General features: G+C 71.0%; 772 protein-coding genes, 36 pseudogenes and 2 riboswitches (2 of these 810 cut by a window edge). Of the genes and pseudogenes, 364 read left to right on the top strand and 444 right to left on the bottom strand.

All coding sequences use genetic code 11. The features are described 5' to 3' along the window. A pseudogene (locus tag GFH48_RS40255) lies at window positions 1-53 on the top strand (Lsr2 family DNA-binding protein); its annotated part reaches 133 nt to the left of the window's first position; the annotation flags it as partial. Here the strand turns inward: GFH48_RS40255 and GFH48_RS38325 are convergent. From GFH48_RS38325 to GFH48_RS38310, 4 genes and pseudogenes are all read right to left on the bottom strand, one after another. Continuing rightward, window positions 42-557, bottom strand: coding sequence for an MFS transporter (locus GFH48_RS38325; RefSeq protein WP_407698736.1), 516 nt, complete (start codon window positions 555-557; stop codon window positions 42-44). The pseudogene GFH48_RS40255 and the gene GFH48_RS38325 overlap by 12 nt on opposite strands. Window positions 558-719: 162 nt before the next feature. Then, window positions 720-2,393, bottom strand: coding sequence for a WD40 repeat domain-containing protein (locus GFH48_RS38320; protein WP_153292621.1), 1,674 nt, complete (start codon window positions 2,391-2,393; stop codon window positions 720-722). Between the two features lie 1,650 nt (window positions 2,394-4,043). Beyond that, window positions 4,044-4,191, bottom strand: a pseudogene (locus tag GFH48_RS38315) (IS982 family transposase); the annotation flags it as partial. Between the two features lie 31 nt (window positions 4,192-4,222). Then, window positions 4,223-5,038 carry a helix-turn-helix transcriptional regulator gene (locus GFH48_RS38310; protein WP_153292620.1) on the bottom strand — a complete coding sequence of 272 codons (816 nt, stop codon included), beginning with the start codon at window positions 5,036-5,038 and terminating at the stop codon, window positions 4,223-4,225. On the opposite strand from GFH48_RS38310, the gene GFH48_RS38305 reads away from it, so the two are divergent. The 3 genes from GFH48_RS38305 to GFH48_RS38295 all read left to right on the top strand — a co-directional run bounded on the left by GFH48_RS38305 (window position 5,037) and on the right by GFH48_RS38295 (window position 8,085). Further along, window positions 5,037-6,380: an MFS transporter gene (locus GFH48_RS38305; RefSeq protein ID WP_153292619.1), complete on the top strand. Its 1,344-nt coding sequence runs from the start codon at window positions 5,037-5,039 to the stop codon at window positions 6,378-6,380. The genes GFH48_RS38310 and GFH48_RS38305 overlap by 2 nt on opposite strands. Window positions 6,381-6,799: 419 nt before the next feature. Further along, entirely contained in the window at window positions 6,800-7,747 is a 948-nt protein-coding gene (locus tag GFH48_RS39990) for an SAM-dependent methyltransferase (RefSeq protein WP_407698690.1), read from the top strand. Continuing rightward, the gene (locus tag GFH48_RS38295) at window positions 7,723-8,085 is read left to right on the top strand and encodes a transposase (protein ID WP_407698689.1); all 363 of its coding nucleotides are present in this window, start codon (window positions 7,723-7,725) and stop codon (window positions 8,083-8,085) included. Before GFH48_RS39990 ends, GFH48_RS38295 begins: the two co-directional genes overlap by 25 nt. Window positions 8,086-8,139: 54 nt before the next feature. Here GFH48_RS38295 and GFH48_RS38800 read toward each other — a convergent pair whose 3' ends face one another. Together GFH48_RS38800 and GFH48_RS38285 are read right to left on the bottom strand one after the other, a co-directional pair. Next, entirely contained in the window at window positions 8,140-8,664 is a 525-nt protein-coding gene (locus GFH48_RS38800; RefSeq protein ID WP_194280804.1) for a hypothetical protein, read from the bottom strand. A 159-nt stretch (window positions 8,665-8,823) separates the two neighbouring features. Then, the gene (locus GFH48_RS38285; RefSeq protein ID WP_228121228.1) at window positions 8,824-9,414 is read right to left on the bottom strand and encodes a hypothetical protein; all 591 of its coding nucleotides are present in this window, start codon (window positions 9,412-9,414) and stop codon (window positions 8,824-8,826) included. Between the two features lie 210 nt (window positions 9,415-9,624). Here GFH48_RS38285 and GFH48_RS38280 point away from each other — a divergent pair. The 3 genes and pseudogenes from GFH48_RS38280 to GFH48_RS39615 all read left to right on the top strand — a co-directional run. Beyond that, a pseudogene (locus tag GFH48_RS38280) lies at window positions 9,625-10,686 on the top strand (IS30 family transposase); the annotation flags it as partial. 249 nt (window positions 10,687-10,935) lie between these two features. After that, window positions 10,936-11,994, top strand: coding sequence for an IS110 family RNA-guided transposase (locus GFH48_RS38275; RefSeq protein ID WP_153292617.1), 1,059 nt, complete (start codon window positions 10,936-10,938; stop codon window positions 11,992-11,994). After that, a pseudogene (locus tag GFH48_RS39615) lies at window positions 11,995-12,171 on the top strand (IS30 family transposase); the annotation flags it as partial. Window positions 12,172-12,511: 340 nt separating this feature from the next. Here GFH48_RS39615 and GFH48_RS38270 read toward each other — a convergent pair. After that, entirely contained in the window at window positions 12,512-16,978 is a 4,467-nt protein-coding gene (locus GFH48_RS38270) for an NPP1 family protein (protein WP_153292616.1), read from the bottom strand. A gap of 603 nt (window positions 16,979-17,581) precedes the next feature. Further along, a complete protein-coding gene (locus GFH48_RS38265) occupies window positions 17,582-17,986 on the bottom strand; it encodes a hypothetical protein (protein WP_228121226.1) in 405 nt (134 codons plus the stop codon). Between the two features lie 51 nt (window positions 17,987-18,037). Here GFH48_RS38265 and GFH48_RS38795 point away from each other — a divergent pair, with 51 nt between their 5' ends. The 4 genes and pseudogenes from GFH48_RS38795 (at window position 18,038) to GFH48_RS38250 (ending at window position 20,860) form a co-directional block, all read left to right on the top strand. Further along, window positions 18,038-18,193: a hypothetical protein gene (locus GFH48_RS38795; protein ID WP_194280929.1), complete on the top strand. Its 156-nt coding sequence runs from the start codon at window positions 18,038-18,040 to the stop codon at window positions 18,191-18,193. Window positions 18,194-18,380: 187 nt separating this feature from the next. After that, window positions 18,381-19,076 (top strand): annotated as a pseudogene (locus tag GFH48_RS39985) (hypothetical protein); the annotation flags it as partial. Continuing rightward, complete coding sequence (locus tag GFH48_RS38255; protein ID WP_153292614.1) at window positions 18,994-19,950, top strand: outer membrane protein assembly factor BamB family protein; 957 nt, start codon at window positions 18,994-18,996, stop codon at window positions 19,948-19,950. The pseudogene GFH48_RS39985 and the gene GFH48_RS38255, both read left to right, overlap by 83 nt. Before the next feature lie 400 nt (window positions 19,951-20,350). Continuing rightward, a complete protein-coding gene (locus tag GFH48_RS38250; RefSeq protein WP_153292613.1) occupies window positions 20,351-20,860 on the top strand; it encodes a GNAT family N-acetyltransferase in 510 nt (169 codons plus the stop codon). Here the strand turns inward: GFH48_RS38250 and GFH48_RS38245 are convergent. Next, window positions 20,806-21,546 (bottom strand): hypothetical protein, encoded by a 741-nt coding sequence (locus GFH48_RS38245; protein ID WP_153292612.1) that lies wholly within the window; start codon window positions 21,544-21,546, stop codon window positions 20,806-20,808. The two genes, GFH48_RS38250 and GFH48_RS38245, sit on opposite strands and share 55 nt — an antisense overlap. A 637-nt stretch (window positions 21,547-22,183) precedes the next feature. Between GFH48_RS38245 and GFH48_RS40250 the strand changes: the two genes are divergently transcribed. After that, on the top strand, window positions 22,184-22,519 hold the full coding sequence (locus GFH48_RS40250) for an effector-associated constant component EACC1 (protein ID WP_407698688.1): 336 nt from the start codon (window positions 22,184-22,186) through the stop codon (window positions 22,517-22,519). Window positions 22,520-22,804: 285 nt separating this feature from the next. On the opposite strand, the gene GFH48_RS38240 is transcribed toward GFH48_RS40250, so the two are convergent. The 3 genes from GFH48_RS38240 to GFH48_RS38230 all read right to left on the bottom strand — a co-directional run bounded on the left by GFH48_RS38240 (window position 22,805) and on the right by GFH48_RS38230 (window position 25,300). After that, window positions 22,805-23,338, bottom strand: a complete 534-nt coding sequence (locus GFH48_RS38240) for a hypothetical protein (protein ID WP_228121225.1) — start codon at window positions 23,336-23,338, stop codon at window positions 22,805-22,807. Window positions 23,339-23,742: 404 nt separating this feature from the next. Next, complete coding sequence (locus GFH48_RS38235) at window positions 23,743-24,189, bottom strand: hypothetical protein (protein WP_153292610.1); 447 nt, start codon at window positions 24,187-24,189, stop codon at window positions 23,743-23,745. A gap of 754 nt (window positions 24,190-24,943) precedes the next feature. Further along, window positions 24,944-25,300, bottom strand: a complete 357-nt coding sequence (locus GFH48_RS38230) for a hypothetical protein (protein WP_228121223.1) — start codon at window positions 25,298-25,300, stop codon at window positions 24,944-24,946. Between the two features lie 828 nt (window positions 25,301-26,128). On the opposite strand from GFH48_RS38230, the gene GFH48_RS38225 reads away from it, so the two are divergent. The 4 genes from GFH48_RS38225 (at window position 26,129) to GFH48_RS38210 (ending at window position 29,548) form a co-directional block, all read left to right on the top strand. Beyond that, on the top strand, window positions 26,129-26,560 hold the full coding sequence (locus GFH48_RS38225) for a protein-tyrosine phosphatase family protein (protein WP_153292609.1): 432 nt from the start codon (window positions 26,129-26,131) through the stop codon (window positions 26,558-26,560). 284 nt (window positions 26,561-26,844) lie between these two features. Beyond that, window positions 26,845-27,519 (top strand): phosphate signaling complex protein PhoU, encoded by a 675-nt coding sequence (phoU, locus tag GFH48_RS38220; protein ID WP_153292608.1) that lies wholly within the window; start codon window positions 26,845-26,847, stop codon window positions 27,517-27,519. Between the two features lie 277 nt (window positions 27,520-27,796). Then, on the top strand, window positions 27,797-28,162 hold the full coding sequence (locus GFH48_RS38215) for a hypothetical protein (RefSeq protein WP_228121221.1): 366 nt from the start codon (window positions 27,797-27,799) through the stop codon (window positions 28,160-28,162). 105 nt (window positions 28,163-28,267) lie between these two features. Further along, window positions 28,268-29,548, top strand: a complete 1,281-nt coding sequence (locus GFH48_RS38210; RefSeq protein ID WP_153293319.1) for an IS701 family transposase — start codon at window positions 28,268-28,270, stop codon at window positions 29,546-29,548. A 93-nt stretch (window positions 29,549-29,641) separates the two neighbouring features. Here the strand turns inward: GFH48_RS38210 and GFH48_RS38205 are convergent, their stop codons facing one another. Together GFH48_RS38205 and GFH48_RS38200 are read right to left on the bottom strand one after the other, a co-directional pair. After that, on the bottom strand, window positions 29,642-29,851 hold the full coding sequence (locus GFH48_RS38205; RefSeq protein ID WP_153292607.1) for a cold-shock protein: 210 nt from the start codon (window positions 29,849-29,851) through the stop codon (window positions 29,642-29,644). Window positions 29,852-30,462: 611 nt separating this feature from the next. Further along, window positions 30,463-30,882, bottom strand: coding sequence for an arsenate reductase ArsC (locus GFH48_RS38200; RefSeq protein ID WP_153292606.1), 420 nt, complete (start codon window positions 30,880-30,882; stop codon window positions 30,463-30,465). Window positions 30,883-31,101: 219 nt separating this feature from the next. On the opposite strand from GFH48_RS38200, the gene GFH48_RS38195 reads away from it, so the two are divergent. The 3 genes from GFH48_RS38195 to GFH48_RS38185 are packed head-to-tail and all read left to right on the top strand — an operon-like array spanning window position 31,102 to window position 33,615. After that, window positions 31,102-31,410, top strand: a complete 309-nt coding sequence (locus GFH48_RS38195; RefSeq protein ID WP_153292605.1) for an ArsR/SmtB family transcription factor — start codon at window positions 31,102-31,104, stop codon at window positions 31,408-31,410. Beyond that, window positions 31,407-32,516, top strand: coding sequence for an ACR3 family arsenite efflux transporter (arsB, locus tag GFH48_RS38190; RefSeq protein ID WP_153292604.1), 1,110 nt, complete (start codon window positions 31,407-31,409; stop codon window positions 32,514-32,516). Before GFH48_RS38195 ends, arsB begins: the two co-directional genes overlap by 4 nt. 37 nt (window positions 32,517-32,553) lie before the next feature. Then, window positions 32,554-33,615: an ArsO family NAD(P)H-dependent flavin-containing monooxygenase gene (locus GFH48_RS38185; protein WP_153292603.1), complete on the top strand. Its 1,062-nt coding sequence runs from the start codon at window positions 32,554-32,556 to the stop codon at window positions 33,613-33,615. A gap of 19 nt (window positions 33,616-33,634) precedes the next feature. Here GFH48_RS38185 and GFH48_RS38180 read toward each other — a convergent pair whose 3' ends face one another. Both GFH48_RS38180 and GFH48_RS38175 read right to left on the bottom strand, forming a co-directional pair. Continuing rightward, complete coding sequence (locus GFH48_RS38180; protein WP_228121219.1) at window positions 33,635-33,913, bottom strand: TIGR02391 family protein; 279 nt, start codon at window positions 33,911-33,913, stop codon at window positions 33,635-33,637. A 68-nt stretch (window positions 33,914-33,981) separates the two neighbouring features. Beyond that, window positions 33,982-34,347 (bottom strand): ArsR/SmtB family transcription factor, encoded by a 366-nt coding sequence (locus tag GFH48_RS38175; protein WP_153292602.1) that lies wholly within the window; start codon window positions 34,345-34,347, stop codon window positions 33,982-33,984. Between the two features lie 244 nt (window positions 34,348-34,591). Here GFH48_RS38175 and GFH48_RS38170 point away from each other — a divergent pair, with 244 nt between their 5' ends. The 3 genes and pseudogenes from GFH48_RS38170 to GFH48_RS38160 all read left to right on the top strand — a co-directional run. Continuing rightward, a complete protein-coding gene (locus GFH48_RS38170; RefSeq protein WP_153292601.1) occupies window positions 34,592-35,962 on the top strand; it encodes an FAD-dependent oxidoreductase in 1,371 nt (456 codons plus the stop codon). Between the two features lie 71 nt (window positions 35,963-36,033). Then, window positions 36,034-36,489 carry an ArsI/CadI family heavy metal resistance metalloenzyme gene (locus tag GFH48_RS38165; RefSeq protein WP_153292600.1) on the top strand — a complete coding sequence of 152 codons (456 nt, stop codon included), beginning with the start codon at window positions 36,034-36,036 and terminating at the stop codon, window positions 36,487-36,489. Window positions 36,490-36,496: 7 nt separating this feature from the next. Continuing rightward, window positions 36,497-37,138 (top strand): annotated as a pseudogene (locus GFH48_RS38160) (MFS transporter); the annotation flags it as partial. Here GFH48_RS38160 and GFH48_RS40325 read toward each other — a convergent pair. Beyond that, complete coding sequence (locus GFH48_RS40325) at window positions 37,126-37,380, bottom strand: MerR family DNA-binding protein (RefSeq protein WP_456114896.1); 255 nt, start codon at window positions 37,378-37,380, stop codon at window positions 37,126-37,128. The pseudogene GFH48_RS38160 and the gene GFH48_RS40325 sit on opposite strands and share 13 nt — an antisense overlap. Before the next feature lie 28 nt (window positions 37,381-37,408). Further along, window positions 37,409-37,531 (bottom strand): annotated as a pseudogene (locus GFH48_RS40320) (MerR family DNA-binding transcriptional regulator); the annotation flags it as partial. Between the two features lie 83 nt (window positions 37,532-37,614). Here GFH48_RS40320 and GFH48_RS38150 point away from each other — a divergent pair. Next, on the top strand, window positions 37,615-38,007 hold the full coding sequence (locus GFH48_RS38150; RefSeq protein WP_153292599.1) for a thioredoxin family protein: 393 nt from the start codon (window positions 37,615-37,617) through the stop codon (window positions 38,005-38,007). 117 nt (window positions 38,008-38,124) lie between these two features. On the opposite strand, the gene GFH48_RS38145 is transcribed toward GFH48_RS38150, so the two are convergent. After that, window positions 38,125-38,844 carry an ankyrin repeat domain-containing protein gene (locus tag GFH48_RS38145; RefSeq protein WP_153292598.1) on the bottom strand — a complete coding sequence of 240 codons (720 nt, stop codon included), beginning with the start codon at window positions 38,842-38,844 and terminating at the stop codon, window positions 38,125-38,127. 927 nt (window positions 38,845-39,771) lie between these two features. Between GFH48_RS38145 and GFH48_RS38140 the strand changes: the two genes are divergently transcribed. From GFH48_RS38140 to GFH48_RS39600, 3 genes are all read left to right on the top strand, one after another. Then, complete coding sequence (locus GFH48_RS38140) at window positions 39,772-40,131, top strand: hypothetical protein (protein WP_019075709.1); 360 nt, start codon at window positions 39,772-39,774, stop codon at window positions 40,129-40,131. A 249-nt stretch (window positions 40,132-40,380) separates the two neighbouring features. Continuing rightward, on the top strand, window positions 40,381-41,061 hold the full coding sequence (locus tag GFH48_RS38135) for a class I SAM-dependent methyltransferase (protein WP_153292597.1): 681 nt from the start codon (window positions 40,381-40,383) through the stop codon (window positions 41,059-41,061). A 45-nt stretch (window positions 41,062-41,106) separates the two neighbouring features. Beyond that, window positions 41,107-41,496: a transposase gene (locus GFH48_RS39600; RefSeq protein ID WP_407698735.1), complete on the top strand. Its 390-nt coding sequence runs from the start codon at window positions 41,107-41,109 to the stop codon at window positions 41,494-41,496. 338 nt (window positions 41,497-41,834) lie between these two features. Here GFH48_RS39600 and GFH48_RS38130 read toward each other — a convergent pair whose 3' ends face one another. Continuing rightward, window positions 41,835-42,179, bottom strand: a complete 345-nt coding sequence (locus GFH48_RS38130) for a hypothetical protein (protein WP_153292596.1) — start codon at window positions 42,177-42,179, stop codon at window positions 41,835-41,837. A 115-nt stretch (window positions 42,180-42,294) separates the two neighbouring features. Between GFH48_RS38130 and GFH48_RS38125 the strand changes: the two genes are divergently transcribed. Then, window positions 42,295-43,401, top strand: coding sequence for a DUF5937 family protein (locus tag GFH48_RS38125; RefSeq protein ID WP_153292595.1), 1,107 nt, complete (start codon window positions 42,295-42,297; stop codon window positions 43,399-43,401). Between the two features lie 99 nt (window positions 43,402-43,500). On the opposite strand, the gene GFH48_RS38120 is transcribed toward GFH48_RS38125, so the two are convergent. From GFH48_RS38120 to GFH48_RS38100, 5 genes are all read right to left on the bottom strand, one after another. Beyond that, entirely contained in the window at window positions 43,501-43,641 is a 141-nt protein-coding gene (locus tag GFH48_RS38120; RefSeq protein ID WP_153292594.1) for a hypothetical protein, read from the bottom strand. 65 nt (window positions 43,642-43,706) lie between these two features. Continuing rightward, entirely contained in the window at window positions 43,707-44,000 is a 294-nt protein-coding gene (locus GFH48_RS38115; protein WP_153292593.1) for a hypothetical protein, read from the bottom strand. A 191-nt stretch (window positions 44,001-44,191) separates the two neighbouring features. After that, window positions 44,192-45,472: an IS701 family transposase gene (locus tag GFH48_RS38110; protein ID WP_153293319.1), complete on the bottom strand. Its 1,281-nt coding sequence runs from the start codon at window positions 45,470-45,472 to the stop codon at window positions 44,192-44,194. A 1,005-nt stretch (window positions 45,473-46,477) separates the two neighbouring features. Then, on the bottom strand, window positions 46,478-47,653 hold the full coding sequence (locus GFH48_RS38105; protein ID WP_194280920.1) for a PP2C family protein-serine/threonine phosphatase: 1,176 nt from the start codon (window positions 47,651-47,653) through the stop codon (window positions 46,478-46,480). Window positions 47,654-48,596: 943 nt separating this feature from the next. Next, the gene (locus GFH48_RS38100; protein WP_153292591.1) at window positions 48,597-48,788 is read right to left on the bottom strand and encodes a hypothetical protein; all 192 of its coding nucleotides are present in this window, start codon (window positions 48,786-48,788) and stop codon (window positions 48,597-48,599) included. Between the two features lie 134 nt (window positions 48,789-48,922). Here GFH48_RS38100 and GFH48_RS39595 point away from each other — a divergent pair. Beyond that, window positions 48,923-49,080, top strand: a pseudogene (locus tag GFH48_RS39595) (lamin tail domain-containing protein); the annotation flags it as partial. Window positions 49,081-49,543: 463 nt separating this feature from the next. On the opposite strand, the pseudogene GFH48_RS38095 reads toward GFH48_RS39595, so the two are convergent. After that, a pseudogene (locus GFH48_RS38095) lies at window positions 49,544-50,020 on the bottom strand (DUF5994 family protein). 286 nt (window positions 50,021-50,306) lie between these two features. Here GFH48_RS38095 and GFH48_RS38090 point away from each other — a divergent pair. From GFH48_RS38090 to GFH48_RS38080, 3 genes are all read left to right on the top strand, one after another. Continuing rightward, on the top strand, window positions 50,307-50,882 hold the full coding sequence (locus tag GFH48_RS38090; RefSeq protein WP_153292590.1) for a DUF5994 family protein: 576 nt from the start codon (window positions 50,307-50,309) through the stop codon (window positions 50,880-50,882). 5 nt (window positions 50,883-50,887) lie between these two features. Next, a complete protein-coding gene (locus GFH48_RS38085) occupies window positions 50,888-51,064 on the top strand; it encodes a hypothetical protein (protein WP_153292589.1) in 177 nt (58 codons plus the stop codon). Window positions 51,065-51,166: 102 nt separating this feature from the next. Next, a complete protein-coding gene (locus GFH48_RS38080; protein WP_194280801.1) occupies window positions 51,167-51,433 on the top strand; it encodes a hypothetical protein in 267 nt (88 codons plus the stop codon). 62 nt (window positions 51,434-51,495) lie between these two features. Here the strand turns inward: GFH48_RS38080 and GFH48_RS40245 are convergent, their stop codons facing one another. The 5 genes from GFH48_RS40245 to GFH48_RS40240 form a co-directional block, all read right to left on the bottom strand. After that, window positions 51,496-51,747: an integrase core domain-containing protein gene (locus GFH48_RS40245; protein ID WP_407698687.1), complete on the bottom strand. Its 252-nt coding sequence runs from the start codon at window positions 51,745-51,747 to the stop codon at window positions 51,496-51,498. A gap of 255 nt (window positions 51,748-52,002) precedes the next feature. After that, a complete protein-coding gene (gene aceE / locus GFH48_RS38070) occupies window positions 52,003-54,690 on the bottom strand; it encodes a pyruvate dehydrogenase (acetyl-transferring), homodimeric type (protein WP_153292587.1) in 2,688 nt (895 codons plus the stop codon). Window positions 54,691-56,246: 1,556 nt separating this feature from the next. Continuing rightward, complete coding sequence (locus tag GFH48_RS38065) at window positions 56,247-57,143, bottom strand: RNA polymerase sigma-70 factor (protein WP_153292586.1); 897 nt, start codon at window positions 57,141-57,143, stop codon at window positions 56,247-56,249. Window positions 57,144-58,019: 876 nt separating this feature from the next. Continuing rightward, complete coding sequence (locus GFH48_RS38060; RefSeq protein ID WP_153292585.1) at window positions 58,020-58,766, bottom strand: SDR family oxidoreductase; 747 nt, start codon at window positions 58,764-58,766, stop codon at window positions 58,020-58,022. Continuing rightward, the gene (locus GFH48_RS40240; RefSeq protein WP_153292584.1) at window positions 58,763-59,197 is read right to left on the bottom strand and encodes a transposase; all 435 of its coding nucleotides are present in this window, start codon (window positions 59,195-59,197) and stop codon (window positions 58,763-58,765) included. The genes GFH48_RS38060 and GFH48_RS40240 overlap by 4 nt, the downstream gene beginning before the upstream one ends. Window positions 59,198-59,302: 105 nt before the next feature. On the opposite strand from GFH48_RS40240, the gene GFH48_RS38050 reads away from it, so the two are divergent. Beyond that, window positions 59,303-59,566 (top strand): hypothetical protein, encoded by a 264-nt coding sequence (locus GFH48_RS38050; protein ID WP_153292583.1) that lies wholly within the window; start codon window positions 59,303-59,305, stop codon window positions 59,564-59,566. A 1,453-nt stretch (window positions 59,567-61,019) separates the two neighbouring features. Here the strand turns inward: GFH48_RS38050 and GFH48_RS38045 are convergent. After that, window positions 61,020-61,391 (bottom strand): VOC family protein, encoded by a 372-nt coding sequence (locus GFH48_RS38045; RefSeq protein ID WP_153292582.1) that lies wholly within the window; start codon window positions 61,389-61,391, stop codon window positions 61,020-61,022. A 273-nt stretch (window positions 61,392-61,664) separates the two neighbouring features. On the opposite strand from GFH48_RS38045, the pseudogene GFH48_RS39980 reads away from it, so the two are divergent. Continuing rightward, a pseudogene (locus GFH48_RS39980) lies at window positions 61,665-61,831 on the top strand (transposase); the annotation flags it as partial. Between the two features lie 114 nt (window positions 61,832-61,945). On the opposite strand, the gene GFH48_RS38035 reads toward GFH48_RS39980, so the two are convergent. Further along, window positions 61,946-62,623, bottom strand: coding sequence for a hypothetical protein (locus GFH48_RS38035; protein ID WP_228121217.1), 678 nt, complete (start codon window positions 62,621-62,623; stop codon window positions 61,946-61,948). A 189-nt stretch (window positions 62,624-62,812) separates the two neighbouring features. Next, entirely contained in the window at window positions 62,813-63,139 is a 327-nt protein-coding gene (locus GFH48_RS38030; protein ID WP_153292581.1) for a hypothetical protein, read from the bottom strand. Between the two features lie 1,973 nt (window positions 63,140-65,112). Between GFH48_RS38030 and GFH48_RS38020 the strand changes: the two genes are divergently transcribed. Further along, window positions 65,113-65,748: a hypothetical protein gene (locus GFH48_RS38020; RefSeq protein WP_153292580.1), complete on the top strand. Its 636-nt coding sequence runs from the start codon at window positions 65,113-65,115 to the stop codon at window positions 65,746-65,748. A 151-nt stretch (window positions 65,749-65,899) separates the two neighbouring features. After that, a pseudogene (locus GFH48_RS38015) lies at window positions 65,900-66,250 on the top strand (transposase family protein); the annotation flags it as partial. A gap of 6 nt (window positions 66,251-66,256) precedes the next feature. Here the strand turns inward: GFH48_RS38015 and GFH48_RS38010 are convergent. Continuing rightward, complete coding sequence (locus GFH48_RS38010; RefSeq protein WP_153292579.1) at window positions 66,257-68,329, bottom strand: serine/threonine-protein kinase; 2,073 nt, start codon at window positions 68,327-68,329, stop codon at window positions 66,257-66,259. A 230-nt stretch (window positions 68,330-68,559) separates the two neighbouring features. On the opposite strand from GFH48_RS38010, the pseudogene GFH48_RS40315 reads away from it, so the two are divergent. Then, a pseudogene (locus GFH48_RS40315) lies at window positions 68,560-68,700 on the top strand (IS630 family transposase); the annotation flags it as partial. Window positions 68,701-68,713: 13 nt separating this feature from the next. Here the strand turns inward: GFH48_RS40315 and GFH48_RS40310 are convergent. From GFH48_RS40310 to GFH48_RS37950, 11 genes and pseudogenes are all read right to left on the bottom strand, one after another. Continuing rightward, a pseudogene (locus GFH48_RS40310) lies at window positions 68,714-69,509 on the bottom strand (transposase); the annotation flags it as partial. Between the two features lie 83 nt (window positions 69,510-69,592). Beyond that, a complete protein-coding gene (locus GFH48_RS39845) occupies window positions 69,593-69,727 on the bottom strand; it encodes a hypothetical protein (RefSeq protein ID WP_265590186.1) in 135 nt (44 codons plus the stop codon). A gap of 144 nt (window positions 69,728-69,871) precedes the next feature. Then, a complete protein-coding gene (locus GFH48_RS37990) occupies window positions 69,872-70,276 on the bottom strand; it encodes a hypothetical protein (protein WP_153292578.1) in 405 nt (134 codons plus the stop codon). A 534-nt stretch (window positions 70,277-70,810) separates the two neighbouring features. Beyond that, window positions 70,811-71,485 carry a TetR/AcrR family transcriptional regulator gene (locus GFH48_RS37985; RefSeq protein ID WP_153292577.1) on the bottom strand — a complete coding sequence of 225 codons (675 nt, stop codon included), beginning with the start codon at window positions 71,483-71,485 and terminating at the stop codon, window positions 70,811-70,813. Between the two features lie 115 nt (window positions 71,486-71,600). Further along, a complete protein-coding gene (locus GFH48_RS37980) occupies window positions 71,601-72,563 on the bottom strand; it encodes a quinone oxidoreductase family protein (RefSeq protein WP_153292576.1) in 963 nt (320 codons plus the stop codon). 130 nt (window positions 72,564-72,693) lie between these two features. Further along, the gene (locus GFH48_RS37975; protein WP_153292575.1) at window positions 72,694-74,175 is read right to left on the bottom strand and encodes an MFS transporter; all 1,482 of its coding nucleotides are present in this window, start codon (window positions 74,173-74,175) and stop codon (window positions 72,694-72,696) included. An 846-nt stretch (window positions 74,176-75,021) separates the two neighbouring features. Further along, window positions 75,022-75,705 (bottom strand): TetR/AcrR family transcriptional regulator, encoded by a 684-nt coding sequence (locus GFH48_RS37970; protein ID WP_194280800.1) that lies wholly within the window; start codon window positions 75,703-75,705, stop codon window positions 75,022-75,024. Window positions 75,706-75,883: 178 nt separating this feature from the next. After that, on the bottom strand, window positions 75,884-76,966 hold the full coding sequence (locus tag GFH48_RS38780) for a DUF6518 family protein (protein ID WP_228121213.1): 1,083 nt from the start codon (window positions 76,964-76,966) through the stop codon (window positions 75,884-75,886). A gap of 92 nt (window positions 76,967-77,058) precedes the next feature. After that, entirely contained in the window at window positions 77,059-77,757 is a 699-nt protein-coding gene (locus GFH48_RS37960) for an alpha/beta fold hydrolase (RefSeq protein ID WP_153292573.1), read from the bottom strand. 367 nt (window positions 77,758-78,124) lie between these two features. Beyond that, the gene (locus tag GFH48_RS37955) at window positions 78,125-79,318 is read right to left on the bottom strand and encodes an acyl-CoA dehydrogenase family protein (RefSeq protein WP_153292572.1); all 1,194 of its coding nucleotides are present in this window, start codon (window positions 79,316-79,318) and stop codon (window positions 78,125-78,127) included. Between the two features lie 997 nt (window positions 79,319-80,315). After that, window positions 80,316-80,780 carry a nuclear transport factor 2 family protein gene (locus GFH48_RS37950; protein WP_228121211.1) on the bottom strand — a complete coding sequence of 155 codons (465 nt, stop codon included), beginning with the start codon at window positions 80,778-80,780 and terminating at the stop codon, window positions 80,316-80,318. A gap of 474 nt (window positions 80,781-81,254) precedes the next feature. On the opposite strand from GFH48_RS37950, the gene GFH48_RS37945 reads away from it, so the two are divergent. Further along, the gene (locus tag GFH48_RS37945) at window positions 81,255-81,869 is read left to right on the top strand and encodes an MBL fold metallo-hydrolase (protein WP_153292571.1); all 615 of its coding nucleotides are present in this window, start codon (window positions 81,255-81,257) and stop codon (window positions 81,867-81,869) included. A 64-nt stretch (window positions 81,870-81,933) separates the two neighbouring features. Next, the gene (locus GFH48_RS37940; RefSeq protein WP_228121209.1) at window positions 81,934-82,449 is read left to right on the top strand and encodes a protein-tyrosine phosphatase family protein; all 516 of its coding nucleotides are present in this window, start codon (window positions 81,934-81,936) and stop codon (window positions 82,447-82,449) included. A gap of 365 nt (window positions 82,450-82,814) precedes the next feature. Here the strand turns inward: GFH48_RS37940 and GFH48_RS37935 are convergent, their stop codons facing one another. The 4 genes from GFH48_RS37935 to GFH48_RS37920 all read right to left on the bottom strand — a co-directional run bounded on the left by GFH48_RS37935 (window position 82,815) and on the right by GFH48_RS37920 (window position 84,507). After that, window positions 82,815-83,153 carry a transposase gene (locus GFH48_RS37935; RefSeq protein WP_228121208.1) on the bottom strand — a complete coding sequence of 113 codons (339 nt, stop codon included), beginning with the start codon at window positions 83,151-83,153 and terminating at the stop codon, window positions 82,815-82,817. Between the two features lie 259 nt (window positions 83,154-83,412). Further along, a complete protein-coding gene (locus tag GFH48_RS37930) occupies window positions 83,413-83,733 on the bottom strand; it encodes a hypothetical protein (protein ID WP_228121206.1) in 321 nt (106 codons plus the stop codon). A 139-nt stretch (window positions 83,734-83,872) separates the two neighbouring features. Beyond that, window positions 83,873-84,241, bottom strand: a complete 369-nt coding sequence (locus GFH48_RS37925; protein WP_153293327.1) for a PIN domain-containing protein — start codon at window positions 84,239-84,241, stop codon at window positions 83,873-83,875. An 8-nt stretch (window positions 84,242-84,249) separates the two neighbouring features. Further along, on the bottom strand, window positions 84,250-84,507 hold the full coding sequence (locus GFH48_RS37920) for a hypothetical protein (RefSeq protein WP_153292570.1): 258 nt from the start codon (window positions 84,505-84,507) through the stop codon (window positions 84,250-84,252). Between the two features lie 404 nt (window positions 84,508-84,911). Here GFH48_RS37920 and GFH48_RS37915 point away from each other — a divergent pair, with 404 nt between their 5' ends. Next, window positions 84,912-85,757, top strand: a complete 846-nt coding sequence (locus GFH48_RS37915; RefSeq protein WP_153292569.1) for a DUF6461 domain-containing protein — start codon at window positions 84,912-84,914, stop codon at window positions 85,755-85,757. Here the strand turns inward: GFH48_RS37915 and GFH48_RS37910 are convergent. Next, complete coding sequence (locus tag GFH48_RS37910; protein ID WP_153292568.1) at window positions 85,732-86,352, bottom strand: hypothetical protein; 621 nt, start codon at window positions 86,350-86,352, stop codon at window positions 85,732-85,734. The two genes, GFH48_RS37915 and GFH48_RS37910, sit on opposite strands and share 26 nt — an antisense overlap. 263 nt (window positions 86,353-86,615) lie before the next feature. Here GFH48_RS37910 and GFH48_RS37905 point away from each other — a divergent pair, with 263 nt between their 5' ends. After that, window positions 86,616-86,993: an SMI1/KNR4 family protein gene (locus GFH48_RS37905; RefSeq protein WP_265590185.1), complete on the top strand. Its 378-nt coding sequence runs from the start codon at window positions 86,616-86,618 to the stop codon at window positions 86,991-86,993. A 258-nt stretch (window positions 86,994-87,251) separates the two neighbouring features. Here the strand turns inward: GFH48_RS37905 and GFH48_RS37900 are convergent, their stop codons facing one another. Continuing rightward, window positions 87,252-87,674 (bottom strand): DUF6193 family natural product biosynthesis protein, encoded by a 423-nt coding sequence (locus GFH48_RS37900; RefSeq protein WP_228121205.1) that lies wholly within the window; start codon window positions 87,672-87,674, stop codon window positions 87,252-87,254. 647 nt (window positions 87,675-88,321) lie between these two features. On the opposite strand from GFH48_RS37900, the gene GFH48_RS37895 reads away from it, so the two are divergent. From GFH48_RS37895 to GFH48_RS37870, 6 genes and pseudogenes are all read left to right on the top strand, one after another. Then, entirely contained in the window at window positions 88,322-90,436 is a 2,115-nt protein-coding gene (locus GFH48_RS37895; protein ID WP_153292566.1) for an MMPL family transporter, read from the top strand. Window positions 90,437-90,606: 170 nt separating this feature from the next. Beyond that, window positions 90,607-91,917 (top strand): sensor histidine kinase, encoded by a 1,311-nt coding sequence (locus GFH48_RS37890; protein ID WP_153292565.1) that lies wholly within the window; start codon window positions 90,607-90,609, stop codon window positions 91,915-91,917. Window positions 91,918-91,925: 8 nt separating this feature from the next. Further along, window positions 91,926-92,594 carry a response regulator gene (locus tag GFH48_RS37885; protein ID WP_153293325.1) on the top strand — a complete coding sequence of 223 codons (669 nt, stop codon included), beginning with the start codon at window positions 91,926-91,928 and terminating at the stop codon, window positions 92,592-92,594. A 103-nt stretch (window positions 92,595-92,697) separates the two neighbouring features. Further along, window positions 92,698-93,017: pseudogene (locus tag GFH48_RS37880) on the top strand (transposase); the annotation flags it as partial. Between the two features lie 180 nt (window positions 93,018-93,197). Next, window positions 93,198-93,674 (top strand): helix-turn-helix domain-containing protein, encoded by a 477-nt coding sequence (locus GFH48_RS37875; RefSeq protein ID WP_228121465.1) that lies wholly within the window; start codon window positions 93,198-93,200, stop codon window positions 93,672-93,674. Then, on the top strand, window positions 93,671-94,231 hold the full coding sequence (locus GFH48_RS37870) for a transposase (protein ID WP_228121204.1): 561 nt from the start codon (window positions 93,671-93,673) through the stop codon (window positions 94,229-94,231). The genes GFH48_RS37875 and GFH48_RS37870 overlap by 4 nt, the downstream gene beginning before the upstream one ends. 375 nt (window positions 94,232-94,606) lie before the next feature. Here the strand turns inward: GFH48_RS37870 and GFH48_RS37865 are convergent, their stop codons facing one another. The 7 genes from GFH48_RS37865 to GFH48_RS37835 form a co-directional block, all read right to left on the bottom strand. Next, window positions 94,607-96,340: an alpha-glucosidase gene (locus tag GFH48_RS37865; protein WP_228121202.1), complete on the bottom strand. Its 1,734-nt coding sequence runs from the start codon at window positions 96,338-96,340 to the stop codon at window positions 94,607-94,609. A gap of 274 nt (window positions 96,341-96,614) precedes the next feature. Then, window positions 96,615-98,423 carry a glycoside hydrolase family 76 protein gene (locus GFH48_RS37860; RefSeq protein WP_153292563.1) on the bottom strand — a complete coding sequence of 603 codons (1,809 nt, stop codon included), beginning with the start codon at window positions 98,421-98,423 and terminating at the stop codon, window positions 96,615-96,617. A 93-nt stretch (window positions 98,424-98,516) separates the two neighbouring features. Beyond that, entirely contained in the window at window positions 98,517-99,413 is an 897-nt protein-coding gene (locus GFH48_RS37855) for a carbohydrate ABC transporter permease (protein WP_153292562.1), read from the bottom strand. 1 nt (window position 99,414) lies between these two features. Next, complete coding sequence (locus GFH48_RS37850; protein WP_153292561.1) at window positions 99,415-100,437, bottom strand: carbohydrate ABC transporter permease; 1,023 nt, start codon at window positions 100,435-100,437, stop codon at window positions 99,415-99,417. 118 nt (window positions 100,438-100,555) lie between these two features. Beyond that, window positions 100,556-101,848 (bottom strand): ABC transporter substrate-binding protein, encoded by a 1,293-nt coding sequence (locus GFH48_RS37845; RefSeq protein ID WP_153292560.1) that lies wholly within the window; start codon window positions 101,846-101,848, stop codon window positions 100,556-100,558. Window positions 101,849-101,951: 103 nt separating this feature from the next. Next, window positions 101,952-102,986 carry a LacI family DNA-binding transcriptional regulator gene (locus GFH48_RS37840; RefSeq protein WP_194280798.1) on the bottom strand — a complete coding sequence of 345 codons (1,035 nt, stop codon included), beginning with the start codon at window positions 102,984-102,986 and terminating at the stop codon, window positions 101,952-101,954. Between the two features lie 197 nt (window positions 102,987-103,183). Next, complete coding sequence (locus GFH48_RS37835; protein WP_153292558.1) at window positions 103,184-103,630, bottom strand: hypothetical protein; 447 nt, start codon at window positions 103,628-103,630, stop codon at window positions 103,184-103,186. 903 nt (window positions 103,631-104,533) lie between these two features. Between GFH48_RS37835 and GFH48_RS37830 the strand changes: the two genes are divergently transcribed. Together GFH48_RS37830 and GFH48_RS37825 are read left to right on the top strand one after the other, a co-directional pair. Further along, window positions 104,534-104,884 (top strand): hypothetical protein, encoded by a 351-nt coding sequence (locus GFH48_RS37830; RefSeq protein WP_153292557.1) that lies wholly within the window; start codon window positions 104,534-104,536, stop codon window positions 104,882-104,884. Between the two features lie 115 nt (window positions 104,885-104,999). Then, window positions 105,000-105,131, top strand: a pseudogene (locus GFH48_RS37825) (IS5/IS1182 family transposase); the annotation flags it as partial. 711 nt (window positions 105,132-105,842) lie between these two features. Here GFH48_RS37825 and GFH48_RS39840 read toward each other — a convergent pair. Together GFH48_RS39840 and GFH48_RS37820 are read right to left on the bottom strand one after the other, a co-directional pair. After that, the gene (locus GFH48_RS39840) at window positions 105,843-105,968 is read right to left on the bottom strand and encodes a hypothetical protein (protein WP_265590184.1); all 126 of its coding nucleotides are present in this window, start codon (window positions 105,966-105,968) and stop codon (window positions 105,843-105,845) included. Between the two features lie 1,445 nt (window positions 105,969-107,413). Then, window positions 107,414-107,764, bottom strand: a complete 351-nt coding sequence (locus tag GFH48_RS37820) for a hypothetical protein (RefSeq protein WP_153292556.1) — start codon at window positions 107,762-107,764, stop codon at window positions 107,414-107,416. 903 nt (window positions 107,765-108,667) lie between these two features. Here GFH48_RS37820 and GFH48_RS38775 point away from each other — a divergent pair. The 4 genes from GFH48_RS38775 (at window position 108,668) to GFH48_RS37805 (ending at window position 110,512) form a co-directional block, all read left to right on the top strand. Beyond that, window positions 108,668-108,979: a hypothetical protein gene (locus GFH48_RS38775; RefSeq protein WP_194280928.1), complete on the top strand. Its 312-nt coding sequence runs from the start codon at window positions 108,668-108,670 to the stop codon at window positions 108,977-108,979. Continuing rightward, the gene (locus GFH48_RS39975) at window positions 108,868-109,290 is read left to right on the top strand and encodes a helicase associated domain-containing protein (protein WP_153292555.1); all 423 of its coding nucleotides are present in this window, start codon (window positions 108,868-108,870) and stop codon (window positions 109,288-109,290) included. Before GFH48_RS38775 ends, GFH48_RS39975 begins: the two co-directional genes overlap by 112 nt. Continuing rightward, on the top strand, window positions 109,287-109,577 hold the full coding sequence (locus GFH48_RS37810) for a hypothetical protein (RefSeq protein ID WP_153292554.1): 291 nt from the start codon (window positions 109,287-109,289) through the stop codon (window positions 109,575-109,577). Before GFH48_RS39975 ends, GFH48_RS37810 begins: the two co-directional genes overlap by 4 nt. Before the next feature lie 167 nt (window positions 109,578-109,744). Then, window positions 109,745-110,512, top strand: a complete 768-nt coding sequence (locus tag GFH48_RS37805; RefSeq protein ID WP_194280797.1) for a 2OG-Fe dioxygenase family protein — start codon at window positions 109,745-109,747, stop codon at window positions 110,510-110,512. 31 nt (window positions 110,513-110,543) lie between these two features. Here GFH48_RS37805 and GFH48_RS37800 read toward each other — a convergent pair whose 3' ends face one another. Both GFH48_RS37800 and GFH48_RS37795 read right to left on the bottom strand, forming a co-directional pair. Continuing rightward, a complete protein-coding gene (locus GFH48_RS37800) occupies window positions 110,544-110,936 on the bottom strand; it encodes a nuclear transport factor 2 family protein (RefSeq protein WP_153292552.1) in 393 nt (130 codons plus the stop codon). 71 nt (window positions 110,937-111,007) lie between these two features. Further along, window positions 111,008-112,234, bottom strand: a complete 1,227-nt coding sequence (locus GFH48_RS37795; RefSeq protein ID WP_153292551.1) for an alpha/beta hydrolase family protein — start codon at window positions 112,232-112,234, stop codon at window positions 111,008-111,010. A gap of 104 nt (window positions 112,235-112,338) precedes the next feature. On the opposite strand from GFH48_RS37795, the gene GFH48_RS37790 reads away from it, so the two are divergent. Beyond that, entirely contained in the window at window positions 112,339-112,932 is a 594-nt protein-coding gene (locus GFH48_RS37790) for a TetR/AcrR family transcriptional regulator (protein WP_153292550.1), read from the top strand. 92 nt (window positions 112,933-113,024) lie between these two features. Here the strand turns inward: GFH48_RS37790 and GFH48_RS37785 are convergent, their stop codons facing one another. From GFH48_RS37785 to GFH48_RS37750, 8 genes are all read right to left on the bottom strand, one after another. Continuing rightward, entirely contained in the window at window positions 113,025-113,753 is a 729-nt protein-coding gene (locus GFH48_RS37785) for an alpha/beta hydrolase (protein WP_153292549.1), read from the bottom strand. Between the two features lie 107 nt (window positions 113,754-113,860). Next, entirely contained in the window at window positions 113,861-114,235 is a 375-nt protein-coding gene (locus GFH48_RS37780) for a PIN domain-containing protein (protein ID WP_194280795.1), read from the bottom strand. After that, window positions 114,232-114,486, bottom strand: a complete 255-nt coding sequence (locus tag GFH48_RS37775; RefSeq protein ID WP_153292548.1) for a ribbon-helix-helix protein — start codon at window positions 114,484-114,486, stop codon at window positions 114,232-114,234. Before GFH48_RS37775 ends, GFH48_RS37780 begins: the two co-directional genes overlap by 4 nt. Window positions 114,487-115,272: 786 nt before the next feature. Then, window positions 115,273-116,625 (bottom strand): endonuclease domain-containing protein, encoded by a 1,353-nt coding sequence (locus tag GFH48_RS37770; protein WP_153292547.1) that lies wholly within the window; start codon window positions 116,623-116,625, stop codon window positions 115,273-115,275. A 720-nt stretch (window positions 116,626-117,345) separates the two neighbouring features. After that, window positions 117,346-117,969, bottom strand: a complete 624-nt coding sequence (locus tag GFH48_RS37765) for a class F sortase (RefSeq protein WP_228121198.1) — start codon at window positions 117,967-117,969, stop codon at window positions 117,346-117,348. 101 nt (window positions 117,970-118,070) lie between these two features. Then, window positions 118,071-118,463 (bottom strand): hypothetical protein, encoded by a 393-nt coding sequence (locus GFH48_RS37760; protein ID WP_153292546.1) that lies wholly within the window; start codon window positions 118,461-118,463, stop codon window positions 118,071-118,073. Window positions 118,464-118,587: 124 nt separating this feature from the next. Further along, window positions 118,588-120,663, bottom strand: a complete 2,076-nt coding sequence (locus GFH48_RS37755; protein WP_153292545.1) for a sensor histidine kinase — start codon at window positions 120,661-120,663, stop codon at window positions 118,588-118,590. Beyond that, on the bottom strand, window positions 120,650-121,420 hold the full coding sequence (locus tag GFH48_RS37750) for a response regulator transcription factor (protein WP_228121196.1): 771 nt from the start codon (window positions 121,418-121,420) through the stop codon (window positions 120,650-120,652). The genes GFH48_RS37755 and GFH48_RS37750 overlap by 14 nt, the downstream gene beginning before the upstream one ends. A gap of 355 nt (window positions 121,421-121,775) precedes the next feature. On the opposite strand from GFH48_RS37750, the gene GFH48_RS37745 reads away from it, so the two are divergent. The 4 genes and pseudogenes from GFH48_RS37745 (at window position 121,776) to GFH48_RS37730 (ending at window position 125,791) form a co-directional block, all read left to right on the top strand. Continuing rightward, window positions 121,776-123,212 (top strand): NF041680 family putative transposase, encoded by a 1,437-nt coding sequence (locus GFH48_RS37745; RefSeq protein WP_228121463.1) that lies wholly within the window; start codon window positions 121,776-121,778, stop codon window positions 123,210-123,212. A gap of 164 nt (window positions 123,213-123,376) precedes the next feature. Further along, the gene (locus GFH48_RS40230) at window positions 123,377-123,586 is read left to right on the top strand and encodes a PLDc N-terminal domain-containing protein (RefSeq protein WP_153292543.1); all 210 of its coding nucleotides are present in this window, start codon (window positions 123,377-123,379) and stop codon (window positions 123,584-123,586) included. A 155-nt stretch (window positions 123,587-123,741) separates the two neighbouring features. Beyond that, window positions 123,742-124,718, top strand: a pseudogene (locus GFH48_RS37735) (IS5 family transposase). A 515-nt stretch (window positions 124,719-125,233) separates the two neighbouring features. After that, window positions 125,234-125,791 carry a DUF6368 family protein gene (locus GFH48_RS37730; protein ID WP_153292541.1) on the top strand — a complete coding sequence of 186 codons (558 nt, stop codon included), beginning with the start codon at window positions 125,234-125,236 and terminating at the stop codon, window positions 125,789-125,791. A 25-nt stretch (window positions 125,792-125,816) separates the two neighbouring features. Here the strand turns inward: GFH48_RS37730 and GFH48_RS37725 are convergent, their stop codons facing one another. Continuing rightward, on the bottom strand, window positions 125,817-126,935 hold the full coding sequence (locus tag GFH48_RS37725; RefSeq protein ID WP_322747035.1) for an IS630 family transposase: 1,119 nt from the start codon (window positions 126,933-126,935) through the stop codon (window positions 125,817-125,819). 162 nt (window positions 126,936-127,097) lie between these two features. Here GFH48_RS37725 and GFH48_RS37720 point away from each other — a divergent pair. Beyond that, window positions 127,098-128,074, top strand: a pseudogene (locus GFH48_RS37720) (IS5 family transposase). A gap of 1,324 nt (window positions 128,075-129,398) precedes the next feature. On the opposite strand, the gene GFH48_RS37715 reads toward GFH48_RS37720, so the two are convergent. From GFH48_RS37715 to GFH48_RS39575, 3 genes are all read right to left on the bottom strand, one after another. Further along, entirely contained in the window at window positions 129,399-129,839 is a 441-nt protein-coding gene (locus GFH48_RS37715) for a hypothetical protein (protein WP_153292538.1), read from the bottom strand. 382 nt (window positions 129,840-130,221) lie between these two features. Then, a complete protein-coding gene (locus tag GFH48_RS39580) occupies window positions 130,222-131,133 on the bottom strand; it encodes an RHS repeat domain-containing protein (RefSeq protein ID WP_322747018.1) in 912 nt (303 codons plus the stop codon). 155 nt (window positions 131,134-131,288) lie between these two features. Next, on the bottom strand, window positions 131,289-131,711 hold the full coding sequence (locus GFH48_RS39575; RefSeq protein ID WP_228121194.1) for an AAA family ATPase: 423 nt from the start codon (window positions 131,709-131,711) through the stop codon (window positions 131,289-131,291). Between the two features lie 134 nt (window positions 131,712-131,845). Between GFH48_RS39575 and GFH48_RS37705 the strand changes: the two genes are divergently transcribed. Beyond that, a complete protein-coding gene (locus GFH48_RS37705) occupies window positions 131,846-132,175 on the top strand; it encodes a hypothetical protein (RefSeq protein WP_153292537.1) in 330 nt (109 codons plus the stop codon). Between the two features lie 52 nt (window positions 132,176-132,227). Here GFH48_RS37705 and GFH48_RS37700 read toward each other — a convergent pair whose 3' ends face one another. Further along, entirely contained in the window at window positions 132,228-133,400 is a 1,173-nt protein-coding gene (locus GFH48_RS37700; protein WP_228121192.1) for a DDE-type integrase/transposase/recombinase, read from the bottom strand. A 10-nt stretch (window positions 133,401-133,410) separates the two neighbouring features. On the opposite strand from GFH48_RS37700, the gene GFH48_RS39570 reads away from it, so the two are divergent. Then, window positions 133,411-133,602 carry a hypothetical protein gene (locus GFH48_RS39570; protein ID WP_228121190.1) on the top strand — a complete coding sequence of 64 codons (192 nt, stop codon included), beginning with the start codon at window positions 133,411-133,413 and terminating at the stop codon, window positions 133,600-133,602. A 93-nt stretch (window positions 133,603-133,695) separates the two neighbouring features. Here GFH48_RS39570 and GFH48_RS37695 read toward each other — a convergent pair whose 3' ends face one another. Then, window positions 133,696-134,079, bottom strand: a complete 384-nt coding sequence (locus GFH48_RS37695; protein ID WP_194280793.1) for a helix-turn-helix domain-containing protein — start codon at window positions 134,077-134,079, stop codon at window positions 133,696-133,698. Window positions 134,080-134,740: 661 nt separating this feature from the next. Further along, a complete protein-coding gene (locus GFH48_RS37690; protein ID WP_153292535.1) occupies window positions 134,741-135,394 on the bottom strand; it encodes a L,D-transpeptidase family protein in 654 nt (217 codons plus the stop codon). 256 nt (window positions 135,395-135,650) lie between these two features. On the opposite strand from GFH48_RS37690, the gene GFH48_RS37685 reads away from it, so the two are divergent. Next, on the top strand, window positions 135,651-136,541 hold the full coding sequence (locus GFH48_RS37685) for a peptidoglycan-binding protein (protein WP_153292534.1): 891 nt from the start codon (window positions 135,651-135,653) through the stop codon (window positions 136,539-136,541). Window positions 136,542-136,613: 72 nt separating this feature from the next. On the opposite strand, the gene GFH48_RS37680 is transcribed toward GFH48_RS37685, so the two are convergent. The 3 genes and pseudogenes from GFH48_RS37680 to GFH48_RS37670 form a co-directional block, all read right to left on the bottom strand. Then, window positions 136,614-137,564, bottom strand: coding sequence for an ATP-dependent DNA ligase (locus GFH48_RS37680; protein ID WP_228121188.1), 951 nt, complete (start codon window positions 137,562-137,564; stop codon window positions 136,614-136,616). Window positions 137,565-139,069: 1,505 nt separating this feature from the next. Next, window positions 139,070-140,046: pseudogene (locus GFH48_RS37675) on the bottom strand (IS5 family transposase). Window positions 140,047-140,215: 169 nt separating this feature from the next. Next, window positions 140,216-141,496, bottom strand: coding sequence for an IS701 family transposase (locus GFH48_RS37670; RefSeq protein ID WP_153293319.1), 1,281 nt, complete (start codon window positions 141,494-141,496; stop codon window positions 140,216-140,218). Window positions 141,497-141,663: 167 nt separating this feature from the next. On the opposite strand from GFH48_RS37670, the pseudogene GFH48_RS37665 reads away from it, so the two are divergent. After that, window positions 141,664-142,479, top strand: a pseudogene (locus tag GFH48_RS37665) (IS5 family transposase). Here GFH48_RS37665 and GFH48_RS37660 read toward each other — a convergent pair. Both GFH48_RS37660 and GFH48_RS37655 read right to left on the bottom strand, forming a co-directional pair. After that, a complete protein-coding gene (locus tag GFH48_RS37660) occupies window positions 142,476-142,820 on the bottom strand; it encodes a DUF2750 domain-containing protein (protein ID WP_153292530.1) in 345 nt (114 codons plus the stop codon). The pseudogene GFH48_RS37665 and the gene GFH48_RS37660 sit on opposite strands and share 4 nt — an antisense overlap. A gap of 436 nt (window positions 142,821-143,256) precedes the next feature. Beyond that, window positions 143,257-143,775 carry a hypothetical protein gene (locus tag GFH48_RS37655; RefSeq protein WP_153292529.1) on the bottom strand — a complete coding sequence of 173 codons (519 nt, stop codon included), beginning with the start codon at window positions 143,773-143,775 and terminating at the stop codon, window positions 143,257-143,259. Between the two features lie 701 nt (window positions 143,776-144,476). Between GFH48_RS37655 and GFH48_RS37650 the strand changes: the two genes are divergently transcribed. The 3 genes from GFH48_RS37650 to GFH48_RS39835 all read left to right on the top strand — a co-directional run bounded on the left by GFH48_RS37650 (window position 144,477) and on the right by GFH48_RS39835 (window position 146,704). Beyond that, the gene (locus GFH48_RS37650; protein ID WP_153292528.1) at window positions 144,477-145,091 is read left to right on the top strand and encodes a hypothetical protein; all 615 of its coding nucleotides are present in this window, start codon (window positions 144,477-144,479) and stop codon (window positions 145,089-145,091) included. A 251-nt stretch (window positions 145,092-145,342) separates the two neighbouring features. Further along, window positions 145,343-145,864 (top strand): SMI1/KNR4 family protein, encoded by a 522-nt coding sequence (locus tag GFH48_RS37645; RefSeq protein ID WP_153292527.1) that lies wholly within the window; start codon window positions 145,343-145,345, stop codon window positions 145,862-145,864. A gap of 711 nt (window positions 145,865-146,575) precedes the next feature. After that, window positions 146,576-146,704: a hypothetical protein gene (locus tag GFH48_RS39835; protein WP_265590183.1), complete on the top strand. Its 129-nt coding sequence runs from the start codon at window positions 146,576-146,578 to the stop codon at window positions 146,702-146,704. Window positions 146,705-148,083: 1,379 nt separating this feature from the next. Here GFH48_RS39835 and GFH48_RS37635 read toward each other — a convergent pair. The 3 genes and pseudogenes from GFH48_RS37635 to GFH48_RS37630 all read right to left on the bottom strand — a co-directional run bounded on the left by GFH48_RS37635 (window position 148,084) and on the right by GFH48_RS37630 (window position 149,049). Next, the gene (locus GFH48_RS37635) at window positions 148,084-148,443 is read right to left on the bottom strand and encodes a hypothetical protein (RefSeq protein WP_153292526.1); all 360 of its coding nucleotides are present in this window, start codon (window positions 148,441-148,443) and stop codon (window positions 148,084-148,086) included. Between the two features lie 231 nt (window positions 148,444-148,674). Next, a pseudogene (locus tag GFH48_RS40225) lies at window positions 148,675-148,762 on the bottom strand (IS5/IS1182 family transposase); the annotation flags it as partial. Window positions 148,763-148,818: 56 nt separating this feature from the next. Continuing rightward, complete coding sequence (locus GFH48_RS37630; protein ID WP_194280792.1) at window positions 148,819-149,049, bottom strand: DUF397 domain-containing protein; 231 nt, start codon at window positions 149,047-149,049, stop codon at window positions 148,819-148,821. A 354-nt stretch (window positions 149,050-149,403) separates the two neighbouring features. Between GFH48_RS37630 and GFH48_RS37625 the strand changes: the two genes are divergently transcribed. Beyond that, complete coding sequence (locus tag GFH48_RS37625) at window positions 149,404-149,838, top strand: ATP-binding protein (RefSeq protein WP_228121186.1); 435 nt, start codon at window positions 149,404-149,406, stop codon at window positions 149,836-149,838. 65 nt (window positions 149,839-149,903) lie between these two features. Beyond that, window positions 149,904-150,377, top strand: a complete 474-nt coding sequence (locus GFH48_RS37620; RefSeq protein ID WP_153292524.1) for a hypothetical protein — start codon at window positions 149,904-149,906, stop codon at window positions 150,375-150,377. A 224-nt stretch (window positions 150,378-150,601) separates the two neighbouring features. On the opposite strand, the gene GFH48_RS37615 is transcribed toward GFH48_RS37620, so the two are convergent. From GFH48_RS37615 to GFH48_RS37600, 4 genes are all read right to left on the bottom strand, one after another. Then, window positions 150,602-150,832 carry a hypothetical protein gene (locus tag GFH48_RS37615; RefSeq protein ID WP_153292523.1) on the bottom strand — a complete coding sequence of 77 codons (231 nt, stop codon included), beginning with the start codon at window positions 150,830-150,832 and terminating at the stop codon, window positions 150,602-150,604. A 261-nt stretch (window positions 150,833-151,093) separates the two neighbouring features. Then, window positions 151,094-152,002: a serine hydrolase gene (locus GFH48_RS37610; RefSeq protein WP_153292522.1), complete on the bottom strand. Its 909-nt coding sequence runs from the start codon at window positions 152,000-152,002 to the stop codon at window positions 151,094-151,096. Window positions 152,003-152,366: 364 nt separating this feature from the next. Continuing rightward, the gene (locus tag GFH48_RS37605; RefSeq protein ID WP_153292521.1) at window positions 152,367-153,512 is read right to left on the bottom strand and encodes a PP2C family protein-serine/threonine phosphatase; all 1,146 of its coding nucleotides are present in this window, start codon (window positions 153,510-153,512) and stop codon (window positions 152,367-152,369) included. An 851-nt stretch (window positions 153,513-154,363) separates the two neighbouring features. Continuing rightward, window positions 154,364-154,606 (bottom strand): DUF5302 domain-containing protein, encoded by a 243-nt coding sequence (locus tag GFH48_RS37600; protein ID WP_153292520.1) that lies wholly within the window; start codon window positions 154,604-154,606, stop codon window positions 154,364-154,366. A 188-nt stretch (window positions 154,607-154,794) separates the two neighbouring features. Between GFH48_RS37600 and GFH48_RS37595 the strand changes: the two genes are divergently transcribed. Next, entirely contained in the window at window positions 154,795-155,292 is a 498-nt protein-coding gene (locus tag GFH48_RS37595; protein WP_153292519.1) for a peptidylprolyl isomerase, read from the top strand. A gap of 335 nt (window positions 155,293-155,627) precedes the next feature. Here GFH48_RS37595 and GFH48_RS37590 read toward each other — a convergent pair whose 3' ends face one another. Continuing rightward, window positions 155,628-155,888 carry a hypothetical protein gene (locus tag GFH48_RS37590; RefSeq protein ID WP_153292518.1) on the bottom strand — a complete coding sequence of 87 codons (261 nt, stop codon included), beginning with the start codon at window positions 155,886-155,888 and terminating at the stop codon, window positions 155,628-155,630. Window positions 155,889-156,200: 312 nt separating this feature from the next. Here GFH48_RS37590 and GFH48_RS37585 point away from each other — a divergent pair, with 312 nt between their 5' ends. Beyond that, window positions 156,201-159,407, top strand: coding sequence for an alpha-L-rhamnosidase (locus GFH48_RS37585; RefSeq protein ID WP_153292517.1), 3,207 nt, complete (start codon window positions 156,201-156,203; stop codon window positions 159,405-159,407). Between the two features lie 128 nt (window positions 159,408-159,535). Here GFH48_RS37585 and GFH48_RS37580 read toward each other — a convergent pair whose 3' ends face one another. Beyond that, window positions 159,536-160,183 (bottom strand): CAP domain-containing protein, encoded by a 648-nt coding sequence (locus tag GFH48_RS37580; RefSeq protein ID WP_322747034.1) that lies wholly within the window; start codon window positions 160,181-160,183, stop codon window positions 159,536-159,538. A gap of 441 nt (window positions 160,184-160,624) precedes the next feature. On the opposite strand from GFH48_RS37580, the gene GFH48_RS37575 reads away from it, so the two are divergent. Then, window positions 160,625-160,840: a twin-arginine translocase TatA/TatE family subunit gene (locus GFH48_RS37575; RefSeq protein WP_322747017.1), complete on the top strand. Its 216-nt coding sequence runs from the start codon at window positions 160,625-160,627 to the stop codon at window positions 160,838-160,840. 448 nt (window positions 160,841-161,288) lie between these two features. Here GFH48_RS37575 and GFH48_RS37570 read toward each other — a convergent pair whose 3' ends face one another. Beyond that, window positions 161,289-161,864, bottom strand: coding sequence for a TerD family protein (locus tag GFH48_RS37570; protein ID WP_153292515.1), 576 nt, complete (start codon window positions 161,862-161,864; stop codon window positions 161,289-161,291). A 337-nt stretch (window positions 161,865-162,201) separates the two neighbouring features. Here GFH48_RS37570 and GFH48_RS37565 point away from each other — a divergent pair, with 337 nt between their 5' ends. Next, window positions 162,202-163,503 (top strand): LCP family protein, encoded by a 1,302-nt coding sequence (locus tag GFH48_RS37565; RefSeq protein WP_456114895.1) that lies wholly within the window; start codon window positions 162,202-162,204, stop codon window positions 163,501-163,503. Between the two features lie 99 nt (window positions 163,504-163,602). Here GFH48_RS37565 and GFH48_RS37560 read toward each other — a convergent pair whose 3' ends face one another. The 3 genes from GFH48_RS37560 to GFH48_RS37550 all read right to left on the bottom strand — a co-directional run bounded on the left by GFH48_RS37560 (window position 163,603) and on the right by GFH48_RS37550 (window position 167,090). Then, the gene (locus GFH48_RS37560) at window positions 163,603-165,990 is read right to left on the bottom strand and encodes an ATP-binding cassette domain-containing protein (protein WP_153292514.1); all 2,388 of its coding nucleotides are present in this window, start codon (window positions 165,988-165,990) and stop codon (window positions 163,603-163,605) included. 541 nt (window positions 165,991-166,531) lie between these two features. After that, on the bottom strand, window positions 166,532-166,789 hold the full coding sequence (locus GFH48_RS37555; RefSeq protein WP_153292513.1) for a hypothetical protein: 258 nt from the start codon (window positions 166,787-166,789) through the stop codon (window positions 166,532-166,534). After that, window positions 166,776-167,090 carry a DUF6400 family protein gene (locus GFH48_RS37550; RefSeq protein ID WP_153292512.1) on the bottom strand — a complete coding sequence of 105 codons (315 nt, stop codon included), beginning with the start codon at window positions 167,088-167,090 and terminating at the stop codon, window positions 166,776-166,778. The genes GFH48_RS37555 and GFH48_RS37550 overlap by 14 nt, the downstream gene beginning before the upstream one ends. A gap of 552 nt (window positions 167,091-167,642) precedes the next feature. Between GFH48_RS37550 and GFH48_RS37545 the strand changes: the two genes are divergently transcribed. The 4 genes from GFH48_RS37545 (at window position 167,643) to metE (ending at window position 175,506) form a co-directional block, all read left to right on the top strand. Beyond that, the gene (locus tag GFH48_RS37545) at window positions 167,643-169,457 is read left to right on the top strand and encodes a methylmalonyl-CoA mutase subunit beta (RefSeq protein WP_153292511.1); all 1,815 of its coding nucleotides are present in this window, start codon (window positions 167,643-167,645) and stop codon (window positions 169,455-169,457) included. After that, window positions 169,457-171,628, top strand: a complete 2,172-nt coding sequence (gene scpA / locus GFH48_RS37540) for a methylmalonyl-CoA mutase (RefSeq protein ID WP_153292510.1) — start codon at window positions 169,457-169,459, stop codon at window positions 171,626-171,628. The genes GFH48_RS37545 and scpA overlap by 1 nt, the downstream gene beginning before the upstream one ends. Window positions 171,629-171,633: 5 nt before the next feature. Continuing rightward, a complete protein-coding gene (meaB, locus tag GFH48_RS37535) occupies window positions 171,634-172,620 on the top strand; it encodes a methylmalonyl Co-A mutase-associated GTPase MeaB (protein ID WP_153292509.1) in 987 nt (328 codons plus the stop codon). Between the two features lie 177 nt (window positions 172,621-172,797). After that, a riboswitch (cobalamin riboswitch) is annotated at window positions 172,798-173,018 on the top strand. Window positions 173,019-173,181: 163 nt separating this feature from the next. Further along, window positions 173,182-175,506, top strand: a complete 2,325-nt coding sequence (gene metE / locus GFH48_RS37530) for a 5-methyltetrahydropteroyltriglutamate--homocysteine S-methyltransferase (protein ID WP_153292508.1) — start codon at window positions 173,182-173,184, stop codon at window positions 175,504-175,506. A gap of 272 nt (window positions 175,507-175,778) precedes the next feature. Here the strand turns inward: metE and GFH48_RS39565 are convergent. The 3 genes and pseudogenes from GFH48_RS39565 to GFH48_RS37515 form a co-directional block, all read right to left on the bottom strand. Next, window positions 175,779-175,871 (bottom strand): annotated as a pseudogene (locus GFH48_RS39565) (cysteine hydrolase); the annotation flags it as partial. A gap of 63 nt (window positions 175,872-175,934) precedes the next feature. Then, entirely contained in the window at window positions 175,935-177,365 is a 1,431-nt protein-coding gene (locus GFH48_RS37520) for an MFS transporter (protein WP_194280791.1), read from the bottom strand. Then, window positions 177,358-177,804, bottom strand: coding sequence for a MarR family winged helix-turn-helix transcriptional regulator (locus tag GFH48_RS37515; protein ID WP_153292507.1), 447 nt, complete (start codon window positions 177,802-177,804; stop codon window positions 177,358-177,360). Before GFH48_RS37515 ends, GFH48_RS37520 begins: the two co-directional genes overlap by 8 nt. A gap of 146 nt (window positions 177,805-177,950) precedes the next feature. On the opposite strand from GFH48_RS37515, the gene GFH48_RS37510 reads away from it, so the two are divergent. Beyond that, window positions 177,951-178,130 carry a DUF6480 family protein gene (locus GFH48_RS37510; RefSeq protein WP_153292506.1) on the top strand — a complete coding sequence of 60 codons (180 nt, stop codon included), beginning with the start codon at window positions 177,951-177,953 and terminating at the stop codon, window positions 178,128-178,130. A 257-nt stretch (window positions 178,131-178,387) separates the two neighbouring features. Further along, the gene (locus GFH48_RS37505) at window positions 178,388-178,792 is read left to right on the top strand and encodes an ATP-binding protein (RefSeq protein WP_194280790.1); all 405 of its coding nucleotides are present in this window, start codon (window positions 178,388-178,390) and stop codon (window positions 178,790-178,792) included. Between the two features lie 259 nt (window positions 178,793-179,051). Here GFH48_RS37505 and GFH48_RS37500 read toward each other — a convergent pair whose 3' ends face one another. Further along, window positions 179,052-179,546 carry a PaaI family thioesterase gene (locus GFH48_RS37500; protein ID WP_153292504.1) on the bottom strand — a complete coding sequence of 165 codons (495 nt, stop codon included), beginning with the start codon at window positions 179,544-179,546 and terminating at the stop codon, window positions 179,052-179,054. Between the two features lie 91 nt (window positions 179,547-179,637). Between GFH48_RS37500 and GFH48_RS37495 the strand changes: the two genes are divergently transcribed. Beyond that, complete coding sequence (locus tag GFH48_RS37495; protein ID WP_153292503.1) at window positions 179,638-180,111, top strand: winged helix-turn-helix transcriptional regulator; 474 nt, start codon at window positions 179,638-179,640, stop codon at window positions 180,109-180,111. A 468-nt stretch (window positions 180,112-180,579) separates the two neighbouring features. Here the strand turns inward: GFH48_RS37495 and GFH48_RS37490 are convergent, their stop codons facing one another. From GFH48_RS37490 to GFH48_RS37465, 6 genes are all read right to left on the bottom strand, one after another. Next, the gene (locus tag GFH48_RS37490; RefSeq protein ID WP_148009846.1) at window positions 180,580-180,783 is read right to left on the bottom strand and encodes a cold-shock protein; all 204 of its coding nucleotides are present in this window, start codon (window positions 180,781-180,783) and stop codon (window positions 180,580-180,582) included. A 440-nt stretch (window positions 180,784-181,223) separates the two neighbouring features. Further along, entirely contained in the window at window positions 181,224-181,976 is a 753-nt protein-coding gene (locus GFH48_RS37485) for a carbonic anhydrase (protein WP_194280789.1), read from the bottom strand. Between the two features lie 172 nt (window positions 181,977-182,148). Beyond that, window positions 182,149-183,807, bottom strand: coding sequence for a SpoIIE family protein phosphatase (locus GFH48_RS37480; RefSeq protein WP_153292502.1), 1,659 nt, complete (start codon window positions 183,805-183,807; stop codon window positions 182,149-182,151). A 148-nt stretch (window positions 183,808-183,955) separates the two neighbouring features. After that, the gene (locus GFH48_RS37475; RefSeq protein ID WP_153292501.1) at window positions 183,956-184,366 is read right to left on the bottom strand and encodes an ester cyclase; all 411 of its coding nucleotides are present in this window, start codon (window positions 184,364-184,366) and stop codon (window positions 183,956-183,958) included. Window positions 184,367-184,573: 207 nt separating this feature from the next. Beyond that, complete coding sequence (locus GFH48_RS37470; RefSeq protein WP_228121184.1) at window positions 184,574-185,590, bottom strand: GlxA family transcriptional regulator; 1,017 nt, start codon at window positions 185,588-185,590, stop codon at window positions 184,574-184,576. After that, entirely contained in the window at window positions 185,578-186,225 is a 648-nt protein-coding gene (locus tag GFH48_RS37465; protein WP_153292500.1) for an HD domain-containing protein, read from the bottom strand. Before GFH48_RS37465 ends, GFH48_RS37470 begins: the two co-directional genes overlap by 13 nt. Window positions 186,226-186,427: 202 nt before the next feature. Here GFH48_RS37465 and argG point away from each other — a divergent pair, with 202 nt between their 5' ends. The 4 genes from argG to GFH48_RS37445 all read left to right on the top strand — a co-directional run bounded on the left by argG (window position 186,428) and on the right by GFH48_RS37445 (window position 192,339). Further along, window positions 186,428-187,870 carry an argininosuccinate synthase gene (gene argG / locus GFH48_RS37460; RefSeq protein WP_153292499.1) on the top strand — a complete coding sequence of 481 codons (1,443 nt, stop codon included), beginning with the start codon at window positions 186,428-186,430 and terminating at the stop codon, window positions 187,868-187,870. A 259-nt stretch (window positions 187,871-188,129) separates the two neighbouring features. Continuing rightward, on the top strand, window positions 188,130-189,590 hold the full coding sequence (locus GFH48_RS37455; protein ID WP_153292498.1) for a hypothetical protein: 1,461 nt from the start codon (window positions 188,130-188,132) through the stop codon (window positions 189,588-189,590). A 104-nt stretch (window positions 189,591-189,694) separates the two neighbouring features. Then, a complete protein-coding gene (locus GFH48_RS37450) occupies window positions 189,695-190,957 on the top strand; it encodes an AAA family ATPase (protein WP_153292497.1) in 1,263 nt (420 codons plus the stop codon). Beyond that, entirely contained in the window at window positions 190,954-192,339 is a 1,386-nt protein-coding gene (locus tag GFH48_RS37445) for a vWA domain-containing protein (protein ID WP_153292496.1), read from the top strand. Before GFH48_RS37450 ends, GFH48_RS37445 begins: the two co-directional genes overlap by 4 nt. A gap of 95 nt (window positions 192,340-192,434) precedes the next feature. Here GFH48_RS37445 and GFH48_RS37440 read toward each other — a convergent pair whose 3' ends face one another. Both GFH48_RS37440 and GFH48_RS37435 read right to left on the bottom strand, forming a co-directional pair. Next, a complete protein-coding gene (locus tag GFH48_RS37440; protein WP_153292495.1) occupies window positions 192,435-193,295 on the bottom strand; it encodes a DUF427 domain-containing protein in 861 nt (286 codons plus the stop codon). A gap of 257 nt (window positions 193,296-193,552) precedes the next feature. Further along, complete coding sequence (locus GFH48_RS37435; RefSeq protein WP_153292494.1) at window positions 193,553-194,422, bottom strand: alpha/beta fold hydrolase; 870 nt, start codon at window positions 194,420-194,422, stop codon at window positions 193,553-193,555. Between the two features lie 269 nt (window positions 194,423-194,691). On the opposite strand from GFH48_RS37435, the gene GFH48_RS37430 reads away from it, so the two are divergent. Continuing rightward, window positions 194,692-196,428: an MOSC and FAD-binding oxidoreductase domain-containing protein gene (locus GFH48_RS37430; protein WP_153292493.1), complete on the top strand. Its 1,737-nt coding sequence runs from the start codon at window positions 194,692-194,694 to the stop codon at window positions 196,426-196,428. A gap of 566 nt (window positions 196,429-196,994) precedes the next feature. On the opposite strand, the gene GFH48_RS37425 is transcribed toward GFH48_RS37430, so the two are convergent. Continuing rightward, window positions 196,995-197,987, bottom strand: a complete 993-nt coding sequence (locus GFH48_RS37425) for an aldo/keto reductase family protein (protein ID WP_153292492.1) — start codon at window positions 197,985-197,987, stop codon at window positions 196,995-196,997. Window positions 197,988-198,214: 227 nt separating this feature from the next. Next, on the bottom strand, window positions 198,215-198,574 hold the full coding sequence (locus GFH48_RS37420; protein WP_153292491.1) for a DUF6204 family protein: 360 nt from the start codon (window positions 198,572-198,574) through the stop codon (window positions 198,215-198,217). 230 nt (window positions 198,575-198,804) lie between these two features. Here GFH48_RS37420 and GFH48_RS37415 point away from each other — a divergent pair, with 230 nt between their 5' ends. The 3 genes from GFH48_RS37415 to GFH48_RS37405 all read left to right on the top strand — a co-directional run bounded on the left by GFH48_RS37415 (window position 198,805) and on the right by GFH48_RS37405 (window position 201,898). Next, entirely contained in the window at window positions 198,805-199,443 is a 639-nt protein-coding gene (locus tag GFH48_RS37415; protein ID WP_153292490.1) for a molybdopterin-dependent oxidoreductase, read from the top strand. Window positions 199,444-199,574: 131 nt separating this feature from the next. Further along, complete coding sequence (locus GFH48_RS37410) at window positions 199,575-200,444, top strand: LysR family transcriptional regulator (protein WP_153292489.1); 870 nt, start codon at window positions 199,575-199,577, stop codon at window positions 200,442-200,444. A gap of 287 nt (window positions 200,445-200,731) precedes the next feature. After that, window positions 200,732-201,898, top strand: a complete 1,167-nt coding sequence (locus tag GFH48_RS37405) for an MFS transporter (protein ID WP_407698733.1) — start codon at window positions 200,732-200,734, stop codon at window positions 201,896-201,898. A 64-nt stretch (window positions 201,899-201,962) separates the two neighbouring features. Here the strand turns inward: GFH48_RS37405 and GFH48_RS37400 are convergent, their stop codons facing one another. Continuing rightward, window positions 201,963-202,481, bottom strand: coding sequence for a hypothetical protein (locus GFH48_RS37400; RefSeq protein WP_153292488.1), 519 nt, complete (start codon window positions 202,479-202,481; stop codon window positions 201,963-201,965). A 382-nt stretch (window positions 202,482-202,863) separates the two neighbouring features. After that, window positions 202,864-204,372 (bottom strand): CoA-acylating methylmalonate-semialdehyde dehydrogenase, encoded by a 1,509-nt coding sequence (locus tag GFH48_RS37395; protein WP_153292487.1) that lies wholly within the window; start codon window positions 204,370-204,372, stop codon window positions 202,864-202,866. Window positions 204,373-204,851: 479 nt separating this feature from the next. On the opposite strand from GFH48_RS37395, the gene GFH48_RS37390 reads away from it, so the two are divergent. Continuing rightward, window positions 204,852-205,745, top strand: coding sequence for an NmrA family NAD(P)-binding protein (locus tag GFH48_RS37390; RefSeq protein WP_153292486.1), 894 nt, complete (start codon window positions 204,852-204,854; stop codon window positions 205,743-205,745). Between the two features lie 264 nt (window positions 205,746-206,009). After that, a complete protein-coding gene (locus GFH48_RS37385) occupies window positions 206,010-207,410 on the top strand; it encodes a pyridoxal phosphate-dependent decarboxylase family protein (protein WP_153292485.1) in 1,401 nt (466 codons plus the stop codon). 398 nt (window positions 207,411-207,808) lie between these two features. On the opposite strand, the gene GFH48_RS37380 is transcribed toward GFH48_RS37385, so the two are convergent. From GFH48_RS37380 to GFH48_RS37370, 3 genes and pseudogenes are all read right to left on the bottom strand, one after another. After that, entirely contained in the window at window positions 207,809-208,696 is an 888-nt protein-coding gene (locus GFH48_RS37380) for an NmrA family NAD(P)-binding protein (protein ID WP_153292484.1), read from the bottom strand. Window positions 208,697-208,991: 295 nt separating this feature from the next. Next, window positions 208,992-209,737 (bottom strand): annotated as a pseudogene (locus tag GFH48_RS37375) (phosphotransferase family protein). Window positions 209,738-210,038: 301 nt separating this feature from the next. After that, the gene (locus GFH48_RS37370) at window positions 210,039-210,608 is read right to left on the bottom strand and encodes a TetR/AcrR family transcriptional regulator (protein WP_153292483.1); all 570 of its coding nucleotides are present in this window, start codon (window positions 210,606-210,608) and stop codon (window positions 210,039-210,041) included. 791 nt (window positions 210,609-211,399) lie between these two features. Here GFH48_RS37370 and GFH48_RS37365 point away from each other — a divergent pair. Further along, entirely contained in the window at window positions 211,400-212,548 is a 1,149-nt protein-coding gene (locus tag GFH48_RS37365) for a PP2C family protein-serine/threonine phosphatase (protein WP_194280787.1), read from the top strand. 138 nt (window positions 212,549-212,686) lie between these two features. On the opposite strand, the gene GFH48_RS37360 is transcribed toward GFH48_RS37365, so the two are convergent. After that, window positions 212,687-213,274, bottom strand: a complete 588-nt coding sequence (locus GFH48_RS37360) for a TetR/AcrR family transcriptional regulator (protein WP_153292481.1) — start codon at window positions 213,272-213,274, stop codon at window positions 212,687-212,689. Between the two features lie 200 nt (window positions 213,275-213,474). Between GFH48_RS37360 and GFH48_RS37355 the strand changes: the two genes are divergently transcribed. The 4 genes from GFH48_RS37355 to GFH48_RS37340 all read left to right on the top strand — a co-directional run bounded on the left by GFH48_RS37355 (window position 213,475) and on the right by GFH48_RS37340 (window position 217,252). Next, a complete protein-coding gene (locus GFH48_RS37355; RefSeq protein ID WP_153292480.1) occupies window positions 213,475-214,434 on the top strand; it encodes an SDR family NAD(P)-dependent oxidoreductase in 960 nt (319 codons plus the stop codon). Window positions 214,435-214,792: 358 nt separating this feature from the next. Beyond that, a complete protein-coding gene (locus GFH48_RS37350) occupies window positions 214,793-215,194 on the top strand; it encodes a hypothetical protein (protein WP_153292479.1) in 402 nt (133 codons plus the stop codon). A gap of 198 nt (window positions 215,195-215,392) precedes the next feature. Further along, window positions 215,393-215,878 carry an HIT family protein gene (locus tag GFH48_RS37345; RefSeq protein WP_153292478.1) on the top strand — a complete coding sequence of 162 codons (486 nt, stop codon included), beginning with the start codon at window positions 215,393-215,395 and terminating at the stop codon, window positions 215,876-215,878. A gap of 339 nt (window positions 215,879-216,217) precedes the next feature. Continuing rightward, window positions 216,218-217,252: a C40 family peptidase gene (locus GFH48_RS37340; protein WP_153292477.1), complete on the top strand. Its 1,035-nt coding sequence runs from the start codon at window positions 216,218-216,220 to the stop codon at window positions 217,250-217,252. Window positions 217,253-217,542: 290 nt separating this feature from the next. On the opposite strand, the gene GFH48_RS37335 is transcribed toward GFH48_RS37340, so the two are convergent. Next, window positions 217,543-218,064: an ATP-binding protein gene (locus GFH48_RS37335; protein ID WP_153292476.1), complete on the bottom strand. Its 522-nt coding sequence runs from the start codon at window positions 218,062-218,064 to the stop codon at window positions 217,543-217,545. Between the two features lie 145 nt (window positions 218,065-218,209). On the opposite strand from GFH48_RS37335, the gene GFH48_RS37330 reads away from it, so the two are divergent. After that, a complete protein-coding gene (locus GFH48_RS37330) occupies window positions 218,210-219,031 on the top strand; it encodes an SDR family NAD(P)-dependent oxidoreductase (RefSeq protein WP_322747016.1) in 822 nt (273 codons plus the stop codon). A 174-nt stretch (window positions 219,032-219,205) separates the two neighbouring features. Here the strand turns inward: GFH48_RS37330 and GFH48_RS37325 are convergent, their stop codons facing one another. After that, entirely contained in the window at window positions 219,206-220,609 is a 1,404-nt protein-coding gene (locus tag GFH48_RS37325) for a hypothetical protein (RefSeq protein WP_153292474.1), read from the bottom strand. 418 nt (window positions 220,610-221,027) lie between these two features. On the opposite strand from GFH48_RS37325, the gene GFH48_RS37320 reads away from it, so the two are divergent. Beyond that, window positions 221,028-221,606 carry a hypothetical protein gene (locus GFH48_RS37320; RefSeq protein WP_153292473.1) on the top strand — a complete coding sequence of 193 codons (579 nt, stop codon included), beginning with the start codon at window positions 221,028-221,030 and terminating at the stop codon, window positions 221,604-221,606. A gap of 47 nt (window positions 221,607-221,653) precedes the next feature. Here GFH48_RS37320 and GFH48_RS37315 read toward each other — a convergent pair whose 3' ends face one another. From GFH48_RS37315 to GFH48_RS37305, 3 genes are all read right to left on the bottom strand, one after another. Next, window positions 221,654-223,051, bottom strand: coding sequence for an FAD-binding oxidoreductase (locus GFH48_RS37315; RefSeq protein ID WP_153292472.1), 1,398 nt, complete (start codon window positions 223,049-223,051; stop codon window positions 221,654-221,656). 110 nt (window positions 223,052-223,161) lie between these two features. Continuing rightward, complete coding sequence (glgX, locus tag GFH48_RS37310) at window positions 223,162-225,285, bottom strand: glycogen debranching protein GlgX (protein WP_153292471.1); 2,124 nt, start codon at window positions 225,283-225,285, stop codon at window positions 223,162-223,164. A gap of 4 nt (window positions 225,286-225,289) precedes the next feature. Continuing rightward, a complete protein-coding gene (locus GFH48_RS37305; protein WP_153292470.1) occupies window positions 225,290-225,805 on the bottom strand; it encodes a pep a2 in 516 nt (171 codons plus the stop codon). A gap of 315 nt (window positions 225,806-226,120) precedes the next feature. On the opposite strand from GFH48_RS37305, the gene GFH48_RS37300 reads away from it, so the two are divergent. The 5 genes from GFH48_RS37300 (at window position 226,121) to glgB (ending at window position 233,953) form a co-directional block, all read left to right on the top strand. Further along, a complete protein-coding gene (locus GFH48_RS37300; RefSeq protein WP_153293311.1) occupies window positions 226,121-226,489 on the top strand; it encodes a DUF5133 domain-containing protein in 369 nt (122 codons plus the stop codon). Window positions 226,490-226,551: 62 nt separating this feature from the next. After that, window positions 226,552-228,570 (top strand): alpha-1,4-glucan--maltose-1-phosphate maltosyltransferase, encoded by a 2,019-nt coding sequence (locus tag GFH48_RS37295; RefSeq protein ID WP_153292469.1) that lies wholly within the window; start codon window positions 226,552-226,554, stop codon window positions 228,568-228,570. Then, window positions 228,567-230,288 (top strand): maltose alpha-D-glucosyltransferase, encoded by a 1,722-nt coding sequence (treS, locus tag GFH48_RS37290; protein WP_153292468.1) that lies wholly within the window; start codon window positions 228,567-228,569, stop codon window positions 230,286-230,288. Before GFH48_RS37295 ends, treS begins: the two co-directional genes overlap by 4 nt. 46 nt (window positions 230,289-230,334) lie before the next feature. After that, window positions 230,335-231,708 (top strand): maltokinase N-terminal cap-like domain-containing protein, encoded by a 1,374-nt coding sequence (locus GFH48_RS37285; protein ID WP_153292467.1) that lies wholly within the window; start codon window positions 230,335-230,337, stop codon window positions 231,706-231,708. Between the two features lie 88 nt (window positions 231,709-231,796). Further along, a complete protein-coding gene (gene glgB / locus GFH48_RS37280) occupies window positions 231,797-233,953 on the top strand; it encodes a 1,4-alpha-glucan branching enzyme (RefSeq protein ID WP_153293310.1) in 2,157 nt (718 codons plus the stop codon). Window positions 233,954-234,041: 88 nt separating this feature from the next. Here glgB and GFH48_RS37275 read toward each other — a convergent pair whose 3' ends face one another. The 4 genes from GFH48_RS37275 to GFH48_RS37260 form a co-directional block, all read right to left on the bottom strand. Next, window positions 234,042-235,466, bottom strand: a complete 1,425-nt coding sequence (locus tag GFH48_RS37275; protein WP_153292466.1) for a M1 family metallopeptidase — start codon at window positions 235,464-235,466, stop codon at window positions 234,042-234,044. Window positions 235,467-235,593: 127 nt separating this feature from the next. Further along, on the bottom strand, window positions 235,594-236,454 hold the full coding sequence (locus GFH48_RS37270) for an ABC transporter permease (protein ID WP_153292465.1): 861 nt from the start codon (window positions 236,452-236,454) through the stop codon (window positions 235,594-235,596). Further along, window positions 236,414-237,382: an ABC transporter ATP-binding protein gene (locus GFH48_RS37265; protein WP_153292464.1), complete on the bottom strand. Its 969-nt coding sequence runs from the start codon at window positions 237,380-237,382 to the stop codon at window positions 236,414-236,416. Before GFH48_RS37265 ends, GFH48_RS37270 begins: the two co-directional genes overlap by 41 nt. Continuing rightward, window positions 237,379-237,834: a MarR family winged helix-turn-helix transcriptional regulator gene (locus GFH48_RS37260; RefSeq protein WP_153292463.1), complete on the bottom strand. Its 456-nt coding sequence runs from the start codon at window positions 237,832-237,834 to the stop codon at window positions 237,379-237,381. The genes GFH48_RS37265 and GFH48_RS37260 overlap by 4 nt, the downstream gene beginning before the upstream one ends. A 215-nt stretch (window positions 237,835-238,049) precedes the next feature. Here GFH48_RS37260 and GFH48_RS37255 point away from each other — a divergent pair, with 215 nt between their 5' ends. Next, on the top strand, window positions 238,050-238,955 hold the full coding sequence (locus GFH48_RS37255) for a Gfo/Idh/MocA family protein (protein WP_228121180.1): 906 nt from the start codon (window positions 238,050-238,052) through the stop codon (window positions 238,953-238,955). Window positions 238,956-239,332: 377 nt separating this feature from the next. Here the strand turns inward: GFH48_RS37255 and GFH48_RS37250 are convergent, their stop codons facing one another. Further along, window positions 239,333-240,661 (bottom strand): MFS transporter, encoded by a 1,329-nt coding sequence (locus GFH48_RS37250; RefSeq protein WP_228121178.1) that lies wholly within the window; start codon window positions 240,659-240,661, stop codon window positions 239,333-239,335. Between the two features lie 139 nt (window positions 240,662-240,800). After that, window positions 240,801-241,412 (bottom strand): LysE/ArgO family amino acid transporter, encoded by a 612-nt coding sequence (locus GFH48_RS37245; RefSeq protein ID WP_153292461.1) that lies wholly within the window; start codon window positions 241,410-241,412, stop codon window positions 240,801-240,803. A 77-nt stretch (window positions 241,413-241,489) separates the two neighbouring features. On the opposite strand from GFH48_RS37245, the gene GFH48_RS37240 reads away from it, so the two are divergent. Together GFH48_RS37240 and GFH48_RS37235 are read left to right on the top strand one after the other, a co-directional pair. Then, complete coding sequence (locus tag GFH48_RS37240; RefSeq protein ID WP_153292460.1) at window positions 241,490-242,410, top strand: LysR family transcriptional regulator ArgP; 921 nt, start codon at window positions 241,490-241,492, stop codon at window positions 242,408-242,410. A gap of 361 nt (window positions 242,411-242,771) precedes the next feature. Next, a complete protein-coding gene (locus GFH48_RS37235; RefSeq protein ID WP_153292459.1) occupies window positions 242,772-245,315 on the top strand; it encodes a SpoIIE family protein phosphatase in 2,544 nt (847 codons plus the stop codon). Window positions 245,316-245,625: 310 nt separating this feature from the next. On the opposite strand, the gene GFH48_RS37230 is transcribed toward GFH48_RS37235, so the two are convergent. Beyond that, window positions 245,626-246,612 (bottom strand): aldo/keto reductase, encoded by a 987-nt coding sequence (locus GFH48_RS37230; protein ID WP_153292458.1) that lies wholly within the window; start codon window positions 246,610-246,612, stop codon window positions 245,626-245,628. Window positions 246,613-246,877: 265 nt separating this feature from the next. On the opposite strand from GFH48_RS37230, the gene GFH48_RS37225 reads away from it, so the two are divergent. Then, window positions 246,878-247,231, top strand: coding sequence for a hypothetical protein (locus GFH48_RS37225; protein WP_153292457.1), 354 nt, complete (start codon window positions 246,878-246,880; stop codon window positions 247,229-247,231). A gap of 132 nt (window positions 247,232-247,363) precedes the next feature. Here the strand turns inward: GFH48_RS37225 and GFH48_RS37220 are convergent, their stop codons facing one another. The 4 genes from GFH48_RS37220 to GFH48_RS37205 all read right to left on the bottom strand — a co-directional run bounded on the left by GFH48_RS37220 (window position 247,364) and on the right by GFH48_RS37205 (window position 252,627). Beyond that, window positions 247,364-248,233, bottom strand: a complete 870-nt coding sequence (locus GFH48_RS37220) for a universal stress protein (protein WP_153292456.1) — start codon at window positions 248,231-248,233, stop codon at window positions 247,364-247,366. A 208-nt stretch (window positions 248,234-248,441) separates the two neighbouring features. After that, the gene (locus GFH48_RS37215; protein ID WP_153292455.1) at window positions 248,442-249,482 is read right to left on the bottom strand and encodes a LacI family DNA-binding transcriptional regulator; all 1,041 of its coding nucleotides are present in this window, start codon (window positions 249,480-249,482) and stop codon (window positions 248,442-248,444) included. Between the two features lie 62 nt (window positions 249,483-249,544). Then, complete coding sequence (locus GFH48_RS37210; RefSeq protein WP_153292454.1) at window positions 249,545-251,299, bottom strand: discoidin domain-containing protein; 1,755 nt, start codon at window positions 251,297-251,299, stop codon at window positions 249,545-249,547. 233 nt (window positions 251,300-251,532) lie between these two features. Further along, complete coding sequence (locus GFH48_RS37205) at window positions 251,533-252,627, bottom strand: DUF1996 domain-containing protein (protein ID WP_153292453.1); 1,095 nt, start codon at window positions 252,625-252,627, stop codon at window positions 251,533-251,535. 430 nt (window positions 252,628-253,057) lie between these two features. Between GFH48_RS37205 and GFH48_RS37200 the strand changes: the two genes are divergently transcribed. Next, window positions 253,058-254,866 carry a coagulation factor 5/8 type domain-containing protein gene (locus tag GFH48_RS37200; protein WP_153292452.1) on the top strand — a complete coding sequence of 603 codons (1,809 nt, stop codon included), beginning with the start codon at window positions 253,058-253,060 and terminating at the stop codon, window positions 254,864-254,866. A 20-nt stretch (window positions 254,867-254,886) separates the two neighbouring features. On the opposite strand, the gene GFH48_RS37195 is transcribed toward GFH48_RS37200, so the two are convergent. The 7 genes from GFH48_RS37195 to GFH48_RS37165 all read right to left on the bottom strand — a co-directional run bounded on the left by GFH48_RS37195 (window position 254,887) and on the right by GFH48_RS37165 (window position 265,298). Next, window positions 254,887-256,158: an SGNH/GDSL hydrolase family protein gene (locus GFH48_RS37195; protein ID WP_153292451.1), complete on the bottom strand. Its 1,272-nt coding sequence runs from the start codon at window positions 256,156-256,158 to the stop codon at window positions 254,887-254,889. Continuing rightward, the gene (locus tag GFH48_RS37190) at window positions 256,155-258,572 is read right to left on the bottom strand and encodes a glycosyl hydrolase family 95 catalytic domain-containing protein (RefSeq protein ID WP_153292450.1); all 2,418 of its coding nucleotides are present in this window, start codon (window positions 258,570-258,572) and stop codon (window positions 256,155-256,157) included. Before GFH48_RS37190 ends, GFH48_RS37195 begins: the two co-directional genes overlap by 4 nt. Window positions 258,573-258,730: 158 nt before the next feature. Continuing rightward, complete coding sequence (locus GFH48_RS37185; protein ID WP_153292449.1) at window positions 258,731-260,557, bottom strand: alpha-galactosidase D; 1,827 nt, start codon at window positions 260,555-260,557, stop codon at window positions 258,731-258,733. 39 nt (window positions 260,558-260,596) lie between these two features. Beyond that, window positions 260,597-261,505 (bottom strand): carbohydrate ABC transporter permease, encoded by a 909-nt coding sequence (locus GFH48_RS37180; RefSeq protein ID WP_403236110.1) that lies wholly within the window; start codon window positions 261,503-261,505, stop codon window positions 260,597-260,599. An 8-nt stretch (window positions 261,506-261,513) separates the two neighbouring features. Further along, window positions 261,514-262,488 carry a carbohydrate ABC transporter permease gene (locus tag GFH48_RS37175; protein ID WP_153292448.1) on the bottom strand — a complete coding sequence of 325 codons (975 nt, stop codon included), beginning with the start codon at window positions 262,486-262,488 and terminating at the stop codon, window positions 261,514-261,516. A 26-nt stretch (window positions 262,489-262,514) separates the two neighbouring features. Further along, complete coding sequence (locus GFH48_RS37170) at window positions 262,515-263,828, bottom strand: ABC transporter substrate-binding protein (RefSeq protein ID WP_153292447.1); 1,314 nt, start codon at window positions 263,826-263,828, stop codon at window positions 262,515-262,517. 291 nt (window positions 263,829-264,119) lie between these two features. Next, the gene (locus GFH48_RS37165) at window positions 264,120-265,298 is read right to left on the bottom strand and encodes an ROK family transcriptional regulator (RefSeq protein WP_153292446.1); all 1,179 of its coding nucleotides are present in this window, start codon (window positions 265,296-265,298) and stop codon (window positions 264,120-264,122) included. A 182-nt stretch (window positions 265,299-265,480) separates the two neighbouring features. Between GFH48_RS37165 and GFH48_RS37160 the strand changes: the two genes are divergently transcribed. After that, window positions 265,481-267,604, top strand: a complete 2,124-nt coding sequence (locus GFH48_RS37160) for an alpha-galactosidase (protein WP_153292445.1) — start codon at window positions 265,481-265,483, stop codon at window positions 267,602-267,604. Window positions 267,605-268,023: 419 nt separating this feature from the next. Here the strand turns inward: GFH48_RS37160 and GFH48_RS37155 are convergent, their stop codons facing one another. Continuing rightward, the gene (locus tag GFH48_RS37155; protein WP_153292444.1) at window positions 268,024-268,662 is read right to left on the bottom strand and encodes a hypothetical protein; all 639 of its coding nucleotides are present in this window, start codon (window positions 268,660-268,662) and stop codon (window positions 268,024-268,026) included. Window positions 268,663-268,940: 278 nt separating this feature from the next. Between GFH48_RS37155 and GFH48_RS37150 the strand changes: the two genes are divergently transcribed. Continuing rightward, window positions 268,941-270,137, top strand: coding sequence for a glycoside hydrolase family 64 protein (locus tag GFH48_RS37150; protein ID WP_228121174.1), 1,197 nt, complete (start codon window positions 268,941-268,943; stop codon window positions 270,135-270,137). A 49-nt stretch (window positions 270,138-270,186) separates the two neighbouring features. On the opposite strand, the gene GFH48_RS37145 is transcribed toward GFH48_RS37150, so the two are convergent. Both GFH48_RS37145 and GFH48_RS37140 read right to left on the bottom strand, forming a co-directional pair. Further along, entirely contained in the window at window positions 270,187-271,305 is a 1,119-nt protein-coding gene (locus tag GFH48_RS37145) for a sulfite oxidase (RefSeq protein WP_153292442.1), read from the bottom strand. A 37-nt stretch (window positions 271,306-271,342) separates the two neighbouring features. Further along, a complete protein-coding gene (locus GFH48_RS37140; protein ID WP_153292441.1) occupies window positions 271,343-272,050 on the bottom strand; it encodes a TetR/AcrR family transcriptional regulator in 708 nt (235 codons plus the stop codon). A 129-nt stretch (window positions 272,051-272,179) separates the two neighbouring features. On the opposite strand from GFH48_RS37140, the gene GFH48_RS37135 reads away from it, so the two are divergent. Both GFH48_RS37135 and GFH48_RS37130 read left to right on the top strand, forming a co-directional pair. Next, window positions 272,180-272,743, top strand: coding sequence for an NADPH-dependent FMN reductase (locus GFH48_RS37135; RefSeq protein WP_153292440.1), 564 nt, complete (start codon window positions 272,180-272,182; stop codon window positions 272,741-272,743). A gap of 114 nt (window positions 272,744-272,857) precedes the next feature. Further along, a complete protein-coding gene (locus tag GFH48_RS37130) occupies window positions 272,858-273,535 on the top strand; it encodes an AIM24 family protein (RefSeq protein WP_153292439.1) in 678 nt (225 codons plus the stop codon). A gap of 55 nt (window positions 273,536-273,590) precedes the next feature. On the opposite strand, the gene GFH48_RS37125 is transcribed toward GFH48_RS37130, so the two are convergent. After that, window positions 273,591-275,375: a M4 family metallopeptidase gene (locus GFH48_RS37125; protein ID WP_153292438.1), complete on the bottom strand. Its 1,785-nt coding sequence runs from the start codon at window positions 275,373-275,375 to the stop codon at window positions 273,591-273,593. A 419-nt stretch (window positions 275,376-275,794) separates the two neighbouring features. Here GFH48_RS37125 and GFH48_RS37120 point away from each other — a divergent pair, with 419 nt between their 5' ends. Beyond that, a complete protein-coding gene (locus GFH48_RS37120; RefSeq protein ID WP_153292437.1) occupies window positions 275,795-276,421 on the top strand; it encodes an alpha-ketoglutarate-dependent dioxygenase AlkB in 627 nt (208 codons plus the stop codon). Between the two features lie 44 nt (window positions 276,422-276,465). Here GFH48_RS37120 and GFH48_RS37115 read toward each other — a convergent pair whose 3' ends face one another. From GFH48_RS37115 to GFH48_RS37105, 3 genes are all read right to left on the bottom strand, one after another. Continuing rightward, window positions 276,466-277,065: a TetR/AcrR family transcriptional regulator gene (locus GFH48_RS37115; protein WP_153292436.1), complete on the bottom strand. Its 600-nt coding sequence runs from the start codon at window positions 277,063-277,065 to the stop codon at window positions 276,466-276,468. After that, a complete protein-coding gene (locus GFH48_RS37110; RefSeq protein WP_153292435.1) occupies window positions 277,062-278,507 on the bottom strand; it encodes an MFS transporter in 1,446 nt (481 codons plus the stop codon). Before GFH48_RS37110 ends, GFH48_RS37115 begins: the two co-directional genes overlap by 4 nt. 103 nt (window positions 278,508-278,610) lie before the next feature. After that, a complete protein-coding gene (locus GFH48_RS37105; RefSeq protein ID WP_194280786.1) occupies window positions 278,611-279,813 on the bottom strand; it encodes an FAD-dependent monooxygenase in 1,203 nt (400 codons plus the stop codon). 348 nt (window positions 279,814-280,161) lie between these two features. Between GFH48_RS37105 and melC1 the strand changes: the two genes are divergently transcribed. After that, window positions 280,162-280,533, top strand: a complete 372-nt coding sequence (gene melC1 / locus GFH48_RS37100) for an apotyrosinase chaperone MelC1 (RefSeq protein WP_153292434.1) — start codon at window positions 280,162-280,164, stop codon at window positions 280,531-280,533. 66 nt (window positions 280,534-280,599) lie between these two features. Continuing rightward, window positions 280,600-281,424, top strand: coding sequence for a tyrosinase MelC2 (gene melC2 / locus GFH48_RS37095; RefSeq protein ID WP_153292433.1), 825 nt, complete (start codon window positions 280,600-280,602; stop codon window positions 281,422-281,424). 345 nt (window positions 281,425-281,769) lie between these two features. Here the strand turns inward: melC2 and GFH48_RS37090 are convergent, their stop codons facing one another. The 4 genes from GFH48_RS37090 to GFH48_RS37075 form a co-directional block, all read right to left on the bottom strand. Then, on the bottom strand, window positions 281,770-282,495 hold the full coding sequence (locus GFH48_RS37090; RefSeq protein WP_153292432.1) for a ribonuclease H family protein: 726 nt from the start codon (window positions 282,493-282,495) through the stop codon (window positions 281,770-281,772). Between the two features lie 19 nt (window positions 282,496-282,514). Further along, window positions 282,515-283,531, bottom strand: coding sequence for an ArsR/SmtB family transcription factor (locus GFH48_RS37085; RefSeq protein WP_153292431.1), 1,017 nt, complete (start codon window positions 283,529-283,531; stop codon window positions 282,515-282,517). A 383-nt stretch (window positions 283,532-283,914) separates the two neighbouring features. Then, window positions 283,915-284,802: a glycoside hydrolase family 19 protein gene (locus GFH48_RS37080; protein WP_153292430.1), complete on the bottom strand. Its 888-nt coding sequence runs from the start codon at window positions 284,800-284,802 to the stop codon at window positions 283,915-283,917. A 499-nt stretch (window positions 284,803-285,301) separates the two neighbouring features. Further along, complete coding sequence (locus GFH48_RS37075; protein ID WP_153292429.1) at window positions 285,302-286,021, bottom strand: SDR family oxidoreductase; 720 nt, start codon at window positions 286,019-286,021, stop codon at window positions 285,302-285,304. A gap of 148 nt (window positions 286,022-286,169) precedes the next feature. Here GFH48_RS37075 and GFH48_RS37070 point away from each other — a divergent pair, with 148 nt between their 5' ends. Next, window positions 286,170-286,994, top strand: coding sequence for a LysR family transcriptional regulator (locus GFH48_RS37070; protein ID WP_153292428.1), 825 nt, complete (start codon window positions 286,170-286,172; stop codon window positions 286,992-286,994). Between the two features lie 47 nt (window positions 286,995-287,041). Here the strand turns inward: GFH48_RS37070 and GFH48_RS37065 are convergent, their stop codons facing one another. Beyond that, window positions 287,042-287,281 carry a hypothetical protein gene (locus GFH48_RS37065; protein ID WP_228121172.1) on the bottom strand — a complete coding sequence of 80 codons (240 nt, stop codon included), beginning with the start codon at window positions 287,279-287,281 and terminating at the stop codon, window positions 287,042-287,044. 59 nt (window positions 287,282-287,340) lie between these two features. Beyond that, window positions 287,341-288,138 carry a VOC family protein gene (locus GFH48_RS37060; RefSeq protein ID WP_153292427.1) on the bottom strand — a complete coding sequence of 266 codons (798 nt, stop codon included), beginning with the start codon at window positions 288,136-288,138 and terminating at the stop codon, window positions 287,341-287,343. A 166-nt stretch (window positions 288,139-288,304) separates the two neighbouring features. On the opposite strand from GFH48_RS37060, the gene GFH48_RS37055 reads away from it, so the two are divergent. Beyond that, a complete protein-coding gene (locus tag GFH48_RS37055) occupies window positions 288,305-289,321 on the top strand; it encodes a zinc-binding alcohol dehydrogenase family protein (RefSeq protein WP_153293306.1) in 1,017 nt (338 codons plus the stop codon). A 51-nt stretch (window positions 289,322-289,372) separates the two neighbouring features. Here the strand turns inward: GFH48_RS37055 and GFH48_RS37050 are convergent, their stop codons facing one another. Together GFH48_RS37050 and GFH48_RS37045 are read right to left on the bottom strand one after the other, a co-directional pair. Then, window positions 289,373-289,768 (bottom strand): nitroreductase/quinone reductase family protein, encoded by a 396-nt coding sequence (locus GFH48_RS37050; protein WP_153292426.1) that lies wholly within the window; start codon window positions 289,766-289,768, stop codon window positions 289,373-289,375. Window positions 289,769-289,927: 159 nt separating this feature from the next. Then, the gene (locus tag GFH48_RS37045; protein ID WP_153292425.1) at window positions 289,928-290,410 is read right to left on the bottom strand and encodes a VOC family protein; all 483 of its coding nucleotides are present in this window, start codon (window positions 290,408-290,410) and stop codon (window positions 289,928-289,930) included. 227 nt (window positions 290,411-290,637) lie between these two features. Here GFH48_RS37045 and GFH48_RS37040 point away from each other — a divergent pair, with 227 nt between their 5' ends. From GFH48_RS37040 to GFH48_RS37030, 3 genes are all read left to right on the top strand, one after another. After that, window positions 290,638-291,864, top strand: coding sequence for an epoxide hydrolase family protein (locus GFH48_RS37040; protein WP_153292424.1), 1,227 nt, complete (start codon window positions 290,638-290,640; stop codon window positions 291,862-291,864). A 69-nt stretch (window positions 291,865-291,933) separates the two neighbouring features. Further along, complete coding sequence (locus GFH48_RS37035; protein ID WP_153292423.1) at window positions 291,934-292,587, top strand: ATP-dependent Clp protease proteolytic subunit; 654 nt, start codon at window positions 291,934-291,936, stop codon at window positions 292,585-292,587. Between the two features lies 1 nt (window position 292,588). Beyond that, complete coding sequence (locus tag GFH48_RS37030) at window positions 292,589-293,191, top strand: ClpP family protease (RefSeq protein WP_153292422.1); 603 nt, start codon at window positions 292,589-292,591, stop codon at window positions 293,189-293,191. 29 nt (window positions 293,192-293,220) lie between these two features. Here the strand turns inward: GFH48_RS37030 and GFH48_RS37025 are convergent, their stop codons facing one another. Further along, complete coding sequence (locus GFH48_RS37025) at window positions 293,221-293,706, bottom strand: helix-turn-helix domain-containing protein (RefSeq protein ID WP_228121170.1); 486 nt, start codon at window positions 293,704-293,706, stop codon at window positions 293,221-293,223. A gap of 270 nt (window positions 293,707-293,976) precedes the next feature. Between GFH48_RS37025 and GFH48_RS37020 the strand changes: the two genes are divergently transcribed. Next, entirely contained in the window at window positions 293,977-294,756 is a 780-nt protein-coding gene (locus GFH48_RS37020; RefSeq protein ID WP_153292421.1) for a class I SAM-dependent methyltransferase, read from the top strand. A gap of 169 nt (window positions 294,757-294,925) precedes the next feature. On the opposite strand, the gene GFH48_RS37015 is transcribed toward GFH48_RS37020, so the two are convergent. From GFH48_RS37015 to GFH48_RS36995, 5 genes are all read right to left on the bottom strand, one after another. Beyond that, the gene (locus GFH48_RS37015; protein WP_153292420.1) at window positions 294,926-296,371 is read right to left on the bottom strand and encodes a diacylglycerol/lipid kinase family protein; all 1,446 of its coding nucleotides are present in this window, start codon (window positions 296,369-296,371) and stop codon (window positions 294,926-294,928) included. Window positions 296,372-296,485: 114 nt separating this feature from the next. Continuing rightward, window positions 296,486-296,929 (bottom strand): response regulator, encoded by a 444-nt coding sequence (locus GFH48_RS37010; RefSeq protein WP_153292419.1) that lies wholly within the window; start codon window positions 296,927-296,929, stop codon window positions 296,486-296,488. Further along, window positions 296,926-298,617 (bottom strand): sensor histidine kinase, encoded by a 1,692-nt coding sequence (locus GFH48_RS37005; RefSeq protein WP_153292418.1) that lies wholly within the window; start codon window positions 298,615-298,617, stop codon window positions 296,926-296,928. The genes GFH48_RS37010 and GFH48_RS37005 overlap by 4 nt, the downstream gene beginning before the upstream one ends. Beyond that, the gene (locus tag GFH48_RS37000; protein WP_407698732.1) at window positions 298,614-299,885 is read right to left on the bottom strand and encodes a PP2C family protein-serine/threonine phosphatase; all 1,272 of its coding nucleotides are present in this window, start codon (window positions 299,883-299,885) and stop codon (window positions 298,614-298,616) included. The genes GFH48_RS37005 and GFH48_RS37000 overlap by 4 nt, the downstream gene beginning before the upstream one ends. 122 nt (window positions 299,886-300,007) lie before the next feature. Next, window positions 300,008-300,460, bottom strand: coding sequence for an ATP-binding protein (locus GFH48_RS36995; protein WP_153292417.1), 453 nt, complete (start codon window positions 300,458-300,460; stop codon window positions 300,008-300,010). Between the two features lie 273 nt (window positions 300,461-300,733). On the opposite strand from GFH48_RS36995, the gene GFH48_RS36990 reads away from it, so the two are divergent. Continuing rightward, window positions 300,734-301,468, top strand: a complete 735-nt coding sequence (locus GFH48_RS36990; RefSeq protein ID WP_194280785.1) for a MarR family winged helix-turn-helix transcriptional regulator — start codon at window positions 300,734-300,736, stop codon at window positions 301,466-301,468. A gap of 7 nt (window positions 301,469-301,475) precedes the next feature. Here the strand turns inward: GFH48_RS36990 and GFH48_RS36985 are convergent, their stop codons facing one another. Beyond that, the gene (locus tag GFH48_RS36985) at window positions 301,476-301,838 is read right to left on the bottom strand and encodes an STAS domain-containing protein (RefSeq protein WP_228121166.1); all 363 of its coding nucleotides are present in this window, start codon (window positions 301,836-301,838) and stop codon (window positions 301,476-301,478) included. Between the two features lie 238 nt (window positions 301,839-302,076). Then, window positions 302,077-302,589 carry a MarR family winged helix-turn-helix transcriptional regulator gene (locus tag GFH48_RS36980; protein ID WP_153292415.1) on the bottom strand — a complete coding sequence of 171 codons (513 nt, stop codon included), beginning with the start codon at window positions 302,587-302,589 and terminating at the stop codon, window positions 302,077-302,079. A gap of 139 nt (window positions 302,590-302,728) precedes the next feature. Between GFH48_RS36980 and GFH48_RS36975 the strand changes: the two genes are divergently transcribed. The 4 genes from GFH48_RS36975 to GFH48_RS36965 all read left to right on the top strand — a co-directional run bounded on the left by GFH48_RS36975 (window position 302,729) and on the right by GFH48_RS36965 (window position 305,212). Then, window positions 302,729-303,919 (top strand): PP2C family protein-serine/threonine phosphatase, encoded by a 1,191-nt coding sequence (locus GFH48_RS36975; protein WP_407698685.1) that lies wholly within the window; start codon window positions 302,729-302,731, stop codon window positions 303,917-303,919. Between the two features lie 146 nt (window positions 303,920-304,065). After that, the gene (locus tag GFH48_RS38770; protein ID WP_194280784.1) at window positions 304,066-304,212 is read left to right on the top strand and encodes a hypothetical protein; all 147 of its coding nucleotides are present in this window, start codon (window positions 304,066-304,068) and stop codon (window positions 304,210-304,212) included. Continuing rightward, entirely contained in the window at window positions 304,209-304,787 is a 579-nt protein-coding gene (locus tag GFH48_RS36970; protein WP_153292413.1) for a PRC-barrel domain-containing protein, read from the top strand. The genes GFH48_RS38770 and GFH48_RS36970 overlap by 4 nt, the downstream gene beginning before the upstream one ends. Then, on the top strand, window positions 304,784-305,212 hold the full coding sequence (locus tag GFH48_RS36965; RefSeq protein ID WP_153292412.1) for a PRC-barrel domain-containing protein: 429 nt from the start codon (window positions 304,784-304,786) through the stop codon (window positions 305,210-305,212). The genes GFH48_RS36970 and GFH48_RS36965 overlap by 4 nt, the downstream gene beginning before the upstream one ends. Before the next feature lie 408 nt (window positions 305,213-305,620). On the opposite strand, the gene GFH48_RS36960 is transcribed toward GFH48_RS36965, so the two are convergent. Continuing rightward, the gene (locus GFH48_RS36960) at window positions 305,621-306,031 is read right to left on the bottom strand and encodes a hypothetical protein (protein WP_153292411.1); all 411 of its coding nucleotides are present in this window, start codon (window positions 306,029-306,031) and stop codon (window positions 305,621-305,623) included. 383 nt (window positions 306,032-306,414) lie between these two features. On the opposite strand from GFH48_RS36960, the gene GFH48_RS36955 reads away from it, so the two are divergent. Further along, a complete protein-coding gene (locus GFH48_RS36955) occupies window positions 306,415-306,792 on the top strand; it encodes a nuclear transport factor 2 family protein (protein ID WP_153292410.1) in 378 nt (125 codons plus the stop codon). Window positions 306,793-307,266: 474 nt separating this feature from the next. On the opposite strand, the gene mgrA is transcribed toward GFH48_RS36955, so the two are convergent. Continuing rightward, window positions 307,267-308,256, bottom strand: a complete 990-nt coding sequence (mgrA, locus tag GFH48_RS36950) for an L-glyceraldehyde 3-phosphate reductase (RefSeq protein WP_153292409.1) — start codon at window positions 308,254-308,256, stop codon at window positions 307,267-307,269. Window positions 308,257-308,383: 127 nt separating this feature from the next. Between mgrA and GFH48_RS36945 the strand changes: the two genes are divergently transcribed. The 3 genes from GFH48_RS36945 to GFH48_RS36935 all read left to right on the top strand — a co-directional run bounded on the left by GFH48_RS36945 (window position 308,384) and on the right by GFH48_RS36935 (window position 311,086). After that, entirely contained in the window at window positions 308,384-309,277 is an 894-nt protein-coding gene (locus GFH48_RS36945; protein WP_153292408.1) for a LysR family transcriptional regulator, read from the top strand. 266 nt (window positions 309,278-309,543) lie between these two features. Then, window positions 309,544-310,383 (top strand): DUF1206 domain-containing protein, encoded by an 840-nt coding sequence (locus GFH48_RS36940; RefSeq protein ID WP_153292407.1) that lies wholly within the window; start codon window positions 309,544-309,546, stop codon window positions 310,381-310,383. A gap of 187 nt (window positions 310,384-310,570) precedes the next feature. Further along, complete coding sequence (locus tag GFH48_RS36935; RefSeq protein ID WP_153292406.1) at window positions 310,571-311,086, top strand: mycothiol transferase; 516 nt, start codon at window positions 310,571-310,573, stop codon at window positions 311,084-311,086. Here GFH48_RS36935 and GFH48_RS36930 read toward each other — a convergent pair. Then, the gene (locus GFH48_RS36930; protein WP_153292405.1) at window positions 311,068-312,138 is read right to left on the bottom strand and encodes an adenosine deaminase; all 1,071 of its coding nucleotides are present in this window, start codon (window positions 312,136-312,138) and stop codon (window positions 311,068-311,070) included. The two genes, GFH48_RS36935 and GFH48_RS36930, sit on opposite strands and share 19 nt — an antisense overlap. Before the next feature lie 81 nt (window positions 312,139-312,219). Continuing rightward, complete coding sequence (locus GFH48_RS36925) at window positions 312,220-312,612, bottom strand: VOC family protein (protein ID WP_153292404.1); 393 nt, start codon at window positions 312,610-312,612, stop codon at window positions 312,220-312,222. Window positions 312,613-312,946: 334 nt separating this feature from the next. Here GFH48_RS36925 and GFH48_RS36920 point away from each other — a divergent pair, with 334 nt between their 5' ends. From GFH48_RS36920 to GFH48_RS36910, 3 genes are all read left to right on the top strand, one after another. Continuing rightward, complete coding sequence (locus tag GFH48_RS36920; protein ID WP_153292403.1) at window positions 312,947-313,693, top strand: phosphatase PAP2 family protein; 747 nt, start codon at window positions 312,947-312,949, stop codon at window positions 313,691-313,693. Then, window positions 313,647-314,699, top strand: a complete 1,053-nt coding sequence (locus GFH48_RS36915) for a bile acid:sodium symporter (protein ID WP_153292402.1) — start codon at window positions 313,647-313,649, stop codon at window positions 314,697-314,699. Before GFH48_RS36920 ends, GFH48_RS36915 begins: the two co-directional genes overlap by 47 nt. A gap of 73 nt (window positions 314,700-314,772) precedes the next feature. After that, on the top strand, window positions 314,773-315,483 hold the full coding sequence (locus GFH48_RS36910; RefSeq protein WP_153292401.1) for a dienelactone hydrolase family protein: 711 nt from the start codon (window positions 314,773-314,775) through the stop codon (window positions 315,481-315,483). A 99-nt stretch (window positions 315,484-315,582) separates the two neighbouring features. Here the strand turns inward: GFH48_RS36910 and GFH48_RS36905 are convergent, their stop codons facing one another. From GFH48_RS36905 to GFH48_RS36870, 8 genes are all read right to left on the bottom strand, one after another. Beyond that, window positions 315,583-316,494, bottom strand: coding sequence for an oxidoreductase (locus GFH48_RS36905; RefSeq protein WP_153292400.1), 912 nt, complete (start codon window positions 316,492-316,494; stop codon window positions 315,583-315,585). A 142-nt stretch (window positions 316,495-316,636) separates the two neighbouring features. Further along, window positions 316,637-317,035, bottom strand: coding sequence for a nuclear transport factor 2 family protein (locus tag GFH48_RS36900; RefSeq protein WP_153292399.1), 399 nt, complete (start codon window positions 317,033-317,035; stop codon window positions 316,637-316,639). Window positions 317,036-317,281: 246 nt separating this feature from the next. Next, window positions 317,282-318,604 (bottom strand): aldehyde dehydrogenase family protein, encoded by a 1,323-nt coding sequence (locus tag GFH48_RS36895; RefSeq protein WP_153292398.1) that lies wholly within the window; start codon window positions 318,602-318,604, stop codon window positions 317,282-317,284. A gap of 269 nt (window positions 318,605-318,873) precedes the next feature. Next, window positions 318,874-320,031, bottom strand: a complete 1,158-nt coding sequence (locus tag GFH48_RS36890; protein WP_153292397.1) for a Gfo/Idh/MocA family protein — start codon at window positions 320,029-320,031, stop codon at window positions 318,874-318,876. 132 nt (window positions 320,032-320,163) lie between these two features. Further along, a complete protein-coding gene (locus GFH48_RS36885; RefSeq protein WP_153292396.1) occupies window positions 320,164-320,745 on the bottom strand; it encodes a TetR/AcrR family transcriptional regulator in 582 nt (193 codons plus the stop codon). Between the two features lie 76 nt (window positions 320,746-320,821). Beyond that, window positions 320,822-321,424, bottom strand: a complete 603-nt coding sequence (locus GFH48_RS36880; RefSeq protein WP_228121161.1) for a TetR/AcrR family transcriptional regulator — start codon at window positions 321,422-321,424, stop codon at window positions 320,822-320,824. 103 nt (window positions 321,425-321,527) lie between these two features. Further along, a complete protein-coding gene (locus GFH48_RS36875) occupies window positions 321,528-322,718 on the bottom strand; it encodes an RNA polymerase sigma factor (RefSeq protein ID WP_153292394.1) in 1,191 nt (396 codons plus the stop codon). Then, window positions 322,718-323,065 (bottom strand): YciI family protein, encoded by a 348-nt coding sequence (locus GFH48_RS36870; protein WP_153292393.1) that lies wholly within the window; start codon window positions 323,063-323,065, stop codon window positions 322,718-322,720. Before GFH48_RS36870 ends, GFH48_RS36875 begins: the two co-directional genes overlap by 1 nt. A gap of 105 nt (window positions 323,066-323,170) precedes the next feature. On the opposite strand from GFH48_RS36870, the gene GFH48_RS36865 reads away from it, so the two are divergent. Continuing rightward, the gene (locus GFH48_RS36865; protein WP_153292392.1) at window positions 323,171-324,247 is read left to right on the top strand and encodes an acyl-CoA dehydrogenase family protein; all 1,077 of its coding nucleotides are present in this window, start codon (window positions 323,171-323,173) and stop codon (window positions 324,245-324,247) included. Window positions 324,248-324,514: 267 nt separating this feature from the next. On the opposite strand, the gene GFH48_RS36860 is transcribed toward GFH48_RS36865, so the two are convergent. From GFH48_RS36860 to GFH48_RS40220, 5 genes are all read right to left on the bottom strand, one after another. Continuing rightward, window positions 324,515-325,657, bottom strand: coding sequence for an LLM class flavin-dependent oxidoreductase (locus GFH48_RS36860; protein ID WP_153292391.1), 1,143 nt, complete (start codon window positions 325,655-325,657; stop codon window positions 324,515-324,517). A gap of 14 nt (window positions 325,658-325,671) precedes the next feature. Further along, window positions 325,672-326,844: an SfnB family sulfur acquisition oxidoreductase gene (locus GFH48_RS36855; protein ID WP_153293302.1), complete on the bottom strand. Its 1,173-nt coding sequence runs from the start codon at window positions 326,842-326,844 to the stop codon at window positions 325,672-325,674. 69 nt (window positions 326,845-326,913) lie between these two features. Next, complete coding sequence (ssuE, locus tag GFH48_RS36850) at window positions 326,914-327,468, bottom strand: NADPH-dependent FMN reductase (RefSeq protein ID WP_153292390.1); 555 nt, start codon at window positions 327,466-327,468, stop codon at window positions 326,914-326,916. A gap of 35 nt (window positions 327,469-327,503) precedes the next feature. Further along, window positions 327,504-328,628, bottom strand: a complete 1,125-nt coding sequence (sfnG, locus tag GFH48_RS36845; protein WP_153292389.1) for a dimethylsulfone monooxygenase SfnG — start codon at window positions 328,626-328,628, stop codon at window positions 327,504-327,506. A 173-nt stretch (window positions 328,629-328,801) separates the two neighbouring features. Next, window positions 328,802-328,885 carry a putative leader peptide gene (locus tag GFH48_RS40220; protein ID WP_351633613.1) on the bottom strand — a complete coding sequence of 28 codons (84 nt, stop codon included), beginning with the start codon at window positions 328,883-328,885 and terminating at the stop codon, window positions 328,802-328,804. A gap of 137 nt (window positions 328,886-329,022) precedes the next feature. Between GFH48_RS40220 and GFH48_RS36835 the strand changes: the two genes are divergently transcribed. Together GFH48_RS36835 and GFH48_RS36830 are read left to right on the top strand one after the other, a co-directional pair. Next, window positions 329,023-330,021, top strand: coding sequence for a LysR family transcriptional regulator (locus GFH48_RS36835; protein ID WP_194280783.1), 999 nt, complete (start codon window positions 329,023-329,025; stop codon window positions 330,019-330,021). Between the two features lie 34 nt (window positions 330,022-330,055). Next, window positions 330,056-332,038: a hypothetical protein gene (locus GFH48_RS36830; protein ID WP_153292387.1), complete on the top strand. Its 1,983-nt coding sequence runs from the start codon at window positions 330,056-330,058 to the stop codon at window positions 332,036-332,038. Between the two features lie 71 nt (window positions 332,039-332,109). Here GFH48_RS36830 and GFH48_RS38765 read toward each other — a convergent pair whose 3' ends face one another. The 3 genes from GFH48_RS38765 to GFH48_RS36820 all read right to left on the bottom strand — a co-directional run bounded on the left by GFH48_RS38765 (window position 332,110) and on the right by GFH48_RS36820 (window position 335,265). Beyond that, the gene (locus GFH48_RS38765; protein WP_194280782.1) at window positions 332,110-332,277 is read right to left on the bottom strand and encodes a hypothetical protein; all 168 of its coding nucleotides are present in this window, start codon (window positions 332,275-332,277) and stop codon (window positions 332,110-332,112) included. 149 nt (window positions 332,278-332,426) lie between these two features. Then, entirely contained in the window at window positions 332,427-334,544 is a 2,118-nt protein-coding gene (locus GFH48_RS36825) for an MMPL family transporter (RefSeq protein ID WP_153292386.1), read from the bottom strand. A gap of 199 nt (window positions 334,545-334,743) precedes the next feature. Next, the gene (locus GFH48_RS36820; protein WP_381923432.1) at window positions 334,744-335,265 is read right to left on the bottom strand and encodes a MarR family winged helix-turn-helix transcriptional regulator; all 522 of its coding nucleotides are present in this window, start codon (window positions 335,263-335,265) and stop codon (window positions 334,744-334,746) included. Between the two features lie 152 nt (window positions 335,266-335,417). Between GFH48_RS36820 and GFH48_RS36815 the strand changes: the two genes are divergently transcribed. From GFH48_RS36815 to GFH48_RS36800, 4 genes are all read left to right on the top strand, one after another. Then, window positions 335,418-336,953 carry an SDR family oxidoreductase gene (locus GFH48_RS36815; protein ID WP_153292385.1) on the top strand — a complete coding sequence of 512 codons (1,536 nt, stop codon included), beginning with the start codon at window positions 335,418-335,420 and terminating at the stop codon, window positions 336,951-336,953. Window positions 336,954-337,306: 353 nt separating this feature from the next. After that, a complete protein-coding gene (locus tag GFH48_RS36810) occupies window positions 337,307-338,524 on the top strand; it encodes an IS110 family RNA-guided transposase (RefSeq protein ID WP_153286729.1) in 1,218 nt (405 codons plus the stop codon). A 167-nt stretch (window positions 338,525-338,691) separates the two neighbouring features. Beyond that, a complete protein-coding gene (locus tag GFH48_RS36805; protein WP_153292384.1) occupies window positions 338,692-340,065 on the top strand; it encodes a cryptochrome/photolyase family protein in 1,374 nt (457 codons plus the stop codon). 161 nt (window positions 340,066-340,226) lie between these two features. Beyond that, entirely contained in the window at window positions 340,227-340,949 is a 723-nt protein-coding gene (locus GFH48_RS36800; RefSeq protein WP_194280781.1) for a DUF4142 domain-containing protein, read from the top strand. A gap of 28 nt (window positions 340,950-340,977) precedes the next feature. Here the strand turns inward: GFH48_RS36800 and GFH48_RS36795 are convergent, their stop codons facing one another. Continuing rightward, window positions 340,978-342,006 (bottom strand): MerR family transcriptional regulator, encoded by a 1,029-nt coding sequence (locus tag GFH48_RS36795; protein ID WP_153292383.1) that lies wholly within the window; start codon window positions 342,004-342,006, stop codon window positions 340,978-340,980. Between the two features lie 127 nt (window positions 342,007-342,133). On the opposite strand from GFH48_RS36795, the gene GFH48_RS36790 reads away from it, so the two are divergent. The 3 genes from GFH48_RS36790 to GFH48_RS36780 are packed head-to-tail and all read left to right on the top strand — an operon-like array spanning window position 342,134 to window position 343,910. Continuing rightward, window positions 342,134-342,562 carry a hypothetical protein gene (locus GFH48_RS36790; protein WP_153292382.1) on the top strand — a complete coding sequence of 143 codons (429 nt, stop codon included), beginning with the start codon at window positions 342,134-342,136 and terminating at the stop codon, window positions 342,560-342,562. Beyond that, on the top strand, window positions 342,559-343,143 hold the full coding sequence (locus GFH48_RS36785) for a sigma-70 family RNA polymerase sigma factor (RefSeq protein WP_153292381.1): 585 nt from the start codon (window positions 342,559-342,561) through the stop codon (window positions 343,141-343,143). The genes GFH48_RS36790 and GFH48_RS36785 overlap by 4 nt, the downstream gene beginning before the upstream one ends. Continuing rightward, the gene (locus GFH48_RS36780; protein WP_153292380.1) at window positions 343,140-343,910 is read left to right on the top strand and encodes an anti-sigma factor; all 771 of its coding nucleotides are present in this window, start codon (window positions 343,140-343,142) and stop codon (window positions 343,908-343,910) included. Before GFH48_RS36785 ends, GFH48_RS36780 begins: the two co-directional genes overlap by 4 nt. 157 nt (window positions 343,911-344,067) lie before the next feature. Here GFH48_RS36780 and GFH48_RS36775 read toward each other — a convergent pair whose 3' ends face one another. The 7 genes from GFH48_RS36775 to GFH48_RS36745 all read right to left on the bottom strand — a co-directional run bounded on the left by GFH48_RS36775 (window position 344,068) and on the right by GFH48_RS36745 (window position 350,850). Further along, the gene (locus tag GFH48_RS36775) at window positions 344,068-344,874 is read right to left on the bottom strand and encodes a DUF1295 domain-containing protein (RefSeq protein WP_153292379.1); all 807 of its coding nucleotides are present in this window, start codon (window positions 344,872-344,874) and stop codon (window positions 344,068-344,070) included. After that, window positions 344,871-346,190 carry a class I SAM-dependent methyltransferase gene (locus GFH48_RS36770; protein WP_407698684.1) on the bottom strand — a complete coding sequence of 440 codons (1,320 nt, stop codon included), beginning with the start codon at window positions 346,188-346,190 and terminating at the stop codon, window positions 344,871-344,873. The genes GFH48_RS36775 and GFH48_RS36770 overlap by 4 nt, the downstream gene beginning before the upstream one ends. Next, window positions 346,187-347,455 carry an SAM-dependent methyltransferase gene (locus GFH48_RS36765; RefSeq protein WP_153292378.1) on the bottom strand — a complete coding sequence of 423 codons (1,269 nt, stop codon included), beginning with the start codon at window positions 347,453-347,455 and terminating at the stop codon, window positions 346,187-346,189. Before GFH48_RS36765 ends, GFH48_RS36770 begins: the two co-directional genes overlap by 4 nt. Then, window positions 347,452-348,483 carry a DUF1365 domain-containing protein gene (locus GFH48_RS36760; protein WP_153292377.1) on the bottom strand — a complete coding sequence of 344 codons (1,032 nt, stop codon included), beginning with the start codon at window positions 348,481-348,483 and terminating at the stop codon, window positions 347,452-347,454. Before GFH48_RS36760 ends, GFH48_RS36765 begins: the two co-directional genes overlap by 4 nt. Then, the gene (locus GFH48_RS36755; RefSeq protein WP_153292376.1) at window positions 348,477-349,832 is read right to left on the bottom strand and encodes an NAD(P)/FAD-dependent oxidoreductase; all 1,356 of its coding nucleotides are present in this window, start codon (window positions 349,830-349,832) and stop codon (window positions 348,477-348,479) included. The genes GFH48_RS36760 and GFH48_RS36755 overlap by 7 nt, the downstream gene beginning before the upstream one ends. Before the next feature lie 444 nt (window positions 349,833-350,276). Further along, a complete protein-coding gene (locus GFH48_RS36750; protein ID WP_228121159.1) occupies window positions 350,277-350,720 on the bottom strand; it encodes a hydrolase in 444 nt (147 codons plus the stop codon). Then, window positions 350,704-350,850, bottom strand: a complete 147-nt coding sequence (locus GFH48_RS36745) for a hypothetical protein (RefSeq protein WP_153292375.1) — start codon at window positions 350,848-350,850, stop codon at window positions 350,704-350,706. The genes GFH48_RS36750 and GFH48_RS36745 overlap by 17 nt, the downstream gene beginning before the upstream one ends. 223 nt (window positions 350,851-351,073) lie before the next feature. On the opposite strand from GFH48_RS36745, the gene GFH48_RS36740 reads away from it, so the two are divergent. Beyond that, complete coding sequence (locus GFH48_RS36740; RefSeq protein WP_153292374.1) at window positions 351,074-351,514, top strand: SPW repeat protein; 441 nt, start codon at window positions 351,074-351,076, stop codon at window positions 351,512-351,514. Between the two features lie 126 nt (window positions 351,515-351,640). Here the strand turns inward: GFH48_RS36740 and GFH48_RS39970 are convergent, their stop codons facing one another. After that, the gene (locus GFH48_RS39970) at window positions 351,641-352,243 is read right to left on the bottom strand and encodes a hypothetical protein (RefSeq protein ID WP_322747015.1); all 603 of its coding nucleotides are present in this window, start codon (window positions 352,241-352,243) and stop codon (window positions 351,641-351,643) included. Continuing rightward, complete coding sequence (locus tag GFH48_RS36730) at window positions 352,221-352,772, bottom strand: ATP-binding protein (RefSeq protein WP_194280780.1); 552 nt, start codon at window positions 352,770-352,772, stop codon at window positions 352,221-352,223. Before GFH48_RS36730 ends, GFH48_RS39970 begins: the two co-directional genes overlap by 23 nt. 303 nt (window positions 352,773-353,075) lie before the next feature. Between GFH48_RS36730 and GFH48_RS36725 the strand changes: the two genes are divergently transcribed. The 3 genes from GFH48_RS36725 to GFH48_RS36715 all read left to right on the top strand — a co-directional run bounded on the left by GFH48_RS36725 (window position 353,076) and on the right by GFH48_RS36715 (window position 355,140). After that, complete coding sequence (locus GFH48_RS36725) at window positions 353,076-353,951, top strand: helix-turn-helix domain-containing protein (protein ID WP_153292373.1); 876 nt, start codon at window positions 353,076-353,078, stop codon at window positions 353,949-353,951. Window positions 353,952-354,020: 69 nt separating this feature from the next. After that, a complete protein-coding gene (locus GFH48_RS36720; RefSeq protein WP_153293295.1) occupies window positions 354,021-354,233 on the top strand; it encodes a DUF397 domain-containing protein in 213 nt (70 codons plus the stop codon). 91 nt (window positions 354,234-354,324) lie between these two features. Beyond that, entirely contained in the window at window positions 354,325-355,140 is an 816-nt protein-coding gene (locus GFH48_RS36715; RefSeq protein WP_153292372.1) for an SAM-dependent methyltransferase, read from the top strand. Between the two features lie 378 nt (window positions 355,141-355,518). Here GFH48_RS36715 and GFH48_RS36710 read toward each other — a convergent pair whose 3' ends face one another. After that, entirely contained in the window at window positions 355,519-357,297 is a 1,779-nt protein-coding gene (locus tag GFH48_RS36710; protein ID WP_153292371.1) for a helix-turn-helix domain-containing protein, read from the bottom strand. A gap of 154 nt (window positions 357,298-357,451) precedes the next feature. On the opposite strand from GFH48_RS36710, the gene GFH48_RS36705 reads away from it, so the two are divergent. From GFH48_RS36705 to GFH48_RS36695, 3 genes are all read left to right on the top strand, one after another. Then, window positions 357,452-359,245, top strand: a complete 1,794-nt coding sequence (locus GFH48_RS36705; RefSeq protein WP_153292370.1) for an Hsp70 family protein — start codon at window positions 357,452-357,454, stop codon at window positions 359,243-359,245. A gap of 29 nt (window positions 359,246-359,274) precedes the next feature. Then, window positions 359,275-360,273, top strand: coding sequence for a hypothetical protein (locus GFH48_RS36700; protein WP_153292369.1), 999 nt, complete (start codon window positions 359,275-359,277; stop codon window positions 360,271-360,273). 514 nt (window positions 360,274-360,787) lie between these two features. Further along, window positions 360,788-362,137: an aminoglycoside phosphotransferase family protein gene (locus tag GFH48_RS36695; protein ID WP_228121157.1), complete on the top strand. Its 1,350-nt coding sequence runs from the start codon at window positions 360,788-360,790 to the stop codon at window positions 362,135-362,137. Window positions 362,138-362,568: 431 nt separating this feature from the next. Here GFH48_RS36695 and GFH48_RS36690 read toward each other — a convergent pair whose 3' ends face one another. Further along, window positions 362,569-364,023, bottom strand: coding sequence for an APC family permease (locus GFH48_RS36690; RefSeq protein WP_153292368.1), 1,455 nt, complete (start codon window positions 364,021-364,023; stop codon window positions 362,569-362,571). Between the two features lie 202 nt (window positions 364,024-364,225). On the opposite strand from GFH48_RS36690, the gene GFH48_RS36685 reads away from it, so the two are divergent. Beyond that, entirely contained in the window at window positions 364,226-365,407 is a 1,182-nt protein-coding gene (locus tag GFH48_RS36685) for an ROK family transcriptional regulator (RefSeq protein WP_153293293.1), read from the top strand. Between the two features lie 130 nt (window positions 365,408-365,537). Beyond that, the gene (locus GFH48_RS38760; RefSeq protein ID WP_228121153.1) at window positions 365,538-366,503 is read left to right on the top strand and encodes a hypothetical protein; all 966 of its coding nucleotides are present in this window, start codon (window positions 365,538-365,540) and stop codon (window positions 366,501-366,503) included. Here the strand turns inward: GFH48_RS38760 and GFH48_RS36675 are convergent. Further along, window positions 366,404-367,840 carry a M6 family metallopeptidase gene (locus GFH48_RS36675; RefSeq protein ID WP_153292367.1) on the bottom strand — a complete coding sequence of 479 codons (1,437 nt, stop codon included), beginning with the start codon at window positions 367,838-367,840 and terminating at the stop codon, window positions 366,404-366,406. The two genes, GFH48_RS38760 and GFH48_RS36675, sit on opposite strands and share 100 nt — an antisense overlap. A 233-nt stretch (window positions 367,841-368,073) precedes the next feature. On the opposite strand from GFH48_RS36675, the gene GFH48_RS36670 reads away from it, so the two are divergent. Beyond that, window positions 368,074-368,337, top strand: coding sequence for a GlsB/YeaQ/YmgE family stress response membrane protein (locus GFH48_RS36670; protein WP_153292366.1), 264 nt, complete (start codon window positions 368,074-368,076; stop codon window positions 368,335-368,337). Between the two features lie 251 nt (window positions 368,338-368,588). On the opposite strand, the gene GFH48_RS36665 is transcribed toward GFH48_RS36670, so the two are convergent. Further along, window positions 368,589-369,362, bottom strand: a complete 774-nt coding sequence (locus tag GFH48_RS36665; protein WP_153292365.1) for a GNAT family N-acetyltransferase — start codon at window positions 369,360-369,362, stop codon at window positions 368,589-368,591. 559 nt (window positions 369,363-369,921) lie between these two features. On the opposite strand from GFH48_RS36665, the gene GFH48_RS36660 reads away from it, so the two are divergent. Further along, the gene (locus tag GFH48_RS36660; RefSeq protein ID WP_153292364.1) at window positions 369,922-370,671 is read left to right on the top strand and encodes an MBL fold metallo-hydrolase; all 750 of its coding nucleotides are present in this window, start codon (window positions 369,922-369,924) and stop codon (window positions 370,669-370,671) included. 240 nt (window positions 370,672-370,911) lie between these two features. On the opposite strand, the gene GFH48_RS36655 is transcribed toward GFH48_RS36660, so the two are convergent. Next, window positions 370,912-371,766, bottom strand: coding sequence for a GNAT family N-acetyltransferase (locus tag GFH48_RS36655; RefSeq protein ID WP_153292363.1), 855 nt, complete (start codon window positions 371,764-371,766; stop codon window positions 370,912-370,914). Window positions 371,767-372,091: 325 nt separating this feature from the next. Beyond that, window positions 372,092-372,811, bottom strand: coding sequence for a chaplin (locus tag GFH48_RS39965; RefSeq protein ID WP_228121457.1), 720 nt, complete (start codon window positions 372,809-372,811; stop codon window positions 372,092-372,094). A gap of 365 nt (window positions 372,812-373,176) precedes the next feature. Between GFH48_RS39965 and GFH48_RS36645 the strand changes: the two genes are divergently transcribed. Next, window positions 373,177-374,778 (top strand): alpha/beta hydrolase, encoded by a 1,602-nt coding sequence (locus tag GFH48_RS36645; protein WP_153292361.1) that lies wholly within the window; start codon window positions 373,177-373,179, stop codon window positions 374,776-374,778. A gap of 149 nt (window positions 374,779-374,927) precedes the next feature. After that, window positions 374,928-375,446 (top strand): DUF4232 domain-containing protein, encoded by a 519-nt coding sequence (locus GFH48_RS36640; RefSeq protein ID WP_153292360.1) that lies wholly within the window; start codon window positions 374,928-374,930, stop codon window positions 375,444-375,446. On the opposite strand, the gene asnB (GFH48_RS36635) is transcribed toward GFH48_RS36640, so the two are convergent. Next, window positions 375,439-377,280 (bottom strand): asparagine synthase (glutamine-hydrolyzing), encoded by a 1,842-nt coding sequence (gene asnB / locus GFH48_RS36635; RefSeq protein ID WP_153292359.1) that lies wholly within the window; start codon window positions 377,278-377,280, stop codon window positions 375,439-375,441. The genes GFH48_RS36640 and asnB (GFH48_RS36635) overlap by 8 nt on opposite strands. A 345-nt stretch (window positions 377,281-377,625) precedes the next feature. On the opposite strand from asnB (GFH48_RS36635), the gene GFH48_RS36630 reads away from it, so the two are divergent. Beyond that, window positions 377,626-379,194 (top strand): FMN-binding glutamate synthase family protein, encoded by a 1,569-nt coding sequence (locus GFH48_RS36630; RefSeq protein ID WP_153293292.1) that lies wholly within the window; start codon window positions 377,626-377,628, stop codon window positions 379,192-379,194. An 8-nt stretch (window positions 379,195-379,202) separates the two neighbouring features. On the opposite strand, the gene GFH48_RS36625 is transcribed toward GFH48_RS36630, so the two are convergent. Then, window positions 379,203-380,465, bottom strand: a complete 1,263-nt coding sequence (locus tag GFH48_RS36625; RefSeq protein WP_153292358.1) for an arginine deiminase — start codon at window positions 380,463-380,465, stop codon at window positions 379,203-379,205. A 735-nt stretch (window positions 380,466-381,200) separates the two neighbouring features. On the opposite strand from GFH48_RS36625, the gene GFH48_RS36620 reads away from it, so the two are divergent. Together GFH48_RS36620 and GFH48_RS36615 are read left to right on the top strand one after the other, a co-directional pair. Continuing rightward, window positions 381,201-382,295 carry a baeRF3 domain-containing protein gene (locus GFH48_RS36620; RefSeq protein ID WP_153292357.1) on the top strand — a complete coding sequence of 365 codons (1,095 nt, stop codon included), beginning with the start codon at window positions 381,201-381,203 and terminating at the stop codon, window positions 382,293-382,295. Window positions 382,296-382,346: 51 nt separating this feature from the next. Further along, window positions 382,347-383,360, top strand: coding sequence for a Gfo/Idh/MocA family protein (locus GFH48_RS36615; RefSeq protein WP_153292356.1), 1,014 nt, complete (start codon window positions 382,347-382,349; stop codon window positions 383,358-383,360). Here GFH48_RS36615 and GFH48_RS36610 read toward each other — a convergent pair whose 3' ends face one another. After that, window positions 383,361-385,382, bottom strand: coding sequence for a phosphocholine-specific phospholipase C (locus tag GFH48_RS36610; RefSeq protein ID WP_153292355.1), 2,022 nt, complete (start codon window positions 385,380-385,382; stop codon window positions 383,361-383,363). A 188-nt stretch (window positions 385,383-385,570) separates the two neighbouring features. Continuing rightward, window positions 385,571-386,635, bottom strand: coding sequence for a medium chain dehydrogenase/reductase family protein (locus GFH48_RS36605; RefSeq protein WP_153292354.1), 1,065 nt, complete (start codon window positions 386,633-386,635; stop codon window positions 385,571-385,573). 133 nt (window positions 386,636-386,768) lie between these two features. Here GFH48_RS36605 and GFH48_RS36600 point away from each other — a divergent pair, with 133 nt between their 5' ends. Together GFH48_RS36600 and GFH48_RS36595 are read left to right on the top strand one after the other, a co-directional pair. Further along, entirely contained in the window at window positions 386,769-387,449 is a 681-nt protein-coding gene (locus GFH48_RS36600; RefSeq protein ID WP_153292353.1) for a TetR/AcrR family transcriptional regulator, read from the top strand. Window positions 387,450-387,743: 294 nt separating this feature from the next. Further along, entirely contained in the window at window positions 387,744-389,156 is a 1,413-nt protein-coding gene (locus tag GFH48_RS36595; RefSeq protein WP_153292352.1) for a PP2C family protein-serine/threonine phosphatase, read from the top strand. Window positions 389,157-389,230: 74 nt separating this feature from the next. Here the strand turns inward: GFH48_RS36595 and GFH48_RS36590 are convergent, their stop codons facing one another. Then, on the bottom strand, window positions 389,231-390,730 hold the full coding sequence (locus tag GFH48_RS36590; protein ID WP_153292351.1) for a DNA-binding protein NsdB: 1,500 nt from the start codon (window positions 390,728-390,730) through the stop codon (window positions 389,231-389,233). Window positions 390,731-390,962: 232 nt separating this feature from the next. On the opposite strand from GFH48_RS36590, the gene GFH48_RS36585 reads away from it, so the two are divergent. From GFH48_RS36585 to GFH48_RS36570, 3 genes are all read left to right on the top strand, one after another. Beyond that, window positions 390,963-392,102 (top strand): aminoglycoside phosphotransferase family protein, encoded by a 1,140-nt coding sequence (locus tag GFH48_RS36585; RefSeq protein WP_153292350.1) that lies wholly within the window; start codon window positions 390,963-390,965, stop codon window positions 392,100-392,102. A 458-nt stretch (window positions 392,103-392,560) separates the two neighbouring features. Then, the gene (locus GFH48_RS36575; protein WP_153292348.1) at window positions 392,561-394,540 is read left to right on the top strand and encodes an N-acetylmuramoyl-L-alanine amidase; all 1,980 of its coding nucleotides are present in this window, start codon (window positions 392,561-392,563) and stop codon (window positions 394,538-394,540) included. A 185-nt stretch (window positions 394,541-394,725) separates the two neighbouring features. Beyond that, on the top strand, window positions 394,726-395,745 hold the full coding sequence (locus GFH48_RS36570) for an LLM class flavin-dependent oxidoreductase (RefSeq protein ID WP_153292347.1): 1,020 nt from the start codon (window positions 394,726-394,728) through the stop codon (window positions 395,743-395,745). An 11-nt stretch (window positions 395,746-395,756) separates the two neighbouring features. Here the strand turns inward: GFH48_RS36570 and GFH48_RS36565 are convergent, their stop codons facing one another. The 7 genes from GFH48_RS36565 to GFH48_RS36535 form a co-directional block, all read right to left on the bottom strand. After that, complete coding sequence (locus tag GFH48_RS36565) at window positions 395,757-396,254, bottom strand: hypothetical protein (protein WP_153292346.1); 498 nt, start codon at window positions 396,252-396,254, stop codon at window positions 395,757-395,759. Between the two features lie 58 nt (window positions 396,255-396,312). Continuing rightward, the gene (locus GFH48_RS36560) at window positions 396,313-399,201 is read right to left on the bottom strand and encodes an ATP-binding protein (RefSeq protein WP_153292345.1); all 2,889 of its coding nucleotides are present in this window, start codon (window positions 399,199-399,201) and stop codon (window positions 396,313-396,315) included. Between the two features lie 394 nt (window positions 399,202-399,595). Further along, window positions 399,596-399,838 (bottom strand): DUF397 domain-containing protein, encoded by a 243-nt coding sequence (locus GFH48_RS36555; protein WP_153292344.1) that lies wholly within the window; start codon window positions 399,836-399,838, stop codon window positions 399,596-399,598. A gap of 83 nt (window positions 399,839-399,921) precedes the next feature. Further along, on the bottom strand, window positions 399,922-401,088 hold the full coding sequence (locus GFH48_RS36550) for a thiolase domain-containing protein (RefSeq protein WP_153292343.1): 1,167 nt from the start codon (window positions 401,086-401,088) through the stop codon (window positions 399,922-399,924). Beyond that, window positions 401,085-402,140 (bottom strand): thiolase domain-containing protein, encoded by a 1,056-nt coding sequence (locus tag GFH48_RS36545; RefSeq protein ID WP_153292342.1) that lies wholly within the window; start codon window positions 402,138-402,140, stop codon window positions 401,085-401,087. The genes GFH48_RS36550 and GFH48_RS36545 overlap by 4 nt, the downstream gene beginning before the upstream one ends. After that, a complete protein-coding gene (locus GFH48_RS36540; RefSeq protein WP_153292341.1) occupies window positions 402,141-403,082 on the bottom strand; it encodes a Zn-ribbon domain-containing OB-fold protein in 942 nt (313 codons plus the stop codon). It abuts the gene before it with no gap. Window positions 403,083-403,125: 43 nt separating this feature from the next. Next, complete coding sequence (locus tag GFH48_RS36535; RefSeq protein WP_153292340.1) at window positions 403,126-403,926, bottom strand: crotonase/enoyl-CoA hydratase family protein; 801 nt, start codon at window positions 403,924-403,926, stop codon at window positions 403,126-403,128. Window positions 403,927-404,103: 177 nt separating this feature from the next. Here GFH48_RS36535 and GFH48_RS36530 point away from each other — a divergent pair, with 177 nt between their 5' ends. Together GFH48_RS36530 and paaK are read left to right on the top strand one after the other, a co-directional pair. After that, entirely contained in the window at window positions 404,104-405,765 is a 1,662-nt protein-coding gene (locus GFH48_RS36530; protein WP_153292339.1) for an acyl-CoA synthetase, read from the top strand. 196 nt (window positions 405,766-405,961) lie between these two features. Continuing rightward, complete coding sequence (gene paaK, locus GFH48_RS36525) at window positions 405,962-407,266, top strand: phenylacetate--CoA ligase PaaK (protein ID WP_153292338.1); 1,305 nt, start codon at window positions 405,962-405,964, stop codon at window positions 407,264-407,266. 123 nt (window positions 407,267-407,389) lie between these two features. Here the strand turns inward: paaK and GFH48_RS36520 are convergent, their stop codons facing one another. Continuing rightward, entirely contained in the window at window positions 407,390-408,892 is a 1,503-nt protein-coding gene (locus GFH48_RS36520) for an acyl-CoA synthetase (protein WP_153292337.1), read from the bottom strand. A 185-nt stretch (window positions 408,893-409,077) separates the two neighbouring features. Between GFH48_RS36520 and GFH48_RS36515 the strand changes: the two are divergent. Further along, a pseudogene (locus GFH48_RS36515) lies at window positions 409,078-411,587 on the top strand (penicillin acylase family protein). Window positions 411,588-411,635: 48 nt separating this feature from the next. Here GFH48_RS36515 and GFH48_RS36510 read toward each other — a convergent pair. The 4 genes from GFH48_RS36510 to GFH48_RS36495 all read right to left on the bottom strand — a co-directional run bounded on the left by GFH48_RS36510 (window position 411,636) and on the right by GFH48_RS36495 (window position 418,316). Further along, a complete protein-coding gene (locus GFH48_RS36510) occupies window positions 411,636-413,195 on the bottom strand; it encodes an acyl-CoA synthetase (protein WP_153292336.1) in 1,560 nt (519 codons plus the stop codon). Continuing rightward, window positions 413,192-414,304 (bottom strand): NAD(P)H-dependent flavin oxidoreductase, encoded by a 1,113-nt coding sequence (locus tag GFH48_RS36505; protein ID WP_153292335.1) that lies wholly within the window; start codon window positions 414,302-414,304, stop codon window positions 413,192-413,194. Before GFH48_RS36505 ends, GFH48_RS36510 begins: the two co-directional genes overlap by 4 nt. Before the next feature lie 54 nt (window positions 414,305-414,358). Further along, window positions 414,359-415,927 (bottom strand): phytoene desaturase family protein, encoded by a 1,569-nt coding sequence (locus GFH48_RS36500; RefSeq protein ID WP_153292334.1) that lies wholly within the window; start codon window positions 415,925-415,927, stop codon window positions 414,359-414,361. A 91-nt stretch (window positions 415,928-416,018) separates the two neighbouring features. Further along, entirely contained in the window at window positions 416,019-418,316 is a 2,298-nt protein-coding gene (locus GFH48_RS36495) for a serine/threonine-protein kinase (protein ID WP_153292333.1), read from the bottom strand. Window positions 418,317-418,604: 288 nt separating this feature from the next. Here GFH48_RS36495 and GFH48_RS36490 point away from each other — a divergent pair, with 288 nt between their 5' ends. Next, entirely contained in the window at window positions 418,605-419,051 is a 447-nt protein-coding gene (locus GFH48_RS36490) for a hypothetical protein (RefSeq protein WP_153292332.1), read from the top strand. Between the two features lie 24 nt (window positions 419,052-419,075). Here GFH48_RS36490 and GFH48_RS36485 read toward each other — a convergent pair whose 3' ends face one another. Then, on the bottom strand, window positions 419,076-420,266 hold the full coding sequence (locus tag GFH48_RS36485) for an acyl-CoA dehydrogenase family protein (protein ID WP_153292331.1): 1,191 nt from the start codon (window positions 420,264-420,266) through the stop codon (window positions 419,076-419,078). 126 nt (window positions 420,267-420,392) lie between these two features. Further along, window positions 420,393-420,614: a CbtB domain-containing protein gene (locus GFH48_RS36480; protein ID WP_153292330.1), complete on the bottom strand. Its 222-nt coding sequence runs from the start codon at window positions 420,612-420,614 to the stop codon at window positions 420,393-420,395. Between the two features lie 324 nt (window positions 420,615-420,938). Here GFH48_RS36480 and GFH48_RS36475 point away from each other — a divergent pair, with 324 nt between their 5' ends. Beyond that, on the top strand, window positions 420,939-421,538 hold the full coding sequence (locus GFH48_RS36475) for a histidine phosphatase family protein (protein WP_153292329.1): 600 nt from the start codon (window positions 420,939-420,941) through the stop codon (window positions 421,536-421,538). Here GFH48_RS36475 and GFH48_RS36470 read toward each other — a convergent pair. Together GFH48_RS36470 and GFH48_RS36465 are read right to left on the bottom strand one after the other, a co-directional pair. After that, the gene (locus tag GFH48_RS36470; RefSeq protein WP_153293291.1) at window positions 421,527-421,871 is read right to left on the bottom strand and encodes a ferredoxin; all 345 of its coding nucleotides are present in this window, start codon (window positions 421,869-421,871) and stop codon (window positions 421,527-421,529) included. The genes GFH48_RS36475 and GFH48_RS36470 overlap by 12 nt on opposite strands. Before the next feature lie 156 nt (window positions 421,872-422,027). Next, entirely contained in the window at window positions 422,028-422,429 is a 402-nt protein-coding gene (locus tag GFH48_RS36465; RefSeq protein WP_153293290.1) for a nuclear transport factor 2 family protein, read from the bottom strand. Between the two features lie 84 nt (window positions 422,430-422,513). Here GFH48_RS36465 and GFH48_RS36460 point away from each other — a divergent pair, with 84 nt between their 5' ends. Together GFH48_RS36460 and GFH48_RS36455 are read left to right on the top strand one after the other, a co-directional pair. Continuing rightward, a complete protein-coding gene (locus GFH48_RS36460; RefSeq protein ID WP_153292328.1) occupies window positions 422,514-423,077 on the top strand; it encodes a PadR family transcriptional regulator in 564 nt (187 codons plus the stop codon). 112 nt (window positions 423,078-423,189) lie between these two features. Further along, entirely contained in the window at window positions 423,190-423,762 is a 573-nt protein-coding gene (locus GFH48_RS36455; RefSeq protein ID WP_153292327.1) for a TetR/AcrR family transcriptional regulator, read from the top strand. Here the strand turns inward: GFH48_RS36455 and GFH48_RS36450 are convergent. Further along, window positions 423,754-424,902 (bottom strand): CaiB/BaiF CoA transferase family protein, encoded by a 1,149-nt coding sequence (locus GFH48_RS36450; RefSeq protein ID WP_153292326.1) that lies wholly within the window; start codon window positions 424,900-424,902, stop codon window positions 423,754-423,756. The two genes, GFH48_RS36455 and GFH48_RS36450, sit on opposite strands and share 9 nt — an antisense overlap. Before the next feature lie 76 nt (window positions 424,903-424,978). On the opposite strand from GFH48_RS36450, the gene GFH48_RS36445 reads away from it, so the two are divergent. Beyond that, on the top strand, window positions 424,979-426,169 hold the full coding sequence (locus tag GFH48_RS36445) for an acyl-CoA dehydrogenase family protein (RefSeq protein WP_153292325.1): 1,191 nt from the start codon (window positions 424,979-424,981) through the stop codon (window positions 426,167-426,169). Window positions 426,170-426,183: 14 nt separating this feature from the next. Here the strand turns inward: GFH48_RS36445 and GFH48_RS36440 are convergent, their stop codons facing one another. Further along, complete coding sequence (locus tag GFH48_RS36440; protein ID WP_153292324.1) at window positions 426,184-426,972, bottom strand: polysaccharide deacetylase family protein; 789 nt, start codon at window positions 426,970-426,972, stop codon at window positions 426,184-426,186. A gap of 415 nt (window positions 426,973-427,387) precedes the next feature. Here GFH48_RS36440 and dhaK point away from each other — a divergent pair, with 415 nt between their 5' ends. From dhaK to GFH48_RS36425, 3 genes are all read left to right on the top strand, one after another. Further along, a complete protein-coding gene (gene dhaK, locus GFH48_RS36435) occupies window positions 427,388-428,380 on the top strand; it encodes a dihydroxyacetone kinase subunit DhaK (protein WP_153292323.1) in 993 nt (330 codons plus the stop codon). A gap of 172 nt (window positions 428,381-428,552) precedes the next feature. Further along, complete coding sequence (dhaL, locus tag GFH48_RS36430) at window positions 428,553-429,152, top strand: dihydroxyacetone kinase subunit DhaL (RefSeq protein ID WP_153292322.1); 600 nt, start codon at window positions 428,553-428,555, stop codon at window positions 429,150-429,152. Next, window positions 429,145-429,570: a PTS-dependent dihydroxyacetone kinase phosphotransferase subunit DhaM gene (locus tag GFH48_RS36425; RefSeq protein ID WP_153292321.1), complete on the top strand. Its 426-nt coding sequence runs from the start codon at window positions 429,145-429,147 to the stop codon at window positions 429,568-429,570. Before dhaL ends, GFH48_RS36425 begins: the two co-directional genes overlap by 8 nt. A 305-nt stretch (window positions 429,571-429,875) precedes the next feature. On the opposite strand, the gene GFH48_RS36420 is transcribed toward GFH48_RS36425, so the two are convergent. Next, window positions 429,876-430,565 carry a glycoside hydrolase family 75 protein gene (locus GFH48_RS36420; RefSeq protein WP_228121152.1) on the bottom strand — a complete coding sequence of 230 codons (690 nt, stop codon included), beginning with the start codon at window positions 430,563-430,565 and terminating at the stop codon, window positions 429,876-429,878. Between the two features lie 383 nt (window positions 430,566-430,948). Here GFH48_RS36420 and GFH48_RS36415 point away from each other — a divergent pair, with 383 nt between their 5' ends. After that, window positions 430,949-431,914: a fibronectin type III domain-containing protein gene (locus GFH48_RS36415; RefSeq protein WP_228121151.1), complete on the top strand. Its 966-nt coding sequence runs from the start codon at window positions 430,949-430,951 to the stop codon at window positions 431,912-431,914. A 227-nt stretch (window positions 431,915-432,141) separates the two neighbouring features. Beyond that, on the top strand, window positions 432,142-432,732 hold the full coding sequence (locus tag GFH48_RS36410; protein ID WP_153292320.1) for a hypothetical protein: 591 nt from the start codon (window positions 432,142-432,144) through the stop codon (window positions 432,730-432,732). A gap of 92 nt (window positions 432,733-432,824) precedes the next feature. Here the strand turns inward: GFH48_RS36410 and GFH48_RS36405 are convergent, their stop codons facing one another. The 4 genes from GFH48_RS36405 to GFH48_RS36390 all read right to left on the bottom strand — a co-directional run bounded on the left by GFH48_RS36405 (window position 432,825) and on the right by GFH48_RS36390 (window position 437,997). Continuing rightward, on the bottom strand, window positions 432,825-433,439 hold the full coding sequence (locus tag GFH48_RS36405; RefSeq protein WP_153292319.1) for a PadR family transcriptional regulator: 615 nt from the start codon (window positions 433,437-433,439) through the stop codon (window positions 432,825-432,827). Between the two features lie 62 nt (window positions 433,440-433,501). Next, window positions 433,502-435,517 carry an NADPH-dependent 2,4-dienoyl-CoA reductase gene (locus GFH48_RS36400; protein WP_153292318.1) on the bottom strand — a complete coding sequence of 672 codons (2,016 nt, stop codon included), beginning with the start codon at window positions 435,515-435,517 and terminating at the stop codon, window positions 433,502-433,504. A 398-nt stretch (window positions 435,518-435,915) separates the two neighbouring features. Next, window positions 435,916-436,734: a putative protein N(5)-glutamine methyltransferase gene (locus tag GFH48_RS36395; protein ID WP_153292317.1), complete on the bottom strand. Its 819-nt coding sequence runs from the start codon at window positions 436,732-436,734 to the stop codon at window positions 435,916-435,918. Window positions 436,735-436,926: 192 nt separating this feature from the next. After that, window positions 436,927-437,997, bottom strand: coding sequence for an ABC-2 transporter permease (locus tag GFH48_RS36390; protein WP_153293287.1), 1,071 nt, complete (start codon window positions 437,995-437,997; stop codon window positions 436,927-436,929). An 86-nt stretch (window positions 437,998-438,083) separates the two neighbouring features. Here GFH48_RS36390 and GFH48_RS36385 point away from each other — a divergent pair, with 86 nt between their 5' ends. Next, complete coding sequence (locus GFH48_RS36385) at window positions 438,084-438,599, top strand: MarR family winged helix-turn-helix transcriptional regulator (protein WP_153292316.1); 516 nt, start codon at window positions 438,084-438,086, stop codon at window positions 438,597-438,599. Between the two features lie 100 nt (window positions 438,600-438,699). On the opposite strand, the gene GFH48_RS36380 is transcribed toward GFH48_RS36385, so the two are convergent. The 3 genes from GFH48_RS36380 to GFH48_RS36370 form a co-directional block, all read right to left on the bottom strand. Beyond that, a complete protein-coding gene (locus GFH48_RS36380; protein ID WP_153292315.1) occupies window positions 438,700-439,431 on the bottom strand; it encodes a GNAT family N-acetyltransferase in 732 nt (243 codons plus the stop codon). After that, on the bottom strand, window positions 439,428-440,348 hold the full coding sequence (locus tag GFH48_RS36375; protein ID WP_153292314.1) for an NADP-dependent oxidoreductase: 921 nt from the start codon (window positions 440,346-440,348) through the stop codon (window positions 439,428-439,430). The genes GFH48_RS36380 and GFH48_RS36375 overlap by 4 nt, the downstream gene beginning before the upstream one ends. A 293-nt stretch (window positions 440,349-440,641) precedes the next feature. Beyond that, on the bottom strand, window positions 440,642-441,544 hold the full coding sequence (locus tag GFH48_RS36370; RefSeq protein WP_153292313.1) for a universal stress protein: 903 nt from the start codon (window positions 441,542-441,544) through the stop codon (window positions 440,642-440,644). Between the two features lie 233 nt (window positions 441,545-441,777). On the opposite strand from GFH48_RS36370, the gene GFH48_RS36365 reads away from it, so the two are divergent. Together GFH48_RS36365 and GFH48_RS36360 are read left to right on the top strand one after the other, a co-directional pair. After that, window positions 441,778-442,359: an Rv1733c family protein gene (locus tag GFH48_RS36365; protein ID WP_153292312.1), complete on the top strand. Its 582-nt coding sequence runs from the start codon at window positions 441,778-441,780 to the stop codon at window positions 442,357-442,359. Between the two features lie 165 nt (window positions 442,360-442,524). Further along, a complete protein-coding gene (locus GFH48_RS36360) occupies window positions 442,525-443,490 on the top strand; it encodes an acetylxylan esterase (RefSeq protein WP_153292311.1) in 966 nt (321 codons plus the stop codon). A 79-nt stretch (window positions 443,491-443,569) separates the two neighbouring features. Here the strand turns inward: GFH48_RS36360 and GFH48_RS36355 are convergent, their stop codons facing one another. Then, window positions 443,570-444,619 (bottom strand): phosphatidylinositol-specific phospholipase C domain-containing protein, encoded by a 1,050-nt coding sequence (locus GFH48_RS36355; protein WP_153292310.1) that lies wholly within the window; start codon window positions 444,617-444,619, stop codon window positions 443,570-443,572. Window positions 444,620-444,838: 219 nt separating this feature from the next. On the opposite strand from GFH48_RS36355, the gene GFH48_RS36350 reads away from it, so the two are divergent. Both GFH48_RS36350 and GFH48_RS36345 read left to right on the top strand, forming a co-directional pair. Beyond that, window positions 444,839-446,005, top strand: coding sequence for a serine hydrolase domain-containing protein (locus GFH48_RS36350; RefSeq protein ID WP_153293286.1), 1,167 nt, complete (start codon window positions 444,839-444,841; stop codon window positions 446,003-446,005). Between the two features lie 144 nt (window positions 446,006-446,149). Next, on the top strand, window positions 446,150-446,920 hold the full coding sequence (locus tag GFH48_RS36345; RefSeq protein ID WP_153292309.1) for a GntR family transcriptional regulator: 771 nt from the start codon (window positions 446,150-446,152) through the stop codon (window positions 446,918-446,920). 189 nt (window positions 446,921-447,109) lie between these two features. Here GFH48_RS36345 and GFH48_RS36340 read toward each other — a convergent pair whose 3' ends face one another. Together GFH48_RS36340 and GFH48_RS36335 are read right to left on the bottom strand one after the other, a co-directional pair. Further along, entirely contained in the window at window positions 447,110-447,808 is a 699-nt protein-coding gene (locus GFH48_RS36340) for an LmeA family phospholipid-binding protein (protein ID WP_194280778.1), read from the bottom strand. Then, window positions 447,805-450,048, bottom strand: a complete 2,244-nt coding sequence (locus GFH48_RS36335) for an MMPL family transporter (RefSeq protein ID WP_153292307.1) — start codon at window positions 450,046-450,048, stop codon at window positions 447,805-447,807. The genes GFH48_RS36340 and GFH48_RS36335 overlap by 4 nt, the downstream gene beginning before the upstream one ends. A gap of 224 nt (window positions 450,049-450,272) precedes the next feature. On the opposite strand from GFH48_RS36335, the gene GFH48_RS36330 reads away from it, so the two are divergent. Beyond that, window positions 450,273-450,959, top strand: a complete 687-nt coding sequence (locus GFH48_RS36330) for a response regulator transcription factor (RefSeq protein ID WP_153292306.1) — start codon at window positions 450,273-450,275, stop codon at window positions 450,957-450,959. Then, window positions 450,956-452,356 carry a sensor histidine kinase gene (locus tag GFH48_RS36325; protein WP_153292305.1) on the top strand — a complete coding sequence of 467 codons (1,401 nt, stop codon included), beginning with the start codon at window positions 450,956-450,958 and terminating at the stop codon, window positions 452,354-452,356. The genes GFH48_RS36330 and GFH48_RS36325 overlap by 4 nt, the downstream gene beginning before the upstream one ends. Window positions 452,357-452,440: 84 nt before the next feature. Here GFH48_RS36325 and GFH48_RS36320 read toward each other — a convergent pair whose 3' ends face one another. After that, complete coding sequence (locus tag GFH48_RS36320; protein ID WP_153292304.1) at window positions 452,441-453,361, bottom strand: NADP-dependent oxidoreductase; 921 nt, start codon at window positions 453,359-453,361, stop codon at window positions 452,441-452,443. Window positions 453,362-453,644: 283 nt separating this feature from the next. After that, window positions 453,645-454,283: an HD domain-containing protein gene (locus GFH48_RS36315; protein WP_153292303.1), complete on the bottom strand. Its 639-nt coding sequence runs from the start codon at window positions 454,281-454,283 to the stop codon at window positions 453,645-453,647. 136 nt (window positions 454,284-454,419) lie between these two features. On the opposite strand from GFH48_RS36315, the gene GFH48_RS36310 reads away from it, so the two are divergent. Together GFH48_RS36310 and GFH48_RS36305 are read left to right on the top strand one after the other, a co-directional pair. Beyond that, window positions 454,420-455,385 (top strand): GlxA family transcriptional regulator, encoded by a 966-nt coding sequence (locus GFH48_RS36310; RefSeq protein WP_153292302.1) that lies wholly within the window; start codon window positions 454,420-454,422, stop codon window positions 455,383-455,385. A 330-nt stretch (window positions 455,386-455,715) separates the two neighbouring features. Then, entirely contained in the window at window positions 455,716-457,305 is a 1,590-nt protein-coding gene (locus tag GFH48_RS36305) for an alpha-amylase family glycosyl hydrolase (protein ID WP_153292301.1), read from the top strand. 258 nt (window positions 457,306-457,563) lie between these two features. Here the strand turns inward: GFH48_RS36305 and GFH48_RS36300 are convergent, their stop codons facing one another. From GFH48_RS36300 to GFH48_RS36285, 4 genes are all read right to left on the bottom strand, one after another. Beyond that, window positions 457,564-458,829 (bottom strand): RNA polymerase sigma factor, encoded by a 1,266-nt coding sequence (locus GFH48_RS36300; protein ID WP_153292300.1) that lies wholly within the window; start codon window positions 458,827-458,829, stop codon window positions 457,564-457,566. Next, on the bottom strand, window positions 458,826-459,167 hold the full coding sequence (locus tag GFH48_RS36295) for a YciI family protein (RefSeq protein ID WP_153292299.1): 342 nt from the start codon (window positions 459,165-459,167) through the stop codon (window positions 458,826-458,828). Before GFH48_RS36295 ends, GFH48_RS36300 begins: the two co-directional genes overlap by 4 nt. Continuing rightward, the gene (locus GFH48_RS36290) at window positions 459,164-459,913 is read right to left on the bottom strand and encodes a nuclear transport factor 2 family protein (RefSeq protein WP_153292298.1); all 750 of its coding nucleotides are present in this window, start codon (window positions 459,911-459,913) and stop codon (window positions 459,164-459,166) included. Before GFH48_RS36290 ends, GFH48_RS36295 begins: the two co-directional genes overlap by 4 nt. Window positions 459,914-460,129: 216 nt before the next feature. Further along, on the bottom strand, window positions 460,130-461,383 hold the full coding sequence (locus GFH48_RS36285; RefSeq protein ID WP_153292297.1) for a cytochrome P450 family protein: 1,254 nt from the start codon (window positions 461,381-461,383) through the stop codon (window positions 460,130-460,132). Window positions 461,384-462,012: 629 nt separating this feature from the next. Between GFH48_RS36285 and rho the strand changes: the two genes are divergently transcribed. Next, window positions 462,013-463,155, top strand: coding sequence for a transcription termination factor Rho (gene rho, locus GFH48_RS36280; RefSeq protein WP_153292296.1), 1,143 nt, complete (start codon window positions 462,013-462,015; stop codon window positions 463,153-463,155). Window positions 463,156-463,255: 100 nt separating this feature from the next. Next, a pseudogene (locus GFH48_RS36275) lies at window positions 463,256-464,107 on the top strand (D-alanyl-D-alanine carboxypeptidase family protein); the annotation flags it as partial. 59 nt (window positions 464,108-464,166) lie between these two features. On the opposite strand, the gene GFH48_RS36270 reads toward GFH48_RS36275, so the two are convergent. The 7 genes from GFH48_RS36270 to crcB (GFH48_RS36240) all read right to left on the bottom strand — a co-directional run bounded on the left by GFH48_RS36270 (window position 464,167) and on the right by crcB (GFH48_RS36240) (window position 470,431). After that, the gene (locus GFH48_RS36270; RefSeq protein WP_153292295.1) at window positions 464,167-465,558 is read right to left on the bottom strand and encodes a glycosyltransferase 87 family protein; all 1,392 of its coding nucleotides are present in this window, start codon (window positions 465,556-465,558) and stop codon (window positions 464,167-464,169) included. After that, a complete protein-coding gene (gene mptB, locus GFH48_RS36265) occupies window positions 465,555-466,964 on the bottom strand; it encodes a polyprenol phosphomannose-dependent alpha 1,6 mannosyltransferase MptB (RefSeq protein ID WP_153292294.1) in 1,410 nt (469 codons plus the stop codon). The genes GFH48_RS36270 and mptB overlap by 4 nt, the downstream gene beginning before the upstream one ends. 164 nt (window positions 466,965-467,128) lie before the next feature. Continuing rightward, window positions 467,129-468,070 carry a glutaminase gene (locus tag GFH48_RS36260; protein WP_153292293.1) on the bottom strand — a complete coding sequence of 314 codons (942 nt, stop codon included), beginning with the start codon at window positions 468,068-468,070 and terminating at the stop codon, window positions 467,129-467,131. Between the two features lie 228 nt (window positions 468,071-468,298). Beyond that, window positions 468,299-469,135: an undecaprenyl-diphosphate phosphatase gene (locus GFH48_RS36255; protein ID WP_153292292.1), complete on the bottom strand. Its 837-nt coding sequence runs from the start codon at window positions 469,133-469,135 to the stop codon at window positions 468,299-468,301. 71 nt (window positions 469,136-469,206) lie between these two features. Then, window positions 469,207-469,581, bottom strand: coding sequence for a fluoride efflux transporter CrcB (gene crcB / locus GFH48_RS36250; protein ID WP_153292291.1), 375 nt, complete (start codon window positions 469,579-469,581; stop codon window positions 469,207-469,209). Beyond that, the gene (locus tag GFH48_RS36245) at window positions 469,578-469,958 is read right to left on the bottom strand and encodes a DUF190 domain-containing protein (protein ID WP_153292290.1); all 381 of its coding nucleotides are present in this window, start codon (window positions 469,956-469,958) and stop codon (window positions 469,578-469,580) included. Before GFH48_RS36245 ends, crcB (GFH48_RS36250) begins: the two co-directional genes overlap by 4 nt. After that, the gene (crcB, locus tag GFH48_RS36240) at window positions 469,955-470,431 is read right to left on the bottom strand and encodes a fluoride efflux transporter CrcB (protein ID WP_153292289.1); all 477 of its coding nucleotides are present in this window, start codon (window positions 470,429-470,431) and stop codon (window positions 469,955-469,957) included. The genes GFH48_RS36245 and crcB (GFH48_RS36240) overlap by 4 nt, the downstream gene beginning before the upstream one ends. Window positions 470,432-470,862: 431 nt before the next feature. On the opposite strand from crcB (GFH48_RS36240), the gene GFH48_RS36235 reads away from it, so the two are divergent. Both GFH48_RS36235 and GFH48_RS36230 read left to right on the top strand, forming a co-directional pair. Then, window positions 470,863-471,216 carry a VOC family protein gene (locus GFH48_RS36235; protein WP_153292288.1) on the top strand — a complete coding sequence of 118 codons (354 nt, stop codon included), beginning with the start codon at window positions 470,863-470,865 and terminating at the stop codon, window positions 471,214-471,216. An 83-nt stretch (window positions 471,217-471,299) separates the two neighbouring features. Beyond that, window positions 471,300-471,695, top strand: a complete 396-nt coding sequence (locus GFH48_RS36230; RefSeq protein WP_153292287.1) for a MarR family winged helix-turn-helix transcriptional regulator — start codon at window positions 471,300-471,302, stop codon at window positions 471,693-471,695. Window positions 471,696-471,732: 37 nt separating this feature from the next. Here the strand turns inward: GFH48_RS36230 and GFH48_RS36225 are convergent, their stop codons facing one another. The 3 genes from GFH48_RS36225 to GFH48_RS36215 form a co-directional block, all read right to left on the bottom strand. Next, window positions 471,733-472,845, bottom strand: coding sequence for a hypothetical protein (locus tag GFH48_RS36225; protein ID WP_153292286.1), 1,113 nt, complete (start codon window positions 472,843-472,845; stop codon window positions 471,733-471,735). 154 nt (window positions 472,846-472,999) lie between these two features. Next, window positions 473,000-473,419, bottom strand: coding sequence for an SseB family protein (locus GFH48_RS36220; RefSeq protein ID WP_153292285.1), 420 nt, complete (start codon window positions 473,417-473,419; stop codon window positions 473,000-473,002). A gap of 99 nt (window positions 473,420-473,518) precedes the next feature. After that, window positions 473,519-473,884 (bottom strand): GtrA family protein, encoded by a 366-nt coding sequence (locus GFH48_RS36215; protein WP_153292284.1) that lies wholly within the window; start codon window positions 473,882-473,884, stop codon window positions 473,519-473,521. Between the two features lie 340 nt (window positions 473,885-474,224). On the opposite strand from GFH48_RS36215, the gene GFH48_RS36210 reads away from it, so the two are divergent. The 5 genes from GFH48_RS36210 to GFH48_RS36190 all read left to right on the top strand — a co-directional run bounded on the left by GFH48_RS36210 (window position 474,225) and on the right by GFH48_RS36190 (window position 480,789). Then, a complete protein-coding gene (locus GFH48_RS36210; protein WP_153292283.1) occupies window positions 474,225-476,093 on the top strand; it encodes an RNA ligase family protein in 1,869 nt (622 codons plus the stop codon). After that, window positions 476,093-479,326 carry a poly(A) polymerase gene (locus tag GFH48_RS36205; protein WP_153292282.1) on the top strand — a complete coding sequence of 1,078 codons (3,234 nt, stop codon included), beginning with the start codon at window positions 476,093-476,095 and terminating at the stop codon, window positions 479,324-479,326. Before GFH48_RS36210 ends, GFH48_RS36205 begins: the two co-directional genes overlap by 1 nt. A gap of 115 nt (window positions 479,327-479,441) precedes the next feature. After that, complete coding sequence (locus GFH48_RS36200) at window positions 479,442-479,615, top strand: CsbD family protein (RefSeq protein ID WP_153292281.1); 174 nt, start codon at window positions 479,442-479,444, stop codon at window positions 479,613-479,615. Between the two features lie 74 nt (window positions 479,616-479,689). After that, a complete protein-coding gene (locus GFH48_RS36195) occupies window positions 479,690-480,145 on the top strand; it encodes an ATP-binding protein (protein ID WP_153292280.1) in 456 nt (151 codons plus the stop codon). A 29-nt stretch (window positions 480,146-480,174) separates the two neighbouring features. Then, a complete protein-coding gene (locus tag GFH48_RS36190; protein ID WP_228121146.1) occupies window positions 480,175-480,789 on the top strand; it encodes a DUF6328 family protein in 615 nt (204 codons plus the stop codon). 15 nt (window positions 480,790-480,804) lie between these two features. Here GFH48_RS36190 and GFH48_RS36185 read toward each other — a convergent pair whose 3' ends face one another. From GFH48_RS36185 to GFH48_RS36170, 4 genes are all read right to left on the bottom strand, one after another. Next, window positions 480,805-481,140, bottom strand: a complete 336-nt coding sequence (locus GFH48_RS36185; RefSeq protein WP_228121144.1) for a hypothetical protein — start codon at window positions 481,138-481,140, stop codon at window positions 480,805-480,807. Between the two features lie 186 nt (window positions 481,141-481,326). Beyond that, a complete protein-coding gene (locus GFH48_RS36180; RefSeq protein ID WP_228121142.1) occupies window positions 481,327-481,677 on the bottom strand; it encodes a hypothetical protein in 351 nt (116 codons plus the stop codon). Between the two features lie 163 nt (window positions 481,678-481,840). Further along, window positions 481,841-482,275 carry an ATP-binding protein gene (locus GFH48_RS36175; protein WP_153292277.1) on the bottom strand — a complete coding sequence of 145 codons (435 nt, stop codon included), beginning with the start codon at window positions 482,273-482,275 and terminating at the stop codon, window positions 481,841-481,843. Between the two features lie 266 nt (window positions 482,276-482,541). After that, a complete protein-coding gene (locus tag GFH48_RS36170) occupies window positions 482,542-482,802 on the bottom strand; it encodes a WhiB family transcriptional regulator (protein WP_153292276.1) in 261 nt (86 codons plus the stop codon). A 246-nt stretch (window positions 482,803-483,048) separates the two neighbouring features. Here GFH48_RS36170 and GFH48_RS36165 point away from each other — a divergent pair, with 246 nt between their 5' ends. Next, window positions 483,049-483,753, top strand: a complete 705-nt coding sequence (locus GFH48_RS36165; RefSeq protein ID WP_153292275.1) for a GAF and ANTAR domain-containing protein — start codon at window positions 483,049-483,051, stop codon at window positions 483,751-483,753. 310 nt (window positions 483,754-484,063) lie between these two features. Here the strand turns inward: GFH48_RS36165 and sbnA are convergent, their stop codons facing one another. Genes sbnA through GFH48_RS36140 form a run of 5 tightly spaced genes read right to left on the bottom strand, consistent with a single transcriptional unit; the run spans window position 484,064 to window position 493,185 of the window. After that, complete coding sequence (gene sbnA, locus GFH48_RS36160) at window positions 484,064-485,107, bottom strand: 2,3-diaminopropionate biosynthesis protein SbnA (protein ID WP_153292274.1); 1,044 nt, start codon at window positions 485,105-485,107, stop codon at window positions 484,064-484,066. A gap of 38 nt (window positions 485,108-485,145) precedes the next feature. Next, window positions 485,146-486,225, bottom strand: a complete 1,080-nt coding sequence (gene sbnB / locus GFH48_RS36155) for a 2,3-diaminopropionate biosynthesis protein SbnB (RefSeq protein ID WP_153292273.1) — start codon at window positions 486,223-486,225, stop codon at window positions 485,146-485,148. Further along, window positions 486,222-487,226: a TauD/TfdA family dioxygenase gene (locus GFH48_RS36150; protein WP_153292272.1), complete on the bottom strand. Its 1,005-nt coding sequence runs from the start codon at window positions 487,224-487,226 to the stop codon at window positions 486,222-486,224. Before GFH48_RS36150 ends, sbnB begins: the two co-directional genes overlap by 4 nt. Window positions 487,227-487,286: 60 nt before the next feature. Beyond that, window positions 487,287-490,568: a non-ribosomal peptide synthetase gene (locus tag GFH48_RS36145; protein ID WP_153292271.1), complete on the bottom strand. Its 3,282-nt coding sequence runs from the start codon at window positions 490,566-490,568 to the stop codon at window positions 487,287-487,289. 13 nt (window positions 490,569-490,581) lie between these two features. After that, window positions 490,582-493,185 carry a Pls/PosA family non-ribosomal peptide synthetase gene (locus GFH48_RS36140; RefSeq protein ID WP_153292270.1) on the bottom strand — a complete coding sequence of 868 codons (2,604 nt, stop codon included), beginning with the start codon at window positions 493,183-493,185 and terminating at the stop codon, window positions 490,582-490,584. 482 nt (window positions 493,186-493,667) lie between these two features. Between GFH48_RS36140 and GFH48_RS36135 the strand changes: the two genes are divergently transcribed. Further along, the gene (locus GFH48_RS36135) at window positions 493,668-494,021 is read left to right on the top strand and encodes a VOC family protein (RefSeq protein WP_153292269.1); all 354 of its coding nucleotides are present in this window, start codon (window positions 493,668-493,670) and stop codon (window positions 494,019-494,021) included. A gap of 193 nt (window positions 494,022-494,214) precedes the next feature. Next, on the top strand, window positions 494,215-495,321 hold the full coding sequence (locus GFH48_RS36130) for a DNA alkylation repair protein (RefSeq protein ID WP_153292268.1): 1,107 nt from the start codon (window positions 494,215-494,217) through the stop codon (window positions 495,319-495,321). 48 nt (window positions 495,322-495,369) lie between these two features. Here the strand turns inward: GFH48_RS36130 and GFH48_RS36125 are convergent, their stop codons facing one another. Further along, window positions 495,370-495,864 (bottom strand): winged helix-turn-helix transcriptional regulator, encoded by a 495-nt coding sequence (locus GFH48_RS36125; protein WP_153292267.1) that lies wholly within the window; start codon window positions 495,862-495,864, stop codon window positions 495,370-495,372. 381 nt (window positions 495,865-496,245) lie between these two features. Between GFH48_RS36125 and GFH48_RS36120 the strand changes: the two genes are divergently transcribed. Further along, window positions 496,246-496,590: a nuclear transport factor 2 family protein gene (locus tag GFH48_RS36120; protein ID WP_153292266.1), complete on the top strand. Its 345-nt coding sequence runs from the start codon at window positions 496,246-496,248 to the stop codon at window positions 496,588-496,590. A gap of 227 nt (window positions 496,591-496,817) precedes the next feature. Here GFH48_RS36120 and GFH48_RS36115 read toward each other — a convergent pair whose 3' ends face one another. Continuing rightward, window positions 496,818-497,075 (bottom strand): hypothetical protein, encoded by a 258-nt coding sequence (locus tag GFH48_RS36115; protein ID WP_153292265.1) that lies wholly within the window; start codon window positions 497,073-497,075, stop codon window positions 496,818-496,820. Window positions 497,076-497,358: 283 nt separating this feature from the next. Between GFH48_RS36115 and GFH48_RS36110 the strand changes: the two genes are divergently transcribed. Next, a complete protein-coding gene (locus GFH48_RS36110) occupies window positions 497,359-500,472 on the top strand; it encodes a SpoIIE family protein phosphatase (protein WP_153292264.1) in 3,114 nt (1,037 codons plus the stop codon). A gap of 204 nt (window positions 500,473-500,676) precedes the next feature. Here GFH48_RS36110 and GFH48_RS36105 read toward each other — a convergent pair whose 3' ends face one another. Further along, a complete protein-coding gene (locus GFH48_RS36105) occupies window positions 500,677-501,732 on the bottom strand; it encodes a helix-turn-helix transcriptional regulator (RefSeq protein WP_153292263.1) in 1,056 nt (351 codons plus the stop codon). Between the two features lie 101 nt (window positions 501,733-501,833). Between GFH48_RS36105 and GFH48_RS36100 the strand changes: the two genes are divergently transcribed. The 4 genes from GFH48_RS36100 (at window position 501,834) to GFH48_RS36085 (ending at window position 505,962) form a co-directional block, all read left to right on the top strand. Continuing rightward, window positions 501,834-502,412, top strand: a complete 579-nt coding sequence (locus tag GFH48_RS36100; RefSeq protein ID WP_228121455.1) for a DinB family protein — start codon at window positions 501,834-501,836, stop codon at window positions 502,410-502,412. Window positions 502,413-502,732: 320 nt separating this feature from the next. After that, on the top strand, window positions 502,733-503,833 hold the full coding sequence (locus GFH48_RS36095; protein ID WP_153292262.1) for a winged helix DNA-binding domain-containing protein: 1,101 nt from the start codon (window positions 502,733-502,735) through the stop codon (window positions 503,831-503,833). A 431-nt stretch (window positions 503,834-504,264) separates the two neighbouring features. Beyond that, the gene (gene hchA, locus GFH48_RS36090) at window positions 504,265-505,146 is read left to right on the top strand and encodes a glyoxalase III HchA (protein WP_153292261.1); all 882 of its coding nucleotides are present in this window, start codon (window positions 504,265-504,267) and stop codon (window positions 505,144-505,146) included. A gap of 129 nt (window positions 505,147-505,275) precedes the next feature. Beyond that, window positions 505,276-505,962: an SDR family oxidoreductase gene (locus tag GFH48_RS36085; protein ID WP_153292260.1), complete on the top strand. Its 687-nt coding sequence runs from the start codon at window positions 505,276-505,278 to the stop codon at window positions 505,960-505,962. Window positions 505,963-506,150: 188 nt separating this feature from the next. Here the strand turns inward: GFH48_RS36085 and GFH48_RS36080 are convergent, their stop codons facing one another. The 4 genes from GFH48_RS36080 to lanKC all read right to left on the bottom strand — a co-directional run bounded on the left by GFH48_RS36080 (window position 506,151) and on the right by lanKC (window position 513,231). Beyond that, complete coding sequence (locus GFH48_RS36080) at window positions 506,151-508,295, bottom strand: ATP-binding cassette domain-containing protein (RefSeq protein WP_228121135.1); 2,145 nt, start codon at window positions 508,293-508,295, stop codon at window positions 506,151-506,153. Next, window positions 508,288-510,135, bottom strand: a complete 1,848-nt coding sequence (locus GFH48_RS36075) for an ABC transporter transmembrane domain-containing protein (protein ID WP_153292259.1) — start codon at window positions 510,133-510,135, stop codon at window positions 508,288-508,290. The genes GFH48_RS36080 and GFH48_RS36075 overlap by 8 nt, the downstream gene beginning before the upstream one ends. A 103-nt stretch (window positions 510,136-510,238) precedes the next feature. Continuing rightward, window positions 510,239-510,364, bottom strand: coding sequence for a SapB/AmfS family lanthipeptide (locus GFH48_RS36070; RefSeq protein WP_148014162.1), 126 nt, complete (start codon window positions 510,362-510,364; stop codon window positions 510,239-510,241). A 254-nt stretch (window positions 510,365-510,618) separates the two neighbouring features. After that, the gene (gene lanKC, locus GFH48_RS36065) at window positions 510,619-513,231 is read right to left on the bottom strand and encodes a class III lanthionine synthetase LanKC (RefSeq protein ID WP_228121133.1); all 2,613 of its coding nucleotides are present in this window, start codon (window positions 513,229-513,231) and stop codon (window positions 510,619-510,621) included. A 1,153-nt stretch (window positions 513,232-514,384) separates the two neighbouring features. Between lanKC and GFH48_RS36060 the strand changes: the two genes are divergently transcribed. Further along, window positions 514,385-516,850: a lamin tail domain-containing protein gene (locus GFH48_RS36060; RefSeq protein WP_153293281.1), complete on the top strand. Its 2,466-nt coding sequence runs from the start codon at window positions 514,385-514,387 to the stop codon at window positions 516,848-516,850. Window positions 516,851-516,953: 103 nt separating this feature from the next. Here the strand turns inward: GFH48_RS36060 and GFH48_RS36055 are convergent, their stop codons facing one another. Next, window positions 516,954-518,153, bottom strand: coding sequence for a metallophosphoesterase (locus tag GFH48_RS36055; protein WP_153293280.1), 1,200 nt, complete (start codon window positions 518,151-518,153; stop codon window positions 516,954-516,956). A 433-nt stretch (window positions 518,154-518,586) separates the two neighbouring features. On the opposite strand from GFH48_RS36055, the gene GFH48_RS36050 reads away from it, so the two are divergent. Then, on the top strand, window positions 518,587-518,871 hold the full coding sequence (locus GFH48_RS36050) for a response regulator transcription factor (RefSeq protein WP_407698683.1): 285 nt from the start codon (window positions 518,587-518,589) through the stop codon (window positions 518,869-518,871). Window positions 518,872-518,915: 44 nt separating this feature from the next. Here GFH48_RS36050 and GFH48_RS36045 read toward each other — a convergent pair whose 3' ends face one another. From GFH48_RS36045 to GFH48_RS36035, 3 genes are all read right to left on the bottom strand, one after another. Next, window positions 518,916-519,653: a L,D-transpeptidase family protein gene (locus tag GFH48_RS36045; RefSeq protein WP_153293279.1), complete on the bottom strand. Its 738-nt coding sequence runs from the start codon at window positions 519,651-519,653 to the stop codon at window positions 518,916-518,918. A 466-nt stretch (window positions 519,654-520,119) separates the two neighbouring features. Then, complete coding sequence (locus GFH48_RS36040; protein WP_228121131.1) at window positions 520,120-522,027, bottom strand: FHA domain-containing protein; 1,908 nt, start codon at window positions 522,025-522,027, stop codon at window positions 520,120-520,122. Window positions 522,028-522,489: 462 nt separating this feature from the next. Further along, window positions 522,490-523,302, bottom strand: coding sequence for a TetR/AcrR family transcriptional regulator (locus GFH48_RS36035; protein ID WP_153292256.1), 813 nt, complete (start codon window positions 523,300-523,302; stop codon window positions 522,490-522,492). 273 nt (window positions 523,303-523,575) lie between these two features. Here GFH48_RS36035 and GFH48_RS36030 point away from each other — a divergent pair, with 273 nt between their 5' ends. Both GFH48_RS36030 and GFH48_RS36025 read left to right on the top strand, forming a co-directional pair. Beyond that, window positions 523,576-525,288 (top strand): MFS transporter, encoded by a 1,713-nt coding sequence (locus GFH48_RS36030; RefSeq protein WP_153292255.1) that lies wholly within the window; start codon window positions 523,576-523,578, stop codon window positions 525,286-525,288. Window positions 525,289-525,771: 483 nt separating this feature from the next. Then, a complete protein-coding gene (locus GFH48_RS36025; RefSeq protein WP_153292254.1) occupies window positions 525,772-526,884 on the top strand; it encodes an aminotransferase class V-fold PLP-dependent enzyme in 1,113 nt (370 codons plus the stop codon). 126 nt (window positions 526,885-527,010) lie between these two features. Here GFH48_RS36025 and GFH48_RS36020 read toward each other — a convergent pair whose 3' ends face one another. Together GFH48_RS36020 and GFH48_RS36015 are read right to left on the bottom strand one after the other, a co-directional pair. Beyond that, on the bottom strand, window positions 527,011-527,826 hold the full coding sequence (locus GFH48_RS36020) for a DUF899 domain-containing protein (protein WP_153292253.1): 816 nt from the start codon (window positions 527,824-527,826) through the stop codon (window positions 527,011-527,013). A gap of 311 nt (window positions 527,827-528,137) precedes the next feature. Further along, entirely contained in the window at window positions 528,138-528,953 is an 816-nt protein-coding gene (locus GFH48_RS36015; RefSeq protein ID WP_153292252.1) for a DUF2637 domain-containing protein, read from the bottom strand. A gap of 661 nt (window positions 528,954-529,614) precedes the next feature. Here GFH48_RS36015 and GFH48_RS36010 point away from each other — a divergent pair. Then, window positions 529,615-530,709 (top strand): NADH:flavin oxidoreductase/NADH oxidase, encoded by a 1,095-nt coding sequence (locus GFH48_RS36010; RefSeq protein WP_153292251.1) that lies wholly within the window; start codon window positions 529,615-529,617, stop codon window positions 530,707-530,709. 61 nt (window positions 530,710-530,770) lie between these two features. On the opposite strand, the gene GFH48_RS36005 is transcribed toward GFH48_RS36010, so the two are convergent. The 4 genes from GFH48_RS36005 to GFH48_RS35990 form a co-directional block, all read right to left on the bottom strand. Beyond that, window positions 530,771-532,852, bottom strand: coding sequence for a glycosyl hydrolase family 28-related protein (locus GFH48_RS36005; RefSeq protein WP_153292250.1), 2,082 nt, complete (start codon window positions 532,850-532,852; stop codon window positions 530,771-530,773). Window positions 532,853-533,144: 292 nt separating this feature from the next. After that, window positions 533,145-533,921: a DUF1963 domain-containing protein gene (locus GFH48_RS36000; RefSeq protein WP_228121129.1), complete on the bottom strand. Its 777-nt coding sequence runs from the start codon at window positions 533,919-533,921 to the stop codon at window positions 533,145-533,147. Window positions 533,922-534,034: 113 nt separating this feature from the next. After that, the gene (locus GFH48_RS35995) at window positions 534,035-534,310 is read right to left on the bottom strand and encodes a hypothetical protein (protein ID WP_153292249.1); all 276 of its coding nucleotides are present in this window, start codon (window positions 534,308-534,310) and stop codon (window positions 534,035-534,037) included. Between the two features lie 460 nt (window positions 534,311-534,770). After that, window positions 534,771-536,036 carry an APC family permease gene (locus tag GFH48_RS35990; RefSeq protein WP_153292248.1) on the bottom strand — a complete coding sequence of 422 codons (1,266 nt, stop codon included), beginning with the start codon at window positions 536,034-536,036 and terminating at the stop codon, window positions 534,771-534,773. Between the two features lie 347 nt (window positions 536,037-536,383). On the opposite strand from GFH48_RS35990, the gene GFH48_RS35985 reads away from it, so the two are divergent. After that, on the top strand, window positions 536,384-536,671 hold the full coding sequence (locus tag GFH48_RS35985; protein WP_153292247.1) for an aldo/keto reductase: 288 nt from the start codon (window positions 536,384-536,386) through the stop codon (window positions 536,669-536,671). A gap of 260 nt (window positions 536,672-536,931) precedes the next feature. Here GFH48_RS35985 and GFH48_RS35980 read toward each other — a convergent pair. After that, a pseudogene (locus GFH48_RS35980) lies at window positions 536,932-537,561 on the bottom strand (NADPH-dependent F420 reductase); the annotation flags it as partial. A 176-nt stretch (window positions 537,562-537,737) separates the two neighbouring features. Between GFH48_RS35980 and GFH48_RS35975 the strand changes: the two are divergent. The 3 genes from GFH48_RS35975 to GFH48_RS35970 all read left to right on the top strand — a co-directional run bounded on the left by GFH48_RS35975 (window position 537,738) and on the right by GFH48_RS35970 (window position 539,167). Beyond that, complete coding sequence (locus GFH48_RS35975) at window positions 537,738-538,211, top strand: MarR family winged helix-turn-helix transcriptional regulator (protein WP_153292245.1); 474 nt, start codon at window positions 537,738-537,740, stop codon at window positions 538,209-538,211. After that, on the top strand, window positions 538,208-538,339 hold the full coding sequence (locus GFH48_RS39820; RefSeq protein WP_265590182.1) for a hypothetical protein: 132 nt from the start codon (window positions 538,208-538,210) through the stop codon (window positions 538,337-538,339). Before GFH48_RS35975 ends, GFH48_RS39820 begins: the two co-directional genes overlap by 4 nt. A 345-nt stretch (window positions 538,340-538,684) precedes the next feature. Next, entirely contained in the window at window positions 538,685-539,167 is a 483-nt protein-coding gene (locus GFH48_RS35970; RefSeq protein WP_153292244.1) for a TetR/AcrR family transcriptional regulator, read from the top strand. 301 nt (window positions 539,168-539,468) lie between these two features. Here the strand turns inward: GFH48_RS35970 and GFH48_RS35965 are convergent, their stop codons facing one another. The 10 genes from GFH48_RS35965 to GFH48_RS35920 form a co-directional block, all read right to left on the bottom strand. Beyond that, a complete protein-coding gene (locus GFH48_RS35965) occupies window positions 539,469-539,954 on the bottom strand; it encodes a DUF427 domain-containing protein (RefSeq protein WP_153292243.1) in 486 nt (161 codons plus the stop codon). Between the two features lie 223 nt (window positions 539,955-540,177). Then, window positions 540,178-541,026 (bottom strand): SDR family NAD(P)-dependent oxidoreductase, encoded by an 849-nt coding sequence (locus GFH48_RS35960; RefSeq protein ID WP_153292242.1) that lies wholly within the window; start codon window positions 541,024-541,026, stop codon window positions 540,178-540,180. Window positions 541,027-541,870: 844 nt separating this feature from the next. Then, on the bottom strand, window positions 541,871-542,740 hold the full coding sequence (ddaH, locus tag GFH48_RS35955) for a dimethylargininase (RefSeq protein ID WP_407698682.1): 870 nt from the start codon (window positions 542,738-542,740) through the stop codon (window positions 541,871-541,873). Between the two features lie 113 nt (window positions 542,741-542,853). Then, a complete protein-coding gene (locus GFH48_RS35950; protein ID WP_153292240.1) occupies window positions 542,854-543,117 on the bottom strand; it encodes a hypothetical protein in 264 nt (87 codons plus the stop codon). Between the two features lie 264 nt (window positions 543,118-543,381). Further along, complete coding sequence (locus GFH48_RS35945; protein WP_153292239.1) at window positions 543,382-546,087, bottom strand: FAD/NAD(P)-binding protein; 2,706 nt, start codon at window positions 546,085-546,087, stop codon at window positions 543,382-543,384. 76 nt (window positions 546,088-546,163) lie between these two features. Continuing rightward, entirely contained in the window at window positions 546,164-547,111 is a 948-nt protein-coding gene (locus tag GFH48_RS35940; RefSeq protein WP_153292238.1) for a methionyl-tRNA formyltransferase, read from the bottom strand. Window positions 547,112-547,175: 64 nt separating this feature from the next. Then, a complete protein-coding gene (locus GFH48_RS35935; protein WP_153292237.1) occupies window positions 547,176-547,892 on the bottom strand; it encodes a sulfotransferase-like domain-containing protein in 717 nt (238 codons plus the stop codon). Between the two features lie 82 nt (window positions 547,893-547,974). Then, on the bottom strand, window positions 547,975-555,120 hold the full coding sequence (locus tag GFH48_RS35930; RefSeq protein ID WP_153292236.1) for an amino acid adenylation domain-containing protein: 7,146 nt from the start codon (window positions 555,118-555,120) through the stop codon (window positions 547,975-547,977). Next, complete coding sequence (locus tag GFH48_RS35925) at window positions 555,117-558,272, bottom strand: non-ribosomal peptide synthetase (protein ID WP_153292235.1); 3,156 nt, start codon at window positions 558,270-558,272, stop codon at window positions 555,117-555,119. The genes GFH48_RS35930 and GFH48_RS35925 overlap by 4 nt, the downstream gene beginning before the upstream one ends. A 37-nt stretch (window positions 558,273-558,309) precedes the next feature. Continuing rightward, on the bottom strand, window positions 558,310-558,489 hold the full coding sequence (locus GFH48_RS35920) for an acyl-CoA carboxylase epsilon subunit (protein WP_153292234.1): 180 nt from the start codon (window positions 558,487-558,489) through the stop codon (window positions 558,310-558,312). 503 nt (window positions 558,490-558,992) lie between these two features. Here GFH48_RS35920 and GFH48_RS35915 point away from each other — a divergent pair. Beyond that, window positions 558,993-559,274: a response regulator transcription factor gene (locus GFH48_RS35915; RefSeq protein ID WP_153292233.1), complete on the top strand. Its 282-nt coding sequence runs from the start codon at window positions 558,993-558,995 to the stop codon at window positions 559,272-559,274. Between the two features lie 323 nt (window positions 559,275-559,597). After that, entirely contained in the window at window positions 559,598-560,005 is a 408-nt protein-coding gene (locus tag GFH48_RS35910; RefSeq protein WP_153292232.1) for a hypothetical protein, read from the top strand. A 55-nt stretch (window positions 560,006-560,060) separates the two neighbouring features. Here the strand turns inward: GFH48_RS35910 and GFH48_RS35905 are convergent, their stop codons facing one another. Beyond that, window positions 560,061-561,368: a sulfate adenylyltransferase subunit 1 gene (locus GFH48_RS35905; RefSeq protein WP_153292231.1), complete on the bottom strand. Its 1,308-nt coding sequence runs from the start codon at window positions 561,366-561,368 to the stop codon at window positions 560,061-560,063. Next, window positions 561,368-562,309: a sulfate adenylyltransferase subunit CysD gene (cysD, locus tag GFH48_RS35900; RefSeq protein ID WP_153292230.1), complete on the bottom strand. Its 942-nt coding sequence runs from the start codon at window positions 562,307-562,309 to the stop codon at window positions 561,368-561,370. Before cysD ends, GFH48_RS35905 begins: the two co-directional genes overlap by 1 nt. Before the next feature lie 331 nt (window positions 562,310-562,640). On the opposite strand from cysD, the gene GFH48_RS35895 reads away from it, so the two are divergent. After that, on the top strand, window positions 562,641-563,663 hold the full coding sequence (locus tag GFH48_RS35895; RefSeq protein WP_228121127.1) for a helix-turn-helix domain-containing protein: 1,023 nt from the start codon (window positions 562,641-562,643) through the stop codon (window positions 563,661-563,663). 39 nt (window positions 563,664-563,702) lie between these two features. On the opposite strand, the gene GFH48_RS35890 is transcribed toward GFH48_RS35895, so the two are convergent. The 21 genes from GFH48_RS35890 to GFH48_RS35790 all read right to left on the bottom strand — a co-directional run bounded on the left by GFH48_RS35890 (window position 563,703) and on the right by GFH48_RS35790 (window position 589,197). Then, the gene (locus tag GFH48_RS35890; RefSeq protein ID WP_194280775.1) at window positions 563,703-564,374 is read right to left on the bottom strand and encodes a 4'-phosphopantetheinyl transferase family protein; all 672 of its coding nucleotides are present in this window, start codon (window positions 564,372-564,374) and stop codon (window positions 563,703-563,705) included. Between the two features lie 41 nt (window positions 564,375-564,415). Further along, a complete protein-coding gene (locus GFH48_RS35885; RefSeq protein WP_194280774.1) occupies window positions 564,416-565,186 on the bottom strand; it encodes a thioesterase II family protein in 771 nt (256 codons plus the stop codon). After that, window positions 565,183-566,268, bottom strand: coding sequence for an HAD-IIIC family phosphatase (locus tag GFH48_RS35880; RefSeq protein WP_153292226.1), 1,086 nt, complete (start codon window positions 566,266-566,268; stop codon window positions 565,183-565,185). Before GFH48_RS35880 ends, GFH48_RS35885 begins: the two co-directional genes overlap by 4 nt. Beyond that, a complete protein-coding gene (locus tag GFH48_RS35875) occupies window positions 566,265-567,470 on the bottom strand; it encodes an acyl-CoA dehydrogenase family protein (protein WP_153292225.1) in 1,206 nt (401 codons plus the stop codon). The genes GFH48_RS35880 and GFH48_RS35875 overlap by 4 nt, the downstream gene beginning before the upstream one ends. 26 nt (window positions 567,471-567,496) lie before the next feature. Then, a complete protein-coding gene (locus GFH48_RS35870) occupies window positions 567,497-567,754 on the bottom strand; it encodes an acyl carrier protein (protein WP_153292224.1) in 258 nt (85 codons plus the stop codon). Between the two features lie 36 nt (window positions 567,755-567,790). Beyond that, window positions 567,791-568,663, bottom strand: a complete 873-nt coding sequence (locus GFH48_RS35865; RefSeq protein ID WP_153292223.1) for a 3-hydroxyacyl-CoA dehydrogenase family protein — start codon at window positions 568,661-568,663, stop codon at window positions 567,791-567,793. A 20-nt stretch (window positions 568,664-568,683) separates the two neighbouring features. Next, window positions 568,684-574,275 (bottom strand): type I polyketide synthase, encoded by a 5,592-nt coding sequence (locus GFH48_RS35860; RefSeq protein WP_153292222.1) that lies wholly within the window; start codon window positions 574,273-574,275, stop codon window positions 568,684-568,686. Then, window positions 574,275-576,203 carry an AMP-binding protein gene (locus GFH48_RS35855; protein WP_153292221.1) on the bottom strand — a complete coding sequence of 643 codons (1,929 nt, stop codon included), beginning with the start codon at window positions 576,201-576,203 and terminating at the stop codon, window positions 574,275-574,277. Before GFH48_RS35855 ends, GFH48_RS35860 begins: the two co-directional genes overlap by 1 nt. Next, window positions 576,200-576,625 (bottom strand): 4'-phosphopantetheinyl transferase family protein, encoded by a 426-nt coding sequence (locus GFH48_RS38755; RefSeq protein WP_194280773.1) that lies wholly within the window; start codon window positions 576,623-576,625, stop codon window positions 576,200-576,202. Before GFH48_RS38755 ends, GFH48_RS35855 begins: the two co-directional genes overlap by 4 nt. Window positions 576,626-576,924: 299 nt before the next feature. Further along, window positions 576,925-577,692 (bottom strand): 4-hydroxy-tetrahydrodipicolinate reductase, encoded by a 768-nt coding sequence (locus tag GFH48_RS35845; protein ID WP_153292219.1) that lies wholly within the window; start codon window positions 577,690-577,692, stop codon window positions 576,925-576,927. Beyond that, window positions 577,689-578,651: a hypothetical protein gene (locus tag GFH48_RS35840; protein WP_153292218.1), complete on the bottom strand. Its 963-nt coding sequence runs from the start codon at window positions 578,649-578,651 to the stop codon at window positions 577,689-577,691. The genes GFH48_RS35845 and GFH48_RS35840 overlap by 4 nt, the downstream gene beginning before the upstream one ends. A 41-nt stretch (window positions 578,652-578,692) precedes the next feature. Next, window positions 578,693-578,959: a hypothetical protein gene (locus GFH48_RS35835; protein ID WP_153292217.1), complete on the bottom strand. Its 267-nt coding sequence runs from the start codon at window positions 578,957-578,959 to the stop codon at window positions 578,693-578,695. Beyond that, window positions 578,949-580,421: a class I adenylate-forming enzyme family protein gene (locus GFH48_RS35830; protein ID WP_153292216.1), complete on the bottom strand. Its 1,473-nt coding sequence runs from the start codon at window positions 580,419-580,421 to the stop codon at window positions 578,949-578,951. The genes GFH48_RS35835 and GFH48_RS35830 overlap by 11 nt, the downstream gene beginning before the upstream one ends. Next, window positions 580,421-581,587 (bottom strand): acyl-CoA dehydrogenase family protein, encoded by a 1,167-nt coding sequence (locus GFH48_RS35825; RefSeq protein WP_153292215.1) that lies wholly within the window; start codon window positions 581,585-581,587, stop codon window positions 580,421-580,423. Before GFH48_RS35825 ends, GFH48_RS35830 begins: the two co-directional genes overlap by 1 nt. Continuing rightward, window positions 581,584-583,152: a nitroreductase family protein gene (locus tag GFH48_RS35820; protein ID WP_194280772.1), complete on the bottom strand. Its 1,569-nt coding sequence runs from the start codon at window positions 583,150-583,152 to the stop codon at window positions 581,584-581,586. Before GFH48_RS35820 ends, GFH48_RS35825 begins: the two co-directional genes overlap by 4 nt. A 53-nt stretch (window positions 583,153-583,205) precedes the next feature. Next, a complete protein-coding gene (locus GFH48_RS35815) occupies window positions 583,206-584,552 on the bottom strand; it encodes an aminotransferase-like domain-containing protein (protein WP_322747014.1) in 1,347 nt (448 codons plus the stop codon). Further along, window positions 584,549-585,718 (bottom strand): alpha-hydroxy acid oxidase, encoded by a 1,170-nt coding sequence (locus GFH48_RS35810; RefSeq protein ID WP_228121124.1) that lies wholly within the window; start codon window positions 585,716-585,718, stop codon window positions 584,549-584,551. The genes GFH48_RS35815 and GFH48_RS35810 overlap by 4 nt, the downstream gene beginning before the upstream one ends. After that, window positions 585,715-586,818 carry a 4-hydroxyphenylpyruvate dioxygenase gene (hppD, locus tag GFH48_RS35805; RefSeq protein WP_228121122.1) on the bottom strand — a complete coding sequence of 368 codons (1,104 nt, stop codon included), beginning with the start codon at window positions 586,816-586,818 and terminating at the stop codon, window positions 585,715-585,717. The genes GFH48_RS35810 and hppD overlap by 4 nt, the downstream gene beginning before the upstream one ends. A 51-nt stretch (window positions 586,819-586,869) precedes the next feature. Next, entirely contained in the window at window positions 586,870-587,082 is a 213-nt protein-coding gene (locus tag GFH48_RS39560) for an MbtH family protein (protein ID WP_228121120.1), read from the bottom strand. Between the two features lie 574 nt (window positions 587,083-587,656). Further along, window positions 587,657-587,995 carry a transposase gene (locus GFH48_RS35795; protein WP_153292212.1) on the bottom strand — a complete coding sequence of 113 codons (339 nt, stop codon included), beginning with the start codon at window positions 587,993-587,995 and terminating at the stop codon, window positions 587,657-587,659. A gap of 383 nt (window positions 587,996-588,378) precedes the next feature. Next, window positions 588,379-589,197, bottom strand: a complete 819-nt coding sequence (locus GFH48_RS35790) for a hypothetical protein (protein WP_153292211.1) — start codon at window positions 589,195-589,197, stop codon at window positions 588,379-588,381. Between the two features lie 623 nt (window positions 589,198-589,820). Here GFH48_RS35790 and GFH48_RS35780 point away from each other — a divergent pair. Further along, window positions 589,821-591,209, top strand: a complete 1,389-nt coding sequence (locus GFH48_RS35780; protein WP_153292209.1) for an MFS transporter — start codon at window positions 589,821-589,823, stop codon at window positions 591,207-591,209. A 43-nt stretch (window positions 591,210-591,252) separates the two neighbouring features. On the opposite strand, the gene GFH48_RS35775 is transcribed toward GFH48_RS35780, so the two are convergent. The 4 genes from GFH48_RS35775 to lnt all read right to left on the bottom strand — a co-directional run bounded on the left by GFH48_RS35775 (window position 591,253) and on the right by lnt (window position 596,401). Continuing rightward, a complete protein-coding gene (locus GFH48_RS35775) occupies window positions 591,253-593,178 on the bottom strand; it encodes a helix-turn-helix domain-containing protein (RefSeq protein WP_153292208.1) in 1,926 nt (641 codons plus the stop codon). A gap of 235 nt (window positions 593,179-593,413) precedes the next feature. Next, window positions 593,414-594,214, bottom strand: coding sequence for a 3-hydroxybutyrate dehydrogenase (locus tag GFH48_RS35770; RefSeq protein ID WP_153292207.1), 801 nt, complete (start codon window positions 594,212-594,214; stop codon window positions 593,414-593,416). A 60-nt stretch (window positions 594,215-594,274) separates the two neighbouring features. Continuing rightward, on the bottom strand, window positions 594,275-594,748 hold the full coding sequence (locus GFH48_RS35765) for an NUDIX hydrolase (RefSeq protein WP_153292206.1): 474 nt from the start codon (window positions 594,746-594,748) through the stop codon (window positions 594,275-594,277). A 45-nt stretch (window positions 594,749-594,793) separates the two neighbouring features. After that, the gene (gene lnt / locus GFH48_RS35760) at window positions 594,794-596,401 is read right to left on the bottom strand and encodes an apolipoprotein N-acyltransferase (RefSeq protein ID WP_153292205.1); all 1,608 of its coding nucleotides are present in this window, start codon (window positions 596,399-596,401) and stop codon (window positions 594,794-594,796) included. Window positions 596,402-596,701: 300 nt separating this feature from the next. Between lnt and GFH48_RS35755 the strand changes: the two genes are divergently transcribed. Next, window positions 596,702-597,775 (top strand): O-antigen ligase family protein, encoded by a 1,074-nt coding sequence (locus GFH48_RS35755; RefSeq protein WP_153292204.1) that lies wholly within the window; start codon window positions 596,702-596,704, stop codon window positions 597,773-597,775. Between the two features lie 85 nt (window positions 597,776-597,860). Here the strand turns inward: GFH48_RS35755 and GFH48_RS35750 are convergent, their stop codons facing one another. Continuing rightward, window positions 597,861-598,406 (bottom strand): hypothetical protein, encoded by a 546-nt coding sequence (locus GFH48_RS35750; protein WP_153292203.1) that lies wholly within the window; start codon window positions 598,404-598,406, stop codon window positions 597,861-597,863. Window positions 598,407-598,511: 105 nt separating this feature from the next. Beyond that, the gene (locus tag GFH48_RS35745; RefSeq protein ID WP_194280771.1) at window positions 598,512-599,297 is read right to left on the bottom strand and encodes a glutamate racemase; all 786 of its coding nucleotides are present in this window, start codon (window positions 599,295-599,297) and stop codon (window positions 598,512-598,514) included. Between the two features lie 58 nt (window positions 599,298-599,355). Between GFH48_RS35745 and GFH48_RS35740 the strand changes: the two genes are divergently transcribed. After that, window positions 599,356-600,531: a glycosyltransferase gene (locus tag GFH48_RS35740; RefSeq protein WP_153292202.1), complete on the top strand. Its 1,176-nt coding sequence runs from the start codon at window positions 599,356-599,358 to the stop codon at window positions 600,529-600,531. An 8-nt stretch (window positions 600,532-600,539) separates the two neighbouring features. Here the strand turns inward: GFH48_RS35740 and GFH48_RS35735 are convergent, their stop codons facing one another. Further along, the gene (locus GFH48_RS35735) at window positions 600,540-601,904 is read right to left on the bottom strand and encodes a TerD family protein (protein WP_194280915.1); all 1,365 of its coding nucleotides are present in this window, start codon (window positions 601,902-601,904) and stop codon (window positions 600,540-600,542) included. Window positions 601,905-602,186: 282 nt separating this feature from the next. Here GFH48_RS35735 and GFH48_RS35730 point away from each other — a divergent pair, with 282 nt between their 5' ends. The 4 genes from GFH48_RS35730 to GFH48_RS35715 all read left to right on the top strand — a co-directional run bounded on the left by GFH48_RS35730 (window position 602,187) and on the right by GFH48_RS35715 (window position 606,918). Continuing rightward, window positions 602,187-602,630, top strand: a complete 444-nt coding sequence (locus tag GFH48_RS35730; protein WP_153292200.1) for a DUF6643 family protein — start codon at window positions 602,187-602,189, stop codon at window positions 602,628-602,630. A gap of 44 nt (window positions 602,631-602,674) precedes the next feature. After that, window positions 602,675-603,502, top strand: a complete 828-nt coding sequence (locus GFH48_RS35725) for an MOSC domain-containing protein (RefSeq protein ID WP_153292199.1) — start codon at window positions 602,675-602,677, stop codon at window positions 603,500-603,502. Between the two features lie 222 nt (window positions 603,503-603,724). Next, window positions 603,725-604,330, top strand: a complete 606-nt coding sequence (locus GFH48_RS35720) for an Rv1733c family protein (protein ID WP_153292198.1) — start codon at window positions 603,725-603,727, stop codon at window positions 604,328-604,330. Between the two features lie 158 nt (window positions 604,331-604,488). After that, window positions 604,489-606,918, top strand: a complete 2,430-nt coding sequence (locus tag GFH48_RS35715) for a right-handed parallel beta-helix repeat-containing protein (RefSeq protein WP_153292197.1) — start codon at window positions 604,489-604,491, stop codon at window positions 606,916-606,918. Here GFH48_RS35715 and GFH48_RS35710 read toward each other — a convergent pair. Continuing rightward, window positions 606,888-609,287: a hypothetical protein gene (locus GFH48_RS35710; RefSeq protein WP_153292196.1), complete on the bottom strand. Its 2,400-nt coding sequence runs from the start codon at window positions 609,285-609,287 to the stop codon at window positions 606,888-606,890. The two genes, GFH48_RS35715 and GFH48_RS35710, sit on opposite strands and share 31 nt — an antisense overlap. A gap of 280 nt (window positions 609,288-609,567) precedes the next feature. On the opposite strand from GFH48_RS35710, the gene GFH48_RS35705 reads away from it, so the two are divergent. After that, window positions 609,568-610,398, top strand: a complete 831-nt coding sequence (locus tag GFH48_RS35705; RefSeq protein WP_153292195.1) for a DeoR/GlpR family DNA-binding transcription regulator — start codon at window positions 609,568-609,570, stop codon at window positions 610,396-610,398. A 109-nt stretch (window positions 610,399-610,507) separates the two neighbouring features. Further along, window positions 610,508-610,987, top strand: a complete 480-nt coding sequence (locus tag GFH48_RS35700; RefSeq protein ID WP_153292194.1) for an SRPBCC family protein — start codon at window positions 610,508-610,510, stop codon at window positions 610,985-610,987. A 43-nt stretch (window positions 610,988-611,030) separates the two neighbouring features. Here GFH48_RS35700 and GFH48_RS35695 read toward each other — a convergent pair whose 3' ends face one another. Beyond that, window positions 611,031-612,155 (bottom strand): PLP-dependent cysteine synthase family protein, encoded by a 1,125-nt coding sequence (locus tag GFH48_RS35695; RefSeq protein WP_153292193.1) that lies wholly within the window; start codon window positions 612,153-612,155, stop codon window positions 611,031-611,033. Between the two features lie 332 nt (window positions 612,156-612,487). Between GFH48_RS35695 and GFH48_RS35690 the strand changes: the two genes are divergently transcribed. Both GFH48_RS35690 and GFH48_RS35685 read left to right on the top strand, forming a co-directional pair. After that, window positions 612,488-612,811 (top strand): hypothetical protein, encoded by a 324-nt coding sequence (locus GFH48_RS35690; RefSeq protein WP_153292192.1) that lies wholly within the window; start codon window positions 612,488-612,490, stop codon window positions 612,809-612,811. Window positions 612,812-613,073: 262 nt separating this feature from the next. Next, window positions 613,074-613,598: an ATP-binding protein gene (locus GFH48_RS35685; protein ID WP_153292191.1), complete on the top strand. Its 525-nt coding sequence runs from the start codon at window positions 613,074-613,076 to the stop codon at window positions 613,596-613,598. A gap of 65 nt (window positions 613,599-613,663) precedes the next feature. On the opposite strand, the gene GFH48_RS35680 is transcribed toward GFH48_RS35685, so the two are convergent. The 3 genes from GFH48_RS35680 to GFH48_RS35670 are packed head-to-tail and all read right to left on the bottom strand — an operon-like array spanning window position 613,664 to window position 617,285. Further along, window positions 613,664-616,225, bottom strand: coding sequence for an ABC transporter permease (locus tag GFH48_RS35680; RefSeq protein WP_153292190.1), 2,562 nt, complete (start codon window positions 616,223-616,225; stop codon window positions 613,664-613,666). Then, on the bottom strand, window positions 616,222-616,980 hold the full coding sequence (locus tag GFH48_RS35675) for an ABC transporter ATP-binding protein (RefSeq protein ID WP_153292189.1): 759 nt from the start codon (window positions 616,978-616,980) through the stop codon (window positions 616,222-616,224). Before GFH48_RS35675 ends, GFH48_RS35680 begins: the two co-directional genes overlap by 4 nt. Next, on the bottom strand, window positions 616,977-617,285 hold the full coding sequence (locus GFH48_RS35670) for an SHOCT domain-containing protein (protein WP_153292188.1): 309 nt from the start codon (window positions 617,283-617,285) through the stop codon (window positions 616,977-616,979). The genes GFH48_RS35675 and GFH48_RS35670 overlap by 4 nt, the downstream gene beginning before the upstream one ends. Window positions 617,286-617,493: 208 nt before the next feature. Between GFH48_RS35670 and GFH48_RS39555 the strand changes: the two are divergent. Further along, window positions 617,494-617,924, top strand: a pseudogene (locus GFH48_RS39555) (phosphotriesterase family protein); the annotation flags it as partial. A gap of 117 nt (window positions 617,925-618,041) precedes the next feature. Here GFH48_RS39555 and GFH48_RS35660 read toward each other — a convergent pair. Beyond that, window positions 618,042-619,283 carry an ROK family protein gene (locus GFH48_RS35660; protein ID WP_153292187.1) on the bottom strand — a complete coding sequence of 414 codons (1,242 nt, stop codon included), beginning with the start codon at window positions 619,281-619,283 and terminating at the stop codon, window positions 618,042-618,044. 81 nt (window positions 619,284-619,364) lie between these two features. After that, window positions 619,365-620,045 (bottom strand): alpha-ketoglutarate-dependent dioxygenase AlkB family protein, encoded by a 681-nt coding sequence (locus tag GFH48_RS35655; RefSeq protein WP_153292186.1) that lies wholly within the window; start codon window positions 620,043-620,045, stop codon window positions 619,365-619,367. Window positions 620,046-620,213: 168 nt separating this feature from the next. Between GFH48_RS35655 and GFH48_RS35645 the strand changes: the two genes are divergently transcribed. Then, window positions 620,214-621,356, top strand: coding sequence for a methyltransferase (locus GFH48_RS35645; RefSeq protein ID WP_153292185.1), 1,143 nt, complete (start codon window positions 620,214-620,216; stop codon window positions 621,354-621,356). 159 nt (window positions 621,357-621,515) lie between these two features. Here the strand turns inward: GFH48_RS35645 and GFH48_RS35640 are convergent, their stop codons facing one another. Then, the gene (locus tag GFH48_RS35640; protein WP_153292184.1) at window positions 621,516-623,609 is read right to left on the bottom strand and encodes a GH92 family glycosyl hydrolase; all 2,094 of its coding nucleotides are present in this window, start codon (window positions 623,607-623,609) and stop codon (window positions 621,516-621,518) included. 280 nt (window positions 623,610-623,889) lie between these two features. Between GFH48_RS35640 and GFH48_RS35635 the strand changes: the two genes are divergently transcribed. Genes GFH48_RS35635 through GFH48_RS35625 form a run of 3 tightly spaced genes read left to right on the top strand, consistent with a single transcriptional unit; the run spans window position 623,890 to window position 626,404 of the window. After that, window positions 623,890-625,029, top strand: a complete 1,140-nt coding sequence (locus GFH48_RS35635; RefSeq protein WP_153292183.1) for an ABC transporter ATP-binding protein — start codon at window positions 623,890-623,892, stop codon at window positions 625,027-625,029. Continuing rightward, the gene (locus GFH48_RS35630; protein ID WP_153292182.1) at window positions 625,026-625,733 is read left to right on the top strand and encodes an ABC transporter permease; all 708 of its coding nucleotides are present in this window, start codon (window positions 625,026-625,028) and stop codon (window positions 625,731-625,733) included. Before GFH48_RS35635 ends, GFH48_RS35630 begins: the two co-directional genes overlap by 4 nt. Then, window positions 625,730-626,404: an ABC transporter permease gene (locus GFH48_RS35625; protein WP_153292181.1), complete on the top strand. Its 675-nt coding sequence runs from the start codon at window positions 625,730-625,732 to the stop codon at window positions 626,402-626,404. Before GFH48_RS35630 ends, GFH48_RS35625 begins: the two co-directional genes overlap by 4 nt. Before the next feature lie 77 nt (window positions 626,405-626,481). Here the strand turns inward: GFH48_RS35625 and GFH48_RS35620 are convergent, their stop codons facing one another. Genes GFH48_RS35620 through GFH48_RS35605 form a run of 4 tightly spaced genes read right to left on the bottom strand, consistent with a single transcriptional unit; the run spans window position 626,482 to window position 630,749 of the window. Continuing rightward, entirely contained in the window at window positions 626,482-627,093 is a 612-nt protein-coding gene (locus GFH48_RS35620; RefSeq protein WP_153292180.1) for a GTP-binding protein, read from the bottom strand. Then, entirely contained in the window at window positions 627,044-627,475 is a 432-nt protein-coding gene (locus GFH48_RS35615) for a DUF742 domain-containing protein (protein ID WP_153293273.1), read from the bottom strand. Before GFH48_RS35615 ends, GFH48_RS35620 begins: the two co-directional genes overlap by 50 nt. Window positions 627,476-627,534: 59 nt before the next feature. Next, complete coding sequence (locus tag GFH48_RS35610) at window positions 627,535-628,008, bottom strand: roadblock/LC7 domain-containing protein (protein ID WP_148012874.1); 474 nt, start codon at window positions 628,006-628,008, stop codon at window positions 627,535-627,537. Window positions 628,009-628,010: 2 nt separating this feature from the next. Next, entirely contained in the window at window positions 628,011-630,749 is a 2,739-nt protein-coding gene (locus GFH48_RS35605) for a sensor histidine kinase (RefSeq protein WP_228121118.1), read from the bottom strand. 427 nt (window positions 630,750-631,176) lie between these two features. On the opposite strand from GFH48_RS35605, the gene GFH48_RS35600 reads away from it, so the two are divergent. The 3 genes from GFH48_RS35600 to GFH48_RS35590 all read left to right on the top strand — a co-directional run bounded on the left by GFH48_RS35600 (window position 631,177) and on the right by GFH48_RS35590 (window position 634,592). Then, window positions 631,177-632,139, top strand: coding sequence for an ABC transporter substrate-binding protein (locus tag GFH48_RS35600; protein WP_153292179.1), 963 nt, complete (start codon window positions 631,177-631,179; stop codon window positions 632,137-632,139). A 100-nt stretch (window positions 632,140-632,239) separates the two neighbouring features. Then, entirely contained in the window at window positions 632,240-633,832 is a 1,593-nt protein-coding gene (locus GFH48_RS35595; protein WP_153292178.1) for an aromatic amino acid lyase, read from the top strand. Between the two features lie 274 nt (window positions 633,833-634,106). Beyond that, entirely contained in the window at window positions 634,107-634,592 is a 486-nt protein-coding gene (locus GFH48_RS35590; protein ID WP_153292177.1) for a DUF6924 domain-containing protein, read from the top strand. A gap of 47 nt (window positions 634,593-634,639) precedes the next feature. Here GFH48_RS35590 and GFH48_RS35585 read toward each other — a convergent pair whose 3' ends face one another. The 6 genes from GFH48_RS35585 to GFH48_RS35560 all read right to left on the bottom strand — a co-directional run bounded on the left by GFH48_RS35585 (window position 634,640) and on the right by GFH48_RS35560 (window position 656,843). Further along, window positions 634,640-635,419 carry an alpha/beta fold hydrolase gene (locus tag GFH48_RS35585; protein WP_153292176.1) on the bottom strand — a complete coding sequence of 260 codons (780 nt, stop codon included), beginning with the start codon at window positions 635,417-635,419 and terminating at the stop codon, window positions 634,640-634,642. A 61-nt stretch (window positions 635,420-635,480) separates the two neighbouring features. Next, entirely contained in the window at window positions 635,481-636,614 is a 1,134-nt protein-coding gene (locus GFH48_RS35580) for an alpha/beta hydrolase (protein WP_153292175.1), read from the bottom strand. Next, on the bottom strand, window positions 636,611-638,902 hold the full coding sequence (locus GFH48_RS35575) for a thioester reductase domain-containing protein (protein ID WP_228121116.1): 2,292 nt from the start codon (window positions 638,900-638,902) through the stop codon (window positions 636,611-636,613). Before GFH48_RS35575 ends, GFH48_RS35580 begins: the two co-directional genes overlap by 4 nt. Window positions 638,903-639,344: 442 nt before the next feature. Next, window positions 639,345-653,993, bottom strand: coding sequence for a type I polyketide synthase (locus GFH48_RS35570; RefSeq protein ID WP_153292173.1), 14,649 nt, complete (start codon window positions 653,991-653,993; stop codon window positions 639,345-639,347). A 355-nt stretch (window positions 653,994-654,348) separates the two neighbouring features. Beyond that, window positions 654,349-656,073: a fatty acyl-AMP ligase gene (locus GFH48_RS35565; protein ID WP_153292172.1), complete on the bottom strand. Its 1,725-nt coding sequence runs from the start codon at window positions 656,071-656,073 to the stop codon at window positions 654,349-654,351. Between the two features lie 554 nt (window positions 656,074-656,627). Beyond that, window positions 656,628-656,843 (bottom strand): hypothetical protein, encoded by a 216-nt coding sequence (locus tag GFH48_RS35560; protein WP_194280770.1) that lies wholly within the window; start codon window positions 656,841-656,843, stop codon window positions 656,628-656,630. Between the two features lie 305 nt (window positions 656,844-657,148). On the opposite strand from GFH48_RS35560, the gene GFH48_RS35555 reads away from it, so the two are divergent. The 3 genes from GFH48_RS35555 (at window position 657,149) to GFH48_RS35545 (ending at window position 659,641) form a co-directional block, all read left to right on the top strand. After that, window positions 657,149-658,393 carry an MFS transporter gene (locus GFH48_RS35555; protein WP_153292171.1) on the top strand — a complete coding sequence of 415 codons (1,245 nt, stop codon included), beginning with the start codon at window positions 657,149-657,151 and terminating at the stop codon, window positions 658,391-658,393. Between the two features lie 185 nt (window positions 658,394-658,578). After that, window positions 658,579-658,839 carry an MmyB family transcriptional regulator gene (locus GFH48_RS39960; protein ID WP_322747013.1) on the top strand — a complete coding sequence of 87 codons (261 nt, stop codon included), beginning with the start codon at window positions 658,579-658,581 and terminating at the stop codon, window positions 658,837-658,839. 40 nt (window positions 658,840-658,879) lie between these two features. Beyond that, entirely contained in the window at window positions 658,880-659,641 is a 762-nt protein-coding gene (locus tag GFH48_RS35545) for a maleylpyruvate isomerase family mycothiol-dependent enzyme (RefSeq protein ID WP_153292170.1), read from the top strand. On the opposite strand, the gene GFH48_RS35540 is transcribed toward GFH48_RS35545, so the two are convergent. After that, a complete protein-coding gene (locus GFH48_RS35540; RefSeq protein WP_153292169.1) occupies window positions 659,628-660,062 on the bottom strand; it encodes a MarR family winged helix-turn-helix transcriptional regulator in 435 nt (144 codons plus the stop codon). The genes GFH48_RS35545 and GFH48_RS35540 overlap by 14 nt on opposite strands. 85 nt (window positions 660,063-660,147) lie before the next feature. Here GFH48_RS35540 and GFH48_RS35535 point away from each other — a divergent pair, with 85 nt between their 5' ends. Both GFH48_RS35535 and GFH48_RS35530 read left to right on the top strand, forming a co-directional pair. After that, a complete protein-coding gene (locus tag GFH48_RS35535) occupies window positions 660,148-661,638 on the top strand; it encodes an MFS transporter (protein ID WP_153292168.1) in 1,491 nt (496 codons plus the stop codon). Window positions 661,639-661,917: 279 nt separating this feature from the next. Beyond that, window positions 661,918-662,199, top strand: coding sequence for a DUF6332 family protein (locus GFH48_RS35530; RefSeq protein WP_153292167.1), 282 nt, complete (start codon window positions 661,918-661,920; stop codon window positions 662,197-662,199). Here GFH48_RS35530 and GFH48_RS35525 read toward each other — a convergent pair. From GFH48_RS35525 to GFH48_RS35515, 3 genes are all read right to left on the bottom strand, one after another. Next, complete coding sequence (locus GFH48_RS35525) at window positions 662,160-662,825, bottom strand: response regulator transcription factor (RefSeq protein WP_153292166.1); 666 nt, start codon at window positions 662,823-662,825, stop codon at window positions 662,160-662,162. The genes GFH48_RS35530 and GFH48_RS35525 overlap by 40 nt on opposite strands. Continuing rightward, window positions 662,822-664,087: a sensor histidine kinase gene (locus GFH48_RS35520; protein WP_153292165.1), complete on the bottom strand. Its 1,266-nt coding sequence runs from the start codon at window positions 664,085-664,087 to the stop codon at window positions 662,822-662,824. Before GFH48_RS35520 ends, GFH48_RS35525 begins: the two co-directional genes overlap by 4 nt. A 212-nt stretch (window positions 664,088-664,299) precedes the next feature. Next, window positions 664,300-665,037 carry a TetR/AcrR family transcriptional regulator gene (locus tag GFH48_RS35515; RefSeq protein ID WP_153292164.1) on the bottom strand — a complete coding sequence of 246 codons (738 nt, stop codon included), beginning with the start codon at window positions 665,035-665,037 and terminating at the stop codon, window positions 664,300-664,302. Window positions 665,038-665,203: 166 nt separating this feature from the next. Here GFH48_RS35515 and GFH48_RS35510 point away from each other — a divergent pair, with 166 nt between their 5' ends. Continuing rightward, window positions 665,204-665,653 carry a nitroreductase family deazaflavin-dependent oxidoreductase gene (locus tag GFH48_RS35510; protein WP_153292163.1) on the top strand — a complete coding sequence of 150 codons (450 nt, stop codon included), beginning with the start codon at window positions 665,204-665,206 and terminating at the stop codon, window positions 665,651-665,653. Window positions 665,654-666,244: 591 nt separating this feature from the next. Here the strand turns inward: GFH48_RS35510 and GFH48_RS35505 are convergent. After that, complete coding sequence (locus tag GFH48_RS35505) at window positions 666,245-667,450, bottom strand: geranylgeranyl reductase family protein (protein WP_153292162.1); 1,206 nt, start codon at window positions 667,448-667,450, stop codon at window positions 666,245-666,247. 184 nt (window positions 667,451-667,634) lie between these two features. On the opposite strand from GFH48_RS35505, the gene GFH48_RS35500 reads away from it, so the two are divergent. Next, window positions 667,635-668,990, top strand: coding sequence for a dipeptidase (locus tag GFH48_RS35500; protein WP_153292161.1), 1,356 nt, complete (start codon window positions 667,635-667,637; stop codon window positions 668,988-668,990). A 183-nt stretch (window positions 668,991-669,173) separates the two neighbouring features. Here the strand turns inward: GFH48_RS35500 and GFH48_RS35495 are convergent, their stop codons facing one another. Together GFH48_RS35495 and GFH48_RS35490 are read right to left on the bottom strand one after the other, a co-directional pair. Beyond that, window positions 669,174-670,214: an NUDIX hydrolase gene (locus tag GFH48_RS35495; protein ID WP_153292160.1), complete on the bottom strand. Its 1,041-nt coding sequence runs from the start codon at window positions 670,212-670,214 to the stop codon at window positions 669,174-669,176. 140 nt (window positions 670,215-670,354) lie between these two features. Beyond that, entirely contained in the window at window positions 670,355-670,549 is a 195-nt protein-coding gene (locus GFH48_RS35490) for a hypothetical protein (RefSeq protein ID WP_153292159.1), read from the bottom strand. Window positions 670,550-670,729: 180 nt separating this feature from the next. On the opposite strand from GFH48_RS35490, the gene GFH48_RS35485 reads away from it, so the two are divergent. After that, window positions 670,730-671,407, top strand: coding sequence for a PASTA domain-containing protein (locus GFH48_RS35485; protein WP_228121114.1), 678 nt, complete (start codon window positions 670,730-670,732; stop codon window positions 671,405-671,407). A gap of 246 nt (window positions 671,408-671,653) precedes the next feature. Continuing rightward, window positions 671,654-672,451 (top strand): transglutaminase domain-containing protein, encoded by a 798-nt coding sequence (locus GFH48_RS35480; RefSeq protein ID WP_153292158.1) that lies wholly within the window; start codon window positions 671,654-671,656, stop codon window positions 672,449-672,451. An 18-nt stretch (window positions 672,452-672,469) separates the two neighbouring features. Here GFH48_RS35480 and GFH48_RS35475 read toward each other — a convergent pair whose 3' ends face one another. Together GFH48_RS35475 and GFH48_RS40215 are read right to left on the bottom strand one after the other, a co-directional pair. Next, on the bottom strand, window positions 672,470-673,030 hold the full coding sequence (locus GFH48_RS35475) for a histidine phosphatase family protein (protein WP_153292157.1): 561 nt from the start codon (window positions 673,028-673,030) through the stop codon (window positions 672,470-672,472). Window positions 673,031-673,073: 43 nt separating this feature from the next. Further along, window positions 673,074-673,160, bottom strand: a pseudogene (locus GFH48_RS40215) (integrase); the annotation flags it as partial. Window positions 673,161-673,575: 415 nt separating this feature from the next. On the opposite strand from GFH48_RS40215, the gene GFH48_RS35470 reads away from it, so the two are divergent. Next, complete coding sequence (locus GFH48_RS35470) at window positions 673,576-675,609, top strand: NPCBM/NEW2 domain-containing protein (protein WP_194280769.1); 2,034 nt, start codon at window positions 673,576-673,578, stop codon at window positions 675,607-675,609. A gap of 288 nt (window positions 675,610-675,897) precedes the next feature. Here the strand turns inward: GFH48_RS35470 and GFH48_RS35465 are convergent, their stop codons facing one another. Further along, the gene (locus GFH48_RS35465) at window positions 675,898-676,857 is read right to left on the bottom strand and encodes an ROK family protein (RefSeq protein WP_153292155.1); all 960 of its coding nucleotides are present in this window, start codon (window positions 676,855-676,857) and stop codon (window positions 675,898-675,900) included. A gap of 168 nt (window positions 676,858-677,025) precedes the next feature. Here GFH48_RS35465 and GFH48_RS35460 point away from each other — a divergent pair, with 168 nt between their 5' ends. Next, the gene (locus GFH48_RS35460) at window positions 677,026-678,117 is read left to right on the top strand and encodes a LacI family DNA-binding transcriptional regulator (protein WP_228121113.1); all 1,092 of its coding nucleotides are present in this window, start codon (window positions 677,026-677,028) and stop codon (window positions 678,115-678,117) included. A gap of 713 nt (window positions 678,118-678,830) precedes the next feature. Here the strand turns inward: GFH48_RS35460 and GFH48_RS35455 are convergent. After that, a complete protein-coding gene (locus GFH48_RS35455; protein WP_153292154.1) occupies window positions 678,831-680,135 on the bottom strand; it encodes a DUF6986 family protein in 1,305 nt (434 codons plus the stop codon). 179 nt (window positions 680,136-680,314) lie between these two features. Between GFH48_RS35455 and GFH48_RS35450 the strand changes: the two genes are divergently transcribed. Beyond that, window positions 680,315-681,208 carry an endonuclease/exonuclease/phosphatase family protein gene (locus GFH48_RS35450; protein WP_153292153.1) on the top strand — a complete coding sequence of 298 codons (894 nt, stop codon included), beginning with the start codon at window positions 680,315-680,317 and terminating at the stop codon, window positions 681,206-681,208. Window positions 681,209-681,265: 57 nt separating this feature from the next. Here the strand turns inward: GFH48_RS35450 and GFH48_RS35445 are convergent, their stop codons facing one another. The 5 genes from GFH48_RS35445 to GFH48_RS35430 all read right to left on the bottom strand — a co-directional run bounded on the left by GFH48_RS35445 (window position 681,266) and on the right by GFH48_RS35430 (window position 684,527). Then, on the bottom strand, window positions 681,266-682,240 hold the full coding sequence (locus GFH48_RS35445; RefSeq protein WP_153292152.1) for an electron transfer flavoprotein subunit alpha/FixB family protein: 975 nt from the start codon (window positions 682,238-682,240) through the stop codon (window positions 681,266-681,268). A 75-nt stretch (window positions 682,241-682,315) separates the two neighbouring features. Further along, window positions 682,316-683,110 carry an electron transfer flavoprotein subunit beta/FixA family protein gene (locus GFH48_RS35440; RefSeq protein ID WP_153292151.1) on the bottom strand — a complete coding sequence of 265 codons (795 nt, stop codon included), beginning with the start codon at window positions 683,108-683,110 and terminating at the stop codon, window positions 682,316-682,318. 206 nt (window positions 683,111-683,316) lie between these two features. Beyond that, window positions 683,317-683,826, bottom strand: coding sequence for a flavin reductase family protein (locus GFH48_RS35435; protein WP_153292150.1), 510 nt, complete (start codon window positions 683,824-683,826; stop codon window positions 683,317-683,319). Window positions 683,827-683,906: 80 nt separating this feature from the next. Next, on the bottom strand, window positions 683,907-683,987 hold the full coding sequence (locus tag GFH48_RS40210; protein ID WP_351629460.1) for a putative leader peptide: 81 nt from the start codon (window positions 683,985-683,987) through the stop codon (window positions 683,907-683,909). A gap of 126 nt (window positions 683,988-684,113) precedes the next feature. Further along, window positions 684,114-684,527, bottom strand: a complete 414-nt coding sequence (locus GFH48_RS35430; protein WP_153293268.1) for a TlpA family protein disulfide reductase — start codon at window positions 684,525-684,527, stop codon at window positions 684,114-684,116. 75 nt (window positions 684,528-684,602) lie between these two features. On the opposite strand from GFH48_RS35430, the gene GFH48_RS35425 reads away from it, so the two are divergent. Together GFH48_RS35425 and GFH48_RS35420 are read left to right on the top strand one after the other, a co-directional pair. Further along, window positions 684,603-685,019 (top strand): DUF4395 domain-containing protein, encoded by a 417-nt coding sequence (locus tag GFH48_RS35425; protein WP_153292149.1) that lies wholly within the window; start codon window positions 684,603-684,605, stop codon window positions 685,017-685,019. 187 nt (window positions 685,020-685,206) lie between these two features. Continuing rightward, window positions 685,207-685,935 carry a lysophospholipid acyltransferase family protein gene (locus GFH48_RS35420; protein WP_153292148.1) on the top strand — a complete coding sequence of 243 codons (729 nt, stop codon included), beginning with the start codon at window positions 685,207-685,209 and terminating at the stop codon, window positions 685,933-685,935. A 4-nt stretch (window positions 685,936-685,939) separates the two neighbouring features. On the opposite strand, the gene GFH48_RS35415 is transcribed toward GFH48_RS35420, so the two are convergent. From GFH48_RS35415 to GFH48_RS35395, 5 genes are all read right to left on the bottom strand, one after another. Next, window positions 685,940-686,632 carry a B3/B4 domain-containing protein gene (locus GFH48_RS35415; protein ID WP_153292147.1) on the bottom strand — a complete coding sequence of 231 codons (693 nt, stop codon included), beginning with the start codon at window positions 686,630-686,632 and terminating at the stop codon, window positions 685,940-685,942. Window positions 686,633-686,654: 22 nt separating this feature from the next. Continuing rightward, the gene (locus GFH48_RS35410) at window positions 686,655-687,227 is read right to left on the bottom strand and encodes a transglutaminase domain-containing protein (protein ID WP_153292146.1); all 573 of its coding nucleotides are present in this window, start codon (window positions 687,225-687,227) and stop codon (window positions 686,655-686,657) included. Between the two features lie 97 nt (window positions 687,228-687,324). Continuing rightward, on the bottom strand, window positions 687,325-688,398 hold the full coding sequence (locus GFH48_RS35405; RefSeq protein WP_153292145.1) for a threonine aldolase family protein: 1,074 nt from the start codon (window positions 688,396-688,398) through the stop codon (window positions 687,325-687,327). Then, complete coding sequence (locus tag GFH48_RS35400; RefSeq protein ID WP_153292144.1) at window positions 688,395-689,141, bottom strand: SDR family NAD(P)-dependent oxidoreductase; 747 nt, start codon at window positions 689,139-689,141, stop codon at window positions 688,395-688,397. Before GFH48_RS35400 ends, GFH48_RS35405 begins: the two co-directional genes overlap by 4 nt. Before the next feature lie 35 nt (window positions 689,142-689,176). Further along, on the bottom strand, window positions 689,177-690,574 hold the full coding sequence (locus GFH48_RS35395) for a DUF6421 family protein (protein ID WP_153292143.1): 1,398 nt from the start codon (window positions 690,572-690,574) through the stop codon (window positions 689,177-689,179). 443 nt (window positions 690,575-691,017) lie between these two features. On the opposite strand from GFH48_RS35395, the gene GFH48_RS35390 reads away from it, so the two are divergent. Beyond that, window positions 691,018-691,701: a glycerophosphodiester phosphodiesterase gene (locus tag GFH48_RS35390; protein WP_153292142.1), complete on the top strand. Its 684-nt coding sequence runs from the start codon at window positions 691,018-691,020 to the stop codon at window positions 691,699-691,701. Between the two features lie 45 nt (window positions 691,702-691,746). On the opposite strand, the gene GFH48_RS35385 is transcribed toward GFH48_RS35390, so the two are convergent. Beyond that, window positions 691,747-692,289, bottom strand: coding sequence for a GNAT family N-acetyltransferase (locus GFH48_RS35385; protein ID WP_153292141.1), 543 nt, complete (start codon window positions 692,287-692,289; stop codon window positions 691,747-691,749). A gap of 246 nt (window positions 692,290-692,535) precedes the next feature. Between GFH48_RS35385 and GFH48_RS35380 the strand changes: the two genes are divergently transcribed. Continuing rightward, a complete protein-coding gene (locus tag GFH48_RS35380; RefSeq protein WP_153292140.1) occupies window positions 692,536-692,928 on the top strand; it encodes a VOC family protein in 393 nt (130 codons plus the stop codon). A 153-nt stretch (window positions 692,929-693,081) separates the two neighbouring features. Here GFH48_RS35380 and GFH48_RS35375 read toward each other — a convergent pair whose 3' ends face one another. Both GFH48_RS35375 and GFH48_RS35370 read right to left on the bottom strand, forming a co-directional pair. Then, a complete protein-coding gene (locus GFH48_RS35375; protein ID WP_153292139.1) occupies window positions 693,082-693,645 on the bottom strand; it encodes a MarR family winged helix-turn-helix transcriptional regulator in 564 nt (187 codons plus the stop codon). Beyond that, entirely contained in the window at window positions 693,642-695,321 is a 1,680-nt protein-coding gene (locus tag GFH48_RS35370; RefSeq protein WP_194280768.1) for an FUSC family protein, read from the bottom strand. The genes GFH48_RS35375 and GFH48_RS35370 overlap by 4 nt, the downstream gene beginning before the upstream one ends. Window positions 695,322-695,523: 202 nt before the next feature. Here GFH48_RS35370 and GFH48_RS35365 point away from each other — a divergent pair, with 202 nt between their 5' ends. The 3 genes from GFH48_RS35365 (at window position 695,524) to GFH48_RS35355 (ending at window position 698,277) form a co-directional block, all read left to right on the top strand. Then, window positions 695,524-696,159: a DUF5134 domain-containing protein gene (locus tag GFH48_RS35365; RefSeq protein ID WP_153292138.1), complete on the top strand. Its 636-nt coding sequence runs from the start codon at window positions 695,524-695,526 to the stop codon at window positions 696,157-696,159. A 118-nt stretch (window positions 696,160-696,277) separates the two neighbouring features. After that, window positions 696,278-697,213, top strand: coding sequence for a M56 family metallopeptidase (locus tag GFH48_RS35360; RefSeq protein WP_153292137.1), 936 nt, complete (start codon window positions 696,278-696,280; stop codon window positions 697,211-697,213). A 365-nt stretch (window positions 697,214-697,578) separates the two neighbouring features. Beyond that, the gene (locus GFH48_RS35355; protein ID WP_153292136.1) at window positions 697,579-698,277 is read left to right on the top strand and encodes an HAD family hydrolase; all 699 of its coding nucleotides are present in this window, start codon (window positions 697,579-697,581) and stop codon (window positions 698,275-698,277) included. Between the two features lie 72 nt (window positions 698,278-698,349). Here GFH48_RS35355 and GFH48_RS35350 read toward each other — a convergent pair whose 3' ends face one another. Further along, window positions 698,350-698,595, bottom strand: a complete 246-nt coding sequence (locus GFH48_RS35350; protein ID WP_153292135.1) for a DUF2630 family protein — start codon at window positions 698,593-698,595, stop codon at window positions 698,350-698,352. Between the two features lie 186 nt (window positions 698,596-698,781). Here GFH48_RS35350 and GFH48_RS35345 point away from each other — a divergent pair, with 186 nt between their 5' ends. Next, complete coding sequence (locus GFH48_RS35345; RefSeq protein WP_153292134.1) at window positions 698,782-699,456, top strand: TetR/AcrR family transcriptional regulator; 675 nt, start codon at window positions 698,782-698,784, stop codon at window positions 699,454-699,456. Here the strand turns inward: GFH48_RS35345 and GFH48_RS35340 are convergent. Further along, window positions 699,444-700,946 carry an LVIVD repeat-containing protein gene (locus GFH48_RS35340; RefSeq protein WP_153292133.1) on the bottom strand — a complete coding sequence of 501 codons (1,503 nt, stop codon included), beginning with the start codon at window positions 700,944-700,946 and terminating at the stop codon, window positions 699,444-699,446. The two genes, GFH48_RS35345 and GFH48_RS35340, sit on opposite strands and share 13 nt — an antisense overlap. 193 nt (window positions 700,947-701,139) lie before the next feature. Here GFH48_RS35340 and GFH48_RS35335 point away from each other — a divergent pair, with 193 nt between their 5' ends. From GFH48_RS35335 to GFH48_RS35325, 3 genes are all read left to right on the top strand, one after another. Then, a complete protein-coding gene (locus GFH48_RS35335) occupies window positions 701,140-701,793 on the top strand; it encodes a DUF305 domain-containing protein (protein ID WP_153292132.1) in 654 nt (217 codons plus the stop codon). A 501-nt stretch (window positions 701,794-702,294) separates the two neighbouring features. Continuing rightward, on the top strand, window positions 702,295-703,671 hold the full coding sequence (locus GFH48_RS35330; RefSeq protein WP_153292131.1) for an FAD-dependent oxidoreductase: 1,377 nt from the start codon (window positions 702,295-702,297) through the stop codon (window positions 703,669-703,671). A gap of 252 nt (window positions 703,672-703,923) precedes the next feature. Beyond that, window positions 703,924-705,282 (top strand): nucleobase:cation symporter-2 family protein, encoded by a 1,359-nt coding sequence (locus GFH48_RS35325; protein WP_153292130.1) that lies wholly within the window; start codon window positions 703,924-703,926, stop codon window positions 705,280-705,282. A gap of 40 nt (window positions 705,283-705,322) precedes the next feature. On the opposite strand, the gene GFH48_RS35320 is transcribed toward GFH48_RS35325, so the two are convergent. Further along, a complete protein-coding gene (locus tag GFH48_RS35320; protein WP_153292129.1) occupies window positions 705,323-705,679 on the bottom strand; it encodes an ArsR/SmtB family transcription factor in 357 nt (118 codons plus the stop codon). A 170-nt stretch (window positions 705,680-705,849) separates the two neighbouring features. Here GFH48_RS35320 and GFH48_RS35315 point away from each other — a divergent pair, with 170 nt between their 5' ends. Further along, window positions 705,850-706,929, top strand: coding sequence for an NADH:flavin oxidoreductase/NADH oxidase (locus GFH48_RS35315; protein ID WP_153292128.1), 1,080 nt, complete (start codon window positions 705,850-705,852; stop codon window positions 706,927-706,929). Window positions 706,930-707,238: 309 nt separating this feature from the next. Here GFH48_RS35315 and GFH48_RS35310 read toward each other — a convergent pair whose 3' ends face one another. Then, window positions 707,239-708,252: an alpha/beta hydrolase gene (locus GFH48_RS35310; RefSeq protein WP_153292127.1), complete on the bottom strand. Its 1,014-nt coding sequence runs from the start codon at window positions 708,250-708,252 to the stop codon at window positions 707,239-707,241. A gap of 296 nt (window positions 708,253-708,548) precedes the next feature. On the opposite strand from GFH48_RS35310, the gene GFH48_RS35305 reads away from it, so the two are divergent. After that, complete coding sequence (locus GFH48_RS35305; protein ID WP_153292126.1) at window positions 708,549-709,022, top strand: carboxymuconolactone decarboxylase family protein; 474 nt, start codon at window positions 708,549-708,551, stop codon at window positions 709,020-709,022. Between the two features lie 210 nt (window positions 709,023-709,232). Continuing rightward, window positions 709,233-709,997, top strand: a complete 765-nt coding sequence (locus GFH48_RS35300; RefSeq protein ID WP_153292125.1) for an SDR family NAD(P)-dependent oxidoreductase — start codon at window positions 709,233-709,235, stop codon at window positions 709,995-709,997. A gap of 140 nt (window positions 709,998-710,137) precedes the next feature. Here the strand turns inward: GFH48_RS35300 and GFH48_RS35295 are convergent, their stop codons facing one another. Further along, window positions 710,138-710,875 (bottom strand): SDR family NAD(P)-dependent oxidoreductase, encoded by a 738-nt coding sequence (locus GFH48_RS35295; RefSeq protein ID WP_153292124.1) that lies wholly within the window; start codon window positions 710,873-710,875, stop codon window positions 710,138-710,140. Between the two features lie 168 nt (window positions 710,876-711,043). On the opposite strand from GFH48_RS35295, the gene GFH48_RS35290 reads away from it, so the two are divergent. Further along, the gene (locus tag GFH48_RS35290) at window positions 711,044-711,667 is read left to right on the top strand and encodes a TetR/AcrR family transcriptional regulator (RefSeq protein WP_228121112.1); all 624 of its coding nucleotides are present in this window, start codon (window positions 711,044-711,046) and stop codon (window positions 711,665-711,667) included. A 183-nt stretch (window positions 711,668-711,850) separates the two neighbouring features. Continuing rightward, window positions 711,851-712,333 (top strand): cupin domain-containing protein, encoded by a 483-nt coding sequence (locus GFH48_RS35285; RefSeq protein ID WP_153292123.1) that lies wholly within the window; start codon window positions 711,851-711,853, stop codon window positions 712,331-712,333. A 73-nt stretch (window positions 712,334-712,406) separates the two neighbouring features. On the opposite strand, the gene GFH48_RS35280 is transcribed toward GFH48_RS35285, so the two are convergent. Further along, complete coding sequence (locus tag GFH48_RS35280; protein ID WP_455431624.1) at window positions 712,407-712,775, bottom strand: cupin domain-containing protein; 369 nt, start codon at window positions 712,773-712,775, stop codon at window positions 712,407-712,409. Window positions 712,776-713,026: 251 nt separating this feature from the next. Here GFH48_RS35280 and GFH48_RS35275 point away from each other — a divergent pair, with 251 nt between their 5' ends. The 4 genes from GFH48_RS35275 (at window position 713,027) to GFH48_RS35260 (ending at window position 717,849) form a co-directional block, all read left to right on the top strand. Then, window positions 713,027-713,923, top strand: a complete 897-nt coding sequence (locus GFH48_RS35275) for an RNA polymerase sigma-70 factor (RefSeq protein WP_153292121.1) — start codon at window positions 713,027-713,029, stop codon at window positions 713,921-713,923. A gap of 333 nt (window positions 713,924-714,256) precedes the next feature. Beyond that, window positions 714,257-714,754 (top strand): Ohr family peroxiredoxin, encoded by a 498-nt coding sequence (locus GFH48_RS35270; RefSeq protein ID WP_153292120.1) that lies wholly within the window; start codon window positions 714,257-714,259, stop codon window positions 714,752-714,754. A gap of 402 nt (window positions 714,755-715,156) precedes the next feature. Then, window positions 715,157-716,857: an L-aspartate oxidase gene (locus GFH48_RS35265; protein WP_194280913.1), complete on the top strand. Its 1,701-nt coding sequence runs from the start codon at window positions 715,157-715,159 to the stop codon at window positions 716,855-716,857. A 389-nt stretch (window positions 716,858-717,246) separates the two neighbouring features. Then, window positions 717,247-717,849, top strand: coding sequence for a YceI family protein (locus tag GFH48_RS35260; RefSeq protein ID WP_153292118.1), 603 nt, complete (start codon window positions 717,247-717,249; stop codon window positions 717,847-717,849). On the opposite strand, the gene qcrB is transcribed toward GFH48_RS35260, so the two are convergent. Further along, complete coding sequence (qcrB, locus tag GFH48_RS35255) at window positions 717,837-719,462, bottom strand: cytochrome bc1 complex cytochrome b subunit (protein WP_153292117.1); 1,626 nt, start codon at window positions 719,460-719,462, stop codon at window positions 717,837-717,839. The genes GFH48_RS35260 and qcrB overlap by 13 nt on opposite strands. Before the next feature lie 452 nt (window positions 719,463-719,914). Here qcrB and GFH48_RS35250 point away from each other — a divergent pair, with 452 nt between their 5' ends. Further along, window positions 719,915-720,685: a sigma-70 family RNA polymerase sigma factor family protein gene (locus GFH48_RS35250; protein ID WP_153292116.1), complete on the top strand. Its 771-nt coding sequence runs from the start codon at window positions 719,915-719,917 to the stop codon at window positions 720,683-720,685. Window positions 720,686-720,706: 21 nt separating this feature from the next. Here the strand turns inward: GFH48_RS35250 and GFH48_RS35245 are convergent, their stop codons facing one another. Next, complete coding sequence (locus tag GFH48_RS35245; protein ID WP_153292115.1) at window positions 720,707-721,051, bottom strand: hypothetical protein; 345 nt, start codon at window positions 721,049-721,051, stop codon at window positions 720,707-720,709. Window positions 721,052-721,138: 87 nt separating this feature from the next. Then, on the bottom strand, window positions 721,139-722,476 hold the full coding sequence (locus GFH48_RS35240) for an NAD(P)/FAD-dependent oxidoreductase (protein ID WP_153292114.1): 1,338 nt from the start codon (window positions 722,474-722,476) through the stop codon (window positions 721,139-721,141). A 203-nt stretch (window positions 722,477-722,679) separates the two neighbouring features. On the opposite strand from GFH48_RS35240, the gene GFH48_RS35235 reads away from it, so the two are divergent. From GFH48_RS35235 to GFH48_RS35220, 4 genes are all read left to right on the top strand, one after another. Continuing rightward, on the top strand, window positions 722,680-723,369 hold the full coding sequence (locus tag GFH48_RS35235) for a hypothetical protein (protein WP_153292113.1): 690 nt from the start codon (window positions 722,680-722,682) through the stop codon (window positions 723,367-723,369). Window positions 723,370-723,658: 289 nt separating this feature from the next. Then, window positions 723,659-725,545, top strand: coding sequence for a phosphatidylglycerol lysyltransferase domain-containing protein (locus GFH48_RS35230; RefSeq protein WP_153292112.1), 1,887 nt, complete (start codon window positions 723,659-723,661; stop codon window positions 725,543-725,545). Window positions 725,546-725,698: 153 nt separating this feature from the next. Continuing rightward, the gene (locus GFH48_RS35225) at window positions 725,699-727,048 is read left to right on the top strand and encodes a histidine-type phosphatase (protein ID WP_153292111.1); all 1,350 of its coding nucleotides are present in this window, start codon (window positions 725,699-725,701) and stop codon (window positions 727,046-727,048) included. A gap of 130 nt (window positions 727,049-727,178) precedes the next feature. Beyond that, window positions 727,179-728,195 carry a sporulation protein gene (locus GFH48_RS35220; RefSeq protein ID WP_153292110.1) on the top strand — a complete coding sequence of 339 codons (1,017 nt, stop codon included), beginning with the start codon at window positions 727,179-727,181 and terminating at the stop codon, window positions 728,193-728,195. A gap of 62 nt (window positions 728,196-728,257) precedes the next feature. Here GFH48_RS35220 and tatA read toward each other — a convergent pair whose 3' ends face one another. The 3 genes from tatA to GFH48_RS35205 form a co-directional block, all read right to left on the bottom strand. Next, the gene (gene tatA / locus GFH48_RS35215; protein ID WP_153292109.1) at window positions 728,258-728,530 is read right to left on the bottom strand and encodes a Sec-independent protein translocase subunit TatA; all 273 of its coding nucleotides are present in this window, start codon (window positions 728,528-728,530) and stop codon (window positions 728,258-728,260) included. Between the two features lie 163 nt (window positions 728,531-728,693). Next, a complete protein-coding gene (locus GFH48_RS35210; protein ID WP_407698681.1) occupies window positions 728,694-731,639 on the bottom strand; it encodes an HAD-IC family P-type ATPase in 2,946 nt (981 codons plus the stop codon). 47 nt (window positions 731,640-731,686) lie between these two features. After that, entirely contained in the window at window positions 731,687-732,070 is a 384-nt protein-coding gene (locus GFH48_RS35205) for an ArsR/SmtB family transcription factor (RefSeq protein ID WP_153292108.1), read from the bottom strand. 214 nt (window positions 732,071-732,284) lie between these two features. Between GFH48_RS35205 and GFH48_RS35200 the strand changes: the two genes are divergently transcribed. Further along, window positions 732,285-733,673: a HEAT repeat domain-containing protein gene (locus tag GFH48_RS35200; RefSeq protein ID WP_153292107.1), complete on the top strand. Its 1,389-nt coding sequence runs from the start codon at window positions 732,285-732,287 to the stop codon at window positions 733,671-733,673. Window positions 733,674-733,871: 198 nt separating this feature from the next. On the opposite strand, the gene GFH48_RS35195 is transcribed toward GFH48_RS35200, so the two are convergent. Beyond that, window positions 733,872-734,459, bottom strand: coding sequence for an Rv1733c family protein (locus GFH48_RS35195; RefSeq protein ID WP_153292106.1), 588 nt, complete (start codon window positions 734,457-734,459; stop codon window positions 733,872-733,874). 574 nt (window positions 734,460-735,033) lie between these two features. Between GFH48_RS35195 and GFH48_RS35190 the strand changes: the two genes are divergently transcribed. Continuing rightward, entirely contained in the window at window positions 735,034-735,711 is a 678-nt protein-coding gene (locus GFH48_RS35190; protein WP_153292105.1) for a uracil-DNA glycosylase, read from the top strand. Window positions 735,712-735,961: 250 nt separating this feature from the next. Further along, window positions 735,962-736,885, top strand: coding sequence for a sirohydrochlorin chelatase (locus GFH48_RS35185; RefSeq protein WP_153292104.1), 924 nt, complete (start codon window positions 735,962-735,964; stop codon window positions 736,883-736,885). Window positions 736,886-737,222: 337 nt separating this feature from the next. On the opposite strand, the gene GFH48_RS35180 is transcribed toward GFH48_RS35185, so the two are convergent. From GFH48_RS35180 to GFH48_RS35155, 6 genes are all read right to left on the bottom strand, one after another. Further along, the gene (locus GFH48_RS35180; protein WP_153292103.1) at window positions 737,223-738,269 is read right to left on the bottom strand and encodes a lactonase family protein; all 1,047 of its coding nucleotides are present in this window, start codon (window positions 738,267-738,269) and stop codon (window positions 737,223-737,225) included. A 62-nt stretch (window positions 738,270-738,331) separates the two neighbouring features. Next, window positions 738,332-739,438: a nitric oxide synthase oxygenase gene (locus tag GFH48_RS39550; RefSeq protein ID WP_228121442.1), complete on the bottom strand. Its 1,107-nt coding sequence runs from the start codon at window positions 739,436-739,438 to the stop codon at window positions 738,332-738,334. Window positions 739,439-740,465: 1,027 nt separating this feature from the next. Then, window positions 740,466-741,965: an FUSC family protein gene (locus GFH48_RS35170; RefSeq protein WP_153292101.1), complete on the bottom strand. Its 1,500-nt coding sequence runs from the start codon at window positions 741,963-741,965 to the stop codon at window positions 740,466-740,468. A gap of 200 nt (window positions 741,966-742,165) precedes the next feature. Beyond that, window positions 742,166-743,089, bottom strand: coding sequence for a carbamate kinase (locus GFH48_RS35165; RefSeq protein WP_153292100.1), 924 nt, complete (start codon window positions 743,087-743,089; stop codon window positions 742,166-742,168). Between the two features lie 61 nt (window positions 743,090-743,150). Next, window positions 743,151-743,591 (bottom strand): pyridoxamine 5'-phosphate oxidase family protein, encoded by a 441-nt coding sequence (locus tag GFH48_RS35160; protein ID WP_153293264.1) that lies wholly within the window; start codon window positions 743,589-743,591, stop codon window positions 743,151-743,153. Further along, window positions 743,591-744,280, bottom strand: coding sequence for a helix-turn-helix domain-containing protein (locus GFH48_RS35155; RefSeq protein ID WP_153292099.1), 690 nt, complete (start codon window positions 744,278-744,280; stop codon window positions 743,591-743,593). The genes GFH48_RS35160 and GFH48_RS35155 overlap by 1 nt, the downstream gene beginning before the upstream one ends. A gap of 553 nt (window positions 744,281-744,833) precedes the next feature. On the opposite strand from GFH48_RS35155, the gene GFH48_RS35150 reads away from it, so the two are divergent. Continuing rightward, window positions 744,834-745,298 carry a cyclic nucleotide-binding domain-containing protein gene (locus tag GFH48_RS35150; RefSeq protein ID WP_153292098.1) on the top strand — a complete coding sequence of 155 codons (465 nt, stop codon included), beginning with the start codon at window positions 744,834-744,836 and terminating at the stop codon, window positions 745,296-745,298. Between the two features lie 222 nt (window positions 745,299-745,520). Continuing rightward, window positions 745,521-746,222, top strand: a complete 702-nt coding sequence (locus GFH48_RS35145; protein ID WP_153292097.1) for a response regulator — start codon at window positions 745,521-745,523, stop codon at window positions 746,220-746,222. 52 nt (window positions 746,223-746,274) lie between these two features. Here the strand turns inward: GFH48_RS35145 and GFH48_RS35140 are convergent, their stop codons facing one another. Together GFH48_RS35140 and GFH48_RS35135 are read right to left on the bottom strand one after the other, a co-directional pair. Continuing rightward, complete coding sequence (locus GFH48_RS35140; protein ID WP_194280766.1) at window positions 746,275-748,035, bottom strand: sensor histidine kinase; 1,761 nt, start codon at window positions 748,033-748,035, stop codon at window positions 746,275-746,277. A gap of 218 nt (window positions 748,036-748,253) precedes the next feature. After that, window positions 748,254-750,653, bottom strand: coding sequence for a phosphoketolase family protein (locus tag GFH48_RS35135; RefSeq protein WP_153292096.1), 2,400 nt, complete (start codon window positions 750,651-750,653; stop codon window positions 748,254-748,256). A gap of 47 nt (window positions 750,654-750,700) precedes the next feature. Between GFH48_RS35135 and ppk2 the strand changes: the two genes are divergently transcribed. After that, window positions 750,701-751,504, top strand: coding sequence for a polyphosphate kinase 2 (ppk2, locus tag GFH48_RS35130; RefSeq protein ID WP_153292095.1), 804 nt, complete (start codon window positions 750,701-750,703; stop codon window positions 751,502-751,504). A 5-nt stretch (window positions 751,505-751,509) separates the two neighbouring features. Here the strand turns inward: ppk2 and GFH48_RS35125 are convergent, their stop codons facing one another. After that, window positions 751,510-752,397: a universal stress protein gene (locus GFH48_RS35125; RefSeq protein WP_153292094.1), complete on the bottom strand. Its 888-nt coding sequence runs from the start codon at window positions 752,395-752,397 to the stop codon at window positions 751,510-751,512. A gap of 5 nt (window positions 752,398-752,402) precedes the next feature. Continuing rightward, window positions 752,403-752,738 carry a hypothetical protein gene (locus GFH48_RS35120; RefSeq protein WP_153292093.1) on the bottom strand — a complete coding sequence of 112 codons (336 nt, stop codon included), beginning with the start codon at window positions 752,736-752,738 and terminating at the stop codon, window positions 752,403-752,405. 519 nt (window positions 752,739-753,257) lie between these two features. Between GFH48_RS35120 and GFH48_RS35115 the strand changes: the two genes are divergently transcribed. The 3 genes from GFH48_RS35115 (at window position 753,258) to GFH48_RS35105 (ending at window position 755,867) form a co-directional block, all read left to right on the top strand. After that, on the top strand, window positions 753,258-754,082 hold the full coding sequence (locus tag GFH48_RS35115; protein ID WP_153292092.1) for a ferredoxin reductase domain-containing protein: 825 nt from the start codon (window positions 753,258-753,260) through the stop codon (window positions 754,080-754,082). 343 nt (window positions 754,083-754,425) lie between these two features. Next, a complete protein-coding gene (locus GFH48_RS35110; RefSeq protein WP_153292091.1) occupies window positions 754,426-754,902 on the top strand; it encodes an Lrp/AsnC family transcriptional regulator in 477 nt (158 codons plus the stop codon). Between the two features lie 251 nt (window positions 754,903-755,153). Continuing rightward, window positions 755,154-755,867, top strand: a complete 714-nt coding sequence (locus GFH48_RS35105; RefSeq protein WP_153292090.1) for an HAD family hydrolase — start codon at window positions 755,154-755,156, stop codon at window positions 755,865-755,867. Window positions 755,868-756,147: 280 nt separating this feature from the next. Here GFH48_RS35105 and GFH48_RS35100 read toward each other — a convergent pair whose 3' ends face one another. From GFH48_RS35100 to GFH48_RS35085, 4 genes and pseudogenes are all read right to left on the bottom strand, one after another. Next, the gene (locus GFH48_RS35100; RefSeq protein WP_153292089.1) at window positions 756,148-757,362 is read right to left on the bottom strand and encodes an XdhC family protein; all 1,215 of its coding nucleotides are present in this window, start codon (window positions 757,360-757,362) and stop codon (window positions 756,148-756,150) included. Further along, window positions 757,355-759,499, bottom strand: coding sequence for a xanthine dehydrogenase family protein molybdopterin-binding subunit (locus GFH48_RS35095; RefSeq protein WP_153292088.1), 2,145 nt, complete (start codon window positions 759,497-759,499; stop codon window positions 757,355-757,357). Before GFH48_RS35095 ends, GFH48_RS35100 begins: the two co-directional genes overlap by 8 nt. After that, complete coding sequence (locus GFH48_RS35090) at window positions 759,496-760,488, bottom strand: FAD binding domain-containing protein (protein ID WP_153292087.1); 993 nt, start codon at window positions 760,486-760,488, stop codon at window positions 759,496-759,498. Before GFH48_RS35090 ends, GFH48_RS35095 begins: the two co-directional genes overlap by 4 nt. 200 nt (window positions 760,489-760,688) lie before the next feature. Further along, a pseudogene (locus GFH48_RS35085) lies at window positions 760,689-761,225 on the bottom strand ((2Fe-2S)-binding protein); the annotation flags it as partial. Between the two features lie 272 nt (window positions 761,226-761,497). Between GFH48_RS35085 and GFH48_RS35080 the strand changes: the two are divergent. Next, window positions 761,498-762,115: a TetR/AcrR family transcriptional regulator gene (locus tag GFH48_RS35080; protein ID WP_153292086.1), complete on the top strand. Its 618-nt coding sequence runs from the start codon at window positions 761,498-761,500 to the stop codon at window positions 762,113-762,115. A 378-nt stretch (window positions 762,116-762,493) separates the two neighbouring features. Here the strand turns inward: GFH48_RS35080 and GFH48_RS35075 are convergent, their stop codons facing one another. After that, on the bottom strand, window positions 762,494-763,858 hold the full coding sequence (locus GFH48_RS35075; protein WP_153292085.1) for an FAD-dependent oxidoreductase: 1,365 nt from the start codon (window positions 763,856-763,858) through the stop codon (window positions 762,494-762,496). Between the two features lie 243 nt (window positions 763,859-764,101). Here GFH48_RS35075 and GFH48_RS35070 point away from each other — a divergent pair, with 243 nt between their 5' ends. After that, complete coding sequence (locus GFH48_RS35070) at window positions 764,102-765,289, top strand: PP2C family protein-serine/threonine phosphatase (protein WP_322747033.1); 1,188 nt, start codon at window positions 764,102-764,104, stop codon at window positions 765,287-765,289. 278 nt (window positions 765,290-765,567) lie between these two features. Here the strand turns inward: GFH48_RS35070 and GFH48_RS35065 are convergent, their stop codons facing one another. Genes GFH48_RS35065 through GFH48_RS35050 form a run of 4 tightly spaced genes read right to left on the bottom strand, consistent with a single transcriptional unit; the run spans window position 765,568 to window position 768,396 of the window. After that, a complete protein-coding gene (locus GFH48_RS35065; RefSeq protein WP_153292084.1) occupies window positions 765,568-765,768 on the bottom strand; it encodes a hypothetical protein in 201 nt (66 codons plus the stop codon). Continuing rightward, complete coding sequence (locus tag GFH48_RS35060; protein ID WP_153292083.1) at window positions 765,765-766,163, bottom strand: hypothetical protein; 399 nt, start codon at window positions 766,161-766,163, stop codon at window positions 765,765-765,767. Before GFH48_RS35060 ends, GFH48_RS35065 begins: the two co-directional genes overlap by 4 nt. A 47-nt stretch (window positions 766,164-766,210) precedes the next feature. After that, complete coding sequence (locus GFH48_RS35055; protein WP_153292082.1) at window positions 766,211-767,695, bottom strand: sensor histidine kinase; 1,485 nt, start codon at window positions 767,693-767,695, stop codon at window positions 766,211-766,213. After that, window positions 767,692-768,396: a response regulator transcription factor gene (locus GFH48_RS35050; protein WP_194280765.1), complete on the bottom strand. Its 705-nt coding sequence runs from the start codon at window positions 768,394-768,396 to the stop codon at window positions 767,692-767,694. The genes GFH48_RS35055 and GFH48_RS35050 overlap by 4 nt, the downstream gene beginning before the upstream one ends. Window positions 768,397-768,759: 363 nt before the next feature. Here GFH48_RS35050 and GFH48_RS35045 point away from each other — a divergent pair, with 363 nt between their 5' ends. Next, a complete protein-coding gene (locus GFH48_RS35045) occupies window positions 768,760-770,130 on the top strand; it encodes a diacylglycerol/lipid kinase family protein (protein WP_153292080.1) in 1,371 nt (456 codons plus the stop codon). Window positions 770,131-770,681: 551 nt separating this feature from the next. Beyond that, complete coding sequence (locus GFH48_RS35040; RefSeq protein ID WP_153292079.1) at window positions 770,682-771,515, top strand: MHYT domain-containing protein; 834 nt, start codon at window positions 770,682-770,684, stop codon at window positions 771,513-771,515. Between the two features lie 154 nt (window positions 771,516-771,669). Here the strand turns inward: GFH48_RS35040 and GFH48_RS35035 are convergent, their stop codons facing one another. From GFH48_RS35035 to GFH48_RS35010, 5 genes are all read right to left on the bottom strand, one after another. Beyond that, window positions 771,670-773,088: a lamin tail domain-containing protein gene (locus tag GFH48_RS35035; protein WP_228121110.1), complete on the bottom strand. Its 1,419-nt coding sequence runs from the start codon at window positions 773,086-773,088 to the stop codon at window positions 771,670-771,672. 835 nt (window positions 773,089-773,923) lie between these two features. After that, complete coding sequence (locus tag GFH48_RS39545; protein ID WP_228121109.1) at window positions 773,924-775,585, bottom strand: C40 family peptidase; 1,662 nt, start codon at window positions 775,583-775,585, stop codon at window positions 773,924-773,926. Between the two features lie 56 nt (window positions 775,586-775,641). Further along, window positions 775,642-775,815, bottom strand: a riboswitch (cyclic di-AMP (ydaO/yuaA leader). 378 nt (window positions 775,816-776,193) lie between these two features. After that, window positions 776,194-777,219 (bottom strand): hypothetical protein, encoded by a 1,026-nt coding sequence (locus tag GFH48_RS39540; protein WP_228121107.1) that lies wholly within the window; start codon window positions 777,217-777,219, stop codon window positions 776,194-776,196. A 132-nt stretch (window positions 777,220-777,351) separates the two neighbouring features. Further along, window positions 777,352-777,987 (bottom strand): GNAT family N-acetyltransferase, encoded by a 636-nt coding sequence (locus tag GFH48_RS35015; protein ID WP_153292077.1) that lies wholly within the window; start codon window positions 777,985-777,987, stop codon window positions 777,352-777,354. A gap of 313 nt (window positions 777,988-778,300) precedes the next feature. Beyond that, window positions 778,301-779,011, bottom strand: coding sequence for a TetR/AcrR family transcriptional regulator (locus GFH48_RS35010; RefSeq protein WP_153292076.1), 711 nt, complete (start codon window positions 779,009-779,011; stop codon window positions 778,301-778,303). A gap of 132 nt (window positions 779,012-779,143) precedes the next feature. Between GFH48_RS35010 and GFH48_RS35005 the strand changes: the two genes are divergently transcribed. After that, window positions 779,144-780,364, top strand: coding sequence for a saccharopine dehydrogenase family protein (locus GFH48_RS35005; protein WP_153292075.1), 1,221 nt, complete (start codon window positions 779,144-779,146; stop codon window positions 780,362-780,364). A 317-nt stretch (window positions 780,365-780,681) separates the two neighbouring features. Here the strand turns inward: GFH48_RS35005 and GFH48_RS35000 are convergent, their stop codons facing one another. The 3 genes from GFH48_RS35000 to GFH48_RS34990 all read right to left on the bottom strand — a co-directional run bounded on the left by GFH48_RS35000 (window position 780,682) and on the right by GFH48_RS34990 (window position 787,633). After that, window positions 780,682-784,056 (bottom strand): pyruvate carboxylase, encoded by a 3,375-nt coding sequence (locus GFH48_RS35000; protein ID WP_153292074.1) that lies wholly within the window; start codon window positions 784,054-784,056, stop codon window positions 780,682-780,684. A 437-nt stretch (window positions 784,057-784,493) separates the two neighbouring features. Beyond that, entirely contained in the window at window positions 784,494-784,640 is a 147-nt protein-coding gene (locus GFH48_RS34995; RefSeq protein ID WP_153292073.1) for a hypothetical protein, read from the bottom strand. Next, window positions 784,637-787,633 carry a DEAD/DEAH box helicase gene (locus tag GFH48_RS34990; protein WP_228121106.1) on the bottom strand — a complete coding sequence of 999 codons (2,997 nt, stop codon included), beginning with the start codon at window positions 787,631-787,633 and terminating at the stop codon, window positions 784,637-784,639. Before GFH48_RS34990 ends, GFH48_RS34995 begins: the two co-directional genes overlap by 4 nt. A 125-nt stretch (window positions 787,634-787,758) precedes the next feature. Here GFH48_RS34990 and GFH48_RS34985 point away from each other — a divergent pair, with 125 nt between their 5' ends. Continuing rightward, window positions 787,759-790,380, top strand: coding sequence for a DEAD/DEAH box helicase (locus GFH48_RS34985; protein WP_194280764.1), 2,622 nt, complete (start codon window positions 787,759-787,761; stop codon window positions 790,378-790,380). Window positions 790,381-790,670: 290 nt separating this feature from the next. Here GFH48_RS34985 and GFH48_RS34980 read toward each other — a convergent pair whose 3' ends face one another. Beyond that, window positions 790,671-791,093 (bottom strand): secondary thiamine-phosphate synthase enzyme YjbQ, encoded by a 423-nt coding sequence (locus tag GFH48_RS34980; RefSeq protein WP_153292072.1) that lies wholly within the window; start codon window positions 791,091-791,093, stop codon window positions 790,671-790,673. A gap of 122 nt (window positions 791,094-791,215) precedes the next feature. Here GFH48_RS34980 and GFH48_RS40205 point away from each other — a divergent pair, with 122 nt between their 5' ends. From GFH48_RS40205 to GFH48_RS34960, 5 genes are all read left to right on the top strand, one after another. Beyond that, window positions 791,216-791,299 carry a putative leader peptide gene (locus GFH48_RS40205; protein ID WP_349817350.1) on the top strand — a complete coding sequence of 28 codons (84 nt, stop codon included), beginning with the start codon at window positions 791,216-791,218 and terminating at the stop codon, window positions 791,297-791,299. A gap of 150 nt (window positions 791,300-791,449) precedes the next feature. Further along, window positions 791,450-792,346 carry an ABC transporter permease gene (locus GFH48_RS34975; protein WP_153292071.1) on the top strand — a complete coding sequence of 299 codons (897 nt, stop codon included), beginning with the start codon at window positions 791,450-791,452 and terminating at the stop codon, window positions 792,344-792,346. Next, window positions 792,319-793,194, top strand: coding sequence for an ABC transporter ATP-binding protein (locus tag GFH48_RS34970; protein ID WP_228121104.1), 876 nt, complete (start codon window positions 792,319-792,321; stop codon window positions 793,192-793,194). The genes GFH48_RS34975 and GFH48_RS34970 overlap by 28 nt, the downstream gene beginning before the upstream one ends. Window positions 793,195-793,303: 109 nt before the next feature. After that, window positions 793,304-794,332, top strand: a complete 1,029-nt coding sequence (locus tag GFH48_RS34965; RefSeq protein WP_153292070.1) for an ABC transporter substrate-binding protein — start codon at window positions 793,304-793,306, stop codon at window positions 794,330-794,332. Window positions 794,333-794,644: 312 nt separating this feature from the next. After that, entirely contained in the window at window positions 794,645-795,733 is a 1,089-nt protein-coding gene (locus tag GFH48_RS34960; RefSeq protein ID WP_153292069.1) for an NAD(P)-binding domain-containing protein, read from the top strand. A gap of 20 nt (window positions 795,734-795,753) precedes the next feature. Here GFH48_RS34960 and mltG read toward each other — a convergent pair whose 3' ends face one another. Next, on the bottom strand, window positions 795,754-796,605 hold the full coding sequence (gene mltG, locus GFH48_RS34955; RefSeq protein ID WP_153292068.1) for an endolytic transglycosylase MltG: 852 nt from the start codon (window positions 796,603-796,605) through the stop codon (window positions 795,754-795,756). 43 nt (window positions 796,606-796,648) lie between these two features. Beyond that, window positions 796,649-798,448: an ABC transporter ATP-binding protein gene (locus GFH48_RS34950; protein ID WP_153292067.1), complete on the bottom strand. Its 1,800-nt coding sequence runs from the start codon at window positions 798,446-798,448 to the stop codon at window positions 796,649-796,651. Between the two features lie 114 nt (window positions 798,449-798,562). Here GFH48_RS34950 and GFH48_RS34945 point away from each other — a divergent pair, with 114 nt between their 5' ends. Then, window positions 798,563-799,018: a MarR family winged helix-turn-helix transcriptional regulator gene (locus tag GFH48_RS34945; RefSeq protein ID WP_153292066.1), complete on the top strand. Its 456-nt coding sequence runs from the start codon at window positions 798,563-798,565 to the stop codon at window positions 799,016-799,018. Window positions 799,019-799,176: 158 nt separating this feature from the next. Here the strand turns inward: GFH48_RS34945 and GFH48_RS34940 are convergent. Next, window positions 799,177-800,685, bottom strand: a pseudogene (locus GFH48_RS34940) (peptide-N4-asparagine amidase); the annotation flags it as partial. Window positions 800,686-801,002: 317 nt separating this feature from the next. Continuing rightward, window positions 801,003-801,749: a L,D-transpeptidase family protein gene (locus tag GFH48_RS34935; protein WP_153292065.1), complete on the bottom strand. Its 747-nt coding sequence runs from the start codon at window positions 801,747-801,749 to the stop codon at window positions 801,003-801,005. Between the two features lie 323 nt (window positions 801,750-802,072). Between GFH48_RS34935 and GFH48_RS34930 the strand changes: the two genes are divergently transcribed. The 4 genes from GFH48_RS34930 (at window position 802,073) to GFH48_RS34915 (ending at window position 806,835) form a co-directional block, all read left to right on the top strand. Further along, window positions 802,073-803,935 (top strand): ABC transporter transmembrane domain-containing protein, encoded by a 1,863-nt coding sequence (locus tag GFH48_RS34930; RefSeq protein WP_153292064.1) that lies wholly within the window; start codon window positions 802,073-802,075, stop codon window positions 803,933-803,935. Continuing rightward, window positions 803,932-805,713, top strand: a complete 1,782-nt coding sequence (locus GFH48_RS34925; RefSeq protein WP_153292063.1) for an ABC transporter ATP-binding protein — start codon at window positions 803,932-803,934, stop codon at window positions 805,711-805,713. The genes GFH48_RS34930 and GFH48_RS34925 overlap by 4 nt, the downstream gene beginning before the upstream one ends. A 333-nt stretch (window positions 805,714-806,046) precedes the next feature. Then, window positions 806,047-806,517, top strand: a complete 471-nt coding sequence (locus tag GFH48_RS34920) for a DUF5709 domain-containing protein (protein ID WP_153292062.1) — start codon at window positions 806,047-806,049, stop codon at window positions 806,515-806,517. A gap of 42 nt (window positions 806,518-806,559) precedes the next feature. Next, on the top strand, window positions 806,560-806,835 hold the full coding sequence (locus GFH48_RS34915) for a type B 50S ribosomal protein L31 (protein WP_153292061.1): 276 nt from the start codon (window positions 806,560-806,562) through the stop codon (window positions 806,833-806,835). A gap of 164 nt (window positions 806,836-806,999) precedes the next feature. Here GFH48_RS34915 and GFH48_RS34910 read toward each other — a convergent pair whose 3' ends face one another. Then, complete coding sequence (locus tag GFH48_RS34910; protein WP_153292060.1) at window positions 807,000-807,794, bottom strand: metal-dependent hydrolase; 795 nt, start codon at window positions 807,792-807,794, stop codon at window positions 807,000-807,002. A 145-nt stretch (window positions 807,795-807,939) separates the two neighbouring features. Here GFH48_RS34910 and GFH48_RS34905 point away from each other — a divergent pair, with 145 nt between their 5' ends. Then, a complete protein-coding gene (locus tag GFH48_RS34905; protein WP_153292059.1) occupies window positions 807,940-810,453 on the top strand; it encodes a DEAD/DEAH box helicase in 2,514 nt (837 codons plus the stop codon). A gap of 19 nt (window positions 810,454-810,472) precedes the next feature. Beyond that, window positions 810,473-811,339 (top strand): acyl-CoA thioesterase, encoded by an 867-nt coding sequence (locus GFH48_RS34900; RefSeq protein ID WP_153292058.1) that lies wholly within the window; start codon window positions 810,473-810,475, stop codon window positions 811,337-811,339. A 24-nt stretch (window positions 811,340-811,363) separates the two neighbouring features. Here GFH48_RS34900 and GFH48_RS34895 read toward each other — a convergent pair whose 3' ends face one another. Both GFH48_RS34895 and GFH48_RS34890 read right to left on the bottom strand, forming a co-directional pair. Next, window positions 811,364-812,413, bottom strand: a complete 1,050-nt coding sequence (locus GFH48_RS34895; RefSeq protein ID WP_194280763.1) for a DUF6397 family protein — start codon at window positions 812,411-812,413, stop codon at window positions 811,364-811,366. 127 nt (window positions 812,414-812,540) lie between these two features. Next, window positions 812,541-812,954 (bottom strand): roadblock/LC7 domain-containing protein, encoded by a 414-nt coding sequence (locus GFH48_RS34890; protein ID WP_153292057.1) that lies wholly within the window; start codon window positions 812,952-812,954, stop codon window positions 812,541-812,543. 92 nt (window positions 812,955-813,046) lie between these two features. Between GFH48_RS34890 and GFH48_RS34885 the strand changes: the two genes are divergently transcribed. Beyond that, window positions 813,047-813,475: a PPOX class F420-dependent oxidoreductase gene (locus GFH48_RS34885; RefSeq protein ID WP_153292056.1), complete on the top strand. Its 429-nt coding sequence runs from the start codon at window positions 813,047-813,049 to the stop codon at window positions 813,473-813,475. Between the two features lie 36 nt (window positions 813,476-813,511). Here GFH48_RS34885 and GFH48_RS34880 read toward each other — a convergent pair whose 3' ends face one another. The 5 genes from GFH48_RS34880 to GFH48_RS34860 form a co-directional block, all read right to left on the bottom strand. Continuing rightward, the gene (locus GFH48_RS34880; RefSeq protein ID WP_153292055.1) at window positions 813,512-814,117 is read right to left on the bottom strand and encodes a GTP-binding protein; all 606 of its coding nucleotides are present in this window, start codon (window positions 814,115-814,117) and stop codon (window positions 813,512-813,514) included. 251 nt (window positions 814,118-814,368) lie between these two features. Continuing rightward, window positions 814,369-814,764 carry a DUF742 domain-containing protein gene (locus tag GFH48_RS34875; protein WP_153292054.1) on the bottom strand — a complete coding sequence of 132 codons (396 nt, stop codon included), beginning with the start codon at window positions 814,762-814,764 and terminating at the stop codon, window positions 814,369-814,371. Further along, window positions 814,761-815,222 carry a roadblock/LC7 domain-containing protein gene (locus GFH48_RS34870; RefSeq protein WP_153292053.1) on the bottom strand — a complete coding sequence of 154 codons (462 nt, stop codon included), beginning with the start codon at window positions 815,220-815,222 and terminating at the stop codon, window positions 814,761-814,763. Before GFH48_RS34870 ends, GFH48_RS34875 begins: the two co-directional genes overlap by 4 nt. Further along, window positions 815,219-817,774 (bottom strand): sensor histidine kinase, encoded by a 2,556-nt coding sequence (locus GFH48_RS34865; protein WP_153292052.1) that lies wholly within the window; start codon window positions 817,772-817,774, stop codon window positions 815,219-815,221. Before GFH48_RS34865 ends, GFH48_RS34870 begins: the two co-directional genes overlap by 4 nt. 57 nt (window positions 817,775-817,831) lie before the next feature. After that, the gene (locus GFH48_RS34860; protein ID WP_153292051.1) at window positions 817,832-818,605 is read right to left on the bottom strand and encodes an MHYT domain-containing protein; all 774 of its coding nucleotides are present in this window, start codon (window positions 818,603-818,605) and stop codon (window positions 817,832-817,834) included. A 152-nt stretch (window positions 818,606-818,757) separates the two neighbouring features. On the opposite strand from GFH48_RS34860, the gene GFH48_RS34855 reads away from it, so the two are divergent. Continuing rightward, window positions 818,758-819,357 (top strand): class I SAM-dependent methyltransferase, encoded by a 600-nt coding sequence (locus GFH48_RS34855; RefSeq protein WP_153292050.1) that lies wholly within the window; start codon window positions 818,758-818,760, stop codon window positions 819,355-819,357. 227 nt (window positions 819,358-819,584) lie between these two features. On the opposite strand, the pseudogene GFH48_RS34845 reads toward GFH48_RS34855, so the two are convergent. Then, window positions 819,585-820,178, bottom strand: a pseudogene (locus GFH48_RS34845) (oxygenase MpaB family protein); the annotation flags it as partial. A 142-nt stretch (window positions 820,179-820,320) separates the two neighbouring features. On the opposite strand from GFH48_RS34845, the gene GFH48_RS34840 reads away from it, so the two are divergent. Beyond that, window positions 820,321-820,626, top strand: coding sequence for a hypothetical protein (locus GFH48_RS34840; protein WP_153292049.1), 306 nt, complete (start codon window positions 820,321-820,323; stop codon window positions 820,624-820,626). Window positions 820,627-820,761: 135 nt separating this feature from the next. Beyond that, window positions 820,762-821,622 carry a hypothetical protein gene (locus tag GFH48_RS34835; RefSeq protein WP_153292048.1) on the top strand — a complete coding sequence of 287 codons (861 nt, stop codon included), beginning with the start codon at window positions 820,762-820,764 and terminating at the stop codon, window positions 821,620-821,622. A gap of 132 nt (window positions 821,623-821,754) precedes the next feature. Here GFH48_RS34835 and GFH48_RS34830 read toward each other — a convergent pair whose 3' ends face one another. Next, window positions 821,755-821,937, bottom strand: a complete 183-nt coding sequence (locus GFH48_RS34830) for a hypothetical protein (RefSeq protein WP_148008078.1) — start codon at window positions 821,935-821,937, stop codon at window positions 821,755-821,757. 174 nt (window positions 821,938-822,111) lie between these two features. Further along, window positions 822,112-822,752 (bottom strand): annotated as a pseudogene (locus tag GFH48_RS34825) (fatty acid desaturase). Between the two features lie 246 nt (window positions 822,753-822,998). Here GFH48_RS34825 and GFH48_RS34820 point away from each other — a divergent pair. Both GFH48_RS34820 and GFH48_RS34815 read left to right on the top strand, forming a co-directional pair. Next, window positions 822,999-825,851 (top strand): DEAD/DEAH box helicase, encoded by a 2,853-nt coding sequence (locus GFH48_RS34820; protein WP_153292047.1) that lies wholly within the window; start codon window positions 822,999-823,001, stop codon window positions 825,849-825,851. Next, entirely contained in the window at window positions 825,848-827,146 is a 1,299-nt protein-coding gene (locus GFH48_RS34815; RefSeq protein WP_153292046.1) for an SWIM zinc finger family protein, read from the top strand. The genes GFH48_RS34820 and GFH48_RS34815 overlap by 4 nt, the downstream gene beginning before the upstream one ends. Before the next feature lie 123 nt (window positions 827,147-827,269). Here GFH48_RS34815 and GFH48_RS38750 read toward each other — a convergent pair whose 3' ends face one another. Together GFH48_RS38750 and xylA are read right to left on the bottom strand one after the other, a co-directional pair. Then, window positions 827,270-827,872 carry a hypothetical protein gene (locus GFH48_RS38750; protein ID WP_194280762.1) on the bottom strand — a complete coding sequence of 201 codons (603 nt, stop codon included), beginning with the start codon at window positions 827,870-827,872 and terminating at the stop codon, window positions 827,270-827,272. Window positions 827,873-828,340: 468 nt separating this feature from the next. After that, the gene (xylA, locus tag GFH48_RS34805; protein WP_153292045.1) at window positions 828,341-829,507 is read right to left on the bottom strand and encodes a xylose isomerase; all 1,167 of its coding nucleotides are present in this window, start codon (window positions 829,505-829,507) and stop codon (window positions 828,341-828,343) included. 162 nt (window positions 829,508-829,669) lie between these two features. Here xylA and xylB point away from each other — a divergent pair, with 162 nt between their 5' ends. The 6 genes from xylB (at window position 829,670) to exaC (ending at window position 838,173) form a co-directional block, all read left to right on the top strand. Next, window positions 829,670-831,115, top strand: coding sequence for a xylulokinase (xylB, locus tag GFH48_RS34800; protein ID WP_153292044.1), 1,446 nt, complete (start codon window positions 829,670-829,672; stop codon window positions 831,113-831,115). Between the two features lie 58 nt (window positions 831,116-831,173). Beyond that, window positions 831,174-832,382 (top strand): ROK family transcriptional regulator, encoded by a 1,209-nt coding sequence (locus GFH48_RS34795; RefSeq protein WP_153292043.1) that lies wholly within the window; start codon window positions 831,174-831,176, stop codon window positions 832,380-832,382. 212 nt (window positions 832,383-832,594) lie between these two features. Further along, the gene (locus GFH48_RS34790; RefSeq protein ID WP_153292042.1) at window positions 832,595-834,079 is read left to right on the top strand and encodes an APC family permease; all 1,485 of its coding nucleotides are present in this window, start codon (window positions 832,595-832,597) and stop codon (window positions 834,077-834,079) included. After that, window positions 834,076-835,089, top strand: a complete 1,014-nt coding sequence (locus tag GFH48_RS34785; protein WP_153292041.1) for an acetamidase/formamidase family protein — start codon at window positions 834,076-834,078, stop codon at window positions 835,087-835,089. Before GFH48_RS34790 ends, GFH48_RS34785 begins: the two co-directional genes overlap by 4 nt. A gap of 175 nt (window positions 835,090-835,264) precedes the next feature. Next, window positions 835,265-836,593 carry a GAF domain-containing protein gene (locus GFH48_RS34780; RefSeq protein WP_153292040.1) on the top strand — a complete coding sequence of 443 codons (1,329 nt, stop codon included), beginning with the start codon at window positions 835,265-835,267 and terminating at the stop codon, window positions 836,591-836,593. Window positions 836,594-836,649: 56 nt separating this feature from the next. Further along, window positions 836,650-838,173: an acetaldehyde dehydrogenase ExaC gene (gene exaC / locus GFH48_RS34775; RefSeq protein ID WP_153292039.1), complete on the top strand. Its 1,524-nt coding sequence runs from the start codon at window positions 836,650-836,652 to the stop codon at window positions 838,171-838,173. A gap of 649 nt (window positions 838,174-838,822) precedes the next feature. On the opposite strand, the pseudogene GFH48_RS38745 reads toward exaC, so the two are convergent. Next, window positions 838,823-839,119 (bottom strand): annotated as a pseudogene (locus GFH48_RS38745) (Dps family protein); the annotation flags it as partial. A 271-nt stretch (window positions 839,120-839,390) separates the two neighbouring features. After that, a pseudogene (locus GFH48_RS34765) lies at window positions 839,391-839,832 on the bottom strand (ANTAR domain-containing protein); the annotation flags it as partial. Between the two features lie 461 nt (window positions 839,833-840,293). Between GFH48_RS34765 and GFH48_RS34760 the strand changes: the two are divergent. From GFH48_RS34760 to GFH48_RS34740, 7 genes are all read left to right on the top strand, one after another. Next, on the top strand, window positions 840,294-840,935 hold the full coding sequence (locus GFH48_RS34760) for a HemK2/MTQ2 family protein methyltransferase (protein ID WP_153293255.1): 642 nt from the start codon (window positions 840,294-840,296) through the stop codon (window positions 840,933-840,935). Then, the gene (locus tag GFH48_RS34755) at window positions 840,919-841,239 is read left to right on the top strand and encodes a CDGSH iron-sulfur domain-containing protein (protein WP_322747012.1); all 321 of its coding nucleotides are present in this window, start codon (window positions 840,919-840,921) and stop codon (window positions 841,237-841,239) included. Before GFH48_RS34760 ends, GFH48_RS34755 begins: the two co-directional genes overlap by 17 nt. Further along, on the top strand, window positions 841,236-842,246 hold the full coding sequence (locus GFH48_RS34750; RefSeq protein WP_153292037.1) for an iron-containing redox enzyme family protein: 1,011 nt from the start codon (window positions 841,236-841,238) through the stop codon (window positions 842,244-842,246). Before GFH48_RS34755 ends, GFH48_RS34750 begins: the two co-directional genes overlap by 4 nt. A gap of 360 nt (window positions 842,247-842,606) precedes the next feature. Continuing rightward, window positions 842,607-843,038, top strand: a complete 432-nt coding sequence (locus GFH48_RS34745; protein ID WP_153292036.1) for an SRPBCC family protein — start codon at window positions 842,607-842,609, stop codon at window positions 843,036-843,038. A gap of 233 nt (window positions 843,039-843,271) precedes the next feature. Then, window positions 843,272-843,445, top strand: coding sequence for a hypothetical protein (locus GFH48_RS38740; RefSeq protein WP_194280761.1), 174 nt, complete (start codon window positions 843,272-843,274; stop codon window positions 843,443-843,445). Between the two features lie 267 nt (window positions 843,446-843,712). Further along, the gene (locus GFH48_RS39530) at window positions 843,713-843,868 is read left to right on the top strand and encodes a DUF6131 family protein (RefSeq protein ID WP_228121098.1); all 156 of its coding nucleotides are present in this window, start codon (window positions 843,713-843,715) and stop codon (window positions 843,866-843,868) included. 122 nt (window positions 843,869-843,990) lie between these two features. Beyond that, complete coding sequence (locus tag GFH48_RS34740; protein WP_153292035.1) at window positions 843,991-844,383, top strand: Imm7 family immunity protein; 393 nt, start codon at window positions 843,991-843,993, stop codon at window positions 844,381-844,383. A gap of 109 nt (window positions 844,384-844,492) precedes the next feature. Here GFH48_RS34740 and GFH48_RS34735 read toward each other — a convergent pair whose 3' ends face one another. After that, entirely contained in the window at window positions 844,493-845,041 is a 549-nt protein-coding gene (locus GFH48_RS34735) for a hypothetical protein (RefSeq protein ID WP_153292034.1), read from the bottom strand. A 93-nt stretch (window positions 845,042-845,134) separates the two neighbouring features. Here GFH48_RS34735 and GFH48_RS34730 point away from each other — a divergent pair. Further along, window positions 845,135-845,906 (top strand): annotated as a pseudogene (locus GFH48_RS34730) (transposase). Window positions 845,907-845,969: 63 nt separating this feature from the next. Here GFH48_RS34730 and GFH48_RS34725 read toward each other — a convergent pair. The 12 genes from GFH48_RS34725 to GFH48_RS34670 all read right to left on the bottom strand — a co-directional run bounded on the left by GFH48_RS34725 (window position 845,970) and on the right by GFH48_RS34670 (window position 852,974). Next, on the bottom strand, window positions 845,970-846,248 hold the full coding sequence (locus GFH48_RS34725; RefSeq protein ID WP_153292033.1) for a gas vesicle protein K: 279 nt from the start codon (window positions 846,246-846,248) through the stop codon (window positions 845,970-845,972). Beyond that, a complete protein-coding gene (locus GFH48_RS34720; protein ID WP_153292032.1) occupies window positions 846,245-846,472 on the bottom strand; it encodes a gas vesicle protein in 228 nt (75 codons plus the stop codon). Before GFH48_RS34720 ends, GFH48_RS34725 begins: the two co-directional genes overlap by 4 nt. A gap of 3 nt (window positions 846,473-846,475) precedes the next feature. Then, window positions 846,476-847,279, bottom strand: coding sequence for a GvpL/GvpF family gas vesicle protein (locus GFH48_RS34715; RefSeq protein ID WP_153292031.1), 804 nt, complete (start codon window positions 847,277-847,279; stop codon window positions 846,476-846,478). Between the two features lie 64 nt (window positions 847,280-847,343). Then, window positions 847,344-847,679 (bottom strand): gas vesicle protein, encoded by a 336-nt coding sequence (locus GFH48_RS34710; RefSeq protein ID WP_153292030.1) that lies wholly within the window; start codon window positions 847,677-847,679, stop codon window positions 847,344-847,346. Beyond that, window positions 847,672-848,775, bottom strand: coding sequence for an SRPBCC family protein (locus GFH48_RS34705; protein WP_153292029.1), 1,104 nt, complete (start codon window positions 848,773-848,775; stop codon window positions 847,672-847,674). Before GFH48_RS34705 ends, GFH48_RS34710 begins: the two co-directional genes overlap by 8 nt. 6 nt (window positions 848,776-848,781) lie before the next feature. Further along, entirely contained in the window at window positions 848,782-849,678 is an 897-nt protein-coding gene (locus GFH48_RS38735) for a histone protein (protein WP_194280760.1), read from the bottom strand. Window positions 849,679-849,691: 13 nt separating this feature from the next. Beyond that, window positions 849,692-849,940: a gas vesicle protein GvpG gene (locus GFH48_RS34695; RefSeq protein ID WP_153292028.1), complete on the bottom strand. Its 249-nt coding sequence runs from the start codon at window positions 849,938-849,940 to the stop codon at window positions 849,692-849,694. Window position 849,941: 1 nt separating this feature from the next. Then, window positions 849,942-850,691 carry a GvpL/GvpF family gas vesicle protein gene (locus tag GFH48_RS34690; RefSeq protein WP_153292027.1) on the bottom strand — a complete coding sequence of 250 codons (750 nt, stop codon included), beginning with the start codon at window positions 850,689-850,691 and terminating at the stop codon, window positions 849,942-849,944. 3 nt (window positions 850,692-850,694) lie between these two features. Continuing rightward, on the bottom strand, window positions 850,695-851,168 hold the full coding sequence (gvpJ, locus tag GFH48_RS34685) for a gas vesicle protein GvpJ (RefSeq protein WP_153292026.1): 474 nt from the start codon (window positions 851,166-851,168) through the stop codon (window positions 850,695-850,697). A gap of 33 nt (window positions 851,169-851,201) precedes the next feature. After that, the gene (locus tag GFH48_RS34680; RefSeq protein WP_153292025.1) at window positions 851,202-851,522 is read right to left on the bottom strand and encodes a gas vesicle protein GvpO; all 321 of its coding nucleotides are present in this window, start codon (window positions 851,520-851,522) and stop codon (window positions 851,202-851,204) included. Window positions 851,523-851,730: 208 nt separating this feature from the next. Then, a complete protein-coding gene (locus GFH48_RS34675; protein WP_153292024.1) occupies window positions 851,731-852,354 on the bottom strand; it encodes an Asp23/Gls24 family envelope stress response protein in 624 nt (207 codons plus the stop codon). Beyond that, complete coding sequence (locus GFH48_RS34670) at window positions 852,345-852,974, bottom strand: RNA polymerase sigma factor (RefSeq protein WP_381925168.1); 630 nt, start codon at window positions 852,972-852,974, stop codon at window positions 852,345-852,347. The genes GFH48_RS34675 and GFH48_RS34670 overlap by 10 nt, the downstream gene beginning before the upstream one ends. A 152-nt stretch (window positions 852,975-853,126) precedes the next feature. Between GFH48_RS34670 and GFH48_RS34665 the strand changes: the two genes are divergently transcribed. From GFH48_RS34665 to GFH48_RS34635, 8 genes are all read left to right on the top strand, one after another. Continuing rightward, complete coding sequence (locus tag GFH48_RS34665) at window positions 853,127-853,612, top strand: Asp23/Gls24 family envelope stress response protein (protein ID WP_153292022.1); 486 nt, start codon at window positions 853,127-853,129, stop codon at window positions 853,610-853,612. A gap of 65 nt (window positions 853,613-853,677) precedes the next feature. Next, window positions 853,678-853,845, top strand: coding sequence for a mechanosensitive ion channel family protein (locus GFH48_RS38730; RefSeq protein WP_194280759.1), 168 nt, complete (start codon window positions 853,678-853,680; stop codon window positions 853,843-853,845). A 101-nt stretch (window positions 853,846-853,946) separates the two neighbouring features. Further along, a complete protein-coding gene (locus GFH48_RS34660) occupies window positions 853,947-854,258 on the top strand; it encodes an Asp23/Gls24 family envelope stress response protein (RefSeq protein ID WP_153292021.1) in 312 nt (103 codons plus the stop codon). Window positions 854,259-854,515: 257 nt separating this feature from the next. Further along, entirely contained in the window at window positions 854,516-855,001 is a 486-nt protein-coding gene (locus tag GFH48_RS34655; RefSeq protein WP_228121096.1) for a DUF6286 domain-containing protein, read from the top strand. Between the two features lie 19 nt (window positions 855,002-855,020). Continuing rightward, the gene (locus GFH48_RS34650) at window positions 855,021-855,626 is read left to right on the top strand and encodes an alkaline shock response membrane anchor protein AmaP (protein WP_153292020.1); all 606 of its coding nucleotides are present in this window, start codon (window positions 855,021-855,023) and stop codon (window positions 855,624-855,626) included. Between the two features lie 305 nt (window positions 855,627-855,931). Further along, complete coding sequence (locus tag GFH48_RS34645) at window positions 855,932-856,399, top strand: MSMEG_6728 family protein (protein WP_153292019.1); 468 nt, start codon at window positions 855,932-855,934, stop codon at window positions 856,397-856,399. A gap of 225 nt (window positions 856,400-856,624) precedes the next feature. Then, window positions 856,625-856,801, top strand: coding sequence for a CsbD family protein (locus GFH48_RS34640; RefSeq protein WP_153292018.1), 177 nt, complete (start codon window positions 856,625-856,627; stop codon window positions 856,799-856,801). Between the two features lie 426 nt (window positions 856,802-857,227). Further along, on the top strand, window positions 857,228-858,139 hold the full coding sequence (locus tag GFH48_RS34635) for an SDR family oxidoreductase (protein ID WP_194280758.1): 912 nt from the start codon (window positions 857,228-857,230) through the stop codon (window positions 858,137-858,139). A 64-nt stretch (window positions 858,140-858,203) separates the two neighbouring features. Here the strand turns inward: GFH48_RS34635 and GFH48_RS34630 are convergent, their stop codons facing one another. Further along, window positions 858,204-858,443, bottom strand: coding sequence for a hypervirulence associated TUDOR domain-containing protein (locus tag GFH48_RS34630; protein WP_194280757.1), 240 nt, complete (start codon window positions 858,441-858,443; stop codon window positions 858,204-858,206). Between the two features lie 249 nt (window positions 858,444-858,692). On the opposite strand from GFH48_RS34630, the gene GFH48_RS34625 reads away from it, so the two are divergent. The 3 genes from GFH48_RS34625 to GFH48_RS34615 all read left to right on the top strand — a co-directional run bounded on the left by GFH48_RS34625 (window position 858,693) and on the right by GFH48_RS34615 (window position 861,517). Next, the gene (locus GFH48_RS34625) at window positions 858,693-859,169 is read left to right on the top strand and encodes an SRPBCC family protein (protein WP_153292016.1); all 477 of its coding nucleotides are present in this window, start codon (window positions 858,693-858,695) and stop codon (window positions 859,167-859,169) included. Between the two features lie 64 nt (window positions 859,170-859,233). Continuing rightward, window positions 859,234-860,850, top strand: a complete 1,617-nt coding sequence (locus GFH48_RS34620; RefSeq protein ID WP_194280756.1) for a phytoene desaturase family protein — start codon at window positions 859,234-859,236, stop codon at window positions 860,848-860,850. Window positions 860,851-861,322: 472 nt separating this feature from the next. Beyond that, entirely contained in the window at window positions 861,323-861,517 is a 195-nt protein-coding gene (locus GFH48_RS34615) for a hypothetical protein (protein WP_153292015.1), read from the top strand. Window positions 861,518-861,914: 397 nt separating this feature from the next. Here the strand turns inward: GFH48_RS34615 and GFH48_RS34610 are convergent, their stop codons facing one another. After that, window positions 861,915-862,124, bottom strand: coding sequence for a DUF6243 family protein (locus tag GFH48_RS34610; protein WP_153292014.1), 210 nt, complete (start codon window positions 862,122-862,124; stop codon window positions 861,915-861,917). A gap of 564 nt (window positions 862,125-862,688) precedes the next feature. On the opposite strand from GFH48_RS34610, the gene GFH48_RS34605 reads away from it, so the two are divergent. The 4 genes and pseudogenes from GFH48_RS34605 to GFH48_RS34590 form a co-directional block, all read left to right on the top strand. Continuing rightward, window positions 862,689-863,270, top strand: coding sequence for an LOG family protein (locus GFH48_RS34605; RefSeq protein WP_153292013.1), 582 nt, complete (start codon window positions 862,689-862,691; stop codon window positions 863,268-863,270). A gap of 334 nt (window positions 863,271-863,604) precedes the next feature. Next, on the top strand, window positions 863,605-865,923 hold the full coding sequence (locus GFH48_RS34600) for an ATP-binding protein (RefSeq protein WP_153292012.1): 2,319 nt from the start codon (window positions 863,605-863,607) through the stop codon (window positions 865,921-865,923). 213 nt (window positions 865,924-866,136) lie between these two features. Beyond that, window positions 866,137-867,045, top strand: a complete 909-nt coding sequence (locus tag GFH48_RS34595; protein ID WP_153292011.1) for a PIG-L deacetylase family protein — start codon at window positions 866,137-866,139, stop codon at window positions 867,043-867,045. A gap of 101 nt (window positions 867,046-867,146) precedes the next feature. Beyond that, window positions 867,147-867,295: pseudogene (locus GFH48_RS34590) on the top strand (FKBP-type peptidyl-prolyl cis-trans isomerase); the annotation flags it as partial. Between the two features lie 602 nt (window positions 867,296-867,897). Here the strand turns inward: GFH48_RS34590 and GFH48_RS34585 are convergent. Beyond that, window positions 867,898-869,490 carry a multicopper oxidase family protein gene (locus GFH48_RS34585; protein ID WP_194280755.1) on the bottom strand — a complete coding sequence of 531 codons (1,593 nt, stop codon included), beginning with the start codon at window positions 869,488-869,490 and terminating at the stop codon, window positions 867,898-867,900. A gap of 683 nt (window positions 869,491-870,173) precedes the next feature. Here GFH48_RS34585 and GFH48_RS34580 point away from each other — a divergent pair. Both GFH48_RS34580 and GFH48_RS34575 read left to right on the top strand, forming a co-directional pair. Beyond that, entirely contained in the window at window positions 870,174-870,740 is a 567-nt protein-coding gene (locus GFH48_RS34580) for an RNA polymerase sigma factor (protein WP_153292009.1), read from the top strand. Continuing rightward, window positions 870,737-871,969: a CU044_5270 family protein gene (locus tag GFH48_RS34575; RefSeq protein ID WP_153292008.1), complete on the top strand. Its 1,233-nt coding sequence runs from the start codon at window positions 870,737-870,739 to the stop codon at window positions 871,967-871,969. Before GFH48_RS34580 ends, GFH48_RS34575 begins: the two co-directional genes overlap by 4 nt. A 1,209-nt stretch (window positions 871,970-873,178) precedes the next feature. On the opposite strand, the pseudogene GFH48_RS34570 reads toward GFH48_RS34575, so the two are convergent. The 3 genes and pseudogenes from GFH48_RS34570 to GFH48_RS34560 all read right to left on the bottom strand — a co-directional run. Beyond that, a pseudogene (locus GFH48_RS34570) lies at window positions 873,179-873,604 on the bottom strand (LLM class flavin-dependent oxidoreductase); the annotation flags it as partial. A gap of 94 nt (window positions 873,605-873,698) precedes the next feature. Then, complete coding sequence (locus GFH48_RS34565; protein WP_228121094.1) at window positions 873,699-873,887, bottom strand: hypothetical protein; 189 nt, start codon at window positions 873,885-873,887, stop codon at window positions 873,699-873,701. Window positions 873,888-873,904: 17 nt separating this feature from the next. Continuing rightward, window positions 873,905-874,693: an SDR family oxidoreductase gene (locus tag GFH48_RS34560; RefSeq protein ID WP_153292007.1), complete on the bottom strand. Its 789-nt coding sequence runs from the start codon at window positions 874,691-874,693 to the stop codon at window positions 873,905-873,907. A 185-nt stretch (window positions 874,694-874,878) separates the two neighbouring features. On the opposite strand from GFH48_RS34560, the gene GFH48_RS34555 reads away from it, so the two are divergent. After that, on the top strand, window positions 874,879-875,757 hold the full coding sequence (locus GFH48_RS34555) for a helix-turn-helix transcriptional regulator (protein WP_153292006.1): 879 nt from the start codon (window positions 874,879-874,881) through the stop codon (window positions 875,755-875,757). A 217-nt stretch (window positions 875,758-875,974) separates the two neighbouring features. On the opposite strand, the gene GFH48_RS34550 is transcribed toward GFH48_RS34555, so the two are convergent. Further along, window positions 875,975-876,559, bottom strand: a complete 585-nt coding sequence (locus GFH48_RS34550; RefSeq protein WP_153292005.1) for a TetR/AcrR family transcriptional regulator — start codon at window positions 876,557-876,559, stop codon at window positions 875,975-875,977. 175 nt (window positions 876,560-876,734) lie between these two features. Here GFH48_RS34550 and GFH48_RS34545 point away from each other — a divergent pair, with 175 nt between their 5' ends. After that, on the top strand, window positions 876,735-877,676 hold the full coding sequence (locus GFH48_RS34545) for an SDR family NAD(P)-dependent oxidoreductase (RefSeq protein WP_153292004.1): 942 nt from the start codon (window positions 876,735-876,737) through the stop codon (window positions 877,674-877,676). 463 nt (window positions 877,677-878,139) lie between these two features. Beyond that, window positions 878,140-879,156 carry a hypothetical protein gene (locus tag GFH48_RS34540; RefSeq protein WP_153292003.1) on the top strand — a complete coding sequence of 339 codons (1,017 nt, stop codon included), beginning with the start codon at window positions 878,140-878,142 and terminating at the stop codon, window positions 879,154-879,156. 438 nt (window positions 879,157-879,594) lie between these two features. Here the strand turns inward: GFH48_RS34540 and GFH48_RS34535 are convergent, their stop codons facing one another. Both GFH48_RS34535 and GFH48_RS34530 read right to left on the bottom strand, forming a co-directional pair. Next, window positions 879,595-880,662 carry a CU044_5270 family protein gene (locus tag GFH48_RS34535; protein WP_153292002.1) on the bottom strand — a complete coding sequence of 356 codons (1,068 nt, stop codon included), beginning with the start codon at window positions 880,660-880,662 and terminating at the stop codon, window positions 879,595-879,597. After that, the gene (locus GFH48_RS34530; RefSeq protein ID WP_228121093.1) at window positions 880,659-881,285 is read right to left on the bottom strand and encodes an RNA polymerase sigma factor; all 627 of its coding nucleotides are present in this window, start codon (window positions 881,283-881,285) and stop codon (window positions 880,659-880,661) included. The genes GFH48_RS34535 and GFH48_RS34530 overlap by 4 nt, the downstream gene beginning before the upstream one ends. Before the next feature lie 382 nt (window positions 881,286-881,667). On the opposite strand from GFH48_RS34530, the gene GFH48_RS34525 reads away from it, so the two are divergent. The 4 genes from GFH48_RS34525 (at window position 881,668) to GFH48_RS34510 (ending at window position 887,045) form a co-directional block, all read left to right on the top strand. Next, on the top strand, window positions 881,668-882,255 hold the full coding sequence (locus tag GFH48_RS34525) for a SigE family RNA polymerase sigma factor (protein WP_153292000.1): 588 nt from the start codon (window positions 881,668-881,670) through the stop codon (window positions 882,253-882,255). Then, window positions 882,252-882,752, top strand: a complete 501-nt coding sequence (locus GFH48_RS34520) for a hypothetical protein (protein WP_153291999.1) — start codon at window positions 882,252-882,254, stop codon at window positions 882,750-882,752. The genes GFH48_RS34525 and GFH48_RS34520 overlap by 4 nt, the downstream gene beginning before the upstream one ends. Before the next feature lie 669 nt (window positions 882,753-883,421). Further along, window positions 883,422-885,584: a SpoIIE family protein phosphatase gene (locus GFH48_RS34515; RefSeq protein WP_194280754.1), complete on the top strand. Its 2,163-nt coding sequence runs from the start codon at window positions 883,422-883,424 to the stop codon at window positions 885,582-885,584. Window positions 885,585-885,839: 255 nt separating this feature from the next. Then, window positions 885,840-887,045, top strand: coding sequence for a VanZ family protein (locus GFH48_RS34510; protein WP_153291997.1), 1,206 nt, complete (start codon window positions 885,840-885,842; stop codon window positions 887,043-887,045). A gap of 89 nt (window positions 887,046-887,134) precedes the next feature. Here the strand turns inward: GFH48_RS34510 and GFH48_RS34505 are convergent, their stop codons facing one another. Beyond that, window positions 887,135-887,425 (bottom strand): Smr/MutS family protein, encoded by a 291-nt coding sequence (locus tag GFH48_RS34505; protein WP_228121091.1) that lies wholly within the window; start codon window positions 887,423-887,425, stop codon window positions 887,135-887,137. Window positions 887,426-888,351: 926 nt separating this feature from the next. On the opposite strand from GFH48_RS34505, the gene GFH48_RS34500 reads away from it, so the two are divergent. From GFH48_RS34500 to GFH48_RS34400, 21 genes are all read left to right on the top strand, one after another. Continuing rightward, window positions 888,352-889,830 (top strand): sugar transferase, encoded by a 1,479-nt coding sequence (locus tag GFH48_RS34500; RefSeq protein ID WP_153291996.1) that lies wholly within the window; start codon window positions 888,352-888,354, stop codon window positions 889,828-889,830. A 73-nt stretch (window positions 889,831-889,903) separates the two neighbouring features. After that, window positions 889,904-891,223, top strand: a complete 1,320-nt coding sequence (locus GFH48_RS34495; RefSeq protein ID WP_153291995.1) for a nucleotide sugar dehydrogenase — start codon at window positions 889,904-889,906, stop codon at window positions 891,221-891,223. Next, window positions 891,213-892,478 carry a glycosyltransferase family 4 protein gene (locus tag GFH48_RS34490; RefSeq protein WP_153291994.1) on the top strand — a complete coding sequence of 422 codons (1,266 nt, stop codon included), beginning with the start codon at window positions 891,213-891,215 and terminating at the stop codon, window positions 892,476-892,478. The genes GFH48_RS34495 and GFH48_RS34490 overlap by 11 nt, the downstream gene beginning before the upstream one ends. After that, a complete protein-coding gene (locus tag GFH48_RS34485) occupies window positions 892,475-893,890 on the top strand; it encodes a Wzz/FepE/Etk N-terminal domain-containing protein (RefSeq protein WP_153291993.1) in 1,416 nt (471 codons plus the stop codon). Before GFH48_RS34490 ends, GFH48_RS34485 begins: the two co-directional genes overlap by 4 nt. Further along, window positions 893,887-895,407: a Wzz/FepE/Etk N-terminal domain-containing protein gene (locus tag GFH48_RS34480; protein ID WP_153291992.1), complete on the top strand. Its 1,521-nt coding sequence runs from the start codon at window positions 893,887-893,889 to the stop codon at window positions 895,405-895,407. The genes GFH48_RS34485 and GFH48_RS34480 overlap by 4 nt, the downstream gene beginning before the upstream one ends. Before the next feature lie 2 nt (window positions 895,408-895,409). Further along, window positions 895,410-897,344, top strand: coding sequence for an asparagine synthase (glutamine-hydrolyzing) (gene asnB, locus GFH48_RS34475; RefSeq protein ID WP_153291991.1), 1,935 nt, complete (start codon window positions 895,410-895,412; stop codon window positions 897,342-897,344). Between the two features lie 28 nt (window positions 897,345-897,372). Next, a complete protein-coding gene (locus GFH48_RS34470; protein WP_153291990.1) occupies window positions 897,373-899,586 on the top strand; it encodes a bi-domain-containing oxidoreductase in 2,214 nt (737 codons plus the stop codon). Continuing rightward, a complete protein-coding gene (locus GFH48_RS34465; protein ID WP_153291989.1) occupies window positions 899,583-901,544 on the top strand; it encodes an alginate lyase family protein in 1,962 nt (653 codons plus the stop codon). The genes GFH48_RS34470 and GFH48_RS34465 overlap by 4 nt, the downstream gene beginning before the upstream one ends. Before the next feature lie 9 nt (window positions 901,545-901,553). After that, window positions 901,554-903,071, top strand: a complete 1,518-nt coding sequence (locus GFH48_RS34460; protein WP_153291988.1) for a right-handed parallel beta-helix repeat-containing protein — start codon at window positions 901,554-901,556, stop codon at window positions 903,069-903,071. A gap of 1 nt (window position 903,072) precedes the next feature. Next, window positions 903,073-904,305, top strand: a complete 1,233-nt coding sequence (locus tag GFH48_RS34455) for an O-antigen ligase domain-containing protein (protein WP_153291987.1) — start codon at window positions 903,073-903,075, stop codon at window positions 904,303-904,305. Between the two features lie 2 nt (window positions 904,306-904,307). Next, on the top strand, window positions 904,308-905,582 hold the full coding sequence (locus GFH48_RS34450; RefSeq protein ID WP_153291986.1) for a glycosyltransferase: 1,275 nt from the start codon (window positions 904,308-904,310) through the stop codon (window positions 905,580-905,582). Further along, entirely contained in the window at window positions 905,579-906,814 is a 1,236-nt protein-coding gene (locus GFH48_RS34445; protein WP_153291985.1) for a class I SAM-dependent methyltransferase, read from the top strand. Before GFH48_RS34450 ends, GFH48_RS34445 begins: the two co-directional genes overlap by 4 nt. Further along, window positions 906,811-907,638 (top strand): glycosyltransferase family protein, encoded by an 828-nt coding sequence (locus tag GFH48_RS34440; RefSeq protein WP_153291984.1) that lies wholly within the window; start codon window positions 906,811-906,813, stop codon window positions 907,636-907,638. Before GFH48_RS34445 ends, GFH48_RS34440 begins: the two co-directional genes overlap by 4 nt. Continuing rightward, window positions 907,635-908,282, top strand: a complete 648-nt coding sequence (locus tag GFH48_RS34435) for a PIG-L deacetylase family protein (protein WP_153291983.1) — start codon at window positions 907,635-907,637, stop codon at window positions 908,280-908,282. Before GFH48_RS34440 ends, GFH48_RS34435 begins: the two co-directional genes overlap by 4 nt. A gap of 3 nt (window positions 908,283-908,285) precedes the next feature. Further along, window positions 908,286-909,311 carry an NAD-dependent epimerase/dehydratase family protein gene (locus GFH48_RS34430; protein WP_153291982.1) on the top strand — a complete coding sequence of 342 codons (1,026 nt, stop codon included), beginning with the start codon at window positions 908,286-908,288 and terminating at the stop codon, window positions 909,309-909,311. Then, a complete protein-coding gene (locus tag GFH48_RS34425; protein ID WP_153291981.1) occupies window positions 909,299-910,582 on the top strand; it encodes a DUF4910 domain-containing protein in 1,284 nt (427 codons plus the stop codon). The genes GFH48_RS34430 and GFH48_RS34425 overlap by 13 nt, the downstream gene beginning before the upstream one ends. Further along, window positions 910,579-911,886, top strand: a complete 1,308-nt coding sequence (locus GFH48_RS34420) for an MATE family efflux transporter (protein WP_194280753.1) — start codon at window positions 910,579-910,581, stop codon at window positions 911,884-911,886. Before GFH48_RS34425 ends, GFH48_RS34420 begins: the two co-directional genes overlap by 4 nt. Next, window positions 911,883-912,830 carry a glycosyltransferase family 2 protein gene (locus GFH48_RS34415; protein ID WP_153291980.1) on the top strand — a complete coding sequence of 316 codons (948 nt, stop codon included), beginning with the start codon at window positions 911,883-911,885 and terminating at the stop codon, window positions 912,828-912,830. The genes GFH48_RS34420 and GFH48_RS34415 overlap by 4 nt, the downstream gene beginning before the upstream one ends. Next, window positions 912,827-914,068, top strand: coding sequence for a polysaccharide pyruvyl transferase family protein (locus GFH48_RS34410; RefSeq protein WP_153291979.1), 1,242 nt, complete (start codon window positions 912,827-912,829; stop codon window positions 914,066-914,068). The genes GFH48_RS34415 and GFH48_RS34410 overlap by 4 nt, the downstream gene beginning before the upstream one ends. After that, the gene (gene rfbC / locus GFH48_RS34405; RefSeq protein WP_153291978.1) at window positions 914,065-914,616 is read left to right on the top strand and encodes a dTDP-4-dehydrorhamnose 3,5-epimerase; all 552 of its coding nucleotides are present in this window, start codon (window positions 914,065-914,067) and stop codon (window positions 914,614-914,616) included. The genes GFH48_RS34410 and rfbC overlap by 4 nt, the downstream gene beginning before the upstream one ends. 7 nt (window positions 914,617-914,623) lie before the next feature. Then, window positions 914,624-915,949: a glutamate-1-semialdehyde 2,1-aminomutase gene (locus tag GFH48_RS34400; RefSeq protein WP_153291977.1), complete on the top strand. Its 1,326-nt coding sequence runs from the start codon at window positions 914,624-914,626 to the stop codon at window positions 915,947-915,949. Between the two features lie 7 nt (window positions 915,950-915,956). Here the strand turns inward: GFH48_RS34400 and GFH48_RS34395 are convergent, their stop codons facing one another. From GFH48_RS34395 to GFH48_RS34380, 4 genes are all read right to left on the bottom strand, one after another. Continuing rightward, a complete protein-coding gene (locus GFH48_RS34395; protein WP_153291976.1) occupies window positions 915,957-916,637 on the bottom strand; it encodes a phosphatase PAP2 family protein in 681 nt (226 codons plus the stop codon). Window positions 916,638-917,059: 422 nt separating this feature from the next. Further along, the gene (locus GFH48_RS34390; protein ID WP_153291975.1) at window positions 917,060-918,649 is read right to left on the bottom strand and encodes an FAD-dependent oxidoreductase; all 1,590 of its coding nucleotides are present in this window, start codon (window positions 918,647-918,649) and stop codon (window positions 917,060-917,062) included. Beyond that, window positions 918,646-919,323: a DUF5987 family protein gene (locus GFH48_RS34385; protein ID WP_228121089.1), complete on the bottom strand. Its 678-nt coding sequence runs from the start codon at window positions 919,321-919,323 to the stop codon at window positions 918,646-918,648. Before GFH48_RS34385 ends, GFH48_RS34390 begins: the two co-directional genes overlap by 4 nt. Window positions 919,324-919,329: 6 nt before the next feature. Then, complete coding sequence (locus tag GFH48_RS34380) at window positions 919,330-919,989, bottom strand: hypothetical protein (protein ID WP_153291974.1); 660 nt, start codon at window positions 919,987-919,989, stop codon at window positions 919,330-919,332. A 731-nt stretch (window positions 919,990-920,720) separates the two neighbouring features. Here GFH48_RS34380 and GFH48_RS34375 point away from each other — a divergent pair. The 3 genes in view from GFH48_RS34375 to GFH48_RS34365 are tightly spaced (at most 39 nt apart) and all read left to right on the top strand, a layout consistent with a single transcriptional unit that may run on beyond the window. Then, a complete protein-coding gene (locus tag GFH48_RS34375) occupies window positions 920,721-920,948 on the top strand; it encodes a ferredoxin (RefSeq protein WP_153291973.1) in 228 nt (75 codons plus the stop codon). Further along, window positions 920,938-922,332, top strand: coding sequence for an NAD(P)/FAD-dependent oxidoreductase (locus GFH48_RS34370; protein ID WP_153291972.1), 1,395 nt, complete (start codon window positions 920,938-920,940; stop codon window positions 922,330-922,332). The genes GFH48_RS34375 and GFH48_RS34370 overlap by 11 nt, the downstream gene beginning before the upstream one ends. A gap of 39 nt (window positions 922,333-922,371) precedes the next feature. After that, window positions 922,372-922,746, top strand: the beginning of a protein-coding gene (locus tag GFH48_RS34365; RefSeq protein ID WP_153291971.1) for a cytochrome P450. The gene runs 831 nt beyond the window's last position; 375 of the gene's 1,206 nt are visible here — the first part of the coding sequence; its start codon is at window positions 922,372-922,374; its stop codon lies beyond the right edge, outside the window.

Here is a 922,746-nt window from a genome sequence, read left to right as displayed (position 1 = left end):
GTGGGCGTATCCCTGCGTCCATCCGCGAGGCTTACGAGGTATCACAGAGGTGAGCACCATCTCCGGCTGTGCCGGTCAACGACCATTGGCTGGTCATAGCCATTCGTTGATCGTGGCACCGGGGACGTCAGGAGCGCCGTCGACGTGGTGCCCCTGACCGTGGCGAGGAGCAGGAGACCGGCGGCGTTCAGCAGCAGGCCGGTGACGAGGATGATCCGGAGCCTGGAGGCTTTTGCGGCCCAACGCCCGGCAAGCGACTGGCTGATGACGAGGCCGATGACCAGGGGAGGCATGTGCACGCCGGACAAGGTGGCGGAGGCGCCGTGCACGATCTGCAGGTAGGTGGGCAGGTAGACGAGCACGCCGAACATGGCAGCGTGGGCGACGAAGCCGATCAGTGAGGCGAAGACCACGGTGCGGGAGGCGAGCATGGCTGCAGGCAGGACGGGGGCTGCAGCACGTCGCTCGACCGCAGGCAGCAAAGCTCCCAGAGCGACCGTGACCAGAGCCAGGGCCAGGCTGCGGGCGGAGGTCCATCCCCAGTGCTGTCCGATCATCAACACCACAGCTCACACCCCACCCACGCTCGCGTCGGGCCGGCGCACGGTCGTGGACGCGACGAACCTCCAGCAGGAGCACCACGCCAACTGCGAACCCCTCAATCACAGCTGGACCGAGCGGCGGGGCGCGCGTTCGGGTGGGCGGGGCGAGACGCAGTGTCAAGGGACGATGGCTGCCGCGTCCCACACGATGAGTGTGCCGCTGCGGTCGAAGGTCATGAGGTGTTCTCGGTCGGGTGATGTGCGGCAGTCGAGAACGACGTCCGTGTGGGCCTCAAGGGTGTCCAGGAGCTCACCGGTGCGGGTCGACCGGATCTGCACGTGTCTGGCGGCAGGCACGGCCAGCCAGTTTTCGGTGGTGGCGAAGCGCGTACCGTTCTGCTCCAGCGTGAAGCGCTCGCGATTGCCGGGCAGTTCCAGAACCCGGAGGTCGTACGGTCCGCCGACCGCGATCCATGAGCCGTCCCCGGCCAGACCGATCCGGTGGACCGAGTGCGGCTGGTCGGGCAACTTCGCGAGCAGTCGGCCGGAACGCGGGTCCCAGAGCAGGACCTGACTGTCGCGGCCGCGGGTGGCCAGGGTCGATCCGTCGGCAGCGAGCGCCAGATGCGACATCCCCTTTGACGTGGGCTTCGTTCCCCGGCGTTCGTTGGTGAGCGGGTCGACGAAACTGCCCGTGAAGCTGTTGTAGGCGACCCACATGCCGTCCGGACCGTACACGGACTCACCCACGGTACCGACCTTGAAGGGGAGCCTCTCCTCGCCGCTGACCGCGTCCCATGCCTGCGCCTTCTCGCCTACCGCGCTGGTCATGATGAAACTGCCGTCCGGGGAGACGGCGCAGTCGTAGAGCCTGTCGTACGGGCTACGGATCACCCGTCGCAGGTCCTGGGTCTCCACGTCGTACACGTTGACGAGCCCGCCGTCTCCGACCGCCACCAGCCATGTGCCGTCCGGTGACAGAGCGAAGCCGAATGTGGACCGCGGCAGCTGCAACACGCCACGGACCGCCGACAGTTGCCGGCCACCGGGCTGCCCGGCGACGGCGGACTTCTGCTGGCCCGCGTGATGGCCCGCGTCCGCTCGCGGGAGCGGCACGGGGCCAGGGCTCAGGGCTCGCAGCAGCTCGGCCCGCTTCCCCGGATCCAGCTGGGAGCCGTGCTCCTCCGCACCCATGACCTCGTTGATCACTGAAGCGGTTTCCCTGGACTCCGGGGAGTCGACCAGGGCCAGATCGGCCAGCAGGCTCTGTGCGCCCAACCGCTGGATCTTGGCGATCTGCCAGCCTGGAAACGTCACGAGCGCGGCGGCCTGAGCCGGGTCGCAGTACCGCAAGTGCCACACCAGATGCCGCCACCAGTATCCGGCGCCGGCGGGCAGAGACCACCACGGGTCACCGGGTTTCAGCAGGAGGAAGGCGTTGTGCACGAGCTGTTCGTGCCAATCGGCCTCTTCACCCGCCGACCAGCGCGACCTCAAGCGCTCGTGCAGCCCCTCCGGGACGGTCAGCCACCTCCCGCCGTCGTCGTCCTTGGTGATGTGCACGAGGCCCACGCGATTCAGGCTCTCGAGCAGACCCAGGGTGATGTGAACGTGTCGGAAGGGTGAATCCGGTTGATTCCATGCCTCTTCGACCTCGGTCGCGCGCAGTTCGACGCCCGGCGGGATGGCCGCCAGACGACGGACCTCAAGGTCACTCGGATAGCTGAGACCCAGACCTTCCAGGAGCGTGCCGATCCTGTCGTCACCCCAGTCCTTGTGGCCCGTCGCCCGCTGCCAGTGTTCCCTGAGCCGGCGATCGAGCCGACGTCTGCCCCACGGTGTTCTCGCCATCGTCTGCGCCTCCCGCACCTGGACTCCGAGTAAAACAGTCCGAACGCCCGCGCGTAGGCGTTCCCTCCCTCCAGCTCGCGCGTGAACCAGGGGCATCGCGTGATCGGGATGGGTCCGGCCGGCGACACGGACCGGCACCACCAGGTCGGGCGATCCCTCCCGTGTCCCGCACCCCGCGCCACGCCTTCTCGGGCGAGCAACAATGAACGGGCGACAACGTCTCGCGAGGGGAACGCGGATGACTGCGCCGGAGAGAACCGGGATACGGAGCGCCTCCGCGCTCCACGGCGCGGTGATGGCCGCCACGGCCACCCTGGACGTCCACGGTGGTGTCCAGGGCTGGTCCGGCGGGGCGCGGGAGACCTGGGGTACACGCCGCGGGAGGTGCTCGGCAGACCCGCCTCCGACCCCTTAGCGGCGGAAGGCGACATCCTCCATGACATCAGGGGGTGCCGGACCGACCGGCCGTGGAGTGGTCCGTCCGGCTCCGGCACCGCGACGGCCACACCGTGGAAGTCGTCCTGGAGTGACCGCAGGTTCAGGGCTCCACCAGGCGTTTCGCCTTCGACCGCAGAGCCCCCACCCGCGCGAGGACGACCCACCCGCCGGTCGCGTCCGACGCCACCGGTGTCAGCTGCACGCTGGTAGAGCCCTGGCCCGACCGGTCAACGGTTGTGGCAGGCACTGCCTTCCGGAGCGCGGAGGCCGCCGCCGACGCGCAGCCCCGCCCCTTGAGGGCCCCGATGCCCCGAGGCGCGCTCCTTGTCCCGTCCCGACCAGATGGGAGGGACGGGACAAGGAGAGTACTGAGGGGGATGCCAGACCCCACACCACGCGTCCCCGTGGGTCTGACCAGCCGATTCCTTGCCTCCTTACAAAAGCCTGTGCAACAGCGGGTGCAAGCAGCTATGTCAGCGTCTATGTCAGCAACAGGAGCAGCATCAGCGTCCGCACCACCGGGCCGCCCGGTTCGCGACTTTTTCACTGCGCCGGGGGGCTGGATGTGAACAACGCGCGCCTGGCGGGGAGTTGGCAGCCCGGTTCCGCGGCGGCGGGCTCGCCATGGTGTGGGGGCCGTGCGCGGCCGGCTCGGGGAACGGGGTGACTGCACACGGCAAGGGGGGGCCCTGGTGACTGTGCAGTGCGTGGCAGGACACCCATCGGCATCGTGACACCGGCCCACAGGCCGTGCTGCGTTGGGTACGACATCTGTGTGATGGCCAGTTCCCCGGCTGGTGGCCACCAGGAGAGGATTGCTCCAGTCGTTCCGGGACTGCCCGGCGTCAAACCGCCGGCCGAGCCCCGGACCGGGCTGGCCCAAGGGCTCGGCTCCCACGACGGCACGCGATGCGGATCAACTCCGATGGCGACGGCTGCACACGCGGTCGCGACAGCCGAACAGCCCGGTTCCCTGAGGAGTATTTCCGTGTTCCGGGGAACCCGGTGTCCAGTGGGCGTGACGCTCCAGGCCGGCAGGTCGTTGAACCGGCCGGAGATCCCCACAGACCTCAGAGAGACCCCGGGCCGAAGAGGTCTGGGGTCTCGTACTGTCCCGCTCACGGGGGTTCGAAGACAGGAATGCAAGGCACTCGCGCCAGACCTGCGAGCCGGGCGCCGCGCGCGGCCAACTAGATGATCAATTCCAAGGGGTCACTGGCCGGAGGCGGTCAGCGAGCGCAGGACGGGCTGTCGGGTGTAGTCGTTGTGCCGGATCGCGGCGGTTATTGCGAGGATTCGCCGCAGGATGCGGGCGATGACACGCGGGGGTGCCTCCTCGGTGCTGTTCGATGTCGAGTCGGTCTTGGGCTCACGGAGCCTGGCTTGGGAATTCACCCGCCAGGTGCGAGGCGATAAGTTCCCGGTGTCTGGCCCATGGTGCGGCTGAACGTGTCGATGAACGCACTGGTCGTAGCCCATCCGCACTGGCGTCCCGTTTCACTGACGCTTGCTCCTTCCGCCAGCAGCACCATGGCGTGGAACACCCGGACGTTGGTCCTCCACTGTGGATAGGTCATGCCGAACTCGCTCCGGAACAGCCGGGCCAGGGTGCGCTCGCTCACGCCGATGCTCCGCGCGAGCCAGGCGGCAGTCCGCGGCTGCCGCAGATCGCCTGCCACCAGCGCGCACGCCTGCCGCAGCAGGGAGTTGTTGGGGGTGGGCAGCGTCAATGGCTCCACGAGTGCTCGCCGCAGCCGGTCCCGCAGGACGGCGCGCAGGTGGCGTGCCTCCTGCTGCGGGAGGGACGGTTCACTGCACGCGATGATCAGTTCGCGCACCAGGGTGTCCACGGCCACGACGACCGGGGCGCGGGACCTCAGCAGGACGTCGTGGGCGGCGAATCCGAGCGTGTGCACGGAACTGTGCCCGTGTACCCGGTGCTGATGCCAGATGCCCGCCGGAATCCACACGGCGCGCGCGCTGGACGCCACCCAGGATGCCTCGCCCGTCTGCACCGCCAGCACACCGGCGCTGACGTAGAGAAGCTGGTGATAGCCATGCTGGTGCCGGCCGATGACCTCACCCGCGAGATGGGCATGCGAGGTGTCCCTGGGCTCCGCCGTCTTCTCCGTCTGGCTGTTTTCCGATATAGGACGGCAGAATAACGGAAGCGGTGCACCGCGCGGTCCTGCCAGCGTGGTGGCCATGCCCACAACATCCCCCACCCCGCGCGATCTTCCCCCCACGGCCCCGCCGGCGCTGAAGGCCCGGCTGGTCTCCCGGCTGCGCGCGACCGCCCTCGACACCCGCCCGCTGGCGCACCCTGTCTTCCGTCGCCTTCTGATCGGGCAGAGCGCGGCATACATCGGGACCATGGTCACCAGCGTCACCATCCCGGTACAGGTGTACGCGCTGACGCGGTCGTCGCTATCCGTGGGACTGACGGGGTTGGCCGGCCTCGCCCCGCTCGTGGTCTTCGGCCTGTACGGCGGCGCCATCGCCGACCGGTTCGACCGCCGTACGCTCTACCTGACGTCAGCCTGCCTCACCTGGGCGATCACACTCGCCCTGCTGCTCCAGGCGCTCGCCGATCTGCGCTCGGTGCCCCTCATCCTCGCCCTCGTCGCTTTCCAGGCCGGCGCCTTCGCCGTGTCGTCCGCCGCTCGGGGCGCGATCATCCCCCGCATCGTTCCCACTCCGTTGGTACCCGCCGCGAACACGCTGTACTTCACCGCCGGCAATGTCGGGCAGGTCGCCGGGCCCCTTGTGGCGGGCCTCCTGATCTCGCTGCCGAGCGGCTACTGCTGGGCCTACGGCGCCGACGCCGTGCTGTTCTCCGTCCTGCTGTACTCGGCCATGAATCTGCCCCCGATCCTGCCGACCGGCTCGGGGGCCCGCACCGGCGGGCTGCGCTCGGTCTTCGAGGGGCTGCGGTTCATCGCCGCCGCCCCCGTGCTCTGGATGTCCTTCGCGGTCGACATCGCGGCGATGACGATGGCCATGCCGACCGCCCTGTTCCCGGAAGCCGCACAGCTTCGCTTCGGCGGAGGAGTGGGACTGCTGTACTCGGCCATCGCCATCGGGTCGGTCGCAGCGGGGCTGTTCAGCGGATGGATCGGACGAGTGCGCCGCCAAGGCCGGGCGCTGGCGATCGCCGTCACCACCTGGGCGGCGGCCATCGCCCTCGCGGGCACCGTCCACCACCTCCTCGCAGCCGCGGCCCTGCTGGCCACTGCCGGAGCGGCGGACCTCGTCAGCGCGGTCTACCGCGAGACGATTCTGCAGACCTACGCACCAGACGCCATGCGTGGCCGACTGCAAGGCGTCTTCACCGTCGTCGTCGCCGGCGGTCCGCGCCTCGGGGACCTACGTGCCGGCGCCATGGCCTCCGCCACCGGTCTCGGTGTCGCGTGGACAGGCAGTTCGCTGCTCTGCATGATCGTCGTCATCGTCGGCGCACTGCTTGTACGACCCTTCTGGCACTACACCGTCAACCTGGCACAGCCGCCATCCCCACCGACGCGGCCCGAAACCGCACACCAGCCATAGAACTGGCGCATCACGGCCGTCTCTCGGCGAGCCTGCAGCGAGCCTCGCCGGTGAGTGGGATACGGGCGGTGATGCGTTTACCGACCGCCTCCCGCCGCGGCTCAAAACCGTGAGTGACAGTCACCACGATCTCCAGACCATGCTGACCCAGCCGCCCGGGACCCGCCGCCCGCGCCATCGGGAGCACCGAGAGCACCGGGACCACCGGGTCGGTGTCCCACACCGCCACCTCGATGACATCACCCCCGCCTTTAGGTCCCGGGGCTGACGCCGCGTCCCTTCGTCCGTTCAGTTCTTCGGGTCCTTGATCTCTCCCGACAAGGAACCTTTCTCGCCATGAGCGACTCTTCGTTTGACCTCACAAAGTTTCAGACCCGTATTGCCGTGAGCAGTGCGCCCCGGCCTACCCGGCCGACTGGGTGCTCGAGAACCAGATGGGGCCCAACGCCCTGTGGCTCGTCGAGGAGCTGACTGCCGCGATGGACCTCCGTCCCGGCATGCGCGTCCTCGACCTCGGCTGCGGGCGCGCCCTGACGCCCGTATTCCTCGCCCGCGAGTACGGCGTCCACGTCACCGCCGCAGACCTGTGGATCGACCCGTCCCAGGACTGGGAGCGGATCCGCGCGGCCGGCGTCGAGGACTCGGTCGTCCCGTTGCACGTCGACGCGCACGACCTGAAGTTCGCCGAGGGGTACTTCGACGCGGTGGTGTGCGTCGACGCCGACGAGCACTTCGGCGCGGACCACTGGTTCCTGCAGTCCCTGCTGCGGTTCGTCCGGACTGGCCGGCAGATCGGCGTCGTCACGCCGGGTGTGACACGCGAGCTGGACGGACACGCGCCCGAGCACCTCGCGCCTTGGTGGGACTGGGAGTGCAACGGCTTCCACACCCCGCAGTGGTGGTGGCGTCTGTGGGAGTCCTCGGGGAAGGTGGACGTCGAGCGTGCGGACCTCCTTCCGGACGGCGCAGCGCACTGGCTCGCCTGGGAAGAGGCGGTGCTGGAGACCGATCCCACGGAGCGTACGGTCGGGGTCGTCGCACTGCTGCGGGCGGATGCGGGGCAGACGCTGGGCTTCGCACGGGTCGTCGCCCGGAAGCCGGAAGCGACGGGCGACGGCGGTAGGCGGATCTCACTGCGGGCGTCGCCGGTGGTCGAACCCGGTGTGCTGGCCGCGCGGTTGACGCTGCCGCAGTATCCGCGCAGCGCGGCGTACGACCCGGCGTGGGTGATGGTCAACGTGATGGGACCGCATCCCCTTTGGCTCATCGAGTGGCTGACCGGGGCGATGCGGCTGTCACTGTGCTGGGCAACAGCCAGGTTGTCGGCACGGGAGGCCGGGGGGTGCGTCGCCGACGAAGGGCCCTGAATGACGAAGACCGTGCCACCCTGAGGGACGTCCTTGCCCGTTGCCCTGAACTGGACAAGGCGGCCGGACACGTCCGTGACTTCGGCGAGATACTCACCGACCGCCTCGGCTCCACACTCCCCACCTGGATCAACGCAGTCGACGCCAGCCAGCTGCCCGGCCTCACAGGCTTCGCACTCCACCTGCTCCGAGACCTCGACGCCGTGACCGCCGGGCTCACTCTCGACTGGAGCTCCGGCAGCATCGAGGGCGCCGTCAATCGCATCAAGAAGATCAAGCGGCAGCTCTATGGCCGAGCCGGATTCGAACTCCTCCGCAAGATGATCCTGCTTCAGTGACCCACCGCGATCGCGACCCAGATGTTGCGCCAGAACGCCTTCTGACCCCGTGCGTCAGAAGCGCGGCCCGACCGTGGGCTGCGAGACCAAGGCAAAGGCCGCGATCTGCAGTTGCGCTTTCCATGCCGCCTCGTCGAGCCCCAGGGTGTAGTCGATGCAGCACGAGCACGGCGGGAGGAGCACCACGAATGCCTGCTCCTCAGCGGTCTCGACCTCCATATCCGACCACTCGTCCGATGCCAACTCGGCAACATCCACCTCCCCGGCGGTGAATCGCGTGGCCAGCCTGCCCAGCGCGTATCGCCGGGCCATGTGGTGATCGGGCAGGATGATCCCCAATTCTTCGAGAGCCTGCTCGAATGTGTCGCGGATGTCCCGGGGGTCCGCATGACGCGGCAGGCCGGCGAGCTCGCACAGGGCCGGCGTGTCCATTCCCACTGCGAGTGCCGGGGCAGCGGTCATCGGCAGGTCTTCCGGATTCACCTGATCCGCCTGATACAGCCACGCTACCTCCAGCAGGGGTGGATAGGCGCTGCGGACAGGGCTGTCAGGTTCGGATGTGTCGTCTATCGCTGCCATGGTTCATACGATGCCAGCACGGCTCGCGAGAGCGCCTGGAAAATTGGCCGCCCCGGCATACCGCCCGCGGGCCGACCCGACTCATGCCGTTGCCCCGGTGACGCTCCGCGACGGCTCCCCAAGATCTGTGCCAGTCCCGAGTTTTGACGTCACTCAGGATCAGTCGTTGGCGGCGCCGTAGCGCAGGGCTCCGTCTTGCGGAAGGAGGTAGCCGATGCCTCGTGACTCCGGCATCCGGCCGTTCAAGGTGGCGGCGTCGGTGCAGCCGGAGGTCTCCCAGCCGATGTAGCCCGCGTGGAAGTCAGCGGTGCGGAATGCCTCGGTTCCCACGGCAGCCAGCCAGTCGTCAAGAACCTGGGACCTGAAGAACTGTTGGCCGCTCTCGTGGTAGACGATGCCGGTGCGGTCGAGGGCGCCGAGAGGAATATAGAAGTCCAACCAGTCGATGGTGTCGGCTCCGTCTTCCAGAATTGCCACGCAACCACAGACCACGAGCTGGCCCGTCGGCAAGCGAACCTGCCCTTGCAAGTGCCCGAACCTCATCAGAGACTCCACCGTGCACTCAACGGACTCTTGATCCTGAGGCTCACGGGACCGGTCACCGAAGCACCCCTGAACGTCCGCTGCGGACCACACCGCGGTCAGGACGCGCTGCAGCCGGGCATCGCTCCGCGGCCCCACCTCGATCGCCAGCTCGTAGAAGCCGCCAGCCCAGTTATCGGCCACGCGGAACTCGTATGGAGTACTCATGGCGCGATCATGACGGATCAACAGCTGGACCGACATCCCATTACTCGCCCGGAGCACCCCACGGGATGGCCGTCGAGCAGGGATCGTCATTGTCAGCCGACGTTGGCCTGCTCGGCCCGTGCCTTGGAGGCTTCAGGAGTGAGTAGTGGCCCCTGGTAGGAGCTTGGGTTCTAGAGGTCGTTGCAACACCTGACCTTCGGGGTTGTTGCGATGACCAAGCCGCGTCGAAAGCCGAAGAAGCCCGGACCTGCGCCGTTGGCGGACAAGCGTGATCAATACCTTCGCCTCATGGCGCAGGGGATGAGCAACTCGGCCGCGTGCCGAGAGGTGGGAATCAACCGCAAGACTGGGAACCGTTGGAGGTACGGAAGGAAGATCGTCGACCGGGCCGGCAACGTGCGTGTCTACCTGCCGATCACCGACGTACGGGAGTCCGACACGGTCTCCGAGCGGTTCTTGTCGGAGGACGAGCGGATCGTCATCGCCGACCTGTTGCAGGCCAAGAATTCCTTGCGCGCCATCGCCCGGGAACTTGGCCGGGACCCAGCCACGATCAGCCGGGAGGTGCGCCGCAACCGCGACCCGCGCACCGGCAAGTACCACCCCTTCCAGGCCCAGCGTCGGGCGTCCGTACGCCGCGCCCGCTCCAAGGAAGGGAAGATACGGCGCGATCCGGAGCTGAAGGAGTTCATCCAGCAGCACCTGGACCGGCGTTGGAGCCCGGAGCAGATCTGCCAGGCCCTGCGCGCCGCTTTCCCGGACGACCCCGACCGCCACCTGGCCCACGAGACCATCTACCAGGCCGTCTACCTGCCGCACCGCGGCGGCCTGGAGCGCGCGGCCGTCACCTTGCGCACCGGTCGACCCGCGCGGCGGCGACGTCGGCGCGCTGAGCAGCGCGCCACGCGGTTCATCAACCCGGGAAAGCTGATCAGCCACCGGCCGGCGGAAGTTGACGACCGCTCGGTCGCCGGGCACTGGGAAGGCGACCTCATCGTCGGCACGGCCAACCGCTCCGCGATCGGAACCCTGGTCGACCGCACCACCCGCTACGTCAAGCTCCTCCACCTTCCCCACAACCACTCTGCGGAGAACGTCCGCGAGGCGCTCCTGCACGCCTTTGCCGACCTGCCCTCCGGGCTCGCCCACTCGCTGACCTGGGATCAGGGCAGCGAGATGAGCCGCCACGACGAGTTCACCCGCGCCACCGGCATCCCGGTCTACTTCTGTGAACCCGCCAGTCCGTGGCAGCGCGGCTCGAACGAGAACACCTATTGGTGCAGCCTTGGCGGGCCGGGCCTCTTCGACGGGAGCGGTTCGGCGGGACCGTCGGGTGACTCGGAGAACACGTGCCGAAAGGCTTTCCGTTGAGATGTCCACGGCGGTCCACAGGGCGAGAGCCCTGGCCGGGAGTGACTTGATAGAAGCCTGCTGAGCCGTCAACTCGCAATAGGTCTGTCCCCTGGCCAGGGCCCTCGTATCTGCCCCGTCATCCGCGACAGCAGACAGGAGGACAACTCGATGGTGACAGTGGGGATCGACCCGCACAAGCACGTCCACGTCGCAGTGGCCGTCGATGCTGACGGCAGGCGACTGACCAGGCCGTTGACCGTCAAGAACGACGCGAACCTGATCGGCGTCCTGCTCAAGTGGATCCGCACTATCGCCGACGGCACCCCCGTCACCTGGGCCATCGAGGACGGCCGCGGCTTCGCCCGCCGCCTGGCCGACGGCCTGCTGCTGACCGGCCACGAAGTGGTCTGGGTCCCCACCCGCCTGATGGCCGCCCACCGAAAACTGCACGCTGCCACCGGCTCGAAGTCCGACCCCGTCGACGCCGTCGCGGTCGCCCACGCCGCGATCGCCACCCCCGGCCTGGACCATCACCGCATCGATGACCGCGTGCGCGAGCTGCGCGTGCTGGTCGACTCACGGGCCGACCTTGTCCGACGCCGCACCATGGTGATCAATCAGCTCAAGGCATACACCCACCTCTGGCTCGACCACACACCGGGCGACCTCACCCGCCGGCCCGGCATGACCTCACTGATGGCGCTGGTGGACACCACGGACATGAGCGATCACGTCCGCCGGGTGCTGACCGAGATGATCACGGAGATAGACGGGCTGAACAAACGTGTCCGCGGACTCGAAACCACGATCCGCGAACTGGTCACCCCGCTGGCCCCCGCGCTGCTTGAGATCACAGGGATCAGCCACGTCTCTGCGGCGGTCCTCCTCGCCGAGATCGGTGACATCACCCGTTTCACCAGCTCAGCGAAGCTCGCCCGCTACACAGGGACCGCACCGATCCCGGTCTACTCCTCCGATAAAGAACGCTACCGACTGCACCGAGGAGGCAACCGGCGGCTCAACAGCGTGCTCTACACGACGTCCATCGTCCAGCAGCGCTTCCACCCGGGCGCGCGAGCACTCCTGGCCCGCCACGAGCCGGCCAAGGGAGCCCGCGGAGCCCGACGCATCCTCAAACGCCACCTGATCGACGTCATCCACCGCGCCATGACCCAAGACCGGGCTACTTGGCAGCACCACATCGCCCAACACCAGATCGCCGCTTGACATAGAAGCGTCAACGGCCTGCTCCGGCAGTACTTTCCGAAGAGCACCGACCTGTCCATCTTCAGCGCAGAGGACCTCGCCTTCGTCGCCGCCGAACTCAACAGCCGCCCCCGCAGGACCCTCGGCTGGCAGACCCCCGCGAACCTCTTCGCTAAGCTCGTCGCAACACTGGAATGATCACCGTGTTGCGATGATCGCTGGAATCCACCGCGCTGAAAGAGTGGGGTCACGACATCAGCGGCCTGGAGAACGCGGACGACGTCGCAGTCCGGAAGCACTGGGCAAGGCTGCGAGCCGAACGCTGGTCGGGCGGCTACACCGACGACCCGCCCTTCTGACCCAGCCCGCGCCCGGCGGAACAGGCGCCGGCATCCGGCGGCCGTCGGCGCACAGCGTCCTCCAGCACTGGTGCCGATCACCCAGCCAGATCACGCTGGGCGGGCCGACACGGGTCGGGGCCGGCCGAGGATCACACTCGGCTGGCCCCGACAGGGTGAGCTGTCCTACTGGCTGGTCGTCAGCCGCGGGTCATGGCAAAGACGTGCAGGGTGGGTTTGTGCTCTGCGGCTGCGGCGCTGACGTCGGGCAGCTGGACGCTGACCGGTGTCTTGCCGGACTGCAGCGACACCCCGACGTAGTACACGTACGCCGAGCCCTGGTAGGTCTCGTTGCCGTAGCGGTTCTGGTAGGAGGTGCTGACGGCGACGTCGCCGTCACCGCCGAACCAGTCGGGGCTGCTCAGGCTGAACTTCTGGCTCGTGCCGTCGGAGTAGCGTACGGTCCCTTCTCCCCCGGCCGGTCCGTAGCTTGCCGAGACCAGGAAACCGAGGGTGTTGCCCTGGGGTTGATCGACCGCGATGGTCTGGCCTGAGGCGACAGCGTTGTCCGGCTCGCCAAAGGAGCCGAGGCCACTGGTGTCGGCCTTACCGGCCGTGGAGGGCCAGGTGAGGGTCAGACCCGCGTGGGTGGCGGTGGAGCCCGCGGTGACTCCCGCAGCGGCGAGTGCCTGCGCGGAGAAGCTGGCCCCGCCGCCGTCGAAGTCACCGAGGTCGGTGCCGTTGTCCTGAGTGACGGCCACGTTGTTGAACGCCGATTCCAGGTCGGTCGCGGCTTTGCCCAGTCCCATGGAGTGGATGTGCAGGGTGGGTTTGTGCTCTGCGGCTGCGGCGCCGACGTCGGGCAGCTGGACGCTGACCGGTGTCTTGCCGGACTGCAGCGGCACCCCGACGTAGTACACGTACGCCGAGCCCTGGTAGGTCTCGTTGCCGTAGCGGTTCTGGTAGGAGGTGCTGACGGCGACGTCGCCGTCACCGCCGAACCAGTCGGGGCTGCTCAGACTGTACTGCTGACTGGTGCCGTCCGAGTAGAAGACGTATCCCTTGCCGCCGGCCGGTCCGTAACTCGCCGACACCAGGAAACCGAGGGTGTCGCTGGTGCCGTTGAGGGTGATGGTCTGCCCGTTGGCGACGGTGTTGTCCGGCCTGCCGCTGCCCGCGGTGGCAGGCCAGTCCAGGGCCAAGCCGCCATGAGAAACCTTCGAACCCGGGGTGACACCCGCCTTGGCGAGTGCTTGCGCAGAAAGGCTTGCCCCGCCGCCGTCGAAGTCACCGGCGTCCGTTGCGGTGTCCTGGGTGACCGACACGTTGTTGAAGGTCGAGGCCAGCGACGGTGCGGCCTGTCCAGGTGTGGGAGTGGGCACCTGTCCGACGACGGTGTCGAGGTAGTGGATGCCTCCGGTGACGCTGAGGCCCACCAAGTGCTGTGCTCCGATTCTGCCCCACTCTTCGGGGAGCAGCTGGGCCAGATGAGTTTTGCCTTGCTCATTGGCGGCGGTGACCATCGCGTCGATGAGGGCGCCGGCCGAGTCGATCTGGGCCTGGGTCATGATGACCGTGTCGGCCTTGTCCGTGCCTACCGCCTTGAACACGGGTGACCATGCCTGGACCGTCTGCACGAACTGGTCCAGGAGCGGGCCCTGGAGATGCAGCGCACGGTCGACATCACTCCGGTTGTCGAGGAAGAGCTTTTCGTAATAGGTGACGGCAGGGGAATCGGTGATGGTGCCGATCTCGTACATGTGAATCAGCGAACCGGCCACGTCCTCGAGCGCAGCACCGTCGGCTTTCAGCGCCCCGGAGTTTTCGTAGATCTGTCCGAGAGTCGAGCAGCTGATGATGCCGCCGGCGCATTCTGTAGGCCGCGTGTCTGGGGTGCTGGGTGTGATTCCGGCGTCGCTCGTCCAGACGCTGTTGGTGACGGAGGTCTGGAGGGAAGTCCCGCCGTAGAGGTCCGAGGCGGCGGTCACCATGGCCGTCTCAGCGTCGGCGAACGTCGACGTCGGGGAGAGGTACTGCGTCAGGGCCCTCCACACGATGTTGGTGGTGGTGTCGGGGCCCATGAGTGCGGACATGCGGTAGAACGCGTGGTTCGGTATTCCGCTGTTCTTGTGGACACCGCCGTTGTCCAGGCAGGTCGCTTCGTACTGGCCCATGCTTGCCGGTTGACCGTAGGCAGCGGGGTCGGCCATGGATCGGAAAGGTGCATGCACCTTCATGTTGGAACCTACCAGCCAGTCATTCTGTCCCTTTGCCGCTCGCTCGGTCATTTCCCCGAAGAAGTCGGAAATGCTCTCGTTCAGTGCCCCGGACTGGAATGAGTACTGGAGGCCTGCGGTGTTCTGGGTGATGCCGTGCGTCATTTCGTGGCCGGAGACGTCCTGGGACAGCATGCCGTCGCCGTACGTCATGTACGCGCCGTTCCAGTTCGCGTTTATATAGTTCGTGCTGTAGTGCACATATGACTGCAGGGCCATGCCGCTGCCGTCTATGCTGTTGCGTCCGAATTTGTTCTTGAAAAAGTTGTAGACCACGCCGCTCTGGTCGTATGCGTCGTCCGCGTCGTTGTCGTGACTGGGTGCGGCGCCCTCCGTTCTCACCTGTTGGGCTGCGAAGTAGTTTTGCTGGTTCTTCATGTCCCAGACCCTGCGGTCCAGGCCCAGGTTGCCCGGTGAGCCCTCGTCACGGTCGAAGTCGAACGGGAAGAGCTGCCCGGGCGGGTTCAGCGTGATCGGGATGGCTTTGCCGAGGTTGTCAGCGAACGCCGAGTCCTTGGTCCCCATCGACGCGTGGTCAAAGTTGTGGACGTAGAGCTTGTCCCGCAGTCCACTGGGGAAGCCGTTGTAGGAGACGAGCGTCGAACGGCGCCAGTTGTGGTAATGGTTCTCCGGCGGTTCGTCGTTGGCGTTGGCGAGGCGGAAATCATGGGTCGTGCCGCCCTCCTTTTGGTAGACGACCTTGGGATGGGTGCCGTCCCACCGGACCTCGCTGGCCGGGTGAACGTGGTACTCGCCATGTGCGGATGTGGAGACGTACTGTGCCTGGTGGTCCTTCACCCAGACCGCGATGTGCTCCCAGTCGTGGACGTGCCCTCCGGCGTCGGCGACGTTCTCGACTGCCACGTCCTTCTCGAAGTAGTAGTCGTAGAGGTAGACACACCATCCGGAGTTGCACCGTTGCCGGGAGTACGCGTTGGTGTTGTCCAGATCGGACTGGTCCCGGCAGTCGGCCGAGGAGGTCGTATTGTTGTGGTCGAGGCCCTCGGAAAAGGTGCCGTCGGGACCGATCGCCGGGACGTTATAGCAGCTGTTGGTGTCGTAGTCGAGGTCGGGCTGCCATGTCAGGTCATCACGGGTGGCGTTCTGCAGCAGCGCCCTCGGCGGGTCGGGAACTGCTGCCGTGGCCGTCTCGGTGAGCGGCTGGACACCGACGATGACTCCCGTGTGCAGAGCATCGACGAAGATCCGCTCGCTGAACCCGCTCTGGTCCATCAGATCGACTTGCCAGGTCAGGGCCGAGGGGCTCTTGAATCCCTGCTTCGGCGAACCGGGGTACACCACCAGCGAGGGAGATGCGACCGTTTTGGCATGCCGCATTGCCTTGCCCGCGACTGCGACAGCGGCCTTCCGACCGACCGTCGGGACCGTCGAGGCCGGGGGGATCAGGTCAGGGCGCAGCCCGTTGGTGACGGCGGTCACCGCGGTGTTGCCGCGGTCCAGGTGCACTCCCAGCCGCGCGTTGTACACCGGCACGCCGTGGATCGACTGGTCGTACCAGACGTGGTGGGCGCCGGTAGAGTCCGGCAGTTGGACGCGGCCGGTGACCGTCGACAGCATGCCGTCAGTGTCCGTGACGCCGAACAGCTTCGCGTGCGTGTGAAGCCACGCCGGAACATCACGCCCCGTCAGCCGGCTGCGCAGGCTGCCCAGCGTCGAAGGAGTACCCGTCTGCGGGTTGCTGGTCACGTGGAGCTTGTGGCCGGACTCACGCTGGAGCTTCTTCAGGGCGTCACTGACCCCTGAAGCCCGCCACTTCGGCAGCGGTCGCGGGTGCGCGGGTGCCGCTGTCGCAGTAGTTGCGGACAGCACCGAGGCGACCACCGCTACCGCGGCTGTGACCGCCGTCGCCCGTACGGCCCGCTGTCGCGCGGCTCCTGCGTCCCGAGGCGAACGCTGCCCCGCTGCCGGGTAGAAGCGCACGATGGCACCGCCGACTGCCAGTGCCCAGCCGGCCGCCGCGGCGACCGCCCAGGCGGTCGATGTCGACAGCTCCATCGCCGCAGTCGAGCCAGGGTCACTGGTCGCCACCTGAGCGATACCCGCGAGGGCGGCGTAGGAACCCGCCGAGGCGGCCAGCAGCGGCCACTTCGGGAAGGCAAGGGCGCGGGCGGTGGCGGCAACGAACCACCCGAGCGCAGCGGTACCGAGGAGCGGGCCGATTCCTATCAGGAGCAGCTCAGAGCGGTGCTCGAATACCCAGGGGGCTGTGATGGAGCCTGAGAAGGGCGCCATGCGCCATTCGACCGGCACCCCGGAACCGGCAACGAGCGCAGCCACGGTGCCCGAGATGTCCGGGGCGAGATGCTTGGCTACGAGAACGTCAAAATATGCACTGCTGTGCGCGGTGACGACGCGCAGGGCGAGCTGCACGGCGGCCAGCGCCGAGACCAGCCCCGCTACACCGGCGACCAGGCCAGCGCCGGCTGTGTACCAGCCTCTTCGGAGGAACTCTTGTCGCAACTGACTTCCCTGATGATGGCTCCGGATGACTCGGAGCACGCTGAGTAGGGCAGAGCCCTTGGTGTGTACCGTGGCCTTGCTTTTTGACCTGCGGTGGGAGGTGGCTGCCGCGAACTGCCGCCAACGCCGCCACTGGCAGGGGTAGTTGACAATCGATCAAGGCCAGGCAGGACCGTAGCGCATTCACTTGACTCTGCAAGTAAATCTGGCGTGTGTCGTCGCTCACAGATCCGCCACAGGTGCTTCACGCCTTGCGGCCGGGGTCTCCCCGCCGGATACGCGACCCTGTTGGCATCGCGTCACCCGAACCACCGATCGTCGGCTCCGAGAAGTGGTTGAATACCTGGAGTCGACACGGTCTGCAGCACTGCTCAGTGCTGCCACGTTGAGGAGCAGCACTGTGACCAGGGTGTCCCTCGGCAGCCCGACACGGCCCAACGTCCCGCGTGCGTGAACGACCGCTGAGCCAGTCTTCACCGTCACTCCGAGCCCGTCATCACGAGCTTTGCGAACTCACGACGTCCTCACCCCAGTTGCGCGCCAGGGCTGAGTTGGTTCGCTGGCCGAGCCTCTACCCCTTCGCGCACCAAGGCTCTGCAGCACGACGTCCTCTGCCGGCATTGTGTGAGTGCCAGTGAGGTCTTCGACCACCGCGAGATCGAGTTCGGCAGCACGCTCCCACATGTACATCTGCTGCTCAGGGGTCAGGCCCAGCGCCTCGTCAGAGGCAAGGAGTTGGAGAGCAGCGGCGGCTAGTCCTGGCGCAGCCACGGCCTGGCGCATGGCCTCGTCGGCGACATCGGCCACAGGCAGGTCAGAGGCGTAGCGAGCGGCCATCCCGTGGACCTCGACCGCCCGAGCGCTGATCCGCTCCAGGGCGGCGTTCGCGCAGGCATCGCCCTGGTCGGCGCGCAGCACGGGGTCCACCCGGTGGTTGCCCGCGGTCGCGGCTACCGGTCGAGGCGGTGCATGCTCGGGACCGAATTCCTGGGCGGGCTCGGTGTGGGTGACTGCAGCAACCGCCGATCTCCCCAGCCCATCCGCGCCGCCGCCCGAGACACCCAGTACATCGAGACCTGCGGCTTCTGCCGACCGGAAGCCAAGCCGGGCGACGCGTCCGACTGAGACGCTGCGCAGCCAGTGCGCAGCAGACCGCGCCCACTGCGCAACCCTGGTTCCCGGACCGAATCCTTTGCGCATCGAGGGCTGCGCACCGGCCGGGCGTCACCGGAGCCCGACCATCGACCCAATCGTTGGGTCGCTCGTGTCTTCGGGGGCGGTGCCCAATGGGTGCCATTCAATTATGTGATTGATGCGACGAGTGGAGGGGCAAGGGGTCTGCGGAGTCACCCGAGGGCACGGGACAGGGGCATGGGGGATGGAACCGGGCAACCTTGCGGATATCGCCGTACAGATCATGTCCGGGCTGGCGACGGGCGCCGGTACCAGCGTGGGGATTGCGGCGGGTGAAGATGTCGTTCGGCTCGTTCGGGATCGGCTTGGCGGGTCGGAGGAGGGGCGCGCGGCCCTGGCTCGGCTGGGGGAAGAGCCGCAGCAGTTACGGACCCTCCTGACAGACGAGATCGCGGGCAATGCGGGGTTCGCCCGTCAGCTTGAAGTCGCGGTGCTGCCGACCGTCAAGGCCGGCGGGGACGCGCACGTCAATACCTTGACGGTCCACGACAGCAAGGTGAGCGGCACCATCAACATCGGGCCGCTCACCATCCACAAGACGCAGGGCTCGTACATCGTTCTCGCCATCGCCGCGGTCGCCGTGGCCCTGCTGCTTGTCCTCGGATCGATCGGCACCGTCAACATCATCAATAACTTCAACGACGGTTCCGGCGGAGAATCCAAGTCCGTGCAGGACGGTTCCTCCGCACCGGAGGAACGGTGGAAGTTCAACAAGGGCATGACACCGACCGTTGTCGACGGGGTGGCCTACTTCGACAGCATGGACAAGCACCTCCACGCAGTCGACGCCACGACCGGCAAGGAGCGGTGGAAGTTCGGAACAGGCGGTTTTTCTTCCGTCCTCTTCAGATACCGACGGATGGGGTTCACCCCCGACGGTCGCTGCCGAAGTGGTGTACTCCACCAGCGTGGACGGCAACCTGTACGCGGTAGATGCCGCGAGCGGAAAGCGGCGGTGGGTGTTCGACGCGGGCGGACCTCTGATGCAGCCGCCGACCGTGGCTGACGGCCTCGTCTACATCAGCACCGTGGCCGGCATCCTGTACGCGGTGGACACCGTGACCGGGAAAGCGCGGTGGCATTTCGACACCGGTAGTGGAGAGGCCACTGCGCCGACTGTTGCAGGCGGTGTGGTGTACGTCGGAAACGGAAATCTGTACGCGCGGGACGCTGCCACTGGTGCGAAGCGGTGGACGTTCGACGCAGACGGCGCCTTGGTATCGTCCGTGCACGTTGTCGAGGGGGTGGTGTACTTCGGCAGCACGGACGACACCCTGTATGCGCGGGATGCCGCTTCGGGCGACAGTCGTTGGGCTTTCAAGGCCGGCGACGAGGTACAGGCGCCTCCGGCGGTGGTCAACGGGATTGCATACTTCGGCAGTGTGGACGGCAAGCTGTACGCGGTGGACACCGCGAACGCCGAGGAACGGTGGAACCTCACCATCGACGGGGGCGTGACCGCCGACGGTGGTCTGTTCAGTTCGCCCGTGGTGGGCAACGACACCGTGTATGTAGCCAGCGTTCACGGTCTGTACGCGGTGTCCACCGCGAACGGCCAGGAACGGTGGAGGTATGCGACCGACCACGCCTTTCTCTCACCTGTGGCTGCCAACGGGATGCTCTACGCCCTCGGTGCCGACCCGAGCAAGGGCATAGACAGCTCCACGCTGTACGCCCTGAAGCTGTAGGCGAGAAAATCCCGGGCCATCGGGACAGCTGTCCCTGCCTCCCAGGAGACCGCACTGGACAACCTCACCATGCTGGTTCCAGATGCCCATTGCACAGACCCTGCGCAATGGGCATGGTCCGCGCAGCAGCAAGCCGTGCCGCGCCGCAGTACATCGGCCGATGCCCTCCCCGTGAACCGAGCCCAGACGGCGCGAGCCGCGCACGCCTTGAGGGACCAGGAACTCACCCTCGCCGACTCCAACCATCCCGACCACACGGCACAGCCCCGGGCACTGCATTCCTACCTGCGCCGGAGCAACGCCAACGCCCGCATCTGGCACGGGTCTGGCACGGAGTACGTTCGGGGTTACGCATGATCGATACTGTGCGACGATTTTCGGTGAACGCGAGGAGAAGCCAGTGAGATTGCGCAACGTATCGCCGGACGATGTCGACGCGTATGTCCGGATGCGGTGCGACCCCGTCATGATGGCTGACCTAGGTGGCCCCCAGTCGCGTGAGGAGATGGCGGCCAAGGTATGCCGGGATGCCGAGCAGGCGGCCTCCGACCTTGCCTGGTTCAAAATGATCGTTCCTGATCCGGCCACCCCCGAGATGGTGGCAGGGACGGTCACCATCTGGTCCCACACCACCGATGACGGACCGGTCTCCGAGATCGGCTGGATGGTTCTGTCTCAGTTCCAAGGGCAAGGACTGGGCAAGCGCGCCGTGCGCGCACTTCTGGAACAGGCTCGGATCGAGAACCGCTGGGGAGTCGTGCACGCCTTCCCGGCAACGAACAACGGCGCCTCGAACGGCATCTGTCGCTCGGTCGGTTTCCGCTTCATCTCCGAGACCGACCTGACCTTCGCCGGTCAGACCTTCAAGACCAACCACTGGGCCGTGGACCCGAGGACGGACCTGAAATGACGGGATAGGTGCGACCGCACCGACGCCCGGACGACCCGGAGATAAATCCGGGGCCGCCGTATTTCCTGTTGTCTGGACCCCTCGATGCGAACTACGAGCGAGCTGAGGTCTGTTCGTCTGGTCGGATGGTCATGCGGGGTTGCTGACCGTCGGACCCGGTCGGGATGGTTGCTGTATTTTTCGCCCTCGGACCGGTTACCGATGAGGGCGAGCAGCAGTTCCAGCGCAAGGACGGTCTTGCCACCGCCTGGAGAGCCGGTGACGACCAGTCGCGCCGGATGCGTGTCCCGGTAGAAGGTCACGATGTCCGGCACACTGGCAGCCCCCTCCTCGAACAAGCTGCCGGAGGTGGCTGCGGTCATGACGGGTCGTCCCGGACCGCCCGTTCGCAGAGTGAAGCGAAGATTGATCCGTTCGGCGTCCCCTCCGACCAAGCGCAGCCACTCGCGCTGTTCGGCTTGGTGAATCTGCTGGGCCAGCGTCGCCGCGGAGGCTCTGGCGCCGGCAGCGTCGCCTGGACCCTGCGTCAGCGCGCCCACCGCGGCGGGGACCCCAGCGATGGCTACCAACAGACTCGCGAGGGCAACCGGAAAGCCCAGCAGGGTAACCGAGTCGACCGCGGATTTTCCCCCTCCCAGAACCCACACAGTGGCAACGACGACTGCAAGGCCGCCGATTCCAGCCACTCCGACAAGAAATGTGCGCGTACTGCGTCCCCCGACCATGTCGCCATATTCCCCAGAACCTCGGTGACGTAGACCGCTTGGTGCCTTTGCGTCTGTTCGAACTTTCCAGAGTGGTGCACCTCGGCGGAGAACCCGTGCCGTTCCCAAGCACGGTGGAGTCGAGTTCGTCCTCGGACTGCAGCGATACCGGCGCCGGGGCTCCATGGGATGACCGGAGGGACGGTCGGGGAGCGCCGCAGCCGTCCGGGCCGCGGAGGAGCGTCAGGCGTACTTCGTCACCGCTGTTCCCATCCGGGTCCGTGTTCTATTGAATGCACGCGTGAAGAAGCACATCGACTTATCGGGGTCCATACTCCGCGTGTCCGGCGCGCACGTGGTGCCGGACATCCTCGCTCCGCGGGTTGGCGAGGCGGCGCGGGAGCGGCGGACCCCATTCCTGAAGGGCGAGACGACTGGGCGGCGGTCGAAACTGGTCCACTGCACGGAGCGGTCCTTCTACGCGTACGTGTGGCAGTGGTCTCCTGGCGAGGTGGAGGCGTGGCCGACCATAGGGACACCACGGACACCACGATCTACTGACCATCGACGAAGCCCCCGGCGCCGGTGATCTACGGTCGCTCCACAGCTGGTTGGGGATGTGGACGAGATCCGGGGCCGCGTCGGTCTCGCGGAGAGCCCACCGATTCCGGGCAGTCTGGGGCCGGTGACCGACGGGCTCCTGGTGGCTCTCGGTCCCGGAGCCGTCACCGCACCGGCCACTACGTTGGTCGCCTGGATCCGCCAGCGGCGTAGCGAAGTGACCCTCAAGGTGACCCGGAGCGACGGCGCGTCCTTCACGCGTGGTGGTGGGCGTCGATCAGGCCCTCGTTCTCAGACACGGGTGGAACGGACCGGGCCGTCGAACTCGATAACGGCCCAATCTGGACTCCTCCCCAGCTCTGCACTCAGTCGCGCGCGGTTCCTTCCCAGATGAGCCAGCTGACTACGGAGAATCCCCCCGGACTGCTGGACGGACGTCCCGGTTTGCACCCCAAATCCAACGCGATCCTCCTGATGGACCAATTCAGCTAGGGCCCGGAAAATGCTCTCTCGAACCAGTCGACCAAGGCGGCCCCCCGATCTGCTGCACCAAACGGATCAGGTTCGCTTCCATGCACGCATCCATCCCTTGCGCCCCCATCGCCAGCTCCAGCGTTACGCCGAGCGGGCGTGGATCGGCGGCAAAGGGGATGAGAGCTGGGAAGAGTGATCGATGCTTTCAGGTGCCCGCGCCGTTGCTGGTCGGCAGGAGTGCGGCCAGTTCAACGTCGTCCGGGCGGTGGGCCGACTCGGCCGCCTTGCGCAGAATGGTGCGGTCGACCTTGTCCGCGTCGGCGATCAGCCGAATCACCACCCCGTTGCCGGGCACCGCGTATTCGTGACTGTCACCTGCCTTGCGGTACCAGGCGTCGCCGTCGTGCTCACAGGTCACCTGCCTGTCCGCCACCTCGCCCAGCGGCTGCTTGGGGCAGCTCTCCGCTGTAATCGTGCCCCGACCTACGAAGAGGCCAAACTTGGTGGACCCCTTGTCGGACCTGTACGCGGCCGCGAATTCGTCTTTATACTCGCCGACCGACTGCTGGAACACAGTGAAGCCGGAGACCTTGGTGACATAGACGAGTTCCGGCGCGACGCCCCAGACGCGCGCGGCAGCGTCAAGGTCGGCACTGTCGGCGGCCGCCCCGTCCTTCTTGCCGGCGTCACATCCTGTGACGAGCATGGACAGTAGGAGAAGGGGGAACAGCGCACGCATGGGTCGCATCATGCGCACACCTTGCCGCATGGACATGCCACAGACCTAATCGGATTCAGCGAGCCGCACACCCACTCCGGACGACGACGCCCGCAGGCAACGACTGCATCAGGACCCCCGCAGCGCGCATGCGACTGCTGCCCAAAGTGGGCTGGCTGGCCGTCCTGGTTCTGTTCCCCGTTCTGGGCGCCACAGGTTGGCGAAACCTGGGCGAGCAGTCAGCCCCGGTCAAGGGTCGGCCGTCTACCGCCTGAGCAACAGACCCTGTATCCAAAATCGACCGGGCGTTGACCCCGGCCTTCACGATCGAACCCACGCAGCCGCCGACGATGCTCGTCTTCAGCAGACGCGTCCGGCCGCGCCCAGTGATCGGGGCGCGGCCGGACGCGTCTGCCGGAAACGGATCAGCTGGTGCGCAAGGAGTCGAAGCCGTAGGAGCCGGTCCACCGGCCGGCGCTGCGGCCGTAGGTGCGGGCCGTCATGAGGAGCAGGCCGTCCTCGTAGAAGTCCTTGTTGCACACGACCCAGGTGCCGGCGCCCTCCGAGTTCATACACTGGCCGGACCGGTAGACGCTGTTGTCGCTCCAGTGCTTGTAGTTCTCCCAGTCGGCGACCGCGGAGGCGCTGTCGGCGTCACCGTCATAGACGTAGATCTTATCGCCGCTCGGATTGAAGCAGACCCTGGCCTTGTCGAGCGAACCCACGCAGAGGGCAGCGCTGCCCGGGTTGCTCGTCCTGGCCCCTTGCTGCCAGGAGTCGTCGGCGGCGGCCGGGCCGGCGGCGGACAGCGCAAGCGCGAGCGCGCCGACGAAGGCGGCACCGGCGGTCATGGTGGTGCGGATGCGGATCACGTATTTCCTCCCCGAGCACAGTGCGTGCGACAGCCGCCCGCACGCCGCGGAGCGGGCACGAGGGGCGATCGTTCGCCCGGAGCGGGGCCAGTCGTTCGGCCCGGCGTTTGAGGGATTGCTTGATCACGCTACGGAAATCGCACCCCAACACAAGGCACAACGATCGCAGGAGCCAACCCAGTTAACCCTCAGGCGCTGTTTCTCGCGGACTGGGGGATGACACCGCTGGCGGTGGTGGCTGACGCCGCCTATGGCACCAACGCGCACCTGCGGGCCGGCCATTCGCGCGAGGGCTCACCCATGTCCTGTCCATCCGGTCGGACGTGAGCACCCACCCCTTCGACGCACAGCCCATGGCTCCGGACCGCAAAGGAGATGTGGGCTGCTGGCCCCGCAGCGGCTTCGAGCGTTTTGTCCAGACAGGGTCACTGACGTCCTGCGCTGATGGCTCGTGGGAAAGGTCAGAAGCCGGGGCGGGCGCCGGAACTCACCGAGGCCAGGCCGTTTTCGCGCGATGACCCGCTAGACCTCCTCCGGGCTTGCGTCCGCGGCTTCGAGACGAGCAGCTACGCGAAGCTTGGCGCCCGCGGCTGCTCCTCCGTGCACAACGATCACAGATAACGCGGATTGGTCAGGGCTGGTGCTCAATGTTGAAGGCGGCGAACAGGTCCAGTGGACGAAGACCTACACGCTGCTCCATGGGCAGGACGAAACGGGTGCCAGCCTAGACGAGTAGCTCCGAAAGGCTGGTGGACTACAGCCTGGGTAGAACCTCGTTGAGGTCCGGGGAGCGACGTTCGTGGAGCCAGTAGAGGTAGACGCGCAGGTCGGTTTCGAGTTCGCCGTCGAGGTAGGCGAGGAGGTCGTTCAGTCCTGCGGACAACTCCTGGTAGATCTCATCGGAGTTGGCCGACCAGGCGGTGTGAAGGCTTGTGGCCCATTCGCGTAGTCGGCTCCGCTCGTGCCACCACGACCGGACAAGGTCCGCGGTCCAGTGCTGGTCTCCGTCCCAGCCGTAGCCGCTCAGGGGATCCGTCCAGGCGGCGAAAAGCAGTCGGTCGACCTCGACAGCGTTCCTGGGCTGGCGATAAACGAACTCTTGGCCTGTCATATCGTCGTAAAGGACGTGATCGGGAGCGGCCATCCGCCCGGACCAACAGTTGTCGGTTTCAGCGCCGTAGAACGGTCCGGGCACGTTGCGCCAGTTCCGTTCCTCCCAACAACCCGTCAGGTACGTCTCGGGGTGCGGCAACGCCAGAGCCAGATTCGGCACCGCTTCGGGCAGCGGAGTGCCGGCAGCAGCTCGTGCGGCCGGGAGCGGGTCCCAGTACCCAGAGTGGCCGTTCATCCTCACCCCTCGCTATCTGCGTTCGCCTGCGAGAAAGCGGTGGCGGTGTCCCGGAGTGGCGTTGCTGAGCAACGCTCGTCGGGAGGCCACGTGCGCGCCGACTTGGGCACCCTCGTGACCGCAGTCTAGGTCAAGGTCGACGACGTGGTCAGGGGAACTCGAAGCCTTGGCGGACCGGTTGCTGAGTGATTCCGAGCTCGTCCGACTGGTCATGGCCCCGGTCCTGTTGGCTTCCACTCCGAGTCCCGCTGATTGCACTATGCGAACAATCACCTGTGTGCCGAGTGTCAACCGGTGTGCAGTGGCGGGTGTCAACGGTCATTTCGGACTGACTCTGTCACGACTTCCGTGATCTCCCTTTCTGGCAATCAGCGCTCAGTGATGCAGAAGGGATGTCCGGCTGGATCGGCGAGAACACACGCTTTGTCCCTGTGAGGCGGGTCTGATGCACGGTTGGGTGACAGGTCAAGATGTCACCCGATCGCGCATCAGACCCGGCTGGTGGTCCGGCGTATTAGCAGCAGCCGCGTTGCGTGGGCAAACGCTGCGAGCACGCACTTGCCGGGCAAGGACCCTCTGTAGGGTGCTCGCATGGGTGAAGACTGGAACTCGGCAGACGGGATCCTGCGGTTTCCTTCAGGCGCGCTCGTACGTGGCCGGGGTTTGCGTTACCCGTTGCCCTCCGGGCCGACGCCGTCCTTCGCGGTCTACCTGCTCGGTAAGCAGCCTCCCTCGACCGAGTGGGAGGCTCGATGGTTGCGGTGGCCTGACTTTCGCCTGCCCAAAGACCGCCAGCAAGCTCGGGATGTGTTGCGGGAAGCGTTGACCCGGGCGGGGAACGAACGCGTTGAGGTCGCGTGCTGGGGCGGGCGAGGGCGGACAGGAACAGCCTTGGCATGCATGGCCGTCCTTGATGGAGTTCCGCCAGACCAAGCCGTCGCGTTCGTCCGTCAGCACTACCACCCGCGTGCTGTGGAGACCCCCTGGCAACGACGATTCGTACTGCGCTTTCAGGACGCATAGCGGCGCGTTTCACATCGGGGTTGCGTGCCTGGCCGGCAGAGTGCACACATCAAGCCCGGCCGGCCACGCGCCAGCCGGGCTCATCTGTGGTGCGGGCCGGTGTCGGTCCTGTTGATCCGCCAGGAATCTCACCGCCGCGGACTTCACCGACACAAGCTTTCGGACGTCTGAAGCGGTCTGCACGGCTACACGCGACGGCCGACGGACCGGGTGCGGAGCGTGTGTGCGAACCTGGCTGCCGGTCGAGGCTGACAAGTGACACGACAAGGGGCGGTGGAGAGGCAATGCGCGAGGCTTATCACGAGGAACTGGGCTCGATCGGCGACACCCTGGTGGAGATGGCGAACCTGGTCGGATCGGCCATCGGTCTGGCGACCACCGCACTTCTGGACGCCGACCTGAAGCTCGCCGAGAACGTGATCTCCGCCGACAACAAGATCGACGACCTCCAGCGCGATCTGGAGAACCGCGCGATCGCGATCCTCGCCAGGCAGCAGCCCGTCGCCACAGACCTGCGGACCGTGGTCACGTCACTGCGCATGAGTGCGGACCTGGAACGCAGCGGCGACCTCGCCGAGCACGTGGCGAAGCTGGCCCGGATGCGCTTCCCCGCCAAGGCCGTGCCCCGGGACCTGCGCCGCACCATCCTGGAGATGGGTCAACTCGCCCAGCGCCTGATGGCACAGGCCGCCGAAGTCATCATCACCCAGGACGTCGAAGCAGCCCTCCAGTTGGAGAAGGACGACGACCGCATGGACGAACTGCACCGCGTGGTCTTCCAGCACCTGATGGACAAACAGTGGCACCACGGAGTCGAGACAGCCGTCGACGTCACCCTGGTCGGACGCTACTACGAACGATTCGCCGACCACGCCGTGTCCGTCGCCCGACGCGTCATCTACCTCGTCACCGGCGAACACGCCGACGAGACGACCACGGAGCAGCCCACAACCGTGTAACCCCACAGCCGGCGGCAACGACCGAGTCAGGCCGCCGCCCCTGCGGGCGGACCTGACGGCGTAAGCAGCGTCGACGTCGCCGAGGCCACACAAGGCCCGGTTCCACGTCCCGCGCACCTGGCACAACGCCCGTTTCGTACCGGGCCGTTGCTGCGGATATGGTGCTGCCGCTGCACAGCGCGGCAGGCCGTGTACGGCGGTACGCGGCCTGCCGCCCTGGTCCCCGAAGTCCGGTCCCGCCGGACCCCGGGGACCAGGGCGCCCGGACAGGAAGCTCATGAGCAGGGCAGGCTCCCGGGCCTGGGTTCCCTGGCAGGATCTCCCCATCCTTGATGAGAAGCTTGACGCGCTTGCGCAGATGATGGCACAGCACATGGCCAGGCCGTTCCCACCCGGCTTCCGCGGTCTGGACGTCGAGGGCCGGGACATGGTGATGCTCGACTCGGACGCCTATGCCTACGCCGCCAGCGTCTACGAAGACCTGCTCAGCGACCAGGCCTCCGCACGCCTGACACAGCGGCTGACGTCGGCGTTCGGGAAGGTCCTTCCGGCGATCGACGACGAGTACGCGGCCAAGTACTACACGCATCTGCACAACATGGTCGTGCTGTCCGCCGAGATCGAGAGCCAGCGCAAGAAGTAGCCTCCCGCCAGGAGTGCAGCAAACCAGGTGAACCTTTGCGGTCAGAGCACTACTAGGACTCCGTTAGGTCTTTCGGTTTGCGCTGATCAAGAGCATGTTGGGGTGGTGGATTTACATGAAGTGAGGCGTGTTCGGGCGACGTTGGCGTTGTTCGTGGCCGATGTGTTCGCTTCGGTGCCGCGGAAGGACCAGCGGGCCAAGGGTGACTGTTATCTGCGGGGACTGATGCTGGACGGCCGTCGCAAGTCGATCCAGGCGATGGCGGCGCGACTGCCGGACGGCAACGAGCAGAACCTGCAGCAGTTCGTGAACCAGTCGACCTGGGATCCGGTGCCCGTGCAGCGGCGGATCAACGAACGTCTGCTGCCGCTGGTCGACCCGGTGGCGTGGGTGATCGACGATGTGTCGATGCCGAAAGACGGCCGGATGTCGGTCGGTGTGGCTCCGCAGTACTGCGGAGCCCTGGGCAAACGGGCGAACTGCCAGGTCGCCGTCAGTGTCCACGCCGCCAGTGACACTGCCTCATGCCCCCTGCAGTGGAGGCTGTTCCTGCCCGAGGACTGGGCTGCGGACGGCCACCGCCGCACCAGGACCCAGGTTCCGCCCGAGGTCATACACCGGGAGAAATGGCGTCTGGCACTGGACATGCTCGACGCTCTCGCGGACTGGGGCATGACACCGCCGGCGGTGGTGTCCGACGCCGCCTACGGCACCAACGCACACCTGCGGGCCGCCCTCTCGGAGCGAGGACTCACCTATGTCCTGTCCGTCCGCTCGGACGTGAGCGCCCACCCGTTCGACGCACAGCCCATGGCTCCGGACCGCAAAGGAGATATCGGCTGCTGGCCCCAGCCGCGTTACCGCCAGAAGGCGCCGTCAGTGGCGGCTCTTGCCACGGCTCTGGGGCGAGAGGCATTCACCCCGCTCACGTGGCGCCAGGGTTCGAAAGGGGAGTTACGTTCCCGCTTCGCGGCGGTGCGCGTGCGTCCGGCCGGAAAAGCCGTCGAACGACCGATCAAAGCAGCGGCCTCAGCCGGACAGGGCTGGTGGGACGGGGTCCTGCCCGACTGCTGGCTCCTGGCCGAATGGCCCGCCGGAGCCGACGCGCCAAGCGAATACTGGCTTTCCAACCTCCCGCCCGACACCCCGATCGCCGATCTGGTCCGCCTGGCCAAGGTCCGCTGGCGCATCGAGCACGACTACCGCGAGCTCAAGCACGGCCTGGGCCTGGACCACTTCGAAGGCCGTTCCTGGCCCGGCTGGCACCACCACGTCACCCTCGTGACCGCCGCCCAAGCCTTCCTCACCGAACAGCGCCTGGCCCCAAAAGCACCGCACCCAGCATCACCCTCTACCAGATCCTCGACGCTCTCCAAGACACCCTGAGGTGCTGGACCGGGATCTGCAGCAGCTGCCGGCAACCCCTCCCCACCAGAGCCCGCACGACAACAAGATCAAGAAAGACCTAACGGAGTCCTACTACGCGGGGCGTACCTCCACGGCCCGTACCGCTGCATCCGCACGCTCGATCGCGTAGATGACCAGCTGCCCCTCCGCGACCACGTCCACGAACCTCACCGCCTCCGTCTGGAATGGAACGTGTTCCTCGCCGCCGCAGGGGGCGATGAACCCCAGCCCCTGCGCGGGGTCGAACGAAATCAACTTGCCGGCCCGCAGAACGCTCCGCACACCGCCACCACTCCTCCGACGCCACTGGCCACTGCGCTCAGCCCCTCGCGTACCGGAAAGTAGAGCAACCCGGCCTCCTCCGAACAGAGCACACGACACGCGCCCCCGCACACAGCACAGGCAGGCGGCCCGGTCAGGGCCACCGCAGGCAAGCGTTCCAGCTCCTCGATATGCCTGCCGGTCACGCACCGCATCCCCGGTCTGTGAGCAGGCTCGTCACGGGCGGCGAGCCTGAAGGCCCCGATGGTGCGCGATGGGCGCGGCGTGGAGAGCGGGACCGCACGAGGGAGTGGAGGCCGCGCACGTCGTGAAGGGCGCCCCTGGTGACTGTGCAGTGCGTGGCAGGGCTCCCGCCAGCATCGTGGCATCAGTCAGGTGACTGCGCCCGGCGCAGTCACCGTGCTCCTCCTGTCGGCCGGGGAGAGCGTGTCCCCACCAATGCCCTCCGGGACCTCAGCACGCGTGGGGGCTGCTCATCGACGAGCGCGGCAACGTTCAGGCCCGCTGTATGTGGCTTCAGGCCGGCGCGGGTGGTGTAGCGGGCGACGGGGAATCAGGCGGGGCCGGAGCCGATGCCGATGACCTCGCGTGCGCCGCTGCCGGTCACGGAGTCACGCCTCCTGCCGGGCTTCGATCTCGGCGATCAGAGCCTCGATGCGGGTCTTGATCTCGTCGCGGATCGGGCGGACGGCCTCGACGCCCTTGCCGGCCGGGTCCTCCAGGTCCCAGTCGAGGTACTTCTTGCCGGGAAAAATGGGGCAGGCGTCGCCGCAGCCCATGGTGATGACGTAGTCGGACGCCTGAACGGCCTCGGTGGTGAGGATCTTCGGCTTCTGGCCGGAGATGTCGATGCCGACCTCCTTCATCGCCTCGACGGCGGACGGATTGACCTGGTCTCCCGGGATGGAACCGGCGGAGCGGACCTCGACCCGGTCGCCCGCGAGGTGGTTGAGGAATCCGGAGGCCATCTGCGAGCGCCCGGCATTGTGGACGCAGACGAACAGCACGGAGGCGAGCGGGCTCGAGGGCATCAGTTCTTCCTTCGTCCGTGATGGAGCGGTGCGCGTGGTGCAGGGGTGAAGTCCGGGCGCCCGGCGACAGTTGAGTGGTTCGACAGGGCGAGGCGGGCGACGCCTGAGGCCAGCCGGTCGTCAGGCAGTACGGCGGTGAGGACGCAGTCACGGAACATGCAGGCCTCGAAGATCACTCAGCGCTGGCATCAGTCCCGAGCGATGTGACAATATCAGTGCATGCTGATGTCAGTCGACGCTGATCTGATGCGGGTTCTGGCCGACCCGCTCCGCCTCCAGATCGTCTCCCTCCTGGCCAAGGAGACGCTCTGCACCACGCACCTCATCGAGGAGACAGGGGCGAAGCAGACCAACCTCTCCAACCACATGAGAGTGCTGCGCGAGGCCGGAGTGGTGGAGACCGAGCCGTGCGGCCGCTTCACCTACTACAAGCTGCGCGCCGACGTCATCGCCAACCTCGCCGGACAGTTCGCCGACCTGGCCGAGTCCGCCCGCAACGCCGCCGACAACAAGAGGGCCTGCCCGTGACCCCCACCGAAGCACCCGCGACCACCGAGGACTCGTCGGTCGTCGCGAAGCTGTCGACGCTCGACCGGTTCCTCGCCGTGTGGATCCTCGCCGCGATGGCCGTCGGCCTCGGCCTCGGCCGGCTCATCCCAGGCCTCAACGACGCTCTGGCGAAGGTGGAGACCGGCGGCATCTCCCTGCCGATCGCCGTCGGCCTGCTGGTCATGATGTATCCGGTCCTGGCCAAGGTCCGCTACGACAAGCTCGACGACGTCACCGGCGACCGCAAGCTCATGGTTTCCTCGCTGGTCAGCAACTGGCTCATCGGACCGGCCGTCATGTTCGCGCTGGCCTGGATCTTCCTGCCGGACCTGCCCGAGTACCGCACCGGTCTGATCATCGTCGGCCTGGCCCGCTGCATCGCCATGGTCATCATCTGGAACGACCTGGCCTGCGGTGACCGCGAGGCCGCCGCCGTCCTCGTCGCCCTGAACTCGGTCTTCCAGGTCCTCGCGTTCGGCCTGCTCGGCTGGTTCTACCTCGACCTGCTGCCCAATTGGCTCGGCCTGGGCGACGGCCAGCACCTGGACATCTCCATGTGGAAGATCGCGCTTAACGTCGTCATCTTCCTCGGCGTCCCGCTGCTGGCCGGCTTCCTCACCCGCCGCATCGGCGAGAAGAAGCTCGGCCGCGAGACCTACGAGACCGGCTTCCTGCCGAAGATCGGCCCGTTCGCCCTGTACGGCCTGCTCTTCACGATCGTCATCCTCTTCGCCCTGCAGGGCAAGACCATCACCTCGCAGCCGCTGGACGTGGCCCGCATCGCCCTGCCGCTGCTCGTGTACTTCGCGATCATGTGGTTCGGCACCTTCGCGCTCGGCAAGGTCATCGGCCTCGCCTACGACCGCACCGCCACCCTCGCCTTCACCGCGGCGGGCAACAACTTCGAGCTGGCCATCGCGGTCGCCATCGCCACCTTCGGCGTCACCAGCGGGCAGGCCCTCTCCGGCGTCGTCGGCCCCCTCATCGAGGTCCCGGTCCTGGTCGCACTCGTCTACGTCTCCCTGGCCTGGCGGCGGAAGTTCAGCGCCGCACACCAGCTGACCCCCACGCCGCAGGCGAGCTGATGCAGGACCTTGAGCGCACCGACCTCGGCCTGGCCGGGTGACCGTCGACCGCCGGACACAGGTGGTGATCGTCGGCGGCGGGCAGTCCGCTCTCGCCGCCGGCTACCACCTGCGCCGCCTCGGCGTGGAATTCGTCATCCTCGACGCCCAGCCCACGCCGGGCGGAGCCTGGCAGCACGCCTGGGACTCCCTGCGCCTGTTCTCCCCGGCGGCCTTCTCCTCCCTTCCCGGCCGCTTCATGCCACCCCAGCCCGGCAACGAATACCCGGACGCCCAGCACGTGGTGGCCTACCTGACCGACTACGAGAAGCGCTACCACCTGCCCGTCGAACGGCCGGTACGGGTGCGCGGCGTACACCGGGACGGCCGTCTGCTGCGCGTGGAGACGGACTCGGGGAACTGGCGCGCCCGCGCCGTGATCAGCGCGACCGGGATCTGGTGGCGGCCCTTCCTCCCCTTCCTGCCCGGGCTCGCCGACTTCGGCGGACAGCAGCTGCACACCGCCGGATACCGGCGCCCGCAGGACTTCGCCGGCCGCCGGGTGATCGTCGTCGGCGGGGGCAACTCCGGTGCCCAGATCGCCGCCAACCTCGCCCACGACACCCAGCTGACCTGGGTCACGCAGCGCCCGCCGCGCTTCCTGGCCGATGACATCGACGGCCGGACGCTGTTCGACGTGGCCACCGCCCGCCGCCGCGCACTCGACGAGGGACGCACCGACACCAGGGGCGTCGCCTCGCTCGGCGACATCGTCGCCGTCCCACCGGTCCGCGCGGCACGCGACCACGGGCTGCTCAAGGCAGCCCCGATGTTCACCCGCCTCCTCCCCGGCGGTGTCGAATGGTCCGACGGCACCCGCGCCGAAGCCGACACGATCATCTGGTGCACCGGCTTCCGCCCCGCCCTCGCCCACCTCGCCCCGCTCCAACTCCGCGGCCGCCGCGGCCACATCGCCACCCTCGGTACGCGGGCCGCGGACGAGCCACGCCTGCACCTGCTCGGCTACGGCGACTGGACCGGCCCCGCCTCCGCCACCCTCATCGGCGTCGGCCGCCCGGCCCGCGAAACCGCACACGAGATCGTGGGACTCCTGTCCTGAGCGGCCGGACGTCCGAGCATCAGACTGTCAGCAACGAAGCCCTGTCCACCCAGCGTGCGAGAACGCTGAACGCCGCGAGCTGTTCGAGTGCCTCGTGCTCGGGCAGTTCCGGCAGGCCGTCCTCGTGACTGTTGGGGTTCCGGATACCGGCGTAACAGCCCTCGGCAAACGCCATGGCACCCCGGTGGATACTGCGGAAGGTATCGCTGCCGTCGTCAGGCATAAGGCGCAGGCGCGACTCGTCCACCTTGGGGGCGTTCAGCGAGAAGGCGCTCTGCCGCTCCGTTCTGTGCCCCACGGTGGCCTGCGCACTCTCGTGTGCAGGCCCGTCAGCGCCAGCGGGCGGCGTATCCCGTCGAGCGTCAGTCAGGAGCGCAGGTCGAGCATGGCGGACATGGCCGCCACCACGGACGGGGCGACCTGGTAGTAGACCCAGGTGCCGCGCCGCTCGGACGTCAGCAGCCCTGCCTCGCGCAGCTTCTTCAGGTGGTGGGAGACGGTCGGCTGGGAGACGCCGACGTCCTGGATGTCGCACACGCACGCCTCGCCGCCCTCGTGCGAGGCGACCTTGGAGAACAGGCGCAGCCGTACCGGGTCCGAGAGCGCCTTGAACATGACGGCCATCTTCTCCGCGTCCGCCTGGGACAGCTTGGCCGACGTGATCGGCGGGCAGCACGGGACGACCGACTCGGCCGGCAGCACCGGGAGCTCCACCACCTGAGACTTCGACATGTGTCTATGTTGACACTCATCGATACCAGTGGCAAGCTCCGTGTATCGACAGACATCGATACACGTCGATATAAGGGTGCCGCCTGCGGACACCGAGCTCCGCGATCCGCTCCCGGGCGACCCCGGTCGTGTCTGACGTGCCACCCGCCCGGCAACGGCCCCGGCGAGCATCCACACCTGCCGCCCGTCGGCCAACATCCCTGCGCCACCTGCCAACACCCTGCGTCTGAGGAGACCTTGCGCCATGAGCGACCAGCTTCCCGTCGTTGTCATCGGAGCCGGACCGGCCGGGCTGGCCGCCGCGGCCCACCTCGTGGAACGCGGCATCGAGCCCCTGGTCCTGGAAGCCGGACCGGCAGCGGCGGCCGCGGTACGGGAGTGGGGCCACGTCCGGCTGTTCTCCACCTGGGGCGAGGTCACCGACCCGGCCGCGGAAAAGCTCCTCGCGCCGACCGGCTGGACCAGGCCCGACGCGGCCACCTACCCCTCGGGCGCCGACTGGGCCGAGTTCTACCTCCAGCCCCTGGCCGACATCCTGGGCGAACGTGTGCGGTTCGGCGCGAGGGTCACCGGCGTCTCGCGCGCCGGACGCGATCGCGTCGTCGACACCGACCGGGACAAGCAGCCCTTCGCCGTGCACTTCACCACCGCCGACGGCGGCGAGCAGCGCGTGGTCGCCCGCACGGTCATCGACGCCTCCGGTACCTGGACGGCGCCCAGCCCGGCCGGAGCCGGCGGCCTGCCCGCCCTCGGGGAGAAGGCGGCAATCGACCACGTCACCTACCGCGTGCCCGACCTGGGCGACCCGGCCGTACGGGCCCGCTACGCGGGCAAGCGCACCGCCGTCATCGGCTCCGGCGCCTCCGCCTTCACCGCGCTCGCCGGCCTCGCCGACCTCGCGCGTGATGAGCCCGGTACGCACGCCGTGTGGATTGTGCGCCGCGGCATCAGCGCCTCGACCTTCGGCGGCGGCGAAGCCGACGAACTCCCCGCCCGCGGCGCCCTCGGGCTCGCCGCGAAGGCCGCCGTCGACAACGGGCACGCGGACGCGGTCACCGGGTTCCGCACCGAAGCCATCGCCCGCGACACCGACGGCCGCCTCGTGCTGACGGGTGAGGACGGCCGCCGTCTCGACCCGGTCGACGAGGTGATCGTGCTGACCGGCCTGCGCCCCGACCTCGGCTTCCTCTCCGAGATCCGCCTCGGCCTGGACGAACGCCTCCAGGCACCGGTCGCGCTGGCCCCGCTCATCGACCCCAACCAGCACTCCTGCGGCACCGTCTACCCGCACGGCCACCGCGAACTGTCCCACCCCGAAGGGGACATCTACCTGGTCGGCATGAAGTCCTACGGCCGCGCCCCCACCTTCCTCGCCATGACCGGCTACGAGCAGGTCCGCTCCGTGACCGCCGCCATCGCAGGCGACCTCGAAGCCGCCGACCGCGTCGAACTCATCCTCCCGGAGACCGGCGTGTGCAGCGGCAGCGGCCTCGCGGGCACCCCGGCCGCCGGAGCGGACGACCAGGAAGGCTGCTGCGCTCCGGCACCCCAGCTCGTCCAGATCGGCGTCACCGCCGCCGCCCGCGAGGGGTCCTCGTCCGGCGGGTGCTGCTGAGCCGTCCCTGCACCGGCGCCCCGGTTTCCACCGGCCGCAGCGCCACCACCCTCTACCGCAGGAGGACCGTCATGCCCCGCGTACAGCTCGCCCTGCGCGTCCCCGACCTCGCCGCGTCCATCGCCTTCTACAGCAAGCTGTTCGCCACCGAACCCGCCAAACTCCGCGACGGCTACGCCAACTTCGCCATCACAGAGCCCCCGCTCAAGCTCGTCCTGATCGAAGGCACCGCGGGCGAGGCCACGCGGATGGACCACCTCGGCGTCGAAGTCGAATCCACCGAAGCCGTCCACGCGGCCACCACCCGCCTCGCGAACCAGGGCCTCGTGACGGACGTGGAGAACGACACCACCTGCTGCTACGCCGTGCAGGACAAGGTGTGGGTCCACGGCCCCGGCCAGGAACCGTGGGAGGTCTACGTCGTCAAGGCCGACGCCGACTCCCTCGCCGAACAGCCAGGCAGCACCTGCTGCACGGCACCCGCCGCGACGGAAGCGACAGCGGCTCCCGAGGGCGGCTGCTGCTGATCCGCCGATGACCGAACTCCACACCAGCGGGGCCGTAACCGTGACGGGGGTCCGGTCACGGCCCCGCGCCGCGCTGCCTGCGCTGTGCGCCACCCAGATCACCAGCTGGGGCATCCTCTACTACGCCTTCCCCGTCCTGAACCCCCAGATCACCGCCGCCACCGGCTGGCCCACCGGCGCCACCACCGCATCGTTCTCCGCCGCGCTGCTGGTCTCCGCCCTCGCCGGAATCCGCGTCTGCCGGATCATCGACCGCCACGGACCGCGCACCGTGATGACAGCCGGCTCCCTCCTCGGCGCACTCAGCCTCCTCATCGTGGCGGCCGCACCCGACCTGGCCGTCTTCACCGCGGGCTGGCTGCTCGCCGGAGCCACGATGGCCGCCACCTTCTACCCGCCCGCCTTCGCCGCCCTCACCCGCTGGTACGCCCCCGACCACGTCCGCGCCCTGACCGTCGTAACCCTCGCCGGCGGCCTCGCCTCCACCGTCTTCGCCCCCACCACCGCAGCCCTCACCGACCACCTCTCCTGGAGAGCGACGTACACCGCCCTCGCCCTCCTCCTGGCCGCCATCACCATCCCCGCCCACGCCATCGCCCTCAAAGGACCATGGCCCACAGCACCCCCGGCCCCCGATCAGGAAGAAGCCCTCGTGACGATGGTGCAGATGCTGCCCTGAGCGCACGTGGCCGGGTCGGTCGCCGCCGCCCGCCGGGCCAGATCACGCAGGACCGTGCGCGTCGCGCGCAGCTCGGCCAAACGCCGCTCGATGTCCGCCAGGTGCTCGTCGATCAGATCCGCAACGTGCGTGCACGGCGCCTGACCGGAATCCCGAACAGCCAGGACACCGCGGATCTCCCGCGAGGGTAAGCCCGGCGCGCTGCGCCTCACGAACGAAGGACAGCCGCGAGACAGACTTCTCCGGGTAGTCCCGGTAGCCCGCGGAAGTACGGGGCGGAGCGGGCAGCAGGCCGGCCTGCTCGTAGAAGCGGAGAGTCTTGGCCGTCAGTCCGCTCACGGCGGCCAGATCACCGATGCGCATATCTGCCAGCGCACGCCTTGACCTTCCACCACGCTGGAAGGTCTACGGTCAGTACAAAGCCCTGTGAGCTGGGAGGACGCTCTGTGCGGATCACCGTGCTGACCATGCCCGACTGCCCCAACGCGCAGGTGGTCCGGAAACGGCTCGCCCGCGCGCTCGACGGCCGCAGCGCGGCGGTGGAACTGATCGAAGTCGACGATCCGGAGCAGGCCACGCGGCTCGGGATGACCGGATCACCCACGGTCCTCATCGACGGCACAGACCCCTTCGCCGTGCCCGGCGCCCACGCCCCCGCTTCCCTGTCGTGCCGCCTGTACCGGACGCCGGACGGCCACCACGAAGGAGCACCGAGCATCACCGACCTGCGGCGCGCACTGGCCCGACGGACACCGCGGGCGACCGCGACAGCGTCGATGCCCAGTTCGGGCCGCCCCGGGCGTCTGACCCCCACGGCCGGCGGACCGCGCGCTGTGTAGCAAGCCGGACTCCGTCATTCCATGCCCTCGGGCAACCCGTCCTGGCAGAGGAACTTGAAGCCGTGGCCGCCGTCAGGTCCCAGGCTGACGAGACGTGTCCTCGCGCGTCCCGAACTGTCAGCTGCGCTCGGGATTCGCCTGCCGGGCGCCCTGCTCCTCAAGCCACCCGATCACGTCGTCCCTGCCGGTGCCGCGCCCTCTGGCGGCGTCGAGTGCGGTGCCCTCGGCGTAGTCGGGCACCCAGTTCAGGTCCGCGCCGCGGGCCATGAGGTGTTCGGCTGCCCGCCGCTGTCCGGCGCAGCAGGCATGCCAGAACGCCTGGGACACCTCCAGCGGGGTGGGGTTGGCCGCGTCGAGCAGTTCCTGGAGGCGATCCAGCATGCCGAGCGCGGCGGCGTGCCACAGCTTGTCGACCCGGGCCCCCCGGGCGGCGAGCAGGGCTGCGACGCGCCAGCAGGCGTAGCCGATGGCGTTGTCGAGCGGGGTACCGATGGAGCCGTCCGGCGCTTCGATGTCAGCACCGCAGTCGATGAGGGCTGCCGCGACATCGACGTCGTCGCTGCCGGCCGCCCAGTGCAGCGGGCTCTCACCGCCGGCGCCGCGGGCGCTGGGATCGGCGCCGCCGACCACAAGCAACCGCACCATCTGCGGGCCGCCCGGGTAGTAGCCGGGCCAGTCGGCCACCACATGCAGCGCGGTGCGGGACTTGAAGGGGCCACCGAGAGGGCCCGTGCCGAGCTCAGGTGTGTCGGAGATCAGTCGCCGGACAGCGCCGATGTCCCCGGCGTGAATGGCGCCCACCAGTTCCGCCGCAAGACCAGGTTCAGGGAAGTCCACGTCATACCTCTCGCTCGGCTCACTGCTGAGGTTACGAGTGCCGCCGCGCGCACTCTCACCCGAGCAGATGATCTACAGCGGGGCCCTGGTGAGCCATCGAGGCAGCCGTGCGATCACCGACACCCCGGCGCGCCCCACAGAATCCGCGTGACCGAGAGGCAAGCAGCCCCGGCCGGTGTCGGTCCCGGCCGGGGCTGTCGTTGTGCATGGTCGTGAAGGGCGGTCGCCTACGCGGCGAAAGGCTCCATGAGGCTTCAGCCGAACGATCGTCCTCATGGGCTGGAGGTGAGGCCCGGGGACACTGTCCCCTTCACAACCACGCCTGTTGTAACCCGCGCAGGGCTGCAGATGTTCCCCCGCCGTCACGGCGTCCGGTGACGCGGGAAGTGGTCGCGTGCGGCTACGGGCGTGTGCTCTTGAAACGGACCGCGGAACCCCACTGGGCCTGCTGATCCGTCATGCATCAGGTACACAATGGGAGGCGCCCCGGACCGTAGCGCCACGTCTGCCGCTGGCACCCCGCACACAGGCCGATCTGGGAACCGGCGCGGTGCATCGTGCTGGGATCCGGCTCCGATACCCGGGGCGCTGGGGTCGTCATCGCTGTGTCCTCATCCGGGCGGCGAACACTCACCGCCTCGAACAGGGAATAGAACACTCCCTGGTTGTCGGAACCTCACCATCCCTGACTGGTCGCAACGAAGTTTGTCGACCGGATCGTGTTGACCTGCGCGGACTGGATTGAGTGAGACGCCGGTGGCTCGGCGATTTGCCTTTGCGCGAGGTCGCTGTCCTTGACGCTGAGGTTTGACGGCTCAGGCACTCGCCCGCGTGACCAGCCGCCACGTCGGTAGGATGCGGTCGATCATGTTCGCGGCACGTGTGCGCTCCAGGCCGGGGCGTGCAGGTTCGAATAAGGGGAGCACTGTGGCTCTGGCAGAGCGGCCTTCGCTGGCGTGGGATGTCGCTGACCTGGTGCATCAGCAGTTGCTCATCGTGCCGAATCCCCTGGCCGCATGGAACAGTGACACGTTCTGGGTCTCAGTGTGGGACTCGGACCCTGGACAGGTCCTTGTCTCCCTCCATGTTCCGCGTGAGAGCGCCGATCCCTTCATCCAGTTGAAGATCGGGTTCGCGGTGACTGAGGAGAGCCCCGAGTTCCAGGCCGAACGTATCGTCGCTGCCGTCCGGCGCCCGCACCCCCTGAACGGCGCGGTGGTTCTCGGCGGCTATCGAGAGTGCGCCGAAGCCTTCGGGTATGTCTGGCCGTCGTCGCTGGAAGAGTGAGTCACCAGCCACCGGTCAAGTTCCGTGGCCAAGGACACCATCCCGTGCAGGTATGTCACGCGCACCCCACCGCCTGTGACAGCGAACCTTGCCCGATTGCCACCGAAGATTGATCTGCGCAGGTCGGCCAGTCTGTTGCGATGACGTCCAGTGCGACTACGTCCGGCTGATCCTCGCCCCTTGGACACCGTTTTGCCGGAGCGGCAACAGGAGTGGCGTGACCGGGCCGCGTTGGGTGACGTTGGGCCCATGACCGACAACATCACGGCGGGATCGCCCGTGTCTGACACTTCTTTGCCTGGCGACGGATACGTCGGAGACCCCGCGGTGCGGGCGGAGTGGGATAACCGATACGCCGACCGACAACAGTTGTGGAGCGGCCAGCCCAACGGTGCGCTCGTGACCGAGGTCGCCGGGCTCACGCCTGGACGGGTGCTCGACGTCGGCTGCGGCGAGGGCGCGGACGCCGTATGGCTCGCGCGCGGCGGCTGGGACGTGACCGCGCTCGAGGTTTCGGGCGTGGCGTTGGAGCGGGCGGCCGGGCACGCGCGGGACGCAGGCGTCGCCGTCCGCTGGATACATGCCGCGCTGACGGAAGCGGCGCTCCCGCCGGCCTCCTTCGACCTGGTCTCCGCGCAGTATCCAGCCCTGCTGCGCACCCCCGACGCCGCAGCCGAGCGAGCACTGCTCGCGGCCGTCGCGCCCGGCGGCGTGCTGCTGCTCGTACACCACGCGGGGATGGACACCCAGCAGGCGCACGACAGCGGCTTCGACCCGGCCGACTACGTCTGGCCCTCGATGGTCGCCGCCCAGCTCACCGACGACTGGAAGGTGGAGGTGAACGAGCAGCGACCACGCGTGGCACCCGACGGCGGCGCCGGCGTGCACCATGCCGACGACCTGGTGCTGCATGCGCGACGGCTGCGCTGAGCCCCTCCGCTCACAGCAGGCCCGGCATCTGGGGCAGATGGTCGGCTGGTCCTGGCCGGCGATGTCTCGCCGTGGCTGCGGCCCGACACCGGAACCGTGCCGGACCGCTCGCTGCGTCACACCTACGGCCGCGACAGCGCCACGCACCACCCGGCTGGCCCTTCTCGGTCGTCGCCGCCCTGGGGACCGGCCGTACCGCCTGGACCGCCCTCCTGGACGCGGTCCGGCTCACCCCGGCGCGCAGCCATCACCGCCGAGGTCCGCAAGGTCGTCGAGCGGCTCATCGCCGCAGGCCGGTGGGTCCAGAACGATCCGGCGATCCTGATCGTGCTGGACGCCGGCTACGACGCAGGGATTCGACGCGAAGAACGTCGTGCAGCAGACTCACCCTCGCGGCCTTGGAATGATCAGCAGCATCTCGACAACGCCACATGATCACAGCGGTCCGCTGTCGAAGCTACGTCACCTCTGAGGTGCAGCTTGGGGCGTCATGGGTTGTAAATCCAGACTTGCGCGGCGGCACGCGAGTGGGGGAATTTGTCATACCAAATCTTCACCCAAACCTTGTCGTGGCCCGCCGACTTCCACGGAGTGCACGTCTTGTGTTTCGCACCCCAGTAGGTCTTCGACCACAAAATCTTGTCGTGCCCGATACCGCCGACGCGCTGGAGGAATTGGATCGTACAGCCCTGGTACAGATGGTTTCCCTTGACGTTGAAGCACGCTTGAACCTTGCCGTAGGACCTGATGCGGCGTCTTTCGGTTTGCGCTGATCAAGAGCATGTTGGGAGGAGGACGACCTCGGTGTAGCGCTTCCACTCCGGCGCTGCCGGGTCCTGCCGTTCTGTCACTGCCCGCATACCGGCCTCTCCCAGTTCTGGGGCGTTCCAGCGGACGCAGAGGCCTCCGGCGTACTCCCCCATGCTGTCGACTTCCACCCAGACGCCGGGCTCTCTCTGCGTGCCCGGGTGCTCGACATCGGCAGGAAGGCCGGCGCGGCGGAGCTCTCGGCAGACGCGGCCTGCCAGGTCGTACCCAGCGGCGATGACTTCCTCCGCAGCATATGGGTGACCGTGCACTTCAGCCTTGGCTCGGCCCTCGGGGTCTATATACGTCACTGGGCGTCTCCTGGTGCGGCTCAGAACAGATGGAACCTGATGGATCCCCGCTCCTGTCGGGACCATCGGCGCACGGAGTGTCCTCCTGGTCGGAGGCGGGATGCACACTGTGGGCGTGAGCGTGCATATCGACATCACCGGACTAAAACAGGAGAGGGTCGCCGTCGTTCCTTCTCCGCTGGCGGAACTCGGCATGGCGCTGCATGCACTGTCCGAACTCGACCATCACCCCGGCCTCCACGCCTGGGCGACGGGCGTGACCGCCACCCTCGCCCCACATTTGGCCGACCAGATGAGCGAGGCCGACTTCTTGTGGCGAGGTTCGCCTTCTGACATTTTTATGCCGTTTGCTGGAATTCCGGGCCGTCGCACCCGCCCCGGTAGGACCATCGCTGAAGAGTTGGACCTGCTGGACAGGCTCAGCGACGAACAGTTCGTGGACACGGCACTGGAGTTCACGTACGCCGCGTCCTACGGGGCACCGGGGCCCGCGCTGCTCGGTGATCCCGTTCTACGGCGGCGTGCCTTGGAGCTCGCGGCTTCTCGTGGGCCGCGACAGTTCCGGTTCAGCGAGCAACTACTGTCCGACCCGCCGCGTATCCGGGCCCGGTTTCGGCAGTTCGTGGAGGAATGCGATTCGGCCTTCTACGCCCAGATGTGGGTTCGCCTGAGTCAGCAGCTGACGGCCGATGCCCGCCGCAAGACCGAGCTTCTGCATCGGGAGGGCCTTTCCGGGGCGCTCTCTGCTGTCTCTCCGGTGGCCGTCTTGGACAAGGCCGGTACCTGTATCACCGTGGACAAGCTCGACAGGGGGCGGACCGTCACAGGAGATGGCGGCTTGCTGTTCATTCCGACAAGCGTGGGCTGGCCTCATCTCGGTGTCCTGCACCGATATGGCTGGCAACCGGTTCTGCACTATCCAGTCAGGTTCCCGGAACTGGCGTCCCCGCCCGCAGTCGAGCAGTTGGCGTCGCGGATGACGGCACTGTCCCACCCCTTGCGGCTGCGACTTTGCCGTCAGCTCGCCCGCAGTGCCTCCACCACCGGCGAACTTGCGCACTCCATGGACTTGACCGCGCCCGAGGTGTCGAGACACCTGGCGGTACTGAAGAAGGCAGGCCTGCTCACTACCCGGCGCCGCGGGCGGTACGTGCTGCATCAACTGGACGTCACCGTCGTGGCCCGGCTCGGCAGCGACCTCTTGGAGGGTCTGCTTCGCTGATCATGTCCGAAGCCACGCAGATAGTGGAATGTGACCACGTCGTCCAAGGACAGGCAGGAACGGGAGATCCTGCTGTCCGCGGAGCGCTGGCTCGGACGATCACAGTGTCCGGGTATCCGCTGTGGACAGGTGGACGACCATGCCGTCGTACACAAGCCGGATCCCGTTCTGCTCCGGATCCCGCCGCCGGGGAACCTGACTCAGCAGGCCGTACAGGTCCCCGATCGTCATCTGGGCCATGCGTTCCGCCTCTCCGTGAGTCCCCCTGTCGGGCCGGTAACGGTGTGTCGAGCTGCGGCCGGTCTTCACAGGCCGTAGCGCCAGTACTTGGTGAAGCATTCGAGGGCCAGCTCGGCGTCGATCTCGTCGTTCCACACCCCGTCGAGCCACATCAGGACCGTGTCGAGGCGCTCGCAGATGACGAAGCTCTCCGGCTGGTGCGTGAGGTAGCAGTGCCTCTCATCCGCGGACGTCCCGCCCGGCCCGTATCGGGAATACAGCTTCACCAGGCGCTCCCGGCTGGTCTCCGCGAAGGCCTCCAGCCGGCGCACGTAGCCACCCTGATCGTCGGCACCAACACAGTTCAGGACGACGTGCATTTAATTTTCCGTTCGGGCGGGCCATTGAGACTGCCCTGCCTCCCAGGAGACCGCACTGGACAACCTCACCGTGCTGGTTCCAGACGCCCATTGCGTAGTAGGACTCCGTTAGGTCTTTCTTGATCTTGTTGTCGTGCGGGCTCTGGTGGGGAGGGGTTGCCGGCAGCTGCTGCAGATCCCGGTCCAGCACCTCAGGGTGTCTTGGAGAGCGTCGAGGATCTGGTAGAGGGTGATGCTGGGTGCGGTGCTTTTGGGGCCAGGCGCTGTTCGGTGAGGAAGGCTTGGGCGGCGGTCACGAGGGTGACGTGGTGGTGCCAGCCGGGCCAGGAACGGCCTTCGAAGTGGTCCAGGCCCAGGCCGTGCTTGAGCTCGCGGTAGTCGTGCTCGATGCGCCAGCGGACCTTGGCCAGGCGGACCAGATCGGCGATCGGGGTGTCGGGCGGGAGGTTGGAAAGCCAGTATTCGCTTGGCGCGTCGGCTCCGGCGGGCCATTCGGCCAGGAGCCAGCAGTCGGGCAGGACCCCGTCCCACCAGCCCTGTCCGGCTGAGGCCGCTGCTTTGATCGGTCGTTCGACGGCTTTTCCGGCCGGACGCACGCGCACCGCCGCGAAGCGGGAACGTAACTCCCCTTTCGAACCCTGGCGCCACGTGAGCGGGGTGAATGCCTCTCGCCCCAGAGCCGTGGCAAGAGCCGCCACTGACGGCGCCTTCTGGCGGTAACGCGGCTGGGGCCAGCAGCCGATATCTCCTTTGCGGTCCGGAGCCATGGGCTGTGCGTCGAACGGGTGGGCGCTCACGTCCGAGCGGACGGACAGGACATAGGTGAGTCCTCGCTCCGAGAGGGCGGCCCGCAGGTGTGCGTTGGTGCCGTAGGCGGCGTCGGACACCACCGCCGGCGGTGTCATGCCCCAGTCCGCGAGAGCGTCGAGCATGTCCAGTGCCAGACGCCATTTCTCCCGGTGTATGACCTCGGGCGGAACCTGGGTCCTGGTGCGGCGGTGGCCGTCCGCAGCCCAGTCCTCGGGCAGGAACAGCCTCCACTGCAGGGGGCATGAGGCAGTGTCACTGGCGGCGTGGACACTGACGGCGACCTGGCAGTTCGCCCGTTTGCCCAGGGCTCCGCAGTACTGCGGAGCCACACCGACCGACATCCGGCCGTCTTTCGGCATCGACACATCGTCGATCACCCACGCCACCGGGTCGACCAGCGGCAGCAGACGTTCGTTGATCCGCCGCTGCACGGGCACCGGATCCCAGGTCGACTGGTTCACGAACTGCTGCAGGTTCTGCTCGTTGCCGTCCGGCAGTCGCGCCGCCATCGCCTGGATCGACTTGCGACGGCCGTCCAGCATCAGTCCCCGCAGATAACAGTCACCCTTGGCCCGCTGGTCCTTCCGCGGCACCGAAGCGAACACATCGGCCACGAACAACGCCAACGTCGCCCGAACACGCCTCACTTCATGTAAATCCACCACCCCAACATGCTCTTGATCAGCGCAAACCGAAAGACCTAACGGAGTCCTATTAGGGTCTGCGCAATGGGCGTGGTCTGCGCAGCAGCAAGGCGTGGTCGGGGCGACCACACGGGTGTGGCTACACCGGTGCCGACCACGAACGGAGGGTGCTCTCCTCCTCGTTCGGCGCGTTCTGCGCACGTCGCGGCAGCGGGACACTGCGCAGTCCCGCCCGGATGCGCAGCTCCCCCGTGCGCAACCGGGCGCGCCGGCCCACAACGCGTCACGCTCTGTTTCCGAACCTCATGCCGCTGGGCGCACGGCTCGCGCCAGGGCCCCTTCAGCGTGAGGGTCAGCCGTCACAGGTGACGCGTACAGTGACAGCCGTTCGGATGCGTCACGCGTCTTCGGTGGCGTCACGGCGCCTGCGCCACGCCCTGGTACGGCACTTCGGCGAGCAGTACACCGCACCCGTCCGCTTGCGCAGCGAGACCGACACCCGGCACACCGGGCAGCGGCCCTGTCCCCACAACAACTCGCCCCTGACGACGTCTCAGTTCTGCTCGACAGCACGCCGGTAGATCTCGTCGGACCGCCGCACCGGCCGCCAATGACGGCTGCGGCATGACGGCTGCGGCACGCGGAATCGCAGTACCTCCGGCTAGCGCTAAATGAGCGGGCTCGAATGATCCCTCCGCGGCGGCGTGGCTGCGTCATCGAGAACACACGCGCCGACCGCACCGGCCGATCACACAGATGATGTGCAGCGGGCCGCCGCGCAACACTGCGTAATCGCGTCCCCGACTCCACAGCTCACCGCTGCGCAACGCATAACCACGCCCCGGCCCCGGTGCCCAGACGTGCGCCCGGTGCGACAGCCGTATCCCACCCCTCGCAGCCCCGGCCGGCCATGGGCGAGGCCAGCCACACCGGTAAGGGGCTGTGCTGAGGTCACACCACCGCCCACACCACGCACACGGAAAACCTCCCCCTCGCCCGGCACCGTCCGGGAGAGCACTCTGCTCACGGCTGCTGCTTCGTGCGGCCGGCTGATGCTTGTTGGGCGTCCGCGCCAGAACTGACATGCCGTTGGGTCTCCTGGGGGCCGTGCCAGTCCAGGCACATCACGGTGGCATCGTCTTCGAGCCGCCCGCCGGCAGCGTCCCGGACCGCGGACGTCAGCATCAACACGGTCTCCCGCGGGTGCAGCCCCCGGGTGCGCTCCAGCAGCGAGAGAAGGTCGACCCTCTCCCCGCGGCGTTCGACCATGCCGTCGGTGAACATGAGCAGACGGTCACCAGGGCGCAGATCGAGGTCCTGAACGCGGTAGGGAAGGGTCGCGAACTCGGACAGCCCGAAGGGATGATCCACCTCACAGGTGATCACCTCGACAACACCCTCGCGCATCCGCAGCGGCCAGGGGTGCCCGGCGTTGACGAACTGGGCCCGCCCGGTGTGGAGACTGATGCGCAACAGCTGCCCGGTGGCGTGCCCGCGGCCGTGGTCGACGAGTGCCTGGTCGGCGCGGTGGGCCTGTTCGGCCAGGCCGGCTCCCGCGCGGCGGGCGCCGCGCAGGGCGCTCACCAGGACTGTGGCGGCCAGGGCCGCGTTGAGGTTGTGGCCCATGGGATCGGTCACCGACACGTGCAGTGTGTCCCGGTCCAGGGTGTAGTCGAAGGTGTCGCCGCTGAGGTCTTCGGAGGGCTCCAGGCTCCCGCACAGCGTGAACTGCGCGGCCTCGCACGACAGCGACGAGGGGAGCAACTGGTACTGGATCTCCGCTGCCAGGGTGGGCGGCCTGGAGCGTTTGCCCCAGGTGTAGAAGTCGGTGAAGCGCCCGTTGGCGATCACGATGTAGGCCAGGAGATGGGCCGCTTCCCCGACCTCATCAAGGACGTCCTCGCCGGGGGAGGCCGGCAGGAGCAGTTCCAGCAGCCCGATCGCATCCCCCCGGTTGGTGACCGGCACGATCACCCGCTGCCCCTGACCCGCCGCCTCCTGATACAGCCGCTGCGTACGGATCACCTCCTCGTAGACACTGCCGAACAAAGGGATCCGCTCCACCTCCCGCCCGCCCTCCGCGGGAGCGGTCGACAGCCGCGCCACCGCCTTCCCCGTCAGGTCCACGATGAGGAAGCAGACCTTCGTGGCCTCGAAGCGCCGCCGCAGATCCTCCGCGATCACATCGACCGCATCCACCGGCGCCGCCGTCTCCGCTGCCGTCAGCAACCGGGGAACCCCACTCTGCCTACCACTCACGACCACAGTTCCTCCCACCCGTCCCGCCTAGCATCCCAAGAATCGCCGCACCGGGCATCAATACGCGAAAAGCCACAATAAAAACTGATAGGTGCGCTACGCGCTCACGGAAACGAGGCTGTTTCCCACGTCCGCACACAGACACGGCCGTCACGAATGGGCCCGTCACGAACCCGACGACGGGCTGGCCACCTCCGCCCGCTGTCCTCCACGTCGACAGCTGCACCAGAGCCAGCCGGAAGACATCTCCGATCTCCGGCAGCCCAGTTCCGCGTCGCCGTCCGCGACACCGAGTACCTCAAAACCTGCAGCTTCTACCGACCAGAAGACAAGCCGGACGACACCTCCGACTGAGACGCTGCGCAGCCAGTACGCAAGGGCCGACACACAGCGGACAGCCCACCGCGCAACCCCGTTCCCGCACAACCCCATTGCACATCGAGCGCCGCGCACCCGCCGCGGACCATCGAAGCCCGACCACAACCCCGACCACAGGCCCAGCCACGGCAGGTCACAGCGTTGCGCAGCCGCTGCGCACCACCTGCGCAACCCGGCCGGCGAGACTGCGCAACGACCGGGCGCCAGCGTGATGACCGCACCGGTGTGGGCTGTGGGGAGGCCACACCACAGCCCACACCACCCTCACGGCCCGCCGCTCAGCCGACCACAGCCACGGGACGCTGCACAGCCCCTGGGATCGCGCAATGCCACTGCGCACCAGGCCGCACCGGCCGACGACGCGGCACGCGCTCCTGACAGCAGACAGACCACTCATCGTGCCTGCCAACCGCGCCGGTGCGCATCGACTGCTCATGGCCGTACCCCGATCACAGGCCCGCCCATGGCGTTGCGCAGTCCCTGTGCATCACCTGCGCACCCTGCCCTATGCCTGCGTGGTGCCGCGTCCGAGGGTCCGTCGGCCTTTCCGTCCGGTGGCGTCCCGCTGATGGTCCCTGTCCGGGAGCAGTACGGGATCGATGCGTTCGGCGGGAAGTAGCCGCGGGGAGAGACCGATCGGCTCCGTGGTCCTGGTGGTGGCCGGGTTGTTAGCGAGGGGGCGTCGCGTGGTGCTCATCGGGCGGCTTCCCATGCGCGCGTAGGAACCGATGCGACCAGCCCGTCCCTCCGCAGCATCCGCGCGGCCGCCACCATCAGGCCCCGGTCATCGAGCCGGGACAGTTCCGTCGCGGTGGAGCGGCCGCCCGCCGCGACGTCTACCAGGACCGCCACAACTACGTCTGGACAACCGCTCCGACACCGCCACCCTCCGCAACGACCACGGCCGCTTCATCGACGACGCCTCCTGGGGCGGCCGCCACCACCGCCGCCGCGGCCACGACGGCAACCACCACGACCGCCGCGCCTGAACTCCCACCACCCACCAATGACCACAGAGCAGGTCACCACACCGAGCGCTGCGCTGCTGGGCCGGCTCCTTCTTCGCCGCCGCGGCCTTGCGGTGAGCGTCGATTTCCGGACTGCAGTCGTTGACCTGCACAGTCTCCGTCCAGCCCGCGCCGGGCTTACGGGTGACCGTCGCCCAAAGGGCGTCGGCGGTCAGTACGCTCTCGTGGACGCCCTCCGTAACCGGACCCCACCAGCCCATAGGAGCCGGTCTTGCCCCGGGGCAGCACGATGGGCCCGGCAGGGATGGCGTGGGCGGTGAGCCGGTCCTGCCCGCACCCGCAGCGGGCGACGTGGTAACCCCCCTCTCCTGCGTGCTACTGGCTGTGGTCGGGGTCGTGGCGTCCGTCGGCCAGGGCGTATGTAGTGCCCGGCCGGTCTCGCCATCCGCGCCCTTCAGTGAACTCCCCGGTCAACGACCCGGTCCTATTCAGGTTCGGGTGTGGTGGCGATGAGGATCTGAGCGGCCTCGGTGATGTTGTCGACTCGGACGGCGCGGGCCATCGCTTCGCGGGCTGCGTCGGCGGCGGTGTCCGGGGGAACCACCAACAGGGCGAAGTGGTCGTTGTGGCCGCGGGTGATGAGGACGGTGTTGTCGCCGACCGGGTCGGAGTCGAGGTGCACGACCTGGCCGTCGATGACCAGGCGGGTCGGGACGCCGTTCCAGGCGGCCGCGTCCACGCCCACGCGGGTGATCGACCCGAGATGCCCGGTCAACACGCTGATCAGCGCAGGCAGCTCGGTCTCGATGTCGCGGGTGCGGGGCCATCACGCGCCGTCCAGGAGCCCCTCCCGGGACCGCGTCGTCTCCAGCCGCAGCAGGGCCGTACCCGGTTTGACCGCCTGGTGGATCGCATCCGGCGGCAGCAGTCGGGGCGGGTGGGGAAGGTCGGTGTCAGCCATGTGGGTCTGCCCGTCTACGGGGTGCGGCCGTACGTCGTCGCAGTTCGCGGCCGACGCCGGTGCCTGCCCGGCGACGTGCACGAGCCCGCCGTCGTTTCTCGATACTCCCGCCGCCAGATCAGGCATCCGTCAGAAAAATACCTGGTCACGGCGGTCAAGGTCCGCCGAACAGGCGTACATTGAAAGCACCGGAGGTACTTCGCACACTGGCTTTCACGCGGGTGTCATTTCCGGCGACCACGAAAAACCGGGCTGTCGACGGGCAGCCCGGGGGCAGGTCCGCATCATGACCAGGACCCTCGACCGGACTGCGCCCCGCGACCTCGCCGCAGAGCTTCCGGCACGCTTGTCCCTCACCCCGAAGACCACGCTCGCCGGCCAGCTGGACGGGGCCTGGTGGCCCTACTCCCGCGACCTGGAAGCCGAGCTCCCACCGCTCGCCGCCGCCCTGGAGGAACCCTGGGGGCGCATTACGCGCGTGACCGTGAACCCCACCCGCTGGCCCGTCGTCCCGAACACGGTTGCCGTGGACGGGCGCATGTTGCACGTGGGCTGGTTCACAGAACAGGACCCCGACAAGCTCATCCTGCTCTCCTACACCGTCGGGCGCTGGGACCTCCTCGTCGTCCCGCCCGAGACTGCACCCGCAGCTGCGGCCCGGCTGATGTCCGCCGCAGCGATCCCGGGCGGCGTCCTCACCGCGGGCGTCCTGATGAGCAACGAAGCCGTCATGGGGCGCGGCATCCGTGACGCCGTGCGCCGGGAAGCCACCTGGGAGGGCGAAGGCGGGGCCTGCATGTCCCCCTTCGGGAAGCCCATGAGGCGAAGCGCCCTCCTGCTGTCCGGAAACGGCTGGAGGTGAGTTCTGTGGAGACCCTCGTCATCAGCGCGGTGATCGTCCTCGCGATCGGCATCGGGATGCGCCTGATCCAACTGCTCAATGCCCAGCACGGCGCACGGATCGCCGCCCACCACTTCAGCGCCCCCCTGCCAAGACCTCCCGGCCTGCCGCACGACACCAGTCGCCGCACCCACCATGCATGACCGGTGAGGAACGAACCTTCCTCCGACCGGGGGCAGCGGGCAGGGCGCCACGGCGCCCCCGCCCCACCGGCTTCTCGCCCACCCCGAAGGGAACACGCCCACGTGAAGTACATCGAGACCCAGACACTGGCCTCGCTCGGGCACGCCGAGGTACGGATCATCGCGCACACGCCCCAAGCCGCCCGAGCGGTCGCGGAGGCGCTTCGCCACTGCTTCGCTGGAGCGGAACAGCGCAGCTATCCCGGCCTGGACGGCGCCACCCGCCTCCACCTCACCCTGGACACTGCAACACCCGCTGGCCCAGCCCGCTCCTGGCTGGCCGCCAGCCGGAGCTCCGTCGGCACCGGCGCCCACGCCGACGAGACCTGAGAGCCCCCACCGGCCCCTGTCTGCCACAGCGGACGGGCCTTGACCTCGGATCTTGAACACGTCTATGCGGCTCGGGCCAGGGTAGTTGGTGTTGTCTGGAAGGTGTTCTCGTAAGCCATCGGTGATCGCTGTCCGAGGCGGGAGTGCCTGCGTCGGGTGTTGTATCGGGTCAGCCGGAGGAAGGCGTCGAGGCGGGCCTCGCGCTCAGTCGACCAACCGTTTCGGCCTTTCAACGTCTCCCTTTTGAAGCTGACGTTGAACGATTCGGCGGCGTTGTCCGCGCTGGGCCCGACCACCCTCATGCTCTGTCGCACCCCTGCTGATCTACAAACTTCGGCGAAGACCCGACTCGTATATTGGGCGCCGTGAGAGGCGACGGACGTCCACCGCCGCCTCCAGGAGTGCTCTGGCGCCCGGACTGCCCGAGCCGTACCGCTCCTGCAGGGCAGCAGCCGCACCTCACCCACAACGGACCCGGAAGCCACTCGCCGTCGCGGGACATGGGAAGACCTCCGCTCATGAGTGCCGCGTCGGCCTTCCTTCCCTGCCAGCTCGCATTGGGAACGGGGTCATCCCTGCCAGCCGTAGCGCTCGCGGGCGCTGGAGACCGTCTCCCGTCGGACAGCGCCGCTCCGCGCCAACTGGTCCAGGGCCGCCACCACGATCGATTCCGCGTCGACCCGGAAGTGGCGACGCACGGCGTCCCGGGTGTCCGACAGGCCGAAGCCGTCTGTACCCAGGGACGAGTAGTCCTGCTCGACCCACTGGCTGATCTGGTCGGGCACCTGCCGCATCCAGTCACTGACCGCTAGCACCGGCCCCCGCGCGTCAGACAGCGCGCTGGTCACAAACGGGATGCGTGCCTCGCCGCGCAGGCGCGCCCGGTCCGCTTCGAGCGCGTCACGGCGCAGTTCCGTCCAGGACGTCACCGACCAGATGTCGGCGTGTACGTTCCACTGAGTCCGAAGTAGTTCCTGGGCCTCCATTGCCCAGTGGATGGCCGTGCCGGAGGCGAGAAGTTGGATCCGCCGCCGGGCGTCGAGGGGTTGCGCCTGCCGGAACCGGTAGATGCCCCGCACAATCCCTTCTTCGACTGAGGGGCCGGGGGGCATGGCCGGCTGCAACTTCGGCTCGTTGTACACGGTCAGGTAGTAGAAGACGTCCTCGGGCTGCGGGCCGTACATCCGGCGTAGCCCGTCCCGGACGATCACCGCGATCTCGTAGGCGAACGCCGGGTCGTAGCTGATCACTGCCGGATTGGTTGAGGCCAGCAGGAGTGAGTGCCCGTCGGCGTGCTGCAGTCCCTCACCAGTCATCGTCGTTCGGCCGGCCGTCGCTCCGACGGCGAATCCGCGACCCATCTGGTCGGCGAGTGCCCAGAACTGGTCGCCTGTGCGCTGGAAACCGAACATGGCGTAGAAGATGTAGAACGGGATCATCGGTTCGCCGTGTGTGGCGTACGCGGTCGCCGCAGCGGTGAACTCGGCCACGGAACCGGCCTCGGTGATGCCCTCGTCGATCAGCTGACCATTTCGGGCCTCTTTGTAGTACAGCAGTTGGCCGGCGTCGACCGGGTCGTAGGTCTGACCGTCCGGCGCATAGATCCCTGCCGTGGGAAACAGTGACTCCATGCCGAAGGTGCGGGCCTCGTCCGGGATGATCGGGACCCAGCGTGCGCCCGTCTCCTTACCACGCATCAACTCTTTGACCAGGCGTACCAGTGCCATGGTCGTGGCCACCTCTTGGTTGCCGAAGCCCCTCTCCAGCACCTCGAAGGGCCGCACCGGTGGTTGCTGCAGCGGCTTCGCGACCACCCTGCGGGCGGGGGCGGGGCCGCCCAGGGCGGCACGTCGCTCCTGCAGGTAGCGCACCTCCGGTGAGTTTTCACCGGGGTGCCAGTACGGCACAAGGTCGCCGCTGAGCGCGCTGTCGGGGATGGGAAGGTCCAACAGGTCGCGCATCTGGCGGAACTGCTCCATCGTCAGTTTCTTCATCTGATGGTTGGCGTTGCGTGATTCGAATGCCGACCCCAGTGTGTGTCCCTTGACCGTCTGCGCGAGGACGACGGTCGGTGCGTCTCGATGGTCCACCGCGGCCCGGTACGCTGCTTGGACTTTGAGGGGCTCGTGGCCGCCGCGCGAAGTCGTGAACATCTCTACCAGCTGCGCGTCGCTCAGCTTGGCGGCAATTCCGGAGAGAGCGTCGCCGGTGAAGAAGTGCTTGCGGATATAGGCGGCGTCGCGTGTGGCGTAGGTCTGCATCTGCGCGTCGGGGATCTCGCCCAGGCGGTGTACGAGGGCGCCGGTGTTGTCGTGCAGGAGCACCGGGTCCCATGCCTCGCCCCACAGGGACTTCACCACGTGCCAGCCCGCGCCTCGGAACCGAGTTTCGAGCTCCTGGACGATTTTGGAGTTGGACCTGACAGGTCCGTCCAGGCGTTGCAGGTTGCAGTTGATCACGAAGGTGAGGTTGTCCAGCCTTTCTCGGGCCGCCAGCGTCAGGGCGGCCATCGACTCGGGTTCATCCGTCTCCCCGTCCCCGAGGAAGGCCCACACTCGTGACCCTGAGGTGTCCTTGATTCCCCTGGCGTGGAGGTAGCGGTTGAACCGGGCCTGGTAGATCGCGCCGAGGGGGCCCAGGCCCATGGATACGGTCGGGAACTCCCACAGCCACGGCAGGCGTCGGGGATGGGGATAGGAGGGAAGCCCGTTGCCGTCGGCCTCCCGGCGGAAGGAGTCCAGTTGGCCCTCATTCAGGCGCCCTTCGAGAAATGCCCGGGCGTAGATGCCCGGTGAGGCATGGCCCTGCAGATAGAGCTGGTCGCCCGATCCGTCGGCGTCCTTGCCTTTGAAGAAGTGGTTGAACCCGATCTCGTAGAGCCAGGCCGCGGAGGCGTAGGTGGAGATGTGGCCACCCAGTCCGAGCAGGGAGCCGTGGGTGACCATCGCTGCGGCGTTCCACCGGTTGAGTGCGGTGATCCTGGACTCCATGGCGAGGTCGCCGGGGAAGTCTGTCTGTGCCGCAGCCGGGACGGTATTGATGTAGTCGGAGGACAACAGTCCGGGCAGCGACATCCCGGACCTGGTCGCGTACTCGTGCACGCGTCGCATCAGGTACACGGCTCGCTCCGGGCCCGCGTTCCTTACGACCGCGTCGAGCGACGCGAGCCACTCGGCGGTCTCCTCGGTGTCACGGTCGGGTAGTTGGTCGAGCTCACTGATCGTGGAGGAATCGGCGGGAAAGGCAGGAACGCTCATGGCAGCTTTCTTGTTACGGCAGAGGTGGAGAAGGTGGGAGAGGGCTTGGCGGCCGCTGAGTTCTCCACGGCACCGGGGGTGAATGCAGGGGGTCGGCGGGCATCGCCCGCGGCGCCCTGGTGTTCTGTTCGACCTACTGGCCGCAGGACTCGTGACTCTGTTCGACGCCGAGGCCCGGAACCAGCGTCCTCTCGGGCATCGCGCCGGCGAAGCGCCAGTCCGGGTCGTCAACCTGCGTGCGACCAGCTGTTACGCGGGAGGCTCGTTCCAGGCGAACTCTTTCGAGAATGGCGGCCGACGCCGAACAGCATTACGGTGCTGCGGGGCGGGTGGGAGTAAGGTAGTGATGTCGTCTGTCGGTGTCCGTGGGGAGCGTCGGCGGGACCTGCAGACCATCGCTGTTCACCTGCGCCGGGCCGGCCCGGCCACGGGGTCTAAGGCACCTGCTGATGTTGCAGTCCACAACAATTGTCGCGGCCGTGATGTGCGCGAGCCGCATACCAGTCGGTGCTCCGGGTGAACGTCATCGCACTCACGAACCGGCGCCTGTGTCTGGAGATGGTGCTGGAGCCAACCCGAGCGGTGGGGCCTTGGAACAGCAGCTTTCACCTTGGTCTCTTTCCTTCGGGGTGCTGGCCCCACTGCCGCGACGTGAGTGTGGGTGGCGGTGACACCGCCCGCGGCGTACCTGTACCTAAGACCAGACTCACGCGGCTGTTGTGACAGTGCGCGGCGTGCCCGCCGGTCGGAGCCGGAGAGAACCAGGCCCCTGACCGGTGCCACGGACCACAGCATCCACATCAAAGGATTCCGTGCTCCGGCAATCCCGTAAGGAAAACGAACGTTCACCTTGATGGAGGTGGGGACGGACGATGCCTCGACCTGGTCGCTCAACTGTCACGCAGGTGGCACCACTTGGTATCGGAGGGAAAGGCGTCTGGGCGGAACAAGACCTGCCCTCCGCAGCCTCAGGTCGACTCAGCCGTCCCCGTATGCGGCGAAGCCCAGTCACTGCGAACGTACTGGCACGCCTCTCCCTGTAGACCCTCGCTAGAACTGTGATCACATAGGTTCGTCGGGTTGGTGGTTCCGGCGGCCGGATGTCCTGAAACGTCCGGACCGACTGCTAGGGCTGCGCCCGAGCCCCAAGCAATCCGCGGGTGGAGCCCAGGGAGCTTGCAGACAGGCAGAGCGCCCCAACGGTGTGGGCTGTGATGAGGCCACACCCCACAGGCCCTCCCCCTCTCGCGGTGGCGAAACGCCGCGCACCGCCGGATGAGAGAGATTCAGGATGACCTGGACGCCGCCCGAGCCGAAGCTGAGCACGCCCGACTCCACGGCCGGCATGGGCGGGCCAACCGGAACGGGACAGCTCCGTGCCATGGTCTGCGTCGACCCGGAGCGGGTGGTACTGCGCTCCCGCCGCCTGACCGAGATGGCGCCGGCGCCCCCGGGCATGAGGCGCAGCAGCCGCCCGGTGGCGGGCGGCCCGTGGTCGTGGTCGACCAGTGCCTGGTCGGCCCGGGCGGCTGCTGCGCGAGGGTGCCGCTCCGGGCTCAGTCGCGCAGCGAAGCTACGTAGGGAGCCAGCTTGGCCGGGCTCACCACCCACATGACGCGTTCGATGCCCCGCTCCGACACATCGGCGGTGACCAGAGCCACCGGTTCTCCATGAGCTGAGACGAGGGCGGCCGGCCTGCCGTTGGCCTCGACCCACCGGATGTCCGTCCCGGGCCAGAACCGCGGGGCGTACGCGACGAAGGTCTTGGCAACGTGCGGACGCCCGACAACCGGAATCCTGGACGCCCCGCGCGTCCCGTTCCCGTCGGCGTAACTGACCACGTCCGCCGCGAGAACCTCCTCCAGCGCCGGCAGATCGCCATTCTGCGCCGCGGTGATGAACGCCTTGAGCAGGCGCTGGTGAGCGGTGGAACTGACCGGCTCCCTGCGTTCTGCCGCCAGATGCTTCCGGGCGCGGCTCACCAACTGGCGCGTATTGCCGTCGCTCGTCTCCAGGATGTCGGCGATCTGTTGGTACGGATAGTTGAAGGCCTCCCTCAGAACGTAAGCGGCCCGCTCCACAGGGTTCAGCTTCTCCAGAAGGAAGAGCAGTGCCATGTCGAGCACCTCCGCGCGCTCCGCACCCAGCTGCGGATCCGAGGTGGTGTCGACCGGCTCCGGAAGCCACGGTCCGATGTACGACTCGCGCCGCATCCGGGCGGACTGGGCACAGCTGATAGCCAGACGAGTCGTGACCGTGGCCAGGAACGCCGTGGGCTCCCGGATATCGGTGCGGTCGGTGGTCTGCCACCGCAGCCAGGCTTCCTGGACGATGTCCTCGGCCTCGGCGGCGCTGCCGAGCACGCGGTACGCGATACCGAAGAGTCGGGAACGTGCTCCCATGAATTCCCTCGCCGCCTGCTCGAGGGAGTTTGCGTCATCACCGGCGCACATAAGTGGCCTCCAGCTCCGGATCACCAGGATATAAGCCGCCACAGTGGGATGCGCGCGGTGATGCGTGGGAGTTCCGTTCCTCGCAACCGACTGCTTCGCAGGTGTCCGCGCGCGGTTCCGTGCAGTCCGCACTTCATGGACTGACACGCTCGAAGCGGCCCGCTGATGTCCGACAGCGAGATACATTAGCAGTCGCGAACCATTGAGTCGTAAGCACCAGCGAACCCGTCCACAGCGGACGCCCGAGTTCGAGCTGGGCGTCGCGGCCCTCGCGCAGTACAAGCTCGGTAACCGTCCCCAGGGAGCGCAGAGAGACGACCATGGTCGGCGGCCAGGAGTCGCCGTGAAATACGGCGCACAGCGGCGATCGCGGTCGGGGGCGTCCGTCGGCTTGGGCGGCAGCACGAGGACGTCGGGGAGCAGCTTGGCCCGGTCCGGGGAACGTCGCGGAGTCGAGCTCGTCCGGACCGGTGAGGTGCGCGTCCCGACCACGCATGCTCGTGCTCAGACAGCCGGTCCGATCGCTCATGCAGGCCCTCGACCGGGTGGTACGGCGCCCGTCGGGTACGAGGAGCACCTCAAAGCCGGTGAACCTCCCCGCACCTGCGCGATCATCGCGCGCCGGACGGAGAAACCGATGACGGTCTCGATGGGGTGACACGGTAGACCCGGCTCAGTACGTCCTGCGGACCGCTGCCGGAATCCCTCATTCCCCGAGGTGCCCCGGCTGGGCAAGCCAAGCGCGGCTCCGCCGTACCGTGGGCGCGGCTGGGAAGCCGCCTGGGCCAGCCGGTGCAGACGTACGCGTACGGCGGGGTGAAACCGCGGCCCGCATGCCGGTGACCCCTGCGCTCCGGCAGGGGCCATCCGCGGACGTCACTTCTGCTGTGCGAACCACTCGACGAACCGGGTCTCGGCGAGCTGCGCGCCGGAACCGGGCACAAGGGAGTCCTCCTGCAGTTCGGACCCGAAGTACGGCGCGTGCGGGTCCGCGACGACCGTGCGGGGGTCGTTCTGGGCGGTGAGTACGTCGCGGACCAGCTCGTCGAACCGGAAGGTGTCTGGGCCGGCGATCTCCACCGTCCCGTGGAGCGGGGCGCCGGCCGCCGTGCGGGCGACGGCGGTGGCCACGTCGTCGGAGTGGATGGGCTGGAACTTGACGGGAGCGATGCGCACCGTTTCACCCTCGGTCGCCGAGTCGGCGATCCCGTTCATGAACTCGAAGAACTGCGTGGCGTGCACGACGGAGTACGCAAGGCCCGACGCTTTGATCAGCTCCTCCTGGGCCAGCTTGGCGCGGAAGTAGCCGTTTTGCGGGAGCCGGTCGGTGCCGACGATGGAGAGCGCGACGTAGTGGGTGACACCAGCCTCCTCGGCCGCCTGAAGGAGGTTGGTGGTGGAGGTGCGGAAGAAGTGCATCACGGCTTCGTCCTCGAACGAGGGCGAGTTGCTGACGTCGATCACGACCTGCGCGCCCTGGAGCACCTCGGCAAGGCCCTCCCCCGTAAGTGTGTTGACGCCCGTGTTGGGCGAGGCCGGGACGGCGTCGTGCCCGTGGTCGTTGAGCTTGCGGACGACCTTCGAGCCGATGAGCCCAGTTCCGCCGATGACTACGGCCTTCATGAGGAAATCCTTTCGGGAAGTTCTCTGCGTACTGGCAAAGACCAGGCAGTGACGGTGTTTGTGACAGGGGCCCGGCGCACGCGGGGATGCCCCGCCCCCAGGGTGGCCGTGGAAGCCCTGGGGACCTGCTCCCCGCACGCGCGGGGATGGTCCCAGCCCCTTGATGCGAGAGCCTTGTGGAGGCGCCGCCACAAGCCGGCTCTTGTCCAGGCAGCAAATCGGCGGTGCGCAGTGGCCGGGCCCACTCCGAAGCAGGACGGCAGCGACGCCCAGCACAACGACGTGGTCAGGGCATACACCATCGCAGCAGAACACTTTCCGGTCCGCCACCGGAGGCGCTCCACCGCCCTGCCACGCGGCTTGCACGGTGGTATCAGCGCCGTCGCAAGCTTCCGCAGCCCGTCAGGAACGAGCTCGCGCTCAAGATCCACAGTCCTGCCTGGCGATCATCCCTCAAAGTGGCTACGGCCGATGTCGGCCTGTCCGAGAGGGCGAGCGCGGCCCAGCCCGGTCTTCTAACCTGATCGAGTGATCGAGTGATCGACTTCGACGATTCCGGCCGCCCGATGGTTCAGGTGGGAGGCTCCGCAACCGCACGCCTATTGCTCTCGGCACCGGCCCGACGGTACGAAGACGAACCAACACTCGACTTCCCCGTCAGCGCCCACGGGCCCTGGGGCAACGTCGAGACCTCGGTGGAGACCTGCGACGGCGACGGCCTCAACTGCCGGATCGAGACAGCCCGGTTCCGCGAGGAGCATTTCCATGTTCTGCGGGAACCCGGTGTCCAGTGGGCGTGACGCTCCTGGCCGACGGATCGTTGAACCGACCGGAGATCCCCACAGAGCGCAGAGAGACCCCGGGCCGAAGAGGTCTGGGGTCTCGTTCTGCCGGCAGCCCACACGTCCCAGCGGTAGATCCCCCCGTGGAGCTGATCGAAGCACTGCTGGTATTCGAGGATCGTCTGCTTCGAAGTCGCCGCGAGCCGCTCGACCAGGGCCGACGCGAACGCCTGGCCCGGGTTTCCGGAGGTCAAAGCGGCATCGGTGCGCGCCATTGCGCAGACGTCCGGACTGCCACGGGCGCGGGGGCAGCCACCGACGCGCGGACAGAGCACCCGGGACCGGTCCCCCGGCGGTGCGCTTGTACCCGCCCCTCTCCCTTTTTCCATCCTGGGGGCGGGGTACGAGAGTGCAGAGGGGGATGCCAGATCCTCCACCGACTTCTGACAAGCATGGTGACCTGCGCGAACACCATATCCGCACGAACAGGGGCACGTCAGATGGCTTCCCCGCCATCGGCTGTTTTCCTGCCTCACACGCCAGTTGTCGCGCCACCTGCGCTCCAAGCGCTGCCCCCGGCTAGGACTCGCCACCGGCTGGACCGTCGCCACCCGCAGGACGGCGACTCGCCTGGAGCACCAGGGAAGCGAGCAGCATGGTCACGATCGCCACGGTTCCGGAGTCGGTGAACACCACCCTGTCGGCCGCCATCAACCCCAGGCCGAGGGCGGCCACCAACAGCCCACTGCCGTAGAGGCGAGGGCGCCGGACCGCAAGCCGGTCCCTGGCAGGCACCCAGCCACGAGCGATCCCAGCGACGCCGGCCGCGGCGACGAGCAACCCGAACAGGGCACAAAGTATCGAGACAGCGACGAGCACGGTTCCTCCCCCGCGCGCCCGATCCACGCCGGACGACCGCGTGATCATGACAGCCCCCGCGCCACACGTCCACACCCTCCCGCAGCCCGCAGCCCGCAGCCCGCAGCCGCCCCCTCTCATGACGGCGAGGCCGCTCCCCCGGCGCCACGATCGCGGACGGTTCCCGTTCCGCCGCGTCCGACCGCTCATGCGCGGGCGGCGCGCGGTGGCCGCGTGGGCCGCCGCACACCGTTGGGCGGTGCTCAGTGCGATGACCTGGTTGTGACACAGCGATCGCTGACGCACTACGACACCGCACCCCGGCCCCGCCCTGCATCTCCCCCTCGCCCAGGGGCTTCCTGTTCTTCCCGCGCGCGGCGTTCCTCGTCACGCTGGTGTCAGGGGTTGGCGTCTTGCCGATGATGCCACCTCTTACACACCACCACCCGGTTACACAGGTGGTTGGCTGAAGGGCATGGACGACAGTGGACGCGTCGAATACAGGGACGTCAACCGCCAACGAACCAGCAATGGTGTGGTCGTACCAGTCGTTCACAGCGGCTGCCCGCTCTTCCTCGACGACCAGTCCCTCCCCGTGTTCCTGTTCTGACAATCAGCGCGCAGCGATGCAGAAGGGATGTCCGGCTGGATCGGTGAGAACACGCGCTTTGTCCCCGTGAGGCTGGTGGTCCGGCTTGCCTGCGCCGAGTTCCAGCAGTCGGGCCTCGGTTTCACCCAGGTCCTCATCGGTCTTGAAGCAGATGTGCAGTTGCTGCGGAACGATTTGGTCAGGCCAGCTCGGAGCCTGATAGGCATCGACCCGTTGAAAGCCGATCAGGAGTCCGTGCTCACCATTGAGGCCCGCGAAGTCGGCGTCCGACTTCGGGTGCAGTTCAAGGCTGGTGGCCTGCCGATAGAACGCCGCCAAAGCTAGCGGATCAGGGCAATCGAGAGTTATCGCAACCACCTGCAACTGCAGGGACATGGCATCTCCGAGCTGTTGATGGATGTCCTCGATGAACAGCCTAGACGCGGGTCGTGATCTCGCCCTGGCCGCATTCCTACGGGGTGCAGGTCCTGATCCGCGACCAGGACGACGACTGCTTCGACCTGGAAGCCGCATCGGGCCGTCGCTGGTGAACGTCGGTACGCAGCAGCATCCCGGCGTCCGGCGGGAATTCCTTGGTGGTGCGGGCTGGTGGAAACGCTCTGCGCGCGGCAACGGCACCTCCACCTGCTGCCGTCCTGGGCTGTTCGGATGAGTGACCGCAAGCCCTACAGGAGCGACCTGTCCGATGAGCGGTGGGCACTGGTCGAGCCGGTGATCGTAGCCTGGAAGTCCGACCACCCGTCCCTGACGGGACATCAGGTCGGTACGAGATGCGGGAGATCGTCAACGCGGTCCCGTACCAGGGCAGGATCGGTATCCTCGCCGAGACCGAACCGGGCCTGTTCGCCCGGCGTCGCCCGAAGTAGGCCCCTGACTTCGAGCCGTACTCCACGGCTGCCGCACTCGTCCTCCAGCTCACGACGCGATCGCTAGTGACCCGTCGCGCGGAGCCACTGCATCGTTGTCACGAGCTCCTCGCCGAAGTCCTCGCACAGCGCGAGCAACTCGCGACCCGCGGTCGAGTCGAGCAGCCCAGCGGTATCGGGGAGAGCCCGCAGAGCGCGGTGGCCGGCCGATTCGGCGGCAAAGTTGCGTGACGCGAAATACCTCTCACCCGCCCGGCCCGCCAGGTTCGCGAGGTACTCGCGGTGGGCCTCCTCCGAGGGGTGTGGGTAGAACGAGCCGTCGACGAGGTCGTCGAGATAGTTCGCCAGGCCGGCTGAGCCTTCGATCACTCGGTCTGTTAGGTCCGTGCCGGGGTTGTCCAGCAACTCGCCGAAGGTCAGCAGGCTGCTGATGGTCTCCAACTGGAAGAGCTGGACGGTGTCCGGGTCGACTTCAGACATGAAGAGCGGGGCCGTGCACAGATCGGCGATCGCCCGGCGGTAGGCACGATCCGACTGTTCACCAGAAGGTGAAGCTGCCACTTGGAACAGCGACTCCAGCACAGCCGGGTCGATGCCCCACTCTGCATCGAGCTCGAACGCCAGCACGGGCGCACGCCACCGCCACAGGGCCAGGACGGCAGCCTGACGCCGGTGGACGGGTTTCAGGTCCGCCGACCGCTCGATCCGCACCACGTTCTTGAGCCGACCCTTCTGGTCCACCGGTCCTCGCCTTACCCCTTCCATCGGGACACTATAGAAGCCGCCGAAGGACCACGCGGTCGCCCGAACTCCACGACGCCTTCGTCTCCCTGGCCTGCGGCCTCATCTGCTGGAGACGCCTCAGGAAGACCCACTCCTGATCGCGCCCGAGCGATCATGGGCAGCGCAGCGCCTCGAGAGATCCTGGGGCTACTGGTGCGGTGCGTGCCTGGTTCCGTTCGGCTCTGCAGTGTCTGCCTCGGCTGCGGTGACGATGAGCCGTCCCTCGACTCCTGCTTCGACGACCTTGACCAGCAGCGTGCTCGCGTCGTCAAAGCGCAGGGTGAAGTGCGGATCGAGTCGCATCAGGAAGTCGAAGCTCTCCCTGTCCTCCGCGGTCAGGGGAGATTCGAGGGTCGCTTCGGACGTCCAGATGTCTCCGACGGTACGGACCGCGACCTGCACACGGAGCCTGCCCAGACACGTCGATCGGTTGGCCCACCACTCAAGCGTCGCGGTGCCTTCGTAGCTGTCCATAGTTCAAGTATCACGAGCGAGCAGGCAGCCGTGTGTCACCGACGCAGAATCTATGGTCACCTGATCGTGTTACGAGCTCTTAGCTCCGTCCGACCGGCCGGAGGTGGCTCTCGGCGAAGCTGCGTAGTTCGTCGCGGGTTCGTGCGAGGTCGGTCGCGGCTTCAGTGGCGCGCCCTCCAGGCAGCCGCCGACCACCCTGCCCGTCACGGCCGCGGCTGCGGCCGGCCCTGGCGCCACCGCCGTTCCCCGCCGAACGGCCTCCCAACAGCCCCACCGGGGCGGGAGACGGCTACATGTTGGAGATCAAACGCCACCCCAAAGACCCCCAGCCGGTCGTCCTCCACGTCGACAGCTGCACCAGAGCCAGCCGGAAGACATCGCCGATCTCCGGCAGCCCAGTTCCGCGTCGCCGTCCGCGACACCGAGTACCTCAAAACCTGCAGCTTCTACCGACCAGAAGACAAGCCGGACGACACCTCCGACTGAGACGCTGCGCAGCCAGTACGCAAGGGCCGACACACAGCGGACAGCCCACCGCGCAACCCCGTTCCCGCACAACCCCATTGCACATCGAGCGCCGCGCACCCGCCGCGGACCATCGAAGCCCGACCACAACCCCGACCACAGGCCCAGCCACGGCAGGTCACAGCGTTGCGCAGCCGGTACGCACCACCTGCGCAACCCGGCCGGCGAGACTGCGCAACGACCGGGCGCCAGCGTGATGACCGCACCGGTGTGGGCTGTGGGGAGGCCACACCACAGCCCACACCACCCTCACGGCCCGCCGCTCAGCCGACCACAGCCACGGGACGCTGCACAGCCCCTGGGATCGCGCAATGCCACTGCGCACCAGGCCGCACCGGCCGACGACGCGGCACCCGCCCTGTTGTAGCCCAAACGACCACGCTGTCGGCGCGCAGCAAGAGCGTTGCGCACCTGCGCGAGCCCGCTTCCCAAAGCCCGTAGCGTCACGTGCAGGCGTCACGGTGTGACGCCTGCTGAACGCGATTGCCTCGGGCGGTAGGCCCGGGTGCAGCACTTCGGTGAGCAGTACAGGGCATCCACACGCCTGCGCGGGCGGCCGACGACCTCGCCGACGAACCACCAGCTCTTGCAGACCGGACACCTCTTCTTCGGCCGGCGGTACGGACGGCCCTCGCGCAAGGCGGCGGCGAACTCCACATTGGTCCGCCACCACTGCTCACGCTCACGCCTCCACCCCCTCGTACGGCACGCCGTTGAGCAGTACCGGCGCGACTTCCGGCTGCCTTCCGGCAGCGGGCCGCCGCACCGACTGCAACTGCGGACACTCTTCCTCGGCACACCACCCGGATCCCCCCGGCGACCCCGGCCGGGCCGCACATCGCCCACGCCTGACGTCGCCCGCACCGGCGAACTCCGATGGGACCAGAGGCGAGTCCGGTCGCGGCACCCCCGACGGCCGCACGGGAGGCTCCCCCGGTGAGCACCATGCGACGTCTTCTCGGCACCGGCCCGACCACCCCTCAGAGTGCAGAGTCAACGGAACCGTCCCCGCGGCTTCTGCCTGTCGAACGGATCGAGCCCGCCGCGCTCCTGAACGCCAACGAGCACCAGGACACAGCCACGCCGCGAGGCAGGCGGACCCTCGGGCCGGGCACCGCCGGGACGGTGTAAGAACCGTCCCACCTCCCGGCCGCACCAGGCATCACCACGAGCGTGCCGTGCAGGAACTACCGGACGCTCTCTCGCTGCTTGAGCTGCAGCACCGGGGTAGTCAGCAGGGTCGTCCGGCCACACAAGCCACAGGACGACCGCCCTGCCGACTCCGGCATCCCGCATCGCTTGAACCCCGTGCTGGCCGTTCATGGTGGCAACTGTGGCTGCCCACACCTGTCCCGTCCCGTTCGAGCCGATCCTGGGCACGCGTGGCCTAGCCTGCATACTTCGAAGCAGTCGGAGTTCAACCGACATTGAATCCGTTGGGGGGCTCAGTGGATCAAGAGCGGTACGTCGCAGAACCAAACCAGGTGCTGCACCCTGGGAAGTACCGCCGGGAGCGGTACAACGACACGAATGGTGTGGTCTACGAGACGACGCACTACGACGCCCACGGCAACGCCTTCACTCAGAACCATCAGTTCGATCCCGCAGAGCGGTACGGATACAACTACGTCGGGGCTGACACTCCCCAGGCACCCCGTGCCCATGCCCAGCCGTGGGTTCAGCCTGCCGCCGGCGCCGCAGCCGCAGGGATCGGTGGAGCAGAGGCCTACTACGAGATGGCCAACCACCACGTGCAAGGCGATGCCTCCGGCGCGGGCGACGTAGACGACGGGCTGTTCGTTCTGTGGCTGATCATCATTGTGGTCTTGCTGGCGTTGGGACCGCTGTTCCTCGGCATCTGGATGATTCGCCGCGCCAAGGCGGCCGGCAAGAGCATGACGCACGGCAGGTTGGTGCTGCTCATGGAGATCCCCTGGCTGGCGGCCCTGTGGGGATGGCTGTTCGACGGCGGCGCAGCTGCCTGGATCACGGCCGCAGGCACGGCTGTCACGCTCGGCGTTTGGTATGGGCTGAATCTGCGAGACGAGGCACGCTACCGCCGCGAGGATGCCGAACTCGTGTAGCCGAATCGCCATCACGTCCGGTCTTCGCGCGGTCGCCCGAACTCGTTTCCGGGGACCTGTACCAGCCCGTCTCTCCCGCGACTGCCTGCCGGTGATCGGCGCTATGCGGGGCGCCTCGCCACCGCCAGACCCGCCACGCTGCTGGGAACAACTGGACGGCACGCTCGCCGAGTGCGACCGGGTGGGCGACAGCCCGGCCGACTACTCCCACAAGCACCGCCGGCACGGGGTGAATGTGCAGGTGGTCACCGATCCGGACGGCCAGTTGCTCTGGCTTTCACCCGCGTTGCCGGGCCGGGCTCACGACCTGACCGCTGCCCGCACCCATCGCATCATCCGCATCTGCGAGCGCCAGGGCGTCCACGTCCTGGCCGATCTCGCCTACCAGGGCGGCGGCCCCTGGGTGACCAAGGGCATCAAACGCGGGCCCCTGCAGGAACTCACCGTCACCGAGAAGACCGTCACCCGGGCCCTGGCCGCGGCACGGGCCCCGGTCGACAAGTAGGGGTCAGGAGAGGCAGTCACCCGAGCCGATGAACTCGGGGGTCCCCATGTTCCCGCCGTAGACGGCCACGGACCAGCGGATGTACTGCCAGGACTGGTTCCTGCTGTACTCGTCCCTCAGCTTCCCGCAGGCAGTCCTTCGGGCGACATCCTGGAAGTTGTCTCTTTGGGCGCGGCCGATCAGCCCTCCATAGGTGTCTTGGATCCACACGTATGCGGCCTTCTCGGCCGGGTCGAATCCGAGGTTGATGTCGTCGTCCGCGGCGGAGGGGTCTACGCCGTTGCCCTCGGCGACCCGGGTCTTCCACGCGGCGGTGATGGCCTTGTCCGTGGCGCCGGCGACCCGGATCTCGTCCTTGTCGGTACTGGGTATCTGCGCGGTCGCCATGCCGGACTCGTCCCCACGCCACTGCCCGGCGACCTCGTTGTAGCACCCGTCGGTGGCCTGGCCGAAGCCGAGGACGTCCGCCTCGGTGTCGCCGTCGGAGCTCTTCCAGAAGACGGAGTAACGGCCGTAGGACCAGGTGGTGGGGCTGCCCTGGAGGCGGCGGGCGAGAGTGGTGCAGGATGCCATCTCTCCCGCTCTGCGGAATACCTCCTGGTCGTCCTCCGGCAGCTGGGAGACCGGCCCGCCGGTCACCATCACGGTCTGCGCGCGCCGGTCGAACGTGACCGTGGCAGTGAGGTGGTCCAGGCCCTTGGTGGCGAGCATGGACCTCACGTCGTCCTCGATCGCCTGTGCGGTGTCCTTCTCCTCTTGGGTGCTCGCGGTGGTGCTCGCTCTCCACTCGTCGTCCGACGGCTGGGCCTCGTCACCGGCCCGTGTGAAGGCTGGGTGGGCCACGCCAGCCAGCGGATCGGCCGGTATGCGGATCCCGCGCGGATCGGCCGCGGTCCGCGTCGCCGCAGCGGCCCCGGGAGTTCCGGGGGTTCCGGCGGGCTCGGTGGCGCCGTCGGCGTGCAGGGCCGGGGACGCGGTCGACCGGCCTGCGGCGGCGTCCCGCGCGCCGTCTCGACCTCCGACGCTCGGGAAGGCGGCCGGAAAGGCCAAGGCGCCCCCGGCGAGAGCGCCGATCACGGCGGCGGCCACGAGCACGGTCGTGACGGCCCGTCTGCGGGAGGGTGGGGAGGCGGCGTGCCAGGTGGGGTCGTCCACCGCGGGCATCTGCCACACGGCCGTGACCAGTTCACCGACCCGGGTAGGTGCCGGTCCGTCGCTGCCCGCGAGGATCTGGGTGGCCTGGGAGGCGAGGAACCGCGAGCATTGCTGGGCGGCCGAGGCGGCGGATATCCGGTCGGCGGGTTCCTTCGCGAGGGCGCTCTCCACGACTTCGCGCAGTTCCGCGGGTACACCGTCCAGGTCCGGGTCCCCGGACATCACACGGAACGCGACCACGTCCGGCGCGCCGGTACCGAACGGGAGCCGGCCGGTGGCCGCGTAGGCGACGAGCGCGCCCCAGGCGAACATGTCGCCCTGCGGCCCGGCGGTGCTGGTGCGGTAGTACTCGGGGCTGATCCAGCCGGGGGTGCCGGTCATGACGCCCGTCCGGGTCACGCTCGTGCCGTCGGCGGCGCGGGCGATGCCGAAGTCGAGGACGCGAGGGCCGGCCGGAGTGAGGATGACGTTCTGCGGCTTTACATCCCGGTGAACGACGCCGGCCTCGTGCACGGCCGCCAGAGCTTGGGCCGTGCCCGTCGCAAAGGCGTACAAGGTGCCGCTGGTCAGGGCGCCGTGGTCGGCCAGGTACTGGTTGAGGGTAAGACCCGGAGCGTAGGCGGTCGCCAGCCAGGGCGTGTCGGCTTCGGGGTCGGCAGCCAGCAGCGGCACGAGGCACGGCCCCTGCACGCGCGCGGACAGTTGCACCTCGCGGCGGAACCGGGCCCGAAACTCAGGGTCTTCGGCCTGCGCAGGATGGATCACCTTGACAGCGACCCTGAGCCCGTCGGCGGTGAGACCGGCATGGACGGTCCCCATGCCGCCGGAGCCGAGGCGGCCGATGATCCGGTAAGGGCCGACACGGGAAGGATCACCTGGGCGAGCGGGCTGTACCCGCCCGCCGGAACCAGCAGCGCTCACGAGGATCCCCAGCCTAGGAAACTGACAGTGAAGAAGATGTGAAGGAGGTATACATCATGATCACATAGTTGCGTGAAACGGGCCCTCGGTCGTGCCCAGCCGTGGACTTGGGAACTCCTCCGCCTCACGGGTCACCTGGGTTCAGCTTGTCTTCTACTGACCTCAGCTCATTGGGGTGAATGTTTGCGAAGTCCCTGATGGGTGAGAGTGGATGGCTTTATCCGTGGTGTGTGAAATATTCGGATGGGGGCGGGCTGACTCCTGCGGGGCGTCGGGAGACGGTTCGGATGGGGGCGGCTGAGCTGTACGAACAGCAGATCAAGCCGTCCGAAGTCGCACGGCGGCTTCGGGTGAGCGTGAAGTCGGCTTACTGACTCCGGCTTTTCAGGGTGAGGCTGGGTCGTCGAGGGTGAGGTCGGTGCCGGCTATGAAGCCGTCGAGGGTGTCAGGCCGGTATTGAAGGCGTTCGAGCCGGTTGCGGACGAGAGCTTCGAGGCGGTCGAGGGCCATGACAGCGAGGCTGCGTTTGACGTGGGTCCATACCCACTCGACCGGGTTGAGATCGGGTGAGTAGGCGGGCAACAGGAACACGGTCAGCCTCTCCCGCTCCGCGACGAGGTCACGCATTCTGCGGGAGACGTGGGCGCTCAGGCGGTCCCCGACCAGCACGATCGGTGCTCTGCCCAGCTGATGGACGCCGTCGATCAGCGTGATGAAGTCCCGCTCGTCCATGCTGCGACGTGCGTCCTTGCTTTGCGCTGGTCGACACGGACGCCTCCAAGCGCGCCTGGCGCGTCCTGCCGGACGCGGTGGCCTCGGGCGCTGCCCGCGGTGTGAGTCCGAAGCCGGTGACTCAGCCAGGTCCTCGATCCCGGCCGCATCGCGATCAGACCGGCCACCGACAGCCGTCCCGACCACCGGCCGCTGATGGCCACGACCGGAGTCACTCCACGCCGGCCCCAGGTCCGTCCCCGGGGCGGCGTACCGGTGAACCCGGCTTCGTCCTCGAAGCAGACGTAGCCCCCGCAGGCCGCCCTCGCCCTCATACCTCCGCCCAGGTCGCCTCCCGCCAGATGCTCACGGCCTCCTCATCACGTTCGGCGACCTGCCGGGCGGGGGCCTGGGGGCTGAAGCCGAGCCGGTGCATCAACCGAGTGGCACCCGAGACGCTGTAGCCGAGTAGCCGAGGGGGATCTCACCCCTCGGCTCTCACAGAACCGTGCGTAACGATCTCCCGTTACACGGCTCTTGTCACCCTGATCATCAGGCCTCCGCAGCCGCCGTGGTGAGGCGCCAGTGCGCGAACATGCGGGGGTATCGCTGGGCGATCTCCTGCATCTTCGAGTACGCCTCCTTCTGGGCCCCGAGCCGCCTGTACTTGGTGCGGATCCAACGCACCAGGTAAGTGTTGATGCGCGCCAAGGCGGTCCAACTCCCAAGGCCGGAACCGGCCGTAGTAGTTGATCCAGTCCCCGATCACAGGATTCATCCTGCGGGCGAGGTCGTTGAAGGTCAGATCGGCACGTCGGTGCAGTCCGTCCGCTAGAGGTCGGTGCGTCCGCCGAAGTGCTCGGGTACCTGGTCACGTAGCGCCCGTCCCACCTCGTGGAACTCGTCCTGCTGGCCGAGCCGCGAGCGATGGAGTGCGAGCCGCAAGCCCCTGATCAGCTCTTCCAGTCGGACCTCGTCGCCCTCGTCGCTCTGCTTCCGGGCTTCCGCCAGGAGGCCGGCGAAGGCGGCCACGGCCGAGTTCCTGTCGCGCTCCCACAGCCAGGCGAACACGTTCCCGAACGCGTCGCCCGGGTTCGCGCTCTGGCCTTCGACGCGGTAGACGGCGCAGTCGTTGGCCTCGTTGCGGATGAAACCCGTGAGCAGGTGGTCGAATGTCCGGCCGGGCACTTCCACGCTGTCCATGTACGCCCTCTCGTCAGCAGGTGTCGGGGTCATCCTGGCGACAGTCGGGCAGCCGCGACAATGGGTCCGGCGAACGGGCGTCCATTCGACGGTGTTGTCCCGGGCCTCCGGCCTGAGCTCCTCCTGGCCGCCGCGTCGGATCGTGGTTCAGCGGCAGGGCTCGGGCCATCATGGTGGCGCCCCGGCAGCGGCGGCGGCGCCCGGCAGGCCCACCAGATCTGCGCCAACCCTCAACCGGCCGTCTACGACAATCCCCATACCCACAAGCGCGACAAGGTCCTGTGCCATCGCGGTACCAAGGACACCCCCGGTCTCGACCGGTACGTTCCCACCTGCGTGAACTTCGCCCGCACCGGTCGGCACGGCGCCGGTCCCCGGCCCGCTGGGCGAGCGGCTACGCAGCAAGGCCGAGTTCCTGTGCGACCAGCGCAAGTGTGTACGGGACTTCTCGGATGGACAGATATCCGTGGGCTTCGCCGCCGCGGCCCTCGCAATCGAAGACCTCTCCCCCAGCCTCGCCCACCGCCTCCTCAGCCCGCTCCGTCTCGCACTCGGCGACATCCACACCTACCCCGTCCCCCCCCCATGGGCCGACAGCCTGTAACACCAGGCGACGTGACTTACTGCGTCCGAGGGGACCACGCTGAGGCCGCCGATGAGGAGTTCCAGGTGGCGATGGACGAGGTGATCACCTTCCCCGAGAGCAACGCCTGGCAGAGGCCGGGCCAGTTGGGCCACGGCAGCTGTCAGATCTGCGCCGTTGATGTCGGGCCGGAGCCTGCCCGATTGCTGAGCTGCCTCGACGAGATTCGAGACGGCGGTCTCCAGGCGGGAGCGCGTGCGGACGAGTTCCGGGTCGCGGACGTCGGCATGGTCGGCGAGCATCGGGCACAGCGCCGCGAAGTGCTCGTCGACGGCTTGGTGCAGGAAGCGCTGTACAGCCTCGAAGGGGGTCGGTTCCTGGGCGAGGGCGGCCTCGGCCTGATCTGTCGTGTGGGAGAGCAGCGCCAGTGCGACGGTGCGGATGAGTTCTCGCCGGTTGGGGAAGTGCCGGTAGAGCGTGGCGTTCCCGATACCTGCCTGGCGAGCGATCTCGTCCAACGAGACACTCGTGCCGTGTTCGATGAACGCTTCGCACGTGGCGACCATGATGCGTTCACGATTGATCAGCGCGTCGGGTCTGGGGCGGGGCCCCCGCCGCACATTCCCGATGCTCCAGGTCACCATCATTGCCTCGCTCACCTTCCTGAAAGCTGCCTGAATGTTCCATCTCGTGTGATGCTCGGAGACCGGCCCCTCGGTGGGCTGTGTAGCTGCGCCAGGGGGACGAGGCAGCCCCTCGGCTAGGACACGGCGTTCAGAAGGTCAAAATGAACCTGCCTCGCACCCCGCCCGCTTCGAACCGACGGTGCGCCTCTGCTGCCCGGCTTGCCGGGATCTCCTCTGCAATCCGCAGTGAGATCCGCCCTTCTTCCGCGAGTGCGCGCAGGGCGTCGAGTTTGTCGTTGGCGTAGCGGTACTCCGGTACGTATATGTTCTGGACGATCACGTTCCCATGTTCGCCGAGGGGAGTGACTCCGGGCTCGTCTGCGCTGCGTACCAGGGCGATCTGTCCTGCGGCCCGGAGAGCGGGAAGTACTTCGGGGCCCATGATTGCGGCGTCCACGACGGCGTTCACACCGCCTGGAACAGCGTCACGGATGCGCCGGCCGACCCCCCGCCCTCGCTCGACGACCAGGTCAGCGCCCAGCGCATGTACGAGTTCCTGGTCGGCGGGAGCTGAGTCCGCCACGACGCGCAGGCCTTCGGCTTTGGCCAGTTGGACGGTGTATCCGCCCATGGCGCCCGCGGCACCGGTCACCGCTATCCAGTCGCCTGGGGCCAGGCCGAGGACGTCGAGGGCGCGGCGTGCGGTGAGTCCGTTCATCGGAAGCGTGGCCGCCTCGGCGTGCGTGGATCCGGCTGGCGCTCTGACGACTTGTCTGGCGTCCAGGACGATGCATTCCGCGTAGGCGCCCCCTGATGGGTCGATGGGGACAACCATGGCCATCACGCGATCGCCTATCCGCAGAGAGGTGACCGTTTCCGGACCTATGGCGTCGACCACGCCCGCGGCGTCCATACCGGGCCGGTACGGCGGGGTCAGGCGACCTGCAAGCATCCGGTCTGTGTACCTCATGCGCAGCAGCACGTCCGCGGGGTTCACTGCTGCTGCGCGCACGCGCACCCGGATTTGCCCCGGTCCCACCTCCGGGACGGGAAGTTCGACGACCTCGAGCACTTCGGGCTCGCCGTAGCGAAAGACTCCTACAGCCTTCATGTTTCCACCTTTCCGAGGGCGCGTAGCCCGCCGTGCTGCTGGGCGCGCGATGATGTGCCGTAAATCAGCTCAAATATGCGCGAATTGGTAAACAGAGGATGAACGAGGGTCAGGAATCCTCATGGGGCTGTCAGTGCACCGGGACCGGCTTATCCGCGGCCGTCGCGCCGGCAGAAGCGGTGCTGTGGTCTGGACGCGGAGCGTTGACCGCGACGAGGGAGATCAGCGCCGCCAGGAGCAGGAAGCCGAACGCCCACCAGTAAGCCGTGCCGAATCCGTGGACCAGTGCAGCATCGGTCACCGCCCGGCCGTGCTCCCGGGTGGCGAGGTAGGCGGTGGTGGAGCTGGCGGCGATGGTGTTGAGCAGGGCGGTGCCGACCGAGCCGCCAACTTGTTGGGCGGTGCCGACCATGGCGGATGCGACACCGGCATCCTGAGGCTCGACGCCGTGGGTGCCCAGGCTCATGGCGGGCATGAAGGCGGTACCGATGCCGAGGCCGGTGATGATCTCAGCGACGGCCAGCAGCCCGTAAGAGCTGTCGGCCTGCAGCAGGACGAGCAGGAGGACGCCGATGGCACTGACGAGGTAGCCGGCGCCCATCAGCAACCCGGGACGCAGTCTGCCGGACAGCCGGGTACCGATGACCATGGAACCGAAAGCCTGTGCGGCACCCAGCGGCACGAACGCGACGCCGGTCAGGACCGGGGAGTAGCCCTTGACCAGCTGCAGGTAGTAGCTGAGGAACAGGAACATGCCGAACATGCTCATCACCGCGAGGCCCACCGAGAGGTAGGCGCCGGCCCGGTTGCGTTCGGTGAGGACGTGCAGCGGGAGCAGCGGTGACGTGATCTTCTTCTCCGCGATCAGGAAGGCCAGGATCAGCACTACGGCTGCGACGAGCAGGGTGATGGTGAGACCGGAGGACCAGCCGCGGCTTTCGGCCTCGGAGAAGCCGAAGACCAGAGCCACCAGCCCGAGGGTGGCCAGGATCGCGCCGGGTATGTCGATGCGGACGCGCTTGCCCTCGGTGGGGATGTCCTGCACGACGGTGATCGCTCCGATGATGCCGACGACGGCGATGGGGATGTTGACGAGCATCGACCAGCGCCAGTTCAGGTACTCGGTGAGCAACCCGCCCAGCAGCAGGCCCAGGACGCCGCCGGCGGTCGCGATGGCGCCATAGATACCGAAGGCCTTGGCCCGTTCTCTGGCGTCGGTGAAGGTCAGCGAGATCAGGGCGAGGGCCGCCGGGGCCAGGAGCGCGCCGAAGACTCCCTGGCCGGCGCGGGCGATCAGCAGGGTGCCGAGATTGCCCGCGGCTCCTCCGAGCGCGGAAGCCAGCGCGAAGCCGATCAGGCCGATGGTGAAGGCACGCTTGCGGCCGAGCAGGTCGCCCAGGCGCCCGCCCAGGATCAGCAAGCCGCCGAACGCCAGCCCGTAAGCGGTGATGACCCACTGGCGTCCGCCGTCAGAGAAGTGCAGAGCCTGCTGGGCTGAAGGCAGGGCGATGTTCATGATCGCGCTGTCCAGGAACACCATCAGCTGAGCGATGGAGATGAACGCAAGCGCGGCCCAACGGCGCGGATTCGGATGTGGGGATGGTGCAGCCATGGGAAGAGTCGCTCCTCGAAGACAAACGGAGGGGGGAGATCGGTACTCCCGGACGATGCGGCAGACGGGGTCGCCGGCCTCCGGCGGACGGCGGGTCTCGGCAGTCTGGCCGGCCGGGTGTAGCCGACCAGGGGCCGGCGGCAGTGGCTCAGTGGACGCGTGGCCCCCTGGTGCGGGCAACCGCGAAGCGGACGAGTCTCATCCGCTTACAGGAATGTAACACAAGCGGACACTGGTCGTCCGGTTAACTTCGATCAGCGGTCGATGGCTTGAGATCGGGGCTGCGACCTGGCCCGAAGTCCGGTTTATGGACTTGCTTGCGTTCCGAGGAAATGAGGTGCGGAGCGCCTCCGTGACCCCGCGCAGAAGCCACGGTGATCCTGCAGGGTGTTTCCTGGCGAGGCGAGCTTTAAGGGGGCCGCGAACGGCGGCCCTGGCGCTTCGGCGCAGGAGAAGACAGGGACCGAACCTGTCGCGCAGTCCGTCGCAGGCCGCAGGGGCAGACCGCGAGATGTCTGTCGTCGCTCGCGCGGAGGGACTGTGGAGCCGACAGTCGGGACCCGCTCGGGACCGGCGCCACGGTGTGCGCCGCGTATCACTGCGGTGAAGAGGTCCGCTCGCTGACGAAGGGGTAGCCGCGAGTGTCAAAGACAGCGCCCGTGGCTCGCGCTTGCCCTGTGCCGCGGAAACACCACAGTCCCAGACTTCAGGCGGGCGGAGGAAAGCCCAGCTTTCCGGTTGCCCTGCAGCCCTGTCGTCATCGTCGGCCCGGCACTGCGGTCAGCCCAGCACAGTATGGCGACCGCGAACGGTGGCTGCCCACTGCTGGACGTCTGACAGCGCATGTCAGAGGCGGACTTGGGGCCCTGACCCTTCAAGCGGAGTTCGTGCGGGGGCGCGCATCCCGTCCAGCAGGAGTGTGATGACCCGGCGCCATCCGTCGGGACCGGCGTCGACGCCGAGGCAGTGATCGGTGTCCAGTGAGGCGCGTGAACAGATCATGATGTCCTGCCAGGTCACGTCCTCGCGCAGGACGCCTGTCGCACGCACCCGTTCGGTCAGCTGGATAACGGCTTCCTGCACCGCGGCGGTCCGCTCCGCGAGCTCGGGCGTAGGCGGCTCGTCACACGCCGCGGTGACCTCGGCGAGGCCGATGTTGTCGCGGTGCGCCCCTGCGAGCTGCATCACGAACTCCACCAGCCCGTCCCACGGGTCCTCGCGCTCCATGCATTCCCGCGCGAGGACGCACAGCTCGTCGTAGAAGCTGAGCACCACGAAGCCCAGCAGTGCCTCTTTGGTGCCGAAGCGCCGATACAGAGTGCCCACGCCCAGGCCGGCCGCCTTCGCAATGTCCAGAGCCGAGACCTCGAGCCCACGAGCGGCAATCGCTTCTCGCGTCGCGACGATCAGAGCACACCGGTTACGCTGCGCATCCGCCCGAGGCTCAGGCGCGGCGCCAAGACCGGGCGGCATCTGAATCCCGGTTTTCAGCCGGCCGGATCGGCGGACCATCTCCTTGCGATCGCTCACCATGTGGCCTTTTCGTGCGTGCGCAGCGCCTGCTCGGACAACCAGGCGGTCGGGTGGGAAATCCCCGTGTGCAGGCTACCACAAGAGGACGGACACCGTCCGTTTACTCTCCGTTCGCGTGGTCCGCTGTCCCGCTGGCCGGTGGCGCGGGCAGGGCCTGACCGATGCCGTCCGCACGCTACGGAAGGGACTTCCACTCTTCGTCGGTGGCCATTGCGGTGAGCTGCTGCATGGACAGCGCGGGCATGTCGCGGGTGACGGGCACGGTGAGGCCGGCGGAGTTGTATGCCGTGACGACGACTCGCAGGCCGTCCTCCCGCAAGGTGTCGGCCGTCCAGGTGACCAGCCCGTCCGTCCCGTCCGCGTGCCGTGAGGTCTTGACCAGTGTGCCGTCCGGCAGAGCTGCGGAATCGTTGAACAGTTCCTTCTTCATGAAGGACATACCCGCCTGCACCGTCACGTCGATGCGCGAGGCGCCCTCGCTGTCCGTGACCACGACATACGCGCTCTCTCCGTCTTGGCCACCGCGCCTGGTCACTTCGAGGCCCGCCGGCACCATCCCGGCCACCGCTGCCTGGAGTTTGGCGTCGGTCAGGCCCGGCACGGTGCCGATCGTCGGCGCGCCGACGACGACGGTCCAGGCCGCACCGACGACAACGAAGGACAGCAGGGACAGCGCGACGGCGGCCGACAAAGCCAGGGCGCGATCTTTGAGAGTGCGGGGCAGCAGGAGCGAGACGAGCAGAACCACGACGATGCAGGCTGTCGCCTCGGTCGAGTGATGCGACCCCCGCGCGAAGGAGACGCCCTCCCCGCCGAAGACCCCGGCGAGGGCGGCGGTCCCGGCGATGCGTCGGACGCCGCCCTGGCCGTTGCGTGACCAGAGACCCGCGACACCGAAGAGAGGGCCGACGACGCAGGCCACGGCCGCCCAGACGAGCGGCATGGTGAGGGAGCCCATGCCGCCTCTCCCGAAAGCGGCGTAGCCGTAGTAGCCGATGACCAGACCGAGTTCGGTGAGAAGCCCGGTTACGGCGGCGATCACGACGGTGGCCCGGTGGGTGAGGATCGCACCGGCGGCAAAGGCGGCGGCGGACCAGACCGCCCCCGAGTTCGGTATGTGGTTGAAGGCACCGGGGAGCCAGCCCTGGGCCAGGTTGGTGAGCACGCCGAGGACGAGTCCTGCGGCGAGCCCACTCGCGGGTGCGCCAAGGGCCGGAGCGAGCTTCTGCGTGCGAGAAGTCGGCGGCGACGTCAGCATGGTGTCCGTTCGGTAGTTGGGGGAAGTCCCGGCGGGCGGAAGATCGCGAGACGTCGCGTGGACGGTGGTTCGGACCGCCGGGGCCGTCCGCTTCAGGAAGTCGCTTCGAGAGCGATTTTCGTGAGGAGCGTCGCGCACTCCACGGGCATGGAGAGGAACGGGGAGTGGTGGCTGGGCAACCGGTGAACCGCATCCGCGCGGCTCGCCATGTCCTCCTGCGACGCCGAAGGCACCGCTTGATCCAGTTCGCACACCACGTACGTGGACGGGACGGTGTGCCAGCCTGCGCGGGTCACCGGCTCACTGAACGACTTCACACTCTGTGGCACCAGCCGCGCGGCGGCCGCCTCCGCGAAGACCTGTGGCACGTCCCCGTACAGGGCCCGGACCGGGTCGCCGAGCGGCGGGGTGACACCCCGTGGCTCGGCGGCCACCGCGGCTCCGTGAAAGCCCAGGAGGCTCTCGCCGACCTCGAGTTGGTATGCGGCGAGGTAGACGACGTGCACGACATTGGGCGCCTGGGCGACGGCCTGGGTGACCGGCACGCCGCCGTAGGAGTGCGCGACCACCACCACCGGGCCCTCGATGGCCGACAGTTCCCGCAGCACCACCTGCGTGTCTTCGTGTATGCCGGCGCTCTCGTCCCCGGCGCTGGGCAGGTCGAGGACTCGGGTGGTCCAGCTGTCGGCGTCCAGCGCCGCCCGCAGCGGGTCCCAGCACCAGGAGCCGTGCCAGGCTCCGTGGACCAGGAGCAGGGTCGGCCGGTTCGGCTGGACATTCTTCACAGTCATGGCTGGCTTTCGGTGATCGGATGGATGGGGCGAACGGCGTGCGCCAGCCGCCCGTGGGCTATGAGGTTCTGCATATGCGTGTGAGAGAGGACCGACGTCCCGGAGGTGTCGGTCGAACCGCGGGGATTGAGGGACCCGGGTGTGGGTGAATGTCGCAAGGCGTAGCGCTCCCGACCGACGCCGGCGCCATGGCCGGCTTTTTACGGCTGCCTCGGACGAACACCAAGGTGGTGCCGTGAAGGCACGGAGTGCCCGCTGACCGGCAATGAGGCGGCCCGGTACAACCGTTTCCGGCGCAGAGCGCGTCGGTCCGCCCAGCCGCGCCGACGTTTCGCCGGCCGGGGAGCGTCTGAAGTCGCCGCAGTGCTCAGACCATGAGGCTGACGCGGTCGTTCACGCCCAGCAGGGTCTTGCCGTAGACCTCCAGGCCGACCAGGGGGACCAGGCCTGCGTGGCGGGCCGCGGTGTTCGCGTCGCGCCAGATGCGCTGCAGGGGGCTGGCTTCGGCGAAGGCTGCGGAACCGTGGGCGTTGAGCAGGATGCCGATCGCACCGAGGATCTCCTGCACCGCGTAACCGGCCTGGGCCCTGATGTGGGCTCGGGCCGGGTAGTCCAGCGGGCCCTGGGCCGCAGCCGTGTCGACCTCGTCGGCCGCGCGGTAGATGTGCAGCCGCGCCGTCTCGACCTTGAGTGCCGCTTCGGCGACCTGCGTCTGGAAGCCCACGGACTCCGCCTGCCGACCGTGAATGGTGAACGCCAGAGGCTTGGAATCGGCCGCGGCCGCCACCGTGTCGAGAGCGGCCTGGCCCAGGCCCAGCAGCGGTCCGGCCAGGCAGAGCACGAGCATGGGGCCGAACGATGCACCGTAGAGGGTCTCGCCGTTGGACGACCGGGGGTAGACACCCTCGGCGGCAGCCGGGACCGAAAGCACCCGGTGTTCAGGGACGAACACGTCCTGGGCGATCAAGGTATTGCTGGCGGTGCCTCGCATGCCCGCCGTGTACCAGGTGTCGTCGATGGCCAGGTCGGCGGCCGGGATCAGTACCAGCGCCTGATCGGCAACCTCCCCGTGCTCGCTCTTGAGGAGGGAGCCGACTGCCGCCCAGGTCGCGTACGGCGCGCCGGAGTTGTAGGCCCAGCGCCCGCTGACGTGCCACCCGCCGGGAACCCTCTCCCCGACGCTCGTCGGCGCCGCCACACCCGTCACCCGCGCGTCGGGGTCAGCGCCGAAGACCTCCTCCTGGGCCTCGTCCGGGAAGAGGCAGGCCAGCCAGTTGGTCACCGAGATGATCATTGCGACCCATGCTGCCGAGCCGTCGGCCCGCCCCACAGCCTCCGACATCGCAGTGAGCGTCCGAAGGTCCGCCTGCAGGCCCCCGAACCTCGCGGGGGTGAGCAACCGGAACATGCCCGCTTCGCTCAGAGCCTTCACGGCGGCCGGCGGTATGACACGGTCGGCGTCACCCTGTGCTGCCAGCTCCCGCAACAGCGGCTGAAGTGCCGCGGCACGACCTGCCACTTCCCTTGTCAGCAAGCTGTTCGCGTACGTGGTGCTGTCCATGTTTGTTGCATCTCCGTCATGTTCAGAAAGGCGAAAAGATGAGCAATTGCGCACTCACGGACTCGAGATCGGTTTACTGCTGGCGCATGTCCCGTGACATGCAAGCCTCGCGAGTCCGCGTATTTGAACGCCACCGCACTGCGGTCGCTTTGCCAGGCCAAGGGAGCCGCCGTAATCGCCGCGATCCGGAGGCCCAGCTTCACGGCCGGCCAGGCCGAGGCTGACGAACCGGTAACCCAGAGTTGAAAAGAGGGCGGCGGCGTTAAGAGGCGGAGGGGATTCCAGTGTTCACGGACTAAGGAATGGCTGCACCGTCGAGCTGAACCCTGAACGCAGCGCAGAGTGTCCGACAAGGGCGCGTTCCCCCCTTGCACGCCTTCGTCTCCGCGCCGAGATGCGTCTGGTTCCCGGACACCGTCACTTGCGTGCTCCCCACACCGCGACGCAACCCGCTATGCAGGCCGCGCGCGTGCTGCGGAAAGCCGGGCTGCCCGCGGGCCGGAGCGGACCACGATGCCAAGCCCTCTTCCGGTGAACGGGTGGAGTGAGCAAGAGAAATGATTTCTTCGCGTGGCCGCTAATTCCACATATTTCCTGGCGCATTGCTTCGCCGAGGTGGCTCTCGTGTGAGGGCGTCAGCCTGATCGATATGCTGTGCGGGCATCTGGTGGTCGTGGCCGCCTGTCCCGGCGGCACACCGGTGACGGCATTCCCACACCCGTCAGCTTCATGCGGCCTGTCGGCCGGCCGAGGGTGCGGGGGTGATGTCCGGAGTGGCTGGCCACGGTGTCGTGCCGACGCCCGGCCCCGCCGTTCTGGCCCGCGACAGTGCGGTACGCCCCGGCCCCTTCCCCCTCGGACTGCGGCAAGCCTGACCATGCCTGCCGTCTCGACACCAGAGCCGAGTCCCGAGTCCACGGGCGGCGACGGCCGCAGGGTTGAGCCAGCGCCGGGCCGGGTTGCCTGACCGCCCATGGCCAGAAGCCTGACTTCGGGATCAGACCGAGTCCGGCGTCCAATTCTCCAGCGGGTCCTTCCGGAACCTGGTGAGCGACAGGGATTCGATCAGCCAGTTCCCGTCAACCCTCCGATAGGTCTCCCGGTACTGCCCATAGCCGTTGTGCCCCTTGGGAGCGTTCTCGCCGGCGGGGAAGGTCAGCAGGTCTTCCATCGCCCAGATCCCGGATGCCGTGTCCTGTGCCGTGATCTCGATCTCGGGCATGTGTCCGTGATGGACGGTCGGGGCGGCACCGATGAAGTCGCGGACCGTGCCGGCGAAGTCCGCCGGGGAGCCAAAGGCGATCCCGTCGGTCACGATCTTGGCGTCGGGGGTGAACAGTGCGGCCAGCTCATCGTGCCTCTTCTCGTCCACGAAGCGGAAGTAGCGGGCCTTGAGCTGCTTGATGCTTTCGATGCTCTCGATCGCGTCCAGTCGGCGGAAGATTACGTCGAGATCACTCATGTCGAGCCTCCTGTGAATACAGCGCCCAGGCGGGCGGTAAGCGGACGGTGGCCGTCCCTTTTGGCGAGACTACCACGATGTGGACGAGTGTCGTCCGTTTCGGCTCGCAGCTCTGGGCCAGGAGGTCGTCGGCGCTGATGCCCGTGTCACCCTCATCGACGAGGGGCGCACTGCGATGCGGGCCGCGGTGAGGCCACACCGCACTCCCGCCCTCGCCACCGGTGGACACAACAGGCAGCAGACACCTGGACCGGCCGGGCGACGGCAGACGGTCACGTGAGCGGAAGCTGTCCCAGCGGTCGCCCCTCGTCGGCCTGCGCCCGGAGCTGGGCAGCGATCTCGGGGTCACTGGTGAAGACGGGCCCCTCCACGACATCGGCACGGGCACCGGTGCAACGCGCACCTCGGTCCCAGGATGCGCCCGGCCGACATTTTCCGGCCACTCGCCGAAGGAATTCGCAGAGCCTCCGGACTATGCTCACGCGGGTGCGGATTACCAATTACACCCATTCCTGCGTCCGGTTGGAGCACGACGGCGGTGGCACGCTGGTCATCGATCCCGGCGTCTGGAGCGAGCCTGAGGCACTCGCCGGCGCGGACGCGGTCCTGGTGACCCATGAGCACGACGATCACGTCGACCTGTTGCGGCTGAAGGGGCTGGGCGTGCCCGTCTACGCCCCCAAGTCGGCGCGGATCCCGGGCCTGGACTTCACCGGCGTCGTCCCCGGCGAGGAGTTCACCGCAGCAAGCTTCCGAGTGACCGCCCAGGGCGGGCGGCACGCGCGCATCTACGGCGACCTCCCGGACTGCGCCAACCTCGGCTACCTCGTCGAGGACCGCGTCTACCACCCCGGGGACTCCCTGTGCCGTCCCGACCGACCGGTGGAGACCCTGCTGGTCCCCCTGCAGGGGTCATGGATGAAGACGGACGAGGCCATCGACTTCGTCCGCGCCGTCCAGCCGGAACGGGCCTACGGCATCCACGACGGACAGGTCAACGAGCGGGGCCTGGGCAGCCTCAACGGCTGGCTCGCCGACGAGTGCGGCGACTGCTACCGCTGGCTCCCGCCGGGCTCGTCCGCACGATGACCGAGCCGTCCGCTCCCGTCCTGTTCACTGTCGCCGGTCTGCAGGGACCGGGACGCTGAGCACCATGGTCCGGCCCCGCGGTCACGGGCTCCTGGCCGTCGGCATGGCGGCCCTGCGCGGCGCCGGCGCCGACATCCTCGTCTGCGCCCTCCCCGACGCCGAGCGCGCCCAACTCGGGCTCACCGACGAGCCCCCCCTCGCCGCGGCCGCCGGGCTGCGGTTCGTCGCCCTGCCCATCACCGACTTCACGGTCCCGTCGATCCCCGTCGTGCTGCCGGCGCTGCGGGAGCTCGCCGCAGAACTGCGGGCCGGCGCCCATGTCGTGGCGCACTGCCGCTGCGCCATCGGACGGTCCTCCTTGATCGCGGTCTCCCTGATGATCCTCCTGGACATCCCGCCGGAGGCCGCCTGGGCGGCCATGGAACGGGCCAGGGGGACGAGGGTGCCGGACACCGAGGAGCAGCGCGCGTGGACGCTGGAGTTCTTCCGCCTCGTCTCCCCTGGCGGGCAGCACCCCGGCCGGCACCGCGCGGCCGGGCCGCTGGAGCGTCCGTCCCCATCGGACCCTCATCATCCGTGAACCCGGTGATCGCCGGCCTCGTGACAGCGGACGCGACCATGAGGGCCGACGCGCCGTACGGGCGTTTCGGCGGCGTCCGCCACGGTCGCCCATAGGGCACCGGAACTCTCGCACCCACCGCCCCCATGTAGCGCTGCAGGTCCAGCATCGTGATGGTCTCGCTGGTCAGACCCTCGCGGACTCGCCACCGCAGGTGATTAACCAAGGCGTAGGCGTACGTTTTCTGTGTTCCCGACCCTTCGAACGGCCGCAGGTAGTCGTCCGCCTCCTCATCAACGGAGCCACACGGCCAAAGGATCGCGTACGACACCCCACCGCCCGCCCGCTTGAGCTTGACTCTGTCGGGGATCTTGTAGCCGCCGAGGTCAACTACCCAGGGTGCGCCAGGACTTCAGACGAGGGATCTCGCGTTGGTCGAGGTAGTTCTGGAAGGCAGTCGGCTGGCGGGGCGTGGGAGCTTCCTCGGCCGGTGCCAGTCCGCTGAGGCGCTCGATGTTGACGGCGATGGCCGTCAGGACGTGCTGGATGTGGGCCTTTCCCTGTCCCCGGTGGCGGCAGCGGCGCATACCGTGTGCGTGGGCGAACTCATTGACCGTGCCCTCCACTCCGGAGCGGACCGCATAGCGGGCCTTCCACTCAGGCGTCTGTTGCTCAGCGCGGACGCGGAGTTGCAGGTCACGGAGCTCGCGCGGGCGAAAGCCCACGGTGCGGGCGCTGTCGGCAGTACCACTCGGCCAGCCCTACCACTGCCTTCAGCACGGACAGCTCTTCGAGGAGGCCGTCGCCTTCCCCATCGCAACCGCGGCTCTCGCAGCATGAGATACCTCAGCCACCGGTTGCGAGGGACCAGCGCTCTTGGATGACGGCCTGTTTCCGCTCAAGTTCCGCATCCATCACGCGATTGGTGAAGGTCCCCGGAATCGTGAGCGAGCGCCCATGGCTCCTGATGACACGAAGGTCCGACTAGGTTCCGCTCCGTGACACCCGCTGCCGCTCCTCGATGCGCACGACCTCGCTCCAGGGAACCACACGACTGCTGACGAAGGTGCGGAATTCCAACCCCGTGGTGGTCAGGAGGACCTGGCCATAGATCGAGTTGATCGCGCTCAAGAACACAACTACGGAGAAGGCCCCTGCGCCACCGACCCACCACCATTTGCCCGGTTCATGCGTGGTCAAGCTCATCGCCACCATCACACCAGCGAGCGCCAGCGTCAGGATGCCGGTCCGCCACCAGTATCGCTGCCGATCAAGAGAGTTGAAGCCGATCCACATCTCGGGCATGTCCATAACACTACCGACGCACACTCGAACAACGACCACCCTGGCTTGACGAGTTACATGCCTGAGGTGTCTACGCAGTCACAGCACTGGCGGCAGGGCGAGCCGTTCTCTGTCGTCACTGCGGCGGCCAGTGTCGTGATCAGGGAGTGAGATCCAAGACTCGTACCGGTTCACCTGTCCACCGGTGTGGGTCTGTTGTGGCGATGATCGCGCCGTCGGGTCGGTCCGGGGTGGGCTGTGCCGCGTACTGGCTGTGCGCGGCGGCCCACGTCTCCTGCCGCGCCAGTGCCAGGGCGGCGCCAAGGTCCAGGTCCAGAACGGTGACGCCGGGAAGGGAGGCCAGGTGTTCGGCTGTGCCGGGGCGGGATCGGTCGGCTTCCACCAGTGCGCAGGCCGGGGCGTAGAGGAACCAGTCCGGTTCTGCGTGGGCCCGGTGGATCAGACGGGATGCAAGGACGTTGCCCTGGCCGGCCGCGGCCATCGCGGTGTCGTCCAGGACGATGTGCATGGCGTCGCTCACTGGTCGCTCACCTGGGCCAGACGTCGGTCCAGCTCGCTGTCCAGTTCCTGCTCCTCGGTAGCGGTCGGGGCGTAGCCGTTCCACTCCTTCAGCGCCGCCAGCGCCTGTGCTGCGCGCTCGGCCCGCTCGGCTGGAGTCAGCAGCGTTTCGGCCAGGCGGGCGAGATAGGCGCGCAGCGAGAGGCCTTCCGCCGCCGCCACGGCGGCCAGCCGGTCTCTAGCTTCCTCGGGGATACGGACATTGGCATCAGACATGATCGTGCTCCTTCCCATCCCACCAGGGTACGGGTACGGGTACGTACCCGTCCACTTATCGACCGCGACCGCCAGAATGCCCGCCCATGCGGAAGTCAGGACCGGCCGGGTGAGGACGGCGAGCTCTTGGCCAATCATGTCGGGAACTGTGCACCCAATCCCCCGACGGCAGCTGGGCCATCAGAATGCTGCGGAGGTGATGGAGCGAGGACCGCTGCTCCCCGTCCCACGTATCCGAGGCAGGCTCAACGCAACGTAGGATCCACGGCCACCGCTCCTCACGGCATAGAGCTCGTAACACGATCATGTTGCTGACACAGACTCGGCAGCGCGACCGACCAGCTCCAGATGTAAGAACCAGCTTGCACGGGGTGTTGTCAGAGGTATCGGGCACACTGCGCCGTATGAACTTGGTGACTGCGCACGACTACGCCTGGATCCGCACCTCACCGGTCTTCCGCCACATGACGGGGAGCGGATACACCCTGACACTGATACGGGGGTGGTCCCCGCGCGAGGTGCTGCGCGTGATGGAGGCGGAACCGCGCGGCACCGGAGAGGGAACGGCCGGGCTGATCGAGGCGGACGACGCTCACAGCGCCGAGGTGGATTATGACTACTGGGACGAGTCCTACGTCGCGGGCGCCTTCAGCGCTCCGGGCGAGAACAGCGACTGGACACTCGTCCTCGGATTCGACGGTGGCCTGGGGATCGCGGCGCCGTGCCTGGAGACGCTGTCGAAGGGCGGCCGGGTCGTGGCGCACTCGACCAACGGCGGCAAGCCCATCCACCTCTTCCACTGGTTCGAGGATGGTGAGCTCCGTACGACGTTCGAGGGCCCCTCAGCGCGCGACGGCAATACCCCTGATGAACTGGTCCCTCTGCTGCGCGAAGTCGGCTTCCCTTTGACCTTCGAGGGAGAGCACGACGAGAGCGCTCCGGACGTCGACCGGAAAGCGGCGGTCCTCGCTCTGGCCGAGAGACTCACCGGCGTACGCGTCACCGAATCCCTCCTCCAGGACGCTACGTACGAGCTGGGGCTCGTCCCCGAACAGCCCGCCGAGGAGTGGACCAGCGTGGTCATCGACATCACCGATGCCCATGGGGAGCGCCTGTACAGGGAATGGGCCTACGAGGAGATCGCGACGGCGTCGGACCGAGCACGGGCGGAGGCAGACGGGCCGATGGTGATCACCTACAACAGGCCGTCGGCCATAAAAGGCCCTAGCACGGCTGCGGCGGACCGATGACGGTCTGGCCGGTCTGTTCGGCCAGCCATGACGCTTGGCGTTCCTCGTATTCGTCGCCGTTTCCGCGGCGGACGTGCACGAGGACAGTGTGCCCGTCGATGCGCTCGTCCAGTTCACGGGTGGCGGCGTTGAACAGCACAGATACCTCGGCGTGATTGAACTCCGCGTACAGGCCACGTTCCGGAACCTCCGGCCATCCCAGACCGGACCAGCGGATCTCTGCCACATGCCTGCTGGCCACGGTCGTGAACGTGTTCTCAATGCTTCCTACCGGCTGATCCAGCATCGATGCCCAGAGCGGAAGATGCGCCAACAAGAAGGCGGGATCGGTGGAGAGCTGGGGCGCATGGACTCCGACGTGCAATCCAGACGGGTCGCTCGGATCACGGACCCAGTCCGCGGTGTCCTCTTTCCTGAACCAAGCATCGGGCAGCGCTCTCCACGCGTGCAGTACGTCCCCGACCGTGCGGAGTTCGACGTCCACTGAAACACACGCGCCCTGCTGATCACCCACTTCGAGTAGCTGACGCGCCACTCGGAGCGCCGATGCGGGATCGTCGGTGCGGAAGATGGGATAGGCAACGTCGACGGACATCTGCGCACCCTGCCACACCTCTCCCCGATCGCGTATGGAGCCGCCCCTCAATGCGAACTATGGGCGGGAGGGTCGCTGAGGTTTACCGGGCACGTCAGCCGGTCGCTTGGGGCTGGAAGCGATCAATCACGGGTGCGAGGGTTGCTGTGCTTCGTTGCTGTACGGTGCCTGCACTCGGGATGGCTCGTCCTGCCGAATAGGCTGCGCTTGTGTGGAAAGAAACCGCTACCGAGGCTCGACCCGGCGTGACATTTCGACCGCCTGTGGACAGGACCGCTCTCGCTGCGGCGGAGCAGCGGCTCGGCCGAGACCTGCCGGCCCAGTTGGCAGCTCTGCTACTGGAGACCGACGGGGTAGTCGGCGCCTACGCGAAGGACGTCGTCTGGTCTTTGGATCGGATCGTGGAACAGAACCTGCTGTTCTGGGCTCCTGATACGTTCCCGGGGCTGTACATGCCCTTTGATCCGCTGTTGTTCTTCGGCGACAACGGCGGCGGTGACCAGTTCGCCTTCGTGCTGACGCCCGAGCGTCCGGACATCTTCGTCTGGGACCACGAGACCGACAGTCGGCTGTGGGCTGCACGGGAGTTGGAAGACTACTTGCAGCGCTCGCTCGCAGATGGTGGCGACTGGTGGTGGTAGCCGAACGCGCCCCGGCCAAAGTTTGACCATGTGGCCTCATCTTTATCAGGTCGATCATGCAGGATCTGCGGCTGAGGTCAACCCGCTGCGTACCTCGACCCGCTGTCCGCTGCCATCCTTGGCGGACCGCTGCCGTTCGCCACTGTTGGTGTCAGGCGTTGGTGTCAGCCCCGAGCGACGACCTTGGCAACTGCGTGATCTCCGGGCTTTTGCGACCTGCTGCTGTCGGAGCGGCCCAGAGACGGCCTCACGGAGCACTCATCGACTCTTGCTCCTACTCGGGTCCGCCTTCCTCTCGTAAGCCGCCAGCTCCTCGGCGGTTCCCGCAAAGGCCGGACCGCAGCCTGGTGGTAGTCGCTCGATGACCATGGCTACGGCGGCCTGCGCGCTGTCCGTTTCGGCGATCCGCGGGCTGTTGCGATGCGGTCCCTCGACGTAGTACCGGCCGTCCGTCAGAGTGCCGATGTAGGGGATGTCCCAGGTGGGACGGAACCCCGTGCACCTGCTGAAGTGCAGCTCCCACATACCCGCCCACGGGCAGAGCTGACGAAGCTGCGGCTCGGCGTAGGCCACCTGCACCATCTTGGTGAACGGCCCCAGGAGCGGCAAACCCTCCGGCCGGGTGTGCTCCCCGGCGGTTGCCAGGATTTTGCGCCAGGCAGCTTCAACGATGTCGGTCACACTGCAAATTGTGCACAGGTGAAAAGGGTCGGGGGCCGTCGCGTTGAGTGTTGCCCGCTCGGCGCCGTGATTCCCCGAGGTCCCCGCACGATCGGGCACGGGCACCTTCTGATCCGTAGCTCTACAGAGATCGGTCATCAGCGGTCATACAGGCTGCCGGAAGGGTACTGATGGGCACCGCCGGGCGTAGTCGGTTGCTGTGGTTGCTGTACTTCGCTGCTGTACCGCCACCGGCCTCGCTGGCCGACACCCGCTCTAGGAGAGCGGTGCTCTGAACTGCTCCCCGCGCGCGGGGATGGTCCCATGACGCCGTCGATGCCGAACCACGCGAGGTCCGGCTCCCCGCGCACGTGGGGATGGTCCCTGGCGGATGACCTCGTCGCGGACGTACAGGTCCTGCTCCTCGCACGTATGGGGATGGTCCTCCGGACTTCTTCAACACGACCGAGAACTTCGACTGCTCCCCGCGCATGCGGGGATGGTCCCACGCACCCGCGGCTCCCGTTACTCCCGGGGGAGTAATCCGCACCCCCCGCCACCCCAGGCAGTACCCGCAGGCTCCCCCTCCCGTCCGACGTAAACCCCTCCCCGTGCCGGAAGGCTGACAGCTGAAACGGTAGTCGTCGTAGCGCGAGGGAGATCTACTCATGACGGTCGGGAAGACAACCACGAAGGGCGTGGGACGCAGGCGGGCCGTGCCCTGGGCGCTGCTCGGGCTATGGGTGGCCGTGCTCGCGCTGGTCGGCCCGTTCGCGGCGAAGCTCACCGACGTGCAGCACGACCGGGCCACCGACTACCTGCCCTCCAGCGCCGACTCGACCCAAGTGGCCCGGATACAGGACGCGCTGCCCGGGGGCCAGAGCACCGAGATGGTGATCGTGTATCACCGGGGCGGCGGACTGAGCGCAGACGACCGGCGGGTGGCGGCCGGGCAGGTCAAGGAGATCGCCGCAGCGCATGAGCTGGTCGGCGGGGCGCCCAGGGGGATTCCGTCCAACGACGGTACGACCCTCATGTACCCCGTCGTCAGCAACGAGCCCGGGCGCGATGAGAAGCTGCGGGACGCGCTCGTCGAGGACGTCCGGGGCATCGCCCGCGGCCAGGACGGGCTGAGCGTCGAGGTGGGCGGCACCGCAGCGCTCGGCACCGACGCCGGGAAGGTCTACGACTCACTCGGCGGGCCGCTGCTCTACACCACCGTCGCCGTCGTCGCCCTCCTGCTGATCCTGATCTACCGCAGTCCGGTGCTGTGGCTCGTGCCGCTCGTAGTCGCCGGCATCGCCGACCTCATGTCGATGGGCGTCGCCTACGGGCTCAACCAGGCCTTCGGTACCACCGTCACGGGCCAGAGCTCCGCCGTGATGACGATCCTCGTGTTCGGCGCGGGCACCGACTACGCACTGCTCCTCGTCTCCCGCTACCGGGAGGAACTGCGGCGCATCGAGCGCCCGTACGAGGCCATGGTCGCCGCCCTGCGCGGCTGCGGGCCCGCCGTGCTTGCCTCCTCCGGCACCGTCGCCGCCGGCCTGCTGTGTCTGCTCGCCGCCGATCTCAACAGCAGCCGCGGCATGGGCCCGCTCGGCACGGTCGGTGTGCTGTGCGCGTTGATCGCGATGCTGACACTGCTCCCCGCCGTCCTCGTACTGCTCGGACGGCGGGTCTTCTGGCCGCTCGTACCGGCCTACGGCAGCGAACCCAAACAGCGGCGGAGCGTCTTCGCCGCGATGGGCGACTCCGCCGGACGCAGGCCGCTGACCGTGCTCGCGACCGGAGCCGTCCTGCTCGGCGCACTCGCCCTAGGCACGTTCAACCTGCCGGGACCGGTCAAGCAGGAGGACTCCTTCGTCACCAAGCCGGAGGCCGTCACCGCCATGGAGACCCTCGCCCGGGCTTACCCCGAGCGCGGCACCCAGCCCATCGACGTGATCACCCCGGCGGATCGCGTCGACCGGACCCTCGCGGCGATCCGGGCCACCCGGGGAGTCGAGAGCGCCGAGAAGAGCCGTACCGGAGACGGCTGGGCCGAGATCTCCGTCATCGCGAAGGACACACCCCAGTCGGCGGGAGAGACCGCCACCATCAAGTCCCTGCGCAGCGAACTGAAGGGCTCGTACGTCGGCGGGGACAGCGCCGAGCAGATCGACCTGGAGGACACCAACAGCCGGGACACGAAGATCGTCGTACCCCTGGTCCTCGTCTCGGTGCTGCTCATCCTGTTCGTCCTGCTGCGCAGTCTCGTCGCGCCGCTCATCCTGGTGGCCGCCGTGGTCGCGGTCTGGGGCGCGGCCCTAGGGATCGCCGGGCTGGTCCTCGGGCCGGTCCTCGGTATCAAGGGAACCGATCCGGGGCTCGGCCTGCTGTCCTTCGTGTTCCTCGTCGCCCTTGGCGTCGACTACGGCATCTTCCTCATGCACCGGATGCGGGAGGAGTCCCTGGCCGGCGCGGAACCGGCCGCCGCCGCGCTCACCGCCCTGCGGAGCACAGGCGCCGTCATCGCATCGGCCGGCCTGGTCCTCGCTGCGACCTTCGCCGTACTGATGAACATGGGGCTTGTGCAACTCGTCGAACTCGGCTTCGTGATCGCCGTCGGCGTACTCCTCGACACCTTCCTCGTACGGACGTACCTGGTGACCAGTGCCAGCGTCGCCCTGCGCCGGAAGATGTGGTGGCCGGGCGGCCTCTCCCGCGAACCTGCGCCCGGCGCCGGGCCGTCCGAACCGACCGAGCCGCCGCGGCAGCCGGAACAGATCGGCGCGCCCTGACCTGCCGGGCTCACCACAGCCGACCGGGCGCCTCTCCTGCCTTGTGCCGGAGGGGCGCCCCCATGACGGAAGATGGAGTCGTGCAAGATCGGGGAGCGACCTCAGCCGCAGGGGACCTGAGAACCACCGTCGTACGGGGTGACGCGCGGCCCCGCCGGATCGAGCGCGTCATGGCGGTCGTCAACCGGGACCCGCTCACCGCGCCGCACCGCACCCGCAACGACGCGTTCCTCGCCGTGGGTGTCGCCGTGCTGGCCGTCATCTTCGCGTTGCTCATCGACGACGGACTCCCGATCGGTCCGCCCGGCTGGGCCCTGCTGGCCGGCGCCCATGTGCCGCTCGTGTGGCGGCGCAGCCGTCCGCTGCTCGTGTTGCTCGCGGTGGCGGCCTGCGTCACCCCGTACCACGTCCTCGACTACAACCACGCCGTACCGATCCCCGCGACGCTCCTGACGCTCTATACGGTCGCGGCGACCGGCACGGTACGCCGCTCGCTGCTCACCGCTGTCGTCGTTCTCGGCCCGACGCTGATAATCAACAGCTTCACCAACCCTGACGGGGCACTGGAGCTCCTGCGGATCTCCGGCTGGGTCATCGCGGTCCTGTTCTTCGGCGTCGACGCCCGTTTCTACCGCCAGTACGTCGCCTCCATCGTCGAGCGGGCCGAGCGGGCCGAACAGACCCGCGAGGAGGAGGCGCGGCGCCGGGTCGTCGAGGAGCGGCTGCGGATTGCCCGCGACCTGCACGACCTGCTCGCGCACAGCATCACCCTGATCGGTGTGCGGACGTCCGTGGCGGCCCACGTCCTCACCGCGGATCCGGACCGGCTCGACCGCAAGGCGGTCGCCCAGGCGCTTGACGACATCGCGGAGACTTGCCGGACCGCCCGGGGCGAGTTGCGTACGACGCTGGAGGTGCTGCGGGCGAACGAGGTGAGCGTGAATGTCGGAGGGGAACGGGAGTGGGTGGCCGAACCCGGCTCCGGATCGAGTTCCGGTTCCGGGCTCGGCTCTCCCGACGGGCGCGGGCCGCTGCCCGGGCTCGACGGGCTGGGCGCGCTCGCGGAGGCGGCCAGGGTGGCCGGGGCCAAGGTCGAACTGTCCGTCCACGCCGACGGCGTACCGCCCTCGGTGGGCGCCGCCGCCTACCGGATCGTGCAGGAGGCGCTCACCAACGCCGTGCGCCACGGGGGCCGCGACGACCTGACCGTCCAGGTGGGACTGCGGGCGGCGGAGGGGACCCTGCGGGTGACCGTCGCCGACGATGGGGCGGGGCAGGGGACGGGCCACGGGGTGAGTAGCGCGGTGCGAAACGGGGTGGGGCACGAACAGGGAGCCGTCGGCGGCACGCCGGGGTTCGGGCTCGTCGGGATGCGTGAGCGGGCCCGTAGCGTGGGCGGCACACTGGACGCCGGACCGGGTCCCACCGTGGGCTTCCAAGTGACCGCCGAGCTGCCGCTGCCCCGGGAGGAACCCTCGTGACGGCCCCGATGCCGATCCGCGTACTGCTCGCCGACGACCAGACCCTCGTACGGGCCTCGTTCGCGATGCTTGTCGCGTCCGCCGGGGACATGGAGGTCGTCGCCGAGGCGGGCACCGGGCGGCAGGCCGTGGACCTCGCCCGTTCCGCGAGGGCCGACCTCGTCGTGATGGACATCCGCATGCCCGACCTGGACGGCATCGAGGCGACCCGGCTCATCGCCGCCGACGAGGACTTGGCGGGCGTGAAGGTACTCGTCCTGACGACATACGACACCGACGAGCACATCGTCGATGCGCTGCGGGCCGGGGCATCCGGCTTCCTGGTGAAAGACATCCGGCCGGCTGAACTCCTCGACGCCATCCGGACCGTGGCCGCCGGGGACTCCCTGCTCTCGCCAGGACCCACCTCGCGGCTCATCGCCCGTTTCCTGCGCGCACCCGACACGTTGGTGTCAGCGGTGGGCGGTCCGGACGGGCTGTCCGAGCGGGAGCGGCAGGTCCTCACCCTGGTCGCGCGCGGGTTCAACAACACCGAGATCGCCGAAGCCCTGGGGCTCAGCCCGCTCACCGCGAAGACCCATGTCAGCCGGATCATGGGCAAGTTGGGGGCACGTGACCGGGCGCAGCTGGTGATAGTGGCGTACGAGTCGGGGCTCGTGATACCCGGGGCGTTCTGAGCACCGCCGCCAAGTCCCGTCTCTACGCGGAGAGTGCTCCTGACTTGCAACGATGGGAGTTGTCTAGAGTCCTGTTGGCTGCACGGAAAGAAGCACTCTGCAGGTGAGCAGGCGTATCGGGTTGTACCCGCGTGTCCGCGTCGAGGGCGGCGGCAACGGGACGGTCTCGCAGGCCGGGGCGGTGCTGCTGGTCGAGACGGTCCGCAAGTCCGGTCTGGACACAACGATATCGACGGCGTTGGCGCCGTGGCGCAAGCTCGGGCGGTGCACGACCCGGGCAAGATTCTGCTGGATGTGCCCTGGCGGTCGCGCTGGGCGGGGACTGCCTCGCCGATGTCGCCATGCCACCGGGCCGAGCCCGGCGTGTTCGGCCCGGTGGCATCAGACCCCACGGTCTCCCGGCTCATCGACACCCTCGCCGCCGTCGGACCGTAGTGCTGGATTCCTCTTTGGCTGGGTATATGTCGTGGTGGCGGGGTAGTTGCGGGTGCTCGGGGCGGGTGCTGGGCGATGGTTTTATGGGCACGGCCGGAACGGGACGAGGATGGGCGGGCTGTCGTCCGCCGGCTGACGCGGGCACGGAAGGCGCCGCGGTATGTGGTGATGCGAGCCCGGATGATCGAGTTGAGTTGGTCGGGGCTGCGGGTTCCGGCGATCGCTGTGGAGCTGGGCTGCAGCCAGAAGACAGTTCGCTGCCGGCTGCACCGCTTCAACAGCGCCAGCTTGCAGGGGCTGGAGGATCTGGGTGGGCAGGGCCGCAAGCGGCGGATCACCGAGCAGGAACGGTCCCGGGTCATCTCGCTGGTCAAGACCGCCCCGCCGGGGCGGCTGCGATGGGAGCCCGTCGGGGAACTGTGGGCCTTCGACGAGTCGGGACCCGCTGAGTGGACGCTGGACTCTCTGGCCGCGGCAGCACAGGCCGAAGGGATTGAGGTGGGCCGCTCGCAGGTGCGGCGCATCCTGCTCGCCGAGGGGGTGCGGTGGCGTCGCACCCGGTCGTGGATGCGGTCGAAGGACCCGGACTTCGTCCCAAAAGGACAAGGATCATCGGCCTCTACACCCGCCCGCCCGACGACGTGACGGTGATCTGCGCCGACGAACTGGGGCCGGCGATCCCGCGAACGTTCCCGCCCGCACCCACCTGGTCACCCGACGGGCACCGGATCAAAGCGGAGCTCGACTACAGCCGCGGACCGAAGAAGACCTGGGTCTACGGCGGCCTGCGGCCGGCCGACGGCCAGGCCCTCACCATGACCGCGTCCTCCCGCAACAGCGTCTTCTACCAGCAGTTCCTGCAACAGGTCGAGGACGCCAACCCGACCGGCCAGATCTGGATCGTCACCGACAACCTGTCCTCCCACAACAGCCTGTCCACCCGGACCTGGCTCGAGGACCACCCCCGCATCCACCACGCGTTCATCCCCGTCGGAGCCTGCTGGCGGGGCCTCCAAGAAGGCTGGTGGCGCATCTTCCGAAAGGCCGCCCTCGCCGGCCGATCCTTCGCCGACCCCGACGACATCACATACGCCACCACCCTCGCGACCAACCAACTCAACTCCCGCGCAAAGCCATGGATCTGGGGCAGACCGGCACCCCCGACCCGACGACTACGACGCCGATATGTGTACAGAGTTTGAGGAATCCAGCAGTAAACCGAGTCCCACCACCGGGCAGCGGCGCTCATGCACCAGCTCGTCCACGCCCGGCCCTTGACCACTCCGACGAACTGTTCAGCGCGGTCGTCGCCGCCTCCTACCTCTCGGTCAACCGAGAGATCCTGGACGTCAAACCCAAACAGGCCGCCGGCCCCGCGGCCCGCGTCAGCCGCGACGACCTGGACGTACGGAGTGCGAATCTGGGTGGAGGGACCTGGCCGCGAGCTGAGGCGATCGCGGTGGCGCAGTGGACCGGTCTCGTCGGTACGTCCGGCAACGGCACACCGGCTGAACGCACGGGCGCACCGGCCTTCGCCCGCCGACGCCAATCCGCCGATCAAGTCCTGTGCTTGTTGCTCAGCGGGTCAGGGTGCGGCGATAGATCGCCGCCTGCCAGGGCGCCATGGTGAGGTCGGCCGGTAGCGTCGGGAGGTTGGTCAACAGCAGTTCGGCCGACGACCAGGCGGCAGCGTCGCCAATGTCTGCTCGGACGGTCCGGTCCGTGAAGTTGCCGATGATCAGGAGTTCGGTGGTACCGAGGCGGCGGCTGAAGGCATAAATCCGCTCGTCGTGCGGGAGCAGCATCGTGAAGTCTCCATGTACTACGGCCGGTTCGGTGTGCCGGAGCTCGATAAGTCGACGGTAGTAGTGGTAGACCGAATCCGGGTCGTCCTGCTGGGCAGCAGCATTGATGCGGACGTGATTGGGGTTTGCGGGCAGCCATGGTTCCCCAGTAGTGAAGCCTGCCTGCGCCGAGGAGTTCCACTGCATCGGCGTTCGCGCGTTGTCACGACTCCGGGCGCGAAGCACGGTCAGTACCTCTTCGGGCGTGCGGCCTTCCTTTTCGATCGCTTCGGCGTATTGCCCGAGAGACTCGATGTCACGAAAATCAGCAATGGTCGTGAAGGGGTAGTTGGTCATACCGAGCTCTTCGCCCTGGTACACATACGGTGTGCCGCGGTGCAGATGGAGAACAGTCCCGAGCATCTTGGCCGAGGCGACCCGATAGTCAGGGCTGTCATCGCCGTAACGTGAGACTGCTCGGGGTTGGTCGTGATTGTTCCAGTAGAGGCTGTTCCAGCCGCCTTCCGCGAGACCTGCCTGCCAGCGTCCGAGTATCGCCTTGAGGTTGGTAAGCCGGAACGGGAGGAGCTGCCACGGGTCGTCCCCCCGGTCGGTCCAGACATGATCGAACTGGAAAACCATGTCGACCTCCCGTCGTCGCGGGTCGGTGAAGCGAATGGCCTCCTCAATGGTCACGCCCGGCATCTCGCCGACAGTCAGTAGCGCGTCGCGGCCGGCGAAGACCCGCTCATGCATCTCCTGTAGGAACTCGTGGACGCGCGGACCATTGACGTAACCCGCTGAGTTGTCCGGAAAGACGGTAGTGCTCGACACCCGGCCCTCCGGCAGTGTTGTGTCCTTGGAAATCAGGTTGATCACGTCCATCCTGAAACCGTCCACGCCGCGGTCCAGCCACCACCGCATCATCGCGTAGATCGCATGACGGACCTCCGCGTTCTCCCAGTTCAGGTCCGGTTGCTTGCGGGAGAACAGGTGCAGGTAGTACTCGCCGGTCTCCTCGTCGAACTCCCACGCCGATCCGCCAAACGCGGCCGTCCAGTTGGTGGGTTCGGCACCCGGTGTGCCGGGTGCCATGCCTTCGCGGGCCGGTCGCCACCAGTACCAGTCTCGCTTCGGGTGGGCTCTGTCACTGCGGCTGCCGAGGAACCATGAGTGCTCGTCGGAACTGTGGTTCACCACCAGATCCATGATCAGTTTCATGCCGCGTCGATGAATGCCGGCGAGCAGTTCGTCGAAGTCGTCGAGGTCACCGAAGAGCGGATCGATGTTCTGGTAGTCGCTAATGTCGTAGCCGTTGTCGTCCTGCGGAGAGGGGTATATGGGAGACAGCCAGATGACATCAACGCCGAGTCCGGCCAGGTAGTCCAGGTGCTTGATGATTCCGCGAAGATCACCTATGCCATCTCCGTTGGAATCCGCGAAGCTACGGGGGTAAATCTGGTAAACGACAGCACTTTTCCACCAGGGGTCCATCGCGTTTCCTCCAATAGCATTGGTGCCGCGCATTCATGGGCACTTCGAGATGATGTCAGTCGTGAATGACCGGATGATTCAGACGGTCAATGCCGGAAGCCCAACGCGGGCCATTCCGTGTTGCTGAGGGACGCCAGCAGGCAACCGGTCCCGATCGCGGTCCGGTCTCGCTGTTGACCAGCGGTCGGCGCACCGTCGATGAACCAACCGACGGTGCGCCGCCTCGTCTGCCTGTCTATCCTCGGTTCGTTACACGGGCGCCTATCCGGCCGCTACGTCCACGAGTCCGGTCAGTCCGGTCTCGGGCTCAGGAGATCCGGATGGAGGACATTTGGTCGTTCGCTGGTCCTACGTTCGGATTGTCCGCCGTGTATGTCCACTTGGTGCCGTCGAAGAATCCGTTCTGGTAGACCTCGACCGTCCAGCCATCGGGTACCTTGAGTGAACTCATGGTGTCGTTCGGGATACCCGCGGCCTCCATCTGAGCCACCGTGTAACTACCCTTCGCCAGGGAGACCGTGTTCCCGGCGTAGTCGGCGTCCCCGTAGATTCTCGTCGCACTCGACGATCCCGAGAGGGTCACGTAGTCGATGTTCGCCGCGACGTCACCGGAGTCGTACTGGAGCTTGATCGTCGCTCCGTCGGGGACGGAGACCGGAACGGTGGTGTCAGCGAACGTGGAATTCCAGTTCCCCGTGTACGGGAAGTCGACCTTGCGAATGTAGCTGCCGTTGACGTAGAGGCTGAGCTTGGCCCCATTGTTGGCGCTGGCGGTTCTGAAGGTGAGCGAACTCGCCGATGAAAGGTTGCGGAATTCGACGCCTGCTCCAGCTTTGTCGATGCTTCCGACCAGTTGACCGTTAGATGCCGACGAAGCCGATTCGTTCCTTCCGGTCCCGTATTTCTGGCCGGTCTCTGCTTCGATCTTTCCGGAGAGCTTCTGGGCGGCGAGGGTGTACGTCATCGCCGCGAGGCCGGAGGCCACCCCTGTCGACCGTCCGTTCGTCAGGGTCTGGTCGAAAGCAGCCGAGGGGAGGTCGTTGTTCCGGTGATCGTAGGATGACTGCGCGTTGTTGCCGAGCCAGTCCACGTACTGGCTCTGCTTACCCATCGTGATGAATTTGGACAGTCCTCGGAGAAAGATGCCTTTGAAGACTATCTCGTAGCTGTTCACCGGGTCGGGCCGGTAGAGCCCGTTCTCACCGACAGCGTCCTCGTTGACGATGATCTGCTTGCTTCCGGTCGTGAAGTGAGCCTTTGCGAAGTCGACGACCTTCCTGCCATCGGTGATGTAGGTGGTGTTCTTCGTCAGGTCGTAGAGGTTGGCACCCATTTCCAGGAAGACGCCGGCATTGTAGGTGTAGAGGTTGTTGTCCCAGTCGCGTCCGGAGAAGGAGTTCTGGAGACTGCCGTCCGACCGAAGGAAGCTGGTCTTCAGCCAGTTGTAGGTGTCCTGGGCGATCTGCAGATATGTCTTGTCGGTGTTCATCGGGTTGTTGTGCACCGTGACGTTCGGGTAGTAGCGGGCCAGTTCGGCCGCAGCGATCCCGAAGCCGTTCGAGGGGACGTCCTTCTGGTCTTTGGCATTCCGCTCCCGCCAGAAGCCGCCGCCGTCGACGCTGTCGTAGTAGTCCTTGTAGAAGAAGTCCAGGTGCCACTTCGCCTGATCGAGCATGTGCTGGTCACCTGTGACTTCGTACGCGTCGAGGGCGAACTGTGTGGCCCAGGAGTAGTCGTCGTTCCAGTCCGTGTCGTTTCCGATCCATGTCTTCGAGTTCCCGAAGCGGTTGGCCGAGTGGGTGTTTTCGTACCGGTAGTAGGTCTCGCTGATCTTGTCCTTCCACTGTCCGGTGAGTCGTGAGGCGTCGGTCAGGGTCTCGCGGTCGAAGGATGCCTCCCAGAAGTGGATGGCTCCGGCGTCGGTGAGGGTGGTTTTGAAGTCACCTCCGTTGATGTAGTAGTTGCTGAGGAAGGAGTTCATCGTCCTGACGAGATCGGATTGGCTGAAGGTGGAGGCCGCGCTCGCTTTCGTGGTGTTGGCCAACAGGCCGGTGATGGGCAGGGCGAACGCGATCACGAACCCTGTTGCTCTCAACGCGTAGGTGTGGTTCTTCATGGACTGCGGCTCCTTGTGCGTGTGGGTGAACGAAGTGATGCGAGTGGCGCAGAGTAGTTCCCGGTGTTCGCACAGGGCGGCCAAGGCGAAGGGTCAGCCTTTGATGCCGCCTGCGGTCAGGCCGCTCACGATGCGGTGTTGCAGCAGCAGCACGACGACGATCAGCGGGATCGTCACGACGAGGCCGGCGGCCATCGTCTGGGTGTAGGGGACGATGTGGGGTCCCGCAGTGAAGTTCGCGATGGCGACCGTCGAAGGCGCTACCGCTGTGGCGCCGTTGGACAGCACACTGGAAAGCAGGTACTCGTTCCAGGATGCGAGGAAGACCAGGATGGACGTGGTGAACAGGGCCGGGGCGGCCAGCGGCAGGATGACCAGTCGGAACGCCTGCCCTGGGGTGGCGCCGTCGACCCGGGCTGCTTCTTCGAGGTTCCATGGCATGGCGGCGAAGAAGCTGGTCAGCGTGTAGACGGCGAGCGGCAGCGAGAAGGAGATCTGCGGCAGGGCCAGCGCCTGGTAGGTGCCCAGCCAGTGCCAGCTGCTGAAGAGCTGGAAGAGCGGGGTCAGGATGGCGACGCCGGGGAACATCGAGGCTCCGAGGATCGCCGCCAGCACGATGCCCTTCCCGCGGAAGGTCAGGCGGGCCAGCGCGTACGCCGCGAACACGCCGATCACCATGGACAGGGCGGTGACCACCGTGCCGATGACGAGGCTGTTCAGCAGCGACTGCGCGAAGGGGTTGTAGTTCGTGTTGAACGCGTATCTGAAGTTGTCGAACGTGACGTGGCTGAACCACAGGTCGGTTGAGAAGGTGTACGCGCTGTCCCGGAAGGAGAGCACGAGCATCCAGTAGAACGGCGCCAGACACCACAGAAGGATGATCACCGTGGTCACGGCCGTGCCGACGGTGTTCCAGCGGACCTTCCGGCGCTGCCGCGGCCGGACTGAGGTCCCGGTGGTGCGGGCCGGCAGCGCGGCGGTGGTAGCCATCTCACCTCACCGCCTTCGTCTGCGCGCCGAGGATGTTGGTGTTGAACAGGCGGACCAGTCCGAACGCAATGACGAAGATGAATACGAAGGTGATCGTGGACAGCGCGGATGCGGAGTTGACTCCCCTGGTGAGTTGATCGACCACGAGGATCGAGCTTGTCGTCGTCCCGTTGGCGCCACCGGTAAGGATTTTCGGCAGGTCGTACATGCGCAGCGTGTCCAGGGCGCGGAAGATGACCGCGACGGCCAGGGCCGGTTTCACCAGCGGCAGTGTCACACTGGTGAAACGCCGCCATGCGTTAGCCCCGTCGATCTTCGCCGCCTCGTATGTCTCCTCGGGGATGTTCTGCAGGCCGGCCAAAATCAGCAGTGCGATGAAGGGCGTGGTCTTCCAGGTGTCCGCGATGACGATCGCGCAGCGGGCCGGCCATAGCGAGGACGTCCAGGCGTAGTGGGTGCCGAGGATCTTGTTGATGCAGCCCTGCGGATCGAACATGACCTGCCACAGCTTGGAGGTGACCGCGGTCGGGATGGCCCAGGGGATGAGGATCGAGACCCGGACCATGGCGCGGCCGCGGAATGCCCGGTGCATCATCAGGGCGAACACCATGCCGATCACGGTCTCCAGCGTGCACGCGACGACGGTGAAGCCGACCGTGACTCCGACCGACTCCCAGAACTGCGACCCTGGGGTCCCGCTGGGGCATGCGGTGTAGCCGCCGTTGGAGGTGGCGCACTGTTGAAGAAGCCAGTGCGTGTAGTTGTGAAGTCCGAACCAGGCATCTCCTGCGGTGAACAGGCCGGAGGCCTGGTCCAGACCCGGGTCGGTCAGGAACGACTGGTAGACGGCCTTGATGATCGGATAGCCGACGATGAGTGCCAGCATGAGGAGGGTGGGCGTGATCAGCGCATAGGCCAGTCGTGCCTCGCCGGGGTTGGTGGCGCCTCGACGTGCCTTGGACCGGCGACGGCCGCCATTGGGTTTCTTGACGACTCTGTGTTCTACCTGACCGGCTGGGGTCATGGCTGCTCCTTGCGGTGAAGACGCCGTCCGAGGTTTTTGATCGGGAGGAGGATCGGCCAGGGCCGACGCGCCGGTTGGGGCGCGCCGGTCTGTCAGTTCGTGCATGTGGCCGCCCCGGTCAGCCGCCGGCCGTGGCGGACTTGATCGCCGCCTGCATGTTCGTCAAAGCCTGATGGGTGGTCATTCGGCCCTGCAGGGCGGCGTAGGCGTTGGTCTCAATCGCCTCGGTGACGCCCGGGTAGTACGGGGTAATGGGGCGGGGCACTCCCGTCTGGATGCTTTTGAGCAGGTCGGGCAGGTAGGTGAACTTCGCGATGAGTGCCGGATCGCTGTACATCGCGGTGAGGACCGGTGCCAATGTGCCGACAGTCAGGTTGTTGCGCTGGACTGCGTCGGACTCGATGAACTTCAGGAAGTCCAGGGCGCTCGCCTTGTGCTTGGAGTACGTGCTGATGCCGAGGTTGTGCCCGCCCAGGGTGGACGCGCCGTGACCGGAGGGGCCAGGCAGGGGGGCCACGGCGAACTTCCCGGCCACCTTGGAGCCCTTGCCGTTGAGGATGGCGACGGCGTAAGGCCAGTTGCGCATGAACATGAGCTGGCCGGCCTCGAATGCGTTCAGGCTCTGGGTCTCCTGGAAGCCCAGCGCTTCCTTGGGGATGTAGCCGTCCTTGAAGCCGTTCACCAGAAAGTCCAGGCCGGTGGCGGACTGTGCGGAGTCGACCGTCGCGCTGCGTCCGTCCGGTCCCACGACCGAGCCGCCCGTGGCGTTGATTGCTTCGGCGGCATTCACCGTCAGGCCTTCGTACTTGGCGAACTGGCCTGCGTAGCACGCGGGCTTGGTGCCGGTGATGGTTCCCTTGGTGGTCTTGTCCTTGCAGTCTGCGATCAGCTGGTCCCACGTGGTGGGTGCGGTCTTGGTCAGGTCGGTGCGGTAGTAGAGCAGTCCTCCGTCGGAGCCGTACGGGGCCGCGTAGAGCTTGCCGTTGTAGGTCGCCGACTTGACTGTGGCTGGCAGCAGTTTGGTGGTGTCCAGGGCGTTCTGGCCGGTGAGCGGGGTAATCCAGCCCTTGGCCGCGAACTCGGCCGTCCACACGACGTCCACGGTGACCACGTCGTAGCCGGGGTCCTTCGCCTGGAAGTGCTGTTCGAGGTCCGACAGTTGCTGGTCAGCCTGGTCGCTCTGCTGCTTGATCGTCACCTTCTCGTCCGGATGCGTTCTGTTCCACTCGTCGGCGATGAACGGAAGGACGCCGCTGTTGTCCTTGCCCGTGACGAACGTGATCGGGCCCCGGGCGTTCGCATCCTGCGTCGCGCTGTTGCCGCTACCGCCCGAGCCGCCGTCGCCGCAGGCGGCTATGACCAGTGTTGCGCTGAGCAGGCCAACTGCGGCCGTCGCCCGTCTTGCACCCATGAAACGCTCCCCTTCATCACCAGTCATCGATACGATTCGACTGGGTTTCGAGCACGCTAAAGTGCCCCGGAGGGGGTGTCAACGCTCAGGTTATTCGAACGTATTACGGATGGATAACGGCTCGGTGCGTGGAAGGGGCAGGTCCGGAACTTGCCCGGGCCACCAGTTCGCCGTCGAACAGCGCCTGTGAGGGACCCCTGAGCTGCTGTCCTTCGATCCGGCGGATCAACATCTCCGTTGCTGCCTTGCCCATAGCGGCGGCGACCGGCCCCACTGTGGTCATCGTGGGCGTCGTCATCAGGGCCGCCTGCGCGGGCATGTCGATGGATACCACGGAGAAGTCCTCGGGGATGCGCCAGCCGTGCTCGACCGCAGCGGCCATGAGGCCGGGCACGGCCTGCTCGTTGAACGCGATGACGGCGGTCGCCTGCGGATCGGCGGTGAGCAGTTCAGCGAATGCCTTCCGGCCACCGGCGATATGACTCTGACAGGTCAGCGCGGTCAGCGCGACTCCGACGTCCTGCGCCGCCCGCAGCATGCCGTCTCGCAACCGGATCGCGTTGCCGCGACCGGACGCGATCGTTGCGGCGTCCTGGTGCACGAAGCCGAGATGCCGGTGGCCCTGGTCGGCGAGGTGCGTGACGGCCAGCCGTGCGCACTGATCGAAGTCGGTGTCGACGTAGTCCAGGTCGCCGGGGTCAGCGGTCTGCCCCAGCATGGTGAAGGTCAACTCCGAGTTGCGGAGGACCTCGACGCGTGGTTCGTCCAGGCGGACTTCCATCAGCAGTGCGCCGTCCACCAGGCCCTGCTGGGCCAGCCCGGCGAGGTCGTCGAGCTCCTCTGCCCCGGAGGTCCAAAGCAGCAAGTGGTAGCCGCGGTTCTGGGCGTGATCGGACGCGCCGAAGATGTACTCCATGGAACCGAGATTCATGCCCCGCTCGTCCTTGGGGAACAGAACCGCGATGATATGACTGCGCTTGCTCTTGAGCCCCCGCGCGAAAACGTTCGGCCTGTAGCCCAGGTCGAGCATCGCCTGCTGGATGCGCTCCCGTGTGGCCTCCGAGATGGGCCGGGCGCCGGTCATGGCGTAGGAGACCGTGCTGGGTGAGACCCCGGCGCGCCGAGCCACGTCCACCATGGTCGGCACCTTGTCGCCAGAATTGCGGGACATGGTCCCCTCCATCCCAGGTCCGCCGCAGCCACCCACTATGACCACTCACAGAACGTCTGCGCCACGTAGACCCTGCTTCGTGGCGCACATGGTGAGTAAGTGTAGTCACGGACGGTTGGCTCCAGATTCAGCTGGGTGACCACCGCACGCCGGGCGAGTACCGCTTATGCCGCCGGTCGCCGCGCCTCGATCCGCCGCGCGGCGTCGCGAAGGAGGTGCCCGGCCACCGACCTACGGACCGGACGGGTCGGCTGCAGCAGCGAGGGCGGCACATCGACGAAGGTTCGGTCGGCGCGGCTGAACCGGATGGTGTCGGATCCGCGAACCCCGGAGACGACCTCGATCTGATCGACCGACGACCACGCCAACCACTGCTCACGGTGCAAAAACCGGACCGCGACACCTTCGTCGTCCACGGCCAGATACATCCGCAGGCTTACCAGCGCCACCAGCAGCGCCACCACCCCGACCACAACCGTCACAAGGCGCAGCACGGCTGATGGATGCCAGTAGATGTTCACCGCTGCACAGGGGCAGGCTGCGAGGATCATCAATGCGGCCTGCGCTGGCGAGATCCGCCACACCAACGGATCGCTCCCCACCTCGGCCATGCCCACCCCTGGAGTCGTCGCGTGCATGTGACCCTAACAGGTTGCTGCTCGCCGCCCACGTGTCGTCACCTGCGGCGCCGGATGGTCGGCACCGCTGATTTTGCACCCACCGTTGCTGCACGAAACGAGGCGGGTTTCTCCTGCGCCTGGTAATCCGCATGTGGCTTGCTCCGGTCTGCTCAGCTGATAAAAGCTGGTCCACATCCCGTCTCGTGCGTAAAGGTTCTCGGTGTGGCAGACACGGAACCTACCGAAAAAGGGCCGCCGGACGGACTACTGGGCTGATGCCTGGTGGCCGACGTGCCCATTCCTGCTATCCCCTCCTCCCGCCGCGGCTCGCGACCCGGTGATCACGACGGCACTGGCCCGTGAGCGTAGGCCGCCGGACCCGGGTTCGAAATGGGTTACATCGCGGGCAAGGAATCAAGGGGGCCTCGACCTCATGTTGGCCGGTCACTCTCGTCGATGTCGGGTGGCTGACGCGCGAGGACGCGGTCGTCCAGTCCGAGTGCCTGGCCTGCGGCCGACCCAGCCGTTCCACCCGCAGAATCACCAGGCCCGGCCGTGCAGGGTGGGCCAATGGGACTACGGTAATTCCTGTTTCGCGTGCTCCTGTCGAGCGGAACACGCCCCCGCCGTCTGACAGGAGTTCGCTGGCGTCGCCTACGGCACCGCCACCCACACCGACGCCCACCACGACAGCCGCGACCGCTGGCTCTACAGCGAAGCACTGGGCGGCATCGCACCCGACGGCCCACCCGGGCTTGAACACACCGTGTCGCCACCACCGCCCGCCGGGCTGCGGCACACACGTCGGCGCCGTCTGACCCGCAGCTCACCAACTAGCCTCAAGGCAACGGCAGTCGCCCACAGACTTCGCCGCATGTCCATGAAAGGGCCCACGTGCGCCAGCAAACCCCCCACCTCACCGTCCCCCGCCCGCCGATCGTCGTCCTGTGCGGGTCGACCACGTACTGGGACCAGTTGGCCGAAGCCACCCTCTACGAGACCACGGCCGGCCGCATCGTCCTCGCTCCCGGCTGCAACATGAAACAGCCACACCCGCTCTGGTCCGACCTCAAGCGCGCCGACCGGCTCAAGGCGAAGCTGAATGAACTGCACCTGCGGAAAATCGACCTTGCCGACGAAGTCCTCGTGGTCAACCCGGGTGGCTACATAGGGGAGAGCACGCAGCGCGAGATCGACTACGCCCACAACCTCGGTAAGCCCATCCGCTACACCGACCCCGTTTGACGCGACGACAACGTCCCGGCCTCGCGATCAGTTTGGGTTCTAGGGCCTGTGTGATGTCGTGATCATTCTTGGGTTTTGTCCTGTTCGAGGGGTGGAATCCGATAGGACAGTGGTCGTGACACGTAGGCAACTCACCAATGCCCAATGGAAGTTCATCGAGCCGTACCTGCCGATCGGTAGGTACGGCCCGTACCCGGAGCGATTGCGGGAGCAGTTCGAGGGTGTGATCTGGCGGTTTCGGGCTTCGTTGGTGGGCTCCGATCCCAGGGCGTCACGCATCAATCGTCGGAAAGGCCCTCGGGATGGCTGTGCAGCCACGAGGTCAGCTCCTGGCCTACGAGCACCGCACGGCGGCAACGAGGGCGCACCCGCCGAGGCGGGTCGGGCGGCGCCGGAACCGGACATCTCCAGGCTCGGCGGGACGCTCCCCCAGGGCTCGATGTAGCGCTGCGCGCCAGCGCAGGCGGGACGAAGCCGGCTACGACCGCGACGACGACGCCCAAACAGTGATCGGCTTGCACCATGACACAGGATGTCGTCCCATCCGACTGCCGCGCACGACCTACGGACGAGCGGGTCATCCCGCCGACCTTCTCGTCAGCCTCCCAGGAAAATGGCGCAGGCGCCTTCGCGAACCTCATGAAGGGCACGGCCATCTCGCGCCTTCGGCCCTACCAGGTCATGGGCGGGTGGCGTCCTTGGCGGCGCGGCATTGGGGGCAGCGGCAGCGGCCGTATCGGTAGGCCATCGCGGTGCCGTGGTCCAGGGCGGGGTCTCGGCCGACAGTCAGCGCCAGGTCCAGGGCGCGGCCCCAGGCCGGGGCGTAGGTGCCCTGGCCGCGGGCCCTGTTGACGGTGATGCCGAGGTCGGCGCAGACGTCTGTGATGTGCTCGCCGCTGGCGATACGGCCCAGGAGTGCGGCACGGGTGGCGGGTGGGAACAGGGCGTCGGCTATCTCCTACTGGTAGGCGCGGTCGGGCGTGTGGCGCAGGCTTCGGCAGTCCTCGCAGCGGCTCGCCGTGCCGGCGACGGGGCGGTAGCAGTGGTGGCAGCGCCGCGCAGCGGACGGCGTGGGATCAGACATCCCGACCGTCCTCGCACACGCGTCGGCAAAAGGGTTCTCGTCATGCGCGCCGATTCCCCATACGCGCGGGGACTGTGCTGGTCAGGTGCTGTTCAGCACGGGATATCCCCGTGTGTGCGGGGAGCAGCGGCAGGGAAGTTAGCGCAACAGCGGGTTGCCGGCGGGTGTGTTGCGGGGAACGGCGGGTGCGTGCGGGTGGCGGTGGGCCGGTCCCCGGGCGCGGGCCGGTGTGGCAGGGGCAGGCTAGGGTTCGTGAGGGGTGTGCTGAGGGTGGCTCCGCTGGGCGGGGAGACGACGTGGTCATATCTGTGCCGGCTCGGCGCCGGGTACCGGATGGACAGCGGGGTGCTGCTGGATGGCTGGCGGCAGGTCAACCGCCCTGCGCGGCCGCGCAGGGGCCGCGCTACCGCGGTGGTGGTGGAGGTGCTGTTCGATGAGGGCGGGCAGGAATTGCTGCAGGAGCTGTGCGGCATACCGCGGAGCACGCCGGCGCGTGCCGTGCCGACGTGGCAGCAGGGGCCAGCCCCATTCGCCCCCGCCGGCGGCACACCACGCACAGGTCCAGACGGCGGACGAGCACGGGGCGGGTCGTGGCCGGGCGGGCTTGAAGCGGGGCGGGTGCCTTTCCAGGATGCCCGCACGTTCGGGCCCGTGGCCCTCGCATGCCGGCTGTGCACGGCCCGGCGCACTGGCCACCCGGTGCACGCGGTGCGGTACCTGCCCGTGTGGAGCAGGGTCTGCCACCGGCATCAGCGCTGGCAGAGCGACGCCGCCCCGGGCCATGCCGGGCAGCCCGGCTGGCTGGGCGTCGCCGCCTGTCTCGAGATCGGCCACGCCCAGCGACGCTGGCCGGCCCTGGCCCGGGACGCCGTCGGCCGCGGATGCGATCCGCGCCAGGCGTTCGCCCTGGCCCGCACCATCGTGCTCCGATGGTGGCAGCAGGCCCGCGCCTGGCAATCCGAACGGATCTGGCCCACGCGTGTACACCGCCTCACCCACGGTACGGCCGGCAGCCCGGAAACCGTACGGTCCGCGTCCCTACGCGACGCGGCCGTCCTCCCGGAAACCATCGTCCTGGCACAGGCGTTGACCGACCCCGCCTGCATCCGCCTGGCATACGCCGACCACAGCAACCGCTCCGCCGGATGGGGCGCCGGCGGGCGCTTCGTCCACCACCTCGGCCACCGCCTGAACCGGCCCTGGCTCGGCCCGCTCCTCAGCGTCGACTACACCAGCCCCCTCCACGCCTGGATCGATACCACCGCGCCCCCACCGACAACACCAGCACGCCCTCGATGCAGAGCGCCCGTCCGACCGCCGACGCTCACATTGCCGGGGGCGCATGGTGACGGCGCGTCATCCGAAGGTAATCCGCCTCGAAACTGCCGACCTTTGCCTCACCCGAGGAGCACCCTGCCGCCCACTGCGCGGGCATCGCATGGTCATCAGTCAGCGGGCGCCTTGAAGTGCAGGTTGCTCTTCTTCACCTCTTCGAAGCGCTGCCGAAGGTCCGCCTCCGCCAGCTTGGTCTCATACCGCTCTCCATCGCGGGTGTAGAACTTTTTCTCCCCAACTTCGTAGTAGGCGTCCTCGCCGGCGGGCACATCCTTGTACTCGGTGTAGTACAAGCACTTCCCCGCGGCATCGCCGTACCGGGAAGAAAGGATCTCTCCTTGCGATCGCCAGCCGGTCGCAAGGACTCGTCGGTCCTCGCCTAGAAGCTTGCGTTTGCCGGCGCTCTCCTTGGGACGGCAAACGCCGTCGCCTTCGTCCGTGAACAGCGCTGCGCCTGCCACGACCGTAGGTGCGCGCCACGAACGGTGTTCTGTCGACCCACGGTTCCCACGCGAAGAGCACCGCCCCGGCGGAGGCAATTACCAGACCCCCTGCAGCGATCAGCGTGATGCGACGCCTGCGGTGCACGGTCGCGTTGGCTCCGGGAGCCTTTTCAAGGGATATAGGCGTGAGCTGTGACATGGCTGAACCATGCACCCAATTGATCAACGAGCGGCCGAAGTTCTCGCAACCTGTGCGGCGCGACCAGTCGCTGTTACCGCCCAGGACACACAGGCCCGGGGCTTGCTCTGCTAGCGCTCGCAGGGCGCGTGACCGTCTGGGTGCATGCCAAGCAGACGGGTGTGCCGGGGCGCCTGCAGTCATTCCTGCCTAGGACGAGACCACACGATTCGTACTCGCCGCGGCCACGTCGTCCGCCCGGGAGGGGCCAGGCGCCATGGCAGAGCATTGCCGGGATGACCGGTGAGTGGCCGCGCGATACGAGCCAGCCGGTGCGGTCGGCGCCGGCCGCCGACCGGGGGCGGCCGCTGCGGGCGAAAACGACCAGGCGCAGCACTTGGAACGCGTGCGGCCGGCGCACGCAGACGCGGTGAGATGGACGCTCTGCTCGAGCATCGCGTCGGCAGCAGCATCCAGTTGGATGCAGGATCAGTGTGGCCGGGCAGATGAGGGCGAAGGCGGCGGCCGTGAAGCCTGTAAGGGCTTTGAGCACAGCACGGTGCACCTGTTCGTTGAACGGCATCAGGGTAGCCAGGGTGCGGCCGCCGGCTAACTCGCGCCGGAGCAGATACCGGACGGTGCAGAGGCTCGTTGACGCTGTGTATCGACACCAGACAGGAATCCAGATGGGAGCGATATAGGCGCTGCCCGTTCCTGGGACGGGCCGTGAGCGGGAGGCGGGCGTGGTGGCGGTGTTGCGGGTGGTGCCGCTGGCGGGTGAGATGACGTGGTCGTTTCTGCACCGTGTCGCGGATGCCTACGGGCTGCAGGTCAGAGGCCTGAGGGCGTGGTGGCGGTGGGAGAACCCGGTGCCGCAGGGCAGCGGCGTGCGCCCGGACGGTGAAAGGCTGCTCGACGCGGTCGCGCAGGCGCAGGTGGCCGCGTGGTGCCGGATCCCGGCGGGACATCTGGCGCGAGCGCTGTCCTCGTGGGCAGCCGGACCGGAAACGGTGGCCGGCCCCGACGACGCAAGCCTGCCGTCTGGCTGGCCCTGACGGACCGACAACGTGAGCGACTGGAACAGCTCCACATCGTGCCGTTCACCCCTGTCCCGGAGCCGAAAACGTCCGCGAAGACGTCCCTACCGGCCGTAAGCGCCTTCGACAGGGGTGTCGCAGCCCTCGCGCAGTACAAAGCACACACTGGGTCGGTGAATGTCTCCAGAGGCCACGTCGAGCGGCTGAAAGACAGGACGGAAGTGAAGCTCGGAGTGTGGATCATGAACGAGAAAACCCGCCGGACCAAACTCACCCCCGACAAACGCGGCACACTCGCCACACTCGGACTTAACTGGGCGACGGCATGACAGTCGGGCAGGACATACCGGCCAGCAGCGAACAGCATCCGACACCACAGCGGTACGAGGACGCCGCAGGCCGCGTGCCGCGGACGACAACTCAAGAGCGTGCCTCCACCATCCGCCTGTGCGTCAGCGCCTCGATCGGCACCGTCCTCACCGTGATATTCCTGGCCTGGTTGTGGGGCACCATCGCCCCACAACCCCCTGGCCCCCTCGAAAACGTCGCCCGCGAACCCGCCACAACAGCCCAGCACGCAATCGAAGAACAAGCACAAAGACTCTCCGGCACGTGAGGCACCATCACCCCATGCACGAGCACTCCGGGTTTTGGCCCCGGGCCGAACCTGGCACGGGCGGCTCTCTCGCCCCACTGGTCGGCGAATGAGGACAGGTACAACAGGTCAGATGCTGAGCTGGGTCACCAGCTGTCGGGAGGGTACGGATGGTTGAGACTGGGAATATGGACGGTCTGCGGGAGCGCGGGTTCGTCCGCTACGGCGCCGAACGCCTCGGAATCCCGGCCGGCTCCGCCGAGGATGACCTGGCCCGGATCCGGAAGGTCTTCGCGGCTCTGCCGCCCGACCCGTACGCCCCGCGAACGCATCGCTTTCGCCGCTACTCCCATGCCGTGTACCTGCCGTGGAAGGACGAACTGTCCTGGATTCCCGGAACCCCCGACCCCGTTCACGGCACGGTCACCGACTTCTTCCAGGGCGAGGAGGACCCTGCGCACCCGCGGACCCGGCGGGTGCTCCCCGACATCCCCGAGGAGCTGCGTGGCAACGCCCTGTTGCTGCGGCTCCTGCGCTGGGACATCGAGCAGGTCCTGTCGCTAAGGAATCTGGGAAGCCGCCCGCTGTGGGCCGGTGTCCACCTGATCAGGCTCGGCGTCGACGGTCCCGGCCAGAACGCCGTGTCCACCCCCGACTGCTTGCACCAGGACGGGGGTTCGGCCGGCACGTTCACCTTCGCCCACCTGATCAGCCGTACCAACGTCACCGGTGGGCAGAACGTCATCGCCACCCCCGGCAGCGCAGGCCTGCAGCCCGACGACCCGTGGGCGGACATCCACGCCGAGTTCACCCTCACCGACCCGCTGGACGGCTACGCCGTCCACGACCACAGGGTCAGCCATTACGTCGGCCCGGTCCGGGCGGGCTCCGGGCCCGGACCGGGCGAACGGTCCATCCTCATCGTCGGCCTCGCCCCGTACGTCCCCCAACTCTGACGCCGGCACCGCCCGAGCCCGGTGGGGGTGGTCAGCGGGCGCTGCCGAGGTTGCGGTCGGCGTCGGTTCCCTCGGTCATCAAGGTGGTCTCCTCGATGCGCTGGAAGCGGCCGTCGGGGGCTATGGCGGCGAACACGTAGACCTCCATGCTCACGGTCGTGCCGTCTTTCTTGGTGAGGTGGCAGGTGTGCCGGTCGGCGTACTTGTCTCCGTCGTAGAGCTCTTCATGGACCTCGATCTCTCCTGCGGCGAGGTGCGTGCGCAGGTGGGCGATGTGGTCGAGGAACTGGGAGCGGTCGGCCCATTCGCCGTCGGTGCGCTGGCGGTAGTCGGGGGTGAAGTGCCGTTCGGCAGCCTCGGTCAGGGTGATGTCCTCGTTGAGGAGCAGGTCGGTGAGGGCGGCCTTGATGCCGGTGCGGGTCATGTGGGGTCCTTCGGGCTGGTTCGGACAGCGGGATCGTTGGCGGTGCCTGGCAGGGCTTGGCGGTGTGGGCGTCAGGGGCGGGTGGCGGCGAGGGTGTCGTCGAGCCAGTTGTAGATGCGGGCGATGGACAGGCGCATCGCGCCGGGGTGGCAGTGGGCGCCGGCGCCTTCCTCCGTGGTGAACTCCATGAGGGTCTTGGGGCAGGTCAGGTGGTCGTAGAGCTGCTCGGGCTGGCCCTTGAAGAAGATGTCCTCCTCGGCGTCGCAGACGAGGGTGGGGCACTGGATCTTTTCGGCGATGCCGCCGGTGAGGGTGTAGTCGAGGTAGGAGGCGTTGAAGGCGCGGGGAGTGTCGACTCCCATGACGTACATGCCGTGGTTGACAGCCCAGCGCGCGATCGGGTCGTGGGCCATGGCCTGTTCGAAGGCGGCGTCGAGTTCCGAGGCGGACGCGGCGCGCAGGAGCCGTTCGGCCTCCTCGCGGGTGCCGGGGATGTTGCGTACGGAGAGCTCGCCGAGGTCGTAGAGGCCGTCGACGGCTATCAGCGCGGCCAGCCGGTGCTCGAACGCGGCCGCCCGGGGGGCGAGTACGCCGCCCATGCTGAGACCGAGCAGTGCGATGCGGCTGTTGTCGACCTCCGGGATCGTCTCGGCGAAGTCGATCACTGGGGTGATGACGTTCTCCCAGTCGGGGCGGAAGACCAGGCCCTGGTGGTGGCGCGGCCCGGGCATGCCGGGGCCGTCGAAGACGAGCACGGTGTAGCCCCGCTCGATGGCGGCCGGCGCGCCGAAGAAGTGCATCTCCTCCGCGGTGCCGTCGAAGCCGTTGTGCATGATCACCGTCGGACGGGGTGTGCCCGAGTCGTCGGCCCGGTAGAGGTAGCCGGGCAGCGTGGTGCCCTCGTAGGGGATCTGGACCGGCTCGATGCGCGGGGTGGTGTAGAGGGCGGCGGCGGCCCTGAAGCACTCGACGGAGCGGTCGTAGGCGTGGTCGTGCCGCGGGTCGCACTCCTTGCTGTGCAGGAAGAACTCCGCCGACCGGTAGTAGTTCGAGGCACGCAGGAACCCGTCGCGGGCGCTGATCGGGTGGCCGGCCGCCAGAGCCGTCTCGGCTTCCGAGGACACCCGGTCGGCAGTGGCGAACCATTCGGTGTACCAGCTGTCGTAGTCGTCCTCGGTGATCCGCGCGGCGGTGGAGACGACCTCGCCGAAGTCGGCGCCGCCGTAGGCGATGTGGCTCATCGAGCGCAGGGTCTCGTACCAGAACTGGGCGTTGTTCGGGAACAGCAGCTGCTTCATGACGGTCTCCTCCGACCCGGATCACAAGCACAGATTTGTGCTTGCCCGGTCGACTGTAGGCCCTGACCCGACCAGAAGCAAATATCTGTGCTTATGATGGAGGCGTGACTCAGAAACAACCGGCCGCGCGCATCAGAAGAAGCCCCGAACAGGTCCGCGCAGCCGTCCACCAAGCGGTCATCGACCTCCTCTCGGAACCGGAGGGCGAGGACCTCACCATCCCCGCGATCGCACAGCGCTCCGGCGTCAACCACACCAGCCTCTACCGGCGCTGGGGCAGCCTCGACGCACTGCTGGCGGACACGGTCACCACCCGCCTCGAGCGCGACTCGCCACTGAACGACACCGGCAGCCTGCGCGGTGACCTCACCGCCTGGGCCGAAGCCAGCGCCCGGAGCATGCACACACCCGAAGGACGCGCCCTCGTACGCGCCGTCATCCTGTCCATGCCGAGCAGCACCCAGGACCAGACCGAGCGCTCCCAGCACTTCCTGCGCCGCATGCACTCCATCGAGCAGATCCGCGAACGGGCCACAGCCCGGGGCGAGGACCCGCCACCGCTGGAGCAGATCCTCGACCAGCTGATCGCGCCCTTCTACATCCGGGCGATCTTCGGCATCGGCCTACCGGCCACCGGCTACCCGCAACTCCTGGTCGACAGACTCCTTGGCACCGCCGACCGACGGGCCCGGGCCTGACGCACAGGGCGCCGCAATTCCCGCCCCCCGTCCGCCACAGCGCCGGGCCCGGGCCCGGTGTGCTTCGGCGCGGGCAGCGGCGCGCCCATGCCTCATTGCGAGGCTTGCCCGTCTCGTGCGAGATCGACAACGGTGAGCACCGATGTCGTGACGGCCCCAGGCTGGCTGTCATGTATGTAATGGGCTGCGTCGGGCACCACGACGTGCTCGCCTCGAACGGTCGTGGCGGCGATCTGGGCTTGCAACGAGGTCCACCGAGTCCGCAGGCCCTTCGGTAAACCCCGGGTCGCACTCAGGACGACCACCGGCACGTCGGGCAGCTGCGAGCAGGCACGTAGCCGCCGGACAGCCGGGACATGGGTGCGGAGCAGCCGGCTCTCCGCAGTGCTGGTGCGGGTTTGATACTCGTGCGCGTTGCAGGCCATCTCTGCCTCGACGAGCAGGCCCTGGACACGCGGATCGCCGCTCCTTTTGCCCGCTTCCTGCGCGGCCTGCTCGCGAAGAGAACGATCAGCTGACCCCACGGCCCTCCTTAGGACGGACGGCCAGGTAAGCACTGCTTCAGCTGCGCGGATGGTCCAGGGCTGGAAGTCCTCGTGCGCAGGGTCCACGAGGACCAGCTCCGCAATCAGCTTCGGCTGGGCCCAGGCGACGAGTTGGGCCAGCATGCCGCCCCAGCTGTGGCCGACCAGGACGCATGCCCCGTTTCCCGTATGGGATAAGAGCGCGCTCAGGTCGTCGACCGCAGAGTCGATCGTGGCCGGCATCGCGGGACCACTCGCGCCGAGCCCGGCTCGGTCTCCAGGACCGAATGGGACCATTCCCGCGCGTGCGGAGAGCAGCCCTAAGATCCCAGGACGGGACTACCCGCGGGCGTGGTCCAGGCATTCCAGCGAGTGCCCGGGTTGCCTCGGGTTGGGGTGTGGGGTCAGGTGGGGTTGAGGGGTGTGATGCCGGTGCCCGTATACAGCTCGGGCTCCAAGGACAGGACGGTGAGCGGCTCTCCCGCCTTCACCGCGTGCCAGGCGATCGCCGCCGCGTGAGCGACAGGCATCTCCACCTTTCCCCAGTCCATTGCATCCCTCGCGTGATCCGCGGTGAAGGGAACACTCTCCGCGAAACGCAGGGACGCCGCGTGCCGGCCCGCCCCCGTGAGCCGGCGCTCGGCTGCAAGGACAGACAGCAACGGGATGAGAACGCGGCCGGTACCGCGTGAGGCTTCGATGTACAGGCCGGTGAAGAAGGGATCCGCACGGTACAGAGCGGCCAGGGCGGTGTGGTCCAGGACGGCCGTCAGGTTCACGCGGCGGCGCCGCCCTGATGAGCACGGATCTTCGCCCAGGCGTCCTGACCGGCGTGCTGGACCTGCTCGCTGTAGTCGACGCCGAGCTCGGCAGCCGCCTCCACGGCACGCCGCTGCCTCTCGGCGTCGGTGAGCTCACGGCTCGCGAGCTCCTCGAGGAGCTCAGTGATCGTGGTACCGCGCTCGGCAGCGAGGACACGCAGCCGGTCGCGTACTTCCTCACTCGTCTTGATGCTCGTGGGCCTGCTCATACCGCGATTCTACCGCTGGTAGAACTCCGCTGCAGCACCTTCCGCAAGAAGCATCGCTCCGACCATCCCCGCAGGCGCGGAAAGCGGCGGCATCCGGCCGGGGTGCCGCCGCGCTCGAGGAGACCATCCCCGCTGGCGCGGGAAGCAGGCCGGGAACGCCCCCGGGTCGTATCCAGGAACGAGAGCGTCCCTGCGGGGCGCGAGGCGCAGGTAGCAGCGCTTCCGATGAGAGCAAGGCGGGCACGTCTCGGGATCATCCTCGCGGGCGCGGGGAGCAGACGCGTCTCTTGCTGAGTGACGAGAGTCCGGGGTCAGGGCCCGGCGTTCGCACGCCCAGAACGTGATCACGGGCATCTGCATCCGCGAAGCGCAGGAGCGTGGCCCCGCGGAGCCTTGCGGGGCCACGCTTTGATACCTGAGTCCGGCGGACGATAAGGATCGGCAGGGCACCCCCACGGTAGCCACCGAGATCCCGTCGTCACGTTCGACGGGAGCGTCATACCCGAGTGCGGCCGGAGCGCGCAGCGGGTTCACTTTCTGTTGTGGGTGCCGTGGCCTGAGGCGGCACATGCCCAGGCCACGGCTTACTTCCCTACTCCATGGGCGAGAGGGAATCCCCGAATGCCCCGTGCGCCCGCCTGACCGTCGGGGGGGACGACAAACGGCAGCAGCACTTGGCATCCATCCCGTACTACGGAGATGGGGACGTGGAGGGTTCTATCCGGGCGAAGAAATTTTTCTTCAGTCGGCGCAGGTGAGGGTGATGTCGGATCGGGTGCTGTTCTTTCAGAACAGGGCCAGGCCGTCACCGTTGGTGTCCGCGATGACGGGCCGGGGCTGAGCGGGGAGGTCATCGGTGCGATCGGGTCCGGCCGCAGCGGCCACAGAGGGGGCGGTCTCGGCCAGCCAGGTACGGAACTGTTCGGCGGCTTCACGGTAGGAGACGTGCGCCAGGACACGGTGCTCGCCGGACGGACAGAAGTCGACGGCGACCGTGAGGACGCAGGCATGCGGCGCGTGGTGGCTGCCGGTCCACGAAACGCGCAGCGCTCCGCAGGGTTTACGTCCGCGGGAGCTGCGGGCATCGCGGTGGGTCGGGCGTTGTGGCCGGCACGCTACGTGGGCGGTCCATGCGGCGAGGTGGGCGAGTGGCAGGGTGGTGCGGGCGCGGCAGCCGGGGCAGCGGTGCCAGTGCCGGAGCCAGTCGGCAGCCTGGGTGTCGAAGAGGCGGGTGTAGTGGCCGGCCACTCGGATGTCGTTGCTGTAGAGGTGGTCGGGGCGCTCCTGCGTGTTGCAGGACTGGCAGACCGGGGCACGGGCATAACCGTGTTCATGGCAATGGTCCAGCACCGTCGCGGGTGCGGTGCGGCAGACCGCACACTGCCACCGGGCCACCTTCCGTGCCATGCCGGGCTTCCTGCTGAGCACCGAGTACAGCTGGCCCTGCAGTTCCCCGTTATAGGGACGCAGCGGGACGGCTGGGGCATCGGGGCTCGTCGTCTGCCCGCCGTCGGCGGCCCGGGTCCGCCCAGGGCGGTCGGGCAGCTCGGTCACGGCCGTGTTCGCCTGGCGGGCCCGCCTGGCATGCTGCCACTGTGTTTCCGTGTGGGCTGCCGCGTCCAGCAGCCTGACCACCGCGCGCGGCAGCCACCACGCCCGTGCCGTCCGGCCATGAGGCCGTTGCACGAGCAGCCTCCGCCAGTCGATCCCCGCCAGATGGGACGGCCGGGCGTCTCCGCCTTGTCCTGGGCGCCCGGGGCCGCCCGCTTCCTGCAGATCCCGGGAGATGCGCTCGCGCCACGGCACCAGCGTTCCCTCGTTCTGTTCCGGCTTCAGCGCACTGCCGAATGGGCCGATACGGACCAGGTCCTGGCGGTCCATCTCCACCGCGCTCAACTCCGTGGCAGCCCGGCGCACCTCCATCTCCGAAACGCCCCACGGGCCGCCGCTGGCCTTCACCATCGCCACCACACGCCGGCCGAGCAGCACATACCCTGCCTGGACATGCACGGGAAAGGAGGTGAATACCGCAGAGGCCGTCGGCACAACGCTGCCGGCAGTCAAACCGGCCCACAAGGCATCCGCGGCACCCAGAGAGATCAAACCGTCTACGCGGCCCGCGGTGACACGCTCTGACATACCGACAGGCTAGCCACCCGGCACAGCACAGCGATTCCCGGTATCGGCGACGGCAGTCGGAAACCCGTCGCGTTTCGCTCCCCGGATTCTCCGGCTACGGGCCCAGCATCACAACCGCCGCGCGCAGCTGCGCATCGCGTGGGACGTTCATGCCCAGGATTATCCGCATCGGGGCCGTAACGCGGGACCAGATCACCAGGTTGCACATGGCAGCGCCGGACCACCTCCCGCCGTACGGCGCGCGAGCCGGGCCCCGGCGTCGAACCCGGGGTCCGGCTCACAAGACCGGGTGCCGTGCGCAGCCCCCAGAGCGGACGACGACGATGGACTGCGCGCGGCGGGGTGATTATGTCCTGGCAGCCGGCGACGGGTTCGGACACCGTGTCGCCCGGGCGGCAGGGGTGCCGCGCGCAGCCGCCGGCGGGGTGGCGAAACGGCTGCGCACGGCAGGCGCCCCTGGGTGGGTGGGACTCCTGGATCATCGTGGCACAGGCCACAGGCGCTTTGTGTGTGAGTGTGCTGCTCAACTTCCGTCTATCGTCGGCCAGTTGAAGGCTGCTTTTACAGCCCGGCTGGGGCCGGGGTGGGGTGTCCTTGTCGGGGCGGCCGAAGAGGGCTTTGAGTAGCCCCATCGGGGGTGGTGGGGTGGCGTCGGCGTCTGACGATTGAGCTGCGGGCGTTACTCGTGACGACAGGGCGAAACGGACACGCCTACGGCCCTCAGCTCGCTGTCGCGTACACGATGAGGTTGTCGACAGGGTGCCCCTGCGCGTCGAAGTCGCCGTCGCACGTGATGAGCCGTAGAGCACGTTCCTGGGTCGGCCCGTAGACCTTCTCCGTCGGGAAGGCGTTCTTGGCAACGCTCTCCGTGGCCGTGACGGTGAAGTGGAGGGCTTTTCCCGTCTTGTCGGTGACGGTGATGTCCGCACCCTCCTTGATCTTCTTCAGGTCGTGGAAGACGGCCTCGCCGAAGCGGGTGTCGTTGTGGCCGATGATGACGGCCGCGCCGATCTCACCGGGCACCGCACCGCCCGTGTACCAGCCCGCGGTCATCCCCTCCTCGGCCGGCGGGACCTGGACTGTCCGGTCCGTGTTGAGGCCCAACTCCATCAGCGAACTGGTGATCCCCACGGAGGGAATGGCCACCTTGGCAGGGGCCGCCGGAGCGTCGTCCGCAGGCCGCTCGGACTTCGCAGCGCCCGACGCGGCGGCGGGGGCGGTTGGGGCGACCCGGACCGTCGGGTCGGGGCCGGACGAACAGCCGGTGAGCAGGGTGACGAGGGTCAACAGGGTGAGGGTCGCGAGGCGGGCCCGGGACAGGGCCGGACGGTGTGCAGGGGGCAACTCGGGCTCCAGAACAGGGTGCGAGGGTTCGCCGGAACGCACAGGGCGCCGCCTGGTGAAGGGCGGCGCCACCGTTTCGTACGAGAGGTCGTGCTGCCGGGTCAGCCTTCGCGGCGGGCGGTGGTGCGGCGGCGCAGTACGTAGGTGCCGGCGCCCGCGAGCAGCAGCGCGCCGGTGGCCGAACCGATGAGCGTGCCGGTGTTGTCGTCCTGGGAGGGGGCCTCGCCCGCGGCGACACCGCCACGCGGGTAGTCCTTGCCTCCGGCCTTCTGGGCTTCGGCGGCCTTCCGGGCCTCGGCCTCCTTGAGCGTCCTGGCGTCCTCGGCCTTCTTCTTCGCCAGGGCCTCCTTGTCGGCCGAGGTCGAGTCGGTCGCGCCCGGCGTCGGAGTCTGATCGGTGGCGAAGGCCGCGGTGGCCGGGACGAGCAGCGCGCCGGCCGCGACGCCGGTCAGGACAGCGATACGCAGTGGGCGCAGGGTGAGACGGCGGGACATGTGAGGGCTCCAGTTCCAGCCCGGCTTGGTCGTTTCCTGGTTGCTGATCCGCACCAGGTTCCGGGCATGGCTTCACCCTGACGGCCACTTGTGCGGAAACTGTCAGAGCGCTGTCGTCATCCCATCAGGGTCGACCGGGGCCCTCCGGCTTCCGTGACTCGGCTGTCGGCAGCCGCAGGGTGAAGGTGGCCCCCTCCCCCTCCGCGCTCGCCACGTCCACCGTGCCGCCGTGTGCCTCGGCGAGCTTGAGGACGATCGCCAGGCCGAGGCCGCTGCCGCCGGTGCTGCGATTGCGGGACTTCTCCGCCCGCCAGAAACGGTCGAACACGTACGGGAGGTCGCCCGCCGGAATGCCACTGCCGGTGTCGGACACCTCCACGGCGAGCTCGTCCCCCGGGTCGGTGACGTACCGGCGCAGGGTCACCGTGCCGCCGGCCGGGGTGTGGCGCACCGCGTTGGAGAGCAGGTTGCTGACGGTCTGCCGCAGCCGTACGGGGTCGGCGTCGAGGAGCGGTGGGTGAGGGGTGCCCGGCGGCGGTGTCAGGACTGTGAGGGTGACGCCCGCCGTCTCGGCCAACCCCTGGTGCGCGGCGGCGACCTGGCCGAGCAGCTCGTCGATCCGTACCGGCTTCCGCTGCAGCCGCAGGGCGCCCGCGTCAGCCGCGCCCAGGTCCTGGAGGTCGTTGATGAGGTGCTGGAGCTGCACCGCCTCCTCCAGGAGCGAGGAGACGAACGCGGGGTCCGGCACGGCCAGTCCGTCGTGGGCCGCCTCCAGCCAGCCCCGGATGTTGCTCAGCGGCGTTCGCAGCTCATGGGCGACATCGCTGACCATCACCTTGCGCTGCTCCTCCAGGCGGGCCCGGTGCGCGGCCATGTCGTTGAAGGCCGCCGTCAGCCGTCCGATCTCATTGTCGGAGACGACGGGCACGGGCACCGGCGTCGCGTCCAGGCCCTCCCGCATGCGCTGGGCGGCGCCGGTGAGCGCGTGCAATGGGCGTACGAGCCTGGCTCCGGCGAGCACCGAGGCGCCGACGGTGAGGGCGAGGACCAGAGCGGTGACACCGGCGATGCGTGCGGTGTTGGCGCGGGAGAGGTCGAAGCCAGGCACGCCGGCGGCACCGGGGCCGTCGATGAACAGGAGTGCGGGCTCGGCGACATAGTCCGTGAGCTGTTCCCGGCGGGCGCTTTCGACACAGTTGGCCACGGCCCGGTCGTACGCGCTGTCGCGGATCTCGGCGGGGGCGTAGTCGAGTGCGCCGCCGGAAGCCGCTTTACGTTCGGCCGTCGCGGCGTCCTCCGCCTTCTTGGCGGCCAGGGCCTTCGCCTCCCGATCGCTGAGGCCGTCCTCGGCGCCGGAGACCGCGTCGTCCCGCCCGTATGCGTAACTCCGGTCCCAGGACAGGTCCAGGTTCAGTTTCACGGCGGTGCGACCCTGTCGTTTCAGACAGGCGTCAGCCAGTTGGTTGAGGGCGCTCAGGGCCTTCCGCTCGGTCGCGGTGGGACCGACCGGGTAGGGTGCAAAGCACTTGGCCTCCATGTCACGGTCGGTGACGCTATCGGTCCCCCCCTCGGTCTCTTCGCTCACGAACTGGACGCGGGGCCGTCCGCCCGGGCTCTCGACGACGTCGGCGGCGATACCCATCTGGCTGAGGCACTCCACCCTCCCGGCGGCGGCCTTCCGCAGTGCGTCGTGTTCCTTCGCGGGCAGCCGGAAGGGCCCCACGGCCCGTGGATCGACGCGGTCCGCGCTGGCCTTGGCCGCGTCGGGCACCAGCACGGTGTCGACGGAGCGTGGATCCACGACCGCCGAGGCCTGCTGAGCGAGCAGATCGTCGGACGAACCGCCGCCCGCTGAGCGCGAGTCGGCAGAGTCCACGAACGGGCGTCGGCCCGGCGTGGTGAGCACGATCCGGCGCCCGGACTCCAGGGCCAGATCTCGCACGGTGGTGTCGACGCCGTCCCAGTCGGGGTGGGTGGCCGCGTAGCCGAGGAGGGTGTTGTAGATATTCGCGTCGGACTTGAGGTTCTGACCCTGCTCCTGGCGGATCGCGACGGAGGTCGTCTGCACGGCCAGCCAGGCGGTCGCGGCGACCGAGCACGAGGCCACCAGCGCCGTCACGGTCAACAGCCGCCCCGCCAGGCTCTTGCGTAGCGGCAGCCGGGCGGCCCCCGCCGCACCTCCCCTGTCAGGACGACGCATGGCGCACGTTCTTCGCGGGGTCCGTGAGTTTGTAGCCGACGCCGAAGACGGTGATGAGGCGGGCCGGCCGTCGTGGGGTGCGCTCGATCTTCTTGCGCAGGTTCATGACGTGCACGTCGACGGTCCGGCCGCTGATGTACTTGTCGAAGCCGTGCAGCTCGTCCAGGAGCCGTGCCCTGGTGAAGACCCGGCCGGGCTCGGCCGCCATCGCCGCGAGGAGACGGAACTCACCGGGCGTGCACTCGACGGGCGTCCCGGCGACCGACACCTCGTGCCGCGAGGGATCGACCCTGAGCACGCCGACCGTCAACACCTCGTCGTCCGGGGCCGCTTCGGGCTCCGAGGCGGGAACGGGGGCGGGTACGGTCGCCGGAGCCGGGTCGGGGCCGCGCCGGTTGCGGCGAAGCAAAGTCCTTACCCGGGCGGTGAGTTCACGCGGACTGAACGGCTTGGTCATGTAGTCGTCGGCGCCGAGGTCGAGGCCGAGCAGCAGATCATCCTCGGTGCTGCGGGCCGTCAGCATCAGCACCGGCACCTCCCGGCGTTCGGCGCGCAGGATCCGTACGACGTCGAGACCGTCGGCCCCGGGCATCATCACGTCGAGGACGACCAGGTCGGGTTCCTGGTGCCGGACCGTCTCGAGAGCCGTCCGGCCGTCCTCGACGACCGTGACGGCGTGACCCTCGTGCTCCAGGTAGCGGCGCACCAGTTCGGCCTGCTTCGCGTCGTCTTCGGCGACCACAATGTTTGCGCACACGCCGCAGATCGTAGCGACCGCCGGCGCCGGGAGGTCGGAAGTGTCCTTACCGTGACGGCGGTTCGGTGGTGGACAGGCGAGGGTGCAGGGCTGCCGTCGAGCGTCCCGTGAGGTCGAGGAGCAGCCCGGCGAAGAGGGCGGCGCCCCACCCGAACCTGGTCGAGCCGACCCGGCCACCGGTCCTGACTGGTGGCCGCGTTCTCCGCCAACGACGTCACCGCACTAACCACCGCCGTGATCACGGCAGACGCAGCTAGTCCCGGCCACCGACTCCCGGCCACGAGCCCCCCAATGCCTCACACAGCGCCACAGGAGGCTACTGCCGGGGCGACCCTTCTCACTGACGAATCCCGCGATCCGACACCACCCGCACAGGGGAATACCGCCCTTCCGGGCGGAGTTCTACGCCAGTCTCACCGCCCGTTCGGATGTGCTGTTCGAGCTGGCCGATGCCGTGCTGTGTAGTGACGGACCGGTGAAGTCACTGGTCGGGTTGTCATTGGTCGGTGAGCATCGCCGCGGTCACGGTGGCCTCTATGCCGCTGTTGCCCGAGGCCGTATCGACAGCGACCGTCTGCGGGAAGCGCTGGCTTCGGTGCCGCTGCCGCGAGCCGTCGACGGCCGACTGGTCCTGGCCGTGGATATCACCTGCTGGCTACGGCCCGCTGCCCACACCTCACCGGAGCGGATCCTCTGCCACACCTACGGGCGGGGCAAGGACCAGCACATTCCTGTCCCGGGCTGGCCCTACTCCATCGTCTGCGCGCTCGAGCCGGGCCGCAGCTCCTGGACCGCACCCCTGGACGCGCGACGTCTGGCACCCGGCGACGACACAGCCACCGTCACCGCCCGGCAACTGCGTGACCTGGTCGAACGACTCATCGCCGTGGACCAGTGGCAGCCCGGCGATCCGGACATTCTCATCGTCGCCGATGCCGGCTACGACGCACCCCGTCTGGCCTTCCTGCTGCGTGACCTGCCCGTTCAGGTGCTGGCCCGGCTGCGGTCCGACCGCGTCATGCGCAGACCCGTTCCGCCCCGCAGGCCACACACTCAGGGCCGGCCGCCCCGGCACGGCGGCGAGTTCGTCTTCGGCAAGCCCGACACCTGGGGCACACCGGACGTCGAAACCCTCACAGACACCCGCCTCTACGGCACCGCTCTCGCCCGTTCCTGGAACCGGCTGTACCCGAAACTGACCCACCGCTCGTCCTGGGCAGCAGCCGACGGCGCTCTGCCGATCGTGGAGGGCACGGTGATCCGTCTGGACATCAGCCACCTGCCCAGTGGAGCCACCCCGAAGCCGGTCTGGCTGTGGTGGTCGGGCACCGACGCCACTACCGCGGACACCGACCGGCTCTGGCAGACCTACCTGCGACGCTTCGACATCGAGCACACCTTCCCCCTGTTCAAACAGACCCTCGGCTGGACCTGCCCCAAGATCCGAACTCCCGAGGCGGCCGACCGCTGGACCTGGCTCGTCCTCGCCGCCTACACCCAACTACGACTGGCCCGCCCCCTGGCCGCCGACCGGCACCACCCCTGGGAGAAACCGAGTTCCCCGGACAGGCTCACCCCGGCCCGCGTCCGCCGCGACTTTCGGCACATACCCCCACACACCACCTGCCCGGCCCGAGCACCGAAACCCTCCCGCCCCGGCACCGGACGGCCACCAGGCCAGAAGAACACCTGGCCCACACCACGCCACGACGTGCACACATCCACCAGACACCACCCAGCGAAGCGCCAACAGAAGAAGCCAACTGCTTCACGACCACGCCGCACAAGTTAAAGATCAAGCTAGGGCATGTTGCCAAAGTGAATTCTTTTCGAGGGTGACCACTCAGCGTGCGAGATGTCCGATAGTTGCGAGGCGCCCGGTAATATCGTCCGCCAGTGGGGCCGGACCGAGTCGCACACGGACGGGGCGTTCGCCCTTGCACATGAGGTGACTCGATGTTGGTCTACGCGATTTACGTGATAATTGCCGCTTTGTACTTTTATGCCCTGGTCGACTGCATCAGGACCCCCGCGGCGCGCATGCGACTGCTGCCCAAAGTGGGCTGGCTGGCCGTCCTGGTTCTGTTCCCCGTTCTGGGCGCCATAGGGTGGCGAAACCTGGGTAAACAATCCTCCCCGGTCGAGGGTCGGCCGTCTGTCGCCTGAGCAGCAGACCCTAGATCCAAATCGACGAGGCGTTGGCAAGTGGGTCCGCGAGGCCATCCTGATCCCGCGCCGCATCCTGCTAGGGCCTGTGTGATGTCGTGATCATTCTTGGGTTTTGTCCTGTTCGAGGGGTGGAATCCGATAGGACAGTGGTCGTGACACGTAGGCAACTCACCAATGCCCAGTGGAAGTTCATCGAGCCGTACCTGCCGATCGGTAGGTACGGCCCGTACCCGGAGCGGTTGCGGGAGCAGTTCGAGGGTGTGATCTGGCGGTTTCGGTCCAGTGGTCAGTGGCGGGAGATGCCTGCCGAGTTCGGGCCGTGGGCGACCGTCTACGGACGCTTCCGTGTCTGGCGGGACGCCGCTGTGTTCACCGACCTGCTGGAAGGCCTGATCGCCGAGAGTGCCCGTATGGGAAGAACGGACTTGTCGCTGGTCAGCGTGGATTCCACCACGGTCCGCGCCCACCACGATGCCGCAGGGCTGCGCGTCAGCAAGCACCTCATGGAGGCTCTGGAAGAAGCCGCGCAGGAGCAAGAGGCAGCCCGACAAAAAGGGGTGGCCCGGAGGAACAGAACGGACACACAGAGCGCCGGCGCGTCCGACGCAGACACAAGCTCCGCCTGAGGGAAGCCTTGCTCGGCAGATCCCGGGGCGGCCTGACCAGCAAGATTCACCTTGCCGCGGATCGCAGGTGCCGTCCGCTCGCACTGGTCCTGACCGTCGGACAGGCCGGGGACAGTCCGCAGTTCGTCCCCGTCCTCGCGAAGGTGAGAATCCGTCTGCCCGCCGGCCCTCCCCGCACCAAGCCCGGCGCGGTCGCCGCGGACAAGGCCTACTCGTCGCATGACAACCGCGCCTACCTGCGCAAACGTGGAATCAAGGCAGTCATCCCGGAAAAACGGGACCAGGCCGCCAACCGCAAGAAGAAGGGCACACGAGGCGGTCGGCCCGTCAGCCACGACGCCGACCTCTACAAGGAACGCAACACCGTCGAACGCCTGATCAACAAGCTGAAGGCCTGGCGCGGCATCGCCACCCGCTACGACAAGACCCCGGACAGCTACCTCGCCGGCCTCCACCTCCGCGCCGCAATGATCTGGATCGATGACCTGATCAAGACCACATGATCACGACATCACACAGGCCCTAGGAGCCACCTGGCGGTTTGCTCCAGTTGCTCCCACACCACATCAGGCAGCCCGGCCCGCCCTGACCGTGCCTCCTCAAGCCGGGCTTCGGGAAGGCCACAGGCCAGGGCGGTGCGGGTCATCTGCTCGGCTAGCTCCTCGGTGCTGCGCCAGCGGATCCAGAACACACGTCGGCCCTCCGCGTGGGCGATGTTGGCCAGGGCCGAGGCCATTGTGGTCTTGCCAATTCCGCCCACCCCGCACACCACGGCGTACCTTCCCAGCGGTCGGGCCAACAGCCCCCGTAACAGCTCGAGTTCTCCGTCGCGGCCCCGGATGGGCCCGGAACCGTGAGGTGCGCGCAGAGACGTCATGCCACTGAGGTCCCGCCTCAGCGGCTCTAGTGCTCTGACCGGGAAGGTTCGCCGGGTTGGCGGCTCGACGACCGGTCCGTGGGGTTCGAGGTGACGAGAATTTGAGCTGTGCCGGGCCAGGTAGCGGTCTAGGCTCCCGGCATGGCTGGTCCGACCCTGGTGATCGAATTCGCGGAGCCTGTCTCCTCGACTGCGCTGACTGAGTTCAGTGCGTTGATGCGTGGGATCTCCACTCACTTCGAGCAGCGGCGAAACGGATACTTTGACGTCAACGTGCCTGTCGAGCGGCTGGGCATGGAGGTACCGACGGCCCACGACGCGCAGGGCGTAGACGGTCAGCGGCCCTTTCTGGTCTACCTGATGGGGCCTGAGGTCGGCGACGAGAGCATCTTCGAGGCCGAACACGCGGACGAGCCTGAGGTGGAAGCGGTCCTCGGCTTCAGACCGACCCATGCCGTGAACGTCAGCGCCGGCTGCAACCGTGGGATCGACCACGCGGCCACTGCCCTGCTCGCTGCGGCAGTCGTCGACGTCCTCGGGGGTGTGGTCAAGGCCGAATTGCTTGAAGGGCAGGAGGCGGTGGTCGCCGGACTTCCAGGGGTGCTGGGCTTCACGCACGAGGAGTATCCGATGGTGCTCGGCACTGCGGAATTCCTGCGGGCTTGGGTCGACCAGCCCGGCTTCCGGCTGGTCAAGTAGCCCAGCAATCAGGCAGGCAGCCTTCTCACGCGGCGACGGCGGGTCTGCCGCCCCAGCGGATGCCCTTTTCGCTGCGTATGCGTGCGCGCTCGCGTCGTTGGGCAGCGAGGACGTCGGGGTGGCGGGCGTTGGTGTTGCGCCATCGGAGGTAGGCGTGCAGGGCCCGGGTCTGGACGGTGTGGTTGCAGTGGTGGGAGTTGGCGATGGTGAACTGCCGCAGCGGTCCGAAGTGGGCCTCGATCGGGTTGGCCCAGGACGCGTAGGTCGGTGTGAAGCACAGCTCGACGCGGTTTTTCTTCGCCCAGCGCCGGATCTTGTCGCCCTTGTGGGCGGAGAGGTTGTCCAGGATGACGTAGATCGGGGCGCCGTCCGGGCGGGCCGCGCGGATCGATCTGAACGCGGCCAGGGTGTTGACGGCGCCCTTCTTGCGCCGGTTCACGCCCCAGATGGTGTCGTCGCTGATCGAGTAGCAACCGTGGAAGTACCGCACTCCGTGCGTGCGGTGGTAGGTCGCGGGGTGCCGCTCGGGGTGGCCGGCAGGAGCCCAGTCCGAGCCCATCGTGGGCCGGATGCCGAGCGGTCCGAATTCGTCGAACGCGAAAACCCGGTCGGGGAAGTGGTGCAGGACGTGCTCGATGCGGTCGAGCTTGGTGTCACGGTCGGGGTCGGGTGACTCCTTCCAGGTCTTGGTGCGCTGGAAGGTGATGCCGCGGCGGGCGAGCAGGCAACGTAACGCCTCGCGGCCGATTCGGATGACGCGGCCGCGGACTTTCCGCAGACAGGCGGCGAGCTTGCGGATGGACCAGCGAGTGAAGGGCTGGCCGAGCTTGGTCGGGCGGGTGGTGGCCATCTGGACGACGAAGTCCTCCTCGTCAGGAGTGAGAAGGCGGGGACGGCCTCCCGCCCACTGAGGGTCCAGGCAGGCCAGGCCGATCTCGTTGAACCGGTGGATCACGTCGCGGACGGTGTCCTCGTCGGCCTGCACGAGCTGTGCGATCGCCGAAGCCCGGTTCCCGCCGGCCGAGGCCAGCAGCATCATCGCGCGCCGGAACCCCACCGAACTGGTGCTGCCCCGACGCACGATCCGCTGCAGCGTCTGCTTCTCCTGGTCGGTCAACCTGCGCACACGGACGGGCTCTGCCACCACACCCCCAACGGTCAGATCAACGGACGCCACCGCACATCCAACCGCCGGAATCACCAACCCGGCGAACCTTCTCGGTCAGAGCACTAGGGCCTGTGTGATGTCGTGATCATTCTTGGGTTTTGTCCTGTTCGAGGGGTGGAATCCGATAGGACAGTGGTCGTGACACGTAGGCAACTCACCAATGCCCAGTGGAAGTTCATCGAGCCGTACCTGCCGATCGGTAGGTACGGCCCGTACCCGGAGCGGTTGCGGGAGCAGTTCGAGGGTGTGATCTGGCGGTTTCGGTCCAGTGGTCAGTGGCGGGAGATGCCTGCCGAGTTCGGGCCGTGGGCGACCGTCTACGGACGCTTCCGTGTCTGGCGGGACGCCGCTGTGTTCACCGACCTGCTGGAAGGCCTGATCGCCGAGGGTGCGCGTATGGGAAGAACGGACTTGTCGCTGGTCAGCGTGGATTCCACCACGGTCCGCGCCCACCACGATGCCGCAGGGCTGCGCGTCAGCAAGCACCTCATGGAGGCTCTGGAAGAAGCCGCGCAGGAGCAAGAGGCAGCCCGGCAAAAAGGGGTGGCCCGGAGGAACAGAACGGACACACAGAGCGCCGGCGCGTCCGACGCAGACACAAGCTCCGCCTGAGGGAAGCCTTGCTCGGCAGATCCCGGGGCGGCCTGACCAGCAAGATTCACCTTGCCGCGGATCGCAGGTGCCGTCCGCTCGCACTGGTCCTGACCGTCGGACAGGCCGGGGACAGTCCGCAGTTCGTCCCCGTCCTCGCGAAGGTGAGAATCCGTCTGCCCGCCGGCCGTCCCCGCACCAAGCCCGGCGCGGTCGCCGCGGACAAGGCCTACTCGTCGCATGGCAACCGCGCCTACCTGCGCAAACGTGGAATCAAGGCAGTCATCCCGGAAAAACGGGACCAGGCCGCCAACCGCAAGAAGAAGGGCACACGAGGCGGTCGGCCCGTCAGCCACGACGCCGACCTCTACAAGGAACGCAACACCGTCGAACGCCTGATCAACAAGCTGAAGGCCTGGCGCGGCATCGCCACCCGCTACGACAAGACCCCGGACAGCTACCTCGCCGGCCTCCACCTCCGCGCCGCAATGATCTGGATCGATGACCTGATCAAGACCACATGATCACGACATCACACAGGCCCTAGCCGCACAGGTCCACCACCTACCATGGAGTCGATGGCGTCTAAACGACGGCTGACCAGCTCCAAAACCAGCGCCGCCACTGCCAGTACACCGAAGAGCGACCACACCACCCATGGGCGGGACGCCCAGTTCGGGGCGATGTTCGTCACCACCCCTAGCGCAAACGTTGCCATTGCTCCCGACCCGCTGACGACGGAACCCACCCGCGCACGCCTGCCACTGGCCATACCAAACCCCCGCCCACAACACATCTCTGCCCAAGGATGCGCCACCTCACCAGGGACCGTCCCAGGAACCGTCGGGTGCTCTGCCAGAAGGCGGGGGAGGACCCGAGGCCCGCAGGGCGAGTCTCGGCCTTGGCGCGGTCTTCAGTCTCTCCGCGGGCAGAGGCCACGGCAGGAGGTCCTTGTCGGCGGGGACGCACCGGCCACTGCCACCGCTGCAGCAAGCAGGGTGGGGAGTGGCCAGGCAGGGTGGACAGGGGCGAGGGGCGGCACGTACGGCATAGGGATCACGTGCTCGATCTACCCGCAGCGAAAGCGCATGTCCGCACGCTACGCGGGCTCTCGATCGCGAGGATGGTGGGGTTGGTGAGCTGGTTGCTGAACAGGGGCCGTCGCGGTGTCCACTTGAGTAGTCGATCGGGCACCTGCGAGAGGGGGAGACGCCAAGATCGCGTTGCGGCGAAAGACCGCCGTCTTTGGGGAGTCGGACGTTCGGAGCCGGTCGGGCATGGTTGCGGTCACCTCCCCGGTGGAGGGCATTGAGCCCGGCGACGCATTCTTGAGGTCCGGAACGCATCAGCACCACAGCACCTTTGGGCTCCTGAGTGATCTCCCCGCACCCGCCACGCTACCCGCGGGAGGTGACAGCGCAGCCACAGCCGGACGAGGGGCGTCGCCGCCAGACACTCGCCACACCGTCGCCCCTGCGCTTTGCGGACGAGCCGCAGCCGACGATGGTCGGGCTGCCACCGAGCGACGCTCGTCTAAAGACGGTGTTCGACGCGGCGAAAGACGGTCGCAGCGGGATCGCGGTCCTGGTCGGGGGATCGTCCACGGGCAAGACCCGCGCCCTGTGGGAGGGGATCAGAGCGAAGACGGGGGACTCCAGGGCGGGGCGATCCCAGCACGCGTGGGGAGCAGGGGCTCAGCGGCCTCAACTTCGGTGCGGTGCAGAGACCATCCCTGCCCGCGCGGGGATGGTCCCGGGGCCGCTGGCCGTTTGAGCCAGTGTGTGACTTCGCAGGCGGCGGCCAGAGACTTGTGGACGGCGATCGGCTTCTGAGCGCTCTCCCCCGGTGCTACGACCTTCTGGTGAATTTTACGTCTAGCCCGCACGGCAAATCTCGGTCGTCTGTCGCACACAGGGCCTTACCGCCGTCCACCACCGCGAGGTCGAAATGGCAGTTCTCGGCCGCGCCATGGAATGAAAGGCCGATCCAGGAACCGGACTTGGCAGTTTTCTCTCCGATTTCGGTGCCATGGCCCTCTGAGACGTAGAAAGACCAACCGCCTTCGGAGGGCTTTCCAGGGCACCTTGTCACAGCGAGTTTCTTCGAATCGAGACCGCTGGTGGTAAACGTCCGGTCGGCGGAAATGGTGAACTTTTCGCCGTGCGGTCCCGCCCAGCTCCCGGTGATGCGGTCGACCGCCACTTTGGTGGTCGGCTGGCTTCCTACACATCCGGTGAGCAGCAGGAACGGCGCCAGGCCGACAAGCATTTTCAGGGTGGTTCGGTGCACGCGGCCACTATAACAACGGGGCGGTACGGTGCCTGACTCAGCTCCGTATCGCCCCGTTGTGCGCGATCTGGTGATGATCCCGGCTAGTTCAGCCAGTCCGAGGTGGTGATGCATTGATTGACTGGCCACTTCTCCTCCCAGTTGAAGTCTTCCCTCACTGCGGCACCGTTATAGTTCGTGAATGGCGGGTTCCGAGATCGCGGCACGAGATTTGTGGCGGACTGCCAATCGGAGGTGTTGTACGCGTGGAACTTCAGCGTCACCGTGCCAGCCTTTTTGTTGATCGACTTGATGCTCGCCTCGCCGGACCACGTTCCCAGGAAGGCATCAGCCCGGTTCTTTGTGCCGACGGCCCCGTTGGTGAAGATGCTCCCGAGGTCGCTCAGGACACCTTGTCCGGTGTTGAAGTGCCACCAGGGGACCCCGGGTCCGGCCCCGTGTCCTGGTAACGAATGGGGAGCGCTTCCTTGGCTGCAGGGACCTTCATGCCCTGATCCATTGCCTGGCCGAGCAAGTTCGAACGCATCTCGGTGACGGTGTAGTCGACTGCCAGCGCCAAGAGGAACGCGTCACCGCCGCGGAACTGCTGGTGCGGGCCGAGCGGAAACCCGCCTCCCCACAGCCAACCAATGAACATCGAACGGTTCTCCCAGGCGTTGTCAGCCTTGTTGTCTCGGACGATGCCCCAGTCAGGCTGGGCGGCGAGCATCTCCTGGAGGGACATGCCGCCCCGGTTCATGAACGGGGTGTCCCACGACTTTGTCATGAAGTTGTAGGTCGCCCCTGGCGTCCAGTGGTTGGTCGATCCGCCGGTGTTGCCGGTGCTGCTGGTGGAGGCGGTGCCGCCGGTGTTGCCGATGGCGCCGAGCACGGCCCCCACAACGCCGAGCACCGCGCCGACGACTCCGCCGATGATGTCGTCGTAGGACATGCCGATGGGTTCGGTGAAGGTCGTCGGGTTGTTGGCGGCGTAGGAGTATCCGTTGAGCGACTGCCGTTTCTGCGGTTCGAAGACCGGGTCGGTGCTCAGGAATCGCGCCGTGATCGGGTCGTACTGGCGGGCCCCCAGCTGCGTCAGGCCGGTGGTGTCATCGGCCGGCTTGCCGAGGAACCTCTTGTCGTCCGGCCAGCTGGAGGGCCTGGTGCCGCGTGAGGAGCCGAACGGCGACGTGTAACGCTTGGTGTAGGCCAGTGTCGTGGCGTCGAAGACCAAGCTGGATGTGCCGTGGTTGTCGCTGCGGCCGGCGAGTTGGAGGTGGTGGACCAGGTAGGAGGGGGTCTCCTCGCCGGTCATGGACGGCATGTTGTAGCGGACCTGGATGCGCTGGTCCAGGGCGGCCAGGACACCGAGCTTGATCTTGTGCCGCAGGGTCGGCTGGCCGATCAGCAGGCAGGCCAGGAGCTGTTGGAGTCCATCTCGTCGTTGGTCAGCATCCGGATGGCTTCCAGTTACTCGTGGTCGAGCAGGTGGGCCTCCTCGATGATCAGGATGGGGACGCGGCCGCGCTCGTTGTTCTCGGTGGCCAGCAGGTCGGTGGCCTGCGGGATCAGCGTGGACTTGTGCGGACGCGGGACGCCGCCGAGCGCGGTGACGATCGCGTGGTGGATCCCTGCGACGCCGACGGCGGGGTTGGCCAGGTAGATGACCTTGTGGCGTGGGTGGTCCAGCTGGGACAGCGAGGCGCGGACCGCGACGGTCTTGCCCGCGCCGACCTCGCCGGTGATCACCCCCAGCGCGCGTTCGCCGATGCACCAGGTGATGCGGGCGACGGCCTGCGCGTGGGAGGAGTGCCGGTGCAGCATCGAGGGGGCCAGGTCCTTGCCGAACGGCATCCGCGTGAAGCCCCAGTGCGCAGTCAGCTTGTCTATCAACGTCCGTCCATCCTCTCCAAGTAAGCGACTACGAAGTCCAGTTCGGCCGCGGCACGTTCGGCCCAGCGGTGGAGGCGAAACGTGAACCGCAGGCTGTGTGCGGCTGCGGTGGCAACCAAGTAGCGTGTGCGCTCATGACCGACCATCCGAAGACCGGCCTGGGTGACGTGCTTGCCCACGTTGCGAACTGCGACCACGACGGCGAAGAGCCCGACCTCAGCGGCGGTCGACGCGTCGAATACGTCGTGACCGGGATCCGCGGGGCGCTCGTCGACGCCCGAGCCGTCGAGGACCCGACGAAGAAATACGTGAGCACGGCCGCCGTACTCGCGCAGAACCTCAAGACCGAGGTCGGTTCGTTGCCGGGGTGCCACTTCAGTTGCCGTGTCGTGCCCGGCAACCCCGGGACCTTCTTCGTCGATTTCCAGATGGCCCCAGAGCCAGGCGCCCAAGCGTCCGCGTGACCGGCTCGTGTCGTCGAGTTCAACCGGCCGTCCTGCACCGGGTTTCCGCTGGTCACGAGCTCTCCTCGCCCAGCTCGACTGCTTCGATCGGCTGGGCCTGGCCGGGCAGGAAGACCTCGTAGTTGATCCGCTGCCCGAGCTCTGTGGTGCGCTCGGTGTCGATCAGCCGCAGGTAGTCGATCCCGGTCGGCGCCGGCGGGGCCGCGACCGGGGTCTCGGGCTTGGCCTTGGGGTGCGCGTGCCGGGTGATCAGGTGCGGGATCGTCTTGCCGAAGGAGCGGACGTCGATGTCGGTCAGGTCGAACGGGTCGAAGACCAGCTCGAGCTGCCGCCCGACCAGCGACGCGTCGACGTTGTAGGTGTTGGACTGGAGCGAGACGGTGGCGGTCCTGGCGACCTTCCGCAGCTCTGACCAGCGGAAAGCCTCCCGCAGCGCGTCCGGCGTCGGCGTGGGGAACGGCGCCCCCGCCAGCCAGCGTTCCAGCGGCTGCTGCCCGGTCTCGGAGTGCGACCGCCGGTGGTAGACCTGCTCGACCCAGGCCGTGAAGAGCCTGTTCAACATGGCCAGGTCGGTGACCTTCTCTGTGTCGACTTCGACCAGGAACTGTTCCCGGACGGTCCGGAAGAACCGTTCGATTTTACCCCTGCCCTGGGGGCGCCCCGGCGTGGAGTGGATCAGCTTGATCCCCAGCCTCGCGCATGCCCTGAGCAGGGCGGAGTCCACGAACGCGGAGCCGTTGTCGACATAGACGCCTTCGGGGACACCGCCGGCGGCCAGGGCCGGCCGCAGGGCTGCCGCCAGACGGACGCTGTCCTCGGCGCCGCCCCAGCGATGGCCGACCACCGCCCGGCTGTGGTCGTCGACGAAAGCGAAGAGATAGGCCTTGTGGCCTGCGATCTTCGGTCCGTGGAGCGCGTCCCCGACCCAGAGTTCGTTCGGGGGGTTCGCCTCGAAGCGGCCGAATGCCTCCGGGGCCTGGCCGTCGGGGCGGCTGAGCAGCTCGAGGCGCTGAAGGTGCCGTTGGACGGTGCGGTAGGACGGTCCCCAGCCCAGGTGCTGCTGCAGGATCCGCACCACCTGCGCGGTCGACCTGGCCGGGTTCTCCCGCTTGAGCGCGGCTGCCAGGTCCAGCACCTCCTCCGGCGTGCGCGGGGTGACCTGCCTGGTCGGCGGCAGGAGCGCGTCGAAGCCGCCCTCGCGCCAGAGCTTGAGCCAGCGGTCCACCGTCCCCCGCGTGATCTTGACTGGCTTCCCGAACGGATCCGTGTGGACCCGGGCGGCCGACCGCGCGGACCATCGCCCCGCGCTGCCGCGGGCTCAGGGCAGCGTCAGCCGCCTCACGGATCAACTGGTAACGGAACAAGGCGACCTGGTGGGCCCGCTCGGCCCGCCGTCGCTCCTCCTCATCGACCAACGCCATCTGTAGGCCTCCCGAAACAGCTGTGGACATGCCAGCCGCCAGGATGGGACCCACCTGCCGATCTTCGTCAGGGCGAGTTCGTGTTGATCGACTTCACCGTCAGGCCGGTGGCCAACCCGGCGCCAGCAGGCGACCATGGCAGGCCGCCGAGACCAGCAACCAGGTAGGCACCTTCAACATCTCGAGCCTGGCCCGGGCGGCGAACGCGAACCCGGTCACCGCGCAGACCGCGTCCTGGGCCGCCGACCCCGCCGCCGTGGGCAGCATCGCCGCTGGATCATCGGCCAGCGCGACCAGCAGGGACGTGAACACCGCCGCGGTTCGCCCCACCCGACGCGACCAGCACCGCAGCCAGCCCCTCACAGTCGTCACCGGCCTGCCCAATCGCTCCGCGATCCGCCGACAGCCCCAGCCCGCCGCCGCCAACTCCAGCCCAGCCCCGACCACCTCCACCGCATCAGCCCGCCTGACCAGGGACAACACCGGCAGCAGGATGTGCGTCGCCTCGCAGTCCCGACATCTGGCCCGACGCGGCCGCACCGACACGACCCCGTCCGGACCCCGCAGGCCCCGCAGCCGTCCCCAGCCCCACCGGGCCAGCACCCCTCCGCAGTCCGGGCACGACAACTCGCCCGCCGACAGCCTCTGTTCGACAGCCGCGGCTGTCACCTCTACCGTGACCAAAGCGCCCTCCGTTGGCGCTCACACGGCCCTCCCGGGCGTCGGCAAACGATCGGGAGGGCCGTGATCATGTTCAGGACATGATCACGGTGCCGCCCAGCATCAGGAAGATCAACCCTCCGGCACCCACTACTTCGCCATCACCATCGCCAATGGCACAACGCTGCCCGTTCATCACCATGTTGAGTGGCTATCTACACCACGATCAGTCCGGGTCCATCGGCAGATGGGGAGCCGGCCGCCGGCCGTCGGATCAGTGGATGCGGCCAGGCGGCGCGCTCCATCCGTAGCGGCCGGGTCTGTTTAGCGAACGGTGGAACTCGTTGGCCTTGTTCAGCGGCGTCATGAGCCTGCCGTCGAAAGTGCGGTACACCGGTGCCGCGGCCCGGTTGAGCCCTGTGCGGATGCGGTCCGCTGGAGATCGGGCCGCATCCGCATGAGCCGGGCAGGGGGAGTGGCGGGGTCAGATGACGGTGAGCTTGGTGGGGAGCGGGAACCGGGCGAGGTTGCGGAACAGCTTCTTGATGTTGCCGGGGGTGAGCTTGATGCAGCCGGCGCTCTCGTAGTCGTAGTCGTGGTCCCAGCGCTGGCGTACGTCCTTGCCGGGTACGGCCGGTGCCTGGCCGCCGGCGCGGGTCATCTCGCTGTGGATGAACAGTTGGGTGCGCTTGGTTCCGTTGGTGCATGCCTTGTCGCTGAGGGGGATCGCGTAGCCCTTGATGAGATCGCCGTTGTAGCGGGTGTCGGGGGTGCCGACGGTGTAGGTGCCCTTGGGTAGCCACCCCTTGCCCGAGGCGCACTCATTGCGGCCGGCGTCTTTCCTTTCCCCGAGTCCTGCTCCGGATCCGGCACGGAACTGCACCGCGACGCGTCCGTAGCGCACCACCTGAAGCAGCGAGTGCCGGGGGTTGTTCCGGTTGCGGATGAACTTCAGCGTGGTGTGCGGGTCGATCCGGGAGAAGGTGTGGTCTGCGAGGGGGATTCCGTGGCGGCCTGGAGTGGGGCCGGTCGGGGCGGCAGCGTGTGAGGGGGCGGTCATGAGGCCGCTCGCCAGTGCGGCGAGGGCACTGGCGCCGATCAGGGCGGCCCGGACACCGCTGGACGGGTTCTTGGGCATGAGTGATCACTCCTTCGGGTGTCTGCTGGGGAGCTGTGCCCCGTCCCCTTCGGGACGACCGAGCACGGCAGAGCGTCGTCGCAGCCCTTGGGGGAACTGCGGAGACTGTGGCGGCGTGGGCCGACGGGAACCACCATGCTGCACCACGAGGTCCACACGGTGGGGCTTCCGTCGTCCGTCTGATGCGGAATCATGCATGCACTCATGCAGGCCGATGACCTGCGGTTATACACGCGAATGAATCGTGGGAGGGCACATGGCCGAAGCGCTGGGGGACGGGACGGGCGACCCGCTGGGCCGGGAACTGTCGTCGTTGCTGCGTGCCTGGTGGGAGAACTCGGTGCAGGCACAGGGGCGGAAACCGACCCAGGAGGCGCTCGCCAGGCAGATCGGCGTCACCCAAGCGACCCTGTCCCGCTACCTCAGCCCGGCTCACCCGCTGATGGCACCAGCCGACACCGTGCGCGTCCTGCATGCCGCGCTCGGTGCACCGCCCGAGGAACTGGAGAAGGCCGTTGCGCTCGCCTGCGGCGTGCGGTCCGAGCAGCGGCCGACCGCATCAGCCTTGATGCCGGCCCGTAAGAGACGGTTGCCCGAGGGCCGCGGTGCCCGGCGCAACCTTGCGATCGCCGCGATGATGGCGGGGGCCCTGATCGCCGTCTGGAGCGTCGGCCGCACTGTGCTGGAGACCGGTCGCACCGTGAAACCTGTGGCCGCGCCCGCCCATCCGAACGCGACGCAGTGGCCTCTCGTCCGTAAGGGAGAGACGTCATCCCTTACGTGGACCGTCCAACGCCTGCTGAAAGCCCATCACCACCAACTGCGCACAGACGGCATCTTCGGCTCGGAAACCCGCGCCCAGGTCATCGCGTTCCAGAAGAAGCGCGGTCTTCAGCCGGACGGCAAGGTCGGAAAAGACACCTGGCCGATGCTGGTCCTTCCTGCATCCCCGGGGGACACTGGCCCGCAGGTGGAGGCGGTGCAGGACCTGCTGCATCGCGCCGGGCAGCCCTCTGACATCACCGGGGTGTACACCGCTGCCACCCAGCGGATGGTGCGGAGCTTCCAGCGCCAGCAAGGGCTCCCCGACACCGGTGCTGTTGACGAGAAGACCTGGCTGTCCCTGACCAGCACAGAGCCGACCTGACCGGTCTAAAGGACGTACGAGGTCAGTTAGGCGATCACGGCGTCGATAATGCCGCACATGTGAGACTCCTGGTCACGGGGACGTTGCGCTGCGCGGGATGTCGTTGGGGGTGAGGTCGGTGCGGGCTCGGTGCCAGCGTGCGGGGTGGCGCCAGCGGCCGACCGGGTCGCGGGCGACGTCGGCGCTGACTTCCACGACCAGTTCGGGTTCGACCATGGTGACGTCGAGAGTCTCGCGGCTGCCCCATCCTGCGGAGAACGACCATCCTGTCCATGGGTGGCCAGCCGGGGCCGCGGTGAGGAGTCCGGCGACCGCGCTGCCGGCGGTGTGGGGGAGGGTGGTAGTGCGGCCGATGTACTGCAGCTGTTTGTGGTTGTTGTACCGGCCGAGCAGAAGCGTGGTGCGAGTGGACAGTTGGCTGGTGATGGCTCCGGCGATGGCTTCGGTGGTCTCGCGGACTTCGTACTTTCGACAGCTTCTGGCTGCGGGCCGGTAGGGCTCGTTCAGCCGATTGAAGACGACCCCTTCGATGCCCACCGTGGTCCAGGTGAGCCATTCGCGGATGCTGTCGGGGTTGGTGGTCGACGGGGACAGCGTCCAGGGGGCGGTCAGCCCCCAGGAGGTGAACACCGATTCCAGTGCGGCCCGGCGGCGCTGGTAGGGCCAAGCGGTCGTGTCCGTACCGGACAGTCGCAGGAGGTCGAAGGCCACGAAGTGGGCGGGCCAGTCCTGTGCGGCCTGGGCGGCCGCGGCGCCCCTGCGCTGGAGACGGTTCTGCAGCCGCTCGAACGCGAGCCGGTCGTCCTCCCACACGACCAGTTCCCCGTCCAGCGCGGTGGCGTCCGGCAGCTGCACCGCGGCGGCCGCGATGTCGGGGAACGCCGGCGACATCTCGGTGCCGCGCCTCGAGCGCAGCACCACCTGCCCGGCGTCGGTGTGGAGCAGGGCGCGGAATCCGTCCCATTTCGGTTCCCCCGTCCACCCGGGCGTGAGCCTCGGTAGGGGTGTGGGGGAAGTCAGCATGGGATCAGGCAGCGTCCAGGTCACGCGGCATGCCTTCCGCGTGCGGCCCTCACGTCAGCCGTCACACAGGCGATTCACGCGGAGGGCGACGGCGGGGGCGACATCGGTGTGGTGGGCGTGTTCCTGCCCCAGGACCCCGCAGAGGGCTCGCCGGAGGCGAGGCAGCGGGCGAGACTCTACAACGCCTCGACGGTCGTGACCGTGGGTATCGGGGTGGTCGTCTCTCCACGACCCAGCGATAGGAGCCCAGTCCGGTGCCATATAGGGCGCCGCGGCGGGCGATCGCGGGCAACGAGTCAAGTGTTAGGTGTCGTTCTGCTTCCACGCGAACGCTCAAAAGCTGCAAGAGCGTCCGCTTTAACTCGCTGCCGACTCGACACTTGCGCCCGAAAACAGGAATATACCGCTATCGGCCCCGCTACCGCAGAGATGCTCGTTAGCGTCACATACCAAATCCACGCTTCATGACCCCAATGGTGCGCAGAACGCGTCGCTAATGCCTGCTGAATGGCAACCACGGAAACCAACAGCTGAGCCGACCCCATACCGCCAACAGTCCAATTAACCTGCACCTTGTTGTTCCTGATACGACTCGACAGTGACTCCCATTGCGATACTGGAAATCCAGTCCTCCGCTGGATTTCCACTTCCAACGCTTCCCTGTACCCCCCCTGAGACATCGCTTCATTATTCAGAAAAAGCATGTAGACAAGAATGGAGGAGATTGCAAATGGGAGGGCCATCAACCAATGCCCCTGCCCGCTACCGAGAGCAACTGTGGAGGCGATCGCAAGCAGGGCACAAGTAGTCGCGAGCACTCGCTCGCCAACCATGAGTAGTTCAGTCACGCGATTGCCAACATCTCGACATTCGTCGATTAGCCACTCTGTTATCTGCTCAGGTGTACTTTGCATTTGCGGCGAAGACGGCACTCCCGCATCTGTCATGCCCATATCCTGTTCTGACCTTGACTGCGCTGCGCGACAATTTAGATGACTCACGCTATCCATACCCGATCACCGGTATACCCACTCAAACCACGGCCACTCTTACAGCTCCAGTTGAAGTTTGGGGTCTGTCAAACGAGCGGTGTACTTGAAGTAGTTGGGGTTACTGACGAGCTGCCGACAGGCGGCCGTCGAAGGTGATGTACGCGATGCGCACCCAAGGACCATCCCCGCACGCGCGGGGAGCAGGCGTAAGACCCCGACAAGCGGAGTCAGGAGCGGGGGCCATCCCTGCACACGCGGGGAGCAGAACTGGTGAGCAGACCCGAAGACCTCGTCCCTGGGACCATCCCCGCACGCGCGGGGAGCAGACCTTCCCGCCCAGGTTCGCCGGATCGAAGAGGGGACCATCCCCGCGCGCGGGGAGCAGGCTGCCTGACCTGGGGCGTTAGCGGCTGGGAGGCACGTTTCTGTTGACTTTCATCGATTCCGGCATTTCTGGTGATTCCGACATGCGGGCCTTGGCGTGTGAGTACTAGAGCCTGTGTGATGTCGTGATCATGTGGTCTTGATCAGGTCATCGATCCAGATCATTGCGGCGCGGAGGTGGAGGCCGGCGAGGTAGCTGTCCGGGGTCTTGTCGTAGCGGGTGGCGATGCCGCGCCAGGCCTTCAGCTTGTTGATCAGGCGTTCGACGGTGTTGCGTTCCTTGTAGAGGTCGGCGTCGTGGCTGACGGGCCGACCGCCTCGTGTGCCCTTCTTCTTGCGGTTGGCGGCCTGGTCCCGTTTTTCCGGGATGACTGCCTTGATTCCACGTTTGCGCAGGTAGGCGCGGTTGTCATGCGACGAGTAGGCCTTGTCCGCGGCGACCGCGCCGGGCTTGGTGCGGGGAGGGCCGGCGGGCAGACGGATTCTCACCTTCGCGAGGACGGGGACGAACTGCGGACTGTCCCCGGCCTGTCCGACGGTCAGGACCAGTGCGAGCGGACGGCACCTGCGATCCGCGGCAAGGTGAATCTTGCTGGTCAGGCCGCCCCGGGATCTGCCGAGCAAGGCTTCCCTCAGGCGGAGCTTGTGTCTGCGTCGGACGCGCCGGCGCTCTGTGTGTCCGTTCTGTTCCTCCGGGCCACCCCTTTTTGTCGGGCTGCCTCTTGCTCCTGCGCGGCTTCTTCCAGAGCCTCCATGAGGTGCTTGCTGACGCGCAGCCCTGCGGCATCGTGGTGGGCGCGGACCGTGGTGGAATCCACGCTGACCAGCGACAAGTCCGTTCTTCCCATACGGGCACCCTCGGCGATCAGGCCTTCCAGCAGGTCGGTGAACACAGCGGCGTCCCGCCAGACACGGAAGCGTCCGTAGACGGTCGCCCACGGCCCGAACTCGGCAGGCATCTCCCGCCACTGACCACTGGACCGAAACCGCCAGATCACACCCTCGAACTGCTCCCGCAACCGCTCCGGGTACGGGCCGTACCTACCGATCGGCAGGTACGGCTCGATGAACTTCCACTGGGCATTGGTGAGTTGCCTACGTGTCACGACCACTGTCCTATCGGATTCCACCCCTCGAACAGGACAAAACCCAAGAATGATCACGACATCACACAGGCCCTAGTAGGACTCCGTTAGGTCTTTCTTGATCTTGTTGTCGTGCGGGCTCTGGTGGGGAGGGGTTGCCGGCAGCTGCTGCAGATCCCGGTCCAGCACCTCAGGGTGTCTTGGAGAGCGTCGAGGATCTGGTAGAGGGTGATGCTGGGTGCGGTGCTTTTGGGGCCAGGCGCTGTTCGGTGAGGAAGGCTTGGGCGGCGGTCACGAGGGTGACGTGGTGGTGCCAGCCGGGCCAGGAACGGCCTTCGAAGTGGTCCAGGCCCAGGCCGTGCTTGAGCTCGCGGTAGTCGTGCTCGATGCGCCAGCGGACCTTGGCCAGGCGGACCAGATCGGCGATCGGGGTGTCGGGCGGGAGGTTGGAAAGCCAGTATTCGCTTGGCGCGTCGGCTCCGGCGGGCCATTCGGCCAGGAGCCAGCAGTCGGGCAGGACCCCGTCCCACCAGCCCTGTCCGGCTGAGGCCGCTGCTTTGATCGGTCGTTCGACGGCTTTTCCGGCCGGACGCACGCGCACCGCCGCGAAGCGGGAACGTAACTCCCCTTTCGAACCCTGGCGCCACGTGAGCGGGGTGAATGCCTCTCGCCCCAGAGCCGTGGCAAGAGCCGCCACTGACGGCGCCTTCTGGCGGTAACGCGGCTGGGGCCAGCAGCCGATATCTCCTTTGCGGTCCGGAGCCATGGGCTGTGCGTCGAACGGGTGGGCGCTCACGTCCGAGCGGACGGACAGGACATAGGTGAGTCCTCGCTCCGAGAGGGCGGCCCGCAGGTGTGCGTTGGTGCCGTAGGCGGCGTCGGACACCACCGCCGGCGGTGTCATGCCCCAGTCCGCGAGAGCGTCGAGCATGTCCAGTGCCAGACGCCATTTCTCCCGGTGTATGACCTCGGGCGGAACCTGGGTCCTGGTGCGGCGGTGGCCGTCCGCAGCCCAGTCCTCGGGCAGGAACAGCCTCCACTGCAGGGGGCATGAGGCAGTGTCACTGGCGGCGTGGACACTGACGGCGACCTGGCAGTTCGCCCGTTTGCCCAGGGCTCCGCAGTACTGCGGAGCCACACCGACCGACATCCGGCCGTCTTTCGGCATCGACACATCGTCGATCACCCACGCCACCGGGTCGACCAGCGGCAGCAGACGTTCGTTGATCCGCCGCTGCACGGGCACCGGATCCCAGGTCGACTGGTTCACGAACTGCTGCAGGTTCTGCTCGTTGCCGTCCGGCAGTCGCGCCGCCATCGCCTGGATCGACTTGCGACGGCCGTCCAGCATCAGTCCCCGCAGATAACAGTCACCCTTGGCCCGCTGGTCCTTCCGCGGCACCGAAGCGAACACATCGGCCACGAACAACGCCAACGTCGCCCGAACACGCCTCACTTCATGTAAATCCACCACCCCAACATGCTCTTGATCAGCGCAAACCGAAAGACCTAACGGAGTCCTACTAAGAACTCCTAACGAAATGATCTTTGAGTGGTTGGATCGCTCCGGGACCATTGATCCGGGGGTGCGGGGTGGCTCGGCCGAAGCCGTGGGAAGTCGATGACGCGTTGTGGACGGTGGTCGAGCCGCTGTTCCCCAGGGTGGACGGTGGTCGAGCCGCTGTTCCCCAGGGTCGATCGTCGAGCTCGGCATCCGGGACGCAAGCGGCATCCGGACCGGCTGGTGTTCCAGGGCATCCTGTTCGTGCTGCACACCGGGATCGCCTGGGAACACCTGCCGCAGGAACTCGGCTTCGGCTCGGGCATGACCTGCTGGCGTCGCCTGGCCGAGTGGACAGAAGCCGGTGTGTGGTCCCGGCTGCACGAGGTCCTCCTTGCCAAGCTCCGTGCCGCGAACGCCCTGGACTTCTCTCGGGCGGTGGTCGACGGCTCCCACATCCGGGCGTTAAAGGGGGGCCCAAGACGGGACGAAGCCCTGTCGACCGGGGCAGGGCGGGCAGCAAGCACCACTTGATCACCGATGCCACCGGCATCCCGCTCGCCGTCACCCTGACCGGCGGCAACCGCAACGATGTCACCCAGTTGGTCCCCCTGCTCCAGGCCGTGCCGCCTGTGCGGGGCAAACACGGCCGCCCCCGCCGCCGCCCGGACGTGGTGCTGGGTGACCGCGGCTACGACCACGACAAGTACCGCCGGCTGGTCCGGGACCTCGGCGTGAAGCCGCTGATCGCCCGCCGCGGCACCGAGCACGGCTCCGGCCTGGGTACTCAACGCTGGGTTGTGGAGCGCGCGTTTGCCCATCTGCACTGGTTCCGCCGCCTGCGGATCCGCTGGGAGATCCGCGACGACATCCACGAAGCCTTCCTCGCCCTCGGATGCGCACTCATCTGCTGGCGACGCCTGCGCGTTCTGGCGAGCGATGTCGTGAGCTAGTCAGCCGCTGCCAGTCGGTTGAGGACTTCCATCGGGGTGAAGCTCCAGCCAACGAGGCGCGGCCCGCTCCAGTTGATGCCGATCATGAGTCCCTCCCGGGCGGCATCGGGCAGTTCGCGGTCGCACCAGCCTTCCAGGAGCGTGGATTCGACCCGTAGCCCATGCCCCCAGATCTTCGCCGCCCTCTGGGCGCGGGCCGAGGTCGACCAGAAGGGAAGACTTCGCGTGCCGTCCGCGGAAAGGGGAGCCGGGCTTCCGTCGTCATCCCGGACAAGCCAGACCACTCCGCTCTGGCGGACGTCCCGGAAGAACGCTGCCGCTTGCGAACCACTCTGACTCATGACCACCGATCCTAACGTTCCCCACTGCTCATTTCGTTAGGAGTTCTAAAGGTGAGCACGGTCCCGTTTCCGGGTGTTCGTCAACGTTGCGCGCAGTAGGCGTCCCAGTCGGCCGGTGGATACGTCGCGTGCGGGGCTGCGACGGCGGCATCGATGGCCACCGCGACCTAGTGGTCGAAGAACCCGAGATCGCGGACGCGCTCCCGAGCCCGGACCGTGGCTTCGCTCAGCGGGCGCGCCATGCGATACCCCGTCGGGCCACATCGGGACCGTTTCGAGGTGCTCGCAGATCTTGAAAAGGATCTCGGATTCACCGGTGCTCGTCGTGGAGTGTTCTCGGGATGACTGGCGTGTAGGGCAGGTGAGGCCAAGGAACAGGACGGCGAAGAAGGTGCACAGGGATGGTGGTAGTCAGTAGCGGTCCGGCGGTACGAACTCACCCGAGCGTCGCGATCCGCGGCGAAGAGTACAGGAACTGGTCCTTACCCAGGGGCTGTTCCTCGACCTTTCCACGCCACAGGAGTACGCCGTGGCGTCGCTCCCAGAAGAACATGTACACGCCCTTGACGATCCGCTCCGGTACAAAAAAGAGGCCCCAGCTGATGACCCAAGGACCCCAGAGCAGGCCGAAAACCAGGGTCGGCAGAGCCACGATGACAACGAAGGATCCGTCGAAGCTGCGGCGCATCGACTCGCGAGGGGCGGGGAGTACCGTCTCAGGGTCGGCCAGGGGGACTGCGTTCTCGAAATCGCGCTTCTCGCCGCCCAACCAGCCCGAGCGGGTTGAAACCGCCAGCAGGCCGAAGAGTGCGCTGGCTCCCAAAACACACAAAAGAGGAAGTGCATAGTTGCTCTGCGGCAGCCCGTGCACGCCGAGGACCACAGGCGCAGTGACGCCAATGGCAGCCCCCACCTCGAAGATCGTCGCCAACTGAAAGTGAACGTAGCGCACCATGGCATCCCCCTCTGCCCGCGCCTGCCTGGAGCGGGCGCGGAACCCACTATGGACACCCTGCGTCCCCCGGTAAAACCGGCCGTTCCCTCAGCTCTAGAACAGCATGCGCCGTAAACTTCCCGTTCGCACGGCATCGGCGGAACCGTCACTTCAACATCGGCAAGGCCGCGAGCTTCTGACATCACGATCAGTGGGCGGTCACGCCCTCGACCTGCTCGCTGTGCTTCCCCCTGTCGCGCACCTGAACTGCAGCTGTCCAGCGCCCGAACCCGGTCCGAGAAGGCTGACGTTCCGCGCGGAGTACCCCAGCAGTCTGTTCTCGCACGGAATGGGCGGCCAGGACTGGGGTGTGGTAGCTGCGGCTGGCGCCCCGGCTTCCTCCAGTGGGGACGCGTCGGCCTGCCAGCCCTGCTCCCCCAGCAACCGCGCCCACGCCAGCGCGCAGAACCATTCCCCGCGGCCTGCGTACAGCTCCACCTCGTCGATATGGCCGCGTTCCAGCAGCTTCGAGACCAGTTCCGGTGGGATACAGCCGGATCGTGTCCTGTCCTGGCGTTCAAGATCAGTAGCGTCCACGACCACGCACCATAACGCTCGGCTCTGACACCCTTCCACTGCTGTCCTTTGACTAGGGCAATCGGCCACGAGGGAGGGTACGTCGGCCGACGAGCTTCTCCTGTTCACCGCGTACTCTCACGCGCGTGTACGAGGACTGGTTTGAAGACGACGAACTGAACACCGAGCAGAAGGCCTTCGTGGACGTCGTGAGGGAGTCCGCCCGATCCTGGCCTGAATGCGATCCCATGGACACTGTTGCGCTCGTCTTCGAGCCGGAAGAAGAGGAAGCAGACGGACGCGCCGCCGCGCAGGAATCGCAGTGGGAGCCCCCCGCCGAGCACGCGGCCTACTACGCCGCGTTGGACGAGGCGATAGCCCGGGGAGACGAGAGAGTCACGCTCATCGTGGATCTGGTCGATCGGCACGAGGGCAGAAAGAGTTCAGTCTTCATGTGTGTGGGCGCAACGATCCTCGGCGACCGGGTCTTCTGCAGCGAGCGCCACACTCAGAACTGGCAGGATCCGGAACCAACGAGGCACGTACAGCCACTGACTTCGGCCGGACCTCCGAAACATCTCGGCCGGATCGCCGCTGCCTGGTTCGAGAAGATCGTGCACAGCGCCATCATCGCGGGGAGGGGAGGACTCCGGTTCGTCCCTCAGGGCACTGCACTTCCTCCCTCCCACCGCTGGGTGCGTAACGGCCCCCGCAATGATCCGTCGGACAGGCCCTACCTCAAACCCGCACTTCGGCCTTGACCCACCACTCCCCAGCTCCCATCCTGTCTGCCGTCGACCCACACTCCGTGGAGCGGGCGTGGTTCAGGGCGTCAAGGTGGAGCGCCCTGCCGGACGAACGACCTTGACCCACGCAACCAGGTCGGAAAAGCCTCACGGCCAGCCAGGCAGCGTTGAAGCACTGCCCAGCTGGCCGGGTCCAGAGGCACCGGGTGCGGTCGTGATCGAATGGGTGTCCGCCGGTGCAAGGCCGGATCCTACGGAGGGTGCGCGTGACGCGGAACGGCTCGTTCGGGGAGACCTGGGCGCGGCTGACGGAGTGGCTGGCCGTGATGGCACCGGAGAGTCTGGCTGCAGTGCGGCCGCCGGTTGCCAGAGAGGGGATCCTCCCGGAACTGGGTGAGTTGTACGCGCATTGCGACGGCACACTCCCCACGGAGGCAGGTCGGTTCCTGGTGTCCGGGTGCGGCCTCCTCAGCGTGGAAGAGTCCGTGTCGCTGCGCGCGCGCCTGGTGTCCCTGGTGGACGGACCGGACGTGGAAGCCGACTGGTGGCGTCTGGACTGGGTCCCGTGGGCGGCGAACCATGACGGCGCGAGCTGCCTCTTCGTCGACACTGGGCCGGGCCCTGGCCGGGGCGCCATCGGCTACTTCTTCCAGGAGTCGGGCGGGGAAGCACAACTTTGGCCCTCGCTCACCGCGTTTCTGGTGGCCCTGGCCGACGCTGTGGAGGAGGGGACGTCGTTCGTCGGCGAGACGCCGGTCGTGAACGGCGGCGCACTCGGATGGGATTGAGGCGGGGCCGGTCCCCGGAGGATGCCTCCGGGGACCGGCGCCCGTCACTGCGGTTCTCTCATGTTCTGGAGGGGTAGTCAGGGCATGGGAGCGCCACGGGAGACATCCAGACCCCCACCGCTCTCCGATGAATCCGTTGGCCTGCGCAAAACCCACAGATGCACGAACGGTAGGGCGCCGATGCGGCCACATTCTCGTCACGCTCCACACTCCGACCGTGACCGTCATGGTCCTCGGCCCAGGGCGGGGCATGGGGAACCGGGGCGCCGTGCGCGGCCTGCTAGATGGTGGCGGCCGCGCACGGCATGGAAGCCCCGATGCTGCGCACAGCGCCAGCTCATCCGCCAGCATCGTGACACCGGCCAAGCGACCGCGCCGCGTTGGACGTGGCGGCTGGATGAGTTCCAAGATTTTTTTTGGAGCTTTTCTCCACAAAGAAGGCCAGCTCAGAGCCCGTTCAGCGTGCCGGACACCAAAAAAGCTCAGATCAATCAAGGCGATATCGAAGTTTGGTCCTGCACTCCGGGAATCTACCTCGTGAACACGAAGAAGCCGACGCATACGCGTCGGCTTCAACGACCGGCGCGGGCCCGAACCGGGCTACCAACCACACGGGCTCGCACCAGAGAGGGTAGGCAACGAGTGCCATCGTCCGAAGCTATTCATTCCCGCAATAAAGATCATGAACCACTTCTCGGCATCGCAGTCGTCGTGGTCGTCATCATCGTCACCGTGGGTCTCGCCACTCCCATCGGGGCCATCGGTGTCTGCACGATCATCAGCACCGTCTGCATGACCGTCGCCACCGTCATGGGGGTGCGGGCACGGCAGACGCGGTAACCGCTGAAGAGGTGGCCCGTCCCGTTCTGGGGCGGGTCACCTCCGCGCGTTCGGGCTCTCCGTCCGGCTTCCAGTCCCCACGCCGGGACCTGCTCCCCGCGCACGCGGGGATGGTCCCTCCCCGACAGGCAGCGTCTGCTCCCCGCAGGCCGTCGTAGGCCCAGGTCATCTCTGGTCCGCGGCTGTAGTCGAGTTCCGCTTTGATCCGGTGGCCGCCGGGTGACCAGGCTGGTGCCGGCAGGAAAGCCCGAGGGATCACCGGCCCCAGCCCGTAGCGCAGATCACCGTCGCATCGTCGGGCAGATGGGTGTAGAGGCAGATGATCCGTGTCCTTGGGGGACGAAGTCCGGGTCCTTCGATCGCATCCAGGACCGAGGGTGGCTCCAGCGCATACCCTCGGCGAGCAGGATGCGTCTGCCTTGCGAGCGGCCCACCTCGATCCCCCGGCCCGTGCCGGCGGCGGCCAGGAAATCCAGTGTCCGCTCGGTGGTCCGGACTCATCGAAGGCTCAGAGTTCCCCGGCGGGCTCCCACCGCAGTCGCCCGGCGGCACGGTCTCGATCCGGGAGATGATCCGGGATCGTTCCTCTTCGGTGATCCGCCGCTTGCGCCCTGCCCGCCCAGATCCTCCAGCCCCTGCAGGCCCGCGCTGTTGAAGCGGTGCAGCCAGCGGCGGACCGTTTCTGGCTGCAGTTGAGCTCCACGGCGGTCGCCGGCGCACCTAGACCAGCTCAGCTCGATCATCCGGGCCCGCATCACCGCACCCGCGGTGCCTTCCATGCTCGCGACAACCGGAGCGACGGCCCGCTCATCCTCGCCACGTCCCTGTCATGTACGTGGCCTTCCTCCTCCACCCAGTTCAGCCCCGGGTGCAGGTAGAACATGCGCTTCTTCAAGGCGTCGGGCACGGCCAGGCCCTTGTCGCCCACTGTCTCGCCGCGAGCCGGCTGGAAAAAGGGCCTCCAGCGGGGCCGCCGCGAGCCGTCCTTCCTGTCCGTGGCAGGGCCGCCGTCGGCACGCCGGAGCTTCCCGTCGTCCGCCAGCAGCAGCTTCCTGCCCTGCGATACTCCGCCCTCGTCCTTGAACAGCAGGGCGAGATCGGCGTAACCGGCTCTCGCCCCGCCTTAGGAGGTCCTCGGGCGGCGCCACGAGCCGCTCTGCCATAAAGCGGAGGGCTGCTGTCCGGCTACGGCCTGCGTCCCCCATGTGCAGACGCACGGCTGCGCGAGCGCAGCTACGTGCACCGGCAAGGTCGGGCGGACACCGAGAGTCTCGGCTTTCTGCGGGGAGTCGGTTCGCGCTGAACGACCCAACGGCTCGGTTCCCGCGCGGCCGGCCGCCCCATTTCGCCCGGGCGCCCGGCTTCTCAAATGGCAGGGATCAGTTCCACAGCAGGTCAACCGCGGCACGCAGCCTCCCGCGCCAGGCTAGTGCTCGAAAATCAGCCCGCAGAAGCGTGCGCGACCACAACCAGGCATGACGGCGGCTGCTTCCTGCAATGTCACCACTGCACGCAGCCGCTAGCACGCCAACCACCGGGATAGCCATGAGCATCACCAGCACCGGCAGAATGCCGCCCTCCGCGCTGACCACAACCTCGCCGAGGAAAAGCGTTCCAGCGACCGCGCCCGCCAGAAGCCGACGGACCAGCCCATGAGAGGTCAGCCGGCCGGGCGCGAGTGCCAATACCGCACCGAGTACCAGACCCAGCGCCGCACCCACGAGCAGACTGCCACCCATGAGGATCCCTTCCGAGACGAGAGCCGAGGGCACACCGTGCCCGTGCCTCAACGCCAACGCGACCATCACGCCAGCCGTCCAAACGACGCCCCAGCCCAGCGCGCAGACCCCTCCGACAACCAGGCCGAACCGCAGACCTCGCGTCACTACGCCACACTTCACCGAACCCCCCTCACGTCGCCTTGCCAGCATGATGCTCTACCTGGCCGGGCGAGGGTCGAGAGGGACGGGGGAGTTCACCGCCCGGTTCCCGGCTGGGAGTGCTCCAGCGGCCCCGGTAGGGCACCCGGATCGTCCCCCGAGCTCCCTGGCATCCTCGCACCTTTCGGCCCTCTGTCGCATACTCCGGCGGAAGTGGAACCGTACGGCTCCGCTTCACACCAGGTGATCGAACTCCCCGTCCTTCGCTCCTGCCAGGAAGGCGGCCAGTTCGGCGGCCGTGTAGATGAGGGCCGGTCCGTCGGGGTCGCGTGAGTTGCGCAGCGCCACCCCGCCCTCGTGCAGGGGCGCCACCTCGACGCAGTTGCCCTCGGCGTTGCTGTGCCGGCTCTTCACCCAGCGGACACCCAGCGAACTGGCCCGCGTTCCGTTTCGCACTGATGGCACCGGACTCTCCTTGCTCACGTTCCACCACGGTGTACACGTCGGCCGCCCCCTGGGTCGGACCGGTCCCGCGTGGTCCTGTTCCAGCCACACCTGTGCAATTTCCCGTGAAATTGCACAGCGGGCGTCGACAGGATGGATAATAGCTCGGGCGTCAACCGCACCGTTGGCGCACCGGACCTGACGTCGCATCAGGGAGATGCCGTGTCGTTATCCGCACGCCAAGCACCAAGTCCCGCAGGTGGAAGGGCTGCACCGCGGGCGGGTCGGACGCTTCCGGCCGGTCTCCCCGTGGACGGAGCGCCTGATCGCGTCCCGGGACAGGAGCGGGCCGGGAGGGTCGAGCCCACGGGTGACGTGCCCAGATCCGCGAGCCTGCGCATCACGGAATCACCCCAGGGGTTCGCCCAGGCACGCGACTTCACGCGCCGCACCCTCGGACGCTGGGCGCTCGGCGACCGCAGTGACGACGCCGTCCTCGTCGTCACCGAGCTGGCCACCAACGCGCTGCTCCACGCGGCTCCGCAGGCCCGTGCCGGGCAGTCGGGGGTGTGGCTGAAGTTGACGCTCCGCCGCGCCCATGTCGTGTGCGCCGTCACCGATCAGAGCGACAGCCCGCCGCTGTGCCCTCGTACGGACGGCGCGCTGGAGGTCCACGGTCGCGGACTGCGCATCGTCGAGGCGCTGTCCGAGCACTGGGGCTGGACCCGCTCGCCCGCCGGCAAGACCGTGTGGGCCATGCTGCCGGCCCCTCCTCGGCACACGTCGCCGGCCTGGCAGGGCCCGGCATGACGCACGCCTCGGCGGCGGAGCGTCCCGGCGCGGCTCATCACGGAACTCCTCGCGCGGGAGCGGACATGAAGACAGCCCTGAAAGACCTCGGACACATCCCCTGGCGCGAGCTCCAGGACTCCACCGGAGCGGCCACGGCCATCCCCTCCCTGCTCACCGCCATCACGTCGGACGACGAGCCCACCGCCGTCGCCGCCCTCGTGCGTCTGAGGCAGCGCATCTGCCAGTACGGCTTCGTCGTGGACCAGGCGACCGCCGCCACGGTCCCGTTCCTGTGGGAACTCGCACAGCTTCCCCAGGTCGCCTGCCGCGTGCAGATCCTCCAACTGCTGAAGAACATCGCCGAGGCCCGGCAGTGGGAGAGCACCGCCACGGCCTACCCCAAGCTGCTCAACCGCCCCGAGAACTACGTGGGTTGGGAGCGCGCGGCACGTCGCGCCGTACGGGACCAACGCGGGACCATCCAACACCTGCTCGCGGAACCGGACAGGGAAGTCGTCGAGGCGACGAGGGAACTCGCCTCCGCCCTCACCGACTGACACGCCGTCGGCCGGGCGACCCGACCGCCGCGCGCGCCGCGTTCGACCGCCCCTGGCCACCTCACGCCGCCGGGCGCGCCTCCGGGTCCCGGACGGGCGTTTCGGCGACCGGCAGTTGGACACCCTGGCGCCTTACGCGCGCCGCGGGCCGTACCGGTAGCGCTCGGACGTGCGGACGTGCGGGTGCTCCCGCCGCGGGCACGGACCCTCGGTCGCTCGATGCCTCAGGACGGGACGATGGGCGCGATGTCGATCGTCCCGTCGTGGTGGTCATAGAGACAGAAGGTCGTCTTCATGGGGATGTCGAAGACGATGCCCCCTGTCGCCACGCACTCGGCCTTGGTGACCGCGGGCCGGGAGGCGGCGTCGGCGGCCGCCCCCGTGGCGAGGATGAGGCCGAGAGCCCCGAGAGTCGTGGTCGTGGCCGTGGCCAGGGCGACGAAACGAGAGCGCATACCTGTCTCCTTCTCCTGATGATCCGTACTCCGGCAGGAGACAGCCTGCGGCACCCGTCACGAGGAATTCCCTAGTGTGGGAGCGTTCGGGGCGGCCGGGACACCGGCGCCGCCCGTGGCGGTCCGGCACCTGCGCGACAAGGCCGGCCGACGACACCCCCGCCGCCCGACCCGGGAGGCTCCCCGGTCGGCGTGGTGCACCGGGTCGTCGGTACCCGGTGCACCACGTCGTGGCCGGCGGCTCCCCGCCGCCGACGCGGGTCAGTGTCCGGACGCCGAGGTGAGGGCTGCCCGCGCGGTCCTCTCCACCAGCGCGACACCGTCCTTCATCGAGATGCTGCCGTCCGAGAGGACCGCGACGAGATAGCGGTGTCCGTCCACCACGATCCGTCCCACGCTGTTGACGTCCCACAGCCCGGACGTACTGCGCTGCAGCCAGCCGTTCTTCAGGGCCCACCCGGAGGCCGAGGCCGCCGAGACACCCCACGCCTGTTCGTTCGCGACGCCGGCCATCAGGGTCCGGACATAGGTCCGGGACTCCGCGTCGAGCGCGGTGGCGCCCGTGTCCGGCTTCCCAGCCGTACCGAACACCGCGCGCAGCAACCGGATCTGGTCACTGGCCGTCGTCCGGGTCAGCCCCCAGCGAGTGCCGGATCCGCCCTTGGTCTCGGTCAGGCCGAGGCGCTTGTTCGCCGCCTCCAGACCCGGCGCCCGGCCGATCTCACGCCACAGCGCGTTGGCCGCCGCGTTGTCGCTGTGCCGGATCATCGGTTCGGCGTGCGCGCGTTCCTGCGCGGTGAGACGGCGTCCCGCGTCCTGCGCCTGAAGCAGCAGTGTCGCGAGAATGTCGACCTTGATGATGCTCGCGGTGTCGTAGGTGACGTCGTCGCCGTACACCGTGGGCTCCCGGCCCGTGCCGTCGAGGTCGAGCACGGCGGCCGTGACGCGTGACTTGTGCCGAGCCGGGGACGCCGCCGGAGCGCCGGTCTCGGCCACCGCCTGTCCGGAAGGCCTGTCGACCGCGGCGGCCGCTGGTGCCGCGTGGGCCGTACCGCCCGCGACGAGCGCCGTCGACAGGGCCAGCAGGACACCGGCACCGGCGAGGGCGCGCCTGCCTCGGTGTCTCGCGTGGTCCTGCGCGTGCTGCGGGGGGCGCGGTTGGTTCGGCATCTTCAAGCGAGCCTCGACAAGTGGTGTGGAAGGGTCACTGAAGAGCGAACATAAACAAATCGCGCACCACTCGGGGTGACCGGGGTCACGACGGGCCTCTTCCCGGCCGGAATGTGAAAAGTGCCATAGGCCGCCGCCACCGCCTGGGACGATCACCAGGACCGTACGCCCGGCGTCGGATCGTGCGCGCCCTGCGCCCGGGCACACCATGTCGGCCGACCCGCGTCGCCCCACTCGGAGCACACCACGTCGACCGACCCGCGTCACTCCACTCAGGTCACCCGCACCCACCTCGTCCCACCCTGCGTCACTCCGCTCCGTCCCGTCCCGGTCGAATGCGGCCCTGGTGAGGTGGTTCCCGTCCTCACCGGCCCGGGGGCCGCCCGTATCGCGCGCGGGCCGGCGGCGCGAGTTCTCCGGTGCGGCGGATGGCGATGAGGGCGGCGTCGTCGCCGAAGCGTCCGCCGGCGTGGGCGAGCAGATCGCGCTGCACATGCCGGAGCAGCGACTCCGGCGGTCGGCCGACCCACTGGGCGACGCGTTCCGTGAGCGGATAGAAGACACCGTCGCGGTCGCGGGCTTCGACGACACCGTCGGTGAACAGGAGCAGCGTGTCGTCGACGGCGAAGGGCAGCACGGCGACCGTGACCTCGCCGGGATCGGTGAGTCCGACGCCGAGCGGGGGCGCGGGGGCCAGATCCGGGGCGCTCACCGCGCGGCCCGGCCGGAGCAGCAGCGGCGCGAGGTGGCCGCAGCTGACCAGCCGGACGACGGGATCGTCGTCCGGGATCTCCAGCAGGAGGGCCGTGACGAAGCGCTCCCCCGCTTCGTCGGTGGGCTCGAAGTCGTCGAGGTATCTGGTGAGGCTCCGCTCCAGGGAGCCGGCCAGCGCGGGCAGCCCGGCGTTCTGGTGCACGGCCTCACGGAAGGCGCCGAGCAGGAAGGCGGCCTCGCCGATGGCCGGCAGGCCCTTGCCGCGCACGTCCCCGATCACGACACGGGTGCCCTGCGCGCTGCGGGCGGCCGCGTAGAGGTCGCCGCCGATCTCGGCGTCCTCTTCGGCGGCCAGGTAGACACAGGAGAGCCGCAGGGTGCCGAGCCGGCTCGGCAGCGGCCAGAGCAGTACCCGCTGTGCGGCTTCGGCGACCGACCGTACCCGGGCGAGCTCGCGGCTGTGCCGGTCGCGGATCACGGACAGGATGACGATCAGCGCGGAGAGCACCGCCAGGGCGAACAGCTGCACCAGCACGTTCCGGGAGAGGAGCAGGCCCGAGCGCCAGCCGATGAACGCCTGGGCCGCCATCGCCGCGGCGCCCACGCCTCCCGTGACCAGCGGGCCCGCGCCCCATGCGGTGATGGCCGGCGCGATGACCAGAAGCGGCCCGAGCACGATGTCTGAGGGTGCGACGATGTCCGCGATGGTGATCAGGACGATGAGCGCCACCGGGATCAGCAGCAGCAGACGGTTGGTCCGGCCCGCCTGCGCCAAGCCCCGATTCCACGCCGTCATGGTTTCCACAGTGCACCGCGGCGGGCGGTGCCGCGAACCCGAGGATCACCCGGGCCCGGCGAGGTCTTCCTGACTTCTTACCTGACGTGACCGCTCGTCGCCCGACGCGACCGCCCGCAGTCGCCGCCACACGCTTCCCACCCTCAACACGGCGCACGCACCCGCGGTCGGCTCCGATCCCGTCCAGTCGGGCCTCAAGGTAAGAGTCGGGTGAGGGACGACGCCGGCGGCCGGGCAGGGCCTGGACCGGCCCGTGGTTCACGGCTTCGCCCGGCCGAGCCGGATCATCGGTTCCGAACGCTCGTCCGCCCGGACGGCCCTGCACCACGACGAGCGCGAACTGCGCGTCACCGCCAAGCCACCGGCCGGTACACCCGCGCATTGCTGTCGTGCAAGGGCGGGCGTCCTTGCCTCAAGGTCAACCCACCGCTCCGCCGGGGTAGTTGCCGGCGCCGTCACGACGGCAGCGTGACGGGCAGGACAGTTGCCCCGCGCGACACAGTGCGGGCTCCGACCGGTGCGCTCCACACCGTGCGCTCCCGCCGGTGTATCCGGTGTACGGAGCGGCAGCGGCGCCGCCGCTTCTGCCGTCGTGGCGCGGCGGCGCCGCCTGGCGAGCCGAGCCGTACGGCTGGCTCCGCTCCCGCCCGGGGATGCCCACCCGGCAGCCGCGGACCGCCGACGTACGACTTCACGTGGGCCGCCCCTGCCCCCCGCGGGCGCCGACACACCCGCGCACGACCGATCCCGGCCCGGCTCCCGGCTCCCGGCTCCCGGCTCCCGGCTCCCGGGAACGCACTCATGAGGAAGGCAAGGCCCGCATGAGGAGGGCCCGCGTGGTGCCGTTCGGCTCAGCCGCCGCTCTTGCGGCGGAACGACCGCTGGCTGGACGCCGGTCCGTGCGCTCCGCGGATCTTCGAGGCGTCCGGTTTGCCGTTGCCTCCGGTGCCGTCCGTCTGCGTCCCGCGCTTGCGCTCCAGAGCCTCCCGGAACTTCCGCTTCAGGTCGTACTGGCCGTCCTCGTCGGGCGTCAGGGCGGTGCTCTCGGCCTCGGTGGGCTCCGAACCTTCTTGTGGCTGTGACTCGGCAGTCATGCTGACCTCCTGGGTTCGGGCGCTGGAAGGTACAGCTTGTCATGCCGCCGCCGCGCGGACCGCCGCCGTCGATACGCGGTCCCGGCCGTCCTGGCGTGCGCCCGTCCGCTGGTTAGCACGTGGGGTCGCCGCGCGTCACCCGGGGAGGTGTGTGCCATCCGAGAACCAAGAGATGTGAGGATGTCTTCATGAGCGACAACGTCTACTTCGACATCACCATCAACGACGAGCCCGCGGGACGGATCGTCTTCAAGCTGTTCGACGAAGAGGTACCCAAGACCGCGAGGAACTTCCGCGAGCTGGCCACGGGCGAGCACGGCTTCGGCTACGAGGGTTCGAGCTTCCACCGGGTCATCCCGGACTTCATGCTGCAGGGCGGCGACTTCACCCGGGGCAACGGCACCGGCGGCAAGAGCATCTACGGCGAGAAGTTCGCCGACGAGAACTTCCAGCTCAAGCACACCAAGCCCGGTCAGCTGTCGATGGCGAACGCGGGGCCGAACACCAACGGCTCGCAGTTCTTCATCACCACCATCGTGACCGACTGGCTCGACAACAAGCACGTCGTCTTCGGCGAGGTCGTCGAGGGCATGGACATCGTCAAGCAGGTCGAGGCTCTCGGCTCCCGCGACGGTTCCACCAAGGCGAAGGTCACGATCGCCAAGTCCGGCGTCGTCGGGGCCTGACAGCCACCGTTCGTCGACTCCCCCGGGCCCGGCCCGCGACAGTCCGCCTGTCACACGCGGGCGCCGGGCTCGGGGGCGGCCGACCGTGCCGGGACGTGCCGGCCCGCCCGGAAGGCGCCGGGCCGGAGTGCGCGCCGCGGGAGAGGGCCTTCGCCCGGCTCCCTCACTGAGACCGGAACCCGGGCCCGGCGCCGACCGTGGTCCGGCCGGGCCGGCGGTCCACCCGGCCGCCGGCCCGGCGCGTACCGCCGACGAATCACCGGCGTCTGAAGTCCCACCCTGAAGTCCCCGCCCCGAAGCCCGCGGACGGGCTCGCGGACGCGGCACAGTGAGCTTCAGAACTCGATCGGATGACCGCCGTCGCCGTCGACGACGACACGGTCCTCGCCCGGCTCGTCGGCTCGTTCGACCATCGTGACGTCCACCTGCCCGTCGCCCGTCGTGTCGAACTGGTAGAGGTCGGCCTTGCCGTCGCCCGTGGTGTCGGTCATCCACACATCGGGCTTGCCGTCACCATTGGTGTCGGCACTGAGGACGACATGGTGTTCGTCCCCCCGGGTCTCGATCGCTTCCACCTGGTCTTCGCCGTTGTTCATAGCGGCCGGTTGCCCACCCCCGCCCATCCGAAACAGCACGCGCCGGACCTTCGACGGCCACTGACGGCCGCTGACGGCGGACATCGAAGACGGCGAGGCCGCGTGCCGGCGACCGGCCTTCGGGCATCCGGGAATTGAAACCGTTCAATCGAGCGATCCGCGAGCGCCCCAGGGGGCGCCGAAAGCGCGTTCCACGGTGACGGCCCGTCAAGAAAGTCCCTGCACACTCATTGACCCTCACCCCGCGCGCCCCTACGTTCACCTAAGTCCACCCATGTGAATCGATTCATCATTTCTGCGTGAGGGGCCGTAGTGATCAGTAGGAGGAACATCCTGGCGGGCGCGGCGGCCACGGTGAGTGCCGTGGCCGTCGGAGCCGGACCAGCCGTGGCCGCACCGTCCGCATCCGCTCCGGCGGGAGCCCGGCACGGCGCCCCGCGCGTCACGGTGCCGACCGTCGAGTACGTTCAGCACCCTTTGGGCATCGACGCTCAACACCCCCGGCTGAGCTGGCCGGTGGCCTCGGACGAGCCGGGCATGCGCCAGAGCGCCTATCAGATTCGCGTCGCCTCCAGCGCCCCGGGTCTCTCCCACCCTGACGTCTGGGACAGCGGGAAGGTCACCTCCGGCGACTCGGTCCTCGTGCCCTACGCGGGCCCCCGACTCGAGCCGCGGACACGCTACTTCTGGACCGTGCGGGTGTGGGGCACCGACGGCGGTGTCTCCGGCTGGAGCGAGCCGTCGTGGTGGGAGACCGGTCTCATGGACGCCGCCCAGTGGTCCGCGCAGTGGGTCTCCGCTCCCCCGGCCCTCACCGACGCGCCGTCCCTCGAAGGCAGTGCCTGGATCTGGTTCCCGGAGGGGGACCCGGCCAACAGCGCCCCGGCGGTGACCCGTTGGTTCCGCCGTGGCGTCGAGCTCCCCGGCGGAATCACCGCGGCGACCCTGGCCATCACCGCGGACAACGTCTACGCCGTCTCCGTGAACGGCACCGAGGTGGCCCGCACCGACCTGGCGACGGACAACGAGGGCTGGCGCCGTCCGGCCGTCGTCGACGTCCTCGCCCAGGTCCGTTCCGGCACGAACGTCCTCGCGGTCTCGGCGACCAACGCGAGCGAGGGACCCGCCGGCCTGGTTGCCGTCCTCACGCTCCACACCGCGTCGGGCGAGCAGCGGATCGTCACCGACGCCTCGTGGAGGTCGACGGACAAGGAACCCGCCGGCGCCTGGCGCGAAGCCGGTTTCGACGACAGCGCCTGGCCCGCGGCCAAGGAGGCCGCCGCGTGGGGAGCGGGACCGTGGGGCCGGGTCGTCCCCGCTTCGTACGCCGCCAACCAGCTGCGGCACGAGTTCAGGCTGCCCCGCAAGAAGGTCTCCCGTGCGCGCCTGTACGCCACGGCCCTCGGTCTGTACGAGGCCCATCTCAACGGCCGCCGCGTGGGCCGTGACCAGCTCGCTCCGGGCTGGACCGACTACCGCGAGCGCGTCCAGTACCAGACTTACGACGTCACCGCGCTGCTGCGGTCGGGCGGCAACGCCCTCGGCGTGTACGTGGCGCCGGGCTGGTACGCGGGCAACGTCGGCATGTTCGGTCCCCACCAGTACGGTGAACGCCCCGCGCTGCTTGCTCAGTTGGAGGTCGAGTACGCCGACGGGACGAGCGAGCGGATCACCTCGGGACCGGACTGGCGGGCCACCTCCGGGCCGATCGTCGCCGCCGATCTGCTGGGAGGCGAGACGTACGACGCGCGCAAGGAGACCGCCGGCTGGACCTCGCCCGGTTTCGACGACCGGGCCTGGCTCGCCGTCCGTGGCGCGGGCGACGCCGTTCCCGCCCGGATCGTCGCGCAGGTGGACGGTCCGGTCCGGGTGGCCGAGGAACTCCCGGTCAAGAAGGTGACCGAACCCGAGCCGGGAGTCTTCGTCCTCGACCTGGGCCAGAACATGGTCGGCTCCGTGCGTCTGCGGGTGAAGGGCAGGGCGGGAACGACCGTACGTCTGCGGCACGCCGAGGTCCTCAACCCGGACGGCACCCTGTACACCGCGAACCTGCGCACGGCCGCGGCGACCGACACGTACACCCTCAAGGGCGGCGGCGAGGAGACCTACGAGCCCCGCTTCACCTTCCACGGCTTCCGCTACGTCGAACTGACCGGTTTCCCCGGCACCCCCACCGCGAAGGCCGTGACCGGCCGCGTCATGCACACGTCCGCCCCCTTCACCTTCGAGTTCGAGACGAACGTCCCGATGCTCAACCAGCTGCACAGCAACATCACCTGGGGCCAGCGCGGCAACTTCCTCTCCGTCCCGACGGACACCCCCGCGCGCGACGAGCGGCTGGGCTGGACCGGCGACATCAACGTCTTCGCGCCGACGGCGGCCTACACGATGGAGTCGGCCCGCTTCCTCAGCAAGTGGCTCGTCGACCTGCGCGACGGGCAGACGGCGGACGGCGCGTTCACGGACGTGGCGCCCATGGTCGGCACGGTCGGCAACGGCGTCGCCGGGTGGGGCGACGCGGGAGTCACGGTCCCCTGGTCCCTGTACCAGGCGTACGGGGACCGGCAGGTGCTGGAGGACGCCTGGCCGTCGGTCCGGTCCTGGCTGAAGTACCTGGAGAAGAACAGCGACAGGCTGCTGCGGCCGGCCGGCGGATACGGAGACTGGCTGAACGTCGACGACGAGACGCCGAAGGACGTCATCGCCACCGCGTACTTCGCGCACAGTGCCGACCTCGCGTCCCGGATCGCCCAGGAGATCGGCGAGGACACCGCTCCCTGGCTCGATCTCTTCGGCCGGATACGCGAGGCGTTCCAGCGGGCCTATGTCACCGCCGAGGGCAGGGTGAAGGGTGACACACAGACGGCGTACGTCCTCTCCCTGTCCATGAACCTGCTGCCGGACGCCCTGAGGAAGGCCGCGGCCGACCGTCTCGTCGCCCTGATCGAGGCCAAGGACTGGCATCTGTCGACGGGTTTCCTCGGTACGCCCCGGCTGCTGCCCGTCCTCACCGACACGGGCCACACCGACGTCGCCTACCGGCTGCTGCAGCAGCGCACGTTCCCCAGCTGGGGTTACCAGATCGACAAGGGCTCCACCACGATGTGGGAACGCTGGGACTCCATCAAACCCGACGGGAGCTTCCAGACCCCGGACATGAACTCCTTCAACCACTACGCCTACGGCTCGGTCGGCGAGTGGATGTACACGAACATCGCCGGTATCGCGGCGGGCCGGCCCGGCTACCGCGAGATCGTCGTACGGCCCCGCCCGGGCGGCGACGTCACCTCCGCCCGCGCCACGTTCACCTCGGTCTACGGTCCTGTCTCCACCCAGTGGCACCAGCGGTCCGGCCGTTTCACGCTGACCTGCGGCGTGCCTCCCAACACGACGGCGGAGGTGTGGATCCCCGCGGCTGACCGACGCGCGGTCACCCACGACCACGGCACCTTCCTGCGCGAGGAGGACGGCTGCGCGGTGTACCGGGTCGGTTCCGGCACCCACCGGTTCAGCGCGTAGCGCGCAATGTGCGGGGCCCGGCCGCGCCATGCGGACAAGCCGGGCCCCGCACCCCCTCACCCCCCGGGTCGCGGGCATCACCGCGCGACAGCGCGCCGCACTCCGCGCCACCCCGACCGCCGGACCGCTCACGCCCGCCCGGCCGCAGCGCCACCGAGTACGCCAGAAGGGCGCGCACTGCCGGAAGGCACCGACCGGCGGCCTGTTCCGAAGTCCTGGGTCCAGTAGCTGCCGGGCTGTGCGAGGCCGACGCCGATCTCCGTGAACCCGCACGTCAGGATGTTGCGCCTGTGGCCGGGGCTGGACATCCAGGCCGCCATGACCGCGGCGGCGGTGGAGTATCCGTACGCGACGTTCTCGCCGTACGCGCTCCAGTCGTAGCCGGCACGGGTGATCCGCCGGCCCGGACCCGAACCGTCGGATCCCCGATGGGACATGTTCCGGTGGCCCGCCATGTCCGCACTGTGACGCCGAGCGGCCTTCGACAGCTTCGCGTTCAGCGTCACCGGTGAGCAACCCGCCTTGCCACGAGCCCTGTTGACGAGGGCCACGACGTGATCCACGACCCGGGAACCCGGGGCCGCCGCGTCGGGGGCGCCCAGGCGCGCGGCGGGTGCAGGGGAGCCGGGCACGGTGGCCGGCCGTGCAGTCGTCACCGTCCGCCACGAGGTCCATGGTCCACCGCTCCACCGCCCCTCGGCGGACGCCCCCTTCCCACCCGCCCTCCGGCCGTGGGCCCCGACATCCCCGGTCCCCCGTTCCGCCGGGGAGGCCATGGCGGCGGACGGTATCGCCAACACGCTGAGCACGAGCGCGGCGACGCCCGCCGTCCGACAGCGCGCCTTCCTGCGGTACTTCCTCAAGCGGACCTCGCCGGGTGGTGGAGCGTGGGACGTCATGGTCGGAACCTGTGCGCGGGGGGGCGACGAACATCACCCCTACCCGCCACCGAAGTGCGCGACGACGCTCGCATCGGGTGTGCGGGCGTGCGGGCCCGGCTCACGGGAGCGTGACGCCGAACGGCGCGTCCTCAGGGCGCCCCGCACCCGTGACGAGGAGCGCGATCCTGTACGGCCCACGGGCGAGCGGGAACACGGGCTTGTCGGGAGATCACGATGCCGGGAGACTTCTACAGCACTGTAGATTTACGCTGCGTCGGCCGGTACGCCGTACCGTGCGACGTCCGCCACCGAGAGAGAGCAGACCTGATGTTCGGCATGAGCGAACTGGCCGTGATCCTGCTGGTCGTCGTCGTGGTCCTCGGGATCAGGAAACTGCCCGAGCTGACCCGGTCGGCGGGGAAGGCGGCCCGGATCTTCAAGAGCGAGACCGGGGCGCTCAAGGAGCGGAACTCCGGTGGCGGGCCCGCCGGTTCGGACCGGATCGTCCAGGGCACGGTCGTGGAGGAGGACACGCGGTCACCGCGTACCTGACGGAGTTGGGGTGGAGCGTGGCCACGGCCGCCCGTCCGTCACCTCACACATCCGGCCGGGCGCGCCGCCCGGCACCGCGCGCACCCGGCCAACCGCGAGACGTCGTCCGCCACTTCGCCGACCCGACCGGGCGATGGCGACGTCCGTTCACGGATGCGCGTCGACGGCCGACGCCACGTCCCGGACGGCGTGCGGGACGGGGCTTCCGGACCGTGACGCGCGGTGGTCGCCGCGGCCAGGGCGGCGTCCGGCCCCGCGTGACGACCGATGCGCCGGGGTCGTACGAAGTCCGCGCCGTCCGGCGGCCGGAGGCGGGACGCACGGAACCGGCGACCCCCTCGCGGCCTGGCCGGACGGCCCGTTCGGCGTTCACGTCGTGCGGGCGGGTGAGGACCGCGGCACGGCCCTCACCTCCGACCGCGGGCGCTGCGCCCGTCAGACGTTGACGTCAGACGTTGACGCCGAAGTCGGCTGCGATCCCTGCCAGTCCGGAGGCGTACCCCTGGCCCACCGCGCGGAACTTCCACTCGGCACCGTTGCGGTACAGCTCCCCGAAGACCATCGCGGTCTCCGTGGAGGCGTCCTCGGACAGGTCGTAGCGGGCGAGTTCGGTGCCGCCGGCCTGGTTGACCACCCGGATGAAGGCGTTACGGATCTGTCCGAAGCTCTGCCCGCGGGCCTCGGCGTCATGGATCGACACCGGGAAGACGATCTTGTCGACGTCGGCGGGTACGGCAGCGAGGTTCACCTTGACACTCTCGTCGTCGCCCTCGCCCTCGCCGGTCAGGTTGTCGCCGGTGTGCTCGACCGAACCGTCCGGGCTCTTCAGGTTGTTGTAGAAGACGAAGTGCTGGTCCGAGACGACCTTGCCCGACGTGTTCAACAGGAGCGCGGAGGCGTCCAGGTCGAAGTCCGCGCCGGTGGTGGTCCGAACGTCCCAGCCCAGCCCCACCAGCACCGCGGTCAGACCCGGCGCCTCCTTGCTCAGCGAGACGTTGCCGCCCTTGCCCAGGGAAACACCCATGGCTGATCCCTCCACGTAGTCGGTCGGTTCGGGTCCGCCGAACGGACCCATTCAGAATCTACAACACTGTAGAAATCAAGGTGGGGGCGGTGCTGGGCGACCGCGACGACGGTGCGGCACCCGGAAGGCCCGAGGGGGCGGTGAGGTGGTGAACGCGGCGTCGCCCGGGACCGTAACTACGTCGACGGCTGCGTAGAGTTCGAGGCTCACGTGACCGGACGGTCGTGAACAGCGTGGCAGCGGACGGGCGATCGGGCCGGAGGTGGTCGGGGTGGGGCAGCGGGGCGTACAGCGATCGGGGGATACGCGCAAGGGAGGACGCCGAACACTGCTGTGGGTGGCGGGAGTTCTGTCGGCGATACTCCTCGCCGTCGCCGGTGTGGGTGCCTGGGTGTACAAGGATCTCAACGGCAACATCCAGGCAGCGGACCTCGACAACAAGCTCGGCGAGGACCGGCCCGCCAACCTCAGTCCGGGCTCCAAGAACATCCTGCTGGTCGGTTCGGACTCCCGCGCGGGCGGCAACGCCAAGTACGGCAAGGGGCTGACGACCATGCAGTCGGACACCCTGATGGTCCTGCACATCGCCGCCGACCGGAAATGGGCCACCGCCGTGTCGTTCCCCCGGGACTCCTGGGTGCGGATCCCGGCCTGCGCCAAGGGCGACGGAAGTACGTCCACCGTCCACCGCTTCAAGATCAACGAGGCGTTCGCGATCGGCGGGAGCAACGGGAAGGTCGCCGACGCCGCCGCCTGCACCATCAAGACGGTCGAGCGGAACACCGGGCTGCGCATCGACCACTTCATGTCCATCGACTTCCAGGGCTTCAAGGGCATGGTCAACGCGCTGGACGGTATCGAGGTCTGCCCCGAGCGGGCCATCCACGACACCAAGGCCCACCTCGACCTCAAGGCCGGGTGCCAGACCATCAGGGACGAGAAGGCACTCGGTTACGTCCGTGCCCGCTACAGCGTCGGCGACGGCTCCGACCTCGGACGCATCGGCCGCCAGCAGGAGTTCATGCAGGCCCTCGCCGAGAAGGCGCAGTCGAAACTGACCAGTCCCGGTTCCCTGTACGACTTCCTTCAGTCGGCGACCAAGTCGCTCACCACGGACAAGGATCTGGCCGGCATCAAGCCCCTGTACGGTCTGGCGTCCCAGGTCAAGGGCATCCCGAGCGACCGCCTCGCCTTCCTGACCGTGCCGAACTACCCGCGCGAGGCCGACGTGCCCGCCGACCAGGCCAACGTGGTGTGGCAGTACCCGCAGGCCGCCGATCTGTTCACGGCGCTGGCCAAGGACCACGAAGTCCGCAAGAAGCAACTCCAGGCGAGGGCGGCGGACTTGGTGTACGCGTCGTCGGTGCGCGTGCAGGTCCTCAACGGCACGGGGATCGGCGGACGGGCCGCGGCCGTCGCGGAGCAGCTCCGCGAGGTGGGCTTCACCGTCGTCGCCACCGGTAACGCGCCCTCTCCGGTGCGCACGACGACGGTCAGCCACCCCCGGGGACTCGAACGGCAGGCGGCCGTGCTCGTCTCCCGGCTCCCCGGGGTCGCCGCGGAGCGCAACAGCACGGCTACGGCCGACGCGGTGACCCTGGTGGTCGGCCCGGACTTCAGGCTCGACTCCGTGCGCTAGCGGCCCCTGGGACGCGCCGGATCAGCCGCGCGGGACGAGCCGGATCGGGGGAACCGGCTCGTCCCGAGGAGCAGTTGGCCCTGCGGCCGGCGCCCCGGGTCAGCCGCCGACGTAGGCCGCGAGGTGCTCGCCGGTGACGGTGGAACGGTCGGCGACGAGATCGGCCGGGGTGCCCTCGAAGACGATCCGGCCACCGTCGTGACCGGCCCCGGGACCGAGGTCGATGATCCAGTCGGCGTGCGCCATGACCGCCTGGTGGTGCTCGACGACGATGACCGACTTGCCGGAGTCGACGAGCCGGTCGAGCAGGCCGAGCAACTGCTCGACGTCGGCGAGGTGGAGGCCGGCGGTCGGCTCGTCGAGGACGTAGACACCGCCCTTGTCGGCCATGTGCGTGGCCAGTCTGAGTCGCTGCCGTTCACCGCCGGACAGGGTGGTGAGCGGCTGACCGAGCGTGAGATAGCCGAGGCCGACGTCGGCGAGGCGGCCGAGGACACGGAGCGCGGCCGGCGTACTCGCCTCGCCGGTCCCGAAGAACTCCTGGGCCTCGGTCACCGACATCGCGAGCACCTCGCTGATGTCGCGGCCACCGAGGTGGTACTCCAGCACCGACGCGTCGAACCGCTTGCCCTCGCACTCCTCGCAGGTGGAAGTGACACCGGCCATCATCGCCAGGTCGGTGTAGATGACGCCGACTCCGTTGCAATGGGGGCACGCACCCTCGGAGTTGGCGCTGAACAGGGCCGGCTTGACGCCGTTGGCCTTCGCGAACGCCTTACGGATCGGGTCGAGCAGTCCGGTGTACGTGGCCGGATTGCTCCGTCGCGAGCCGCGGACAGCGCTCTGGTCGACCGACACCACACCCTCACCGGCGGGGATGGACCCGTGCACGAGCGAGCTCTTGCCGGAGCCCGCGACGCCCGTGACGACGGCGAGGACCCCGAGCGGGATGTCGACGTCGACGTCCCGGAGGTTGTGTGTCGTCGCGCCGCGGATCTCCAGCGTTCCGGTGGCCTCGCGCACCGTCTCCTTGACGCGGGCACGGTCGTCGAAGTGGCGGCCGGTGATGGTGCCGCCCGCCCGCAGGCCCTCGACGGTCCCTTCGAAGCAGAGCGTGCCGCCGCCCGTACCGGCGCCGGGGCCGAGGTCGACGACGTGGTCGGCGATCGCGATCACCTCCGGCTTGTGCTCCACGACGAGCACCGTGTTGCCCTTGTCCCGCAGGCGCAGCAGCAGGCCGTTCATGCGCTGGATGTCATGCGGATGCAGGCCTGTGGTGGGCTCGTCGAAGACGTACGTGACGTCGGTGAGCGAGGAGCCGAGGTGGCGGATCATCTTGACGCGCTGTGCCTCGCCGCCCGACAGGGTGCCCGAGGGCCGGTCGAGCGAGAGGTAGCCGAGGCCGATCTCGGCGAACGAGTCGAGGGTGTGTCCCAGCGCCGCGGACAGTGGCGCGACGGACGGCTCGTCCACACCCCGCACCCACTCGGCCAGGTCGCTGATCTGCATCGCGCAGGCGTCGGCGATGCTGATCCCGGCGATCTTCGACGAGCGGGCCGCCTCGCTCAGCCGGGTGCCGTCGCACTCGGGGCAGACGGTGAACGTCATCGCCCGCTCCACGAACGCGCGGACGTGCGGCTGCAACGCGTCGACGTCCTTGGAGAGCATCGACTTCTGGATCTTCGGGATCAACCCCTCGTACGTCAGGTTGATCCCCTCGACCTTGATCTTGGTCGGCTCCTTGTGGAGGAGGTCGTGCAGCTCCTTCTTGGTGTACTTGCGGATCGGCTTGTCCGGGTCGAAGAAACCGCTGCCCTTGAAGATGCGGCCGTACCAGCCGTCCATGCTGTAGCCGGGGACCGTGAGGGCACCCTCGCCGAGCGACTTGCTGTCGTCGTACAGCTGGGAGAGGTCGATGTCGGTGACCGTGCCCCGGCCCTCGCAGCGCGGGCACATGCCGCCGAGGCGGTTGAAGGTCGCCTTCACCGTCTTCTTGGCCCCGCGCTCGACCGTGATCGCGCCACTCGCGCGGACCGAGGGCACGTTGAAGGCGAACGCGCCCGGTGAGCCGATGTGCGGCTGCCCGAGCCGGCTGAAGAGGATGCGCAGCATCGCGTTGGCGTCGGTGGCGGTACCGACCGTGGAGCGCGGGTCCGCGCCCATGCGCTGCTGGTCCACGATGATCGCGGTGGTCAGGCCTTCGAGTACGTCGACCTCGGGCCGTGCCAGCGTCGGCATGAAGCCCTGCACGAAGGAGCTGTAGGTCTCGTTGATCAGCCGCTGCGACTCGGCGGCGATCGTGCCGAACACCAGGGAGCTCTTGCCCGAGCCGGAGACTCCGGTGAACACGGTCAGCCGACGCTTGGGGATCTCGACGCTGACGTCCTTGAGGTTGTTCACACGCGCGCCGAGCACGCGGATCAGGTCGTGGCTGTCGGCACCGTGTGGCGCAGGCGCCTGCGTGCCCGTCCTCGTGACCTTGCTCATCGTGTCTCCATCTGTTGCGCGGGGCCGCGCTCACGGTCCCGGTCGTCGACGCCCGGCTCGATCCAACCACCTTCGGGCACTACGGCCGGCACGCTCCAGCTCCGACCCATGGGCTCCGGACCCCGGCCGTACGCCCCCATGGGCTCCGGACCCCGGCCGTACGCAGTGCCGCCGGGGTGTCCCGGCGGCACCCGGCCGACGTGCCGTGCCGGAGGAATCCCCCGGGAAGGGTGACGTCCATGACCGTCACGGTAGCCGCGGCCGGCGGGTCCGGGCTTCTCGATTCCTGATCGATCCCGCCACCCGGGGTCCGAGGGGCCCGCAGGCCGGGTGCGGGCCGCGTACGAGTGTCTCGACGTCACTGGGCCGACGCGTCCCCGACGACCGGCGGGCCGCCGGTGCGCGGCGGGCCCGGAGGGGCCGGAGGGGCCGCGAGGGCCGGGTGTCCGCGGCGACGGCGGGACGGACGCGCCGCCCGGCGGCTCCTCGGGCGGCCCCGTGCGGGAGCCGGCCGGGACGACCGGTCGACCGGGCCCGGGCGTCAGCTCCGCGGACCGCCGCCGGTGACGCGGTTCCACAGGGACCGCGTGGCGCCGAAGCCGCTCTCGTGCACCCAGACATGCGTGCACGACGGGCACTGGAGGTGGAGCAGACTGCCGGTGTTGGTGAGCAGGTAGCGCCAGTGCGCGGAGCACGAGCGCCGCTGCTCGCACGGCTCGCAGCCGCGGCTGTCGTCGCAGTTCGGACAGGCCACCCACGCACGGCGCCCGAGGTCCGCCTGCGGGTCAAGCGGCAGCATGGCCGCCGCCTCGCCGGGGCAGCACACCGGCCGCGACGAGTTCGTCGTACACCCGTCGCTGCTCGTCGTCGAGGCCGGAGTACAGGAGGTCGTAGGCCGCCTCCTCGCCGCGCAGTGCCTCGACCGGGCTCCAGTCGGCGCCGAGCGCGTCCAGAACGTGGACCTGCCGGAGCACCTCCTGCGAGGTGAGGTCGACGGCGAAGTCCACCAGCTCGGGGTGCTCAGGTCGTCCGGCTTCGGGCGTGGGCCGGCCGGCGGCCTCGTCCGGGCCGTGCGGATGTGGGGGGTTATGTGAAGCCATGCCACAGAACTTAGGTTTGCCTTTCTTGCTGGGGCAAGAGGGGGTGGGAGAAGTCACAGCAGGCCGGCGACCCTGGTCACACCCCTGGTCACCCACGGCGACGATCCCCCGCCGGGCCCTGCGACCTCGGTCGGCCCCGCCACGCCCTCGACGGCGATCCCGGTCGAAAGATGATCATGCCGGTCGACACCCGCATCTTCACGGACAACCCGACTCGTGAGGGCTCCCCGTTCCCCGGCCGTGCCCTCCGGAGCAGGCCACCCACCTCGCGGCTTCGCCGTTGCCGCGCAAGGGCGGGGCGCCTGCGATGACCTTCCGTCAGAACACGGCGGCACGCGCCTTCTTCCGGCCCCGGCGCGCCCGCGCCCCGCCCTCCGGCGGGCGGCGCCGCCGCCTTCGGGCCTCCGCGGGCCGCGAGGCACCCGGCATTGTCCGACGCGGAGGTGTTCCCGTGGCGGAGAACCGGCCGAACGGCCAAAAGATATGAGAAGAGTGCTAGGTCACAGCCGTGCCCTCTGCTGCACCTTTGTAGGTCTGCCCTAGCATCCGAGCATGACGGTCCTGCCTGACGACGAGTTTTCGCTGGCCGCCGAGTTTCCTGACGCGACTCATGAGCAGTGGCAGCGCCTCGTGGCAGGCGTTCTGCGCAAGTCGGGCAAGGAAGTCTCGGGCTCAGCGGCCGAAGACGCCCTGTCCACCTCGGTGGAGGACGGGCTCACGACCCGCCCCCTGTACACCGCGCTCGACTCCGCGCCCGATCCCGGCTTCCCCGGCTTCGCTCCCTTCGTACGCGGAGGCCGCGCCGAGGGGAACACCACCGGCGGCTGGGACGTACGGCAGCGGCACGCGGCGGTCAAGGACGGCGCGGTGCTCGCGGACCTGGAGAACGGCGTCACCTCGCTCTGGCTGCTCGTCGGCGAGCGCGGCATCCCGGTGTCGTCACTCCCCGGACTTCTGGACGGCGTCTATCTCGACCTGGCGCCCGTCGTCCTGGACGCCGGGCACGAAACCGATGCCGCGGCAAGGGAGTTGCTCGCGCTCTACGAGAAGCGCGGCGTCGCGCCAGGGGACGTGCGCGGAAACCTCGGCGCCGACCCGTTGGGCCATGAGGCCCGTACGGGGAAGGGGTTCGACGTCGGACCGGTGACCGGGCTCGCGCGGCGCTGTGCCGCCGAGTACCCGGGACTGCGGGCGCTCACCGTGGACGCGCTGCCGTACCACGAGGCCGGCAGCTCGGCCGCGCAGGAACTGGGCTGCTCACTCGCCACCGGCGTCGCCTATCTCCGCGAGCTGACCGCGGCCGGGATGCCCGTCGAACTCGCCTCCGGCCAGCTGGAGTTCCGCTACGCGGCCACCGCCGACCAGTTCCTGACCATCGCCAAGCTGCGGGCCGCGCGCAGGCTCTGGGCGCGGGTCGCCGAGGTCTGCGGGGCTCCCGGCGCGCAGCTCCAGCACGCCGTGACCTCACCGGTGATGATGTCGCGACGCGACCCTTGGGTGAACATGCTGCGCACCACGGTCGCCACGCTGGCCGCCGGAGTGGGCGGCGCCGACGCGGTCACCGTGCTCCCCTTCGACGACGCGCTCGGTGTGCCGGACGCGTTCGCGCGGCGCGTCGCCCGCAACACCTCGACGATCCTGGTCGAGGAGTCGCATCTGGCCCGGGTGATCGACCCGGCGGGCGGGTCCTGGTACGTGGAGCGACTCACCGACGAACTGGCCCACGCCGGCTGGGAGTTCTTCCAGCAGATCGAACGCTCGGGCGGCCAGGCCGCCGCGCTGCGCTCGGGCCGGGTGGGCGAGGACCTGGCCAGAACCTGGGCCGCGCGCAGCGCGAAGCTCGCGAAACGGCGCGAACCCATCACCGGTGTCAGCGAGTTCCCGCACCTCGCGGAGCGCCTCGTGGAACGCGAACCGGCGCCCGAGCCGCCGCCGGGAGGCCTCCCCCGCGTACGGCGCGACGAGGCGTACGAGTCGCTGCGCGCCCGCTCCGACGCCCATCTCGCGGCCACCGGCAGCCGGCCGCGGATCTTCCTGGCCACCCTGGGCCCCGCAGCCGCCCACACCGCGCGCGCGACCTTCGCCTCGAACCTCTTCCAGGCGGGCGGTATCGAGCCTGTCACCGGAGAGCCCACCGCCGAGGCGTTCCGCGCCGGCGGTGCCACCGAGGTCTGCCTGTGTTCCAGTGACGCGCTGTACGAGGAGCAGGCCGCAGCGGCGGCCGAGGTGCTCAGGTCGGCGGGCGCGCACCATGTGTTCCTCGCCGGGCGCCCCGGGCAGTACACCGATGTCGACGCGTACGTGTTCGCGGGCTGCGACGCCGTGGACGTACTCTCCACCACCCTCGACCGTATGGGAGTGTCCTGATGGGAATCCCCGACTTCTCCGGGATCGAACTGGGGACGCCCACCGCCGAGGGCGGCGCCGACGAGTGGCGCGCCGCCGTGAAGGGGGCTTCCGGAGGCGACGACCTGCTCTGGGAGACGCCCGAGGCCATCGCGGTCAAGCCGCTGTACACCGGCCGTGACCTGGAGGGCCTGGACTTCCTGGGCACCTACCCGGGCGTCGCGCCGTATCTGCGCGGCCCGTACCCGACGATGTACGTCAACCAGCCCTGGACCATCCGCCAGTACGCCGGCTTCTCCACCGCCGAGGAGTCCAACGCGTTCTACCGGCGGAATCTGGCGGCCGGCCAGAAGGGCCTGTCCGTCGCCTTCGACCTGCCGACCCACCGCGGTTACGACAGCGACCACCCCCGGGTGACGGGTGACGTCGGCATGGCGGGCGTCGCCATCGACTCGATCTACGACATGCGGCAGCTCTTCGACGGCATTCCGCTGGACAAGATGACGGTGTCGATGACGATGAACGGCGCGGTACTGCCCGTGCTCGCGCTGTACATCGTGGCCGCCGAGGAGCAGGGCGTTCCGCCCGAGAAGCTGGCCGGGACCATCCAGAACGACATCCTCAAGGAGTTCATGGTCCGCAACACCTACATCTATCCGCCGAAGCCGTCGATGCGGATCATCTCGGACATCTTCGCCTACACCTCCCAGCGGATGCCGCGCTACAACTCCATCTCCATCTCCGGGTACCACATCCAGGAGGCGGGCGCGACGGCCGACCTGGAGCTGGCCTACACCCTCGCGGACGGCGTGGAGTACCTGCGGGCAGGGCTGGAGGCCGGGCTGGACGTGGACGCGTTCGCCCCCCGGCTCTCGTTCTTCTGGGCGATCGGCATGAACTTCTTCATGGAGATCGCGAAGATGCGGGCCGCCCGGCTGCTGTGGGCCAAGCTGGTCGAACAGTTCGACCCGCAGAACGCCAAGTCCCTCTCCCTGCGCACGCATTCGCAGACCTCGGGCTGGTCGCTGACCGCGCAGGACGTGTTCAACAACGTGACGCGCACCTGCGTGGAGGCGATGGCCGCCACCCAGGGCCACACCCAGTCGCTGCACACCAACGCCCTCGACGAGGCGCTCGCCCTGCCCACCGACTTCTCGGCGCGCATCGCCCGCAACACCCAGCTCCTGATCCAGCAGGAGTCGGGCACGACACGGGTGATCGACCCGTGGGGCGGCAGCGCGTACGTGGAGAAGCTGACGTACGACCTGGCGCGCCGGGCCTGGCAGCACATCGAGGAGGTCGAGGCGGCGGGCGGCATGGCGCAGGCCATCGACGCGGGCATCCCGAAGCTGCGCGTGGAGGAGGCCGCGGCCCGCACCCAGGCGCGGATCGACTCGGGCCGCCAGCCGGTCATCGGCGTCAACAAGTACCGGGTCGACACCGACGAACAGATCGACGTCCTCAAGGTCGACAACTCCTCCGTGCGGACTCAGCAGATCGAGAAGCTGCGGCGGCTGCGCGCGGAGCGTGACGAGTCCGCGTGCCAGGATTCGCTGCGCGCGCTGACGGCGGCCGCCGAGGGCACCGGCAACCTGCTGGAGCTGGCGGTGAACGCGGCGCGCGCCAAGGCCACCGTCGGTGAGATCTCCGACGCTCTGGAGAAGGTCTACGGGCGGCATTCGAGTCAGATCCGTACGATCTCGGGTGTGTACCGCAACGAAGCAGGCGAGTCGCCGTCCGTGGAGCGCACCCGCACACGGGTGGACGCCTTCGAGCAGTCCGAGGGCCGCCGGCCGCGCATCCTGGTGGCCAAGATGGGCCAGGACGGGCATGACCGCGGGCAGAAGGTCATCGCCACCGCCTTCGCCGACCTCGGCTTCGACGTGGACGTCGGCCCGCTGTTCCAGACCCCGGCCGAGGTGGCACGGCAGGCCGTCGAGGCCGACGTGCACATCGTCGGGGTGTCCTCGCTGGCCGCCGGACACCTCACCCTGGTCCCGGCGCTGCGCGAGCAACTGGCCGAGGAGGGGCGCGAGGACATCATGATCGTGGTGGGCGGGGTGATTCCGCCTCAGGACGTGCCGACCCTGCTGGAGATGGGCGCGGCGGCCGTCTTCCCGCCGGGCACGGTGATCCCGGACGCGGCGTACGACCTGGTGGAACGGCTGGCCACCGGTCTCGGACACGGCTGAGGCCCATGGCGATCGACCTCGACTCCTATGTGAAGGGCGTGCTCGACGGGAAGCGTGCGTATATCGCACGGGCCATCACCCTCGTCGAGTCGACCCGGGCCGACCACCGTCCCCTGGCGCAGGCCCTGCTGACCCAGTTGCTGCCACACGGCGGCAGGGCCCGGCGCATCGGCATCACCGGAGTGCCCGGTGTGGGCAAGTCGACCTTCATCGACGCCCTCGGCACGATGCTCACCTCGCTCGGGCACCGGGTCGCGGTGCTCGCCGTCGACCCCTCGTCGAGCCGTACGGGCGGTTCGATCCTGGGTGACAAGACCCGTATGGAGCGTCTGGCGGTGGACCCCGCCGCCTTCGTACGTCCCTCCCCCACCGCGGGCACCCTCGGCGGGGTGGCGAAGGCGACGCGCGAGTCGATGGTGGTGATGGAGGCCGCGGGCTACGACGTGATCCTGGTGGAGACGGTCGGCGTCGGCCAGTCGGAGACCGCGGTGGCGAACATGGTCGACTCCTTCCTGCTGCTCACGCTGGCCCGCACCGGCGACCAGTTGCAGGGCATCAAGAAGGGGGTCCTGGAGCTCGCGGACGTGATCACCGTGAACAAGGCGGACGGACCGCACGAGCGCGACGCGCGTTCCGCGGCACGGGAGTTGGCGGGCGCCCTTCGTCTGATGCACCCGGTGGACGCGGCCTGGACTCCCCCCGTGCTGAGTTGCAGCGCCCGCGAGTCGACCGGCCTGGACACCGTCTGGGAACGTCTCGAACAGCACCGCGTCCTGCTGGACTCGACCGGCCGCCTCACCGCCAAACGCCGCGACCAGCAGGTCGACTGGACCTGGACGATGGTCCGCGACGAGCTCCTCGGCCGGCTGCACGCGGATCCTGCGGTACGAGCCCTCACGCCCGCCCTCGAACAGCAGGTCAGGGACGGGGATGTGACGGCCACGCTGGCGGCGGAGCGCATCCTGGGCGTGTTCGGCGGCGCGGTGAACTGACCCGGCGCCGCACGGCCCGTCCACGACGGGACCCGGCACCGTGTCCCCGAGGCGGACACGGCGCCCGCCCGTGCGGGCCCCTGGTCACGCCCTGCCGGGGAGCGGGCACCGCGGCCGGTGTCCCATGTCACCGTCCGCGATGTGAGCCGCTCCCTCCACGGGACCGCGTCGCACCCTAGGGTGGTCGGTGCAGCTGGTTCGCCCCGTCCGCCAGGCGGGATGCGTCGTAAGAGGGAACCCGGTGGGAATCCGGGACTGCCCCGCAGCGGTGAGTGGGAACGAACGCCGTCATACGCACTGGGTCCGACCGGGTCCGGGAAGCGACGGCCAGTAGGTGGACGCCCTTCGGGGAATCCGTGCCCGCGAGTCCGAAGACCTGCCCGTTGCCCGCGCGCGACCGTTCGCGCGCGGACATCCCGGTGACCTCGTGGGCGGGTCGGCGTACATACCGGCGGACGGCCGCGCCTCGCGGCGCGGGCGGATCCCGGCCGGTTCGTCACCCCTTCGCGCTCACGTCCCGTCGCCGGGATCTCAGGGAGACATCTCGCGAAGGAGATTTCCGTGACAGCCAAGCCCGCAGCCGCGGCAGCACGGGCCACCGTGTACGGCTACCCCCGCCAAGGTCCGGACCGTGAGCTGAAGAAGGCGATCGAGGGCTACTGGAAGGGCCGGACCACCGCCGACGCCCTCCGGGAGACCGCCTCCGGACTGCGCCGGTCGAACTGGCGGGACCTGGCGGAGTCCGGCATCCACGAGGTGCCCACCGGCGACTTCTCGTACTACGACCACGTCCTCGACACCAGTGTCATGGTCGGTGCCGTCCCCGAGCGGCACCGCAAGGCCGTCGAAGCCGACCCGCTCGACGGGTACTTCGCGATGGCGCGCGGCACCCAGGACGTGGCGCCGCTGGAGATGACCAAGTGGTTCGACACCAACTATCACTACCTGGTGCCGGAGTTGGGTCCGGACACGGTGTTCAGGACGGACTCCGCCCAGCAGGTCGGGCAACTCAGGGAGGCGATCGCCCTCGGTCTCGCGGCCCGGCCGGTCCTCGTCGGTCCGGTCACCTATCTCCTGCTGGCCAAGCCGGCCCCCGGGGTCGCCGCGGACTTCGAGCCGCTGACCCTGCTGGACCGGCTGCTGCCCGTGTACGCCGAGGTGCTCGCCGACCTGCGCGCGGCGGGAGCCGACTGGGTGCAGCTCGACGAGCCCGCCCTAGTCCAGGACCGTACGCAGGCCGAACTCGACGCCACCGCACGTGCCTACCGCGGTCTCGGCACGCTGACCGACCGGCCGAAGCTGCTGATCGCCTCCTACTTCGACCGGCTCGGCGACGCGCTGCCCGTCCTGGCCAAGGCGCCGGTGGACGGTCTCGCCATGGACTTCACCGGCGCGGCGGCCGCCAACCTCGACGCCCTGGCCGCCGTCGGCGGACTACCCGGAAAGCGCCTGGTGGCCGGCGTGGTCGACGGCCGCAACATCTGGGTCGCCGACCTGGAGAGGTCGCTCGGCACCCTCGGCACCCTGCTCGGGCTCGCCGGCCGGGTGGACGTCTCCGCCTCCTGCTCGCTCGTGCACGTTCCGCTCGACGCGTCCGTCGAGCGGGACATCGACCCGCAGATCCTGCGCTGGCTCGCCTTCGCCCGCCAGAAGACGGCGGAGATCTCCGTCCTCGCCAGGGGCCTCGCCCGGGGAACCGACACCATCGCCGCCGAACTGGCCGCCAACCGGGCCGACCTCGCGTCCCGTGCGGCCTCCGCGATCACCCGTGACAGCGCCGTACGGGCCAGGACGGCCGCGGTCACCGACGCCGACGGCCACCGCTCCCTGCCGTACGCAGAGCGGGCCGGCGCCCAGCGCGCCCGCCTCGGTCTGCCGCTGCTGCCGACCACCACCATCGGGTCGTTCCCGCAGACCGCGCGCGTGCGCACGGCCCGCGCCGACCTGCGGAGCCGCCGGATCGACGTCGACGGGTACGAGGAGCGCGTCAGGAACGAGATCCGACAGGTGATCTCCTTCCAGGAGGAGGCCGGTCTCGACGTACTGGTGCACGGCGAACCCGAACGCAACGACATGGTGCAGTACTTCGCCGAACAGCTGACGGGTTACCTCGCCACGCGGCACGGGTGGGTCCAGTCGTACGGCACCCGCTACGTCCGCCCGCCGGTCCTGGCCGGCGACATCTCACGGCCCGGACCGATGACCGTGCGCTGGACGACGTACGCCCAGTCGCTCACCGCCAGGCCGGTCAAGGGGATGCTCACCGGACCGGTGACCATGCTCGCGTGGTCCTTCGTCCGTGACGACCAGCCCCTTGGCGACACCGCCCGCCAGGTCGCCCTGGCCCTGCGCGACGAGGTCGACGACCTGGAGGCGGCCGGGACCCCGGTCATCCAGGTCGACGAACCCGCGCTGCGCGAGACACTGCCCCTGCGCGCCGCCGACCGCCCCGCCTACCTGGACTGGGCCACCGAGGCGTTCCGGCTCACCACCGGCGGCGTCCGGCCGGACACCCAGATCCACACCCACATGTGCTACGCGGAGTTCGGCGACATCGTGCAGGCCATCGACGACCTCGACGCGGACGTCATCAGCCTGGAGGCGGCCCGGTCCCACATGCAGGTCGCCCGCGAACTCGCCGGTCACGGCTATCCGCGTGAGGCCGGACCCGGTGTGTACGACATCCACTCACCCCGCGTACCGAGCGCACAGGAGGCCGCGGAACTGCTGCGTACCGGCCTGGAGGCGATCCCGCCCGAGCGGCTGTGGGTCAATCCCGACTGCGGCCTGAAGACCCGTGCCTGGCCGGAGGTGCGGGCGGCACTGGAGAACCTGGTGGCGGCCGCCCGTGAGGTCCGGGGCGACCTGGCACCGCCGGTCTCCTGAGACCGGCGTGGCCGGGGCGGACCACCGGCTCGGTCCGCCCCGGCCACGTCCGCCGCTCCCGCGGGCGGTCGTCCGCGAGCGCCGGTCCCCACCGGCCCGTTCACGAACCGGCCGGTCCCCACCGGCCCGTTCACGAACCGGTGTCGAGGGCGCGGGGCCGCTGCTCGACGGTCGTGACCTCGCCGCGCCGGGTGAGGACGTCGTTCACGAGCGTGTGGTGCGGGGTCGGTGTCGGGATCGGCGCGGGCGTCGGACAGGAAGGTGACCTCGTGGTCGAGGTCGGCTGCCCGCAGGGCGGTGGACAGGACGACGCCGCCCGTGGCGATGCCGGCCAGGACGAGGTGACCGAGCTGGAGATCCCTCACGAGGAGGGCTGTGCGGGGGACGGTCCGCGCTCTCGTTCAGGTGTGCCGGGAGCCATCCGTGGTCTATGACGCCCTCGGCGCATCGGCCGAGGTGTCCTTGTCCGTCGCGCGGCCGAGTGTGCGGTCGAAGGCGGTCAGCAGGAGGTAGAGCACGCCCGCGCCGAACATGACCCAGGCGAGGTGGTGCATGCCGCCGGTGTCGGCGCGCCGCCCGAAGGAGGCGGCCGTCGTGGAGGAGGCGACCATCGAGCCGACGTAGGCGAAGGTGCGCAGCAGGCCGGCCGATGACGCGGTCCGCTCGGGATCCGCCTGGAAGTACACGGAGTTCTGCAGGGCCAGGCTGTTCAGTCCCTGGGGGACGCCGAAGACGAGCGCGACGAGAACCAGCGTCCAGACGGGGCTGTCCCGGGTGAGCGTCAGCATCACCACACAGGCGACGATCTGCCCCACCCCGCCGACGAGCAGCTTGCCGCGCACACCCTCGCGCCGCCCGGACACGATCGAGACACCGATGGCCACCAGGAACATGGGGATCTGCGCCAGCCCCGCGTGCAGGGGCGAGAGCCCGAAGCCCTCTTCCGTCCACTGGGTGAACCCGTAGAGGAAGGCGTAGGAGACGGTGTAGGCGACCAGCGCGCGCCCGTAGGTGGCCAGTAGCGGCGTGTTGCCGCCCAACACCCGCAGATCGATGAACGGGGTCGCGGCCCGTAGCTCCCGCACCGCGAACGCGGCGCTCGCGGCGATGACGGTCACCAGCAGGTACCAGTCGCGCAGGTGCGGGTTCATCAGGAACAGCAGCAGCGCGACGAGCGTCACGGCGAACAGCGCCATGCCGGCCAGGTCGAGCTGGGTCGCGAGGCGTCCGCGCCGCGGGGATTCCCCGGTACCGGACTCCACGGGCAGCCGGAACAGGCCCAGCAGCACGGCCGCGACAGCCAGCGGCACGTTCAGCGCGAAGGTCGCGCGCCAGCCGCCCAGAGCGATCAGGAGGCCGCCGAGGAGCGGGCCGATCACGGCGATGGTCTGGTTGGTGACCGCCAGGGCGGTCAGTACCCCACCCGGGCTGTCCCGCCCGGTGCGCCTGGCCTCGCTGCGCAGCAGCGCCATCGCGGCGGGATATCCGGCGCAGGTGCCGAAGCCGAGGAGGACGCGCGAGGCGATCAGCACCCCCAGGTTCGGCGCCAGGGTGCCGACGACACCGGCGACGCCGACGAGGCTCGTGCTCACGAGGAAGAGCCTGCGCGGCCCGAAGACGTCGATGAGGCGGCCGACGACGGGCTGCCCCAGAGCGGTGGCCAGGTAGAGGGCGGAGACCAGCCACGCGGTCTGCGAGGGAGGCGCGCCCAACGCGTCGCCGATGGGTATGAGCGAGACGGCGATGATCGTGGAGTTGACCGGGTTCAGGACGGAACCCAGCATCATCGGCGGCAGCAGCCGCCGGTCGAAGCCCGCCGTCGCCGTCGTGCCCCGCTCCTCCGTCCTCGGGTCACTCATGGGTGAGGCGCTCCAGTACCGTCATGGCGGCCATCACGGTCCGTCGTTCCTCCTCCGTGCACTGCTCCTGCAGCCGGCCGGCAAGCCACTCCTGCCGGACCTGCCGTCCCTCCTCCACCCGCCGGTACCCCTCCTCGGTCAGCGCGATCAGCAGACGGCGCCGGTCGTCGGGGTCGGGTCGCCGTTCCACCAGTCCGAGGGCCGTCAGCGACGCGACCGTCGTGGTCATCGACTGGTGCCGCACCCCCTCGGCCGCGGCGAGCTCACTCGCCGTGACGCCCCGCTCGCCGGAGAGCCGGGTGAGGACGGACGCCTGCCCCAGGGTGATGTCCTCGGATTCGGCGGCGTTCAGGATGCGGCGCCGCAGGCGGCTGATGACCGTACGGACCTGTCGCGAGGCCTGCACCGCCGAGGGCGACAGAGGGGGGCTCTCATGCATGCGTCCCACAGTAGAACCCGCAGCTTTAGTTGTACAGTTTCAGCTGTACAATTTGACACTGTGAAGGAGGGACCCGGCCCGGACATCGGCCGCGGAGGGAGTGCGTCCGAGATGCGGCCACGCTCCTGGAGGCGGAGAGTTGAGACATGTCACAGCCATTGGTGCCACCGGGCGAAACCCCTCCGGTCGAGGGCTCGATCGCCGAGGCACATCAGGAACGGCCGGACGGCGGGATCTGGGAGCATCCCCTTTGGTGGCTCGGGCTGATCGTCATCGGGTCGATCATCGTGGCGGCCTATTTCGCCGCTCGCATCATCGGCTTCTGAGGTCACCGGGATCCGCCCCGCGCGGAGCGCCCCAGGTCGGTTCGGGCGCTCCGGATCGCGATGTCCGCGTGGCTGACGTGCGGGCACGCGCCGGCCGTCCACACCTCCCGCTCCGTTCCCCGCGCCCCTCACCCGGGCGGCGGACCGCGGGTGCGACCGCTTACGCGAGCACTCGCCCGGGGGCGACGCCATGGGCCGGGACATCCACTCCTCCCTCGGCGTGAAGAGCCGCCGGAGGCCCACAGGGGATGCGCATCATGACATCCGAACCCGACTGTTTCTTCTGCGACTCGGCTCTCGGCACGAGTGCCGCACGCCGGAGCGTGCGCAGCTGTCTCAGTCAGTGGCATGTCGAAAGGCTCGCCGACGACGCCGCCCTCGTCCTCAGCGAACTGTTGTCCAACGCTCTGCGCCACGGCGCGCCGCCCGTCCGGGTCTCCGTCACCCTTCGGCGCACACGCCAGAACGGCCCCACCGTGCACATCGAGGTGGCGGACGCCGGCCACACCCTCAACTACGGTTTCAGCGAGTCCCGTTGGGGACACCCCGCCCACACGATGGACGAGAACGGCAGGGGTCTGCGTCTCGTCGACGCGCTCTCCTGTCGCTGGGGCGACGAGCCGACACCGCAGGGTCACACGGTCTGGGCCGATCTCGCCTGAGCGGCGGGGCCAGGACGTCATGGCCGCCGCGGCGACGGACCGCCGCAGTCATCGACGGCAAGGGGCGCGCGCCTCGATCGCGTGGACAGCGCCGACTCTCGGCCCGGTCGACCTCGCGGTCCCGGCCGGGGCACGTCGCACGGCCCGAGCGCGGCTCCGTGGCCCGGAGCGTGCCGGACGGGCTCGGGAAGGCCTCAGAGCCATGGCCCCGCCGGCTCCGGGGCCGTCCGGTGACGACAGCCCCGGGCGCGCCGTACGTTCAGGCGGTCGGCGCAGGGAACAGCAGGCAACTGCTGGTGGCGTGGGCGAGCAGCCGGTCGGCGGAGTCGAACAGCTCGGCCTGGGCCAGCGCGGTGCGGCGGCCGCCGTTCAGGACGGTGCCCACGGCGCGGACCTTGCCGGTGTCCACCGTGATCGGCCGCAGGAACTTCACGGTCAGGTCGAGCGAGGTGTAGGCCATGCCCTGCGGAAGCGTCGTCTGGACGGCGCACCCCGCCGCGGAGTCGAGCAGGGTCGCGTAGATCCCGCCGTGGACGCTTCCGATGGGGTTGTAGTGCTCCTCGCCGGGCTCCAGCGAGAACACCGCGTGCCCGTGTTCGACCTCTTCGAGCACGAACCCGATGGTGGCGCCGATGGGAGGACCGGGCAGCCTGCCGGCGATCATCGCGCGCAGGAAGTCGAGTCCGCTGGCGCGCCCGACCTCGGAGGCCGAGACCGACGGGTCTTCCCACTCGTACGTACGTGACCGGCCCATGCCTGCGCTCCTCATCTGACTGCGTAGATCGAAGCTAGCCGTGGCCGCCGCTGACTGTCAACGACGAAGCCAGCTCGCCTATGATGCGGGTATGGAGTGGCTCGAGGTGAGCACGGAGAACTGCACGGTCCAGCGCACGCTCGACCTGGTGGGCGAGAAGTGGACGCTGCTGATCCTGCGTGACGCCTTCAACGGCGTCCGCCGGTTCGACGACTTCCGCCGTCACATGGGGCTTTCGGAGGCGGTCCTGGCCGGCCGGCTCCGCACACTGGTCACGTCCGGGATCCTGCGGACCGAGCCCTACCGGGAAGCGGGCAGCCGCACGCGACACGAATACCGTCTGACCCGCAAGGGGCGGGACCTGTGGCCCGTCCTGGTGGCACTCAGACAATGGGGTGAGGCGTACGTGGCGGATCCCGAGGGCCCGATTCTCGACATCCGGCACAGCGGGTGCGGGGCTCCGGTGCGGGTCGTGGTCGAGTGCGCCGACGAACACGTGGCGCTCACCCCGGTCGAGGTCACGGCCCTGCCCGGACCGGGCGCGCGCGCCCTCATGCCCGAGTGATGCCGGGTGACGGGCGCGACCGTGGTCCGTCCGTGCCGACGCCCCGTCAGCGGAAGCCGTGCGCCCATGTCGGGCCATGACCCGGATCCGGGTTCCTGTCCTTCGCCGAGGCTCCCGGAAGACCGCGTTCCGTAGGGCGGAGACCGGGCTTCATTGGCCGCTTCGGCCGCTGCGGCGCCGTCAGGATCGGGCGCCGTACCGACCAGGGACCGGGGGCGGGACCCGGCGGCGGCGCTGAGCGGCGCCGCGCCATCGGGCGCGGGGTCACTTCACCGCGGCTCGGCGAACCGTTCGCCACGGTCGTGGTTGGTCGGTCCGGAAACGGCGCGCCTGGCCCGAGGAGCGGGCATCCCGCGCGTGTCGTGCCGGTCGGCCCGGCTTTCACCCCTGTGCACGGCTCGCTTCCGGGACCGCCCGTGCCCGCGGAGTCTGCACTCCGCGGGCACGGGCGTTCTACCCTGCCGTCGGTCAGGCGGGGGTGATGTTCTCGGCCTGGGGGCCCTTCTGGCCCTGGGTCACGTCGAACGTGACGGCCTGGCCCTCCTGGAGCTCACGGAAGCCACTCGAGTTGATGTTCGAGTAGTGCGCGAAGACGTCGGGACCGCCGCCGTCCTGCGCGATGAAGCCGAAGCCCTTTTCCGAGTTGAACCACTTCACGGTTCCGGTGGCCATGTCAATGCCTCTCAGTCGATTTCGGATCCGCACCGCGCGGATCCGGAGGTGATCGCCCTGGTCCTCAGGCACTGCACAGCAAAAAGCCCGCACCGGAGCGCGGGCAGGTACTGCGAACCACGACATCTGCGAGCGACGCTACACGGCGAATCCGCCGACCACCAGAGAGCAACGGCCATCAGGAAACAGAGACGCCTCCGCCCGGCCCGGCAAAGGCCCGCAGTTCGGGCCGTTTCACACCGGGGGGTGACCGCCGAACGATGGGCGGCACGACCCGCCGCGCCGGCCGCCGCCACCCGTCGCGCACCCCCGGCGGGTGAGCGAGCCTGGCGCGTGCGCACGCGTCCGCGTCCTCCCGGCGACCGCGCGGCGGGACGACCGCGGCCGAGCGGTTCAGCGGGACGGCCTCGCCCGAGCGGTTCAGTCGCGGCCCGAGCGGTTCAGGAGGGCGCGCCGGTCAGGATCTCCACCTTGCCGGTGTCGAGCGAGTAGTAGGCGCCGACCACCGCCAGAGCGCCCTTCTTCACGAGCGGGGCGAGGTCCTTGTTGGAGCGCAGGTCCTCCGCGGTCAGCTTGACCTGGGCGCGGGCCATGGTCTCCACAGGGTCGGACCCGCCTTCCCTGGCCGCCGGCTCGTACGCCGGTCGCAGGGCCTCGACGATCGCCTGCAGATTGCCGGGAAGTGGTTTGCTGTCGCGAATCGACTTGTACGCCGCCGCGACCGCGCCGCACCGCTGATGGCCGAGGACCACAATGAGCGGAGTGCCGCTCGTCATGGGTCCGTATTCGACCGAACCGGTGACCACCGGGCCGATCGCCTCACCGCCCGTGCGCATCACATACAGGTCGCCCAGTCCGGTGTCGAAGAGCAGTTCGGGCGGCACCCGGGAGTCGATGCACGAGAGGACCGACCCGAAGGGCACCTGTTCCTGCGCGACGAACTCCCGCCGGTCGGGATCCCGGTCGGGGTGCTCGAGATCCCCGCTCACCCAGCGCTTGTTGCCGTCCATGAGCCGCGCGAAGGCCGCCGCGGGCGTCTTCGGCCGTGGCGCCGTGGAGGTCCCCGTCGCCGACGGGGTCCCGGCCGGCGACACCACGGCCTCGGTGGCGGAGCATCCGGCCACCGCTGCCGCCGCGATCGCGAATCCGCCGGCAAGAAACGCTCTGCGTTCCGGACGTCCTGTCCTGTCCATCGTCTTTCCCCTCGCCGCCACTCGGACACGTCTGCGCGTCTTGACCAGGGCGATTGTTCAGCGCGGCGCGAGCACCCGGGCGACAGGCGCAAGCGGGCGCGGACCGCATTGCCACCAACGGCCCACAGATCCGGGCCGGACCGTCGTCCGGCCCGGCCGGGTCCGAGGGGATTCAGGGCGCGCCGGAGGGACCTGTCCGGGCCAGCAGCAGGGTGGCGTCGTCGGACAGGGAGGGGGTGCGGCGGGCGGCGACGGCCCGGTCGCACAGTTCCTCCAGGGGCAGCCCCGGACGGGCCAGGGCGGCGGCGAGGCGGCGTATCCCGGACTCGATGTCCTCGGTCGGGAACTCGACCAGTCCATCGGTGTACAGGGCGATCAGGCTGCCGTCGGGGATCTCGATCCGGACGGATTCGAAGTGCCCGAGGCCCAGGCCGATCGGGACTCCGGAGGGAATCCTCGTGACGGTCGCCTCACCGTCGGGGCTGACGACGACGGGGGGAAGGTGTCCGGCTCCGGCGATGTCGATGATCCGTTCCGCCGGGTCGTAGACGACGTACAGACAGGTCGCGCCCACGCCCGCGAAGGTGGCGCCCGGGGAGTCCGCGTCCTCCTGCGCCAGACGGCCGACCGTGCGGTCCAGGCGCGTCAGAAGCTCGACGGGCGGCAGATCCATGTCCGCGAGCGTGCGCAGCGCGGTACGGAGCCTGCCCATCGCGGCCGCCGCCTGGATGCCGTGGCCGACCACGTCGCCGACGACGAGGGCGACCCGGTCACGGGGCAGGGCCATCACGTCGTACCAGTCCCCGCCCACACCGTGATCCAGGTCGGCGGGCAGATAGCGTGAGCCCACCTCCAGGGCCGGTCCGCCGGACAGGCGGGACGGGAGGAGATTGCGCTGCAGGGCCAGCGCGGCGATGTGTTCGCGGGTGTAACGATGGGCGTTGTCGAGGCTCAGCGCGGCCCGGTCGACCAGCTCCTCCGCGAGGACGAGATCGTCCTGCTCGAACGGGGCGGGATTGTCCGTCCGCACGAAGACGGCGATACCGAGGACGACGCCCCTCGCCTGGATCGGCACCATCATCACGGTGTGCATGTCGGTCGTGCGGATGACCCGGGTCCGCTCCGGATCGCACCGCAGCCAGGTGCCGAGGGATTTGCGCAGCATAGGCTCGATGAAGGACTTCCCCGAGGTCAGCACCTGGGTGAACGGTGAGGCCGGCGGGACGAACACGGGCTGGCCGCGGTCCCACAACGACTCCGGGATGCCTTCGTGGATCGACGCCACCCCCGCGCGGCGGAAGGCGGGGACGCGTCCGGCGTCCATCCCCAGCCGAACCAGGGGCTCCGCACCGAGGGAGACGGACTCCGCGAGATCCACGGTGACGTAGTCGGCCAGCCGCGGTACGGCGAAGTCGGCCAGTTCCTGTCCGGTCTGCATGACGTCGAGGGTGGTCCCGATGCGGGTGCTGGCCTCGCTGAGCAGGGCGAGACGCTCGCTCGCGAGCCGCCGGCGGGCGTCGGGACGGGGGTCGAACGAGGCCAGCCACCGGGGCGCGCCGTCCCGTGCGGCCAGTCGGGAGATGCGCAGTCCCACTTCCAGCCGGTGCCCGCGGCGGTGGCGCGGCCGGGCCGCGCCGGTCGGTGCCAGCAGGTCCGCGAACGGCCGGCCCAGCACCTCCTCGGCGGCGTAGCCCAGGAGCCGCCCGGCGCCGCGGGTCCAGCCCGCGACGGTCCCGTCCGCGTCGATGACGGCCGCCGCCGCGCCCTCCGTCTCGGCGGGCGCGCCCCACAGGGCCTCCTGGTGGGCGGCGGCTCCCTCGTCGGTACTCATGGCTGTCTCCCGGCGGGCCCGTCACCGTCCCGGGGGTGCCGAACCGGCATCTGCCGTGCTCACCGGGCCGCGGGGACCGTGCGGCCGAACCCGGCGCCGTGCGCGCGTCCCTGCGACAGGTGCGTTCACGGACGGCCCGCGGTGATCATCACGGGGTGAGACCGAGCTGGCGCAGCATGCCGAGCTCGTCGCTGCTGCCCCAGCGTTCGGCCATCTTCCCGTCGGCGAACCGGCTGATCTGCATGCCCCGGTAGCTCACCGTCCTGCCGGTCGGGGCGTGCCCCATCAGTTCACCGAGATGGGTGCCCGTGATGGTGTACGCGAAGGCGATCTCGTCGTCGGTGGCCATGACGTGTTCGACCTCGATGTGCAGATCGGGGAAGGCCCGTCTCATCGTGGCGAACATCTCCTCGTAGCCCTCGGGGCCGGGAATCTGGCCCGGTGCCGGGTCGTGGTCCACGGAGCCTGGGGCGACGTAGTCGTCCAGCTCGCCGAGATGGTCACTGTTCACCGCTGATCCGAAGTTCTCCAGGACGGCGAAGTTGCTGCTGCGCGACATGACGCGCTCCCTGAGGTCGGGGGGTCTGGGGCGCGCACACTTCCAGGGTGTGCGCTCGCGGGTTCCTCCTCTCCACGATAGGTCTGGCGGAGTGGGGAGGCCCGCTGGAGCCGGGGGCGAGGATCGTCGCGCGCGCCACGCCCACCGGCACCGACGTGAAGGACGCCGAGCCGGGCGGCGCCCCGAGCGGACGAAGCGGCACCGGGCTCAGCCCCGGGTCCCCTGCTCCGCCGTGCTCCGGAAACGGGCGCGGTAGACCGTGGGGGCGACACCGATGATGTGCTGGAAGCTGCGCCGCATGGATTCCGCGGAACCGAAGCCGGACCGTGCGGCGACGGCGTCCACCGAGTCGTTGCCGCTCGTGAGAAGCGCCTGCGCGGCTTCGACGCGGACCAACTCCACGTACCGGCCGGGGGTCATGCCGACCTCCGTGCGGAAGAGCCGGCTCAGATGCCGGGTGCTGACGCCCGCCTGCAGCGCGAGCGCGTCCATGTGGTGGGCCTGTGCCGGATCCGCCGCGATGGCGTCCATGACCCCGCGCAGGGTGGGATGTCCGGAGCCGCGCGGGGTCATCCGCGCGCTGAACTGGGACTGGCCGGCCGGCCGCGCCATGAATACCACGAGCTGCCGGGCGACAGCGCGCGCGAGGTCCGCCCCGTGGTCCGCCTCGACGAGCGCGAGCGCCAGATCGATGCCCGTCGTGACGCCCGCCGAGGTCAGGACAGGACCGTCCTGGACGAACACGGGATCGGCCTCGACGCGCACGCGGGGGTAGCGCGTGGCGAGTTCGCCCGCGAGCCGCCAGTGCGTCGCGGCGCGGCGGCCCTCCAGGATCCCGGCTTCGGCCAGCAGGAAGGCGCCCGCGCAGACCGAGGCCGTGCGGGACGAACGCGTGGAGAGCGCCGTGACCAGGTCCACCAGGTGACGGTCGTCGACCGCTCGCCGCCAGTCCGGGCGGCCGGGCACCACGAGGGTCCCGAGCCGCTCGGGGAGTTGCTCCGCCGACGTGTCGGCGCTGAGCCGTACCCCGGAGGAGGTGCGGATGCCCGCCCCGGTCTCCGACACGATGCGTACGTCGTAGTCGGCGCCGTCCTCGTTCGCGGTGGTGAACACCTCGGCGGGGCCCGCGACATCGAGGAGTTGCACTCCGTCGAAGGCGAGCACCGCCACCGTGTGGGGCGAACTCGTCGCGCCCGTAAGGGGATCGGCCCTCACTCGGGCCACGGCGAATCCAGGATCGTGCTGACGAAGTCGCCGCGCTCGAAGCCGGGGACGTAGTGGGCGAGGACGTCGGCCTTGACGTTGCCGAAGGTGGACTCCGGCTTGTGCCGGACGCCTTCGGTGAAGGAGGCGAGAATGCGGCGCTTGAAGTCGGGTCTGGGGTGCAGGGCGGTGATCGCCGCGCGGTCCTCGTCGGGGACGTCGGCGTAGCCGATGCCGAGGACGTCGTACTCGACCCCCGCGGTCACCAGGGCGACCTCGGGTTCCATGAACTGCGGGACCCCCGGGGTGGTGTGCAGGGCGATGGCCGTCCAGACCCTGCGGATGCTGTCCTCGGGCACGTCGTGCGCGCGCAGGAACCGGCGGGCCTCGTCGGCGCTGTCCACCTCGAACCGGCGGCCGCTGTGCTGGAAGCGCTCGCCGAGCCCCAGGTCGTGGAACATGGCCCCGATGTACAGCAGCTCGGGATCGAAGCTCAGATCCCGGTTGCGCCCTTGCAGGCTGCCGAACCAGAACACCCGGCGCGAGTGGTGGAAGAGGAGTTCGGTCGAGGTGTCGCGCACCAGCGCGGTGGCTTCGCGCGCCAGGCGCGTGTCGGGCACCGTCACCCCTGCCGCTGTGTCCGTACGACTCGACATCACATCCGCCTCCTTGTCACCGTCCGCCGGTCCATGCCGGGGACCTTCCGTGTTCCTCCTCAAGGGTCCGCTCGGATCGCGGGGGCCGCCATGTCGCTGGAGCCAGATGTCCCACAGATCCGGACACCGCTGTCCGGGACACCACCAGCGGTCCGACCTGGAGGACTTTGCATGACCATGCGTTTCAATGCATACTCTTTCTATGTCTAAGGTCCTCACCTCCCTTCCCGCCGACGAGCGCGTCGGCATCGCCTTCTCAGGCGGTCTCGACACCTCGGTCGCGGTCGCGTGGATGCGCGACAAGGGAGCCATCCCGTGCACCTACACCGCCGACATCGGCCAGTACGACGAACCCGACATCGCCTCGGTGCCCGGCCGCGCGAAGACCTACGGTGCCGAGATCGCGCGCCTGGTCGACTGCCGCGAGGCACTGGTCGAGGAGGGCCTGGCGGCGCTCACCTGCGGGGCGTTCCACATCCGTTCGGGCGGCCGCGCCTACTTCAACACCACCCCGCTCGGACGCGCCGTCACCGGCACCCTCCTGGTCCGGGCGATGCTCGAGGACGACGTACAGATCTGGGGCGACGGGTCGACGTTCAAGGGCAACGACATCGAGCGTTTCTACCGGTACGGCCTGCTCGCCAATCCGCACCTGCGGATCTACAAGCCCTGGCTGGACGCGGACTTCGTGACCGAGCTCGGCGGCCGCAAGGAAATGTCGGAGTGGCTCCTCGCGCACAACCTGCCCTACCGCGACAGCACGGAGAAGGCGTACTCCACCGACGCCAACATCTGGGGTGCCACCCACGAGGCCAAGACCCTGGAACACCTCGACACCGGCGTGGAGAGCGTGGAGCCGATCATGGGCGTCCGGTTCTGGGACCCCTCGGTCGAGATCGCCGCCGAGGACGTCACGATCGGCTTCGACCAGGGCCGCCCGGTCACCATCAACGGCGAGAAGTTCGGCTCCGCGGTCGACCTGGTGATGGCGGCCAACGCGATCGGCGGCCGGCACGGCATGGGCATGTCCGACCAGATCGAGAACCGGATCATCGAGGCCAAGAGCCGCGGCATCTACGAGGCGCCCGGCATGGCCCTGCTGCACGCGGCGTACGAGCGTCTGGTCAACGCGATCCACAACGAGGACACCGTCGCCCAGTACCACAACGAGGGCCGGCGCCTCGGCCGGCTGATGTACGAGGGCCGCTGGCTGGACCCGCAGGCACTGATGGTGCGTGAGTCGCTGCAGCGCTGGGTCGGCACGGCCGTCACCGGCGAGGTGACCCTGCGGCTGCGGCGCGGCGAGGACTACTCGATCCTCGACACCACGGGTCCGGCGTTCAGCTACCACCCGGACAAGCTGTCCATGGAGCGCACCGAGGACTCGGCCTTCGGCCCCGTGGACCGGATCGGCCAGCTCACCATGCGCAACCTCGACATCGCCGACTCGCGCGCCAAGCTGGAGCAGTACGCCGGACTCGGCCTGATCGGCACCTCACCCGCCATCGGCGCCGCGCAGGCGGCCGCCACCGGACTGATCGGCACCATGCCGGAGGGCGGAGCCGAGGCCATCGCCTCCCGTGGCGAGGTCTCCGAGGACGACGAGATGCTGGACCGCGCCGCGATGGAGTTCGGCACGGACTGACCCACCCGGCCGGACGCGGCCTCAGCATCCCCTGGGAGGCCGCGGGTCGGGGATGCCGGGAGGGAGGTACGGGCTGTGGCGCCCGTACCTCCCTCCCGACGTGAACCGCCTGACCGCTCGGCGACGAACCTGGCCCGCGCCCACGGGCGGTCCGATCGAAAACCCGTGGCACCTCGCCGGCGAGGACCGCTACGCTCCCCGCGATGACCATTCACTCCGTTGACAGAATGGGGGCCCCGTCCGCGCAAGGTGAGTGCTGATGCTCACTGCGACCGCGAACCGGGATTCCCGCCTTTCCCTCTGGCTGCGCGTGCGCGAGTTCGCCGTGCCGCCCTCCATGATCGAGACGTCGACCGCCCGCCGCTCCGCGGGGGACTGGGCGGGCGCCTGTGCCGCCGCGCGGGTCGACGTCGACTTCAGTCCGCGTTCGGTGGCCCGCGCCCACGGCCGGGACCTCGCCGCCCGGATCCGGGCCGACCTCCGCCATCTCGCCCCCGACCTGCTGCGCTGGCACATGCCGAGGATCGCCCCCGACGGGCTGCTGCGCCCGGGGCTGACCCTCGCCCTGGCACGGTACGACGGGGCGGGACGGGACGGCACGGGCCCGGTGCACCTCGTCGCGCGGACACCGCCGGCCTGGGCGGACGCCGGTCAGCGGATCAGCCTCGCGCTCTGGGACGGCTCCTGCCCCGACGCCGGTGCCCGTCGCCACCCCCATCCCCACCCCGCCGGGCGGTTCCGCCTCGACCTCCACCGCCATCTCTGGGACGTGCGCAGGACGGACGAGCTGCGGATCCGCGCCGGTGCCGAGCGGCCGCCCACCGACGCCGACGCCGCGGTGGATCCGGACGCGTCGGCGGGAGTGCCGTGGGCACACCGGTGCGCCGTCGACCGATGGGCCGCCGAGGCGGGCATCGTGCTGCGCGCCGAGGGGCGACCCGCCGGCGCCGTCGCCGTACGGCTCGGGGCCCGCCACCGGGTGGTCGTGAACCTCGCCGCGGACGGGGACGGCTTCGGGCCGCCCGCGCCGCGGATCACGGCCGCGTCCGCGCAGGCTGACCTCTCCGCACTGCCGGTCCTGCCCGACGCGGCGACCTGGGTGCTGCCCGACCTGGACCTGATCCGCGCCGGAGCCATCGAGGTGGACCGGCTGCACCCGCTGGTCGCCTCGGCACTGGCACCTGGGGCACCGGGCGACCACTCCGCGGTCCACCCGTCACCGTCCGTGGACCGGCCGGGACGACCGCACCTCGTCGAGTGCCGGGGAGCCCGCCACCGTATCGGCCTGGTCGACGGAGTCCTGGCCCCACTCGACCACGACCCGGACGAGATCCGCCGCGAGGAACTGCTGGCGGCGCTGACCGGTACCCCCCTCCCCTGCCTGCGCGTCATCGATGTGGCGCACCGGCAACCGGACTGCCTCGCCGGCGTCCGCGAACGCCTCGACCACGGCGACACCGCCGGTGCGCTGGCCGTCGTCGAAGTCCTGCTCGGCCCCGACGCGCTGCTGCGCGACGGCGCCCTGCGGGACGAACTGGAGGCGGCGGCGCGACGGCGCATCACGTACGGGCTCTACAGAGCCGGCCTCATCGGCTCCGGGCCGGACAGCGGCACCGGACCCGGATTCGGCGCAGGCATCGCCACCGGGCCTGGCTCCCGCCGTGTCCGTCCCGGCCGACGCCCCGGCCGCCCGCACCCGCGCCACGCCACCTTCCGCTGACCCGGGGACCGTTCCTCCCCCGCAGTCCCCGCGTCCTTCCGCCGCCCCGGCCTCCGTCCGCCGCGTCCCCTCCGGGTCGCCACACACCCCAAAGGTGATCACACATGTCCACCCACGCCCGTTCCCGCGCGACCGACACCCCCGCCACTCCGCCCCACCCCGCCCCACTCGACGTCGCCGGCGCGTTGCTGGCCCTGCTGCGCGACACGTCGACCGAACCGCGCCCCGACATCCAGCTGGAGGCCCTGACCCTGGCCGTCGCCGCCGACCTGCCCGTACTCCTGTGGGGTGAACCGGGGATCGGCAAGACCGCGGCGCTGACACAGCTCGCGGCGTCCCTCGATCTGCCGTTGACCACGGTGATCGCCAGCGTCCACGAACCGTCCGACTTCTCGGGACTGCCCGTCGTCGGAGACGATCCGGCGGAGCAGGGTGTGCCGATGGCCCCGCCGGACTGGGCGGTACGGCTGGTCCGGGCCGGCCGGGGACTGCTCTTCCTCGACGAGCTGTCCACCGCCCCGCCGGCCGTCCAGGCCGCTCTGCTCCGCCTCGTCCTCGAACGGCGCGTCGGCGCCCTGCGGCTGCCGCCCGGGGTCCGGATCGTGGCCGCCGCCAACCCGCGGGCCTCGGCGGCCGACGGCTGGGAGCTGAGCCCGCCGCTGGCCAACCGGTTCGTCCACCTTCAGTGGACCCACGACCACGAGGTCGTGGTCCGCGGGCTCGGCGGGACCTGGCCGCGGGCCACGCTGCCACGGCTCGACCCCGAGCGGCTGCCGGGGGCCGTGGACCTCGCCCGCCGAGCGGTGTGCGGGCTCCTCACCGCCCGCCCCGGGCTCGTCCACCGGCTGCCGAGCAACGAGACGCGCCGGGGCGGCCCCTGGCCGTCTCCCCGGAGCTGGGAGATGACACTGTGTCTGATCGCCTTCGCGACCGCGGCCGGCTCCTCCCGTGAAGTCATGTCCCTGCTGGTCAGAGGCACCGTGGGGGACGGTCCGGGGCTGGAGTTGCTGGCCGGTCTCGACCGGATCGACCTCCCGGACCCCGAGGTGCTGCTCGCCGATCCGCAGAGTGCCGCCCTGCCGGAACGCGGGGATCTGCGCCAGGCCGTGCTCGACGGTGTGGTGGAGGCGGTCCGCAAGCGCCCGGAGAGGACCCGCTGGGAGGCCGCGTGGGCGCTCCTGGTCCGCGCGGTGGAGACCGGAGCACCGGACCTCGTGGTCGTGCCCGCGAACACACTCGCCTCGCTGCGCCACGAGGACTGGGACGTTCCGGCGTCGATCGACAAGCTCGCCGGAGCGGTCTCCCTGTCCCGGCGGGCCGACCGCGCGGCGGCACGGACCGCGGTCGCCGCGCCGGCCGGCCGATGAACGCGGACACATCGGGGGCGCCTGACGTCGCGGGGACGCCTGACATCGCGGGGACGCCTGACGTCGCGGGTCCCCCGGACACGCCCGCGGTACCGGACACACCCGAAGCACCGCACGCGCCCCGGGCACCGGACGCGGCCGGGGCACTGGACCGCGACAAGCTGTTCGCCGCCCGGCTGCACGCCGCCCGGGTCAGGCCCTACCTGGCGACGGCGCTCTTCGCCCTGCACGCCGTGGAGTCGCGGCGGGTCCCGACGATGGCCGTCGACCGGTACTGGCGGTGCTATGTGTCACCACGGTTCGTGGACCGGACGTCGGTGGAGGAACTGGCCGGAGTATGGGTGCACGAGGTGTCCCATCTGCTGCGCGACCATCACGGGCGCAGCGACCGGGTCGCGCGCGAGCAGGGGCTGACGGGCCCGGCCGAACGGCTGCGGATGAACATCGCGGCGGACTGCGAGATCAACGACGACGTGTTCGGCGAGGGGCTCCACCGCCCCGAGGGCGCGGTCATGCCGGAGACCCTGGCATTGCCCGAGGGCGAGCTCATGGAGGACTATCTGCGCCAGTTCCGGCTCGGGCCGCGCACCCAGAGCCTGGCCTGGCTGGACTGCGGCAGTGGCGCCGACGGACTGGACCGGGAATGGGAGCTGGGACCGGACGGAGCGTACGGCCTCAGCGACCAGGAACGGGACGCCGTCCGGTTCCGAGTGGCGCAGGGCATCACCGCACGTCCGGGAAACGCTCCCGGGGGATGGCGGCGATGGGCGCGGGAGGCGTTCCAGCCGCCGCAGCCGTGGCGGGACCTGCTGGGAGCGGCGGTCCGTTCGGCGGCCTCCGGCTCCGGCGCGGGCGAGGACTACACGTACGGCCGGCCGTCGCGGCGCTCGGCCGGGGTGCCCCGCGCCGTACTGCCGAGCCTCCGGCGCAGACCTCCTCGCGTCGCCGTGGTCATCGACACCTCCGGGTCGGTCGGTGACGACGAACTGGGCAGCGCGCTCCGGGAGGTCGCCGCGATCTCCCGTGCCGTGGGCGGCCGCCGCGACCTCATCACCGTACTGCCGTGCGACGCGTCCGCCCGGATCGTGCACCCGCTCTGCCGAGCGGAAGGAATTCCGCTGGTGGGCGGTGGGGGGACCGACCTGCGGACGGGCTTCGCCAGAGCCCTCCGCAGGGGGCCTCGGCCGGATGTCATCGTGGTCCTGACCGACGGTCAGACCCCCTGGCCGAGCGAGCGGCCACCGTGCCGGACGGTGGTCGGCCTCTTCCCCCGGCAGTCCTCGTCCTCCTCGTGGGACGAGGACGACCCCGACTACGTCCCGGACTCACCGCCCGTGTGGGCGCGGGTGGTCGTCATCGAGTCGACTCCCGCCACCCGGTGAGCCTTTCGACTCCCCTCAGGATCGGCGGAGGCCGGAATCTCCTGCCGGCGCGCCCTGTCGGAGGCGGTCAGCATGCGTACGGGGGCCAGGGACGGTCAACGCGACGTGATCTCGTCGGCGTCGAGACCGCGGTCGACTCCGTGCGCGACGACCTTCTGGCCCGGCTCGATCTCCAGCCGCCTGCCGTCGAGACGGACCTCGACCTGGTCCGGCTCGAAGGAGACCATGCCCTCTATCCGGGCGACCTCGCTGTAGGCGTCGCGGTACGACCAGGCGGCGCGGTGCGCGGTGCCGATGTCGTAGTAGTCGCACAGCCCCTTGTAAGGGCAGAAGGTCTGTCCCTCGGCGGGGCTCAGCAGGCTCTCGTCGATGTCCGCGCGCGGGACGTACCAGCGCGGGGCGAAGCCGGACTCGTAGAGCACCACCGGGTGTTCGGAGCGGGCCACCACCGTGTCCGCGAGGCGGACTTCCACCGTGCGGGACGTGTCACGGATGTCGATACGGTGGTACGGGTCCGCCGCGTGTCCCAGGATGCGTTCGTCCTCCTCGTAGAAGGCGTCCATCGCCCGCCAGGCGAAGGCGACGCGGTCCTCGAAGGCGGCGGCGTGCCCGGGCGGAGCGGTGAGTTCCCAGGCGGCGCGTTCGGTGACGCGGTCGCCCACGCGCACGGCGTACCAGGTGGTCTCACCGAGATCCTGATGCCGGGTGACCTTGTCGCTCCTGACCAGTGCCTGCGGATCCACGTCCGTGCGGGGGTAGTAGGCGACCGGGTAGCGGCCGGGCTCGTGCAGCAGCAGGACGTTCTCGCTGTCGGCGATCCAGGTCCCGTTGAACCGCACGCGCATACGGCGGCGCAGCCGCTCGGCGAACAGCAGGCGCTGCGGCAGGGGTTCGGGAGTGAGGAAGTGTCCGATCGCGCTCGCGGAGAGGGGACCTTGCTGCCAGGACAGTCCCATGACTTTTCCTTCCGGGTACGGGGTGTGGGGGTTGGGCGGCGGTGGGCGGAGCGGGGGCCAGGCGCATGGAGGGGGCGGCGGGCGGCGGACACCCGCGCTCCCGGGCGCGTGTCGCGGTCCGTCCCTGGGGTTCCGCCTCTGGGATGCCAGTGGAGTGCCCTCCGGGTGCGCGCGAGGGCGGTTGTCCATGGGAGGTGCCCCGGGAGCGCGTGCCGGCCGTGACCCGTGCGGTCCCCGGCGGTCCCGGCCCCCGCAGGTCAGGCGACGACGCGGCCGAGGAAGTCGCGGATGTACTGCGTGATGTTCTCCAGGTGGCTCTCCAGCGCGAAGTGCCCCGATTCGAGCAGGTGGATCTCGGCCTGGGGCAGGTCCTGGCGGAACGCCTCGGCGCCCGCGGGCCCGAAGATCTCGTCGTTGGCGCCCCAGACGGCGAGCACCGGCACCTGGGAGTCGCGGAAGTACTGGTGGACCTTCGGGTAGAGGTCCACGTTGGTCGGGTAGTCGCGGAAGAGCTTGAGCTGGATCTCGTCGTTGCCCGGCCGGTCGAGCAGTGCCTGGTCGTGGACCCAGTTGTCGGGGCTGACGAGGCTGGGGTCGGCGACTCCGTTCACGTACTGCCAGCGGGTGATCTCGGGGGTCAGGGCGCCGCGCATCGGGGCCTCGGTCTCCGGTCCGGGCGCCTCGGCGTAGGCGAACACCCCGTCCCAGAAGGGTTTGACGAAGCCCTCGACATAGGCGTTGCCGTTCTGGGTGACGATCGCGGTGACGCGGTCCGGGGTCCGCAGCGCGAGCCGCCAGCCGATGGGAGCCCCGTAGTCCTGCACGTACATCGCGAACCGGTCGACACCCAGCTGATCGAGCAGGTCGGAGGTGACCTGGGTGAGCGCCTCGAAGGTGTAGGGGAAGTCCTGCGGGGAGGGCATCGCCGACTGGCCGAAGCCGATGTGGTCCGGCGCGATGACGTGGTAGCGGTCGGCGAGCGCCGGGATCAGCCGGCGGAACATGTGCGAGCTGGTCGGGAAGCCGTGGAGCAGGACCAGGGTCGGTGCCTGCGGGTCGCCGGCCTCCCGGTAGAAGACCTCGAGGCCACTGACGGTGGCGGTGCGGTGATGGACTACGGAAGTCATCTCTCTAACCTCTCACTTCACCTTTAAGGGTTATGCGATCAGTCGATCACGCTCGACCTAACCTGTCAATACACTTTTACTGGTTAGATCGACGTGGGTCTGCCCTCCGGGGCCGGAGCGAGCCGGGCACTCGACTCAAGCGTCCGCCCGCGAGCGGCGCCGGGCCACCGAGCCGGTACGACGGCGGCGGAAGAACTAAAATCGGCCGTGGCGCAAGAAGATCCTCAGGGGAGTTGCTCCCGGTCGGCCACCCACGCAGGAGTACCGCAATGGCGACGCTGCTGTCCGTGAACGTAGGGAAGCCCAAGGACGTCTCGTGGCAGGGAAGGACCGTCCACACCGGCGCGTGGAAGGCACCCGTGCACGGCCGCCGGATGGTGCGGCACCTGAACATCGACGGAGACGGCCAGGGTGATCTGGCGGGACACGGAGGCGAGAACCGGGCGGTCCTCGTCTACCAGCTGGAGTCCTACCGGTACTGGGAGAAGGAGCTGAGCCGCCAGGACCTCACCCCCGGCAGCTTCGGGGAGAACTTCACCGTCGACGGCCTCCCCGACGACGAGGTGTGCATCGGCGACCGCTACCGCATCGGCGAAGCGGAGTTCGAGGTCACCCAGCCCCGCGTCACCTGCTACCGCGTCGGGATGCGCCTGGGCGAACCCGCCATGGCCTCCCTCCTGGTCGCCCACCACCGCCCCGGCTTCTACCTGCGTGTCATCACCGAGGGACATGTGCAGGCCGGCGACGACATCACCCGCACGCGACAGGGTCCGGAAGTGCTCAGCGTCGCCGACACCGACGCGCTGCTCTACCTCCCCGACCGTGATCCCGCGCAGCTGCGCAAAGCCCTGAGCATCCCCGCCCTGAGCCCCGGATGGCAGCAGTCGTTCCGCGAACTCGCGCAGGGCGGGCCGACGAAGCGGGAGCCGGGTTGGCCCGGCTTCACGCGCCTGCGCGTGGCCCGCCTCGTCCCCGAGACCCCCAGCGTCACCTCGATCCACCTCGACGCCACCGACGGCACACCGCTGCCCGAGGCCCGGCCCGGTCAGTACCTGTCCCTCCGGGTCACCACGGGAAAGGACGCCCCCGCCGTACGGAGCTACTCCCTGTCCTCCGCGCCGGGCGCCCCCACCTACCGCATCAGCGTCAAACGCGAGCCGCACGGCCGGGTCAGCGGCTACCTCCACGCGTGCCTCCGCCCCGGGGACCTCGTGGACATCGCGAGCCCCCGGGGGACGTTCGTCCTCGAAGACGGCACCCGCCCGGTCGTCCTCGTCTCCGCGGGGATCGGCGCCACCCCCGTGCTGGCGATGCTCCACCGGCTCGCCGCGGTCCGGGACCCCCGCCCGGTGTGGTGGATCCACACGGCCCGGGACCGCGCGCAGCATGTCTTCGCGGCCGAGTCCCGGGCACTGCTGGCCCGGCTCCCCCTCGGCCGCGCGTACATCTGCTACACTGCGGCCGACGACGTCACCGGGCGCGAGGGGGAGACCCACGTCCACCGAGGCCGTCCGACCGCTCGGTCGCTCGCGGACATGGCCATTCCGGCGGACGCCGACGCCTACCTCTGCGGGCCGCCCGCCTTCATGGACGCCCTCGGAGGTCACCTGCGCGCGCAGGGGCTGCCGGCCGAGCGGATCCACACCGAGGTGTTCAGCGCCCTGCCGGCCATCAACCCCGGGATCACTGCCGAACCGGCGGTCCGGCCGCACCAGCCGACCGGTATCGAGGCGGCCGGTTCCGGGGCCACCGGTCCGCTCGTCACCTTCGCCCGCAGCGGCATCAGCACCGCGTGGTCACCGGAGCGCGCGTCCCTCCTCGACCTCGCGGAGGCCTGCGACGTCCCCACCCGCTGGTCCTGCCGCACCGGGGTGTGTCACACCTGTGTCACCCCGGTCGTCTCCGGCGACATCGCCTACACCGTCCCGCCCCTCGAACCTCCCGAGGCAGGCACGGCCCTGATCTGCTGCAGCCGGCCGACCACCGAAGTCGTCCTCGATCTCTAGGACTTGGACGTGGTCCGGTAGGGGCGCGGGGTGCGGCACCCGGTCGTGCCCCGGGCGGGGCACCCGCCCCGGAAGGTCCCTGAGCAGGTCACTCCCGGTCACGGGGCACGACATGCGTGCTACGCCATACGGCCCCATACTCGAACTGCGGCACCACGGCGGCCCACAGATTGACAACCCCCTGGGGAGGTCCTGTGATCATGCTTGCTTTGCTAGCGCCGGGTCTCATGATGGCGTTCCTCTTCGGAATGGACGCATTGGAAGATCGGCTCATCCCGCGGCCCGTCCCCCTCCCGAGTGACGACGCCGACGTTGCTCCGGTCCCGGACGAGGTGCCACCACCCGCGCCCTGACGCCATCCCCGGCGGGTACGGGCCCACGACCGCGAAGACGCCGGTCACCGGTCTCGGGCTCGACCGAGGGCCGGCCACCGGGTCCCGGACTCGACCGGGAACGAGGCCGAGGACGAGGACGACGACAGGGACGAGGACGAGGAGAACGTCGCCGGACTCGCCTCCAGGCAGCGGTGGCTGCTGGAGGACGGACCCGACGAGCCGCCGGGCGCATCAGCGGCGCAGGACGCCCTCGGCCGCGAACGGTGCGAGAGTCGGACGGCTGACCGGCACGTCACCGAGCGCCGCGTCGACCGCGGCCAGCACGTCGTCCGTCAGGTGCACGCCCGCGGCTGCGGCGTTGGCGTGCACCTGCTCGGGTCGCGAGGCTCCGGTGATCGCCGATGCCACCTCACCCCGGCGCAGCACCCACGCCAACGCCAGAGACGGCAGACTCAGCCCCGCGCCCTCCGCCACGGGAACGAGCCGCTGCACGGCCTCCAGGGCTGCGTCGTTGAGGACGAGGTCCTTGGAACCGCTCATCGCGTCGTTGGCGAAGCGGCTGTCGGCGGGGAGCGGCTGTCCCGGCTTGTACTTGCCCGTGAGCACGCCCTGCGCCAGCGGGGACCAGACGATGTGCGAGATGCCGCTCGCCGCGCACACCGGGAACACCTCCGCCTCGGGCGCCTGCCACAGCATCGAGTACTGCGGTTGCGACGAGACGAACAGCTCCGGCCCGGCGATGTCCACGGCCGTCCGGATCTGTTCGGGGGTCCACTCGCTGAAACCGAGGTAGCGGGCCTTGCCCTGCCGTACGACCTTCTGGAGTGCCTCGACCGTCTCCTCGATCGGCACGGTCACGTCGAAGCGGTGGGCCTGGTACAGGTCGACGTGGTCCGTCCGCAAGCGCTGCAACGAGGCGTCGATCTGCTTGCCGATCTGCTCGCCCGACAGGCCCTGGTCGGTGTCCGACATCTGCCCCCAGACCTTGGTCGCCAGGACGTAGGAGTCACGGGGGTGCTGGGAGAGGATCTCGCCCCAGGCCGACTCGGCCGCGCCCCGGCCGTAGACATTGGCCGTGTCGAAGAAGTTGATGCCCGCGTCGAACGCGGCCTCGGTGCAGGCACGCGTCTGCTCGGCCTGGATCCCGCCGGAGTAGGTGAGCCAGGAACCGAGCGAGATCTCCGAGACCTCCAGGTCCGAGCTGCCGAGTTTCCGAAAACGCATGGCGGTTCCCTTCCGTGGTTCCTGCGGCGAAGTGGACGATCACCACCATGTAACCCGTAAAAGTCCTGGCACGGGAGTCGGCGCAAGGTCCTGGCACGGGAGTCACCGCCCGAGGCCGGGGAGGGGCTGCGGCGTGGAATCAGGGGTACGGGTCGGCGCCGGACGGAATCGGGGGTACGTCGCGGCGTCGGACGGAATCAGGGGTACGGGTCGGCGCGGGTACGGAATCAGGAATACTTCGCGGCGGCGGCGCGGCGCTGCCGCTTGCCCACAGGCGCCTGGGAGAGGTCCTCGGCGCTCGACCTGAGGTTCTTGTGGGAATAGCCGCGCTGCGCGAGCCACGCCTTCGCCGCCTCTTCGGCGCGTTCGGTCGCCTCCAGGATGTCCTCCTCCGCTTCGCCCGAGTCCGCGAAGCGGAAGGTGAAGGCGGACCGTGCGGCCAGGTCGTAGCTGAGGTGCCCCTCCGTGGTGAACGCCGCGCGCAGCACGTCGTGCTCCGCCGCCCGGGCCAGAAGCTCGGAACGCTGATCGGTGGTGAGCCCGTCGAAGACACCGCGAACGGTGATACGGAAGGTGCGCGTACTCATTCCGCGAGCCTAACCAGCGGCGCGCGCCGTCTCCACCGTATTTCCGTCCGCCGCGACCCACGGACCGTCGCGGGTGCGGGCCGGCCGGTGCGCGCCGGGCGCCGTCGACGCCCGTGAACCTCCTCGGTGCCGGCGCCGTGACAGGCCGAACCCCTGCCTCGGCGTCACCAGGAGTGAACGCTTACCCTGCACAGATAGAGACACGGCCGCAGCAGAGGGGGAGCCGGAGCATGGCAGGCGACCGACCGGGCGTGATCGGCGGCGCACCAAGTGCGCCCCACCCCATCCCTCCGGGTCAGCGCAGGGTGCAAGGGTGGCCCGTCTCGCACTACGGTCCGGTTCCCAGGTTCCGTCCGGAGCGCTGGGACCTGCGGGTCTTCGGTGCCACCGCCGCGGGAGACGGACGTGCGTGGTCGTTCGACGACCTCACCGTTCTTCCGCACATCACGGTCGTCGCCGATCTGCACTGTGCCACGGGCCCCACGTCGACGGACCACGAGTGGTACGGCATCGCCGCCACGACGCTGCTGGACCTGGCGCCTCCGGCACCCGGGGTCACCCATGTGATGGCCTGGGCCGAGTACGGCTACGGCGCCAACCTCCGCCTCGCCGACTTCACCACCGAGCAGACGCTGCTGGCCACCCATCACAACGGCGAACCGCTCACCGCCGAGCACGGCTTCCCCCTGCGCCTGGTCGTGCCGCACCTGTACGGCTACAAGAGCGCCAAGTGGCTGCGCGGCATCGAGTACATGACCGAGGACCGACGCGGATTCTGGGAGGAGCGCGGTTACCACAACCTCGCGGACCCCTGGAAGGAACAGCGCTACTCCCACCAGGAGCAACAGGGCGACGGCCCGGCCGCGTGACCGTCGCGGCGGCGTAAGGCGGCACCGACCGCCGGCCGGACCGCCCGGCGTCGTGCGCGGGCCTCACGGCGGAACACGCCATCGGTGGGGGCATCATCGGGGGGAGATGATCCGCGGCGTCGGGAGAGCACATGGATCTGCGGCAGATGGAGGTCGTGGTCGCGGTGGCCGAGGAAGGCGGGTTCACCGCGGCGGCGCAGCGGCTCCACGTGGTGCAGTCCGCCGTGTCGAGCACCGTGCGCACGCTGGAGCGTGAGCTGGGAACGCCGCTGTTCGACCGCACGACGCACCGGGTGTCGCTGACCCCGGCGGGCGAGGCCTTCGTACCGGCGGCGCGGGCGGCCCTGCGCGCCGCCGAGCAGGCCCGGTCGGCCGTGGACGTGGTCCAGGGACGGCTGCGGGGACGGGTGACCGTCGGCACGATGCAGGGCGTGTGGGCCGATCTGCACCTCCCGCTGGCCGCACTGCGGGCGGAGCATCCGGAGGTGGTGGTGCGGCTGCGGCAGGCCGCGGTGACCGACATCCGCCAGGCGCTGCGCGAGGGCACGGTGGATCTGGCCGTGGTCGCCCTGGACCGCCAGCAGCAGCGGGGGCTGGTCACCCGGCTGCTGTCCCGCGAGGAGATGGTGCTGGTGTCCGCGCCCGAGCGGGCGCTCGCCGGGTCCGGCGCGGACGGGACGGTCACGCTCGCCGAGGCCGCGCGGATGCCGCTGGTGGACTTCACGCCCGGCTGGGCGATCCGGCTCTCCGTCGACCGGGCGTTCCGTGCCGCCGCCGTCGAGCGCGAGCCGACCTTCGAGGTCAACGACATCGTCGCGGCGTCCGAGCTGGTCCGTAACGACCTGGGCGTCTGCGTCATGCCCGGCTCGATCGCCGCCCGGTTCCCCGACCTGCGGACGCACCGGTTCGACCGGCACGCGCCGAGCTGGAAGGTGATGGTGGTCCGGCCGCGGGGCGAGGCGCCGGCCGCCGTCGCCGCGCTGCTGCGGCACATGACCTGAACGGGGACCGGGATCCGGTCCTCCCGCCGTGCGCGCTCGCCGCCCGCCGTGCCGGACCCATCTCACATCGAGATGACAGACATCTTCGATCATCGTCGAGGCGGGGGAAGCAATGGGACCGCCGCGACGCTGAGGCAACCGTGCGAGCGACAAGGAAGCCGTTCCACCGCCACCTGGTCCGTCCCCGAACCGTCCACCCGGTTCCCCTCCTCGAGAAGGTGCCCGTGTCCGCATCCCCCGAACTGAAGCGCTCGGACCCGACCGCCACCGGCACGACCGCGCACGGCATACCGGGATGGCTGGTCGCGCTCTTCGCCGTCGCCTCCGGCATGACGGTGGCCAACCTGTACTACGCCCAGCCCCTGCTGTCCTCGCTGCGGGACGTCTTCCACGTCGGCACGGCCGCGGCCGGCGGACTCATCACCCTCACCCAGGTCGGCTACGTCCTGGGCATGCTCTTCCTGGTGCCGCTCGGCGACCGGCTGGAGAAACGCAAGCTGATCACCGTGCTGCTGACGGTCACCACGCTCGCGCTGGTCGCGGCCGGCCTCGCCACGAACTTCCCGATGCTGCTGATCGCTTCGCTGATCAGCGGAGGCACCTCGGTCGTCGCCCAGATCCTGATCCCCTTCGCGGCGAGCCTCGCCCCCGATCACGCCCGCGGCCGGATCGTCGGCCGGGTGATGAGCGGCCTGCTCACCGGCATACTGCTCTCCCGCACCCTGAGCAGTCTGGTCTCCGACGTGGCCGGCTGGCGTGTGGTCTACCTCGGCTCCGCCGTCCTGATGGCGCTGCTGGCCCTCGCCCTGCGCGCCGCCCTGCCGCGGCACGCACCGACCACGACGATGCCGTACGCCCAGGTACTGCGCTCCACGCTGCAACTGGTGCGCACGCACCCCGTGTTGCTGCGCCGCGGTCTCTACCAGGCGGCGATGTTCGGTGCGTTCAGCGCGTTCTGGACGACCGTCTCCTACGTTCTGACGGGCCCTCACTTCCACTACTCCCCCGTCGGAGTGGGCCTGTTCGCCCTGGTGGGTGCCGCCGGTGCGGCCGTCGCCCCGTTCGCCGGGCACTGGGCCGACCGCGGGCACGTACGTCCCGTGACCGGCGTCGCGTTCGCCGTCGCGGCCGTGGCCTTCGCGGCCGCGGGCTTCGGCCAGGAGCACGTGGCCCTGCTCGCGCTGGCCGCGATCCTCATCGACATGGCCGTCCAGACCACCCTGATCCTCGGCCAGCACACCATCTACCAGCTCGACGCGAACGCCCGCGCCCGGCTCAACAGCGCCTTCATCGCCACGTTCTTCGTCGGAGGCGCGCTCGGGTCCCAGTTCGGCTCGATCGCGTACCACGCGGCGGGCTGGACCGCCGTCAGCGTCCTGGGCGCCGCCCTGCCCGTGCTGGCACTCCTCTACTGGACGACGGAGCGCCGAGCCGCCCGCCGTACCGCCGCCTGATCCGCACGCTTCGGACGACCCGACGACCGGGCCGTCGGGCGCCGCGTGCCACGCACCTCGCCCGTCAGGAACCGGCTTCCTTCCGCAGGAAGTTGCTCACCTGGCAGGCGAGGCTGTCGCCGCCGAGGCCGGCACGGGTTTCGGCGTCCACCAAGCCCTCGGACAGGTCGATACCGCCCGCCCACAGGTACCGGTCGGTCCACTCCTCGTCGACCTTCAGCTGGACCTGGATGTCCACCCGGGGCAGCGAGGCGTCCGGGCCCGCCGCGTAGAGGACAGCGGTCGCCCGGCGCAGCGGGTACACGTCATAGCCCTCGATGAACTGGGAGTTGCGCCAGTCCAGGAAGGCGCTCTCCCCGTCGGCGCCGATACGGATGTCGATCTGGCCGTCCTCGAGGTGGATGCCGAAGTGTTCGCCCGCGCGGTTCTCGACGGTGACACGGCAGCGGAAGTAGGTCAGCCCTTCGGCGGCGTCGTCGCGTCCCCGCGGCGGCTCCGCGGTCTCCACGCCATGAACGCGGACACGCAGGCCGGCATGCTCGTCGTACTCCTGCCAGTCCCCGACCACGTTCGGCTCGTGCACAGTCCACCTCTCCACCTCAGACAGCTGTTTCCTATCTGTGCCCTCAACTGGGTGTCAAATGGGCGGAACGTGCCGTGGCCAGCGTTTTTGCCCTCGTTGATCGGTGATCAAGCCGTGCGCAGCCAGAACCCGTGCCCGTGCCGTCGCGGGACATTTCCGCACGTGCCGCACATCACGTTTCTCGGTCCTCGCGGCGCACCGTCCGCCCAGCGGCCCGGGGCCGGCGGCGCGGTGCCGCACGCCGGGGGTCCAGGGCCGCCGGGCGTGCCACCGCACGTTCCGCTTTCCCCCGGGAACGGCAGCGTGCGTCCGCGCGGGAAGGAGCCCGTCCGCGGTCGCACCGGCGCCGAATGCGGGGCCGGTGCGTGCGGACCCGCGACGGTCAGCGGGACGCGGGGAAGCCCAGGTCCGGGCCGGCCGCGGTCTCGGCCGGGTCCGGCCAGCGGCTCGTGATGACCTTGCCGCGCGTGTAGAAGTGCACGGCTTCGCTGCCGTACATGCGGTGGTCACCGAAGGCCGAGTCCTTCCAGCCGCCGAAGGAGTGGTAGCCGACCGGCACCGGCATGGGCACGTTCACGCCGACCATTCCGGTCTCGACCTCCAGCTGGAAGCGGCGGGCCGCCCCGCCGTCGCGGGTGAAGATCGAGCCGGCGTTGCCGAACGGGGAGCCGTTGACGATCTCCATGGCCTCCTCGTAGGTCTCCGCGCGGAGCACGCACAGGACGGGGCCGAAGATCTCGTTCCGGTAGACGTCCGAGTCGGTGCTGACCTTGTCCAGGAGCGTGATGCCCATCCAGTGCCCGTTCTCGAGGCCCGCGACGGTGAAGTCCCTGCCGTCGAGGACCACGTCGGCTCCCTGGGCGGCCGCGCCCGCGACGCGCTCGGCGACCTCGTCGCGGTGCGCCCTGGTGACGAGCGGGCCCATCTCGGACGTCGGGTCGTTGCCCGGGCCGATCTTGACCTTCGCGGCCCGCTCGGCGATCCGGGGCACCAGCGCGTCGCCCGCCGAACCGACCGCGACCACCACGGAGACCGCCATGCAGCGCTGGCCGGCGGAGCCGTAGGCGGCGGTCACCGCGGCGTCGGCGGCCGCGTCGAGGTCGGCGTCGGGCAGGACCAGCATGTGGTTCTTCGCCCCGCCGAGGGCCTGTACACGCTTGCCGCTCGCCGACGCCCTGCCGTAGACGTGGCGGGCGACCGGGGTGGAGCCCACGAACGACACGGCCGCGACGTCCGGGTGGTCGAGCAGCGCGTTCACCGCGATCTCGTCGCCGTGCACGATGTTGAGCACACCGTCGGGGACACCCGCCTCGGCGGCCAGTTCCGCGAGGAGCATGGACGCGGACGGGGCCTTGCTGCTCGGCTTGTGGACGAAGGTGTTCCCGCAGGCGATCGCCATGGGGAACATCCACATGCTGATCATCGCGGGGAAGTTGAACGGCGAGATGCCGACGATCACACCGAGCGGCTGACGGACCGAGGTGACGTCGACATCGGCCGACACGTCCGTGGACGTGTCGCCCTTGAGCGCCATGCCGAGCCCGCAGGCCAGTTCGACGATCTCCAGTCCCCGGGCCACCTCGCCCAGCGCGTCCGCGTGGACCTTGCCCTGCTCGGCGGTGATCAGCGCGGCGAGGTCGTCGCGGCGCGCGTTCAGCAGCTCGCGGTAGCGGAACAGAATCGCGGTCCGCTGCGCGAGTGAGGACGTACGCCAGGTGGCATAGGCCTCCTTCGCCGTGGCGACGGCCGCGTCGACCTCATCGGGGCCCGCCATCGCGACGCGCGTGGTGACCTCTCCGGTCGCGGGATCGGTCACCGGCCCCCAGGTGTCGGAGGTGCTCGAACCTTCCCCGTAGGGCTTGCCACCGATCCAGTGGGTGACGGTCTTCATCGACGGAACTCCTTCGAAGGTGACGGCGATGGGCGGCGAGGTCGCTGTCGGCGGACCTCGCGGGCCTCGACCGCGGCCGGACGACCCCAGGGCCTCGGCCACGGACACGTCCCGCCGCGCCGGTGGGGCGGGACTGCTGTTCCAGCATCCCTCCGTGCAGCGGCCGGCGACGGCTTCGAAGTCCCCGGCGGCCCGAAGTGCCTCACCCAGGTCCCATTCCGTCGTGGCCCGGGTCACGCGCGGGCGGGCCGCTCGTGGGCCGGGCGCCGCGTTGTGGGCCGGGCGCGGCGTTCTCTCGCCCGCTCGGCGCGCGCCTGCCGGTGAACACGGCGGAGTGCGAGCAACACCGCTTGCCCATCTTAGATGACACTAGTAATCTAAGGGATCGGTAGGAACCGCTCCCGCCCGACGAAGAACACGGCGACGAACAGACGTCGACCGACCGGGCGACGCAAGAGCGAAGGCAAGTGGAGGCAACCATGTCGGCTGACACCAGAACCGTCCTGATCTCGGGGGCCACGGGGGACACGGGGCGGGCCGCGGTGCGGGAATCGCTCGCACTGGGGATGAAGGTGCGTGCGCTCGTGCACCGTGTCGACGACCGGTCGCACGCCCTGGCGAGACTGGGCGCGGAGGTCGTGACCGGCGACCTGCTGGACATCAACACGCTCCGTCCGGCGATGGTGGGGGTGGACGCCGCGTACCTCGTGTGGCCGGTCCAGCCCCACCTGATCCACGCCACGGTGAACTTCGCGCAGGCCGCCAAGGAGACCGGCGTCAGGACCGTGCTCAACCTGTCCCAGCGCTCGGCCGACCGGGAGTCCACCAGCGACTCGTGCCGCGACACCTTCATCGCCGAAGAGGTCCTCAACTGGTCGGGGCTCGATGTCATCCACCTGCGGCCGACCTACTTCCTGGAGTGGCTCCTGTACCCGTGGCAACTCCCTTACCTGCAGCAGGGAATCCTGCGCATGCCCGTGGGCAAGGGCCGCCACTCCCCCATCGCCGCGGACGACCAGGGCCGCGCCATCGCCGCGCTGCTGCTCGATCCCGAGGACCACATCGGCTCCACCATCCCGCTCTCCGGCCCCGTCGAGATGGACCACGAGCAGATGGCGGCCGAGCTCTCCGAGGCCCTCGGCAGGAAGATCGTTTTCCAGGACCTGCCCGTCGAGGAGTACGTCGACTCCCTCAGGGAGATGGGCGTTCCCCCGTACATCGTCCAGCATCTCGGCGGTGCCATGGTCGACTACCGGAACGGCCACATGTCCGGCGCCGACAACAACGTGGAGAAGCTCACCGGCCGCCGTTCCATGACCGTCGGCGAGTTCGCCCGCGCGCACGCCGACCTCCTGGGTGGCGTCGGCCACTGACCCGCCGCCCCCTCCTGGCCGCGTCCCCGTTTCCTCTGTCACTTCGGGGAAGCGGGGGCGCTTTCACTTCTGCCCGTGGCCGGGAGGCGCGGACGCCAGGGGTGGAGCGGGAAGGCACGGGCGACGGCGGGTCCGGGGACGCCGACCGGCCACCCGAGGCCACTCTCGGCAAGCCTCTCGCGGGCAGGAACCCACGGCCGCCGTTCACCCGCACACTGAACAGCCCAGGCATGCCCACAGCGCAGCACACGTCGAAGGATCCCCATGCATCCCACACTCGCCGAAGACCGCGCCCGTCTCGCGGAGTTGCTCCAGTCCGTGCACGGCCTCGCCTCCCGTGAACTGGCCGGCCTCGACGACCGGCCCGCCTGGCAGCCCCGCCTCGCACCGGTGCCGGAACCGCTGCCCGCCGAGGGTTCCGGTGCCCAGGGAGCGCTCGCCCGGTTCGCCGAGCAGTGGGCACCCGGGTTCTCCGGCAGTGCCGGTCCGCGCTATCTCGGGTTCGTGACCGGCGGCGCGACGCCCGCCTCGATCGCCGCGGACTGGCTCACCAGCGTCTACGACCAGAACGCCGGGGGCGGCGGCGGTTCGTCCGCGGCGGCACTCGAACGCCAGACGCTGACCTGGTTGCGTGAACTGTTCGGACTCGGCGCCGCGCACAGCGGCGCCTTCGTCACCGGCTCGACCATGTCGAACACCGTGGGCCTGGCCGTCGCGCGGGAGTGGCTGGGCGAACAGCGGAACGTATCGGTGTCGGAGGACGGAACGGCCGCGCTCGGACCGGTCACCGTACTCTCCGGAGCACCGCACTCCAGCATCGGCAAGGCCGCCTCCGTCCTGGGGTTCGGGCGCGCCGCCGTGCGCCGGACGCCGCTCCTGCCGGGCAACCGCGAAGCCGTGGACGTCGCGGCGCTCGCCCGCGAGCTGGAGGGTCTGGACGGCCGCCCGGCCATCGTCGTGGCCAACCTCGGAACCGTCGACACCGTCGACTTCGACGACCTGCGTGCCATCGCCGCGCTGAAGGACCGCTACGGCTTCTGGCTCCATGCCGACGCCGCCTTCGGCGCCTTCGCCGCGCTGCTTCCCTCGCACGCACACCTCACCGACGGACTCGACGCCGCCGACTCGGTCTGCGTCGACCTGCACAAGTGGCTCAACGTGCCCTACGACAGCGCCGTCGTGTTCACGCGACGGCAGGACCTCCAGGCCCGGGTCTTTCACAACTCCTCGCCCTACCTGGGTCTTCCCGCTCTGCCCGACCCCGACTTCCTGCACCTGACACCGGAGAACTCCCGTCGGCTGCGCGCCCTGACGGCCTGGTTCTCCCTGGTGGCCTACGGGCGTGACGGGCACCGCGAGATCGTCGCCCGCAACACCGCCCTGGCCGTGGGCCTCGGCGACGCCCTCGCCGAGGTCCCTCATCTGCGACTGCTCGCGCCCGTCCGGCTCAACGTCGTCTGCTTCACCCTCGCCGGCTCCCCCACCCCGCAGGCCGTCCAAGCCGCCGTCCAGGCCGTCGCCGCCACCGGTGAGGCCTTCGTCACCCCGACCTCCTACCGAGGCGTGCCCGCCCTCCGCGCCGCGTTCAGCAACTGGCGCACGACACGGGCGGACATGGAACGCGCGCTCGCGGCGATCACGGAAGCGACCGCGCCGAAGATGTAGCGAGCACACCCGCCGTACGACCGGCCGTCTGCTCGCCGGCCGGGATGATCTGCCGCCGCTGTGATCCGCGGTGCTGGTGATCCACGGTGCTGGTGATCCGCGGTCGGTCGGCGGCCCGTGAGATGCGGCGGACCGACGTCTGCGGACCGGCGTCTGCGGGCCGCGGCCGCTTGCGGATCGGGTGGGTCACTCCCGGGCGCGGACGACACGTACATCAGCGGACGTGATCCGCGAAGGTGCGACGGGAAGAACCGGCGCGGCCGACCGGCGTACGGACCGGCCGGCCGTGTCGCCACACGACGGGCCTACGCGCCCGCCGAGGGGCCGGTCACGCGCGCGGGGACGAACAGGCGCCGTTGTGGAGGGGCGCCCGTTCGTCCCCGCGCGGGACACATCCGTCATGCGGCCCTGGTGACGTAGGGAAGTTCGAACAGCGAGCGGTGCTCGTCGATGAAGTCCTCGACCGTCTGGAGGGACTGTCCGGTGATGCGGCGGGCGGTGTCGGTGACGCCGGCCAGGCGGCCTTCCTGCTGGTCGATGGTGACCGCCTCGAAGTGCTTGAGCTTGGCGATGTCGTCCGGGATGCCGATCAGTTCCAGGAACGTCGCCACCGTGACCCGTTCGAACGGGAGGTCGCGGCCCAGGACCCGGCCGACCTCGGCCGCGAGTTCCTCGTGGCTGTACTCGACCGGACCCGTGAGGGTCAGCGCCCGACCGATGTGCTCCGCGGGCTCGGCGAACAGCTTCGCGGCCGTCAGGGCGATGTCGTGGCCGGTGATCGGGGCGAAGCGGCTTTCCGCGTCGAAGGGCATGACGTAACGGCCGTAGCGGATCAGTCCGGAGATGTAGAGCAGCCACTGGGTGAAGAACGTGATCCGCAGGTGTGTGGTGGGCACTCCGGACCAGTCGAAGACCTGCTCGGCGAGCCAGTGGTTCTGCGTCGCCTTGCTGCGCGCGTCGGGACGCGACTGGATGTGCGACATGTTCACCACGTACTCGAGGTTCTGCTCCCGGGCGGCCTGCGCGAACATCACAGCGGCTTCCACCAGCCCCTCGCCGACGGGGTAGTTGAAGTACGCGCGCCTCACACCCTTCAGGGCCGTACGGACGTCACGGAAGTTGAGCAGGTCACCGAAGACGACCTCGGCACCCTTGTCCCGCAGCCGCTGCGCCCGCTCGTCGTCCGTGCGGACCATCGCCCGTACGTGAAATCCCTCCTTGAGCAGGTGGTCCACCATCGGCCGACCGGTCTCACCGGCAGCCGTCGTGATCAGGATCGTGGTCATGCTTGGTTCCTCACTGTGTGGTTGATGCCACCAGCGGGGGCGGTTCGACCGCGCCCCACTTCCACGTCGCCGGCCCGAACGGCCACGGCGTGACCCCCGGCGGACGAGGCGGCTCCTCTTAGATTACTACTGTCATCTAAGAACGGCAAACGGCCCTCACCCCCGGTCACGTCATCGCCGTCACCGTCATGCGGAGCCGTCCACCGATCCACGCCGAGCGCGGCCGGCCACCGGACCGCCCCAGGCATCAACGCCGTACGTCAGAACGCATGCGGAGCAGTCGGGCTCGCCCACGTCACATCCGGGACCTCAGCACGTCGACCTCACAGCCCGGCGCGAACGGGTCGAAGCCGTGCTCGGTCAGCCAGCGAACCACCAGCAGGCTTCGCACCGACCACCACGCGCGGATCACGTCGAGGTCGACCTCGGTGCCATAACCGGCGAGGACTCGTCGAGGCGCTCCTCGTGTCCGAGCGTGAAGGTGGCGAGGTCGTACAGGGCGTCACCCTGGCCCGCCTCGGACCAGTCGATGATGCCGGTGACCTCGCCACCGTCGACAAAGACGTGCGCGATCTGCAGGTCGCCGTGCGTGAACACCGGGGTCCACGGCCGGAGCGCCGCCTCGGCGACCTGGCGGTTGCGGGCGACCAGCCCGGCGGGCAGGACGCCGTTCGTCACGAGCGACTCGCACTCGTCGTCGAGTTCCGCCGCCAGCGCGACGATGCTCCGCCCCGCCCCGCCGACCCGTTCCGGCAGCGGCGCGTCGTGCAGCTTCCGGATGGCGGCGCCCGCCGCGGCCCACGCCGCCGGCGACCCCGTCGACGGCCCGCCGAGCCGCCCGAGCGTCGCCCCCGGGAGCGCGGCGATCGCGAGCACGGGCGGCCTGCGCCACAGGACCTCCGGGGTAGGAACCGGCGCCAGGGCCATCGCCTCGACCTCGACGTCGATACGCGCCTGATCGACGTCCACCTTCAGGAACACGTCGCCGACGCGCAGGGTCGCGCGCTCGGAATGGGCGACGACGACTTCGACCTCATCCATGGGCGACGAGTATCCCGGGGACGGCCGCCGACGTCGCCGGGATTGTCTCGTCCGCTTACGCGGCTGACCGCGTTCCGCCACCCGGCAGCCTCGTGCACGACACGGCCACTGAGCGGAGAGCCGAGGGCCCGGCCGACGTGCACCCTGATCCCATGGACGGGCCCCCGCGGTCGAACCGACCCGACGTCACCACCCACCGCCCCCCTGGCCGCGATCCAGCCCTGGTACCCACACCCACGGTGATCCCGAGACGAGTACGCGCGTCCTCGCGCCGACCTCGGCGTGGTCCGTAGGACAAGCCCTACGTCAGGGACTCGCCGATGGAGTCGCGGACCGCCCGCAGGATCTCGTCCGACATCTCGGTGGACGACGTGGCCCGGGCCAGCAGGATCGCCCCGACCAGGGTGCACGTCGCGACCAGCCCGTCGTCCTCGCCCTCGGTCATCCAGTCCGCGAACCGCTGCACACCCTCCGCGTAGGCCTGCTGCGAGGAGACGTTCCCCTCGAACGCGGCCTGCGCCAGGTCACCGGCGAAGCCGGCCGAAGGACACCCCGTGCCCGGATCATCGCGGTGCTCGGGCGACAGGTACTCCTCCACCATGGCCTTACGCGCGCCAACCCGGTCGGGATGCCCCTCGTCCAGGCCCGCGAGATAGGCGTCCCTGTCGATGAACGCCCGCTCGGCGGCCTCGGTCACCAGCGCGTCCTTCGAAGCGAACTGCTTGTAGAACCCGCCGTGCGTCAGACCGACGGCCTTCATCAGATCCGCGACACTGACGCCCTGCACACCCCGCTCACGGAAGAGCTGAGCGGCCGCAGCGACGACACTGGCCCGGTTCTCCTCGGCCTGAACCTTGGATACACGGCTCATGCGAGCACCCACCCTTCCTCTTACATGCTGATTGACATCTATAATAGACCACCGTCGGCAAAGCCCATGGGCGCAGCAGGATGCGCGGCGGGCACCCCCGGTCCACGAGCCGTTTCGCGCGGCCCACCCACCGGTGCAAGCGGCGGCGCCGGCAGCATCGCCCGACTCGGCCAGGCCAACGCCCCGAATTGCTTCACACCAGGCGAGATCGCGCAAAATGTATACAGCAGACAAATACTGACTTTTGTTGCGCAAGTCCACCCTTCGGCTCTACCCTTGGCCGGAATGAGGCTCCGCACGCCAGGGCATGCCGAGCCGCCGGCTGTCCGGTGGCCCGGTCCGGGGAGCGCAAGCCCACCCGGCGGCGATGACGTACGGCGGCCCCGCAAGGGCGTTCGCCCCACACCGGAAGCGGCCCACCTGCCGTCTCCCGAGTGAGCGTGCGGGACGGACGCCACAGCCCAAGTCGAGCAGCACGGAGAAGGCGCTGCCACCCTTCCGGTCACCTGGACGTACGCCTGTGCGCACACGGTTCTCTCCGCGCACGACGGTCGCCCCAAGGCTCGACACAGCGGAGACAATGATGGTGAAGCATGCTGGGCATCGTCGTACGCAGAGTCCGCGAGGGCCGCTCTGAGCACGGTCGGAGCCGCACCGGGATCACCCGCTTCGACCAGACCCCGCGACCTCCAGCCCGAACCACCTGGTTCCCGCGCCTCACCCGTACGACGCGCCGCGGGGCACCTCCCCGCACGGCGCGATCGGCCCGCATCAGGGCCGCGGGGCATGCCGTGACCGCCAGCCGCTACGGACCGTTCCTTTTCGCGATCGCCATGATCGCCGCGATTCTGGGCTTCGGCTTCATGCTGCCCACATCGGAACACCTCGGCTCACTCATGGCCACGGTTCCCGCGGCGACGGCCGCACTCGCCGGAGCGCGAGTCACCGCGGCGATCGCCGGTCTCTCCTGTGCGGCATGCGTCGTGCTCGACGGACACGACGGGCTCTTCGGTACCTCCACGTTCGTCGTTCACCTCGTGGCGATCGCCCTCGTCTCGCTGTGCGTCATCACCTTTCGCACCCTGCGGGAACGGTCCATGCGGGAACTGCTGGGAGTACGGGCCGTCGCCGAGGCCGTCCAACGCGTCCTGATACGTCCGATGCCACCGTCCATCGGTTCGCTGCGCATCCGGGCGGAGTACCGCGCCTCCCACCCCCAGGCCCTCGTAGGGGGTGACCTGTACGCCGTCGCCCGCACCGACGGCGCCGTCCGCTTCCTCATCGGGGACGTCAAGGGAAAGGGACTGGCGGCGGTGGACGACGCGGCCGCGCTTCTCGGGGCATTCCGCAGTTCAGCCCGCCGGACAACGTCTCTGGTCACGCTCATGGCCCTCCTCGAAGAAGCCGTGCAGGCCCACTTCGAGGAAGTGGCCGCCACCGACCCCGATGTCGCGGAGCGGTTCATCACCGCGCTCCTGCTGGAGATACCCGCGGACGGTTCATGCGTGCGGATGATCAACTGCGGCCACCCTCCCCCCTTCCTCGTCGACGGAGACACGGTCCGGTCCGTTCCGGCCCTGCGGCCCGCACCGCCCCTCGGGCTGAACAGCACCGGCACCCAGGGGTACGCCACCACCGTGCTGCCACTGGCCGAGGATGCGCTGCTGCTCCTCTACACCGACGGTGTCATCGAAGCCCGTGACCCGAAAGGCACCTTCTTCGACCTGGAGGCCCGGATCGCCGGCTGGCCGGGCAGGGAGCGGGATGAGCTCCTCCCGTACATTCTCGATGGTCTGACCGCTCATGTGGGCGGGAACATGGGCCTGAACGACGACGCCGCCATGGTCACCGTCCAGCGCCTGGGCAACGGCAGCATTCACCGGCAGGCCGACGGCCGGGGCCAAGGCATGGCCACCCTGGAGGCCCGGGCTGAGGTGTGATCCGGCCGACCGGCCGGGACCGACGGGCGGCGGGCACCTCCGCACCAGGCGCCGACCGTCCGCGCCACCCCGCCCCCGCCGCGCCCCTGCCCCTGACCGCTCAGCATCGGCATCAGATCGATCGGTCCCCGATCCTGGTCACTCCCGCCCGTCGGCGCCCGGCCCCTCGAGCAGAGCGGTGGTGGCCGCGGCGACGGCCGCGACGATGGCGGCGCGGTGGCCCGCGATCCGCTTCCCCGGATCGCCCGCCAAGGGGTCACGGATCACGGAGGCGGTCATGTTCCAGCTCTGGGCCGCCGCAAGCGCGATCATCATCGCGTCCATCGCGACCGGAACGCCGACGCCGTAGCGCTCGGCGACGGCCGCGGCCTTGGACAGGTGCGCCTCTCGCTCCTGGTCCGAGGCCTCGGGACGTTCCAGCATCTTCCACTGGGTGAGGCGTTGCAGTCCCGGGTCGGCCGTCAGCGCGTCGAACAGCGCGCCGCTGTACGCGGCCAGGTCGTCCGGTGTGAACGGCACCACGTCGGCCAGAACGCGGAGCCGGTCGGCCAGAACCGCGTCGAACAGGGCTTCCTTCGAACCGAAGTAGGCATAGATCGCCTGCTTGTTCGCCGAGGCGGCGGTTGCGATGCGGTCGACCCGCGCCCCCGCGAACCCGACGCGGACGAACTCGTCGTACGCCGCGGTCAGCAACCGCGCGCGGGTGGCGGAGGAGTCGTAACTCATGCCCGCCATCCTAAAACAACCAGATGGTTTGACGGTCCCGGGTGGGCGGTGTAGGAATAAACCATCCAGTTGGATGTTTCGAGACCCTCTGACACCCCTTACCCCCTACCTCCTTCACCGTCACCGTCTCTGCCTCCGTCCTGGCGCGCGGACGGACACGGAGATTGCCTCGTCACCGCACCGCCCGAGAGGAACCCACCATGACCAGCCGGCTTTCCCTCCCCTTCACCGCTCTGTCGACGGCCGACGACGTGATCGCCGGAGTCGATCTCACCGGCCGCCGTGCCGTGGTCACCGGCGGCGCGTCAGGGATCGGCCTGGTGACCGCCCGTGCCCTCGCCGAGGCGGGTGCGGACGTCACGCTGGCCGTGCGCGACCCGGGAGCCGCGCGACGGGCCGCCGACGAGATCCGCGCGGTGAGCCGTGCGGACGCCGTGCGGGTCGCCCGGCTCGACCTCGCGGACCGCGACAGCATCGCGGACTTCACCTCCGCGTGGACGGGACCGCTCCACATCCTGGTGAACAACGCCGGGATCATGGCCCTGCCCGACCTGGTCCGGACCCCGGAGGGCTGGGAGAGCCAGTTCGCCACGAACCATCTGGGGCACGCGGCCCTGACGCTGGGCCTGCACGGAGCCCTGGCGTCCGCGGAGTCGAGCCGTGTCGTCCAAGTCGCCTCCTCCGCCCACCTGATGGCCCCCGTGGACTTCGGCGACATCCACTTCGAACGGCGGCCGTACGAGCCCTGGACGGCCTACGCGCAGTCGAAGACCGCCGTCGTACTGTTCACGGTGGCCCTGGCCGAACGGTGGGCCCGCGACGGAATCACGGTCAACTCACTGCACCCGGGGGGCATCATGACCAACCTGCAACGCCACCTCGACGACGACCAGTTGACGTTCGTCGGCGCCAAGGACTCCACGGGCACCACTCTCGACGTGCCACCGGGCTGGAAAACGCCGGAGCAGGGTGCGGCCACCTCGGTACTGCTCGCCGCCTCCCCGCTGGTCAAGGACATCACCGGCCGGTACTTCGAGGACGTCGCCGTCGCGCCGGTCCAGCCCGACCCCGCGCCGGGCAGGAGCGGGGTAGCACCGTACGCGATCGACCCCGCGCCGGCCCGTCGGCTGTTCGACGAGACGGTACGGGTACTCGGCTGAGCCGTGTGGCGGGCCGGCCGCGTCTCTCATGAGCGGGCCGGCCGGCCCGGCAGCCGGTCGAAGCGGGGACTCCGCCTTCTGGCCGCGGGCACAGCGGAATCCGGGCAGGCCGCGGTCGGTTCCCGGGCGCCCGGTCCGGACGGGAACGAGCGGGCGACGCACGGACGTTGACACCCGGCGCAGGGCAACGGTCTCGGCGGCGCCGAGCCGGACGAGGGTACCCACGACAGTTCGCCGCCGCTGCGATCAGCGTTCTCGTGCCGACAGGAGCACACTCAAGACGCGGTCGAAGGATGCCCCAACCACCGTCTTACGGCGCTGGATCCCCCGTAGTCGCCTTCAATCAGAGGGAGTCGGAATGACCAGCGGCAGACGAGACTGGCTGTACTTCACCGGATGGCTCCTGACCGGGGCCGCCTACCTGCTCGCCCTGTTGACCGTCCTGTCGATCGGGATCTTCATCCTGCCGATCCCTCTGATCGGCACCGTGGTGCTGGCGACGCGACGCGGGGCACTTCGGTGCCTGCCGGGGCTGGTATCAAGTGCGGGCCTGCCGCTGCTCCTTCTCGCCTACCTCGATCGAAACGGTCCCGGTACGTACTGCACCTCCTCAGCCGGTGGGCAGAGTTGTACCGAGGGGCTGCTCGACCCGTGGATCCTGCTGGCCGCCGGCCTCTTCGCCCTCGCCGCTGGAGTCGCGCTGTTCCTCAGGGTCCGGCGCCGGCCGGTCGTCGGCGGCGTACCGAGTCACTCCCTGTAGCCCTCGGCACCGGATGCCCGCGCAGAAGTGCCCGGGGTCGTTCGCGGCACGGCGAGCAGGAGCGGCGAGGACGTACGGATTCACCCGGACCGGTGCGGAGGCGCGGCCGGTCGGTGACCCCTCCGGCGCCCGGGTGGTGGAGTCGTGCCGCCTGCCGGAACTCGCCCCGAAAACGGTGCGGTTCTACGCTCTCGGTCCATGGCGACTCCCGAATGCTACGCGTGCGGCAAGGAAGCGGAGTTCGACGACCTCCCGCCACGGGAGTGCGTGGTGCACGACCGTCTCTGGCGGGTGGCCCACGCCATGGACACCGCGATGGGCGGCTGGCTGGTACTGCTTCCGCGTCGCCACGTCACCGCGGTTCACGACCTCACCGACGCGGAGGCGTCCGCCTTGGGAGTGTGGCAGGTCAGGCTCTCCCGGGCGCTGAGAAGCGTGACTGGCTGCGTCAAGACCTACGTCGTCCAGTTCGCCGAAGCAGAGGGTTTCGCGCACGTTCACTTCCACATCGTGCCGCGCATGGCGGATCTGCGACCGGGGCATCGTGGGCCGCGCGTCTTCGAGCTGCTGCGTCGACCGGAACAGGAGCGGTTGACCGCCGACCAGGCGGATCGGTGGGCCCTCTCCCTGCGGGCCCACCTTCACGAGCACCCGACCACTCCGGGGCCCGACCGCGGAAGGTGAGCCACAGCCACGGACCGGACCGCACGTCACCCAGGAGTACGCGCGGGTACGAAAGACCGCGGACGATCTCACCGCGGTGGCCGTGGACACCGATGTCCGAGTGCGCAGCCGGATGCTCACCCACGCCTGTTATCCGCCCAAAACGATCCATGGCGAGACATGACCCGCCCCCGTCACACAACAACAGGCGTCACAACGCCACTTGCTCTGATCACGACCGGGTCACTAGAGTTGATATCCGAACCTTTGCTCGTGTGTTCACTCGTCGGGAGTGACGGCGGAGGGGCACCGCCCGTCGGCGTCTCGGCAGGCGGCTGGAGGAAGAAGGAGCTCGCCTTCGTGGCGTCCCACCGTCGACCCAAGCAGCCGAGCCGCACCCGTGTGACCGTGCTCACCACCGCCGCGGCAGCCGCCGTGGTCCTCAGCGCCAACGCCGCCAACGCCGCGCCCAGCGAGAAGCCGGGCAAGGACGAGGTCAAGGCGAAGGTCGACGCGCTCTACGAGCAGGCGGAGAAGGCCACCGAGAAGCTCGACGGGGCCAAGGAGAAGCAGGACAAGCTGCAGAAGCAGATCAGCACCCTGCAGGACAACGTCGCCCGCGGCCAGGAAGACCTCAACGAGCTGCGCGACGGCCTCGGTTCGATGGCCAGCGCCCAGTACCGCACCGGTGGCATCGACCCCTCCGTGGCGCTGTTCCTCTCCTCGAACCCGGACGACTTCCTGGACAAGGCGTCCGCGATGGACCAGCTGAGCAGTCAGCAGGTCGAGGCGCTGAAGAAGGTCCAGGAGAAGCAGCGCGAGCTCGCCCAGCAGCGTCAGGAAGCGTCCGCGAAGCTCAAGGACCTCTCCGACACCCGCGCCGAGCTCAAGAAGCAGAAGCAGGATGTCCAGGGCAAGCTCGCCTCCGCGCAGAAGCTCCTCAACTCCCTGACGGCCAAGGAGAAGGCGGCGCTCGCAGCCCAGGAGCAGGAGCGCGCCACCCGCGCCAGTGAGCGCGTCGATCTCGGACACACCAAGGCCGCCTCCGGGCGGGCCGCCGCCGCGTACGCCGCCGCCGAGAGCGTGATCGGAGCGCCGTACATCTACGGTCACTCCGGCCCGACCACCTTCGACTGCTCGGGTCTCACCTCCTGGGCCTACGCCCAGGCCGATGTCTCCATCCCGCGCACCTCGGAGGCCCAGGCCAACGCGGGCACCCGCATCTACTCGCAGAGCGATCTGCAGGTCGGCGACCTGGTCATCTTCTACGGCGACCAGCACCACGTCGGGCTCTACGCGGGCGGCGGTCAGGTGCTGCACGCCCCGCACACCGGTGCCGTCGTCCGCTACGAGTCGATCGGCAACATGCCTTTCCAGTTCGGCGTCCGCATCTGAGTCTCACCGTCGGAGCGGATGCGGCCCGATGGGCCGTCGTCAGACGAGCGCGTCGACCGGTTGACCGTCGCCAGATCTGCGCGGAGGACGGGCGCTCTCGTTCCAGTGTTGCGCGCCTTGATGTACGGCGTGATCCCACGCGTCATGATGCTGCCGGCGGATCCCCGCTGGGCACTGATGCAGCCGTTGATGGCCACACGGCCCGTCGACCCGCCTCCGCCGCAGGCGATCGCGGCAGGAAGTCGCCTGCGCCGCAGGCGCGTCCCAGGCCCAGGGCCGGGCCGGCCTCCTCACGGCATGCCGTGGAGAACCAGCGTGAACCACACCTTCTTGCCCGTGGTCCCGGGGTCGGGCGGTGCGATGCCCCAGTCGTCGGCCAGCGCGGCCACGATGGCCAGACCGCGTCCCGACTCCGCGGCCAGGTCCGTGATCCGTGCCCGCGGCAGGGCGGCGGAGCAGTCGGCGACCGTCACCCGCAGTTCGCGCCCCACGCGTTCGAGGGTGACGGTGATCGTGTCGGCGGGGCCCGAACTGCCGTGCCCGACCGCGTTGGCGAACAGTTCGCCGCAGGCGAGGACAGCGTTGTCGAGAGGCTCGGGCGACAGCCGCAGGTGGGTGAGGCACTCGGTGACCAGCGTCCGTACACCGGCCGCCCGTGAGGCCTGGGCGGGGACCGTGGCCCGCAGGAGACTGGGCGGGGCCTCGGGGAACACGGCGGGGTCGCGGGACCTGCCCCCGCTCGTGGACGCGAGGCCGGACGGCACGGGGGCTTCGTGCGGCGGCTCGTGGCGCGGGACCCTGGACGCCGTCATCGATCCTCCTCCGTGCGCAGCTCGGGTGGGGGACGTGCGCGTTGGCTGCTCCAGCAGCCAACAGGGCGCAGGCGGGGGCCGACCAGGGGGTATCGGGGTTGTCCGGTTGCGGGGCCGTAGTGGTGCGGGATGTATGTTCGAGCCCGTGAGGAACGTGAGCGGGGTCCGGACGGCGGCGGGCGCAGCCGATGGCACCGGGTGGTCCGGCGTACGCGGCAAGCGCGTCCTGGTCACCGGTGGCACCCGAGGTCTCGGTGAGCAGATCGTGCGGCTTCTCACGGCCGAGGGTGCCCGGGTGGCGACCTGCGCGCGCAACGCTCTGGACCTGGACGTACTGGCGCGGTCCCTCGACTCCCCCGTGTATACCCGGGCGCTCGACATCACCGAGCCGGAGCATCTGGAGAGCTTCGTCGCGGCCGTGGCGAAACGTTTCGGCGGACTCGACGGAGTGGTGGCCTGTGCGGGCGGCTCCCGCGGCGGCCGCTTCGAGACGACGGACACCGCGGACTGGTCGGCGACCTGGGAGGCGAACGTCGGCCATGCGGCGCGCCTGATCCGGGCCGCGGTGCCACCGCTGCGCGCGGCGGGCGGCGGATCGGTCGTGGTGGTCTCCTCGATCTCCGGCTGGAAGCCAGGTCCGCCGGTCCAGTACGGGGTCGCGAAGTCCGCCCAGATCCAGCTGGCCGCCTCGCTCGCCCGCGAGCTCGGTCCGGACGGCATCCGGGTGAACGCCGTCTCGCCCGGCTCGATGCTCATCCCCGGCAGGCGCTGGGACCGGATGCGCCGGGAGGACCCCGAGACCTTCGCAGGGTTCGTGGCGGCCGAGCTGCCGACCGGCCGGCCGGTGGCACCGCAGGAGGTCGCCCGCGTGGTGACGTTCCTGTTGTCGGACTGGTCCAGCGGGATCTCCGGCGCCCACCTGCCCGTCGACCGCGCCCAGAACGCCCCCTCGCCGGACGGCTACTGAACCGGCCGACGGCCCAGGAGTCGGCGACGCCGGGGGGCGCAACGCCGGTGGTGTGTGTCACCCGGCCGGTCCGTCCGTCGCTCCCGTCAGTGGGACGCGCTCATCCCGGGCCGAGTGCCGGCCCCGCATCTCGGGCCCGACCCTCCCCAGGCCACCGGTCGCACGGCTTCCCGGTCACGCGGCCGCCCCGAGCACGCCCCGTGACCTGCGTTCGAAGTCCTGCACCAGTGGTTCATGGCGACGGGGCTCCAGGCGCCTGCGGAAGTCGCGCAGTGCCTGGATCGAGCGTTCGCTGTGCACCGTGCTGAGCGTGTCGAGCGCTTCGGTGGCGGTGCCGACCGCCTCGTCGAGCCTGTCCTGCTGGAGGTGGGCGGTGGCCAGGACCGACCGGCTGATGGCCTGGCGTCTGCGCCGGTCCGCGTTGGCGCCCAGTGACTCACTCGCCGTGCGCTCCGCCTGCGCGGCGAGGCCGAGGTCACGGAAGCAGAGGGCGGCTTCGGTCTGGAGGTAGTGGTGGTCGAGATAGCGCACCCATACCGATTCCTGGGCGGCTCCCCGGCTCGCGTCCAGTTGTCGTTCCGCCAGCCGCAGCGCCTCGGACGTCTCGCCCGAGTGCCCCTGGGCCGCGTGTCCGCGCGCCGACATGGCGTACAGCCGCATCAGTCCGAGGGGGCTGCCCGATCCCTTCGCGGTGGCGACACCGGCCCGGGCCAGCGCCACTCCCTCGTCAGGACGGCCGAGGCTGGTCGCCAGATGCGAGAGCCCGGCCAGTATCTGCCCGCCCAGGACCCGGTCGCGGCCCTCGGCGCACAGCCGCAGCCCCTGGGTCATGTAGCGCTGCGCGAGGCCGTACTCCCCCGCGTCGTACGAACTCCAGCCGGCCATCGCGGCCAGGCGCGCGGCGGCGGCGTACAACTGGCGTTGCTGGGACGGTGGTGTCCCGCGGCGCTGGAGCATCGGTACGACCTCGGTGGAGAGGTAGTGCACGATACTGCTCCGTACCCCGCCGCCGCCGTAGTGGTTGTCCATCCGGTCGAACATCGAGATCATCGCGTGCACCTGCTCGACCGGCCCGGCGCTCGCCACCGGCGTGGGCCGAAGACCGTCCCGCTGTTCCGACAGCCACAGCAGCCAGTCGCGCTGGGGGCTCGTCAGCGCGGAGGCGACGAAGGGGACCGTGCCGAGGAGGCTGCGTCGCGAGATGTCCGTGGATCCCAACTCGGCCAGCGTGTGCAGGGTCTCCGCCACATCCTCGCCGTAGACGAGTGCCCGGCCCGCGACCGGGCGCCGCTGATCGGAGTGGAAGCCGAGTTCCGTGGGCGACACGGGACGACCGCACCGTTCGGACAGCACGGCGGCGATCAGTCCCGGTGTGGTCCCCCGCGGTTGCTGGCCCTGTAACCAGCGGGTGACCGATGCCTTGTCGTAGTTGGAGTCGATGCCCTGGCGGCGGCCCAGTTCGTTGACCCGCAGTGCGAGGGAGGCGTAGGAGCAGCCCGCGTCCTTCAGGGCTGCCGCCAGTGCCGCGTTGGCACCGGCGGGGCCCTTGGCCGCGCCTCCTGCTCGTCCGTCGGTCAAGGTGGCGCTCCAGGTCTCGCATCACGGTCGCCTGCGGTGCCGCCTCCCAGCTGGCGGAACGTCAACTGCCTTGTTGTGCAGCACAGTTACGCAAACGTGTTGTTGGCTGAGCGGCGTGGCACTCGATCACTATGGTCTCCGCCGGGCTCGGCACGCAACCGGCGTTCTGATGTATTCCTCGTACCGGACCGCAAGGGCGACGCGGCCCGTCGCCGACCCCTCCATGTGGCCTGCCCGTCACGGGCGTTCGGGTACGGCGCCGCGCTCGTACGGGTCGGCGAAGGCCGCACCACTACGCCCGTACAACCGGACAGCCCGCCCGCACACTCCCTTCGTGCGGGCTGTCCGGCGAGACTGGGGGAATCGGTCCTCCTGGAGGGAGCGGCATGCGCACCGGCCCTTGTCCCGAGGTGCGGGGATGACCCTCCACCAAGCTCCGCTGCACGCCCTCCACCCGGCGCTCCGCCTGGCTCTCGCGCAGTGCCGGACCCTGGTCGTCGAAGGTCCCGACGGCATCGGCCGAGGCGCCCTCATCGCCGAACTGGCCCGCCAGGGATTCCTCGTCCGGCGCGCGCGGGGGCCGCTGCACCATGTGGACCCCACCCAGCCGTACCGTGAACTCCTGGCCGCACCGGGCCGGTTGGCCGTGGACGGCAGTCTGGTCCATGAGCTGGTCTACGGACCGCTGCGCCGCGGGCGCTCCCGGGTGACCTGGATCCAGGCCCTCGATTTCGCCGAGGCGGTGGCGGAACGTGACGGCGCCCTCCTGCACGTGATGGGCGGGACGGACGACGCCGAGGCCGCCGAGGGATACGAACGCGCTCTGCGCACCCTCGCCCAGCACGTCCCCGTCATCACCCTCGACCTCCAGGGCATCGGCCTTCCCGCACACGAACCCCCCGGCACAACATCCGCCGGCGACCAGGAGCGCGCACAGGCGGATCGACGGCCGGCCGACGAACACCCGCGTGACGGACCAACGCGACGCGGCGCGTGAGTACGACCGGCCCGCCCCGATCAGGCGGGATTGTTGCGGACCGCGCGTCAGGAGTCCTGCACCGGTTGGATGTTCTGGTTGACGCGGAAGAGGTTGGCCGGGTCGTAGGCGGCCTTGGCCCGGGCGAGGCGGGGGTGGTTCCCGCGGTAGCCGGCCCGCACTCTCTCCTCCCCTTCGTCCATCATCATGTTCACGTAGGCTCCCCCCGCGGAGTACGGGTGCAGCGCGTCGGAGTACTCGACGCTCCAGCGCCTCACGAGTTCCGCGTTGGCCGGGTCGGGGTCGACGCCCGCGAAGACGGAGGCCCAGCCCGCGTCCCGGTAGCCCCAGGCGGTGTCCGCAGGCGCGAGGTCGTGGACGGCGCCGTCGATCGGGTAGAGATGCATCGCCGATTTCCAGGTCGGCGGTTGGGCACCGAACCTGGCATGCAGTTCGATGGCCTCACCGGGGATCTCGTCGACGAAGTCCGCGCGCCAGTACCACTGATCGCCGGGCGGATAGACCGCGTCGAAGGTGGACTGCAGTGCGGGGTGGGGCATCGGCGCCGGGGCGTGCAACAGCGGCGCGGGCAGCGCGGCGAGCAGCGGCGCCATCTCCGCCGCGGCGAGCTGCGTGTCGTCCCCGACCCGGCACCACATGACGCCGCAGACCCCGCGGAGATGGAGGTCCTCGGGGAACGGCGGGGCGGGCGGGACGCGTCCGAACAGGAAGAACCCGTTCAGCGCACGGGGGGCGTGCGGGATGAAGTCGCGGTAGGCAGTGAGGACTTCGGCTCCGAGTTCGGCGGGCCAGAAGGTGGGGCCGGCGACCACCGTGCTCACCTCGTGCAGCCGGAAGAGGAACGAGGTGACCACTCCGAAGTTGCCGCCGCCTCCGCGGATCGCCCAGTACAGATCGGGGTTCTCGGTGGCGCTCGCCCGCACCCGCTCGCCGCTCGCCAGAACGAGGTCGGCCTCCAGGAGGTTGTCGACGGTCAGCCCGTGGGCGCGGGTGAGATGCCCGAGGCCACCGCCCAGCGTGAGGCCGCCGACTCCCGTCGTGGAGACGATGCCGGCGGGCGTGGCCAGGCCGTGTTCGTGGGTGGCACGGTCGACCTCGCCCCACACGCAACCGCCGCCGACGCGTGCCGTGCGGGCCGTCGGGTCGACCTCGACGCCTCTCAGCGGTGCGAGGTCCAGGACCACGCCGTCGTCGCAGACTCCCAGGCCCGCGCCGTGGTGGCCCCCACCGCGCACGGCGAGGAGCAGGGCGTGGTCACGGGCGAAGCCGACGACGGAGGAGACGTCCTCGGGGCCGGTGCAGCGAGCCACCAGGGCGGGTCGCCGGTCGATCATGGCGTTGTAGACGGAGCGCGCCCTGTCGTATCCGGGGTCGTCTGGTCCGATCAGCCCGCCTTCGAATCCGGTCAGCTCCTGACGCGCGGCCTGTGCCGGCGTGATGGACATGTGCGTCCCCCCGGGTCCGGGGCCGGTTGTGGGGCCCCGGTGAGCGGGGCGCTGGTTCCAGTGTCCCTCCGACGGGTGTATCGCGCCCGTTCTGCTCCGGCCCGGCCGCCTCAGCCCGCGTCGGCGGCCCGGGGAGCCCTGGACAGCAGCAGCAGACTGCGGGCTTCGAGCCGGACGTCGGTGTCGGCCTTGCGCTCCCGCTCGTCGGGCAGGACCGCCGGATCCGCGGTGTCGATCCGTGCCGTCCACCGCTCGGCGTACTCGGCGCCCGGAAGGCGGAAGACGACCGGCTCCCAGTAGCTGTTCAGGAGCAGGAGGAAGGAGTCGTCGACCACCGGACCGCCGTACGGGTCGGGCTCGGCGATGGCGTCGCCGTTGAGGAAGACGGCGAGGGCGTGTGCGTCGGCGCGACGCCAGTCCGCATCCGTCATCTCGTGCGCGTCCGGGCGCAGCCACACCAGGTCGGGCAGCGGTTGACGCTCGTGCGTGACCGTGTCGCCGAGGAAGAACCGGCGGCGGCGCAGGACAGGATGGGCGGCACGCAGCGCGACGGCGCGCCGGGTGAATTCGATGAGTTCGCGCTGTTCGCCGTCCAGTCGCCAGTCGATCCAGGAGAGTTCGTTGTCCTGGCAGTAGGCGTTGTTGTTGCCCCGCTGGGTGCGGCCGAGTTCGTCGCCGTGCGCGAGCATCGGGATGCCCTGGGAGAGGAGCAGGGTGGCGAGCAGGTTGCGCTGCTGGCGGGCGCGCAGTTCGAGGATTCCCTCGTCGTCGGTGCGGCCCTCCGCACCGCAGTTCCAGGAGCGGTTGACGCTCTCGCCGTCCCGGCCGCCCTCGCCGTTGGCCTCGTTGTGCTTGTCGTCGTACGAGACGAGGTCGCGCAGGGTGAATCCGTCGTGCGCGGTGACGAAGTTGATCCCGGCGCGTGGCCGGCGCCGGTCGTGCTGGTAGAGGTCGGCGGAACCGGTCAGACGGGAGGCGAACTCACCGAGTGTGTGCTCGCCGGCGCGCCAGAAGTCCCGTACCGCGTCACGGTACTTGCCGTTCCACTCGGACCACAGGGGTGGGAAGTTGCCGACCTGGTAGCCGCCGTCGCCGAGGTCCCAGGGCTCGGCGATCAGCTTCACGCGTCCGACGACCGGGTCCTGCTGGATCAGGTCGAAGAACGCCGAGAGCCGGTCCACGTCGTGGAACTGCCGCGCGAGCGTGGCCGCCAGATCGAACCGGAATCCGTCGACGTGCATCTCCGTCACCCAGTACCGCAGCGAGTCCATGATCAGTTGCAGGACGTTCGGGTGCCGTGTGAGCAGGCTGTTCCCGGTGCCGGTGGTGTCGTAGTAGTGCGCCGCGTCCCCTTCCACCAGACGGTAGTAGGAGGCGTTGTCGATGCCGCGGAAGGAGAGCGTCGGGCCGTTCTCGTTGCCCTCGGCGGTGTGGTTGTAGACGACGTCGAGGATCACTTCCAGGCCCGCCGCGTGCAGCGCCTTGACCATCGACTTGAACTCGGTGACCTGTTCGCCGCGGGTACCGTGCGCCGCGTAGGCGTGGTGCGGGGCGAAGAAGCCGATCGTGTTGTAGCCCCAGTAGTTGGACAGGCCCCTGTCCCGCAGGAAGCCGTCCTGGGTGAACTGGTGCACCGGCATCAGCTCGACGGCTGTCACACCGAGCGAGGTCAGATGCCCGACGACCGCCGGATGGGCCAGACCCGCGTAGGTGCCGCGCAGTTCGGCGGGGACGTCCGGGTGGGTGCGGGTCAGACCGCGCACATGGGCCTCGTAGATCACCGTCTCGGCGTACGGCCGCAACGGTGGACGGTCCGCACCCCAGTCGAAGGCCGGATCGGTCACCACTCCGAGCATGGTGTGCCCGGCGCTGTCCGCGGGATCGGGCCCGTCGGCCGCCCGTTCGTAGAGCGAGGCGTCGTTGTCGATCTGTCCGTCGACCGCCTTCGCGTAGGGGTCGAGGAGCAGTTTCGCCGGATTGCACCGGTCTCCGGCCGCCGGGTCCCACGGTCCGTGGACCCGGTAGCCGTAACGCTGCCCCGGCCCGACGTCGGGCAGCCGGCAGTGCCACACATAGCCGTCGACCTCGGTCATCGTGACGGTGCGCGAGGCTCCGTCGTCATCCACGAGAACGAGGTCGACCCGTTCGGCGGCTTCGGTGAACAGGGCGAAGTTGGTGCCTTCGCCGTCGTATGACGCCCCCAGCGGGTACGGGCGTCCGGTCCAGGTGCGCACCTGATCACCGTACGGTGATCACGGTCCCGGTGTCCTCCCGGGCCGCCGCGAAGGCGGGCACGGGCAACGACAGCGCCCGGGGCATCCGGCACGCCTCCCGCAGGCTCGGCACGGGGCCGGCCGGGACCAGTGGCGCACGTTCGGCGGAACGGGCCCGCCAGGAGAACCAGATGATCTTTCCGCCGGCGCCCGTCGCACAGCAGCCCCAGTTGTCACTCAGGGCGGCGATGCGTGCGAGACAGCCCTGGGGTGCGTTGTGCGGGCGGATGTCCTGGTCGTTGTCCGAGACGGCGGTGATGAGGTGCTTGCCGTTCCACCACATCTCGACGGTCGTGTTCTTGTCGGCCGAGTGCTGGGCGATGGTGTCCAGCAGCGCCTCGGCGCAGTGGCAGACGGACTCGACGAGGAACTCGAGGTTCCAGTACCGGAGATGGGCGGCCAGAATGCGTCTGACCTGTCCCACTCGGTCCGGGCTGACCTCGACGTCGAGGTGGTAGTAGCAGGGAACTGCAGGTTTCATCTTCGTTGGCTCCTCACCGGCGAAGCTCCCGCTCCTTCTCGTCCTTTCCGGACGAGCCCCGAACACGAAGCGTGAGCGCTGGTCGCTCCTGAGTAAGTCCAAGGATGCGAGTGCTACTCCGTTCGTGCAACACGAGAGCACTCCTGCACGACTCCCGGCGTAGTTGAAGAGCCAACAAGACGCTTCGTGGTGACACAGGCACCATGAGTGAGGGCGCCGGCCTCGGTGACAGGCCGGCGCCCCTCTGTACACGCCCGCCCCGCATGAGCCGGGCGGGCCCGTGCGCCGTCCTGGAGCGGAAAGGTGACCAGCGCCATGCTGCTGCCTGCCAAAGCCGAGGTCGCCAGGCATCTGGAGCAATACCGGGCCTGGGAACGTCTGCTGCTCGTGGCCCCCATGGACCACGCGGTGCGGGGAAACTTCGAGAACTCGGGGTACACCCTGTGCGTACTGATGGGAAAGCGTTGCGCGCGGGAGGCCGTGGACGCCGCCGAGCACTATCTGCGGGGCGGTGCGCGGGCTTCGGGCGCTTCACCGGCGTCGTCCGCCGCCTCGGCCGCGTCGGCCTCGGCGACCAGGCCCGCGCCGGGTGCGCGCGGTGGGCGAACTCCCGGGCCGGTCACGGCCTTCCGGCCCGTGGAGCGGGCCGGGGGGCCGGGGGGTGTCCCTGAGACGGGACAGTGATCGGGACGATCCCGAACAGCTCTGAACGGCAGGCTCGATCGAGAACGGCGGAGGCGATGGACATGGACGCACACCCGGCCGACGGCCGTGACCCGATCGACCCCACCGCGGCCGACCGGATCCCGGTCGTCGACGTGCACCCGGTGGTCGAGTGCGGGCGCCGCCCCGCCAAAGCGGTCTGCGGGGAGAGTTTCCAGGTCACCGCGACCGTCTTCGGTGAGGGCCACGACGTGGTCGGCGCCAATGTCGTGCTGCGCGATCCGACGGGGCTGGCCGGTCCCTGGACCCCCATGCGCGAACTCACCCCGGGTTCCGACCGCTGGGGCGCCGAGGTCACGCCGGATGCCGTGGGCCACTGGACGTACCTGGTGGAGTCCTGGAGCGACCCGGTGGCCGCCTGGCGCCTGACCGCCGCCATCAAGGTCCCGGCCGGCGTCGACACGGGGCTGATCCTGGAGGAGGGCGCGGTGCTGTACGAGCGCGCCGCGGCCGGCGTACCGGACCCGGCCGGACGGTCGGCGGTACGGTCCGCGGCCGAAGGCCTGCGCGACGCGTCGCAGCCGCCGGCCGCCCGTCTCGCGGGCGCCCTGGCCCCGGAGGTGGCCTCCGTCCTGGCCGCGCACCCGCTGCGCGAACGGGTCTCCCACTCACTGCCGTTGCCTCTGCTCGTGGAGCGTGAGCGGGCGCTGTACGGCTCCTGGTACGAGTTCTTCCCGCGTTCGGAGAGCGGGCAGCTGGACCCGCCGGTCCACGGCACCTTCCGGACCGCCGCCGAACGTCTGCCCGCCATCGCGGAGATGGGCTTCGACGTCGTCTACCTCCCGCCGATCCATCCCATCGGCACGACCTTCCGCAAAGGTCCCAACAACGGTCTGTCGGCGAGCCGTCACGATGTCGGGGTGCCGTGGGCGATCGGCTCGCCGGAGGGCGGGCACGACGCGATCCACCCGGACCTCGGCACCATCGACGACTTCGACGCCTTCGTACGCCGGGCGGCGGACCTGCGTCTCGAAGTCGCCCTCGACTTCGCGCTGCAGTGCTCCCCCGACCATCCGTGGGTGGAGAAGCACCCGGAGTGGTTCCATCACCGCGCCGACGGCACGATCGCGTACGCGGAGAACCCGCCGAAGAAGTACCAGGACATCTACCCGATCGCCTTCGACGAGGACATGCCGGGGCTGATCGCCGAGTGCGTGCGGCTGCTGCGGTTCTGGATGGACCACGGGGTGCGGATCTTCCGTGTGGACAACCCGCACACCAAGCCGGTGGTCTTCTGGGAGCGGGTCATCGCCGAGATCAACCGCAAGGATCCCGACGTCATCTTCCTGGCCGAGGCGTTCACCCGGCCCGCGATCATGGAGAGACTGGCGACGGTCGGTTTCCAGCAGTCGTACACGTACTTCACCTGGCGCAACACCAAGCGGGAGCTGACCGAGTACCTCACCGAGCTGTCCGGCGAGACGGCGGCCTTCATGCGGCCCAACTTCTTCGTCAACACCCCGGACATCCTGCCCGGCTACCTCCGGCACGGCGGACGGCCCGCCTTCGAGGCGCGGGCCGTCCTGGCCGCCACCCTGTCGCCCGCCTGGGGCGTCTACGCCGGATACGAACTGTGCGAGAACACCGCGACCGGGCCGGACAGCGAGGAGTACCTCGACTCGGAGAAGTACCAACTGCGTCCGCGTGACTGGGAGTCGGCCGCACGTGAGGGCAGGACGATCGCACCGCTGATCACGAGCCTGAACCGGATCCGAAGGCGTCACGGCGCTCTGCGCGCCCTGCGCAACCTTCATTTCCACCGGACTGACAACGATGCCTTGATCGCGTACAGCAAGCGCACCGGCCCGGACACGGTGGTGGTCGTGGTCAACCTCGACCCCCACCACACCCACGAGGCCACGGTCTCGTTGGACATGCCGCGCCTCGGCCTGGACCAGAACGAGTGCGTGCCGGTGCGCGACGAGCTCACCGGCGAGACGTACTACTGGGGCAGCACCAACTTCGTGCGACTGGAACCGGGCAGTGCGCATGTGCTCGCCGTCGGACCGGCACCACAGATCGGAGGGTCACTCACCATATGATCATGAACGAGCCCGTACCGGACACCTTCGAGGACACTCCGGCCAAGGACCGCGACCCCGAATGGTTCAAGCGCGCCGTCTTCTACGAGGTCCTGGTCCGCTCCTTCCAGGACAGCAACGGCGACGGCGTCGGTGACCTCAAGGGCCTCACCGCGAAACTCGACTACCTGCAATGGCTCGGCGTCGACTGCCTCTGGCTGCCCCCGTTCTTCAAGTCCCCCCTGCGGGACGGCGGCTACGACGTCTCCGACTACACCGCCGTACTCCCCGAATTCGGCGACCTCGCCGACTTCGTCGAGTTCGTCGACGCCGCCCACCAGCGCGGCATGCGCATCGTCATCGACTTCGTCATGAACCACACCAGCGACCAGCACCCGTGGTTCCAGGAGTCCCGCTCCCACCCCGACGGCCCCTACGGCGACTACTACGTCTGGGCCGACGACGACAAGCAGTACCAGGACGCCCGGATCATCTTCGTCGACACCGAGGCCTCCAACTGGACCTTCGACCCGGTCCGCAAGCAGTACTACTGGCACCGCTTCTTCTCCCACCAGCCCGACCTCAACTACGAGAACCCCGCCGTGCAGGAGGAGATCCTGGCGGCTCTGCGGTTCTGGCTGGATCTCGGCATCGACGGGTTCCGTCTCGACGCCGTGCCCTATCTCTACCAAGTGGAAGGCACCAACTGCGAGAATCTCCCCGCCACTCACCAGTTCCTGAAGCGGGTGCGCAAGGAGATCGACACGCACTACCCGGACACGGTGCTGCTGGCCGAGGCGAACCAGTGGCCCGAGGACGTCGTCGACTACTTCGGCGACTTCCCCTCCGGCGGCGACGAGTGCCACATGGCGTTCCACTTCCCCGTCATGCCGCGCATCTTCATGGCCGTACGCCGCGAGTCCCGCTACCCCGTCTCCGAAATCCTCGCCAAGACGCCCGCGATCCCCAACAACTGCCAGTGGGGCATCTTCCTGCGCAACCACGACGAGCTCACCCTCGAAATGGTCACCGACGAGGAACGCGACTACATGTACGCGGAATACGCCAAGGACCCGCGCATGCGCGCCAACATCGGCATCCGCCGCCGCCTCGCCCCCCTGCTCGACAACGACCGCAACCAGATCGAACTCTTCACCGCCCTGCTGCTCTCCCTGCCCGGCAGCCCGATCCTCTACTACGGCGACGAGATCGGCATGGGCGACAACATCTGGCTCGGCGACCGCGACGCCGTCCGCACCCCCATGCAGTGGACCCCCGACCGCAACGCCGGCTTCTCCTCCAGCGACCCCGGCCGCCTCTTCCTGCCCACCATCATGGACCCCGTCTACGGCTACCAGGTCACCAACGTCGAAGCCTCCATGTCCTCCCCCTCGTCACTGCTGCACTGGACCCGCCGCATGATCGAGATCCGCAAACAGAACAAGGCCTTCGGCCTCGGCTCCTACACCGAACTCCCCTCCTCCAACCCCGCCGTCCTCGCCTTCCTGCGGGAATACAAGGACGACCTGGTCCTGTGCGTGCACAACTTCTCGCGCTTCGCCCAGCCCACCGAACTCGACCTGCGGGCCTTCAACGACCGTCACCCCGTCGAGCTCATCGGCGGAGTCCGCTTCCCCGCCATCGGTGAACTCCCCTACCTGCTCACCCTCGCAGGCCACGGCTTCTACTGGTTCCGGCTCCGGCACGCGGTCGCCCCGGGCGCCGTCAAACGGTCCTGACCCTTCGCCCGGTAAAGATCGCCTGCCTCTGAAAGGACGTGCCGCCATGCCGAGGACCGCGTTGCACCGTCCGGGACGCCACGCCCCCGCCGCGCTGCTCACCTCCCTGGGTGACCTGCTGCGGGAGTGGCTGCCGCGGCAACGCTGGTTCGCGGGCAAAGGACGCCCCGTCACCGGTCTGCGCGTGGCGTCGTCGACCGAGCTGTACCCGGGCTGCCTGCATCTGCTGGTACACACCGAACACCTGGGCCGTACCACCCACAGCGGATCCGCCACCGCCCCGGCCGACGACTGCTATCAGCTCCTCCTCGGCGCGCGGAAGGTCCTGCCTCCCCGGCTCGCCCATGCCTTCATCGGCCGCGCGAGCGCCGGACCGCTGGCCGATATGAGTGTCTACGACGCGCTCCACGACCCGCGGGCCACGGGGCTGCTCCTGGAACATCTGCGTACTCCGGGGGCGGCGGGACCGCTGCTCTTCGAGCGCGACGCACGCGTGACGGTCCCGGCCGGACTCGCTCCCCGACTCCTCGACGCCGAACAGTCGAACTCCTCGCTCGTGTACGGGGATTCCTTCATCCTGAAGTTCTTCCGCCGTGTCCAGCCGGGAATCAACCCGGACCTGGAACTGCCGTGGGCACTGGCCCGGATGGGCTGCACCCGGGTACCCGCCCCCGCGGCGTGGTTCGGCACCTCTCATCCGCGGGAGGCGACGCTGGGAGTGCTCCAGCCCTTCCTGCCGGGAGCCTCGGACGGCTGGACGCTGGCGCTGCGGTCACTCGCCTCGGAACGGGAGTTCACCGAGGAGGCATACGAACTGGGCCGGGCCACCGCCGAGGTGCATCTGGCGCTGGCGACGGCCTTCCCCGTCGACACACCCAGCCCGCTCCAGAACGACCGGCTCGCCGCCGCGATGAGCGAGCGCCTCGAAGCAACCGCCCGCGCGGTACCCGAACTCGGCCCGTTCGTACCGGGGTTGCGCTCCGCTTTCGACGCCCTCGCCTCGCTCGACGCGGCAGCCAGACCGGCGCAGCGGATTCACGGCGATCTCCACCTCGGACAGGTGCTGAGGGCAGGCCGCCAGTGGTCGGTCATCGACTTCGAGGGCGAGCCGGCCCGTCCGGTACCCGAGCGCCGGCGACCGCAGTCACCCGTCCGCGATGTCGCGGGCATGCTGCGTTCCTTCGACTACGCCGCACGTTCCCGCCGTCCCTGGCGCCCGGAGTGGGCGCACCGCTGCCGGGAGGCGTACGGAGCGGGTTACGCGGCCGCGGCGGCCTGGGACCCGCACGAGGAGCCCGAGCTGCTGCGCGCGTACGAGACGGACCGGGCCGTGTACGAAGTTCTGTACGAGGCCCGGCACCGGCCCGACTGGCTGCCGGTGCCGATGGCGGCGGTCGCCCGTCTCGCCGAAGGCCTCTGAGAACCAGCCCTGTTCCGTGTTCGCTCCCGAGGAGGATGAAGCCGTGGCCGTTTCCACCACCACCGTCGGCGCGGGGCCGGTGGCCCCGATGGACGCGGCGGACCGCGCGCGCCTGCTGTCGGGCACCCATCACGATCCGCACACCCTGCTGGGTGCTCATGAGGTCCCCGGCGGCGTCGTGTTCCGGGTGCTGCGTCCGTACGCCGAGGCCGTGGCGGTGGTGGTCGACGGGCGGCGTACCGCGCTGACGGACATCGGCGACGGCCTGTTCAGCGCCGTGCTTCCCCTCGACACGATCCCCGAGTACGTGGTGTCGGTGACGTACGCGGGCCGCGAGCGCGAGGTGCAGGACCCCTACCGGTTCCTGCCCGCGTTGGGCGAGACGGATCTGCATCTGATCGGCGAGGGCCGTCACGAGGAACTCTGGCGGGCCCTGGGCGCTCACCCCATGACCCATCAGGGCGTGACCGGCACCCGCTTCACCGTGTGGGCCCCGAACGCCCGGGGAGTCAGGATCTGCGGACCGTTCTCGCACTGGGACGGCACGGGGTATCCGATGCGGTCGCTCGGCTCGACGGGCGTCTGGGAACTGTTCGTGCCCGGCATCGGCGGGGGCGAACTCTACAAGTTCGAGATCACCCGCCCCGACGGCACCCGCACCCTGCGCGCCGACCCGATGGCCCGCCGCACCGAAGTCCCGCCGCGCACCTCGTCGATCGTCCAGACCTCGCACCACACCTGGCAGGACGAGGAGTGGATGGCGGGCCGGGGCGAGCGACCCGCCCACGAGGCGCCGTTCTCCGTCTACGAGGTACACCTGCCCTCCTGGCGACCCGGCCTGACCTACCGTCAGCTCTCCCAGCAGCTCCCCGCCTACGTCCGCGACCTCGGCTTCACCCACGTCGAACTCATGCCCGTCGCCGAACACCCCTTCGGCGGCTCCTGGGGATACCAGGTCACCGGCTTCTACGCCCCCACCGCCCGCCTCGGCACCCCCGACGACTTCAAACACCTCGTCGACGCCCTCCACCAGGCCGGCATCGGCGTCCTCATGGACTGGGTCCCCGCCCACTTCCCCCGCGACGAATGGGCCCTCGCCGAATTCGACGGACGCCCCCTCTACGAACACTCCGACCCCCAGCGCGCCGCCCACCCCGACTGGGGCACCCTCGAATTCGACTTCGGCCGCCGCGAGGTCCGCAACTTCCTCGTCGCCAACGCCGTCTACTGGTGCCAGGAATTCCACATCGACGGACTCCGCGTCGACGCCGTCGCCTCCATGCTCTACCTCGACTACTCCCGCGAACCCGGCCAGTGGACACCCAACGAACACGGCGGCCGCGAGAACCTCGACGCCGTCGCCTTCCTCCAGGAGATGAACGCCACCGTCTACCGCCGCAACCCCGGCGTCGTCACCATCGCCGAGGAATCCACCGCCTGGGACGGCGTCACCCGCGCCACCTCGGACGGGGGACTGGGGTTCGGGCTGAAGTGGAACATGGGGTGGATGCACGACTCACTGGAGTATCTCCAGCACGAGCCGGTCCACCGCAAGTACCACCACCACGAGATGACGTTCTCCATGGTCTACGCCTACAGCGAGAACTACGTCCTGCCCATCTCCCACGACGAAGTCGTCCACGGCAAGAAGTCGCTCGTCTCCAAGATGCCCGGCGACTGGTGGCAGCAACGCGCCACCACCCGCGCCTACCTCGGCTACATGTGGGCCCACCCCGGCAAACAACTCCTCTTCATGGGACAGGAGTTCGCCCAGGGCGCCGAATGGTCCGAAGCCGATGGACCCGACTGGTGGCTCCTCGACCCGGCGTACGGAGCCGAGGCCGACCACCGGGGAGTCACGGACCTCGTCCGCGACCTCAACACGGTCTACCGCCGGGAACCGGCTCTCTGGCAACGCGACACGGACCCGTCCGGCTTCGACTGGATCACCGGTGACGCCGCCGACGACAACGTCTTCGCGTTCCTGCGTCATGACGCCGAGGGCACCCCGCTGCTCGCCGTCAGCAACTTCTCCCCCGTCGTCCGCCACGCCTACCGCCTCGGCGTCCCCGACTCGGTCCCCGGCTGGCGCGAATCCCTCAACACCGACAGCGCCCGGTACGGCGGAAGCGACGTCACCAACCCGGACGTCGTGAAGGCCGAATCCCGCGCGGCCCACGGCCGGCCGGCGAGCATCCGGCTCACGCTCCCCCCGCTCGGTACAGTGTGGCTCCGTCCCGCCTGACGCCCCCGCACACCCCCGCCCGTCCGAAGGGCTCGCCGCCAAAAAGCCGGACGAGCCAGGACCCTTCGGAGGGCGGGGCGACGGCGGGTCAGGGAGAGGACGGCTTGCCGGCCGTGCCGATCCAGGTGTGGAACAGCGGGTGCAGGTCCTTGCCGGACAACCGCTCGGAGAGCCGGACGAACTCGGCGGTGGTGCCGTGCCCGCTGCGGTGCTCGGTGGCCCAGGACCGCAGGATGCGCAGGAACGTCCTGTCGCCCACGGCCGTGCGCAGCTTCTGCAGGGCCATGGCGCCGCGTGAGTAGACGGGCGTGTCGAAGATGTGCGCGCCGCTGCCGGGATCGGCCGGCGCGAACGCCCACAGACCGTTGCCGGCCGGCTTGGCGTACAGGGCGTCGAAGGCCGCCTGCGCGCTCCTGCCGCCGTGCTGCTCGGTGTACAGCCACTCCGCGTACGTCGCGAAGCCCTCGTTGAGCCAGATGTCCTTCCAGGTGGTGAGGGCGACGGAGTCGCCGAACCACTGGTGCGCGCTCTCGTGCACGAGCGTGCTCAGGTCCGGCGCCGAGTCGTACAGCGGCCGTGTCTGGGTCTCCAGCGCGTACCCGACGTCCGGCGCGCGGTCGACGATGGCCCCGGCGGCTCGGAAGGGGTAGGGGCCGAAGACGCTGCTCTCCCAGGCCAGTACGGACGGCAGCTTCTTCAGCACGGGCGCGGCGGCGCTCGCCTCACGGGGGTCGACGGCGTTGTAGACCTTGAGGCCGTCGGCGGTGGTGTACTGCTCGACCTTGAACTTTCCGACGGTCGCCGTCGCGAGGTAGGAGGCCATCGGCTCGGACTGCCGCCAACGGAAGGTGGTACGGCCGTGACCGGTCGACTGTCCGCGAAGAACACCGTTGGCCACGGCGGTCGTTCCCTCGGGGACGGTGATCGCGAAGTCGTAGGAGGCCTTGTCCTTGGGGTGGTTGTCGGCGGGGAACCAGGTCATGGCGCCCTGCGGCTCACCGGCCACGAACGCGCCGTCGTCGGTGGGGATCCAGCCGTCCGGGGAGCCGTCCGGGTCGGTGACCGGCTTGGGGGTGCCCGAGTAGGTGACGGTGACCTGGAACTCCTGGTTCGCGCGCGGGGCGTGACGCGGAGTGATCACCAGTTCTTGTCCGGCGCGGCGGTAGGACGCCTTGACGTGGTCGACGGTGACACCGGTGACCTTCAGCCCCGAGAGATCCAGATCGAAGCGGGTGAGCCGCTCGGTGGCCCGCGCGGTGATGACCGCCGTGCCGTCGAGGTGGCGGCTGCGGGGGTCGTAGCCGAGGGTCAGACCGTAGTGGCGGACGTCGTAACCGCCGTTGCCCGCGAGCGGGAAGTACGGGTCCCCCACGCCGGAGTTGCCCACGGGACCGGCCGCCGCCGGACCGGCCGCGACGAGCAGGGCCGCGACGGCTGCCGGGATCGCGGCGACGACGGCCTCCCGGCGAAGGACGCTGGTGCGTCTGGTGACCTGTTGCGGGCGTGACGTCACGTTGACTCCTCCTGGGCGGCAGTGATCACTGACGCACAGCCTATGAGGCCGCCCCGCCGGAAACCCTCTGCATCTGGTCAAGTTACCCGGCGTGGCCGACCGGCAGGACGTTCCGGTCGCCCGGTGGTCAGCGCGCCAGACGGCCCAGCAGTGACGAGGCGGACAGGATGCCGAGGGCAGCGGCCACCACGAGGACGCCGTAGTCGAGGGCCAGGTGCGCGTGGGTTCCGAGCAGCAGGCCCCGCAGCGCGTCCACCTGGTAGCTCAGGGGGTTGATCTTGCTGACGGCCTGGAGCCAGCCGGGCATGACGGCCACCGGGTAGAGGGCGTTGGAGCCGAAGAACAGCGGCATCGTGATCGCCTGGCCGATCCCCATCAGCCGGTCCCGGGTGAGCACGATGCCCGCGATGGTCATCGAGAGGCAGGAGAAGAAGGCGGAGCCGAGGACGACGGCCACCGCGACGCCGAGCAGCCGCAGCGGATTCCAGGTCATCGCGACCCCGAGCAGCGCGGCGATGACGACCACCACGAGTGCCTGGATCAGCGCCTTCACCCCGGCGGCGAACGCCTTGCCCGTGATGAGCGCCGAGCGCGGCGTCGGTGTGACGAGGAGTTTGGTGAGGATCCCCGCGTCGCGTTCCCAGATGATCATGATCCCGTAGAAGATGGCGATGAACATGGCCGACTGGGCGATGATGCCGGGCGCCAGATAGTCGAGGTAGGGGATGCCGCCGGTGGGTATCGCCTTGATCCGGGTGAAGGTCTCGCCGAAGATCAGCAGCCACAGCGCGGGTTGCACCGCCCTGGTGTACAACTCGGTGCGGTCGTGGCGGAGTTTCTGCAGCTCCACCGCGCACATCGCGCCGACCCGGGCGGGCAGCACCCGCCATCCGGTACGGGCCCGGGGCGGGACCACGAGCAGGTCGAGGCCGGCCGGGTGGACGACGTCAGCCGACCCGGGACGCGGTACGGCGGGTGCTTCGGACATCGCTGAAGTCTCCTGACTGGTCGTCGAGGCCGCTGCCGGCGATGTCGCGGAAGACGTCCTCCAGCGTGGGCTGTTCACCGCTTCCGGCGCCGCGCCGTTCGGCGAGACCCGTCCTCAGTTCGTCGGGGGTGCCGAGGGCACGGACACGGCCGCGGTGCATCAGCGCGACCCGGTCGCAGTACTGGTCGGCCTCGTCCATGTAGTGGGTCGTCACCAGGACGGTCATCCCGGTCGCGGCACGTACGGCGTTGATGTGCTCCCACACGCTCGTCCGGGCGATCGGGTCGAGACCGATGGTCGGCTCGTCGAGGATCAGCAGCCGCGGCGCGCTGACCAGTGCCTGGGCGAGTTCGAGACGGCGGACCATGCCTCCCGAGTACGTCTTGGCCAGCCGGTCGGCCGCGTCGACGAGGTCGACCGCCGCGAGCGCCTGGCCGACGCGTGCCGCGCGCTCCCGACGGGAGACGTCGAAGACACGGGCGAACAGCTCCACGTTCTCCCGGCCGGTGAGTCCCGAGTCGGCGGAGAGCTGCTGCGGTACGTAGCCCAACAGGCGGCGTACCGCCATGCGTTCGCGGGCGGCGTCGAGTCCGAAGACATGGACCGTGCCGGCCGGGACCGGCAGCAGTGTGGTGATGCAGCGGATCGCCGTGGTCTTGCCGGCGCCGTTGGGTCCGAGCAGTCCGAACACCTCGCCGTCACGGACGGAGAGGTCGAGTCCGTCGACCGCGGTCGTGTCACCGAAGGCGTGGAAGAGCCCCGTACAGGTCACGGCGTCCGTCCGGGAAGCCGCCTCGGTGTCCGTCCCGGCGGTCCGCGTCCCGGGGCCGCCGGACGGCGCCGCGGTGAGCGCGGCGCCCGGTCCCGCGACGACGGTCGCTTCCCCGTCGTGTCCGGGGTCCTTGTCACCGGTCGTGCAGCGCGTCATGTCTCCTCGGCCTCCTCGTGCAGGTTCGCCGCCAGTGTGCGCAGGGCCGGGAGAGCTGCCTCCAGGGCCGCCCGGTCGGCTTCGCCGAGACGGGCGACCTGGTTCCGTACGAGGGCCGCGCGCCGCTGTCGCCAGTCGCGCAGCCGTGCGTCCGCGGCCGGTGTGGGTACGAGCCGCGCGGCGCGCCGGTCGGCCGGGTCCGTCTCCCGGATCAGATAGCCGTCCCGTGCCAGTCGGTTGACCAGCGTCGAGACCGAATTGCCCGCCAGGTAGAGCTCCTTGGCGGCCTCGGACACACCGATGCCCGGTCGTGCCGTGACCAGGCGCAACAGGTCGACCTCGGCACCGCGCAGCCGCGGGGCGGTCATGCCGCCCCGCAGTCGCCGGCGGATCAGCCGCTGCACACCGGCCAAGGTGTCGGCGAGCGCCTCGGGAAAGCTCTCCGGTTCCACAGGACGAGAATAGCTCTGTGTCAGAGGTAATTCTGGAAAGGGAGGGTCAAGAAGGAGGGAGGGGCAGGAGGAGCCGGCCCGGGGCGCGCCGCGTCGTCGATCCGCGGGCAGCGGTCTCCCGGTCAACTGAGTGACCGTTTCCCCTGGTCGGAACGGCCGGCCTCGTGATGGAGTTTCCCCACCCGACGCCGGGCACCAGCCGAAGGAGAACCCCAGTGACCGCGACAGCAACCGACACCTCGATTCCGTGGCCGCACGAACCGGTCAGGGTCGGTCTGGTCGGCGCCGGGCCCTGGGCGCGGGCCGTGCACGCCCGTGTCCTCGCCGCCGGACCCGAGACGCGGCTGACGGCGGTGTGGGCGCGGCGTGCCGAAGCCGCCCGCGAGACGGCGTCGCCCTACGGAGCGGACGCGGTCGCCCGTTTCGAAGAGCTGCTCGACGGCTGTGAGGCGGTCGCGTTCGCCGTCCCGCCCGCGGTGCAGGCGGAGCTCGCGCCGCTCGCCGCGAAGGCGGGCAAGGCTCTGCTGCTGGAGAAGCCGCTCGGGGTGGACCTGGCGTCGGCGCGGCGGGTCGCTGACGCCGTCGCCGAGGCGGGCGTCGTCTCCCAGCTCGTCCTGAGCAACCGCTACCACCCGGCCACCCGGGAGTTCCTGAGCGCGGCCCAGTCGATCGAGATCACCGGGGCACGCTCGTGTCTCCTGCACGGGGCCTTCCTGGGCGGCGAGTTCGCGACGCCCTGGCGGCTGGAGCACGGCGCGCTGCTCGACCTGGGTCCCCATCTGCTGGATCTCCTGGACGCGGCCGTCGGGCCGATCGTCCGGGTCCGCGGTACCGGCGACCCGCGCCGGTGGATCGAGCTGACCTGCGAGCACGCCGGCGGCGCCGTCAGTCAGGCCTCGTTGTCCGGGGCGGTCGACATCGAGGGCGGCAGCACCCGGATCGAGCTCTTCGGGCCGCAGCCACCGCTGGTGTTCGACGCCGCCGGACTCGACCAGGAGGAGCTCTGGCCGGTACTGCGCCGGGAGTTCGCGACGGCCGTGCGTACGGGGGTGTCCGGAGCGCTCGACGCCCGCCGGGGGTTGCACCTGCAGCAACTGATGGACCAGGCCATGAAGGGCTGACCCCGCTCCCCGGCGCCCACCCCGGGGACCGGCCGGGTGCGGACGCCGGTTCGTGACGGCGATGCCCCAGACACTCCCCCCAACGCTCGGAGGGAGCGGGACCGGCACTGCGTGGTCCGGGCGCCGTGCGGGGACGGCCCCCGTGCGAAGGTGGCACGGTCCGCGCGCGGAACGGTCCGGGAGATGGCGGGTACGGAGGCGGCGCGCCGCGGAACGGTCCAGGGATGGCGCCTTACGGGGACGGCGAGGTCCGGGCGCGGAACGGTCCAGGTGTTGCGCGGCACGCGCGAAGGCGCGGGCCAACCGTCTGTCCGGCCGGGTACCCGGTCAGGCACCCGGCCGACGGACCGGCCCGCGCACCCGGGTGCCCTCGTCGGTCAGGCCTTGTACCGCCGCAGCGCCGGCGTCGCGGCGGCCAGGCCCAGCGTGCCGACGATCACCAGCAGCCCGCCGCCCGCGACGGCGGTACGGGCCCCCAGAAGCGAACCGGCCGTTCCGTGCAGGACGTCGGCGAGGCGCGGTCCGCCCGCGACCACCACGGTGAACACCCCCTGCATCCGGCCGCGCATCTCGTCGGTGGCGGCCGACAGCAGGATCGCCCCGCGGAAGACCATCGACACCATGTCGGCGACTCCGGCGACCGCGAGGAACGTCACGGCCACCCACAGGCTGCCGCTGAGGCCGAACCCCGTGATGGCCGCACCCCAGGCGAGCACCGCGACGATCACCATGAGCCCGTGCCGGCGCGCGCGGGAGAACGTGCCCGACATCAGTCCGCCGACCACCGCGCCGATGGGGATCGCCGCGAACAGCAGTCCGAGCGCGAGGCCCTCGCCGTACGGCGCGTACGTCTCGGCGGCCAGCTGCGGGAACAACGCCCGGGGCATGCCGAAGACCATGGCGATGATGTCGGCGAGGAAGGACAGCAGCAGCACCTTGTGCAGGGCGATGTAGCGGAACCCCGCGACGACCTCGCGCCAGCCCGCGCGCCGCCCCGCTCCTCCCGTCAGGGGCGGCAGCGAGGGCAGCCGTACGACCGCCCACACGGTGACGCACAGTGCCAGCGCGTCGATCAGATACAGCTCGCTCAGGCCGATCACCGGGATCAGGGCACCGGCGAGCAGGGGTCCGGCGACCAGACCCGTCTGCATGACGGTCGAACCGAGCGCGTTCGCCGCCGGAAGCTCCTCCTCGGGGACCAGCCGGGCGATCGACGCGTTGCGGGCCGGCGCGTTCAGGCCGAAGAAGGCCTGTTGCAGGGCGAGCAGGACCATCAGGACCAGCACGGAGCCGAGTCCGGTGACGGCCTGTATCCAGAAGAGCAGTGAGGTGACGGCTATCCCGGTGTTGGTGACGAGGAGCAGCTTGCGCCGGTCCATGCTGTCGGCCACGGCGCCGCCCCAGAGGGCGAAGACCACGAGCGGCAGCAGACCGGCGAGGCTCGCGTAGCCGACCCAGGCCGAGGACCCGGTGATGTCGTAGATCTGCTTCGGGACGGCGACGGCCGTGAGCTGGCTGCCCACCGACGTGACGATGGTGGAGGACCAGAGCCTCCGGTACGCCGGTCGCCGCAACGGGCGGGTGTCCATCGTCCAGCGGCGCCAGCCGGTCCGGTCCGGGCGGCCGGGGTCCACCGCGCCGGCCGTCCCGTCCCGGGGTGCCGGTGCGCCGTCCGTGCCGTCCGTACTGCTCTTGCTCGTGTCCACGACCGTCCTGGCTGCTCGATACATCTTTCGGTGTCAGGGTTCACTATCGCGGAACGCGAGCGCGCGGAATCCCCGTGGGTCCCCCGCGACCCGCCGCACGGGTTCCCCACGGTCCGCCCCGGCGCGTGGGCCGCGTCGCTCAGGCACCGGCGATCAGCAGGGTCCCCATGCCGATCATCGTCGCCGCGACCAGGCCGTCCAGCACCCGCCACGACGAGGGCCGGGCCAGGAAACGGCCGAGCAGCCTGGCGCCGAAACCCAGCGCGGCGAACCAGCACAGACTCGCCAGCGCCGCCCCGAGCCCGAAGGTCCAGCGGAGCTGGCCGCGGTCGGCCGCGAGGGAGCCGAGCAGGAAGACGGTGTCGAGATAGACGTGCGGGTTGAGCCAGGTCATCGCCAGACAGGTGAGCACGGTCCGCCGCCGCGAGCCCGTGGGACCGCCCGCCGCCTCCAGCGCCGAGGGGCGGAGCACCCGCCGGACGGCGAGGACGCCGTACACCAGGAGAAATCCACCGCCGATCAGTCCGACGACCGTGAGCGCCTCCGGTCGGGCCACCACCAGCGCGCCGACACCGCCCACCCCGAGCGCGATGAGCGCCGCGTCGGACACCGCGCAGATGCCCACCACCGCGAACACCGCGTCGCGGCGGATGCCCTGGCGCAGCACGAAGGCGTTCTGGGCGCCGATGGCGACGATGAGCGAGAGGCCGGTGCCGAACCCGGCGGCCGCGGCGGTGAGGGCGTTGGTCATGGCGACGACGTTAGGAAAACGGCTGTCAAGAGTACAGCTAAAGATTCTTACGTATCATTAGCGCTCGTGATGTCGTCATGATGGCGGAACTCCCCCTCGACCAGGTCCGCACCCTGCTCGCGGTGGTCGACGAGGGCACCTTCGACGCGGCCGCCGCCGCCCTGCACGTGACGCCCTCGGCGGTCAGCCAACGCGTCAAGGCGCTCGAACAGCGCACCGGACGCGTCCTTCTGATGCGGACGAAGCCGGTGCGCCCGACCGAGTCCGGCGAGATCGTCGTGCGGTTCGCGCGCCGGCTGGCCCGGCTGGAGCGCGATGCCCGCGCCGAGCTCGGGATGAGCGACTCCGGGGAGCCGACGCGGCTGTCGATCGCGGTGAACGCCGACTCGCTCGCCACCTGGTTCCTGCCCGCGCTCACCCGCGTCCCCCGCGAGCTGCGGCTCTGCTTCGAACTGCGCCGCGAGGACGAGGACCACACGGCCACCCTGCTGCGCGAGGGAGCGGTGATGGCGGCGGTGACCTCGTCGCCCGACCCGGTGGCGGGCTGCTCCGTGCGGTCCCTGGGCCGGATGCGCTATCTGGCGGCGGCTGGTCCCGACTTCGCCGGGCGGTGGCTCGACGCCGGGACGGACACGGCCCTGCACGACCTGCTCGCCGACGCTCCGGTGGTGGTCTTCGACCGGAACGACGACTTCCAGGACGACTTCGCCGCCCGGCTGCTCGGAGGACGCGGCGCGAGCCCGCTGCGGCACTCCGTGCCCACGTCGGAGGGGTTCGTCGACGCCGTCGCAGCCGGACTCGGCTGGGGCATGGTGCCCGAGGCGCAGGCCGCGCCGCTGCTGCGCGCCGGGCGGCTGGTCGGCCTGGCACCGGACCGGACCGTCGACGTCCCGCTGTACTGGCAGCAGTGGAAGCTCGACTTCCCGGCGCTCGCCGTGGTGGCCGAGGCCGTGGCGTCCGCCGCCGCGGACGCGCTGAGGCCCGCGCCACGCTCCTGACCCACCGCGCGACCGCCCGACCGCACGCCGCCCCGCCGCACGACCCCACGACCGTCCGACCCCACGACCGTCCGACCCCGCCCCGGAGCCGACCGTCTCGCCGCCACGGACCGGCAAAAACACCGCCCCGGACCGACGCCGGCGCGGCCCGTCCGTCAGGAGCGGGCCGTCGGCATCGTCCCGGGACTCCTCGCCGGGGCGCGGGCAGGGTATCTTTCGCGCTGGGTCGAGCCGAGTACGGCTGAGTGAAACCAAGGCCAACGAACGGCGACCGGCGCGGGAGGCGTCGAGGTGCGGGTGGGTACCGCCGAGGCGCATTCTTGCTGTGGTCACCTGACGGCAGGCGGACGAGGACAGACCGATGACTGGGAGCGCCGAGCCCGCGAACCGGGCGCCGGACGGCCTGGGCGCCCTGCTCAGCGGGGCCGTGGCGGACGCGATCCGAGCGGCCCGCGGCTTCGCGGGGGGTGTCTATCTGCGCACGCCCACGCCCGGCCTGCTCAGACTGGCCGTTCTCGCGGGCCTGCCCGACCAGTTGTTCCGTTCCTGGTGGCGCCTGCCCCTGGACCGGCCCTTCCCCGCCGCCGACTGCTACCGGCAGGGCATGGAGGTGCTGCTCACCGACGCCACGGAGACGATGCGCCGCTATCCGCAGCTCGCCGCCGGACTGCCGTTCCAGTTCGGCTCGCTGTACGTGCCCGTGACGGGCTCGTCGTCCTCCTTCGGCGTCCTGACCGTGCTGCGCCCTTCGGCCTCGGACGCCACCGACGTACTGCCGGACCGCGACCGTATGACGGCGGTGGCCGAGAGTCTGGGCACCGCCCTGTCGGACCGGGAGAAGAACGGGTCCGAAGTCACCTGGGACAGCGAGCCGTTGTGCGTGCACCCGCCCGCCGACGCTCCCCCGCGGTGCGCCGGACGGTTCGCCTGGGATCCGGCCGACGGCACGGTCACCGCGGACGACGCGTTGCGGTCCCTGCTCGGTACCGGTGCCGGGGCCTTCCCCGGGACACCGGAGGCGCTCGCCCGAGGGCTGTCCCCGGGCGATCCGCACGCCCTGCTGGCCGCGCTGCACGAGACGGCCGCCGGACACCCGCCCACCCATCCGCTGCCGCTGCACACCGTGGGCGGCGGTCTGTGCCTGGTACACCTGTCGCCCGGCCGCCACACACCCGACCCGCCGTTCCCGGTCCGCGGGACGGTCGTCGACCCGGGCCCCGGCCCGGCCGCGGCCGGCGCGGCCGATCTCCTCCCGGAGGGCGTTTTCGCGCTGGACCGGCTCGGGCTGATCACCTACGTCAATCCGCGCGCCGCCGAGCTCCTCGGGCGGCCGCACGGGGAACTGCTCGGGCGACCGCTGTGGCAGGCCGTGCCCTGGCTGGACCAGCCGTCCTACGAGGACCATCTGCGCGGCGCACTGCTGTCGCCGGAGCCCGTGCACTTCCAGGTCGCCCGCCCGCGCGAAGGGCGCCGGACCTCCCTGGCGGGCCGCGGGGACACCTGGCTGACCCTGTCGGTGTATCCCGGCCCCCGCGGCCTGACGTGCAGGCTCATCCCGATGGGACGTATCGCCGACACCACCAGGGCCGCGGCGGCCGCGGCGCCCGACGTGGGCAGGCCGGCGGAAGCGGCATCCGGCATCGGAACGTCCGTGTCCAGCGTCACCACGGCGGGGCTGTACCACCCCATCGTCCTCGCCATCGCGCTGTCCGAGGCCGTGACCGCCCGTCAGGTGTCCGAGGTGGTGATGCGGGAGCTGCTGCCCGCGTTCGGCGGACGGCAGCTCGCCATCTACCTGTTGCAGGAGCGGCGGCTGTACCTGGCGTGGGAGACCGGCTTCCCGCAGGGATTCCTCGCCCCCTTCGACGGGGTGGGGCTGGACGCCAAGCTGCCCGGAGTGGAGACCCTCACCTCCGGCCGGGCCCTGTTCTTCGAGTCGATGCCCCGCCTCGAATCCGCCTATCCCGGCATCGCCGTGGACGCCAAGGTGGGCGCGCGGGTCTTCCTGCCGCTGATCGCCTCGGGCCGGCCGGTCGGTTCCTGCATCCTGGGCTTCGACCGTCCGCGCGACTTCAGCACCGAGGAGCGCGCCGTACTGACAGCGCTCGCCGGCCTCGTCGCGCAGGCCCTGGAGCGAGCGCGGCGCTACGACTCCGAGGCCGCCCTCGCCCGCGGTCTGCAGGAGGCACTGCTCCCGCACCGGCTGTCGGCACACCCCCAGGTGGAGACGGCGGGACGGTATCTGCCCGGCACCGAGGGCATGGACGTGGGCGGCGACTGGTACGACGTGGTGGAGGCCGGCGACGGACTGGCCCTCGTCATCGGCGACGTCCAGGGGCACGGTGTCCAGGCGGCGGCCACCATGGGCCAACTGCGCAGCGCCGTCCGGGCGTTCGCTCTCGGCGACCACGCTCCCGACGAGGTGATGAGCGGCACCAACCGGTTGCTCATCGACCTCGATCCCGGCCAGTTCGCCAGTTGCTGCTACATCCGGCTCGACCCGGTGACCGGCATCGCCCGTGCCGCGCGCGCCGGACATCCGCAGCCCCTGTTGCGCCACCCCGACGGGCGCGCCGAGGTCCTGAACCTGCCCGGCGGCGTGGTGCTCGGCGTGGACCCGCACGCCCGCTACCCGGTCACGGACCTGCGCCTGGAGCCCGGTGCGGTTCTGGCCCTCTACACGGACGGTCTGGTCGAGAAGCCCGGCGCCGACATCGACGACGGGATCGAGAGGGTGCGCGCGAAGCTGTCCGGGGCGGGCACCCCGCACGCCCGCCCCGGCGCCTCCTCACTGTCCCGCGCGGCCGACCTGCTGACCGAGGAGGCCCGGCAGGCCGCGGAGCGCCCCGACGACATCGCGCTGCTCCTCACCACCCGCCGCTCGCGGCGCGGCCAACGCCCCTGACCCACGGGGGCGGTAGCCGCTCCGCCTCTCCCGGCGCGACCGGGGAGGACGGCGCCGTCCTCATCGCCGACACGACCGGAGACGGCAGCCGCTCCGTCGCCCCCGACAGCACCGGGGACGACACCCACGCCCTCGCCGCCGGCGTGACCGGAGAGCACGACCACACCCGCGAGACCGACACCACCGGACGCGACGCCCGCACCCACGCCACCCGCACGACCGGAGAGGACGGCGGCTTCCTCATCCCTGACACGACCGGAGACGGCAGCCGCTCCCCCGTCTCCCACACGACCGCGGGCGGCGGATCGCCTCAGTGCGCCCTGTCGAGACGTTCCCGCTGTTCCGGCGTCAGTTCCAGGTCCACGGCGGCCAGGTTCTCCTCCAGCTGTGCCACGGACGACATCCCGACCAGCGGGATCACCGGGAAGTCGGCGCCGAACTGCCAGGCGAGCACCACCTGGTTCGGGCTCGCTCCGGTCTCCCGGGCGACCGCCCGCAGCGCGGCGAGCCGGGGCGGTGTTCCCGGGTGGTCGTAGTCCGCGGGCAGCGGTTTGTCCGCGCGGCCGTAGGCGCCGCGCAGCAGCGGCGAGTAGGCGACCAGGGTCAAGGCGGGCTCCGCGCGCAGGTAGTTGAGGAGTTCCCCGGTCGCGCCGCCGAGGCCGCCGTCCCGGAAGAGCTCGTCGGGTATGTCGGTACGGGGCCGCAGCAGGCTGTGCTGGTACTGCAGCACCTCGTAGCCGGGCAGCCCCGCGGCAGCGGCCACGGCACGGGCCCGTTCGACCCGCCAGACGGCGTGGTTGCTCGCGCCGAGCAGGCCCACGGCCCCCTCCGCCACCAGCGCACCGAACCCCTCGACGGTCTCCCGTATGTCGACGGTCCGGTCCTCGATGTGCGCGTACAGCAGATCGATCCGGTCCAGGCCGAGCCTTTCCCGGCTGCGCTCGGAGGCCTCCCGGATCGTCCTGGCCGACAGCCCCTCCGGATTGTCGGTGTACCCGGTGCCGGGGGCCAGCGGCCGGGCACCCAGCTTCGTCGCGAAGACGATCTCGTCGCCGACGCCTCGGCTGCGCCGCCAGCGTCCGAGGAGTTCCTCGCTCTGGCCGCCCTGGCCGCCGTCCGTCCAGAACGCGTAGTTGTCGGACGTGTCGACGAAGTTCCCGCCGGCCTCGGCATAGCGGTCGAGTACGGCGAAGGAGGTCTTCTCGTCCGTCACCGAGCCGAACAGCATCGCGCCGAGCGCGAGCACGCTCACCTCACGGCGGCTGTTCGGATCAGCGCCGATGGAACGGTACTTCATGCCGGTCCCTCCCGTTCGGGCCCGGCATCCGCGGACCCGGGGAGGAGTCTGGAACTTGAAGAGCACTTCAGGTCAAGGGGTCGCGGACGGCCCCTCCAGGGCCGCCCACCGCGACAGCGTGACCGTCTCGGCGCCGGCGACCTCCCCGCCGCGTCGCGTCCGGATGCCCGTGGGTGTGAACGCGGTACACCGCGAGCACGCACCCCAAGGACTGTCCCGCTCCTCGACGGGGGAACGTCGCCCGCCGCGGCATTAGGCTCACGGCATGGAACAGACGGAGATCATCCTGCGCGCCATCGGCGTGCTCACCGAGACCAATGCGATGGTGCGCAGGATCGCCCAGGACGAGGACGCCGGGCCCGAAACGACCGAGACCCAACTCGGTGCGCTCGTCACCGAGGTCTTCCCCCGCGTCGAGGTGCCCGCGGACGCCGGACCCGCGGAGGCCGGACAGGCCGTCGCGGACGCCTATCTGCCCGCCACCATCTCCCTCGTGGGTGCCTTCGCGTTCCTCTTCTCGGAGCTCGCCGACGTCCACGACTCCGGACAGACCGACATCAAGACGGCCGACCTGCTCCAGGACCTCGCCCTGCGGATGTCCAGGGCCGACGACGAGTAGCCGCCGGCCGCCTCGCCGTGGCACCGGGCGCCGGCACGGCGGGGCGGAAGCGGGTCCTCGCACCCCCAGGACTCAGGACCGCGCGACGCATGAGCACCGCGCTCAGGCCTGCGGGACTCGGGAGCGCCGCGCTCAGGCGTGCGGGACCACCGCCACCGGGCACGGAGCATGGTGGATCACCGCGTGTGCGACGGAACCGATCCGTGCGCCCAGCGCGGAGCGGTGCGCGCGGCGCCCGACCACGATCAACTGTGCGCGGGGGGCCTGCGCCAGGAGGACCTGGCCGGCGCTCCCCATCTCGACGTGCGCGGTGACGGGTACGTCGGGGAAGCGCTCACGCCACGGCCGCAGCGCCTCGGCGAGCGCCTCGGTCTCGTACGGTTCGAGACCGCCGGACTCGTCCAGCAGTTTCAGCGAACCCGGGCTGTAGGCGAACACCGGGGGCAGGTTCCAGGCACGTACCGCGCGTACCCCGGCGCCACGGGCCGCCGCCGTCTCGAACGCGAACTCCAGGGCCGCCGCACTGTCGTCGGGCTCGCCCTGCTGGCCCACGACGATCTGCCGGCCCGCCGCCTCGGGCGCCGCCCGGTCGTCGGCGCGCACCAGCACGACGGGGCAGCCGGCCTCGGCGATCACCTGCTGTCCGACCGAACCGAGCAGGAACCCCACGACCGCGCCGTGTCCGCGCGAACCGAGCGCCAGCGCGCGGGCGCCGGCGGTCTCGCCGAGCAGGGCTTCCACGGCCGCGCCGTCCACCACCTCGTCGGTCACCGGCAGGTCCGGGTGCGCGTCGGCGACCGTGCGGGCGACATCGCGGACCATCTCCCGGACCCAGCGGGCCTGCTGGTCCCCGCCGCCGTCCACCATGCCGTGGGGCGGCCAGTGCCACGCGTACATCACCCGCAGGGGCACGCCGCGTCGGACGGCCTCCCGGGCCGCCCACGCCGCCGCGGCCCTGCTCTCGGGTGATCCGTCCACGCCCACGGTGATCGGGTGGGTCATTCGCCTGCCTTCCCGTCGCCGGCCGGTGGTCCTGCCGGCTCGCTCCGCATCCTGACGGTTCCAGTGTCCGTCATCGTCGGCGGCGAACCGTGCGGGCGGGCCCGGCGCGACGGTGGGGCCGAACCCCGCCGGCGCCCGCGGTCATCAGTCGTCGCGCGCCGCGCGTCGTGCCCCGTCATCCGTCGTGCGGGCGGTCGGAGGTGGCTTCCTACGCGGACTCTCTCACCACGAGTTCCGGATCGAAGATCACCGACGTGGGGTCGGTGCGCAGGCCCTGGATGTGCTCGTCGAGGAGGGCGGCCATCGTCGAGGCCATCTCCTCGACCGGCTGGCGCACGGTGGTCAGCGCGGGCCTGCAGGTGGCCGCCACGCTGGAGTCGTCGAAGCCCACGACCGCGACATCGTCGGGCACTCGTCTGCCCCGCTCCCGCAGCACCTGGCAGGCGCCCTGGGCCATCAGGTCGTTGGCGGCGAACACCCCGTCGACGTCCGGGTGTTCGGCCAGCAGTCCGGACATGGCGGCCATTCCGCTGTCCAGGGTGAACCCGCCCTCGGCGACCGGCACGTACGGATGTCCGCTGCGCGCCATCGTGTCGCGGAACCCGGCGAGCCGGTCCTGGCTCGCGCCCACCCCCAGCGGTCCCGTGACCGTGACGATCCGTCGGCAGCCCCGCTTCAGCAGATGTTCGGCGGCCTGCCGCGCGCCGTCCCGGTGCGCGAGGTCGACATAACTCAGCGGGACGGGGCGCGACGGCCGGGCGAAGAGGACGGCCGGCACGCCGGCGTCGGCGAGCAGCGCGGGCATCGGGTCGTCCGCGTGGGTGGAGACGACGAGGGCGCCGTCCGCGCTGCCCTGCCGCAGATCCGACAGCACCTGCTGCCGGGCCTCGGGGGATTCGGCGAACATCAGCAGCGGATGCATCGAGCGGGGCCGCAGATAGCCCACCACCCCGGCGACGACCCGTCCGAAGAACGGGTCCGCGAACACCCGTGCGGTGAAGGCGCTCTGCTCACCTTCCGAGGTGTCGCCCGCGCCGGAGACGATCAGCGCCACCGTCTGGGTCCGCCGGGTCACCAGTGACCTGGCGGCCCGGTTGGGGGCGTAGCCCGTCCGCTCGACCGCCTGGCGCACCACTTCCTGAATACCGGGATCGACGTTGCGGACGCCGTTGATGACCCGGGAAACCGTCGCGCGGGAGACTCCGGCCTCCCGCGCGACATCCTCCAGCGTGGGGGCCTGTCTGCTCATGCCCCGCACCTTAACCGTCGCGTACTGCGCCGGGATAGAGCGCTCTCCCATCGAGCTGCGAATCAGCTGTAGACACCGAACTCGTAGAGCGAGTAGCCCCATCCGGTCCCGCGGGCGGTGCCGTTGACGCGCACATAACGGCCGGTGCCCGTGAGGTCGAGGTCGTCGACACCGCCGTTGCCGTCGGTGACCGAGCGGACGGTGGTCCAGTTCTGTCCGTCGTCCGACGTCTGCACGGTGTAGGCCTTGGCGTACGAGGTCTCCCAGACCAGTTGTACGTGCCGGAACGAGGTGCGGGTGCCGAGGTCGACGCGGAGCCACTGGGGGTCGCTCCAGTCGCTGGCCCAGCGCGTGGTGAGGTTCCCGTCGACGGCTCCCGCGGCGGTGCAGGGGCAGTCACCGCCGCCGGCCTGGGAGGAGGACGCGGTGGCCGGCTTGCCGAGGGCGACGTTCGTACCGCTCGGGACGGGCGGCACCACCCGCACGGAGCGGGTCTCCACACCCACGTTGCCCTTGCCGTCCTTGACCTTGACGTAGATCTTCCAGACGCCGGGCCGGTCCGGCGCGGTCACCCGGAGACGGCCGCCGCCGAGGTCGGTGGAGGGCAGCGTGGTCAACTGCTTGCTCTGGTCGATGTAGTTGCTGTTGTCCAGCACCTCGTACGTGAGGGGGTCACCGTTGGGGTCCGTGGCCTTCACCGAGAGGGTGAGGGAACCTCCCGCCGGAACCTTGGCCGCGTCTCCCTCGACGGTCAGGCCGGAGATGACCGGCGGGGTGTTGTCGCGGGAGGTGTCCGCGCCGTACGCCTTCTTCACCGCGTAGTACGACAGCCGTTTCTCGCCCGCGGGCAGCAGGTTGAACCAGATGCCGCCGAAGTCGTACTCGGTGCCGTAGTGGAACATCGTGGCACCGAGCGCCACGCCCCTGTGTCCGGTGACGCAGTTCCACGCCCGCGTGTATCCGTCGGCCTTGGCCTGGTCGGTGGGCTCCGCGGGGACGCCGTTGGCGTCGTCCGGGACCTCCCACTCGCCCGCCGGGCCGGTCTCGGTGACGATGTAGGGCTTGGTGTAACCGCCCTGCTGCCAGGCCGACTTCACGTCGCAGACGGCGTTGTAGGCGTTGACGGCGTACAGGTCCAGGGCGGGCGCGTTCTTCTTGTAGTAGGGCCAGGCGCCGGTCCACGCGTCGGTGGAGGTGACCGGGTGGTTGGGGTCGACGGCGTGGATCTTCTTGGTGATGTCGTTGACCAGCGTGGTGTACGCGTCGCGCTGGCGCTCCAGTTCGTCACCGCTGTAGCAGTTCTGCAGCCCGAGCACGGACTCGTTGCCGACGTTCCACATCAGGACGCCGGGGTTGTCCTTGTAGGTGGCGGCCCACTGGGGGAATTCGTTGAGCACCTGGTTCTTGTAGGCGGTGTCCGTCAGGTAGTTCACGCAGCCGCCGCTGCCGGGGCCGCCGCCGGGTTGCAGCCAGAAGCCGGCGATCACCTTGACGCCGTGGGCGGCCGCGGAGTCGAAGAGCGGCTTGCTGCTCGCGTCGGTGCCCCAGGTACGGATGGTGTTGACGCCCATGGACTGCAGGTCGGGCATGTATCTGTCGGCGTCGGCGACGGCGGGCCCCCAGGTCAGGCCCTTGATCTGGTAGGGGCTGCCGTTCACGGTGAGCTGCCAGTTGCCCTGGCCGCCGGTCACCTTCACCACGGTGGCGGCGGCGTGGGCCGAGGGGCCGGGCAGGGCGACGAGGGCGCCGGCGGCGAGCAGTCCGGCGACGAGGGGGGCCGCGACGCGGCGTACGGGGGTGCGGGGCGGTGAGGTCATGTGGGGTACTCCGCTGCTTCTCCGGTGTGCGGGTGGGGGCCGTGCGGCGTGGGGGAGCCGCCCGGACGACGGGGGCCGTGCGCGGTGGGGCGAACCGTCCGGGACGACGGGGAGCCGTGAGGTGTGAGGGGCCGTGCGGGTGGGGCAGCTGTCCGGGACGGGGCACGGGAGGGTGCGGGACGAGAGGGGCGGCCCGGCCGCAGCGGGGACATGGTCGGCCGGGCCGGCCCGGTTCAGGGGAGCCGGTAGTTCGCGTCGAGTGCCGCGCCGGCTTCCGGGTGGGTCTGGTCGTAGCCGCGGGCGTCGCACTGGAGACCGCCGACGACGCAGTGGTCGACGAGCGCCTTCAGTGTCGGGTTGTCCCACGCGTTGAAGAAGTCGTAGTGGAAGGAGTGACCCGCGCCGCTCGCCAGTCTCACCTGGGACATGTCACCGTTGACGGGGAAGGCCATCTTGAACTCGATCATCGGCAGGGCGACCGGGTGGTCGTCCGGGCAGATGTTGTTGTTGGTGCCGGGGTTGACGACCGGATAGGCCATGTGGCTCTGGTGGTTGGGTGTGTCCAGGTACGCGCCGTCCCAGCAACTGGGCGCCTGGAAACGGATGTTGAGCTGGACGTCGGCCCTGTTCGGACACTGCTGCGGGAAGTCGATGTTGAAGAAGCTGTCGCCGCACTCCCAGCCCTCCACGAACCCGCGGTGGTTGCGGAAGTCCGCCGCGGACTGCATCGGGTTGCCGACGACGAACCGCAGCCCCTTGGGGAAGGGCCGCACGCTGGTGTAGTCGGTGACACCCGCCTTGTAGTAGATCACCTGGGGACCCACCGGCAGTACGGGCGTGTTGCCCTTGAGCAGGGTGGGCATCCAGTACGCCGACCTGTCCCCCGGCGCCTTGCAGGTGGTGGAGCCGGCGTCGAGCGAGGCCGTGGTGCTGGCGGCGTCGGTCGTGGTGTTGCCCATGAAGGTGTGGTCGTGGGACTTGCCCGGCTGCCCCGGGTAGACGATCGGGTCGTCCGGCCTGGTGTGCGTCACCGAGCAGTTGGCCTGGAACTCGTGGAAGTAACGGTGCGTCGGCTCCGCCTTGGAGGGGACGACGCCGGTCACCGGCGGGTTGGCGGGGATGTACCCGTCGCCGTCCGGGTCCTCGGGCGAGGACTGTGTCGAGGCGGCCATCACATGACCCGTGTGTCCGGTGGCCCCCGCGGCCACGGACGTCGCCGCGCCGGGGACGGGGTCGGCGCTCATGGCCACCCCGGCCAGGCCGAGCGTGGTCAACAGCAGTGCGCTTGACATCAGCATTCCTGAGAGGATCTTCGATCTCCGTGCCATGGAGACCTCCTGCCACGTCGATGGTGGGTGGTGGGGGTCAGGCGGCCGTGAGCGGCGGACTGCACAGTGCTGCTGCGGCCGCCCGGGTGACGGACCATCACATGTGCCGGAATGACTGGGAGAGCGCTCTCCCAGCGAGGAGTGTTGTGGCGGCGGCACAGGGGTGTCAAGGGAAATGGACGGAGGATCACTCCCGGCTCTCCACGCATCTCTTGAACGCAAGCAGAGCGCGGACCGCATACCCGAGCACCCCGATACTGCCTCGAACCACCGCACAATCAGGCCGACTTGACTGTCCGATCGACAACAACCCGCGGGACTCCGGTCACAACTCTTGACGCGTCGTTCACCTGGCTGAAGCATGCATCGGCAAGAGAGCGCTCCCCCACCCCTCCCATCGTTCACTTCCTGAACCAGGAGAGTCGCCCCCATGCCTTCAACCCCCACAGAGGCCCAGGACCCGGGCCCGTCGCCGGTGGCACGGCGTTCCGTACTCGGCGCGATGGCCGGCGCTGCCGCCGCCCCCGGGCTGCTCGGACTGTCCTCACCGGCGTCCGCCGCTCCCGCCGCGCCCGTGAAACAGCCGCAGGCCCTGCCGGGCGGCGGCGACCTCGGCCCGAACGTGATCGTCTTCGACCCGTCCACAGCCGGTATCCAGTCCAGGCTGGACCAGGTCTTCCGCCAGCAGGAGTCGGCCCAGTTCGGCACGGGACGCTTCGCGCTGCTGTTCAAACCGGGGACCTACAACGGGCTCAACGCCCAACTCGGCTTCTACACCTCGATCGCCGGCCTCGGTCTGTCACCGGACGACACCACCATCAACGGCGACGTGACCGTCGACGCGGGTTGGTTCAACGGCAACGCGACCCAGAACTTCTGGCGCTCGGCGGAGAACCTCGCCCTCAGTCCGGTCAACGGCACCAACCGGTGGGCGGTCGCGCAGGCCGCCCCCTTCCGCCGGATGCACATCAAGGGCGGTCTCAATCTCGCGCCGAGCGGCTACGGCTGGGCCAGCGGCGGCTATATCGCCGACAGCCGCGTCGACGGTTCGGTCGGACCCTACTCGCAGCAGCAGTGGTACACCCGCGACAGTTCGGTGGGCGGCTGGGCCAACGCCGTCTGGAACATGGTGTTCTCCGGCGTCCAGGGCGCGCCCGCGCAGTCCTTCCCCAACCCGCCCTACACCACGCTCGACACCACACCGGTCTCCCGGGAGAAGCCGTTCCTCTACCTGAACGGCGGCGAGTACCGCGTCTTCCTGCCGGAGAAGCGCACCAACGCGCGCGGTACCACCTGGGGCAGTGGCACCCCGCGCGGCACGTCGCTGTCGCTCAGCCAGTTCTACGTGGCCAAACCGGGCGTCACCGCCGCCACCCTCAACGCCGCGCTCACCCAGGGTCTCCATCTGCTGCTGACCCCGGGGATCTACCACCTCGACCAGCCGATCCAGGTCAACCGGGCGGGCACCGTGGTCCTCGGCCTCGGTTACGCCACCCTGATCCCGGACAACGGCGTCACCGCGCTCAGGACGGCGGACGTCGACGGGGTGCGGCTGGCCGGCTTCCTGATCGACGCGGGCCCGGTCAACTCGTCCACTCTGCTGGAGGTCGGGCCCGCCGGAGCCTCGGCGGACCACTCCGCGAACCCGACCACCGTGCAGGACGTCTTCGTGCGCATCGGCGGCGCGGGCGCCGGCAAGGCCACCACCAGCATGGTCATCAACAGCCGTCACACGATCATCGACCACACCTGGGTCTGGCGCGCCGACCACGGCACCGGCGTCGGCTGGGAGACCAACCGGGCCGACTACGGCATCCGTGTCAACGGTGCCGACGTCCTGGCCACCGGCCTGTTCGTCGAGCACTTCAACAAGTACGACGTCCAGTGGTACGGCGAGCGCGGACGCACCATCTTCTTCCAGAACGAGAAGGCGTACGACGCGCCGAACCAGGCCGCCATCCAGAACGGCGGGATCAAGGGGTACGCGGCCTACAAGGTCGCCGACTCCGTGACCGCGCACGAGGGATGGGGCCTGGGCAGCTACTGCTACTACAACGTCGATCCGACGATCGTCCAGCACCACGGGTTCGCGGCACCGAACAAGCCGGGGGTCAAGTTCCACAACCTCCTGGTCGTCTCGCTGGGAGGCAACGGGCAGTACGAACGGGTCGTCAACGACACCGGGTCACCCACCTCGGGGACCTCCACCGTGCCGTCCACGGTGGTCTCCTACCCCTGACGGTGCCGCGGGGGCCGCCCTCAGCAGGAGGTCAGGCTCCCGAGATCGACCGCGTCGGCCATCGCCTGCATCCCCTTGTCGTTGGGGTGCAGGTGATCGCCGCCGTCGAAGAACGGCAGGATGCGCTGCGGGTCGTAGGGACTGCGGGTGATCCTGTCGAAGTCCGTCACACCGTCGAGGGCGCCGCTGGTCCTGATCCACTCGTTGACGCCCTGCCGCACCGCCTCGGACGCCGCGTCGTACTCGGACCAGTCCTTGAACGGCATGACGGTCGCTCCGACGACACACTTGCCCGCCGCGTGCGCACGGTCGATGATCTTCCGGTAGCCGGCGATCATGTCGTCCACCGTGACGCCGGAGTGGGCCTTGATGTCGTTGATGCCTTCGAACAGGAACACCGTCCGCACCCCGGGCTGGGACAGCACGTCACGGTCCAGCCGGTTCAGCGCGGCCTGTCCGGCACCGTCCGCGAGCACCTTGTTGCCCGAGATCCCCTCGTTCGCCACTCCCTTCACGGGAATGCCCGGCACCGCTTGCAGCCGCTGGGCGAGATAGTCGGGCCAGCGGCGGTTGCCGTCCGTGGTCGAGGCCCAGCCGTCGGTGATGGAGTCACCGAGCGTCACCACCGAGCCCACCGCCGTGGACGTCTCCACGTCGACGGCGTCCAGCCAGTACCAGGAGCCCATCGGATCGGTCCAGTTGGCCGCGCCCTCCTCGGCGGCGTGGTCGCCCGCGGTCGCGTAGTTGGTCTGCATGGCCATGCCGTGACCGGTCGTCGGTCCCTCGGCGCCCGTCACATAGAGGCTGATCACCAGATCGCTGCGGGCGGCGAGTTTCCCCGGCAGCGGATCGCTGAGCACCACCTGGCCGGCCGGGACGGTCACGGACGGGGCTCCGCCGGCGAAGGAGAGCCGCCGGTTGGAGCCGTGGACCAGTTCCGCACCCTGTTTGCGCAGGCCCGCGTAGGCGCTGGCGAAGGTCACCGGGTGGTCGCCGAAGGCGTTGGACAGCCGGATCCGCAGATGGGTGCCGCCGACACTGGTGCGCACGATCAGGCGGTAGCTGCGGTCGGCCGGCCCGGCGCCCTGCCGGTCGGCACTGGCACCCCAGGTGACGACGGAGTGTCTGCCCTGCGCGGCGGCCGGGTGCGCCACCGCCGTCGGCACCTTCGCCGGCGGTGGGGCCACCTGCTCCGCCTGCGCCGTCGACGAGGCGGTCACGGGTCCGCACAGGACGAGGACCAGGGCCGAGAGGACACCCACCGCGCGACGGCGGTACGAGGCCGTGCTCATCCGAGGTTCCGCAGCGTGACGGACTCACCGGGCGTGAGGCTGATCTTCCGTGCGGCGCCGCCCGCGACGACCGTGGTTTCACGGCCGCCGACGCTCTTCAGCGTCGCCCGGGTGACCTTGCCGTTCTTCCAGCTGAGGTCGGCGACGAAGCCGCCGCGGACACCCACGCCCGCCACCGAGCCGGACGCCGCCCATGCGGCGGGCAGCGCGGGCAGCAGTTCGACGTGGCCGGGACGCGAGTAGACCAGCATCTCCACGATCGCCGCCGGGGTGCCGAAATTCGCGTCGATCTGGAAGATGCCGCGGCCCTGCTCGACCTCGTAGATGTCGAAGAGGTTCATCGCGCTGCCGTTGCTGCCGCCCGACGACGGCTTGAGGTTGTTGACCACCAACTGGTAGGCCTTCTCCGCGTTCTTCAGTCGCGCCCAGCACAGGCTGCGCCAGGCGTTGGCCCAGCCGAAGCTGTTCATGCCGCGCGCGGTGAGGAGGGCGGTCGCCCCGTCGACGATGTCCTTCGGCGTGGAGTCGTCCGGGCGGATCCGGTCACCGGGGAAGAGACCGATGAGCGGGGAGAGATGCCGGTGCGTGGTCTCGCCGAGGTTGTCGGGCGACATCCACTCCTCCAGCCAGCCGGTCTTGGGACTGACGACGGGCAGGTACAGGCGCTTGCGGAGACCGTCGACGGTCTTGCTGTAGGCGGCGTCCCTGGCGAGTACCCCGGTCGCGGTGCGGAAGTTGCCGAAGAGGTTCCACACGAGTTCCTGGGCGTAGGTGATGCCCTTGGCGTCCAGCGGACCCTGCTCGGGCGACCAGTCGCTGTCGGCGACCAGGACCTCACGCGAGGCACCGGACGCGTCCGTGACGGTCGTGGTGACGAGGCGGGACTCCCAGAACTCCACGGCGCCCTTGAGGAGCGGGTAGATCTTCTTCAGGTAGGTACGGTCCTGAGTATACTCGTAGTGTTCGAACAGGCTCTGGCAGAGCCAGGCGTTGCCGGCCGGGTGCCACCACCAGCCGCCCCCGCCGTAGGGGTTGGTCGAGATCGCCACGGTCCAGCCGGCGATCTTCCCGCTGGAGTTGCGATAGCGGTTGGACGGGTCGTTGAACAGCCGCCGGGTGACGTCGGTCCACGACGACAGCTGCGCGAGACAGTAGTCCGTGAGGGCGTCGAAGGCGCCGGACAGACCCGCCCGGTCAGCCATCCAGTAGTTCATCTGGATGTTGATGTCGGTGTGGTAATCCGCCATCCAGTCGGGGTCGTTGCCGGCCAGCCACGGGCCCTGGAGACCCATCGGCAGGCTGCCCCGCGACCCCGAGATCATGAGATAGCGGCCGAACTGCAGGTAGGCGGCCTCCAGTTCCGGGTCCGGGAGGTCGTCGCGGTGGCGTGCCTGTATCCGCTCCCAGGTGTCCAGTTCGCGCTGCGCGGCGGACGACGTACCCAGGTCGATGTCCAGCTGTCCGAACACGGCCCGGAAGTCGGCGACATGGGTGTGGAGCAGGGTGCTCGCCGAGTGACCCGCCGCGTTCAGGACCTTGGTCCTCGCGAGACGCTCCGGGACCAGGGCCGGGTCGCGGAACTTCGCCCCGGCGTCGGGGGCGTAGTTCGTGCCGCCGCTGACGACGACCGTGAGGTCCTTGCAGCCGTCGAAGGCGATGGACGTACCGTCGACGCGGACCCTGCCCGTGCTGCTGTACGCGGTGACGGCGGCGCCGTACTTGAGGCCGTTGGGGAGGGCGGCGCCGAACGACGCGTAGCGCCCGGCGCTGTTGGCGGTGGTGGACTCGCCGTGCGTGCCGGCGAGGGAGACGGTGCCGGTGTAGGACCCGCCGCCGCGCTGGGAGAAGTGCAGGACGATGGCGTCGTCGGGGCGGCTGGCGAAGATCTGCCGCCGGTAGGTCACGCCCGAGACGTCGTACGAGGTGGTGACCAGGCCCTGGGCCAGGTCGAGGGTGCGACGGTAGTTGTCGACGTTGCCCAGGTCGTGGTCGGGGATCGTGACGTCGAGCCTGGCCAGCAGCGTGAGGGAGCCGAAGTCGTCGCGCCCGTAGGGGAACTGGCCGTCGCTCTGCAGCTTGTCGTTGAGATGGCCGGTCCACAGGGTGGCGTCGGTGATCATCAGGAGTTCGTCGGCGGGGTCGTTGCTCACGAGCGCCCCGAGGCGACCGTTCCCCACCGGCAGCCCCTGCTCGATCATCGAACGGGCGGAGCCGGGAGCCTGCCACCACAGCTGGTTCCTCGCGGCGTCGGCCGGGGACAGCAGAGGCGACTCGGCGGGACGCCCGGGAGCCGCCGAGGCGCTGAAGGCGGGCAGGGCTCCGAGAGCGGTGGCCACGCCGGCAGCGGCGGCGAGGGCGAGGAAGCCCCTGCGACTGGGCGTGTTGTCGCGTGGTTCGGTGTGCTGGATGTCCACGGTGGTGCACTCCAAATCCGAGAACGGCTCGTACGGGAACGGCGCGTGCGGGAACGGCGCTTGGGGGTGGGGCTCGTGGCGGGGCTACGGCTGCGGGCGTCGGGGAGGGCTGGTCCCCGCGGGGCCCGGGACGTGTCACCGGGCCCCGCGGGAAGCGGTCAGACGGACTGCGGAACGACGATCCTGTCGATGTCGGGGGCGTATCCGCTGCCGCTGTCGAAGGTGATGCTGTTGGAGCCCGCCTTGAGTGCCAGCTGCACGCTGACGGTCTCGGCCGTGCCCCAGTCACCCGTGGACGGGAACTTCAGGCTGGTGCCGTTGCCGCTGTTGGACAGGACCGTCACCGAGCGGGGGTCGCCGCTGACGTAGGCCACCTCGACCGTGTAGATGCCGTCCTTCTTCACCGTGACGTCGTTGATCCGCAGCTTGCCGCCGGTGTACAGGTTGCCGACCTTCTTGCCGCCGGAGCAGGCGTCGCATCCGGCGACGGAGGCGCTGCCCGACAGGGTGTTGGCGGTCGCCTCGGCCTCGTAGCTCGTGGTCGTCAGCGCGCTGCCGCCGGGCTTGACGGTGAACAGCCGCGAGCCGTGGGCGGGAAGCGCCTCGGTGATCCTGTTCTTGTGCGTCCCGAGGTTCGACTTGTTCCACAGGTCGCGCACGGAGGCGTTACCGGTGAATCCGAACGCCGCCCAGTCGGCGGTGACGGAGGCCGGCGCGTCGCCGAGGTTGAAGAGGGCGACGGTGTAACTGCCGTCGGAGTTCTTGGTGCCCCAGACCTGCTGGTCGCCGACCGGGGTGACCGGACGCGCGACGGGCGAGTCGTTCTGGTCGACGGCGATGACCTCCTTGTTGGTCAGCAGGGAGACGCCGTAGCTGTCCAGCTTGGTGATGTCGTCACCGGTGAACAGCGGGGACTTGTTGATGGCCCACAGGGTCATGTAGCTCTGCCGCTCGGCCTTGGTGAGGCCGTCCATCTCACCGTTGCCGACATCGACGGCGTCCAGGTCGTTCCAGCCGCCCGGGCCGGCCTTGCGGCTCCACGCCGGTGCGTCGTCCCACCGGTCGTTGACCGAGTTCTCCCAGGTGACCAGGGTGTTGCAGTAGCACTCGACGTCGGTGTCGATGCGCCAGCCGTTGGAGTACTGCTTCCAGTCGGCGGCGTGGCCGATGTCGAGCGACCAGGAGAGTTCGAGGTGGATCGGGCGCCCGGCGGTGGCGATGGCCTTCTGCCAGGCGGAGACGTCGGCCACGTTGTTGTAGTTGTCACCGGACTTGAACGAGCCGGGGCCCACGCCGTCCAGTTTGAGGAAGTCGTAACCCCAGTCGGCGAACTGCTGCGCCTGTGAGTCGATGTACTTCTGCGCGCACGGGTTGCCGAAGTCCAGCTTGTAGGCGTTGTCCCAGCCGTTGGTGGTGCGCAGGTCCGCGTAGACGACGTCGGCGGTGGTGCAGCCCGGGGCGTTCCAGATCGGCACCTTGCCGTCGCCGTAGGCCCCCTTCTCCAGGCCGACGGGCAGGTAGATACCCGCCTTGAGGCCCTTGGAGTGGATGTGGTCGGCGACCGACTTCATGCCGTGCGGGAAACGGACCGGGTCCGGGGTCTGCCGGCCGTACTGGTCGAAGCCGGTCTTCCAGGTCTTGTCCATCCACCAGCCGGCGTCGATGTTGACGTGGTCGTAGCCGTACTTCTTGAGCTTGGCGGCGAGGGCGTCCGTCTGCTTGAGGACGTTCGCCTCGGTGAGGTAGCTGTAGTCGCCGTCCGGGTTGAGGCCGGGGTACTTCGACGACTGCATGCTCCAACTCGACCAGCCCATGTACGGCTTGGCGGCCTCCGCCGCGGCGGTGGTCCTGGCGGAGGCGGGAGCGGAGGGTGCCGGGCCGGCGTGCGCGGCCGGCGCGGTGGTCGCGACGCCCGCGGTGAGCGCGAGGACGACCAGGCCTCTCAGGGCGCGGGTGGGCAGGACGGGGTACGAGGATGACCGCATGGGTCGTGCCTCCTGGGAGTGGGTTCAGGGCGGGGCGGCTCAGCCCTTGCCCGAGCCGATGGTGAGTCCGCTGATGAACTGGCGCTGGAGCGCGAAGTAGACCAGCAGTGTGGGGATCGCGGTCATCAGGGCGCCGGCCGCGATGAGGTTGGGATTGGTGAAGTACTGGCCCTGCAGGTTGGCCAGGGCGGAGGTGACGGGACGCTTGTCGCCGGTCTCGATCAGCGCGAGCGGCCAGAAGAAGTCGTTGTAGATCCAGATCGATTCGAGGGTCGCCAGGGCCGCGAACGCGGGGCGGCACAGCGGCAGGACGATCTGGAAGAACTGCCGCCAGACCGGGGCGCCGTCCACGAGCGCCGCCTCGGAGATCTCCTTGGGGATCGTCTTCATGTAGTTGCTGAGGACGAAGGTGCAGAACCCCGACTGGTAGGCGATGTGGATGGCGATGATGCCCCAGACCGAGTTGTAGAGCAGCAGCGAGTCGCTCATCCACGGCGGCAGCGGGATCAGGAGGTAGAGGCGGTACAGGGGGGTGATGAGGACCTGCGCCGGGAGCAGGTTGCCCGCCGTGAACAGCATCAGCAGGACGATGTTCCAGCGGAAGTCGAAGCGGGACACGAAGAAGGCGACCGCCGCCGAGAACAGCAGCGTTCCGAGGACCGCGGGGACGGTGATGAGGACGGAGTTCCAGAAGAAGTGCGGCATCCCCGACTGCTGCCAGGCGTCCGTGAAGTTGCCGAGGCTCAGGCTGCGCGGCCAGGACAGATAGCCGTGCTTCGCGGTGTCCGAGTAGGGCCGCAGCGAGGTGTACACGGCCCAGAGCAGCGGGACGAGCCAGAGCAGGGCGATGCCGGCGAGCAGCACGTGGCGGCCGGTCTGACGGCGGGGGCCCTTGCCGGTCCTCGGGGGTTCGTCCCGGGCCGTGGTCCCGGCGCCCGGCCGTGTCATGGTCGTGGTCACCGGTCCTCCTTGCGGAAGGTCTGGACGAGGAAGGTCCCGATGGCGGCGAGGGAGACCAGGAGCAGGACGACCGCGAGGGCGGAGCCGTAACCGATGTGGCTGGACTCACCGATGATGTTGTCGGTGATGAGCAGGGAGAGCAGTTCCATGCCGGGTTTGCTGCCGACGCCGCCGCCGAGGACGTAGACGATGTCGAAGGCCCTCAGGGACTCCATGACCGTGACGACCAGGATGATGATGTTGACCGGTTTCATGGCGGGGAACACGACGCGCAGGAAGGTCTGCCGGCCGTTGGCGCCGTCGAGCGCCGCGGCCTCCTTGAGCGCCGGGTCGAAGCCCTTCAGGCCGGCCAGGTAGAGGATCATGATGTACCCGGTGTGCCGCCACCCCGAGGCGACGAGGACGGCCCACAGGTTGAGGTCGGCGTTGCCGAGCCAGTCGATGTGGTGACTCGAACCGGCCGCGCTCAGCAGGCCGTTGAGGAGTCCGGTGTCGGGGTTGTAGATGATCTCCCAGATGAAGCCGACGACGGCCAGGGAGAGGACCATCGGCAGGAAGATCGCGGTCTGGTAGATCCTGGTGAAACGGATCTTCCGGTCGAGCTGGTAGGCGAGGAAGATGCCGAACGGTGTCGGCAGCAGGGCCGTGAACAGCAGCCAGATCACGTTGTGCCGCACCGCGGGCCAGAACGGCGGGTAATTGGTGAAGATCTGCTGGTAGTTGTCCAGGCCGATCCAGTGGATGTCGGCCAGGTCGATGCCGTCCCAGGTGGTGAAGGACAGCCCCAGGGAGGCCAGCGCGGGCAGCCAGACGAAGAAGAGCAGGGCGGCGAGCGGAATGCCGATGGCGACGGTCAGGAAGAGCCGGTCGCCGGGGCCGAGCCGGCGGGGACGTCTGGGCGGACGTGTGCGGGGACGTTGCGGCACGCCGGGCGTGCCGGGTGCGGCGGGTGTGACAGGGGTGGTGGACACGGTGCGGGAGACCTTTCCGGTCCTGGTCAGGCCGTGAAGAATCGCGAGCGCTGGGATTCGATCTTCTTCAGCGTTCCCGTGCCGTCGTCGGGGTGGCCGAGCCACTGGGTGAGGCCGGGAAGCACGACGGTGGAGATGAAACCGGGGTCGCTGTCGCGGTCCGCGAACTGGCTGATGTGCTTGGCGGAGGCGATGAGTTGCGCGGACTTCTTCTGGAGCGCGTTGTACGAGCCCGTGTCCGCCTGCTCGTTGACGGCGAGGTTGCTCGGGTCGACCCCCATGTACAGCTCCTCGGCGTGGGCACCCCCGAGGAACTCCAGGAACTTCTTGGCGCCGTCGGCGTTCTTGGGCCTGCGGCTGAGCATGAAGCCGTCGGTGGGGGCCTCGACCGCGTCCTGGCCGTGGGCGGCGTCGATCTCGGGGAAGGGGAAGAAGTCGATGTCGGCGCGGATCGCCTCGTCGGTGATCTGCTGGCCGAGGAAGAGCCCGATGACGGCCATGCCCGACTTCTTGTCGAGCAGCGACTGGGCGGCGTCCTGCCAGGAACGGCCGCCCGCGCCCTGCTGGTAGTAGGGCGTGAGTTCGCGCCAGTGGTCGAGGGTGGCGACGGCCCGCGGGTCGGTCCAGGAGACCTTGCCGCGCATCAGCGACATGTGGAAGTCGTAGCCGTTGGTGCGCAGGTTGAGGTAGTCGAAGGCTCCGAGGATGCTCCAGCTGTCGCCACCGCCGTACCCGGAGGCGATCGGGGACAGGCCGTCCCGCTTCATGCGCTTGGCGAGCGCGACGAACTCGCTCCACTTCTGCGGGACTTGGTAGCCGCGTTCCTTGAAGACGCTCTTGCGGTAGAAGACAGCCCACGGGTAGTTGTACAGCGGGACGAAGTAATACTTTCCGTCCTCGCCGCGGGAGAGCTGCTTCGTGGCGTCGCTGAAGCCGGCGCCTATCTTGTCCCACACGTCGTCGAGCGGTGTGCAGAGCTTCTTCTTGGCGAAGTACTGCATGCGGTATCCCGCGAACCAGGTGAAGACGTCGTCCGGGGTGCCCTGCAGATAGGTGGAGATGCTCTTCTGGAAGGTGTCGTGGTCGACGGTGTTCGTCTTCACCGTCAGCCCGCTGTCCTGGCCGAACCCCTTCGTCAGGGCGGCGTAGGCGGACTTGGGGGTGGCGTCGGCGCCGTTGGAACCGAAGGTGACCGTCTTCGGGTCGGCCCCCGCTCCCCCGCCGCACGCGGTCAGTACGGGCGCGGCCAGTGCGGCGGCGCCGAGTCCGAACAGCCCGCCGACGACTCTGCGCCGGCCGGGGTCACGCGCAGCCAGGGGATTGCGGCTCTGCTGCGTCATCGTCGCTCCTCATGCGTGTCAGTACGTGGCTGATCTGCGGTGCGTGTGTGCTGTCGAGTGGTCCGGGCCGGCTCCGCGTTCGTTGTCGATGCGTGCGCGTTGCCGGTCCGGGTGCGTTGCCGATCCGGGGTGAGTGGTCGATCCGGGGTGAGTGGTCGAAGCGGTTCGTGATCGGTGCGGGTGCGTCATCGGTGCGGATGCGTGGCTGATGCGGGGGGATGGTCGACGCGGGTGCTCGGCTGATGCCGGGGACGGCGCGTCGGTGGACGGTCTTCGGCGCGTGCCGCGCCCTCAGTGCGCTTCCGAGGTGATGAAGGACTGGATCGCGGTGGCCGCGGCCCCGCGCGCCCACTCCTCGAAGGGCAGCGGGCGGGTCTGTACGTCGCACATCGCGGCCGACCCGAAGGCGGCCGCTCCGAACGCGTCCCGGATCTGCTCGGCGAACAGGTCGTAGGCGGCGAGTCCTTCGCCGGAGATGATCACGCGCTCGGGGCCGAGCAGGTTGGCCACGGTCGCGATGCCCCGGCCGATCGCCTCGCCGGCACGGGCGTACACCTCGCGCGCTCCGGGGTCGCCGTCGTGGGCCAGGTCCAGTGCCGCGGCGGCGTCGGCCACCCGTACACCCGTCACCTCCCGGACCTGGGCGACGATCGCGGAGTCCGAGGCGATCGCCTCGACACAGCCGCGGTTGCCGCAGTGGCAGAGCGGACCGGCCGGGTCAATGGGGACATGCCCGATCTCACCGGCCACGCCATGGGCTCCCGCGACCACCCGACCGTGCACGACCAGACCGCAGCCGATGCCCGCGCCGACCGTCACCACGGCGAAGTCGGACAGCCCCACGCCGGCGCCGAACCACTGCTCGGCCACCGTCAGGGCCCGTACGTCGTTGTCCACGGTGACGGGCAGTCCGGTGGTCATCCCGGCCAGTTCCGCGAGCGGCACGTCGCGCCATTCCAGGAACGGCGAGTAGCGCACCACGCCGGCCGACCGGTCCACGTCACCGGAGACGGCGATCCCGATGCCCTGCACCCGCACCCCGAAGCCGTCCGCCTCCGTCAGCAGCTCCTGGACGAGCCCCGCGGTCGAGGCCAGCACCGACCTCGGCGCCCGGGACGTGAGCGGCACGTGCCGGGCGACGCGGATGCGGCAGCAGAGGTCCGTGAGGACGGCGATGAGTTCGTCGCCCGTCACCTTGATCCCGATGAACAGGGCCCTGCCCCCGTCGACCCGCACCGGGTTGGCGGGCCGTCCGAGAGCGGGCTGCCGCGCGTCCTCGGCGACGTCCTCCAGGAGGTAGCCCGCCTCGATGAGGGGACGGACCGCCTTGGTGACCGCCGCGGCCGACAGCCGGGTCCGCCCCGCTATCTCCGACCGCGTGAGCGGACCGTGGGACAGCACGGTGGTGAAGATCTGGGAAGCGGCCGGCGTGTGGGCCGGGAACGCCTCGGGGGGAGAGGTCGAGCGCATGGCCGGAACCTAGGGTCATTATTTTCTGCTGTCAATGAAAGAAACAGGATTCGCTTGAGAACCCTCGGTGAGGCACCTTTGACCTGCGAATCCAAAACCTGGATGGGGCATTGACACGTGATCCATGGTCGGGGTTGGCTTTGACTTGTCTCGTACGTGGCACCATCTGAACGTGAGGACCCATGTCGCCGATCTCCTTCGCCCCGGACACCGGGGTCTGGCTGCTGTCCACCCCGCGCACCTCGTACGCGCTGCGGGTCGACGAGACCGGTGCGCCGTGCCATGTCGCGTGGGGCCCGCGGCTGACCCTCGAAGAGGCCGGGCGGCTCGCCGCCGCACCCCCGGCCGTCGCGGCCAGCAGTTTCGAGGGCCGGCCCGGGGTCGGGGAGGAGCTTCCCGTCGACGGCGGGACGCGCTACGGACCGCCGTCCCTACAGGCGCGGTTCGAGGACGGGTCCCGTGCCTTCGAGTGGCAGCCGGCCGGCCACGACGTACGCGAGGACGGGGGCGAGGGCGAGCTGACCCTGTCGTTCCGGGACCGCCGCTACCCCCTGCGGGTGGAACTCCACTACCGGGTGCGCGACGACACCGACGTCATCGAGCGCTGGACGGTCGTACGCAACCTGGGCGACCAGCCGGTCACGCTGCTGCGCGCCGACTCGGCCGCGTGGACCCTGCCGCCGCTGCGGGACTACCGGCTCGGCCACGTCACCGGCCAGTGGTCCGCCGAGAGCAGGCTCCACCGGGACCGACTGGCCCACGGCGAAACGGTGTTGACCAGCCGCCGCGGGATCACCAGCCATCACGCGAACCCCTGGGTGATGCTCGACTCGGGCGAGGCGACGGAGGACCACGGCCGGGTGTGGAGCGCCGCCCTCGCGTGGAGCGGGAGTTGGCGCGTCACCGTGCAGCGCACCCCCGACGGGCGGGCCGGGTTCACCGGCGGCCTCGGCCAGGACGGCACGACCGTCCCGCTCGCCCCGGGCGAGGAGTTCACCGCTCCCCCGTTCGCGGGCCTGTGCACCGACGGCGGCTTCGGAGCGGCCAGCCGGGCCTGGCACGCCTACGTCCTGGCGCATGTGCTGCCGCACGCGCGGGAGGACGCGCCGGTGCTCTACAACTCCTGGGAGGCGACCGGCTTCGACGTCGACGAGGTCGGACAGAAGGCGCTCGCCGAACGGGCCGCGGCGCTCGGGGTGGAACTGTACGTCGTCGACGACGGGTGGTTCGGGGCGCGCCGCAGCGACCACGCGGGACTGGGCGACTGGACGCCGGCGGCCGACCGGTTCCCGGACGGGCTCGCGCCACTGGTCCGCGCGGTGCACGGACTCGGGATGCGCTTCGGCCTCTGGGTGGAACCCGAGATGGTGAACCCGGACAGCGACCTGTACCGCCGGCACCCGGACTGGGTGCTGCACTTCGCCGGCCGGACCCGCTCGGAGCTGCGCAACCAGCTGGTCCTCAACTTCGCCCGCGACGAGGTCGCCGACTGGGCCTACGCGTGGCTGACCCGGCTGGTCGGCGACCACGGCATCGACTTCCTCAAGTGGGACATGAACCGCGCGTTCAGCGAGGCGGGCTGGCCCGGGCGGCAGGACGGCACGGACCGCCTCGGACCCCAGTACGTACGGAACCTCTACGGTGTCCTCGACCGGCTGCGCGCGGATCACCCGGCGCTGCGGATCGAGTCGTGCAGCGGCGGGGGCGGGCGGGTCGACCTGGGCATCCTCGCCCGTACGGACCAGGCGTGGGCCTCGGACAACACCGACGCCGCCGACCGGATGTGGATCCAGCACGGCTACGGCCAGGTCTACCCCGCGCGCACCATGGGCGCGTGGGTGACGGACGTGCCCAACCAGCTCACCGGCCGTACGGTCCCCCTGCGTTTCCGCTTCCATGTCGCGATGGCCGGGGCGCTGGGCATCGGCGGCGACCTCACCCGCTGGTCGGAGGAGGAACTGCGGGACGGTGCCGACCTGGTGGCCGAGTACAAGAGGGTGCGCCACCTGGTGCAGCACGGCCGACTGGACCGGCTCGCACCACCCGCGGAGGACGCCGTTTCCGCGGTGCAGTACACCGCCCAGGACGCCTCGGAGACCCTGCTGCTGGCGTACCGGCGGGTGGGCCGGCACGGCAGTCCGCGGCCGCCGGTCCTGCTGCGCGGTCTGACCCCTTCGGCCCGCTACCGTGACGCGAGCACCGGCGCCGTGTACGACTCGACCGTGCTCGCGGAGTACGGACTCGTCCCCGACCTGCCTCCGGGCGACTGGTCGAGCACGACGACGCACCTGATCCGGGAGGCCTGAGCCGGGAGGTCTGGGCCTGGGGCCACGAGGCCTGAGCCGGGAGCGGGGAGCCGGGAGCGGGAGCAGGGAGCAGGGAGCGGGAGCAGGGAGCGGGAGCCGGCAGCCACGAGCCGGCAGCCCTGAGCCGGTGATCGTGCCCGGGCCACAGACGGGCGTGGGCGGGATCACCGGCGGAGCCGGAGGCGCGAAACCGGAGGCGCGAAACCGGCCGCGAGCAGCGGGCGTTGGCAGGCAACGGCCCGCGACAAGCAGCCGCCACGGCAGGCGGCGGCCGACGACAGCCGGCGACGGGCCGTCGGCAGCGGCTGAGGGCAGGCGACGGCCGATGACGTCCGGCTGACAGCCGGCACCGGCCGACGACAGGCGGCCGGCGACAGGCGGCTGGCGACAGGCGACAGGCGACAGGCGGCTGCGCCAGGTCAGTACCGCTGCGCCTTCGTCAGACGCGGGGTCAACTGGGGCGTGGTGGGCTGCCGGCTGATGGCGACGGGCTGGGCACGCTTGCCCGGCCCGAGGTTCTCCGCACCCACGAACCGGGTCTCGACGACCTTGCCCTTGGCGTCCTCGAAGTCGACCCGCACGGCGTACGACGCCTTCTTGTCCGTCTTGTTGGTGATGCTCACGAGCACCGCGAGCAGCCCGCCGGTCTGCCCCCGGGGCAGGCCGGTCATCGCCACCTCGGACCTCGCGTTCCCGCCGCCCTGCACCTTCTTCAGTTCGGCCTCCGCCGCCGCGCTCGCGCGGGCGGTGTCGGCCGAGACGGACGCCGCGAACTCCGACGCCGCCGCGGACAGGGACGAGGCCGCCGCCGAGGCCGAGGACCGGGCGGAGGCCACGGCCGAGGAGGCGGCCGACGCCATGGCGGACGGCGCGCTGCCGGAGAACGAGGAGGTGACCGGCGCCGACGGGAGGGCGCTCGCGGAGGCGGCGCCATTGTCGTTGCCGCCGCCCGTGCCGCACGAGACGACCGCGGCGCCGCAGGTCAAAGTGGCCAGGAGGGCCGCGGCCGGACGGCTTCGGCCGATCCGTCGCGGGCCGCCGTAGGTGCGTCTGCTCATGAAGCTCGTCCTCTTCCTGCCGGTCCGGAACCCGGTCCACGGGCCTTTTCCATGCTCGGTGCCCCTCCCCGTGTCCGCGATCGGTGCTGACCCGTTGGGGTGCCCGGCCCGACGGAGGCCCAGGGCCCGTCCGCCTGTGCTTGGACCAGACCAGTTCTGCGCGAATCGTTGACATGTACTCCACCCGACGCAATTCTGAGAGCGCTCTCAAAGAATCCGGACGGCTTCCGTCCGCAGCGATCCACCTCGTTGGAACCCCCACGTCAAGGAGGAAGAGAGTGCCCGGAAAGCACACATGGCGGGCGTTGGTGGTGGCCGCGGCCACCCTCACCGCCGCGCTGCTGACATTCGGAGCGCCGTCCGGCGCCGAGGCGGCGGTCCCCGAGACGATCCCGCTGAAGGTCACCAACAGCTCGGGGCGCGGCGACCCTGTCTACCTCTACGATCTCGGCACCCAGCTGTCGACGGGGCAGCAGGGCTGGGCCGACGCGAACGGCGCCTTCCACGCCTGGCCCGCCGGGGGCAACCCGCCGACGCCCGCTCCGGACGCCTCGATCCCCGGACCGGCGAACGGCCAGTCGAAGACGATCCGCATCCCCAAGTTCTCCGGCCGGATCTACTTCTCCTACGGCCAGAAGCTCGACTTCCGGCTGACCACCGGCGGCCTCGTGCAGCCGGCCGTGCAGAACCCGAGCGACCCCAACCGCAACATCCTCTTCAACTGGTCCGAGTACACGCTCAACGACTCCGGCCTGTGGATCAACAGCACCCAGGTCGACATGTTCTCGGCCCCCTACGCCGTGGGCGTGCAGCTCGCCGACGGGAGCACGAAGACCACCGGCCACCTCAAGTCCGGCGGCTACACCGGGTTCTTCAACGCCCTCCGGGGACAGCCGGGCGGCTGGGCGAACCTGATCCAGACCCGGTCCGACGGCACCGTCCTGCGGGCCCTCGCCCCGGGCCACGGCATCGAGTCGGGCGCGCTCCCCGCGACCGTCATGGACGACTACGTCAACCGTGTGTGGCAGAAGTACAGTTCGTCGACGCTGACCGTGACTCCGTTCACCGACCAGCCGAACACGAGGTACTTCGGGCGCGTCTCCGGTGGCGTCATGAACTTCACCAACAGCGCCGGAGCGGTGGTCACCAGCTTCCAGAAGCCCGACTCCGACAGCATCTTCGGCTGCTACAAGCGGCTCGACGCCCCCAACGACCTGGTGCGGGGCCCGATCTCACGCACCCTGTGCGCGGGCTTCAACCGCTCCACGCTGCTGACCAATCCCAACCAGCCGGACACCGGATCGGCCGGCTTCTACCAGGACACCGTGACCAACCAGTACGCCCGCAAGATCCACGCGCAGATGGCCGACGGCAAGGCCTACGCGTTCGCCTTCGACGACGTCGGCACCTACGAGTCGCTCGTCCACGACGGCAATCCCCAACAGGGTTACCTCACGCTGGACCCGTTCAACTGACCGCGCTCCGGGCGGTCGGTGGGACACGAGCCCCCGGCCGCCCCGGAGTTCAGTCCTGGTCCACGCACAGGACCGGAACGTCCTGGACGAGGTTGTTCGCGAACCCGCCGCGGTTCCAGGGCTGTCTCAGCGGCTGGGTGTTGCCCTCGGCGTCGGTGGCGCGCGCGCTCAGCGTGTGCCGTCCCGGCGTGGCCGTCCAGGCGAAGTGCCAGCGCCGCCAGGCCCAGCGGTGCCCGCCGGCCGGATCCAGGGCGGCCTCCCGCCACTCGCGGCCCCCGTCCGTACTCACTTCCACGCCGGAGACCGGCGCCCACCCCGACCAGGCGCGCCCCTCCAGGGGCACGGCACCCTCGCGGACCACCCGGGACCGGGACATGAAGTCGGGAAAGCCGGGCGGAACCAGCAGGGCCCGCGGGGCGATCCGCGTGACCGGTTCCCCCACCTCCCCCGCGTCCTGGCGCAGACGATAGGCCGCCACCTGCTGGAACCCCTCGAACGGTATGTCGATCACCGTGATCCCGCGCAGCCACTTGACGTGCGCCATCCCGTACCACCCGGGTACGACCAGCCGAAGCGGAAACCCGTGCTGGGGCGGCAGCGGGGCGCCGTTCATGGCGTAGGCCACCAGCACCTCGGGGTCCTCCCCCAGGGCCGCCGCCACGGGCAGCGATCGCTGGTAGTCCTGCTCCACCCCGCGCTCGACCCCGTGGTCGGCACCGGTGAACACCACGTCCACCGCATCGGCCCCCACTCCGGCCTCGGCCAGCAGAGTCCGCAGGGGCACGCCCGTCCACTCGGCCGTGCCCACCGCCTCGACCAGCCATGGCTGACTCACCGGGCGAGGGGTGAGCAGCGCCCGCCCGTTGCCCGCGCACTCCATGGTCACCCGTTGGGTGACGGCGGGGAACGAGGTCAGCTCGGCCGTGCCGAGTACCCGTGGCCGCCGCACCCGCCCGCCGATCGAGAGCCGCCAGGGGGAGCCTTCGGCGTACGGGATGTCGTAGTGCGTCATGACGTAGTGCAGGCCGGGCGGGGTGATGTCGTGGCGCAGGGCCTCCAGGGGCAGCCCGTGGTTCCGGGCGGCGAGAGCCAGCTCCTGCCGGCCGATGTCCTCGCCGGGGGCTGCCACCCTCGCAGGTCCGCTCACCTCGTCAAGGTGATGTCCCATGCCCGTATTCTCCGCCCGCGCGCCGGGCGGGGCCACGTCATGCGTGGCCGTTCGCCTCCGGCGGGCGCGAAGGTGCGGGCCCGTCCCGGTTCGGCGCCCGGCGGGTGCTCCGCTCCACCAGGTCGTGCCAGCCCGACTCCAGCCGCTCCATCGTCATCCCGCGCTGCCGGGTCAGGTGGAGGATCAGTGCCGGTTCGAGATACCCCATCAGCGTCTGCGCGAGCAATTCACCGTCCGCCTCCGGGACGGCCTCGCGCAGCAGCATGGCGACGTGGGTGAAGCGGACGCGGTACGGAGCCGAGCTGAAGCGGCGGGAGGCGTCCCGTTCGGCGGCGATGTACAGATCCAGCCGGTCGCGGGTCTGGCGCAGCGCCGCGCAGCCGAAGGCGTGCAGCCGGTCGGCCGGTGAGGCTCCGGGACCCAGCGGGGCGGGGCCCGCCAGGAAGGCGGCCTGGAACTGCTGTTCCGTGTGGTCGAGCAGGGCCATCAGGAGGCCGGTGCGGTCGCCGAAGCGCCGGAAGACGGTTCCCTTGCCCACCGACGCGGCGACGGCGACGGCCTCCATCGTCACGTTGGCGACGCCGTGCTCCTCCACCAGTCGGGTCGCCGCCTCCAGCAGCCGGGCACGGTTGCGCGCCGCGTCGGCGCGCAGTTGCGGGCCCTCGGGCCCGGATGTCAGCTCGAGCAGCACGGGCTGGGTGGCGGGTTCCGGTCCCTTCGGGAAGGGCGGCAGCGGGGTGGGCATGAACACAGCGTAACGGCAACCGGGGTCAACTGGACCCCGGTCCGCTTGAGTGATAGAACCTTGAACAGACCAACAAACGGACCTCGGTCCGGTTTATTACGGCAACATTTCGTCCCCGGGAGTTCCCCCATGTCTGTACGTATCCTCGCGCTCGTCGGCAGCCTGCGCGCCGGCTCCCACAACCGCCAGCTCGCGGAGGCGGCCGTCAAGCTCGCCCCCGAGGGCACGGAGATCGAGCTCTTCGAGGGCCTCGCCGACGTCCCCTTCTACAACGAGGACCTCGACGTCGAAGGCGGTGTCCCGGCGACCGCCACGGCGCTGCGCGAGGCCGCGGGCCGCGCCGACGCCTTCCTCCTCTTCTCGCCGGAGTACAACGGCACGATCACCGCCGTGCTGAAGAACGCCATCGACTGGCTGTCCCGCCCCTACGGTGCCAGCGCCTTCACCGGTAAGCCCGTCGCCGTGATCGGCACCGCCTACGGCCAGTTCGGCGGCGTGTGGGCGCAGGACGAGGCCCGCAAGGCCCTCGGTATCGCGGGCGCCACCGTCCTCGAGGACGTCAAGCTCTCGGTTCCCGGCTCCGTGATCCGCTTCGCCGAGACCCACCCGGTCGACGACGCCGAGGTCGCCGGCCAGCTCGCCGAGGTCATCGGCCACGTCACCGCCGCGGCCGGCACCGCCGACGCCGCCTGACGACCCGCGTGAAGGGCCGGTCCGGCGACGCCGGGCCGGCCCTTCACGCGTCCCCGGCCGGCGGGCCTCTCCACGATCTTGGCGGAACGGAACCCTCCGGGCCAAGATGCCTGCATGAAGGGTGATCTTTTCTCCAGTGACCACATGGTGCAGCCCGCCGTCACGCCGGGCATGACCGTCCAGAACGCCAAGTCGATCAAGTACGCCGTCAACGGCGACATGCTCGCGCGCCAGGGGGCGATGATCGCCTACCGGGGCGATCTGCAGTTCGAGCGCAAGGGCCAGGGCGTGGGCGGCATGCTCAAGCGGGCGGTCACCGGCGAGGGGCTTCCGCTGATGACCGTGCGCGGCCGGGGCGAGGCATGGTTCGCGCACGAGGCGCAGAACTGCTTCATCGTGGACATCGAGCCGGGCGACGTCTTCACCGTCAACGGCCGCAACGTCCTGTGCTTCGACTCCACGCTGGCGTACGAGATAAAGACCGTGAAGGGCGCGGGAATCACCGGCGGCGGCCTGTTCAACAGCGTGTTCACCGGGCACGGCCGACTGGGGCTGATCTGCGACGGGAACCCGCTGGTCATTCCCGTGTCCCCGCAGGCGCCGGTGTTCGTCGACACGGACGCGGTCGTCGGCTGGACCGCCCATCTGCACACCTCGCTGCACCGGTCGCAGTCCATCGGATCGATGATCCGCGGCGGCTCCGGCGAGGCCGTCCAGCTGAAGCTGGAGGGTGAGGGCGTGGTCGTGGTGCGCCCCAGCGAGGTGACTCCGCAGAAGGCGCAGCAGCACTGAGGACCGGGACGGTGCAGGGGCCCCGCCGCACGGCGGGGCCCCTGCACGTGTGCGCTCAGCGCCCGGTGGCGGGGGTGTTGGCGGCCGTCACGTTGACGGCGGCCCACGCCTTGTCCACGGCCCGGTGCTCGGCACCGGTCGCGCCGTACAGATCGGCGGCGGCCTTGAGCGTGGCGGTCCGCGCGTCGTGGAAGTCGGTCGTGGAGACCATGTACCGGGTCAGCGCGCGATAGAAGATCGCGGTGGCCTTGGCCCGGCCGATTCCGGCCACCGACGAGCCGTCGTACGTCGGCGACTCGTATTTCACGGCGCCGATCGTCTTGCGGCCGCTGCCCTCGGCGAGCAGGTAGTAGGCGTGCGAGGAGACGCCGGAGCCCGCGTGCACCTCGGCGTCGCGGGCCGCCGGCGACCAGTAGTCGATCGTTCCCTCCAGTTTGTCCAAAGAGGGGTGGTCGAGACGGCGCAGGAACTTCTGGGCGAGACCCAGTTTCTCGCCCATGAGGTAGTTCGGCGGGTTCTTCGGGTTGTTCGCGGCGAACTCGACGTTCGAACCGAAGATGTCGGCGAGCGACTCGTTGAGGGCGCCCGGCTCGCCGTACTGGTTGCCGTCCCGGTCCACCCGGGTGGGTTCGAGGGCGGCCGTGGCGTCGACGACGCCGTGGGTCAGTTCGTGTCCGGTGACGTCGAGAACGACCAAGGGCTTCTTGAACATGGCGCCGTCGCCGTCGCCGTACAGCATGCAGCCGCACGTCGAGTCCCAGAAGGCGTTGCCGACCTTCCTGCCGAAGTGGACCATCGCGCGGGCGCCGGTGCTGTTGTTCTTGATGCCCTTGCGGCCGAAGGTCTTCTTGTAGAAGTCCAGCGTCTTGGTCACGCCGTACTGCGCGTCGACCGCGACGGTGGCCCGGTTGGCGGTCGTGCCGGTGCCCCACTTGTCGGTGGTGCTGGTGAACTTCTTGCCCCGCGCGAAGGATTCCAGCTCCCGGCCGCCCGCGTCCCTGGTCTCGGTGTTCCACCGGGTCGGGTCCTTGAGGAGGTAACTGGTGCGCGCCGTACGGGTGGTGGTCAGCGTCACCTTTCCGGCGAAGAGGGACGTGCCGCTGCCGGTGGCGGTGACCGGGTAGTGGACCGCCGCTGCCGCGGTCGCCGCGAAGAGGCTGGTCGGCTGTCCGGCCGCACCCGTCGCGGGGTCCGCCGTCTCGCCGCGCTCGCGCAGCGTCTCCCGCAGGGACGGCGAGATGAACTCGTCGCTGTCGGGGTTGTTGCTGCGGATCCGGCCGGTCCGCGCGTCCACGACGACCGTGCGGGAGCCGCCGGCCGATGTGGTGTCGCTGTCCGACACAGGCACCCGATAGGCGAGAACGGCCGCGCCGTCCCGGGCGTCCACGACCAGTTGAGCGGTGCCGGCGTCGCCCTCGGCGGCCGAGGCGGCCTTCTGCTCGGCCTGCCCCGCCGTGAGCTTCGCCTCGGTGGTGGACGGCTCGACGGTGTGGTCCGCGGCCCGGGTCACACCGAGATAGGCGGACCGCGCGCCGAGATGGATCACGAGGTCGCCGCCGAGTACCGGAAGTCCCCGGTGACTGCGGACGAATCGGACGTGACGCTTGCCGTCCGGGTCCGTCATGACGTCCGTGGCCCGCAGGGTGTCGCCGGGGCCGACCCCGGTGGCCGACGCGTGGGCGAAGGCGGCGGCCCGGGCCGCGTCGACCGGCGAGGAGGCCGAAGTCGCCGGGCGGGAGGGCGAGTCGGGGGCCGCGGCGAAGGCGGGGCCCACCGGGAGCGTGACGGATGTCGTCACCACGACCGCGATCGCCATGCGTCGTATGTGGGGTCTGCGCACTGAGTTCCTTCGAACAGGGCGGCAGGTATCACCAACCGCCTGGGCACACAGCGCTGTTGGACGCCGTGGGGGCCGTTGGGCCCCTAGGCGAAACCCTCACCGATTAGCCATGTCCATGTAAAGGAAGAAGATCCTCTTCGCGCACTTCGAGGCGATCTTTTTACACATGTTCACTTTTCGGTGACCACGGCGTGACCACCCGTACGTCTCTCGAACAGATGGCTGAGGGTGGCGAAGGGTTGCCCCTCCGGAGGCTCCGACCGGCGTATGTGACCCATGTCGCAGCGACTCCGGCCCGTGGCGCACACGAGCGGGGGTGGCGAAGCGCCGGATCGCACGCCGGGCCCGCGAGGAGAGCACCCGCGGGACGACGGTCTCGATAATTGAACACACATTCGATTGCGGAGTACGCTGGACACATGTCCACGCATCTCCAGGGCTCGCTCTTCGACCAGGCCGACGACCTCTCCCTCGCTCCGCTCGACGGAACGCGCCGGACCGTGCTGGGCGCAGGGGCCTGGATCGACCTGCTGCCCGGGTGGCTGAACGGTGCCGACGCCCTCTTCGAGCGGCTCGTCGACGAGGTGCCGTGGCGCGCGGAACGCAGGCAGATGTACGAGCACGTGGTGGACGTACCGCGGCTGCTCTCCTACTACGGGGCGGGCGACGCGCTGCCGCACCCGGTTCTGGACGAGGCACGGGCCGCCCTGTCGGCCCACTACGCCGACGAGCTGGGCGAACCGTTCACCACCGCGGGCCTGTGCTACTACCGGGACGGCCGGGACAGCGTGGCCTGGCACGGGGACCGCATCGGCCGGGGCGCGCGGGAGGACACCATGGTCGCGATCCTCTCCGTGGGCGCCCCACGCGACCTGGTCCTGCGCCCCCGGCGGGGCGGCGACACCGTGCGCCGTCCCCTGGGCCACGGCGACCTCGTCGTGATGGGCGGCTCCTGCCAGCGGACCTGGGAGCACGCCGTACCCAAGACGGCGCGTGCGACCGGACCGCGGATCAGCGTCCAGTTCCGCCCGCACGGGGTGAACTGAGGCCACCGGCCCGCGCCCGCCCCCGTCCAAAGGCGCCGGCGGTCCTACGGGGTCAGCAGCGCCTGCACCGTCGGACCGTACCGCTCGACGATGTCCTCGATCGCGGTCGCCCGCAGCCGGGAGCCGCGCGCGATGCCGTACATCACGCCGAGGCCCAGCAGGGTGCCGACGGCGAGCTCGGCGCGCAGGCCGGCGTCGGGGCCGTCGAGGCGCACGGCCAGCTGTTCGCTGACCTGCGTACGGAAGTTGGCGCGCAGCGTGTCGCCCTGCTCGCCCTGGAGCGGGGCGAAGACGATCCGCAGGATGGGGTCGGCGCCGCGCTCGGTCTGACCGACCAGCAGATGGCGGACCATGTGCGCGCCGAGGTCCTCCAGCGGCGCGTCCAGCAGGGCGGCGGCGTCCGTCTCGAACGACATCACGCGCGCGAACAGCGCGTCCTTGTTCCCGAAGTACTTGAGGATCAGCGGCGCGCTCACACCGGCCCGTTCCGCGACCGTCTTGAGGGTGATGTCCGTGTGCGCGTGACGTGCCATGAGGTGCCGGGCCGCGCGCAGGATCGCCGCCTTCGTGGCCTCGGCGTCACGGCGCTGGGCGGCACCGGGGGCTGCCGTGGGTCCGATGGGCGGGACGGACACGGTGCTCACGCTCCTTCCAGTGCCCCGTCCCGGGGCGCCTGCGTACGGCCCGAGGCACGCCGGGTGCCGCGGGACGGGGGGTCCGCGGGGATGGCGAGAGAGGCTGCGCAGGCCACCAGCGCGACCGTACCGGCCATGGCGAAGGCGAGCAGGTAGCCGTGCAGGGTCGGGATCGGGGCACCGCCGATCAGGCTCGTGTGGTGGACGAGGATCGCGGCCACCGCCGCGCTGCTCACCGCCTGGCCGATGGTGCGCATGAGGACGTTCACACCGTTGGCCGAGGCGGTCTGCCCGGCGGGGACGGCCCGCAGGATCAGGGTGGGCAGCGCGGAGTAGGCGAAGGTGGTGCCCGTGGCGCAGACCGCGGACCCCAGGACGACCACCCACAGGTCGCGGCTGTCGAGGATGCGGATGCCGTAGCCGAAGGCGATGATCACGGTCCCTATCGCCAGCGTCACCCGCGCGCCGCGGGCCGCCGAGACGCGCGCCGACACCGGCGAGAGGAGCAGCATGGTCACCCCGCCGGGCAGCAGGCACACGCCCGTCGCGACGATGGACAGGCCGAGTCCGTAACCGGTCTCCTTGGGCGCCTGCACCAACTGCGCGGTGACCAGGGAGTTGGCGTAGAACGCGAATCCGGTGAGCAGCGCGGCGATGTGCGGCAGGGCGACCTTCGGGCTGGTGGCCAGCTTCAGGTCGACCAGGGGCCGTTCGGCACGGAGCTGCTGCGCCCACCACAGGCCGAGGACACAGACGCTGCCGGCGAACAGACCCAGGATCGAGGGGCTGGTCCAGCCCCACTGGCCGCCCTGCGACACACCCATCAGCAGGCAGGTGAGCCCTACGGCCAGGCCCAGCGCGCCGACACTGTCGAAGCGGCCCGGTTCACGGACGGGTGACTCGCGCACCGCCCACCAGGCCAGCACGGTCCCGAGGGCGCCGAGGGCGGTCGTCGCCCAGAACATGACGTGCCAGTCGGCGTACTGGACCACCATCGCGGCGAGCGGCAGTCCGAGGGCGGCGCCGATGCCCACGGTGGAGCTCATCAGCGCCACCGCGGAACCCGTGCGCTCGGGCGGCAGTTCGTCCCTCAGCAGGCTGATCGACAACGGTACGACGGCGGCCGCCGCGCCCTGCAGGGCGCGCGCCACGATGAGCACCCGGATGTCCGACGTGAGCGCGCACATCAGCGACCCGACCGTCATCATCCCGAGGGCGAGCAGGAGCACGCGCTTCTTGCCGTACATGTCGCCCGCGCGCCCCAGTACGGGGTTCAGGACGGCTCCGGCCAGCAGGGTCGCCGTCACCATCCAGGACACCGCGCCCGCCGAGGCACCCGTCAGCCGCGGCAGGTCGGGGAGCAGCGGCACCACCACCACCTGCATGACGGCCATGAGGCTGCCGCCGAGCGCGAGGACCGGCACGGTCAGCCGGTCACGCAGTGCCGCCATGAACACTCCAGGAGTAGACGCGCGAAAAAAGTAGGTGAATAGGAATTCACCATAATGGGTGAATCACTATTCACTCAACGCGCGCCCGTCTCCCGGCAGGCGGCTACCGGCGCGTGCGGGCCTGCACCGTGCGCGCCACGCGCGGTCCCAGCCAGCGTTTGAAACGGCGCAGCGCCTCCAGCCGTCCGGCCGCGCGGTCGATCCGGTAGTACAGCTGCGGCGGTACGTACGGGAGCAGCGGCGAGTGGCGCTGACCGAGCAGGGCGAACATCTGCTCCGCCGGCAGGCGGACGTACCGCGGCAGGTTCTCGTACCACCGGGCGCTGTACCGGGCGGCGCTCTGGACCGACAGGAGCGCGGACCTGCGCTCCTGTTCGTAGCGGGTCAGGGCGGCGGACAGGTCCGGCTCCTCGCCCAGGGCTCCGGCCAGGGCGATGGCGTCCTCGAGCGCGAGCGTGGTGCCGGCGCCGATGGAGTAGTGCGTGGTGTGGGCGGCGTCGCCGAGCAGGACGAGGTTGCCGCGGTGCCAGACGCGGTTGGTCAGGGTGCGGAAGTTCAGCCACTGGGCACTGCCGTCGGCGTGCTCGCGCCCGATCAGGGCGTGGCCGTCGAGGACGTCGGCGAAGATCTTCTCCAGCAGGGCGAGACCGTCGGCCTCGTCGGCCCGGTCGAGACCGAGGCCGTCGCGGGTCTCGGGTGAGCACTCGACGACGCAGGTGCTGAGGTCATCGCCGAACCGGTAGGCGTAGCACCAGATCCAGCCGTGTTCCGTCTCGACGAAGGCGAAGGTGAAGGAGTCGAAGACCTTGGTGGTGCCGAGCCAGATGTAGGTGTTGCGGCCGAGGGTGACGTCGCTTCCGAAGCCGTCGGCGTGCGCGTCGCGCAGGGCGCTGTTGACTCCGTCGCAGGCGACGACGAGATCGGCCTCGGGCATCCGGTCGGCGGTGATCTCGTGTTCGTACTCGACCCGCACCCCCAGGGATCGCGCGCGCTCCGCGAGGAGGTCGAGCAGCCGTCGTCGGCCGATGCCGAACCCCTCGTCGCCGTGGTGCACCGTCGTCCCGCCACCGATGTGGGCGACCCCGTCGCTCCAGCGGACCGAGTTCGCCCGGACCGCGCGCGCGGACTCCGGGTCCCCCTCGTGGAGCTTGTCGAGCAGGGCCGCCCAGTACGTCACCCCCCAGCCGTAGGTCGATCCGGCCGGGTTGCGTTCGTGGACGGTGATGTCGTGGGACGGGTCCTGGCGCTTCATCAGGATCGAGAAGTAGAGGCCGGCCGGTCCGCCGCCGACGCACGCGATCTTCACGCGCACTCCCATGTGTCACACAGAGCGGTCAATTGCGCACGAAGAGTAGCAGGGCTCGCCGGGGAACACCTGCCTCACGGTTCACGCCAGCTTGGGGGCGTGAGCGGCGCCACTCGACACGCGCCGGTCCCGGAAGATCGCCCACGGCGCCCGGACCGACAGGAGGAATTCCGGTTTCCGGTCGATCACCGACGGCCCCCACAGCAAGATCATCTTCGTTCAACCTTGGACGACATCTGCGTAATTGTCCTGATCGCAGCCAACCGACATCCGGCGATTTCTCCCTCTCTCCTACGAACCGATAGGCATGTCGGGTCATCAACAGAGCTGATCCCAGGAGGAATCCGCATGCCGGAACTCACTCGTCGCCGTGCGCTCGGGGCCGCGGCCGCCCTCGCCGCCGTGGCCGGCGGCCAGGCGCTCACCGCCACCGCACCGGCCTCGGCGTCGACGCCGGCCGCCGGGCACCACGACGGACCCGAGCCCTTCGACGAGGTCTACCGGGGCCGCCGGATCGAGGGCCGGGCCGCGGCCGGCGGTCACCATCACGGCGGCGGCTACGGCGTGTTCGTCGACGGCGTGGAACTGCACGTGATGCAGAACGCGGACGGCAGCTGGATCAGCGTCGTCAGCCACTACGACCCGGTGGCCACCCCGCGCGCCGCCGCCCGCGCCGCGGTCGTGGAGTTGCAGGGGGCACCGCTCGTCCCGCTCGGCTGACCTCATCCGCAGGCAGCGAGACCAACAGCACGTCAGCACAGCACAGCACACCGTGGAGTCCCGCACATGACCGTACGCAAGAACCAGGCGAACCTCTCCGCCGACGAGAAGCGGCGTTTCGTCGACGCGCTCCTCCAGCTCAAGCGCAGTGGCCGCTACGACGCCTTCGTCACCACCCACAACGCCTTCATCCTCGGCGACACCGACAACGGCGAACGGACAGGCCACCGTTCACCGTCGTTCCTGCCCTGGCACCGCAGGTTCCTGCTGGAGTTCGAACGGGCCCTGCAGTCCGTGGACGCCTCCGTCTCCCTGCCGTACTGGGACTGGAGCACCGACCGTTCGACCCGCGCCTCCCTGTGGGCCCCGGACTTCCTCGGTGGCACCGGCCGGAGCCTGGACGGCCGGGTGATGGACGGTCCGTTCGCGGCCGCCGCCGGCAACTGGACGATCAATGTGCGCGTCGACAGCCGTACGTATCTGAGGCGTTCGCTCGGCGGTGGCGTCCGGGAGCTGCCGACCCGTGCGGAGGTGGAGTCCGTCCTCGGGATGGCCACGTACGACATGGCGCCGTGGAACAGTTCCTCGGACGGCTTCCGCAACCACCTCGAAGGCTGGCGCGGGGTCAACCTCCACAACCGGGTGCACGTCTGGGTCGGCGGCCAGATGGCCACCGGGGTCTCCCCCAACGACCCGGTGTTCTGGCTGCACCACGCCTACATAGACAAGCTCTGGGCCGACTGGCGCCGCCGCCACCCCGGCTCCGGATACCTGCCGCTCTCCGGTACGCCCGACGTGGTGGACCTCGGCGAGACCATGAAGCCCTGGAACGACGTGCGGCCCTCGGACCTGCTGGACCACACCGCGTTCTACACGTTCGACGTCGCCTGACCCGGGACCGCCCGGCCGAGGCACTCCCCTGCCGACGGCGGGCACGGTGCGGTGGCCCTTCCCAGGGCGGGGCCACCGCGTCGCCGGCCGCCGACGCGGTCGAGATCGCCGCCGCGCACGGCATACCTGCCGACCGGTGACCGGGAACAGGGCCGCGATCTGTCGCAGACCGCGCTCGCCTCCACCGCGCGGCGTCGGCCACACCCGCGGGACCGGCAGCGGCCGGAGATCTGCCTGCGCCGCTCGCACGGACCTCCCGGCCCGCGCGACCGCCGTTCGTTCCGGTGCGGTCCGGCGGTCGGCTCGTCACCGCGCGCCCCGGAGCGGGGCGGGACCACCGGAGCCCTAGGCGTCGCTCGTCTCGGATGTACGGCACTCGGGATGTCCCCAGCCCTGGTCGTTCTTGGCGATGGACTCACCCGTCGCGTACGAACGGCCGCACACGCAGCGGCCGGGGAACTTGGCCTTGATCGTGCGGACCGACGCGCCCTGCCGTGCGGCCGGCGCGCCCTGCCGGGGCGTCTTGGCCGTGGCGCGGCGACGGACGGCGCCCGAGGCGGGCGTGTCCGGGGACGCCGGCGGCTCCGGGGAGCCGAGGTCGCTGCCGGCCGGCTGCTGGACCACGGCGGCCTGGCTCGCCGCTCGGTCGGCGAAGTCGTTCAGCCGGTCGCCGTCGACCTGGTGGGCGGGGACGTAGCGGAACTCCACGGAGCGGCCGCCGAGGAGTTCGTCGATGCGCGCGACGAGTTCCTGGTTGGCGACCGGCTTGCCGGAGGCCGTCTTCCATCCCTTGCGCTTCCAGCCGGGCAGCCAGGTCGTGACGGCCTTCATCGCGTACTGCGAGTCCATCCGGATCTCGAGCGGGACCTCCGGCGCCATCGCGGTCAACAGGCGCTCCAGCGCGGTGAGTTCGGCGACATTGTTCGTCGCCCTGCCCAGTGGCCCGGCCTCCCAGCGGGTCGGCGTCTCCTCGCCGTCGGCGACGACCCACGCCCATCCGGCCGGTCCCGGGTTTCCCTTCGAAGCCCCGTCACAGGCGGCCACAACGCGTTCAAGCATGGCCCCGATCATGCCACGCCCCGGCGACCGCTCACCGCACGGGGCGCGGCTCCCGCACCCGGATCCGGGGGCCGGAGCCGAGCAGCCGCAGGCCCAGCAGGGTGGCCGTGTGCAGGACGTACTTGCCGTCGCGACGGCTGGCCACGAGGCCACCGTCGCGCAGTACGCCGATCTGGTAGCTGGCGCTGGGCAGCGCGATCCCCACGGCCTCGGCGACCTCGGAGGTGGTGCGGGCGCTCTGTCCGGCCACCTCGGTCAGTACGGCCGCTCGGGTGCGGCCCAGCAGGCGTCCGACCCCGTCGTCGGTGCCGTCCGCGAGGGCGAGGGGTGTCTTCGCCACCGGGTAGACGAGCACGGGGTCGAGACCGGGGTCCGCCAGTGCCGTGGGCCGGCGCCAGCAGAAGTAGGAGGGGACGAGGAGCAGTCCCCGGCCCTCCAGATACAGGTCGCGCTCGACGGGGTAGTTCACTTCGAGCACCGGCGCGTTCCAGCGCGCCATCGGACGCATGCCTTCGAGCAGCGCCTGGGTGCCGCCGTCGAGCAGGGCGCGGGAGCGCACCCCGACATCGTTGCCCACCGCCGAGCGGATGTGCGGCCAGTGCGGTTCGAGCACGCCTCGGAAGTAGACGCCCAGGGCGTTCGCCAGCGACTTGAGCGCGTCGCCGCCCGGGCGGCCCAGCGAGCCGGCCCAGGTCGGCACGGGGCGGGACTCGGCCAGCCGCGACATCTCACGGACCACTTGGGAGCGCGGGGTGCGCAGCAGCTGGTCGAGGCCGGCGGACAGTCCCCCACCGGTGACCGGTGGGGTGAGGAAATCCGGAATGTAGCCGGTCGAGGGAATCAGGGTCCGTAAGGGGCGCAGTGCGCGGCCGACGGTCGAGTCACCCGCGAACCGTTGGGAGACGGAACGCCGCCAGTGTCCGAATTCGAGTGATCCCTGGCCGGTCTCCAGCCGGCACACACTGCACATCAGTTCCCACAAGGGATCGGGTTGACGGGCCACTCGGATGTTCTGGAGGTCGTCCGACGTGAAGTGGATGCGGAGCATGCGGTCTCTTTCGCTCGCCATGCCTGTGGGGGGGTTCGGCCGCCCGGACGTGCCACAGCCACAAGAGGGGACGAATACCGCATGCGCATGGTTGCCCCGGGGTGAAGCGGACGGGCCCGCCCCGGAGAGAACGCGTCATTCTCTCCGGGGCGGGCCGGGGGCTCGCGACGCCGACCGTCCGTCGCGCGGTCGGTGATCGAGCGCGACGGGCCGGTGGGGTCGGGGCGGACCACGAGGCCGCTCGGGCGGCGCCGTGCCGGAGCCGACTCCCCCGGTGACTCAGGGCGCCGACCTGGGCCACCGCCCCCCGGAACGCCGTGGGCCGGCCGCTCCCGGGGACGACGCGGTCGCCGGGGCCGGACGGCCGGGCCCGCGGGTGTCGGTCAGCAGTAGAGGTTGGCGCCCGCCGAGGTGCCCAGGATCTGTACGAACCGCTGGTAGGCGTCCACACGGCTCTGGACCTGCGCGGGGTTCCTGCCGTCGCACTCCAGGGAGCCGTTGATGCTCCGGATGGTCTGGCCGAATCCGGCACTGTTGACCATCGCGTTGTGCGGCGTCATGGTGCCGGGGCCCGACTGCGTGTTCCAGTACCAGAGTCCCGTCTTCCAGGCGACGGAGGCGTCGGTCTGGACCAGGTTGGGATTGCCCAGCAGGTCGATGCCGAGCGCGTCGCCCGCGGCCTTGTAGTTGAAGTTCCAGCTGAGCTGGATCGGGCCCCGCCCGTAGTACGCGGACTGGCCGGCCGGGCAGCCGTAGGGCTGGCTCCAGTCGCAGTAGTGCGGGTAGTTGGCGGTGTTCTGCTCCACGACGTAGACCAGTCCGCCGGTCTCGTGGTTGACGTTGGCGAGGAAGGCCGCGGCCTCCTGCTTCTTGACGGTGTCGCTCCCGGTGTTGGCGAAGCCCGGGTAGGAACTCAGCGCGTTCTTGAGGCCGTTGTAGCTGTAGAAGGAGTTCCGGTTCGGGAACATCTGGTTGAACTGCGCCTCGCTCACGACGAAGCCGGAGGGGTTCGTGGAGCCGCTGTCGCAGGCGTACGGCTCCCAGTACCAGGTGCTGATGACGGGGTCGTAGCCCGGGTTGTCGTGCTCGGCGATGTAGGCCTTGCCGTCGGTGTAGCGGACGATGTTGCCGGCGGCGTACGACCTGCCGGCCACCCAGTTCGGATAGCTAGAACAGGACGCGGCGGAAGCTCCTGCTGCCGGCAGCAGGACCGGGGCGGCTGTTCCGACCACGATCGCGGCCAGGAGGGCGGAGAGGCGGCGCTTCGACACAGGATCAGTTCCTTTGCGGTGCCAGGCCGCACCGGAGGCAGGGACAGAGCCTTGTGCGCACGCGCCGAGGGGGTCGGTCGCGGAATCCGGGGCGGCCACGGTGGGGGGTGTGGTGGGGCCACACTCAACCGCCTTGGTCTGTACCAGTCAAGGGTGTAGACCAGTTGGATCCGACAACGTTGGCGCGGAAGTGCCGTTAGCTGGGGTGAAGTTGGCAGCCGTCGCGACCGTCGCGACCGCCGCCCGGCACGCGCGGTTCGTCGACATGGGCCTCCGGGCTCGGCCGGAACACCGGCGTCGAGTTCGGCCGGAACACCGACGCCGGACTCACCCGGAAGACCCGCGCGGAGCTCGTCCGGAACACCGGCACCGGTCCGCCCGGTCACCGGCGCTGGTCCGCCCGGTCACCGGCGCTGGTCCGCCCGGTCACCGGCACCGGCGTTCCCGGTCACCGGCGCGTGCGCGGCCCGGTCGTCCCCACGGCCGGGCCGCGCACGGCTCAGACCAGGACGCCACCGCCGTCCACGACCACGACGGATCCCGTGCTGTAGCCGCCGCGCATCAGGTACAGATACGCCTCCGCGACGTCCTCCGCCGTGCCCACCCGGCCCACCGGAAGGGACTCGGCGGAGGTCCGGAACAGCCCGTCCCGTTCCTCTTCGGCCAGGTCACGCCAGAGTTCGGTGCGGACCACGCCCGGCGAGACCGCGTTCACCCGGACCGGTGCCAGCTCCAGGGCGAGAGCGCGCGCCAGCGACTCCATCGCTCCGCACAGACTCGCCGCCACGCTCGTACCCGGCAGGGGGCGCCGACCCGCCGTCCCGGTGGTCAGCACCACCGAACCGCCCGGCCGGATGGAGGCGGCGCCGTACTTCACCGCCGCGTACGCTCCCCACAGACGCGTGTCCAGGAAACGCCGGGCCTGCCCGAGATCCGACTCCGCGAGGCTCCCCATCAGCAGGGACTCACCGGCCGTGTAGACGAGGTGGTCGAATTCCCCGACCCGCCCGAAGAAGGCGCGCAACGCGTCCTCGTCGGTGGCGTCGAGGGTGTGCCCCTCGGCGCCGTCAGGCAGCCCCTTCAGCGCGGCGTCCACGCTCTCCCGCCGCCGCGAGGCGACGACCACCCCGGCGCCCTCCCGCGCGCTCGCCTCGGCGACCGCGAACCCGATCCCGGCCGTGCCGCCGATGACGACGACGCGCTGTCCTCGCAGGTCCATGACGTTTCCCTTCACGTTGATCCGATGTGATCCAGCCTGCGCCCGCCTCCCCACCGCCGTCCAAGACCTCTTCCGGCGCCGGCGATACCCTGGAGGCATCGCCGTCGGCGGGCCGGCACGGCGGAAGGGACGGCTGAAAGGGATCGCCATGGACCTCGACCTGCGCAAGGTCCGCTACTTCGTGACCGTCGCGGAGCTGCTGCACTTCGGACGCGCCGCCGAGCGCCTGCACATCTCCCAGCCGGTGCTCAGCCGTCAGATCCGGGCACTGGAGAAGGACTTGGACGCCGAGCTGTTCCTCCGGGACAGCCATCAGGTGAGGCTGACCCGGGCGGGAGTTCAACTCCTCGACGACGCACGCCTGTTGCTCGCGTCCGCCGACGCGGCCCGGCAGCGCGCCCACCAAGCCTCCCGCGGCCCCCGCCGCCTGGTCGTCGGCTTCCGCGCCGGGATCGTCGTCACCCGGGCGCTGCGTGCGTTCGGTGCGCTGCACCCGGCGGTGGAGGTCAAGGCACGCCGCGTCGAATGGGACGACCAGGAGCAGCTGATCCTGGACGGCTCCGTCGACCTGGCCTACGTCCGCCGGCCGGTCCGGGAGGAGGGCCTGACGCTGCTGCCGCTGTACAGCGAACCCAGGGTGGCGATGCTGCCGGAGGGCCACCGGCTCGCCGGCAAGCAGGAGCTCGCGCTCACCGACCTCGACGACGAGAACTGGCTGCGCTACGCCGACCCGCGCCCCGGGGACGTACCGATCCGCACCATCGAGGAGAAGTTCGAGTCCGTCGCCGCCGGGACCGGTATCACGCTGGTCCCGCACTCGGTCGCCGAGCAGTATTCGCGGCCGGACATCACCTACGTACCCGTGCCGGACGCCGAGCCCGACCAGGTGCTGCTGGCCTGGGAGTCCGGCCGTCGCTCGACCCTGATCGCGGCGTTCGCCGAGGTGGCGGCGGACCTCCCGGCCGGTGGCTGAGCCCGCCGGCGGGACCGAGCCTCGGCAGGTCCGTCGAGCCCGGTGGATCACCGCACCGCGGGGGTGGGACGCCGGCGCACGACCGCGAGGGTCCCTGAGACGAGGGCGAGCACCAGCGGCGTGAGGCCCACGGAGATCACGGGATTCACCCAGCCCGGCACCAGCTCGGTTCCCACGCCGTCCGACGTCACGCACCGCGCGCTGACCGGCAGCGTCTCCCGCGTCACGACGTGATCGCCCGGCACGCCCTTCGCCGCGCACATCTGGTCCGGGTCCAGGACCGTCATCGGCCTGCGAGGGCGCCCCCCCGCGCGGCCCGCCCTCCGTTCCCGCGTCCCGTCCGGGCTCAGGTCACCTCGGTCGCTTTCGGCATCGAGCCCTCGGTCGTGGCGACGTCGATCACGGAGAACGCCGCGCCCTGGGGGTCGCTCAGCGCGGCGAACCGGCCGAACGGGCTGGTCATCGGGCCGAAGCGGAGGATCGCGCCGCGCTCGGTCGCCCTGGCGACCGCCGCGTCGCAGTCGTCGACGGTGAAATAGACGTTGACGTACGAGGGGACCTCGGGCGGGAACTCGTCCGTCATCCTCATACGGCCGAGGACCGGGTCCTGCCCGAGGTCGTAGAGCCGGAAGTCGACGGCGGAGTCCTCCAGCTGCTTCGCGTGGTAGCCGAAGACGGCCGGGAAGAAGGCGTCCGTCCTCCCCGGCTCGCGGGTGAAGATCTCCGCCCAGCAGTAGGCGCCGGGCACGGCGCGCGCCTCGAAGCCCTCGTGACGGCCGGCCTGCCACACTCCGAACACGGCGCCGGCCGGGTCACGGGCGATCAGCATCGAACCGAAGTCGCCGACCTTCATCGGGTCCATCAGGACCTCGCCGCCGTGCGAGCGGATCTTCGCGGCGGTGGCGTCCGCGTCCGGTGACGCGAGATAGAGGCACCAGGCGGACTGCCCCTCCTGGCCGGGCATCGGCGGGACGACGGCGGCCACCGCCTTGCCGTTCGCGTACGCCTGCGTGTAGTTGCCGTACTCCGAGGACGACTCGCCGAACGTCCAGCCGAGCACGTCACCGTAGAAGCTCTTCGCTCCCTCGACATCACTGAACATCGCGTCCGCCCAACAGGGCGTTCCCTCGGGCTGTACGGCCATGGTGTTCCACTCTTCCTGGTGCGGCGGGTTCCTGGGTCGCGTCCGGCACGCTGTGCCGCCCTGCCACGCTAGCGAGGCTCCCGGGCCGCCGCGCGCCGGACGGCGCCGCGTGGACGACACTGGAGAAGGCGCTCGGGTGGTCGTCGAGGGGACGGAACACGGGATGATGCGCGCGTGGGTGGTGGCCCGACCCGGGCCGATCGAGCGGGAACCGCTGCGCTTCGTGGAGCGACCGGTGCCGGTGCCCCGGTCCGACGAACTCCTCGTGCACGTCCGGGCCTGCGGGGTGTGCCGCACCGACCTGCATGTCAGCGAGGGCGACCTGCCGGTGCGCCGCCCCCAGGTGACACCCGGCCACGAGGTCGTCGGCGTGGTCGCCTCGGCGGGTGAGGACGTGCGCGGCTTCATGGCGGGCGACCGGGTGGGCGTCGCCTGGCTGCGCCGTACGGACGGCACCTGCGCGTACTGCGCGCGAGGGGCCGAGAATCTCTGTCCGGCCTCGGAGTACACCGGCTGGGACGCCGACGGCGGCTACGCGGAGTACACGACCGTGCCTGCGGCCTTCGCCCACCGGCTGCCCGACGGCATGGACGACGTCGCGTCGGCACCGCTGCTGTGCGCGGGCATCATCGGGCACCGCGCCCTGCTGCGGACGGCGCTGCCGCCGGGTGGGCGGCTCGGACTGTACGGCTTCGGCGGCAGCGCTCATCTGTGCGCTCAGCTGGCCCTCGCGCGGGGTGCCACCGTGCACGTCCTGACCCGTGACCCCGCCGCCCGTCGGCTCGCACTCGAACTCGGGGCCGCCTCCGCGCGCGGCGCGTACGACGAACCGCCCGAGCCCCTGGACGGCGCGATCCTGTTCGCGCCGGTCGGCGACCTGGTCCCGGTCGCCCTGCGCGCGCTCGACCGGGGCGGCATCCTGGCGGTCGCCGGGATCCATCTGAGCGACACCCCGCCGCTGCGCTACGAGAGCGAGCTGTTCTACGAGAAGGAACTGCGCAGCGTCACCTCCAACACGCGGGAGGACGGGCGGGACCTCCTGAAGCTCGCGGCCCGGCACGGAATCCGCGCCACGACTCACACCTACCCCCTGTCCCAGGCGCAGCGGGCCCTCCAGGATCTCAAGGCGGGCCGCTTCGACGGAGCGGCCGTCCTCGTGAACGACCTGCCGCCGCGCCACTGAGCAGGCGGCCCGGCGGTGATCCGGCGGCCCACTCCGCCGCGCCCGGCGGCCTCAACCGGTGACGTCGACCCGTACCGTCATCAGTCCCGCGCCCATCACGCGGACCGCCGCGCTGTTGAACCGCGGCAGACTCCTGATTCGCGCACGGGCGTCGTCCCCGGGCATCAGCTGGGCGACGCCGGCGTACCACCGGCCCCTGACCCGGATCCGTACCCGAGGATCCGCCTTGATGTTCCGCACGTACTGCGACCGCTCCCCGTACTCGCTGACGAACCAGAACTCCCGCCCCGTCAGACGGCCGCCGACGGGTGTCCGGCGCGGCAGACCCGAGGTGCGCCCGGTGGTCTCCAGCAGGGTCTGCACCGGCAGCCGCCGCAGCAGCGGATTGCCGATCCGCCGCTGGAACGCGGTGACCGTCCGGTACTTCAACTCGGGGTAGCGGGACATACGAAGGCCTCTCCTGTTCGGTGCCGGTCACCGTTCCGGGTGGTCGGGCAACCGTCTCACGACCGCCGTGCGGGTTCCGTCCCGGCCGGGCGGTCGCGCCCCTCGCCGCGGTCGGCCCGCTTCCCTCCCGGGAATCGGGCCGGCCGTGACACCGGTGCGCTACTCCCCCGCGTACGCCTTCTCCAGGGCGGCGATGTCCAGCTTGGACATCCCGAGCATCGCCTGGGTGGTGCGCGCGGCCTTCTCCGCGTCCGGGTCGCTGATCAGGTCGATGAGCCGGGAGGGGACGACCTGCCAGGACAGGCCGTACTTGTCCTTGACCCAGCCGCAGGGTCCGGCCTCGCCACCGTCCTCGACGAACCTGTCCCAGTAGTGGTCCACCTCTTCCTGGTCGGCGCAGTGGATCTGGAACGAGATCGCCTCGTCGAACGTGAACTGCGGGCCCCCGTTCAGCGCGACGAACCGCTGCCCGTTGGCCACGAACTCGGCCGCCAGCACCGAACCGGCCGGCCCCGGTCCGGCCTCCGTGTAGCGGCCGACCCGGCCGAGCCGCGAGTTCTTGAAGAACGACACGTAGTAGTGGGCGGCCTCCTCGGCCCGGCCGTCGAACCACAGACACGTGGTGAAACCCTCGGCGGACATGCGTACCTCCTCGAACGGGAACCTTCGGTCACCTGTGCAGACCGATCGTCGCGCCAGAACTCATCGGCGCACGCTCCGACCGGCCGCGGTACGCGGAACCCGCCGGGCCCGCACCGATCCCCTCACCCGTACGGCGGCGACCCGGGCGTCCCCCGCCACCGGTGGTACGGCACGCCGCGCGAAACGCGGCGGCGCGTGCGGCCGGCCCGGAGCTAGCATGCGCGGACATGACGTCCGCAGACAGCCCTCGCATCGAACCGTTCACCGTCGAATTTCCGCAGAGCGACCTCGACGACCTTCGTCAGCGCCTCGACCGCGTCCGCTGGCCCGACGAACTGCCCGGAGTCGGCTGGGCGTACGGCGTGCCCCGGGAGTACCTGCGGGAGCTCGTACGGTACTGGCGGCACACCTACGACTGGCGGGCGGCGCAGGACCGGCTGAACGAGTGGCCGCAGTTCACGACGGAGATCGACGGTGCCCGGATCCACTTCGCGCACATCCGCTCGCCGGAGCCCGGGGCGACCCCGCTGATCATGACGCACGGCTGGCCCGGCTCGATCGTCGAGTTCACCGGCGTCGTGGGCCCGTTGACCGACCCGCGTGCGCACGGCGGTGATCCGGCCGACGCGTTCCATCTGGTGGTGCCGAGCATTCCGGGGTTCGGACTCTCCGGGCCGACCCGGGACACCGGCTGGGAGTTCCGGCGGGTGGCGGCCGCGTTCGCCGAGCTGATGACGCGGCTCGGCTACCCGCGGTTCGGCGCCCAGGGCGGGGACTGGGGCGGCGCCATCTCCCGTGAGCTGGGCCGGGCCTTCCCCGAACGGTTGATCGGCGTCCATCTCAATCTGCTGCCCGGCTCGTCGGCGCTCACCGAACCGACCGACGCGGAACTGTCCGCGCTGAGCCCCGAGGAGCGCGAGCGCACCCTCACCTCGTGGCGGCGCGCCCAGGAGTGGCGCCGGGACGAAGCCGGGTACGCCGAGCTCCAGTCGACCCGGCCGCAGACCCTCAGCTACGCGCTCACCGACTCGCCCGTGGGCCAACTCGCTTGGATCGTGGAGAAGTTCAGGCAGTGGACGGACGCCGAGGACCGCCCGGAGGAAGCCGTCGACCGGGACCTGATGCTGACGAACGTGATGCTGTACTGGCTCACCGGCACGGCCGGGTCCTCGGCCCGCATCTACTACGAGCGGGCGCACGCGGACTACCAGGGTGCCCAGCCCGGCATCTCGACCGCGCCGACCGCGCTGGCGGTCTTCCCGCACGAGCCCCAAGTCCCGTTGCGGCACATCGCGGACCGCACGAACGACATCGTGCGGTGGACGGAGTTCGACCGGGGCGGCCATTTCGCCGCGGCCGAGCAGCCGGAACTCCTGGCCGGTGACGTACGGGCCTTCTTCAGGTCGCTGCGCGCCTCTGCCCACAGCGAATCTGCCGCGGGCCGAGAAAGCTGACCCCGGCGGGACTTCGGTCCGATGGTGGAGAGCGCGGCGGTACCCGCCGCACCACCACGAGGAGGACCGATGACCGCACTCACCCACGGCTGGAACCCGTCCCGCGCACCGCGGGCCGAGGAGGGCGACACCCCGCCGACACGCTTCGACGACCATCTGTCGGCGCAGCTGCTCGCCCAGCGGATCGTCCTCCTCGGCACCCAGGTCGACGAGGTCTCCGCGAACCGGGTCTGCGCCCAGCTGCTCGTCCTGTCCGCGGAGGACCCGCGCACCGACATCAGCCTGTACATCAACAGTCCGGGCGGATCGGTGACCGCGGGCCTCGCCATCTACGACACCATGCGGCTGATCCCGAACGACGTGTCGACGCTCGCCATGGGATTCGCCGCGAGCATGGGGCAGTTCCTGCTCAGCGTGGGCACCCACGGCAAGCGCTACGCGCTCCCCAACGCGCGGATCATGATGCACCAGCCGTCGGCGGGTATCGGCGGCACCACCGCCGACATCGAGATCCAGGCGGAGAACCTGGAGTTCACGAAGAGGGCGATCGAGCGGATCACCGCGGAGCACACCGGTCAGAGCGAGGAGACGATCTCCCGGGACGGTGACCGTGACCGCTGGTTCACGGCCGGGCAGGCCTTGGAGTACGGCATGGTGGACCGGGTCGTGGAGTCGCTCGACGACGTCCGCCCGGCCGCGTCGCGACGACGGATGGGTCTCTGACATGGGCAGTTACACGATTCCGAACGTCGTCGAGCGCACCCCGCAGGGCGAGCGGTCCTACGACGTCTTCAGCCGGCTGCTCTCGGAGCGGATCATCTTCCTCGGCACCGAGATCGACGACGGGGTCGCCAACGTCGTCATCGCCCAGCTCCTCCATCTGGAGTCGTCGAGCCCGGAGAGCGAGATCGCCCTCTACATCAACTCGCCGGGCGGCTCGTTCACTTCACTCATGGCGATCTACGACACGATGACGTTCGTGCAGGCGCCCATCTCGACGTTCTGCGTCGGGCAGGCGGCCTCGACGGCGGCGGTGCTGCTGGCCGGGGGCGATCCGGGCCGGCGGTTCGTGCTGGAGCACGCCCGGGTGCTGCTCGGCCAGCCCGCGAGCGGCGGCCGTCAGGGCACCGTCTCGGACCTCGCGCTCCAGGCCAGGGAGATGCTCCGGATCCGTTCCCAGGTCGAGGAGGTCCTGTCCCGGCACACGCACCACGACGTCACGACGCTGCGCGCGGACATGGACCGCGACAAGGTCTTCACCGCGCGGGAGGCGGTGGCGTACGGAATGGCCGACGAGGTTCTGAGCCGACGGCTCGCGACGGTCTGAACCGGCCCGTCGCGAGCGCCCGTCGCGCCTCAGGCGGCCAGGCACATGCCGTCGTGACGCGGGGACGACGGGGTGTCGCGGCGCGCGGGGCGCACCTCGGCGAGACGGGTGAGCTCGTCCTGCGCGAGCGAGAGGAGGTCGGTGAGGCCGAAGCCGAGGGCACGGGCGGCGGCCGCGAGGACTTCGGACGAGGCCTCCTTGCGGCCGCGCTCCACCTCGGAGAGGTACGGCATCGAGATCCGGGCCGCGTCGGCCACGTCCTTGAGCGTGCGCTCCTGCGCCAGCCGCTCCCGGCGCAGGACGTCACCCACGAGGTCGCGCCACAGTGGCTCCCTGCGTCCGGGAGCGGGCGGCGTCCGTCGGGGCGTGAGGACCGGCACGGTCCGCCGCGGCGCCTGGTCCGCGGGGACCGGGGCCCCCGGCGGCCGGCGGGTCGCCGGATCCGGCGCGGTGGCCGGGCGCAGCGGGATGACACGGGCTTGGTTCGGCGCTTGGTTCGGCGCTTGGTTGCTCACCTCTCCAGCCTAGGAGCGCCGGGCCGCACGGGAAGGCATCGGCGTTCCGCCCTCGGTGGAATGGGACCGTGCCAAGGGCTGTCCTCACCTCCCCGGTCGGCCGGCGCCCGGCGTCGTGCGTGGTGCGTCGCGAGGCGCAGGGCCGTCCGCGCGGAGGGTGTGTGCGGGCGACGCGGCGAGGTGCCGCGGCCGTCGGCGCAGGCCCGCCGGGGATCACGGGACAGCCTCTAGGCTGGGGGCCGGACGCCGGACCGGTGGAGGTGTGCGACGGTGCTGCGGGACACGTTCGACGAGGCCGCGGAGCTGTACGACCGTGCCCGTCCCCGCTATCCGGCGGCGCTGGTGGACGAGCTGGCCGGGCGGGCGGGCCTCGGGCCCGGTGTCCGTGTCCTGGAGATCGGTCCGGGAACGGGGCAGCTCACCGTTCCGCTGGCGCGGCTGGGATGCGACGTGACGGCGGTGGAACTGGGTCCCGCGCTGGCGGCGGTGGCCCGGCACAACCTCCGCGGCTTCCCCCGTGCGCGGGTGGAGGTGGCGGAGTTCGAGCGGTGGCCGCTGCCGCGCGAGCCCTTCGACCTGGTGGTGTGTGCCACCGCGTTCCACTGGCTCGACCCCGCGGTGCGGGTGGTGAAGGCGGCGGAGGCGCTCGGCCCCGACGGTGTCCTCGCGGTGGTCACCACGCACCATGTCGCGGGTGGCAGCACCGAGTTCTTCGCCCGGGTGCAGGCGTGCTACGAGCGCTGGGACCCGGCGACCCCGCCCGGACTGCGGGCGTCGCACGAGGCGGACGTCGCCACGGACACCGGCGAGCTGGAGCGGTGGGGCCGGGTCACCTCGTACCGGTTCGCGCGGGAGATCACCTACTCGACGCGGGAGTACCTCGATGTACTGCTGACCTACTCCGGGCACCGCGCCCTGGACGCGCCCGCGCGCCGTGGGCTGCTGCGGTGTGTGGAGGACCTGATCGAGACGCGCCACGCGGGCTCGGTCACCAAGCGCTACCTGCACGAACTCCTGCTGACACGGCGGGCGTCGGACGTCGGACACTGACCGGGCGCCTCCGCCGGCCGATCTGGCGGACGGCCGGCGAGTACGCGGTCGCCGGGCGCCCGGCAGCAGGTGGCCTGCCGCGACAGGGGATCGACGCTCTCCACCCTGAGGGCGTCGAATCCTCCCGGTCCCGTACCTCACCCGGGCGGCCGAGTACCCCGGGCGTTCCTCAGCGCAGCCACTGGTCCTTCTCCGCGGGCCGGTACACGGTCACGGCCCGGGTCAGCTTGTCCAGCACCAGTCGGCCCGCCGCGACCCGGGTGACCTCGCCGTCGTACGAGAACTGCGGGTCGCCGTGCAGGACTTCGAGACGCAGGCTGCGCACCTGTGCGGTGGTGAGCACCCGGCTGTTGTGCAGGGTGCCGGTCAGCACCGCCAGCAGCAGGCGGGTCCTGGCCAGCGGGGTGCCGGCGTCTACGGCGCGGACGTCGAGCAGGCCGTCGTCCAGCTGGGTCCGGTAGGTGGGCGCGAAGCCGGCGGGGTGGTAGATGCCGTTGCCCGCGAAGAGCAGCCACAGGCGCTTGGGGCGGCCGTTGACGGAGACGTTCACCGGACTGCCCTGGGCGAGGACACCGGCCAGGCCGACCACGAGCGCCGGCCACTTCCCGATCCGTTCCTCCAGTTTCTCGCGGGCGCCGACCAGTTCGGAGTAGACACCGAGGCTGAAGGTGTTGAGGAACACCTGCTCCGGTCCGCCCGGCACGCGGGCCCGTCCGAGGTCCGCGACCACCGCCTCACCGGCCTGTACGGCGCCCACGACGTCGTCGAGCGACTGGTTGCCCAGGTCCACGGCGAAGTGGTTGAAGGTGCCGCCGGGGAACACCGCGAGCGGCACGCCGAGCCGGGCGGCGATCTCGGTCGCGGCGTTGATCGTCCCGTCGCCCCCGCAGGCGCCGAGGGCGCCGCCCTGCTCCTTCGCGCGCCGGGCCGCGGCCTCCAGGAGCTCCGCGAGGTCCTGCCCCTGCTGCGCGACCGTGATGTCGGCCTTGGGCAGCGCCGTGCGCAGATGGTCGCTCGCGTCGGGGCTGTCGGCGCTCCACGAGAGGCCCGAGGACGAGTTGACCACGATGTGCAGCCCGGCGCCGCCGGGCAGTGCGGGCGCCGGGCGGCGCGGTGGCGCCGCGGCGGCGGCGGCCTCCGGTTTGACCGGCCACCAGCGGGCGGTCAGCGCGGCCGCGCCCGCTCCTATCGCCATGCCCACGGCCACGTCGCCCGGACGCCGGACCTCGGAGCGCAGCCGGGCCGCCGTCAGCGCGGCCGCGCCGGGCACCACGAAGAGGCCGTACCGGGGTGCTTCGAGGAGCACGGCCGCTGCGAAGGCAGCGGCGGAGGCTATCCGGCCGGCCGCGTCCAGCGGCTGCGCCCGGCGTACCGCGGGGCGGGCGACGGCGCGGGTCACGACCGAGGCGATCGCGACGGTGCCGATGCCCCGCAGGGCCGCCCGGCGCGCGGTCCGGTCCCCGGACGCGCCGAGGGCCGCGGCCGCGCCGCCCCACAGGAGACCGCCCGCCACGGTCCGCCGCCACCCGGAGGGGCCGGCCCGCAGCACGGACTCCAGGTTGGGCAGCCGGGCCGTCCCCGCGCCCGTACGTCGCGCTGTCCTGCGCCTTCTCATGGGAAGCCCACCCTCGCGTCTCGGCGACTGATCTGCTGGCCGGCAAGGTCGGTGCCGCCCCTGTCCCCTGTTCCCCGACTTCGCCCTTTCATGGACGGGCGGGTCGGGCGGTGGTCAGGAGCTCTTCGGCAGCTTCACCACGGACACGAAGAAATCGTCGATCTGCCGGACTGCGGCGATGAACTGGTCGAGGTCGACCGGCTTGGTGACGTAGGCGTTGGCGTGCAGCCGGTAGCTGCGCAGGATGTCCTCCTCGGCGGAGGAGGTGGTGAGGACGACGACGGGGATGTGCGCCAGTTCCTCGTCCGACTTGATGCGCTCCAGCACCTGACGTCCGTCGTACTTGGGCAGGTTGAGGTCGAGCAGGATCAGGTCGGGCCGCGGCGCGTCCACGTACTGGTTGACGCGGTACAGGAAGTCGAGGGCCTCCTCGCCGTCGCGTACGACGTGCAGGGCGTTGCGGATCTTGTTGTCCTCGAACGCCTCACGGGTCATGAGCTCGTCACCGGGGTCGTCCTCGACGAGCAGGACCTGGATGGGTTCGACGGGGGTGCTCACGTACGTGCTCCTTCGGGTGGGCGCGCTGTTTCGTCGACCCGGGGATCGGGTTCGTCCCGTGCCATGGGCAGGGTGAAGGACACATCCGTGCCCTCGCCCGCGGCGCCTTCCAGAGTGATGATGCCACCGTGATGCTCGACGATCTTCCGGCAGACGGCAAGCCCGATCCCCGTACCGTCGTACTCGTCACGGCCGTGCAGCCGCTGGAAGATGACGAAGACCTTCTCCCGGAACTCGGACTCGATGCCTATCCCGTTGTCGCGCACTCCCAGCCGCCACTCCCCCTCGGCCGCCTCGCAGCGGACGACGATCTCGGGTCGCCGCCCGGGATCGCGGAACTTCACGGCGTTGCCGATGAGGTTCTGCCAGAGCATCGTCAGGGTGGTCGCGTCGCCCGTCACGGTGGGCAGCGACCCCTCGCGCACCACGCGGGCGCCGGTCTCGTCCAGCGCCACGCTGAGGTTGCCCAGCGCCCGGTCGAGGACGTCGTCGAGCGCGACCGGCACCAGCTTCTCACCCACACGGCCGACCCGGGAGAAGGTCAGCAGGTCGTTGATGAGGGTCTGCATGCGCTTGGCCCCGTCGACGGCGAAGTCGATGTACTGCTTGGCCCGGTCGTCCAGTCGGTCGCCGTAGCGTTTCTCCAGGAGCTGGCAGAAGGACGCGACCTTGCGCAGGGGTTCCTGGAGGTCGTGGGAGGCGACGTAGGCGAACTGCTCCAGTTCCGCGTTGGAGCGTTTCAGTTCCAGCGCCTGGGCGTCGAGTTCCGCCGTCCGCTGCTCCAGGAGCGTCTCCCGCGCCATGGAGGCGGAGAGTTCCTCGACGATGCGGCGGCGCATCTCCTCGACGGCCCGTGCCACCGCCTCCAGGTCCCGTGGTCCGTCGAGCCGGATCATGCGCTCGAACGCTCCGCCGCTGACGTCGACCGAGGCCGCCTCCAGGGTCCGCAGCGGCCGTCCGACGATGCGGTGCAGGAGAAGGGTCAGGGCCAGTCCGCTCGCGAGGAAGGCGGCGAGTGTGCCGGCGAAGAAGAGGTTGCGTGAGTCCCGGGCGTGCTCCGCGGACGCGCGGGTCCGGTCGCGCACCTGCCCGAGGTGCGTCTCCATGGTGGACAGGAGGTTCCGGGTCTCGTCGAACTGGGCCTTGCTCGCCTCCAGTCCGGGTGCGGCGCGACCTCCCGTACGGACGGACTCGATCAGGGGCCTGGCGTAGTCGCGGCGCCAGGCGTCGCCGGCGAGCTGGACCGCGCGCAGGTCGGCGGCGATCCGGGGCTGGCCGGTGAGCAGTGTGCTCAGCCGGGCGCGCAGTGCCGCCTCGTCCCGCACCCCTGACTCGTACGGCTCCAGGAAACTGGTGTCCGTGCTCAGCACGTAGCCCCGTACGCCCGTCTCCTGGTCCACCAGCGAGGTCTCCAGCTGGAAGGCGGCGGAGCGGGCGGGCTGGATGCCGTCGGTGAGCAGGTCGGTGCGGTCGTCGGCGCGAGCCTGGAGGACTCCGCCGGAGACCGCGAAGACGATCACCAGCAGTACGTTGACGGCCAGTACGACATGGATCCAGCCCTGCACGGTCAGCCGGGCGACTCCGCTGGACCGGCGTGTCACGGCCTTGTCCGCGGTCTCGCGGGCCTCCGCGGCCTCCAGGGTCCCGTGGGCCTCGTGGGCCTCGTGGGCCTCGTGGGTACGGGTCACGACCTGCCGTCCGTCGCCAGGTGCAGGACCGCCACGTCGTCGGCGAGGCCTCCGTGGAACGTGCTCCGCGCCGACACGTCCTCGACCACCGCGTCGACGAACGGACGTCCGTGCAGGTCCATGTGTTTCCTCGCCACCGCGAGCAGTCCTTCCTCGCCCAGCCGCTGGTCGGGGCCCACGACACCCTCGAAGAGACCGTCGGTGAACAGCGTCACCGCGCTGATGTCGTGCGCGGGCAGCTCGGTCTCCGGCCAGTGCGCGCCGCCCGGGACCAGCCCCAGCGCGGGTCCCACCGGGGGTTCGAACAGCTCGATGCCCTGGGAGGTGCGGACGAGCAGACCCGGGTGGCCGGCCCGGATCACGGTCAGCCGGCTGTGGTCCCTGGACAGCCGGAGGATCGTGAGGGTGGCGAAGATGTAGTCCTCGGCGCGCTCGGCCTCGAGGATCTTCTCCAGGAGACGGACCTGCGGCGGGCCGACACATCCGGAGAGCACGGCGGCCCGCCAGGCCACCCGCAGGCAGACACCGAGGGCCGCCTCGGCGGCGCCGTGACCGGAGACGTCCCCGATCACCGCGTGTATGGTGCCGTCCTCGCTCTCGACGACGTCGAAGAAGTCGCCGCCGAGCAGCGCGTGGTCGCGTCCCGGGCTGTAGCGGGAGGCGACCTGGCACCGGTCGCCGCGCAGCAGGGGCGTGGGCAGCAGGCCGCGCTCCAGCCGGGCGTTCTCCTGGGCCAGCAGTCTGCTCGCCTGGAGTTCGGCGCTCGACCGCTCCACCTGCTTGCGCTGGAGGGCGTAGCGGACCGCCCGGCTCAGCTCCTCCGCGTTCAGACCGTCCTTGGAGAGGAAGTCCTGGGCCCCTTCCGCCACCGCGGCGAGACCCGCCTCGTTCTCCGCGAGTCCGGTGAGCACCACCACGGCCGCGTCCGGTGAGGCGTCGCGTACCAGCCGCACCGCGCTCAGCCCGTGGGTGTCGGGCAGGTGCAGGTCGAGCAGCACGCACACCGCGTGCTTCGACGCCTGCAGGAAAGCCCTCGCCTCGGCCAGGGACTTGCACCAGGTGACGTCCATCGGGAGACCGCTGTCGGCCAGTACCTCGCGCACCAGCAGGGCGTCACCGGCGTCGTCCTCGACGAGCAGCAGCGCCGCGGTGGCGTCCAGGCCCCAGCGGGGGTCGGAACTCACCTGACGCGGTACCGCGGCAGGTTCACCGATCCGCGGCAGGCGCTCCGCCACGTTCGTCCCCCTTGTATGACCGACGCCGACCATCGGCTGTGGCGAGCCTACTGGTATTCCGCCCCGGCCCATGCCCTGGGCGGTCGGCTCGACGGCCCCGCCGTCCTTCGCCGTGCCGTCGCACCCGGTCCGTCCCCGCTGCGCGGGCGGCCGGGTCAACGGCGCAGGTCGAGCTGTGCTTTGACGCACTTGCCGACCGGCACGCGCCCGACGGTCACCTCCGTCGCCAGCGCGTGGACGATCTCCAGCCCGTGCCGCCCGATGCGTTGCGGATCACGCGGAAAACGCCGGGGCAGGGTGGCGCTGCTGTCGTAGACCGTGACGGTCACGGAGACGTCGGTCCCCTCCAGCTCCAGGATGTAGGGCCCGTGGCTGTGCCGGTCCGCGTTGGTGACCAGCTCGCTCACGACCAGCAGGAGGTCGCCGTCGGCGCGCGCGTCGATCTCGGCGCACCACTCCGACCTGAGCTGTTCGAGGAACAGTTCCGCGAAGGCGCGTGCGTCGGCGATGCACCCCGGTTCGCCGGTGTAGTGCGCCGCCCGCCGAAGCGGGTCCACGGGCACGTCGAAGCCAGGCGGTATCACTGCTCCGTCCAAGTGCTCGATCATGTGGTTCTCTCTCGGATGCCGATACGTCCGCGGACCGCGCGTCCCGACGCTGCCGCACAGGACCGCATACCCAGTGACGCCCTCCACACTCACCCCGATGTTCCCTCGCCCCGCTCCGGACCCGGAGCGGGTGCGGCACCGGATCGTCACCGTCCCCTTCGGCACACGATCCCCACACGGTACCGGTGTCATTCCCGCGCGCCGGGGCAGGGCCACCAGTCGGGGGTCCTGAAGGGTCACCGAATCTCCGGTACGAGCAAAGGGTGCGGACGGATGGATGGACAGACCCCCGAAGGACGGGACGGCGCACCGCGCGGGGAACCCGACGAAGGCTCCCGCGAGGAGACGGACGAGGACGGGGGCACCCGCAGCGGACCGGACGAGCAGGGGAGCCCGCGTCGCGGACCCGACGGCCAGGGGAGCTCGGTCGCGGAACTCGACGGGGGGCCCGTCCGGGGACCGGAGGAGCGTTTCGCGCCGGTGCCGGACGGCCTGCTCCCACGAGGGCCGGCGGCGGACGTCGCGCCGTCCCGGGCACGGGACGACGTGCTGCTGCGCGCGGCCGACCAGCTGACGGCCGTGGCCGAGATCCTGGTCTCCGTGTCGGCACGGACGGCGGTCGCCGTCGACAGTCGGCTGTCGCCGCCGCTGCTGCGCGCGCTGACCCTGGTCGGTACGTCTCCCGGTCTGAGCCTCGCCGCGCTCGCCGACCGGGCACGGATCAGCCGCTCCCGGGCGAGCCGCGTGTGCGACACCCTCGAGACGGCGGGGCTGCTGGCCCGCGCACCGCTCGCCGCGGACCGCAGGACCGTCGGCCTGAGCCTGACGCGGCACGGCCGCCGCGTGCTCGACCGCGTACGCGAGCGGCGCGGCGACTGGATCAGGGACGCCCTGCTGCGGATGCCGGACGACGACCTGAACGGCCTGCTGGCCGCACTGCGCTCGCTCGGTCCGTCGTTCGCCCACGGACATCGCGCTCTTTCCCCGCCGCCCGAGCGGTCCTCGTGACCCGCTCTCAGAGAGCATCGTTCTCCAGCGCCTCGGCCACCGTGCGGAAGACCGGTACGACCTCGGAGACTCCGGTCACCCCCAGCACCCGTTCCAGGAACGGGGTGAGCGCGGCGAGTCTGAGCCGGGGGCCGAGGACACCGTAGGCGCGCAGGACGACGTTGATCGTGGTCGAGTCCGCGAAGGTCAGCTCGGCCAGGTCCAGGACCACCGGCCCCCTGGGACTCCGTGCCGCCGCGTCGAGGGCGGCGCCGAGGCTGCCCACGTTGTCGAGATCGGCTTCACCGCCGACCGCGATCACGGTCGCCGGACCGGCTTCGCGCGTGGACAGCGAAAGGGCCGCCTGACCTGGACTCCGGCCTGAATGCACAGCGATCCTTCGGGATGTCGTCGGAATGTGCGGGTATAGAGGGATACACGCACGGGGTGGCACACCGCGGCACCATCAGGGAGCCGCGCCAGGTCCCACCGTATCCGATCGTTGTCATTTGACAACAATTGCTGTCAGGCAACAATCTGGTTCCCCTGTGACTCCGAGTCAGGTGTCCCTGGGGGCGGTTTGTCGCGGTGGAGGGACCTCAATGGAGCTGACCGGTACGCAAGGGCACCTAACCGGTGCCGGTCGCGCGCCCCGGTTCCCTGCCGGAGCCGCCGCCCCGTTCGCCGAGGTGGTCCAGCGCGGTCGCCCGGAACGCTTCGAGCCCCTCGGTGAGCCGGGCGACGTCCGCCGACGGCATCTGCTCCAGGACGGCCCGCACCTCCCGCGCGCGGTGGTCACGGAGTTCGCGCAGCACCTGCTCGCCGAGCGGGCTCAGCACGACCTCGACCTCGCGCCGGCTCGTCGTGCTCGGCACTCTGCGGACGAGGCCGACGGCCTCCATCCGGTCGCACAGCCGGCTGACCGAGGAGGGACGCGAGGCCAGGGCCTCACCGAGCGAGCGAAGATTCATCGAACCGCCCTGCTCGATCACGATCAGGGCCCGTAGTTGTGAGGGCGGCACCGGGCCGGACGGCGCGGCCTCCTGCCCTCGGCCCCACAGAAGTTCGAGAAGTTCCGCGACGGCGTCGAGCGTTTGCGCGGCATCGTCTCGGGACACGGGTGGACGGATCGAGCGCGGCACCGAACCACCTTGTCATCTCCTGATGGGCTTCGCCAGCCACGACGGCCCGTCCGGTCCGTCCCGTCACCAGGCCCCCCGGACCGACCACACCACCCGCACGAGAACCACACGCGAACCGCACGAGAAAGCCACCACGACCGTGACCTCTGTGAACGACGTCGACCGAGCCCTGCGCGCGACCCCTCCGCACGCGCTGCTCGACACCCTGCGCACTCTCCTGACGGACGTCTGGGGAGCGACCGGCGCCGATCTGCTCATGGCGGACTACGGACTGACCGTGCTCCAGCCGGTCGAGGCACCCGGCGATCCCTCTCGTTCCGTCTCGCTGCACAACAGCGCCGAGGGCCGGGCGTTCGGCAGTCAGGCGCCGCACGAGGAACACCCCCGGCACGGGGAGCACGTACGGCTCCATCTGCCCGTCACGGCGCGCGGTGAGCGCCTCGGCGTCCTCACGGTGCGGCTGCCGGACTCCGTGGGCGCCGATGTGACCGAGGAGCTCGCCCAGGTGGCCGAGCTGCTGGGCCACGAGATCGTCGTCGCCGAGCGTGACACCGACGTCTACCGGCAGGCACGGCGGGTCGGCCGGCTGACCCTGGCCGCCGAGATGCAGTGGGAGCTCCTCCCCGGCCGCGCCTGCGCCCGCGAGGAGTTCTCCATCGGCGCGCAGCTGGAGCCCGCGTACGCGGTGCGCGGGGACAACTTCGACTGGTCCTCGGACGCGGACGGGCTCTCCCTGTCGATCCTCAACGGCATGGGGGACGGTATCAACGCCTCCCTGCTGACACAGCTGGCCGTCGGTGCCCTGCGCAACGCCCGCCGCGCCGACCTTCCGGTCGCCGACCAGGCCAGACTCGCCGACCAGGCGATCTACGCGCAGCACCACGGCGACCAGCACGTCTCGGCGCTGCTCCTGTCGTTCGACCTCGCCACCGGCAGGGTGCTCGCCGTGGACGCGGGCTCGCCCCGGCTGTGGCGCAGGCGGGGCACGACCGTGGAACGGATCGAACTGGAGGCGCAGCTGCCGCTCGGCATGTTCGAGGAGTCCGACTACCTGCCGCAGGAGTTCGCCGTCCTGCCCGGCGACCGCCTCCTGGTGGTCAGTGACGGTGTCTACGACGCCCTGTCCCCGCTGGGGGAGGTCTTCGGCGAACGGGCGCTGGCCCGGGCGGTGGCCGCCACGGCCCTGCTGCCCGCCGCCGACGTGCCCCGTGCCGTCCTCGACGAGCTGGCCGGCTACCGCGTGACCGAGCCGCTGGACGACGCGCTGATCATCTGCCTCGACTGGTCCGGCAGACAGCGCCGCGAAGGCGGCGGGACGCGCACCGGCTGAGCGGGGCTCCCCCGCGGCGGGCGGCGGGCGGCGGGCGCGCCGTCCGGCGGGGTTCCCCGGGCAGGGCATTGTCCGGTCGTCCCGGGGAACCCGGACCACGCGAATCCGGTCGACCGCGGCCGGGCCTGGAAGTCCGGAGGTGGGCGATGGTCTGGTGGATGTGGCCGGTCGTCGTGGTCGCGGCCCTGGCGCTGCTGGGCGCGGCGGTGGTCTGGGTGCAGACGAGCAGGCGGTCGGGGACCGTCATCGCCGTGCAGCGCGGACGGCGGTTCGGGAAGCGGGACGTGCGATGAGCGAGCTGACGGCCGCGCGCAGCCTGGCAGGACGACCGGTGGTCACCCTGGGGGGTGACGTGGTCGCGCAGATCAAGGACACCGTTTTCGACGGACCGGCGGGACGCGTCACCGGATTCACGCTGAGCGGCCGGGGCCTGCTCGCGGGACCGCTGAAGCAGAGCCTGCCCTGGAGCGCGGTGCACTCGGTCGGCCACGACGCCGTCATGATCCGCGGCCGCGAGGTCCTCGCCGAACCGGCCGCGGTGGTCGCGCGGGGCGAGGCCGCGCACGGACGGGTGGTGGGCGCCAAGGTGCTCACGGACGCGGGCACGGAGGTCGGCACCGTACTCGACCTCGTCGTGGAGGCGGGCGTCAGCGGGCGTGTGGTGGGGTTCCGGATCGCCGCCCACGAGACACCGAAGTCCGGTTCGCGACGCCGTCGCCGCAAGGTGTTCGTCCCCCGGGGCGAGACCCTCGCCGTGTCCGGGCAGGCGCTCGTCATTCCCGCGGACGCGACCCGGTTCGTCGCCGACGACCTGGCGGGTTTCGCCGCCCAGATCGACGCGTTCCACGCGACGGGAGAGACTCCGTGACGCTGTTCTCCGAGCTCAACGGTCTGCCGGTCGTCACCCTCGGGGAGGCGGCCCGGATCGGTGTGGTCAAGTCGCTCACGATCGACGCCGAGGCCGGGGTGGTCAGCCGGCTGCGGATCGCGCGGGCGCGCGGCCGCAAGGAGACCTCACTCGCCTGGGACGTGCTGCACGCGGTCGGCCCCGACGCCCTGCTGGTCCGTTCGGACACCGTCCTGGACGCCCTGCCGCCCACGGGTCCGCCGCATCACGAAGCCCTGGGCGCGCGGGTCCTGACCGAGAGCGGCGACGAACGCGGGACCGTGCGGGACATCGCCTTCGACCCCGCCACCGGCCGGATCGAGGAGATCCGCACGACGTCCGGCGGGTTTCCCGGCGAGCTGCTGACCGGGCTCGGGGACTACGCACTCGTCGTACGGACGGGCTGAGACGGCGGCGGACGGGCTGGGCCCCCTGCCGTGGCGGACGCACAGGCTGCGCCCCCTGCCGTACGGACAGGCTGCGCCCCCCCTGCCGTACGGACGGGCTCAGGCTGTGGGGCCGACGGACGGACTGAGTCCCTTGCCGTACGGACGGGCTGAGTCCCTTCCTGTCCGGACAGGAAGGGACTCTTCGGAACACCGGTGATCGGCACAGGGGCGATCCGGCGCGCTGGACGCGGGCGGCCGGGGGACGTGTCGGATCCGCCGCGCGAATGCCGCTCCGGAGCGGTCCGTGACGGGTCCGATCGTCACGGAGAGCGGTCGGTCCGGCGGACGGCGTCGACGCGGGTGCGGGTACGGGTGCCGGTTCCGGTGCGCCGTGGACCGGCGGCGCGGAGGCCGGCCGCCGGGTGGTCAGGCGGCCGAGGTGCCGAGTACGGCGGCGGTCCGCTGCATGCGCAGCGCGTCCACGGATTCGGCGAGCAGTTCGTACTCGGTGGTGTCGTCGCTCGTGGCGATGCGGACGAGCTTCCCGGCGGCCAGCTCCTCGGCGACCAGCTCCTGCTGACCACTGTCCCCGCACCAGGCGCGCAGCATGCTGGGCACGTCCGGGACGGTGTCCGACACCGGGGCGATCGAGTTCGGCGGGAAAGTGGGGTCGTCGGGCTGCGGGTCGAGCCGTTCGGCCATCCACGAAGCGCGGTCCCGCATCCACCACAGGGCCAGCGCCAGGGTGGGCGCCCGGTACGTTCCCAGGGGGACGCCGACGCGTCTGCCCCCGCACACTCCGTACGCGGTGACGTGGCACAGGAATTCGTCGTGCACGATCACTCCCCCATGGCGACGCTCGCTGCCGGGCCGGCCTCACTTTCCCTGCGGCTCGTTCACTGCGCGCGGCTCGTCCGCGGTCGACGGTCGTACCGGGCATCCGTGGTACACAGTGGTGCTGCGCTCGGGCGTGGCTGAATCGCCCTCCTTATCGAGTATCGCCACTCCTGACACTCTGTCACCATGCCATTCCAGCCAGTCTCTTGGCATATTCACCTACCCCCTTGGCCGAAAGGCGACCCGCCGCCCTTACCCGTGGGGTAATCGACGCCGTCGGGAGCCGCCGGGCATCGTTGCGGTACCGGATGACGGCGCGCCACCGCACCTCCGTATCCGGCTCCCGACCAGTCCGTATCCCTTTCGCCGGAGGCTGATCAGCCATGTCCGAGAACACCGACCGTTACGAGTCCGCCGTCGCCCGGTACCTGGAGGCCTGGAACGCGGGTGAACCCGACGCGCTCGCCAAGGCGGTCGCCGCCGCCTGGAGCGCCGACGGCGGCTACACCGACCCGCTGGCCGACGTGCGCGGACACGCGGGGATCGCCGCCGTGATCTCGGCGGCGCACGAGCGGTTCCCGGGGTTCTCCTTCCGGCTCGCGGGGAGGGTCGACGGGCACCACGACATCGCGCGATTCGGCTGGGAACTGGTCGACGACGCGGACGGCTCGGCGCCCGTCGCCGGATTCGACGTGATCACCCTGGACGACGACGGCCGGATCCGCACCGTGCACGGATTCCTCGACCGCGTGCCGGCGTAGTCCGACCGCTCCTCTTTCGGCCCGCGCGGGTCCGTGTCCCGCTGCGCGGCGCGCGGGCCCGCGACGGGTTCCGCCGCTTTCCGCGGACTCCGGAACGGGACACCCACCGGAACGGAACGGGACAGCCACCGGAAGCGGAGGCCGTGACCGCGCGCTGCGGCTGGTCGAGCAGCCGGCACAGCACGGGGGCCGCCGCGTCGGCGGCGGCCCCCAAAAGCAGCAGCGGCGCCGGGGCGTGCGGCGGCGGCTTCCGGCCCGCCCGGCCCGTCGCGACAAGGCCGATGACGAGGACGACGCGGAAGCCCGCGTGCCGCCCCGCGCCGTCGCCCCGGTGGCGGCCGACCGCCACCGGGGCCTCAGCGAGCGTCTCCCGGCCCGATCAGCGGGCCCGGGGAGTCCGGGAAGGTCGTCACCCTGGTCACCCATGGTGAGCGGCGCGAGGTGAACCGGGCCCGAGGGCCCGGCCGCCGTGCGTCACCGCTTGATGATCGCGTCGATCCGGGCCAGCTCCTCCTCGTCGAAGTCCAGCGCGCGGGTGGCCGTCACGCTGTCCTCCAGCTGCTGGGTGCTGCTCGCGCCGATGAGCGCGGAGGTCACCCGGCCGCCGCGCAGGACCCAGGCCAGGGCCATCTGCGCCAGGGACTGGCCGCGGGCCTCGGCGATCCCGGCGAGGGCGCGCAGCTGCTCCACGAGGTCCTCGGTGACCGTGTCGGCGCTCAGGAAGGGGCTGTCGCTCGCGGCGCGCGACCCCTCCGGGATGCCGTCGAGGTAGCGGCTGGTGAGCAGGCCCTGCTCCAGCGGGGAGTAGGCGATGGAGCCGACCCGCAGCTCGTCGAGCGTGTCCAGGAGCCCGTCCTCGGGCCGGCGGTCGAGCATCGAGTAGCGCGGCTGGTGGATGAGGAGCGGGGTGCCCAGCTCACCGAGGATGCGGGCGGCCTCCCGGGTCTCCTCCGGCGAGTAGTTGGACACACCGACGTAGAGGGCCTTGCCCTGCTGGACCGCCGAGTGCAGGGCTCCCATCGTCTCCTCGAAGGGGGTCTCGGGGTCGGGGCGGTGCGAGTAGAAGATGTCCACGTAGTCGAGGCCCATCCGGGCCAGGCTCTGGTCGAGCGAGGACAGCAGGTACTTGCGCGAGCCCCATTCGCCGTACGGGCCCGGCCACATCAGGTATCCGGCCTTGGTCGAGATGACCAGTTCGTCGCGGTAGGACGCGAAGTCGGCCTTCAGGGCGTCACCGAGCGCGGACTCGGCCGCGCCGGGCGGCGGACCGTAGTTGTTGGCCAGGTCGAAGTGGGTGACCCCGAGGTCGAACGCGCGACGCAGGATCGCGCGTTGGGTCTCCGCCGGCCGGTCGGGGCCGAAGTTGTGCCACAGGCCGAGGGACAGCGCGGGAAGTTTCAGGCCGCTGCGTCCGGTGCGCCGGTAGGGCATGTCCGCGTAACGGTCGGTGTGTGCGGTGTACAACGCGTGCTCCTGGAAGGCCGGGAAAACAGGTGTCCACTCTCGCGTGCGCACGGTACAGAGGTCCAACGGGAGAATCGGATCGGATTCAGCGAAGGGGACTCTCAATCGGCCGGTACGCTTGTGCCCCATGGAACTGCGCCATCTCCAGCACTTCGTCGCCGTCGCGGAGGACCAGCATTTCACCCGGGCGGCCGAGCGTCTGATGGTGTCGCAGTCGGGTCTGTCGTCCTCGATCCGTGCCCTGGAGCGGGAGCTCCAGGCCCCGCTCTTCGTGCGCACCACCCGGCGGGTCACGCTCACGGAGGCCGGTCGCGCCCTGCTGGGCGAGGCGGAGCGGGTGCTCGCCCAGGTCCGCGCGGCCCACGACGCCGTGGCGGCCGTGCAGGGTCTGCTGCGCGGCACGCTCTCGCTCGGCACCGAGCAGTGCATCGCCGGAGTGCACGTGGCGAAGCTCCTCATCGCGTTCCGGCGGCGCCATCCCGACGTGGAGATCCGGTTGCGGCAAGCGGGCTCCGGCGCGCTCGCCGAGGAGGTCGCGGCGGGGCGGCTCGACCTGGCCTTCGCGGTGAAGACGCAGCCGGACAGCGACCAGCTGCGCTCCGTCCCGCTGACGAGCGAGCCGATGACGGTGCTCTGCCATCCGGCGCACCACCTCGCGACGTCCGCCGTGGTCACCCCTGAGGACCTGGGCGGCGAGGCGTTCGTCGACTTCCACCCCGACTGGGGGCCGCGCCGCATCACCGACGCGGCCTTCGCCGAGGCGGGCGTCAGACGGACCGTGACACTCGAGGTCAGTGACGTGCACAGTCTCCTGGAGCTCGTCGGCGCGGGCCTCGGCATCGCCGTCGTGCCCCGGCACTTCGGTCTCAAGCGTGAAGCCGCCGGACTCACGTCGCTCCTGCTGAAGGACGCGGGTGACGCGCCGTACGAGACCGTCGCCATGCTCCCGCCGCCGGATGCCACGAGCCCGGCGGCCCGCGCCCTGATGGCCCTGCTCGAGGCGTCCGAGGACGAGCACTGACGCATACCGGCGGACATCGACGAATCCCGGTGCACGCCGACGAGCGTTGACGCTCCCCGGCTGACACCGGCGGACCGGCGCGCATCCACGAACCGGCGGACCACCCCTGACGGACCACCCCTGACCTGCGGACTCGGGCGCACCAGCGCGGGCCGGTCCCGACGCGCCTGCGCCGGGCGCCTCGGCACCGGCTGCCCGGCCCGGTCGCGCCGCGCGCGTGCGTGTGGCATCCCGGAGCGGGGGCAACCGGACACCGGGAGGTCTACATGAACGCGAGTACGACGACACGGACCGGACGGATCCAGGCCCGGCGCGCGGCGCGGGGCCCGGTGACGGAGTACGCGGCGAGGGCCGGTCTGACCGCGCGGGGCGTGATCTATCTGCTGGTCGGCGTACTGGCATTGCAGATCGCCTTCGGGGACAGCGGAAAGCAGGCGGACCGCGGCGGCGCGCTCGCGGAGATCGCGCAGAAGCCCTTCGGTGCCGTGGTGCTGTGGGCGCTGGGCCTCGGGCTGGTGGGCATGGCGCTGTGGCGCCTGTCCGAGGTGGTCTTCGGTTCCGCGGGGCCTGACGGCGGTGAGGCCAAGAAGCGGCTGCTGTCGGCCGGCCGGTGCGTCTTCTACTCCTTCGTCGCCTATTCCGTGCTGTCGTTCGCGGCGGGCGCGCGCGGCAGCGGGAGCGGATCCAGCGACCGTCAGTCGCAGGACGTGACGGCGAAGGTCCTGGGGCTGCCCGCCGGGCAGTGGATCGTGGGCGCGGCCGGGGCCGGGATCGTCGTGGCGGGCGTGTGGGTCGGCACCCGGGCCGTCCTGCGCAAGTACCACAAGAAGCTGAAGCTCGGCGAGATGTCGACGCGGACCCGACGCTTGGTGGACGTCACCGGAGTGGGCGGTGGCGCGGCGCGCGGGCTGGTGTTCGCCGTGGCGGGGTCCTTCGCCATCCGCGCGGCGGTCGAGTTCGAACCGGACCAGGCCAAGGGGATGGACAACACGATCCGGTCGTTCGCCGGCACCCCGGCGGGACCGTGGCTGCTGGTGTGCGTCGCGGCCGGACTCGTCCTCTTCGGTCTGTTCTCCTTCGCCATGGCCCGCTGGCGCAGGGTCTGAGAGCGGCATCCTGTCGGTACGGGTGGGTGCGCGGACCTCGCGCACCCACCCGTCCGCGTTCACCCACCCGCCCGCGTCCGTCCGCGGGACCGCGCCCGCGCTCCCGCGTCACGGGCCGTGGATCGCGGGGGCGCCCGGAAACCGGTTTCCGGGCGCAGGGGGCGGCGGGATGCGCGATGGTGGACGGATGCACGCAAAGGACATCCTCGTCGACGCGTTCGGCCGCATCCAGGAAGACGTCCACGCCGCCGTCGAGGGACTCCCCCCGGAGACCCTCAACGCGCGTCCCGTCGAGAGCGTCAACTCCGTGTCATGGCTGGTCTGGCATCTCAGCCGTGTCCAGGACGACCATGTCGCCGCGGCCGCCGGCCTCGACCAGGTCTGGCTGACACAGGGCTGGGAGACGCGGTTCGGGCTCGACCTGCCGCGCCACGACACGGGGTACGGTCACAGCCCCCGGAAGGTGGCCGAGGTCCGGGTCGAATCGGGTGAGCTGCTGCTCGGGTACTACGACGCCGTGCACGACCAGACGCTGGCCTTCCTGCGCGCGCTCACCGCCGCGGAACTCGACCGTGTCGTGGACGAGCGCTGGACCCCGGCGGTCACCCTCGGCGTACGGCTGGTGAGCGTCCTGGCCGACGATCTGCAGCATGTCGGCCAGGCCGCCTACGTCCGGGGGCTCCTTCAGAGCGCGGCTTCGTAACCGGGCAGGACGACGTCCCGGATGAGCGCCGCGCGCTCGTCGAACGGGATGAACGCGCTCTTGAGGGCGTTCACCGTGACCGTGCGCAGGTCCTCGACCGTCCAGCCCGCCTCCTCGACCAGCAGCGACATCTCGCGGGTCATCGTCGTGCCCGAGACCAGCCGGTTGTCGGTGTTGAGGGTGACGCGGAAGCCGAGGTCCCGCAGGGCGGTGATGGGATGGTCGGCGATCGAGGTGGCCGCGCCCGTCTGGAGGTTGGAGGTGGGGCACATCTCCAGGGCGATGCGGCGGTCGCGCACCCAGCCCGCGAGGCGGCCGAGTTTGCCGTCGACGATGTCCTCGGTGATGCGGACGCCGTGGCCGATGCGCTGGGCACCGCAGACCTGGAGGGCCTGGTGGATGCTCGGCAGTCCGTGGGCCTCGCCGGCGTGGATGGTGAACGGCACGCTCTCGCGGCGCAGGTGCTCGAACGCGTCGAGGTGGTCGGCGGGCGGGAAGCCGTCCTCGGCGCCGGCGATGTCGAAGCCGACGACCCCGGCGTCCCGGAACGCCACCGCGAGGTCGGCGATCTCACGGGTGCGGTCGAACATGCGCATCCCGCACAGCAGCGTGCCGACCCGGACCGGGGTGCCCGCGGCGGCGGCCTTGGCCATACCGGCCGCCAGGCCCTCCTGCACGGTCTCGACGACCTCGGGCAGGGTCAGCCCGCCGTTCACCATCAGCTCGGGCGCGTAGCGCACCTCGCCGTAGACGACACCGTCCTCGGCCAGGTCGAGGACGTACTCCTCGGCGGTGCGCAGGAGTCCCTCGCGGGTCTGCATCACGGCGAGGGTGTGCTCGAAGGTGGCTATGTAGCGCACCAGGTCACCGGAGTTGGCTGCCTCGTAGTACCAGGCGGCGAGTGCGCGCGGGTCGGTGGTGGGCAGCGTGTGGCCGACGGCCCCGGCGAGCTCCACGAGGGTGTCCGGGCGCAGACCGCCGTCGAGGTGGTCGTGCAGCACGGCCTTGGGGAGACGGCGGATGGTGTCGGTGTCGATGCGGGGCGCGGTCATGCGTGTCTGTTTCCTCGGCAGGTCGGTTCTGGGTGGTGGCGCGGTGCGGGGGCCGTGCGGCCGAACGGCGGGGCCGCGGGGCTACACGGCGGGCTGCAGAAGGTCCCAGCGGTTTCCGTACAGGTCCTGGAAGACGGCCACCGAGCCGTACGGCTCGTGGCGCGGCTCCTCCAGGAAGGTCACGCCGGCGGCACGCATACGCGCGTGGTCGCGGGCGAAGTCGTCGGTGTGGAGGAAGAAACCCACTCGGCCCCCGGTCTGGTCGCCGACCCGGGCACGCTGCGCCTCGTTCTTGCCCCGGGCCAGGAGCAGTCCGCCGCCAGCGCCCTCCGGGCCCGGCTCGACGACGACCCATCGCGAGCCGTCGGGCCGCGGCTCGTCCTCGGCCAGCCGGAACCCGAGTGCCTCGGTGTAGAAGCGGATCGCCTCGTCGTAGTCGTCGACGACGAGGGTGACCAGGGCGATGCGTCTCATCAGGGCCTCTCCGGAGGTACGTGCGTTATACGTAACACGTAGGGTACGACATTCCGCCCCGTGCTCGGTCCGCACGAGCGCGCGGCCCGTCGGCGACGCAGGGGGGAAAGGGCGTGCCGGCTCTTTCGGCCCTCTCGGGAACGATCCCCGCGGCATTTGCGTCTACAGTTATGTAGACAGTCTGTGGGTTCGCAGTCGGCGCGGACGGCGTGCGTCCGCGTGTCCGCGCCCCTCCAGGGAAGGGACCTTCCGCGATGTCCGCAGCGCCGCGCACCGTGCCCGTCCGGGCGGCCCGTGCCCGGGGCGCCCTCGTGAAGCGCGACGGAGCGCCGTCGTGAGGCGCGCGGACACGGCCGACCTCGCGGGATCGACCGCCGTGGGGAGCCTGGTCGCCTTCGTCCTGCTCACCCTGGTCGTGACCGGCCGGGACGGCGCCACACTCTTCGGCGACGCCGGCCTCAGCACCTGGTCGGCGGGCCACCGCCCGGCCGTGGCCCTGGCTCTGGCCCGAGGGGTCACGTACACCGGGACGGGCCTCGTGCCGTACGCCCTGGTCGTCCTGGCGGGTGTCGTCCTGGGGCGCACCGCGCGGGAGCGGTTCCTGCGCGCCCTCGGCTGTGTCGGCTGCCTCGCCGCCGCCCAAGCCGTGCGGTACGCCGTGATGACCCTGGTCGCCCGTCCCCGCCCCCCGGTCGCGGAGTGGGCCACGCACGCGTCCGGGTGGTCCTTCCCCTCGGGTCACACCACCACGTCCGCCGTCAGCGGCGGGCTGCTGGTCCTCGCACTGCAGGCTCGGGCCCCGCGCGCCGGACGGCCGCTCGCCCTGGTGGTCGGCTGCTGGTCCGTCCTCGTCGGGCTGAGCCGGGTCTATCTGGGCGTCCACTGGTTCTCCGACGTGCTCGGCGGCTGGCTGTTCGGCCTGTGCTGGCTGAGCCTCACCGTCCACCTCGTCGCCCGCTTCGCGCCACCCGCGCGCTCCTCCATACCGGCGCTCCGTTCCCGCCCCGATGCCCTGACGACGGAAGAGCGCCGCGATGACCCCCACTCCCGCCGCAAGTTCCCCCCTCAGCCTCCTCCGTAGCCACCTCGGCTGGGCCGTCGGCGCGGCCTACCTCGCCGCCGCGACCGTATCGGCGCCTGGTCTGTGGCTGCGCCGCCCGCACACGATCGGCGACGGCGGAGTCATCGAGGTCGCCTTACGGACGCCGCATCTCCTGCTCTCGCTGGTGCTGTTCACCGCCGGCCTCCAGGTGCCGGTCCACCAGCTGCGGGCCCTGCTCGTCCGGCCCGTCCCGCTGCTGACCGGCCTGATCCTCCATCTGGTCGCACCCCTGCTGATCATCCCCGGCGTGGCCTTCGCTCTGCACCGGACCCCGGACAGCGACGGCGGCAGCGGACTGGTCGCGGCGATGATCCTGATCGCCGCGATGCCCGTGGCGGCCGGTGCCACCGTGTGGACGAGCAGGGGCGAGGGTGACCAGCCTACGACCGTCGGACTGGTGCTGGCGTCGACGATCGTCGGCCCGCTCACGATCCCGGTGACCATGACGGCCCTGTGTCCGCTGCTGCGCGGAGGCTACGCGGAGGCGCTGACGCACGCCGCCCGGACCGCCGGGCACGATTTCGCGCTGACCGGAGTCCTGCTCCCGTGCGCCGCCGGCATCCTGTCCCGGCTCGTCCTGCCGGGCCGCCCCCTGCGCCTGGTGCTCGGCTTGGCACCGCCCGCCTCCCTGTTCGGGTCGCTCCTGCTGACGTACATCAACGCCAGCGGCGTCCTGGGGCCTTTCCTCGCCCGTCCGGAGCCGGTGCTGATGGCGGCCGCGCTGGCCGTCGCCGCCCTGGTGTGCGGGCTGTCGTTCGGCCTGGGCCGGATCACCGCCCGGATGCTGCGCCTGGACACTCCCACGGGTGCCTCGGTGACGCTGGCCTGCGGAATGAACAACAGCAGCGCGAGCGCGGTCCTCATCACCACGGCCCTGCCCGACAGACCCCACGTGCTGCTGCCGGTACTGGCCTACAGCCTGCTGCAGAAGGTGGCCGCGGGCCGCGTCGTGCGGGCCGGGGCCGGGAAGCGCGCCCGCGCATGACATCGTTGGCAGTGATCCGGGACCGGTTCCACCGGCCCCCTGACAAGCGCTGTCCCCACAGGAGTTGAGAGCCATGTCCGAGCTGCCGAAGCCGACCGGAGCCCCGGCCCATCAGAACGTGACCTTCCCCAGTGCCGGAACCACCGCCCACGGCTATCTGGCGTTGCCGCCGTCCGGTCGGGGGCCGGGTGTGATCGTCATCCAGGAGTGGTGGGGCCTGACCGACCACATCGCGCAGGTCGCCGACCGGCTGGCCGCGGAGGGCTTCGTGGCCCTCGCCCCCGACCTGTACGGCGGCAACGTCGCCCATGACAGCGGTGAGGCCTTCCGGATGATGCAGGACCTGCCCGTCGCGCGAGGCGTCGACCTGCTCTCCGGCGCGGTCGACCACCTGCTCGGCCTGCCCGAGGTCACCTCGGACACCGTGGGCGCGGTCGGCTTCTGCATGGGCGGAGGCTTCGTCCTGTACCTCGCGGCGGCCGACCCGCGGGTCGGCGCGGCGGTGCCGTTCTACGGCGTCATCCAGGGCGAGATGCCCGACTTCTCGGGTCTCAAGGCGGAGATCCTCGGCCACTACGGCGAGCTCGACACGAGCATCCCCAAGGAGAGCCTGGAGCAGTTGGGCGAGGCGGTCGGGCGGCAGTCCGGCGTCACCCCGGACCTCCGTCTCTACCCCGCCGACCACGCCTTCTTCAACGACGGCCGACCGGAGACGTACGACCCCGAGTCGGCCGAGCGCGCGTGGGAGAGCACGGTGCCCTTCCTGCACGCGCGGCTGGGCTGAACCTTCCGGTCTCGACGGCGCCGGCCGGGGAGACCCGGACCGGGGCCGGGCGGGCCGCCCGGGGCGTGAGTCGCTCGGTGCGACGGCCGGGCGTCGCGATCAGTCCCCCGGCCGGTGGACCGCGTCCAGTCGGGCCACCTCGTCGTCGGTGAGCCGCAGCGCACCCGCGGCGATGTTCTCGGTGAGGTGGTCCGGGTTGCCGGTGCCGGGAATGGCCAGTACGTGCGGGCCCTGCCGCAGCGTCCACGCCAGACGGATCTGCGCGGGGGTGGCGTCGTGGGCCCGCGCGACGGCGAGCACCTCACCGTCCGAACCGTGCGTACCACCGGGGCCCTTCGCGCCGCCCTTGCCGGCGATCGCGAAGAACGGCACGAACGCGATACCCAAGTCCCCGCAGACACGCAGCAGTTCGTCGGTTCCGGGATCGGTGGAGCCGAGGCCGTAGCGGTTCTGCACGCACACCACGGGCGCGATGGCCCGCGCCTCCGCCAGCTGCCGGGGCTCGACGTCGGAGACGCCGAGGTGCCGGATCAGGCCCGCTTCGCGCAACTCGGCGAGCGCGCCGAAGTGTTCGGCGATCGAGTCCTGCCCCATCCGGCGCAGGTTCACCACGTCGAGATGGTCGCGCCCGAGCTGGCGCAGATTCTCCTCGACATGGGAACGCAGTTGGTCCGGCCGGGCGGCGGCGCCCCACTCCCCCGCGTAGTCGCGGTACGGGCCCACCTTCGTGACGATCACCAGATCGTCGTCGTACGGTGCCAGCGCGCTGTTGATCAGTTCGTTCGCGGAACGCAGCGCCGAGAAGTAGAAGGCGGCGGTGTCGATGTGATCGACACCGAGCTCGATCGCGCGCCGCAACACGGCGATCGCGCGGTCACGGTCGCTCGGCGTACCCCGGTGGAAGGGCCCGCTGCCCGTGAGCCGCATGGCGCCGAACCCGATGCGGTTGACGTCGAGATCTCCGAGTCGCCAGGCACCCGCGGCCGCCGCGGTGATCATCTCTGAGGTCATCGTGGCAGTTTCGCACACGGCCCTGCGGGGTCAGGTCGACGGCCTCCGCGGCGAGCGGGCCTCCGGCGCCGTCCCGCCACGGGAAGCCGGACCGGCGCCGGATCTCCCGCCGGATCGGTCCAGGGTGCCCACGCCACGACGGTCAGGGGTGGTCGTACCAGGCGAACGCCGAGATACGCCAACCCGCGGAAGTGCGCACGAACTGAATGGTCTTGACCCCGCCGCCCTCGAACGGCTCACCGTCGAGAATCCCGGACTTGCGGTACTCGCCGACGCGCGAGGCGACATCGCCGGCGATGTCGGTCCGTTCGGAGGTCTCCCATTCGCGGAACTCGACCAGCCGGCCGTCGCCCAGCAGCGTCCGGCGGGGCGCGATGAACTCCTCGACCGTGTAGACGGTGAAGTCCGGGCCCGTCTTGACGATCACACCGCCGGGAAGGACCAGCCGGCGGAGGCGTTCCAGGTCGGCGGTCCTGCCACCCCGGTTGTCGAAGGCGCCGAAGAACTCGGCGGTTACCAGGTCGATCTCAGTCTGGGACACGCCGCGACGCTAACACGGGCCCGCGTGACCCCGTACGGTCACCTGGCAACCCTCTTCGCGGGCGCGGAGCCGGCCCGGTCGACCGGGGTGGGCGCGGGTCCACCGAAGTCGGCACGGGTCTGACCGAGTCGGCATGGGTCCGCCGAAGTCGACACCGGTGCGCCGGAGCCGCCCCGGTCGCCGGTCATCGCTCGGTGGGCACCGTACTCGCCTGCGCCCACCTCAGCTCCTGAGCTTCTCGGCGCCTCAGCTCAGCGGCTTCTCCAGTACCGCCTTGCGGTGGCTGAACGTCTCGATGGAGTAGCGGCCGTGGTAACTGCCCATGCCGCTCTCGCCGACTCCGCCGAACGGCAGGTCGGAGACGGTCAGATGGGCCAGCGGCAACCCGAGGCCGAGCCCTCCGGACGAGGTCTCTGCGGCCATCCGCTCCCGGGTGGTGTCCGACTCGGTGAAGACGTAGAGGGCCAGCGGCTTGTCACGGTCGTTGATGAAGTCGACGGCCTCGTCCAGGCCTGACACCGTCACGATCGGCAGGATCGGGCCGAAGATCTCCTCCCGCATGACGGGCGCCTCGGGGTCGACGTCCGCGAGAACGGTCGGCGCGAGGTACTTGGTGGCACGGTCGCCGGTGCCGCCCGTCACGGTGCGGCCGGAGTCGAGCAGGGAGCCGAGCCGGTCGAAGTGGCGCTCGTTGACGATCCGTCCGTACTCGGTGGACCGCCGCGGCTCGGTGCCGAACAGCTCCTCCACGGCGCGGACGAGTTCGGGCTCCAGCGCGCGTGCGGTCTCCGGGTCGGTGAGGACGTAGTCGGGCGCGACGCAGGTCTGGCCGGCGTTCAGGAACTTGCCGCGGGCGAGCCGGTCGGCGACGACGGCCAGGTCGGTGTCGCGGTCGACGAACGCCGGTGACTTTCCGCCCAGTTCGAGCACCACCGGGGTGAGGTGTTCCGCGGCGGCCCGCATCACTATGCGGCCGACGACGCCGTTGCCGGTGTAGAAGATGTGGTCGAAGCGCTCTGCCAGCAGCGCGGTGGTCTCCGCCACGGCGCCCTCGACGACCGCGACGGCGTCGGTGTCGAGATACCGGGGCAACAGCCGTGCGACGGCGGCCGAGGTGGCGGGGGCGAGTTCGCTGGGCTTGACGACGACCGTGTTGCCCGCGGCCAGCGCGCCGAGCATCGGCGTCAGCAGGAGCTGGACGGGATAGTTCCAGGGAGCGATGACCAGGACCACGCCCAGCGGGTCGTACCGCGTCCACGCGGTCGCGTCCGCGCCGAGGTACGCCGGGACCGGAGCGGCCTGCGGGCGCAGCCACCCGTCGAGGTGTTCCAGGGTGTGGTCGATCTCCCGGACGGTGAAGTCGATCTCGGTGCGGTAGGCCTCGGTGGAGCTCTTGCCGAGATCGGCGTGGAGCGCCTGCGCGAGGTCCTCGCCGTGCGCCGTGAGCATCTCGCGCAGTCCGCGCAGCTGGGCCGTGCGCCACTCGACGGGCTTGGTACGGCCGGAGCGGAAGGTGGCGCGCAGCCGGGCCACGAGGTCGGCGGGCTGCTCGGGGGTGGGGTGGGTCACGGGTCCCTCGCTGGTCGGAGCGGACCGGGTGGTCCGCGCACTGGGTCGCACGGCCTCTCGGCGCGCGCACTGGCCTTCGTCGAGACTACGGGCTCGATGTAATTGCCAACCTTTCAGGTGCCCAAGTACATTCCGGCTACACGAAGGCCACCCTCCGCCATCGGCCGATTACCCGACCTGTCACGGACGCCGGGTGGGTGGGGGCCGACGCGTCCGCGGCGCCCCCCCCGGGGGGGGCCGCGGACGCGGTCCGCCCGTCGTACCGTCGGTCAGCGGCCGTCCGCCGTCGTCGCGGACCCGGTGGGGACCGTCGCGGGTGTCCGGGTCGTGACGGGTGTCCGGGTCGCGCCCGTGGCGGCGGCCTGTTCGATGGCGTCGATCAGCCGGTGGCGCGCGAGGGCGTGGGCGAAGTCGGGCACGGTGTGGGTCCCGTCGGCCAGATCGCGCGCGAAGCGCTCGTACAGCCGTGCCACATTGGCGGCCGGTGAGGCGGCGAGGTCCGGAGACAGACCGCCCGTGTACGACGCGGGCACCGGCAGCGGTGCCGTCACCGCGTCGGCGCCCCGGCCGCCCGCCAGCGTGAGCGCCGCGACCTGCATGTTGCCCCAGTCGGCGGTCAGCACGAGATCTCCCTCGGTGCCGTTGATCTCCCAGCGGAAGTTCCCGGCGCGCGAGGTGCCGCCGCGATAGAAGACCGACGCGGAGGCGCCGCCGGCGAGCGTACCGATCACGGCGACCTGGTCGGCCGCCGTGACGGGAACGCTCCGGCCGTCCTCCGCGACCGTCGCCCGGGTGCGGCCCACCACCAGGTTCGCGGCAACGGACTCGAACTCGCCGAGCACGTGGTGCAGCGGGTCGAGGGCGTGCAGCGTGGGTGAGGTGAGGGGCGTCGCACCGTTCGCCCTGTCGTACCAGTACGCCTGGCCGTGGGTGGCGACCTCCGGTCCCCAGACCATGCCGGAACCGGAGAGGGTGGTGCCCAGCACCCTGCCGACGTATCCGTCGCGGATCAGGTCGCGGGCGAAGCGGACCTCGGGCGCGTACCGTCCCTGCAGTCCCACGACGGTGCGGACCCCGGCCGCCCCGGCACGCTGGGACAGCAGCTCCGCCTCGGCCAGGCCGTTGCCCAGCGGCCATTCGCTGTAGACCATCTTGCCCGCGTCGAGGGCCGCGGAGACCAGTTCGAGGTGCTCGGTCACCTTCACCGCGACGACGACCAGATCGACGCCGGGATGGGCGACCAGGTCCTGATGGTTGTCGTAGGCCGGCACCCCGTACTCGGCCGCCGCGGCCCGCGCCGAACTGGGCCGGGAGGTGCTGACGGCCCGCAGCTCGAAGGCCGCCGAGGCGTTGATCGCGGGGATGTGCGAGAGGGAGGCCCACCCACTGGTGCTGCCGCCGATGACGCCCACGCCTGTCGGTTCCATGTTCGGGGTCCTTTCGAAGTCGGACTTCTTCGGTGAGTGATCTTTAACAGTCGTTCCATAATTTGGGTACACGAATGTGTGTACGCCGAGGCTCCGCCGTACGCGCGATGGCCGCGCGTCCGCGGAATCCGTTCAGTCCAGGCAGCCCAGCGCGACCTCCGCGGACCGCATCAGGGCGGCACGATCGGGATCGATCGCGCCCATGACACGCAGCCCCTGAAGGCTGGTCACCAGGAAGGCGGCGAGGTCGCCCGCGGCACGCTCCGACGGGATCCGGCCGCGCAGCTGCCCCTCGGCGATCACGTCGAACAGGGCGAGCTCCAACGACCGGGTCGTCGAGCGGAGCCGCTGCCCCACCCGCACGTCGTCACGGGCCCGCTCCATCGCCGCGGCGACGACCAGGCAGGCGAGTCGGCTGCCGTCGCGGGCGATCTCGTCGACCGCGCCCACGAAGACCTCGCGGATCACCTCGCGGGCGTCGCCACCGGAGCGGAGCAGGTCGGTGAGCGGCACGGCGTAGCTCTGGCGGTAGAGATCGAGGGCGGCCAGATAGAGGCCCTCCTTACTGCCGAAGGCCGCGTAGATCGAGCCACTGCCCAGCCCTGTCGCCTCGGCCAGGTCCCGCATCGAGGTGCCTTCGTACCCCGTACGCCGGAAGGCCTCCATCGCCGCCGCCACGACGGCGTCCGTGTCGAACTCTCGGGTTCGTGCCATGGGAAGACGGTACCTCTATCTGGAACGAACGCCAAACAATTATGCCGGAACGGGACCGCCCCCGGCCGCGGCGGTCTCACCCCCGCCGCGTGGCGCTGTCGCGCAACTGCTGGATGCCCAGGTCGAGGGCGGCCTCCAGATGCGTCGTCCGTCCGGTGGACAGCAGCACCACGACACCGCCCTGAATGCCGGCCAGCAGCGCGGCCGCCGAACGGTCGGCGTCCACGCCCGGACCGATCTCCCCCTGGCGCTGCATCGCCCGGACGCCCTCGGCGATCTCGCCCTGCCACTTGTCCAGCAGTTCGGCGACGACCGCCCGGGCCCCCGGGGTGCTCCGCCCCAGTTGCGACATCAGCATGTTCAGCGGGCACTGCTGCCCCTGCCCCCGGTAGCGGGCGACCACGGTGTCACGCCAGGCGAGCCAGGCACCCCACGACGTGAGGTCGCCCAGTTCGGGCCGCTGGTCGGCGAGCACCTGGTCGGCCTCGAAGCGCGCCACCGCGAGCAGGAGTTCCTCCTTGCCGCCGGGGAAGTAGTGGAACAGCTGGCTCTTGCTGGTGCCGGTCCGCGCCCGCACGTCGTCCAAGGTCGTGACGACGACGCCCCGCTCCCGCATCTCGGCGGCCGCTCCCTCGATGATCCGGCCGCGCGTGGCCGCCCCCTTGGCGGTGAGCTTCACGGTCCCTCCCTCTTCCGGACCCGCCGATTTCCGGACCCGCCGGTCTTCCGCACGTGCCGGTCCAGTTCCACCGTGCCAGCTTCGCATCCCGCACGACCGCCCTTCACTCGCCCGCGAGTGCCGCCCGGCTCCGTTCGAGGCGGGCGCGCTCCGCCGGGCTCGCGGTCAGCGCGATGGCGGCCTCGTACGCCCCTACGGCCTCGGCGGTCCGGCCGAGACGGCGCAGCAGATCGGCGCGTACGGCGTGGAAGGCGTGGTAGCCGCCGAGGTCGAGCACCTCGACCAGGGCGAGCGCCGGTCCGGGGCCTTCGACCTCGCCGACGGCGACGGCCCTGTTGAGGGCGACCACGGGGCTCGGGGTGAACTGCGTCAACTGGTCGTAGAGCCGGAGGATCTGGCCCCAGTCGGTGTCGGCGGCGGTCGGGGCGTCGCTGTGCACGGCGTTGACGGCGGCCTGGATCTGGTACGGGCCCGGCCGGCCGCGGCGCAGACAGCGGCGCACCAGGTCCTGCCCCTCGGCGATCAGGTCACGGTCCCAGCGCGAACGGTCCTGGTCCGGGAGCAGGACCAGGGTGCCGTCCGGTGCCGTGCGGGCGGGCCGGCGCGATTCCACGAGGAGCATCAGCGCGAGCAGCCCGAGGGTCTCGGGCTCGTCGGGCATCAGTTCGACCAGCAGGCGGCCGAGGCGGACGGCCTCGGCGCGGAGGTCCTCCCGGCCCGCGTACCCCTCGTTGAAGATGAGGTAGACGACGGCCAGTACGCCCCTGACGCGATCCGGGAGGTCCGCGTCGCGCGGGATGCGGTACGGGATACGGGCGTCGCGGATCTTGGCCTTGGCCCGGACGATCCGCTGGGCCATGGTCGGTTCGGGGACGAGGAAGGCACGGGCGATCTGCGGAGTGGTCAGACCGCCGAGGAGACGCAGCGTGAGGGCGACCTGGGCCTGCACGGCGAGCGCCGGGTGGCAGCAGGTGAAGATCAGACGGAGCCGGTCGTCGCGCACGGGGCCCTCCTCGTCCGGTTCGTCCCGCGCGTGGAGGCGTTCGGCCTCGGCGTGCCGGGCCTCGCGCGTCGATTCGCGGCGCAGCCGGTCGACGGCACGGTTGCGGGCGGTGGTGATGATCCAGCCGGCCGGGCTCGGCGGTGTGCCCGAGCCCGGCCACGTCCGCAGGGCCGTGGTGAAGGCGTCCTGGACCGCTTCCTCGGCGAGGTCGATGTCGCCGAGGAAGCGGACGAGCACGGCGACCGCGCGGCCGTATTCGGCGCGGAAGACCGCCTCGGCGTCCAACGGCATCAGGCCTCGCCCATGAAGGGCCGCACCTCGATGGGAAGCGTCGTCGCCAGCGTCGCCCTGCGGCCCCACTCCAGCGCCGCGTCCAGATCGGGAGCCTTGATCAGGCAGATCCCGCCCAGGTACTCCTTGCTCTCGGTGTACGGGCCGTCCGTGACCAGGACGTCTCCCGCCTCGGCCCGCACCACGGTGGCCGTCTCGGGCCCGTGCAGCCCCCCGGCGAAGACCCAGGCCCCGGCCTCGCGCAGGTCCGCGTGGAGGACGTCGAGACGACGCGTGATCTCCTCCAGCACCTCGGGCGCCGGCGGCTCTCCCTGCGGCTGCAACACGCTCAGCAGGTAGTACTTCATGGTGTGCTCCTCGGGTGGCTCTCGCTCCGGATGGTCTTCACTGACTACACGAACGGGAGAGCCCCGGATCGACACACGCCACGACGACCGAGGGAGATTGTTTCGATGACCGCCCCACCGCACCCGCTCGTCTCCCGGGCCGGCCGGCTGGCGTCCGAGGTGCTCGCGCCGCACGCGGAGCGCGTCGATCAGGAGGGGGTGCCGGCGAGCAGCATCGCGGCGGTCAAACGGTCGGGGCTGCTCGGGGTGAGCGCGCCCGTCGCGTACGGCGGGTCGGCCGCGCCCGCGGCGGTGGTCCGTGAGACGGCCGAGATCCTGGCCGGGGCCTGCTGCTCGACCTGGTTCGTGCAGGCCCAGCACCACACGCCGGTGCTGACCCTGGCCCTGGCCGAGGGCGGCCTGCCGGTGCGGGAGAGGCTGCTGGGTCCGCTGGCGCGCGGGGAGCTGCTGTCCGGGGTCGCCTACGCCCAGCTGCGCGCGTATCCGCGCGTGCCGGTGCGGGTCTCGCGCGAGCGGGGCGGCTGGCGCTTCGACGGGACCGTGCCCTGGTACACCGGCTGGGGGCTCAACGACGTGATGATGCTGGCGGGCGTGACGGACGACGGGGAGGCACTGTTCGCTTTCACCGAGGCGCGCGAGCAGCCCGGTCTGAGGCCGTCGCCCCCGATGCGGCTCGCCGCGCTGACGGCCTCCCGGACGGTGTCGCTGGAGCTTGGCGGTCTGTGGCTGCCCGACGACGCGGTGGCCCTGCGGACGCCTTATGAGACGTGGGCGGCGACCGACCGTCCCAAGAACACCAACGCCTCGCCCGCCGTCTTCGGGGTCACGGCGGCGGCCCTCGACCTGCTGGACACCGGTCCGCCGGCGAAGGAGACCGCGCGGGTGCTGCGGGCCCGCCTCGGCGAAGTACGGCGGCGGGCGTACGAGCTGGCCGATCATCCCGTGCCGAGCGAGCGGATCGAGGAGCGGCTGGCGGCCAAGACGCTGGCCTACGACGTGATGCGGGCGGCCACGACCGCGGCGGTCGTGGCCGGTGGCGGCCGGGCGATGGACCTGGGCAGTCCCGCGCAGCGACTGGCCCGGGAGGGAATGTTCCTGCTCGTCCAGGGACAGACGGCGACGGTACGCACGGCACACCTCGGTGCACTGGGTGCGGCGGGTCCGGCCGGGGTGACCGGGTGACGGGGTGACCTCCTGCCCCGGAGCCGACCGGCGCCCCGGGGCCGGCCAAGACACCCGGTCGGACCAGCACGCCCGGTCGGACCGGCGCACCGGGTCGGCCCGGCGGCTCGGGCCTGCCCGATGCTGAGGGCGCGCCGGGACCGGCCTGAGCCCCGAGGCGGCCCACTGTCCCCGGTCGGTCCCGAGCCGTGGGCCGCCCGGTGTATGGGGGTGCCGGGTTCCCGTAGGGCTCAGGCGCACCAGGGCGGTCCCGACGGAGTCGCCCGTTCAGCTCGTGAAGGGGACCTGGGCCGCCGGCACCGGTGACGTCTCGAACGGGTGGTGCCACAGGCCCCGCGCTGCGAGGCGCGGCAGGACGTTCTCACCGAACCAGTACGCCTCCTCCAGGTGGGGGTAGCCGGAGAGGACGAACTCGTCGATGCCGAGGGCGTGGTACTCGGCGACGCGCTCGGCGACCTCGTCGTGGCTGCCGACCAGGGCGGTGCCCGCGCCGCCGCGGACCAGCCCGATCCCGGCCCACACGTTCGGGTGGACCTCCAGGCTCTCGCGGCTGCCGCCGTGCAGCGCGCGCATGCGCCGCTGTCCCTCGGACTCGCTGCGGGCGAGCCCGGCCTGCACGGACTCCACGGTCTGCGGATCGAAGCCGTCGAGGAGCCGGTCGGCCTCGGCCCAGGCCTGTGCGGAGGTGTCGCGGGTGATGACGTGGAGCCGGATGCCGAACCGGAGAGCGCGTCCCTCGCGCTCCGCGAGCCGGCGTGCCCACGCGATCTTCTCGGCCACCTGCGCCGGCGGCTCCCCCCAGGTCAGATAGACGTCCGCATGGCGGGCGGCGACCTCGCCCGCGATCGGCGACGACCCGCCGAAGTAGATCTCGGGCACCGGGTCGGGGACGTGGGCCAGTCTGGCCTCCTCGACCCGCAGGTGCTCGCCCGACAGGTCGACGGTCTTGCCGTCCCACAGGTCCCGGACGATCCGCAGGAATTCGCCGGTACGGCGGTAGCGGGCGTCCTTGTCCAGGAAGTCGCCGTAGGCGCGCTGTTCGTGGCTCTCGCCGCCGGTGACCACGTTGAGCAGGAGCCGGCCCCCGGTCTGCCGCTGGAAGGTGGACGCCATCTGCGCGGCGAGCGTCGGCGAGACGAAGCCCGGCCGGAAGGCGACCAGGAACTTCAGACGCTCGGTGTTCTGGCTGACCATCGCGGTGGTCAGCCAGGCGTCCTCGCACCAGGCGCCCGTGGGGGTGAGCGCGCCGACGAAGCCCAGGTCCTCGGCGGCGCGGGCGATCTGGCTCAGATACCCGACCGTCGGCGGCCGGTCGCGGCCTGAGCCGGTGACCGGCGTGCCGTGGCCGCCGCCGACGACGTGCCGGCTGTCTCCGTTGGTGGGCAGGAACCAGTGGAAGGTGAGGGACACGTGGAGGTCTCCGTTCAGAGCAGGCCGTGACGGGGTGGCGGGGTGCCGTTGAGCGCGTACCGGCCGATGTGCTGGATCTTCCAGCGGGCCGGGTCGTGCAGGGTGTGGGTGCGGGCGTCGCGCCAGTGGCGGTGCAGATTGAGGGAGTCGAGGGCCGAACGGGTACCGGCCAGTTCGAAGAGGGCGCCCGCCACCTCCACGGCGGTGGCGGAGGTGTGCACCTTCGCGGCGGCCACGGCGATCGACGCCTCGGCCGCCGACTCCTCGGTGAGGTCGTCACGGGCCGCGTCGACCGCGCGGGCCGCGGCGCCGAGCAGTGCCTCGGACGCCCGTACCCGGACCGCGAGTTCACCGAAGCGCTGGATGAGCAGCGGGTCCTCGGCCGCGGTCTCCACTCCGCTCTCGAACCACGGCCGGCTCTTGGTGCGGACGAAGTCGGCGGCTTCGGCGAACGCCCCGGCCGCGATCCCCGCGTCGATCGCGGCGTGCAGCAACTGGGCCACCGCGCCGTGGAGTTGCGGTCCGCGGAAGGTGAGGTGGTGCGGGACGACCCGGTCGGCGGGTACGGGGACGGCGTCCAGGTGGACGGTGCCGCTCGCCGTCGTGCGCTGCCCCATGCCGTCCCAGTCGTCGACGACCTCGACGCCCTCCGCGTCCCGGGGGACGTAGGCGACGTGCAGCTCGTCGTCCTCGGTGCGGGCCAGGACGGGTATCCAGTCGGCGAAGAGGGCGCCCGTGGAGTAGTGCTTGACGCCGGTCAGGAGGAACGAGCCGTCGGGCCGCGGGTCCAGACGGGTGCGGATGTCCTGGACGTGCCGGGTGCCCGCCTCCGACTGGGCGTTGCCGAAACGCCGTCCCTTCAGCACCTCATCGAAGAAGAACGCCTTCTGCTCCGGCGAGCCCTGACGGCGGATCACGTTGACGTACACGAAGTGGTTCTGCGGGATCTGGGCGAGGCTGGCGTCGGCGGATGCCAGCAGCCGGAAGATCTCCGCGAGGGTCTCCTGCCGCACATCCGCCCCGCCGTACTGCGCGGGCACGGTGACGGCGAGCAGCCCGGAGGCCGAGAGTCGCGCCAACTCAGCGCGCGGGAGCCTCCGTTCGGCGTCCCGTATGGAGGCTCCGGTGCGGAACTCGGCGGCGAGCGCGGCGGCGACGGCCAGTGCCTCGGCGTCGTCGGCGATCACCTCGGCGGGCGAATGGACGGGCGTCCCGCGGCCGGCCGCGTCGTCGGGCGTCGTCTGCGCGGACACGGGTCAGCCCGCCGCGGCCAGCAGCGGTGTGCGGCCCAGGGCCGCCGAGAACTGGTCGACCACCTGGGCCAGGGCCTCGGCCGTGCCCGGCGCCAGGGTGACGCCACCGTCCTCCCCGGTGGTGATGTCCTTGTCCAGGGTGAACCAGCCCTGGACGATGTGCGCCGCGCCCATGGAGTTGAGCACCGGCCGCAGGGCGTAGTCGAGGGCGAGGACATGCGCGGTGCTCCCCCCGGTGACGAGCGGCAGCACGGTCTTCCCGGTCAGCGCGTACTGCGGGAGCAGGTCGAGCAGCGCCTTGAGGACACCGGAGTAGGCCGCCTTGTAGACGGGGGTGCCGATGACCACACCGTCGGCGCGGGCGAAGAGTTCGGTCGCCTCGACGACGGCGGGGTGCTCGAAGTCCGCGCCGAGCAGCGCCTCCGCCGGAATCGTACGGACGTCGAGCGGGGTCACCCGATGTCCCTGCGCGACCAGCCGCTCGTCCAGGTGACGCAGGAGTTTCGCGGTACGGGAGGAGACGGAGGGACTGCCGGAGACGGACAGGACGGTGGCCATGGGCCCTCTTTCGTGAGCGGCGTAGGGGTCGGGTCTCAGACGTGCGCGGGGGCGGACTCGGGCTCGGTGTCCGGCAGCCCGGCCTCCAGCTCGCGGACGAGGGGCAGCACACGGCGGCCGAAGTACTCGACCTCCTCGTGGTAGTGCAGGAAGCCGAGCAGGAGGAGGTCGACGCCGAGGCGCTTGTAGGCGACGATCCGCTCGGCGATCTGTTCCGGGGTGCCGATCAGCCCCGTACGGAAGCCGTCGTTGTACTGGACCAGGTCCTCGAAGCGGGAGTCCTGCCACATGCCCTTGCCGTCGGCGGTGGACTGTCCGGCCTGTTTCACCGCGGCGCCGAAGCCCTCGACGGCCTCGGTGTCGGCCCGGGCCACGATCTCGCGCAGGGTGTCACGGGCCTCGGTCTCGGTGTCCCGGGCGATCAGGAATCCGTTGAGCCCGAACCGGGGTGGCCGGCGCCCGGCCCGCTCCGCCGACGCCCTCACGTCCGCGATCTGTTCGACGACTCCGTCGAAGTCCTTGCCGTTGGAGAAGTACCAGTCGCTGACCCTGCCCGCCATGGCGCGGGCGGCGGTGGAGTTGCCGCCCTGGAAGATCTCCGGGTGCGGACGCCCGGGGGAGCTGAGCGGCTTGGGCTTCAGGGTGAAGTCACGCAACCGGTAGAAGTCACCGGCGAGTTCGGTGTGGTCCTCGGTCCAGATCCGGCGCAGGGCGTGGATGAACTCCTCCGAGCGGCGGTAGCGCTCGTCGTGCTCCAGCCACGGTTCGCCGAGCGCGGTGAACTCCCCTTTGAACCAGCCGCTGACGACGTTGACGGCGAAGCGGCCGTTCGACAGATGGTCGGCGGTGGCGCCGAGTTTGGCCAGGACACCCGGGTGCCACAGGCCCGGGTGGACGGCGGCGATGACCTTGAGCCGCCGCGTGGCCAGGAGCAGGGCGAGGCTGAAGCTGGTCGACTCGTGCTGGAACTCGGCGCCGTAACCGGCCATGTAGCGGACCTGGGTGAGCGCGTAGTCGAAGCCGTTGTTCTCGGCCAGGACGGCCAGTTCGCGGTTGTAGTCGTATCCCCAGTCGGTGCGCTGCTCGATCGTGCTGGTGACCAGGCCGCCGCTGACGTTGGGGACCCAGTAGGCGAAGCGGACGGGTTCGTTTGCGGACACGAAGAACTCCCGGTGTGCGGAGGGGGCATGACGAAGGGCGGCCCGGCGTGTCCTGGGGAACGCGGGCGGAGAACGGCATGCGGCAGGGAGCGGAGAAGGCGGCGCTGTGCCCGCGGGGGAAGTTCACCTGCGGGCGGGCGGCCGGTGCGAAGGGGACCCTACCGTCGGGATCGTCAGGCTTCGCGACAACAGAAGGCGCTGGAGACACGCGCGAGATCGACGTGGCGTCGTCGCGTGAGGTCCGGTCGCTTCTTCATGTGGCCGATCGTGGCAGCCGCCGGTCAGGACCGTCAAGGAACGGCGGCCCGGTCTCGCATCCCGGACCGGCGAATTTCACGAAGGCGTGACAGGGCAGCCCTTGAACCGCCCGCGTCGGCGGTCGCATGCTGCTGATGTGCGCACCGAGCAACTGGAGTACATCGCGGCGGTCACCCGCCTCGGCTCATTGCGCCGGGCCGCCGAGGAACTCCATCTCTCACAGCCCGCGCTGAGCGAGACCGTACGGAATCTGGAGCGGGAGCTCGGCGTCGACCTCCTGGAGCGCAAGCGGTCCGGGGCCCGGATGAGCGCCGAGGGGCGCGAACTGCTGCCGCACATCATCAACGTGCTGGACGCGGTCGACCGGCTGCGCGGCGCGGCGGGCGAGCAGCACCGCGTCAGCCGGATGGTCCGCGTCGGCACGGTGAACGCGGCGACGGTGCCGCTGCTCATCCCGGTCGTCCGGGGATTTCGCGCGACGCACCCGCAGACACAGGTCGAAGTGGTCGGCGCACAGCAGACGGAGATCCACCGGGCCCTCTCGGAGGGCGGTTTCGACCTCGGGCTGGTGAACCACCTGGACGGCGACGACATGCCCGCCGGCTTCGAGACCACCGAACTGCTGCGCGGACGGCCGGTGGTGTGCGTACGCCCGGACAGTCCGCTGGCCGCGTCGTCCGCCGTGTCGCCGGCCGATCTCCTCGACGGGCGCGAGCCCTTGATCGCGATGCGCTCCGGCTATGTCATGCACCGCTACCTGCACCGGTTCCTGGAGGGCCGGGGTCCGTCCCTGTCGTACTCGACCGACGGTGCGGAGATGGGCAAGCTCATGGTCGCCGAGGGTCTCGGCGTCACCGTACTGCCCGACTTCAGCGTCATCGGCGATCCTCTGGAGCGGTGCGGGACCCTCACGTACCGGCCGCTCACCGACGGCACGACCCGCGTCCTGCTGATGCTGCGGCGCCGCAGGACGGACTCCGTCCCGCGCGCCGCGGGCGACCTGCACGACGCGTTCGTGCGCAGGTCCGCGGAGCTCGGCGGCGATCTGGCGGCCACGGCCCGGGCCGGCGGCGACCGCCCGGGGGCGCCGTCCTGTGACCATCCGAAGAGTCACTCGTTTGACGGATCGGCGTGACAGGACGCCAGCACCTTCGGAAGGCATTCGTTCCATGCCCCTCCCTCCGTTTCCCCGTGCCGTCCGCCGTGGCAGGTCCGGACTCGACCGGGCCGAGGCCGCCCTGGTCGAGGAGTACAGCGACCTGGTGCGGCTGGCGTATCTGACGCTGCCGTCGTCGCTGAGCAGGCACCGTCGCATTCTCGTGGCGCACTCCCTGGTGCAGCGGTCGCTGCGGGGGACGCGGCCCGGACGAGCCGGGCCCCTGGTGCCGGCCCCGCGGGGGACGGCGCGCCAGTCCCTCGCGGAGAAGGACCGCCTGCGCGGACGGGTCGTGCGCTCCGCCCTGGCGCACGGCCGGTCCCCGCGCGGATGGCCCCGCGGGATGCCGCCGCCCCGTACGGTCCTTCCGACGCTGCCCGTCGTCTGGGGGCTGCGGCTCTTCCCGCGCGCGGGCGGGGCCGAGGAGCTCGCCCTGAGCCAGGCCCTCGCGGGTGCGTCGGCCGCGGGACGGGCGGCGTTCGTGCTGCGCCGGGTGGACGGGCTCGCCGACGCGACGGTCGAGTCCCTGCTGCGCACGGCGGGCGTCCCCGACCCCGAGGGCGCCCTGCGGTCGGCGAACCGGCTCGACGAGTCGGCGGGGGCGGCGGCGCGGACCCTGCTCACGTCGAGGGAGTTCGACGCGTGCTCGGTGCTGACCCGGCCCACCGATCTGCTGCGCCGCAGACGGCGGGTGCGGTTCGTGTGGGCCGCGCTGACCGCCGCCGTGATCACCGGGCTGGTGCTGACGGTCGCCGGCCAGGGGTCGGCGCCGTCCCGGCCGGTCACCGGCGCCCGTACCGGCGGGGGGCTGCCCCGGCCCGAGGACCTGGTGCGTACCGCCGGGGACGTCTGGGCCGACACCTCCCGGGTCGACCTCACCGCGTGGCCCGCGCGGGGCACCCGCGTGAACGACCGGGAACTGCTGGTCAGGGCTCTGTCCACATGGGGCGGCCCCGCATCCGCACGACGGGTCACCATGACGCCCGGCACCCCCACGGACCCTCCACCGCACTCGCCCCAGTTGCTCTACGCCGGGAACGTCGGCGGCGACGCCGTGGTGCTCCTGTACGACGGCCGGCGGGTGGTGCGCTACAGCGAGCCGCTCGACGCCCCCGGGCCCGGTGCGCTCGCCCTCGCGCGGGCCGACGACGCGGACGTGACGACCGCCGCCGCCCTGGTCGTCCACCGCGGTGCCCGTGGCGCGCGGTATCTGCTCGCGCCCTGGATCGCGGAGGCGTCCCGCCGCGACCTGCTGCGCCCCGACTCCCCCGCACGGCCGGTCGGCGTCGCCCGGGACGGGGTCACCGCGCCCGTCCCCGCGCCCAGCAGGAAGGCGGCCTGCGACACCCGGCCCGTGCTGCAACTGCGTTCCTCCGCGCGCATCGTGGAGAAGCACGCGTTCCTGCTGACCGACCTCGGCGAGTTGTCCCCGGCGCACCTCACCTACACCCCGCTGCCGGGGCACGGGAGCCCTCCGGCCCGGGAACCCCGCGAGGCGACCGGCGGACCTGCCCTCCTCGCCTGGGCTCATCTGGCGTGCGGGCTCGAAGAGTTGCGGGGCACGGGGGTCCGGGCGGTCAACGCCTGGGACTTCGCCGAGCAGGAGTTGCCGGAGCGGGGCGGACACGCGGTGTGGACCTGCGCGCGGGCCTCGACCTGGCGCGGGCCCGGTGACGTGGAGCTGGTGCTGCGTGCCCCGGCCTCCTCCCCGTCCGCTCCCGCGGAGGTGGTCGGCCGGGCCCGGTCCACCGCGGCCTGCGGCAGGTTCGGCCGGCACGTGGTGGCCGACGTCCACTGGCGTTCGCGCACCGGGCGCTGGTATCTGCTGGCGGCCGGCAGCCGGGCGGTCACCCGTATCGACGTGAGCGGCGAGGTGACAGTCCGGCAGCGGGGCCGGACGCTCGCCGTCCGCGCGCCGAGGGACTCCCGGACCCGGGTGTCGGCCCGTCTGGGCAACGGCACCTCACTGGACCCGGTCGGTGATCCCGGTCGGTGACGGGGTGACAGCGTGAACGCGGCGCGGCCCGTCGCGCGGGCCCGGCCCGCCGACCGGGCGTGCCGGGCCGCTCAGTCCTCGTCCCCGGACGGGACGACCACGAGGAAGGCATCCGACTTCAGATCCATCACGACGGTGGCCGGCTGGCCCTCGGTACGGCGTCGGGCGGCGTACTCCTCCGCCGTCCAGGATCCGCGCGGGGACCCTGCGGGAAATCGTTCCAGCACCTTCGCGCCCATAGCGGCGGACACCTCCAGCTCCGGCTTCCGACTCGGACCGCCGAGTCGCCTGGAATCCACTTGCCCGCGTTTTCCGTGTACATGCCCGGGAGGGCCGTGGCGGTCGCGGCGGGACCCGGTGCGGACGGGCCCGGCCGCGGACGGCCGTCTCAGACGGTGACGTGCTCCTCGACCCCGGGCAGCGGGGCGGGCTCGCGGCTGAGCCGTCCCGGCCACCACGCGCGTCGCCCGATGTCACGGACGAGTGCGGGCACCAGCAGCGAGCGCACCACCAGGGTGTCGAGCAGGACGCCGAAGGCGACGATGAAGGCGATCTGCACGAGGAAGGCCAGCGGGATGACACCGAGGGCGGCGAAGGTCGCGGCGAGGACCACGCCCGCCGAGGTGATCACCCCGCCGGTGCTGACGAGTCCGCGCAGCACCCCCTGGCGCACACCGTGGATCAACGACTCCTCCCGGACCCGGGACATCAGGAAGATGTTGTAGTCCACGCCGAGGGCCACCAGGAACACGAAGCCGTACAGCGGAACGGACGCGTCGGTGCCGGTGAAGCCGAAAACATGGCGGAAGACGAGCGAGGAGATCCCGAGGGTGGCGAGGAAGTTGAGCGCCACCGTGGCCACGAGCAGCACCGGCATCAGCAGCGAGCGCAGCAGGCCCACCAGGATGACCAGGATGATGGCGAGCACCACGGGCACGATGAGGGTGCGGTCGTGTTCGGCGGTCCGCCGGGTGTCGTACTGCTGGGCGGTGTAGCCCCCGACGAGCGCGTCGGCGTCCGGCACGGCGTGCACCGCGTCGCGCAGTCGCGCCACGGTGTCGGTGGCCGCGCCGCTGTCGGCGGCGGCTCGCAGGGTGGCGTCTACGCGGACGCGGCCGTCGACGACCTGGGGCGCTCCCCCGCCCGGACGTCCGGACGCCGTGACCGCGACGGCCGACGCGACCCCGTCGGTGGCACGCGCCGCCGCCGTGACCTGGTCGACGCGGTCCGCGTTGGCGATGATCACGGCGGGGTTCCCGGAGCCGCCCGGGAAGTGCCGTCCGAGACTCTCCTGCGCGGCGACGGACGGCGCGTCGTCGACGAAGATCTCGTCGAGCGGAACGCCCTTGGCGGTCAGCGTGGGCGCGAAGGCCGCGCAGGCGAGCAGCCCCACCAGGGCGCCCGCCCAGACCTTTCGCGGCGCACGGTCCACCAGGGCCGCGACCCGGTTCCAGACGCGGCTGCCGCCCCGCGCGTCACCCGTGGCCCGGGGCGCGGCCGGCCAGTAGGCGGCGGGCCCGAGCAGCACCAGGACGGCCGGCAGGAAGGTCAGCGAGCTCAGTACGGCGCAGACCACGCCGATGGCGCCCACCGGTCCGAGCGCCCGGTTGTTCGTCAGATCGCTGAGCAGCAGCGCCAGCAGGCCGAGGGCGACGGTTCCCGCGCTGGCGACGATGGCACCCCAGGACCGGCGCAGCGCCGCCCGGACGGCCGCGAACCGGTCGGCGCGCAGGGCGAGTTCCTCGCGGTAGCGCGCGGTCAGCAGCAGCGCGTAGTCGGTGGCGGCGCCGATCACCAGGATGGAGAGGATGCCCTGCACCTGGCCGTCGACGCGTACGACGTCGTGGGCGGCGAGCGCGTAGACGATGGCGCAGGCGAGGCCGAGCGCGAAGACCGAGCCGAGGATGATGACGAGCGGCAGCAGCACGCTGCGGTGGACGAGCAGCAGGATGACCAGCACGGTGGCGAGGGCCACCCCGAGCAGCAGTCCGTCGATCCCGGCGAACGCGTCGGTGAGGTCCGCCTGGCTGGCCGCGGGCCCCGCCGTCCGGGCGGTCGTCCCCGGGACGCGCTCGGCCGCCGAGCGGATCCGGTCGAGCGTGTCGGGGAGCCGCTTGCCCAGGTCGGGCCTCAGTTGGACGACACCCTCCAGCGCCTTGCCGTCGCGCGACGGCAGTGCGGGGGACGCCTCGCCGACCACCCCCGGGACGCCGGTCAGCGAGGCGAGCGCGCGGGTGGCGGCGGCCTGCCGGGCTCCGGTCGACGTCCCGCCGTCGTCGACGGTCCAGACGACGATCGCGGGCAGCGTCTCGGCCTGCTGGAAGGCGCGCTGCCGGGCGACCACCTCGGTGGACTCGGCGCTGCGCGGCAGGAACGCGGCCCGGTCGTTGGTCGAGACCTCGCCGAGCCGGCCGGCGTAGGGGCCGAGGGTTCCTCCGATGCCGAGCCAGGCGACGAGCAGGACGACGGGGATCAGCCACAGGGCCCGTCGCGGGGTGAGGGACATCGCTCTCCAGGTGTCACGGTGTCACGCGGGGCACTTGTCTCAATGATCAAGAATCTCAATCATTGAAATATCTTGCAGAATCGTAGACCATCAGGACCCTGATCCCGTTCCCCCCGCCCTTCCCCTCCAGGCGCCGGACCGGATGCGCCGCGGCACCCTTCTCGTCGCCCGACCCGCTTCGGAGGCCGCCGCGCCGGGCTCAGCGGCCGGGTGAGCGCACGGTGGAGAGTTCCTCGTTCATCTCGGCGAGGAAGCGGAGCACCACGGACAGCTCGTCCTCGTCGAAACGGTCGCGCACCCGCGCGGTGACCTCGGCGAGCGGCCGGAAATGGGCGCGGGCCGCCGTCCTGGCCTCGGAGACGTAGTGCAGGTGGACCACCCTGCGGTCGGGACTCTCCCTGACCCGCCGGATGTGGCCCGCGCGTTCGAGCCGGTCGAGACAGGCCGTGACCGCGCCCGAGGTGAGTCCGAGATGGTCGCGCAGCCGGCCGGGGGTGAGCGGCTCCGGCGCGTCGAGGATCGCGGCCAGCGCCTGTACGTCGGTCGCGTGCAGACCGTGTTCACCGGCGAAGGCGTGCACCAGACGGTTGATCTCGCCGTTCATGCGGCGCAGCTGCACCGCGAAGGCCTGGAGACCGGTCGCCTCGGCACCCTCCAGCCCCCGACCGCCCTCGGGCGGCGGGTCACCCGCCCGGTCGTCACCGTCGTCTCGTCTGGCCACGCGATCAGCCTATAGAAGTCCGCCGTCCGCCCCCTCGTGGATCCCCGGTCGCCGGAAAGACCGCTTGCGCGCATCCACCGTCACCGCCCGCGTGGAAGGCATCACGAGGGGAGTACGGAAAGGGGGCGACGCGGCGAACGACGGAGGGACCCATGAGCGAGGACGACACCGGCCTGCGATGTCTGGTGACCGGTGCCACGGGCTACATCGGCGGACGGCTGGTCCCCGAGCTGCTGGCGGAGGGACACCGGGTGCGCTGTCTCGCCCGCTCCCCCGCCAAGCTGCGCGACTACCCGTGGGCGGGCGAGGCGGAGGTCGTGCGGGGCGACGTACTGGACGCCGACTCGGTGGCCGAGGCGATGCGTGACACGGATGTCGCGTACTACCTCGTCCACGCCCTCGGCACGGGCCACGACTTCGAGGCGACCGACCGCGAGGCGGCGCGGATCTTCGGCGAGCGGGCCCGCGCGGCCGGCGTCCGGCGGATCGTCTACCTGGGCGGCCTCACCCCGCCGGGTGTACCGGAGACGGAACTGTCGCCGCACCTCAGATCCCGTACCGAGGTCGGCCGCATCCTGCTGCACTCCGGCGTGCCGACCACCGTGCTGCGCGCCGCGGTGATCATCGGCTCCGGCTCGGCGTCCTTCGAGATGCTGCGCTACCTCACGGAGCGGCTGCCGGTGATGGTCACGCCGAGCTGGGTGCACACCCGCATCCAGCCGATGGGGGTACGGGACGTGCTGCGCACCCTCGTCGGCAGCGCCCTGATGCCCGCGGACGTCAACCGCACCTTCGACATCGGCGGCCCCGAGATCCTGACGTACCTGGAGATGATGCGGCGGTACGCGACCATCGCCGCCCTGCCCCGCAGGCTCATCTTCCCCGTGCCGGTGCTCACCCCCCGGCTGTCCAGTCACTGGGTCGGACTCGTCACCCCGGTACCCGCGTCCATCGCGCGCCCGCTCACCGAGTCGCTGCGGCACGAGGTCGTGTGCCACGAACACGACATCGTCCGGTACGTGCCCGATCCGCCGGGGCGTCCGATCGGCTTCGACGAGGCGGTGTCCCTGGCGCTGCAGCGGGTGAGGGACGCCCAGGTCACCACGAGGTGGTCGTCGGCCTCGGTGCCGGGCGCGCCCAGCGATCCGCTCCCCACCGACCCCGACTGGGCGGGCGGCAGCCTCTACACCGACCGTCGCGAGCTGACCGTGGACGCGCCGCGCGAGGCCCTGTGGAAGGTGATCGAGGGTATCGGCGGCGACAACGGCTGGTACTCCTTCCCCCTGGCCTGGGCCGTGCGCGGCTGGCTGGACCGCATGGTGGGCGGTGTCGGTCTGCGGCGCGGGCGACGCGACGCGACCCGCCTGCGGACGGGCGACTCGCTCGACTTCTGGCGGGTCGAGGAGATCGAGCCGGGCCATCTGCTGCGGCTGCGCGCGGAGATGCGGCTGCCGGGGCTGGCCTGGCTGGAGATGTACGCCGAGACCGGCGACGACGGCGGGTCACGGTTCCGCCAGCGGGCGCTGTTCCACCCGCACGGGCTGCTGGGGCACGCCTACTGGTGGAGCGTCTCGCCGTTCCACGCCGCCGTGTTCGGCGGCATGGCCCGCAACATCGCGAAGGCCGCGGTGAAGCACGCGGCCGACAGCGCCCCCGCGACGAAACCGGAATCCGCGTCCACTCCCTGACGGCCCGCCCCCTGTCCCCCGGCCCATCGCTTCGCCCCTGCCTCCGCCCTGCCCCCGACCTCGCGGTGTCCGGTTCCGTCCCGCCCTCGCCCCCGTTATCTTCTTCGCGGTCCTGCAAGAGGGCCGCTGGCCTCCGGGCCCGGCATGACTGTTCCCCCCTGTCGAAGGCATGACCTGGGGGGTGGTGCCACCGGGCCCGGGAGGTGCCGTCGGAGACGCTGATCAGAGGTCCGGCCACCACCCGGTCCGGCGCAATGCCGGACAGCTCACGGGCGGCAGGTCTGCATAACGTGGATGCGCGCGTACGACACCACTGCCGAGGCCGGCACGTTCAACTCTCCTGGAAGGGCGCGATGTTCGATACCGAAGACGTGGGCGTGTTCCTCGGCCTGGACGTCGGCAAGAGCTCCCATCACGGGCACGGGCTGACTCCGGCCGGCAAGAAGGTCTTCGACAAGCAGCTGCCCAACAGTGAGCCGAAACTGCGGGCCGTGTTCGACAAACTGGCCGCGAAGTTCGGCACCGTCCTGGTGACCGTGGACCAGCCCGCCTCCATCGGAGCCCTCCCGCTCACGGTCGCCCGGGACGCCGGCTGCAAGGTCGCCTACCTGCCCGGACTCGCGATGCGGCGAATCGCCGACCTGTATCCGGGCGAGGCCAAGACCGACGCCAAGGACGCCGCCGTGATCGCGGATGCGGCCCGCACCATGCCGCACACTCTGCGCTCGCTGGAACTCACCGACGAGATCACCGCCGAACTCACGGTCCTCGTCGGCTTCGACCAGGACCTCGCGGCCGAGGCCACCCGCACCTCCAACCGGATACGCGGCCTGCTCACCCAGTTCCACCCGTCGCTGGAGCGCGTTCTGGGCCCCCGCCTCGACCACCAGGCCGTCACCTGGCTGCTGGAGCGCTACGGCTCCCCCGCCGCACTGCGCAGAGCCGGCCGCCGCAGGCTCGTCGAGCTCATCCGGCCCAAGGCCCCGCGCATGGCCCAGCGGCTGATCGACGATGTCTTCGAGGCGTTGGACGAGCAGACCGTCGTGGTCCCGGGGACCGGCACCCTCGACCTCGTCGTGCCCTCCCTGGCCCGCTCGCTCGCCGCTGTCCACGAACAGCGCCGGGCCCTGGAAGCCCAGATCAACGCCCTGCTGGAGGCCCACCCTCTTTCCCCGGTCCTGAGGTCGATGCCCGGCGTCGGCGTCAGGACCGCCGCCGTCCTGCTGGTCACCGTCGGCGACGGCACCAGCTTCCCCAACGCCGCCCACCTGGCCTCCTACGCCGGACTCGCCCCGGCGACCAGGTCGTCGGGGACCTCGATCCACGGCGAACACGCGCCCCGAGGCGGCAACCGCCAGCTCAAACGCGCCATGTTCCTTTCCGCCTTCGCTTGCATGAACGCCGATCCCGCCTCCCGCGCCTACTACGACAAGCAACGCGCCCGCGGCAAAACCCACACCCAGGCCCTCCTCCGCCTCGCCCGCCAACGCATCAGCGTCCTGTTCGCCATGCTCCGAGACGGCACCTTCTACGAATCCCGCCCGCCCGCGGACGTCGAACTCGCCGCATGACCCCAGCAAGACCGAATCACCCCAAACCCGACAGGGGTGCCTTGACGAAAGACATAGAGGCACCCCCCCGCATCCGCGGAAGCCCGTCGGACCGAAGCGGTAGGTGCCGTACCCCTCGCGGCCGTACCCCTCGCACCCGTCCATCCAGCCGAACCCGGAGCCACCCCATGAACGTCTCGGTCGTCCTGTTCACCTCGGACCTGCGTCTGCACGACCATCCGGCGCTGCGGGCGGCCCACGACGGCTCGGCCGCGCTGGTGCCCCTCTTCGTGCGCGACGACGCCGTGGCCGCGGCGGGGTTCACGGCTCCCAACCGGATGGCGTTCCTCGCGGACTGTCTGGCGGACCTCGACGCCGGACTGCGTGAGCGGGGCGGACGGCTGGTGGTGCGTTCCGGTGACGTGGCCGCCCAGGTGTGCAAGGTGGTCTCCGAGGCGGACGCCGACGAGGTGCACATGGCCGCCGGCGTCAGCGCCTACGCGCGCCGCCGAGAGGACCGGCTGCGCGCGGCCCTGGAGGCCGAGGGGTGCCGCCTGCACGTCCACGACACCGTGATCACCGCGCTCGCGCCGGGTGCCGTCACCCCGGCCTCGTCGGACCACTTCGCGGTCTTCACCCCGTACTTCCGGCACTGGTCGCAGCAGCCACTGCGTGGCGCGGTCGCCGCGCCGCGGACGGTCCGGGTACCGGACGGTGTCGCCTCGGAGCCGCTCCCCTCCCGCGAGGGCCTGTCCGGGATCTCCGCGGGACTGGCGCGAGGCGGCGAGACGGAGGCCCGCGGGAGACTCGCCTCCTGGCTGCGGAGCGGGATCGCGTCGTACGAGGACCGGCACGACGACCTGCCCGGCGACGCCACCTCCCGGTTCTCCCCGCACCTGCACTTCGGCTCGCTCTCCCCGGTCGAGCTGGTGCACCGGGCCCGCGGCACCGGCGGGGCGGGCGCGGAGGCCTTCGTACGGCAGCTGGCCTGGCGCGACTTCCACCACCAGGTGCTCGCCGCGCGGCCGGACGCCGCCGTCGCCGACTACCGCACCCGGCACGACAGCTGGCGCTCGGAGACCGAGGCCCGGGAGGACATCGCCGCGTGGAAGGAGGGGCGCACCGGCTATCCGGTGGTCGACGCGGCGATGCGCCAACTGCGCCACGAGGGCTGGATGCACAACCGGGGGCGGCTGCTGACGGCGAGCTTCCTCACCAAGACCCTCTACGTGGACTGGCGGGTCGGCGCCCGGCACTTCCTGGAACTCCTCGTGGACGGCGATGTCGCCAACAACCAGCTCAACTGGCAGTGGATGGCCGGCACGGGCACGGACACCCGCCCCAACCGGGTCCTCAATCCGGTCCTCCAGGCGAGGCGTTACGATCCCGACGGGGAGTACGTCCGACGGTGGGTGCCGGAACTGGAGGGGATCGCCGGTGCCGCCGTGCACGAACCGTGGAAGCTGCGGGGCCTTGACCGCGCCGCCTACGATTACCCGGACCCCGTGGTCGAACTTCCGGACGGGCTGGCCCGCTTCAAGAACGCCCGGGGCCGGGACTGAAGGAAGTCACCAGGGATTTTACTATTGGCAGAGATTTTTTCGTCGAACGCGTGCGTACTGGTGGGCGTCAGAATCACTCGTCACCGGATCCACTCGCACCGGATTCACCATGCGGCACGACGGGGCTCCCCGCTCCGCGCCGCCGCCCGCCAGGAGGCTCGATGCGCATTGCACGGAACGCAGGAACGCTCTTCGTGGCAGGTGCGTTGACCATGACGCTCGCCGCGCTCGCGTACCCTGCCGTGATCGGTGTGCAGACCACGTCCAGCGCCCCGAACCGCGTGATCGCCAACACTCCGACCGGCCCGTTGACCGAGGCCGACCGTGACTTCGTCGTCAAGGTGCGGGCGGCGGGACTCTGGGAGTACCCGGTCGGACAGCTGGCACTCCAGAAGGGCACCATCCCGGCGGTCAGAACCGCCGGCGACCACCTGATCAGGGGCCACGCCGCGCTGGACGACACCGACCGCAAGGTCGCCGCCACGCTCGGTATCACCATCCCCAACAAGCCGTCTCCGCAGCAGCAGGGCTTCGTCACGACCCTGACCGCGGACACCGGCAAGCAGTTCGACACGGACTTCGCCAACATCCTGCGGCTGACCCACGGAACGATCTTCCTGACCGTCGCGAAGATCAGGTCCACCACCGAGAACTCCCTGGTGCGCCAGCTGGCCGACCAGGCCAACGACACGGTGCTCGACCACATCACGGTGATGGAGAAGACCGGACTGGTCAACTTCGACCAGGTGCTGTTCCAGGAGACCACCCCGCCGAAGCTGCCGTCCCAGAACGTCACGCCGCCCGCACCCGCGCCGGGCGAGCCGACCGTCGTCCTCACCCCGCCCGCGGGTAGCTCCGCGTCCCCCTCGCCGACGGTGCGGTGAGCCGGAAACGTCGCCCCGGCCCGGTACCTCAGCTTGCCGGGACCGGGGCGACGCCGTCGTAGAGGCCCCTGAGGGATCCGAGGGCGTCCCGCAGCCCCGTCGGGCGGAGCATCCCGCGCAGCGGGCGTCCGGCCCAGCCGGGGCCGCCCAGCACGACGGCGGGATGATTGCGGGCGCCCTTGACACCCCAGTGGGTGCCGGCCACATGCCGGGCGAGCGGGACGTCGGCCGTCGAACGGGTCTGGGCCCACAGCACGACGGCGGTCGGGCCCAGCCGCCGTACCGCCGCTGTCAGCGCCTCGGTGGGCACGGCCGCACCGAACATCCTTGCGGGCAGGCCGAGTTCGGCGAGTCCGGCGTGCAGCGCCTGCAACGGCAGGCTGTGCTGCTCGCCGGGGACGCACGCCAGCACCACGGGCCCCGCGCCGGTCGCGGGAGCGTCGGGCCGGGCCGGCTCGGTGGCCCGGTGGAGGGTCCGGGAGATGTGCCAGGACAACAGGTGCTCCACCTCCACGTAGCGGTCGCCGGAGGACTCCCACTTGCGTCCCACGGCGTGCAGGGTGGGCACCATCACCTCGTCCCAGGCGACGACCAGGCCGTGCCGTTCCACGAGCGAGGCCAGCTGATCGTCCATCGCGGGCGCGTCGAGGCGTACGGCGGCGCGCGCCAGGCCCCTGCACTCCTGCCGGACGTCACCGAGCGGCAGCGCGCCGGCCGCCTGTGAACGCTGGCGACCGAGAGGACCGGCCGTCGCGCGCGGGTCGGAGCCGGACGGTATCCGCTCGACGCCCTTCCGCGCGGTCCTGGCCGCCTCGGCGGGCGGCACCCCCGCGGACGTCAGCCGGCACATCTCCTCCAGCATCGCCACGTCCTGCGGCGTCCAGCGGCGGTGCCGGCCGCCGGAGCGGACCGCGGGACCCACCCCGTACCGCCGGTCCCAGGAGCGCAGCGTGGTGGGCGACACTCCGAGCCGACGGGCCAGCGCACCCGTGGTGACGCCCGCCTCGGAGGGCTGTGCGGCCGGTTCTGACGACGGTGTCGGTCGGTCCTCGCCCATGCGGCGACTATACGACGCAGAAACGATGCAAGTTGTCCCGGATGTCCTGCGGTTCACACGATGGAGCTCACGGGGCACGGCCCGGGAGACGCCCCGTGAACCACGTACGAACCGAGGAGCCGTGGTCATGGCCGCACATCCGATCACCAGGGGGCGCCCCGGGGAGCGGACACCCGGCACCGGGACACTCACCGGCGCGGAGATCACCCGGGGGCTCGCGGACGGTGACGAGCGCTGTCCGGCCGCCGCGTACCACCGGTGGGGCAAGCCGGTGCGCGCGACGGCCCGGCGCTCCCTGGGTGACGCCCGGGAGACCGAGGGCGTCACCCCGCAGCTGTTCCTGGCCGACTGGCGGGGCGGACACGGCCGTCGCCCCGAGCGCGGCGCACCGGCCGGCCGGCTCGTGGGCCGCAGCCGCCACAGGAACACCGACATGCGGCCCGCGCGTACGCCCGGCCGCCGTACCCGGAATTCTCCCGACGTGGGCCAATCCACGGCCGGACCTGCTCCGGATCAGTCCCGTACCGATCGCCCCACTTGGAGGACCACCCCGTGAAAGAAGCCGTGGAAATCGGGAGAAACCCGGCGGCCGAACCCAGTCTGCCGGACCTGATGGCCGACGTCGCCCGGGGCGACCAGGAGGCTTTCGCAGCGGTCTACGACGTGGTCGCGGGGCCGGTGCTCGGCATCGTGCGCAGGGTGCTGCGCGACCTGGCCCAGTCCGAGGAGGTGGCCCAGGAGGTACTGGTCGAGGTGTGGCGGACCGCCGCCCGCTACCGGCCCGAGCGCGGGTCGGTGATGAACTGGGTGCTCACCCTCGCCCACCAGCGGGCCGTCGACCGGGTGCGCTCCGCCGAGGCTTCGGCGGCACGTGAGCACAAGGCGGCCCTCCTCGACCGGACGCCCGAGTTCGACGAGGTGACCGAGCAGGTCGAGGCGCGGCTTGAGCGGGAACAGGTACGGCGCTGTCTGCGCACGCTGACGGAGCTCCAGCGCCAGTCCGTGACCCTCGCGTACTACCGCGGCCTGACCTACCGGGAGGTGGCGGAACTGCTGACGCTTCCGCTCGGCACGGTCAAGACCCGCCTGCGCGACGGCCTCATCCGCCTCCGTGACTGCCTGGGGGTCACCGCATGACCACGTCCGACCTGCACACCCTGACGGGTGCGTACGCGCTGCACGCCCTCGGCGAGGAGGAGCGCGACCGGTTCGAACGGCACGCCGCCGACTGCGAGGCCTGCGCCCAGGAGGTACGTGAGCTGACCGCCACGGCCGCGCGGCTCGGTCTCGCCGAAGCCGCCGGCATCACCCCCGAGCTCAAGGCCCGCGTCATGCGGCGCATCACCACGGTCCGGCAGGAAGCACCCCGGACGGCGCCCGCCACACCCGCCACGCCCCCCGCGCCGGTCCTCCGGCGCGTACGCCGTCCACGCGGCCTGTCGCGCTGGGCGCTGGCCGCCTGCGTGGCCGCCGCGGCGGCGTTCGGCGGCACGGCGGTGTGGCAGCACGACCGGGCGCGGGAGGCCCGGACCCAGGCACGGGACGCCGAGCGCCGGACCGCCGATCTGACCGCGGTGCTGGCCGCCCCGGACGCGAAGAGCCGTACCGCGAGGCTGGCCGGCGGCGCCGGCGGCACGGTGGTCGTCTCCGCCGCCCGCGACGAGGCCGTCTTCATCTCCTCGGGCATGGCGAAGCCGCCGAGCGGCAAGGTCTACCAGCTGTGGTTCGACGACGCGGGCACCATGCGCTCGGCCGGTCTGATGGACCCGCACCGCACCAGTGAGGCGGTCCTCCTGGACGGGAAGCTGGCCAAGGCCTCGGGCATGGGCATCACCGTGGAACCGGCGGGCGGCTCGGCCCGGCCGACCTCGGCCCCGCTGGCGGTGCTGGAGTTCCCCGCCTGACGGGGCCGGCCGCCCCTTGCGGTGCTCTCCCCGGGGACCGGCCGGCCGGTCCCCTCCTCCGGGTACGGACCGGCCCGCCCCTCTCCGGGTACGGGCCGGTCCTCCCGGCGTCGCCCACCGGTCCTCCCCCGGCGGGCGACGCCCGGACGCGGTCCCGTCAGCCGCGCGACTTCGGCGGCAGCGGAAAGAAGCCGCTGGTCCTCGCCGTGTACTCGGCGAACCCCGCGCGCCCCGCGAGATGTTTCTCCAGCAGCGCCTTCCCGCTGCCGCTGATCAGCAAGAAGCTCATCACCAGCGGCGAGAGGACCGAGACCGCGGCCGCCGCGCCCGAGTCGCAGGTGAGCAGGAACAGCCCCCACCACACGCAGAAGTCGCCGAAGTAGTTCGGGTGCCGGGTCCAGCTCCACAGGCCCCGGTCCATGACCCGGCCGCGGTTGGCGGGATCGGCCTTGAACCGGGCCAGCTGCGCGTCGCCCACCGCCTCGAAGAACAGTCCCACCGCCCACAGCGCGGCGCCGGCGAGGGTGACTCCCGTCAGTCCCGTGGACACGTACTGCGCCGCCTGGACGGGCAGCGACACCAGCCAGACCAGGGCTCCCTGCAAGAGGTAGACCATGCGCAGGGCGTACAGGTCGCGACGGCCGGGCGCCTTGGCGAGCATCGCCTCGTACCGCGGGTCCTCGCCGTGACCACGGCCCCGCCGCGCGATGTGCAGGGCCAGCCGCAGCCCCCACACCGAGGTCAGGACGGTCACGAGGATCCGCCGCCCCTCGTCGCCCTCGCCCGCGGAGGCCAGGAAGGACACCACGGCCACCGCGGTGAACCCGACTCCCCAGGCCACGTCCACGATCCGGTGCACGCCCTTGCGCACGGCGACCGCGAAGGTGACGAGCATGACGGCGAAGGCCGCGGCCGCCGCGAGGCCGAGGTTCTGGGCGAACGCTCCCCAGGGAAAGCCGCTCATCGCTCGTCCGCCCCCGTGTACCAGTGCCCCGGCACGGCCGGCATGCCGCTGCCGCCCCCGGGAGCGGGCCGCACGCTCAGGATCTGGTCGACGCCCATCCGCCGTTCCTGGAAGGCGAGGGCCCCGCCGACCAGGTACAGCCGCCACACCCTGGCCGTCTCCGCCCCCACGAGCCGTACGAAGTCGTCCCAGCGGTCCTCCAGCGTGCGATGCCAGGCCGCGACCGTACGGACGTAGTGCTCCCGCAGCGACTCCACGGAGCGCACCTCCAGGCCTGCGGCCTCCAGCAGGCCGACGGTGTCACCGAGCGGCCTCATGTGCATGTCCGGGGCGATGTACGCCTCGATGAACGCGCCGCCGCCGGGGGCCACCGAGCCCCGCGACATCTGCTGTACGAGTACGCGTCCCTGCGGGCGGACGAACCGGTGCAGGGCGGCGGCGAACGCCGGATACTCGGCGTCCCCCACGTGTTCGCCCATCTCGATCGCGGTGACGGCCTCGTACGCTCCGCCCGCGATGTCCCGGTAGTCCTGGCAGACCACGTCGACCTGGTTCTCGAGACCTCGCTCGCGCACCTGCTCCCGTACGTACGCGGCCTGTTCCCGGGCCAGCGTGACCGCGGTGACCTGGGCCTTGTACCGCTCCGCCGCGTACAGCGTGAGGGAACCCCAGCCGCAGCCGATGTCGAGCAGCCGGGCGCCCGGCACGAGACCGAGCTTGCGGCAGATCAGCTCCAGCTTGGCGCGCTGGGCGTCGGCGGGGCCGAAGTCCGGTCCCCCGCCGGTCCAGTAGCCGCACGAGTAGGCCATGGTCTCGTCGAGGAGCAGTCGGTAGAACTCGTTCGACAGGTCGTAGTGGTGGCTGATGGCCGCGCGGTCCCTGGACCTGCTGTGCAGCCCTCCGCGCAGTCGTGCCTGCGAGGCGGGTGTCGCGGGCCTCGGCCCCACGGCCCCCAGGCGCAGCGCCGTGCCGGCGGCGCGGACCCGGTCGGCGGCGGTGAGCCGGGGCGCGTGCACGCTGCGCTCCCGCACGGCGCCCCACATGGCGCTCAGGCCCGCCGCCAGGTCGCCCTCGACATCGATCTCCCCGGTGATGTAGGCCTGGGCCAGGCCCAGTTCGCCGGGCTGCCAGAGCAGTCGCCGCAGCGCGCGCCGCGTGCGGACGACGACCACGGGGGCGCCCTGGGGACCGGACTCGCTGCCGTCCCACGCGCGCAGCCGCAGCGGCAGGGGGCCGCCGAGGGCGTCCTCGGCCAGCGCGGCGAGCCGGTGGGCGGCACCGGGGCGGGCGGGGTGGACGGTGGTCACGGTGGTCACGGGGTGGAGTCCTCCTTCGTGAACAGGTACTGCTGGACGTCGAGGTAGCCGGCGCGGAACCCGGCCTCGGAGTAGGCCAGGTAGAAGGTCCACATCCGGCGGAAGGCAGCGTCGAAGCCGAGCGCCTCGACCTCGTCGGCGCGCTCGGTGAAGCGTTCGCGCCACAGCCGCAGTGTCTCCGCGTAGTGCGCTCCGAAGGGGTCCCTGCGGGTGGTCCGCAGGGAGGTGTGCTCACGGGTCACCTGCTCCACCGCCTCGACGGAGAGCAGCAGACCGCCGGGGAAGACGTACTTCTGGATCCAGGTGAAGGTGTCGCGGCTCGCCAGCATCCGGTCGTGCGGCATGGTGATCGCCTGGAGCGCCGCGCGTCCACCGGGCGCGAGCCGCGCGTCGAGCGTCGCGAAGTAGACCGGCCAGTACTCCGCCCCGACCGCCTCCACCATCTCGACGCTCACCACGGCGTCGTACGTGCCCTCGGCCTCGCGGTAGTCGCACAACTCGATGGAGACGAGGTCGGTCAGGCCCTCCTCGGCCACCCGCCGCCGAGCCAGGTCCCGCTGCTCGCGGGAGAGGGTCAGCGACGTGACGCGGGCACCGCGGGCAGCGGCACGTATCGCCAACTCGCCCCAGCCGGTGCCGATTTCGAGCAGCCGGGTACCGGGTCCGACCTCGGCGAGGTCCAGCAGCCGGTCGATCTTGCGGTGTTGGGCTGCGGCCAGCAGGGGCCAGGTGGCGGGGAAGCCGCGGAAGAGGGCCGCCGAGTAGCTGAGGGTCTCGTCGAGGAAGAGCGCGAACAGATCGTTGGAGAGGTCGTAATGGCGGCTGATGTTGTCCCGGGCGCCGGCGGGTGTGTTGCGCTCCGCGTCCGGGCGGCGCGGCGCCCAGAGACCGCGCAGCCGTTGCAGCGGTTCCGGGATCAGCCGCGCCGCGTTGTCGGCGAGCACGGTGAGCGCGGCGACCAGGTCCGGCGCGTCCCATTCGCCCGCCATGTAGGACTCGCCGAAACCGACCAGGCCGTGGGTGCCGATACGGCGGTGGAAGGCATCCGGATCGTGGATCTCGATCACCGGGCCGCCGGTACCGAGACGGCTTCCGTCGGCGAACCGCACCTGAAGGGGCAGACGCCGCAGCGCCCGCTTCAGCACGGCGCGGGTGACGGCGGTCCGGGTGCGCGAGGCCTCCGGCGGCGCCACCACGTCCGAACGGCGGGCGGGATCCACGTCCCGGCGCTGCGCGGTGGCGGAGCGGGGCTCGGCTGTCCTCATGTGTCACTCTCCTGGTTACGGTCGCGGGGGCGGGGCTGGACGGGCAGTCCCCGCAGGTAGAGACGGATGCCGTGGACGCGGATGGCGGCCGAGACGGCGAGGGTGGAGAACGGGTGGCGCAGCGCGGCACGCAGCAGCGTCCCGGCGGTCGCCTCACGACGGGTCCCGCGCACGGTCGCACTGAAGGGCCGGGTGCCCGCGCGCTCCAGGCGGACCATGAGGTCGAGGCGATCGTCCGGGAGGGGCAGCCGCATGCGGTACTCGCCGTCGACGGGGAAGAACGGCGAGACGTAGAACTGTTTCTCCGTGCGGTAGAGCCGCTTGCCGGCCCGGTGGGGATCCCGCCCGGGCAGGGGGCCTTGCCGCTCGGACGCCTGGGGCGGGTCACTCACCGGCCCCGTCGGCCGCGTCGGCCCCGTGGGCCCGGCAGAATCCGACGGCCGGAGGGGCTCAGGCGGACCGGTCGACCCCGACGGTCGGAGGGCCTCAGGCGGCCCGGCCGGCTCCGACGACCGGAGAGGCTTCGAAGGCCGCTCGCCCTCCGACGACCGTGCGGGCCGCGAAGGGTCGTGGGCGGCGACCGTGGCGTGGTCGTCGCGCTGTTCCCGCGTCGTCCCGGCGTCGTCCGGGAGGAGCAGATAGCAGTGCCGCTCGCCGTAGGTGTTGTGCACCTCGGCGACCACGCAGCGCGGTGCGCCGCCGGGGTCGTGGCACCAGTAGAGGGTCAGCGGGTTGAAGACGTGGCCGAGGACCCGCGCGTGGGCGAGCATCGTGACCGAGCCGCCGCGCAGGTCGACGCCGTGTCCGGCGAGGAAGTGGTCGAGTCCGGCGCGGATGGTCGGCTGGTCCCCGTCGAAATGGTCGCGGGGGTCGAAGCGCGCCAAGGGCCGCAGCGGAAGGGGCAGTCGGGGCGGGTGGTCGGGGTCCGTCAGCCACATGTAGGTGCGGTGGCGCAGCGCGTACCGGGTCGGCGCGGTCCGTACGTGCGAGACCGTGCAGGGGTAGAGCGCGGGGGTACCGGTCACCATGTCACCCCGAGCGCCGCGGCGGCGGCCACGCCGGAGCGGCAGCCGTCCTCGTGGAATCCCCAGCCGTGGTAGGCGCCGGCGTACGCGATCACCGGGCTGTCCAGCTCCGGGAGCCGGGTCTGGGCGGCGACGGACTCCGGTGTGTAGACGGGGTGTTCGTACACCATGCGGGCCAGGACGCGGTCCGGGTCGACGCGGTCCTCGCCGCCGAGGGTGACCACGTAGTTCTCGGGCGCGTCGAGGCGCTGGAGCCGGTTCATGTCGTAGCTGACGCGGACCCGGTCCGCGCCGGCGTCGCACGAGGGCATCAGGTAGTTCCAGGAGGCCCTCGCTCCCCGGGCGCGCGGCAGCAGCGCGGTGTCGGTGTGCAGGAGGGTGGTGTTGCGGGAGTAGCGGAAGGCGCCGAGGACCTCGCGCTCCGCCTCGGTGGGGTCGGCCAGCAGTCTCAGGGCCTGGTCGGGATGGACCGCGATCACCGCGGAGTCGTACGACTCGGTGGTGCCGTCCGCCGTGGTGATGTCCACGCCGTCGGCGTGCCGTCGCACGGCCCGGACGGGGGCGGAGGTGTGCACGGCGTCGAACTGTTTGGCCACCCGGTCGACGTAGGAGCGGGAGCCCCCGGTCACCGTGCGCCAGACCGGGGAGTCGCTCACCGAGAGCATGCCGTGGTGGTCCAGGAAGCGGAACAGGTGGCCGGCCGGGTAGCGGGCGGCGGTGACGGCGTCGCAGGACCAGACCGCCGACACCATCGGGGTCGCGAAGTGCCGGACGAAATACGGTGAGAACCGCTCCCGGGTCAGGAACTCCCCCAGCGTCAGGCCCTCTTCGCCGCCCGCGTCGAGCAGCCGCCGGGCCGCGCGGTGGAAGGCCGGCACTTCGGTGAGCATCCGGAGGTAGGAGCCGCGCAGGGCGTTCCGCGGACGCGCGAACAGGCCGGCCGGACCGCGGGCGCCCGCGTACTCCAGGCCACAGCCCTCGCACCGCACCGACATGCTCATCTCCGACTCCTGCGTGGCGACGCCGAGTTCGTCGAACAGCCTCAGGAGGTTCGGGTAGGTACGGCGGTTGTGCACGATGAAGCCGGAGTCGACGCGGTGCAGCCTTCCGTCGGAGGAGGCGAGGTCATGGGTGTGCGCGTGGCCGCCGAGCCGGTCGTCGGCCTCGTACAGGACCACCTGCCGGGCGCGGCGCAGCACGTGGGCGGCGGTGAGCCCCGCCACGCCCCCGCCGATGACGGCCGTCCGCCGCCCCTGACCGCGCTGTCCGCGCCGGCCCGGCTGCGCGCGGCGGCCGCGGTCCGCGGTCTCCTCGTCCGTACCCGAGGCGTCCCCTGACGCTTCCCGCACCATGTCTCCTCCCACCCGGCTCGCCTCTTTTCGGCTTCAGAGCCCTCGGCCCTATTCCGAAGCTGCGGCGGTGACGGATTGGCCGGAACGCGCTCTTCCTCCGATCGGGTGAGGGCCGGTGCGCGCGAGGGCGGTTCGCGTGGTCGGCGAGGAGGGGGAAAGCGCGAGAAGTCGGTACGAAACGTGCCCCGGCGACCACCGTGGGTCATGGCCGGGCGGGACTCGTCCACGGGAGTTCCCTGGCGCGGCACGGGGGCGTTCCGGGGCGGTGGGACCGGCTCGCGGGTCGGCGGGACGGGCCCTGTGCGCGGGTCGGCAAGGCGGGCCCGGACGGCCGGTCGGCAGGCGGGTCGGCCGGTCGGCAGGCGGGTCGGCGGGTCGGCGGGGTGGGACCTGTCCGCGGGTCGGCGCGGCGGGAAGGGCCCGCGGGACGGCGGGGCCTGTCCGTCAGCCGCCGCCGGGGCGCGCCCGCTTGAACCCGAGCAGCGTGCGGTAGCGCTCACGCGCCGCGAACTCCCCCAGGGGCCAGATCACCGGACGCCCCACCTCGGCGCAGAGATGAAGGACCCGGCGCTCCCCCACGACCACCCCGACGTGAGCGCCCCACGCTTGGTCGCCGGGGTTGAAGAGGGCCAGGTCCAGCGGCCGGGACTCCCTTACCCGCTCGGTGAGTACGGTGTCGTCCCACAGGTCGCTCGAACGCCAGGCGGGCAGCCGCGGTCCGAAGTGACGCAGTACTTCGTAGGCGAAGAACTGGCAGTTGGCGCCGCGAGCGAGGCCCGGTCGCTCGGCGACGGATCGCGAACCGGGAAAGCGCCGGCCCACGTACGGGGTGGACCAGATCCCCTCGGGCAGGCGCGCCGTCAGCTCGCTCTCACTCGGTTCCCGCACGCGCGCCTCCGTCCGTGTGCCGGGCCGGTTCCCGGCAGCCGTGCGCGCTGGTGACGTCCGCCATGTCGCCGTGCGGGTGCGCGAGTTCCGGCAGTCGTGCATGGTTGCCGAGCCGCGGCGGCCTGTCCACCTCGGGCCCCCTCCGGCCACCTCGGCGATCCGTCGGCGGACGTCGGTGCCTGAGCCGGGCCGGGCGCCGCCACCGCCGCCCGGTGGGCGGGCCCGCCCGGACGGAACCGGGCCTGCCCACCGCTACACATAAAGAAGAAATAAGCGCACAATAAGGACAAGCGGCGCTTACCGCACACCGAACCAGAAGCGGTCAGGCCTGCCGAGATCGAAGGAGTCGACCCATGGCCAACGTCTCTCACCCCAGAAACGACATCACGTCCCACCCCGACGTGTCCGAGATGCGGGACCGGTATGCCCGCGTGATGGGTGGCCGCGATGTGGCGCTCGTCGACGGACCCGTGTTCCTGCTCGGCCTGTACTGCGCCGTGTCCCCGTGGATACTCCACTACACGGCGAGTCAGCCCGCCCTGATGACCCACAACCTCGTCATGGGCATCGCGATCGCCGTGCTGGCGCTCGGATTCACCGTCACGCCGGAGAGGATGTACGGCCTCAGCTGGGCCATCTGCGCGATGGGCGTGTGGATGATCATCTCGCCGTGGGTGGTCGGCACCAGTCCCGACACCGGCGTGGTGCTCAACAACATCATCATCGGCGCGCTGGCCGTGGTACTGGGGGCGGTGTGCGCGTTCGCGGCGACGAAGAGCACACCTCGGGCGTAGGCCCGGCCCCCGCTCCCGGACGCTGTCCCGTTCGCAGGAGAAGAAGCCGACGACAGCCACAGGCCGGCCCGCCCGTGCGGGCCGGCCTCCGCGCGCCCCGACCCGCGACCGACGCCGGACCCGGGATCAGAGCCCCGTGCCGAGCGACCATCTCGGGGTGCTTCCCGCGAGGCGGCAGATGAGGAAGTACAGCGGAATCGGAGGGGTATAGGGCGACTGCCCCTCGGGCCGGTGGATCAGACGCGGGCGGCCGAAGCGCGCGCGCCGCAGCGCCCGCGTCCAGGACGGTTCGGCCAGCCGGGCGCCGATCGCGTAGCGCGTGGAGGACGGCCAGGTGACACCGATGTGGGAGCCGGACGGGACGATCCACCACCACCGCTCGTCGTCGGCGAAGACGCAGCCGACACGGGGCAGGCAGTCCATGATCCGTTCGCCGTGTTCCCGGGAGGTGCCCACCGCGTCGTACCCCAGGCTCGGGGACAGCTCCTCGGGTATCAGCAGGCGCGAGGGGTGCTCGGGCGACGGCGCCCCGGGGGGTCGCGTACTCGGTTCGGGGACGAGGGCGTGCGTGCGCGGGTCGGCGGCCGAGGCGTGCGCACGGGGGCCGGGGGCGGTACCGGACGGATCGGGGAAGGGGCCGCACGCGCGGGGATCGGGTGAGAGGCCGTGGTCGCGCGGGTCGCGGGCCGAGATGTGTTCACACAGGTCAGGAGCGTGCTGTCGTTCCATCAGACGGAGATCCTTCGGCCGAGTGGGGGATGGGCCGGGCGGTGTTCGTGGTCGGCGGACCGCTGATCGGGGCGGGGCCGCCGCTGCGCGAGGGCAGGACGGCCCAGACGATGCGGCCGGACCCGTCGGCGGTGTCCCTGACACCCCAGTCGCTGCTCAGCGCGCCGACCAGCAGGAGCCCGCGGCCGCACTGGTCCTCGGGCCCCGGCTGACGCCGCGCGGGGAGGGTCCAGCCACGGTTCTGGTCCTCGACCTCGATATGGAGCGGACCGAGAGCGATGTGGAGTCTGCACACGATCCACTCGCTCGCCGTGTGGGTCAGAGCGTTGGTGACGAGTTCGGAGGTGAGCAGGACAGCGTTGTCATACGTCTCACGATCGACGCCCCACTCGCTCAGCAGGGCGGACACATGTCTTCGGGCCACCCCTACCGACGCGGGGGCCGCGCGCAGGGCGAACACTCCGGCGCGGTGGGGGTATTCGTCCCCCGGCAGTCGGTCCAAAGGCTGGGGGAGGGAGGGCGGGGTCATCGCCGTTCGCCTTTCGTCTGCCTGCACCGCAGGCGGTGCCAGTGCCGCCCCGAAGGCCCGGTAACGCCACGAGACGCGTCCGCCTCGTCGCGCAGGGAGTCCTGCCTCAGCCCCGTCTCCCCCAAGTGGGCTGCGCTGCCTCTCCCTTGACCGTGCCAGGGACGATAGGACCACTGTGGCAGCTGCCAACAGCACCTCGCAACCGACAAGTTGAAATTTGCAGAGTGCCAGGTGCATGCTTCCCACGTCGACGGATGATCGTGACAGACTGCGACCTCGAAGCCCGCTGTGAGGGGGTAAGGCGTGTCCACGGAATCCGACTGGGGTGGCGCGCCTTCGGTCCTGCGCATGATCCTCGGCAGACAGCTCGAGGAACTCCGTACCGGGGCCGGTCTGACGTACGAGCAGGCCGGTGAGGCGATCGGTGTCAGTCACTCCACCATCCGCCGGATGGAAGCGGCCAAGGTGGCCCGACTGCGGCTCGCGGACGCCGAGAAGCTGCTGCAGACCTACGGCGTGACGGACCGGCAGGAGATCGACACCTTCCTGAAGTCGGTGCGCGAGGCGAACAAGCGTGGCTGGTGGCACACGTACCGCGACGTGCTGCCGGACTGGTTCGCCGCGTATCTGAGCCTGGAGCAGGCCGCGCTCCAGATCCGGGCGTACGAGGCGGAGTTCGTCCACGGACTGCTGCAGACGGAGGCATACGCGCGCGCCCTGCTCGGCGCGGGCAACCCGCACACCCCGGCGGAGGCGACCGAGCGGCGGGTCGCGCTGCGCATGCGCCGCCAGGAACTGCTGACCCGGCCGGCACCGCCGCGCGTCTGGGTCGTGATGGACGAGACCGTGCTGCGATGGCCGGTCGGCGGCCCCGAGGTGATGCGCGCCCAGATCGACCATCTGATCGCGGTGAACGCGCTCCCCCACGTCACCCTGCAGATCATGCCGTTCAGGAACGGCCCGCACCCGGCCATGCGCGCCGGCGCGTTCCACCTCTTCCGGTTCAGGGCGCGCGAGTTGCCGGACATCGTGTACTCGAGCGGTCTGGTCGGCGCCGTCTATCTCGACAAGGTGGACGACGTCCTGGTCTACCGCGAGGCACTGGACCGGCTGGGCGCCCAGTCGACGCCCGCCACGAAGACCGAGGCCCTTCTCGGCTCGATTCGCAAGGAGCTATGAGTGCACCACCACATAGGCAAGTCCCCCATAGGGCACCACCACGTGGGGGACCCTTCCGTCCGCAATGGCATGCCCTCCCGGGAACTCGGCGCCCAGGGCTGGTCCAAGCCGTGGAGCGACGACGCGGGCGGTGCCTGCGTCGAGGCGAAGAAGCTGCTCGACGGGCGGATCGCGCTGCGTCAGTCCACCGATCCCGACGGGCCCGCGCTGGTCTTCACGCCCCATGAGATGACGAGCTTCCTGGCCGGCGTCAAGGCGGGGGCGGCCGACTTCCTTCTCTGACAACCTTGTCCACTTGCTATGCCTGTGTGTCCCGCTCACTCACCGTACGCAACACCCGCTGTGAACCGACGACTTGATGGGAGGGGCGGCGTTGCCCGACAACGGATGGCCGGCCGACCGTATCGACACCGAGAGCGCACACTCCGCGCGCATCTACGACTACATCCTGGGCGGCAAGGACTTCTACCCCGCCGACCAGGAGGCGGGCGACGCCATGGCGCGGGAGTGGCCCGCGCTGCCGATCCACATGAAGGCCAACCGCGACTGGATGAACCGCGCGGTGGCCTATCTCGCCGAGGAGGCGGGGGTACGCCAGTTCCTGGACGTCGGCACCGGCATCCCCACCTCGCCCAACCTCCACGAGATCGCCCAGTCGGTGGCCCCCGACTCACGGGTCGTGTACGTCGACAACGATCCCATCGTGCTGACCCTCTCGCAGGGTCTGCTGTCCAGCACGCCCGAGGGCAGGACGGCGTACGTCGAGGCCGACATGCTCGATCCGGCGACGATCCTGGGCGCGCAGGAGCTGCGTGACACCCTCGACCTCACCCAGCCCGTCGCCCTCACCGTCATCGCGATCGTCCACTTCGTGCTGGACGAGGCCGACGCGGTCGGTATCGTCCGGCGTCTGCTCGACCCGCTTCCCTCGGGCAGCTACCTGGCGATGTCCATAGGCACCGCCGAGTTCGCCCCGCGGGAGGTGGCCCGCGTCGCCCGCGAGTACGCGGCCCGCGACATGCCGATGCGCCTGCGGACGCACACGGAGGCGGAGGAGTTCTTCGAGGGCCTCGAACTCGTCGAACCCGGCATCGTCCAGGTCCACAAGTGGCACCCGGACGGCACGTCGACCGAGCCGATCCGCGACGAGGACATCGCGATGTACGGGGCGGTGGCCCGCAAGCCCTAGCCCCGCCGCGGGCGGCGTTCACCTGTCTTCGACGGTCTTCACCGGTCTTCGACGGTCGTGGAACAGCGTCCGGTGTTCGCCGCCCGCGTGCCGGCCGGAAGCCCGGGTACGTCCCGTACCCGGGCTTCCGGCCGGTGCGGAGAGCCGGGCCCCTCCCCCCTGGGACGACGGGGAACCCGCGGGACGTCCTGACGGGGCGAACGTCGCCCGCGCCGGCTCCCGCAACGCCCGCTGCCCCTCGGCCGGGTCGAGGCGTCCCACCGCCGACGGGCGGTTGCCGGCCCGGTCGGCGCCCGGACACGCGTCGGGGCGCCGGCCACGGCTCGCGCCCGTGCCGGCCGGAACCGCGCACATGGCTTCCGGCCGTGGCAGCGGCCCTCAGGCGTCGGCCGTGGAGTCCAGCAGGGCCCCGCACTCCGCCGCGAGCGCCGCCATCCCGTAGTCCTGGGCCACACGCAGCGCTTCCCGCAGGAGCCGGGAGGCGTGGGCGGCGGTGCCGGGACGGCCCGTTCTGCGCAGCGCGCGGGCACGGGCCAGTCTCAGACGGGCCAGTTGGGGCTGGGAGGAGCGGACCGGCTCGGCCGCCACGTGGAAGTCGGCGAGCGCGGCGTCCGGTTCCCCCGCGGCCAGCGCGAGCAGACCACGGGCCCGCGCGGTCGGGCCGACCAGCACGGTGGGCCAGCCCGCGAGGGCGATCTGCTCTCCGTCGTGGGCGGCCAGGCGGTCGCGCAGTCCCGGCACGACCTCGCGCAGTTCGGTCTCGAATCCGCCCTGCGCGTCGAGCGCGGCGCTCACCTCGGCGAGCAGGACGAGCGTGGGCACCGCCCACCCCGAGGGCGGGAACCGGGTGAAGTCGGCGGTGTCGTGCGCGAAGCCCACGAGCCGGTCCGCCCCTTCGGCGTACCGGCCGGTCTCACAGAGCGCGAGCGCCAGGCCGGCCCGCCAGACCGGGAAGTACCCGTGCCGCTCGACGGTGTCGGCGAGACCGGAGGCGAACAGGTCGGCCATCCTGCCCTGTTCCCGCAGCAGCCAGTAGGCCTGCCCGAGGCGGGTCTGCTGGAGGTTGTCGGCGGGGACGGCCAGATCGGCGGATAATCGCTCGACGAACGTCAGCGACTCGCCGAAGATCCAGCCGGCCGCCCGGTCGAACCGGCCGTGCCACAGGTCGAGCAGGGCGTCCAGGGTCCGCTGCTGCCAGACGGCGAGGGTGCTGCGGGTGTCCGCGGCGTGCTTGCGGTACTGGTTCGCCGTGGCCAGCGCGCTGTAGACCTTGCCGACACGCAACTGATCGATGGCGAGGGCCATCAGCGCCTCACCGCGGAAGTACCCGGAGTCGTGTCCCGCCGCCGCGTCACGCAGCCGTTCGGAGAGCGACAGGGACTCGTCGGCGGGGACGAAGTCGTACAGGCCCCAGCGGCATTCGGTGAGCACCTCGCAGCGCACCTCGTCGTCCTTGGCGTCCACCGGCAGCCGGCGCAGCGTGCCGCGGGCCAGCCGCGCTCCCTGCTCAGGACCCGCCCGGCCCGCCGCGGTGTCCTCGCTGACGGCCATGGACAGCTTCTTCGCCAGGTGCGCGTTGAGCCGCAGACGCAGCCCGGCCGCCTCCACTCCCGCGTCCTGCGCCAGCGCGGCCAGACTCTCCCTGATCCGTTGCAGCAGTTCGTGGTCGACCTGTCCGGGATCCGACCAGCGGCGGGCCATTCTGATCACGGCCTCCGCCTGCGCCGAGGGATCGCCCTCGGCACTCGCGTACGCCGCCCGGTAGAGGCGCTCCGCCTCCCGCATGTCCCCGGTGGCGTGGCTGAGGTCACCGCGTCTGAGCAGGCGGTCGAACTCGTCCCGGCGCCGGGCCACGACCGGACTTCCCTGTCCTGGTGGCGACTTCACCAGTTTTCCGGTCCGCTCGCGCGAACCGGCGCCGACGGTCTTCGAGATGCGCTCGAAGGAAGGGTCGGGAACGAGGGCGAGCAGTGCGCCCTTGGCGTCCAGGCGCTCGTCGCAGAGCTGCGCGAGTTCGCGTGTCACGCGTCGCTGGCCCGTCTCGATCCGGCTCAGGAAACTGCGGCTGCAGTGCACCTCTTCGGCCAGCTCGCCGAGCGACTTCCCGGCCGCCGTCCGACGCCGGCGCAGTTCCGCGCCGAACGCGTTCTCCTCGATCGTGATCCCTCCAACGGCTCGCGCCCTGCCACCTGTTGCCAGATCGCGTTGGCAACAGCCGACCGCTCCGCGTTGGCGCTGAAACCCACCAGTCTGTGTGGGGCGAGCTTACAGGGAGCAAGCGCGCGGACACCGGCAGACAGGAGCCTCGGGCATGGGTGCGGACGGTCCCAAGGTGGTGGCGGCGGTCGACTTCGGCACCCATGGCACCGGCTTCGCCTGGGCGGTGAGGACACCGCCGAACGACGATCCGCGCACCAGGAGGGTGCAGTTCTTCACGCGGTTCCCCGGCCGTCAGCTGGACTACCCGAAGAACCTGACCGCGATCCTGCTGTCCGCCGGTGGCGAGACGGTCGCCTGGGGCCACCGTGCCCACCGCCTGTGGGCCGACGCCCTCGCCAAGGGGGAGTCCGACGGGCTCGGCTACGCCTACGCCTTCAAGACGGCGTGGCAGAGCGGCGGCACGATGTCGGACATGCCGACGGTGGGCGGCTTCGTCGACCTCGACGACCGGGGCCGGGTGCGGGAACTGACCACCGCCTACCTGAAGGAGATCCGCGAGCTGGCGATGGCGGAGATCAGGGGGATGAAGTACGCGGAGCGCGAGGTCCGCTGGTGCATCACGGTCCCCGCGATCTGGGACGACGAGGGCAAGGCCGTGATGCGGCGGGCGGCGGTCGACGCGGGGTTCCCCGACGATCCGGAGCGCCTGCTGCTGGCCATCGAACCCGAGGCCGCCGCGCTCTACTGCTATCTGCGGATGACGGACGCGGACGCGGCCACGTCGGAAACCGCCCGGCTGCCCCTGCATCTCGACGGGTTCCGGTTCGTGGTGATCGACTGCGGCGGCGGCACCGTCGACATCACCGCCTACGAGTCGGACAGCGGGGCCGGAGAGCCGATCGCGCTGCGCGAGATCGGCCTCGCCACCGGTGGACACCTCGGTTCCGAGTACGTGAACCAGGCGTTCCGCGACACGACGCTCGGCGAGCGGTTCGGGCCCGCGGTCCTGAAACGCATCGAACGGGACCACCCGGCCGAGCTGTTGAGGATGTCCCGGCAGTGGGAGCACGCCAAACGCACGGTGGAGGTCGAGCAGGACGCCTCCTCGGTCGCGCACGTGCTGGATCCGGTGCGCATCGAGGTTCCGGCCGTCGTGTGGAACCTCCTCGACGAACCGGTCCGGGCGCGGCTGACCGGCGACGCCGGCGGCCTGCCCCGACAGATCGTCCTTTCGCCCGACGAGGTGGAGGGACTGCTCGACGAGACGGTGGACGGCATCCTGGACAAGGTCGCCGAGCAGCTGGCCACCATCGCGCGGACCGGCGGCACCGCCTCCGGGCCCGAGACCCTGCTCCTGGTGGGCGGGTTCGCGCGGTCCGACTGGCTGCGCGAACGGATGCGCGTCCGCTTCGGCGGGCGGCATCGTATCGTGGTCCCGCCAGATCCGGCCCTGGCGGTCCTGGAGGGCGCCGTCCACTTCGCCTACCGGCCGGACGTGTTCGTCTCCCGGCAGGCCAAGTACACCTACGGGTTCGAGACGGCCAAGCCCTTCGAGGAGGGCGTGGACCCCACCGTGCGCATGTACCGCGACGACGAGGGTGATGTGCTGTGCGTCGGCCGTTTCGGCATCGCGGTGCGCCGCATGGACGGCGTACGGGTGAAGGACGCCTATCCCTTCCGGATCGTGCCGGTCCGCGAGGAGCAGCGCCAGCTGGACGTGGACCTGTACCGCACGGCCGAGCCCGATCCCCGGTATGTCGACGAGGACGGGTGCGAGGAGATCGGCCGGCTGACCGTCGACCTGAGCGGCACCGTAGGCAGGCCGCTGCGCGAGCGCGCCGTGATGCTGCTGTTCTACTTCGGCGCCAGTGAACTCCGGGTCGAGGTGTTCGACCCGGCCACCGAGGAGACCAGCCGGGTCTCCGTCGACTTCGACCGGATGTAGCCATGGCCGGACACCCCGAGGGAGGAACCGTGTTCTTCAGCCGACACAAGGCCGAACCCCCGCAGGACGGCCGGGACGGGTCCGCCGGCCGTGCGGCCGTCGGCGGGCCGCGCCTCGTGGAGGAGGAGACGGCCTTCCTGATCCCGCAGTCCGAATGGAAGCAACTGGCCGTCCGGCTGGACACGCTGGACGCGCTGGAGACGCGGCTGCGGAAACTGGAGGCGGACGCGGTCACGGAACGGGCCGCCGTACGTGCGCAGACACGGTCCGAGATGGGCGAGTGGGCCGACCGGGTGGAGCGCCGGATGCGGGGGTTCGACACCCGGCTGCGGGACACCCTGGCGGGGTTCCGCCCGCTCGGCGAACGTCTCACGGAGCTGACGACCCGTCATGATCAGGTGGACGAGCGGACGCTGGCCCTGGAGAGCACCGTCGCCGACACCCGTCGCCTCCTCGACGAGTTGGGCGAGGTACTGGATCTGGTGCGGGTCGCCCAGGTGGAGGAGCGCACGGACCTCACCCGGGAGGACTTCCTCGTCCACTACGAACTGGCGGACCGGCTCAGGGCGTTGTACACACAGCGCATGCCCGACCTGGTCCAGCCCCGGCTGGCGGCGGAACGCCCCCGTGATGTCGTACGCCGTCAGGCCGAGTTGATCCGACGGCTGTGCCTGGCGCTCTTCGGCCCGGAGGGTCGCGACGGGGTGGGCGATCCGGATCTCGACGAACTGACCCGCATCACGACCGACACCGGGCGGGTGGGGCTCGACCAGCAGCACCAGCGGCTGTTGGAACGGGTCGGCGCGGAGGCCACGAACCTGTCCCGGGCCATGAACGAGAGCGGCTACGCCAGCCGTTTCGACTTCTCGGTGGAGCCCGCCACCGTGGCCGACCCCCGGGAGCACGCTCTCTGGCTCTCCTGCGAAGCGGGTCGCCCCGTCGCCTTCGTGGTGTGTCCCGGCTACCGGGCGGCGGACCGGCGGCTCCTGGAGCCGCTCGTCTTCACCGAGTCCGGCGGGGAGGGCTGAGGACCGTGCGGAAGCTTCCCTGCCCGGACGGACATCGTCTCCAGGCCGGTGCGTCGCGATCCGGCAGCGGCTCCCCCGCGGGGACCGGTGCACCGGTGACGTCCTGTGCGACCGCGACCGGGGCGCGGACCCGGCGCGGGAAGAAGGTTTCGGTCCGGGGCGCGCGGGGGGCGCTCCGGCCCGGAAGTCCGTACGTGAGCGGGTGGGCCGGCTCGTCGGTGACGCGCCGGCCCGCGGCCGGGACCCGCTCGCGCGGCGGCGGGTGACGAACGGCCTCCGGACGCGCGGCCACGGGCAGGACCCGCGGCGGGCCGCGCCGGAGGCCGGAAGAGACCACCGGGCCCGAGGGGGACGGGGGAAGGAGGGGGAGCGGAGTGCCCGATGTACGTCCGACGGGGGAAGTTCGGACCTGCGGTGACGGGCCGCGGCCATCGGTTCCGCTCCCCCTCCGGCAACTGCGGAACCGGCTCGATATTCGCTCGCCGGAGCCGCCCGGCTCGCCCACACTGTCGCCGTGACGAGAACGGTGAGTGCGTGGGTGAGTGCGGGTGACGAACTGCTGGGCGGCGTCGGGCCGTTCCCGGTGGACATCCCCTGGTGGTCCGAAGCGGCTCCGGTCGTCGACCGGTTGGAGAAGCTGCTCGGCGTTCCCGTGCTGGTGCTGCGGCTGCTGGACGTGGACGGGGGCGAAGGCGGCCGGGACGGCCATGTGACCTATCACGTCGAGGCGTTGGGACGCCCGGCGCCCGGCACCCTCTCGAGGCAACGGACCGTCGAACCGCACCTGTTCGGCGCCGACGAGGTCTTCCGGTCACCCTGGGCACGGGCGGACGGTCTGCGCGAGCTGTTCGGCTGGGCCGAGGAGACGCTGGCCGCGGCGGGTCGGCCGGTGACCGGTCCGGTGGAGCAGCGTCGTACGTGGAACCTCGCCGGTCTGTTCCGGCTTCCCACGGCGCGGGGCCCGGTCTGGCTCAAGGCGACGCCACGTTTCGCCGCCGACGAGGCCGCCGCCATCTCCGCGTTCGCGCGGGTGGACACCGGTCTGGTCCCGGTGCTCGTCGGTTCCGCCGAGCGGCGCGTCCTGATGGAGCACATCCCCGGCGTGGACTGCTGGCAGCCCTCCGCCGAGACGATCGGAGCGGCCATGGAACGCATGGTGGCCGCACAGGTGGCGCTCGCGGAGCTGGGTCCCGAGTGTCTCGGGGGCGGCTCTTCGCCGTCGGCCCACGTGGGCGGCCCGGACCAGCCGGCGTCCGGGGACGGGCCGCCCTCCGCCGGCTCGGTGGACGAACGGCCGTCTCCGTCCGGCGTCCCGGACCGGCGCGTACCGGACCTGGTCACCGCGGTCCACGCCCTGCTCGACGGACCGGCCGCGAGGGAGCTGACGGCACAGGATCGGTTCGCGGCACGGGAGTTGACGCGGCGCTGGGAGACGCTCACCGAGTGCGGTCTGCCCGACACCCTTGTGCACGGCGACTTCCATCCCGGCAACTGGCGCAGCGACGGCGGCCCGCCGGTCGTCGTGGACTTCGCTGACGCGCACTGGGGGCATCCCGTCCTGGACGGTCTGCGCGTCCATCACTTCCTCGCCGAGCCCGGCCGCGCGACGGCCGCCCGCGCCTGGAGCGACGCCTGGAAGACCCGGGTGCCGGCGAGTGACCCGGCGCGCGCGCTCGTCCTCGCGGAACCGCTCGCCCAACTCACCTACGCCGTCCGCTACCAGGAGTTCCTGGACGGCATCGAGCCGTCGGAGCGGGTCTACCACGAGGGGGACCCGGTGGACGCGATCCGCGCGGCACTGCGGTCCGCACGCGAGCCCAGCCCGCACCTGGCGTCCGCGGGAACCCCCACCGAGGCGAGGTGATCCCCGACGGGTCACGCGTCCGGGCGACGGGACAAGGGGATTCCTGCCTTTCCTGCCCGGCCGCCCCGTGGTGCCCGGGCACCCAGTCGTCCCCGCCCTCTCCATGATCACGGACGACGAGCCGGTGGTCAGGACCGCGAAGGGGCGGGAGGTCGTCCCGCGGACCTGGCACCACCCCGGCGACGGCGGGCGGGCGGCCGCCGACAGCCCCCGGTTCGTCGCGGTGCCGGAGGGGTCCAGGGTGCGCGCGGCGGTGAGCGGCCCGCGCACGCGGTCGAAGGCGGCCGTTGCCGATGAGGCGCACTCCTCGCGGGTGGGTCGAGCGCTCATGGGTCTCACCCGGAGGGCGGGTCCTGGCGCCCCGGGGCGCCGCGGTGCCGCCGTCCGGCCGGTGGGCGGACGACGGCACCGCGGCGGCCCGGGGCGCTCGCTCAGGTGGCGGCCGGTTCCACGTCCGGTGACGGCCCGGTCAGGTACTCCTCCGAGATCTCCTTCGGCCCGAAGGGCCACACCTTCTCCAGCCGTGCCCAGACCACGAAGGCGACGCAGCCGAGGGCGAGCCAGGCCAGGGACCATTCGATGGGGTGGCGGCCCGGGGAGTTCTTGTCCGCGTAGCCGTAGATGGTGAGCCAGCCGACCAGCGCGATGAGACTCGGGATCGGGTAGAGCCACATCCGGTACGGGCGCCGCAACGCCGGCTGACGTCGGCGCAGCACCGACAGGGCGACGATCTGGGCGAGCGCCTGGACGATCACCATGACCGTGGTGAGGAGCTGGATCAGCGTCGCCAGGTCGGTGTGGCGGCCGATGAGGAAGCCGATCCCGGTGATCACACCCATGGTCGCCAGGCCCAGCATCGGGAAACGGTGCCTGGGGTGCAGTTTCGCGTACGGGCGGAAGAAGACGCGTTCGCGGGCGGCGTCGTACGGGACGCGCGAGCCGCCCAGCAGTCCGGTGAAGACCGAGGCGAACGCGGTGATGAGGATGAGGACCGTGACCGTGTCGGCGGCGCCCTTACCCCAGGTCTCCTCCAGGACGGCCGAGGCCACGGAGGTGGAGGCGATGTCGCCGGGATCGCTCATCCGGTGCCAGTCGACGACACCGAGCGTGCCGATCTGGAGCAGGAGGTAGATCGCCATGATGCCGAGGATGGAGAAGACGATGGAACGCGGCAGGGTACGGCCCGGGTCCTTGATCTCGGCGCCCATGTACGCGGTGGTGTTGTAACCGAGGTAGTCGTAGATGCCGATGGTCAGGCCCGCGGCGAACCCGACCCAGAAGTGGCTGCTGGTCAGCTCGAAGGCGTGCGCCGGATACGTGAAGGCCAGATGCGCGCTGAAGTCGGTGGCCGCGGCGACGATCACCAGGAGCACCGAAGTGATCATGACGGCCCACATGACGGCCGTGATGCGCGCGATGTGCTCGACGCCGCGCCACAGGAGCGCGACGACCAGCACGATCATGCCGAGGCCGATCAGGTCCCCGGTGGTCCTGCCCATGTCGGGGGCCAGATATCCCAGGTACTGGACGAAGCCGACCACGCCGGTGGACATGATCAGCGGGATGAAGAGCATGGCCGTCCAGACGAACAGGAACGGCATCAGGCGTCCGGAGCGGTACTGGAAGGCCTGGCGGAGATACACGTAACTGCCGCCGGAACCGGGCATGGCGGCACCGAGTTCGGCCCAGATCAGGCCGTCCGCGAGTGCCAGCACCGCACCGGCGACGAAGCCCATGATCGCCTGGGGGCCGCCGAACGCGGCGACCATCAGCGGGATCGTCACGAACGGACCGATCCCGCACATCTGGCTCATGTTGATGGCGATGGCCTGGAACAGGCCGACGCGGCGGACGAAACCGCCGGTGGGTGGCGGACTGCCGGACATGGGTCCTCCTGTGATCGGGACGAGGGGAGAGAGGGACGGCGTACGGGAACGGCCCGGATGGCGGCCGACGGATCAGGGGCGGCGGGTGACCGGCCGGCGCTGGGCTCCCCTTCGTTCGCCCGGCGAGGCTGACTGGGCGATAAAGTTAAGGAGCCTTACTAGATGCGTCAAGGGGGTGTCATGAATGCGTGAGAATGGAGCGATGTCCGCCCGCGACGCCAACGAGCAGCCCGAACAGCCCTGGAACCGCCGGCGGCTGCGCAGCACCAACGAGCGGCTTCTCCTCGACCGGTTGCGCGCCGGAGGTCCCGCGTCGCGGGCGCAACTCGCCCGCAAGACAGGGCTGTCGAAGCCGACGGTCTCCAGCGCGCTCGCCGCGCTGGAGGAGGCGGGACTCGTCCACGAGGTCGGCACGCACGCTCCGGAACGCGGCCGGGTGGCGGTCCTCTACGCCCCGGACCCCGCGGCCGGTCACGCGCTCGGCATCGACATCGGCCGCGGGTGGCTGCGCGTGGCGCTCGCGGACCTGGACGGCGCCGTGGTCGCACGCGCCGATGTGCGCAACCGCGCGCGCAGTTCGGGGGCGATGGCCGACCTCGTGGTGACCACCGCCCGCCAGGTCGTCGCCAACTCCGGCCTCGGCACCGACGAGGTGGCCCACGCGGTGGTGGGCACGCCCGGCGTGTACGACGAGAAGCAGCGCCGGGTGCGGTACGCGATGCATCTTCCGGGCTGGGGCCGGGCGGGTCTGTTCGACCGGATGCGCGAGATGCTGGGCATCCCGCTCGAGGTGCACAACGACGCCAATCTCGCGGCGCTCGGCGAGTACACGTACGGCGTCGGCGCGGGCAGCCGGCTCTTCGCGTACATCATGATCGGTACCGGGCTCGGCATGGGGGTGGTCAGCGAGGGGCGGCTGTTCACCGGGGCGCACGGCGGGGCCGGGGAGATCGGGTTCCTGCCGTGGCCGGGGCAGCAGAAACCGGAGACGCTGGAGGACGCGGTGTCGGGCGTGGCCGTCGTCGAGGCGGCGCGGCACTTCGGCATGACCGGACAGCTCACCGCGAAGGCCGTCTTCGACGCGGCGCGCGAGGGTCATCCCGCCGCCGTGCGGGCCGTCCGGCTGGAGGGCGAGCGGATCGCGCACACGGTGGCGGCAGCGGCGGCGGTGCTCGATCCCGATCTGGTGGTGCTGGGCGGCGGGGTGGGCCACAGCATCGACCTGCTGCTGCCGCCCGTCCGCGAGACCCTGCGGACGCTCACACCGCTGCGGCCGAGGATAGTACCCGGTCGGCTGGGCGAGGACGCGGTGCTGCTCGGCGCGGTCGCCACCGCGCTGGGGACGGCCCGGGACGTGGTGTTCGACCGGCGGTCGGCCCTGTGAGAGCGTGCCCGCGGCGCTCGGACGATTGACACCACCGACGTGGCGACCTAGCTTGTGGGCCCAGTTAGTAAAGTTTCCTAACTTGCAGTGCCGTAGCGCGGAGGATCCCCCACCCCCAAAGGAGACCACCGTGTTCGACCGCTCTGCCTCGCGTCGGCGCCTGACCGCGGCCGCCGTCGCCCCGAGCCTCCTGGGCACCCTCTCGACGAGCGCGTGGGCGGGGTCCCATGACACCCGGCCGGCCGCCGCCACGGCCGTCCGTGCCACGCCGGTACCCTCCACGGCGGGCAGCACCACCGCGCTCTCCGGTTACGCGATCCAGTCGACGGCCAAGGTCACGGACTCGGCGGCCGACGTCTCCAGCCCGGGCTGTCCGGCCGCCGGCTGGTATCCGGCGGGCTCGCGGTCCACCGTCCTCGCGGCGCTGCTCACGGACGGCGTGTACGCGGACCCGTTCTCCTCGACCGCCCAACAGCGGATCCCCGAGGCCGACTTCACCGACTCACGCGGCAGGACCGTGAGCCGCGACGTGTACTGGCTCTCGACCCGGGCCGACACCCTCGACCGGGCGCGCACGGACTCGTACCACACACCGACGACGGCCTACGCGGACCTCACGGGACTCGGTGGGACGGCGCGGGTTCCGGTCACCGCGACGGCCTCGACCACAGCCGGTCCCCGCTACACGTCCACGACGACGGTCACGGTCCGCGGCCCCCGCACCGGGAAGACTCCGTCGCTGCTCACCGACGTACATCTGGTGGACTCGAAGGGCCGGCCCGTGCTGCCGGTCCGGTGGTCCGACAACCAGGTCGGCCTGTGGCCCGGCGAGTCGGCGACATTGACCGCCACCTACCGGACCGCGGACCTGCACGGCGCCGTCCCCGGGATCCGGATCTCGGGGTGGAACACGCCCGGAGAGGACCGTGCCGGCGGCCTGAGAACCGGCGGGGCGCGCCCGTTCCCGGGCCCGCCCCTTCACTCACCCGCCCGCGCTCAGCTCACGTTGAGCGCCGTGTCGTCGAGGACGAACGACGTCTGCAGCGTGGAGCCCTCGGTACCGGTGAACTTGACCGTGACCGTCTGCCCCGCGTAGGCGGACAGGTTGAAACTGCGCAGCGTGTACCCGGACGCGGCGTTCAGGTTCGAGTACGTGGCGAGCGTCGACAGGACCGTGCCGGCACTGTTCAGCACCTGGACCTTGAGGGTGTCGTACGCGGTGCTGGTGGTCGTCTCGGCCGTGTCCACGTGGAGGTAGAAGTTGAGCGTGGCCGCGCAGCCGGACGCGACGGTGACCGTCTGGGCGAGCGTGTCGGTGTGGGCGGAGCCGTAGCCGTCCGTCCATGCCTTGTACGAACCGGTGCGGGCGGCCTCGCCGGTGCTGTTGGTGATCACGCCGCTGCTGGCGGTCCAGGAGGTACTGCCGGACTCGAAGCCGGGGTTGGCGAGCAGCTGGCCGGCGGTGCAGGTGCCCCCACCGCCTCCGCCACCGGTGCCGCCGGCGCCGGCGAGCCACTCGGTGGCGTTCAGGGCGAGGGCGGCGTTCGTGGCGCCGGTGTCGTTCCAGCCGTCGTACAAGGTGTTGCCGGACTGCCCGGTGCCGTCGTCGATCGGTGAACTGTCGCCCCAGAAGGCGACCTTGCCGCTGCCGAAGGTGCTGGTGGCGAAGAACGCGCCGGTGTTGCCGGAGTAACCGCTGCGGTAGACCAGGCCCTTGACGGCGGAGTTGTCGGACGGCTTGAGGGTGGCCGTCGTGCCGTCGGCGATCAGGCTCTTCGTGACGGTGCCGAACGAACCGTGCAGGACGGGGTTGGTGCTGTCGCTGATGGCCGCCGGGTATCCGGAACCGACGTCGAGCGTGTCGATCGAGAAGCCGAACGGGTCCGTGGAGTCGACGCTGTTGTCGGTCATCAGGTCGTTGAAGATCTCGACCGCGTCGTAGCCGTCGTTGTTGCGGTCGGCGCCGGTGTGGTCGGAGATCATGAAGAGGCCGCCGCCGTTCTTCACGAACGTCATGATGGCGGTCTTCTCGGCGGTGGTGAAGAGCGTGTTGGGCTCGGGAAGCACCAGTTCGTCGAAGTTCGACAGGTCGGTGGCGGCCGTTGCGCCGTAGGTGAGGCCGGAGCCCGCGGGGAGTGTCCTGAGGCTGTAGTCGCCGGTCTTCTGCAGGGCGACGCCCCAGGAGGAGAGGGCCCCGGTCCAGTCGGTCTCGGACGACGGTGAGGAGTCCTGGCCCAACGGGTCGGGCTGGCTGGTGGAGATGATCCAGTCGGCGTTGCCCGCGGTCTCGGCATGGCCGTTGTCGAACAGGACACGGTGTGTGGTCGCGGCGGCGGCCGGCGCGGACGCCTGGACGGCCGCGCCCGTGGTGACCAGTCCGAACACGGCCAGCGCCGAGGCGAGTCTGTGACGGGACGTTCTGAATCCAAGCATCCGGCGAACCTCCGTGGGGGTGGGGAGAGGCGGTGCGGGCGCCCAAGTCTCCGCGCGTAGAAAGGTGATCGGCCGTCTTCCGCGCGAAAGATTATTGAACGGTACATGGCAATCACCTCGACTGCACAGGAGCCCGTCGGGTCGGATCGAGGACGGCCGGGAAGGGGAACGGACTGTCTGCGCCGGCAGGGGGAACACCCCTAACTGCGGGGTCCACACTCGAAGGGGCGGACATGGAGATCTCAGGCATCATCAGTGCCATCGTCATCGGCATCATCATCGGCGTACTGGGCCGGCTCGTCATCCCGGGACGCCAGCACATCGGCATCCTGTGGACGATCGTCGTCGGCATCGTCGCCGCGTTCATCGGCGCGGGAATCGCCTCGGCGTTCGGCGTGGCCGACACCAAGGGCCCCGACTGGATCGAGTGGTTCATACAGATCGCCGTCGCGGCGGTGGGCATCGCGGCGCTCGACCGCGTGAAGGTGCGCCGCTGACGCGCCGGGCGGGTACACATCGGCGCACTGCCCCGATCCGGTAGGCCCCGGCCATTCCCTCGCGGGGCCCTGAGCGTGACACGACGGTTCCGCGGGCTTCACCCCGCCCCGCGGAACCCGCACGGAGATCGCGCCCCGCGGGCCGGCCCGAGACCGGCCCGTCGAGCCCTCGACGCGGCCGTCCGGACCACGCGGGCCGGATGATCCGCGCGCGGTCCGCGCGACAAGCGAGCGCCGTCCGGGCGGCGGCACTACCCGTGGACGTACGGCGTCGTCGTGGTCAGCGGCTGGAAGCCCAGGCGGGCGAGGACCGGGCGGCTCTGGCTGGAGGCGTCGACCTGGACGTAGCGGTAGCCGCGGTCGGCGGCCACCCGGGCACGGTGGGCGACGAGGGCGCGGTAGATGCCCCGGCCTCGCCAGGACTCGACGGTGCCGCCGCCCCACAGACCGGCGAACCGGGCACCGGGCACCATTTCCATGCGGGCCGCGCTCACCGGCTCGTCGCCTGCGAGGGCGACCACCGCCACGACGTTGTCCTCGTCACCGGTGAGCTGCGCCAGCAGTTGGTGACGCATACGGCTGCTGTCGGTACCGAAGGCCTGTTCGTGGACGTCCGCGACGAGATCCACGCCCGCACGGTCGGTGACGGGCAGGAGCCGTACGCCCGCGGGAGGTTGGGCGTCGAGCGCCAGATCGCCCAGCTCGGCGATCATCAGCGTCTCCTCGGGCTGCGCGACGAACCCGGCGTCCCGCAGGCGCTGTCCGAGGTTCTCCGGCTTGTCGTGGCCGTACAGCTTCCACTCGAACTCCCGGCCGAGCTCGGCGAAGTACCGCACCTGCCCGGCGATGGCCGCGTCGGCGCCCGAGGCGTCCAGATCGGACCAGATCACCCCGTTCCAGCCGTGCTCCGCACCGACCTGGCGCACCACCTTGTCGACGCGCTCGACCCGGACCCCGGGGCCATCGGGCCGCGCGTCCTCCCGCATGTCCCGGTCGAACAGGGCCAGTACCGCAACGTGATCCATGGGGTCACTCCAGCATCCTGCGACGCATACGGCAATGGCATTCCCGTGAGGGTGTCGGCCTCCCGTGCTCACCCGACGGCGTCACCGCAGGTCAACACTGGTGCGGTGAGGGCCGGTCGGGCGCCCGGCACCGGCCGGGTCCACCGTCGCACGACCAGAGATCGATCCCCGGATCCGCGCCGCGCCCGGACCCCGCGCAGGGGAACGCCGTATCGCCGTATCGCCCCACCGCCCCACCGGCGTACCGGCGTACCGGCGTACCGGCGTACCGGCGTACCGGCGTACCGGCGGCGGCGTACACACCCGGGGCGTCGGTGCCGGCGCGGTACCGGACGCCGCGAAGGCCCGCGGGCCGAGCCTCCCGCACGAGGAGTGGAGACGGTCCGGCGGGTGTTCGCCTGCCCCGTGGGCCACGCCGCCGGGGCCCGCGCACGGCGTCCGGCCACCGAGCGCTCCGGGTCCGCCGACGGGGCTCCGGGGCGCGCGCGATACCTTCGCCCTGACACGGCCCGGCCCGGCGCAGCCCGGCCGGGATGGGATCTCAAGCATCGGGATGGTCATGCGCGAGGACGCGATCGTCGAGGTAGCTGCCGGAGTTCATCTGGTTCACGGCAGCAACACCAACTGGGTGATCCTGAGCGAGGGGGACGCCGTCACCCTGATCGACACGGGGTACCCCGGCGACCGTCCGGACGTACTCGCCTCCCTGGACGCGCTCGGCCACTCCCCCAAGGCGATCGGCGCCGTCCTCATCACGCACGCGCACAACGACCACCTCGGCTCGGCCGAGTACCTGAGCAGCTCCTTCGGGGTCCCGGTGCATCTGCACGAGGAGGAACTCCCGCACGCGCGCCGGGAGTTCCTCCAGCAGGTCAGCGTGGGTACGGTGATGCGCCAGGCCTGGCGTCCCGGCGTGCTGCCGTGGGCCCTGCACGCCATCCGGTCGGGGGGCACGGCGGACGTCCGGATGACCCGGCCCGAGTCGTTCCCCGGTGAGGGGCCGCTGGACCTGCCCGGCCGTCCGGTGCCGGTGCACACGCCCGGGCACACCGCCGGGCACTGCGTCTACCACCTCCCGGACGCCGGTGTCGTGATCTCCGGCGACGCCCTGGTCAGCGGTCACCCCACCTCGCGGACGCACGGCCCGCAGCTGCTGCCGAACATGTTCCACGCCGAGCGCACGATGGCCATCGCGTCACTCGCGCGTATCGAGACCCTCGCGGCCGACGTGCTGCTGCCCGGCCACGGCCCGGTCCACCACGGCTCCGTGGGCGACGCGGCGCGCCGCGCGCTGGAGCTCGCCGACTGACACGGACGGTCCCGTCCCCACCTCGCGGACGTACGCCCGTGAGGTGGGCCTCGGCCTGTCCTCGTCGCGAGCCGGGCCGTCGATACCGTCCTGGGGCGCGGGCGCGCCCGCCCTGTCCCGGGCCTCGCTCCCGTCGATCGCGACCGCATCCGGTCTCGGGCCGCGGGTCACGGCCGGTCGTGTCCGGCGCACCGCGCCGACGCCGACCGCCGTACCCCCTCGCGGGCCCGGCGCGGACCGTCAGCCGAGCTCCAGCGTGGTGATGCCGAAGACCCGTTCCCGGGCGAACGGCCTGACCGGTCCGGTGTACATGCGGGCCGTCTCGAAGGAGGGGGTGAGACCGAACTCCTCGGCCAGGGCCACGCCCGCCGTGTTCGTCCGGGGGACGTCGACGGTGATCCCGCCCCCGGGGGTCTGCGCGCCCAGCGCCAGCAGGAGGGCCCGTGCGTCTCCCGCGGTGTCGGCGAACAGCGGGCCGACGCGCGGACGGTCGAGGGCGGGCCGGACGACCGCGTAGCCGGTGAGCCTCCCGTCCACGACACGGACGACCGTACGGTGGCCCGGTTCGGCCAGCCACCGTGCGAGGAAACGGGGGCGGTCGGCCGGACAGCAGGCGCTGTCGTAGGCCGCGATGTCCGCCAGGTCGGCCGCCTCGGCGGGCCGCACCCCCACGGGCGCCGGCGCCGTCGGGGCCGTTCCGGTGAACCGGACGGTGCGGTGCTCGAGTGCGAACCCGGACCGGCGGTAGTTGTCCTGCTGCGCGACCACGCCGTCGAGTCCGACGGTCCGGCCGCCCGCGTGCGCCAGAGCCGTCTTCCACGTGGTCAGCCCGTAGCCGCGGCCACGCAGGCCCGGCCGTACGAGATAGAAGCCCAGGAAGGCGTGATCGGCGCCGTAGTTGACGACCGAGACGGCCGAGACCTGCTCCGCTCCGATCCTCCCGATGAAGAAGCCGTCGGGGTCCTGGGCGAAGAAGCTCGGGGCGTCGGACAGTCCCGGATTCCACCCCTCGTCGGCCGCCCACCCGGTGACCACCGACCAGTCGTCGAGCGTGGCCCGGGTGACGACGAGGTCCTCGGAGCCGGGGAAGGCCATCTGTGCGCTCCATTCGCTGGGTGGTGCCGGGTGCCGGACGCGGAGTCGGCTGCCGGGGTACGTGGGGACGTACGGGGCCGGGCGCGCCCGCACCATCTTTGCGGATCTCCACGGGGATTTCCGCCCCCACCGCCCGGCGGGCGCCCGGTCGGCCGGAACCGCTCGGCTCGGCTCACCCGCGGCGGAAACGGGAACGGAAGGGCGCAGACGCGGCCGACCGCGACGGGACATACGAACGGGCACGGGGCACGACACACGGCACGACATATACGAGGCCCCACCGGTCACGCCCGGTGGGGCCTTCCGCCGCCGTCGTACCGCCGGTTCAGCGGAGCGCGGCGGGCCTGAACCGCCGGTAGAGCACCGCCCCGCCCAGCAGGAGCGCCGCGCTCACGGCGATCGCCGGCACCGTCTGGTCGGCACCCGTGTGCGCGAGGGAGGCCATGGGCTGTTCGGCCGCCCGGTACGGCGCCTTCTCGGGCACGGCCGCCCTGGTCGGGGGCTTCGGCGCCGGGGTCGGCGTCGCGGGCCGGTCGGGCACACCGTCCGAGGTGTTCGTGGACGTGTTGCCCACCGAGGCGTTGCCGAGGCCGATCGCGGTCACGGAGTTGCCGCTGACGTTCACCGGAAGGTCGACCGGCAGTTGCAGGCCGTCACCGGAGAGCACACCGGGAGAATCCTTTCCGCTTCCCTGTGCGAGCGCCCCGCCGACCGCCGGACCCGAGGCCCTGCCGTTGTGCGCGCCGCCATGGCCGGAGCGCGGGCCGGCCGCACCGGGGCCGTGCCCGCCGACGCGGCCGCCGGTGCCCGCCCCGCGGACGGCGGCGCCGTCGCCGGCGTTGGCGCAGCTGTTGCCCGCCGCGGGGTTGAGGAGACCGGCCACGTTCACGGTGTTCCCGCAGGCGTTCACGGGGACGTGCACAGGGAGCTGGATGGTGTCGCCGGAGATCAGTCCGGGTGAGCCCGCCGTACCGCCCTGCGCCGCGGAGTCGGCGAACGCCGGCATCGTCACGGCCAGCGCGCCCGATGCGGCCGCTGCGGCGATCAATCCGTTCCGGGTAACCCGTTTCACAGGTTCCCTCCCTTTCAGACATGGTCGCGGGCACTCACCCGCACCGCGTAAAACGCGAGAGAACCATCCGAGTTATGGCTTATCGGGCTTTCACTCCATCGAGCGTCACGCTTATCGAACTGATCCGGGCGCGCCCCGAGCGGGCCGTCGCCGCCCCGGGCCGGAGTCCCCCGGGCACCGGGAGCCCTCCGCGATACCCGCGGTGTGTGGCGGGAGGGTGCGGCAAGTGAGTGCGGACCGTCCGCCCGGAGGCGCGCTCCCGGACCCCCGCCTATCGTGATTCGTGTCGTGACCGGGAGGGCATCCCGGTCCGGCTCCCGCTGTCCCTGGAGGCCCGCATGCTGTCCGTGCACCACCGCTGGACGTACGTCGGAGCCGGCGCGGCGACCCTGGTTCTGCTGACGGCGGGGCTGCCCTCGTCCGCCGTGGCCGCCGACGCCCCCGACCTGTCCCGCTTCTACCGCCAGAAGATCACCTGGGGGGCCTGCGCGGGCGACGGGATGCCCGCCGACCTCCAGTGCGGAAAGGTGACCGTCCCGCTGGACTACGCGCACCCGAAGAACGGGACCCTCGACGTCGCGCTGGCCCGGTACCGCGCGACGGGCAAGTCCAGGGGGTCCGTGCTGCTGAACTTCGGCGGTCCGGGGGGCGCGGGGATCGCCGAGCTCGCCCAGGGCGGCGGCAAGGACTTCATGGACCTCACCAACGGCTACGACGTGGTGACCTTCGATCCCCGGGGCGTGGGCCAGTCCTCGCCCGTGAGCTGTGGCGAAGGGGCCGACCAGACGTCCGACGCGGCGGGGACCGTCACCGACGGCGGCGATCCGCAGGCCGTGCTCAAGGCGCTGCGGAAGGTCGCCTCCGAGTGCGCGGCGCACTCCGGGCCGGTGCTGCTCCACATGGGGACGGTCGACGCGTCCAGGGACATGGACGTGATGCGCCAGGCGCTGGGCGACAAGAAGCTCAACTACCTCGGATTCTCGTACGGAACCCGCCTGGGCGCGGTGTACGCGGCCCAGTTCCCGAAGAAGACCGGCCGAATGGTGCTCGACGGGGTGGACACGCTCACCGAGTCGATGGCCGAGCAGGGGCTCGTGGGCGCCGAGGGTCAGCAGACCGCCCTGGACGACTTCCTCACCTGGTGCACCCAGGACGTGTCCTGTCCCTTCGGGGAGGATCCGCGCGAGGCCCGGCAGCAGGTCGTCCGGCTCGTCGCCTCGCTGGACCGGGATCCGGTGCCGACCGGTCTCGGGCAGATGTTCTCGGGCCAGGATCTCGCGGGTGCGATCGGTCAGGCGCTGTACAGCCGGGAGATGTGGCCGGCCCTGGAGCGGGCGCTCGGCTCGCTCGTCGAGGACGGTGACACCCAGGGGCTCATGCGGTTGTCGATCGGCGGCGCCTCCCTACCGGCGTCGCGCACGACGGGTACCCCGCGGGCGACGGCCGCTCCGCACGCCGGGCTCGTCGACCCCGCCGACATTCCCGTCGACAACCTGCCCGCGGCGTTCATGGCGATCAACTGCGCGGACGACCCGGACCGGCCGAGTGCCGAGCGGGCCGCCAAGGACGTGGACGCGCTGCGCACCGCCTACGAGCAGGCGTCGCCGGTCTTCGGCCGGTACCGGCTCACCCAGGTGCTGCTGTGCCACGGCCGCCCCAGGGGGACCGACTACATCCGTGACAAGGTGCGCAATGTGCGGACCCCGAAAATGCTGCTCGTGGGCACCCGCGGGGACCCCGCGACCCCGTACCGCTGGACCGAGGAGACCGCCGCCCGGCTCGGCTCCTCCGCCGTGGTGCTCGACAACAAGGGTGAGGGCCACACCGGGTACGCCTCCTCCAAGTGCGTGCACCAGAAGGTCGACGACTTCCTGCTGTACGGCTCCCTGCCGGACAACGGCAGTTCCTGCGGCCCGGAGAGCGGAAGGGACAACCCCTGACGCACGTGATGGAACCGGCGCGACGCGCTGAAGCCGACAAGTCGGATACAACCCCTTGTGCCCTCCGGTCGTCAGACTGTGCGGGCGTCGCCCACGCGCGCCGCACCGTACGTGACCGACCGTCGTGACCGAAACAGGGGAACCCACCGATGCGCTTCCGCTCCGTTCTCGCCCTTCCGTCCGCCGCCGCCGCACTGCTCCTCGCCGTGCCGCAGAGCGGTTCGGCCGCCACCGGTCCGGCCGCCGCGGCCCAGCCCGCCAAGTGCGCCGCCAGGTCCGTCGTCGTCCGCGCCCACCAAGCCGCCGACCCCAGGGTGGTGCACATCAGCGTGACCAACCGGTCCGCGCGGACGTGCACCGTCGACCGCATCCCCACCGTCGTCTTCGGAGATCTCGACGGGGCGGCCCTGCCGGTGCCCCCCGGTGACAGCGGGCCCTACCGGATCGGCGTGGGCCGGACGGCGTACGCGGCCGTACGGACCATCGCCGACCGCGCCGACCCCGAGGCCCGCCGGGTGGACTCGATCAGCGTCTCGGCGGACCCCGCGCGGTTCGGGCGTTCCTTCACGGCCCGGGAGCTGGGCGCGGGGGACGCCGTCCTCGTGTGGGAGCCGGTCACCACGTGGTGGCGGTCCTCGCAGGCCGCCGCCGACCGGCAGCTCAGCTGAAGGACACCTCCGGGGAGTAGAGGTCCAGCCACAGCGCGAGGTCCAGCGTCCGTTCCAGGCCCCGCCGCGACGCCTGCGTGATCTGCGGGGTGTCGCGGTGGGCGGCCCGGCGGAGCCGCTCGGCGTCCACGAGGTCGAAGACCGGATGCGTCGGCCTGGCCAGCAGGTCCTTCGCGTGGTCCTGGAGGGCGACCGCGTACTTGGGGTCCTGGGTGGACGGGTAGGGGCTCTTGACCCTGTCGTACACGGACTTCGGGATCACGTCCGCGGTCGCCTCCCGCAGCAGGCTCTTCTCCCGGCCGTCGAAGGACTTCAGGGCCCACGGCGTGTTGTACACGTACTCGACGAGCCGGTGGTCGCAGAACGGCACCCGCACCTCCAGGCCGACCGCCATGCTGGTCCGGTCCTTGCGGTCGAGCAGGACCCGTACGAAGCGGGTCAGGTGGAGGTGGCAGATCCGCCGCATCCGGTACTCGAAGTCGCTCTCGCCGTCCAGGCGCCGGATTCCGGCGACGGCCGTGCGGTAGCCGTCCGCGACGTACGCCTCCAGGTCCATCGCCTCGGTGAGGTCGGGGCGCAGGACGTCGGCGTCGTCGCCGAAGTCGCGTGAGAACCGGACGAGCCACGGGAAGGTGTCGGCGTTACGGGCCTCCTCGTCGAAGAACTGCAGGTAGCCGCCGAACACCTCGTCGGCCGACTCCCCGGAGAGCGCGACGGTGGAGTGCTCGCGGACGGCCTGGAACAGCAGATACAGCGAGGCGTCCATGTCACCGAAGCCCATCGGGAGGTCGCGGGCCCTGATCACCTTGGCCCGGACGTCCAGATCGGCCAGGGCCTGCGCGTCCAGCACGATGTCGCGGTGGTCGGTGCCGGAGGCGCGGGCCACGTCGTGCACGAAGGGGGTGTCCGGGGTCGCGCGCAGTTCGTCCGCGACGAAGTGGTCGGTCTGGCCGACGAAGTCGACGGCGAAGCTGCGCACCCGCTCACCGTGTTCGGCGAGCTGCCGGGCGGCGAGCGCGGTCATGGCGGAGGAGTCGAGGCCGCCGGAGAGCAGGGTGCAGCGCGGCACGTCCGCGACGAGCTGGCGGCGCACGATGTCGTCGAGGAGCGTGCGCACCGCGGCGACGGAGGTGTCGCGGTCGTCGGTCTGCGGCCGGGTCTCCAGTTGCCAGTACACGTGCCGGCGCAGACCGGAGCGGTCGACGGTGACGACGGTGCCGGGTTCGACCTCGTGCATGCCGTCCCAGATCGCGTGCCCGGGTGTCTTGACGAAGGTGAAGAGCTCCCGCAGACCGTCGAGGCGCACCCTCGCGCGGGCGAGCGGATTGGCCAGGATCGCCTTGGGTTCGGAACCGAACAGGACGCCGTCGGGGGTCGGGTAGTAGTAGAAGGGCTTGATGCCCATGCGGTCGCGGATCATCACGAGCTTGTCGTGGCGACCGTCCCAGACGGCGAACGCGTACATGCCGTTGAGCCGCCCGGCGAGCTCCGCGCCCCACTCCAGGTAGCCGCGCAGCACGACCTCCGTGTCGGAGTCGGTCGAGAAGCCGTGACCGCGGCCGGTCAGCTCACGGCGCAGCTCGGTGAAGTTGTAGGCCTCGCCCGAGTAGACCAGCGCGACCGTGCCCTCCGGGGTCGCGGCGGTCATCGGCTGTCGCCCACCGGGCAGGTCGATGATCGCGAGCCTGCGGTGTCCCAGGGCCGCGGGGCCCTCGGACCAGGTGCCGCGGTCGTCGGGACCGCGGCAGGACATCGTCTCCGTCATTGCGTCCAAAGTCTCGCCCTCGGCACGCAGATCGCGGTCGAAGGAGACCCAACCGGTGATGCCGCACATGCGTTACCTCCTGCGTCCGGTTCACCGGGAGCCGCCACGCTCACCTGCACCTACAGGGTCGCGCGATCGCTTCCGGAAAACCAGTTGTATCCGGCAGCTATTTCTTGAGGCTGCGCCCCGCCGGCCGGCCCCGTCAACACCGGCGTAACCCGGCCGGCCCAGCGACCCCGCCGGTTCCGGCCGCGTTTTACCCCGGACGGACCCGTCCGCCCGCTCACCATCGGGCCACTCCCGGCCGGAATCGGCCACGGGTAAAGAATTCCCCGGCAGACGTGGGGACCTCCGTGAGCATTGCCCGCTTTCGCCCCTTTGCGTCACGTGCGCTTCACTCGTGGTGTGCGCCGGATGCTTTCGCTGCTGCTCGTGGTCCTCGGCCTGGCCGGGGCCCTGGTCCTGGCGTGTGCGATCTCGGCCTGGTGGTGGTGCGCGGCGGGCGTCCTGCTGGCGCTGACGGCGGTAGGAGCGTGGGATCTGACCCAGACCCGCCACTCGGAGCTGCGGAATCTCCCTCTGCTGGGCCATCTGCGCTTCCTCGCGGAAGCCGTACGGCCACATGTGCAGCGCCACGTCGTCGAGCGGAACCAGGACGGGCGTCCGTACGACCGTGCGCTGCGCGACCTCGTCCATGCGCGGGCCGCCGGCGCCGAGGCACCGGAACCGTTCGGCACCGAGCGGGACGTGTACGGCGCGGGGTACGAGTCGCTGGTGCCCTCGATGAGCCCGGTCGAGGCGCCGGAGAGACCACCCGTGATCCGTGTCGGGGGTCCCGACTGCACCCAGCCGTACGACATGGCCCTGCTGAACGTCTCGGCGATGAGCTTCGGAGCGCTGTCCGCGAACGCGGTCCTCGCGCTCAACAGGGCCGCGGCGCTGGGCGGTTTCGCGCACGACACCGGCGAGGGCGGCCTGTCGGATCATCACCTGCGCGGCGGCGGCGATCTGGTCTGGGAGATCGGCACCGGGTACTTCGGCTGCCGGACGGCCGAAGGAGGCTTCGAGGAGAGGGAGTTCGCGGACAAGGCGGCACTGCCGGAGGTCAGGTGCGTGTCGCTCAAGCTGTCCCAGGGCGCGCATCCGGGCGTCGGCGGGGTGTTGCCCGGCGCGAAGGTGAGCGCCGAGATCGCCCGGGTGCGGGGCGTCACGGCGGGACGGACCGTGCTCTCGCCGCCGTGCCACCAGGCTTTCTCGACCCCCCGCGAACTCGTGGCGTTCATCGCCCGGATGCGGCGGGCGGCGGGCGGCAAGCCGACCGGTCTCAAGCTCTGCGTCGGTTCGCGCCGCGCGTTCCTCGCCGTGTGCAAGGCGATGCTCGCGGAAGGGGTCACGCCCGACTTCATCGTGGTCGACGGGTCGGAGGGCGGCAGCGGGGCCGCGCCCCCGGAGTTCTCCGGCCGGCTCGGAACACCGCTCACCGAGGGCCTGATCACGGTGCACAACGCGTTGGTCGGCACCGGCCTGCGCGACCGCGTGCGCGTCGGCGCGAGCGGCAGAATCGCGACCGGCGCGGACCTCGTCACCCGGCTGCTCCAGGGCGCCGACTACACGAACGCGGCGCGCGCGATGCTGTTCGCCCTCGGCTGCCGCCAGGCGCAGCGCTGTCACACGAACACCTGCCCGACCGGCATCACGACCCAGGATCCGCGCCGCGTCCGTGTCCTTGACGTGGCCGACAAGTCCGTACGGGTGCATCGCTACCAGCGGGCCACGGTCCGCAGCGCCACCCGGATCATGGCCGCGATGGGCGTACGCGATCCCGCCGAGCTCACCCCCCGCCAACTGCTGCGGCGTACGGACGCGACGACCGTGCGCTCGTACGCGGAGCTCTACGAGTGGCTGGAGCCCGGGGTTCTGCTCGCCGAGGCGCCGGCGTCCTGGGAGCGGGACTGGGCGGCGGCGGATCCCGACACCTTCTGACCCGGCCATCAGAACTCCACCGGGTCCCGCGCGATCGGACAGGTCATGCAGTGGCCTCCGCCGCGCCCCCGCCCCAGTTCGGCGCCCACGATGGTGATGACCTCGACACCGGCCTCCCGCAGCAGCGTGTTGGTCTGGGTGTTGCGGTCGTAGGTGACGACCACACCCGGTTCGAGGGCGACCGCGTTGTTCCCGCTGTCCCACTGCTGCCGCTCGGAGGCGTAGACGTCACCGCCGGTCTCGACGACGCGCAGTTCGGACAGCCCGAGGGCCTTGGCGACGACCTCGGTGAAGGGACGTGAACCCTCGTCGGTGAGTTCGATGCCGGGGGCCCGGTCGGCCGGGCGGAGGGAGAAGGTGCGGACCGCCTCCATGATGGCCGGGTAGAGCGTGACCAGGTCGCGGTCGGCGAAGGTGAACACGGTGTCGAGGTGCATCGCGGAGCGGAGTCTGGGCAGGCCCGCCACGATGACGTGCTCGGCCGCGCCGTTCGCGAAGAGCGCGGCGGCGACCTGGGTGATCGCCTGCCGGGAGGTGCGCTCGCTCATGCCCATGAGCACCACGCCGTTGCCCACGGGCATGATGTCGCCGCCCTCGAACGTGGCCTGCCGCCAGTCCCGTTCGGGGTCGCCCCACCACACCGTGGAGCCCGCGAAGTCCGGGTGGAAGGTGTAGACGGCCTTCATCAGCAGGGTCTCGTCGTGCCGGGCGGGCCAGTAGAGCGGGTTGAGCGTGAGGCCGCCGTACAGCCAGCACGTCGTGTCACGGGTGTACAGGGTGTTGGGCAGCGGCGGCATCAGGTACTCGCGGCCGCCCGTCGACCCGCGGGCCAGGGCGAGGTAGCCGGAGCGGAAGTCGTCCGGCAGGTCGGCGGTGGCCAGGCCGCCGATCAGGAACTCGGCGAGCGGGGCCGGTTCGAGCGACTCGAGGAACGCCCGGGTGCCGTCGACGAGACCGACGCCGACCTCGTTCGGGGTGATCTTCCGGTCCAGGAGCCAGTCCCGGGCCGCGGGCAGTGCCATCGTCCGCGCGAGGAGGTCGTGCAGTTCGACGACGTCGACCCCGCGCCCCCGGAGCTTGTTCACGAAGTCCGCGTGGTCGCGCTGGGCGTTCTCCACCCACATGACGTCGTCGAAGAGCAGGTCGCCGGAGTTGGTGGGGGTGAGCCGTCGGTGCGCCAGACCCGGCGCGCAGACCAGCACCTTGCGCAGCCGGCCGACCTCGGAGTGGACGCCGTACGCCGGACGGTTCGTGCTGTCCTGACTGGTCACGGTCTGCCTTTCCCCGGATCGCGGGACGACGGTTCGAAGGGGGATCCCGTCGCGGGACGACGACTGGAGACGACTGGAAGGGGGTCCGGCGTACGGCCGGGGCGGCACTCCCGACGGCGGTCGCGCGGCCGACGCCCTCACGGCGACGGCCGTGCCGGCAGCACGCGCTCGCGCCCTCCGCCCCGAGGGACGCGAGGACGGTCGCCGGCGGGGTCTCCTCGACCCGTTGGACGAGGGAGCCCGCGCGGTCGCCGCCGGCGAGGTCCTCGGCGAACACCGCGCGGTCGCCCGCGTCCGGGTCGGGGCCCGCGCACGGCGATCCACCGGAAGACGAAGGCGAGCCTCAGCTTCCCGGACCCGGTCACGGCACGGGTGGGCGTCCCCGTCCCGGCACCCGCCACGGCCCGGGCGACCGGCAGCCTCCCCGTGCCGGCCACGGGCCGGGCGATCAGGGTTCCCGCGAGTCCCGTCTCCCGGGTGGAGCGGGAGGGCGGCGAGTAGACGCGGGCGACGACCTTGGAGCCGACGACCATCGTGGTGGGCGTCGGCTCCAAGGCCGGCGCCGGCCCGGCGCCGACGGGCGCCTCGGTGTCCGTGCCGCCCTCGTTCACGGGCGTCTCAGGCTGCGTCATGGGGGTCCTACGGCGGTGTCGGAAGCATGCCGGGCGACCCGAGCGACACTAGCAACCAATTACCCCAAATGCCCGATAAGCGAATCAGTCCTATGGTGCTCATATGGAGCATGCGCTGAGTCCCGCAACCCTCTCCGAACTGCGCCGGCCGCGGCCCTACCCCGCGGTGTCCGTGCTGACGCCTACGCACCGCCGCGAACCGGACAACGCCCAGGATCCGGTGCGGCTGCGCAATGTCGTGGCCGAGGCCAAGAAGCAGATCGAGTCCGATCCGGCGGTCACCCGGGAGCGCCGCACCGAACTGGTCCAGCAGCTGGACCAGGCCCTCTCCGAGGTCGACCTGGCCCACGCCGAGGAAGGTCTGGCGATCTTCGCGGCGCCCGGCGAGCACCAGGTGTGGTCACTGGCCCGCCGGGTCCCCGAGCGCGTCGTGCTCTCGGACACCTTCCTGACCCGCAACCTGGTCGCCGCCCACTCCTCCGAGCGGCCGTTCTGGGTGCTCTCGGTCTCGGCCGACCGGGTGACGCTGTGGAACGGCGGCGGCGACCGGGTCACCGAGGAGCACACCGACGGCTTCCCGCTGACCCGCAGCCTGGAGGACCCGGACGCGGAGCGCCAGGAGCGTGTCGGTGACCTGGCCAGCACCTTCCGCGCCGAGCGGGCCCGCAACTTCCTGCGCGAGGCCGACACCGCGATGAGCGCCGTCCTGCGCGAGCAGGACCGCCCGCTGTACATCACCGGTGAGACCGCCGCGCTGTCGCTCCTCGACGAGGTCGGAACCGTCACGAAGGACGCCTGGCACCTCCAGCACGGCGGCCTCGCGCACGGCACGCCCGAGGCCGTGTGGCAGGCGGTCCGCCCGCTGGTCGGCGCGGAGGAGCGGAGGAGCACCGAGGCCGTGGCCCGCGAGCTCGAATCGGCCCGCGGCCGCAAGGAGTTCGCCGCCGGGGTCGACGAGGTGTGGCAGAACGCGTCGCAGGCCCGGGTCCGGCTGCTCGCCGTGGAGGAGAACTACCGCGAGACGGTCCGCGACGGCGGAGACCACCTGGTCCCGGCCGAGAGCGGTGACCTGGACGCCCGCGAGGACATCGTCGACGAGATCGTCGAACAGTGTCTGGAGACCGGCGCCGAGGTCCGATTCGTCCCCGACGGCAGTCTGGGTGACGCGAAAGGCATCGCCGGGGTGCTGCGCTACTGATCTCTCCGGCCGACAATCTCCAGGAGAACTGTCGGTCCGAGAGGTGAGCACGTGAGCGAGTTGTTGGGTGTGGCGGTCCTCGGGGCGGGCCACATGGGAGCCGACCACATACGGCGAATCGACCGAGTGGTGAACGGAGCCCGGGTGGCGGCGGTGGCCGATCCCGACACCGGGCGGGCCGAGGACGCGGTCGCCGGGATCGACGGTGTCTCGGTGCACACCGAGGTGTCGGCGGCCCTGGACGCGCCCGGCGTGCGGGCCGTGCTGGTCGCCTCCCCCGGGCCCGCTCACGAGGAGGCGCTGCTGGCGGCTTTCGAGCGCGGACTGCCGGTCCTGTGCGAGAAGCCCATGGTGCCGGAGTCGGCCGGCGCGCTGCGGGTGGTGGAGGCCGAGGCACGGCTCGGGCGGCGGCTTGCACAGGTCGGCTTCATGCGCCGGTACGACCCCGAGTACGTCCGCCTGAAGGCGCTCCTGGACAGCGGGCGGCTGGGACGTCCGCTGATGCTCCACTGCACGCACCGCAACGTCTCCTCCCCGCCCGGCTTCACCTCGGCGATGGTGGTGAACAGTTCCGTCTCGCACGAGATCGACGCGGCCCGCTGGCTGCTCGGCCAGGAACTCACGGCGGTGACGGTGCTGCGTCCGCGGCCTTCGACGCACGCGCCGGCGGACCTCCTCGACCCCCAGTTCGTTCTGTTCGAGACCGCGGAGGGCGCCCTCGTCGACGTGGAGGTCTTCGTCAACACCGGGTTCGGCTACCAGGTGCGCTGCGAGGCGGTCTGCGAGTCCGGGAGCGCGCGGATCGGGGACGAGGACGCGATGCGGGTGACGACGGCGGGCGGCGCGCACCAGGAGGTAGCGCAGGACTACCTGGTGCGGTTCGCCGACGCCTACGACCGCGAGGTGCAGGCCTGGGTGGACGCCACCCGTGAGGGCCGGGTGACCGGGCCCGGCGTCTGGGACGGGTACGCCGCGTCGGCGGTGGCCGAGGCGGGTGTCCGGGCGCTGGAGAGCGGCGGCCGGGTGGCCGTCGAACTCGCCGCGCGCCCGGCCCTCTACGCGTGATCAGCCGCTGACACTCGCGGCGCCCGTCTCGATGTGTCCGGTGAACCGGCGTGACCAGCTCGCGTCCGAGTCGACGGTGAGCGTGAAGTCGTACCAGCCGTCCTGGTACGCGACCGCGTTGAAGTAGTCCTCGGTCCAGCCGCCCGCGGCGACGGTGTACGTCCACGGCCCGTCGCCGCGGTACTGGTTCGCGGTGATGGTGAACCGCACGGCCGAGGCGGAGGAGTTGGCCATCCTGAAGTAGACGGCCGTCCTCCCGGTCCCGGGCTCGGTGGCGTAACGGGTGCTCACCTCGGCCGACTTGCCCGCCTGGGTCGCGTCTCCCCTGAACCGGCGCAGGAAGCGGTTGGGCCCGGTCATGGTCAGGTCGTACTTCCCGTCGCCGTACCCCGCACCGATGTTGAAGTAGTCGGAGGCGGTGCCGCCCGCGTCGACGGTGTACGGCCAGGGCGTGGTGTCGCGGTAGGCGTTCGGGTGGATCGAGAAGTGCGCGGCGCTCCTGGCCGGGGTGCCCTGGTTGGCCATGGCGAACCAGGCGAGGACCCGGCCGCTCGCACCGAACTCCAGATGGTCCAGGTAGCCGTTCGGCTGGTAGGGCAGAGCGCGGGCGGGCCGGGTGCCGGGCTCCTGGACGGGCAGGGAGTTGGTGGTGGGGACCGGGTTGGGCAGGGGACCGCAGGTGGCGGTACCGATGACGCGCGTGGCGGGCAGCGCGACGGCGCCGTACACGGGGTGGGCGAAGTCGAAGACGCCGGTCAGGTCGCCGGTGACCTTGCGTCGCCAGGCGCTGATGTTCGGGCAGGCGGCGGGTCTGCCCAGCGAGGTCGTCCAGGTCTCCAGGAAGCGCAGCACGGACGTGTGGTCGAAGACCTCCGACGACACCCAGCCGCCGCGCGTCCAGGGCGAGACGACCACCATCGGGACGCGGAATCCGAGACCGTGGGGAGTTGTCCCGAGGAACTCCCCCGCCGTGTTCGCGGGCGGGACCGGCGGCGGCACGTGGTCGAAGAAGCCGTCGTTCTCGTCGTAGTTGAGGAAGAGGACGGTGGAGTCGAAGACGTCCGGATCGGCGGCGAGGGCCTTGTACACGAGGTCGACGAAGTGGGCGCCGTCCCCGGGCGGGGCGTACGGGTGCTCGGAGGAGGCCTGGTCGGCGACCACCCAGGACACCTGCGGAAGGGCGCCCGCGAGGACGTCGGACCTGATGGCGGCGGCGATGTCGTCGGGTGTGGAGCCGGTGGCGCGCGGCACGGAGGCCATGCCCCGGTCGTAGAGGGGGTCACCGGCCTTGGCCGCGGCGAACTTCTTGAAGTAGGCGCAGGCGTTGTCGCCGTAGTTGTCCTGCGCGTTCTGGTACACCTTCCAGGTCACTCCGGCCGTCTGGAGCGCCTCCGCGTAGTTCTGCCAGGTCAGGCCCGACTCGTCGCCGCCGTCGTAGCTGGACGCGTCGATCTTGCCGGACCAGAGGTAGGTGCGGTTGGGCCCGGTGGCGCTCAGCGCGGAACAGAAGTAGGCGTCGCAGATCGTGTAGGCGTCGGCGAGCGCGTAGTGGAAGGGGATGTCGGTGCGGTCCAGGTAGCCGAGCGAACGGACGCTGCCGACACCCGAGACCCAGGTGTCGAGGCGTCCCTTGTTCCACGCGGAGTGCTGGGAGGTCCAGGAGTGCGGGAGATCGCCGTTGCACTGCGCGAGGGTCTCGCCGTCCTTGCCGCCGGCGGCCGGTGTCGAGCTCAGTTTCCACGGGTACTGCCGGCCGACGCCGTTGGGCTGGTTGAAGACGGGATACCCGCCGGACAGCGTGATGCCGCTACGGTCGCCGAATCCGCGGACGCCCTTGAGACGGCCGAAGTAATGGTCGAAACTCCGGTTCTCCTGCATGAGGATCACGACGTGCCGTACGTCGGTGATGGTGCCGCTCGCCGTGCCGGCCGCCACCGCAGGACGCGGGCCGAGGCCCAGCGCGGTGCCGGCCGCCACGGATGCCCCGAGCCCCACGAAACCTCTTCGGCTGATCGGTGTCATTGACCCGCCCTCCTCACCGGAGTGCCCTTGCGGCACACCGCGCGTCAGCGTGCCCGCGCTGTTCGCCGAGTGCCGTACCCGGCTGGTGAGTTGCGGGTGAACAGCGGCCGAACCATGACGGCCGGCCGTGGATTTCCGGCCGGCACCCCACGGGCGCCGGGTCGCCGGACCGGCGGGCTGTCCGCTCCTCACGCCTCCGGGTGGGGCAGGGGGTCCGGGACGAGGACCACCTTGCCGGTGACGGTGCCGGACTCGGCGAGGCGGACGGCTTCCGCGGCCCGGCCGAGCGGGACGCGGGCCGCGACCTGCGCGGTGATCGCGCCCTGGGCGAGCAGCGTGAACACCTGCCCGAGGTCGGTGCGCAACCGCTCCTGGAAGGCGGCGGCACGGCGCTTGCCCGCCCAGATGTTGTAGAAGTGCGTGCGCCGGCCGTTGGGCAGCGCCTTCCAGAGGAGGAGCCGGCCGACGAGCTTGAGCACCGGCAGTCTGGAGGAGCCGGCGACGTCCCGGGTCGAGGCGGTGCCGTACGACACGAGCGTGCCGCCGCGGGTCAGCAGCCGGAAGGAGTCGACGATGCCGTCACCGCCGACGTGGTCGAAGACCGCGTCGACGCCATCTGGCGCCAACTCGCGTACGCGGGCGGGCAGATCGGTGGCCCGGTAGTCGAGCGGCGTGGCGCCGAGCGCGCGGACCGCGTCGTGGTGGCGGGGCGACGCGGTGCCGATGACCCGGATTCCGGCGTGGGCGGCGAGCTGGACCAGGGTGGAACCCACTCCGCCGTTCGCCCCGTGCACGAGCACGGTTCCGCCTGCCCGGACCCTGGCGACGCGGTGCAGCATCTGCCAGGCGGTGATGCCGTTGACGACGACCGTCTCGGCGTCGGCGGGGTCGAGCCCGCCGGGCACCTCCACCAGGTCGGTGACGGGCAGCACGACGCGGCTGGCCCAGCCGCCCACCTTGGTCAGCGCCGCGAAACGCCGGCCCACCAGCGACGCGTCGACGCCCGCGCCGGCCCGCAGGACGACACCGACGAGGTCGTACCCGGGCACGAAGGGGAAGGCCGGCTGGTCGTAGTACTTACCGCGGCGCATCTGCTGCTCGGCGAACGAGACCCCGGAGGCCTCCAGCGCGAGGAGGACCTCACCGGCCGCCGGCTCCGGCGCGGGACGCGTCCGGATCCGCAGGCCGGAGGGCTCCACGACACCCGGCAGGACGACTTCGGTCACCAGGTTCGCGGTGGTGTGGGTGTCCATGTCGGTCGGCTCCTCTGCTCGGCGGAATTTTCGTTAGAGAGTCATGCTTGCGTTATAGGTTCTAACTAAAGCTTGCCCCTCTACACTGGGTACGTCAAGTCCCATTCCGACGAGTGACAGAAGAGGCGATGACGTGACCACGGAGAGCCGGACCGGACCGGGCCCGCGCGATCGGTTCCGCGCGCAGGTACGGGAGGAGGTGAAGGCGGCGGCGCTGCGCCAGCTGGCCGACGGCGGCCCGGAGGCGCTGTCCCTCAACGCCGTCGCCAAACAGCTGGGCATGACCGGCCCGGCGCTCTACCGCTACTTCGCCAACCGGGACAGCCTGCTCACCGAGCTGGTCGTCGACGCCTACTCGGCGCTGGCGGCCGCTCTCGCCCACGCCGCCGACGCCCCCGCCGGGGACGACACCGAACGCCTGGCCTCGGTCGTGCGGGCCTACCGCGCCTGGGCCCGGACCGAACCGCACCGCTACCGGCTCCTGTTCCGGGCCCCCTTCAAGGGGTACGACGCCCACTCCGACCGCCTGGTCGAGGCGGCCCAGCGGGCGATGAACGTCGTCCTGAACGTGGCGAACGCGCCGGCGGCGCCGGACACGGCCGTTCCCGAGGGCGCACGCGTCCAGGTCCGGGAGTGGATGGAGCGCCGCGGAGTCGAGGACGTCCCCCCGGCGGTCGCCTCACGGACCATGATGCTCTGGGCTCATCTGCACGGTCTGGTGAGCCTGGAGATCGAGGACAATTTCGCCTCCATGGGCATCGACCCAGGACCTCTCTACGAGGCGGAGGTGGGGGAGTTCACCCGCGGCCTCTGAATCCGAACATGCCCTGGACAGGACCCGCACACATGACCCTCGAACACTAGACTGAGAAAGGGCGCAGGCCAGCGTCGCGAACTGTCAAGTCACGTACACCCTCTACGACTTGGGCAAGCGGAGCGCGTACCTCATCGGTCCTGGCCGACCCCTCCCAATGGACTGCGGCATATGCCAGAAGCACCACCGGATCGTGTGTTGCCAAATCCCTTACAGGGCGTCGCGGGCTGTGCAACAGTCGTAACGGTCCTACCGCCCAGCTCTGGTCGTACCGTCCCCTCATCGGAGTGCGTCATGCCACCCCATCTCTCTGCGGACCGCCCCGCCGCGCAGCCGCCCCGGCGCGGCGCCGTCGACGCGCTGATCTCGCAGACGCGGCGACTGCGCGGCGAGATGGACGCCGTACGACGTGACGCGCCCGTCGACGGCGCGGACGCCCAGGGACGCTGGCAGCGCGCACTGTGCGACCTGGCGATGCATCAGCTCAACGACCTGGACGAGCACCTGGCGCAGTTGCGGGACGGTCCCCCGCCGGCGCCCGTCGAACCCGCCGCCGCGCCCGCCGCGACCGGAGAAGGCTCCTTGCTCAGCCGGGTCGGCAGCGCCGAGTGGAACCTGCTGACGGACGCGGCCAGTTGGTCCGGGGAGCTGTACCAGATCCTGGGCCGCGACCCCGCCGCCCCCCCGCTCAGCCTCGACGAGCTGCCGTCACTGGTGCTCGACGAGGACCGGCCGATGCTGACGGCGATGGTCACCGACTGCCTCATCGACGCGAAGCCGATCGACGGAGAGTTCCGCGTCGTGCGCCCGGACGGCGGCGTACGGACCGTGCACATCATGGGTGAGCCCGTGCTCGACACCGACGGCAGTACCGCGGCGATGTGGGCGGTGCTGCGCGACGTCAGCGAACTGCGCCGCAGCCAGCGGACGGTGAGCGAGACCCGGGAATCACTGCGGCACGACCGGCGCTTCGCGCAGAACGAGCACCGGCTCGCCGCCGAGTTGCAGGAGGCGGTCCTGCCGCCGTTCCACGCCAGCCTGCGGTTCGCCCGACAGGGTCCCGGGACACTGGACCTGGCGGCCCATCACCTCCCCTCCTCGGCCGCCCCGCTGATCGGCGGAGACTGGTACGACGCGCTGGAACTGCCGGACGGCGAGACCCTGCTGAGCATCGGCGACCTGACCGGGCACGGCGTCGCCGTCGCCTCCGGCATGGCCATGCTGCTGGGCGCCCTGCGCGGCATGGCCATGGCGGGCACCCAACCGGGTCGGCTCATGTCCCTGCTCGACCGGTTGGTCGACGTCTCGGCGCAGCCGGTCCTCGGCAGCGCCGTCTGCTGCCGGTACCGGCCCGAGACCCGCACCCTCACCTGGGCGCAGGCGGGACACCCCGCCCCCTTGCTGTTCCGCAACGGGACGGGGCGCATATTGACGGCACCGCACGGCGTGCTGCTCGGCGCGACCTCGGGTGCCGCCTACGGGCAGGCCGAAGAGACCCTGGAGGACGGCGACGTGCTGCTCCTGCGCACCGACGGACTGGTCCCCCGGGCCCACGGGGCGGCGGCCGTCCAGAGGCTGTTCGACCTGGCCCCGCTCTTCGACGGAGCCGACACGGCCCAGGACTGCGTACGGATGGTTGTCGAGGAGTTCGGCGAGACCCGACGCGAGGACGACGCCTGCGTGCTCGTCGCCAGGATCGGCGGCTGAACTCCCGCCGGCCACACCGGACACCGCGCCCGGCCCACGGGACGACCCCACCGCATCTCCTCGCACAGGCGGTCTCAGACCTGTGCGTCTCCCTCACGCCTCGGCCTCGGCACCGGCTTGGGAAGGGCGAGTTGGATCTCCTCACGCAGTTCGTGGATCTTCGGATAGCTGGAGTACTGAGCGGTCAGCCGGTACATCTCGCGCAGCCGGTCCCAGGTGCGGTGGGAGGAGTTCGCCCCCATCGACACCAGTGCCAGCCGGGCATAGCGGTCCGCCTGTTCGGGATCGTCGGCGATGAAGCACGCCGACGCCAGTGACAGCCAGTCGAAGATCTGTGACCGCTGCCGTCCGTTGTCCCGCAGGTGCAGTGCCTCCTTGGCGTGACGCTGCGCCGTGGCCGCCGCGGCCGCGTCGTGCTCCGCGAGCGTCCGGTAGGCCAGGGCCTGCATGCCGTGCATGTCCGCCTCGTCGAACATCTGCATCCAGCTCGGCGGTGGCACGTCACCCCGGTCGGAGACGAAGAGGTCCTCCGCCTCGCCCAGGGTGCGCCGCATGGCCTGCCCCTTGCCCAGCGACGCCTGTGCCCAGGCCTCGATGGTGTAGAGCATGGCCCGGGTGCGCGGCAGCATCTCCGACCCCGAGCCCGACTTGGCGAGCTTCATCAGGTCCAGGGCGTCGTCCGGACGGCCCAGGTGGACCATCTGACGCGCGGCGCGGGAGAGCGCCTCCCCGGCACGGGGCCGGTCACCGCCCTCCCGCGCCGCGTGGGCGGCGATGACGAAGTACTTCTGTGCCGTGGGCTCCAGGCCGACGTCGTGCGACATCCAGCCCGCGAGGACGGCGAGATTGGCGGCGACGCCCCACAGGCGCCGCTGAAGATGGTCGGGATGCCGGTAGGAGAGGATGCCTCCCACCTCGTTGAGCTGGCCCACCACGGCCTTGCGTTGCAGCCCGCCGCCGCGGGCCGCGTCCCAGGCCCGGAACACCTCGACCGAGCGCTCCAGTTCCTCGATCTCCTGCGACCCGATGGGGGCGGCCTCGTAGCGGTCGAACCCAGCGGGGTCGGCGTGCAGGGGATTGTCGAGGTCAGGGACGTCGGCCGCCAGGGCCGGATCGGTGTGCAGCCAATCGTGCATGGCACTGCTGAGTGCGGATCCCGCGGCGAGCGCGGCACCCGCGCCCACCAAGCCGCGTCGGTTGAGCATGAGGTCCATTCCCGTGAATTCGGTGAGGACCGCAGCAGTCCGCTCGGGCGCCCACGGCACTCCGTCGGGATGTTCCGCATTCCCGCCGCCCGGCCGTTTCCCCACACGCCCGTGCCGGACCAGACCGAGGTCCTCGATGGTCACGACACGGCCGAGACGCTCGGTGAACAGAGCCGCCAGCACCCGGGGAACCGGATCGCGCGGGATCTCCCCCACGTCGATCCAGCGCCGGACCCGTGAGGTGTCGGTCGCCAGCTGGGGGTGGCCCATGGCCGCCGCCTGTCTGTTGACCAGCCTCGCGAGTTCGCCCTTGGACCAGCCGGCGAGGCCGAACAGGTCCGACAGACGAGCGTTGGGTTGTCCGTTCACATCAAGCCCCCAGGTTCTCGGCTGAGTTGACAGTAACCCTCTGTCAGTTGCTGAGCGACTATTCGCCAGGGTTCGCCAGGGTGCGCCAGATGGTGTGCCACTGGGCACCCGGTGTCAGGTAGGAATGCGCCACCCCGACCCGGTTGCCAGGGACATTCCCCCAGGGTGTACCCGGATCGCCGGGACGGGCGGCGCGGCAACTTGCAGGCACACGAAGGGATCTGTTTCGCCCATGTACACAGCATCGTCCTCCGTGTCCGCTCCGCCCCGGCCGCTGCATCCCCGTCCGGCGGGCAGCGGCCCCTACCTCGACCCCGCGCGGCCGGCGGCCCCCATGCTCGGAGCCGCCAGGACACGGCGCGTTCCGGGGATCGGCACCCAACCGCTCAGCGGGAGACTCGACTTGTCCGGCCCTCAGGGCGCGCAACTGCGCACGGCGATCGCGTCGGTGCACCGGATCTGTCCCGAGTTCGCCCCGGTCCAGGTTCTGCGCCGCAGCGGGCGCTCCGTGCTCCTGGTCGGTACGACCGGGCGCAGTACGGCCGTCGCCAAGTGTTTACTGGACCACTCTCCCCTCTGGGCCGAGCGGATCAGGCACGAAATAGCCGCATACCGCTCGTTCGTGCGGCACCGCCCGCCCGTCCGAGTGCCCCGGCTGATCGCGGCGGACCCGGACAACTGCACCCTGGTGATCGAGCGGATGCCGGGCAGGGTGGCCGCGCTCCAGCGGCACCCGGCCGAGGCGCCGCCCCGCGCGGACATCCGCGCGGCGCTGGGCGCGGTCTGCCGGCTGAACGCGTGGCGGCCCCCGGCGGGGACGTTCGACGCCCCGCTGGACTACGCCGAGCGCATCTCCCGTTTCCATGACCTGGGTCTGCTCACGGACCGGGACATGGGCGATCTGCAGAAGCTGCTGCACGGCATCGCCCACTCGGCGGGCCGTCAGGGCATGGGCCAGTTCTGCCACGGAGACGCCCTGCTGTCGAACATCCTGCTCTCACCGGCCGGTCCAGTGCTGGTGGACTGGGAGTACGCGGGCTGGTACCTGCCGGGCTACGACCTGGCGACGCTGTGGGCGGTCCTCGGTGACGCTCCCGTGGCGCGCCGTCAGATCAGTCAGCTCGCACAGTCCGCGGGACCGGCGGCACGTGACGCCTTCCTGGTGAACCTGATGCTCGTACTGACCCGTGAGATCCGTACGTACGAGACAGCGGTGCAGCGTTCGATGCACGACGCGATCCCGGTCGTCCCGGGGCCGGCCCACCCGGGCGCCGTGCCGTCCGGCGAGGAGCAACGGCTGCTGCTGCGGAGGCTGCACGACGACTGCCAGATGGCCCGCCGGGCCGTACGGGCGGCGGTCGGCACGCGCTGAGGGGCCGTCGGCACCACTGAGGGGCCGCGGGGGACGAAGGTCCGCGGTGTGCCGGAATCAACGGCGCACCGCGGACCTTCGGCGTGGACACCCGAAGCTCCGTACCGGAATCCCCGTAACCGTGAGGCCGCGCACCGGACGACCCGTGCGCACCGGCGCCGGCGGTGGCGGTGGCGGTGGCGGTGGCGGTGGCGGTGGCGGTGGCGGTGGGGCCGCATGACACGCGCCCGTGCCGGTGCACGCATTTCCTTCGGGAACTTCACCCGATCGAGCCACTGGTCCACTCCACTGACGCCTCGCAGGCCGCCGCGCCGTCGCCACGAAAACCCTTCCGACCCGCGTTGACATGGGAAATCAGCAACCCCTGGGCATGATTGACGGATCGTCGGGGAGCCGATACGACTGACCTCGTTCGGCCCCGCACGCCCCACCGCGCCCGACCGTCCCAGGAGGCTGCATTGCGAGCATCTGCCAACGACCCCGAGGCCACCGCCGGGCACAGACGCGCCCGCGGAGCCGCGGGCGCCCTCGTCTCGGCGGCGCTGATGTTCCCGCTGCTCGGCGCGGCCCCGGCGGCCGGCGCCGGCCAGGTCTCCACCGCGCGGCTTCAGCAGGCCTTCGCCGGCGCCGCCGCCGAGTACCACGTGCCGGTGAGCGTCCTCCTGGGCGTCTCCTATCTGCAGTCACGGTGGGACGCGCACGCCGGTGCGCCCAGCGTCACCGGCGGCTACGGCCCCATGCACCTCACCGACGCCAGGACGGCGCTGGCCGGGGCCCCGCACCAAGGCGCGGGCACCGAGGACGCTCGCGGCGACAGCTCCCGCGCGGCCGTCGTCCCCACCAGGAAAGTCCCGGAGAACTCCCAACTGCCCGCGCGTCTCAAGACCTTGACGAAGGCGGCCGAACTCACCGGGCTGCCGGCCGAACGCCTGCGCTCGGACGCCGCCGCGAACGTCGAGGGCGGCGCCGCGCTGCTGGCCGCCGCGCAGAAGGACCTCGCCGAGCCGCTGAGCGAGAACGCGGCCGACTGGTACGCCGCGGTGGCACGCTTCTCGGGCGCGGACGACAGCGCGACCGCGGCGGCGTACGCCGACGACGTCTACGCGGTGATCCGCGCGGGTGCCGAGCGCACCACGGACTCCGGGCAGCGGATCGCCCTCGCCCCCCAGCCGGGCATCGGCCCCGACCGGGCGCAGCTGCGGCGGGCCGGGCTGCGGACGGTCTCCGCGGCCGGCACGGAGTGCCCCACGACCGTGTCCTGCGAGTGGATCCCGGCCCCCTACGCGGAGTTCGGCGACGGCGACTACGGCAACCACGACCTCGGGAACCGGCCCACGTCGCAGAGCATCAAGTACATCGTCATCCACGACACGGAGGGCGCCTGGAACGGCGTGATCAACCTCGTCCAGGACCCCACCTATGTGTCGTGGAACTACACGCTGCGCTCGACCGACGGGCACATCGCCCAGCATGTGAAGGGCAAGGACGTGGCCTGGCACGCGGGCAACTGGTACGTCAACGCCAAGTCGATCGGCCTGGAGCACGAGGGTTTCCTCGCCTCGCCGGACGCCTGGTACACGGAGGAGATGTACCGGGCGTCGGCCCGGCTGGTGAAGTACCTCGCCAAGAAGTACGGCGTTCCCCTGGACCGGCAGCACATCCTGGGTCACAACAACGTTCCCGGCCCGACGACGTCCACGATCCCGGGGATGCACACGGACCCGGGTCCCTACTGGGACTGGGAGCACTACTTCGCGCTCCTCGACCACCCGCTGTACGACCGGAAGAAGGCGGGCGGCGACCTGGTCATGGTGCTGCCGGTCTTCGCGGAGAACCAGCCGCAGTACACGGGGTGCGTCACCAGCGGTCAGGCCTGCCCGGCCCACGGTTCCAGCGAGGTGCGCCTCCACAGCCTGCCGTCCGACAGCTCACCGCTGATCAAGGACATCGGGCTGCGGCCGGGCGGCGGCGACTCGACCATCGACGTGAACGACGTGGGTTCGCGTGTCTCCACCGGTCAGCAGTACGCGGTCGCCGACCGTGACGGGGACTGGACGGCGATCTGGTACCTGGGCCAGAAGGCCTGGTTCAAGAACCCCAAGGCCCACCCGACGGCGGTGAGCACGACGGGGCAGGTCGTGACGCCCAGGGCGGGTCTCACGGACATCCCGGTGTACGGACGGGCCTATCCGGAGAAGGGGGCGTACCCGGCGGGCGTCCCGGTCCAGGCGGTGTCCCCGCTGTCGTACAAGCTCCTCGCGGGCCAGAAGTACGTCGTAGGCGACAAGGTGCCGGGCGAGTACTTCTACTCGCCGACCTTCGACACGACCTCGCACAAGGTCGTGACCGGCAAGGACATGTACTACGAGATCCAGTTCGGGCACCGCGTCGAGTTCGTACGGGCGGCGGATGTGGACGTGACGCGCTCGCACTCCTAGAACCGCGCCGGGCGACGTTCGCCCCGGGGGCCGGATCCGTGCACGGCGGATCCGGCCCCCGTTCCCTCGCTGCGTCCGGCCGGCGGAATTCCTCGCCCCGACCCCCGTGTTGCTCTGATGATCGCCGGCCGCTTTCGTAGGGAACTGGCGTTCGACAGAGACGCCGTCGACGATGGAGGAACCCCGTGCCAGAGACCTCGACCCCCCTGCGGAAGCTGGGCTTCCTGACCATCGGGTTGTTCGACGAGGCCGACCCGCGGCGGGGCCACGAGTCGACGCTGGAGATCATCGAGCTGGGAGAGCGGCTGGGCTTCGACAGCGCGTGGGTGCGTCACCGGCACCTGCAGTACGGCATCTCCTCCCCCGTCGCCGTCCTGGCCGCGGCGTCGCAGCGCACCAGCCGGATCGAGCTCGGCACCGCTGTCATCCCGGTGGGCTGGGAGAACCCCCTGCGCCTGGCCGAGGACCTGGCGACCGTCGACCTGCTGTCCGGGGGCCGTCTCAATCCGGGCGTCAGTGTCGGCCCGCCGATGCACTTCGACCAGGTCAAGCACGCGCTCTACCCCGACACCGCGGAGGCGGAGGACTTCGGCCACGGCCGCGTGGAGCGGCTGCTGGACTTCGTGCGCGGCACACCGGCCACCGACTTCAGCGGCGTCGAGGGCTTCGAGGTGTTCTCCGACCGCGTCCAGCCGCAGGCACCCGGCCTGGGCCGCCGCATGTGGTACGGAGCCGGCGGACTGCGGTCGGCACGGTGGGCGGGAGAGCACGGTATGAATCTCCTGACCAGCAGTGTCGTCAAGGCCGAGGAGTCGGAGGACTTCGCCGAGGTGCAGCTGTCGCACATCCGGACCTTCCGTGCCCACCACCCCGACGGCGACCGCGCCCGCGTCTCCCAGGGCCTCGTCGTGATCCCCACGGACAGCGCCACGCCCGAGCAGCGCAAGAAGTACGAGGAGTACGCCGAGGGGCGCACACCGCGTACCGCGACCCCGCAGGGACCGGCCCGGATGATGTTCGCGCCCGATCTGGTCGGCACCTCCGAGGAGATCGCCGAACGGCTCTACGCCCACGCCGCGTTCCGTGAGGTCGACGAGGTCGCGTTCGCGCTCCCCTTCACCTTCGCGCACGAGGACTACGTCCAGATCCTCACGGACATCGCCCGCGGGCTCGGTCCCGCACTGGGCTGGCGTCCCGCCGGCTGAGCGCGGCCGGTTCAGCCCTGCTGGAAGAGCTCCGGCGGCAGCGGCTTGAGCAGCGCGTACAGGTCGTCGGTGATGGGACGGTCCCAGGCGGCGATGGTCACCAGGACGTTGTCGCTGCGGTCGAACTGCACGCAGGAGATCCGGGTCTCGGAGAGCTTGAGACGGCGCACGATGAGGAGGTTGTCACCCTGCATCACCGGCATGTCCTCGACACCGGTGACGGTGACCTCCTCGTCGTTCTCCAGCGCCAGGAGGAGCTGGGCGACCTCGAACGGGATCTCTCCCTCCTCGACCTCCCGGGCCGGCGAACCCTCGGGCAGATTGCCGATGATCATCGCCGGGCCGCGCCCGCCGAAGAGGTCGTAGCGCAGGAAGACACCCTGGCAGCTGCCGTCGGGTGCGGGCAGCAGGCCCGCGCCGAGATTGCCCGGCCAGTCGCCCGGATCCATGGCCAGAACGTCGAAGTCGGGACCGGCGGGCGTGGCGCTGCGGCGGCGGAGGAAGGACATGCCGCAATGGTACGTGTCCGGCCGCCGCCCGGGTCCCGGGGGCGCCTGCCGCGCGGGGCTATCCGGTCGACACGCCGAGCGCCGCCACGAGGCCCGAACGGTCCGTGCCCACCTTCCGGTAGACCGCCGACAGCAGCCGGACGACGGACTGCTCGTCGACGTGCAGTTCCTCGGCGACCTGGTCCGCGGTGCGCCCCCGTGCGGTGAGCACGGCCGCCGCGCGTTCCCGGGCGGTGAGGGTGTCCGTCTCGGTGCTGTGCAGTCTGCGCGGGCGCAGCCCGGCGGCCGCCAGCTCGTCACGGGCCTCTTCGACGAGCCCGTCGGCACCGCACTGGACGGCCGCGTCGAGCCCTCGGTACAGGTGTTCGGCGGCCTCCTTGGGGCGGCCCGAGCGGCGCAGTTCGGTGCCCAGGGCGACCAGCGCGCACGCGAGTTCGTAGGCGGCCGGGGAGCGCTCCAGGTGGCTCACGGATTCTTCGAGCAGTTTGACGCGGTTCGAGCCCGAGGAGACCTCGGCGGCGGCCCGCAGTGCCTGGCCGATCGCCGAGGGTGCGCCGTACTGGCGGGCGCGCTGCACCGCTTCGAGCGCGGTGGCGACGGCGCGCTCCGGTGCGTCGTGGCTCTCGGCGCGGGCGAGGTGGAGCTGCCACGGGCACCAGGAGGGGTTGCGGATGCCGCGTGGGTCGAGGCGGCGGCCGGCCGACGCCAGCTCGGCGGCGGCCTCCTTGGTGAGGCCGCGGGCGAGCAGCAGTTGGCCGTACACGATCTGCGCGTCGGGGAAGGTCACGGCGGCCGGGAAGGGTGCCCCGAACGCGTACTCCTCGGCGGTCCGCGTGGCCTCGTCGACCCGGCCGCGGGCCAGCAGGATCTCGACGAGGGTGGCGACGGCGTACCAGTGGACGGGGGTGCCGGGCCCGACGCGCTCGGCGAGCCGCAGGCCGGCGCGGACGAAGTCCTCGGCCTCGGCGAGCCGGCCGCGGCGGTAGCGGACGTACGCGAGGATCGTGTAGCCGAAGGAGAGGTGGGCGCCGTGCCAGCCCTGGCTCTCGAAGTCGGCGATGCCGGCGGCGAACAGTTCCTCGGTGCGGCCCGGGCGGTCCGCGTACATGAAGGTGAGGGCGACCAGGATGGGCACTTCGAAGCCGCGGTCAGCCTCCGCCCAGCCCAGTCCGCCGGCGAGGGCGCGTTCGGCGTGCTCCAGGGCGATGTGGGCGGGTTCGCCGCGCAGCGTGGCGTCCCAGGCGCGCAGGCCGATGACATAGCGCTCGGTGAGGTCGCGGCCGGTCAGCCGGTCGGCGAGGCGCGTCAGGCGGCGCGAGCGGGCGGGCGAGTCGGGTTCGTCGGCCCGGAACGCGTCCCACATGAACTGCTCGGACTGCATGCGCAGTCGTACCCGGGCGTCCGCGGCCATCCGGCTCTCCCGGGCGAGCGTCTCGGACGCCTCGGCGAGCCGGTCGCTGTGGGCGAGGACCTGGGAGAGCCGGTAGACGACGTGGTGGCGCAGCTCGGGGTCGGTGATGGGTTCCTCGAGGGCGGCCCTGAGGTGGTTGACGGTGGTCGCCGGTTCGGTGAGCAGGGAGGCGCAGCCCAATTCGTACAGAACGGCCGCGCGCTCCTCGAACGGCGGCGGTTCGCGCAGCGCGCGGGCGAGGTAGCGGCGGGCCGCGTCCGGGGCGCCGGCGCGCTGGGTCTCACGGGCGGCGGCGCGCAGCTGCTGGACGACCCAGACGTCGCCGTCGGGGTGGCTCTCCATGAGATGGCGGGCGGCGGCGGAGGGTCCGAGACCCTCGTTGATCACGCACCACGCGGCCTGGCCGTGCAGGGCCACGCGGACACCGCCGGGGATGGCCCGGTAGACGGCGGTGGCGACCAGCGGGTGCACGAACTCCAGGGTGTCGGCGCCGGTGAGGATACGGGCGCCGCGCAGCGCGTCCGCCGCGTCGGCGGCCTCCTCCGAGCCGAGTCCGGCGACGGCGGCGGCCAGGGCCGGGGAGATCTCCGTGCCGAGCACCGCACAGGCCCAGGCGAAGCGGACGGTGGACGTGCCCAGGCGTTCGAGGCGGGCGATCAGGCCGCTGCCCTTGACGGCGGCGGCGAGGTCGCGCAGCAGGTGCGCGCCGGCCTCCGTCGGGACGAGTCCGCGGTCGCGCACCTTCGCGGTCAGTTCCACCGCCTCGAAGGGGTTGCCCGCGGTGACCGCCCAGCATTCCCGGCAGAACGCGTCGTCGGCCTGGGCGCCGAGGTCCTCGCGCACCAGCCGTGCGACGGCGGCGGCGCTGAGCGGTTCGAGGTCGACGGGGCGCTGTCCCGCGCGCCCCGGCAGGACCCTGAACGACTCGGCGTGGTCCGGGAGTTCGTCGGGACGGTAGCCGACGACGAGCAGCAGCGGGAGTTCCTCGGCGCGCGGTGCGAAGGCGGCCAGCCAGCTGAGCGACTCGGGGTCGGCCCAGTGCGCGTCGTCGAGGACGAGCACCATCGGGGCGCGCTGCACGGCGAGGTGGGTGAGGACCCAGTCGAGGCCGGCCCGCAGACCCTGCTGGTCGGGCGGGGCTCCCTCGGAGGCTGCGCACAGGCCGAGCGCGGGTCCGACGATGGCGTACCAGCTCCCGAGCGAGGCCCGGAGTTCGGCCTCCGCGAACCCGGCGAGATGCGGTTGCAGGAGCTGACGGGCGACGTGGAAGGCGACGCCCTGTTCCTGCTCGCCGCCGCGGGCGGACAGCACGGTGCAGCCCTTGGCCGCGGAGCGCCGCCGCACCTCGGCGAGCAGCGTCGTCTTGCCGATCCCGGCGCGTCCGGCGAAGGCGAGGAGCGCGCCGCGGGGCCGCTCGGGTCCTTCGGAGCCGTCCTTGCGCAGACCGGTGAGCTCGCTCAACGCCTCCTCGACGGACGCGAGTTCACTCTCCCGTTCGAAGAGCGTCCTTCTGCTGCGTACGCTGCGCTGTCCCATCCTCCACCCCCTGGTCACGGTGGTGCGTCCTGCGCGGGGAGCGGGTGCGCACCGTGACCTCCAGGCACCTCAGCGTACGCCGATGGCGCCTTCCAGGGAGCCCTTCCGGTCGCTGACAAGCGGATCTTTCGGTCAATCGCGCTTGGCGCCGGGCGAGTTCCCGTGCCGGTGGCGGTGACGGGCCTCCCGCGCACCGTTTCGGCACGCCGGAGTGCGTCGTTCCCTGTGCGGGCGCGCCCAGCCGAAGGGCCGCGCGGGGAACAGCCGTTCGCCGGCGACAGTCGTTTTCGGCCGGGCGCGGGTGCCGGCCCCTCCCGGGTCCGGCAGGGCTCGGTACCGGCCCGGGGACGGGGTCACCGCTCGCGTGTTCCTTCTCCTCGTGCGAGGCGTCGGCTCAGGTCAGGTCGAACTCGCCCTCGCGGGCTCCCGACACGAACGCGCCCCACTCGGCGGGCGTGAAGATCAAGGAAGGGCTCTCGGCGCGGCCGCTGTTGCGCATCGCGATGAAGCCCTCGACAAAGGCGATCTGGACGTCACCTCGCCCTCGGCTGCTGGACTGCCATTCGGCGTTGCTCAGGTCCAGCTCAGGCTTGTCCCAGCCCGCGAGCGGGTGTTGCTCGATGGTGCTCTCGGCCACGTCCGTGCTCCTCCCGGTTCGTCGTCCGCGGCCAGCCTAGCGACCGGTTCCGGTGGCGGACAGGCCACGTGAGGGGGACGGTTTCAGGAGCTGGGCGGCTCGGCCCCGACGAGCCACATCGAGAAGAACTGGGAGCCGCCTCCGTAGGCGTGCCCCAGCACCCTGCGAGCCCCTTCCACCTGGTGTTCTCCCGCCTGTCCGCGGACCTGGAGCGCCGCTTCCGCGAAGCGGATCATCCCGGAGGCGCCGATCGGATTGGTGGAGAGTACGCCGCCCGACATGTTGACGGGCAGGTCCCCGTCGAGCTCGGTCACCCCGGATTCCGTGAGTTTCCACCCCTCGCCCTCGTCGGCGAAGCCGAGGTTCTCCAGCCACATGGGTTCGTACCAGGAGAAAGGTACGTACATTTCCACCGCGTCGATGTCCCGGCGCGGGTCCGCGATGCCCGCCTGCCGGTAGACGTCGGCCGCGCAGTCCTTGCCCGCCCGCGGCGAGACGCAGTCCTTGCCGGCGAACAGGGTGGGTTCGCTGCGCATCGCGCCGCCGTGCAGCCACGCGGGCGGACGCGGTGAACGGGCCGCGCCCGCGCGGTCGGTGAGGATCATGGCGCAGGCGCCGTCCGAGGACGGGCAGGTCTCCGAGTAGCGGATCGGGTCCCAGAGCATCGGGGAGGCCTGGACCTTCTCCAGGGTGATGTCGTGCTCGTGCAGGTGCGCGTAGGGGTTCTTGAGCGCGTTGCGGCGGTCCTTGTACGCGACCAGGGAGCCGACGGTGTCGGGCGCGCCCGTGCGCCGCATGTACGCGCGTACGTGCGGCGCGAAGAAGCCGCCCGCTCCGGCCAGCAGCGGCTGCTGGAAGGGGATCGGCAGGGACAGGCCCCACATGGCGTTCGACTCGGACTGCTTCTCGTAGGCCAGGGTCAGGACGGTGCCGTGGACGCGGCCGGCGACGAGGTTGGTGGCGACCAGTGCGGTCGAGCCGCCGACGGAGCCGGCCGTGTGCACGCGCAGCATCGGCTTGCCGACGGCGCCGAGCGCGTCGGCGAGGTACAGCTCCGGCATCATGACGCCCTCGAAGAAGTCCGGCGCCTTGCCGATGACGACGGCGTCGATGTCGGCCCATGTCAGCTCCGCGTCCGCCAGGGCCCGCCGGGCCGCCTCGCGGACCAGGCCGGCGATCGACACGTCCCGCCGCGCCGCCACGTGTTTGGTCTGGCCGACGCCTACGACGGCCACGGGCTCCTTGCTCATCGCGGATCCCCTTCGAGTACGGCGACCAGGTTCTGCTGGAGGCAGGGCCCGGAGGTGGCGTGGGCGAGTGCCCGGTCGGAGGTGCCCCGGTGGATGCGCGCGGCGGCCTCTCCGATGCGGACGAGACCGGCAACCATGACCGGGTTGGCCGCGAGCGCTCCGCCGGAGGGGTTGACGTCCACGTCGTCGGCGAGCCGCAGGGCCTTGCGCAGGACCACCTCCTGCGAGGTGAAGGGCGCGTGCAGTTCCGCGGTGTCCACGGGCCGGTCGAAGGCCCCGGCCCGCTCGGCGGCGAGGCGGGTGGACGGGGAGTCGGTCAGATCGCGCACGCCGAGACTGTGGGCCTCGATCCGGTGGTCGATGCCTCGGATCCAGGCGGGCCGCTCGCACAGTTCACGGGCCCGTTCCCCGGCCGCGAGGATCACCGCGGCGGCGCCGTCCCCGACCGGCGGGCAGTCACCGGTCCGCAGCGGACGTACGACGTAGTCGCCCTGGTCGACCGGACTCCGCAGCTGCGCGTGGGAGTTGGCGGCCGCCGAGGCGCGGCTGCGGGACGCGACACCGGCGAGGGCGGGTTCGTCGGTGTCGCCCGCGTCGATGAGCGCCCTGGCCTGGAGTGCGGCGAGCGCGACCGAGTCGGGCCACAGGGGCGCGACGTAGTACGGGTCGAGCTGCCGGGTCAGGACGTCCCGTACGGATCCGGGTGACGACTTCCCGTACGCGTACACGAGCGCGGTGTCGGCGTCGCCGGTCAGGAGCTTCGTCCAGGCCTCGTACAGTGCCCACGCCCCGTCCATCTCCACGTGCGACTCGGAGATCGGCGGCCAGGCGCCCACCCCGTCGAGGGCCATGGTGAAGGAGAAGGCGCGGCCCGCCAGGTAGTCGGTCGAACCGGAGCAGGTGAAGTCGATGTCGCTGGTCTTCAGACCGGTCCGGTCCAGCACCTCGTGCAGGACCGGCATGAGCATCTCCACCTCGGAGAGGTCGTCGCTGGTGCGCCGGTGGTCGGTCTGCCCGAAGGCGATCACGGCGACGTCCCTGATGGGCCGCATCTACAACAGCTCCTTGTACGTCTCGTAGTCCGCGTCGGGTTCGCCGGCCGGCCGGTAGTGGTCGGGGTGACGGCTGTCCGGTGTCCACACCGGTTCCACCCGCAGCCCCATCCGCACCTGGTCGTAGGGGATGCCGCCGATCCGGCCGTGCAGCGCGAGGTCCGCGCCGTCGAGGGCGATGTGGGCGTAGACGTAGGGCACTTCGATGTCGAGGTTCCTGGCCTTGATGTTGACGATGCAGTACGTGGTGACGGTGCCGCGCGGTCCCACCTCGACGCGTTCCTCGGTGGCCACCCCGCAGGTGGGGCACGCTCCGCGGGGCGGGACGTACACCTTGCGGCAGGACGGGCAGCGCTCCCCCACGGTGCGCCGTTCGGCGAGGGCCTCGATGTAGGCGCTCTGGGCCCGGCCGGGTGAGTACACGTAGTCGAGACGGGCGGGGGCGACGATGCCGGTCACCATGTCGGCGAACCGGCCGTCGTGGCCACCGGGTTCGTCCGGATCGCCGTCGTACGGTTCGAAGCAGGCGATGTCCGTGACGGCCCCGGAGCGTTCCTCCGCCCAGCGGACGCGTACCCGCATGCCGGTGCGGACGGCGTCGGGACCGGGCGCGTCGAGGGCGTGCAGCAGGGCCGTGTCGGCGCCGTCGAGCCGGACCAGGACCCAGGCGAAGGGCGTGTCGAGGGGCTGGCCCCGGCGCGGGGCGTGGTTCCAGGCCCAAGTGGTGACCGTACCGGTGGGGGCGACCTCGACCAGGTCGCTCAGTTCGTCGGCGGTGACGGGGTCGTACTCGACGGGCGGGACGAGCGTCCTGCCGTCGGTGGTCCGTACGCCGAGGACCACCCGCTCGCGCAGACCGGTGAGGAACGCGCTCTGCACGGGACCGAGCGAGCGGGTGAAGGGGAACTCGACGACGAGGGGGGCTTTGAGGACTTCGGGCATCCCGGATGTCTCCTTCGGAGGTCAGGCGCGCCCGGGCGGGAGCTCAGGCGCGCCGGTAGACGGGCGGGCGCTTCTCGGCGAAGGCACGGGTGCCCTCCTTGGCGTCGGCGGTGTCGAAGACCGGCCAGCCGCGCGTGAGTTCGGCGGCGAGGCCCTCGGTCTCGGTCATCTCGGCGGTCTCGTACACGGAGGCCTTGACGGCCTCGACGGCGAGCGGTCCGCAGGCGTTGACCCGTTCGGCGATCTCCAGGGCCTCGGCGAGCGCGGTTCCGTCCGGTACGACGTGCCCGACGAGACCGATGCGGGCGGCTTCGCCTGCCGAGTAGGAACGCCCCGTCAGGAGCATTTCGAGGGCGTGCGTGCGAGGGATCTGGCGTGGCAGCCGGACGGTGGAGCCGCCGATCGGGAACAGTCCGCGCCTGACCTCGAAGAGACCGAAGAGCGCCGACTCGCCCGCGACCCGGATGTCGGTGCCCTGGAGGATCTCGGTGCCGCCCGCGACGCAGGGTCCCTCGACGGCGGCGATCACCGGTTTGCGGGGGCGGTGGTGGCGCAGCATCGCCTTCCAGTGGAGATCGGGGTCGGCTTTCAGCCGGTCCCGGTACCGCTCGCCCTCCATGCCCTTTCCGGCCAGCGCCTTGAGGTCCATTCCGGCGCAGAAGGAACCGCCCGCACCGGTGAGCACGATCGAGCGGATCGCGTCGTCGGCGTCGGCCTCGGTCCAGCCGTCGTACAGGCCGACCAGCATCGGCAGCGAGAGCGCGTTCTTGGCCTCGGGCCTGTTGAGCGTGAGCACCAGCGTGGCGCCTTCGCGCCGCACGGTGAGGTGTTCCGTCCCACCCATTGCCGTCCTCCCGTCGCAGGAACGAGAACAGGTTGCAGGAGGCGTGGTGTCAGTACAAGGGTTTTCTGACAGGCAGTCAGATTTCTTCTGCGCGGGCCCTTCCCAGTTGTGGCGGGCTTTGCTCTGATGACCGTCGAGCCGAGGGGCGGCCCCGGACGTTCGGCGTCAGGAGGAACGGTGGAGTACAACCTTGCCGACCTGTTCGAGTCGGTCGTCGACGTGGTCCCCGACCGCGAGGCGCTGGTCCACCTCGACCATCCCGGCACGGGCGCGGAGCGCCGGCTGACGTACGCGCAACTGGACTCGGCCGCGAACCGCATCGCCCACCACCTCATCGACAGCGGCGTACGCCCCGGCGAACACCTGGGACTGCACCTGTACAACGGCATCGAGTACGTACAGACGGTGCTGGCCTGCCTCAAGGCGCGGATCGTTCCGGTCAACGTCAACTACCGCTACGTGGAGGAGGAGTTGGTCTACCTCTACCAGGACGCGGATCTGGTGGCCCTCGTCTTCGACGCGGAGTTCACCGACCGGGTGACGGCGGCACTCCCGCGGGCCCGCGCGCTGCGCCACCTCGTGCGCGTGCGAACCCCCGCGCACGACCCCGCGGCGACCGGTATGCCGACCGCCCCCGCCTCCGCTCCCGCCCCCACCGCGGCCTTCGTGGACTTCACGGACGCCGAGGCCGCCGGTTCTCCCGGGCGGGGTTTCCCGGCACGCTCGGCGGACGACCAGTTCATCATCTACACCGGCGGCACGACCGGGATGCCCAAAGGCGTCATGTGGCGGCAGGAGGACCTGTTCTTCTCGGGTCTGGGCGGCGGTGCCCCGACGGGTGAGCCGGTCGCGAAGCCGGAGGAACTCGCCGAACGGGTCGCGGCGGGCGGTGCGGGCATCACGTTCTTCCCCACTCCCCCGCTGATGCACGGGACCTCGACACTGACGGCCTTCATCGCCTTCAACTTCGGACAACGGGTGGTGATCCACCGCAAGTTCGTGCCCGAGGAGGTCCTGCGGACGATCGAGCGGGAAAAAGTCACCAGCGTGTCGCTGGTCGGCGACGCGATGCTGCGACCGCTGATCGACGCGCTGAACGGGCCGATGAAGGACACGGACTGCTCCTCCATGTTCAGCGTGTCGTCCTCCGGCGCCATCATGTCGGAGACCGTGCGCGCGCAGTTCCAGGCGCTGGTCCCGAACGTCATGCTGCTCAACAACTTCGGTTCCTCGGAGTCCGGGTTCAACGGCACCGCCACGGCCGACTCGGGACCCGACCGGGGCTTCCGGGTGCGCGTCAACTCCCGTACCCAGGTGGTGGACCCGGCGACCCACGAACCGGTCGCCCCGGGTGAACCCGGGCGCATCGCGCAGCGCGGACATGTTCCCCTCGGCTACTACAACGACCCGAAGAAGACCGCCGAGACCTTCTTCCAGAAGGACGGCGAACGATGGGTCCTGCTCGGCGACATGGCCACCGTCGACGAGGAGGGCGTCGTCACCGTCCTCGGCCGCGGCTCCCAGTGCATCAACACCGGCGGCGAGAAGGTCTACCCGGAGGAGGTCGAGCAGGCCCTCAAGTCCCATCCGGACGTGTACGACGCCCTGGTCGCCGGAGTACCGGACGAGAAGTGGGGCAATCACGTGGCGGCGGTCGTGCAACTGCGCGAGGGTGCGCGCCGGCCGTCCCTGGCGGACATCCAGGCCCACGTACGGGACCGTCTCGCCGGTTACAAGATCCCCCGCCAGTTGGTGATCACGGACACCATCCAGCGGTCACCGAGCGGGAAGGCCGACTACCGCTGGGCACGCTCGGTGGCGGCGGGGACCGGCGGCTGAGCCCCGCGCCGCCCTCACACCGCGCACACCCCGCACACCGCACCGCCCTCACTTCCCGCACACCGTGCAGGGGCTCGCGAAGAAACCGGACGCAGACCCCTTGCACGAGACGGACCGGCCTGAATTACTGATCCCGAACAGCTCGACCGAATGATCGGTCGCCCGGATTGGTACGGTTGGTGAGGGAGGAGTCCCCATGGCGGATTCCACGGTGTCGAAGGATCTGCTGGACGCGGGAGAGCGGCTGGACGCCGACGCGCTGCGGGCGTTGCAGGAGGAGCGGCTGCGGGCGTCGCTGCGGCACGCCTACGAGAACGTGCCCTTCTACCGGGAGTCCTTCGACAAGGCGGGCGTACGGCCGGAAGACTGCCGCACCCTGTCGGACCTGGCGCGCTTCCCGTTCACGACGAAGGCGGACCTGCGCGAGAACTATCCGTACGGGATGTTCGCCGTGCCCCACGAGCGGATCCGCCGCCTGCACGCGTCGAGCGGGACCACCGGGCGCCCCACGGTCGTCGGCTACACGGACAACGACCTCTCCATGTGGGCGGACATGGTGGCCCGTTCGATCCGGGCGGCGGGCGGCCGTCCGGGCGACAAGGTGCATGTGGCCTACGGCTACGGGCTGTTCACCGGCGGTCTCGGCGCGCACTACGGCGCGGAACGGCTCGGCTGTACGGTGATCCCCGCGTCCGGCGGTATGACGGCACGTCAGGTCCAGCTCATCCAGGACCTGCGCCCCGACGTCATCATGGTGACCCCCTCGTACATGCTCACGCTGCTCGACGAGTTCGAACGGCAGGGTGTCGATCCGCGCGGCACCTCGCTGAGGGTGGGTGTCTTCGGCGCGGAGCCGTGGACCGAGGAGATGCGGCGCGAGATCGAGGAGCGGTTCGCCATCGACGCCGTGGACATCTACGGCCTGTCGGAGGTGGTCGGCCCGGGCGTCGCCCAGGAGTGCGTGGAGACCAAGGACGGGCTGCACGTCTGGGAGGACCACTTCTACCCGGAGATCGTCGACCCGATCACCGGCGAGGTACTGCCGGACGGCTCCGAGGGCGAGCTGGTGTTCACCTCGCTCACCAAGGAGGCCATGCCCGTCGTCCGCTACCGCACCCGGGACCTGACCCGGCTGCTGCCCGGTACCGCCCGCGTCTTCCGCCGGATGGAGAAGGTCACCGGCCGCAGCGACGACATGGTGATCCTGCGAGGGGTCAACCTCTTCCCGACACAGATCGAGGAGATCGTGCTGCGCACCCCGGGCGTCGCACCGCACTTCCAGCTCCGGCTGACCCGCGAGGGACGCCTCGACGCGCTCACCGTACGGGCCGAGGCGCGGCCCGGCGCGACCCCCGAGGTGCGCGACGCGGCCGCGCACTCCATCACGGCGGCCGTGAAGGACGGGATCGGGGTGTCGGTCGCCGTCGAGGTCGTCGAACCCGAGTCGCTGGAGCGGTCCGTGGGGAAGATCAGGCGGATCGTCGACCTGCGGGAGCACTGACGAGCGTCCCGTCGGGCGGCCGCCGTCGCGCGGCCGTCCCACGGCGGCCGCCGGTCCACGTCCGGCCTCGGGCAGGTGCCGGCCCGTCGGAGCCTCGGGCGGACGCCCGCCCTCCGGCGCGGCCTACGACTCCGCCGCGAACCGGTCCCTCAGTTCCCGCTTGAGGATCTTCCCGCTCGCGTTGCGCGGCAGCTCGTCCACGAACAGCACCCGCTTGGGCGCCTTGAAGTGGGCGAGCTTCTCCCGGGCGTGCGCCACGAGTTCGTCCCCGCTGATCTCGCCGCGCGCGACGACGACCGCCGTGACCGCCTCGATCCACCGCTCGTCGGGCAGCCCGATCACCGCCACCTCGGCGACCGCGTCGTGCGTGTAGAGCGCGTCCTCCACCTGCCGCGACGCGACCAGGACGCCGCCCGAGTTGATGACGTCCTTCACCCGGTCCACGACGGTGAAGAAGCCGTCCCCGTCCCGCACCGCGAGGTCCCCGGAGTGGAACCAGCCGTCCCGGAAGGCCTCGGCCGTCTCCTCCGGCCTCTCCCAGTAGCCCTCGCACAACTGCGGTGAGCGGTAGACGATCTCGCCCCGCTCCCCGTCGGCCACGTCCTTGCCGGACTCGTCGACGACCCGCGCCTCCACGAACAGCACCGGCCGGCCGCAGGAGTCCATCCGGCCCTTGTGCTCGTGCGGGCCGAGGACCATGGCCAGGGGGCCGATCTCGCTCTGTCCGAAGCAGTTGTAGAACGCCAGCTTCGGCAGCCGCTCCCGCAGTCGCTCCAGGACCGGCACCGGCATGATCGACGCCCCGTAGTACGCCTTGCGCAGCCCGCTCAGGTCACGGGTCGCGAAGTCGGGCCGGTTGGACAGGCCGATCCACACGGTGGGCGGGGCGAACAGACTGTCCGCGCGTCCCGCCTCGACCAGGTCGAGGATCTTCTCGGCGTCGGGCGCGTCGAGGATCACGTTCACGGCGCCGACGGCGAGATACGGCAGCAGGAACACGTGCATCTGCGCCGAGTGGTAGAGCGGCAGCGCGTGCACGGGCAGGTCGCCGGCCTGCAGGTCGAGGGCGGTGATCGCGCTCAGGTACTCGTGCACCAGCGCGCGGTGCGTCATCATCGCGCCCTTGGGCAGCGCGGTGGTGCCCGATGTGTACAGCAGTTGCGTCAGATCCTCCCCGCGCGACTCGGGACCGTCGTACGGCGGGGTGTCGGCCAGGCGCGCGAGCAGTGAGTCGCCGGCGTCGCGCAGGGGCAGGACGCGCGTGCCCCCGGGCAGGTTTCCGGCCAGATCGGGGTCGGTCAGGACGAGTCCGCAGCCGGCCTGTTCGACGATGTAGGCCAGGTCGTCACCGGTGAGGTTCTGGTTGACCGGTACGTGCACCAGTCCGGCCCGGGCGCAGGCGAGGAAGCCGATGAGGTAGGCGTCCGAGTTGTGGCCGTAGGCGCCGACGCGGTCGCCGGGCTCAAGGCCCGCGGAGCGCAGGGCCTGGGCGGCGCGGGAGACGGCCTCGTCGAGTTCGGCGTAGGTCCACGAGCGGTCGCGGTAGTGGACCGCGACGCGCTCCGGGGTCCGCCGGGCACTGCGTCGCAGCACCCCGTCGACCGTGACGCTTCGTCCCGCCGTCATGACCTGCTCCTTCGTCCGTCCGCTCTGGCGTGATCCTCGTTCCGGTCCGTGAGCGCGGTCAAGCGTCCGGCGCGTTTGACGCGAAGACGCTGCACCCTGCCGTGGGACGCGGTGACACCCGGTCAAACGTCTGTGGCCGTTGTTACGCTCAACCGCCCCTTCCCTCACTGATGTCGGGAGGCACGATGCGCACCCGCCCCGGACGGTTCACCGTCCTGGCCGCCGCCCTGCTCGTCGCCACGGCCGCGCTGCCTGCCGCCGCCGCCGCGGACGGCCAGGGCCGGCAGCACCCTCCGTCCCGTCCGTCCGCCGGTGGCCTGTCCGCCGTGATCCGCTACACCGAGTACGGCATTCCGCACATCCTGGCCAAGGACTACACGAACCTCGGTTTCGGCACCGGCTGGGCGCAGGCCGCCGACCAGGTGTGCACCCTCGCCGACGGCTTCGTGACCGTGCGCGGCGAGCGCTCGCGCTACTTCGGCCCCGACGGGGCACCCGACGGCTCGCTGTCGTCGGCGACCGGGAACCTCTCCAGCGACCTGTACTTCCGCGGTGTCCGGGAGGCGGGCACGGTGGAGAAGCTGCTCGCCCGGCCCGCGCCGAGCGGGCCGAGCCGACAGGTCGGCGACCTGATGCGCGGGTGGGCCGCGGGTTACAACGCCTGGCTCGCGCAGAACCGCGTCACCGATCCGGCCTGCCGGGGCGCCGCCTGGGTTCGCCCCGTGACCCGGGTGGACGTGGCCGCGCGCAACTTCGCGCTGGCGGTGCTCGGCGGCCAGGGCCGCGCGGTGGACGGCATCACGGGCGCGCGACCGCCGGCGACGACGGCCGTCGCCACCCGCGCGCCCGAACGCGCGCCCACGAGCACGACCGCTCCCCGGGCGCGCCCTCGTCCTCGATCCCGTCCACGGTCGCCTCCCCGGCGCGCGCCGACGTGTCCGCGCGGAGCTTCGCCCGTGCCGCGCGGGATGCCTTCGACGGCGCCGACATGGGGTCCAACGCCGTCGCGTTCAGCGGCGCGACGACGGAGAACGGCCGCGGTCTGCTGCTCGGCAACCCTCACTACCCCTGGCAGGGCGGCCGCCGCTTCTGGCAGTCGCAGCAGACGATCCCCGGCGAGCTCGACGTCTCGGGCGGTTCACTGCTGGGCTCGGCGACGATGTCGATCGGGTACAACGCGCGGGTGGCGTGGAGTCACACGGTCGCGACGGGCGTCACCCTCAACCTCCATCAGCTGACCCTGGATCCGACCGATCCGACGACGTACCTGGTGGACGGGGTACCGGAGCGGATGACGAGACGGGCCGTCACCGTCGGGGTGCAGGACGGCCCGCCGGTCACCCGCACGCAGTGGTGGACCCGCTACGGTCCCGTCGTCACCTCCCTCGGAACTCAGCTCCCGCTTCCCTGGACCACGACGACGGCGTACGCGCTCAACGACCCCAACGCGTCCAACCTGCGGATCTCGGACACCTCTCTCGGCTTCAGCAGGGCCCGCAGCACGGCCGACATCCTCACGGTCCTCAGGACCACCCAGGGACTGCCCTGGGTGAACACGATCGCCGCCGACTCGGGCGGTCACTCGTTGTTCACCCAGTCACAGGTGCTCCCCCGGATCACCGACGAACTGGCCCGGCGCTGCTCGACGCCACTCGGCAAGGTCACCTACCCGGCGTCCGGGGTCGCGGTCCTCGACGGCTCACGCGGCGAGTGCGCGCTGGGCAGCGACCGGGACGCCGTGCAGCCGGGCATCTTCGGGCCCGGGAGGATGCCGGTCCTGCGGGACGCGCCCTACGCGGAGAACTCCAACGACAGTGCCTGGCTGGCCAACGCGGACCGGCCGGTGACCGGGTACGAGCGGGTGTTCGGGACGATCGGAACCGCGCGCTCGATCCGTACACGGGGCGCCATCGACGACGTCACGGCGATGGCGGCGAGGGGCGGGCTCACCGAACGGGACCTGCTGGCACAGCAGTTCACCGACCGCGCTCCCGTGGGCGACCTCGTCGCGGACGACGCGGCACGGGCGTGCGCCGCGCTGCCGGGCCGGCGGGCGACGGGCGGCGACGGCAGTCCCGTCGACGTGCGCGGGGCGTGCCGCGTGCTCGGGGCGTGGGACCACACCATGAACACGGGCAGCCGAGGGGCGCTGTTCTTCGACCGCTTCTGGCGCAGGCTGACCGCCCTGGTGCCGGCCGCGCAGCTCTGGAAGGTCCCGTTCTCGGCGGCCGATCCCGTGCACACCCCGAACACGCTCGACACGGGGGCTCCGGGGTTCGCCACGGCCCTCGCGGACACGGTGACGGAGTTGCGTACGGCGGGCATCGCGCTCGACTCCCCGCTGGGCGACCACCAGTTCGTCGTGCGGGGCGGCAAGCGCATCCCGGTGCCGGGCGGCACGGAGTCGCTGGGGGTGTGGAACAAGGTCGAACCGGTGTGGGATCCCGCGGCCGGCGGATACACCGAGGTCACCACCGGTTCCTCGTACATCCAGGCGGTCGGCTGGGACGGGGGCCCCTGCCCGGTCGCCCGTACGCTCCTGACGTACTCCCAGTCGTCGAACCCGAACTCGCCGCACTCCGGCGACCAGACGCGGCTGTTCTCCGGCGGGCGCTGGGTGACCCCACCGTTCTGTGGGAAGGACATCCTGTCCTCGCCCGGCCTGCGGGTGGTCCGGGTGCGCGAGCACCGCTGACCTGGGCCCTGTGGTCCCCCGCGGGTGGGGGGCCACAGGAGAGCCGGGTCAGACGGGTCGGGTGCGGCCCTGCCAGTACGGTTCGCGCAGCCGCCGTTTGTACAGTTTCCCGTTGGGGTCGCGCGGCATCGACTCGATGAAGTCGACGCTCTTGGGCCGTTTGTATCCGGCCAGCCGCTCCGCGCAGTGGCGCAGGACGTCCGCGGCGAGGTCCGCTCCCGGTGTGTGTCCGGGCGCGGGCTCGACGACGGCCTTGACCTCCTCGCCCCAGTCGTCGTGCGGGATGCCGAAGGCCGCCGCGTCGGCGACGGCGGGATGGGCGAGCAGCGCGGCCTCGATCTCGGCCGGGTAGATGTTGACGCCACCTGAGATGATCATGTTGATCTTGCGGTCGCGGAGGAAGAGATAGCCGTCCTCGTCGAGGCAGCCGAGGTCGCCGACGGTGAAGAAGTCGCCGATGCGGTTCTTCCTGGTCTTGCTCTCGTCCTTGTGGTACGAGAATCCGCCGGTGCTCATCTTCATGTAGACGGTGCCGAGTTCACCGGGGGGCAGCCGTCTGCCGTCGTCGTCGAAGACGGCGAGTTCGCTGATGGGCCAGGCCCTGCCGACGGTGCCGGGCTTCTTCAGCCAGTCCTCGGCGGTCGCGAAGGCGCCGCCGCCCTCGCTGGCCGCGTAGTACTCCTCGACGCTGTGGCCCCACCACTCGATCATGGCCCGTTTCACGTGGTCGGGGCAGGGGGCGGCGCCGTGGATGGCGTGCCGCATCGACGACACGTCGTAGCGGGCCCGGACTTCCCCGGGGAGCGCCAGCAGCCGGTGGAACTGGGTCGGGACCATGTGGGTGTGGGTGCACCGGTGGGTGTCGATGACCCGGAGCATCTCCTCGGGCGTCCACTTGTCCATCAGCACCAGCCGGTGGCCGATGTGCAGGGAGGCACCCGCGAACTGGAGTACGGCCGTGTGGTACAGCGGCGAGCAGACGAGGTGGACGTTGTCGTCGAAGGGTCTGATGCCGAAGATGCCGAGGAATCCGCCGAGGTAGGACTCCTCGGGGAGCTTGCCGGGCAGCGGCCGGCGGATGCCGCGAGGACGGCCCGTGGTGCCCGAGGTGTAGTTCATGACCCAGCCGAGGGTGCGCTCTGCGGGCGCCGATCCGTCCTGTCCGGCGAGGAGTTCGGCGTACGGCCGGAATCCCTCGACCGTGCCGACGGCGTAGCGGCACACGTGCGGCAGGTCCGCCTCGTCGGCGGCGTGACGGGCCGCGTCGGCGAACCGTTCGTGGGCGATGAGCACCTTGGCACCCGAGTCCGAGACGATCCAGGCGATCTCGGGGCCCACCAGGTGGTGGTTGACGGGGACGAGATACAGGCCGGCCTGCGAGGCGGCGAGGTAGGCGACGAGGAACTCCACGCCGTTGGGCAGGACGACGGCGAAGGCGTCGCCGCGTTCGAGGCCGGCGGCGCGCAGCCCGTGCACCAGACGGTTGGCCTCGGTGTGCAGACGGCCGGCGGTCCACTCGTCCCCTTCCGGGGTGACGAGGACCGTGCGGCCGGGGTCGGCGGCGGCCTGGGCCCAGAAGCCGTTCGGTGACGGCGGGGTGGTGGTCACGGTCGGTCGCTCCTTCCGGCGATCCGGTTGACGCGGTCGACGGCCTGCTCGAAACCGCGGGTGAGGTCGTCGAAGACGGCCTGGACGCTGCGTTCGCTGTTCATCCGGCCGACGATCTGCCCGACGGGCGTCCCGAGCAGCGGCTCCACCTCGTACTTCTGGATGCGGGAGACCGCCTCGGCCACCAGCAGCCCCTGCAGGGGCATGGGCAGGGTGCCGGGACCGTGCGGGTCGTCCCAGGCGTCGGTCCACTCGGTGCGCAGCTGACGGGCCGGTTTCCCGGTCAGCGCGCGCGAGCGGACGGTGTCGCCGGACCCGGCGGCCAGCAGCTTGCGGGTCACGGCCGGCGAGTGCAGGTCGGCCTCGGTGACGGTCAGCCACAGGGAACCGAGCCACACGCCCTGGGCGCCGAGGCTGAGCGCGGCGGCCACCTGCCGTCCGCTGCCGATGCCGCCCGCCGCGAGGACGGGCAGCGGGCCGACGGCGTCCACGACCTCCGGCGTGAGCACCATCGAGGCGATCTCCCCGGTGTGGCCGCCCGCCTCGTAGCCCTGCGCGACGACGACGTCGATGCCCGCCGCGGCGTGCTTGCGGGCGTGCCGGGCGCTGCCCGCGAGGGCCGCGACGAGCACTCCTCGCTCGTGAGCGCGCCGCACGACGTCGTCGGGGGGCGAGCCCAGCGCGTTGGCGAGCAGTCTGATCGGATAGTCGAAGGCGACGTCGAGCTGGGTGCGCGCGACCTGTTCCATCCAGCCCGTGATGCGCCAGCCGACCGCATCCCCCTCGGCGAGGCTGGGCACGCCGTATTTGGCGAGGGTGTCGGTGACGAACTGCCGGTGTCCTTCGGGGATCATCGCCTCGACGTCCGCCTCGGAGACCCCCTCGACCTTCTTGGCCGGCATCACCACGTCCAGGCCGTAGGGCCTGCCGCCGACATTCGCCTCGATCCAGTCGAGGTCGCGCTTGAGGTCGTCGGGGGCGGTGTAGCGGACCGCGCCGAGCACGCCGAGTCCGCCGGCGCGGCTGATGGCCGCGGCGACGGCGGGAAACGGCGTGAAGCCGAAGATGGCGTGCTCGAGCCCCAGTTGCTTGCTCAGCTCCGTCTGCATGGCCGCAGGATGCCGCAGTCGTCCGGCCGAGGGAAGGGCTTTTCTGATGCTCCGTCAGTTTTCTCGGCGGCCGTCCTCCTCCAGCACGGCCATGGCGGCGTTGTGCCCCGGGACCCCGCTCACCCCGCCGCCGCGCACCGCGCCCGCCCCGCACAGCAGGACGTTGGCGTGCGCCGTCTCGACGCCCCAACGGCCCGTGCCCTCCTGGACGTAGGGGAAGGCGAGGTCGCGGTGGAAGATGTTCCCGCCGGGCAGTCGCAGGTCACGCTCCAGGTCGAGCGGGGTCTTCGCCTCGATGCACGGACGGCCCTCCGCGTCGGTGGCCAGGCAGTCCGCGAGCGGTTCGGCGAGTTGGGCGTCGAGTTGCGCCAGGGTCGACTTCAACAGCTCCGCGCGTACGGCGTCGTTGTCGTGCGCGAAGAGCCGGGCGGGCGTGTGCAGACCGAAGAGCGTGAGTGTCTGGTAACCCTGGTCGACCAGCTCCGGGCCGAGGATGCTGGGGTCGGTGAGCGAGTGGCAGTAGATCTCGGAGGGCGGGGCGGCGGGCAGCCGGCCGGCGGCGGCCTGCGCGTGGGCGGTCGCCAACTGCTCGTACCCCTCCGCGACGTGGAAGGTTCCGGAGAACGCCTCGCGCGGGTCGACGGAGCTGTCGCGCAGCTTGGGGAGGCGCTTGAGCAGCATGTTCACCTTGAGCTGTGCTCCTTCGGCCGGGGTCGGCGGCCGGTCTCCCGTGAGGGCCGCCAGCTCCTGCGGCGAGGCGTTCACCAGGACGTGCCGGGCCCCGACGACGCCCTCCCCGTCGGCGGTCCGGTAGGTGACCTCGGCGCTTCGGCCATCGGTCTGGACACGGATCGCCTCGTGGCCGGTGGCGATCACGGCGCCCGCGCCGCGCGCCGCGCCGGCGATCGCGTCCGTCAGGGCCCCCATGCCGCCGACCGGGACGTCCCAGGCGCCGGTGCCGCCGCCGATCACGTGGTACAGGAAGCAGCGGTTCTGGCGCAGCGAGGGGTCGTGGGCGTCCGCGAAGGTGCCGATGAGGGCGTCGGTGAGGACGACGCCGCGTACGAGGTCGTCGCTGAAGTTCTCCTCGACGGCGACGCCGACCGGCTCCTCGAAGAGCACCCGCCAGGCGTCCTCGTCGTCGATCCGGCCCCGCAGCTCGTCGCGGGTGGGCAGCGGTTCGGTGAGGGTCGGGAACACCCGCTGGGCGACACGGCCGGTCATGCCGTAGAAGCGCTGCCAGGCCTCGTACTCGCGGTCCGATCCGGTCAGCCGCCGGAACGCCTCGCGGGTGCGCCGCTCGCCCCCGCCGACGAGGAGTCCGGTGGGCCGTCCGTCGCGTTCGACGGGCGTGTACGAGGACACGGTGCGCCCGCGGACCCGGAAGTCGAGACCGAGATCACGGACGATCTTCCGGGGCAGCAGGCTGACCAGGTACGAGTAGCGCGACAGCCGCGCGTCGACCCCGGCGAACGGCCGGGTGGACACGGCGGCGCCGCCGGTGTTCCCCAGGCGCTCCAGCACCAGGACGGAGCGTCCGGCACGGGCCAGATAGGCGGCGGCGACGAGTCCGTTGTGGCCCCCGCCGACGATCACGGCGTCATATCCCTCGTGTGCAGGCATGGTTCTTGGTAGCACGCGATGATCTAGGTCTGCCAGAGGTGCGCGGCAGCCGGCGGGCGCCCGGATGGCGGGCGGGGTCGGTCCGGGAGGCTCAGCGTCCCTCGGCCGTCCGCTGCTGCCGCGACGCCGCGACCCGCCGGTACAGCTCCGCGGCCTCCTGGGCACGCCCCAGCTGCTCCAGACAGTGCGCCTCGTCGTTGCGGCCGGCCAGTGCGTCGGGGTGGCCCTCACCGAGGAGGCGCTCGCGGGCGACGGCGACGGCACGGTACTCGGTGAGGGCGTCGGCCCAGCGGCCGAGCCAGCCGAGTCCGACGGCGACCTCGCGGCGGCTGACGAGGGTGTCCGGATGGCCGGGGCCGAGGACCCGTTCACGGATCGCGCACACGTCGCGGGACTCGGCGAGCGCCTCTTCCCAGCGTCCCATGCGGCCGAGGTTGACGCCGAGTCCGTGCCGGGCGCGCAGGGTCTCGGGGTGGGCGGCGCCGTGCACCCTGGTGCGGTCGCCGATCAGGTCGCGGTACAGCTCCAGGGCCTGCGCGCTGCGACCCAGGCGGCCGAGACTGATGCCCACCTCGTAGCGGGCGGAGAGCGTGTCCGGGTGGTCGGGGCCGAGCGCGCCCGCCCGCGCCTCGGCCACCTCCTGGTAGGTGCGCAGCGCCTCCGGCCAGTGTCCCAGCCGGCCCAGCGCGTAGGCGACTTCGTAGCGGGTGAGAAGGGTGTCGGGGTGGGCCGGACCGAGCACCCGCGCGCGGGCGTCCGCGACCTCGCTCGCCATCCGGTACGAGTCCTCCAGACGGCCCAGCCTGCTCAGGCTGAAGGCGAGGTTGTGCCGACAGCGCAGGGTGTCGGGGTGGTCGGCGCCCATGGCGCGCTCCCGGGCGGCGAGCACGGACGCGTAGGCCTGGTGCGCCTCGAAGTGCCGGCCCAACTGACCGAGCACGTACGCCGTTTCCTGTCGGGCGGCCAAGGTGTCGGGGTGGTCGGGGCCGAGGACCCGTTCCCTGGCCTCGGCGACCCGCGTGTACGCGTCCAGCGCGTCGGCCGGCCGGCCGGTGCGGCTGAGGGTGAAGCCGACCTCGTACCGGCTGGCGAGCGTGTCGGGGTGGTCGGGGCCGAGGACGTGCTCCCGTTCGGCGGCGACCGCGCGGTGCACCTCGCCCGCCTCGGTCCACCGGCCGAGCCGGCCCAGGCCGAGTCCCGCGTGGTGCCGCCCCGCCAGGTCGGTGAGCGACTCCGGTGACGGCGCGGGCCGTTCGGTGCCGTGCCGCGGCCCGGAGTCCGTCGTCGAGGGGCGTACGGTCCACTCCCCGGTGAGCCCGGCCGCCGTGTCCGGCGGCATGACCCGCGGCCCGGTGCCGGTCGCCTTGTGGCCGGTGGTCATGCCCCGCGTCCAGGCGGGCAGCACCGGGTCGCGGGACGACTGCGCCTTCGCCTGCGGCTGCGGCTGCGGCTGCGGCTGCGGCGAGGACGTCAGGATCCGCTGGTCGGGGGCCGGCCGGCGAAGGACCGGGGACACGACCGTGGGCGCGTGCACCGGCGTCGTACGGCCCTCGGTGATCCGGCGGCCGAGTTCGCGGGCGTCCTGCGGCCGCTCCTCCGGCTCCTTGGCCAGCAGGTCCAGGATGATCCGCTCGACGTACTCGGGCAGTTCGGCCCGGCGCCTGCGAGGCGGCTCGGGAGAGGTGTCCCGGTGGCTGATCAGGACCGACCACGCGTCGTCGAGGTCGAAAGGCGGTGCCCCGGTGGCGATCTCGTAGAGCACACATCCGAAGGAGTACAGATCACTGCGCCGGTCCACCTCGGCACCGCTGATCTGCTCCGGCGACATGTAGTGCGGGGTGCCCATCGCGATACCGGTGCCGGTCAGCCGCGCCGTGAAACCGATGTCGTGGCCGAGCCTGGCGATGCCGAAGTCGCAGATCTTCACGGTGCCGTCGGCGAGCCGCATGATGTTCGCCGGTTTCAGGTCCCGGTGCACGATGCCCTGTTGATGGGTGTACGCGAGCGCGGCCGACACCTGGTCGGCGATGTCGACGACATCGGCGACCGGAAGCGGGCGCTGCTCGTTGACCTCCAGCAACTGACCGAGGTTGTGCCCCTCCAACAGCTCCATGACCAGGTACAGCACTCCGTCGGACTCGCCGAAGTCGTGCACGACGGTCACCCCGCGGTGCTGCAGCGCGGCGGCCACCCGGGCCTCGCGCCGGAATCTCTCCCGCAGGACGCCGGTGAAGGACTGGTCGCGGTGCGGACCGGCGGGCTTGAGGCACTTCACGGCGACCTGCCGCCCCAGCGACTCGTCACGGGCGCGCCACACCTCGCCCATGCCTCCCCGCCCGATCAGATCGAGCAGTCGGTACCGGCCCTGGATCAGCCTGGTTTCCGCCATCTCGTGCGATCGCCCCCGTCGCTGCTCGCCGCACCCTCCCCTGGCCCGTCCAGTATGGCGAGTTATCTGCCGACTTTGTACGGTGCCTGGCGCGAGTCGGGCCGGGCCGCGCACCGCGCACCGCGCAACGTGTGCCAACGCCGGGACCGACCGGGCGCGGAGCGACCACGGCATCGGCCCCGCCCGGCTCGACAGCGGTCACAGACGGCGGTCACGGACGGCTTCACCGGCAGCGTCACCGACGGCTCCGGCCGAGGGCTGTCAGTCGTCGGTGCCAGAATCGGCGGCATGACGCTGTGCGACTACTTCTCCGCCGCCGACGACCGAGCCGCCGTCGCCGTGGCCGGATCGCCCGGTGGGCCGGACCCGGCCGCGCTCGACGTGGTCTCTCTGAAGGGGATCGACCCGGTGGTCGCCATCGCCCGGCTCGAAGCGATCGCGACGGACTGCGGCTACGAGGAGGCCGGCCAACGCCCGCGGTCCGGGCTGCTGTTGTACGGGGCGGGCGTCGACGGCCCGCTCCTGTTCAGTGTGTCGGACACCCTGGTGGCGGCTCTTGTCACCGCGAGCCGGGACGACCTGCGGCGCTTCGCCCAGTCGTGGTCCGTGACCGCGGAGCTGCGGCACGACCAGGTCGACGCCGGGACGGCGGCCGGCGCCCTGGAGGCGCTGGCCGGCCTGGCCCGGCGCGCCCACCCGGCCGGTCTGCGCCTGTACTGCCGGTGGTCACTGTGAGAGGCCGGGTCTCCCCCCGGCGCGTCAACGCCGCACCCGTGGCATCCCCAGCCCGATCCACGAGATGATCTCGCGCTGGATCTCGTTGTTGCCGCCGCCGAAGGTGAAGATCACCGCCGACCGGTAGCCGCGTTCCAGTTCGCCGTGCAGGACCGCGCCCGCCGAGCCCTCCTTCAGGACACCCGGCGCGGCGACGATCTCCATGAGCCAGGCGTACGCGTCCCGGCGCGCCTCGGAGCCGTACACCTTGACCGCGGAGGCGTCCTGCGGGGTGAGGGTGCCCTCCTGGACGGCGTTGACCATCTGCCAGTTCAGGAGCTTCATGGCGTCGAGCCGGGTGTGGGTCTGCGCGAGCCGGCGGCGCACCCAGGGGAGGTCGACGACCCGGCGGCCGTCGGCGAGTTTGGTCTCCATGGCCCAGCGCTGGACGTCGTGCAGGGCGCGGATCGCCATGGTGCCGTGCGCGGCGAGGGTGACGCGCTCGTGGTTGAGCTGGTTGGTGATCAGCCGCCAGCCCTTGTTCTCCTCGCCGACCCGGCGGGAGGCGGGGACACGGATGTTCTCGTAGTAGCTGGCGGTGGTGTCGTGCGAGGCGAGGGTGTTGATGAGGGTGCAGGAGTATCCGGGGTCGGAGGTCGGTACGAGGAGCATGGTGATGCCCTTGTGGGGCGGCGCGTCCGGGTCGGTCCGGACCGCGAGCCACACCCAGTCGGCGGTGTCGCCGTTCGTCGTCCAGATCTTCTGCCCGTTGACCGTGTAGTGGCCGGTGGTCTCGTCGCCCTCGCGTACGGCCCTGGTCTTCAACGCGGCCAGATCGGTGCCCGCGTCGGGCTCGCTGTAGCCGATCGCGAAGTCGATCTCGCCGGAGAGGATCCGGGGCAGGAAGTACCCCTTCTGCTCCTCGGTGCCGAACCGCATGATCGTGGGGCCGACGGTGTTGAGCGCCATCAGCGGCAGAGGTACGCCCGCCTGGGCGGCCTCGTCGAAGAAGATGAACTGCTCCATGGGCGTGAGCCCGCTGCCGCCGTACTCCTTGGGCCAGCCCACACCGAGCCGGCCGTCCGTGCCGAGCCGGCGGACCGTCTTCCGGTAGAACCGCTTCTGGGCCGCCGGGTCGCCGTACCGGGCGTAGGCGTTGTCGGGCACCAGCTCGGCGAAGTAGTCGCGCAGTTCGGTCCGCAACCGCTGCTGCTCCGGCGTGTATTCGAGATGCACGGCGCCTCCTGGCTCCCCAAAGCGGGACCTGACGGCGCACACCGTAGAACGTGTTCCAGAAATAGGGAATGGCGGCGACATGCGAGAAGGGGGCGCCCCGGCGGGCACCCCCTTCCGTCCGCGCCGTCAGTGGCAGGGGAATCCGAGGAGGTGGCGGGCGTCGTGCACCCACTCGTGGACGTTCTCGCCGGACACGAGGGAGGTGGCGCCCTGTTCGGCGCCGACGAAGTAGAGCAGGACCAGCATCAGGATGCCGAAGAAGACCGCCCACGGGACGATCGCCGCGATCGGCAGTCTGGCCGGAACGGCGGTGGGAGTGGCGGTCGGCTGGACGACGGACTGCGCCATGGGGCGGAACCTCCTGGGGAACTCGCGTCCCGTCTCGGTGGTGCACAGGACGACGGCCGCGGGTCTGACTTGCTCGACCTCCGCCGCCCCTGGGAGGGGTGGCGTGTGCTGGGCATACAGTGGCGCGACCGTGCCGGACTCCCACCGGACTTCCGCCGAACCGTCGTCAATATCATCCAGACCGTACCGCGAAGGCGGGGCCCGGCCAAGGGCGCGGCGGGGCAAGGCGGTTGCGCGCCGGCGGCGGCACGACGTCGGCGGATTCCCCGCTCCCGGCGGGGACTTCGGGCACGGGCGACCACGACAGCGCACGAGAGTGAACGTATGACGAGCCGAGTGATCTTGATCTCAGCCGCGCTCAGCGCGGCGCTGCGGGAGGCCCGCTTCGACGAAGGGAGCCGGGTGGAGGCAGCGGGGCTGCGGATGGCACGGGCCGCCGCGGGCGCGGTCCCCGGCGCGGAGCGGCTGTGGGTCTCCCCCAGCGTGCGGTGCCGCGAGACCGCCGACGCGCTGGGCCTGGACGCGGTGCTGGACGTACCGGAGCTGGCCGGTCTCGACGTGGGCCGTTGGCGTGGCGCGACGCTGGACGAGGTGGGCTCCGGGGAACCCGAGGCGGTGGCCCGGTGGCTGTCCGATCCCGACGCGGCGCCGCACGGCGGGGAGTCGGTGCGGGCGTTCTGCGATCGCGTGGAGGGCTGCCTCGACACGGCCGCGCGATGGACGGGACGGACCGTCGCCGTGGTGGAGCCGGAGGTGGTACGGGCCCTGGTGGTACGGGTGTTGGGCGCCCCGGAGCCGGCCTTCTGGCGGGTCGACGTACCGCCCCTGACCGCCACCGAGTTCAGCGGCCGCTCCGGGCGCTGGAACGTACGGGTCGGACGACCGCTCGCCCGGTCGGCGGAAGCCGACGACTCAGCCGGGTAGCAGCGTCGCGAGGAAGTCCGTGCAGGCCTGCGCGCACGCACGGCAGGCCCGCACGGTGACCTGGGCGCCCAGGCACCGGTCGAAGACGTCCGCGCACTCGCGGCAGACGGACCGGCACCACTCGACCTGGACACGGATGCCCGCCTCACCCCGGTGACCCTGCCCGTCCAGGACGAGGCAGGTCGCGTCACACACGTCGGCGCACATCAGGCCCATGCGCCGGGCGAGTTGCCGCACCTCGGGTCCGTCGGGATCCATGCGGCTCGCCCGCAGCGCGCAGGCGCACTCCACGCAGGCCTGCGCGCAGTCGAAGCGGTCCTCCAGGAAGCGGATCGGTTCCTGCTCGGACGCCGGTACGGTCGCCCGTTTCGCCGCTGTCTTCGCCGCCGCCGTCGCCGCCGTTGCTGTCTTCGTCGTCGTCACCGGACGCGGGTAGCCCCCGGGGGTCGCCTCGAACACCGCGTGGACGTCGGCCCCGGGGGACGCGGCTCACCGGCCCGTGGCCTCGGCCGCCTCCCGCGAGATCCGCTCGAACTGCGCGCCCATCGCCTCGGAGAGCGCGTGGGCCGCCGAGAGAGGGCGGACCATGACCATCAGGTCGTCGATCCTGCCGTCCTCGTCGAAGTGCAAGAAGTCGCAGCCGTTGATCTCCTTGTCGCCCACCTTCGCCGTGAAGACCAGCGCGTGGTCACGGCCGTCGGCACCCGCGATCTCCCGTACGTAGCGGAAGTCGGTGAAGACGCGGGTGACGCCGCGCAGGATGGCCGCGGTGATCGCCTTGCCCGGGTAGGGCTTGAAGGCGACGGGGCTGGTGAACACGACGTCGTCGGCCAGCAGCTCCTCGACCGCGGCGAGGTCACCGGCCTCCACGGCCTTGCGGAAGGGATGCATCTGGGTCTCCGCTCTCATAGTCAACTAATTGAATAAGTGCGCAACAGATTAGTCGCGGGGGTGAATGCCGTCTAGCCTTGGCCCATGGCATTGCGCAACGCGGTCCTCGCCGCGCTCCTGGAGGGTGAGGCGTCGGGGTACGACCTGGCCAAGGGTTTCGACGCCTCGGTGGCCAATTTCTGGATGGCAACCCCCCAGCAGCTCTACCGGGAGCTGGAGCGGATGACGTCCGACGGACTCATCGAGGCCCGGCTGGTACGGCAGGAGCGGCGCCCTAACAAACGGGTCTTCTCCCTCACCGCGGCGGGCCGCGCCGCCCTGCGCGAGTTCACGGCCGACCCTCCGAAGCCCACCGCCATCCGGGACGAGCTGCTGGTCAAGGTGCAGGCCGTCGACGCGGGCGACGACACGGCGGTACGGGCGGCGATCACCGAGCGGCTGGAGTGGGCGCGCGCCAAGCTGGCCCGCTACGAACGACTGCGCGCGCGGTTGCTGGACGGACGCACGGAGGAGGAGTTCCTGGTCCGCGCGGAACGTGTGGGTCCCTATCTCACGCTGATGCGCGGACGTTCCTTCGAGGAGGAGAACATCCGGTGGGCCGAGCGGGCCCTGGACATCCTGGAACGGCGGGCCACGGTGCGCCCCTGAGGGCTGTCCCGCCAGGCCCCGGGGAAGCCGGCCCGGCTCGGCCGGAAGCGTGCCGGGCCGGCCCTCACCGCCGGGATCCGGGCCCTCGGGGGTGAACGGTTACGCTGAGGTCATGCCGTCCACACGTCGAACAGCGCGCCAGACAGATCTCCTCGAACGGCTCGTCGTCCTGCTGACGGCGGAGGGGTTCGCGTCGTTCACGCTGGACGAGCTGACCGAACGGCTGCGTTGCTCGAAGACGACGCTCTACCAACTCGCGGGAAGCAAGCAGGAGTTGGTCCGGGAGGCGGTCAAGCACTACTTCCGGGAGGCGGCCGGCGCCATCGAGAAGCAGGTGGCGGACACCTCCGCGCCGGCCGACCGCGTGGTGGTCTACCTGAACGCGGTCGCCGAGCGGCTGCGTCCGCTGTCCCGGCGATTCCTCGACGACATGGCCGAGTTCGAACCGGCCCGTGAGGTGTACGAGGCCAACACACGCCTCGCCGCCGCCCGGATCAGGCAGTTGATCGCGGACGGCGTCGCCGCGGGCGCGTTCCGTGACGTCCACGCCGCCTTCGTGGGCGAGGTGGTGGCCGCCACCATGCAGGAGATCCAGCGCGGCGAGGTGGCCGCGCGCACCGGGCTGAGCGACGCGGAGGCCTACGCGGAGCTGGCCTCGCTCATCGTGCACGCCGTCTCACCCTGACCGGACCGCGGGGGGCGAGGACTCGACGCCCCAGTCACGGAGCACCGCCTCGGTGTCCGCGCCCGCCGCACCTGGCGCCGACGGCTGTCCGTTCGGGGTGCGGGAGAACCGCGGCGCGGGGGCGGCCTGCAGGATGCCGTCCACCTCGACCAGGGTGCGCCGGGCCACCATGTGCGGGTGCGCTCCCGCCTCGGCGAAGGTGAGCACGGGTGTCACGCACGCGTCCGTACCGGCGAAGTGCTCCGCCCACTCGTCGCGCGTGCGGGAGGTGAACCTGCCCGTGAACCGGGACCGCAGCACCGGCCACCCGTCACGGTCGCCCTGCGCGGGCAGCTCGGCGGGGACGAGATCCAGCCCGTCGAGCAGGGCCGCGAAGAACTGCGGTTCGAGCGCGGCGACGGCCACGTACTTGCCGTCGCCGCACACATAGGTGTCGTAGAAGGGCGCGGCCCCGTCGAGAAGGTTCGAACTGCGCTCGTCCGACCACTCCCCCATGCCGCGCAGCGCGTACGCCATCTGGCCCAGCAGCGCCGTCCCGTCCACCATGGCGGCGTCGACGACCTGCCCGGCGCCCGACCGGGTGCGCTCCCAGAGCGCGGCGAGTACACCCACGACCAGGAGCATGGATCCGCCGCCGAAGTCCCCCACGAGGTTCAGCGGCGGGGCCGGCGGGCCGTCGCCCCGGCCCATCGCGTGCAGGACACCGGTGAGCCCGATGTAGTTCAGGTCGTGTCCGGGATCCCGGGCGAGCGGCCCGTCCTGGCCCCAGCCGGTGATCCGGGCGTAGACGAGCCCCGGGTTCGCCCGGCGGCAGTCGTCCGGGCCGATCCCGAGCCGCTCGGCGACACCGGGCCGCAGGCCCTCGATGAGGACGTCGGCCCGCGCCGCCAGCGCTCGCACCAGCGTCCGCCCCGCGGTCTCCTTGAGATCGGCGAAGACCGACCGGCGGCCACGCTGCACGGCGTCGGTCGCGCCGGGGGCGCCCAGGCTGAGCGCCCGCCCGGACGGCCGTTCGACCCGCACCACGTCGGCGCCGAGGTCGGCCAGCACCATGGCCGCGTGCGGAGCCGGCCCGAGTCCCGCGAGTTCCAGGACGCGCAGCCCCGCGAGCGGGCCGACGGATCCATCTCTGCACTGCATGGCCATACGGTACCAAAAACGATACTGTTGTATCGATCGCCGTATCATTAATTCCCCGAGCGACCGAGGAATCACCATGCCAGCCACCCGAACGCTGCCCTCGCCGGAAGCCGTCGACCTGATCGGCCTGACCCGCGAGCTCGCCGAGAAGGAGCTCGCCCCTCGCGTCGCCGAGGCCGAGGCCGAGGAGAAGTTCCCGCGCGAGGTCTTCCGCACCCTCGGCCGGGCCGGCCTGCTGAGCCTGCCGTACGCCGAGGAGTACGGCGGTGGCGGCCAGCCGTACGAGGTCTACCTCCAGGTCGTCGAGGAGATCGCCGCCGTGTGGGCCAGCGTCGCGGTCGGCGTCTCGGTGCACGCGCTGTCCTGCTTCGGCCTCGCCGCGTTCGGCACACGGGAGCAGAAGGACAAGTGGCTGCCCGGCATGCTCGGCGGCGAGCTGCTCGGCGCCTACTGCCTGTCGGAGGCCCATGCCGGATCCGACCCCGGGGCGATGCGCACGCGGGCCGTCAGGGACGGCGACCACTACGTGCTCGACGGTGCCAAGGCGTGGACCACGCACGGCGGCCACGCGGACTTCTACACGGTCATGGCGCGGACGTCCGACACGGGCTCGCGGGCCATTTCCTGCTTCCTCGTCCCGGCCGACACCCCCGGCGTCATCGCCGATCCGCCCGAGCACAAGATGGGCCTGACCGGATCGGCCACCGCCACGGTGCGCCTGGAGAGCGCCCGCGTTCCCGTGGAGCACCGGATAGGCGAGGAGGGACAGGGCCTCGCGATCGCCTTCGCCGGGCTGGACTGCGGCCGGCTGGGCATCGCCTCGGTGGCCACGGGTCTGGCCCAGGGAGCGCTGGACCACGCGCTGCGCTACTCCCGGGAGCGGGAGACCTTCGGGCGCCCCATCATCGAACACCAGGGACTTGCCTTCGTCCTCGCGGACATGGCCGCGGCCGTACAGGCCTCCCGCGCCACCACGCTCGCCGCCGCGCGGCTCAAGGACCAGGGGCTCCCGTTCAGCTGCGAGGCGTCCGTCGCCAAGCTGATCGCCACCGACAACGCCATGAAGGTCACCACCGACGCCGTCCAGGTGCTGGGGGGCGCGGGGTACACCCGTGACTTCCCGGTCGAGCGCTACATGCGCGAGGCCAAGGTCATGCAGATCTTCGAGGGCACCAACCAGATCCAGCGTCTGATCATCGGCCGGGCGCTGCGGGAGAGCGACCGGGGGACCCTCAGGGTTCACGACCAGGGGACGCACCGGTCCTGACGGACGCCTTCGGGTCAGCGCACGGGGAAACCGAAGGAGTACCCCTGTCGCCTCAGCCACGGCAGGAGCTCGCGCAGGGCCTCGACGCTCTCGGAGCGGTCACCGCCCGCGTCGTGGAAGAGGACGGTCGGGCCGTTGGCGATCTCCTGCTTGACGGTGGCGACCAGGACGTCGGTGCCGGGCCGCTCGAAGTCCTTGGAGTCGACGTTCCAGCCCAGCGGCCGCATCCCGCGCGAGGCGGCCAGCTTGCGGCTGTACGGCGTGAAGGCGCCGCCCGGGGCCCGGTAGTACTGCGGCCGGACTCCCCCGGACGCCTTGGTGATCATGCGTTCGGCGTCCAGGATCTGCCGCGACTGGTAGGACTCGGACTTGGTGTCCATGGTGGTGTCGTGCGACACCGTGTGGTCGCACAGCCGGTGCCCGGCCGCCACGACCGCCCTGACCAGGTCCGGGTGCGCCTGGGCCTGCGTTCCCACCATGCAGAACGTGGCCTTCACGCCGTACTCCCGCAGTACCTCCAGCACCCGCGGTGTCCAGACCGGGTCCGGTCCGTCGTCGATGGTGATGTTGACGCCCCGGGCGCCGCGGTCCGAGGCATGGGTGATGGTCACCGACACCGGCACTCTCGCGGGCCCCTGGGCGTTCGGCCAGGAAGGGCGGACCACCTCTTCCGCCCGCGCCGGCCGGCCGGCGACGGGCCCGGCCTGCGCGCTCCACACCGAAGTGGTGACGGCGACCGCCGTCACGCCGACCGCCGCCGCGAGTACCCGGCCGTACCATCCCCGCCCGCCGTGCCACACCATGTCCGTCCCGCCCCTTGCCGTCTCGTCGTTCCCGTGCACCCGTCAGGACGAGGGAAATCCAGCGCCGGATCCGTCGGTTGCCGCTCACCGGCGATTCCGCGGGGGTTCGGCGACCTCACCGCGCCGTCCGCCACGACAGGGACGGCAGTGTCACCCCTCGCCACTACCGCGTGCTCTGCGGGGACCCGCGCCCCGGACGGCGAGGGGGGCGGCGGAGCGTCCGAACCGGCAGGTACACGACCCGAACCGACCCGAGCGTGTCGGTACACGTGACCATCGCCCCTCCAAGACCGATACTTCGCAGTGACGAGCCCTCAGCACCGACGGACCGCCGGAACCGAACGCTCTCCTCGCCCAACGAACGGACGAGAACACAGGTCACGGGCTCCACTCTTACGCTCACCAGGAGGTACCCATGAAGATGCTGATCAACGTGGCGGAGACGGTGGTCGCGGACGCCCTGCGGGGTATGGCGGCCGCGCACCCGGACCTCACCGTGGACGTCGAGAACCGCGTGATCGTACGGCGTGACGCCCCGTTGGCCGGAAAGGTGGGGCTGGTCTCCGGCGGCGGATCGGGTCACGAGCCCCTGCACGGCGGTTTCGTCGGTCCCGGAATGCTGTCGGCGGCCTGTCCGGGCGAGGTCTTCACCTCTCCCGTACCGGACCAGATGCTGCGGGCCGCCGCCGCCGTGAACAGTGGCGCGGGAGTGCTGTTCATCGTGAAGAACTACACCGGTGACGTCCTGAACTTCGACATGGCGGCCGAACTCGCCGAGGACGAGGGCATCCAGATCGCCAAGGTGCTGGTCAACGACGACGTCGCCGTCACCGACAGTCTCTACACGGCCGGCCGGCGCGGTACGGGCGCGACACTGTTCGTGGAGAAGATCGCGGGCGCCGCGGCCGAGGAGGGCGCGCCGCTGGAGCGGGTGGAGTCGCTGGCCCGTCAGGTCAACGAGAACTCCCGGAGCTTCGGTGTCGCGCTCAGTGCCTGCACCACGCCGGCCAAGGGCAGCCCGACCTTCGACCTGCCGCCCGGGGAACTGGAACTGGGCGTCGGCATCCACGGCGAGCCCGGCCGGGAGCGGCGCGCGATGATGACCTCCCGCGAGATCGCCGACTTCTCGGTGCACGCGATCCTGGAGGACATGAATCCGCGCAACCCCGTCCTCCTCCTGGTCAACGGCATGGGCGCGACGCCCCTCCTGGAGCTGTACGGGTTCAGCGCGGAGGTGCAGCGGGTGCTCGGCGAGCGCGGGATCCCCGTCGCGCGCACGCTGGTCGGCAACTACGTCACCTCGCTGGACATGGCCGGCGCCTCGGTGACGCTGTGTCAGGTGGACGAGGAACTGCTGCGATTGTGGGACGCGCCGGTGAAGACACCGGGGCTGCGCTGGGGCGTGTGAACCGGCCCGCCGCCCGGCAGGCCGTGACCACGGCCACCGCCACCGCCACTGCCACTGCCACCGCCACTGCCACTGCCACTGCCACTGCCACGGACGTGGTCACCGCTACGACCGCGGCCACATCCACGACTCATCTCATCCGTCCAACGCTGGTACCACGCAAGGAGATTCTGTGCTCGACGCCGATTTCTTCCGCCGCTGGATGACGGCGACCGCCGCGTCGGTGGAACGTGAGGCGCAGCGGCTCACGGCTCTGGACTCACCGATCGGTGACGCCGACCACGGCAGCAATCTGCAGCGCGGGTTCATCGCCGTGGTGAACGTGCTGGAGAAGGACGCGCCGGACACTCCCGGCGCCGTCCTCCAACTGGCCGGACGCCAGCTGATCTCCACGGTCGGCGGTGCGTCGGGGCCTTTGTACGGCACGCTGCTGCGCCGTACCGGAAAGGCTCTCGGGGACGCCTCCGAGGTCTCCGGGGAACAGTTCACCGACGCGCTGCGGGCAGGCGTCGACGCGGTCATGGCGCTGGGCGGGGCCGCCCCCGGCGACAAGACGATGATCGACGCGCTGGTGCCCGCGGTGGACGCGCTGTCCGACTCCTTCACCGCCGCGGCCGCCGCCGCGGAGGAGGGCGCCGCCGCCACGATCCCGTTGCAGGCCCGCAAGGGCAGGGCGAGTTATCTGGGCGAGCGCAGCATCGGGCACCAGGATCCCGGCGCCACCTCGTCGTCCCTGCTGATCGGAGCACTCGTGGAGGCGTCCGGTGAGTGACTCGGGGAACACCGCGGACGGGCTCGTCGGCATCGTGCTCGTCTCGCACAGCGCCGCCGTCGCCGCCTCGGTCGCCGAACTGGCGACGGGGCTCGCGGGCGGCGGCACGATCGCGCCCGTCGCCCCGGCCGGCGGTACGGCGGACGGCGGTCTCGGCACCAGCGCCGAACTGATCTCGGCGGCTGCCGCCTCCGTGGACCGTGGCGCCGGGGTGGCCGTCCTCATGGATCTGGGCAGCGCGGTGCTCACGGTGAAGGCCCTCCTCGCGGAGGGCGACGAACTGCCCGGCAACACCCGCCTGGTGGACGCCCCCTTCGTCGAAGGCGCGGTGGCCGCGGTCGTCACGGCCTCGGCGGGAGCGGACCTCGCGGCCGTCGAGGCGGCGGCCGCGGAGGCGTACACGTACCGCAAGGCATGAATCCGCAGGGCATGAGGCGTGATGGTGTGAGGCCGGATGGTGTGAGGCCGGATGGTGTGAGGCCGCATGGAGTGAGGCCGCGCGTCGTGGGGCGGGCGCGCGAGGGCTGTACGGGCGGACGGCCGAGGCCCGCCGCTCCTTGACCGGGGCGGAGGTCCAGGGCCGGAGCCGAAGTCCCGGATCCGGAGCCCTCGGGTTCACCCCGGGGGCTCCCCGTCCGGCGTGGGCTCCGCGGGGCCAGCCTCCTTCCGTCACGGCGGCGACGGTGCCGCGGGCGGTCCGCCGGGGTCGGGGGGCGCCGCCGCTCATCCGTCCCGCAGGAACAGCCTGGCCAGCCGCTCGCCCTCCGCCACAGCGGCCGCGTGGTCCTCGATGGGCTTCACCTGGGAGTCGCGGAATGCGATGTAGGTGACCCCTGACGCCGTCCCGCCGTCACGCGGATCGGTTCGGATGCCGAGCGCCTTGGCGGTGGCGTACGAGGCCTCGCCGATGATGTGGCGGGGGCCGGTGTCGCCGACAACCGCGTACTGGACCCGGTCCCGGTAGATCACGGCGACCACCGACCCGCCGCCGATGCCCTGGTCGCGGTGGTCCCACACGCCGCTGGGCGCGGGCACCACGACGTACGGGAGGGTCTCGGCGCTCAGGTAGCGGCCGTCCGTCTGCCGGTAGGCGGTGGCGGCGGAGAAGAGCGGATCGGTCCGCCGGTTGCACAGGTCCCCGGGGCGGCCGTCGCAGTCGATGTCCATGTCGGCCTTCCAGAAGACGACGCCCCGCGCCCCGCAGACGGGGATCTCGGCGCGGGTGCCTTCGTCGGTGCGGTAGCGCCCCTTCGACACGGGAACGCATTCGCGCACCTTCGCGAGGAGCTCGGCGGCCCGCACGGTTCCCTCGCCCACCGCGGGCGCGGTGGGGTCCGGGTCGGCGGCGGCGCACATCGCGGGAACGAGCACGACGACGCCGGCCGCGGCCAGCACGAGCGACCGGACACGCAAAGCACGCAGGGCACGCACGATGGGGGACCCTCTCCCGGGAGACGTTGACGGGCTCTCACCCAATCTGGTGCGCGTCCTACAGCGCGTCCACCTGGGAGGGCCGGAAGGAGCACGGCGGACCGGGCGGGCGCATGCCGCGGCCGAGGGCCCGGTCCTCGGTCGGTCCGGGCCGCTCGGCCGCCCTCGCCGGCGCGGGAACAGCGACGACAGCGGTCCGCGCCGTGGGCGCGAACTCCCCTGAGTGGTGGGTGAGTTCGCGCCGCGTCAGGGATCAGCATACGTAGCCGGCGGCGGTCCGACGAACGGCCGTCCGCGCCCTTGATGTGGCCACGCCGACCGTGTCTTATAGGTACAGACCAATCCCGTCGAGGGGAGGCAGGCCCGTGCGACGCGTTTTCCCCGCGGTGGTGTGCGGCTCACTGTTCGTCCTGACCTCGTGCGCCGGAGGCGCGGACGACCCCGGTGGCCCGCTGCCCCCGGCCCCGATGGGGGTCACGGCCGCGGCGGGCAGTGCGACCAGCGTGCACGTGATGTGGAACCGGGTCTCGGGAAAGCCGGAGGTCACCGCCTACGAGGTGTATCGCGGCACCACCAAGGTCGACCGGGTGCCCGGCGCCGAGCACATGGTGGATGTCACCAGGCTCGCTCCGGCCACGGCCTACGTCTTCACCGTCCGGGCCCTGGACTCCGACGGGAACCCCGGACCGCCGAGTGCCGCGGTCCGGGCGACCACACCTGCGGCGGTCGCCGCGGACCGTACCCCGCCGAGCCGGCCCGGCCGGCCCAGCGGCAAGGCGGTCGGGAGCCGGGCGGCGCAATTGGAGTGGTCGCCGTCCACCGACGCGCGCGGTGTCGCCTCGTACGACATCTACCAGGGCGACTCGAAGATCCACAGCGTCGGCGGCGCACAGACCGCGACGGTGGTCACCGGGCTGCGCCCGGGCACCGACTACTCCTTCACCGTCAGGGCACGCGACGCCGCCGACAACGTCTCCCCCGCGAGCGCCGCCGTACGGCTGGCCACCGAACCGGGCGCCGGCGACGGCCGGGGCACCGCGCCGACCGAGTTCGGCGTCCGCGCCCACCGCAAGGACGGCGCCTACTACCTGGACCTGTCCTGGATCCCGCCGCGCACGGACGGAGTGATCACGGAGTACCGGATCGACCTGGACGGACATCAGGCGACCTCGCTCGTCTGGGGCGGCACACCCCCGCGTGGCCGGTCCACGTACAGCTTCTACGTCGGCCGGGACGCCGGGGTCGTGTACCGGGTGCGGTTGCGGGCGAAGCTGCCGGACGGGACCTGGGGCGGGTTCTCGGCGGAACGGTCCGTGACGACGGGAGGGTGATACGGGAGGTGGGTGACCGCGGGCGACGCGTGACGGCGAGGGGCGCGTGACGGCGGGCGACGGCCGGGAGCCGTCCGCCGGACGAAGGAATTCGTCACCTGCCCGGTCTTGTCCGCGTGCGGGCCAGGCCGGGGGCCCGTTGGCTCGTCCCGAGACAGCACGGGCCCTTCCCCCTCCTCGGCGGCGCATCGGGCGTCCCGCCGGCCGTGCCGCTGGAGGACAGTCCAATGCGCACTACTCGGGATCTCCGCCGCTCGGGCCTGGCCACGGCCGCCGCAGTGCTTCCGCTGGCCCTGGCCGCGGCGACCGCCGCCGCGGCGGCTTCGGGCATCTCTGTGAGCACCAGCGGTTCCGAGGTCACGGTCACCACCCGCGCCTGTCGGAGCGTGGACGGGGGTTTCGGCAGCGCCTCCCTGCTCTCCCCTGGGCAGTCGGACTTCTCCCAGGGGCGACAGATGTCCCTGACCGGGACGAGCGCGGGTCAGTCGGCGGTGTGGTCGGGCGTCGGCGCCGGCACGTACACCGTCATCGTGCTCTGCCAGGACGGGCGGACGGCGGGTACTCAGGCCGTACGCGTCTCCGCGCCTTCGACACCTCCGCCGTCTCCCTCACCGTCGGTGGCTTCGACGTCCTCGGCGTCCGCCGCACCCGCACTCCCCCCGACGGCGGCGCCGACCCGCGGGGTGTCGGCCGGTCTCGGCGGGACGGCCACGGACCACAGCACGGCCACCACGGTGGTCGGCGGGACCCTCGTCACCACGGCGGTCGTGAGCACGGTCTGGTTCCTGCGCCGCCGGTCCGAGCCCCAACGGCTGTGACCCACCGGCGCTGCCGCAATCACTCTGACCCACCAAGACCGGCCCACCACAGTGACGGTCGCTCGTCCGGCGCGGGACACACCCACCTCGCCTCAGCCCGACGCGGACCGGTCCTCCCCCGGAGCATCCGACGCGGGCCCGGAGTCGGACTCCTCCCGCCGCGCGCGCGGGTCTCCCAGGTGCTCGAACTCCTCCAGCGCATGGCCCAGCCACTGGGTCCAGAAGGTCTCCAGATCGATACCGGCCCGCAGCACCAGATGCCGCAGACGATCCTCGGGAGCGCTCCTGCCAGGTGGGAAGTCCCGTTCCTGGATCTCCTCGTACTCCGCCAACTGCTCCTGATGCAGGGCGAGATGCCGACGCAGATCGGCCTCGATGCCCGCGGTGCCGACGACCGCCGAGGCCCGCAGCCGCAGCAGCATCGTGTCGCGCAGGGGCTTGGGCTCCTGACTCACCGCGGTCCAGCGGGCCAGCTCGTCGCGGCCCGCCGGCAGCACCTCGTAGCTCTTCTTCTGTCCGCGGGCCGGCTGCGCGGTCGGCAGGGCGCGGATGTATCCCCCGGACTCCAGCCTTCCCAGCTCGCGGTAGATCTGCTGATGCGTCGCCGACCAGAAGTAGCCGATCGATTTGTCGAACCGCCTGGTGAGTTCGAGTCCCGACGAGGGCCTTTCGAGGAGAGCGGTGAGGATCGCGTGCGGCAGTGACATGGGCTCATCCTAGGGAGGGCCGCCCGCCGGGGACGGCCCTCGCTGTCGTGCGCGACCGGCTCCTACAGTGCCGCCGCCAGCTCCGTGCCCTGCTTGATGGCCCTCTTGGCGTCCAGCTCGGCGGCCACGTCGGCGCCGCCGATCAGATGCACGCTGCGCCCCGCGGCGGACAGCTCCTCGTACAGGTCGCGGCGAGGCTCCTGCCCGGTGCACAGCACGATGGTGTCGACCTCCAGCACCTGGCCCGTGCCGTCGACGGTGACGTGCAGTCCCGCGTCGTCGATCCGGTCGTACCGGACGCCCGCAACCATGGTCACGCCCCGGTGCTTGAGTTCGGTGCGGTGGATCCAGCCCGTGGTCTTGCCGAGGCCGGCGCCGACCTTGGACGCCTTGCGCTGCAGGAGGTGGACCGTGCGCGGCGGTGCGGGCCGGTCGGGTGCGCCCAGGCCGCCGGGAGCGCGGTAGTCCATGTCGACGCCCCAGTTGCGGAAGTAGGTCGCCGGGTCCTCGCTCGCCTTGTCACCGCCGTCGGTCAGGTACTCGGCGACGTCGAAGCCGATGCCGCCCGCGCCGAGGATCGCGACCCGGTCGCCGACGGGGGCGCCGTCCCGCAGGACGTCGAGGTAGCCGACGACACTGGGGTGGTCGACGCCGGGTATCTCGGGGGTGCGCGGACGCACGCCGGTGGCGACCACCACTTCGTCGTAGCCGGACAGGTCACCGGCGGCGACGCGGGTGTTCAACCGCACGTCCACACCGTGCCGTTCGAGCTGGGTCCGGAAGTACCGGATCGTCTCGTCGAACTCCTGCTTGCCGGGGACCTTGCGGGCCACGTTCAGCTGGCCGCCGATCTCACCGGCCGCGTCGTAGAGCGTGACGTCGTGGCCGCGCTCGGCCGTGGAGACCGCGCAGGCCAGTCCGGCGGGGCCCGCGCCCACCACGGCGACGCGCTTGCGCAGCCGGGTCGGGGAGAGGACCAGCTCGGTCTCGTGGCAGGCCCGCGGGTTCACCAGGCACGAGGTGATCCGGCCGCTGAAGGTGTGGTCGAGGCAGGCCTGGTTGCAGCCGATGCAGGTGTTGATGGCCTCCGGCTGCCCGGCCGCCGCCTTGGCGACGAAGTCGGGGTCGGCGAGCATTGGCCGGGCGAGCGACACCATGTCCGCGTGGCCGTCCGCGAGCAACTGCTCGGCGATTTCAGGGGTGTTGATGCGGTTGGTGGTCACGAGGGGGACTGAGACCGCGCCCATCACCTTCTTGGTCACCCAGGCGTAGGCGCCGCGCGGCACGGAGGTGGCGATGGTGGGGATACGGGCCTCGTGCCAGCCGATGCCGGTGTTGATGATCGTGGCTCCGGCGGCCTCCACGGCCCGGGCGAGCGTGATCACCTCGTCCAGGGAGGAGCCACCGGGCACCAGGTCCAGCATCGAGAGGCGGTAGATGATGATGAAGTTCTCGCCGACGGCCTCGCGCACCCGGCGGACGATCTCGACGGGGAACCGCATCCGGTTCTCGTAGGAGCCGCCCCAGCGGTCCTCGCGCCGGTTGGCCTGGACGGCGATGAACTCGTTGATCAGGTAGCCCTCGGAGCCCATGATCTCGACGCCGTCGTAGCCGGCCCGCTGCGCGAGCCGGGCGGCGCGCGCGTAGTCGTCGATCGTCTGCTCGACCTCGGCGTCGGTGAGCGCGTGCGGCGTGAAGGGGCTGATCGGTGCCTGAAGGGCACTGGGCGCGACCAGGTCCTGATGGTAGGCGTAGCGCCCGAAGTGCAGGATCTGCATCGCGATCTTCCCGCCCTCGCGGTGCACCGCGGCGGTGATCCCGGCGTGCTGGTCGGCCTCGGCCTCGGTGGTCAGCTTGGCGCCGCCCTCGTAGGGCCGGCCCGCGTCGTTGGGGGCGATACCGCCGGTGACCATGAGGCCGACACCGCCGCGCGCGCGGGTGGCGTAGAACTCCGCCATCCGCTCGAAGCCTCGCTCGGCCTCCTCCAGACCCACGTGCATGGAGCCCATGAGGACGCGGTTGGGCAGCGTGGTGAATCCCAGGTCGAGCGGGTTCAGCAGGTGCGGGTAACGGCTCATCGGGCCCTCCGTGCGCGGTGTCGTACGTCTGTTGTAGACGAACGGGCACGCCTTGTGCAACTAGTTGCACAATGAGGAGGGTCACTCGGAATCCCTCGGACGGTGGCCACCCGGCGCGCACAGCCGCGCCACCACCCCGGCCCTGCCCCGCCCCGCCCGGCCCTGCCACGCCACGCCACGCCACGCCACGCGGAACTCCCGGGCGCCGCTCACGGTCCGGCCTCGGCCCCCCACCTCCGCTCGGCCACGGCATGGCGGCGCGACCGGAGCGGGGTGACGATCAGGGCCCGGACGCAGCATGGGGGAGCGACCGGGCCCGGTCGAGCAGGGCCCGGTCACTCGGGGCCCGGCCACTCAGAGCCGTGCCGCTCAGGACCAGATCGCTCAGGGCCGGTCGCTCACGGTCGGTCGCTCAGGGTTCGGTCACTCAGGGTTCGGTCACTCAGGGGTCTGGTGCCGATGACGACATTGGCGTACAGCTCGTCGGAGACGGCCAGGCGGGCGATGAGGCCGCCGCGGGCGAAGGCCTCGACGGCCAGGGGCGCCTGGGGTTCGCTCGTCTCGACCAGGAGGCTGCCACCGGGGGCCAGCCAGCGGGGCGCCTCCTCGGCCACCCGGCGCAGGATGTCGAGGCCGTCCGCGCCGCCGTCGAGGGCGGTGCGCGGTTCGTGGTCGCGGGCCTCGGGCGGCAGCAGGCCGACCTCGTCCGTGGGGACGTACGGCACGTTGGCTGCGAGGATGTCGACGCGGCCGCGCAGGATGTCGGGGAGGGCCGCGTACAGGTCGCCCTGGTGGACCAGACCCCCGTAGGGCGCGACGTTGCGGCGGGCACAGCGGACCGCGGCCGGGTCGATGTCGGCGGCGTGCAGTTCGGGTGAGCCGAGGGACGCGGCCAGCGCGGCGCCGACCGCACCCGAGCCGCAGCACAGATCCACCACCAGGGAGACGTTCCGCCCCAGGGCGACGGCCCGGTCGACGAGGAACTCGGTACGGCGGCGCGGCACGAACACACCCGGCCCCACGGCGATGCGCAGACCGTGGAACCCGGCCCAGCCGAGGACGTGTTCGAGGGGAAGTCCCGAGGCGCGCCGGTCCACCATGGCGGTGACCTCGTCCGGGGTGCGGGCGGTGGAGAGTATCAACTCCGCCTCGTCCTCGGCGAAGACACAGCCTGCGGCACGGAGAGCGGCGACAACGGAAACGGATGGAGAAGGCATGGAAGCCGAGAGCCTTTCGGTGAGCCGAAGGGCGCTCTCGTGGTCACCTACCGGCGGTGAGCCGCGTCGACCCGAGGTGAGAGCACCCGACCTGAACTGGCGGTAATGGGTCCCACCTCCTCGGCAACTCCTGGGCTGGGGCGTTCCACAGCCGGAACGGTCACCTTACAGGAACCGTCCCACGGGAACCGGTCAGACCGCGACGGACTCCTCCAGCTCCTCCGCGGCCTCCCGCTCCCGCGCGGCACCGCTCTGTTCGGTCTCCTCCGGCGGCGCCGGTACGGACTCCTCCCGTACGGCTCCCCTGGCACGCCGGCGTTCGACGGCGCCGGCGACGGCCGTGACCAGCAGACCGAAGGCCAGCCAGATGGCCAGCGTCCACACGTCGCCGCCCAGTCCGTCACGGTCGAAGTAGAGGAGGCTGCGGACGCCCTCGACGAAGCCGGCGCCGTTCCAGAAGGAGTGCAGCGCGCCGAAGAAGCCGTTTTGCAGCTCGGGCCGGAACAGGCCGCCGGAACTGGTGAAGTTGAGCATCACGAAGAGCACCATCATGGTGAGCGTGGTCCACCGCTTGAGGAACGTGTGGAGGCCGACGCCGACGAAGAGGATGCCCGCCGAGTAGAGCCAGGCCATGCCCCACACGCTCGTGAGGTCGTGGTGCGCGAGATGGAAGACAGGTCCGGCGAGCAGGGCGCCGATGGCGCTCACCACCGCCGAGACCCCGACGGCCAGCAGGGCTCGTATCCGCAGCGACAGCTCCGCGCCGGCGGCGCCGAGCGTGGCGACCGACGCGTACGAACCGATGCTCAGCGCGATCAGCAGGAAGAACAGCCCCTGGCCCGTGGGGTCGTCGGCGACCGGCGGGGCGACGTCGGTGACCTTCAGGGCCGCGCCCTGCCGGGCGGCGACCGGTGTGAAGACCTTCTCGACAGCCGTGGCGCCCATGTCGGACGCGGCGGTGGCGACGACGAGTTCGGGTGACCGGGCCCCCGGCACATAGGCGCCCGTGATGTCACGGGACCTGAGCAGGCCGACGGCCTCGGTGCGGGTCGCGACGGTCCGCACGTCGAGCTTGCTTCCCGCCGCGTCCTTGACGGTCTGGGCGAACACCTTCGTCTCGGCGCCGGAGCCCACGACCGCCACGGGGAGGTGGTGCGGCTCGGGCGTGACAAACGCGCCCATATAGGCCAACCCCATACCGAGACACATCAGCAGCGGGGTGACCAGGTGCGTGAGTACATGGCGCAGGGCCGGTGAGCGCAGTCCGATGAGCACGGAACCTCCTTTGATTGGCATATACAACTATCTATCAAGTTGTACTATACAACCAGGAGAGCGGGAGGGTTCCCATGAAGGCAGCCGAAGGGCCCGATGAGACCGTCGTCACGACCGCCGTCACCACCGGTGCGGCAGCCGGGGCGGCCGTCGAGACGATCCAGCGCGAGATGACGGCCTTCGCCCGGCGGGCCAGGGCCTCGGCCGGGCGCATGCATCCGGAGCTCTCGCTCGTCTCGTACACCCTGCTCGGCCACCTGGAGGAGAGCGGCGGCTGCCGTGCCACCGACCTGGCCGCGCACTACGCGCTGGACAAGTCGACGGTGAGCCGTCAGGTGGCGGTGCTGGAGCGGGCCGGGCTGATCGAACGCCGGCTCGACCCTGACGACCACCGGGTACAGGTACTGCGGCTGACAGAGGCGGGCACCAGGATCCTCGCCCAGGTCACGGTCAGCCGCCGGATCGCCTTTCGCGAGCGGCTCGCGGACTGGCCGGCGGAGGATCTGGAGCGGTTCGCCGCGTATCTGGTGCGATACAACACGGCGTCCGGGGATTCCGAGGAATCCGTCGGGACGGCGTCGGAGAACTGACCGGTTCTCCGGCGGGAGGCGTCTTCGCGGCACCTCCCGCCGGCCGTCCCGGGCGCCGGGCGACCCCCGTGCGCCGCCCGGCGCCCACGGGCCCCGGTCGTCAGCGGACTCCCACGGCCTGTCCGTCGGCCAGGCGTTCGGGTACTCGCGCGGCCAGGAAGCGGGTCGTGCGGCGCAGCTCGAAGCCCAGGGACTCGTACAGACGGATCGCGCCGGTGTTCCCCGCCGCGGTGTGCAGGAACGGCGTCTCGCCCCGCTCCCTTATCCCGTGCGCGACGGCGAGGATCAGCCGGGACGCCAGGCCCTCACCGCGGAAGTCGGGGTCGGTGCAGACCGCGCTGATCTCGGTCCAGCCCGGCGGACGCAGCCGCTCCCCCGCCATGGCGATCAGCGCACCGCCCCGGCGGATCCCGAGATAGGTGCCGAGTTCGACGGTGCGCGCGAGGAAGGGACCGGGCCTGGTGCGCTCCACCAGGTCGAGCATCTCCGGTACGTCGGCGGGGCCGAGCCGTACCGCTTCGGCGTCCGGGGCCGCCGCGAGACCGGCGTCCACGAGCTGTACGCCGTCGATGCTGAAGGTCAGTTCCCAGCCGTCCGGGGTCCGCCCGTCGAACCCGGCCAGCGGAGCCTCGCCGCCGGGACCCACGAGGGCCGCGAGATCCGCCCAGTCGTCCGCGTCGGGGTCGTCGGGCAGAGCCAGCCACGGGGATACGTCGACGGGGTAGCGCAGGACGCGGCCGCGGCGCTCGGCAAAGTGGGCGTGCGGTCCGGTCAGCGCACCGAGGGCGGGGTTGTCCAGCGGATGCGTGGCCGGGGTTCGGATGTCGTTCATCGGGCGACCTCGATCACGATCTTGCCGCGAACATGGCCGTCCTCGACCGCGCGCAGCGCCTCGCCGGCCCGGTCCAGCGGGAAGGTCGCGGTCACGAAGGGCCGGAGTCTTCCGTCGGCCACGAGCCGCGCCACCTCGTCGAGGACGGCGGCCGTACGGGCCCGTTCGACGCCCGCTCCGCCGAGTCGCGCGACCGTCTCCCGGTCGGCTCCGGTGATCACTTTCGTCCGGTCGGACGGCAGCGTCGCCGCCGCCTCCAGCACCTCACCCCCGACGAGGTCGAGAACACCGTCCACACCGTCCGGCGCCGCCGCCCGCACCCGCTCGGCCAGGTCCGGGCCGGCCGGGACGTGCACGGCTCCGAGCGACTCGACGAACTCCTTCTTGCCGTCGCTCGCGACCCCCACCACACGCAGTCCGAGAACGTGCGCGATCTGTGTGGCCGCGACACCCACGCCGCCGCCCGCGCCGGTGATCAGCACGGTCGCGCCGGCGGGCAGGCCGAGCTGGTGGAGCGCGTCGTACGCCGTCGCCGCCGCGACGGGCAGCGTCGCCGCGTCCGTGAAGGAGAGCGCGGCCGGCTTGTGGGCGGTCACCGCCGTGGGCAGCACGGCGTAGTCGGCGTATCCGCCGGCCACCGGGTTGCCGAAGACCTCGTCCCCCACGGCGAACCCGGTCACGTCGGGGCCGGTCTCCTCGACCACTCCCGCGACCTCGTTGCCGAACACGGCCGGCAGTTCGCGAGCCGCCGCGGCGGGGCGGCGGAAGCCCGTCCGCTGCTTCCAGTCGACCGGGTTCACCCCCGCCGCACGGACGGCGACGAGCACCTGGCCGGCTCCCGGGCTCGGCCGGTCCTGTTCCACCAGGGCCTCGGTCTCGGGGCCGCCGTACCGGGTGAAGACGTACGCCTTGGGCATCCTGCTTCCTCGCTCTCCCTCGCTGTCACCGGTGGCGGGGGCGCACCGGGGTCGGCATGGGGGCAAGGACGATCACGCCGCGGCTATTCCCCGACGCCGGCAACGTTCATACGTCCGCAATGATCGGGGGTCGGCCCTCCGGCGCGACCGCACATGTGGCGCCGCTCCCGGCAAAGCAGCCTCCTGGTGGGCGGACGGCCCATGTGCGGTGTGCGATGTAATGCTGACTCCCGGCGGGGGATGTGCATCGCGCGCCCCGGGCCGGGCGCCGGTGCTACGCCCGGACTTCCCCGTCAGCCGTGCGGAACCACCGCCACCGCGCACGGGGCGTGCCGGATCAGCGATCGCACGACGCGGCCCGGCCCCGTGCCCGCCTCGCGCCCCACGACCAGCAGGCCGGCCCGTGCGGACGCCCTCAGGAGGTGCGGTCCGGGACGGCCTTGGAACACGTGCGCGCGGACCGTCGTCCCCGGGAACCTGCGGCGCCAGGGCCGTAGGGCGCCGGCCAGCGCCCGGCCCTCGCCGTCCCGGCCCTCGGCCGTGTCGTCGGGCCGGGGCGTACGGCCGGCACGGACCTCACGAGCGTACGGCTCGGACCGCGTCCACGCGTGCACCACGTGCAGCGGCGCCGAACGGAATCCCGCCGTGTCGAAGGCGTAGCGGATCAGGTCGTCGGCCGGACGGTCCACGTCGAGGCCCAGCACCACCGGCAGGTAGGGCGCCGAACCGGGCGGTGCGCCGTCCCTGACGGGTGTCCTTTCGTCCTCGGGGAGTTCACCCGCGCGCACCACCACGACCGGGCGTTCGGCACGGGCCGCGACGGCCAGGGCGACCGAACCGACCTCGAAACCCGCGAACCCGGTGGAGCCGCGTGAACCGACGACCAGGGTCTCCGTGTCCGCGGCGGCGGCCAGCAGGGCCTGCACCGCGGGTGTCCCGGTACGGCGGGCGATGATGTCCAACTCCGGGTGGGCGTAGGAGAGCCGGATGGCCGCTCGGTCGAGTGCGGTCCGGGTGCGCCCCGCGGGGACGTCGACGTCCGGGACACGGCCGGAGACGGCCGGCCCGGTCCCCGCGTGCAGCAGCCGTAGGGGGAGCCGGCGGCGCCTGGCCTCCCGGGCCGCCCAGTCGGCGGCGTCGAGGCTGGTCGGCGAGCCGTCGATGCCGACGGTGATGGAGCGCGTACCGGTGCTCATCGCCTCCTCCTCTCCCGTTGGGCGGAGTTGGCCGCGCGCCAGTGGGCGTCGAGTGCCGCTGGACGGGAATGCGTCATGGTGGCTCCTGTTTCGCCGCGAGATGTGGTTCGCGGGTTCCACAGGGGGTGCGGATCATTCGTGCGGCGGCAAGATCTCCGTACGGGTCCTCCGGGGACGCTCGCGGCCGTACGCGGTAGGCCGTGGGAGGGGCGGAGCGGGGCAGGGAGATGACGATGCGTGAGCGGGTACGCGGCCGGCGCCGGCGCCGCAGTCCGTTGCGCCGACGCTCGGACGTCGTGGAGGCGTGGGCGCTGCTGGCCGTCGTCGTGCTGCTGGCCGTCGGCGCGCCGCTGGCCGGGACGGCCGTGGGGTGGCGGGTGTACGACGACGCGCGGGGGCGGGCCGCCGCGCAGCGGGCCGAGCGGCACCGGGTGGCAGCCGTGCTCGTCGAGGACGCGCCCGTGGCCGTGACCTCGCCGTCCGGAAGACAGCCCGCGTACCAGGTGAGGGTGCGCTGGAAGGCGCCCGGCGGGCAGTCGCGCACCGGCCTGGCCGAGGTCCGGGCGGGTTCGCGGCGGGGTGAGCACACCCATGTCTGGCTGGACTCGGCCGGCCGGCGGGTCGGTCCCCCGCAGAGCTCGTCCGCCGTCTGGCAGCACACGCTGATGGCGGGCCTGTTCACCGCCGTGGCCGCCGTGGCCGCCGTCGTCGGCGTGCATGTCGCGGGGCGGCGGGTCGCGGCACGTCGGCGTCTGGCCGAGTGGGAGCGGGACTGGGTGCGTATCGGGCCGGAGTGGCGGCGCCACACGCCCTGACGTGCGCGGCTGCCGCCCGGGCATGAGGGGCGGGACGCGGGGCAGGAGGCCCGGTGGCCGGCGTCACCGGGCGCGGGTGGACGCGGATCCAAGCCTGGCGGCCCTCGGACGGCCCCCGTACGGTGTGATCATCCGCAACCGTGACGTCTTCAAAGGTGGTCCTTCATGGCCCTGTTCGACCTCCCCCTCGACGAGCTCCGCGAGTACCGCAGTGCCTCCGCCGAGCCCGAGGACTTCGACGACTTCTGGGCCAAGACCCTCCAGGAGACACGTGAACACGGCCTGGGCGCCCGTTTCGAGCCCGTCGCGACCCGTCTCAGGACCGTCGAGGTGTACGACGTCACGTTCGCCGGGTTCGGCGGGCACCCGGTCATGGGCTGGCTCACCCTGCCGGCCGGGGCCGACGCGCCGCTGCCCGCGGTCGTCGAGTTCGTCGGGTACGGCGGCGGCCGCGGCCTCGCCCACACTCATCTGTTGTGGGCCTCGGCGGGTTTCGCGCACTTCGTGATGGACACGCGCGGTCAGGGCAGTGCCTGGGGCGGCGGCGAGACCCCGGACCCGGTGGGCAGCGCGCCCGCGTACCCCGGCTACATGACCCGCGGCATCGACGCGCCGGAGAACTACTACTACCGCCGGGTGTTCACCGACGGAGTGCGGGCGGTGGAGGCGGTCCGCTCGCATCCGCTGGTCGACCCGGCGCGCACCGCGGCCGTCGGCGCGAGCCAGGGCGGCGGCATCACGATCGCGGTCGGCGGTCTCGTGCCCGACCTGGCCGCGATCGCTCCCGATGTGCCGTTCCTCTGCGACTTCCCGCGCGCGACGACGCTGACCGACCGGCATCCCTACCGGGAGATCGGCAGCTATCTCAAGACCCACCGCGGCCGTGCCGACGACGTCCGGCGCACCCTCTCCTACTTCGACGGAGTCCACTTCGCGGCACGCGGCAGCGCGCCGGCGCTCTTCTCGGCGGGTCTGGAGGACCAGACCTGCCCACCGTCCACGGTCTTCGCCGCGTTCAACGCCTGGGCGCACGAGGAGAAGACGATCGAGGTCTACGACTTCAACGACCACGAGGGCGGGGGCCCCTACCAGGAGGCGGCCCAGCTCGACTGGCTCCCCTCGCACCTCTAGGGCGTCGCGATGGACCGCTTCACATGTCCAGGGCGTCGCGACGGGGCGGACGTCGTCCTGCCGCGGGACCGCCGGGGGTTCAGCCCGCCGTTCCGCGCGGCACCACCGTCGCGAGCACGGCGGGCAGCGGGTACCAGTCCGCGGACACCACGCTGGCGTGCCGCCCGGCGAGGAGGGCGACGCGATCCCGTGCCTGGGCCTCGGTGGGGTTGGTGCCGTCGATGGCGGGGGACACGTTCTGGGCGTCGGTCATGACGACGAGGTAGTGACGCTCGTCGTACCAGGCGGTGTCGATCGTGCCGCCCGCGTAGGCGGCGGCGTCGCCGTCGTACATCACGAACCAGGGGCGGATGGTCGTGTCGGTGTAGCGGGTGCGCGGGTCTCCCGCGGCCGCGCCGTGCACGGCGGGGAAGGCGGACGCCTCGCGCAGCCGGCCGGCGGCGGCGAGGTCACGGAGGTGGGTGGCGTACTCGCGGTCCGTCCAGAGCGAGTCGAAAGGGTTGCCCTCCTCGACGGTGCCCGGAATGAGTTCGACGACGAACTTGCCCGCGAGAGCCGAGCGGGCGGGCCAGCCGTCCGCCCGGACGGCCGAGTCGAGGTCGGGGTGGGACCCCACGACGTCGGCGGGGCGCAGCAGCGCGTCACCGAGTTTCGCCGTCAGCAAGGAGTCCAACTGGGTGGGGCCGCGGCCGATGTTGGCCGCGAAGCCGTCCTTCATCTCGATCTTCAGCTGGATCGGCCGGTGCCCCGGGTGCGCGTCGTGCCACGCCCGGATGTCGGAGAGGCAGCCGCCGAGATCGCGGTCGCGGGACTTGGTGCGCAGTTCGGAGGCGTTCGCCGCGTTCACGCAGTTGTTGTCGTTGCCGATCGGGTTGTTGTGCGAGACGCGCCAGGAGGCCCCGAACACGTTGGTCCACACGTCGAGTTCCAGCATCCCGGCGCCGGAGTCCAGCGCGTCGGCGAAGTAGGGATACTTCGCCTTGTCGTAGGAGTTGTGGACGCCCACCGAGGTGGCGGCGGAGTACGAGAGGTCCGCCGCGCTCGCCCCGGGGGACGTGGTCAGGGCGATGGCTCCCGCCGTCGCCACCGCGATCCCCGTACGCGTCAACACCCTCACATGTCTGCGCATGTTCCCCCTGCCTCTCCCGCATCGGTGGTCAACCGACGTGCAGCGTAGGGGTGTTGGGTGACATCCGGAAGAGCCCGCGATGACGGGAGGGCGGACACCGCGCCACACGGCAGGGGCGCGCGACGGGCCGGCGGAGACCGATGCCGTATGACCACTTCCACCCGGTCCGACCAGTCGGTATGTTCGGGTCCGGTGTCCCTGCCGATGACGGAGGTCTCCATGTCCCAGCCCGCACCCGATGTCCGGGGCCACTGCGACGCACGCTTCACGGCGGTTCGCGCGGCCTTCGAGGAGAACTTCCGGGACCGTGACGAACTGGGCGCGGCGGTGACCGTCGTCCTCGGCGGCGAGACGGTGGTGGACCTGTGGGGCGGCTGGGCCGACGCGGGGCGCGTCCGCCCCTGGGAACGCGAGACGCTCGTCAACGTGTGGTCGACGTCGAAGGGCCCGACCGCGCTGTGCGCGCACATCCTGGCCGATCGCGGACTGCTCGACTTCGACGCGCCGGTGGCCGCGTACTGGCCGGAGTTCGCGGCGGCGGGCAAGGACGGCGTCCTCGTACGGCACCTGCTGTCGCATCGCGCGGGGCTGGCGGGGCTGCGCGAACCGCACACGTTCGAGCAGCTCTGCGACTGGGAGCTGACCGTCGGCCGGCTCGCCGCCCAGGAGCCCTGGTGGGAGCCGGGGACGCGGTCCGGCTATCACGCGCTCACGTTCGGCCATCTGGTCGGCGAGGTGGTGCGACGGGTGTCCGGGCTGCTGCCGGGCGCGTTCCTGGAGCGGGAGGTGACCGGTCCGCTCGGGATCGACTTCACCGTCGGACTGCCCGAGAAGGAGGTCGGACGAGTGGCGGAGCTGGTGCATCCGCCGGCCGCGTCGAGCAGCGAACAGGCAGCGGTGTTCGCCCAGTTGGTGCCGACGGCGATCGCCGCGCTGACCAATCCACCGGTCGGCGCCGCCGAGGCCGGTACCGCGCGCTGGCGAGCGGCCGAGATCCCGGCCGCGAACGGGCACGGCACGGCACGGGCGATCGCCGCGCTGTACGGGATCTTCGCCGGGCGCGGGTCGTACGGCTCGCGGCAGGTGCTGTCGCCGGAGGCCGCGGAACGGGTGCGCGAGGGGCAGGGAAGCTGCCGGGACCTGGTCCTGGGCGCCGGGTTCGAGCACGAGACGGAGGTCGGCCTCGGCCTGTGGCTGAGCGGGCCGAACGCGTCGTACGGACCCAACCCGAGGGCTTTCGGACATGACGGCTTCGGCGGCTCCTGCGGTCTCGCCGACCCCGAGGCGGCCGTCTCCCTCGGGTACGTCATGAACCGGATGGGGCCGCACATCGCCGACGACCCTAGGAAGATGGCGCTCGTGGACGCGCTCTACAGCGCCCTGTGAGCACGCCGGGACCGCCGGGAGCGGGCGGTCTGAATTCGGCCTAACCTCCCGGCCGCCCTTCCCTTGTGGTTTAGACCAATGCTAGATCTGGTCGCGCAACGAGCCCGCACGGCTACGTCTAGTCACCACGCAGGAGGCGCGGACATGGCCCGCACCAGCCACCCGTCCGACATCCGTCCGTCCGACCCGCTCGCGCAGGACATCCACCCCTCCGACCAGGAGCCCCGGTATTCGCGGATCGCCGCACAGCTCCTCGGCGAACTGCGCGACGGCACCGTTCCGCCCGGCGAACGCCTGCCGGGAGAGAGGGAGTTGGCGACCCGGTTCGGGGTCAGCCGGGAGACCGTACGCCAGGCGCTGCAACAGCTGCGACTGGCCGGGCTCGTCTCCACCGACCGGCGGGGCAGTCACGCGACGCTCCCCGGCAGCCACGCCGAGCACATCCCGTCGCTCGACTTCCCGGTCGGCGCGCAGACCCGGGAACCGTGCGGCGTCCGGCACACGAGCGTGACCTGGGAGGCGCCCCCGCCCGAGCACGCCCTGGCGCTGGGCCTCGCGCCGCGCCGCCCGACCCTCGTGCACCGCTACGAGTCGGCCGCGGCGGACGGCAGCGGGCTCCGTACGGCCGTCACCTCCTTCTCCGCGGTCGCGGTGACGGAGGTGGAGGAACTCGCCCGCTACCGCGACCGCGCGGACGGCACCGCCTCCGCGCAGTTGCGGCGGGCCTACGACTGGATGCGCAGGGCCGGGCTGACCCTGCATCACCGGGACGCGATCACCCGGCTCCCCCAGTCGGTGCTGGTCACCCGGCGCGTGCACGACCAGTACGACCGGCCCCTGGAGATCACCGACCTCGTCGTGGAGGCCCAACAGGACGCTCTCGTCTACGAGTTCACCCTGCCCGCAGCCGGTTGACCCGGCCGGACGGCAGCGGGCCCTGCGCGGGTGCCCCTTGGCGGCCGGGCGCCTGTGTCCCGGGACGTACGGGCCGACCGGACCGGTTTTCGCGGGCCGGTCGGCCACCCCGCGCGAGACCGGCCGACCGGCCCGGCGACACATGCCGGTCGACCACCCCCTACGGGACCAGCCTCCCCGGTCGGTCGCTCAGCCGGCGCTGTTCGGGGTGGTGGGCCCGTCCGTCGCGAGGCGGACGTGGATGCCGTCCTCCTCGACCCGCGCCGAGGTGGCGCGCAGTCCCAGCGGGTAGTCCGCCGGGTCGGCCCGCTGTGCGACGGCGTCGCGGATCCGTCGCGCCATGGCGTCGGGGGCGGCCCTGCCCATGATCTCGACCGAGGTCACCGTCATCCCGACGCGTCCGCCCGCGGTCTCGGGCCGGACGGTGACGCGTCCGAGGCCGCCCTGCCCGATGAGCAGTGTCAGGGTGTCCCGGCGGGGGTCGGTACGCACTCCGGTGACCGGGGGGCCGCCGGAGTCCCCGGTCAGGCCGGCCACGGCGCTCGGCGGGATCAGCACCGTCACCCGCGCCGAGGCCACCTCCGCGCGCTTCTGGGCGTCACCGGTCAGCCGTACTCCCTCCAGGCGGGCGTGGAACGAGGCGTCGGGAATCCGGCCGATCCGTGCGTGCGCTGAATCCACCTCGACGAACGGGAGTCGCCTGTCGGCGAGTTGGAGAAGAGCGGGCCGGGACGAGAGCCCGATCCGGAGGTCCGCGTCCGGCAACCGGGATGCCACCGCGGTACGGATGCGGTGCCGCAGATCGGCGCGGGCGAGCAGTTCACCGCCCACCGGGAGGGCGACCAGCGCGGCCGCGCAGGTCAGGGCGATCACGGCGCGGCGCCTCACGCGGTCGTCCCCGGCGCGGGGGCCGAGAGGGGTTCGGGCTGCCGGGGCGCGGCAGTCCCCTCGGGGTCCAGGCGCGGCAGGATCCGGTCGAGCGGGCGAGGGAGCCACCAGTTGGCCCTGCCGAACAGGTACATGGTGGCCGGCACGAGCAGCAGCCGCACCACCGTGGCGTCGATGACCACGCTCACGCCGAGCCCGAGCGCCATCATCTTGATCACGACGTTGGTGGAGAGCAGGAAGGCGAGGAAGACACTGGTCATGACGATCGCCGCACAGCTGATGACCCGCGCGGTGGCGGCCAGTCCGCCGGCCACGCTCGCGTCGTTGTCGCCGGTCTCCAGCCACACCTCACGGATGCGTGAGAGCAGGAAGATCTCGTAGTCCATCGAGAGTCCGAAGACGATGGCGAACATCATCATGGGGACGAACGACTCGACGGGCACGGGCTCGGTCACACCCAACAGGGGGCCGCCCCAGCCCCATTGGAAGACGGCGACCACCACACCGTAGGCCGCTCCGATGGACAACAGGTTGAGCACGGCGGCCTTGAGGGCCACGAGGAGGCTGCGGAAGACGCAGAGCAGCAGGACGAAGGCGGCTCCGACGACCGTTGCGACGACCCACGGCAGCCGCTCCACCAGCGTGTCGCGGAAGGCGATCTGGACGGCGGTGGTGCCGGTGACGTAGGCGTGCGCCCCGGTGCCGGCGAGCGCACGCGGCAGCATCTGGTCCGCCAGCCGGTGCACGAGGGCGGCGGTGGACGCGTCCTCCGGCCCCCGCCGGGGCACGACGGTGGCGGTGAGCAGGCCGCCGTCCGAAGTGGCGACCGGTCCGGTGACGGTGACGACGCCGGGGGTGCGGGAGAGCGCGGTGCGCACGCCGTCGGTGACCGCGTCCCGGTCCGCGCCGGTCCCGTCCAGTGCGACGACCACCGTGAGCGGGCCGTTGGTGCCCGCGCCGAACCCGTCCGAGATCAGGTCGTACGCCCGGCGCTCGGTGTAGTCCGCCGGGCTCGCGCCCGCGTCGATGTGACCGAGCCGCAGGGAGGCGACCGGGACCGCGAGGACTCCGAGGACCACCAGGCCCGCGGCGAGGAAGAGCCAGGGCCTGCGCCGGACGGTGGCGGCCCAGCGGCGCCAGGTGTCGTCGTCGCCCTCGGAGTCGGCCACCGGTCGGCGCACGCTCCAGCGGTCGACGCGTGCGCCCGCCAGCCCGAGCAGCGCCGGCGCCAGGGTCAGCGACGCGAGCGCGGCGACCAGCACGGTGATCCCGGCGGCGGCGCCCAGGCTGCCGATGAACGAGACACCCGAGGCGTAGAGGCCGGCGAGCGCCATGGCGACCGTCGCCGCCGCCACCAGGACGGCCCGGCCGCTGGTGGCGAGGGTGCGTCCGGCCGCCTCCTCCGGGCGGGCCCCGGACGCGAGCAGTCCCCGGTGGCGCGTGGTGAGGAACAGCGCGTAGTCGAGACCGACGCCCAGCCCCATCATCGTGGCGAGGGTGGGCGCGGTGGCGCCGAAAGTGACGGCGGCGGCCACGAGTCCGAGGACGGCCACTCCCCCGGCGAGTCCGGCGACCGCCGTGACCAGGGGCAGACCGGCAGCCGCGACACTGCCGAAGCCGAACAGCAGTACGACCACCGCGGTCACCAGGCCGATCGCCTCCGACAGCCCGTCGGCGGCCTTGGGACGGGCCAGCTGACCGAGGGGCCCGCCGTAGTCCACGCTCACGTGATCCGCGCGCAGTCCGCCGACGGCCCGGTCGACCCGGTCCAGGTACGAACGGTCGAAGGTCGCCGGGTTGTCGGCGAACCGGACCGTGGCGTACCCGGTCGTGCCGTCCGCGGAGACCGCGCCCGGCGTGGTCAGCGGCCCGGCGACAGTGAGCACCTCCGGCAGCCGGCCGATCCCGGCCATCGCGGCGTCGAGCGACGTCCGGTGGGTGGCGAGCCCGTCGTCCGCCCTCAGGACGATCTGCGCGCCGACGCCCTTCAGGTCGCTGCCGTGCTCCTCCAGCAGATCGGCGCCCCGCTGCGCGGTCGTCCCCGGCAGCGAGAACTCGTCCTCGTAGGTGCCGCCCCAGGCCCGGTCGGCGGCGAAGGCGGCCACCAGGACGAGCAGCCAGGCGAAGATCACCCGGCGGGCGTTACGGGCGCACCACCGGCCCAGGCGGTGCAGCGCGCCGGGCGGTGTGGCGGGGGGCGGGCCGGGGTGTGCGGTGTCGGGAGGTGCGGAGACAGTCATGACGGGATCATGGAAGCCGCAGGTGAGCGGTGGATCAGCGGAATGTTCGAGGAATGTCAGGGCGCCCGGCCGCGGACCTTCGTACCGGCGCCGCCGGGCTAGCATCGAATGCCCGTACGACCCCTCGTACGGCCCGTCCCGTACGACCCCCCGTACGGCCCCCGTACGCATCCCCCGCACGGGTCCCCCACGGACCCCGGCGCGCGGAGGACGAGGAGCACCGCATGCCGGACAGCAAGGGCCTCGTGCTGGTCGTCGAGGACGAGCGGCACATCGCCGACCTCCAGCGGCTCTATCTGACCCGCGAGGGCTTCGGTGTGCACGTCGAGACGGACGGCCGGGCGGGGTTGGCGGCGGCGCGGCGGCTGCGTCCCGTGGCGATCGTCCTGGACATCGCGCTGCCTGGGCTGGACGGGGTCGAGGTGTGCCGCAGGCTGCGCGAGGACGGCGACTGGACGCCGGTACTGCTGGTCACGGCACGCGACGACGAAGCCGACCGGGTGCTGGGTCTGGAACTCGGCGCGGACGACTACGTGACCAAACCCTTCTCGCCCCGGGAGCTGGTCGCCCGGGTCAAGACGGTGCTGCGGCGCGCGGCCGGACCGCCCCAGGCCGCGGTGCGGCGGGTGGGCCGGGTCGCGGTCGATCCGGTGCGCCGGACCGCGGAGGCCGACGGGCGGCCCGTGGAACTCACGGCCACCGAGTTCGACCTGCTCGCCCATCTGCTGCGCCATCCCGGCCGGGTCTTCCCCCGCGAGCAGCTGCTGGCGCAGGTGTGGGGGCAGGCCGACTACCGGGGCAGCCGGACCGTGGACGTCCATGTCGCGCAGCTGCGCGCCAAGCTCGGTGACGCCAGCCCGATCCGGACCGTCCGGGGCGTCGGCTACAGCGCGGCGGACGCGGCGCGGTGAGGGTCCCCCGGTACGGCGGCGGCCGGCTGTGGCGGCGGCCCGGTCCGATCACCCGCGGCATCACCCTGGTCACGACGGCGGTCGCGCTGGTCGCCGTGGTCCTCACGGGCGTCACCGCCTGGTATCTCGTCCGGACCGGCGCGGAGGCCCAGCAACGCGACCAGTTGGGCCGTCAGGCAGAGGTGTTGAGCCGGACGCCCGCCCTCTCGGAGCTGCTGCTCGACCGTGAACAGCGGCTCGCGGGCTCCAACGGGCAGCAGGTCGCGGTCGTCACCCCCGGCGGAGAGACGGTGGGCCCGGCGTCCGCGGCCGTGGACGACCGGACGCGGACGAGGCTGCTCGACGGCCGGGCGGTGTCCGCGCAGGCGTCCCTCGACGGCACGCAGGTGCTGATCGAGGGCCGTCCCGCGCCGGGTGGCGGCGGCGTCGTGCTGACCCAGCCGTACCTCGTCGTCCATGACAGTGTGGCCCGGATGCGCGGGGCGCTCCCGCTCCCGCTCGCCGTCGGTCTGGTGGGCGGCGGCCTCGCCGGGCTGCTGCTGGCCAGGCGCCTGTCCCGCCCGCTCACCGCCGCCGCGACCACCGCCCGGCGCCTGGCCGAGGGCGAGCGCGGGCTGCGTGCCGCGCCGGGCGGACCCCGTGAACTGACCGACCTCACCAGTGCGTTGAACGTCCTCGACGAGGCACTGGCGCACAGCGAGAACCGCCAGCGGGAGTTCCTGCTCTCCGTCTCGCACGAACTGCGCACGCCGCTCACCGCGACCCTGGGCTACGCGGAGGCGCTCGCCGACGGTGTGATCGGGCCCGAGGATCTCCCCATGGTGGGCGAGACCCTGCTCAGCGAGACCCGGCGGCTCGAACGCTTCGTGCGGGACCTGCTGGATCTCGCCCACCTGGAGACCGACGACTTCCGTGTCGAGACCCGGCCGGTGGATCTGGACGCGCTGGTCGAGAAGGCCGGCACGGTCTGGGCGGCCCGCTGCGCGCGGCACGGTGTGGTCCTCCGGGTCGAGCGGCCGGGCCGCCCGCTGAGCGTCGAGACGGACGGCGTACGGGTACGCCAGATCATCGACGGTCTCGCGGAGAACGCGTTGCGGGTGACACCGGCGGGCGCGCCCCTGGTGCTGGCCCTCGCCCCGGACGGCGACGCGGCCCGGATCCAGGTCCGCGACGGCGGTCCCGGGCTGACGCCCGAGGACGCCGCGGTCGCCTTCGAACGCGGCACCCTGCACGCCCGCTACCAGGGCGTCCGCCCCGTCGGGACCGGTCTCGGCCTCGCCATCGTGCACCGGCTCACCCAGCGCCTCGGCGGTGCGGTGACGGCGCGGGGGCGCGGGCCGGAGGGCGGCGCCTGTTTCACCGTACGGCTGCCACGGCGGCCGGGGCCCACCGACTGACCGGCCGACCGCCGTCGGCTACCACCCCGGCACCGGGGCACGGGCGTGTCCCGCCCGTCGTCCTCAGTCCTCAGTCCTCAGTCCTCAGTCCTCGGCGACCCGGATGATGGTCCGGCCGGGAACACGTCTGCCGGGAGCGAAGGCGGCGACCGCGTCGGCCAGCGGTCGCACCTCACCGACCCGCACGTCGAGTCTGCCGTCGCGCAGCCGCTGTGCGAGGTCCGTGAGGCGTACGCGGTCGGGTTCCACGACGAAGAAGACCGACCGCCCGTCCTCGGGCCGGACGGAAGGAGGCTGGACGATCGTGACGAGGGTGCCGCCCCCGCGTACGAGGGCGGCCGACCGGTCGAGGATGTCCCCGCCGATCACGTCGAACACCACGTCCACCTGGCCGGCGTCCTCCAATCGGTCGGTCCCGAGGTCCAGGAACGCGTGCGCGCCCAGCGCGAGGACGGTCTCCCGGTCGGTGGACCGGCCGGTGCCGATGACATGGGCTCCCGCCTCGCGTGCGAGCTGCACGGCGATCGAACCGACACCGCCCGCCGCGCCGTGGATCAGCACGGTCCGGCCCGTCTCGATCCGCCCGTGGTCGAACAGTCCCTGCCAGGCCGTCAGTCCGGAGATCGGCAGCGCGGCCGCCGACGTGTGGTCGACGTCGGCGGGCAGGGGGGCGAGGTTGCGGGCCTCGACGGCGACGTACTCGGCCAGCGAGCCGTTGCGGGTCCAGTCGGTCAGACCGAAGACCCGTTGGCCGACGGTGAGGCCGGTGGTTCCGTAGCCGAGCTCTGCCACGACGCCCGAGACCTCGTGTCCGGGCACGCTCGGGGTGCGGTCGCGGCCGGCCCGATCGGACCAGGTCGCCGGCCAGTCGAGCTCTCCGCGGGTGAAACCCGCGGCGTGCACCCGCACGACGACGTCGTTCTCGGAGGCATGCGGATGGGGCAGGTCCGTCAAGACCGGTCCGCCGGCGGCCGTGTCACGGTCCCGGACGACGATGGCTTTCATCGGTGTTCCTCTCTGGTTCCCGTGCGGATTTTCGGTACTGGATTCGGTACTGGAGTCGGCACAGGTTTCGGTACTGGAGTCAGCGCCGGATTCGGTACTGGAGTCGGTACTGGAGTCAGCGCCGGATTCGGCGCCTGAGTCGGCGGGGAGGCGTGTGGCGATCACTTCAGGAAATCCTTCCCGGACACCGTCGCCCGCTTCGAGTGGCCGAGGCGCGGCGGACGCCCGCACCCGGCGGATACGGCCGGAGGCTCCCCGGTTCGGCCGCCTCCTCGTTTCTCCTTCACTTCGACCAGGGCGCGTCCATGATGCGCTCGACCATGGTCGTGCGGCGGAAACCGGGAACGAAGTGTTCCAGCACGTCCGAATTGACGGTCCCGTATGTGGTGTCGGGTCGGTCTCGGAGCCCGTCGACGAACGCCTGGAGGAATTCCGTCTTGAATTCTCCGCGCGGATGGGCGGCGACGATCTCGTCCACCTGATCACCGTCCAGCCCGTCCAGCCCCCATCCCAGCACGTCGGTGAGGACGCCGAAGTTCATGGCAGCCGTCTCCGGGCCCATCCGGCCGGGAATCCCCGGCGTGGTGTGGAGCGCGATCGTCGTCCAGACGACATCGGCGGCCTCGGTGGAGAACCCGCGGTCGAGCAGGAACTTGCGCGCGTGGTCGGCGCCGTCGAGTTCGAAGCGCTGCTCCTCGCCGGAGAACGGAGTCGAAAGGCCCGTGTCGTGAAACATCGCGGAGATGTAGAGCAGTTCCGGATCGGGCTGGAGACCGAGCTTCCGCGCGTGCAGGGAACCGAAGAGGAAAACCCTCAGGGAGTGATGGAAGATGAGCGGTCCGGTCGTTTCCCGGAGAAAATCGGTGGCCTCCTCCACTACCGCGGTCCCGGGAATTTCCACCTCTGCGATGATGTCGTTCATGATGTCCACGCTTTCCGGTGTGGTGGGTGACGAGTAGACGGTGCGTCCGCCCTCCACAGTGCCGACCACCCGACCGCGGCCGCCGCATCGGTACGGCCATGAACCACTTGAATCCAGACACCCAAGGAACGGGACCGTGAGCCTCGCCCCGCATCGCGTCGTGATCCTCGTCTACGACGGGGTCAAACTGCTGGACGTCGCCGGCCCCGCAGAAGTCTTCGCTGAAGCAAATCGACTGGGGGCCGATTATCGGATCGCCCTGCTGTCGACGACCGGTGCCGACGTCACCTCGTCGATCGGCATACGTGTCGCCGTCGACGGCGACCCCACCTCCGAGCCTGCCCCCGACACGTTCGTCATGCCAGGCGGGGACATCTATCCGAGAACCCCCGTCACACGCGATCTGGTGCAGGCCGCGGGGGATCTGGCGGCCCGATCCGGCCGGGTGACGTCCGTCTGCTCGGGGGCGTTCGTCCTCGGTGCCGCGGGCCTCCTGGACGGCAAGCGTGCGACCACCCACTGGAAGGTCGCCGGGGAACTCGCCGCCCGGTGCCCGAAGACCCGCGTCGAACCCGACTCCATCTACGTTCGCGACGGCACCACGTACACCTCGGCGGGCGTCAGCGCCGGCATCGACCTGGCGCTGGCGCTGGTCGAGGAGGACCACGGCCCCGACCTGAGCCGGGACGTCGCCCGCGCCCTGGTGGTCTATCTGCGGCGAGCGGGTGGCCAGTCACAGTTCTCCGCTCCCCTTCAGGGCCCTCCGCCCCGGTCTCCCGCCCTTCGCAGCGTGGTCGACCTGGTGATGGGGGACCCTGCCGGGAACCACTCCCCCGATGAACTCGCCAGGCACCTCAACCTCAGCTCCCGCCATCTGACGCGGCTGTTCCGGGAGGAGATGTCCACGACACCGGCCCGGTACGTCGAGTCGATCCGGTTCGACCTCGCGAAGGCGCTGCTCGACCAGGGGCATACCGCGACACACGCGGCCGGACTGGCAGGATTCCCGAGTTACGAGAGCCTGCGGCGGGTCTTCGCACGGGAGTTGTCCATCAGCCCGGCGGCCTACCAGCGCCGCTTCGGCACCGCCCGCCGCGCGTAGGACTCCCGGCGAAACGGTCTCTCGGAGCCGGACGGACCCCGGTCCCGGCCTGTGGCACACCCGGCGGGCCCGGTCCGGGCGTGTTCCAGGCGCGTTCCGGCACATCGGGAACGGTGTTGAAGGACCGTCGGAGTCACCTCGAACCGCCCGAGCCCGGCGAGGGCGGAGGCGAGGGCCGAGGCGAGGGCCGAGGCGGAGGCGGAGGCGAGGGCCCAGGCCGAGCCAACGGCGAAGTCGTGGGCGAAGTCAGGGCTCGGGCGAGAACCACGGCCGGGCGTCCGGCAGTTCAGGGGCAGCGCGCGCCCGGTGCGCTGCCCTAAGGTCCCCTTCATGACTTCGTTCCGTCCCGCCCCCGGCTGGCTGGCCGACGCCGTCTTCTACCAGATCTACCCCCAGTCCTTCGCCGACTCGAACGGCGACGGCATCGGTGACTTCAACGGGATCACCGAGCGCCTCGACCACCTCGCGTGGCTGGGCGTCAACACCGTGTGGCTCAACCCCTGCTTCAAGTCACCGTTCCGCGACGCGGGTTACGACGTCTCCGACGACCTGGCCGTGGCCCCCCGTCACGGCTCCGCCGACGACCTCGCCGGGCTGGTGGACGAGGCGGGCCGGCGCGGCATCCGGGTTCTGCTGGACCTGGTGGCGGGTCATACCTCCGACGAGCACCCGTGGTTCACGGCCGCCGCGGACGACCCGGCCGACGACCGCTACATCTGGGCTCCCGAGGGCCTGCCGGAGGGCTTCGTCCCCTCTCCCGGCACACGCCCGGGTGCGTATCTCCCCAACTTCTTCGCCTTCCAGCCCGCCCTCAACTTCGGTTACGCGCAAGGGAATCCGGCGGAGCCCTGGCGCGGTCCGGTGGACGCCGAGGGCCCGCGCGCCAACCGTGCGGCCCTGCGCGGGATCATGGACCACTGGCTGGGCCTCGGCCTGTCGGGCTTCCGTGTCGACATGGCCGCCTCGCTCGTCAAGGACGACCCAGGCAGGCGCGAGACCGCGGCCGTCTGGGGCGGGTTGCGCCGCTGGCTGGACGACGCGCATCCGGACGCGGTGCTGCTCTCGGAGTGGGGGGAACCGGAGGTCTCCGTCCCCGCGGGCTTCCACGCCGACTTCTTCCTGCAGTTCGGCGGCGACACCGACGGTCTCGCGCTGCGGTCGCTGTGGAGCAACGGCACGGGGACGGTCAACGAGGCCTGGGCCCCCCTCGACTGCTTCTTCGACCCGAGCGGTCTGGGCTCACCCGAACCCTTCGTCGAGGCCTGGCGCCGGGCGCACGGTGCGCTCGGCGCGAGCGGCTTCATCTCCCTGCCCACCGCCAACCACGACTTCTCCCGCCTCAACTGCGGCCCCCGCACGGCCGAGCAGCTTCCGGTCGCCTTCACCTTCCAGCTCACCTGGCCGACGCTCCCGGCGATCTACTACGGCGACGAGATCGGTATGCGCTACGTGCCGGATCTGCCCGACAAGGAGGGCAGCGTGCTCGGGCCGCGCTACAACCGGGCGGGCTCGCGCACCCCGATGCAGTGGGACGACGGCCCGAACGCGGGCTTCTCCAGCGCTCCGGCGGACCGCCTCTACCTCCCCCTCGACCCGTCACCGGCCCGTCCCACCGTCGCCGCGCAGCGCGCCGACGAGAGTTCTCTCCTGCACCTCGTACGCCGCCTCATCGCGCTGCGGTCCGTCGCTCCTGAGCTCGGCCCGGACGGCTCGGTGGAGGTGCTGCACGGCGGTTACCCGTTCGTGCACGTGCGAGGCGGCCGTTATCTCGTGGTCCTCAACCCAGCTCGAAAAAGCCGGAGTTGTCGGATCGACGGAGTCGGGGGCGCCCGGCCGCTGGAGGCAGCGGGTGTCCGACTGGACGGCTCCTCGCTCACCGCGGACGGTTTCGCGTACGGGGTCTTCGACCTCGACGGCTGAGCCGTGCGCGACCTGACCGGGCCCCCGGACTCGGGGGACCCGGTCGTGAGCCGGACAAGAGGGGCACCCGACCGGCTCGCTCCCGGCGAAGGGACCCGATCGGGAACGTCACGCACACCCCGCGTGGCGCCCGACGACACGAAGGGGACGGACCGGCGTCCGGTGGCCGGGCGGAGTGCCTCCGAGGGCGAGGTCGCCGCGGCTGACGCGGGTGGCCTCCGCGTGGTCACCGCCCGTCCTCACTCCGGCGGGCCGCGCCTACGCCGACCGGCACTCCGCGAGGCGCCTCTCCAGGAAGCGCCGCTCGGCCGCGTTCTCGACCAGTTCCAGCGCCCTGGCGTACGCCTCGGCCGCCTCCGCCGTACGCCCCGTCCTGCGCAGCAGGTCCGCCCGGGTGGCGGCCAGCAGGTGGTAACCGTGCAGTTCCCCCGTCCGTTCCAGTTCCGTCACCAGTGCCAGCCCCGCCGCCGGGCCCTCGGCCATGCCCACCGCCACCGCCCGGTTGAGCCGCACCACCGCGGAGGGCACGAGACGTGCCAGCTCCCCGTACAGCGCGGCGATGTCGGCCCAGTCCGTCCCCCCGGCCGTCACGGCGGTCGTGTGGCAGGCGGCGATGGCGGCCTGGATCTGATAAGGCCCCGGACGTCCGCGGCGCAGAGCGGTCTCCAGCAGCGCGGCGCCCTCGTCGATCGCGGCCCGGTCCCACGCCGTACGGTCCTGGTCCTCCAGCGTCACCAGGTCACCGGCCGCGTCCACCCGGGTGGCCCGGCGGGAGTCGTGCAGCAGCAACAGGGCCAGCAGGCCGAGCGCCTCGGGTTCGTCGGGCATGAGCAGGGCCAGCACCCGGGCGAGACGGATGGCCTCCGCGCAGAGGCTCGTGCGCACCAGATCAGCGCCGGACGTGGCGGCGTACCCCTCGTTGAAGAGCAGGTAGACCACGCCGAGGACGCCGGTGGTGCGCTCGGGCAGCAGGTGGGCGGGCGGAACACGGTAGGGGATCCCGGCGTTGCGGATCTTCCGCTTGGCCCGGACCAGCCGCTGCGCCATCGCCGCCTCGGGAACGAGGAAGGCACGGGCGATCTCGGACGTGGTCAGCCCGGCCAGCGTCCGCAGGGTGAGGGCCACCCTGGCCTCGATGGGCAGCGCGGGATGGCAGCAGGTGAAGATCAGCCGCAGCCGGTCGTCCGCGACCCCGCCGTCCTCTTCGTGTTCCGGGTCGTACGGTCCCTCGTGCCGCGCCAGCACCGCCACCTCCCGCAGTTTCTCCGCGCCCACCGCCTCCCGGCGCAGCACGTCCAGGGCGCGATGGCGCGCGGTCGTGGTCAGCCAGGCGCCGGGGCGGCGCGGGACTCCGTCGCGCCGCCACCGGTCCAGGGCCTGGGCGAAGGCGTCCTGCGCGCACTCCTCGGCGAGGTCCCAGTCGCCGGTCACCCGGATCAGGGTGGCGACGACCTGGCCCCATTCCGCACGGAAGGCCGTGGAGACCGCTCCCTCGACGTCCTCCGCTCCCGGGTTCGCGTTCACTCCCAGACCGGCCGCACCTCCACCGATCCGCCGGCCAGCGCCGCCGGATGCCGGGACGCGAGCGCGATGGCCTCGTCGAGGTCGGCCACCTCGATGATGTCGATGCCCGCGACGTACTCCTTGGACTCCATGAACGGCCCGTCGCTGAGCAGGACCTCGTCGCCCCGGACGCGGACGGTGGTGGCGTCGGTGTACGGCCGCAGCCGCGCGCCTCCCTTGACCAGGTCGCGGCGGCGCACTTCCTCGATGTACGCGGTGAAGCGGGGGTCGTCGGCGATCTCCCCGGGGCTCAGCTCCTCACCACCGACGGGGGTGCAGATGAACAGGACGTACTTCATGACCGGCCCTCCTCGTTCCTGGTGGCGGCGGACGTGTCGCACGGGACCGACGTGTGCTGGTGGACGATCCGCCAGCGGTCGCCGGCCAGCCGGTAGCCGGTGGTCACCCGCTCCGTCGTGTCCAGTTTCCCGCCGTCGGCGAGCGCGGCGCGCGTCCGGACGAGCGCGTGGCCGAACGCGATGCTCTCGTCGACCCGGACGCGGAGGTCGAGCACCTCGCGCTCGACCGGTCCGGCCGCCGACGAGCAGCGCAGCTCCGCGGCCTTGCGCAGGGCCGCGACCCCGCGCCGCTCCGCACCGTCGGCGGCGCAGAACACCTCGGCGTCCGGCGCGTAGCAGGCCATCGCCCGGTCGACGTCGTGGTCCCGGACGGCGGCGGTCAGTTCCGCTTCGAGCCGGCGGATCTGCCCCTCGGCGTCCTCGTCCTCCCAGAACGCGCGGACCTCCATGGCTCCGACGGACGCGACGGGATGCTTCGCGGCCGCCTCGACGGCCTCCTCCAGGGTCGCGCACTCGAGGATGTCGTATCCGGCGACGTACTCCTTCGTCTCCGCGAAGGGGCCGTCGGTGCGCAGCACCTCGCCGTCGCGTACCCGCACGGTGACGGCGTCGGCGGGCAGGCGCAGGCGGTGGCCGTGCAGCCGTACGCCCCGTTCGGCGCTCAGCTCCTCGACCCAGGGTTCGACGGGGGCCATGCCCGAGGCGTCGACGGTGTCGTCACCGCAGACCAGCAGCATGTACTTCATGGTTCCTCCCGGTGCTCAAGAGCTTCCTACACCCCACCGACGAACGGGTACGGGCCGGATCGACACGTCCCGCGCGTCTTTTTCGTGGACGGCGGGCGGCCTCCGTCCACCCGGCGGGGCGCTGCCCGTCGTCCGGCGGGGCGCTGCCCGTCGTCGGGCGGGGCGCTGCCCGTCGTCGGGCGGGGCGGAGCGATCCGCCGCGGGAGGGACGCCCGGTCAGCCGCGAGGGGCTCCGAGCCGCACCGGGAGCGCCCGCACGCTGTTGCCGACGAAGCTGGCGTCACGGACGAGTCCGGTCTCGGGCAGGGCCGGTTCCAGATCGGGGAAGCGGGCGAACAGCCGTTCCAGCGCGATCGTCGCCTCCATGCGCGCGAGCGGGGCGCCGAGGCAGAAGTGGGCGCCGTGTCCGAGCGAGAGGTGACGGACGGCGTCGGGGCGGCCCGGCCGGGTGACGTCGAAACGGTCGGCGTCCGGACCGTGCACCGCCCGGTCCCGTCCCGCGGCCGAGTACCCGGCGAGCACCGGGGTCCCCCGGGGGATCACCGTGCCGTCGACCGTGAGGTCCCGCACCGGGTAGCGGAAGGGGAAGTAGCTGACGGGCGCGTCCCAGCGCAGTGTCTCCTCGACCACGTCCGCCCAGCTCACCTCGCCCCCGAGGACCATCCGCAGCTGATCCCGGTGCCCGCACAGGGCCCGTACGGCGTTGGTGAGGAGGTTGAGCGTGGTCTCGTGCCCGGCGATGATCATCAGCATCAGGGTGCCGATGAGTTCCTCCTGGCCGAGCCGGTCGCCGTCCTCGTCGCGGGCGGCGATCAGCGCGCTGGTGAGGTCGTCGCCCGGTCGCTCGCCCCGGGCGGCGGCCACGGCCGTCAGCACGGCGATCAGTTCGCGGTTGGCCGCGAGCGCCTTCTCGGGACCGATGTCCGTGGCGACGACCTGGTTCGACAGGTGGTGCAGCCGTTCGCGGTGCTCGGCGTCGACTCCGAGCAGTTCGCCGATGACCGCCATCGGCAGCGGCATCGCGAAGTGCCGCCGCAGATCGGCGACTCCGCCGTCCCGACCGGCCGCCCGGGCCAGGTCGTCCAGCAGCTCGGCCGTCAACTCCTCGACCCGAGGCCGTAGTTCCTCCACCCGGCGCATGGTGAACGCCTTGCTCACCAGTGACCGCAGCCGCCGGTGGTCGTCGCCGTCGGCGGTCGTCATGCCCCGCACGGTGGCGAAGGTCGCCAGTGGCCAGCCGGGCGCGATCCGGCCCTCCCGCAGCGCCGTGAAGTGCGCGGCGTCCTTGGCGACTTCGGGGTGTGCGAGGAAGTCCCTCAGTGCCTCGTGCCCGAGCACCGCCATGCCGTGCACCTCCCCGGGCAGCACGACCGCCGCGACGGCGCCCCGCTCCAGGAGCCGTGCGTTGTCGGCGTGCGGGCAGCCGCCCGCCGGGTCCATGCGGTGCGGCGTGCGGGGCGAGGTGTCCACCGGTTCTCCTGACCACGACGGGGCGGGACGGATGTCGTACGCCGTGCGGTTCCGCTGTCGTACGACGTGCGGCTCCGCGCAGATCGTACGGTCAACCGGGCTCTGCCGATGGCCGGTTGGGCCGCTCGTTCCGGCCATCGCGCCGTACCGCGGCTCGCCCCGGGTGTCGGGCGGGTGACGCGGCCGTCCGGCCACCGGTCCCGGGGAACGCCTCACGGAGTGCTTGGCCGACGTGGTCCGCGCCGGCGAGGACGCCCCGCGTCGTCGGCCCGACCTGGACGGATCGGCCTCGGCGATGCCCCGACCGCCGAAGACCGGAGCGCGGGCCGAGATGGTTCGCGGGCCGCTGAGACGCGTCTCACAGCGATACCTGACCGTCAGGTGGTACAGTGCTTTCAGCACTTGTGTACGCCCCGTCTCGGGCGCCGGTGCCGAACCTCCTTCTCCTCGCTGACCCGCCTGTCGTGTCCGACCGGCCGTCAGCTTCCCCGCACCACCTTCCGAGCAGGCCTTGGCATGGCTCCTCAGGTGGTCTCCTCCGCCGTACGGACGCGTGAGCACGCCGCCTCCCCCGGCACATCCCCCTCCCTCATGACCTCATGAACCAGTCCTCGAAAGGACCACCCCTCATGACCACCACACTCGAACACCCTCCCGTACGACAGCAACTCCCGGCCCACGCCTCCGGTGTCCTCGACATCGCCCACAACGGGCAGGGGTATCTGCGTGGCCTCGACAGCTGCCTGCCCACACCGGCCGACGTCCAGGTGTCCGCCGCGCTGATCCGCCGTCACGGCCTGCGCGGGGGCGACACCGTCGAAGGCGTTCGCGGCGGCCCCCGCGCCCTCACCGAGATCGAACGGATCAACGGCCGGGCACCCGAGGAGCTGCGCCACCGCCCCCACTTCCGCGACCTCACCCCGCTGCACCCCCGCGACCGGCTCCGCCTGGAACACCCGGCGAGCGGGATGGCCGGACGCGTCATGGACCTCGTCTCACCTGTCGGCAAGGGGCAGCGCGGGCTGATCGTCGCCCCGCCCAGGACCGGCAAGACGGTACTGCTCCAGCAGATCGCCGCCGCCGTCGCGGGCAACCATCCCGAATGCCGTCTGATGGTGGTCCTGCTCGACGAGCGGCCCGAAGAGGTGACCGACATGCGGCGCTCCGTGCGCGGCGAGGTCTACGCCTCGACCTTCGACAAGACGCCGAAGCAGCACATCGCGCTCGCGGAGCTCGTCGTCGAACGCGCCAAGCGACTCGTCGAACAGGGCGAGGACGTCGTCATCCTGATGGACTCCCTCACCCGGCTGTGCCGGGCCCACAACAACGCGGCCGCCGCCGGTGGCCGCACCCTCAGCGGCGGTGTCGACGCGGCCGCGCTGCACGGCCCCAAGAAGCTCTTCGGCGCCGCACGCCTCGCCGAGGAGGGCGGCTCGCTCACCATCCTGGCCACCGCCCTGGTCGAGACCGGCTCCCGCGCCGACGGCTTCTTCTTCGAGGAGCTCAAGGGCACCGGCAACATGGAACTCCACCTCGACCGCCTGACGGCCTCCCGGCGTGTCTTCCCCGCCGTCGACGTCACCCCGTCGGGTACCCGCCACGAGGAACTCCTGCTGTCCAGGAACGAGTTGTCGGCCGTACGAGGGCTGCGCCGCGCCCTGCAGACCCGCGACACCCAGGCCGCGCTGGAGACCCTCCTGGAGCGGATGCGCGCCACGCCGGACAACGCGGCGTTCCTGCGCCAGGTCCAGCCCACCCTGCCCACGGCCTGACCCCCTCCCGGACCCGTCCGCGTGCGGCATCCGGGTGCTCGATCCGCCCACTCAGGCCCGGCGTCCCCGCGTGGAGCGACTCCGTTCCTACGTTTGCGATATGACTATCGGATTCGCACCCTGGGCTGCTGTCTCCCGCGCCGCCGTCTCCTGCTCCGTCGTCTGCGTGGCCGGCGCACTGGCCCTCGCCCCGAGCACGGCCCTGGCACACTCGGACTCCGGCCAGAGCCCCGCCCCGGGCCTGTCGAGCCTCAAGCCCTCCGGGCCGCCGTCACTCCAGGGACCCGGAACCCGGGTACTGCCACGGGCCGGGGCACCCGCGGTCCCCGACGTCTCCGCGCGCTCGTGGCTGGTGGCCGACGCCCGGACCGGTGACGTGCTCGCGGCGCACAACGCGCACCGCCAACTCGCGCCCGCCAGCACCCTCAAGACCCTGTTCGCGCTCACCGTGCTCCCGGCGCTGCCCGGCAACACCCGGCACACCGTCAAAGGCGCGGAACTGGAGGGCATCGGGGAAGGCAGCAGCCTGGTGGGCGTCACCGCGGGCCACACCTACCAGGTCGCCGACCTGTGGCGCGGCGTCTTCCTCAACTCCGGCAACGACGCCGTGCACGTGCTGGCCGCGATGAACGGCGGCTGGCACAAGACCGCCGACCAGATGCAGGCCAAGGCCCGTGAGCTGGGCGCCCGCGACACGCACGTCGTCTCGCCCGACGGCTACGACACGCCCGGCCAGGTCTCGTCGGCGTACGACCTCGCGGTCTTCGGACGGGCCGGGCTGCTCAACCCGGAGTTCGCGCGGTACTGCTCCACCGCCGAGGCCACCTTCCCCGGCAACGACTTCCCGTACCGGATCGAGAACACCAACCGGCTGCTGACCGGAGCCGACGGGGTGGACCCGTACCCGGGTCTGATCGGGGTCAAGAACGGCTACACCACGCAGGCGGGCAACACGCTCGTCGCCGCCGCGCGGCAGGGCGGCCGCACCCTCGTGGTCACGGTGATGAACCCTCAGGCGGCCGGCGGTCTGACCGTGTACGAGGAGGCGCGGGCGCTGCTCGACTGGGGCTTCGCGTCCGCCGGGCACGTCGATCCCGTCGGGACGATCCTGGAGGCGCGGACCGGTCCGGTACCGGGACCCAGCGCCGTGCCCAGGTCCCCCGTGCTGCCGGAGAACGACGGCGCCGACGTCGGCTGGCCGGAGACGGCCGGGATCATGGGCGCGGCCGGCCTCGGCGCGGGCGGGGTGGCCTTCGCCCTGCGGCTCAAGAACGGGCGGGCAGGCCGCGGCTGACCCACCGGCAGCCACAGCAGCAGCCCCAGCGCGATCCACGTATAGGCGTTGCTGCCGAGGAATCCGTCGAGCCCGGAGGCGTCGTCGAACCACAGCCACACCACGCTGCTGCACAGGACCGCGTACAGCACCGCCGCGACCCGCGGACGGTGCCGGTGCAGCAGCACGGCGAAGGACGGCAGCAGCCAGACGAGGTGGTGCACCCAGGTGATCGGACTGACCAGACAGGCGGCGAGTCCGGTGAGGGCGAACGCGCCCGTCCAGTCCTCGTCCGCCACGGCGCGGGAGGTCCGCCACGCCCATACGCTCAGGGCCAGCAGGACCGCCGTCGCCCAGGCGGCCCGGCTCGGTTCGCCCGGTGCCGCGAGCCGGGCCAGGACGCCCTGGAGCGACTGGTTGGAGACGTAGTCGAGACGTCCGATGCGGCCGGTGTCCCACAGCGCCTCGGTCCAGTAGACGCGCGACGGTCCCGGTGCCGCCCACGCCGCGAGGGCGGTGGCGCCCGCCGTGACGGCCGTCGCGACCCCCGCCGCCCGCCAGCGCCGCCCGAGCAGCAGCAGGCCGATGAAGATCGCGGGGGTGAGCTTGACGGCCGCGGCGAGGCCGATGCCGACGCCCGCCCGGCGGCCCCGGCCGGTGGACAGCAGCCACGCGTCGCTGAGCACGAGCGCCAGCAGCAGCAGGTTCACCTGTCCGAAGCTGAAGGTGTCGCGGACGGGCTCGAACAGGGTGAGCGCGCAGCCGGCGAGGGCGAAGCCGAACCAGCCGTAGCGGCGCAGCGACGGTCCCACGAGGATCCACACCACGGCGGCCAGCGCCACGAGGTTGAGGAGCAGGGCGAGCGCGATCGCCGTGCGCTCGCCCACCAGTGCCATCGGCAGCATGGTGACGGCCGCGAACGGCGGATAGGTGAAGCCGTACGTCGTCCCCGGCAGCAGGTAGTCGTAGATGCCGCCGCCGTGATGGGTCCAGGCGTCGACGGTGCCGTAGTACACGCGCAGGTCGAACCAGTCGCGCAGCAGCGGCACGGTGGCGGTGAAGGCGGCCACGGCGGCGGCGAGTACGCAGACGAGCAGCAGTCGCCGGCAGCCGGTCTCCGGGGCCCTCACGCGGTCCCTCCGAGCATCGGGGGCCGGGGCTGCGCCGGAGCCGCCTGACGGGCCTGCCAGAGGACGACGAGGGCGAGCGCTCCGCCGGAGACGGCCAGCACCACCTGTCCGACGTCCGCGGGCGCTCCGCTCGGCAGCACGGCGAGCGCGAGCACTCCGCTGACGGCCGCGACGCGGTGGCGTACCGAACCGTTCGGTGCCGCCGCGGCGATGAGGAACAGGCCCCACAGGGCGTACCAGGGGCGGATCGCCGGTCCGAACACGGCGACCGCGCCCAGGCTGAGCCCCAGCGCGTAGATGGGACCGGGTCGCAGACGCAGCCAGATGAACAGCACGACGAGCACGGTCACGACCAGGCCGGTCGCGTGCCAGACGGGCATGGCGAGCGGTGCGAGGCCGCTGCCGAGTTCCTTGAGCACGGCGGCGGTGCCCCGGCCGAGCAGGCTGGTGAGCGACCAGTTGTGCGGGGAGACCGGGGTCTTCAGGGCCGCTATCCACCCGTATCCGGTGCCCGCGGCCGCGGTGGCCGCGACGGTGGTGGCGAGCGCCACGCCCGCGGTGGTCAGGACGGTCCGCAGCGCGCCGCGCCGGCCGCGCAGCGCGACGACCGCCAGCAGGCCGAGCGCGGCCGGCGCCTTGACGAGGGCGGCGAGGGTGATGAGGACGATGCCCACCACGGGCCGGCGGCCGCGCGCGGCGACCAGGCCGACCCCGAGCAGCCCGAGCATGATGGCGTCGTTGTGCGCGCCGGCCACCAGGTGCAGCAGGACGAGCGGGTTGAGCGCGCCGAGCCACAGCGCCGCGGCCGGGTCGGCACCGCTGTGCCGGGCCAGCCGGGGCAGCGCCGCCGCCATCAGCGCGACCCCGAGCAGGGCGACCAGGCGCATGCCGAGCAGTCCGGCCGGTATCTCGCCGCGGGTCAGGCCGGACAGCGCGGAGGCGACGGCGAGGAAGACCGGGCCGTACGGCGTGGTGGTCTGCTGCCACACCGGTGCCACCTCGTCGGCGAGCGGGCCGCCGAGTTGTGCGGGCCCGTGCGCGTAGACGTCCATGTGCGCGTCGACCATGGCGCCCTGCGCGAGATAGCTGTACACGTCCCTGCTGAACAGCGGCGGGGCGAGCAGCAGCGGGGCCGCCCACGCGGCCAGCACCAGCAACAGCGCGCGGGGGGTGGGCGGTTCGGGGCCGCGTACGACCGTGCCGAGCAGTGCCCAGGCGGCGATCAGCAGGACGACGCCGAAATACACGCCGACCAGCCCGAGCACCGCGCGGCTGGAGCCGGGGGCGAGGAGGTCGTGCGCGGGCAGGGCGCCGGCCGTCTCACCGCCCAGCGCGAGGAAGGCGGTGCCGGCCAGGCCCAGAGCCTGGCAGCGGCGGAGATCGACGGGGTAAGCCTTGGCCAACACTTGGAAAGCGTGTCAAGGGCGGGTGGCCGGAAAGCGACGTGGTGCCCTCCGGGCGGGGGCAGTCGAGTTACCTCCGTGTGGCGTGCGGGGGCGTCGCGGTCTGTCGCGGGATTCCCCGTGCCTTCCGGAGGGAGTGGGCGCGCCGCGCCCACCGGCCCGGGGGCTCAGAACACCGACAGCCCGGTCAGAGTGGTGAACCGGTCGAGGGCGGTCACGCCGGAGACCGAGTTGCCCCGCTCGTCCAGGCCCGGGCTCCAGACGCACAGGGTGCAGCGGCCCGGGACCACCGCGATGATGCCGCCGCCGACGCCGCTCTTGCCGGGCAGGCCGACCCGGTAGGCGAACTCGCCGGCCGCGTCGTAGGTGCCGCAGGTGAGCATCACGGCGTTGACCTGTTTGGCCTGGCTGCGGGTGAGCAGCCGGGAGCCGTCAGCCCGGATGCCGTGCCGGGCAAGGAAGCCGGTGGCGAGCGCGAGGTCCGCGCAGGACGCCTCGATCGAGCACTGCCGGAAGTACTGGTCGAGGAGCACCGGAACGGGGTTGTCGATGTTGCCGTACGACGCCATGAAGTGGCCGAGGGCCGCGTTGCGGTCGCCGTGCCGGGCCTCCGAGGCGGCGACGTCCCTGTCGAAGGTGACGGCGGCGTTGCCGCTCTCCGCGCGCAGGAATCCGAGCAGGGCACCCGCCGCGTCGCCGGTCCGGGTCTGCAGCCGGTCGGTGACGACGAGGGCACCGGCGTTGATGAAGGGATTGCGCGGGATGCCGTTCTCGTATTCCAGCTGCACGAGCGAGTTGAAGGGGTTGCCGGAGGGTTCGCGGCCCACGTGCTCCCACAGTTCGTCGCCCTCGCGGGCCAGGTCGAGGGCGAGGGTGAAGACCTTGGTGAGGGACTGGGCGGAGAAGGGCTGCCGCCAGTCCCCGACCCCGTACACCGTGCCGTCGAGCTCCGCCACGGCCATGCCGAAGCGCCGGGGGTCGCAGGCGGCGAGCGCCGGGATGTAGTCGGCGGGCCGTCCGTGGCCGGGTGTCTGTTCGATCTCGGTGGCGATGCGTTCCAGGACCGGCAGGAACGTCGGGGACGACAGCGACGCGGACATGATCACCATTGTGCCGTGCGGCCGGTCCGGGTGCTCATCGGCCGGGCCGTCCGTGGCCGCCGCCGCCCGGGACCGCCGCCGCCCGGGGCGTCGTCGCCGGCCGTCCGGCGGGCAACGGCTCCTTCTCCGAGCCGATTTCGGAGAAGGAGCCGTCCGGTGGCGGGGACCGCCCGGTGGCGCCTTCGTCGGGGGACGCGGTCACGGGCGCGCCGCCGTGACCTCAGGGTTCTCGGTGGATCAGCTGTTGAGGGTGCCCGTCGCGAGCAGTCCGAGCAGCGCGACCCCGATGACGACGCGGTAGATCACGAAGGCGTTGAAGGAGTGCTTGGCGACGAACTTCAGCAGCCACGCGATCGACCCGTAGGCGACCACGAACGACACGAGGGTCCCGACGGCCAGCGGCGCCGCGCCCACCCCGGTGCCCAGCGCGTCCTTGAGCTCGTAGATACCGGCGCCGGTCAGGGCCGGGATGCCGAGGAAGAAGGAGAGCCGGGTCGCGGCCACCCGGTCCAGGTCGAGGATGAGCGCGGTCGACATCGTGGCGCCGGAGCGCGAGAAGCCCGGGAAGAGCAGCGCGAGGATCTGCGAACTGCCCACCAGCATCGCGTCCTTGAACGAGGTGTCGTCCTCGCCGCGCTTGTGCCGGCCCATCTGGTCGGCCGCCCACATCACACCGCTGCCGACGATCAGCGAGGCCGCGACCACCCACAGCGAGGCCAGCGGCCCCTCGATGAGCGGCTTCGCGGCCAGGCCGACGACCACGATCGGGATGGTCGCGTAGATCACCCACCAGGCGAACTTGTAGTCGTGGTTGTGGCGCTCCTCCTTGTCGCGCAGTCCGCGCCCCCAGGCGGAGACGATCCGCACGATGTCCTTGAAGAAGTAGACGAGCACGGCGGCGATGGCGCCGACCTGGATGACCGCGGAGAACCCGACGACGGCGTCGTCGTCGACGGGGATGTTCATCAGCCCCTCGGTGATCTTGAGATGGCCGGTGGAGGAGACGGGGAGGAATTCGGTCACTCCCTCGACGACTCCGAGGACGACGGCCTGACCGACGTTGATGACGCTCATGGAATCCAGTTCTGAGGAGTTGGTCGACAGTGCTGTAGACAGTCTTACTATGCCCGGGCCACACGCAAGACCTAGGTCCACACGGCTTGCGCGAACGAAACACCCGCGAATGCCGCGCCGAGCCCGGCCGCCACGCTCACGATCACGTTCGCCGCGGCGTAGAACCCCGCTCCGGTCTCGGTCAGCCGTAGTGTCTCGTACGAGAATGTGGAGTACGTGGTCAGTGCCCCGCACAGGCCGGTGCCGAGGAACAGCTGGAGGTGCGAACCCGCGGCGCCCGCGGCGACCGCGCCGGTCAGCAGACCGAGGACCAGGCAGCCGACCACATTGACAGCGAAGGTGCCCCAGGGGAAGACGGTGTCGTGCCGGGTCTGCACCGCCCGGTCGGTCAGATAGCGCAGGGGTGCGCCGAGCATCCCGCCGGCGATCACGAGCAGCCAGTTCACAACTGTTCCTTACCTTCCCTGCCCGTTTTGCCGGACTCGGCGTCGCGGCCCGTGTACCGGACCACCTCGCAGTCGTCGAGGATCACCAGCCCCTCCCCGACGAGTTCGTCCAGCTGGGGGAGGAAGGCGCGGACTCGTTCCTCGGTGTCCACGAGCACGATCGCCACCGGGAGGTCCTCGCTCAGCGACAGCAGCCGCGAGGTGTGGATCAGCGAGGAGGCGCCGAAGCCCTCGATACCGCGGAAGACGCTGGCCCCGGCCAGGCCCGCCGCGTGGGCGCGGTGCACGATCTCCGTGTAGAGCGGCCTGTGGTGCCAGACGTCACTCTCGCCGATGAAGATCGTCACGCGCAGGGCGCCGCCGGTCAGCCGGGTCATCGCCGCCTCCCCACCAGCGCGCGGCGGGTCACCGCGACCGCGAGCCCTACCGCCGTGAGCGCCGCGCACAGGGTCGCGGCGAGGTACGCGAACGCGGTCGCGGGGTGCCCCCCGTCGAGAAGCCTCTGGCCGTCGACGGCGTAGGTCGAGAAGGTCGTGAACCCGCCCAGCACTCCGGTGCCGAAGAAGGGCCGCACCAGCCGGTGGGCCGCCCACACGTCGGTGATGACGACCATGAAGACGCCGATCACGGCACAGCCGGAGACGTTCACCCAGAACGTCGTCCAGGGGAATCCGCCCGTCTCCACCGGCCACAGACGGGCCGCCGCGTACCGGGCGGTGGCACCGAGCGCGCCGCCGAGCGCGACCATCGCCACCACGGGCCCCTGACCGTCCCAGGGGGACGCGCGGCGGGGGGACGGACCCACGGGAGCGTCGGGTGTGCCGACTCGCTCGGGGTGCGGGACTGTCATGGAGGTACCTCTCCTACTCGCCGGGCCCCGGGGAGGGCGCACGTCATCGCAAGTAGGGACCGTTGGCGGCAGTCGCGCCGCGGTTCGGGTACGGCGGGCCCCACCGCCGCGCCGCGACACAAGATCGCGGCCGGAGAACAGCGTACCGCCGGTGCCGGCGGCCCCGCACACCCACGGCTGTCGCCCCCGGGCCCGACGCGGGGTGCCCGCCTCGCCGCCGGAGCCGGCCGTCGGGTCGGCAGGACGTCACGGCGGATGGCTTCGGTCACTCCAGGGCCGTCGCGCCCGTCACCCCGCCTCACCGTCGTCCGCCGGGCGTGGGTGACCGGTCAGGATTCGAGAAGCCCGCGAGCACTCATCCGGCCTAGCGTGGAGGAGCCGGCACAGCCCGCCGGCCGAACGGCAACGACACGCATCTCCAGGGAGTCGCCATGACCGCCGGTGTGAAGACCATCATCTACCCCGTCAAGGACCTCGCACGGGCGAAGGCCATGTTCAGCGGGCTGCTCGGGGCCGAGCCGTACGCGGACACCGCCTACTACGTCGGTTTCAAGGACGCCGGGCAGGACGTGGGGCTCGACCCCAACGGTCACGCCAAGGGAATGACCGGACCGGTTCCGTTCTGGCACGTCGACGACATCCGGACGGCGCTCGCCGGGCTTCTGGAGGCCGGGGCCGAGACGCTCCAGGAGGTCCAGGACGTGGGCGGCGGCAGGCTGATCGCCTCGGTCAAGGACCCGGACGGAAACCTCGTCGGGCTCCTCCAGGACGCCCCCGGCGCGTAACCCCGGACAGTGCCCGGCCGTACTGACGCGACCATACTGGTTGCACACTCAATCAACGGCGCCACCTCTGTTACCGTGCAGGTATGGCAGCGAACACGGCGGGTGAGGTCCGGCTCGAGGACCGGTGGCGGGACATCCTGTCGGTGCACGCGCGCACCATGTGCGAGATCGACCGGGAGCTGCATCCGCACGGTCTGGGCGCCAGCGACTTCGAGGTGCTGGACATCCTCGCCTCGGGCGAACTCTCGCACCCGGGCGAACAGTGCCGGGTGCAGAACATCGCCGACCGCGTCCACCTGAGCCAGAGTGCCCTGTCCCGCCTGATCGGGCGGCTGGAGAAGGACGGACTCGTGCAGCGCACGGTGTGCGCGGAGGACCGGCGCGGGGTGTGGGTCGCGCTCACCCGCAAGGGCCGTGACCTGCACACCGAGGTGCGCCCGCTGCAGCGTGCCGTCCTGGCTCGCATGCTGGCCGGCTGACGGCCGTCCTTCGCGGACCGCCCCGGCACGGCCCGGACTACGGGGTGGCCGGGGGCGGTGCCGCGTCGCCGTCGGCCGGGCGGCGGTCCATGGGCCGGGCCGGCGGGACGGGCGTGGTGGCGAAGTCCCGGGTGCCGGTCCACAGCGCGGGGACGGCGTCGCCGCGGCGGCACAACTCGTAGGCGATCGCCTCGTAGTTGACCCGCCAGCCGTGGAAGTGCGGCCAGGCCTGCCGTGCCGTCCGCTCGGCGGGGAACCCCGCTGCCCGCACCATGGAGACCGCCGCGTCGAACTCCGCGAAGGACAGCTCGATCGGGGCGTCCGGGGCGGGGTCCGCGTCGTACGCGAAGCGCAGGGAGCGCGCGATGTCGCGCAGTGCGGTGAAACCCGCGCGCAGGACCAGCCGGGCCTCGGGCGGGGCGCTGCCCGGGTTGAGGGAGAGCTGCAGGGCGGCCGCGTCCATGACGGAGACCAGTCCGACGATCCAGCTGCGGTACGGCCGCGGCGAGCGGAACGCCAGCAGGACCGGATACGTGGAGTGGCTCTCGCCGATGTCCGAGGCGAGCCGCTCCCAGGAGCGGTACAGCTCGGGCAGCGCGGTCTCCGTGTCGACCAGCCACTGCCGGGCCAGGATCTCCGGCCCCCAGGCGGGCTCGCCGGCGCGTGACTGGAGCAGGGTCACCTCCAGTTCGCGGCGGTTGTAGGCCGCGTACAGGGTGGGCAGGTAGGCGATCTGGAGGGCGATCACGACCGGTCCGGTGGCCGCCGCGAGGAAGTCCACGGCGGACAGGTGGAGCCGGTCGCCGCTGGCGAAACCGAGCGTGAACAGGCTCGACCCCGCCTCCCGCACGGACTGGCTCCAGGTGAGCGCGGAGAGGGCGTGCAGCAGCAGTCCGAAGCCGAGCAGGGCGCCGCCCAGCCAGCTCGCGAGCATGCCGACGAGCATGAGCGGGGCCAGCCAGGTCTGTGCGCGGTCGATGGCGTCGTAGCCGCCGCCGGGGGCGGCCAGCCGCAGGAGCAGCCGCAGTCCGCGCCACCAGCGGATCACCAGCGAGGAGTAGAGCCCCCGCGGCACCACCAGGGTGCGCAGGATGCTGGCGAGCACCAGGACGAGGAGCAGGCCGCCGCCGAGGCCCGAGATCCATTTCATGCGGCCATTGTCACGCCCGGTACGAGCGGTCTCGCGCCGCGGATCCCATGCCCACGGGCTCGGCGTCCGCGTGCGCCCCGGCGCCGCCCCGCGACGAGTGGACGGGCCCTCCACGCGTGGTTCGCCGGGGGCCCGTCGCCGCCTTCGCCGTGCGTCAGGCCCCGGGGCGGGCCAGGAGGGTGCGGACACCCTCGGAGGTGAGGGTCAGACCGTGCGGCGAACTCGCGTCGATGGTGAGCGCCAGGTCGCCGGAGGGCCACTGCGAGGCGAGCGCGCCCAGCGGAACCATCCGGTAGCGGGAGACGAAGGGCAGCAGTCCGGCCATCTCCAGCTCCGAGGTGAACACCGGCACCACCTGCTCCCCGCCCGGCTGGTCGAGGACCGGCAGTGCCACGGCCGCGGGATCGGTGGCGTCCTGCTCGTTCGCGTCGTCCGGCACGGGAACCAGCACCTCGCTGCCGGCCAGCGTGTCCAGTGCCACCGCGTCGCGGGTGTTCTCCGCGAGGGTGTCCAGGGCCCGCTGGGCCGGGGTCGCGGGCGTGGGCCGGTGGAGGTCGTTCGAGGGTGTGTCCATGGCAGATCCCCATGAGTAGCGGACGGACCGCCCGGAACGTGATCCGTCCCGGGCGCGGTTCCTGTCGCGCGTACCCGTCCGTGGCCGGGACATTCCGTGTCAGGACGACGGAATCATGATCGCCCGGCTGGCCAGGAACGTGAACGGCACCGCCACCGCGGAGGCGAGCAGCGCCGCGGTCCGGGACCCGCAGTGGCCCACCTCGACCAGGAAGTGCAGGGCGAGCGTGGACACGACGAGGTTGGTGACGGTGGCCAGCGGGAAGCGCACGAACTTCCGCAGTGTGGGACGCGTCCGGTAGGTGAAGCGCGCGTTGAGGAAGAACGAGACGACCGTGGCCCCGGCGAACGCCACGACATGGGCGACCAGGTAGGGAAGGGCCGTCAGGAGCGTGAGGTAGAAGCCGTAGTACACCGCGGTGTTGACGACGCCGACCACGGCGAACCGGAGGAACTGGCCGCCCATCAGCCGCTGCCGCGGGCACGCCGGGGCCGCACGGGCGGCTGCCGCCGGTCGAGCCGTCGAGAGGAAAGTCCGATCATGTCCTCATCATTGAATCAGAGCCTGGGGGCGGCCGAGCGCACTCCCCTCCCCCTCCTCCTCGACAGCACGGTGGGGTGGGCCCGGCACGGTGCGGCCGGGCCCGCTGCGGCACGCTGCGGCACGCTGCGGCCGGGCCGGTGCGGCACGGTGCCGCCCGGAAAACCACGGGCCGTCGTCGGCGCGGGCGATTACAGTCGGCGCTCTCGTTTCCGGACCCGTGCCATGACCGGGGCCGCACCGTTTCCATCGGGGGCAGAACACCATGGGGTCCGAACGTCCAGATCCGCCCGGCAGGGGTGAACGCGTGCACTATCCGCGCACCCCGCATCTGCCCTGGTCACCGGGGGCGACCCCGGACGACGTACGGGTGACGGACCTGGCGGGCCTGCGCGACCTGGAGGTGGTGGTCACCGAGAAGCTCGACGGGGAGAACACCACGCTGTACGCCGACGGGCTGCACGCGCGGTCCCTCGACTCGGCGCACCATCCGTCGCGGGCGTGGGTGAAGGCTCTGCAGGGACGGATCGGCGCGGCCCTCCCGCCGGGGTGGCGGGTGTGCGGCGAGAACCTGTACGCGCGGCACTCGATCGCGTACACCGAACTCGACAGCTGGTTCTACGGGTTCTCCGTCTGGGACGGCGAGCGGTGCCTGGGCTGGGACCGGACGGTGCGGTTCCTGCGGCGGCTGGGCGTTCCGGTGCCGCGCGTGCTGTGGCGCGGTGTCCTCGACGAACGGGCCGTACGGTCCCTGCGCGCCCTGCGGCTGGATCCCGCCCGGCAGGAGGGGTACGTCGTACGGACCGTCGAGGGCTTCGGACAGGAGGAGTTCGGCCGCCGGGTGGCCAAGTGGGTGCGGCCGGGGCATGTGCGGACCGGCACGCACTGGATGCACGCCGAGGTGGTGGCCAACGGGCGGGGCACGGCCGCCGCGCTGTGGGACGTGCGGTCGGGCGCGAACCCCGACGCGCGGGCACTCATGGCGGCGACGGGTCCGGGTCCGGGGACCGGTTCGGCTTCGGGGAGGGGTCCGGGGAAGGATTCCGGTCCGGGGACCGGTTCGGCTTCCGACACGGGTTCGGGGACCGCCGAGGAGGCGTCCGTGGACGAGGCCGTCGTCGCGGAGGTGTCCGCCAGGCTCGATGTGCTGGGGCGGACCGGGGACGCCCGGCTGACCGGGGTGCTCGCCGCCCTGCTGCACGGGCGGCGTCGCGCGGGGCTCGCTCCGCGGCTGGCCGGAGCGCTCGGCATGCCGTCGGCACGGCGGGTCGCGGACCTGGTCGGGCTCCAGTCCCTGCTGCGCCGTCCCCACCCCGACGAGGAACGGCGCACCGGACTGGGGCGCATGGCCCTCGCGGCCGACCTCGGCGTGCTGCACGCGGTCGCCGCGGCCGTCGCCGTCACCGAGGGTCCCGCGGCGCGCGAACAGGTCGACTGGTCCGCCCTGCACGCGGAGGAGGCGGGGCTGCTCGGGGAGGAACCGTTCGAGCCTCTGCGCGCGAGCCTGCGCCGTGCCCTCGGCGGCCTCGGTGACACCGACGCGGCCGACCGCTGCTGGGCGCAGGCACGGGCGTCGTACGCCGGTGGTCAGCTGGCCACCGCCGAGGCGGCCTCGGCGGCGACCTGGCGGCTGCGCGACGGGGCGTTCCCCCGGCTGATCCATCTGGTGGGACCGTCGGGCAGCGGCAAGAGCACGTTCGCGGCCGGGCTTCCCGGGATCGACAGCCGGGTATCCCTCGACGACCTGCGCGCGGCGCGCGGCTCACGTGCCGACCAGCGGGCCAACGCGGACGTGCTGCGCGAGGGCCTCGGACGGCTGGACTCCGCGCTCGCGGCCGGTCCCGCGACCGTGGTGTGGGACGCCACGTCGCTCGGCCGCCACCAGCGTTCCCTGGTGGACGCCGTGGCGCACCGCCGTGACGCGCTGATCACCCAGGTCGTCGTGCTGGCCACGGAGGACGAGCTGACCGGGCGCAACGCCGGACGGGCGCACCCCGTGCCGCCCCAGGTGCTGGAGGCACAGCTGCGCCGGTTCGACCCGCCCTATCCGGGCCAGGCCCACCGGACGTGGTACGTCGGCGCGGGCGGAACCGTGGACGACGCCGACGGCACCCTGGACGGGGGCGAGCGGTGATGCGTACCAGCGACGAGATCTACCACCGGGTCCGCTGGGATCCGCGCTTCGACCCGGCCCGGTTCGTGCTGGGCGTCCATCAGCGCGGGGCCGGCCCCAAGCGGGTCCCGCTGCCCGCCTTCGTGCCCGGGGGCGACATCCCGTGGCACCGGGTGCTGTTCGTCGAGGCGGACGGCGAGGTGGTGTGGGACCGGGCGACGGGTGTCGACCGGATCGACGAGTCCTCCGCGGGCCGGGTCCGGGCCCCACGCCTCCTCCGGGCCCCGTTCTTCACGGCCGGCACGCCGTACGTGTGGGACGACGCGGTGGCGCGGTGGCGTGCCCCCGACCACCCGGAGCGGATCGCGGGCCCGACCGCGGGTCCACGGGGGGCGCGTGCGGGATCGCCCGGCCGGTCCGCGAGGTCGCGGACCGTGTCCGAGGTGCCACCGGCGGGGCCCGGCGGTGCACGGGTGCCGCCCGCCCGGTTGCGTGTGCTGACCTGGAACACGCTGTGGGACCGCTACGACAGCGACCGCATCGACACCGACCGCCGCCGGCCCCTGCTGCTCGCCGCCCTGGCGGAGGCCGACGCCGACGTCATCGCGCTCCAGGAGGTCGAGGCCGGGCTGCTCGCCCTGCTCCTGCGCACCCCCTGGATCCGCGCCGCCTACACGGTGGGCAGTGACCCCCGCGGGAAACGGGTCGACGACACCGGGCTGCTGTTGCTCAGCAGGCTGCCCGTGCGGGAGGCCGGCCATCATGCGCTCGGGCCGCACAAGGCCGTCACCGCCCTCACCCTGGAGACGGCGTCCGGCCCGCTCGTGGTCGCCGCCACGCACCTCAGCAGCGACCACTCCGACAACGGGCCGGCCCGGCGCACCTCCGAACTCGCCCGCATCGCCGAGGGACTCGCCGACCTGGACGGTCCCCTGGTGCTGCTCGGCGACTTCAACGACGGTCGCGACGGCCCGAACGGACCCGCCGCCGCCCTCGGACTGCGGGACGCCTGGACCGAGGTGCGCGGGGCCGCCGACCAGAGCCCCACCTTCGACCCCGCCATCAATCCGCTGGCCGCCGTCTCCTCGCTGTCCGGCCGTTCCTCCCGGCTCGACCGGATCCTGCTGCGGGGCGCCGCGCTTCACCCGACGGACGCGGCCCTGCGGGGCGACTCCCCCGGTCCCGGCGGACTGTACGTCTCCGACCACTTCGGCGTGGAGGCGGTGGTGAACCTGTACGGGACGGACGTCCCCGCGGCCCGCGACGGTGCCGGCCTCGCGTCGGAGCCCGGCGCCGCACCGGGCTCCGGGTCCGCGCGGGGCCTCGGTCCCGCACCGGGCTCCGGCAACTCCGGCGCCCCACACGCCGTCGGCACCCTCGACGTCCTCGATCTCGCTCCGACCTCCCGGACGGCGCTGGCGTGGCTGCCGCCCGAGGATCTGTGGCCGGCGGTCCAGGAACTCCGGCGCGCGTACGACCCGCAGGCCCGTCGCTGGCCGCCGCACGTCAACCTGCTCTTCGGCTTCGTCCCGGAGTCCGCGTTCGAGCAAGCCGTCCCGCTGCTGTCCCGGGCGGTGGCGTCGACACCGCCGTTCGACATCCGGCTCGACGGCGTGCGCACCTTCGGACACCGGGACGGCGCCACCGTGTGGCTCGACCCGGCCGGGGCCGGCCCCGAGCCGTGGGCGCGGCTCCGCGCCGCGCTGCAGCCGTGGTTCCCGCGGTGCCGGGGCCGAGCCGGGGGATTCACCCCGCATCTGACCCTGGGCCGTGTCCAGGACCCGGGGCCCGTCGCCGCCGACTGCGCCGCCCGGCTCGGCTCCGCCGCACCGGCCCGGGTCGGACACCTCGTCCTGCTCTCCCGCCGGGGCGACGAACCGATGCGTGCGCGGGCGTCGGTCGCGATGGGGACAGGTGAGGTGCGGTGGCTGCCCGACCTCGCCACCACGGCCGACCCGGCCGGTACGGATACCACCGCCGACCCGGCCGGTACGGATGCCACCGCCGACCGGGCCGGTACGGATGCCACCGCCGTCGCCGTGCCCCCGGACGACCCTGTTGCCCAGTACATCGCGCGGTGCCTCTCCGACGCCCTCGGCGAGGGAATCGTGCACGTCGCGGGGTCGCGGCGGATGGGCGGCGTGCTGCCCGGGGCGGACCTGGACCTGGTCGCCGCGCTGCCCGGCGTCGTCGACATGGCGGACGTCCGGGCACGGGTGACCAGGGCTCTTCCGGATGCCACCCGGGTACGGCGGGTGACCGGCGCCCGGGTGCCGGGCCTGCGGCTGAACGTCGGCGGCCTCGGGGTCGACCTGAGCGTGGTCGCCACCGGCTCTCTCCCTCCCGCCGAAGCGGTGGAACACCGTGCCCGGCTGGGCGCGCCGGCCGCGACCGCCCTGAGCGCGGTCAGCGACGCGGACGCCGTGCGCGACGCCGTCGTCGGGCGCCACCCCGCGTTCGCCCGGCTGGCCGCGGAGGTCAAGGCCTGGGCGAAGGCGCGCGGTCTCGACTCGGCGCCGTTCGGCGGACTGCCGGGCCTCGCCTGGTCCGTCCTGGCGGCGCGTACCACCCGCGAGGCGGACGACCTGTCCCCGGCCGGACTGCGCCGGGAGTTCTTCGCGACCTGGGCCGGGTGGGACTGGCGCGAACCGGTCGTGCTCCGTCCGGCCGGCCTCGGCCGGTCCGGCCACGGACCCGACAGCCGCGCGGACGGCGCCGCCGCACCGGCGTCTTCCGCCGTGTCGGTCATGACCCCGACAGACCCGGTCCGTCTCTGCACGGCCCAGGTCGGACCCGGCTTCCGCGACCTCCTGGCGGAGGAGCTGTACCGGGCCTGGGACATCCTGGAGACGGCCGCGCGGACCGGCGCCGATCCCCTGTCCGTGCTGCCGGCTCCCCCGCCTCTGCACCGGCGGCACGCGGCGTGGCTGGTGGTGGGCGTGCGCGCAGCGGGGCCGGAGGAGTTCGAGGAGATCCGGGGTCGCGTGCGCGGACGCGTACGGGCGCTGCTCACGGCTCTGGAGGGTGCCGGGACTCCCGACGCGCACGCGTGGCCCCATCCGTTCGAGGAGGGCCCGGCGTCGGCGACGTACGCGATCGGGCTCGGCGGGAACCCCCTCGACACGGCCCGGCTCACCGGGATCACCCGCGGATGGGGCAGGGGGCTGCCCGGGGTCGTCACCGAGAGGGCCGAGTGCGGTGATGTGCCCACCCTGCGCCCGCGTGGGCACATTTTCCCCGCACACCGGGAATGAGCCGGCTCTTCGAGGGAATCGCCACTCATTTCCCGTCGTGCGGGTTTGGGACGGTCCTCTCAGGTCAGCCGTAATAGTGGATCGCACAGTCAATGCGGTAAGGACGTGATCTGCGGTGACCAAGAACCAGAAGGCACAGGCGAAGACGGAGCAGGCCAAGGGCAAGGCCAAGGAAACCGTCGGTCGTACCGTCGGCAACGAGCGTATGACCGCCGAAGGCAGGGCGGAGAAGGCGAAGGGTGACACCCGCCAGGCCAAGGAGAAGATGAAGGACATTTTCCGGCACTGAGGGTCACGCGCCGCTTCGGGCCCGCCGCACGCTCATGCGGCGGGCCCGTTTCTTTTCGAAGAAGGAGTGAAGAAATGCGCGGAGATCACCGGGCGCACTCGACCGACACGGCGACCGGCCCGCCCGAGCCGCACTCCGCGGGACCGCGCAGCCCGGCCGAGGTGCGGGAGGCCGTGCGGGAGGCGCTCGACAACGCGCGACGATCCCGCGGACCCGGGGCCACGCCCGACGCGACAGCCGTCGGTGACGTCCTGCTCGTCGCCTCCGAACTCACCACCAACGCGATGCTGCACGGCGGCGGGGTCACGGCGTTCGAGGTGATACCGGGCGAGCGCGAGGTGCGTCTGTCGGTGAGCGACCGCAGCGAGGAGGTGCCGAGGCCCGTACGGGACGCCGGCGGTCCGGGGTCCGTGCGGATCGGCGGCCACGGCTGGCCGATCATCTGCCGGCTGGCCCGCGACATCATGATCTCGTATCTCCGAGCGGGAGGAAAACGCATCACGGCCGTCGTACCGCTCTCTCCCCGGTGAGTACGCTTTTCTCGGCACAGGTGCGACGGATGAGAGTGCCCCGTCATTCTTCGAGGTATTTCGGGGACATTGGATCCACCGAGAACGCGGCCCGGTCATCCGGGGTAGGCCGGGAGGAAGACTTGTCGGAGTCGGCACATGACGAAACCCGCCGGGAAACGGAGCGCGCACGGGGAGACACGGGGCGTGAGGAGACTGCGGAGGAGAGGGCCGACCGCAAATGGGGTGACCTCCTCCAGGAGATCCGGGTCGCCCAGACGGGCGTGCAGATTCTGTTCGGCTTTCTGCTGACGGTCGTGTTCACACCGCGGTACACGCAATTGGAACAGGCGGACAGAACCATCTACATCGTCACGGTCGTTCTCGGGGCCTCCGCCACCGGGGCGCTGATCGGCCCGGTGTCCTTGCACCGGATCGTCGCCGGCAGACGGGTGAAGGAGCGGGCGGTCGTATGGGCGTCACGGCTGACGCTCGCGGGGCTCGTGCTGCTGCTCGCGACGATGACGGCCTCACTGCTGCTGATCCTGCGGGTCGCCACCCACGACGCCTATGTGCCCTGGCTCGTCTCGGGGGTCGTCGCCTGGTACCTGTTCTGCTGGTTGGCCGTGCCGATGTGGGTGCGCAGCCGCCACACGACGTCGTGAGCCTCGCGCCGCCCCTTACGCGGTGAGGGCCTGGCGGGGCGCACCGGCCGAGGAGGACGCGACCCGCGCGGCGGGGCGCACCGGGTACGTGGTCTTGCCCGGGTCCACCACCGGCTCCCCCAGCACGATCCGGCCGGCCGCGTGCAGCGCGTCGCACTCGTCCGTGGGCAGGGCGACAAAGCAGCCGCCGCGCCCCGCGCCGGTGTCCATGGGCTGCCAGTAGCCGTACCGGCGACGCCCACTGGCCTGCACGGTGAGGCAGACGGGGGCACGCTGCACGGTGATGAGACGCAGCACCTCGGCACCGTCGGGGCCGAGGGGGGCGGCGGGGCGCGGGACGGCTCGGAGCATCGTCAGCGGTCTCCGTTCAGGGCTCGCGACACGGCGCGTTGGCAGGGGGGCGGGCGTCATGTGCGGGCGGCCTCTCGACGGACGGGTCCGATCGCATGCCGCGCGGAGCGGAAACGATCTTCGTTGCTGCACGGCATTGTCGCGGACGGCACTGACATCGCGGAGGCGGCGCTCGCGGAGATTCGATCACCGAGGGCGGGCCGCCGTCTCCGTCCGATGCGCGCGAGCGGTCAGTTCGCCCTGGACGAAGGGGTCGTGCTCGGGGTCGTACGTCCCCGCGTGGTCGGCGAGCGCCTCGGTGATCCGCTCCCACTCCTCGGCCTCCGCCCGCGCGATCAGCGCGTCCCGGCCGGTGAGCGTGTCGCCGCGAACCGTCTCCCGGGCGGCCTCCAGCGCGCCCTTCGCCTCGTGGTGCCGCATCCCCGTGGCCGTACGGCGCACGCGTGCCCAGGCGGCACGTTCCTCATCGGAGGGCTCACGCACCTCGTCGTCCGTCTGGTCGCCACGTACCGGCACTCGGTCCTGCTCCAGGCTCACTGATCCACCTCGTTCAGACGCACGGAACTGTTGTGTCCTGCAGCAGTCCCGTGCCCCCGTCCGGGGAACCGACACCTGCCCGACCGGACGAGCCGGTACGGGCGGCGGCGCGCGGTGGGCCCGGAGAGCGACCGGGTGTCCGGAAGGCCGTACGGCCGGGAGCTCACCACGGCAGCAGGGCGTGCACGTCCTTCCCGTCCGGCCGCACCACGACGCTGACCCGGTGGCAGAGCGCGTGGACGAGGTGCCAGCCGATGCCGCCCGCCCCCCGCGACGGGTTCATGCGCCGGGGCGTGGGCGGCGTGGTACTGCTGTCGCGCAGTGTCACCTGCACGCCGTCGCCGGTGGGCCGTACCCGCAGCTCGAAGGGGCCGGGAGCGTACTGGATCGTGTTGGCGGCCAGCTCGGTCACCACCAGCAGGACGTCGTCCCAGTACTCGGGCGACGAGGGCGGTGAAGCCCGTGCGAGGACCCGGAGATAGCCCTCCGCCGAGAGGCGGGCGTCGGTCACGTCGCGCAATCGACCGGGAAAAACGACGTCGAGGCTCTCCAGCTCCTCGTCCGACGGCCGCTTGTCCCCGCGCGGATCACTTTCCATCACGCCTGCCCCGAACTCGTCGGCGGGATCTCTCCTCCCGCTCCACACCACGTGGACGCCACCTCTCGTGCACTTCTGCCCACGTGCCTGCCTCACTCGCCCAAGGGCTGTCCCGTGATCCCCGGTGGTTCGGCGCGCGGCGTGGGACGCGGTGCGTCGCGAAGGCGGAGGGGCGTCCTCGTACCGGGTGTGTCCGGGCGACCCCGACGACGCGGTGAGGTGCCGTGGCCGTCGTCGTGCGCCCGCCGGGGATCACGGGACAGCCCTTAGGTTCCGGCATCCCTGGCGGCGCGGCCGACCGTACGCCGCCTCAGCGCGCGCCGTTCGTTCTCGCTCGTCCCGCCCCAGACGCCGATGGTCTGCCCCGTGTCGAGCGCCCAGCGCAGGCACTCGTCACGGACGGGGCACTGCCGGCAGACGGCCTTCGCCTCCTCGACCTGCGGAAGCGCGGGGCCCGTGCTGCCGATGGGGAAGAAGAGGTCGGGGTCGACGGTGCGGCATGCCGCCGATTCGCGCCAGTTGTCCATGGGAACCTCCTGCGTTCGCGGTGCTGTCGTTCGTCGGACTTCGGTCTCCCTTCGGGTCACCGTTGATCCACGGGTGAAACACGGTGTCTTGCCGGGACGGCGTCGCTTGAACGGGAAACGACCACCGGCGGCCGTGCGCGGTCGCGCCCCGCGAAGGCGTCCGCGGGGCGCGACCGGGAAGTACGGGTGGCAAGATGGGACCCCTGGTGGGCGACGACGCGGCTTCAACAGCAGAGCAGGTGGCACATGTCACGTGAGCCCGGCGAGGTCTGGGAGCAGTTCGCCATCGCCCTGGCGGAAATGGCGCGCGATCTGCTGGCCCAGGACTCGGTCCAGGACACCTTGGACCGCATCGTGGAACACGCGACGGTGCTGATCAACGGCTGTGACGAGGCCGGCATCCTCACCGTGCGGCGCGGCGAGGTACGTGCTCTGGCGGCGACCGGCGACGTGGTGCGCCGCGCGGACCGGATCCAGCAGGACCTGCGGGAGGGCCCCTGCTTCGACGCCGTGACCGACCGTCAGCAGGTCTATGTCATCGAGGACCTGAGCCGGCCGCACGAACGCTGGTCGCGTTTCGCCCCCGAGCTGAGGAAGCTGGGCATGGGGAGCGTGATGGGTTTCCTCCTGTTCACCGAGGACGACGAACTGGGCGCCCTCAATCTGTACTCCCACCAGCCGCGTGCCTTCGACGAGGCCGCGCGGAGGGCCGGCTGGATCCTCGCCTCGCACGCCGCCGTGGCCTTCTCGGCGGCCCGCACGCACCAGCAGCTCGGCGACGCCCTGGAGACCCGCCACGAGATCGGCGAGGCGATGGGCATCCTCATGGAGCGCTACGGGCTGCCCGAGAACGCTGCCTTCAAGGTGCTCAAGAAGGCATCGCAGGACCGCAACATCAAGCTGCGCGAGATCGCCCGCCAGGTCTGCCAGACCGGCGAGAAGCCGGGCTGACCGCCGCGGAACCCGTACGGGGCGAGCCCGCCCGCGTGCTCGCCGGGCCCGGAGGGTGACCGTGCCGGGCCGCCGCCGAAGACCGCCGCCCAGAGCTCCACGAACTCGGCGTCCGCCGGTCGGGGGGCGCCGACCGTGCCTCGGGTCCGTACCCGAGACGGGACCGAACCGGACGCGGACCCGACTCGGGTACGGACCGAACCGGACGCGGACCCGACTCGGGTACGGGCCGAACCGGACGCGGGCCCGTTCACGACGTGGGCCCGCGCACCGGACGCCGTCGCACCGGCGTGGCCCGGAGACGCGTCGTTCAGCGGCTTCGGCGTCGGGGAGGCGTGTCCGGCGGTTCGGGTGGGTCGGGCGCGGGCCCGGCGCCGCTCTGACCGACGGCCACCTGTTCGGGGTCGAGAATGTTCTCGCCGTAGAGATCCTGCAGCCAGTTGGTCTGGTAGATGGTGTCGAGGTACCGCTCACCGAGGTCGGGGGCGATGGCCACCGCGGTGATGCCGGGCGCGTCCTGCCGGCCCAGCCAGTCCATGGCCCCGCTGACCACCGTCCCGGTGGAGCCGCCGAAGACGAAGCCGCGGCGGGCCAGCCGGTGGCACGTGCGGATGGTGTCCGCCTCCTCCACCCGGATCACCTCGTCCACGAAGGACTCGTCGAGCAGGGGCGGCCGCATGCTCATGCCCAGGCCCGGGATCATCCGGCGGCCCGGTGTGCCGCCGAAGGCCACCGAGCCGACGCTGTCGACGGCGACGATCCGCACCGGCCGGTGCCATGTGCGGAAGTAGCGTGCGCAGCCCATCAGGGTCCCGGTGGTGCCCGCCCCGACGAACAGGACGTCCAGGCCCGGGAAGTAGCTGGCGATCTCGGGCGCCGTCGTGCGGTAGTGCGCCTTCCAGTTGCCCGGGTTGGTGTACTGGCTGAGCCACACGTACCGGTCGTCGGAGGCGCACAGCGCGCGGACGTAGTCGATCCGCGCGCCGAGGAAACCCGCGTTGGCGTCCAGTTCGGAGATGACGTGCACCTCGCTGCCGAGCGCCTCCATCAGCAGTCGGGTCGAGAGGTTGCACCGGGAGTCCGTGACGCACAGGAACTGGTAGCCCTTGCTCGCGGCGATCGTGCTCAGGGCCACGCCCAGGTTCCCGGACGACGACTCCACCAGGATCGAGTCCGGCTTCAGGACCCCCTCGCGCTCGGCGCTCTCCACCATCTCGTTCGCCGCTTTCAACTTGATGGAGCCGGCGAAGTTGAAGCCTTCGCACTTCAGATACAGCGAATGCCCGAGGATCGACCGGAGGTCGACGTAGAGCTGGCTTTCGTTGAAGGCGTGGGGAGCGGAGATGACGGGCACGGTGGGCCTCCTGATGCCAGGGCTGAGGTGGTTCCGCTTCAGCCGTACCGACGCAGGTCGTGGAAGAAGTCGTCGACGAGACGCAGGTCCCCCTTCCGGGCCACTTCGTCGTACACGTACTTGCCGACGGCGAGGTCGAGGACACCGAGCCCGAAGGGCGAGAAGATCACGGTCCGGTCGGCCGGCGGGGTCAGCCGTCCGGTCAGCACGTCGTCGAGGGTGCCGTCCAGGAAGTCCCGGCCGCCGGTGAGCTGTTCGGCCAGGTGGGGCGAGGTGTCGGCCTTCAGGCAGTGCTCGACGTCGTCGACGATGTTGGCGGCGGCGAGCAGCACCTCGGGGGCGAGGTCGCGCAGCGACACGTTCAGGACCAGGGGGTGGTGGGAGAACCAGTCCGGGTCGGTGACATGGGGTTCGCCCGCGACGGTCGCGAAGACCACCAGGTCGCTGGCGCGGATCAGCTCCTCGGTGCTGTCGTGGACCGTGATCCCAGGGGCGTGCCCGGTGGTCCCGGCCTCCCGCAGATAGCCGGAGAAGCCCGCCGCGCTGTCGGCCGACAGGTCGTGCACGCCCACGGTGTCGAAGGTCCAGCCGGTGCCTGCCAGGAAGGTGTGGATGTAGCGGGCGATGAGGCCGGTGCCGACGAATCCGACCCGGGTGGGGCGGGGGCGGCCGTGGCTGAGCCGGTCGGCCGCCAGCGCGGCGGAGGCCGCGGTCCTGGTGGCGCTGATGACGGAGCTCTCCAGGCAGGCGAAGGGGTAGCCGGTGTCGTGGTCGTTGAGGACGAGGACCGCGGAGGCCCGGGGGATGCCCGCCTGGACGTTGCCCGGGAAGCTGGAGATCCACTTCATGCCGTCCACCCGGATCGGCCCGCCGATGGACGCGGGCAGCGCGATGATCCGGTCCGCCGGGCGGTCGGGGAAGCGCAGGAAGTACGAGGGCGGGTTGACCGAGTCCCCGGCGCCGTGCAGCCGGTAGGCGGCCTCGACCAGTTCCACGAGCTGTCGTTCGCGTCCGGCGAGTGCCTGCTGCACCTGCGCGCCGGAGATCACCGCGAAGGTGGGCGCCGTGGCGGAACGGGGAGCGGCGGACTCGGTGAGGGGTGAGGGCAGAACGGTCATCGCCGGCCTCCGTCCGGGGTGGGGCGGCGGTCCGCGGACCGCCGCGGCTCGGCCATGGCGACCAGCACCTCACGGTCTCCGGTGTATGCCTCCCGGCTGTGCGCCGTGCGTACGTTGTCGACCAGCAGCATGTCGCCGGCCTGCCAGGGCTCGCGCCGGGTGTGGTCCTCGTAGGTGGCGTTGATGAGCCGGACGACGTCCTCGCCGATCGGGGAACCGTCCCCGAAGCGGGTGTTGAACGGCAGCCCGTCCGCGCCGTAGACGTCCACCAGGTACTCGCGCACCTCGGGGGCCAGGGTCCACTCGTTGAGGAAGGCGATCTGGTTGAACCAGCAGCGCCTGCCGGTGAGCGGGTGCCGCACGACGGCGTCGCGGCGCTGCCGTGTGCGCAGGGACCCGTCGGGCTCCCAGCCGAAGTCGATGGCGTGGTCGTGGCAGTAGCGCTCGACGGCGGCGTGGTCGTCGGTGCCGAACGACTCGGTCAGGGACGCCCCGATCTCGTCGTTGTAACTGCGGGTGAGCAGCCAGCCCTCGCGTTGGAACCGCTCGGTCAGCTCGGCGGGCAGTGCCTGGAGGACCCGCTCGGCGTCGGCCACGGCGGTCGCCCCGCCCTGGCCGGGCGCCGTCAGGCAGGCGAACAGCATCAGGCCGGGGAACTCCTGCCGGTAGCTCAGCTCGTGGTGCATGCACATCGGCTGGTTGGCGGGCCAGGTGGACGAGGAGTACAGGCCGGGTCCGCGGACCTGCCGGGGCGCGAACGCCTCCCTGTCCTCCATCGGGTCGCCGCCCAGTCCCCTGAAGACGGCACCGGCCTGATCCGCGGCCCGCAGCCCCAGCCCCCGGACGAGCAGTGCGCCGTGCTCCGCGACCTGGCCGCGCAGCGCCTCGCGGTTCTCCGCCGCCCAGGCGGGCGCGTCACCGGGGGCGTCGACGCGCAGGATCGGGGGTTTGCCGGGGTGCAGTTCCACCTCGGGCAGGGCTGCCAGGAACGAGGACGACATCGGGATTCCTTTCGGTTGCCGCTCAGGTGGGTGAGGTCCGCTCAGGTGGGTGAGGGCCGCTCACGTCGGTGAGGGGGAGGCGAGCAGTTCGGTGGCGTCCAGCACCGCCTGCGCGGCCGCTTCGGGCCGGGTGCGCGGGAAGTAGTGGCCACCGTCGGCGAGTTCGTGCAGCTCCACCTGTTCGGCCAGGAGCTGCCAGTCGCGGTAGCGGTCGGCGAACCCCGCCGTGTGGGGGTCGTCGGCGGCGACGACCACGGTGACCGGCACGGTGAGCCTGGCCGCAGGAGGGCTTTCCAGGAGGTCGGTGAGACAGCGGTGCGCGGCCACGCAGTCGTTCCGGTAGGCGGCACCGATCCGTTCGGCCTGGAGGGCGTTCAGCTCACCGAGTTCGGCGTACCCGCTGTCCGAACTCAGCCCGGCGGCGATCTCGGCGTTGCTCCGCCGGGCCAGTTCCGCGACGGCCGCACGCCGGTCGTCGGCGGTACCCAGGAGCTGGGCACCCAGGAACACGCGGGGCACGTCCACTCCGCGCTCCCGCAGCAGTCTCGCCGTCTCCAGGGCCGCGGCGGCGCCCGACGAATGTCCCCAGAGCACGACCCGGGTCAGGCCGCGGCCGGCGATCTCGGTGACCACCTGCCGCGCCGCCTGTGCCAGCGGCACGAACGGCTCCTCGTGGGCGGCCGGGTCGTGGCCGGGCAGGTCGACGGCGTAGACCGAGGGGCCATGGCCCGTGGCCGCCAGGGCGACGGCCATCGGCCGGAAGTTGACCGCGTTGCCGCCCGCGTGCGGGAAGCACACCAGGGCGCACTCCGAGGGGCCGTCCGATTCCACGAGCCGCTGGAGCAGGCCGTGGCGCCGGAGCGCGGCGCCGTCGAGAAGTGCGGCGAGGTCGGCGAGCACCGGGTGGGAGGTGATGTCCTTGAGGGACACCGCGCGGTCCAGGGCGACGGTGAGTTTCACGGCTGTCAGCGAGGTGCCGCCGGATTCGAAGAAGTGGTCCTGGCGGCCGACGCTGTGCTCGGGTACGCCCAGCAACTCGGCCCACACGCACGCGAGTTTCCGCTCGGCGGGGGTGTCCGGAGCGTTCCGGAGCTGTCCGCCACGGTCGGCGCCGGCACCCGTCGCCGTCTGTTCGGCCAGCGCGGTCAGGGCTTTCGTGTCGGTCTTCCCGTTGGCGGTCAGGGGCAGGCTCCGCTGCCAGTGGAAGGCGGAGGGAATCATGTAGTCGGGCAGTACGGCGCCCAGCGCCTCGCGCAGCACGTCCGTCCGCAGGGACCGGCCGCAGTAGTAGGCGATCAGGTGCTTGCCGCCGCCGGCCGACTCGGCGACCACCACCGCGCCGTCCCGGACTCCGGGCACCCGCAGCAGGGTGTTCTCGATCTCGCCGATCTCGATGCGGAAGCCCCGGATCTTGACCTGGTTGTCCCGGCGGCCCAGGAACTCCAGCGAGCCGCCCGGATGCCAGCGCCCCCGGTCGCCGCCCAGGTAGAGCCGCTCCCCCGACCGGTACGGATCCTTCCGGTACGCCTCACGGGTCCGCTCGGGGTCGTTGACGTACCCCCGGCCCACGCAGACCCCGGAGAACGCGATCAGGCCCGGCGCGCCGAGCGGCACCAGTGACAGGTGCTCGTCGACGACGTAGACGTGCACGTTGTTGACCGCGCGTCCGAGCAGCACACGGTCCGGCACGCCGTCCATGATCTCGTGGTTGGTGTCGTCCGACGTCTCGGTCAGCCCGTAGGCGTTGACGAGCCCGATCCCCGGCTGGATCGCGAACCAGCGCTGGACCAGTTCCCGCTTCAGCGCCTCTCCGGTCACCGACACCCGGGTCAGGTCGGGCAGTTCGCGGGGGTGCAGCTCCAGGTAGGACACCACCACCTCCAGGTAGGAGGGCACGAGCTGCGCCACACCCACCCGGCCCTCGACCAGTGTGTCGACGAACCGTTCCACGTCGACGATCACCTTCTGTCCGACGAGCAGCGTCCTGCCGCCCACCAGCAGCGGGGCCAGCAGCTGCCACAGCGAGATGTCGAAGCACTGGGGGGCCGTCTGCGCCACCACGCGGTCCTGGTCGATCCCCAGGTCGTCGATCTTGGCGTAGAGGTGGTTGAGCATGCCGGCGTGCTCGCACATCGCGCCCTTGGGCTCGCCGGTGGAGCCGGAGGTGAAGTAGATGTAGGCCAGTTGACCTGCCGTCACCCTCACTCCGACGTCACCGTCGTCGTGCTGTTCCGCGTACGCCGTCTCGACCAGCAGTCTCCCGACGCCCTGGAGCGCGCCCAGCGCCCGGTCGAGCGTGTCGGCGCTGCCGGACTCGGTCAGCACGAGCCGGCACCCGGCCCGCGACAGGGTCGCCTCGATGCGTCCCGCGGGGAAATGGGGCTCGATCGGCAGATAGACGCCGCCGGCCTTGAACACCGCCAGCACCGCGGCGAGCCAGTCGAGGTTGCGTTCGGTGACGACGCCGACCGCTTCCTCCCGGCCCAGTCCGCGGGCCAGCAGGGCCCGCGCGAGCCGGTTCGCGCGCGCGTTGAGTTCCCCGTACGTCCACGTCTGTTCGCCGTGGACCGCCGCGACCGCCTCCGGATGCGCGCGCACCCGCTGTTCGAACAGTTCGTGCGCCCGTCCTTCGGGCAGCGGCCGCCGTGGTCCGGCCAGCGCCTGGAGCTGGTACCGCACCTCCTCGGGCGACAGCAGGCTCTGCTGTGCGTGGTCGGCGTCCGCGTCGGCCGCCATCAGCGTGAGCGCGGCGAGGTGGTGGCCGGCGATGCGGGCCGCGCACTCGGCGTCCAGCACCTCGGTGCGGTACCGCAGCCTCAGCACGGGATCCGCGCCGCGATCGCACCAGCCCACATCCAGCGCCACGCCGTCGGCCAGGACACCCGCGGTTCCGGTGGGGTCGAACGTGATCTCGTACGACGGCCCGGTCGTCCCCGACTCCCGGCGCAGCGCGTCCACGGGGAAGTCCCGGTGTGCCAGCAGATCGGACTCGGCCCCGCGGACAGCCACCACGAGCCGGCGCCACGACTGCGGGGCCACGGTCAGCCGGCAGGGCAGCGGACCCGCGTCCGTCCCCGCGACGGCGTATCCCGTCACCACGTCCGGCTCACCGGACAGCACGGCCAGTACCTTCGCGTGCGCGGCCAGCAGCACCGAGCTCACCGGCGCGCCCACGTCGCGTGCCAGGCCGCGCACGGTCTCCATCACGTCGCCCGGCACCACCGTCTCGTGCTCGGCGACGCCCGCGACCGGTTCCCGCGACCACCGTGGGGCCGGGGTGAATCCCCCGGCGGCCAGTACACGGCCCCAGTACTCCCGGTCCGCCTCCACGTTCGCTCCCATCGAATGGCCTTCCTCAACTCGCCGTGGCCGCGTCGCCGCCGGCCGAGTACGTCGCCGCCACCGCTGCCGCGCCGACGGCGTCGGGGTGCGCCGGGGCGGCCGCGGTCTCCACGGCGGGGTTCCCTCCCCAGTGCGCGAGCGGAGGGACCTCCTCGCCCTTCATGAGGAAGGAGTCGGGTGCCAGCACGGCACCGTCACCCATCGTCACGCCGTAGTGCACGTGGGCGCCGACCCCGAGGGTGCAGCCGGCACCGAGGGTGGTGCGGTCGGACTTGAAGGTGCCGTCCTCCTGCGAGTGGCACTGGATCTTGCTACCGGCGCTGAGGGTGCAGTCGTCCCCGATCGCGGCGAGCGTCCGCTCCGTCAGGTAGCAGCCGTCGTCGAAGACCCTTCGGCCGGTACGGACGCCCAGCAGCCGCCAGATCACGTTCTTGAACGGGGTCCCGTTGAAGATGTTGAGGTAGTGGTCCGGCACCTTCCACAGGCGCTCGTGCCACCAGAAGTAGGGGTCGTAGATGGAGCACAACCGCGGGCTCAGCGGGCGGAATCGGGCCACACAGCGTTCCACCAGGACGAAGTACAGGGCGGTGAACGTCAGGGTGATCGGCACGTACGCCCCGATCACGACGTGCCCGAGGACCCCGTACATGCTGACGGAGGCGAGACCGAACGCCGTGAGTGCCAGGGTGTGCAGCCAGCGCAGGAAGAGGAAGAGCGCCATCGTGCGGAGGTTGTAGCGGTTCTTCGCGGCGAGGTGGCGGTCGAGTTCCCCACCCGTGCGGAGATGGTCGAACCGGGAGTCGCGCTCCACCGACCGGGGGATCTCGAAGCACGGTGATCCGAGCAGTCCGACCCCGGTACGGACCTCGCCGTCCAGGGGAACCAGCACCTTCGTCGCGAGGAGGCAGTTCTCGCCGGTCCGGCCTCCGGCGGGATAGGCGATGTTGTTGCCGAGGAAGTTGCGCGGCCCGATCGTCGCCCGGGACACCCGGAAGGACGTGCTGGAGAAGTCCGCGTTGACGATCGAGAGGCCGTCCGCGATCATCGTCCCGCTGCCGACGGTCGCCAGGAGCGGCGTCTCGTGCTGCACCTCCGAGCCGAAGTTCGACCCGGTCTGCTCGACCTCCGACAGGTCGTAGCCGAGGCCCCGCAGGTAGGGCACGACGTACGAGCTGTCACCGAAGAGCCAGGCGAAGAACTTGATGTTCGTCATGGTCGTCGTCGCCCGGTGCAGCGCGTACTGGAAGCCGTACAGCGGATAGACCCGGTCGGGCTCGATGGCCAGACCCAGGAGGCGCGGCAGGGTGAACAGGGCGACAAGGCCCAGGACCACGAACCCGAAGAACAGCGCGACGGACAGGACCAGGGCGTCGGCGAGGAATCCGGACGACGTGATCGATGGCGTGGCCGCGTCCAGCCGCCGGCCGAGCGCCGGGATCTGGGCGAACAGCATGTACATCCCGCCGACGGCCAGCGGGAGGTAGAGGAAGAACAGCTGGAGCAGGCCGGCGATCCCGAACCAGGCCCTGCGCGGCGTGCCGCAGGCCGCGGGAGCGACCCGTACGTGGTCGACGCGCGTGGGTTCAGCCGGGGAGCCGTGGCGGCGCTCGCCGTCCGGGACGGTCTGGCCGCGGTACAGGGCGGACGAGTGGCCGAGCTGGGCTCCGTCGCCCATCGCCGTGTCGATGTCGAGGACGGTCTTCTCACCGACGAACACGTCGCGGCCGAGTGTGACCGGGCCGGTCTGGATCCGTCCCGAGTGGGCCCGGTAGCAGAGGAAGAACGAGTCCTTGCGGATCACCGTCCCGGAGCCGATCGTGAGCAGGTCGGTGCAGACGGGGACCGAGCGGGAGAGGATCGTGACTCCGCCGCCGATGCGCGCGCCGAGCGCCCGCAGATACAGCACGTACAGCGGACTGCCGACGAAGAAGATCATCGGATTGGCGTGGAGCAGGACCTTGACGAGCCAGAAACGCAGATAGGTCAGACCCCAGACGGGGAATTCACGGGATTTCCAGCGGCCGACGAGAATCCATTTGGCGACGATCGGGAATCCGCACAGCGCGATGAATCCGAGACCGCCGAACAGGAACGACCGCACATAGACGTCGACGAGGCCGGATCCGGCGGCGATCCATTCGTATCCGCGGGCGGCGACCAGGCCGGAGAAGAAGGAGTACCCGAGGAAGAAAAGCAATTGGGCGGTTCCGCACAGGACGTAGCGCGACGTGCTCGGCCGCGGCACCGGGATCGGCGACGGTGCGGGAACCGACGGTGACGCGGAGAGCGGCGCGTCGACGGGCGCCGGGACGGCCGCCACCAGAGCCGCCGCCAGGCTACGGATCGTGGGGTATCGGTAGATGTCCTTCATCGACGCGGACGGCAGGTCCGGACGCTTCCTGACCCGTGCGCAGAACTGGGCCATGACCAGCGAGTTGGCCCCGAGGTCGTCGAAGAAGTGGCTGTCGACCGGGACGCGTTCCGCGGACACGACGCCTGCCAGCACCCCGGCGAGTTCCCTCTCGGTCTCCGCCGTCGCCGGGTCGGCGCCGCTCGGCTTGGCGGCGACTGGTTCGTCCGGGCCGATTATGAAGACCTCGGAGGACTGCTCCACCATTCGACCTCCTGAGAAGACATTTCGGCTCCCGATTTGTCGCGGGCGGCCGGTCCGGTGTCCTCACGCTCCGGCGAATGGCCCGACCGAGCCGTTTCCGAGCCACGAGACCGTGCTCTCCTACGTGATCACGAAACCGTGGAGTTCAGTCTCATTCGTCCCCTCCCAGGCTGCCACTCCGCATCGGCCTCACGGAAACCACGGCACCGCGCGACAGGCTTCTGGCCCCTGGTCCCTTACACCGGTGGAGTAACGCGCGCTTCACCCGAATGGCGGGCCGTCGCGGCAGGTCCGGAGAGAGGCGACAGGGCTCGCGGAGAGGGGGCCGCCGACGACCGGCGCGGGCACCATCGGCCCCTTCCGTGCGGCGAGCCCGCTCCGTGCGCCGCGACGGCACCCCTGACCAGTCCGTCATGGAGACGGGGCGTGGCGGGCGATGGTGTGGTGGCCGGCCCGCCCGGTGGGCGTCCTGACAAGATGGCCGCATGGAACGTGTGCTGGGAATCGGTGGGTACTTCATGCGGGCCGCGGACCCGGCGGTCCTGGGCGCCTGGTATCGCGACTGTCTGGGCCTGGACGCGGACGAGCACGGACTGTGGGGTCAGGAAGCCGGGCCGACGGTGTTCGCGACCTTCGAGTCCGAGACCGACTACTTCGGATCCCGCGCCCAGCGGACCATGCTCAACTTCCGGGTCCGCGACCTGGACGCGATGCTCGCGCAGTTGCGGGCGAAGGGCGCGGACGTGGCCGGCGAGACGCAGGACATGGAAGGTGTCGGCCGGTTCGGCTGGGTCACCGATCCCGAGGGCAATCGGATCGAGCTGTGGCAGCCCGCCTGACCGTGCCTCCACCCGGGCGGTGACGCCTCGGCCGGGCCCACCGGGCCACCGAGGCGCGCACCTCGGCCGGGCTAGGCGAACCTGTTACTGCTAATCTAGAAGTAACAGGTTCGGGGACGGCATCCCCTCCACGCCAGGAACTCCCGCGAACCCTCCCCCCGAGTTCCGCGTGCGCGGAGACAAGGAGCGTCACGTGCCGCTGGCCGAGGAACTGCTGGGCTCGGCGGCGGTGGCCGCTCTCGCCGACTGTCTCGACAGGGCCGGGCGGCCGCACGACGCGAAGGCCGTTCGCACGTGCGGGAAGCGGCTCGACGGGCTGGCCCTGCGTGAACGCAGCGACCTGGTGCGGGACGTCCTGACAGCGAGTCTCCCCGAGGGATACGCCGCGACACAGACCGTCGTCCGCACGGCACTCGCCGACCCCGGGTTCACCGGCTGGATGATCTGGCCGGTGACGGAGGCCGTCGTCACCCGCGCCCTGGAGGACGACGATCCGGACTCCTTCGAGGCCGCACTGCACCTGCTGGCCGAACTCACCCCCCGGCTGACCGCCGAGTTCGCCATCCGGCGGATGCTCAGGGCCGATCTCGCCCGGACCCTCCGCGTCGTCCAGCGGTGGACCGACCACCCCGACGAGCACGTGCGGCGGCTGGCGAGCGAGGGGACACGCCCCCGGCTGCCGTGGGCGATCCGGGTACCCGGACTCCTGACGAGCCCCGAACTCACCCGCCCGGTACTCGACGCGCTCTACCGAGATCCGTCCGAGTACGTGCGGCGCTCGGTGGCCAACCATGTGAACGACATCAGCCACGCCGTCCCCGACCTGGCCGTCGAGGTGGCGGCCGGGTGGAGCGCGGCGCCGGACGAACACACCCCCCGGGTCGTACGGCACGCGCTGCGCACGGCCGTGAAGAAGGGACACCCCGGGGCACTGTCCCTGATGGGCTTCGAGCCGGCGACGGAGGTCGCCGTCCTCGGTCCGCAGCTCGACGAGGACCGGGTGGCGGTGGGCGACGAGATCACCTTCGCGTTCGACGTCGCCAACGAAGGGGCGGCACCGGCCAAGCTGGTGATCGACTATGTGATCCACTACCAGAAGGCGAACGGCAGCACCGCGCCCAAGGTCTTCAAGCTCACCACCAGGACACTCGACGCGGGCGAACGCGTCTCGATCAGCCGGCGGCACTCGTTCAGGAAGATCACCACCCGGGTCTTCCATCCAGGTGCGCACGCCCTGGAACTCCAGGTCAACGGCGAGGTGCGCGGCCGCGCGGAGTTCACCCTGCTCGCACCGTCCTGACCAGCACTCCACCGGAGGAGGGGTGAAGCCCGGCCGGGACGGGGACGGTCAGGAGCCGTTCGGCAGGTCGGCGTACCGGGTCCGCATGGCCTCGCTCGCGGCCGGACCGGCCCTGAAGACGAACTCGTCGGTGTCGACGCGCCGGCCCGTCGTCCGGTCGACGACCACGGGGTCGGCCTCGGCGCCGGTCCGCGCGTCGACCAGGATCATGGCCCGCTCGTCCGCGTCGAGCCGGGAGTTGCCCCAGGCGGCGAGGGCGACGATGACGGAGCGCAGCGAGCGACCGTACTCCGTGAGGACGTACTCGTAGCGGTCGGGGCGGGTCTGGTACCGGCGGCGCTCGAAGAGTCCTTCCGCCACCAGGGACTTGAGCCTGCTCGTCAGCATGCTGGACGAGATGCCGAGGTTCTCCTGGAACTGGTCGAACCTGGTGAAGCCGTCGAAGGCGTCATGCAGGATCAGCAGGGTCCACCACTCGCCCACATGCTGGACGGTCTGGGACAGCGGGCACTCGCGGTCCTCCAGGCGAATTCGGGCCGGCATGCGCGCCCCCTTCTCCGTCAGCGGTGTCAGAGATGTCGGTGATGTCAGAGATGTCAGCGGTATCCGTGACCGACTCCCAGAAACTTCTATCTTAGCAGTATGTGAGACACCCCTCGGCCGTCGCGGTCAGGACCGCCCACCCGCCACACTTCGCCCGCCGCGACGCCGCGACGCCGCCACGCCCACCGAGTTGCGCCTCGCCTGGTCACTGCTATCGTCGAAGTCAGTTACTTTGAATTTAGCAGCGACTCGCCACGCGTCGCCGCTGCGCCCGTCCTCACGACGGCCCCCGTCACCCGCACGGGCCGCCCGGCCGAACAGCCTCCCTCGCGGCACTCGGCCGGCCGTCCCGCGTCCCCACGCGACCAGAAGGAACATCCCATGGCACCCGTCACCCTCGACACACTCCCCCAGGCCGTCACCCGATTCCTGGCCGCCCACCGCCTGCACGACACCGCGGCGCAGCTCGCGAACTTCACCCCGGACGCGACGGTGACCGACGAAGGGGCGACCCACAGCGGCATCGACGCCGTCGAGCGATGGCTGAACCGGACCGCCGGCGAGTACACCTACACGATCGAGCCCACCGCGGTCCACGAGACCTCCGACCGGGAGTACACGGTCACCCAGCGGCTCGAAGGCGACTTCCCCGGCGGGATCGTCGATCTGAACTTCCGGTTCACCCTGCGCGACGGACTCATCGAGCGACTCGTCATCGAGCCCTGAGTCGGCACGCCGCCACCGGCACCCGACCGAGCCCGGCGCCTTCCGCACCCGGATCCGCACCCGCCGCACCGACGAGCCCGCGGCCGGGACCGTGAACACCCGCCGGCCGCTCACCGGGACCGTGCACGCCGGTCGGCCGACGGTGGAGACCGTACGGGACCTCACAGCACCCCGGAGGCCGCCGCCGGACGCGATCCGGCGGCGGCCTCCGGGCCGGCGGTGTGCGACTACTGCTCCCGCTGCTCGGTGCGGTTGAGGCCCCGGGCGATCTCCTGGAGGATCTCCAGTTCCTGCTTCCCCGTCATCTCCGCCAGCTGCCGCAGAAGCAGGGCGCACAGCCCCGTCACACCGTCCGCGACCTGGTCGAGGTTCCCGTCCGACTCCGCGCGCTCCATCATGTACTTGGTCATGAGGTTGTCGCCGGACACATAGGCGGTCATGGCCTCGATACCGAGGCGCACGCGGTCGTAGTCGCTCGTCGTCATCGCGCAACCGTCGCATGCCCGGCGCGATCATGCCACTGTCCGCCGGGGATCGGCGCTCCCCCGCCTCCCGCTCCCCCTTCCCCGCGATCGGACGACGCTCACAGGGGCGGCGACGCGGGCCCGTGACCCCACCCGCGCCACAGCGTTCCGAGACCGTCCGCGACCGGAACGAACTCGTTCCGCGTGCGGTGCGGTTGGGACTCAGGTGGCGCACAGGGCTGCACAGCGTGAGAATCCTGCGAGACACGGTTTCGGGCGAAACGTGGACGATAGGGTTTCCAGCATGAACGCACGGCTGGCTCTGCTGCGTACAGTGGCCCCCGGAGTCACGGAGAGTGACATCTTCCGGTTGGCCCTCCAGCAGGCGTTGGGAGAGCTGGGCGCCCTGGGCGGAACGATCCATCTCCGTGGGCCCATGTCCATGCTGCGTCTGGTGTCCTCGGCCGGTCTTCCGCCCGCCCTCACCCGTGCCTGGGAGATCGTCGATCAGGAGGGCCCGCTCGCCCCGGCCCGTGCCCTGCAACAGGGCAGCGGCGTATGGGTGGCGCTGCCCGGCACCCCTCCGGACGCCGAAGCGGCCGGACCCGGGAGCCCCGGCGCGGGACCGGATGAGTCCGGCGCGGAGGCCGCCGAGGCCGGCGCGGGGTCCGGTGAGGTCCACCCGGGACCCGGCGAGGCCGTTCCCGAGCCCGCCGAGACCGTCGCGGGACCCGGTGAGATCTTCCCCGAGCCCGTCGAGGCCGTTCCGGAGCCCGCCGAGCTCGTCTGGCCCGGCACGGGACTCGCCGCCCTGCCGCTGTTCAGCGGTGACCGCGGCATCGGTGCGCTGACCCTGCTGACGGGAGACGGCGGCGAGCCCACCCCCGAGCAGTGGGCCTTCCTCCGGGCCGTCGTCACCTGGGCGGAAGAGCGCATGGTCCAGGCACCCCCGACGTCGGGACCCTCGCACGCGGAGCTGGACAGGGAACATCTGCGCGAGGCGCTGAAGGAGGTCAGCGTCGGCTCGTGGGACTGGGACATCCGGACCGGCGAACTGATCTGGGACAAGGAGGCCCTGGAGCTCTACGGCACCCAGCCGGCGGACTTCACCGGCAGGATCGAGAACTGGATGCGGATCGTCCACCCCGACGACCTGGCACCGACCCTCGCCGCGGCGGAGCGGGCGATCCGGGACCACGGAGTGTTCGAGGCCGAGTACCGGGTGCGCAAACGGGACGGCAGCTGGGGCTGGACCCAGACCCGCGGCGGCGCCACGTACGACGAGAGCGGCGAACCGGTCCGGATGGGCGGCCTCGGCTGGAACAGCGACGAGTCCCGCTCCGCCCGGGACGCGCTCAGCCGGGCCCTGCGCCACATGAGCGACGGCTTCCTGGCGGTGGACGACGGGTGGCGGATCACCTTCGCCAACCTGGAGGCGGAACGCACGCTCGGCTTCTCCGAGCAGGAACTGTTCGGCCGGCTTCTGTGGGACCTGCCCGCCGCGCGGCAGGTCCCCGGCCTGGAGGACCAGTGCCGGAAGGCCGCAGCCGAGGAGAAATCCGCCAGCTTCGACGTGCACATGCTGGGCGGCGAGCGCCGCTACCAGGTCCGGCTCGTCCCCGGGCCCGACGGCCGCACCCTCTATTTCACCGACGTCACCGAGCGACGGCGTCGGGAGGAGGAGCGCCTGGCGGACGAGCTCGCCGCGTCCGCACGATCGGCCCGGATCACCGAACTGACCGCCGCGCTCGCCAAGGCGACGACCTCACGCGATGTCGTGAACGCCGTCGCCCGCCGGGTCCTGCCCCCTTTCGCCGCCGCCGGCCTCCTGGTCCAGGCGGTCGAGGACGACCGGCTCCACAACGTCGGAGCCGTCGGCTACTCCACCGATTTCCTCGACCTCCTCGACAACCGGCCCCGGGCACCCGGCGACCCGTCCTGGGACGCGATCGCGACCGGCCGACCCCTGTTCCTGGCGTCCGTGGAGGAGCTGACCGCGCACGAGCCCACGCTGGCCCACCGGGCCGAGCTCACCGACAAGCAGGCGTGGGCGTTCCTGCCGCTGGCCGCGTCCGGCCACACGTTCGGGGTGTGTGTCCTGTCCTTCGACCGCCCCCGCCGCCTCACCGACGAGGAACGCACCCTGCTGGCGACCATCAGCGCCCTCGTCGCCCAGGCCCTGGAGCGGGCCCGGCTCTACGACGCCGAGCACACCCGCTCCCGCGAACTCCAGCGCAGCCTCCTCCCCCAGGACCTGCCCAGCCTGCCGGCGTGCACGGCCGCCGCCCGCTACCTCCCCGCCGGGCAGGGCATGGACGTGGGCGGCGACTGGTACGACGTCATCCCGCTCTCCGGCGGCCAGGTCGCCCTCGTCGTCGGCGACGTCATGGGCCACGGCCTTCCCGAGGCGGCCACCATGGGACGGCTGCGCACCGCCGTGCACACCCTCGCCGACCTCGAACTGCCCCCCGACGAGATCATGATCCGCCTCAACGACATCGTCGGCACCATGGGCGAGGGGTCGTACGTCACCTGCCTGTACGCGCTCTACGACTCCACCACACAGATCTGCTCCATCGCCCGTGCCGGACACCCGCCGCCCGCGCTCGTCCACCCCGACGGCACCGTGCACTTCGCGGACCTCGCCACCGACCCGCCCCTGGGCGCGGCGGAACCGCCGTTCGAGACGGTCGAGCTGCCGGTGCCCGAGGGGAGTCTGCTCGTGCTCTACACCGACGGTCTGGTCGAGTCGGCGAAGCGGGAGATCGACGAGGGCATGGCCGAGCTCGCCGAACTGCTCCGTACCGCCCACGCGAACGGCACCGACACGGACCTCGACCGGCTCTGCGACATCCTGACGGCCGGCCTGCTGCCCGCCGAGCACCAGGCTGCCGACGACGCGGCGCTGCTCGTCGCCCGGCTGCACGCCCTGACCGGCGACCGGATGGCCTCCTGGCCCCTCCCCGAGGACCCGCGGGCGGCGGGCCAGGCCCGCCGGCACGTCCGGGAACAGCTCACCAGCTGGGGGCTGGACAGCCTGACACCGACGACGGAGCTCCTCGCCAGCGAACTGGTGGGCAACGTCGTACGGCATGCCAAGGGGCCGCTCCGTCTGCGTCTGCTCCGCAGCGCCGGGCTGATCTGCGAGGTCTTCGACGGCAGTCTGACGATGCCCCGTATCCGCCGCGCGACCGACACCGACGAAGGAGGGCGCGGTCTGCAGCTGATCACCGCGCTCTCTTATCGCTGGGGCACCCGCTACACGCCCACGGGCAAGTGCATCTGGACCGAACAGCCGCTGCACGGCCCCGACGGTCAGAAGGACGTGCCGCCCGAGGCCCTGGACCGGATGTTCCCGAGCACCGAGGGATTCGACGCGGACCTGGACACGCTGCTCGTGGAGGAGCCCGACGCGTAGCGGCACCGGGCCGCGTCCGACCGCCCGGCACCCTGCCGTTCCGGTCGGGACGTCCACCGGCGCCGCGCTGCCCCTTGAACGCGTGGATCGCTCTCCCGTCCGCATCGACGGCTGTGCGCGTCGACCGCTGTTCGCGCCGACCGTAGTTCGTGCCCGTCGTTGTTCGCGCCGACCGCAGCTCGCGTCGACCGCTGTTCGCGCCGATCACCGGCTCAGCGGTGGTGCGGAGGTCCCGGCGGGTCCGTCCGTCGCGGCGGCGGCGTAGCGGCGGGCCAGGAGCGCGAAGGCGTCCTTGAGCTCGGTCGGCCCGACGACCTGGATGTCGGCGTCGAACCTGCCGAGACCGGCGGCCAGTCCGGGCCATGACCACGCGCCCAGGACGAGCCGGCAGCGGTCGGGGCCGAGTTCCTCGACGACGCCGTCCCGGGTGTAGGCCGACACGACGGACGCGGGCAGGTCGAGGATCACCTCGCCGGTGCAGGGCCGGCCTCCGGAGCCGTCGGAGCCCTGGAACCGGTCGGCCACGAAGGCGGCCACCTCCCCTCCGGGCAGTTCGCGCGGGGTGAACCGGGGTCCCGTGGGTGTGCGCGGGGTGATCCTGTCGACGCGGAAGGTGCGCCAGTCGTCGCGGTCGAGGTCCCAGGCGACCAGGTACCAGCGGCCGCCCCAGGTGACGAGGTGGTGGGGCTCCGCCCGGCGGACCTCGGCCGTGTCGCGGTCCGCCCCGAGGGCTCCCGGTGCACCGGATGCACCGGATGCACCGGGTACGGAAGCGCGGGTGTAGTCGAAGCGCAGCACCTCGCGGGCCTGGACGGCCGCGCCGAGCGTCATGAGCACCCGGGAGTCGGCTTCCGGGTCCGGCCCGGTTCCCGCGCGCCCGACCGCGGTGACCCGGAGGGCGTCGACGCGATGGCGCAGCCGTGCCGGCATGACCTGCCGGACGGTGTTCAGCGCCCGCGCCGCGGCCTCCTGGATGCCGGCACCGGTCGAGGTGACGGTCTGGAGCGCGACGGCGAGGGCGACGGCCTGGTCGTCGTCGAAGAGGAGCGGCGGCAGCTCCGTACCGGCGTCCAGGCGGTAGCCCCCGTCAGGACCTTTCGTGGCCGCGACCGGGTAGCCCAGCTCGCGCAGGCGGTCGACGTCACGGCGCACGGTGCGCGGGCTGACCTCCAGCCGCTCGGCCAGCGCCTGTCCCGGCCAGTCGCGGCGCGCCTGGAGCAGGGACAGCAGGGTCAGCAGTCGCGCTGAGGTCTTCGGCATGACGCCCATGTTGCCCCGAGTAGCGGACACGACCTGTCCGCTACTCCTGCGACTGTGGTCCTGTGCCAGACAACGAGAACGACCAGAAGGGCCCGATCACCGTGACCGCCACGACCATCCCCTCCTCGACCCTCGACGGCGAGCGGGCCGACCTGCTCGCCGAACTCGCGAGCGCGCGCTCCGCCCTCACGAACACGACACGCGGTCTCGACGACGAGCGGGCCGGCGAGCGGCCGACAGTCAGCGCCCTGTGCCTGGGCGGCCTGATCAAGCACGTCGCGTCCATCGAGGACGCGTGGATGCGGTTCGCGGTCGAGGGGCCCTCCGCGATGCGCTACGACCTGCCCGAGGGGGTCGGCTGGGCCGACCTCGCGGCCGGAACCGCCCGTGAGTTCCCGCAGTGGGCGATCGACCACCGGAACAACTTCCTGATGCTGCCCGGCGAGACCCTCGCCGGGATCGTCCGACACTACGAGGAGGTCGCCGCCCGGACCGGGGCGACCATCGCCTCCGTACCCGACCTGTCGGCGGCACACCCGCTGCCGGAGGCGCCGTGGAACGAGCCGGGTGCGGTACGGACTGTGCGGCGGGTGCTGATGCATGTGATCTCCGAGACCGCCCAGCACGCCGGCCACGCGGACATCCTGCGCGAGACCCTCGACGGACAGAAGTCGACCTGACCTGAGCGGGATGGCCGCCGGGTCCGACCGCCGCCCCGACCCGACGCGGCGGGGTGGACGACCACGATCAGGGCCACCGCTCTCGGATCGACCAGCCGGTCACCGGCCGACAGGCCGTTCCCTGACCGAACGACGGCGTGCGAACCGGCCGGCGACGCCGGAGGCCCCGGGCCCCGGCTCCGGTCCGGGCCCGGGCCCGGACCCGGACCCGACAGCGGTGCCTGGGCCGGCCGGTGCTGCCCGGCCCGGCATTCGCCAGTGCCCCGCGCGCACAGAACCGACCGGTGCACCGCACACACAAAGAACCGAAAGGAGCGGCGATGACCGTGCTCGACAGCCGGGCGCTCAACCGGGCCACGCTCGCCCGCCAGTTGCTGCTCGATCGCGCCGGCGTACCGGTCCTCGACGCCGTCGCGCACCTCTGCGGTCTGCAGGCGCAGGAGCCGCAGGAACCGTTCGTCGGGCTCTGGTCGCGACTGCGGGCGTTCGACCCGGCGCAGCTCTCCGACCTGCTGGTCCGCCGGAGCGTGGTCCGCACCCATCTCATGCGCCGCACCGTCCACCTCGTCACCGCCGACGACGCCCTGGCCTGGCGGGGCCGCCACGACGCCATGCTGCGGCAGCGGGTGCTCGGGAACTACCGTCGCGAACTCGGCGGCACGGACCTCGACGAACTCGCCGAGGCGGGGCGGGCGGTGATGGCCGACGGCGAGCCCCGGTCGATGACCGGGCTCGCGCGGGCGCTCGCCGGACGCTGGCCGGAACCGGGGCCTCGGGCACTGGGCGAAATGCTCGTCGCCGCGCTCGTCCCGATGGCGCAGCTGCCGCCGCGCGGGCTGTGGCGGACCAGGGCGGGGGTGCGCAACGTACCGCTCGCCTCCTGGCTGGGCCGGGAGATCGACCCGCCCGCTCCCGGCGGCGCCGACCTGGTCGGGCAGGCACTGGTACGCCGCTACCTGACCGCCTTCGGCCCCGCGGCCTCGGCCGATCTGCGCGCCTGGTGCGGTCTGGCCGGGCTGCCGGCCGCGGTGGCCGCGATCCGCGAGGAACTGATCTCCTTCCGCGACGAGCGCGGCCGGGAGCTGCTCGACCTCCCCGGTGCGCCCCGCCCCGACCCCGACACACCCGCGCCGGTGCGGTTCCTGCCCGCGTTCGACAACACGATCCTCGGCTACCACGACCGCGGCCGGATCATCGACGCCACCCACCGCGGTCTGTCGGTCGCCGGTGAACGTGTCGTGCTGGTCGACGGGCGGGTCGCCGCGACCTGGACCGTCGACGCCGGCACCGTGGTCGTCACCCCGCTGCGCCGTCTGCCCCGCGCCGACCGCGCCGGCGTGGCCGAGGAGGGACGGGACCTGGCCTTGTTCCTCTCCGAGAACGACAGCGATCGCGTAAGGGTCGCCGCGTCGCCGGACTGAACGGCTGAGGCCGAGTTTGCGGGAGGGGCGGAGCGGGTGGCTGCGGAAGGGACGAAGCGGGCGAGTGCGGGAGCGGCCGAGCGCGGGAGCGGCCGTGAGGGCGACCGAGGGGCAGATTACTGAATTGGCCACTCGGCATTCGGTATTCGGTATTCGGTATTCGACGTCGGCTTCAACTTCAACGTTGACTACGGCTTCGGCTTCCGCTTCCGCTTCGGCTTCCGCTTCGGGCAGCCCCTCGCCCCGTACCGGGGTGGGTCATTCGGCGGTAATGGCCTCCCTGCGGGTCTCCGTCGGCCACAACCTGCCGGGACGACCCGGTCGCAGTAGCATGAGCTGAATCCACCCGAAGTCGAAACCACGGCACTTTCTCCGGTCGTGCACCCCATTCGGAGTCACTCACGAACCGGGCGGGAAGGAAGGTCGTTCGCATGTCTCACGCCGCAGGCGATCTGAGCAAGGACCCCACGCCGGACCCGGCGGAGGAAAACGCGTTCTTCCCCTCACCTTATTCACTGAGCAAGTACACCTCACCGAAAACAAATTTCGACGGAGTGCAGCACAAGGGCGCCTACACCGAGGGAAAGTGGAAGGTGCTCATGATCGCGGCCGAGGAACGCTACGTAATGGTGGAGAACGGAAAGATGTTCTCCACCGGAAACCACCCGGTGGAGATGCTCCTCCCACTGCACCACATGATGGAGGCGGGCTTCGGCGTCGACGTCGCCACGGTGGAGGGCTATCCCGCGAAGCTCGAACTCTGGGCCATGCCGCACGAGGACGAAGCGGTCATGGCCACGTACGAGGCGCTGAAACCGCAACTCAAGCGACCCCGGCGGCTCTCCGAGGTCATCGCCCACAGCCTCGGGGACGACTCGGACTACCTCGCGGTGTTCATCCCGGGCGGCCACGGTGCGGTGGTAGGCCTGCCGACGAGCGAGACGGTGGGGCGAACGCTCGACTGGGCTCTGGCGAACGACCGGTTCGTCATCACCCTGTGCCACGGCCCGGCCTCCCTTCTGGCCGCCTCGCTGGGCAAGGACGAGTCACCGTTCAAGGGTTACTCGGTCTGCGTCTTCCCCGACGCACTCGACGAAGGGCCGAATCTGGAGATCGGCTATCTTCCCGGCCGCCTGCCGTGGCTCGTCGCCGACCTCCTGAGCGAGCAGGGCCTGGAGATCGTCAACGACGACATGACCGGCCGCACCCACCGGGACCGGAGACTCCTCACGGGTGACAGCCCTCTCGCCTCCCACAGCCTCGGTCTTCTCGCGGCGGACACCCTGGTCGAGGCGGCCCGGTCCGCCGGCTGACACCTCGGCCGTGGATCGACGCACCCACGACCACCCCGAAGCGTCCAGGTATCGGACCACGGCCGGAACGGCTACCAGCATGGCATGAAATCGCTCCTTAAAAAGGAGACTTATGGGAAACATGAGTTTATGAGCGTTCATTTCATCACTGGCGCCAATTCGGGTATCGGAGCGGCGGTGGCTCGGCTGCTGGCCGCGCGCGGGGAGGATCTGTGGCTGCTGGCCAGAGATCCGGGGCGGGCGGCCGCCCTGCGTGCCGCCTTCCCCGGCAGCCACACGCTGGTGGCCGACCTCGCGGTACCCGGCGATCTGGCGGCCGTACTCGAACTCCAGGGGCTGCCACAGCAGTTGGACTCGCTGCTGCACGTGGCCGGTGTCCTGGAGCCCGGTGCTGTCGGGCAGTTGGGAACCGGACCGTGGCAGGAGATCTGCGCCGTGAACCTGCTGGCACCCGCCGAACTGACCCGGCTGCTGCTCCCGGCACTGCGCGCCCGCCGGGGACACGTCGTGTTCCTGAACTCCGGTGCGGGCCTGCACGCTCCACCGGGACTGGCCGCGTACGCGGCGTCGAAGTTCGCCCTCAAAGCCCTCGCCGAGTCGCTCCGCGCGGAGGAGTACCCGCACGGTGTCCGCGTGACGTCCGTCTACCCGGGCGAGGTCGACACACCGATGCAGGCCGAACTGCACGCCCGGCTGGGCATCGCCTACGACCCCGCCACCTGTCTCACCGTGGACTCCGTCGCCGAGGTGGTGGCAGGCGCGTTGGACCTGTCGCGGGACGGGACGGTGAGCGACCTGATGCTCCGCCCCGGCTGAGCGGACGACGGCGGGCGGACCCGGATCCCGGGCCGCCCGCCGCACCCGGCCCATCCGATCCGCTCGCCCGTCCCACCCGGCTCACCCGACCTGCCCCACCCGTCCGACCCGCCCGACCCGCTCAACCCGCCAGTCGGGCATTCGGGCATTCGGGCATTCGGGCATTCGGGCAGTCGTCGGTGATGTGGTCAGTCCGTGGGGTCGAGGTCCGCCCCATGGCCCCCGACCAACGCCCGGTAGCCGGGCGCGGTGGACAGCAGCTCGCTGTGGGTCCCCACCAGGGCCCGTTCCCCGTCGAGGAACAGCACCCGGTCGGCGCCACGTGCCGGACCGGGCCGGTGGGTGATGGTGACGACCGTGCCGGGGCGGACCCGAAAGGCCTCTTCCACGTGCAGCTCCGACCGGGCGTCCAGGTGCCGGGTGGCCTCGTCGAGGATGACCAGCCGGACCGGCGAGAGATGGGCCCGGACCAGCGCGAGGATCTGCCGCTCGCCCGCGGACAGCGCGGCCGGATCGACCGTGGCCTCCAGACCGCCGAGTCGCTCCACCAAAGGAGTCGCGCCGAGGGCACGTACGGCGGACATGACGGCCCGCTCCGACGCGCCGGGATGCAGCCAGCGCAGGTTCTCCCGCAGCTCGCCCGCGAACACGTAGGCGTCCTGCGGCAACAGGACGCGGACGCGCGCCAGTTCCTCGGGGCCGAGCCGGCCCGCTGCCGTGCCGCCTAGCACGACGTCCCCCCGATCCGGCGGGACGTCGCCCGCCAGTACGTCGGCGAGGGTGGACTTGCCGACCCCGGAGGGACCGACCACGGCCAGATGCTCCCCGTCGTGCAGGGTCAGGTCCAGGGCGTCGAAGACGGGTTCCGCGGCGGCTCCGTAGGAGTAGGAGACGTCGCGCAGACGGACGGACCCGTCGGCCTGGCGGTGACCGTGCCCGCCGTCCGGCGCGGGATCCGGCCTCCGCTTCGGGGAGGTCACGCTGCCCGGCCGCCGCTTCGCGGGGACCACGGTGTCCGGGGACCGCGTGCCGTCTCCGGACACGTGCCGTGCGTCATCCGCCTCCCCGGGCCTCACGCCGTTCTCCTCGGCCCGCGGTGCGGAGTCCTCCTCCCCGTTCCGCGAGCCGTCCGCCTCACCCTGCACCGCGCCGCCCTCCACGACCCGCGGGACTTCCGCGCCGGCGGAGGCGGGCGGCGGCTGGGAGGCGGCGGCCAGGCGCTCGGCGGCGACGGCGAGCCGCAGCCAGGACGATCCGACGCCCTGGACGAGCAGCCGCAGGGCCGGTTCGAGTGTCCCGGTGAGGTAGGCGAGCACCCCCATGACCTCGCCGGGGGTCAGTCCCCGGCGGACCAGGGCCGGGGCCGCCAGGACGACGAGCAGGAGCGGCAGGTGCGCTCCCAGTGCGACGAGGAGGCGTCGCACGGCCGCCGTGACCGCCAGCGCGCGGTTCGCACGGACACTGGCGGTCACGGCCGCGAGCAGTTCCCGTTCCGCGGGCCCGCGGGCCCCGCAGGTGACGATGTCGCGCAGCGCGGTCAGGGTGTCGGCGCACAGGCGCGCGAGGGTCTCGTCGGCGGCGAACGCCCGGCGCTGGCGCCGCATCGTGACCGGAGTGGTCGCCGCGAACCCCGCCAGCGCGAGCACCAGCGGTACGGCGATCAGCGGGGTGGCCGCCGGGGCGAGCATCGCGGTGCCGCCCAGTACGGCCACCGCGGTGAGGGCGAAGTGGGAGACGACGAGCAGTTGTCCGGCCATGGAGTCGCGAACCGCCTCGACCTGACGGGTCAGTTGGGCCACGGCCGTCGCGGTGGACGCGTCCGGGCGGCCCCGGGCCGCGACTCCCCGGTGCAGCAGGCCGGAGACCAGTCGGCGTACCAGCCGGTCGCGCACCGGCTCGACGACGTGGGCGAGTTGAGGGTAGGTCTGCCGGGTCGCCCACGCGCCGATCAGGGCGGCCACCGCGAACACGGCGAGCCAGCACGCGGCCTGCCCCGGCCGGTGGTCGAGGAACCCGCGGTCGACGGCCAGGGCCATCGCCTTGCCGGACACCAGGGCCGGCAGGGCCGACAAGAGGGTCCACGCGAGCAGCCGGACCACGGCCGGCCGGCTCTCGACCCAGGCCGAGCGCAGCACCTCGACGGCGGCGCGGGCGGGCCGTCGCGGCACCGGTCCGACGGCCGTGGCAGCGGCTTCCCGGGCCACGGCTTCCCGGGGCGCGGGAGCGGCGGGGGTCACCGGGGTGACGGGGGCCCGCGTCGCCGTGGTCCCCTTCGACGGGCGGCGGACGGAAGGGGCCTTCGACCGGACGGCCGGTGTCGTGTCGTCAGTCACCGGCGGAGGCCTTCACGGGAGCCGGCCGCGGACCGGGGGTTCCGCCGTCCAGCACGTCACGGTACGCGGCGAGCGGCCACAGTTCGTCGTGGGCGGCGACGGTGTGGACACGGCCCTCGTGGAGCCAGGCGACCCGGTCGGCCGCGGCGGCCACGGTGGCGCGCCGGGTGATGTGCAGGACGGTGCGTCCGGCCGTCTCCTCGCGCAGGGCGTGCAGCGCCGCGGCTTCGGTGGCGCCGTCCAGGCCGCAGGTCGCGTCGTCCAGGACGATCAGGCGGCTGTCGCGGGCGAGCGCTCTGGCCAGGCCGAGGCGCTGGCGTTCCCCGCCGGACAGGACGAGGGAGGACATCGGGGTGCGGTAGCCGTCCGGCAGCCGGCGGATGAAGGTGTCGGCCTGCGCGGCCCGCGCGGCTCCGCGCAGCCGCCACGGTGGCGGGGGCGCCGGGCCGAGGCCGAGCGCGTCCTGGACGGTGGCGCCGGTCAGGACCGGGTCGGCGAAGGCGCAGGAGATCGCGGTGGGCAGTTCGTCGGGGTGGATCTCCATCAGCGGGACGCCGTCGAGCGTGACGGTGCCCTCGTCCGGTTCGGCCAGGCCCACGGCGAGCGCGGCCACCAGCGAGGTCACCGAGTCGGGGGCGCCCACGAGGGCGGTCCAGGAGCCGTCCGGGACCGTCAGGTCCAGCCCGTCCAGGGCGGCGACACCCTGACGGCGTACGACGACGCCCCGCAGTTCCAGCCGCCCTGGTCCGGCGGGCAGCGGACGGGAGGTGACGCCGCGGACCGGCAGGGTCAGTACGCCGGTGAGCCGGGCGGCCCCGGCCCGGGCCTGGGCCACGTCGAGGAGGCTCTGTGCGGTGCCGAGACCGCTGAGACCGATGCCGGTGTAGCCGAGGGCGGCCAGCAGGTCACCGACGCCGAGCCTGCCCGCGGCGACCTGCGTCCCCGCCACGGCGAGGACCGCGAGCTGGGTGGCCGGGGCGAGCAGGCCGGTGCACCACGCGGTGCGGCGCTGGGTGTCCCACAGTTCGTGTCCCAGTCTCGACAGGTGCGGCAGGGGGCGCAGGACGCGCTCGATCTCCCGGGTGACGGTGGCCGAGGCGGCGATGCTGCGGCTGCCGCTGAGCGCGTCGAGCAGGCCGGACGCCAGTTGCGCCTGAGTGCGTTGGTATCCGTCACCCGCGTGGGTCGTGCGGCGCAGTTGACGGCGGATCACCGCGTACCCGGTGGGCGCCGTGGCCAGGAACGCCAGGGACAGCAGCGGGGAGATCAGGGTCAGGGCGACGACGGCGACGACGGCCATGAGCAGTTGCGCGGCCGAATAGACCAGGGCGGGCGCGGCCAGCGCGGCCTGCGGGGCGCTGGCGGTCAGCCGGGCGACGAGGTCGCCGACCGGCATACGGGCGACCGCGGCGGGCCCGGCGGCCAGCGTGCGGCGGATCGCCAGGGCGCGGATGCGGGCCGCCCCCTCGGCGCTGGAACGCGGGGCCGCGTACTGCGCGGTCGCCTCGGCGGCCGTCAACAGAGCCAGGACGAGAAGAAGTTGGTGACCGGTTGCTGTTCCGGCGCCGGCCAGGGCCTGGTTGACGGCGCGGGCCAGCAGGGCGGGCAGCAGCAGGGTCGCGGTGGTGCTCGCGGCGACGGCCAGGGCCAGGAGGACGGCCCAGCGTCCGCCCGCGGCGGGCAGCAACAGGCGTGGTGGCCGGGTCACTTCGGCCCGGTCGTCGTCGCCCGGCACGGCGTCGTCGGCGGAGGTGGGGGGAACCGGTCGGGTGGGGGGCCGGTCCGGGGAGCCGGTCGGGGCGGGCTGCGGCGGAGCGGCGTCGGTTCGGTCGCTGTGCATCAAGCCCTCCGGTGGAAAGTGGCCGGTCCGGGAGGCCTGGGCCGCCCGGACCGGTTCGTCGCAGGGTGCCGGCCGCGCCGAAGTGGCGCGGCCGGCGGGTGGATCAGAGGCAGAGCAGCGTGCTCACCGTGCTGTTGGTGCAGTTGACGGCGCTCAGGGAGCTGAGAACGGAGCGGTACTCGAGGATTTCCTCGGGGGTCTCCAGGGCCTGCAGGCTGAGGATGGACATGATGGTCCCCTTCCGGGTGGTGGTGGTGGGTGCTTCCGGCTCTCTGCCGGAACTCTGTGGGCGGCCTTTTTCCCGGGCCGCGGGCGGGATGCGCCGGCGCGCTGTCGGACAGTCGGTGCCGTGCCGGTCGGTCGGTGCCGGTCGGTCGGTCGTGGTCGGTTGTCCGATGCCGCGCCGGTCATGGTCAGTTGTCCGATGTCGGTCGGACGTGGTCGGCCGTACGCTGCCGGCCGGTCCGCGTCATCCGGTCCGTGTCAGCCGGCCGGTGCCGGGAGGGCCCCGGAGGGTGGGCGCTGCCGGGATTCCGCGGCGCTCGGGGCGACGAGTTCGGCCGGCTCGGTGGGAACGGTCAGGAAGGGCAGCATCGGGGTGCCCCCGTACACCGCGCCGAGGGCGGTCATGACACCCGCGTTCCCCGTGGCCAGGTCCATGGACAGACGCAGCAACTGCTCCCCGGGAAAGGCCGGATGGCCTTCGTACGGAATCACGTGCCAGAGCAGTCGGCGTACGTGCCGCCGGATCACCTCGGCGCGTTCCGCGGCGTCGGGCAGCAGCGCCTGCAGCCCGATCAGTCCGGCGCGGCCGTTGAACAACCCGGGCTGGACGATGAACTCCGGTACGGCGGCGCGGGCGATGCGCTCCAGCTGTTCCGCGAGCCCGGCGTCAGGCCGGTGTTTCAGATGGGCCTGCAGCACCGCGGCGATGCCCGCGCTGCCCGACTCCAGATAGGGCAGGACACGGATGCCGTCGTCGACCTGGAGGGTGCCGTCCTCGGCCACCACGCACCGCGCGAGGTCGTGCTCCAGGGCGCGGCCCGCCAGATCGAGCAGGTTGCTGTCGGCCGACACCTGGTGCAGGTGCAGCAACAGCAGCGCGGTTCCGCTGGCACCGTGGACGAGGCCTGCCCTCGATCCGTCCGGGGGCTCGGCCCGGTCGAGGCGCAGTCCGGCGAAGGCCCGCTCGGCCGCCTCGGCCGCGGCGTCGTACAGGGTCCGGTCCCCGGTCGTCCGGGCGAAGGACAGCAGGCACAGCCCGATGCCGGCCAGACCGCCCATCAGATCGGGGCCGTATCCGTCGGAGTCGTCCTTCATCAGACGGTCCAGCAGGTCCATGGCCTGTTGTCGGTGTCCGAGCAGGTCGAGGACGTAGGCCACGCCATGCCCTCCGACCAGCAGACCGGGTCGCAGCGGCTGGCGGTCGACGGCCTTGAGCAGCCAGCCCACATGTGCGGGATCCACTCTGGCGCCGGTCGCGTGGCAGGCCCACAGCACACCCGCCGCGCCGTACGCCAGTCCCAGGCCGTCGTGGGTGAACTGGCTCGGGTCGCCGGGGAACAGTCTGTCGGTGCGGTGCGGGGTGGCGCCGGCCGCTATCGCCGCGGCCAGTTCGTCGCGCAACCGGGGCCACATCGCCGCCTCGCCGCTGAACAGTTCGTCGAACTGATCCGGCGGGGCCGGCCGTGGACGGGTCTCGGGCCGGCCGTCGAGCTCCGGCGGTTCCGCCGAGGGCAGCGCGAACCTCTCCCGCGCCGCGGCCCTGAGGGTGTCGGCCTTGTACGGACTCAGTACCGTCAGGGGCAGCAGCGGCATGAAGATCCACAGCCGCAGGGCCGCCAGGGCGTGGTCGTCGACGGCGAACCCGGTCAGCTCCGGCGGCGCGGCGAATCCCGCCGCGCCCAGCGCGGGCCGCACGAACGCGTCGGCGGGCGAGGAGAGTTCGAAGTCGACGAACACCACCCGGCCGTCGGGCCGCACGATGAGGTTCCGGGGGTGCAGATCGCCGAAGACGACGCCTCGGGCATGGATCGAGCGCAGACCCTCTTCGATGCTGTCGAGGATGCGCAGCGCCTTGACGCGGTACTCGGCCGTGTCCTCGTCGGTCACCTCGGGGTGGACCAAGGGGTAGTTGCGGCCGAACCAGCGGTGCAACGGTTCGCCCTCGATGTACTCCTGCACCAGGAAGTGGTGTTCCCAGGCGGTGAGTCGGCCCAGTACCGCCGGCACCGCGTCCAGGCCGGCCAGCCGGCCGAGCGTCTCGTGTTCGAGGTCCAGGCGGGTGACCGCGTCGTCGCCCCGCTGGTCGAGGCCGGCATGCGGTCTGGCCTCCTTCAGCACCACCTGCTGCCCGTCCGTCGTCCGCCGGGCCAGGTAGATGCCGCCGCCGTTCGAGAAGTGCAGGGCGCTTTCGACCGTGTAGGGAAAGTCGTCGACGCTGGCCTGGGACGCGGCGGCGAGCGTCTCGGCGAGGACCGCCGGAACCGGGGCCCAGGGCGGGACTTCGAAGACGGCGGCGCGTACGTCCGGGCGCAGCTTCCCCGACGGCTCGCGGAAGGCGAGGACGAGCTCACCGGTCTCGTCACGGCAGAACTGCTCGACGAAGCCGCCGTAGCGTAAGTACAACGGCCCCTGGCGCCAGCGCAGATCGCTCAGGATGTACGGTCCGGGCGCGCCTTCGAGCGCGGCGTCCAGGTTGCTCAGACAGTGCTCGAGCGCCGCGTCGTCGCGGGGGTAGAGCGTGAGGAATTTCCCGCTGGAGGCGCGGGCCGCGTACTTGGCGTTCTGCGTCTGCACGAGTCCGGGGCTGCGCAGGAACTTGTAGGCGACGCCGTTGTCGAAGCAGTAGCGCCGGACCACTTCGAGGACGTGCGGGGCGTTGTCGAGGCGGGCCGCGACGTGAATCTTCCAGCCCTGTTGCGGCAGTTCGGGCGTCACGGGCTGGAAGCCCACCCACACTTCCCGGGTGCTGCGCACCCAACCGGGGGGCGCGGCCTCGGTGGCCGCGGGGAATTCCTCCCGTACGGCCCACTGCACGGGTGAGTCATAGAACAGCCGGTCGGCGTAGGAATACGCCTCGTAGCGCATGTCCATTCGAACCCTCCCAGAATCACGGCGGAACACAGCGGCAACACCTGCCCCGGCGGAGCCGGCACGCGACGACGGACGACCGCACAGGAAGGCCGATCCCCCGACGAGCCACAATTCCCCAACAGCCCTTTGGGAATAAGGCCCTTGCGTTTGTCGGTGATGTCATGACCCCGACGTCATCAAGGTAGGGTCCGGCCGCCACCTCGCATCAGAGCGCGTTCCCGGCGCATCCACGTACAGAACACCGCGTGGTGCCGAACAGCGCACGCCCGGCCGGCGGGCACGCGCCCTCCACCTGTTCGACAGAAAGAAACACACCCGCACGTCATACTCGCGCTCTTCACAGCACGCCCATGGCAGCTCATAATTCCAGCCGACTTTCCGATTCTCCGGCACGCGCCTCGCGGAGTGTTCGACGGCCATTGACACGAATGGAGTAACCGCTCGGCGGGTGACTCGCCGGGAAGCGGACGTCTGCACGCGGACGGCCATTGCCGTTCTCCCGGCGTCAGGGCGGCTCTGACCTCCCTTGTCGGTGGCGCGAAAGCCGCACGGGAATCCGGCCGCCGGCGAATTCCGACCGGCCGGGTGTCGCGACAATCTCTACGCCGTACCGTCCCGGTTCGAACGCCCTCACACACCCGCACCCTTCCCATCCCCCGCCGGAGTTGTTCCGGACCCGAGCGTGCCGCCTTCCGCCACGAACGCGCCGTGGCGGCCATGGCGGGCGAGGAAAGTCCGCTCGTTCCGGGCAGTGGCGCCTTCGCGCACACAACTGCGCCCCCACGCCGTGCAATCGGCGGTACGACGCGGCAACTGCCGTGCCGGGCACGGCCAGAGGCGAACCCGAACCTCACGCGGCGCCCACCGGGCGACATCCCGAGGCGCGAACGGCACCTGCGCCGAGGACACCGGACGGCACGCCGTGGTCGCCGGTCCGTGGCCGTGCGCCCTGGGCCGGGGGTCCGCCGGAACGGCCACCAGGGTGCGTCGCGAGACGGAAAGTCAGCCACTGGACCCAGAGATTTAACGACACGCCCCTTGATGCGCCCATTTCTACGCGCGTAACCTCAGCCGATCGCAGGGTTCCAGCCTGTCTGACCGCACCTCATGCGCCGTTCTTCCGGCGGACGTTGAAGGAGTCACTCACGTGTCGATGCACAGACCCAGCGCAGTGCGCGTAGCCGGCGCCGCGTTCGTGGCCGCGACCGCCACGGCGGCCGTCGTCATGGCGCCGCTGCCCGCCGCCTTTGCCACGCCGTCGACGAACGTCGTGATCTCGGAGGCGTACGGCGGCGGCGGCAACTCCGGTGCCACGCTCACGAACGACTTCGTCGAGCTGGCCAACCGCTCGACGGCCGCGTACCCGCTCGACGGGTACAGCGTGCAGTACCTCCCGGCCTCCCCTTCCGCCGGTTCCCTCTGGCAGGTCACCCCTCTCACCGGCGCGCTCGCCCCCGGTGGCGGCTATCTGGTCGCCGAGGGCGCGGGCAGCGGCGGCACCACCGCGCTGCCGACCCCCGACGCCACCGGCAGCATCGCGATGGCCGCGGGCAGCGGCACGGTCGCCCTGGTCAGGTCGACCACGGCGCTGACCTGCAAGACGGCCGCCGACTGCGCCGGGGACCCCAACGTCGTGGACCTCCTCGGCTACGGCACCGCCGTCGTCCGCGAGGGCACCGCCGCGCCGGCCGCGAGCAACACCACCTCCGTGTCCCGCAAGGCCTCGCTCGCCGACACCGACGACAACTCCGCCGACTTCACAGCCGGTTCACCCACCGCCACCAACAGCGCGGGCGACACCGCGAGCGGCGGCGACGGTGGCGGTCCCGGCGGACCCACCGCCCCGGGCGCGTTCCGGATCCACGACATCCAGGGCCCGACCCGTGTGTCGCCGCTCAAGGGCCAGAGCGTGGCGGGCGTCCCCGGCATCGTCACCGCCGTCCGCACCACGGGCAGCAAGGGCTACTGGATCCAGGACCCGACCCCGGACACCGACCCCGCCACCAGCGAGGGCCTGTTCGTCTACACCGGTTCCACCACGCCCACCGTCTCGGTCGGCGACTCGGTCCTCGTCAGCGGCAAGGTCACGGAGTACTACCCGGGCACCGGCACCCAGTCGGTCACCGAGCTGGGCAGCCCGGTCTCCACCACCGTCTCCACCGGCAACGCCCTCCCGGACACGGTCGTCCTGGACGACTCGACCGTCCCGGGCGCGTACACCCCCACCGCGAACGGTGGCAGCATCGAGGCCCTCCCCCTCCAACCGCGCGTCTACTCGCAGGACTTCTACGAGTCCATCGAGGGCATGCGTGCCTCGGTCCGCGACGCCCGGGTGACCGGCGCGACCAACTCGTACGGCGAGATGTTCGTGACCGCCAAGCCCCACGAGCGGCCCACGAAGCGCGGCGGCACCCTCTACGGCGCCTACGACCAGCAGAACACCGGCCGCATCGAGATCGTCGCGGCCGACGGCTCCACCCCGACCCTCAACGTCGGTGACGAACTCGCCGGCACCACCACCGGCCCGGTCGACTACGCGTCCTTCGGCGGATATCTCCTCGCCCCCTCGGCCGCCACCACCGGCACGGCCGTCGACAACGGTCTCAAGCAGGAGGTGACGCGCAAGCAGAAGGGGAAGGAACTCGCCCTCGCCACCTACAACGTCGAGAACCTCGACCCGACGGACGGCGCCGACAAGTTCGCCCGCCTCGCCAAGGGCATCGTCACCAACCTCTCCTCCCCCGACATCGTCACCCTGGAGGAGATCCAGGACGACAACGGCGCCACCGACGACGGCACCGTCTCCGCCGAGGCGACGCTGACCAGGTTCACCGCCGCCATCACCGCGGCGGGTGGCCCGAAGTACTCCTGGCGCTACATCAACCCGGTCAACGACCAGGACGGCGGCGAGCCCGGCGGCAACATCCGTCAGGTGTTCCTCTTCAACCCCAAGCGGGTCTCGTTCGTGGACCGCGCGTCCGCCGGCGACACCTCCACCACCGCCGTCTCCGTGGTCAAGGACAAGCGCAAGCACGAGACCCGTCTCTCCGCCTCGCCGGGCCGCATCGACCCCACGAGTGCCGCGTGGGCCAACAGCCGCAAGCCCCTCGTCGGCGAGTTCAGGTTCCAGGGCGACACGGTGTTCGTCATCGCGAACCACTTCAACTCCAAGGGCGGCGACGATCCGATGCACGGCCGCTTCCAGGAACCGGTCCGTTCCTCCGAGACGCAGCGCAAGCTCCAGGCCGAGGAGGAGAACGCCTTCGTCGACTCCGTGCTCGCCGCCGACCCCAAGGCGCGGATCGTGGCACTCGGCGACCTCAACGACTACGAGTTCTCCGACGCGGTCAAGACCCTCACCGACAACGGCGACGTCCTCACCGACCTCATCAACACCCTTCCGGTGCCGGAGCGTTACAGCTATGTCTTCGACGGCAACAGCCAGACCCTCGACCACATCCTGACCAGCCCCTCCATCACCCACTACGACTACGACGTCGTCCACATCAACGCGGAGTTCGCCGACCAGGCGAGCGACCACGACCCGCAGGTCGTCCGGATCGACGTCAACAGCTGCGGCAGGAAGGCCTACCACCCCGGGCCGGGCAAGGGGAAGTGACCTAAGCGGCCACCACTCCGGCCCCTCCGCCCGGCGCCGTCACGCCGGGCGGAGGGGCCTCTCCGGATCGGCCCGCGTGCGGACCGTCGCGGACCGGCACGGGTCACACGGGCGACCGCAGGACGAGCAGACTGATCTCGCTCGGTGCGAAGATCCGGAACGGCGGACCCCAGTAGCCCGCGCCACGGCTCGTGTAGAGCTGGGTCCGCTCACCGTGACGGCTGAGTCCCTGCACCACGGGCTGGTCCACGCGTACCAGAAGGTGGAACGGCCAGATCTGGCCGCCGTGGGTGTGACCCGAGACCTGGAGGTCGACACCGGCCGCCACCGCCTGGGCCACCTGCTTGGGCTGGTGGGCGACCAGGAGCACCGGCAGATCGGGAGTGACGTCCGCGAGGGCGAGGGGGAGGTCGGCGCGGTGCCCGGCCAGGCCGGAGGAGGCGGCCGTACGGTCGTCGACTCCCGCGAGGACGAGCCGGTCGCCGCCGCGTTCGACGACGACATGACGGTTGTGCAGCGAATCCCAGCCGAGCCTGGACATCTCGTCGAGCCAGCCCTGCGCCTCCCCCAGGTACTCGTGGTTGCCCGTGACATAGACCCTGGCCAGGCGCGAGCGGACCCTCCCGAGGGGCGCGGCCTGCTCCCGGCGCGCGGCGACCGTGCCGTCGGCGATGTCGCCCGCGTGGCAGACGATGTCGGGTTCGAGGGCGTTGACCGCGTCCACGACCCGCGCCGACCAGCGCGCCCGGTCGATGGGCCCGTAGTGCGTGTCGGCCAGAACGACCACACGGGTCCCGTCCAGCCCGGGGCCCAGCCGAGGAAGCGTGACGTCGACCTGCCGGACCCTGGGCAGCCGCATGGCCTCGGTGTAGCCCCAGGCCAGCAGCAGCGCCGCGACGGCCGCCACGGCGACCGCCACGCTTCTGGCCGTGGTCTGTCCTCCGACACCGACGGCGCCCAGGACGAGCCGCAGCACGCCTCCGAGGCCCGACCACACGAAGAGCACCCAGATCACGCCGAGGATCGTGTCACCCGTACGAGCCGCCGGGTCCCACTGCCGACGGCCGTGGCCGAGCGCCATCATCACCGGGAACGCGACCAGCGCGGCCCCGAACAGGACACCACCGCCCAGCGCGACCGGGAACGGCCACCCCGTGCCCGAGGCCAGCAGCACCCACCACGGCACGAAGAACAGGGACACCAGCACGGTGAGGACGACGAGGCCGACGAGCCCGCCGATCAGCCGGCGCCGGGTCGTGGCGGATTCCCTCGGAGCGGATTCCCCCGCGGCCGATTCCCTCACCGTGGTGTCGTCCCCCGGGGCGGCTCCTCCCCCGGCAGCTTGCGCGGGAGGGGCCGAGGTACCGGGCGGTGCCGACGTACCGAGGACCCCGCTCTCCTGCCCCGCCGCGGCCTCCGCCGACTGATCGTCCAGCACGGTCCCTACCCCCACATCCGATGACGCCAAGGTGAACCGTCCCATCCTCGCACCGTGGCCGCCGGGGGCCGGAGCGGGCCGTGGGGCCGGTCACCCCGCTGAGGGACCGCCCCCACGGCCCGCTGTGGCCTCCTGCCTGGTCAGCGGTTCAGCGCGGCCACGCCCTCGGCGGCGAACCTCGCGTCGAGGTCACCGAAGACGTACGACACCGAAGACGTACGACACCGACGCCGACGTCACCCGCGCCCACGGGAGCGAGGCGACGGGCCATCTGCTGAAGGCCCCGTGTCCGGAGGAAGTGTTCGCCGCGATCCACGCCGCCGCCCAGGGCCGTACGACGCTCTCGGCGCCCGTCGCCGGTCGGGTGCCGCCGGCCCGCGCAGCCCGCGCCCCACTCCGGCCGACCGCGAGGGACATCCTCGCGCGGCTCGCCCGGGGCCTCGGCGACCGGAAGACCGCGCGGGCCCCGCACATCGGCGAGGCGACGGTGAAGACCCACCTCGACCGGATCTACGACAGGCTCGGTGTCGACACGCGGACCGGCGCGGTGGGGGTGGCGAAGGAGCGGCGTCCGCTGACGTGAGGCGGGCGCGCTGCCCGTCGCCTCCCGGTGGACATCCCCCGGCCTCAGCCCCGCAGATACTCCCGGTCTCCCATCACCACGACGGGACGACGCAGGGGGTCGAGGGTGCGCAACAGGGTCCTCATCCCGTCCTCGGGGACGGTGACACAGCCCGACGTGCCGTCACCGTGGTCCAGGTGCAGCCAGATCCCGCCGCCCTTGTCCTCGCCCAGGGGCCGGCTCCAGTCGTACGGCGGGGTGCCCCTGAGCCGGTTGTAGTCGATGGCGACGACGTAGTCGAAGTCGTGGCGGTGGGCTTCGTCCGTACCCGCCGGCGGCGCGAAGGCGTGGGCATCCTGCCGGTAACGCAGCAGGCTCCCCGGGTCGTCGAGCGCCCCGCCCGCGTCGGAGAGGGTGAAGACGCCGGCCGGGGTGCGCTCGTCGTCCATGTGGTGGTCGGTCGTCCAGCCCAGTCTGCCGTTGTGCGCGCGCCAGCCGTCGGTCCGTTCCCAGCCCGTCCCGCGCCGCTCGTAGAGCACCACCAGCCCGTCGGGCGAGTCCTCGTGATCGCCGTAGACGACCACCACCTGGCTGGTGTCGGCCGGAACCCGCTCCCACATCCTGTCCCCGATGCCGGGGACCCGGGAGGAGGACTCCGCGCGCGGGGCGGGCGCCGGGCGGGGCCGGGCGGACGCCGCCGGTCCTTCGCCGCCCGGCGCCTCGCCGGGGCTCGTCCACGCGGTCACGGCACCGCAGGCCGTCACGGCGGTCAGGAGGACACCGCAGGCGGCGGACGCGGCCATGGCCTGTCGTGAACCGCCGAGATGCCGCGAACCGTCACGCCGCACGGCCCGGTGGGAGTGCCGGGTCCCAGAGGATCTCCACATGGTCAGGATTCTGCGGCGGCCCGGACAACGGCCGCATCCGGACCCGGGCATCCGGCCTATCGGCGCTTCGCCGACTGCCCTGCCTCCGGGCCTGCGGGCCTCCGGGCCTGCGGGCTTACGGGCTTACGGGCTTACGGGCTTACGGGCTTACGGGCTTACGGGCTTACGGGCTTACGGCGCGGATACCGCGCGAACTCCCGTACCGGCAAGGACCGTATCGGCAAAGCCCGTACCGGCAAGGACCGTATCGGCAAAGCCCGTACCGGCAACGCTCGTGTCGGGGATGTTCGGGAGGCTCCGGACGGCAGGACGAGGCCGGCGCGCGGGCCGTCGGCCGCCCGGAAGCCCGCGCGGCCGACGGCCCTTACGGCCCTGACGGTTCTCAGACCTGGGCGACCGGTTCCAGGGCCTCGACGGCGGCGGCGGCCGCGGCGGAGTCCTGACCGTAGAAGATGTCGATGTCGACCTCCTCGCCACCCATCGTGAGGGTGTCCCAGGCACCGCTGAGCACCAGCATGCGCAGCGTGCTGCTCTCCAAGGTCCCCAGCCGCTCCAGGATCGCCTCGTCGTCCGGCAGACCGGACATGCGTGCCGCCAGCCGGGAGCGGATGCCTCGCATCCGCTCCAGCAGCGTCGCGGTGTCCGCCTCGCGGTCCGGCTCCTCGGCGATCCCGTCGATGCCGTGCGCGATGATGTCCTTGATCGCCCAGGTGGCTCCCTGGTCGTCGTTGGTCACCATCGCTTTCCAGGCGCGGCTCTTGTGGCGGTACTGGAGCATCGACATGGCGGCCTCGTGGCGCAGGAAGTCCGCGTCCCGGAAGGGCTTCCCGTTCCAGGCTCCGTTGAGGGAACGGGCGAGGGAGATCGCGGACGCCAGGCCGCTGTTGAGCCCCCGTCCCGGCCAGAAGTGGATGGCGTTGGCGGCGTCGCCCAGCAGGAAGCCGTACGTGCCGGTGGAGTTGGCCGTGGGCGGCAGCAACTCCGCCGTGAAGCGCGGGCGTTGCACCATGTCCAGACGGAAGGAGGTGACCGCGCTCAGGTCGTCCGCCTCGACGCCGAACAGGCGCAGCCCTTCATGCACCCGCTTCCACAGCGCCGAACCCCTGATCAGGGCCGGCAGGAACAGGGTGCTGTGGGTGGAGCACTGGAAGTCGCCGTGCTCGTCTCGGCCCATCAGGCACGGGCGGGAGGCGATGCACTCCTCGAAGACGCGGCGCACGGGGTCGATGCCGACCACTTCCGCCGTCTCCGCGTCCGTCAGGCGCATGTTGAGAAAGCCCTCGCCGCGCAGGGAGTTGAGCAGGAACCGGTTCTGCGCGACGGTCAGCAGCACCGCCATGGGGTCGGTCAGGCCCGACTTCACGCGCAGGCCGAGCACCACGTCCTGAAGGTGACGGCCGTCCAGCGAGTAGATGGACTCGTCCGCCTTTCCGAACTTGGCGGCGAAGTGCTCGCGGGTGTGCGACCGGCCGCCGTCACAGATCGCGAGGACGTGCTGCGTGGCCAGGGCGTCCTGCTGCTCCTCGATGCTGAACCGGGCGGGAACGAGCTGGATCCGGCCCTTCTTCTCGTTCGCCACCTCCAGGAGGCGGTCCTCGATGTAGGCGATGCGCATGTTGCGGGGGTGGTGATCGCCGACCGAGTCGGGGCCCGAGGGCCACATCTCGGTGTAGTTGTCCGGGTCGAAGAGCCGGTCGCGCACCTCTTGGGGCAGGCCGAGGTACTGGCGGCTCTGTACGGTCACCACTTGCTGGCGCCGCACGTTGCCCTGGCTCGCGTCCTTCCAGACGATCTTGCGGCCCTGTTTGCGCCACCGGCCGTCGTACACGGTGATCTGCGCCTGGGCGCCGAGGAAGTGCTCCAGCAGCAGGGCGAGCGACAGGCCGACGGGGCCGCCGCCGGCCACGGTGACGCGCAGCACCGGGCCGTGCGCGAGTTCCTCTCCGCCGTGCGTCAGGGACCTCGGCAGCGAGAGCGCCATGATGGTCTCCATGGCGTCCGCGACCTCGAACCGGAACTCCTGGTCGCCGATGGTGATGTCGTCCCCGGGCTTCAGCAGCTGGGACTCGACATCCTCGCCGTTCACCTGTGTTCCGTTGCTGCTGCCGCAGTCACGCAGCACGTAGCCCTGGGTCTCGTCGAGGACGATTTCCGCGTGGAAGCGCGAAACGCTCAGGCTGGAGATGACGACGGTGTTATCGGGGTTGCGTCCGAAGGTGACCCGGGTGCCGATGACCGGTATCCGTTCTCCGGCCAGCAGGCCTTCGTGTCCAACAAGCACCGGCGCCACGGCACTTCCTTCCAGGGTTGACGACATGCTGCTGCCGCGCGGCGCCACCGGAACGCACCTCTGCCCGGGTGTGACCGGACAGTGGGTGACGGGCAGGACGGAGCGGCACGTGCTCGACATAATTGAACAATAAATTATTCACTTTTGACGACAGCATAGCGTCGCCTGACCGGTACTGATGACCCATCATGCCCTCTTACGGAGCCGTGCGGGAGACCCTCCGGCGACGCCCGGAGGGACCGCGCCGACGACCTCACGGTCCCGCTGCGACCAGACGGCCACCCGGTGGGCCGATGTCACTGGAGTGACGGTCCGCGGGGGCGCTCGAAGGCGGACCTCACCTCAACTCGCCCCGGCAAGAAGGCCGGCGAGACACCACGACGCCCGTCACGCATCACCGGCGCCCGCCACCGCCCGCGGATCCCGAGCGGATCGCCGCGGGGACGCCGGAGGTGTCGTGGATCAGCCGGCGTCCGAGGCCCGGGAGACGTCCGCGCCCGCGCGGGCGGCCGGGTCCGGCAGGTAGCTCGCCAGTCCACGCAGGATGATCTCCAGGCCGATGTCGAACCGCTCGTCCGAGGAGTCCGTCACCATCACCGCGGCCAGGGCGCGCAGATGGGGGAAGTCCGCCGCGGGAAGGGACGCGAAGTAGTTCCGCATCTCGTCGGCCATCTCACGCCAGTCGGGGCGGGCCGGCGAGGAGCTCTCGCCGCCCTGCTGGGCGGCCCGGTCCCGCCACATGCCCTCCTCCACGGCGAACCCGTCGATATAGGTGGAGATGAGGTCACCCGCCTCCGCCGCGATGCGGTCGGGCAGTCCGGCGGTACGGAAGACGGCGAGCAACGCCTCGACGTGCGGTAGCAGTTCGGCGGTGAAAGGCACATGAGCCATGGAGATCCTGGCCATGTCCCGGTGGGACAGCAGGCGCCGCCGTCCGGAGCGGGCGTACTCCCGCACCTCCTCCTGCCACCGCTCCGGGTCGGGCGCGGGCGGCTCGAAGCCGTCGAAGAGCCGGGTGTACATGAGCTCCAGGAGGTCGTCCTTGGAACTGACGTGGGCGTAGAGCGCGGAGACCGTGACACCCAGCTCGGCCGCCACCTGGCGCATCGACAGACGGTCGAGCCCCTGACGGTCCAGCACCGTGAAGGCGGCCTCCACGATGCGTCCGCGCGACAGCGGTGTACGCGCGGCGGCGACGCGGGCGCGGGCGGGGCGCTCGCGCTCCCAGGGGGACGGCGGAGGAGGTGTGGGGGTGCCGGGGGCCGCGTCGCTCATGAAGTCAGTCTAGGCACGAGAGAGCGGCGTTCTCCTTCGGTGAGCGGCGTTCACCTCGACCGAACGCGATATATCTTGTCCGGGACGCAGAGTTGCGCTATATCTTAATGAACGCCGTTCTCTTGGTGAGCGCTGTTCTGTTAAGGTGAACACCGTTCTCCACCCGGTCGTCCGCCTCTCCGCGCCCTACCGGCGAGTCGGGCAGTCCCGTCCATCCGCGCCACCACGCCCGCGAGGCGTCACCGTGGCGCGGCCCCTTCGTGAGGAGTTCCGATGTCCACCACCGGTGTCGCGTCCGCCGAGACGCCCATCGACTCGCCAGCGCCCTACCGGTGGCGCTGGGCCGCCCTCTTCGTGATCCTCGCGGCCGAGGTGATGGACCTCCTCGACGCCGTCGTCACGAACATCGCGGGCCCCTCCATGCGGGCCGACCTCGGCGGCGGCGCCTCCACGCTGCAGTGGCTCGCCGCCGCGTACACCCTCTCGATGGCCGTCGGGCTCGTCACCGGAGGACGGCTCGGGGACATTCACGGGCGGCGCCGGATGTTCCTGGTGGGGGCCGCCGGCTTCACCCTGGGCTCGTTGCTGTGCGCGGTGTCCGTGTCGCCCGAGATGCTGATAGCCGCACGCGTAGTCCAGGGCCTGTTCGGCGCGGTGATGCTGCCGCAGGGCCTCGGCATGATCAAGGAGATGTTCCCACCGAAGGAGTCGCAGAAGGCCTTCGGCCTCTTCGGTCCGGTCATGGGACTGTCCGCGGTGTGCGGGCCGATCCTGGCGGGCTGGCTCGTGGACGCCGACTACTTCGGCACCGGCTGGCGGATGATCTTCCTGGTCAACCTGCCGCTGGGTGCCGCGGCCATCCTCGGCGCCCTGCGCTACCTGCCGAGGGGCCGGTCCGGCACCAAGCCGCGCCTGGACGTCCCCGGCATGCTCCTGGTCTCCCTGGCCGCGCTGCTCATCATCTTCCCGCTGGTCCAGGGCCGTGAGTACGACTGGCCCGTATGGACGTTCCTGATGATGGCCGCCTCGGTGATCGTGTTCATCGCCTTCGGCACGTACGAGTCGCGCCGCAGCAGGGCCGGCCGGGACCCGTTGGTCGTCCCCAGCCTCTTCCGCAAGCGTGGGTTCAGCGGCGGCATGGTCCTCGGCCTGGTCTTCTTCTCGACCATGCAGGGGTTCATGCTGGTCTTCAATCTCTACACCCAGATCGGCCTCGGCTATTCGCCTCTCAAGGCGGGACTGGTGATGGTGCCCTGGTCGGGCGGCATGATCGTCGGCTTCGGTGTCGCCCAGGGCGTCGTCCGGTTCGGCCGGACCGTGCTCCAGGCCGGTGCGCTGGTCATGGCCGTCGGTGTCTTCGGCGTGTGGCTGACCCTCGACCAGGTGGGGTCCGGCGTCGGCCCCTGGCAGCTTCTGCCGTCGCTGCTCGTCACCGGCATCGGGATGGGCCTGCTCATGGCCCCGTTCTTCGACATCGTGCTCGCCAGCGTCGAGCAGCACGAGACGGGTTCGGCGTCCGGCACGATGACCGCGGTGCAGCAGCTCGGCGGCGCCTTCGGCGTGGCCATCCTCGGCACCGTGTTCTTCGGTCTGCTGGGCGGCGGGATCGCCACCGCGGTCGACCACCGTTCGCACGACCTGCGGGGGCAGTTGGCCGCCGCGCACGTCGCGCCCGCGGCTCAGGAGCGCGTCGTGGCGGACCTGCGCGCCTGCGCCTCGGACCGCGCCGTCGCCAAGGACCCGGCCGCGACCCCGGACTCCTGCGCACGCCTGGAGAAGGACACCCGCACAGCCCTGACCTCACCCCAGGCCGGCGCCCGGATACCCGCCGTACTGGACGCGACCGCGCGGTCGGCCTTCCAGAGCGGTTTCGGCTCCGTGATGAAGACGGTGCTCTGGATCGTCGACGGCATGCTCGCCCTGACCTTCCTGCTCGCGTTCCTCCTGCCGCGCCACGCGCGTCCCGAGGAATCCGCCGCGCACTGACTCCCGGCCGTACCGGCACCGACGGACGGGCGGGCGCCCCACCATGGGATGCCCGCCCGTCCGGCCGTCCCTGCCCACGGCACAGCGTGGTCGCCCGCCGCGTCGCAGGCGCGACGGATCGGGCCCACCGCGCGGTTTGGGACACCGGTCCGCCCGGACGGACCGTGAGCCCGAGGGCGGAGCGAGGGCCGGCGCGAGGCCGGGGGCAAGAGACGGCGGCGCTCACCGAGCGCGGGGACCGACACCCCGGGCAGGCCCGCACGGCGCGCGACACGTACCGTTCGGGCAGGTGGGGACGCTCACGCGGCGGAGGCCGGCCGGACACAGGCCCGTCCCGCACACGGCGTTCTTCACCCGGCGCACCACTCGGCACGCCTCACCCGGGCGCGCGCCCGCACAGCACCACTGTCACCACCCGCACCACCCGCACCACCCGCACCACCCGCACCACCCGCACCAGAATCTCCCGGAAGGACGAGCCCCGTGCTCACGTCGTACGCAGACCATTTCGACACGCCCGCCGGGTATCTCGACTTCGCACGGTTCGGTCCGCCGTCGCGGGACGCCGTGGCCGCCACCGGTCGCGCCATGGAGGAGTCCGCCCGCGCCGGACACACCACCGTGGACGACCTGATGCGCGCCGAAGGAGTCGCACGGGAGACCGCCGGCCGCCTCGCGGGCACCGACACCCAGCACACCGTGCTGCTCCCGAACGCGTCCACCGGCCTGTTCCACGCCGCTCTCGGCATCCCCGAGGGCGTGGTCCTCGCGCCGCGCACCGACTTCCCCGCCAACCACTACCCGTGGCGCCGCACCGCCGGCCTGGGCCGGGCCGTGCCGCGCTGGCTCACGCCGGCGCCCGGTGACGGGGTCACCCCCGACCTCGTCCGCGCCGCGCTGACCGACGACGTCGTCGCCGTGTCCGTCAGCGCCGTGGACTTCCGCACCGGCTTCCGTGCCGACCTGGCGGCGCTGCGGGAGGCGATCGGACCGGACCGGCTGCTGATCGTGGACGCCATCCAGGGGTTCGGCGTGGCCACGATGGACTGGGACGCGGCCGACGTGGTGGTCGCCGGCGGCCAGAAATGGCTGCGCGCCGGATGGGCCACCGGTTTCGCCGCGCTGTCCGATCGCGCGCTGGAATCCCTGGAACCGGTCCTCACCGGCTGGACGGGGGTCGAGGACGTCGGCCTCTTCGACGGCACGGAGCACCCGCCCGCCCCGGACGCGCAGCGGTGGTCGATCACCAATCTCAGCCCGGTGACGGCCGCCGCGCTCGCGGCCGCGCTGGACCTCGTAGAGCGGCACACCGTCGCGGCGATCGAGGCCGCGATCGCCATGCGGATCGACGAACTCACCGAGGTCGTCGAGGAGCACGGCGGCCGCGTCCTCTCCCCCGCCGACCCGGCGCGGCGCGCGGGCATCCTCTCGTTCACGATGCCGGACCACGCACCCTCCCTCGTCGCGAAGTCGTTGCACGCCGAAGGTGTCACTCCGACGGTGCGCGCCGACTCGCTCCGGCTCTCCCCCCACGCGTCGACGCCGCCGGAGGCGTCCGGGCGAGTGGCCGCCGCGTTGTCGTCGCTGCGCAACTGAGCGAGTTGTTCGCCTTCCGGGCGTGCCGCCCAACGCCCGTGCGCACGAAGGCCGTTCACCTCGCCCGACGCCCGGGGGTTCCGCCCGGCCCACGAGACCTCCGCCGACGCCGTCGGAGAAGGCGCGTCAGTGGTGGTGGCCGTGCCGGCCGAGGGTCTCCACGGGGGTCGCGCCGGGACGGGTCCACTGCGGCACGGGCCGGCTGGTCGGGCCCCAGTCGGCGACGCCGTCGGCGTCCGAGCGCCAGTACCAGCAGGCCTGACGGCCCTGGGACGGGTGCCCCTGGCGGACGTCACCGATCACGGAGCGCCCCTCGGGGTTGTCCTCCCATGCCTCGCCGCGACCGTAGGACGTCATGTCGAGGAGGCTCAGGGACCCGTTGACCGGCTCGTTGCCGCGGCCCGTCGTGGAGTAGGTGAGGAACACGCGGTCGCCGTCGCGCAGGAAACAGGCGATGTGCCCCATGTCCCCGCCGACCGGGGCGTCCACGCCCCTCACCGAGTACCAGGGCTGGGTGTAGCCCATGAACTCGACGTAGGAGGCCACCTCGTCCCAGCGTCCCGGGGTCAGGATGGCCAGCGAGACGCCGCGGGCGTTGAGGTAGACGGCGTCCTTCAGATGCCAGGCCGTGGTGGTGCAGCCCTCGCACTGCCCCTGATGCGGCGCGCCGTCGTACCACATGTGCTGGTAGACCACGAGCTCGTCGCGGCCCTGGAACAGGTCCAGGAACGGGACCGGGCCGTCGGCTCCGACCACTTCGACCGTCCCGTCGAGTTCGACCATCGGCAGCCGGCGACGGGCCGCGGCGAGGGCGTCGCCCTCGCGGGTGTGGGCCTTCTCGCGCACCAGCAGCTCATCGCGCGCCGCCTGCCACGCGGCCAGGTCGACGACGGGCGGCTTGCCGGTGAGGTTGCCACTCGTGTGGCCGGGGGTGGTCGTCATGGTGTCCTCCGAGGTGTCTCGTGCCGGTGAGCGTCGTTCGACGTCCCGCGACGCTCACCGGAGGAGACCGGCGAGCGGGCCGGAACTCATCGCGCCGGGGCAAAGGCGTCGACCCGTGCGCTCCGCCCGGCCCCGGCGGTCGCGCGCCGACCGTGTACCGCCTGCGCATCGGCTGCGTCCCGACAGGGCCACCGTCGCCGTGGACGTCCCGCGCTCGCGTCGCCAGGGCTGACCACCACCTGATACGGCTCCCCCCTGCTCGGCAGAGGGGAGCCGTATCGAGGAGCTGGACGAAGGGCGGCCGAGAACTTTCAGGCGCGGGGCGGTTTCCGAGTGCCCGCACCGCTCTTGCCTTCGACCCGTCCCGAAGGCGCGGGTGCGGGGCGCTGCCGATGCCGGGATGTGCGCTGGCGAGGTGGCCGCGTCAGGGTGATCTGCCGGACCAACTGCTGGAAGCAGGTGAGGGACGCGAGGGCCGGTACGACCGCCGCCGCCACACCGGTGATGCTCTTGTGGGCGTCGGCCACACAGAACATCACGGCGACGAAGGAGAACAGCAGAACGACGTACCAGGAGTGCACGGCACGGCGCTGGTGCAGGGCCGCTCGCAGGACGGAGAGCGAGGCCACCATCCAGGGGCCGTAGACGAGTAAAGGCCACCAGGGTCCCGAGCCGCTCTGCGTGCTGGACGCGATGTGCCGCAGAGGCGCGTAGGCCACCATGCCGCCGAAGACACTCACCATCGACACGATGACCGCGGCGACGGCGGCGATCACGAAGCTGACGGTCTGCAGCCAGGTGAAGCGGGGTTTACGGACTCTCACTTTCCGATGTCCGGTCGAGGAGCGTCTGATGGGCGGCAACTCGGCGGTGATCTGCACGAGGTTGTCCATCGGCTCGCTGATGAATTCTTCGTCGTACGACGGCTCACTGCGGGGTGGCGGCACGGTGGCCTCCTGCTCCGCGGCGGCGTCCTGCAGGAGGTAGGTGAGCTCCTCGACGGGGTCCCAGCCCTGTTCGTACAAGGCGTCGGGGGGACCGCTGTGCCGGCCGGTGCCCGTCGCGCCCGGGTATACGGGAGGTTGTTCATGTCGAGCGAAGGAGAGATCCGGGTAGTCGTCATTCACAGGAATTCCGCCCCGTCGGGTCAGGGCCGGATGACAGCCGGAACGTCCCCATCGGGCGACGAGTACGCGGCAGCAGGCATGTGGGTGTATCGCCCGGACATCACAGCTCGGAACGCGGAAGGGCTCTGCGCCGCCGCTCCGGAGAGCGACGGTTCAAAAGGACTTGCTTTGGTCATATTCCATTAACGCTGGTCACGCGCTTCGGGTGTGGTGCAAACGAGTGAGCGCGCACCTGCGGAGAAATTCACGAAAGCGTCTTTATCGATCCGGAGCCGATGGTCTTTCCGAGCCCTTCCGCGGGAATCCGGGAGGCACGGTCGACCAGCGTGTGCCGTGCTTCCGAGATGCGCCCGGGGCTGTGCGCGGCGAGACTTTTCTGGTGGCCTCGCGCCGCACCGGGCACCCGGGGCGTCACGGTCCGGGAAGACCGCCCTACGGTCTGCCATGCGCTGTCCGACTGCTCGGAGAGCGCCTGCCATGGGTGGGCACGGGCCGGCCACGTCGGCCCGCGTCGCCGGCCGCACGAAGTCGGCGCCAGGGCCGTGGACGTCCACGGTCCACCGCGCACGCGTGAATCCCGGATCCGCGCGCCGCGACACCGCACGACGGTGTCCACGCGTGCGACCGGTCCCGTGGCCGCCCCGTCCTCCCTGGAGATTCCGTGAGCGAGCTCTTCCAGCCCCTGACGCTGCGTGGTGTGACGATCCCCAACCGGGTCTGGATGTCGCCGATGATGCAGTACTCGGCCCCCGCCGAGGGGCCGGAGACCGGCACACCGACCGACTGGCATCTCCAGCATCTGGTCTCACGCGCGGTGGGCGGCGCCGGCCTGGTCATGGTGGAGGCAACCTCCGTCAGCGCGGAGAGCCGCAGCAGCGCCTACGACCTCGGGCTGTGGAACGACCAGCAGCCACCGGCCTTCGCCCGGGTCGTCCGCGCGCTGAGCGAATCCGGTGCGGTACCGGCGATCCAGCTCAACCACCCCGGCCGCAAGGCGGGCATCGGACGGCCCTGGTCCGACGCCCACCCGCCGCGCCCCGGCCTGCGGCGGGTGGGCCCCAGTCCGATCGCGTTCGGCGCGGTCCCCGCACCGCAGGAACTCACCACCCACGCCATCACCACGGTCGTCGAGGAGTTCGCCCGGGCCGCCCGGCGCGCGCACCGGGCCGGGTTCCGCGCCCTGGAGATCCACGGCGCGCACGGCTACCTCGTCCACTCCTTCCTCTCCCCCCAGACCAACCACCGCACCGACGACTACGGCGGCGACCTGCGACGGCGGATGCGCTTCGCGCTGGAAGTGGTGGACGCCGTCCGCGCCCAATGGCCCCAGGAACTCCCGCTGTTCTTCCGTACGTCGGCGACCGACTGGCTCGCGGGCCACGGCACCGAGACCCGGCCCGGCTGGACCGCCGACGACACCACGCACCTCGCCCGGGAGCTCATGGCCCACGGAGTGGATCTGCTGGATGTCTCCACGGGTGGCATCGTGCCCGACGCCACCATCCCCGTGAGCCCCGGCTACCAGGTGACCTTCTCGGCGCAGGTGCGCGCACGGACCGGCATCCCCACCGCCGCGGTAGGACTCATCACCGAACCCGAACAGGCGGAGAAGATCATCGGCCTCGGTGAGGCCGATGCCGTCTTCCTCGGGCGTGAACTGCTGCGCGACCCGTACTGGCCCCGCCACGCCGCTCACCGCCTGGGCGTCACCCTGCCCCCACCGCCGCAGTACGCCCGCGCGTTCCCCCGTCGCTGACCCGTGCCGCCCGGCGTCGGTGCCGCGGCGGGCACCGTGCGACCCGCCGCGGTTCCGCCCGTCACCAGGGCGCGGGAGCCGGCGGCACCACCACCGGGGGCCGGTCGTCGCAGGTGATGGTGTTCGGCAGTTCCCAGGACGCCATCCAGGCGCCCGTCGTGCCGCCCCCGTCGTTGCCCCCGAGGTCCTGCGCCGCGAACTCGGATCCCGTGGAGGGGAAGTTGAACGATCCGCAGTTGTTGATGCCGACCGCGCCGACGTTACGGGCGTCCACGTTCTCGAAGGACGCCGTGCCGGCGGAGCGGGCGCTGAGGACGGACGTGCCGGTGCCGTCCACGCGGATGTCCTTGAAGTGAACGCCCCGGATCGCGTACTTGTCCTTCACCGGGAAGTCGGAGACCAGCATGATCGCGTTGTAGGTGTTGTCGAGGAAGTGGTCGCCGGTGACCCGGATGTCGGCGTCGATGTCCTGCTCCAGCGCGTAGAACCAGACGGCGCCCAGTCCGATCTTCCAGTTGAGCTCGAACGTCCCTGATCGGACGGTGGTGTTGTCGGTGATCCACAGATGTCCGGTGAACGGCTGCGCGCCGAAGCGGGAGCCGACCTGGATGGCGCTTCCCTCTCTGATCGGGTCGGCGACCAGGTTGCCGGTGACCGTGTTGTCGGTGCCGCCGTAGAGGGCGATGCCGTTGGCGAGGACCGGGGTCTGCACGGTGTTGTGGGCGAAGGTGTTGCGCGCGTTGCCGGTCTTCTCCGACCACATGGCCAGGCCGTCGTCACCGGTGTTGCGGACGACGGTGTCCGAGACGGTGGAATCGGTCACGCCGGTATGGAAGTTGAGGCCGTCGGCGATCTGGTCGGCGATCACGTTGTGAGTGACGCGCAGGCGGCGCATCGGGCCGTCGAACCACATGCCGACCTTGGTGTGGTGGAGGTAGAGCCCATCGATCGTCGAGTCGTTGAGCGCGCCGCCGACGGCGTTGACCTGGTCGGTGTCGATGCGTTCGCGGACGTCACCCTCGACGGCGAACCCGGACAGGTGGACGTCGTGACTGCCGCCGTCCGCCGCGTCCTTGCCGTAGAAGCCGACGCCGGTGTGGACCGAACCGTCGGGGGCAGGGGTGTCCAGGGTGACCTGGTGGCCCTTGACGATCGTGTACCAGCTGCCCGCTCCGACGATCGTCACGTGGTCCACGGCGAGGTGCCGGTTCACCTGATAGGTGCCCGGCGGGATGTAGACCTTGAGGTGCCGCTTCTTGGCGTGCGCGATGGCCCGGTCGAAGGCGTCGCCCGCGTCACGACGGCCGGTGGGGTCCGCGCCGAACGCGAGGACGTTCGCGGCACGCGGCTCGATGTGCGGTGCGGCGACGAGTTGCGTGTCGAGCAGGTCGATCACGGTCCAGGCCGCGGCGCCGCCCTTGGGCGCGGTGAGGCGGACGGTGTCGCCGGCCTCGTACCGCTTGCCGAGCAACAGCCGCTGCTCGTCGTAGAAGTGGCTGGGCCTGAACGGCTTGTCGACGGTGGGCGCCGGGGTGGTGGCGGCGGGCACGCATCCGCACTCGGTGATCCACCAGTCCGGGTGCAGCAGATCGGCCCGGGGGTCGTTGCTGAACGGGTACTGGTTGTAGAGCCATGAGTACTTCGAGGTGAGCGTCATCGTGGAGCGGTGTCTGCCGTCGACGGAGACGTCGAGCGGTGCGGTGATGCCTCCGCCTTCGGGCGCGTCGGGAATGCTGTAGCGCACGGTGAGGGCGTTCGCGGCGCGCGGCAGCGTGAACTCGACGTACTGGCCCGGATTCAGGCGTACGGCGGTCCGGCCGGACGCCTCGGAGGGCAGCGTGTAGGCGGTGCGGTCGGGGCCTATGACGGTGCCGTCGGTCGGCGCGTTCTCCGCCTCCTGCTCCGCGAAGTCCACCGCGGCGCCGCGCCCCGCGACCAGGGCGGGATCGAGCGCGGCCCGGGTCACCACCGGGGCGCCGACGCCGTTGCCGTGCCCAGGGGTTGCCGGGGCCGCCGGAGCCGGAGCACCGGCCATCAGAACGAGTCCGGCGGCCGCCGCCGTCACCACCGTGGTCAGCCTGGCCGGTTTCCGCGCGCGGCTGCGGACCCGCTCCGCTGCCGCGCGCGTGCTGTACCGCGACATCAGATTCTCGTTTCTCTCGGATCGGACGAACGAGGACGGACGTGCGACGAGCACGGTCGAACAGGGCAGGGCGAAGCCTGGCGGACGGAGCGGGCGAGGACGCTTGGGCCGCTCCGCCCACGGAAGGGTGGAGGGACAGGCCGTGCCGGTGCGGTGACAGTAGGGCGTTCGCGGGCACCCTCACAAGATGCCGGAGGCATCTTTCCACCATCTCGTAAGAATCCTGCGTTGATTCATCGATTTCTTGCAATGCCTACGCGGGGACCGCGCCCGGGATCGCGCGGTCGGCGGCTCAGCACTGCTGCACGTGCAGGAGGTTCTCCCAGCGCCCGGCGGCGATGTCCTCGCGGATGCCCACCGTCAGGTTCAGCGTGAACAGCCTGTGGTCGACGCCGTTCCCGGATATCTGGGCCAGGAGCACCAGTCCGTCCTGGTCGGGCGCCACCTGCCACTGGTCGGAGAACCCGCCGATCTGCGCGACCGAGTGGGGCGCGGGTCCGCCGTGGACGCTGTTGACGACCGCTTCCACGAAGCAGTCCAGCACCTCGTCGTCCTCCGCTCTCGCGCCCTCGAACGCCTTCGCCGCGGGCGAGCCGTACCAGTCGTGGTCGATGGTCAACCCGGGCAACGCGTAGAGCGGGCGCGGCTCGTAGGCCACGGCCTCCTGGTCGTCCAGTCCCTCCGGCAGCGGGCGCTCCACGGTCGGGACGCCGGCGGGGACGTGGAGAACGACGGCGTTGTCGGGCTCGTACTTGAAGGTGGTGAAGAACAACAACTGCCCGTCCGGGGGGAGTTCGATGTCCAGGCCATCGCGGGGCAGCGCCGCGCAGTCGACGCCCAGCACGAAAGGACCCGCCCCGTCAGGCCAGTCCACGCCTTCGGGCAGCGAAGGCAGCCCGCCGGTCCACCCGGCCCGGCCGAGGTCCGCCCGGCCGCGCTCGGGCAGGTGCTCGTACCTGACCAGGAAGACACAGGGCCGCAGCAGCCCCGCCAACTCCCCTGCCACATCTCCCGGAACGCCGTGTTCCTCGGCCAACTCGGTGAGGGTGTGCTCGTCGATGAATGCCATGCCGGTGATCGTGTCAGGAGCCACCGACAACGGACCGGGAGGCCGTGGAGAGAGGACCACCCGGAATCCCGCGATGGCGAGCCCGTTCTCGACGCGGTCCTGGTGAAGGGAGTTCAGGCGTGGACGTTCCGCGATGCGGCGTGGTGGGCGGGCCGGCCCGTCCGGGGAGGCGTGAGGCGTCGCAAGGACAGGCTGGCGGTGAGAAGGAGTCCGGCGAAGACGGCGAGGAGGAGAGCGGAGACCCACATCTGCCGGCTTCCGGGCGACAGCCAGGCCGTCCAGAAGGTCGATGCGCTCCACAACAGGATGCCCACCACGTAGAAGGTGCGGACGCGGTGCAACTGCCGCGCGGCCCGCAGGAACATGACGCGTTCGGTCTTCGGTGCCATGGCGGCCCGTGTACCCCGATTCGGCGGTCACACCGACCGGGCGGCAGCAGAGGTTGGCGTGACCCCCGGTGCGGGAGCCATGGGTCCGGGACAACCTTGACCCAGTTGCTCCCTTTTTCCCCTGTTTCCCTCTCCGCACGTCCCAGCGACCGTGAACCCGAAAGCGGGCTCCGGGTAATAAGGGATGAGCGCCTACCGGGACGCTCGTTGAGATTCCCCAGGGACGGAGTCCTGCGTTCGCCCATCACGGTCTGCAAGTCCTCTCCGAACCGCCCACCGAGCCGCACGCCCTCCTCGAACACCACACGACCGACCCGAATCTCCAACGTCTTCGCCCGCAAGGCCGCAGGCGTGGTCGACCGTCCGGGCCGAAGACTGCCCCGAGCCGCAGGATCGCGGTGGGTGTCGGTCCACGTCGCGACACCTCACGAGTCGCGCCGACGGCCACGTCCCACGAGGGTCACGGCCTTCGGGCGCGGGCGCGCCGAATTGCGTACGCGGCGGCACCCGCGAGGAGTACGGCGACTCCGGTGGTGACGGAGGACAGCGGGAGGGCGAAGGCGAGGACGAGACAGCCGGCCAGACCGAGGACGGGGATGATCCGGGCGGGGCGGCCTTCGGCACGGGTCAGGGTGAGGGCGCCGGCGTTGGCGACGGCGTAATAGGCCAGGACGCCGAAGGAGGAGAAGCCGATCGCCCCGCGGACGTCCGCGGTGGCGGCCACTGTGGCGACTACGGCGCCGACGAGCAGTTCGGCCCGGTGGGGGACCTTGAACCTCGGATGCACGACGGCGAGACCGTGGGGCAGATGGCGGTCCCGGGCCATCGCCAGCGTGGTGCGGGAGACACCGAGGATCAGGGCGAGCAGGGAACCGAGCGCGGCCAGTGCCGCGCCCGCCCGCACGACGGGTACGAGCAGGTCGGCGCCCGCCGCCCGCGCGGCCCGCGTCAGCGGCGCCCCGGCGGAGGCCAGACCGTCCGGGCCGAGCACGAGCAGCACGGACACGGCCACGGCGGTGTAGACGACGAGGGTGATGCCGAGCGCGACGGGAATGGCGAGCGGGATGGTGCGGGCCGGGTCACGGATCTCCTCGCCCAGTGTGGCGATGCGCGCGTATCCGGCGAACGCGAAGAACAGCAGCCCCGCCGCCTGCAGCACTCCCCCGAACGTGGCATCCGAACCGACATCCAGACGGGTCGCGTCCGCGCTCCCGGAGGTGAGGGAGACGACCACGACGGCGGCGAGCACCGCGAGGACGAGGGTCACGACGACCCGTGTCATCAGGGCGGACTTCTGCACACCGGTGTAGTTGACGGCGGTGAGCGCCACCACGGCGGCGACGGCGACCGCATGGGCCTGGCCGGGCCAGATGTAGGAACCGACGGTCAGGGCCATGGCCGCGCACGAGGCGGTCTTGCCCACCACGAACGCCCAGCCCGCCAGGTAACCCCAGAACTGCCCGAGGCGCTCCCGGCCGTAGACGTAGGTGCCGCCGGAGGACGGGTACAGGGCGGCCAGCCGCGCGGAGGACGTCGCGTTGCAGTAGGCGACGAGAGCGGCGACGGCGAGCCCGATCAGCAGACCGGACCCGGCGGCCCGGGCGGCCGGTGCCAGGGACGCGAAGATCCCGGCGCCGATCATCGACCCCAGTCCGATCAGCACCGCGTCCGGCACTCCCAGACGCCGCTCGAGTTCGTCCGGCCCTCCGGAGGCCTGCGTGGGCATGCCGCTCAATGTCGTCACTCCTCGACGGCTGACGCCGCGGGTTGTTTTCCTGTGGTCCGCGCAGAACGTAAGGCACGGACCTGAACAGTGAGGGTCGCGACTCGGACACGGGCGCCCTGGAGCCGGCCTGGGGGGTGGGAGCCGGCGGGCGAAGAGAACTCCGATCGCCATGCCGAGCACACCGAGCAACAGGCGTGCGGACCGGGGGCGGACCGACGGAACGGACGGGCGGACGGACAGGCGCACAGGCGGACGGGCGGGAGAGCACCGCCCCCACCACCCGCCGGTGCTGAACGCGACCATCGTCCGAAGGCGCACGACTTTCTCCGCGACGAGCACGGACGCGGGTGGGTCACTGGCGATTCTGGAGGGAATCGGGTCCTCGGCGACGACAACCGGTCATCGACGCCGTCGCCCAGGTCGCCAAGGACCTCGGCGTCACCTCGGCGGAGGTCGCGCTGACTTGGGTGCGGGAACGCTCCGGAATCACCTCCACCCTGATCGGCGCCCGGACCATCGACCAACTGCGGGCCAACCTCGCCTCGCTGGACGTCACACTCACGCCTGAGCACCGCACCACGCTGGACGAGGTGTCCGCACCGACCCTCGGCTCCCCTCCGGAGTCCTCGGCGTGAGCGCGAGTGTCGCGCTGGAGAGTGATGGGGACCGCCCGACCTGTGAGGGACCCGCGTCCGAAGAGCATGGGTGTTCCGGCGGGTTTCACAGTTCACGCATGAGCGCTGCTGAAGTGTGGTCTCAACGATGGTGAGCGGCGCGTCCACCTGGCCGCGAGCCGGTCACCGGCCGCCGTGATGCGGTCGGTGACGGCAGAGGCTGGGGCGGGACGACTCGTCGGTGCCGGCCGTGCCGCCCGTGAGGGGCGGAACGCGGCCACTCAGGTGAGCGGCGGCTGTTCGGTGAAGTCCCTGAGCACCAGTGCGCCTGGAACCTGGATGAGGCGTCCGCCTTCGTCGATCCTGCCGAGTTCCACGGCCGATAGGCCCAGCGTGCCGGCGAGCTCGGCGATCTGGGAACTGGCCTCCCCGGAATCGCTGGAGACGAACACCACGCGCTTGCCCTGGCCGGAGGGCACTTCGGCGGCGAGCGTCTGGGCGGGAAGTTGGTTGAAGGCCTTCACGATCTGGGCTCCGGGCAGGACGTCGGCCGCGTACTGCGAGGAGAGCCGGCCCTTGAGGATGTCGTCCGCGTTGGCCGCGTAGTGCGCGTTGGTGGTGTCGACGACGGTCTTCCCGTTCCAGTCGGGCAACGCGTTGCCGAACACCTCGACCGCGCCGAACGGGATCGCCATGAAGATGACGTCGCTCTCCAGTGCCTCGGTGAGCGTCATGGCCCGGACCGTGGGGCCCAGGGAGGCGGCGAGTTCGGTGATCGAGTGTGGTCCGCGGGTGTTGGCGATGCTTACCTCGACTCCGGCCCTGGCGAAAAGGCGCGCCAGCGCCGAACCGATGTTTCCGCTGCCCACGATGGCATAGCGGGTGTCTGCAGACATGCGTGTCCCCATCTCCGGTCGATTCTTGAGGGCTGTCGAGGCGGCGGAGCGGCTTCGCCGTCCGGCTGCCGTCGCCGCGGTCCTGTCGGGCGCGGCGGTGCCCGCCTCCGCCGCTCAATTTGGTTGAGGTGTTAACCAAAACGTACGCACGGACTGGTTAACATGTCAACCAAAGCGGTAAAGTGGCGTCCATGGACGAACCGCGATGGCTGGACGACCGTGAGCAGCGGGCCTGGCGCGGCCTCATGAAGATGCAGGCCGGCCTGTCCGAATACATCGAACGGCGGCTGCGCACCCACAGCGGGCTGTCCACCGCCGACTACCAGGTGCTGGCGCACCTGTCCGAGGCGCCCGAAGGACGCCTGAGGTCGTTCGCTCTCGGTGACGCGCTGCAATGGGAGAAGAGCCGCCTGTCGCAGCACCTGACCCGCATGCAAAATCGAAACCTCATCCGCCGCGAGCGTTGTGCCACCGACCAGCGAGGGGCTGTCGTGGTCATCACCGAACAGGGCCGCACCCTCATCGAGGCTGCTGCCCCGCTCCACGTGGCCGACGTGCGCAATGCGCTGATCGACCACGTGACCCCCGCGCAGATGGACCTTCTGATCGAATTGGGAGACCAAGTGGACGCGAGACTCGCCATGATCGATCAGAAGCCGGGATGATTCCTTACGCCCCGCCGGGACGGCTTCCGTCGACCGTGCTGCCGGTGCCCTGCCCGGCGAAGCTGCCGCTGCACATCGCGTGGTCGGGACTGCGCATCCTCGACATGGACTGCTACGCGAGCGCATGAGCCTGCACAGAACCGTGCTCGCCGAAGACATCGTGACGACCTGTGCCGCTTCCTCAACCGGGTCATCCTGCTTGCGCTTTGGCCAGTCCTCCACGAGCCCATCAGCAGTGCCCCTGGGGGGAGCATCCCCCCAGCTGCGTCCATGAACACCTTCCGGCACACTCCCCCAGGACCCCGCAGTACGCCTTCTCACCGCAACTGCGGCAGTCTCACCCAACCTGCAGGACCACAAGTCAAACGGCCCGAGGAGGGTCCACAGCCCATCGCGATCCATCTGTGACACCGCAAGTCACCGGCATGCGATCACCCCAACGACGGTGCGACCTCGCAAGTGGAACGTTCTTCATGATCAGAAGCATCCGTGCGCTCCGAGGAACCGAGCAAAGCAGCGATGAGGAGCTGTACGCGACCGTCGCCGCCCGCGAACTGACCGCCGTCGCCGAGGCCACCCGCCTTGACCTCACCGACCTGCCCGGCTGCGCCGGACGCGTCCACGACTACTTCACCGCCCACCCGGAACGTCTGCGCATCATGAACTGGGGCAGGCTCGAACTGGTCGGCGCCCCTCTCGCCGGCTCGGACGACCCCGTTCGCGCGACCATGCGCCGCAAGACCGAGCAGGTGCGCGCTGCGCAGCAGGCGGGCCACCTGGATCCGAGCTGGGATCCCGCGGACATCCTGATGTTCGTCAGCCAGATCGCCATGACGTGGGTCGGTCAGACAGACCTGCTGCCCCCCGACGAGGGCGAACGAATCGCCTTCCTTACCGCCCGCCGGGCCGCCATCGTGGCGGCGGAACATCGCCTGTTCCCCGCCGTCGCGGTCTGAACGGGCCGGTGATGCCCGCGGCAGAGCGGAGCCGGCGCCGTGACGACACGCGTCCGGCCTTGCGTGGCGATCCGGTGTCTGGCCGCACGCCCACTCGCCGCAGGGCCGATCTCGGCGACGGCCGCGTCGAGCGGCTCCTGGCGGCGGCCGGTGAGGAACATCCGCGCACCCTCTACATCGAACCGCTTGGCGACAGCGAACCCGATGCGGGGCGGGCGGCGCCCGTCTCCTGTCCGAAGCCTTCGCCCAGAGGCTGTGGAGTGGCCGCCAAGGACGGCTGGCCGCATTCCTTCCTCACCCCTCACCACAAGAGAGTCCCGGGTGCCCCCTTGAAGGGACCCCGCACCTCGGTGGTGATCCAGCCGCCATAAAAATCTCCTTCCTGCGCCTTCACCGTTTGGCCCTCGACGACGCAGCGGTCCACGCGGCTCGCATAGAAGGCGAAGTGGCCAGTGAGGACCCGGTAACCGGCCCGGGGGTGCGGGTAGCTCCAGGCAGCCCGGCTACGTATGTCGCCGCCCACGACCAGGTCCCAGTACTCGGCCTCGCCCTTCCACTCGCACGAGGTTCGTCCGGGGACGGCCCGAAGGAGATCGGTACGGACGTCTGCCGAGGGGATGTAGAACACCGGAGGGTGACTGGTCTCCAGCACGCGCACTGCCCGCGTGGTGCCGGCCACCACCTGGCCGCCGTATTCGACAACTATGCGACGGCTGTCGTTCTGGACGGCGGGCGGCCGAGGGTAGTCCCACACACATTCGGGCGGCCGGGAGCCGGAAGCGGACATGGTGCTACCTCACCATCGCCAGGGCGCGCGGTAGTCACCGCGCTCACCCCTACTTCGGTGCCGGACGTGTCTGCGGATGCTGAAACTCGGACTCACACAGCCGCCCCCTGGCACATTCCGCCCCGAGACTGCCCTGGCGCCCCTTGATGGTCCCGGAAGCCGGGCCCGCCATGCCCCCGCGAGCCTGCCGACTTCACGGCACGGCACGCGAACGCGGTCGTCTTCAGGCGACCCAGGTGCTGGTCAGGCCGAGTATCTTCGCCCCGTCGGGGTCGGCGAGCTTGGTGGCGACGAAGGCGCGGGCCCCGTCCGAGGTCTGGACCCGCAGCGCCGGACGCTCGGCGGTCAGCACCGCGACCACGACCGCGGCCGCGTCGTACGCGGACTGGGCGGCGGCGAAGGCGCCCGCGGTGCGGGTCAGGTAGGCGTCCATCGCGGTCGCGTAGGGCCCGAGGCGGTCGTTCATCTCCGTCCGGTCGTCGGGGATGCCCACGTTCGCGACGAACTCACTGGCCACCGCCCCTGGTTCGACGAGTGTGACGTCCACCCCGACCGTCGCGGCGACGGGCGCGAGTGCCTCCAGGTAGCCCTCGACGGCGAACTTCGCCGCACAATAAGCCTCGTTGAACGGCTGCCCGACAACGCCGCCGACGCTGGAGACGGCGAGCACCCGGCCTCCGGTGGCGCGCAGGTGAGGCATGGCGGCGGCCGTCGTGTTCAGGACGCCGAAGAAGTTGACCTCCATGACACGGCGGGCGGCCTCCACACCGTCCACTTCGAGGGTGCCGACATGGCCGGACCCCGCATTGTTGATCACAGCGTGCAGAGCTCCGTGGTCACTGACGACTCCGGAGACGCAGTCCTGTGCGGAGGCGGCGTCCGTCACGTCCAAACGGCGGACCTCGATGGACTCGGCGACTCCCGCCGCGGTCGCCGCCTCGTTCAGCGCGCCGGCCTTGCCGAGGTCACGCATGGTGGCGATCACTCGCCATCCGGCGCGGGCAGCACCGAGGGCCGTCTCCAGGCCGATGCCGGTGGAAGTGCCGGTGATCAGAACGGTCTTGTCGGCCATGAGGACTCGCATTCGTCGGAAGAGTCACGAGGGGACCTCAAGCGCCGGTCACGAGGTTCCTGGCCCGTGCGCGGAGATCCTGCTGAGGTGATCATCTCCCTTGGAGAACACTCGAAGGCAAAACGGCACACCCGCAGACTCCTGCGGGCGGCGCCAGTGATTCCTGATGTGGTCTGTCAAGCCGCCAGATCGGTGGGTGGCACGAGTTCGTAGCCTCGCCAGTGGGGTGGCGCGGGGCCGTATGGACGTCAGGCGTATTTGCGGTGCGAGCGCCGGGAGCCGCAACTGTGAGAGTGGTGGCGTGTCGGGTCGTCGCTCCGGTGGAGGTCGTGGGTGCCGTCGGTCGTGGGGTTGCTGGAACAGCGCGAGGTCGCCGCCCGCCGTCGCCTGGATGGGCTGAGGAAGGAGGCCGACCCATCCAGGCCGAACTGGCCGTGACCGAGCGGGAATGGCAGGAGCGGGCCATCCCCCGCTAGCGGATCGACGAGCCGTCGGCCCCTGTGGACGGGCTCGGACAGGGGCACGCCCGAGCCGTTGGGACAGCACCGGACGTGGGGCAGGCCGACGGCGGTGCGGGAGCCGTCAGGCTCCCGCGATCAAGCAACTGACCGTGAACTGGCGGCCGATCGGAGTTCTGACGCGTTCCAGCGTCCACCGCTGATCCTCCCAGCCATGCGCGGCCGGCCCATTGGCTGATCACCCAACGTCACCACCCGAAGGCAACCCGAAAAGGTCAGTGGCCGGCAACCGGGCCAAGGCCTTCACGTTGCCGGAAGGCCGCGACCCGGGCGGACTCTTCGCGTCCTCGGTGACACCGGGGAGAATCACCGACCGTCGTGATCAATCACGAGGCGGCTTCCACCGAGCGAAGTTCGAGCGTGCAGCACTTCGCGCTGCCGCCGGACTTCAGAAGTTCCGAGAGCTCCACGCCGACCGGCACATACCCCCGCTCCCGCAGCTGGGCGGCGAGTCCAACGGCCTGCTCGGCCATGACCACGTTCCGGCCGTCGGAGACCGCGTTGAGGCCGAACACCTCAGCGTCGTGGTCTGTAGCGATCACCGCGTCGGGGTAGAGCTCCGCGAGACGAGCCCGGCTGCCGACGGAGAAGGCCGCCGGGTAGTACATGATCTCGTCATCGTCGAGGATGGCGAGCGCGGTGTCCAAGTGGTAGAAGCGGGGGTTGACCAGAGTCAGTCCCACCACCTCGTGCCCGAACAGCTCAGCGGCCTCCTCGTGCGACCGCAAGGTCGTTCGGAATCCGGTGCCGGCGAGCAGTCGCTTGCCGGTGAACAGGTAGTCACCCTCACCCTCGTTGACGAACTCCGCGTGGTGCACTCTGTAGCCCCGTGCCGCGAACCAGTCGGCGTAGGCCGGGCCTTCTGGCGCGCGCTGCTCGTGCCGGAACTTCGCGGAAAGGACCGTTCCGTCTATCATCGTGGCGCCATTGGCGGCGAAGACCATGTCCGGTAGCCCGGGCAGCGGGTCGATCAGCTCGACCTGGTGTCCGAGTCCGGTGAGGGTCTGCCGCAGTCGCTCCCATTGGGTCACCGCGATGCCAGGCTCGGTCAACTTCTCGGGACGCATCCAGGGGTTGATCGAGTACGTGACGTCGAAGTGGGTCGGGCGGCACATCAAATAGTGGCGCGGCCGCGCGGTACGCAGCATGAACGGAACCCTTCTGGGTGTGGTGTCCGCCTGGTGACGGAAGGACATCCGCCTCGTGGCGGAAAGACAGCGGTGGAAGGTCAGTCGCCCGGCCGGTGTACCTGCGGCCCCCGGCCCCGCCACTCATCGGCGGGGCCAAAGCCTCACATCGTCGTCGCCTTCTAGAAGGCGGAAGCTGGGGTCCCACCGCCCACCGTCGGGCGCCCGGGCTCTCCTTCCCGGCCACCCCAGCCGGTGTCCTGCACGGTAACCACCGTCGGGTGCTCGGGGAGACCGACCCGGCCACCCCAGCCGGTGTCCTGCGCGGTCGTGACCGAGCCGGAGGAACCGCCCTCCTGGTAAGGGATGTGGCCGGCGGCCGCGGTGGCGGCGAGCAGTACGGAGGCGAACGCCACGGGTATGGAGAATTGAGCAAGTCGCTTCATGGAAACCCCAGTTGACGAAGGTGTTCGAGTTCTTCAGCTCTGACTTTCTCCTTGCGCCTTCAGGCTGTCAGCGGGGGAAGGTGCTCTCAATACCGTGCCCCCCTCATCAAAGTGCCGGACACCAAGCAACCCCCGCTCTCAGAACGGCCATTTGGCACATTCGTGCTCTAGTCACGGGGAGGGACGGCGCTGAGGCCGACAAGTCCCTGTTGAGCAATGTCACGCGGGCACGCGCACGAGTGAGTGCCGGGTGTCCCCGATCTGCTAAACGCTCGCCACCGTCGCGGCGAGCGAGCGAGGGCGCAGTGCGTCCATCAGCCGCGAACGGTCCAGTGGCGAGGGGCGGCGGTCAAGCCGAGCTTCCAGGATCCGGGCTGCTTCGAAGCCACGGTTGTCTTCCAGCAGGGCGCGGATCAGCATCTCCTCGACGACTTCGTGTTGGGCGGCGCTGCCGCCCAACACGGCGAGGTGGGGCAGTAGCCCGCGCAGGAGGGTGATGGAGGTCCTCCATCGCTGCTGTGCCATGGCCTCGAGCGCCTCGCACAGAGGCGCGATGACCTCCCGGAAGACAGGGCTGGAGTGAGCGGTGGCCTGCCGGCGCAGCCGGTCGAGTCCTCCCGGGTCCGCCCCCGCTGCCAGGGCGATCGCGCTGTGCATGGCGGCGAAGGGCGTGGGCGGACGGTCCAGCCACTCCGACGGAGCTGCGGCGAGCACCGCTTGGAGCGGAAGAGGACCGTCCCAGCGTCCGGTCACCGCACAGCGCCACAGCAGGGATGCCGAGTCGACGAGGAGACGACTGCCCGTCACTCGCGACGGGGCCAGCTGCTCGTGATACCGCCGATTGACGGCTTCACGGTCGTCGAGCATGAGTTCGTGGAGCCCCGCGTGCCAGGAAAAGTGCGCGCGGTACGCGGAGCGGGAGCCGTGCCGGCGAAGCCATGCGTCGATCCACGCGCGGCCATGCTCGTGGTGACCGGTCTCGTAGTGGACGTGGGCCAGGGCGTGGACCGCGTGGCCGGCAGCTGGTTGCGCGGCCAGTGCCCGCGTGGCCAGCTCCTCCGCCTCCAGCCACCGGCCCTGTTCTTGCCGGACGAACGCCGCCTGCCCGGTGAACCACCAGTCGTCGCCGTAGTGGGTGCGCAGGTCGTCGACGAGCTGCCAGGTCTGCTCTGCGCTGGTGACTCCGTTGAAGGAGATCGTGGGAATCGCGACGCTGACCACGAGGGCATCGCGGGGGAAGGCCGCGATGTGGCGGAGGACTGCCCGGGACCCGGTCTCCGGAGGTGCGGCGATGAGTGCGGTCACGGCCGCCACCAGGGAGCGCTCACGGTCGCCGCCTCGGTCTCGGGCCGCGGCCTGCGCGGATCGCAGGGATGCGGCCACATTGATGTCGGCGCCGCACTCGTGGCCCAGCAGGGCCTGCGCAGCGTGGGCCACGCCGAAGCCGGGGTCGACCTGGACCGCGTTCGCGAGGAGTTCGGGGGCCCCTGTGCCGCCTTGCAGGATGCGCTCCAGGCCCTGGTTGTACAGCCGAGCTGCCTCTGCGCTTGTGGTCAGAGGCAGGCCGTAGAGGTCGGACTGTCTGCTCTGCCGGCGATTCCTGGCCGGGTACAGGCCGTCGACCACCGCACGGGCCACGGCCTTGGCCTGTCCTCGTATCTCGGGTACGGCTGTACTTTCCAGCAGTGTGCCGCGACGTGGGGATCCCAGGGTCCACAACGGAGGCGGTGAGCCGGTAGCCCCGGTCAGCAGCCGTCCTTCGTCGTCGGTGGCGAAGCCGATGCCGTGCGGGCCGGGGACGGCGAGCCCCGAGGCCAGGAGTTCCGTGATCAGGGGGTCGTCGCTGTCGGATGGGCGGAGCGGCGTACTCGTACAGTTCAGCACCGCTCCGACGCGCAGGGTCCGGCCGTCGGTGAGCATGACGCGAAGGCGGCGCCCTTCGGATGTGGCGGCGGCCACCTCACCCGCGTCGGCCGTCATTTGGCCTGCGTCGAGTAGTTGTTGGAGGATCTTGGCGCTCCGGGGTGGAATGCGGTGCCGATGCACCTCCCACAGCCGTTGGTCCTCGGTGAGGAAGCGGGCCTGATCTGCGGGGTCGAGCCGCTGCCACAGCTGTGCGGTGATGGGACGCAGGCTGTCCACGCCGACGCGCCAGTCCCCGCTCTCACGTCGGCACCGCGCCAGATGTACCAGCACGTCTCTGCGAAGGGCTGCGTATCCCTGCTTCGGTTCCAGTCTTGGGGCTGGGATGGATGCCGGGGTGGACGTGTGAACCCGTGGGAGCAAGCCGTGCCGCGACACCGCACGCACGACACGACCGGGCCGGGCCAGGGTGAGCGCCATGTCCACCATGGTGAGCCCGGTGCCCACGAGCAGGATGTCATCGTCGACGGGCAGGCTGTCCAGGGCCCCCGGTGCCCATGGATCGGGCACGAATGCCTCGGCGCCGCGGAGCCCCGCCGGCGCCCAGGCTTGGGAGGGAGGGGGGTTTCCGGTGGCCAGGACGACCGCGTCGGCAGTAAGGATTCCGTCCGGTCCCAGGTCGAGCTGGAGTGCCGGCCCGCCGCGCCGGATGCCCACTGCCCTCGCGGCTCTGCGGCGGAGTCGTGCCGGGCCAGGACAGGTGGCGGCTGCCGCCAGTACGTGCGCCAGGTAGGCTCCGAACTGCGCCCGCGGTACGAATTCGGTGCTCGCGTCCTCGGGCCATCCCCGCTCCGCCAGCCAGCGTGTGAAGTGGTCCGGGTCGTCGGGGTCGGCGCTCATCCTGCCCGCGGGCACATTGAGAACGTGACGCGGATCCTCGGTTCGGTAGGCCACACCCCGCCCGGCCTCAGCGCAGGGATCGACGAGCACCACCTCCAGTGGAAGACGGCGCGCCGCGGCCGTCTTCAGCAGCCGGGCGGCGGTCAGCGTCCCCGCCGCGCCCGCGCCTACCACGGCGACGCGGCGCTTCTTGCTGATCCAGCTCATCACGACATACTCCGTCCTGACCTGATGCGGTCTTTCGTCACTGCTTTCCTGGCGGGCACTGTCGGCGACGGCGCGGCTAGGCTCGGCTGGTGACGTAGCCGCCCATCCGGGCGAAAAAGTCGACGCCCCGGTACTCCTCGCCGCTGTCGGTCCTGAGTCGGTCGATGACCAGTCCGTACTCCGTTCCCTTGCGCGCGCCCGGCCCGCAGACAACCGCGACGCCCTCGCCCTCGGGTCGGAAGACCCGGCCCGCGGTGCCGCCCAGTCGCTGGGACGAAACGGACGCGGCCAGGATGCGGATGCGCTCGCCCTTGAAGTAGGCGAAGGCATTGGGATACGGGTCCACCTGGGCGCGGACCAGGTTGACGATCTCCTGAGCTGAGCAGGTCCAGTCGATACGGCTGTCCTCGACCGACCGCTTGTGGAAGAAGGTGGCCTGGCTGGGGTCTTGCTTGGTCCAGTCCGTGCGGCCGGAGGCTATCTGGTCGACAGCCTCCAGGGTGACTGGTCCGAACAGGTCGATCGTCTTGTGGAACAGGTCGGTGACCGTGTCCTTGTCGTCGACGGGGACGCGCTTCTGGACAAGGATGTCGCCCAGGTCGAAGTGCTCGTTCATGAAGTGCGCCGTGACGCCGACCTCGGACTCGCCGTTGATCAGCGCCCAGTTCAGCGGAGCGAAGCCGCCGTAGCGGGGCAGTAGGGCGTCGTGGACGTTGATGGCGCCATGCTGGGCAAGGCTGTAGATCTCGGGCGCCACCCACGTGCGCCAGTCGGAGGAGACCAGCAGTTCGGGGCGGAGTTCGCGAAGCAGTGCGGCGACCTCGTCGTCGTTGGCGTAAGCACGCTCCAGGACGGGTATGCCGTGGCGCTCGGCGAGGGCTACAACCGAGTCGTTCCAGATCGTCTCGTAGACGTGATCGCTGGCGGGGTGGGTGATGACGAGGGGAATTTCGTGCCCGGCAGTCAGGAGCTGCTCGAGGACCCGGTGCCCCCAGGTCTGGTAGCCCATGAAAACGATGCGCATCTATCTGTCTCTTTCCAGGAGGCCGGTATTCAGCGGCGTGCGGTCGGATCGGTCGTGGAGCGCGCTACGCGTCCAGGGGCGAAGCGGTCCGAAGACGCTCGTAGAACGGCAGGTGGTGGGCGTAGTACTCAGCCAGACGCGGGTGGTTGTGCATGTCGGCGGCGTAGGTGTTGCTCCGGGCCGAGAAGCCGGTGCTTCGGACGACGTCCTGGTGCCACTTCGCCGTGCGCTCCCACTCGTTCTGCTCGCCCTCGCTCCACGACAGGGCCGCAGGGTCGTAGGGGATTCCGGTGCGCCGGCAGTAGTCCTCGACGACCGTCTCGGGGGACGCCACGAGGTCTTCTGCCTCGATGAGGACGGGCGTGCGACGAGTCCGTTGCCGGATGAGATCGAACGTCTCGTACTCATGCTCATAGCCGATCTCGCCGCAGGTCACCTCCGGATTCATGAAGTGGTGTGAGGCGATGGTGGGTTCGGGGTGGCGGACGAGGAACGTATGTGTTCCCAGCCGCGGGAGCCGCGGGTCGTCGAGGACGTCGTAGCGGTACTCGGTCACTTCCTTCACGAAGACCGGGGTGCTCTGCGCCATGGTCTGCAGCAGGTCGAGGACCTCCGCGCCGGTGGTGGCCTTTTCCCCGCCGACGTCTGCGTAGCCCTGGGCGACGATGCTGGAGAACGGCTCGTGCACGCCGACGAAGTCCCCGCGCTCCAGCATCATGCGGAAGAAGGCGGTGGAACGTGAGCGGGAGTGGGCCCAAAGGAAGAGCAGGGGATGGGACATTGCGTGACTTCTCCAGTCGGTGGATTTCACTAGATAAGGGGCACCGCAAGGGTGTGCGGCATGGCCGTCCGGCAATGTGGCTTCAGGACGTCGGGGTGGGTCCGCGCAGCGTGCGCAGTTCTTCCCGCAGGATCTTCCCGAGGAGGGGCAGTTGTTGGGGTTGCATCATGTCCTCGTGCCGGCACATGACCAGGTGATGTGTGATGTCTCCCTCGACGAAGGCCGCCCAGCGTCCAGTCCGGGAGGTGCCTTCCGGGGAACTCCCGGTGGCGGTGAACTCCAGCACGCTTCCTCGGAAGACCTCGGGAACGTGGGTACGTCGTGCGGCCCGGGCGATCCGGTAGTCCTGGCGCATCGCAAGGAGCGCGGCTACCGGTAGGTCTTGCAGGGGGTGACCCGTCGTCCTCAGGCAATCGAGGATCGTGCGGGGGAAGTCCTGGACGGCCGCTCCGGCGTCCAGGGTCACCCCGATCGACCTGGCGAGATCTGCCAGCAGCTGAGTGTCGTCGTCCGTGTCCTCGTTTCCTGGTACGGGGTGTGCGTCCAGCAGGGCGAGGAAGTCGACCTTCTCGCCCTGCCGCTGGAGCTGGACGGCCACGGTGTGAGCGATGACCCCGCCGAAGGACCAGCCGAGCAGTCGGTAGGGGCCGGACGGCTGGATGTCGCGCATCTGCCGGACGTAGTCCGCGGCTATCTCTTCGACCGTCGCCGGAACATGCTCCTCACGCGCGAGCCCACGGGCTTGAAGGCCGTAGACCCGCTGGTCCTTCGGGAGGTGGGGAAGGAGTCGGGCGTAGACCCAACTCAGACCGCCGGCGGGATGGACGCAGAAGAGTGGGGCGCCTGTCCCTCGCGCGTTGACAGGAAGTACCACGTCCAAGGCGGTGTCGGCGGTCTGTGCTCCCAGTCTTTCGGCGAGGCGGGCGGCGGTGGGTGCCTCGAACAGGGCGCGGACCGTCAGGTCGACACCCAGCACACTGCGGACTCGACTGACCAGCCGGGTGGCGGTCAGCGAGTGCCCGCCCAACTCGAAGAAGGAGTCGTCGATCCCTACCGACGCAAGGTTGAGAATGTCGGCGAACACCCCGCACAACACCTCCTCGCGGGCAGTACGCGGAGCACGAAAGGACACCGCCGCACTGAAATCCGGCACCGGCAGCGCTTTGCGGTCGACCTTGCCGTTCGGAGTCAGCGGCAGGTCATCCAGAACCACCACCGCCGACGGAACCATGTAATCCGGCAACACCCCCGCCACAAACTCCCGCACCCCACCCGAAGAAACCCCACCCACAGCCGGCACCACATAACCCACCAGCCGCTTCTCAACCCCCTCCTCCCGAACCACCGCCACCGCCTGCCCCACACCCGGACACCGCCCCAGCGCCGACTCCACCTCACCCAACTCGATCCGGAACCCCCGCACCTTCACCTGATCATCAGCACGACCCACAAACTCCAACTCACCCCCCACACCCCACCGCACCACATCCCCCGTCCGATACATCCGCTCCCCCACACCACCAAACGGACACCCCACAAAACGACCCGCGGTCAAACCCGCCCGACCCAAATAACCCCGCGCCAGACCCGCACCCGCGATGTACAACTCACCAGCAACCCCCACCGGCACCGGCCGCAACCGAGCGTCCAGGACATAGACCCGCGTGTTCCAGATCGGTGTTCCGATCGGCAGCGCTGTCCTGGCCAGGGCAGCGTCCCCGGAGCGAACCCGGTAGTGGGTCGCGACGACCGTGGATTCGGTGGGACCGTAGCCGTTGAGCATCCGGCGGCCGGTCGCCCAGGGTTCCGCCAGGGCCGGCGGGCTCGCCTCACCACCGACGGTCAGGGTCTTCAGCCCGTCGAGAGCGTCTTCGGGCAGGGTGGACAGGAGTGCGGGCGGGATGAAGGCGTGGGTGACTGATTCCTCGTGGAGGACGCGGGCCAGTCCGTCGGGGCCGGAGGTGGCCTCCTGGGAGACGACGAGTGCCGCTCCTGACAGCAGGGCGCGGAGGATTTCTCCGGACGCGGCGTCGAAGCTGAGGGAGGCTAGCTGCAGGACGCGGCTGTGCGCGTCGACGGCCAGCCGCTCGCGCTGGGCTGCCACCAGACTTGGGATGCCTGTGTGGGTGACCAGGACGCCTTTGGGGCGGCCGGTGGAGCCGGACGTGTAGATCACATACGCCGGATGCGCCGCGTCCAGCGGCGCCAACCGCTCCGCATCACTGAGATCCGCATCCGAATACCCCGCCAACGCCTCCACCGTACGCGCATCGTCCAACACCACACACGACACATCCGACGGCAACGACGCCACCACCCCACCCGTCGTCACCACACACGACGGACCCGCATCACCCACCATGAACCCGATCCGCTCCACCGGATACTCCGGATCCACCGGCAAATACGCCGCACCCGTCTTCGCCACCGCCAACAGCGCCACCACCATCTCCACCGAACGCGGCACCGCCAACGCGACCACCCCCTCCGGCCCCGCACCCCCCTCCACCAGCAAACGCGCCAACCGATTCGCCCGCGCATTCACCTCCCCATACGACACACCCACACCCTCGAACACCACAGCCGTCCGATCCGCGCACTCCCCCACCCGCGCCTCGAACAACCCCGACAACACCCCGCCCCCCACCTCAACCCCCGTGTCATTCCACTCCACCAACACCCGCCGACGCTCCTCCGCCGACAACAACTCCACCCCAGACACCCGCACACCCGGATCAGCCACCACCGCCTCCAACACCCGCACCAACCGCTCCACCACCAACCCCACCGACTCACCGTCAAACAACTCGACCGCGTACTGGAGGACACCGTCGATGCCACCGGGCCGGCCATCGGGAGTGTGGTGCTCAAGGAGGTTCAGAGCCAGGTCGAACTTGGCGACGCCGGTTTTCACCGGGTATCCGGTGACAGTTGTCCCGGTCAGGTCCAGGCGGGTCTCAACGGTGTTGTCGAGGGCGAGCATTACCTGGAAAAGGGGGTGGCAGGAGGTGGAACGGTGCGGGTTCAGAAGATCGACGAGACGGTCGAAGGGCAGGTCCTGGTGAGCGTGGGCGGACAGATTCGTCTCGCGTACCTGTGCCAGCAGGTCGCGGAAGGTGGGGTCGCCGGACAGGTCGGTGCGCAGGACCAACATGTTGACGAAGAACCCGACGAGGTCGTCCAGTTGCTCGTCCGTGCGGCCCGCCACCGGCGTGCCGATGGGAACGTCGGTGCCCGCGCCGAGCCGGGACAGCACGCAGGCGAACGCGGCCTGGAACACCATGAACACACTGACCTGATGGTCGTGCGCGAGTGTCGTCAGGGCGTGGTGGAGTTCCGCGCCGATCGCAACCTCGACTCCGTCTCCTCTGTGGGAGGGACGCGGCGAGCGGGGCCGGTCCAGCGGAAGGTTGAGTTCTTCGGGAAGGCCGGCCAAGGCGGTGCGCCAGTAGGCGGCCTGGGTGTTGATGAGGCTGTCGGGAGCGGACTCCGAGCCGAGGAGTTCGGTCTGCCACAAGGCGTAATCGGCGTACTGCACCGGCAGCGGCTCCCACGACGGCGCCCGGCCCGCGCACCGCGCCTCGTACGCCACCGACAGATCCCGCCACAACGGCCCCATCGACCACCCGTCGCACGCGATGTGATGCACCACCAGCACCAGCACCCACTCATCCGGAGCGAGGACGAACAACTCGCCACGCAACGGCAGATCGACAGCCAGATCGAAGGGGCGCTGTGCGGCGGCGGCAACGGCTGACGGCAGCTCCTGTGGTGTCACCGGGGTGACCATCAGGTCCGGATGTGCTTCGCCGGGCTCCCGGATCAGTTGGTTCGGTGTTCCGTTCGTCTGGGGGAAGACGGTGCGCAGACTCTCGTGGCGGGCGACGACGTCCGCCAGGGCTTCCCGTAGGGCTTGGGTGTCGGGTTCCGTGGACAGGCGGAACGCGAAGGGCATGGTGTAGAAGGGGCTCGAACCCTCCATTTGATCGATGAACCACAGGCGCTGCTGGGCTGGTGACAGGGGTACCGGGTGGGGTCGTTGGGTGGGGACGAGAGCGGGGCGGACCGACGCTGTGGGTTCCTGCTCGTCCGCCTCGGCCAGTTTTTCGGCGAGGCGGGCGGCGGTGGGTGCCTCGAACAGGGCGCGGACCGTCAGGTCGACACCCAGCACACTGCGGACTCGACTGACCAGCCGGGTGGCGGTCAGCGAGTGCCCGCCCAACTCGAAGAAGGAGTCGTCGATCCCTACCGACGCAAGGTTGAGAATGTCGGCGAACACCCCGCACAACACCTCCTCGCGGGCAGTACGCGGAGCACGAAAGGACACCGCCGCACTGAAATCCGGCACCGGCAGCGCTTTGCGGTCGACCTTGCCGTTCGGAGTCAGCGGCAGGTCATCCAGAACCACCACCGCCGACGGAACCATGTAATCCGGCAACACCCCCGCCACAAACTCCCGCACCCCACCCGAAGAAACCCCACCCACAGCCGGCACCACATAACCCACCAGCCGCTTCTCAACCCCCTCCTCCCGAACCACCGCCACCGCCTGCCCCACACCCGGACACCGCCCCAGCGCCGACTCCACCTCACCCAACTCGATCCGGAACCCCCGCACCTTCACCTGATCATCAGCACGACCCACAAACTCCAACTCACCCCCCACACCCCACCGCACCACATCCCCCGTCCGATACATCCGCTCCCCCACACCACCAAACGGACACCCCACAAAACGACCCGCAGTCAAACCCGCCCGACCCAAATAACCCCGCGCCAACTGGTCGCCGGCGATGTACAGCTCGCCCGCCGCGCCCGGCGGCACCGGGTTGAGGTGGTGGTCGAGGACGTACACGCGGGTGTTGAAGACGGGGGTGCCGATCGAGATGACGTCTGCCTCGATGTCCAGGTCCCATGCGGTGATCTGGATGGTGGCCTCGGTGGGCCCGTACATGTTGACCAAAAGAGTGTCCGCGGCGTCGCGGAATTCCCGGCCGAGCCCCTCGGGCAGCGCCTCGCCACCGCAGACGACCAGGCGCAGGCTGTCGCAGTCGGAGAGGTTCGTGTCCTGCATGAAGGCCTGGAGCATCGACGGAACGAACTGCACCATGGTGACGCGCTCTCGGCGGATCAGCTCGCCAAGGTACGCCGGGTCGCGGTGGCCGCCGGGCTGGGCGACCACGAGCGTCGCGCCGTACAGGAGCGGCCAGAAGTACTCCCATACCGAGACGTCGAAGCCTGAGGGGGTCTTCTGCAGCATGCGGTCGTCCGTGGAGATCCGGAATCGGTGCTGCATCCAGGCGATGCAGTTGACCACCGCGGAGTGCGGGATCTGGACGCCTTTGGGGCGGCCGGTGGAGCCGGACGTGTAGATCACATACGCCGGATGCGCCGCGTCCAGCGGCGCCAACCGCTCCGCATCACTGAGATCCGCATCCGAATACCCCGCCAACGCCTCCACCGTACGCGCATCGTCCAACACCACACACGACACATCCGACGGCAACGACGCCACCACCCCACCCGTCGTCACCACACACGACGGACCCGCATCACCCACCATGAACCCGATCCGCTCCACCGGATACTCCGGATCCACCGGCAAATACGCCGCACCCGTCTTCGCCACCGCCAACAGCGCCACCACCATCTCCACCGAACGCGGCACCGCCAACGCGACCACCCCCTCCGGCCCCGCACCCCCCTCCACCAGCAAACGCGCCAACCGATTCGCCCGCGCATTCACCTCCCCATACGACACACCCACACCCTCGAACACCACAGCCGTCCGATCCGCGCACTCCCCCACCCGCGCCTCGAACAACCCCGACAACACCCCGCCCCCCACCTCAACCCCCGTGTCATTCCACTCCACCAACACCCGCCGACGCTCCTCCGCCGACAACAACTCCACCCCAGACACCCGCACACCCGGATCAGCCACCACCGCCTCCAACACCCGCACCAACCGCTCCACCACCAACCCCACCGACTCACCGTCAAACAACTCGACCGCGTGCACGAGCCTGCCTTCCAAGCCCGCCGGCTCGCCGTTCGGACCGAACCGCTCGCGGAACTCGAAGTCGAGGTCGAACTTGGCGGCAGGGAGGGGCTCGGGGAGGGGCGTGGCCTGGATTCCGGGCAGCTGAAGGCTGCTGTCGTCGGTGTTCTGGACGGCTACCATGACCTGAAACAGCGGGTGTCGGGCCATGGAGCGGGCGGGGGCCAGCTCCTCCACCAGTCGCTCGAAGGGCACGTCCTGGTGTTCGAAGGCGGTCAGGCATGTCTCCCTGACCCGGTCCAGTAGTTCGGTGAACGTGGGGTCGCCGGACAGGTCGGTACGCAGGACGAGTGTGTTGACGAAGAAGCCGACGAGGTCGTCCAGTTGCTCGTCCGTGCGGCCCGCCACCGGCGTGCCGATGGGAACGTCGGTGCCCGCGCCGAGCCGGGACAGCACTACCGCCACGGCGGTCTGGAGCAGCATGAACATGGTCACGCCGCGCTGCCGGGCCAGTCGAGCCAGTCCTGCGTGCGTCGCAGCGGATATGACCACCGGGGTCCGGCTGCCGCGGTGACTGGCCGTCGCGGGGCGGGGCCGGTCCAGGGGGAGGGCGAGTTCTTCGGGAAGACCAGCGAGGGCACCGCGCCAGTAGGCCAGCTGGCCGGCCAGGATGCTGCCAGGGTTGCCCGCTTCGCCGAGGAGTTCGGTCTGCCACAAGGCGTAATCGGCGTACTGCACCGGCAGCGGCTCCCACGACGGCGCCCGGCCCGCGCACCGCGCCTCGTACGCCACCGACAGATCCCGCCACAACGGCCCCATCGACCACCCGTCGCACGCGATGTGATGCACCACCAGCACCAGCACCCACTCATCCGGAGCGACGGCGAACAACTCGCCACGCAACGGCAGATCGACAGCCAGATCGAAGCCCGTGCCGATCACCTCGGTCATACGGCCGTTCAGTTCGGCCTCGGTGGTCTCGGTCACCTGGAGCAGAGGACGGGCGCTCCCGGCGGGCAGGATGTCCTGAACGGGCTCCCCGTCGACGTCGGTTATCCGCGTTCGCAGGCTCTCGTGGCGGGCGGTCAGATCCGCCAGCGCGTCACGCAGCGCGTCCTCGTCGAGTGTCCCGGACAGCCGGAACGCCAGGGGAAGGTTGTAGGTGGATCCGCCCTCGATCTGGTTCAGGAACCACAGGCGGCGCTGGGCGAACGAGGCGGGCATCATGACAACTCCTGGGATCGCGGCGTACGGCGGAGGGCAGGGCGGGACGCGGCGGCGGGACCGAGCCTGCTGGTGATCCCCGACACGGTCGGTGCGTCGAAGAGGGCGCGGATGGAAAGCTCGGCGCCCAGAGTGGAACGGATCCTGCTGATCAGGCGGGTGGCGGTCAGGGAGTGGCCGCCCAGCTCGAAGAAGGAGTCGTCGATCCCTACCGAGGAGACGTTGAGGACCTCGGCGAACAGTGCGCAGAGAATCTCTTCCCTGGGCGTTCTCGGTCGGCGGCCCCCTGCGGCGCCTTCGGCCGGCAGGGGTGCGGGGAGCGCTTTGCGGTCGACCTTGCCGTTCGGAGTCAGCGGCAGGTCATCCAGAACCACCACCGCCGACGGAACCATGTAATCCGGCAACACCCCCGCCACAAACTCCCGCACCCCACCCGAAGAAACCCCACCCACAGCCGGCACCACATAACCCACCAGCCGCTTCTCAACCCCCTCCCCCCGAACCACCGCCACCGCCTGCCCCACACCCGGACACCGCCCCAGCGCCGACTCCACCTCACCCAACTCGATCCGGAACCCCCGCACCTTCACCTGATCATCAGCACGACCCACAAACTCCAACTCACCCCCCACACCCCACCGCACCACATCCCCCGTCCGATACATCCGCTCCCCCACACCACCAAACGGACACCCCACAAAACGACCCGCAGTCAAACCCGCCCGACCCAAATAACCCCGCGCCAGACCCGCACCCGCGATGTACAACTCACCAGCAACCCCCACCGGCACCGGCCGCAACCGAGCGTCCAGGACATAGACCCGCGTGTTGTCCATGGGGTGACCGATGGGGACTCCGGCATCAGGGGCATCGCCCTGCTTCATGGGAAAGCACGTGGCGAAAAGTGTGGTTTCTGTGGGTCCGTACACGTCTACGACCTTCAGGTGCGGATGCCGGTCGAGGAGTGCGCGTACGGCCACTGGAGACACCACGTCCCCTCCGGTCCAGACCTCGCTGACTCCCGCCAGGAAGTCGGTGTCCTCCTCAGCGATCCGGCTGAAGAGCCCAGCCGTGAACAGCACGCCGGTGACGCCTCCCTCCGTCATCGTGCGGCGCAGTGAGGCCAGATCGAATTCGCCGGGTGGCAAGCCCACGATGCGGCCTCCGCCGAGGAGCGGCACCCAGATCTCGTAGGTGGAGGAGTCGAACGCGTGCGGCGCGTGCATCAGGACCCGTTTGTGGGCGCCACCGCGCCATCGGTGATCGGTAGCGAGACACACCACGTCCTCATGTGTCACGGCCACCCCCTTCGGCTTGCCGGTGGATCCGGAGGTGTACATCACATAGGCGAGCTGGTCCGGGTGCACGGTGAGGGCCGGGTCGTGTTCAGGCTCGGCGGCGAGATCCGCGTCGTCGATGACAATGACCCGGGCGTCGTGGGTGAACTCCCGCTGGGCCATTGCGCGGTCGGTGATCAGCACGGTGGCCCTGCTGTCGGACATCACCCACGCCAAGCGTTCGGCTGGGTAGCCGGCGTGGAGCGGCAGGTAGGCCGCGCCGGCCTTCAGTACGGCGAGCGTGGCCACCACCAATTCCACGGAGCGTTCGAGGAAGAGCGCGACGGGTGTGTCCGGGGCGACACCCAGTCCGATGAGACGGTGCGCGAGCCGGTTGGCGCGGGCGTCGAGCTCTGCGTAGGTGACGTGGACGCTGCCGAAAGCGACGGCGGTCGCGTCCGGCGTGCCCTCGACGCGGGCGCGGAAGAGTTCCGGCAGCGACCCACGGAGCACCTCGGCGGAGGTGTCGTTCCAGTCGGTCAGCATCGTGTGGCGTTCCGCGTCGGGAAGCACGTCCAGATCAGCGATGAGGTCTGCCGCCCCGGCCTCCAGGAGCCACTCGATGGCCGTCACGATCCGGTTCAGGTGGGTGTCGACCTGCTCCTGCGTGTACAGGGCGGGGTTGGCGTCGGCGTGGACGGCCAAACCAGTGGCGTCGTTCCAGTCGCAGACGGTGAGCGAGAAGTCCTCGACGCTGGCGTTCGACACCGTGTGCACCGAGGCATGGTGGTCGGCGAACCTCACAGCGTCGAACTTTCGGATGTTGATGAAGGCGCCGTAGAGGTTGGCCGCGCCGCCCACGGCCTTGAGGTCGCGGCGCAGGTCCTCGTAGCGGTACTGCTGGTGCCGAAGGGCATGTCCGACCTGGTCCGACACCTGTCGGACCAGGTCCATGACGCTTGTACCGGAAGGGACCTGCAGGACGAGTGGTACGACGTTGACGACGCTCCCCAGTGACCGCCGGGACTGTGGGGTCTGCCGTCCGGTTACGGGCAGGCCGAGGACGACCTGTTCCGTACCGGTTGTCCGGTGGACGTATGCGGCCAGGGCGGCGATGAGAAGCGCGGACCGGCGGACTCCGAGGGCGCGCGCGGCATCGTTGAGACGTGTCACACCTGCCGGGGGCAGGCTCGTCCCGTGGTGCAGGAAGGTTGGGCTGGGTCCTGTCGCCGGCTTGCCGGACAGGCCGGACGGGGCGGTGCCCCGCGGAAAGGTGTCGAGCCAGTACGCGCGGTCCTCCTCGAACTGCGGGGAGGCTCGGTATTCCGCCTCCTCGGCCACCAGAGTCTCCAGCTTCCCGAAGTCGCCGGCGGGCTGCGGGCTGTTCTCGGCCAGAGCGGTGTAGATGCGACCCACCCTGTCTCTGAAGAAGGAGATCGAGAATCCGTCCATGGCCATGTGGTGGAAGCGCTGGTACCAGAAGTAGCGTGCGTCCTCGACTCGCAGCAGGGCGAAGGCGAACAGTGGCGACTGGCAGACGTCGACCGGCCGGTCCCACTCCGTGCGCATCCAGGCGTGCGCGGCCGCCTGCGGGTCCTGGCGGTCACGCAGGTCCACGAAGGGAACGTCGAAGGGCATGCGCTCCGCGACGTACTGCTCGACTCCGGACGCGCGCTCGATGATCCGCACACGCATCGCATCGATCTCGTCGACCGCCGTGCGGCAGGCGGTCTCCAGTAGGCCGCGGTTCACCCGCCCGCGGATGTCGATGTATTCGGCGATGTTGTCGTTGCGCTTCTCCGCGCCGAACTTCTGTGCGTACCAGAAGCCGAGCTGCGCGGCAGACAGGCCGAAACGGTGACCGGGTGAGTCGCTCATGGAGTACCTCCTGGTGATGCTGCTGCGCGTTGTGTCGTTACTGGTGGCGTTCGGTGGCAACAGCGACCGTCGCTCCTGCCGCGGCGAAGGCGCTCACGATGGCTGCCAGATCCTCGTCCGTGGCGTTCCCTCGGACCACGCGGACCAGCGGCCGATCGTCGCCCTGCGGAGCGATGCCGAAAGCGCCGCCATCGGGCTCCTGGGACGGATTGACCATGCTTCACACCTCTTTCGCGATGTGGCCCCTGTCGCGGCGGCTGACGGCCACCGGGCGACCGATGGGATCCCGTGGGTCTGCACGACAGGGGTGGGCCCCGGCTCCCCGGGCAGGGAAGGCGATCCTCCCGACGCCGCACATGCTGTCGTGGCCGTGGCGGCCGTCCCAGTCACGGGTTTCCGGTACCGGATTCCCCGACAGAGGCGCCCGGCCGCAAGCCGGCGTGTCGACCGGCGTCAGCGCGGCGGTCGGAAATAGCAGCTTTCGCCTTGTGTCACCCTCTTTCTTCTCAGTTCGTCTTGTGGACAGACAGTTTGCTGAGCGGTACCGCTCCTGGCATCAGGCACGGAGTACGGAGAGGCTCTGAGGGCAGGCCGAGTTCGCGATCCGCGCTCCGTCGGCAGCCAGGGCCGCTCCGGAGCGGGCCAACCGTCACAGGTGCGACACCTACGGCGTCCTCCAACTCTTACTGCCAGGCTTCGACGGGAAGATGTGAACACCAGATGACCAACTCCGACCTGATGTCACCTGCCACACTCAGTCTTCGTGAACGTGAGGTGCTCACCCACCTGGCGACCGGTCAGACACATGCGGCCATCGCTCGGTGTATGCGGCTCAGCCCCCACACCGTTGACACCTATCTGCGCAGGATCCGGGCGAAGACCGGGGCGACCAACAGGGTGCAGCTGCTGCTGTACGCGCTCTCGATTTCTTCCGCGCAGACCGTGGGAACGACCGAGGATCGCAGGGCCACCCGCCAGGTGAGCGGGGCGGTCACACGCTGAACCTCTGCGGAGCGACAGCACCTTGAGGTTTCGAAATCGAGCGGGCGCGGCTGGGTCGCCGCCCGCTCGATGCCGTTTGCGATGTTATGTCCAGACCCTCGCGAAGGGCACGTGGTCTGCGGTTCCGGCCCGTCCCCGAGTCATCGAACGGGCGAGAGAGGGCCACATGAACCTCCCGGAACAGACCGTGTCCGGGGCCGAACAAAGGAGATCGAGTGTCTGTCCACGACAAACCGCCCGACGAGGAGTGGAGGTTTTTACGCGACATCGCACTGTGCGTCTCCACCCACCGGGGTATGGGGCCGGCTCTCGTCTGGCCGGAGATGAGCGATACCGTACTGCGCGGTATCGCCGAGGCGGACCACCCGGAGGAGGCGCCGCCTCCCGCCCTCCGTACCGCCTCCGAGATGGCACAGGAAGTGGCACGTCGGCTCGGTACTGTGCTGGGCGAGCCCGTCGGTGCCCACGTGTGGCACCTGGCCGTCGGGTATGAAACCCCGGAGACCTGGCCGGGACGGGACATGGTTCTCCTGCCCGTCCGAGGCGGGTGCGAGTGCCGGGCCCAGCCCGTGCCGCAGCAGGAAGGCGGAGCGGTGTTCGGCACACCGGTCAGGCTCCGGTTGCGCCTGGGCGAAGCCCTCTATCTGCCTGCCCACTTCTGCTACACCCTCGCAGAGGTGCACGCTCCGTGCATCGTGATCCAGTTGGTGTTCAGCGGCACGGTGTCGTGAGAGCAGGACACGTCCGCGGGAAGACAGCCACCCGCGGACGTGTTCCGTCATGGCCTCAGGCGACGCCGAAGGGCTCCCCCACCATGCCCGCGGTCAGCGTCGCTCCGTCCGTGGGGTCGAGCAGGAGAAACGATCCGGTCTCGCGGTTGCACTCGTACGGATCCAGGGCCAAGGGCTCGGCGGTGTGCAGTACCACCCGGCCGATGTCGTTGACTGCGAGCCCGTCGGGAGCAGCATGCCGTTCCCGACGATCGGTGTCGAGACGATAAGGGATCTCCACGACGCGTGCTCGCACCGTACGAGTGGTATGCCGCAGCAACACGGGGTCACCCACACGCAGAGGACGCTCGCGGAGGTGGCAGACCGTGGCCCGGACATCCGTGACGGGGGCGGGCGGCCGGCCGGTGGCGATCAGATCCCCCCTGGAGACATCGATGTCGTCAGCGAGCCTGACGGTTACGGACTGCGGCGCACACGCCTTTTGCGCGGGCTCACCGAGGATGTCGATGGCCGCCACAGTGGAGACGAGACCGGAGGGCAAAACAGTGACCCTGTCACCGGTACGCAGCACACCAGAGGCCAGACGTCCCGCGTATCCGCGGTAGTCGCGATACTCCGCCCCCGGCGGTCGGATCACGTACTGCACGGGTAGGCGCACCGGCCGCCGGCGGACGGTGTCTCCGACGGGCACGGTCTCGAGGTACTCCAAGAGAGTGGGCCCGGTGTACCAGGTCATGGTCCGTGAAGCATGCACGACGTTGTCGCCCGCCAGGGCAGAGAGGGGTATGGCGGTGACCGCCCGGAGCCCCAGGGACGCCGCGCACGCGTCGAACTCCTTCGTCACGGCGCCGAAGACGGACTCAGCATATCCAGCGAGGTCCATCTTGTTCACAGCCAGCACCACGTGAGGGACGCCCAGGAGCGCGGCCACGGCAGCGTGGCGGCGGGTCTGTTCGACGACGCCGTGGCGTGCGTCGACGAGTATGACCGCGACGTCGGCAGTGGAGGCACCGGTCGCCATGTTGCGGGTGTACTGCACATGGCCAGGGGTGTCGGCGAGGATGAACCGGCGGCGGGGCGTGGCGAAGTACCGGTAGGCCACGTCGATCGTGATGCCCTGCTCCCGTTCGGCGCGCAGACCGTCGGTCAGCAGGGCCAGGTCGAGGGTATCGGAGCCCCGCCGCCGAGAGGCCGCGGTGACAGACTCCAGTTGGTCGCGGAGAATCGACTTGGAGTCGTGCAACAGCCGTCCCACAAGGGTCGACTTACCATCGTCGACCGAACCCGCCGTGGCAAATCGCAACAGGGCGGGGTCGATTGCGCCGCCGGAGAGGCTCTGCGTGGCTGAAGTGTGTGTCGTCATCAGAAGTACCCCTCACGCTTGCGGTCTTCCATGGCTGCATCGGAGAGCCGGTCGTCGGCGCGAGTGGCCCCCCGCTCGCTCATCCGGCTCGCGGTGACCTCCGCGATGACCTCGGCCACGGTTGCGGCGGCAGAGTCAATGGCACCCGTGCAGGACATGTCGCCGACAGTCCGGTAGCGGACCAGGCGTCGTTGGACGGTCTCGCCGTCGCGGGCGCGGCCCCATGCGCCGGGAGTGAACCACATGCCGGACCGTAGGAAGACGTCTCGTTCATGGGCGAAGTAGATTCCCGGCAGGCCGATTTGTTCCCGCTCGATGTACTGCCACACGTCGAGTTCGGTCCAGTTCGACAGGGGGAAGACCCGTACATGCTCACCCGGTGCGTGCCGGCCGTTGTAGAGGGACCACAGCTCGGGACGCTGGCGGCGCGGATCCCACTGGGAAAACTCGTCGCGCAGCGAGAAGACGCGCTCCTTCGCCCGAGCCTTGTCCTCGTCGCGCCGGCCGCCGCCCAGCACCGCGTCGAAGCCCCCGTCGCGAAGGGCATCGGTCAGGGGCAGCGTCTGCAGGGGGTTGCGGGTACCGTCGCGGCGTTCGCGCAGCTGACCACTGTCGATGTACTCCTGGACGGAGGCGACCAGCAGTCGCAGCCCGTGCTCCGCGACCACCTGGTCACGATGGGCCATCACCTCGGGGAAGTTGTGCCCGGTGTCCACGTGCAGCAGAGCAAAGGGCAACGGAGCGGGCCAGAAGGACTTGAGTGCGAGATGCAGCATGACCAACGAGTCCTTGCCGCCTGAAAAGAGCAGAACCGGGTGCTCGAACTGGCCCGCCACCTCACGCAGGATGTGTGCCGACTCGGACTCCAAGGCGTCCAGGTGGCAAATGTCCCGGTACATGTCCGCTCCCGCGAGGAGAGCGCCGTGAGCCAGCGTTGTCATACCCCGCTCCCCATCGCAGCCGCCCCGGGGACGGCGGGCGCACACGAAGATCCACACTGCTTTATCTTTGAATTGCCTTGCGGACCGCCCCAGGACGCTCCGTCGATCAGAACACGCCGAGAATCCCTCAGGTGAATAGCAGTTGACACGCCAAAAGACCTTCCATGTCCGGATTTTCGCTCCTATGAACCCCGCCTTGTCGCCTTCGGAGCCCGCAGGTTTGCTCGACTTCGCCTCTCCAGCGTCTTCTGCTGCTCGATGCCGCGCCAGGACGAGCTCCACTCAGGAAGCTGTCCGGCAATAAGAAGAATAGAGAAAGAAAATGTATGAAATGGACGAAGAGGTTGCTATCGGCCACCCCGCGCAGCCGACCAGTGACGAAGTCGCCCTCTACGGATGGGCGGCGGTGCACGAGAGAATGGATGTCGATGCCGCGGCAATCGACCTCGAGCTCTCCCGTGACGGCATCCTGAGCGCCCTCTCCTCCCTGACCGAACGCGGGCTGATCCACCTTTCCGACGACGATGCCGCCCCGCTGCGTCTGATGGATCCAAAGCTCGTCGCGGACGTGGTCACCGCTCCCATGGAAATGGCCATTCGTCGTCAGCAGGCGAGCCTGGACGCCGCCCGCGGCCGCTTCTCCGGACTCCACGAGCATTACCTGGAAGGCATGCGCCGCAGATCCCTCAAGGTCGAACTCGTTCCCCGTCTGGAGGAAGTAAGGGCCGCGCTCAACCGCGCCGCCGCCGAGTGCAAAACGGAGGTTCTGACCAGCCAGCCCGGTGGCAACCGAGTGCCCGAGGCACTGGAGGAGGCGCTCAAACGCGACTCAGTCACCCTCGCTCGGGGCGTGCGCATGCGCACCCTCTACCAACACACCGCCCGGTTCAACGGCCCCAGCCAGTCCTACGTCGCGGCGATGACCCAGCTCGGCGCCGAGTACCGCACCGCGCACGAACTGTTCGGACGGCTCATCGTCTTCGACCGCGAGGTGGCCTTCATTCCCGAGGCCGGTGGCACCTGGGGCGCGGTCATCATTCGTGAGCCCTCGATCGTGCACTACATGTGCGACATATTCGAACAGACGTGGAGCCTCGCTCAGCCGTTCTCCGACGCCACCACGGACGGTCTGGAAACGGTGGCCAGGGAGGTCGACCGCACCATCGCCAGACTCTTGGCGGCCGGCCTCAAGGACGAGACGATCGCGCGGCGGCTCGGCATGTCGCTGCGAACGGCGCGGCGACACATAGCCGACATCATGGAGTCGCTGGGCGCCGAAAGCCGCTTTCAGGCTGGCGTCATCATGGCCTCCCGAGGGCTGCTCAAAGAGGATAAGCCCACCCTGCAAGAGTGAACTACCCATGAACACAGGGAAACGATGCGGCGAGACGACCTATCCGGAATACTCGAATAACGGCAGGGGCAGCACTGGCGCCCGGCATCGGGCCATGGCCAAGGTCGCACACGCCTCCGGCCCGACGGGCAGCCGCCACAGCCCCCACGACCCTGCACGCACCGGCGTGCGACTCGGGTCGAGACCGTCCAGCACCCGTGACAGGGGACCGTCCACCGCCTTCGCGTGCGCCTCACGCCACGTCCACCGCATGAAGAACTCACGCCGAGCCGCCTCCTCGGGAAGCACGCGGATCATCTCAGCCTCCTCCGCGGTGAGGAAGCGCCTGGCCATGGCACGGTGGTCGACCGCCGGATCGATCTGCTCGACATCGACACCGACCCGCCGCCCTCTCGCGACCGCGATCAGCGCGGTACCGGACGAGTGCGAGAGACTGAAGTCGATGGGGCTGCCGCCGGGTTCGAGAAGAAACGGCCGGCCCCTCGCACTCCTGCCGAACCGGAGATCGGCTGCCGGCCTATCCACGTAGCGGGCGATCACCAGCCGCAGCGATCCATGTGCCGCCACGAAACGCCGCCGCTCGACCGGAAGCAGACAGCTACGGGCGCGATCGGTTTCCTCGGAGCCGAGCAGGGAGGCGAACTTCCGCAACTCCTCGGAGCCGATCACCAGCCCGGCCCGCCACACATGGACCTCACGGTCGGCAAGCACCGCCCGCGCGGGGCCCGGCCGCCATCGATCGGAATGGCGTGTCACCGAATCACAGCCCCGTCCACCTCGCTGCGCGCGTGCCGCAGGACGGCTCCCAGCTCCTCCAGCAGCGCCCGGCGCGAGGAGTGAAGGAAGAAATGACCTCCGTCCAGCATCCGCAGGGCGAAGGGACCCGTCGAATGCGGCTCCCAGGCCGCCAGCCCCGCCCGGTCCACGTGCGCGTCGGCACGTCCCCCGAAAGCGGTGACCGGGCACGCCAAGCGTGGTCCCGTCCGGTACCGGTACAGGTCGTTGAGCCGGAAGTCCGCGCGGAGCCCCGGTGAGAGCAGCCGCATCACCCGCGGGTCGGCGAGCAGTTCCTCGGCTGTGCCTCCCAGCTCCCGAAGCCGCTGCACAAACACCTCGTCGGGCAAGGCGTCAATGGCAGGCCGATTGTGCGGCAGATGGGGCGACCGTCGGCCGGAGACCACCAGATGCCGTGGCGAGGGCCCGCCATTCGCCGCCTGCCAGCGTGCCAGCTCGAAGGCGATCAGAGCACCCATGCTGTGCCCGAACAGCACGAATGGCTCTTGGCAGTAGTCCGAGACAGCCTCGGCCAGATCCGGCAGAAGTTCCTCGATGTCCGTGTAGGGCCGCTGCATCAGTCGTGACTCCCGGCCAGGCAGCCGGACGGAGCAGACCTCCACGTCCGGCGGGACGAGCTCAGCCCATCCGGCGAAGGCCGAACTGCCGCCGCCCGCATAGGGGAAGCACAGCAGGCGCAGCCGGGCTCCCGGACGGGGTGCGTGTCGTACCAGCCAGTCGCTGCTCACCGGCCGCCCTCCCCCTCGTCCGGGACACGCACTGTCATGTACGGCGGGAACGGTGGGATGTCGTCCAGACACGCCTCCAGCCGGAGGAGTCCGCCGCTGCGTCCGGTCTCATGGAAGCGCGAGAACTTGTAGGTCACCAGCATCATCCGGTTGCGCCCGTTGGGGAGGTACTCGGCCAGCAGGCGGACCCCGGCATCCCGGGCGCGCCGACGCAGCCAGGTGATCAGCACAGCGCCGACTCCTCTGGACATGACCCGGCAGGACATCAGCAGCAGTTTGATCCGCCAGGTGTCGGTGCCGCGTTCCAGGAGGACCAGTCCGATGGTGCCGTAGGGGCCGTGGCGGTCCTCCAGCCGGGCGACCAGCAGTTCGTGGTCGGGTGACCGCCGGAACGCGTCAAGTTCCTCGTAGGAGTACGTGTAGCCGGTGGTGTTGAGCTGATGGGTCCGGACCGTCAGCTCCTCGGCCCGCCGCAGATCCTCCTCCTGGGCCCGCTCGACGGTGAACACCATGCCGAGGGTGGCGAGGAATTCCGGCGTGGGGCCGGTGAACTCCGTCTCCAGACGGCCGCGTTCCTCGTCCGCGCGGTACATGGTGCGGCGCATCCCGGATTCGTTGGTGACGAACACCGGAGTGAACTCCGGGCGGCCGGCGAGACCGGCGGCATCGGCGGCGTCCACGCACAGCAGCTCGGGAATCTCGAAGGCCACCTCACCGCGCTCGAAGGCGTCGTCGTCGACGAAGGCAAAGGAGTCCAGCCCCAGGTTGAGCGAGCGGGCGATGGCCTGCACCGAGGAGGACTTGGCGTTCCAGTTGATCTGCGGGCACAGGAAGTACTCGGCCAGTCCATGCCGTTCCAGTGCGGTGATCGCCGCCTCGTGGTCGTTGCGGCTGGCTACCGACTGGAGAATTCCGCGCCGGTCCAGCTCGGTGATCACTTCACGGATACCTGGGCGCAGTGGAACGAAGCCGTCCTCCAGCAGGATGCCGTCCCACACTGTGTGATCGAGATCCCACACCACGCATTTGACGGTCGGCGCCGGCCTGGTGATGTTCTGTCCCTGCGTGGTGCTCCTGGTCATGTCCGGGCCTCCTGTCCGGCAGCTTCGGCCATGGCGGCCGGAGCGGTGAATGAGCTGGACGCCGCATGGTTCTGGTAGGCGGAGCCGGCGATCGTCGTCTGCTGGAGTTCGGTGCTTCCTTCGATGATCTCCATGACCTTGGCGTCCCGGAGGTAGCGCTGCACGGGGTACTCCCCGCCGCAACCGCGGGCGCCGTGGATCTGTACGGCGTCGGAGGCGGCACGGAAGGCGGTGGTTGTGGCGAAGTACTTGGCCAGCCAGGTTGCGTGGACGCCCTGCTGGTCTCCTGACGCCCTCAACCACCCCGCCTGCTGGCACAGCAGGCGGGAGGCGCTGGTGCCGGTCGCCATGTCGGCGAGCATGCGCTGCACCAGCTGGTGGTCCCGCAGGCGGGCGCCGAACTGCTGCCGTTGTTCGGCATAGTCCAGCGAGGCGTCAAGGCATGCCTGGGACAGGCCGACGCAGCCCCAGGCCACGCTGTAGCGGCCCAGTTCGAGGGCGTCGGCGGCGACTGCCGCCAGCCCGAAGCCGGGCCTGCCGAGAACAGCGTCCGCCGGTACTCGGCAGTCGGTCAGGCTCAGGTCGGCGAGCATCGAGGCTCGTGTGCCCAGGACACCCTCGACCGGCCGGACATCGAGGCCGGGATTGCGGCGCTCCACCAGGAACGCCGTCGGACGGCCTTCGAGCCGGGCGAAGAGCAGGTACACGTCGGCGCGGCGGCCGAAGGTGATCCACCGCTTCTCGCCGTTCAGGACGAAGCCGTCGTCGGTACGTCGTGCCGTGGCCGCCAGGCCCTGCACATCGCTACCGGCGCCGGGTTCGGTGAGCGCGAAGGCGCCGACACTCCCGCCGGTCGCCAGCCGTGGCAGCCATCGCGCGCGCTGTCTCTCGTTGCCCCACCGAGTGACGGCATGCGCCACCATGCTGTGGACGGTGACCAGGCTGCGGACGGAGGAGCAGGCCCTGCCTGTCTCCTCGTTGAGCAGTCCGAAGGTGATCGGGTCGGTCTCGCGGCCGCCGTAGGCGGCAGGGACGATGGCGCCCAGGTGCCCGTCCCCGGCGAAGGCGGCGAGGAAGTCTTCGGGCAGTTCGCCCTTGAGGTCCCAGTCGTTGGCGAAGGGCGCGATGTGATCGCGGGCGAATGATTCGTAGGTCTCCCGTGCCTCCGTCTGGGCGCGGGAAAGCTGTACGCGTGTGGCCATTCAGGTCTCCATGGGTCCGATAGCGGTCAGCGGCTGACGGCCGCGGAGCGCTTGCGGGTGATCAGCGCGTCAATGGCATCGACGCTGCTGAAGTTCTCCATTTCCAGGTCGTCGTCCTCGACGGCCATGCCGAACTCCCCCTCGACGAAGAGGACGAGCTGCATCACGAAGAGGGAGTTGACGAGGCCGGTGGCGAAGATGTCCGCGTCGTCGGCGAGCCGGTGTTCGCCGAAGTACTGGGCAAGGAAGGCGCGGATGGCGGGCTTGTTGTCGTGCGTGGTCATGGCCATTCCTCCGGTTCGGGGGTGTGCGGGTGTGGCTCAGGGGCGGGTGATGGCGTAGCTGAAGAAGCCCTCGCCGCTCTTGCGGCCGAGCAGGCCGGCGTCGACCATGCGCCTGAGCAGGGGGCACGGCCGGTACTTGCTGTCGCTGAAGGCCTGATAGAGGCCTTCGACGGACTGCAGAATGGTGTCGAGGCCGATGAGGTCGGCCGTCTCCAGCGGGCCCATGGGGTGGCCGAAGCAGGTCTTGAAAATCCGGTCGACCTCAGCCGCCGTGGCCACGCCCTCGTGGACGAGGTACATGGCCTCGTTCACAGTGAGCATCAAGACCCGGTTGGAGACGAATCCCGGGGAGTCCTGCACCACCACCTGTTCTTTGCCCATGCCGGCGAGCAGTCGGGCGGCGGCCCGCAGGGTTTCATCACTCGTGTGGTGGCCGCGGATCACCTCGACGGTGTGCTTGAGGGGGACCGGGTTCATGAAGTGCATGCCCACTACCCGGTCCGGGCGGGAGGTGGCTCCCGCGATGCGGGTGACGGGGATGACGGAGGTGTTGGCGGCGAAGACGCAGTGCGGCGGGCAGAGCGGGTCGATTCGCTCGTACACACTCCGCTTGGTCTCCCAGTCCTCCGTGACGTTCTCGATGACGAAGTCGGCCCGCTCGAAGCCCTCGTAGTCGGTCGTGCAGGAGATCCGCTTCAGCACCGTCCCCCGGTCCTCGCGCGGTCCCTTCGCGCCAAGCAGCCGCGCGAGGCGCAGTCCCTGTTCGATGCTGCGCTCCGCGCTCGCGAGGACATCCTCGCTCCGGTCCACGAGGATCACCTCGTGGCCGGTGGTGGCCAGTGCCTGGGCGAGGCCTGTGCCCATCACTCCGGCGCCCACCACGCCGACTGTCGGTGTGCTCTTGGTCATGTCTTCCGCTCCTGTTCTGGTCATGGTGTTCGGGCTGCGTCCGGGCCCGGCGCGCCGTCGGTGCGCAGCGAGGACGCGAGCTCGGCCACGGTGAGCGCGTCGAAGAGGGCGCTGAGCGGGAGGTCCGCTCCGAACCGCCGTCGGATCCGCGCGACGAGTTGCAGGCCGAGCAGGGAGTGCCCACCGAGTTCGAAGAAGTTGTCGTGGACACCGACGCGGTCGAGTCCCAGCATTTCGGCCCAGAGCGCGGCAAGACGGTCTTCGATCTCGTCACGCGGCGCCTGGTAACGGCTAGCCACCCCCGGGCGGGGGTGCGCACTTCCGCCTTCGGGCGTTGCCTCGATGGGCCGGTCGGCTCCGCCGCGGGCGATATCGGCCGCGACCGCGTCGAGGTCCTTCGCGACGACCGCGATCTGTGGTCCGACGTCCGAGGCAAGCACTCGTAGCAGTGCCTCGACGCCCTGTGACGGCAGGATGCCCTGCTCCAGGTGGTCGCGCAGCGGTCCGTTGCCGGCCGGCCGGGCCGGAGCCGGGAACCGGTAGGGCTCCACCTCTTGTGAGGTGCCGTCCCGCAGGGACGTCAGCCGGTCACTCAGTGCCGCGACGCGCTTGAGGACGAAGCCGTCGACGCGTGCAACCTCCAGACCGGTCTCGTCCAGCAGAGTGAAGTCGGCCGTGAACGTTTCCTTGCCAGGCAGATCGGTCTCACGGAAGCGGTGGTGGCTGTAGATCCGACGCGGTAGGGGAGCCGACAGCACCAGCCGCCCGTAGGACAGCGGGATGCGGAACTCCCGGGCGAGGTTCATGCCGTGGAATCCGGCGGCCAGATCCAGCAACGAGGGGTGCAGGCGGATCCGCTCGAGGTCCGCGGCGAATTCAGCGGGTAGTTCGAGTTCGGCCAGCGCCTCGGTCGCCCCGAGGTGGACCCGGCGCAGGCACCGGGAGCGGGGACCGAAGCCCATGGGCCCGGTGTGCTCGACAGCTCCCAGGTCCCGCATGGCCGCGTTCGCGATGAGGGCGTCCACATCGTGCCGACGCCGTTCGACAGGCTCTGCCGGACCCACCCTGCCGGTCACATGCACCTGCCAGTCGGTGTCGGTCCCCGCTGTTGCGTCCGTCTCCCGGCCGGCCACCGTGAACCCGAACGGCGTGCGCTGCTTGTCCAGCACGATCCGCAGCTCGCGGCGCTGTTCCTCACCCACCACGACGGGTGCCAGAAAGGTCACATCCGTCAGCTCCACGCCGGCCGAGCTGCCACTCTGGTGTTCGTAGACGGCGCGGACCAGCTCCAGGTGGCCGGTGCCCGGCACCACGGCGTTGCCCGCCATGCGGTGCTCATCGATCAGCCAGTTGTCCGCGACGGACAGCGGCACGCGGTACACCGCCGTGACGCCGTCGTCGGTCAGGCATTCCCCCAGCAGGGGGTGGTCCACCGGCCCCCGGCGCCCGGGCTCGGGGGCGCCGGCCCCGATCAGGCGGGCGGCCATACCGGACTCCTGCCAACCGTCCCAGTTGACCGACACGACCCGCGGGCTTCCGGTGGCGTCCGTGTGGTGGGCCAGTGCGTCCAGGAACGCGTTGGCCGCGACGTAGTCGACCTGCCCGATGCCGCCGGTGAGTGCCAGTGTGGAGGAGCACAGGACGGTGAAGTCCGGTCGCAGTCTGCGGGCCAGGGTGTCGACGATCCGTCCTCCATGGATCTTGGGTGCGAGCACCCGTTGCGCCTCGTCGATGTCCTTGAGCTGGGCCAGGCCCGCTCCCGGCAGGCCGGCGGCGTGCACAATGCCGTGAACCGCACCGAACCGCGCTACGGCCGCCTCGGTTGCCTGCTCCATCGCTTCCTGGTCGGTGACGTCCGCCGTCACGACCATGACCTCGGCGCCGAGACCCTCCAGCTCGCGGACCGCCCTCACCCGGTCGACGGCCGCTGTGTCCACGGGTGCGGCGCCCAGGGGCTGCGCAAGGACTTCGTCCCAGCTCTCGCGGGGCGGCAGCGCGGTGCGGCCGACCAGGACGAGCCTGGCCGCGACGGATTCTGCGAGGTGTCGGGCGATCGCCAGGCTCATTCCTCCCAAGCCCCCGGTCAGCAGGTACACGCCCTGGTGCCGCAGCGCCGAGCGGTCCGGGCCGGCTGTCTCCAGACGTACCGGGCGGTGGCCGCGCGTCCAGCGCCCTCTTCCGCGAAGGGCGACCTGCCGGTGTTCGCCTCCGTGCAGGACTTCGGCGAACAGCCGGTCCATGTCCGCGGGCGTGGACCGGCCGCCTCCCGGGAGAGAGATGTCGACAGCGCGGCAGGCAGATTCCGGTTGTTCCAGCGGCAGGACGAGGCTGACTGCCGCCGCGGTCGCCTTCTCCGGGGCGGTCTGCTCGTTTCCGAGCACGGCGTAAGCGTCGCTGGTGACCACGGTGAGATCCACGGGCCGACCTGCGGCGACCGCGACGGCCGCACGGTTGAACCGCAGGATGCTGGAGAATCCGTGCTCGATCGTCGTGTCCGTGTCGTGCTGTGCGCCGACCGACCACAGGTGCACCACGTGCTGAGGGAAGTCCCCCTCGCGGTACAGGGATTCGACCAGCTCGCGGTAGTCCTCCTCCGAGGCCGGGTCGATCCGGTAGCGCCGCTCCGGGAGACGGCACCAGCCGGTCCCGCGCCTGACGGTGGTCACCCGGTGTCCGGCCGCGGTCAGCCGCTCCGCAAGCCCCTCCCCGGTGCCCTGGTCGTCGGTGAACAGCAGCCACGAGCGATCGGCGTGGTGGCCGGGTGACGGGGCGACGAGAGGCGCCAGCGGCTCCCACACCGGGACGTGGAACCAATCGGCGAGGTCAGGTTTCTTCGCCAAGGACCGTACGGGAGGCGGCCCGTCCGTCCGCCGTGGGGCGATCCAGTGCCGCCGTCGCTGGAAGGGATACGTCGGCAGCGGCACCCGAGGAGAGGCGGCGTCGTCGCCGCGCACGGCGGCCCAGTCCAGTTCCACTCCGGCCGCCCACAGCGAGCCGGCCGTCCCGAGCAGGTGCTGTTCCTCGCTCTGTCGGTCGAACTCGCCCGGCAGCGACGCGAACGCCCTGCCCGGGGGAGCGCCGGCCGCCCGGGCCTGCAGGGCAAGGCTGCTCAGTGACTGGCCCGGGCCGACCTCCAGCAGCGCGCGTCCGGGTTCCGCCCACAACCGGGCGACCGCCTCCGCGAAGCGCACGGGCTCCACCAGGTGACGCACCCACAGGCCGCGGTCCGGCTCCTGCGATCCGGTCACCCAGTCGCCGGTGATGGTGGAGACGTACGGAACGGCCGGCCGGTGCAGGCTCACCTCCGCGACGATCTCTGCGAAATCCTCCATGAGCGGGGCCATCAAGTGGGAGTGGAAGGCATGGGTGGTGCGCAGCCGGCGGACCGCGGTCGCCCGTTCCGTCAGCCGTGCCTGGAGTTCACCGATCCGCTCCTGTGTGCCCGCGACCACGCACAGAGCCGGGCCGTTGACCGCGGCCAGCGACAGGCCGCCGTCCAGAAGCGGGCGGAGATGCTCCTCGGGCAGCGGCACCGCGAGCATCGCCCCTTCGGGCAGCCCGTCGATCAGGCGGGCCCGGTGGGCCACGAGCAGAAGGGCGTCGTCGAGGGAGAGCACGCCGGCCAGGCAGGCCGCAACGTACTCACCCAGGCTGTAGCCGATCAGGGCATCGGGCCGCACACCCCAGGACTGCCACAGCCGTGCCAGGGCGTACTCGACCGCGAACGTGGCCGGCTGGGCAAACAGGGTCCGGTCCAGCTCCGTGCGGACGGGGTCCGCCTGCGCGGGGCCTCGGCCGAGCAGGCGCCGCAGGTCCATTGGGCCAGGGTCGTCGGCCGCCGGCGGCCGCTCGGGGTAGAGCAGCTGTCGCAGGTCTCTCCCGAGGTGCGTCCGGAATCCGTCGGCGCACAGGTCGATCGCGGCGCGGAAGACCGGTTCGCTGTCGTAGAGCTCGCGCCCCATCCCGGGGCGCTGCTCGCCCAGCCCGGGCAGCAGGAACGCCAGTGGGGGCGGCGCGCCCTCGTGGTGCCCGTCGCGCACCAAGCGGGGCTCCCGGTTCCGCAGAGCAGCAGCGGCTTCGGCGGGGTCCCTGGCCACGACCAGACGCCGGTGGGTGAAGTCGTGACGCCCCTCTTGCAGGGTGCGAGCCACGGAGGTGAGCGCGGCGGGGGGCTCAGCCTCGAGCCGGTCGGCGAGCTGCTCGACGGCGGTGTCGAGGGCGGCGGCGGTGCGCGCGGACACCGGCAGGACCTGCCGGCCGCGTCCCGCCGTCGGGGCGAATCCGGGTGGGGCCTCTTCCAGCACGACGTGGGCGCCGGTGCCGCCCATGCCGAAGGAGCTCACTCCGGCACGGCGTGGGCCGTTGCCACGATGCCAGGGCGTCAGGCGGGTGTGGACGCGGAAAGGGCCGCTGCCGAAGTCGATCGCGGGGTTCGGCGTGTCGAAGTGGAGGCTGGGCGGGAGTTGCCGGTGCTGCAGGGCGAGCACTGTCTTGATCAGTCCGGCGATGCCGGAGGCTGCGTGGGTGTGCCCGATGTTGCCTTTGACCGAGCCGATGGCGCAGGCGCCGGGTGCGGCGCCCGTGGCCGCGAAGACCCGGGTGAGCGCCTCGATCTCGATCGGGTCGCCGACCGGTGTGGCGCTGCCGTGCGCCTCGACGTAGGAAGCGGTGGCGGGATCGGCCTCGGCCATGTCCCAGGCGGCCTGGACCACGCGGGCCTGGCCGGCCACGCCCGGTGCGGTGAATCCGACGCGTCCGGCGCCGTCGTTCCCGATCGCCGATCCCTTGATGACCGCGCGTACCGGGTCGCCGTCGGCCAGGGCGTCCCGGAGCCGCTTCAGGACCACCACACCGGCTCCGTTGGCGGCGACGGTGCCCTGGGCCGAGGCGTCGAAGGGGCGGCAGTGCCCGTCGGCGGAGAAGATGCCGCCGGGCTGGTACACGTACCCGGTCTGCTCCGCCCGGACGGTGACACCGCCCGCGAGGGCCGTGTCACATGACCCGCTGAGCAGCGCCTGGCAGGCCAGGTGGACGGCGACCAGGGAGGTCGAGCAGGCGGTCTGGACGGTCACCGCCGGGCCGTCGAGGTCGAGTTTGTAGGCGATTCGAGTGGCCAGGTAGTCCTTCTCGTTGGCGATGTTGCGGGCGAAGACCTCGTCGGCGTCGTTCGGATCGATGTGGCCGTCCAGGTTGTTGACGTAGGTGTTGTAGTACGAGCCGGCGTAGACCCCGGTCGGGCCCGGGACCCCTCTCGGGTCGTAGCCCGCGTCCTCAACGGCCTGCCAGGCAGACTCCAGCAGAAGGCGGTGCTGGGGGTCCATCAGGTCGGCTTCCTTGGGATTGATCCCGAAGAAGTCGGCGTCGAACAGGTCGGCTCCCTCCAGCACTCCTTGCGCGGGGACGAAGTCGGGGTCGTCGAGCAGCGCCTCGGACACTCCTGCTGCCAGCAGTTCGTCGCGGGAGTGGACGGTGATCGATTCGGTGCCGGAACGGATGTTCTCCCAGAAGCGCTCGGTGTCCGCGGCTCCGGGGAAGCGGCAGGACATGCCGATGACGGCGATCTCCAGCCCTGTCTCGACATCCGCGGTTCCGGGGGCGGTCGGATGCGTCATCAGCGGGCCTCCCTCTCGTCGTGTCCGCGGACCGCGCGCTGGCGGAGCAGGCGCTCCTTGCCGTGGTTGTGCCGGACCGACTCCTTCGACCGGGTCCGGCCCGGGGTGCGGTCGGGGTCCGGGGAGTCAGTAGCGGCATGGGACAGGTGATCCGCCAGGGCGCCCACGGTCGGGTACATGGTCAGCACGACGAGGGGCAGTTCACGGTCCAGCAGCTGCTTCAACCGTCCGGCCACCCGGGCCAGCAACAGCGAGTTTCCGCCGAGGTCGAAGAAGTTGTCGTCCGGGCCCACGTGATCACGTCCGAGCGCCTCGGACCAGACGTCGGCGATGAGTCGCTCCATCGGGCCCCGGGGCCGGTCTCCGGACCGCTGCACGGGTCCTGTGGCCGCCAGCGACTCGGCGAGCTTCAGCCGCTGCACCTTTCCCGCAGGTGTCCTGGGGACGTCCGCGACCAGGAAGACCCTGCTCGGGACCTTGAAGTCCGCCAGGTGGAGGGAGGTGAACTCGCGGATGTCGCGTTCGGTGACGTGGGTGTCCGGCCGGGGCACCACGGCGACAGCCACGTCCTCGCCCAGCGTGGGGTGCGGTACGGCGAAAGCAACCGCGAGCTTGACCGCCGGATGGCCTGCCAATACCTCGTCGATCTCGGCGGGGGTCACCTTGGAGCCGCCCCGGTTGATGATCTCCTTGGTCCGCCCGGAGATATACAGGTAGCCGTCCTCGTCGAGCCATCCTTCATCGCCGGTGCGCAGCCAACCGCCGGTGAACGCCTGTCGGTTGGCCTCCGGGTTGTCCTCGTAGCCGGCCATGACGTTCTCGCCCCGGATGGCGATCTCCCCGCTGCTTCCAGCCGGTCGCGGCCGCCCGTCCCGGTCGAGTACGGCGACGGGCTCCCCCACTGGCAGACCGACGGACCTCAGCTTGCGGGCGCCGGGCGGCAGTGGATTGGCTGTGGCCAGCGATCCGGCCTCGGTCATTCCGTACGCCTCGATCACGGGCACCCCGAAGGCGTCCTCCAGCGCGTTGAGTACCGGCCCCGGCAGAGGGGCCGATGCCGAGCGGATGAAGCGCAGCCGTGCGGCCGACAGTGTGGCGGTGTGGTCACCGGCCACGGCCAGCAGTGCCTGGTGCATGGTGGGGACGGCCGAGTACCAGGTGGGGTCGAACTCCCGCAGCCAGGTGAAGAACCCGGTGTCGCTGAACCCCGGTGCGCAGACGATTCCGCCGCCGCCGGCGAGGGTGGCCAGAAGGGTGCTGGTGAGGCCGTGCGCGTGGAACAGCGGCATCATGTTCAGACAGCGGTCGTCCTCACTGATTCCGAAGGCTGCGCATGTGTTGCGTGCCGCGGCACTCAGGTTGGCGTGGGTCAGCGGGACCAGCTTGGGCCGCGAGGTGGTGCCGGAAGTGTGCAGGACCAGCGCGGTCTCGTCCCGTCCCGCGCGGCCGGACCGGGCGGGCTCGGGCCCCGGATCGGCGCAGTGCAGTTCGAAGGTGCCGGCGGGGTCGGCCGGCCGGGCGATCAGCTCGATGATCCGTATGCCGTGTGCCCGGGCGACCTCGATGGCCGGGGAGTCGCTGCCCTCCTCGACGAGCAGGGCGTCGGCCCCCATGTCGTCGAGATGGAAGGCGAACTCCTCCTGCTTGTAGGCGGGGTTGAGGGGGGCGGCACACGCGTGGGCTGCGACAGCCAGGAAGGCGACCGCCATGTCCGGCCCGTTGGGCAGCACGATTGCCACACGGTGCCCGCGCCCGATACCGGCTCTGTTGAGCTGTTCTCCTGCCCGGCTGACCAGTGTGTCGAGAGCCCCGTAATCCAGGACGGGACGGCCTGGGGCATGGAGGGCGGCAGCCCGCGGCCGGGCGGCGGCCTGACGGCTCAGCAACTCTCCCAGGCTGGCAAAAGCAGCGTCGGCGGTCGTGGTCATCGGCGGTTACTTCTTTCGTCGGCGAGGGGGCACAAGGGCAGTTCGGCGACAGCCCAGGCAGTGGGCGGCCGGGTGGGCCGGGTACCGACACGCACCCGGGCGCGGTACGAGCTGTTCGGCACCGGGGCGAACTCATCGATTTCCACGGACAGTTGCTGGGGAGTTCCGTCGCCGGGGCGGACCCGGTAGCGGCGGACGGGTACGTGGAAGCCGAGACCTGTCGCCTTGGCGACGGCTTCCTTGACACACCACAGATGCAGGGGCCGTACGGTGCCGCAGGCCGCCGCGAGGGCGGACAGTTCCCCGGGAGTGCCGAAACGGTGCAGGTTGCGCTCGGCGCTGGCCCAGTCGTCCTCCGCGTCGACGCCGAGTCCGATGGTCAGGCCGGGTTCGTCGTTGTGGTACCGGACCGCGACCACCACGCGATGGGCTGTGTGGGCCAGGGAGAACTGGACGGCGGGGCGCAGAGGTCCGTCGTCCCAGAGGACCGGTCGGACCGCACCTGGTCCGGCCAGGCCCAGTCGATGGGTTGCCCCGGCCGGGTCAGGAAGGAGTCCGAGGTGTGCCAGGCCGTGTACCAGTGTGTGCCTGGCTGCCGTGCTCTGCGTGCGACGGGCCGCGGACGTGAACTCCGTTGCCGTGCGGCGAGTCAGGGCTTCGGTCGGCGCGGTGGCGGGGGGCACCCTTCCCCAGAACAGGGTCGGCGGCGGGACGGAGGGGCTCAGGGACCAAGGGCGGCCGGGAGGCGCTCGCACGCCACGTCCTCCAGGGAGTAGAGGCCGGGGGGCGCGCCGGCGGCGAACCGCACGGACTGCAGGATGCCCGGCAGGAACGCGGTCCGGTCGGCCACTCGGTGGACCACCTCGACGTGTTCACCGGGGCCGGCTGCGAGGATCCTGTGCTCGCTGACCGCGTTCCCGATCCGGAAGGCTGCGATGTCGGGGGCCTCTTCCGCCCCTTCCTCCCCTGTCTCGGGTCTGCCCCTCCTCCGGGTCCGCGCAGTGCGCCACTGCGCGGCAAGGAGCCGGGCCGTTGCGCTGGGGCGGTCCCGTTTGCCCGTGAAGTGGATGTCGAGGACCCCCGCGTCCCAGCTGTCATCGGTGCGGCCCGACAAGTCCCGTACGAAACCGGCGACGGCGAGCAGCGCGACGCTGAAGTTGGCGGCGGTGACAATGGCGCGGTGGCGACCTGCCTCCTCGAGCAGCGCGGTCTCGGACTCGCCGAGGCCGCTCGTGCCGATCACGAGCGAGCAGGGAACAGTACGGGCCTGGACCAGCAGGGCGGCGGTCGCCTCACGGGCAGTGAAGTCGACGACCACCGGCGGTCGGTCGCGGTCCAGATCCGCCAGCGCGGCAAGGGCATCGGCGGCGGGCTGCGGACGTGTGCTGAGTCTTGCTGTCAGGTGCAGGTCCGGTTCGCGGCTGACGGCGTCCGCGATCAGTCCGGCCATGCGTCCCGATCGCCCGCAGACCACCACGGGAGTCGTCATGTCAGGCTCCCCCGGACTTCGGGGTTCAGCAGGCCCATACGGCGCGCGAGTTCGCCCTCCACCATGCGCCGGCCGCCGAAGTACGCCTGGAGGGAGGCGGTTGTGAGGCCTGTGCCGGAATCGGTCGCGGGCAGCCCCAGTTCGGTGGTGAGGTCCTCGGCCATCCGCGCCGTACGCCACAGCAGACCGGTGCAGGCCAGCAGGACGGATGTGGCACTCTGTCCGCCAGGACCCTCGTTCTTGAAGGCGGCGCCCAGTGAGGCGGCCTGGGACGCCAGCGAGATCTCGATCTCCAGGCGGCTCAGCTCGTGGGCAACATACTGGGAGGTGCTCAGCGCCTCGGTGCCCTGGCCGGACCGGGCGAGCGTCCGGCGCAGATCGGCGACGACGCGGGCGCACAGCTCGGCCGATCCGCGGGAGAATTGCCAGCCATAGGCGTCGAGTACGGCCGCCAAAGGGCCGTCAGCGTCAAAGGTGACAGGCCGCGACAACGCGTGAGCCGCGAGCCTCACTCCGCTCAGCACTCTCCAGCCGTACTCATGGGTCGGACCGGTGTCGGGGTGTCGGGCCTCCGGGTTGTGCGGAAGCAGAGCGAGGCGCACCTCACCGTCGATCGCGAGAGGAACGAAGGCCACGTCCGCCCGCTCGCCGGCGTAGCGGTAGCGCCCGTCGAGGAGGACGTCGACGCCGTCGCGGACGGCGGTGACCGTGGGGTGGGACAGCGAGAAGCGGGCGTTGGGGGTGAAGAGCCCCAGTGCGGCGCGCAGTTTGCCGGTGCGGGTGCCCTCGACGAACCCGTGGGGGTCCTGGTCGAAGAGATTGAGCAGCGGCACTACCGCGCACTGGTGCTCCATCCGGGCCGCTGCCTCTCCGAATGTGGCCGTCGCCCACACGTCGCCAAGCCCCGGGCCTGGGTCCGCCTCCGTTTCGGAGTCGGCTGCGGTAAGGGTGATACTCACGGTTCTCCTTGCTTTGGACTGCCGTTGCGGGGCACCACGGGTCACGGCCGTTTCTGGGCGCGAACGAAGCTCACGATGGAATCCACCGACATCAGGTACTGAGGGTCGGCCTCGGGGTCCACGACGGCACCGAAGCGCAGCTCCAGGCCCTCCATCAGGTTGATGTAGCCGATGGAGTTCACCCCGGCCCGGTCCAGCGCGCCGTCCGCGGCGCGCAGGTCGGCTGCGGTGACCACTCGCCCTGTCGCTACTTCCACCAGCCTCTCGATCTCGCGGTGCAGGTCCGTGCGGTCGGTGTCAGCGGTCATGTGCGGGCGCTCCTGTCCTGAGAAGTTCTTTGAGTTCCGAGAGGCGGACCTTGCCCGCCGAAGACCGGGGGATGGCCTCCAGGACGGAGACCCACCCGGGGACCTTGTAGGGCGCCAAGCCCACCTGACAGACTTTTACGACCTCGGCTCGGCGTGGTGTGCGCGGCCCGGACAGCACCAGGTGCAGGACCGTCTCGCCGCGCGTGTCGGTGTCGGCGAAGCACACGCAGTCGAGGACGCCGTCCAGGGCGAGCGCCACCCGTTCGATCTCGGTGGGGTCGATCTTGCGTCCGGCAAGGTTGATGGGACCGCCGATCCGCCCTGTGATGTGCAGCCGGCCCGCGTCGAGGCTCCCGGTGTCGCCGGTCGCGTAGAAGCCGTCGGGGCCGGTGCGCGCCTCCAGCGCTCCCGGCACGTTGAGACAGCGGGTGGCCATGGAGGCGGTGCGCACATGAACCTGCGACCGCCCGGCTGGGTCGGCGTCGATGCGCAGCGTGACCCCGGGCAGCGGGGTGCCGAGGCCCGTGGTGCGGTGCGAGTCGCGTTCGAAGGTGCAGGGACCGGTTTCGGCGATCCCGTAGTAGTCGGCGATCTGAATCCCGTAGCGGGTGTGGAAGGCGGACCGGATGGCAGGGTCTAGGGCAGCGGCCGCCGAAATGGCCCTGGTGACGGTGGCGAAGGCGGCGTGGTCGGGCTCGGCCGCCTGGGTGAGCAGCCGGTAGGCGAGCGGGAAGGCCACCAGGCGGGTTGCCCGGGATCGGCGCAGCGCCCGGGTGATGCCGCCCGAGGTGGGCAGGCCGCGATAGAGGTGCAGTTCGGCGCCGGTCAAGAAGACCGGCAGCAGGGAGGTGTTGAATGCCAGGCCGTTGGTGAAGGCAGCCAGGCACAGCACCCGGTCGCCGGCCCGGAGCCCGGTGCCGTCCGCCCAGGCGCGTGCGGCGCTGTGGATCGCCGCATGCGAGAACTCCAGGCACTTGGGAGCTCCGGTGGTGCCCGAGGTGAATCGGCAGGTGGCCGTCGCCGGATGCGGTTCGGGGGCGGGCGGGCGGGGGTGCGGTCGCACGGGGGTGGCGAGTGCGAGCCGGGAACCGGGAACCGTGCGCGTCGTGGCGGGCAGCGGGAAGGTGTCGGGCCGGTCGGTGAGATAGACGTCGACACCGCAGGAGTCATCGATGCCCTGGAGCTCCAGGGCGCCGAACTGGGCGTCGACGAGAAGTGGCAGACGTCTGTCGATGACCAGGGCGTAGTAGCTGACGAGGTAATCCACGCTGTTGGCGGCGTGAATCGCCACACGGCGGTCGTCGTCGGCCAGCAGTTCGCTCAGTGCGGCCGCGCGTTCGCGCACCCGTCCGGCGAACTGGTCGTAGGTCAGCTCTTCGCCGTCCCCCACCAGGGCGCGTCGGTTGCCGTGCTCCTCGCACGCCCGTAGGAAGACCTCGTCCAGTGAGTGTTCCGCGGTCATCACGCCACGCCCGCGCGGTCCTGGTCGCCGAGTTCGGCTCGGCACGCCATGCTGTGGTTGGCGATGGTGAGCATCGTCGTCTGGCTGCCGCCCGACATTCGCAGTCCCCTCAGTTGGGCGTGGGCCCGCAGCGCGACGCTGTCCCACATGTAGCCTGCTCCGCCTTCGAGATCGGTGGACAACGAGGCCAGTTCGGTGGCTCGCTCGACGCAGAACCACTTGAGTTCGGCGATCTCCGGGACGGTGCTGCCGCCTTCGGTCAGTCGTAGGTAGCCGTCGGTGATGCCCGCCTCCATCAGCTCCTGGTCGGCGCGGGCTCGCGCCAGTGCGTGGGCGTTGATCGGCCAGGCCGACAGCGCGCGCCCGCCCAGTTCGCGGTTGGTGGAGTAGTCGACGATGTGGGTCAGCAACATCCGGTGGATGAGCCAGGCGTCCACCGCAATGAGGAACCTCATGCGGGACATGACTCTGTTCCAGCGCATCAGCTGGCTGACGCCGCTTCGGGCGACCACTCGGTCCGCGGGCACCTCGACGTCGTCGAACTCCAGTAGCGCGGAGTCGATCGACCGGGTGCCGAGCTTGTCGTAGGCGTGGGTCACGCGGACTCCGGGGGCGTCCTTCTCGACGACGACCACGGCAGGTTGTCCGTCGAGCCGCGCGCTGACGAAGCACAGGTCGGCCTGTGCACCGTTGACTACGAACTTCTTCTGTCCCCGGAGGATGAGGCGGTCGCCGTCCCGTACGGCGGTGGTCGGCTCCTGTGCCGAGGGGTCGGTGTCGCACTGGCAGGCGAGAAGTTCACCCGACAGCAGCTTCGGCAGGTAGCGCTCACGCAGCGTCGGGTCTGCCGCCGAGGTGAGCCATTCGCCGGCGACTTCGTTGTGGACGTGCATGCCGAGTGCGACGCCGCTGTCGCCCACCTGGGCCAGGGCCTCTCCCACCACCAGGGCGCCCAGCAGTCCCAGTCCCTGGCCGCCGTGTTCGCGGGGCAGGGACACGCCGAGAAATCCCCGTTCGGCCAGTTCGGGCCATACGTCCTTGCGGAGCGGGCCCCCGGGGGCGGCACGCCACTGTTCCAGCCATCGCGGGGTGAAGTAGGCGCGGGCGCGTTCCCCGAGTTCGCGATGGGCGTCTGTCATGCGCGCGGACAGGATGCTGTTGCTCACCGTGGGACCACCACTGACTCTTCTCCTCGTATCTGTTCGGGCGCGCCGCTCGTGCGGCGTGCGCCGTGGCTGTAGGCGATCGGGGCGCGGTCCCACTTGACGGCCGACGCGTCGGGGACACCTGCGGCGAGGACGTAGATGACCTCTTCCGAGCTGTTCAGCATGGTCAGTTCCGCGATCCGCTCAGCGTCGAATCCGCCCAGGCAGGTGACACCGACGTCGTGGGCGCATCCGCCCAGGCAGATCCGCTGGGCGGCGGCAGCCGCGTGGAAGTGCAGCTCGGCCAGTCCCTGCCGTCCGTGCCGTCCCCGCAACGCGCGCATCGGCGCGTGCAGAGCTATCAGGACCGCTGCGTCGCGGACCACGTCCTGGTTGACGCAGGCCGCGGCGACCGACTCGGAACTCGCGCCGTCGCCGCCTCGCGGGCTCAGCGCGTGGGTCTGCGGCACGTACGCATAACTGCCGGGTGCGATCCCTTCGACGGTCCGGGCCAGGACGCGCAGGCCGACGAGGGGGCCGTCCGCGCTGTCGACCGCGAGGGACCCGCGAAGGCCGGCCAGCGCGCGTCCCAGGGAGGCGCGGTCCAGTGCCCCGGGCAAGAAGCCCTTGGCCGAGGTGCGCTCCACCGCCACCTGCGGGAACGGTGGCGTCGGGGCAGTATCGGCCCCAGGCAACAGGATGTCGTCCGCTGTGTCTGTTGCTTCGTCCGCACAGGTCACGGAACGAACAGTCCCCCAGTGCGGAGGCGGAGACGACTCTCCGCCATACGTACTTATTGAGCTGATATCCAACCAGTTGTCACATTCCGCGGCGTCCGGTCGCTCCGAGCCGGCATCGCCCTCGTGCCGCCACACGGGAACGGCGAACGGGTTGGCATGACCTGCGCCGTCCGCGCCTTGCCATGTCTGTCCCCCTGCGGGTGCCGAGAGGGCGACGAGCGCCTGCGGCTCCCGGCACCGGCCGTCCACGGCGAAAAGCCGTGCCGCGCGATGCCGGTCGAACCGCAGGTGGACAGCGGGAGTGAATCCGGCGTCGGCGGCGGCGAGCGCGATGTTCGCCGCCGCGTGCCCCCCATCGAGGTGGGTGTAGCGATAGCCTCGCCGGCCGTACTTGCGCATCGACTTCCACGGCCGTCCGACGACGGCGACCACCGCGGCGGGCATGCGCTCCCAGGCCTGCGGCATGCCGAGCAGGGCGGCCAGGTCCTGGTCGCCGACCGGGAAGGGGCTGTGGAGGCAGCAGTCCGCGGCGTCGTAGTGGTAGATCCGGTAGCCGGCGGTCGACTGGAAGGCGACCAGGACGTCGAAGGGGTAGAGGGCGCCGGCGGACGGGGTGGTGCGGGCCCGCATCAGGGTCCGCCCCTTGGTGATGACCGCTCCGGCCCGCTCGCCGTACCCGACGGAGAGGACCTCGGCCAGGGCGAGCCAGCGCTGATGCATCTCGGGACGCGGCCCCGGTTCGGTAGCCCTCGGCGGGACCTGTGTCTCGGAACGCAGACGGGTCTCCTCCAGGAATTGTGCCAGCAGCGGGTCCACCAGCTCCTCGACGTCCATGCCGTCCCTCACGCCTGCCTTTCTCATGTCCGGTGCCCGGTCGGCCGCTCGCCGCGGGCCGTGCCTCACCATCGGATTCCGTCCTCGGCCGCGCGGGCGCGGACGAACACCGCGAACCGGTCCAGGGCCTCGTCGATCCCGTCAGGCGGCAGCGCACTGCACGACAGGCGCAGTTGGCGCATCGGCCCGGGACTGTCGTAGAAGGGGTGCAGAGGCGTCCAGAGCACTCGGTGCTCGCGCGCCGAGCGCTCCAGCAGGGCGTCAGTCACCTCGAACGGGACCGACACGACTACGAAGAAACCGCCATCGGGGGCATTCCATGTGACAGGGCACGGTGCCGGAAAACGGCGGGCGAGGCCGTCGGACAACCGCTCGAGACCTCGCCGGTAGAACACGGCCTCCCGAGCGTTGGCGCGCTCCAGACTGCAGCCGTGCTCCAGCAGCCGCCCTCCCACGACAGCCTGCGCCAACGGCGAGGTGTTGACCGTGATCATGCTCTTGACCCTCGCCAGATGATCGGCGAGCCGCACGGACCCGCCCGCACCGTCCGCAACCAGTTGGTCGGCCATCACGTACCCGACCCGGGTGCCGGGAAAGACGGTTTTGGACAAGGAGCCCAGGTAGACCACACTGCGTGCGGTGTCCAGCGCCTTCAGCGTAGGCAGTCGCTCACCCTTCAGCGGGAAGAGACCGTAAGGGTTGTCCTCCAGCAGCAGGATGTCCTCGCGCCGGGCGATGTCGAGCAGTTCGTGCCGGAGATCCAGGGGAATCCGCACGCCGGACGGATTGGCGAAGTCGGGCACGAGGTAGCAGGCTCTGGGGCGCAGTCCCGCGCCCCGGGCGGCCCGGATGTGCCGAACGAGGTCGTCGGTATCCACGCCGCCGGGGCCGCCGGCGACCGGATGCACCGGCATGTCCAGCAGGCGGGCGGCGCCGGTCGCCCCGACGTAGGCGGGAGTGACGGCGAGCAGCACGTCGCGGGCGTCACGGCGCAAAGTTCGCAGGGTGAGGAAGAGCCCCTCCTGGAAGCCCACTGTGACGACGATCGACTCCGGGTCCGCGTCCATGCCTTCGTCGACCGACAGGTGACGGGCTATCAGGTCATGCACGATGCCCTTGGTCCTGCCGTACTGGAGCAGCGTCCGCCTGACCTGCTCCTCGCTGTACCCGCGATCGGCACGCAGATGCTCGCAGAACCGCCGCAGACAGCGATGGACGTCCTCGACGTCGTAGAAACCCTCGTAGGGAGCGCCCGCGGCGAGAGACAGCGCCCCGGGATACCGGCCGGCGATCTCGTTGAGGAAGTTCATCGATCCGAGCAACGGATCGCCGACTGCGGGGTGGAGATCCTCCAGGGACAGATCGCTTCCCGGAACGGGAGCGAGTTCAGGGGCTGAGGTGGAGAGCTTCACCGAGCACCCACCATGTCGCCCCTGGCCCGTTCCAGGACAGCCCCGGTCCGCCCGTCCGCTGTGACGGTGCGCAGCCGCGAGGCGGCGCCGAGGTCCGGGCAGCCCGCCAAGGCCAGAGCGTGCTCCAGCTCCTCTTGGACGAGACGGAGCACGTGCTTCGCCCCTTCGCCGCCTCCCGCGGCCAGCCCCCACAGCACGGGGCGTCCCAGCAGGACGCCCGTGGCCCCGAGAGCGACCGCCTTGATGATGTCCGTGCCGCTGCGCACACCGCTGTCCAGCAGCACCTCACAGCAGCCGTCAGCCGCTTCGGCCACGGCGGGCAGGGCATCGACACTCGCCACCGCCCCGTCGAGTTGGCGGCCACCGTGATTGGACACCACCACGGCGTCCACCCCGTGCCGCACCGCCCGCCGCGCGTCCAGCGGATCCAGGACCCCCTTGAGGATCAGCGGCAGACGTGTCTGCTCCCGCAGCCACTCGATGTCCGACCAGCTCAGCGAAGGATCCACCAAAGCTGCGGTCTGGGCTGCGACTTCGCTCACCCCGGGCGTGGGGTCGCCCGGCCCGGGCCCGGAGAGGTCGCGGAAGTGGGCGGCTTTCACCCCGTCGGGAAGGCTGAACCCGGCCCGCAGATCGTCCAGACGCCGCCCCATTCGAGGGGTGTCCACAGTCAGCATCACCGCCACGCAGCCGGCCGCTTCGGCGCGGCGCAGGAGTTCCACAGTGCGGCCCCGGTCTCTGAGCCAGTACACCTGGAACCACATCGTGGCGCCCACCGCGGCGATCTCCTCGACGCTGTGGCTGCTGAACATGCTCACCGTGAACGGCACCCCGAGATCGCGGGCCGCACCGGCGGTGGCGAGCTCCCCGTCCTCGTGGACGGCCCGCTGGTAGGCCATGGGTGCCACCGCCACCGGCATCTTGGCATCGACGCCGAGCAGGCGTCCGGCGGTGACCGGCGACGACACGTCCGTCAGCACACGCGGCACCAGGCACACCCGGTCCAACGCCTCACGGTTGGCACGCAAGGTGAGCCCGGTGCCGGCCGCTCCGTTGACGAACCGCTCGACCGTCGGCGGCAGAGCCAGCCGTGCGTGCTCTTCCGCGTCGGCCGGGGTGAGCAGGCACGCGTTCGTGGTCGCCGGGGACACGGTGGTGGCAGTCACTGCACGCGCTCCTGCGAACCGTCGCTCCGCTCGGCCTGCACGGCTTCGTACAGGGCACGGACATTGCCGCTGCCGAAGGTGTCGGCGCCCAGCCGCTCGATGATCTCGAAGAACAGGGTCCGCCGGGGGTGGGTGGTGCGGGTGAAGATCTGAAAGAGCTGGCCATCGTGGTCCTCGTCGGCGAGGATCCCGGCCTCGCGCAGTTCCGCGGCCGAATACCGGGCCAGCGTCAGCCGGTCCGCCAGACGTTCGTAGTACACGTCGGGCGTCTCCAGGAAGTTGACGCCGCGCTTGGTGAGCCGCGCTATGGAGGTGGCGATGTCCTCGGTGGCGAAGGCCAGGTGGTGAATGCCACCACTTCCATGGCGCTCGAGGAAGTCCCCGATGTGTCCGGCGTCGTGGTCGGCGCTCGGAGCCAGCACGGTGAACGTGACGTCCCCAGCCGCGTTGCGCACCGCCTTGGAGTCCATCGCCTCAGTGCCCTGGACCATGAGCTCTTCGTAGACCGTGTGGAAGCCGAAGACCCGCTCGTAATAGGTGGTGCTGTCGGCGAGTTCGCCGGTCCTGACACTGACCGCTATGTGGTCCAGCAGCGTCAGTTCGGGGGACTCTGCCGGCGCGGGTCCGGCCTCCGGAGCGGGGACGAATCCCGGGAGCGGGCCGGGTCGCTCCCGCTCGTCCTCGGGGCGCTGCACCAGGGTGTGCCGAACGTCGTCGAAGCCGGAGGCCAGGACCGCCGTCACGTACCCGTCCCGCTCCGCCGGCTCGGTGAGCACGACGGCAGAGCGCTCGACCGCGTGACGGAACGCGGCGCGTACGTCCGCCCCGGTGAGCGCGATGTCCGCGATACCGTCTCCGTGCCGCTCCACAAAGCCCGCGGCCGGGTGTGCCGAATCCAGGGCTTCGGTGACCACCAGCACAATCCCGCCGTGACGCAGCGCCAGGGACCGTGCCGCGCCTTCGGGGCCATGTCCCTCGGCGGTTGCGAAGACCTCGAACCCGTAGCCGTCCACAAAGTCGGCGGCGACGGACGGGGCGTCGCCGACGTACATCTCCACATGACTGAGCGTCAAAGACTGGGCTGCCGTGCTTCCTGCCACTGTTCTTCCTTTCGTTTTCCGCCGGTTCCAAGAATCTTCGAACCGGTCGATTCAGTGTCCGGCCATGCGGTCGACAAGGCTCTTGGGACGCATGTCCGTCCAGTTCTCCTCGATGAATGCGACACTGTCCCGATGAGTTCCGGCCTCACGGGCGACCGCCCAACCAGGAGGAACATCGGCGAATGCCGGCCACAGAGAGTACTGAAGTTCATCATTGATCAGGACGAAAAAGACGCCGTCCGGATCGTCAAAGGGATTGGTCACAAGAGTGCTCCATTTTTCGGCATGGCCCGAAATAGCCGAGGCAGGAACTCGGATCCTGAACCAAGGCGCGGGAAGGGAGTTGCCAGATGGTGGCCGGTGGGAGTGGCCAGCACGCATGGCCTGGATACCTTGACTCGGCAAGGCACGAAGTGAGCACTGGACGCATCCCGTGCGGAACTGAGCGATCAGCCACCCCAACCGGTGTCATCCGCGTCAGACGCCACGACAGCAGAATCACTCTCGCCGCCCTTTGAAGGCGACAGGTTCGCCGCTATTTCCGAGACGCCCGCCAGAACAGCGAAGGAAAGCGCGAGGGGGACGAAGAGGCCGACGGTGCACTTCATGGAATCTTCCCGTTCTGACGGTTTTCCTGTGGTGCGCTCGGGTCGTTTTCCCTCGCACCATCAGGTTGCCAGCGCGGGTAAGGCGGATCCACACTCCAGGCCCCTCATCAAAGTGTCGAGCACGAACCCACCCCGACCCCCAAATCGCCCATTCAGAACATTGTTGACCAACCTCGGTCCTGCGTGAGGGGCGTGGCCGGAGTCGCCGGACCTCTTCGGCGGCCCGGCTGTCACGTCGGGTGGACGCCGGGTTCCACTGCCGGGTTCGGGTGGCGCTGTGGATCCGGCCTTTCGCTCGGGCGCGCAGCCGGCATGCGGTGCAGCCGGTCGACGACGCCCGCCTGCTGCCGGCGATCCAGACGCCGCCAGCAGGTCTGTCCCGAGCCGAACTCCAACTCCAGCGGCAGGAGTTGCCAGGCCATGTCGTTGTGGAGGACGTACAGGATGCCCCGCAGACACAGCCGGTCCGCCACCGGCTGCGGGCCCGGCGACTTCTCTGGCCGGGGCGGCAGCAGCAGTTCGATCAACGCCCACAAGCCGTCGCCCACGACCCACGGCCGGGTACTCACACCATCCGAACGGCCGAATCGTCACATCGGTCACGCCCGAAGAAGGTACTTCAACAAGATCCTGTTACGAGCTCTACGCCGCATCGACGTCCTCGAAGAGGATTGTCGGCGTGAAGCAGGCTGCAAGCGCGGCTGCCGCAACTGCGATCGGCCAGGTCGTTGAGATTTTGCGCAGGAGCTCGACCAGCGTGCTACACGAGTCGGCGTCCTCCAGGGAGTCCACGGTCACTGCGGCCGGCGCCCGCCACAGGAACCGTGCCGCGCGACACCGCTTGAGCGTTCGTGAGCATGCCCCCTGAAGGCTGGCCGACCCTCCGGAAAGGGGCCTTCCCCGCTGTCAGCAGTCAGGCGGCGTGCGAGTGCACACGTACGTGATGGCCCGCTCAGCGAGCATCGGCAGCGTCTCGCAACACGAAACGGAGGTCGGGATGGGCCGGATCCGGATGGGGCTGACCTTCCGGCAGCACCGGGGCGAGCGCCGCGAACACGCGTTCCACGACGTGGTCGGTATACCCGGCCAGCGTCTCGGACGCTTGCAACAGCACCCCTCCTTTCCGCAAAGGGACCACACGGTGGAAAGCCCCGGAAGCCGCCAGCGTCTCCGGGCCGCCCAGCCGGATCGCCAGTTCTTGAGGACATACCGTGACCCACGCGTAGCCACGCAGGAATTCCCGGCCCTCGGGAAGCGAGTCATCGAGATTTCGCGTCAAAGCGGCCTCGATGTTCGACCAGTCGGAAAATGAGTCCCTTTCGATACGGGCGAACACCGGGTTCAGATCGTCGACCGCCTGCGCGAGGAAATCCACCAGATCTGCACAGTACTTCGGATCGGCCAGCCTCAAAGATCCCGCCTGCAGGCCGACAACGAGCTTCGACCAACCGCCCTCCTCCGGAAAATAGGAGCACTGCACCCGACCAAGAGTGTCATCTCCGTAGAACTCTGTAACGACCCAATCCGGGCTCTGCTCCAGCTCCACCCTCAGTCGCGCGCGGTTCCTTCCCAGATGAGACATATTACTTCGACGGCTCCCCCCGGACTGCCGGACGGACGTCCCGGTTTGCACCCCAAATTCAGCGCGCTCCTCCTGATGGACCAGTTCAGCAAAAGGCCCGGAAAATGCCCTCTCGAACCAGTCGACCAGGACGGCCCCCCGATCTGCCGCACCAAGCGGATCGAGGGTTGCCTCCACGTATACATCCATGCATCATTCCTTCTTCTCGCACGGGTTCAGCACTCGGGAGCCGCCGCCCACGGTACGTGGGCGGCGAAATCGAGTCGTTTTCTGGGCTGAGCAAGTCGCAGTTCAACCGACTGGTGGCGTTGGTGCGGCGTCGTGGTGGTGATGTTCAGCGCGGCCGCCCTTGGCGGCTGCCGTGGAAGACGAGTGAGCACCGCACCCAGGCGCAGCACCTGGCCCGTGCTCACGGCGACCGAGCAGCAAAGCCGGCCTTGGTCTCTCAACCCGGACACCACGCAACGACCCTGAACCGATCAACCCCAGATGCCCGAGTTCAACGGAGCGTAGTCAGCACCAAGTCAGCACGGGACGGGTGAAGACGGGTGATGACATGGGCTTTTGGTCAGCACCAAGCCAGCACGGGAGTCAGCACCGCATAGTCAAACCATCCTGAACTACGCTTCCCGGACGGCGCTCGTTTCGATCACCTTAGAGCTCCTGAGCCGCCCGCCCTCGAACCGGCATGGTGGCCGCACGCATAGCCAACCCCCCAACTATGGTGCCCCACCACATGTGCCCCTGACCTGCGTCTTCCTACGGTGTGCCCACACGTACCCGTCCCCACCGCACACAAGGAAGTGGCGCGCATGGCCTCCGAGACCACCGCTCCCCCACCACCCGCCACCAATCTCAAGCGCATCGTCGCCGCCAGCCTCATCGGCACCACCATCGAGTGGTACGACTTCTTCCTGTACGGCTCGGCGGCCGCGCTCGTCTTCAACAAGCTCTTCTTTCCCGGCTCCGACCCGCTCGTCGGCACGCTGCTGTCGTTCCTCACCTACGCGGTCGGGTTCGCGGCCCGGCCCATCGGCGCGCTCGTCTTCGGACACTACGGCGACCGCCTCGGCCGTAAGAAACTGCTCGTGCTCAGCCTGTTGCTGATGGGCGGCGCGACGTTCGCGATCGGTCTGCTGCCGACGCACGCGACCGTCGGCGCGGCGGCCCCCGTGCTGCTGACGGCACTCCGCCTCGTCCAGGGCTTCGCACTGGGCGGCGAGTGGGGCGGCGCCGTCCTGCTGGTGTCCGAACACGGGGACGCGAAGCGGCGCGGGTTCTGGGCCTCCTGGCCGCAGACCGGAGCGCCCGCGGGTCAGCTCCTCGCGACCGGCGTGCTCTCGCTGCTCACCGCCACCCTGTCCGACGACTCCTTCGTCGCCTGGGGCTGGCGCGTCCCGTTCCTGCTGTCGGGCGTACTGGTCGTCGTCGGTTTGTGGATACGTCTGTCTGTCGATGAATCACCTGTCTTCCAGGAGGCCTTGGCACGGTCCGAGGCGCGCGGGCGGACGCGGGAGTCCGCCGCGGAGAGGCTGCCGCTGGTGTCCGTGCTGCGCCACCACTGGCGCGACGTCCTGGTCGCGATGGGCGCCCGCATGGCGGAGAACATCAGCTACTACGTGATCACCGCCTTCATCCTCGTGTACGCCACCACGTCCGCCGGCGTCTCCCGGCAGACCGCGCTGAACGCGGTACTGATCGCCTCCGCCGTGCACTTCGCGGTCATCCCCGCCTGGGGCGCGCTGTCGGACCGGATCGGCCGCAGGCCCGTCTACCTGCTGGGGGCCGCCGGAGTGGGCCTGTGGATGTTCCCCTTCTTCTCGCTCATCGACACAGGCGGCTTCGGCAACCTGATCCTCGCCGTCACCGTCGGGCTCGTCCTGCACGGCGCGATGTACGCGCCCCAGGCCGCCTTCTTCTCCGAGATGTTCGCGACGCGGATGCGTTATTCCGGTGCGTCGATCGGTGCCCAGTTCGCCTCGGTCGCGGCAGGGGCCCCCGCCCCGCTGATCGCGACCGCGCTGCTGTCCGACTACGGCAGCTCCACACCGATCTCCCTGTACGTCATCGCGGCGGCCGTTCTCACCCTGATCGCGGTGGGCGTCGCCGAGGAGACCCGGCACCGCGACCTTGCCGGCGTGGCGGACCACGACGAGGCGGAGGCGACCGTGCCGGCGGCGGACGCGCGTTCCACGGCCTGACCGCGATCCCCCATCTCCGGGCCCCCGTACGCGCGTACGGGGGTCAGTGCCGTGCGGTCGTGGACAACCGATGCAGTCTCAGGGCGAGTTGGATCTCCAGTACCCGGGCCGGGCTCTGCCAGTCCTCCCCCAGCAGCCGGCCCACCCGCTCCAACCGCTGGGCCACCGTGTTCACATGGACGTGCAGGTCGTCCTTGGTGCGCGCCGGGCTCATCCCGCACGCGAAGTAGGCGTCGAGGGTGCGCAGCAGGTCGGTGCCGCGCTGCTGGTCGTAGTCCACGACCCGGCCGATGGTCCGCCCGACGAAGCCGGAGATGTCACGGTCCCCGGCGAGCAGCAGCCCCAGGAACCCGAAGTCCTCGGCGGCCGCGCCGTCCCCGGCGCGGCCGAGCAGGCGCAGCGCTTCGAGGCAGCGCTGCCCCTCCGCGTAGGCCGCCGCCACCGCTTCGGGGTGCGCGGCGAGGTCTTCGAGGGGTGCCGAGGCGCCGACCGTGACGGCCTCCTGGACGGCGGTGCCCAGCTGTCCGGCCGTGCGGCGGGCCAGGTCGGTGGCGGTCTCGTCCGGTCCGAGCGGGAGCAGCAGCACCGTGCCACCGTCGCGCGCGGCGGCCAGTCCGTGTCCGGTCGCGGCAAGATGGGACGCGGCGGACCAGAGCCGTCGGCGGGCGTCCGCCTCGCGGTCGGCGTCGGCTGCCGTGGTGTCCAGGCGGGCGGCGAGCACCACATGGACGGCGTCCAGGTCGGCGTGGAGACGGGTGGCGCGCTCGCGCAGCAGGCGTGGGTCGCGGTCCCGGACGTCCAGCAGGTCGTCCAGCAGCTCGCCGCGGACGCGCTGTTCGGCCTCGGCCGCCGAGCGTCTGGCGAGCAGGAGCAGTGACGTGACCATCGCGGCGCGCTCGAACGTGCGCTGGTCGACGGGGTCGAGGCCCGGGTGTCCGCCCAGCACCAGCGCGCCCAGCAGCTCGCCCCCGGCCGCCACGGCCGCGACCCAGTCCTGGCCGTGCCGCACCGCGTGCCCCTCGGTGCGGGAGGCCTGGAGAGCGGCGCCCGGTGCGGTGTCCGTCCCGGTGAACTCGACCGTGCCGTCCAGTACTTCGGAGACGGCCGCGGCCACGTCATGGACTCCGCCGCCGCGCAGCACCAGTTCGGCGAGGCGGTCGTGGATGTCCGAGGCGCGCTCGATCACTCCGCTGCGGTCCCGGATGATCTCGTGGGCACGGCCCAGGCGGTCGAGGGCCGAGCGGGTCTCCGTCAGTCGGTTCGCCGTGTCGATGGCCGCCGCGGCCAGCGCCGCGAACGAACCGAGCAGGGCGATCTGTTCGCGTTCGAAGATCCGTGCCCGCCGGTCCGCGGCGAACAGCACTCCGATGACGTGCGGCCCGATCATGAGGGGTACGCCGAGGATGGCGACCAGTCCCTCGTCCTGTACGCCCGCGTCGATGGCCCGGGTGTGCTGGAAGCGGTCGTCCTTGAAGTAGTCGTCGGTGACATAGGGGCGGGCGGTCTGGGCTACGAGGCCGCCGAGCCCCTCCCCCATGCCGAGCCGCAGTTGCTGGAAGCGCGCCGCGACCGAGCCCTCGGTGACACGCATGTACGTGTCACCCTCGGCCTCGTCGTGCAGGCTGAGGTAGGCGACGTCCGTGCCCAGCAGTGACCGGGCCCGCTGCACGATCGCGCGCAGTACGGCGTCGACGTCGCGCAGGCCCGCCAGGTCGTGGGCGGTCTCGAAGAGCGCGGACAGTTCGGCCTCGCGACGGCGCCGGCCCTCCATCTCGGAGCGCACCCGCAGCGCGAGCTGCTTGGCCTCTTCGAGCGCGGCGACGCGGGCGGCGGGACAGCTCTCGGCGCGGGCGAGCAGGACCGGCTGCTCGTACGCCTCGGCGGGCGCGCCTCTGGCCAGCAGTTGGAGGAAGGGCGTCTCGGCGTTGTCGGCGGAGCGCTCGGCGGACTGCTCGTGATCGCGGGACATGCTCAAAGGATGACCTGTCGTGAGGCCGGCCCGGCCGGCCCTGTGGACAACTCGGCGGGTACCGGATCGCTGAGGGCTGTCCTGGTGATCCCCGGCGAGCGCACGACGACAGCCGCGGCACCTCGCCGCGTTGCCGGGGTCGCCCGGGCACACCCGGTACGAGGACGACTCTCCGCCTCGGGACACACGGCATCCGACGCCGTGCGCCGATCCACCGGGGACTGCGGGACTGCCCTCAGTGCGCCGTCCAGCCGCCGTCCATGACCAGCGACGTGCCGGTGACGAAGGAGGACCGGGGCCCGCACAGATAGGCCACCGCGTCGGCGACCTCGTCGGGTTCGACGAGTCGTTTGACCGCGCTGTCCCGCAGCAGCACCTCGGACAGCACGCGTTCCTCGGGAACGTCGTGGGCCCGCGCCTGGTCCGCGAGCTGCCTCTCGACCAGTGGGGTGCGCACATAGGCGGGGTTCACACAGTTCGAGGTCACTCCATGGGGGGCGCCTTCCAGGGCGGCCGTTTTCGACAGCCCCTCCAACCCGTGTTTCGCGGCCACATAGGCCGACTTGAAGGCTGACGCGCGCAGCCCATGGACCGAGGACACATTGACGATGCGGCCCCAGCCCTGCCCGTACATGTGTGGCAGTGCGCCGCGGATCAGCCGGAACGGGGCCTCCAGCATCACCGTGAGCATGGTGCGGAAGTCCTCGGGGGGAAACTCCTCGATGGGCCGCACCGTCTGCAGTCCGGCGTTGTTGACGAGGACGTCCGTGCCCTCGGCGGCCCGCTCCGCCGCGTCGAGGTCGGTGAGGTCCAGGGGATGCGGCTCCACCGTGCCCGGGAGACCTCGGGCCAGCTCGGCGAGTTCGTCCAGCCCCGCGGCGTCCAGATCGACCGCCCGTACCCTGGCCCCCTCGCCGGCCAGCCGCAGTACACAGGCCCGGCCGATGCCGCCGGCGGCGCCGGTGACCAGGGCGGTACGGCCGTCGAGTCCGGACGAGGGGGCGTGGGGGCCCGGGAGGGCGCTGGGCGAGGTCATGGCTCGACCCTAGGCAGCCCGACCGCCCCCACACATGTGCTCATCTCACACAGTTCCGCTTCAGGTCGTGGTGTCGAACCATGCGGGTGCGGTGGACAGTGCCTGCTTGATCCGGAACATGGCGAACTCGTTCAGCTCCGGCAGGGCGTCGACCGAGAACCAGCCGACCTCCAGCGACTCGTCGTCGTTGACCCGCGCCTCGCCGCCGACGGCCCGGCAGCGGAACGTGACGTCCATGAACTGGCAGGTGTCGTCGTTCTCGTAGGTGACCGGATCCAGGGCCTGGACGAGCACGACGCGCTCGACGACGCAGTGCACGGCCGTCTCCTCGAACACCTCCCGCACGGCGCAGGCCGCGGGCTGCTCGCCCGGATCGGGGATGCCGCCGACGACCGACCACTTGCCGGTGTCCGTGCGCCGGCCCAGCAGCACTCTGCCCTCGTCGTCGAAGACGATGGCGGTGACTCCGGGGAGCCAGAGCAGCTGATGCCCCGCGGAGGCCCGGATCGTACGGATGAAGTCAGGAGTAGCCATGGCCCGACCCTAACGGTCCGCGTCGGGCACCCGGCCTCGGCCGCGCTAGACCGCGCGGCGCCCGCGGACCGCCCTGGCTCCGGCCCATCCGAGGCCGCCCGCCGCGACCAGCACCAGCAGCATCTCGGGGAGGATCCCCAGCCGCGTGGCGGGGGTCTCGGACGATCGCAGCGGGACCTTCTGGACCAGCGAGTCCGCCACGAACATCCCGGTCCGCCGGGTGATCTTCCCGTCCGGCATGATGACGGCGCTGACGCCGCTGGTCACCGGTACGGTGACGGTACGGCTGTGCTCCACGGCGCGGACCCGGGACATGGCGAGCTGCTGGTAGGTCATCTCGCTGCGGTCGAAGGTCGCGTTGTTGCTCGGCACCGAGATGATCTGCGCACCGTCCGTCACGGTGCTGCGCACGGCCCAGTCGAAGGCCGCCTCGTAACAGGTGACGAGTCCGACGCCGGTGCCGTCCATCGTGAAGACGCCGGGCTTGTGGCCCCGGCTGAAGTCCTGGCGCACCATCGTCGTCCAGTTCTTGTTGATCGCGCCGAGCAGCGAGCGCAGCGGAAGGTACTCGCCGAACGGCTGGACCTGCCGCTTGTCGTACGTGTCCAGGGGCCCCTTCACCGGGTCCCACAGGATCTGCTCGTTGTAGAGCTTGCCGTCCCGCTCGACGACACCGCCGACCGAGATGGGCACGCCGATGGCCTTGGCCGCGGTGTCGATGACCGCGCGGGCGTCGGAGTTGGTGAACGGGTCGACGTCGGAGGAGTTCTCCGGCCACAGCACGAAGTCGGGCCGCGCGACCTTGCCCGCCTTCACCTCGGCGGCCAGCCGCTCGGTCTCCCGTGCGTGGTAGTCGAGGACCGCCCGCCGCTGGGCGTTGAATTCGAGTCCCGCGCGCGGCACGTTGCCCTGGACCACCGCGACGGTCGCCGTGCCGTCCTCGGCCTTGTCGCTCACCAGCGAACGCGCGGCGAACGCTCCCGCCAGGGGGACCGCCACGCTCAGCAGCGCCACCGCTGCGGCGCCCCGTCGCACGACACCGGTGCGACGGCCGTCGACGACCTGGCGCACGACTTCGTACAACCCGAAACCGCAGAGCACCACCCCGAAGCCGAGCACCGGGGTGCCGCCCAGCGCGGCCAGCGGCAGGAAGACGCCGTCCGCCTGCCCGAAGGCGATCTTGCCCCAGGGGAAGCCGCCGAACGGCGCACGCGCGCGGGCCGCCTCTCCCGCGATCCACACCGCGGCGGCCCACAGGGGCCAGAGGGGCAGCCGGGACACCAGGGTGATGCCCGCGCCGACGAGCGCGATGTACACCGCTTCCACGGCGACGAGCGCCAGCCACGGCCCGGGGCCGACCTCGACACCGGTCCACACGAGCAGCGGCAGCAGGAAGCCGAGGCCGAACAGATAGCCGAGCCCGAGCCCGGCCTTCCAGGAGCGACCGCGCAGGACCCAGGCGAAGACCGCGAAGGCGGGCAGGGCCAGCCACGACACCGTGCGCGGCGGAAAGCTGACGTAGAGCAGCACTCCGGAGAGCGCCGCGGCGGCGGCCGGAGCGTATCGCCGTGCCAGTCTGGCCCCGCGCGATGCGGGCGCGGCATGGGGTTCGAGCTGTTCCGGCTCGTCTACGGGGGTTGCGGTGGCGGTCACCCGGGGAGTGTACGGCGCGTGACCTGGGCACCGACAGCACGGTCCGTCCCCACGCCTCTCCCGGAGGCTCGCACCGTCCGCGATCGGCCCCGGCCCCGGGCTCCGCACCGCCCAGGAGACGGATCACGCGTCCCGGAGGCCGCTCACCGCCCTCCGGATGCATCGTTTTTCTGCGCAAGTCATCCACAAACCGGCGCATCAGCCGTTACGGTGTGCCCGAGCCTCTGACGTGGCCGGATTGCGGCCATGACGGTCGGGGTTCGCCACGGGTCGGGGGGCAATGGGGTGGGTTCCACGGGGATGACGTCCGCGGCCGGTACGACGGCCGTGAACGAGAGACGAAACGTTTCGGACGCCGCGGGTGTGGTCGTGCTCGGATCCTGCGCGGTCTGGTCGCTGATCACCGCGGCCGTGCACGACGGACGCCCCGAGGGCGTCCTGCTGGCGGTGCTCGCGATGGCCGCCGGCTACGCCTCGGGCCGGATCCTGGGCGCGGTCGCACCGGTCGCCGCCCCCTGCGCCGGGGCCCTCGCCGGACTCGGACTGGCCCTCACCGCGCGGTACACCACCCCGGGCCCGCAGGTCACGGTGGTGCTCGGGCACACCGGCGCCACGGCGGCTCTGCTGACCCTGTCCGTCGCGGCGGCGTGCTGCGCGGCCTGGGCGGCACGTCCGCCGGCTCTGCGGCTCGCGCTGCGACTGCTGGCCGTCGGGATCACGGTGACCGCCGCCGTCCTCGGCTCGGCCGCGGGATGCGCCCTCGGCGCCGCGGTACTGCTGTGCTCGCTGGCCGCCGACCGCGTGCGGCGCCGCGCTCTCGGCCTCGGGGGCCTCACGCTCGCCGCGGCGCTGGTCACGTCGACGGCCTGGGCCATCGCCGAGGACGCGCTCCCGGACGGACTGACCGCCTCCCTCGAGGGCCAGCTCACCGAGCACCGGGTGCTGCTCTGGCGGGACGCGCTCCATCTGGCCGGCCGGAATCCGGCACTGGGCGTGGGACCGGGCCGCTACGGAGAGCTCAGTCCGACGATCGCGCAGGCGCCGCTGCCCGACGGCAAGCCCCACTCCGCCGCGCTGCAGCAGGTCGCCGAGCAGGGCGTGGTCGGCGCTCTGCTGCTCGCCGCGCTGTTCTGCTGGGTCCTCTACTCACTGTGGCGCTCACCGCGGTCCACGCCGATCGCGCTCACGGCGGGCGCGGCGCTGACCGCCCTGGCCGTCATCGCTTCGGTGGGCAACGCGCTGAGCTTCACCACGGTGACGGCGGGCGCGGGACTGCTCGCCGGTCTCGCGACGGCAAGACCCCTGGCGGACGGATGTCCGGACAACGCCGTCAAGGAGGACGAGCGCCTCTGGGCGCACCGGCTCGAACCGTGAGCCCGCTGATGCGGCTCGAACCGTGAGCCCATGAGCCCGTGAACCCCGCGACCTCATGACCGTACAAAAAGACAGGCGTGCGGGATCAGATCACGGTGCCGGGAGTGGCCGGCCGGAGTCTGTCCCGGATCACCCGTACGGCCGCCTCCGCGTTGTCCACCGTGATGGTGAACGTATGACCGTCCCCGAGCCGGAGCACCATGCCCTCGCCGCGCCGGACGATGACGGCGGTGCCCTTCTCGGGACGCCAGCGGTAGCCCCAGCCGCCCCACTGCCACGGCGTGACACTGGGCGCGAAGTCGGCGCCGACCACGTCCGCGAGGGGGATGCGGCGCCGGGGCAGACCGACATGACCGCAGCGCACTTCCAGGGAATCCTTGTCGACCTTCACGGCGACGTGCACGAAGGCGAGCGTGCCGAACAGGACGAGCAGTCCCGCGGCGATGCAGCCGACGACGGACATGGCGAGCGCGGCGACGCCCGAGTTCCATGTCGAGTCGACGGCCAGTTCGATGCCGAGCGCGATGCAGGCGGCCCCGGCGAGCGCCGGAAGCCACTGGACCCGGTTCGTCGCACGCCCGGTCCAGACATCGGAGTGCGGGATGTATTGGCCGTGGGGGTGGTCCCTCATGCCTAAGAGACTACTCATGTTCCGCAGCGCGGGCATCGGCTTGCGGAGCGTCACCGTTCCGGCCGGGCGGCCGCGGACGGAGGGTGTCCGAGCCGTGACCGGCGGTCAGCGGGCGGAGCCGACCGCCTGCAGGAGACGGCCCTCGTCGTATCCCAGCGCGGGCTCGGGCAGAGTCCCCACCCGGCCACCGAGAAGTACGGTGACGGTGCCTTCGGCGACCGCGCCCGGGTCCGGGACCGCGCCGATCCTGCGCAGGGCCTGCGCCGCGACGGCACCGGCGGACACGTGCAGGACGAGCGGCGGGAGGCCGGGCCGCTGCACGGCCGCGCGGATCCGTTGGGCGACCAGCTCGTAATGGGTGCAGCCCAGGACGACGGCCCTTACATCTCCGGGGGTCAGGGCGGCGGCCGCGGCGATCGCGGCGTCGATGCCCGCCTGGTCCCCGTGTTCCACGGCGTCCGCGAGCCCGGGGCACGGCACCTCGGTGACGGCGACCCCCTCCGCGAACTCGCGGATGAGTCCCCGCTGGTAAGGGCTGCCGGTGGTGGCGGGCGTGGCCCAGATCGCGACAGGACCGCCGCCGGCCGCCGCGGGCTTGATCGCCGGGACCGTGCCGATCACGGGCACGTCCGGTTCCAGGCGGGCGCGCAGGGCGGGCAGCGCGTGCACGGAGGCGGTGTTGCAGGCGACGATCAGCGCGTCCGGACGGTGCTCGGCCGCCGCCTCGGCGACCGCGAGCGCCTGCTCGTTGACGTATTGGGGCGTACGGGGTCCCCAGGGCATGGTGTCGGGCGCCGAGGAGAGGACGAGATCGGCGTCGGGCCGCAGCCGGCGTACCGCGGTGGCGGCGGCGAGCAGTCCGATTCCGGAGTCCATGAGCGCGATCTTCACCCGGTCACCATAGACGATCGGCCCCGGCGGGCCTTCTGGGTGGGGCAGACTGCCGCGCGTGAGTGCAGTCGCGTGGACCGCCGTGGGATCCCTGGCCGCCTGGCTGTGGCTGCTGCTCGGCCAGGGCTTCTTCTGGCGTACGGATCTGCGGCTGCCGCCGTGCCGGGAGCCCGACGCCTGGCCGCCCGTCTGTGTCGTCGTCCCCGCACGCGACGAGGCCGGCGTGCTGCCCGCGAGCCTGCCGACCCTGCTCGCGCAGGACTATCCGGGACGGGCCGAGGTCTTCCTCGTCGACGACGGCAGCTCGGACGGCACCGGGGAACTGGCCCGTGAGCTGGCCCGCGCGCACGGCGGCCTCCCCCTCACCGTCGAGTCGCCCGGGGAGCCGCCCGCGGGCTGGACCGGCAAGCTCTGGGCCGTACGCCACGGCATCGCGCTGGCCCGCACGCGTGAGCCCGTGTACCTGCTGCTGACGGACGCGGACATCGCACACGCGCCCGACAGCCTGCGGACACTGGTGGCCGCGGCGCGGACCGGCGGTTTCGACCTCGTCTCCCAGATGGCCCGGCTGAGGGTGGAGAGCGTGTGGGAGCGGCTCGTCGTGCCCGCGTTCGTCTACTTCTTCGCCCAGCTCTATCCCTTCCGGCGGATCGCGGTGAGGGGTTCACGCACGGCGGCCGCGGCCGGTGGCTGTGTGCTGCTGCGCGCGGACACCGCCGAGCGGGCCCGGATCCCGGACGCCGTCCGGCACGCCGTCATCGACGACGTGGCCCTCGCGCGGGCGGTGAAGGGCGTGGGAGGTCACATCTGGCTGGGGCTCGCGGAGCGGGTGGACAGCGTGCGCCCCTACCCGCGGCTGCGCGATCTGTGGCACATGGTCTCACGCAGCGCGTACACCCAGCTGCGGCACAACCCCCTGCTGCTCCTGGGGACGGTCCTCGGCCTGGTGCTGGTCTACCTGGTCCCTCCGCTCGCGCTCGTCACCGGGCTCGTCGCAGGGAACACGGGGGCCTCCGCGGCGGGAGGGCTCGCGTGGCTGCTGATGACGGCGACGTACCTTCCGATGCTGCGCTACTACCGGCAGCCCTGGTGGCTCGCTCCCCTGCTGCCGGTGACCGCGTTCCTGTACCTCCTCATGACGGTCGATTCCGCGGTGCGGCACTACAGGGGGCGCGGCGCGGCCTGGAAGGGCCGCACCTACGCGCGCCCCGACACCGCCCTCGACGAGCGCTGACGCTCCTGTCACTTCCGGCCGGGCGTCCAGTTCATGCCCCACCCGTAGACGCGGTCGACGGTGCGCTGCGGGCTCACGCCGCGTTCGGGCACGAGGTAGCGGGCCTCGCGCTGGACGATCAGGTCACCACCGCTGTTGGTGATCAGGGCGAGGGCGCAGACGGTCGAGGGCACGGTGCACTCGTCGAGCGAGAAGTCGACCGCCGCGCCGTTCGTCGGCTGGAGGGTGACCGTGGCGTGCAGGTCTGCGAAGGAGCGCGCGCCCTCGTAGATGGTCACGAAGATGAGGATGCGCCGGAAGCTCCGGCGGTGGTCGAGGTTGACGGTGAGGTTCTCGCCGCTCGCGACGGCACCGGTGCGGTCGTCGCCGTCGAGATGGATGTACGGCGGCTGGTGGAGCGCTCCGAAGGCGTTGCCGAGCGCCTGGACGACTCCCTTGCTGCCGTCGGACAGTTCGTACAGGGCACACAGGTCGAGGTCGAGGTCCGCGTGCATCGCGACGGCCCGGCCCCGCTTGCTGCCCCACCCCGAGAACTGTTTGCGCACCTGCCAGTTGAGGTTCACACGCATGGAACCGGATGTTCCGCCCTGTTTGGCCAGCGACACCGACGGGGCCTCTTTGGTGAGGGTGACCTTCGACAGACGCACCGGGGCCTGGGGCGGCGCGGGCGGTATGGGCGGCGGAGGCGGCGTCACGGCGGCGGGCGTGGGGACCGGCGGGGGCGGACCGGCCACGCGGGTGCCGGGCGCGGGCGGCGGAGAGGCGGCGGGCGGCGGAGTGGCCGGCCGAGGAGAGGGCGCGGGGGCGGGAGGGGCGGCGGACGGTGTCGCGTGCTGCGGCTCGTCCACCGCGATCCCGTAGTCCGTGGCCAGACCTTCCAGGCCGCTGCCGTACCCCTGCCCGACGGCGCGGAACTTCCAGGCGCCCTGGCGCCGGTAGAACTCCCCGAGGACGAAGGCCGTTTCGACCGTCGCGTCCCCGCTGTCGAAGCGGGCGACCTCCGCGCCCCGGCCCGCGTCGAGCACCCGGACGTACAGACCGGGCACCTGCCCGAAGGTGCCGCCGTCGGCGGAGGCGGCCAGCACCACGGTCTCGACGGCGGGCTCCACGCGCGCGAGGTCGACGAGCAGCGTGTCGGTCACCCGGCCCCCCGCGTCACGCTTCCCTTCGTGCCGCACGGCGCCGGAGGAGTGCTCCGGCTGGTTGTAGAACACGAAGTCGCCGTCGGACCGCACCTTGCCGGACACCAGCAGCAGCGCCGAGGCATCCGCGTCGGGCACTCCGGGGCCCGAACTCCAGCCCATTTCGACGCGCAGCGCACTCGTCGGCACCGGAACATTTGATCCTTTAGACATTGTCATGTCCGCCCCCATCATGTGCTCACCGCGCCAGGCCGTGCCCCCGGGCCGCCTCTCCGGCCCGTTGCCGACCAACCTATTCCTCCAGGGCCGGGAAGCGCCCGGAGAGCCCGGGAAGACCAATGGTCAACCCCCGGTAACCCCCTGGGAACTCGGCCTTTACACGATCTGAACCCGGCTTGACGCCCTTTTTTGCCGAGTTCGCTCGCATTGGGGATCCCGAGGTGTCGCCGACACGGAAAACAACCCTCTTATCGGTCTCCCCAACCAGCACATCGTGGGCTTAACTTATGTCCCATGACCTCCCCCCGCTCCACCTATGGCGGCGGTTACTACTCCGCGCCGTCCTTCCCGGACACCCCGATCTACGACTCGCTCGTCGCCGAGCGGGGCACCCCCCAGATCGCCCCGATCCGGGTTCCCGCCGCCTACGACACGAGCAGCAGCTACCTGCCCGCGCTCCCGTCGGCACTCCCGGCCCTGCCCGCCGGGCCCTCCCAGCAGGTCCCGTCCTACGGCGGCTACCCGCAGGCCCAGCAGCCGTCCCCGCTGCAGCAGGCCCCCGCGCCCTACATCCCGCAGCAGGTCGGCGCCCCGCGCGGCTACCCGGGACCGCAGCAGCAGCCGCAGCGCCCGATGGCGACCGGTACCGGCTACGAGGCGATGCGCCCCGCCGCGCCGCGCCCCGCCCCGGCCCCCTACCAGGACCCGTACAACAACCAGCAGTACCGCGGGTACTGAGGTCTCGGGACGGCATTGTCGGCGCCGCCTGACACGATGGCGCCATGGGGAACGCGGAGCTGCACTCGATCCACGTCCATCCGGTCAAGGCGTTGCGCGGTCAGTCGCCGCGGGACGCCGTGGTGGAGCCTTGGGGTCTGGCCGGGGACCGGCGCTGGGCATTGATCGACGACGGGGGAAAGGTCGTCACCCAGCGGCAGCAGCCACGTCTGGCGCAGGCCGCCGCCGAGCTCATGCCCGGCGGCGTTCGGCTGTCCGCTCCCGGCCGTGCCCCGCTCGGCGTCCCGGTGCCCGAGCCGACGGCCGCCGGCAGGGTCGCGGTGCACCTCTTCGGTGACAAGGTGGAGGCAGTCCTCGCCGGCACCGCCGCGCACGTCTGGTGCAGCGAGTACCTGGGGTCCGAGACACGCCTCGTCCACATGGACGATCCCGCCACCCGCAGGCCCGTGGACCCGGAGTACGGGCGACCGGGCGAGACCGTCAGCTTCGCGGACGGCTATCCGCTGCTGCTCACCACCCTCGCCTCCCTGGACGCGCTCAACGCCTTGATCGCCCGTGGTGACCGCGCCCACGAGGGACCGCTTCCGATGAACCGCTTCCGGCCGAACGTGGTGGTGTCGGGCACCACGGCCTGGGCCGAGGACGACTGGACCCGCGTCACCATCGGCGAGGTCGCCTTCCGGGTCACCAAGATGTGCGGCCGCTGCGTCGTGACCACCACCGACCAGGACACCGCCGAGCGCGGCGGGGAACCCCTGCGCACGCTCGGCCGCCATCGCCGCTTCGGGTCCCGGCTGATCTTCGGACAGAACCTGGTGCCGGAGTCCACCGGCACCGTGCGCGTCGGCGATCCGGTCACGGTCGTGGCCTGACCGGCGCGATCGGTTTCCAGTCGCCCTTCAGCCCCTGTCCGGCCCGGGACCCGCACACGGGAACCCGAGCCCCGGGCACGCTCGTTGAGGCTGTGTGAGAAATTCATGAGAGGACCGCGGGAACCGCGGGAGGGGTGATGTCGCTCTCCCCTTCCCCGGCCCGCTGGTGATCGGCTCGGCCGGGGGTTGTCACGGACGTGGAAGGCGGAAGGGGGCGCGGCGATGCGCGCGATCGGGGGGCTCTGGCGCTGGCGGCACAATCCGCTGCGCCGCGGAACGGATCTGGCCGAGGCCTGGCTGGCCCTGCTGGCCCTCGTACTGATCGCCGTCGTCGCTCCCCTGACCGGTGCCCTCGCCGGAGCCGCCGCCGAGCACGCCCTCCAGCAGTCCGTCCGGGACCAGCACAGAGCCCGGCACGAAGTGGTGGCCACCGTGGTCAGGAAGCTGTCGCGCGCCCCGCTGGAGCCCGACCCCGAGGCCTCGTCGGCGCAGGACCCGCACAGCCGTGTGCTCGCCGACTGGACCGCGCCGGACGGCTCCGCGCACCACGGCGGGGTGATCACGGTGCTCAGATCCCCGCACCGGGGCGACCACTTCACGCTCTGGACCGACCGGCACGGCCGGCTGGTCGGCCGCCCGCTGGACCCGGCCGCGGCGACCACGCACGCGGTGCTGGCCGGGGTCGGCGCGGCCCTCATGGCCGTGGCGCTGCTGGAGGCCGCACGGCGCCTGATCGTCTGGCGCATGGTCCTTGGCCGGTACGCCCGTTGGGATCAGGCGTGGGACAGGGCGGGCCCGGACTGGGGCAGGACGGGTACCGGCAGTTGACCGCCTTCCCGCTCCGGTCAACCCTCCGTCTCCGCGCACGCTACGGTGGGACGGCCGGACTGCTCGGAATCGTCGTGAGAAGCTGTTCTTGATCGCGACGGCGTTTCAGCACGGCCTCGCAGGACCCGCGTACGACGAGGTGGGGGCAGAACAGCGCCATGGCACAGGGCACGGTCCAGGTGACGCACACCGGCACCTCGCGGTGGCGGCGCCGCACGGGAGAGTACGCATCGCTGGCCGCGGCCCTGGAGGCGGCCGCCGACGGCGACGTCCTCACCGTCGCCCCCGGAACCTACCGGGAGAACCTCGTCGTCCAGCGCGCAGTGACGCTGCGCGGTCCCGAGGGTTCGCCCGGCTCCGTGCGCATCGCGCCCGTGGACGGGGTGCCGTTGACCGTCCGCGCCTCCGCCGTGGTCCAGGATCTGCACGTGGAGGGCCAGGACTCGGCCGCGCCCGCGCTGCTCGTCGAGGAGGGCACCCCGGAGCTGCTGGACATGCGGATCGTCACCCGGTCCTCGGCCGGCATCGAGGTGCGCGGCGGCGCGCGTCCGACCGTGCGCCGCTGCACGGTCGACAATCCGGCGGGCGTCGGTATCGCCGTACTCGACGGCGGCGGTGGGGTGTTCGAGGAGTGCGAGGTCGTCGCGGCCGGGCAGTCGGGCATCGCGGTCCGCGGGGGCGGCCGCCCCCGCCTGGAGCGCTGCCGGGTGCACCACACCTCGGGCGCGGGTCTGTCGGCCACCGGCAAGAACTCCTCGCTGGAGGCCGTCGGTTGTGAGGTCTACGAGGTCAAGGGCTCCGGGGTGCAGATCACCGGCCGGGCCGCCGCCCACCTCACCGACTGCGATGTGCACCGTACGACCTCGGACGGCGTCACGCTGGACACGGACGCGGTGCTCACACTCGCCGACTGCCGCATCCACGACATCCCGGAGAACGCGGTCGATCTGCGTTCCCGCTCGGTCCTCACCCTCACCCGCACCACTGTCCGCAAGTTCGGGCGCAACGGCCTGTCGGTGTGGGACCCGGGCACGCGTGTGGACGCCAACCAGTGCGAGATCTTCGACAGCACGGGCGACTATCCGGCGGTCTGGGTCAGCGACGGCGCCACCGCCGTACTGGAGTCGTGCCGGGTGCACGACGTGCCGGACGCCCTGTTCGTCCTCGACCGGGGTTCGCGCGTGGACGTCGTCGACAGCGACCTCTCCCAAGTACGCAACACCGCCGTGTCGGTGAGCGACGGCGCCACCGCGCAGCTCGACGACTGCCGCATCCGGGACGCCGCGACGGGCGCCTGGTTCCGCGACCACGGAAGCGGCGGAACGCTGTCCGGCTGCACCGTGGACGGCACCCAGACCGGTGTCATCGTCACCAAGGGCGCCGACCCCACCATCGAACGCTGCACGGTCGACTCCCCCGCCGAAGCGGGCTTCTACGTGTCGGCGGCCGGTCGCGGCAGTTTCCACCACTGCCGGGTGACGGGCAGCGGCGGTTACGGCTTCCACGTCATCGACGGCTGCCGCGCGACGCTGAAGAAGTGCCGTACGGAACGCTGCGCACGCGGGGGCTACGAGTTCGCCGACGGCGGCAACACGGCGGGCGGCGGCCCGGTCGTCGAGGACTGCACGAGCGACGAGAGCGCCGGAGCGCGGTCCCCGGCCCCCGAGACGGCCGTCCAGACGTCCGGTCCGTCCGCCGGTCTGCTGGGCGCGATCCCGGGCCAGCGCACCACCGAGCAGGAGTCGCCCGCGGCGTCCGCGGAGCCCGAGCAGCCCGCCCGCTCCTCCAAGGCCGTTCTCGGCGAACTCGACACGCTGGTGGGCCTGGAGAGCGTGAAGCGCGAGGTGCGCGCCCTCACCGACATGATCGAGGTGGGCCGTCGTCGTCAGGAGGCAGGCCTCAAGGCGGCCTCGGCGCGGCGCCATCTGGTCTTCACCGGCTCCCCCGGCACCGGCAAGACGACGGTCGCCCGGCTGTACGGCGAGATCCTCGCCTCGCTCGGCGTCCTGGAGAAGGGACACCTGGTCGAGGTGTCCCGCGTGGACCTGGTCGGCGAACACATCGGCTCCACGGCGATCCGCACCCAGGAGGCCTTCGACCGGGCGCGCGGCGGTGTGCTCTTCGTCGACGAGGCGTACGCGCTGTCGCCGGAGGACTCGGGACGCGACTTCGGCCGCGAGGCCATCGACACGCTGGTCAAGCTGATGGAGGACCACCGGGACGCGGTCGTCGTGATCGTCGCGGGGTACACGGCGGAGATGGAGCGCTTCCTCACGGTCAACCCCGGTGTGGCGTCCCGCTTCTCCCGGACCATCACCTTCAGCGACTACATCCCCGAGGAACTGCTGCGGATCGTGGAGCAGCAGGCCGAGGAGCACGAGTACAGTCTCGGGGCCGGCGCCTCCGAGGCCCTGCTGAAATACTTCACGGCCATCCCCAAGGGACCGGCTTTCGGCAACGGCCGCACCGCGCGGCAGACCTTCGAGGCGATGGTCGAGCGGCACGCGGGCCGGGTCGCCCAGCTCGACGAACCGAGCACGGACGACCTGACCCTGCTCTACGCCGACGATCTTCCGGAGCTGCCCTGAGCGTCCCCGTCGGGACGCGGGCCCGGCACGTCGTGCCGCAACCGCGCCAGCAGGCGCTCCCGCTCCTCGGCGAAGGCCGGATCCGCCTGGTACTCCGAGTGCCCGAGGATCGGCGCGGGCAGAGGGTTCTCCAGGGTGCGTCCGTAGACGAGCGGGTCCTCCAGGGGCGCGCGGTCGACCTGGGGGCCGCAGTCCCCGGGCAGGCGTACGGGGCCGCCGATGGGGTCGGTGAGCCGGTACAGGTTGCGCCAGCAGTCGACCTCGCGGTGCAGCGAGACGAGGGCCGCCGGCCCGAAGTGGGCGGGGAACCAGCGCCCGTAGAGCCGTTCCAGCGGTGAGCCGTAGGTGAGCAGGGCGACCCGTCTGCGGACCGAGGGCCGCAACTGCCAGGCCGCGGCGGCCGCCAGCACACTGCCCTGGGAGTGCCCGGACAGCACGATGCGACCGCCGGTGGTACGGGTCCAGGTGACCATGCGCCAGGTCAGGTCGGGCACGGCGCGCTCGGCGTAGCAGGGCGGCGCGAAGGGGTGGGCTGCGCGCGGCCAGAAGGTGCCGACGTCCCAGAGGATGCCGATGGTGCGGCGGGCCGCGGGGTCCTTGTAGGCACGCCGGCCCGAGGCGACGAGCAGTATGAATCCGAGCCCGATCAGCCAGGACCCGAGGGACTGCGCGGTTTCGGCGGCGCCGTGGACGAAGGCGTACGACCCTCGCGCGGCCCGGGCCGGCGTGTCGCCGGTCGTCAGCGCGCCCACCAGGGCTCCGGAACCGAGGAGCAGCGTCACGAAGGAGAAGGTCCCGACGGCGAGGGGTGCCCGGTCGGTGAGGGCGGCCATGGCGCGGGTGCCGGCGATGCGGCGGGTACGGGCTCTGTCCTTGGGCTCCCCGCGGTAGTCGCGCTCCACCGCGCGCGTCTCCCGGGCGCGCAGACGCCAGGTGCGCAGGGCCAGTCGGCCGCAGAGTCCGAGGAGCACGAGCAGCGTCAGCGGGATCACGGACGCCTGCCAGGTCAGCAGGACGGGCGGCCCCGGGAGCGAGCCCTGCGTGCCGTCCAGCCAGTCGGCGACGCGCTGGGCCACTCCGCCGGACATCACACCGCCCAGGGCGCAGGCCAGCATCGCGACGGCGGGCCCGGCCAGCCCTCGCATCGCCGTGCGTGTGTCGGCGGGGGTGTCCTCCGTCCGTACGGCAGCGCCGCCCCCCGGGAGGCCGCGGTACAGGACGCTCGCCACCACACCGAGCGCGACGACGAGCAGTCCCTGGCCGAGGGCGATGCCGCCGAAGGCCGCGTCACCGGGCAGCCGGCCCGTCGACCGCCAGCCGGGCCGTGACCAGCCGGCGTACAGCAGGGTGAGAACGAGCAGGAGGGTCGCGCCCACCGGCAGCGCGCGTACCAGTCTCGCGTCCAGTTCGCGGTCGAGGCGGTGCTCGCTGCGCCCGCGACGGCAGACCACCCACAGCACGACGACCGCGCCCGCCGCGAGGACCGTGTACAGCGACCGGCCCAGGAACCCGAGCAGGACGGGACCTGCGGCCTCGCTGTCGAAGCTGGCCGCGGGGCCGCCGACCGCCGCGGTGACCGTCAGCAGACCCGCGGCGGTGTGCGCCGCGCGCAGCCGTGCCACCAGGCGGCGCCCGTACCAGAAGCCGGGGCGGCCGAGCGCGGTGGGGTCGGTCTCCTCCTCGGGTTCGGCCGCGCGGGACACCGGCAGCTGGGATTCGTACGCGCTCCAGGTGCGGTGGGACAGGTACCACAGCAGGCAGGTCAGGGCCGTGGGCACCACGCAGGCCAGGGCGAGGCGGCGGCCGGGCCGGCTCCACCAGCCGTCGTGGGACAGCTCGGGGGAGAGGAAGGCCGGCCAGGAGTGTTCCTCGGCGCAGGCGCGGGTGCCCGCGCACTGCCAGGCGGCCAGGTCGAGGGCGACCTCGCAGGCGGCGGCGACCAGCAGCACGGTCAGGGTGAGACCGGTCAGCCGGACGAGCAGCCCGTAGAGGCGGACCGTCCGCCGCCGGCCGCGGCCGGCGGGGCGCATCCAGTGGGCGAGGTTGACGACCATGAAGGGCAGCAGCAACAGCCACAGGGCACGGGTGCCGTTGCCGGAGGTGAGGTTGCACCACACATAGGCCTCGGGGACCGGTCTGCCCCGGTAGTCGTCGGGGCGCCGCTCCGCGTCGGCGTCCTCGCGGCGCCGGTGGACGGCCGCGACGTCGTCGCCGCTGATCCGGACCGTGCGCGGATCGTCCAGCATCTCCTCGGGCGTGGTGCCACCGACTCCGTGGACCAGGAGTTCGAGGGCGGTCTCGGCCGCTTCGGGCCGTTGCGCGGGGCCGGTGAGCTCTCCCGCCGAGGTCTGTTCCCGTGCGCGCTCCACTCTTCCTGTGCTTCCCCCGTGCCGTGTCCGTCCCTGTGTCATGGGCCGGGAACAAGGATCTCCGCCGGGGGCCGCGCCCGCACCGATGGTCACGGAATCTCCCCGATACGTGTGACGGCGCCGTGAAGGGAGTGGAGCGGTGTCCTCACAGGGAGTGGCGCCACTGTCGGTACCCCGTGCGAGGATGGGGCGTCCTGGGGGCTCGGAGAGGGAGAATGGCCACGTGGGAGCGGGTTCGGACGGAGTGTCGGGCAGGTCGGACGGAAGGACCGGAGCGGACGTGAGTGAGAATCAGAACCTCCTCGCGGAGCAGCGTCGCGCCCTGATCCTCGACGAGGTGCGGCGCCGGGGCGGCGTCAGGGTGAACGAACTGACCCGCAAGCTCGGGGTCTCCGACATGACGGTCCGCCGCGACCTCGACGCCCTCGCGCGCCAGGGAGTGGTGGAGAAGGTGCACGGCGGTGCGGTGCCGGTCGCCGAGGCGAGTACGCACGAGCCGGGTTTCGAGGCCAAGTCGGGCCTGGAGCTGAGTGCCAAGGAGGACATCGCGCGGGCCGCCGCCCAGCTGGTCGCCCCGGGCACCGCGATCGCCCTCTCGGGCGGCACGACGACGTACGCGCTGGCCCATCGGCTCCTGGACGTGCCGGATCTGACCGTGGTCACCAACTCGGTGCGGGTCGCGGACGTGTTCCACGCCGCGCAGCGCGTCTCCGGTCAGCGGCAGGGGGCGGCCACGGTCGTCCTGACCGGTGGGGTGCGCACGCCATCCGACTCGCTCGTCGGCCCGGTGGCCGACCAGGCCATCGCCGCGCTCCACTTCGACGTGCTGTTCCTGGGGGTGCACGGGATATCCGTGGAAGCGGGTCTGTCGACACCGAACCTGGCGGAGGCCGAGACCAACCGACGGCTGGTGCAGTCCGCACGGCGCGTCGTCGTCGTCGCCGACCACACCAAGTGGGGCACGGTGGGCCTGAGTTCGTTCGCCGCGCTGGAGCAGGTGGACACGCTGGTGACGGACGCCGGGCTGCCGGCCGAGGCACGCGCGGAGATAGCCGAACATCCGACCCACCTCGTGGTGGCCGGTGAACCGGCGGACGGTACAGACATCTGACGGCCCGCCAGCTAGGGTGACGCTGCCCGTGCGGCGGTCCACGGTACGGGTGCGTTCCGGTCACCGTCCGCCCGCGCCCGGGACTCCGTTCCCGTCAGGGGGTTCGTCCATGGCACGCCGTCTGCGCCCGGTGGGTCTCGACTTCGCCGAGACCGCTCCCCTGCGTCTGGTGTTCGCCCGCGAGATGACCGCTCTTCCCGACGCAGTCTTCCGGGCGCTGGCCGAGGACGTGTCCGGCTGGAGCGAGTGGTTCTCGGCCGTGACGCTCGCCCGGCCGAGCGGGGACGGCACCGGGCGCGAGGTGAGGCTGCTGGGCGGGACGCGTTTCCAGGAGACCGTGCTGGCCTCCAGGGCTCCGGAGGTGTACGCGTACCGGGTGGACACCACGAACGCGCCCGGTGCCCGTGCCCTGGTCGAGGAGTGGCGACTGACTCCGGCCGGGAGCGGGACGCGCGTGCAGTGGACGTTCGCCGCCGACGGGACGGCTCCCTTCCGGGTGGCCCTCAAGGTGGGCCGGGCGGGTCTCGGCCGGGCCTTCCGGGACGCGGTCAGGGCACTGGACCGGCGGCTGGCGTCGGCACACACGTGAATCCGGCCCGGACGTCGGTCCCGCGTGCGCGGGCGGTGCGGGTTCAGTCGGGCCAGACGCCCGTGTCCAGGAGCGACGCGATGGCGGACGTGTAGGGCGCGATGTCCAGACCCTGATCGGCCAGCCACGTGTCCGAGTAGTACTTGTCCAGATACCGGTCCCCCGGGTCGCACAACAGGGTGACGACACTGCCGTTGCGTCCCTCGGTCACCATCTCGGCGACGATCTTCAGCGCGCTCCACAGGCCGGTGCCGGTCGAGCCGCCCGCCTTGCGGCCGATGGCCTGTTCCAGTGCCCGTACGGCCGCGACGGTCGCGGCATCGGGCACCTTCATCATCCGGTCGATGGCGCCGGGTACGAAACTCGGTTCCATCCGGGGTCGGCCGATGCCCTCGATCCGCGAGCCGCAGTCGCAGGTGACGTCCGGATCGCCGGTGGTCCAGCCCTCGAAGAAGCACGAGTTCTCCGGGTCGGCGACGCAGATGCGGGTGTCGTACTGCATGTAGTGGACGTAGCGTGCGAGGGTCGCCGAGGTGCCGCCGGTGCCGGCCGTGGCGACGATCCACGCGGGCTCCGGGAAACGCTCCAACTCCAGTTGCCGGAAGATGGATTCGGCGATGTTGTTGTTCCCGCGCCAGTCCGTGGCGCGTTCCGCGTAGGTGAACTGGTCCATGTAGTGGCCGCCGGTCTCGACCGCGAGGGCGGCGGACTCCTCGTACATCCTGCGGGAGTCGTCCACGAAGTGGCACTGCCCGCCGTGGAACTCGATCAGGCGGCACTTCTCGGCGCTCGTCGTGCGGGGCATCACCGCGATGAAGGGCACTCCGACGAGCTTCGCGAAGTACGCCTCGGAGACGGCCGTCGAGCCACTGGACGCCTCGATCACGGGACGGCCCGGACGGATCCAGCCGTTGCACAGGCCGTAGAGGAAGAGCGAACGGGCGAGCCGGTGCTTGAGGCTCCCGGTGGGGTGGGTCGACTCGTCCTTCAGATACAGGTCGATACCCCACGCCTCGGGCAGCGGGAAGCGCAGCAGATGCGTGTCGGCCGAGCGGTTCGCATCGGCGTGCACCTTGCGGACGGCCTCTTTGAGCCAGGTCCGGTACCGCGCGTCGCTGTGGTCGACATCGAGGGTTTCGCCGGTCCGGATCTGCTGGGGGCTGCTCACGGCGGGGCTCCTAACGCATCGCTCCGACGCCGGTCGAGATGGTCGGACGCCCCGATCATAAACACCTTGCGCACGCTTCTCACCTGCATAAACACGTCTTTGAGCGACTCAAAGGCACCCCTGGGGCAGGATGTCCGAAGCGATGGGGGCGCACCCGGTCGAGTGCTCCCGTCCCCGCTGTCACCTCGTCGTGCGCACTGGTGCTCGCCGCTGCCTGCGGGCAGACTGCACCGCACGGGACGGCACTCCCGTGGAGGGCGCGCACACCGGACCGCCGCCCGCGCGGGATCCGGGACAGGGCACAGCCGAGGCGCACAAGGGGGCGGGGCATCATGGCGGAGCCGGAGTTCACGGCCACGGGCGTGCGGATCGGGAAGAGGCTGCGCTCGCTCACCCGGGCCGGGCAGGTCCGGATCAGCGACGGCAGGCTGGAACTGCTCACGAGCTACGGCAGCGAGATCGACAGTGCCCCGGTGCAGGCGGTGCGGGCCTCCAGGCCCTGGTTCGCGCCCGAGGACCGGGCGTTGGCGGATGTCAACGGCACGCGCTACTCGCTGACGCTCGGCGAGCACGACCCCTCGCCCGGCAGGCCGGGACCGCCTTCGGCGCGCCGGTTCATCGAGGCGGTACGCAGGGCGGCGGGGAGCAGCGGCTGACGTGGTCGCCGCGAGGGGCGTGACGGGAGCCTCGTCGCACCGGCGCCGTGACGGCCCGGCGCGCGCCGTGTCCGCCGAACGTGCCGCGAGTTGCGGGACGGCACCCCCTGAGTCACGCTGTTCTCACATCACTCTGGGTTTACCGGCGATAACGCTGCGAACCAGCCCGCCGGACACCACAGCAGGCGGCCGTTCCACTTCAGCCGCCCTGCTGGATCCGATCTCCGTCTTCTTCCGGACCTCAATTCGGGGAGTCGCAGCCGTGATCAGCCAGCCGAACAGGCATTGCGCGGTGGAGCTCCAAGCCCTGCCGTCGCGGATCGGCCAGGTCCGCAGAATCGTTTCTGCGCAATTGCGCTACTGGCATCTGGACCCCTTGATCGACCGGGCCGCGCTCGGCGTGACCGAACTGCTGACCAACGTTCACCTGCACGCCCAGCCGGACAAGGTGTGCACGGTGGAGATCGAGCTGCTGCTCGACCGGCTCACGGTCTCGGTGCACGACCACGACCCCCGCCTGCCCGAGTTGCAGGACGCGGGTCCCACCGCCACCGGCGGGCGGGGTCTGGCGATGGTCGCCGCCGTGAGCGAGAGCTGGGGCGTACGGCCGGACGGGGAGTCGGGCAAGGTCGTGTGGTTCAGCCTTCCCGCGCCCTCGCCCACGGTGGCGGCGCCCGTCCTCGCGCCGTACGACACGCTCCGCGAGCCGACCCTCCGGCACACCGTCGACGCGCTCGACGGGCACAGGCCCGAACACGCTCCCGCCCGGTCCGCCGTTGCCGGCTGACCGGGCGGTGACCCTCTCCCCGTACGCCACGGGCCGGCTCGGGAGGCCGCACGGCCCCCGAGGGGTCACTCCGTGCCGATGGCCCGCAGCACGTCCAGGCGTGCCGCCCGCCGTGCCGGACGCAGCCCCGCGAGGGCTCCGGCCGCGAGGCCCACCAGGGCCACGACGACGAGTCGCGCGGGCGGGACCGCGAAGGCGAAGGCGCTGTCCGACGCGCCGTCGGAGGCCTTCACGAGGACCCAGCCGAGGAACGCACCGAGGGCGAGGCCGCCCGCCGTGCCGAAGGCGGCGACGAGGACCGACTCCCAGCGGACCATGGCCCGCAGTTGCGCGCGGGTCTGTCCGACCGCCCGCAGCAGACCGAGTTCACGGGTGCGTTCGTGGATCGCGAGGGTCAGGGTGTTGGCGATGCCGAGCAGGGCGATGAGCACCGCGAGCGCGAGCAGCGCGTAGACCAGGGTGAGCATCATGTCGATGCCTCCGGCCGAGGACCGCGCGTACTCGTCACGGGTCTGCACCTCGGGGTCGCCGTACCGGGCGGCCACCCGCTGCACCGCGGCCTTGCCGTCGGCCGTGCCGACCCCGTCCGCGAAGGTGACGGCGACGAGCGTGTCGGCGTCCTGGGTACGGTGCGGAGCCCACGCGGCGCGGGTGATCACGTAGTCGCCCGCGAGTTCCGAACGTCCGTAGACCGCGCGGACGGTGAAGTTCATCCGCCGGCCGTCGGTGAAGGCGAGCCGGGCGGTGTCACCGGTCGTGAGGTGCTGCCTGACGGCCTCGCTCCTGGTGACGGCGATCCCGTCGGCACCCAGGTGGTCGAGCGAGCCGCGTACCGCGCCGAGGTCGAAGACCCTGCCGAGCACCGCCGGATCGGTGACGGTCAAGGCGCGGCCCCTCCCGTCGACTTCGGCGACACCACGGCCCAGCCCGACGGCGTACTTCACGGTGGGCAGCCGCGCGATCGCGGGGGCCAGTTCCGGACTCAGTCCGCTGCCGCCCGCCCCGAACGACGGGGTGCTGACGGCCACGTCCCCGGCGAAGGACCGGGAGACCGTGCGGTCCATGGTGGCCTTCAACGAGGCGCCGAAGACCGTGAAGAGCGAGACCACGGCGACACCGACCATCAGGGCGCTCGCGGTGGCCGCGGTCCGCCGGGGACTGCGCAGCGCGTTGCGCCGGGCGAGTGAACCCGTGACGCCCCGCAACCGGTCGAGGGGGACGCCGATGACGCGTACGGCCGTCGAGGACGCGACCGGCCCGAGGACCACGAAGGCGGCGAGAGCCAGCACGGCGCCGAGGCCCGCGAGCCACAGGGAGGGCCGGGCCAGGACGCCGGTCAGGGTGGCCCCCGCCGCGAGCACGGCCAGTGCGGCGCCCACGGCGGCCCGCGCCCGTGAGGCCCCGGACCGGTCTACGGCCGTCTCGCGCAGCGCCGCCAGGGGTGCGGTACGTCCGGCGCGTACGGCGGGCAGCAGGGCGGAGCCGAGGCAGACCAGCACGCCGACCGCGAGGGGCAGCAGCAGCGACAGTCCGCTGATCACCAGGCCGCCGGACGGGAAGGGGAATCCGATGGCCGGGAAGAGTGCCCGCAGCCCGGCCGCGATGCCGATACCGCCCCCGAGGCCGGCCGCCGACGCGGCCACGGCGACCGCGCTCGCCTCCACCAGGGTCGAGACGGTCACCTGGCGGCGGGAGGCGCCGAGTGCCCGCAACAGGGCGTTCTCGCGGGTGCGTTGGACGACGACGATCGCGAAGGTGTTGTGGATGGAGAAGGTCGCGACGAGCAGGGCGACGCCGGAGAAGACGAGCAGGAAGGTGGTGAAGACGGTCAGGAACTGGCTGGAGATCATGTCGGTGTTCTCCTGCGCCGACGCCTGGCCGGTGATCGCCTCGACGCCGTCGGGCAGCAGCGGGGCCAGGCCGGCGACGAGCTTCTCCTGGCCGACCCCGGGGGCCGCCCGCACCCGGATGCCCGCGGCCTCGCCGGGCTTCGCCGTGAGGTACTTCTCGGCGTCGGCCTGTGTCATGCCGGTGAAGGTCACCTGCGCCATGCCGTCCTCACCGCCGAAGGTCGCGAGGCCCACGATGGTCACCCTGACGGGGTCCGGAGTGCGCAGGGTCGTCGTGTCCCCGATCCCCAGGCCGCCCTTCCTCGCGGCACCCCGGTTGATCACGACCTCGCCGGACCGCGCGGGCGCACGGCCTTCGGCGATCCGGTACGCGTTGAGCCCGGGGTCCTCGATCCAGTTGCCCGCGAGGGTGGGCGGGCCCTGGCCGCCGATGGGCTTGCCGTGGGCGTCGACGAGCTGGCCCGCTCCCTCGATGTCGGGCACGGCGGCGGCCACCCCGGGGGCCCTCTCGATCGTCCTCACCAGGGAGACGTCCACGGGTCGCCGGACACCCCGGCTCTCGCCCGGCGTGGTGATGGTGTCGGCGCCGCGGACGACCGCGTCGGTGCCTTTCGCCGCGTTGCCGAACATGGTGTCGAAACTGGCTCGCAGGGTGTCGCCCATGACCAGTGTTCCGGCCAGGAAGGCGACGCCGAGGAACACCGCCACGAACGTACCGGCGAAGCGCCGTCCGTGGGCGCGCAGCGAGGCGACGCTGATGCGGAGCGAGGCGTTCACGAGGGCGCCCCCTTGGTGTCGAGGGCCTTCATGCGGTCCAGCACCTTGTCGGCGGTCGGGGCTTGCATCCGGTCCACGAGGCGGCCGTCGGCGAGGAAGACGACCTCGTCGGCGTGGGCCGCGGCCACCGGGTCGTGGGTGACCATGACGACCGTGCGGTTCGTCCGGCGGACCGCGTCGCCCAGCAGGTCGAGGACCTCGGCGCCGGCCCGGGAGTCGAGGTTCCCGGTGGGTTCGTCGGCGAAGACGATGTCGGGCCGCCCGGCGAACGCCCGTGCCACGGCGACACGTTGCTGTTGCCCGCCGGAGAGTTCGGCCGGGCGGTGGTGGAGCCGGTCACGCAGCCCCACGACGTCGATGAGCGCGTCGATCCACTCGGGGGATCCCTTGGTCCCGGCGAGGTCCAGGGGCAACGTGATGTTCTCCGCGACGGTGAGCGTCGGAATCAGGTTGAACGCCTGGAAGACGAAGCCGACATGGTCGCGGCGCAGCAGGGTGAGTCGCCGGTCGTCGAGGGTGCTCAGCTCCGTGTCCCCGATGAACGCGGTGCCCGAGGAGAGCGTGTCCAGGCCCGCCGCGCAGTGCATCAGAGTGGACTTGCCGGAGCCCGAGGGCCCCATGATCGCGGTGAAACGCCCGGCCGGAAAGCCCACGCTCACCCCGTCGAGGGCCCGTACGGCGGTGTCGCCGCTGCCGTACACCTTCACGGCGCCGGTGACGCCCGCGGCCGGACGTGTCGTGGTCAGCGTGGTCATGCCGTTCCCCCCTTGCCCGTGAGTCCGAACTGCTCGTCGAGCACGGAGAGCCGGCGCCAGTACTCGTCCTCGTCGATCTCGCCGGACGCGAAACGGCGGCCGAGCACGGCGATCGGCGAGTCGCCCGTCGCCCGGTGCGGCGCGGCCGGACCGAGGTCGCCCCGGCCGCGCCACGGCCCGCGGCCACCCCGCCAGGCCGTGCGGCGCAGGACGGTCACCACACCGATCACGGCGGCCGCCCAGATCAGCGGGAACAAGAGGATCCACGGCCCGGGGCCGCCGTCCCAGTTCGCCAGGGTCTGCATCTCGGGTCATCTCCTCGTCGGGTCTGCTGTGTTGCACAGAGAGTCGCTCCCGAAGTGCCCCCGGGTCGTCGTACGGCCAGCGGCAGTGCGCGTACCTCCTCGGGAGTACGCGGGACGGCTTCGGCTGCTTCCTTCCGCTCCGGCCCCGGGCCCCTCCGCCGCACGCACGAGCCCTGTACCTACTTGGCGCCGCCTACGACATGGCGATCGTGCTCGCGGGCGGCTTCACGGCCTGGGGCCGCACGCCCGCTGGACGACGGCCGCCGTGGCGGAGGCCCACCGGGCCACGGGCGCGCCGATCGCCGTACACCTGGAGCCGGGCACGGCCGGGCTCGACGTACTCGACGTACTCGCCCTGCTGTGCGGCGAGTTGGGCGTTTCCGCGCACCGGGTGATCCTGGGCCATCGGAACCGTTCGCCGGACTTCCTGGCGCATCGTCAGACCGTCGGCCCCGGCGCGTACTTGGCCTTCGACGGCCCCTCCCGGCCCCACCGTTCCACCGTTCCACCGACCGGCGTATGCCCGACGCCCTGGGCGAGGAGCTGGTGGACCGCATCCTCACCGAGAACCCCGGACGTGCCTTCGCCGTGGAGTGGAGTCCGTCCTTCCCCGTCGCCGTCGGACCGGCCGAGAGGTGAGCGGCACCGCGGTCCGACCGTCGCGGGCGGGAGCGGGCGCCGCGACGGGTCATGTCGGCACGGGTCCGCGTGGCCGCGGCTCACGTCAGGCGTGAGCCGGCGCCGTCACCGATCACGTCAGGCGTCGGCCAGCGCCGCCGGCGGGTCGTCCAGTACCGGCTGCCACGCCAACTCGGCGGCCCCCACGAGGCTGTTGTGGTCCAGCGTGCAGGCGAGGATCGGCACACCGCCGCTCTGTCCCCACAGGCTGCGGTCGGCGACGACGGCGCGCAGTCGGTCCGGGTCGGCGTCGAGGAGACTGCGGTGCAGCCCACCGAGGATGATCCGGTCGGGGTTGAGGATGTTGACCAGTCCCGCGAGTCCGAGGCCCAGCCGGTCGATCAGGGCCTCGGTGGCCGTGCGTACGGACGGGTCCGTGTAGTGGTTGCGGATGAGGTCGTTGGACTGCTCCAGCAGCGACACCTCGGGGCCCGGGTCGCGGCCCGCCGCCGTGAGGAACGCCAGCGGGTCGGCCTCGACGTCGAGGCAGCCGCGGCTGCCGCAGTGGCAGGGCCGGCCCTCGGGATTGACGGTGAGGTGGCCGACTTCGAGGGCGAGGCCCGAACTGCCGGTGTGCAGGCGGCCGTCGAGCACCAGCGCACCCCCGACGCCCCGATGTCCGGTGGCGACGCAGAGCAGGTCACGGGAGCCGCGGCCCGCTCCGTGCCGGTGTTCGGCGAGGGCGGCGAGGTTGACGTCGTTGGCCGCGAAGGCCGGTCCCTGGATGCCCGCCGCGCGCACCCGCTCGGCGAAGATCTGACGCACCGGGGCGCCCGCGGGCCACGCCAGGTGCAACGGGTTGAGGGCGAGTCCGTCCGGCTCGGCGACAGCGGACGGCACTGCCAGCCCGGCGCCCACGCAGCGCCGTCCGGTCGCGTGGAGCAGCTCCGCGCCCGCCTCGACGACGGAGCCGAGCACCTTCGCCGGATCGGCGTCGACGATCTCGCAGCCGGGCGCGGTGGCGACGATCCGGCCTCCGAGTCCGACGAGCGCGGCCCGGAAGCCGTCGGCGTGCACCTGCGCGGCGAGAGCGACCGGACCGTCCTCGGCGACGTCGAGACGGTGCGAGGGCCGCCCCTGCGAACCGGCCGCCGCGCCGGGCCGGGCGTCGACCCGGATCAGCCCCAGCGCCTCCAGTTCCGCGGCCACCGCGCCCGCGGTCGCCCGGGTCACTCCCAGCTCGGCGGTGAGCACGGCACGCGTCGGCGCACGTCCGGTGTGCACGAGTTCGAGTGCCGGTCCAAGGGCACCGCGCCCCCGGTCCAGCCGCGTCCGTGTGTTCCCTTCCCCCGCCACCCGGGGGCCCGCCTTGCCGTTCATGAGGGCGAGTCTCCCATGATCCGCTCGAACGGTGACCCGTCCGGCCGTCCGGAAACCCTCACCTCCGGCGTGACGTTCCGCTCACCGGTCACTCACCCACGGTTTCGGATCCGGAGGGAAGCCGCTGACCCGGAGGGTGATGTTCAGGCGCCCGCTCAGTCCGAGTTCGGGCGGGGCCGTGCCGGCGTACACCCGGGGCACCCCGTGGTAGGCCGACCGGGACTCCCCGCCGAACACGAACAGGTCCCCGCTGCGCAGTTCCACGTCGACGTAGGGCCTCGCCCGTGACCCGGCGTTCCCGAACCGGAAGACACAGGTGTCGCCGAGGCTCAGCGACACGACCGGCGCGTCCGACCGCTCGTCGCCGTCGCGGTGCATGCCCATGCGGGCGTCCGCGCCGTAGAAATTGATCAGCGCGATGTCGTACGCCGACGACACCGCGTCGGCGCCGAGCGCGTCCGTCACCGCGCGCCGCCCCAGTTCGTCCAGCCAGGCAGGGAAGGGCTTCACGGGGGTGCCGTCGCCGTCGACGGCCGTGCGCGCGTACCGGTAGGGGTACCAGTGCCAGCCGAGGCACACCTGGCGCGAGGTCATCGTGCCGCCACCGGGCGTGCGGACCGTGCGCAGTCCGGCAGGCGGAAGGGCCCAGAGCCGGCAGGCCTCCAGCAGCTCCCGCCCGAGGCCGGCGTCGAGCCAGTCGGGCATGTGCACCGCACCCGGCGCGACCTCCCTGCGGGTACGGGGAAACAGCTCGCCGTCCATGGAACCCATCATCACGCATCCACCGGCCCACCCTCCCCTCCTCCCTCTCCCCCGCCTCCCCCGCCTCCCCCGCCTCCCCCGCCTCCCCCGCCTCCCGGGACGGTCCCCGACGGTTCGTGACGCTCCCCGGCCGGGCGCGGGGCCGCGCTCGGCTAGCCTTGACCCACGATGAACGACCGTATGACCACACCCTGGGCCGAGTACGCGCTGACCCGCTTCCCCGAGGACCCCCGCGACCAGCTGCGTGCCTGGGACGCCGCCGACACGTATCTGCTGCGGCACCTCACGGAGAGCGGCACCTCGCTGTCCGGGACGGTCGTGGTGGTCAGCGACCGCTGGGGCGCGCTCACCACGGCGCTGTCGCAGCACCGGCCGACGCAGATCACCGACTCGTTCCTCACCCAGGAGGCGACCCGGGCGAACCTGGCCCGCAACGGAGCCGCGGCGGACGCGGCACGCCTCCTCACCACGCAGGACGCACCGCCGGACCGCGTCGACGTGCTCCTCGTCCGGGTGCCGAAGAGCCTCGCCCTGCTGGAGGACCAGCTGCACCGGCTGGCACCCGGCGTGCACGAGGGGACCGTCGTCGTCGGCACGGGCATGGTCAAGGAGATCCACACCTCGACGCTGCGCCTCTTCGAGCGCGTCCTCGGCCCGACCCGCACCTCGCTGGCCGAGAAGAAGGCCCGGCTGATCTTCTGCACCCCGTTCGAGGGACTGGCGCGGGAACCCAATCCATGGCCCTACCGCTACCGGCTGCCCGAGGGCGTTGGCCAGGTCTCCGGCCGCACCGTGACCAACCACGCCGGTGTGTTCTGTGCCGACCGTCTCGACATCGGCACCCGGTTCCTCCTCCAGCACCTCCCGCGCGGCCGCGACGGCGAGCGGGTCGTCGATCTGGGATGCGGCAACGGGGTCGTCGGTACGGCGATCGCGCTGGCCGACCCGGCGGCCGAGGTGCTGTTCGTCGACGAGTCGTACCAGGCGGTGGCCTCGGCGCGGGAGACGTACCGGGCGAACGCCGGAGGCGGCGCGGAGTTCCTGGTCGGCGACGGGCTGACCGGGATCCCGCCGGAGAGCGTGGACCTCGTCGTGAACAATCCGCCGTTCCACTCGCACCAGGCGACGACGGACACCACCGCCTGGCGGATGTTCTCGGGGGCGCGCCGCGCGCTGCGGCCGGGGGGCGAGCTGTGGGTGATCGGGAATCGTCACCTCGGTTACCACCTGAAGCTGCGCCGCCTGTTCGGCAACAGTGAACTCGTGGCGAGCGACGCGAAGTTCGTGGTGCTGCGGGCCGTCAGGAAGTAACCGCGCGGTGTGCCGCCGCGCGTTCACGACGGCGGACGGCGTCACGACAGCGTCGCGGGCGGCCAGGGTCCGACGCGGTCCGCCGCAATGCGCCGCGCGGTCATCCGTCCCGGTGTGGAGGTGCGCCGACAACGCCGACGCTCTCGCCCACCCGCTCCGTCACAGGCCCTTGCGCGGGCCCGCCGTGCGGGTGAGCGTGCTCAGGTCGAGACTGGTGGCCGAGGCCTCGCGCGCGGTGATCGCGATCCTCGGGCCGCCCGGGCGGTGCAGGGTGATGGTGGGGAAGAGCGGCTCCGCCAGGGCCAGTTGGCCGGTGCCGGGTGTCTGCGGGTACATGCCCAGAGCGGCCCAGACCGCCCAGGAGGACATCGCGCCGAGGTCGTCGTTGCCGACGAGACCGTCCGGCCGGTCGGCGAACAGGGTGGCCAGGGCACGGCGGACGGTCTCACGGGCGCGGTCGGGACGGCCCGCGTAGTCGTACGCCCAAGGGGTGTCGAAGGAGGGCTCGTTGCCCAGATAGGCGTACGGCTCGATGCCGCCCGCGTTGAGCCGGGTGAAGAAGGTGTCGAGGCGGCCGGTGACCGCGGCGTTCCCGCCCATCAGGCGGAAGAGGCCGGGAAGGTCGTGCGGGACCATCCAGGTGTACTGGGCGGCGTTGCCCTCCACGTAGTCGGTGGTCTGCGCGGGGTCGAAGGCGGGCCAGCTTCCGTCGGCGGCGCGCGGCTGGAGGTAGCCGGTGGCCGGGTTGAAGAGGTTGCGCCAGTTCCCGGAGGCCTTCAACAGGGTGCGGTACGAGGCGGTGTCGCCGAGGCTCTGGGCGAGCTGGGCCAACGCGTGGTCGCAGACGGCGTATTCGAGGGTGGTGGCCGCCGTACCCCACACGCCCTTGGCGCCCGTGGGAACGTAGCCGAGGGTGTCGTACTGCCGGTGTCCGGGCCGCTGGCGCTCGTCCTCGCGGCCCGCCATGGCGGCGCGCAGCAGGCCGCGGGCGTCGAAGTCGGTGGCGCCGAAGGCGTGCACGGCGGAGGCGATCACCGGCAGCGGATCACCGACCATGACGCCGGTGCCGCCGTTCGCGACGGTCCAGCGGTCGAAATAGCCTGCCTGGAGACCTTGGTCGAGGACGGACTGCGCGATGTCGGAGGCCTCGCCCGGGGCCAGCAGGGCGAGCAGCTGGACCTGGGAGCGGTAGACGTCCCAGCCGGAGAAGTCGGCGTACTGGACGTGACCCGCGCGGGTGCGGTGCACGGTGCCGTCCATGCCCGGGTACCGGCCGTCGGTGTCGCTGAACGCGCTGGGGTGCAGGAGCGCGTGGTAGAGGGCGGTGTAGAAGACGCGGCGCTGGACCTCGGTGCCGCCGCCCACGGCGATACGGCCGAGCCAGTCGTTCCAGCGGGCGCGGGCGGCGCGCCGGACGTCGTCGTAGGCGAGCCCCCGCTGCTCGGCCGTGACGTTGCGGAGCGCGCCCTCGACGTCCACGAACGAGACGCCGACCCGGACGGTCACCGTGCGGACCTCGGGGCCGAAGGAGACCAGGGCCGCACCGGGCCTGCCGTCCGGGTGGACGGCGTGGGCGAAGGGGTGGTCGAACTCGGCGTGGAAGTGGAGCCGGTAGCGGTTGTGCGACTTGCAGAAACCGCCGCTGTCCGTGAAGCCGGACAGGGTGTTGGCGCCGATCGCGACCGTTCCGGTGGCCGCGTTGAACGCCTTGCCCGCGTCGACGCTCAGCGCGGCGGGCCGGCCGGCGGTGGCCGGGTAGGTGAAGCGGGCGACGCCGGACCTCTGGGTTGCGGCGAGTTCGGTGCGGATGCCGTTGTCGAACGTGACCCGGTAGTTGCCGGGCGACGCCTGCTCATGGCTGTGGGAGAAGGTGGCCTGCCCGGTCGTGTCGCCGTCGAGCAGCGGCATGAAGGGCACGTTGCCGTAGTCCTTGCATCCGGCTCCGGAGAGGTGGGTGAGGCTGAATCCCCGGATCCGGTTGTCGCCGTACGCGTAACCACCGTGCTGGTAGGTCACCGTGTCCGGGCTCCACTGCACCCGGCCGAGCGGTGCCGTCGCTCCGGGGAAGGTGTTCCCGGCGCCCCCGCCGTGGCCGAAATCGGTCCCTCCGGGTGCGGTGCCGACGAAGGGGTTCACATAGCGTGCCGGGTCGGTGACCGTGTCGTCCGCGACGGCGCGCGCGGTCGGTGCGGTCGTCGACACGACGAGGACGGCGGCGCCGGCCAGCGCGGCCCGGTGGAAGGGGAATCGCACGAGGTCTCTCCGGGCTGTGGCAGGGACTGCGTCCCCGGGCGGCGGGCGTGAGGGCGACAGTCTCACCGGGCACCGGCGATCGCGCGGCGCCGCCACGCCCGGAGGTCACCCGCCCGGTGGAGAGAGCGCCGGCCGCGGTGCCGCGCGCTCCACCTGGGCATCACGCGACAGGGACCCCCCTGGGGTGACCGAACGTACGCGCCAACTGGCTAGACTACGCACCCTCGTGCACGTGATCCGGTCACGTCCGATCACAGCCGTTCCCGAAGGGTTTCGACGCTTGATAGCCATCGAAGATGTCAGCAAGCGATATGCCGACGGCACGGTGGCCGTCGATCGCCTGTCCCTACAGATACCGAACCACTCCATCACCGTGCTCGTCGGACCGTCGGGGTGCGGCAAGACCACCACGCTGCGCATGATCAACCGCATGGTCGAGCCGACCAGCGGCACGATCCGGGTCGACGGCGAGGACATCACGCGCCGGCCGGTCAACGCCCTGCGCCAGTCCATGGGTTACGTCATCCAGAACGCCGGGCTCTTCCAGCACCGTACGATCCTCGACAACATCGCCACGGTGCCGCGGCTGCTCGGCTGGTCCAAGCAGCGTGCCCGCGCCCGCGCGGCGGAGCTGATGGAACGGGTCGGGCTCGATCCGGGCATGGCCCGCCGCTACCCGTACCAGCTCTCCGGCGGTCAGCAGCAGCGCGTCGGTGTCGCCCGCGCGCTGGCGGCGGACCCGCCGATCCTGCTGATGGACGAGCCCTTCTCCGCCGTCGACCCGGTCGTCCGGCGCGGTCTGCAGGAGGAGTTGCTGCGCATCCAGGGCGAACTGGGCAAGGCCATCGTGTTCGTCACCCACGACATGGACGAGGCCATCACGGTCGGCGATCGCGTTGCGGTGCTGCGCACCGGCGGCAAACTAGCCCAGTTCGCCGCCCCCGACGAGCTGTTGTCGGCGCCCGCCGACGCGTTCGTGGAGGAGTTCCTCGGTGGCGACCGGGGCATCCGCGGTCTGTCGTTCCTGTCCACGCGCGATCTCGCGCTCGACCGCTCGCAGGTCTTCCCGGTCGGCACCGACTGGCAGCATCTCGCCGGGCAACGGGCCGCTCAGGCACCGGTCCTGGTCACCGACGCCGACGGCAAGCCCCTGGGCTGGGCCGACTTGACGGTGTGGACGGGCGAGGTACGCTCCCTGGAGCCCTACGGGCAGGGCTTCGAGGTGGGACGGGACTCGCTGCGGGTCGCGCTGGACCGGGCGGTGCTGTCGCCCACGGGACAGGCGGTCGGCGTGGACGCGTCCGGAAAGGTGCTGGGGCTCGCCGGCCAGGAGACGGTCGCCGCGGCGATCCGCGCGGCCCGGCAGCGGCGCGCGGCGGACACCGCGCAGGGGTCCGCGCCCGCGAAGGCCGTTCGATGAACGGGTTCTTCGACATCCCGAGCGACCTCCAGAGCAGCTACGCCGGTCTGATCGGCGGGCACATGCTGGAGGCGCTGGTCCCCGTGCTCGTCGGTCTGCTGCTGGCGTTGCCGATCGGTCTGCTCTGTGTCCGCTTCGGCTGGATCTATCCGCCGGTGCTGTGGACCACCACGGTGCTGTACGCGATCCCGTCGATCGCCTTCTTCGTGGTGCTCATCGACTACACGGGGCTGAGCCGGACCACCGTCATGATCCCGCTGTGCCTGTACAGCCTCGTGGTGATCGTCCCGGCGGTCGTCGACGGCGTCCGCTCGGTGCCCGAGGAGACGAACGCGGCCGCGGCCGCGATGGGCATCGGCACCGTACGCCGCTACCTCCAGGTCCAACTGCCCATCGCCGTACCGGCGATCATGGCCGGACTGCGGGTGGCCACCGCCTCCAGCATCAGCCTGGTCAGCGTCGGATCGCTGATCGGCAACCAGGGGGCACTCGGTAATCTGCTGACCACCGCGATGCTCTACCACCGCCCGCTGCTCGCCGTGAACTCGGTGGTCACCACCGCCGTCCTCGCGGTGCTGATCGACGCCCTGCTCGTGCTGCTCCAGCGGGTCCTCACCCCCTGGCAGCCGCCCTCGTCCCGCAGGGCCGGGCGCGGTAGGTCCACGATCCCGGGCCCCACCCGTACACCGGAGAGCGTCTCGTGAACGTACTGAACTTCATGCAGTCCTTCTTCAGCGACGGATCCCACTGGCACGGCTACGACGGCATCCCGCAGCGTGTGTGGGAGCACATCCAGTACACGGCCGGGGCACTGTCCATCGCCGCGGCCGTCGGTCTGCCGATCGGTCTGGTCACCGGACACACGGGCCGCGGTGGCAACGCGCTCGCCTTCGTGTCGGCGGGTGCCCGCGCCCTGCCCACCTTCGGCCTGCTGGTGCTGATGTTCGTCTGGCTGGGCCTCGGTATCGTGCCCGTGATGATCCCGCTCGTGGTGCTGGCGATCCCCCCGATCCTCATCACCACCTACGAGGCGATCCGCACCGTGGACCCGTCCCCCGTGGACGCCGCCCGGGGCATGGGCATGGCGGAGCGGAAGATCCTGTTCCAGGTCGAGGTGCCCGCGGCGCTGCCGCTGATCCTCAGCGGCCTGCGCTCGGCGGCGATCCAGATCGTCTCGACGGCGACGATCGCGGCCTATGTGAGTCTGGGCGGGGTCGGCCGGTACATCCTGGACGGGCTGTACCAGCGCAACTACGAGAAGGTGGCGGGCGGTGCCGCGCTCACCGCCGTGCTGGCACTGCTCGTGCTCGTGCTGTTCTGGGCCATCACGCGGGTGGCGGTGTCCCCCGGGGTGCGCAGGCGCCGCACGGTCTGACGCGAGGCGGGAACAACGTCGAGAAGGGGGGACGGGCCGGGCCCGTCCCCCCTTCTCGTGCCGTCACTGCCGGACTCTCACTTCTCCGCTCTGGCCAGGGCGTGTTCGAGGACGACGAGGAGCGCGTCCCGCACCGATCCGCGTTCGCGGGCGTCGAACACGGTGAGCGGCACGTGGTCGCCCACGTCGAGCGCCCACCGTACGTCGTTGAGGTCGTGCTCGACCTTGCCGTCGAAGGCGTTGACCGCCACCGCGAAGGGAATCTCGCGGTGCTCGAAGTAGTCGACGGCCGCGTAGCAGTCGTCGAGCCGGCGGGTGTCGACGATGACGAGCCCGCCGAGGGCGCCCTCGACCAGGTCGTCCCACATGAACCCGAACCGTTCCTGGCCCGGCGTGCCGAACAGGTAGAGCTTCAGGGTCGGATCCAGCGTGACGCACCCGAAGTCCATGGCGACGGTGGTCGTCATCTTCTCCGGGGTGTGGGAGAGGTCGTCGATGCCCGCGGCGACCGAGGTGATGGACGCCTCGGTGGTGAGCGGCTCTATTTCGGAGATGGCACCCACCGTGGTGGTCTTGCCGACGCCGAAGCCGCCCGCGATGACCATCTTCACCGGCATGGGCGGCCGGGACGCCTCGGAGTCAGCGCTCACGGATCGCGCCCCGGGAGTCGGGGATAGCTCGGAGACCATCGATAACCCTTCGCAATACGGTGGCGTCGCGGGCGGATTCGGCCTGCGGTGCGTACAAGGCCAGTTGACCGTCGGCGCGCAGATCGTCGGCGAGCACCCTGATCACATTCAAATGCATCCGCAGCTTCGCCGCGATCTCCGCCAGCGACTGCGGCCGGCGGCAGACCGTGATGATGTCGCGGTGCTGGTCGAAGACGAAGGCCTCCAGCGTGGCCAGACCGAGTTCGGTCGCGACGACCTGTGTCTCGATCGGGATCGGTGGCACCAGGCTGTCACCTCCGGCGATCCGTCCCGCGGTCAGCAGGAATGGCCGGACGACCGACGCGGGGGGTTCGACACCCCACGCGCCGTCGTCGGAGGCTGCTGGCTCGCCGGCCGTCATCACGTCCTCACCCTTCACCTCGCGGGTCGTCACGGCCTTCGCGACGCCCCCGCCGACCGTCAACGGGTCGGCGCGATCCCCACGGTGTTCTTGAGCTCCATGACCAGTTGCGGACTCAGGGCGGCGCCCGCGCGGTTGGCGAAGAGGGTCATCTCGTACGCGATGTTCCCGAGCTTCGCCTCCTTCGAGGCGACCACGCCGAGCACCGCGCCGGCGCCCAGCGCGGACACCAGGACGTGGCCTTCCTCCAGGTCGATGATGACCTTGTTGAGCCCGCCGAGGCCGTAGTTGCCCGACGCGCCCATGGCGAGGCTGGTGATCCCGGAGACGATGGCCGCGAGCCGCTCCGAGTCTGCCTTGCCGCGCAGTTGGGACACCGCGATCAGCAGACCGTCGGAGGAGACCCCGATCACGTCGACGACCCCGGCCGTCTCGGTGGCGAAACGATTGAGCAGCCAATTGAAGTCGGCAGCGGCGGTCTTCACGTCCGTCGCCGGTTCCACGGCCGCGGACTCGGGTCCACCTGTCCACATGGTCACTTGCTCGTGCCTTCCGGGAATGAGGGTCGGTTGTTCTCTGTGCTGTGTTCGGTCGAGATGTCGGGCCGGCCCCCTGAACGGGCCGGTCCGCCGCCGATACCTGGGTATCCGGCCGCGCTCTCACGCTCGGCCCGCAGGACGGCTTCCTCGAACTCGTCGATCTCGGAGCGCGCCGCCTCCGCGTCGGCGGTCTGCCAGGCGGACGGGCGCGGATTGGGGGTGCCGGCGGCTTGTCTGGGCAGCCGGGTCGAGGCGGTGGTGGCCTGGAGGGTCGCACCGCGCACGCGGCGCCGCAGCGGACTGGCACCGCCCTCGGCCGGTGGCGTCGGAGCGTTGCCGGACGCCACCGGGGCCGGGCCCTGACGGTGTCCCGGACTCCCGCCACGGGGCGGTTGTCCGAGGTCGCCGTCCGTGGGGCGGGGCGACTGTCCGAGGCCGCCGCCCGCGGTACGCGGTGGCAGTCCGAGTCCGCCCACGGCGCCGGTGCCACGCTGCCGCACCGGACCGCCGGCAGCGCTCCGCGGCAGGCCGTGTCCCGGCGTCTCGCGGGCTGCGGGGCCCGGACGTCCCGCCGTCTCGTGGGTTGCGGAGCCGGGGCGTGCCGGTGCTCCGGGGGCCGCCGCGCCACCCGGCCTGGGCCGGGTCGCGGGGCCGCCGTAGCCCGTCCCGGCCTCGGACGCCGGTTCCTGACGGCCCGCGTGACCGGAGGGCTCCGGGCCGCGGCTGCGGGCGGGAATCCTGCGGGGCAGGTCCGCGGGACCCGGCTCTGGATCGACGGCGGCCGGGCGCGGTTCGGCGAGACCCGAACGGCGCGGCGGCGGCAGGATGTGCGGGGCCCTGGTCGCGGCTCCGGTGGGGTCGGCCAGCAGCAGGTGGGAGGCGGGCACCGCGACGGTGGCCGTGACACCGCCGCCCGGGGTGCGGGTGAGGACGACCTCGATGCCCCAGCGCCGGGAGAGACCACCGACCACGAAGAGGCCGAGCACCTCGGTCGGGGCGAGGTCCAGCCGTTCACGGCGGATCAGGCGGGCGTTCTCCTCCTCCAGCCGCTCGACGCTCATCCCGAGCCCGTGGTCGATGATCTCGATGAGAGCACCGCCGCCGGAGCCGTGCCTGGGTCTCAGGGCCACCTCGACACTGCTGGACGCCGGGGAGAACGTCACCGCGTTCTCCAGGAGTTCGGCGAGCATCAGCGTCAGGTCGCCGACGATGTCGGGCGCGACGGTCACATCGCCCTCGGCGTGCGGGGTGACGCGCTGATAGCCCTCGATCTGGCCGAGCGCCGCACGGACGACGTTACTGAGCCGCATGGGGCCGGAGTTGAGGCCCGTCTCGCGGATGCCGGCGAGCAGCATCAGGCTGTCGGCGTTGCGCTGGAGGCGTACGGCGATGTGGTCGATGCGGTAGAGCCGGTCCAGTACCTCGGGGTCGGTCTCGCCGCGTTCCACGGAGTCGATCAACGCGAGTTGCCGTGCCGTCAGGTTGCTGACGCGGTGGCCGACGTTGCCGAACATCTCGGCGATGTTGCGGCGGCTGACGACCTGGCGTTCCAGCAGGGCACTCGCGGTGACCTGCACCTGGTTGAAGGCTTCGGCGAGTTCGCCGATCTCGTCGCGGACCGGGACGGGAACGGCTTCGAGCCGCGGCGGACCCGCGTCGTCGGCGTCGTCGTCCGCGACTCGGGCGAGTTCGGTCTCGGCCGCGGCCGCCACGTGCTGGGCCGCCTGGGTGAGGCTGCGCACCGTGCGCACCACGGAGCGGCGCACGAGCACCGAGAACAGGATCCAGGCCGCGAAGGCGGCGAGGTTCGCGGCCACCAGCCACAGCACCTGCCACCAGGCGTCGTCGGACGCCTCCTGGGTGTCGGCGGCGATGTCGTTGATCAGCGACTCGGTGATCTTCAGCCGGTTCTGGGCCTGGCGCTCGTAGGTCGGGTCGGCGGTCAGCGCGCCCTGGAGCGCGGTACGCAGCTGAGCCGGGCTCTCGGCGACCAGGCCACTGGGGTCCACCTGGAGCGCCGCGTAGTGCTGGGCGATGACGCTCTGGTAGGCACTGTGCTCGATCGAGGCGAGTTCGGCGCCCTGCTCCTGGCTCGCGAACCGGGTGAAGCGCTCGGCCTGGTAGGTGTACTGCTCGTAGTCGCCGACGGCTCCGGTGTACTCGATGAGCGCGTTGGCGTCGCGGGTGCGGGCCGCGAAGACGCTGGTCTCGAAGGACGCGTGGGCGGTGTCGGCACGCAGCAGCGCGTCGAGCAGGTTGCCGGCGGACTCCGAGGACTCACCGCCCGACTGGCCCAGTCCGAGACCGTTGATGAGGCCCTCGATCACCGATCCGTACGCCGGGTCGATGTTGTCCGCGGGGATCGGGCTCTGCTCGATGGTCTTGCGGAGGCTGTCGAGGCCCTCCAGCTCCTTGAGCGCCTGGGCCTCGGCCTCGGGCAGCCGCTCGCCGTAGGTGGCGCGGACGGCTTCGGCCTGGGCGGTGACCTTCCGCTGCGCCTGGAGGAAGGCGGAGGTGTCGGGCGCCTTGTCGCCGGGGCGGGCGGCCTCGTGGCGCAGCGAGACCAGGAGCGCCTGCCGGTGCTCGGTCTGCACCCCGTCGATCAGTTTGGTCACCTGCGCACTGTCCCGAACGAGACGGGCCGTCGCGGCCGCGGAACGGGCCGAGTCCATCTCGGAATAGACGATGTAGGCGATCATCGCGGAAACGACGGCCAACGGAACAATGACGAGCACATTGAGTTTCCGTCGGAAAGGCCAACGGTCGAGGAGGGAGGGCGTCCGGCCTATTCGGGGAGCCGTGGTCTGCGGCCCCCGGGCGGCTTTCCTGTGCGCGGGCACCAAACCTCCTTGACTTCATTCCCAATTGGAAGCCCGCAGCCCGGGCTGCGTGGACGGGTCGTGTCAGCACGCTCGGGCCGAGCAAGTGGAACCATGTCCCCCGACTCGGCCAACATTAGCGGTTGCCGCAAGAGTACGGCCATGATCAACCAAAAAGTGACACAGCAATACGTCCGATTCACCGTCGTTTCGGCCGAGTTGCGCACACGCGGTGAAGCCGCCTGGTCTCCATCGGTGATCTATTCGTGTCTTGACGGTGCGTTACTGCGCTCGATTGGATCGACTACACGCCACGCCTTCCGACCCCCATGCACAAGTCTGGATGACCAACGTGACCCACGCCAGAAGCACCCGAACGACCGCAACGTATGCTGTGTCCCTGCTGGTTGTGGCCGCGGCCGCGCTCACGGGCTGCGGTTCCTCCGACAACAGCTCCGACGGCAAGGACCCGCTGAAGGGTGACACCGCCAAGGGCGGTACGGTCGTGGTCGGTTCCAACAACTTCCCCGAGAGCATCCTCATCGCCGACATCTACGGCGAGGCCCTGAAGGCCAAGGGCATCAAGGTCAGCTACAAGCTCAACATCGGTAGCCGTGAGACGACCTACGGTCTGATCAAGAACGGCACGATCACCGTTCTGCCCGAGTACAACGGCGCCCTGCTGGCCTATCTCGACGCCAAGGCGGCCCCGACCACGGTCGAGGAGACCTCGAAGGCCATCACCGCCGGACTCGACGCGAAGCTGACCCTGCTGGAGCCCTCCCAGGCCCAGGACAAGGACGCCGTCGCGGTGAACGAGGCCACGGCCAAGAAGTACAGCCTGACCGAGAAGTCGACCATCGCCGACCTCGCCGACGCGGCCAAGGACATGGTCATCGGCGGTTCCCCGGAGTTCCAGACCCGCAAGCAGGGACTGCTCGGCCTGAAGTCCGAATACGGCCTCGATTTCAAGTCGTTCAAGGCCCTGGACGCGGGCGGTCCGCTGACGGTCGCCGCCCTGAAGGGCAACAACATCCAGGCTGCGGACATTTTCTCGACCGACCCCGGAATCAGCAAGAACAAGTTCGTCGTCCTCCAGGACTCGAAGAATCTCTTCGGGTTCGAGAACGTCACTCCGCTCGCCTACAAGAGCGGTCTCACCTCCGAGGGTGTTTCCGCCCTCAACGCCGTGTCGGCGAAGCTCGACACCGACGCCCTGGTCGACCTCAACGCCCAGGTGCAGAACGACAACAAGGACCCGCTGGACGTGGCCAAGCAGTGGCTGTCGTCCGCCGGACTGTCCTGACGGACACGCGTCGGCCGGAGCGGAGATCCGCTCCGGCCCGCTGTCCGGCACCCCGGGCGTGGGGGCGCCCGGGGCCGTGTCGTCGAGGAGAAGCTCCGTCATGCTCGAGCGCACCGCCGAAACTCCCCCCGCCGATCCGCGCACCGATGCCGCGCGCGTGGCCGCCGTGTCCGGTGCGCCGGCACTGACGGGCCACGGTCTCGACGCGGGCACCGTGGCCCTGATCGCCGGCGGAGCCTCGCCCGCCACCGTGCGTCCGCACGCGCTGGCGGGGATGGAACGCTCACACCGGGCCGCCCAGGCACTGGCGGCGGCGGGCACCCGGGCCTACGGACGCACCACCGGCGTCGGAGCGCACCGCGGCGTCGCCGTCGAGGAACGCGACGGCGACGGCCATGACCTGCGACTGCTGCTCAGCCACGCGGGTGGGATCGGGGAACGCCTGCCGGCACGACAGGTCCGCGCGATGATGGCGGTCCGGGCCAACCAACTGCTGGCCGGGGGATCGGGGCTGCGCCCCGCGGTCGCCACCGCCATGGTGGACGCCCTGCGGGCGCGCGTGCACCCACCGGTCAGCGAGTACGGAGCGGTGGGCACCGGGGATCTGACGGCGCTCGCCGAACTCGGACTGGCGCTGTTCGGACACATCCCCTGGGAACATGACCGCGCGGACGGCCGGGAACCGCTCCCCGAGCCGCTGCGGATCGAACGCGGCGACGCGCTCGCCCTGTTGAGCAGCAACGCTCTCACTCTGGGGCAGTCCGCGCTCGCCTGTCACGACCTCGGCGCGCTGGTGCGCGCCGCGCACGTGGTGACGGCCCTGTCCCTGTGCGCGATCGACGCGTCCCTGGAGGCGTACGCGCCCGAGGTCCATCTGGCGCACCCGCATCCGCCCACGCGGCGTGCCGCCGCGCGCGTACGACGGCTGCTCGGCGCGTCGCAGGCTCCGTGGCCACCGTCCCCACGGGTCCAGGACCCCTTCGGCTTCCGCTGCTTCCCACAGGCGCACGGCCCGGCGACGGAGGCGTGGAGCACCCTGGACGAGGTGCTCGCCGTCGACCTCAACTCGGCGGTGGAGAACCCCCTGATCGGCTGGGACCGGGCCGGTGAAGTCCCGGTCGCCCAGCACCACGGCGGCTTCTTCGCCACCCCGCTCGCGCTGGCGCTCGACGGGGTGTGCCTCGCCGTCCTCGGCACGGCCCGGCTCTCCGCCGCCCGGCTCTCCGGGCTCGGCCGCCCCGAACTGACCGGGGCACGTTCCTACCTGGCCGACGAGGCGTCGGCGGGTTCGGGGATGATGATCCTCGAGTACAGCGCGGCGGCCGCGGTCGCCGAGGTCCAGGCGTGCGCCGTACCGGCCGCCCTCGGGCACGTGGTGCTGTCGCAGGGGATGGAGGAGGCGGCGAGCTTCGCCACCCAGGCGGCCCGCAAGACACTCCGGCTCACCGACGCGTACCGGCTGGTCCTGGGCTGTGAGCTGGTCGCCGCGGTACGGGCCCTGCGCCAACGCGGTACGGCTCCCGACCCGCTGACCACCGCGGGGCGCGCCTACGCGATGGCCGCCGCGGTGCTGAATCCGGCGATGGAGGACCGCTCCCTGACGAGCGACGTGGCCGGCGCCGCGGCGCTGCTCACGGAGTTCGCCGCGATGGAAGGTGCCGGCGCCGACGCGCCGCCCTCCACATCGCCGTAGAAGCCTCCGGGGCGTGATCACCCGGTCCGACCCTCACCGCTCCCGGGCGGCCGGGAGCGCGTTCGACGCCTCGGCGGGTTCGACGTCCCCGTACGTTCGGCGGCTCGGGGCGTTCGGCGCCTTCGTACCTTCGACGCCCGGTCACGTCCGCGGGCCGCCGACGGGGCGGACGCGGAAGCTCTGGCGGCGTCGACGGCCACGACTGCCGTTCCGGACGGCGTGGACGTCGTACCGTCGACCGGACGCCCCACCGCAGTCACCGAGGAGAACGTCCATGAACGCGTTGCCCGCCGTCGTCGGCCGGGACGAATTCGATGCGCTGGTCGTCAGGACGGACTATCACGACGACGTGTCCTGGCGGGCCGTGACGGCGGCCCTGGCGCAGCCCTGGGGCGATCGGGGCGACGGGCGTTACGCCGCCGGGCTGCACCTCCTGGACGACCCGGCCTGGGCGGAGGCCGGCGTCGACGACGTGGTGGCCGCGGTCCGCGCCGACGAGAACCTGGCGGTCGTCTTCCTCGCCGACAAGACCACGATGAGGACCGCGCACCACGCCCTGCTCGCGGTCACCACGCTGACGCGGGAGGAGTGCGAGGACGACGAGGACCACCGCCGGCTCACCGAGTTCGGTCGCTCCTTCCGTACCGTCCCCGCGGGCGTCCACGACATCCACGCGAACCTGAGCATCGGCAACCTCGGATTCGAGGAGTACGCCGCGCAGGCGCACGACGAACCCGAGGGGATCTACCGGATCTCCTGAACGGACACCGGACACCGGACCCCGCGGTCCGGCGGGCGTCCGGTGGTTCACGGCCGGTCGGTCACGAACCCGTCGAGCGCGGCGGTGAGTTCGGCCGGTTTCTCCACGGGCAGCTCGTGGCCGGCGTCCAGGATCCGCACCACGGCGTCCGGGTAGGCCTTCGCCATCCGGAGCATCTGCGTGACGGGCAGTTGGATGTCGTGATAGCCGTGGACCAGGAGGGTCGGGGTGCGGATCTCGCCGAGCCGGTCGAGGACGTCGAAGGACCGCATGGCCCCGTACAGCGTCATGACCACCTCGCGCGGGGTGTCCGCCGAGGTGCGGACGTACTCCCGGATCTCCTCGCGGGGATAGCCGGGGGCGAAGGCGCGCTGGATGTTGGTGGCGACGAACAGCTTGAACGGCACCAGCGTCGACGCCGCCATCAGCAGACCGCGCCCCCGGCTGTAGGTCATCCTGCTGATCGAGCTGACCAGGACCATGCGGTCGACCCGCTCGGGGTGGGCGAGGGCGATGGTCTGGGAGATCATCCCGCCCATGGAGTGGCCGACCAGGACGAAGCGCTCGATCTTCAGGTGGTCGAGGACGGCGAGGACGTCCGTCGCCAGCTCCGCGATCGTGCGCACCCCCGAACCGCCGCTGTCGCCGTGCCCGCGCAGATCCAGCCGGACCACCCGCCGCTTCTCGGCGAAGTGCGCCACCTGGTGGTCCCAGCGGCGCCGGTTGGCGGTCCAGCCGTGGAGGAACACGAGGGGGACGCCACCGCCGTCGCGGGGGCCCTCGTCGTCGTACGTCAGCGCGGCGCCGTCGACATCGAGCTGCGGCATGGGGCCTCCTGGGTGCGGTCCGGTTACTGACCGGTACGGTATCCGGCCGCGCGGGCCGCCGTCACCGTCGTTCGCCGAGGAATTCGAGGATGTGTCCGAACACGTCGAGGGCGGCGCCCCGGCCCAGGAACGTGTCCAGGTGCCCGTAGCCGGGGATCTCCGTGTACGAGACGTCCAACTGGGGGCGGCGGTGCGCCAGTACCTCGTGGCAGAGCCGCTGCGAGTCCAGCCACAGACCGTTCTCGCTGCCCGAGAGCAGCAGTACCGGGGTGTCGATGCGGGCCGCGGCGTCCAGCGCGTTGGGCGGCAGCGCCCGGTAGCGGTGGTCGGTGTCGTGCCACCGGACGACGGTACGGGCCAGTTCGATGCGGCGCAGGTGCGGCAGGATCCACAGGGGCGCGGGCCCGAGGAGTTCGGCGAGCCGGTCGTGGGTGGCGTCCGAGAGGTTCTCGTGGACGAAGAGCGAAGCACCCGATCCCCAGGCAGAGTTGTGGAGAATCTGACAGGTCGGGTCGGGGCAGGCCGCGCCGCGCGAGGCGAGGGCGAACAGGGGCGTGTACTTCGACCGCAGGCCCACCTTCCGGAAGTCGACCGGGATGTGGTCGATGCGGTTGCGCAGCAGTTCACCCGCCACCGTCATGCGCAGCGAGGTGCGTCCCGCCAGCTTCGGCGTCAGGAACACGCCCTGGGAGACGACCCCCGCGAGCCCGGGCACCAGTCCCGCCGTCATGCTCAGCGACAGGGCGAGAGAGCCGATGCAGTGCGCGACCACGAACAGGGGCCGGTCGCCGATGTGTTCACGGACGCGGGAGACCGCTTCGGGGATGTCGTACAGCGCGACGTCGTCGTACGTGTACCGCCTGCCGGTCTCGTTGTACGGAAAGCGTCGGCTCCCCCGCCAGTCGAGCAGCCAGGGCTCGTAACCGTCGTCGAGCAGGACGTCGACGAGGTTGCGGGTCTCGGGGAGCAGGAACATGTCGGCGGACGCGGTGTGCCCGTGCAGGAGCAGCACGGCGGGCCGGTCCCGCTCGCCGCTGTCGACGCGGGTCAGCGCGAGATTGACGCCGTCCCCGGTCCTGAAGGGGATCTCCTCGACCCGCGCGGGGTCGAGGCGGTGGCGCAGGGGGTGCGGCGCCGCGGTCGTCCGGACCTTGCGGACCGGCTGCCGGGTGCGGGAGGCGGCTCTGAGGATCATCGGTGACGCTCCGGGAGGGTCGGGGTGCGGCGCAGGTCGAGGAGGTCGGCGGCGGCCCGCGCGAAGGGACCGAGCAGTCCGCGGCCCATCTCCAGTCCGAACCAGGCGAGCCAGGTCAGCTTGGCGGCCCGCCGTTCCCGGGCGGTCAGGCGAGGGTCGACCCTGATCCCGTCGATCTGGTCGCGCACGTAGCTGTCCGCGGGAACGACCAACTCGCCGGCGAGGACGGCCGGTTCGTTCTCGCGGCCGATCTCGACGCGCAGCGCGCGGGTCTGCCGCCACACGTCGCGGCGGGCGCGGGCGTGCTTGTGGCCCTCCAGCCACCAGCGGCCACCGTCGGTGTCACGCAACAGCATTCGGTAGCGCAGGAGTTGATGGTGCTGTCCGTCCTGTCGCGGAATTCCCTCCTCGGGCCGGACCCAGACGTCCCCGCTCGCGACGACCAGCGGTTCGGGATGCACGGCGGAGCACACCAGCTCACCGCCGGCGTCCACCCTCCGCTCCCCCACCAGTTGGTACATGCTCGCGATGGAGAGGGTCAGCGCCATCGAGCAGGGAATGTCGGCCGCCGCGCCGACGGGCCCCACGGCGCCCTCGGTCGTCTCGGAGAACCACAGATAGGGCTGGTCGTCCTTGTGCGGCAGTCTGGCCAGGCCGTCCTCGGCGAGACGCTCGAACGTCCTCAGCTGCGCCCGGGAGTCGTAACGGGCCGGGGGCCGGAGGCCGAGCGCCTCGACGAGGGCGGCGGTGCGTTCACCGGTGGCCGCAGGCCCCGTCAAGGTGGCCTCGCACAGTCTGAGGGCGGTGGGACTGCGCAGCACCCGTGTCAGGAAGTCCAGTTCGGGTACCGGCTCGGCTTCGAGACGGTCCAGTACGTCGGCGCGCCACTCGTCCCAGTCGTGTACGCGCACGTGCATGCCGCCCCGCGCCATGTCCCGTACGACGTCGTCGAGGGTGTTGGGCACGCCGGTCAGGTTGTAGTCGTGGCCCCATGCGTCCGGTTCGCAGACGACGGCGGCCGCGACCCGGCTCACCCAGTCCACCGGGGCCGAGTTCAGGTACCGGAAGGCCGGTACCGTACGGAAGCGGCCGAAGGCCGAGATGAGGCCGCTGCTGAGGTCCTGCGGGTTGTAGGCACCGGTTCCCGTGTGTCCTCCGATGCCACCCGGGCGCATCGCGGTGACGACCAGACCGTGGTCGCGTGCCCTGCGCAGCGCGACCTCCGCCGCCCACTTCGTCTGGTCGTAGCCCGCCACGAGACGGTCCACATGGGCGAGCGGGTCGTCCTCGCCCATGGAGGTGATGCCGACCTCGTTGAAGACGGCGATCGAGGAGACGTGGTGCAGCGGCTTCGGCCGGCCGGTCGCCGCGAGTTCGGCCAGGGTCAGCGCGCCGACGACGTTGCTCTGCCGCAGCGACCGGTAGCCGCGCAGGAAGTCGACGGCCGCCGCCACTCCCACCACGCTGTCGAGCTCGTGGGCGAGCGTGGTCCACAGGTCGTCCGACAGGCCCAGCCGGGGGCGCCGTATGTCGCCGGGGACCACCGTCACCCGGCGACGGATCTCCGCCGACCACGGCAGCCGGTGGGTCTTCAGCGCAGCGCCGAGGCGGGCCGAGGCCGCCTGCTCGTCGGCGGCGCGGACGAGGCAGTACACATGGGCGTCGCTGTGCCTGAGCAGGTCGAGGAGCAGATGGCCGCCGAGGAAGCCGGTGGCTCCGGTGAGCAGGATCCGGCGGGGCGGCAGCGGCTCGGGCGACCCGGTCCAGGGCAGCCGGTCGGCGAGGGAGAGGTCGGCCAGGATCTGGTCCAGGTCGTCGGGGCGGGCCGAGAGGGACGGGGCGTACGGAGAGGACGGCGCGCACAGGTTGGACGAGGTGGACAGGGTGGTGGTGGGCGTGGTGCTGCCGACGCTCCCCGGGGAGCCGGTCGTCGGGACGGGCGGTGGGGTACGGGGGGTCGTCCCGGGCGGAGAGGGGCGTAGTGCCGGTGCCGAACTTCCCACGGGTGCCAGGGTTTCCGGTACGCACGGGGTGGCGGGGGCCGCCGCGGCCCCGGCGGTCGCCAGCCAGCGCCGGGCGAGGCTGCGCGGCCGGGCGTCGGCGAACACCTCGTCGAGGTCCATCTCCAGGCCCAGTGAGTCCTCCAGCGCCGCGACGAGTTCCACGGCGCCGACGGAGGTGCCCCCGGCGTCGAAGAAGTCGCTGTCGGGCGACAGTCGCCCCTCGGGTACGAAGGGGCCCGCCGCCTCGGCGATCGCGGAGGCCAGGCCGTCCACGTCGGGCGTCACGGGCGTGGGCTCGGCCTGGCGGTCCGCACCACGTCCGGTGCCGACACCGACACCGACACCGACATCCGTACATGTACCCGTACCCGCACTCGTACTTGCACCAGCACCAGCACCAGCACCAGCACCGAACGGAACCACCCCGGCATCAGCGTCCGCATCCGCATCCACAGCCGTACGGCGGGAATCGGCTCTCGCGGTCGGCACGCCACCCGTGCGCGCGGCGGCCGCCGGCGCCTCGGGCGCCGGCGTCAACCCGGCTCTGGACAGCAGGGCCTCCACGCTCAGACCCCCGTCACCGCGCTCGATCGCCTCACCGGCCGCCCGCCGTCCGGCGTTCGACGACGTGTCCTCGTTCACTTCACGCATGAGAGCCCTTCACCCTGTGCACTGTCGTTTCCCGTACCGCTGTCACAGCTCGGGCCACCCCCGCCGCCGTCCCCGCTCAAGGTCGCCGCCAGGAACGGAAGGCCCGCAGTTGCTCGGGCGTGACCACACTCTCCATCCGCTCGTCGTCCTGGTCGCCGCCACCGAGCGCGGCCAGCAGACGCCGGGCCGGCAGGTTGCGCGCGGTGCGCTCCGCCGTCAGACGGACCTCGGCGCAGCCCAACTCGTCCGCGCGGTCGGCCAGCCACCGCAGCATCCGCTCCTCGACACCGCGGCCGAGCGCACGGCAGCTCATCGACCAGGCGAGGACGTCCAGTCGGCCGCCTTCCGCGCGCAGGGCGAGCAGGCCGATCTGCCCGTAGTCGCCGAACCGGTCGCGGGCCGTGCCCGTCCACACCTCGCCGCGTTCCCGCCACCGCGCCAGATCTCCACCGTCGGACGATCTCGGGTGGAGGACGAACTGGTTGGTACGGCGCACCAGTTGCGCGGCCCGCTCCATGTCGTCCTCGGCCAGGGCCCGGATGTCGACCTCAAGCTCCAGTCCGGCGAGGAACTCCTCGAACCCGGCCTGTTCGCGGGCCGCGTCCCGTTCCCGCTCCTGCGTGTAGAACCGTGCCCGCGACCCGTCCTCGGCCGTCGCCGGCCTCGGGACCAACGGCCACAACCGGTCCAGGAAGTCGCCGAGTTCGGGCGCCGGCGGGCAGGTCAGTGACAGCACCTGCGGCAGCGCCGACCGCATCGCCGCGATCTCGACGGGGTTGTCGTCCAGGTAGAGGAAGCTGTCGAGTCCCAGGCCGAGCGTGCGCGCCGCCGCGGCGAGTCGGGCCGGCTTCGGCCCCCAGGTGGCGGAGACCGCGCTGAAGTGCTCGGTCTTCAACAGGCTGTCCGGGCGGTCCAGGACGGCTCGTACCGTGTCCTCGTCGTTGTTGCTGACCAGTGCCAGCAGCACGCCCGCGGCCCGCCACTCCAGCAGCCTGCGCGCGAGAAGGGCGCGTGGTCCGGTCAGGTCCACCGCGTCGGGGCCGATCTCCCCGGCCACCCCGCCCCACAGGGTCTGGTCGCCGTCCACCGCGATGACCTTGGGCGCGGGGCGCCGTACCGCTCGTACGACCTCGGCCACCCGCAGGGCCATCGCGGCCTGGAAACGCGGAGTGAAGGGGAGGTGGGCCAGCCGCTCGGTCCGTTCGTCGAAGCGTTCCGCGGCGGTGTGGTGGCGTGTCCAGTCGTCCGGGCGGAGCACCGCGATGCCGGGGAGGTCGGTGAGTTCGGCGGCGAGGCCCATCTCCCACCGGGTGAAGCGGTCCTCCGGGCGCGCGGAGGGCGGGAAGCCCACGACGAGCGGCCCGCGGGTCCGTTCGGACAGGGATTCCAGCGCCGCCCGGTACGCGGTGCGCAGCTCGTCCAGCACGGCGTCGGTCACCTGGCCGAACCGTTCCAGGTCCACCGCCCGCAGCAGCACCACACCCACCGTCGAAGCGGGGGCGGCGAACACGCCCGACGGGTCGCGCAGTGCGGCGAGCACCTGATGGTACGGGGCTTCCGCGACCGCCGGGCCCGCGTCCCGTGCCCGGTCGGGCGCCGCGTCCCGTATCCGGCCGGGCGCCGTGTCGCACGCTCCGTCCCGCGTCCGCTCCTCGCCGCTCTCCTCCTCGACCGCCGCCGCGCACAGCAGGGGCAGATGACCGAGCGCGAAGGTGGCGGCGAGCGCGAGCGAGCGGCGCGGACGGGCGGCGGGCTCGTCCGCGAGAGGGGCGCCCGTCACCGCACCGCCGTCGCCCGCCGTCGCACCGACCGTCCCGGCCGCCGCGCCGGGCGTCTCCGTCACCACACGGCCGAGGTTCTCCCCCGCACGGCCGGTGTTCCTCGGCACAGGGCCGGTTTCGTCCAGCACGCGGCCGGTGTCCTCCACCGGACGGTCCGAGGCCGTCACTCCACCCTTCGTTTCCGCCGTCGCGCGGACCGCCGCCGTGGGGTCCTCGGCCGCATCCGCGAGCAGGCGCAGGAACTGGCGCGCCAGGTCCGTCGAGGTCGTCGCGTCCAGAATGTCGAGGTTGTGGTCGAGACGGACGCGGCCCGCGTCCGGGGTCATGGTGATCATGAGGTCGAGTTCGGAGTACCCCGTTCCGGCGGGGAGCACCTCCAGCCGTTCGAGACGGCCGGCGGACGAGCGTACGTAGTTGAAGTACACCTCCACGAGGGGCGCGTTCGTCCGGTGCAGCCCCTGTCCGGCGAGGGTCGGCAGCACGTCCGAGAACATGGCGCCCTTCGCGAGGACCCGGTCCAGGCGCGCGTCCGTGCGGCGCAGCACGTCCTCGATCGGCTCCCCCGCCCCCGCCTGCGCCGGGAACGGGACGGGCACTCCGAAGAAGCCCACCGCGTCGTACGCGTCGGCGTGGATCCGGGTGTCGACGGGCACGGCCAGGACGAATCGCTCCCGTTCCCGCGTCCTGGCCAGCAGCACGGTCAGGGTGCCCAGGCAGAAGGCGGCGGGTGTGACGGCGAGTCGGCTCGCGGCCGCCGTCACCCGTTCCATGAGCCCGTCGGGTATCTCCACGGTCACGCTCCCGGCCCGGTACGAACGGGTCGCCGGGCGCGGCCGGGCGAGGGTCAGGTCGAGGCGCGCGGCGCCGTGGAAGGCCTCGCGCCACTCGGCCGTGCCCGCCCCGTGGGTGTCGGCGGTGCGCTGGGCCTCGGTCAGGAGGTCGATGTCACGATTGGTGACGGTGTCGCCCAGCGAGGTGCCGGCCAGCTCGGCGTCGATCTCCCCCGCGACGAGCAGCAGCGACTGCAGATCGCCCACCGCGTGGTGCGCGCCGAACACGAGGAGCTGACCGTCCTCGCCGGCGTCCAGCAGCTCGAAGCGCCACAGGGGCGGGTCCGTCAGGTCGAACGGTGCCTCCAGGAGGTGGCGCAGCCGGTCGGCGGCGTCGGGTCCGGCGTCGCCGCTCACGCTCGTCCAGCGCAGTGGCGGCGAGGCCAACTCCCGTTCCACGCGCATCTTCCGGCCCGGTCCGCCCGTTCCCTCCAGTGCCGTGCGCAAGGCGGCGTGACGTCCGGCCAGCCGGGTCAGGATGTCGGCGAGCGCCTCACGGGTGGTCGGCGCGGTCAGCCGTACGGCGAGGCCGATGGCGTGTGCCGCGTCGGGCATGTCCGGTCGGGCGCTGCGCAGCAGCCGTACCATGTCGCGGGTCGCGGGTCGCAGTTCGCTCTCGGGCACCTCCGGTACGGGCTCGGGCCGCCGTTCCTCTTCCCCCGCCCCCGGGCGGCGTTCGGGCAGGACCTCGCCCAACGCCCGTGCCAGGCCCTGGATGTCGGACGCCGAGAAGACGGCGGTGGTGGGGACTTCTGCGCCCAGTTCGCGCGCGAAGGCGTTGCGCAGCCGGACGAGCATCAAGGAGTCCAGGCCCAGTTCCTTGAGGGCAGTGGTCGCGGACACGTCGACCGCACCGCCGGAGATCTGGCCGACTTTGGCACGTACGTACGCTTCGAGCCGTGTGGTCCGATCCTGGTCCGTGGTCGCCGCGAACACCCGCGTGACGAGGGCGTCGGTGTCCGCCGAGGCGTCCGTGACGGTGATCAGGTCACCCAGGATCGGGCGGTCGCGGGCCGTGTCCGGGTCGAGCGAGAGGATCTCCCGGTTCAGGGCCAGGGGCGCGAGCTGGCGGCGGGAGGTGGTGAGCACCCGCTCGAACAGGTCGCCGCCCTCCCCCGGGGAGAACGCGATCAGGCCCGACCGGCCGGTCTCGGCGGCCCGGGTCCCGGACCCGGCGACCATGCCGACCCCGGCCCAGGCGCCCCAGTCCAGGCTCAGCGCCCTGCGGTCGGTACGGGACAGATGGTGCGCCCAGGCGTCGAGGAAGGCGTTCGCGGCCGCGTACGGACTCTGTCCGGCCGAGCCGAGCAGGCCGGCCGCCGAGGCGAAGAAAACGAACTGCTGTGCCTCCGGGACGAGTTCGGTGAGCAGGACGGTGCCGAGGACCTTGGGTGCGAGCACGTTCAGGACCCGGTCGCCGGTCAGGGTGGCCACGGTGGCGTCGTCGAGGACCCCGGCCGCGTGGACGATCCCGGCGACCGGTCCGGCCGCCTGGCGCACGGTGTTCAGGGCGGCCGTCAGACCGTCGCGGTCGGCGACGTCCGCGCGGGCGAGACAGACGGTGACACCGCGCGCTTCGAGCCCCGTGATCCAGCCCGCCGTGCCCGCGTCGGGTGCGCCGCGGCTCATCAGGGCCAGCCTGCGGGCACCCCGGCGGACCAGCCGCTCGGCGACCACCCGGCCGAGGCCGCCGAGACCGCCCGTGATCAGGTACACGCCGTCCGCGGTGATCCCGTCGTGGCCGCCGTCGTCGGGCCGGGTGCGGGCCAGCCGCGGTACCAGCCGGCCCGACTCCCGCAGGGCGACGAGCCGTTCGTCGTCCGCGTGCCGCAGCTGCGTCCACAGGGCGTCGTCGCCGTCCGTCTCCGGCAGGTCGATCAGCGTGGTCGACAGTTCCGGGTACTCCTGGGCCACCGCGAGCCCGAAGCCCCAGGCGAGCGCCTGTTGCGGGTGTGTCACCCGCGTGCTGCCACCGGCTGCCTGGCTTCCGCGAACGACCAGGAACAGACGTGGGGCGCGGCCCTGCGGGTGATCGGTGAGCGCCCGCACCAGGTGCAGGGTGCTGAGGCAGCACCGGCGCGCGGCCTCCTCGGCCGTGGCGGTGTCCTCGATCGGGGGTGCGTCGAGTGCGGACAACTGCACCACTCGTTCGGGCGGTCCGTCGGCGAAGGCCTCGGCGAGCAGCCGGGCCACCTGTCCCGGGTCGGCCGGATCGAGGACGTAACGACCCGGTCCCTCGCTGCCGAACGTCTCTCCCGTGCGGGCGATCACGTGCGGTGCCGAGGCTGCTGCCAGCCGCTCCGCGAGGGCGGCCCCCACGCCGGTCCCGTCGGCCAGGAGGAGCCACCCGCCCCGGCCGGCCGGCTCCCGCGCGTCCGAGCGTGGCTGCCAGCGGGTCTCGAAGAGCGAGTCGTCCGCGCGCGTGAGCGCGGTCAGTGCGAACCCCGTCGCTTCCAGGACCAGTTGGTCGTTCTCGTCCCAGAGCCTCAGGTCGAGCAGCGCCGTGTCGTCCTCCACGGAACGCAGTCGGCAGGTCGACCACGCGGGAGTTCCGCCGAGGCCGGTGTGACGCAGCCGCCCGACACCGGCGGGCACGAACGCCCGGCCTTCGGGTGCGTTCACTGGGAGGGCCGCGGTGTGGAAGGCGGCGTCGAGCACGGCGGGGTGCACGAGATGACCGGCGGCCGGGCGACGGGCGAGCCGGCCCACCGCTTCGGCATCCGCGCGGTGGCCCTGTTCCAGGCCCCGGAAGCCGGGGCCGTAGTCGATGCCGAGCGCGGCCAGCCCCGCGTAGACGGCCGACAGGTCTGCTTCCTCACGGCACCTCTCGCGCAGCGCGGCGGGCTCGTCGTCCGTGGCGGGCTCGTCCTCCGTGGCGGGTGCGGGTTCGGCGGCGCCGGTGAGGACGCGTCCGGTGACATGCCGCTCCCACCGGGCCGGCCGCTCACCGCTGGGAGCCGAGGAGATGGTGAAGTCACGCGCGCCGTCCGCGGCGGGCCGCAGGACCAGTTGCACTCGTACGGGCCGCTCCGCGTCGATCGCCAGGGGTCGCTCGAACCTGACGTCGGCGAGTCGCACCTCGGCGCCGTCCGGCGCCTCACCGCCGTGGGGCGCCGAGGCGGCCTCCAGGGCCAGGGCGAGGAAGGCGGCGCCGGGCAGCCAGACCTCGCCACCGACCCGGTGGTCGGCGAGGTAGGCGAAACGGCTGTCCCGCAGGTCGATCTCGCTCTGGAACAGGTGCCGGTCGGGTGTGTCGCTGGCCTCGACGTGCGTGCCGAGGAGGGGTGAGCCCTCGGCCGTCGCGGCGGCCGGGGCGGGTGCGAGCCAGTGGCGTTCGCGGCTGAAGGCGTACGTGGGCAGATCGGCCCTGCGGCGCCCCGGGAACAGCACCGGCCAGTCGGGCGTGTAACCGGCTTCGTACAACTCCCCCAGTCCGTCGAGCAGTACGGCCTGTCCGTCCCGCTGCCGGCCCAGTGAGCCGACGGCCACCGCGTCGATACCCGCCTCGGCGGCCACCGCCTCGACCGACGCGGTGAGCGACGGGTGCGGGCTCAGCTCGACGAAGTAGCGGTAGCCGTCGTCGAGCATCCGCCTGATCGTTTCCGCGAAACGGACCGGGCCGCCGAGGTTCGCGTACCAGTGGTCGGCGTCCAGCCGGTCACCGGGCACGGGCGCGGCCAGCACCGTCGAGTAGAGCGGGGTCGGTGTGCGGCTGCCCCTGATGCCGGCGAGCCGTTCGAGCAGGTCCTCGCGGACCGGGTCCATCAAAGGGGTGTGGGAGGCGAACGGGGTCGACAGGCGTCGTACGGGGACGCCCTGCTCGTCGAGTTGCCGACGCAGCCCCTCCAGCGCTTCGGCGTCGCCGGAAACGGCGGTGGAGCGGGGGCTGTTGACGGCCGCGACGAACAGCCGGCCCCGGTGGGGCGCGAGCAGCTCCCCGACCTCCGCGGACGGGAGTTCCAGGGACAGCATGCCGCCCTGTCCGACCAGCGGGGCGACCGCACCGGCACGCCCGGTCACCACGGCGGCGGCGTCGTCCAGGGTGAGGGCGCCGGCGGTGTACGCGGCGGCGATCTCGCCGAGGCTGTGCCCGACCATGGCGTCGGGGCGGACGCCGAGCGCTCGCCAGGCGGCGGCCAGGGCCGCGTTCAGCGCGAACAGCACCGGCTGCAGGAACTCCGTCCGGTCGAGCGGAGCGAACTCCTCGGGGGCTCGCAGTACGTTGAGGACCGACCATCCGACGTGGCGCTGCACCGCTTCGTCGATCCGGGACAACTCCTCGTGGAACGCCTCCGACTCGTCCGCCAACTCCATTCCCATGCCCGGCCATTGGCCGCCGTGCCCGGCGAGGACGAAGGCCACCTTGCCCGTCGGCCCGTCGTGGGGCCGGGACGCAGGTGTCCGTCCGCTCGCCAGCGCGTCGAGCCGGGCGCGCAGTTCGTCACGGTCGCCCGCCACGATTCCCGCCCGCCGTTCGAAGTGGCCGCGGTGCCGGGCCAGGGTGTGGGCGACGTCCGCCAGACCGACGTCCTTCGTGAGGTGTCGCGACAGCCGCGCGGCCTGCCCGCGTACGGCGGACTCACCGCGTCCGGACAGCACGAACAGTCGCTTCGCGGTGCCGGTTTCCGGCGTCGGCCGTTCCTCGGCCCGCGGGGCCTCCTCCACGATCAGGTGCGCGTTGGTTCCGCTGATCCCGAAGGCGCTCACTCCGGCCCGCCGTACGCGCTCTCCCGTCGACGGCCAGGGAGCCGGTTCCCGCAGCAGCCGCAACCCGCTGCCGTCCCAGTCGACATGGCGACTCGGCGTGCCGGCGTGCAGGGTGCGCGGCAGCGAACCGTGACGCAGGGACTGGACGACCTTGATCAGCCCGAGCACGCCGGAAGCGGCTTGCGTGTGACCGATGTTGGACTTGAGCGAGCCGAGGTGCAGGGGGCGGTCCTGCGGGCGCGAGGCGCCGAAGACCTCCGCGAGGGCGTTCGCCTCGATCGGGTCGCCGAGCGTCGTACCGGTCCCGTGCGCCTCGACGTGGTCGATGTCGGCGGGTGCCAGCCCGGACAGCTCCAGCGCCCGCCGGACCACCTGCTCCTGGGCGGGGCCGTTGGGGGCGGACAGTCCCTGACTGCGCCCGTCCTGGTTGACCGCGGTGCCGCGCAGTACGGCGAGCACCTCGTCACCGTCGCGACGGGCGTCGCCGAGCCGTTTCAGTACGACCATGCCCGCGCCCTCGGCCCAGACGGCCCCGTCGGCGTCGTCGGAGAAGGAGCGGCAGCGGCCGGTCGGGGACAGCCCCCGCAGCCGGCTGAACTCGACGAAGGTGCCCGGTGTCACCATCAGGGTCACCCCGCCGGCGAGCGCCAGGTCGCATTCGCCGGACCGCAGCGCCTGCGCCGCCAGGTGCAGCGCCACCAGCGACGAGGAACAGGCCGTGTCCACGGTGAGCGCGGGCCCGTTCAGACCCAGCGTGTACGCGAGCCGTCCCGACGCGACGCTCAGCGCCGACCCGGTGCCGACGTACCCGTCCAGTTGATCGAGCCGGGAGCCCGCGAGGTAGTCGCTGCCGAACATGCCGACGTACACACCGGTGGGGCTGCCCGCCAGGTCGGCGGGTACGATCCCGGCGCGCTCCAGTGCCTCCCAGGCCGTCTCCAGCAACACCCGCTGCTGCGGGTCCATGGCCGCCGCCTCCTTCGGGGTGATGCCGAAGAAGCCCGCGTCGAAGGCGTCCAGGTCGTCGAGGAATCCGCCCTCTCTGGCGTACGACTTGCCCAGGGCGTCCGGGTCGGGGTCGTACAGCGACGGCACGTCCCAGCGCGCCTCGGGGAAGGGGCCGACCGCGTCGCGGCCCTCCGCGACGAGGTTCCACAGGCCCTCGGGATCGTGTACACCGCCGGGCAGACGGCACGCCATGCCCACCAGGGCCAGCGGCTCGTCCGAGGGGGGCGCGGTGTCGCGGGCGGGCCGCGGACCGGGCAGGCTCCGCCGGGCCCTCGGGCCGTCCACGACGAGCGCGGTGGCCAGCAGGTGCCCGGTGAGCCGGGCCGCGGTGGGGTGGTCGAAGAGCAGGGTGGCGGGGAGCCTGGATCCGATCCGGGTGCCGATGCGGTTGCGGAGCTCCACCGCCGTGACCGAGTCCATGCCGAGTTCACGCAGCGGCCGGTCGGGGCGGACGGATTCCGCCGAGCGCAGGCCGAGCGCCCTCGCGGTCTCCTCGCGGACCAGGGCTAGGACGTGTGCGGCGCGTTCGGCCTCCGGCAGCCGGGCCAGCCGGTCCGCCAGACCTTCGCCGTGGTCCGCCGGACCTTCGCCGTCGCGCCGGCCGGCTCGCGGTGCGGGCAGCAACGAGCGCCACAGCGCCGTCGAAGGGTCGTCCGTGGCCGTCGTGTTCTCGCGCAGCCGGTTCAGGTCCAGGGACCAGGCGACCAGGTGCGGTACGCCCCGGAGCAGGGCGAGCCGGACGAGGTCACGGCCCTGGTCCGGGGTGACGGCGCGGTGGCCGGCGCGGGCCATCCGCTCCAGGTCGGCGTGTTCGGCGGCGAGGCCCTCGCCCGCCCAGGCGCCGAAGGCGACCGAGACGCCGGGAAGCCCCAGGGCGGCCCGGTGGTGGGCGAGTTGGTCGAGGAAGGCGTTGGCGGCGGCGTACCCGGCCTGACCCGCGGTGCCGACGACACCGGCCGCCGAGGAGACGAGCAGGAACAGGTCGAGGGGCAAGTCGGCGGTGAGCCGGTGCAGATGGGCGGCGCCGTCGACCTTGGGGCGCAGCACCCGCGCGAGGCGTTCGGGCGTGAGGCCGGCGATCACGCCGTCGTCCAGGACTCCGGCGCAGTGGACGACGCCGCGCAACGGCGACTCCGCCGGCACACGGGCGAGTACGCCGGCCAGCGCGTCGGCGTCCGCGGCGTCGCACGCGGCGATCTCCACCTCGGCGCCCAGTGCGGTCAGTTCGGCGGTGAGCTCTTCGGCGCGCGGATCGCCGGGTCCGCGACGGGAGGTCAGGAGCAGACGCGGGACGCCCTGTTCGGCGAGATGCCGGGCGATGTGCCGGCCGACGGCGCCGAGCCCGCCGGTGATCAGCACCGTGCCGTCCGTGGGCGTCGGGTCGGGACGCCCGACCAGGTCGAGGACGACGGGCTCGCCGGACGCGGCCCGCCGCCGTAGTGCCCCGCGTGCGCCGGTGACGGGCAGAGCCCGGGGCCGGACCGGACGGGCCGGACCGACGAGGGCCGCGCGCAGCGCCGCGGCCGCTTCCCCGGCGCCGTGGGCGCCGTCTGCCGTAAGGGCCAGGGCCGCCGCGGTGGTGAACGGCACGCCGTCCGGGACGACCGCGAGCAGCCGTGCGTCGGCGACCGCCTCGGAGCCGGGTGGCGTCTCGGCGAGGGCGCAGACCCGCAGACCCGCAGCGAGGTCCCCGGTATCGGTGCCGGCCTCGGTCAGCACACCGGCGCACGCGGTACGGGGCGACGCGCCGCCGGGTCCGGGCACCGCGACGGCGTGCACCTGGATCCTGACCTGGCCGGGGGCCAGGGCATGGGCCGCCACCGCGCAGAGGGCGGGTTCCGTCGCGAGCCCGGTCAGTTCGTACTGGTCCCCGGCCGGAATCCGCAGGGTGTCCGCGGCGCGGGCGCGCACCAGCCGGGGGACGAGCAAGGACCCTGATCGGAGGGCGAGTTCGGGTTCGGCGGCGAGCGTGACGGCAGCCAGGAGGCCGTCCGTGGGGGCCTCGGAGCCGTCGAGGTCGAGCAGGGTCAGTCCGAGGTGCGGGTGTTCGGTCCGGGCGCTGCGGGCCATGCCCCACAGCACGGACTGGGCCAGCCCGGACACGGTGTCCGCGACGCCGGTCGCCAGCGCGTCGCGGGTCACCCACACGGTCCGGGCGGGCAGCCGGTCCTCCGCGAGCGCCGCGAGATGACGCAGTTCGGCCAGCGCTGCGGCCGCCAGTTCCTGTGCGGTGGACCCCGGTTCGGCGTCGGGCGCCGGGCGCGGCCAGAACCGTACGAGGATGTCGGCGTCCGTCTCGCGCACCTGGAGCCCCGCCGCCTCCAGGCCGCGTACGGCCGCGGCGACGTCCGGGCCGGAGTGGTCGCCGTGGACGGCCCAGACGGCGCCCGGCGCTCCGGCGGGTTCTTCGGGCGCGGCCGTCCACGCCACTTCGTACAGGTGACGGCCGTTCTCCGAGGCGCCGTTCAGGTCCGCCGGGTCGGCGGCCCGCAGCCGTACGTCCTCCAGCCGGCCCGCGAAGGAGCCGTCGGTGTCCCACAGCGTCACGTCGAGGGTGAGGTCCGTCCCGGAGCCGCCCGACCTCCGGACCAGCGCCGTGAGGTCGCCGGTGCCGCCGGGCGGCAGGACGCACCGGCCCACCGCGACCGGCAGCAGCACCCGGCCGTCGGACGCGCCGCCCGTGTCCAGCGCGGCGGCGACGTGCAGCGCCGCGTCCAGCAGTGCCGGGTGGACGGGGTAGGGGTCGGTCCGCTCCCGGGCCGCGGAGGGCAGCGAGAGCCGGGCCAGCAGCTCGCCGTCGACGGTGGTCGTGACCGCCGACCGGACGCCCTGGAAGGCCGGGCCGTAGCCGAGGCCGAGGGCGTTCAGCCGCTCGTACGTCCGTGTGGTCCACAGGGATTCGGCGGACTCCGGCCACACCGGCGGCCGGGCGGGCGGCGCCGGGACGGGAACGGCCGCCGAAGCGGTCGCGTGCAGGGTCCAGTCCGGGTCCTGCCGGCCGCGCGGGCGAGCGTGGACGGTGATCTCCGGGGCGGAGCCCGCGGTGGCCACCTCGACGGACACCTCGACCGTGCCGGACTCCGGCAGGACGAGGGGCGCGAGCAGGAGCAGGCCGGTCACGTCGCCGGGCACGTCCGGGCGGGCCACGGCGAGGGCGGCGCGGCACAGCTCCATCAGGGTGGTGCCCGACACCACGGTCCGGCCGAACACGGTGTGGTCGGGCAGCCAGTCGGCGGTGGCCGCCGACCACTCGTGGCGGAAGGTCCAGCGGGTCTCGTCCGCGGACTGGAGCTGGATGCCGAGCAGCGGGTGCGCGGCGCGGTCGAGGAGTCCGGGGGCGTCGGCCGCGGGCTCGGGGTCTGTCCAGTAGGACCGCGCGTCCCAGGCGTACGTGGGAAGTCCGGCCGTCTCCGCGTCGGGTACCGGCCGGCACCAGTCGACCGGCCGTCCGCGCACGTGGAGTTCGGCGGTGGCGCGGTCCAGACAGGCGGGCCCGTCCTCGTCGCGACGCAGCGATCCGACGGCGGCCAGGTCCTCGTGTCCGGAGTCCTCGGCGACCGTGAGCAGGGCGGTGACGAGGGAGGGGTGGGGGCTGAGTTCGACGAAGAAGCGGTAGCCATCGGCCACCATGCGCTCCACGGTGGGCGCGAAGCGGACGGGTTCGCGCAGGTTCGCGTACCAGTAGTCGGCTTCGAGTTCCTCCGTGACGGGTTCACCGGTGACCGTGGAATACCAGGCGACGGGGGTCGGACAGGCGGTGACGCCGTCGAGTTCGCCGAGGATCGTGGCGTGCAGCGGCTCGACCCGCGCGCTGTGGGAGGCGTAGTCGACGTCGAGGCGGCGGACGAACACCTGTTGCCGGTCGAGGTCGGCGAGCAGGGATTCGAGCGGTCGCGTGTCACCGGCGATCACCGTCGAGCGGCCGCTGTTCACGGCGGCGACGGAGACCCGGCCGCCCAGCCCGGCGAGGTGTGCCTCGACCTCGGTGTGCGGTAGGCCGACGACGGCCATGGCGCCGGTGCCGGACAGCGCGGTCAGGGCCTGCCCGCGCAGGGCGACCACCGCTGCCGCGTCGTTGAGGCTGAGCGCGCCGGCCACACAGGCCGCGGCGACCTCGCCCTGACTGTGCCCGACGACCGCGTCCGGTCGTACACCGCGGGCCCGCCACACCGCGGCCAGGGAGACCATCACGGCGAACAGGGCCGGCTGGACGACGTCCACCCGGTCCAGGGGCGGGGCGCCCTCGTCGCCGCGCAGGACGGCCGCCACCGACCAGACGGTGAAGGGGCGCAGGGCCGCGTCGCACCGGTCGAGTTCGTCGGCGAACACCGTTGATCTGTCGAGCAGTTCGCGGGCCATGCCCGGCCACTGGGAGCCCTGGCCGGGGAAGACGAACGCCAGCTTTCCCGGCGGACGCGTCTGCCGGGGACCCACCAGGAGCCCGGTGTCGGACTGTCCCGCCGCGAGTGCGCGCAGGCCGATGAGCAGTTCGTCGCGGTCGGCCGCCCGCAGGACGGCACGGTGTTCGAAGTGCGTGCGGTGGTGGGCCAGGGTCGCGGCCACGGCGGGCAGCGCGGTGTCCGGCCGTGCGACGAGCGCGTCGAGCAGCCGGGTGGCCTGTCCCCGGAGGGCCGGGAGGGTGCGGGCGGACAGCGGGAAGAGCGCGGCGTCGGGTACCGCGCCGGGCTCCTCGGTGTCCTGGCGCCGGCCGGGCGTGGCAGTCGCGGTCGCCGCCCCGGCCGAGGTCGCGGTCGGTCGCGGCTCGTCCCTCGGTGGCGCCTCCTCCAGAACCACGTGCGCGTTGGTGCCGCTGATGCCGAACGCGCTCACTCCGGCCCGCCGCACCCGGTCGCCGCGCCGCGGCCAGGCTCGGGCGTCGCTGTGCACGCGCAGGCCGCCGCCGGCCCAGTCGACGTGCTCGGTCGGGATCTCGGCGTGCAGTGACGCCGGAAGCAGTTCGTGACCGAGGGACAGGACGGTCTTGATGACGCCACCGATGCCCGCCGCGGCCTGGGTGTGACCGATGTTGGACTTCAGGGAGCCCACGCCGAGGGGCCGGTCCGCCGGGCGTCCCGGTCCGAACACGGAGGCGAGCGCCTGGCCTTCGACCGGGTCACCGAGCCGCGTACCGGTGCCGTGCGCCTCGACGTAGTCCAGGTCCTCCGGCCGGAGTCCGGCGTCGTCGAGCGCCGCGCGCAACACCCGTGCCTGTGCCAGGCCGTTGGGAGCGCTCAGGCCCTGGCTCCGGCCGTCCTGGTTGACCGCCGAGCCCTTGACGACCGCGAGGACCCGGTCGCCGTCCCGGCGCGCGTCCGCGAGCCGCTTGAGCAGCACCAGGCCGCAGCCCTCGGCCCACACCACTCCGTCCGCCCCGGTGGAGAACGGGCTGCACCGCCCGGTCGGCGACAGTCCGCCCAGTCTGCTGAACTCGACGTGCCCGCGCGGCGTCACGAGGAGCGTGGCACCGCCCGCCAGCGCGAGGTCGCACTCACCGTTCGCCAGCGCCCGCGCCGCCAGATGCAGGGCGACGAGGGAGGAGGAGCAGGCGGTGTCGACGGTCACGGCAGGACCTTGCAGACCGAGGGTGTACGCGATGCGCCCGGACGCCACACTGGACGCCGAGCCGGTGCCCACGTGCCCGTCGAGCTGGTCCAGACGGGCCGAGGCGAGGTATCCGCTCTCGTACAGGCCGATGTAGACGCCCGTGAGGCTGCCGTTCAGTGTCTCCGGGACGATCCCGGCGCGTTCGATCGCCTCCCAGCCGGTCAGCAGCAGGAGCCGCTGCTGCGGGTCCATGGCCGCGGCCTCGCGCGCCGAGATCCCGAAGAACGGCGCGTCGAAGCGGTCGATGCCGGTCAGGAAGCCGCCGCGAAGGGTGTACGCCTTGCCGGCGGCCTCCGGATCGGGGTCCAGGAGCGCGTGGGTGTCCCAACGGCCCGCGGGCACCTCGCCGACCGCGTCCTCGCCCTCGGCCAGCAGCCGCCACAGGGCCTCGGGGTCGTCGGCGCCGCCGGGGAATCGGCAGGCCATGGAGATGATCGCGAGGTCGCCGCCCGCCCGTGCGGAGTCGGGGGCGCGCGCCGGATCGGGGGTGGGGACCAAATCGGCCGTCGCGGTGGGTCCTTCACCGAGGACGGTGGCGGTGATCGCCTCGATCGTGGGGTGGTTGAAGACGAGGGACGGCTCCAAGGGCCGGCCGAGCCGCTCGGACAGGTCCGCCGCCAAGGTCACCAACTGCCGTGATCCCAGGCCGAGCTCCGCGATCGGGCGATCCGCGGCGACGGCCGACGCGGTGAGCCCGGCCGCCTCGGCGACGGCCGAGACCAGCCACGCCCGTACGTCCTCGGGGGTCGTCGCGGATGTCTCGGGAAGCTGTTTCGGGGACTCGTTCGCAGGCATCTGGGCAGGTGTCCTCGTGAACTCGGGCTCAGGTGGATGCCGTACGGCCGCCACGGCGGAGCGCACGGTGTACGGCTGTTGCCGCCGGCGTAGGGCGGGCGGCGAACCCGGTGGGCTCGTCGCGGGTTTCGGGCGTACGGGCAGGGAGGGACGCCACGTCCGGTCGGCCGGTACGTCCGGTCGGCCGGTACGTCCGGTCGGCCGGTACGTCCGGTCGGCGGGCGCCGTCGGGTATGCGGCGAGATCCGGGTGCCCGTCGGAACCGGACCGCGCGCGGCGGAGCGACCCGGCGCACGTGCCGTGACGGGCATGGGGCCGCCGACGGCACGTGCGGCCGCGTTGCCGGCGGGCGCCGTCAACTCCGGGCGGGCGCGCCGACCGGGGACAGGGTGCCGTCGAGGTACGCGGTCCGGGTGGCCCGGCGCTGGATCTTCCCGCTGGACGTCTTCGGAATGGTGCCGGGGTGGATCAGGACCACGTCGCGCACCGGCAGGCCGTGGGCCTCCCCGATCGCGCCGCGGATCAGGTCGACGATCTTCTCGGACTCGCCCAGCGCCTCCGGGGCCGTCTCCGCGACGAGGACGGGGCGTTCTCCCTCCTCCCCGGCGTCCACGGAGAAGGCGGCGGTGCAGCCGGGCCGCAGCGCCCAGTGGGACATCTCGGCGGACAGTTCCAGGTCCTGGGGATGGTGGTTGCGGCCGTCGATGACCATCAGGTCCTTGAGGCGACCGGTGACGAAGAGCTCGCCGTCCCGCAGGAAGCCGAGGTCGCCGGTGCGCAGGAAGTGACCCTCGCGGTTCTTCAGGGCGGCCCGGAACGTCTGCCGGGTGGCGAGGGCGTTGCGCCAGTAGCCCTTGGCTACGCCGGCGCCGGCGACCCAGATCTCACCGACCTCGCCCTCGGGAAGTTCCTCCTGCCGCTCGGGGTCGGCGATGACGACGGTGGTGCCGGGGCCGGGGCGGCCGGAGCCGACCGCCACCGCGTCCGTCGCGCCGGCGTGCGGCCCGGTCCCGGCGGACTCGACCAGAGTGGGCGGGGCCGGTACCGAACCGCCGGTGACGATCAGCGTGGCCTCCGCCAGGCCGTAACACGGGTACAGCGCCTCGCGACGGAAGCCCGCGGCGGCGAAGGTCTCGGTGAACCGGCTCAGGGTGGCGGCCCGCACCGGTTCCGCGCCGTTGAAGGCGACGCGCCAACGGCTCAGGTCGAGCCCGTCGAGCAGTTCGGGCGTCGCGTGCTTCAGGCACAGCTCGTAGGCGAAGTTGGGGCCGCCGCTGGTGTGCGGGCCGTAGTGGCTGACGGCGTTCAGCCAGCGCTCGGGCCGTTGCAGGAAGTGCAGCGGCGAGAAGAACGTGGCGGTCACACCGAGGTGCACCGCGTTCAGGACCGGGCCGATGAGGCCCATGTCGTGGTAGACGGGAAGCCAGCTGACGAAGAGTTCGTGACCGTACTCCTCGATCACCTCCGGGGTGTGGCCCATCCGTTCCGTGATGATCCGCTCGTTGTCCAGCAGGTTCCCGTGCGTCACCATCACGCCGCGCGGGGCGGAGGTGGATCCGGAGGTGTACTGGAGGAAGGCGACGGAGTCGGCGGTGAGGTCGGGCTCGCGCCAGGAGCCGGCCGCCTCGTCGGGGATGTCCTCGGTCGCGACGCGGGTGATCCCGGCCAGTTCCGGCAGGTGCTCCGCCGTACCCGCCAAGGTGGCCATCACGTCACGGCCGCCCAGGATCACCCTGACGTCCGCGTCGGCCATCAGGCGCCTCGTCCGGAGCAGCGCACGGTGATTCTGCGACCGTCCCTGCGGAGGCACGCCCGGTACGGCGACGACTCCGGCCGAAAGACAGCCCAGATATGCGGACATGAACTCGAGTCCGGGTGGATAGAGCAGCATCGCGCGGGAACCGGCCAGTCCGCGTTCCTGCAGCCAAGCGGCCACGGCCCGGGAGCGCTCGGCCAGCCGCCCGTAGGAGATGTCCTGGATCTCTCCGTCGCAGTCACCCGTGACGAGATACCGGTAAGCGGTCCGGTCAGGCTGTCGGGAGGCGTGCGCGGTCAGTAAATCGACCAGGGAACGAGCCATATGAGGTGTCTCACCTGTTCGGATGAGTGAGCGAGAAAACTGGAGTTCGAAGGCCGCGTCACAGATACGCGCAGATGCCGTGTCCGCCTGGCCCCCTTGCCAGAGCGTCCGTCTCGACCAACCCGCCCGAGAAGCAGCGGAATTGATTCCGCCCGCTCCTCGCGACCCCCGTGCGACTTGCTACCAACGAGTAGGACGATAGCAAGACTTGCCGCTCCGACCGATGTAACCCCGAGTACAAAACGCGGAATTGCGCGGTCCGCAGACCGAACACCGTTCCCGGACCGCCGAATTGGCTGGTGTACGCCGGGACGGAAGTGAATATGTGTGTCGCGTCACCCACGTCGAACAATGTCCCGCTCATCGACAACACGGGAATGCGGCCGATGCGGCTGATCCGTCACGCCCCCCGCCACGCCGCCCGCCGTCGCACCCCCGGGCACACACTCGCGGTCGAGGAAGGGGCGGGGCAGGCACGAGCGCGACCGACCGCGGGCAAAGGTGAGGCGGACCGCGCGATGCGCGGTCCGCCGAATACCCTCGCCGTCGAGGAACTACTGGCTGACGTTGATGGCCTGACCGGCCCCCGAGTCCGCCACCGACCACGAGGAGTGGTCGTTGAGCGCGGCCGACTCGTTGTGCGCGGAGATGTTGGCGACGTGCTTGGTGACGTTCACCGTCTTGCCGATGCTGAACTTCAGCCGCCCCAGAGCCTCACGGCCAGGCAGCAGCTCCGCCGACTCGGCGTCCAGTTCACGAGGATCCATCATGATCAATTCCCCCTAAGGAATCGGTGCCCTGTACTCGCCGGACCCGGCCAGGTTCCCCCCGGGCCGTGCCCAACTTCGTCGGACGAACTGTCCAACGAGATTGGACACTAGAGGACGCGAAGCCCGCGCCGCAAGGGATTCAGGGGTGACCAGGGGGCCGAATGAGAGTTCGAATAGACCAGCCTCGCCCACGACACGCCAGCCCGGCCCCACCGCTCCGACGTCCACCGTCACCGTTCTCACCCGTTCGCGAATACCCCGCGAACGGTCTTGCCGCAGCTCACGCGCCCCCTTACCGTGAGTTTGTGCCGAAAATAAACAAAACCCGGACGCGCAACGTCGCGCCCGACAACGGCAAGGATCTGACCCGCCTCCGTATCGCCCTGACCGCCTTCTTCGCCCTCGACGGGTTCGTCTTCGCCGGCTGGGTCGTGCGCATCCCCGCCATCAAGGAGCAGACCGGCGCCTCCGCGAGCACACTCGGGCTCGCGCTGCTCGGAGTCTCGGCCGGCGCGGTGATCACGATGACACTCACCGGGAGGCTGTGCCGACGCTTCGGCAACCATCCGGTGACCGTCGTCTGCGCCGTCATCCTCTCGCTGAGCGTGGCGCTGCCGCCGCTCACCCACTCCCCGGTGGCCCTGGGCGCCGTGCTCCTGGTGTTCGGCTCCGCCTACGGCGGGATCAACGTCGCGTTCAACAGTGCCGCCGTCGATCTGGTGGCCGCGCTGCGACGGCCGATCATGCCCAGCTTCCACGCGGCGTTCAGTCTGGGCGGGATGATCGGCGCGGGTCTCGGCGGACTGGTCGCGGGATCGCTCTCCCCCACCCGTCATCTGCTGGGACTGACCTGCGTCGGCCTGCTGGTGACCGCCGTCGCGGGACGCGTCCTGCTGCGTGAGGAGGCTCCGGCCGCTCCGGACCGCCCCCACCACGACGCCACTCCGGCGGCACCGGACCGCCCCCACCGAGGCGGGGACCGGGTACCCCGCCGCGTGGGCTCCCGTACCCGGGTGCTGGTCCTCGTCTTCGGCGTGATCGCCCTGTGCACGGCGTACGGCGAGGGAGCCCTGGCCGACTGGGGGGCGCTGCATCTCGAACAGGACCTCGAAGCCCACCCAGGTGTTGCGGCCGCCGGCTACTCCTGCTTCGCGCTCACCATGACGATCGGCCGGCTCAGCGGGACGGCGCTGCTGGAGCGGCTCGGACGGACCAGGATCCTGGTGGTGGGCGGTGCGACGGCCGCCGCCGGCATGCTGCTCGGGTCGCTCGCCCCTTCCGCGTGGGCCGCTCTCCTCGGATTCGCCGTCACGGGGCTCGGCCTCGCCAACATCTTCCCCGTGGCCATCGAGCGTGCCGGTGCCCTGGCCGGGCCCGGCGGAGTCGCCGCCGCGTCCACGCTCGGTTACGGCGGCATGCTCCTCGGACCGCCCGCCATCGGGTTCATGGCGGACTGGTTCTCCCTGCCCACGGCACTCACCAGTGTGGCCGCGCTGGCCGCCGTGGCCGCCGTCATCGGCTTCACCACCCGACGGGTCGCGGTGGCCTGAGCGGACCATGTTCGCCCTCACCCGAGACGGGCTCTCACCCCGGAGGATCACATCGGCCCAGGCGTCGCCGGTGGACATCTGGGCGGGCAGTTTGGCCGTGTGGGGGGCTTGCCGAGCAGTTGCATCGGTGGTTCTCCTCGCGCGGATACGGGCCCGGGCCCGGGATGGGGCGGAGTCCCCACTCCATGACCGACGCCCCCGGGTTCATCCGCAACGGACGCCTGGACATCCTGGCCGTCGACATCCTCGGCCGCGCCCTGTACGCCCCGCTGTTCGACACCGCCGTGGAGCCCCTCAGCATCGCCCGCTTCCAGTTCCTCCACCCCTGCGGCGCGGACTTCTCCACGGACCGGGGCATCTCCGTCGGCACCGACGGCCTCAGCCTCCTCGCCGCCTGCGCCGTCACCGAACGAACACCGCGAACGGCCCGCCGGACACCCGCCTGAGCCGGTTCTCGACGCGCGGTTCGTCCGGCAGACTCACCGCATGGACGTTGCGGAATTCGTGGAAACCCTCGACACGGAGGGCCGCTCGCTGGTGGCGGCGGCCGAGGAGGCGGGACCGGACGCCGAGGTGGCGACCTGCCCGGGCTGGCAGGTGCGGGATCTCGTGCGGCACACGGGCATGGTGCACCGCTGGGCGAGGACGTTCGTCACCGAGGGGCACACCGCGTACCTGCAGGACGGCGGTCTGCCCGCACTCGACGGCGCCGAACTCCTCGCCTGGTTCCGCGACGGCCACCGCCGGCTCGTCGACAGCCTCGCCTCCGCGCCGCGGGACGTGGAGTGCTGGAGCTTCCTGCCCGCCCCCTCGCCGCTCGCCTTCTGGGCTCGGCGCCAGGCACACGAGACGACCGTGCACCGGGTCGACGCGCAGTCCGCCCTCGGCGTGACGCCGGGCACCGTCGCCCCTGACCTCGCGGTGGACGGGATCGACGAGTTGCTGCGCGGCTTCCACGGACGGGCGCGGAGCAAGGTGCGCGCCCAGGAGCCCCGTGTACTGCGCGTGCGGGCGACGGACGCCGACGCGGTGTGGACCGTACGGCTGTCGCCCGAGCCGCCGGTGAGCGAGCGGGGCCCGGGCGCGGACCGGGACGGCGGCGCCGCGGTCGACGTCGACTGCGAGGTGTCCGGTCCCGCCGCGGGGCTCTACCTGGCGCTGTGGAACCGGCTGCCGTTTCCGACGGTGACGGGCGACGCCTCACTCGCCACGCTGTGGCGGGAGACGTCCGAAGTCACCTGGAGCTGAACGGGGCGGCGGCGTCGCGGGCGGTCGGATCGCCCGGGAGCATCCGCGCGAGCACCGCGCGCTGCAGTGGCAGCACCTCACGGTGCAGGTCGATCCCTCGGGGCGTGAGCGACACCCGCACCCCGCGCCGGTCCTCCGAGCACATGCCGCGCGTCACCAGGCCGTCCTTCTCCAACCGGGCCACCAGACGGGAGAGCGCGCTCTGGCTCAGATGCACGCGGTCGGAGATCTCCTGGACGCGGTAGGAGCAGCCGCCGTCCGTCCCGGCGTCCCCGGCCAGCACGTCGAGCACCTCGAAGTCGCTTGCGCCCAGGCCGTGTCGGTGCAGCACACGGTCCACCTCGCACAGGGTGCGCGCGTGCACCGCGAGTATGTCGCGCCACTGATCCACGAGCACCTGCTCGGCCTTCTCCGCCGCCATGGGCGCACCGTAGCAAAGAATCCATTTTGTTGCATCAGAATTAAATGCATTTGCATTGGATGCATACGCATGTAGTCTCTCCGGCATGACCTCCCCGCTCACCGCACCCGCGTCCCTGGGACGCTGGACCCCCCGCCTGTGGGGCACCCTGCTGGTGCTCTGCGCCGCGATGTTCCTGGACGCACTGGACGTGTCGATGGTGGGCGTCGCCCTGCCCTCCATCGGCTCCGAACTCGATCTCTCCACCTCGACGCTGCAATGGATCGTCAGCGGCTACATCCTGGGATACGGCGGGCTGCTCCTGCTCGGCGGACGCACCGCCGACCTGCTGGGCCGCCGTCAGGTCTTCCTCGTGGCCCTAGGGGTCTTCGCGCTCGCCTCGCTGCTCGGCGGACTCGTCGACTCGGGCCCGCTGCTGATCGCCAGCCGCTTCATCAAGGGCCTCAGCGCGGCGTTCACCGCGCCGGCGGGCCTGTCGATCATCACGACGACCTTCCCCGAGGGCCCGCTGCGCAACCGCGCCCTGTCGATCTACACCACCTGCGCCGCCACCGGCTTCTCGATGGGCCTCGTCCTGTCCGGCCTGCTCACCGAGGCCAGTTGGCGCCTGACGATGCTGCTGCCCGCGCCCATCGCGCTCCTCGCGCTCCTCGTCGGCATGAACCTCCTGCCGCGCAGCGAACGCGAGAAGGACCACAACGGCTACGACATCCCCGGTGCCGTTCTCGGCACGGCATCGATGCTGCTGCTCGTGTTCACCGTGGTCGAGGCTCCGCAAGCCGGATGGGGCTCCGTCCGCACGCTGCTGTCCTTCCTCGCGGTCGCCGTCCTGCTCACGGTCTTCGTCCGGGTCGAGCGGCGTTCGCCCGGACCCCTGATCCGGCTCGGGGTGCTGCGTTCCGGCGGCCAGATCCGGGCCCAGCTCGGCGCGATGGCGTTCTTCGGCTCGTACGTCGGGTTCCAGTTCCTGGTGACCCTCTACATGCAGTCGCTCCTCGGATGGTCGGCGCTGCACACCGCGCTCGCCTTCCTGCCCGCAGGCGCGCTGGTCGCGCTCTCCTCGACCAAGGTCGGCGCCGTCGTGGACCGTTTCGGCACGCCGCGGCTGATCGCGGCGGGCTTCGCGCTGATGGTGGTGGGCTATGCGCTGTTCCTGCGCGTCAGCCTCGACCCGGTCTACGCGTCGGTGATCCTGCCGACGATGCTGCTGATCGGCGCGGCCTGCGCGCTGGTCTTCCCGTCGCTCAACATCCAGGCCACCAACGGCGTCGACGACCACGAGCAGGGCATGGTCTCGGGCCTGCTCAACACCTCCGTCCAGGTGGGTGGCGCCATCTTCCTCGCGGTCGTGACGGCGGTCGTGACCGCGAACTCCTCCGGGGACTCCTCTCCACAGGCCGTCCTCGACAGCTACCGGTCCGGCCTGCTCGTGGTCACGGGAATCGCCCTGGCGGGGCTGCTGATCACCCTGCCCGGCCTGCGGACGCGGCGCCCGCGGGGGTCGGTCGTGGTCGCCGGCTCCACCCGGGAGACGTCACAGGAGACGTCACAGGAACGAGTCCCGGCCCACGACTGACCGGACCGCGACCGGCCGGACCACTCAGGATTCGCTCCGACCACTCCGGCCGGTCCGGCCGGTCCGGCCACCCGGACACACAGGCCGCTCCAGCCACTTGGAGCACCCGGGGCACTCGGGCCGACGGTCACCGCGGCCCCACCTGGCCGACGTGGGGCGGGCCGACCCGCTCGCCTCGCTCCCCACCGATCGCCCGGATCCATCCCGTTTCGTCCTCAACTCGACGCGCCCGGCCGGACATTCCTTGCCCGCCGGGCGCGTCGCACGGACACTTGCCGGATGAGACCGACACGTACGCAGGACCAACGGGACGCGATCACCGTGGAGATCGGGTACGCGCTGCTCAGCGCGGCGTTCACGGCGGCGCTCGCGCTCGGGGCAGTGTCCGGCCCCGCGCTGCTCTTCCATCTCCCCCTAGTCGTCGAGAAGTTCCTCATCACCTCGGGGATAATGCTGGCCGTGGCACTCTTCGCCGTACGTGTGGTCACGGTGCTGGTCCGCTTCGGCCGCGCGGCCGGCGCTCAGCCCAGCCACCCCGGCCGGACCAACCCCGACTCGTAGGCCATCACGACCAGTTGGGCCCGGTCGCGCGCTCCGAGCTTCACCATCGTCCGGCTGACATGGGTCTTCGCGGTGAGCGGGCTGACGACGAGTCGCCTCGCGATCTCGTCGTTGGACAGACCGATTCCGACCAGCGCCATCACCTCCCGCTCCCGCTCGGTGAGCCGGGCGAGGAGACCTGCCGCCGCCGGTTCCTTGGACCGGGCCGCGAACTCGGAGATGAGCCGCCGCGTCACCCCCGGCGACAACAGCGCGTCGCCCTCGACCACCGCCCTTACCGCGCGCAGGAGTTCGTCCGGCTCGGTGTCCTTGACCAGGAATCCGGAGGCCCCGGAGCGGATCGCCTCGAAGACGTACTCGTCCAGCTCGAAGGTGGTGAGCATGACCACCTTGACGTCCTTCAGATCCGGGTCACCGGTGACACCCCGGGTCGCGGCCAGCCCGTCGAGCACCGGCATGCGGATGTCCATCAGAACGACGTCGGGCCGCAGTGCGCGCACCTTGCGCAGCGCCTCGTCGCCGTCGGCCGCCTCACCGGCCACCTCCAGGTCCGCCTGTGCGTCGAGCAGTGCCTTGAAGCCCGCCCTGACCAGCGACTGGTCGTCGGCGAGCAGTACGCGGATCACCGGATCTCCTTGGCTCGAAGGGGCAGTACCGCCAGCACCCGGAAGCCACCGTCCTCGCGCGGGCCCGCCTCGATCGTGCCACCGAGGACGGCGGCCCGCTCCCGCATGCCGGCCAGCCCGTGCCCGCTGCCGCCCGCGTCGGCGCCGGTCCCGGGTCCGTCGTCGTCGACGCGCAGCCGCAGCGCGTCCCCCGACGACTCGAGCCGCACGCGCGCGTTCCGCGATCCCGAGTGCCGTACGACATTGGTGAGGGCCTCCTGGACGATCCGGAACGCGGCGAGGTCGATGCCCGGTGGAAGCTTCGGGAGTGTGCCCCGCACCTCGACGGCCAGGCCCGCGGCCGCCGCCTGCTCGACCAGTTCGGGGAGCCGGTCGAGTCCCGGTGCCGGAGCCCTCGGCGCGTCTCCGGGGGCGCGCAGGGTGGCGAGTACCTGACGGACCTCGCCGAGCGCCTCCTTGCTCGCCTCCTTGATGGTGGTGAGCGCCGAACGCGCCTGTTCCGGGTCGGAGTCGAGAAGCGCCAGGCCGACGCCCGCCTGGACATTGATCACCGAGATGCTGTGTGCCAGGACGTCGTGCAGTTCCCGGGCGATCCGCAGGCGCTCCTCGTCGGCACGCCGCGCCGCGGCCCGCGCGCGCTCGGCGCGATCGCGGGCCCACTGCTCACGGCGTACGCGGACCAGTTCCGAGACGGCCACGATCGCCACGCCCCAGGTGGCGACGCCGATCTCCCGGGTCCAGGAGGCCGCCCGGTCCCCGGCCGGCGGCAGCCAGTGGTAGAGCCAGTGCGCCATGAGCAGATGGCCGAGCCAGAGCATGCCGATCGCCGCCCAGGCGGCTCGGCGGTGTCCCGCCACGACCGCGCCGAAGCAGCCGACGGCGGCCGTGACGAAGACCGGCCCGTACGGGTATCCGGCGCCCAGGTAGACCAGGGTCACCGCGGCCGTGCCGAACGCGACGAGCACCGGGCGCCGCTGCCGCCACAGCAGCAGACCGCAGCCCACGAGCAGCAGCCCCCGGGCGAAGGGGTCGAGCGCCACGCGGTCTCCCCCCTGGGCGTGCGCGGCGAACTGCGAGCCGAGGAGCACGAGGACGGTCACCAGCACAGTGGAGCGCCAGGGCAGGCGGCCGGCCCGCCCCGCGGCGTTCCCGGGATCCGCACCCGTCCACCCCGGCGGCCCGGCCCACCGCGGGGGACCGTGTCGCCACCACGGCGGTCCACCGCCCCACGCCGGGGACCTGGGGCTTCGCTGCTCTTCCATGACGGCCACGCTAGACGGCACGGACCGCCGGCGGCGTCAGCCGGACGAGGTGATCACACGTACTCCCCGGGGAGTAGCGACACCCGCCGCACACCCCGAAGAGCGATACCCGCCGCACACCCCGGGACGCGCCCCCCACCGCCCGGGTCCCGTCGCGAGCGCCCAGGTCCCGTCCCGTCGCGGCGCCGGGCCCTCTCGGTGCGGAACCTCCCTCAGGAACCGGGCCGGCCGCCACTCGCGCCCGCTTCCCCCGGGGGCTCCGGGTACACCAGTCCCACGCCGTGGGCGAGCCGCTCCGCCGCGTGCCGGAAGAACTCCTCCCGGTCCTCGACGACCCTGTTGAACTGTCCGAAAAGCTCGAAGCCGATCAGGCCGTAGAGCTGCGCCCAGGCGGCCACGAGCGCCACGACGGCCTCGGACGGGAGGTCGGGTGCGAGATCGGCGCCCATCCGCCGCGCCTCCGCCCGCAGACCCGCGGGCAGCGGGGTGCGCGCCACGCCCTTGCCCCGGTGCGCGTCGCGGACGATCCCGATCAGGAGCAGCCCCACGCGGGACGCGGCCGGGACGGTGGTCTGCGGCGCGCTGTATCCGGGCACGGGCGAACCGTAGATGAGCGCGTACTCGTGCGGGTGCTCCAACGCCCAGCGGCGCGCGGCCACACAGACCGCGATCCAGCGCTCGCGCGGGCCGCGGGTCCCCACCTCGGTGTGCGCCGCCTCCGCGCTCTCGCCGAGGGAGTCGTAGGCGTCGATGATGAGCGCCGTCAACAGGTCGTCGCGGCTCGGGAAATAGCGGTAGAGCGCGGAGGAGGCCATACCGAGCTCGCGGGCGACGGCGCGCAGCGAGAGCTTGGCCGCCCCCTCCGCGGCGAGCTGTCTGCGTGCCTCGTCCTTGATGGCCGCGGTGACCTCGATCCTGGCTCGGGCGCGTACTCCTCGTGCGGTCGTCATGGGAGGCAGTCTGCCACGTTTCCAGAGCACTGCACACAAACAAGAGCGCCCGACGCAAATGAGAGCAGTGCTCTTGCTTTGGATCACCGCTCTCGTGCAGACTGCTCTCAAGCGAGAGCAGTGCTCACAAAAGCGAGCGACGCTCTCCCATCCGATGGGGGTCTCCATGTCCACGCACGTCCAGAAGCCGGGCTGGTTCACCGTCAACGTCTTCAACCGCGCCGTGGCCTGGATGACCCGTCGCGGCCTCAGCGTCTGGGGATCCCGGGTCCTCGCCGTCCGAGGCCGCAAGAGTGGCCAGTGGCGCACGACCCCGGTCAACCTGCTCACCGTGGAGGGCCGGCACTACCTCGTGGCGGCGCGAGGCCACGTCCAGTGGACGCACAACATGCGGGCCGCCGGCGGTGGCGAGCTGCGCCTCGGCAAGCAGGTCGACACGTTCACGGCGGCCGAGGTCACCGACGACGACAAGGTCGCGCTGCTGCGCGCCTACCTCAAGCGCTGGAAGGCCGAGGTCGGCGTCTTCTTCAAGGGTGTCGGTCCCGACTCCTCCGACGAGGAACTGCGCCGCATCGCTCCCGACCACCCGGTCTTCCGGGTCGTGATCGAGAACTGACCCCAGCCACCCGGGAACCGGCCGGTCCCCGCACCACCCGCCGAAGGGCCCGGCGTGCGGACCCGACGCGAGGGCCAGGCGTGCGGACCTGGCGCGAGGGCCAGGCGTGCGGATCTGGCGCGAGGTCCAGGCCACCGAAGGACCGCCGGTCGGCCGGTCCACTCCCACCGGACCTTCGGCGCGGCGTGTCCGGATCACCGGCCCGGCACACCCCGAACCCGGCACGGCCCGATCATCGACCCGACGCACCCGAACCCCGACACGACCCGCCCCGGTCACCGGCCCGCGCCCACGGACCACGGCCCGGCGCACCCGGACCAACCACCAGCCGGCGCCTCCGAATCACCGACCCGGGGTACTCGGCCCACCGACCCGACGCGCCCCGATCATCGGCCCGGCATGCCCCGGGTATCGACCCGGCACACCCGGGCCCCCGGCCCTCCGTGCCGGGGCCCATCCCGCCCTGCCCGGCCCCCGGTCCCACGCCCGCCATCCATGGATGCGGCGCCGCGCTACGTCACGTGCCGTTCGCGCGGGAGCGCTCCGCGGCCGGTTCAGGTGAGCCGTGACGCGCCTGGACCACCGGCCGGTTCACTTGTCGAGTGCGGTGAGGGCACGTCCGGCCAGCGGGTGGGAGCGGACGAGTTCGCCGAGCGTGGTCGAGCCGCGCGTGATCCGGGCGAACGCGTTCCAGGCGGGCCGGATGCCCGTCAGGACCGCGTGCAGCGTGCCCGGCCGCCGCTCGAACGCGGCCAGCATGCGCTTGCCGACGCTCATCTCGACCCCGAGTCCGGCCTTGATGGCGAAGGCGTAGTTGAGCGCCTGGCGGCGGGCGTCCACCGCGTCGTGCGCCTCGGCGATCCGGACCGCCCACTCCCCCGCCAGCCGCCCGGAGCGCAGCGCGAAGGAGATGCCCTCGCGCGTCCACGGCTCCAGGAGTCCCGCCGCGTCCCCGCACACCAGCACGCGCCCGCGCGACAGCGGCGAGTCGTCGGCACGGCAGCGCGTCAGGTGACCCGAGGAGATGCTCGGCTCGAAGCCGGCGAGCCCGAGCCGGGCGATGAAGTCCTCCAAGTACCGCTTGGTGGCCGCGCCTTCGCCGCGGGCGGAGATCACACCGACGGTGAGGGTGTCGCCCTTGGGGAACACCCAGCCGTAACTGCCCGGCATGGGACCCCAGTCGATCAGGACCCGCCCCTGCCAGTCCTCGGCGACGGTCTCCGGCACCGGGATCTCCGCCTCGAGGCCGAGGTCGACCTGGTCGACCTTCACGCCGACGTGCGCCCCTATGCGGCTCGCGCTGCCGTCCGCGCCGACCACCGCCCGCGCCAGCACCGTCTCGCCGCCCTGCAGCACGACGGCGACGGTGCGCCGGTCCGGCACGGCCGACCCGTGCTGCTCGACCCGCGAGACCGTGACGCCCGTACGCAGCTCGGCGCCCGCCTTCTGCGCGTGCTCGACGAGCTGCTGGTCGAACTCGGGCCGGTTGATCAGCCCGAACAGCATCTGCTTGGAGCGCCGGGTGCGGGTGAACTTGCCGTCCAGCGTGAACGTGACCGCGTGCACCCGGTCCCGCAGCGGCAGCTCGAAGCCGGGTGGCAGCGCGTCACGGGATGGTCCGATGATTCCGCCGCCGCACGTTTTGTAGCGCGGCAGGTCCGCCTTCTCCAGCAACAGGACGCTGCGTCCCGCGACCGCTGCCGCATAGGCGGCCGAGGCGCCCGCGGGCCCCGCGCCGACCACGACGACGTCCCACACCATCTGTCCGTCGTCCGCCGAAGAGTTCTCGCTGCTCACGATGGTCTACTGCTCCCAGTCCAGCCGTCTGCCGCACCTGTCCCCCGCATCCTACGGCGGGCGTCGCCGCAGGCCACTGTGGGAGGATCGGCAGCGCATGCGCCCCGCACACCAGTGCGTGCGTGCGCGCCACCCGCACACCTGTACACAGAAGTACAACGTCGCACCCACAAGGAGCGTGCCCATGTCGTCGAATCCGGTCGCCGAGACCGTCGCCTCGCTGATGCCCGCGGCAAAGGCGGACCTCACCGAACTGGTGGCCTTCAAATCGGTGGCGGACTTCGGCCAGTTTCCACGCGTCGAGAGTGAGGGCGCGGCCAACTGGATCGCCGACGCCCTGCGCGCCGAGGGCTTCCAGGACGTGGCGCTGCTCGACACCCCGGACGGGACGCAGTCGGTGTACGGCTTCCTGCCCGGGCCCGAGGGCGCGCGGACGGTCCTGCTGTACGCGCACTACGACGTGCAGCCGCCGCTGGACGAAGCGGCCTGGACCACGCCCCCCTTCGAGCTGACGGAGCGGGACGGACGCTGGTACGGGCGCGGGACCGCCGACTGCAAGGGCGGCCTGGTCATGCACCTCCTCGCGCTGCGCGCGCTGAAGGCGAACGGTGGCGTTCCGGTGAGCGTCAAGGTCATCGTCGAGGGTTCGGAGGAACAGGGCACGGGCGGTCTCGAGCGGTACGCCGAGGAGCACCCCGACCTGCTGACGGCGGACACCATCGTCATCGGCGACGTCGGCAACTTCCGGCTCGGTCTGCCCACGGTCACCTCGACGCTGCGCGGGATGACCCTCGTACGTGTCCGGGTCGACACCCTGGAAGGCAACCTCCACTCGGGCCAGTTCGGCGGCGCGGCGCCGGACGCGCTCGGCGCGCTGATCCGCGTCCTGGACTCGCTGCGGGCGAAGGACGGTTCGACGACGGTCGACGGACTGACCGGTGACGCGCGGTGGGAGGGGCTGCAGTACGACGAGGAGGCGTTCCGCCAGGACGCCAAGGTGCTCGACGGGGTGGAGCTGATCGGCTCCGGTTCGGTCGCCGACCGCATCTGGGCCCGTCCGGCGGTCACGGTCCTCGGCATCGACTGCCCGCCGGTCGTCGGCGCCACTCCGTCCGTGCAGGCGGGCGCCCGCGCGCTGGTCAGCCTCCGGGTGCCGCCGGGCACGGACGCGGTCGAGGCGACCAAGCTGCTGCAGGCCCACCTGGAGGCGCACACGCCGTGGGGCGCGCGGGTGAGCACCGAGCAGATCGGCCAGGGCCAGCCCTTCCGCGCCGACACCTCAAGCCCGGCGTACACGGCGATGGCCGAGGCGATGGCGGTCGCGTACCCGGGTGAGGAGATGCAGTCGGCGGGCCAGGGCGGCTCCATCCCGCTGTGCAACACGCTGGCCTCGCTCTACCCGAGCGCGGAGATCCTCCTCATCGGTCTGAGCGAACCGGAGGCGCAGATCCACGCGGTGAACGAGAGCGTCTCGCCGGACGAGTTGGAGCGTCTGTCGGTCACGGAGGCGCTGTTCCTGCAGAAGTACGCGGCGAGCTGACCCCTCCCGGGAGGAGACCCGCGCCTCGCGGCGAGGCGCGGTCGTCCTCCACCACGCTCCCGGCGACAGCGCGGCACCACGTGCGGTGCGCGGGTCCGGCGCGTTCGCCGCACACGGCCGCGGGAGCCCGTACCTCTGGCTGGCGGATCGTCAACCCGGGAACCGCATCCGGACCCGGGCGGCTCAGCCGACCGGGACACCGGCCTCCAGATACAGTGCGGCGCCGCGTTCCCGCGCCCGCAGGGCCCACCGCAGCCGCTCGTAGCGCACGGGGGGCAACAGGTCGGCCGCCTCCTGTTCGGTGACGAAGCGCCAGGCACGCAACTCCGGTCCCGGCAGCAGCAGTCGGCCGGCCTCTTCGGAGCCGAGCAGGCCGCCGTCGTAGAGGAGGCGCAGCCCGCCGTAACCGGGCGGTGCGGGCGGTTCCCAGTCGACGACGAGCAGGCCGGGTACGTCGTCGAGCCGTATGCCGGTCTCCTCGGCGACCTCGCGCATGCCCGCACGGGCGGGGGCCTCACCGGACTCGACGACACCGCCGGGAAACTCCCAGCCGGCCTTGTAGGTCGGGTCGACGAGCAGCACCCTGTCCTGCTCGTCGAAGAGGAGTACGCCCGCGGCGACGGTCTCGGAGGTGGGTTCGGGGGTCTGCACGATGTCACAGGCGGGCACATCGTTGGTGCGAACCGCCTCGGCGATGCGCACCGCGGTGTCGTACGGAGTCAGGGCACTGGTGTCGACGGGGTGGGCGTCGGCGGTGAGCCAGGAGGCGAGCGCCGTGCGGTAGGGCTCGATGTGGTCGTAGCACCACTGGCGCATCCGTATCCGGCCGTCCGGCAGGTCCTCGGGTATCTCCCGGGCTGCGATGCGCTCGCGCAGGATCGTTTCCGCCGGGACGAGGAGGACATGGCGCACCTCGATCCGGCGCGAGGCGAGGCCGCCGAAGATCTCGTCGCGGTACTCCTGACGCAGTAGGGTCATGGGAACCACGAGGACGCCGCCCAGCTCCGCGAGCATGGCTGCCGCGGTGTCGACCACCAGGCGCCGCCAGATCGGCAGGTCCTGGAAGTCACCGACCTCGGCGAGGTGTTTGGGCGGCAGCAGCTTCGTGAGTCCGCCGCCGATGACCTCGGGGTCGAAGAGCGTGCTGTTCGGGATCAGGTCGATCAGTTCCCGTGCGGTGGTGGTCTTCCCCGCACCGAACGCACCGTTGATCCAGACGATCACGGTTCCCCCTCTTCTGTTGGCCCCCTGTGGCTTGCCCGCTCCACCCTGCCACGGAAACCAGCCCCTGATGGGGGAGCCGAACGGCGCGGCGCCGATGCCCGTCGTGGGGGGCACCGGCGCCGCGCGCGGGTCGCTTCGGCTCAGCGGTTCCGGTCCGGCGCGGAGTCGTCCATGGCGAGGCTTTCGCTGCCGAGCGTGTGGTCGACGGAGCTGAGCGTGTCGTCGACGTGCAGGTCACCGAGGGCGCTGCTGTCGAGGGCGTGGGACGGGGTGATCGCCGCGACGACGAACCCGGTGGCGAGGGAGGCGATGGCCAGCATGCTGCGCTTCTTCATGCCCGGTTCAACTCCGAAAACCGCCGACGGGTCACGGTCCGGTGACGACAAGTCACGGCTCGGTCACACGCACCCCGCCCTTTGCTTACCGTCATGTTCGCGCCACTGACGTCATCCCACTCGAAACAGCCCACGGAGGGAGGACATGACCGATCCGTAACCCGACGTGTGCCTTTTCGTATGCTGTTCCGTGCATTCCGTCCGCACCAGTACCACTTGGGGGAATACGTGCGCACCCGGATCATCAGTGTCGTCCTGCTCACGGTCGGGGTCGGCTGTGTCGCCGCCTGTCAGCCGGCGGACGGCGGCAGGGCCACGGGCAGTTCGGCCCCCAGCGCGTCGGCCTCGACACCGAAGGACGACAAGCCGACCGCGGCCGAACGGAGAACGGTGCCCGACTTCGTCGGCATGGGCCTGCAGTCCGCCCAGGACGAGGCACAGAAGCAGGGCTTCCGCTCGCTGAAGTCGCACGACTCGCTCGGCCGGGGCCGTCACCAGATCCTCGACCGGGACTGGAAGGTGTGCACGCAGAACGTGCGCGCGGGCACGACGACGACCACCGACACCACCCTGGACCTCGGTTCCGTGAAGCTCGCCGAGACATGCCCGTCGAAGGATGTGACAGCCCCTTCCACGGCGGGCGGGAAGATCCCGGACTTCGCGGGAAAGTCGGTGAAGGCCGCGCGGGCCGCACTCGGCTCGGGAACGTCGTTCACGGTCAAGGACGCTTCCGGCGCGAAGCGTTGGATCCTGATCGAGAGCAACTGGAAGGTGTGCACCCAGTCCCCGGCCGCCGGTGCCGCACTCCGCGGCCAACCGGTGGAACTCACGGCGGTCAAGTTCGACGAGCCCTGCTAGCGACCACCTCGCCGGGCGGCGCGGTGCCGCCCGGCGGAGCACGGTGCGGTGCGGGGCGGTGCGGTGCGGGGCGGCGCGGTTCAGGGCGGTGTGGTTCAGGGCGGTGTGGTTCAGGACTGTGCAGGGCAGCGCGAGGCAGAACGGGATATGCGGCGGGCGACGTTCACCTCACAGTTGAACACGTTCAAATTCTCTGTCACGATACCCCTCGCCGCCCTTGGGGTGCCCGACGAGAGGACCACGGTCATGACGAGTTCGCTTCTCACGCCCCGAGGCCGTACCCGCCGGCGCTCCAGCGGCGGGAGGGCGGTGGCGGGGAGCACGGACCCGACGAGGATCCTCGACTGGCGGCATCCGCGAGTCACCGCGCTGCTCGGGCGCGTCGCCGCGCCGGAGGACCCGGCGGGCACCTCGGATCCCGCCCACCGGACGGCGGCCCTGCGCCAGGCCCACCGGCGGATCGTCGCGGAGGTGCGGCCGGTGTACTCGGTGCGGGACGAACGGCCCGTCTCGGAGGTGCTTCGCCTCGGGCGCGGGTCGTGCAGCCAGCGGCTGGCCGTACTGGAGGCCGTCGCACGGGCGTCCGGGGTGGCCACGCGGGTGCGCGGGCTGCTGGTGGACGGGGCCTTCTGGTATCCGCGCTTTCCCCGGCTGCACCGGATCGTCCCGGACCAGGTTCTGCTCGCGTGGCCGGAATTCCGCCTTGAAGACCTGTCGCCGGCCGACCGGCCCACCCCGCCCTGGCTGACGGTCTCGGAACTCTTCGGCGGCCTGGATGAGTTGAGCGAAGGGCACGGCGGCGGCTTCACCAACACCGGCGCGGAGACGCTCTTCGAGGCGTTGTCCAGGACGGCGATCGACTGGGACGGCGCGACGGTCTGCCCCGCCGACAGTGTCGCCTGCGACCTCTCGGCCCATGTCCTGGCGGATCTCGGCCACTTCGGCTCGCGTGACGAACTCTTCGCCCGGCACGGCCAGACCCTCTGCGCGATGGCGCGACTGCTGGCGGAGCCCGTCCTGGGCCGGCGCTCGGCGGGTGTCTAGTGCCGTGACTCAGAAGGTTCACCGGGTTGGGGCAGGCCAGTCGGCGGGAAGCGTATAGCGCCAGCCCGGGCGCCACGCAGGTGGGGCTTCGAGCAGGTCGTCCAGTGATGCTCCGGCGAGCAGACAGTCCAGAGCCCATCGGTTGGCCGAGTGGGCGATCAGCAGGATCCGGCAGCCGTCCCAGTCAGTGGCCAGGTCATGGAGGAATGCGTCGGTGGCCGCCAGGACCTGGCGGTAGCTCTGTCCGCCTGGGAAGGGCTCGTCGATCCGGCGGGCCCGTTGGGCGGCGATGAGGACGGCGGATGTTCCGTTGAGGTCGCCGTAGTTGCACTCGCGTAGTCGGATGTCCTGATGGATCGCGGGCTTGCCGCCGGGGAACGCGATCCGGGCGGTTTCCACGGCGCGGTGAAGGTCGGAGGTGAACACCGCCGCGAGCGCGTCGCCGCGTCGGCGCTCGCCCAGTTCCCCGGCCTGGCGGCGGCCCAGTTCCGAGAGCCGGCCCGGGAGCCAGCCGGTAGCGATGCCCGCCTGGTTGTCGGTGGTGGTGGCGTGAGTCTCGTAGATGATCTCTACTGCCATCGGAGGCTCTCTTCTCGGTGGGGCAGGCCGCTTCGGCGAGTGGGCGGCCTCCCCAGCGGATGCCCTTCTCGCTTCGGATACAGGCCCGCTCGCGGCGCTGGACTGCCGGCACGTCGGGGTGACGGGCATTCATCTTGCACCTCGCACGTCACCGCACATCCGACCGCGCCGACCCCCAACCCGGCGAACCAATGTGGTCAGAGCGCCGACGGGCACCCCGGAAGGTTCACCGGCCTGGCTCGACGTCGCCCGACGCCACGCAGGGGATTCCGCGGGACCTCCGATGTCCTGCCGCGCCCTCTGCCCGGGCAACGCCCGCCGGCCGGTGACCGCGCCACAGGTCCCCTCCGGACGCCATTCAACACAACCGAACGCAGGGCTCAGAGCTCATCCCTCATCTCCGCAGGGGGTCGCAGGTTCTGACGGGATATCGGACAGCTTTCGCTCTCCTCTTCCAACAGAGTCAGACACGTCCTACCGTAAACGCGCACAGTTGTCGCGGACATGCAGACGTCTGTCTTTCGCGAGTTCGGAGGAACGTAACGATGCGTCACCTTCACACCCGCACCACCCGCAGCAGATTGGTCGGAGCGCTCGTCGCTGGACTGTTGTGTACGACCGGCCTCGCCGCACCGGCCCTGGCCACCCCCGCCACGGACGTGGCCGTCCCGGCCCTGGCCGACGGTCTCGCCCTCACCCCGCCGATGGGCTTCAACAACTGGAACTCCACGCACTGCCGGGCGGAGTTCAACGAGAGCATGGTCAAGGGGATCGCCGACCTCTTCGTCGAGAAGGGTCTCAAGGACGCCGGGTACCAGTACGTCAACCTGGACGACTGCTGGGCGCTGCCCTCCCGGGACGCGGACGGCAAACTGGTCGCCGACCCGGCCCGGTTCCCCGACGGGATCAAGGCGGTCGCCGACTACGTGCACGCCAAGGGGCTCAAGCTCGGTGTCTACACCAGCGCCGGTACGAAGACGTGCGACAGCGTGGGCTTCCCCGGCGCCCTGGGCCACGAGTACAGCGACGCCCGGCAGTTCGCGGACTGGGGCGTCGACTACCTCAAGTACGACAACTGCAACAACCAGGGCGTGGACGCCAAGTCGCGCTACACGACCATGCGGGACGCCCTTCAGGCCGCCTCCCGGGAAACCGGACGCCCCATCGTCTACAGCATCTGCGAGTGGGGCGAGAACAAGCCCTGGCAGTGGGCGTCGGACGTCGGACACCTGTGGCGCACGACCGGGGACATCAGCGACAACTGGGGCTCGATGCTGTCGATCCTCAAGCAGAACCTGCCCCTTGCGCCGTACGCCGGTCCCGGGCACTGGAACGACCCGGACATGCTGGAGGTCGGCAACGGCGGGATGACCGACACCGAGTACCGCTCGCACTTCTCCCTCTGGTCGGTCATGGCCGCACCCCTGCTCATCGGCTCCGACCTGCGCAAGGCGACCCCCGCGACCTTCGACATCCTCGCCAACAAGGAAGTCGTGGCGGTCGACCAGGACCCGCTCGGCAAGCAGGGCACCGTGCTCTCCTCCGAGGGCGGACGCTGGGTGGTCGCCAAGGAGATGAAGGACGGCAGCCGGGCGGTGGCTCTCTTCAACGAGACCGGCGGCGCGCAGCGCGTCGCCACCACCGCGGCGGCCGTGGGACTGCCGGCGGCTCCCGGCTACACCCTGCGCGATCTGTGGCAGCACCGGAGCTACAACACCGCGGGCGCCATCTCCGCGACCGTCCCCGCGCACGGCACGGTGCTCGTCCGCGTCTCGGCCGGACACGGCTGGGCCCAGCAACCGCCCGCCGTCGAACTCGGCCTGGACGGGAACCCGTTGGTGGAGGCGGGTGGGCCCGCGACCCTGACGACGTCGGTGACCGACCTCGGCCGCACGACGGCGCGACGCGTCGCCGTGACGCTCAGCGGTCCCGCCGGCTGGACGGTCAGGGCCGCTTCACGGACCACCGCGCCGGCCGTGCCGACCGGCCGTTCGCTGCGCACGAAGTGGCGGCTCACCGCGCCCGAGGGCACCGCCACCGGATCGTACGACCTGACCCTGCGGGCGACGTACCGCTCGCCTCGCGGCGTGCTCGTCGAGAGCGTGCTGCCCGTGACGGCCTCCGTGGTCGTGCCTCCTCCCCCGGGCACCTCGTCCCTCGGGGACCTGCCGTGGATGTCGGCGGCCAACGGGTACGGGCCCGTCGAGCGCAATACAAGCAACGGCGAGAGCGCGGCGGGCGACGGTCATCCGATCACCCTCGGCGGTGTCGTCCACGCTGAAGGCCTCGGTGTGCACGCGGCGAGCGCCGTCGAGTACTACACCGGCAAGAAGTGCGAGACCGTCACCGCGGACGTCGGGGTCGACGACGAGAAGGGCGACAGGGGAACCGTCGCCTTCGAGATCTGGGCGGACGGCGCCGAGGTCGCCTCGACCGGGGTGCTCACCAACACGATGCCCGCGCAGCCCGTGTCGGCCGATGTGAGGGGCGCCGAGGTGGTCCGCCTGGTCGTCACGGACGGCGGCGACGGGATCGACTCGGACCACGCCGACTGGGCCGACGCGCGGCTGAGCTGCTGAGCGACCCGCCCCGGACGGCAGAAGGGCCGGTCGGCCTCCCAGTCGGCCGAGCGGGTGGGCGGCTCTCTCGGACGGGCGAGCCGCCCACCGCCCTCCCGACGGACGTGACCGGCACACCGGCCGACCCGGCCGACCGATCGAAAACCCGAAAGCCCACGCCCCACGGCGGCGACCGGAATCCCGACCAGCCACTCCGGTCGCTCTGGTCGCTCCGGTGGCCCCGGTCACCCCAGTCGCTCCGACCACGCCGGCCGCGGTCACCCCACCCGGCCACCCCGCCCGCGACCCTCAGCCGCCGACCCGCGCGACCGTCTCGTTCGACTGCCGACTGAGCGCGGCCGCCGCCGCGCCGACCAGACCGGCGTCCGTGCCCATCAGCGCGGGTGCCACGGTCAGCCGCCGTACGAAGGACAGCGTCGCGTAGTCGCCCAGCGCCTTGCGCAGCGGGTCGAGGAGCACGTCGCCCGCCTTGCCCACGCCGCCGCCGATGACGGCGATGTCGATCTCGACGAGGGTCGCGGTGGCCGCGATGCCCGCCGCGAGCGCCCTGGCGGCCCGTTCGAAGGACGCCACCGCCACCGGATCGCCCGCGCGGGCGGCGTCGGCGACCGCGGCGGCCGAGGTGTCGCCGTCGGCTCCGGGCACCCAGCCGCCCTCCAGGGCGCGCCGAGCGATGTTCGGACCGCTCGCGATGCGCTCCACGCAGCCCCGGGAGCCGCACGGGCACAGGTCGCCGTCGAGGTCCACGCTGATGTGCCCGATGTGGCCCGCGTTGCCGGTGGGGCCCGCGTGCAGCTGACCGTTCAGAACCAGCCCGCCGCCGACGCCCGTCGACACCACCATGCACAGCGCGTTGTCGTGACCGCGGGCGGCGCCCTGCCAGTGCTCGGCCGCGGTGATGGCGACGCCGTCGCCGATCAGCTCGACGGGCAGACCGCCCGTGGCCTCGCGGACCCGCTCGACCAGCGGGTAGTCACGCCAGCCCGGCACGTTCACGGGGCTCACGGTGCCCGCCGAGGCGTCCACCGGGCCCGCGCTGCCGATACCGACGGCCCCGGCCCTGCTCCACAGCGGAGAACGAGTCAGCTCGCCGACCACGGCCTCCACGGCCCCCATGACGGTGTCGCCGTCCTCCTGCGCGGGCGTCGCGCGCTGCGCGCGCAGCAGGATCCGGCCACGGCCGTCCACGAGCGCTCCGGCGATCTTGGTGCCGCCGATGTCGAGCGCGGCCACGAGGTCGGTGTGCATCAGTGTCAGTTCTCCTGGTGAACCTTGCGAAACAGGGCAGACCGGTCTCGCGGTGGGGGGCGCAGGCCGGAGAATGCGGTGAACAGTGTCTCCCGCATCTGACAACGTTGTCCAGGCTCTATGCTCGACGCCACATCCTCATACATCCCCATGGACCGTCGCATCACCATGGACGACAGTAATGGTCGCATCACCGTGGACGACAGGACAGGACAGCGCATCGTGGCAGAGACCGCCCGCCGACCCGAGAACCGTTACGGCAACCGCCCGACCATGAAGGACGTGGCGGCGCGTGCCGGCGTGGGTCTCAAGACGGTCTCACGCGTGGTCAACGGTGAGCCGGGCGTGACCCCGGACACCGAGCGCCGGGTGCAGGAGGCCATCGACGCGCTGGGCTTCCGGCGCAACGACAGCGCGCGGGTCCTGCGCAAGGGCCGCACCGCGAGCATCGGCCTCGTCCTGGAGGACCTCGCGGACCCGTTCTACGGCCCGCTCAGCCGCGCGGTGGAGGAGGTGGCCCGTGCGCATGGCGCGCTGCTCATCAACGGCTCCAGCGCCGAGGACCCGGAACGCGAGCAGGAGCTGGTCCTCGCCCTGTGCGCGCGCCGGGTGGACGGGCTGGTCGTCATTCCGGCCGGTGACGACCACCGCTACCTCGAACCCGAGATCAAGGCGGGTGTGGCGACGGTGTTCGTGGACCGGCCGGCGGGACAGATCGACGCCGACGTGGTCCTCTCGGACAGTTTCGGCGGGGCCCGGGACGGGGTGACCCATCTGATCGACCACGGTCACCGCCGGATCGGCTTCATCGGCGACATGCCCCGCATCCACACCGCCGCAGAGCGGCTGCGCGGCTACCGCGCGGCCATGGAGGACGCGGGGATAGCGGTCGAGCCCGCCTGGATGTCCCTGGGCGTCACGGACCCGCTGCGCGTCCGTGACGCGGCGGAGGAGATGCTCTCGGGAGACTCCCCGGTCACCGCGATCTTCGCGGGCAACAACCGTGTGACGGTCACGGTGGTCCGGGTCCTCGCCGAGCACGGACGTCCCGTGGCTCTCGTCGGCTTCGACGACATCGAACTCGCCGACCTCCTCCAGCCGGGGGTCACCGTCGTCGCCCAGGACGCCGCCGCCCTCGGCCGCACCGCCGCCGATCGCCTCTTCCGCCAGCTCGACGGCAGCCTCCTCACCCCGGAACGCATCGAGCTGCCGACCCGTCTGATCACCCGTGGCTCGGGGGAACTGCCGCCCTCGCCCTGAGTGGTGACGTTCCGGACCCGCGCGACCGCGAAACCCCGTTCTCGCCGCGGCGCCTCCCGTGCGGCCCCCGGGTCACCCCGGTCGTGCCCCGGGGAGTCCGGACTCCCGCACGGTGACCGGCCGTTGCCGCTGCCACGCCCGACGTACGGGGATCAACTGCCGGTCCCGGCGGTCCGGTTCCACATCCGCCCCGCCCGACTCCGGTGCGGGACGGGCCGGTACGGGTGGGCGGCACGGTCTCGGCGGTGAAGGCACGCCTCTGGAATCCCGTGGCCGGAATCCCGTGGTCGGGGGCCCGACGCGGGTGAGCCGGGGCGGGGACGTGTCGTCGTCGCCCGTCCAAGCGCCGCGCCCGACGGGCCGGTTGCTCCCTCGATGGCGGACGTCCGCAGGAACGCGTACGCGGCGGACTCCATCGGGCGGGGACGCCGGCGGGTAGGGACGCGGGTCCTTCCGGATCACCGGGGCGGAGGCCGTCCTCACCGTTCACGAGACGCTCGCTGCGCCCCGCCTCCCCGCCGTCGTGCGGGACATCGTGGCGGTGGGCGTGGGCGGTCGGCGTGGGCGGTCGGCTGTTCGCCGGGGAGGACGCGCCACGGTGTCCGGGCCGGAGAGATGCGCGTCCGCCGTCGGCACCGGCCAGGACGGCTCGTCGGGGACTCCCCGCGCGCTCACGGGGTGGCGCTCCACGGCGGGCAGGCGGTGCCGGCGCGCTACTTCGCGGAGGCGGTGAGGTTCCCGCGCCCCGGCGTGGCGAAACCCTCCAGGTCCGCCCGCGTCAGACCCGTCAGCCGGGCCACCTCCGCGATGTCCAGGGCGCCGCAGTCCAGGCCGCGCAGAAGGTACCCGCTGAGCGCCTTGGCGGTGGCGGGTTCGTCCATGACGTCGCCGTCGGTGCGGCTGGCGTAACGGGTCAGGCGGCCGGCGGCCTGCTCGAAGCCCTCGCGGTAGAAGGCGAACACGGCGGCGTAGCGGGTCGGGATGTGACCGGGGTGCATGTCCCAGCCCTGGTAGTAGGCGCGGGCCAGGGCGCGGCGGGTGAGGCCGTAGTGCAGCCGCCAGGCGTCGTGCACCTTCTCGGTCGGGCCGACCGGCAGCACGTTCGTGGAGCCGTCCGAGACGCGTACGCCGGTGCCCGCGGCGGCCACCTGCATGATCGCCTTGGCGTGGTCGGCGGCCGGGTGGTCACTGGCCTGGTGGGCCGCGCTGACGCCGAGGCAGGCGCTGTAGTCGAAGGTGCCGTAGTGCAGGCCCGTGGCGCGGCCCTCGGCGGCCTGGATCATCCGGGCGACGGTCGCGGTGCCGTCGGTCGCCAGGATCGACTGGCTGGTCTCGATCTGGATCTCGAAGCCGATCCGTCCGGGCGCGAGGCCGCGCGCCTTCTCGAACTCCTCCAGCAGCCGCACCATCGCGGTGACCTGTTCCGCGTACGTCACCTTGGGGAGGGTGAGGACCAGCCCCTCGGGCAGGCCACCCGCGTCCATCAGGCCGGTCAGGAAGACATCCAGCGTACGGATCCCCCGGCGGCGGACCGGTGCCTCCATGCACTTCATGCGGATGCCCATGTACGGAGCGGCCGTACCGTCGACGTACGCCTGCGCGATCAGCCGGGCCGCGCGCGCCGCCGCCTCGTCCTCCTCGGCGTCCGGGCGCGGACCGTAGCCGTCCTCGAAGTCGACCCGGAGGTCCTCGACGGGCTCCCGTTCGAGTTTGGCCCGCATCCGGTCGTACACGGGCCCGGCGAGGTCGTCGCCGAGACCGAGGACCGCGGCGAAGGAGGCGGCGTCGGGCGCGTGCTCGTCGAGGGCCGCGAGCGCCCGGTCGCCCCAGGAGCGGACGGTGTCGGCGGTGAACGCGTCGGCGGGGACGTACACGGTGTGGACGGGCTGCCGCGTGCCGGGGTCTCCGGGGTAGCGGCGCTCCAGTTCGGCGTCGACCGGGGCGAGAGAGGCGCTGATCTCCTCGCTGACGGCGCCCGCGAGACTCGTCGCCACATTCTCCTGCTGGCCCTTGCCCATCCCACACCCTCCTGTTTTCCGCTTCATGGAATCAACAATCCGTAGAGCGAAGTTATCCATGGCGCTTCGCGTGGTCAACACCTGTCCGCACCCTGGTCCGTCGCCTTCTCTCCTGCCCCATGCCTTCTTTCGCGCACCGCCACGCACCCCTCATGCTGGCCGTACCAGGAGGGGATCTCATGTCGAACATCCGCCGGGTGACCCGGCGTCTGGGCCTGCGGACCGCGGTGGCCGCCGCGGTGACCGCCCCTCTGCTCGGTACGGCGTCGGCGTCCGCCGGCCCCGGCGGCGGGCGGCGGCTGGACGTCATGACGTTCAACCTGCGCTTCGCGAGCACCGCCGAGCCCCACAGCTGGGCCACGCGCCGGCCGGTGATGCGCGAACTGCTGCGCCGCGCGGCCCCCCACGTCATCGGCACCCAGGAGGGCCTCTACGCGCAGTTGCGTGACATCGCGTCCGATCTCGGACGGCGGTACGACTGGATCGGCGCCGGCCGCGCGGGCGGCAGCCGTGACGAGTTCGCGGCGGTCTTCTACGACACCGAGCGCCTCGCCCCGGCCGGATACGACCACTTCTGGCTCTCCGACACACCCGAAGTGATCGCCTCCAACACATGGGGCGGCTCCCACATCCGCATGGTCACCTGGGTCCGGTTCCGTGATCTGCACGCGGGCGGACGCGAGTTCTACGTCCTCAACACCCATCTGGACAGCGGGAGCCAGTACGCGCGTATGCGTGCCGCCGAGCTGATCGGGCAGCGGATCGCCGGGTTCGACCGCGCCCTGCCGCTCGTGGTGACCGGCGACTTCAACAGCGCCGCCCACGAGAACCCGGTCTACGACACGATGCTGGGCGCCGGTCTCGTGGACACCTGGGACACCGCTGCCGAACGCGGCATCCCGTACGCCACCTTCCACGGTTACGGGCCGCTGGTGCCCGGTGGTGACCGCATCGACTGGATCCTCGTCACGCCCGGGGTGCGCACGCACCGGACGGAGGTCGACACCTTCTCCTCGCACGGGCGCCACCCGAGCGACCACCTGCCCGTACGGGCCACGCTGAGCCTGGGATGACACGAGGCCCCCGTGACCGCGCGGGCGGTCACGGGGGCCTCGTACGGCCGGACTCGGTCAGCCCTTGCGGGACTTGATCTCGTCGGTGAGCTGCGGGACGACCTCGAAGAGGTCACCGACCACGCCGTAGTCGACGAGGTCGAAGATCGGAGCCTCGGCGTCCTTGTTGATCGCCACGATCGTCTTCGACGTCTGCATGCCGGCGCGGTGCTGGATGGCGCCGGAGATGCCGGAGGCGATGTACAGCTGCGGCGAGACGGACTTGCCGGTCTGGCCGACCTGGTTGGAGTGCGGGTACCAGCCGGCGTCCACCGCGGCGCGCGAGGCGCCCACGGCCGCGCCGAGGGAGTCGGCGAGGTTCTCGATGACCGAGAAGTTCTCGGCGCCGTTGACACCGCGGCCGCCGGAGACCACGATCGCGGCCTCGGTCAGCTCGGGGCGGCCGGTCGCCTCGCGCGGGGTGCGCGCGGTGACCTTGGTGCCGGTGGCCTTCTCCGAGAAGGAGACGGCGAGGGCCTCGACCGCGCCGGCGGCCGGGGCGGCCTGCACGGCGGCGCTGTTGGGCTTCACCGTGATGACCGGGGTGCCCTTGGAGACACGGGACTTGGTGGTGAAGGAGGCGGCGAACGCGGACTGCGTCGCGACCGGGCCCTCGTCACCGGCCTCCAGGTCGACCGCGTCGGTGATGATGCCGGAGCCGATACGGATCGCGAGGCGGGCCGCGATCTCCTTGCCCTCGGCGGAGGACGGGACGAGCACGGCGGCCAGGGAGCCCCCGGCGGACACCGCCTCGTACGCGGCCTGCAGCGCGTCCACCTTCGGTACGACCAGGTAGTCGGCGTACTCGGCGGCGTCGTGCGTGAGGACCTTCACCGCGCCGTGCTCGGCGAGCACGGCGGCGGTGTTCTCGGCGCCGGAGCCGAGGGCGACGGCGACGGGCTCGCCGATGCGACGGGCCAGCGTCAGCAGTTCCAGGGTGGGCTTGCGGACGGCACCGTCCACGTGGTCGACGTAGACGAGAACTTCAGCCATGGGACTTCTTCTCTCCTGCTTACGAAAGATGAGGGGCGGTCGGCGTGTCGGGGTTCAGCGAGCCTCGAACGGGCCTCAGATGAACTTCTGGCCCGCGAGGAACTCGGCGAGCTGCTTGCCGCCCTCGCCCTCGTCCTTGACGATCGTGCCGGCGGTGCGCGCCGGGCGCTCGGCCGCGGTGTCGACCTTGGTCCAGGAACCCTCGAGACCGACCTCGTCCGCCTCGATCTCCAGGTCCTCCAGGTCCCAGGACTCCACCGGCTTCTTCTTCGCGGCCATGATGCCCTTGAAGGAGGGGTAGCGCGCCTCGCCGGACTGGTCGGTCACCGACACGACGGCCGGCAGGGAGGCCTCCAGCTGCTCGGAGGCGGTGTCGCCGTCACGGCGGCCCTTGACCGTGCCGGTCGGGCCGCCCTCGACGGAGACCTCGGACAGCAGCGTGACCTGCGGGACGCCGAGACGCTCCGCGAGCAGCGCCGGAACGATGCCGGCGGTGCCGTCGGTGGACGCCATGCCGGAGATGACCAGGTCGTAGCCGGCCTTCTCGATCGCCTTGGCGAGCACCAGCGAGGTGCCGATGGCGTCGGTGCCGTGCAGGTCGTCGTCCTCGACGTGGATGGCCTTGTGGGCACCCATCGACAGCGCCTTGCGCAGCGCGTCCTTGGCGTCCTCGGGACCGACGGTCAGCACGGTGATCTCTGCGTCGTCCGCTTCGTCGGCGATCTGCAGCGCCTGCTCCACCGCGTACTCGTCGAGCTCCGAGAGCAGACCGTCCACGTCGTCACGGTCGACGGTCAGGTCCTCGGCGAAGTGCCGGTCGCCAGTGGCGTCGGGCACGTACTTCACAGTGACAACGATCCTCAAGCTCACGCCGGCTCTCCTACTGCATCGTCATTTCTGGGCTGCCTTCTTTCAGGCAGCATAGGCGCCTGAAGCGGCCGATCCCGGTCGGGGCGGCCCGCGCTCCGAACGAAATATTACTCGCCAGTACATCCACTTCCTGCCCACTGAGCAAGCGCTTTGCACTGTGACCTTGGCAACGCTGTGTAACCGGCGAGTAGGTTGGAAGCCGCCCGTCAGTCACGCAGGCCGTTGAACCGGCCCTGGTGGTAGAGGAGCGGGCGTCCGTCGCCCGACGGGTCGCCGAGGACGACCTCGGCCAGCACGATGCGGTGGTCCCCCGCCGGGACCCTGGCCACGATCCGGCAGACGAGCCAGGCCAGCACGTCGTCGAGGACGGGAACACGCTCGGGCCCCGCGCGCCAACGGGTGGGCGCGCCGAAACGGTCGGCGCCGCTCCTGGCGAAGGTGGCGGCCAACTCCCGCTGGTGCTCGCCGAGTATGTGCACGCCGACGTGGTCGGACTCGGAGATCGCGGGCCAGCTCGACGCGCCGGAGCCGACGCCGAAGGAGACGATCGGGGGCTCCGCGGAGACCGAGGTGAGCGAGGTGGCGGTGAAACCGACCGGGCCCTCACCGCCCTGCGCCGTGATCACTGCGACACCGGCGGCGTGCCGCCGGAAGACGGAGCGCAGCAGTTCGGGCGAGGCGAGCTGGTGGGTGCCGAGACCTGGCGTGGCCGTCATGGAGTCGTCCTCACTGCGAGAGGTGTCGTGGGGGTCCCCCGCCCGGGGGGCGCCGAGGGCGGGGGAGGGTCCGCTGGTGCTCAACGGACCGGACAGCACGCACTGGCGGTGCGGGCCAGGTCCACGTGGACACGCTCGAAGAGAAGGAGTTCCGGGGGCATACGGTCAGGCTGACGATAGGTGGCCGGTGCAGTCAAGTGCGGCCCGGTCTTTGGGAGCTGTCTCACCGTCGCCTCACAGGCGGACGGAGCCGGTCCGGGCGGGCCGGAACCCGTCGGTCCGCCGGGTCACACGGCCTCACCGAGCGCCGCGATCACATCCGCCTTGCGCGGTTGGCCGGTCGCGCGGCGCACGATCCGCCCCTCGGCGTCCAGCACGAGCACGGTCGGCGTCTTGAGGATGTCCAGTTCGCGGACGAGGTCGAGGTGGTCCTCGGCGTCGATCTCGACGTGGGACACACCGGGCACCAGCCCGGCGACCTCGGCGAGCACCCGCCGGGTGGCCCGGCAGGGGGCGCAGAAGGCGCTGGAGAACTGCACGAGCGTGGCCCGTTCGCCGAGCCCCTCCCCCAACTCCGCCGCGCCGAGCCGCTTTCCGCCGTCGCGTCCGCGCACCCTCACCCTCCCGCTCCGCCGCTGGTGCAGCAGTCCGTATCCGCTCGCCGCGGCGAGCACCACCATGCACACCACAAGTCCGGTCATCATGTGCACAAGCATTCATGAGACCGCAAAGATTCCCGGGGCCCCGGATCGCCCCCGCTGCGGAATGCTTGATTCATGGACATCGACGTGAGAGGGCCGCGGTTCGGCGCGGCCGTGACGGCTGCCGTGCTGGCAACCGTGCTGGTCACCGGCAGCGCCTGGCTACTGGCCTGGCAGACACTGGCGTTCGCGCTGGGCGCGGCGGGTGGCGTCACGCGCTCGCCGTACGGGCTGCTGTTCAAGGCGGCCGTACGTCCCCGGATCGGGCCGCCGACCGGCTTCGAGGCGCCGGGGCCACCGCGGTTCGCCCAGGCGGTCGGACTGGCGTTCGCGGCGGTGGGGTTGGTCGGTTACGCGGTGGGGCCCGCCTGGCTGGGGCTCGCGGCGACCGCTTGCGCGCTGGCGGCCGCGTTTCTGAATGCGGTGTTCGGGTACTGCCTGGGGTGCGAGATGTACCTGCTCGTACGACGGGTATCAGTACGCGTGCAGTAAAGGCGAGTTAAAAGTCCGAGGTGGATCACGGGGACGACGTGACGAGGATCTCGCCGCCGCGAGGCACCAGGACTGGCCACTCGTCCGTTCTTCGGGCACGATCTGCGCAATGCCGTAAACCTACGGCTGCGTAACTTTTCCGCCGGGGGGACCCCTTCCCAGGCAGAGAGAAGGGTCCACCCCGTCCATGGCAGAGCTTGTCTACCGTCCCGTCGTCGGTCTCGCCCAAACGTTGTTCAGGGCATGGGACCTCAAGATCGACTGCAAGGGAACGGAGAACATTCCGCGCTCGGGCGGCGCCGTGCTGGTCAGCAACCACATCAGCTATCTGGACTTCATCTTCGACGGTCTCGCCGCCTTGCCACAGAAGCGCCTGGTGCGTTTCATGGCGAAGGAGTCGGTGTTCCGGCACCGGATCTCCGGTCCGCTGATGCGGGGCATGAAGCACATCCCGGTGGACCGGAAGCAGGGTGAGACGGCCTATCAGCACGCGCTGGAGTCGCTGCGTTCGGGCGAGATCGTCGGCGTCTTCCCCGAGGCGACCATCTCCCAGTCGTTCACGCTGAAGAGCTTCAAGTCGGGTGCCGCGCGCATGGCTCAGGAGGCCGGCGTCCCGCTGATCCCGATGTCGCTGTGGGGCACCCAGCGGCTGTGGACCAAGGGGCACCCGCGCAACTTCAAGCGCAGCCACACCCCGATCACGATCCGGGTGGGCGAAGCGGTGGAGGCTCCCCAGGACCAGTACGCGGGCGCCATCACCCGGCGACTGCGCGAGCGTGTCCAGGAGCTCCTGGAGGCCGCGCAGCGCGCCTATCCCGTGCGCCCCAAGGGGCCGGACGACACCTGGTGGATGCCCGCGCATCTCGGTGGTACGGCACCGACCCCCGAAGAGGTCAAGGCGGCCGAGGCCCGCTGACTCGTCACTCCGGGGCATGCACGGTGACGCGTGCCCCGGGGCTGAACTTCTCCAGCAGTTCGGCGAGTTCGGCGGCCGCCGCCCCGATCTCGGCCACCGGCGTCGGCGCGAGCCCCTCCAGCAGGAAGATCGCGGAGGTGGACTCCTCGGTGAGACGGGTGCGCGGTCCCTGGCGCCAGTTCCAGCGCCGGCAGGTCACACCGACCCCGTCGCGCCAGACCACTTCGCCCGCGTCCGGGTGTTCCACGGTCTCGGCGCCGCCCGTGACGGTCACGAACTCCTCTTCGCCCGTGGCCCGCACGAGCCGCATCCCGCCGCTGACGCGCTCGATGTCCTCACCCCCGACCGGGATCAGGTGGGCGACGCTCATCGCGTTGTAGAGGTCGACCAGCACGTTGATCCGGGGCAGTCCGGCGTCCGTCAGGGCACGTCTGGCCAGCGCCTCCGCCGAGTTGCGGGTGCGCGAGGGCTTGGACCCGAAGGCCGTGTAGACCTCGCGCCAGGCCGCCATGTGCGGGTCCTCGTGCGGGGCGCGGCCGTCGAGGCGTCCGGCCAGCCTTCGGGCCGCGTCGTCGAGCAGCGCCGAAGTCCCCTCGGTGCTGGGCCCGTTGACGAGTCCGTACGCCTCGACGGCGACATGGGTGAAGCCGGGCGCCAGGGCGCGCACCTCGTCGGACACGGTGAGCGTGAGGGTCATGATCCGCGATGCCTGCCTTGCCTCAGAGTGCGGTGGGGAGCGTCTCCCACAGACGCGTCCGGTCGGGGGCGGCCCTCAGGGTGCTCAGCACGACCGGATGAGGTTCAGCGTACAGGACCGGGTAGTCCAGCTCATTGGACTCCGGGTCGGGCGTGAAGGCGAGCCGCTCACCGTCCAGGGAGAACCGCGCGTCCACACCGGGCTTGTTTCCGCGGGGGTCCTGCCGGTGCCATGCCCCGTGGAACCGCACGGCCACCAGCCCGTGCACCTCGTCGAACTTCTGGTAGCAGAACGCGGTCGGGATGTCCTCGGCGCGCAGCAGCGCGGCCAGGGCATGGGCCTTCGCGTAGCAGACACCGGTGCGCAGCCCGAGGACGTCGGAGGCGCGCCAGGTGACACGCGGGTCACCCGAGTCGTGCGAGTGCGGGATGGTGTCGCGCACGAATTCGAAGGCCGCCCGCGCATAGGCATACGAGTCGGCGGCCTCCTTCGCGAGCCGGGCAGCCGTCGCCCGCACCAGCGGATGATGGTGGTCGATCACCTCGTCGGCGACCAAGTAGGCGGAGATGTCCGGGTTTTCCTGGATGAGCTCCATATCCGCAGAGCATAGGAATACGGCCGACCGAGAGTCAATGACTTTTCGGTCGACCGCATACCTATGCAGTACGTCGGGAAGTGACGGACGATGGCGCCTAGTGCTGGGCCATCTCCTCCTTGAGCGCGGCCAGGAAGCCGTCGACGTCGTCCTCGGTGGTGTCGAAGGAGCACATCCAGCGGACGTCGCCCGCGGCCTCGTCCCAGAAGTAGAAGCGGTGGCGCTTCTGCAGCCGCTCGCTCACGTCGTGCGGGAGGCGGGCGAAGACCGCGTTGGCCTGGACCGGGTGGATGATCTCCACGCCGTGCACCGAGCGCACGCCCTCGGCCAGCCGCTGGGCCATCCCGTTGGCGTGGCGGGCGTTGCGCAGCCACAGGTCCTTGGCGAGCAGCGCCTCCAGCTGCACGGAGACGAAGCGCATCTTGGACGCCAGCTGCATCGAGAGCTTGCGCAGGTGCTTCATCTGCCGGACGGCGTCCTGGTTCAGGACGACGACCGCCTCCCCGTACAGCGCGCCGTTCTTCGTCCCGCCCAGGCTCAGGATGTCGACGCCGACCGCGTTGGTGAACGTCCGCATCGGGACGTCGAGCGAGGCGGCCGCGTTGGCTATCCGGGACCCGTCCAGGTGCACCTTCATGCCGTGCGCGTGGGCGTGGTCGCAGATGTCACGGATCTCGTCGGGTGTGTAGAGCGTGCCCAGCTCGGTGCTCTGGGTGATCGAGACGACCTGCGGCATGGCACGGTGCTCGTCGTCCCAGCCGTACGCCTGCCGGTCGATCAGCTCGGGGGTGAGCTTGCCGTCCGGTGTGGGGACGGTGAGCAGCTTGAGGCCGCCCATGCGCTCGGGCGCCCCGCCCTCGTCGACGTTGATGTGCGCGCTCTCGGCGCAGATCACCGCTCCCCAGCGGTCGGTGACCGCCTGGAGCGCGACGACGTTGGCCCCGGTGCCGTTGAAGACCGGGAAGGCCTCCGCGGTGGCACCGAAGTGGCTGCGGATGATCCTCTGGAGGTTCGCCGTGTAGTCGTCCTCGCCGTACGCGACCTGGTGTCCGCCGTTGGCCAGCGCGACCGCCGCGAGCACCTCGGGGTGGGCGCCCGCGTAGTTGTCGCTGGCGAAGCCGCGGACGGCCGGGTCGTGGTGCCGCCGGGCGTCGGTCTTCGGACGGTTCACGGCTTCTCGGTCAGCCACAGACGTTTTCCGTTCACTTCACCGGCGGGCAGGTCCCAGACGCCCGCGATGGACTCCGCCAGCGCGTCGACGTCCGTGAAGCCCGCGAACTTCGCGTTCGGGCGCTCGGCGCGCATCGCGTCGTGCACCAGTGCCTTGACCACCAGGATGACAGCCGCGGAGGTCGGGCCCTCCTCGCCCCCCGCCTTACGGAAGAAGTCGCCCATGGCCAGTGTCCACGCCTCGGCGGCGGCCTTGCCCGCGGCGTAGGCGGCGTTGCTCGCCGTCGGCTTGCTCGCCGCCGCGGCGCTGATCAGGACGTACCGGCCGCGGTCGCTGCGCTGCAGCGCCTCGTGGAACGCGAGGGAGGTGTGCTGCACGGTACGGACGAGCAGCAGCTCCAGGAAGTCCCAGTCGTCCAGGCTCGTCTTGGTGAAGGTCTCGCTGCCGCGCCAGCCGCCGACGAGGTGGACCAGACCGTCGACCCGGCCGAAGTCCTTCTCGATCCGGGTGGCCCACTCACGCGTCGACTGCAGGTCGAGCAGGTCCACGGTGTCCCCGACCACGGTGGCGCCGCCGTGCCCGTAGCGGGCCGCGTCCACGGCCGCCGCGAGCCGCTCGGGGTCGTTGTCCGAGCCGACGACGGTCGCGCCCGCGTCGGCGAGCCGGGCCAGCGTCGCGCGTCCGGCGGGTCCACCCGCGCCGGCCACCGCGATCACCGCACCGCTGAGAGCTCCGTTCGCCATCTTCTTCGCCTCCTGAGCGTCCTCGGCGCGGGCGCTCACGCGGCGACCCGCTCGGCGCCGGCCGCGGTGATGCCCCTGGTCGAGGCGATCACGTTCTTCAGCTTCTTGGAGAGCGCCTCATAGAACATGCTCAGCGGAAACTCGTCCGGAAGCACGTCGTCCACGAGCTTGCGCGGGGGCTGGCTCAGATCCAGGGCGTCCGGACCCTTGGCCCAGCGCGATCCCGGGTGCGGGGCGAGGTAGCCGGAGACCAGCTCGTACGCCTTGAACCAGTGGACGAGCTTGGGACGGTCGATGCCGGCCCGGTAGAGGTCCTCGATCTCGGCGCACAGCTGGTTGGTGACCTGCGGGGCGCGCTGCCAGTCGATGTGCAGCTTGTTGTCGGTCCAGCGGACGACGTCGTGCTTGTGCAGGTAGGCGAAGAGCAGCTGGCCGCCGAGGCCGTCGTAGTTGCGGTTGCGGTCGCCGGTGACCGGGAAGCGGAACATCCGGTCGAAGAGCACCGCGTACTGCACGTCACGGCCGTGCTGGTGACCCTCGGCCTCCAGCTTCACAGCCTCCTTGAAGGCGGTGAGGTCGCAGCGCAGCTCTTCGAGGCCGTACATCCAGAACGGCTGCCGCTGCTTGATCATGAACGGGTCGAAGGGCAGGTCGCCGTGGCTGTGGGTGCGGTCGTGGACCATGTCCCACAGCACGAAGGCCTGCTCGCAGCGCTCCTGGTCCTGCACCATCGCGGCGATGTCCTCGGGCAGCTGGAGGCCCAGGACGTCCACGGCGGCCTCGGTGACGGCGCGGAAGCGGGCGGCCTCGCGGTCGCAGAAGATACCGCCCCAGCTGAAGCGCGCGGGTGCCTCGCGCACGGCGATGGTCTCCGGGAAGAGGACGGCCGAGTTGGTGTCGTAGCCCGCCGTGAAGTCCTCGAAGGTGATCCCGCAGAACAGCGGGTTGTCGTAGCGGGTGCGCTCCAGCTCGGCCAGCCAGTCCGGCCAGACCATGCGCAGCACGACCGCCTCGAAGTTGCGGTCCGGGTTGCCGTTCTGCGTGTACATCGGGAAGACCACCAGGTGCTGGAGGCCGTCCTCACGGTTCGCGGCGGGCTGGAAGGCCAGCAGCGAGTCCAGGAAGTCGGGGACCAGGAAGCCCCCGTCGGCCCAGCCGCGCAGATCCTTCACGAGCGCCTCGTGGTACGCCGCGTCGTGCGGCAGCAGCGGGGCGAGCCGCTCGACGGCGTCTATCGCCCGGCGTACGGCCAGCTCGACATCGGCGGAATCCGGGGCTCCCTCCGCCTCGAAGTCGATCGAGCCGTCCTTGGACTGCCATGGGCGGATCTCCTCCACGGCATCCTTGAGCACGGGCCAAGCCGGGTGCTCCACCACCCTGCCCACGGGAGGAGCCTGCTCCTCCGTACCCACCTGCACAAGAATTTCCGTCATGTCTCATCCTCCACGGGAGAACCTCGCGTATGCACACCGTATGTAAATGAGGTTCCTTCCCGCAAGGGGAGTATCGATAGATTATCCTGCGCAACCCCCACCTTCACCGCTCTTTTTCCTGTCGTACACCGCATGGGCGACTACTTCCGTCAAGCGGTATCGGGCGTTCCGGACATCCGCGGAAGGTGTCCGCGGGACGTCACGACAGGGGCCCGACCGCCGCGCGGTCCGGTCGACCCGAGTCGTCAATCACCACAGGACTCGCCCACCCCCGGGTGATCCGGACCGGGTCGCGAGGGCGTACCCCGCCCGGCCGGGACACGCCCTGCCGGCGTACGAGCGGGTACATCGCGCGGCCGGGCGATTAGGCTGCGGCCTTGCCGCGTGGGCGCCGCCGGGACCACGCGTGCGCAGAGCCGCCGTCGACGGAAGCGAGTCGCGTCTTGAACTTCCTCACCATCGGTCATCGCGGAGTGATGGGTGTCGAGCCCGAGAACACCCTCCGTTCCTTCGTCGCCGCCCAGAACGCGGGCCTCGACCTGATCGAACTCGATCTGCATCTGAGCAAGGACGGCGCGCTCGTCGTCATGCACGACGCGGACGTGGACCGTACGACCGACGGTTCGGGGCCGGTCTCCGAGATGACGCTCGCGGAGCTGCGGGCGCTGGACGCCGGGTGCGGTGAGCGCGTACCCGTCTTCGAAGAGGTCCTGGACGCCGTCAGGGCGCCGTTGCAGGCCGAGATCAAGGACACCGCCGCGGCACGGGCGCTGGCCGACGTGATGCACCGGCGCGACCTGGTGGGACGCGTCGAGGTGTCGTCGTTCCACGACGAGGCGATCGCCGAGGTCACCCGGCTCGTGCCGGGCGTCCGCACCGCGCTCATCGCGAGCCGCTACGGCGTCGACGTCGTGGACCGCGCCGTGGAGGCCGGTGCCGCGACCGTCTGCCTGAACATCCGCCGGCTGACCCTGGAGGTCGTCGAGCACGCCCGCGAGTCCGGTCTGAGGATCATCGGGTGGGTGGTGAACACCCAGGACCAGCTGCGGCTGGTGCGCGCGCTGGAGCTGGACGGCGCGACCACCGACTACCCCCAGATCAAACGCACCGGCCGCTTCACGGCGTGACCCGCCGGGCGCCGCCCGGACCGCTGCTCGCGGCCACGCCGGGCATCAGCCCAGCGGCTTGACCAGCAGCTCGAACCGCAGGTCGTCGCGCTGCGGGACACCGAAGCGCTCGTCGCCGTACGGGAACGGGGTCATCCGTCCCGTACGGCGGTAGCCGCGCCGCTCGTACCAGGCGATGAGGTCGTCGCGTACGGAGATCACGGTCATGTGCATCTCCACGACGTCCCAGGTCTCGCGCGCGTACCGCTCCGCCTCGGCGAGGATCACCTTGCCCAGGCCACCGCCCTGGAGTGCCGGGCTGACCGCGAACATGCCGAAGTAGGCGTGGTCGCCGCGGTGTTCCAGCTGGCAGCAGGCGACGACGGCGCCGTCCCGCTCGACGGTCAGCAGCCGGCTGTCCGGCGCCTTGATGACGGCGAGCACGCCCTCCGGGTCGGTCCGCTGCCCCTGGAGGATGTCGGCCTCCGTGGTCCAGCCGGCCCGGCTGGCGTCACCGCGGTACGCGGACTCGATCAGCGCGACGAGGACATCGGCGTCCGCGTCGGTGGCGTCGCGGAAGGTCAGTCCGTGGGAGGCGGCGGTGTCCATGGAGCGGTTCTCCGAATCTGTGGCGCGGGTCGGGCACCGCCGAGCGTAACGCCCCGCCCGGCCCACCTGCCGTGATCGCCGGTGGATCAGCGCGCGACGACGGCCGCGGCACCCCGCCGCCCGTCGTCGCGGCGCCGGGACCCACCCGGCACGGGGAGGCCCCGGAACCACGCGTGCGAGGCGCGGCGTCCGGCGCCGCGCGCTGATCCACCGGGGATCACGCGAGAGCCCCTAGGCTCCGGGGGCATGGTGCATGTACTGAGCAGCCGGACCCTCCTGCGTCCCGCCGACCCGGAGCGCTCCCGCGCCTTCTACGGCGGGCAGCTGGGCCTCGCCGTCCACCGGGAGTTCGGCACGGGGCCCGAGCGCGGCACGGTCTACTTCCTCGGCGGCGGCTTCCTGGAGGTCTCCGGCCGTTGCGACGTAACGCCCTCGCCCGCGCTCAGGCTGTGGCTCCAGGTGGCCGACGCGGCCGCGGCGCACGAGGAGCTGACGGCCGCCGGCGTCGAGATCCTGCGTCCCCCGGTCAAGGAGCCCTGGGGGCTGATCGAGATGTGGATCGCCGATCCGGACGGCACCGAGATCGTGCTCGTGGAGATCCCGGCGGACCATCCGCTGCGCCACCGGCCAGGAATCTGAGGCGACCCGGCACCCGGAGAGCGGCGAGCCGACCGCCGGTGTCGCCGCCGCCCGGTCGAGCGGCGGTGCGTGGACGGACTCCGCACCCGGAGCACAGCGCCGGCACCGAGGCCTGCGCGGCGGGCGGAGTCACGGGGCACGGCCCGGTGCCGCTCAGCCGCGCGGGACTCCGAGTCGGCCCTCCAGCTGGCCGAGCAACTCCCCCAGAAGCGAGGCGAGTTCACGCTGGCGGGTGGGGTCGATGCCGGACAGCGCCGTCGTCTCGTAGGCGAGCTGCTGGGGCAGGATGCCGTCGACGAGCTCGCGCCCGGCGTCGGTGAGCCGGACGTGCGCGACCCTGCGGTCACGGGTGTCGCCGCGGCGTTCGACCAGGCCGCGCTCGGTCAGTTGCTTGAGGCGCTTGGTGACGGCCGCGCCGGAGGAGAACGTCTCACGGGCGATCTCGCTGGGGGTCAGCTCGTGGCCGGTACGGCGGAGCGTCCCGAGGACGTCGAACTCGGGGCGGGTCAGCCCGGCCCGGCGCAGCGGGGCGTCCTCGGCCTGCTGGAGGAGCGCGGCCGAGCGGTTGATCCGGCCGATGATCTCCATCGGTCCGGTGTCGATGCCGGGATGCACCGCCCGCCATTGCCGTACGACCGCGGCCATCGTGTCCCCGGGCACCGCCGCCCGTCCGGCGCCGGGATCCCCGCCCGCCGCCCGCCCGTTCGCTGCCGTCATGCCTGTGCGCCCTCCACGGAGTGCAGTCCCTGCCGTCGTACCGTCGCCGCGAGCGTACGGTGTCCGGACCGTTCCGCCCGCATCACCCGCTCCTCCGGCAGGGCGCGTTGCCACCATTCGCCGGCCGCGGCCTCGGCGGTCGCCCGCAGTTCGACGACGGCGCCGGCCAGGTCGCGGCGCGCGGACTCCAGGGCGCCGGGCGCGGGACGCTCCGAGCCGAGGACCCGCACGGCGCGCTCGTCGGCGCGCTCGACCGCGTCGAGGGCGTCCTCGACGCGGTCGCCGGCCCGACGGTTGGTGACGGCGACCGCCGCGGCGAAGCCGGCCAGCGCGCCCACCAGCGTGTCGACGACCCGGTCGGTCATCAGCTCGCCGGGCCGCTGGAGATGGGCGAACTCGGTGATGAGCAGGGCCATGGGGGTGACACAGACGCTGCCGAGCCAGTAGTTGCGACCGATCAGAGCCTCGGCTCCGAAGTTGAGGGCGAGACAGCACAGCACGAGGGCCGCCGCACCGAGGTGGGCGAGCGGGACGAGGGCAGCGAAGACGAGTACGCCGACGAGGTTGCCGACGACGCGCTGCACGCCCCGGCTCCAGGTCAGGGTGACGTTGGTCTGGTAGAGCGAGGCGGCGGTGACGAGGGCCCAGTAGGGGCGGCCGACACCGAGGGCGAGCGAGGCCCAGCCGGCCAGCGAGCAGCCGAGCGCGACGCGCAGCGCGATCGGGGCCAGTGGGCCGAGTCGCCGTAGCAACGGCCGCTGTCCGAAGGCGAGTTCGGCCTCCACGCCCAGGAGTTCACCGGCGGCCGCGCCGAGGCCGTCAGGGTGCGGTACGGGGCCGGTGCCGCGCAGGTCGCGCGCCCAGCGGCGCAGGCGCTCGGGCTCCGTGTCGGCGGGCGCGGCGATCGCGACCTCGGCGCGTACGACGAGTCGTTCGAGGGCGCGCCGGGGCGCGGAGCGGGCGCCGATGGAGAGCAGCGACTGCCATGCCCCGTGGACGGCGGCGGCCGCGGCGGCGCGGGCACGGGCGGACCCGGCGCCGTCGCCCCGCGTCGCGGCGTACGCCGCGGCGGCGTCGAGAGCGTGCGCGGTGGTCCGGCGCTCCGGTCCGTGCGGGCGGAGGACTCCCGGCGCCATGCCGACGACCCAAGCCCAGACGCCCGCCGCGGCTCCCAGCGCGAGATGGCCGGGGACCTCGCCGAGCGTCTGCGGGACGAAGAGGGACGCGGAGCTGATGAAGGAGAGGACCACATGGCCGGGCGGCCCGACCCGGGTGGCGTCGCACAGCACCTTCTGCACGGCGGCCAGCAGAGCGCCGACCGTGACGAGGACGGCGGGGTTCGTGGTGAGGGACGCCGAGGTCAGGGCGACGGCGAGTCCGGCGAGCATCCCGAGCACCACCAGGGCGAGGGCACGGGCACGGGCGGCGTACGGACGGTTGTGTGCGTAGAGCGCGCAGAGCGACCCGGCCATGGTGTACATCGCCAGGTCCAGCCGGCCGAGCGCCAGCAGCGCCAGATTCGGCGGAGCCACCGAGACGACCACACTCAGCGCGGGCTTGAACCAGATGTCGGAGGGCCGGCCGAGCCGCAGCACCCCGGCCAGCGGGAGGCGACGCGCGCCCGAAAGGGGACGGGGGCGGCGCGCCCGGGGCATCTGGGGGGTCGCGGTGCTCATACGGTGAAGAATAACAGATATTTTACGAGTAAAATACTCACGCAACATATCGAGGCCGCCCCGTCCGCCTCTCCCACCTGCGACGCTCCCCGCACGCTCCCCCGAATGCACCCTTGCGCCCGGCCTCCACCGGCTTGCGCACCCCCGCGTGCGGGCATGCCCGGTCCGACGTCCGACAGCGTCGAGCGGGGGGAGGTGCACGGTGCACGGACCGGCTTCGCCCGGCTGGCTGCTCGTCGCGCTGTGCGCGGCGGCGGGGGCCTACTGTCTGCTGCGGATGCGCAGCGTGGTCGAGGATCAGCGCCGCACGGCCGGCGGCGAGGCCCTCATGGGGTTCGGCATGGCGGCGATGGCCGTGCCCGCGGCCGTGGTCGCCCCGCCGCACTGGGCCTGGCTCGGGTACGCCGCGGTGTTCGGCGCGGCCGCCCTGCGCGCACTGTGGGCGGCCCGCGGGGGCGGGCATCATCTGCACCATCTGGTCGGGACCTGCGCGATGGTCTACATGGCGGGCGTGATGGCCGCTTCCCCCGGCCACCACCACGCGCACGGCGGTTCCGGGGTGCCGCTGGTGACCGGGGCGCTCCTTGTCTACTTCTCGGCGTACGTACTGCTGTCCGGGGTCAGGCTGCTCCCGGTCACGGCCGTGGCCGGGAGCACCGGGAGCACCGGGAGCACCGGGAGCACCGGGAGCACCGGGAGCACCGGGAGCACCGGGAGCACCGGGGCGAGGCTGCCCGGTGCCGCCCGGACGCCCGGCTGGGGTGATCGTCCCGAGCTGTCGCAGGCGTGCCGGCTGTCGATGGGGATCGCGATGCTCGCCATGCTGGTCACGCTCTGACACCCGCGCCCGCCACCCCGTGAGACCGCGCCCGCCGGGCGCCGCGAAACCGTGGTGTACGTCACTTTGCCGTCGCGGCCCGTATCCCCCGGCGACGCTCCGCTCATAGGCTTCGGCCATGATGGTCCCCGCGGCACTGTTGCTGCTCGGCGCCCTGGCCGCCGTGGTCGCTCCACGGCTGCTCGCCCGGGCGGACTGGCCGGACCGCGAACCCGTGGTCGCCCTGTGGGTGTGGCAGTGCGTGGTGGCGGCCGTTCTGCTCTGCTGTGCGCTGTCCATGACGCTGAGCGCGGCCGCCGCGTGGGGGGCGGTGCGCGGCCATGTGTTCGCTCCCGCACCCCACTCGGTCGTGAACGCCTACGCGTTGAGCGCCAAGGGCCCATGGGCCGCGACGACCGCGGTGGCGCTCGCGTGCGGGGGCGCCTGGACCGCGGCGATGCTGGTCCGCGAGGTGCTGGGCGCGCGGGCGCGCCATCGTCACAGCCGTGCGGAACTGCGCCTGCGCGCACCGCTGTTGCCCGGCGAGGAGCCCGGCAGCGATCGGCTGGTGGTGCTGGAGGGCGAGCGTCCGGACGCCTGGTTCCTGCCCGGTCCCGCGCCCCAACTCGTCATCACCACAGCCGCGTTGCGCCGCCTCAAGGGGCGCCGTCTGGACGCCGTGCTCGCCCACGAGCAGGGGCACGCGCGGGCCCGGCACGACTGGCTGCTGCACTGCTCGGCCGCGCTCGCCGTCGGCTTCCCGCAGGTCCCGGTCTTCGCGGCGTTCCGGGACGAGATGCACCGGCTGGTCGAACTGGCCGCCGACGACATGGCGTCTCGCCGTTTCGGGCGTCTCACCATCGCCCTCGCGCTGGTGGAACTCAACGAGGACCGGGGCGTGTTCGGCCCCTGTCCGACGCCGCAGGCCCATCTCCCGGCGCGTGTGCGCCGCCTCCTCACCCCTCAGGACCGGCTGACGCCGTCGCGACGGCTGCGCCTGACGGCGGCGGCCACCCTGGTGCCGGTCGTCCCGCTGCTGGTGACGTTCGTACCGGCGCTGCGGGTCCTCGGCTGAGACGTCGCGCGCGAGCCCGCGCTCGTTCCGGTTCAGGGGGCCGGTGCCGAGTGGTTCCGCCAGATGCCGAGTGGTGCGGAGCGGGTCGGAGTGGTTCCGCGTCCTACCCGGTTCCCCGGCCCGCGCGCGAGGCCGCACCGACCGCCGTGACGCCCCGACCGCCGTGACGCCCGGGCCGACCTGCCGCCTGTCCGCCTTCCGTCTTTCCGGTCGACCGTCCGACCGGGTGTGGCTCAGGTTGCGCCGACCCCCCGAACGTCCTCCGCGGCCGGGTCGCCGGCGCGCCCGCGGAGATCCCCCGCGGACACCGGCACGGCTCTGCGCGCCCTTGACCCGGGCGGGCCGCGCCACGAAGGATCGCCCTCATGACGATCAAGTGCGTGCTCTTCGACTTCTCCGGCACCCTGTTCCGTGTGGAGTCCACCGGGTCCTGGCTGCGTGCCGTGCTGGCGGAGGCCGAAGTCACCCTCACCGAGGCAGAGTTGACGAGAAGCGCGGCCGAGCTGGAGGCAGTCGGCGCGCTCCCCGGTGGCGCCGTCCCCGTACGACCGCTGCCCGCGGAACTGGCGGAGGTGTGGCGGCGGCGCGACGAGAGCGCGGCGGCGCACCGGGCCGCGTTCACGGGTGCCTCCCGGCAGGTGTCACTGCCCGATCCCGCGCTGCACGAAGCTCTGTACGACCGCCACATGAGGCCCGCCGCCTGGCGCCCCTATCCCGACGCGGCGGAGGTGCTCGCCGCGCTGCGTGAACGCGGGATCGCGGTGGGCGTGGTCAGCAACATCGGCTGGGACCTGCGGCCCGTCTTCCGCGCACACGGCCTCGACCCGTACGTCGGCGCCTACGTCCTGTCGTACGAGCACGGCATCCAGAAGCCGGACGTCCGGCTGTTCGCGGCCGCCTGCGAGGCGCTGGGGACGGAGCCCGGGAGCACGCTGATGGTCGGGGACGATCGCCGTTCCGACGCAGGCGCGGCGGCGCTGGGCTGCGCGGTGCACTTCGTGGACCACCTGCCCGTGGCGTCCCGGCCGGACGGTTTGCGTCCGGTACTGGACCTGATCGGCTGACCGGCCGCCGCACCTCCGCGCCTCCGCGCTCCGGGAGCCCTCGGCCTCTCAGCTCCGTCGGCCCGCGACCCGTCAGCTCTGGTAGCCCTCGACCTGCGAGGCCGGCCGTACGCGGGCCTCGTCCGGGTTCTCCCCGAACTCGGTCTTCGCGCGCCGCTGGCGCAGCAGGTCCCAGCACTGGTCGAGCTCGCGCTCCAGGTGCCCGAGCCGCTGATGTTCGGTGTCGGAGTCGATCTGCCCCGACGACAGCGCGTCGCGCAGCTGTCGCTCGTCGTCCACCATCGCCGTGATCTTCGCCAGGATCTGCTCTTGGTTCATGTCCGTAAGCCTCCTCGGGACTCGTGCCCACTGTAAGGAGATCCTCCCCCGCACCGCACGTCCGCCTGAGACGTTCCCCCGCGACGCCCCAGGCGGACGGCAGCCCGGAGCCGACCCCTGACGGAGCCGTGACCCGGACGACCCGAGTATAGTTGGCTGGCAGCCAGTCAACACGGGAGTTACAGGATGTCCCCGCGCAGCCCGTCGGTCAACGAAGAGCTGCGGCGGCGTTCCCGGGAGCGGCTCCTCCAGGCCGCGCTGGAGCTGGTGAGCGCGCGCGGATACGACGCGACGACGCTCGGGGACATAGCGGATCGCGCGGGATCCGCACGCGGACTGGTGTCCTACTACTTCCCCGGCAAGCGCCAGCTCGTGCAGTCCGCCGTGCACCGGCTGATGCACCGCACGCTGGAAGAGGGGCTGGAGCGCGAGCCGCGCACCGCGGACGGCCGGGAACGGATGGCGCGGGCCATCGACGCGGTCCTCGGCCTGGCCCGGGACAGGCCGGTCCTCATGCGTCAGCACATGGCCGGGATCCTGCAGGACGAGGGGTTCGTGCAGTGCCCCGAGCAGCAGCGGCTGGCGCAGCTCCTGCGGGAGACCGTGGCCGGCCACGGCTCGCCGGACGCGGCCACCGACTACCCGATGCTGCGCGCGCTGCTCATGGGCGCGGTGTACGCGGCTCTGGTGCCGGGTGCGCCGATGGCGGTACCGACGCTGCGGGCGGAGCTGTTCGAGCGCTACGGCCTCGACTGGGAGATGGGGGTCCCGCCGGACACCGAGGTGCCCGGCGGGACGTACGGGGCGGATCTGTCACGGTTCTTCGCGACCGGCCGCCTGCCCGACGATCAGTCGAAGTAGTCCGGCTGTGTCTGGACGTTGAGCTCGCGCAGGCGGACCCGCTCGGCCGGGTCGGTGCGCCGGTCGCTGAGCTTCAGCACGTCGAAGCCCTTGGCGATGTCGTTCGAGTAGATGTAGCCGTTGTAGTAGTACGCCGACCAGGAGCCGCCGACCTGGAGCGTGTCGGTGTTCAGCGGGCCGCGCTCGAAGTAGGCGATCTCCTTCGGGTGGACGGAGTCGGTGAAGTCCCAGACGGAGACGCCGCCCTGGTACCAGGCCTGGACCATGAGGTCCTTGCCCTTCACCGGGATGAGCGAGCCGTTGTGGGCCACGCAGTTCTCGGTGTCCGCCTGGTGGCGGGGGATCTTGTAGTAGCTCCGGAAGACCAGCTTGCGCCGGTCGCCCTTGCCGACGATGTCGTAGATGCCGTCGGCACCGCGGTTCGGACCGATGGCCGCGTTGCAGGTGGCCGCGCCGCCACCGCCCAGTTCGTCGGTGAACACGACCTTGTCGGCCTTCTGGTTGAAGGTCGCGGAGTGCCAGAACGCGAAGTTGACGTTGTCCTGGACCTGGTCGATGACCTTCGGGTGTTCGGGGTCCTTGATGGAGAACAGGATTCCGTCGCCCATGCAGGCGCCCGCCGCGAGGTCCTTGGAGGGCAGCACGGTGATGTCGTGGCAGCCCGTGGTCTTCGAGACGCCCGGGTTGGTGGGCGAGCCCGGGTTGCCGCCGCCGTCGGGTCCCTCACCGGGGAAGAGCACCGGGAAGTTCACCACCGCGGCCTTCTCGGGCGCGTTGCGCGGCACCTTGATGACCGAGATGCCGTCGTGCGGCGGTTGGCAGTCCGGGAACGTGGCGCTCGGTGAGTACGAGGACACGTAGATGTAGACGTTCTTGCGCTCCGGCACCAGCGAGTGGGTGTGCGAGCCGCAGGCGGTCTCGACGGCGGCGACGTACTTCGGGTTCGCCTTGTCGGTGATGTCGAAGACCTTCATGCCCTCCCACGAGGACTTCTCGGTCGCGGGCTGCGTCGTGCTGGTGCACGAACTGTCGCTGCGCGAGGAGTCGGTGGACAGGAAGAGCAGGTTGCCGGAGACGGAGATGTCGTTCTGCGATCCCGGGCACAGCACCTGGGAGACCGTCTTCGGGGCCTTCGGGTTGCTGATGTCGAAGATGCGGAAGCCGTCGTAGTTGCCGGCGAAGGCGTACCGGCCCTGGAAGGCGAGATCCGAATTGATGCCGGGCAGGGCTTCCTTGGGGATGTTGGCGAGGTGCTGGACGTTGTCGGAGTGGACGATCTCGTCCTGTCCGGGTATCTCGCCGCTAGCCATCGCCGCCTTCACCTCGGCGGCGTCGCTCCGGGAGACCTTCTCCCGTGCGGCTGGGCCGTCCCCGGGGTCGGGGGTCGCGGCCGCCGGGCCGGCCGTGAGCAGCGCGGCCAGGAGTCCGGCCGCGACGGCGGCAACTCCCAGGCGTCTGTGCCGCGTTCGGGGATCGTTCAACAGGGTCACTGCGTCCTCCCTTGTAGCCGTTCGCAGAGGAACGGTTCACGGACCCCAGAAGTATCGTCTGCCCCATGCGCTGATCAACAGATGGCAACGTACTCGTAATGAGACTTTCTGATCAGGCACGTTCGGAAGCGTGCTAGGACGGTCATGAACACCCGTGAGGTGTAAGCCGATCCGTGTGTCCCAGGAGGTCGCTGTGCTCTTCCGCCGTTCCCCTCGCGCGTCCCTGGTCACGGCCGCGCTGGTGGCCGTCGTCCTCACGCTCGGGGCCTGCGACGACTCCGGCGCCCCGGCCGACTCCGGCAGGACGGGCGGCCCTTCGGTGATCGCGCCCGGCAAGCCCGGCGAGGCGGCCGAAACTCTCTCCGCCGACGATGCCGCGAAACGGCGCACCGAGGACGACTCCCCCAACTCGGCGGACTTCGCCTACGCGCGGATGATGATCGAACACCACACCCAGGCGCTGGAGATGACCCGGCTCGCCCCGGGGCAGGCCGGGTCCGGCCGGGTGAAGGCACTCGCGGCACGCATCGCCGCCTCGCAGGGACCCGAGATCAGCACGATGAAGGGCTGGCTCGACGCCCACGACGGGGACGGCCACGCCACGCGGCACCAGCACGCGGCGATGCCCGGCATGGCCACCGAGGCCCAGCTCAAGGCATTGCGCGTGGCCCGTGGAAAGGTCTTCGACCGGCTCTTCCTGAAACTGATGATCACGCACCACGACGGGGCGGTCTCGATGGCCACGGACGTGAAGGCCCGGGGCAACAACATCCAGATCGAGGAGATGGCCGACGACGTGATGGCCCAGCAGACCAGTGAGATCAGCAGGATGCGCGCGATGTCGTGACGGTCCGCGGCCTTCGGCGATGCTCCCCGCGGCCGCTTCGACGACGTACATGACAGGAGGTCAGGAGCTCCTCGCCGCGCACCCGGGCCGTCCGTCCGGGCGATCAGCGCCGGTGACCTGTGCCGGCCGTGACCGGTGGCGCACACGACCGCCCCGACCGGATCCGCCCCTGCCGCGCGCCCCGGTACTCCTCGGCGACCGGCCGACGCGCCCCGCGACGCCAAGCGGCCCGGTACGACGGGCACGACGGGCACAGCGGGCACGACGGCTACGGCCGGGCGGCGCCCTCGCCTGGGCCTCGGCCCGCACCGCGCCGCCACGGCCGCCGCGCACCTCGGCGGGGGCGGTCCCCCACGAGAGGTGATCGATCCATACGGACGGACACGCACACGTGTACCGCGCGCCGCACCCTGTCAGTGGGCCATGAGTGGTGCGATGCTGGAGCCATCAGCGATCCCCTCGGGCTGTTCCGGTTTCGGGTTTCGGGTTGGGAGTTCCGCCGTGCTGCATGTCGCCGTCGTCGGCTCGGGGCCCAGCGGGGTCTACACCGCCCAGAGCCTCGTACAGAGTGGGCTGCCCGAGATCCGGGTGGACGTCCTCGACCGGTTGCCGTGCCCCTACGGCCTGGTCCGCTACGGCGTGGCCCCCGACCACGAGAAGATCAAGTCGCTCCAGAACAATCTGCGCGCCGTCCTGGAGGACGAGCGGGTGCGGTTCCTCGGCGGCGTCCAGGTGGGCCCCGGCGGCGTGCCGGCCGAGCGACTGCGCGAGCTGTACCACGCGGTCGTGTACTGCGTGGGAGCCGCCACCGACCGTCACCTCGCGGTGCCCGGCGAGGAACTGTCCGGCAGCTGGTCGGCGACCGAGTTCGTCTCCTGGTACAGCGCGCACCCGGACTCCGTGACCGACGGAGCCGCCGGATTCGTGCTCGGCACCCACTCGGCCGTGGTCATCGGCGTCGGCAACGTCGCGGTCGACGTGACCCGGATCCTGGCCCGCGGCGCGGCCGAGCTGAGCCCCACCGACATTCCGCAGGCCGCGCTCACCGCGCTGGCCGCGAGCACCGTGACGGAGATCAGCATGGTCGGGCGGCGCGGCCCCTCGCAGGCCCGCTTCACCACCAAGGAGCTGCGCGAGCTGGGCGGGCTGCCGGACACCGACGTCGTGGTGGACCCCGACGAGTTGGCGCTCGATCCGCAGTACGCCGACCCGTCGGCGCTGCCCGCCGCCCAGCGCCGCAACGTGGAGGTGCTGCGCGGGTGGGCCGCCGCGCCGCCACGGGGCCGTCCGCGCCGGATCCGGCTCCGGTTCTTCCTCCGTCCCGTCGCGCTGCTCCCCCGCGACGGCGAGCCGGGCGGTGCCGGCGGCCGGGTGGGCGCGGTGCGCTTCGAACGGACCGCGCCCGACGGGCGGGGCGGGGTGACGGGCACGGGTCGCCACGAGGACATCGCGGCGCAGCTGGTGCTCCGCTCGGTGGGCTATCGCGGGGTTCCGCTCGACGGACTGCCGTTCGACGCGGAGCACGGCACGGTGCCGCATCTCGCGGGGCGGGTGCTGCGGGACGGGGCGGTCGCCCCGGGCGAGTACGTGGCGGGCTGGATCAAACGCGGCCCGACGGGCGTCATCGGGACCAACCGGCCGTGCGCGAAGGAGACGGTGACCGCGTTGCTGGAGGACGCGCCCGATCTCGTACGGCGTGAGGTGCCCGGCGACCCGCTCGCGGCACTGCGCGCGGACGGCGTCACGCCGGTCGAATGGGCCGGCTGGGAGGCGATCGAGCGGGCGGAGGCGGAGCTCGGGGCCTCCCTCGGGCGCGGTGTCGTGAAGCTGCCCGACTGGACGTCACTGCTGACGGCGGCGCGGACGACGACTTCCTAGCGTCCGCCGTCGGCGGCGGACGGCGGCTTCCTGGCGTCCGGCGGCGACGGCGATTCCTGGCGTCCGGCGCGACCCGCGTCCGTCATCCGGAGCGAGGGTCCGTCGGAGTCGTTCGATGTTCCGTGGGCATGACACACACCGGCAACAGACCGGAAATCAACAAACTGTTCAAGCCCTTTACGGTCTCGTGCCGACCGGAGGTTCCGCACGCCGTCCGGCCGTCCCCGATCCGCCGCCGCCCCTGGAGTGCCCATGGCGACCACCGCACCCGTGCATCCCGTCGACGAGGTCCCGCCCGTACGCAGTCTGGCCGCCTTCGGGTTGCAGCACGTGCTCGCGATGTACGCGGGAGCCGTGGCCGTTCCGCTGATCGTGGGCGGCGCGATGAAGCTCTCGCCGGCCGATCTGGCGTATCTGATCACCGCCGACCTGCTGATCTGCGGCGTCGCGACCCTCATCCAGTGCGTGGGATTCTGGCGTTTCGGCGTACGTCTGCCGATCATGCAGGGCTGCACGTTCGCCGCGGTCTCACCGATGGTGCTCATCGGAACGACGGGCGGCGGACTGCCCGCGATCTACGGCTCGGTCATCGTCGCGGGCCTCGCGATCATGCTGCTGGCGCCGGTCTTCGGCAGGCTGCTGCGCTTCTTCCCGCCGCTCGTCACGGGCACCGTCATCCTGATCATCGGCGTCTCACTGCTGCCGGTCGCGGGAAACTGGGCGGCCGGCGGCGTCGGCGCGAAGGACTTCGGCGAGCCGAGGAACCTCGCGCTCGCGGGCTTCGTGCTGGCCGTCGTCGTGGCTGTGCAGCGGTTCGCGCCGCCCTTCCTGAGCCGGATCGCGGTGCTGATCGGCATCGCGGTGGGTCTCGCCGCGGCGGTGCCCCTCGGCTTCACGGACTTCGGCGGTGTCGGCGACGCCGACTGGCTGGGGATCAGCACGCCGTTCCACTTCGGCGCGCCGTCCTTCCGCGCCTCCGCGATCGTCTCGATGCTGGTCGTGGCACTGGTGACGATGACGGAGACCACCGGCGACCTCATCGCGGTGGGCGAGATGACCGATCGCCGGGTCGAGCCGCGCGCGCTCGCCGACGGGCTGCGCGCCGACGGCCTCTCCACGGTCCTCGGCGGGGTGTTCAACACCTTCCCGTACACGGCGTTCGCGCAGAACGTGGGCCTGGTCGGCATGACCCGCGTGCGCAGTCGCTGGGTGGTCGCCGCCGCGGGCGGCATCCTCGTGCTTCTCGGCCTGCTGCCCAAACTGGGCGCGGTGGTCGCGGCGGTACCGTCGCCCGTACTCGGCGGCGCGGGTCTGGTGATGTTCGGGACGGTCGCCGCGAGCGGGCTGCGCACTCTGGCCGCGGTGGACTTCAAGGGCAACCACAACCTCACCGTCGTGGCCGTCTCGGTCGCCGTGGGCATGCTCCCGGTCGGGGTGCCGACGGTCTACGCGAAGTTCCCCGACTGGTTCCAGACGGTGATGAACAGCGGGATCAGCGCCGGCTGCCTCACCGCGATCGTCCTGAATCTGCTCTTCAACCACCTGCCGGGGCGGCCGGGAGAGCAGGAGGGCGGCGCGGCCGCTCCGGACGCGCCCACCGTCACCGCCTAGCAGCTCTGGAGGCGTCCACGGTCACCACCCGGGCACAGGCTCAGCCGTCGCCCCGCTCCGACTCCTGGCGTGCCGCCGCGGCGAGGACGCAGCCGATGAGTCCCGGGAACAGCGTGTCGAGGTCGTCCGCGCGCAGCCCGTTCATCTTGGCCGTGCCGCGGTAGACCTGCCGGATCACCCCGCTCTCACGGAGCACCCGGAAGTGGTGCGTGGTGGTGGACTTGGTGACGGGCAGGTCGAAGTGCGAACAGGACAGCTCGTCGCCGTCGGCGGCGAGCTCGCGCACGATCCGCAGCCGCATCGGATCGGACAGCGCGTGCAGCACGCCCTCCAGGCGGATCTCCGCACACGTGGGGTGCGCGAGATCCCGGCTGCTGCCGGCGGGGGCGGTCGTCACGGTGGCTCCAGTCCTCGGGGCGGCCGGTCGTCCGGGCACCGCCGATGGCGGGCCTCCTCGATCGGCCTTCCGGTCCCCATTGTACGAGACCTCTCGTAGTTTGACACTTGCCGTACTACGATGTTTTTCGTAGTAACGACATTCCGGTCCCGCGATGAATGGAGTCCGCCGTGAGCGCGCTCTTCGAGCCCATCACCCTGCGCGATCTGACGATCCCCAACCGGGTGTGGATGCCCCCGATGTGCCAGTACTCGGCCGCGCCGGAAGGACCGTCGACAGGCGCTCCGAACGACTGGCACTTCGCCCACTACGCCGCGCGCGCCACCGGCGGCACGGGCCTGATCGTCGTCGAGGCCACCGCCGTCTCCCCCGAGGGCCGGATCAGCCCGTACGACCTCGGCATCTGGAACGACACCCAAGTGGAGGCGTTCCGTCGCATCACGCGCTTCCTGCGCGACCAGGGCACGGTGCCCGGGATCCAGCTCGCGCACGCCGGGCGCAAGGCGTCGACCGACCGCACCTGGACGGGCGGCGCGCCGGTCGGTGAGGGCGCGTACGGATGGCAGCCGCTGGCTCCGAGCGCGCTGGCGTTCGACGAGCGTCATCCGGTGCCGACCGAACTCACGGTGGCCGGCATACGGGAGATCGCCGGCCGGTTCGCGGACGCGGCGCGGCGCGCCCTGGACGCCGGGTTCGAGGTCGTGGAGATCCACGGCGCCCACGGCTACCTCGTCAACGAGTTCCTCTCCCCGCACTCCAACCGGCGCACCGACGAGTACGGCGGCTCCTACGAGAACCGCGTCCGCTTCGCCCTCGAAGTCGTCGACGCCGTCCGCGAGGTCTGGCCCGAGGACAAGCCGCTCTTCTTCCGCGTCTCCGCCACCGACTGGCTGGACGAGGGCGGCTGGGGCGCCGACGACACCGTCCGTCTGGCCGCCCGGCTCCGGGAGCACGGCGTGGACCTGCTGGACGTCTCGACGGGCGGCAACGCCTCGGGCGTACGCATCCCGGTCGGGCCCGGCTACCAGGTTCCCTTCGCGGCGCGGGTCAGGGCGGAGACCGGTCTGCCCGTCGCCGCCGTCGGTCTGATCACCGACGCCGAGCAGGCCGAGAAGATCGTCGCCAACGACGAGGCCGACGCGGTCCTGCTGGGCCGCGAACTGCTGCGCAACCCGTCGTTCGCCCGCCTCGCGGGACGGGAACTCGGCGCGGACGTCCACGTGCCCGCGCAGTACCACCGCTCCGTCTAGGTCGTGTCCGCCGCTCCCCCGGGAGACCGGCGCCCCGGGGCCCCGGCGGCCTGCGGGGACGCCGGATTCCGGTGCGGTCTCCTTGGGAGCGGGGCCAGTTGGAGCCGGAGCCGGCCGTACGGCTCGTGCGCACCGGCCGGTCCAGCCGGTGCTCGGCCTGGGCGAGACGGTCCTGGAGCGCCCGCGCGCCACAGCCGGACGGCCGCGGACCCGCCGGGCGGGAGGGGCGCGGACGGCCAGGCCGGATCGAGGGGCCTGTCGTGGTCGCGGCACACCCCGTCGGCCTCGGCCCGGAGGCACCGGGTCCGGTCAGTTCCCCAGCAGCCGGCGCAGCCATCGCAGGCGTGCCGCCTTCGTGTCCTGGGACAGGGCGGCCTGCGGCGCCAGCTGGTCGTATCCGTGGAAACCGCCCGGCCAGACGTGCAGTTCGGCGCGACCGCCCGCCTGCCACATCCGGGTGGCGTACGCGACGGCCTCGTCCCGGAAGGTCTCGGCCGAACCGACGTCGATGAACGCCGGGGGCAGTCCGGAGAGATCCCCGGCACGCGCCGGGGCGGCGTAGGGGGAGACGTCCGGGCCGCCGCGCGCGTCGCCGAGCAGGGCCGTCCACCCCGTGTCGTTCGCCGTACGGTCCCACAGGCCGAGACCGGCCATCTGGTGGCTGGACGGGGTGTCGTTGCGGTCGTCGAGCATCGGGCAGAGCAGTACCTGCCCCAGCAGCGCCGGGCCGCCGCGGTCCCTGGCGAGCAGGCCCACGGCCGCGGCAAGGCCGCCTCCCGCGCTGCCGTCGGCGACGACGATCCGGCCGGCGTCGAATCCCAGTTCCGCGGCGTGTCCGGCCGTCCACACCAGTCCCGCGTAGCAGTCCTCGACGGGCGCCGGGTGCGGGTTCTCGGGGGCGAGTCGGTACTCCACGGAGACCACCGCCGTGCCCAGTTCGCTCGCCCAGCCGAGGATCTCGGCGACGCCGGAGCGCCTGTCACCGACCACCATTCCGCCGCCGTGCGTGTGGTAGACGACGGGCACGGTGACATCGGTCCCCGTGGGCCGGCAGACGAGCAGGGAGATGTCCGGGGCGCCCCGCGGCCCGGGAACCGTGCGGTCCTCGACCTCGAAGGCGCCGTCCATGGTCAGGTCGGAGTCCGCTCCCTCCCACGCCGCCATCTCCTCGCGCAGCGCCGGGATCATCCCGGGGTACAGGGCCGGCGACATCTGTTCGGAGACGACTTCGAGTGCGGCGGCGAGTTCCGGGTCGAACGGCGGGGGCGGCCCCACCCGGAACTGCTCGTTCCCGGTGGAGGATGCGGAGGGTACGGCGGTCATCGGCACTCCCTGCGTCACGGTCACGCCCCTGTGACCACTGCCGTCATGGTGCCCCGGGCCGGCTGTACGGAGTAGCCGCCGTCCGGCGGAGAACTCCCGCCGGACGGCCGGTGCTCCGTGGACACGCATCGGCGTCCGCGCCCCGGACCTTCGTGGTCCGCGCCCCCGGCGAGCGGTGCCGCGCGGCCGGGCAGGGGCGGCGGGAGATCCAGGTCACCCGGGCCCCCTGTCACAGATCGGCCCACCCTCCCGGTCATAGGTGTGTATCCGCAAACGTCGATCGTCAGGAGATCACCGTGGAATCGCGTCTCAACTACTTCGGCCACCCCCTCGCGGGAAAGGTGCTGAAGCACATCAACACGGCCGGCAAGGTGGTGTCGGAGACGACGCTGCCGCTCACGGTCCAGGAACTGGTGAAGATCCGCGCGAGCCAGATCAACGGCTGCGGTTTCTGCACGGACATGCACACCAAGGACGCCGCGGCGGCCGGTGAGACCGAGCAGCGGCTCCACCTGGTCGCGGCCTGGCGTGAGGCCACGGTCTTCACCGATGCCGAGCGGGCCGCACTCGAACTGGCCGAGCAGGGCACTCGCATCGCCGACGCCGCCGGTGGTGTGACCGACGAGGCGTGGGCCGACGCGGTCAGGCACTACGACGAGGACCAGCTCGTCGCCCTGATCTCCCTCATCGCCATCATCAACGCCTACAACCGCATCAACGTCATCAACCAGCAGCCCGCCGGGAGCTACCAGCCCGGCCAGTTCGGCTGACCGACGTCCGCCCGCCGGGCACGACCGGTCCGTCTCCACGCCCCCCGACCGACGGCGGGGAGACGGACCACCGGCGTCGAGCGGGTGGCCCGTTCGGGCGGACGCCCTCGCCGCGACGACGATGTCCGGCGCGCACACGACCCGCTCGGCGGCACACATGTCTTCGGACACCTGCCTCTCTTTCCCACGCTCTTCGAAAAGGGGAAACCCATGTCCGGCTCGAACACACCCCGTTTCACGGATCTTGTCGCCATCGTCACGGGGGCGGGGTCGGGAATCGGCCGCGCCACCGCGATCGCCTTCGCCGAGTCGGGGGCACACGTCCTCGGTGTGGGACGCCGCAAGGACGCCCTGGAGGAGACGGCCGGCGCCCACGCCGGGATCGCGGTCCTGGCGCTCGACATCCGCGAGGAGGGCGCCGCGGACACGGTGGTGGCCACCGCGGTGGAGCGGTGGGGCCGGCTCGACGTACTGGTGAACAACGCCGGTGCCGCGGCCGTGATGCCCCTCGCGGAGAGCGAACGGTCGGTCGTCACCGGCCTGTTCGACCTCAACGTGATCGCGCCGAGCATGCTCGCCCACGCGGCCCTGCCGCACCTGCGCGAATCCTCGGGCTCCATCGTCAACGTCTCCAGCACCTACGGGCACCGCCCCCTGGCCGGCGGAGCGCACTACGCCGCCACCAAGAGCGCCCTGGAGCAACTGACGCGCAGCTGGGCCCTGGAGCTCGCGTCCGACGGGGTACGGGTCAACGCGATCGCCCCCGGACCCACCAAGACGGACGTCCTGGTCGCGGCGGGCCTCTCCCAGGACGCCATCGACGAGTTGCGCGCCCACGAACGCGACCTCATCCCGACCGGCCGCCTCGGGGACGCGGAGGACATCGCGGACTGGATCCTGCGTGTCGCCGACCCTCTGAGCAGCCATCTGACCGGCCAGGTGCTGACGGTCGACGGAGGACTCGAACTCGTCTGACCGGCGTCCCGGCCCGCGGGCGGCGCACCGACCGCGGGCCGGGCGGAATCCGTCCGTCCGCGGGCCGCGCGCAGTCCGCCCGGCCTCGGACCGCGCGCGTCGCGCGGTCCGAGGCCGGGCCGGGGTGCGAGTGAGCGGGCTCAGCGGGCCTGGTCGGTCGGCCGGATCAGGATCTCGTTGACGGCCACGTGATCGGGCTGGGAGAGCGCGTACACGACGGCGCCCGCGATGTCCTCGGCCTGGAGCGTCCGCATGGACTCGGCCATGTTCTTCGCCATGGCCTGGATGGCCGGGTCGGTGATGTGGCTGGTCAGCTCGGTGGCCACGAAGCCGGGTTCCACGACGACGACCCGTACGCCCTGCTCGGTGACCTCCTGGCGCAACGCCTCCGAGAAGGCGGTGATGCCGAACTTCGTGGCCGCGTACACACCGCTCGCGGCCGACGACGTACGCCCTGACGTCGACGAGATCTGCACCACCGCCCCCTTGTGCCGGAGCAGGTGCGGCAGGGCCGAGTGGACCGCGTACATCGATCCGAGCAGGTTGGTCTCGACCATGCGCGTCCACTCCGTGGTGTCCGCGCCCAGGATCGGGCCGCTGAGCATCACGCCCGCGTTGTTCACGAGCACGTCGAGGGCGCCGAAGCGCTCGACGGTCGCCTCGACCGCGTCGCGCACCGACCGCGGGTCGGTGACGTCGAGTTCGAGGGCCAGCGTCTCGCCGGGGGCGTCCTGCGCGAGGGACCGCACGCGGTCGGCCCGCCGGGCGCCGGCCGCGACCCGGGCACCCGCCTTCGACAGGGCGATCGCGATGGCCCGTCCGATGCCCGACGACGCGCCGGTGACGAGGACGACTCTGCCTTCCAGAGTGTGGTTCACAGGTTTCTCCCAGAAGTTCGTGGTTCGGGATGCCGGACCCGCCGGAGGCCCTCAGGGCAGCCGGAAACAGGCGGGACAGAAGATGACCGCCGGGTCACGTTGACCGTAGCAGCTAATATGACCCTGTGGTCATGTTGGTGATAGGCTCCTCTTCGTGAGGAGGCACACGTGACCGGTACGACGGCCGCCACGGGCCAGAGGGCGGACATGGTGCGCAATCGGCGCCTGCTGCTGGAGGCCGCGACAGCGGCGTTCGCGGAGCACGGGGTCGAGGTGCCGATCGGTGAGATCGCCCAACGCGCCGGCCTCGCCAAGGGCACGGTGTTCCGGCACTTCGCCTCCAAGGAGGAGCTGCTCGCGGCGATCACGCTCCAGTTGCTCGACCAGCTCGTCCGCGCGGCGGAACGGCTCCTGGAGGCCGCCGACGCGGAAGCCGCGCTCCGGGAGTTCATGACCGACGGGGTGGAACTGCTCGCCGCCGACCGCGCGTTCTGCGAGGTGATCGGCCGCCCCTCGCTGCAGCATTCCGGGGTACGGGACACGATCGGCGTCCTCTGCGTGGCGGCCGAGGCACTCACCGCCCGGGCACGCGAACAGGGCGCCGTCCGCCGCGACGTCACGGGAACGGACGTCGTGCTGCTCCTCGGCGGCATCCACCAGACCGCGGCGCCGCTGCTGGCCACACAGCCGCAGGCGTGGCGCCGCTACCTCGAACTGGCTCTCGACGGCCTGCGCGCCACCGACGCGAGCCCCCTGCCGGAGCCGCCGCCCGACCGCCCGCACCTCGCCTGATCCACGACGCCCCGTCCCGCGTCGGAGCGGTCGACGTGTCACAAACGCCGGTGGCGTCCGGTCTCTCCTGCCAGGGGCGCCGTCGCGCACACCGGGGAGACCTGGCGGTCACCATCACGAAAGAGCCGGCGCACGCCCCGTTCACAGGACGCAGCGCGACCGATTGGGAAAGGGATGACCGGCATGTCGTATCCGAAGCGGGTGTACATGGGGGACGACGGCGAGGTCAGCGCGGACTTCCGGCCCGCGAAGACCCCACCGAACGTCGGCACGGCCGGCGGTGACGCCATCCACTACCTGGCGACCACTACCACCACGCACGGCGAGTTCGGGCTGTACCGGGTCGAGATGCGCCCGCACGCGGGCGGACCCAAGACGCACTTCCACAAGACCATCTCGGAGTCCTTCTTCATCCTCGACGGCACGGTTCGTCTCTTCGACGGCGCACAGTGGGTCGATGCCCGGCAGGGCGACTTCCTCCATGTGCCGCAGGGCGGACTGCACGCGTTCCGCAACGACTCCGACTCGCCGGCCGACATGCTTCTGCTCTTCACCCCCGGCGCGCCGCGTGAGGAGTACTTCGAGAAGCTCGCACTGCTGGCGGAGGCGACGGACGAGGAACGCACCGAATTCCTCCTCAAACACGACTCGTACTTCGTGGACTAGCCGGCGGAACACTCCCCCGCAGTAGCCGCCCAACCGCCGCTCGGTCGCCGCCCAACCGCCGCCTCGCGGCGGGTCAGGGCCCGGGACGCGGGGCGCGCAGGTGGGCCCGCCGCGCCAGTTCCTCCTCGTCGACCAGCGTGAGCATCGGCATGCCCGGCGCGCAGAACATGGTCACGACGAACCGGCAGGGCGCGTCCGTACGGGCGTTTCCGTCCTGGTAGTGGATGACGTCACCGCCGGGCTCCCAGAACGTCCCGCCGGCCTTGACGACGCGTTCCGGTTCACCTTCGAGTTCGAAGCGCACCTCGCCCTCGATCACGTAACCGAAGGCCGGTCCCGAGTGGCGGTGCGGAGGAGTACCGGGGTCACCGGGCGGCCACTGGACGAGGATCGTCATCCCCGAGGCGCCCTCGGGGACGTGGGGCGGCCGGGCTTCCTGCAGGACCGTGACCGCTGTCTTCCACGCCTCCGAACGCGGCGCGTCCGGCGTCTTTCCCGATGAGTCGTTGTCCGGCACTGGCGACTCCCTCCGTGCTGGTCCCCGCTCGACGGTGTCCGTCGCTGATCCAGCGTGCACGGCTCCGATCGGGAGCACAACACGAGGCCCGCACCGCAGGTCGGGACGTGTGTCCTCACCACGCGTCCGGCGCCGACGGCCGGTAAAATGGGGGGCACCGAACCGGAAGGAGTTCCATGTCCGCCGGGGATGACGCAGGCTCCCTCGATCGGGCGACGAGGGATTTCGTCGCGGCCCGTCCCCAGCTGTTCGGTATCGCCTATCGGGTCCTCGGCAGCGCCACCGAAGCCGAGGACATCGTGCAGGAGGCCTGGCTGCGCTGGCAGAAGACGGACCGCACCGACATCCACGAACCCGCCGCGTTCCTCGCCACCGTCACCGCCCGCCTGGCCATCAACCTCGCCCAGTCCGCCCGAGTACGACGGGAGACCTACATCGGACCCTGGCTGCCCGAACCCGTCGACACCAGCCTCGACCCACAACTCGGCGCCGAACGGGCCGAGGCACTCGACATGGCCGTCCTCTTCCTCCTGGAGAAACTCAACCCGGTGGAACGCGCCGCCTACGTCCTGCGCGAAGCCTTCGCCTACCCCTACGGACAGATCGCGGACATCCTGGAGACCAGCGAGACCAACACCCGCCAACTGGTCAGCCGCGCCCGCAAACACCTCGCCGCGGAACGCAGGGAACCCGTCACCCCCACCGCCCACCGCAGACTGCTGGAAGTCTTCCTCGCCGCCGCACAGACAGGCAGCCTGACCGCACTCGAAGACGTACTCAGCGCCGACGTGGTCAGCTACGCCGACGGCGGCGGCATCCGCGGGGCATCCCGGATTCCCGTCGTCGGCCGCCCCCACGTCTCCAAATACCTCGCCGCCTTCGCCCCACGCTTCTGGCCCGGAACCGACATCCGCTGGGTCGAGAGCAACGGCACCCCCGCCGCCCTCATCTCCTCCCAGGGACACCCGATGGCCCTGCTCTCCGTCGACGCCTCGCAACGCGGCATCGAACGCCTCATGTGGGTCATGAATCCCGCCAAACTCGAACCCTACGTGGCATCACTGAGTGCCTGAGGCATCTTTCGGCACGGTCCGCGCCGCCCTGCTCGACCAGGGCGGAGACCCCTGACACCGGGGTGACGTGGAAGCGGCTGCCGCCGGTCCGCCCGTGACTGTCACAACCGGGGTCGCCTCTCGGTCAACCGACTGTCCGAGACCCGGGGCTTGCCCATGACACGAAGGCGCGGGACACATGGCACTTGGCGCATCCGCCTCGCTGGGCTCCGCCCGGGGGCGGCCCACTCGTACGGGCTGTCGACGTGGCCCGGCACCGACGTGCGCCCGCCCTCCCGCGACGGTGCCGCCTCCGCGGGCGGCCCCGCACGGCGAGGCCCGCGGAGCCACGCGGTGACCGACGGGATCCGGCTGCCCCCGCCGTCCACCGGCGGGGACTTCGACGGGGAGTCCTTCGCTCCCCTCTACACCACGGCGGTGAACGTCGTCGGAGGGACGGCCCGGCACGGGCGGGCCTCGGGAGGGGCCCGCTCGGCCGACGGGGTCCTGGACCTCGACCTCCGCATGCCCGCCGAACTGGGGGGAGACGGCCGGGGAACCAACCCCGAGCAGTTGTTCGCGGCGGGTTTCGCCGCCTCCTTCCACGGCGCGCTCAGCCTGGTGGCACGCCATTCGGCCTTCGACCCCGCCGCGATCTCCGTGGAGGCGACCGTCGCGCTCGGGCGCGACCCCGGGGACACCGGCTACCTCCTGCGCGTCGACCTCGTGGTGAGGTGGCCCGGCGTCGACCCCGAGGCGGCCGCTCCGCTGCTGGCGCGGGCCGACTCGCTGTGCCCCTACGCGAAGATGACCCGGCGGGGGACGCCGACGAACGTCACGCTCGCGCCGTAGCCGCGACACCGGCCGCCCGTTCGGCTCCGCCGGCCGCCGCCCGGGTTCCCGCGCGGTGGCGACCGGCACACCGCGACCGCCCGCGCGCGGCCCGCTGACGGATCCGGCCCGGTCGCTCGTCACCTCCGGGCCGGACTCCGGCGGCACGGCCCTCTCCGGCTCCCCCGCACTCCGGCACTCGGCTCCCTGACACACCGGCACACCGGCACACCGGCAAGAGCGTGTCGCCGGACGGCGTCCCGTCGTGACGGCGCCCGCGCGTGGGGCCGCGCGTCGGCCCCCGCGGCCCGGGTGCGGGCGACGGGAAGCGGTGTCACAAACTCCGGTACGGCCTGGTCGTAGTGGTGACAACCCAGGCGATCGGAGCAAACCGTGGTCATCACCGAACGACGTCTCTCCACCATGGTGCTGGTGATCGGCACCGGAGGAGCCGGGCTGCGAGCAGCCATCGAACTGGCCGAGGCCGGCGTCGACGTCCTCGCAGTCGGCAAGCGTCCCAAGGAGGACACCCACACCGCGCTCGCCGCCGGAGGGATCAACGCGGCGCTGTCCACGATGGATCCCGAGGACAGCTGGCAGCAGCACGCGGCGGACACCCTCAAGGAGAGCTACCTTCTCGCCGACCCCCGGACGACCAAGATCGTCACTGAGGGCGCCGCACGAGGAATCGACGATCTGGAACGCTACGGCATGGCCTTCGCCAGAGAGGATGACGGCCGGATCAGCCAACGCTTCTTCGGCGCCCACAAGTTCCGGCGGACCGCCTTCGCCGGCGACTACACCGGTCTGGAGATTCAGCGCACCCTCATCAGGCGCGCGGACCAGCTCGGCATACCCGTGCTCGACGGCGTCTACATCACCCGGCTGCTGGTCGACGACGGTGCCGTCTTCGGCGCCTACGGCTTCGACCTCACCGACGGAACGCGGTACCTGATCCACGCCGACGCCGTCATCCTCGCCGCGGGTGGGCACACCCGCATCTGGCGTCGCACGTCGTCCCGGCGCGACGAGAACACCGGCGACTCCTTCCGGCTGGCGGTCGAGGCGGGCGCGCGTCTGCGCGACCCGGAGCTGGTCCAGTTCCACCCGTCCGGGATCATCGAGCCGGAGAACGCGGCCGGCACCCTGGTCAGCGAGGCGGCTCGGGGTGAGGGCGGCGTACTGCGCAACGCGCTCGGAGAGCGGTTCATGTCCCGCTACGACCCCGTCCGGATGGAGCTGTCCACCCGCGACCGTGTCGCCCTGGCCTCCTACACGGAGATCAAGGAAGGGCGGGGGACGGCGAACGGAGGCGTGTGGCTCGACGTCTCCCATCTGCCACGGCAGACGATCATGACGCGGCTCCCTCGCGTCTACCAGACCCTGCTGGATCTGCAGATGCTGGACATCACCCGTGAACCGATCGAGATCGCGCCCACGGCGCACTACTCGATGGGCGGCGTATGGGTGCGGCCCGAGGACCACAGCACCGACGTCCGGGGCCTGTACGCCATCGGCGAGGCGTCGAGCGGGCTGCACGGCGCCAACCGCCTGGGCGGCAACAGCCTCATCGAACTGCTGGTCTTCGGCCGCATCACGGGCCAGGCGGCCGCCGCCTACTCACGATCGCTCACCGCGCAGAAGCGGTCGGCGACGGCGACGGCGCACGCACGCGCGGAGATCGACGATCTCCTCGCCGCCGACGGACCGGAGAACGTCCGTGCCCTGCAGCGCGCCGTCCGCAACACCATGACCGAGCACGCGGGAGTGGTACGCCACGAAGAAGGCCTGCGCGCCGGACTGGCGGAGCTCGCGGCGATCGAGAAGAGGATGGAGAACGTCGGCGTCCACCCGGACATCGCCGGCTTCCAGGACCTCGCGCACGCCTTCGACCTCATGTCCGCCGCTCTGGCGGCCCGCGCCACCCTCGAAGCGGCACTGGAGCGTCGCGAGACACGCGGTTGTCACAACCGCAGTGACTATCCCGACCTCGACCCCGCTCTGCAGGTCAACCTCGTGTGGTCGCCGACGACCGGCATCACCCACGAAAGCATCCCGGCCATTCCCGAAGAGATCTCCTCCCTGATGGAAGAGGTCTCGACCGACGGAAAACTCGCCGAATGACGATGGGCCGTGCCGTGCCACAGCACGGCACGGCACGGCACGGCGCACGGTACGGCCGGCCGGTCCCGTGAGCCGGTATCGGCAAGCGGGTACCGGTAGTTCACGGACGAGGCCGCGACGGGCACCGTCCGCACCTCCAGGACCCAGCCTCGTGACGGCGGAGGCCTGGACGGGACCGGCGCGCCACGTGACAGCGACGGCCGACCGCGAGGCGGCCGGCACTCCGACCCGCGGCGTGGCCGAACAGTGAGAGCGGGGGCCCCTGTCGACAAGGCAGGGGCCCCTTCACCATGGCGGCAGCGGCACACACACCGCCACGGACCCCGCGTCGGCCCTCCTTTTCCGAACCACCCCCGTACGACATCCCCGCACGGAAGAATCGGCTCGACATGTTCCACCCCGACGAAGCCACCGTTTCCCGTCCCGCTCCCCCCGAGGAGCCGACCGGCGTCTACCTCATCGACCCGGTCCGCAGCTCGATCGGCTTTTCCGCCCGACATGCCATGAGCGCCCATGTACGCGGGAACTTCACCGTGTTCGAGGGGCTCCTCAAGCTCGACGGAGTCCGTCCCGCCCGGTCCGAGGCCTACCTCAGTGTCCAGACGGGGAGTGTGGACACGGGTTGCCCGGAGCGCGACGCGCGTGTCACCGGCCCGGAGTTCCTGGACTCCGCGACGTTTCCCCTCATGAGTTTCCGTTCCGCCGGAGTCCTCGGCGCCGGGGACGACCGGCTCCACCTGGCGGGGTACCTCCGGATCAAGGACGCCGAGCTCCCCGTCCATCTCGACCTCGCGTTCCGTGCGCCGAGCCGGGCGGCGTGCGCACGCGGCAGGGTCGGCCTCGAAGGCACCCTCACCCCGCGGCGCGTCGGTCCCGGCCCCGGCCCCGGCGGCAACGCTGCGCCGCGGCCAGGTGGGCCTCCGATCGGCGACATGATGAGGCTGACCATCGACATCTCCGCCGTGCGGACGCGGCCGGGTCAGTCGCGATGATCGCCGTTGAGCGCCTTGTACTCCCGCGCCGTCGGCTTGGTGATCTGCGCGCCCTCACCGTAGAAACGCCGGCTGAGCCGTGCGCGCAGCCGCTGGGCGGGGCGCGCTCCGCCGTCCGGGCCCTCCCCTTCGCCCGTACCGCCGGGACCGATCGGCCGGTACTGCTCGTGCTGGGTGAGAAGGTGCAGCCGTTCCTGGCTGAGCGGCTCGTGCACCTCGACGAACTCACCGTGCGGCAAACGCCTGATCGTGCCGGTCTCGCGCCCGTGCAGGACTTCGTCGCGGTCTTTGCGCTGGAGACCGAGCGCCCACCGACGCGCCACGGTGTAGGCGGCGGGAGGCACCGCGAACAGGGCCACGCGCACCGCCCACGTCACTGATTCGACCCCGACGTGCAGACGAATGGCGATGATGTCGTTCGCGGCTCCGACGAGGGCCACCAGATAGAAACTGATCCATGCCGCACCGAGGCCCGTCCGCACCGGGCGGTTGCGCGGCCTGTCGAGGACATGCTGGTCACGGTTGTCGCCCGTCACCCATGCCTCGAGGAACGGGTACGCGCCCATGGCGACGAAGAGTCCGGCTCCCACCAGCAGCGGGATCAGGTTGTCGAGGGCCAGCGTGTGGCCCCAGAAGTCGATTTCCCAGCCCGGCATGACGCGCAGCAGTCCGTCGGCCACACCCATGTACCAGTCGGGTTGGGACCCGGCGGAGACCTGGTCGGCGCGGTGGGGCCCGTACTGCCAGACGGGGTTGATCTGCACGGACGCGGCGATGAGGAGGATGCCGCCGGTGACCAGGCAGAAGAATCCCGCGGACTTCACGGCGCGCGCCTTGAGCGGAAGGCCCACGACGTTCCGGTTGGTGCGCCCGGGACCGGGATACTGCGTGTGCCGGTGACGGAGGGCCAGGACCCCGTGCGCGACGAGCAGCCCCACCATGAGAGCGGGGATGATCAGCACGTGAAGGGTGTTGAAACGCGCGACCAGGTCGTCGCCCGGGAACTCGCCCCCGAAAAGGAACATCGAGAGGTACGTTCCGACGATCGGCAGGGAGAGGATGGTTCCGTTCACCACCGCGAGGCCCGTCCCGGAGAGCAGGTCGTCGGGGAGGTCGTAACCCGTGAGGCCCGCGAACATTCCCAGGACCAACAGCAGGAATCCGAAAACCCAGTTGAGTTCACGAGGCTTTCGGAACGCGCCCGTGAAGAACACACGCATCATGTGGACCAGCATCGCGGCGACGAAGACCAGCGCCGCCCAGTGGTGGATCTGCCGGATCAGCAGGCCGCCCCGTACGTCGAAGGAGATGTGCAGGGTCGAGTCGAATGCCTCCGACACCCGCTGCCCCCGCAGCGGCGCGTAACTGCCCTGATACGTCAGTTCCTTCATCGACGGATGGAAGTACAGCGTGAGATACACACCTGTGACGACGATGACGAGAAAGCTGTAGAGGCATATCTCTCCCAGCATGAACGACCAGTGGTCCGGGAACGCTCTGCGCGCGCTCTCCCTGACCCGACCGGGCACGCCCAGGCGCCCGGAGGCCCAGCCGGCGATCCTTTCCCCTGCGGGCCCTCGCCGCGCAGGCTGTTCCTGACTCCCGTCGCTCATGCCTCTACCACCATTCACAGATCGTTCAGGGGAATCGCGTTCGACCCGGAACGTCTCCCTGTCTCTCGGGCGGCCGAGAACCTCTGGGAAGAGGGCCGGAGAATTCCGGCGCGACAGGGTGCGGGAACATGCCTCGTCACCGCGCTTCCGGGATCGGCAGGCACTCGTCCTGCTCCCATCCGTATGACCGTGCACGGGGCATGGATGTGACACTCGGAAAGGCTCATGTCACAAGATCCATGCCTGGCCGGTCAGAAGGATTGAGCCGAGAAACGAGAAATGGCGCGTCCTTCACCGGGACTTCGCCGTCGGCCACAGGAATCACTGTCCGGGCACAGGCGTGTACGCACCGGCCCCGTACCGTCGGGCCGGCGTCACCGCTCAGGGCCTCCGGAACCGCGAGGAGAGTGCCGCGGCCGTGTGAGACGGCCGTCCGTGAGGGAGAATGCCGTATGGATCGTGTCGCCGCGGTGCCGCTCGCGGAGTTGCTGGACGAGCGCCGGTATCTGCTGGACGTGGCCTGCTGGATGCTGGGCAGCGCCGGTGCGGCGGAGCGCGTGGTCGACGAGACGTACCGCCGGTGGTACGGGCTCCCGGACGCCGCGCGGGGCCGTATCGAGGTGCCCCGGTCCTGGCTGGCGAGGACCGCGGGCGGTATCTGTCTCGGCCGGCTCACCGGTCCCGGCCGGCCCGGCGACACCGCCGCCGGCACGGGGTCGGCCGACCGGCTCCGGAACGCCGAACGTCCCGCGGCCGCGCTGCCGGCCGAGCGGGCACGTGCCGGTGTGCGCGCACAACGCCCGCGCCCCGTCACCTCCTACCGGCACGATGTCCTCGCCCGCGCGGTCCGTGACGCCTGCGCGGCGCAGGACGGCGAACTGCTCGCCTCGCTCCTCGCCCCGGACGCCACGGCGCTCTTCGACGGCGGCGGGAAGATCCGGGCGCTGGCCACGCCGGTGCACGGCGGCCGGCAGGTCGCGGCGAGCCTGCTGACCCTCCTGGCCCTCCGCCCGCGCACCACGCTGACCACGCACTCCGTCAACGGCCGTACGGGGCTCGTGGCCCGCTACGACCACCAGGTCGCCGCCGTCATCAGCATCGCGGTCACCGGCCGGCGCATCACACACGTCTCGATCGTCCTCAACCCCGACAAACTCCGGCTCTGGAACCGGCCGCCCAGGCCGCCGGAGAGGCCCTCACCGCGAGACGGCGGCGGGCTCTGACGACCTGCCGTCCGCCGGGTCTCAGGCCGACGCCCCGACCACCAGCACGACGCTGACCACGACCATCACCGCGGTGATCAGAGCCATCGCGGCCAGGGTCCCGCGAAGCCACCGCCCGAAGCGGGCACGATGCCGCTTCTCCACCACGTCGATGCTGTCGGCGATGTGCTCGGTCACCATGCGGGCGACGTGTTTCTGCTCCTCGACGTACCACTCCTCGATGTCGGCCCTCTGCCGCCGGGTCAGACCGGGCACGCGCGCGGCGAACTCCGCCGCGCGCCGGTGCGCCGCACCCAGGTGGGACTCCCGGTACAGGAAGTTCTCGATGTCGGTCAGGCCGCGTGCGGCCTCCTCACTCGCGTCCAAGGTGCCCTCCAGTGGGACAGACGATTCCCTGCCAGCGGGCACCGGCCGGGTGTTCCGGCCCGTTCACATGGCCGCGCGCCCCGCCGCTCACCCGGCGCCCCCTCCGGAACGTCGCGGCTCCCCGCCCGCGAGGAACGCGTCGCGCGGATGCTGGACGGAGGCGAGGGAGACGAGATCACGGCCGTACAGCGCGGCGGTGAGCCAGACGGCGAGCACCCGGACCTTCCGCTCCCAGGTGGGCACGGCCAGCACGTGGTACCCGCGGTGCATCAGCCAGGCGGGCAGACCCTTGATGACGATGCTCTTGTACTGGAAGATCCCGCGTCCCAGTCCCAGCGTCGCGACCACGCCGAGGCTGCTGTGACGGTAGTCGCGTACCTTGCCGCCTCGCAGGTCGGCCACGATGTTCTTGGCGAGGCGCCTGCCCTGACGCACGGCGTGCTGGGCGTTCGGCACCGTGTGCGCCCCCGGCACCCGCGAGGCCAGGTCCGGAACGGCCGCGTCGTCCCCGGCCGCCCACACGTCCGGCACGGGCTCGTCGGCCGTACCCACCCGGAGGTCGGGGCGGACGACGACCAGGCCCCGTTCGTCGACCGGCAGATCCGTGTGGTTGTGCACGACCGGGTTCGAGGCGTTGCCGGCGGTCCAGACGATCAGCGCCGAATCGAACTCCTCGCCGCTGGACAGGACGACATGCCCGTCCGCGGCGGAGACGAGCTGCGTGTTCAGATGGACGCGCGCGCCACGGCGCTCCAGGTCGCGTACGACCCAGGCGCCGGGCTTGTCACTCACCTCGGGCAGGATGCGCCCCCGGGCCTCGACCAGATGGAAGGAGAGGTCCTCGAAGCTCAGTTCCGGATAGGACCTGAGCATCGCGGTCGCCAGCGACAGCAGCTCGCCGAAGCCCTCGACACCGGAGAACCCGCCACCCACGAACGTGACGGTGAGCAGTTTCCGCCGCTCGGCCCCCGGTGGTGACGACGCCGCCTGGTCGAACGCCGTCATCAGCCGGTCACGAATCGCCACGGCCTCCTCGACGTGCTTCAGGCCGATCGCCTGCTGCGTCAGGCCGGGTATGGGGAAGGTGCGGGTCACGGCCCCGGTGGTGACCACGAGGGTGTCGTAGCGGAGTTCACGGACGGTCCCGTCGGCGGCCCTGACGGTGACCGCCCGGTCCGCGTTGCTGATCCCGGTCACGCTCCCGGCGACCAGCCGGGTGCCGCGCAGGTGCCGCCGCAACGACACGGCCGCGTGCCGCGCCTCGACCGATCCGGCCGTCACCTCCGGAAGGAACGGCTGGTACGTCATATAGGGACGCGGGTCGACGACCGTCACCCGCGCCTCGCCGGTACGCAGGGCCTTCTCCAGGCCCCATGCGGTGTAGAAGCCCGCGTAGCCGCCACCGACGATCACAATCTCGCGCATGATTCCCTCTGTCCGTTGTTCGACATCGGAATAGACCGGGTGGGGCCGGGTGGTGTGACAGGCGCGTCAGCGGAAACCGGGCGGGGGGCGCGTCGTGGTCCGGTGGCCCACGGGCCGCCCGGCGGACGCCGTAAACACTACATACTGTAGGGTTTGCTTCATCATGAGTTCGTCATGAACCTCTTACGTCTCGGGGGACCCCTGTGAAGGAACGTGACGCCGATCGGGTGGCGCCGGGTGACGGCACCTTCGAGCGGATCCTGGACCGGGCTCTGCACTCCCCCGAGATCACGGCGGCGATGGAGCACTCCGACGCCGCGGACACGCGTGAGCGTCTGCGCCGCGAGGCACTGCGGGAGCGCGCCGCCCTTTCCCGGACCGCCGCCGCCGAGTACGGCCGCTATCTCGGACTGCGGGCCTCCGCCGGCCGCCTCCCGGAGACGGCTCGACATGATGGTCCCTCAGAAGCCGTCGTGGGTACGGAGGAAGACTCCGCCTCCGTCTCCGCGCTGCTGCTTCCGAGCCTCGGTGTCGTGGCCGCGGGCGTCTACGTCCTGAGCGGGTTCGACGTACACGCCCTGGACGTACGTCCCCATCTGAACGACGGACTGATCATGGTGGTGGTGATCCTGGCCGCCGTGGCGGCGGGGGCGGCGCTGGGCGATCTGCTCTGGTCGCTGGCGACCCGGCGCCGTACCGTCCCGGGTGACCACGAGACCGGTGGCGCCGAGGCGAGACAGGCCCATCTGGACTGGCAACTCGCCCTGCTGGAACGGGGCTTGATGCCCTTCCTGCTCGGACGCCTGGACCGGCCGGAGCCGGTCGAGTCCCGCAAGAGGCAACGACCGAGCCGGCCCGAGCGGGCCTTCGCACCGGACACCGCGAAGAAGTAGCCGTCCCGGCGGCACCACGGCGGCCGGCCGGCACCCCGTCGACAACACCCCGGTTCTTACCGCCCCCTTACCTCGCGGCACCGCGTGGACCAGGCGGTTCCACCGTACGAGGCCCACCGGCGACCGCTCCTCGACATCTCCGTCGCCGATCCTTACCTTGGACACAACTCACCTTTCCTTACAGGATGTAGGGTTTCCCCGCTCCGCGATTCCCAGGAAACGCACAGACTCACCCGGCCCGTCCCCACGGCTCGTTTCCCACCCCCTCTCCCCAAGGTGATGCTGCACGGTGTCTGCACAACAGCCAGCACTCGTCCCGGAACAGCGGAACCCGACGTCGCGGCGGACCGCTCCCGCCGACGGGCCCGCCGCCGGCGCACGGCCACGACTGCGACCGCGGGCGGCCGCGGCGACGGTCTGGTACCTGCGGCTCCTCGCGCTGCTCAACCTGGTGGCGGTCGTCTCGCTGCCGTTCCGCGAGGAGGTCCACGAGCACAACGCGGGCGAGTTCTTCACCCCGTACCTGGCCACCGCCGGGTTGATCTCGGCGGCCGTCGCGCTGTTCCTGGCCCTGGTGATGAGGCGCCGCAAGCGGGCCGCGTGGATCTTCAACATGCTGCTGGCCGGACCGCTCTTCGGGCTGTACGTACTGGCCCTGACCCAGGCCCCGTACCGACGCCACGGATTCAACTGGTTCTCGACCGCTTTCACCGGTCTGTTCGTGCTCGCCCTGCTGCTGGGGCGCCGGGAGTTCCGGGCCGTCGGGGACCGCTCCAACCCCCGGCTGGCACTGGCGGTGGGCGCCGGCGGCGTGCTCGTGAGCGGGGCTCTCGGGACCCTTCTGGTGAGCGCCACCAACAAGGTGTCCGGGGCACCGCTGAGCGACCGGATCACCTACACCCTGCTGCGCGGGGTCAGCGTCGGCCCGCTCGCCGACCGGCTCGACACCGTCGTCGCGCCCCGCTGGGTGGACGTCCTCATCAACGTCCTGACCGCCGCCACGTTCCTGCTCGTTCTCTACGCCTGCTTCCGCGCCCCGCGCGGCAGCGAACTCCTCGGCGAGGACGACGAGAAGCGTCTGCGCGGGCTCCTGGCCAAGCACGGCGAGCGGGACTCGCTGGGCTACTTCTCGCTGCGCCGCGACAAGGCCGTCATGTGGTCGCCGAGCGGCAAGGCGGCGATCGCCTACCGTGTGGTCGGCGGAGTGACCCTGGCCTCGGGCGACCCGATCGGCGACCCGGAGGCCTGGCCCGGCGCGATCGAGGAGTGGCTGCGCGAGGCGCGCCGGCACGCGTGGACACCGGCCGTGATGGGCGCCGGTGAGGAGGCCGGCACGATCTACGCCCGGCACGGCCTCGACGCCCTCGAACTCGGTGACGAAGCCATCGTGGAGCGGGCGGACTTCACCCTCGAAGGACGCGCGATGCGCGGAGTGCGCCAGGCGCACAACCGGATTCGCCGGGCCGGGTACACCGTCCGCATCCGCCGCCACGAGGACATTCCCGCGGCCGAGATGGCCACCCTGATCGACAAGGCGGACCACTGGCGGGACGGTGAGACCGAGCGCGGCTTCTCCATGGCGCTGGGACGGCTCGGCGACCCGGCCGACGGCCGCTGCGTCATGCTGGAGTGCCACGACAGCCACGCCGAGCCGCGGGCGGTGCTCAGCTTCGTGCCCTGGGGCGGAAAAGGACTGTCGCTCGACCTGATGCGCCGTGACCGGGACTCCGAGAACGGGCTGATGGAGTTCATGGTCATCGAACTCCTCGCACATGCACAGGAGTTCGGGGTGGAGCGGCTGTCCCTCAACTTCGCCATGTTCCGGTCGGTCTTCGACCGGGGCTCCCGGCTCGGGGCCGGTCCCGTACTCCGGCTGTGGTGCAACGTGCTCACCTTCCTCTCCCGCTGGTGGCAGCTCGAGTCCCTCTACCGGGCCAACGCCAAGTACCGGCCGGTGTGGGAGCCCCGCTACCTGCTGTTCGAGAAGAGCAGCGACCTGCCCCGCATCGGGATCGCCACCGCCCGCGCGGAGGGCTTCCTCACCCCGCCCGCGCTGCCCGCCCTCGGCCGTCGCGGACACCTCCGGGCACCGGGGGGACGGACCCGACCACCGCACAACGGACAGACGTCGGGCTCGACGCCCGGTCCGTCGTCCGGTTCGCCGTCCGCCGGTTGACGCGACGTGCCCCGACGGGCACGGCACCGTCCGCCGGCTCCAGCACCAGCCGGGGACCCGTGGCCCCGCCATGCCCCGGCCACCAGGCGTTCACGTCCTCCGGCGACGATGCGGCCGACCGCCCGAGCCCGCTCCGGAGGAATCGACCACCCCATGAAACGCATCGCGGCCGCCCCCGCCCTGTTCCTCGCACTCTCCGCCCTCCTCGCCTCCGCCCTCCCGGCGGGGGCGACGCAGGGACCGCCCGGTTCCTACGGGACGAAGACGCCGTACGCCCCTCAGCAGGACGCCCGTTCGTATCAGCGGGTACCGAAGGGGTTCGTCCCGGTGTTCACGGAGAACGTGTCCCGGCACGGCTCCCGGGCGGCGACCGACGGCGAGGACGCGGAGTTGATCCTCCAGCTGTGGGACAAGGCCGCGGACGAGGGTGAACTCACCCTTTCCGGACGAGAGTTCGGCCCACGCGTACGGTCGCTGACCGCGGCCATGGAGAAGGTCGGGTACGGCAGTCTCAGCGGTCGGGGGCAACGGGAGATCCAGGACGCCGCGGTCCGTATGGAACGGCGGCTGCCCGGGCTGTTCGCGCGGATCGCCCGGGACGGCGAACCGGTCGACGTCGTCAGTTCGGGGCAGGGCCGTGCCGTCGACAGCGGCCGCCTCTTCGCCGCCGCCCTCACCCGCGCCGACCCCGCTCTCGGCCCTCTCATCGGCCCGGCCCGGGCGGACGCCGATCTCCTGTATTTCCACAAGTCCGCCGGCGGCGCCGCCTATCGCGACTACATAGCCAACGACCGGCGGCTGGCGGCCACGCTCAAGGACATCTCCGAGCAGCCCGCCACCCGTCGCGCGGCCCGCGGCATCCTGGGGAAGATCTTCACCCCGGCCTTCGTCAGGCGGATCTCGGCGGGCGAGTTCGCCTCGATCGGCTCCGAAGTGGACGCGGCCCAGGCGGTCTACAACCTGTACAGCATCGCCCCGGCCATGAGCGACGAGGGCGAGTGGCACCTGGAGCGCTACCTCGCCCCGCGCGACGCCGCCTGGTTCGCCTATCTCGGCGACGCCGAGGACTTCTACGAGAAGGGGCCCGGCTTCGAGGACAGCGACATCACCTACAGGATGGCGGACGTCCTGCTCGACGACTTCTTCAAGAAGGCCGAGGCCAGGCGCGCGGGGACCAGCGACCTGGGCGCGGAGCTGCGCTTCACCCACGCCGAGGAGATCATCCCGCTCGCCGCGCTGATGCGGCTGCCGGGCAGCACCGAGCCGGTGACGCAGAGCCGTCCCTACACCTACGCCGACAACTCCTGGCGGGGCGGGTCGGTGGCCCCGATGGCCGCCAACATCCAGTGGGACGTGTTCCGTCGCGGGAACACCTATCTGGTGCGGATGCTCTACAACGAGAAGGAGACCGCGTTCGGGCGTGGCTGTACGCCCGTGCGGAAGGGCAGCTCGTTCTACGACCTGGACGAACTGGAGCGCTGCTTCGGCCGCGTGGTGTCCTGAAGGATGCCATCGTCCGGGTGACCTGGGAACTTCTCCGCCCGCACCGTCAGTTCTGACGAGACCGGCCCGGCGCGCGAGCGCCCGGCCGGTTCGGAACGACGAGTGCGATCAGTGAAGGAGCCACAGCGGCATGGTGTTCAAAAGGCTGCTCGGGGCGATGGGCGCAGGCGGCCCCTCGGTGGACACGGTTCTCGACGGCGGCGCGGTGGCGCCCGGCGGAATCCTGTCGGGACAGGTCCATCTCCAAGGCGGTGGTACGGACGTGGAGATCGAGCACATCGGGCTCGATCTGATCGCCCGGGTCGAGGCGGAGCACGAGGACGGGGAGAGCGAAGGCGCCCTCGTCTTCGACCGGTTCACCGTCGGCGGCGGTTTCCGCCTCGGCGCGGAGGAGCGGCGCAGCGTCCCGTTCAGTGTGCCGCTGCCGTGGGAGACGCCGGTCAGTGAGCTGTACGGACAGCCGCTGGGCATCGTGCTCGGGGTGCGGACCGAGCTCGCCGTGGCCGGCGCCAGGGACAAGGGGGACCTCGATCCGCTCACGGTGCGGCCGTTGCCGGTCCAGGAAGCGGTGCTGGAGGCGCTGGGCCAACTGGGGTTCGGCTTCCGGTCGGCCGACCTGGAGTACGGCCACATCGGGGGCACGGGGCAGCAGTTGCCCTTCTATCAGGAGATCGAGCTGGCCCCCGCGCCGCAGTACGCGCACGCGGTCAGCGAGATCGAGCTGACCTTCCTCGCCACAGCCGGCGGCATGGAGGTCGTCCTGGAGGCCGACAAGCGCGGCGGTCTGTTCGAGTCCGGGCACGACGCCCTCACCCGGTTCACGGTGAGCCACCATGACGCCGCCACGCTCGACTGGAACAGCGAAGTCGACGGCTGGATGAGGGAGTTGGTCGGGCACCGGGCCTCGTACGGCTCGCACGCCTCGTACGGCCACGACGATCCGTACGCCGCGGGCAGCGCGTACGGGCACGCGCCGGGCCACGGCGGGCACGAGGGCCGTCACTCCGGGCCCGGTGTGGGGACCGCGATCGCGGCCGGCGCGGCGGGGCTCGCGGTGGGTGTGGTGGGCGGCCTGGTCGCGGCCGAAGTCGTCGACGAGGTGGGCGACTTCTTCGAGGGCGACGACGAGGAGGGTGAGGACGACTGAGTTCCCGGCGGTGTCCGTACCGGGCGGCCGTGCGCGCCGGCCCGGTACGGACACCGCGAGCGTCAGCGCGTGGCGCCCGGCGCGTCGGCCGTCGCGCGCGGGGCGGCCTGGCCGGTGGCGTCACGGAGAGCGTCCGCGGCCGTCACCCGGTGGGTGTCCGGCTCGGGGGTGGCCGCGGGATTCTCGTTCTTCATCGCCTTGGCCTCGCTCTTGAGGATGCGCATCGACTTGCCGAGCGCACGGGCGGTGTCCGGCAGCTTCTTCGAGCCGAACAGCACGACGAGCACGATCGCCACGATCAGCAGGTGCCAGGGTTCAAGTCCGTTGCGGAGCATCGCGCGCCCGCCCTTTCTCGCGTCGGTCGACGGCGCGTCCCGTGGGCCGCCACCACCAAGAAGATTGCCACTTTGCGCAACTGTACAACCATGGGTTCGGGCCGGACGGCCTCGGCTCGTGCCGCCGTGTGCGGGACTCGGTGACCGAGGGCTGCGGAGCGGGTCAGGACCGGCGTTCGTAGATCCGCCGGGCGACCGTCAGGGCGGCCGCGTAGAGCGCCAGGACCGTGGCGAGCAGGGCGTAGCAGAGGGGCGGGAGCGGGATCATGCCGAGGAGTCCCCCGAGCGGGGTGAGCGGGACCAGCAGACCGGCCAGGGCGAGGGCTCCCGCCGCGGCGCCGACCATCCCCGGCCGCCGGCGCCCGGTGGAGGGCGAGGTGACTCCTGGACCGGCGATGCCGGGCGTTCGGGCGAGACCTGTGCGCAGGACCAGCATGACCAACGCCTGGGTGGTGAGGTTCTCGCTGAACCAGCCGGAATGGAACGCCGACGATTCGTCAATGGCGTCCGGCCCGTGCAGGGCGAGCGCGAGGACGGCGAAGGTGGCCAGGTCGGCGACGGCGTTCAGCAGGCCGAAGCCGGTGATGAAGCGCAGGAACCGGCGTGGGCGCAGCGAGGCCGGGCGGCGCAGGGCGTCGGGGTGCGGCCGGTCGTAGGCGAAGGCCAGTTGGGCCGCGTCGAAGCACAGGTTCTGCGCCAGTACCTGTGCCGGGAGCATCGGTAGGAAGGGCAGCGACAGCCCCGCGGCGAGCATCGCGACGACGTTGCCGAGGTTCGAGGAGAGCGTGACGCGCAGATACGTGGCGACGGTGACGCCACTGTGCCGTCCCGCGGTCACCGCGTGGTCGATCGCCGCGAGGTCCTTGTCGGCTAGGACCACGTCCGCGCTCTGCCGCGCCACGTCGACGGCGTCCCAGGGAGCGATCCCGACGTCGGCGATCCGCAGCGCGGGCAGGTCGTTGACGCCGTCGCCGAGGAAGCCCACCGTGCGCCCGTCGGCCCGCAGCGCGGCGATGATCCGGGCCTTGTCCTCGGGGGCGCAGCGGGCGAAGACGGTCGTACGGCGGACGACGGCGGCCAGTTCGGCGCCGGCCAGGCCGTCGAGTTCGTACGCCGTGCGTACCTCGCCCGGTTCCAGCCCCAGGTCACGGCAGGCGCGCCGCGCCGTGCCCGGATGGTCGCCGGTGAGCACCCGTACGGAGATGCCCCGGCCGATGAGCCTCCGCAGGGCTTCGGCGGCGGTCGGCGCGAGCGCGTCGCGGAAGGTGACGAAGCCACGGAAGGTGAGGCCGCGTTCGTCGGCGGGCGTCCAGTCGCGGCGGCGGGCGAGCCGTTCGGCGGTGGCGACCGCGAGCAGTCGCAGGCCGTCGTCCGCCTGACGCGCGGCGAGCCCGAGCAGCCCTTCCCGCTCGTCCTCCGCGAGGTCGCACCGTCGCAGTACCTCCTCGACGGCCCCCTTGACCACCAGCGTGTGCACGCCGAGGCGGCGTGGACGGCGTACGACGGCGGTGGCAAGCCGGCGGACCGGATCGAAGGGCAGCGCCGCCACTCCGTCGTACGCCTCCGCCACTCCGTCGTACGTCTCGGCTCCGCCTTTCCCAGGTGCCGTCTCCGCGGCGGCGGCCTCCAGCAGCGCGCCGTCCAGGGCGTCCGGCGCGGGCAGTTCGGCGAGCTGGAGGGTCCACCAGGCGTTGACGGCGGCGAGGCGCAGCACCTCGGGGTCGTCGGTTCCGAACGCGTTTACGGCCCGCTCGACGACCGGCCGGTCCTGGGTGAGGGTGCCGGTCTTGTCCAGGCACAGCACGTCGATCGCACCGAGGTCGTGCAGAGCGGGCAGCCGCTTCACGATCACGCCGCGGGTACGGGCCAGCAGCGACGCGCCCCGCGCGAGGCTCGTGCTGACGATGACCGGCAGCATCTCGGGTGTCAGCCCGACGGCCACCGCGACGGCGAACGGCAGGGTCTCCAGGCCGCGTCCGCGCAGCGCGGCGTTCGCCATCAGCACCAGCGGCGGCGTGAGCAGCATGAACCGGATGAGGACGAGGGAGACGCTCGCCACGGACCGCTCGACGGCACTGGCCCCACGGCCCCGCGGCCCGCTCCGTCCCGCCTCCTCACGCCGCGCCCGCCCCCGGAGGACGCGGCGGAGCCGCGCGCCACCGCGGGCCGCCGCGGAGCCGGCCTCCGCGGCGTGGGCGGCCGCGGCGTGGGCGGCCGCGAACCTCGTCCGGGTCCCGGTCGCCAGCACGACCGCCGTCCCGCTGCCCGTCACCACGCTGCTGCCCTGGAAACAGAGGTGCCCCCGCGCGAAGGCCCCCGCGCGGTCTCCCGTCCGGTCTCCCTCGTGATCGCCGGTGCGGTCCCCCGCGCACGCGGAACTCGGCACGTCGGCGGCGTTCTTGGTGACGGCCGCCGACTCACCGGTCAGCGCCGACTGACGCACGCTCAGGCCGTTCGCGCGCAGCAGTCGAACGTCGGCCGGGACCAGGTCGCCCGCTCCCAGCCGTACGACGTCACCGGGGACCAGTTCACCGACCGGGATGTCCCGGGCCGTCGGCGGGCCGTCGGGGTCGGCGCGCCGGACCACGGTCGCGGTGTCGGCCACCAGTCGGCGCAGCCCGGCCAGGGACCGGTCGGCCCGGTTCTCACCGGCCGCGCGCAGTACGCAACTCACCGCGACGAGCGCGAGGATGACGCAGGCCGTACCCCAGGCGGCCACCGTGGCGGACACCAGGCCGAGGCAGAGCAGCACCGCCGTGAAGGGGTCGCGCAGACTGCGCGCGGCGAGGCGCGGCCAGGACTCCGTGTCCCGGACCGGCACGGTGTGCGCGCCGAAACGGAGCAGACGCGCGGCGGCCTCCGCCTCGGTCAGGCCGCGCGGACCACTGTCCAGGCGCCGCAGAACCTGGAGCGAGGTCAGGCTGTCCGGGGGCTGCGGGTCTTGAGGGTTCTGGGAGTCCAGCGGGACTTGCCGGTCTTGCGGGCTCTGCGGGCTCTGCGGGCTCTGCGGGCTCTGCGGGCTCTGCGGGCTCTGCGGGCTCTGCGGGCTCTGCGGGCTCTGCGGGAAGGGTGAACTCGGTGTACGGGGGGTACTGGACGCGCTCGGCACACTTGACGTGCTTGACGTGCTTGACGTGCTTGACGTCGGTGACACCGTCAGGCACCGAAGCCACGCAGCCGCGGCCCCGCCCCCTGGGCGGGCAGCCCGGACCCGTCGGACCGGTCGGCCCGGTCCGTCAGCTGTCCGACCATGAGACGTACGACGGTCACCACGTCCGGGTCGTCGACGAAGTAGACCTGTCGCCTGCCCTCGCGCCGGGACCGCACGAGGCCGGCGAGCTTCAGCTTGGTGAGGTGCTGGCTCACCGCGGGCAGCGCCCCGCCGACCCGTTCGGCGAGGCCGGTCACGTCGCTCTCGCCCTGCGCCAGCGCCCACACGATGTGCAGCCGTGCCGACGACGCGAGCAGCCCGAAGGCCGAGGCCGCCTCCGCCAGCACCTCGGCGGACGGATCGTCGAAGCCGCCGACCTCTGTCGCCACCGTGTCTTCCTCCCCCTCGCCGGGATCGTCTCGCGCGCACCGGTCCGGCCGCCATGTGAACCGCCCCAGTCTAGGGAGCCCGGCCGGCGGAAGAAGCCGTACGGGGTCCGACCGGGCCGGTCAGGACGGCAACGGGCTCGTGGCGGCCGGACGCCGACTGTCAGTGCCGGGGTGCAGACTCACGGTCAGTTGCCTTATGCCTGGGGAGGACGCCGTGTTCACGGGGATCGACGAGGTCGCCTGGGCCTCCGATCTCGTCGCGGTCGTCGTCGCGCTCCTGAGGGCGAGATCCCGGCGGCCGCGTCCCGCGGACCTGCCCGAGCGCCCCGGCACCGACACACTCATCGGTCAGCTGCGCCGCCTGCGCCCGGCCGACGAGGAGGGCGCGCGGCTCCTGCGGACGCTGCACACCGGGCTCGGCGGGCGCACGGCCGACCGGATCGCCCTGCTCAAGGGGCAGTTGACGAGTGAGGCGTCCGCCGACCGGTGCAACGCCGTGTGGATGTCGGCCGGGCTCTTCCGCGAATGGCGCGGTTCGTACGAGGAGCCGGTGGCCCTGATCGGCGAGCAACTCGGCATGGGAGAGGAGCGGTTGCGGGACGCCGCCGTCCCGGTCCTGGAGGATCTCTTCGGACTGGCCCGACCGGCTGCCGACCGCCTCGCCGACCTGGTGGCCGCCGGTCCCGAGCACTCGATACGCCGGTGGAAGAGCGGGGTGCCGACGCTGGGCGGCCCGCTGAGGGCGCTGGCCAGGGCCGGGGACCGGCGAGCGGTGCCCGCGCTCGCCGAGGTGCTGCGCGGACCGGTCGTGCCGTACGACACCGGTTACGCGATCCGGCATCTGGGACCGGCGGCGCAACCGCTCGGCCCACTGCTGCGCGCACGGCTCGGCGAGATACCCGTCGACTCTCCCGACGTGTACGACCGGGCCTCGCCGCTGCTGTTCGCACTCGGCGGGCTGCGGCACGCGGACGCGCTCCCGGAGGTGCTGCGGCTGTTGCACGGCATGCCGGCCGAACTACGCCGCCGGGACTGGCTGGTGGAGGCGATCACGCGGACCATCGGCGCGTTCGGGCCGGCGGCGCGGGAGGCGACACCCCTGCTGCGCGAGCTGCTGGACGGCGGGAACGCGGTGACGGCGGCGGCCGCCCTCTGGTCGGTGGAGGGCGACACCGAAGCCGTACTCCCCGTGCTGCGAGAGGAGTTGACGCGTGGGGAACATGCCCGCGCGAGTGCCGAGGCGCTGGGCCGGCTGGGTCCCTCGGCGGGCGCCGCGTCGTCCGACCTGCGCCGCCTGGCCGGGTCGGACGATGTGTGGCAGCGGGTGGCGGCCGCGGGGGCGCTGTGGGACATCGCCGGGGATCCGGCTCCGGTCCTCGCGGCACTGCGTCCCGCCTGGGAACGCGACGCGCACACCCGCGGGACGCTGGCCGCGTGTCTGGGCCGAATGGGTCCGGCCGGCGCACCCGCCCACGATCTGCTCCGTGCGGAAGTCGCCGCACCGCGACGGCACCGGGCGCGGTCCGGCGGGTACGGCAGCCATGACATCGTCGAGGACGAAGGACTGCTGCGCGCCTGCCGGACCGCCCTGGGGAGCGTCTAGGCGTATCGCGGAAGTCCCGCCCGCCTCACGACGCCCGGCACGCACCCTCCCGCGCCCGAGGGGGCGTGTCTGCGGCCGTGCCGACAGACGTGCGGCGGACGTGCGACAGACGTGCGGCGGACGTGCTGACGGGCGTGCGACGTACGTGCGGCGGACGTGCTGACGGGCGTGCGGCGTACGTGCCGTAGACGCCCGTCCTCAGCCGGTCTTCCGTCCCCACAGCGGCCCGATCCGCTGCCACTCCTCGTCCCACCGGTCCATGCGGCGCCGCTCCATGTGTCCGCGCAGGAGCCGTCCGCCGATGAACGGCACGCCGGCGGCGCTCACTCCCATCAGGATGCCGACCAGCGAGGCGCGCAGCCGGGCCTGCGAGGGCGAGGCGGGTCTGGTGACGAGCCGTCCGTCGTCGTCCGTCCACACGGTGACCGGGGTGCCCGCGCGACTGCCGACGGAGACCCGCGCCTGGCCGGCACGCGGCGAACCGTCCGCCGCGGTCCAACGGACCTCCGCCCACACGATGTCGGCGCCGGTCGCCGACGCGGTCGGCTTCGGCACGTCGTCGGCGAGCAGCGCCAGGACCGAGTGCCACTCGGTGCGCTGCCGGGCCAGCCCGTGCTCCACGGACTGCGTCGCCAGCAGGCCGACCAGCACCCCGCCGAGCACGGTGAGCGCTCCGGCGACGAGCACGATCCAGGCCTCCAGGGCGTCACTGCGACGCCGCAGCGGATTGCGCCGCCATCTCCACAGCCACGCGTTCGGAACCTTCGGACCACGGAATGCCGCCATCAACGGCGTCCTCCTCACGACCGTACGGACATGCCACGTCGCCCTCCCATACGGGCTCGGCCCCTCCGATGCTCACAACGAGACCGGCGACACGTCCGTTCCGGCGCTCCCCGCCCTCCACCCCGCCGCCGAGGAACCGTCGGCAGGGGCCCTCGGCGTTCGCTGTCGCCTGGTGGCCCGCGGCGACACCGGGTCAGCGGGGACTGTCAGTGCCGCGGTGCAGACTGGCGGATGTCTGGGACAACGTCGTCGTCGTGGAGGTGATCGCCATGCCCGAGGCACTGTTCGTCGTGGGTGCACGCGGAGAAGCTCTCATCGGTCAGGGGCGCCGCCGCGCCGCGGAGTTCGGCCGGTGCGCGCACAAGGTCCCGCCGGACGCGGCCACTTCGGTCTCGGGAGGACCGGCGCGGCGGGGCGACCCGCCGGGCGACGCCCGCCCATGGCGCGGACCCGGCGGTCGCGTACTCCGGGGACCTCGGCGGCGAGGTGCGCGCGTCGGTCGTGAAGGCCGTCACCGGGCGACCTCGGGCCATCGGTTGATCTCCGTCGCGTGTACGGCAGTAGGGTGACGCCCGTGGCACCACGACCCTTGCATGAAATCGTCGAAGCGGGCTGGGCGAAAGCCCTGGAACCCGTGGCCGGGCGGATCGCCGGGATGGGGGACTTCCTCCGTGCGGAGATCGCCGCGGGGCGCACCTATCTCCCGGCCGGACAGAACGTCCTACGGGCCTTCCAGCAGCCCTTCGACGAGGTCCGCGTCCTCGTCGTCGGGCAGGACCCCTATCCGACCCCGGGGCACGCCGTGGGACTGTCGTTCTCGGTGGCGCCGGAGGTGCGTCCGCTGCCGGGAAGTCTGATCAACATCTTCCGGGAGCTGAACACGGATCTGGGGCTGCCCCAGCCGTCCAACGGCGATCTGACGCCCTGGACCCGACAGGGCGTGCTGCTGCTCAACAGGGCGCTGACCACGGCCCCGCGCAGCCCGGCCGCCCATCGGGGCAAGGGCTGGGAGGAGGTCACCGAGCAGGCGATCCGGGCGCTGGCCGCGCGCGGACGTCCACTGGTGTCCATCCTTTGGGGCCGTGACGCCCGTAACGTGCGCCCGCTGCTGGGCGACCTGCCCGCCGTGGAGTCCGCGCATCCCTCGCCCATGTCCGCGGACCGCGGCTTCTTCGGCTCCCGCCCCTTCAGCCGCGCCAACGAGTTGCTGAGCGGCCAAGGAGCGCAGCCGGTGGACTGGCGCCTGCCCTGACGCACTCCGGCGTGCCCGGCCGGGTCCCGGGAGTGCCGGTCCGCGCCGGGCGCCCGGTCCGTCCGGGCAGGCCAGGGCCCAAGTCGGCCTCACCCGGGGCCCGTTCACCGTTCATTCACGACGCGGTCATGTCCGGCAATACTGATCATTTCTGATCCACACGTAACTCATCCGACAAAAGCGGACGGAAACCGCTCACCTGCACCCTCCCCGAACAGGGGAGCCCAAGAAACCAGTAACATGCGGCGCCATGAGCTCCCCCACTGGGCCCGCGTCCGGCCTGCCAGTACGAATGCCGCGACCCCGCCAGCCCGGACGGCACCGCCGCCCGGAGCCCCTGGCGGCTCCCGAGGGCGCGCCCGCGCTCGTCCTCGCGGTGCCGGGCACCTCCAGCGCCGCCACGCGCAGCCTCGCCGAGGAGGTCGTGAGCATCGCGCGCTCCGAGCTGCCCGGCCTCGACGCCCGCATCGGGTACCTCGACGGGGACGACGCCGACTTCCCCACGCTGCAGTCCGTCCTCGCGCGCGCCGCCGAGGAGCGCACCGCCCGCTTCGAGCAGGCCCGTGCCGCCGGCGCCGACGTGTCCCAGCCCGACGGGCCCGTCGCCATCGTGGTGCCGCTGCTCGCCGGTCCGGACAACGCGCTGCTGCGCCGGATCCGCCAGGCCGTCATGGACAGCCGTGTCGCGGCCGATCTGACCGATGCCCTCGGTCCCCACCCGCTGCTCGCCGAGGCGCTGCACGTACGGCTGTCCGAGGCGGGTCTGGCGCGCGCCGACCGCGCCCGGCTGTTCACCGTGGCCACCGCCGCCGACGGCATCATCCTCGCCTCCGTGGGCGGCGAGGAGGCCGTGCAGGCGGCCGGCATCACCGGCATGCTGCTCGCCGCGCGCCTCGCCGTGCCGGTGATGGCGGCGGCCCTCGACGAGGAGGGCGCGATCGCGGCCACCGCCGAGCAGCTGCGCGGCTCCGGCTCCCAGCAACTGGCGCTCGCGCCGTACCTGATCGGCCCGGAGATCGACGCCGGTCTGCTGGACGAGGCCGCCAAGGAGGCGGGCTGCTCCGCCGCCGAGGCGCTCGGCCCGTACCCGGCGATCGGCAAGCTCGCGCTGGCCAAGTACACGGCGGCGCTGGGCATCGCCCCTCAGCAGCCGCAGGGCGCGCCGGTCCGCTGACCGGCCCCGTACCACCTCTCGCACTCCGAAGGGCCCGCTCCTGATCCCCAGGAACGGGCCCTTCCGTCTCTCTCTGTCCTCGCAGGCACAGACGGCCACGCCCGTCCTCACACCCGGCCACGCGAGGCTCCGCCCACGCGTGCGCGGAACCTCGCGCCCAGCCATACGGCCGGTGGCCTGCGAGCCGCACGACCGATGACCGGTAACCGGGGAGCCGCACGACCGGTGACCGGTGACCGGTCAAGCGCACTGCCCGTGACCGGTGGCCGCTCAAGCACACGGCCGTCGACCGTCAGGCACACGGCCGTCGACCGGTCAGCCGCACGGCCGTTGGCGGTCAGCCGAAGACCACGCAGGACGCCGCAGGAACCGGCACCGAGCCGGCCCGTCGCGGCACCCCCGTGTCCGGGTCGACGGCGAACCAGGTCACGTCCCCCGAACGCTCGTTGGCGACGTAGAGGAAGCGGCCGGACGGGTCGAGGGCCAGCGCACGCGGCCAGACGCCCCCACAGGGCACCGTGGCGACCAGCCGCAGCCCCTCGCCCGTCGCGTCGGGCATCAGGACGGAGACGGCGTCCTGACCCCGCGTGGCGGTCCACACGAAACGGCCGTCGGGCGACACCACGATGCCCGAGGGGTACGCGTCGCCGTCCGGGACACCCGTGAGCACCGGCGTCTCGCCGACGGGCCGCAGCGAGCCCTCCAGGGCGTTCCAGCGGCACACGGTGACGGTGGGCGCGAGTTCATTGAGCACGTACGCGTGTTCGCCCCGGGGGTGGAAGGCGAGGTGGCGGGGTCCGGAGCCGGGGCGCAGCGCGAACTCCCGGTGCAGCGCGAGCCTGCCGCCCTCCAGCGTGCACACCCGCACGGAGTCCGTACCGAGGTCGACGCTCACCGCCCAGCGCCCGCTCGGGTCGGACTGCACCTGGTGGGCGTGCGGGTCCTTCTGCCGCCGGGTGTGCGGTCCGGAACCGGTGTGCTGGAGCACGCTCGCGGGGGCGCCGGCCAGCGTGCCGTCGGCGCGGACGGGCACGGCGGTGACGCTGCCGGAGCCGTAGTTGGCGGTGAGGACGTGTCCGGCGAAGACGCTGAGATGCGTCGGACCGCTCCCGCCGACCGGCACCAGGGGTCCGGCCGGCTCCGGCTTGTCGCCGCCGACGCGGTACGCGGCCACCGCGCCGTCGGCCGTCTCGCTGACCGCGTAGAGCATGTCGTGGACGGGCGACAGCGCGAGGTACGAAGGGTCGGGCACCCCGTCCACCGTGCTCAGGAGGGTCAGCGCGCCGCTGTCGCGGTCCACGGCCGCGGTGAGGACTCCCGGACCCCCCGCCGCCGTGAACGAGCCGATGAACGCCCGCTGTTCCCGCCTGCCGCCGTCTGCCACTGCCGACCCCTCTCGGTCCCCGCGTTGCCCGGGGCCGACGGTAGCAGTCGGCGGCGTGCGGTCTAGACCAGGACCTCCCCTCCGCCGCCGCTCGCCCGATCGTGCGCCTCGGGGTGGTGCACGTACGCGGGTCGCTGCTCCAGCGTCTCGTAGGTGCGGTGGAAGACGGGTGTGGCGCTGCCCGAGATGGGCGGCACGATCCACGACCAGTCGGCGCCGACGCGACGGCCCTTGCGCTCCTCACGGCCGAGGTGGGTGAGGAAGTGCCGGGACTCGGTGTGGTGGTCGGTGACGGTGACGCCCGCGCGGTCGAACGAGTACAGGACCGAGCGGTTGAGTTCGACCAGCGTCCGGTCCTTCCACAGGGAGCGGTCGGTGCGGGTGTCGAGGCCGAGGCGCTCGGCGAGGAACGGGAGGAGGTCGTAGCGGTCGGCGTCGGCGAGGTTGCGCGCGCCTATCTCGGTGCCCATGTACCAGCCGTTGAAGGGGGCCGCCGGGTAGCAGATGCCGCCGATCTCCAGACACATGTTGGCCAGCGCGGGCACGGCGTGCCAGCGCAGCCCCAGCGAGCGCCACCAGGTGTGTTCGGGGTGTTCCAGCCGTACTTCGCGCACCGCGTCGTCCGGCAGTGTGAACCAGCGGGGCCCCTCACCGGCGCCCTGGACCACCAGGGGCAGGACGTCGAAGGGGGTGCCCGGGCCGCCGGGCCAGCCGAGCCGCCGGGCGAGCGCGGTGAGGCCGGCGTTGCGCGGGTCGCCGGTCACGCTCCCGTCGGGGCGCGCGTAGCCGGCGTAGCGGATGAGCTGTTCGTTCCAGATCCGCGGGCCGGGGAGCCCCGGCCCGTCCGGCGCGAAGACCGTGATGAGCGCCCGGATACGGCCGTCGCGGGTGGCCTCCCGCAGATGGTCCGCGGAGGCGTCGGCGACGTCCCGCGCCGTCCGCACCTCCCTGCGGTCGCGAACGCGCAGGGAGTGCCAGTACAGGCGCCCGATGCACCGGTTGGCGTTGCGCCAGGCGACGCGGGCGCCGAAGACCAGTTCCTCGGTGGTGTGGCGGTACGTGCCGGTCTCCGCGATCTCCGCCCGTGCGGCGGCGATACGCCGGGACGGGTCGCCGAGGCGTTGCTCGGTGTGCCGGAGGGTGAGGAACTCGGCGGCGGCGCCGAGCAGTTCGTAGGCCGTCCGCCCGGGGCTCGTGAGGGTCCGTTCCGTCGCGCCGGGTGTCCCGGGGCCGGTCCACGGCACCGTTCGCTCCGGGCGCGCCGCCTGCACCGGACAGGAGCGCGCCTCGGCCGTCCGGCCTCCGTCCGCCAACCGGCCGCGGATGTCCGGCACCGGCACCGGCGCCGGGGCGGAGACCGCGGCCGGGGCGGAGACCGGGACCGGGGCGGAGACCGGGACCGGGGCGGAGACCGGGACCGGGGCGGAGACCGGGACCGGGACCGCCTGGTCGGTGACCGTCCCGTCCGGGAGGGTGCGAGGTTCCGTGCCGGCCCGTGCCCGCGGCGGGCGGGGTTCCGCGCGCTCCGTCGGGTGACCACCGGGAAGCCGGCCTCCGGGGCCTTCCGGGAGCCGATCCGGGTGACCGCCGGAGAGCTGGTCCGGGCAGCCACCAGAGGGCTGATCCCGGCGAGCGTCCCCGTGGCGGTCCCGGTGGACGTCGGAAAGCCGGTCGCGGTGGATGCCGGATCCCCGATCCCGGCGGACGTCCGAAACCCCCTCCCGATGTATATCGGAACCCAGATCCCGGTGGACGTCCGGAAACCCCTCCCGGTGGACGTCGCGAAGTCCGTCACGGCGGACGTCCGAAACCCCCTCCCGATGAACATCGGAACCCTGATCCCGGTGGACGTCGCGAAGCCCGTCCCGGTGGGCGTCCGGCTCGTCGTCGGGCTCGCCGTCCCGCCGCGGTCCGATCAGGAGGCGGTCCAGCCATCCGCCCGGCCCGCCGGGCACCTGCACGCTCCCTTCGTCCGCGAAGCGCTCACCGTCTCCGGTTCCGCGCGACCTGTCCCGCATGGCGCCACCCCCAGCGGCTCCGTCCGCGGGCCGCTCCCCGACGGTCCGCGGCTACCGTGCGTCTGATAGCCGCGGGGTTACCCGGGCCGCGCGGTGATCCACCATCCAGGTGGCCTGTACATCCGCCCGTCCGGGGCACCGATGCTTCCCCCGGCTCATGCCGGACGCACATGCCGGGTCAGGCACGCGCGAGCCGGGAGCCGCGCAGCGGCGCGGCCAGCTCGACCAGCGCCCGTTCCAGGCCGTGCAGGTGGGCGAGCGCCTGCTCGGCGCCCGGGTGCAGGCCCGGCACACCCGGGTCGACACCCGGGGCGCGCCCCGGCACCGCTCCGACCAGGGACTCCACCGCCGCCTCCACGCGTCGGCAGGCAGCCGTCAGACGGGCGTCGTGGGACGCGTCCGGGTCCCCGGCGACGGCCGCGAGACCGTGCGCCTCACGGGCGCAGTCGTCGAGCAGCGCGAGCACCTGACGGGCCCGCGCCTTGCGCCCGCGCATCGGGTTCAGGGGATGCACCAGGGGCGCGAGAGCCATCCGTACGCGCCCCAGAAGTGCTTCGAGCTCCCCCGCATGGGGTGCGGGGTCCGCGGACTCGTCGCCCGCGAGTCGCGCGGCCGCCGCCGCGGTGCAGCCGTGCACCGCGTGCAGGGCCCGCTCGACCCAGCGGTCGGTGACCGTGTGCGTGGTGAGAGGAAGGACCAGCGCGACCGCGAGCGCGGCGCCGAGCGCGCCGACCCCGGTCTCCGCGAGGCGCAGCACGATCAGACCCGGGTCCAGCACACCGAGCAGACCGTAGAGCGATTCGGCCATCAGCGTCACCGCGAGCATCATCCAGGTGTACGAGACGGCGGCCGCGTAGAAGATCCCGAAGACGCACACCGCGACGAGAACGGTGCTGGGGACCGGCGCGCCGTGCAGGGGCAACGCGACGACGAGGCCCAGGACCATGCCCAGCACCGTGCCGAGGACCCGGCGGAAGCCGCGCACCAGCGTCTCGCCGCGCGAGGCGGTGTTCACGAAGATCCACCAGGTGGCGCCCACGGCCCAGTACCAGCGGTCCCCGGACAGCCACTGGCCCACCACCAGCGCGAAGGCGGCGCCCACGGTCGCCTGGAACGCCTGACGGGTGGTCGGCCTCGCCCACCCCCTCCCGTGCGGAGCGGGGGGCGTGGTGCCGGGCGGCAGCCGCCTCTCGAAGCACCACAGGCCGAAGCGCACCAGCGAGGAAGCCAGCAGGGAGAGCAGCACCGCGACGTACAGCCCGGCCAGCTGCCGGGGAACGGCATGCAGGAACTGCGTCATGAAGAAGGTCATGAACGCGAACACACCCAGGGAGTGGCCGCGCGGCCCCCAGCGCCGCGCGTACACGCCGGCGCCGACGACCGCGAGGAAGACCAGGTCCCTCGCCACCGGATGGCCGTGCAGCACGGCGGCGACGGCGAGGACGGGGAAGCCCACGACGGGGAGCAGGGCCGTCGTGACGGCCTGCCCCCGCACGGTCGCGTCGGTCACCGTGAAGAGGGCCAGCAGCGCGGCGAGTCCGCCGGCCACGGCTCCCACGAGCCCCCGGCCCGCCAGGCCGCACAGGGTCACCGCCAGGCCGATGCCGAGGACGGCCCGGGAGGCGTTGCGCAGCCGCAGCCGCCCCGGATCCGGCGCCATGAACACCCTCTTGAGCACTGCCCCGCCCTCTCACCACCGCCCGGCCGAACCGGCATGGAAAAGGCGCCGCGGGATTCCGCAGCGCCGTCGATAAGGACATCAGACCATCCATGGCTCACCTGGCTCAACACGGGTCGGATCTGGTGAACCATTGGCCCACTCGAACCACCTCGCACTGTGCCACGGATGAACCAACGGACCACCCGGTGGACGACGTGTCACTCGACGGGCAGGTCCGGCCGCACGAGCGTGCCCGATCTGCCGTGGACGATCTCGTACGCCGCGTCCAGGGCGCCGATCGCGGCCGGTCCGCCGGTGCGCTCGACGAAACGTGCGGCGGCCTCGGCCTTCGGACCCATCGGGCCCCCGGTGAAGCCACCCCCGCGCAGCTCGCCGGGCGTGGCGCCGAGGAGGGGCCGCTGCCCGGGGGTGCGGTAGCCGGAGTACACGCAGGGCACGTCGGTGAGGATGAGCAGGAAGTCGGCCTCCAGGTCCTCGGCGAGCAGCGCCGCCGTGAGGTCCTTGTCGACGACGGCCTCCACGCCGGTCAGCGCGCCGGTGTCCCGGTCCGCGGTGACGGGTACGCCTCCGCCGCCGGCGCAGATGACGAGTGTGCCGCCCGTCAGCAGCTCATGGACAATGTCGGTCTCGCACACCCGCTCGGGCTCCGGGGAGGGCACGACGCGACGCCGGCCCGTGCCGTGCGCGGCGAAGTGCCAGCCGCGCCCGGCGGCGAGAGACGACGCCACGTCCGGTGGGTACACCTGGCCGACGAACTTCGCGGGGTGGTCGAAGGCCGGGTCGTCGGCGCGCACGAGCGTGTGGGTGACCAGTACGGCGATCCGGCGGCCGGGCAGGGCGTCGTGCAGGCTGCGGGCCAGCAGGGAGCCGATCATGCCCTGGGTCTGGGCACCGAGGAGGTCCAGCGGGTAAGGGACGCTCAGGGCGGGGTCGGCCGCGCTCTCGGCGGCGAGCAGGCCGAGCTGGGGTCCGTTGCCGTGCGTGATGACGATCTCGTGCTCGTGGGCGAGGGCGGCGAGCGCGGTGGTGACCCGGTCGACGTTCGCCTCCTGAACGGCCGCGTCGGGGCGTTCACCCCGGTGCAGCAGGGCGTTTCCGCCGAGCGCCACGACGATGCGCATGGGTCTGTCCTTCTCGGGGCCGGTCGTTCCCGGAGGTTCGGGCCCTCGGAGACTCAGAGGCTCAGAGGGAGAGGTCCGCTCCGTACGCCGTGCGTCCTCCGACGAGTGCACGGCCGGTCACCAGTTCGGGTTCGATACGGATGAAGACGTCGCGGGGCGAGGCCACCCAGGAGCGGGGGCCGGTGCGGGACAGCCTGCCGTGCTCGGCCGGGTCGGTCACCACCGTCGCGCGGCCGGTGACGACGACGCTCCAGCCGGAGCGCGCACGGACGTCGACCTCGTCCGCCTCGAAGGCCACGACCACGCCGTCGACCGCACGGGCCAGATCCGAGTCCGCCGCGGTCCGCACCAGTACGGCGGAGTCGGCGTCCAGGGAGAAGTTGAGCGGCAGCACCGCGGGCAGGGCGTGGCGCGTGTGCACGATACGGCCCAGGGGTGCCCTGACCAGCAGGACGAGACACTCCTGCCGGCCCAGTTCGCGGAAGCCGTCGTCGGGATACATCACCCGTCAACTTTGATCCGGCGTCCGGAGATGTCGGCGGTGTCGATGGACAGCCACACCAGTCCCTCCCCGCCCACCCAGGGAGCGCTGTACGCGAGTTCCTCCAGCCTGCGTACGGCGGCCGGGTCCGTCACCGTACGGGCCCTGCCGCGGACGAGCACGCTCCAGCCCTGGCTCAGCGCCTCGTCGATGTGGTCGACCTCGAAGGCGACCAGGGCTCCGTCGGCGGCGGCCGGTATCGAGCCGGGCGCCGTCCTGCACACCACCGCGCCGTCCACGACGCTGTAGTTCAGCGGGCCGATGTACGGGCCGCTGGGCGTGTCCACGGCCAGCCTTCCGACACCGTGCGTCGACAGCCGGGCCCGGCACTCCTCGGTGTCGAGCACCATCAGTTCGGGGTGGCGGGCGGCCCGGCCGACACCGGGCGGCAGATCGGCGCCGCCGCCACGCAGGGCCGTCACGCTGGTCCCCAGGACGTCGGCGAGCCGGATGAGCACGCCGATGCCCGGTGCGGCCAAGGGCTGGTCCTCGATGTACTTGATGTAGCCGGGTGCCGTGCCCGCCCGGGCGGCCGTCTCCTCCCTGGTGAGGCCCAGTTCCTCACGTCGTTGGGCGATACGGCGCCCGATGTCGCCCTGCGCGCTGTCCGCTGCCGGTGACAGCGTGTTCGACGGGATCTCTTGGGACATGGCCTTCACTTCTTCTCTTCCTGCCGGGAGGCCCTGGTCGTCTCTTCCTGCGGGGACTCCGGCCGTCGCTTCCTCCGGGAGGCCTTGGTCGTCTCCTGTCCCGGGGGCCCCGATCGCCGTGACCGACCGTGCGGAGCCCTGCTCGTCTCCTGCCCTGGGGCTCCGATCGTCGTGACCTACCGCCCGGATACGGAAGTGCGGGGCGGCCTCGTACGTCCAGCGTGACCGCGTGCGACGCCGTCCGCTTGGGCCGGTCGGACCCCATCGCCGTACCGGACGGGGCAGGCCCCCGCGCGGCCACGGCGAACGGCGAACAGGCCGGCGGGCGGTCGTGCGGGATCACCTCGACCGGTGACCGGCACGTCGGCGAGGGCCTGACCGGTCACCCCCGGTCCGGGGGGCGCGCACGGCCCGTGACGGAGGTGCCGGCCGATGCCGTGCGGCCCGGTCCTCGGGGCCGGGTGGCCCCTGGCATCGGCCGCGGGACGGGGAGAGTGTGGATGCGGTTCGGCCGCGCGTCAGGAAGACACAGCAGCACGGAGGAGACAAGGACATGAACGCTTCTCCCACATTCACCCAGCCGCGGGCACTGCCCGTCGAACACCGCGAACATCTGATGCGTCTCGCCCGTGACGTGTCGTTCCCCCAGGGAACCCGTCTCTTCGAGGAGGGCAGGCGCGCCGACCGGTTCTGGATCATCCGGACCGGCACGGTCGCGCTCGACCTGCGCGTACCGGGTCGTCGCGCGGCCGTCATCGAGACGCTCGGACACAACGAACTCATCGGCTGGTCCTGGCTGTTCGCGCCCCACGTCTGGCATCTCGGCGCCGAGACGACGAGCCCTGTGCGCGCGTTCGAGTTCGACGCCGGGGAAGTGCGGGCCATGTGCCAGGACGATCCGGCACTGGGACTGGCGGTGGCCGAGTGGGTGGGGGACACCGTCGGCCGTCGGCTGCGGGCGGCCAGGACCCGGCTCCTGGACCTGTACGCGCCCTACGGCAGTGGCCCGTTCGGCTGACACCGTCACTCCCCGGAGGCCGCGACGCCGGGGTTGGACCGGTCGGCCCTGGCGCGGCCGGCCCCGGAAGACGATGATCGTCGTCACGGCCCGCTCGTCGTCCGGGGCGCGGGTCCTCCCGGGAGCGGTCCGAGACCCGCGGTCCGCCGTCCGCCGTCCGCCGTCCGCCGTCCGCCGTCCGCCGTCCGCCGTCCGCCGGGGAAAACGAACGAAGGGGTCGTCATGGCCGAGGCGCGTGCCTTCACGGAACAGAACCCGATCCGGGTCTTTCTGCTGGACGACCACGAGGTCGTACGCCGTGGCCTGACCGATCTCCTGGACGCCGAGCCGGACATCTCGGTGGTCGGTGACGCGGGCAGCGTGGAACACGCGCTGGCGCGCGGCCCGGCCCTGCGTCCGCACGTGGCGGTGCTCGACGTACGCCTGCCGGACGGCGACGGGATCAGTGTCTGCCGCGAGCTGCGCGGTCGGATGCCGGAGCTGGCCTGTCTGATGCTGACGTCCTTCGACGACGAGGAGGCGCTGCTCGACGCGATCATGGCGGGTGCCGCGGGCTATGTGCTCAAGCAGATCAAGGGCTCCGACCTGGTCTCGGCGGTGCGCACGGTCGCCTCGGGCCAGTCGATGCTGGACCCGACCACGACCGCCCGGCTGATGCGGTCGCTGCGCGCCGACCCCACCGGGAAAACGGCGCTCGCTCCCGAGCTCGCCGGTCTCTCGCCCCGTGAGCGGGACATTCTCGCCCTCATCGGGGACGGGCTCACCAACCGGGAGATCGGCGGGAAGCTGTATCTGTCCGAGAAGACGGTGAAGAACCACATCTCCCGGCTGCTGGCCAAACTCGGTGTCCAGCGCCGTGTCCAGGCGGCGGTCCTGGTCAGCCACCTGGAGAATCCGGATGCCCCGCGCCGCTCCGCCCGCTGACCCCAGGTCCGGCAGAGGCGCGGAACTCCCCCGACGCGCCCGCGCACCCGTCTCAGACGCCCCCCGTGGCCCCGGCCGTCGGCGCGTCGGTCGGGGCAACGGGCACCCGCCACACCAGCCGCGTACCGCCGCCCTCCGGCCTCTCGCCGAGTGTCAGGGACCCACCCAGGGCGACGGCACGCTCCTCCAGGTTCCGCAGCCCGCTGCGTCCGGCCCCGCGAGGCACCCCGCGGCCGTCGTCGGTCACCGTGAGCGTCAACTCGCCCCCGCCGCACCGGAGCCGGACGTCCACGGCCCGTGCCCCGGAGTGCCGGGCCGCGTTGCTCAGCGCCTCTCCGAGCACCGCGACGGCGTGGTCGGCGATCTCGCCGGGGACGTCGGTCTCCACGAGCCCCTCGATCCGCAGGGCGGGCGAGAACCCGAACGAGGTGGCCGACGCCGTCACCGCCCGCGAGACCCGGCCGCGCAGCCCGCCGCCCTCGGCGGTACCGGCGCCGTGCGCGCGCAGACCGAAGATCGTGGACCGAATGATCTTGATGGTGTCGTCCAGGTCGTCGACGGTCCGTGTCAGCCGCTCCCTCCCCTCGGGGTGCTCCATGAAGCGCTGCGCGCTCTGCAGCGTCATCCCCGCCGCGAAGAGCCGCTGGATCGCCAGGTCATGGAGGTCGCGGGCGATGCGGTCACGGTCCTGGAGCAGCGCGATCTGTTCCGCGTCCCGGCGGCGTTCGGCCAGTTCCAGGGCCAGGGCGGCCTGGTCGGCGAACCCGAGCAGCGGCCCGGTGTCCGCGTCACCGAACGGCACGCCGCCCGGCGCCCGCCCCAGCAGCAGCACTCCGCGCGCCATTCCGCTGGTCCCCAGCGGCACCGCCACCACGGGCCCGAGCCCGGCCCAGGGGGCCGCGTCCGCGCCGGACCTGGCGTCGTGCGTGATGTCGGCGCTGACCACCGGCTCGGCCGTGGCGAGCGCGGCTCCCACGAGGCCGTTCCGGCAGGACAGCACCAGGCCGCCGCGCTCCCGCGCTCCGAGGCCGACCGCGAGTGCCGGGCGCAGGGCCTCCTCGCCCGGCACCCGCTCCGCGATCATCCCCATGTCCGCGCAGACGATCTTCCGCGCCTCGTCGATGATCAGTTCCAGCACCTCCGCTCCGGGCGCGCCGGTCAGCAGGACGCTGGTGACCTTCCCGCTGGCCCGCTGCCACCGCTCGCGCAGCCGCGTCTCCTCGTACAGCCGCGCGTTCTCGATGGCCACCCCGGCCGCGACCGCGAGCGTCGACAGGACCGACTCGTCCTCGGCGTCGAACTGAGTGCCGCTGCGCTTCTCCGTGAGGTAGAGGTTGCCGAACACCTCGTCGCGGACTCTGATCGGCACTCCGAGGAACGAGTGCATCGGCGGGTGGTGGGCGGGGAAACCGTACGACTCCGGGTGCCGCGAGAGCTCCGGCAGGCGCAGCGGCACCGGGTGCCGGATCAGCTCGCCGAGGAGCCCGTGCCCGCTGGGCAGCGCCCCGATCCGCGCGCGCCGGTCCTCGTCGATGCCGACGGTCAGGAACTCGGACAGTTTCCGGTCGCCGCCGATCACGCCGAGTGCCCCGTACTCGGCGTCGACCAGCACCACGGCGGCCTCCACGATGCTGCGCAGCACCTGCGGCAGGTCCAGCTCCCGTCCGACCGAGAGGACGGCCTCCAGCAGGCTGTGCAGGCGGTCCCTGGTGCCGCGCACCGCGTCGATACGCACCTGCAGCTCGCCCAGCAGCTCATCGAGCCGCAGCCTGGGCAGGTGCTGCCCGGGCCCCTGGGTCCCGTCCCCGTTCATCGCTTCCTCCGACCGACAGGGCAGACAAGGCAGACAAGGCAGCTCGGACCGCTTCTCGTGTCTTCACGGTACTGTCCGGGGGCCCCGCTCTCATCACCGGGACGCCAGGGGACCCCCGGCGCCCCACCGCGTCCGCGACGCGCGACGGCACCGGACACACGCGGCACCGGACACACGGGACGCCGGGACACCCCGACGCCCCGCACGCGTGCCGGTCGTCAGCCGGTCCAGCTCCAGTCGGCGACCTCGGGCAGATCGGTGCCGTGCTCCCGGACCCAGGCGTGGTGACGGGTGCGGACGTCGGCCATCCGCTGGCGCACGGCGGCGGCGCGGACACCGAGGCCGGGAACCCGGTCGATGACGTCCATGACGAGGCGGTAGCGGTCCAGGTCGTTGCGGACGACCATGTCGAAGGGGGTCGTGGTGGTGCCCATCTCCTTGTAGCCGCGGACGTGCAGGTTGGGGTGGCCGGCGCGTCGATAGGCGAGGCGGTGGACGAGCCAGGGATAGCCGTGGTAGGCGAAGATCACCGGCTTGTCGGTGGTGAACAGTCCGTCGTACTCGCGGTCGCTCATGCCGTGCGGGTGGTCCTCGCGCGGCATCAGCCGGGTCATGTCGACGACGTTGACGACACGCACGGCGAGTTCGGGCAGATGGCGCCGGACGAGGTCGGCGGCGGCCAGGATCTCCAGGGTGGGGACGTCGCCCGCGCAGGCGAGGACGACATCCGGTTCGCGGTCGGCACCGGTCGTGCCGGCCCACTCCCAGATTCCGGCGCCGCGGGCGCAGTGGGCGCGGGCCTGGTCCATGGTGAGCCAGTCGAAGCCCGGCTGCTTGCCCGCGACCACGACATTGACGTAGTCCCGGCTGCGCAGCACGTGATCGGCCACGGACAGCAGGGTGTTGGTGTCCGGCGGCAGGTAGACCCGTACGACCTCCGGGCTCTTGCTGAGGACGTGGTCGACGAAGCCGGGGTCCTGGTGGGAGAAGCCGTTGTGGTCCTGACGCCAGACGTGCGAGGTGAGCAGGTAGTTCAGGGAGGCGATCGGGGCACGCCACGGCAGCGCGCGCGAAGTCCTGAGCCACTTGATGTGCTGGTTGACCATCGAGTCGACGATGTGGACGAAGGCCTCGTAGCAGGAGAACAGGCCGTGCCGGCCGGTGAGGAGGTAGCCCTCGAGCCAGCCCTGGCACATGTGTTCGGAGAGGATCTCCATGACCCGGCCGTGCCGGTCCAGGTGTTCGTCCACCTGGAGGGTCTGGGCCTGCCATGCCTTGCCGCTGGCGCCGTAGACGGCGTCGAGCCGGTTGGAGGCCGTCTCGTCGGGGCCCACCAGCCGGAAGTCGCGGCGGGGCGCGGTGTCCTTCATGACCTGTTCGAGGAGCTCGCCGAGGACCCGGGTGGGCTCGTGCACGGTACCGCCCGGCTTGTCGACGGGGACGGCGAACCGGTCGAGGGAGGGGACCGGCAGATCGCGGACGAGCAGACCGCCGTTGGCGTGCGGGGTGGCACCCAGCCGGCGCGCTCCCTCCGGGACACAGGTGAGGACCTCGGCGACCGGCCGGCCCTCCGCGTCGAAGAGCTCCTCGGGCCGGTAGGAGCGCAGCCAGGCCTCCAACTGGCGCAGGTGCTCCGGGTTCTCCCGCACGGCGGGCAGCGGGACCTGGTGGGCGCGCCAGGTTCCCGCGACCGGCAGGCCGTCGACCTCCGCGGGTCCGGTCCACCCCTTCGGCGTGCGGAGCACGATCATGGGCCAGTGCACGCGCTCGGTCACCCCGTCCTCGCGGGCGGTGCGCTGCATCAGCGCGATGCGGTCCAGGGCCCGGTCGAAGGCGTCGGCCATGGCCCGGTGCACCTGGTGCGGGTCGTCGCTGGTGACGTGGATGGGGTCGTGGCCGTAGCCGCGCAGCAGCTCGTCGAGTTCGGGTTCGGGGATGCGGGCCAGCACCGTCGGGTTGGCGATCTTGTAGCCGTTGAGGTGCAGGATCGGCAGGACGGCGCCGTCGTGGACCGGGTCGAGGAACTTGTTGGAGTGCCAGGACGCGGCCAGCGGGCCGGTCTCCGCCTCGCCGTCCCCGATGACGCAGGCGACCAGCAGGTCCGGGTTGTCGAAGGCGGCGCCGTAGGCGTGCGCGAGGGAGTAGCCGAGCTCGCCGCCCTCGTGGATCGAGCCCGGTGTCTCGGGGGCGACATGGCTGGGCACGCCACCGGGGAACGAGAACTGCCTGAACAGCCGCTCCATGCCGGCCGCGTCCCGCGACACGTTCGGGTACGTCTCGCTGTAACTGCCCTCCAGCCAGGAGTTGGCGAGCACGGCCGGCCCGCCGTGACCGGGTCCCCAGACGCACAACGCGTCCAGAGCGCGGGCCCTGATCACCCGGTTGAGGTGGGTGTGGACGAGGTTGAGCCCGGGTGAGGTGCCCCAGTGACCGAGCAGCCGCGGCTTGATGTGATCGGGTGTCAGGGGCTCGGTCAGCAGGGGGTTGGCCAGCAGGTAGATCTGGCCCACGGCAAGGTAGTTGGCGGCCCGCCAGTGGGCGTCCAGGGTGCGCAGTTCCTCGTCGCTCAGTACGGTGGCGTCCTGTTGTTCCACCTTGGACGGTTGGACCTTGGGCATGGTGACTCCGAAGTCATCGGGGCAGGTCGGCGGGGAGAGGAGGAGGCATGGGCGGCAAGAGGCCGGCGTCGTTGCCGGGGGCGGTGTACGAGCGGGAACTGCTGCGGCTCCAGACGGAGCTGGTGAAGCTCCAGGAGTGGGTGCGCGTCGAGGGCGTCCGACTCGTGGTGGTCTTCGAGGGGCGTGACGCGGCGGGCAAGGGCGGCACGATCAAAAGGGTCTCGGAGCATCTCAATCCGCGTGTCGCGCGGACCGTGGCGCTGCCCAGGCCGACCGAGCGCGAGCGCACCCAGTGGTACTTCCAGCGGTACGTCGAACATCTGCCGGCCGCCGGGGAGATCGTCCTGTTCGACCGGAGCTGGTACAACCGGGCCGGTGTCGAACACGTCATGGGTTTCTGCACCAAGGAGGAGTACCAACTCTTCCTGCGTCAATGCCCCCTCTTCGAGCGCATGCTCGTGGAGGCGGGGATCGTGCTGCGCAAGTACTGGTTCTCGGTGAGCGACGCGGTGCAGCAGGACCGGTTCCGGCGCCGGCTGAAGGATCCGACGCGGCGCTGGAAGCTCTCTCCGATGGACCTGGAGTCGATCACGCGATGGGAGGCGTACTCCCGGGCCAAGGACGAGATGCTGGTGCACACGGACATTCCGGAAGCGCCCTGGTCCGTGGTCGAGAGCGACGACAAGCGCCGCGCCCGGCTGAACATGATCGCCCATCTGCTCGACTCGGTGCCGTACCACGAGGTGCCCCCGCCGGTGCTCGAACTGCCGCCCCGGCCGCCGTCGACCGGGTACGAGCGCCCGCCGCGCGATCTTCAGACGTACGTCCCCGACCACGCGGCGAGTCTCTGAGCCGGTCACTGTGTTCCCGCCCGGTCGGGAACGACGGCCACCGGGCAGGCGGACCGGTGCAGAAGGGCGTGCACGACCCGGCCGACCGGCAGTCCGACATGTGCGTGGAGCCGCTCGGCGCCGACGACCAGCAGGTCCGCCCCGGCCGAGGCGGCCAGCAGCACGCCGCGGGCGGACCCCTCGGCGGCCCGCAGACGGAGCCGCACCGAAGGATGCTCCGCCGCGGGCCCGTCCAGCGCCGACTCCAGGATCTCCACCGCCTGCCGCTCGTGCCGTCGGGCGGGTTCCCCCTCGACGGGCGGCTGGTCCGTCGGCTCCCGGCCGGGCCACCGCCAGGCCCGTACCGCGTCCAGGGACGCCCCGCGGGCCTCTGCCTCCTGGAGGGCGAATCGCGCGGGTGCGGAACTGTTCGGGCCGTCGCCGACCGCGAGGACGATCCGCCGGTGTTCCCCGGCCGCGGCCCGGCTCTCCTGGCCGCCACGCAGCACGATCACGGGGCAGTCGGCGCGCGCGGCCACCGCGAGGCTCACCGAGCCGAGCAGCAGTTCGACGAGCCCGTTGCGGCCGCGCGAGCCGATGACCAGCGCGCAGGCACGGTGTCCCTCGTGCAGCAGGACACTCACCGGGTCGTCGGGCAGGACGTCGGCCGACACCCGCGTACCGGGCCGCCGGTCACGGACGCGCCGTGTGGCGGCGTCGACGACGTCCTCCGCCAGCTTCTGGTCCGGGGGCCGGTCCGTTCCGGCGGCGGAGACTCCTTCGTAGCGTTCCCACAGTGACGCGTTCACCAGCCGCAGCGGGGCACCGCGCAGCGCCGCCTCGTCCGCCGCCCAGTCCACCGCGCGCAGGCTCGGTCCGGAGCCGTCGACGCCCACGACGAGGGGAAGCTCCAAGATCCTCACCTTCCCGTGCCGGGATCGCGGACGATCCCGGTCCTGGCCCGACCGCGCGGCATCGCGGTGGGTTCGTCGACGGACGCGTGCGGACGGGTCCCGTGGTCGGATCGCGGGCGGACGGGTCCGTGGACGGAAACGGTCCGGCCCGCGGTGTGCGGCCGACGGACCTCGGCGAGGCCCTGCCGTGTCCCGGGGTCGTATCCGGTCACCGAGGTGTCGCGGACCGTGCCGTGGACCGGGCCCCGGAGCGTGCCGTACGCCGGCACGGCCACCCTCACGAGTTTCCCGCCGCGCCGCAACCCGGGGTGGGAGACCACGCGGGCGGCTCCTTCCACCATGGTGGTGATTCCCTCCTCGCGCGACGTCACTCCCCCGGACCGCACCCGCTGGCACCGCCCGCCCGGCCTGCCCGGCCGGTGCGCGGCCGCCCGCCGCCGGGTCGTCCCACCAGGAAGCCGGACGGGTGACGCCGGTGATGGAGCGGTCACGGTGCCGGGCATGGTCTCCCTCTGCGTGGTCTCCCTCTGCCGGGCCGGGCCGGCGTTCCGTTTCCAGGCTCTGGCCCCGACCGGCCGCGGTGCAGGGGCCGCAGGTCCCCGGCGGGGGCCGAACGGCCCTGAGGAGGCGCGCGGCGGAAGGGTGTGGGGGCGTGAGGGCGTGGGTCCCACCGTCCCGCGCCCCCCCGGCGACAGTGCCCCGGCGACGAGTGCGGCCGCCCGGGACCCGGCGAGGTGTGGTGCCCACCCGCTCATGCGTCCACGCTGGAAGGAGCACCCTCGACCCGGTGCCCCTCGCCGGTGAGCGACCGGACGGTCCTCCCATCGGTACGTACGCCCCTACGGCAGCGGAGGCCGGCCATGGACGACGTTCCCCTCCCCTATCAGGTGACGCAGGCCCGCGAGGAGACGGCCGACACGGTCACCCTCACGCTCGCGCCGACGGGCACCGGGCTGCTCGCGCCGTTCACGCCCGGCCGCTACGCCCTGGTGCACGCTCTCGCGGTGGGCACGATCCCGGTACCGGTGTCCCGCATCGACCGCCAGGAGATCGCCCTCACGATTCGGTCGGTGGAGGCGGTCTCGGCCGCCCTGTGCGCCCTTCGGCCGGGTGGCCGGGTCGGGTTGCGCGGCCCGTTCGGCACCGGCTGGGAACTCGACAGGGCGGCCGGGCAGGACCTGCTGGTCGTCGCGGACGGACTCGGTCCGGCGACCCTGCGCCCGCTGGTCCTCGACGCGCTCGCCGCACCTCAGCTGTACGGACACCTGAACGTCCTGGTCGGCGCCCGCACCCCGGACGACATCCTCTACGCCCAGCAGACGCACGCCTGGTCGGCGGCGCACGGCCCACCGCACTGCGCGGTCACCGTCGACCGCCCCGGGCCCGGCTGGGAGGGCTCCGTCGGCGCCGTCACCGCCCTCCTGGACGGGGCCCGGTTCGATCCCCGGAACACCACGGCCTACGTCTGCGGTCCCGCGGAGACGGTCCGGGCCACCGCCCGTGCCCTGCTCCGGCGCGGCCTTCCCGCGGAGCGGATCCGGGTCGCCCTCGACGGCTTCCCGGACGGCGCCGCCGGTCCCCGCGAGCGGGCGGGCCCGGGGGACGCCCTCCCCCTCGGGCACGGCGGTCCGGTGAACGGCTGGGACCAGGTCGGGTCCCCGTCCTCCGCGCCACCCGGCACCTGACACCTGACACCTGACGGGAGTCCTCCGCGGCTCCGGCTCCAGGACCGGCCGCCGCGCGTCCGCCTCGGCCTCCGCCCGGCTGGAGGTTCCGCGCCGGTCGGCCCCCCTCACATCCGCGACCCGCCCGGTCCGCCGCATTCCTGGGTGCACGTGGCGCAGGGGCGTCGGCCGCACGGGTGCCGTCGGCAGGCGGGCGGAGGGGAAGGCGAAGGTCGCGCGGCCGGACGGACGCGCGAGGCACACCGGCCGGAGCCGGTCCGGCGCGGAATCGGCCACCGGTGCGCACTGTGCCGTCGGTACAGTCGGTGAAGATCACCTCAGGCGGCAGGAAGGCCGGCGCACCATGGCCGTGGACGAGCTCGACACCCGGATCCTGCGGCTGCTGCTGGAGCAGCCGCGTACCAGCGTGCGTGAGTACGCCCGCATGCTCGGTGTCGCCCGCGGGACGCTCCAGGCCCGCATGGACCGGCTGGAGCGGGACGGGGTGATCACCGGCACGGGACCCTCGCTGTCCCCCGCCGCGCTCGGCCACCCCGTGCTGGCCTTTGTGCACATCGAGGTCACGCAGGGCCGTCTCGACGAGGTCGGCGACGCGCTCGCCGCCGTACCGGAGATCATCGAGGCGTTCTCGATCACGGGCGGCGGCGATCTGCTCACGCGGGTGGTGGCGCGCGACAACGCCCACCTGGAAGATGTGGTCCAGTCGCTCATCAGCATGCCCGGCGTCGTACGCACCCGCACCGAGGTGGCGCTGCGCGAACGTGTTCCGCACCGGGTGCTGCCGCTGGTGGAGTCGATCGGCCGGATGCCGAACGGCTGACGGGCGCCTGGACCGGCACGGGGCTGCCGCCCCCTGTGCCCCCGTCGCCTGTCCGACCCGTGCGCCATCTGGCCCGCCCATGATCCGGTCCGGCCCCCACGCCCCAGGCCCGCCCGCCGTTCGTTCCGCCCGGCACCCGGTCCGCGCGTGGTCCGGTCCGCCCGCCCCCGTCCGATCCGCGCGTCGCAGGATGTGTCTCGTCCTGGGTGCACCTGGCCCCTCACCGGCAGGGACTTGGCATCCTGGACCCCATGAGCGCTCTCGGCCGCACCTCGGTCATCTTCGATCTCGACGGAACCCTCGTGGACAGCGAGCCGAACTACTTCGAAGCCGGGCGGCAGACGCTCGCCGAGCACGGCATCACCGACTTCACCTGGGCCGACCACGAACGGTACGTGGGCATCAGCACCCGGGAGACGCTCACTCTCTGGAAGGAGCGCTACGGACTGCGGGCTCCGCTGGAGGCCCTGCTCGCCGAGAAGAACCGCCGCTATCTGGAGCTGGCCCGCGCCTGCACGCACGTCTATCCGGAGATGCGGAAGTTCGTCGGGCTGCTGGCCGACGCGGGGGTCCCGATGGCCGTGGCCTCGGGCTCCTCGGCCGCCGCCATCGAGGCGATCCTGACGGGGACCGGCCTGGCGGCCCGTCTGACGACCTTCGTCTCGGCCGACGAGGTGGCGCACGGCAAGCCCGCACCGGACGTCTTCCTGGAGGCCGCCGCCCGTCTGGGCGCCGCGCCGGCGGACTGCGTGGTCCTGGAGGACGCCGCCCCGGGCGCCGCGGCCGCGCACGCGGCCGGGATGCGGTGCCTCGCGATCCCGTACGTCACCGCGCAGGCCGACGACCCGGCGTTCGGCACGGCTGGGCTGCTGCTGCGCGGCGGCCAGGCCGAGTTCACGGCGCGGACCGCGTACGACTGGCTCGCGGACCCGGCCGCGACCTCGCGCGTCTCCGGCACGTCCTGAACCCGCGGGCACGCCCGGAACCCGCCGGTACGCCCGCAACCCCGCCTCTTGCCGTCCGGGAGTTCCCGGCCGCCGCTACTCCGCGCGCTCCAGGTACGCCCGTCCTGAGCCTCGGAAGGCCGCGCCCGGGGCTTCCGCAGTCGCGGAGGTCCCGGATCTCGGCCGCCCGGCGTCTCAGGAGAAGTCGAGGACGAGGTCCACGTCCTTGACGTGCTCCTCGAAACGCTCGCCGGTCGCGGCACCGCGCCGATCCCCGGAACGGGCGCCCGGCCGCCATCCGTCAGGCGGCCTCCCGCGTCCCGGCCGCGCCACCGCCCGCACGCCCGTCCCCCTCGCGATGGACGCTGTCCCCGTCGCGACGGACGCCGTCCCCGTCGCGGTGGATCGGCGTCCGCGAGCCGGTCAGCGGAGCGCCGGTGCCGCCCTCCCGGGCCGCGACGATCTCCGCCGCGATGGACAGCGCGGTCTCCTCCGGCGTACGGGCCCCGAGGTCGAGCCCGATCGGGGATCTCAGCCGGGACAGCTCCCGCTCGGTGAGGCCGGCCTCGCGCAGCCGTCGCTGACGGTCCTCGTGGGTGCGGCGCGACCCCATGGCCCCGACGAAGGCCGCCGGCATCCGCAGGGCCTCCTCCAGCAGGGGTACGTCGAACTTGGCGTCGTGGGTCAGCACGCACAGGACCGTCCGCTCGTCGGTCCCGGTGCGCCGGAGGTAGCGGTGCGGCCAGTCGACGACGATGTCGTCCGCCTCGGGGAAGCGGACGCGGGTGGCGAAGACGGGGCGGGCGTCGCACACGGTCACGTGGTAGCCGAGGAACTTGCCGACCCGTACCAGCGCCGTGGCGAAGTCGACGGCGCCGAAGACGATCAGGCGGGGCGGCGGCACGCTGGACTCCACGAACAGCGTCACGCCCCCGGGGCACCGCGAACCGTCTTCGGAGATCTCGACCGTGCCGGTGCGCCCCGCCGCGAGCATGCCGCGGGCCTCCCCTGCCGCGGTGCCGTCCAGCGCCGGGGAACCGCTGAGACCTCCCTCGACCGGTGGCCCGTACGCCGGGTCGGGCCGGACCAGCAGCGCCCTGCCCAGCAGTCCGGCCGGTCCCCGCGCCACTCTGGCGACGGCGGCCGGCTCACCGCGGGCCGCGGCCGACAGCGCCGCCTCGAACACCTTCCGGTCCGGTGCGTCCGCACGCACCGGCGTGACCAGGACATCGATGACGCCGCCGCAGGTCAGGCCGACCGCGAAGGCGTCCGCGTCACTGTGTCCGAACCGCTCCCGCACAGTCCGGCCGTCCTGGAGCGCCTGGACGCACAGGTCGTACACGGCCCCTTCGACGCATCCGCCGGAGACCGAGCCGGCGGCAGTGCCATGGCCGTCCACGGCGAGGGCGGCGCCCGGACCGCGCGGCGCGCTGCCGCCGACGTTCACGACGGTGGCGACGGCGAAGTCCCGGCCCTCGTCGGCCCAGCGGTGCAGTTCGTCGGCGAGGTCAAGCACCGGCGTCCCCTGCCGCCGCGGCCCCCGCGAGCAGGACCCGGTCGGGCCGGATCGGCAGGTGCCGGTGGCGTACGCCGGTCGCGTGCCAGACCGCGTTGGCGATCGCCGCCGCGGCCCCGACGACCCCGATCTCGCCGATGCCCTTGATACCCACCGGGTCGTCCGGGTCCGGGTCGTCCACCCAGTCCGCCTCGATCTGCGGTACGTCGGCGTGCGCGGCGAAGTGGTAACCGGCCAGGTCGGCACCGACGTGGCCGCCCGTGGCCCGGTCCCGGACCGCCTCCTCGTGCAGCGCCATGGACAGGCCCCAGACCATTCCGCCGACGAACTGCCCGCGCGCGGTGAGCGGGTTGACGATGCGGCCGGCGGCGAAGATGCCCAGCATCCGCCGTACCCGCACCTCCCCGCTGGTGACGTCCACGGCGACCTCGGCGAACTGCGCCCCGAAGGTGTGGCGTTCCATCGGCGGCAGCGCGCCGACGGCCCGGGAGGTGTCCGAGCGTGCCGTGATCCCCTCCGGTGGGATACCGCCGCCCAGGACCAGCCGTTCGCGCAGCCCGGCCGCCGCGACCCGGATCGCCCAGGCCCAGGAACGGGTGCCCATCGATCCGCCGGCGATCATCGCCGGGCCGAAGTCGCTGTCCGCGATCCGCATCCGGATGCGCTCCGGCGCGGTCTCCAGCGCGTCCGCGGCGATCAGGGTGAGCGCGGTCCGCGCCCCGGTCCCGATGTCCGAGGCGGTGATCCGTACCGTGAAGGTCCCGTCGGGCTCCGCGGTCACGGCCGCCGTGGACGGGGCGGACAGCATGGGGAAGGTGGCCGCGGCGGTGCCGGTGCCGAGCAGCCAGCGTCCTTCGCGGCGGACTCCCGGGCTCGGGTCGCGGTCCGCCCAGCCGAACCTGCGGGCCCCCTCCTCGAAGCACCCGGCCAGATTGCGGCTGCTGAAGGGCAGTCCGGAGACGGGGCCCACGTCCGGCTCGTTGCGCAGACGCAGCTCGATCGGGTCGAGGCCGCACTTCTCGGCGAGTTCGTCGACCGCGGACTCCAGCGCGAAGGATCCCGGCGCCTCTCCCGGGGCCCGCATCCAGCTCGGCGTCGGCACGTCGAGCCGTACGACGCGGCTGACGGAGTGGTGCGCGTCGGAGCCGTACATCGCCCGCCCGTACTCGGCGCTGCGCTCGACGAACTCGTGGACGGTCGAGGTCAGGCTCTCGGCGCGGTGCTCGACCGCGCGCAGCCGTCCGTCCGTGTCGGCGCCGAGCCTGACCCGCTGCGCCGTGGGGCTGCGGTAGCCGACGAGGGAGAACATCTGACGCCGGGTCATGACGACCCGCACCGGGCGGTGCAGCACGGTCGCGGCCATCGCGGCCGCCACGGAGTGCGGGCGGGTCCCTTTGGAACCGAAGCCGCCTCCCACGTGCTCGGACCGGACCCGGACCGACTCGGGGTCGAGCGAGAACAGCTTGGCCAGTTCGTCCGCCACGAACCTGCTGCCCTGGTTGGAGTCGATCACCTCCAGCCGGCCGCCGTCCCAGCGCGCGAGCGCCGCGTGCGGCTCCATGGGGCTGTGATGCTCCTCCGGGGTGCTGTACTCGGCGTCCACGACGACGGCGGACGCGGCGAGTTCGGCCTCCAGGTCGCCCTTCGTCCCGGCGGGGGCGCTCTCCGCCGTGTACACACCGGGAAGCCCGGCGGCGAACTCGACGTCGTGCGGCTCCTCGTCGTACTCGACGACGAGCGCCTCGGCGGCCTCCCTCGCCTGCTCGGGTGTCTCGGCGACGACGAGGGCCACCGGCCAGCCGGAGTAGGGCACCCGGTCCCGCTGGAAGACCTGGACGATCGGGTCGGGCACGCCGAAGGCGTTCGTGTAACCGGCGTTGAGACGCGGGGCGTTCTCGTGGTGCAGGACGGCGAGGACACCCGGCATCGCGAGGACCGGCTCGGACCGTACGGCACGGATTCGGCCCCGGGCCACGGTGGACAGCACCAGCCAGCCGTGGGCGAGTCCGGGATGGGGTACCTCTCCCGCGTAGCGCGCCGCTCCGGTCACCTTGGCCACGCCCTCCACCCGGGTGTGCGCGGTACCGACGGCCTCGGCCGCAGTGCCGGTCGCGGTCGGGGTGGTCGTGGTGGTCATCGGGCGGCCTCCTCGGTGAGTTCGGTCAGCGTCGCCACGACGAGGTTGCGCGTGAGGGGCACCTTGTAGCCGTTGTGGGGCAGCGGGTCGGCCGCCGCCAGCTCGGCGTCCGCCGCTGCGGCGAAGGCCTCGGCGTCCGCGGGTCCCCCCAGCAGCGCCCGCTCGGCCTCCCGGGCACGCCACGGCCGGGACGCCACCGCCCCGAAGGCGAGGCGCACCTCGCGCACGACACCGCCGCGGACATCGAGCGCGGCGGCGATCGAGCCGATCGCGAAGGCGTACGAGGCGCGTTCGCGCACCTTACGGTAGCGGGAGCGGGCGGCGACCGGGTCCGCGGGCACGGTCACGCCGGTGATCAGCGCGCCGGACGGCAGGGCGGTCTCCCGGTGCGGAGTGTCACCGACGGAGAGATAGAACTCCGCGAGCGGCAACTCGCCCGGCCCGTCGAGCGTTTCGTACGTGACGACGGCGTCGAAAGCCGTGAGGGCCACCGCCATGTCGGAGGGGTGCGTGGCGACGCAGTGCGCGGAGGCGCCGAGGATGGCGTGGTTGTGGTGTTCGCCCTCGACGGCGGGGCAACCACTGCCGGGGGCACGCTTGTTGCAGGGTTTCGCGAGGTCGGTGAAGTAGCCGCAGCGGGTGCGCTGGAGCAGATTCCCGCCGACCGTGGCCATGTTGCGCAGTTGCCCCGAGGCACCGGCCAGGACCGCCTGTGCCAACGCCGGGTAGCGGCGCCGCACTTCAGGATGTGCGGCAAGGTCGCTGTTGGTGACGGTCGCGCCGATGCGCAGCCCGCCACCCTGATTGAACTCGATCTGGTCCAGGGGCAGTTCGCGCACGTCGACAAGGCGTGCGGGCCGCTCCACCCCGCTCTTCATCAGGTCGACGAGGTTGGTGCCGCCGCCGAGACATCGCGCCTCGGGGTCGGCGCCCAGCAGGGCGACCGCGCCGGCCACGTCGAAGGCGCGTTCATAACCGAACTCCCTCATGCCGCGGCCTCCTTGGCATCCGTTCCGTTCATATCGGGCACCTCGGCCACTTGCGTCTCCACGGCAACGGATTGCGCGGCGCCGGATTCCGCGCCGCCGGAGGCGATGACGTCGGAGGCGATGACGTCGGAGTCCATGACGTCCGAACGCACGGCACGGGCTTCCCGCGTACGGACTTCCCCCGTACGGACTCGCCCCGCACGGACCGCCCCGTCCTCTGCCGCCCGGGCGACTGCCCGCACGATGGACACGTAGGCGCCGCAGCGGCACAGGTTGCCGCTCATCCGCTCACGGATCTCCTCCGCACCGAGCGGCGGAACGCCCGCTTCGGGCCGCACGTCGGCGGTCACGGCGCTCGGCCAGCCCGCCGCGTGCTCCTCGATCACACCGAGGGCCGAGCAGATCTGGCCCGGTGTGCAGTAGCCGCACTGGTAGCCGTCGAGGTCGAGGAACGCCTGCTGCACCGGGTGCAGCCGATCCCCGTCCGCCACGCCTTCGATGGTGGTGATGTCGCGGCCCTCGGCGGCGACGGCGAGTTGCAGACAGGAGACGGCCCGGCGCCCGTCGAGCAGCACCGTGCAGGCGCCGCACTGACCCTGATCACAGCCTTTTTTGGTACCCGTCAGATCGAGGTGCTCGCGCAGCGCGTCGAGCAGGGTGGTGCGGTGGTCGACGGGCAGCGTGTACTTCTCGCCATTGATGTGCAGGGTGATGGCGCTGGACGTCGGTGGGGCCATGATCAGCCTTCTTTCGCCGGGTCGCGGGGGTCGCGGGGGAAGGAATGGCGCTGCGCGGTCGTCGGGGTGGGCGGATGGGGCCCGGGAGTCGCCCGTACAGGGTGCGGGGCAGGGCCCGTTCCGAGACGCACCGACAGTCCACGGTGGCCGGATCTCACGCTATGGTGAACCTAAGTGGACAGCTGTCCACTCACTCCGAACTTAGCGGACAGCTGTCCACTTAGCAAGGACGGGCTCCGCCACGAGTGCCGTGCCTGCCGGAAGGGGGACGAGTGCAGCAGAAGAAGGACGCCCCGCTGCGTTCGGACGCGCAGCGCAACCGCGAGCGCATCCTCGAAGTGGCCCTGGCGGAACTGACCCGCTCCTCGGACACCCCGCTCAGCGCGATCGCCAAGAAGGCGGGCGTGGGGCAGGGCACGTTCTACCGGAACTTCCCCAACCGCGAGGCGCTGGTCCTGGAGGTCTACCGCTACGAGGTGCAGCAGCTCGCCGACACCGCGGCCCAGCTGCTGGAGACGCGGACCCCGGACCGGGCCCTTCGCGACTGGATGGACCGTCTGGCGCAGTACGCCATGGCCAAGGCGGGCCTGGCCGAGGCCTTGCGCGCGTCCACCGTGACCCGGGGCACCCTGACCAAGCTGGGGCACGGCGCGGTCTCCGCGGCCGTCTCCCTCCTTCTCGACGCCAACGAGCGCGCGGGCACCATCCGCCCGGGTGTCACCCCCGACGACTTCGTCCTCGCCATCGCCGGCCTCTGGCAGATGGACGCGCACGGGGACTGGCAGCCGCGCGCCGCGCGACTGCTGGACCTGGTGATGGACGGTCTGCGGGTGGGCGCGCCGGGCCCACGGCCACCGGCGTCCGGCCCGGCCTCCATCGACGCGGACTGAGGAGAGCTCCGGGGCCCCAAGCGCCGCGCCGGGGTGGGGCGGGCGTCGAGCGCCCTGCACCGGGATCACGTCACCGGCGCGGCAGCCCGGCGCGGGTGACGGTCGGCGGCGGCGTCACCGTCCGGCGGAACCACGGGGCGTGCGCGCGCAGCCCGGGCACGGCCGTACTCCTCCGGTCTTGTTCCTGCTCTCACCCGTACGTACGTCGAACGGGACACCGCCGCATCGACGGTGTCCCTCGACAACGATGCCCGCCGGAGCGCTCAGGACCCACGCGGTCCGCACGGTCGTCCGGTGCGGACGCGCCGGACGACCGCGGGAGGTGTGCGCGCCTCCCGACCATGGGAGGCGCGCACACCTCCCACGGAGGCGGTGTCCCTAGGCTCCGCTGGCGCCGAGCATGTCCTCGCGTTCGACGAGCTTGACCCGCTCGCGGCCCTGCGGTTCGCCGAGGGCCTTCTCCGCGGCGTCCAGCCGGTACCAGCCCTCCCACGTCGTGAAGCGGACGTCGCGCTCCTTCAGGAACGCGTCCACGGCCTCAGGTTCGGGCGCGGCGGGCGTGAGCAGACGGCCGCCCGCGTGGTCGTCGAGCAGGCTGGCGACGGTCTCGTTGGCGTCGCCCTTGGTGTGGCCGATCAGGCCCACCGGCCCACGCCGGATCCAGCCGGTGACGTACGTCGAGCGCAGGTGCTCGCCGGTCTCCTCGATGACCCGGCCCGCGGCGTCGGGGACCGTGCCGGACTCGACGTCCCAGGGCAGCTTGGGGAGCTTGTCGGACAGGTAGCCCACGGCACGGTAGACGGCCGTGACGTCCCAGTCCTTGTAGGTGCCGGTGCCCTTGACGTTCCCGGTGCCGTCGAGGACGGTGCGCTCGGTACGCAGGCCGGTGACCTCGCCGTCCTCGCCGAGGATCTCGGTCGGCGACTCGAAGAAGTGCAGGAACAGCTTGTGGGGCCGTTCGCCGGCGTCGCGGATGGCCCAGTTCTCCAGCGTCTTGGCGACCATGTCGGCCTGCTTGTTGCCGCGCCGGGTGGCGATCGAGCCCTCGTCGTAGTCGATGTCCTCGGGGTCGACGATGACCTCGATGTTCGGCGAGTGGTCCAGCTCCCGCAGCTCCATCGGGCTGAACTTGGCCTGTGCCGGGCCGCGGCGGCCGAAGACGTGGACCTCCAGCGCCTTGTTCGCCCGGAGCCCCTCGTGGACGTTCGGCGGGATCTCGGTCGGCAGCAGCTCCTCGGCGGTCTTGGCCAGGACGCGCGCGACGTCGAGCGCGACGTTGCCGACACCGAGGACGGCGACCTTCTCCGCTTCGAGGGGCCAGGTCCGCGGCACGTCGGGGTGCCCGTCGTACCAGGAGACGAAGTCCGCCGCGCCGTACGAGCCGTCGAGACCAATGCCGGGTATGTCCAGGGCCCGGTCCGCCGTCGCGCCCGTGGAGAAGATCACCGCGTCGTAGAAGGCGCGCAGGTCGTCCAGGTTGATGTCCCCCGGGTAGTCGACGTTGCCGAAGAGACGTATCTGCGGCTTGTCGAGCACCTGGTGCAGGGCCGTGATGATGCCCTTGATCCGCGGGTGGTCCGGTGCGACGCCGTAGCGGATCAGGCCGAAGGGGGCCGGCATCCGCTCGAAGAGGTCGATGGACACACCGGGCTCGACGGCCACTGCGGACTTCAGCAGCGCGTCGGCGGCGTAGATGCCGGCGGGACCGGCTCCGACAATGGCTACCCGCAGAGGGCGAGGCATGATCAGATTCCCTTCGAAGGGGGCAGGGTGACTCGCCCGGAAGCCTAAGCTAAGGCATGCCTTAGTCAGTACTCGGGTTGGATCTATGACCACATAAGGGCGACTTATGACCCTTGTTTGTAAGGACATCCCTAGAAATCGGAGAGTCCCGGCGGGACTCCCGACGGATGCCTGGCCGGGTGCCGGAGAGCAGGTGCTCCGGGTCCGGGGGAAAATGGGGAGGTGAGCGTCCGGCGCTTGTCAGTGGACCGCCTCGTGGAGCAGCCGTCAGGCCGCGGACTGGTGGTGATCCCCGTCGCGTTGATCATAGTGATCACGGTGGTGGACATCCACTCGCCGGCCGACATCCATCTCGGTCCGCTGCTGGTCATCGCTCCCGCGCTCACCGCCTCGCTCGCCGGACCGCGGCTGACCGCTCTGGTCGGAGCGCTCGCCGTGACCGCCCAGGTGTGCATCGCGGTGCTGCACGGCGGCCTGACCACCTCCAACCACATCGCGCAGATCATCGCCCTGACCGTGCTGTCCGCCCTGGTGGTCTTCGTATGTCACCTACGGGAGCGGAGGGCACTGGAGCTGAGCCGGTCACGCTCGGTGGCCGAGACGGCGCAGCGGGTTCTGCTGCGGCCGCCGCCGCGCCGGATCGGGCCGCTTCGGGTGGCCTGGCTGTATCTCGCGGCCGAGGACGAGGCCCGGATCGGGGGCGACCTCTTCGCGGTGGCCCGCTCCGCCCACGCGTCCACCCGGCTCGTCATCGGGGACGTCCGCGGCAAGGGCATGTCCTCGATCGGCGAGGCGTCGGTGGCACTCGGCGCGTTCCGCGAGGGCGCCCAGCGGTACGCCACGCTGCCCGAACTGACGGCGGCGCTGGAGGCGAGCGTGTGCCGAGACCTCGACGAGGTGGCCGATACCGAACACGATCCCGGCGAGCACTTCATCACCGCGCTCATCCTCGACATCCCCGACCACGGCAGCCAGGTCGAGATGATCAACTGCGGCCATCCGCCGCCCTTGCTCATGCACGACCAGAAGATCGAGGTCCTGCACGCCCGGCACCCGCTGCCCCCGCTGGGCCTGTGCGAACCGCCCGCCGCGCGCCACCGCACGGACCCGTTCGTCTTCGAGGTGGGCGACATCCTGCTGCTCTACACCGACGGCGTCATCGAGGCCCGCTCACCGGTGGGCGACTTCTACCCCCTCGCCGAGCGGGTGGCCACTTTCCGGGGCGCCGGACCCGACGCGCTGCTGCGTCACATCCACGACGACCTGCTCGCCCACGTCGGCGACCGTCCCTCCGACGACGCCGCCCTCCTGATCGTCGAACGCACCGCCTCCGAGCACCCGCACCGACCGCATCTCACGGCCCACCCCCTCGACGGACACCACCGGAGTCACCCCGGCGGTCCGCCGTCCGTCCCTGGGCCACCGACCTGATCCGGCCACGGACCGATGCCCTCAGGACGACCGCCGGGCGGTCTCGACCGCGCCGGGTGACCCGGCCTCGGGCAGGGCGCAGGCGCGGTCCAGGCCGCGCCGAACGCACCGCAGCGACCTCCGGCCGGGTGCCGGGCCAGTCCCGGCCGCGCCGGTGACCGGCCCGTCGGTGGGGTGGCGTCACGACACCGGTACGCGACACCGGTACGCGACACCCGTACGCAATGCCGCGGTCACTCCCGGTCCAGTCCGCCAGGGTCACTCCCGGTCCGCCACGGTCACTCCCGGTCCATGTCCGACTCCGCCTTGCTCGCCGCCGAATCGGCGCCGTCGACCAGATTCCGCAGGTGGCCGAGGTCCGTGGTGGACGAGGAAGCGGGCGCCGGCCGGCCCGCGTCCTCGCCGTGGCCACAGCCGGCCAGCAGCAGGACGGCCACGGCGGCCAGCCCTGCCGGTGCGAGCCGGCGCGCGCCCCTCACTTCTTCGTCCCGTTGTCGTTGGCGCCACACCACTTCTCGACCTGGGACAGGTCCTTCTGGCGTGCCTCCAGGGTCGGGATCAGGGAGCGCCGGAAGGTGAGCCGGTCGTTGAGGTAACTCTCGATCTCCGTGTGCCCCGCCGACTTGGCGTTGGCGACGCGCTGTTCGAGACGGGCGACGGAACCGCGCTGTGACGCGTCCGCGTGCAGCCGGTCGAGGATCCGGTCGATCCGCTGGTCGATCTTCGGCGCGCGCCGGCACAGCGCCGCCGCGCCGTCGCCCGTCGGCGCGCCGGACGGCGCGGGAGACGCGGTGTCCGCCGCTGCGGCGCCCGCGGCGCCCAGCAGCGTTCCCACGGCGACCAACGAGACCACGGCATTCCTGGTGCTTGGCATGACGAACTCCTCCGTGTTCACGGGCGGTTGCCCGCACACCGCGGAAACTAGGAGTCGTCCTTGTCGAATTCTTGTGGCCGTTCGGCCGCCGCGATCATCCAGTTGCGCCGGAGCGGCAACGTGTTCTCTTCGCCCTGCGTGCCGTTGACGAGCGGCAGGGTGACCTCGATCCGGGTGCCCGGTCCCACCGGCCGTTCCAGGACCCGGATCTGCCCCCGGTGCAAGGCGATCTGCTGGGCGACCAGGGTGAGTCCGAGGCCGGAGCCCGGACTGCCGGGCCGCCGCCGGAAGCGTTCGAAGACCTGCGTGCGCAGTTCGGGCGGGATGCCGGGACCCTGGTCGTCGACGACGAGGAGCACGTCGGTGCCGCTCGCGCGCAGGCTCACCTCCACCTGGGCGGGCCGTCCCTCCCCGTGCCCGTGCACCAGGGCGTTGACGAGGAGGTTGTCCACCACGGTCCGCAGCCCCGGTTCCCAGCCGTGCACCCGCAGGCCCGGCACGCAGCGGCCGGACAGCCGTGCGTGCGGATGGCGCCGGCGCTGTTCCTCCGTGCTCGCCTCCACGACGTCGGCGAGGTCCACCGGACCGAAGGCGTCGGCCTCGACGAGGTCCCCGCGGCCGAGGTCGCGCAACATCACCAGAAGGCCCAGCAGCCGGGCGTGCTCGCGGCGCAGGTCGTGCAACACCTCGTCCCGGTCGGTTCCGGCGAGTTCCGGATGGCCGGTGAGGATCTCCAGGTTGGTCTGCATGCTCATCAGCGGAGTGCGCAGTTCGTGCGAGGCGGCGGCGGCGAAGGAGCGGGCGGTGGCCAGCGCCTCGGCCGTTCTGCCGGCCTGTTCGTCGTAGCGGGCCAGGACGGTCTGCAGGGTGTGCGCGAGATCGTCCACCTCGGCGATACGCGTCGGGGTGTGGTCGAGGCGGGTCGGGCTGGAACGCGGGTCCAGGCCGCTCGCGCGGCGTTGCAGTCGGCGCAGCGGCCGGCTCGCCCGGGCGGCGACACCCCAGGCGAGCAGTCCGGACAGCGGCGCGGCGAGCAGCGCGACGGACACCGCGCGCCGCCGGACCAGGCGCAGTTGGGTGTCGGCGGCGGTGTCCGACGCGAACAGCCACAGGGTGCCGCGCACTCCGGGCCGCGCGCCGGTCACCCGGGTCGACAGGATCCGCCAGCTGTGCCCGTCGGCGCGGAGCGTGACCGGGACCGGCGCGCTCGGCGGCAGCGGCGCCCCGGCGTCCGGCTGCGGGCCGCCGGTGAAGGTCCCGTCCGGGCCGATGAGCCGGACGCCGACGTCCAGGGCCGAGGTGAACAGCCGCCGCTGCCGTGCCTGTTCCACGGCCGCCGACCGGTCCGCGGCGCTCGCGCGCAGCAGTCCCCGGGCGTCCTTGGCCACGGTGGCCGCGCGTTCGCGCAGATGGGCGTCCTGCTGATCGTGCAGATCCGTCGCCACCAGCCGCAGCAGCAGCCAGCCGGTGGCCAGGACCAGGACGGGCACGGCGGCGCCGACGGCCAGTGCGATCCGCGTGGAGAGCCTCACCGTCTCCCCTCCGCCCGGTCGTCCCGCAGGACGAAGCCCACGCCCCGCACGGTGTGGATGATCCGCGCGCGGTCCGAGGTCTCCAGTTTGCGGCGCAGGTAGCTGACGAAGGTGTCCACCGCGTCGGTGCGCACGTCGAAGTCGTATCCCCATACGCGGTCCAGGAGTTGATCCCGGCTGAGGACGAGACCGGCGTTGCGCGCGAGGACGTGCAGCAGCTCGAACTCGCGCCGGGTCAGGTCCACCGGCCGGCCGTCGAGGCTGACCGTGCGGGCGGCGGGGTCCATCAGCAGGCCGCCGACCCGTACGGTGTCGGTGTCGCGCGGCGGTCTGCGGCGCAGCAGCGCCTCCAGGCGCAGCACGAGCTCCTGGAGGGCGAAGGGTTTGACCAGATAGTCGTCGCCGCCCGCCTGGAGTCCCGCTATCCGGTCGGCGGTCTCGTCGAGCGCGGAGAGCATCAGCACGGGTACGTCGTTGTTCTCGCCCCGCAGTGTCCTGCACACCTCGATGCCGTCGAGGTCCGGCATCGAGATGTCCAGCACGATCACGTCCGGTGGTCTCCTGCGGGCCACGGCCAGCGCCGGGCGGCCGCCGTCGGCCAGGTCCACGGTGAATCCGCCGAGGCGTAGTCCGCGCTCCAGCGAGCGGCGTATCGCCGCGTCGTCGTCGACGACCAGGACCCTGCCCCGGTCCGCGCTCATCGCCACTGTCCCTCCGCGCCGCCGTCTCTCCGCGCCACGGACCCGGCCCGGTCCGTGGTCCGCCGCCGCCCATCGTGCATCAGTGGCGCCGTCCCCGTTCCCGAGGGGTACCCACGGCCCCTTCCCGAGCGCGGCCCGGCCGCCGTCCGGCCGGCTCGCCCGGATCCCCTTCCCGGGTGACGGGCCGCGCCCGCACCGGGTCCTTGATCGCTCCGCGCGCCGTCTGTGGTGGAGTGGGCCGCACCGGCCGGGCACCGTTGATCCAAGCCCACGCGCATCCGTACACCGGCGCACCCGTACACCGGCGCACCCGCGCTTCGGCACACCCGTGCATCGACGCATCCGCGCATCCCTGGAGGAGCGATGACCGAGGACACGAGCGGAGCGGTCCGTGGCGGACGGCGGTGGGCGGCCAGAGCCGCACTGACCACGGCGGCGCTGGCGGTGCTGCTGCCGCTGGCCAAGGGCGGCCTGGGCGGCGTCCTGCTGCTCGCGGTCGCGCTCGTCGGCGTGGTCGTCACGGCGGCCGCGACCTGGTGGACGCTGACCCGGCGTGGCCCGCTGCGCTGGGTGGCGGCGCTGCTGGCGGTGGCCACGCCCGCCGCCGTCGTCACCCTGTTCGCGCTCTTCCTGCTGTGGGCCGTGCCGGTGTCCCTGCTGCTGTGGGCAGCGGCCGTCTGGGCCGGCCGTTACGCGCTGCGCGGCGACGGCCCCCGCTTCCGGCCCGCCAGGGAACACCGGACGGCGCCCCCGCGCCGCCCTTTCCTCGTCATGAACCCTCGTTCCGGTGGTGGGAAGGTGGCGAGGTTCGGCCTGGTGGAGAAGGCCGAACGGCTCGGCGCGCGGGTCGTCCTCCTCGACCCCGACGAGCACCAGGACGTCACGGCGCTGGCGCGCTCGGCCGTCGCCGACGGCGCCGATCTGCTGGGCGTCGCGGGCGGCGACGGCACGCAGGCGCTCGTCGCGGCCGTCGCCGCCGAACACGGTCTGCCGTTCCTGGTCGTCTGCGCCGGTACCCGCAACCACTTCGCGATGGACCTCGGACTCGACCGCGACGACCCCGCGCGCTGCCTCGACGCCCTCACCAACGGCGTCGAACTCCGTGTGGACCTCGGCTTCGCCGGAGGGCATCCGTTCGTCAACAACGCCTCCTTCGGCGCGTACGCGGCGGTCGTCCAGAGCCCGGCGTACCGCGACGACAAGATCGGTACCATCCTGGAGCTCCTGCCCGAGCTGCTCACCCGCAGACGCGGGCCGCGGCTCACCGTCCGCACCGAGGGCGCGACGCTCGACGCCCCCCAGGCGGTGCTGGTCAGCAACAATGCCTACCGCACGAACGATCCGGCCGGGATCGGCCGCCGCGAGCGGCTCGACTCCGGGCTGCTCGGCGTCCTCGGGATCAAGGTCGACAGCGCGGCCGAGGCGGCGGCCCTGGTGCTGGATCCGTCGGCGGACGGCCTCGCGGTCCTCACCACCCGTGAGGTGGTCGTCGACGCGGACCGACCGGAGATCGAGGCCGGCGTCGACGGCGAGGCCCTGACGCTGCCCACCCCGGTCCACTGCCGCGTCGAACCGGGCGCGCTGCGCGTCCGGGTACCCAGACGACGTCCCGGTGTGCCCGATCCCCGACCGCCCCTGAACTGGCGCCGGTTGCGCGAACTCGCGACGACCGCGGGCCGGAAGCACCCCGGCCGCCGGCCCGTCCACACCGAGGGCACCGCCCCGCGCCCCTGACGGCGGTCGGCCCGGAACGCCGCCCCCGGAACAGCCGGACCGGCCGGCCCGGCTCCGGCCACGCGCATCGATTGTTCCCGCCGGGCACGACCGGCCCTGTTCCCGGCCGCGTGCCCGGCCGCGTGCCCGGCGGGCCATTGCCGCCTTCGCGTCGCGAGCTGACGGTACGTCGCTTCGGAGGGCGGAAGTCCGGATGGGGCGGAACGGTGGGCAAGGTGTGCTTGAATTGCGAACAAGCCAGCCAAGTGGCTTGATCCGACCGCTGGAACCGTCCCGACCGCGCCAGGGCTCCGCGTGCCACGCCACGCCGGCCCGGTCGCGTCGGCACACGTACGCGGTCACCGGGGGAAGCCGAGGACCTCGCGTCGTGTCTTCCACACCACATCGCGGTGCCGCGGCGCCCTCCCGAGCGGAGGGCCGCACGCCGGTTTCGCTCCCGTCGCGCCTCGGATGACGCGAAACCGGGGTGAGGGCACGTCACACCGCCCCGCGGGTGCGCACCAGGTTCCCGGTACCTCCCCTGCCGTCCAGCATGAAAAGGGATCGTTTCCATGACCGCCACCGTTTCCGACTTCTACTACGGGCCCGTCACCCCGATCGCGGCCTATCTGATGGCGTGCCTCGGGGCGGCGCTCGGGCTGCGGTGCACGACACGGTCGCTGCGGCGTACCCACCAGGCGCGAAGAGCCGGCTGGCTGACACTGGGCGCCGTGTCCATCGGCTGCGGCATATGGACCATGCACTTCATCGCCATGATCGGCTTCAGCGTGCAGGGTGCCCTGGTGCGCTACGACCCGGTGACCACCGTGCTCAGCCTCGTCGTCGCCATCGTCGTCGTCTCCCTCGGTGTCTTCCTGGTCGGCTACCGGGGCGCGCGGCCGACCACTCTGGGCGTGGCCGGCGTCATCACCGGGCTCGGGGTGGCCGCGATGCACTACCTCGGTATGGCGGCCATCCGCACGCACGGGAACCTGCACTACGACGCGGGGACCGTGGCGTTGTCCGTGGTCATCGCCGTCGTCGCCGCCACCGCGGCACTGTGGGCGGCGGTCTCCGTGCACGGGCTGTGGGCGAGTCTGGGAGCGAGCCTCGTCATGGGAGTCGCGGTGACCGGGATGCACTACACCGGCATGGCCGCTGTGACGGTTCACCTCACCCGGGCGCCCTCGGCCTCGCAGTCCTCCGCGGGCCTGCTGGCGTTCCTCCTCGTCATGATCGCCGGCCCGCTGATGGTTCTCCTGGTCGCCGCCGTGATCGTCATGTTCGACCCCGAGGTCGTGCTCGGGGACGGCACATGGGGCGACACCGCGTCCGTGTCCGGTCCGGCCGGTACCGCCTCCCCCGCGCACCGGGGAGGCCGGGTCCCCCCGTCGCACGCCCGCTGACGGGAGAGTCGTCGGCGCCCGGGGCGCTCAGCCGGCTCCCACCGGCGACCGCGGCCCTCCTCGCGGACCTTCCCGGGTGCCCATGAGCACCCTCTGACACCGAGCGAGGCGGGGCGGGAGCGCCTGTCGCGCACCCCGCCCCGCCCCTCCGGTGTCAGGGGGTGCAGTTCAGCGTGCCGGCGCGCAGTGCGTGGCCGCCGTCGTTCGTGTCGTCGGACCACACGACCGGCTTGTGACCGGCGGCGCAGGCGGACTGGGGGGCGATCGCGAATCCCTCGTTGTTGTAGTTGGCCATGCCGGTGGGACGGTCATAGGTGTGGGTGACCGCGAACTTGCCCTGGGCGTTGATGTCGAGGGTCGAGGTCCGGCCCTCGCAGGTGTCGTCGCAGGCCGCCCACAGGTGACCGGTGGCCGGCTCGAACTCCAGGTCCATCACCCCGGAAAAGCCGCTGGCGATGGTGGCGACGCGGGTGTATCCGCCGCCCGACTGGTCGAGGGCGTAGGCGTAGACGGTGCCGTTGTCCTCGACACCGGTGAAGAAGAGACCGCTTCCGTGGCCGGGGTAGGCGGCCGGGTCGTAGACGGCGCCGGTGTGCTCGTCGCGCAGTCCGTGCGCGGTCAGGTAGGTGTCCGGGATCCACGAGATGCCCTCGGGACCGGAGTTGGCGGGCAGAGAGGGCAGGTCGGAGGTGAGGTTCCACTCCGCGGTCGCGTTCAGCGAGGAGGCGGTGGAGGACGCGTCGAAGCGCAGGATCTTCGGCAGGCTGGTGGAGCTCTTGCCGTTGTCCCGCTCGGTGGCGACGAACATGCCGTCGGGGGTGACGACCACGCCCTCGGCGTCGGGGTCGCCACTGCCGCCCGCGTAGTGCAGGGCCTTGCCGGATCCCCAGCCGCCGGCCGGATCGGGGCGCCACGTCGCGCCGTTGGGCACGAGCCGGTACAGCTTGCCGGGGCCGTTGTTCACCGCCCAGAGCACGCTCTCGCTCTCGAAGGACAGCCCGCTGAGGTTCTCCCCGAACACGTTCGAACCGTCCGCGACGGTGACCGCCGCGCCGCCCGGCCACGTGGTGACGGCAGGCGGCTCACCCCCGCCGCCGGTGGTCCCGCAGGCGTTCGCCGCGCCCTTGGTCGGCGCCGTCGTGGTCGTGAACGCGCCGGTGCCGTCCGCGCACCGCCCGTATGTGGTGCCGGCGTGATCGGTCCAGGTGTAGGAGTCCACCAGAGTGGAACCGTCCGTCTGGAACAGCCGCGCGGAGTCCGAACTCCCCAGCCCGAACGACGACTCGACGTCCAGTGCAAGGAAGGCGCCCGGAGCGATCGACGTCTTCTTGCCGATCTTGTAGGAGTGGGAGTTGTCGTTGTCCTTGACGATCCACCCGGACACGTCGACCGCGGCGGTCCCGGTGTTGACGAGTTCGATCCAGTCGCCGGGGCTGCCGCCGCTCGACTCGACCTCGTTGATCCGCACCGTGGACGGGTCCTGCGCCGAAGCGGGCGCACCGGACAGACCGAGGGCGAGGAGGGTCAGGGCGGCGGCGGTGATGGGGGCTTGTCTACGCCAGTGCGTACGCAAGGTGGCCGGTCCTCTTTTCAGGGGGTCGGGCAGACAAGGAGCGCGCTCACGCTCCCGGCGAAGCTTCGGGCACACCGGCGACCACGGACTGAACACGCCGCGAACACCGCGGGTACGCACCGAACGGACTTGATCGACTGGTGTCCGCCACCACAAGGGCGCGCCAAGGCGGCATCCCTGTCGCCGAGTTGTGCGACCGCGTCGCCTCGCCACCGCGCCGGTGTCCAGGCGCCGGCGCCTGGACACCCATGCCGTCGCGTCTCCGCCAGGGACGAGCGGACGGTACGTCACCTGCGCGGGCACCGGGGGCTCCACGGAGGAGGCGCCGGGCCGGTGTCGCTGGGCACCTTCCGCGTTCGACCGGCCTGTCTCCGGGACCACAGAGCGGCCGCGCCACGCGCGCGAAAGCGGCTACCACTCCCCTGTCGCCCGCTAGCGACGACGCCTTCCGTCAACTCTCGCCGCTGGAGACGCACATGGGCCTGCCAGTCCGCGGAGTCCGCCGAACCCGCCGAACCCGCCGAGCCCGCCGAGCCCGCCGAGCCCGCCGAGCCCGCCGAGCCCGCCGCCGGAGCCTCCCCCCACCGAGCCGTCAGACGACACGTCGGTGCTCACCGACGGGACTGCGACGTCCATGCCCCTCTCGGGCAAGTAGTCATCCGCGGGGGCCCGTTCGGCGCCTCGCCGCGTGTACCGGCACGCCTGCCCGACGCGGATGCACGGCGCCCGTCCCGCATCGGTACGGGCGCCGTTCAGGTCGTGCCAGGCCGGTCGCCGCCTGGGCGACCCCTCGTCAGGTCGGAGGACTTGGGCCGTACGCGAGCCCGCCCGCCCCTTACGCGGGCCGCGCCGCGCTGTGGATCGCCGCCTGTCCGGCGTAGAAGATCGACTCCTCGCGTATGTACGCCCCCGGGCTCGGCGCGTGGATCATCATGCTGTCGCCGATGTACAGCCCGACATGGCTGACGTCGCCGTAGAAGAAGATCAGGTCGCCGACCCGGATGTCGGTGAGCGGGATCGCCGTGGTCGCCGTCGCCTGGTCGCGCGCGGTACGCGGGAGTGCGACCCCGGCCACCATCCAGGCGGCCCGGGTGAGCCCCGCGCAGTCGTACGAGCCCGGTCCGGCCGCGCCCCAGACGCACGGCCTGCCGATCTGGGCACGGGCGAAGGCCAGCGCCTTGGCGGCCTTCATGTCGTACCCCGAGCCCGATGTGTCGCCGCCGCCCATGACCATGCCCGCGGTGGTGGGCACCGCCGCGTCGACAGGTGAGACCGGGGCGAAGGACGGGCCGGGAACGACGGACGGGGCGAACGGAGCGGACCCGACCGACGGGGCGGGGGCGACGCTCATGGCGGGGATGTGGGCCGCCTCCGAAACAGCGGGCGACTCCTGGGCGAAAGACATCTCCTGGGCACGGACCAGGTCCTGCGCACGGACCGGTTCCGGGGCCGGGAGCTGGACGGGGGCGTAGGCCATGTCCTGGGCGTACGACAGCTCCGGAGCGTAGGCGGTGCCCGAGGCGAACGCCGTGTCCGAGGCGAAGGTCATGCCCGACGTGAACGTCGTGTCGGAGGGGAACGTCATGTCCGAGGTGAGAGGCGTTCCCGCACCGAGGGACGCGTCCATGCCGACGGGGGCACCCATGCCCCCGTGTGCGGCCGTGTCCACGGGTGCGCCCATACCCAGCCCGGCCGACTGCGCGCGCCGCCACTGGTCCTCGGCCTCGCGGCGGACCTGGTCCTCCGGGGTGGGCCAGACCTCCTGAGGCGGCCGCGCCTCGATCGCCGCGATCGGGGCGATCCGCTGCTGGACGACGTGCCGGGACAGCAGTTCACGGGCGAGTGCGAGCTTGCGCCGGTTCTGCTCCTTGCGGTTCTTCAGCGAGGAGTGAGAGGACTCGGCGGCCGGGGCGGGCAGGGCCTTGACGGCCTCCTGCCGTGCCCCCGTCCCGGCCGGCAGCGCCGCGACAGCCCTCCCGGAGGCGAGCTCCGCCACAGGCCCTGCCGCCGGTCCGGCGGTCAACTCGGCCACGGGCCCCGCTCCCGGTCCGGCGGTAAGCTCCGGAACGGGGCGGCCCGCGGCCTCCAGGGCGCGGGCGGAGGGTCCGCCCTCCAGACGCTTCGAGGGAACGGCGGGGCGCGCCTCGGCCGTGCGCCTCGGCATTCTGTCGGCCGGCAGCCTCGCCGGCACCGTCGGACCCAACTGGGCACGGCCCACGTCGAACCAGGGCCGGGACACGTCGTCGAGAGTGGCGTCGGTACCCCTGCGCCCGTTATCCCGGGCCGGGTTGAGGCGACTGCGTGAACCGGTGGTCATCGCGCGGGTCGCGTTGTAGTTCCCGGTGGCGGTCTCGGCCCGGTCGTAGAGGGAACTGATCCGCTGCTGGACCTCTTCGCGGCTCGGACCGTCGTCCCCGCCGGAGGAGGCCGAGTTGGGGCTCTGCGGGAACCGGTCCGCCGAGGAGCGGGCCACCGTCGCGGGTGCGGAGCGGGGCATGCCGGGGAGGCTGGTGCCTCCAGGGCCCGGGGTGCGTTCCGGCGCCATGGCAGACGTACTCCTTCCGTGCACCGCCTACCGAGTTAGCTGTCGGGTTCGGGCGGACAGATCCGGAAGGTATGCCCTACGGCCGTTGCCCCGTGGGGCAGTTGGCCGATTCACCCCAGGGTTCGGTTGGGTCCCCGGCTCCGGTCGCCGCGAGGCCGCACCGGATTAGGCGGAGGCCGAGCGACCCGGCGAGGTTCGCCGGAGGAAGTCGTGAGGCCTGCCGCCAACTTAGCCAACTTGTGTGCCTCACGTGAAGATTGAAGTGCGAAGTGTCCGATATGTAATTGTGACCTTCGTCGTACTCCCGATCCCGGGTGAGTCCGCCCACCACGGCGCCGGTCGGCACGACTTCCGCCGCGCCCGTTGTTCCGTCCGTTCCCGTTCCGCCGGTTCCGTCTGTTCCATGGATGCCGGTACCTGTTCCATGGATGCCGGTACGCGTGACCCCGCGAGGGGACGGCAGCCGCGGGGTCGGGGCGCCCGCGGAACAGCCCGGTTCACCGCACCTCCGTGACCGGCTCCATGCGCCTGGCACGGGCCCTCCCTTCGATCCGCCCGCGTCAGCGCAGGCGCACCCGTTGCCCGTTGGCGCGATTCGCCGGGTTCGGAGGGTCGGGCGGGTCCGGCGAGACCGCCGATTCTTCCGATTCCGCCGAGGCCGAAGATTCCGCCATGACTGATGATTCCGCCATGGCTGGTGATTCCGTCAAGGACCGTGGAGCGGGTGGTTTCCGCAGGTCCGGGGTGCCGGTCGGCCCGGCCGCCGCTCGACGCGAGTGGAGCAGGACCGTCAGAGCCCGCAAGGGTCTTCGCCTGCGTCCGTGCGACAACCCCAGGACGATCGCGGCCGCCACGGCGATCAGGTGCTCCCGGCCGGCCAGATTGGGTTTGGCGACCGACTCCCACACCATCGAGCCGCCGGTGAGCGCGAACACCACGGGCGCGCGTCGGACGACCGCGAGGTAGGTGAACAGCCCCACGACCGCGGCGGACGGGCCGGTGTCCAGCACCTGCCCCGTCCTGGAGGGCAGCCCCAGACCCCACCAGCCCGGACCCATCGCGATCATCACGCGGACGATGAGGGTGCCCGCCAGCGTGGTGATGTACGCGATGGCCAGGGTCCTGGCCCGGCCGAGGGCGAGTTCGGCGAGGGCGAAGGCGAGGAACAACTGCGTGATGCCCGCCCACACCGGCAGGTCGAGGGCGGGGACGTACAGCGACACGGGAGTCCGCAACAGGGCCAACGGCAACGGCAGGCACGCCTTCACCCCGCCGGTCAGCCGCACCACCGTGGCGCCGGCCGGATGCTGGGCGATCGCGTGGAAGAAGATGACCCCGAAGGCCGCCACGAACGCCAGCACCAGTCCGGACAGTCCCCGGCGCAGGAGTTGCCGGAACGGTTCGACGACCATGCCGTGCCACTCGCCGCGCAGGACGCGCGCGACGAACGACACGAACCGGTGCAGGGTGCCGCCCGGACGCCCCCGTACGTCGTCGCGCGCCGCGGACGGCGGCGGCCCGCCGGCGGTTCCCGCCGCCCCTCCGTGTACGTGTCCGTTGCCGACATCGCCGCGACGCTCTTCCACCGCCCTAAGCAATGCCCTCTCCCCCCACCACCCGCAGGACGTCTCCTCATATAGAGGCACGAGATCTTCATTAGGTTGAGTCCGGCCGCGCGCTCTCCCTGCCCCGGGCCCGGGCCCCACCGCCCGTGCGGGTCAGGGCGACCGGCGGTCGCGGCCCGTCGGCCTGCCCAGATACGTCAGCGGGCCCGGGTCCGGTACGGGGATCTCGTGGAAGCCGAGACGGTCGTAGAAGGCGCGGGCCGACGTGTTGGCGGTGACCATGCCGAGGTGCACGGCGGGGACACCCCGATCGGCGAGCGCGTCCAGGAAGGTGTCCATCAGCGCCCGGCCGTGGCCCCTGCGCTGCCAGTGCGGGAGCAGGTCGATGTGCAGATGAGCGGGATGGGCGGCGAGTTCGGGCAGGATCATGCGTTCGGGGCGGTGCAGCAGGTCGATCATCGTGTCGACGGGCGTGCGCGGCGGCGTCGTACTCCGTGGGTAGCGCCCGGCGACGCTCGGGATCCAGATGTCGCGGAAGTCCCGGACGAACCGCGTGGTGTCGGCGGTGCCGAGGACGTAGCCGACCGCCCGGCCGGTCCCGTCGTCGAGCACGAAGGCGAGCTCCGGTTCGAGCTGACAGTAGGGGTACGCGAACAGGGACGGCATCAACTCCTCGTCGGGATAGAGCTCCCGTGAGTCCCCTCCTTCGTCGGCCGTCATCACACACACGTGCCCCACCGCCGCACGGTCTTCGGTCTTGTAGCGGCGGATCGTCGGCTGCTGAGTCATGAGCCGTATCCTCCCGACATGGGAGCGCTCCCGCCACCGTCCGGACCGCCTCGCTCGCCCACCGGCCCCACGCGCTCTGCCCGCTCGCCCGGCCGCACTCGCCCCCCTCGTCCGGTCCCGCTCGCCCCGCTCGCCCCGCCTCGCTCCTCGACCCCACTCGTCCGCCCGGCTCGAACCGCCCGGCTCGCGACTCCCGGTTTTCGGTTCTCGGCTCCCGGCTCCCGGCTCCCGGCTCCCGGCTCCCGGCTCCCGGCTCCCGGCTCCCGGCTCGGGACCGTACCCGGCGAGGGACCGCCAGGACAGCGGACCGCGGTCAGCGGGCGCTCAGCGTCTCCCACTGTGCCGCGGCGCTGTCCAGCAGCATCTCCAGAGCCGTGGGGTAGGCGCTGTCGACCATGCGGGTCGCCAGGAGGGGTGCCGCCTCCGCGATCCGCGGGTGGGTGGCGCGCGGCAGCCGGGCGTACGTGGAACGCCACATGTCCTCGTCGGCGCTGCGGCTCTCGCGCGGCAGCGCCAGCGAGGCCGCGTCGAGCGCGGCGAAGGCCAGCGTCTGGTCGATGAAGGCCTGATAGATCCGTACCGTGTCCGGCAGCGGGAACCCCGCCGTGCGCAGGACGTCGAGGATGGCCTCGTCGGCCGCCAGTTCGTGGGCCCGGCCGGTGACCCGGTTCGCGGTCAGCAGGGCCGCCTGTGGATGCCCGACGTACACGGCGTGGATGCGCAGCCCGAGGCCGCGCAGGTCCGACCGCCACTCCCCCGTGGGCCGCCAGCCGTCCAGCGCCTGCCCGATCAGGGCGTCGCCGATCGCGAGGGTCAGGTCGTCCATACCGCGGAAGTACCGGTACAGGGTGCTGGGATCGGCGTCCAGGGCCAGGCCGAGACGGCGGGCGGTGAGTCCCGCGCTGCCGTGCTCACGCAGCATCCGCAGGGCGGTCTCGACGATGAGCCGCTCCGACAGCACCGTGCCGCTCCTGGTGGGACGCCGGCGCCGCCGCTTCTCCTCGGGCACCACCGCTTTCGGCACCGTGGTCTCCCGTCTCCTTATGCCAACACCATTGACCTTATCCGAGCGTCCGGCGTTGGATCTGCCGCCAGGGGCGCCGTGTCTCCGGTCCGCACGGGCACGTCCCTTCTCGACAGAGAGGAAGTCCGTGTCATGCGTGTTCTGCTAGTGGGAGCCGGCGGTGTGGGCACCGCCATCACCCGGATCGCGGCCCGTCGCCCGTTCTTCGACGAGATGGTCGTGGCCGACTACGACCTGAGCCGCGCCGAGGCCGCGGTCGCCGCCCTCCCCGACGCCGCGGACCGCTTCCGTGCCGAGCGCGTCGACGCGTCGGACCAGGGCGCGGTGACCGCGCTGCTGAACCGGCACGGTTGCGACGTCCTGCTCAACGCCACCGATCCACGGTTCGTGATGCCCCTCTTCCAGGCGGCGCGCGCGGCCGGCGCCACCTACCTCGACATGGCGATGTCCCTGTCGCGCCCGCATCCCGAGAGGCCGTACGACGAGTGCGGGGTCATGCTCGGCGACGCGCAGTTCGCGCAGGCCGCCGACTGGGAGAAGGCGGGCGCGCTGGCCCTCGTCGGCATGGGTGTGGAACCGGGGCTGTCCGACGTCTTCGCGCGGTACGCGGCCGACGAGCTCTTCGACGAGATCGAGGAGATCGGCATCCGCGACGGCGCGAACCTCACCGTCGACGGCTATGACTTCGCACCGTCCTTCAGCATCTGGACCACCATCGAGGAGTGCCTCAATCCGCCGGTCGTCTACGAGGCGGACCGCGGTTGGTTCACCACGGCGCCGTTCAGCGAACCGGAGGTCTTCGAATTCCCCGAGGGCATCGGCCCGGTGGAGTGCGTGAACGTGGAGCACGAGGAGGTGCTGCTCGTGCCGCGCTGGATCGACGCGCGGCGCGTGACGTTCAAGTACGGCCTGGGCGAGGAGTTCATCCAGACCCTCAGGACGCTGCATCTGCTGGGCCTGGACCGCACGGACCCGGTCACGGTGCCGAGCGCCGCGGGCCCGGTCGCCGTGTCCCCCCGGGACGTCGTGGCCGCCTGTCTGCCGGACCCGGCGACACTCGGCGAGCGCATGCACGGCAAGACCTGCGCGGGCACCTGGGTGCGCGGCACCAAGAACGGCGCGCCGCGCGAGGTCTACCTCTACCACGTGGTCGACAACCAGTGGTCGATGGCCGAGTACGGCTCCCAGGCGGTGGTCTGGCAGACGGCCGTCAACCCGGTGGTCGCCCTCGAACTCCTGGCGACGGGTGCGTGGAGCGGCGCGGGAGTCCTCGGCCCGGAGGCGTTCCCCGCCCGTCCCTTCCTCGACCTGCTCACCGCGTACGGGTCGCCGTGGGGCATACGGGAGCAGTGACCGCGGCGGGCCACCGCCCGTCAGCGCCGTGCGTAGGGGCGGGCGGCCGGCAGCCGACCGCCCCCCTCGGACAGGGGCCGCCGTACCTGGCGGCCCCTGGATCCCGGACAAGCGCCCGGAGCCCCGGACGACGGTCCGGAGTACCGGAGTCGGCCCGAAGCGCCGGACGACGCCCCGGGGTACCGAGGTCGGCCGGGTGACGGGACGGCTCCAGGTCCCGGGCGATCGTCCTCGCGGGGTCCGGCGAGGGACGGCGGGGTCCGGCGGGAGTCGGCGAGGGCCGGCGGGAGTCGGCCCCCGGCCCTCGCAGGCGATGTCTAGGCGACCACCATCAGGAGATCGCCCGCCTCGACCTGCTGGACGGAGTTGATGGCCAGCCGACCGACCGTCCCGCCGACCGGGGCGGTGATGGCCGCCTCCATCTTCATCGCCTCGATCGTCGCGACGGTCGCGCCCGCCTCGACACGGTCCCCGGCCGCGACCGACAGCGTCACCACTCCGGCGAACGGCGCGGCGACGTGTTTCGGGTCGGACTTGTCGGCCTTCTCCGCCGCCGGCAGGTCCGAAGCCACCGAGCGGTCACGCACCTGGATCGGCCGGAGCTGGCCGTTGAGCGTGGCCATCACGGTACGCATGCCCCGCTCGTCCGCCTCACCGATCGCCTCAAGGACGATGAGGAGCCGCACCCCGGGGTCGAGGTCCACCTCGTGCTCCTCCCCCGGCCGCAGACCGTAGAAGAAGTCCTTGCTCGGCAGGACGCCCGTGTCGCCGTAGGCCTCCCGGTGTGCCTCGAACTCCTTCGCCGGCCCGGGGAACAGCAGCCGGTTGAGGGTGGCCCGCCGGTCCTTCTCCAGTCCGTCGCGATCCTCGCCGGACAGTTCGACGACCGGCCTGGGCGCGGCACGGCCCTTGAGCGCCTTGCTGCGGAACGGCTCCGGCCAGCCGCCGGGCGGGTCGCCCAACTCGCCGCGCAGGAAGCCGATCACGGAGTCCGGGATGTCGTACGCGCCGGGGTCGGCCGCGAACCGCTCGTGCGGCACGCCCGCGCCGACGAGGTGCAGGGCGAGATCGCCGACCACCTTGGACGACGGTGTGACCTTGACCAGCCGGCCGAGCATCCGGTCGGCGGCCGCGTACATGGCCTCGATGTCCTCGAAGCGGTCGCCGAGGCCCAGTTCCCGTGCCTGGACACGCAGGTTGGACAGCTGACCGCCGGGGATCTCGTGGTCGTAGACGCGTCCGGTGGGCGAGGCGAGGCCGGCCTCGAACGGCGCGTAGATCCTGCGGACGATCTCCCAGTACGGTTCGAGGTCGCCGACCGCCCGCAGGCTCAGCCCCGTCGGTCGCGCCGAGTGGTCGGTGGCCGCGACGATCGCGGACAGCGACGGCTGCGAGGTGGTGCCCGCCATGGAGGCCACCGCTCCGTCCACGGCGTCGGCGCCCGCGTCGATCGCGGCGAGGTAGGTGGCCAGCTGGCCGCCGGCCGTGTCATGGGTGTGGAGATGGACGGGCAGGTCGAACTCCCTACGCAGCGCGGTCACCAGCTTCGTGGCGGCGGGTGCCCGGAGCAGTCCGGCCATGTCCTTGATCGCCAGGACGTGCGCGCCGGCGTCGACGATCTGCTCGGCGAGCCGGAGGTAGTAGTCGAGGGTGTACAGCTTCTCGGCCGGGTCGGACAGGTCCGAGGTGTAGCACAGGGCGACCTCGGCGACGGCCGATCCGGTCTCGCGCACGGCGTCGATCGCGGGTCGCATCTGACCGACGTCGTTGAGCGCGTCGAAGATGCGGAAGATGTCGATTCCGGTCCGGGTGGCCTCCTCGACGAAGGCGGTGGTGACCTCCGTGGGGTAGGGGGTGTAGCCGACCGTGTTGCGGCCGCGCAGCAGCATCTGGAGGCAGATGTTGGGCACCGCCTCGCGCAGCCGGGCCAGGCGGTCCCACGGGTCCTCGGACAGGAAGCGCAGGGCGACGTCGTAGGTGGCGCCACCCCAGCACTCCAGCGACAGCAGCTGCGGCAGGGTCTGGGCCACGGCCGGGGCGACGGCCAGCAGGTCCCTCGTCCGCACCCGGGTGGCCAGCAGGGACTGGTGGGCGTCCCGGAAGGTGGTGTCGGTGACACCCACCGACGTCGACTCCCGCAGCCACCGCGCGAAGCCCTCCGGCCCCAGTTCGGTCAGCCGCTGCTTCGACCCGGCGGGCGGTGCGCCGGTCGTGACGTCCGGCAGTTTGGTCGTGGGGTCGATGAGGTGCGGGCGCTCACCGTGCGGTTTGTTGACCGTGACGTCGGCGAGGTAGGTGAGCATGCGGGTGCCGCGGTCCGCGGAGTGGCGCGCGGTCAGAAGGTGCGGGCGTTCCTCGATGAACGAGGTGGTGACCCTGCCCTCCTGGAAGTCCGGGTCGTCGAGGACCGCCTGCAGGAACGGGATGTTCGTGGCCACGCCGCGGATGCGGAACTCGGCCACCGCACGCCGCGCGCGCCGCACCGCGGTGGCGAAGTCGCGGCCCCGGCAGGTGAGTTTCACCAGCATGGAGTCGAAATGGGCGCTGATCTCCGAGCCTACGAAGGCGGTACCCCCGTCCAGCCGGATTCCGGAGCCGCCCGGCGAGCGGTACGCGCTGATGGTGCCGGTGTCGGGCCGGAACCCGTTGGCCGGGTCCTCACTGGTGATCCGGCACTGGAGCGCCGCGCCCCGCAGCTGGATGCGGTCCTGCGCGAGGCCGAGGTCGGCCAGGGTCTCGCCGGAGGCGATGCGCAGTTGCGCCTGGACCAGGTCGACGTCGGTGACCTCCTCGGTCACCGTGTGCTCGACCTGGATACGCGGGTTCATCTCGATGAAGACGTGGTTGCCGTCGCGGTCGAGGAGGAACTCGACGGTGCCGGCGTTGCGGTAGCCGATGCTCTGCGCGAAGGCGACCGCGTCGGCGCAGATGCGGTCCCGGAGCGCGGGGTCGAGGTTGGGCGCCGGGGCCAGTTCGACGACCTTCTGATGGCGCCGCTGCACCGAGCAGTCCCGCTCGAACAGGTGGATGACGTTGCCGTCGCCGTCGGCGAGGATCTGCACCTCGATGTGGCGCGGGTCGACGACGGCCTTCTCCAGGAAGACGGTGGCGTCGCCGAAGGCGGACTCGGCCTCACGGGACGCCGCCTCGATCGACTCGCGCAAGTGTGCCGGGTCGTCCACGCGCCGCATGCCACGTCCGCCGCCGCCGGCGACCGCCTTGACGAACAGCGGGAAGCCGACGTCCTGCGCGGCGGCGGTCAGCTCGTCCAGATCGTTCGACGGCTGCGAGGACCCCAGGACCGGGACGCCCGCCGCGCGGGCCGCGGCGACCGCGCGGGCCTTGTTCCCGGTCAGTTCCAGCACGCCGACGCCGGGGCCGATGAACGTGATCCCGGCCTCCTCGCAGGCCTGGGCCAGCTCCGGATTCTCCGACAGGAATCCGTAGCCGGGGTAGACGGCGTCGGCCCCGGCCCTGCGCGCCGCCCCCACGATCTCCTCGACCGACAGATAGGCACGCACCGGGTGCCCTCTCCGGCCGATCTCGTAGGCCTCGTCGGCCTTGAGACGATGCAGCGAGCCGCGGTCCTCGTAGGGGAACACCGCCGCTGTTCCCGCGCCCAGTTCATAGGCGGCGCGGAACGCGCGGACGGCGATCTCACCACGGTTCGCGACAAGTACCTTCCGGAACATGCACAGTCCCTTCCTGACGTTCGCGACGGGCGCGCCCGACGGGCGCCCTCGTGACTGTTGCCCTGTCTACACCCGCACAAGAACAGCCCGGGCCGAATCACCACCGGCCGGTCGCTCATCCGCGGCATCGTGAAGATCATCTTCGTACGACCGGCCGGGAAACGGTGGCGAGATCGCCATATGTGGGCCTCTGTACGTACCCGAACGGGCCGCCGGCGCACGAGGGGCCGGCCGGCGAGCCGGTGCCTTCCGTAGGCTGCCACCCAAGGTCCCTCGGTTCTACAGGTCCTGTGCACGAGAGCATCAAGGTCTTCGCTCTGCTCGCGCTCACCCTGCCGTAGGCAATCGCGGCCTCGGGCGCAGAGCACGCCTGCCGCTGGACGTCCCCCTGATCCCCCCGGCGCTGCACCGGCCTGGCCGCGCAGGCCGGCCTCGACTCACTCCGCCCCGGCCAGGCTCCGCCCCCTGCCGAGCGCGCCATCGCCGAACGGGCGCCGACGTGTGCTCGACCTGTCGCGGATCAGCGCGAACCCGATGCCGCCGCGCTTCACGCCTTCCCCGTGGTCGCGCGAAGCGCTCTTCATCCGCAAGTGGGTAGATCGGAAACGCTCAGTACGAGCGCCGCGGTGAGGATCTGCGGCGGCTTCGTCGACATCAGCTGCTGCTGGTCGAGCAGTGCGAGACGATTCCGAAGCCGTACGTCGAGCTCGGCAGCCTTGCGTCGGAGGCCCTCGGAGGACTCCTTGGGCTTCTCGCCCATCCGTTCCTTCTCCGAGGCTGTCGCAGCTTCGAGGAGCAGCCGCTCACACTCCGAGGTCAGGCGCTTGGTGACAAGTTCACGGGTCTTGATCAACTCTGCCAGGCGACGGGGCTGGACCTCGGCCAGGTATTCGGGAAGCTGGTTGGCGATGATCCAGCTGGTTGCCTTGTCCTCGGCGTCTGCGAGCCAGGGAAGTCCGCGTGCGACGTCGATCACCGCGCCGTCGGGCGCCGCGGCGCAGTCGAGATAGGGCGCAGGGCCGGCCGGGTGAACGGTGCCGTGGCTGTCGACGTAGGCGTAGGCGAACCGTCGGGCGACCGACTCACCGGTGGCGTCCGCGACCTCTTCCACAACCCCGACGAGGAGGTGCGGTTCTTCGAGCCTGGCCGAGACAAGGACGGTGCCCTGGTTGAGGACGCTGCCGAAGTTCCGGATGGTCTCGTCCATGACTGCGTCGTGCAGTGGGTGGCCGGGGGCCAGCAGGTCGGCGCGGGCGCGGTCGTCAGGCTGGACATGGTCGAGGTCGAAGGTGACGCGGTCGTACTTGGTGGCAATCGGTCCGTTGCCTGCTGAGCGGATGTGCTGAGGCACGTTGGCTATCTCGTAACGCCCCTGTTCACGCTTGACGATCCGGCCACCGAGCCGGGTGAAGGCGTCCTTGAACGACGATTCGATGTAGTGCGGCTGAAGGCGTCGGGCGCCGGCTTCGTCCATCGCGGAGCGCAGGGCGCGAAGATCGGCATCCGAGAGGTGCTCCGACGCGAGCGCACGCTCGTCGAGGAGGCCCCTGAGGCCGTCTCCGACGGTGCTGTCGATGACCTCGTACATCCTGTCCTTGACATCCGGCCGCTCACCGTACTGGATGGCGTCGAGCAGCAAGTCTCGCAGCGGGGTCTCGGCGAACGCCTCCCCCAGGACGTCGAAAACCTTTCCGCCGTACGTCTCGCGCATCTGGTCGAGCTTCTCCAGCAGGCGTGTGAAAACCTCGCCCTCGCGGGTGTTGGAGGCGACGAGGTTCCAAAGCCGGCAGACCTCCTCCTGGCCGATCCGGTGGATGCGGCCGAAGCGCTGCTCGATGCGGTTGGGGTTCCAAGGCAGGTCGTAGTTGACCATCAGGTGTGCGGCCTGCAGGTTGAGTCCCTCGCCGGCGGCGTCGGTCGCCAGCAGGATCCGAACGTCGTGGTTCTTGGTGAACTCCTCGGTGATCTGCCGCCGTTCGACCCGGCGTACGCCGCCATGTATGGCTTTGACGGCATCGGGCTCACCCAGAAGCGACACGATCTTGCCCTGCAGATAGCGGAGAGTGTCGCGGTGCTCAGTGAAGATGATGAGTTTCCGAGGCCGGCCATTGGCGTCTGTCACCAGCGCGTGGTCTCGGAGGAGGACGGAAAGCTCGGTCCACTTGCGGTCCGTACCGGCCTCTCGGACCCGCTGCGCCATCTTCACCAACGCCCGCAACTCGATGAGCTCGAAGTTGAGTTCCTCGACCGTCTGTGCCGCCGTCGCGGCATCGAGCAGTTCCTCCTCGGCCTCCTCGATCTCTTCGGCATTGAGGTCGCCATTGTCGAAGTCGGCTAGGTCGATGACGGGCAGGATCTCGCGACAGGTACCGTCGAGAATCTCCTGCTTCCTGCGCTCCAGACGCTCGGTACGCCGCACGAGGCTCTTGTAGATCGCCTCGGGGCTGGAGGCCAGGCGTCGCTGCAGAACCGTCAGCGCGAAACCGACAGTGTTCCTGCGTTTGCCACCGATGCGGTCAGCCCGGTTCATCCCCTCACGGACATAGTGGGTGACGTCCTCGTAGAGGTCGTACTCAAGTGCTGTGAGTTCGTAGGGGACGGTCTCCGCCATGCGCTCGGGGAAGAGTTTCCTGCCCTCGAAGGTGAGGAGGTCTTCCTTGATCATGCGGCGCATGATCCCGCTGACGTCGGCGCTCCTCTTCTGCCTGCCCTCGAACCGGTCTCGGTCCAGCAGAGTGAGGAAGAGCTGAAAGTCCTCTTCCTTCCCCGAGTGCGGGGTCGCTGTCATCAGGAGCAGGTGGCGAGTGATCTCGCCGAGCATCTCGCCGAGCTGGAACCGTTTGGTCTTCTCCATCTTGCCACCGAAGTAGTGGCCACCCATGCGGTGTGCCTCGTCGACGACGATCAGATCCCACTCCGTCTCCCGAAGCTGCGCTTTCAGGTGCTCGTTACGAGAGAGCTGGTCCATACGCGCGATCAGAAGCGGGTGGGTCTCGAAGACGTTGAGATTGAGCTGGGAGTCGATGAGCTGGTTCGTGAGCAGGTCGAAACGGAGGCCGAACTTGAAGAAGAGCTCATCCTGCCACTGATCGACCAGGCCCCCCGGAGCCACGATGAGGCACTGCTTGACGTCATCGCGCAGCAGGAGCTCCTTGATGTAGAGGCCGGCCATGATCGTCTTTCCTGCGCCCGGATCGTCGGCGAGCAGGAAACGTAGCGGTGTACGGGGCATGAGCTCGCCGTACACGGCGCGAATCTGGTGCGGGAGCGGCTGAACGTCGCTGGTCGCCACGGCGAGCATCGGGTCGAACAGGCCGGCCAGTGAGATCCGCTGAGCCTCGGCGACAAGCTTGAAGTCGCCTGCGTTCGCGTCGAAGGCGCGACTGCCGCCGTGGGCGACGCTCAGTTCGTCCTCGTCCCTTCGGAAGACGACCCGCTGGTCGAGGCCGCCCGCGGCGGTCTTGTAGGTCAGTTCGAGTGCGTTCGCACCGTGCCACTGGGCGGCGATGACCGTGACGGCCTCCGCCGGCATGAGTCCGTCGATCCGCAGACCCGGCTTGAGCTCCTCGAGCAGCACGTACAGAACCTCCTGGTTGGCAGCCTGCGAACGCTACTCGGACGTTCCGGCGGTTTCGTGGTCCCGTCGACTTCGTCAACCGGGGTTGCTAATCTTCCCAGAGGTCGTGCGAGTCGGCGGGGGCAATGGAGCGAGAAGAACGTCAGCACCTGCGTGGTGTGGTGGAGGAAGTAAGCGGGTGGCGCAAGCTCGCGACACGGATCGCCGAGGATCGTGAGCCCGTCGAGGCAGCGGCGGAAGTCGCCGCCAAGCAGTTCCTCGGCCGAGTGGCTTCCCTCGGGACCGGGGCCACCACGACATGGCGCGTACTGCAGGTCTCGCCGTCCGATGTCGACCTGGTGACCTCTCTGGCCCGCCGCCACGCTCTTCCCGCGCTCACGGCGAATGCCCAACAGGGCATCCGCCAGTTGACCAATGACGTCGCCCAGGCGCTGACGGCCGTCCGGGCGCTGTTCGGTGCCCGTCGCATATTCTCGGGCAAAAGCCGCAAGGGCGAGGCAGAGCAAGCTGCGGCCTACCTGATATCCCTGCACGAGCGGCCTGCAAGCACGCAACTCGTCACCGAGTTGGAAAGCCTGGCGGCCCGGGACAGGAAGACTGTCCCCGCGATCGGGGTCTCGGCCCTTCTCGATGACACGGTCGGATTCGCCCACCGCCTCGGCGGCCGAGCCGAACTCGTCGGGCGGCATGAACTGGACGCCGCCAAGACCGCGATCAGCGCGATCGACCGAGCCCTGCAACGCGAGAACGAGTTCAGAACAGCAGTCAACGCCGCCGGCCAGGCAGTCCGACAGGCCGAGGCTCGCAAACTGGTCGCCGAAATGCCCGTCGAGCGGCTCAAGGACGCAACCAGCGGCCAACTGCGCATCACTGCACTGATCGATGCCGGAATCAGGAACGTACAGCAGGTCCTCGACCAGAGATCACGGATTCGATCGCTCCCCGGCGTCGGTGAGACGACGGGCAACCGGATGGTCGGAGCCGCGCGAACCATCTGGCAGACCACACTGGATGAAATGCCGGTCCGGATCGACATCAAGAACCGATCCCACACCGCCACGAAGCTCCTCAAGGCGATGCGGGCTTGGGACGCGGCACGCTCGATCCGTGGCGCGACGGCCGACCTCGCTGCCGCCGACGCTGTTCGACCGCTCCTCCAAAGCCTTGATCCCAAGACCTCCCACGTGGTTCTCGTCCCCCAGGCCCGAACCGTCGTCGAGTTGCGTACCGCGCTGGCCGCCGTCGAGCGCCGCGGGGCGGTGCTCGACGATGGGGACGGCGCCGCAGGCGGTGATCCCTGGGAGGATTTCATCGCCCGCCCGGCCGACTACTACGCGATGCTCGCGGAGCTCGGATTTCTGGCTGACGACGCCGAGAAGAGTCAGGGCGACCTGCCGACCGAAATCGTCGAGGCGATCAGGGAACTCAGGCTCGACACCAGCCATCTGAAGGCGTCCCTGCGCGGGTACCAATCATTCGGTGCCCGCTTCGCGATCGTGCAACGGAAGGTGATCATCGGCGACGAGATGGGTCTGGGAAAGACGGTCGAATCACTCGCCGTACTCACCCACTTGCGCGCCAAGGGCTCCTCTCACTTTCTGGTCGTGTGCCCAGCCGCTGTAGTGACCAACTGGGTACGCGAAGTCCGGGCCAAGTCCGATCTGCACGCGTATCGCCTGCACGGGCCGAGTCGGGACGACGCGCTGAAGTCCTGGATCCGCAACGGTGGAGTCGCGGTCACCACCTACGACACCCTCGGTTGGCTGGAAGGCGGGATCCCCGAACGCACCGGACTCGCGTGCCTGGTGCTCGACGAAGCGCACTACATCAAGAACCCGGACGCCCAGCGAACCCGGCGCTCCAGGGTCCTGATCGGGCGCTCGGAACGAGCGGTCCTACTGACCGGCACCCCGCTGGAGAATCGGATCGAGGAATTCCGTAATCTCGTCGGCTACCTCCGGCCAGACCTGTCGATCAACGCCTCCGAAATCGCTCCTCGCCAGTTCCGGAAGCAGGTGGCACCGGCCTATCTGCGGCGCAATCAGGAAGACGTCCTCACCGAGCTCCCCGAGCGGTTCGAAGTCGATGAGTGGATGCCGATGTCCAGCGCCGACGAGAAGCACTACCGAGCGGCTGTCGTCGAGGGCAACTTCATGGCCATGCGCCAGGCCGCGCTACGCGCCGGAGCCAAGTCCGAGAAGATGCGGCGCCTCATCGACATTGTCCAGGAGGCAGAGGACAACGAGCGCAAGGTGCTGGTCTTCTCGTACTTCCGTGACGTCCTCGATGAGGTGGCGGCGATCCTTCCGGGGAAGGTGTTCGGGCCTCTCACCGGCTCCGTTCCCGCCGCGAAGCGACAGAGCATGGTCGATGAGTTCTCCCAAGCCCGTCACGGGGCAGTCCTCATCGCGCAGATCGTGGCGGGCGGCGTCGGTCTGAACATTCAGTCGGCATCGGTTGTCGTGATCTGCGAGCCCCAGCTGAAGCCGACGACCGAATGGCAAGCCATCGGCCGCTCCCACCGGATGGGACAGCTGGAGTCGGTACAAGTTCACCGCCTGCTCTCCGAAGAGGGCGTCGACCAGCGCATCATTGACATCCTGGCGCGCAAGAACCAACTCTTCGCGGAGTTTGCCCGCGTCTCCGAGACCGCCGACAGCGCCCCGGAAGCGTTTGACATCACGGACGCTGAACTGGCACGGGAGATCGTGGCGGCCGAGCGCGAGCGCCTGCTCACGGGCGGATGACGCACGCGAGACACCGAGCCGACCACCGTCGGCCGGCCGTACACACTTCCCGCATACGCCGAGCGGATCACCACCTCCCATCGACTGGAATTCCGGTAGGACTGAACTGATCCCACCTCTGGCGCGGAGCGGCAAAGCCCTCTGCCCGGCAGCACCGACCAGTGCTGCCGGAGCTGCCACGAGGTGACTGCGTATCCTGTCGGCGGCCCTCGCCCTCGGCGAATCGCCCGAAGACGCCGGTCACCGACGTTCGGCGCGGCCTGACTTCGGACCTACAGTCGGCATCCTCGTCATGTGAGGAACGACAATCGAACCTGCCGACGAGGGTTGTCGCTATTGGTGTCGACCAGGCACACCGACTGCCAGGTCCCCAGTTCCAGTCGGCCGCCGAGCACCGGCAGCGTCGCGTGCGGGGGGACGAAGGCCGGGAGTACGTGGTCGCGGCCGTGACCGGGGCTGCCGTGGCGGTGCTGCCAGCGGTCGTCGGAGGGAAGCAGGGAGTGCAGGGCTGCGAGGAGGTCGTCGTCGCTGCCCGCGCCGGTCTCGATGATCGCGATCCCGGCCGTGGCGTGCGGAACGAAGACGTTCAGCAGGCCGTCACGCCCCGCCGCCGTCTCCCGCAGGAAGGCCTCGCAGTCGCGCGTGAGGTCGAAGACCGTCTCCGCGGAACCGGTGGTGATGTTCAGGACTCGGGTGGTGAAGGCATCGGACATGGCCCGATTCTCACCCGGGTACCGGGCTGTGCCTACGACCGGCCGTCCGGCCCCCGGTACAGGGCGTCCATTCCGCGAGACACCATTGACCGGGCGCCGGCGGCCTGACTACTTTCTGCGGCATGTTGCGTTCAGCCCTGCTCACCACGCGCGGTCACATCGACCTGCTGCGGGTGGCCTCCGCCGCGTGTCGCCGCGGCTGCTGACGCCCTTTCACCCCTCGCCCGTACGGCGTTCTCCACTCCCGGCGCGTCCGCGCTCCGCTCCACCCGCACGTCACGAACCCGCACCCGGTTCCTGACGCGGCGGAGCCGCGGCGTACCCCTCTTCGGCCGATCTCCTCCCATGGAGCATCCATGACCGTCAGCCATGCCCCGCCCGGCCCCTCCGAGTCCGGTGTTCCCGGAACATCGGTGGCCGCCGAGCACGTCGTGCGGCCCCAGCCGTCACCCGAACCCGTCCCCATCGTCCCGAGGTCCGCACGCCGTTCCCGCGTCCCCCGCCGGCTGCGCCGCGCCTGCGGCCCCCTCCTGCTCCTCGCACTCTGGCAACTCCTCAGCGAAACAGGCGTACTGGCCTCCGCCGTTCTCGCCCCGCCCGGCACCATCGCGCGGGTCGGGGCCGGTCTGATCACGGACGGTTCGCTGCCGAACGCGATGGGCGTCTCCCTGCAACGTGTCGCCGTCGGGCTCCTGTTGGGAACGGTCGTCGGCACCGGGCTCGCCCTCGTGTCGGGGCTCTTCCGCGTCGGCGAGGACCTGGTGGACGCGAGTGTGCAGATGCTGCGGACGGTGCCCTTCGTCGGACTGATCCCGCTGTTCATCATCTGGTTCGGGATCGGCGAGGCCCCGAAGATCGCCGTCATCACGATGGGCGTCTCCTTCCCGCTCTATCTGAACGTGTACGCCGGTATCCGAGGCGTCGACTCCCAGCTGATCGAGGCCGGGGAGTCGCTCGGGCTCTCCCGCTGGGGGCTGGTCCGGCACGTCGTGCTGCCGGGAGCACTGCCCGGGGCCATGACCGGGCTTCGCTACTCCCTCGGCGTCGCCTGGCTCGCGCTGGTCTTCGCCGAACAGATCAACGCGGACGCCGGGATCGGCTTCCTCATGGTGCAGGCCCGCGACTTCCTGCGAACCGACGTGATCGTGGTCTGTCTGATCGTCTACGCCTTCCTCGGCCTGCTCGCCGACTCCGTCGTCCGCTTCCTCGAAAGGCTGCTGCTGCAATGGCGACCGACATTCACCGGCAGATGACCGCCGAGAAGGCCGCGGCGGCGGCACGCGTCCCCGCGCGGACACAGACGCCGACGCCGGAACGGACACGGCCACAGGCACGGCCGGGCACACAGGTGGGGGCGCGGGTGGAGGTCCAGGTGGAGGTACAGGTGGAGGCACCGGCAGCGCTTCCCGCCGTACGCGTCCAGGGGCTGACCCGCGTCTTCGACGGCCGCGCCGTCATCGACGATCTCCATCTCGACGTCCGGCCCGGCGAGTTCGTGGCACTGCTCGGTCGCAGCGGCTGCGGCAAGTCCACGTTGCTGCGCATCCTCGCCGGGCTCGACCGCGACATCGAGGGCTCCGTCCTCGTCCCGCGCCGCAAGGCCGTCGCGTTCCAGGCGCCGCGGCTGATGCCGTGGAAGAAGGTGTGGCGCAACGTCCTGCTCGGACTGCCCGGCAGACCTGAACGCCGCCTCGCCGACGAGGCGTTGGCGGAGGTGGGCCTCACCCACCGCGCCGACGCCTGGCCCAGCACCCTCTCCGGCGGTGAGGCCCAACGCGCTTCGCTGGCCCGCGCGTTGGTCCGCGAGCCCGATCTGCTGCTGCTCGACGAGCCGTTCGGCGCGCTCGACGCCCTCACCCGGATCACGGCGAGGCGACTGGTCGGCGAGCTGTGGCGCCGGCGCGGCTGCGCGGTCCTGCTGGTGACGCACGACGTGGAGGAGGCCGTGCTCCTCGCCGACCGTGTGCTGGTCATGGACGAGGGCGCGATCGCGTACGAGACCCGGGTCGGACTGAGCCGCCCGCGCGACATCGCCGACCCCCGTTTCGCCACGCTGCGTGCCGGGCTCCTGGAGCGCCTGGGCGTCGACGGCACGTCCTGAGCGTCCCCCGTCCCCGAGCGCCCCTGCGCGTCGAGCGTCCCTCCGCCTCCGGCGACCGCTCGGCGCCCAGGCTCACCCCCACACCCGGACCGACCGAACGGAAACCGTCATGCGACGACGCCTCGTCCCCGCCGCTCTCCTCCCCCTCGCCCTGCTGCTCACCGCCTGCGGCGGCACCTCTGTCGCCGGCACCGCCGCGGGTGCCGGAACCGACGGCAAGGGGTCCCTCACTCTCGACGTCGGCGACCAGAAGGGCGGTTCGGAGGCGGTGCTGCGGGCCGCCGGGGAACTCAAGGACCTCGACTACCGGATCAAATGGTCGACGTTCACCTCCGGCCCGCCCCTCCTGGAGGCCGTCAACGCCAAGGCCGTCGACATCGGCGGCGTCGGCAACACCCCGCCGGTCTTCGCCGCCGGCGCCGACTCGAAGATCTCGGTGGTGGCCGCCTGGCACGGCACGTCGAGGGGCGAGGCCGTCCTCGTACCGAAGAACTCGTCACTGAAGCGTCCCGAGGAGCTGAAGGGCAGGTCCGTAGCCGTGGCGCAGGGGTCGTCCGCGCACTATCAGCTGATCGCCTCGCTGAAGAAGGCCGGTCTGAGGCTGAGTGACGTGAAGGTCAAGTACCTGCAGCCCGCCGACGCGTTGGCCGCGTTCACCAGCGGCAAGGTGGACGCGTGGGCGGTGTGGGACCCGTACACCTCGCAGGTGGTGGAGGCGGGGCAGGGCCGGATCCTGACGGACGGCGACGGGGTGGTCAACGGGCTCAACTTCCAGGTGGCCGCGCCCGGTGCGCTCAGGGACAGCCGGAAGGCGGCGGCGGTCAAGGACTACCTGGAGCGGCTGCGCCGCGCCCAGGACTGGGTCTACGACCACCCGGCCGCGTGGGCGAAGGTGTGGGCCAAGGACACCGGGCTACCGTACGCGGTGGCGCTCGCCTCGGTGAAGCGGACCAACGCCAGCCGCGTCGCGGTCGCGGTCGACAAGCCGCTCATCGCCTCCGAGCAGCGGATCGCGGACACCTTCACCGGCCTCGGGCTCATCCCGCGCAAGGTCGACTTCTCGGAGTTCGTCGACTCCCGTTTCAACGGCGACCTGCCGCCGTCCACCACCGCTCCCCGCGTCTACAAGGAGTCGTGACGGGACCGTCCGTCCCCACCAGGTTCCCGCCGGTCTGCGGCGACGGCCGCACCCGGGTGGGCCGGTACGCGTAGGCGTCCCACATCGCCCGTCGCGCGCCGCTCACCACGGACCTGAACGTCCGGCTGGTCCCGGGGATCGCCGCCGCGGACCCCGGAGCACTGCCGCGGTCCTGGGTACGGTCGCCCCGTACGACGGCCGTGGGTGGTGCGCCGCAGCTGGTCGCGGGTGGCCGCTGGAGGGGCACGTCGGGTGGATCACACCTGGTCCGGCGGGGGGAAGATCTCCGGCCCCGGCCGAGTTGGTAGAAGCGTGAACAACACTGGGACGCAGGCGCGCGCGGTCGATGTCGTGGTGACAGGCGCCGGACAGGCGGGACTGTCCAGCGCGTATCACCTGCGGCGCACCGGTTTCGAACCGGAGCGCGACTTCGTCGTGCTGGACCACGCGCCGCGTCCCGGCGGCGCCTGGCAGTTCCGGTGGCCGTCGCTGACCTACGGCAAGGTGCACGGAATGCACTCGCTGCCCGGCATGGAGCTGGAGGGCGCGGACCCGGCCCGTCCGTCCTCCGAGGTCATCGCCGAGTACTTCGAAGCCTATGAGCGCATGTTCGATCTGCGGGTGCGGCGGCCCGTCGAGGTGACGGCCGTCCGGGAGGGCGCCGAGGGGCGACTGCTCGTCGAGACCTCCGACGGCATGTGGTCGGCGCGGGCGCTGATCAACGCGACGGGCACCTGGGACCGGCCGTTCTGGCCGCGCTATCCGGGACAGGAGACCTTCCGCGGACGGCAGTTGCACACGGCGCAGTACCCCGGACCCGAGGAGTTCGCCGGGCAGCGGGTGGTCGTCGTGGGCGGCGGCGCGTCCGGCACCCAGCATCTGATGGAGATCGCCCCTTACGCGGCCGCGACCACCTGGGTGACGCGGACACCGCCCGTCTTCCGCGAGGGACCGTTCACCGAGGACTTCGGCCGGGCCGCCGTCGCACTCGTCGAGGAACGCGTACGGCAGGGGCTGCCGCCCAAGAGCGTCGTCTCGGTCACGGGGCTGCCCTTGAACGACGCGATCCGCCAGGCCCTCGCCGACGGTGTCCTGGACCGCAAACCGATGTTCGACCGGATCACTCCGGACGGCGTGGAGTGGGCCGACGGACACCGCGTGGCCGCGGACGTCATCCTGTGGGCGACCGGCTTCCGCGCCGCCATCGACCATCTCGCGCCACTGCGGCTGCGCGAACCCGGCGGCGGTATCCGCGTCGAGGGCACCCGTGCGGCGGCCGATCCACGGATCCATCTGGTCGGCTACGGGCCGTCCGCCAGCACCGTCGGCGCCAACCGGGCCGGACGCGCGGCGGTACGGGACATCAGGCGGCTGCTGGCCGGAGTGCCGGCCGGCGCCTGACACCCCCGCACGGCCACCGTTCAGCCGGACGACGTCGGGGCCGACGACCCGCTCGTCCGGTTGGTCCGGTTGAATTCTGCGACGTTTCTCTGATGCTCCTCGTAACTGGCCGTGAAGCGGGTGTCGCCCGGCTTGACGGTGACGAAGTACAGCCAGTCGCCCGGGGTCGGATTGATCGCGGCGCGCATCGCCTGCTCGCCGGGGTTGGCGATGGGTGTGGGCGGCAGACCCATGCGCTCGTAGGAGTTGTAGGGGCTCTTGAGCTTCGTGTCGTTCGTGGTCGTGTTCAGAGTGGACCGGTTCAGCGCGTAGTTGAGCGTGGAGTCCATCTGCAGCGGCATGCCCTGCTGGAGCCGGTTGAAGATCACCCGGGCCACCTTGCCCATGTCGGCCTTGGTGGCCGCCTCCGCCTGGACGATGCTCGCGATGGTGACCACCTGATAGACGTCCATCGCGTTGCGCTGGGCTCCCGCGGTGATCGGGCTTCTGTGGAATCTCTTGTAGGCCGTGTCGACCATGAAGCGCAGCAGTGACTCCGGCGTCGCCTCCGCGTCGACCGGGTACGTCGCCGGGAACAGGTATCCCTCGGGGTTGCCCGCCGCGACGTCGGGCAGTTTCAGATGAGCCTTGGCCAGGGACTTCTTGGTGGCGCCCGGGTGCAGGGCGAGCGCCTCGTCGACGGCCCGGTAGACCTGGCCCGAGCGCCAGCCCTCCGGGATCACGAGGGACGCGCGCGGCGCCTCCTCGCCTCCGACGATCAGCAGCGGCACCGCCACGGCGGTGACCGCCACGACGGCTCCGGTCGCGACGAGGGCGACCCGGCCCCGGCGCGTCAGTCGAATCATGCTCCGTCGCGGAGTCTTCTTCTGCATGCGGGCACGGTAACCCGCTAATAGCCATAAACCCGGCATATCGTCATCTAGTCGGCTCCAGTTGGGCGTCCCGGCGGACGAGGGCCGCGTACCGCCCGCCTCGCGCCAACAGCTCCTCGTGCGTGCCGCGTTCGACCGCGTGGCCGGAATCCAGGACCACGATCTGGTCCGCGCCCCGGATGGTGGACAGCCGGTGCGCGATGGTGAGCGTGGTCCGGTTGGCCGACAGTGCGTCGATCGCCTCCTGGACCGCGTGCTCCGTGCGGGTGTCCAGGGCGCTGGTCGCCTCGTCGAGGATGAGCACCGGCGGGTCACGCAGGATGGTGCGCGCGATGGCCAGGCGCTGTTTCTCCCCGCCGGAGAAGCGGTGGCCGCGCTCACCCACCACCGTGTCGTATCCGTCGGGCAGCGACGCGATGTGGTCGTGGATCTGCGCCGCCCGCGCCGCCGCCCGCAGTTCCTCGTCGGTGGCGTCCGGCCTGGCGAAGCGCAGGTTGTCCGCGACCGAGGCGTGGAAGAGGTACGTCTCCTGGGAGACGACGCCGATTCCCCGCGCGAGGGAGTCGAAGTCCAGGTCGCGCACGTCGATCCCGTCGAGCGTGACGCGGCCGCCCGTGACGTCGTACAGCCTGGGCACCAGGTAGCTGAGCGTGGATTTACCGGAACCGGTCGGCCCGACGACGGCGAGGCTGCCGCCGGCGGGCACCGTGATGTCGATGCCGTCGAGGATCGGACCGCTCTTGTCGTCGTAGCGGAACTCGACGTCCTCGAAGCGGATCTCGCCCTTGACCTGGTCGAGGTGGACCGGGCTCTCCGGCTCGGTGATGTCGATGGACAGGTCCAGGTACTCGAAGATGCGCTGGAAGAGCGCGAGCGAGGTCTGGATCTGGACACCGGTGGACAGCAGGCTCACCGTCGGGCGGAACAGGCCCTGTTGGAGCGAGACGAAGGCAACGAGCGTACCCAGCGAGACGGACGGGCCGCCGAACTGGACGGCCATGCCGGCGGCCCAGTAGATGACGGCGGGCATGGCGGCCATCACGATGCCGATGACGGACATCCGCCAGCGCCCCGCCATGTTCGACTTCACCTCGAGGTCGACCAGGCCGTCCGACTCGGCCTCGAAGGCCCGGGTGAGCGAATCGCCGCGGCCCATCGTGCGGCCGAGCAGGATGCCGCTGACGGAGAGGGACTCGGTGACGGTCGCGGCCATCGCGGCCATCTGCTTCTGCCGCTCGGTGGCGATCTTCTTGCGTTCGTTGCCCACGCGGCGGCTGATCCACACGAAGACCGGCAGCAGGAGCAGTGAGACGACGGTGAGCCGCCAGTCGAGGGCGATCATCGCGATGATCGTGGCGACGACGCTGGTGAGGTTGGAGACCAAGGAGGTCGCGGTGGAGGTCACGGTCGCCTGCATGCCGCCGATGTCGTTGGCGATGCGGGACTGGACCTCTCCGGTGCGGGTGCGGGTGAAGAAGGCGAGCGACATGCGTTGCAGCCGACCGTAGACGGCTGTGCGCAGGTCGTGCATGACCCGCTGGCCGACCGTCGTGGAGATGAGGGTCTGCAGCACGCCGAAGATGCTGGTCACGACCGCGCTGAGGATCATGCCGAGCGCGAGCAGGCTCAGCAGACCGGTACGGCCCTGGGGGATGGCGACGTCCAGGGTCTCCTTCAGCAGGAAGGGTGTCGCGACCGTGACCAGGGAAGAGGCGCCGACCAGCAGGCCGACGACCGTGAGGCGGCCACGATAGGGGCGGAAGAGCTTCAGGATGCGGCGCATCTGCCGCGGCTGTTCGCTCTCGGCGGGTGACGGGGTCCAGGTGGATTGCTCGGGGCGCATGGGCTCCTACGGAAGGTGAGGGAATGGTTACAGAGACGGATGAACGCTGACTCACGGAGCTTAGCTCATTGTTACCTATACTCACAATGAACCGCATCCTGATATTGTTCCCGTATGACCACCCCCGATGCCGACGGCCTCCTCGCCGAGCAGTTGCTGCGGCTGACCCGCCGCGTGCACCGCATCCAGAAGCGGCATCTGGAGCAGCGTGGGCTGGGCATCACTCCGGCCCAGTCCCGGTTGCTGCGGACGCTCGCGCACTACGGGTCACCGCCGCGCATGGCCGATCTCGCCGAGCGGCTGGAGGTGGTCCCGCGGGCGGTGACGACGCTGGTCGACGGCCTGGAGGCGAGCGGGAAGGTGCGACGGGTTCCCGATCCCAGCAATCGGCGGGTGATCCGGATCGAGGTCACGGACGAGGGACGCGCGGCGCTTCAGGAGTTGCGGGGTGCGCGCCGGTCGGCCGCGGAGGAGATCCTGGCTCCGCTGTCGGACGAGCAGCGCGAGGTGCTGGGCGGACTGCTGGACACCCTGGTGGACGGGATGCCCCGGCTGGAACGGCACTGCTGACAAACCCCGCGCACCCGACGGGCCCCGCGCGCACCCGCTCCGTGACACCGAAGGGGATGCGCACGGCGCTCTCGGACTTCTTCGGCGGACGTCGGGCCGCCCCGGGCCGCCCCCTCCGCAGCCGGAGGTCCCAGCGGCTCCGGCGGTCCCCGGAGACTTCAGCAATACCGGTGATCCACCGTCAGCACTCCCTGCTCGGTGAGAAGGCGTCGGTCGTGGCAACCGCCGGATCCGCGCAGGGTGTAGCGCTCGCTCGTCGTCCCGACCGCGTGCCGCTGATCGCGCGGCACGCCGGTCGTGTACGTCGCGTCGCCGGCATAAGTGTCGTCGAGCCGTGACCACGCGGTCCGCAGCCCGCCGCGCAGGTCGTCCACCGCCGCCCGGTCACCGAGCCGCAGGACGGTCCGCAGCCGGCCGTCCGGGCCGAGTGTCGTCGTACCGTCCATCGTGTACGTCCGGTGGGTCCGCGTCACCCGGGGCGCCCCGCGCCCGTCGACCGTGACCGTCTCGTCGTCGCTCCAGGTGGCCTTCAGCCCGTCCGTGTCCTCACCGTCGGTCCACCGGTGCACGGAGGTGTTCGCGAGCACGCGACGGACGGTGGTCGTCACCCGCCCGTGGGAGGTCTCGACATAGCCGGACACCGTCAGCCGGTGGCCGCCCGCCGTGTCGAGGCGCTCCGGCGAACCGGGCGTGTACGAGGAGGTGTTGGCGAGGTCGTCCATCTCGACGCCGGTGAGCGCGCCGCTCACGTGCGCGCGCCGCGCGTCCTGCCAGACGAGGACGTTGACGGGGGCGCTCCATCCGCTCCGCCCCTCCGGAACGCCCACGACGGACACGTCGACGCGGTGCGGACGCCCGTCGTCGAGAAGCCCTGCGAAGGGCGAGAGGTCGTACTCGATCGGTTTGACGTCGAAGGCGCGCGGTCCCGGGATCACGTACCAGAGGAAGGGGTTCGACCAGCCTCCGGTCCACACGTTCGGGAACGGCTCGGCGATGCCGGCGAGTCGGCCGTCCACCTTGATCTGCACCTCGCGGTACGGACCGCCCGCCGCCTTGCAGGAGTACGGGGCCGGATCGGGCACCGTCAGGTACCAGAACTCCTCGCAGCCGCCCCCGGATCCGGTCGCGTACACCTCGGCGACGACGCGCTCGCTGTTGCGCGGGGTGGTGAGGGTGCCGTCTTGGAGGGTGAGGACGCGGTCGGGGACCTCGGCCGGCCGCGTGGCCCTCCCCTGCGCGTAGAAGGTCAGCGTGACCTTCACGTCGATGATCCCGGTGTACGTGTCGTCGACGACGTTCCCGATGAGCATCTCGACGTCGCCACCGCGCCGGAAGGTGTCGCTGTAGCGCGTCACGTCCTTCTCGACGGACCACTCGATGCCGTCGGGCGACGGTTCGGGCGTGGACGTGCGGAGGATCTCCACGCCACCGACGTGCAGATATCCCAGCCGGTCGTACTGGCGGCCCGCGACCTTCCCGTCGAGGCGCAGGACGACCTTGCTCCAGCGGTCGCCGCAGCCGTCCGGCGGTACGTACGTCCCCCGGTACGGCGTGAAGTCACTGAACCGCGCCTCGGCGAGCGTCACTTCGCAGGACTTGGCGGCGGGCCTGGATGTCGCCGGGGCGGCCGTCAGGGGGTCGTGCCAGTCGGTACCGAACTCCGCGGGGGCGGGGGCGGGGGCCCGGGAGGTGGTGACGGGCGCGTCCGGGGCGGCAGCGCGGGTGCGAAATGCGGCGGCCGGGACGTGGGGAGCGGTGACCGGGGCATGGGAAGCGGCGCTCGGAGCGTGGGGAGCGGCGCTCGGTAAGGGAGCCGCCGAGACCGGGCCCGTCGCGAGACACATGCTCGCCGCGAGAAACGCTCCGGCGAGCATGGACATGACCATTCGTCTTCTCATGTGCGGTGTTCTACGGGGAGTCGGGGCACCCCGCAATGGGCCCTCGGGGCCGCCAGGTCGCGGCGCGCCCAGGATGGCCGGGGTGACTACGCCCGCAGATCCGACCTGTCCCCCATCACGACGACAGGGTGCTCACGCGGGTCGAGCGTGCGCAGCAGACGCTCCATGGCCGGCTTCGGCAGGCTCACACACGCCGACGTACCGCTGCCGTGGTCCAGGTGCAGCCAGATACCGCCGCCCTTCGACTGACCCTGGGGGCGGCTCGGGTCGCCGGGCGGGGTACCTGGGCGGCGGTTGTAGTTGATGGCGATGACATAGTCGAAGTCGTGCCAGTGGGACTTCGCCCAGCCGCGAGGGGCCTGGTACGTCTGTGACCGGTCGTACGGCAGGAGGGCACCCGGGTCGTGGAGCACGCCGCCCGCGTCGGTGAGGGTGAACACCCCGACGGGGCTGCGCCGGTCGTTCTCGTGATGGTCCGTGGTCCAGCCCTTCGCCCCGTTGTGCGCCTTCCCCATGCGCTGTGCGTCCCAGGCCGATCCGGACTTCGTGTAGAGAACGACGGTCGAGTCCGCGGAGTTCCTGCCCGCGCCGTAGACGGCCACGACCTGACGCGAGTCGGCCGGGATGCGCGACCGCAACCGGTCGCCGACCTCCGGGATCCGCGTGACACCGGCGCCGTCCCCGGGGGCCCCTTCGGCCTTCCCGCCCGTCCCGGCCCGCCCCTCGCCCGCGCCGCCCCCTCCGCCAGGACCTCCGCATGCCGAAAGGCCCATCGCGAGGACTCCACAGGCCGCCGCGGCGAGCCCCGTACGCATCGCACCGTTCTTTCGCATGCGCTCCATCGTCGCACCACTTATCGGACGAACAGCCCCTTCCCTCCGCCCCCTTGGGCACATGACGTCCTCGCGGACCCGCACCCGGCGGCCCGGAACGCGTGCGTGACCGGGGGCGTCGTCGGGCCGGGGCCAGTCCACGGTGGGGACGCTCCGGACGGGCCGAAACCTTGTCCCGCCGGAAAAAACCGCTTGCCTCGGACTGTGCCCTGCCGCGAACCTTTCACGGTTTGCTGTCGGCCTCCACGACCGGCCTGGTCGCCGAAACGTTACGGCTTCCCCTCATCCCCGAACCCACCCCTTACACGAGCCACTGGGACGTCATGCAGATTCAAGACCTTCCCTATCCAGACCCGGGTGTGCCGGACGCACGCTCCGGCCCCCGATTCCTGCGGTGGCTCGGCCGGAATCAGCTGGGCGGGCAGTTCAAGGCCCTCGCCTGGGGACTGCTGCACTTCACCGCCGTCGCCGGGCTGCCGTTCTGTGTGGGCCTGGCCGTACAGGCCGTCGTGGACAGATCGGGCACGCGGCTCGCTCTGACCGGTGGGCTGATGGCGCTCTGCGGCGTCGGCATCGCGGTCGGCGAGACGATGCTGCACCGCGCCGCCGTCACCAACTGGATCACCGCCGCCGCACGCGTCCAGCAGTTGCTGGCCCACAAGACCGCCCAGCTCGGCTCGGCGCTGACACAGCGCGTCGCGGCCGGTGAGGTCGTCGCCGTCTCCACCGGCGACGTCGAGAAGATCGGCTGGTTCGTGGAGGCGCTGTCGCGGTTCGCGGCGGCCGCGCTGACCGTCGTCCTCGTCTGCGTGGGCCTGGTCGTCTACCAACCGGCGCTGGGCGTGATCGTCGCCGTGGGCGTGCCCGTCCTGGCGCTCGCCGTACTGCCTCTGCTGCCCCGCGCCACCCGGCGCGCCGACTTCCAGCGGGAGAAGGCTGGCCGCGCCACCGAGCTGGCCTCGGACACCGTCGCCGGCCTGCGCGTACTGCGCGGCATCGGCGGTGAGGAACTGTTCCTCGACCGCTACCGCCGCGCCTCCCAGGAGGTCCGCCGGGCAGCCGTGCGCAGTGCCAGGATGTGGTCGCTGATCTCGGCCGTCCAGGTGCTGCTGCCCGGCCTGCTCATGATCGCCGTCATCTGGCACGGCGTGCACCTGGCCCGCGACGGCCGGATCACGGTCGGCGAACTGGTCACCGTGTACAGCACGGTCATGCTGCTCACCTACCCGCTGCGGCACTTCGAGGAGATCGCCATGGCGTACTCCTTCTCGCGCCCGTCCGCCAAGCGCGCCGCCCGGGTCCTGTCCCTCGAACGGGCCACGGACAGCGGCGGCTCACGCTCGGCCGAGGTGCCCGGCGGCGATCTGTACGACCCCGTCACCGGACTCCTCGCCCCCGCGGGGCGACTCACCGCCGTGGTCTGCGGTGACCCGGACGCGGCGGGCGTGCTCGCCGAGCGGCTGGGCGGCCATCCCTCCGCGGAGGGCACCTCGGTGCTCCTGGGAGGCGTCCCGCTCGACGATCTGCCGCTCGACTCCGCGCGCACGGCCGTCCTCGTCCAGGACAAGGACCCGGTACTGCTGTCGGGCTCGCTGCGTGAGCTGCTCGACGTGCCCTCCTCGGGCGGCGTGAGCGCGGCCGCGGCGCTGGCCGCCGCACAGTGCGGCGACGTCCTGGACGCGCTGACCCAGGGCTCGCTGGACGCCGAGGATCCGATGGACGCCCGCATCACCGAACGCGGACGCTCCCTCTCGGGCGGCCAGCGCCAGCGTCTGGCCCTGGCCCGGTCGCTGGTCACCGACCCCGGCGTGCTGGTCCTGGACGAGCCGACCTCGGCTGTCGACTCGCACACCGAGGCACGGATCGCCGACGGTGTCCGCGCCCTGCGCTCCGGGCGAACGACGGTCGTCTTCACCTCCTCACCCCTGCTCCTGGACCACGCGGACCGGGTCGTCCTCGTCCACGAGGGCGAGGTGGCGGCCGTCGGAGTCCACCGCGAGCTGGTGCTCCGCGAACCGCGGTACCGGGCGGTGGTGACCCGTGAGACGGACGAGGAGGCCGCCGCCGAAGGCGGACGGCAGGGGGTCGGCACGTACGACACGACGGACGGGCTCGACAGGATCGACGATCTCGACGGCAGGACCGGCAAGATCGACGAACTGGAAGAAATCGAGGAAACCGCATGATCGGCCTGGCGCCACCGGCGTACGACCCGGCGGCCCCGACGACGGCGAACACCCTGCCCGTCGGCGCCTCCGCGACCGTACGCGCCTACGTCACCGAACTCTTCCAACGGCACCGCCGGGCCTTCCTGCTGCTCGTCACCGTCAACACGGTGGCCGTGGTGGCCTCGATGGCCGGGCCCTACCTGCTGGGCGCGGTCGTCGAACGGGTCTCGGAGCACGCGCGAGACCTCCACCTGGAACGCACCTCCGCGCTGTTCCTCGCCGCACTCGTCATCCAGTCCGTGTTCGTACGCGAGGTCCGGCTGCGCGGCGCCATGCTCGGCGAACGCATGCTCGCCGACCTGCGCGAGGACTTCCTCATCCGCTCGGTCGGGCTGCCACCCGGGGTTCTGGAACGGGCCGGCACGGGCGATCTGCTGTCCCGCATCACCACCGACATCGACCGCCTCGCCAACGCGATGCGCGAAGCCGTGCCCCAGCTGGCCATCGGCGTGGTGTGGGTCGTGCTGCTGATCGGCGGTCTGACCGTCACCGCCCCGCCCCTCGCGCCCGCGGTCCTGGTCGCCGTCCCGCTGCTGGTCGTCGGCTGCCGCTGGTACTTCAAGCGTGCCCCGTCCGCCTACCGCTCGGAGGCAGCCGGATACGCCGCCGTCGCCGCCGCCCTCGCCGAGACCGTGGACGCCGGACGCACCGTCGAGGCGCACCGGCTGGGCCGACGCCGCATCGACCTGTCCGAGCGGCGCATCAAGGAGTGGACGGCCTGGGAGCGCTACACCCTGTGGCTGCGCTCGGTGCTCTTTCCCGTCGTCAACCTCACCCACGTCACGGTCCTGTGCTCGGTCCTCATGATCGGCGGGGCCTTCGTCCTCCAGGGCTGGATCGACGTGGGACAGCTGACGACGGGCGCGCTCATCGCCCAGATGCTGGTCGACCCGGTGGGCCTGATCCTGCGCTGGTACGACGAGCTGCAGGTCGCCCAGGTCTCGCTCGCGCGGCTGGTCGGCGTCCGGGACATCGAACCGGCCGCCGGTGATCCGGAGGTGATGCCGGACGGGCGCGACGTGCACGCGGACGAGGTGCGATTCGGCTACCGCGCCGGCGTGGACGTACTGCGGAAGGTCTCCCTGGAGGTCCCGCCCGGCACCCGGCTCGCACTGGTCGGCCCGTCCGGTGCGGGCAAGTCCACCCTGGGAAGGCTGCTCGCCGGGATCTACGCCCCCAGGGAAGGCCACATCACGCTCGGCGGCGCCGAACTCTCGCGGATGCCCGCGGAGGCGGTCCGTACCCACGTGGCCCTGGTCAACCAGGAGCACCACGTCTTCGTGGGCTCCCTGCGCGACAACCTGCTGCTCGCCCGGACGGGAGCCGCCGACGCCGAACTGTGGGCGGCGCTGGGCGCGGTCGACGCCGACGGCTGGGCAGGGGCCCTGGGCGAAGGTCTGGACACCGAGGTCGGTTCGGGCGGGCTGGCGCTCACCCCGGCGCAGGCCCAGCAGATCGCGCTGGCCCGGCTGGTCCTCGCCGATCCGCACACACTGGTGCTGGACGAGGCGACCTCGCTCCTCGACCCCCGCGCGGCCCGACATCTGGAACGCTCGCTGGCGCGCGTCCTCGACGGTCGCACCGTCGTCGCCATCGCCCACCGGCTGCACACCGCCCACGACGCGGATGTCATCGCCGTCGTGGAGAACGGCCGGATCAGTGAGCTGGGCAGTCACGACGACCTGGTCGCCGCGGACGGCGCCTACGCGGCTCTGTGGAGGTCCTGGCACGGATGAGGTGATCGTGACCGAGCCCCGCGCCACGGGGGAGCGGGCCGTGCCCCCATGGCGGTCGGGTGCGCGCGAGCGCGACCCGCCGGCGCGGCCGGCGCCGGTCCGGCAGGGCCGTCGCAGCGGTGCCTCGGGCCTCGATCCGTGGACGGGTCCGTCCCGCGTCGGAGCCTGTGGCGTTGCGCGGTGCCGAACCGGAGTGGAAGGCTGGATGTCGGCACCGATTCGGGGAGCGTCCGGGAACCACCCGGTTCGCGCGGGGCGGGGCCGGTGTCCAGTGACCGTGCCCGCCGACGAGCGTGGTGGGACCGGGCTCACCCGCATCACCTGGAGGTACCCGTGGAGAGCGCCGACGGATGGGGAGACGACGTCTACCAGCCCGACGGATCCGAGGTGCAGGACGACGCGGGGCTGCTCGACGTCGAGGACACCCTGGAATCCGACGGTGTGGGCGACCCGCTCGACCGTGGCTGGTCCCCGCCGGAGCGGCCGTGGGCGGTGGAGCACTCCGGGGTGACCGCCTCCGAGCGCATGCGCGGCGAGACCCTGGACCAGCGCCTCGCGGAAGAGGTGCCTGACATCGCGGAGCCCGACGGTGACGGCATCGGCGACTACGAGGGCGGCGACGGCGAACCCCTGGACAACGAGGTGGGCACCGCCCGCTCCGGCCGTCTCGTCGCCCCTGCCGAAGGAGCCCACGAGGACGGGGAGAGCGGGCTGATCGCCACCGACGTAGGCATCGACGGCGCCGCCGCCTCGGCCGAGGAAGCCGCGATGCACATCGTGGACGAGGACACCCTGTCCGGCTGACCGGGCCCTTCCCGGCCTGCCCTTCCCCCGCAAGGAGCACCCATGCAGCAGGACAAGCAGCCCGACTACCACCCGGTCGTCTTCCGTGACCGCGCCGCCGGATTCGCCTTCCTCACCCGGTCCACGGCGACGAGCGAGCGGACCATCGACTGGGACGACGGCGAGAGCTACCCGGTCGTCGATGTCGAGATCTCCTCGGAAAGCCACCCGTTCTACACCGGCAAGGCCCGGACAGTGGACTCCGAGGGCCGGATCGCGCAGTTCGAGAAGCGCTACGGGACCTCCGGGCAGGGCGGCGACGAGAAGGACACGGCGTGAGCCCCTGACCGCGTCACCGCCGGGCGGGCGCGAGCGCCGTCGACCGGACGCGCGAGCACCGCACCCGCCGGGCGCGCGTGCGCCCCGTTGGCCGGACCCTCGAGGACCACGTCCACCGGACGCGGGAGCGCCGTCGTCGCCGGACGCGGCGCTCCCCCGGTCGGTCAGATGAAGTTGAGCGCCGCCGCGCAGCCCACCCCGCCGAGCAGCATGAACACCGGCATCAGGACTTTGAGCTCGACCCAGCTGCCGGCCCGGAAACGCATCACCTTGGGCGGCCCGATCGGGTACCAGCGCTTGCGGCCGAGCGGGATCGGCCACAGGATCGGACAGCCGGACACCGTCAGCGCGTCCCCGATGTCGTGCACCAGCGCGCCCAGGACGATCGGCAGGCCCAGCCACAGGTACTCCTGGCCAGGCGCGGTGAACAGCCAGTCCGAGCCGTTGCCCGGCTTGTCCAGGACCCCGGCGAGGATCCACGCGCTGGTCGCGGCCAGCAGCCAGACCAGGACGTCGCTGCTGGACCCGCGCGCGGCCCGCCACAGCAGCCCCTCGATCGCGAGCACCATGTGCACGAAGAGGATCGCCAGGACCGCCCAGCGACCGCCGGTGATCGCCATCACCGAGGACCCCGCGCCGATCATCACCGCCCACAGCCAGGTGTGCGTCAGCGTGCGGTGGCCACCGGAGCGCCGCGGGTCGCCCGCCTTGCGTGTCGATTTGTAGACGGCGTACGAGAGCTTGTCGACGATCTCGCACAGCCCTCGTGAGATCGGCCCGAAGGCCCGCGAAATGGTCGCCGCCTTGTGGTCCAGGTCGGGGGCGAGCGCGGCTCCCGCGCAGATCAGGGCCCCCACGAGGAGGACCGGCCAGGGCATGGTGTGACCGGTGGCGGCGGCGGCTGCCCCGACGCCGAGCCAGGCCGCGGCCCCCGACAGTGAGTGTGCTGGTCCCATCATGGCCGTTCCCCGCCCCATTCCACTTGTACCGCTGTCCAGTTGCCCGCGTACGGTGACGCTTCGCCGGCGCCACAGCGTAGCGTTCGTGATCTTCGGCCGGACATCCGATTCCCCCATCGACCGGGTCGACAGGCAAGATGGGGGCGTGACCCTTATCGATCAGCTGCCGCAGACCGCAGATCCCGACGCCCTCTACGAAGCCTTCGAGTCGTGGGCCGGGGAACGTGGTCTCACGCTCTACCCCCATCAGGAGGAGGCGCTGATCGAGGTGGTCTCCGGGGCCAACGTGATCGTCTCGACCCCCACCGGCTCGGGGAAGAGCATGATCGCCGCGGGTGCGCACTTCGCCGCGCTCGCCCGGGACGAGGTCACTTTCTACACGGCGCCGATCAAGGCGCTTGTGTCGGAGAAGTTCTTCGAGCTGTGCAAGATCTTCGGCACCGAGAACGTGGGCATGCTGACCGGCGACGCCTCCGTCAACGCCGACGCGCCCGTCATCTGCTGTACCGCCGAGGTGCTGGCGTCCATCGCGCTGCGGGACGGCAAGCACGCCGATGTCGGGCAGGTCGTGATGGACGAGTTCCACTTCTACGCGGAGGCCGACCGCGGCTGGGCGTGGCAGATCCCGATCCTGGAACTGCCCCAGGCGCAGTTCATCCTGATGTCGGCAACGCTCGGCGACGTCTCGATGTTCGAGAAGGACCTCACTCGGCGCACCGGCCGCCCCACGTCGGTGGTCCGCTCGGCGACCCGGCCCGTGCCCCTGTCCTACGAGTACGTGCTGACTCCGCTGACGGAGACGATCACCGAACTGCTCGCGACCAAGCAGGCCCCGGTCTACATCGTCCACTTCACCCAGGCGCAGGCCGTGGAGCGGGCGCAGGCGCTGATGAGCATCAACATGTGCACCCGGGAGGAGAAGGACCAGATCGCCGAGCTGATCGGCAATTTCCGGTTCACCACCAAGTTCGGCCAGAACCTCTCCCGGTACGTGCGCCACGGTATCGGTGTCCATCACGCCGGCATGCTCCCCAAGTACCGCAGGCTGGTCGAGAAGCTGGCCCAGGCCGGCCTGCTGAAGGTCATCTGCGGCACGGACACCCTGGGCGTAGGGGTCAACGTCCCCATCCGCACCGTGCTGTTCACCGCGCTGACGAAGTACGACGGCAATCGCGTACGCACGCTGCGCGCCCGTGAGTTCCACCAGATCGCGGGGCGCGCAGGACGGGCGGGCTTCGACACGGCGGGGTACGTCGTCGGTCAGGCTCCCGAGCACGTGATCGAGAACGAGAAGGCCCTCGCCAAGGCCGGCGACGACCCGAAGAAGCGTCGCAAGGTGGTGCGCAAGAAGGCCCCCGAGGGCTTCGTCGGGTGGACGGACAACACCTTCGAAAAGCTCATCTCCTCCGAACCCGAGCCGCTCACCTCCCGCTTCCGGGTGACCCACACGATGCTTCTGTCGGTCATCGCGCGGCCCGGGAACGCCTTCGAGGCGATGCGTCATCTGCTGGAGGACAACCACGAGCCGCGCAAGCAGCAGCTGCGGCACATCCGGCGGGCGATCGCGATCTACCGCTCGCTTCTCGACGGCGGCATCGTCGAGAAGCTGGACACGCCGGACGCCGAGGGCCGCATCGTGCGCCTCACCGTCGACCTGCAGCAGGACTTCGCGCTCAACCAGCCGCTGTCGACGTTCGCGCTCGCCGCGTTCGACCTCCTGGACCCCGAGTCCCCGTCGTACGCGCTCGACATGGTGTCCGTCGTGGAATCCACGCTGGACGATCCGCGGCAGATCCTCGCGGCCCAGCAGAACAAGGCGCGGGGCGAGGCCGTGGCCGCGATGAAGGCGGACGGCGTCGAGTACGAGGATCGTATGGAGCGGCTCCAGGACGTGACATACCCGAAGCCGATGGAGGAGTTGCTCTTCCACGCCTACAACACCTACCGCACGAGCCACCCGTGGGTCGGCGACCATCCGCTGTCGCCGAAGTCCGTGATCCGTGACATGTACGAACGCGCCATGTCCTTCACCGAGTTCGTCTCCTTCTACGAGCTCGCGCGCACCGAGGGCATTGTCCTGCGCTACCTGGCCAGCGCCTACAAGGCCCTCGAACACACCGTCCCGGACGACCTCAAGTCCGAGGACCTGGAGGATCTGATCGCCTGGCTGGGTGAGTTGGTGCGCCAGGTCGACTCCAGCCTGCTGGACGAGTGGGAGCAGCTCGCCAACCCGGAGGAGATGACGGCCGAGGAGGCCCAGGAGAAGGCCGACCAGGTCAAGCCGGTCACCGCGAACGCCCGCGCCTTCCGTGTCCTCGTCCGCAACGCGATGTTCCGCCGCGTCGAACTCGCCGCGCTCGACAACGTCGGCGAACTGGGCGCGATGGACGCCGACTCCGGCTGGGACGCCGATGCCTGGGGCGACGCGATGGACAAGTACTGGGACGAGTACGAGGACCTCGGCACCGGTCCCGACGCCCGTGGTCCGAAGCTGCTGTCCATCGTGGAGGAGCCGCAGAACAGCCTGTGGCGCGTCCGTCAGACCTTCGCCGACCCGAACGGCGACCACGACTGGGGCATCAGCGCGGAGGTCGACCTCACGGCGTCCGACGCGGAGGGCCGTGCCGTGGTCAAGGTCACCGACGTCGGCCAGTTGTGAGCACAGGAGAATTCCCCGCATGACGAACCCAGCCGAGAGACTCGTCGACCTGCTCGACCTGGAGAAGATCGAGGTCAACATCTTCCGTGGCCGCAGCCCGGACGAGTCGCTGCAGCGTGTCTTCGGTGGCCAGGTGGCGGGCCAGGCGCTGGTCGCCGCCGGGCGCACCACGGAGGGCGACCGGCCGGTGCACTCGCTGCACGCGTACTTCCTGCGTCCGGGCAGGCCGGGCGTGCCGATCGTGTACCAGGTCGAACGGGTCCGGGACGGGCGCTCTTTCACGACCCGGCGAGTCACCGCCGTGCAGCAGGGGCGCACGATCTTCAATCTGACCGCTTCCTTTCACAAGTCCGAAGAGGGGACGTTCGAGCACCAACTGCCGCCGGCCCGCGAAGTCCCCGACCCCGAGTCGCTGCCGACGCTGCCGCAGGAGATCTCCAAGCACCTGGGCACACTTCCGGAGGCGTTGGAACGCATGGCGCGCCGCCAGCCGTTCGACATCCGGTACGTGGACCGGCTGCGCTGGACGCCGGACGAGATCAAGGACGCGGAGCCGCGCAGCGCGGTGTGGATGCGGGCCGTGGGACCGCTGGGCGACGACCCTCTCGTCCACACGTGCGCCCTCACGTACGCGAGTGACATGACCCTCCTGGACGCCGTCCGCATCCCGGTGGAGCCGTTGTGGGGTCCGCGCGGCTTCGACATGGCCTCGCTCGACCACGCCATGTGGTTCCACCGGCCGTTCCGGGCGGACGAGTGGTTCCTGTACGACCAGGAGTCGCCCATCGCAACCGGCGGGCGGGGGCTTGCCCGAGGACGCATCTACGACCAGAAGGGACGCCTGCTCGTCTCGGTCGTCCAGGAGGGTCTGTTCCGCGCGCTGTAGATGGTGGGCGAGCTCGTCAGGTTGTCAGGTGCTTCCGCGGCGCAACCAGCCGAGCAGCCCGCGCTGCCGCCCGCGTTCCCCGGCCTCGGGCAGGTCTTCGGCGGTGGCTGTCTCCGGCCGCGAAGGCACCGTCGGAGAGACGCCCGGCCCAGGGACTCCCCGCCCGGCGACTCCCGGCACCGAGGCGGCCGGAGCGAGCGCGGCCGGAGCTGAAGGAGCCGGGCGGGCGGCCGCCGGGAGCGGACCCTCCGAGAACCATCCGGCCGGTTCCGGGGCGACGCCGGGCCCTGGCCGCAGCGTCGGACGCGGTGCGGGCTCGGTCTCCCGTGCTTCCGCGACGGCTTGACCGAGGTCGGCGCGGAGCCAGCTGATCTCGTCAGGGTCGTCGGCTGTCATGATCCGGGAGACGATGCGCGCGGCGGGCGAGTCCGGTGCGCCGTGGGAGGGGCGTTCGGGGCGGAAGCGGTCCAGGCAGGCGCGCTCGTGCGGATATGTGACGACCTCCTCCACCTGGACGGGGTCGAGCAGGGAGGCCACGACCGCTGCCCTCGCCCAGGGTCCTTCCGCCTGGCGCAGCTGGAATCCCATGTTCCGGCCACGCCAGTTGCGGGGCCGGCGGTCCAGGCCGGCCTCCAGCTGGTCGCGGAGCCCCTCGGGCGTGCGGCCCTTGAGCAGCGGAGCGTTCTGCCTGTCGGTCGGGAACCGGCGCAGGTCCTCTGCGAGGTAGAGCCAGACCACGGCCCGGTAGCGGTTCAGATAGACCTTGACCGGCACCACGAGGCCCAGGCGCGCGAGGCGCGTGAACCTGGCGGTGGAGATGCCCATGAGGGCGGCGCCCTCTGCCGTGCCGACGGCCTTGACGCGCTCTCGCAGCGAGTCGGGAAAGCCGTCCTGGGAACGCACGCGGTCGATCTCCGCATGGGTGACCCGGCGTCCGCCTCCCCCTTCGTCGGGGACCGTGCGTACGTGTCCGAGGTGTACGGCCAGGTCGAACTCGCCGCGCCTGAGCTCCAGTTCCCGGGCGGCGCGGGCGAGGGACAAGGTGACGGACTGCGTGATGGTGTTGCCGGACATGGCGGTCTCCCCCGTGGAGTACGGTGCTCGCGCCGGTGTGCGCTTGCTTCGAGAAAAACCGTAGCCGGTTCGCGGGATCTTGCGGGGCGCCTGTGGATAACTCGGCCGCGAGCGCCGTCTCCGCAGGTCAGGAGTCCAGTGAGGGGGATCGTTCCGGCTGGCGTGTGTCCACGCGCAGGTGTTCGCCGACACGGTTCACCAGCAGGGTCATCTCGTAGGCGACCTGACCGATGTCGGCCTCCGCGGCGCTGAGAACGCACAGACAGCTGCCGTCGCCGGCCGCGGTGACGAAGAGCACCGCTTCGTCGAACTCGATCATCGTCTGGCGTACCTGACCCGCGCCGAAGTGACGGCCCGAGCCCTTGGCCAGACTGTGCAGACCTGACGAGACCGCCGCCAGGTGTTCGGCGTCCTCGCGTCGCAGTCCCGTGCTCGCACCCGTCACCAGCCCGTCGTTGGAGAGCACCAACGCGTGCCGTACGTGTTCGACGCGCTCGGTCAGATCGTCCAGCAACCAGCCGAGTCCCGTGTTCTGCTCCATGTCCGTCTCCCCGTGTGGTGACTCCCCCTGACCGGAGGATTCGACCAGCCAGCCTTCCCCACGGCCGCCCTCCGGGCAAGGAGGATGGGGGCATGGCACAGAAGATGACCGACGAGCAGTGGCGGGCGTTCGTCTCAGACGGCACCCGCACCGGAAAACTTTCGACCGTCCGGGCGGACGGAAGTCCGCACGTGGCACCGATCTGGTTCCTGCTGGACGGCGACGACCTGGTCTTCAACACATCGAAGGAGACCGTGAAGGGGCGGAACCTGGCCCGTGACGGCCGAGTCGCCCTCTGCGTGGACGACGACCGGCCGCCGTTCGGCTTCGTGGTACTGGAGGGCCGGGCCGAACTGTCCGAGGAGCCTGACGAGTTGCGCCACTGGGCCGCCCGCATCGGCGGCCGCTACATGGGCGCGGAGCGGGCGGAGGAGTTCGGCAGGCGCAACGGCGTCCCGGGCGAACTCCTCGTCCGCGTGCGCATCGACAAGATTCTCGCCTACTCCGCGGTGGCGGACTAGGGCGTTCGTCCTTGGGCCTCCTGCGACGTGGATGCCTCAGCCGACGGAGTCGAGCAGCCGGGCGGTGTGCACCCGCCCGGCGTACTCCACCAGTCGGATCAGCACCTCTTTCCCGGAGTCGCGGTCACGGGCGTCGCAGAGCACCACGGGTGTGCCCCGGTCGAGGTCGAGGGCGCGGGACACGTCCTGGGCTCCGTAGGCCCGGGCGCCCGCGAAGCAGTTGACGGCCACCACGAAGGGGATGTGCCGGTGCTCGAAGTAGTCCACCGCGGGAAAGCAGTCCTCGAGTCGTCGGGTGTCCGCGAGGACGACGGCGCCGAGCGCGCCCAGCGACAGTTCGTCCCAGAGGAACCAGAACCGGTCCTGCCCCGGGGTGCCGAAGAGGTAGAGGGAGAGACCGGAGCGGATGGTGATGCGGCCGAAGTCCATGGCGACGGTGGTCGTGGCTTTGCGGTCCACTCCCTCGGTGTCGTCCACCGACTGGCCCGCCTCGCTCAGCAGTTCCTCGGTGCGCAACGGGCGGATCTCGCTGACCGCGCCCACCAGGGTGGTCTTCCCCACGCCGAACCCGCCGGCGACCAGTATCTTCAACGCCAGCGCGGACGACTCGGCGGCCGAGGCGTCGGAGTTCTCGGAGACCATCGATCACTTCCCTCGGGAGTGCCGACGAAGGTCGGCATGGCCCGTCCGCACGCGGTGTGGTGGGACCCAGGTGCGGGGCGGGCGCTTCGGTGCTTTCGGAACATCTCTGCGGGTGCGCGAAGTCAGCATCATGGCAACTGCGCCTCCCCCGCGAGGGAACGGATCGCTAATGGACCGTTGCGACCGCCTCGCGACTGTTCGGGGTCCGGATGTGGGCACAAGCGGGTACGAACCGGGCCGGCATCGTTCATCTAGAGTGCCCTCAGTCCTTCGATCACCTCGTGGAGGATCCGCTCGTCGGGGAGCTGCGCGGGCGGAACCGGGCGGCTGACCGTGACGAGACCCCGTTCCAGAAGATCGCCCAGCAGGACTCTGACCACGCCCACCGGCAGGTCGGTGCCCGCGGCGAGTTCGGCCACCGACTGGATCTCGACGCGGCACAGGTCGATGAGATGGCGGTGTTCGGGCCCGAGAAGCGAGTCGTCGTCGGATCCAGGGGCGCCCGTGTCCAGGCCGACCAGGGCGATCAGGTCGAAACGCACTCCGGTGGGGCCCGGTTGGGTGCGGCCGCCCGTCATCGCGTACGGGCGGACGAGGGGTCCCGCCTCGTTGTCGTACCACTGGCTGCCCGCCGCGCCCTCGCTCATTCGTATCGGCCCTCCTCGGCCGATCCGGCGGCGGGCGGCTGGGCAGCCGCGCGCGGAGGCGCGTGGAGGTGCTCGCCGACACGCTTGACCAGCCGTGCCATCTCGTACGCCACCAACCCGATGTCGGCCGTCGCGGCGGTGAGGACGGAGAGACACGAGCCGTCGCCGGCCGCGGCCACGAGCAGGAAGCCGTCGTCCATCTCGACCAGTGTCTGGCGTACGCCTCCGGCGCCGAAATGACGGCCCGCGCCTTTGGCCAGGCTGTGGAAGCCGGAGGCGACAGCGGCGAGATGGTCGGCGTCCGCGCGAACGAGGCCGGTGGAGGCGCCCACCGCCAGCCCGTCGTTCGACAGCACCACCGCGTGCCGTACTTCGGCCACTCGGAGCACGAGGTCGTCCAGCAGCCAGTCGAGCTCGCCGGATCTCTGGGCAGCCCGCAGGCTCGGGTCCTGAATCACGCGGGGTCTCCTTCGCCGCTGTCGCCACCCGCATCGGGGGCCGAGGTGCCGCCGGGCCCGGATTTCCGGCCACTGCCGCGCGCCCAGCCGTCGCGGTACGCGGTCATACGGTCCCGTACGAGTTCGGGAGTGCGGGTGTCTTCACTCCGGGGACCGGGCACGTGTACCGGTTCCTCCGGTCGCTGCTCACGCAGTTGGGGTGCCAGGCTGGCCTGCCGTACGCGTCTGGGGAGGCCATCGTCGCCGTCGGGGGCCTCCGCGGGGCGGTGCAGCCGCAAGGTGGTGACTCCAGGTGGCGGTGTTTCCGGCGAAGAGTTCGCCGGGGCTTCGACTGCTGCCTGTACGGGGGCCACGAGGACGGGCCGCTCGGCGGGCGCCTGGACGGCCTCCCTTTCGGGGGCGGCCGGCACGCGCGCGTACTCGTGTTCCGCGGGCCCTTCGAGGTCCGCCCCGCGAGGAGACCCTTCCGCCGAGCCCGACTGCAGCAGCGCCGTGGGAAGCAGCACGACCGCGGTGGTACCTCCGTAGGGCGAGGTCCGCAGGTGCACCTTGATGGCATGCCGGGCGGCGAGCCTGCTGACCACGAAGAGACCGAGCCGGTCACTGTCGGACAGGTCGAGCGTCTCCGTCTCCTCGATGCGCCGATTGGCGTCGTCCAGCGTCTCCTTGCCCATGCCGAGCCCCCGGTCCTCGACCTCCACCACGTATCCGTTGCCGACCGGCTCACCGGTGATGCGGACATGGGTGTGCGGCGGTGAGAACTGCGCCGCGTTCTCGACGAGTTCCGCCAGGAGGTGCGTGAGGTCGGCGACGGCGGCGCCGACGACGGACGTCTCCGGGAACTGCCGTACCTCCACGCGCGCGTAGTCCTCGACCTCGGACACCGCCGCACGGACCACGTTCGTCAGGGAGACCGGCATGCGCCAGGCCCGGCCGGGAGCCGCGCCCGAGAGGATGATGAGGTTCTCCGCGTGGCGCCGCATACGCGTCGTGAGATGGTCGAGCCTGAAGAGGTCGCCCAGTTCGTCCGGGTCCTCGGACCGGCGCTCCATGCTGTCCAGCAGGCTCAGTTGGCGATGCACGAGGACTTGGCTGCGCCGGGCGAGGTTGACGAAGACGCCGGAGATTCCGCTCGCGAGTTCCGCGCGTTCGACCGCCGCGCGCAGGGCGGCCCGGTGGACGGTGCCCAGGGCCTCCGCGACCTGACCGGTCTCGTCCTCGGAAGGCGGCCCTGCCGGAGCCTCGGCCCGGACGTCGATCTCCTCCCCCGCGCGTAGTTTGCGCATCGCGTCGGGGAGTTTGCGCCGGGCGATCTCGAGAGCGCTGTTGCGCAGCGCCACCAGTTCGACGACCAGGCCGCGGCCGATGCGTACGGAGATGACGAGTGACGCGGCGACGGCGGCGAGACCGAACAGGACGGCGGCTCCGGCGGGCGTCCGCAGCCCGCGGGTCAACGGGTAGGCCCGGCCCTCGACGCCTCGGCCCGCGTCGGCCTCGATGGTGCGCATGGCGTCGCGTACGCGCGCGTGAGCGGCGTTCCAGTCGGCTTCCGGGGCGGCGGCGACGGCGGTGGCGCCCGGCCGGGACGCGAGCGCCCTGTCCTCGACGGCGCCCACGTCGGCGTACGCGCTCCCGCGCATGAGGTCCCGCCAGGACGCCTGGTCGGGCCCCCGCAGATCCCCGACGGACGCGTCGGTCAGCGCACGGCGGGTGGCCACGGCTCCGGTGAACAGCCGCAGTCGTTCACCGTCGAGGGTGCCCACGAGGCGCGCGCCGGACAGCACCGCGTCCTCCTGCGCGAGCGCCTCCCCCGCCCGGGAGAACTCGAGGAGCACGCGCGCCTCGGATCCCGGACCCGGGTCCTGGACGCTGGTGAGCGCGCCGGTCACCGCGAAGGCGGACGAAATGACCTGGGTGTACTGCCCGTAGGCCTCGTCCCAGCCGGTACGACGCTCTCGTACCGCGCCGCGCAGCGTTCGCAGGTCCTCCGCTCCGGTGACGAAGGAGCCCAGGCGTGCGGCCACCCCGGCGGGCAGATCGGCGCCGTCGGCGACGGTGTTGTGGTCCCCGAGCCGCAGTTTGGCCACCGCGCGGTCGGTGCGTTCCGCGAGCGTCCTGAGATCTCCCGGCCGCTCGGAGTCCGGATCGGTCGCGTAGCGGACGGAGGCCGTCCGCTCGGCCTGCAACGCGGTGACCGCGTCGTCGATCGGGACCCGGATCATGGAGTCCACGCGTTGCAGCTGTCGCAGGCGCGCGACGTCCTGAGCGGTGGTCACCGTGGCATAGGCCCACAGCGCGAACAGGGAGACGACCGGGACCATCAGCAGGCAGATGATCTTGGCGCGTACGGTGCGGGGGCGTGGACTCCACCGACCCGAGCGACGCGGGATCGCCTCGGGGCGCGATATCGCCTCGGATCCCGTCCCGCCGGCGTCCTCGTCGAGGGCGCCGTGCTCCTCGGCGGGCGGGCCGGCGTGGGCACGACGACCGCGCGCCGGAGCCTGGGACGGCGACTCGGCGCCGGCTGCGGGGGTTGTACGGGGTGTACGCATGGCCTCCTCACTCAATGATTTCGAGGGCGTTGCGGGCGGGTCGGCCCGGGACCGTGGCTAGCGGGCGGCGCCCTCGACCGGCCGCTGGGCCGCCGCGGAGGCCTCGCGTTCCCGGGCCGAGGGTGACAGCGCGACGAACGCCGATGTCAGGAAGAGGTAGGACCCGAGGCCGACGGCGAGGGGGAAGACGAACTGCATCACCGTGGCCCCAGGAAGAGCCTCACCGGAAGGGCTGACGCGGACGCTCACCGCCAGCATGCCGGTGTAGTGCATGCTGCTCACCGCGCCTCCCATGACGAGTGAGGCACCGCCGACCGCGACCGGTGATTTGATGTTGAGCCCCGCCCACAGGGCCGCAGTCGCCGCGACCACGGCGATCACCACCGAGAGCCCGACGAGCATCGGGTCGTAGCGCACGGAGCCGTGCAGCCGTAGCGCGGCCATCCCGAGGTAGTGCATGCTCGCGACCCCGAGCCCTGTGGTGAGCCCACCGAGCGCCAGCGCGCGCCCCCGGTCGCGGCCGTACCCGACGGCGAAGACGCCCCCGCCCACGAAGACCAGGGCGACAAGCAGACTCAGGATGGTCAGCGGGACGTCGTAGCGGATCTCCGTGCCACCGACGCTGAATCCGAGCATCGCCACGAAGTGCATCGTCCAGATGCCGGTGGCGATCGCGGAGGCCGCGGCGAGCAGCCAGTTGCGGCGCGAACGCCCGTTCGTGCCGAGCGCGCGGACGGTGCAGCGCAGCCCGAGAGCCGCGCCGGTACAAGCCATCGCGTACGACAGCACGGGGGTCAGCCAGCCGAAGGCGGCGTGGTCCAGGTGTCCCATGGCCCACGGACGCTAGTCCGGACAGGGGCGCACAAAGGGGTCGCATTTCGAAACGTGCCGCAATATGACACAGAAAGGCAGGCGGGCGATCGCGTCACGTTCGAACGTGTGCGCAGCGTCGTCCTTAGTGTCGGTGCGGGATCATGCGGAACATGAGCGACGACCACACACACGTCCAGGAGTTCTTCACGGCGCGCGCCGCCGGCTGGGACGTCAGGTTTCCCGACGACGGGCCCGCGTACGCGGCGGCGGCGGCCGAACTCGGCCTGCGCGAGGGCGACCGGGTACTCGACGCGGGCTGCGGCACCGGGCGCGCGCTGCCGCCGCTGCGAGCGGCCGTGGGGCCGTCCGGGACGGTCATCGGGGCCGACCTGACCCCGGCGATGCTGATGGCCGCCGTACGGGCCGGGCGGGACCGCGAGGGACAACTGCTGCTCGCCGACGTCGCGGCGCTGCCGCTGCGCACCGGCTCTCTCGACGCCGTGTTCGGTGCGGGCCTCATCGCCCATCTGCCGAACCCTGCGGTGAATCTGCGGGAGTTGGCGCGAGTGGTGCGGCCCGGTGGCACGTTGGCGCTGTTCCATCCGATCGGCCGGGCGGCGCTCGCGGCCCGTCAGGGGCGCCGGATCACGCCGGACGATCTGCGCGCGAAGGCGAACCTGGGCCCTCTGCTGGCGGGTTCCGGATGGGACATGACGTCGTACGTCGACGAGGACGCCCGCTTCCTGGCACTCGCCGTGCACCGGAGCTGAGGCGTCAGACCGTCCCGGCGACCTCGGCCACGAAGGCGTCGGGACAGTCGAACATGATGTTGTGCCCCGCTCCGGGCACGGTCACCACGCGCACACCGGCGGCCTCCAGTCCTTTCCAGTCGTCCAGTTCGCCGCTCAGTTCTCCCTGAAGGCAGACACGGGCCGCCGTCGGCGCCCGGCGGCTCGTACCGGAACGCCCGCAGCAGCGGCTCGTCGAGCAGCGCGAGCGTCGAGGCGCGCAGCAGGGGCGCGAGAGGACGCGGATACCAGGAGGTCATCAGGTCGAGGGTCGAGTCGGCGACACGGCGCGCGCCCTCGTCCCACCCGAAATGGGCCTCTTCATAGGCGTCTAGACAGGCCTCGAACTCCTCGTACGTCTCCGGGATGCCCTCGATGCCCATACGCCGTCCCAGAGTGCGGTAATGGACGGCGGACGCGACGATCTCGTGGCGTGACATCCTGCGCCACCCGTAGGCGTCGATCCACCGTTTGGGCACGACCACGAAGGTGCACAGCACGTACCGCATGTCCGCGTTGCTGATGTCGTAGCCGCGGTGCATCTGGTTGATGCGGCGGATCGCGCTACGCCCCGCCTCGGAGTCGAAGCCGTGCTCGACGACGGCGTCCAGAAGCAGCGCGGTGTCGTCGTACCGCTTCTGGGGGCGGTCGGTGAGTTCCGCCGTCTCGGCGAGGAGCCGGCCGATGGCGGGGACGGCGTACGTGCGATAAAGGGCCAGTTCGAGGGCGCGGGCGAGGTCCCACGGGAATTCGTGGACGGAGGTGAGCCGGTAGATCTCCGACGCCTCTTCGCGCGGGTCCATCCGCCGAATCTGTTCGAGCCGCTCGTAGCGCTTCACCGGGCCGTCCCCCTTCTGCCACCGAGGTTCCAACTCTACGTTGAGTAGCAGCATACGAACGGTCAGCGATGACGAGCCCGCAGGGGAAGGCGGTCCGATGTCCGGCATGTTCGCCAGATTCCGCGTGTTGTGGGGCCCCAGGACGGCCGAGGAGAGCGAGGGGCGGCGGTCCGCGAAACAGCGCCCCGAGAAACGTGCGCACAACTTGTTCGAGGCCGCCGCGGTATACGTGTCGGCGTGCGCGGAGGACGACCAGGAGCTGATCGACGAGGCCGCGACCTGGGTGTCTCCCGAGGCCCTGTCGTTCGGGGTGAACGAACTGGCCTGCCGCGCCGTCATCGCCCTGGCCCGCGAGCGCGACGAGTCACCCCGTACCGTGGCGCGGACGCTGCTCGGTCTGCCGGCGGGATGACGGCGAGGCGCCACTACGGTCGTTTCGCCCCTGTCCAGCCGGATAACTGCAGCTCCGCGTGGGCTTCGGGCCCGTGACAAGCACCTTCCGGTCGCACTAGGGTGCGCCGACGAACGTAGCGATGGGGAGGTTGGGATGGCCGGGACGGACGAGGACGCCGTCGCCACCGGGGACGACGACGCGCTCTATGTGCTGACGGCGGTGCTGCTGACGCCCGCGAAGTTCCCGAGCGTGCTGGGGGACGACTACCCGGAGGCCTGCGCGGCGCTCGACCTGGCGCCCTTGGCGGACGGGTACGGAATCGTGCTCGGTCAGGACGGCGACGGCGCGCGGTGGACGGTCGTCATCGACGATGTCTCGTTGGTCGCCGTCGCCATCGCGTCCTGGGACTGCGGCATGGAGCACGAACTGTCCCCCGACGAGCGGACGGTCGTCTGCGCGCTGCCGGGCTGGCCCCTCGCGGTCGCCGTCGCGGCGCCGGGCGTTCCCGCCCCGCACGACCCCGCTCCCGATCTCGCGGAGCGGGCGCCGCTCAGCCCCCCGGACACCACCGACTGGGGACCGGCGCAACGGCGACTCGGCGCCGACGAGATCGCCCTGCAGTGGGCGACGTGGCGGGAACAGATCGACGACGACGAGTTCGTCACGGCGGAGAGCAGGACTCGGGCGGAGGACGGAACTCAGGACGAGAGCATCCCTCAGGACGGCTCCGCGACCGACGGCAGGGGGCGCAACGGCGTACGCCGGGTGCTCGCGGAGGCGCGGTCCTACGTGGACACGCCGCCGCCGCTCGGCCGTGTCCGCTCTTCGTTCGCCACCGGCGACGCCCGCACCCTGCGGGCGGACGGCCCGGGATGGTCGATGGTCGCCCGGACCGACGACATCGCGTTCGTCCTCCTGGACGAGGAACCCGGCGAGGTCCTGCCTGTGGGGCGCGGTCCCGAACTGCCGGGTCTTCTGGAAGCCCTCGACAAGATGGCCGTCCGCCCCAGCTGAACGGCCACGCCGCGCGACCACCGCGAACGGTGCGTGCCGCCGCCCGCGGGCCGTACGCCCGTCGGGTCCGCGAGTGGCGGCATGACCGTCTCTCCGTCTACGCCCGGCGAGGGCACACCGGGCCGGCAGCGCTCAGCGTCCGAGCTCCTTGCGGGTGATACGGCGCAGCCGGCGCCGCTGCGAGGGATCCAGCGTCAGGTACGCGGCCGCCGGCACCCCCACCACGATCAGGAAGGCGGCCCACCAGGGCAGCCAGATCAGCAGGATGAGGCCGACCGCCACACCCCCTGCGGCGATCTTCGCGTTCTTCGACATGTGTCGCCTCCTTCGCGGCTACTGCCGCTCTCTGTCCTGAGAACGGGTCCGCGCCGTCCTCGGTTCCGGTGCGCGACCCTGAGACATCCCTGAGGCGCTCCCCCACTCACCCCTGAGGCGCTTCCCCGCTCACCCCTGAGCCCTTCCCGCACGCGCCCCCGATCGACTCCGCGCCTACCCGGCCCTGAGCGGCTCACCGACTTCGTCCATGTGGCTCAGGGCCTGCCGGTAGGAGTCGACGAGTCCGGTTTTCGCATAGGGGATACCCAACTCGCTCCCGACAGTGTGCCCGTACCAGCGGCTGGGCGCGCCTCGGATGGGGCCGGGGCGTGCTCGGGAACAGGTGATGTTCGATCTGGTAGTTGAGGCCGCCGAGGAACCAGTCGGTGAGGACGGCTCCGCGAATGGTTGGGGTTGGCGTGGTGACGGTTGTGCTTGTCGTTCCACCAGCCGTAACTCATTCCCAGGAGCAGGTTGCCGTGGAGCAGGCCGATCAGGCGGCCGGCCCTCTTGCCAGCGGTGATCTGTGAGTGACCGACGTCGTGGCCCATGAAGGCCGTCCGGGCCGAGAACACGGCGAGCGGCGGGGCGAGGAGCGTCGTCCACCACGTGTCGCCGAGCAGGACGACGCCGGTCACGATCGCGGTCAGGAAGAGCGCGTTCACGGTGATCGTGAACGCGTACCAGTCGCGGCGGCGCTCCAGGAGACCCTGATTCCTGACGACGCGCAGGAGCGGCGCGAACCCGCTTCCCGGTGACTGCCCGACGGCTGCCCCCGGAGGGTGTTCCGCGACGGCTGCGGCGGTGTCGGGCATGGTGGGTCTCCGGTTCTCTCAGGCATGGGCCGACCTGATGAAACGTACGAATCGGCACCCGTCGGCAGCCATGGCGCCATCACCCGAATACGTAGGGGGTCTTTCCCCGCGCGCGCAGGGGGTTCCCTGCACCCCCGGTGCGTGGGCAGCCGCTTCGGCTCGGCGGGGTACCTGTCCACGCGGCCGGAGTGCTGTACCCTCGGCGGCTCCGAGCCAGTAGTCAAATTTGAGGAATACGTCATCGCCGTGCAGAGAATTCCTGCGGCCACGCCCGCCGAGATCTCCGAACTGGCCCACTGTTGTGCCGTGTTCATGCCCGCCGAACCCGCCCGCACCGGGAGGGTCGTCTTCTGGCGGCCCGAGGGTGACGTCCCTCCGGTGGTGGCTTCGGGCACCCCGCGGGACCTGACTGTCGTACTCCCTGGAGAGGGGGGTGTCGAGGTGGTGACCGTACCCGCCGTCGAAGTCCCCGTCCGGGCCGCCCTGCCGGTCCTCACACGCGCGCGTGCCGCCGCGCGGCCCCACCGGGCGACCGCGTTCTGGGGTGCCGCGTCCGTCCTCGCCCTCCAGCTCGCCGCTCGGGGGCTGCTGCTGCCGGGGCTGACCGGCGACGACCACGACGCGTGGCGCGCGGGGCCACTGCGCGCCGACGACCTGGAGCGGCTGCGCGAGCTCGCCGCCGCGATGCCACCCGAGGCGCACGCCGCGCCGGTGGATGACGTCGAGCCGCCGCGGCTGCCCGACCCGGGGCGGCTGCTGGGCGCCTTCCTCGACGCCGTGGCCGACGCACTGCCCCGCTCCCCCGCCGCGTCGCTCGCCGCGGGCGGCCCGGCCTTCGCGGCTCAGGAACCACAACACGTGCCGCGGCAGCGCGCATGGGCGGCCGACGTCGCCGCGGGTCACGACGCGGGCGTACGCCTCTCGCTGCGCGTCGAGATCCCGGGCCTGGCGTCGGTCGAGGCCGACGGGACACGGGTGCTGTTCCGCGGGGTGCTCCAGGTGCACAGCGTGAGTGATCCCGGAGTCGTCGCGGACGCCTCCGCGGTCTGGGCCGGTGCGTCGGGGTTCGGCCCGCGAGCACGGATGGACGTCCTGCTCGCCCTGCGCCGCGCGGCCCACGCCTGGGAGCCGCTCACGCCGCTGCTCTCGGCGGCGGTCCCAGACGCGGTGGAACTCGGGGACGAGGAGATGACCGAACTCCTCGGTGAGGGCGCGCGTCTGCTGGGGCTCGCCGGCGTCGACGTGCACTGGCCGAAAGGGCCGGCACGCGAACTGACGACCCGCGCGGTCGTCGGTCCGGCCGACGAGGGGCGGAGGCCGGGGAAGATCTCGCCGGACACGCCGTCCTTTCTGTCCACCGACGCGCTGCTCACCTTCGACTGGCGGTTCGCGCTGGGCGATCGACAGCTCACCCGGCAGGAGTTGGACCTGCTCGCCGAGGCGAACCGTCCCATGGTGCGGCTGCGCGACCGGTGGGTCCTGGTGGACCCGCACGAGGTGCGCCGCGCGCGGGCGCTCCAGGACCGCAAGGTCACACCCATCGACGCGCTGAGCGCGGCTCTGACGGGCTCCACGGAGGTCGACGGCCGCAGGGTCGACGTACGACCGTCGGGGTGGCTGGAGACGCTGCGGGAGCGGCTGGCGGACCCGGAGGCGCAGGAGCCGGTCGGCCCGCCCGTCGCACTCCGCGCGACACTGCGGGACTACCAGCTGCGGGGTCTCACCTGGCTCGCCCGGATGACCTCCCTGGGACTGGGCGGCTGTCTCGCCGACGACATGGGCCTCGGCAAGACGATCACGCTGATCGCATTGCATCTGCACCGGCAGACCGACGACTCGGCCGCGGGGCCCACCCTCGTGGTCTGCCCGGCCTCACTGCTGGGCAACTGGCAGCGCGAGATCGAGAGGTTCGCCCCGGGTACACCGGTGCGCCGCTTCCACGGCTCCGCGCGCAGCCTGGAGGGTCTGCGCGGCGGGGAGTTCGTGCTCACCACGTACGGCACGATGCGGCTCGACGCGGCCCGGCTCGGCGAGGTCTCCTGGGGCATGGTCGTCGCCGACGAGGCGCAGCACGTGAAGAACCCCTACTCGGCGACGGCCCGGGCCCTGCGCACCATCGGCGCACGCGCGCGCGTGGCACTGACCGGCACGCCGGTGGAGAACGGTCTCTCGGAGCTGTGGGCGATCCTGGACTGGACGACACCGGGTCTGCTCGGAAGTCTCGGCTCGTTCCGGACGCGGTACGCGCAGGCCGTCGAGGGTGGTCAGGATCCGGCGGCCGCCGAGCGGCTCGCCCGGCTGGTCCGGCCCTTCCTGTTGCGACGCCGCAAGTCGGATCCCGGCATCGCGCCCGAACTGCCGCCCAAGACCGAGACCGACCGCGCCGTCTCACTCACGGCGGAGCAGACGGTGCTGTACGAGGCGGTGGTGCGCGAGACACTCGCGGAGATCTCGGGCGCGGACAGCATGGCGCGGCGCGGACTGATCGTGAAGCTGATCACCGGCCTGAAGCAGATCTGCAACCACCCGGCGCAGTACCTCAAGGAGGACCCGCCGAGGATCCCCGGCAGGTCCGGGAAGCTGGAGCTGCTGGACGAACTGCTCAACACCATTCTCGCCGAGGGCGCGAGCGTCCTGGTCTTCACCCAGTACGTGCGGATGGCGCGCCTCATCGAGCGCCATCTCGCGGCACGGGGTGTACCGACCCGGTTCCTGCACGGAGGGACACCCGTGAACGAGCGCGAGGTGATGGTGCAGCGCTTCCAGGAGGGCGAGATCCCCGTCTTCCTGCTGTCGTTGAAGGCCGCGGGAACGGGCCTGAACCTGACGCGGGCCGAGCATGTCGTGCATTACGACCGCTGGTGGAACCCGGCGGTGGAGGCACAGGCCACGGACCGCGCGTACCGCATCGGCCAGAACCGGCCCGTACAGGTGCACCGGCTGATCGCCGAGGGAACCATCGAGGACCGCATCGCCGAGATGCTGCGGCGCAAGCAGCGGTTGGCCGACGCGGTCCTGGGCGCCGGGGAGGCGGCCTTCACGGAACTGACCGACGCCGAACTGGCCGAACTGGTGGCACTGCGAGGGGACACACGATGACGGAAGGCGACAAGGAGCGTACGTTCGCGGCGCTGCCCCCCTCGCGCGGGCGGGCCTTCGCGAGTACGTGGTGGGGTCGTGCCTGGGTGAAGGCGCTGGAGGACGCCGCGTTGGACTCCGGACAGCTGAAGGCGGGCCGCGGGCTCGCGCGCGCGGGAGCGGTGGGTTCCGTGTCGGTGCGTCCGGGACGCATTACGGCCGTCGTCCGGGATCGCGACCGGACCACGCACCGGGCCGACGTGCTGGTTCAGAAACTGGCCGATGAGCGGTGGGACCGCTTCCTCGACATGACCGCCGAACGGGCCGGACACGTCGCGGCGCTTCTCGACCGGGACATGCCGGCGCACCTGGTCGAGGACGCGGCGGACGCGGGCGTCGAACTGCTCCCGGGGCTCGGCGACCTTGAGGCCGCCTGCGACTGCGGAGCGTGGGACCACTGCGCGCACACGTCGGCGCTCTGTTACCAGATGGCGCGTCTGCTGGACCTCGATCCGTTCACCCTGCTGCTCCTGCGCGGGCGCGCCGAACGGACCTTGCTCGAAGAACTCCAACGGCGCGGCAGCACCGCCGGCGAGACGAACGCGCGGGACCGGCATCCCCAGTTGGTGCCGGACTCCGCGCAAGACGTGGCCGCCGCCGAGGCGTACGCGGCCGGTGACATGCTGCCTCCCCTGCCTGCCCTTCCCGCACTGCCCGAAGAGCCCGGACGACCGCCTTCCCTGGACACCGGTGCCGCGCCGGCGGCCGGCGTCGACCCGCCCGCCCTGGAGTTCCTGGCCATGGCGACGGCCGTCGAGGCGTACCGACTGCTGGCCCGGGCGGTCGGACCGGGCCATGGATCACACCCGCCGGAGGGGGAGTTGACGCTGGAGCAGGACGCGGTCCGTCTCGCGGCGGCCCACCCGGACACACCGATCTCCGAGCGGCTCGCCCGCGGATCGGGGCGGGACGGCCGGGGAATGACGCTCGCCGTGCGTGCCTGGCAGTTCGGTGGTGCGGTGGCCCTGTCCGTGCTGGAGGACGAGTGGATCGTGGGGGCGGAGGCACTCGCACGCGCGCGTGCCGCGCTGGCGTCCGCCTGGGACGAGGACGAACGGCCGTCGCTGATCGCGTCCGGCAACCGCTGGACCGTGGCCGGCGCGCCGGTCCAGCTCCGTCTGGGGCAGGACGGCCGGTGGTGGCCCTATCGCGAGGTCCGTGGCTGTTGGACGCCCGTGGGACAGGCGGTCGGGGACCCTGCCACGGCCTTCGCGACGGCGGTGGGAGACCCGCGCGGTGTCTCGGCGGACGGATGACGCCCGCGCGCCCGGGTGTCGAGGCCGCCTACGTGCTCGGCGTCCCCGCGGGCTCCGACGCCAGGATCGTTTCGTACGGCACGCGCGCGTGGGGCGCGAACGGCGGCCACGCGCGCGTGCCGGTCATGTCAGTGGTGCGGTGAGCCGGTGCGTGCCGTCGCCGAGGTCCGCGGCCAGGCTGCAGGCCACTTTGTCGATGCCTGTCCTGTAGGTGCCGGAATCCGGGTACTGCACGAGGGTGCCGCGGACGGTGCCCGCCGACTGCTGTGCCGCCTTGCGCTCCAGAGGTGCAGCGCAGAGGGCCGAAGCGGCCTTCTTGAGTGCGGCGTCCGTGGAGTAGGTGCCGTCGAGCTCGCCCACCTTGACGACTTCCGCGTCGTGCGGCGCGCCGCAAGGGCGTTTGGCGGCCTGCCCGGGCCGCGCCGCGCTGGTGTCGAAACAGTCGCCCGTTCCCAGCATGTAGTAGGGCACTTCGTCGTCGGCCAGATCCGGGACAAGCGACTGGAGACCGCTCGGCAGATCGCTGAGCAGGCCGCTCGGCAGCCTGGACGGCAACTCCGAGGGCAGACCTGAAGGCAGCTCGCTGGGCAGCTCGGACGGGATGCGCAACGAGGGCGAGGGGGACCTCTTCGTGCCGCCGCTGCTCTCGGCGGGCCCCTTCTTGTCGTGCTTGTCGCTGCCGCCGCCTGCCAACAGGATCACGACGACGACGGCTGCGAGGGCCACGACCGCGACGAGGACCAGGAACAGCGGGCTACGGCGGCGTCCTCCACGATGCCCCCCAGGACCACCCGGCGGCGCGGGCGGAGGTGGCGGTGGGGGCTGCCCGCCTCCACCGTCATGTGACGGGGGGACGTGACCTCTCGAAGGGTATCCGTAGGCACCGGACGAGGGCACGTAGCCTTCGGGCGGCGGACCGAAGCCACCACCTCCCGGAGGTGGTGTGTTACCCGGCGGCCGAGGGGGCCGGGGCGGTAAGGGCGGCGTGGCCATACCGTCCAGAGTCACCTCGAACCGGTCGCAGGGCGAGCCCCGCGCGAAGGTTGATACGGACTCATGCCACGGACCGCATGATTCCGGGGAATTCCCGCAGGGATCCGTACCGGGCTTCCGCAAGGAGGTACGCCGGATACCCGCAGGAAGGCGCGGGCCCGCCACACAGGGAGCGGGCCTCGCGCCTCGCCGAGGCGTCGATCAGCCCCGGGCGCCGAGCAGGTGGTCCATGGCGAGCTGGTCGAGCCGCTCGAAGGCCATGCCGCGCGCGGCCGCCTCCTCGACGTCGAACTCCTCGAAGGCCGCCCGGTCGGCGAGCAGCGCCTGCAGACCGTCCGCCGCGGTGGGCTGCGCCAGTTCGTCAAGGCGTGAGGCGCGCAGCGCCTCCTGGACCTCGGGATCCGCGCGGAAGGCGGCCGACCGCTCCCGCAGGATCAGGTAGTTGCGCATGCAGCCCGCCGCGGAGGCCCACACACCGTCGAGGTCCTCGGTGCGCGGCGGCTTGAAGTCGAAGTGCTTGGGTCCCGCGTATCCGGCGCTCTCCAGGAGGTCGACCAGCCAGAACGCGGAGCGCAGGTCGCCGGCCCCGAAGCGCAGGTCCTGGTCGTACTTGATGCCGGTCTGACCGTTGAGGTCGATGTGGAAGAGCTTGCCCGCCCACAGTGCCTGCGCGATGCTGTGCGGGAAGTTGAGCCCGGCCATCTGCTCGTGGCCGACCTCGGGGTTCACGCCGTACATCTCCGGGCGCTCCAGCCGCTCGATGAACGCGAGCGCGTGACCGACGGTGGGCAGGAGGATGTCACCGCGCGGCTCGTTCGGCTTCGGTTCGATCGCGAATTTCAGGTCGTATCCCTGCGCGATCACGTACTCGCCGAGGAGGTCGAAGGCCTCCTTCATGCGGTCGAGAGCGACGCGTACGTCCTTGGCCGCGCCGGACTCGGCGCCCTCACGGCCGCCCCAGGCGACGTACGTCTGGGCTCCCAGCTCGACCGCCAGGTCGATGTTGCGGATCGTCTTGCGCAGCGCGTACCTGCGTACGTCCCGGTCGTTCGCGGTGAACGCGCCGTCCTTGAAGACGGGGTGGGTGAAGAGGTTGGTGGTGGCCATCGGCACCCGCATGCCGGTCGCGTCCAGAACCTGACGGAATCGCTTGACGTGCGACTCGCGCTCACTGTCGGACGATCCGAAGGGGATGAGGTCGTCGTCGTGGAAGGTCACGCCGTAGGCGCCCAGCTCGGCCAGGCGCTGCACCGACTCGACCGGGTCGAGGGCGCGCCGGGTGGCGTCGCCGAACGGGTCCCTTCCCTGCCAGCCGACGGTCCACAGGCCGAAGGTGAACCTGTCCTCGGGGGTGGGCTGGTAGTTCATGTCGCGGCTCCTCGTTAGCTCCGACTATTTCGTCATGGCGGTTAACAAATTAGTATGCGAAGGCGTCTCTGGGAAGAGACGAAGTGTGAAACCTGGGCCGCGCCGGTCCAAAAGCCCACCACCAGGACAGATCCCGCGGAGCCGCGGAAGAGGGAGAGCCCGATGTCAGCAGCCGAGGGTCCGCTCGTCGTCGGGGTGGACACATCCACCCAGTCCACCAAGGTCCTGGTCGTCGACGCATCGACCGGACGGGTGGTGGCGAGCGGGCAGGCGCCGCACACGGTCTCCACCGGAGCGGGCCGTGAGAGCGATCCGAGGCAGTGGTGGGACGCGCTCCGCGAGGCGCTGCACCAGTGCGGTGACGCGGCCCGCGAGGCCGCGGCGGTCTCGATCGGCGGCCAGCAGCACGGGCTCGTCACGCTGGACGCCCAGGGCGATCCGGTACGCCCGGCGCTGCTGTGGAACGACGTGCGCTCGGCGCCCCAGGCCCGTCGGCTGATCGACGAGCTGGGCGGTACGAAGGCCTGGGCGGAGCGCACCGGCACCGTCCCCGGCCCGTCCATCACGGTCACGAAATGGGCGTGGCTGGCCGAGAACGAGCCGGACGCCGTCCGGGCCACCGCCGCCGTACGCCTGCCGCACGACTACCTCACCGAACGCCTCACCGGAGAGGCCACGACCGACCGCGGCGACGCCTCCGGCACCGGCTGGTGGGCGTCCGGGACCGAGGCGTACGACGACGAGGTCCTCGCGCACATCGGCCTCGACCCCGCCCTGCTCCCCCGCGTCGTCCGGCCGGGCGAGGTGGCGGGAACCGTGCACGCCCGCGACGAGCTGCCCTTCTCCAGGGGCACGCTGGTCGCCGCCGGCACCGGTGACAACGCGGCCGCCGCCCTCGGCCTCGGGCTGCGCCCCGGTACCGCGGTGCTGAGCCTCGGCACCTCGGGCACCGTGTACGCCGTCTCGACCCGCCGCCCCGCCGATCCCACCGGTACCGTCGCGGGCTTCGCCGACGCGCGTGGCGACTGGCTCCCGCTCGCCTGCACCCTGAACTGCACCCTCGCCGTCGACCGTGTCGCGGCCCTGCTGGGGCTCGACCGCGAGGCCGTGGAACCCGGCGCGGGCGTGACCCTGCTCCCCTACCTGGACGGCGAGCGCACCCCCGACCTGCCGCACGCCTCGGGGCTGCTGCACGGGCTGCGGCACGACACGACGGGCGGGCAGCTCCTCCAGGCGGCCTACGACGGCGCGGTCCACTCGCTTCTCGGCGCCCTGGACCTGGTGCTCGACGCGGACGCCGATCGTTCGGCACCGCTGCTCCTCATCGGCGGGGGTGCCCGGGGCACGGCCTGGCAGCAGACCGTACGCCGGCTGTCGGGACGTCCGGTCCAGGTGCCCGAGGCCAGGGAGCTGGTCGCGCTGGGTGCCGCCGCGCAGGCCGCCGGCCTGCTGACCGGCGAGGACCCGGCCGCGGTCGCCCGGCGCTGGGGCACGGCCCACGGCCCGGTGCTCGACGCCGTCGAACGGGACGAGCGGACACTCGCGAGGATCGCCGGGGTACTCTCCGACGCGGCCCCGCTGCTTGAACGGGAGTCGAACAGGAACTGACCGCGCGCAGACCAGGACAGCCCCCACGGGGACCGGCCGGACGAGGACTGACGGAGGCATGACCGCACCGCTGCACGAAGCCCACCCGACCGGTTCCGGCCGTAGGCTGCCCGACACCCAGCAGGGCATGCGCCGTCGCAACCTCGCCCGGGTCATGCACGCCGTCAGAGCCGAGGGGCCGCTGTCGCGTGCCGCCGTCGCCTCGCACATCGGTCTGACCCGGGCGGCCGTCTCGACGCTGGTCGACGAGCTGATCCGTTCCGGACTGCTCGAAGAGCTCGGCCCCGAACGTCCCGGCCGGGTAGGACGTCCCGGCTCGGCGCTCGCGGTCAGCGGGCGCGGACCCGCCGGAATCGGCGCGGAGGTGGGTGTCGATCACCTGGCGGTCTGCGCGGTCGATCTGCGTGGAGACGTACGGGCCCGTGCGGTGCGGCACGGCACGAACCGCGGCCGGCCCCCCGGGCCCGTGATCAGGGAACTGGCCGCTCTGGTCCGTCAGGTCGTCGCCGAGGCCGAGCGCGAGGGACTGTGGCCCGCGGGCCTCGCGGTCGCCGTGCCCGGCCTGGTGGCACGTGACGCCCGGACCGTGGTGCGCGCCCCCAACCTCGACTGGCACGACACGGACCTCGGTGCGCTGCTGCCCGCCGAGCTGCCGCTGACCGTGGACAACGAGGCCAACTTCGGTGGCCTGGCCGAACTCTGGCTCGGCGAGCCGACCGCCCGCGACTTCCTGCACGTGTCGGCGGAGATCGGCATCGGCGCGGCGGTGGTCGTGGACGGGCGCCTGCTGCGCGGGACACGGGGTTTCGCGGGCGAGCTGGGCCATGTGCCCGTGCGTCCGGACGGGCCGGAGTGTCCGTGCGGTGGGCGCGGATGCCTCGAGCAGTACGCGGGTGAGGAGGCGGTCCTGCGCGCGGCGGGTCTGGAAACGGGCGGCGACCGCGTCGGGGTGCTGGCCGATCACGCCGCCCGTGGCGACGAAGACGTACGGCGTGCCCTGCGCGACGCCGGAACGGCGCTCGGCATCGCGCTGACCGGTGCGGTCAACCTGCTCGACCCGGAGACCGTCGTGCTGGGCGGAGCGCTGTCGGGCCTCGCGCCGTGGCTGCTGCCTTCGCTGGAGGACGAGTTGGCGCGGCGCACCGCGGGTCCCGCGTGTGCCGTGGCCGTCTCGCGGTGGGGCCCGCAAGGACCGCTGCTGGGGGCCGCCCACTCGGTGGTGCGGGCCGTGCTCGACGATCCGTCGTCGGTCGCCGGGCGGTCGTGACGCAGGGTCACAGCCCTCGGCGCACGCGGCGCCGGGCTCCCCTTCCCACGTCCGGTTCCCTCGTCCGGGTGGCCGGTGTATCCACAGCCCAGGACTTGTCCACGGACTCACGCCTCGCTCTTCCAGCCCAACCGGCAAGCGCCGTAACGTGATTCACGCGAGGCACAGTCATCGGGCCGGCGGCTCGGTGTCCAGGCGGATCGGGGGGTCACATGTCGGGGGAGACGGTTCCGGGACTGCGGCGCGACGCCATCGGGCTGCGCGAGGTCCTGTTCCAGAGCGTCACGGCCATGGCGCCCGCGGCCGCGGTCGCCGCGTCCATTCCGTCGGGCGCGGCGTTCGCGGGCGGCAGTCTGCCGCTGTCCGTGCTGATAGCCCTCGTCGCGTGCCTGTTCACCGCGTCGTGCGTGGCCGAGCTGGCGCGGCAACTTCCCTCGGCGGGCTCGGTGACCACCTACGCGGCACAGGGGCTGCACCCTGCCGTGGGATTTCTGGTCGGCTGGGGCTATGTGTTCGTCGAGGCGCTGGTGCCTCCGCTGCTGCTTCTGCAGCTCGGGTTCACCACGGCGGGCACACTGCACCAGGAGTGGTCCTCGTACCCCGGCGACCTGTGGTGGCCGTGGTCGCTCGCCGGCGCCGCGGTCATCGCGGTGGCGGGCTACTTCGGAGTCCGTGCCTCAGCCCGCTTCGGAACCGTTCTCGGCGTCTTCGAGGTGCTGGTCTTCCTCGTCTTCGCCATCTGGCTGATCGTCAAGGCGGGCGGTGACAACACCCTGTCGGTGTTCGGGACGTCGCACACCGCCGAGGGGTACGACGGCATCGGCGGGGTGTTCGCGGGATCGGTCTACACCGTGCTGGCCTTCGCGGGCTTCGAGGCGGCGGCCCCGCTCGCCGAGGAGACGAAGGACCCGCGCCGGACGATGCACCGAGCGGTCCTCGGCGCGGCACTGGCGATCGGCCTCGTCTACGTCCTCACCACCTACGCCATGGCCGTCTACGTCGGCCCGGACCGCTTCGCGGGTTTCTCAGCCTCGGGAGCCTCGTCCTGGGAGGGCGTGGCCCGTGCCTCGTTCGGGCTGTTCTGGGTGCTCGTGTTCCTGGCCGTGGTCAACTCCACCATCGCCAACGCCAACGCCTGCGCGACCGTCTCCACCCGAACGGCCTTCGCCCTCGGCCGGATCAAGGTGTTCCCGGAGCTGTTCGCACGCTTGCACCCCCGGCACCGCTCCCCCGTCGCCGGGGTCGCCGTCCAGTGCGCCGTGGCGATCTCTGCCATGCTCGGGCTCGGTCTCGCCTACGACCCGGTGACGGCGTTCCTGCTGCTCGCGACGGTCATCGTCACGGTCGTTATCGGTGTGTACATCGTGGTGAACCTCGCCTGCGCGGGCTACTTCCTGCGCCGCAGAGGCGAGTTGTTCCGTCCGGTACGCCATCTGCTGTTCCCGCTGCTGGGCATCGTCGCCTTCGTCCCCGCCCTGCTGACCGCCGCGGGACTGCCCGTCTTCGACTTCGTCTCCGAGCTGACCGCGCCCGTGTCGTACGCGGGACCGGTCGTCGGGGTATGGATGACGGCCGGGGTCGTGGTACTGATCGTCCTCTCGCGGCGCCATCCCGGGCGCTTGGCCGAGACCGCCCGTGTCCACCTCGACGAGCCCTCGTCCCCCGATCCCCGGCAGAGCGGAGCCACGCAACCATGAGCGACCCTCGCATCCTGACCGTACGCCCCGAACCCGGCGAGTACGCCTGGACGTTCGGCGGGGCGCCGCCGGTGGCGCGCATCGCACCGGGCACGATCCTCGATCTGTACACGGAGGACTGCTTCGCCGGACGGGTGCGCTCCGAGAAGGACCTGGTGTCCGAGGTGTGCGAGTTCCCGTTCCTCAATCCGCAGACCGGTCCCTTCCACGTGGAGGGCGCGGAGCCCGGCGACACGGTCGCGGTGCACTTCGTGTCCATCGAGCCGGCCCGCGACTGGGCGGCCTCGACGACGGTCCCGCTGTTCGGCGCGCTCACGTCCACGCACACGACGGCCACCCTGCAGCCACCGCTGCCGGAGACGGTGTGGATCTGGCAACTCGACCGGGAGCGGCGCACCGCCCTGTTCAGCGCGCGGGACAGCGACATCCGGATCGAGCTGCCGATGGACCCGATGCACGGCACCGTCGGGGTGGCGCCCGCGAATCTGGAGGTGCGCTCGGCGCTGGTGCCGGACGCCCACGGCGGAAACATGGACACTCCGGAGATGCGGACGGGCGTCACCTGCTTTCTCGGGGTGAACGTCGAGGGGGCCCTGTTGAGCCTCGGTGACGGGCACGCCCGGCAGGGCGAGGGTGAGACGTGTGGCGTGGCGGTCGAATGCGCGATGAACACGGTGGTGATCGTCGAGCTGCTCAAGGGAGTCGCCACCCCCTGGCCGCGCATCGAATCCGACACGCACATCATCTCGACCGGCTCGGCACGCCCCCTGGAGGACGCCTTCCGCATCTCGCAGCTCGACCTGGTGCAGTGGCTGGTGCGTGACTACGGGTTCAGCGACCTGGACGCGTACCAGTTCGCGACACAGGCGGTCGAGTCGCCGCTCGCCAACGTCTGCGACACCAACTACACCTGCGTCGCGAAGCTCCGCAAGGAATGGCTGCCCGCGCGTGAGACACATCGTGGTCTGCACGCACAGTTGCGCGAGACCGCCGCGGCACTGCGCCTCTGAACGGCGGAGGGTCGACGCCCCATTCCTCTCCCCCTGCTGCCCGTCTCCTCTCCCCCTGCTGCCCGTCGCGTCCCGGCCGGCCCGATCCGACCACCGCCGCACCGTCACAGAGCTTGTCCGGACCCTCGCTGGACGTGACGATGGTCCCAGCCGCATCGCCGTTCCGGGAGGCCGAATGACCGATCCATGGGTTGCCCTGGAACCGGGCGCCGATCCCGTCGAACGAGTGCGGACACTGCGCCGGGCGCACGAGACGTTCACCGAGGCGGGCACGGTGCCACGTCCGGTGCGCTCCGTGGTGGCCGAGTCCTGGAGGCGCTCGGCGCGGGCGGGCGTCGCACCGGACGGGACCGCGACGGTGGAGCTGACGGACGGCGATCTGGGTTCCTACCGGGCGGAGCATCCGCTGGCCGCGGTGATGCCGCTCTTCCGGGAGCTCATGGGGACGTTCGCGGCCGACGGCAAGCATCTTCTCGCGGTCTGCGACGAGCAGGGCAGGCTGCTGTGGGTCGAGGGCCATCCGACGACACGGCGCCAGGCGGGACGGATGAACTTCGTACCGGGTGCCCGATGGTCGGAGACGGCGGTCGGGACGAACGCGCCGGGGACCGCGGTCGCTGTCGACCGTCCGGTACAGGTCTTCGCGGCCGAGCACTTCATACGGCGTGTCCAGCCGTGGACGTGCGCGGCGGCTCCGGTGCACGACCCGCGCACCGGCCGGGTGCTCGGTGCGATCGACATCACCGGCGGGGACGGACTCGCGCATCCCCACAGTCTCGGTTTCGTGCAGGCGGTGGCACGTGCGGCGGAGTCACAGTTGGCGCTGCTCGCACCGCCGAGAACGGCCGCCGACACGGTCGAGCTGACCGCGCTCGGCCGCGACGAGGCCCAACTGGTCGCGGGAGGACGCAAGGTCGCGCTCAGCCGCAGACACAGCGAGATCCTGGTGCTGCTCTCCAGGCATCCGGAAGGCCTGACGGGCGACGAGTTGCTGTGCGCGCTGTACGAGGACGAGTCGGTGACACCGGTGACGCTGCGCGCCGAGCTGACCCGCCTGCGGCGTCTGCTGGATTCCGGCCTGCTGGCCTCGCGCCCCTACCGGCTCACGGCACCGGTCGAGTCGGATGTCGCGGTGGTGGAGCGCCGGCTCGGCTCGGGCGCGATCACGGGGGCCATGACGGCGTACGCCGGTCCGCTGCTCCCGGGGTCGGTGGCCCCGGCCGTCGTGCGCCTGCGACGCCGGCTCGCGGACGGGCTGCGTACGGCGCTCATCGCGCGCCGTGACCCCGACCTGCTGGCGGACTGGGCTCGCGCGCCCTGGGGCGAGGACGACCTCGATGTCTGGCGGGCGCTGGCCGCAGTACGCCCGACGGCCGCGGTACGGGCACGGCTCGACGAGGTGGAGTCCGAACAGGCCGCACCCGCCGGATGGATGCCCCCGAGGCCCGGCGGACGAGGTCCGGCGCACACGTCCGCAACGTCGTCGCAACGTACGCGTCTCTAACCTCTGGGCGAGAGCTGCCCAACGGCGGGCGGCGCTTCTCCGGGAGGCAGACCAGCATGACCCGTTACGCGGCGCCCGGTACCGAGGGCTCGATCGTCTCCTACCAGGCGCGTTACGACCACTTCATCGGCGGCGAGTACGTGCCGCCGGCTCGCGGGCAGTACTTCGAGAACCCGAGTCCGGTGAACGGGCAGCCGTTCACGGAGGTGGCGCGGGGTACCGCCGAGGACGTGGAGCGCGCCCTGGACGCCGCGCACGCGGCCGCGCCCGGCTGGGGCCGGACCTCCGTCACCGCGCGGAGCGACGTCCTGCTCAAGATCGCCGACCGGATGGAAGCGAACCTGGAGAAGCTGGCGGTCGCGGAGAGCTGGGAGAACGGCAAGCCGGTCCGCGAGACCCTGGCCGCCGACATCCCGCTCGCCATCGACCACTTCCGGTACTTCGCGGGGGCGATCCGCGCCCAGGAGGGCTCGCTCGGCGAGGTCGACGACGACACCGTCGCGTACCACTTCCACGAGCCGCTCGGTGTCGTCGCGCAGATCATCCCGTGGAACTTCCCCATCCTGATGGCGGTCTGGAAGCTCGCGCCGGCGCTCGCCGCGGGCAACGTGGTCGTCATCAAGCCCGCCGAACAGACCCCGGCGTCCATCCACTACTGGATGAGCCTGATCGCGGATCTCCTGCCGCCGGGTGTCGTGAACATCGTCAACGGCTTCGGTGTGGAGGCGGGCAAGCCGCTGGCCTCCAGCCCGCGGGTGGCGAAGGTGGCGTTCACCGGCGAGACCACGACGGGGCGGCTGATCATGCAGTACGCCTCCGAGAACATCAAGCCGGTCACGCTGGAGCTGGGCGGCAAGTCGCCGAACATCTTCTTCGACGACGTCTGGTCCCAGAACGACGACTTCCGGGACAAGGCGCTCGAGGGCTTCACGATGTTCGCGCTCAACCAGGGCGAGGTGTGCACCTGTCCGTCGCGTGCGCTCGTCCAGCGCGGCAACTACGGCGAGTTCATGGAGGCGGCGGTCGCCCGCACCGAGCTGATCAAGCCGGGGCACCCGCTCGACACCGACACGATGATCGGCGCGCAGGCCTCCAACGACCAGCTGGAGAAGATCCTCTCCTACCTGGACATCGGCCGGCAGGAGGGCGCCACGATCCGCACCGGTGGCGAACGCGTCGAGTACGACGGCGAGTTGAAGGGCGGCTACTACGTCCAGCCGACCATCTTCGAGGGCGACAACCGCATGCGGATCTTCCAGGAGGAGATCTTCGGCCCGGTCGTCTCGGTCACGTCGTTCGACGACTTCGACGACGCCATCAAGATCGCCAACGACACCCTGTACGGCCTCGGGGCAGGCGTGTGGACGCGCGACATCAACACCGCCTATCGCGCGGGCCGCGCCATCCAGGCGGGCCGCGTGTGGACGAACTGCTACCACGCCTACCCCGCGCACGCGGCGTTCGGCGGCTACAAGCAGTCCGGCATCGGCCGGGAGACGCACAAGATGATGCTGGAGCACTACCAGCAGACGAAGAACCTCCTGGTGTCGTACTCGCCGAAGAAGCTGGGCTTCTTCTAGACACACGAAAAGGGCGCCTGACCTGGGCTTTCACCTGTCAGGCGCCCTTCGCGCAACCCACTCTCTGCCGAGTCCGGCCTGCGCGCCGACTCCCCATTCCTCCCATGACTGCACCCCTCCTGACCAGTGCTTCCGGACCAGTCACGGACCAAACCCCCGGTCAGCCCTCGAGTACGTCACTTTGGCTGACGCGCTGCCAGTCGTTCATGGACTGCTCGATGAGGCGGTTCGCCTGCTCTCGAAGGCCGTCAAGAAACTTGGCGTAGTGGCGAAAGAGAACCTCGATGCTCTGGCCGGCGCGGCGGGCGCACTCGACCGGGTCCACTCCGGAGTAGAGCCGGAACGAGATCCCGGCGTGCCGGAGATCGTAAGGTCGCTTGGCCAGGCGTGAAGTGCGCTCAGGTGTGCGCTCCCATCTTTGCCCGATGTATTCATGTGCCAGGTCGTACCACGTAGTGCGCTGCTTGATGGCCCGCAACTCGGATGCCGGCAGACCTGTGCGCTCGTCAAACGGCTCACCCTCGCGCGCAGCCGTCATCAGCTCCGCACGTCGGCTATCAGCAAGTGCGAACACGATGAACGACTCAGACTTCTCTCGCCCGTTAACCGTCCACCGAAACCGGAAAGGCTTGCGCCGGTCGGGTCGCTCATCAGCGCGGCCCACGCTGTAGTCCTCCCAGGTGCGCTCCTCGACCTGCACTCCCGGGGTGCCCGGGGCGACGCCCCCCAAGGCGGCAAGCCGCTCGGCGACGTCGTCGGCCATGCCGCGGACACGGTCGACCTGGGGGTCGAGCATCTCGTGCACGGCGATGAAGTACGGACCCACCACGTTCCAGTGGACGTGCTTGAGCGTGAGGTGAGGGTCATTGAGGGCGTGCGGTCGCTGTTGCAGCAACTCGATGGCTGCACCGGCGTCTTGGACCGAGAGGCCCGGAACGGTGTAACGGGAGGGGCGGCCTTGGAAGTCATATCCATGTCTCCTGCTTCTCGCACGGTTCTCTCCCGGTCCCCGTGGCGAGAGGACACAACCACTGCAACCCCATCCGAGCCGGACAGTTCTCCCAGCCCCACCGCACTCGGCGGATGCGACGTGTGAACACGACAGGGCGGGGGACTTCGTACGGTAGGACCGAGACGGCGACGCTTCCCGCGGGGGCCGACTCGGCCCAGGTCCCCCTGGTTCAGACACGTGCCGGGGGAACCGCCCACACTACGGTTCAGGAGAACCCCGGTGTCCAGGAGAACCCACCCGTCTCGCACACCCGCCGTGCCACTTCACGGAACTTGACATTGTTCTCCTGCGAGTAGCGGCGCAACAATCCGAACGCCTCTTCCTCGGTGAGGCGGCGTTCACTCATGAGGATTCCCATGGCTTCGCCGATCCGGCGGCGCGCGGACACGGCTTGCTCCAGCTGCGCATGAGTCCGGGCGCAGGAAAGAGCCACCGCCGCATGTGCGGACAGCATCACGGCGGCGTCCTCACCGACCTCGGTAAACTCCCGGTCGGCGGGAGCAGAAGTTGAGCGCGCCGACATCCTCGTCCTCGGTGCACAGCAGGAAGCCCATCATGCTGCCCACCCCCAGCCTCTGCGCCTCGGGCACGAAGCCGGGCCACCGCCACTCCTCCCCCGTGAAATCGGGGATACGGGACACTCGCTCGGAAATCGCGGGAAGTTTGTCTGTGATCTAGACGAATGAGTCGGCGTCCGACACGGTCAGCGACCGCATGGAAACGCAAGGACAAGGGCGCGGCTCCCGTACTCTTCACGCGTTCGCACGAAGGAACTCAGCGACAGAAAGCTCCCCACCGCAGACTCCGCCTCGGAGCGCAGTCGGCGGGCTTCGCGACGCCGTACGTCCGAGCCCTGTGAGACGCGTGGGAGAACGGGTACACGGCCCACGTAATCACCTTGGCCCACCTGCCAGGGCGCCCGTCGAACTCTTTCCTTGATCCACGTCCACAGTCCCGTTGCCGCCACCGGCACAGTCCTCCTCGCCGGCTTCAAGGCACGTGGACCCCCAGGGCTCCTCGATCAAGCTTCGCGCTGCGGACACACGACATTCCGGAGGCTGCGGTGCCCAGTACGGCCATACATCAGGAAGCGCTCCCCACGGGACTGATGGTCCTGCCCGGTGTGTACCGGCCCCAGGCCGATACACAGCTGCTCGCCCACGCACTGGCGGCAGAAATCGTTCGCCCGGCGGCGGAGATCCTTGAGATCGGCACCGGCACGGGCGCTCTGGCGCTCAGCGCCGCGGGCAGAGGAGCGCGTGTCACCGCTGTGGACGTGTCCTGGCGGGCGGTGACGACCGCCCGCCTCAATGCTCTGCGTCGGCGCCTGCCCCTCCGGGTGCTTCACGGGGATTTCACCGCCTGCACGCACGGCCGACGGTACGACATCGTCCTCGCCAATCCCCCTTACGTCCCAGCGCCGAGCAGATGGCTGCCCTCCCGCGGACCCGCCCGTGCCTGGGATGCCGGCCCCGACGGTCGGCTCGTCATCGACAGGATCTGTGCGAGCGCCCCTGGCCTCCTGCGCCCCGGCGGCATCTTGCTCATGGTGCACTCCGCCATGTGCGACCCCGACAGCACGCTGAAACGGCTGGCACAGGCGGGACTGGCCGGACAGACGACCGTGAGGGCCCGGGTGCCCTGGGGGCCCGTTCTCCGCGGGCGGCGAGCCTGGCTCCAGAATCAGGGGCTCGCCGACGTGGGCGAAGATCAGGAAGAGCTGGTGATCATCCGTGCCGAGGCACTCTGACACAGCCCCTGGAGAGATACCCGCCCGCGAGGCTCGCCGGGTGAGCGTCGCCCCGGAGGGGCCTGTCTTGGTCGAGGGGCCGGTGGAGATCGTCCTGGACGACGGCACGGTCGCCCGCTCGGACCGCTTCATGGTGGCGATCTGCACCTGCCGCCGCAGCCGGACCTACCCCTGGTGCGACACGAGCCACCGGCCCCGCGAGAAAGCCGCCGGCGCCCCTTCCCACGACCGTTGCGAGCCAACGCGCAACGGGGACGGCACTCGCGCCCGCTGGACTCCTTCGCCGGACAGGAACTCCCCATGAATCAGTCCACGCTGGCCGGCACCCCCCTGCCCCGGGGACGAGGCGTGCTGTCAGAAGTCGTCACGGCATCTCTGCGCTCCGGGCTGCCCCCCGTGTACGAACCTGATGCGGTTCTGACCGCCGACATCTGGGGCGAGGACTGTCAGCTCTCGCTGTACGTGCTGTACGAACTCCACTATCGGGGCTTCGAGGACGTGCCCGACGAGCGCGAGTGGGACCCGGACCTACTGCGCCTGCGCCGAAGTCTGGAGACCCGCTTCCTGGGCGCCCTGCGCTCTGCCCTGATCGAGGTACCGCGGACCGTCGAGGAGACTTTCGCGCCACTGCTCGTCGAACCCGTGGACCTCTCCGGCAGTCTCAGCCACCAGCTCGAAACGTCCGGCAAGCTCTGGCAACTACGCGAGTACGCCGCACTGCGCTCGCTCTACCACCTCAAAGAGGCGGACCCGCACGCCTGGGTCATCCCACGCCTGACCGGCCGGGCGAAGGCCGCGATGGTCGCCATCGAGTACGACGAGTTCGGCGCCGGCCGCGCCGAGCACATCCACGCGCGTCTCTACGCCGACCTCATGAAAGACCTCGGCCTCGATCCTCTGTACGGCCGCTACCTGGACCAGGCGCCCGCCACGCTCCTCGCCACCGTCAACCTGATGTCGCTGTTCGGCCTGCACCGCGCGCTGCGTGGCGCCCTCGTCGGCCACTTCGCCTGCGTGGAGGTCACCTCCTCCCCCGGTTCCCGCCGCCTCGCCAGAGCGATGCGCCGATGCGGGGCGGGACCGGCAGCCGAGCACTTCTACGCCGAGCACGTCGAGGCCGACGCCGTCCACGAACAGATCGTCCGCCACGAGGTCATCGGGGGCCTCCTGGCCGACGAACCGAACCTGGAGGAGGACGTCGCCTTCGGATGCGCGGCGACCGTCCTCCTGGAGAACCGGCTCACCGCCCACATCGAAAGAGCGTGGGACCGGCAGCGCTCCGCCCTGTACGGGCCTTGGCCGGAGGAGTGAATCTCCAAGATCACTTTGCTGTCGGTACCGCAGGCATGATCCGCCGCGAAGGGGTGCCACGGACCATGCCTGAACCCAAAGTGCCACATGTCGCGGCCTCCCGCTCGGTTCCTCACATGTCCCCAGGATGGTGCGAGTGGGCTCTTTCCGGACTCTGGGGTCCGGGGTCGATAATGAGCTTGAGGCCATTCAGAGGCAGTGCCTTTGTGGCCCGGGCGGGACCGATATCCCGGGCCTGGACATCGATCCAGTGGTCAAGGGCTGCTCCGCCGTACGCGGCAGGGTCCCGGGGGGATCTTTGGTTCCGTCCCCGCACCGATGGCCACGTCGGAGCGGCCGTACAGAGGAAAGAGCCGCCTTGTGTCGCAGGTCGAGAAGTCCATCGAGGTCGACGTCTCCCTCCGCGTCGCTTACAGCCAGTGGACGAATTTCGAGTCGTTCCCGCACTTCTTGGACGATGTCGAGAAGGTCACCCAGGTCAACGACTTCATCCTCCATTGGGAGACGAAGGCCGAGGGGGTCACGCGGGAATTCAACGCCGAGATCACCGAGCAGATCCCTGACGAGCGAGTCGCCTGGACGACTGTCGGCGAGCCGACGTGGTCCGCAGTCGTCACTTTCGATCCTCTGGATGAGGTGAGGACGAGGGTCACGCTTCGGCTGGATTACAACCTCCAGGGCTTCACCGAGAAGCTCGGTGACAAGCTCGGCCTCGTCAAGCGGCGCGTCTCAGGCGACCTCAAGAACTTCAAGGAGTACATCGAATCCCGCGGTCCCGAAACAGGAGTCTGAGCGGCGCCTCCGAAGTACCGGCCCCTCTCCGGCCTCGTCTCGCGTCCGCCACGAATTCCGAGGCTTCTGTGCCATGACGAGTGAGGGACCGATCGAGCAGGACGTCACGGCCCTGGTCTAGGCTTGTAGTTTCTACAGGGCATATGGCGTCGCTGTTTGTAGTTTCTACAGGGCATATGGCGTCGCTGCTGTCACAACGGCACACCATCAGTTGAGACCCCGGAGGTACCCGGATGAGTACCGGAGAACGAGCCAAGGCCAAGGCCGAACAGGTCCTTGGAAAAACGGTGCGGAAGGTCGCCCACGCGGCCCACAAGGAAACCCTCGCGGCGAAGGGCGCAGCTCTGGAAGCCCGGGGCATGATGCGAGGTGCGAAGGAAGGCGCGAAGCGGTCTGTCAAGGGCTGACCGAGGGCCGACAGGAGCGACGGCGGAACGGAGGAACGGAGCTAGCCCTCGCACCCACTTATGCCCCCATGCCTCGTCCTGTTCCGCTCGCAGCCCCCTGGCGTGTCCGGCCGGCGATCGTTCTCGGGAGGGCGCACGAATCGGATGAGTCACTGAACCCGCGTGCGAGGCGGCGAAGCCCAGTAGGTCGGCATGCCCTCGGCGTTTGCGGCCGGAATTCTCGGGGACTCGGCGATGAGGGGGCCAGCTCCCCATCCGGAGGAAAAAATGATCATCCTCGGAGTTATTCTGCTCATCGTGGGGCTACTGACAGGCATCGGCATTCTCTGGACCATCGGAATCGTGCTGGTCATCATCGGAGTGGTGCTGTGGATTCTGGGTGGTGTCGGGCACGCCGTGGGCGGCCGACGGCACTATTGGTGAATCCCGGACCGATCGGAGAGGCGCCGGTGACGAGGCGCCCTCCCCGTTCAGCGCTAAGGCGTGTCCGGCGGATCATGCTGCGATCGGCACTGTGAAGCAGACCATCGCACTACGATCACGGGATGTTCGAGTACCACGGTTGGATCACGGTCAGGGAGACCGTAGCTGATGACGACGATGAGGCCAGTCTGCGGCAGATCGTCGATGAGCTTCTGCTTCGCATCGCCCAGATGGACAGCCCGTACTTGCTTGACCTCAGGTGGATGAACGGCGAGCCGTTCATCCACCTCGGCGGCCACTCCAATCACCGGTCGCCTGACGTGGTCGAACTGTTCGAGCATGTGGCTGTAGTTGCCCCTGCTTCCTATGGGCTCCTCCACGTTCGCGATGACGAAGAACCGGGCCACGAAAACGAGCTACGAGTGCTCAGGCTCGTTCGCGGCGTGGTCACGCAGCACACGGAGGCGCTGCTGTCTCCGTGTATCCCGACAGTGGAAGATCCCTGCATCGACTGAGGCGTCTCCAGCGAATCACGCTTGGAGCCAGAGTCGGATTGCGGCTAAGGGCTGTCCCGCAAAGATCTTGACTCGGAGTGCGAAGCAGCCGGAAGAGCTGGCGAAGTGCTCACCCGGTGGTTCGTGAGGTGTCCAGGGACAGGGCGAAGTCGGCGAGCGCGTGGAAGTCGTTCTCCCGTAGGCCGATCCGCGGATTGACGTGGTGCAGGAGCCCGACACCTTGGTGGTGGGCAAGCACGTAGGTCTGATCCAGCCCGCTTTGCTCGTCGTCCACCCAGGCGAAAGGACGGCCACCTGCGTAGTCCACCAGCGGCCCGGTCTTCCAGTGGACTCCATCAGGGCGTTCTCGGAGTAGGACGTCGCCGAAGTCCACGAAGGGAAGTTCTGGAAGGCCCAGGACCGGTGCGATCCACCGGTTGGCGTCGTCCATCCATGTGGTGGCCCAGCACAGCTCGAAGCCGAGCTGGAGCAGGATTGGTCCGTGCTCTGGGTTGAGCCAGACTCGCAGGGGTCGTCGGGACGAGAGGCCTCTGTCGTCCTGATGGGCGTCGTTCCGGGGGACTCTGAGTGTGGTGTAGCCGTCGGGACGTCTCTCTGGCTTAGCCGCGTACGGGTTGAGCGGCCCGTCCACGTCAAGGAACAGCAGTGGTCGGTTCACGGTTTCCCCCGGTCTTGCGCACTGTGGACTGCCCCGATCAGCGTAACTGTGGGATTGTCTCGGCATTGGGCCGGCCTGAGTGATGATCATGATGTGGCGAGTGTGATCACGGCATCGGAGCCGTCCTGGATAACCCCGTTCGCGGGGCTGAGCCCGCGCTGCTTCGGCAAACTGCTGACCACGCTGCGGCGTGATGGAGCAGATGGGGTACACCGAGGCAGGCCGTGGAGTCTGCCGCTGGAGGACCGGGTCTTGCTGGTCACGGCCTACTGGCGCACCAATCTGACGTTGCGGCAACTCGCTCCGCTGTTCGGCGTATCGAAGTCGACGGCCGGCCGAGTCATCAACCACCTCGGCCCCCTGCTCGCTCTCCAGCCCCGCAAGCGGTTCGCCAAGGACACCGTGCTCATCGTGGACGGCACCCTGGTCCCCACCCGCCGACCACACCATCGCCGAGCGGTCCAAGAACTACCGGTATTCCACCAACCACCAGGTCGTCATCGACGCCGACACCCGCCTGATCGTCGTGGTCGGCCGGCCGCTCGCCGGGAACCGCAACGACTGCAAGGCATGGGAGGAATCCGGAGCTAAGGCCGCCGTCGGCAAGACCCTCACGATCGCCGACGGCGGTTACCCGGGCACCGGACTCGTCATCCCGCACCGCCGGAAGCGCGGCCAGACCGAACTCCCGGACTGGAAGGAGGAACACAACCGGTTCCACAAGCAGGTCCGCGCCCGCGTCGAGCACGTCTTCGCCCGCATGAAGACCTGGAAGATCCTCCGCGACTGCCGCCTCAAGGGCGACGGCGTCCACCACGCCATGCTCGGCATCGCCCGGATGCACAACCTCGCCCTCGCCGGATAGGCAAGCCAGTCGCAAGGCGGCCACCATGCCCGAGGCGGCTTCAAGATCTTTGCGGGACAACCCTTAGCTCCGCGGCAGTAGCGTCCCGAGCGGCCCGAGATCCAGGTTGAGATCCTCCGGTCGCAGTCCGTGCTGCTCGCACAGTTCCGTCATCCGCTGATCGAGCATCATCAGGGTGGTCCCGATCTCGTCGACCTGCGTCTCGTTGAGGTCGCCCTGTTCGACACGTCGGATCGCCTGTCGCTCCATCAACTGCCTGAGGAGTTCGACCACGGTGAGTACCAGGCAGACAAGGTCCCGTCCCATCTCGTCGGAGTCAAGGTCGAGCCGGGACCCGGTCACAGGGACCCTCCGTCGCTCCAGGGCGCCGGAACACGTTCATTGACGGACGACAACAGGGCGTGCAGCGACAATCGCACCAGTGGGACGTCGGCGATAGCGATGACCAGATCGCCGCTGATGACGACTCCGGTCGCCAGGACTCGGTCCAGCAAGTCGACGAGAGGCACACCGATGGGGCCGCTCAGTGGTCCGGGATCGTCCCAGGGCACCACGTCGTGCGTCATGGTCTACACCTCACCGACGAATGAGTAGGGCACCCACGGTCCCGACAGATCGATGTGCAACCCGGTCCGTCCACTCAACGACCGTGTCAGCTCAGCGAGCTCTTCGACGCGGTGATCAGCGACCAGATACGTTGCGTTGAGGATCTGGCTACGTTGTTCTCCGGAGAGTCGCGGCTCGTGAGGGCGCAACCTCCGAGACGCCGCAGCAAGGAGCCCGACCTCGGAATCCACCTTCTCGGCCGCTTGCAGCGCTTCGTGCCGACTCCGTTCGCGGCGCTCCTGCACACCCCGCTTGCGGTCGAGGTACGCGAGGCCGGCTCCTGGTGCCGGGCGCAGTCCCGGGCTCGGGGTGGCGGCGCGGATCGAGTCGTCCACGGGGGGCGGCGGCGCGTACACCTTGACACCCCACTCGGCGTGGTGCGCGATGCGCTCGAGCGCGGCGTGGAACCGGTCCGACTCTCGGCCGAGCGCCTCGCTCGCCCTCTGCTCACCGTGATACACCGTGGCCATCGGCACCGGAACAGTCGGACAGGACGAAGCAGCCGCGGTGACGACATCGTGGTGGGCCCGGGCGTAGCGTTCCAGCTCCCGCCGGTCGGTCAGGCGCACCTGCCAGGCTTCGTCGGTGAAATCGCAGGCTCTGACCGTCTGGACGATCGCCGTGAGTTTCTCCAGTGGCAGTATGCGTACGGGTGCCGCGTCGGTGACACCTGACAGCCCGTGGAAGGCCGACGGGTCCGGATTCCAGCAGACAGCGAACACGTACGTGGCGTTGGCGTCCGAACGCTCAGACCCGCGCTCCGTCATTTTCGTCCGTTCTCCTTGGTCCTCGTTGGTCCTCGCCGGCTGGGGTGGGATCGTCTGTGCGGGTTCACTTCTCCGACGCTTCGTCCGGGGTCTGGGACTCAAGCTGCTCCACGCGCTGCCGCAAGGCACGATTCTCGTCCTTCAAAGCGTTGCGCGAGGCACGTGAGCTGAGCGCCGGATCGTTCTCCCACCAGTCGATTCCGGCCTTCTTCGCCGTATCCACGGAGGCCACGAAGAGTCGGATCCTGATGGTGAGCAGCTCGATGTCAAGGAGGTCGACCTTGATGTCTCCGGCGATCACGATCCCCTTGTCGAGAACGCGTTCCAGAATGTCGGCAAGGTTGGTGGTCTGAGGGCCGGGGACCGGATAGGAACTCTGCCGGAAGTCGACGTCAGTCACGGCGTCGCCTCTGCCGTGGCTTCCTGGACGCCTTCTCGTCCTCCTCGGCGTCCTCGGCGTCCTCGGCGTCCTCGTCCTCCTCTTCGGCGTCCTCCTCTTCGTCCTCGTATCCGTCTTCGGCTTCCTCGTCCTCTGGACCCTCTTCCTCCTCGGCCTCGGGTTCGTCCTCGTAGGCGCCTTCGTCTTCGTCCTCGTACGCGGAGTCAGCGCTTTCCCCGGAGCCGTCCTCGTCGTCGCCATCGAATTCGCCGTTCTCGGACTCCTCCTGCTCGGCCTCCTCCTCTTCGACGGCGTCCTCGTGCGACACGACGACTTCGCCGTCGCGGATTTCGCCCCGCCACCCTTCGGGCTCCTCGTTGGTGAGCGTGACGTATCGCTGGAAGTTCTTGAAGTCCAGTCGCATGCGGCGCCCTTGGGCCCTCCACAGGTTGCCGGTCTTCTCGAAGAATCCTGAAGGGTAGTACTCGACGACCAGGACGATGCGGGTCAGGGTCGGCCCCAGTTCATGGAAGCTGACCGCTCCGCGAGTGGTGCCCTTGGCTCCCTCGGAAGTCCAGACGATGCGGTCGTCGGGGATCTGTTCCTGGACGGTCGCCTTGAAGCTGCGAGAGGAGGGGCCGACCTTGACCTTCCAGTCGCTTCCGACCTCGTCGCTCTTCGAGACGTCCCGAACACCCTTGGCGAAGCTGCTGAAATGGTCGTACTGAGTCCAGTAGTCGTAAGCGTCCCGCAGCGGCACTCCCACATCGAGAACCTCGATGATGTTCATGACCTTGCCGCCGCTGGACTTACGCTTCCCCTTTCCACCACCGAAGGCGTCCTTCACCTTGCCCACGACGTTGTCCTTGACGCCCTTGGCCTTTTCCGAGACGAATGCCTTGAGCGGCGATTCACCTTGCAGGACGCGGGATCCGATGGCGGGCAGTGAGCCCGTCTCAGCTGATTCGGAGAGTTTGCCGGTGACGTCCGTCAGCTTCTCGCCGGCTTTCTCGGCAAGGTGCTCCACCTGCGCGGAGAGGAACTTGGTCAGCTCGCCGCGGAGCTGATCCACACCGGAAGTCTCCTCCGCGGGTTGGTCTTTCTCCGTCTTGGCCATGACCGCCTACCTCCGCCGACCGGCACGCTTGGATGCCGCCCGCTTCGACGACGTGGTCTTCCCGGCCGCGGTCTTCTTGGCGGGCGCCGTCTTCTTCGCCGCCGTCTTCTTCGCCGGAGCCGTCTTCTTGGCGGGCGCCGACTTCTTCGCCGCCGTCTTCTTCGCCGGAGCCGTCTTCTTGGCGGGCGCCGACTTCTTCGCCGCCGTCTTCTTCGCCGGAGCGGTCTTCGGCGGGGCGGGCTTTCGCGGCGCGGACTTGGCCGACCGGCCCTTCTCCGCACGGCTGGGAGTGGCCTTCTTGGGGGGCGTCGGTGCGGAAGCCCTACGGGACCGGGGCGAACTGCGACGGTGCCGCTGAGGCCTCGGAGCCTCTTCCGGCTCTTCTTCGGGCTCTTCCTCCTCCTCTTCCTCCTCTTCCTCCTCGTCCTCCTCGTCCTCCGCTCCCTCTTCTTCGTACTCGGCCTCCGGCTCCTCTTCCTCCTCGTACTCGTCCTCGTCGTACTCGGCTTCTGGCTGCTGCTCCTCTTCCTCTTCCTCCTCGTCTTCCGGCGCGTACTCCTCCTCGTCCTCGTCCTCGTCCTCGCCCGCGATCTCACCGAGGCGTGCCGTGCGGTCGCTGATGGCGTCCGCCAGCGTGCTCATTCCCCGGTCAGCGGCGGCGGCCACCGCCTTCCGCCCTGCTTCGAGTACTTCTCCGCGCAACTGCTCCTGCAGTTCGGCGAACTGGGGGATCTCCCCCAGCCTTCGCATCCCCTCGGCTGCGATCTGGCGAGGTTCAAGACCGAATCGCCGACCCGCCAGGTAGGTCGCGATGGACAGCGCCAGCCGCCCCTTCTTCGTTCGCCCCAGCACATAGCCGCCCACTACAGCGGCCGCAAGCGTTACTTTTTCCTTCTCATTCATGAGCGTGACCCCTTCAATCGTGCGGTGCGGGAGCGACCCGTGCGGCATAGAGCCGGTCGAGCAGTCGTTCCTCTTCTCGTTCGAACTCCTCCAGGCTGATGTCCCCCTGCTCGAACTCCCGGTTCAGGATTGCCAACTGCGCACGGAGCACCCCTGGGTCGTGCAGCTCACGCTCCGCCGCGTCGTTGAGCTTTTCTGCCACCCAGACGACGCCGCGGACCGGAGCGATGGGGAGTGTGAGAATTCCGGTGATCAGCCCCATGTCAAACTCCTGCGGTCCGAACGCGGATGGTCTCGACGGAGACGAAGCTGTAGCAGGGCAACGGGCCCGCGAGACGCAACTCGACGCGTTCACGGTGGGATTTGGCGAAATTCTCCGCCGCGCTCATGAATTCGTCGCTGTTACCGCGACCGACGAGGAACGACACGTTGAGAACGCACCCTTGGACGTCCGGTCCCGGGGCTGTGGCGCGCGCCTTGGGTGTGAGTTCGCGGAGTACTCGCCGGCCGGCTTCGGCGGCCCTGCTCCGCAGCGCGGTCGCGACGGCTTCACCGAGTCGGACGTTGGATTCGTAACCTGGTCGCCGGCGCGCCTCGTCCCGCAGCCGCCGGACGTTCTTGTCCTCCGCGACGAGGCTTGCCAGCGCGTTCTGTGCCGGGAGTGCCTTGACGTTGACTTCGACCGCGTCGGTGAGATGCTCCAGTACCGCCGTATGGTCCGTCTCCCGGGCTGCCAGCTGACCGCGCACCGTCTCTTCGTCCGGCGCCACCATCCCGAATCGCATCGGCAGGACCGGGCCTCGGTCCGACAGGCGCAGCAGAAGCTCCTGGTGTGCCAGGAGGTCGCGTCGCCTGGCACGAAGATTCGGGGGAGCGTCACTGACAACGGCAGCGATTCCGCCCTGCCGGATCACGCGCAGATGTGCGGCGGGATTTCCCACACCGCGTGCGTCAGTCGGCAGCGGCCTTGCGGCCCCAATGATCGCGTACACGTACACCCCGTCGGCTGTCACTGCTCATGCCCTCACGGGTCGTCGGCTCGAACCGCCACGAGCGGGTGCGCGCCGCTTCCTCGGCCGCTCCTGCTGTTCTTCCTCGTCCTCGTCGTGTTCGTCGTGTTCGTCGGAGTCGCCCCCCAGGCCTCCGACCGCCTTGCGGACGGTATCGCCGACGCTCTCGGCAGCCTTGCGGACCTTGCGCTTGCCGATGGACTTCGCGGCGCTGCCGCTGAGAAGTTCCGGGACGGTGGTGCTGCCGGAGTCCCGTTCCAGGTCGAGCCGGTTGCAGGCCTCGGCGAACCGCAGATAGGTGTCCACACTCGCGATGACGATGCGTGCGTCGATCTTGAGGATTTCGATGCCGACCAGGGAGACCCGGACGAAGACGTCGATCACCATGCCCCGATCGAGAATGAGTTCCAGCACGTCGTACAACGTGCCGGCGCGCGGTGGGCACGCCACTACCTCGTCGGAGTAGGTGGTCGCAGGCATGGGGTGTCCTTCCGGTTGTCGGCAGAATCCGGGTCACTCGTCGGCGGATCCACGCCGATAGCGGCGGATCCTGCTGTACTCCATGAGTTCGCCGTCCTGGTCGATCTGCACCTCGTACGAGGCGAGAAGACTTGTCGTGTCAGGAATCCGGGGCAGTTCCAGGACGTCCACGACGACACACCAGCCTTCTTCGACACGCTTCACCGCTGATACGCCCTCCGTGGGGTGGCCGATCAGGCCCTCCAGGCTCTGGCAGGCAGCCCGCGCGGCCTGACCGGCGCCCCTGATGGGTGGCGGGCGGCGAGTGGCTGCCGTCGAGGCTTTCCCGGCGCGCGGCCGACGTTCTTCTGCCATGTGTACAAGTCTGGTCAATCTCGGGCATCGCGCACGTCGAGGAGAGCAGACGAGCGCACGACTCGGTCCGCAAGGTCGCCGCCCGTGGCCGACGCCAGGACAGCGAAAGCGGGCCGACGGTCAGCGAGACGCTGCTCGACCGGCCGCCGCCTCTCTCGATGGATCCGTTCACGCGTGGCACTTGCCGCGCCGAGGTCTCACGACGTCGCTATCGAACAACAGTGCTAGGCCGGTCGCGGATGTTCGGCTGTGCGCCCGTGTCGTGGGCGTCGATCACCGTGATGTCCACGGCCGTCACCGCCATGCCCAGGGTGTGGCCGGAGACGTGCGCTACGGAGCTGCGCACCTGTGCCGCCGTCTCGGGCAACGGGCGATCCAGACCAGCGGTCAGGGTCATGCTCACGCGCACGCTCGTGGCCTGATCGGCACGGGACAGACGGCAACTGGCGGTGGTGACGCCGGGTACGGCGTCGGCCGCATGTCTCAGGGCCGCCGACGCGGCGTGCTCGGTGATCCGCAGCGTGCGCGTCGAGTCGCTCAGGGGAAGCCACGGCCCCAGCCATATTTCGTCACGGACCACCGCCTCGACACGGTCGATGAGACGCCGTGTACTGGGCGGATTCCGATTCCGCAGGAGCTTCGCCGCAGTGTCCATGGCCAGGTCGGCGACGGAGCCGCAGCCGTCGGGACAGGCGCCGACATGGGGGCCGTCGGCGCGGCCGGCGTCCCGAGCCTCTTCGTACGGGCCCTTGTCCTCGCGGGGCGAACCTGCGGGCATCTCGGGGAAGCGGCTGCGGGGCGGAGGTGGAACGCGGTGGTCGTCTAGCGCCACGAGGCCATCATCTCCTTCAGAGACCGGCGAGCCCGATAAAGCCTTCCGCGGACCGTCTGCTCGCTGGTTCCGGTTACCTGGGCGATCTGTCCATACGACAGTCCCTGCAGTTCCCGCAGGACCCAGCAGACCCGTTGACGGGGTTCGAGGTTGCCCAGGGCCTCGGCCAGAGCGTCGGCGAGGGCGTCCTCCTCGGCCACCTGCGCGGGCGAGCTGCCCGTGCCGGCAGCGGGTTCGGCCACTGTGTTCAACGGTACCGGCGCCGGACGGCGTCGCAGCGAATTCAGACACCGGTTGACGGTGATGCGGTACATCCAGGTACTGAACGCGGAGGCGTGACGGAACTCGGGCAAACGCCTCCAGGCACTGATGAAAGCGTCTTGCACCGCGTCCTCGGCGTCCTGGAGGTTCCCGAGCGTGTGGAGTGCCAGTGCGAGCAGGGAATGGCTGTGGCGCCGCATGAGGATGGTGAAGGCCTGCTCGTCGCCCTCACCGGCGCGGGTCGCCAGCAGTTCGTCCGAAGCGGAGAGCAGTCCGTCGGACGTACTGGAGAGAGGAGGCCCGGCAAAGGGGCCGCCGCCCGCGGCCTGGAGCCGGGGAGGGCTGGTGCTGTGTGGCACGCCTGCGCCTCCTCTCCGCTCCGGTACGAGTGCCCATCTCGTGAACCGGAAAGCCGTTTCCTGCATATACGTGACGAATCACGACTCGGGTGTGTCGAACCATGTGACGGGCACCGCGTCGGCGCCCGCATCGACTGAGCGAGGTGACTGTCATGACGGACAGCCCCGACCGTCCCTCTTCCGGACCGGACGGCACTACGGAAACCGCGACCATGCTGAAAGGTCCGACCGGTGCTGGCACCTCACCTGAAACCCGGGGCCAGACCACCATCGCCGACGGCGTCGTAGCCAAGATCGCGGGAATGTCCGCCCGCGAAGTACCCGGCATCCACAGCCTCGGGGCGGGCATGACGCGCGCCATCGGAGCTGTCCGCGAGCGCGTCCCCGGCACAGGGTCAGGCGGTGTCAGCCGCGGGGTGAAGGTCGAGGTCGGTGAGCGTCAGGCGGCGCTGGACATCGATGTGGTCGTCGAGTACGGCTTCCCCATCGTCGAGGTGGCCTCGGAAGTCCGCGTCAACGTCATCTCCGCGGTGGAACGCATGACAGGCCTTGAGGTCGTCGAGGTGAACCTGGTCGTCGACGACGTGAACCTGCCCGACGAAGACGACGCCGAGCCGAGCGAAGGCCGTGTCCAATGACCTCCGGTCGCGGGTCGGACCCGCCGGAAGCAGCTGAACGCCCTCGAAGGACAGGTGAGCGGACGATGAACACGGCGACAGTGGGCCTGGCAGCCGGAATGGCGCTGGGATTCGCAGGGTATTTCGGCGGCTTCTGGGCTTTCCTTCTCGTGGCGGTCCTGGGCGCGGCGGGCCTGGTCCTCGGCCTCGCCCTGCAGGGCGACGTGGACATATTCAGCCGGCGGCAACGGTGAGCGCGGCCCCCCGGGCCGGCGAACCGCCTGCGGCCGAAGGCGCCGGACATACGAATGAAGCGCACCGATCCACACCACCGGCTGGGGAACGGGGCGCAACGGTGATCCCTGACCGCGTCGTCGCCCGCATCGCCGCACGAGCGGCCAACACAGCCCTCCACCGGATCACCGGCCCGAAGTACGCGAGCGCAGACCTGACCGCGCCCAGAGCCCACGCGACCACACACGAGGGAACGGCACGGCTGGCGCTGACCGTCGACCTCCCGTATCCCACGGACATCACCGGCACCTGCCGGCAGCTGCAACACGAGATCAGCGAACAGGTGGCCCATCTGACTGGTCTGGACATCAGCGAAGTGATGCTGACAGTGCGGCGCCTTGTCGTCTCCGGGCTGCCGGCTCGCGTCCGCTGAGCCCCAACCGCCCGGACGCCCCTACTCGGCGCTTGCGCAAGCCCGGCCGGCAAACCACCACCGACCGATGACGGAGGTCGGACATCATGACAGTCCCACAACGGACCGCCGCGACCGAGAAACCGGCCGGAGCAGGCCGCGGGCGCCCTGACGACAACGCCCTCCTGGCAAAGCCGTCGCCGAGCGAGGGTCGGGGGGCGAGATCACCCCGCCTGTGGTCCGCCCGCCGCATCCCCGCGGCTCTGGTCGCTCTCATTGTGTCGGTTGTCGTCGGCGCGCTGCTCTACGACGTGATCGCGGTGCGCGCCGGACACCGGGCAGGAGCGTGGCGAACCCGCCTCGTCGAAGAGGTGACCACCCGGCCGGTGGACGACCCCTGGCTGCTCGCCACAGGCGCCGTCGCCGTCGTCCTCGGCCTGTGGTTGCTCATCCTCGCCATCACACCCGGACTGCGCCGACTTCTGCCCTTGCGGGCACCGGAGGATTCCCCGGAGCTGGGGGCCTGGCTGGATCGCAGGGGCGCCGCCCTTGTCCTGCGCGATGCGGCGATGCGGGTCCCCGGTATCAGCCGTGCACGGGTTCGAGTCGGACGCCATCGTGTCATCGCCCGCGCTGAGGTCGGATTCCGCGACATGGCGACCGTTCGCGACGAGCTCTCTCAGGCCCTGCGGAAGCAGTGCCGACAGCTCGCGCTGGCCCACACCCCACGACTCACGATCCGACTGCGCCACCACACTCACTGACATTCACCGGGAGCGCGCCATGAACGGTCGATCCACCGTCAACCGTCTCCTTCTGGGCCTGTGCGGCGTGGTGTTGCTGGGAGGCGGCCTGCTGATCCTCACTGCCGGGTTCGACCTCTACCACCGGCTTCGGCTGAGCCCGCCCGCCGGATGGCCGGCGTCCACGACCCACGACGTCCTTCTCAGCAACGCCGACCGTGTCCGCTGGAGCGACCAGGGCTGGTGGTGGTGGCCCGCCGTCATCGCCGTCCTGGCCCTGGCAGCGATCCTGGCCCTCACCTGGCTTCTCGCCCAGCTGCGACACCGCCCCGGCGCGGTGCACCTGGGTGGCACGCCTCCACCCGAGAGCGTCGAACTACGGGGGCGAGCCCTCGGCGACGCCGTGGCCTCGGAGGCGCGCGCTCTGCCCGACGTCGAGCAGGCCGACGCTCACCTCGCCGGACGGGCCACGGGCCCTCAGCTCCACGTCGCCCTCACGCTGACGGATCACGGGCTTCCAGCCCCCACGCTCCAGGCGCTGTGTCGCGGCCCGGTTGCCCACGCACGCGAGTCCACCGGGTTGACCCGTCTCCCCACCCACGCGCTCTTGCACGTGGGGAGGCACAAAGCACGTCGCGCCGAATAGAGCGGCGGACGGCGAGCGATGCGGTGGCCGGCACTGCACCTTCTCCAGGACAGTCACCCAGCACCGCTGACGCCCAGGCCGCCGCCGAACGGCCGGTCGTCGCCGACCAAGTCCTGCACCTCGGCTGAACATGTCACTCATCGGGCCTTTGCTGCCCGAGTCGACACCCACCGACACCCGCAATCACCGGAACGGAGCCAGCTCGACGCCACCGGCCCAGGCATCCGTCGCCGGGTGGTCGATCGTGCCTTCTCCTGACCGCACGTAAGTGTCTGAGCGTGGTCCAGCCGCGGTAGGCATCCCGTGTGCAGACCTTTCTCCCCTATCCCGACTTCATGCAGTCCGCCGCGGTCCTGGACCAGGCACGGTTGGGCAAGCAGCGGGTCGAAGCCCTACAGGTGCTGAGGGGTCTGACCGTGCCCGGCTACGGATGGCGGAACCATCCTGCGGTACGCATGTGGATCGGCTACGAGGAGGCCCTGGTCCGCTACGGCCTGGACGTGTGCGCCATGTGGACGGCGGAGGAGCGCGCCGACACCTGCGCCGCCACGCTCGCCGCCGAGTTCCACCTGCACCGGCCCGGTGCACCCGTGCGGATGCAGGAACAGCTCGACGAGGAGGGTGAGCTGCCGCCGTGGCTGGGAGAGCTCGCCTTCCACCGCAGCCACCAGTCAGCCCTGCTGCGCAAGGCACCGGAGATCTACGCACCGTTCTTCCCGGATGTCCCCGACGATCTCCCCCATGTCTGGCCGACGTCCGACAGGGCCTCGTAGACCCCGGTCAGCGCCTCGGCCCATTGCCCCACCTTCAGCTGAACGGCTGCTCCGCCGAGTCCGCCCACTGAGGCCGCTCGCAGAGAATGTCGCCGCCGACTGCACCCCCCTTTATTTCGTTAACCGCCATATCCCATGGGTTTCCCACGAGGCTCCCCACCCGAAGGCGTAACCTGGAGTAAGTCCAGGTTTGATCCCTCTCCAGCGAGACGGGGTGTGAGAGTTATGGCCGCAAACCAGAAGGCCAAAGCCAAGGGTGAACGAGCCAAAGGCAAGGTCAAGAAGGTGGTCGGAGACGCGGTAGGCAACGAGTCCATGGCCGCGAGTGGGCGCATGCAAGAGTCCAAAGGCGACCTGCGCGCCGCCAAAGAGAAGGCCAAGGACGCGATCCGCCCCAAGTAGTCGTGCATAGCGCCCGGCTCCCGGCAGCCACATCGTCCGGCTGCCGGGATACGCACACTTCGAGGTCGGCCCCGGTTGCCGCGCTCTCCGCAACAGCCGCCACGAACATTTTCTCCGCGGGCTTGCTGCGAGGCGCGCCCCATCCACCCCTATCGTGCTCACAGTGGCTTCCCGCCCTGTCGGGGCTCTGGAGATCCAACGCTCCCTTCAGGGCCCCGACTCAAGCACCGGGTCGCATTTGGATGGACGCCGCGCTCGTCAATACCCCTGGGCCATGGCGTGTCTGCCGCTTTTTTGCTGTTCCCGTCGAAGGGTCGACCCTTCCGGCGCGGGGTTGTATCACCCGGTGGGGCCCTCGTGGCAGGTGGCGGACGGGAGGGCGTGGTCGACTGACCGGACGGTGCCACGCAGCCAGCAGGAGGAGCAGTGACACAGAGCCGGCTGTGCGGGCGCGTGGCGGTGGTCACCGGGGCGGCGCGGGGCGTGGGAGAAGCAACGGCCCGCAATCTCGCGCGACGGGGGATGCGGGTCGCGTTGCTCGGACGCGAGCTGGAATCCCTGCGACGCGTCGCGCACAGTCTGCCCACCGACACCTGCTGTTTCGAGGTCGACGTCACCGACGACGCCGCCCTGCAAGGTGCCGCGCGCGATACCGCGGCGCGGCTGGGGCCGGCTTCGGTGGTCGTGGCGAACGCCGGAATCGCTGTCGCGGGCCCGTTCGCCGCCAGCGAGGCAGCACTCTTCAACCGTGTCATCGACGTCAACCTCATCGGCAGCGCGAACACAGCCCGCGTGTTCCTGCCCCACCTGCTGAACACACGCGGCTACTTTCTTCAGATCGCCTCGACGGCCGCCTTCGGTTCGTCGCCCCTGATGAGCGCCTACTGCGCATCCAAAGCGGGAGCGGAGTCCTTTGCACAGGCCCTGCGCACCGAGCTGCGCCCTGCGGGCGTCGGCGTAGGCATCGCCTATCTCCACTGGACCGGCACCGACATGATCGACGCCCGCGACGATCACCCTGTACTGCGCGCTTTGCGTGCCCACCAGCCTGCGCCCATCCGCCGGGTCCACACCCCCGACCAGGTCGCCGTCTGGCTGACCCGCGGTATCGAACGTCGCGCCACCAGCGTCTACGCACCACCCTGGTTGCGTCTCGTGCAGCCTCTGCGCCCGTTGCTCCCCCTGATCGTCTCCCGCATCGCCCGCCGCTCCCTCGCCGCTCTTTCGGCCGCGGAACTGCACAGCAGCACAGGCGTCCTGGGAGCAGGCGGCCGCGCGGACTGGGAGGCCCACCCGCCGGCACCGCCCGCACGGCCCGCCACCCCGCCTCAGTGCTGAAACGTCCGCCGGAGCGGAAGACGGTCTCGTGCCGGGTCATATTGAGCAGCGGGACACAGCGGGACTACTTGCTCTTCTTCTTCAGCGCGGAGGGCTTGTGCACAGCGGTACGTCCTGACTTGTCACTGCGTACCTCGTACTGCGGCTCGTCCGGTGAGGCGTCCACGGTCCTGCCCGCAGCCTCCGTCCGCCTGGTGATCTTCTTTTCGACGGTGCCCGAGGCCGTGCTGCCGTGGCTGTTCCAGGCGACCTTGTCGCCCTTGGACGGGTCCCGCCTCCTCGATGGCACATGATCCTTCGCCATGTTCGCCTCCCATACTGTGCCCATCACCTACCACCGTGACGGCGCGCGCACCATTTCGCACCCGCAGGCGTGCCCCGTCGGAGGCAGGACCGCTCCACTTCTGGGAACAGTCCGGTGTTTTGTATGCAGAGCGGCCAGGGCACCGGCGCGCTCCCCCTTCGGCCCGGTGTCCTCGCGCAGGAGTCCCCACCGGGGCCTAGCGTGGAAAACGCAGGGAGCGGCACGACACTTAGGACGCCGGAGGAAGACATGGCCGTACGCCATCGGTTGATCAGGAAATCTCCCGAGGACGTGTGGGAGGTTCTGTCCGACGTCAAACGGTACGGAGATTGGGTCGTCGGAACCTCACGGGTCGAACCGAGCGAGGGACAGTGGCCCCAACTGGGGGCCGCCCTCCGTTATCGCGTCAAAGTCGGTCCGCTCACCCTGGACAACCAGACCGTCGTACGCCGCAGCGAACCGGCATCGGTCCTCGAACTCGAAGCGGACAGCGGCTGCTTGGGCACAGCCAGGATCGCGATCGAACTACGGCCGTGGGGCGAGCACACTCTGCTGGTTTTCGACGAGCACCCGTTGCGCGGGGCGGGCGGCGCTCTGCACAACGGCCTCCTGGACGCCGTACAACAAGTTCGGCACCGCGTGATGCTGGCCCGTCTTGCCCGCCTGTGCGAGGAGACCGAGAGCTCCGCCCCCTACACCGCCCAACTGCGACCCCGCAGCGGCTGAACCAGCGTCAACGCCCGGAGGCAGTCTCTGAAGGCGACGCCAACTACCAAGCCGGGAGTGAGTCATGCCTGACGCAGTAGTGATCGGGGCGGGGCCCAATGGGCTGGTCGCGGCGAACCTCCTGGCCGACGCCGGCTGGAGCGTAGAGGTCCTGGAAGCCCAGGACAAGCCCGGAGGAGCGGTTCGACACGACCGCGGCGTCGACCCTGACTACACCAGCGACCTCTTCAGCGCCTTCTATCCGCTCGCTGCGGCATCTCCGGTCCTGGCCCGCCTGAACCTGGAGCGGGAGGGGCTGACCTGGAGCCACGCCCCGAAGGTGCTCGCCCACCCCTTGCGGGACGGCCGCTGCGCGGTTCTCAGTCGTGACCTGGAGGAAACTGCCGCAAACCTGGAGACGTTCGCCGTCGGCGACGGGGAGACGTGGAAGGAGCTGCGGGAGGTCTGGGAAGCTCTGCGGAGCAGCATCCTCACCGCGCTGTTCACCCCCTTTCCGCCACTTCGCGCCGGGGCCCGGCTGGCACTGCAACTGCGTGGGGCAGGTGGGCTGCGGCTGGCCAGGACCGTGCTCCTGCCGGTGCGGCGTCTGGGCGAGGAGGAGTTTCGCGGCGAAGGCGGCAGGCTTCTGCTCGCGGGCAACGCCCTCCACGCGGACCTCGCACCGGAGGCGACCGGCAGCGGGGGCTTCGGCTGGCTCATGTCCATGCTCGGCCAGACCTATGGCTTTCCCGTTCCCGCCGGAGGCTCCGGGGCACTCACCTCCGCTCTCGTCCGCCGCCTGGCGCGCCGGGGAGGCATCGTCCGCTGTGGGGAACAGGTCACCGAGGTCGTCATCCGCGGTGGGCGGGCCGTCGGCGTCCGTACTCGGGACGGTGAGGCGGTCCAGGCTCGCAGAGCGGTCCTGGCCGATGTGTCCGCGCCGGCTCTGTACGGCTCCCTGGTGGGCGAACGGCACCTCCCTGGGCAATTGCTCCGCGACCTGAAGCGGTTCCAGTGGGACTTCTCCACCTTCAAAGTCGACTGGGCACTCAACGGGCCGGTGCCCTGGACCTGCCCTGAAGCCACTCAAGCAGGAACCGTTCACCTCGCGGAGGGTGTGGACGGCCTCACCCTCTTCGCCGCACAGATCGCCATGGGTCTCGTTCCGGACGAACCCTTTGTCCTCTTCGGCCAGATGACCACCGCCGACCCCCGGCGGTCGCCGCTGGGCACCGAGTCCGCCTGGGCCTACACGCACGTTCCACAACGGGTGCGGGGCGACGCCGGCGACGGTGGACTGACCGGAAGGTGGGACGTCCGAGAGCAGGAGGCGATGGCGAACCGCGTCGAGGCACAGGTCGAGCGTTACGCCCCCGGCTTCCGAGACCTCATCAGGGCTCGCCGTATTCTCGCCCCGCCCAGCCTGGAGAGCTTGGACGCCAACCTCCATGGGGGTGCCATCAACGGTGGGACCACGGCCTTGCATCAGCAACTGGCCCTCCGCCCTCTCCCCGGCACCGGCCGCCCGGAGACTCCCGTCCCTGGGCTCTACCTCGCTTCCGCCTCCGCCCACCCGGGCGGAGGCGTCCATGGCGCACCCGGGGCGAACGCCGCCAGAGCTGCCCTACGTCGGCGACGCACCAGTGCGCTGCCCCACCTGCAGAGCCGGCTGGCCCACCGCGACCGCCGGGGGCGACGTTGAGCCGACCACCACGGCGTCGGGGCCGATCCTCTGCCAACGACCATGGGTATACGTAAGTGCGTGCTCCGCGCCCACCAGGCTCGCCCACCAGAGAGGGCCGCACGCCTGCGGTCTCGGCACGCGGGCCCTGATTCACCGCATTCTCGCCGCTGTCCGGTGGATACGCACGCCGGCCGCCAGACCCGCTAGAAATGACCACAGGTGTCAACGTCCCGCCGGCCAGGCCCGACTCAGCGCCGCCCGGGCCCCTTCATGAGCCCGCCGCCCCGGACTGCGGACACGGCGTCGGACCGCTCGAAGAGCTGAATCGAGCGCTCCTCAGCACCCCGATGATGCGGCACGCGGACGGAAACAGCCGGGTGACTGCCCAGCCACTTTGCCACTCCTCGATCCCAGAGGTGCGGGCGAAGGGATGTCGATGTTCGGTCCTCAGACCGACGCCATATGAGGCATTAGCCCCCATTATGGATATATGAGCGCAGCCACCTTCATCTCAGGTCCGGCCCCTCACGGCCCCACCGCCCGCGGTGCGACCGCCTTCTCCATAGGACACCACCGCCACCTCCTCGGCGACGCCCTGCGCGCCGTGAAGGTGTTCGCGGGCGCGGCCCTCGACGTGGTCATACTCGGCGAGTACGGCGAGGAGGCAGGCGTACGACACCACTGAGCCACCGGCCGTCACGTCGTACGCCGCAACCGGCTACCGGCATCAGAAACGAGCCGATGTACCACGCTCACCGCCGCCCCGCTTGTGGCGTGCCTGGCGCCGGCCGGTTGGGTGAAACCGTCGTTCATGAAGCGTGCTTTTCCCATGTGGCGGGGCCCACGCGTGATGCCTGTCGGCCGAGGTAGTGGTGCTGCTGTCCTGGGGGTCGGATGAGCTGCCCGGATGGCTGACACGGACCCACTGATCTGAATCTGCGGCCGCCCCGGTGGGTCGGCTGAGACACGGGTGCTCGGCCGAGAGCTGAGCGGGACCGGCCGCGCCCGGTACTGCAGCAGGGCCCGGACCACGTGTCGCGGTCCGGGCCCCCCGTGCGGTGCCGTCCCGCGGCGGCGCCGCGTCAGCTCTGTGCGGTGTCGTCGCCCGTCTGCCCGGCGCCCTCGGCTGCGCCTGCCTTCTCGCGCATCTTGCGCACCAGCTCCGCCTTCTGGTCGGCTGCACTCCGGCGGTCGAGGTTGCGGTGCGGACCGTTGTTCTGCCGTTCGGCGCGGGACAGCTTCTTGCGCTGGCCGCCGCCCATGCCCACGGGGTTGTTGATGTTCTTGCTCACGGGTTCTCCCGGAATGTCGTGAAGTGATCTACGGATTCATCGGTGGGGGACGGGCACGGCGACGTCGAAGGACGTCAGCAGGGGCCCATCACACTCTCACTCGTAAATCAGCGTCTGGAAGAACATGAGCAAGACGTTACCTGGTCCCGTCGGCACCACATACCAAGTTTTTCTCCGTCCGGCGTCCGGCGTCGGGCGGACCGCGACGCCGGTGGCCGGGGCCTGATCGTGCCTGTGCGTCGAGCGGGACCGACTGCCCAAGCAACCGGCGGGCCGAGCGGTCGGGCCGGTTCACCTCGAACACCGCGACATGCCGCGCCGGCGGGTACCGCGGCGACAGACCCGCGCCAAAAGTAGCGGTGCCCTCCACCCCGACCCACCGCACCAGGCCCGGCGTGCGGACCCAGGCGAGCGGCCGACGGTAGCCGACCGCCGTGACCGGAAAGGACCTGGCGCCCACCGCGAGCCGTCCCACGGTCCCTTCCTCGCAGGAAAGGCCTTGGTCAGCGCCGGAGTGTCTGTGCTAGACCGAAGGATCCGCCACAACCGTTTCGGGAGATCTTCATGCGCCGTCTCGCCGTCTTTCTCGCCGCGTCCGACGGACACGACCCGGCGCATGCCGAGCTGGCCGCCGGCGTTGGCGCAGAGCTGGCCCGGCGAGGAATCGGTCTCGTCTACGGCGGTGGCCGCCGGGGCCTGATGGGCGTGGTGGCGGACAGCGCGCTGAAGGCGGGTGGCGAGGTCATCGGTGTCATGCCGCGCAGCATGGTCGAACGGGAGTGGGCGCACGAAGGGGTGACGGAGCTACTCATGTGCGACTCGATGCACGAGCGCAAGGCCCTCATGGCCGAGCGTGCCGACGCCTTCGTCGCCCTGCCCGGCGGTCTCGGCACCCTGGAAGAGATCTTCGAGGTGTGGTCCTGGCGTCAGCTCGGATTCCACGCCAAGCCCATCGGCTTCCTTGACGCCGGGGGCTTCTGGACGCCGCTGCTCGGCGCCCTGCGCGGCATCGCCGACTCCGGGTTCCTACCCGCATCCACTCTGGACGACCTCGCCGTCGCCCCCGATCTGCCCGGTTTGCTGGCGGCGCTGCAGGATCGGCTCCACAGCATCCCGCAGCCCGCCCACGGAGAGAATCTGCGGTAGCCGATCAGGTCCGCGGCGCGGCCGGCGAAAGCCGGGGGCCCCGATCACGAGGCGTCACGCCTTGTGACGTCCTCCTGCGCATCCGACGGCCATGCGTAGGGGTCGGCCGGGAGGCCGGCGCAGTCCGGTCAACGCCTCGATGCCGGCGTCCGGGGCATGGTGACTTCGTTCACCTCCGGCTGTGCCGCGCGGTTGAAGGTGACTTCGTTCACCTCCGGCCGTACCGCCGCACGGCAGCCGCACAGTGCCGGGCCGTGCGCACCGTTGATCGTCCATACTTCTGATCCAGGGAAGACCGCGCCCAGGGCCGGTCGCGTGGGGCGGGGGAACCATCATGGGCGTGGACAGCGCCTCGGGACCGGACGAGCTCGGGCGAATGCTGGTCGCGCTGCGCCGGGGCGCCGGACTCGGCCAGGAGCAGCTCGCCCACCTCGCGGGCATCAGCGTTCGCGCGTTGGCGGACATGGAACGCGGCCGGACCCGCGGCCCGCAGCGCGGCACCGTGCAGGCGCTGTGCGAGGCCCTGCGCCTGGAGCAGCCGGCAGCCGGTGAACTGGAGCGCGCCGCTGCCGCCGGCCGGCCGCGCGGTGAACGTACAGGCGACAGCCCGGCCGGCCACCCGCTCGCACTCCCCCGCGGCTTGAGTGACTTCACCGCTCGCCGCCGCTCCCTGGACGAGCTGGGGTCCCTGGTGGCAGCCGCCGAGGCCGCGCATCCGCCGGTCATCGTCGTCTGTGGCCAACCCGGGCTCGGTAAAACCGCGTTCGCGGTGCACGCCGCGCACAGCCTCGCGCCTTTCTTCCCGGACGGGCAGTTCGCTCTCGACCTCCACGGTATGGACACCGAGCCGACCGATCCGGGTGAAGCGCTGGCACGGCTGCTGCGCGCACTCGGCGTAGCCGACCGGGGCGTTCCCCCGGGAACGGAGGACCGGTCGGGCCTGCTGCGGTCCATGCTCGCCGAACGGCGCGTGCTCCTGCTTCTGGACAACGCCGGGACCGAGGCCCAGGTCCGGCCGTTGCTCCCCGCCACCGGACGTTCCCTGACGATCGTCACCAGCCGCGATGCCCTGGCCGGTCTCGAAGCCGTCCACCGCACCGAACTGTCAGTTCTGCGCCGGGAGGAGACGGTGGAACTGCTGACCCGCATCGTCGGACCGGAACGCGTCGGTGCCGAGGCTCAGGCCGCCCGGGACCTCGCCGACCTGTGTGGCAACCTGCCGCTCGCCGTGCGCATCGTGGGGCAACGGCTCGCCGCGAGACCCGGCGAACGCCTGCGCAAACTCGTCGGCCTGCTCGCCCAGGAGGAGCGCCGCCTCGACGGCCTGCGGGCCGGCGGCCTCCAGGTCCGCGCCGCCTTCGCCCTCTCCTACCGGCGACTCGGGCCGTCCGCCCGTACGGTCTTCCGTCGCGCGTCCCTCGCCGCGGGCAAGGATTTCGGGCCCGCGACGGCCGCTCTGCTCGCGGGTCTCTCGTCGGCGGAGGCCGCGCGGTGCGCCGAGGAACTGACAGACGCGGGACTGCTTCAGCCACATCCCTCCGAGGAACGTTACCGCTTCCACGATCTGCTCCGGCTCTTCGCCGAAGAGCGGGCCGTCGCCGACGACGGCCCCGAGACCTGCGCCGCCGCCCGCGACCTGACCGCCCGCTGGATACTGCGCCGGGCTACCGTCGCGGCCCTGCGCTTCGACGCCGACCGACACCACGACACACACGACGGCGACCCGGACCCCGCCACCGCGCCCGCCGACCGTGACCAGGCCCGCGCCTGGCTGGAGACCGAGCGCGACGAGTGGCTTTCCGCCCTCAAGCTGGCCCATGCCACCGGCCGTCATCGAGAAGTCGTCGACGCGGCGGAGGCCATGCACTGGTTCTCCGACCTCAACCAGCACTGGGGCCTGTGGGCCGAGGTGTTCAGGTCCGCCGTCGAATCGTCCCGCGCTCTCGGCAGCAGGCAGGACGAGGCGGTCCACCTCAACTACCTGGCGTGGGCCTACAACAACTGCTGCTACGACCACACCGCCGCTCTGCAGACCGCCGAACTCGCCCTCACCGCCGCCCGCGAGATCGCCGACACCCTGCAGACCGGCTGGGCGCTCGGCTACGCCGCCGGAGCCCTGCAGCGACTGGGCAGGGTCGGCGAGGCCATAGGCCGACTCCGCGAAGCCGCCGCCTGCCTCAAGGGCCAGACCTCGGCCGGCGGACGGCTCGCCGAACTCTCCGTCCTGAACACACTCGGCAACAACCTGCGCGATGTCGGCCGTGCGGAGGAAGCGCTGGCCGTCCACCGCCGCAGCGAGGTGATCTGCCGTACCGGCATGCCCGGGCAGTCAACCGACCTGATGGCCGTCTATCACGCCGTCGCACTCGCCGAGACCGGCCGCGACTTGGCAGCCCTGCGCCGCTGGGGCGAGGCCGAAGAACCGCTGCGCCGGGCCGTCACCACATTCGAGAGGGCCCGGATGGCTGCCTGGAGCGAACCCGCCCGGCTCGACCTCGGGCGCGTGCTCCGACACCTGAACCACCTCGATGAAGCCCGGGACTTTCTGCGCGCGGCCGACGACGCCCTCGGCGGCCTCAACAGCCCCCGCCAGGCGGAGGCTTCCGCGGAACTGGTCGAACTCGACCGGATGCGGACCGCCCGGGGCCGATGAGTCCGCCGCCGGTCGGACGGAACTCCCGGTACCGGCAGAAGTGGACCGGACGCCAGATCTGCCGGTGGAAGTGCCTGGGCTGCCGGGCGCCACAGTGATCGACTGTTCCCGGAATTCCGGCCGTGCGCACGGGACTTCCGCGGGGCCTGCCGCGGCCGGGGGCGTGACGCCGGCAGGCCGGGCACCGTACACACCGAGGGAACGGATCATGGCATGAGTGACGGACAGCAGATGACGAGGCGCCAGATGCTGGTGGCCGGGGCACTGACCGGGGCCGCGGTGGCGAGCAGCACGCTCTGGGCGCCGAAAGCCTCGGCGGCGGCGGCACCGGCGATCTTCTACTCGCCGCACCAGGACGACGACGCGCTGGGCCTCGCCGGGTCCATCCTGGAGCACAAGGCCGCCGGCCGGCCGGTGTACCTGGTCCTCGTGACCAAGGGGGAGAACGGCGACCTGGCGACGCTGATGAACGGGGACCCGTGCCCGCTGACCACGTGGGGGGCGTCCAGCCACCCGTGCGCTGCGGGCGGCCACCACAACCTTTCGTGGCCGACGGACGGGACGAGCATGATCGTACCGGGCCGCACCGCGGAGTTCATGGCCTCGGCGAAGAACCTCGGGGTCGACAAGATCATCAACTTCAATCTGAGCGACGCCGCGTACGGAGCCCCGGATGTCTACAACGCGTTCGTGAACAAAGTGAAGGCGAAGGTCAAGGCCCTCGCGCAGCAGTACCCGGGCGCCTCGCACAAGTTCACCGCAGGCTGGCTGGAGGTCACCGACACCCACAAGGCCATCTCCGACGCCGCGTATCTCCTCATGAAGGAGGGCGTGTTGACGGACGTACGGTTCAACTACGTCTACGCCTACGACAAGCCGGTGAGTCAGCGGGCCAGCGGCGCCGCGTACGTGCTGAACATCCCGTCGAACCACATGACCATCAAGCGCAACTCGATCTACTGCTACAACACCTGGGACCCGAGCAGGAACTTCTACGCACTCGGATACCACAGCGTGCCCGACAAGCTGGAGAGCGCGCACGCCGACCCCAGGGAGTTCGTGTTCACGATCCCCTCGGGCTACCGGACCGGGCAGATCACCCAGCCCATGACGTCCTGGTAGCGAGACCGGCGGTGACCTCCGCCGGATGGCAGGACACGTGTGGCCGCCGGCTCCGGTGTGCTCCGGGGGCCTGCACGCTCGGTGGCGTCACCATCTGCTGGGTCATCAAGGGCTGGGACCGGGGGTGAGGGGGATGAAGGTAGGCGGCCGGCGCGAGATCATCGTTCCCCCGCGTCTCGGCTACGGCAACCAGTCGCCCTCGCCGCTGATCCCGGCGGGCTCGCCCCTGGTCTTCGTCGTGGATCTGCTTGACGCGTATTCCAGCATCACCGGGTGGAGCAACGCCTGGTGCCCCTGGCCGTCCGCTCCCACGATGCCGTCGGCGGGACATGGGCCGAAAGCACCGAGGTCCGTGGCCCTCGGTGCTTTCGGCGTCGGGCGGCGCAGGGATTCTGATGGTGAGGACGGCCATGTCGTCGTGGCCGTCGCTCGGGTGATGGTCGGCGAGGGTGTCGAGCAGCTCCCGCAGGGGCAGACGGGGCCGTGCGAACGATCAGCTCCAGGATGTCGGACAGGTCCTGATCCCGGCTGATGACCGCTTCATACAGTTCGTGCAACCGGTTCTGGCCGCGCGTCGGAGCCACGAGCTGCTCGGCGATCTGCGCCGGCTCCGTACCCAGCCGTAACCGGCGGGCCCCACCAGGAGCCTCGCCCGGGCTCTCCGTCACCGCACGCCCGCTCGCGGTCCACAGGGTGATCTGAACATCACGCCGGTCTTTCGCCCGTACCCTCCTCCGTCTCGGATTGGCCCGTCAGCGGTATGTCCCGAAACCGTGCACAGTCCTCGATGTCGGCGAGCCCGGCGTCGCGCCCAAGCACCTGGCCGTCCAGGACCGCTGTCTTGCGGTTCTGTCAACGTTCGACGTAGTCGACGGTTTGCATCATGCCGAGGTCTTCGTGGTGCAGTTGGTGGCAGTGGGCGATGGTGCGGCCGGTGAAGTCCTCGTACCGGACCAGGAAGGTGGCGGAGTCTCCGGGGGCGCCGCCGGCCAGGGCGATGGTGTCGTGCCAGACCGGTGGGTCGAGCCGCCGGCCGTTGCGGTGGGTGAGCAGGACCTGGTTGGTGTGCAGGTGGAAGGGGTGGCTGTGGGCCGGCATTGTCTCGTCGGTGCGGACGGTCCAGCGTTCGACGGTGCCGAGTCGCAGCGTGTGGTTGGTGTATTGGGGGTCGAAGAGGCCGTAGGCGGGGTCGCGGGTGAGGTCGCCGCCGGGATCGGCCGCGGGCGTCGGGTGGGTGCCCAGGACGCGGAAGGCGTTCGGGAACGCGCCGGCGAAGACTCTCTCATCGGTGTGGAAGACCACTTCACGGTCGGCGCCGGGTTCGGTGATGTCCCCGTCGTCGAGGAAGGGTCTGCCCGGCGGCAGCGACGCCGGCAGTGCCATCGTCGGTTCGACGGGGTCTCCCGCGACCTCGACCGTCATCATGGGGCCGGGCAGCCCGTCGGCCCGCAGTTCGTACCGGCCGGGCGCGTCGCCCCGGACCAGGACGTCGGCGCGGTTGCCCATGGCCAGGTCCAGCAGGTCGAGCGCGACGGGCCTGGTGAGGGTGACACCGTCCTGTGCGATCTGATGCATCGTCAGGTTGCCCTGTTCCGCGACGACTTGGAGCCGCAGGGCGGTGAACGCGGTCGCGGCGACCATCCGCCACCGCTGGACCTCGCCGGGACGCAGCCGCAGGGTGGGATTGACCGTGCCGTTGACGGTGAAGGTGGAGGGAATCCCGGCCATCCATCCGCCGGAGGTGAAGGCGGGGACCTTGCCGTCCTTGAGTTTCAGTTCGTTGATGCACAAGACGATGTCCGCGGCGGCCCTGATCTCGGGGATTTCGTCGATGTCGCCCTCGACGACGATCACTCCGGTCATGCCGCCGACGATCTGCTCGGCGATGGCTCCGTGCAGGTGCGGGTGGTACCAGTAGGTGCCGGCGGGGTGGCCTGCCGGGATCTGAACAGTCGTCACATACCGCGGCTCCGGGGCGCCGGCGGCGGCCTCGTCCACGGTGCGTGGGGCGAACTCCCGCAGCACGTTGTCGGCGTCCCCGGACGGGGAGACGTGCATCCCGTGGGTGTGCAGGTTGAAGCTGTTGGGGCGGTGCGGTGTGTTGCGGCCGCCAGTGTGGGGCGGATTGGGCGGCAAGCCGTTGACGTGCGTCAGCCGTAGGGTCTGTCCGCCGCGTACGCGCAGGGTCGGACCCGGGATCGTCCCGTTGTAGGTACGCGTGGTGACCCGGCCGTAGCCCGGTACAAGAACGTCCGTGAGCCGGACATCGAGCGTCTGCTCCACCACCTGGGCCCCCGGGCCGGGCACCGGTGGCGAGGTCGGCACGGCAGGTTGCGGGAAGGGCGCCGGTGCTGTCGCCATGCGCCGCCGGGCCGTCAGGATGTCCGCGGGCACGGCCGCGAGAGCGGCGACGGGAAGGGCCGACAGCACCGAACGGCGGCTCACTCCACGGTTTCCTCTCATAGCCGGGCAATCTAACTCACTACGGACCAGAGAGCCCGGGCGGCGCAACCGAGCATGGCGCACCACCGCGAGCCGGAAGCCCAAAGAGACCGGCTGGAGCGGGAGTCGGCGTGGCCGGCAACCGCACAGCACGGCTTCATCAGCCGCCGGACATCCCTCGCTCTCGCCCGCGGGTAGGCCCGCCGTGGACGGCGGCCTGCGCGGAGGCCGCCGCCGACGCGCGGCACATTCGGGGTCACTTGCTCTTTCACGCCGCCGTGTGTGAGCTTCCGGGACCGCATCCGCACGCGGCGCCGGCCCTCGACGCGCGACGCCCGACCGGACGGCCGTTGTCCACGGGCCGCTTCCCAACCGAAATGCACGCCGGCGCCACCGCCGCCGACCGGCGCGGAGGCCACCACCCACAGGAGCACCGGGACCACCCCGGCGTTTTCGACGAGGAGCAGGAGCGGAGTGAGGACTGTCGTGATCTCGCCTGCGAGCGAGGGTGGGGTGGCGGGCCCCGAAGACGTCGCGCACGCGCTCGGGCAGTGACGCGGGACATGGCACGAGGCCGCTCTGCCGCGTGACGTCGATCACAGCACCAGGATTTGTGGCCCCTACGTGTAAGAACCGGGTCGCCACACGCATTGCTCGGTGAGAGATCCGAGATGAAGGGAGAGCGCGTGACGACTGTCGAGCGCTTTCGGGGTGTCTACGAGGAGTGCTGTCCGCGTGTCCTCGCCTACGCCACGAGCCTGGTCGGACGTGAACTGGGAGAAGACATCACCAGCGAGACGTTCACCGTCGCCTGGCGGCGGATGCGCGACATTCCCCACCCGGCACTGCCGTGGCTTCTCGGCGTGGCCCGCAACCTGGTGCGCGAAGTGCGTCGCCGGGATGCGCACCAGTACCTCGTCGCCGCGGAGGAAGCACAGCGCATCAGCAGTGGCGCCGAGACCCACGTCAGTGATGTCGCGGCAGTGGTCACCGACCGGCACATCGCACTGGAGGCCCTCGCGAGCCTGCCGGAGGCCGACCGGGAACTGCTGACGCTGATCGCCTGGCACGGCCTGAGTCCCAAGGAGGCCGCTCGGGTTCTGGACTGCACCACCGCGACGCTGACCGTCCGTCTGTACCGGGCCCGCCGCCGTCTGGAGAAGGCGCTGGAGACGGCACAGGCAGCAGAGACAGCGTCAACGGCTCCCCAGGAAGCCGCGTTTCCCACTCACCACCAAGGAGCCCCTGCGTGAAGAACACCACCAAGCGGTCCGGGCGGCCCGACGTCATGAAGGTGCTCGCGGACGCACGGCCCGACGCACTGGATCCGTCCCTGCCGGCAGACCCGGCACGGCAACAGGAGACCTTCGCCCGCATCGTCACCGACGCGGCGGACGGCCGCGTGGCGCGTCTTGCCGTACCGCGCCGCAGAAGCGGTTTCCGCCCTCTGGGGGCGGTGGCTCTCGCAGCCGTGGCGGCGTCCGTGGTGGCCGCCGCGGGCACGTTCGACTGGCAGGGGCCTGCCGATCGGCCTGTCGCGCGGCCGCAGGCCTCCGCCCCGACACGGACGTCCGACCCCGGGACGGACCTTCGCGTCGACGGCCACATCGAGCTGCTCGCCGCGGCCCGGAACGCGGAATCCGCGGCCGCCGAGGGAACGTACTGGCAGACCACCACGCAATCGCAGCACGTGGATGTCGCCGATGCGAACGGGCACCTCATCGCCGTGAGCAGTACGGGGACCGACCTGTGGTCCGTGGGAGTACGTTCTGGAACAGACAGCCTGATGGTCTCCGGGGAGAATTCCGCGACCGAGCCCAGGACGCCGGCGGACAAGAAGCGCTGGAACGCCGCCGGCTCGCCCCACACGGTCGTGGCCGAGGTCGGGAAGGCTTCCGGGAACGCCGAGGTCGCCTACACCATCGGGCCCGGTCGGCCGATGGTCATGCACACGAGTGTCGGCGACAAGATCTACGCCGTCGGTCCGGACAACGTCTCGTACAAGGACCTGCGTGCGCTGCCCTCCACCAGCGACGCGCTGCGCCGCTACCTGGAGACGTTGTACTCGCGGGACAACGGCGCGGACAGCGGTACGTCGGGCCGCAGTACCTGGATGCTGCGTCAGGCGGGCAACCTCATCACGATGCCCGTGAAGCCCGGCGTCCGGGCGGCGGCGTACCGGGTGATGGCCGACCTGCCCGGAGTCCGGGTGGTCGGCCATGTCACCGACCCGCTGGGCCGCACGGGCGTCGGAGTCGAGTTCCCCCAGTCCTACGGGACGCCGCTGGGGACCACCAGGGAGCGGCTGGTCGTCGACCCGTCGACCGGCGCGATGCTCAGTGATCAGACTCTGCTGGTCACCCCCTCGGCCAGGGCCAAAACGGCAGGTCTCGCAGCGGGCACGACGGTCGGCAACGCGGCGACCACCCGGATGGGCTGGGGCGAGCGGCAGATCAGCGTGCCGAAGAACGCCCGCGGCTGAGCCTGCGGCTCTCCCGGACTGCGGTGTCAGGGGTACGTCGTGGGCAGGTCAGCCTGCCCACGACGTACCCCGCACCGCCGACTCGCGGATCGGTGACCGATGCGCTTCGACAGGTCTCCGGCAGGTCTCCGGGCATGTCAACCACGCCCGGCCGGTCCCGTGATGAGTGGCGCTGGTCCGGCGGAACCCTGTCCTCGCCTTCCCAACTCCTTGAGAAAGCCTGTACCCATGCACCTCCACAGGGCCTCCCTCTCGGTGACCGCCGCGGTCATCGTCTCCGCACTGGGCGTCGCCGCGTACACGTACATACCTCACGAGAATTCCACGGTGGCATCGGGCAGGGCATCGGTCGCGGCCCGAGCCGCGGCCGCACAGCTCATGCCCACTCCTGACGCACCCCGGGTGACGGTGCAGCCGCGACCGGAGTTCCCCGGCCGGCTGCCGGGGCTCGGTCCGAAGACGCCGGCGCACGTCCCGGAGAACACCCGGCAGGTCCTCCTCGTCACGGGAGCCGGGAAGGCTTCCGCGTCTTCGAAGGCCGTGCTCTGGCAACGGATCGACGGGCGCTGGCATCCCGGGGCGGTATGGGCCGCGCACAACGGCTACAGGGGCTGGACCGACGAACACTACGCGGGTGATCTGCACAGTCCCATAGGGGTGTTCGGCCTCACCGACGCCGGCGGCCGCCTCGCCGACCCCGGCACCAAGCTGCCGTACCACCACTCCGGCGCCTTCTCGACCAACGACACCGGCATCGAGGGCGAATCGCTCAACGGCGTGTACGACTACGTCATCGCCATCAACTACAACCGGCAGCCCGGTACATCACCCATGGACGGCACCCATCCCTTGGGCGGGTACCGCGGCGGGGGCATTTGGCTCCACGTCGACCACGGCGGTCCTACTCACGCCTGCGTCAGTCTCTCCAGGGCTCACATGAAGCAGCTTCTGCGCGCGCTCGATCCCGCCGACCCCCCGTCGTGGTCATGGGCGACGCGGCCTCTCTCGCCCGATGACGGTCTCCCGGTCGGCAGGGGCAAACGTGCTTTCCCGTTCCCGCTTCCCCCTGATCGTCACCGCTTTGATCGGGGCACCGGTCCTCAGCGCCCGCACAGGACCGCTGGTAAGCACGCGATACCGCGCAGAACCGCGCGGGCCTCACGCGACCTGCTCGGCACAGCGGCCGGCGGCCGAGGCCAGGCAGTGGTGCGTGTGGCGGCGGGCCATGTCGGCGTCCGTCTCGCCCGGCGCCGGGTGGTAGCCGAACAGGCGCCAGCCGTCGATCACCTGTTCCGGTGAGCCGCGGCTGATGCCCAGTTGCAGCCGGCCGCCCGATATGAGGTCCGCGGCCCCCGCGTTCTCGGCCATGTAGAGCGGGTTCTCGTAGCGCATGTCGATCACGCCGGTGCCGATCTCGATCTTCGAGGTCCGCGCGGCCACGACCGCGAGCAGTGGGAAGGGGCTGGCCGCCTGCCGGGCGAAGTGGTGCACCCGGAAGTACGCGCCGTCCACGCCGAGTTCCTCGGCGGCGATGGCGAGGTCGATGGACTGGTGCAGCACGTCCGCGGCCGACCGGGCCTGGGAGGGGGCGCTGGGCGACCAGTGGCCGAAGGAGAGGAATCCGATGTTCTTCACGTCATGTCCTGTGGTGGGAGGCTGTCTGTGTCTTACGAGGTTCGACGGTCGGGCGGGGTGCGGCGCGGGCCGCACCCCTGCCGGTGTCTCGGGGTCAGGGCTTGGCGAGGACCTTCAGGCTCTTGCGGTCGGCCATGTCCTGGTAGCCGGCGGGTACGCCGTCGAGGTCGGTGGTGGCGTCGAGGATCTTTCCGGGCTCGATCAGGCCGTCGAGGATGTCGGGGATCAGTTCCTCGATGTAGGCGCGGACCGGCGAAGGGCCTGGGAGAGCGAACCAGGTCACCGCGCTTGACGGTGCTGTCAGCTGGGCTGGGCGGTCGGCATGATGAAGACCTGCGGGAGGTTGACCCGCAGCGGCAGGGCCGCGATGAAGCCGACCGTCTGCGCGATGTCCTCCGACCGGAGCCAGTCGATGCTCTCCTTCGACCCCTCGAGCCAGGCGCTGGCGCCCTCGTCGGTGACATGGGACTGCAGCTCCGTGCCCACGATGCCCGGCTCGATCGCCGAGACCCGCACCTTCTTCGTACCCAGCTCGACACGCAGGTGCTTGGACAGGTGGGAGACGAACGCCTTGGTGGCGGCGTAGACGGCGAACGTCGGGTAGAGGTTCTGCGCGGCGCTGGAGGACGTGTTGATCAGGTCGGCGACGCCGCGTTCGCCGGCGGCACGCACCAGCTGCGGGGTGAAGGCGCCGATGACGTTCATCAGGCCGGAGATGTTCAGGTCGATCTGGCGCTGCCACTGGTCGGCGCGCAGTTCCTCGACGGGGCCGGGGAGCATGACGCCGGCGTTGTTGAAGAGCAGGTCCGCGCCGCCCAGCTCCGCCTGCACGCGGTCGGCGGCGGCCTGGACCGCGGCGGCGTCGGTCACGTCGACGGCGACCGCCACAGCCGTACCGCCGCTCTTCGCGACGCGGGCGACGAGGTCGTCCAGCCGCTCGGCGCGCCGGGCCAGTACGGCGACCTTGGCGCCCAGCGACGCCAGGTGCTCGGCCGACGCCTCACCGATACCGCTCGACGCGCCGGTGACGACAGCCACCCGGCCGTGAAGGGGCTTCGTGGAGGCCGTGGCAGAAGTCTCGGTAGCCATGGAATGACACCTTCCGGGAAGATCAACGGATTTCGGAGAGGCCTGCGACGTCCGCGGCGCCTCCGCATCAAGCTGACCACCGCGGGAAGGACCCGAACGGCCCGAAGATGGCCCTGGTCAGACAGGTACTGGCAGGGCCACCCAGCGGGGGGGCGGGCGGTGTACGGCCGGTCCAGACTGGGTGTATGGACCGCAGCCGCGAGATCGCCGACTTCCTGCGCACCCGCCGCGCGCGGATCAGCCCCGAGTCGGCGGGGCTGCCCGCCGACGGGCGCACTCGCCGCGTCCCCGGCCTGCGCCGCGAGGAGGCCGCCCGCCTAGCGGGCGTGAGCAGCGAGTACTACACCCGCCTCGAACAGGGCAGGGCAGCACATCCCTCACCCGAGGTGGTCGACGCCCTGGCCCGCGCCCTGCGCCTGGACGCCACCGAGCACGAACACCTCACCGACCTCCTCGCCCGCCCCGGCGCGCGGCGCGCCCCGGTCAACCCGCAGCGGGTCCGCCAGGGTCTGCACCTGATGCTGCAGACCCTCGACCACGTGCCCGCCTTCGTCATCGGCCGGCGCACCGACGTCCTGGCTTCCAACCGCCTCGCGCGCGCCGTCCTCACCGATTTCGACGCGCTGCCCGTCCAGCGGCGCAACCTCGCCCGCTACTACCTGCTCGACCCTCAGGCTCGCGAACGCACCGTGGACTGGGAGCAGATCGCGTGCGAGACCGTGGCCATGCTGCGCCTGGAAGCGGGCCGCTGCCCAGGAGATCGTCGGCTCGCCGACCTGATCGGCGAACTGACCCTGAAAGCGCCCGAGTTCAGCACCTGGTGGAACGACCACCGCGTACTGCGCCATACCCACGGGGCTGTGCACTACTGGCACCCGCTTGTCGGCGACCTGCATTTCTCCTACGAGTCCATGCAACTGCCCGGCGATGACAACCAGACGCTGTGCGTCTACATGCCCGAGCCGGACTCCGCCACAGCCGGATCCCTGCGCATCATCAGCAGCTGGAACGCATCCACCACCGGCACCGCACCGGGCCCCCGCCCGACCGGTCCCGGCAGCTGAGCAGCCCCGGGTCCTCAGCGGGCCGACTCCTGAGCGGCACAGGGCCTGAGTGGTCCCCTGGCAGGGCCTTCCCGCAGGCAGTTCAGAGACCGGGGCGACCATCGGCGCGAACACAGGCTCCGCGGGCGCTCCCCGCAGGCTGCTGCTCGCGCGCGTACGACGCCCCCGGGCAGCCGCAGCACATCGGCCGCACCACCCCCTCCCACGGATGCGGCGGCTACGCGGTGGCCGTCGGGCCGTACTCGCGGTCAGGGGTGAGGCCGTCGAGGAGGAGGGTGATGAGCCGAGAGGCGAGATCACGCTCGTGTTCGTGTCCCGTGATGAGCGTGATGCCACCGAGTGCCATGAGGATGTCGTTCGGCGCCACGTCCTGGCGTACCTGTCCGGCGGCGATCCCAGCCTCCAGGAGCGTCGTCACGGCTGCCTTCAGGGCGTCGCGGCTGTGCAGACGCAGCCCTTCGCGGGTGGCCAGGATCACGGGCAGGGCGTCCGCCATGCCCCGCTTGGTGAGCATGTAGTCGACGAAGGCCTCCATCCACGTGCGCAGCGCGGCCTGTGGAGCCTTTTCGTTCAGCAGTTGCCGTGCCGACGCGCACAGCCGGTCGGTCTCGTTGCGATAGGTCGCCTCGATGAGGTCTTCGCGGGTGGGGAACCGGCGGTAGAGGGTCCCGATTCCGACGCCGGCCTCGGCCGCGATCGCCTTCATCGACGCCTCGGTGCCCTCCTGCGCGAAAGCCTGGGCAGCGACCTCCAGCAGGCGCTCGTGATTCGCCCGGGCATCCGCGCGCAGTGAGCGAGGCATCACATCTCCTTGCATGCGGAGCCGGGTCCGCTTACGGTGAGGCGACAGAAGCGGATTCGGCTCCGCTTACGGCACCCGGGAACCGGACTTGCATCCGCTTACGGCCAGTGTAGGCGGTCGCCTCACTGACACCCGTCCCCGGCACGGTCCGCCGGACGGAAACAGGAACAGGAACATGACACAGCTCATCACCACCCCCTTCGGTCCGCAGTCGACCGCGTCCGAGGTTGTCGCCGGCATCGATCTCACCGGGCGCAGCGCCATCGTGACCGGCGGCGCGGGAGGCCTCGGCCGCGAGACCGCCCGCGCGCTCGCCTCGGCCGGCGCCGAGGTCACCATCGCGGCCCGGACCGTGGAGGTCGGCACCACCGCCGCCCGGGAGATCGCCGACGAGACCGGCAACCCCCGCACCCGGGCCGCCCGCCTCGACCTGGCGGACCCCGCCTCCGTCGCGGCCTTCGTGTCCGACTGGACCGGACCGCTGCACATCCTGGTCGACAACGCCGGCGTCATGGCCACCCCCGAACTGCGCACCCCGGCCGGCCGGGAGCTGCAGTTCGCCACCAACCACCTGGGCCACTTCGCCCTGACCGTCGGTCTCCACGACGCCCTCGCCGCCGCCCGCGGCGCCCGGGTGGCCGTGCTCAGCTCCGTCGGACACGTCAACGGCCCGGTCCGCTTCGAGGACCCCGACTTCACCGCCGAGCCCTACGACCCCTGGCTGGCGTACGCCCAGTCCAAGACCGCGAACATCCTCTTCGCCGTGGAGGCCGCCGAGCGCTGGGCAGCCGACGACATCGCGGTCAACGCGCTCAACCCCGGACGGATCTGGGGAACGGGGCTCGGCCGCCACATGGACGCCCCGCCCGCCTCGTTCGACCCGTCGGGCAAGACCGGCGTCACGGAGAAGACCATCGCCCAGGGCGCCGCCACATCCGTCCTCCTGGCGGCATCCCCCCTGGTCCAGGGCGTCACCGGGAAGTACTTCGAGGACTGCCAGGAAGCCGGCCCCTTCACCCCCGGCGTCCGCCGCGGCGTCGCCGACCACGCCCTCGACCCCGACAACGCCCGCAAGCTCTGGGACCTGTCCCTACAGCTCACCACCTGCGGCCGGTGACCACAGCTGGATCTTGCGCTGTCGCCCCGCCCCGGGCGACAGCGCCCACCACTTCCCCGTCACGTGCCTCCGCGCCCCGCAGGTGCGCGCCGCCGCGACAACGGCCGTTCAGCGCGGGCGGCCAGACCCACACGAACGCAGATGGCGACCGCGGTCGGGCGGGCCGGGCCGATCTCACCGACAAGCCGGCCGTCCAGCCACATGTCTTCGATCTCTTGGCCCATGGAGCTGTGGATCAGCACGCCGACCGCCCCTGCCCAGAGGTGACTCCACACCTGCTCGGTGGACCTCCCCGTTCCTACGCGGTTGGCGTACGCGGATCGGGCAGCTGCGTCCGTGCGGCCGGGCGCTGAAGCGTCCGATCGGTTCAACGGGACCCGGCGTGCGGACTGTTTGCGGAGACATGAGCGCGGTGGGGCCGATACTTCCCCGGAGATCGACCGACCGAGATCCAGGAGCAGCCATGAGCCTCAAGTGTCTGGGAGCCGTCCGGGGCCGAATGCCACTCGTCGTCCTCACCACCAGCGCCCTCGCACTCGCACTCGGGGGCGCGATGCCGGATTCCTCCAGCGCGGCGGCGGACGGGAAGCCCCGCTGCATCTCCACGCCGCGTGCCTACCGGGCCGCATGGGAGGCGCGGCAGGTCAGGTGCGTCTCGCCGTCGCTGTTCGGGACTACGCACGCCCGCGGCAGCGCGTCGCCGTACCCCAGCGGCTTCTGGTACGCGTGGGCGGGCTCCAGCACCAACCTCGAGCGCTACCTGGAGCTGCGCAGGACGTACGGTGACACCCCACCGAAGGTCGGCATCGGCGTCCTGTCGTACGTCGGCTATCCGGGCCTCAACACCTGGGACACTCCCACTGACCTTGCCGTTTACACCCTCCCCCGAGGCGTACGGGCTCAGGTGCCGGCTTTCGAGACATGGTTCCGGCTGCTCGACGAGGAGTTCGGCAGCACGGCGGCGTACCCTCTCGCGGCCCAGACCCAGCTTGCCTACAAGTATTCCCGGCTCGGCCCGCGCCAGGACGCCGTCGACGCGTTCCAGGCGGTGACCGGCTGCCGCCGGAACGCCTTGCTCAACGGGGAGGAGGTCTCGGCGAAGATCGGGTGCAACGCGGCGTTTCTCGGGGCACTGGCGGCCGCCGGCCCCTCTCCCTACGCCACGGGCGAGTCGAAGTCGTGCTTCCGGAACTTCGCGGCGCGGTATCGGGGTCCCAAGAACGCCGCCGCACTGCGCGGCGCGCTGTACCAGTGTCAGGACGCCGGGTTCCTCAACACCGGTGTCGGACTCGGATACAACACCTACGCCAATCCCTTCGTCTGCAAGCCGGCCCGCGAGCAGTCGGTGCTCCAGAAGTACACCGGCAGGGAGTTCATCCTCCCCAACACGGCGTTCGCCAGGCTCCCGAGCCACACCGACATCGAACTGGAACTGGGAAAGCCCTCCCAGCGACGCTTCCTGAACAGCGGCTACTGCTGAAAAAGGTCACCACCGGTCCAGCGCGCGCCGCGGATCGGCCCGGGTCCAGAACTCGCGCGGCGCTCGTCGAAACCCCCCGCCCCGCTGAAGGAAGGACTCGGTGGGGCAAAGGAGTAGCCCCGGCCGTCTTCGAAGGTTCTCGTCGGCAGGGCTCGCCCCCTCTCCGTCGACGTCGAACTCCCGCCGTGCCTCCTCCAGCGGCCGGTCCCCCGCTCGTGGCGGGCGGGGGTTCCTCCCGTCGCGGCAAGAAGGTCGCGGACCGGCCGGCCTGTCGGTCGCGTTCCCGAACGCTGCCCTGGTCCAGGTCGGCGAGCTCGTGGCGCCCTGTCGGACACAGTCGCCTCTTCCCGAACCTGCCTGTGTTGGCTGCGGTGGGGAGATGGGTCCGCCCGGCTGCTGAGTGATGGTCAGAGGCCGGGCGGTGGGGTGGTGTGGGGGTCAGGCGCGGGTGTCTGTGGGGAGGTCGCCCATCGTGTTGACGACGGCGCGGGAGAGGACGGCGCTGGTGCCGGTGAGCATGCCGGCCTTGCCTTCGGGGGTGTCCTTGATGAGGTAGCTGCGCTCGCCGAGGAACAGGTGGGTGTTGTGGTCGAAGATGTATTCGGTGCGTTCGCCGTTGGAGACGTGGGCGATGGCTTCGCCGTGGCGGCCGGCGGCGTCGGTGGCGTCCTTGACGAGGACGACGCCGGGGATCTTCGCGGCGGCCCGCCAGATCGCGGAGGCCACGTCTCCGGGGACGATCGACTCGGAGACGGTCTCGCCGATCCAGTTGAACGCGGCCGTGTCCTTGCCGGGGGCCTGGCCGCGGGTGGCGGTGTAGATCTGCTTCAGCAGGGTGTCGGGGTCGGTGGACAGGGAGGCGATCTGGGGGACGGTGCCGGGCCGCGTGGACTGCGAGGCGGCGTCGGGGTCGACCACGCCGGTGCCGCTGTTGTGGATGGTGATGTTCTGGCCGCCCTCGTGGATGAGGCCGTTCCTGGAGGGGTCGGCGGCCAGCCAGACTTCGCGCTGGTGGACGGCGTCGAGTTTGGCGGGGCCGCCGATGGTGCGCTGTTTGATCTGGTGGGTGAAGCCGACCTTGCTCTTGACGTAGATGAACTGGTGGGCGCCGACGGCCGGGGTCTTCTGCCTGCTCGCCGCGTTTGCGACCTGGCTGAGGAAGGCGGTGGCGCCGTGGGCGGAGGCGGGCTGGACGGTGATGACCGATGCCATGGCCACACTGTCATCAGCGGGCCCGGTGCCGGAGCCGGAGTCGGTGACGCTGACCGTGACGGCCGCGGCGACCGCCAGGGCCGCGGCCGGTGCGGCGATCAGGCTCCAGCGCGGCATGCGGTGCTTCGGGGCGGGAGAGGGCCGCGTCTGCGCGCCGGTCCGGGTGACTTCCTGCATCAGGTATTCCTCGAGACGTCGGGACCGGGCGGGAGAGAGACCTGGTGTGCCGGGGCGCGGCAGCAGGTGGGACAGCTCCAGGCGCTCGACCTCGTCACCATGCTTCGGAGCGTTCATCGGGCTTTCTCCTGTATCGACCGGACCGCGGGTGTGCGGTCGCCCTGTATCTGTCGGACGGGTGCGGGGGGTTCCGCTCTTTTTTGCGCGCGACGTAGTTCTTGCTCGGTCAGTCTGAGCAGACGGGCCCGTGCGCGTGACAGGCGGGAGCGGACGGTGCCCAGGGGGATGCCCAGTGCTTCGGCGGCCGCGGTGTAGCTGAGGTCGGACCAGACGCACAGCATGAACACGTCGCGGTCCGGGCGGCGCAGTCTGGCCACCGCTGCCCGGGCGGCCGCGAGTCTTTCGCTGTCGTCGATGCGTTCGGCGACCTCGTCGGCGAAATCCGGGACGGTCTGCGGTGTGGGGAAGCGGGCCAGGGTCTGCTGGTGTCTGCGTGCCGCGCGGCCGCGGTTGCGCAGGACGTTGGTGGCGATGCCGTAGACCCAGGGGCGGACGCTCTCGTCACCCGTTTCCAGGCGCTCGCGCAGCCGCCACACTTCCAGGAACGTCAGCGACACCGCGTCCTCGGCCGCCGACCAGTCGCCCGTGGCGCGGTAGGCGTGCGCGTAGATCGCCTGGCCCAGATCCTGGTACAGCTGGCGGAAGGCTTCTGGATCGCCGGCTCGCAGACGAGCTCGCAAGGATTGCTTCACGCAGGTACTTGTCAGCTGCACCGGGCCAGTTCCCGTGAGGTGGGTCACTGCGACGAGCCGGGATGGTGGCCTCGGGTGTCGCAGCCCGGTATCGACCACCCGTTCCACACTCGCTCTGGATCGAGGGGCTCGCGGCCCTGATCGCCCCGGGGCACGGCGTGGGCGATGCCGCATCGTCCTGGACCGGCTCCCGCACTCCCCGGCCCGCGCGTCGAGCGCGGCCTGCTGACCGAGATGGCAGCCACGATCACCATCACCCCGGCACCGCGCCCCCCAGCAAGCCCCACACTGTGACCCAGGTCTCACGATCTGCGTGCAGCACATGAGACCGGTTTCCCGTCGAGGAGGGGTGACAGGAAGGGAGGGGTGAGTGGATCTGGCAACCAAGCGCGAAGTCCGCACCGTAGGCGACGAGTTCGGGCCGGCGGAGACGGGGACGGAGACGGCACATGAGTTTCACGGCTTCGTCGTCGCCCGGTCGGCCGTACTGTTCCGCGGGGCCCTCGTCTTGACGGGAAACCGCGAGGCGGCGGAGGACCTGGTCCAGGAGACCCTGGAGCGGGCCTGCCGCAAGTGGCGCACCATAGCCGCCAAGGACGCACCGGACGCCTATGTCCGGCGGATCATGGTGAACCTGGCCAACGACCGGTGGCGGAGGTTCCGCCGCACGGTCCCGCACCAGGACGGCGGCGACCGTGCCGCCCCCGGGGACCAGTACGGGCAGGTGGACACGAGGGACCAGTTGGTCCGGGCCCTGCAGGGTCTACCCCGGCGCATGCGGACGGTCGTGGTACTGCGGTACTTCCACGACCTGTCGGACGACGAGATCGCGGCCGACCTGAGGATCTCACCGAGCACCGTGCGGTCCCAGCTCGCTCGCGGCATCGACAAGCTCAGAGGCCAGTTCCCCGCACTCTCCGCCCCTTCACCGCAGCAGCCCACGGAAGGAACCCGATGAGTTCACACGGTTCGCGGCCTTCCGGCTGCACACCCTTCGAACAGGAACTGGTGAACGCCATGAACGACTTCGCGAACACGGCCGAGACGCCGTATTTCGACACGGCCGCCATCGAGCGCGGGGCCCGCCGCAAGCGGGCCACCTCCATCGCGGGCATCGCCGCCGCTCTTCTCGTGGTCGGCACGGGCACCGCCCTGGCCGCCGGCGCCGTCGGCGGCGCTTCGCACACCCCGCGGCCGACCGCCGCGGCCACCACCTCCGCCAAGAGCACCACCGTGCTGTACGGCTCGAGGAACGGCACCACCGTCACCGTCCCGCTGACGGGGCTGAAATCGATGGGCGCCAGGGCGGCGCTCGTCAGGCTCCACCTCACACCCAGCTTCAGCCGGACCCCGGTGGCCGGCTGCGAGCAGTCCACGGTCGTCGCGGTCTCACCGCACGCCCCGGCGGTCGTCCACGCGGGCGACACCATCCACGTGACCGTCTGCGCCGGCTGACCTCCGCCGATCCGGCCTGACAGAGCCGGACCGACAGGACAAGAAGCAGGACAAGAAGGTGGTGGCCCCGTCGGAACCGGGGCCACCACCCCGCGCATTCCACCACGCCTTCTGGAGAGCGCGCGAGGCCGCACGGCGAAGTACCCGAGTCGCCCTCGGCCGTCTCGTCGCCGCGGTCGGATCGACCGTGACGGATCGCCCGGCGGACGACGTGATCGCCGTAACGGTCAACGATCCGCCGCCCACGACGGCCGCCTTCCGCCGGACTCGACGCGCGAGACGCCCCCGCCTCGTCGCCCTGGCCGACCTGCTCGGGCGGCCCTGATCCCGCCCCGGGAATCGCACACCTTCCATGACCCGACGGCGACACGACGGGTGAACCGCGACCGCGTCTCGGGCCTCGCCCGGTGGCACCCCTGCGATCACCCCTTTGCACATTTGAACCATTATGTGGAATTTATTCGCTTGTGCGGTGCAATGGGCGCGAACAGTCCAGGTGCGGCCTCACTATGGAAGGGGCGCGTGTAAGCGATCCGGGAGCGGAGGTGGGGTGCGATGCCGAGCGATGCGCTGCTCGTGCGAATCGCCGACGACGGACGGATCCTCCGATGCTCCGCACACGCCGGGGCACTGCTCGGCCGCTCCCCCTCGGATGTGGAAGGCCGCACCGTGGCCACACTGTTCCAAGGGCACAGCGGCGCCGACGAGGACCCGACCCCACTGACCGCCCTGGGACCGGTGTCCCTACGACCGGTGCTCGACGGCACCTCGCTGACCTGGGAGGTCCGGGATGCCGAGGCGGCCGGCCCGGGCGGCTGGGACCTGGCGGTCCTGGAGACACTGTTCACCCACGCTCCGGTCGACCTGTACGTCCTGGACAGCGCCCTGCGCATCGTCCGCTGCCGGGAGGATGCCCGTCGCGACAGCACCGCGACGACCGGCCGGGACTTCTTCACCACGCTTGACCTCATCGACCCCGCGGAGGAGCGGACGCTGGCACTCCAGGTGCTCACCGATGGAGCGACAGCGCTGCATCGCACCGTGCGCGCCGCGCCGCGCAGCGGCATCCACCGCACGACGGTGTACTCCATGTCGTACGTGCGCCTGGAAGGTACGGACGGCGAAGTGCTCGGGCTGGTCGTCTCCGCGCTCGACGTGACCGATCGAGAACAGGCGCTGCAGCGGCTGCGACTGCTGGAGGAGGTGCGCGCCACCGTCGGCACCCGGCTCGAAGTCACCGCGGTGTGCGAGGAGTTCGCCGACGCGGTCGTACCGGCGTTCACGGGGATCGTGGTCGTCGAGGTCATCGAGGACGTCATCCGGGGCGAGGAACCCCCGCTGGTCCCCGTCAGCCACGACGTGCCGTTGCGGCGCGTGGCCTTCAGAGGCGTTGTATCGGCACGCCCGGTGAACGACGTACACCGGCTGCCTGACGGCACGCCGTTCTCCCGTGTGCTCGACGATCTGCGGCCCCGGCTCGTCGCCGTGACCGAGGACAGCTCCTGGCTCTCAGCCGACCCGGCTCGGGCGAGCGCGATCGCACAGTCGGAGGCGCACTGCCTGATCGTCGCTCCGCTCACCGTGCGGGGCCAGGCCCTCGGCGTCGTCAGCTTCTACCGGCACCGGCACGAGGACCCCTTCGACGAGGACGACATCGCGCTGGCCTCCGACGTATGCGCGTACACCGCGCACTGCATCGACAACGCCCGGCGCTACACACGCGAGCGAACCATCGCCTCGACCGTCAAGCGCCGCCTGTTGCCGCAGCGGGCATCCGCGCTGTCCACGGTGGACGTGGCCGCCATGCACATCACCGGGCCGGGCGGCGGCGGCGCCTGGTACGACGTCATCGAACTCGCGGGCGGGCGCAGCGCGTTGATCCTCGGTGACGTCTCCGGGCGAGGGATCACCACCGCCACCACCATGGGCCAGCTCCGCACGGTCATCCACGCCTTGGCCGCGCTGGACCTGGAGCCGGACGAACTGATGGCGCGGCTCAGCGACACCGCCGGACGGCTCGCCAGGGAGCGGGCCGCACTGCCCACCGGGGACCCCCTGAACCAGGAACCCCTCACCGCCGGCTGTCTGATCGTGGTCTACGACGCGGTCGACCACACATGCGTCCTCGTCCGCGCCGGCCTGTCCGAACCGTATCTGGTCCGGCCCGGAAGCGACGGAGAGATCGTTTGCGCGCCGTGCGGCCCGGTCCTGGCCGGACCCGACCCGGCCCCGTTTCCGGCCACGGAGTTCCCGATGCCTCCCGGCAGCATCCTCGCGATCGGCAACGAGGACCTGCCGACGTCGTCGACGGACCTCCAGGAACTGCTGCGGGCAGGTCAGCGGGATCCGCTGGACGAAGTATGCGACTCGCTCGCCTACGCGCTGCGCGATCGCCACGAGACGGAGAAGCTCGTTCTGCTGGCGCGGGTGCGGGGACTGCCCGCCGACCAGGTACTCACGGTGCAGCTGGGCGAGGACCTGGCGGCGGTGCCCGCCGCGCGTGCGGCCGCCCGTGAGCAAATGGCGGTGTGGGGGGTGGGCGCGGACGACACTTTCACCACGGAGCTGATCGTCAGCGAACTGGTCGGCAACGCGGTCCGCTACGGCGCCCCGCCGTACCGGCTGCGACTCATCCGCAACGAACGGCTGACCTGCGAGGTGCGCGACACCGGGCAGAGCCTCCCCCGTCTGAAGCATGCGCGCACGGTCGACGAGGGCGGGCGGGGCCTGTTCATCGTCGCGACCGTCGCGGAGAACTGGGGTATCCGCTATCACCCGGACGGCAAGACCGTGTGGGCGCAGCAGAGGCCGGGCGCGGCGGAGTCGGCGTAGACGGCCGCGCACGTGGCCGCACCACAGCCCGCGAGGCGTCCCGTCGGCCGTTGCCGCCGCCGAGGATCGTGGCGGCGCGCCCGCACGCCGTTGGCGCGACAGCGCTGGCCGTCCCCGGGACCGGACGCCCGGGGCCGGCCAGCTCCCGCCTCGCAGCCGTCCGCGGCCCGGACCCGTCCGACGACTCGCGCCCGCCTGGCGCTGTTACCACTTGGTCATGAGTCGAGCCAGGGGCCATGACATGCGGGAGCCAGGGTGATCTCCGACGCGCCCGATCGCGCGCTGTCGACCGATCCCCTCGCGCTGTCGAAAGGCACGGCCTTGTTCGCTCTCGTCTTCGGAGGACACCGGCTCTACCTCCTCCTCACCGCCCTGGTCTCCACGGCGGTGCTGGGCGGCGTCGCGTTCGCCCTGCGTGGCCGTTCGGACCGGCCCTGGACCTACGCGGCGTGGGCGGCCACCACGACGGCCACCCTGTTCCTGACACTCTGGTTCAGACCCGTCGGTACGGGCGCGGTGAAGTGCACCGTGAGCAAGGACGTGTGGGAGTCGTTCGGGACGACGCAGGGCTGGATGAACGTCGCCCTGTTCGTGCCCATCGGCTTCCTCGGCGTCCGTGCGGCCCGGCGTCCGGTGCCGCCGCTGCTGCTGTCCGTCCTCCTGGCGTGCGCGATCGAGACCTGCCAAGCCTGCCTTCCCGTCATCGGCCGTTACTGCGACACCAGTGACTTCACCACCAACGTCGCGGGCGCCGTCGTGGGCGCGGGCGTCGGGGTCCTGTCCCTCCGCCTCGCCGGTTCACGGCTGTCGCCCTGGCCCACGCGTCACCGCGGGCTCCAGGCCGTGACCGGGGTGGGATTCCTGGCCGTCACCGTCGTGCTCACGTCCGTCGTCGACATGCGGGTCGTCGACCACGCCGAGCCGAGCCGACCGGCTTCCGCGGAACAGCGGGCGGTGATCGAACAGGCCGTCCGCAAGGCGCTGGGCGACGACGTGCGGATCGGCCGCGTCCGCGACAACACGCCGTGCGGGGTCGACGGGATGAACGAGGAGGTGTGGGCGGAGCTGGAACCGAGCGGGGTCGCCTTCATGAGCTGGCCGGACCCGGACCGGGTCCGCGTCGACGTATCGACGGGGCCCAGCACCGAGACCGCAGCGGCCGGGACACCCATCCCGGGCTCCACCGGGCCGGTGCACGACGCGGCCGCCGCCGAGCGGGCCGCGGGCCGGTACGTGGCCGTGCGCTACCCCACCGCCGACACGAAGCGGCCCGTGGTGGACCGTGCCGACGACGGCACGGACGGGACGTGGACCGCGACGTACCCCTACCGTGACGACCGCCTGCGGGCCGTGACGTCGCTTCAGGTGACGGTGAACCGGGCCGGACGCCTCCTCGGCGTCCGCCTGGCCGCGACCGCCGGCGCCGGCCCGGACACGAAGTCCGGCGCGTCCTGCGGCTGACGATCAGGACGCGGTGGTCCTCGGGGAACTCCACGCACGCCGGAGTGTTCCTCGGCCCGGCGCAACGGCGTCCCGCCGCGGGAGAGGGCTCAGGGGCGTGGCGCGAAGTGGACCAGGATTCGGCCCGTGTTCGCCGTGTCGATCTCCACGCGGTCGTACAGCTTCCTGATGTGCTTCTGGCCGAGGAACGCGAGGACGCGCCCCTTGAGCTGTCCCGTGCCCTTCCCGTGAATGATCTGCACGACGGGCTCCCCTGTGCGTTTCGCCTGGAAGACGATCTGCCGCAGCGAGAGTTCGATGTCGCGGTTGTTCCGGAAGATCGGGTGCAAATCCAATGTCAGCAAGGTGCTGCCTCCCGCCGCCGTCAGCTGTGACGACACGGTCCGAGTCTGTCATGCGACACCCCGCGAAGGCCCCGACCCGGGTGAGTCCGAACGCATCGCACCGGGTTCGGACCGGTCGACTCCACCCGTCCACGCATCCCGTACTCCTCTCATCCGGGAGCGAAGATCAACGGGCGTACAAAGATGGTGCGTTGGAGTCGCGGAGATGTCACCACGGGCGCCGGAACGGGCTGTTGATCTTGCCGGCGTCACATCCGACGGGTGCGCCGCCGCCGAAGCCGACGGCCGACCCGGTCAAAATGCACACCTCGCTGTCCGGATCGGTCACCCGGCCGCCCCGGTCCCCGACCATGGCGCTCCGCGGTGACGAACAGTGGACGCTTTAGCCGAACTCGACGTCACAGCAGGGCAGTTGGAGGTTGACCATCCGTTTCGCACGGAAGCCGCGCTCGGGGCCTGGTGAGCCGCCGGAGCGTGCGGTGGCGTGAAGACGACTGTAGGCAGTCACCGTTCGGTGTATCCAGCCTCAAGTCTTGAGCACAAATTACACACATCCCTCTCTTCATACTGGCCCCGATGGTCTAGATTGACCGTGCTTCAGCTGTTCGAAGACGAGGCGACCAGTAATGATCTTTAGGTCCGGCGCTACGGGAAGCCAGCAGTCGCGTCCCCGGCGCCAGACGTGGGGGTGATCGGTTCTTGGAGCCCGGGAGGGGGCCTTGGGTGCGGGGAGCACCCGGGGTTCCGATGGTTCCCGCGCACCTCGACAGTTCGGCAGGACTTCCAAGTCTCCTGCCGTCAGGGGGAGTTGTTCATACGGCTCTGAAATAGCCGGCATGTCATGCGGAAGGCGGGGGCCTTCCGCGGGGGGAGCAGCGCGGCGCGGGGGGCGGGGGCCTCCCGGGTGCGAGGAACAGTGTGTGAGGCGAACATGTCCAACCACTGGGAACCTGGGGGGTTCTGTGCGGCAAGGGGGACTAGTCAGCCCGTTTCCGTCGGCGCGCGAGCGTCTGACGAACGGGACAATCAGCCAGCCCGCGATCGAGTGGGAGATGCGGTACCGCCGTGCCGTGATCATCAGCGACACCGTGGCCACCGCGCTCGTGGTGGCGGGGATCGGCAACTTCTTCGGGGCCCGGGACGCGGCCAACTGGCATGAGAAGTGGGGAATTCTCGCGTTCGGCACCGAGCTGCTGGTGCTGGGGGCGCTCGCGGTGGGCCGGTCGTGGGCTCCGGCCGTGCTGGGCCAGGGTGCCGAGGAGTTCCGTCGGCTCGGACGCTCGCTGTTCGCGGCGACCGTCGTGCTGGCGCTCGGCGGAATCGCCCTCACTTCACGCAACATCAAGCTCTGGATCTTCGTCGCGATCCCCGCGATCGCGCTCATCACCATGCCGGCGCGGTATCTGCTGCGCCTGTGGCTGCACAAACAGCGGAAAGAAGGACGGTGCCTGAGACCGGTGCTCGCTGCCGGAAGCCTGGCCACCGTGCGCGACCTGATCACCCGAACCCGTAAGTTCCCGCACCTCGGCTGGCGTGTGGACGCCGTGTGCACCACGGACGGTCTCGGGGCCGAGGGTGACCAACTCGACGGAGTCCGGGTCGTCGGCCGCCTGGCGGACGTCGCGAGCCACGTCCGCCGCGACGGCTACCGTGTCGTCGCGGTCACACCGGACCCGCACTGGTCACCCGACCGGCTGCAACGGCTGGCCTGGAACCTCGAAGGCAGCGACGCCGAGATGATCGTGGCCCCCGTGCTGATGGAGGTGGCCGGTCCGCGGCTGCACGTCGACGCGGTGCTCGGGATCCCGCTGCTGCGGGTCAGCATGCCGACCTTCACCGGGGGCCGCCGCGCGGTCAAGGGGGTCGTCGACCGGATGGGCGCGGTGATCCTGCTGCTGCTGTTCGCTCCGCTGATGACGATCGTCGCGCTGCTCGTGCTGATGGACAGCCGGGGTGGGGCGTTCTACCGCCAGCGCAGGGTCGGCAAGAACGGCCGCGAGTTCACCATTCTCAAGTTCCGCACCATGGTCGCCGGAGCCGACGGGGCGCGTGCCGAGCTGGCCGACCGCAACGAGGGTGCCGGCCTGCTGTTCAAGCTCCGCCGGGACCCACGGGTGACCCGGCTGGGAGCGGTGCTCCGCCGGTACTCGATCGACGAACTCCCGCAGCTCTTCAACGTACTCACCGGATCGATGTCGCTCGTCGGTCCGCGGCCCCCGTTACCGGAGGAGTCCGCCGCGTACGGCCCGGACATCCGGCGACGGCTGCTGGTCAAGCCCGGACTCACCGGCCTGTGGCAGATCAGCGGACGCAGTGACCTGTCGTGGGATGAGGCGGTTCGACTGGACCTGCGGTACGTGGAGGACTGGTCGCTCGCCCTGGACACAGTGATCTTGTGGAAGACGCTGCGTGCGGTGCTCTACGCGCAGGGGGCCTACTGATGCGCGGGGATCGCCGTCCGACCGGCGTACGGACCGCAGGCCGCGAGGGCCTGCGCGGGGGGAGGAACGGGTCATGAGGGTCAGCGTTTTCGGGCTCGGCTACGTGGGCTGCGTGTCGGCCGCGTGCCTGGCCAGCATGGGGCACGAGGTCGTCGGGGTGGACGTGAACCAGGTGAAGGTCGACCTGGTCAACGACGGCAAGGCCCCGGTGGTCGAGGAGCGGATCGGCGAGGTCATCGCCGAGGTCGTAAGGACCGGAGCGTTGCGCGCCACCGGTGACGTCCGCGAGGCGATCATGGACAGCGAGGTGTCCCTGGTCTGCGTGGGCACCCCGTCGGAGCCCAACGGCAGCCTGTGCACCACGTACTTGGAGCGGGTCACCGAGGAGATCGGCGCCGCGCTGGCCGAGCGGGGCGGGCGGCACACCGTCGTGTTCCGCAGCACCATGCTCCCGGGCACCTGTCTGAACCTGCTGGTACCGATCCTGGAGAAGTACGTCGGCGGCACGGCCGGCGTGGACATCGGGGTCGCGGTCAACCCGGAGTTCCTGCGCGAGGGCACGAGCGTGCGGGACTTCTTCGACCCGCCCAAGACCGTCATCGGCGAGCTCGACGCGGCAAGCGGCGACGCGGTCATGGCACTGTACGAGGGGTTGCCCGGCGAGGTGTTCCGGGTGCCGGTCCCGACGGCCGAGGCGATCAAGTACGCGGACAACGCGTTCCACGGTCTCAAGATCGGCTTCGCGAACGAACTGGGCGCGGTGTGCCAGGCGCTCGGGGTGGACTCGCACCAGGTGATGGACGTGTTCCTGGCCGACCGCAAGCTGAACATCAGCCCCGCCTACCTGCGGCCGGGCTTCGCCTTCGGTGGCTCCTGCCTGCCCAAGGACCTGCGCAGCCTGGTCTACGCGGCGAAACGGGCCGACGTCTCGGTGCCCATCCTCTCCCACGTGCTGCCCTCCAACTCCGACCATCTGCAACGGGCGGTGGAGTTGGTCGAGCGCACCGGCAAGCGCCGGGTGGGACTGTTCGGGCTGTCCTTCAAACCGGGCACCGACGACCTCCGCGAGAGCCCGCTCGTCGAACTGGCGGAGCGGCTCTTCGGCAGGGGGTACGACCTGCGGATCCACGACGCCAACGTGAGCCTCTCCCGGCTGCTCGGCGCGAACCGCGAGTACATCGAGACCCGGCTGCCGCACCTCGCGCAACTCCTCGCGGATTCCGTCGACGAGGTGCTCGAGCACGCCGAAGTATGCCTGGTCGGAACCAGGGATCCGGCCGTGCTGTCGGCGCTGCCCCACGGCGGCGACGGCCCGGTGATCATCGACCTCATCCACCTTCCCGACGCCGATACGCGCCGGACCGAACCGGGGTACATGGGCCTTGCTTGGTGAAACGACCAGCGGCGACCGGGCAGACCGGCGTGCGCTGATCCTGGTGGAGAACCTGTCGGTGCCGTTCGACCGACGGGTGTGGCAGGAGTGCACGACGCTGCGCGACGCGGGCTGGGAGGTACACGTCATCTGCCCGCGCGGAAGCAAGCGGGACACGGAGCCGGAGGCCGTGATCGACGGGGTGCGGATACACCGCTACCCGTTGCGCGCGGCCACCGGCGGGCCGGCCGGCTACCTGCGGGAGTACGGCTCGGCGTTGTGGCACACGGTCCGGCTGGCCCGGAAGGTCGGTCCGGTCGACGTGGTCCACGCCTGCAACCCGCCCGACCTGCTGTTCCTGCCGGCCCTGTGGATGAAGCGGCGCGGAGCGCGGTTCGTCTTCGACCAGCACGACCTGGTACCCGAGCTGTACCTCTCCCGGTTCGACCGCGGCAAGGACATGCTCTACCGCGCCGTGTGCGCGCTGGAGCGGCGGACCTACCGGGCCGCGGACGTCGTGCTCGCCACGAACGAGAGCTACCGGGACGTCGCGGTGCGCCGCGGCGGCCGGCGGCCGGAGGACGTCTTCGTGGTGCGCAGCGCGCCCGACATCGAACGGTTCCACCCCGTACCACCCGAACCGGAGCTGAAGCGTGGCAAGCCTCATCTGCTGTGTTATCTCGGGGTCATGGGCCCGCAGGACGGCGTCGACTACGCCTTGCGGGCCCTCGCGAAGCTCCGCGACGAGCTGGGGCGCACCGACTGGCACGCGGTGTTCGTCGGCGCCGGCGACACCTTCGACGCGATGGTGGAGCTGTCCGGGCGGCTCGGCCTCTCGGAGCACGTGCAGTTCACCGGGCGCATTCCGGACGCGGATCTCGTGCGCTACCTGTCCACCGCCGACGTGTGCCTCTCCCCCGACCCGCACAATCCGCTCAACGACGTGTCGACCATGAACAAGGTCCTGGAGTACATGGTGATGGGCCGGCCGGTCGTCTCGTTCGACCTCCGGGAGGCGCGAGTCTCCGCCGGTGACGCCGCCGTCTACGCGCCCGCCAACGACGAGGCCGAGTTCGCCCGGCTCATCGCGCTGCTGCTGGACGATCCGGAGAAACGGGCCCTGATGGGCAAGATCGGCCAGGAGCGGATCGGCGGGCAGCTCTCCTGGCGCAACTCCCAGCGATCGCTGCTCGCCGCCTACGCCGCAGCCTGCCGTGACGACGCTCCGGCGTCGGCGGGCGACCAGGACCGCGCAGGGACGAGGCCGCACAGTTGAACGACGACACGATACGCCTGGTCACGATCGGGCGGATTATCCGCCGGCGCTGGCGGCTCCTCACCCTTCTCGCCGTGGTGGGCGCGCTCGTCGGCTACGGCACCTCCCTGCTGTTTCCGCCGCGCTACACGACCTCGGCATCGGTACTGCTGCCGGGGGCGTGGGAGGAGCGCGAGCTGCTGACCCAGGCGGAGATCGCGACCAGCTCGGTGGTGGTCAACCGCGCGGCCACCACGCTCGGCTGGGCCGGGGTCAGCGCTGGTGATCTGCGGGACCAGGTGAGCGCCAAGGCCACCGACGGGAACATCATCAAGATCTCGGGCACGGCCGAAACCCCGGAGCGCGCGCAGCAACTCTCCGACCAGGTGGCCCAGCAGTTCGTCAACTTCGCCGCGCGGATCGTCGACGACAACACCGACCCCGAAGCGGCGGCGCAGCTCGAGGCGTTGCAGCAGATGGTGGTGCAGACCAGCCGCCGTATCACCGAACTGGCCGACGCGGCCGATCCGGGGCAGACGGTGGAGAGCGTGCAGACGCGCACCGAGCTCGAGAAGCTGCGCACCTCGCTGCAGGAGGCCATCACCAAGCTGGACCAGGCCGACCCGACCGCCAACAAGGCCAACATGGTCGTCATGGGGCCGGCGGCCCGGCCGGCCGGCGAGGCACCGCCGACGAGGACGCAGCTCATCGTCGCCGGGGCACTGCTGTTCTTCCTGCTCGCGGTCATCGGCCATCTCACCGCCGCTCGGATGAGTCGCCGGCTGCGCACCCACCCGGAGATCGCCGCGGCGCTGGGCTCGGCGCTTCTGGGTACCGTCGAGGTACCCGGCGAACGGCGTGAGTCCCGCGCCGGTGGCCGTGGCCCGCGGGCCCGGATCCGCCGGCTGCTGGGTACCGACGTCCGGTGGGACATACCGACCCCGCGGAGGTCCGGCGACGAGGCCGGCCGGCAGATCCGCTACCGGCGGGTGTGCGCCCGTCTCCGGGACGAGATACCGGCCCCCCGCCGGCTGCTGGTCGTCGTCCCCGACGGTGACGAGGTCGCCCGCCGGGCCGCCGGGCAGCTCGTCGCCGAGGCCGGGAACGATCCTTCCCCGGGTTCTCCGAACGGGGAACACCCCATGCTGCGGGTGGTCGGGGTCTCGGTGTCCCGGCCGATGGTGCCGGACGGCGACCACGAGTCCGGCGCCCTGGTGGTGCTCAGCGCGGGCAACTGGACCGCGGGCGAGCTCGCCGGCATCGCCGAGGCCTGTGCGGACGCCAAGCACGAGGTCGTCGGCATCGTTCTCGCCGGCACGGTCCGGGCCCGTTCGACCCGGACCGCCGGAGGTCCTCGGGATGCCGGCCGTCCCCGGGACACCGCCGCGCCGATGCTCGCGGTCGGCCACGACGCAACGGGAGGTTCAAGGTGACGACGAGTACATCTTCGGAGTCGCCGGCGGCCGCTCCGCTGCTCGACCTGCACGCGCTGGTGGTGGCGGTGCGCAGACGGCGCCGTCTCTGGTGCTCCATGGCGGTACTGGGGCTGCTCGCCGGCACGGCGCTCGCGGTCCTGCTGCCGGAGCCGCCGACCGCGGTGACCAAGGTGCTGGTCGCGCATCAGGAGGACCAGCCGAACGACCCCGGAACGCTGATCCGCACCGATGTCGCGCTGCTGCAGACCACGCGGATCGCCGACAAGGCCCTGCGGTCCCTCGACTCCCCGGTGAAACCCGAGGACTTCATGCGGGACTACACGGGTGTCGGCCTGACCAACAACCTGCTGCAGATCACCGTGACAGCCGACAGTGACGCGGAGGCGGTGACCCGCGCCAAGGCGCTGGCCGACGCGTTCGTCGCGGACCATGTGCGGCGGATCCAGGACGCCGCGAACGCCGAGTCCAAGGCCCTGCTCGACCAGCGTGACCGCATGCAGACCGAACTCGCCCAGGTCAACAAGTCGATCGGGAGCGGATCGCCGGACAGCGGGCCGAAGGCGTCGGCGGACCTGGAGTCGCTCTTCGCCCGCCGGGCCGAACTCACTTCCCGGATCACCGACTTCAGTCAGCGCGCCGCGGAAGCACGCGTCGGCACGCCCCAGCTCGTCGCCGGCACGCAGATCGTGGACGCCCCGCGCGCCGTGCGGCACTCCCTGCCCAGGACCGCCGCCACCAACGGCGTGATCGGGCTCGTCCTCGGGCTGGTCCTCGGGCTCGCGGTGGCCGCGCTCGGCACCGTGGTGGCGGACCGCCCCGTGCTGCGCCGGGAGATCGCGGCGAACCTCGGTGCCTCGATCATCGCCGAGCTGCCCCGCCGGCCGCGCAGGCTGTGGCGGCGCCGCCGGATCCGGGTCGCACGCGAACGGCTCACCGCGTCCCTGGCCCGCACCGTGCGCAACTCCGCGGAACCGGTGTCCCTGCTGGAACTGGGCTGCGCGCGCGGCGCGAGCGTGATCGCCCTGGATCTCGCCGTGGCACTGGCGGCGGACGGGCCGGTCGTCGTCATCGACGGTCTGCCGGGCCGGCAGCTCGCGGGCCGCCGCCAGAAGCCGGGAGACCCGACCGTGGTCGGCGGCGAGCGTGCCGCGACCCTCTCCCATCAGGACCTGCGGCTCGGCGTCGGCTCGGTGTCGCCCGGCACGGCGTGGACCGATCTCCAGTACCTCGGCACGCAGACCGTGCTCGTCGTGCGTGCCGGGCACGGCAGCGCCGCATGGCTGCACACCGTGGCCCGACAACTCGCTGACCAGCGCATTCCGGTGATCGGTGTGGTGCTGATCGACCCCGATCCGCGTGACCGGACCGACGGCACGCTGTGGGACGGGCTGCACACCGCGCTGCGCGGCCAGATCGAGCGGCTGGCCCGGCAGCACGGGACGGGCCCGCGGCGGACGGAGCGGCTGCCGATGTGGGCGGCGCGCGTCCCGGACAGCGACCAGGAGGCGCGTTAGACATGTGTGGCGTCGCAGGCACCTACCGATGGCCGGACGGCAAGGCCGTGGCCGACCGGCTCACCGACACCCTCGCCCACCGAGGTCCGGACGGGGCAGGACGGTACAGCCATCCAGTCGGTGACGGCGAAGTGCACCTCGGGCACCGCCGGCTGGCCATCGTCGACCTGTCCGAGACCGGCGCCCAGCCGATGGTCTCGGACGGCCTCGTCCTGACGTACAACGGGGAGCTGTACAACGCGCCCGACCTGCGTGCCGAGTTGGCGGCCGCCGGGGTGCGCTTCCGCGGGACCTCCGACACCGAGGTGCTGCTGGAGGCCTGGCGGCGCTGGGGCACGGACTGCCTGCCCCGGCTGCGCGGCATGTTCGCGTTCGGGATCTTCGACGAGCGAACCGGTGAACTGGTCCTCGCCCGCGACCAGCTCGGCATCAAGCCGCTGTTCATGCTCCGGCGCGGTGAGGGTCTGGTGTTCGCCTCCGAGCTCAAGGCGCTCGCCGCCGTGACCGGTGGGTCGCTGGAGGTGGACCACGCGGCGCTGGTGGCCTCGCTGCTGTACTACTGGGTGCCGGACTCGCGCTGCGCGTTCCGCGAGGCGGAGAAGCTGCCGCCGGGGAGCTGGCTCCGCTGCCGGCCCGACGGCTCGGTGGAGCGCGGCCGTTACTGGCACCTGAGGGACGTCGCCGCGGAGGGCCGGGAGCGGATCCGCAGCGGCGAGCAGCCTGATCTGGCCGCCATCGTCGAGGAGTCGACCCGGCGGCACATGCTCTCCGACGTGCCCGTGGCGACCTTCCTCTCGGGCGGTCTCGACTCCAGCTACCTGACCGCGCTCGCGGCCCGTCACCAACCCGGGATCTCCGCCTACACGATCGGGTTCCGCGCCGAGGACGCCAAGTTCGAGGCGATGCCCGACGACCTGCGCTACGCCCGGCAGGTGGCCGAGCAGTTCGGCGTCGACCTGCACGAGATCGAGATCGCCCCGAACGTGCTCGACCTGCTGCCGCGGATGACGTACGACCTGGACGAGCCGATCGGCGACCCCGCCGCGATCAACACGTTCCTGATCTGCTCGGCCGCCCGGGAGGCCGGGGTCAAGGTGATGCTCTCGGGGATGGGCGCCGACGAGCTGTTCGCCGGATACCGCAAGCACCTGGCCAACCTGATGGCGCTGCGCTACCAGCGCGTCCCCCGGCCCCTGCGGCGCGGCCTGTCCAGGGCCGTGGACCGGCTTCCGGTCGCCACGGCCCGCCGGGGGTACCGGTCGGTGCGTTTCGCGAAGCGGTTCCTGTCCTTCGCCGATCTGCCGGAGGAGACCGCGTTCCGGCGCAGCTACACCATGTACGACCGGGAGGAGTTGCTCGCCCTGGTCGACCCGGACCTGGCCGGCACGGTCGACGACGTGCTGACCGAGCACGCGGACGTCTACCAGGACAACGAATTGGACGACTTCGTCAACCGCATGTGCCTGGGCGACGCCCGGATGTTCCTGCCGGGCCTGAACCTCGCCTACACGGACCGGTCGAGCATGGCCGCGTCGACCGAGGTGCGGGTGCCGTACGTGGACGTCGAGGTGGTCAGGGCGGCGTTCGCCGTGCCCGGCGATCGCAAGATCGTCGGACGGCAGGGCAAGGCCGTCCTCAAGGAGGCGGCCGCCTCGGTCCTGCCCCGGGAGATCGTGTACCGGCCCAAGGGTCTGTTCAGCGCCCCGCTGCGCGCCTGGATGAGCCGGGATCTGGCGCCGCTGGTGCGCGAGGTGGTGAACGACGGCGTGCTCGTGAACTCCGGGTTCCTGCGCCGTGACGCGCTGGCGCGCATGGTCGCCGCGGACGCGGCCGGGCAGCAGGACTTCTCCAAGCATCTGTGGCACGTGCTGACCCTCGAGTACTGGTACCGCGACGCGATCTCCGGGTCCGGCCAGAACGCTCGCTCGGCGGCGTAGAACACCGCGTAGAAACAAGGGGACTTCGGTGAAGCAGGTTGTTCAGAACTACAAGAGCGGCGAGCTGGCGGTGCTCGACGTGCCGGTACCGGGATGCAAGCCGGGCGGTGTGCTGGTCCGCAGCGCGTACTCGCTGATCTCCACCGGGACCGAGCTCATGAAGGTGTCCGAGGCCGGCATGTCGATGGTGGGCAAGGCCCGCTCCCGGCCGGACCAGGTGGCCAAGGTCATGCAGAGCGTGGCCACCAACGGGGTGCCCGCCACCTATCGCAAGGTGATGGGCAAGCTGGACTCCTACACGCCGCTGGGCTACTCGCTGTGCGGGGTGGTCGAGCAGGTCGGCTCCGGGATCGACGACGTGAAGGTCGGCGACCTCGTGGCCTGCGCCGGCAACGAGCACGCCTTGCACGCCGAGTTGAACTGGGTGCCGAAGAACCTGTACACCCCGGTACCGGACGGACTCGCGCCCCGGCACGCGGCCTTCGGCACCGTCGGGTCGATCGCGATGCAGGGTGTGCGTCAAGGCGAGCCGCAGCTCGGCGAGGTGGCGCTGGTCATCGGCCTCGGGCTGATCGGGCAGCTCGTCGTGCAGCTGCTCTCCGCCGCGGGAGTCCGCGTCGTCGGGGCCGACCCCGACCCGGCGCGCTGCGAGCTCGCCGAGAGCGTGGGCGCGGCGGCCTGCGGCGATCCCGCGTCCGCGGCCGTGGAAGCCGCCGTCGCCGAACTCACCGGCGGTCATGGCGTGGACCAGGTGTACCTGGCCGCCGGCGGCGGCAGCAACCAGCCGGTCGAGCTGGCCGCGCGGCTCTGCCGGGACCGCGGCCGGGTCGTCGACATCGGCAAGTGCCGTCTGGACCTGCCGTGGAACGCGTACTACGAGAAGGAGCTCGACGTCCGGTTCTCGCGCTCGTACGGCCCCGGGCGCTACGACCCCGCGTACGAGCTCGAAGGCCGGGACTACCCGATCGGATACGTGCGCTGGACCGAGCGCCGCAACCTGGCCTGCTTCCTCGACCTTCTCGCCCGCGGCCGCGTCGACGTGGAGCCCCTGATCTCCCACGTCGCCGACTTCGACGACGCCGTCGAGACGTACCGGAGCCTGAAGGACGGCGACCTCAAGGCCGTGGCCGTGCTGTTCCGGTACCCCGAGCAGAAGGAGGAAGCGGAGGATGCGGGGGGAGCCGAGGCCCCGGTCGTGGCCGTGCCCGCGGTGCGACGCGGCGGCGGTGCGTCCGCCCCGGCCCGGTCCGCCGACGCTCCGGTGCGGCTGGCGTTCGTCGGCGCGGGGAACTACGCGACGTCGATGCTGCTGCCGCACCTGGCGCAGCGCGACGGCGTCGAGTTGTCCACGGTCGTCACCACGACGGCGCTCTCCGCGGCCAACGCGAAGCGGAAGTTCGGCTTCGCCGGCGCGACCACCGATCTCGACGCCGTGCTCGGTGACAAGTCCGTCGACGCGGTGTTCGTCGTCACCCGGCACAGTTCGCACGCCGAACTGACCCGCCGCGCGCTGCTGGCCGGCAAGGCGGTGTTCGTGGAGAAGCCGTTGGCGCTCACCGAGGACGAGCTGGCCGGCGTGCTCGCGGCGGTCGAGGAATCCGGCAACGACCGCTTGCAGGTGGGCTTCAACCGCCGGTTCGCGCCGCTGTTGCAGGAGGCCAGGACGCGGTTCGGCGCCCGGACCGGTCCGGCGAGCCTGCGCTACCTGGTCAACGCGGGCCGGCTCCAGCAGGGCAGCTGGTACCTCCAACAGGGCACCGAGGGTTCGCGGTTCGCCGGCGAGGGCGGACACTTCATCGACACGGCGAGCTGGCTGCTGGACGCCGACCCGGTGTCGGTGTACGCGGTCGCCCCGTCCGGCAACGAGGACCTGCAGGTCGTGCTGCACTACCCGGACGGGTCCACCGCCGCCATCAGCTACGTCACCACCGGCGCGCCCAGCTTCCCCAAGGAGACGCTGGACCTCGTCGCGGACGGCAAGGTGCTGCGGCTCGACGACTTCGTCCGTGCCTCGCTGTATTTCGACGGCAGGGCCGGCCGTAAGCGGTGGGTCAGTTCGCGGCTCCCCAAGGCCCGGGACAAGGGCCAGTCCGCCGAACTCGCCGCGTTCGTCAGGGCCGTGCGGACCGGCGGGCCGATGCCGGTGCCGCTGGAGTCGCTGGTCGCCACCACGGCCGCCACCCTCGCCGTACGGGCCGGCCTCGCGGGCGGCGTCCCGGTGACGCTGGCGAGTGCTCGATGACCATGAGCGCGGGCTGGTACCTGCGTCGGCTGTCCCGGATGGGACCGCGCGAGGTCGGCGGCCGGGTGGGCGACGCGGTGCGCAGACGGCGGTGGCGGTCGGCGCTGCCGGACGGCCCGAGCGTGACCGGTGCCCGGTTCACCGCCGTGCTGCCCGCGGGGACGATCGACGCGGTGCCGCCGGACGCCGCGAAACGTCTCGTCGCCGAGGCGGACCGGCTGCTGGCCGGACACGCCGAGTACTTCGGGGTGGACCGCGACGACCTGGCCGACCCGGACTGGTTCTACGACCCGAAGACCGGACGCCGGGCCCCGGAGGGCTACGCCTTCGACGTTCCGTACCGCGACGAGGACGCGGTCGGGGACATCAAGCAGATCTGGGAACCGTCCCGGCATCAGCACCTCACCGTGCTCGCGGCCGCCTACGCGATCACCGGCGACGAGCGGTACGCCCAGCGGGTGGCCGAACACCTGCGGTCGTGGTGGTCGGCCAATCCGCCGCTGCGCTCGGTGCACTGGACCAGCGGCATCGAGCTGGGGATCCGGCTGCTGTCCTGGGTGTGGATCCGCCGGCTGCTCGACGGCTGGCCGGGCGCGGCCGGACTGTTCGAGGACAACCCGGTGGCGCTCCGGCAGATCTGGCACCACCAGCGCTGGCTGGCGGCCTTCCCCAGCCGGGGTTCGTCGGCGAACAACCACGTCATCGCCGAGGCCGCCGGGCAGTTCGCCGCGGCCTGCGCCTTCGGGTGGTTCCCGTCCTCGGCGCGTTGGCGGGCCGACGCGCTGCGGTCGCTGGAGCGGCATCTGCGGGGCAACACCTTCGGCTCCGGCCTCAACCGCGAACTGGCCACCGAGTATCACGGACTGGTGCTGGAGCTCGGCCTGGCCGCGGTGGCCGAGGCGGACGCCGCCGGCGTGCCGGTCCCCGCGTCGGTCCATCTGGTGCTGCTGCGGATGACCGACGCGCTCGCGGCCGTCGTGGACAACCGGCTGCGGCCGCCGCGCCAGGGCGACGCGGACGACGGACACGGTCTGATCGTGGACGGCGCGGGCACCGACCGCTGGGCCTCGCTGCTGGCCACCGGGGACGCCGTGTTCGGCCGGCTCGACTGGTGGCCGGCGGTGACCGGCACCGATGTGCGCACCCCGCTGCTGGCCGCGCTCATCCGCTCGTACCCGCACAGCGGAACCGCGCCGTCCCGCCCGGCCGGCCGGCCCGCTCATTTCGCCGACGCGGGCATGACCGTCCTGCGTGGTCCCGCGGAGATCTGGTGCCGCTGCGACGGTGGTCCGCACGGGTTCCTGTCCATCGCCGCGCATGCCCACGCGGACGCGCTGTCCGTGGAGGTCCGGCACGACGGGGTCGACGTGCTCGCCGACCCGGGGACGTACTGCTACCACGGGCAGCCCGCGTGGCGGCAGTACTTCCGTTCGACCCTCGGTCACAACACCCTGCAACTGGACGGCGGTGACCAGTCCGTCTCCGGCGGGCCGTTCCTGTGGACCCGGCACGCCCGCAGCCGCGTCCTGGTCGCGGAGCCGTCCGACGCCTCCGCGGGGGGCACGGCCCGCTGGTGCGCCGAGCACGACGGCTACCAGCGCTCCGTGCACCGCCGCCGGGTGGAGCTGACGGCCGCGAGCCGGGAGCTGAGAGTGGTCGACGAGGTGCGCGGCCCGCGCCGGGCCGTGCGCCTGGCGTTCCACCTCGGCCCGGCGATCGCCGCCGATCTGGTGGACGACCGGGCGGTGCTCACCTGGACGAGGGACGGCGAGGACCGCTCCGCGGCGCTCGACCTGCCGGGGCAGTTGACCTGGCGGGCGCATCGCGGCGAGAGCGACCCACCGCTCGGCTGGTACTCCGCGGGCTTCGGGCGCAAGGAACCCACCACCACGCTGGTCGGCACCGGGGTCGCCGACAGCACGGCGGAGTTCACCACCGTACTCACGTTCCACGGCTAGGAAGGACGCTTGGTGATCAAGTCGCGGCACTGGGCGTTGCCGGCGGCGCTGCTGGCACTGACCCTGCCGGCGGCGACCGGCTGCGAGAGCACGCCGGGCGCGCGGCCGAAGCCGACCTCCGCGCCGACCGCACCCGTGGCACGGGTGTGCGCCAGGCCCGCGACCGGGCCGGCGAAGGCACCGGCGGGCGCGGTGACGGTCGACCCCGCGGTCGCCGGTGACCTGGCCGCGAAGACCGAGAACAGCCCCCCGGGCACCACGTTCTGGCTTCGGCCGGGCAAGCACCGGCTGGAGGCGGACCGTTTCGCCCAGGTCATCCCCAAGAAGGGGGACACCTACCTCGGCGCGCCGGGCGCGGTGCTCGACGGCCGGAAGACCAACCAGTACGCGTTCGGCGGCAGCGCCCGCGACGTCACCATCCGCTATCTGACCGTCCAGGGTTTCGTCGCGCCGCGCGACGAGGGCGTGGTCAACCATGACTCGGCCGACGGGTGGGTGATCGAGCACGCGACGATCCAGAACAACTCCGGCGCCGGGCTGATGGCCGGTGTCCGCCAGCAGGTCCGCGCCAACTGCCTGCGCGACAACGGCCAGTACGGCATGAACGCGTACAAGGACACCGGTCTCAGCGGCCTGGTGGTCGAGGGCAACGAGATCGTGGGCAACAACACCGGCGACTGGGAGCGGCGGCGGCCGGGCTGCGGCTGCACCGGGGGCGTCAAGTTCTGGGCCGTCGACGGCGCCGACGTACGGGGCAACTGGGTGCATGACAACCGCGGAACCGGGCTGTGGGCGGACACCAACAACAACGACTTCCTCATCGAGGACAACGTGCTCGAGGACAACGACGGTGCCGCTCTGATCTACGAGACCAGCTACAACGCGATCATCCGCAAGAACACGATCCGGCGGAACAACTGGGTCGAGGGCCGCAAGTACGCCGACCGGGGCGACAACTTCCCGTTCGCCACGATCTACTTGTCCGAGTCCGGCGGCGAACCGCGGGTCCACGCCCGCACCGACAAGATCGACATCTACCGGAACGTGCTGGAGGACAACTGGTCCGGGATCACCCTGTGGGAGAACGCCGACCGGTTCTGCAACAGCCCGGCCAACACCTCCTCCGGCGACTGTACGTTGCTGGTGAAGAAGACCGCGCGCTGCGCGGAGCCGGCGATCGCGACCGCGCCGCTCTACGCAGACTGCCGGTGGAAGACCCAGCGGGTGGACATCCACGGCAACCGCTTCGTGCTGGACAAGTCCGTCGTCGACTGCACGGTGAAGTGCGACCGCATGGCGGTGCTGGCCAACTACGGCACCTATCCGGACTGGTCGCCCTATCAGGGCGAGCGGGTGGCCGAGGCGATCACCGGCAAGCAGCACAACCGCTGGCACGACAACGTCTACGTCGGACCGTGGAAATTCGTCGCCCACGATCCGAGCCGCGTGCTCGACTCCGGGCAGTGGCAGGGCGCGCCCTACACGCAGGACGCGGGCAGCACCTTCCGCGTACAGGACGGTGGTTGAGATGGAAAGGGACCACACGTCGAAGATCGTCGGGATGGTCTGGGGACTGCTGATCCTCAACACGCTCGGCTCCGCCGGGGCGAAGACCATCATCCCGCTGCCCCGCTCCCTCATCCAGATGGTCACCATGGGCGCGCTGGTCGCCGCGTTCGCGCTGGCGCTCACGGTCAATCTCCGGCTGCGCATCCGGGCCAGCGCCTTCCTGTTCCTGCTCACCCTGCTGCTGGCGCTGAGCGTGATCTCCAGCGCGAACCTGGAGTCGGGGTTCGGCGCGCTGTTCCGCTGCGCCCGGCTGGCCCTCTTCGTCGGCACGCTGTGGCTGCTCAGCCGCTGGTGGGACGGTGACCTGGCGTTCGTACGGCACCACATCCGGATGTATCTGGCGGTGCTCGGGTCGGTGGCCGCCGGCCTGGTCGCCTCACCGGGCGCGGCCCTGCCCGACCTCTACGGCGGGCGGCTGGTCGGCGCGTTGTGGCCGCTCACCCCGCCGCAGATCGGACAGTACGCCGCGGTGATCATCGGGCTCACCGTGCTGCTCGTCCTGGGCCGCCGGACCGACAGGACCAGCGCGGTGGTGGTCATCGTGCCCTCACTCGTCCTGCTCGCGCTGACCCATACCCGTACGGCCACGCTCGGTCTGCTCATCGGGCTGGCGCTGGCGATCGGTTCACTCGTCCTGACCAGTGCCGCCGCCCGCCGGTTCTTCACCTGGGCGGTGCTGTGCGCCACCGTGGCCGCGGTGGGGTTCGGCTCCCTGCTGCAGACGTGGTTCCTGCGCGGACAGAGCCAGGAGAACTTCTCCAGCCTCACCGGTCGGGCCAAGGTCTGGAGCGCCCTGCTGGCGGCGCCCCGGACGACCTCGGAGCACCTGTTCGGCGTGGGCCTGGGCGACAAGTCGTTCGGCGGGCTGCCGATCGACAACAGCTGGCTCGCCGTCTACAACGAGCAGGGCGTGGTCGGGGTCTCCCTGGTAGCGGCGATCATCATCGTGCTGGGCGGCGTCGCGCTGCTGCGGCCACCGTCGCTGTCGAGGGCCTGCGCGATCTTCCTGATCAGCTACTGCGCGATCGCGTCGTACACCGAGGCCGGGCTGGGCGACGCCTCGCCGTATCTGCTGCATCTGGCCGTCGCCGCGTCGCTGCTGGCGGCACCCGCCTCGGCCACTCCCCTCTCGACGCCCGTAGCCCCTCGCCGACGCGTCCCGCGATGGGCCCAGAGATCGGAGATGTCCTGATCATGCACGTCCTCGTGGTGCACAACCGTTACGCCTCGGCGCAGCCGAGCGGGGAGAACAAGGTCGTCGACCAGGAAGTGGCGCTGCTGCGCGGGGCGGGCCACCAGGTCGGGGTGTTCGAGCGGCGCAGCGACGACATCGCCACCCGGTCCCTGCCGGGCAAGGCCGCGATACCGCTGCTGGTGCCGTGGAACCCGGGGGTGCGCGCGGAGCTCGCCGCCCGGCTCCGCGCCGAACGGCCGGACGTGGTGCACGTCCACAACGTGTTCCCGCTCCTGTCGCCGGCGGTACTGGCGGCCTGCGCCGACGCCGGCGTACCGGCCGTCGCCACGCTGCACAACTACACCCAGGTCTGCCCGCCCGGCACGCTGCAGCGGGACGGCCGGCCGTGCACCGAGTGCGTCGGGTCCGCGCCGCTGCCCGCCGTCCGGCACGGCTGCTACCGGAACTCCCGGCTGGCGACGGTGCCGCTCGCGGTCAGCATGTCGGTCAACCGGCGGCGGTGGTGGTCCGGCGTGGAGCGGTTCTTCTGCATCTCCGCGGCACAGCGCGACGTCCTGGTGGGGGCCGGCATGCCGGCCGGGCGACTGGCGGTGAAGCACAACTTCGTGCCCGAACCGGGCGTCCGCCGGACGGGCGCCGGGGAGCATCTGCTCTATCTCGGCCGGCTCGCGGAGGCCAAGGGCGTGCGGCTCCTCATGACCGCGTGGGACGAACTCGCCGCCGGGGGCGGGGTGGGCGTCCCGCTCGTGATCGCCGGTACGGGGCCGCTGGAGCCGGAGGTGACGGCGTGGGCGGCGGGCCGGGACGACGTGCGGTACGTCGGTCTCTACGACACGGCGGAGTGCCGGAAGGCGATCGCGCGGTCGGTCGCCGTGGTGGCTCCCTCGACGTGGCTGGAGGCGTTCGGCCTGGTGGTCGTGGAAGCGATGGCGGCGGGGGTCCCGACCGTCGCCGCCGGTCACGGCGCCTTCGTCGAGCTGGTCGAGGACGGGGTGACCGGGCTGTTGCACCGGCCGGGCGAGGCCGCCTCGCTCGCGTCCTGCCTGCGCCGGATCACGGCCGGGACGGACCACAACCAGGAGATGGGCCAGGCGGCCCGGCGCCGTTACGAGCAGGGGTTCAGCCCCGCCGTCGGCCTTGAGCGCCTGGTGGAGGGGTACCGCACCGCGATCGCGGTGCGGTCGGGCGGCGGGGACAGCCCGTCGCCGACAGGGGAGAAAAGTACTGGCTCGCGACGGGTGCGCCCGCGCGAGCGGGATGGGGGCAGTAGATGACACGATGCCGACTCTGCGGCTCGGCGACGCTGGCGAGCGTCGTCGATCTGGGGGCGACCCCGCCGTGTGAGAGCTTTCTCGCCGCGGACCGACTGGACCAGCCGGAGCCGGCGTACCCGCTGCACCTGCGGGTCTGCACCGACTGCTGGCTCGCGCAGATCCCTCCGCTGATCACGCCGGAGGAGACGTTCAGCGAGTACGCGTACTTCTCCTCCTTCTCGACCTCCTGGGTGGAGCACGCGCGTACGTTCGTCGCCGGCGCCGTGGAGCGGGTGGGGCTCGGCCCCGACTCCTTCGTGGTCGAGGTCGCGAGCAACGACGGGTACCTGCTGAGGCACGTGGTGGACCGGGGGATCCGCTGCCTCGGTGTCGAGCCGTCGGTGAACGTCGGCGCCGCGGCACGGGACGCGGGTGTGCCCACGCTCACGGAGTTCCTGTCCCCCGACACCGGCGCGTCCGTCCGCGCCGAGCACGGCCCGGCGGACCTGGTCGTGGCCAACAACGTGTACGCGCACATCCCCGACGTGGTGGGGTTCACCCAGGGGCTGCGCGCCCTGGTCGCCGACGACGGCTGGGTATCCGTCGAGGTGCAGCATCTGCTGACGCTGATCGAGGAGAACCAGTACGACACGATCTACCACGAGCACTTCCAGTACTACACGGTCGCGTCCGCGATCCGGGCCCTGGCGAGCGGCGGACTCGCGCTGGTGGACGTCGAGTTGCTGCCCACGCACGGCGGCTCCATCCGGCTGTGGGCCCGGCCCGCCGAGGTGGCCGGTGAGCCGAGCGCGCGGGTGGCCGAGGTGCTGGACCGGGAGAAGGCCGCCGGGCTCCAGGAGCTGTCCGGGTACACGGAGTTCTCCGGCCGGGTGGCCAAGGTGCGCCGGGACCTGCTGCGGTTCCTCATCGACGCGGCCGACCGCGGCGAGACGGTCGTCGGCTACGGCGCCCCGGGCAAGGGCAACACCCTGCTCAACCACTGCGGCATCCGGCCCGACCTGCTGGCGTACACGGTCGACCGCAATCCCTACAAGCACGGCAGGTTCACCCCGGGCACCCGCATCCCGATCCTGCCGCCCGAGCGGATAGCCGCCGACAGACCGGACTACGTCCTCGTCCTCCCGTGGAACCTGCGGGACGAACTGGTCGAACAGCTCGCCTTCGTGCACGAGTGGGGCGGGCGGCTGGTCTTCCCCATCCCGGAACTGAGCATTGTCGAGGTCAAGGCATGAAGGTCGTTCTGTTCTGCGGCGGTTACGGGATGCGGATGCGCAACGGAACGTCCGACGACGTGCCCAAGCCGATGGCGATGGTCGGCCCGCGACCGCTGATCTGGCATGTCATGCGCTACTACGCGCACTTCGGGCACACGGAGTTCATCCTGTGCCTCGGGTACGGGGCCCACCACATCAAGGACTTCTTCCTCAACTACGAGGAGACGACGTCCAACGACTTCGTGCTGCGGGGCGGGCGGACCGAGCTGCTGTCCACCGACATAGCCGACTGGACGATCACGTTCGCGCAGACCGGTATCGAGTCGCCGATCGGCGAGCGGCTGCGCCGGGTACGGCACCACCTGGACGGCGACGAGATGTTCCTCGCCAACTACGCGGACGTGCTCACCGACGCCCCGCTGCCGGAGATGATCGACAAGTTCGCGCTGCGCGACGCCGGCGCGTCGATGATGGTGGTGCCGCCGCAGTCCTCGTTCCACTGCGTGGACCTGGGCGAGGACGGCCTGGTGGGGGGCATCACCGCGGTGAGCGACATGCCACTGTGGGAGAACGGCGGCTACTTCGTGCTCCGCCAGGAGGTCTTCGACCACATCCCGGAGAACGGGGACCTGGTCGCCGACGGGTGCGCCCAACTGGCCAAGCGCGGCCGGTTGATGGCGCACCAGCACCGCGGTTTCTGGAAGCCGACGGACACGGTGAAGGAGCGGGCCGCGCTCGACGACGCCTACACCCGGGGCGACCGCCCCTGGGCCGTGTGGGAACACGGCGGCACGGCGGCGAACGTGCCCGGCGCCAGGAGTGGTTCCGGAGCGAGGGCGTGATCCGGCTCGGGACCGGGCGTCTGGACCGGGTCGTCGCGGTGGGCGCGCACTGCGACGACATCGCCATCGGCGCCGGCGGCACGCTGCTGACGCTGTGCCTCGCGCGGCCGGGCATCCGCGTCGACGCGCTCGTGCTCTCGGGCGGTGGCGGCGAGCGTGAGCAGGAGGAGCGGGCCGCGCTCGCCGCCTTCTGCCCGGGCGCCGATCTCAGGCTGACCGTGCACAAGCTGCCGGACGGCCGGCTGCCCGCGCACTGGGACGAGGCCAAGGCCGCGGTCGAGGAACTGCGCGCGGGGACGGAGCCGGATCTCGTGCTCGCCCCGCGCACCGACGACGCGCACCAGGACCACCGCGGCCTGGCGAAACTGATGACCACCGCGTTCCGCGACCACCTCGTCCTCGGCTACGAGATCGTCAAGTGGGACGGCGATCTCGGCCGTCCGGCGGCGTACCAGCCGCTGTCCCCGGAGACCGCCGAACGGAAGGTGCGGCTGCTCCAGGAGCACTACCCCTCGCAACACCACCGGCCCTGGTACGACCGGGAGGCCTTCCTCGGCCTGGCCCGCATCCGCGGCATCGAAAGCAACGCGCGCTACGCCGAGGCGTTCGCCGTCACCAAACTCACTCTCGACCTGGGGGAATGAACCTTGCGCGTACTGCTGACCGGACACCAGGGCTATCTGGGCACCGTGATGGCTCCGGTCCTCGTGGCCGCCGGGCACGAGGTCGTCGGTCTCGACGCCGGCCTGTTCGCCGACTGCGTGCTGGGCCCGCTGCCCGCGGACCCCCCGGGGCCGCGGGTGGACCTGCGCGACGTCACGGCCGAGCACGTGGCCGGGGTGGACGCCGTGATCCACCTGGCCGCGCTCTCCAACGACCCGCTGGGATCGCTGGCGCCGGAACTCACCTACGACATCAACCACCACGCGTCCGTACGGCTGGCCCGGCTGGCCCGCGAGGCCGGGGTGCGGCGCTTCCTGTACGCGTCGACCTGCTCGGTCTACGGTGCCGCCGGCGGTGGCGACCTGGTGGCCGAGGACGCCCCGCTGCGGCCGGTGACGCCGTACGCGGAGTCCAAGGTGCGGGTGGAGGACGACCTGCACGCGCTCGCCGACGGCGACTTCAGCCCGGTGTACATGCGCAACGCCACCGCCTTCGGCTTCTCGCCCCGGCTGCGCGCCGACATCGTGCTCAACAACCTGGTGGGCCACGCGCTCCTGTCCGGCGAAGTGCTGGTGATGTCCGACGGCACCCCCTGGCGCCCGCTGGTGCACGCCGCCGACATCGCACGGGCCTTCACGGCCGCGCTGACCGCCCCGCGCGACGCGGTGCACGACAGGGCGTTCAACATCGGCAGCGAGGTCAACAACGTCACGGTCGCCGAGATCGCCGAGCAGGTCGCCGAGGCGGTGTCCGGTTCGAAGGTGGTGATCACCGGGGAGACCGGCGCCGATCCGCGGTCCTACCGGGTGGACTTCTCCCGTTTCCGTGCCGCGATCCCCGGCTTCGACTGCGAGTGGACGGTGAAGCGGGGCGCGCTCGAACTCGCCGACGCCTACCGCGAACACGGCCTGACCCGGGAGGCCTTCGAGCAGCGCTTCACCCGGCTCGCCGTGCTGCGCGCCGCGTCCGACGCCGGCACCGTCGACGACACCCTGCGGTGGCGCCGGTGACCACGGCCGGGAAGGAGATGCACGCGCTGGTGGAGCGGTTGTACCCGCTGTGCCGGAGCATCACGGGCGACGGGGTGCGCGCCACCCTGGACATCGTCGGCGAGTACATACCGCTCCAGGTGCGCGAGGTGCCGACCGGGACGCAGGTGCTCGACTGGACGGTTCCGCAGGAGTGGAACATCCGGGAGGCGTACATCGACGACCCGGCCGGCAACCGGGTCGTCGACTTCGCCGAGTCCAGCCTGCACGTGCTCGGCTACAGCGTGCCGGTGTCGGCGACCATGCCGCTGGCCGAGCTGCGCGCACACCTGCACACCCTGCCGGACCACCCGTCCTGGGTGCCGTACCGCACCAGTTACTACAAGCCGGAATGGGGTTTCTGTCTGGCCCAGGAGACCCTGGACGCGCTGCCGGACGGCGAGTACGAGGTGCGCGTCGACTCCACGCTCGCCGATGGCCACCTCACCTACGCCGAGCACGTGGTCCCCGGGCAGGTCACCGACGAGGTCCTCGTCTCCTGCCATGTCTGCCACCCGTCCCTGGCCAACGACAACCTGGCCGGCATCGCGGTGGCGACGTTCCTGGCCCGGGCGCTGGCGGAACAGAAGCCGTACTACACCTACCGGTTCCTGTTCGCGCCCGGCACCATCGGGGCGATCACCTGGCTGGCCCGCAACGCGGAGCGGATCGAACGGGTCAAACACGGGCTGGTGCTCGCCTGCGCCGGCGACTCCGGCCGGCTGACGTACAAGCAGAGCAGGCGCGGTGACGCGGAGATCGACCGGGTGATGCGGCATGTGCTGGCCGCCTCCGAACGCCCGCACCACGTCACGGAGTTCACTCCGTACGGTTACGACGAGCGGCAGTTCTGCTCACCCGGATTCGATCTCGGCGTGGGGTCGCTCAGCCGGACCCCGTACGCCGGATACCCCGAGTACCACACCTCGGCGGACAACCTGGACTTCGTCTCACCGGAGGCGATGGCGGACACGCTCGCCGTCTGCCGCGAGGCGTTCGCCGTCCTCGACCGCAACCGGCGGTACGTCAACCTCAGCCCGTACGGCGAGCCGCAGCTGGGCCGGCGGGGGCTGTACGACTCGCTCGGCGGCCGCAGCGACGCCAAGCAGGCCCAGATGGCCATGCTCTGGGTGCTCAGCCTCTCCGAGGGCGAGCACAGTCTGCTGGACGTCGCCGAGCGGTCCGGGCTGCCGTTCGGCACCGTCGTCGCCGCGGCCGACGCCCTGTGCGGCGCCGGGCTGATCGAGGCATGACGCCGATGACCACCGAGGGGGACAATCCGCGGGCGACGGCGCCACGGGCCGGATCCGCCAGACGGGCGCTCGTCGGCCGGCTGTCCTGGGGACTGGCCGACCAGGCGGCCTCCAGCGTGAGCAACTTCGTGGTGGGCATCTACGTGGCCCGCTCACTGGGGGTGACCGCGTTCGGTGTGTTCAGCCTCGCCTGGGTGACGTACGGCGTGGTGCTCAACGTCTCCCGCGGGCTGGCCACCGATCCGCTCGTGGTGCGCTTCAGCGGCGTGCCGGACGCGTCCTGGCGCGCGGCGGTGGCCCGGTCGACGGGTACCGCGCTCGGTGTCGGTGCCGCCCTCGGCACGGCGTGCCTGGTGGCCGGACTGGGTCTCGGCGGCCGCGTGGGGCCCGCGTTCGCCGCCCTCGGTGTCATGTTGCCGGGGCTGCTGCTCCAGGACGCCTGGCGGTTCTCGTTCTTCGCCGCGGGCGCCGGGCGGAAGGCGTTCGTCAACGACGTCGTGTGGGGTGTCGCCCTCGTCCCGGTCATGGTGGTGGCGGCCCATGCCGGCACCGTGGCCGCCTTCGTGCTCGCCTGGGGCGGGTCCGCGACCGTGGCGGGCGCCTACGGCTACGTCCAGTCGGGCATCCGGCCCCGGTTGGCCGAGGCGCGTGGGTGGCTCCGCGAGCAGCGCGATCTCGGCTACCGGTACCTGGTCGAGAACGTCAGCCTCAGCGGCGCGAGCCAGCTGCGGGCGTACGGGCTCGGCGCGATCATCGGCGTCGCCGCGGTGGGCGCGGTGCGGGGCGCCGAACTCCTGATGGGACCGTTCCTGGCGGTGCTCATGGGGCTTTCGCTGGTCACCGTCCCGGAGGCGGCACGGGTGCTGCGTCAGGCCCCGCACCGGCTCGGCGCGTTCTGTCTCCTCCTCGGCGGGGGGCAGGCCGCCGGCGCGCTGCTCTGGGGCGGAGCGCTGCTGCTGATGCCCGGCCGGTTCGGCGAGCTGGTGCTCGGCGGCGTCTGGCACTCCGCCTCGCAGCTCATCGTGCCGATCACCTTCAGCGTCGCGGGCGCGGGCCTGGGCACCGGCGCGGCGGCCGGACTGCGCGCGCTCGGCGCGGCCCGGCGCAGCCTGCGCTGCCAGCTGTTCGCCTCCGCCTGCTACGTCGGCGGCGGGCTCGGCGGGGCGGCCGCCGCCGGCACGGTCGGCTCGGCCTGGGGCGTCGCCGCCGCGACCATCAGCGGCTCGGCCGTGTGGTGGCTGCAACTGCGGTCCGCTCTGCGCGAGCGCCACCGCGATCCCATCCCCGAAGTGAGGACCTCATGACCGACCGACCCAGGCTGAGCATCGGCCTGCCCGTGTACAACGGCGAGGAGTACCTGGCGGAGTCGCTCGACGCCCTGCTCGGCCAGACCTACGAGGACTTCGAGCTGGTCGTCTCCGACAACGCCTCGACCGACGGGACCCAGGAGATCTGCCGCAAGTACGCCGCGCGGGACTCGCGCATCCGCTACCTCCGGCTGCCCCGGAACATCGGGGCCACGCCCAATCACAACCACGTGTTCGCCGAGTCCCGCGGCGAACTGTTCAAGTGGGCCTCGCACGACGACCTGTACGGCCGGGACCTGCTGCGGCTCTGCGTCCAGGCGCTGGACGAGCGGCCGGACATGATCCTCGCGCACACCGGTCAGGCGGTCATCGACGGCGGCGGCCAGGTGAAGGTTCCCTACGAGTACACGCTCGCCACCGACTCCCCGCACGCGCCGGAGCGCTTCCGCAGCCTCCTGTTCGAGCCGGGCGGCGACGACTTCTACGGGGTGATGCGGGCCGACATGCTGCGCCGGGTGAAGCCGATGGACAGCTACCACCACGCGGACCGCACGTTCGTCGCCGAGATCACCCTGCACGGACCCTTCCACCAGGTGCCCGAACTGCTGTACTTCCGCCGCGACCACCCCACCCGCGCCGAAAGGGCGAACCCCTCCAAGCGCGCCCGGTGCGTCAACCTGGACCCGCGCCGCGCGGGCCCGCTGCACCCCACACCCCGGCTGCTCGCCGAGTACGTCTGGGGCTTCGCCTCGGCGATCCGGCGGGCGCCGCTGTCCCCGGCCGACCGGCGCGCCTGCTACCGCCACCTGGTCACCTGGATGACCAGCCGGGTCCGGCCGGGCGCCGGCGAGCGGGTCGAGGACCGCGCACCGGTCGACCCGGGCCTGCTCACGGTCTCCGTCGACTCCCTCGTCGCCGGCCGTGAGGGGAGGCGGACGTGACCCCCGCGAACCGAACTCCGGTCCGCGTCGGGGTGTTCGGCCTGCTCGGCTCCGGCAACCTCGGCAACGACGGATCGCTCGAGGCCGTGCTCGGATACCTCCGCACCGCACACCCGGAAGCGGCCGTGGACGCGCTGTGCGGCGGTCCCGAGGCCGTGACGACCCGGTTCGGGATCCCCGCGACACGGCTGCACTGGTACCGCGGGGAGTACCGGACCGCGTCGCGTGCGGGCGCGATCGCGGGGAAGGGCCTCGGCAAACTCGTCGACGTCTTCCGCACCGCCGCCTGGGTGCGTCGGCACGACGTGGTGATCGTCCCGGGCATGGGCGTCCTGGAGGCGACGCTGCCGCTGCGTCCGTGGGGCTTCCCCTACTCGCTGTTCCTGCTCTGCGCCAGCGGCCGGCTGCTGCGCACCCGTGTGGCGCTGGCCGGCGTCGGCGCCGCGCCGATCGGCGACCGGCCGACCCGGGCCCTGGTGCGCTGGTCGGCGCGGCTGGCCGCCTACCGGTCGTACCGGGACGCGCAGTCCCGCGACGCGATGCGGGCGATGGGTGTGGACACCGCGCGCGACGAGGTCTACCCGGACCTCGCGTTCGCCCTGCCGGCGCCGCGGGCGAGCGCGCCCCCGGACCCGTCGGCCCCGCCGGGACCGGTCTGCGTCGGCGTCATGGACTTCCACGGCGGCAACGACGACCGTGCGCGGGCCGACGAGATATACCGGCGCTACCTCGACGGGACGATCCGGTTCGTGCGCGCGCTGGTCGCGGAGGACAGGGCCGTCCGGCTGCTCACCGGTGACGAGTGCGACGCGTCGGTGGTCGCCGCGATCCTCGACGCGGTGGGCTCTCCGCTGGTCACCGCCGCCGAACCGTCCTCACTGGCCGACCTGATGAAGGAGATGGCCGCCGCCGACACCGTGGTGGCCATCCGATACCACAACCTGATCTGCGCGCTGAAGACCGGTACGCCGGTGCTCGCCCTGTGCTACGCGGCGAAGAGCGACGCGCTCATGACGGAGATGGGCCTCGGCGCGTTCTGCCACCCGGCCCGCGAGGTCGACGCCGACCGGCTGCTGGAGCAGTTCCGTGCGCTGGAGAAGCGTTCGGCCGAGCTGCGGCGGACCCTCGCCGAGCGGAACCTGGCGGCCGCCCGGCGCCTCGATGACCAGTTCAACTCCTTGACCGCGGCCCTGTTCCCGGCGACCGGCCGCGCCCACACCTCGCGGAGGGCTCCATGAAAGCGACCGAAGTCCCGGAGATCACCGGCGCGTTCCTCTTCGAGCCGACGCCGTACGCCGACGAACGCGGCTTCTTCTGCCGCACCTTCGACGCCGACGTGGTCCGTTCGGTGGGCCTCGACCCGGACGCCTTCGTCCAGGACAGCCTGTCCCGTTCGGTCCAGGGCGTGCTGCGCGGCCTGCACCTGCGTTCCGGCGCCGGCGAGGCCAAGCTGGTGCGGTGCTCGTACGGGAGGATCTTCGACGTCGTCGTGGACCTGCGGCCGGATTCTCCCACCTTCCGCAACTGGGCCTCCTTTGAACTTTCAGGAGAAACACAACCAACTCTTTACATTCCCGCGGGATGCGCGCACGGTTTTCAGGCACTGACCGACACCGCCGACACCTCGTACCGCATCGACCGCCCGCATGATCCGGCCGAGGACGTGACCATCGCCTTCGACGACCCGGAGCTGGCCATTCCGTGGCCGCTGCCGGTCGCCCTGATGTCCCGACGGGACCGGGAGGCGGCGAGTCTCGCCGAGGTCCTGAAGCACCGAGAAAGCTGAGGTCCCCGTGGACACCGAAGAGCTCCACCTGCCCCTGTCGCGGACAGCCAACGAGCGGCTGCACGCCATGATTCCCGGGGGCGCGCACACCTACGCCAAGGGCGACGACCAGTACCCCGAGAACCTGGCCCCGGTCATCAGCCACGGCAGCGGTGCCCACGTGTGGGACGTCGACGGCAACCGCTACATCGAGTACGGCTCCGGTCTGCGGTCGGTCAGCCTCGGCCACGCCCACCCCCGCGTGGTCGAGGCGGTACGGCGGGAACTCGACCGCGGCAGCAACTTCGTCCGGCCCTCCATCGTGGAGGTCGAAGCCGCGGAACGCTTCCTGGCCACGGTGCCGACCGCCGAGATGGTCAAGTTCGCGAAGAACGGCTCCGACGCCACCACCGCCGCGGTACGCCTCGCCCGCGCCGCCACCGGCCGCCCGCGGGTGGCCCTCTGCTCCGACCATCCGTTCTTCTCCGTCGACGACTGGTTCATCGGCACCACGCCGATGTCCGCCGGCATTCCGGCGGCGACCAACGAACTCACCGTGGCGTTCCCCTACGGGGATCTGGCCGCCACGGAGGAGCTGCTCACCCGGTACCAGGACGAGGTCGCCTGCCTGATCCTCGAACCCGCCACCCACACCGAGCCGCCGCCCGGGTACCTCGCCGGCCTGCGTGAACTGGCCGACCGGCACGGCTGCGTACTGATCTTCGACGAGATGATCACCGGCCTGCGGTGGTCCGAGGCGGGCGCCCAGGGTCTGTACGGCGTCGTCCCCGACCTCTCCACGTTCGGCAAGGCGCTGGGCAACGGATTCGCGGTCTCCGCGCTGGCCGGACGCCGGGAACTGATGGAGCTGGGCGGTCTGCGGCCCTCCGGCGACCGGGTGTTCCTGCTGTCCACCACGCACGGTGCGGAAACGCACTCCCTGGCGGCCGCGACGGCGGTGCTCACCACCTACGCCGAAGAGGGCATCACCGCGCGGCTGCACGTCCTGGGCGAACGGCTGGCCGCCGGTGTCCGCGACGCCGCGGCCAGCATGGGGGTCGGCGACCACATCGTCGTCCGGGGCCGGGCCAGCAACCTGGTCTTCGCCACCCTCGACGAGCACCGGCAGCCGTCGCAGCGGTACCGCACCCTGTTCCTGCGCCGGCTCCTCGCGGGCGGGGTGCTGGCCCCGTCGTTCGTGGTGAGCAGCGCGCTCGACGACGCCGACATCGATCACACCGTCGACGTGGTGGCCCAGGCGTGCGCCGTGTACCGGAAGGCGCTGGATGCCGCCGACCCCACCCCGTGGCTGGGCGGACGACCGGTGAAGCCGGTGTTCCGGCGCCTCGCGTGACGTGATGTCAGTGATGCCCCTCCCGGACGGCTTCGGCCGTCCGGGAGAGCAGCCGGTCGGCCGTCCGGTCGACCAGCCACGCGGCCACCGGTACCACCGCCAGGGCGGTGCACCAGCCGCCGAGGACGTCGGTCGGGTAGTGCGCGCCCAGCGAGACCTGCGCCCAGCCCATGACGGCGCCGGCGACCAGCGCCGCGGCGAGCACGAGTGACGTGCCGGCCGTCCTTCCGAGGCCGAGGCGGCCGGTCGCGAGCAGTGCCATCACGAGGGCGAGCGCGGTGGCGAAGGCGGTGTGCCCGCTCGGGTAGGACAGGTTCCCGCCGTGGATGGTGCGTCCCACCAGGGACTTGAGCAGCGTCGCCGTTCCCACGCTCAGGCCGGCGCCGACCACGACGAGCACCGCCGCGCGAGGATGCCGCAGCAGCAGGCAGCCCGTCACGACGACCGCGATCAGCGTCGCCGCTCCCACGGGCTCCCCCAAGAAGTCCGTGGCCAGGGCGAAGGACCGCCACGGCCCGCCCGTACCGTCCGACGCCGTCAGGATCCGGGCGTCCACGATGCCTGGTCTGCTGTCGTCGGCGTACAGGACCCCGAGCGCGACGACCACCAGCGCGGCGAGGGCCGCGATCAGCCCGAGCCGAGCGCGCAGCGACGGGGGTGACACCGCGGGCGCCGACCAGCCGGTCACCCGGCCACCGCGTCCGGTCGGCCCGCGGTACCTCGCCGTGACCGGCCCATGGTGTGCCGGATCTTGGCTTCCTGGAACCGGGTACGCGTGCGGCCCCTCCTCCGGCGGCCGGTGGACGGCCACGCACCGGCGGCACTTCGTTCTGCCCGCTCCGGTCTCCCTTGCTCCGATGGCCGCTGCCCCGGTTCCCCCTGCTCCCGTTCCCTCTGCTCCCGTTCCCTCTGCTCGGGTTCCCTCTGCTCGGGTTCCCTTTGCTCCAAGCCCTCTTGAAGACTGCCCGGCCGGCTTTCCGTGACCTTCTCGTCCGCCATGCTCAGCAGTGCATCATGTCCCGGTCCCCCGTAGGACCACGAACCGGTCAACGACCGGATCGCCCTGCGGGCGTGGCCCGTTCGCCCGTGGACGGGAGTTCTTCGGGCCCCTCATCGGCCGGGCAGCGGAATGTCGCGGCGCAGCACGACCCCGGCGTCGGCGGCACGGGTGGCGATCGTGGCGACGGCGCGTTCGGCGAGAGCCGCGATGGTCAGTGAGGGGTTGACGGTCAGGGACGTCGGGACGGCGGCGCCGTCGGTGACGAACAGCCCGCTGTGGCCGCGCAGTTCATGGCTGTCGGTGAGCGCGCTGGTGGCCGGATCGTCGCCGATGCGCGCCGAACCGAGCGGATGGGCCGTGACGGTGTCGGCGACGTTCTCGCTCCACGGGCGGACCCGGGACAGGCCGTCCTTCTCCAGGATCTCCCGCAGCGCGGTGTCGGCCCGGCCCCATGCCCCGCGGGTACGGGAGGTGGGGCGGTAGGTCATCGTGCCCAGTCCGAGCCCTGGTGCCAGCCGGGTGAACCCACCGGTGAGCGGGACGGTCCCGAAGGTCCCTTCGTTGTCGTCCTCGGTCATGGCCAGCAGGGTGAGCCAGGAGCGCCACCGCGCCCGCATGTTCCGCTTCTCGACGCCGAACCACGCGGGCGAACCGGCGGCCTGGGGCAGCAGGTTGGTCAGGGGTGGGAAGTAGATCTGCTGGAGGGTGAAGCGGCTGTACTCCGGGGCGGCCGGGTCCAGGTGGTCGTAGCTGGCGGCGGTGATGGGCCTGCCCACGGGCAGCCCCTCGTACGCGGACCCGTCCGGATGTGACAGTCCCAGCAGTGAGCGCGCCTTGTCCTCGACCACGTCGGCGACGCTCACGCGGTCGCCGTTGCCGGAGAAGTACCGTCCCACGGCGGCCGGAACGCCCCCGAGGAGGAGAGCCGAGCGCTGGAGGATCACGGGCGTGCCCACGGCACCGGCGGCGAGCACGACGACCTTGGCGTGGATGACGCCGGCCTGCGCGGTGCAGCTGTAGTCGTCGGGATCGAGGACGGTGTAGCCGACGGCGTATCGAGAGCCGGGCAGCGGCGACGGGGTGACGGTCTGCACCTCGTGCAGCGGACGGATCTCCGCGCCGTGGGCCTCCGCCGCCGGGAGGTAGTTGAGCAGCAGGGAGCGTTTGGCGTCGAAGCGGCAACCGGAGAGCATCCAGTTGCAGTTGGTGCAGGTGCCGGTGTCGACGGCCACCGGGACGGGATTGCAGGTGTGTCCGGCTCGTCGGCAGGCGGCGGCCAGGACCCCGCCCGCGTAGGACACGTCCGACCAGTCGGTCCGGGTGACCGGCAGCGCCTCCTCGACGCGGTCGTACCAGGGGTCGAGGGCGGCCCGGGTCAGGGCCGCGGGCCACAGGCGGCGGCCGAGGCCGCCGTGGCGCTCGAAGACGAAGGACGGTGCGCGCAGTGAGGCGGCGAAGTAGACGACGCTGCCGCCGCCGACGCAGTTGCCGGCCACCACCGATACTCCGTCGCCCTGGACCACGTCCACGATCTTGTTGTAGGTGCCCAGGCGCATCGAATGGGCGAAGTCGGCGGCGGCCGCGCGCGGTCCGCGCTCCAGTACGGTGACGCGCGCTCCGGCCGCCGCGAGGTAGTAGGCGGGGATCGCACCGCCGAAGCCGCTGCCGATCACCAGGACGTCCGTGGTCTGCGCCGTCATGCCGGGCTCCCCGAAGCGGTCGTGTTCGGATGGAGTGCCGCCAGCGGGCGGCCGTAGGAGAAATCGGGGAAGCGCCAGAGGCCGTCCGCGTCGGGCTCGGGGAACCGCAGCCACGTCAGTCCGGGATGGCCCTGGGCGAGGGCCTCGACGGTGTCCTGCTGTCCGGCGGTGTCGAACGCCAGCCCCACCAGCAGGCTCATCACCTGCCAGATCGGCCGGTCCAGGTCATCGGGGTCGAACAGGCCACCGACCAGGGCGGTGCGGTCGGCGAAGGACAGGCCCACGAAGGGCGGGCGGGAGGGTGACAGCCAGATCAGCCGGAGGGCCGCGTAGGCGACGGCGCGCGCGTCCAGCAGGGCCGCGATCGCCGGCAGCAGCGGCGCCACCGGCAGTTCGGGCGAGTGGAGGAGGGTGACGACACCGGCCTGTACGGCACCGGGGCCGGTGACCGCGCCGGCGATCACCATGTCACCGGGAGAGCGGCGCTCGCCCGGAATCAGGGTGTCGGCGAACGCCCCGAGCGTCTGGGTCGTCCAGCTCTCGGAGGCGGCGGACGCGGCGGACGCGGAGGCGGCGGACGCGGAGGCGGCGGACGCGTCCAGGCCGCCGACGGACAGTCCGGCGAGCGTGGCAACCAGTGCCTTGAGGATGGTCCTCCGGTCGGACCCGGTCATGACGGCTCACCCGCCCAGTGCGCAGCGCAGGTCGTAGGGCAGTGAGACGGTCAGCCCGGTCTCACCGGCGGCCTGACCGTAGTCGCTCAGGGCGCGGGCCACGTCCGGGAAGACCGGCTCGAGGGCCGCGACCGCGTCGCCGATGCCCACGGTGTGTCCGTCGACGCGGAAGTTCGTCAGACGGGCTCCGGCCCGTCTCGCCGCCTTGTCCCACCAGTACTGGCCGTCCCACGCGATCCACGGCGTCGCGCCGTGCGTGGACTGCACGCTCCAGTGGTCCTTCTGGTAGTAGTGGCAGGTCACCATGGCGATGGCGAACCGGGAGGGTTCGGCCACCAGGAACCGCAGGGCCCCTCCGTCGTCGACGGTGATGTCCCGCTTGCTGTACTCCACGCACAGCGGGTCGGCGAACATCAGCCACCACGGCGGCTGTTCCCCCTCCCCGAACTCGTGCCAGGTGCAGCCGGCGGCGAACCCCGGCTCGGTGAACGGGCCCGTGGACGTGTCGGCGGCCCCGGCGGACCGGGGGGCCTGCCGGACCGGACTCTCACGGACCACCGGCTTCGACGGTGCCGCTACGGCGGTGCTGCCGGCGAGCAGCACCGCGGACGCTCCCAAGAGCAGGGCGCAGCCTGCTGCGGGGACACGAAGGCGCAGGGGAATCACGGGACCTCCCGTAAGCGGGGCAGGGTGAACGTCGCTCAGGACTGATCGCCGTCACGGCGCGCTGGGCGGGGCGACCGGCATACCGAGGATGGGGCACACCTACCGGCTAGTACAAGAGGTGGGTCAGTGACTGAGCCACTGATCCCGTGAAGAGACCTGCCGTCAACTGTGGCGCGTGCGAGGGTTGTTGAACACGCCGCCGCTCATCACACCGGTCGGTGGTGATGCGGCGGTTCGAGGCGTGGGGCGCCGAGCAGTGGATGGTCGTGGGGTCCCCGGCCACGCCGTCCGGTTGAGTCCGTACGCGTCGGCACGGCCCTGGACCGGGGCACGGTCGACCTGACCGCGCGGCCCCGGCACCTCGTCTCCGACGGAACGGCAGAAGCGGGTGACCGTTCCATGACCATCCACCTGCGCTCGTACGGCCGCCGGGCTCGACGACCCACCCCTCGCAGCCTGTCAAAGACCTCGCGTCGCGCGGGCGAACGCCGCTCCGCACAGGACCTGCTCCCGATGGCCGTCCGTCGGCCCTCCGCGCGGTCGATCACCGTGGCGCCCCCCGGAAACCTCTCCGCTCGGGTGTGGATCGGCCGGGCCGGCAGACCTCGCCTTGCGAGCGCCCCGCGCGCAGGCCCATCCTGAGGGAGGGGCTTGCCGACCACCGTATGGACCGAGCGCGGACGACCGCGGAGCCCACCGGGACCGCGGCCCGCGCGGGGAGCGGGTTCCAGATGAGGCTTGTCGTCGATCTCAACCGGTGCCAGGGATTCGCGCAGTGCGTCTTCCTCGCGCCGGACGTGTTCGCCCTGCACGGCGACGAGTCGCTGCTGTTCACCCCTCGCTTCGACGAGGCACAACGCGACGGGGTGGAGAAGGCCGCTGCCGCCTGCCCGGTCCAGGCCATCCTCCTCGACCGCTCCGACGAGCCGACGAAGGGGGCGGAGCCCCATGTCGGCTGACACGGACGTCGAGGCCCTGCGGCACGGGGGCCGCATCGTCGTCGTCGGCGCCTCGCTGGCCGGTCTGCGCGCGGCGGAGACCCTGCGCGAACAGGGCTTCACCGGATCGCTGACCATGATCGGCGACGAGCCGTACGAGCCCTACGACCGGCCGCCGCTGTCCAAGCAGGCGCTGCTCGGGCGAGCGCGGCCCGAGGACACCGCATTGCCGCGGCGACGTGACATCGCCGCCGAATGGCGTCTGGGCGTCGCCGCCGAGAGTCTCGACCGGGACGCCGAGCGGGTTCGTCTGGCGAACGGCGACACCGTGCCCTACGACCGCCTGCTGATCACCACCGGGACCAGGGCGCGGCCCTGGTTCAACCCCGAAGAGGCCGCGCTGGACGGGGTGTTCGTGCTCCGTACGCGCGACGACTCCGCACGCCTGCTCCGGGCCCTGACCAAAGGCGCGTCCAGGGTGCTGGTGATCGGTGCCGGTTTCACGGGATCCGAGGTGGCCTCCGCCTGCCGGGAGCTGGGCCTTGAGGTCACGGTCGCGGAACGCGGCCCGGCACCGCTGGTCGGCGCCCTCGGCGGAGTGATCGGCGCGGTCGCGGACCGGTTGCAGCGCGGACACGGAGTCGACCTGCGCTGTGGCATCAGCGTCACCGCCCTGGAGGGCGACTACGTCGGGCACCTCAGGCGCGCCCACCTGTCCGACGGCTCGGCGATCGACGTGGACGTGGCGGTCGTCTCGCTCGGCGCCGTCCGGAACACCGAATGGCTCGCCGGCTCCGGACTGGCCGCCGGTCCTCGCGGGATCGCCTGCGACGCCGGCTGCCGGGTGCTCGACGTCAACGGGATCGTCACCGACGACATCTACGCCGCCGGTGACGTCGCCCGCAGCCCCCACCCACTTTTCGAATACCAGTTCCTGTCGCTGGAACACTGGGGCAACGCGGTCGAACAGGCCGAGATCGCCGCCCACAACATGATCTGCGCCGGTCCCGATCGCCGTCCGCATCTGTGGCTGCCGATGTTCTGGTCCTCCCAGTTCGGCGTCGGCATCAAGTCGGTGGGTGTCCCCTTGCTGGGCGACGGTCTGGTCGTCACCCAGGGCGCCCTCGACGAGAAGCGGTTCGTCGCGGTGTACGGGTACCGCGGCCGGGTCATCGCCGCGGTGTCCTTCGACGGCGCCAAGTGGCTGGGGTTCTACGAGCAGCAGATCGCGGCCGGCGCGCCCTTCCCGCCCGAGTACCGCACGGTCGACCGCCGCACCGAGACACTGCTGCCGGTCGGCCCGGCGTTCCCCGACCCCCACCTGCCCACCCATGGGCCCACCGTCACGTTGACGGGGCACTCACCGAGCGAGCGGCGTGTCGAGTTCGTCCCGTCACATGCCTGATCACCGGCCCCGTGCCGCCCGGAGCCCCGAGGAGACGTCATGACGCCCGCCCCCATCTCCGCGCAGATCACCGACTACGCCCATCGAGCCGATCCGTACCCCCTCTACGCGGAGCTGCGCGAGACACCGGTCAGGCGGGAGGACGACGGCACCTACCTGGTCAGCACCTACTACGAGGTGCGGGGCCTGGCCAACGACCCGCGGCTGAGCAACGACACGCGCAACCGTCCGCCCGGCTACGCCCGCGTCGGGCAACCCGCGGAGGAGACCGGTCTGCCGCCCAGTTTCATCTTCACCGACCCGCCCCTGCACGACCGCCTGCGCGACACCATCAACCGGCCGTTCGGTCCCCCGCACAGCCCCAGATTCCTCGACGGCCTGCGCGGCGACCTGGCCGGGGCCGTCACCGAACTG

This window comes from Streptomyces fagopyri (genome assembly GCF_009498275.1).
Lineage (GTDB): Bacteria > Actinomycetota > Actinomycetes > Streptomycetales > Streptomycetaceae > Streptomyces > Streptomyces fagopyri.
Note: the sequence above shows the minus strand (reverse complement) of the source record. Positions and strands in the feature narration are given on the sequence as shown.

Excerpts from the sequence above, each read along its gene's own strand:
- GFH48_RS37705 (WP_153292537.1), top strand. The coding sequence starts at position 131,846 with ATGACCGACCATCCGAAGACCGGCCTGGGTGACGTGCTTGCCCACGTT.
- GFH48_RS37050 (WP_153292426.1), bottom strand. The coding sequence starts at position 289,768 with ATGTCCCGCTACCCCGAGTTGAAGTACCGGACGGTCACCGCGTTCCAG.
- GFH48_RS38285 (WP_228121228.1), bottom strand. The coding sequence starts at position 9,414 with ATGAGTACTCCATACGAGTTCCGCGTGGCCGATAACTGGGCTGGCGGC.
- GFH48_RS36815 (WP_153292385.1), top strand. The coding sequence starts at position 335,418 with ATGAGCGAGGACGACACCGGCCTGCGATGTCTGGTGACCGGTGCCACG.
- GFH48_RS37435 (WP_153292494.1), bottom strand. The coding sequence starts at position 194,422 with ATGACTTCCGTAGTCCATCACCGCACCGCCACCGTCAGTGGCCTCGAG.
- GFH48_RS34980 (WP_153292072.1), bottom strand. The coding sequence starts at position 791,093 with ATGTCCGATGCCTTCACCACCCGAGTCCTGAACATCACCACCGGTTCC.
- GFH48_RS34975 (WP_153292071.1), top strand. The coding sequence starts at position 791,450 with ATGACCGTCAGCCATGCCCCGCCCGGCCCCTCCGAGTCCGGTGTTCCC.
- GFH48_RS34950 (WP_153292067.1), bottom strand. The coding sequence starts at position 798,448 with ATGCGCCCCGAGCAATCCACCTGGACCCCGTCACCCGCCGAGAGCGAA.
- GFH48_RS37890 (WP_153292565.1), top strand. The coding sequence starts at position 90,607 with ATGGCGGTCGTCAACCGGGACCCGCTCACCGCGCCGCACCGCACCCGC.
- GFH48_RS36135 (WP_153292269.1), top strand. The coding sequence starts at position 493,668 with ATGGAACGTGTGCTGGGAATCGGTGGGTACTTCATGCGGGCCGCGGAC.
- GFH48_RS35585 (WP_153292176.1), bottom strand. The coding sequence starts at position 635,419 with ATGCCGCAGCTCGATGTCGACGGCGCCGCGCTGACGTACGACGACGAG.
- GFH48_RS36060 (WP_153293281.1), top strand. The coding sequence starts at position 514,385 with ATGCACAGACCCAGCGCAGTGCGCGTAGCCGGCGCCGCGTTCGTGGCC.
- GFH48_RS36315 (WP_153292303.1), bottom strand. The coding sequence starts at position 454,283 with ATGAACGACATCATCGCAGAGGTGGAAATTCCCGGGACCGCGGTAGTG.
- GFH48_RS39545 (WP_228121109.1), bottom strand. The coding sequence starts at position 775,585 with ATGCCCCGCTCCGCACCCGCGACGGTGGCCCGCTCCTCGGCGGACCGG.
- GFH48_RS37165 (WP_153292446.1), bottom strand. The coding sequence starts at position 265,298 with ATGCGCTCGACCTCTCCCCCCGAGGCGTTCCCGGCCCACACGCCGGCC.
- GFH48_RS35935 (WP_153292237.1), bottom strand. The coding sequence starts at position 547,892 with ATGTCCCATCCCCTGCTCTTCCTTTGGGCCCACTCCCGCTCACGTTCC.
- GFH48_RS37515 (WP_153292507.1), bottom strand. The coding sequence starts at position 177,804 with ATGCATGAGAGCCCCCCTCTGTCGCCCTCGGCGGTGCAGGCCTCGCGA.
- GFH48_RS35000 (WP_153292074.1), bottom strand. The coding sequence starts at position 784,056 with ATGTTCCGGAAGGTACTTGTCGCGAACCGTGGTGAGATCGCCGTCCGC.
- GFH48_RS36030 (WP_153292255.1), top strand. The coding sequence starts at position 523,576 with ATGTCCACCACCGGTGTCGCGTCCGCCGAGACGCCCATCGACTCGCCA.
- GFH48_RS36465 (WP_153293290.1), bottom strand. The coding sequence starts at position 422,429 with ATGCATCCCTTCCGCAAGGCCGTGGAGGCCGGTGACCTCGCCGCGGTC.
- GFH48_RS36170 (WP_153292276.1), bottom strand. The coding sequence starts at position 482,802 with ATGGACAACTGGCGCGAATCGGCGGCATGCCGCACCGTCGACCCCGAC.
- mltG (WP_153292068.1), bottom strand. The coding sequence starts at position 796,605 with ATGCAGAAGAAGACTCCGCGACGGAGCATGATTCGACTGACGCGCCGG.
- GFH48_RS35300 (WP_153292125.1), top strand. The coding sequence starts at position 709,233 with ATGTCCGGCTCGAACACACCCCGTTTCACGGATCTTGTCGCCATCGTC.
- GFH48_RS37950 (WP_228121211.1), bottom strand. The coding sequence starts at position 80,780 with ATGAGTGATCTCGACGTAATCTTCCGCCGACTGGACGCGATCGAGAGC.
- GFH48_RS36210 (WP_153292283.1), top strand. The coding sequence starts at position 474,225 with ATGGGGTCCGAACGTCCAGATCCGCCCGGCAGGGGTGAACGCGTGCAC.
- GFH48_RS36370 (WP_153292313.1), bottom strand. The coding sequence starts at position 441,544 with ATGAGCACCGGTACGCGCTCCATCACCGTCGGCATCGACGGCTCGCCG.
- GFH48_RS38230 (WP_228121223.1), bottom strand. The coding sequence starts at position 25,300 with ATGACAGGCCAAGAGTTCGTTTATCGCCAGCCCAGGAACGCTGTCGAG.
- GFH48_RS35490 (WP_153292159.1), bottom strand. The coding sequence starts at position 670,549 with ATGAAGAAGCGCAGCATGCTGGCCATCGCCTCCCTCGCCACCGGGTTC.
- GFH48_RS37570 (WP_153292515.1), bottom strand. The coding sequence starts at position 161,864 with ATGGGTGTTTCCCTGGGCAAGGGCGGCAACGTCTCGCTGAGCAAGGAG.
- GFH48_RS36755 (WP_153292376.1), bottom strand. The coding sequence starts at position 349,832 with ATGGTGCGGGAAGCGTCAGGGGACGCCTCGGGTACGGACGAGGAGACC.
- GFH48_RS34715 (WP_153292031.1), bottom strand. The coding sequence starts at position 847,279 with ATGACGGAGCGCGGGTCTGAGCGTTCGGACGCCAACGCCACGTACGTG.
- GFH48_RS36085 (WP_153292260.1), top strand. The coding sequence starts at position 505,276 with ATGAGCGTTCATTTCATCACTGGCGCCAATTCGGGTATCGGAGCGGCG.
- GFH48_RS36705 (WP_153292370.1), top strand. The coding sequence starts at position 357,452 with ATGGGTGCGGACGGTCCCAAGGTGGTGGCGGCGGTCGACTTCGGCACC.
- dhaK (WP_153292323.1), top strand. The coding sequence starts at position 427,388 with ATGAAGATGCTGATCAACGTGGCGGAGACGGTGGTCGCGGACGCCCTG.
- GFH48_RS36660 (WP_153292364.1), top strand. The coding sequence starts at position 369,922 with ATGCGCGAGGACGCGATCGTCGAGGTAGCTGCCGGAGTTCATCTGGTT.
- GFH48_RS35485 (WP_228121114.1), top strand. The coding sequence starts at position 670,730 with ATGCTGTTCCGTGCATTCCGTCCGCACCAGTACCACTTGGGGGAATAC.
- GFH48_RS34520 (WP_153291999.1), top strand. The coding sequence starts at position 882,252 with ATGAGTTCACACGGTTCGCGGCCTTCCGGCTGCACACCCTTCGAACAG.
- GFH48_RS36905 (WP_153292400.1), bottom strand. The coding sequence starts at position 316,494 with ATGACCTCAGAGATGATCACCGCGGCGGCCGCGGGTGCCTGGCGACTC.
- GFH48_RS37485 (WP_194280789.1), bottom strand. The coding sequence starts at position 181,976 with ATGGACAGGACAGGACGTCCGGAACGCAGAGCGTTTCTTGCCGGCGGA.
- GFH48_RS37495 (WP_153292503.1), top strand. The coding sequence starts at position 179,638 with ATGGAGTGGCTCGAGGTGAGCACGGAGAACTGCACGGTCCAGCGCACG.
- GFH48_RS36520 (WP_153292337.1), bottom strand. The coding sequence starts at position 408,892 with ATGACGGCGGGACGAAGCGTCACGGTCGACGGGGTGCTGCGACGCAGT.
- GFH48_RS36730 (WP_194280780.1), bottom strand. The coding sequence starts at position 352,772 with ATGACCCCGCCCTCCCTCCCCCAGCCTTTGGACCGACTGCCGGGGGAC.
- GFH48_RS37940 (WP_228121209.1), top strand. The coding sequence starts at position 81,934 with ATGGTCCGGCCCCGCGGTCACGGGCTCCTGGCCGTCGGCATGGCGGCC.
- GFH48_RS37895 (WP_153292566.1), top strand. The coding sequence starts at position 88,322 with ATGACGGTCGGGAAGACAACCACGAAGGGCGTGGGACGCAGGCGGGCC.
- GFH48_RS34375 (WP_153291973.1), top strand. The coding sequence starts at position 920,721 with ATGAGGCTTGTCGTCGATCTCAACCGGTGCCAGGGATTCGCGCAGTGC.
- ppk2 (WP_153292095.1), top strand. The coding sequence starts at position 750,701 with ATGGGCGGCAAGAGGCCGGCGTCGTTGCCGGGGGCGGTGTACGAGCGG.
- GFH48_RS35120 (WP_153292093.1), bottom strand. The coding sequence starts at position 752,738 with ATGGTGGAAGGAGCCGCCCGCGTGGTCTCCCACCCCGGGTTGCGGCGC.
- GFH48_RS37445 (WP_153292496.1), top strand. The coding sequence starts at position 190,954 with ATGAACGCGGACACATCGGGGGCGCCTGACGTCGCGGGGACGCCTGAC.
- GFH48_RS36385 (WP_153292316.1), top strand. The coding sequence starts at position 438,084 with ATGAAGGCAGCCGAAGGGCCCGATGAGACCGTCGTCACGACCGCCGTC.
- GFH48_RS37615 (WP_153292523.1), bottom strand. The coding sequence starts at position 150,832 with ATGCGCTCTCGTTTCGTCGCCCTGGCCACGGCCACGACCACGACTCTC.
- GFH48_RS35005 (WP_153292075.1), top strand. The coding sequence starts at position 779,144 with ATGCGTGTTCTGCTAGTGGGAGCCGGCGGTGTGGGCACCGCCATCACC.
- GFH48_RS37160 (WP_153292445.1), top strand. The coding sequence starts at position 265,481 with ATGTCGCCGATCTCCTTCGCCCCGGACACCGGGGTCTGGCTGCTGTCC.
- lanKC (WP_228121133.1), bottom strand. The coding sequence starts at position 513,231 with ATGGACATGCGCTACGAGGCGTATTCCTACGCCGACCGGCTGTTCTAT.
- GFH48_RS36490 (WP_153292332.1), top strand. The coding sequence starts at position 418,605 with ATGACGCTGTGCGACTACTTCTCCGCCGCCGACGACCGAGCCGCCGTC.
- GFH48_RS35870 (WP_153292224.1), bottom strand. The coding sequence starts at position 567,754 with ATGACCACGCACGACAACAAGCCCGCCATCCGCGCCTTCCTTGCCCAG.
- GFH48_RS34840 (WP_153292049.1), top strand. The coding sequence starts at position 820,321 with ATGTTCGCCAGATTCCGCGTGTTGTGGGGCCCCAGGACGGCCGAGGAG.
- GFH48_RS36410 (WP_153292320.1), top strand. The coding sequence starts at position 432,142 with ATGCGCACTACTCGGGATCTCCGCCGCTCGGGCCTGGCCACGGCCGCC.
- GFH48_RS35430 (WP_153293268.1), bottom strand. The coding sequence starts at position 684,527 with ATGACCGGACTTGTGGTGTGCATGGTGGTGCTCGCCGCGGCGAGCGGA.
- GFH48_RS34615 (WP_153292015.1), top strand. The coding sequence starts at position 861,323 with ATGAGCGCAGCCACCTTCATCTCAGGTCCGGCCCCTCACGGCCCCACC.
- GFH48_RS37575 (WP_322747017.1), top strand. The coding sequence starts at position 160,625 with ATGAGCGAACTGGCCGTGATCCTGCTGGTCGTCGTCGTGGTCCTCGGG.
- GFH48_RS35775 (WP_153292208.1), bottom strand. The coding sequence starts at position 593,178 with ATGTCCCGCGATCACGAGCAGTCCGCCGAGCGCTCCGCCGACAACGCC.
- GFH48_RS37920 (WP_153292570.1), bottom strand. The coding sequence starts at position 84,507 with ATGTCTGATGCCAATGTCCGTATCCCCGAGGAAGCTAGAGACCGGCTG.
- GFH48_RS36150 (WP_153292272.1), bottom strand. The coding sequence starts at position 487,226 with ATGTCGTCCTCGTTCCTGGCAGCCCTGCCCGAGGTGGAACTGCACCCC.
- GFH48_RS36290 (WP_153292298.1), bottom strand. The coding sequence starts at position 459,913 with ATGAAGTACATGCTGCTGGTCTGCGGTGACGACACCGTCGACGCCTCG.
- GFH48_RS38045 (WP_153292582.1), bottom strand. The coding sequence starts at position 61,391 with ATGTCCCTGCAGTTGCAGGTGGTTGCGATAACTCTCGATTGCCCTGAT.
- GFH48_RS35095 (WP_153292088.1), bottom strand. The coding sequence starts at position 759,499 with ATGACCACCACGACCACCCCGACCGCGACCGGCACTGCGGCCGAGGCC.
- GFH48_RS35045 (WP_153292080.1), top strand. The coding sequence starts at position 768,760 with ATGACCGAGGACACGAGCGGAGCGGTCCGTGGCGGACGGCGGTGGGCG.
- GFH48_RS37875 (WP_228121465.1), top strand. The coding sequence starts at position 93,198 with ATGCGAGCCCGGATGATCGAGTTGAGTTGGTCGGGGCTGCGGGTTCCG.
- GFH48_RS35275 (WP_153292121.1), top strand. The coding sequence starts at position 713,027 with ATGTCCGCCGGGGATGACGCAGGCTCCCTCGATCGGGCGACGAGGGAT.
- GFH48_RS36335 (WP_153292307.1), bottom strand. The coding sequence starts at position 450,048 with ATGACTGTCTCCGCACCTCCCGACACCGCACACCCCGGCCCGCCCCCC.
- GFH48_RS37130 (WP_153292439.1), top strand. The coding sequence starts at position 272,858 with ATGAAGGGTGATCTTTTCTCCAGTGACCACATGGTGCAGCCCGCCGTC.
- GFH48_RS35735 (WP_194280915.1), bottom strand. The coding sequence starts at position 601,904 with ATGGGGGCGGACATGACAATGTCTAAAGGATCAAATGTTCCGGTGCCG.
- GFH48_RS35050 (WP_194280765.1), bottom strand. The coding sequence starts at position 768,396 with ATGAGCGCGGACCGGGGCAGGGTCCTGGTCGTCGACGACGACGCGGCG.
- GFH48_RS37805 (WP_194280797.1), top strand. The coding sequence starts at position 109,745 with ATGGACGGTCTGCGGGAGCGCGGGTTCGTCCGCTACGGCGCCGAACGC.
- GFH48_RS37355 (WP_153292480.1), top strand. The coding sequence starts at position 213,475 with ATGACCAGCCGGCTTTCCCTCCCCTTCACCGCTCTGTCGACGGCCGAC.
- GFH48_RS35730 (WP_153292200.1), top strand. The coding sequence starts at position 602,187 with ATGACCTCCCCCCGCTCCACCTATGGCGGCGGTTACTACTCCGCGCCG.
- GFH48_RS35465 (WP_153292155.1), bottom strand. The coding sequence starts at position 676,857 with ATGCACACCGACCTCGTGGCCGCGCTCGACATCGGCGGCACCAAGATC.
- GFH48_RS37600 (WP_153292520.1), bottom strand. The coding sequence starts at position 154,606 with ATGACTGCCGAGTCACAGCCACAAGAAGGTTCGGAGCCCACCGAGGCC.
- GFH48_RS37855 (WP_153292562.1), bottom strand. The coding sequence starts at position 99,413 with ATGGCTACCACCGCCGCGCTGCCGGCCCGCACCACCGGGACCTCAGTC.
- GFH48_RS35250 (WP_153292116.1), top strand. The coding sequence starts at position 719,915 with ATGGATCGTGTCGCCGCGGTGCCGCTCGCGGAGTTGCTGGACGAGCGC.
- GFH48_RS36620 (WP_153292357.1), top strand. The coding sequence starts at position 381,201 with ATGGAGCATGCGCTGAGTCCCGCAACCCTCTCCGAACTGCGCCGGCCG.
- GFH48_RS34495 (WP_153291995.1), top strand. The coding sequence starts at position 889,904 with ATGAGGGTCAGCGTTTTCGGGCTCGGCTACGTGGGCTGCGTGTCGGCC.
- argG (WP_153292499.1), top strand. The coding sequence starts at position 186,428 with ATGTCTAAGGTCCTCACCTCCCTTCCCGCCGACGAGCGCGTCGGCATC.
- ssuE (WP_153292390.1), bottom strand. The coding sequence starts at position 327,468 with ATGGCCACCGTCCTGTCCGTCTCCGGCAGTCCCTCCGTCTCCTCCCGT.
- GFH48_RS38165 (WP_153292600.1), top strand. The coding sequence starts at position 36,034 with ATGCCCCGCGTACAGCTCGCCCTGCGCGTCCCCGACCTCGCCGCGTCC.
- GFH48_RS37155 (WP_153292444.1), bottom strand. The coding sequence starts at position 268,662 with ATGAGCAGACGCACCTACGGCGGCCCGCGACGGATCGGCCGAAGCCGT.
- GFH48_RS37370 (WP_153292483.1), bottom strand. The coding sequence starts at position 210,608 with ATGAGCCGTGTATCCAAGGTTCAGGCCGAGGAGAACCGGGCCAGTGTC.
- GFH48_RS36035 (WP_153292256.1), bottom strand. The coding sequence starts at position 523,302 with ATGAGCGACGCGGCCCCCGGCACCCCCACACCTCCTCCGCCGTCCCCC.
- GFH48_RS34925 (WP_153292063.1), top strand. The coding sequence starts at position 803,932 with ATGATCGGCCTGGCGCCACCGGCGTACGACCCGGCGGCCCCGACGACG.
- GFH48_RS35615 (WP_153293273.1), bottom strand. The coding sequence starts at position 627,475 with ATGACGGCCGGCGAGCCAGCAGCCTCCGACGACGGCGCGTGGGGTGTC.
- GFH48_RS34630 (WP_194280757.1), bottom strand. The coding sequence starts at position 858,443 with ATGGCGAAGGATCATGTGCCATCGAGGAGGCGGGACCCGTCCAAGGGC.
- GFH48_RS38225 (WP_153292609.1), top strand. The coding sequence starts at position 26,129 with ATGGGTGAAGACTGGAACTCGGCAGACGGGATCCTGCGGTTTCCTTCA.
- GFH48_RS38065 (WP_153292586.1), bottom strand. The coding sequence starts at position 57,143 with ATGTGCGCCGGTGATGACGCAAACTCCCTCGAGCAGGCGGCGAGGGAA.
- GFH48_RS35945 (WP_153292239.1), bottom strand. The coding sequence starts at position 546,087 with ATGAGCTGGATCAGCAAGAAGCGCCGCGTCGCCGTGGTAGGCGCGGGC.
- GFH48_RS37835 (WP_153292558.1), bottom strand. The coding sequence starts at position 103,630 with ATGGCCGAGGTGGGGAGCGATCCGTTGGTGTGGCGGATCTCGCCAGCG.
- melC2 (WP_153292433.1), top strand. The coding sequence starts at position 280,600 with ATGACCGTACGCAAGAACCAGGCGAACCTCTCCGCCGACGAGAAGCGG.
- aceE (WP_153292587.1), bottom strand. The coding sequence starts at position 54,690 with ATGAGCGTTCCTGCCTTTCCCGCCGATTCCTCCACGATCAGTGAGCTC.
- GFH48_RS35660 (WP_153292187.1), bottom strand. The coding sequence starts at position 619,283 with ATGAACGGCAAGGCGGGCCCCCGGGTGGCGGGGGAAGGGAACACACGG.
- GFH48_RS39960 (WP_322747013.1), top strand. The coding sequence starts at position 658,579 with ATGACCGACGCCCCCGGGTTCATCCGCAACGGACGCCTGGACATCCTG.
- GFH48_RS36405 (WP_153292319.1), bottom strand. The coding sequence starts at position 433,439 with ATGTCACTGCCGCACGCGATCCTCACCGCTCTCCTCGAAAGGCCCTCG.
- GFH48_RS35345 (WP_153292134.1), top strand. The coding sequence starts at position 698,782 with ATGTCCCCGCGCAGCCCGTCGGTCAACGAAGAGCTGCGGCGGCGTTCC.
- GFH48_RS39580 (WP_322747018.1), bottom strand. The coding sequence starts at position 131,133 with ATGACCGGCGAGGAGACCCCCTCCTACCTGGTCCACCACCTCCAACTC.
- GFH48_RS36885 (WP_153292396.1), bottom strand. The coding sequence starts at position 320,745 with ATGGCACGAACCCGAGAGTTCGACACGGACGCCGTCGTGGCGGCGGCG.
- scpA (WP_153292510.1), top strand. The coding sequence starts at position 169,457 with ATGGGAATCCCCGACTTCTCCGGGATCGAACTGGGGACGCCCACCGCC.
- sbnB (WP_153292273.1), bottom strand. The coding sequence starts at position 486,225 with ATGACCGTTCTGCCCTCACCCCTCACCGAGTCCGCCGCTCCCCGTTCC.
- GFH48_RS37425 (WP_153292492.1), bottom strand. The coding sequence starts at position 197,987 with ATGCGTTTTCGGAAACTCGGCAGCTCGGACCTGGAGGTCTCGGAGATC.
- GFH48_RS37555 (WP_153292513.1), bottom strand. The coding sequence starts at position 166,789 with ATGCTGCCGCTTGACCCGCAGGCGGACCTCGGGCGCCGTGCGTGGGTG.
- GFH48_RS37420 (WP_153292491.1), bottom strand. The coding sequence starts at position 198,574 with ATGAGTACGCGCACCTTCCGTATCACCGTTCGCGGTGTCTTCGACGGG.
- GFH48_RS37655 (WP_153292529.1), bottom strand. The coding sequence starts at position 143,775 with ATGGTGCGCTACGTTCACTTTCAGTTGGCGACGATCTTCGAGGTGGGG.
- GFH48_RS36350 (WP_153293286.1), top strand. The coding sequence starts at position 444,839 with ATGTCCCAGCCCGCACCCGATGTCCGGGGCCACTGCGACGCACGCTTC.
- GFH48_RS35075 (WP_153292085.1), bottom strand. The coding sequence starts at position 763,858 with ATGCCTCGCCCTCTGCGGGTAGCCATTGTCGGAGCCGGTCCCGCCGGC.
- GFH48_RS36400 (WP_153292318.1), bottom strand. The coding sequence starts at position 435,517 with ATGAGCCGTTACCCGCACCTGCTGAACCCGCTCGACCTGGGATTCACC.
- GFH48_RS35445 (WP_153292152.1), bottom strand. The coding sequence starts at position 682,240 with ATGGCTGAAGTTCTCGTCTACGTCGACCACGTGGACGGTGCCGTCCGC.
- GFH48_RS34965 (WP_153292070.1), top strand. The coding sequence starts at position 793,304 with ATGCGACGACGCCTCGTCCCCGCCGCTCTCCTCCCCCTCGCCCTGCTG.
- GFH48_RS37380 (WP_153292484.1), bottom strand. The coding sequence starts at position 208,696 with ATGACCACGATCCTGATCACGACGGCTGCCGGTGAGACCGGTCGGCCG.
- ddaH (WP_407698682.1), bottom strand. The coding sequence starts at position 542,740 with ATGTCCTTCCGTCACCAGGCGGACACCACACCCAGAAGGGTTCCGTTC.
- GFH48_RS36110 (WP_153292264.1), top strand. The coding sequence starts at position 497,359 with ATGAACGCACGGCTGGCTCTGCTGCGTACAGTGGCCCCCGGAGTCACG.
- GFH48_RS35350 (WP_153292135.1), bottom strand. The coding sequence starts at position 698,595 with ATGAACCAAGAGCAGATCCTGGCGAAGATCACGGCGATGGTGGACGAC.
- GFH48_RS36670 (WP_153292366.1), top strand. The coding sequence starts at position 368,074 with ATGGAGATCTCAGGCATCATCAGTGCCATCGTCATCGGCATCATCATC.
- GFH48_RS35135 (WP_153292096.1), bottom strand. The coding sequence starts at position 750,653 with ATGCCCAAGGTCCAACCGTCCAAGGTGGAACAACAGGACGCCACCGTA.
- GFH48_RS35880 (WP_153292226.1), bottom strand. The coding sequence starts at position 566,268 with ATGACCAGGAGCACCACGCAGGGACAGAACATCACCAGGCCGGCGCCG.
- GFH48_RS36345 (WP_153292309.1), top strand. The coding sequence starts at position 446,150 with ATGGCCCGCACCAGCCACCCGTCCGACATCCGTCCGTCCGACCCGCTC.
- gvpJ (WP_153292026.1), bottom strand. The coding sequence starts at position 851,168 with ATGCCTGCGACCACCTACTCCGACGAGGTAGTGGCGTGCCCACCGCGC.
- GFH48_RS37240 (WP_153292460.1), top strand. The coding sequence starts at position 241,490 with ATGATGGCGGAACTCCCCCTCGACCAGGTCCGCACCCTGCTCGCGGTG.
- GFH48_RS35930 (WP_153292236.1), bottom strand. The coding sequence starts at position 555,120 with ATGATGCCCGCCTCGTTCGCCCAGCGCCGCCTGTGGTTCCTGAACCAG.
- GFH48_RS34550 (WP_153292005.1), bottom strand. The coding sequence starts at position 876,559 with ATGCCTCGCTCACTGCGCGCGGATGCCCGGGCGAATCACGAGCGCCTG.
- GFH48_RS36565 (WP_153292346.1), bottom strand. The coding sequence starts at position 396,254 with ATGTCCTTCCTCCGCCGCCGCAGCGCCACGCCCGCCGGTCCCGACTTC.
- GFH48_RS34885 (WP_153292056.1), top strand. The coding sequence starts at position 813,047 with ATGGCACAGAAGATGACCGACGAGCAGTGGCGGGCGTTCGTCTCAGAC.
- GFH48_RS35910 (WP_153292232.1), top strand. The coding sequence starts at position 559,598 with ATGAGCGATACCGTACTGCGCGGTATCGCCGAGGCGGACCACCCGGAG.
- GFH48_RS37300 (WP_153293311.1), top strand. The coding sequence starts at position 226,121 with ATGCTGCTGCCTGCCAAAGCCGAGGTCGCCAGGCATCTGGAGCAATAC.
- GFH48_RS36675 (WP_153292367.1), bottom strand. The coding sequence starts at position 367,840 with ATGCTTGGATTCAGAACGTCCCGTCACAGACTCGCCTCGGCGCTGGCC.
- GFH48_RS37760 (WP_153292546.1), bottom strand. The coding sequence starts at position 118,463 with ATGTCCCGCCGTCTCACCCTGCGCCCACTGCGTATCGCTGTCCTGACC.
- GFH48_RS36075 (WP_153292259.1), bottom strand. The coding sequence starts at position 510,135 with ATGCACAGCGACCGAACCGACGCCGCTCCGCCGCAGCCCGCCCCGACC.
- GFH48_RS34880 (WP_153292055.1), bottom strand. The coding sequence starts at position 814,117 with ATGGTCTCCGAGAACTCCGACGCCTCGGCCGCCGAGTCGTCCGCGCTG.
- GFH48_RS37215 (WP_153292455.1), bottom strand. The coding sequence starts at position 249,482 with ATGAGCAGACAGGCCCCCACGCTGGAGGATGTCGCGCGGGAGGCCGGA.
- GFH48_RS36990 (WP_194280785.1), top strand. The coding sequence starts at position 300,734 with ATGGATGGACAGACCCCCGAAGGACGGGACGGCGCACCGCGCGGGGAA.
- GFH48_RS34385 (WP_228121089.1), bottom strand. The coding sequence starts at position 919,323 with ATGACCGGGTCCGACCGGAGGACCATCCTCAAGGCACTGGTTGCCACG.
- GFH48_RS36640 (WP_153292360.1), top strand. The coding sequence starts at position 374,928 with ATGCGCTTCCGCTCCGTTCTCGCCCTTCCGTCCGCCGCCGCCGCACTG.
- GFH48_RS37690 (WP_153292535.1), bottom strand. The coding sequence starts at position 135,394 with ATGCCCAAGAACCCGTCCAGCGGTGTCCGGGCCGCCCTGATCGGCGCC.
- GFH48_RS37350 (WP_153292479.1), top strand. The coding sequence starts at position 214,793 with ATGACCAGCGGCAGACGAGACTGGCTGTACTTCACCGGATGGCTCCTG.
- GFH48_RS35715 (WP_153292197.1), top strand. The coding sequence starts at position 604,489 with ATGGCACAGGGCACGGTCCAGGTGACGCACACCGGCACCTCGCGGTGG.
- GFH48_RS35865 (WP_153292223.1), bottom strand. The coding sequence starts at position 568,663 with ATGACCAAGAGCACACCGACAGTCGGCGTGGTGGGCGCCGGAGTGATG.
- GFH48_RS34830 (WP_148008078.1), bottom strand. The coding sequence starts at position 821,937 with ATGTCGAAGAACGCGAAGATCGCCGCAGGGGGTGTGGCGGTCGGCCTC.
- GFH48_RS35940 (WP_153292238.1), bottom strand. The coding sequence starts at position 547,111 with ATGCGCATCGTTTTCATGGGCTACCAGACCTGGGGGCACCGGGTCCTC.
- GFH48_RS37915 (WP_153292569.1), top strand. The coding sequence starts at position 84,912 with ATGAACTTGGTGACTGCGCACGACTACGCCTGGATCCGCACCTCACCG.
- GFH48_RS36645 (WP_153292361.1), top strand. The coding sequence starts at position 373,177 with ATGCTGTCCGTGCACCACCGCTGGACGTACGTCGGAGCCGGCGCGGCG.
- GFH48_RS37860 (WP_153292563.1), bottom strand. The coding sequence starts at position 98,423 with ATGAAGAACCACACCTACGCGTTGAGAGCAACAGGGTTCGTGATCGCG.
- GFH48_RS35595 (WP_153292178.1), top strand. The coding sequence starts at position 632,240 with ATGCTCGAGCGCACCGCCGAAACTCCCCCCGCCGATCCGCGCACCGAT.
- GFH48_RS35770 (WP_153292207.1), bottom strand. The coding sequence starts at position 594,214 with ATGACCTCGCCCAGCGCCCTCCCGGGCCCCCACGCCCCCTCGTCCGGA.
- GFH48_RS36095 (WP_153292262.1), top strand. The coding sequence starts at position 502,733 with ATGACCGTGCTCGACAGCCGGGCGCTCAACCGGGCCACGCTCGCCCGC.
- GFH48_RS35950 (WP_153292240.1), bottom strand. The coding sequence starts at position 543,117 with ATGAAGCGACTTGCTCAATTCTCCATACCCGTGGCGTTCGCCTCCGTA.
- GFH48_RS34390 (WP_153291975.1), bottom strand. The coding sequence starts at position 918,649 with ATGACGGCGCAGACCACGGACGTCCTGGTGATCGGCAGCGGCTTCGGC.
- GFH48_RS40205 (WP_349817350.1), top strand. The coding sequence starts at position 791,216 with ATGTTGCGTTCAGCCCTGCTCACCACGCGCGGTCACATCGACCTGCTG.
- GFH48_RS35105 (WP_153292090.1), top strand. The coding sequence starts at position 755,154 with ATGAGCGCTCTCGGCCGCACCTCGGTCATCTTCGATCTCGACGGAACC.
- GFH48_RS36175 (WP_153292277.1), bottom strand. The coding sequence starts at position 482,275 with ATGGAAAGTGATCCGCGCGGGGACAAGCGGCCGTCGGACGAGGAGCTG.
- GFH48_RS37620 (WP_153292524.1), top strand. The coding sequence starts at position 149,904 with ATGAAGACAGCCCTGAAAGACCTCGGACACATCCCCTGGCGCGAGCTC.
- GFH48_RS37440 (WP_153292495.1), bottom strand. The coding sequence starts at position 193,295 with ATGGGACTGTCCTGGCAGCAAGGTCCCCTCTCCGCGAGCGCGATCGGA.
- GFH48_RS40210 (WP_351629460.1), bottom strand. The coding sequence starts at position 683,987 with ATGCCCCCGGAACTCCTTCTCTTCGAGCGTGTCCACGTGGACCTGGCC.
- crcB (WP_153292289.1), bottom strand. The coding sequence starts at position 470,431 with ATGACAGTCCCGCACCCCGAGCGAGTCGGCACACCCGACGCTCCCGTG.
- GFH48_RS36550 (WP_153292343.1), bottom strand. The coding sequence starts at position 401,088 with ATGAGCAAGGAGCCCGTGGCCGTCGTAGGCGTCGGCCAGACCAAACAC.
- GFH48_RS35370 (WP_194280768.1), bottom strand. The coding sequence starts at position 695,321 with ATGAGCACCGCGACCCCCCAGATGCCCCGGGCGCGCCGCCCCCGTCCC.
- GFH48_RS36255 (WP_153292292.1), bottom strand. The coding sequence starts at position 469,135 with ATGAGCGTCATCAACGTCGGTCAGGCCGTCGTCCTCGGAGTCGTCGAG.
- GFH48_RS36380 (WP_153292315.1), bottom strand. The coding sequence starts at position 439,431 with ATGAACGACATCCGAACCCCGGCCACGCATCCGCTGGACAACCCCGCC.
- GFH48_RS35995 (WP_153292249.1), bottom strand. The coding sequence starts at position 534,310 with ATGGCACCGAAGACCGAACGCGTCATGTTCCTGCGGGCCGCGCGGCAG.
- GFH48_RS35110 (WP_153292091.1), top strand. The coding sequence starts at position 754,426 with ATGGCCGTGGACGAGCTCGACACCCGGATCCTGCGGCTGCTGCTGGAG.
- GFH48_RS36740 (WP_153292374.1), top strand. The coding sequence starts at position 351,074 with ATGGCCAACGTCTCTCACCCCAGAAACGACATCACGTCCCACCCCGAC.
- GFH48_RS37200 (WP_153292452.1), top strand. The coding sequence starts at position 253,058 with ATGCCTTCAACCCCCACAGAGGCCCAGGACCCGGGCCCGTCGCCGGTG.
- GFH48_RS38115 (WP_153292593.1), bottom strand. The coding sequence starts at position 44,000 with ATGCACGTCGTCCTGAACTGTGTTGGTGCCGACGATCAGGGTGGCTAC.
- GFH48_RS35645 (WP_153292185.1), top strand. The coding sequence starts at position 620,214 with ATGAACGACCGTATGACCACACCCTGGGCCGAGTACGCGCTGACCCGC.
- GFH48_RS38800 (WP_194280804.1), bottom strand. The coding sequence starts at position 8,664 with ATGGCAGCGATAGACGACACATCCGAACCTGACAGCCCTGTCCGCAGC.
- tatA (WP_153292109.1), bottom strand. The coding sequence starts at position 728,530 with ATGCTCCGCAACGGACTTGAACCCTGGCACCTGCTGATCGTGGCGATC.
- GFH48_RS34600 (WP_153292012.1), top strand. The coding sequence starts at position 863,605 with ATGGGCGTGGACAGCGCCTCGGGACCGGACGAGCTCGGGCGAATGCTG.
- GFH48_RS35410 (WP_153292146.1), bottom strand. The coding sequence starts at position 687,227 with ATGGAGCTCATCCAGGAAAACCCGGACATCTCCGCCTACTTGGTCGCC.
- GFH48_RS35630 (WP_153292182.1), top strand. The coding sequence starts at position 625,026 with ATGAACGGGTTCTTCGACATCCCGAGCGACCTCCAGAGCAGCTACGCC.
- GFH48_RS38135 (WP_153292597.1), top strand. The coding sequence starts at position 40,381 with ATGACCGACAACATCACGGCGGGATCGCCCGTGTCTGACACTTCTTTG.
- GFH48_RS36865 (WP_153292392.1), top strand. The coding sequence starts at position 323,171 with ATGACCGCCCCACCGCACCCGCTCGTCTCCCGGGCCGGCCGGCTGGCG.
- GFH48_RS37635 (WP_153292526.1), bottom strand. The coding sequence starts at position 148,443 with ATGGGTGGCAGTCTGCTCGTGGGTGCGGCGCTGGGTCTGGTACTCGGT.
- GFH48_RS38320 (WP_153292621.1), bottom strand. The coding sequence starts at position 2,393 with ATGGCGAGAACACCGTGGGGCAGACGTCGGCTCGATCGCCGGCTCAGG.
- GFH48_RS37755 (WP_153292545.1), bottom strand. The coding sequence starts at position 120,663 with ATGCGTCGTCCTGACAGGGGAGGTGCGGCGGGGGCCGCCCGGCTGCCG.
- GFH48_RS34780 (WP_153292040.1), top strand. The coding sequence starts at position 835,265 with ATGACCGATCCATGGGTTGCCCTGGAACCGGGCGCCGATCCCGTCGAA.
- GFH48_RS36970 (WP_153292413.1), top strand. The coding sequence starts at position 304,209 with ATGAGCGAGCTGACGGCCGCGCGCAGCCTGGCAGGACGACCGGTGGTC.
- GFH48_RS34445 (WP_153291985.1), top strand. The coding sequence starts at position 905,579 with ATGACACGATGCCGACTCTGCGGCTCGGCGACGCTGGCGAGCGTCGTC.
- GFH48_RS34540 (WP_153292003.1), top strand. The coding sequence starts at position 878,140 with ATGAGCCTCAAGTGTCTGGGAGCCGTCCGGGGCCGAATGCCACTCGTC.
- GFH48_RS35765 (WP_153292206.1), bottom strand. The coding sequence starts at position 594,748 with ATGGCTACTCCTGACTTCATCCGTACGATCCGGGCCTCCGCGGGGCAT.
- GFH48_RS36360 (WP_153292311.1), top strand. The coding sequence starts at position 442,525 with ATGGCCCTGTTCGACCTCCCCCTCGACGAGCTCCGCGAGTACCGCAGT.
- GFH48_RS34910 (WP_153292060.1), bottom strand. The coding sequence starts at position 807,794 with ATGATGGGACCAGCACACTCACTGTCGGGGGCCGCGGCCTGGCTCGGC.
- GFH48_RS36230 (WP_153292287.1), top strand. The coding sequence starts at position 471,300 with ATGGCAGCGAACACGGCGGGTGAGGTCCGGCTCGAGGACCGGTGGCGG.
- GFH48_RS35905 (WP_153292231.1), bottom strand. The coding sequence starts at position 561,368 with ATGACGACACACACTTCAGCCACGCAGAGCCTCTCCGGCGGCGCAATC.
- GFH48_RS34705 (WP_153292029.1), bottom strand. The coding sequence starts at position 848,775 with ATGGCCAAGACGGAGAAAGACCAACCCGCGGAGGAGACTTCCGGTGTG.
- GFH48_RS35750 (WP_153292203.1), bottom strand. The coding sequence starts at position 598,406 with ATGAGGGACCACCCCCACGGCCAATACATCCCGCACTCCGATGTCTGG.
- GFH48_RS35620 (WP_153292180.1), bottom strand. The coding sequence starts at position 627,093 with ATGGTCTCCGAGCTATCCCCGACTCCCGGGGCGCGATCCGTGAGCGCT.
- GFH48_RS36475 (WP_153292329.1), top strand. The coding sequence starts at position 420,939 with ATGACGAGCCGAGTGATCTTGATCTCAGCCGCGCTCAGCGCGGCGCTG.
- GFH48_RS37810 (WP_153292554.1), top strand. The coding sequence starts at position 109,287 with ATGACAGTCGGGCAGGACATACCGGCCAGCAGCGAACAGCATCCGACA.
- GFH48_RS37990 (WP_153292578.1), bottom strand. The coding sequence starts at position 70,276 with ATGACCCCGACACCTGCTGACGAGAGGGCGTACATGGACAGCGTGGAA.
- GFH48_RS37410 (WP_153292489.1), top strand. The coding sequence starts at position 199,575 with ATGGATCTGCGGCAGATGGAGGTCGTGGTCGCGGTGGCCGAGGAAGGC.
- GFH48_RS36045 (WP_153293279.1), bottom strand. The coding sequence starts at position 519,653 with ATGGCCGCGTCCGCCGCCTGCGGTGTCCTCCTGACCGCCGTGACGGCC.
- GFH48_RS36480 (WP_153292330.1), bottom strand. The coding sequence starts at position 420,614 with ATGGCGCAGTCCGTCGTCCAGCCGACCGCCACTCCCACCGCCGTTCCG.
- xylB (WP_153292044.1), top strand. The coding sequence starts at position 829,670 with ATGTCAGCAGCCGAGGGTCCGCTCGTCGTCGGGGTGGACACATCCACC.
- GFH48_RS39530 (WP_228121098.1), top strand. The coding sequence starts at position 843,713 with ATGATCATCCTCGGAGTTATTCTGCTCATCGTGGGGCTACTGACAGGC.
- GFH48_RS35155 (WP_153292099.1), bottom strand. The coding sequence starts at position 744,280 with ATGTCCCAAGAGATCCCGTCGAACACGCTGTCACCGGCAGCGGACAGC.
- GFH48_RS36140 (WP_153292270.1), bottom strand. The coding sequence starts at position 493,185 with ATGGTGGAGCAGTCCTCCGAGGTCTTCATAATCGGCCCGGACGAACCA.
- GFH48_RS35515 (WP_153292164.1), bottom strand. The coding sequence starts at position 665,037 with ATGACGACCGCACGAGGAGTACGCGCCCGAGCCAGGATCGAGGTCACC.
- GFH48_RS36690 (WP_153292368.1), bottom strand. The coding sequence starts at position 364,023 with ATGTCCGGCAGTCCGCCACCCACCGGCGGTTTCGTCCGCCGCGTCGGC.
- GFH48_RS35670 (WP_153292188.1), bottom strand. The coding sequence starts at position 617,285 with ATGCAGACCCTGGCGAACTGGGACGGCGGCCCCGGGCCGTGGATCCTC.
- meaB (WP_153292509.1), top strand. The coding sequence starts at position 171,634 with ATGGCGATCGACCTCGACTCCTATGTGAAGGGCGTGCTCGACGGGAAG.
- GFH48_RS36945 (WP_153292408.1), top strand. The coding sequence starts at position 308,384 with ATGGAACTGCGCCATCTCCAGCACTTCGTCGCCGTCGCGGAGGACCAG.
- GFH48_RS37450 (WP_153292497.1), top strand. The coding sequence starts at position 189,695 with ATGTCCACCCACGCCCGTTCCCGCGCGACCGACACCCCCGCCACTCCG.
- GFH48_RS36105 (WP_153292263.1), bottom strand. The coding sequence starts at position 501,732 with ATGCCGAAGACCTCAGCGCGACTGCTGACCCTGCTGTCCCTGCTCCAG.
- GFH48_RS35285 (WP_153292123.1), top strand. The coding sequence starts at position 711,851 with ATGTCGTATCCGAAGCGGGTGTACATGGGGGACGACGGCGAGGTCAGC.
- GFH48_RS35090 (WP_153292087.1), bottom strand. The coding sequence starts at position 760,488 with ATGAGGGAGTTCGGTTATGAACGCGCCTTCGACGTGGCCGGCGCGGTC.
- GFH48_RS34680 (WP_153292025.1), bottom strand. The coding sequence starts at position 851,522 with ATGGCAGAAGAACGTCGGCCGCGCGCCGGGAAAGCCTCGACGGCAGCC.
- GFH48_RS37660 (WP_153292530.1), bottom strand. The coding sequence starts at position 142,820 with ATGAGTCAGAGTGGTTCGCAAGCGGCAGCGTTCTTCCGGGACGTCCGC.
- GFH48_RS35780 (WP_153292209.1), top strand. The coding sequence starts at position 589,821 with ATGGCCTCCGAGACCACCGCTCCCCCACCACCCGCCACCAATCTCAAG.
- GFH48_RS37845 (WP_153292560.1), bottom strand. The coding sequence starts at position 101,848 with ATGGGTGCAAGACGGGCGACGGCCGCAGTTGGCCTGCTCAGCGCAACA.
- GFH48_RS36545 (WP_153292342.1), bottom strand. The coding sequence starts at position 402,140 with ATGCGGCCCATCAGGGACGTCGCCGTGATCGCCTTCGGGCAGACCGAC.
- GFH48_RS36005 (WP_153292250.1), bottom strand. The coding sequence starts at position 532,852 with ATGTCGCGGTACAGCACGCGCGCGGCAGCGGAGCGGGTCCGCAGCCGC.
- GFH48_RS38030 (WP_153292581.1), bottom strand. The coding sequence starts at position 63,139 with ATGGACAGCTACGAAGGCACCGCGACGCTTGAGTGGTGGGCCAACCGA.
- GFH48_RS35395 (WP_153292143.1), bottom strand. The coding sequence starts at position 690,574 with ATGACGGAAATTCTTGTGCAGGTGGGTACGGAGGAGCAGGCTCCTCCC.
- GFH48_RS36775 (WP_153292379.1), bottom strand. The coding sequence starts at position 344,874 with ATGAGCGGCTTTCCCTGGGGAGCGTTCGCCCAGAACCTCGGCCTCGCG.
- GFH48_RS35835 (WP_153292217.1), bottom strand. The coding sequence starts at position 578,959 with ATGACCGCTGACACCGACCGCACGGACCTGCACCGCGAGATCGAGAGG.
- GFH48_RS37000 (WP_407698732.1), bottom strand. The coding sequence starts at position 299,885 with ATGGTCGGCGTCGGTCATACAAGGGGGACGAACGTGGCGGAGCGCCTG.
- GFH48_RS38795 (WP_194280929.1), top strand. The coding sequence starts at position 18,038 with ATGCTCGGGACCGAATTCCTGGGCGGGCTCGGTGTGGGTGACTGCAGC.
- GFH48_RS37480 (WP_153292502.1), bottom strand. The coding sequence starts at position 183,807 with ATGAGTACCGACGAGGGAGCCGCCGCCCACCAGGAGGCCCTGTGGGGC.
- phoU (WP_153292608.1), top strand. The coding sequence starts at position 26,845 with ATGCGCGAGGCTTATCACGAGGAACTGGGCTCGATCGGCGACACCCTG.
- GFH48_RS37145 (WP_153292442.1), bottom strand. The coding sequence starts at position 271,305 with ATGGGACATCACCTTGACGAGGTGAGCGGACCTGCGAGGGTGGCAGCC.
- GFH48_RS36395 (WP_153292317.1), bottom strand. The coding sequence starts at position 436,734 with ATGCCTTCTCCATCCGTTTCCGTTGTCGCCGCTCTCCGTGCCGCAGGC.
- GFH48_RS37320 (WP_153292473.1), top strand. The coding sequence starts at position 221,028 with ATGACCCTCCACCAAGCTCCGCTGCACGCCCTCCACCCGGCGCTCCGC.
- GFH48_RS36495 (WP_153292333.1), bottom strand. The coding sequence starts at position 418,316 with ATGGCGGAAACCAGGCTGATCCAGGGCCGGTACCGACTGCTCGATCTG.
- GFH48_RS37285 (WP_153292467.1), top strand. The coding sequence starts at position 230,335 with ATGCCGAGGACCGCGTTGCACCGTCCGGGACGCCACGCCCCCGCCGCG.
- GFH48_RS37730 (WP_153292541.1), top strand. The coding sequence starts at position 125,234 with ATGGCTGGTCCGACCCTGGTGATCGAATTCGCGGAGCCTGTCTCCTCG.
- GFH48_RS36305 (WP_153292301.1), top strand. The coding sequence starts at position 455,716 with ATGACTTCGTTCCGTCCCGCCCCCGGCTGGCTGGCCGACGCCGTCTTC.
- GFH48_RS37885 (WP_153293325.1), top strand. The coding sequence starts at position 91,926 with ATGCCGATCCGCGTACTGCTCGCCGACGACCAGACCCTCGTACGGGCC.
- GFH48_RS37465 (WP_153292500.1), bottom strand. The coding sequence starts at position 186,225 with ATGTCGAGTCGTACGGACACAGCGGCAGGGGTGACGGTGCCCGACACG.
- GFH48_RS37560 (WP_153292514.1), bottom strand. The coding sequence starts at position 165,990 with ATGAGCAAGGTCACGAGGACGGGCACGCAGGCGCCTGCGCCACACGGT.
- GFH48_RS34865 (WP_153292052.1), bottom strand. The coding sequence starts at position 817,774 with ATGCGTACACCCCGTACAACCCCCGCAGCCGGCGCCGAGTCGCCGTCC.
- GFH48_RS36930 (WP_153292405.1), bottom strand. The coding sequence starts at position 312,138 with ATGACCGCGCCCCGCATCGACACCGACACCATCCGCCGTCTCCCCAAG.
- GFH48_RS34945 (WP_153292066.1), top strand. The coding sequence starts at position 798,563 with ATGACCACCCCCGATGCCGACGGCCTCCTCGCCGAGCAGTTGCTGCGG.
- GFH48_RS37195 (WP_153292451.1), bottom strand. The coding sequence starts at position 256,158 with ATGAGCACGGCCTCGTACCGCCGTCGCGCGGTGGGTGTCCTCTCGGCC.
- GFH48_RS35755 (WP_153292204.1), top strand. The coding sequence starts at position 596,702 with ATGACGTCCGCGGCCGGTACGACGGCCGTGAACGAGAGACGAAACGTT.
- GFH48_RS37785 (WP_153292549.1), bottom strand. The coding sequence starts at position 113,753 with ATGGTCCCATTCGGTCCTGGAGACCGAGCCGGGCTCGGCGCGAGTGGT.
- GFH48_RS36070 (WP_148014162.1), bottom strand. The coding sequence starts at position 510,364 with ATGTCCATCCTCAGCCTGCAGGCCCTGGAGACCCCCGAGGAAATCCTC.
- GFH48_RS36825 (WP_153292386.1), bottom strand. The coding sequence starts at position 334,544 with ATGTCCCTCACCCCGCGACGGGCCCTGTGGCTGATCCCCGTCGTCCTG.
- GFH48_RS36260 (WP_153292293.1), bottom strand. The coding sequence starts at position 468,070 with ATGGTGATCATGTCCGCGTCGCTGTCGTCCCCGACGTTCCTGCCGGTC.
- GFH48_RS37960 (WP_153292573.1), bottom strand. The coding sequence starts at position 77,757 with ATGACTGTGAAGAATGTCCAGCCGAACCGGCCGACCCTGCTCCTGGTC.
- GFH48_RS36830 (WP_153292387.1), top strand. The coding sequence starts at position 330,056 with ATGCCCCTCCCTCCGTTTCCCCGTGCCGTCCGCCGTGGCAGGTCCGGA.
- GFH48_RS34465 (WP_153291989.1), top strand. The coding sequence starts at position 899,583 with ATGACCATGAGCGCGGGCTGGTACCTGCGTCGGCTGTCCCGGATGGGA.
- GFH48_RS37135 (WP_153292440.1), top strand. The coding sequence starts at position 272,180 with ATGTCTGTACGTATCCTCGCGCTCGTCGGCAGCCTGCGCGCCGGCTCC.
- GFH48_RS34985 (WP_194280764.1), top strand. The coding sequence starts at position 787,759 with ATGGAGCGAGAAGAACGTCAGCACCTGCGTGGTGTGGTGGAGGAAGTA.
- GFH48_RS35655 (WP_153292186.1), bottom strand. The coding sequence starts at position 620,045 with ATGGACGGCGAGCTGTTTCCCCGTACCCGCAGGGAGGTCGCGCCGGGT.
- GFH48_RS35725 (WP_153292199.1), top strand. The coding sequence starts at position 602,675 with ATGGGGAACGCGGAGCTGCACTCGATCCACGTCCATCCGGTCAAGGCG.
- GFH48_RS36720 (WP_153293295.1), top strand. The coding sequence starts at position 354,021 with ATGCCCTCCCGGGAACTCGGCGCCCAGGGCTGGTCCAAGCCGTGGAGC.
- GFH48_RS34750 (WP_153292037.1), top strand. The coding sequence starts at position 841,236 with ATGAATCAGTCCACGCTGGCCGGCACCCCCCTGCCCCGGGGACGAGGC.
- GFH48_RS35225 (WP_153292111.1), top strand. The coding sequence starts at position 725,699 with ATGAAACGCATCGCGGCCGCCCCCGCCCTGTTCCTCGCACTCTCCGCC.
- rho (WP_153292296.1), top strand. The coding sequence starts at position 462,013 with ATGACCACCACACTCGAACACCCTCCCGTACGACAGCAACTCCCGGCC.
- GFH48_RS37015 (WP_153292420.1), bottom strand. The coding sequence starts at position 296,371 with ATGAGAAGGCGCAGGACAGCGCGACGTACGGGCGCGGGGACGGCCCGG.
- GFH48_RS35510 (WP_153292163.1), top strand. The coding sequence starts at position 665,204 with ATGTCCACGCACGTCCAGAAGCCGGGCTGGTTCACCGTCAACGTCTTC.
- GFH48_RS36585 (WP_153292350.1), top strand. The coding sequence starts at position 390,963 with ATGTACACAGCATCGTCCTCCGTGTCCGCTCCGCCCCGGCCGCTGCAT.
- GFH48_RS35470 (WP_194280769.1), top strand. The coding sequence starts at position 673,576 with ATGCGTCACCTTCACACCCGCACCACCCGCAGCAGATTGGTCGGAGCG.
- GFH48_RS36805 (WP_153292384.1), top strand. The coding sequence starts at position 338,692 with ATGAACGTCTCGGTCGTCCTGTTCACCTCGGACCTGCGTCTGCACGAC.
- GFH48_RS37930 (WP_228121206.1), bottom strand. The coding sequence starts at position 83,733 with ATGCCCGAGATGTGGATCGGCTTCAACTCTCTTGATCGGCAGCGATAC.
- GFH48_RS35610 (WP_148012874.1), bottom strand. The coding sequence starts at position 628,008 with ATGTGGACAGGTGGACCCGAGTCCGCGGCCGTGGAACCGGCGACGGAC.
- GFH48_RS35355 (WP_153292136.1), top strand. The coding sequence starts at position 697,579 with ATGACGATCAAGTGCGTGCTCTTCGACTTCTCCGGCACCCTGTTCCGT.
- GFH48_RS36890 (WP_153292397.1), bottom strand. The coding sequence starts at position 320,031 with ATGGAACCGACAGGCGTGGGCGTCATCGGCGGCAGCACCAGTGGGTGG.
- GFH48_RS34790 (WP_153292042.1), top strand. The coding sequence starts at position 832,595 with ATGTCGGGGGAGACGGTTCCGGGACTGCGGCGCGACGCCATCGGGCTG.
- GFH48_RS37390 (WP_153292486.1), top strand. The coding sequence starts at position 204,852 with ATGTCGGCTGACACCAGAACCGTCCTGATCTCGGGGGCCACGGGGGAC.
- GFH48_RS37475 (WP_153292501.1), bottom strand. The coding sequence starts at position 184,366 with ATGTCGCGCAGCAGCAACTTCGCCGTCCTGGAGAACTTCGGATCAGCG.
- GFH48_RS35570 (WP_153292173.1), bottom strand. The coding sequence starts at position 653,993 with ATGCCTGCGAACGAGTCCCCGAAACAGCTTCCCGAGACATCCGCGACG.
- GFH48_RS35375 (WP_153292139.1), bottom strand. The coding sequence starts at position 693,645 with ATGACGGCAGCGAACGGGCGGGCGGCGGGCGGGGATCCCGGCGCCGGA.
- GFH48_RS34665 (WP_153292022.1), top strand. The coding sequence starts at position 853,127 with ATGACGGACAGCCCCGACCGTCCCTCTTCCGGACCGGACGGCACTACG.
- GFH48_RS34935 (WP_153292065.1), bottom strand. The coding sequence starts at position 801,749 with ATGCGAAAGAACGGTGCGATGCGTACGGGGCTCGCCGCGGCGGCCTGT.
- GFH48_RS36225 (WP_153292286.1), bottom strand. The coding sequence starts at position 472,845 with ATGAAATGGATCTCGGGCCTCGGCGGCGGCCTGCTCCTCGTCCTGGTG.
- GFH48_RS36765 (WP_153292378.1), bottom strand. The coding sequence starts at position 347,455 with ATGAGGACAGCCGAGCCCCGCTCCGCCACCGCGCAGCGCCGGGACGTG.
- GFH48_RS36655 (WP_153292363.1), bottom strand. The coding sequence starts at position 371,766 with ATGGCCTTCCCCGGCTCCGAGGACCTCGTCGTCACCCGGGCCACGCTC.
- GFH48_RS35535 (WP_153292168.1), top strand. The coding sequence starts at position 660,148 with ATGACCTCCCCGCTCACCGCACCCGCGTCCCTGGGACGCTGGACCCCC.
- GFH48_RS35420 (WP_153292148.1), top strand. The coding sequence starts at position 685,207 with ATGGCAGAGCTTGTCTACCGTCCCGTCGTCGGTCTCGCCCAAACGTTG.
- GFH48_RS35915 (WP_153292233.1), top strand. The coding sequence starts at position 558,993 with ATGACCAACTCCGACCTGATGTCACCTGCCACACTCAGTCTTCGTGAA.
- GFH48_RS35240 (WP_153292114.1), bottom strand. The coding sequence starts at position 722,476 with ATGCGCGAGATTGTGATCGTCGGTGGCGGCTACGCGGGCTTCTACACC.
- GFH48_RS37500 (WP_153292504.1), bottom strand. The coding sequence starts at position 179,546 with ATGGGCCGGTCACGTACGTACGAGTGGGAAGACCCGTCGGTCTCGGCC.
- GFH48_RS34835 (WP_153292048.1), top strand. The coding sequence starts at position 820,762 with ATGGCCGGGACGGACGAGGACGCCGTCGCCACCGGGGACGACGACGCG.
- GFH48_RS34620 (WP_194280756.1), top strand. The coding sequence starts at position 859,234 with ATGCCTGACGCAGTAGTGATCGGGGCGGGGCCCAATGGGCTGGTCGCG.
- xylA (WP_153292045.1), bottom strand. The coding sequence starts at position 829,507 with ATGAACTACCAGCCCACCCCCGAGGACAGGTTCACCTTCGGCCTGTGG.
- GFH48_RS37775 (WP_153292548.1), bottom strand. The coding sequence starts at position 114,486 with ATGAGCAGGCCCACGAGCATCAAGACGAGTGAGGAAGTACGCGACCGG.
- GFH48_RS37180 (WP_403236110.1), bottom strand. The coding sequence starts at position 261,505 with ATGACACGGCCGGGCGCCGGGACCACGGCCCGGGACGAACCCCCGAGG.
- GFH48_RS34595 (WP_153292011.1), top strand. The coding sequence starts at position 866,137 with ATGAGTGACGGACAGCAGATGACGAGGCGCCAGATGCTGGTGGCCGGG.
- GFH48_RS36125 (WP_153292267.1), bottom strand. The coding sequence starts at position 495,864 with ATGCCGGCCCGAATTCGCCTGGAGGACCGCGAGTGCCCGCTGTCCCAG.
- GFH48_RS37910 (WP_153292568.1), bottom strand. The coding sequence starts at position 86,352 with ATGTCCGTCGACGTTGCCTATCCCATCTTCCGCACCGACGATCCCGCA.
- GFH48_RS37945 (WP_153292571.1), top strand. The coding sequence starts at position 81,255 with ATGCTCACGCGGGTGCGGATTACCAATTACACCCATTCCTGCGTCCGG.
- GFH48_RS35265 (WP_194280913.1), top strand. The coding sequence starts at position 715,157 with ATGGTGCTGGTGATCGGCACCGGAGGAGCCGGGCTGCGAGCAGCCATC.
- GFH48_RS34640 (WP_153292018.1), top strand. The coding sequence starts at position 856,625 with ATGGCCGCAAACCAGAAGGCCAAAGCCAAGGGTGAACGAGCCAAAGGC.
- GFH48_RS35460 (WP_228121113.1), top strand. The coding sequence starts at position 677,026 with ATGGACGACAGTAATGGTCGCATCACCGTGGACGACAGGACAGGACAG.
- GFH48_RS34650 (WP_153292020.1), top strand. The coding sequence starts at position 855,021 with ATGAACGGTCGATCCACCGTCAACCGTCTCCTTCTGGGCCTGTGCGGC.
- GFH48_RS35560 (WP_194280770.1), bottom strand. The coding sequence starts at position 656,843 with ATGATGGATCCTCGTGAACTGGACGCCGAGTCGGCGGAGCTGCTGCCT.
- GFH48_RS35690 (WP_153292192.1), top strand. The coding sequence starts at position 612,488 with ATGGCGGAGCCGGAGTTCACGGCCACGGGCGTGCGGATCGGGAAGAGG.
- GFH48_RS35875 (WP_153292225.1), bottom strand. The coding sequence starts at position 567,470 with ATGGCCACACGCGTACAGCTTTCCCGCGCCCAGACGGAGGCACGGGAG.
- GFH48_RS36935 (WP_153292406.1), top strand. The coding sequence starts at position 310,571 with ATGCACGCAAAGGACATCCTCGTCGACGCGTTCGGCCGCATCCAGGAA.
- GFH48_RS40220 (WP_351633613.1), bottom strand. The coding sequence starts at position 328,885 with ATGAAGAAGCGACCGGACCTCACGCGACGACGCCACGTCGATCTCGCG.
- GFH48_RS37235 (WP_153292459.1), top strand. The coding sequence starts at position 242,772 with ATGACTGGGAGCGCCGAGCCCGCGAACCGGGCGCCGGACGGCCTGGGC.
- GFH48_RS40230 (WP_153292543.1), top strand. The coding sequence starts at position 123,377 with ATGTTGGTCTACGCGATTTACGTGATAATTGCCGCTTTGTACTTTTAT.
- GFH48_RS37770 (WP_153292547.1), bottom strand. The coding sequence starts at position 116,625 with ATGTCAGAGCGTGTCACCGCGGGCCGCGTAGACGGTTTGATCTCTCTG.
- GFH48_RS34370 (WP_153291972.1), top strand. The coding sequence starts at position 920,938 with ATGTCGGCTGACACGGACGTCGAGGCCCTGCGGCACGGGGGCCGCATC.
- GFH48_RS36790 (WP_153292382.1), top strand. The coding sequence starts at position 342,134 with ATGGCCGCACATCCGATCACCAGGGGGCGCCCCGGGGAGCGGACACCC.
- GFH48_RS35920 (WP_153292234.1), bottom strand. The coding sequence starts at position 558,489 with ATGGTCAATCCGTCCCAGGAGCCCGATGGCGGCGCTTTCGGCATCGCT.
- GFH48_RS35860 (WP_153292222.1), bottom strand. The coding sequence starts at position 574,275 with ATGACGCATCCGACCGCCCCCGGAACCGCGGATGTCGAGACAGGGCTG.
- GFH48_RS38275 (WP_153292617.1), top strand. The coding sequence starts at position 10,936 with ATGGTGACAGTGGGGATCGACCCGCACAAGCACGTCCACGTCGCAGTG.
- GFH48_RS35165 (WP_153292100.1), bottom strand. The coding sequence starts at position 743,089 with ATGCGCATCGTCGTGGCGCTCGGCGGAAACGCCCTGCTGCACCGGGGT.
- GFH48_RS35970 (WP_153292244.1), top strand. The coding sequence starts at position 538,685 with ATGATCAGAAGCATCCGTGCGCTCCGAGGAACCGAGCAAAGCAGCGAT.
- GFH48_RS35425 (WP_153292149.1), top strand. The coding sequence starts at position 684,603 with ATGGACATCGACGTGAGAGGGCCGCGGTTCGGCGCGGCCGTGACGGCT.
- GFH48_RS35830 (WP_153292216.1), bottom strand. The coding sequence starts at position 580,421 with ATGACCGCGGAACACTCACTGGACGAGGTCTTCCTACGGGCGTGCGAG.
- GFH48_RS35960 (WP_153292242.1), bottom strand. The coding sequence starts at position 541,026 with ATGGCCGACAAGACCGTTCTGATCACCGGCACTTCCACCGGCATCGGC.
- GFH48_RS38740 (WP_194280761.1), top strand. The coding sequence starts at position 843,272 with ATGAGTACCGGAGAACGAGCCAAGGCCAAGGCCGAACAGGTCCTTGGA.
- GFH48_RS34995 (WP_153292073.1), bottom strand. The coding sequence starts at position 784,640 with ATGAAGAGCGCTTCGCGCGACCACGGGGAAGGCGTGAAGCGCGGCGGC.
- GFH48_RS36355 (WP_153292310.1), bottom strand. The coding sequence starts at position 444,619 with ATGCGCAGACATGTGAGGGTGTTGACGCGTACGGGGATCGCGGTGGCG.
- GFH48_RS35015 (WP_153292077.1), bottom strand. The coding sequence starts at position 777,987 with ATGACTCAGCAGCCGACGATCCGCCGCTACAAGACCGAAGACCGTGCG.
- GFH48_RS38175 (WP_153292602.1), bottom strand. The coding sequence starts at position 34,347 with ATGTCGAAGTCTCAGGTGGTGGAGCTCCCGGTGCTGCCGGCCGAGTCG.
- GFH48_RS38120 (WP_153292594.1), bottom strand. The coding sequence starts at position 43,641 with ATGGCCCAGATGACGATCGGGGACCTGTACGGCCTGCTGAGTCAGGTT.
- GFH48_RS37345 (WP_153292478.1), top strand. The coding sequence starts at position 215,393 with ATGGCGACTCCCGAATGCTACGCGTGCGGCAAGGAAGCGGAGTTCGAC.
- GFH48_RS34970 (WP_228121104.1), top strand. The coding sequence starts at position 792,319 with ATGGCGACCGACATTCACCGGCAGATGACCGCCGAGAAGGCCGCGGCG.
- GFH48_RS37385 (WP_153292485.1), top strand. The coding sequence starts at position 206,010 with ATGCATCCCACACTCGCCGAAGACCGCGCCCGTCTCGCGGAGTTGCTC.
- GFH48_RS37205 (WP_153292453.1), bottom strand. The coding sequence starts at position 252,627 with ATGGCACGGAGATCGAAGATCCTCTCAGGAATGCTGATGTCAAGCGCA.
- GFH48_RS35590 (WP_153292177.1), top strand. The coding sequence starts at position 634,107 with ATGAACGCGTTGCCCGCCGTCGTCGGCCGGGACGAATTCGATGCGCTG.
- GFH48_RS37265 (WP_153292464.1), bottom strand. The coding sequence starts at position 237,382 with ATGACGCGCTGCACGACCGGTGACAAGGACCCCGGACACGACGGGGAA.
- GFH48_RS36245 (WP_153292290.1), bottom strand. The coding sequence starts at position 469,958 with ATGACCCGGCTGACCGGCGGCGCCCTGCGCGTGACGATCTTCATCGGC.
- GFH48_RS35360 (WP_153292137.1), top strand. The coding sequence starts at position 696,278 with ATGATGGTCCCCGCGGCACTGTTGCTGCTCGGCGCCCTGGCCGCCGTG.
- GFH48_RS35475 (WP_153292157.1), bottom strand. The coding sequence starts at position 673,030 with ATGGCAGTAGAGATCATCTACGAGACTCACGCCACCACCACCGACAAC.
- GFH48_RS35310 (WP_153292127.1), bottom strand. The coding sequence starts at position 708,252 with ATGACCGCCGTACCCTCCGCATCCTCCACCGGGAACGAGCAGTTCCGG.
- GFH48_RS35530 (WP_153292167.1), top strand. The coding sequence starts at position 661,918 with ATGAGACCGACACGTACGCAGGACCAACGGGACGCGATCACCGTGGAG.
- GFH48_RS35700 (WP_153292194.1), top strand. The coding sequence starts at position 610,508 with ATGGCACGCCGTCTGCGCCCGGTGGGTCTCGACTTCGCCGAGACCGCT.
- GFH48_RS34785 (WP_153292041.1), top strand. The coding sequence starts at position 834,076 with ATGAGCGACCCTCGCATCCTGACCGTACGCCCCGAACCCGGCGAGTAC.
- GFH48_RS37395 (WP_153292487.1), bottom strand. The coding sequence starts at position 204,372 with ATGAAGACCGTCACCCACTGGATCGGTGGCAAGCCCTACGGGGAAGGT.
- GFH48_RS35435 (WP_153292150.1), bottom strand. The coding sequence starts at position 683,826 with ATGACGGCCACGCCAGGTCTCGGCACCCACCAGCTCGCCTCGCCCGAA.
- GFH48_RS37225 (WP_153292457.1), top strand. The coding sequence starts at position 246,878 with ATGGAACAGACGGAGATCATCCTGCGCGCCATCGGCGTGCTCACCGAG.
- GFH48_RS37850 (WP_153292561.1), bottom strand. The coding sequence starts at position 100,437 with ATGACCCCAGCCGGTCAGGTAGAACACAGAGTCGTCAAGAAACCCAAT.
- GFH48_RS36955 (WP_153292410.1), top strand. The coding sequence starts at position 306,415 with ATGTCCGAGAACACCGACCGTTACGAGTCCGCCGTCGCCCGGTACCTG.
- GFH48_RS34720 (WP_153292032.1), bottom strand. The coding sequence starts at position 846,472 with ATGACGCACGACGTGGTGCCCTGGGACGATCCCGGACCACTGAGCGGC.
- GFH48_RS36205 (WP_153292282.1), top strand. The coding sequence starts at position 476,093 with ATGCGTACCAGCGACGAGATCTACCACCGGGTCCGCTGGGATCCGCGC.
- GFH48_RS38240 (WP_228121225.1), bottom strand. The coding sequence starts at position 23,338 with ATGCGTGCGCTGTTCCCCCTTCTCCTACTGTCCATGCTCGTCACAGGA.
- GFH48_RS37545 (WP_153292511.1), top strand. The coding sequence starts at position 167,643 with ATGACGGTCCTGCCTGACGACGAGTTTTCGCTGGCCGCCGAGTTTCCT.
- GFH48_RS36375 (WP_153292314.1), bottom strand. The coding sequence starts at position 440,348 with ATGCCCAAGGCGTACGTCTTCACCCGGTACGGCGGCCCCGAGACCGAG.
- GFH48_RS35990 (WP_153292248.1), bottom strand. The coding sequence starts at position 536,036 with ATGCCCACGCAGGCCTCCGGAGGGCCGGACGAACTCGAGCGGCGTCTG.
- GFH48_RS35545 (WP_153292170.1), top strand. The coding sequence starts at position 658,880 with ATGGACGTTGCGGAATTCGTGGAAACCCTCGACACGGAGGGCCGCTCG.
- GFH48_RS38765 (WP_194280782.1), bottom strand. The coding sequence starts at position 332,277 with ATGGGCGCGAAGGTGCTGGAACGATTTCCCGCAGGGTCCCCGCGCGGA.
- GFH48_RS34415 (WP_153291980.1), top strand. The coding sequence starts at position 911,883 with ATGACCGACCGACCCAGGCTGAGCATCGGCCTGCCCGTGTACAACGGC.
- GFH48_RS38215 (WP_228121221.1), top strand. The coding sequence starts at position 27,797 with ATGAGCAGGGCAGGCTCCCGGGCCTGGGTTCCCTGGCAGGATCTCCCC.
- GFH48_RS37030 (WP_153292422.1), top strand. The coding sequence starts at position 292,589 with ATGGGCAGTTACACGATTCCGAACGTCGTCGAGCGCACCCCGCAGGGC.
- GFH48_RS35060 (WP_153292083.1), bottom strand. The coding sequence starts at position 766,163 with ATGCCAAGCACCAGGAATGCCGTGGTCTCGTTGGTCGCCGTGGGAACG.
- GFH48_RS37610 (WP_153292522.1), bottom strand. The coding sequence starts at position 152,002 with ATGCCGAACCAACCGCGCCCCCCGCAGCACGCGCAGGACCACGCGAGA.
- rfbC (WP_153291978.1), top strand. The coding sequence starts at position 914,065 with ATGAAAGCGACCGAAGTCCCGGAGATCACCGGCGCGTTCCTCTTCGAG.
- GFH48_RS37490 (WP_148009846.1), bottom strand. The coding sequence starts at position 180,783 with ATGGCCACCGGAACCGTGAAGTGGTTCAACTCGGAAAAGGGCTTCGGC.
- GFH48_RS36610 (WP_153292355.1), bottom strand. The coding sequence starts at position 385,382 with ATGACACCGATCAGCCGAAGAGGTTTCGTGGGGCTCGGGGCATCCGTG.
- GFH48_RS36320 (WP_153292304.1), bottom strand. The coding sequence starts at position 453,361 with ATGAAAGCCATCGTCGTCCGGGACCGTGACACGGCCGCCGGCGGACCG.
- GFH48_RS36560 (WP_153292345.1), bottom strand. The coding sequence starts at position 399,201 with ATGGGACAGCGCAGCGTACGCAGCAGAAGGACGCTCTTCGAACGGGAG.
- GFH48_RS37315 (WP_153292472.1), bottom strand. The coding sequence starts at position 223,051 with ATGTCCATCACGCCGGCACAGGCCGCGCGTCAGGAGCTGACCGGATTC.
- GFH48_RS37335 (WP_153292476.1), bottom strand. The coding sequence starts at position 218,064 with ATGACGGCGTCCAGGGTCCCGCGCCACGAGCCGCCGCACGAAGCCCCC.
- GFH48_RS36000 (WP_228121129.1), bottom strand. The coding sequence starts at position 533,921 with ATGGCATTCATCGACGAGCACACCCTCACCGAGTTGGCCGAGGAACAC.
- GFH48_RS37230 (WP_153292458.1), bottom strand. The coding sequence starts at position 246,612 with ATGAAGTACCGTTCCATCGGCGCTGATCCGAACAGCCGCCGTGAGGTG.
- GFH48_RS34930 (WP_153292064.1), top strand. The coding sequence starts at position 802,073 with ATGCAGATTCAAGACCTTCCCTATCCAGACCCGGGTGTGCCGGACGCA.
- GFH48_RS35150 (WP_153292098.1), top strand. The coding sequence starts at position 744,834 with ATGAACGCTTCTCCCACATTCACCCAGCCGCGGGCACTGCCCGTCGAA.
- GFH48_RS35220 (WP_153292110.1), top strand. The coding sequence starts at position 727,179 with ATGGTGTTCAAAAGGCTGCTCGGGGCGATGGGCGCAGGCGGCCCCTCG.
- GFH48_RS36630 (WP_153293292.1), top strand. The coding sequence starts at position 377,626 with ATGCTTTCGCTGCTGCTCGTGGTCCTCGGCCTGGCCGGGGCCCTGGTC.
- GFH48_RS34695 (WP_153292028.1), bottom strand. The coding sequence starts at position 849,940 with ATGGGGCTGATCACCGGAATTCTCACACTCCCCATCGCTCCGGTCCGC.
- GFH48_RS36195 (WP_153292280.1), top strand. The coding sequence starts at position 479,690 with ATGCGCGGAGATCACCGGGCGCACTCGACCGACACGGCGACCGGCCCG.
- GFH48_RS37170 (WP_153292447.1), bottom strand. The coding sequence starts at position 263,828 with ATGACGCAGCAGAGCCGCAATCCCCTGGCTGCGCGTGACCCCGGCCGG.
- GFH48_RS37270 (WP_153292465.1), bottom strand. The coding sequence starts at position 236,454 with ATGTCCGAAGCACCCGCCGTACCGCGTCCCGGGTCGGCTGACGTCGTC.
- GFH48_RS36760 (WP_153292377.1), bottom strand. The coding sequence starts at position 348,483 with ATGGTGACCGGTACCCCCGCGCTCTACCCCTGCACGGTCTCGCACGTA.
- GFH48_RS35975 (WP_153292245.1), top strand. The coding sequence starts at position 537,738 with ATGGACGAACCGCGATGGCTGGACGACCGTGAGCAGCGGGCCTGGCGC.
- GFH48_RS36500 (WP_153292334.1), bottom strand. The coding sequence starts at position 415,927 with ATGCCTGCACACGAGGGATATGACGCCGTGATCGTCGGCGGGGGCCAC.
- GFH48_RS37605 (WP_153292521.1), bottom strand. The coding sequence starts at position 153,512 with ATGACGGCGTGGAATCGGGGCTTGGCGCAGGCGGGCCGGACCAACCGT.
- GFH48_RS37430 (WP_153292493.1), top strand. The coding sequence starts at position 194,692 with ATGGCGACGCTGCTGTCCGTGAACGTAGGGAAGCCCAAGGACGTCTCG.
- GFH48_RS37065 (WP_228121172.1), bottom strand. The coding sequence starts at position 287,281 with ATGACGGTCCTGGACCCGGACCAGATGTGCGCGGCGAAGGGCGTGCCG.
- GFH48_RS34740 (WP_153292035.1), top strand. The coding sequence starts at position 843,991 with ATGTTCGAGTACCACGGTTGGATCACGGTCAGGGAGACCGTAGCTGAT.
- GFH48_RS36120 (WP_153292266.1), top strand. The coding sequence starts at position 496,246 with ATGGCACCCGTCACCCTCGACACACTCCCCCAGGCCGTCACCCGATTC.
- GFH48_RS38325 (WP_407698736.1), bottom strand. The coding sequence starts at position 557 with ATGATCGGACAGCACTGGGGATGGACCTCCGCCCGCAGCCTGGCCCTG.
- GFH48_RS34605 (WP_153292013.1), top strand. The coding sequence starts at position 862,689 with ATGCGCCGTCTCGCCGTCTTTCTCGCCGCGTCCGACGGACACGACCCG.
- GFH48_RS37455 (WP_153292498.1), top strand. The coding sequence starts at position 188,130 with ATGCTCACTGCGACCGCGAACCGGGATTCCCGCCTTTCCCTCTGGCTG.
- GFH48_RS35455 (WP_153292154.1), bottom strand. The coding sequence starts at position 680,135 with ATGGGCAAGGGCCAGCAGGAGAATGTGGCGACGAGTCTCGCGGGCGCC.
- GFH48_RS36295 (WP_153292299.1), bottom strand. The coding sequence starts at position 459,167 with ATGAAGTACGTCCTGTTCATCTGCACCCCCGTCGGTGGTGAGGAGCTG.
- GFH48_RS38780 (WP_228121213.1), bottom strand. The coding sequence starts at position 76,966 with ATGCTGACGTCGCCGCCGACTTCTCGCACGCAGAAGCTCGCTCCGGCC.
- GFH48_RS34450 (WP_153291986.1), top strand. The coding sequence starts at position 904,308 with ATGCACGTCCTCGTGGTGCACAACCGTTACGCCTCGGCGCAGCCGAGC.
- GFH48_RS36445 (WP_153292325.1), top strand. The coding sequence starts at position 424,979 with ATGCCAGCCACCCGAACGCTGCCCTCGCCGGAAGCCGTCGACCTGATC.
- GFH48_RS37510 (WP_153292506.1), top strand. The coding sequence starts at position 177,951 with ATGTCACAGCCATTGGTGCCACCGGGCGAAACCCCTCCGGTCGAGGGC.
- GFH48_RS35325 (WP_153292130.1), top strand. The coding sequence starts at position 703,924 with ATGGCGACCACCGCACCCGTGCATCCCGTCGACGAGGTCCCGCCCGTA.
- GFH48_RS35160 (WP_153293264.1), bottom strand. The coding sequence starts at position 743,591 with ATGTATCCCGACGACGGCTTCCGCGAACTGGGCCGGCAGGAGTGTCTC.
- GFH48_RS37550 (WP_153292512.1), bottom strand. The coding sequence starts at position 167,090 with ATGGCTTCACATAACCCCCCACATCCGCACGGCCCGGACGAGGCCGCC.
- GFH48_RS36535 (WP_153292340.1), bottom strand. The coding sequence starts at position 403,926 with ATGGGTGGGACGGAACACCTCACCGTGCGGCGCGAAGGCGCCACGCTG.
- GFH48_RS36915 (WP_153292402.1), top strand. The coding sequence starts at position 313,647 with ATGACCCCCACTCCCGCCGCAAGTTCCCCCCTCAGCCTCCTCCGTAGC.
- GFH48_RS34900 (WP_153292058.1), top strand. The coding sequence starts at position 810,473 with ATGACGAACCCAGCCGAGAGACTCGTCGACCTGCTCGACCTGGAGAAG.
- GFH48_RS35185 (WP_153292104.1), top strand. The coding sequence starts at position 735,962 with ATGAGCTCCCCCACTGGGCCCGCGTCCGGCCTGCCAGTACGAATGCCG.
- GFH48_RS37685 (WP_153292534.1), top strand. The coding sequence starts at position 135,651 with ATGGCCGAAGCGCTGGGGGACGGGACGGGCGACCCGCTGGGCCGGGAA.
- GFH48_RS37580 (WP_322747034.1), bottom strand. The coding sequence starts at position 160,183 with ATGGCCTCCCCGGCGGAACGGGGGACCGGGGATGTCGGGGCCCACGGC.
- GFH48_RS38305 (WP_153292619.1), top strand. The coding sequence starts at position 5,037 with ATGCCCACAACATCCCCCACCCCGCGCGATCTTCCCCCCACGGCCCCG.
- GFH48_RS35895 (WP_228121127.1), top strand. The coding sequence starts at position 562,641 with ATGGACGAAGAGGTTGCTATCGGCCACCCCGCGCAGCCGACCAGTGAC.
- GFH48_RS36235 (WP_153292288.1), top strand. The coding sequence starts at position 470,863 with ATGACCGCCGGTGTGAAGACCATCATCTACCCCGTCAAGGACCTCGCA.
- GFH48_RS35600 (WP_153292179.1), top strand. The coding sequence starts at position 631,177 with ATGACCAACGTGACCCACGCCAGAAGCACCCGAACGACCGCAACGTAT.
- GFH48_RS37055 (WP_153293306.1), top strand. The coding sequence starts at position 288,305 with ATGCGCGCGTGGGTGGTGGCCCGACCCGGGCCGATCGAGCGGGAACCG.
- GFH48_RS35845 (WP_153292219.1), bottom strand. The coding sequence starts at position 577,692 with ATGACGACTCCCGTGGTGGTCTGCGGGCGATCGGGACGCATGGCCGGA.
- GFH48_RS36190 (WP_228121146.1), top strand. The coding sequence starts at position 480,175 with ATGAGAGTGCCCCGTCATTCTTCGAGGTATTTCGGGGACATTGGATCC.
- hchA (WP_153292261.1), top strand. The coding sequence starts at position 504,265 with ATGTCTCACGCCGCAGGCGATCTGAGCAAGGACCCCACGCCGGACCCG.
- GFH48_RS36940 (WP_153292407.1), top strand. The coding sequence starts at position 309,544 with ATGAACGCGAGTACGACGACACGGACCGGACGGATCCAGGCCCGGCGC.
- GFH48_RS36145 (WP_153292271.1), bottom strand. The coding sequence starts at position 490,568 with ATGGGAGCGAACGTGGAGGCGGACCGGGAGTACTGGGGCCGTGTACTG.
- GFH48_RS37865 (WP_228121202.1), bottom strand. The coding sequence starts at position 96,340 with ATGCGCGGCACCAATGCTATTGGAGGAAACGCGATGGACCCCTGGTGG.
- GFH48_RS39840 (WP_265590184.1), bottom strand. The coding sequence starts at position 105,968 with ATGTCTGATCCCACGCCGTCCGCTGCGCGGCGCTGCCACCACTGCTAC.
- GFH48_RS38310 (WP_153292620.1), bottom strand. The coding sequence starts at position 5,038 with ATGGCCACCACGCTGGCAGGACCGCGCGGTGCACCGCTTCCGTTATTC.
- GFH48_RS36215 (WP_153292284.1), bottom strand. The coding sequence starts at position 473,884 with ATGGGCGGCCAGTTCCTCCGGTTCGCCGTGGTCGGCGTCGTCAACACC.
- GFH48_RS35720 (WP_153292198.1), top strand. The coding sequence starts at position 603,725 with ATGCGCGCGATCGGGGGGCTCTGGCGCTGGCGGCACAATCCGCTGCGC.
- GFH48_RS35260 (WP_153292118.1), top strand. The coding sequence starts at position 717,247 with ATGTTCCACCCCGACGAAGCCACCGTTTCCCGTCCCGCTCCCCCCGAG.
- GFH48_RS34455 (WP_153291987.1), top strand. The coding sequence starts at position 903,073 with ATGGAAAGGGACCACACGTCGAAGATCGTCGGGATGGTCTGGGGACTG.
- GFH48_RS37295 (WP_153292469.1), top strand. The coding sequence starts at position 226,552 with ATGGACGCACACCCGGCCGACGGCCGTGACCCGATCGACCCCACCGCG.
- GFH48_RS37085 (WP_153292431.1), bottom strand. The coding sequence starts at position 283,531 with ATGCTCCGCATCCACTTCACGTCGGACGACCTCCAGAACATCCGAGTG.
- cysD (WP_153292230.1), bottom strand. The coding sequence starts at position 562,309 with ATGACAACGCTGGCTCACGGCGCTCTCCTCGCGGGAGCGGACATGTAC.
- GFH48_RS34815 (WP_153292046.1), top strand. The coding sequence starts at position 825,848 with ATGACGGAAGGCGACAAGGAGCGTACGTTCGCGGCGCTGCCCCCCTCG.
- GFH48_RS37975 (WP_153292575.1), bottom strand. The coding sequence starts at position 74,175 with ATGGCTGCACCATCCCCACATCCGAATCCGCGCCGTTGGGCCGCGCTT.
- GFH48_RS35400 (WP_153292144.1), bottom strand. The coding sequence starts at position 689,141 with ATGGCGAACGGAGCTCTCAGCGGTGCGGTGATCGCGGTGGCCGGCGCG.
- GFH48_RS38060 (WP_153292585.1), bottom strand. The coding sequence starts at position 58,766 with ATGAAGGCCGTAGTCATCGGCGGAACTGGGCTCATCGGCTCGAAGGTC.
- GFH48_RS37110 (WP_153292435.1), bottom strand. The coding sequence starts at position 278,507 with ATGGCGGCACTGCGTGACCGGCTGACCGTGCCGGTCCTCGCGCTCGGC.
- GFH48_RS36220 (WP_153292285.1), bottom strand. The coding sequence starts at position 473,419 with ATGGACACACCCTCGAACGACCTCCACCGGCCCACGCCCGCGACCCCG.
- GFH48_RS36810 (WP_153286729.1), top strand. The coding sequence starts at position 337,307 with ATGTTCGATACCGAAGACGTGGGCGTGTTCCTCGGCCTGGACGTCGGC.
- GFH48_RS35380 (WP_153292140.1), top strand. The coding sequence starts at position 692,536 with ATGGTGCATGTACTGAGCAGCCGGACCCTCCTGCGTCCCGCCGACCCG.
- GFH48_RS35790 (WP_153292211.1), bottom strand. The coding sequence starts at position 589,197 with ATGGATGTATACGTGGAGGCAACCCTCGATCCGCTTGGTGCGGCAGAT.
- GFH48_RS36910 (WP_153292401.1), top strand. The coding sequence starts at position 314,773 with ATGTCCGAGCTGCCGAAGCCGACCGGAGCCCCGGCCCATCAGAACGTG.
- GFH48_RS36505 (WP_153292335.1), bottom strand. The coding sequence starts at position 414,304 with ATGCAGACGGAGCTGAGCAAGCAACTGGGGCTCGAGCACGCCATCTTC.
- GFH48_RS38100 (WP_153292591.1), bottom strand. The coding sequence starts at position 48,788 with ATGAGCACCACGCGACGCCCCCTCGCTAACAACCCGGCCACCACCAGG.
- GFH48_RS35450 (WP_153292153.1), top strand. The coding sequence starts at position 680,315 with ATGTCGAACATCCGCCGGGTGACCCGGCGTCTGGGCCTGCGGACCGCG.
- asnB (WP_153291991.1), top strand. The coding sequence starts at position 895,410 with ATGTGTGGCGTCGCAGGCACCTACCGATGGCCGGACGGCAAGGCCGTG.
- GFH48_RS35480 (WP_153292158.1), top strand. The coding sequence starts at position 671,654 with ATGACGAGTTCGCTTCTCACGCCCCGAGGCCGTACCCGCCGGCGCTCC.
- GFH48_RS34860 (WP_153292051.1), bottom strand. The coding sequence starts at position 818,605 with ATGGGACACCTGGACCACGCCGCCTTCGGCTGGCTGACCCCCGTGCTG.
- GFH48_RS36460 (WP_153292328.1), top strand. The coding sequence starts at position 422,514 with ATGGCATTGCGCAACGCGGTCCTCGCCGCGCTCCTGGAGGGTGAGGCG.
- GFH48_RS35675 (WP_153292189.1), bottom strand. The coding sequence starts at position 616,980 with ATGACCACGCTGACCACGACACGTCCGGCCGCGGGCGTCACCGGCGCC.
- GFH48_RS36020 (WP_153292253.1), bottom strand. The coding sequence starts at position 527,826 with ATGACGACCACCCCCGGCCACACGAGTGGCAACCTCACCGGCAAGCCG.
- GFH48_RS37220 (WP_153292456.1), bottom strand. The coding sequence starts at position 248,233 with ATGACCCACCCGATCACCGTGGGCGTGGACGGATCACCCGAGAGCAGG.
- GFH48_RS36875 (WP_153292394.1), bottom strand. The coding sequence starts at position 322,718 with ATGCCGTTGGACGCCGAGGCGGTCTTCCGCGCCGAATACGGCCGCGCG.
- GFH48_RS37210 (WP_153292454.1), bottom strand. The coding sequence starts at position 251,299 with ATGACCTCACCGCCCCGCACCCCCGTACGCCGCGTCGCGGCCCCCCTC.
- GFH48_RS35520 (WP_153292165.1), bottom strand. The coding sequence starts at position 664,087 with ATGGAAGAGCAGCGAAGCCCCAGGTCCCCGGCGTGGGGCGGTGGACCG.
- qcrB (WP_153292117.1), bottom strand. The coding sequence starts at position 719,462 with ATGAGCGACGGGAGTCAGGAACAGCCTGCGCGGCGAGGGCCCGCAGGG.
- GFH48_RS35500 (WP_153292161.1), top strand. The coding sequence starts at position 667,635 with ATGTCGTCGAATCCGGTCGCCGAGACCGTCGCCTCGCTGATGCCCGCG.
- GFH48_RS34440 (WP_153291984.1), top strand. The coding sequence starts at position 906,811 with ATGAAGGTCGTTCTGTTCTGCGGCGGTTACGGGATGCGGATGCGCAAC.
- GFH48_RS37415 (WP_153292490.1), top strand. The coding sequence starts at position 198,805 with ATGGCAGGCGACCGACCGGGCGTGATCGGCGGCGCACCAAGTGCGCCC.
- paaK (WP_153292338.1), top strand. The coding sequence starts at position 405,962 with ATGGCGGATTCCACGGTGTCGAAGGATCTGCTGGACGCGGGAGAGCGG.
- GFH48_RS39970 (WP_322747015.1), bottom strand. The coding sequence starts at position 352,243 with ATGGAACGACAGCACGCTCCTGACCTGTGTGAACACATCTCGGCCCGC.
- GFH48_RS35415 (WP_153292147.1), bottom strand. The coding sequence starts at position 686,632 with ATGACCCTCACGCTCACCGTGTCCGACGAGGTGCGCGCCCTGGCGCCC.
- GFH48_RS37090 (WP_153292432.1), bottom strand. The coding sequence starts at position 282,495 with ATGATCGGGGCCATGCTTGAACGCGTTGTGGCCGCCTGTGACGGGGCT.
- GFH48_RS38770 (WP_194280784.1), top strand. The coding sequence starts at position 304,066 with ATGGTCTGGTGGATGTGGCCGGTCGTCGTGGTCGCGGCCCTGGCGCTG.
- GFH48_RS36925 (WP_153292404.1), bottom strand. The coding sequence starts at position 312,612 with ATGAGACGCATCGCCCTGGTCACCCTCGTCGTCGACGACTACGACGAG.
- GFH48_RS35385 (WP_153292141.1), bottom strand. The coding sequence starts at position 692,289 with ATGGACACCGCCGCCTCCCACGGACTGACCTTCCGCGACGCCACCGAC.
- GFH48_RS35855 (WP_153292221.1), bottom strand. The coding sequence starts at position 576,203 with ATGACCACGACCGCCGACGCTGCTTTTGCCAGCCTGGGAGAGTTGCTG.
- GFH48_RS37955 (WP_153292572.1), bottom strand. The coding sequence starts at position 79,318 with ATGGACAGCACCACGTACGCGAACAGCTTGCTGACAAGGGAAGTGGCA.
- GFH48_RS38090 (WP_153292590.1), top strand. The coding sequence starts at position 50,307 with ATGACCAGGACCCTCGACCGGACTGCGCCCCGCGACCTCGCCGCAGAG.
- GFH48_RS34535 (WP_153292002.1), bottom strand. The coding sequence starts at position 880,662 with ATGAACGCTCCGAAGCATGGTGACGAGGTCGAGCGCCTGGAGCTGTCC.
- GFH48_RS36665 (WP_153292365.1), bottom strand. The coding sequence starts at position 369,362 with ATGGATCACGTTGCGGTACTGGCCCTGTTCGACCGGGACATGCGGGAG.
- GFH48_RS36115 (WP_153292265.1), bottom strand. The coding sequence starts at position 497,075 with ATGACGACGAGCGACTACGACCGCGTGCGCCTCGGTATCGAGGCCATG.
- GFH48_RS37305 (WP_153292470.1), bottom strand. The coding sequence starts at position 225,805 with ATGAAACCTGCAGTTCCCTGCTACTACCACCTCGACGTCGAGGTCAGC.
- GFH48_RS37360 (WP_153292481.1), bottom strand. The coding sequence starts at position 213,274 with ATGAGTTACGACTCCTCCGCCACCCGCGCGCGGTTGCTGACCGCGGCG.
- GFH48_RS36330 (WP_153292306.1), top strand. The coding sequence starts at position 450,273 with ATGCCGGACAGCAAGGGCCTCGTGCTGGTCGTCGAGGACGAGCGGCAC.
- GFH48_RS34795 (WP_153292043.1), top strand. The coding sequence starts at position 831,174 with ATGACCGCACCGCTGCACGAAGCCCACCCGACCGGTTCCGGCCGTAGG.
- GFH48_RS36605 (WP_153292354.1), bottom strand. The coding sequence starts at position 386,635 with ATGGACACCCACACCACCGCGAACCTGGTGACCGAAGTCGTCCTGCCG.
- GFH48_RS37045 (WP_153292425.1), bottom strand. The coding sequence starts at position 290,410 with ATGTCCGCCGAGGGTTTCACCACGTGTCTGTGGTTCGACGGCCGGGCC.
- GFH48_RS36455 (WP_153292327.1), top strand. The coding sequence starts at position 423,190 with ATGCCGTCCACACGTCGAACAGCGCGCCAGACAGATCTCCTCGAACGG.
- GFH48_RS35580 (WP_153292175.1), bottom strand. The coding sequence starts at position 636,614 with ATGATCCTCAGAGCCGCCTCCCGCACCCGGCAGCCGGTCCGCAAGGTC.
- GFH48_RS36795 (WP_153292383.1), bottom strand. The coding sequence starts at position 342,006 with ATGGGCGAGGACCGACCGACACCGTCGTCAGAACCGGCCGCACAGCCC.
- GFH48_RS38735 (WP_194280760.1), bottom strand. The coding sequence starts at position 849,678 with ATGAATGAGAAGGAAAAAGTAACGCTTGCGGCCGCTGTAGTGGGCGGC.
- GFH48_RS37590 (WP_153292518.1), bottom strand. The coding sequence starts at position 155,888 with ATGAACAACGGCGAAGACCAGGTGGAAGCGATCGAGACCCGGGGGGAC.
- GFH48_RS36185 (WP_228121144.1), bottom strand. The coding sequence starts at position 481,140 with ATGCTCCGAGCCGTCCCGCGCCCCGCCGCCCCCCTCGGCCCCGACGGT.
- GFH48_RS35965 (WP_153292243.1), bottom strand. The coding sequence starts at position 539,954 with ATGTCCGCTTCCGGCTCCCGGCCGCCCGAATGTGTGTGGGACTACCCT.
- GFH48_RS37925 (WP_153293327.1), bottom strand. The coding sequence starts at position 84,241 with ATGCACATCGTCCTGGACGACACCGCGATGGCCGCGGCCGGCCAGGGC.
- GFH48_RS37505 (WP_194280790.1), top strand. The coding sequence starts at position 178,388 with ATGACATCCGAACCCGACTGTTTCTTCTGCGACTCGGCTCTCGGCACG.
- GFH48_RS36540 (WP_153292341.1), bottom strand. The coding sequence starts at position 403,082 with ATGCCCGAAGTCCTCAAAGCCCCCCTCGTCGTCGAGTTCCCCTTCACC.
- GFH48_RS36450 (WP_153292326.1), bottom strand. The coding sequence starts at position 424,902 with ATGCAGTGCAGAGATGGATCCGTCGGCCCGCTCGCGGGGCTGCGCGTC.
- GFH48_RS37595 (WP_153292519.1), top strand. The coding sequence starts at position 154,795 with ATGAGCGACAACGTCTACTTCGACATCACCATCAACGACGAGCCCGCG.
- GFH48_RS35925 (WP_153292235.1), bottom strand. The coding sequence starts at position 558,272 with ATGAGCGACTCACCCGGTCACCGTTTCGGCCTGTCTGCCGCGCAGCTC.
- GFH48_RS34855 (WP_153292050.1), top strand. The coding sequence starts at position 818,758 with ATGAGCGACGACCACACACACGTCCAGGAGTTCTTCACGGCGCGCGCC.
- GFH48_RS34555 (WP_153292006.1), top strand. The coding sequence starts at position 874,879 with ATGGACCGCAGCCGCGAGATCGCCGACTTCCTGCGCACCCGCCGCGCG.
- GFH48_RS36870 (WP_153292393.1), bottom strand. The coding sequence starts at position 323,065 with ATGAAGTACTACCTGCTGAGCGTGTTGCAGCCGCAGGGAGAGCCGCCG.
- GFH48_RS38170 (WP_153292601.1), top strand. The coding sequence starts at position 34,592 with ATGAGCGACCAGCTTCCCGTCGTTGTCATCGGAGCCGGACCGGCCGGG.
- GFH48_RS36800 (WP_194280781.1), top strand. The coding sequence starts at position 340,227 with ATGCGCATTGCACGGAACGCAGGAACGCTCTTCGTGGCAGGTGCGTTG.
- GFH48_RS35145 (WP_153292097.1), top strand. The coding sequence starts at position 745,521 with ATGGCCGAGGCGCGTGCCTTCACGGAACAGAACCCGATCCGGGTCTTT.
- GFH48_RS36685 (WP_153293293.1), top strand. The coding sequence starts at position 364,226 with ATGTCCGCCCGCGACGCCAACGAGCAGCCCGAACAGCCCTGGAACCGC.
- GFH48_RS37520 (WP_194280791.1), bottom strand. The coding sequence starts at position 177,365 with ATGAGTGACCCGAGGACGGAGGAGCGGGGCACGACGGCGACGGCGGGC.
- GFH48_RS37120 (WP_153292437.1), top strand. The coding sequence starts at position 275,795 with ATGTCCACGCATCTCCAGGGCTCGCTCTTCGACCAGGCCGACGACCTC.
- GFH48_RS37140 (WP_153292441.1), bottom strand. The coding sequence starts at position 272,050 with ATGCCCACCCCGCTGCCGCCCTTCCCGAAGGGACCGGAACCCGCCACC.
- GFH48_RS35565 (WP_153292172.1), bottom strand. The coding sequence starts at position 656,073 with ATGGCTCGTTCCCTGGTCGATTTACTGACCGCGCACGCCTCCCGACAG.
- GFH48_RS36595 (WP_153292352.1), top strand. The coding sequence starts at position 387,744 with ATGCCACCCCATCTCTCTGCGGACCGCCCCGCCGCGCAGCCGCCCCGG.
- GFH48_RS34875 (WP_153292054.1), bottom strand. The coding sequence starts at position 814,764 with ATGAGCGAGGGCGCGGCGGGCAGCCAGTGGTACGACAACGAGGCGGGA.
- GFH48_RS38200 (WP_153292606.1), bottom strand. The coding sequence starts at position 30,882 with ATGCCCTCGAGCCCGCTCGCCTCCGTGCTGTTCGTCTGCGTCCACAAT.
- GFH48_RS34545 (WP_153292004.1), top strand. The coding sequence starts at position 876,735 with ATGACACAGCTCATCACCACCCCCTTCGGTCCGCAGTCGACCGCGTCC.
- GFH48_RS37980 (WP_153292576.1), bottom strand. The coding sequence starts at position 72,563 with ATGAAGGCTGTAGGAGTCTTTCGCTACGGCGAGCCCGAAGTGCTCGAG.
- GFH48_RS37185 (WP_153292449.1), bottom strand. The coding sequence starts at position 260,557 with ATGCGGTCATCCTCGTACCCCGTCCTGCCCACCCGCGCCCTGAGAGGC.
- GFH48_RS35115 (WP_153292092.1), top strand. The coding sequence starts at position 753,258 with ATGGACGACGTTCCCCTCCCCTATCAGGTGACGCAGGCCCGCGAGGAG.
- GFH48_RS37795 (WP_153292551.1), bottom strand. The coding sequence starts at position 112,234 with ATGAAGCAGCTGCTGTTCCCGAACAACGCCCAGTTCTGGTACGAGACC.
- GFH48_RS38195 (WP_153292605.1), top strand. The coding sequence starts at position 31,102 with ATGCTGATGTCAGTCGACGCTGATCTGATGCGGGTTCTGGCCGACCCG.
- GFH48_RS36440 (WP_153292324.1), bottom strand. The coding sequence starts at position 426,972 with ATGGTGTGGCACGGCGGGCGGGGATGGTACGGCCGGGTACTCGCGGCG.
- GFH48_RS34890 (WP_153292057.1), bottom strand. The coding sequence starts at position 812,954 with ATGGAGCAGAACACGGGACTCGGCTGGTTGCTGGACGATCTGACCGAG.
- GFH48_RS34760 (WP_153293255.1), top strand. The coding sequence starts at position 840,294 with ATGGTCCTGCCCGGTGTGTACCGGCCCCAGGCCGATACACAGCTGCTC.
- GFH48_RS37060 (WP_153292427.1), bottom strand. The coding sequence starts at position 288,138 with ATGGCCGTACAGCCCGAGGGAACGCCCTGTTGGGCGGACGCGATGTTC.
- GFH48_RS38730 (WP_194280759.1), top strand. The coding sequence starts at position 853,678 with ATGAACACGGCGACAGTGGGCCTGGCAGCCGGAATGGCGCTGGGATTC.
- GFH48_RS36780 (WP_153292380.1), top strand. The coding sequence starts at position 343,140 with ATGACCACGTCCGACCTGCACACCCTGACGGGTGCGTACGCGCTGCAC.
- GFH48_RS36165 (WP_153292275.1), top strand. The coding sequence starts at position 483,049 with ATGTCACGTGAGCCCGGCGAGGTCTGGGAGCAGTTCGCCATCGCCCTG.
- GFH48_RS39820 (WP_265590182.1), top strand. The coding sequence starts at position 538,208 with ATGATTCCTTACGCCCCGCCGGGACGGCTTCCGTCGACCGTGCTGCCG.
- GFH48_RS36995 (WP_153292417.1), bottom strand. The coding sequence starts at position 300,460 with ATGATCGAGCACTTGGACGGAGCAGTGATACCGCCTGGCTTCGACGTG.
- GFH48_RS35040 (WP_153292079.1), top strand. The coding sequence starts at position 770,682 with ATGACCGCCACCGTTTCCGACTTCTACTACGGGCCCGTCACCCCGATC.
- GFH48_RS35540 (WP_153292169.1), bottom strand. The coding sequence starts at position 660,062 with ATGGCGGCGGAGAAGGCCGAGCAGGTGCTCGTGGATCAGTGGCGCGAC.
- GFH48_RS34625 (WP_153292016.1), top strand. The coding sequence starts at position 858,693 with ATGGCCGTACGCCATCGGTTGATCAGGAAATCTCCCGAGGACGTGTGG.
- GFH48_RS37800 (WP_153292552.1), bottom strand. The coding sequence starts at position 110,936 with ATGACCCGCACCGGCATCAAGGCCGCCCTCACCGACCTGCTCCTCAAC.
- GFH48_RS37040 (WP_153292424.1), top strand. The coding sequence starts at position 290,638 with ATGACGTCCGCAGACAGCCCTCGCATCGAACCGTTCACCGTCGAATTT.
- treS (WP_153292468.1), top strand. The coding sequence starts at position 228,567 with ATGATCATGAACGAGCCCGTACCGGACACCTTCGAGGACACTCCGGCC.
- melC1 (WP_153292434.1), top strand. The coding sequence starts at position 280,162 with ATGCCGGAACTCACTCGTCGCCGTGCGCTCGGGGCCGCGGCCGCCCTC.
- GFH48_RS37035 (WP_153292423.1), top strand. The coding sequence starts at position 291,934 with ATGACCGCACTCACCCACGGCTGGAACCCGTCCCGCGCACCGCGGGCC.
- glgB (WP_153293310.1), top strand. The coding sequence starts at position 231,797 with ATGGACGCGGCGGACCGCGCGCGCCTGCTGTCGGGCACCCATCACGAT.
- GFH48_RS37075 (WP_153292429.1), bottom strand. The coding sequence starts at position 286,021 with ATGGACCTGCGAGGACAGCGCGTCGTCGTCATCGGCGGCACGGCCGGG.
- GFH48_RS37680 (WP_228121188.1), bottom strand. The coding sequence starts at position 137,564 with ATGCTGACTTCCCCCACACCCCTACCGAGGCTCACGCCCGGGTGGACG.
- GFH48_RS34895 (WP_194280763.1), bottom strand. The coding sequence starts at position 812,413 with ATGTCCGGCAACACCATCACGCAGTCCGTCACCTTGTCCCTCGCCCGC.
- GFH48_RS34915 (WP_153292061.1), top strand. The coding sequence starts at position 806,560 with ATGCAGCAGGACAAGCAGCCCGACTACCACCCGGTCGTCTTCCGTGAC.
- GFH48_RS35195 (WP_153292106.1), bottom strand. The coding sequence starts at position 734,459 with ATGGCGGCATTCCGTGGTCCGAAGGTTCCGAACGCGTGGCTGTGGAGA.
- GFH48_RS37070 (WP_153292428.1), top strand. The coding sequence starts at position 286,170 with ATGGACCTCGACCTGCGCAAGGTCCGCTACTTCGTGACCGTCGCGGAG.
- GFH48_RS37840 (WP_194280798.1), bottom strand. The coding sequence starts at position 102,986 with ATGGTGGACGTGGCTCGGCGCGCCGGGGTCTCACCCAGCACGGTCTCC.
- GFH48_RS35140 (WP_194280766.1), bottom strand. The coding sequence starts at position 748,035 with ATGAACGGGGACGGGACCCAGGGGCCCGGGCAGCACCTGCCCAGGCTG.
- asnB (WP_153292359.1), bottom strand. The coding sequence starts at position 377,280 with ATGTGCGGCATCACCGGTTGGGTCTCCTTCGACCGCGATCTGCGTGCC.
- GFH48_RS34560 (WP_153292007.1), bottom strand. The coding sequence starts at position 874,693 with ATGGCTACCGAGACTTCTGCCACGGCCTCCACGAAGCCCCTTCACGGC.
- GFH48_RS37245 (WP_153292461.1), bottom strand. The coding sequence starts at position 241,412 with ATGACCAACGCCCTCACCGCCGCGGCCGCCGGGTTCGGCACCGGCCTC.
- GFH48_RS36365 (WP_153292312.1), top strand. The coding sequence starts at position 441,778 with ATGCGTGAGCGGGTACGCGGCCGGCGCCGGCGCCGCAGTCCGTTGCGC.
- exaC (WP_153292039.1), top strand. The coding sequence starts at position 836,650 with ATGACCCGTTACGCGGCGCCCGGTACCGAGGGCTCGATCGTCTCCTAC.
- GFH48_RS34420 (WP_194280753.1), top strand. The coding sequence starts at position 910,579 with ATGACGCCGATGACCACCGAGGGGGACAATCCGCGGGCGACGGCGCCA.